Raw genomic sequence first — 897525 nt, forward strand, 5'->3', positions numbered from 1 at the left:
ATGCCGGCAGCCAGGCCGACGAACACGCCGAAGTCGGTGATCGACTTGATGGGGCCCTTGACGCGGTCGCCACGCTTGGTGTTCTGCGCGAACTCCTGCCACGGGTTGGCCTTGCACTGCTTCATGCCCAGGCTGATGCGGCGCTTGTCCTCGTCGATCTCCAGGACCATGACTTCCACCTCGTCGCCCAGCGAGACGATCTTGGAGGGAGCCACGTTCTTGTTGGTCCAGTCCATCTCGGACACGTGCACCAGGCCTTCGATGCCGGGCTCGAGTTCCACGAACGCGCCGTAGTCGGCGATGTTGGTGACCTTGCCGAACATGCGGGTGCCCTGCGGATAGCGGCGCGAAACGCCCATCCACGGGTCGTCGCCCATCTGCTTGAGGCCCAGGGACACGCGGTTCTTCTCGGTGTCGAACTTGAGGATCTTGGCCGTGATCTCCTGGCCGGCCTGCACCACCTCGGACGGGTGGCGCACGCGGCGCCAGGCCATGTCGGTGATGTGCAGCAGGCCGTCGATGCCGCCGAGGTCGACGAACGCGCCGTACTCGGTGATGTTCTTGACGACGCCGCGGACGACGGAGCCTTCCTTCAGGGTCTCCATCAGCTTGGCGCGCTCTTCGCCCATCGAGGCCTCGACCACCGCACGGCGGCTGAGCACCACGTTGTTGCGCTTGCGGTCGAGCTTGATGACCTTGAATTCCAGGGTCTTGTTCTCGTACGGCGTGAGGTCCTTGATCGGACGCGTGTCGATCAGCGAACCGGGCAGGAAGGCGCGGATGCCGTTGACCAGCACGGTGAGACCGCCCTTGACCTTGCCGCTGGTGGTGCCGGTGACGAACTCGCCCGACTCGAGCGCCTTCTCCAGGGCCATCCAGGACGCGAGGCGCTTGGCCTTGTCGCGCGACAGGATGGTGTCGCCGTACCCGTTCTCGATGGCGTCGATGGCCACGGAGACGAAGTCGCCGACCTGGACTTCGACTTCGCCCTTGTCGTTCTTGAATTCGTCGATCGGCACGTACGCCTCGGACTTCAGTCCGGCGTTGACGACGACGAAGTTGTGCTCGATGCGGACCACCTCGGCGGTGATCACCTCGCCGGCGCGCATTTCCGAGCGGGTCAGCGATTCCTCAAACAGGGCGGCAAAAGATTCAGACATTCAGGTTCCTTGCACGTCGCTCAGGTTTCCAGCGGCACCATTGCCGCTGTTTCTATGGCTGGGACGGCTGCTTCGTTGCGGCTTGCGCCGCGGTTCGTTGACGATCCGCATGGCCAGTGCGCTTGCTGCGCGAGGGGGGCCATGCGGGCCTGTGCGGCGCGTCCGCTGCGTTGGCGCAGCTTCCTCAACCGCCAGCCGGGCGGACGGATCCGAACGGCTGCTTCTCCTCCCACCAGGCCAGGACACGTGCCACCGAGTCTTCGACCGATAGCTCCGAGTTGTCCAGCAGGAGGGCATCCTGCGCCGGCTTCAGCGGTGCGACGGCGCGATTCGAATCGCGGGCGTCGCGCGCTTCCAAGTCGGCGCGAAGAACATCGATTGTAACGGGAATCCCCTTTGCGATCAATTGGTTATGCCGCCTCTCGGCCCTGCGCGCGGCGCTGGCGGTGAGGAACACCTTGAGGGGCGCGCCGGGGAAGATCACCGTGCCCATGTCGCGGCCATCGGCCACCAGGCCAGGCAGGCGCCGGAAGCCCTGCTGCAGGTCGACCAGCGCGGTGCGCACGACCGGGAGGGCCGACACGCGCGAGGCGTTCATGCCGGCGCGCTCGGTGCGGATGGCATCGGTGACGTCGTCGCCATCCAGCAGCACGCGGCCGCCGATGAAGCGGATCTGCAGTCCGTGCGCGAGCTTTGCGATCGTGTGCTCGTGCGCCTCGTCCAGCGCCAGACCGGCACGGGTGGCGGCCAGCGCGGTGATGCGGTACAGCGCGCCCGAGTCGAGGTAGTGGTAGCCCAGCCTGTGGGCGGTCTCGGCGGCCAGCGTGCCCTTGCCCGACGCCGTGGGACCGTCCACGCAGATGACGGGGATGCGCGGGGCCGGCACCTGCGAGGCGCCGAACAGCGTCTCGAAGAAGTCGGGGAAGGTCTTGGCCACGCACTTGGGGTCCTCGATGCGCACCGGCACGCCCTGCGGATTGAAGGCCGCCAGCGCGAAGCACATCGCGATGCGGTGGTCGTCGTAGGTGTGGATGCTCGCGGCGGTCCACGCCGTGGGTGGCGTGACGCGCAGGAAGTCGACGCCTTCGTCGACCTGTGCGCCCAGCTTGCGCAGCTCGGTGGCCATCGCGGCCAGGCGGTCCGTTTCCTTCACGCGCCAGCTGGCGATGTTGCGCAGCGTGGTGGGACCGTCCGCGTAGAGCGCCATCACGGCGAGCGTCATCGCCGCGTCGGGGATGTGGTTGCAGTCCAGGTCGACGGCACGCAAGGGCCAGGCCCCGCGCTTGACCAGCACCCAGTTCGGGCCGCTGCTGATGTCGGCGCCCATCTGCCGGGCGGCGTCGAGGAAGCGGATGTCGCCCTGGATCGAGTGCTCGCCGACGCCCTGGATGCGGACCCCGGGCCCCTGCGCGATCGCGCCCAGCGCCACGAAGTAGCTGGCGGAGGACGCGTCCGCTTCGACGTGCACGTCGCCGGGCGAGCGATAGCGGCTGCCGGCGGGAATGGTGAAGCGCTGCCAGCCGTCGCGCCGCACCTGCACGCCGAAGCGGGCGAGGAGGTTGAGCGTGATGTCCACATACGGCCTGGAGATCAGTTCTCCCGCCACCTCGATGGCGACGTCCTGCGTGGCCACCAGCGGCAGCGCGAGCAGCAGGGCGGTGAGGAACTGGCTGGAGACGTCGCCCCGCACGGTGATGGGCTGTGCGGCGGACACAGTGGCAGGCCCGATGCGAAGCGGCGGAAAGCCGGGCTGGCCGAGGTAGTCGACATGGCAGCCGAGCTGGCGCAGCGCGTCGACGAGATCGCCGATGGGTCGCTCGTGCATGCGCGGAACGCCGCTCAGTTCAAAGTCGCCGCCGAGGACGGCGAGGGCCGCGGTGAGCGGGCGCATTGCGGTGCCTGCGTTGCCGAGGAACAGGCGCGCCTGGCGGACGGGACCGCGGCTTCCGAATCCGGTGATCTCGACGGCCTTGCCGACCGGCCGCACGCCGCACCCGAGCGCGCGCAGGGCGTCGAGCATCACGCGCGTGTCGTCCGAGTCCAGCAGGTCGTGCACGAGCGTCGGCCCGTCGCACAGGGCCGCCAGCAGCAGCACGCGGTTGGAGATGCTCTTGGAGCCGGGCAGCGTGACTTCACCGCCGGCCGCCTCGAGCGCGGGAATGTCGAGGAAGGCGGTGTCGTACATCGCGGCCTCAGTTCTTCTTCGGCCCCATGCGCCAGTTGGCGCGCAGGCCGCTGGCCTGGGTGATGAAGCCTTCCAGCGCATCGCCGTTGCCGGCCTCGATCATGGCTTCCATCGCCTTGAGCGTGCGCTGGAAGATCTCCGACTGGGCGAGCAGTTCCTGCTTGTTGGCCAGCAGGATGTCGCGCCACATCTTGGGCTCGCTGGCGGCGATGCGCGTGAAGTCGCGAAAGCCCGGACCGGCCAGCGACAGGAAGTCCTCGGACCCGGACTGCGCCGCGATGCCGTTGACCAGCGCGAACGCGATCAGGTGCGGCAGGTGGCTGACCGCCGCGAAGGCCGAGTCGTGCGCCTCGGGCGCCATCTGCACCACGTTGCAGCCCAGCGCTTCCCAGACCTGCACGGCGCGACCGAGTTGCGCGGGTTGCGTGCGCTCGATCGGCGTGACGATGACCTGCGAGCCTGCGTAGAGGTTCGGGTCGGCGTTCTCCACGCCGGAGGCTTCCTTGCCGGCGATGGGATGGCAGGGCACGAACGAGCCGACGGTGTCGCGCAGCACGCGGCGCGCCGCATCGATCACGTCGCGCTTGGTCGACCCGACGTCCATGATCAGCATGTCCTTGCTGACCAGGTGGCGGATGGCCTTGAGCGTCGCCTCGGTGGCCGCCACCGGAACGGCGAGCAGCACGATGTCGGCGCCGGACACGGCCAGCAGGGCCGACGGCGCCTCGACGTCGATGACGCCCATCTGCCGCGCGCGCTCGGTCGTCGACGGCGACTTGCTGTAGCCGACGATGCGCTTCACCAAGCCGGCGCGCTTGAGCGCCAGTGCAAACGATCCGCCCATCAGGCCACAGCCGATGAGGCCCAACTGCTCGAACATCCGGGGCTCCGTTGTCATGTCAATCGCCTGCGGGATAGGTGCCCAGCAACTTGTAGAAGGCGCAAAGGCTCCGCAGGTCGGCCAGGGCCGCGGCGACGTGCGGCTGCGAGGGGTGCCCCTGCACGTCGATGAAGAAGAAGTACTCCCACTGGCCCGAACGCGCGGGACGCGACTCGAACCGCGTCATCGACACGCCGTGCTGCTTGAGCGGCACCAGGATGTCGTGCACGGCGCCGGGCCGGTTGGGGACCGAGACGACCAGGCTCACGCAGTCCTTGCCCGAGGCCTGGGGCGCCGCCAGCGTCTGCGGCAGGCAGACGACGGCGAAGCGGGTGCGGTTGAACGCGTCGTCCTGGATCGCATGGGCGGCGATGTGCAGCCCGAATTCGCTGCCGGCCCGTTCGCCGGCGATGGCGGCCCACGCGGGATTGGTGGCAGCGAGGCGGGCGCCCTCGGCGTTGCTGGACACGGCGCGCCGCTCGACGTCGGGCAGGTGCTTGGCCAGCCAGCCCTGGCACTGCGCCAGGGCCTGCGGATGCGCCAGCACGGCCTGGATGCCGTCGAGCGAACGCTCCTTGCGCAGAAGGTGGTGGCGCACCAGGAGGCTGATCTCGCCGACGATGTGCAGCGGCGATTGCAGCAGCAGGTCGAGGGAGCGCGTGACCACGCCTTCCGTGCTGTTCTCCACCGGGACGACGCCGAAGTCGGCGGTGCCGGCCGTGGCGGCCTGGAACACCTCGTCGAAGCTGACGCACGGCACGTGTTCGATGCTGGAGCCGAAGAACTGCACCGAAGCCTGCTCGCTGAACGTGCCGGCTGGTCCCAGGTAGGCGACGCGCTGCGGCGCCTCGAGGGCGCGGCAGGCGGACATGATCTCGCGCCAGATGGTGGCGACGTTCTCCGCCTTCAGCGGACCGCCGTTGCGCGCCTGCAGGCCGTTGATGACGGCGGCTTCGCGCTCGGGGCGGAACACCGGCGAGCCCTCGGCCCGCTTGATGTCGCCGACCTCGTTGGCGAGCGCCGCACGCCGGTTCAGCAGCGCGAGCAGGTCACGGTCGACCGCGTCGATCTCGGTGCGAAGCTGGCCCAGGTCCCGCGCCATGGGGATCAGGCTTCGCCCGCGCCGTTGTCGCCAGTGCCATTGGCTGCGTCGATCGCGTCGCCCTCGGCAGCCTGGGCGTCGTTCTCCACGATGCGCTGCAGCCCGCTGAGCTTCGAGCCTTCGTCGAGCCCGATCAGGGTGACGCCCTGGGTGGCGCGACCGAGCTCGCGGATCTCGCCGACGCGGGTGCGCACGAGCACGCCCTTGTCGGTGATCAGCATGATCTCGTCGTCGGCATGCACCAGCGTGGCGGCGACGACCTTGCCGTTGCGCTCGCTCTGCTGGATGGCGATCATCCCCTTGGTGCCGCGGCCGTGGCGGGTGTACTCGCCGATGGGCGTGCGCTTGCCGTAGCCGTTCTGCGTGGCCGTCAGCACGCTCTGCTGCTCGTCCTCGGCCACCAGCATCGCGATGACGCTCTGGCCTTCCTCGAGGGTCATGCCGCGGACGCCGCGTGCCGCACGGCCCATCGGACGCACGTCGTTCTCGTCGAAGCGCACCGCCTTGCCGCCGTCGGAGAACAGCATCACGTCGTGCTTGCCGTCGGTGAGGGCCGCGCCGATGAGGAAGTCACCCTCGTCGAGGTCGACGGCGATGATGCCGGCCTTGCGCGGGTTGCTGAATTCGTCGAGCGTGGTCTTCTTGACGGTGCCCATGGACGTGGCCATGAACACGTAGTGGTCGGCCGGGAAGCTGCGGAACTCGCCGGTGAGCGGCAGCACCACGTTGATCTTCTCGCCCTCGGCCAGCGGGAACATGTTGACGATCGGGCGGCCGCGCGACCCGCGCGAGCCCGCCGGCACTTCCCAGACCTTCAGCCAGTAGAGCCGGCCGCGGTTGGAGAAGCACAGCATCCAGTCGTGCGTGTTCGCGATGAACAGCTGGTCGACCCAGTCGTCTTCCTTCGTCGCGGTGGCCTGCTTGCCGCGGCCGCCGCGCTTCTGCGCGCGGTACTCCGACAGCGGCTGGCTCTTGACGTAGCCTAGGTGCGAGAGCGTCACCACCATGTCGGTGGGCGTGATCAGGTCCTCAGTGGCGAGGTCCTGCGCGTTGTGCTCGACGACGCTGCGGCGCGCGCCCAGCTTGGTCTGGCCGAACTCCTGCTTCAGCGCCGTGAGTTCCTCGCCGATGATGGTGGACACGCGCTCGGGCCTGGCCAGGATGTCGAGCAGGTCGTCGATCTCGGCCATCACTTCCTTGTACTCGGCGACGATCTTGTCCTGCTCCAGGCCGGTCAGGCGCTGCAGGCGCATCTGCAGGATTTCCTGGGCCTGCGTGTCGGAGAGGCGGTACAGGCCGTCGCTGCCCATGCCGTACGAGCGGTCCAGCCCCTCGGGCCGGTAGTCGTCGGCGTTGATGACGCTGCCGTCTGCCTTCGCACGCGTGAGCATCTCGCGCACGAGGGCACTGTCCCAGCTGCGGGACATCAGCTCGGTCTTGGCCACCGGCGGGGTGGGCGACTCGCGGATGATGCGGATGAACTCGTCGATGTTGGCCAGCGCGACGGCCAGGCCTTCCAGCACGTGTCCGCGCTCGCGCGCCTTGCGCAGGTTGAAGACCGTCCTGCGCGTGACCACCTCGCGGCGATGCTGCAGGAAGACCTCGACCAGGTCCTTCAGGTTGCACAGGCGCGGCTGGCCGTCGACCAGCGCCACCATGTTGATGCCGAAGGTGTCCTGCAGCTGGGTCTGCTTGTAGAGGTTGTTCAGGACGACCTCGGGCACCTCGCCGCGCTTGAGCTCGATGACGAGGCGCATGCCCGACTTGTCGCTCTCGTCCTGGATGTGGCTGATGCCTTCGATCTTCTTCTCGTTGACCAGCTCCGCCATCCGTTCCTGCAGCGTCTTCTTGTTGACCTGGTAGGGGAGCTCGTCGACGATGATCGCCTGCCGCTGGCCGCGATCGATGTCCTCGAAGTGGCACTTGGCGCGCATCACCACGCGGCCGCGGCCGGTGCGATAGCCTTCCTTCACGCCGGTGATGCCGTAGATGATGCCGGCGGTGGGGAAGTCCGGCGCCGGCACGATCTCCATCAACTCGTCGATGGAAGCCTGCGGGTTCTTCAGCAGGTGCAGGCAGGCATCGACGACCTCGTTGAGGTTGTGCGGCGGGATGTTGGTGGCCATGCCCACCGCGATGCCGCCGGAGCCGTTGACCAGCAGGTTGGGCAGCTTGCTGGGCAGGACCAGCGGTTCCTTTTCGCTGCCGTCGTAGTTGGGACCGAAATCGACCGTCTCCTTGTCGATGTCGGCCAGCATCTCGTGCGCGATCTTCGCGAGGCGGATTTCGGTGTACCGCATGGCCGCCGCGTTGTCGCCGTCGACGGAGCCGAAGTTGCCCTGGCCGTCCACCAGCATGTGGCGCATCGAGAAGTCCTGCGCCAGCCGCACGATGGTGTCGTACACCGACTGGTCGCCGTGCGGGTGGTACTTGCCGATGACGTCGCCCACGATGCGCGCGGACTTCTTGTACGGCCGGTTCCAGTCGTTATTGAGCTCGTGCATCGCGTAGAGCACGCGGCGATGCACCGGCTTCAGCCCGTCGCGGGCGTCCGGCAGGGCCCGGCCCACGATCACGCTCATGGCGTAGTCGAGGTAGCTCCTGCGCATCTCCTCCTCGAGGCTGACGGGCAGGGTTTCTTTGGCGAATTGGGTCATGCGGGAGGAGCTTGCGGGCGCGCGAAACGTGGGATTTTACCGGTCGCGGAGCGATGTCGCGACCTTGCAACAGAAGCAGGGGGATGCGGTTTCGTCCTACGGAGGCCTCCCGACCGGCCACATTGATTGTGTAAGGTCATGTGGCACAATCAATGAGACGCTTTCGGTGAATGGTCACCTTAAACGTAGCTTTCACGCAGCGGGGCTGCGGCTTTTTCCCCTCAAGAGGAGAACCATGAAGAAACTGAACCACGTGACGCTGCTGTTCGCCGCCGTGATGTCGTCCGCCGCCGGCCTTGCCGTGGCCCAGGTCTCGACTCCGACCAAGCCCGTGGCAGCGGATGGCGGCAACAAGATCGACAACGTTCAGAACGGCACCGGCGAACTGGTGTGGAAGAACGGCACCAACGAACTGTGCTGGCGTGATGCCACCTGGACCCCCGCCACGGCCGCTGCCGGCTGCGATGGCGCCCTGGTTCCCCCGCCGCCGCCCGCGCCCGCCGTGCAGGCTCCGCCCCCGCCGCCCCCGCCGGCCCCGGCCCCGACGCCTGCTCCGCAGCCGCCGGCCGCCACCAAGGTCACGTACGCCGCCGATGCCTTCTTCGACTTCGACAAGGCCGTCCTGAAGCCCGAGGGCCGCGCCAAGCTGGACGACCTGGTTGGCAAGGTGAAGGACATCAACCTGGAAGTGATCATCGCCGTCGGCCACACCGACTCCGTGGGTGGTGATTCGTACAACCAGAAGCTGTCGGTGCGCCGCGCCGAGGCCGTCAAGTCCTACCTCGTGTCCAAGGGCATCGAGAAGAACCGCGTGTACACCGAAGGCAAGGGCGAGAAGCAGCCGGTTGCCGACAACAAGACCGCCGAAGGCCGCGCGAAAAACCGTCGCGTGGAGATCGAAGTGGTCGGCACGCGCGCCAACCGCTAATCGCCTCGCGGCGACCAGGAAAGGGCCCCTCGGGGCCTTTTCCTTTGGGGCGCCGCTGCACGAGACAATCGAAGTCATGACCACGAGCAGTCCGAACGTCAACGCCGACCCCGCCGAGCTGGCCAAGTTCTCGGAACTCGCGCACCGCTGGTGGGACACCGAGAGCGAGTTCCGGCCGCTGCACCAGATCAACCCGCTGCGGCTCGGCTGGATCGAAGGCATGGCGCCGCTGCAAGGCAAGCGCGTGCTCGACGTCGGCTGCGGCGGCGGCATCCTCGCCGACGCGATGGCCCGCAAGGGAGCGCAGGTGCTGGGCATCGACCTGGCCACGCGCGCACTGCGCGTCGCGCAACTGCACGCGCTCGAAGCGGCCACGCCCAACGTGAGCTATCGCGAGGTCAGCGTGGAAACGCTCGCCGAGGAACAGCCCGGCACTTACGACGTGGTCACCTGCATGGAGATGCTGGAGCACGTGCCCGACCCCGCGTCCGTGGTGCGCGCCTGCGCGGCACTCGTGAAGCCGGGCGGCATGGTGTTCTTCTCCACCATCCACCGCAATCCCAAGGCGTTCCTGTTCGCCATCGTGGGCGCGGAGTACTTCCTGAACCTGCTGCCGCGTGGCACGCACGAGTACCTGAAGTTCATCCGCCCCGCCGAACTGGCGGCTTTCTGCCGCGAGGCCGGCCTGGACTGGGTGACCACGCGCGGACTGCAATACAGCCCCCTCTCGGGTCGCTACTGGCTGAGCGGCGATACGTCCGTCAACTACCTCGTCGCAACGCGCAAGGGCGCCTGATGTTCCTCAACGTGCAAGCGGTGCTGTTCGACCTGGACGGCACCTTGATCGACAGTGCGCCGGACCTCGGCGCGGCCGTGGACCAGATGCGCACGCAGCGCGGCATGCCCTCGCTGCCGCTGGATGCCTACCGGCCCATGGCAGGCGCGGGCGCGCGCGGCATGCTGGGGGTCGCCTTCGGCATGACGCCAGATCATCCAGAGTTCCCCGAACTGCGCGAGGAGTTCTTCCGCAACTACGAGCAGCGGATGACACGCACCACGCATGCCTTCGCCGGTGTGCCGCAGCTGCTGGAGGCGCTGGTGGGCCTTTCCCTGCAGTGGGGCGTGGTCACGAACAAGTCGATGCGCTTCACCGGCCCGCTCACGCGCGAGATGCCGCTGTTCTCCACGGCCCGCGCCATCGTGGGCGGCGACAGCACGCCGCACAGCAAGCCGCATCCGGCGCCGCTGCTGGAAGCCGCGCGCCAGCTGGGCATCGAGCCGCGGCGATGCATCTATGTCGGCGACGACGAGCGCGACATCGTGGCCGCCCGTGCGGCAGGCATGCCCAGCGTCGCCGCCACGTACGGCTACCTCGGCGGAACACCGCAGGTCGACGGCTGGGGCGCCGATGCATGCATCGCATCGCCCCAGGATCTCCTCACGCTCTTGAAGTGACCGGCTCCGGCCTAAAATAGGTGTTCCTGGGGCTGCACTGGTTTCGACGTGGGTTCGGACGCGCGGCAGGGCATGTCGAGGTTCAGTCACCTCGTTAAACAGCTGAAACCAAGTAACTGCAAACGACGAACGTTTCGCACTCGCCGCTTAAACACCGGTGAGCCTCACAACAGTTGGCCTATGGGCTGGGCAAGGGGCGCAAGCTCCCGGCTGTGAGGGAATCTTCATAGGCTGGTCCTGATCCGGGTGCCTTGGGTCGGGACGAGACAATAGGGCACTGGCGGCCGGTGTAGCGTGCGACTGCGCGACACCGGTGGCGAGACCCAAAACAGATCGCTAAGCATGTAGAACTGTGCGAAGAAGGCTTGCGGACGCGGGTTCAATTCCCGCCAGCTCCACCATCTGCAAGAGGGCCGTGCATCCGACAGGGTGCACGGCCTTCGTCCTTGCAGGTCGTCCTACACGGATTCGGCGAAGTCCTACACCCGACAGGAGCCGCCCTTCCTAGATTGGCCACGGGGCGCAGCAAGTGCGCCGCCGTTGCCAACAGCCAAGGACGTGCCATGCACCAATCCCCGCAGAAGCAGATCGAGACGCGGCGCGACCGCAATGCGGTCTATGCGGCCTTCGAACTCGACGACGACATCGTGCGTCGCCCGCCCCGCGGCGGCCAGCCCCGGATGCGCAAGTCGGAAGGTCGAGACGAGGCGCCGAACGCGCCCCGTTCCAGCCGCCAGCATCCGCGCGGTTGACCGCCTGCACGCCGCGACAATGCGGCGATGCAATTGCAACAGGTTCTCTACAGCCAGGGCTTCGGCACCCGGCGCGTCTGCGCCGGGCTGGTGGAGCAGGGCCACGTGGCGATCGGCGGCGCCACGTGCACGGATCCCTACGCCGAGGTGGAACCGGAGGGCCTGTCGTTCCGGGTGCAAGGCGTCGACTGGACGTACCACGCCAAGGCCTACGTGCTGATGCACAAGCCGGCTGGCCATGAGTGCTCGACCAAGCCGTCCGCCTGGCCGAGCATCTACACGCTGCTGCCTGCGCCACTTCGGCAGCGACCCACTCCGAAAGGCCAGCCCGGCGTGCAGGCGGTCGGGCGCCTGGACCAGGACACCACGGGAATGCTCCTGCTGAGCGACGACGGCGCTTTTATCCACCGCATGAGCTCGCCCAGGCACCACGTGCCCAAGGTGTACGAGGTGACCGCCAAGCACCCGCTGGAGGCCAAGGCGGTGGCCAGGCTGCTCGAAGGCGTCGTGCTCGACGACGATCCCAGGCCGGTTCGCGCGGCCGCCTGCGAGATCACGGCGCCTTGCACGCTGCGCCTGACGCTGACGGAGGGCAAGTACCACCAGGTCAAGCGGATGGTGGCCGCCGTCGGCAACCGGGTGGAGGCATTGCATCGCGCGAGCATCGGCGGGCTGGCACTGCCGCCGGACCTGAAGCCGGGTCAATGGCGCTGGTTGTCCGCCGCCGACCTGGCGCTGCTGCGCTAAGCCACGCTGTCCAGGAAGGCGGCGATCCGGTTCGTCACGGCTTCCTGCTGGTCGCGGTGCGGCGAATGTCCGCAAGCAGGCAGGGTCTCGAGCTCGAAACGTCCCGCGGTGGGCGCGATCTCGCGCACCTGGCGCAAGGTGCCGTAGGGATCGTCGATCCCCTGGATGGCCAGGACCGGGGCAGTGATGCGCCGGCACTCATCGCGGATGTCGAAGGCGCGGAACCCGTCGCTCAGCCACACGTCGTTCCATTGCCAGAAGGCCGTGTCCACGTTCGCGTGGTAGCGCGCCAGGCGCGCGCGCAGCCCGCCGGATTCGTAGGCTTCGCGCGCCTGTTCGATGGAGCGCACGGACACGTCCTCGACGATCACGTGCGGGGCCATCACCACGCAGGCCGACACGGGATGCCGGCTCGCATGCAGCAGGGCGATGCTCCCGCCATCGGAGTGGCCGAGGAGCACGGGCATGTGCAGGTCGAGGGCACGCAGCAGCGCTGGCAGGACATCGAAGGCCTCGCGATGCATGTAATCGGGCGCCAGCCGGCCGCTGCCGCGGACATCGGGGATCGCATCCGAGCCGCCGTATCCCCGCCGCGAGTAGACGATGCCGTCCCGGCCGGTGACTTCGCACACCCGTGTGGGCCAATCGCGCCACATCGCCACCGAGCCCAGGCCTTCGTGCAGGAACACGATGGGTGCGCGCTGTGCGCCCGCAGGCCCCGTCACGCGTTGAATTTCGAGGCGCACCCCGTCGACCAACACCGATTGCATCCGAGGGATGTTACGGGACAGTCAGGGTGCGCCGACTAAACTCAGGGGCTCCCGAGAAAGTGCTTGTGATCCCGTTCATGCGTTCCCTCGCGGCCGCCGCGGTCGCCTGGCTGGCCTGCCAGTGCGCCGTCGCCCAGACCGCCCCCATCTTCGTGCTGAACTCGCTGGACGCGAATGTCAGCATCATCGATCCGGCCACGTGGAAGGAAATGCGCCGCCTGCCGACCGGCAAGGAGCCGCACCACCTCTACATGACGCCGGACGAGAAGTCCATCATCGTGGCCAACTCGTTGAGCGACTCGCTCACGTTCATCGACCCCAAGACCGCGGAAGTGCAGCGCGTCGTGCGCGGCACGCTCGATCCCTACCAGCTGCGCTTCTCGCCCGACATGAAGTGGTTCGTCACCGCGGGCAACCGCCTGAACCACGTCGACATCTACCGCTGGGACGGTCGCGACCTGCAGCTCGCCAGCCGCGTGCCCACCGGCAAGACACCCAGCCACATCTGGATCGACAGCCGCAGCACCACGGCCTACGTGAGCATGCAGGACAGCGACGAGCTCGTCGCCATCGACCTGGCCACCCAGGCGCTCAAGTGGCGAGTCAAGACCGGCCCCATGCCTGCCGATGTCTACGGCACGGCCGACGACCGCACGCTGCTGGTCGGCCTGACCGGTGCCGATGGCATCGAGGTGTTCGACGTCAGCGGGCCGCAGCCCCGCTCGGTGCGCCGCATCAAGACGGGCGAGGGCGCGCATGCCTTCCGCCCGGCAGGCGACAAGCGCCACGTCTTCCTGAGCAATCGCACGGGCAACACCATCAGCAAGATCGACCTGCAGACGCTCTCCGTGGTCGACACCTATCCCGCGCCCGGCGGCCCCGATTGCATCGACGTGTTTGCAGGCGGCAAGGTGCTGATGGTCACCTCGCGCTGGGCCCGCAAGCTCACCGTCATCGACACCGAGTCCCGGAAGGTGATCCGGCAGGTCGCCGTCGGCAAGTCTCCCCATGGTGTCTGGACGCTCGACCACGCGCCGCGCTGAGCGGCGCCGATTCGGCGCGGCCGTCCTCGCGCTGCTGGCGTGCACCGCGCTTCCCGTGAGCGCGGCTGACTGCGGCAAGCCGGTCTACCTGACGTTCGACACCGGCCACATGGAAGTGGCCCCCTTGGTGGCCGAGGTCCTCGCGCGGCAGCAGGTGAAGGTCACGTTCTTCGCCGCCAACGAGCGCACGAAGGTCGGCGATGGCAGCCTGGGCGACCAATGGGCACCGTGGTGGAAGGCGAGGGCTGCCGAGGGCCACGCCTTCGCTTCCCACACCTGGGACCATGTCTACTGGCGAGCCGACATGCCGGGCGAGCCTGCGCGCTTCCGCGTGCGCCCCTCGGCCGGCCCGGAGGAGGGACGCGACGAGGTGTGGACCGCGGCGCAGTACTGCGACGAGATCGCGCGCTCGGCCACGCGCCTGCGGGCGATCACGGGCCAGGAGCCGCTGCCGCTGTTCCGCGCGCCGGGCGGCAAGACCTCGCCAAAGCTGCTCGCGGCGGCCAGGTCGTGCGGGTGGGCCCACGTGGGCTGGTCGCCCGCGGGCTTCCTGGGCGATGAACTTTCCAGCGAGAGCGTCTCTAATGCAGAGTTGCTGGCGCGCGCGCTGCGCAACGTGCGAAGCGGCGACATCCTGCTGGCGCACCTGGGCATCTGGTCCCGCAAGGATCCGTGGGCGCCCGCGGTGCTGGAGCCGCTGATCGTGGGCCTCAAGGAACGGGGCTTCTGCTTCCGCACGTTGCGCGAGCATCCGCAGTACGCCGGCTGGATCGCAGGCGAAGGAACCAAGACGCGATGAACTGGGTGGAGACGATCTTCGGCAGCGCGCAGCAGTGGCTGTTCGAGGCGGCGGTCCAGCCGCTGATGTTTGCACTGGGCCTGGCCAATTTCCTCGAGGACGCGTACGGCGCCACCGGCTGGCTGCTGGTCGGCCTGGTGCAGATCGGCATGCTGCTGCTGGTGATCGGCCCTCTGCAGCGGTGGCGGCCCGTGGAGCCCATCACCGACCGCGCGGCAGTGCGCACCGACGTCCTCTACACGCTGATCCATCGCCTCGGCCTGTTCAGGGTGGGCCTGTTCTTCGTGATGGAACCGGTGTTCGATGCGCTCTTCGGGCACCTGCACGTGCTGGGAGTCGCCGGCGCGCACCTCGACAACCTCTGGCCTGGTCTCACGGACCTGCCCTGGCTCAGTTTCCTGCTGTACCTGCTGGCATTCGACCTGGCCGACTACTGGATCCATCGCGGCCAGCATGCCTGGCGCTGGTGGTGGAGCCTGCATGCGCTGCACCACTCGCAGCGGCAGATGACCATGTGGAGCGACAACCGCAACCACCTGCTCGACGACCTGCTGCGCGACAGCCTGCTGGTGGTGCTGGCCCAGCTGATCGGCGTCGCGCCGGGGCAGTTCGTGGCCATCGTCGCCATCACGCAGCTGAGCGAGAGCCTGCAGCATGCCAACCTTCGGCTGTCGTTCGGCCGCTGGGGCGAGCGGCTGTGGATCAGCCCGCGGTTCCATCGCGTGCACCACGGCATCGGCATCGGGCACGAGCGCCGCGGGCGCGGCACCCTGGGCGGCCACAACTTCGGCGTGCTGCTGCCCTGGTGGGACATGCTGTTCGGCACCGCCGATTTCGAACACCACGCAACCACGACAGGGGTGCGCGACCAGGTGGAGCAGGGCCGCGACTACGGCCGCGGCTTCTGGTCGCAGCAGTGGCTGGGCCTCAAGCGCCTGGCCGGTCGCGGCTGACATTCCGCCGCTGCCCATGGGCCTGCTGCTCGATTCCTTCTGGCGCGCTGTCGCCTATTGCCTTCATCCTCGCGTGGTGGCGCTGTCGGTGCTGCCGCTGATCCTGATGGTGGCTGCGGCGCTGGGCCTCGGCTGGCTCTTCTGGGCTCCTGCCGTCGACGGCGTCTTCCGCTGGCTGGAGTCCTCGGCGATGCTCAGCCAGGTCGGCGAGTGGTTGCAGGGCATGGGCCTGGGCAACCTGCGCACGGTGATTGCGCCGCTGCTGGTCATCGCCATCGCCACGCCCGTGATCGTGCTGGTCGCGCTGCTGGCCGTGGCGGTGCTCATGACGCCTGCCATCGTCAAGCTGGTGGCCGAGCGCCGCTTCCCGCAACTCGAACGTCGCCGCGGCGGATCGATGCTCGCCAGCATCGGCTGGTCGCTCGGCTCCACGCTGCTCGCCCTGGTGGCGCTGGTGCTCTCGCTGCCGCTGTGGCTCATCCCGCCCCTGGTGCTGGTGCTGCCGCCGCTGATCTGGGGCTGGCTCACCTACCGCGTGATGACCTTCGACGCGCTGGCCGAGCATGCGAGCGCCGACGAGCGTCGCGCCATCCTGCGCCGCCATCGCCTGCCGCTGCTCGCCATCGGCATCGTCAGTGGCTACCTCGGTGCAGCGCCCAGCGTGCTGTGGGCTTCCGGCGCGCTGTTCGCGGCCGCGTTCGTGCTGCTCGTTCCGCTGGCCATCTGGATCTACACGCTCGTGTTCGCGTTCTCCTCGCTGTGGTTCGGGCATTACTGCCTGGCCGCGCTCGCCCAGCTGCGGGCACCGCAGGAACCGGCGGCTCCCTCGGGCGGGGCCGTGGCCGCGCCGGTAGCATTGCCGGATGTCCACCAGACCTGACATCGGCCTCGTCATCGTCGGCGACGAGATCCTCTCCGGCAAGCGCACCGACAAGCATCTGCCCAAGGTGATCGAGCTGCTCGGCGCCCGTGGCCTGCAGCTCGCCTGGGCCGATTACGTGGGCGACGATCCGCAGCGCATCACCGCCACGCTGCGGCGCGCCTTCGACAGCCAGGCCGTCGTGTTCTCGTGCGGAGGGATCGGCGCCACGCCCGACGACCACACGCGCCAATGCGCTGCCCGCGCCCTCGGCGTGGAGCTCGAGCTGCATCCCGAGGCCGAGGTGCTGATCCGCGAGCGCATGCAGGATGTCGCGCGCGAGCAGGGCGTGCCCTACGAGGCCGACCGTGCCGACAACGTGCACCGTCTGAACATGGGCATGTTCCCGCGCGGGGCACGCATCATCCCGAACCCGTACAACAAGATCCCCGGCTTCAGCGTCGGCGACGTGCACTTCGTGCCTGGTTTCCCCGTGATGGCGTGGCCGATGATCGAGTGGGTGCTGGACACGCGCTATGCGCACCTGTTCCAGCGCGGCGCCTACGTGGAGCGCTCCGTCATCGTGTTCGGATCGATGGAAGCCGCGCTCACGCCACTGATGGAGCGCATCGAAAGCGATCATCCCGGGGTCAAGGTGTTCAGCCTGCCCAGCGTCGACCATCCCGAGTACGGACGGCACATCGACCTGGGCGTGAAGGGCGCGCCGGAGGCTGTCGCGGCGGCCTATGTCGAGCTCGTCGCTGGTCTGCGGAAGCTGGGAAGCCGCCTGGGCCCCGAATTGGTGCGATGATTTCGCGCCCAGTCTTGGTGCGCGGATGAGCTGGCACCACGGAGGTGCGCAAACTCGTCCGCGGGATTGACGCGGGCGCGGCGGAAAGCCGCTTTCCTCCCCGACAATCGCCCGGCCCGACCATGCGGGGCATGCACCAGCTTTGGCACAGAACCTGCATCCCTGGTCCCGTACCTCCTCTCTAACCAACCATCCAACCGGAGAAAGATTGATGGCAGCCAAGACCGTCGCAGACGTGATGAAGATGGTGAAGGACAACGAAGTCAAGTTCATCGACTTCCGCTTCACCGACACCCGTGGCAAGGAGCAGCACACCACCGTGCCCGTGTCGCACTTCGACGAAGACAAGTTCAGCTCGGGCCATGCCTTCGACGGCTCGTCCATCGCCGGCTGGAAGGGCATCGAGGCGTCGGACATGCTGCTGATGCCGGACCCGAACACGGCCAACATCGATCCGTTCTTCGAAGAAACCACCCTGATCCTCACGTGCGACGTGCTGGAGCCGGGCGATGGCAAGGCCTATGACCGCGATCCGCGCTCGATCGCCAAGCGCGCCGAGGCCTACCTGAAGGCTTCGGACCTGGGCGACACCGCCTTCTTCGGGCCGGAGCCCGAGTTCTTCATCTTCGATGACGTGCGCTGGGGCGCCGACATGTCGGGCTCGTTCGTGAAGATCGACGAGTACGAAGCGCCGTGGAACACGGGCAAGAAGATCGAAGGCGGCAACAAGGGCCACCGTCCCACCACCAAGGGCGGCTACTTCCCCGTGCCCCCGGTCGACAGCACGCAGGACATGCGCGCCGAGATGGCCCTGATCCTCGAGTCGCTGGGCATCCCGGTCGAAGTGTTCCACCACGAAGTGGCGGGCGCCGGCCAGAACGAGATCGGCACCAAGTTCAACACGCTGGTGGCCCGGGCCGACTGGAGCCAACTGCAGAAGTACGTGATCCTGAACGTGGCCAATGCCTACGGCAAGACCGCCACCTTCATGCCCAAGCCCCTGGTCGGCGACAACGGCTCCGGCATGCACGTGCACCAGTCCGTGTGGAAGGACGGCAAGAACCTGTTCGCCGGCGACGGCTATGCGGGCCTGTCCGAGTTCGCGCTGTTCTACATCGGCGGCATCATCAAGCACGCCCGCGCGCTGAACGCCATCACCAACCCCGGCACCAACAGCTACAAGCGCCTGGTCCCCGGCTTCGAGGCCCCGGTGAAGCTGGCCTATTCGGCCAAGAACCGCTCGGCGTCCATCCGCATCCCGTACGTGGCCAACCCGAAGGGCCGCCGCATCGAGGCGCGCTTCCCGGATCCGCTGATGAACCCGTACCTGGGCTTCGCGGCGCTGCTGATGGCGGGCCTGGACGGCGTGGAGAACAAGATCCACCCGGGCGAGGCCGCGACCAAGGACCTGTACCACCTGCCGCCGGAAGAGGACGCGAAGATCCCGACCGTGTGCCACAGCCTGGACCAGGCCCTCGACTACCTCGACAAGGACCGTGCGTTCCTCACCAAGGGCGGCGTGTTCACCGACTCCATGATCGACGCGTACATCGAGCTGAAGATGACGGAGGTCACGCGCTTCCGCATGACCACGCACCCGATCGAGTTCGACATGTACTACAGCTTGTGAGGCTGCCCGGGCCGGGTGACCGGCCCGCCTGGAACTGCAAGGGACGGCGCGAGCCGTCCCTTCTCGTTTGGGGCCCGCCCGTCGGGAGGTCGCCGGCGACGGCGCCAAAATGTACCTCCAGCGCCGCGTTTTTCCCTTGTGAATCATGGGCTTGGTTGGAGGATGTGAAGAGTTACGGGATACTGGCAGGCCGCCCGCCCAACAGGCCGGCGCAAGGAGAGACACCCCCATGAAGTACGCGCTGACGACCACCTCGATCGCCATGGCCCTGGCGCTGGCAGGCGCGCATGCCCAAGCCCAGGCGCGCATCTGGCGCTGCGGCAACAGCTACACCAACAACCAGGCCGAAGCCCAGGCGCACGGTTGCAAGCTGGTGGAGGGCGGCAACGTCACGGTGGTGGAAGGCACCAAGGTCAACTCCGGCGCGGTGCGGCTGGCTGCAGCCGCGTCGTCCGCTCCGAACACGCCGCGCGTCGATGCGGCGGACCAGAAGGCGCGTGACGCCGATGCGCGCGCGATCCTCGAGGCCGAGCTGAAGAAGGCAGAGGCCCGCAAGGCCGAGCTGGCCAAGGAATACAACAACGGCGAGCCCGAGAAGCAGGGCCCTGAGGCGCGCAATTACCAGAAGTACCTCGACCGCGTCGAGGAGCTCAAGGCCAGCATCGCGCGCAACGACAACGACATCGCCGGCCTGCAGCGCGAACTGTCCCGCATGGGCGGCACCACCGTCGCCAAGTAAGCGTTGACCGCCATGCAGCCCGACCGCCCGGCTGCGTCGGCGCAGGGGCGGTTCCACGCACTGGACCTGCTCGCCACGCTGGTGGCGGTGGTCGCTCCCCAAGGCACCGTGCTGTTCGCCAATGCGGCGCTCGAGGACGCGCTTGGCACCTCGCGCCGTGTCATCGAAGGATCCAGCCTTCCCGGCTTCTTCACCGAGCCCCAGCGCCTGCGCCAGGCGCTCGAAGGGGCCGGCAGCAACGAATACGCCGCGCTGCGCTATGACGCGTCGCTGGTGCGGCCGAACGCCGAGACCATGCCGGTGCACGTGGTGGTCGCGCAGACCGACCAGCCGGGCGAGATCGTCGTCGAGATGCTGCCGCTGGAGCAGCAGGCGCGGCAGGAGCGTGAGGAGCGCCTGCTCGACCAGACGCAGGCGAACAAGGAATTGATCCGCAATCTCGCGCACGAGATCAAGAACCCGCTGGGTGGGATCCGCGGCGCCGCGCAGCTGCTCGAGATGGAGATCCAGGGGCGCGACCTGAAGGAATACACGCGGGTCATCATCCACGAGGCCGATCGCCTGCAGACGCTGGTGGACCGGCTGCTGGCGCCGCACCGCCGCCCACACCTCGTCGGCGACGTCAACATCCACGAGGTGTGCGAGCGCGTGCGCTCCCTGATCCTGGCGGAGTTCCCGCGCGGCTTGAAGGTGGTCCGCGAGTACGACACGTCGCTGCCCGAGTTCCGCGGCGATCGCGAACAGCTGATCCAGGCCGTCCTCAACATCGCGCACAACGCCTGCCAGGCGTTGTCGGACCGCATTGCCGCGGGCGATGCGCAACTGGTGTTCCGCACGCGGGTGGCCCGTCAGGTCACGTTCGGCAAGCAGCGCTACCGATTGGCACTGGAATTGCATGTGATCGACAACGGGCCCGGCGTGCCCGAATCGATCAAGGACCGCATCTTCTATCCGCTCGTGTCGGGCCGGGAAGGCGGGTCGGGACTGGGGTTGACGTTGGCGCAGACCTTCGTCCAGCAGCACCATGGATTGATCGAGTGCGAGAGCATGCCGGGGAGGACGGATTTCAAGATCCTGATTCCACTGCCCTGACCAACTGCAAGGGACTTGAGGACACATGAAGCCGATCTGGATCGTTGACGATGACCAATCCATCCGCTTCGTGCTGGAAAAGGCGCTGTTGCGCGAGGAGCTGCCGACCCGCAGCTTCACCAACGCGCGCGAGGTGCTGCAAGCCCTCGAGAGCGCCAACGACGAGCAGGGCCCGCAGATCCTGGTGAGCGACATCCGCATGCCCGGCGGCAGCGGCCTGGACCTGCTCTCGAAGGTGAAGGAAAAGCATCCGGGGCTGCCCGTCATCATCATGACGGCGTTCTCCGACCTGGACAGCGCGGTGTCGGCGTTCCAGGGCGGCGCGTTCGAATACCTGCCGAAGCCCTTCGACCTGCCCAAGGCGATCGAGTTGATCCGGCGCGCCGTGGAGGAGAGCCAGCGCGAGGAAGTGGCCGAGGAGCGCATGGCCGAGGCGCCCGAGATGCTGGGCCAGGCGCCGGCGATGCAGGACGTGTTCCGCGCCATCGGCCGGCTCTCGCAGAGCAACGTGACGGTGATGATCACGGGCGAGTCGGGCACTGGCAAGGAGCTGGTCGCGCGCGCGCTGCACAAGCACTCGCCTCGCGCGAGCGGGCCCTTCGTGGCCATCAACACCGCCGCGATCCCGAAGGACCTGCTGGAGAGCGAGCTGTTCGGCCACGAGCGCGGCGCCTTCACCGGCGCGCAGACCATGCGCCGCGGCCGCTTCGAACAGGCCGACGGCGGCACGCTGTTCCTCGACGAGATCGGCGACATGCCTTTCGACCTGCAGACGCGCCTGTTGCGCGTGCTGTCCGATGGCCATTTCTACCGCGTGGGTGGCCACAGCGCCGTGAAGGCCAACGTGCGCGTGATCGCGGCCACCCACCAGGACCTGGAGCAGCGGGTCAAGGAAGGCGTGTTCCGCGAGGACCTGTTCCACCGCCTCAACGTCATCCGGCTGCGGCTGCCGGCGCTGCGCGAGCGGCGCGAGGACATCCCGATGCTCGCGCGGCACTTCCTGCAGCAGTCGGCCAAGCAGCTCGGCGTCGATCCCAAGCGCATCTCGGATGCGGCCCTCGCGCGGCTCACCGGCTTCGCCTTCCCGGGCAACGTGCGCCAGCTGGAGAACGTGTGCCACTGGCTCACGGTGATGGCGCCGGCGCAGCTGATCGAACCCAAGGACCTGCCGCCGGAGATCGGCGACGGGGCTGCTGCCGCGGAACCCGTCGTGCGTGCCGCCGTGCCTGCAGAAACTCCACGGCCGGTGGCAGACACGGTGCGGCCGGCTCCGGCGCCTGCACCGGCGTCAGCCGCTGTCGGCAGTTGGGAATCGGCGCTCGACACCGAGGCCATGGAACTGCTGCTGGCCGGCCGTCACGACGTGTGGGACGAACTCACGCGGCGCTTCGAGTCGCGCCTGATCCTCACCGCACTGGCCAACACGCGCGGACGGCGCATCGAGGCCGCGCAGAAACTCGGCATCGGGCGCAACACGATCACCCGCAAGATCCAGGAACTGGGCCTGGAGTAGGCCGCCTCAGAGCGACAGCGTGACGGGGGCGTGGTCGCTCGGCTGCTTCCACTTGCGCGGCGCGCGGTCGATCGCGCAGCCCTTCACCTCCGGCCGCAGCGCCTCGCTCACCAGGATGTGGTCGATGCGCAGGCCGCGGTTCTTCTGGTAGCCCAGCATGCGGTAGTCCCACCAGCTGTAGCTCTTCTCCGGCTGCTCGAAAAGGCGGAAGCTGTCGCACAGGCCCAGGCCCAGCAGCTTCTGGAAATGCTCGCGCTCCTCGCGCGTGTGGTGGATGGTGTCGCGCAGGCCTTCGGGATCGTGCGAGTCGCGGTCTTCGGGGGCGATGTTGAAGTCGCCCAGCAGGACCAGGCGTGGATGCTTCTTCAGTTCCTCGCAGACGTAGGCGTTCAGGCCGCCCAGCCACTGCATCTTGTAGGCGAACTTGTCCGTGCCGGGCGCCTGGCCGTTGACGAAATAGCCATTCACCACGCGCAGCTCGCCCAGCGGTGAGTCCACGGTGGCCGCGACGACGCGCGACTGCTCGTCCTCGAATCCGGCGATGTTCTTCGCGACGTCGTTCACCGGCAGCCGGCTGAGGATCGCCACCCCGTTGTAGGTCTTCTGCCCGAACACCGCGCAGTGCGAGTAGCCGGCGGCCTGCAGCTCCAGCAGCGGGAACTTGTCGTCCGTGAGCTTCAGCTCCTGGAGGCACAGCACGTCGACGGGGTTGGCCTCCAGCCAGTCCAGCACGTGCTGCAGGCGCTGCGCCAGCGAGTTGACGTTCCAGGTGGCGATCTTCATCGGCGACTCAGACGTGCAGCATCGCCAGGACGCCGATCACGACGCCCACGCCGGCAACGCCGAACATGCCCAGCTCCAGCCACTTCTTCTTGGTCAGCAGCGCGATGGCGGCGAGCGCGATCGAGACCTGCAGCGCGGTGGTGGCCTGCGCCCAGCGATGGTGCTGGTGCATCTGCTCCTCGCTCTTCCTGTCCCAGTCCAGGGCCTCGGCTTCGAGCTTGTCGGCCGCCAGCTTGATCTCGGCCTTCTCGAGCTTGTAGCGTTCCACTTCCTTCGTGTAGAGCGGCTTCTTGTCGTCCCCGACCAGCACCAGCGCGAGCTCGGACAGGTTCTGCTTGCTGCTCTTGGCCTGGTAGAAGTTCCACTGGTTCGACGCCTCGGTCTTCTTGATCGCGGCGTTGTTCTTGTACAGGCCGGCGTTGGCCTGCGTGGCGCCGCCCATGTACGCGAAGATCGCGCCGACGGTGGCGATCACCGCGGTGAACATGGCGATCTGGTTGGTCATGCTGCCACCGGCCACCCCGTGGTGGCCCTCGGCCGCATGCTGCGCCGCGTGCTCCAGCTCGTGGTCGTGCGGCCCGTGGACGTGGAATCCGGCTCCTGACATGTCAATCTCCGTGCGGTGTCTGGTGGTAGGTGACGAAACTGAAGGCCAGGCCGGAGGCGTTGCGGTGGCGCTCTCGCGCCACCTCGTGCCATGCCGGTCCCAGCACGGGCGCGAAGGCATCGCCATCGAACGCCTGCTCGATCTCGGTGACCTCCGCGACCTGCGCCAGCGGCGTCGCCTGCGCATAGAGCTGTGCGCCGCCGATGACCCAGGCCTTGTCCGCATCCTTGCACAAGGCCAACGCGCCTTCCAGCGAAGCTGCCCGTTCCGCGCCAGCGGCCAGCCAATCGGGCTGCCTCGTCACGACGATGTTGCGCCGGCCCGGCAGCGGACGGAACCTCGGGGGCAGCGAGTCCCAGGTCTTGCGACCCATGATGACGGGCGCCCCGAGCGTCACGCGCTTGAAGTGCGCCAGGTCCTCGGGCAGGTGCCAGGGCAGCCCGCCGTCGCGGCCGATCACGCCGTTCGCGGCGCGCGCGTAGACGAGGCCCAGCTGCATCAGACGGCCACCGGCGCCTTGATCGCCCCGTGGCACTGGTAGTCCAGCACTTCGAAGTCCTCGTACCGGTACTCGAAGATCGAGGCGGGCTTGAGCTTGATGTTCAGCGTGGGGTACGGGTACGGCTGCCGCGACAGCTGCAGCTCCACCTGCTCGTGGTGGTTGCTGTAGATGTGGCAGTCGCCGCCGGTCCAGATGAAGTCGCCGACCCCCAGGTCGCACTGCTGCGCGATCATGTGCGTCAGCAGAGCGTAGCTGGCGATGTTGAATGGGACGCCGAGGAAGATGTCGGCGCTGCGCTGGTACAGCTGGCACGAGAGCTTGCCAGCCTGCCCAGGACCTGATCCGGGGGCGACGTAGAACTGGAAGAAAGCGTGGCACGGTGCCAGCGCCATCTTCGGAATGTCGGCCACGTTCCAGGCGCTGACGATGATGCGGCGCGAGTCAGGATTCGTCTTGATGGTCTTGACGGCTTCCGCGATCTGGTCGATGTGGCCGCCGTCGGGCGTCGGCCAGCTGCGCCACTGCACGCCGTACACGGGACCGAGGTCGCCGTCCTCGCGCGCCCATTCGTCCCAGATGGTCACGCCGCGCTCGCGCAGCTTGTTGTTGTCGCTGGAGCCCTCCAGGAACCACAGCAGCTCATGGATGATGGACTTCAGGTGCACCTTCTTGGTGGTCACCAGCGGGAAGCCCTCGTTCAGGTCGAATCGCATCTGGTAGCCGAACACGCTGCGCGTGCCGGTTCCGGTGCGGTCTGTCTTGGACGTGCCATGCGTGTAGACATGGCGCATGAAGTCCTCGTACTGGGAGCGGACGGGGCGGGTCTGCGGCATGGCGGGATTATCGCGCGAGCACATCCGGGCACCCCGGCCCATTCACGACCGATGGATGATGGTGCGCGGCTGAGACGCCTGCGCAGAATCCGCGGGACCAACCACCAGGAGTGTCGTCCCATGATCCGCCTCGTCACTGCCTTCGTTCTCGCGCTCGGCCTTGCTGCGCCGGCCCTCGCCCAGCAGCCGACCTACACAAGCTATGCGCTCACCGTGCTCACGCTCCAGAAGATGCAGGCCGCGGCGAAGGAGATCGAGAAGAAGGTCGGCAAGAAGTACGACAACGACAAGACGGACAACGACAAGACGGACAACGACCTGAGCGTTGCGAGCATCGAGAAGATGCTCAACTCCGTCCCGGAGGCGAAGCCGATCCTCGCCAAGCACGGTCTGAGCAGCAAGGAGTACGCGCTCGCCACCATGGCTGGCGTGGAGGCCGGGATGCACCTGATGTTCGAGCCCGCGATGGACAAGAAGGGCGCCTCCCAGCTGATGGCCTCTTATCCCCGGAAACGCGCGCCAACATCGAGCTGCTGCGTGCGCATCCGGAGCTGTTGAAGCGGGAGTAGGGGCTCCGCCGGCGCGAAGGGCGAAGCCCTGTCAGGTCGGCACGACCCGCCCGGGGTTCAGCAGCCCTTGCGGATCCAGCGCCTGCTTCACCGCCCGCATCATCGACAGGGCGACGGGTGACTTGTAGTGCGGCAGCTTGTCGACCTTCAGCTCGCCGATGCCGTGCTCCGCCGAAATCGAACCGCCGAACTTGTGCACCTGGTCATAGACGAGGGTGTTCACGCGTTCCTCCTGCTCGCGCAGGAAGGCCGCCATGTCTCCGCCCTCCGGTGCCTGCACGTTGTAGTGAAGGTTGCCGTCGCCCAGGTGGCCGAAGTTCACCAGCCGCACGCCGGCGATCTCGCGCGCCAGCAGGGCATCGGTCTCGGCGCAGAACGCCGGGATGCGGGAGATCGGCACCGAGATGTCGTGCTTGATGTTCAGGCCTTCCTGCGCCTGCGCCAGCGGGATGTTCTCGCGCACGTGCCACAGCTGGCTGGCCTGCGACAGGTTCTCGGCCACGACGGCGTCGGTGGCGCAGCCGTCCTCCAGGGCCGCTTCGAGCAGCGCCTCGAACTGCCCACGCGCGTGGCCTTCCGATTCGCTGTCGCTGTTCTCCAGCAGCACGCCGTAGGGGCTGGCGTCCAGGAACGGCACGCGCAACTGCGGCATGTGCCTGGCCGCGAGGGAGAGCGCGAACTGCCCCATGACCTCGAACCCCGTCAGGCCCGATCCCAGCCGGTCCTGCGCCAGCTGCAGCAGGCGCACCGCGGCTTGCATGTCGGGCACCGCCGCCCAGGCCGTGAGCGTGGCCGCCGGTTTCGGATAGAGCTTGAGCGTGGCGGCGGTGATGATGCCCAGCGTGCCCTCGCTGCCGATGAACAGCTGGCGGAGGTCGTAGCCCGTGTTGTCCTTGCGCAGCCCGGTGAGGCCGTTCCAGGCCTCGCCTTGCGCAGTCACCACCTCGAGCCCCAGGCAGAGCTCGCGCGTGTTGCCGTAGCGAAGCACCTGCGTGCCACCGGCATTGGTCGCGAGGTTGCCGCCGATGGTGCAGCTGCCCTCGGCGGCCAGGCTGAGAGGGAAGAAGAGGTCCGCGTCGTCCGCGGCCTGCTGCACGGCCTGCAGCACGCACCCGGCTTCCACCGTCATCGTGAGGTTCTCGCGGTCGATGCCTCGCACCGCCGTCATGCGCTGCAGGCTCAGGACGACCTCCTTGCCGCTCGCATCGGGAATGCCGCCGACCACCAGGCCCGTGTTGCCGCCCTGCGGCACGATGGGCGTGCGATGCGCCGCGCAGGCGCGGACGACGGCCGCGACCTGCTCCGTGCTTCCCGGCCGCACGACGGCCAATGCCTTGCCGCGCGACCGCTTGCGCCAGTCCTGCTCCCACGCGCTGAGGTCGCCCTCGGTGAGGACGTTGGCGGGGCCGACGCAGGCCTTGAGTTGTTCGATCAGGTCGTTCATGGTGACTTGCGCCAGCCCAGGCGCTCGCGGACGTGGATGCCGCAGGCCGCGAAGAGCAGCAGGCACAGGAGGATCTCGGCGCCGGCCAGCCACTGGTTCAAGCCGCGCTCGACCCACGCCCGCACGACGCCCTCGGTGAAATAGAGCCAGACGAGCAGCGCCATCCAGCGGTAGGTGTACATCCGGTGCCGCAGCATCCCCGGGACAGCGGCGCACAGCGGCAGCACCTTGAGGGCGGTCCACAGGCCGCTGGGCTTGATCTGCGCCAGCGCCAGGTCCCAGGTGACGTCCAGAGCGACCAGCGCCACCAGGCTGCCGACCGCCAGTGCGCGGATTGCTTGCAAGGGGCGCGGCGTGGCGGCAACGGTGGCAGTCGGGACATCCATGGGCGCTGGCATCATAGCGAGCGATGAAGCTGGACACGCTGACCCCCACGTTCTCGCACTGGCTGCAGACGCTGTACGCCGACCTCACGCGGTTCCCGTGGCTGTCGGCGGGTCGCACGCTCGCGGAGCGGTTCCGCGAGGACCGACTCGGCCTCACTGCCAGCAGCCTCACGTTCACCACCACCATCGCGCTCGTGCCGCTGGTGACCGTGGCCCTGGCGGTGTTCTCCGCCTTCCCGATGTTCAACAAGATCCAGCTCGCCGTGCAGTCGTGGCTGGTGCAAAGCCTGGTGCCGGATGCCATCGCGCGGCAGGTGCTGGGTTACCTCACGCAGTTCAGCGGCAAGGCCAGCCGGCTCGGGGCGGTGGGCCTCGGTGCGCTGCTGGTCTCCGCGCTGGCGCTGGTGCTCACCATCGACCGCACCCTGAACGGCATCTGGCGCGTGCGTCGGCCGCGCCCGCTGGCCCAGCGAGTCCTGATCTACTGGGCGGTGATGACGCTGGGTCCGCTCGTGCTGGGGGCGAGCCTCACCGTCACCTCGTATGCGCTCTATGCGTCGCGCGTGCTGATGGCGGGCATCCCGGGCGCGCTGCAGTTCCTCATCGACCTGCTGGAGTTCGGTCTCCTAGCCGTGGGCCTGACCTGCCTGTACCGGTTCGTGCCCAATACGCCGGTGCGCCGTGGCCATGCCATCGCGGGAGGCGTCTTCGCGGCACTGGGCATCGAACTCGCCAAGCGGGTGCTGGCCTGGTACCTCAGCTTCGTGCCGACCTATTCGATGGTCTATGGGGCCTTCGCCACCGTGCCGATCCTGCTGGTCTGGATCTACGTGGCATGGCTCGTGGTGCTGCTCGGCGCCGTGATCGCTGCCTACCTGCCCGCCCTGCTGGGCGCCTCGCGCCGCACGCCCACGCCGCATGGCTGGCAGTTCCAGCTGTCGCTGGAGGTGATGAAGCACCTGGAGCGGGTGCGGCCGACCGCGAGACGAGGCCTGGGCATCGACGAACTGGTGTCGGCTATCGAGGTCGATCCGCTGCAACTGGAGCCCGTGCTCGAGACGCTGGTGCAGTTGGACTGGGTGGGCCGCCTCAACGAGGCGGACGACGACCGCGCGACCCGCTACGTCCTGCTGGCCGACGCGCAGTCGACCTCGCTCGAGCCGCTGCTGCGGCACCTGCTGCTGCCACGCAACGAGGCCACGCAGCGCCTGTGGATGCAGGGCGGCTGGAGCGGCCTGTCGCTGCGCGACGTGCTCTGAGCCTCGGCGAGCCGGTCCTCAGGTGCGCAGGAAGTCCTTCAGGGCTTCCAATGTCGCCTCTGGTGCCTCGCTCATCTGATTGTGGCCGACGGGCAGCTGCCGCACCTGCACGGCCTTGCCGGCTTCGCGCGCGGCCTGGACCAGCGGCTGCGCCGCCTTCGGGTGGGTCATCTGGTCGGCCGCGCCCAGCACGAACAGCACCGGGCACGTGACCTGCGCGATCGCCTGCTCGCCGTTCGCGTAGCTGTCGCAGGCCTGGAAGCCGCGGTGGAACACGTTCGCCTTCGCGTTGCTGGCGAGCACGCGCCGCGCCAGCGCCTTGGACGCGCCCCAGATCCAGGTGCCCGGGCCCAGCACCGAGGGCGGCGGCGCGAGCGTGGACCACGAGAACACCGTGATGGCGTGGATGGCCTTCTCGGGCCGGTGCAGCGCGTCGTCCAGCAGCTGCGGTGACACCTTCATCGGATAGGCCGTCCCCACCAGCACCAGGTGCGTGATTCGGTCCTTCAGGCGACTGGCGGCTTCGAGCGCGATCAACGAGCCCCAGCTGTGGCCCACGAGAGCGGCCCGCTGCACACCCGCGGCATCGAGCAGGGCGCCGACGAACTCCGCCGCATCTTCCACGCTGGCCGGCGCCTCGCCGCCGCTGCGGCAATGGCCGGGCAGGTCGATCGCGAGCACGTTCCAGCCGTGGTTGGCCAGGTAGCGCGACTGCAGCCCCCACACGCTGTGGTCGTTCAGCACGCCATGGATGAAGACGACAGTGGGCTTGGCCGCATCGAAGGCCTTGCCGCCGGTGTAGCAGTAGATCGGGTGGCCGAGGACGGTGAGCTCCATCTCAGGCCGCCTTCTCTGCCGCCCTGAGCGCGCGCTTGAGGTCGTCGATCAGGTCGTCCGGGTCCTCCAGGCCGATCGACAGCCGGATCGTGCCCTGCGTGATGCCGGCGTTGGCCAGCGCGTCGTCCGTCATGCGGAAGTGCGTGGTGCTGGCCGGATGGATCACCAGCGAGCGGCAGTCGCCCACGTTGGCCAAGTGGCTGAACACGCGCAGCGCCTCGATGAACTTGCGGCCCTGGTCGCGCGTGCCCTTCATGTCGAAGCTGAACACCGAGCCTGCACCGCGCGGAAGCAGCTCGTTCGCAAGCGCGTGGCTGGGGTGTGACTCGACCATGGGGTGGCCCACGCGCGCAACGAAGGGATGCGCGGCGAGGAACTGCACCACTTTCTCCGTGTTGCGCATGTGGCGCTCCATGCGCAGCGGCAGCGTCTCAATGCCTTGCAGGATCAGCCAGGCCGTGTGCGGGCTCATGCTGGCCCCGAAGTCGCGCAGGCCCTCGCGCCGCGCGCGCAGCAGGAACGCCCCGACGGTGGATTCCTCGGTGAACACCATGTTGTGGAAGCCGTCGTAGGGTGCGCTGAGCTCCGCGAACTTGCCCGAGCGCTCCCAGTCGAAGCTGCCGCCGTCGACCACGATCCCGCCGATGACGGTGCCGTGGCCGGAGAGGAACTTGGTGGCCGAGTGGTAGACCAGGTCGGCGCCGTGCGCCAGCGGCTGCATCAGCCACGGCGAGGTGAGGGTGGAATCCACCAGCAGCGGCACGCCGGCTTCGTGCGCGATGGCCGACACCGTGGGAATGTCCAGCACCTCCAGGCCCGGATTGCCCACGGTCTCGCCGAACAGGAGTTTCGTGTTCGGACGGATCGCCGCACGCCAGCCGTCGATGTCGCGCGGCTTGACGAAGGTGGTCTCGATGCCGAAGCGGCGCAGCGTGTAGTGCAGCAGGTTCTGCGAGCCGCCATAGAGCGCCGTGCTGGCCACGATGTGCGAGCCCGAGCCCATCAGCGTCGCGATGGACAGGTGCAGGGCGGCCTGTCCGCTGGCGGTGGTGATCGCACCGATGCCGCCTTCGAGCGCGGAGACGCGCTGCTCGAGCACGGCATTCGTCGGGTTGCTGATGCGCGAATACACATGGCCCGCACGCTCGAGGTTGAACAGCGACGCGGCATGGTCGCTGGACTCGAAGACGAACGAGGTGGTCAGGTGGATCGGCACCGCGCGGGCGCCGGTGGCCGGATCTGGCGCGGCGCCGGCGTGCAGCGCCAGCGTGTCGAAGCCTGGATCGGAATAGCCGGGCATGGGGTCTCCTTCGGGGCGCCTCTTGACGTGCTTGCGCGGAGCATTGTGGGCTATATTCATCCGCAGCGGCCGTCGCCGCGCCACACGAGAGGAGACAGCCATGAAGGTCAGCGACATCCTGCGCGTGAAGGGCAACACCCTCTACACCGTCGCGCCCGACGAACCGCTCTCCCGTGCCATCGAGACGATGGCCGAGAAGGACATCGGATCGCTGGTGGTGATGGAGCACGGCGACCTGGTGGGCATGCTCACGTTCCGCGAGGTGATCGTCTGCATCGTGAAGAACGGCGGCGTGGTCGGCAGCCGCCTGGTGCGCACCGCGATGGACGACCATCCGCTCACCTGCACCTCCGAGACCGAACTGGACGAGGTGCGCCGCATGATGCTCGAGCGCCATGCGCGCTACATGCCGGTGATGGACCGCCGCATGCTGATGGGCGTCATCAGCTTCTACGACGTGGCCAAGGCGGTCGTCGACAGCCAGAACTTCGAGAACCGCATGCTCAAGGCCTACATCCGCGACTGGCCGGCCGCCGAAGACTCGCAGCCGAGCGCGTCGCTCTGAGACGCCGAAGACCAAACAGCCGAACGCGAAAGACGCGAAATCACGCGAAAGGCGCGAAAGCAATCCATTCGAGATTGCCTTCTTTCGCGTCTTTCGCGCTCTTTTGCGTCTTTCGCGTTCCGGCTGCCCGCCTCCTCCGAGCGGGGATAATTGCGCCCCATGAGCGGCAACACCTTCGGCACCCTCTTCGCAGTCACCAACTTCGGTGAGTCGCACGGGCCTGCCATCGGTTGCGTCATCGACGGCTGCCCGCCCGGCATGGCGCTGTCGGAGGCCGACATCCAGCCGGACCTGGACCGTCGCAAGCCGGGCACCAGCCGCCACGTCACCCAGCGCAAGGAAGACGACAAGGTCGAGATCCTCTCCGGCGTGCACGAGGGCAAGACCACCGGCACGCCCATCTGCCTCCTGATCCGCAACACCGACCAGCGCAGCAAGGACTATGGCGACATCGCCCAGAGCTTCCGCCCGGGGCATGCCGACTACACCTACCTGCAGAAGTACGGCCTGCGCGACCCGCGTGGCGGCGGGCGATCGTCGGCGCGTCTCACGGCGCCCATGGTGGCCGCCGGTGCCGTGGCGAAGAAGTGGCTGGCGCAGCGCCACGGCATGGCGTTCCGCGGCTGCATGCAGCAGGTGGGCGAGATCGAGATCGGTTTCGAGTCCTGGGACCATGTCCCGCACAACCCGTTCTTCGCGCCCGTGGCCGATGTCTCGCGGCTCGAGGCCTACATGGACGCGCTGCGCAAGGCCGGCGATTCGTGCGGCGCGCGCATCCGGGTGACGGCCACCAACGTTCCGGCCGGGCTGGGCGAGCCGCTGTTCGACAAGCTCGACGCCGACATCGCCTGGGCCATGATGGGCATCAACGCGGTGAAGGGCGTGGAGATCGGCGCCGGCTTCGGCAGCGTCACCCAGCGGGGCACCACGCACGGCGACTCGCTGACGCCGCAGGGCTTCGCCGGCAACAACGCCGGCGGCGTGCTCGGCGGCATCAGCACGGGGCAGGACCTCGAGGTGTCCATCGCCGTCAAGCCCACCAGTTCCATCATCAGTCCGCGCGACACGATCGACGTGCAGGGCCGTGCGACGCAGGTCATCACGAAGGGCCGCCACGACCCCTGCGTGGGTATCCGCGCCACCCCCATCGCCGAGGCGATGCTCGCCCTCGTGGTGATGGACCACGTGCTGCGGCACCGGGCGCAGAACGCCGACGTCCAGCCGCCGCTGCCCGCCATCGCTGCCTCGTTCCTCTGACGCCTCCGGCACCGGAGCGGCACGCGTAGTGCCTTGATGCAACTGTTGCAGGGCCGCGCGTTGCCTCGCCCGGCTCGGCCGGTTCCCCCGCTTGCGGACCGCTGCAGCAACTACGGGGGGTGGACCCTATGCGTAGCCGTGCCTAGCCCGAAGGTAGTGCCCACAACGTGCAAAGCCGCGCCAAATCAAGTTACTCTGGATACGACGCCGCCAGGCAACGCCCATGCTCAGCAGGACCGATCTGCAGCCCGCCGACGCGATCCGCGTCGAGCTCCCACGTGCGCCCCTGTCGGCGCCCGATGAAGTGGCGCAACCTGCGCAGGCGCTCTCGGAGAGCGAGGAGCACCTGCAAGGCGCGGTCGAAGCGGCCGGCATGGGCATCTGGGAGTTCGATGTGCCGACGGGCGCCACCACGTGGTGGCCGGGCATGGAGAGGCTGCACGGCATGGCTCCCGGCTCGCCGACGCCGGACCGTACGGCCTACCAGTCGATGCTCCACCCGGAGGACCGCGACCGGTTCCTCGAAGCGCTTGAGCGATCCATCGCCGGCACCGGTTGGCACCGCCTCGAATACCGCGTCGTGTGGCCCGATGGCAGCGTGCACTGGCTGGAGGCACGCGGGCGCGTCAGGCGCGACGACAAGGGTCGGCCGGTGACGATGGCGGGCGTGTGCCAGGACATCACGCGCCGCAAGCACACCGAGCTGGACCTGGCGTTCCTCGCGCAGGCCAGCGCCGAACTGGCAGGCGTGGCCGACTACCAGACCACGCTGGACCGCATCGCGCGGCTGGCGGTGCCGCAGTTCGCCGACTGGTGCGCCATCGACCTGCTGCTGCCCGACGGCCGCCTGCACCGCGTCGCGGCTGCCCACGTGGACCCGGCGAAGGTGCACCTCGCGCACGAACTGCATCGGCGCTATCCGCCCGATCCCGAGAGCCCGGTGGGCACCTGGAGCGTGCTGCGCTCCGGTCGGGGCATCCTGGTGCCGTTGATCACCGACGACGTGCTGGAAGCGCGCGCCTCGGCCCCGGAGCCGCTGGACATGCTCAAGCAACTGGGGCTGCGGTCGTACATCGGCGCGCCGCTCAATGCGCGCGGCCGCACGATGGGCGTGCTGACCTTCGTCACCTCCGACTCCGGGCGCCGCTACGAAAGCGAGGACCTCGCGCTCGCCGAGGACCTGGCGCGCCGGGCCGCGGTGGCGATCGAGAACGCGCAGCTGCTGCTGGCGATGAAGGAGTCCGACCGCGCGAAGGACGTCTTCCTCGCGACGCTGGCGCACGAACTGCGCAACCCCCTCGCGCCGATCTGGAATGGCCTGTCGATCATCAAGAAATCGCGCGGCGACCCGGCGCGCATCGAGCAGGTGGGCGGCATCATGGAGCGGCAGGTGGGCCAGCTCGCACGGCTGGTGGACGACCTGCTGGACGTCTCTCGCATCACCACCGGCAAGATCGAACTGAAGAAGGAACGGACCAACCTGGTCCACATCATCAACGCGGCGGTGGAGATGAGCCGGCCGCACATCGAGGCGGCCCACCACAAGCTGTCGATCTCGTATCCCGACGGGCCGACGCACCTGGTGGCCGACTCGGCGCGACTGGCCCAGGTTTTCTCCAACCTCCTGAACAACGCGGCCAAGTACACGCGCCGCGGCGGCCGCATCGAGGTCGTGATCGAGGCGCATCCGAAGGAACTGGTGGTCCGCGTGCGCGACAACGGCACGGGCATCGAGCCCGACATGCTGGGCAAGGTGTTCGGCCTGTTCACGCAGGTGACGCATCCCACCGAGCGCCGCCAGGGCGGGCTGGGCATCGGCCTGTCGCTGGTGGACGGCCTGGTGCGGCTGCATGGTGGGCGCGTCGAGGCCCACAGCCCGGGCCTGGACCAGGGCAGCGAGTTCTCGGTATTCCTGCCGCGGTCGGACGAGGGCGGCAGCAGCGGGTCCAGCCCCGGTGCGCGCACGGCGGCCGAACCCACGCCACCGCCGGCCACGACGGCCGCGCGCCGGCTGCTGGTGGTCGACGACAACGAGGACGCGGCGAACACGGTGGCCGAACTGCTGCAGATGGCGGGCAACGAGGTCGCGGTGGCCGTCGACGGCCTCGGCGCCGTCGAGAAGACGCGCGAGTTCCGGCCCGACGTGGTGCTGCTCGACATCGGGCTGCCGGACATCAACGGCTACGAGGTGGCGCGGCGCATCCGCAAGCTCGAGGGCGTGCGGCAGCCGATCCTGATTGCGCTCACCGGCTGGGGGCAGCAGCAGGACAAGCAGATGGCCGCCGAAGCCGGCTTCGACCACCACTGGACCAAGCCGGTCGATCCGGCCCGCCTGCTCGAACTCAGCGGCCGCTAGGCCGCTCCACGCTGGACGTTCGCACCTGTCGGCGTGCTCCGACAGCGGTGCACCGTGCCTGTTGACAGCCATCTCGGCGACGCCTGTCCATCATGGCCCGTCGTGAACGAAGGAGCCTCCATGGACGACAAACCCAGCGCGAAGGACAGCGCACGCCCCGCGACCGACCCGGTGGCCGAGAAGCAGCGTGACATCCAGCGTGAACAGGACCGCAAGGACGAAGGCAAGGGCAAGGGCGGCCAGCAGCAGGCCAGGGCCGTGCAGACCGGCGGGCGCACGCAGCCCGAGGAGTTCCCGGCCCAGCACATGCCGAAGCCCGGCATCGAGGGCGACATGGACCTCAAGCCCCGGTTCGAGGCGCCCGGCTACAAAGGCAGCGGCAAACTCGAGGGCATGACGGCGCTCGTGACCGGCGGCGACTCCGGCATCGGCCGCGCGGTGGCGGTTCTGTTCGCGCGCGAAGGTGCCGACGTGGCGATCGTCTACCTCACGGCGCACGAGGATGCGCAGGAGACGCAGCGCTGGATCGAGAAGGAAGGCCGGCGCTGCCTGCTGATTCCCGGCGACGTGAAGGACTCGTCGTTCTGCAACGACGCCGTGGACCGCACCGTGCGCGAGCTGGGCAAGCTGGACGTGCTGGTGAACAACGCCGCGTTCCAGGAGCACGCAGACTCGATCGAGGACATCACCGACGAGCGCCTCGAAGAGACGATGAAGACCAACATCTTCGGCTACTTCTACATGGCCCGCGCGGCGCTCAGGCACATGAAGCAGGGCGCGTCGATCATCAACACCGGTTCGGTCACCGGCCTGAAGGGCAGCAAGGCGCTGCTGGACTACTCGGCCACCAAGGGAGCGATCCACGCCTTCACGATGTCGCTGGCGGCCAGCGTCATCGACAAGGGCATCCGCGTGAATGCGGTAGCCCCGGGACCGGTGTGGACGCCGCTGAACCCGGCCGACCAGACGGCCGAGAAGGTGGCGCAGTTCGGCAAATCGACCGCGTACAAGCGGCCGGCCCAGCCGGAGGAGCTGTCGCCGGCGTACGTGTTCCTGGCCTCGCCGGTGTGCAGCAGCTACATCACCGGCATCGTGCTGCCCGTCACGGGGTCGGTGGGCGGCGGCTGAGATCGCAGCCGGCCGCCTCGGGCGTCAGCCCACGCGCACTTCGATGCGCCGCGGCCGCGCGTCCTCGGCCTTGGGGATCGTCAGGCGCAGCACGCCATCCTTGAGCTGGGCCTCGATGCGGGATGCATCGAGTTCGCGGCTCAGGCTGAATTCGCGACGGTACACCTGCGGCTGCGCTTCGCCGTAGACCAGTTCCATCTGGCTCGGCCCGGCCACCTCGGCCGTGCCTTCGAGCGTGAGGGTGTCGCCGTCCACCCGCACGCCCAGCCGCTCGCGGCTGACGCCGGGCAGGTCGGCCAGCAGCGTGATGCCGCTGTCGTCCTCGAAGATGTCCACCGGCGGCACCACGTGCGGAGCCGACGGTGCCTGGCCGTCGCTGGCCGTCCGGGTCTGCAGTTCATTGTTGGCCATGGCTTCCTCCTTCACTGGACCTCGATGCGGCGCGGGCGGGACGACTCCCGCTTCGCCACGCTGATGCGCAGGATGCCGTCGCGGTAGGTCGCGTCGATGCGCGCGGGATCGGCATCCTCGGGCAGGGTGACCACGCGGCGGAAGTTGCCTGTAAAGCGCTCCTGCGCGTACACCGACGTGCCTTCGCCCCGCTCGGGCATGGCCTGCTGGCGTTCGCCGGCGATGACCAGCAGCCCGCGGTCGGCAGTCACCTGCAGGGTCTTCGGATCGAGGCCCGGCGCCATGGCCATGACCTCGATGCTCTCGGGCGTGGAGCCGACGTTGATGACGGGGAACGTGCCGCCGGCGAGGGCACGGATGCTCGATCGCTCGAGCGGCCGGAAGACCTGGTCCAGGACGCTCTGCAGCCGGTTGAGCTCGCCGAAGAGGTCCGAGGCAGGCCTGAACGATGCGTGCAACATCATTGCCTCCTTGAAATCCTGAAAGGTTTGCCGCGCGGCGCTGGTGGCCGCGCGGGCAGGAGGTATTGGCGACCTCCCGGGATTTCAAGAGGCTTGTCGCGTCACTCGTAGGCCGACATCGGCACGCACGCACAGAACAGGTTGCGGTCGCCGTAGACGTTGTCGACGCGACCCACCGGGGGCCAGTACTTGGCGTGCCGGCGTTCGTCGAGCACGGCGGCGCCGACGTCGCGCGGGTACGCATGCGCCCACTCGCCCTTGAGCAGCGCGGCCGCCGTGTGCGGCGCGTGCTTGAGCGGGTTGTCGTCCTGTGGCCACTCGCCGCGTTCGATGCGGCGAATCTCCTCCCGGATCGCGACCATCGCCTCGATGAAGCGGTCCAGCTCTTCCAGCGTCTCGCTCTCGGTCGGCTCGACCATCAGCGTGCCCGCGACCGGGAACGACAGCGTCGGCGCGTGGAAGCCGTAATCGATCAGGCGCTTGGCCACGTCCTCGGCGGTGACGCCGCTGGTCTCCTTCAGCGGCCGCAGGTCCAGGATGCACTCGTGCGCCACGTGGCCGTTGGCGCTGGCGTACAGCGTCGGGTAGTGGTCCTTCAGCCGCGCGCTGATGTAGTTGGCAGACAGGATGGCCACCTCGGTGGCCTGGCGCAGGCCCTCGGGGCCCATCATGCGGCAGTACATCCAGCTGATCGGAAGCACCGCGGCATTGCCCAGCGGCGCGGCCGAGACGGCACCCACCGGATGGCCCTTGGTGCCGCCCGCCGCATGGCCGGGCAGGAAGGGCACGAGGTCCTCGACCACGCACACGGGCCCGACGCCCGGGCCGCCACCGCCGTGCGGGATGCAGAAGGTCTTGTGCAGGTTCAGGTGGCTCACGTCGCCGCCGAACTCGCCTGGCGCCGCCACGCCCACCAGCGCGTTCATGTTGGCGCCGTCGACGTACACGCGGCCGCCGTGCGCATGCACCATCTCGCACAGCTCCTTGACCTGCATCTCGAACACGCCGTGCGTGCTCGGGTAGGTGATCATGATGCACGCCAGGTTGGCGCTGTGCTGCTCGCACTTGGCCTTGAGATCGGCCATGTCCACGTTGCCGTTGTCGTCGCACGCGGTGACCACGACCTGCATGCCCGCCATCTGCGCGCTGGCCGGATTGGTGCCGTGCGCCGACGAGGGGATCAGGCACACGTTGCGGTGCGCGTGGCCGCGGCTCTCGTGCCAAGCCTTGATGGCCAGCAGGCCGGCGTATTCGCCCTGGGAGCCGGCGTTGGGCTGCAGGCTGATGCCCGCGTAGCCGGTGGCCTGGCACAGCCAGGTGCGCAGCTGTTCGTCCAGTTCCGCATAGCCCTGCAGCTGCGAGCGCGGCGCGAACGGGTGCACGTGCGCGAACTCCGGCCAGGTGATGGGGATCATCTCGCTGGTGGCGTTGAGCTTCATCGTGCAACTGCCCAGCGGGATCATGGTGCGGTCCAGCGCCAGGTCCTTGTCGGAGAGGCTGCGGATGTACCGCAGCATGCCGGTCTCGCTGTGGTGGGTGTTGAACACCGGATGCGTGAGGAAGGCGCTGGTGCGGCGCAGCTCCTGCGGCACCAGCGGCTCGATGCCCTTCTCGAACTCGGCCACCGAGGGCAGGTCCTGGCCCTCCTGCGCGAAGATGCCCCACAGCAGCTCGATCTCGGCGCGCGTGGTGGTCTCGTCGAGCGAGATGCAGATGTACTCGTCCCACGCCACGCGCACGTTGGCGCCACGCGAGACCGCGCGGGCCGCGATGTCCTGCGTGCGCTCGCCCGTCTTGTAGCTGAGCGTGTCGAACGCGGAGGGGTGGTGCATCTGCGCGCGGCTGTAGCCCAGTTGCTCCAGCCCCTGGGCGAGGATCGCGGTGTAGCTGGCTACGCGCTGAGCGATGCGCTTGAGGCCCTGCGGCCCGTGGTACACGGCGTACATGCTGGCGATCACCGCCGGGAGCACCTGCGCCGTGCAGATGTTCGAGGTGGCCTTCTCGCGCCGGATGTGCTGCTCGCGCGTCTGCAGCGCGAGGCGGTACGCCGGGTTGCCATGGCTGTCGACGCTTACGCCGACGAGGCGGCCCGGCATCGAGCGCTTGAACTCGTCGCGGCACGCCAGGTAGGCGGCATGCGGGCCGCCTGCGCCCATGGGCATGCCGAAGCGCTGGGTGGAGCCCACCACGATGTCGGCGCCCCATTCGCCCGGGGGCACGAGCAGCGTCAGCGCCAGCAGGTCGGCGGCGACGATCGCGGCGGCCTGCTTCGCATGGATCTTCTCCACCTCCGGCTTCCAGTCGTGCACCCAGCCGGTGCTGGCGGGGTACTGGATCAGTGCGCCGAAGAAGTCACCCTCGATCGCCTTGTTCCATTCGTCCGCGGAGTTGGCCAGCACCACCTGGATACCCAGCGGCTGCGCGCGCGTCTGCACCACCTCGATGGTCTGCGGATGGCAGTCGCCGAACACCACGAAAGTGCTGGACTTGCTCTTCACGCTGCGCCTGGCCAGCGTCATCGCTTCCGCGGCGGCCGTTGCTTCGTCGAGCATCGACGCGTTCGCGATCGGCATCGCGGTGAGGTCGCAGACCATGGTCTGGAAATTGACCAGCGCCTCCATGCGCCCTTGCGAGATCTCGGCCTGGTACGGCGTGTACGCGGTGTACCAGGCGGGGTTCTCGAGGATGTTGCGCAGGATGACGCCCGGCGTGAGCGTGCCGTAGTAGCCCTGGCCGATGAAGCTCTTGAAGACCTTGTTGCGCGACGCGATGGCGCGCAGTTCCAGCAGCGCCTGTGCCTCCGTCAGCGGCGCCGGCAGCTTCATCTGCGACGCGCGCGCGATGGAACGCGGCACGATGCCTTCGACCAGCGCACGGCGCGAGGCCTCGCCGATGACCGAGAGCATGTGCTTCTCGTCCTCGGCCCCGATGCCGATGTGGCGCGGGATGAATTCGGCGGGGTTCTCGAGCTCGCCGAGAGGGCGGGCGGATTGCATCAGCATTCGTCGTGCTCCATCAGGTCTGTCGTCCCCGCGAAGGCGGGGACCCAAGGCATCCGCCTTGGTGCGCGTTGCGCTGGGTCCCCGCCTCCGCGGGGATGACATCAGGCGTTCTTCGAGAACTCGCCGTACGCCGTCTCGTCCATCAGCCCTTCGAGTTCGGCGGTGTTGGCCACCTTGACCTTGAAGAACCAGCCCTGGCCCAGCGGGTCGCTGTTGGCCAGCGACGGGTCGGTGCGCAGCGCCTCGTTCACTTCCGTCACTTCGCCGGTGATCGGCATGAACACGTCGGCCGCGGCCTTCACCGACTCCACCACGCCGGCGACTTCGCCCTTGGCGTAGCTGCGGCCCACCTCGGGCAGGTCGACGAACACCACGTCGCCCAGCGCGTCCTGCGCGTGGACGGTGATGCCCACGACGGCGGGGGCGCCGCCCTCCAGCTTGATCCACTCGTGGTCGGGGGTGTACTTGACGGTCATCGGGCTTCTCCTGGTGTTCGTGTGGGTGCAGTCAATTCAGCCGCGGTGGTAGCGCTGCGGCACGAAGGGCATGGGCGCGACTTCCATTGGCACGGCCTTGCCGCGCACGATGGCGTTCAGGCGCGTGCCAACGGCCGCGTGCTGCGCGTCGACGTAGGCCATCGCGACGGGCTTGTCGATGGTCGGGCCGAGCAGGCCGCTGGTGACCTCGCCGATCCTGTTGCCGCCGGCGTCCTGCAGTTCGGTGTGCTCGCGAACAGGCACGCGGTCCAGGGCGACCAGGCCGACCCGCTTGCGTGCGACGGGGACGGTGCCATCCAGCTGGCCCAGCACGCGATCCGCGCCGGGGAAGCCTCCCGCCCGCGCGCCGCCCGTGCGGCGCACCTTCTGCATCGCCCAGTTCAGGCCGGCTTCGACCGGCGTGGTGGACGTGTCGATGTCGTTGCCGTACAGGCAGAGGCCCGCCTCCAGCCGCAGCGAGTTGCGGGCGCCCAGGCCGATCGGCTTGACCTCGGGCTGGGCGAGCAGGGCGCGCGCGAAGGCCTCGGCCTGCGTGCCGTCGACCGAGATCTCGAAGCCGTCCTCGCCGGTGTAGCCGCTGCGCGTGATGAACAGCTCGCCGCCTTGCCAGGCAAAGCGCTCGCCGGTCATGAACACCAGTTTCTCCACGCCGGGCACGAGGCGCTTCAGCGCGTCGACCGCTGTCGGGCCTTGCAGCGCCAGCAGTGCGCGCTCGGGCATGGGCACGAGCTTGCATCGCTGGCCCAGCCGCTGTTGCATGTGGGCGATGTCGCCTTCCTTGCACGCGCCGTTGACGATGACGAAGAGATCGTCGCCGCGATTGACGAACATGAGGTCGTCGATGATGGTGCCCTCGTCCGTCAGCAGCAGGCCGTAGCGCTGCTTCCCGGGTGCGAGGCCCACCACATCGACGGGCATCAGCGTCTCGAACGCTTCGGCCGCGTGGGGACCTTCGAGCCGCAGCTGGCCCATGTGCGACACATCGAACAGCCCGGCGGCGTTGCGCGTGTGGTGGTGTTCGGCCATCAGGCCGGCGGGGTACTGCACCGGCATCGAGTAGCCCGCGAAGGGCACCATGCGGGCGCCCAGTTCGAGGTGCAGCGCGTGCAGCGGGGTCGTGCGTAGCTCTTGCGTGGCAGCAGACAAGCGGCTCTCCGTTGAGTGGCAGGGGCGGTCGAGGCCATGGTATGGCCATGGCTGCCCCTGCTGTCCGCTTTACCTGAGAGATTCACCCCTGGAAACGGGGCTTGCTCCTTCGGTGGACGCGGACCGTGCCGCGCCTCTCTCCAGCAAGGAAACGCCCCGTTGCCGGGACGGCCGCCAGTCCTGGGTGCCTGAGCGTTCGGCTTGCGCCTGCGCCTTCGGCGGCTTCGGGTGAAGCTCTCTCCTGACGACGAGAAGGATTGTACGTGGCGGAGCCGCCCGGCTCCGCGCCAATCACATGTTCGTGTAGTTGGGGCCGCCGCCGCCTTCGGGCGTGACCCACACGATGTTCTGCGTCGGGTCCTTGATGTCGCAGGTCTTGCAGTGCACGCAGTTCTGCGCGTTGATCTGCAGCCGCTCGCCGCCCTGCACGCTGTCGTCGGCCACGAACTCGTACACGCCGGCGGGGCAGTAGCGCTGCTCGGGGCCGGCGAACTCGGGCAGGTTGATGCGCGTAGGGACCGTCGGGTCCTTCAGCGTCAGGTGCGCGGGCTGGTTCTCCTCGTGGTTGGTGTTGGAGATGAACACCGAGGAGAGCCGGTCGAACGTGAGCTTGCCGTCCGGCTTGGGATACGCGATCGGCTTGCACTGCGATGCCGGCTTCAGCGACAGGTGGTCCGGCTTCTTGCGGTGCAGGGTCCACGGCACGTTGCCGCCCAGCAGGAACTGCTCGACGCCGGTCATCATCGTGGCCACGGTGCGGCCCTTCTTGAACCACTGCTTGAAGTTGCGCGCCTTGTGCAGCTCGGTGTGCAGCCAGGACTTCTCGAACGCCTCTGGGTAGGCCTTCAGCTCGTCATGCTGGCGGTTGGCGCCCAGCGCGGCAAACGCGGCCTCGGCGGCCAGCATGCCGGTCTTGATGGCGGCATGGCTGCCCTTGATGCGCGAGGCGTTGAGGTAGCCGGCGTCGTCACCCACCAGCACGCCACCCGGGAACACCGTCTTCGGCAGCGACAGCAGGCCGCCGACGGTGAGCGCGCGCGCGCCGTAACCCAGCCGCTTGGCGCCCTTGGCGCCTTCGAAGTACCAGCGGATGTTCGGATGCGTCTTGAAGCGCTGGAACTCCTCGAACGGCGACAGGTACGGGTTCTGGTAGTCCAGGCCGACCACGAAGCCGATGGAGATCTGGTGGTTCTCCATGTGGTACATCCACGAGCCGCCGTAGGTCATCTCGTCCAGCGGCCAGCCGGCGCTGTGCAGGGCCAGGCCTTCCTTGTGGCGCTCGGGCGAGATCTCCCAGACTTCCTTGATGCCGATGCTGTAGCTTTGCGGATCGCGGCCTTCGTCGAGCTTGAAGCGGCTGATCAACTGCCGGCCGAGGTGGCCGCGCGATCCCTCGGCGAACACCGTGTACTTCGCATGCAGCTCCATCCCGAGCTGGAAGTTCTCGGTGGGCTGGCCGTCCTTGCCGACGCCCATGTTGGCGGTGGCCACGCCGCGCACGGAGCCGTCCGGGTTGTAGAGCACCTCGGCCGCGGGGAAGCCCGGGAAGATCTCCACGCCCAGCGCCTCGGCCTGCTGCGCCAGCCAGCGCACCAGGTTGGCCAGGCTGGCGACGTAGTTGCCGTGGTTGTGGAAGTTCTTCGGCAGCAGCCAGTTGGGCGTGCGCGTGGCGCCGCGTTCGCCCAGGAACAGGAAGATGTCCTCGGTCACCGGTACGTTCAGTGGCGCGCCCTTGGCCCGCCAGTCGGGGATCAGCTCGCTGAGCGCGCGCGGATCGACGATGGCGCCCGACAGGATGTGCGCGCCGGGCTCCGAGCCCTTCTCGAGCACGACCACCGAGACCTCGCGTCCCTCGTGCGCGGCCAGCTGCTTGAGGCGGATCGCGGTGGCGAGGCCGGCGGGCCCGGCGCCGACCACGACCACGTCGTACTCCATGGCTTCGCGCGGGCCGTACTGGGCGAGGATCTCTTCGTGTGTCATGGCATGTGGAGGGGAGTGCCGCAGGGGCGAAGTGCTCAGGCGCGGCGACGCATTCTATGCGGCGGTCCTGCACAATCAGTGTCCCCCCGAGTACCGGCCGAGCGGCCTTCCACGCAGGAGATCCTCGTGAGCTACAGCATCGATTTGTCGGGCCGTGTCGCCCTCGTGACCGGCGCATCGAGCGGCCTTGGCGCGCAGTTCGCGCGCACGCTGGCCCGCGCCGGCGCTGCCGTGGTGCTGGCCAGCCGCCGGGTGGAGAAGCTCAAGGAGCTGCGGGCGCAGATCGAGGGCGAGGGCGGCGACGCGCATGTGGTCCCCCTCGACGTCACCGACCTCGACAGCATCAAGGCCGCCGTGGCGCACGCGGAGACCGAGGTCGGCTCGATCGACATCCTGGTCAACAACTCGGGCGTCAGCACCACGCAGCGCCTGCAGGACGTGACCGAGGAGGACTTCGACTACATCTTCGACACCAACGTCAAGGGCGCGTTCTTCGTCGCGCAGGAAGTGGGCAAGCGCATGCTGGCGCGTGCCCGCGGCGCGGCGCCGGGCACGTTCACCGGCGGCCGCATCATCAACATCGCGTCGATGGCCGGACTGCGGGTGCTGCCGCAGATCGGCGCGTATGCGATCAGCAAGGCCGCGGTGGTGCACATGACCAAGGCGATGGCGCTGGAGTGGGGACGGTTCGAGATCAACGTCAACGCCATCTGCCCCGGCTACATCGACACCGAGATCAACCACCACCACTGGGACACCGAGCAGGGCCGCAAGCTGGTGCAGATGCTGCCGCGCAAGCGCGTGGGCAAGCCCGAGGACCTGGACGCGCTGATCGTTCTGCTGGCCAGCAGCGAGAGCCACTTCGTCAACGGGGCCGTGATCTCGGCCGACGACGGCTTCGGCGCGTGAGACGGCGCGCACAGGCAATGCAACAACAAACATCCGGACGCAGAGGGCGCAGAGGTTTCGCAGAAGACGCAGAAGAAGTTTTCCGATGGATCCTCCGGCTTCTTTCGCGTTCTCTGCGCATTTGCGTCCTCTGCGTCCGGTTGTTTGGTTTTCCTCTCACGCAACCTTAGCCGTGAAATTCGAGATCCCCGAGCGCAAGAAGCTGGTCTACACCATGTCCCTGCCGATCCGGTGGGGCGACATGGACGCGATGGGGCACGTCAACAACGCCGCCTACTTCCGCTACCTCGAGACGATCCGCATCGACTGGATGACGTCGATCGGCGCACCGCCGAACCCGGAGGGCGAGGGCGTGCTGATCGTCAATGCGTTCTGCAACTTCTACAAGCAGCTGGAATATCCCGGCGAGGTGCTCCTGAAGATGTACGCCAGCGACCCTGGCCGCAGCAGCTTCGAGAGCTGGGCGACGATGGAGCGCGCGGACCAGCCGGGTGTCGTCCATGCCGCCGGTGGCGCGACGATGGTGTGGGTCGACTTCCCGAAGCAGAAGTCGGCGCCGCTGCCCGAGTGGCTGCGGGCGGTGGTGGGCTGAAGGCGTTCAGGGAAAAGGCTTTGGCACGGCCATGCCGCGTGCCTGCATCACCTGCCGCAGCCGGTCCGGATAGTCCGTGATCAGGCCGTCCACGTTCCACCCGACGAGCCGGTCCATGTCGGCGGGCGCGTTCACCGTCCACGGGATCACCTGCAGCCCGAGCGATTGCGCCTCCTTCACCAGGTCCTGCGTCACGGCGCCCGCGTTGGGCGACCAGGCCGCGCAGCCCGCGGCCTTCACGAGGGCGGGCAGGCCTCCTTCCTCGTCGATCCTGAGCCCCGCGGTCCAGCGGGTGTCGTGCACGTTGTCGCTGTTGGCCGACTGCACCGTCAGGCACACGGTGGGGATTGCCGGCGCGGCCTTCTGCACCAGCCGCAGCGTGCGCCAGTCGAAGCTCTGGATGCTCACGCGCGACGCCATGCCCGCGTCCTGCACCACCTTCAGCAGCGCCTGGACCATGGCCTCGGGACTCGCCGTGTCGGCTGGGCGCGTCGGATCGATCTTGGTCTCGATGTTGAAGCGCACCGGCGCCCCGCGCGACTTCACCAGGTCGAACACGGCGGCCAGCGTGGGCACGTGCTCGCCATCGCGGCCCTGCTGGCTCGCGAAGGTCTTCGCGTACGGCGTGTCGGGCCGGATGCGGCCCACGTCGTAGGCCTGCAGCTGCGCCAGCGTCAGCGAGTGGATCAGCGGACCCCGGCCCGGCGGCAGCCATTGGCCCGAGGCATCCCGGGTGATGACCGGATCGAGCGCGGCGTTGTGGGAGACGACCACGACTCCGTCGGCCGTGAGGCCGACGTCCAGTTCGAGCGTGTCGACGCCGATCGCCAGCGCACGGCTGAAGGCCGCGAGGGTGTTCTCGGGCGCGTTGCCGCGAGTGCCGCGGTGTCCTTGCAGGTCCAGGGCGAAAGCGCTCGCGCACGCCAGGCACAACGCAGCCGCGAGCAGTCGGGAGGAGGCGCAACGCATCGCGGCATTCTGCCGCGCAGCCGCGTCAGAACCGCAGGTCGACCGTGCCCACGCCTTCCACCGTGGCCTGCACGTGCGCACCTTCCCACGCGAACAGCAGGCCCGTGCACGAGCCGGTCGTGACGACGTCGCCCGCGCGCAGCCGCCGTCCGCGCTGGCGTGCGTGCCGCGCCAGCCAGCCCAGCAGCGGCAGCACGTTGCCCACGGGATGGCTGCCGCGGGCGTCGGCGACCGGCTGGCCGTCGAAGGCCAGGGTGACACGCAGGGTGCGCAGGTCGACGGGTGCCTCGGCGCGCCAGGGCAACGGCGGCCCGACGATCAGCGCGCCGTGGCTTTGCAGGTCGGCCAGCTGGTCCAGCGGATCGCTGGAGCGCCAGTCCTGCAGGCGCGTCTCGACGACTTCCAGCGCGGGCAGTGCGGCATCGATCGCCGCGGACAACCGCGGGCGGTCGTTCTCGTCGTCCGGCGTGAGATCGCGGCCCAGCCGCACCGCGAGCTCGGCTTCGATGCCGCGCAGCTGCCACTCGCTTCCCTGCAGCAAGGCGCCCGCCGGCCGCACGCCGGATGCCGGCAAGGGCGCGCAGCCCGGCGTCGCCTCGGGTGAGGCAGCGCCGACTTTCCAGGCGGCGATGGGGCCGAGGGCTTCCGCAGTCGCGTCCTGCACCGCGTAGGCGGCAGGGACGTCGGCAAGGCGCCAGGTGCGCGGCGCGGGCTGCCGGGCGTGGCGCGCCTGCAGCAGGGCGCGTGCGATCGCGGAAGGGTCGGTCGTCGTCATGGAGTGGTGATGGTGCTCAGCAGGGGGCGAGCACGGGTGGCACGGAGCGAGGGATCATAGGCGGCGCCTTCGCGTCACCGAGGCGACGCGCTCGGGAGTTCCCCGGTGCCGAGGCCGTGCCGCGCTCGCTACGCTGGAGCCCCTTTCGCGGAGATTCCCCTTGGAGCGCCCCCACTACCGCTTCTGGCCCAAGCGCCTGCCCCATGCCCTGACGCCGCCGCAGACCTCGCTGTGGGACAACCTGGCGATCAGCGCGCGTCGTTATCCGCACAAGGCCGCGCTGGTCTTCTTCGGCCGCGTGCTGACGTACGCACAGGTCGTCGCGCAGGCCGAGCGCCTGGCCGCGCGCCTGCACGCGCTGGGCGTTCGCAAGGGCGACCGCGTGATGCTGGACATGCAGAACTGCCCGCAGCTGGTGATCGCGCATTTCGCCATCCTGCGCGCCAACGCGGTGGTGGTGCCGGTCAACCCGATGAACCGGGCCGAGGAGCTGAAGCACTACATCCTCGATCCCGATGCGAAGGTGGCCATCGCCACCGGCGACGTCGCGGCCGAGATCGCCAAGGCCGACGCGCAGCTGCCCGAGGCGCAGCGCCTGGCCCATCTCATCGTCACGCAGTACACCGACGCCTTCGACGCGGACGTGCAGGGCCCCGAAGCGCCGCCGCCGGCGTGGCACGACTGGCTGCTCACGCGCCATCCGCTGCCGGCACTCGCGTCCGGCCAGGTGCACGACTGGCAGGCGGCGCTGGCCAACGACCTGCCGCTGCCCGAGCTGCAGGTGGGCATCGACGACCTGGCCGTGCTGCCCTACACCAGCGGCACCACCGGCCTTCCCAAGGGCTGCATGCATCCGAACCGCAGCCTGATGCACAACGCCGCGGCGAGCGCCGCGTGGGGCAATGCGACCGTCGAGAACGTCACCCTGCAGGTCGTGCCGATGTTCCACATCACCGGCATGGTCAGCGTGATGCACTCCAGCATCTACGTGGGCGCCACCCTCGTGCTGATGCCGCGCTGGGACCGTGAACTCGCCGGCCGCCTGATCTCGGGCCGCAAGGTGACGACGTGGACCAACATCCCCACCATGGTCATCGACCTGATGGGCAGCCCGAACTTCGAGCACTACGACCTCTCCAGCCTCGCCCACATCGGGGGCGGCGGCGCCGCGATGCCGCAGGCCGTGGCCCAGCGGTTGCTGGAGCAGTTCGGACTGAAGTACGTCGAGGGCTACGGCCTCACCGAGACGGCGGCGCCGTCGCACAGCAATCCGCCCGACGCGCCCAAGCAGCAATGCCTGGGCATTCCGTTCATGAGCTGCGATGCGCGCGTGGTCGATCCCGAGACGCTGCGCGAGATGCCGGTCGGCGAGCAGGGCGAGATCATCATCCACGGCCCGATGGTGTTCGACGGCTACTGGAAGCGGCCGGACGCCACGGCGGCGGCGTTCATCGAGCTCGATGGCAAGCGCTTCTTCCGATCCGGCGACCTGGGGCGCATGGACGAGGAAGGCTACTTCTTCATCACCGACCGGTTGAAGCGGATGATCAATGCGTCGGGCTTCAAGGTGTGGCCGGCGGAAGTGGAGGCGCTGATGTTCCGCCATCCGGCCATCCAGGAAGCCTGCGTGATCTCCACCAAGGATGCCTACCGTGGCGAGACGGTGAAGGCAGTGGTGGTGCTGCGCGCCTCGCACAAGGGCAAGGTGAGCGAGCAGGAGATCATCGACTGGTGCCGCGAGAACATGGCCGTCTACAAGGTGCCGCGCATCGTGCAGTTCGCCGACGCGCTGCCCAAGAGCGGCAGCGGGAAGGTGATGTGGCGCACGCTGCAGGAGGCGGAGGCGCGCGGCTGAAGAGGAAGGCGAAAGCGGGCAGCCGAACGCGAAAGACGCGAAACAAACGCGAAAGACGCAAGAGAACTCTGGGAAGTTTCTTCCGCGTTCTTTTGCGCGATTTCGCGTCTTTCGCGTTCGGCTGTCCTGCCTTCAGTTCCCCCAGCGCAATCGCCGCATTGCGACCGTCCCGGCGGCCAGCCCCAGCGCGAACACGGCATAGGACGCCACCAGCGCCGGCTTGCCCACGCGATGCTGGAAGCCCGGCGTCAGCCGCTCGGGGGTCAGCTTGAAATCGACCAGCGCCGCGACCGCCGCCGTTGCGGCGCCGGCTGCCAGCGCGGGCACGGGCTCGCGCATCTCGGTGGGTTCGCGGACCGCGCGCGCCAGCAGCACGGCCCAGAACGACGCCGCCAGGTGGTACGTCACGTAGCCCAGCACGGTGTGCCTGGCATCCGGCAGGTCGGCATCCAGCGCTTCCTTCTGGCCCCACAACCACTGGCTGGTGGCGTTCATCGGCGCCGCCGCCGACGGCGTTGTGCGCGCGCCTGCCACTGCCAGCACGGCAGCGGAGCCGATCGCCGCGAGCGAGCCGGACAGGGCGGCTTCCGCCAGCATGGGTGTCCATCGTTGGTCCATGCGAGCCAGTCTAGGGACGGGGTCCCGGGCGTCGGGCGCGGCATTGCAAAACGTGACCGCACGCACGCACGCCTGCGCTTGCCGCATCATCGTCCGCCATGCGCGTGTTGCTGACCGGTGCCACCGGCCTCATCGGTGGAGCGATCCTGCAGGCCCTGCTGCGCGCGGGCCACCAGGTGCTGTGCGCGGTGCGCGACCCGGCGCGATTGCCCGCGAAAGGACCGCAGTGCGGCGGCATGGCGGTCGATCTCGCGGCCGTGCCGTCGGCCGACTGGTGGCTGCCGCGGCTGCGCGGCGTCGACGCGGTGGTGAATGCCGTGGGCATCCTGCGCGAAAGCCATGGCCAGACTTTCGAGGCCCTGCATGACCGCGCGCCCGCCGAGCTGTTCCGCGCCGGCGCGCGCGCCGGCGTGCGGTGCGTGGTGCAGATCTCGGCCCTCGGTGCGGACGCGAGTGCGACCACGCCGTATTTCCGCAGCAAGCGCGCGGCCGACGAGGTGCTGCGCTGGTTGCCGCTTGCGGGCGCGATCGTGCAGCCCTCGCTGGTGTTCTCGCCGCAGGGCCCGAGCACGGCCCTGTTCCTCACGCTGGGCTCGGCGCCGCTGCTGCTGTTTCCGCTGCGCGGGGCGATGCCGGTGCAGCCCGTGCACCTGGACGACGTGGTGGCGGGCGTGATGGCCGTGCTCGCGGCGCCGCCTGGCCGCCTCGAGACGATCGCCTTCGTCGGGCCCAGGCCGCAGCCGCTGCGCGATTACCTCGCAGCGCTGCGTCGGCAGGTGGGCCTGGGCCGCGGCCCGCTCGTGCTGCCGATGCCCGTGGCGTTGTTCCGGTGGGGCGCGGGGATCGCGGGCCGCGTGCCAGGCAGCGCGCTCGATGCCGACACCGCGCGCATGCTGCTGCAGGGGAATGCCGCGCCGCCGGAGCGATTCGCGCAACTGCTCGGACGAGCGCCGCGTGAGGTGGACACGTTCATCTCGCCGGAGGAGGGCGACTCCCTGCGCCCGCAGGCGGTGCTCGGTTGGGCGCAGCCGCTGCTGCGGCTGGCGCTGGCCGCCCTGTGGATCTGGACCGCCATCGTGTCGTTCGGCCTCTATCCTGTCGAGGACAGCTACGCATTGCTGGCGCGGGTCGGTTTGCACGGTGCGGTCGCATCGCTCACCCTCTATGGAGCCGCGGCGCTGGACCTGCTGCTGGGCCTGCTGACGCTCGCAGCGCCGGCGCGCTGGCGGCCGTGGGTGTGGCTCGCGCAGTTCGCGCTGATCGCCGGCTACACCGTGCTGATCACGGTTTTCCTGCCCGAATACTGGCTGCACCCCTACGGACCGATCAGCAAGAACCTGCCGATCATGGCCGCCATCGCACTGCTGTGGGCGCTCGAGCCGCGCCGCCGCTGATGGATTACCTCGTCGTCAAATGGCTTCACATCCTCTCCTCGACGGTGCTGTTCGGCACCGGCATCGGCTCGGCCTTCTACCTGCTGGTGGCGACGCTTGGGCGCGATGCGCGCACGGTGGCCACGGTGAGCGGCTACGTGGTCGTGGCCGACTGGCTGTTCACGGCCACCACCGCGGTCATCCAGCCAGTGACGGGCTGGATGATGGTGCGGCAGTCGAACATGCCCTGGAGCCAGCCATGGCTGATGCATTCGATCGCGCTTTACGTGCTGGCGATCGCGTGCTGGATCCCGGTGGTCGGCATCCAGGTGCGGCTGAAGACCGAATCGCGCGCCTGCGTCGATGCCGGCCGGCCGCTCTCGACGCGCTACTGGAAGCTGTTCGCGGCATGGGTGGCGCTGGGCGTGGTGGCGTTCTTCGCCTTCCTCGCGATCTTCTGGCTGATGGTCACCAAGCGGCTGCCCTGACGTGATGGCCAGCGACGACCTCGACTGCCTGATCATCGGCGGCGGTCCCGCGGGGCTGACCGCCGGTGTCTATCTCGCTCGCTACCGCCGCCGCATCCTGCTGGTCGATGCCGGCGACAGCCGCCTCGCGCTGATCCCGCGCTCGCGCAACGTGCCGGGCTATCCCGATGGCATCGAGGGCCGCGAGTTGCTCGCGCGGTTGCGTGCGCACGCGCAGCAGTACCACGTGCCGATGCAGCAGGGACGGGTCGAGCGGCTCTCTGGCCGCGAGGGTGCCTTCGAGGCGATCGTGGACGGCCAGCGCTTGCGTGCGCGCAAGGTGCTGCTGGCCACCGGCGCGCGCGACGTCGTGCCGGAACTCCCGGGTGCCGACGAAGGTCTGGCCGCGGGCAACGTGCGCTACTGCCCGGTGTGCGACGGCTTCGAGACGCAGGGACAGCGCGTCGCCGTGCTCGGTCGCGAGATCCACGGGCTGCGCGAGTCGCTGTTCGTCGCCGGCTTCGACAACCAGGTCACGTGGCTGTCGATGGGGTCGCAGGAGAGCGTTCCGCCGGAGGCGATGGCGCGGTTGCGGCAACGCGGCGTGCTGATCGCCGACCAGATGCCGCTGCACATCCGCTGCATGCCGGGCGAGGGTGTCGAGGTCGAGATGGCCGATGGGCCCCGCCTGATGTTCGATGTGCTCTATCCGGCGCTCGGCTTGCAGCACGCGTCGGGGCTGGCGACGGGACTCGGTGCGGAACTGCAGGCGAACGGGCAGTTGCTCGTCGACGACCACCTGCAGTCGACGGTGCAAGGGCTGTATGCGGCTGGCGACGTGGCCGCGGGGTTGAACCAGATTGCCGTTGCGTATGGGCATGCGGCGATTGCTGCGACGGCAATCCATAACTCCCTGTGAGCTTTGCGTTCGGGGGCGCGCGGCAGGCAGCGCGCTTCATGACGCAATGCCGCGTGCAGGCAGCGTGCTTGGTCAAGCCCGGGATGACACCCTCCGACGGCGACCTGCCACTCGCTACGATCCCCGCAAGGAGACACCCCGCATGAAGATCAAGCAGGTCACGCCTTTCATCCTCCACGTGCCCGTCACCGGGTCGCAGATTGCCGACAGCACGCACAGCATCACGCACTGGGGCGTGGTCGGCGCGCGGATTGACACGGATAACGGCCTCTCGGGATTTGGGTTCACCGGCACGCATGCGCACCTGCCCAGCGACCAGCTCATCGCGCGATGCATCGCCACCTGCCATGCACCTTTGCTCGCGGGCGAGGATGCGCATGACGTGCAGCGGCTGTGGACGAAGCTGGCGCGCAATCCGGCGCTGCAGTGGATCGGCCGCGCCGGCATCACCACGCTGGCGCATGCGGCCCTCGACGTCGCTCTGTGGGACCTGAAGGCGAAGGCCGCGGGCGTGCCGCTGTGGAAGCTGCTCGGCGGCCAGGTGCGCGAGCGCGTGCGGGCCTACAACACCGACATCGGCTGGCTGAGCATCGCCGACGACAAGCTGGTGGACGGCGCCCGGCGCGCGGTGCAGGAGGGATTCAGCGGCATCAAGATCAAGGTCGGGTCCACGGTCGAGCGCGACCTGCGGCGGCTGGAGGCGGTGCGCAAGGCCATCGGCCCGGACGTGACGCTGGCCGTCGACGGCAACGGCAAGTGGGACCTGGCGACCTGCCTGCGCTTCTGCCGCGGCGCCGAACCGTTCGACGTGTACTGGTTCGAGGAGCCGCTCTGGCACGACGACGTGAAGGGCCATGCGCAGCTGGCGCGCGCCACGACGATCCCGGTGGCGCTGGGCGAGCAGCTGTACACGCAGGATGCGTTCATCGAGTTCTTCCACCAGGAGGCGATCCACTGGGTGCAGCCCGACGTCACGCGCATGGGCGGCCTCACCGAAGTGCTGCGGGTGTGCGAGGCGGCGCATGCGTACCGGCTGCCGGTGGCGCCGCATGCGGGCGACATGAGCCAGGTGCACGTGCACCTGAGCTACGCGCATCCGGCGGTGCAGGTGCTGGAGTACATCCCCTGGATCAAGGACTGCTTCACCGACTCCGCCGAGGTGCACGACGGCTTCTTCCGTGTGCCGCAGCAGCCGGGCGCCGGCACCACGCCGACTGCGCGGGCCGTGCAGCAGTACGCCAAGGCTGTCGCCTGACATGGACCTGCAGCGGCCCGCGCCCGACGCCGCGCCGCGGCAGCGTTGGCGCCAGCGCCTGTACCGCGTCATCTGGGAGTCGGACACGCCGGCCGGCCGCCTGTTCGACCAGGTGGTGCTGGCGGTCATCCTGGCCAGCGTGGCGGTCGTGCTGCTCGACAGCGTGCATGCGGGCAACGAGCGCCTGCGCCGCCTGTTCACGATGCTGGAGTGGATCTTCACCGCGCTGTTCACGCTGGAGTACCTCGCGCGTCTCGTGAGCGTGCAGCGGCCGCTGCGCTACGCCCTCAGCTTCTTCGGCGTCGTCGACCTGCTGGCGGTGCTGCCCACGTACCTGGCGCTGTTCCTGCCGGAGATGTACGTGCTGATCGACGTGCGCATCCTGCGGCTGCTGCGCATCTTCCGGATCTTCCGGCTCACCGCCTACGTCGACGAGTACCAGGTGATGGGCCAGGCGCTGTGGGCCAGCCGCCGCAAGATCCTGGTGTTCCTGGCCGCCGTGGTGATGATCGACCTGGTGATGGGCACGGTGATGTACGTGGTGGAAGGGCCGGAGCACGGCTTCACCGACATCCCGACCTCGGTGTACTGGGCCATCACCACGATGACCACCGTGGGCTTCGGCGACATTGCGCCCAAGACCGATCTCGGGCGCTTCATCTCGTCCGTGATGATGCTGGTGGGCTGGGGCACGCTGGCCGTGCCCACGGGCATCGTCACCGCGGAGATGACGATGCGCAGGCACGCGCGCGCACCCATCCTGCCGCGCACCTGCGCGGGGTGCGGCGCCACGGGCTATGGCCCCGAGGCGAACTTCTGCCAGCAGTGCGGACGAGCGCTGCCGCCGGCGTCCTGAAGCGGCCGCGACTCAATGCACCAGGCGGTCCCACCAGCCGCCGAATTCCTTGTCGGTGGCCAGCACCCACAGCGTGAGCACGACCGCCGCCAGGCCGGTGAACAGTGCCACCTGCACGGCCAGCGTCGTGCCCGCGAAGCCCAGCACCCACGGCGAGACCATCAGGGCCACGCCGAGCGCCGCGCCGAACCACTCTTCCCACGCGCGCGGCAGCAGGATGGCGCCGACCGAGACGGCGACCAGCAGCAAGCCGAACGTGAGGAACGTGGCCATCGCCACCCGGGGTTCCTGCAGGCCGAGGATCCAGGGCGACACGATCAACCAGGCACCCAGCAATGCATTCACCGGGTCCTGCCAGTGCTTCATCTGCCTCATACCAGTCTCCTTGCGCCGCGAACGCGGCCCTGGTTGGACCTGGCTGGTGCGTGCGGGTTCCGGCACACGTGCGTGCGAGGCACGCCGAGCGAGGCTCAGCCGTCGATGGGCGCGGGCTCGATGTCGGTCACCACGCGCGCATAGCGCTCGTGGCTCCAGTAAGCCGTGGCCCAGTCGAACAGCACCACGATCCGGTTGCGAAAGCCGATCAGGAACCAGATGTGCGCGAACAGCCAGAACAGCCAGGCCGGGTAGCCGCTGAACTTCAGGCGGCCGAGCGGCGTGGTGAGGTCGACCACGCCGGCATTGCGGCCGATGGTGGCCAGGTTGCCGTAGTCGCGGTAGCGGAACGGTTGGGTGGGCTTGCCCGCCAGCCGCTGCCGCAGATTGGCGGCGGCCGTGCGGCCCATCTGCTTGGCCGCCGGCGAGACACCGGGCACCGGCGCGGGCTCCTTCCCAGGGACGAAGCTGCGTGCCGCCGCCAGGTCGCCGATCACGCTGATCTCCGGATGGCCGGGCAGCGTGAGGTCGGGCTCGACCGCGATGCGCCCCGCGCGATCGACCTGCGCACCCGTGGCCGTCGCGAGCTGCCGTCCCAACGGTGAGGCCGCGACACCCGCGGCCCACACGATGCAGCGGGCGGGGATGTGGTACGGGTCCCCCTCGGCCGGCTGCACCTGCAGTCCGCGCGCGTCGATGGCGGTGACGCGCGCATCGGTGCGCACCTCCACGCCGAGGCGCGCCAGCTGCTGCGCGGCGCGCGCGCTCAGGTCCTCGGGCATCGCCTGCAGCACGCGCGGGCTGCCTTCCACCAGCAGCACGCGCGCGCTGGCCGGATCGATGCGGCGGAACTCGCCGGGCAGCGTGTGGCGCGCGATCTCGGCCAGGGTGCCCGCCATCTCCACGCCAGTCAGGCCGCCCCCGATGACGACGAAGGTCAGCCATTCCGCGCGCTGCGCGGGGTCGGCCTTCTTCTCGGCGGTCTCGAAGGCGAGCAGCACGCGGCGGCGGATCTCGAACGCATCGTCCAGCGTCTTCAGGCCGGGCGCGGCGGTGGCCCACTCGTCGTGGCCGAAGTAGCTGTGCGTGGCGCCCGCGGCAACGATGAGGTGGTCGTAGGGCAGGGACTCCTCGTCCGTCAGGTGCACCAGCCGCTGCTGCGCGTCGATGGACGACACCTCGCCGAGCAGCGTGGTCACGTTGGATTGCTTGCGGAACAGGTGCCGCACCGGTGCGGCAATCGCCGGCGCCGACAGGCCGGCGGTCGCCACCTGGTACAGCAGCGGCTGGAAGAGATGGTGGTTGGTGCGATCGACCAGCGTGATGTCCACCGGCGCGTCATGCAGGGCCCGGGTCGCTTCCAGCCCGCCGAACCCGCACCCGACGACGACGACGCGGGGACGGCGGCCGGGAGTGTCGGGTGCAGCGGGCATGGGCCGATTATGGGCAACCCTGCTGCAGGGGCCCTGGCGTTGTGCGAAGCTGCACGGATGCCATTGCCGTTGCGCCTGTCCGTGCTGGACCAGTCGGTGGCCCGCGCGGGACGCCCGCAGGACGAATCCATCCGCCAGTCCGTCTCCCTTGCCGAACGCTGCGAGGCGCTGGGCTTCCACCGCTTCTGGTTGAGCGAGCACCACGCGCATCCCACGCTGGTGGGCACCGCGCCCGAGGTGCTGATGGCCGCGGTGGCCGCGCGCACGCAGCGCATCCGCATCGGAAGCGCCGGCGTCATGCTGCCGCACTACGCCCCGTTCAAGGTCGCCGAGCAGTTCCGCGTGCTCGATGCGCTGGCGCCCGGCCGCATCGACCTTGGCGTGGGGCGCGCTCCCGGCAGCGACCAGCGCACGGCGCGGGTGCTCAATGCCAACCTCCAGTCGGCCGACGACTTCCCGCAGCAGGTGCTGGAGCTCAAGGCGTGGGTGAGCGGCGAGGACCTCCCCGAAGGCCATCCGGGCCACGGCGTGCGTGCGTTGCCCATGGGCAGCACCGCGCCGCAGCTGTGGATGCTGGGAAGCTCCGGCTATGGCGCGCAGTTGGCCGGGCACTTCGGCCTGCCGTACGCGTTCGCGCACTTCATCACCAACGGCGAGGGTTGCCGGCAGGCGCTGGACCTGTACCGGGCGACGTTCCGTCCCGGCGTGCTGGAGAAGCCGCAATGCACGGTGTGCGTGTCCGCGCTCGCGGCCGAGACCGACGAGGAAGCATGGCACCTGTTCAAGAGCCGCGAGCGCGCCCGCATCGATCGCGCCACGGGCCGGCTCGGACCGCTGCTGCCGCCCGAGCAGGCCGAGCGTGCGTACTCGCCGTCGGAGCAGCACGAAGCCCGCGCCCTGCGCGAGCTGGCCATCGTGGGCAGCGCGTCGCGTGTGCGCGAGCGGTTGCTGGCGCTGGCCGACGAGACGCAGGTCGACGAGGTGGTGATCGTCACCTGGACCTGGGACCCCGCGGCGCAGCGCCGCTCGTACGAACTGCTGGCCGAAGCGTTCGCGCTCGGCTGAGACCGATGCAACCACCAGGAGACACCATGTTCCCCACCGCCATCGCGGGCAGCCTGCCCAAGCCGGCCTGGCTGGCCGAGACCCACAAGCTCTGGCCGCGATGGAAGGAGCAGGGCGACGCGCTGCGCCAGGCCAAGGCCGACGCCACGCTGCTGTGGATCAAGGCGCAGGAGGATGCGGGGCTGGACATCGTGGGCGACGGCGAGCAGTCGCGGCAGCACTTCGTGCACGGCTTCCTGGAGCAGGTCGAGGGCATCGACTTCGAGCACAAGGTGAAGATGGGCATCCGCGACAACCGCTACGACGCGATGGTGCCGCAGGTGGTGGCCCCGCTGCGGCTGAAGGGTCGCGTGCATGCGTTCGAGGCGCAGCTGGCGCGCGCCCATACGAAGAAGAAGCTGAAGTTCACGCTGCCCGGCCCGATGACCATCGTCGACACGGTGGCCGACCGGTACTACAACGACCGCGTCGCGATGGCGATGGCCTTTGCCGAGCTCCTGAACCAGGAGGCGCTGGCGCTGCAGGCCGACGGCGTGGACGTGATCCAGTTCGACGAGCCGGCGTTCAACGTGTACCTGAAGGACGCCGCCACCTGGGGCGCGCAGGCGCTCGAGCGCGCGGCGCGCGGCCTCACCTGCACGACGGCCGTGCACATCTGCTATGGCTACGGCATCCAGGCCAACATCGACTGGAAGCACACGCTGGGCGACCAGTGGCGGCAATACGAACAGGTTTTTCCCGCCCTTGCCGCAAGTTCGATCGACCAGGTCAGCCTGGAGTGCTACCACTCGCACGTGCCGCCCGAGCTGATGAAGCTGCTGCCCGGCAAGGACGTGATGGTCGGCGTGATCGACGTGGCGAGCGACGAGGTGGAGACGCCCGAGCAGGTGGCCGACACCATCGGCCGCGCGTTGCAGTTCGTGGCGCGCGAGCGGCTCATCCCCTGCACCAACTGCGGCCTGGCGCCGATGGACCGCGAGATCGCCCTGCGCAAGTTGCAGGCGCTGGGGCAGGGGGCTGCGCTCGCGAGGCAGCGCTTCAGCGGAGGCTGAAGGCGGACTCCCAAACGCAGAGGACGCAGAGCGAGCGCAGAGGGCGCGGAGGAATCACTGAGTGGGAAGGTGGTGGCTCACCACGCGGTAAGCGCGCCCGCATAGGCACTCTCGAGCAGGCCTGGGCCGAAGATCTGCTGCACTTCGATGGCTGCGCCGATGACGAGCCTCGTCAATTCCTTCGTTGCCATCCGTATTTTCTGCGTCCTCTGCGCTTGCTCTGCGTTTGGGAGTTCTGCCCGCGTCCACGAACAACTGCAGTACCCTCTGGCCCATGGATCACGACCACGACCATCCGCACGACCATGGCGACACGCGCTGGAAGCACGACGGCGTGCGCGTGATTCCCGGCAACCAGCTCGATGGCAACGTGCCGTCCACGCCGGGGATGGACCGCAAGGCCGCGATCAACTTCGCACGCGTCGGCGCGCAGAAGCTGTGGGCCGGCACGGTCACGATCCACGCCAATGCCAAGACCGGCGCGCACCACCACGGCCACCTGGAAAGCGTGATCTACGTGGTGAAGGGCCGCGCCCGCATGCGCTGGGGCGAGCACCTGGAGTTCACCGCCGAGGCCGGTACCGGCGACTTCATCTACGTGCCGCCGTACGTGCCGCACCAGGAGATCAACGCCAGCCCGACCGAGGTGCTCGAATGCGTCCTGTGCCGCAGCGATGGCCAGGCCGTGGCGGTGAACCTCGACATCGCGCCGGCCGAGAAGCCCGAGACGGTGCTGTGGGTGGATCCCACGCATCCGACCGGCGCGGTCTGAGTCGCTGGCGCCGGGATTGTCATTGCGGGCTTGGCCCGCAATCCAGTTGCGGCGCTCGATCAGGCGCTGTCGCTGGATCCCGGGTGAAGCCCAGGATGACGGCGAGCAGCGCTCACATGCCCTCCGGATACGTCTCGGGCACCTCCCCTGACACGCATTGGCCGGCGCCGTCCTCGAGCGCCTGCAACGCGCGCGTGCGGTCGACATGGATGACGGCGTCGAACTGGGCGCCGATACGCGCGGTGAAGTAGTGGCTGCGACGCTCGGTCTCCGGCAGGTAGATCACGCCGATTGCACGTTCCAGCAGCGGCTGGTCCAGGGCCTGCCGCAACCCGTCGCCCTCCTGCGCCAGCAGCAGGAAGCGGGCGTGCCCCACCTCGTGGAACAGCGCCTCCCAGCTGCCGGACAGCCCCGGCACCACGTCCTTCACGGCGGCGGGTTCGTCCCATTCGGACGCGGCGCGCACGGTGCCGTCGTACGTCGTGAACCCGAGGAGGAAGACCTCGTCGGGCCAGCGCTTGCGCATCAGCTCGCCGACGTTCCATTCGCCCTGATCGGCCATGCCGGTGGCGCGCGCGTCGCCCAGGTGCGAGTTGTGCGCCCACACCGCCATGCGTGGCGGCTGGCCGGTGCGCTCCTGCAGGTGGGCACTCAGCGCCTGCAGCGTGTCGGCCATGTGCAGGTCGCGCAGGTTCCACGACGAGGCGCGGCCCCGGTACATGGAGCGGTAGTACTGCTCCGCATTGCGCACGAGGCGCGCGTTCTGCTGCGCATGGAAGAGGGCGTCGGGATCTGCCTCGTCGCCGGGGGAAGGCGCTGCGCGCAGCATGTCCGTGAGCTGGGCAACCACCGCGTCCTCGCAGCTGAAGCCGGTGCCGAAGCCCGCCGCATAGCCGTATGCCTGCAGGTTCTGCTGGAAGTGGTCGAAGCAGCCATAGCGCAGGCGGGCGCGCCGGGCGGCTTCGGGATCGGCCTTGTCGAGGTACTCGAGCACCGCGCGCACCGAACCGAACAGGCTGTACAGGTCCATGCCGTAGACCCCGGCCTGTTCCCACGGCGGCCGACCGCGGTTGAAGTCGCGCAGCCATTCGATGAAGTCGACCATCACCGTGTTGCGCCACATCCAGGTCGGGAAGCGCTGGAAGCCCGAGAGGGCCTCGTGCGCCGGACCGTCGGCCAGTCCGCGCACCCAGCGGTTGACCTGCCAGGCGTCGGGCCAGTCGCCTTCGATCACCACCGCGCGGCAGCCATGCCGCTCGACCAGCTCGCGCGTGAGCCGGGCGCGGATCGCATAGAACTCATGGGTGCCGTGGCTGGCCTCGCCAAGCAGGGCGATGCGGCGCGTGGAAAGGGCGCGGACCAGATCGTCGAGCGGCAGGTCGCCGGTGAAGTCCTGCGCATGGGCGCGCACCTCGCCAAGCAGGTCGTTGGGCCGCAGTCGCTGCATGTATCGCCTCTGGCAATCGTCGTGCCGACATCCGTCGTCGTCGGTCATCTCCTACAACCCTGCAAGGGAGGATGACAGCGTCACCCCGGCCTTTCCTACACCGACGCTCCTGCTGGGCTGGCTACAACCGCTGTCTCGACAGGAGGTGCCCGATGCTCGACCGTCGCCGTTCCATGGCAATGCTGGCCCTGCGCTGCACCGCGATCGCGTGCGTGGCAGTGGGCGCGTCCGGTGCTGGTGCGCGCGAACCGGCGCTCAAGGTGCCGTCATACGACAAGCCGCGGCCCGGCCTCTATGGCCGCATCGAAGTGCGCGGCGCGCCGCCGCCGGTGATCTACGCGGAGCCGGTGGTGGCCCGTCCTTCGATCGATCGCGCGGGGCCCCCGGTGTACCTGTACGTGCCGCCGGGCCAGGTGCGCAGGTGGGCGCAGCACTGCAACCAATGGAACGCCTGCGAACAGCCGGTGTACTTCGTGCGGGTGGACCACAGCCCGAGTCGCCTCGGCGGGTGGAAGAAGACGCAGCGCCCGCAACCCGCCGATTCGCCGGTGCTGCAGGTGCTGAACCGCTTCACGTCGTGAGGGCTTCGTCCTTCGCGACCTGCAGCACGAGCTTGCCGAAGTTGGCGCCGGTGAACAGCCGGTTGAGGGCATCCGGAAACTGCTCGATGCCTTGCACGATGTCCTCGCGGCTCTTCAGGCGCCCGTCGCGCAGGTAGCCGGACAGCTCCGCGATCGCTTGCGGGAAGCGGTCGTTGTAGTCGAACACCACCATGCCCTGCATGCGCGCGCGGTGGACCAGCAGCGACAGGTAGTTGCGCGGGCCCTTCACGGCTTCGGTGTTGTTGTACTGGCTGATCGCACCGCAGATGACGATGCGGGCCCGCATCGCCAGGCGCGCGAGCACCTCGTCCAGGATGTCGCCGCCCACGTTGTCGAAGTACACGTCCACGCCCCTGGGGCAGTGCTCCTTCAGGCCGGCGCGCACCGGGCCGGCCTTGTAGTCGATGCAGGCATCGAAGCCCAGTTCGTCCACCACCCAGTCGCACTTCGCACGGCCGCCCGCGATGCCCACTACGCGGCAGCCCTTGATCCTGGCCAGCTGGCCGACGGTCTGCCCCACCGCACCGGCAGCACCGGAGACCACGACCGTGTCGCCGGGCTGCGGCTGGCCGACGTCGAGCAGGCCGAAGTAGGCCGTCATGCCGGGCATGCCCAGCACGTTCAGCCATTGCGGGATGGTGCCCAGCCGCGCGTCGATGCGCGCGAGGCCTGCCTTCGCGGCCTCCGCCGCGCTGAACGTCGCGACCTCCTGCACGCCGAGCACGCCGGCGACCAGCGTGCCGACGGGGAATGACGCATGGCTGGAGGCGAGCACCCGGCCAACGCCGCCGGCGCGCATCACTTCGCCGAGGCCGACGGGTGCGATGTAGCTCTTGCCTTCGTTCATCCAGCCGCGCATCGCAGGGTCGAGCGACAACGCGAGCGTGCGCACCTGCAGGCCGCCTGGTGGCGGCGGCTGCACCGGCTCGACGGCCTGCTGCCAGTCGTCATGGGTCGGCATGCCCACGGGCCTGCGGGCGAGGCGGAACTGGCGGTTGCTCTGCGGTACGGCGGCGATCATGGGCATCTCTCCTGTGCGGACCCATCCTAGTCGCGCGCTCAAGGCCTTGCGGTAGCGCTTGCGACACGCCCGGCCTCGCCCACGGCAGCACGGCTGCATGCTGTAATGGCCCACGCCGCGGCGCGACACAGCACCAGGAGACACCGATGGCCAGTCCCTCCCCACTCCGGCAGCGGCCTGTCGAGCTGCCACCGCCGCGCGCCGCGATCGGCGAGCGGTTCACCCAGGTCCGCGCGCACACCCTGGCACTCGCGTCGACGCTCGGCCCGGAAGACCAGTGCGTGCAGTCCATGCCGGACGCGAGTCCGACCAAGTGGCACCTCGCGCACACCAGCTGGTTCTTCGAAGCCGTCGTGCTCGCGGCCCATGCCCCGGCCTACAGGCCGTTCCACCCCGCGTTCGGGCGGCTGTTCAACTCGTATTACGAATCGCTGGGGCCGCGTCATCCGCGTCCGCAGCGCGGGCTCCTCACGCGTCCCACGCTCGCCGAGGTGCATGCCTATCGCGCGCACGTGGAGGCCGGCGTGCAGGCCTTCATCGCCGCAGCCGACGAGTCCGCCTGGACGGCCGCGGCACCGCTGCTCGAACTCGGCCTGCAGCACGAGCAGCAGCACCAGGAGCTGATCGCCACGGACATCCTGCATGCCTTCTCGTGCAATCCGCTGCTGCCGGCGTGGCAGCCGCAGGACGCGCCGGCGCTGCGACTGGCCAGCGCCACCGCACCGCTGCGTTGGCTGCGCCACGTGGGCGGCCACGTCGAGATCGGCCATGACGGCGAGGGGTTCTCCTTCGACAACGAGGCGCCTCGTCATGCGGTGCTGCTGCGTCCCTTCGAGCTGGCCGACCGGCTGGTGACCTGCGGCGAGTACCTGCTGTTCATCGAGGACGGCGGCTATGCGCGCCCGGCCTTGTGGCTCTCCGACGGCTGGGCCGCGGTGCAGTCGCAGGGCTGGTCAGCGCCTGCGTACTGGCTTGCGCCTGGCGACCCGCGCGCACCTGCGCAGGGCTGGCAGGTGTTCGGTCCGCATGGCGTGCGACCGCTGGACCCGGCCGCGCCCGTCACCCAGCTCAGCTTCTACGAAGCGGCCGCGTATGCCGACTGGGCCGGCGCCCGCCTGCCCACCGAGTTCGAGTGGGAGGCGATGTGCGACGCGCCGGGAATCGCGCAGATGACGGGCCATGCGTGGCAGTGGACGCGGTCGGCGTACGAGCCGTACCCGGGCTTTCGTCCCCTGGCCGGCGCGGTGGGCGAATACAACGGCAAGTTCATGGTGGGCCAGCAGGTGCTGCGCGGCGGCAGTGCCTTCACGCCGCCGGGACATGCGCGGCCCACGTACCGCAACTTCTTTCCGCCGGCGGCCCGCTGGCAGTTCTCGGGGCTGCGCCTGGCGCGGGAGTGTGCATGACGGCGCAGGTGGTGTCCTTGTCGCGCGCGGCTGACGCGATCGCGCCGGCCGCAGTCGAATCCGAGTTCCTGCAGGACCTGCGCCGCGCGCTCGCGTCGCCGCCGCATGCGATCTCGCCCAAGTACTTCTACGACGCCGAGGGATCGCGGCTGTTCGATCGCATCTGCGACCTGCCCGAGTACTACCCCACGCGCACCGAGCGCGGCATCCTGGCCGCCTGCGCGGCCGAGATCGCGAAGCACACCGGCATCGGCGGCGATCTCGTCGAATTCGGTGCCGGCTCGTGCAGCAAGGTGCGCCTGCTGCTGGATGCACTGCAGCCGCGACGCTACGTGCCGATCGACATCTCCACCGAGCACCTCGAAGGCGCCGCGGCCCAGCTGGCCAGCGAGCATCCCGGCCTGCTGGTGCTGCCGCTCGCGGCCGACTACACGGCCACGATGCGCTTGCCGCCGCCCTTGGCAGGCGCGCCGCGCATCGGCTTCTTCCCGGTTCGACGATCGGCAACTTCACGCCCGCCGAGGCGCTGCAGTTCCTGCGCGGCGCCGCGCGGATGCTGCGCGGAGGGGGCCTGCTGCTCGGTGCCGACCTGGTGAAGGATCCGGCGGTGCTGCATGCGGCCTACAACGACGCGCAGGGCGTCACCGCCGCGTTCAACCTCAACCTGCTGGCGCGGGCCAACCGCGAACTGGGCACCGACTTCGACCTCGGCCGCTTCTGGCACGGCGCGTTCTACAACGCCGCCCAGCAGCGCATCGAGATGCACCTGGTGAGCCGCGAGCGCCAGCAGGTGCGCCTGGCCGGCGAGGACTACACGCTCGAGGCGGGGCAGGCGCTGCACACGGAGAATTCGCACAAGTTCAGCATCGAGGGCCTGCGCCGGCTGGCGCGCCAGGCGGGGTTCGATCCAGGACCGGCGTGGACCGACCCCGACCACCTGTTCAGCGTGCACTGGCTGCGCGCGCCCGCGGACTGAGGCAACGGAGCAAGGCATGAAGGCGACCTGGAACGGCAGGGTGATCGCGCAGAGCGACGACACGGTGGTGGTGGAGGGCAACCACTATTTCCCCGAGAGCGCGCTGGACCGACGCTACGTGAGCTTCTCCAACCACAAGACCACCTGCGCGTGGAAGGGACAGGCCAGCTACTACTCGCTGCTGGTCGACGGCGAGCTGAATCCCGATGCCGTCTGGTACTACGCGGACCCCAAGCCCGAAGCCGAGATGGTGCGAGGCCGCGTCGCGTTCTGGAAGGGCGTGACGGTGACCGACTGAGCATCGGGGCCGCGCCAGCCGCAGGGCCTCCAACGCGGCGGTAAGCTCGCGGCATGCTGTTCTCCCCTCCGTACTGCGCCGCCGGCGAGGCTCCCGCGCTGCTGCGCTCGCGCGGCTATGCCGTGGTGAGTCCCCAGGGCGTCGCGGCCCTCGCGGGATGCGAGGTCGCCGACCTGCAGGCGCTCGTTCCCTCCTGGAACGACCTGCCGCCCGACACCTACCTGAAGGACGGCGGCCGCTACCGCCGGCGCCGGCATTCGTGCTTCGTCGTGGAAGGCGAGGGGCTGCAGCAGGCGCCGCACCGCGCGCACTGGCAGCCGGTGGAATACAACGCCTTGCACGGCGGCATGCAGCGCTGGTTCGAGCCGATGCGAACGGACGTGGCGAGCGCGCCCGCATGGCGGCAACTCCTGCTGGCGCTGGGCCGCGTGAGTTCGCAGCTGAAGGGCGGGCAGCCCTGGTTCATCGAGGCGCACCAGTTCCGCATCGACACCACCGATGGTATCGGCCGCCCCACGCCGGAGGGCGCGCACCGCGACGGCGTCGACGTGGTGGCCGTCTTCCTGGTCGGGCGGGAGGGCATCAAGGGCGGCGAGACGCGCGTGTTCGAGGCCGACGGCCCCGCCGGCCAGCGCTTCACGCTCACCGAGCCCTGGAGCCTGCTGCTGCTGGACGACGCGCGCGTGATCCACGAGACCACGCCGATCCAGCCGACCGCGGCCGGCGGGCACCGCGACACCCTGGTGCTGACCTACCGGGCCGGCGGGTTCCAGGGCGACTGAGAGACGTCAGCCGCGCACGTCGGCGACGGCGTTCGCGCCGAAATCCTCGCGCGCCAGGAACGCCAGCACGCGTGCGGCGGCCTCGGCCGGCGAGGTGAGCATGCCCCGGGACTTCATGCCCTGGAAGTTGCCGACATCCGGAAAGCGGTCGGGATCCGCGCTGCGCAACTGCACCTGCATGTCGGTGTCGATCACGCCGGGCGCCAGCGAGCACACCTTCGCGCCGTGCCGGCCGCGCTGCTCCTCCTCCAGGGCGACGCAGCGGGTGAAGTGGTCCATGCCCGCCTTGGCCGCGCAGTAGGCCGCCTGCGACGCCATCGCGCGCCGGCCCAGTCCCGAGGAGATGTTCAGCACCTTGCGCTGGCACTTCCACGCGACTGTCGCACGCAGGAACGCGCCCGTGAGCAGCATCGGCGCTTCCAGGCCCACGCGCAGCGCCTGCGACAGGTCGGCCGCCGCGATGTCGCCGACCGGCGCGATGGTGGGGATCACGCCCGCGTTGTTGATCAGCGTGACGCCGGCGAGGTCGCCTTCGCCATGCGCGGCGAGCCAGGTCTCCAGCTTGGCCGCGGCGGCGTCGGGGCGCGCGAGGTCCTGCGGCCACTGTTCGAGGCGCAGGCCCCGGGCCTGTGCACGGGCCGTCAGCGCGTCGTTGGTCTTGCGCGAGATGCACAGCAACTCGTGGCCGGCATCGAGCAGTTGCTCGGCCATGGCGAGGCCCATGCCGCGCGAGGCGCCGGTGAGGATCGTGAGGTGGGAGGTGCTTGCCATGCGGCGATGGTAAGCGTCGATCGCGCCTAGAAAGGCGCGGCGCTGGCCCAGTGCATGGGCTCTCCAGTCGCGGGGTGCGCGAGGCGCAAGTCGCACGCGTGAAGCCACAGGCGCGGTGCCGCGGCAGCGATGTCGGGCGGTGCGTAGAGCGCATCGCCGACGATGGGATGGCCGATCGCCAACAGGTGCACGCGCAGCTGGTGCGACCGTCCTGTGACGGGCTCCAGCGCAAGGCGCGTCGTGCCGGGCCGCGGTCCCGGTCCCAGCACCTGCCAGCGCGTGAGGCTGGGCTTGCCGTGCACCGGGTCCACCTGCTGGCGCGGACGATTCGGCCAGTCGGCGCCGAGCGGCAGGGCGATCTCGCCGTGCGTCTCCGAAGGCGTGCCCGCCACCACCGCTTCATAGCGCTTGTGCACCTCCCGCTGTTCGAAGGCGCGCGCCAGCCGGCGCTGCATGGCAAGCCCGCGGGCCATCAGCCACAGGCCGGAGGTCGCCATGTCGAGCCGATGCACGACCAACGCATCGGGGTACAGGGACTGCACGCGTGTCGCCAGGCAGTCCTGCTTGTCCTGCCCGCGCCCCGGCACGCTCAGCAGATCCGCAGGCTTCAGCGCCACCACGCACCAGGCGTCGACGTGCAGCAGCTCGGGCTGGCCCGCAGCTTCACTCGATAATCCGACCCCCATGCCGATTCTCTCCGCCATTCCGTTCTCGCTCCAGACCATCGTGCTGCTGGTGTGCTCCAACCTGTTCATGACGATGGCCTGGTACGGCCACCTGAAGAACCTGGCCGACCGTCCGTGGTGGATCGCCGCGCTGGTGAGCTGGACGATCGCCCTGGCCGAGTACCTGCTGCAGGTGCCGGCCAACCGCATCGGGTTCGAGCGGGCCGGATTGTCGGTGGCGCAGCTGAAGATCATGCAGGAGGTGATCACGCTGTCGGTGTTCGTGCCGTTCGCCGTGCTTTACCTGAACCAGCCGCTGAAGCTGGATTACCTGTGGGCCGCGCTGTGCATGGTGGGCGCGGCGTACTTCATGTTCCGCGGCTGAGTCTGCCCGGGGGCGCGGTTACACTGCGCGCCGTCCCCACACCCACCAAAAGGCCTCCGGATGCTTTTCGGCAAGCTGCTGCCGCGCGAAGGCAACTTCTTCGAGATGTTCAACCAGCATGCGGCCCGCATCGTCGAGGCCGCGCAGGCCTTCGCCAAGCTGGTGGCGAACTACTCCGACCCGCAGCTGCGCGAGCAGTACATGCGCCAGGTGGACGAGGCCGAGCGAGCCGCCGACCGCGTGACGCACGACGTCAACCGGCTGATCCACAAGACCTTCATCACGCCGATCGACCGCGACCAGATCCACACGCTGATCAACACCATGGACGACGTGGCGGACCTCCTGCAGGACTCGTCCGAGACCATGGCGCTGTACGACGTGCGCAAGGTCAACGAGGAGATCACGCGCCTCACCGACGTGTCGGTGCGCTGCTGCGAGCGGGTGAAGGAAGCGGTGTCCATGATCGGCGACCTGGCCGATGCAGCCACCGCCGAGGCCGCGCTCAAGACCTGCGAGGAGATCGACCGCCTCGAATCGGACGCCGACCGCGTGATGCGCGCGGCCATGAGCCGGCTGTTCCGCGACGAGCCCGACGTGCGCGAGGTGATCAAGCTCAAGGCCATCTACGAGCTGCTGGAGCGCATCACCGACAAATGCGAGGACGTGGCCAACGTCATCGAAGGCATCATCCTCGAGCACTCCTAAATGGAAGCGGCACAGACCGCCCTGTGGGTGGTGATCCTGCTGGTGGCGCTCGCCCTGGCATTCGACTTCATGAACGGCTTCCACGACGCGGCGAACTCCATCGCCACGGTCGTGTCCACGGGGGTGCTGAAGCCCACCACCGCGGTGCTGTTTGCGGCGTTCTTCAACATCGTCGCGATCTTCATCTTCCACCTGAGCGTGGCGGCGACGATCGGCAAGGGCATCGTCGAACCGGGGATCGTCGACACGCACATCGTGTTCGGGGCGCTCGCGGGCGCGACGGCCTGGAACCTGGTCACCTGGTGGTACGGCATCCCCAGCAGCTCGTCGCATGCGCTGATCGGCGGCATCGTCGGGGCCGTCATCGCCAAGACCGGCGCGCAGGCGCTGATCGCGGCCGGCATCTGGAAGACGGTGCTGTTCATCTTCGTCTCGCCGCTGCTCGGGTTCCTGCTCGGTTCGCTGATGATGGTGCTGGTGTCGCACATCTTCCGCCGCGCCACGCCGGCGCGCATCGACCGCTGGTTCCGCCGGCTGCAGCTGCTCTCGGCCGGCGCCTACAGCCTCGGCCACGGCGGCAACGACGCGCAGAAGACCATCGGCATCATCTGGCTGCTGCTGATCGCCAGCGGCCACGTGGCCGCGGACTCGAAGTCGCCGCCGACCTGGGTGATCGCCGCCTGCTACGTCGCCATCGGCGCGGGCACGATGTTCGGCGGCTGGCGCATCGTCAGGACCATGGGCCAGAAGATCACCAAGCTCAAGCCCGTGGGCGGCTTCTGCGCCGAGTCCGGCGGCGCGCTGACGCTGTTCCTCGCCACGGCGCTGGGAATCCCCGTGTCGACCACCCACACGATCACCGGCGCCATCGTCGGCGTCGGTTCCACGCAGCGCGCAAGCGCCGTGCGCTGGGGCGTGGCTGGCAACATCGTGTGGGCGTGGATCTTCACCATCCCGGCCTCGGCCTTCGTCGCCGCGATCGGGTACTGGGTCAGCCTGCAGATCTTCTGATGCCCGCCTTCGCGGGAATGACAAGCTAACGCGCGATCGCGGGCGGGCGCGGATGCAGCCGCGCCATCGAGAAGCTGTCCACATACTCGCCGCCCTTGAGGGCATAGCCCTTGTGGCAGCCTTCGTCGACGAAGCCCATGCTCTCGTAGAGCTGCTTGGCACGCGGGTTGTCGGCATGCACGTGCAGCTCGATACGCAGAACGCCGCCCCAGTTGTCGGCCCAGTCCAGCAGGCGCGCGATCATGCGGCGGCCGATGCCGCGGCCCTGCCACTCGGGCGCGATGGCGATGCCCAGTCCGCGCACGTGCGCACGACGCAGGCTGAGGCCCGCAATGTGCAGCCCCGCGCTGCCCACCACCTCGTCACCGGCCACGGCCACCAGCCTGCACTCGCGCGGCTCGACGCGTTGCAGGAACTCCAGGCGCGAGGCGACCGGCATGTCGGGCACCTGCAGCGTGCCTTCGACGGTGCCGACGCGGCCCATGAAGGCGGAGATGCCGGCGGCATCGGCCGGTTCGGCGGCGCGGATGGTGATCTCGGAAGTGACGGCCTGGCGGGCGTCCATGGCGATGCTCCTGCGGCTGAATGGAAGAGCCACCTTAGCGCAACGCGGCCGGCGGACGAAATGCCGGGTGCGCATGGCTGCATGCGCTCACTGCGAGATCTGGCGCCCGGCTTCGACCTGGTTCTCGAAGTACCCCTGGAAGCTCAGCGCGATGCTGGTCATCAGCACGGTCGCGCCGAACATCAGCGCGAGCACGATGGCCCAGATGGTGGCCCAGGTGGTGACGCCTGCCGGCGACTCGGGCGGCGCCGACGGGTTGAAGCGCGCATTCCACTCGTGCGGCTTGGCCAGGCCGTAGACGATGGCCGTCAGGCAGCAGCCGGCGAAGGTGAAGCCGAGGATGGGCGTGAGCACCCAGCTGAGTCCGTCGTCCTGTCCGAGCGACACCATGCGCAGCACGCCGTAGGCGCCAACCAGCGTGGGCACCGGCAGAAGCCACCCCAGCCAGTCGGTCCAGCCATGCAGGTAGAAGCGGTGCAGGCCGAACGGGCCGCCCGCGAAGGCCAGCCACGCGGCCACGGTCTTGCTCTTCATGCCTCGGGCGAGCTGCCGTCCCCGGCGCCGACGACGCGGTCCATCAGCACGATGTCGAGCCAGCGGCCGAACTTCCAGCCGCACGAGGCGATGGTGCCCACCTGCTTGAAGCCGAGCGCGCGGTGCACGCCGATGGAGCCCGCGTTGGCCGAATCGCCGATCACGGCGATCAGCTTTCGCACGCCGGCTGCCTCGGCCTTGTCGATGAGCGCGGACAGCAGTTGCCGGCCTAGTCCCTTGCCGGCCGCCTCGGGATGCAGGTAGATCGAATCCTCGGCGGAAAAGCGGTAGGCGGGCCGCGGCTTGAACCACTGGCAGTACGCATAGCCCGCGACGCGGCCGCCGTCCTCGATCACGAGCCAGGGCAGGCCCTTGGCCAGCACGTCGGCCCGGCGCGCGGCCATCTCGGCTTCGGTGGGCGGCGTGGTCTCGAAGGTACCGGTGCCATGCAGCACGTGGTGGCCGTAGATGGCGGTGATGGCGGGCAGGTCGGCGTCCGTGCTGGGGCGGATCGTGGGCATCTGGGAGCTTTGGCTATAATCGTGGGCTTTCCAGCGTGTCGCTGGCCGGGTGGCCATGTCGCGTGTCTCAACGCTGGAAGACTGTCGCGCAGTCGCTGTCTTTGGCGACTCGGACCACCCGAAGGATAAATCATGGTCGTGATTCGACTCTCCCGCGGCGGCTCCAAGAGCCGTCCCTTCTTCAACATCGTCGTTGCCGACAAGCGCGTGCGCCGCGATGGCCGCTTCATCGAGCGCCTGGGTTTCTACAACCCGATCGCCAAGGACAACGAGGAAAGCATCCGCGTTGCCCAGGACCGCCTGACCTACTGGCGCGGTGTCGGTGCCACGGCGTCGCCGACGGTCGAGCGCCTGCTGAAGCAGGCCGCCGCCAAGGCGCCTGCCGCCGCGGCCTGACCGCAGTGAACCTCGAGCCGGCCGACCTGCCGGCCGACGCCATCGAAGTCGCACGCATCCACGATGCGTGGGGCGTCAAGGGCTGGTTCAAGGTCCTGCCCCACAGCGCTTCCCCGGAAGCGCTTTTTTCTTCCAAACGCTGGTTCCTGCAGCCGTCCGAGAGGGCGGCCAAGCCTGCCTTCACCGGCACGGTGCTGCTGCGCATCCGCGAGGCGAAAGAGCACTCCGACAGCATCGTCGCCACGGCGCACGATGTCGAAGGCCGCGATGACGCCGAGGCCCTGAAGGGCGCGCGCGTGTTCGTGGCGCGTTCGAGTTTTCCGACCGCGGGCGACGACGAGTACTACTGGGTCGACCTGATCGGCCTGCAGGTGGTCAATCGCGAAGGCGTCGTGCTGGGCGAGGTCAAGGACCTGATGGCCACCGGCCCGCAGACCGTGCTGGTCCTCGGCTACGAGGAAGCCGGGAAACCGGCCGAGCGCATGATCCCGTTCGTGGCCGCCTACGTCGATGCGGTCGATGTGGCGGGCAAGCGCATCACCGTCGACTGGCAGCCCGACTACTGAGGGCTCGCCGCCGTGCGCTTCGACGTCATCACGCTGTTTCCCGAACTGTTCGCGCCGTTCCTCTCCAGCGGCGTGACGCGGCGTGCGTACGAGACCAAGCAGGTCGACGTGCGCCTGTGGAACCTGCGCGATCACGCGGAGGGCAACTACCGCCGCGTGGACGACCGGCCGTTCGGCGGCGGCCCCGGCATGGTGATGCTGGCCGAGCCGCTGGCGCGCTGCCTGCATGCGATCCGCGCCGAGCGCGCCGACACGGCGCCGGTCGTCCTCTTCGCACCGACCGGCCCGCGCCTCGACCATGCGGGCGTGGAGCACTGGTCTGCCAGCGAAGGCGCGATCCTGCTGTGCGGCCGCTACGAAGGGATCGACCAGCGCTTCATCGATGCGCACGTCGACGTCCAGCTGAGCCTGGGCGACTTCGTGCTCTCAGGCGGCGAGGTGGCCGCGATGGCGCTGCTCGACGCGGTGGCGCGCCTGCAGCCCGGCGTGCTGAACGACACCGGCAGCCACGAGGAAGACAGCTTCAATCCCGCCATCGACGGCCTGCTGGACTGCCCCCACTACACGCGGCCGGAGGAATGGCAGGGCCGGCGGGTGCCGGCCGAGCTGCTGTCGGGGCACCACGCGCAGATCGAGCGCTGGCGGCGCGAGCGGCGGCTGGAGGCGACCGCTCGCCTGAGGCCGGACCTGCTGGCAGCGGCTCGCGCAGCAGGCCGGCTGAGCGCCCAGGACGAGCGCTTCCTCGCCGGGCTATAATCTCCGGCTTCCCGATCCTCTGTCCGGCCCGCACTCCAAGGAAAAACGTGACCACGTTTTTCCGGCGCCCTCCCAGGAGGCCGCTCTCCATCAACCAGCGCGGACACGATCACCCGGAAACCACCATGAACCTGATCCAGACCCTCGAGCAAGAGGAAATCGCCCGCCTGGGCAAGAAGATCCCCGACTTCGCCCCCGGCGACACGGTGATCGTCAGCGTCAACGTCGTCGAAGGCAACCGCAAGCGCGTGCAGGCCTACGAAGGCGTCGTCATCGCCAAGCGCAACCGCGGCCTGAACAGCGGCTTCACCGTGCGCAAGATCTCCAGCGGCGAAGGCGTGGAGCGCACCTTCCAGACCTACAGCCCGCTGATCGCCGGCATCGAGGTCAAGCGCCGCGGCGACGTCCGCCGCGCCAAGCTGTACTACCTGCGCGACCGCAGCGGCAAGTCGGCCCGCATCAAGGAAAAGCTGGCCCACGGCACGCGCGCGACGGCCGAGTAAGCCTCGCGCCCCCGCGAAGCCGCCGCCAGCCGACAGGCTCGCGGCGGTTTTTCATTCACAGCATGTCCAGCGCTCCCGCCCCCGAATCGCCCGACCTGGTGCCGCTCTCGAAGCTGCCCCATTTCGACGCCCGCACGATGCCCGTGGCGGCGATCGATTCGCACCTGCCTCCCATCGCCCCGGAGCAACTGGCGCCGCAGGCGATCCGTGCCCGCTTCCTGGCGCCGCCGTTGTGGGAGCCCGAATCCCGCATCGAGCCCCGCTTCACCGATCGCCAGGTCGCGGTGGCCTCGGTGCTCGTGCCCATCGTGCTGCGCGAGCAGCCCACGGTGCTGCTCACCGAGCGCACCACGCACCTGTCCACGCACTCGGGCCAGATCGCGTTCCCGGGCGGCAAGCGCGACGACACCGACATCGACGCGGTCGACACGGCGCTGCGCGAAGCGCACGAGGAGATCGGGCTGGAGCGCCGCTTCGTCGAGGTGGTGGGACAGCTGCCTTCCTTCACGACGGGCACGCGCTTCGTCATCACGCCGGTGATCGGCTTCGTCGATCCGGCCGCGCGTCTCTCGCTGAATGCGCACGAGGTGGCCGACGCCTTCGAGGTTCCGCTGCAGTTCCTCATGACGCCGGCCTACCACCGCCATCACGCGCTGGAGTTCGACGGCGTGAGGCGTGAGTGGCTCTCCATGCCCTACATGGACGGCTCGACCGAGCGCTTCATCTGGGGCGCGACGGCCGCGATGCTGCGCAACCTGTACCGCTTCCTCGCGGCCTGAGCCGTCAGCAGTTGGGCCGGCCGTAGTTCTGCCAGCACAGCTCGCGGACGCGGCGCTGGTCCTCGGCCACGCGGCGCTGGGCCTCGTACTGCAGGCGGCGTTCCTCGGCCGCGCGCGCCGATTCACGCGACATCGCTTCCTGCCGCCGCTGCTGGGCGGCGTACTCCTCGGAGCGCGCGTTGCGCCAGTTCTGGTCGGCGGCGATGGACTGGCTCTCGTAGCGCAGGCGGCGCTCGGCGGCGTCTGCACGCGCAGCTTCCTGCCGACGGCGCTCGTCCTCGCGCGCCTGCAACTCCAGGCGCTCCTTCTCCTCCCGCGCGTGGATCTCGGCGGCTGCCTTCTCGGCTGCGGCAGCCTGGGCACGCAGGTCTGCATTTCGCCAGGACAGCAGGCCACCCGCCAAGAACAGCAGCACGACGACCGCGATGCCGGCCCGGAAGAACCGCGCGAACGGAGACGGTTCCGGCTCTGCCACCTCGATCACCACGCGGCGCGGCGCCGCTGCCCTGGCCGCGGCCAGCTTGCGATCGTGCGCAGCGCGGGTGTCCGGATTCCGCAGCACCTGGTGGGCGATGCGCGCCTGTTCCAGCTGGTCGATGGCACCGTCCTCACGCGCCAGCTTCTCGCGCGTGTAGTGCGCCTGCACTTGCGCGAAGGCGGCCTCGATCTCCTCGGGCGCCGCGTTGGCCGGAAGGCCGAGCACCTGGTAGGCGGACTTCATGGCCAGCTCCTGTGGGCGGCGCGCGCGGCGCGGTCGGCAGCGATCTCCGCGCGACGGCGCGCAGCGAGTTCGCGTGCGGACGGGGCGCCGACGCTGCCGTCGCTCGAGCCACCTGCGCGCGCCGTCTCGAGCTCGCGCTCGGTCGGCACGCCCTTGCGCTTCTTGTACGTCATGCACTGGGTCTCGAGCTGGCTGCGCGCCTGCGTCGGCGTGCCTTCCACGCTCTTGAGCGCGAGCAGCAGGTCGCGCATCGCGCTCTTGTCTTCGCGCGGCACCGGCCTGGCGTCGTACTCGGCGCGCAGCGCCTCCAGGCTCTCGCCCTTGTGCATCCGCATCCAGTACGGCATGACGTCGCCGACGAGGCGGGCGCAGTCCTTGTCCGTGTCGGGGTTGACCTGGTCGACGTCGAAGCGGCCGGCCGCGTAGCGCTTCTGGAGCTCCTGGTCCGCGCAGGGCCGGTCCTGGTAGCTGCCGCCGCACTTGTACAACTGTTGTGCACCAGCGGCGCCTGCCCACAGCGTGGTCGCGAGGGCCAGCGCAAGCCCCAGGCGACGGCTTCCCCAAGCCATCCTGTTCTTCTTCATTCTTTGGTGTCCTCGTGCTGGCAGTTGCCAGTCCCCGCGAAATCATCGCATGGCCGTGCGGCGCCGCCGCCCGTCGGCGCCGGTTGGCGCGCGGCCTGTTGTGGCTTGGGCACGCTCGTGCGCGCGCCTCGGCCGAAGGGGCGAGGGCCGCCCCCGTATCATCGGCCCATGTCCTTTTTCGCCATCCTGTTCGCCCTGCTGATCGAGCAGGTGCGGCCGCTGGCGCGCCACAACCCGGTCCATGCCGCGCTGCGCCGCTGGGTGCGCTGGTCGATCCGCAACTGCGATGCCGGCAAGCCGCAGCACGGCTGGATCGCATGGGGTCTGGCCGCAGTGGTGCCCGCGCTGGTTGCCATGGCCATCCATTGGGCGCTGCTGCTGTGGGTCGGCTGGCCCGCGGCGGTGGTGTGGAGCGTGATGGTGCTGTACGCCACGCTGGGCTTCCGCCAGTTCAGCCACCACTTCACCGCGATCCGCGATGCGCTGGACGCCGGCGACGAGGACCGTGCGCGCGAGCTGCTGGCCGAGTGGCAGCAGGTCGACGCGGCGATGCTGCCGCGGCGCGAGATCGTGCGCCACGTGATCGAGTATTCGGTGCTCGCGGCGCACCGACACGTGTTCGGCGTGCTGGCCTGGTTCTCGGTGCTGGCCGCGTTCGGCTTCGGCCCCGCCGGCGCGGTGCTGTACCGCATGGGCGAGTTCGTCACGCGCTACTGGCGCTACCGCGGGCAGACCCAGCCGGTGAGCGAGGCCGCGCAATCGGTCGCCACGCGCGCCTGGGCCGTCATCGACTGGCTGCCGGCGCGCATCACCGCGCTGTCGTTCGCGATCGTCGGCAGCTTCGAGGAGGCGATCGACTGCTGGCGCCACCATGCGCAGCGTTTCCCGAACGACAACGACGGCGTGATCCTCGCGGCCACCTCGGGCGCGGTGAACGTGCGGCTGGGCGGCGAGGCGCTGCGGTCGTCCGCGTTCTCGCCGAACGGCTCCCAGACCTTCAGCGCCGCATCCGTCGGCCCGACGACGGAGGTCGACACCGAGAGCACGCCCGGCCGTGACGCCGAACCCGCCCATCTGCGCAGCATCGTGGGCCTTGTGTGGCGCACGGTGGTGCTGTGGATGGTGCTGCTGGCGCTGCTGACGCTGGCCCGATTGCTGGGTTGAATCGCTGGAGGCGGACAGCCAAACGCAAAACGCGCGAAATCACGCAAAAGCCGCAAAAGAGATCCATTCGAATGACTCCATCGAATGTCTTCTCGTCTTTTGCGTCCTTCTGCGTCTTTTGCGTTCGGCTGTCGGCTCCCGCATTCAATACCGCGGCGGCTGGCTCAGTTCCTCGAACAGCTCGGTGTAGATGCGGTAGCGGTTGGTGGTGACGGGGTTCGGGCTCTCCGCGTGGATCACCGCCGCGATCACGCCGCAGCCCGGCTCGTGGGTATGGGTGCAGTTGCTGAACCGGCACTCGCCCAGGTGCGGTCGCAGGTCGCGCATCAGCCCCGCCAGCGCCATCGGCGGAATGTGCTGCAGCCCGAATTCCTGGAACCCCGGCGAGTCGATCAGCGCGGTGCTTCGGTCCGCGTCCATCCAGTACCAGGTGGTGCTGGTGGTCGTGTGCCGGCCCGAGTTCAGCGCGCGGGAGATCTCGCCGGTCTGCGCCAGCGCGCCGGGCACCAGCAGGTTGATCAGCGTGCTCTTCCCGGCGCCCGAGGGACCCAGCACCAGCGTGGTCTTGCCGCGCAGGTGCGACAGCAGGTGCTCGCGATCGACCTCCTGCGAGAGGCGCAGCGACAGCGGCAGCACGCCGTAGCCCATCTGCTGGTATGGCAGAAGCCGCGTCCAGGCGCGCTCGAACGGCTCGACGAGGTCGCTCTTGTTCAGGGCGATCAGCGGCGTGATGTGCTCGGCCTCGGCGGCGATCAGCGCGCGCGAGAGCTGGTGCTCGGAGAACTCGGGTTCGGCCGCGATCAGCAGCAGCACCTGGTCGAGGTTGGCGGCGAAGGACTTGGTGCGCACCTCGTCCTGCCGGTGGAACAGGTTGCGGCGCGCATCGACGCTCTCGATCGTGCCCTCGTCGTGGCTGCTGCGCCATTGCACGCGGTCGCCGACCACGGCCTGGGCCTTCTTGCCGCGCGGATGGCAGATGCGGCGTTCGCCGTCGTCCGATTCCACCAGGCAATGGCGGCCGAAGCTGGCCACCACCAGGCCGGGCCGCAGCCCGCTGTCGTCAGCCAAGCAACGCTCCTGCCATCGTCAGGCGAGCAGCGCGTCGACCGCGGCGGCGCATGCGAAGTCGGTCTCGGACAGGCCCTGCACGTCGTGCGTGCGCCAGCGCACGACGCAGCGCGCGTAGTGCACCGACAGGTCGGGATGGTGGTCCTCGCGATGGGCGATGAAGGCCACCGCGTTCACGAAGGCCATCGTCTCGCCGTAGTTGGCGAAGGTGAAGGCCTTCTCGATGGCGACGTCCGCGCCATCACCGGACAGGGACCAGCCCGTCAACGACGAGAGACGCGTGACGACCTCGGTGGGCCGCAGCGCCCGCCGCGGCGTGAGCGACCAGTCCTTGCGCGTGAGCATCGAATCGGCCATGGTCATCCCGCCATGCGCGCCAGCCGCTCGGACGCCGGCGGGTGCGAGTAGTAGAACTTCACGAACAGCGGGTCGGGCGTGAGCGTCGACGCGTTGTCCTCGTACAGCTTGAGCAATGCGCCGCGCAGGTCGTCGCGCCCCGTCTGTGCCACAGCGAAGGCATCGGCCTGGAACTCGTGGCGGCGTGACAGCTGCGCCATCAGCGGGGCGATGAAGAACGAGAACACCGGCACCACCAGCAGGAAGAGGAGAAGCGCCAGCGCGTCGTTCGGGCCGCGCAGGTTGGGCGCGACGCCCAGGCCCAGGTAGAACCAGGGCTGCGTGGCCAGGAAGCCGAGCAGCGCGAAGCCCACCAGGCTGGCCGCGAAGAGGCCCACGATGCGCTTGACGACGTGGCGGTGCTTGAAGTGGCCCAGCTCGTGCGCGAGCACCGCGTCCACCTCGCCGGGCGAGAGCTTGTTCAGCAGCGTGTCGAAGAACACCACGCGCTTGGCGGCGCCGAAACCGGTGAAGTAGGCATTGGCGTGCGCGCTGCGCTTGCTGCCGTCCATCACGAACAGGCCCTTGGCGGCAAAGCCGCAGCGCTGCATCAGCGCCGTGACGCGCGCCTTGAGCGTCTCGTCCTCGAGCGGGCGGAACTTGTTGAACAGCGGCGCGATGACGGTGGGATAGAGCACCAGCAGCAGCAGGTTGAAGGCCATCCACACACCCCAGGCCCAGAGCCACCAGAACGAGCCTGCGGCACCCATCAGCCACAGCATGAGCCAGGCGATCGGCAGGCCGATCAGCGCGCCGAGCACCAGCCCCTTGGCGGCATCGACGAGCCACAGCCGCAGCGTCATCTTGTTGAAGCCGAAGCGCTCCTCGATGACGAAGGTCTGGTACAGCGTGAACGGCAGGTCCAGCAGGCCACTGATCACCGCGAAGCAGACCAGCATCGCCAGCTGCTGGGCCATGCCAGGGCCGAGCCAGGCGAGCAGTGCCTGGTTCAACGCATGCAGGCCGCCCAGCAAGGTCCACCCGAGCAGCACCACGGCGCCGAACGCGGTCTCCAGCAGGCCGACGCGCGCCTTGGCCACCGTGTAGTCGGCGGCCTTCTGGTGCGCGGCGAGCGAGACGGTGCCGGCGAAAGGCGCGGGCACTTCGGCGCGATGGCGCGCGACATTGCGCACCTGGCGGGTGGCGAGCCAGAACTTCACTGCCAGTCCGGCCAGCAGTGCGGCGGCGAACAGGAGGGTCCAGAGGGCGGAGAGGCGCATCGGTCGAGTTTATTCCTTGCGACAATCCCGCGATGGACCAGACCCTTGCCACAACGGCCGCGCCCACGCTTGCCAAGAGCGACCAGAACCTCGTCTGGCTCGACTGCGAGATGACCGGCCTCGACCCCGAGGTCGATCGCATCATCGAAATCGCCGTGGTGGTCACCGGCCCCGACCTGGCCCCGCGCATCGAAGGCCCCGTGTTCGCCATCCACCAGAGCGACGAGCAGCTCGACCGCATGGATGCGTGGAACAAGGGCACGCATGGGCGCAGCGGCCTCATCGATCGCGTGAAGGCGTCCACCGTGTCCGAGGCGCAGGCCGAGGAAGCTCTGCTGGCCTTCCTGGCGAAGTACCTGCCCAAGAACGGCTCGCCGATGTGCGGCAACACCATTGGCCAGGACCGGCGCTTCCTCGTGAAGTACATGCCGCGGCTGGAGGCGTTCTTCCACTACCGCAACCTGGACGTGAGCACGCTCAAGGAACTGGCCAAGCGCTGGCGGCCGGACATCTACGCCAACTTCAAGAAGCAGCAGGCGCACGCGGCACTGGCGGACGTGCACGAGTCGATTGAGGAACTGGCGCACTACCGCGAGCACTTCCTGCGCGTCACACAGTGAGATGGAAGACCCCGGGGACTTGGTGAAAACCCGGATCCGTGCGACAATGGCGGGCTTCGCAGCGCAGGACCTTCAGCAGGCGGCGGCGAAACCTTCATCTGCCTTCATGCACAGGCTCACCGAATGAGCCACCGGCGCCACAGCGCGCCGGATTGTCGTCTGAATGGTTGATGTTCCTTAACCATTGACGACGACCGCTCCCCACGGGCGCGGTCGCACGGAAACATCCAATGACCGACACGTTCGACGTGCAGGGCGACTTCGCGCCTGCGCTTTCCTCCGACATCGACACCTCCGCCGCGCCCGCGCTGCCCAATGGCTTCGTCAAGCTGGGCCTCGCGCCCGAGCTGGTGCGCGCTGTCGAAGACCTTGGCTTCTCGCAGCCCACCTCGGTGCAGGAGCAGGCGATCCCGCGCGCGCTGCCCACCGGTGGCGAGGGCGACGCCGCCTTCATCGACCTGATGGTCTCCAGCCAGACCGGCAGCGGCAAGACCGCGGCCTTCCTGCTGCCCGTGCTGCACACGCTGATCCAGCTGCAGGCCGAGGCCGAGGAGAAGGAGCGTGCCGAGCAGCAGCGCCTGGCCGACGAGGCCGCCGCGCGCGGCGAAGCGCCGACCAAGCGCAAGCGCCGCAACCCGGCCGACCCGCGCAACTTCAAGGCCGCCACCCCCGGCGCGCTGATCCTGTGCCCCACGCGCGAACTCGCGCAGCAGGTGGCGCACGACGCCATCGATCTCGTGAAGCACTGCCGCGGCCTGCGCATCGCCAACGTCGTGGGCGGCATGCCGTACCAGATGCAGATCGCGCGTCTGCAGAACGCCAACCTGGTGGTCGCCACGCCGGGCCGCCTGCTGGACCTGCAGCGCTCGCAGCAGATCAAGCTGGACCAGGTGCGCTTCCTCGTCGTCGACGAGGCCGACCGCATGCTGGACCTGGGCTTCGCCGACGACCTGGCCGAGATCAACCAGCTCACGGCCAACCGCCAGCAGACCATGATGTTCAGCGCCACGTTCGCGCCGCGCATCCAGCAGCTGGCCGGGCGCGTGATGCGCCAGCCGCAGCGCATCCAGGTCGACAGCCCGCAGGAGAAGCACGCCAACATCAAGCAGGCACTGTTCTGGGCCGACAACTCGCAGCACAAGCGCGCGATGCTGGACCACTGGCTGCGTGACCAGTCGATCAACCAGGCCATCGTGTTCGCCTCGACCCAGGTCGAGTGCGACGGCCTCGCCAACGACCTGCAGCAGGAAGGCTTCTCGGCCGTCGCGCTGCACGGCGCGCTGAGCCAGGGCCTGCGCAACCGCCGGCTGATGGCGCTGCGCAATGGCCAGGTGCAGATCCTGGTGGCCACCGACGTCGCGGCGCGCGGCATCGACGTGCCCACGATCACGCACGTGTTCAACTTCGGCCTGCCGATGAAGAGCGAGGACTACACGCACCGCATCGGCCGCACCGGCCGTGCGGGCCGCGACGGCCTGGCCGTCACGTTCGCCGAGTTCCGCGACCGCTTCAAGATCTTCGACATCGAGGCCTACACCAAGCAGGCCTTCCACGCCGAGGTGATCCCCGGCCTCGAGCCGCAGCAGCGCACGCCGCGCCCGCCGCAGCCCGGCTTCAACGCCGGCCGTGGCCGCGGCGGTCCGCCGCACCGCAGCGGTGGCGCACCGCGCCGCCACGAGGGCGAGTACGGCCGCAAGGCCGGCTTCGGCGACTTCGGCGGCGACCGCGGCGAGCGCCGCCCGTCCACGCCGTGGGAAAAACCGGCGCAAGGCTTCGCCAAGCCGGCGCCTCGCGGCAACGGCGGCAAGGTCTTCGTGCCGCGCGACGCCAAGAAGCGCGCGTACAAGCCGGCGCGGTAACCGACTCGGCGCCGTCGGAAGGCGGACAGCCGAACGCAAGAGGCGCGAACGGCAAACAGCCAAAGAACGCGAAGGGGACTTCCTCTCTGGAAGGAATTCTTTTGCGTCCTTTGGCTGTTTTTTTGCGCCTTTTGCGTTCGGCTGTCCGCTTCCGTCTCAGGCCGCGTGGGCAGTCGCCACGCGCCCGATCTCCGGCCAGCGGGCGTGCACGTAGATCCACGCAACCAGCCCCACGCCCATCATCAGCAACGAGGCGATCGCGATCGCCTGCGTGGAGTGCATCACCAGCGGGGCCACCACGCCGGCCACGATGCCGTTGGCCGTCGAGCCGATCACGGCCTGCAGGGACGACGCCATGCCACGGCGCTCGGGGCTGAGGTCCAGCACCAGCAGCGTGATCACGGGCACCATCAGCGCCCAGCCGTAGGCGAACACGGCGATCGGGATCAGTGCCCATGCCACGTGCGCCGGCCACAGCAGGTTCGCCGCCACGTTGGCCAGCGACACCGCCAGCATGATCAGGAACCCGTGCCGGATCTGCCGCTTGGGCGCGATGTGCCCGGCGAGCCGGCCGCTGGTCCAGGCGCCGCCCATGATGCCGGCGATCGTGAGGAGGAAGAACCAGAAGAACTGCTGCGGTGCCAGTCCCAGGTGCGTGCCCAGGAACTCGGGGGCGCACAGCACGTACAGGAACATGCCGTTGAAGGGCACCCCGCTGGCCAGCGCCAGCAGCAGGAAGCGCGGGTTCGCGCCCAGCTGCCAGTAGCCGCGCAGCAGGTTGCGCACGTTGAACGGCTGCCGGTGCGTGGCGTGCAGCGTCTCGGGCAGCAGCTTGAAGTTGGCCGTCCACAGCGCGATGCCGATGCCCGTGAGCAGCCAGAACACCGAGTGCCAGCCCGCGTGCACGAACAGCCAGCCGCCGACGATCGGCGCGACGGCGGGCGCGACGCCGAAGTAGATCGTCACCTGGCTCATCACGCGCTGCGCCTGCGCGGGCGGGAACATGTCGCGGATCACCGCGCGCGACACCACGATGCCGGCACCCGTCGACAGTCCCTGCAGCGCGCGGAAGAACACCAGCTGGCCGATGGTCTGCGACAGCGCGCAGCCGGCCGAGGCCAGCGTGAACACCGCAATGCCCACCAGCACCACGGGTCGCCTTCCGAAGCTGTCCGACAGAGCGCCGTGGAACAGGTTCATGAAGGCAAACCCGAACAGGTAGGCCGACAGCGTCTGCTGCATCTGCACCGGCGTCGCGCCGATGGCCGCCTGGATGCCGGAGAACGCCGGGATGTAGGTGTCGATCGAGAACGGTCCCAGCATGCCCAGCATGGCAAGCAGCACCGCGAGGGCCCAGGGCGGCGCGCGCCAGAGCGTGGCGGCGTCGGGATTCATGCGGGGAGGGCGGCGCCGGAGAAGTGCGCGGCGCCAGGGTGTCGGGTCGTCATCAGACCCGCGATGCTACCGGCTGGTGCCGCCGTCCGCGCCGACTTCCAATGCGTGTGCGCGCTTGCGTGCCATGCGCGGCCCGGCGGGCGGTGGCACCACGGCATCGAAGAACGACTTGTCCAGGTGGCGCGAGAAGCGGGTGAACCACGAGTCGCGCGGATAGAACGCCGTGCCGCGCGGACCGGTCACGCGCACCAGCGAGTCGGACTGCAGTTCGGCGCGGAAGCTCCCGGGGTCGCGTCCGCTGGCGCGCAGCAGGTTGGCCAGCAACTGGCTTTCGTTGGGGTCGAGGTCCTGGATCACGCAGCGATGATGGCAACGTGCGTGCCTGCCCGCCAGAGCCGCACGCCGGACTCGGCTGTAGGACGGCAGCTCACCATGAGTTCGCTGGTGGTCCATTGCCGCACGGGTTGAGCCAACGCCGTCCTACGAGATGCGCGCTGCCGCGCCAGCACCATGCAGCCAATCGGGAGATTGGCATGAACGACAGGCAGTCGGGTCGTCGCATCGCGTGCTGGGAGAGGGTCTGAGATGGCGCCGGAAGACGCGGGCCTGGTGGGCACCCCCTATTTCTGGATCGGCATCGCCGTCGCCGTGGCCCTGTGGGTCGCGGTGATGCTGGCGCTCTGGCTCTGAGGCGAACGCCTTAGGCAATTGACTGACAGGGCGCACGCATGCGCCCGGCGCATCTGCGCCGAATTGCACAGTTCGCTTCGTGGCGGCATGCGACAGTCCGTGTTTGCCCGACACCGTGGTGTCCGGGCTTCGCTTTTCGACTCTTCCGCGTGACTGCCTCCCCTTCCAGGACCCCAGCGCACGACGCCGCGCTCATCCGGGTCATCCTCGTCGACGACCACGAACTGGTGCGCTCCGGCCTCGCGGCGCTGCTCGCCCAGGTGCCTGACATGCGGGTGGTGGCCGAAGCGCGCGACGGCGCGTCGCTGCTCGCATTGCTGGAGCACACGCGCGCCGAAGTGCTCGTGTGCGACATCGGCATGCCGGGCATGGACGGCCTGGAGACCATCGAGCGCGTCCACAGCCAGTGGCCCGAGCTGCGGATCCTGGTGCTGTCGATGGAGGACTCGCCACAGGTGGCAAGGCGCGCGCTGGGCAACGGCGCGTCGGGCTACGTGGTGAAGAATGCAGCGAGCAGCGAGCTGCAGGAGGCGATCCGCGCCACCATGGCAGGCCTGCGCTACCTCAGTCCGGTGATCACGCGTTCGCTGCTGGTGCCGCCGTCCGGTGCGGCGCAGGAGCAGCTCACCACGCGACAGCTCGAAATCCTCACGCTGATCGCCGAGGGCTGCACGTCGCGCGAGATCGGCATCCGGCTCGGGCTCAGCCACAAGACCGTGGACGTGCACCGGCTGCGCATCATGGACCGCCTGGGTATCCGCGACGTCGCCAGCCTCACCCGCTACGCGCTGCGGCACCGGCTGGTCGTGTAGCGGCGCAACCTAGCGCAGCACCAGCACCGGCACCTGGCCGTGCGTCAGCACGTGCTGCGTCTCGCTGCCCAGCAGCAGCCGGCGCAGGCCCTTGCGGCCGTGGGAGGCCATCACCACCAGGTCGCACTTGTGCTTGCGCGCCGCGGCCAGCACGGACTCGGCGACCAGGTCCGAGGAGATGGTGATGGCGCGCGCCTTCACGCCTGCCTTCTTCGCCATCGCCTCCACGTTGCCGGCCAGCGCCTGGCCACGCTCGGCCCATTGCTTCTCCACGCGGCGGACGTCCTCGGGCGACAGCGAGATCGCGCCTTCGAAGAAGGCCGTCGGATAGCGCGGCACCACGTTCAGCGCCACCAGTTCGGCGCCCAGGGACGCGGCGAGATCGACCGCGCTCCGCACGGCCTTCTTCGAGAGCGGGGAACCGTCGGTGGGAACGAGGATGCGCTTGTACATGGGGGTTCCGGTGGGACGACCTGAAGCGTAGGTGGCCGGCTGCACCGCGCCGTTGATCCACATCAAGCAGCGCGGCCATGCGCCCGCTTAGCCTCCCCGCATGCAAGCCGCGATCCTGCCCCTGGCGCTGCCCGAGCCTCCACAAGGCGGGGCGGAAGCGGCCCACGACGCGGCGCTCGACGAGCGCGAAGCGTGGGAGGGCTTCAGCCGCCCTGTGGCCGGTGACGACGGCACGTGGGAGTCGTACCTCGGGCTCGAAGGCATCGACTGCGCCGGCTGCTCGCTCCTGATCGAACAGGCCCTGCTGCCGCTGCCCGGCGTGCGCTCGGTCGAAGTGAATGGCGCCACGGCGACCGCCCGCGTGGTCTGGCACCCCGCGCAGGGGCGGCCCTCGCAATGGCTCGCCGCCCTGCGCTGCGCGGGCTACCGCGGCTGGCCCACGAGCGGACAGCTGGAAGCCGCGACACGCCGGCGCGCCCAGCGCCAGCTGCTCTGGCGCTGGCTGGTGGCGGGCTTCTGCATGATGCAGGTGATGATGTACGCGGCTCCCGCGTACCTGGCCGCGCCGGGCGAGATGACGGCCGACGTCGTCGCGCTGCTGCGCTGGGCGTCGTGGCTGCTCACGCTGCCCGTGCTGCTGTTCTCCTGCCGTCCGTTCTTCGCGTCGGCCTGGCGCGACCTCACCCACGCGCGCATCGGCATGGACGTGCCGGTCTCCGCGGGCATCCTGCTCGCCTTCGGCGCCAGCACCGCGGCCACCTTCGATCCTGCCGGCCCGCTGGGCGGTGAGGTCTGGTACGACTCCGTGGTGATGTTCGTGTTCTTCCTGCTCTCCGGGCGCCTGCTGGAGCAGCGGCTGCGCGAGCGCACCGCCGGCTCGCTCGAATCCCTGATCCGCCGCCTGCCGTCCACGATCGAGCGCGAGGCGGCCGATGGCAGCTTCGCGCGCGTGGCCGCGAGTGCGCTGCGCGTCGGCGATCGCATCCGCGTACTGCCGGGCGAGGCGATCCCGGCCGACGGCACCGTGCTCGAGGGCGCGAGCCGCGTCGACGAGGCGCTGCTCACGGGCGAGTCGTCGCCGCTGCCGCGCGGCGCGGGCGATGCGGTGATCGCCGGCAGCCACAACCTCTCCGCGCCGCTGCTGGTGCGCGTGGAGCGCCTGGGTGGCGACACCCGCTTCGCCGGCATCGTGGCGCTGATGGAGCGTGCCTCGGTCGACAAGCCGCGGCTGGCGCGCCTGGCCGATCGCATGGCCGGGCCGTTCCTTCTTGGCGTGCTGCTCGCGGCGGTGCTGGCCGCCTGCTGGTGGTGGCCGGTCGATCGCGCCCATGCCGTCGGCGTCGCCATCGCCGTGCTGATCGTCACGTGCCCCTGCGCGCTCTCGCTCGCCACGCCCGCCGCGATGCTGGCGGCCGCTGGTGCGCTGGCACGCCGCGGCGTCCTGGTGCGGCGGCTCGAGGCGCTGGAGGAGGGGGCCTCGATCGACGCGGTGGTGTTCGACAAGACCGGCACGCTCACGAGCGACCGCATTGCGCTGGCCGGCGTCCAGGTGCGGCCCGGCCTGGAGGATGTCCCCGTCGTGCAGTGGGCGGCCGCCCTGGCGCGCCATTCGCTGCATCCGCTGTCGCGTGCCATCGCGGCATCGCCGGCGGCGGGGGACCTGCAGGCACTCGACGTGCAGGAACTCCCCGGGCAGGGCCTGCGAGGCAACCTGCAGCTCGGGGCCAACCTGCTGGCATTGCGCCTGGGTTCGGCCGGCTTCTGCGGCGCTCCTGCACACGTGGCCTCCGCGCAGGTCCACCTGGCCGACGCGCAGGGCTGGCTCGCCGCGTTCACGCTCGACGAGCAGGTGCGACCCGACGCTGTCGATGCGGTCTCGCAGTTGCGACGCGACGGACTCTCGCTGCAGGTGCTGTCGGGCGATCGCACGGCGGCCGTGCAACGCCTCGCCGACCGCACCGGCATCGCCGCGGGGCTCGGCGGGCAATCGCCCGAGGACAAGCTGGCCTGGGTGCGCGGCCAGCAGCGGCAGGGGCGGCGCGTGCTGGTCGTCGGCGACGGCCTGAACGACGGGCCGGTGCTGGCGAGCGCGACGCTCTCGGTGGCGATGGGCCATGGCGCGCCGCTCGCGCAATCGCAGGCCGACGTCATCGTCGCCGGGGGCCAGCTGACCGCGGTGCCGCTGCTGCTGCAGATGGCCCGCCGCACGCGCGCCGTGGTGCGGCAGAACCTGGCCTGGTCGGCGGCCTACAACGCGCTGTGCGTGCCGCTGGCCATCGCCGGCTGGATGCCACCGTGGCTGGCCGGCCTGGGCATGGCCGCGAGCTCGCTGGTGGTGGTCGCCAACTCCGCGCGCCTGGCGCGAGTCCCCCAGCCTCCAGCACCCAGCCTCTAGCCCCTTGCCATGGACATCCTCTTCCTTCTCATTCCGCTGTCGGTCGGCCTGGGCCTGCTGATCCTGGGCGCGCTTGCGTGGGCCGTCTGGCGTGGCCAGTTCGAATCGCTCGACGCCGAGGCGCAGCGGATTCTCGTGGACGATTGACGTGCATCAACAGCCGTGCTCCGCGCGCGGCCGACACTGGGGCATGACGATGAAGGTGCCCCGATGAACGACAAGACAACCGCGCCGCTCCAGTACCACGACACGGTGGTGCGGCAGTTCTCCATCATGGCCGTAGTGTGGGGCGTGGTGGGCATGCTGGTGGGCGTGTTCATCGCCGCCCAGCTGGCCTGGCCGGAACTGAATTTCGGCATCCCCTGGCTCTCGTACGGGCGGCTCCGGCCGCTGCACACCAACGCGGTGATCTTCGCCTTCGGCGGCTGCGCGCTGATGGCCAGCAGCTACTACTGCGTGCAGCGCACCTCGCAGGTGCCGCTGTTCATGCCGAAGCTCGCTTCCTTCAGCTTCTGGGGCTGGCAGGCCGTGATCGTGGCCGCCGCCATCAGCCTGCCGCTGGGCTACACGACGGGCAAGGAGTACGCCGAGCTCGAGTGGCCGATCGACATCCTGATCACCGCCACGTGGCTGGCCTATGCCGTCGTCTTCTTCGGCACGGTCGGCACGCGCAAGGTGCGCCACATCTACGTGGCCAACTGGTTCTACGGCGGCTTCATCCTGGCGATCGCGGTGCTGCACGTGGTGAACAGCGCGGAGGTTCCGGCAGGCTGGATGAAGTCGTACTCGGCCTATGCCGGCGTGCAGGACGCGATGGTGCAGTGGTGGTACGGCCATAACGCGGTGGGCTTCTTCCTCACCGCCGGCTTCCTGGGGATGATGTATTACTACATCCCCAAGCAGGCCGAGCGGCCGGTCTACAGCTACCGGCTCTCCATCGTCCACTTCTGGGCGCTGATCTTCACCTACATGTGGGCGGGCCCGCACCACCTGCACTTCACCGCGCTGCCGGACTGGACCCAGTCGATCGGCATGCTGTTCTCGCTGATCCTGCTGGCGCCCAGCTGGGGCGGGATGATCAACGGCGTGATGACGCTCTCGGGCGCCTGGCACAAGCTGCGCGACGACCCGGTGCTGCGCTTCATGATCGTGGCCCTGTCGTTCTACGGCATGGCGACCTTCGAGGGCCCGATGATGTCGATCAAGACCGTCAACGCCCTGTCGCACTACACGGACTGGACGATCGGCCACGTGCACGCCGGCGCGCTGGGCTGGGTGGGCCTGATCTCCATGGGCTGCCTGTACTACCTGATCCCGCGCCTGTTCGGCCGCAAGCAGATGTACTCGGTGCGTGCCATCGAGCTGCACTTCTGGATCGCGACGGTCGGCATCGTGCTGTACATCGCCGCCATGTGGATCGCCGGCGTGATGCAGGGCCTGATGTGGCGCGCCATCAATGCCGACGGCACGCTCACCTACACCTTCGTCGAATCGGTGAAGGCCACCTATCCCTTCTACGTGATCCGCGTGATCGGCGGCCTGCTGTACCTGGCGGGCATGCTGGTGATGGCCTGGAACACCTGGATGACCGCGGCGGGCGGCCGCGCCGTGCGCGTGAACGTGCCGGTGTCGGTGGCTGCCTGAAGGAACGAGACACCATGAGCACCAACGCCACATCCACCGGTTTCAGCCACGAGAAGGTCGAGACCAACAACTTCCTGATGATCGTGCTGATCCTGCTGGTCGTCGCCGTCGGCGGCCTGGTGGAGATCGTGCCGCTGTTCTTCCAGAAGACCACCACGCAGCCGATCCAGGGCGTGGTGCCCTACACCGCGCTGCAGCTCGCGGGCCGCGACATCTACCTGCGCGAGGGTTGCTACAACTGCCACTCGCAGATGATCCGCCCGTTCCGCGCCGAAACGCTGCGCTACGGCCACTACTCGGTCGCCGGCGAATCCGTCTACGACCACCCGTTCCAGTGGGGCAGCAAGCGCACCGGCCCCGACCTGGCGCGCGTCGGCGGCAAGTACTCGGACGAGTGGCACCGCATCCACCTGAACAACCCGCGCGACGTGGTGCCCGAGTCGAACATGCCGGCCTACGTGTGGCTGGAGAAGACGCCGGCCGACGACACCAGCATCGGCACCCACATGAAGGCGCTGCGCGCCGTCGGCGTGCCCTACACCGACGCCCAGATCGCCAAGGCGGGCGACGAGGTCAAGGGCAGGAGCGAGATGGACGCGCTGGTCGCGTACCTGCAGTCGCTGGGCCTGGCCCTGAAGTGACGCGCCGCGAGGAGAAACGACACCATGGACATCACCACCCTGCGCATCGTGGCCACGCTGGCCTGTTTCGCCACCTTCCTCGGCATCGTCGCCTGGGCGTACGCGCGCTCCAACCGCGAGCGCTTCGAGGCCGACGGCCGCATTCCGTTCGAGAGCGAGTGAGGACCACGCCATGAGCGATTTCACCGGCAACTTCTGGTCGGTCTACGTGGCCGGCGTCACCCTCGCGGGCATGCTCGCGTGCCTGCTGCTGCTGTGGATCACGTCCCGCAAGAAGGTCGAGCCGACCGCGGACAACACCACCGGCCATGTCTGGGACGGCGACCTGGTGGAGATGAACAACCCGATGCCGCGCTGGTGGATGTGGCTGTTCGTCGGCACGGTCGTGTTCTCGCTGCTGTACCTGGTGGCCTATCCGGGCCTGGGCACCTACCAGGGCGAGCTGGGCTGGACGTCGCGCGACGCCTACCAGGGCGAGGTGGCGCAGGTCCGAGCGCGAGCTCGCGCCGCTGTATGCGCAGTTCACCGCGCGCAAGGTGGAGGAAGTCGCAGGCGACCCGGCCGCGATGGCGATCGGCGAGCGGCTGTTCATGAACAACTGCGCCCAGTGCCACGGCTCGGATGCGCGCGGCAGCAAGGGCTTTCCCAACCTGGCCGACAACGACTGGCTGCATGGCGGGTCGCCGGAGAAGATCGTGGAGACGATCACCGGTGGCCGCCGGGGCAGCATGCCGCCCATGGCGGCGGCGGTGGGCTCGGCCGACGACGTGAAGAACGTCGCGAACTACGTGCTGTCGCTGTCCGGCGCGCCGCACGATTCGCTGCGCGCGCAGCTGGGCAAGAGCAAGTTCACCGTGTGCGCCGCCTGCCACGGCGCGGACGGCAAGGGCAACCAGGCGATCGGCGCGCCCAACCTCACCGACGACACCTGGCTGCATGGCTACGGGGAGCAGGCGATCATCGCCATGGTCAACAACGGCAAGACGAACGTGATGCCGACGCAGCAGGGCAAGCTTAGCGACGCGCAGATCCATGTGCTGGCGTCGTATGTGTGGGGGCTGTCGAACAAGGCGGTGGCGGCGAAGCCTTGAAGGTGAGGTGTCGTTGACGCGTTCGGGGTGCGCGGAAGGCGGTGCCTGGCAGGGTCTCAGACGGTGAGAGTCGGTTCCCTGCGCTCGCTCCCGTCACCCAAATCGACCCTGCCAGACACCGCCTGCCGCGGGCCGGCGCATTGCGTGCTCGGGCAGGGCCCCTCATTCCGCGACGCTGTCATCCCGGGCTTGACCCGGGATCCAGCGACGGCGGCCGTCCAAGCACCGCACTGGATTGCGGGTCAAGCCCGCAATGACAGAGGAGGGCAGAGCGCTCGATGCTGGAGCCGAGCCGGTCTGTCGTCGCGCGCGCCCAACTGCGCTCCGCCTGATCCAGCGCAAACACAGCCCCGTGCTGCACCGGCACCATGGCGTGGCCGGTCGCGGACCGCGCTTGCCTCCCATGAACCAGAAAGTCATCCCCATCCTGCCGGTCCCCGCCAGCGAGTCGCTGTACACGAGCGAGAAGAAGGTCTACCCGCGCGCCACGACCGGCACCTTCGCGCGCTGGCGCTGGATCTTCGTGTGGCTCACGCAGGCCGTGTTCTACGGGCTGCCCTGGCTGTCATGGGCGAACGAGGCCGGCAGCCGGCAGGCGGTGCTGTTCGACCTGGCGGCGCGGCGCTTCTACCTGTTCGGGGCGGTGCTGTATCCGCAGGACTTCATCTACCTCACCGGCCTGCTCGTGGTGAGCGCGCTCTCGCTGTTCCTCTTCACGGCGGTGGCCGGGCGCCTGTGGTGCGGCTTCTCCTGTCCGCAGACGGTCTACACGGAAATCTTCCTGTGGATCGAGCGCAAGGTGGAAGGCGAGCGGCAGCAGCGGCTGAAACTCGACGCCGGCGCGCTCTCGCTGGAGAAGCTGGTCAAGAAGTCCTTCAAGCACCTGCTGTGGGTCGGCGTGGCCATGTGGACCGGCTTCACCTTCGTCGGCTACTTCACGCCGCTGCGCGAGCTGGGCATGGAGTTCCTGCAGACCCGCATGGGCTCGTGGGAGGTGTTCTGGGTGTTCTTCTACGCCGGCGCGACCTACGGCAATGCCGGTTTCCTGCGCGAGCAGGTCTGCAAGTACATGTGCCCCTACGCCCGCTTCCAGGGCGCGATGTTCGACCGCGACACGCTGATCGTGAGCTACGACAGCGCGCGCGGCGAACCCCGCGGCACCCGCGGCCGCAATGACGACTTCGCGGCCAAGGGCCTGGGCTCGTGCATCGACTGCAACCTGTGCGTGCAGGTCTGCCCGACCGGCATCGACATCCGCAAGGGGCTGCAGTACGAGTGCATCGGCTGCGCGGCCTGCGTGGACGTGTGCGACGGCGTGATGGACAAGATGCACTACCCGCACGGGCTGATCCGCTTCACGACCCAGAACGCGCTGGCGCGCGGCGAGTCGCGTCGCGAGATCGTGCGGCGCGTGCTGCGTCCGCGCATCCTGGTCTACGCCGCGGTGCTGGTCGCGCTGTGCATCGCGCTGGCCGCGAGCCTGGTGCTGCGCACGCCGCTGAAGGTGGACGTGGTGCGCGATCGCGCGGCGCTGGCGCGGCTGGTGCCGGGCGGCAAACTGGAGAACGTCTACCGGCTGCAGGTGATGAACGCCACCGAGCAGACGCAGCACTACCGCATCACGGCCGACGGACTGCCGGGCCTGTCGCTCGCCTCCGATCCCGAGGTGACGGTCGGGCCGGCCGAATCGCGCTGGGTCGCGGTGCGAGTGCAGATCGCGGACGGCTCGGCCAGCGCTGGCTCGCATCCCATCCACTTCGACATCGGGGCCCGGGACGCCGACGCGCACGTGCGCGAGAAGTCCGTGTTCCTCGTGCCCCGTTAGGAGACAAGACGCATGACCCCGGATTCCGATTCGCCGCGCCCCTGGTGGCGCCACGGCCACCTGTGGCTGGTGATCGCCGGCCCCGCGATCGTGGTGCTGGCCTCGATCGCGACCCTGGTGCTCGCGGCGCGCGGCGCCGATCCGTTGGTGGAGGAGCCTGCCTGGCGCCGCAGCAGCCTGCAGCAGCAGCGACCCGACGAGCGTGCCCGCGTGCCGGCGCTGCAGGCCCGCAACCATGCCGCGACGCCTGCGGCGCCCAATCGCTGAAGCGCCATGGTCGCGCGCACGTTGATGCTGGTGGTGTGGCCGGCCTTCTCGCCGCCTGTGTGCTGGAGCTGGCCGTCTTCGCGCTGGTCGACCCGCTGGACCTGCGGTGGGGCGGCGCGGCGCTGGCCTGTCCGCGGGCGGCGATCTACACCGCCGCCTTCTTCCTCTTCTGGGCCGCGACCTGCGCCGCCTGTTCGCTGAGCACCTTGCTGGCCATGACGGGCGAGGCAGTCAACCGGCGCACGGACACCGGGTGAGCCTCGGGGCGGGGCTGCCTCGTCGGGCAGGCGGGGTTGCGGTAAATTCGCCGCGAGGACCCCGCCGCTTTGCCCGAGACCCCCGTCACCGATCCCACCGCCGCGGCCCGCCTGGCCGCCCTCCTGGACTCCGCGATGGACGCGATCATCACCGTCGATGAGGCGCAGACCATCGTGCTGTACAACCGCGCCGCCGAGCGCATCTTCGGCTGGCCCGCGCAGCAGGCGCGCGGCATGTCGCTCGACGAGCTGATCCCGCAGCGCTACCGCGGCAGCCATGCGGACCATGTGCGCCGCTTCGGCGCCACCGGCACGAGCTCGCGCCGCATGAGCGGCAGCAGCGTGGTGTTCGGGCGGCGCGCCGATGGCGAAGAGTTCCCGGTCGATGCCTCGATCTCGCAACTGGACACGCCGGAGGGCAAGCTCTACACGGTGATCCTGCGCGACGTGACCGACCGCGTGCGGACCCAGGACGAGCAGTCGCGGCTGGCGGCGCGGCTGGCCGGCCTGATCGATTCGGCCATGGACGGCATCGTCACCACCGATGCCAGCCAGCGCATCGTTCTCTACAACCGCGCCGCCGAGAAGATCTTCGGCTGGACCCAGGACGAGGTGATCGGCCAGCCGCTCGACGTGCTGCTCCCGGCGCGGTTCCGCACCCAGCATGCGGCGCAGGTGCAGGGCTTCGGCCGCACCGGCGTCACGTCGCGGCGCATGGGCGACGGGCTCGTGATCCACGGCCTGCGCCGCAACGGCGAGGAGTTCCCGATGGACGCCTCGATCTCGCAGCTCGATGCCCCCGAAGGCAAGCTCTACACCGTGATCCTGCGCGACGTCACCGAGCGTGTGCGTGCGCAGCACGACCTCGCCGCCTTCGCCGCGCAGGCCAGCGCCATCCGCGAGCAGGAGAAGAGCCGCGTCGCGCGCGAGCTGCACGACGAACTGGCGCAGTCGCTCACCGCGCTGAAGATGGACGCGATGTGGCTGCGCGAGCACCTGCAGTCCGACCCGGTGCAGGTGCAGGCCAAGCTCGACCAGATGCTGGCGATGCTCGATGGCAGCGTGGCATCCACGCGCCGCATCGCCGCCGACCTGCGGCCCCTGGTGCTGGACGACCTGGGACTGGTGCCCGCCATCGAATGGCTGGTGCAGAACTTCAGCCAGCGCAGCGGCGTCGCGTGCGAGCTCGATGCGCCCGACGACATCGAGCTGGGCGAGCCGCATGCGACCGCGGTGTTCCGCATGGTGCAGGAATCGCTGGCCAACGTGGCCAAGCATGCGCAGGCGGCGCAGGTCGCCGTGGTGCTGCGGCGGCTGCCGGGCGCGATCCGCCTCGAGGTGCAGGACGACGGTGTCGGTTTCGACACCGCGGCGCCGCGGCGTGCCGAGTCGCTGGGTCTCGCGGGCCTGCGCGAACGCGCGCAGCTCGCGCAGGGCTCGCTCGAGATCCGCAGCCAGCCAGGGAAGGGCACGCACGTGCAGGCCGTGCTGCCGGTGCAGGAGGAGCAGCCGTGATCCGCCTCGTGATCGCCGACGACCACGCCATCGTGCGCGAGGGCCTCAAGCGCATCGTCGCCGACGCGCCCGACGTGCAGGTGGTGGGCGAGGTCGCCGACGGCAACCAGGTGCTGCAGGTGGTGCGCGCGCAGGAGTTCGACGTGCTGGTGCAGGACCTGTCGATGCCGGGCCGCAGCGGCATGGAGCTGATCAAGCTCGTGAAGGCCGAGAAGCCCAAGGTGCGCATCCTCGTCCTGAGCATGCACGAGGAGCTGCAGTACGCGGTGCGCGCCATCAAGTCGGGCGCGAGCGGCTATCTCACCAAGGAGAGCGCGCCGGGGCAGCTGGTGCAGGCGATCCGCAAGATCGCCGCCGGCGGTGCGTTCGTGAGCGCGGAGGTCGCCGAACAACTGGCGCTGGGCGCGATGCCGGGCGCGGTGGAGCAGGCGCCGCACCACGTGCTGACGGACCGCGAGTTCGAGGTGTTCCGCCAGCTCGTGGCCGGTGGCACGGTGACCGAGGTCGCGGCACGGTTGAACGTCTCGGTGAAGACGGTGAGCACCCACAAGGCCAACCTGCTGCAGAAGCTGGGGCTGCAGAACCAGAGCGAGCTGGTGCGCTACGCGATGCGGCACGGGCTCGCGGACAAGGACGTCTAGCAGTCCAGCTCCCTGCGCCTAGGACGATTCCTAGGCGTCGTCGGAGTCCTTCCCAGGCGCAACCGGCGCCTTCCGAGGCGTCGCTTCAGCCGGCGCCGATGGTCCGATCACGGGCCGGCGGCGACAGTAGCGGCATGCCACGCAGCGCCGATTCCCTGAAGGTTTTCCTCGCCGACGATTCCGCCGCCATCCGGGCGCGCGTCGCCGACCTCCTGAACGGGGGCACCGAGATCGTCGGGGAAGCCGAGACGCCGCAGGCCTGCATCGCCGGCATCCTGGCCACGCGCCCCGACGTCGTCGTGCTGGACGTGCAGCTCGATGGCGGCCCCGGCCTGGCCGTGCTGCGCGCCGTGCGCGAAGCCGCGCCGCAGGTGGCCTTCGTCGTCTTCAGCAACAACGCCGGCCCGGCCTACCGCAAGCGCTATCTCGCAGCGGGCGCCTCGCTGTTCCTCGACAAGTCGTCCGACGCCGCTCTCTTGCCCGGCGCCGTGCACGCCGCCTCGCAGTCGCTGCCCCATTGAGCCGCCCATTTCATCTCCGAACGAACAACCAATGACCTTCGCCGCCACCCCCGACGTTGCCACGCGGTCCATCGCGCGCGCCATCCCGATCCGGCCCGCGTCCACGCAACGCCGCAGCGAAGTCGCGCCGCTGAAGACGATGTGCTCGACCTGCCACCTTCGCGACCTGTGCCTGCCCTGCGGGCTGTCCGGCAGCGATGCCGAGTGCCTGGACCGCCTGATGTTCGGCCGCCGCAAGGTGGCCGCGGGACAGACGCTGTACCGCCCCGGCGACCGCTTCCAGTTCGTCTACGCGGTGCGCAGCGGCACGTTCAAGACCAGCCTGCCGCTCGCGGCCGGCGGCGAGCAGGTGAGTGGCTTCCAGATGGCGGGCGAGCTGATGGGCCTGGACGGCCTGGCCAACGGCGTGCATGCCAGCAGCGCCACCGCGCTGGAGGACACCGAGGTGTGCGCGATCCAGTATTCGCACCTGAGCGAGCTGGCGGCGCAGAACGGCAACCTGCAGATGGTGCTGGCCCGCCTCATGAGCCGCGAGATCGTGCGCGAGCACAGCCTCATGGTGCTGCTCGGGAGCATGAACGCGGAGGAGCGCCTCGCGGCATTCCTGCTGAACCTGTCGCAGCGGCACAAGGCGCGCGGCTATTCGGCCACCGAGTTCCACCTGCGCATGTCGCGCGCCGAGATCGGCAGCTACCTGGGCATGAAGCTGGAGACGGTGAGCCGCACCTTTTCGGCGTTCCAGCAGCAGGGCCTGCTGGAGGTCGACAAGAAGCACGTGCGCATCACCGACATCGACGGCCTGACTCGGACCTTCGAGGCCCGCGTGCATTGAGGACGACGCCATGATCGACACGCCTCGTGCCCCCGACATCATCCGCCGCGAGCATTCGGCCGTCGCCGCCGTGCTGCGCTCCATCCTGCCGACGGTCGAACAGGCCGGCGAGGATCCGCCCGAGCGCTTCTTCGACGTGCTTCGCGCGATGCTGTTCTACATCGACGAATTCCCCGAGCAGCGGCACCACCCCAAGGAATCGAACCTGCTGTTCCCGCGGCTCGCCGCGGCGGCGCCGGAGCTGATGCCGGTCATCGAGCGGCTCGAACGCGAGCACATGCAGGGCGAGGCGAAGGTGCGCGAACTGCAGCACCTGCTGCTGGCCTGGGAGCTGGTGGGCGGTTCGCGGCGTGCGGCGTTCATCGCGGCGGCGACCGAGTACGTGAGCTTCTACCTCGAGCACATGCGCATCGAGGAGACCCAGTTGCTGCCGGCCGCCGAGCGCCTGCTGCCGGTGTCGGCGTGGGCCGAGATCGACCGCGCCTTCGCGCACGATGGCGACCCGCTGGCCGGCGCACCGCGCGACCCGGCCTACGATCGCCTGTTCACCCGCATCGTGCTGGCCACGCCCGCACCCATCGGCCTCGGCCGCGCCCTGACCCCCACGCCATGATCCCGCTGCCCACCGAGCTGCTGCGCCGCTTCGACGTCGCCGGTCCCCGCTACACCTCCTATCCCACCGCCGACCGCTTCGTCGAGGCCTTCGGCCCGGCGCAGCTGGCCGGCGCGCTGGCCGAGCGCCGCAGCCTGGCGTTGCCGCTGTCGCTGTACGTGCACATCCCGTTCTGCGAGTCGCTGTGCTACTACTGCGCCTGCAACAAGATCATCACGCGCAAGCACGAGCGGGGCACCGCCTACCTGCGCAGCGTCGCGCAGGAGATCGCCCTTGTCGTCAGGCACCTCGGCACGCGCAAGCCTGTCACGCAACTGCACCTGGGCGGCGGCTCCCCGACCTTCCTCTCCGACGCGGAACTGGGCGAGCTGCTGGCGATGTTGCGCGAGGCGTTCGACATCGTGCCGGGCGCGGAGTGCTCGATCGAGATCGATCCGCGCACGGTCGATGCGAACCGGCTCGCGGCGCTGTACGAACTGGGGTTCAACCGCATCAGCTTCGGCGTGCAGGACTTCGACCCCGACGTGCAGCAGGCGGTGCACCGCGTCCAGCCCGCCGAGCAGGTGTTCGCGCTGATGGAGGCCGCCCGCGCCATCGGTTTCGAATCGGTCAACGTCGACCTGATCTACGGCCTGCCGAAGCAGACCGCCGAATCGTTCGCGCGCACGCTGCAGCAGGTGGCCACGCTGCGGCCCGATCGCATCGCGCTGTACGGCTATGCGCACCTGCCCGAGCGCTTCAAGCCGCAGCGGCGGATCCTCAGCGTCGACCTGCCCGGTGCCGGCGCCAAGCTGTCCATGCTGTCGCAGGCGCTGCAGGCGTTCCAGGCCGCCGGCTACCAGTACATCGGCATGGACCATTTCGCGCTGCCCGGCGACGCCCTCGCGGTGGCGCAGCGGCAGGGACGCCTGCACCGCAACTTCCAGGGCTACAGCACGCATCCCGATTGCGACCTGGTGGGGCTGGGCGTGTCGGCGATCAGCCGCATCGGCGCCACCTACAGCCAGAACGCGAAGACGCTCGACGAGTACCAGGACGCCCTGGACCAGGACCGGCTGCCTGTGGTCCGCGGGCTCGCGCTCACGCGCGACGACCTTGCGCGGCGCGCCGTGATCATGGCGCTGATGTGCCAGGGCCAGCTGTCGTTCGAGGCCATCGGGCAAGCCTGGCTGCTCGATGCGCGCGAGTACTTCGCGCCCGAACTCGCGGCCTTGCGCGAGCACGAGAAGCTGGGGCTGGTGCGCGTGGACGACGAGGGCATCCAGGTCACCGAGGCGGGCTGGTACGTGGTGCGTGCGATCGCGATGGTGTTCGACCGCCATCTGCAGTCGGACCGGCAGCGCGCCAGCTTCTCGCGGATCCTCTGAGCCCGCGATGGTCCTGACGCTGGTCGGCGCGGCCTTCGTGATGGGCCTCGTGGGCGGCCCGCACTGCGTCGCGATGTGTGGCACCGCCTGCGCCGGCGTGATCCGCGTCGTCCGCCGCTCGGATCCGCCGCCCCGCGCCGCGTCGTTGCCGTTCCACGCGGGACGCGTCGTCGGCTATGCGGCCGCGGGCGCAGTCGCGGCGCAGGCCGTCGACGGCTTCGCGTGGATGGGCGAGCACAGCGCGGCATTGCGACCGGCGTGGACGCTGCTGCATCTGGCGGTGTTGGCGTGGGGCCTGTCGCTCCTGGTGCTCGGACGGCAACCCGCGCTCGTGGGCAGCGCCGGCCGGAATCTCTGGAACCGCGTGCGTCCGTGGGCGCCCCGCGTGGGCGGCACCTTCACGGCAGGCCTGCTCTGGGCTTGCATGCCCTGTGGCCTGCTGTATTCGGCGCTGCTCGCCGCATCGCTCAGCGGGGGAGCGGCGGCCGGCGCGTTGTCGATGGCGCTGTTCGCCGCCGGCAGCGCCATCTCGCTCGTCGCTGCGCCGCTCGTGTTCGAGCGCGTGCGCGGGCCGCGCGGGAACGGCAGGGAGGTCTGGGGGACGCGCGCTGCCGGCGGGCTGGTGGTCCTGGCCGCGGCCTGGGGCCTGTGGATGGACCTGGCCCAGCGCATCGCCCTCTGGTGCGGGCTGGCCTGAGCGCGTCAGAACGTGCCCGAGTAGGCGCCGCCGTCGGCGAGGATGTTCTGGCCGACGATGTACGACGCCTGCTGGCTGCACAGGAACGCGCAGACCGCGCCGAACTCCTGCGCGTTGCCGAAACGCTGGGCCGGGATCTGCTTGCGCCGCACGTCCATCACCGCCTCGATGGGCTGTCCGGTCTTCTTCGACGCGCCCTGCATCGTGGTGCGCAGGCGATCGGTGTCGAACGCGCCGGGCAGCAGGTTGTTGATGGTCACGTTGGCCGAGGCGAGCTTGGGGTCGCGCGCCACGCCCGCCACGAAGCCGGTGAGGCCGGTGCGCGCGCCGTTCGACAGGCCCAGGTTGGCGATCGGCGACTTCACCGCGCCCGAGGTGATGTTGACGATGCGGCCGAACCCGCGTTGGGCCATGCCGTCCACAGTGGCCTTGATCAACTCGATCGGCGTGAGCATGTTGGCCTCGACCGCCTTGATCCAGGTGTCGCGCTCCCAGTCGCGGAAGTCGCCGGGGGGCGGGCCGCCGGCATTGGTGATGACGATGTCGTAGTCCTTGCGGAACGCGAACACCTTCGCGCGCCCCTCGGCGGTGGTGATGTCGGCGGCGATCGGCTCCACGCGCGTGCCGGCGGGAAGGCCGGCGACGGCGCGCAGCTGCGTGGCGGCGGCCTCCAATGCCTCGGCGCCACGCGCCACGATGACCACGTGCACGCCTTCCAGCGCCAGCGCCTCGGCGCAGCCGTAGCCCAGTCCCTTGCTCGCGCCGCAAACCAGCGCCCACTTGCCCTCGATGCCCAGCTTCATGTCAAGACCTGCGTGATGGAATGAGGCGGCGATGATACGCACGCGGCCGCGCGGCCGCCCGTGGCGCACGGCGGTTCCCGGCGTGCATGGGGCGCGTGCGTGTTGTGCAAAGTCGACTCCCGTGGCCTCTCCCGGCGGCGAAGGCCGATGTCGTGGAAGAATGGCCGGCACATCCTTTCCGCCAGCATGATCCCTTCCCGTACCGTTGTCCTTGCCGGCGCCCTGGTGGTCGCGGCCATCGGCTGGTTCGTCGCGCCCGCCGCCTTCGGCCGTTCGCTGAAGGCCTGGGAGCTCCTGGTGCTGGCCGCCGCGTCCGCCGGCATCCTGCAGTGGCAGCGCAGCCGTGGCATCCGGCGCATGCGTCGCGAGGAAGACAGCATGCGCGATTCGGCGCTCTGGTAGCGCTGTTCGGCCGCGAACGAGCGGCACCTTCTCCAAGACGAATGGAACCCCGCCGACCGCTGGGGCATGGCGCGGCTTCGTCCGTCGCCGAGTAATTGTTTCGCGATGTAACTCGTCTCCTAATGAGCGACAGCTCAACAGAGAGGCCCCGATGAAGACTGTCCTGCGGGCGGCCGCCACTGCGGTCGCCTCGATCCAGAGCGCCGTCCGCAGCGCACCGACCCCCGCAACGCCTGCGCAGGTCACCACGCTGGCGGACCGGCTGGTCCTGGAGGACGACATCCGCATCCAGATGCACCTGCTGCTGATCTGCGTGCCGCCCGACGATTCGCACCGCCTGCGCCGGCGCATCCAGCGGGCCGACCTGGGTGGCCTCTGGTACCTGCGCAGCGAACTGGTCGGCCTGATCGCAGGCGTGCGCGGCGAGGTCCACGCCCGGGCAAAGGTCGCGGCACTCGACAGCTGGTTCCGGCGCGGCGGCTCCTTCCTGCGCCTGCCGGGCTAGCGTTCGGCATGCAGCGCCGGTGAAGCCGGCGGCTGCCCGGCCGCGCTCCGGGCAGGCTCGACGTGCAACCGCGCGCGCGGCGCCCGGTCTATCCTGTGGTTCCCTCCACACCCGGTCGTTCGCCGTGCGAATGCGTCTGCCGCCCTGGGTCACGCTGGACCGCTGGCTGGTCGGTGGAGCACTGTTGGTCCTCGTCCTGGTGGCCGCGCTGGTGCTGAACGTGGTCAACACGCGCAGCCAGCAGCAGATCGCCCGCCTGGTGTCGCACACCAACGAGCTGCTCGATGCGATTTCCGAAACGCGCACCGACATCCTCCTGCTCGCCTCGGCGGACCAGACCTTCCTGCTGACGAACACCGACGACGACATGCGGCGCCTGGTCCCGCTGACCAGGCAGGCCGCCGAATCCGGGCGGCGCATCGTCGAACTCGGTCGTGGCGACCTGCGGCAGGAGGCGCGCATTCCGCAGGTGCTCGCGCGGTTGCAGATGCTGTCGGAGTACTACGTCTCCGCGGTCGACGGCGAGGGCGCCAATGCGAACCTGGCGGTGCGCTATCGCCTGCTCTCGGGCTACGGGCCGCGCCTGATCGAGAGCCTGAACCGGCAACTGATCGACATGGACGAGATCGGCCGCGACCTGCTGGCCGACCGCGCGGCGGCGTCCGAGCGGGCCTACCGCACCGCGCTGGCCACCGGCGTGGCCACGGGCCTGTCGTCGATCCTGCTGGTCATCTGCTTCGTGGCGCTGATGCGGCGGCACATGCGCAAGCGCCTGCGCGATGCGGCGATGCTGCGCCGGCTGAGCGACGAGCTGCGCGAGGCGGACCGCCGGAAGGACCAGTTCCTCGCGACGCTCGCGCACGAGCTGCGCAACCCGCTGGCCCCGATCCGCACGGCCGCCAGCATCATCGCGGCGCCCCAGCTCGATCGCACCAAGCTGGCCTGGTGCCGCGACGTGATCGGCCGCCAGGTGGCGCACATGGCGTTCCTGCTGGACGACCTGCTGGACATCTCGCGCATCACGCAAGGCAAGCTGACGCTGCGCCGCGAGCCGGTGAGCCTGGCCTCGGTGATCGACGTCGCGGTCGAGGCCGCGCGGCCGCTGATCGAGCGCAAGCTGCATTTCCTGGCGGTGGACATCGAGCGGCCGGTGCCGATCGTGAACGTGGATCCGCTCCGGCTGAGCCAGGCGCTCACGAACCTGCTGACCAACGCCGCCAAGTACACCGATCCGCAGGGCCGCATCCTGCTGCGCGCCAGCCATGCGGGATCCAGCCTGGTGCTTCGCGTGTGCGACAACGGCGTCGGCATCGCGCCCGAGCTGCTGGACCGCGTCTTCGGCATGTTCACCCAGGTCGACGCGCAGCACCGGCGCTCGGAAGGCGGGCTGGGCATCGGCCTGGCGCTCACGCGCGGGCTGGTCGAACTGCATGGCGGCACCGTGAGCGCACACAGCCACGGGCCGGGCACCGGCACCGAGTTCAGCATCACGCTGCCGGACGCGGTGGTCGGGGAGGCCGAGCCGGCCAGCGACAAGGAGCAGGGCGTCGCCAGCCCGGTGGCCGCCGCGTCGTCGCACTACAGGATCCTCGTTGCCGATGCCAACCGCGACGCTGCCGACGCCTTGGGCATCCTGCTGGAGATGGCGGGCCACGAGGTGTGCATCGCCGCCAGTGCGCAGGACGCGCTGCAATGCGTCGCGCGCGATGCGCCGGACATCGCATTCCTGGACACCGACCTGTCCGACCTGGACAGCCATGCGCTCGCGCGGGAAATGCGTGCCACGCCGCAGGGCCGCGCGATGGCGCTGGTCGAGATCTCCGAGCCGGCGCAGTCGGGCGACGAGCAGGAAGCCATGCGGGCAGGCTTCGACCTGCGCCTCACCAAGCCCGTCGATCCGGATGCGCTGGAGGCGCTGCTGAAGCGACCGCTGTCGCAGCTCACGGCGCGTCGGGAAGCCGCCGCCGGCGCTGAAGAAGGGCCGGAGCCCGCTGCGCAGGACGGGCAGGACGAGGTGCCGGCCGCCGGCCCGCTGGGCACGGCCTGAACGCTGCCCGGGTAGACTCGGCCGCCGCGTTCCCGGCACCTCCCCACGATGTACGGTCCCCACAGCAGCCGTCCGGCATTCCTGGACAGCGGCGGCGAGCTTGCCGAGCTCATCGCCCAGCATCCCTGGCACGCCACCGACCTCGGCCCGATCGCCGGCTGGCCGGTGCACGTGCGCCACACGGTGGCCCTGATGCTGCGTTGCGCGGTGCCCATGGTGGCGCTGTTCGGCGAGGCGGGGACCATGGTCTACAACGACGGCTACTCGGTCTTCGCCGGCGGACGCCATCCCCAGCTGCTGGGGTCGCCCGTGCGGTCCGGTTGGCCCGAAGTGGCGGACTTCAACGACAACGTGATGCGCGTCGGCCTGGCCGGCGGAACGCTCTCGTACAAGGACCAGGAACTCACGCTCTACCGGCGCGGCGTGCCGGAACAGGTCTGGATGAACCTGGACTATTCGCCGATCCTCGACGACGACGGCCGACCCGCGGGCGTGCTGGCCATCGTCCTGGAGACCACCGACAAGATGCGGGCCGAGCGGCGCCTGGCCACCGAGCGCACGCGGCTGCTGCAGATGTTCGAGCAGGTCCCCAGCTTTATCTGCACGCTGAAGGGACCGCAGCATGTCTTCGAGTTCGTCAACGGCGCCTACCGGCAGCTGTTCCAGCGTGACGATCTGGTGGGCAAGACCGTGCGTGTCGCGTTCCCGGAGCTGCCGGGGCAGGGCTACTTCGAACTGCTCGACGAGGTCTACGCCTCGGGCCGGCCGCATCGCGCGGAGGTGATGCCGGCGCGGCTGGTGCGCCCGGACGGCGGCGTGGAGCAGAAGTACCTGACGTTCGTCTACCAGCCGCTCTTCGACGACGCCGGCGCGGTCGACGGCATCTTCTGCGAGGGCTTCGACGTCACCGGCACTGTGGGCATCAACGCCGACCTGCAGCGCACCCAGTCGTGGCTGCAGGAAGGGCTGCAGGCCGCGCGCATGGTGGCCTTCGAGTGGGACCTCGTGAACGGGCAGGTGCGCTACTCGGCCAATGCGGCCGAGGTGCTCGGCTACGGCAACGGCGACCCCGGCGTCGGCTTGTCGACGATCCATCCCGAGGACCTGCCGCGCCTGAACGAGGCGATCCGGCACGCGCAGGAGACCCGGGGCGAGTACCAGCTGGTGCACCGGCGCATCCGGCCCGACACGGGCGCGCTGATCTGGGTCGACATCCGCGGGCGCGTGTACGCCGATGCCGGCAGCGAGCCGCGCATCATGCGTGGCGTGGTGATCGACATCACCGAGCGCGTGAGGTCGGAGCAGGCCCTGCGCGAGGCCAACCGGCGCAAGGACGAATTCCTCGCGATGCTGGCGCACGAGCTGCGCAATCCGCTGGCACCCATCGCCACCGGCAGTGCGCTGCTCACGCGCGCGCCGGACAACGCCGACCTGGTGCGCCGCACCAGCGAGCTGATCGATCGCCAGGTGCACCACATGAGCGAGCTGGTCGACGACCTGCTGGACGTCTCGCGCGTGACCCGCGGCCTGATCCAGATCGAGCGCGTGCCCGTGGTCCTGCAGGGCGTGGTGCACAACGCGCTGGAGCAGGTGCGGCCGCTGCTGGAGTCGCGCCGCCACGCGATCGCGGTCGACCTGCCCGAGGCGGACGTGACCGTCGCCGGCGATCGCACGCGCCTCGTGCAGGTGCTGGTGAACCTGCTCACCAATGCGGCGAAGTACACGCCGCCGCAGGGAACGGTGCGCGTGCGCCTGGCCCAGGAAGGTGCACGCGCCCGCCTGACGGTGGAGGACGACGGGGTGGGCATCGACCCGGTGCTGCTGCCGCACGTCTTCGAGCTGTTCACGCAGGGCGAGCGCACGCCCGACCGCAGCCAGGGCGGGCTGGGCATCGGCCTCGCGCTGGTCAAGGCCATCGTGGACCTGCACCAGGGCGAGGTGGCGGCCGACAGCGCGGGCAAGGGCCGCGGCAGCCGTTTCACCATCGTGCTGCCAGTCGCCTCGGCGCAGCACCTTCCGAGCGCGTCGCCCGCGCATGCGATGCTGTCCACCAGGCCGCTGCGCATCCTCGTCACGGACGACAACGCCGATGCGGCCGACTCGCTGGCCGCGCTGCTGCACAGCGACGGGCACCAGGTCGACGTCACCTACAGCGGCGGCGAGGCCCTGGCCGCGATCGATCGCGCGGTGCCGGACGTCTGCATCTTCGACGTCGGCCTGCCGGACATCACGGGGCTGGAGCTCGCGCGCGAGCTGCGCAGCCGCCCGCGCATGGCGGACACGCTGCTGGTCGCCCTGACCGGCTACGGGCAGCCGCAGGACCGGCAGGCCACCACGCTGGCCGGCTTCGACCACCACCTGGTCAAGCCCGTGCTGCCGGCGACGCTGCACGCCCTGCTGGCCGCGCATGCGGCGCGGCATCCGGCCGGGCGCTGAACCGGTCGCGACCGCGCCGGCGGCGTGGCGCCCGCACGACCGTTCACGGCCCGCCGGGTACCTTTCAGGCACTTTGCACTCGCCTCTTCCCTACGCGGGCAGAGAGAATTTGCTTACTCCCTGTCACAGATGGACCTCTCCAGCCCGCCGCCGACATCGACAGCGCACCTGGCCGGCGCGGCGGCGCAGCCGTTGCTACTGCGGGCGCTGGCGGCGGCCCTGTCGCGGGTTTCGCTGTCCGAATCCGCCGCGGGCCTGGGTGCGGAACTGGCGGAATTGCTGCGATGTGCGCGCGTTTCCATCGGCGTGCTGGAGGACGGCGACCTGCGGCTGGCCGGCAGTTCGCATCCTGCGCCACTCCAGTCCGGGCATGCGGGCGCCACGGCGCTGCTGGACGCGATGCAGGAGGCGCTGGACCAGCACGTCGCCGTCGCCTGGCCGCCGGTCGGCGGCCGTGACCTGATCACGCTCGCGCACCGCCAGCTGGCGGGCGCCGGCGCGGCCTGCACCATCCCGCTGGTCGATGGCACCCGCATCGTCGGGGCCCTGACGCTGGAGCGCACGGCGCCGGCGTTCGACGCCATCGAGGTCGACGCGCTCCAGGACCTGTCGCGGCTCGCCGGTCCCGTGATCGATCTCAAGCGGCAGCTCGCGTTGCCCTGGCGTCGCCGGCTTCTGCAGTCGGCCCGCGAGCGGCTTGCCACGCCCACGCAGCGGCATCGCACCATCGCGATCGGCGTGGGCATCGTGCTGCTGGCCCTCGCCATTCCGCTGCCCTGGCGCGTGAGCGCGCCCGCGCGCCTGGAAGGCTCGGTGCAGCGCGCGGTGGTCGCGGCCACCGACGGCTTCCTGCAGCAGGCCAACGTGCGCCCGGGCGACCGCGTGCGCGCGGGCCAGGTGCTGGCCGAGCTGGCGTCGCAGGACCTGCAGCTCGAGAAGCGCCGCCGCGAAAGCGAGATGCGCCAGCACGAGAGCGGCTACCGCGCGGCGCAGGCGGGCTCCGACCGAGCGCAGATGGTCACGTTCCAGGCCAAGGCGGCCGAGGCGCAGACCCTGTTGTCGCTGGTGGAGACGCAGATCGAGCGCGCCCATATCGAGGCGCCGTTCGACGGCATCGTGATCAAGGGAGACCTCACCCAGACGCTGGGCGCGCCGGTGCAGCGCGGTGACGTGCTGATGGTGCTGGCCCCCAACGACAGCTTCCGCCTGATCCTCGAGGTCGACGAGTCCGACATCGGCGCGGTGCGTCCCGGCCAGTCGGGCCGCCTCGTGCTGGCCGCGCAGCCGGACCAGACGCTGCGCTTCGTCACGCGCCGCATCGTCCCGGTGGCGACCACCGCCGAGAGCCGCAATTACTTCGAGGTCGAGGCCACGCTCGAGGATGGCCTGCCGCAGCTGCGTCCGGGCCTCAGCGGAGTGGGCAAGGTCTCCGCCGGCTGGCGTCCCATCGGCTGGTTGGTCGCGCACCGCGCGGTCGACTGGCTGCGCCTGGCCTGGTGGAAGGTCTCGCCCTGGTGAACGAGCCGCTGGTCAGCACGTCCTGGCATCGCGTCGCCGGCCTGCGGCCCAGCCTGGTGCCGGGCCTGCGCATCGTGCGGCAGGAAGTGCGCGGACAACCCTGGCACGTGCTGGTCGAACCCGCGTCGGGCCGCCAGCTGCGGCTCAATCCGTCCGCCTATGCACTCGTGGCGCGGTTCGATGGCGCGGCCACGATCGACCAGGTGTGGCAGCGGCAACTGGTGCAGCAGCGCGAGCAGGCACCGACGCAAGACGAGGTGCTGCGGCTGCTGGCGCAGTTGTTCGGGGGCGGCATGGTGCGCTTCGATGCGGCGCCGCACCTGTCGCTGCTGTTCGCGCGCCGCGACGACGAGTCGCGCCAGCGCCGGCGCGGCATGCTCAACCCGCTGATGCTGCGCATGCCGCTCGCCGATCCGACGCGGCTGCTGGACAAGCTGGCGGCCGTGGGTCGCTGGCTGTTCCGCCCAGCGGCCTTCGCGGCGTGGCTGGTGGCCGTGCTGCTGGCGCTGGTGACCGCAGGCGCGCACTTCGCCGAGTTGCAGGCCGACGCCAACCGCCTGTTCGCCACACCTTCAAGTTACGCGATCGCGTGGATCTGCTATCCGCTGCTGAAGCTGCTGCATGAACTGGGGCACGGCCTGGCCGTGCGCCGGCACGGCGGCCAGGTGCACGAGCTGGGCCTCTCGCTGATGTTCCTCACGCCGGCGCCGTACGTGGATGCGAGCGCCGCGAATGCGTTCCCGCTGCCACGCCAGCGGCTGGTGGTGAGCGCCGCCGGCATCCTGGTGGAGGTCGCGCTCGCGTGCATGGCGCTCGCGGCCTGGGTACTGGTGAGCGCGGGCACCGTGCGCGACATCGCGCTCGTGGTGGTGCTGACCTGCTCGCTGTCGACGGTGGTGTTCAACGCCAATCCGCTGATGCGCTTCGACGGCTACTACGCGCTGTGCGATGCGCTGCAGCTGCCCAATCTCGCGCTGCGCAGCAATGCGTGGTGGTCGCGCCGCTGGCGTGCCTGGATCGGCGCGCCGATGTCCGGTCCGTCGCCGCTGATCGCGCCGGGCGAAGCCAAGTGGCTGGCCGGGTACGCGCCGGCGGCGGCGATCTACCGGGTCACGCTGCTGCTGGGGCTCGTGTTCTGGGTCGGCGGCCATTCGTGGCTGCTTGGCTGGCTGGCGGCCTTCGCGCTCATGGCCTGGCTGTCCCGCGTGCTCTGGCGTTGGGCGCACGGGGGCGCCATGGGCGGCGATCCGGCACTGCGGCGACGCTCCCTGCGGGCGGCAGGACTCGTCGCGGGCGGCGCGCTCGTGCTGCTGGTCGCGGTGCCCGCCCCCCAGCATGTCGTCACGCGCGCGCTCGTCTGGCCGTCCGACCAGGCGCAGCTGCGCGCCGGCGCCGGCGGCTTCATCGAGCGCCTCGAATTGCCGCAGGGCGCGAAGGCGCAGGCAGGGCAGGCGCTCGTGATCCTGCAGGACCCGGTGCTGGTGGCCAGCCACGAGAAGATCGCCTCCGAGCGCACGGGCCTGCTCGCGCAGCAGTACAGGGCGCTGCTCACGCAGCCGGTGCGCGCGGCGGACCTGGCAGAGGACCTCGATCGCAACGCGGCCGAACTGGCGCGGGCGGAAGAACAACTGGCACAGCTGGAGGTGCGTGCGCGCGCCGCAGGAGAGGTCGTGTGGGCCCGCCCGCAGGACCTGCCCGGCAGCTACGTCAAGCGCGGCGCGATGCTCGGCCACGTGCTCACCGGCGGCGCCGCGCACGTGCGCATCGCGCTACTGGAGGACGATTACCTGCGCACGCGCGGTCGCGTGCGTGGGGTGCAGGTCAGGCTGGCCGAAGCGCCGGGGATGGTCCACGAGGCGCGGCTCTCCGACGCCGTCCCGGGCGCGAGCCTGGAGTTGCCGGCGCCGTCACTGGGCGATCGCTTCGGCGGCCCGATTCCCGTCGATCCCGCCGATGCGAACGGCCTGCGCACCCGCGTGCCGGTCTTCCTGCTCGATGCCGAAGTGCCGTCGCTCCCCGCGACAGCAATCGGCGAGCGCGCCTGGGTGCGGCTGACGCTGCCCATGCAGCCGCTCGGCTGGCAATGGGCCGCGCAGCTGCAGCGGTTGCTGATCAAGCAGTTCAATCCGGGCGGGCAGGCATGACCAGTGCAGCCGCAGCCTGGCCGTTCCCCGGCCTGGTGTGGGGGCCGTACCCGCAGCTGCGCCTTCCGCTGCGCGACGTGCGGCGTCCCGCGCGGCTGGGTGCGCGCGCCCTCGCGGCCGAAGCGCGCGCGCTCCATGTGCAGTTGAAGGAGCAGATCGAGGTCGAGCGCACGGTCGACGCCTTGCGGCAGGTTCCGCATGCGCGTCGTGACGATGCCTGGCTGCGGCAGGCCCTGCGCGTCGCCGCCGCGGCGATGGAGCAGGCGCTGGGCGTGCGGGCCTACTGGCAGCAGCTGATGGCGGCCAGGGCCCTGCTGGACCAGCGGCTGGCGGAGATGGACACGGGCGAGGGCAAGACGGTGGCGATCGCACTGGCGGCAGCCGTCGGCGCGCTGGCCGGCACGCCGGTGCACGTGGTCACCGCCAACGACTACCTCGCTGGTCGCGACGCCGTTGAGCTGCGCGGCTTCTATGCGAGGCTGGGCCTCACGGTGTCCTCCATCGCGCAGCCGATGGAGATGGCGCAGCGCCGTGCGGCCTACCCCTGCGACGTGACCTACTGTACTGCGAAGGAGCTCGCCTTCGACTACCTGCGCGACAGCCTGCTGCAGCCCACGGACCTGTCGCCGATCGAGCGGCGGCTGCGCCAGGACGGCGCAGCGGGTTCGCAGCAGCCGGTGCTGCGCGGCCTGTGCATGGCGATCCTGGACGAGGCCGACACCATCCTGATCGACGAGGCCCGCGTGCCGCTGGTGCTGTCGCAGGCCGCACCGCCGGTCGCCGAGCAGGCGTTCCTGCGCCGGGCACTGATGCTGGCGCACCGGATGCGCGAACGGCGCGACTACGTCGTGGAGGCGGGCTCGGTGCGGCTGACCGACGCTGGCCTGGCGCAGCTGGCGACGTGGCCCGAAGATCCGCATCCGCTGCTGGGGCATCCGCAGCACCGGGCCGCCGCGCTGGAGATGGCTGTCACCGCCGTGGCGCGTCTCGCGCGCGATCGCGACTACGTCGTGCGCGACGGCGAGGTGCAGCTGGTCGACGAGAACACGGGCCGTACGTCCCCGGGGCGCGCGTGGAGCCGCGGGTTGCACCAGCTGGTCGAACTGAAGGAGGGCGTGCCGCTCACGCGTCGCAACGCGACGCTGACCCAGGTCACGTTCCAGCGTTTCTTCATCCGCTACCTGCGGCTCGCGGGCATCAGCGGCACGCTGCGTGGCGCCGGCGCGGAGCTGCGCGCTGTGTATGGCCTTCGCACCGTGCGCGTGCCGCCACGCACGCCGCGCCAGGTGCGGCATGAACCCACGCGCCTGCTGGCCGACAGCGCCACGCTGTGGCAGGAGGTCGCCGCGCGTGCCGCCGACCTGTGCGGGGCAGGGCGTGCCGTGCTGGTCGGCACCGAGAGCGTGCAGCAGTCGGACGCACTGGCCGACGTGCTGCGTGCCCGCGGCCTCGACCCGGTGGTGCTGAATGCACGCCAGGACCAGGAGGAAAGCGACGTGATCGGCGCTGCGGGCCGGTCCGGGCGCCTGACCGTGGCGACCAGCATGGCGGCCGCGGCGCGCACATCCACGTCGCGCCCGAGGTCCTGGCCGCCGGCGGCCTGCACGTGATCCTGTGCCAGCTGAATGCATCGCCCCGCATCGACCGCCAGTTCCTCGGCCGCACCGGGCGGCAGGGACAGCCGGGCAGCTGCGAAGTGATGGTGGCGCAGGACTTCGCCCTGCTGCAGCGATGGCTGCCCGGCTGGTGGCATTCCGTCACGCGCCTGCTCGGTTTTCGCCGTTCATTGGTCTGGGCCAGCCTTCGGGCGGCCCAGTCAGCGGAATCCTTAACCCGTACGAAACAACGTGTAAGACTTTCCCGCCTCGCCGAGAACGAAGAGCGAGACCTGAATTTCAGTCGCTGGGGATTGGGATGAACCGCTTGGGTCGTGCACTGCTGCCGCTTGCCCTGCTGCTCCTGGCGCCTGCCACCCGGGCGGCGGGGCTGCAGCCTTTGGGCTGCCTGATCGAGCCGTTCAGCGTCTCTGACCTGGGCAGCCCCGTGGTCGGGGTCATCGAGCAGATCCACGTCGAGCGCGGCGACCGCGTCCGCGCCGGCCAGCCGCTCGCCAGCCTGCGCGCCGACGTCGAGCGCATGTCGGTCAGCGTCGCCGAGGGCCGCGCCCAGGGCATGGGCGAACTGAAGGCGGCCGAAGCCAACGCCGAACTGGCGCGCCAGAAGCTCGCGCGCGCGGTCGACCTGGCGCGCCAGGAATTCATCAGCACGCAGGCGCTGGACCAGACCCGGGCCGAGGCGCTGGTGGCCGAGAACCGGCTGATCCAGGCGCGCGAGCAGCGCGAGATCTATGGCCGCGAGCACGAGCTCGCACGCGCGCAGCTCTCGCTGCGCACCATCCGCAGCCCGGCCGACGGCGTGGTGGCGGACCGCTACATGTCGGTCGGCGAGCGCGTCGAGGAAAAGCCCGTGTTCCGCATCGCCGTGGTCAATCCCCTGCGGGTGGAAGTGGTGCTGCCGGCGCAGCTGTACCCGGTGGTGCGCAAGGGCACCCAGCTGCGCATCACGCCCGACTTCCCCAACGCGCAGCCTCGCGTGGCCACGGTGGCGCTGGTGGACGGCGTGATCGAAGGTGCGAGCAACACGTTCCGCGCCAGGCTGTCGCTGCCCAATCCGGGCAACGCCCTCCCCGCAGGCTTGCGCTGCAAGGCCGACCTGCCCGGCACCGAGAACACGGCGTCGGCGCGGAAGGATGCTGGTGCCAATGCGCCGCCGAAGGTGAACGTGCCGGTTGCCACCAGCCTGCGGGTGGGATCCGGCCTCTGAGGCGGCCATGATCCGCGGCTGGCTGCGTCGCAGGAAGCCCGAGCGCCCCACGCGCAGCGCGCCGCATGCCGAGTGGCTCGAGCCGCGCCTGCTGTACTCGGCCGACATCGGCGGCGTGCTGGCCGCCACCGCCGCCGAGGCCGTGGCGCAGACCCGCACCGTCGCGCCCACCCTCGAATACACGGCGATGGCCACGGCCACGCCGACCGATGCGGACGTGCGATCGGCGTATGCGCTCACGCCGATGCAGTTCGAGACCAACAAGGGCCAGCTGGGCGAGGGCGTCGACTACGCGGCCTCGGGCGTCGGCTACGCGGTGCGGCTGGGCGGCGGTGGGCAGGCCGAGCTGCTGCTCGATGGAGCGGACCAACCGGTGCGGCTGGAGCTCGTGGGTGCCAGGCCGGGCACCGCCATCGGCGAGGACCCGCTGGCCTCGCGCAGCAACTCGCTGGTGGGCCAGGATCCGTCGCAGTGGGTCACCGACATCGCCAACTACGGCAGCGTGCGCTACCAGGGCGTGTACGACGGCATCGACGTGCGGTACTACGGCAACCAGAGCCAGCTCGAATACGACTTCCTGCTCGCGCCCGGCGCCGACGCATCGCAGCTGCAGCTGCAGTTCCATGGCACGGACAAGGTGAGCGTCGATGCCAACGGTGACCTCGTTCTGCAGGTCGCGGGCAGCCGCGACATCCGCTTCCAGGCGCCGGTCAGTTACCAGGACGGTCCCAACGGACGCGAGAGCGTCGAGAGCCACTACGCGCTGCAGCCCGATGGCACGGTGCGCATCGTGGTCGGCGCGTACGACACGAGCCGGGCGCTGGTGGTCGATCCGGTGCTGTCGCACGCCAGCTACCTGGGCGACAAAGGTGGCGAGACAGCCCTGGCCGTCGCCGTGGGCGCAGATGGCTCGGTGTACGTGACCGGGCACACGACCTCCACGTCCGGCATCTTCGGCTCGCGCCTCGCCAGCGGCAGCGACAGCGACGAGGCCTACGTGGCCAAGTTCACCTCCGACCTCACGACCCTCGTGTATGCCACGCGCATCGGCGGCAGCAACGACGAGGAGGGCGCCGCGATCACGGTCGATGCGGCGGGCGAAGCGATCGTCACGGGCTGGACCAAGTCGAACGACTTCGCCGGCGTCACGACGAGCAGCGACCAGTCGGTGCGCAACGGGCCGCAGGATGCCTTCCTGGCCAAGCTGAACGCGAGCGGCAATGGCCTGGTGTTCAGCACCTACATCGGCGGGACCGGCAACACCGACACCGGCAGCGGCGTTGCCATGGGCGCCGACGGCAGCATCTATGCGGCCGGCACCCTGTCGGGCACGTCGGACGATGCGTACGTCTACAGGTACACGGCCAGCGGCACTTCGCTGTCCAGGTGGCAGTACGGCGGCACCGGCGCCGAGGGCGCTGCGGGCGTGGCGGTGGATGCGGCCGGGAACGTCTACGTGGCCGGCAACACGCTCTCGAACGACCTGGCCATCACGGGTGGCGCGCAGAGCACGCGGCCCGGCAACGCCGACGGTTTCCTGGTCAAGTACAACGCCAGCGGCACCGTGACCTACTCCACCTACATTGGCTGGACCAAGGACGACACGGTCACCGGCATCGCGGCCGACGACAGCGGTCACGCGTACGTCATCGGGCGCACCAAGGATCCGACGCAGGGCTTCCCGACCACGGCCGGTGCGTTCGCCACCACGGCGTCGCCGCACGAAACGGGTTACCTGCGCATCTACGACACCACGCTCACCGGTGCCGCATCGCTGCAGTACTCCACGCTGATCGGCGGCACGGTGGACGCGTCCGGCAAGCTCGCGACAGGCCTCACGGACAGTCCCACCGGCATCGCGATCTCCGGCGGCTACGTGGCCATCACCGGCACCACCGACACCGCGGACTTCCCGACCACGTCAGATGCCTTCAGCCGCACCGGCAGCGGCACCACGGGCTTCGTGCTGGTGCTCAAGCCCAAGGGCAACGGTGCCGGCGACCTGGTCTACGGCACGTACTACGGCGCGGGCCTCAGCACCGGCGGCGTCGCCTGGGGGACGGGCAACCGCCTCTACATGGTGGGCTCCGGCAACGCGACCGGCCTGTCGACCAGCGACGGCGCGCAGCCCGCCCAGGCCGGCGGCGGCGATGCCATCGTGGCCCTGTTCGGCGGCTTCCCCAACAGCGCACCCGTGCTCGCCGGCACGGCCAACCTGCCGGCGCAGGTCGAGGACGCCGCGGCGGGTGCCGGCACGCTGGTCTCGGCCCTCGTCGCCGGAAAGATCACCGACGACGACACCGGCGCCCTGCGCGGCATCGCGATCACGGCGGTCGATTCGAGCAACGGCAGCTGGCAGTACACCGTCGATGGCACGACCTGGTCGGCGCTGGCCACGCCGCCCGCCGGATCCTTGCTGCTGCTTCCCGCGGACGCGACGACGCGCGTGCGCTTCGTGCCGAACGCCAACTACGCGGGCAGCGCGTCCATCACCTTCCGCGCCTGGGACCAGACCAGCGGCGCGGCAGGCACGGTGGTCACAGCGGCCGCGGTCGGCGGCAGCACTGCGTTCAGCAGGACGACCGCGACTGCCAGCGTCACAGTGACGCCAGTGAACGATGCGCCGGTGCGCACCGCCGGCACGCTCGCCAACGTGTCGCTGGTCGAGGGCGGGCCCTCGCCGTTCGGCCTGCAGAACCTGGCCTACGGGCCCGGTGGAGGCAGCGACGAGGCCGGGCAGGTGCTCAGCGTGACGGTCACGGCGCTTCCCTCGGTCGGCACCATCCTGCTCGCCGATGGCACGCCGGTGGTCCTGAACACCAGCTACACGGTGGCGCAGCTGCAGGGCATGACATTCCAGTCGCGCGCGCTGGGCACAGGCACCTTCGCCTTCACCGTGCGCGACGACGGCGGCACCGCGGGGGGCGGCGTGGACGCATTGCCGCAGTCGCTCACCATCACCGTCACCAATGCAGCGCCGGTGCTGGCCGGATCGAATCCGTTCACGGCACTGGAGGACGTCCCCGGCAACGGCACGCTGGTGAGCGACATCGTCGCGGGCCAGGTGAGCGATGCCGGTGGCTACTACGGCATCGCCGTCGTGGGCACGCCAACCGGCAGCATCGGCGGCACGTGGCAGTACAGCGTCGACGGCGGCAACAGCTGGCAGTCCCTCAGCGGTTCGGCGTTCGGGGCCCGCCTGCTGGCGCCCGATGCGCGGGTGCGTTTCCTCGGCGACGCGGGCGCGAACACGAATGGCGCCATCCCCGGCTTCACCTTCCGCGCCTGGGACGGCAGCAGCGGCACCGCCGGGGGCACCGCTCTGATCTTCTTCCCGGGCGGCAGCAGCGCGTTCAGCAGCGCTACCGCCACCGCGGCGCTCACGGTGACGCCGGTCAACGACATCCCGGTCCGCTACAACGCCGCCACCGGCACCTTCGTGGCGGCGCCGGCGAACGTCACCGTCAACGAAGGCTCGGGGCTCACCTCGCTCGGCCTCGCGTCCATGCAGTACATCCCCGGCTACGCGGTGGACGAGTACAACACGCAGACGCTCAGCTATTCGGTCGCGACCGTGCCTGGCACCAGCGTCGGCACGATCTACCTGGCGGACGGCACGACCGTGGTCAAGGCCGGCACCAGCTACAGCCTGGCCCAGATCCAGGGCATGCGCTTCAAGCCGGGCACGGGCGTGCAGAACGCCAGCGGCACCTTCAGCTGGCTGGTGAAGGACAACGGCGGCACGGCCAACGGCGGCGTCGACACGCTCGTCGAGTCCATCACGGTGACGGTGCGCAACGTCGCGCCGACGCTGACGGGCACCAATGCGATCCCGCCGATCCTGGAAGACGTGCCCGGCAACGGCATCCGCGTCGCCGACCTCGTGGCCGGCCGGATCGCCGACCCGAGCGGCTCGAGCGGCATCGCGGTGACCGGCGCGGCGGCGGGCAGCACGGGCACCTGGGAATACAGCAGCAACGGTGGCACGAGCTGGACATCGCTGGCAGCGGCCAGCCCCACCAGCGCCATCCTGCTCGACTCCGGCACCCAGTGGCGCGTCCGCTTCAATCCCGCACCCAACTGGAACGGCACGCCCCCGGCATTCACCTTCCGCGCCTGGGACCGCAGCAGCGGCACGGCCGGCAGCACCGCCGACACCACGTTGAACGGCGGCACCACCGCATTCAGCACGGCGACCGCCAATGCGACCGTGGTCGTCGGCGCCGTCAACGATGCGCCCGCGCGCACCGACGCACCGGGCGTGCCCCTCGCGCCCCTGATCATCCTGGACGGCACGCCCACCACGTCGCTCGGCCTCGCCGGCGTCACCTTCGGCCCTGGCGGCGGCCCCGACGAGGCCACGCAGGGCATCGTCAGCTACACGGTCACCGCATTGCCCTCGACGCTGGGCACGACGTATCTCGCCGACGGCACCACGCAGGTGGTGCTGGGGTCGAGCTACACGCTGGCCCAGATCCGGGGCATGCAGTTCGAGTCATCCGGCATCGGCGCGCTGGGCACGCAGGCCTTCTCGTTCGCCGTCAAGGACAGCGGCGGCGTGGCCAATGGCGGCGTCGACACGGCCACCTTCACGGTCAGCGTCATCGTCAACCGGGCGCCCGTGCTCAATGGCGCCAACTCGCCGCTGACGGTCTACGAAGATTTCAAGTGGACCGGCAACGTGCCCGGCGGCAATCCGCCCCCCTGGGCCAGTGCCGCCCAGCGCGCCGGCGTGCTGGTGTCCGACATCGTGGCCGGCCAGGTGTTCGACACCAGCGGCAGCCAGGGCGGCATTGCCGTGACGGGCCTCACGGGCGATGGCACCTGGCAGTTCTCGCAGGACGGTGGCACCACGTGGACCACGCTCTCGGGCGTCAGCGACAGCGGGGCGATGCAGCTGGCCGCGGATTCGCAAACGCGCGTGCGCTTCCTGCCATCGGCCGACTGGAACAGCACGATGGGCACCGCGGGCCTGACGTTCCGGGCCTGGGATCGCACGGTGGGCACGCCCGGGACGCTGGCCGACGTCACGTACAACGGCGGTCCGTTCGCCTACAGCGCCGCGACGGCGACGACGGTGATCGCGGTCATCGCCGTCAACGACGCGCCGGTCTCGGTGGGCGCCACGGGCGGCACCGTGCAGGAAGGTGCGCCGCCGGTGGCGATGCTGGCCAGCGGCGGCTACGCCCCGGATCCGGCAACCGCAACGGACGAAGCGGGGCAGGCACTGTCGTTCACCTTCACGACGATCCCGGGCAGCGTGCAGTTGCTGCTGGCCGACGGTGTCACGCCGGTGGCCACCGGCACCGCATACACGCAGGCGCAATTCGAGTCCATGGTGTTCCGCTCCGGCGCGGGCGCGACCCCGGGGGTGTCCACCGTCGCCTTCACGGTGCAGGACAACGGCGGCACCGCCGACGGAGGCTCCGACCGCGGCAACTTCACGCTCAAGCTCACGGTCACCAACAAGGCGCCCGTGCTGCTGGGCGCGAACCCGATGGCGGCCATCGCGGAGGACACGACGGGCAGCGGCACGCTCGTGGCCGACCTGGTGTCCGGCCAGATTGACGATCCCACCGGGACGCGCGGCATCGCGGTCACCGCCGTCGACAACAGCCACGGCACCTGGCAGTACAGCATCGATGGCGGCGCCACCTGGTCCGGTCTCGGCACGGCTTCGACCACCAGTGCCCGCCTGCTGCTGGCCGACGCGCAGACGCGCGTGCGATACGTGCCAGCGGCGGACTGGAACGGAACAGCCACGCTGTCATTCGCGGCCTGGGACGGCACCAGCGGCGTCGCCGGCGCGGTCGCCGATGCCTCGCTCAGTGGCGGCGCTTATGCCTTCAGCACCGCGATCGCGACCACCAGCATCACGGTGACACCGGTGGACGACGCTCCCGTCGGTGGCGTGGTCACCGACCTCACCGTGTCCGAGGACAGCGGCAGCACGGGCCTCGGTCTCGACAGCGTGGGCTACGGGCCTGGCGGTGGCGCCGACGAGGCCGCGCAGGTGCTCACCTACACCGTCGCGGCCCTGCCCCCGGCGACCTTCGGTCGCGTCACGCTGGCCGACGGGACGGCCGTCACGCCGGGCGACTACACGCTGCAGCAGGTGCGCGGCATGCGCTTCGTCACTGCCCCGGATGCCAACGGGACGGCGAGCTTCACCTTCAACGTCAAGGACGACGCGGGCGGCCTGCTGGTGCAGGCGATGGTGATCACGGTGATGCCGGTGAACGACGCACCGACGCCGGTGGTCGACGTGGTGGCCGGCACCGAAGACGCGCCGCTGGTGATCGCGCCGGCCACGCTGGTGGCCAACGACACCGACGTCGACGGCGACATCCTCACGCTCACGGGCGTGAGCAGCGGCAACGGCGGCACCGTGGTGCTGTCCAACGGCAGCATCGTGTTCACGCCGAACCCCGACTTCAACGGCGTGGCCAGCTTCAGCTACACGGTGGCGGACCCCAGCGGCGCCACCGCCACCGGGACCGTGCGGGTCGATGTCGCGCCGGTGAACGACGCGCCGATTGCCAACGACGACGCTGCCACCGCGCTCACCAGCCTGCCGCTCACGATCGCATCGTCGACGCTGCTGGCCAACGACGTCGACATCGACGGCGACACGCTCACCATCACGTCGGTCGGGTCCGCCGTGCATGGCACGGTGACCCTGGGCTCCGCCGGCGTCACGTTCACGCCCGACGTGCTCTACCTGGGCCCGGCGAGCTTCACCTACACGGCGAGCGACGGCCACGGCGGCACGTCCACGGCCAAGGTCGACGTCAGCGTGAACGCGGTGGTGGGCAACAGCGCGCCGACGGCCAATGCGGACACGGTGGGCGCCACAGAGGACAAGCCGCTCACCATCACGGCCGCCACGCTGCTGGCCAACGACTCCGACCCGGACCTGCTGGATTCGATCTCCATCGTCGGCGTGGACGCCGTGCAGGGCGGCACGGTCTCGCTGGCGGGGACCACGATCACCTTCACGCCGGACGCCGACTTCTCGGGACCCGCGCGGATCACCTACACCATCAGCGACACCCACGGCGCGACCGCGGTGGCGCTGGTCACCGTCAACGTGGCGCCGGTCAACGACGCGCCGGTGGCGCGAGCCGACTCGGTCGCGGGAACCGAGGACCAGGTGCTGACGATCGCGCCGTCCACGCTGCTGGCCAACGACACCGACGTCGAGAACGACCCGCTCACCATCACGGCGGTCACGAACGGCACGGGTGGCACCGTGGCCCTGGTGAACGGCAACGTCGTGTTCACGCCAGGCGCCAACGTGAATGGCCCGGCCAGCTTCAGCTACACCGTGTCGGACGGCAAGGGCGGCACCGCCAATGCGACCGTGTCGGTGACGCTGGCGGCGGTGAACGACGCACCCGTGGCCAATCCCGATACGGTGGCAGCCACCGAGGACCAGGTGCTGACCCTCGATCCGGCCGCGCTGGTGGCCAACGACACCGACGTGGACGGCGGCACGCTCACCGTGACCGGCGTGGCGGACGCCACCGGCGGCACGGTAGCCCTGGTCAACGGCAACATCGTGTTCACGCCCGTGGCCAACCTCAACGGCGCGGCGAGCTTCAGCTACACGGTGTCCGACGGGCAGGGCGGCAGCGACACCGCCGTGGTCACCGTCAACATCGCGCCCGTCGACGACGCACCCGTTGCGAACGACGACACCGCAACCACCGCCGAAGACACGCCGCTCACGTTCGCAGTGGCCGACCTGCTGGCCAACGACACCGACGTCGACCACGACACCCTGGTGATCACCGGCGTGACGGCCGGCATCGGCGGGTCGGTGCAACTGTCCGGCAGCACCGTCGTCTTCACGCCCACGGCCAACTTCAACGGCAACGCGAGCTTCGGCTACACGGTCTCCGACGGCCACGGCGGCACCGCCACCGGCACCGTCAACGTGCTGGTGACCCCGGTCAACGATGCACCGGTGGCGGGCAGCGACACCGTCAGCGGGACCGAAGACACGCTGGTCGTCGTGGACCCGGCCACGCTGCTGGCCAACGACACCGACGCGGACCTGGACTCCTTGTCGATCGTCGGCGTCGGCGGCGCCACGGGCGGCACCGTGGCGCTGTCCAACGGCGCCATCGTCTTCACGCCGGACGCGGACCTCAATGGCGCCGGCAGCTTCAGGTACACCGTGAGCGACGGGCAGGGCGGCGTCGCCACCGGCACCGTGGTGGTGAATCTCGCCGCCGTGAACGACGCGCCGCTGGGCCACGCCGATGTCCTGGCTGCCACCGAGGACGTGCCGCTGGTGGTGTCCACCAGCTCCTTGCTGGCCAACGACACCGACGTCGAGAACGACCTGCTGGCGATCACCAGCGTGGCCAATGCCTACGGCGGCACGGTGACGCTGTCCGGCAGCACGATCACCTTCACGCCCGATGCCAACTTCAACGGCACGGCCGGCTTCACCTACACCTTGTCCGACGGCCATGGCGGATCGTCGGATGCGGGCGTCACGATCCGCGTGGCCCCGGTCGACGATGCGCCGGTCGCGGGCAACGACACGGCCGCGACGCAGGAGGACGTGCCGCTGGTGCTGGCGCCCTCGGACCTGCTGGCCAACGACAGCGACGTGGAGAACGACCCGCTGTCGATCGTCGGCGTCGCCGATGGTGTCGGTGGCCAGGTGAACATCGTCGGCGGCAACATCGTGTTCACGCCCGACGCCGACTTCAACGGCACCGCGACCTTCCACTACACCGTGTCGGACGGCAATGGCGGCGTCTCGACCGCGCTGGTCACGGTGACGGTGGCAGCCGTCAACGATCCGCCCGTGGCCGGGAACGACGTGTTCGCCGGCACCGAGGACACGCCGGTCAGCATCGCGGTGAGCGACCTGCTGGCCAACGACACCGACGTCGACAGCAGCACCCTCGCCATCACCGGCGTCACGGCCGTTCAGGGCGGCACTGTCACGCTGTCGGGTAGCACCGTCCTGTTCACGCCGGCGGCCAACTTCAACGGCAACGCCAGCTTCAGCTACACGCTGTCGGACGGCGACGGCGGCCAGTCCACCGGGACTGTGACGGTGCAGCTGGCGCCGGTGAACGACGCGCCAGTGGCCGTGGACGACGCGATCGCCGGCACCGAGGACGAGCCCCTGGTAATCGCGCCTGCCACGCTGCTCGCCAACGACATCGAGGTGGACGGCGACACGCTCGCGCTCACGGGCGTCACCAGCGGCACCGGGGGACGGCGGTGCTGTCCAACGGCAGTATCGTGTTCACGCCCGACGCCAACTTCCATGGCGCGGCCAGCTTCAGCTACACCATGACGGACGGGCAGGGCGGCATCTCGAGCGCCAACGTCACGGTGCAGGTGGCCTCCGTCAACGACGTTCCGGTGGCAACCGATGACTCGCTGTCTGCCACCGAGGACCAGCCGCTGACGATCGCACCGTCGGACCTGCTGGCCAACGACACCGATGCGGACCTGGACGCGCTCACGATCGTGGGCGCCACGAACGGCACCGGCGGCACGATCGCGTTCTCCGGCAGCAACCTGGTGTTCACGCCGGCCGCCAACTTCAACGGCACGGCCAGCTTCAGCTACACGGTGTCCGACGGGCAGGGCGGCACGTCGACGGCTCTCGTGACCGTCACCGTGGCGGCGGTGGACGACCCGACCGTGGTGCAGGCCGACGCAGCGACAGTGGACGAGGACAACGTCGCCACCGGCAACGTGCTGGCCAACGACACCGATGTCGACAGCCCGCTGCTGGTGGCCAGGTTCAGCGTCGGCGGCACCAGCTATGCCGCGGGCGCCGTGGCCACGGTGGCTGGCGTGGGCAGCATCAGCATCGCGGCCGACGGTGGCTTCGCGTTCACGCCGCTGGCCGACTGGAACGGTGCCGTCCCGCAGGTCGCCTACACCACCAGCACCGGCGCTGTGGGCACGCTGGACATCACGGTGCGCGCGGTCGACGACCCCAGCGTGCTGGCTGCCGACACGGCCGTGGTCGACGAGGACAACGGCGCCACCGGCAACGTGCTGGCGAACGACAGCGACATCGACAGCGTGCTGCAGGTCGCCACGTTCACGATCGGCGGGTCCACCTACGCCGCCGGTTCGACCGCCGCGGTGGGCGTCACCGGCAGCCTGACCCTCGCCGCCGACGGCAGCTTCACCTTCACGCCGGCGGCCAACTGGAACGGCACGGTGCCGCAGGTCGCTTACACGACCAGCACGGGGACGGCCAGCACCCTGGACATCACGGTGCGTGCGGTGAACGACCCCACGGTCGTGCAGGCCGATGCAGTCACGGTCGACGAAGACAACACCGCGACCGGCAACGTGCTCACGAACGACGTCGACGTCGACGATCCGCTGCAGGTGGCGGGCTTCACCATCGGCGGCAGCAGCTATGCCGCGGGCGCCACCGCGACTCTTGCCGGCATCGGCAGCCTCACCCTGGCCGCCGACGGTGGCTTCACGTTCACGCCACTGGCGGACTGGAACGGTGCGGTGCCGCAGGTCACCTACACGACCACGACCGGCGCCAGCAGCACGCTGGACATCCAGGTGAACGCGGTCGACGATGCCACGGTCGTGCAGGCCGATGCTGTCACTGTGGACGAGGACACCACGGCCACTGGCAACGTGCTGGCCAACGACCGCGACGTCGACAGCGTGCTGCAGGTCGCCACGTTCACGGTCGGCGGCTCGACCTACACCGCAGGATCGAGCGTCGCGCTCGCGGGCACCGGCAAGCTGATGCTCGCCGCCGACGGCAGCTTCACCTTCACGCCGGTGGCCAACTGGAACGGCACGGCGCCGCTGGTCGCTTACACGACCAGCACCGGTGCGAGCAGCACGCTGGCGATCACCGTCACCGCCGTGGACGATCCGACCGTCGTGCAGCCCGACGCCGTGACCGTGGACGAGGACAACGCGGCCACCGGCAACGTGCTGGCGAACGACAGTGACGTCGACAGCGTGCTGCAGGTCTCCACGTTCAGCATCGGCATCACGAGCTACGCCGCCGGCGCGACGGCCGCCGTTGCGGGTGCCGGTAGTTTCACCCTGGGCGCCGATGGCACGTTCAACTTCACGCCGCTCGCGAACTGGAACGGCACCGCCCCGCAGATTTCGTACGTCACCAGTACTGGCGCGGTGAGCACGCTCGACGTGACCGTGCGCGCGGTCGACGACCCCAGCGTGCTGGCGGCAGACACGGCCGTGGTGGACGAGGACAACGCCGCCATCGGCAACGTGCTGGCGAACGACAGTGACGTCGACAGCGTGCTGCAAGTGGCCACGTTCTCCATCGGCAGCACGAGCTACGTCGCCGGCTCGACCGTGGCCCTGGCGCCCGGCAGTTTCACGCTGGCGGCGGACGGTAGCTTCACCTTCACGCCCGTCGCCAACTGGAACGGCACGGTGCCGCAGGTCACCTACGCGACCACCACGGGTGCGGCGAGCACGCTGGTTCTCACCATCAGGGCCGTCGACGATCCCACCGTCGCGCAGGCCGATGCGGTCACGGCGGACGAGGACTCCGCCGCCGCGGGGAACGTGCTGGCCAACGACACCGATGTCGATTCCGCCTTGCAGGTGGCGAGCTTCGATCTCGGCGGCGCAACGTATGCCGCCGGCTCCTCGGTCGTGGTCGCGGGCGCCGGCACGTTCGCGCTCGGCGCCAGCGGCGATTACAACTTCATCCCCGTCGCGAACTGGAACGGCAAGGTGCCGCAGGTCACCTACGCCACGACCACCGGCGCGGTGAGCACGCTCGACATCACGGTGCGCCCGGTGGATGACCCGAGCGTCCTGGCTGCGGACGCGGTGGCGGTGGACGAGGACACCGTCGCTTCGGGGAACGTGCTCGCCAACGACATCGACGTGGACAACACCCTGCAGGTCGCGACGTTCTCGATCGGCGGAACGACGTCCACGGCGGGCAATGCGGTGGCGGTGGCTGGTGCCGGCAGCTTCACGCTGGGCAGCGACGGGTCGTTCACCTTCACCCCGCTGGCCAACTGGAACGGTTCGGTGCCCCAGGTGACGTACACGACCAGCACCGGCGCGGCGAGCACGCTGGACATCACGGTGCGCGCGGTCGACGACCCCACCGTCGTGCAGGCCGATGCGGTGACTGTCGACGAGGACAGCCCCGCGGTCGGCAACGTGCTGGCCAACGACACCGACGTGGACACCACGCTGCAGGTCGCCAGCTTCAGCATCGGCACGACGGGCTACACGGCCGGGTCGACGGTCGCCGTGGCAGGCGCCGGCAGCTTCACCCTGGGCAGCGACGGGGCGTTCACCTTCACGCCGCTCGCCAACTGGAACGGCAGCGTGCCGCAGGTCACGTACACGACCAGCACAGGGGCGGCGAGCACGCTGGCGATCACCATCACCGCGGTCGACGATCCCACCACGGTGGCGGCGAATGCGGTCACGGTCGCCGAGGACAGCGTGGCGGCCGGCAACGTGCTCGCCAACGATGTCGACATCGACAGCACGCTGCAGGTGGCCAGCTTCAGCATTGGCGTCGACAGCTACGCCGCCGGCACCACGGCGGTCCTGGCGGGCATCGGCAGCATCTCGATCGCGGCGGACGGCAGCTTCATCTTCACGCCAGGGGCCAACTGGAACGGCACCGTGCCGCAGGTCACCTACCTGACCAACACCGGCGCGACGAGCACGCTGGACGTGGCGGTGACTGCGGTGGACGATCCCACGATCGCCAACCCCGACGCCGCCACGCTGGCCGAGGACACGACCATCGCGGGCAACGTGCTGGCCAACGACAGCGACGTCGACAGTCCCTTGCAGGTCGCCACGTTCCGCGTCGGAACCAGCACCTATGCGGCCGGCGCCACCGCCGTCCTCGCCGGCATCGGCAGCTTCAGCCTGCAGGGCGACGGCAGCTATGCCTTCACGCCGGTTGCCGACTGGAACGGCACCGTGCCGCAGGTGGTCTACACGACGAGCACCGGCGCGAGCAGCACGCTGGACCTGCAGGTCACGGCGGTCAACGATCCACCCGTGCGCACGTCGGCCGCACCGGGGTCGCTGTCGGTGGTCGAGGGCAGCGGCGCGACGTCCCTGGGGCTGGGCTCGCTCGCGTACAGCCCGGGCGGGGGCGCCGACGAGGCGTCGCAGACGCTGGTGGTCACCGTCACCTCGCTGCCATCCAGGATCGGCACCCTCGTGCTGGCCGACGGGCGCACCGCCGTCGTCGCGGGCGCCAGCTACACCGTCGCCGACCTGCGTGGCATGCAGTTCATCGCGTCCGGCAGCGTGAGCAGCGGCACGGGCAGCTTCACCTTCACGGTGGCGGACAACGGCCCCGGCGGCGCGGCGGCCGCGATCGGCGAGCGCATGGACATCGCCATCGTCAACCAGGCACCGACGCTCGCCGGTGCGAATGCGCTGCCCACGATCGCCGAAGACACGCGCGACGCGGCCGGCATGCGCGTGGCCGACCTGGTGGCCGGGTTCGCCAGCGATCCGCTCGGGCACACCGGAATCGCCGTTGTCATCGCCGACAGCAATGGCGGCCACTGGGAATTCAGCCGCGACGGCGGTGCGAGCTGGTCGGCGTTCACCGGCGTCAGCACGGCGGATGCCGAGCTGCTGGCCCCGGACGCGCAACTGCGTTTCGTCCCGGATCCCGACTGGAACGGCGAGGCCGGCGGGCTGGCCTTCAGAGCCTGGGACTTCAGCAACGGCACCGCGGGCAGCACGCGCGCCGACACCCGCATCAACGGCGGCAGTTCCGCCTTCAGCACGGCGACGGCGACGACCAGCATCACGGTGCAGCCCGTGAACGACGCGCCGGCCCGCAGCGATGCTGCCGCGCCGAGCGTCGCCAACGTGGACGGCGTCGGCGCGGTGTCGCTCGGCCTGGGCAGCCTGGCGTACGGCCCGGGCGGCGGGATCGACGAGGCCGGGCAATCGCTGACCGTGACCATCAGCGCCTTGCCGCCTGCGACGGTGGGCACGGTCGTCCTGGCCGATGGCCATACAGCCGTCGTCGCAGGAGCGAGCTACACCCTGGCGGACCTGCGCGGCATGCAATTCGTGGCCGCGCCCACCGGCAATGGCACCGTCACCGAGCTGTCCTGGACCGTGCGCGACAACGGTGGCACCGCGGCTGGCGGCAACGACCAGGCGACGGGCGTGCTGCGCATCCAGGTCGGCAGCCTGGGCGTGGACACCGGCGTCAAGGTCGGCGCCGTCGCGCCGCAGGCCGCTGCCATCGCGCCGGTGTCGGTCGCCCCGATCGAACACGCACCGGCTCCCGTCGCGAACAGCGCGCCCGTCGCCTCGCCGGGTCGCGTCGGCGGCACGGTGGACACGGCACTCGGCGGCAGCCTCGACATCGGCAGCGGCAGCAACGTGCTGGGCACGCTGCTCGGCTTCGCATCGCAGCAGCTGCAGCCGACGGTGGATGCCGGCCGCACGACGCCGCTGGTGCAGATGGAGCAGCGCAACGTGGCCTTGGCCAGTCTGGACGTGGCGGGCGAGTTCGTGCTGACCGGTTTCGCCGGGCTGGAAGGCAGCGTGACACGCGTATCGGCCGAGCAGTTCCAGCAGGCGCTGCGCTCCGGCCTGTTCGTCGAGGAGCTGAACCGGTTGCGCCGCCAGTTGCACGACCAGTTCGATCTCGATCGCACGGCTGCCATCGAAGTGGCCGGCCTGTCGCTGGGCGTCTCGCTGGTGTACGTGCTCTGGCTGATTCGCGGCGGTGTCCTGCTGGGCAGCTATCTCTCGGCGCTGCCCGCCTGGCGCCTGCTCGATCCGCTGCCCGTGCTCGCGCGCGCCGGCGACGACGAGGAGGAGGACGACGACGAGCCGTTGTCGGCCACCCGGCCGATGCCCGCCGATCCCCTGCGAGGTTTCGCATGAAATTCCTGAACACCCGCGTCTACATCGCCATGGGCCTGGCCTCGATCGTCAGCACCGTGCTGCTGGCCGCATCGTTCCTCGGGCTAGTCCCCGATCGCAACCAGGCGATCCGCGCCGGCCATGTGGCGCTGGCCGAATCGCTGGCGGCCAGCAGCGCCTCCTTCCTGAACAGCAACGACCCCACGCGCGTGCAGGACCTGCTGCGGTTCGTGCAGGGCCGCAACGACGACCTGCAGTCGATCGGTCTGCGCTCCCGCGAGGGGCGGTTGCTGCTGGCCACCGGCGACCACGCGCGGCACTGGGTGCCAGTGGAAAGCGGCCGCGCGCCGGAGTCCCAGGTGCAGGTGATGCTGTATGCCGGCAACCAGCCCTGGGGCCAGCTGGAGATGCGCTTCGCGCCGCTGGTGTCGCCGGGCGTCCTTGGCGTGCTGCAGACGCCGCTGGTCGTGCTGCTCGTGTTCACGGGCACGCTGTGCGTGCTGGCGTTCTATGCCTACCTGCACCGCGTGCTGCGCCACCTCGATCCGTCCACGGCGATCCCCTCGCGCGTGCGCTCCGCGTTCGACTCACTGACCGAAGGCCTGGTGGTGATCGACCAGAAGCAGAACGTGGTGCTCGCCAACGAGGCGCTCACGGACATGCTCGGACGTCCGCACGAGCAGCTGATGGGACGCCCCGTGGCCGAGATCGACTGGCTGGATGCCGACGGCGAGCCGCTGCCGCGCGAGCAGTTCCCGTGGGCCGCCGCACTGGCCAGCGGCACGCTGCAGCGCGACCTGCCCATGAAGCTGCGCGACGTGCAGGGCCAGATGCACAGCTTCGTCGTCAACTGCTCGCCCGTGCTGGCCAGTGGCGGCAAGCCGTCCGGCGTGCTGGTCAGCATGAAGGACATCACGCTGCTCGAGCAGAGCCGGGTGGAGCTGCGCGAGGCCAAGGACGAAGCCGAGGCGGCCAACCGCGCCAAGAGCGAATTCCTGGCCAACATGAGCCACGAGATCCGCACCCCGATGAACGCGATCCTGGGCTTCACCGAGCTGCTGCGGCGCGGCTTCGGCAAGAGCGAGCGCGAGTCCTCCCGCTACCTGGACACCATCCACCACAGCGGCCGGCACCTGCTGGGGCTGATCAACGACATCCTGGACCTCTCAAAGGTGGAGGCGGGCCAGCTGACGGTGGAGCGGATCGGATGCGCGCCGCACGAGCTGGTGCAGAACGCGCTGGCGGAACTGGGCCTGAAGGCGCAGGAGAAGGGCGTGCGGCTCTCGCTGCGCCTGCTGACGCCGGTGCCCGAGCGCGTAGAGTCGGATCCGGTGCGCATCCGGCAGGTGGTGCTCAACCTCCTGAGCAACGCGCTCAAGTTCACCGAGCGCGGTTCGGTGGAGGTGGTGCTCGCCTGCACCGAGGGCGCCTACACCGTGGAAGTGAACGACACGGGCATCGGCATGGAGCCGTCGAAGGTGGAGTCGATGTTCGACCCGTTCACGCAGGCGGACGCCTCCATCGCACGCCGCTTCGGGGGCACGGGCCTTGGCCTCGCGATCAGCCGCCGCCTGGCGCGCGCGCTGGGCGGCGAACTCTCGGGCACCAGCCAGCCCGGGGTCGGCACCAGCATGATCTTCAGTTTCGCGACCGGCCCCCTCGAGGGCGTGCGCCTGCTCGATGGCGACGACATGGCCTCGGCGCCCGCGAAGGCGGCCCCGGCCACCCGCACGCGCGTGCGCCTGCCCCCGGCGCGCGTGCTGGTGGTGGACGACGGCCCGGAGAACCGCGAGCTCGTGTCCCTGGTCCTCACCGAACACGGCCTCTGGGTGGAGGAAGCGGAGAACGGCCAGGTGGCGCTGGACAAGGTCGCGGTCGGCAGCTACGACGTGGTGCTGATGGACATCCAGATGCCCGTCATGGACGGCTACACGGCCGCGCAGGAGTTGCGCCGCCGCGGCGTGCAGGTGCCTGTCGTCGCGCTCACGGCGCACGCCATGAAGGGCTTCGAGCAGGAGGTGCTGGAGGCCGGCTTCAGCGCCTACCTGGTGAAGCCGGTCGACATCGATGCGTTGCTGCGGCTGCTGGCGCAACTGCTCGGCGGATCGGCCGAGACGGTGGCCGTGGTGCCGGTCGCCATCGAGGCCAGCGAGGAAGGCCAGGCCGCCACGGAAGGCCCGATCCGCTCGCGCTTCGCCGGCAACCGCAACCTGGTGCCCATCGTGCGCAAGTTCGCCGGCCGCTTGGCCGAGCAGCTGGGGCTGGCACGCAGCGCGGCCGATGCCGGCGACCTGCCCGAAGTGCAGCGGCTCGCGCACTGGCTGGCGGGCGCGGCCGGGACCGTGGGCTACGACGCCTTCACCGAGCCGGCGCGCGAACTGGAAGCCGCCGCCAAGGCGGGAAATGCGCCGCAGGTTGACGGCCTTCTGCAACGCTTGGCACGAATGGCGCAGCAAGTCGAGATTCCGCACGTGGCCGCGGGCTGACCGCATGGACAATCGCTCCATGCAAGGAATGGACAGCGGCGACGGCGCCGAGATGACCCGCGTGGAGGGCGACTCGGCCCGCGATGCCGGCACCCACCCGACCGTGTTCGCGCCCGGCGACGACCGGGTCACCGCCCAGGAATTGCGGTCGTTCTCGCGGCCCCAGGCCCTGACGCGGGACCGCGCATCCGAAGGCCTCTCGGACGCGTTGATCATGATGGTCGACGACGAGATGCTGAACATCGAGATGACGCAGGCGTTCCTGGTGGAAGCCGGGTACCGGCGCTTCGTGCACACCGACCAGCCCCAGAACGCCATCGGCATGATGCGCAAGCAGCAGCCCGCCGTGCTGCTGCTGGACCTGAGCATGCCGGGCGTCAGCGGACTGGACATCCTGGAGTTGATGCGCAGCCATCCCGTGCTGCGCCACGTGCCCGTCATCGTGCTGACCGGCAGCACCGACCCGCAGGTCAAGCTGCAGGCGCTGTCGCTGGGCGCGATGGACTTCCTGTCCAAGCCGGTGGACCCGAGCGAGCTGGGCCTGCGCATCCGCAACACGCTGGCCGCCAGCGCCTATCGCGAGTACCTGTCCAGTCACGACCCGCTGACTGCGCTGCCGAACAAGCAGCGCTATCGCGCGGCCGCGGCCGAAGTCATCGCGGCCACGGTGGCCGCCGGAGCCACCGGCGCGCTGCTGCACGTCGGGGTCGATGCGCTGGGACGCATCAACGATGCCTTGGGCCGCGTGGTGGGCGACCAGCTGCTGCAGCGCGTGGCCAAGCGCCTGGCCAGCTGCGTGCAGACCGAGTCGGGCGGCGAGCTGAGCTCGGCCGAGCACGATCCCACGCTGTACCGCTTCGACGGTGACGAGTTCGCGATCGTGGTGCCGTTCATGGAAGCGGGAAGTGCGGCCGCCTTCATCAGCAAGCTGCTCGAGGACGCGGCGGTGAGCTTCCGCCGGCCGAGCGCGCCCGAGGTGTTCGTCACCTGCAGCATCGGCGTCTCCGTGTTTCCGGTCGACGGCACCGAGCCCGACCTGCTGATCCGCAATGCGGGCCTGGCGCTGCGCCATGCCAAGCAGGGCGGCACGCACCGCTACGAATTCTTCTCGCCGCGCTTCAACGAGCAGGCCCAGAGCCGCCTGGACTTCAGCGCCGAGCTGCGCCATGCGATCGGCCGCGACGAGATCGACCTGCTGTACGACCCCTTCGTCGAACTCGAGGGCGACCGCGTGATCGGGGCCCAGGGCGTGCTGCGCTGGCGGCATGCCTCGGGCCGGGTCGTGCTCGGCGACGCGCTGCAGGAGCTGGCTGCACGGTCCGAGATGGACGTGGCGCTCACCGAATGGGCGTTCGAGCAGATGGGCCGGCACGTGAAGAACTGGCGCGCGGCCGGGCTCACGCCGGTGCCCGTCAGCATGACGGCGTCGCTGGCGAGCATGCTCCCGAGCGAGATCGCCACGCTGGTCACTTCAGCGCTGGGCAGCGGCCTGGAGCCGCGCGACATCACGCTGGTCCTGGACAACGTGCGTGGCGTGGAGAGCCTGCCCGCCCGCGAGCTGGCGGCGATCGCCGGACTGCGAACGCGTGGCGTCCGCGTCGCCGTCGCGCACCTGGGCAGCGGCACCTCCCTGTCGCACCTGCGCGCGCTCGCCTGCGACGAGGTGCGCATCGATCCTTCCTTCCTCGAGGGCTTGGACAGCGACCCGGCGTTGCAGGCGATGCTGCTGGGCGTCGGCGACCTGGCGCGCCGGCTGCGGCTGAAATGCGTGGCCTGTGGCATCGACAGCGCGGCGCAGCTGGCCGTGCTGAAGGCGCAGGGCTGGGACCGTGGCCAGGGCCGCCTGTTCGGCAGTCCGGTGTCGGGCCTCGCCTTCGCGGGCAAGTGGCTCACCAAGGGCAAGCCCCGGCAGATCCCCCTCGAGGGCTGATTCCCGCGCGGGCTCCCGGATCCGGCTGATCGACCGCCTCGCGGGCAGCCGCGACGGTCAGCGTATGCGCCTGCAGTTGCTGGACGCGTGTTCCAGGCGACCCGGAGCGCGCGACCCTCCATCACATCGACACCTCGGCGTTCCACGCGGGCGACGAGTCGCTGCTGTTTCCGGCTTGCCTGTCGCCCGCTCGCCGGTGAGGGATTCCGCCTAAGGGCTCTATGTGAATGAGGGTAGGCCGTCGTCATGCGTGCATGTAACGCGGCTGTATTCGTTTTCGGGGCAGATCTGTGGCGTCGGCGCCGCCACGCACGACCGTTCGCGGACTTCCGCGCACCGCCTGGCGCGAAGCTGGCTCGAAATAACGAGGGGCTGGCTAAGCTCGAACGCAACTGTGACAAAAAGAAACTGAAGGCTTGATCGCCAAGCGCACCAGGGGCACAGCGTTTCAACGAGACGCAAGAGGACGGAGATGAAGTTGTTGACCAATGCCTACCGCTGGTTCGCCGCCGACCTGAAGATCGGCTCCCGCCTGGTGATCGCCTTTGCCATCCTGATCGCGCTGGGGCTCGCGGGCTCCATCGTCGGCAGCTGGCGACTGCTCGAACTGCAGCGCATCGCCGAGCGCATGGCGCACGTCGACGCCGAGCTGATGGTGCTGGCCGAGGACTGGCAGCGTGCGATCCAGACCAATTCGCTGCGCACCGACATCATCTTCTTCACCAAGGATGCCGAGGTCATCAAGAAGACCAAGGAAGCGCAGCAGGCAGGCGTTGAGGAGACCAACCGCCGCAACGACCGGATCAAGGAACTGATCGCGGGTGACGCCAAGGCCGAGGGCCTGTTCAACGGCGTGCTCAAGCAGCGCAAGGACTACATCTCGTACCGCAACGTGCTGAAGATGCGGCTCGACGCCGGCGAGGACGTGACGGCGGAAGTCAAGTCGCTGCTGCAGCCCGCCGCCGTGCAGTACGACCTCGCGGTGCAGGCCTTCGGCACCTATGCCCGCGAGCGGCTCGCGAACAACCGCATCGCGGTGCAGAAGAACGCGGCCGCCGGCCAGAACGTGCTGCTTGCCTGCGCCCTCGTGTCCTTGCTGGCGAGCATCTGCCTGGCCTGGGTGATCCGCCGCTCGCTGGTCAAGCCCGTGCACGAGGCCGTCGGAGCGGCCACTGCCATCGCGACCGGCGACCTCACCCGCAGCATGGAGCAGCCCGGCAACGACGAACTCGGCCAGCTGTCCAGGGCCGTCGCCTCGATGCAGGAAGCGCTGCGCGGCATCGTGGCCAACGTGCAGGCCTCCACCGAGAACATCGCGGCGGGCACCAGCCAGATCGCGGCGGGCAATGCCGACCTGTCCACGCGCACCGAGGAACAGGCGGCCAGCCTGCAGCAGACCGCCGCTTCGATGAAGCAGCTGACCGAAAGCGTGCGCGGCAATGCGACGGCGGCGTCGGAAGCCGCGCAGCTGGCCAAGGAGGCCAGCGGCGTGGCGGGCCAGGGCGCCAGCGCGATGCAGGAGGTGGCCAACAGCATGCAGATGATCTCGGAGTCGAGCCGCAAGATCTCCGACATCACCAGCGTCATCGACACGATCGCGTTCCAGACCAACCTGCTGGCGCTCAATGCCGCGGTCGAGGCCGCACGGGCCGGCGCCCAGGGGCGCGGCTTCGCGGTCGTGGCCGGCGAAGTGCGCACGCTGGCCCAGAGCAGCGCCGACGCCGCCAAGGCGATCAAGGCCCTGATCGGCGAGAGCGCCTCGCAGGTCGACAGCGGCAGCAAGAAGGTGATGCAGGCCGGCCGGACGATGGACGACATCGTCGGCCGCGTGAACAAGGTGAGCTCCCTGATTGCGGGCATCAGCGCCGCCAGCGTGGAGCAGACCGCCGGCATCGAGGAAGTCAGCGACGCCATGGGCCAGCTGGACACGCTGACCCAGCAGAACGCGTCGCTGGTGGAGGAGAGCGCCGCGGCCGCCGAAAGCCTGAAGCAGCAGTCGGAGCTGCTGGTCGAGGCGATCAACGTGTTCCGCCTCGATGACGTCCGTGCCGGCCAGGCGCAGGTGGAGATCCCGCCCATCGCGGTCCTGCCGTCCAGGAAGCGCGAGGATGCGCCCGCGCGCGCGTGGCTGAAGTCCAAGGCTTCCAAGCAACCGGTCGCCGACAGCGCGTGGCACGAGATCTGAGCCGGCCATGAAGAACGTGAGCATCTTCGGCAAGCTGGCCTTCCTGGTCCTGCTGGTGCCGCTGTCGCTGGCTGGGTTGATCTTGGTGTTCCTCGAGGCACCCGAGCCGGCACGCTTGCCCGGCGCGGTCGCGATTGCGGTCCTGACGTCCGTCGCGACGACGTGGCTGTGCTTCCTGATTCATCGCAGCAGGATCGCGGTGATCCGGGCGGTCTCGGGCGTGATTGCACGCGTTTCCCAGGGCGACCTGAGCACGCGGGCGACCATCGCGGCATCCGGCGAGACGGCACGCCTTCTCGGCGGGCTGCACGACATGACGCTGGGCCTGCGTTCGCTCACGAGCGAGGTGGCACAGAGCGCGCGCACGGTCGCCGCCAGCAGTGCGCAGATCGCCGAGGGCAACCTGCTGCTGTCCCGGCGCACCGAGGAGCAGGCGGCCACGCTCGAGGAGACCGCCAGCTCGATGGAGGAACTCACCTCCACCGTCAACCACAACGCCGAGCATGCGAACGAAGCCAGCAAGCTGGCCGAGGAGGCCTCGGAGAACGCACGCAAGGGCGCCGGCGTGGTGGACGAGGTGGTGACCACGATGGACGAGATCCTGGATGCGTCCAAGAAGATCAGCGACATCATCTCGGTGATCAACGCCATCGCGTTCCAGACCAACATCCTGGCGCTGAACGCCGCCGTCGAGGCGGCCCGTGCGGGCGAGCAGGGCCGGGGCTTCGCCGTCGTCGCCACCGAAGTGCGCGCCCTGGCGCAGCGCACCACCGCAGCGGCCAAGGAAATCAAGGAACTGATCGCCCAGGCCGAGCAGACGGTGCGTGCCGGCGCGGACCGCGTCGACACCGCGGGCCACACGATGGTGGGCGTGGTGCTGTCGGTCGACAAGGTGCGAACCCTCATCGCCGAGATCGCCGCGGCCAGCCAGGAGCAGAGCGCCGGCATCGGCCAGGTGAACACGGCCGTCTCGCAGATGGAGCACGTGGTGCAGCAGAACGCCTCGATGGTCGAAGAGGCCAGCGGCGCGACCAAGGCTCTCAGCGAGCAGGCACAGGGACTGCTGGAGCTCGTGTCGCGTTTCCGCCTGGGCGATGCCCCGGGGCAGCAGCCCGACGCGACGTCGCGACCGAAGGCGCCTGCAGCCGACGCCAAGCGTTCCACGATCAAGGTGCGCGCGGCGCAGCTGCCACCGGCGTACGCCGCCGCCGTCGCGGTGGCCACCCGCAGTGGCAAGCCCGATGCCTCCAAGGGCAGCTGGGAACAGTTCTAGCCGCAGGACCGCGACCGCATGACGCCGCATGACATGGAAGTCGACGGGCAGTCGGCCTACGAGCCGACCGAAGCCATGTCGCTTGACGAGCTGTTCGGCCATTCGTCCTCCCAGGGTGATGACGCAGCGACCCCGCAGGCTCCGGCGCCTGCCGTGGCCACCTTCATGTACGCCCAGGTCTACGAGCTCGCGGGCATCTGCGACCTGCTGAGCGGCAGCGCGGCCTCCAACCTGGTGGCCGAAGTGCGGCGCGTGCTCGCAGCGTCGGCGGTGCGCCTGCGCGGCGAGATCGCCCAGCGCCGGGCCGATGCGATCCTGTGCGTGTTCACCGATCCGCCGGACGAGCCGCCCACGCACGCCCAGCGCGGACTGCACGCGGCCATCGCCACCGTGCAGCAGATCGCCGAGCTGGCTCTCGCCGTTGACGCCAAGCTGAAGGACACGCCGCATCCGGCCCTGGCGGTGTCCATCGGCGTGCACCTCGGCGCCGGCGAGGTCACGCGCCGCAATGGCAACAGCAACGGCAACGGCGACCGCATGGTGCGCGCCACCGGCGAAGGGCTGGAGATCGCGCGCGTGCTGGAGAAGGTCGGCTCCGATTTGCGCTGGAGCATCGTGACCTCGGGCGCCACCCGCATCGCGGCCGGCCAGCGCGTGACGCACGGCGCGGCCGGCAGCCTGGAACTGCCGGATGGCACGTTCCTCGATTTCACCGAAGTCACGGGCCTGGTGCCGCGCCCCGGATCGACCACGCCGCCGAACTACTTCGAGGAACTGCGCGACGTGATCGCGCGCAACCAGCGCACCCTGCCTGGCTGGGTGCCCGGCTCGATGCAGGCCACGCAGTTCCTGGTCGAGGGCTACCGCCTGCTGCGCAAGCTGGGCGAGGGCAGCAACGCGTCCGTGTACCTGGCGCAGCCCGATGGCGGCGGCCCCGCGCACGTGCTGAAGGTGCTGCGGCTGGAAGGTCCCGATGGCGAATCGAACCTGCAGCGCTTCATGCAGGAGTACGCGCTGCTGGCCAGCATCGAGCATCCCAACGTGGCGCGCTTCTACCACCAGGGCTTCTCGGTCGGTGCGGCCTACATCGCGATGGAACATTTCCCGTGCGGCGAGCTGCGCAGCCTGCTGGGGCGCCGCCTGGACCCCTACGTGGCGCTGTACTACCTGCGCCAGATCGCCAGCGGCCTGGAGGCCGTGCATGCGGCCGGCATCGTGCACCGCGACCTGAAGCCCGAGAACGTGCTGGTGCGCAACGACGGCATCGTGGCCCTGTCGGACTTCGGCATCGCCAAGCACACCGGCATGCTGCTCACCGACACCGGCGCTGGCGACGTGGTCGGAACGCCGTACTACCTGAGCCCGGAGCAGGCCACCGGCGGCCGCGTCGACGGTCGGGCCGACCTCTACAGCCTCGGGGTCATGTTCTTCGAGATGCTGGCGGGCGAGAAGCCCTACCACGCGTCATCGGCGCGCGAGCTGCTGCGCAAGCACGTGGAGGACCCGGTGCCGTCGCTGCCCGCGGGGCTGCAGTGGTGCGAGCCGCTGCTGGCGAGGTTGATGGCCAAGGATCCGCAGGACCGCTTCGAGTCGGCCGGCCAGCTGCTGGACGAACTGGAATCGGTGGTGAGTGGGACGAAGGACTGACATGCTGGAATCGAGTGAACACCACTACGTGGACGTGATCGGCTTCAACGAAGTCGAGCGCGCGATGTTGAACAGCGTCTTCACGCTGGCTGCCCGGCGCAGCCCCGGGTTCTCGCAGCACCAGCCGGGCGCGTCGATGGCCGCCACGGGACCCACCGTGTACCTGGTCGATGCCGACCAGCCGGCGGCGCTGGCCGAGTTCCAGGTCCTGCACAGGCGCACGCCGCTTCCGGCCCTGCTGGTGGGAAGCAGTGCGCACGGCACCGGCCTTCCGGTGTTCGCGCGCCCGCTGCAATGGGCACGGCTGCTGCAGGCGCTGGACGAAGTGGTCGAGGACGGCACGGGCGTGACGCGGCTGGCCGCATCGAACGTTGGCACCCTTCGCGCCACCCGTCCCGGCTCGTCGCCCACGGTCGCCAGGAGCGGAGCGGGCCGGGCCGGCCCCGAGTCGCTGCCCGCACGCCGGCCCGGCAAGGAATCCGTGCTCGTGGTCGACGACAACGCCACGGTGCGCTCGTTCATGCAGGCCAAGCTCGCGCCGTTCGGGTTCGGTGTCGATTTCGCCGAGACGGGCGAGGCGGCGATCGGCCTGTCGGGCCAGAACGACTACACCTGCGTGTTCCTCGACGTCGTGCTGCCGGGCGTCGACGGCTACCAGGTCTGCAAGATGATCAAGTCGAACAAGCAGGCGATCACCAAGACCGCCGTCGTCATGCTGACCAGCCGCAGTTCGACCTTCGACAAGCTGCGCGGCTCGCTGGCCGGCTGCGACGAGTACCTCACCAAGCCGCTGGAGGAAGACCGCCTGCTGGAGGTGATCGCCAAGTTCCTTCCGAGCAGCCGCCGCAAGGAGGCCCGCAAATGAGCGGCCGCTCCATCCTCGTCGTCGACGACACCCGCAGCATGCGGATGATGGTCGCCAACGTGCTGACGGCCGCGGGCTACGACGTCAGCGAGGCCGGCGACGGCGCGCAGGCGCTGGCCCTCGCGCAGCAGCGGCAGTTCGACCTGGTGGTCACCGACCACAACATGCCCGAGATGGATGGCGTGACGCTCGTGCGCGCGCTGCGGCAGCTGCCCGACTACGACGGCGTCGCATTGCTGGTGCTGTCCACCGAGGCCGATGCGGCGCTCAAGCAGCGCGGCCGCGAAGCCGGCGCCACCGGCTGGATGGTCAAGCCGTTCGATCCCCAGCGCATGCTCGACATCGTCGGCAAGTTCATCTGAGAAGGACCCGCCGTGCAGCAGAACGACAACGGGTTCGGCAACCTCGATGCCTACCGATCGATCTTCTTCGAGGAGGCGCAGGAGCACCTGGCCAACATCGAGGCCCACCTGCTGCGGCTGCAGCCTGGCGATGCGGGCACGCCGTGGACCTCGGAGCTGAATGCCATCTTCCGCGCGGTCCACAGCGTCAAGGGCAGTGCCGCGATGCTGGGCTTCGAGGACATGGCGGCGCTGACGCACCTGCAGGAGAACCTGCTCGACATCCTGCGCAAGGACGAGCGGCCGCTGGCTGTCGGTGACGTCGAAGCGCTGCTTCGCGCCGGCGATGCGGTCGGCGCGATGGGGCACCGGCATCGGGCGGGCGGCGCTGGCGAGCCGACCGACAGTTCCGAGGCCGAGCGCCTGCTGCGCGAGCAGATCGCGGTGCCGCGCACCGGCAGCACCGCCGGCAAGTCCGGTCCGGTCACCCGCCGGTTCCAGGTTCACCTCGCGCCACTGGCGGAGCCGATCGAGGAGGCCCAGCTCACGCTGATGCTCGAGGGCCTGCAATCCATGGGGCGTGTCGACGATCCGCAGGTCGACAACGTCGTGGGCGGCAGCGTGGCCTTCCAGGTCGAACTCGAAGGCACCAAGGTCGACCTCGAGAACGTGCTGGCGCTGCTGGTCGATCCGTCGCTGATCGCGATCGAGCAGGCCATGCCGGCGGTCGTCGCACCCACGGTTGCAGTTCCCGCGTCGGTGCCGGCCGCTCACGCGAACGACGACGAGTTGTTCGTCTCGCCCGAGCTGCTGAAGCAGGGCAGGGCCGCCCGCGCCAGCGAACCCGCGGCGCCGGCGCAGCCCGAGGACGAACTGTTCGTGTCACCCGAGGCGTTCAAGGCCGCGCGCCGCCAGGCACCGACGACAGCGATGCCTCCCGCACCTGCGCCGCGCGCGCCCGAAGCGCCTTCGCTGCCGGTGGCGACCGACACCTCGTACATCCGCGTGGCCACCGAGAAGATCGACCTGCTGGTGAACCTGGTGGGCGAGCTGGTGATCACCGAAGCCATGCTGGCCCGCAGCGGGGCCGACGGCACGGGCGGCGTCGGCGGAGGCACGGGCCTCGCGGACCTCTCGCGGCACACGCGCAACCTGCAGGACGCGGTGCTCGCCATCCGCATGCTGCCGATCTCCAACGTGTTCTCGCGCTATCCGCGCATGGTCCACGAGCTGGCCGGCCGCCTGGGCAAGAAGGTCGAGATCGCCTTCGACGGCGAGGGCACCGAACTCGATCGCGGCCTGATCGAGCGCATCTCCGATCCGCTGGCGCACCTGGTGCGCAATGCCATCGACCACGGCATCGAGACGCCCGACGAGCGCGTGCGGGCCGGCAAGCCGGCTGCCGGCAGCCTGCGCCTGCATGCCACGCAGCGCGGCGGCAGCGTCGTGATCGAAGTCAGCGACGACGGCCGCGGCCTCGACCGCGAGCGCATCCTGGCCAAGGCCGCGCAGATGGGCATTGCCGTGCCGCACGACGTCTCCGACGAGCAGGTCTGGGAGCTGGTCTTCACGCCCGGCTTCTCCACCGCCACCGAAGTGACGGATGTCTCGGGCCGCGGCGTCGGCATGGACGTGGTCCGCCGCAACATCCAGTCCATGGGTGGCATGGTGCACCTGGCCTCCGCGCGCGGCTGGGGCACCACCGTCACGGTGAGCGTGCCGCTCACGCTCGCCATCATCGAGGCCATGACGATCGCCATCGGCGGCTCCAATTACGTGCTGCCGATGTCCTCGGTGATGGAGTCGCTGAGCATCGAGCCGCAGGACATCCGCAGCCTGCCCGGCGGCGCCGAGACGCTGTGCCTGCGCGGCGACTACCTGCCCGTGCTGCGGCTCGATCGCCTGTTCCCGCCGCGCGAGCCCGTCGAATCGCCGGCCGGCGTCGCCGTGATCGTGGAATCCGAGGGCAGCCACGTCGCGCTGCTGGTGGACGAACTGGTCGGCCAGCAGCAGGTCGTGGTCAAGAGCCTCGAAGCCAACTTCCGCCGCGTGCCCGGCCTGTCCGGCGCCACGGTGATGAGCGATGGGCGCGTGTCGTTCATCCTCGACGTGAACCACATCGTGCGGCTGTGCGCGCCGCAGGAACCCAGCCTCTCCAGATCTTGACCGTCCAGGAACCCGCCATGCAGCCCCATCTCTCCCACCGTTCGTTCGGCGCACGCGAGCAGCGCGAGCAGGACGAGGACACGCAGCGCGAATTCCTCACCTTCCGGCTCGGCGCCGAGAGCTTCGGCATCGACATCCTGAAGGTGCAGGAAATCCGCGGCTGGGACGAGCCGACGCCGATCCCGAATGCGCCGGCCTTCATCAAGGGCGTGATCAACCTGCGCGGCGTCATCGTGCCGGTGCTGGACCTGCGGATGAAGTTCAACCTGCCGCAGGCCGAGTACAACCGGTTCACCGTCGTCATCATCCTCAACGTCGCCTCGCGCGTCGTCGGCGTCGTCGTCGATGCCGTGTCCGACGTCCTGTCGCTGGACAACGAAGCGATCCGCAAGGCGCCCGAGTTCGCCTCGGCCGCCTTCGACACCCGCTACATCACCGGCCTCGCCACCATCGACGAGAAGATGCTGGTGCTGGTGGACATCGAGAAGCTGATGACCGCGTCCGACATGGCCCTGGTGGACGCGACCGCCCTCCAATGACCTTCGCCCGCGCCGGTGCGGTGGACGCGGCGGCCAACCCGCTGCAAGTCGCGGCCGTCGCCACCATCGGCGGCTACGCGCTGTGGGACGTGCTGGCGCGCGGACGGCGCTCGGTGGTCTACCGGGCGTCGCGGCGCGGTGCCGACGTGGCGCTGAAGGTCTCGCCCGGTGCCGACTTTGCGCAGGAGCACTGGCTGCTCGGGCAACTGGCCGGCGACCACGTGGTCCAGGCCTGGGACCACGGACAGTCGCGCGGACGCGGCTGGCTTGCCCTGGAACTGGCGCCAGGCGGCTCGCTGGCCAAGGCGCGGCCGCAGCCGCTGGACCTGGCGATGGTGCGGCACCGGCTCGCCGATGCGGCCCGGGCGCTGGCGCACGTGCACGGGCGGGGCTGGGTGCATCGCGACATCAAGCCGGCCAACCTGCTGCTGCGCGCGGACGGGCGCCTCCTGCTTGCCGACTTCGGCGCGGCCTGCGCGCAGGGCACGTCGGCCCCACGCTGCCATGCCGTCGGCACGCCGCTGTATGCCTGTCCCGAGCTGTCCGATGCCGCGCCGGTCACCCCCGCGATGGACATCTATGCGCTCGGCGCGGTGCTGCACGAGTGGCTGACGGGCCGGCCGCCCTTCAGGGGCACGACCGCGGCCGAGCAGCTGGCCCAGCACCTCGTCGCGCCGGTGCCGGTGCTGCCGGGTGCGCTGTCGCAGTGGCAGCCGATGCTGGACGCCATGCTGCACAAGGATCCCGCGCAGCGGCCCGCCAACGGTTTCGCGGTGCTGCACCGGATGCCGTCGTGACGCCGTTTCCCCTCGCGCACGACGCCCAGCTGGACGACGCCGGCTTCGAGCTGGCGGCGCGGATGATCCGCGAGTACGCCGGCATCAAGCTCAGCCCGCACAAGCGCGTGATGGTGCACAACCGGCTCTCGCGCGAGGTGCGCGTGCGCAAGCTGCGCGGCTTCGCCGAGTACCTGGCGCTGGTGCAGTCCGATGCCCCCGGCGAGCGCGAAGCCTTCATCAACGCGCTGACCACGAACCTCACGTCCTTCTTCCGCGAGCCGCACCACTTCGCGCTGCTGCGCCAGCGCATGCAGGCGCGGGCCGCCACGTCCACGCCGTTCCGCGTCTGGTGCAGCGCCTGTTCGACGGGCGAGGAGGCCTGGTCGCTCGCGATCACGTTGCGCGAGGCGGGCGGCGCGGCGCAGGTGCTGGCCACCGACATCGACACCGAAGCGCTCGCCGCCGCGCAGGCCGGCGTCTACCGCATGGAACGGGCCGCGGCCATGCCGCCGCAGCAGCTGCGCGACCATTTCCTGCGCGGCACCGGCGACAACGCGGGCTGGATCAGCGTGCGGCCGGAGCTGCGCAGCCTGGTCACCTTCCGGGCGCTGAACCTGCAGGCGCCCTCGTGGCCCGACCTGGGCACCTTCGACGCGATCTTCTGCCGCAACGTCGTCATCTATTTCGACCGCGCGACGCAGGCGCGCCTCATCGACCGTTTCGCGCAGCGGCTGCGGCCGGGCGGCCTGCTCGCCGTCGGCCATGCCGAGTGCTTCCCGGCCGGCCACCAGCGGTTCCGCTCCTGCGGCCGCACGGCCTACGAGCTGGTGCCGTGAGCACCGCGCGCGTTCCCGCCAGCTACTTCGACCACGAGTTCCAGGTCGAGGCCGTGAAGCTGCTGCCCGGCGACTGGCACGCGAGCAGGGGCCCGGGCTCGATCACCACGGTGCTCGGCTCCTGCGTGTCGACCTGCCTGTGGGACCCGGTCGAGCGCATCGGCGGCATGAACCACTTCATGCTGCCCGGCGACACCGCGGCGACCGCGGACCCGTCTGCGGTGTCGGGCCGCCTGGGCGTGTATGCGATGGAGCTGCTGATCAACGACATGCTGCGCCTCGGCGCCGACCGCCGCCGTCTCGTGGCCAAGGTGTTCGGCGGTGCGCGCGTGCTGCGCGTGTTCGAGACCCTGGACGTGGGCGCGCTCAACAGCCGGTTCGTGATGGAGTTCCTGCGTGAGGAGAACATCGCCGTCCTCGGCCAGGACCTGCTCGGCGAGAGCCCGCGCAAGCTGCACTTCTTCCCTGACACCGGCAAGGTGCAGATGCGCCGCCTGCAGGTGCTGGCCGTCGACGCCGCCGACCAGGAGCGCGCGTACGCAGCGCGTCTGGCCCGCGAGCAGGGCCGCGGCGGCGACGTCGAGCTGTTCGAGTCGCGCCCATGATCAAGGTTCTGGTGATCGACGACTCCGCGGTGATGCGCGGCTTCCTCGGGCGCGTGGTGGGCGCACAGCCGGACATGGAACTGCTCGGCGTCGCGTCCGATCCGCTGTTTGCCATCGACCGCATCCGTCGCGCGCCGCCGGACGTGATTACGCTCGACGTCGAGATGCCGCGCATGAACGGCCTCGACTTCCTGCGCAAGCTGATGGCCTTGCGGCCGATCCCCGTCGTCATGGTGTCGTCACTCACGCGCGAAGGTGCCGATGCCACGGTGCGCGCGCTCGAACTGGGCGCGGTGGACTTCTTCCCCAAACCGTCGTCGTTCGAGGCGCTGGACGCCGTCGGCGCCGAGATCGCGGAGAAGATCCGCACCGCCTCGCAGGCGAGGGTGGGGCGGCGCACCTGGGCGATGGGGGAGCCAGACCTGGTTCCGGTGCCGGCGAGCGCCGCGCTGGCTCCTGCGAGCGCTGGCGGCATCGTCGCCATCGGCGCCTCCACGGGCGGCGTGGAGGCCCTGCGCCGCATCCTGCCCCGGCTGCCGATCGCCATGCCGCCGATCGTGGTCGCGCAGCACATGCTGCCCGGCTTCACCCAGAGTTTCGCCACGCGGCTGGACGCGCTGTGCGCGCTGCGCGTGCAGGAGGCGCGGGACGACCAGCCGGCGCAGCCCGGCCACGCCTACATCGCGCCCGGAGGACGCCACCTGGTGGTCGTGCGGCGTGGCGACGGCTATCGCTTGCGCATCACCGACGACGCGCCGGTGAATCGCCACCGTCCTTCGGTCGAGACGCTGTTCAAGTCGGTCGGCGAAGCCGCGGGCGCTGCCGCCACCGCGCTCATGCTCACCGGCATGGGCGCCGACGGCGCGAGCGCGATGCTGGCGATGCGCCGGCGCGGCGCGACCACGCTGGCCCAGGACGAAGCCAGCAGCGTCGTGTTCGGCATGCCGCGCCAGGCGATCGCGCTGGGCGGCGTGCAGGAGGTGCTGCCGCTGGACGGGATCGCGGCACGCCTGCAGGCCCTGTGCCTGCGCGCGGCGGGCTGAACCCGCGGGAATACCCTGCATCGGGCTCGCGGGCTGGCCCAACCACAATGCCTCGTCCGCAACGAACGAGGAGACCCTGGATGCTTCCCGCCCGTATCGTCCTGCTGTGCACTGCGCTGCTGTCCGCCTGCGCCACCCACGGCCCGACGGCCAGCAGGCCGGATGGCCTGGTGCGCACCGACCACGTGGTCGAGGCGCCGTCCGAGGCGCCCGGCCTGCGCGGATCGACCACGCGGCTGTACGTGCGCGAGGTGTCGCTGCCCGGCGATGCGGCGCGTCCAGTGGTGCTGTTCGTGCATGGCGCGGGCACGCCCGCCGAAGTGTCCTTCGACGTGCCCTACGCCGACTACAGCTGGATGGGCCACCTGGCCCGCGCCGGCTATGACGTGTTCTCGGTCGACATGACGGGCTACGGCCGGTCCGCCCGGCCGCCGGCGATGCAGGACGCCTGCAACTTCCCGAAGGCGCAGCAGAAGAACTTCGTCCCCTCCGTGATCCCGGCCGCGTGCCCGCCTTCGGCACCGACCGCGATCACCACCATGTCATCGGACTGGCAGGACATCGACGCCACGGTGAATCATCTGCTCCGCCTGCGCGGCGTCCGCACGGTCGATATCGTGGGTTGGTCACAGGGCGGGCCGCGGTCGGTCGGTTATGCGTTGCGGCACCCGGAGAAGGTCGGCCGGCTGGTGGTGCTGGCGCCGGCCTACACGCGCGACTCGGCCGACGCGCCGCCGCCCGCGCTGCCGGCCATCGATGGCTCGATGAACGCGCAGTCCAAGGCGGACTTCACCGCCAACTGGGACCGCCAGGTCGGCTGCCCCGCGCAGTACGAGCCCGCGGCGAGCGAGGCCATCTGGGCCGACATGCTGGCCTCCGATCCGGTCGGGGCGAAGTGGGGGCCTGGCGTGCGCCGCGCGCCGAGCGTGCCGACGTGGGGCTTCAACAAGGCAACGGTGGCCGCGCTGCGCACGCCGGTGCTGATGGTGGCCGGCGAGCACGACAAGCAGGTCGCGCCGCAGCGCGTGCATGACTTCTACCAGGACGCGGGCACGCCGCAGAAGGTCCTGGTCGACCTGGCCTGCTCGTCGCACAACGCCATGTGGGAGCGCAACCATCGGGTGCTGTTCGACACCTCGCTCGAGTGGCTCAGGAGCGGCACGGTGAAAGGGCAATCCAGCGGCACCATGCGCCTGGGCGACTGACCCGGCGCTGCGAAAGGAGCGACGGTGACGATCACGAGACGAGTGTTCGCGGGCGCGATGCTCGCGCCAGCCGTGCCGCTGGTGTGGGCCGAGGGGCGCAAGGAGCCCGGACCGGTGATGCAGCGCCTGTCGACGTACATGGCCGAAGCCGCCAGCCGGCCGCTGCCCGACTCGGTGGTCCTGCAGACGAAGTACCACATCCTCGACACGCTCGGGGCGATCGTGTCCGGCTCGAAGCTCGCGCCCGGCGCGGCGGCCCTCGCCTATGCACGCACGCATGCCGGCGGCGGCCGCGCGACGGTGGCCGTGTCGCGCCTCACCTGCGCGGCGGCCGACGCGGCGCTGGCCAACGGCGTGATGGCGCATTCGGACGAGACCGACGATTCGCACAATGCGTCGCGCTCGCATCCGGGCTGCTCGGTGGTGCCGGCGGCGCTGGCCACGGCGGAACAGCTGGGGGCCGATGGCCAACACCTGCTGCGCGCCGTGGCGCTGGGCTACGACATCGGCACGCGCGTCGTGCTGGCCATGGGCGGTGCCGAGTTCAGCTACTCCAGCAGCCTGGCCACCCACAGCATCGCCGGCAACTTCGGCGCCGCCGCGGCGGCCGGTTGCATCGCACGCCTGGACGCGCGGCAGATGCGCTGGCTGCTGGACTATGCGTCGCAGCAGTCGTCCGGCATCGTCGCCTGGCGGCGCGACACCGACCACATCGAGAAGGCCTTCGTCTTCGCCGGCATGCCCGCGCGCAACGGCGTCACCTCGGCGCTGCTGGTGCAGGCGGGCTGGAACGGCGTCGACGACGTGTTCTCCGGCGCCGACAACTTCTTCCAGGCCTACGCGCCCCAGGGCAAGCCGGAGCGCGCTATCGAGCAGCTCGGCGAGCGCTTCGAGATCGCGCAGACCGACATCAAGAAGTGGACCGTGGGCTCGCCGATCCAGGCGCCGCTGGATGCCATCGAGCTGATTCAGGCGCGCCGGCCGTTCAGGCCCGAGGACGTGCGACGCGTCACCGTGCGTGTCGCGCCGTCGGTGGGGGCGGTGGTGGACAACCGTGACATGCCAGACATCTCGCTGCAGCACATGGTGGCGGTGATGCTGCTGGACGGCACGGCGTCGTTCCATGCCGCCCACGACAAGCCGCGCATGGCCGACCCGGCCGTGCAGCGCGAGCGCGCCAAGGTGCAGCTTGCCCCGGACGAGGAGCTGGCGAAGCTGCTGCCGGTGCGCGTGACCGTGGTCGAGATCGAGTTCACCGACGGCAGCAAGGCGACCGAGCGGGTGACCGCCGTGCGCGGCACGCCGCGCAACCCGATGTCGCAGCGCGAGGTGGAGGAGAAGGCGCGCGACCTGATTGCGCCGGTTCTGGGCGCGCCGGCGGCCGATCGCCTGCTCGCCACCATCGGCAGGCTCGAGCAAGTGGCGGACGTGCGCGAACTGCGTCCGCTGCTGCAGCAGGCCTGAACCCGCAGCGTCGTCCTCACGGCTCCCCGGAACCGGAGGTGTCGTCCGCATTCGCCGCGCGCAGCGGATCGGACACCTCCATCCAGTCCAGCTCGTTCTCCAGCGTGTGGAACGCGTCGTCGCCGATCTCGCCGCTGTCCCGCAGGGCGATCAGCGTCCGCCGGGCCGAACGCAAGGCCGCGCGGTAGGCGCCTGCGTACGCCGCCATCGGCTGGGAATGGGCCGTCGTCTCGCCACTGAAGGTGAGCCGCACCTTGAAGTCCTTGCGCACCAGGTCGACGGCGGCCGATGCGCCGGCCGGCAGTTGGCCCAGTGCGGCCTCGAGCACGCGCTCGCGGGCCGAGCGCAGTTCCGTCGCGACCGGGTCGCCGTCATGCAAGTCGAGCGCCCGCAGCAGCATCTTCAGCGTGAGGCCCTGGACCAGCAGCGTGCCGAGCACGACCGAGAACGCGGTGAGCACGATCAGGTCGCGCAAGGGAAAGCCGGGCGGCAGGGCGATGGCCGCGGCCAGCGTGACGATGCCCCGCATGCCGGCCCACGAGACCACCAGCCCGCTGCCGACGGTGGGCCGCAGCATCGGCCGCGGCGGATGGAAGCCGAAGCGGCGATCGCGCCAGCGCACCCCCGCATTGAACGTCATCTGCCAGGCGATGCGCACCACGATCACGGTGACGACCACGGCGGCGGCGACCAGCAGGTAGCGGTCGCGCACCGGCGCGGGCAGGTCGGCGACCACGGGCCGCACCTGCAGCCCGATGAAGATGAAGGCGATGATGTTGAGGGCGAAGATCACCGTCGCCCAGACCGCGTTGGTCGGGATGCGGATGCGCGCGGAAATCTCCGCCGGCGCCTTGCGTGCGAGCGTCATGGCGAAGCAGACCGTGGTCAGCACGCCCGACAGGCCCACCTGCTCGGCGAACACCCAGACCGTGAACGTGCCGACGAACTGCAGGATGATGGCCGTCGGCACGTGCTGCACGTGCTTCAGGATCGCGTGCATCAGCCAGCCCAGCGCCGGGCCCGCGACCAGGCTGCCCAGCACGCCGAGCAGGAAGGTGGGAACCACCGCCTGCACCGAGAAGCTGCCCGCGGCGACGGCACCGACGGCCAGGCGGTAGATCAGCAGCGCGCTGGCGTCGTTCAGCAGGCTTTCGCCTTCGAGGATGGTGAGGATGCGATGCGGCGGGTGCAGCGGTCGCATCACCGCCGTCGCGGCCACCGCATCGGGCGGCGCGACGATCGCGCCGAGCGCGATGGCCGCGGGCCACGGCATCTCGGGCACCAGCGTTCGCGCCACGATGGCGACCGCGGCAGTCGTCAGGCCCACCGCCATCACCACCAGCCCGGTGACCGGCGCCCAGTTGTCCCGCAAGTCGCGCAGCGAGGCGTCGAAGGCCGCATCCAGCAGCACCGGCGCGACGAACAGTGCCAGCACCAGCTCGGGCGGAAGGCTCAGGCTGGGCGCGCCGGGCACGAACGCGAGCAGGGCGCCGCCCAGCGCGAGGAACACGGGATAAGGCGCGCCCACGCGCCTCGCGGCCGCGGCCAGCAGGACGGCGGCAGCAAAGAGCGCGAGGACTTCCTCGAGGGCGTGCATGGCGACGCGGGGACCCTGGCGCCTACTTCGTGCGGGCGGGACGCTTCTCCAGCAGCGGCTGGGACACGCCCTGCACCCCGACCAGGCCCAGCACGGTCACCAGCGAGTTCTGCGCGCCCTTCCAGCCATCGGTGACGTCGATCCATTCGCTCATCGCGTGGAAGCCGCCGGTCTTGCCGCCGCCGCCAACGATGATGGCCGGGATGCCGAGCGACATCGGCACGTTGGCGTCCGTGCTGGCGCCCCTCAGCAGCGTCTGGTGGCCGAACGCGGTGTTGGCGCGGATCGCGGCCTGCACGATGGTGGAATCCGCCGGCGTGTTGCCGCCCGGCCGGTCGCCGATCAGGCGCTTCGACACGGTGAGCGTGTTCACGTTCCAGCGCCTGTTCTCCTCGACCACGGCCTCGTCGATCGCGGCCAGGACCTTCTTCTCCGTGTCCAGCAACGGCTGCATCTGGTCGGAGCGGATGTCCACGGCCATCTTCGCGTCGGGTGCGATGGTGTTGACCGACGTGCCGCCGCTCACCGTCCCGACGGTGAAGGTGGTCTTGGGCACCGCCGGGGTCTGGATGTCGGCGATCTTCGCGATCGCGCGGCCCATGCCGTGGATGGCGCTGGGCACCTGGCCGAACGCACCGTAGCTGTGGCCGCCCGGTCCCTTGAACAACACCTCGTAGCGGTGGCTGCCGGTGCCCAGGATCAGGACGCTTCCGTCCGCGGACGGCTCCAGGCCCACCATGCCGTCGATGTCCAGGTGGTCGGCAAAGATCCGCTTCATGCCGCGCAGGTTGCCCAGTTCCTCCTCGCCCACGTTGCCGACGAACAGGATGTCGCCGACGGTCTGGATGTCGTTGTCCTTGAGCACCTTGATCCAGGACAGCAGCACGGACAGGCCGCGCGTGTCGTCGGAGATGCCGGGCGCATGGAGCTTGCCGTCCTTCTCCTTCACCTTCACGTCGGTGCCGGAGGGGAACACGGTGTCCAGGTGCGCGGACACGAGCAGCGTCGGGCCCTGGCCGGTGCCCTTGCGCAGGCCGACCACGTTGCCCTCGCCGTCGATCTTCGCGTTCGGGAGGCCCAGCGCCTTCATGCGCGCAAGGAAGGCCTCGGCCTTCTTCTGCTCCTTGAACGGCGGGGCCTCGATCTCGGTCAGCGCCTTCAGGTCCTCGACCGAGCGCTCATGGTCGGCCTTCACCGCGTCGAGCAGCTTCTTCACCTGCGGCGACGCGAGCAGTTGGGTGTAGGCCTGGTCCACTTCCGGACGCAGCTGCGTGGGCGTGGGCGCGACGGGCGTCTGCGCTTGTGCAAGGCCTGCGCTGCAGGCGGCAGCGACGGCAATGGAAACGAGGGGCAGGAAGCGGGGGGTGGTCTGCGTGCGCATGTGGCTGGGAAGAAGGAAGGGAGCCGCCATTGTGGCGACGGCCGCGCCGCGTGTCTCGCGCGGCATTGATCGATCGCTCCCCCGTCCGTAAGCTGCGGGCCTCCACGGAGGACGAGATCGATGATGGAAACGGAACCGGTGCACGCGCCCGTGCTCGTGATCGGCGCGGGGCCTGCCGGCCTGGCCGTCGCGGGCTGCCTGGCGCAACGAGGCGTGCGCGCCGAAGTCATCGAACGCGGCGAGGCCGTCGGCACCAGCTGGCGCAACCACTACCGTCGCCTGCACCTGCACACGGTCAAGCAGCATTCGGCGCTGCCGCACCTGCCCTTCCCGCGCGAGTTCCCGCGCTACGTGCCGCGCGAGCAGGTGGTGGAGTACCTGGCGCAGTACGCGCGCAGGTTCGACGTGCGGCCTGCGTTCGGCGAGGAAGCGGAGGCGATCACGCGCGTGGACGGAGGCTGGCAGACGCGCTGCCGCAGCGGGCGCACGTTCGTGACCGACGCCGTGGTGATGGCCACCGGCGCCAACCAACGGCCGCAGATGCCGCAGTTCCGCGGGCAAGCAACGTACCGTGGCCGCATCCTGCACAGCGAGGCCTATCGCGACGCGCAGCCCTTCGCCGGCCAGCGCGTGCTGGTGGTGGGCATGGGCAACACGGGCGCCGAGATCGCGCTGGACCTGGCGCAGAACGGCGCTGCGGCCACGCTGTCGGTCCGCTCTCCCGTCAACGTGGTGCGGCGTGACGTGCTGGGCCGGCCGGTGCAGGTGACCTCGATGCTGCTGTCGCGATTGCCGAGCCGCATTGCCGATGCCATCGCACTGAAGTTCCGGCAATGGACGATCGGGGACCTGCGGCCGTACGGGATCGAGATGCCGGCGATCTCGCCGCTGCGCCAGTTGCGCGAGCAGGGCCGCACGCCCGTCATCGACATCGGCACGATCGCCCTCGTGCGCAGCGGCCAGATCGCGGTGCGGCCCGGCATCGAGGCGTTCACCGAAGAGGGCGTTCGGTTCCGCGACGGCAGGCAGGAGCGCTTCGACGCGGTCATCCTGGCGACCGGCTACCACGCGGACGTCGCCGGCCTGTTCCGGCCCGTGCAGGTGCCGGTCGACGACAAGGGACTGCCCATGCGCGTGAGCGGCACTGGCGAACTCGCGGGCGTGTACTTCGTCGGGTACGACATCCGGCAAGCGGGCGGCGTGCTGCGCACCATCGGCCTGCAAGCCCAGTCGGTGGCGAGGCAGATCGCGGCGGCCTGAGACGGGGATCGACGCGCCTCATCCGCCGTTGGTACGGCGCAGCAGGCGAATGTCACCGATGCAAACGTCCGGGGAGGCTGCGGCTTCCGATTCGGATGTGTTGCGCACACCAAAGACTGCATTGCACGCTGCCGTTGTGCAGCGAATCGCAACAGCAGCGTTGTCCTACATGGCACGTCAGCGTCACCGACGAGCCAGGACGTGCATGGGCTGGGACCATGGCTGTGCCCGCGAGCAGTTTCCGCGGGGAGGACAGTCATGCAATCCAGACGAACCAGCACGGGCCGCCAGCGGCTCGCCCTCGTGGCCTTCACGAGCTTGTGGCTGAGCGCTTGCGGCGGTGGCGGAGGAGGCGGCGCAGCCGGTGGCGGAGCGGACCAGGCGGCGGCTGCCACCGGCACCCAGTCGGCCACGGCATCGTCGCCTGCACCATCGCCGTCGACAGGTGCTCCCGCTGTCGCGACCGCACCATCCGCCGCAGGCGGCCCGACCGCGTCGCCGCCCGCGACGCAGACGCAGCCGCCGGCAGGTCCGACCATCACCGTCCAGGGCACGGATGGGCCCGACACGCTCGAGGCGACCAGCCACCCGGCCGTGATGGCGGGCGGCAAGGGCGACGACATCTATGTCGTGACCGATCCTGCGGACGAGGTGATCGAGGAGGCCGACGGCGGGGTCGATGAGATCCGCACGAGCGTCGGCTACACCTTGCCCGCCAACGTCGAGAACATGAGCGTGTCCACGTCCAGCCTCCTCGGCGGCGGCAACGCGCTGGTCGGCAATGCGCTGGACAACAGGATCACCGGGGCGGCGTTCACCAAGGCCGACATCTACGGCATGGAGGGCGACGACATCCTCGATGCGGGCGGCCGCTATGGCGCCTACCTCGATGGCGGGCCGGGCAACGACACCCTGATCAACAACATCGGCGAATCCCGCGGCGGCCCCGGAGCGGACACGTTCGTGGTGCGCGCGCGCGGCGCGATGACGGCACCGGACGTGCCCTTGACGATCCTGGACTTCACCCCGGCGGAGGGAGACCGCATCGACGGCAGCTTCCTGGGAGGCGGTGACCCGGCAACGCTGTTCGCGACCGGGAACCTGCAGTTCGACGCCGCCAATCACCGCCTGGTCTACACGCGCAACCCCGCGGCCTTCGCGACCACGCCCACCGCCGTCGACCAGATCATCCTGCTGCCCGGCGTGACCTCGTTCGACCCGGCCTGGATCATCCGGCGCTGAACGAAGGCGCGAGATCGCGCAACTGGGCGCGGTCCAGCTCGGAGACCGAGGTCAGGCCCAGGAGCCCGAGGTCGCGCTGCACCTCGTCGGCAAGGATGCGGATGGCGTGGCTCACGCCGGCCTCGCCGGCGACGGCCGCTGCATAGCCGAAGGGCCGCCCGACGAACACGAACTTCGCGCCCAGCGCCAGGGCCTTCAGGACATCGGTCCCGCGCCGGAAGCCGCTGTCGATCATCACGGGGAAGTCCGGCCCGACCGACCGGACCACCTCGGGCAGCACCCGCAGCGGCGACACCGTTCCGTCGAGCTGCCGTCCTCCGTGGTTGGAGACGATCACGCCGTCCACGCCCATGTCGCGGGCAGTGCGCGCGTCTTCGTGGTTCATGATCCCCTTGACCACCAGGGTCCGCTTCCAGCGGCGCCGGATGAGGGCCAGGTGGCCCCAGTCCAGGTGGTCCTTGGCGCCGAAGTCCCGCACCGCCCGGGACGACAGGATCGGGGCGCCACGGGTGGCCGACGAGTTCTCGAAGTGCGGCATCCCGTGGGCGACGAGCGTGCGCAGGAAGGTGCCGATCGTCCAGCGCGGATGGGTGATGCCCTCCCACGCGAGCCGCACGCCGGGCTTCAGCGGCGTGGAGAACCCGGCGCGGACGTTGTTTTCGCGATTGGCCAGCACCGCCGTGTCCACGGTCAGCACGAGTGTCTGCACACCCGCGCGGTCCACGCGATCGACCAGCGCCTCGATCTTGGCTGTTTCGCCGGGCAGGTATGCCTGGAACCAGGTCTGTGGCGCGGCGGCGATCACGTCCTCCAGCGGGATGAGCGAGGAGCCGCTCATGATCATCGGCACGTCCGCGGCGGCCGCCGCCCGGGCCAGCACCAGGTCGCCGCGATAGGCACTCAGCGCGCTGATGCCCATGGGCGCGATGCCGAACGGCGATGCGTAGCGGCGCCCGAGCAGGTCGACGGCCTGGCTTCGGCCCGAGACGTTGCGCAGCACGCGCGTGACAAAGCCGAACTCGGAGAACACGCTGCGGTTGTCGCGCAGCGACGCGGTGTCTTCCGCGCCGCCGGAGATGTACGCGTAGAGGGGCTTCGGCAGGTGCCGCCGCGCGGCGGTCTCGAAATCCTGCAGCGACAGGTACTTCCGCAGCGCGGGCGGCGCAGGTGGCCGGGCTCCCGGTGCACGGGGCGCGGCGTCTAGCGGCGCCGCGGAGGAAGGCAGGGTCATGGCGGACTCAGTGCAGCTGGATGCGTGCGTCGCGGATCACCTTGTCCCAGACGGATCGTTCCCTGCGCACGATGTCGGCGAGCTCCGCAGAGTCCGCCAGCGCGATGTCGACGCCCTGCTCGTCGAACCGCGTGGCCACGCCCTTGTCCGCGGACGCCTGCTTCATCGCGGCGTAGATCCGGGCGATCACCGGCGCCGGCGTTCCCGCCGGGGCGAAGAGGCCGTTCCAGCTCTTGTAGCCGAAGCCGGGAACGGTGCCCGAGATGAGCGGGATCCCCCTGAGCGGCGTTGCGGCGCTCGCGGCCGTCAGGCCGATCGCCCGGATCGCGCCGCTCTGGACCATGCCGGTGAACGAGGGCATGGTGCCGAACATGCCGTGGATCTGGCCCGAGACCAGGTCCGTGAGGGCCTGCGAAGCGCCGCGATAGGGGACGTGCCGGATGTCCACCTGCGCGGCACGCGCGAAGAGTTCGGTGCCCAGGTGCGCCAGGCCACCCACGCCGGCGGAGCCGAAATTGAGTTCGCCGGGATGTGCCTTGGCGTAGGCGATCAGGTCCGCCAGAGACCTGAAGGGCATCTTCGACGTGACCACCAGCACGTGCGGCGCCGTCGCGATCATCCCGACCGGCGTGAGCTGGCTCAGGATGTCGACACGGTTCTTCTCCAACAGCGGTTGCGCCGTGATGTTCCCCGAGGCCGCGAACAGCAGCGTGTAGCCGTCGGCGCGTGCGCGCGCCACGGTGTTCAGTGCCGGCACGCCGGCGCCGCCGCCGAGGTTGTCGATCACGAACGACTGTCCCAGCTGCGTGCCCATCGCCTTGGCGAGATCGCGCCCGAGGACGTCCGTCGCGCCGCCCGCGGCGAACGGAACCACCATGCGGATCGGCGCGGAAGGGAAGGCGTCCTGGGCCCTGGCGCCGAACGCGGCGAGGGCAGCGGTGGAGGCGAGGAAGGTGCGCCGGCTGGCCAGCATGCGGGTCATCGGGAATGTCTCCGTGGCAATCGAGGGTCGGCATCATCGGGAGAAGGCCCGGGTCCCCGCAACGCGTTACGCCATGCGTAACGGGCCGGTCTGCTCCGCTACGATCCACGGATGCCGCGGCAATCCACCGGGTCGGAACCGGCCGTGCTCAAACGGCTTCTGACGGCCGAACCCTCCACCAAGGCAGCGGCGACGACGCCGCGCGAGACCGTGAATGCGGTCGTGCGTGCGCTGTCCATCCTCACCGCGTTCGAAGGCGACGAGCTCTACCTGCCGCTGGCCGAACTGGCGCGCCGCACCGGCATGCACAAGCCGACGGTGCTGCGGCTCGCACGCACCCTGGGTGCTGCGCGGTTCCTCGTCGGGCGCGACGACGGCGCATGGCGGCTCGGGTCGGCGGCGGGATGGATCGGATCCCGCTACCAGGCGCAGTTCGATCTCGATGCGGCCATCGAGCCCATCCTGCGCCAGCTGAGCGCAGCGACGGGCGAACGGGCGTCCTTCTACGTGTTCGAGGGCAACCTGCGCAGCTGCCTGATGCGGTGCGAGGGCGCCGCAGGCCTGCAGAGCCACATCCGCACGGGAGAGGTGTTTCCGCTGGACCGCGGCTCCGCCGGCCGCGTCATCCTGGCCGCGCTCGGCGAGCCCGGCGACGTGAACGAACGGATCCGCCGCCGCGGGTTCCACATCACGAGGGGCGAGCGCAACCTCGACGTGGCGAGCGTCTCCGCCGCGGTGCGCGGCCGCCATGGCACCGTGCTCGGCTCGGTCTGCACGTCCGGACCGGTGGAGCGCCTGACGGCGGCGGTGCTGCGCCGTCACGCGCCCGACACGGTGCTCGCGGCCAGGCGATTGGGCGAGGCCCTGGGCGCGATGCCGTCGACAGCGCTGCGCGCGTCATGGCATCCCTGACCGCAAGCGCGGTGCTGGTTCACGCCGGCTTCGCCGCTCCCCTGGGCAGCAGCTGGCCGGCGACATCCATCGTCGCCATGAGCACTTCGCCGTGCGTGGAGTCGGTGCAGTACAGCGTCCTGCGGTCCGCGCCGCCGAAGACGAGGTTCGTCACCGAGGCGCCCCGCGGCCCCTTCAGCACGACCTCCGGTTCGCCGAAGCGGTTCAGCACCCACACGTAGCCCAGGCCGGGATTGGCGACCAGCAGGCGGCCTTGCTCGTCCATCGCCAGGCCGTCCGGCCCGCTCGGTCCGTACGACGTGAAGAACTGGCCGGCCTGGACACGCTGCCGTCCTTGAGCAGGGGCATGCGCCAGACGCAGTTGCCGCGCGTGACGGCCACGAACAGGAAGCGCTCGTCGGGCGAGAGGACGATGCCGTCGGGCTGGGCACGTTGGACAGCAGCATGTCCAGGTGGCCGTCGGTGCCGAGCCGGTAGACCCGGCCGGTCGGGTCGTGCAGCCCGGTCTGGCCCTGGTCCGTGAAGTACAGGTTGCCGCGGCTGTCGAACACCAGGTCGTTCACGCCCTTGAAGCGCTCGCTGTTGCGCCGCTCGAGGAACGGGCTCACCCGGCCGCTGGCGACGTCCAGCGCCATCAGTCCGTTCCTGTAGTCGGTGATCAGCAGCGTGGCGTCGTCCAGGAACTTCATCCCGTTCGGCTCGCCGTCGTACTCGGTCACCAGCGTCCATTGGCCGGCGGCATCGATGCGGAACACGCGGCCGAACGGAATGTCCGTGACGTACAGGTTGCCCTGCCGATCGACCACGGGCCCTTCGAGGAAGGAGTCGGTGGCGATGCCGCCGCGGTTGGCGTCGGCCCACACGCTCTTCGTGCGCGTGCGGAAGTGCCCGGGCAGGGAAGTGAAGCGCGAGAGCTCGCGCACTTGTGGTGGCTGCAGGAGGAACATGGCGGGATCCGGAACGGCGGTGGACTCAGGCGAATCCGTAAAGCTGGCTGGGGTTGTCGACCAGCACGCGGCGCAGCGTCTCGTCGGTGCCGCACCAGGCGAGCAGCACGTCCACCAGGTCGGCGTCGTCGACCGAGCCGGGCCGCTCGGTGGTGTGCGGCCAGTCGCTGCCCCACACGAGCCGCTCGGGCGCGTGGCGCACCAGCGCTTCGCCCAGCGGGAAGGTGTCGCGGTAGCCCGGCGCGCCGTCGCGCGAACGCATGTAGATGCCCGAGAGCTTGACCCAGGTGCGCCCGCGATCGAGCAGTTGCCGCACGACATGCAAGGCGGCACCGGACGCTCCATCGGCCGGATCGATGCGCGCGAGGTGGTCGATGACCAGCGGCGTCGGCAGCACGGCGAGCAGCGGCGCCATGGCGACCAGCTGCTCGGGATGCGCGAACACCTGGATGTGCCACCCCAGCGGTTCGGCCTTGCGGGCCAGCGTCTCCAGCATGGCCGGCGTGGTGACGCCCCAGGACTGCGGCGAGACGAAGTTCACCCGCAGTCCGCGCACGCCGAGGGAGGCCAGGCGTTCGAGTTCCGCGCGAGACACGTCCGCATCGACCACCGCCACGCCGCGTCCGCTGTCGCCCATCTGGCCCAGGGCATCGAGGGTGCAGGCGTTGTCCGTGCCGTACGTGGACGGCGTGACGACGACCGTGCGCTGCGTCCCGATCCGATCCTGCAGCCGCCGGTAGGTGGCGACGTCCGCCTCCGGCGGCTTGCGCGGCCAGTGCGGCGACGGGGCGAACCGCGGGTCGAAGATGTGCATGTGGGCGTCGCACGCGCCCGCAGGCAGGGCACGGCGCGGCCGCCGGGTGCCCGCCGAATGGGGCACGGGTTCGGCAAGGGACGCGGGTGCCATGTCCGATCCGGCGATCAGTCCAGCTTGATGTTGCCCTTGCGCACCACCTCGCCCCACTTCGCATCTTCTTTCTTCAGGTAGTCGGCGAACTCCGCGGGCGTCGAGCCGACCGCCTGGGCGCCCACGTCGTCGAAGCGCTTCTTCACCTCGGGGTCCTGCAGCGATTCGGCGACGGCCTTCTGCAGTCTGCCCGCGACCTCGGGTGGCGTGCCGGCCGGAACGAACACGCCGTTCCATTCGTACACCTCGTAGCCGGGGATCACCGTCTCGGCAACCGTGGGCACGTTGGGCAGGCGCGGCGAGCGCCTGGGCGAGGAGATCGCCAGCGCGCGCAGCTTGCCGGAGTCCACCAGCGGCGACGAGGCGGCCACCGTGCTGAACATGAAGTCGACCTGGCCGCCCATCACGTCGGTGATGGCGGGGCCGCCGCTCTTGTACGGCACGTGCACCATGTCCAGGTTCAGCTTCTGGCGGAACAGCTCGGAGGCCAGGCGCTGCACGGTGCCGCTGCCGCCGGAGGCGAAGTTGACCTTGCCCGGCTGCGCCTTCGCCTTGGCGATCAGGTCCTTCACGTCCTTGTAGGACGAGTCGGCCTTCACGATCAGGATGTTGGGGGCCAGCGAGACCAGCGACAGCGGCTGCAGCGCGTTGGCCGCGTACGGCATCTTCGGGAACAGGTGCGGGTTGATGGAGTACGGCGTGGCGTCGTACAGCACCGTGTAGCCATCGGGCTGGGCCTTGGCCACGTAGGCCGCGCCGATCGTGCCGCTGGCACCGGCGCGGTTGTCGACGATCACGCTGGTGCCCAGCCTGGGCCCCATCTTCGCGGCCAGCACGCGGGCGAGCGCGTCGGCCGCGCCGCCGGGCGCATACGGGACCACGATGGTGACGGGCCGGTCGGGCCAGGCTGCGTGGGCGAGCGAGGCGGCGGCGAGGGCGCAGGCAGCGACCAGGCTGCGGCGCGTGCGGGAGAAGGAGGGCTTCATGGAGTGCTTCTGTTTCATTGGCGGACTTGCGGGTGGCGCGCGACGCGTGCTTGCATGATCACGATCGACGGCCCTCAATCGGCATGGATTCCACTGGACTTGACGACCTTCGCCCACTTGGCCGTCTCGGCCTGGATGAACCGCTGGAAGTCCGCGCTGCTCGAGCCGACGGCCTGCACGCCGAGCTCGGCCAGCCGCTTCTGCAGCTCCGCCGATTCGAGGGCGGCGCGCGTTTCCTTCTCCAGCCTGGCGAGGACCGGGGCCGGCGTGCCGGTCGGCGCGAAGAGCCCGTTCCATTCGTAGGCCTCGAAGCCCGGCACGCCGCTCTCGGCCACCGTGGGCACCTGCGGCCAGTCGGCGGATCGCTTCGCGGAGGTGATCGCCAGTGCACGCAGCTTTCCGGCCTTCACGAACGCGCCGGATGCGGAGGTGGCACTGAACATCAGGTCCACGGTGCCGCTCACCACGTCGGTGAGGGCCGGTGCGCCGCCACGGTACGGGATGTGGGTGATGGACACCTTCGCGCCCTGTTTGAACAGCTCGCCCGCGAGGTGCTGCGCGCCTCCGTTGCCGGCCGAGGCGAAGCTGAGCTTTCCGGGCGCGGCCCGTGCCATGCGCAGGAGGTCGGCGGTCGACTGCGCGGGCGACTTCGCCGGCACCACGAGCAGCATCGGCACGCGCGTGACCTGCGAGACCGGAACGAAGTCCTTCGCCGCGTCGTACGGCAGCTTGGGATAGAGGCTCGGATTGACCGTGAACGCGGTCGCATCGAGCAGCAGCGTGTAGCCGTCGGCCGGTGCCTTGGCCACGACGGCGGCGCCGATGGTGCCTCCCGCGCCGGGGCGGTTGTCGATCAGGACGGGCTGGCCGAGGCGCTCGGACAGCTGGGTGCCCAGCAAGCGCGCCGTGCTGTCAGCGTTGCCGCCGGCGGGGTAGGGCACGACCAGCTTGATCGGCCGGTCGGGCCACGAGCCCTGGGCGTTCAGCGCGGGCAGCGCGGCCAACCCGAGCCCCACCGTCACGAGCGCTGCGCGCAGGACGCCGCGGCGGGCGCCACCATGTCGTTGTTCCATCTTGTCTCCTGCATTCTTCTGCCGGGGGCGGGGCCCCGGATGGCTCACGCGTGCGCGGCAGCGACTCCCTGGCCCAGCACGGCCAGCACGTTCTTCGCCGCACCCACGCCCATGTTCACATAGGCGTCGCTGGTGACGCCGCCGATGTGGGGGCTGAGCACGAGGTGCGGCTCGCCCTGGAACGGATGGCCCGCCGCCATGGGTTCGACCGCGAAGCTGTCCAGGCCCGCGCTGGCGACCTGGCCCGAGCGCAGCGCCTCGAGCAGGGCCGCCTCGTCGACCAGCCCGCCGCGTGCCGTGTTCACGACGATCACGCCGCGCTTGCACTTCCGCAGCGTTGCCGCCCCGAGCATGCCGCGGTTGTCGTCGGTCAGCGGGCAGTGCAGCGAAATCGCGTCGGACTCGCGCCAGATCGTTTCGAGGTCCACCACCCGGATGGAGTCCGGCAGGTTCTTCGCGAACGGGTCGAAGCCGATGACCTTCATGCCCATGGCGTCGCACATGCGCGCGAAGCGTTGGCCGATCGCGCCCAGGCCCACCAGGCCGATGGTGCGGCCATGCAGCTCCAGGCTCTTGTGGGTGGCCTTGTCCCAGTGGCCCGCGTGCATGCGCTGATTGAGGTGCACCACGGACTTGGCGCAGGCCAGCAGCAGCGCCAGCGCCTGCTCGGCGACCGCCGCGGCGTTGGCACCCACGGCCGCGCGCACCTCGATGCCACGCGCCTTGGCCGCTTCCTTGTCGATGGTGTCCGTGCCGCTGCCGTGCTTGGAGATCACGCGCAGCGAAGGCGCGGCGTCCATCACGGTGGCACCGACCTTGCCGTAGCGCACGATGATCGCGACCGGGTCGTGCCGCTTGCACAGCGCGACGAGATCCTCTTCCTGCGGCGTCTTGCCCGCATAGACGACCTCGAAGTCCTGCAGCAGCTGCAGCGCCTCGGGCGCCAGGTCGGCGCCCGTGACGATGATGGCGCGCCTGCTCACAGGCTTTCCCCTTCCTTCAGCACGCCGGCGGTGCGCAGCGCGGGGAGCAGCCACGAAGCGGCGGTGTTGCCCTTCTTGATCCCGGCGATGCGCGCGGTCTCGTCTTCGACCTTCTTGCGCGCCAGCGGCAGCAGGGCGGCCACGCGCTCGCGTTCACCCACGAAGACGCCGTCGGCATCGGCCACGACGAGGTCGCCCGAGCGGACGTTGACGCCGCCGCAGGTGATGGGATGGCCGATGCGGCCGGGGACGTTCTTGGTCGGGCCGTTGGGGTTGGTGCCGACGGAGAAGACGGGGAAGTCCATCTCGTCGATCTCGAGGCTGTCGCGCACCGCGCCGTCGATCACCACGCCGGCGATGCCCAGCTGCTTGCACGCCGTCATCATGATGGTGCCCATGAGGGCCGCGGTCTGGTCGCCCTTGCCGTCGATGACCAGCACGTCGCCGGGCTTCGCGAGCGCCATGGCGGCGTGGATCATCAGGTTGTCGCCGGGGCGCACTTCCACGGTGAGGGCCGGGCCGGCCAGCTTCATGCGCGGGCGCAGGGCCGCGATGCGGCCATGCAGCGCGCCGCGGCGGCCGTTCACGTCGGCCAGGATGGCGGCCTGGTACTCGGCGGCCTGGCGCACCAGGTCGGGGGAGACGCGTTCGAAGTCGCGCAGGATGTCGGTGGTCATGGGATGCCTTTCAGTCGATCTTGGCGCCCGAGTCCTTGACGATCTTTCCCCAGCGGGCGATGTCGTCGCGGATCAGCTTGGCGAATTGCTCCGGCGTGCTGCCGGCGATGTCGGCGCCCTGGGCACCCAGCTTCTTCTCCAGCTCGGGATCCTTCAGGGCCTTGTTGATGTCGGCGTTCAGCTTGGTAACGACGTCCTTGGGCAGGTTCGCCGGGCCGAGGATGCCGAACCAGGTGACGGCCTCGAAACCCTTGTAGCCGGACTCGGCGATCGTCGGCACCTGCGGCAGGTCGTCGACACGCTTGAGCGAGGTCACGGCGATGGCGCGCATCTTCCCGCTCTTGATGTGGCCGATCAGCGTGGGGATGGACGACACGTACAGCTGCACCTGGCCGCTGATCACGTCGGTGGCGCCCTGCGAGGCGCCCTTGTACGGGATGTGCGTGAGCTTGATGCCGGCGACGCGCTGGAACGATTCGGCCGTGAGGTGCGCCACGGTGCCGTTGCCCGAGGAGGCGAAATTGATCGTGCCGGGGTGGGCCTTGGCTTCCTTCACCACGTCCGCCAGCGTGTGGAACGGCGAATTGGCGCTGGCGACGATCACCAGCGGCGAGCTGGCCACCAGGCTCACCGGGGTGAGGTCCTTGACGGAGTCGTAGGGCAGCTTGGGATACAGGGTGGGGTTGATCGCCAGGTTGCTGGTCTGGCCCATCACCAGCGTGTAGCCGTCGGCGGGCGCCTTGGCGGCGGCGTCGACGCCGAGGTTGCCGCCCGAGCCGGGCTTGTTGTCGACCACGAAGTTGTAGCCGGACGTGGTGAGCTTGTTCGCGACCTCGCGCGTGATGATGTCTGTGCCGCCGCCGGCGGGGAACGGAACGATCAGGCGGATCGGTTTGCTGGGCCAGCTCTGGGCGAAGGCCGCGGAGGCGGCGAGCGATGCGGCCGCGAAGGCGACGGCGGCGCGACGGGAAATCTGCATGGTTTGTCTCCGTGAACGGGCGCACCGATTGGCGCCATCGCGGCGACTGTAGATGCGCGTTGCACGCCATACAATCGCGTTTCACACAGTGAACCATGGTGCAAGATGCGCAACCCGGCGAATGTCCCCGAGCCCGCGGCCGATGCGGGCGGCGTCACGGCTGTCACCCGCGCGCTGTCGATCCTCGAGGCCTTCGCGGTGGGCGAGTCGACCCTGGCGCTGGCCGAACTGAGCCGGCGATCGGGCATCCACAAGACCACCGTGTTGCGGCTCGCCCGCACGCTCGCCCTCTCGCAGTACATGGTGCAGACCGACGACGGGCAATGGCGGCTGGGCCCGGCTGCAGGCTGGCTGGGCGCGCGGTACCAGGCAGGCTTCGACGTCAACAACGCCGTCGAGCCGGTGCTGCACCAGCTGGTGAAGGAGACGGGCGAAAGCGCGTCGTTCTACGTGCGTGAGGGCGACATCCGCGCCTGCGTGGCGCGCGTGGAGGGGCCGCAATCGGTGCGCCACCACGTGCGCATCGGAGAACGCCTGCCGCTGGACAAGGGCGCTCCGGGGCGCGTGATCCTGGCTTTCAGCGGCGCCGCGGGCGACCCCTACGAGGGCATCCGCAAGCGGGGCTTCCACCTTTCACTGGGTGAGCGCGAGCCCGAGGTGTCCAGCGTGTCGGCGCCGGTGTTCGGCCTCAACTGGCGCCTGCTGGGGTCGATGTGCATTTCGGGCCCGAGTTCGCGCCTCACCAAGGCGAAGCTGGAGAAGCACGCGAAGGTCGTGATCAGGGCCGCCAACCAGCTCTCGTACGCGCTGGCCGGAAGCCGGTCGCCGGCGACGCCGGCCGTGGTGTCGCGTTGGCACCCGTGACGTGCGTCGGGTGCGTCAGCCCGCAGTGACCGGCCCTTCGGCCCACCACGCCGACAGGTCCCGCTTGAGCTTCCGGAGGTCGCCTTCGCGCGTGTACATCATGTGGCCGGCGTCGTAGTAGTGGTGCGCCACGCGCGCCCCCACCTCCGGCGGCAGGTCCAGCTGGGCCAGCGAATGGTCGGTGGCTCTGTACGGTGTTCCGAGGTCGTAGTAGCCGCTGGCCACGAACACCCGCAGGTGCGGGTTGCGGCGCAGCGCACGGGCCAGGTCGGCGCTGGTGCTTGCGAAGGCATTGCCCTTCTCTTCGCCGCGGTTCCAGTTCCACTGCTTGTGCACCTCGATGGACAGGATCTCGTAGCGGCGGTCCACCGGCAGGCCGATCTCGGCGAAATACGCCTGCGCGGCCATCGTGTAAGGCCCGGCGAGCGCCTCGAGTCCGGGATCGAACTCCCAAGCACGGCCACGGCTTGCAGCCATGGGACCGGTGACACGCGCCTCGAGCCGGCCGACCATGCGGCCCTGGTCCCGCAGAAGTTCGAAGAAGAAGGTTTCGTCCGTGATGCGCAGGTTCTTCTCTGCCACCAGCGAGGGCTTCAGGCCGGTGAGGTCGGCCACGCGTGACACGATGCGGCGGCGCTCGCTCTCGGCCAGGCGCGAGCCGGCGTGCAGGGCCCTCACGTAGTCGTCGGCGGCGAAGGCCTCGGCTGCTGCGCGCGCCGCGGCGGGCGAAGCGCCGGTCTCGCCCTTCAGCATGCCGTGGTACTGCGCCACGCAGGCAAACGCCGGGAGGAAGAGCGCGTAGGGCAGGTCGTTTCCGGCGCCGAACACCAGGGTCTGCAGGTCCATGGCGCAGGAGATGAGCACCAGCCCCGCCAGCGCCACGCCCTCGGCTTGCAGCTTGTCGGCCAACCCCGCTGCGCGCGTGGTGCCGTAGCTCTCGCCGGCCAGCAATACCGGTGAGCTCCAGCGCTTGTGGCGGCTGAGCCAGTTGCGAACCACCTCGGTCAACACCGCGATGTCGCCGTCCACGCTGAGCACCTTCTTGCGCACGTCGTCGCTCGCGGCCACCGAGTAGCCGGTGTGCGGCGGGTCGACGAACACCAGGTCGAAGTGCTCCAGCCAGGTGAGCGGGTTGTCCTGCACCGTGTACGGCGGGCGCGGCATGCTGCCGTCGTCCTCGATGCGCACCCGCTTCGGACCCACCGCCCCGAACTGCAGCCACACCGACGAGGAGCCGGGACCGCCGTTGAAGGTGAAGCACACCGGTCGCGGACTCTTGTCCCGCGCGAGGTAGGCCACCGTGAACACCGCGCACTCCGGGTCGGCGTGGGCGCCTTCGATGCCCACCGCGTGGGCCGGCGTGTAGCCCGCCGACACGGTGTACTCGAGCGATCCGCCATCGCCCAGGCGCACCTTGCCATCGCTGGTGACGGTCGGCAGCAGCAGCAGCCGGTCGACCAGCTCGCGCTGGCGCTTCTTCGCCTCCTCGTCGGTGGGCGCCCCCTTGTGGGCGGCCGGGGTGGCCTCGCTCATCGTCGCTCCTGCTGCGCTGGGATGGAAGCCGGCAGTGTATCGGCGCACCGTGCCCACTGCTGACATTCTTCCCTGACAGGTTCCGTCGACCCTCGCCGACCCGTCGGGAGGGCGCGCATGGCCCAGCATGCCTGGATGCGCACAGTCTTCGTCACCGACCAGAAGCAGGAGTGGTTCGAAATTCCGGATGTAGGGGTCGTCTCGGCACTCGGCTACCTGGCCGAACCCGACGGCGGCGGTGACAGCAGCGTCCGGGTGGTGAACCTCTGCCGTACCGGCCGGTACCAGGGGCGCGGGTACTACGTGTCGCTGCTGGCCGAGGCGCGCGGCCAGCGGCCGCTGCCGGACGTCAAGACCGTGGAGGACCTCAAGTCCGACACCTACGTGCGGGCGCTGTCGACGCGAATCGAGCCGCTGGTGCGCGACACGCTGCACCACGACGAGAGCGATCGCTTCGAGCTGCAGTCCTACCTCGGCAAGGATCCGGCCCGGCGCCACGAAGCGCTCGCCGAGATGCTGTTCGCGAGCGTGCGTGCGCCGCTGCTGCGCGCCGTGTTCGCCCGCAACGCGGGGCAGTGGCAACTCGAGGCCGTGCAGGCCATCGGCATCGCGGACATCCCGTCGCAGGACCGCGCCTTCCTGGTGGAGGCACTGAAGGCCTTTGCGGCCGAGGCCCCCTCGAGTGCCAGTCCCCGGCGCAGCGGCTCCGACAAGCCGCGGATTGCGATCCTGCACGACCCGGACGAGCCGCACAAACCGTCGAACGAGGAAGCGCTGCAACGTCTCGTGCGCGCCGCACCGCTCGTGGGGCTGGAGGCCGAGCTCATACGCCCCGACGCGCTGGACCGCCTGCAGGACTTCGACGCGCTGTTCAACCGCGCGAGTCCCGAGGTGAACGGCGTGATCTACGAGTTCGTGCGCCGTGCCCAATCGCTGGGCATGCCGGTGGTCGACGATCCCGAGTCCATCCTCAAGTGCCTGAACAAGGTGTACATGCACGAGCTGATGAACCGGCATCGCATTGCCACGCCGAAGACGCTGATCGTGCACCGCGGCAACATCGAGCAGATCGTGCCGACGCTGGGGCTGCCGTGCGTGCTCAAGCTGCCGGACAGCGGCTTCGGGCTGGACGTGGTCAAGATCGAGTCGGAGGACGGCCTGCAGCAACAGGCCGAGCGCTTCTTCAAGGTGTCGGAACTCTTTGTCGCACAGGAGTGGCTGCCGACGGGCTTCGACTGGCGCGTGGGTGTCTACGATGGGCGACCCCTGTACGTCGCCAAGTACTTCATGGCGCCGGGCCACTGGAAGATCATCAACGCCGAGGAAGGCATGACCGAGGGCAAGACGCAGGCAATGGCGATCGGCGAGGCGCCCGGGCACGTGATCGACATGGCGGTGCGCGCGGCCAACCTGATCGGCCGCGGGCTGTACGGCGTGGACCTCAAGCAGGCCGGCGACCGCGTCTACCTGATCGAGGTGAACTGCAATCCCAACCTCGATGCAGGGAACGAAGACCAGGTGCTGGGCGAGGCGCTCTACCGCGAGATCCTCGGCGTGTTCGCTCGCCGCATCGGGGAGCGGCGAGGCGGCAGTGCCGAGACCGGCAAGCCATGAAGCGGTGCCCACGATGGACTTCGACGTCAGCAGCGGAAAGCTCGAGGAGCAGCGCACCGGCTGCCTGGTGGTCGGCGTGTACGAGGGGCACAAGCTGTCCCCGGCCGCGGCGCAACTCGATGCCGCCTCGGGCCGCGCCATCCAGCGCGTGGTGCTGCGCGGTGATCTCGACGGGGAGCTGGGCGCCACGCTCCTGCTGCACGATGTCCCGAACGTCGGTTCGCAGCGCGTGCTGCTCGTCGGCCTGGGCCCCGAGGCCGATTTCCGCGAGACCAGCTATCGCACGGCGCTGTCCGCGGCGATGAAGGCGCTGCGGACCACGGGGGCCGTGGACGCGACGATCTGCCTCGCCGACCTTCCCGTGAAAGGCCGCGACAGTGCATGGAAGCTCGAGCAGGCGGTGCTCGCGGTCACGGAGGGCGTGTATCGCTTCGACAAGCTGAAAAGCAAGCCGTCTCCGGCGAAGCGCGCACTGGACAAGGTGGTCCTGCATGTCGCGGAGGCGGCGCAGGCATCCACATCCGCGGGCGCTGTCCATCGGGCCATCGCCATCGCCGAAGGCGTTGCGCTCGCGAAGGATCTCGGCAACCTGCCCGGGAACATCTGCACCCCGGCGTACCTCGCCGACCAGGCCCGCGAAGTCGGCAAGCGCCATGGCTTGCGCTTGCAGGTCCTCGAACGCGACGACGTCGAGGAGCTCGGCATGGGCGGACTGCTGGCGGTCGCGCGTGGCAGCTGCCAGCCGCCCAAGTTCATCGTCATGGAGTACCAGGGCGGGGCGCCGGACGGGCAGACGGTGGTGCTCGTCGGCAAGGGCATCACCTTCGACGCCGGCGGCATCTCGATCAAGCCCGCGCCCGAGATGGACGAGATGAAGTTCGACATGTGCGGCGCGGCCAGCGTGTTCGGCGCCCTGCGCGCGGCGGCACTGATGCAGTTGTCGCTGAACGTCGTCGGCATCATCCCGGCCACCGAGAACATGCCCGGCGGCAACGCCACGCGCCCAGGCGACGTCGTGACCACGATGTCGGGCCAGACGGTCGAGATCCTCGACACCGATTCGGAGGGCCGCCTCGTGCTGTGCGATGCGCTGACGTATGCGGAGAGATACAGGCCCGCCGCCGTCGTCGACATCGCGACGCTCACGGGCGAAATCGTGGCTGCCCTCGGCGACGTCGCCTCCGGCGTGTTCTCCAACAGCGATCCCCTCGCGCGCGAAATCCTCGAGGCCGGCGACCGCGCCTGGGACCGCGCGTGGCAGATGCCGCTCTGGGACGAGTACCAGGACGCGCTGCGCTCCAACTTCGCCGACTTCCCGAACATCGGCCCGGGCCCCGACAGCGCGGTGACCGCCGCCTGCTTCCTCGCGCGATTCACCGGCCGCTACCCGTGGGTGCACCTCGACATCGCGGGAACGGCCTCGAAGAGCGGTGCGGACAAGGGCGCGACGGGGCGGCCCGTGGCGCTGCTCGCGCACTTCCTGGCGGCCCGGGCGGAAACGAAGAACAGTGCCCGGTGAGGAGCACGTTCCGCTCGCTGGTCAACTTCAACTACCGGCTGTGGGCCGCCGGCGCGCTGGTGTCGAACATCGGCACCTGGATGCAGCGGACCGCGCAGGACTGGATCGTCCTCACGCAACTCACGCCGCACGATGCGACGGCGGTGGGCATCGTCATGAGCCTGCAGTTCGGCCCGCAGTTCCTGCTGCTGCCGCTAACCGGCTATGCGGCCGACCGGTATGACCGCCGACACATGCTGGTCTTCACGCAGTCGGCGATGGGCCTGCTCGCGCTGGGACTGGGCATCCTCACGCTCACCGGTACCGTGCACCTGTACCAGGTCTACGGATTCGCTTTCCTGCTCGGCTGCGTGAGCGCGTTCGACGGGCCCACGCGCCAGAGCTTCGTGGCCGAACTGGTCGGCGATGCGCACCTGTCGAATGCGGTGGCCCTCAATTCGACGTCGTTCAATGCGGCGCGGATGGTGGGGCCCGCCACGGCCGGCGTGCTGATCGCGGCGATCGGCAGCGGCTGGGTCTTCGTGCTGAACGCGGTGTCGTTCGCGGCCGTGCTGGTGGCGCTGGCCCTGCTGCGGCCGGCGGAGTTCCATCCACGGCTTGCGACGGGCGCGAAGCGGCGCGGCGTCACCGACGGCATGCGCCATGTGTGGGCCCGCCCGGACCTGCGCGCGGTGGTCGTCATGTTCTTCCTGATCGGCACCTTCGGCATCAACTTCCCGATCTACATCTCCACGATGGCCGTGTCGGTGTTCCACCTCGGGGCCGCGGAGTTCGGGCTGCTCACGTCGTCGATGGCCATCGGGTCGGTCACGGGCGCGCTGCTTGCGGCCGGGCGCGAGCAGCCGCGGATGGGTCTGCTGCTCGGCGCGGCGCTGGCCTTCGGCATCGCGCTGATGGTCGCCGCCGCGATGCCCAGCGAGCGGCTCTTCGCGGTGGCGCTGTTCTTCGTCGGGCTGTCGACGCAGACGTTCACCACCACGGCGCACAGCGCGGCGCAGCTGTGGAGCGATCCGGCGCTGCGCGGCCGCGTCATCGCGCTGGTGCTGGCGGTGTCGGCCGGGGGAACGCCGCTGGGCGCGCCCCTGATCGGCAGGATCGCCGACACCGCCGGCCCGCGCTGGGCATTGGTGGCCGGTGCCAGTTCGGGACTGGTTGCCGCGGCCGTGGGCGCGTTGGCGCTGATGCGGCAGCGCCGGCGTGCCGCGGCGGTGTCTGGCTGACCGGTTCCCCGGAGGACCCTCAGGCCTGAAGCGCGGTGATGGAAAGTGCGGCGTGTGCCCTTAGCGGGCGTCCCCGGTCTCGGCATGCGCGGCCCGGATGCGGTTCGTGCGCAATGCAAGCAGCGTGCAGATCGCGCCCGACAGCAGGTAGGCGGACAGGGCAGCCAGGCCGAACCGGACCGAGAGGCCCAGCGCCACCAGCGGCGCGAATGCCGCGCCGAGCAGCCAGGCCAGGTCGGAGGTGAGCGCCGCACCTGTGTAGCGCAGGTGCGGGGCGAAGTTGGAGGTCACCGAGCCGGCGGCCTGGCCGTACGAGAGGCCCAGCAGGATGAAGCCCAGCGTGATGAACACGGCCTGGCCGGTGGCGTCGTGCGACAGCAGCCACGGCGCCGCCGCGCTGAAGGCCGCGATCGCGATGGCCAGCGACCCCAGCGTGGTGCGGCGGCCGATCTTGTCGGCCAGCAAGCCGGACACCGGGATGGCGATGCCGCACAGCGCCGCGCCCAGCAGCTCGACGCGCAGCGTCTGGGAGATGGACTCGGGATCCGACAGCACCACCCACGACAGCGGGAAGATCGTGACGAGGTGGAAGAGGGCGTAGGAGGCCAGCGCCGCGAACGCGCCGATCACCACGTTGCCGCCCTGGCTGGAGAACAGCTCCCGCAGGCTGCACGGCTCCAGCTCGGCGGCTTCGAGCTCGTGCCCATACTCGTGCGTGACCACCAGGCGCAGGCGCGCGAACAGTGCCACGACGTTGATGGCGAACGCGGCGAAGAAGGGGAAGCGCCAGCCCCAGGCCAGGAAGTCGGCGGTCGAGGCGTTGCCCTGCACATAGGCGAACACGCCGCAGGCGACGATGAACCCCAGCGGGGCGCCCAGCTGGCCCAGCATGGAGTACCAGCCGCGGCGGTGCTGCGGCGCGTTGATCGCCAGCAGCGAGGGCAGGCCGTCCCAGCTGGCGCCGGTCGCCAGGCCCTGGCCGATGCGCGCAATGGTCAGCAGCACGATCGCCAGCGGGCCGGCAGTCTCGTACGAGGGCAGCAGAGCCATCACCACCGTCGACGTGCCGAGCAGCAGCAGCGACACGGTGAGCTTGGCGCCGCGGCCGAAGTGGCGCTGCAGTGACATGCCGGCCAGCGTGCCGGCCGGGCGCACGACGAAGGCCAGCGCGAACAGCGCGAACGCCCACAGCGTGCCCTCGAGCCGGTCCACGAACGGGAAGAACACGGCCGGGAACACCAGCACCGAGGCGATGCCGTAGACGAAGAAGTCGAAGTACTCGGAGGCGCGGCCCACGATCACCCCGACGGCGATGTCGCCCGGCGCGAGGCTGGCCTCCTCGGCCGAGTTGGTGGGGTTGGACCCGTGCGCGCCGGCGCGGGGCGAGAAGGGATCGGCAGTGGCGGTCGGGGGCATGGCGGGCGTGGACTCACGCTGCAGGTGCAGCGGCGATTCCGGCAATGTAGCGGGCCGGCGCGCGCATGGGGAGGGGTTGGGACAATTTGTCCAATCGCGTGAAACGCAACGGAGTCCTACAGTGTCGGCGCTGCGCCGTCGGGTGCCTTACCGTGCGCAGTTCCCACGCGATGCCCACAAACTTCCCGCTTCCCCGTCCTCCCCGCCTCGCCCTCCTGCCGTTCCTCGCGCCACTGCTGCTGGGCGGCTGCGGGTCGGTCGTGCTCAAGCCGCACGGCGACATCGCTGCCCAGCAGGCGCACCTGGTCATCCAGTCGACCCTGCTGATGCTGCTGGTCATCGTGCCGGTGATCATCGCGACGCTGGTCTTCGCCTTCAGGTACCGCGCCTCCAACACCGAGGCCGAGTACACGCCCGACTGGGACCACTCGACCCGCCTGGAACTGATGATCTGGGGCGTGCCGCTGCTGATCATCATCGCGCTCGGCGCCATCACCTGGATCAGCACCCACAAGCTGGACCCGTACCGTCCGCTGGACCGCATCGACGCGCAGCGCGCGATCGCTCCCGGCACCAAACCTCTTGTGGTCGACGTGGTCGCGATGGACTGGAAGTGGCTGTTCGTCTACCCCGAGCAGGGCATCGCCACGCTCAACGAACTGGCCGTGCCGGTGGACCGCCCGGTGGAGTTCCGCATCACCGCGTCGACCGTGATGAACACCTTCTACGTGCCGACCATGGCCGGCATGGTGTACGCCATGCCCGGCATGGAGACCAGGCTGAACGCGGTGATGAACCGCACCGGCGAGTACGAAGGCCTGTCGGCCAACTACAGCGGCGCCGGCTTCTCCGACATGCACTTCAAGGTGCGCAGCCTGGGCGATGCCGACTTCGCCGCCTGGGTGGACGCCAGCCGCAAGGGCGGCGAGGCGCTGACCCGCGCCGCGTACCTGCAGCTGGAAAAGCCCAGCGCCAAGGAGCCGGTGCGCCGCTTCGCGAAGGTCGACGACGGCCTGTACGACCTGATCCTGAACCGCTGCGTCGACGGCACCAGGATGTGCACGCACCAGATGATGGCCATCGATGCCGCGGGCGGCGGTGGCAAGGGCGGCGTCGAGGGCGTGCGGCACCAGTCCCCCGCCAACGGCCAGCGCACCTACGTCGCCGCGCTCTGCACGCCTGCCAATCCGCTGGGGCTGCCCGACACCGCGGCCCGCTAGAGATCCCGACATGACCCTGACTGAACTTGTCCTCGGCCGCCTCAGCTGGGAGGCGGTCCCCTACCACGAGCCGATTCTCGTGGCCACCTTCGCCGGCGTCGCGATCGGCGGGCTGGCCGTGCTGGCCCTGCTCACCAGGCTGCGCCTGTGGTTCCGCTGTGGCGCGACTGGATCTGCAGCATCGACCACAAGAAGATCGGCATCATGTACATGGTGCTGGGCATCGTGATGCTGCTGCGCGGCTTCGCCGACGCCCTCATGATGCGCACGCACCAGGCGGTCGCCTTCGGCGCCAACGCCGGCTTCCTGCCGCCGCACCACTACGACCAGGTCTTCACGGCGCACGGCGTGATCATGATCTTCTTCGTCGCCATGCCGCTGGTGACGGGCCTCATGAACTACGTCGTGCCGCTGCAGATCGGCGCGCGCGACGTGGCCTTCCCGTTCCTCAACAACTTCAGCTTCTGGATGACCACCGGCGGCGCCGTGCTGGTCATGGTCTCGCTGTTCCTCGGCGAGTTCGCCAAGACCGGCTGGCTGGCCTATCCGCCGCTGTCGGGGCTGATCGCGAGTCCGGACGTGGGGGTGGACTACTACATCTGGTCATTGCAGGTGGCCGGCATCGGGACGACGTTGTCGGGCATCAACCTGATCGCGACCATCCTCAAGATGCGCGCGCCGGGCATGAACATGATGAAGATGCCGGTGTTCACCTGGACGTCGCTGTGCACCAACGTGCTGATCGTGGCGACCTTCCCGATCCTCGCCGCGACGCTGGCGCTGCTGACCGCCGACCGCTACCTCGGCACCAACTTCTTCACCAACGACATGGGCGGCAACCCCATGCTGTACGTGAACCTGATCTGGATCTGGGGCCACCCCGAGGTCTACATCCTGGTGCTGCCGGTGTTCGGCGTGTATTCGGAGGTGGTCTCCACCTTCAGCGGCAAGCGCCTGTTCGGCTATGCCTCGATGGTCTACGCCACCTGCGTGATCGCCATCCTGTCCTACCTCGTGTGGCTGCACCACTTCTTCACCATGGGCTCGGGTGCCAGCGTGAACTCGTTCTTCGGGATCACGACCATGATCATCTCGATCCCGACCGGGGCGAAGATCTTCAACTGGCTGTTCACCATGTACCGCGGCCGCATCCGGTTCGAGGTGCCGATGCTGTGGACGGTGGGCTTCATGATCACGTTCGTGATCGGCGGCATGACCGGCGTGATGCTGGCGGTGCCGGCGGCTGACTTCGTGCTGCACAACTCGCTGTTCCTGATCGCGCACTTCCACAACGTGATCATCGGCGGCGTGGTGTTCGGCGTGTTCGCCGCCATCAACTACTGGTTCCCGAAGGCCTTCGGGTACAAGCTCGACGCCTTCTGGGGCAAGGTGTCCTTCTGGTGCTGGCTGGTGGGCTTCTGGGTCGCCTTCACGCCGCCGTACATCCTGGGCTTCATGGGCGTGACCCGCCGCACCAGCCACTTCGACGACCTGACGCTGCAGCCGCTGTTCGTGGTCTCCGCCATCGGCACCGGCATCGTGGCCCTGGGCATCGCCGCCTTCCTGGTGCAGCTGGGCGTGAGCTACCTGCGCCGCGAGCAGCTGCGCGACACGACGGGCGATCCGTGGAACGGCCGCACGCTGGAGTGGTCCACCGCCTCGCCGCCGCCCGACTACAACTTCGCGTTCACGCCGGTGGTGCACGACACCGACGCGTGGCACGACATGAAGCAGCGCGGCGCCGTGCGCCCGACCACCGGCTTCCAGCCGATCCACATGCCGAAGAACACGGCGGCCGGCTTCGTCATCGCGATGCTCGCCACGGCCACCGGCTTCGCGCTGATCTGGCACATGTGGCTGCCCGCCGCGTTGGGCTTCGCCGCGGTCGTCATCGCGTCGATCGTCCACACCTTCAACTACAACCGCGACTTCCACATCCCGGCGGACGTGGTGACGCGCAGCGAAGAGGCGCGCACGCGCGCCCTGGCTGCGGCCTGAGGAGCAAGCCCCGAGATGTCTTCCAAGACGCTGACCGCGACCGGGGACGCCCCGGTCTTCTACGACGACGGCGGGCACCACCCCGAGCAGAGCACGCTGTTCGGGTTCTGGATGTACCTGATGAGCGATTGCCTCGTCTTCGCCGTCCTGTTCGCCACCTACGCCGTGCTGGGCCGCAGCTATGCGGCGGGGCCCTCGGGCGCCGACCTGTTCGAGCTGCCGCTGGTGGCGGTCAACACGGGCCTGCTGCTGCTGTCCTCGATCACCTACGGCTTCGCCATGATCTCGATGCAGCATGGCAGGCAGAAGCACCTGCTGGCGTGGCTGGCCGTCACCCTGCTGTTCGGCCTGGGCTTCCTGTCGATCGAGCTGTTCGAGTTCACGAGCCTGATCCACGAAGGCGCCGGCCCGAGCCGCAGCGCGTTCCTCTCCAGCTTCTTCACCCTGGTGGGCACGCACGGGCTGCACGTGACCTTCGGCTCCATCTGGCTGGTGACCCTGATGGTGCAGGTCACCCGCTTCGGGCTGACGCGCGAGAACAAGCGCCGGCTGGTGTGCCTGTCCATGTTCTGGCACTTCCTGGACGTCGTCTGGATCGGCGTCTTCACCTTCGTGTACCTGATGGGGACCCTGTGATGAGCGCCGCCCACACCGACCACCACGACGACCACGACGACATCGGCTACCACGCCACCTTCAAGGGCTACGCCACGGGCTTCATCCTGTCGGTCATCCTCACCGCCATCCCGTTCTGGCTGGTGATGGCCAAGGTGCTGCCGCCGGGGGCCACCAAGTTCATCATCCTGGGCTTCGCCGCCGTGCAGGTGGTGGTGCACATGATCTACTTCCTGCACCTGAACGCGAAGGTGGAGGGCGGCTGGACCATGCTGTCCACGATCTTCACCATCATCGTGGTGGTCATCATGCTGGCCGGCTCGATCTGGGTCATGTACCACATGAACGCGAACATGATGCCGATGGATCCGCAGACGATGCGCCACATGCCCTGAGGCATGGCCGTCGCGTTGCCGCGCTCCGGGCCGGGCGCCAAGCTGGTGGCGCTCCTGGCGCTGCTTGTTGTGGCAGCGCTGGGCTTCGCGGCGCTGGGCGTGTGGCAGGTCGAGCGGCTCGCGTGGAAGCGGGCCCTCATCGCGCGCGTCGATGCGCGCGTGCATGCCGCGCCGGTCGCGGCACCCGGGCCCACCGAGTGGACCGGCCTGACCCGCGACAACGCGGAGTACCGGCGGGTCGAGGTCCGCGGCCGCTTCGATGCCTCCAGGCAGGTGCTCGTCACCGCGGTCACGGACCTCGGCGGCGGCTACTGGGTCCTGGCGCCGCTGCGGACCCGTGAAGGCATCTCGCTGCTGGTCAACCGCGGTTTCGTGCCGCCGGAGCAGCGCAAGACGGTGCCGCCGCCCGCAGCAGGGGACGTGCAGGTGGTCGGCCTGTTGCGGCTGACCGAACCCGGCGGCGGCTTCCTGCGCAGCAACGTGCCTGCCGAAGACCGCTGGTACTCGCGCGACGTGCAGGCGATCGCGCGCACGCTGGGCCTCCAGGGTCACGTGGCGCCGTACTTCATCGATGCGCAATCGGTCGACGGCGCAACCGGCGGTTGGCCCCGGCCCGGCCTCACGGTCGTGCAGTTCCCCAACAACCACCTCGGCTACGCTCTGACCTGGTTCGCCCTGGCGGCGGGCAGCCTGGGGGCCGCGGTCTTCCTGCTGCGCGACGACCGCCGGCACCGCACCGCGCAGCCCACGTCCCTTGAGCCCGATCGCCATGCCCACTGAGTCCGCGCCGGAGCGCGTGGACAGTGGCCGCCCGCAGGACCTCGCGGGCCGGCGCAACCTGCTGCAGCTGGTCCAGCTGCGATGGCTGGCTGTCGGCGGGCAGCTCGCGACCATCCTGGCCGTGCATTTCGTGATGCGCGTGGCGCTGCCGCTCGGGCAGATGCTGTCGGTGCTGGGCCTGCTGGTGCTGTTCAACCTGGTGAGCGCCTTGCGCAGCCGCCTGCCGGTGCCGGTGAGCGATGGCGAGTTGTGCGGCGCGCTGCTGGTCGACGTGGCGGCGCTGGCCTGCCAGCTGTACGCGTCCGGCGGCATCAGCAACCCGTTCGTGTTGCTGTTCCTGCTGCAGGTGGCCGTCGCCGCCGTGCTGCTGCGCCCGCTCTACATCTGGATCATCGTCGCCGCGTCCACGGGAGCGCTGGTGGTGCTGACGCGGTGGCACGTGCCGCTGCCGTTGCCGGGTCTCGGCGCGCCGGTGCTGTCCACGCAATACGTCAGCGGCCTGCTGGTCTGCTTCGTGCTCAATGCGGGCCTGTTCGTGGTCTTCATCGGCCGCATCGTGCGCATCCTGCGCCACCGCGACGCGAGCCTGGCGCGCCTGCGGCAGCGTGCCGCCGAGGAGGAGCACATCGTGCGCATGGGCCTGCTGGCCTCGGGGGCCGCGCACGAACTGGGCACGCCGCTGGCCACGCTGTCGGTGATCGTCGGTGACTGGGCTCGCATGGCGCCCTTCGCCGCCGATCCGGAACTGCGCGAGGAGATCGACGAGATGCAGCGCCAGCTCGAGCGCTGCAAGGCGATCGTCAGCGGCATCCTGAGCTCCGCCGGCCGCTCGCGTGCCGAGGCAGTGGAGCTGACGTCACTGCATGCGTTCCTGGACAGGCTGGCGGCCGACTGGGAGCGCAGCCGGCCGGACGCCGTCCTCGAGTACGCGCTCTCCGCCGCCGTGCCCGACCGCCGCATCGTCGCGGACGCCGCCCTGCGCCAGATGGTGGACAACGTGCTGGACAACGCTCTGGAGGCCGCGCCGGGGCAGCCGGTGCACCTGGCGGTCGACGCGGACGACGAGCAACTGCTGCTGACGGTGGCCGACCGCGGCGCGGGCTTCGCGCCGGCCGTGCTCGAACGGCTGGGCACGCCGTACCAGAGCAGCAAGGGCGCGCCGGGCCGCGGCCTCGGCCTGTTCCTCGCGATGAACGTCGCGCGCACCCTCGGCGGCGAGTTGCGTGCGCACAATCGCGAGGGCGGCGGCGCGATCGTGCAGATCAGCCTGCCGCTGTCGGCCCTCGATCCCCAACCGAACGCCACCAGTGGACGCTGAGCTTCCCGATCGCCAGCTGCTCATCGTCGAGGACGACGAGGCGTTCGCCCGCACGCTGCAGCGGTCCTTCGAACGGCGAGGCTACGACGTCCTGCGGGCGGCGGACCTGGATGGCGTGCGCAAGGTGCTGGCCCTGCGCGAGCGCACGCACGCGGTGGTCGACCTGAAGCTGGCCAGCGGCGACTCCGGCCTCGCCTGCGTGCAATACCTGCACGAGCACGATCCCGACATGATCATCGTGGTGCTCACCGGCTTTGCAAGCATCGCGACCGCCGTCGAGGCGATCAAGCTCGGCGCGCGCCACTACCTGGCCAAGCCCGCCAACACCGACGACATCGAGGCGGCGTTCGGGCGTGGCGAAGGGACGACCGAGGTCGAACTCACCGCGCGCCAGACCTCGATCAAGACGCTGGAGTGGGAGCGCATCCACGAGGTGCTGGCCGAGACCGGCTTCAACATCTCGGAAGCGGCACGCCGGCTGGGCATGCACCGCCGCACCCTGGCACGCAAGCTGGACAAGCAACGCGTCCGGTGAGCGGCGCCGTTTCGCCAGGGGCAGGCCCGGCTGCTCATGCGGGCACCGCGTCGCGGGTTCGACGGCTCGCGAGCACCGCCGCCGCGAGCGCGCTGCGGGCCTGCAGGGCGAGGAACGGCTTGAGCGTGTACGCGCAGGCGTGCCTGGCCGCGGCCTGCCGGACGTCTTCGCAGTCAGCGGTCACGGAGACGAGCACGAAGGGCAGGTCATCCAGCGTGCGGTCGGCACGCACCCTCTCGACCAGTCGCAGGCCGCCGGTCGCGGGAACATGCATGTCGCAGACGCAGACGTCGGGCCGCAACCCGCCATGCAGCAGCGACCAGGCCTCGTCGCCGTTGCGCGCCACCACGATCTCCTGCGTGCACGGACCCAGGACCTCGCGCAACCACGCGCGCCCGAGCGCGTTGTCGTCGACCGCCAGGATCTTCATGGCGTGCCGCCCGGAAGTCGGACCAGCTGCATCGGCAATGCCCGCGTGCAACCTGTGTCCCTTCTCAGTAGCATGTGTTCCATGATCCTGTCGTGCCCACGTGGAGTTGCTTCGAGTATGGAAGCCGCGAATCGCCAGGCGCTAAGGGGTCGCTTGCGCGCCGATAGGAGTGACGTTCCGACCGGGTTAAGCATCGTCCCTAACCAGCACCGGGGCCCGGTTCGAAATGTCGGCAAACTCCTACGTCCATAGCCGACTTCCATCGCCTCGACCGTTCTGCGCGATCGCCTGAAATGAATTCAACACCCACCGAAGAACCGAGCATGCAGGCCGACGAAATCGACACCATCTCGGTCGTGCTCGCGGACGACCACGACCTCGTACGCTCAGGCATCCGGGCCCTGCTCGAAACCGTCCCCAGCATCCGCGTCGTGGGCGAGGCGCGCGACGGCGAGGAGCTGCTTGCCTTCCTCGCCTCGCGGCCGCATCCCGATGTCGTGATCACCGACCTGGCCATGCCGCAGATGGACGGGCTGGACGCCATCACGCGCATCCGCGAGCGTTATCCGGAACTGCGCATCCTGGTCGTCTCGGCTTCGGAGACGGCGGAGTTCGTGAAGCAGGCGGTGGCCAACGGGGCCAACGGCTACCTCATGAAGGGCGCGCCCTCCGACGAGCTGGCACGCGCGCTGCGCCAGATCGTGCAGACGGGCTCCTACTTCAGCAGCTCCGTTGCGCAGCTCCTGCTGCAGCGGCAGGAGCCCACGGCCGAACAGCAGCTGACCAGCCGGCAGATCGAGATCCTGACCCTGCTGGCCCGCGGGCTGTCGTCCAAGGAGATCGCCTACGAACTGGGGCTGAGTTCGAAGACGGTCGACGTGCACCGGTCGCGCATCATGCAGAGGCTGGGCATCACGGACCTGGCGAGCCTCACCCGCTATGCCGTGCGCAACCGGCTCGTGAAGCCCTGACGTCGCGCCGGCACTTCAGGCCGCGGGCAGCAGGAACTGAACGTCGCGCCTTTGACCGAGTTCGCTGTGCGCCCAGACGCCCCGCCCCCGACTGCTGCTGGTGCGATGCAGGACCTGGAGCGGATTGCCGGACGGCGCGGCATGCATCGCGACCTGGTCCTCGCCTTCCGGCTCACGCCGGCCAAGTACCTGCGGCTGTTCGCTTCCTTCCTGGAGCGCAACACGCGAACGCCGCAGGCGATGCGCGAGTGCCTGCAAAGGCAGGGCCTGGTGGGTGCGGGGGCCATGGCGCATTCCCTGGCCGGCGAGGCGGCCGTGCTTGGCGCCGTCGCGGTCCAGCGCAGCGCCACCGCCGTGGAGGAAGGGCTGCGCCTCGCCGATGCGCAGGAGGCGCTCGATGCCGTCCTCGCGGACATCGATGAACTCGAGTCGGCATTGGCGCAGCTTGCAGGCCCGCCGGACGGCGGCGCGGCGGGGCCGGACGCTCCCGCCTGAGCAGTCCGATCCATTCATCCGCGAAGCGTGGACGCGCGATAGCCGCCCAGGTAATGAACGACCACTCAGGCGGCGGTCGGCATCGCGAACAGGCGCCCGCCGCGTGGGGAGCGCGCATCGGCGCCGGCCAGCCGCACCACGTCCCAGAAGCCGGCAGGCGAGCTGGCCGTCACCGGCACCTGCAGTTCCGCTTCGAGGCTGCGGATCGCTGGCAGCGTGAGCAGGCCACCGCACGAGATGAACACGCCGTCGGCGGACGGGTCGCGCGCGAACACCTTCCTGGACAGGCCGACGAGCGCCTCGGTCGTCACGTCCCCGACTTCCTGCACGCCGACGATGGACATGCCTTCGATCGCCGTGACTTCGAAGCCGGCATGCGTGAGGTAGGCGGCCAGCTTGTCGTTCAGCACGTCGATGTAGGAGGTGGCGACGGCGACTCGGCGGATGCCCAGCTGCCGCAGCGCCGCGACGATCGCATGGCTCATCGTGGTGCAGGGCAGGCCGGTGGCGCCGGCCATCGCCTGGCGCAGCGACTCGGTGAAGGCCGGCCCGCGGTAGAAGCTGATGGACGTGCCCATGAGCGAGATCACGTCGGCGCCGGCGGCGCGCAGCTCGCGGGCGCGATCCAGCACGGTGTCGATCACCGGCGCGAAGCCCTCGGGCGACACGCCGCCGATGCCCAGGCCGCGCGCGATGAAGCGCACCCGCTCGCCATAGAGCTCCGGGCCGTCCTGCGGCACTTGCCCGTGACCGGGCGGGACGATGAGGCCGATGGTGGGAAGGAGCCCGTTCATTCGACCGAGATCCTCTGCGCCTTCACGATCCTGGCCCACTCCGCCAGTTCCCTGCCGAGATCGGGGCCGAGTTCGTCCGGGCCCAGGTAGGCCGGGACACCGCCTTGCTGCGCGGCTGCGTTGGCGAGATCCGCGCTGGCGAGCACGGTGCGCGTGGCTTCGCTGATCTTCCCGACGACGGGGGCGGGCATGCCGGCGGGTCCCAGCAGCATCAACCGCGGCGCGACATCGAACCCGGGCAGCGCGTCGGCCATCGGCGCGATCGATTCCGCGCCGGCCAGCTTGCCGGTGCTCATGACCGCCACCGCCTTCAGCCGGCCGGCCTTGGCCTGCGCCAGTCCGGCTGCGGCACTCACCACGCCGAGGGGCACCTGGCCGCTGATCACGTCGGGCACGATCTGCGCCGCGCCGCGGTACGGGATGTGCACGATGAAGGCATGCACCTGCGCCTTCAGCAGCTCGAAGCCCAGGTGCTGCACGGTGCCGACGCCGGACGTGGCGTACGAGTAGCGGCCCGGGTTGGCCTTGAGCACCGACACCAGTTCCTCCGGATTGCTGGCAGGGAAGTCGTTGTTGGCGACGATCAGCAGCGGCGCGATGAAGGTGCCGGCGACCGGCGTGAACGAGCGGATCGGATCCAGCCCGGCGCGCGGCTGCAGGATGGAATTGATCAACATGCCGGACTCGCCCATCAGCAGCGTGTAGCCATCGGGCGGCGACTTGGCCACCAGGTCGGCGGCGATCATGCCGCTGGCACCCGAGCGGTTCTCGATGACGACCTGCTGCCCCAGCACGGCCGACAGGCGCTGCGCCAGCATGCGCGCCATGGCGTCGACACCGCCGCCGGCGTTGTAGCCCACCAGCAGGCGCACGGGCTTCGAGGGATACGACTGCGCGAAGGCCAGCGGCGCCGCAAGCGCCAGGCCTGCAGCGAGCAGCGCGCGGCGCCGCAGCGCCGGATCCAGCTTCTTCGACACCGCCGACACGCGGTTCAGGGGCGTGGCGCGGACAGGGGCGATCTGCATGGCGCGCCAGTGTCGGGGCAGGCCGCGCCGGCAGCAAGCGCAAGCGGCGACGAGCGCCTGGCTCGACTGGCTCGTTCGGGCCGTAGTCCATCCGGGTGGCGGTCTTGTTGCAGATGGTCACGTTGCCGCACGATGCGACCACACCGGGGCTGTTGACCCTGGGCATGGGAGACCACATGAACGCCCTGGACAGCTGGACCATGACGCACATCAACGTGTTCGCACGCAAGTCGTGGGTCTTCGACCAGGCGGTCGCCTTCCTGTCCGTGAACTACCTGCTCAAGGGCGGCGTGTTGATGCTCTTCGTCTGGTGGGCCTGGTTCCGCTCGGACGGCAGGGACGCGAAGGAGCGCGACCACATCATCGCCACCATGATCGGCTGCGTGGTCGCGCTGGCGGTGGGGCGCCTGCTGGTGATCCTGCTGCCGTTCCGCATCAGGCCGCTGCACGAGATCGGGCTGAGTTTCGTGACGCCCTATGGCGTGTCGGAGGACGCGCTGGGCAAGCTCAGCTCGTTCCCGAGCGACCACGCCGTGCTGTTCTTCGCGCTCGTCACCGGCCTGTTCTTCGTCTCGCGGGCGCTGGGTGTCTTCGCGCTGCTCTACTCGATCGTCATGGTCGCGCTGCCACGGATGTACCTTGGGTTGCATTACCCGACCGACCTCCTTGCCGGCGCCCTCATCGGTGTGGCCATCTGCTGGCTCGCCAATGTCCACCTGGTAAAGAGCCGCGCGGTGCAATCGATCAAGGAGCTCTCCTGGTCGCGGGCCAGCTACTTCTATCCCGCCCTGTTCCTCGTCACCTACCAGATCGCCGACCTGTTCGAGAACAGCCGCGCGCTGGTCGGCGGGGTGGCCAAGCTCGGCAAGGTGGTGGTGCAGGGCCTGGGCCTGGGCGTCGGCGCCTGAGCGCCTAGAAGCGCTCGGTCGGCGAAAGATAGCGCCACTGGCCCGGGGAAGGCCGGCCATCGGCAGGCGGCCGATGCGGATGCGCTTGAGCGACTGCAGCTCCAGGCCGACCTGCGCGCACATCCAGGGCACCAGCTGCAGGTCGGTGCCCTTCAGCGCGAATCGCAGGCGGTTCTCGCTTTGCCAGCTGACCCGCGCCGGCGGCAGGCGCCGGCCCTCGAAGAGCAGGCCCTGGCACAGCCGCTGAAGGCCGTCCTCGACGATCGAGCCGCTCACGTGCGCGACCAGTTCCTGCTCCAGCAGCGCGGCGTCCTCGCGCAGCTTGCGCACGATGCGCCCGTCCTGGCTGAACACGCACAGGCCTTCGGCTGGCGCCGGCAGTTCCAGCAGCGGCACCAGTCCCGCTTCATGGCTCCTGGTGCGGCGGATGCCCGAGGCGTCGCCTTGCCAGTGCGTGGCGGCCCCGAAAAGCGCGCGCGCTTCGGCGCTGCGCATGCCCGCCGGCTTGTTCACCAGCAGGGTGGCCGGCACGGCGGGATGCAGCGACGCCCGCGGATCGATGGTGACCTTCTCGCCGGCCACGCGGTGCTGCGGCTGGTCGACGACCTGACCGTCGACGCGCACCCAGCCTTCGGCGATGTACTGCTCCGCGTCACGCCGCGAGCAGGGCACGAGGGCCGCGACCACTTTCGACAGCCGCTGCGGTTCGTCAGGCACCATGCGCCTCCTCGAAGAAAGCGAGCTTGCGCGCGCGCGGCAGCGACTTCAGCTGCAGCTCGGCGCGCAAGGCGTCGCCCTTGCTGGCGTATTCGCGCGCGGCCAGCAGCCGCACCGGTGGCCACGCGCGCGTGAACCTCGCGCCCAGGCCGCAGGCGTGCTGGAAGAAGCGCCGCTCCACGTCGAGCGCGATGCCGGCGTAGTACACGCCGCCTTCGCACTCGAGCAGGTACAGCCAGTAGGGCGCCGGGGAGTCGCTCGGTGTTCCGCTCACGGCGCGATTGTGCGGCCCCGGCCGACTACGATGCCGCCATGAACGCCTTCAAGACCACCGACATCTGCGATGCCTCCGCCGACGCCCAGGCCTGCGAGCTGCCGTTCCTCGGGTTCGGACGCCGCCGTGCCTTTGCCGGCGCGATCCGCACCTTGCGCTACCAGCAGGGCTTCCGGGCGGTGCGCGACCTGCTGCAGCAGCGCGGCGAGGGGCAGGTGCTGGTGATCGACGGCGGCGGGCTCGCCTGGCGCGCGCTGTTCGGGGACCTGATGGCGGGCCTGGCCTGCCGCAACGGCTGGGAAGGCGTGGTGGTGCATGGCGCGATCCGCGACCGCGCGGAGATCGACGGCATGGAGATCGGGGTCAAGGCCCTTGCCACGGCGCCGCGGCGGGCCGACATCGGCGGGCCGGGCGAAGTCGACGTGCCCCTGCGTTTCGGTGGCGTGCTGTTCACCCCCGGTGCACGGCTGGTGGCGGACGACGACGGTGTCGTGGTGCTGCCGCCCGGGCTGACGGAAGCGGACCTGGCGATCGCGGATGCGGTGGCTGCGACGGCGGCCTATGCGAGCGGTGGCGTCGTGCCGCGCTCCTGAGCCCCCGGATCACAGCAGGTCGCGCAACATCCCGGCCCCCGATGGGCCGTCCCAGTCGACCTCGCCGACGACGATGAACCGCGTGCGGCCGCGGCGGTCGATGGCCACGGTGCTGGGGAAGATGTGGATGTCGAAGGCGCGCGCGGCCGCGCCGTCGGCGTCGCGCACCACCGGCAGGCCCAGCGGAGTCCTGGACAGGAACCTCCGCATCGCAGGCTCGCCCTCGCGGTAGTTCGCGGCGATCACGCGCAGGCCGGCGTCACGCTGCGCCGCCGCCAGGCGCTCCAGCGAGGGCATCTCGGCACGGCAGGGTTCGCACCAGCTCGCCCAGAAGTTCAGCAGCACGGGATGGCCGCGCTCGTCGGCCAGGCGCCAGTCGGGGCCCTCCAGCGAGGGAAGCAGCAGCGGCGGGGTGGGCTTGTTGCGCGGCCAGGGCTTGCGCATCGATTGCGCGCCGGCCGCGCCAGCGACCAGGGAGCCGGCGATTCCGGCGAGTCCGCGCAAGCAATGGCGACGGTTCATGAGGGTTCTCGGCGCCTGCCCGGCAGTGAAAAGGGTTCTTGCCGATAATACCGGCCGACTTTCCCAAGTGACCCACGGACCAGCCATCGAGCCTCGATCGATCGCACCCGCCGAGCTCCCAATCCGCCATGACCAATTCGATCTCGCGCCGTCACTTCACCCGTTCCGCTGCCGCCTCGTTGCTGGCAGCAGGCGGCCTGCCTGCCCTGCACGCTCAGGAAGCCGAGCGGCGGTTCGACCCGCAGCCTTCGGACTGGCGCCGCTTCGAAGTCACGACCACCGTGCAGCTCAAGGGCGAGCGCGGCGATGCCAAGGTGTGGGTGCCGGTCCCGTCGCTGGACACGCCGTGGCAGCGCACCGTGGAGAGCCACTGGAGCGGCAGCACCACGGACATCCGCGCCGCCTCCGATGGCCGCACCGGCGCCAAGGTGCTGGTGGCCAGCTTTCCGGCCGCCAGCGTCGATCCGACGCTGGTGCTGACCGACATCGTCGAGACGCAGAACCGCGCCGTGGACTGGAAGGCCAGGGCGCCGGCCGCCGATCGCGCCGACCTGCACCAGTGGCTCGAGCCCAGCGAGCTCATCCCGGTCGACGGCATCGTGAAGAAGGTCGCCACGCAGATCGTGCTGGGCGCGCGCTCCGACCGCGAGAAGGCGCAGCGCATCTACGACTGGGTGATCGTCAGCACCTACCGCGAGCCCAAGGTGAAGGGCTGCGGCACCGGCGACATCAAGGCGATGCTCGAGTCCGGCAACATGAGCGGCAAGTGCGCCGACATTAACGCGCTGTTCGTCGGCCTGTGCCGTGCGGCCGGCGTGCCGGCGCGCGACATCTACGGCGTGCGCCTCGTGCCCAGCGCCTTCGGCTACCGCGAACTCGGCGGCAATCCGGCCAGCCTCAAGGGCGCGCAGCACTGCCGTGCCGAGGTCTACCTGCAGGGCAACGGCTGGGTTGCGATGGATCCCGCGGACGTGACCAAGGTCATGCGGCAGGAAACTCCGGTGTGGATCAAGAACGCCGGCGACCCGCTGGTGGCCCCCGTGCGCAAGGCGCTGTTCGGCGGCTGGGAAGGCAACTGGATGGGCTACAACTCCGCCAGCGACGTGAAGCTGCCCGGCGCGAAGCAGGCGAAGCTGGGCTTCTTCATGTACCCGCAGGCCGAGACCGCCGCGGGCGCCAAGGATCCCTACGATCCGGATTCGTTCGTCTACCAGATCACCGCGCGTGAGCTCCGTGCCTGAGACCTCCGTTTCCGCCAGCATGGCCACGCCGCCGCCGCGGGGCAGCGCCTGGACGCTGTCGCTGGCCGGCCTCGCGGCGCTGCTGGCGTCCAGCTGCTGCGTGCTGCCGCTGGTGCTGGCCATCGTGGGCGTGTCGGGCGCGTGGATCGGCGCGCTGCACCGGATGGAACCGTATTCGTATCCGTTGACCGCAGTGGCGGCCGTGGCGCTGGCCGTCGCCGGCTGGCGCATCTGGCGTCCCGCGGCCGACGCGCTGGTCTGCGACGATCTCGCCGCCTGCAGGCAGCGCAACACCGCGGCGCGCCGCTGGTTCTGGGTGATGGCGTTCCTGACCGTGCTGCCCATCGCCGTGCGGCAGGGTGCCCATTTCTTCTATTGACGGAGGCTCGCGCATGACACCGATCCGCTTCGCCATCGCCGCGGCGCTCGTCGCCGGCTCGTTCGCCGCGCATGCGGGCACCCGCAAGGTGGAACTCACGGTGCCCACGATGGATTGCGACACCTGCCCGATCACGATCCGCATCGCGCTGCAGAAGGTGTCGGGCGTGAAGAAGGCGGTGGTCAGCTACGAGCGGCGCAATGCCATCGTGACCTACGACGACGCAGTCACCAACGTCGCGGCACTCACGCGCGCCACCGAGCAGGCCGGCTATCCGTCGTTCGAGGCGGACACCAAGGCTGGGCGCTGAGCTAAGTTCTTCCGGCTCATTCGTAGACCTGCTCGCCCAGGCGCAAGCTCGCCTTCTGCAGCACTGGGAGGAGCGAGTCGCGGAACTCGCCCATCGGCATGCGTTCGGCGCGCACCGAGATGCTCAGGCCGCCGACGAAAGCGCCGGTGCGGTCATGCACGGGAACGGCGATCGACCGCACGCCCAGCTCCAGCTCCTCGTTGTTGGCGCTCCAGCCGCGGGCGCGGCAGCGCTCCACCTCGGCGATGACATCGTCCGCCTCGTGCAGGCATTTGGGTGTCAGGGGCACGCGCCGCATCGCCCGCACCCGCTGTGCAGCGTCCGAGGGCGAAAGGCTGGCCAGCACGACGCGGCCCAGCGCGGAGCAGTAGGCCGGCAGCCGTGAGCCGATGCCGAGGCCGGTGGAGAGGCTGCGCCGCGCCGTCGAACGGGCAACGATGATCACGTCGTCGTCCAGCAGCTTGCCCAGCGACGCCGACTGCCGCGTGCGCTCCGACAGCGCGTCCAGCAATGGCTGGGCCAGTTGCGGGATCGGCCTGGAAGCGAGATACGCATGCGCCACCAGCAGCGCGCGCGGCGCCACCCAGAAGCGCTTGCCGTCGGACTCGAGGTAGTCAAGGGCGAGCAGGGTGTGCAGCGATCGGCGCGCCGACGCCGGCGAGCTGCCGGTGCGCCGCGCCACTTCCGACAGCGTGAGCTTGACCGCGCCCCGGCCGAAGCAGGTGAGCACGTCGAGTCCCTTCTGCAGCGACGCGACGAAGTCCTTGTCCTGCCGCAAGGCCGGGCTGGAAAGTTTGCGCATAGCGCAATTCTGGGTTGGTTCGGCGCGGCTGCGCGGCCAGACTTGCACATCCGCGCCAAGCGGCCTTCCAGCAGGAGACATCCCCCATGCAATCCACCTTGACGCGGCGTGACGTGCTTGCGCTCACAGCGGCCGTTGCCGCCGGCCATGCGTTGCCGGCCCTCGCGCAGCCCAGCAAGACGCTGAAGCTGATCGTGCCGTTCCCGGCCGGCGGCACGGCCGACATCCTCCCGCGCCTGCTGGCGGACAAGGTGCGCGCTGCCTACCCGGCCGGCGTCATCGTCGACAACCGCTCGGGTGCGGGCGGCAACATCGGGGCCGAGCTGGTCGCGCGGTCCGACCCGGACGGGACGACGCTGCTGGTGTCGCCTCCTGGGCCGATCGCGATCAACCACCACCTGTACAAGTCGCTCAGCTTCGATCCCACGAAGTGGGTGCCTGTCACGGTGATCGCCACCGTTCCCAACGTGCTGAACGTGCGCAAGGAGTTCCCGGCGAAGACCGTGCAGGAGTTCATCGCCTACGTGAAGGCCAACCCGGGCAAGGTGAGCTACGCCTCGCAGGGCAACGGCTCGACCTCGCACCTCACCGCCGCAATGTTCATGCAGCTGACCGGCACCGAGATGATCCACGTGCCGTACAAGGGCACGGCGCCCGCGCTGGTGGACCTGGTGGGTGGCCAGGTCGACGTCTTCTTCGACAACATCGCGTCGTCGGCCACGTTCCACAACGGCGGCAAGACGCGGATCCTCGCGGTGGCCGACGAGAAGCGCTCGCCCTTGCTGCCGCAGGTGCCCACCTTCGAGGAATCGAAGGTGCCCGGCATGGTCGCCGTCACGTTCTTCTCGATGGTGGCACCCCCCGGCACGCCGAAGGAGGCGGTCGACTATGCGTACAAGGCCTTCAGCGGCGCGCTGCAGGACCCCGACGTGCAAAGGAAATTTGCCGAGCAGGGCGCGACGCCCGCCGGCTGGAGCCCTGACAAGTCCGGCCAGTTCATCCGCAAGGAGTCGGACAAGTGGGGCCGCGTCATCAAGACCGCGAAAGTGATGGTGGAGTGACATGCAGGAGCAAGCAGTCCAATGGCGCGGCCCCGGCCTGACCCGGGTGCCCTACAAGCTGTACAGCGACGAGCCGACGGCACACCAGGAGCAGGAGCGCATCTTCCGAGGCCCCACGTGGAACTACCTGTGCCTGGATGCCGAACTCCCCGAGGCCGGCAACTACCGCACCACGTTCGTCGGCGACACGCCGGTGGTGGTGGTGAAGGACGACGACGGCGAGATCTACGCGTTCGAGAACCGCTGCGCGCACCGCGGCGCGCTCATCGCGCTGGACAAGTGCGGCAAGGCCGACAGCTTCCAGTGCGTCTACCACGCCTGGAGCTACAACAGGCAGGGTGACCTGACCGGCGTCGCGTTCGAGAAGGGCGTCAAGGGCAAGGGCGGCATGCCGGCCTCGTTCTGCAAGGAGGAGCACGGCCCGCGCAAGCTGCGCATCGCGGTCTATTGCGGCCTGGTGTTCGGCAGCTTCAGCGACGACGTGCCCTCCATCGAGGAGTACCTGGGCGACGCCATCTGCCAGCGCATCGAGCGCGTGCTGCACAAGCCCGTCGAGGTGATCGGCCGCTTCACGCAGGCGCTGCCGAACAACTGGAAGCTGTACGTCGAGAACGTCAAGGACAGCTACCACGCGAGCCTGCTGCACCTGTTCTTCACCACCTTCGAGCTCAATCGCCTGTCGCAGAAGGGCGGCGTGATCGTCGACGAGAGCGGCGGCCACCACGTGAGCTACTCGATGATCGACAAGGCCGCGGCCGACGCGTCGTACAAGGACCAGGGCCTGCGCTCGGACACCGACAAGTACCGCCTCAAGGACACGACGGTGCTGGAAGGCTTCCCCGAGTTCGACGACGGCATCACGCTGCAGATCCTGTCGGTGTTTCCCGGCTTCATCCTGCAGCAGATCCAGAACTGCCTCGCGGTGCGCCAGGTGCTGCCCAAGGGGCAGGACCGCACCGAGCTGAACTGGACCTACATCGGCTACGTCGGCGACACGCCGGAGCAGCGCAAGGTGCGGCTCAAGCAGCTGAACCTCGTCGGGCCTGCGGGCTTCATCTCGATGGAAGACGGCGCCGTCGGCGGCTTCGTGCAGCGCGGCATCGCCGGCGCGCAGGACCATGAGGCGATCGTCGAGATGGGCGGCGAGGACACCGGCTCCAGCGAAGGCCGCGCGATCGAAAACTCGGTGCGCGGCTTCTGGAAAGCCTACCGCCAGCACATGGGAGCCTGAGCCATGGCGGACCTCCTGGCGCTGTGCGCCTTCAACGCCGCCTATGCGCAGGCGATCGACAATGACGCGCTCGAGCAGTGGCCGTCGTTCTTCACCGAGGACTGCCTGTACCGCATCACCAACGCCGAGAACGAGCGCGAGGGCCTGCCCTCGGGCGTGGTCTACGCCGACTCGCGCGCGATGCTGGAGGACCGCATCGCGGCCCTGCGCGAGGCCAACATCTACGAGCGGCAGCGTTACCGCCACCTGCTCGGCATCCCGGTCGTGGAATCGGCGGACGCGCAGGGCACCGTGGCCCGCACGCCGTTCCTGGTCGCGCGGATCATGCACACCGGCGAAACGACGGTGTTCGCGAGCGGCGAGTACCGCGACCGCTTCCGCCAGGTCGGCGGCAAGCTCCTGCTGGCCGAGCGCGTGGCCGTGTGCGACAGCACCGTGACCGACACGCTGCTGGCGCTGCCGCTGTGACGCGCCGCATCGCCCTCTCCGTCGGCGACCCGAACGGCATCGGGCCCGAGATCGTGCTGAAGGCCGCGGAGGCGCTGCGCAGCGACGACAGCGTGCGCATCGCCGTGTTCGGGCCGCCGGACGTGCTGGAGCGCGCTGCGGCGGTCTCGCGCCTGCAAGGCGTGCTGGCGCAGCTGGACCTGCGGCCTGCCGGCGAACTGCCGCGGGCGGCTGCGCGGTCCGGCCAGGTCTGTGCCGAGGCGGGCGCCAGTGCGGTCGCTTCCGCGACCGCCGCCATCCAGGCGGTGCGGACGGGCGAGTTCGACGCCGTCGTCGCCGGGCCGCACCACGAAACCGCCATCGCGCAGGCCGGCATCCCGTTTCGCGGCTATCCGTCGCTGGTGGCGCGCGTGTGCGGGCAGCCCGAAGACAGCGTCTTCCTGCTGCTCGTGGGCGGCGGCCTGCGCATCGTGCACGTCACCTTGCACGAAAGCGTGGCGCACGCGCTGGCCCGCATCACGCCCGACCTCGTTGTCGCCGCAACGGAAGCCGGCGTGCGCGCCTGCCGCGCCATGGGCGTGGGCGAGCCGAGCGTCGCGCTGTTCGGGATCAACCCGCACGCGTCGGAAGGCGGCCTCTTCGGGCCCGAAGACCAGGAGCTCGTGGTGCCGGCGGTGCAGCGCCTTCGCGAACGCGGAATCGCCGTCGCCGGGCCGCTGGGCGCTGACGTGCTGCTGGCGGGCCACTGGCATGACCTGTATGTGGCCATGCTGCACGACCAGGGCCACATCCCGATCAAGGTGGTGGCGCCGCAGGCGGCCAGCGCGATCTCGATCGGCGCCGACGTCCTGCTGGCCAGTACCGGCCATGGCAGCGCGATGGACATCGCCGGGCAGGGCAAGGCGCGGCCCGATGCGCTGCTGCGCAGCCTGCGCCTGCTTGCCGGCATCCCCTGATCCCGAGGTACCCATGGCTTACGAGATCCGCATCGCCGGAACGGACCAGCATTTCCCGTGCGACGCGGGGCAGAACGTGCTGGACGCCGCGCTCAAGGCCGGCATCGAGATGCCCTATTCGTGCCGCAAGGGCGTGTGCGGCAACTGCGCGGGTGCGGTCGCCGCAGGGCAGGTGGACAGCCCCCCGAGCGAAGCGAAGCCGGCAGGGCAGCACCTCTATTGCCAGTGCCGGCCGCTGAGCGACCTGGAGATCGTTCCGGAGGCCTGGCATCGCTTCGATCCGGCCGCGCGCAAGACCTTCGCCGCCAAGGTGTTCCGCAACACGCTGGCCGCCGACGACGTCAGCGTGCTGCAGCTGCGGCTCCCCGCCGGGCAGCGGGCGAAGTTCAAGGCCGGGCAGTACCTGCAGGTGGCCTTGCCGGACGGGACGCGCCGGTCGTACTCGATGGCCAATCCGCCGCACGAGAGCGACGGGCTGCAGCTGCACATCCGCCACGTGGCCGGCGGGCAGTTCACGCGGCTCGTCCCGCACCTGAAGGCGGGTGACACGCTGCAGGTCGAACTGCCGTTCGGGAATTTCGAGCTGAAGGAGGAGTCGACCGCGCCGATGCTCTGCGTGGTCGGCGGCACGGGCTTCGCGCCGGTGAAGTCGCTGCTGGACGACCTGGTGAAGAAGGGTGTGAAGCGGCCAGTGACGCTGGTCTGGGGCGGGCGCAATCGCGCGGGGCTGTACCTGCTCTCCGCCGTGGACCGATGGAAGAAGCTGCTGCCCGGCTTTCGCTTCCTGCCGGCGCTGGAGGACGGGGCCGACGCGCAGGCGCTCGAAGGCTTCCACGGGCGCGTGGACGATGCGGTGCGCCAGCAGTTCGAGGCACTGGCCGGCCACGAGGTCTACTGCTGCGGCTCGCCAGCGATGGTGGCCGCCGTGCGCAAGGCCTGCGTGGACGAGCGCGGCCTCGATCCGCACCACTTCTTCAGCGACGTGTTCGTGCCCGGCCCGGCGGCCTGACTTTCAGCGGCGGCTCGGGCCACTTGCCGCGCGGCGGGCTCGACCCGGGAGCCAACGGCAGTTCAGCCAGTGCGCGTCCCTGCGGCCTGCAGCGCGAGGATGTCGCTGATCGCGCGATTCATCGGCGTGGGCACGCCCTTGGCGCGACCGAGCTCCACGACGCCGCCCGACAGCCACCGGACCTCGAGCGGGTTGCCGCGCTCCAGGTCATGGTGCATCGACGACGTCATGTCCGGCGACACGCTGTCGGCGCGCACGAGCGCGGCCTTCAGGTCGTCGTCGGTCAGCGGCACGCCGTGCGCCTGCGCGACCGCGATCACTTCCCGCATCACGTCGGTGAGGAAGGCGCGCGTCTGCGGGTTGGCGCGGATCGCGCCGATCCGGTGGCGCGTGGTGGTCGTGGTGCCCGACAGCCCGACGAGGAACACGTACTTCAGCCAGATCTCGCGCAGGATCGCGGGCGACAGCTCGGCGTTGATGCCGGCGGCCTGGCATGCCGCCAGCAGCGCTTCTCCGCGCGGCGAGCGCGAACCGTCGAATTCGCCGAACAGCAGCCGCTGCATGGGCCCGGTCTGGCGGATCACGCCCGGCGATTCGATGGTGGTGGCCACGTAGCCGACCCCGCCGATCAGCTGTCGCGCGTCGAACGCCTCGCGCAGGTAGGTGTCCTTGAGCACGCCGTTCTGGAACGAGACGACGGCGGTGTCCGGGCCGACCATGGGGCGCATCTGCTCGATCGCCTGCGCGGTGTCCCACAGCTTCACGCACAGCATCGCGACGTCGACCGGACCGACGTCGGCGGGGCGGCCCGTCGCCTGCACCTTGGGCACGTGCAGGGGTTCCGGGCCTTCAATGCGCAGGCCGTCGCTGCGCATGGCCTCCAGGTGACGGCCGCGGGCGATGAAGTGCACGTCCGAGCCGGCGGCCGCGAGCTTGGCGCCGAAATAGCCGCCGAGGCCGCCCGAGCCCATGATGCCGATGCGCATGTGGTTCCTCCTTGCCCTCAGGCGGGCGTGAACACCTTGAGGCCGATGATGCCAGCGACGATGAGCGCGAGGCAGGCGAGCCGACCCGCAGTCGCGGGCTCGCCGAGGAGCGCGATGCCGAGCAGGGCTGTACCGACCGCGCCGATGCCGGTCCACACCGCGTAGGCCGTGCCCACCGGCAGTTCCTTCATGGCGAGGCCCAGCAGCCCGATGCTGCCGAGCATGGCCGCCGCCGTCGCGACGCTCGGCCAGGGCCGCGTGAACCCTTCGGTGTATTTCAGGCCGATGGCCCAGCCGACTTCGAGGAAGCCGGCGATGACGAGAACGATCCAGGACATGTGGAACCCCAGGTGTGGGGCCGTCCCCGTCGATGCTCCGGTGGGGTCGTCCCCACGCGGCGGATTCTAGGCAGCACGGGGCCTGTCCGCCCCGGCTGCGTGCCTTAGCATGCGTGCCCCGATCCAGAAGGAGTCACCCATGCCCACCATCCGTGTCGACCTGTTCGAAGGCCGCACCCCCGAGCAGAAGCGCAAGTTCGTCGCCGCCCTGACGCAGGCCTGCGTCGACACCCTCGGCAGCAAGCCCGAGTCGGTGGACGTGCTGCTGTTCGACGTCAAGCCGAGCGACTGGGCCACGGGCGGCGTGCTGTGGTCCGAGAAGAAGGGCCCGGCCTGAGCGTCGATCAGCGACGGTACGGGTTGTACGGCGCGCGGTCGTAGCGGTTCGGCACGCCGTCGCGGTCGGCGTCGCCCCAGCCGCCGCGGTACGCCACGCGGCGATCGTCGTGGCGGTCGTAGCGGTTCGGAATACCGTCACGGTCGGCGTCGCCCCACGGGCCGCGGGACTCGTAGCGGTGGTGCGGCGCCTGGACCATGCGCGGCTGCGCATAGGCCGGTGCAGGTTGCACGTACAGCGGTGCCGGCTGCACATGGCGCACCGGCGCTCCCACGGACACGGAGACGACCGCGTTGGAGATGACGCCCGCATGCGCTCCCGACGCGGCGGCGAGGCTGCCGAGCGCGACGGCGATGGCGAGGACAGGCTTGGCGGAGAAGAGGCGTTGCATGAGTGGCTCCTTGGTTGGTGCATGCATGGTGCGCGGGGGCAATGAACGAACGCTGAATGGATGCTGCCGCCCGGCGACGCCGCGCGGCGCACCGGCGCCCGCAGACTCGCGGAGCTTCCCGATTGACAGCCCGTGCGGGCGCCCGCATCCTTCGCGCCTTTCGCCCGTCCGGAGCTTCCGATGCCTCGCTTCCCCGTCCGCCTGCTGGCCGCCGCCGCCTGCCTGGCGCTGCTGCCCGCGATCGCGCAGCAGCAACCTGCCTCCAGATCCGCAGCAGCCAAGGCACCCGCCCGCACGACGGCGCCGGTGCGTCCCGCGGCGGTGGACATTCCCATCCCGCAGATCCCGTACACGAAGTTCGTCCTCGGCAACGGCCTCACGGTGCTGGTGCACGAGGATCACAAGACGCCGGTGGTGGCCATCGACACCTGGTACCACGTGGGCTCCAAGAACGAGAAGCCGGGCAAGACCGGCTTTGCCCACCTGTTCGAGCACCTGATGTTCAGCGGCAGCCAGAACTTCAACGAGGTGTTCATCACCGCGATGGAGCGCATCGGCGCCACCTCGATGAACGGCACGACCAACAGCGACCGCACCAACTACTTCGAGAACGTGCCGACGTCGATGCTCGACTACGCCCTGTTTGCCGAGAGCGATCGCATGGCGGCGCTGCTGCCGGTGCTGGACCAGAAGAAGCTGGACCTGCAGCGCGGCGTGGTGCAGAACGAGAAGCGCCAGCGCGAGAACCAGCCGTACGGCATCGCCGAGGAACTGCAGGTCGAGAACAGCTGGCCCAAGGGGCACCCCTACTCCTGGACCGTGATCGGCTCGATGGCCGACCTCGACGCGGCCAGCATGACCGACGTGCAGGAGTGGTTCAAGACCAATTACGGCCCCAACAACACCGTGCTGGTGATCGCGGGCGACATCACGCCCGAGGTCGCGCGCCAGAAGGTCGAGAAGTATTTCGGCGGCATCCCGCCCGGCCCGCCGCTTTCGCGGCAGGAGACCTGGATCGCCAAGCGCACCGGCAGCCACCGCGTCGAGGCGCAGGACCGCGTGCCGCAGGCGCGCGTGTTCCGCAGCTGGAACGTGCCGCAGTTCGGCGCACCGGAGGAGCCGCTGCTGGACCTGGCGGCGGAGGTGCTCGCCGGCGGCAAGGCCTCGCGCCTGTACGAGCGGCTGGTCTACCGCGACCAGCTCGCCACGTCGGTCAGCGCCGGCAACGACACCATGGAGATCGCGGGCAGCTTCGAGATCTCGGCGACGGCCAAGCCGGGCGTCGATCTCGCGAAGCTGGAGCACGCCGCCGACGAGGAGCTGCGCCGCTTCCTCAAGGACGGCCCCACCGCCGAGGAACTGCAGCTGGCCAAGACCCGCATCCTGGCCGGCGCGGTGCGGGGCGTGGAGCGCATCGGGGGCTTCGGCGGCAAGGCAGACATCCTCGCGCGCTGCCAGACCTTCGTCGGCGATCCCGATTGCTACAAGCGCCACCTGCAGGGAGTGAAGGACGCCACGCCCGCCTCGGTGCGCCAGGCGGCCGCGACGTGGTTGTCCGATGGCGACCTGGTGCTGGCCATATCGCCGTACCCGCCGGCGCTCAAGGCCGGCGCCGCGCTCGACCGCTCGAAGGCGCCAGCGCTGGGCGAGCCGCAGAAGCTGGTGCTGCCGCCGCTGCAGCAGGCAACGCTGGCCAACGGGCTGAAGGTGCTGCTGGCCGAGCGCCACGAAGTGCCGGTCGTCAACCTCTCGCTGATGGTGGACAGCGGCTTCGCCGCCGACAGGCCGCAGGCGCCCGGCGTGGCGAGCCTCTCGCTGCGCATGATGGAGGAGGGCACGAAGACGCGCGATGCGCTGAAGCTCGCGCGCGACCTCGAGGCGATCGGCGCCACCTTCAACGCGCAGGGCTCGCTCGACTGGTCCACGCTCAACTTCAACGTGCTGAAGGCCGCGCTGCCGCAGGGCCTGCCGGTGTTCGCCGACCTGGTGCTCAATCCCGCGTTCCGGCCCGCCGACTTCCAGCGCCTGCAGCGTGACCGGCTCGCGGCCATCCAGCGCGAGAAGGTGACGCCCCACCTCATGGCCCTGCGCGTGGTGCCGCCGCTGCTGTACCCGGCCGGCCACCCGTACGCCGTGCCCATCACCGGCAGCGGCACCGAGGCAGCGGTCTCGCAGATGACGGTGGGCGACGTCGCGAAGTACCACGACACCTGGTTCAAGCCGAACAACGCCACGCTGCTGGTGGTGGGCGACACCACGATGGCGCAGATCAAGCCGCAGCTGGAGTCGCTGTTCGCGGGCTGGAAGGCCGGCGAGGTGCCGAAAAAGGTGCTGTCCGATCCGCCGCAGGCCGCGGCCTCGACGGTCTACCTGGTCGACCGTCCCGGCGCGCTGCAAAGCATCGTGGTCGGCGCGGACCTCGTGCCGCCGCGCGGCGGTCCGCAGGACGTGCAGACGCTGGTGCTGAACGACGCGTTCGCCGGCTCCTTCAGCTCGCGCGTGAACATGAACCTGCGCGAGGACAAGCACTGGTCGTACGGCAGCTTCTCGATCCTGGAGAACGCGCGCGGCGAGCGTCCGTACCTCGTGGTGGCGCCGGTGCAGACCGACAAGACCGCCGAATCGATCAAGGAGCTGGCCAACGAATACGCGCGCATCGCCGGCGCCCAGCCGCTGTCGCCGCAGGAGCTGCACCAGGCGCAGGAGCGGCAGACGCTCAAGCTGCCCGGCAACTTCGAGACCTCGGCCCAGGTCGCGGGCGCCTACCGCACCATCGTCGGCTACGGCCTGCCGATGGACTACTACGCCACCTTCGCCGACAAGGCGCTGGCTGCCACGCCGCAAACCGTGGAGGCGCTGGCGAAGAAGCTGGTCGACCCGAAGCGCATCACGTGGGTGGTGGTCGGCGACCTGGCAAAGATCGAGCCTTCGATCCGCGCGCTGAACCTCGGCGAGGTGAAGAAGATCGACGTGGACGGCAAGCCGCTGCCGTGAGCGCGCGACGTGGAGAAGATGACGACCTGACGGTGCCGGCCAGGCGGGACTCGCTGGTCAGGGGCGACGACGGGCTCCTGCGGCCGCCGTGGGCCGCCTCGGACACGCTGCTGCGCGAGTACTACGACCGTGAATGGGGCATGCCCGTCCGCGACGAGCGCGGCCTGTTCGAGAGGCTCAGCCTGGAGGCATTCCAGTCGGGACTGTCATGGGCCACCATCCTGCGCAAGCGTGACGCGTTCCGGGCGGCGTTCGACGACTTCCATCCGGACAAGGTCGCCCGCTTCACGCAGACGCATGTCGAGCGGCTGATGGGCGACGCGGGCATCGTGCGCAACCGCCCCAAGATCCTGGCGACGATCGGCAATGCGCGCGCCACGATCGCCTTGCGCCAGGCCGGCGGCCTCGCGCACCTCGTCTGGTCCTTCAAGCCGGCGCAGACGCCGCAGCCGCGCACGATGGCCGACATCCCCACCTCGTCGCCCGAGTCCGTCGCCTTGAGCAAGGCCTTGAGGAAACACGGGTTCGTCTTCGTGGGACCGACGACGATGTTCGCGCTGATGGAAGCGGTCGGCATTGTCGACACCCACCTGCTGGGCAGCCATCGACGCGGCAGCTCGGGCGTGTGGACGTCGAGCCGTGGAACCGCTGCAGGGTGATCCGCCCCCTGTCCTGAACGCGTCTCGCTGCCCGGATCACTGCGCCGTCTTGTGCGCGCCGGTTGCCGCGCCGGGACCGCTCTTGTGCTGCTCCGCATGGAAGGCCTCGGTGACGAAATCGAGCAGCGCGCGGATGCGCACGTTCGAGCGGTGCTGCTGGCCGAAGACGGCGTAGATGTCGGCTTCGGGGCTCGCATAGCCGGCGAGCACCTGCACGAGCCGGCCGGTGGAGACGTAGCGCTCCACGTCCCATTCGGCCCGCAGCAGGACGCCGTGCCCTTCCAGCGCCCAGTTCACGGCGATGCCGCCGTCGTTGGTGGTCAGGTTGCCGCGCACCTTCACGGTTTCGGAATTCGCGGCTCCGGTGCGCGGTCCGCGCACGGCCGTGAACCGCCACTGGCCATAGGCCTCGTTGCCCTGGCGGATGCCGATGCAGTTGTGCCGGACCAGGTCGCGCGGCGCGACCGGCGTGCCGTGCTTCTTCAGGTAGGCGGGCGACGCCACCACGATCCGCCGGTGGTGCGCGATGAAGCGCGCGATGGCGCGCGAGTCGGGCGGGTGCCCGAACCGGAAGCACACGTCGAAGCTGTCGTCGCTCAGGGGCGGCGGGTTGACGGACAGCTGCAGCTGCACGTCCAGCTTCGGGTGCTTGCGCACGAACTGCGAGAGCAGTGGCGCGATGTGGGTGCGACCGAATCCCAGCGTGGTGTTGACCCGCAGCGTTCCCTGCGGGGCTTCCTTCAGGCCCACCAGCTGGTGCTCCATGTCCTCGATCTCGCCCAGGATCTTGCGGGCGTTCTCGAGGTAGACCTCGCCCTCGGGCGTGAGGCCCATGCGGCGCGTGGTGCGGGTGACCAGCGCGGTGCCGACGCGGGCCTCGATCTGCGTCAGGCGCTTGCTGACGGCGGGCGTCGTGATGCCCAGTTCGCGCGCGGCGGCGGTGAGGCTGCCGCACTGCACGAGGGTGGAGAAGAAGCCCAGGTCGGCGGGCTGGATGACCTTGCCCATGGACAGCGATTGTGCTCGCAGGTCCGCTTCATTCGCCGACAGGGCATGGGTGCTGGCCGCCGATAATCGCGGCCAGCATCCATGCCTTCACGAGAACACCCCGGGCTCACCCGCCAGCACTGGCAGTGGGCCGCGCTGATCGCGCTCTCGATCGTCCTCTCCGCGGCCTTCGACACCATCGGACTTCCGGCCGGCCGGCTGCTCGGGCCCATGCTGGCCGCCATCGCGATGTCGCTGCGCGGCGCCAACCTGCTGGTGCCGCGCAAGGCCTTCGTGGCTGCCCAAGGCGTGATCGGCGCCTTGATCGCGCGTGGCGTGCCGGGATCGATCATGACCACGCTCTCCGATCACGCGACGGTGTTCGTCGCCGGGGTGCTGGTGGTCACCGTGCTGGCCAACGGGCTGGGCTGGATGCTGTCGCGCTGGCGGGCCTTCCCCGCTGACACCGCCATCTGGGGCTCGGCGCCAGGCGCGGCCTCGGCCATGATGATCATGGCGGAAGCGCACGGCGCCGATGTCCGGCTGGTCGCGTTCATGCAGTACCTGCGCGTCGTGTGCGTGTCGTTCACGGCGTCGCTGGTCGCGCACTGGTGGATCGGGCACGGGCCGCTGCCGGCCACCACCTTCCATGCGGTCGCGGCCCCGTCGCTGTTCGTCGCGCCCGCGAGCTGGAGCAACGTGGCCATCACGCTGGTGCTTGCGCTCGGTGGGGCGGTGCTGGGCGTGCGCCTGCGCCTTCCGGCCGGCGCGCTGCTGGTCCCCATCTTCGGTGGCGTCGCGCTGCAGGACTTCGGCGGCGTGCGCATCGAGCTGCCCCCGCTCGCGCTGGCCATCGCCTATGCCTTCGTGGGCTGGGTGATCGGCTCGCGCTTCAACCGCGAGGTGCTCGTCGCCACCGTGCGCTCGGCGCCCAAGGTGCTGGCGGCGATCTTCACGCTCATCGCGCTGTGCGGCTGCTTCGGCTGGGCGCTGGCCCACTGGGCGCACGTGGATCCGCTGACGGCCTATCTGGCCACCAGTCCGGGCGGTGCCGACACCGTGGCCATCATCGCCGCCTCCACGCCGGTGGACGTGCCCTTCGTGATGACGATGCAGGTGCTGCGCATGCTGTTCGTGATGGCGACCGGACCCGCGATCGCCCGCGCGCTGTCACGCAGGCTGCGCCGGCGCGACGAGCGGTCACGGGCCGCTGGCTAGGCGGGCAGCACGGTCAGGTCCCTCATGGTCGATCGACCTTACAGTCGGTTGCACATAGAGGAGACACGCCATGGGATTCACCGACAAGTTCCGCGGGCAGCACAACGAGATCCTGCAGATCGCCAAGGAGATGACCGAGCAGATGCGCGGGCAACCCGATCCCGCTGCGCTGCGCAAGCTGCTGTCGAACCTTGCCGGCAAGCTGAGCTTCCATCTCGCGATGGAGGACCAGGCGCTGTACCCGCGCCTGCTGGGCGCCGAAGACCCAAAGGTGAAGACCATGGCCCAGCAGTTCATGACCGAGATGGGCGGCCTGGGCGGCGCCTTCGCGGCCTACAACGGCAAGTGGCAGGTCTCGGACATCCGCGCCAATCCCGAGGGCTTCGCGGAGGAGACGCGCGCGGTGTTCGCCGCGCTCACGCAGCGCATCTCGCGCGAGAACCGCGAGCTGTATCCGCTGGCCGACGCCGCCGGCTCCTGATCCTTCAGCGGCGTCTTCCCTTGGCCGGCGCCGGTTGCGCGTCGGGTGACGCCGGCTGCAGCGCTTCGGTCTGGAACATGCGCGTGAAGTCGCAACTCTCCTGGGCCAGCATGGTGACCGAGGCCACCAGCGTGCTGCGCTGGTCGCTGCGATACAGGGCCACATAGCGCGTCACGGGCAATGCCGGCGTCACCTTGATGGTGGCCAGCATGCCGCTGTCGATCATGGGTTGCAGGCAGCGCCAGGGCAGGTAGGTGACGCCCAGCCCCGAGACGGTCATCGAGATCAGGGCCAGCATGTTGTTGCTGGTCACCGAGACCGGCAGCTTCATGCCCTGCGCGCCGATCCAGCGATCGACCACGATCCCCACGCCCGACTTGCTGCTCTGCGTGAGCAGGCGATAGCGCGCGAGCTCGTGCATGCGCAAGGGCCTGGCCGTGTCCACCATGCCCGGCTTGCACATCCACGCCATCTCCAGCTCGCCGACGCGGCGGGCCTCGCAGCGCGGATCCTCGAACGCGTCCGGCACGATGACGATGTCCAGTTCGTCCGCCAGCAGCTTGTCGCGCAGCGTGACGCTGGTGTCGACGTCGGGCTCGATCACGACCTTCGGGTAGAACGCCTCGATGCGCTGCACCAGGCGGGGAAGCCAGGTCATCGCGGTGAGCTCGGTCACGCCCAGGCGCAGGCGGCGCTCGATCACCTCGGGCCGCTGGAACTGCTCGACCGCCGCATCGCGCTGCCCCAGCAGGCGCTGCGCGACGGCAAACATCTCCTCGCCCTTGTCGGTCAGGCGCGCGGTGCGCAGCGTGCGGTCGAACAGCGGCGTGTGGAACAGCGACTCGAGTTCCTGGATCCGCTTGGAGATCGCGGACTGCGTCGTGTGCAGCCTGGCGGCGGCCTGGGCGAAGCCGCCCAGCCGTGCCACCCAGTAGATGGCTTCGAGCTGCTTGAAGGTCATCACGACGCCGGGCTCCCTTGGGGACAACCCGCAATGTATCGCTTTTCTTCGCGTCGACCGAGTCCGAAATATCGCTTTTTTTCGGCTTGCGAGCGGCGAAGAATGCGTCGGGCCGTGCAGGCCCTGACCCACTCCCACGTCACCGAGGAAACGACCCATGCGCAAGCTCTCCCTGATCTCCTTCGGCATCGCCGTGTCGGCGCTGTTCGGCACCCAGCTCGCCCGCGCCGACCAGCTGGCCGACATCAAGCAGAAGGGCACGCTGGTGTGCGGCACGCTCGGTAACGCGGAGCCCTTCAGCTTCCCCAACCCGCAGACGCGCGAGACGCAGGGCTACGACGTGGACTTCTGCGGCGCGATCGCGAAGGCCCTGGGCGTCAAGCTGGAACTGAAGCTGATCTCCGTGGCCGCGCGCATTCCGGAACTGATGCAGGGCCGCGTCGACGTGCTCGCCGCCAACCTGGGCTGGACGCCCGAGCGCGCGCAGCAGATCGCCTACAGCGACAGCTACTTCGTGAGCAACCAGATGGTCACGGCCCGTCGCGCCGACAAGTACAAGACGCCGGCTGACCTCTCGGGTAAGCGGGTCGCCGCGCCCAAGGGCTCGACGTCCGAGGCCGGTGCCCGCAAGTACATCCCGAACGTCACCACCGTCACCTTCCAGGATGCGCCGGCGCTCTTCGTCGCCCTGCAGCAGGGCAAGGTGGACGGCGTGGTGCTGTCCGAGCTGACGCTGGTGAAGTGGAAGCACGACGCGGAGAACAGCCCGGTGCCGATCGACATCCTGCAGCCGCCGCTGTTCGTCGAGCCCTGGGGCATCGGCATGCGCAAGGAAGAGACCGCGCTGATCAAGCAGGTGAACGACGTGCTCTCCGGCATGGAGAAGTCGGGCGAGGCGAAGAAGATCTTCGACAAGTACCTCGGTACCGGCACGACGTACAACCTGCAGCGCACCTTCAGGATCGAGCCGATCAAGGGCTGACGCAGGCCGCGGGATTCCATGCCGGCGCTCGACTTCTCGGTGCTGCTGCGGGAGGACGCCCCGCAGATGCTGCTGCACGGCATCGTGCTGATGCTGGAGCTCACGGCGCTGGCGTGGATCCTCGCGATGGTGCTGGGCACGTTCCTGGCGCTGGTCCGCATGACGCGCAGCCGCGTTGCGCAGTCCGCGGTCGCCGGCTGGGTCGAGTACCACCAGAACGTGCCGATGCTGGTGCAGATCTTCCTCTGGTACTTCGGCATCTCGACGCTGCTGCCCGGCGCTGCGCAGATCTGGCTGAACCAGCATGGCGGCGAGTTCGCGTTCGCGACCATCTCCGTCGGTCTCGCCACGTCGGCCTACATGTCGGAGAGCCTGCGCGGCGGCATCCGCGCGATCCCCACGTCGCAGGTCGAGGCGGCCCGCGCGCTGGGCCTCACGTTCCTGCAGTCGTTCCGCCACGTGGTGTTCCCGCAGGCGTTCCGGATCTCGCTGCCGACGCTGATCAACCACACGGTGCTGCTGTTCAAGAACACGTCGCTGGCGATGACCATCGGCGTCGCGGAGCTCACCTACGCCACGCGCGAGCTGGAGAGCCGGACGTTCAGGACAGTGGAGACCTACCTGTTCGCCACCGTCGTCTATCTCGGCATCTCGCTGCTGATCATGGCCCTGGGCAGCCTGGCGGAGCGCCGCCTGCGCCTGGCCGCGAGGTGAGCCATGGGCGACATCGCGACCATCCTCAACGACTACGGCCTGCTGCTGCTGGTGGGCCAGTACCCGAACGGGCCGCTCGGCGGCCTGGCGCTGACCTGCATCCTGGCGATCCTGGGCATCGCGCTGGCGTTCCCTCTCGGCGTGGCCCTGGCGCTGGCACGCGTCAGCCGCTTCCGGCTGCTGTACTGGCCGGCCACGGCCCTGGTCTACGTGATGCGCGGCCTGCCGCTGATCATGCTGATTTTCTGGGTCTACTTCTTCCTGCCCGTGCTCGTGGGCCGGCCGGTCAGCGGCTTCAGCACCATGCTGGCCACGCTGGTCCTCTACGAAGCGGCTTACCTCGCCGAGATCGTGCGGGCCGGGATCGAGTCGCTGCCGCAGGGCCAGATGGAGGCGGCCCGCGCGGTCGGCCTGACCTACATGCAGGCGATGCGCAAGGTGGTGCTGCCGCAGGCGATCTACAACATGGTCCCGACCATGCTCAGCCAGTTCGTCTCCACCATCAAGGAGACCTCGCTGGGCTACGTGATCAGCGTCAACGAGCTGACGTTCTCGGCCAGCCAGGTGAACAGCACGCTGCTCACCAAGCCGTTCCCGGTCTACGCGGTGCTGGCGGTCATCTACTTCGTGCTCTGCTTCTCGCTCACGCAGGTGGCACGGCTGCTCGAGCGGCGCGTGGCGCGCAGGCGCGCGGGCCTGGCGGCGGCGGGCGCGGCACCGGCGGTGCCGCCGCCGATCGCCGCCATCGCGGAATGAGGACACCCATGATCCAGTTCGAAGGCGTGAACAAGTGGTACGGCAGCTACCACGCGCTGCAGGGCATCGATGCCACCGTGGCCAGGGGCGAAGTGGTCGTCGTGTGCGGCCCGTCGGGATCCGGCAAGTCCACCCTGATCCGCACCGTGAACCGGCTGGAGGAGATCCAGCAGGGCCGCATCCTGTTCGATGGCCAGGACGTGCATGCGCCGTCGCTAGACGTCAACAAGTTCCGCGCCCGCGTCGGCTTCGTGTTCCAGAGCTTCAACCTGTTCCCGCACCTGTCGGTGGCCGACAACATCATGCTGGCGCCCACCCTGGTGCTGGGGCGGACCAAGGCGCAGGCGCGCGACCGCGCGCAGCAGCTGCTGGCCCGCGTGGGCCTGGGCGCCAAGGCGGAGGCCTATCCCGGACAGCTGTCGGGCGGGCAGCAGCAGCGCGTGGCCATCGCCCGTGCGCTGGCGATGGACCCGCCGGCGATGCTGTTCGACGAGCCCACCAGCGCGCTCGACCCCGAGATGGTGGGCGAGGTGCTGCAGGTGATGAAGTCCCTGGCGCGGGACGGCATGACCATGATCTGCGTGACCCACGAGATGGGCTTCGCGCGCGAGGTGGCCGACCGCGTGCTGTTCATGGACCACGGCCGCATCGTCGAGACCGGCACGCCGTCCGCCTTCTTCGAGAACCCCCAGAGCGAGCGGGTCCGCCGCTTCCTGACCGACCTGCGCTCGCATTGACCGACCGGGGCCAGCCAGCCTGGCCGACATTTCCATGCCCAACGAAACGACCAAGACCCCTCCCTTCGCCGACCCCGGCGAGGCTTTCCCTGCCGAGCTCTCGCGGCAGATCAAGGACCGCTTCCTCCACGTGGACCATGACTTCATGGGGCGCGAACGGCTGTTCTTCGAGAACGCCGGCGGCTCGCTGCGCCTGAAGGCGGCCGTGGAAGCCGTCGCGAAGGTGGATTCGGTGCCGGACAGCGCCGAGCGCATCCACGAAGTCGCGGCCTGGCTGAAGCAGGTGCAGGAGCGCGGCGTCGACGACGTGCGCCTGCTGCTCAACGCCCAGGGCGGCACCGTGCACGCGTCGCTCACTGCCTCGGGCGCGATGTTCGAGATGGTGCGCGCGGTGGCCGAGAACGTGCCCGGCGACAACATCGTCACCACGGTGCTGGAGCATCCGTCGTCGTACGACGCGGCGGCGCATTACGCGCAGAAGCTCGGCAAGGAACTGCGCGTCGCGCCCAGCAACCGCGCCACCGGCGGCATCGACGTCGAGGAGATCGTCAAGCGCGTCGACGAGCGCACCTGCGTGCTGGTCGTGATCTACGCCTCCAACATTTCCGGCGCCAAGCTGGACCTGGAAGAAGTGGTGCGACGCGCGCGGACGAAGAAGCCCGGCCTGTACGTGATCGTCGACGCCGTGCAGCACGCGCCGCACGGCCTGATCGACCTGCAGAAGACGCCGGTGGACGGCATCAACATCGCGCCGTACAAGTTCTTCGGTTGCCGCGGCTCGGGCTTCTCCTGGCTGTCCGACCGCGCCGCGGTGCTGCCGCACCACCGCCTCGCCGGCAAGCCGGCAGGCTTCTGGGACCTGGGCAGCGCGGCGCCGTGGCAGTTCGCGGTGATGACCGAGATCGTCAACTACGTCTGCTGGATCGGCGGCCGCTTCAGCGACGCCCAGGACCGGCGCGCGCTGTTCGTGCGCGGCATGGAACGCATCGGCCTGCACGAGCGGGCGCTGCTGGCGCGCCTGCTGGAAGGATCGGCCGCGGCCCCGGGCCTGCGCCACATCCCCGGTGTGAAGGTGCTGCTGGACCACGACGACCTGCCCAGGCGTGACCTGATCATCGCCATCGCCATCGACGGCCTGGACTACACGCAGGCCGTGCGCGAGTACGAGAAACGCGGCGTCATCGTCTACGAGCGCATCGCCTCCAGCATCTATTCGGGCCGCATGCTCAATTCGCTCGGCCTGGATGGCGCCGTGCGCGTGTCGCCGCTGCACTGCTACACGTTCGGCGACGTCGACCGCTTCCTCCAGGTCACGCGGGAGATCCGCGCCGCCGTCGCCGCGTGAGCGGCCGCCGGGCCGGGCCGCTACCAGCCCAGCCCGAACTTCAGCGCCAGCATCACGCCCGTGCCGCACACGATGGTGCCGAACAGGCTGTGCCGCCACCCGAAGTAGGCCAGCCCGGCGAGGCCACCGAAGATGCGCGCGTCGCGCCAGGTGTCGATCAGGTGGCCCTGCGTCATCACCAGTTCCGGCGCGACCACCGCGGCCAGCGCGGCGATCGGTGCGTAATGCAGGCCCTCGCGCAGCCAGCTGGGCATCGGCAGGTCGCCCTTGGGCAGCATGAAGAAGGCACGGCACACCAGCGTGACCGCGGCCATGCCGATGGTCGTGAGGAAGACTTCGAACGCGCTCATGCGGTCGTCCCCTTGAGTGCGGATCGCGCGTGCCGCACCAGGGCGACGGTGGCGACCGCCGACGAGATCGCCACGACGATGTTCAGCCGCAGCGGAAGTCCGTACGCCGCGACCGCGGCGCATGCGGCGACCACGGCGGCCACCGAGGTGGACGGGCTGCGCAGCTGCGTGCACGTCAGCGCCAGCAGGGCCATGGTTCCGGCGAAGCCGATGCCCCATTCCGCCGGGATCGCGTGGCCCGCGACGATGCCGGTGATGATGGAGACCTGCCACACCACGTAGGTGGTCAGGGCGCTGCCCAGGAAGTAGTCCACGTGCGCGTGCTCCGCCACCGGCGCCTGGAAGCGGCGCACGAACAGGGCGAAGTTCGTGTCGCCCATGAAGTAGCTGAGCAGAATGCGCCGGCCGCGCGGCAGGTGGGCGAAGTAGGGCCGGTAGTGAAAGCTGAACGCCACGAACCGCAGGCTGACGCAGGCGGCGGTGGCCCACACCACCCACATCGGGGCGCCGGCGGCGATCAGGGGCAAGGCCGCGATCTGGGCGGAGCCGGCGTAGACGGTCACCGCCATCAGGATCGCCAGCACGACGCCCATGCCGCTCTTGGCCATGGCCACGCCGGCGACGAGTCCCCAGGCCGCGATGCCGATGGCCATCGGCATCGCGTCGCGGAATCCCTCGCGCACCATCGGGCGTCGTGCGATGCGCGAGGCCGTGGCAAGGACGGACGCGATCCGGGATCCCGGAGACAGGCTTTCAACTCCCACCGAAGGATTGTCTCGCGGGATCGGCAGCGCTGCCGTGCGAAGGCTTGCAGTCCTCTGTCTGCAAGGGCTCTGGCGCCCTGACTCGTGGCGAACGTGGCTCAGCGTCGCACGAACACCAGCAGCAGGTTGTTCGCAGGCATCGCGTGCCGCTGAGCCAGTACGAGCCCGGCCCGGCCGGCCTCGGCCACCACGTCGTCAAGCGCGCGGATGCCCCAGGAGGGATCACGCATCCGCAAGCTCTCGTCGAACGCCACATTGCTGGGCGCTGGCGGCACGCCTTGCTCGAAGTAGGGGCCGTAGGTGATCAGCATCGCGCCCGGCGCCAGGTGGCGCGCCGCGCCTCGCATGAGGCCGCCGCATGCTTCCCATGGAGCGATGTGCAGCATGTTGGCGCAGAAGATCGCATCGAAGTCTTGCGTGAACGACGGCCAGTCGCGCGCCATCACATCCAGCTGCCGCGCTGGCAGCACGTTGGCCAGTCGCGACTGGGCGATGCGTTCGTCGATGACGGGCAGCATGCCCGGGTCGGCGTCCGTCGGCTGCCAGACCCAGTTCGCGAACGATGCGGCGAACCACGCCACGTGCTGGCCCGCGCCCGACGCGATCTCCAGTGCCGTGCCGCGCTCGCCCAGGATGCCGCGCAGCTGGGCGAGGATCGGCTCCTTGTTGCGGTCGGCAGCTGGGCTGTGGGGCAGGGCGGACATGGGTGCCGGGCAGGATAGCGCCGCGGCCGCTGCTTCAGGTGCGCTGCAGTTCCCGCATCACGCCCGCCACGTGCATGCGCAGGTCGCTGCCGCGCAGGATGCAGATGAGGTGGAGGGCCACGCGCCCGATCCGGTAGTTCGCCATGGTCGATCTCCCGCAGTGGATGCCGCGGTCCCGTTCCGGGGCCGCCTGGCACTGGGTTGCCGCGCGCGGGAATTCGGTTTGCGCTGGATTCCGGCTGGCAGTCCGGCCGAAGGCCTGAGGAGCGTGCGCTCACCCGTGACATCCGAACACACAAGCGCGACAGCCGGTCTGTCCGCACTGACCAGCGTCAGCGTCGCATCGCGTGCGGACTGCTCTACTCCGCGGCAAGGAGGGCCGGATGACCCAGCTCGTGGAGTACCGCACGCTGATCGTGATCGCGGTCCTCGCCTGCGCGCTCGCTGGCGCCCATGCGCAGGAAGCGAAGGAGCAGGCGCAGGCGGGAGCCGTGGCCGACGGCGTGTCGTCGGTCGTCGGCATTGCCGCGGGCGCTCCGCTGAATCCGGTGCTGCCCTTGCTGGGGGCAGCATTCAAGGCCGCGACCCTGGACCACGCCGAGAAGCTGCCGGAGGCCGAGCGGCCCCGCGCCTATGCGATGGCCGCCGCGGGATGGCAGGGCAGCGCGGCGGGCAACGCATGCGCGGCCCTGTCCGTGGTCTCGGGCGGCTCTTTCCTGCCGGCGTGCCTCGCGGTCGGCGCCGCCTGGGGGTGGAAGACGTGGACCGCGAGCGAGCGCGAACGGCAGGATGCCGAACGCTGCGCGGCCAAGCGCGCCGCTGCCCGCAAGCCGAAGATGCGCTGCCCCGCCGTGCGACGTCGGATCGAGCAGCCCGCCCCGCCCGTGCCGAGCGTCATCACGGCCCAGGAATTCATGGCCCAGTGAGGGCGGGGTTGCGCGTCGGTTCGAAGAACCGGACCGCGCCCTCCAGCACCCCTGCGCGCGCATGGAACACGGCGCCGCGCCGCGCGTCCAGCGGTTTCGCCATCTTGACCAGCAGGCCCATCTCGGCCTGGAACTCCGTGCCCACGATCGTGTAGCCCGCCTTCAGCTTCGCGATCAGCACCGCACTGTTCGCGGCGCGGTGGTGCGACTCCACCCGCAGGCAGTGGAGCGCCTTCGCTTCTTCCTCGATTGCGGCGACGAGCCGCGTGTAGACCCCTTGCCGGCGGTACTCGTGGTCGACGGCTGAATTCGAGACGTACAGGACACCTCCGGGCGCGAGGAACGCGTGCGACCAGCCGACCAGCGTGTCGCCCGCGTAGGCGCCGACGCGGACCTGCAGCGCCTGGCTGGGCGGAGGCGCCACGACTTGCGAACCGAACAGGCGCTCATTCACGGCCTTGCGGTCGGAGTCGTGCAACAGCCGGTCCACGAGGGCGGTGAACGCCGGCTCGGCGAATCGGTCGACGGTCCGGATCTCGATGGCATCGGTCATCCGTCGATGATGCCAGTCGCACAATGGCCGCTGCCATGTCGATCCCCGCCACCATCTGGACCATCGGCCATTCCACCCGCAGTGCAGAGGACTTCGAGTCGGTGCTGCAGGCGCATGCCATCGAGGTGGTGGCGGATGTGCGCCGGTTCCCGGGCTCGCGGCGGCATCCGCAATTCGGCAGCGACGCGCTGGCGGGGAGCCTGGCGCGCGGCGGCGTCGATTACGCGTGGCTCTCGCGCCTGGGCGGCCGCCGCAGGGGCGACGCCGGTCCGCAGCACCAGGGCTGGCGCAATCCTTCGTTCCGCGCGTATGCGGCGTACACGTGGACCGACGAATTCGCCGAAGGGCTCGACGAGCTGCTGCACATCGCGGCCGGCGCGCGCACCACCGTCATGTGCTCGGAGCTGCTCTGGTGGCGCTGCCACCGGGCCTTGATCGCCGACGTGCTGCGCTTCGTCGGCGTCGAGGTGATCCACCTCGCCGACGCCGGTCCGGGCACGGTGCATCCCTACACCTCGCCCGCCTGCGTCTCGGAGGGCGAGCTGACCTATCCCGCCGAGGGCTGCTGCTGATCGGGGGCGCGGCGCGCCTGCTGCATGCGCTCGGTGGCGTCGCGCGCGATGGCCACGGACCCGAGCACCGTGCCCGCATCGTCCCTGACCACCGCGAAGGTCATCTCGACGTACAGCTTGCCGCCGTCCTTGCGGACCGCGCGTGTCATGGCGGGACGACCCGCCAGCCGGCCAGTCCCGGACGCCATGGCCGCATCGAAGCCCTTCCAGTGCGCGGCACGCAGGTGCTCCGGGATGATCAGGTCGAGGCTCTGGCCCACGGCCTCCGCGGCGCTGTGCCCGAACAGCGAAGCGGCGGCCTGGTTCCAGCGCGCGATGGTGCCCTGGCGGTCTGCATAGATGACCGCGTCGGTCGTCTGCTCGAGGATCAAGTCCGCGAGCCTGGAGGCGTCATGCATGGTCGAAGCTCCGCTTGGGTGGTGGCGACGGATCGGTTCTCCGCCGCCATGTGTGGTTTCTCGGGTTATCCGGTTTGGCCCTATATTTTTCCTCTCTTCCCCGAACACACCGAATGCCCAGCGCCGACCTCTGCACCGAAGACGAGATCACCTTCCTGGTCCACAGTTTCTACACGCGCGTGCGCGACGACGGGCAGCTGGGTCCCATCTTCGATGCGCACGTGCGGGACTGGGACACGCACCTGGCGAAGATGGTCGACTTCTGGTCGTCCACGCTGCGTGGCACGGCGCGCTTTCGCGGCACGCCGATGCCCAAGCACATGGCCTTGCCCGGCCTGAGCGCCGAGCTGTTCGGTCGCTGGCTCGCGCTCTTCGACCAGACGACCGCGACGTTGCCGAACGTCGCGATGCGCGAGCGCGCCAACGACCTGGCACGGCGCATCGCCGGGAGCCTGTGGTACGGCTACCAGATGAGCAAGGGGACCGACGCGCTGCCCGTGCCGTTGTGATCCCGACTGCCGCGCTTGAACGGACGCGCGGCGCACCGCACCATGTGTGGGATGACCGATCCACTGCACATTTCCTGCCCGCACTGCCTCACCACCAACCGGATTCGTGCCGAGCAGCTGGGCAGCGCCGCGACCTGCGGCCAGTGCAAGAAGCCCCTGTTCACCGGTGAGCCCAGCGCCGTCACCTCGGCGGCCGCGTTCGACAAGATCATCACGCGCACGCAGATCCCGGTGCTGGTGGACTTCTGGGCCTCCTGGTGCGGACCGTGCCGGATGATGGCGCCGTTCTTCCAGCAGGCCACCGAACTGCTCGAGCCCCACATGCGCGTGTGCAAGGTCGACACCGAGGCCGTGCCGCAACTCGCCGAGCGCTATCGCATCCGCAGCATCCCGACCCTGGCCCTCTTCGTCGACGGGCAGGAGGCGGCGCGGCATTCCGGCGCATTCACCGCCGCATCGCAGATCCAGCGGTGGGCCTGGATGCAGGCAAGCCAGCCGGCCAAGGCCTAGGCGCCGGCGGCGCGACGCGCCGCGCACCCGGCCAGCCTCCATGGCGGTCCGTGCATCGCCAGGTGCCCTTCTTCGACAGCCCCGGGAGGTACTGCTCGTCCGTCACCCGCTCCATCCAGGTCACGTTCTTGCCGTCCAGCGCCTCCAGCCGCAGCCGGCCGTGACGTTTGGCCTGCGTTCGGGTTCGGGCTTACTGCGGGAAGCTCACTGCCTCGCTCTCGTTGTCGCTGGTGACCACCGCTTGTCCGTTGACGATCGCGGGAATCAGCCAGGGCATCCAGGCACCCGGCTCCTTGTCCAGGACCACCGTGGAGCCGAGAGAGGGATACGCCACCTTCTGCACCACGCGGCTCTGGTAGAACGAGGTCGAGGTGGCGCTTCCCGACGTGCGCGAAATCCAGATCGCACGCGAGCTGCCGGAGCCGGTCACGGTGTAGTCCAGCGACACGCCCTGGTCGGCCACGGCGGGCAGCACGACCGGCGTCACGCTCGCGAACTGGGATGTCCCGGGGTTGATGAAGACCGAATTCGGGGCGTTCTGGAACTCGTGGCCGCCCATCACCAGGTCCAGCTTCCCGTCGCCATCCACGTCCACGAGTTCGAGGGAGTACCAGCCGCCATTGCTCGTCGTGACGGCGGTCGGGAGCCGGCCGGGTGCTTCCACGGCAAAGTGGCCCGTGCCGTCATTGACAAGCACGTAGGCACGTTCGGGGCTGTTGGAGTCGGTGGCGATGATGTCGATCTTCCCGTCTCCGTTGATGTCCGCCGCGGAGGAACCATGGGTGTAGGCGATCCGGGGTGAGGCGTCGCTGATGGCGTAGGTGCCGTCTGCCTGGCTCAACACCACCTTCGAGGTCTCGCCCGGGAACGGGGGCGCGTCGTAACCCGTGCAGCCCACGAACAGGTCCGGCCTGCCATCGCCGTTGAAGTCCGCCACCAGGACCTTGCGCGGATGGACGCAGCCGGCAGAGCCTTTGGGCAGGAGCGTTGCGGTCTCGTCCGTCCACGTGCCGTTCGGGTTGTGCTTCCAGAACTCGAAACGACTGGGCGTCGCGTCGGCGGGTGGCTTGGCGGTGTCGTAGGTCAGTTCGGCGCGGAAATAGTCCAGGACGCCCGCGCGGCGGAAGTCGGCCCATGCACGCATCGTGTTGTCGCCGGCTGGAAGCACGGTGGGGGCCAACCCGATGTCCTTGTAGTTCGCGTAGGAGCTGGAGGCAGCAAGGATCGCAGCAGGGGCGGGCGCCGGCGCAGGAGCGACAGCAGGCGCAGGCGCAGGCGATACGTCACTCCCACTGGACCCGCCGCCACCACCGCCACATCCGCAAAGCGCCGCGGCCATCACCATGAGGGCATGGAGCGCCTTCTTGTTCGAGGGGCGCGTCGTGTGCAGACAGTCAGTGATCGATCGAGTGGCATCAGCAGAGCGCATGCCCATTCCTCCGGGTGAGTGAGTTTGTTGGCGTTGGCATGCCAACCTGACGCGACGGTACTTGCCCCGGGACGCCGCGGCAATCGGCTGGCGAAGGCTGGTGATGGGCGGCAGCCCTCGAGCGATGGGAGGGAGGGGCGCCTCGACAGCCACATGGACCGGATACGCTTCCGGCCATGAGAAAGCGCCTCGAAGCGGTATTCCTGCTGGTGGATCGCCTGCGCCCATCGGACTGGCAACGCACGCTGGCCTGGGCAGCCTTCGTTGGCTTCACGGGGGCGCTGGCGACACTCGCCTTCCGGCAGGGGCTGGTGCTGGTCGAACACCTGCTCTATGGACCGGCCGCGGGCCTGGTGCAGGCGGCGGAGATGCTTCCATGGCCGCGGCGGCTGGCCGCGCCTGCAGTGGGCGGCGCACTGGCCGGCCTCGTGCTCCTGCTGGCGCGGCGCCTGCCAAGGCGCTCGCCGCATGGCGACTACATGGAGGCGGTGGTGCTCGGTCGCGGCGAGCTCGACACCCCCGCTTCGCTGCTGCGGGCCGTGTCCTCGGCATGCACGGTGGCCAGCGGCGGGGCGATCGGGCGCGAAGGTCCGATGGTGCAACTGGCCGCGCTGACAGGGTCCCTCTTCGCAGCGTGGCGGGACATGCCGGTGCCGCGCAGGCGCCTGCTGGTCGCGTGCGCGGCCGCGGCAGGCCTGACCACCGCTTACGGCACGCCCATCGCGGGCGCGCTGTTCATCGCGGAGATCGTGCTGCAGTCCCTGGCCACGGCGACGCTGGCGCCACTGCTCATCGCCTCCGTCACGGCGCACGCCACCGTCGCTGCGCTCGTCGGGTCCGCCTCGCTGTACCGCATGCCCGACATCCCGCCACAACAGGGGCCGCAGCTCCTGCTGGCCGGGGCGCTCGGCCTGGCCGCCGGGCTGGTGGCCCCGCTGTACCTGCGGTTGCTCGACCTGGCAAAACGCGCCTTCGGTGCGTGGCACGCCAGCCTGCCGCTGAAGATGGCTGCCGGAGGACTCGTCGTCGGCGCGCTGTCCATCCAGTCGCCCCAGGTGTGGGGCAACGGCTTCAGCGTGGTCAACAGCGTCCTGCAGGGCCACTGGGCGTGGCAGGCCCTGCTCCTGGTGCTGGTGCTGAAGCTCGCCGCCGTGGCCGCGACCACCGGTTCGGGCGCCGTCGGCGGCATCTTCACGCCCACGCTCTTCGTCGGGGCGGTGAGCGGCGCGCTGTTCGCGCTCGTGACGGCAGGCCTGCCGCTGGCGCATCTGCCGGTGCCGGCGGGCGCCGCGATCGGGATGGGCGCCTTCCTGGCCGCGAGCACGCACGCGCCGCTGACCTCGGTGCTGATGATCTTCGAGATGACCGAGAACTACACGGTCGTGGCGCCGCTGATGCTCGCCTGCGTGCTGGCCTATTCGGTGTCGCGGTTGCTGCGGCCGGATTCGGTGTACGCCTCGTCGGACCACGAGAGGGCCGCGGCCGACCCGCGCCTGGCCGTGGCGGCCGACCTGCTGCACACCGGCACGCCCTCGGTGCGGCCCGGGCAGAGCCTCGAACAGGTCGAGCTCGCGCTGCTGGACAGCCGCTGGCGCCACGTCTACGTCGTCGACGCGCAAGGCCGCTTCCTCGGTGCGATCTCGATGCACGACCTCGCGGCACGCCTGAAGCAGCCACACGACCCGGCCATGCCGTGGCCTGCTGACTTGCTGCAGGCGGACTATCCGCGGCTGCGCCAGGACATGCCGCTGTGGGGGGTGCTGGGGGTTTTCGAGCGGCACGCCGGTGAACGGCTGCCGGTGATCGACGTGGACGGCCGGCTGGTCGGCCACCTGGCGAAGACCGATCTCGTGCTGATGCTGCGGGACCGGCTGGCCATCAGCTGAGGCGCCGGGGCGGGGGCGCGCATCGCTGGGGCCCTCATGCTCCACGCAGAAAGGGATTTCTTCCGACAAGCAGGTGAGCCCGCAACGGTTCGGCAGCGGATCGAGATGCCGGTACCGTGCTCCCCTGTCTTTTTCCTTGCCAGAGGCCCTTCCATTGAGCGACCACAAGCAAGAGGCGGACCCCGGCCTTGATGATCGCGTCGAGAGCGGAATCGCGCGCCTCGACTACATCCTGAAGGGCGGATTCCTGCGCGGCGGCATGTACGCCATCTACGGCCCCCCCGGCGCCGGCAAGACGATGATGGCGACGCAGTTCTGCTTCAACCACGTCAAGGGCGGCGGACGTTGCGTCTACTTCACCGTGCTGACAGAGTCGCACTCGAAGCTGGTGCGGCATCTGAAGCCCATGAGCTTCTTCGACCCGACCGCGATCGGACACGGGTTGAAGTTCATCGCGGCGTACCAGACACTGAAGGACGAAGGTGTCCACGGATTCCTGCAACTGGTTCAACGCACGCTTGCACAGGAGAAGCCGTCGGTGATCGTGATCGACGGGCTCGAGTCTGTGGAGCAGATTGCCGGCGACGCCCAGCATGCCAGGGAGTTCCTGCACCAATTGCAAGGCTTCGCGTTCCTCACCGGAACGACCACACTGCTTTGCGCGGTGAGCGAGGGCCCCAGGGCGGCGCGGCTCGAGGACGCCCTGGTGGACGGCGTGATCGAGCTGTCGGACCAGCTCGTAGGGCCACGCGCCGTTCGCGAGTTGACGGTCCACAAGTTCCGCGGCAGTGACTACCTGCGGGGCCGTCACGAAACAGAGATCACGGACGGTGGCTTGCAGATCCATCCCCGCACGGAGGTCCAGTTCGACGATCCGCCTGCCTCGGCGACCGAGCAGCGCGTGCGCCAGGCGTTCGGCGTTCCGGGCCTGGATTCAATGATGGAAGGCGGGATCCCGTCGGGATCGTCGGTGGCGCTGCTCGGCGCGCCTGGGGCGGGAAAGACAACGCTCGGGCTGGGCTTCCTGATCGAGGGCGCCAAGCGGGGAAACAAGGGCATCTACTTCGGCTTCTACGAGCCGCCGCCACGGCTCATGGAGAAGGCAGCAGCCCTGGGCCTTCCGCTCGAGGAGCATGTGAAGAGCGGGATGATCGAGCTGATCTGGCAGCCGCCGCTGGAGCACTTCATGGACTCACTGGCCGAGTCCCTGCTGGAGAAGGTACGGTCCGACCAGCACGACCGCCGTCGACTGTTCATCGACGGCATCGAAGGGTTCCGGTCTGCGGCCGTCTATCCCGAGCGCATCCCGCGATTCCTGTCCGCGCTGACCAACCAGCTGCGAACATACGACGTGACCACCGTGGTCTCGGAGGAACTCCCCCTCTTTCGTGCCGAAGTGGACATGCCGAACCCGGAGATGGGCAACGTCGTGGAGACCGTCTTGCTGCTGCGGTACGTGGAGCTGAAGTCCCAGCTATACCGGCTCGTGTCGATCATGAAGATGCGCGAGAGCCGCTATGACACGTCGATCAGGCAGTTCGAGATCACCGGACACGGGGTCGACGTGCAGGGTTCGTTCGAGACTGCAGAAGCCATCCTGTCGGGCCTCCCACGTTCGCGCGGCGGTGAGGCATGAAGACGATCCTCATCGTCGAGGACGAATTCGATCTGCTGCAGTCGCTGAGCCTCGCGCTCGAGATTGAGGGCTACAAGATCCTGACGGCCGGGAATGGGCGGACGGCGCTGGAGCTGCTCAAGGAGATCAAGCCGGATCTGGTGATCACCGATGTGATGATGCCCTACGTGTCGGGCTACGAGCTCTCGGAGGCACTGTCCCGAATGCCTGGCTATGAATCGGTGCCGTCGGTCCTCATGAGTGCAATGGATCGCCATATGCACCCCAAGGGCCCCTGGAAGGCCCTGCTGGCCAAGCCGTTCACGATCGACCGGTTGGTCAAGGTGGTCACGGAACTGATCGGGACGCCGGATCAATCGCACCGCATCGAACCGGCGAAGGAATGAGCGAAGTCGAAGCCCAACGCCACGACAGATCCGTGCCGGAGTGCGCGGTCTTCCTGATCGATGACCAGCATCGGCTTGCCAGCTGGAACGCAGGCGTGCAGCACCTGCTCGGCTGGAGTGAAACGGGCTGGATCGGCCAGCCGTTCGCAGACTTGTGCGCCCAGGATGCACATGCCTCCGGGCTTTTGACCGCGCAGCTGGGAACTGCAGCCGAGAGAGGGACAGCGGAAGGCCATGTCGTCTTCCGGCGCCGGAACGGCACCCGGGTCGAGGTGGCATTGACACTCGCCGCCTTGCCGCCGAGCAGTGCTGGATCCCAGGGTTGGGTCGCAGCATGTTGGCCAATGCCCGGCGCAGCAGGAACCTCCGGCATTCGCGATCGCGCCGCCGATGCCGTGCTCGGTGTCTTCACTGACGGAAGGGGCGACGCAGCTTTGGCCGCTGCCTTCGTATCGGCTCTGGAAGCTGTTCCGGATGGCGTCTATGTCGGCACGCAGAAGGGCATCGTCTACTGCAACCGTCCTGCGCTCGACATGCTGGGCGCGCGATCCGTGGAGGATTTGCGGGCGCGCATCGACGAACTGGGCCACCGGTTCCGAGTTCGACGCGAGAGAGGCGGACCTCCTTTGCCACCGCGGGAGCTTCCCTTTGTTCGCGCCCTCAATGGTGAGCCTGCGGTGCTGGAGACGTGGGCTACGCGGCCTGACGGCAGTGACGTGTTCATCCGCGGGACTGCCGCCCCCATCCGTGTCGACGGGCTCGTCGCGGGTGCCATCGCCATCAACAGCGATATCACGGAGCGATTGCTCCTGGAGGAAGCGGCGAAGACGGTCCGTGATGAGGCCGAACAGGCGAACCGGTTGAAGGATGAATTCCTGGCGGTGGTGTCGCACGAGTTGCGCGCTCCGCTCAGCGCGATGCTCGGCTGGGCCACGCTTCTCCAGCGAAGCGAGCGTGGCGCATCGCCACTGCTGCAGAAGGGCCTGGCAGCCATTGACCGCAACGCGCGCTTGCAGAACCAGCTGGTCGACGACCTGCTGGATGTCAGTCGGATGCAAGCGGGTCAGCTTCGACTTGAAATGCACCCCGTGGATCTGACCGAGGTGGTGGGAACCGCGATCGACGCTGTCCACCCCGGCGCCAGCGAGAAGGGTGTGCGCATCGACGTCGACATCGACGCCGAACCGACGGTCGTCCTCGGGGATGCGACGCGACTGCAGCAGGTCGTCTTCAATCTCCTGGCGAACGCCATCAAGTTCACTGGCGAGGGAGGCTCGGTTCGGGTCAGTCTTGAGGACGGCGGGGAGAACCTGAGGATCACCGTCAGTGACACGGGCCAGGGTATCGATCCTGCCTTTCTGCCGCATGTGTTCGACCGATTTCGGCAGGAAGAGGGGGCGACCACGCGTCGTCACGGCGGCCTGGGACTCGGTCTTTCCATCGTTCGGGACCTGGTGCAGCTGCACGGCGGCCATGTCAGCGCCGACAGCGAGGGGCGCGGAGAGGGCGCCAGGTTCGAGGTCGTCCTGCCCCGCCTCGTTGCGGACAGAAATCCCACATGAAGTTGGGGCAGGCTCCTGCCGCGACATCCCTCTTCATCCATCGCTGTTCGAATCGTCCTCGGTCCCCACCGTGAAGTAGAAGGTCGCACCAGCACCGACCGCCGACTCCGCCCAGACGCGTCCGCGATGCAGGGCGATGATCTTGTGCACGGTCGCGAGCCCGATTCCGGAGCCCTCGAACTCGCTGGCGTGCAGCCGGCTGAAGGGCTTGAACAGGGCGCCGGAAGCTTCGGGCTCGAAGCCGACGCCGTTGTCACGAACGAAGTAGCACCGCTTGCCTTCCAGCAGCAGCGACCCGATGTGGATCACGGGATGGGCGCGGTTGCGGCTGTACTTGATGGCGTTGCCGACCAGGTTCTCCATGGCGATGGACATCAGTCTCGCATCCGCGCGCACCGGCATGGCGTCGTCGATGGTGATGTCTGCGCTGGCATCGACATCGCCTTGCTGGCGCCGGGACGCGACGCACTCGCGCGCGAGCCCCGCCAGGTCCAGGTGCCGCAAATCCAGGTCGCGGTGTGCGACGTGGAACAGCGTGATGAGCCCCTCCGTCATCGCCTCCATCTCACTGGCCGAGGCCTGGATGCGTGCCAGGTAGTGCCTGCCGCGTTCGTCGAGGCGCTGGCCGGCGTGGTGCTGGAGTTCCTTCGCGAATCCGGCCATTCGCCCGATCGGCGAGCGCAGGTCATGCGCGACGGAGTACGAGAACGCCTCCAGGTCGGCATTGAGCGCCTCGAGCTTCGCCGTGCGCTCCCGAACGCGCCGTTCCAGCTCGGTGTTGACCTCGATCAGCCGCATGCGCTCCCGGTTCGCGGCGCTCACGTCGCTGAAGGAGATCGCGATTCCCTCGTCGGCCGGAAAGACACTGATGCGAAACCACATGTCCAGCGGCGCGTAGTAATCCTCGAAGCGGATCGACTCGCCGCGTTCCATGGCCGCGCGGTAATGCGCGCCGAAGGGCGACTCCAGGACCCCGGGAAACAGGTCGAGATAGCTGCGTCCCAGCGCGTCCTCGAGCTTCACCCCCACGATGAGGGCCGCGGCCGGGTTCGCGTAGGTGATGCGCCAGCTCCTGTCGATGATGGCGAAGCCATCCGACAGGCGATCGAGGGTGCTGCGGAACCGGTGCGCCCACGCGCGGTTGGATTCGGAGATCTGCTTGCTTGCCTGGATGTCCTGGTAGGCGCCTTGCACGTGCGTGATCCGGCCTTGCGCGTCCCGCTTTGCCACGCCGATCACCCGCACCCACACGCGCTGTTCCTTGTCGTCCAGCGCCTGCAACTCCAGGTCGTAAGGGGCACCGCTGCTGGCGCACGCTGCGAAGCAGGTGGCGAGTTGCTCCCGCCATTCCGGGGCAAACAGGTCCATCACCTGGTCGTTGGTGCACTCGCGGCCCCACGGGCATCCGTGGATGCCCTGCAGTTCGACGCTCCACGTCGTCATGCCGGTCCGCAGATCGGAGCTCCATGCCCCGAAACTGCCGACCTGGGCGGCGAGCCGCAGCAGCGACATCGCGTCGGCCGTTTCCCAACGCTGCGCCACCTCCGCAGTGATGTCCCGCGTCGCGCCGGAGTAGCCCAGGAACCGTCCGTTCGCATCCCGGCGCGGATGTCCCGTCTCGGACAGATAGCGAGGGGGACTGCCGTTGGCCGCGCCGACGAAAAACTCGAAATCGGAAAACGCCTCGTGGCGTTCCAGGCGCCTGCGGTGCGTCGACCACGGTTCGCTGATCGCGCGGGCCCCAGGCAGATCCCAGCGGGCCACTCCCAGCTGCAGTTGCCGCGCGATCAAGGCATCGTCACCAAGCGGTGTGATCTGCTTGTACCTGAAGTGCTCGTCCTGCTCCCAGTTCCATCTCGCGAGCGAGCCGCGGTCGTCCTCGTTCTGTGCCTGGCTGCGCTCGCCTGGATTCGTGTCTGCCTTGGTTCTGTCCATCGGGTCTCAATCGTCTCAGCAGGGCCTTTCACATCGGACCCGGCTGCTCCGATGATTGTGCGCCCACCCATCGGACCTCGCCTGTCGGTTCGCATCACTCGACGTCGTAGACGAGGACAGCCGCCTGCCGGCCTTCGCGCGCCGGCGCAGCCACGAAGAGACGCCGGCTCGCCGCAACGAAGAGGCCGGTGCGTGCCCCGACAGCCGTCGCGAGCCGTCGACTGACCTCGTAGTGGTTTGGGGCGCCGGCGCGGATGACATCGACGTGCCCGTCGCCGCAGATGGCAAGGACCTGGTCCTTGCCGCCCAGGAAGAGGTCGTCCGCGTCCGAGCAGGTCTGGAGCTCGGCCACCCGCTGGCCGCTGTCCATGTCGAAGACCAGGACACCGGCAGGTTGCCGCGTCGCGATGAAGAGGCGGCGTGCGGCAGGGTCGATCGCCATCGGGAAGTTGCCACCGGCCGGTGCCACGTGCCACGTGCGCGCCGTCGTGCCGGCCTCCTGTTCGAGAACGATGACGGCCCTGGCTGCAGGCACGTTCACATAGACGCGATCGCCGGACACTTCGAAGGCTTCCGGATGGCCGGGAAGCGCAAAGCGCCGGGCAACCGCCAGCGTGCGCACATCCAGTGCCGCGATCGCGCGGCCGTAGCCGACATACAGCAGCCCTGAGCGGTCGTCCAGGCGAAGGTTGTCGGCGTCCGGCAGATTGCGAGCGATCGCCACGCGCGTCGAGCCCTCGAATGCCTCGACGGTCCCTGCGTGCCCGTTCGCGACGTACACGCGATGCAGCGCCGCGGAAAAGGCAAGGCCCTGTGGTTCGCTCGCGGGAAGTTGCGCCACCGGCCGGGACGATCCGACGTCGATGACCTGCACCGTGTCAGCACCGAGCCCGGCGACGAACAGCAGGTTGTCGCGTTGCGCGAATGCCAGGTGGTCCAGGCGGCCTTCCACGCCCGGCATGTCCACGCGCGCGACCAGGTGCAGATCACCTGGGGCCGCTGCCGCGAGCGTCGCGTCAAGCGCGACAACCATGGCGAGGACGAGGCGAAGGATCGCGAAGGGAACGGACATAGACTGCCGTGGAGAGGCATGCTACATGCCCGTGATCGTAGTGACCCCTGAGGAGATGCACAGATGACCGAAGTCGAGGCGAGGGCGGACACAGCCGCCATGCGCTACACGCTGTGGCAGTTGGTGCAGTACATGCTGGGCCTGGGGACCTGGGGCTTCGGCGGGCCTGTGGCCCTGGTCGGGTACATGTACCGGGACCTGGTCGAGAAACGCAAGTGGATCTCGGAAGGCGACTACAAGGAGGGCATGGCCATCGCGCAGCTGATGCCCGGGCCGTTGGCCGCGCAGCTGGCGATCTACCTGGGGTACGTGCACTACCGCATCCGGGGCGCGACCCTCGTCGGACTGGCCTTCGTCCTGCCGTCCTTCTGCATGGTCGTGGCCCTCGGCGCCCTGTACCGGGCGTTCGGAGGCCTCGGCTGGATGCAAGCGGTGTTCTACGGCGTCGGCGCTGCGGTGATCGGCATCATCGCCATGAGCGCGTACAAGCTAACCACGAAGAACGTCGGTGCCGACAAGCTGCTCTGGGCCATCTTCGTGGTCAGTGCCGCAGTGACCGTGATCACGAAGTCCGAGGAGTTGTGGCTGTTCCTGGGTGCCGGCGTGCTGGTCTGGCTGGTGCGTGCGCCGCCCAGGCTGGGTTCCGCCGGCACCCTTCCGGTTGTGGCAGCGCCCCTTGCAGCAGCCATGGGGTTCGATGCGCTCGACTGGCACAAGCTCGGGCAGATTGCCCGCTACTTCACCTATGCCGGGGCCTTCGTCTTCGGCAGCGGACTGGCCATCGTGCCGTTCCTGTATGGCGGTGTCGTCAAGGAATACGGGTGGCTCACCGACCGGCAGTTCGTCGACGCGGTGGCCGTCGCGATGATCACGCCCGGCCCGGTGGTGATCACCACCGGCTTCATCGGATACCTGGTGTCCGGCTTCTGGGGCGCGGTGGTGGCGGCGGTCGCCACCTTCCTGCCTTGCTATCTCCTCACCATCCTGCCGGCGCCGTACTTCAAGCGGCACGGCAAGTGCCCCGCGATCGTCGCCTTCGTCGACGGCGTGACGGCAGCCGCCATCGGTGCCATTGCGGGTGCAGTGATCGTGATCGCCCAGCGCTCGATCACCGACTGGCTCACGGCCGCGCTGGCCATCACCACGGCGGCGGTTCTCTGGCGGTTCAAGAAGCTGCAGGAACCTGTCGTGGTGCTGGCCGCGGCGCTGATCGGGCTGGCGGCCTACCCATGGATGCACCCCGGCTAAGCCGCGGGCGCGCCGCCGATGGCGCGCCGCAGCCACGACAGCGGCCCGGACGAGGGCGCGACCTTCGCGGCCGGTGGGTACCGTTCTTCGAGCGAAGGTGCTTGCGGGCTCGACTCCTGCAGCAGGAACTGCAGGCGCCCATGGTCGGTATCCAGGACGTCACCGGCGTTCAGGCGCACGGGCGCATCGGCCAGGACCGATCCGTTCAACAGGGGCCGCGGTCCATCGGCGCAGCGCACCGCGAACTCGTCGCCGCGCCGGATGAAGGTGACCATGCCGGCGCCGGGCCTGCCCATGGTGCTGACCACCTTCGTCAGTGCGATGCACTCGCCTCGCTGGCTTCCGTCGAGCCGCTGCAGGTAGGCCTTCCGCGCGACGGCGCTGGAGCGCACCAGCAGCGTCCGCTCATAGGCCATCGCCTTGCGATCGGCCACGAGCTTCAGCGTGTAGTCGCCGATCATGACGACGCTGCCATCCTCCAGCTCGGCGCGCTCGATGCGCTTGTGGGCCACGAACGTCCCGTTGCTGCTTCCGAGATCCTCGATCGCGAGCCTGGCGCCGGACACGAGGAGCAAGGCATGCGCGCTGCTGACGGTCGGCCGTTCGAGCACGATGTCGTTGCCGGGCGCCCGTCCGATGCGCGTGCACGGGCGGGTGATGGCATGGGTCGCCTGCGGCTTGCCGGCCAGCGAGACCACGAGATTCGGCATGTCGAACACCTCCCTGCGATGAGGGGCGCAGTGTCGACACTGCAACCACCCGCGGGACGTCGGACGCGGCCGACAGACGAGGCACCGACAGCGGGTCCGCGGGCGAATTGTGGAATGTTCAACGCGACCATGACGCTGGCGAGAGGCTCGTCGCCGAGACCTGCACCCCTGGAGGCGCGGCTGCCCCGTCGTACAGTTTCAACCCGCGCGCCATCCACCGGCGCCCACCAGGAGCAGCCCATGACCCCGAGCACCCGTCGATTCCTTGTCCGCGCCGCCGCGCTGCTTCCCATCGGAGCGGCGGCGACAGCCGCTCTCGCCCAGGCCGCCGGCACGAGCCACAAGCCGCGCCTGCTCATTCACGTCAGCGAGAACGAGCCGGCGCGCTGGAACATGGCGCTGGGCAACGCCAGGAATGCGCAGGACGAGGTGGGCGGCCCCGACAAGATCGACATCGAGATCGTCTCCAACGGCCCGAGCGTCCTGATGCTCAAGAGCGGTTCCCCCATCGCGGAGCGGATCCTCGAAGCGACGAAGACGGGCGTGAAGGTCGTCGCCTGCGAGAACTCCATGAAGGGGTTGAAGCTGGCCAAGAGCGACATGCAGCCTGCCGTGGGCTATGTCCCGGCCGGCATCATCGAGCTCACGCGCAAGCAGCAGGAAGGCTGGGCCTACGTGCGGCCTTGAGCGGCCAACCCAGCCAACCACGCTTCACCACCTGCAGCGACGTGAACGTCCTCAGGTGCGCTCCAGCATTCCGCGCGCCTTCCTCGCTCGTGCCCACCCGCTCCGGGCGTCGATGGAGTCCCGATGCCGTGTCCTGAGGAATGTCCTTCAATTTGCATGCCCGCACTCACCGCGCCGGCGACATCGCGGTCACGACGAGCGCTTCGATGCGCCCCTCGATCGGTCCGTCGCCGAAGCGGCGCGCCAGCTCCGCTTCCGCGGCCAGCGTCGCGCGCTGCAGCCCGTCCGGATCGCGCGCCTCGATCTCTCCACGCAGCGGCGTGCCTTCGCAGTAAGCGACGGCAGCAATGCGCGGCGACACGGCGCGGCTGGTGAAGGCCACGGTCTCGATCGCCGGTGTGCCGGTGAAACCCGCTGCCGACAGGTCCTGCGCGATGCGCGCCGGGTCGTGGTAGCCGTGCGGCGTCCGGGCCATGAAGCGCGGCGGATCCTGCGGGAACACCGAGGCGAGGGCGTCCGTCACGGCGTCCGCGAATTCGTTGGCGCCGATCGGGCCCCAGGCGTTGAACACGAACAGGCCGCCGGGCCGCAACACGCGGCGCGCCTCGGCAAAGGCGTGTGGCCGGTCGGGGAAGAACATCACGCCGAACTGGCAGGCCACGGCATCGAACGCCGCATCGCCGAAGGGCAGCTGCATCGCGTCGGCCTGCCGCCACTCCACGCGCCGCTCGGTGCCGATGCGCGCTGCCTCCTCGAGCATCGCCGGATTGAGGTCGGTGGCGACGATCGCGGCAGACGCATCGAGCATCACGGCGAGCTGCCGCGTGACGGCACCCGTGCCGGCGGCGAGTTCCAGCACACGGCGCGGACTGGCCTGTGCCACGCGACGCGCCAGGTCGACGGCGTACGGCTCGAAGATCAGCGGCACCATGTAGCGCTCGTACAGCTGGGCCACGGAACCGGTGAATGCGGTGTCGACGCTGGATGCCATGGAACCTCCGGCAGCAAAGGCGTCATTTTTCTCCGTGGCGGCTCGTCGGCCGCAACCTGCCGTATCACAGGTCGGGCGCCGGCGTTTTCACAGATCCCGTGGAGAAGGCTGTGGAAAACAGCGGTGGGTGTTCCGCGAGGCCAGGATCGGCGCGGCTTCCAGCGCATTGCCACTTCGGTGAGCAGCGGCCGCCGGCCATCGAAAGTTTGTGCCGTGGCGTCGCGGCGACGACACAGCGGGCGCGTTCCGAACAACGCCGGGGCGAACCCTGCACGGATTCCGGGCGAACGTCGCGGCCGGCGCGGAAAGCAGGGCTTCTGCCCCATCGGTTCACTAGGATGGCGCGCTGCAGCACATCAGGGGACGGCGCAAGTGGACGTGGACGAGTGCTACCAGGAACTGGGCGTCGCCCCAGGAGCCAGCGACGCCGAGGTGAAGGCCGCCTGGCGACGGCTTGCCGCGCGCTGGCACCCGGATCGCAACGACAGCCCCGAAGCGCTGCGCAAGATCCAGCGCATCAACCGAGCGATCGAGGAGATCCGCAGGTCCAAGCAGGAAGCGGCCGAGGGCGACAGCGCGGCGCACGCGGCGCCGGCCGAGCCCGCGGTGGAACGCACGATCGATCTCTCGGTCGAGGAGTTCGCGGCCGGCTGCGTGCGCGACCTGCGCGGTGAGATGGTGGACGACTGCGCAGATTGCGAAGGCAGCGGCCGGCAGGTGCACGCGACCGCGTGCGAGGCATGCGGTGGGACAGGGCGCGTCCAGCAGGCACTCTGGGTGGCGTGGCTGTCGCCCATGGTCGACTGTGCTGCGTGCCACGGACATGGCGCGATCCACCAGGGCTGCACCGCCTGCGATGGAAGCGGCAAGCTCTCGCGCAAGTACCGATGCCGGGTGCAGGTGCCGCCGGGCGTGCGCGCAGGACAGGTGCTCGACGCGGCCGCCAAGGTGCAGGGCGGCGGGCGCGGGTCCACGCTCGCGCTGCGCGTGCGCATCGCGCTGCGGCCGCATGAGTTCTTCGTCGTCGAAGCGGACGGCGCGCTCGCCTGCGAGTTGCCGGTCGATGGCTTTGCCTGGATGGCGAACCGCTGGATCGACGTTCCGACGCCGCGGGGCCTGCAGCAGATGCGGCTGCGCCGCGGCGTCCTGAACTACCGCATCAAGGCGGCTGGCCTGCCGTGGCTGGACGGCGCGGCGTGTGCCGACTGCATCGTCACCGTCGTGCCGCTGTTCCCGGAGGAGTTCGGCGCGGAGCAGGAAGCGCTGGTCGATCGGCTGGTGGCCAGCAACTCGGGCGCGGTGGGCACTGCGACTGGCCAGCGAATGGCCGCATGGTCCGCGCAGCTGGCGGACTGGCAGGCCGGACTCGACGCAACCCGGTCGTAGCTGCCGCGCGGCCGAGCGAGCCCGTCACGGCCGGCTGGCGCCGGCCGTCAGTGTCAGAGCCGGAAGCGGTCGGACTGGGCGCGTGCGCACTCGCCCATGATCTGCATCGAGCGGTCGACCACCTGCGGTCCGGTCACGAAGGCGTTGCGCGCGCCGGGACCGCCGGTCGCGCGCACCGCGTTCATCTTTGCGATCGAGCCATCCCAGCCCGAGTGGTTGGACAGCAGCACGTCGATGGGCGCCTTGCCCGCGAGCGTGCGCATGCGCTCGGTGTTGGCCACGTAGCTTTGCAGGCGGCTGAAGTCGTTGCCGAAGTTGAACGACGTGCCGCCCCACAGCAGCGCGTGGTAGGTGCGGCCGCCGGAGCGCACGTCGAACGCCGGCGAGAGGGTGCCCAGCGTGTGGCCGGTGGTCACGTAGAACGTCATCGTGGTATCGCCCAGCGTGAGCTTCTGGCCGTCGCGCACCGCGATGTCGCGTGCGGGCGGCGGCCCCCACAGCTTCGAGTTGAACTCCAGCGTGCCGTGCATCATGTTCCAGTCGGCCTCGCTGGCGATCACGCGCGGGTGGTACTTCTCGATCAGGTAGCTCGCCCCGCCGTAGTGGTCGCCATGGCCGTGCGTGACGACGATGTATTTCAGCTGCCGCGGCTCGAGGCCCAGCTTCTGCATCCCGCCCTCGATGAGCGCCTGCGCTTCCTGCCCGTTGTTCAGCGCGTCGATGAGGACCAGGCCTTCCGACGTTTTCAGCAGCCAGGCACTGACCCAGTCGCCGCCCACGAAGTACAGGTTGTCGAACACCTGCGTCGCGGGCGGGGCGGGCTTGTCGATGAGTTTGCGCAGGCCCTCGTCCATGGCGGCCGACGGCGTGGCCCGGTCGGCCGGCTGCGGTTCGCACAGGCGCATCAGGTAGCCCAGGTCGCCGCCTGCGATCTGCTTCGCGGAGGCGACATGCGCCGCGACGGTCTGTGGCGTCGCTTCCGGCAGTCCGGCGGTGGTGGTGTGGGCACAGCCGCCGAGGGCTGCGGTGATGGCGAGCGCCAGGGCGGCGCGACCGGGCACGTCGAAGGTTTTCTTCATCGGCAAATGTCTCCTCGCATGGAATCGCCGTGGCTCGGCGACGCAGGCTGGAGGATAGGCGGTCCGGGGCCGCAGTGGCTGACCTGCGCCTGCTTCAGTTCAACCGGTGGCCGCTCGCAGCATCGAGCACGTGCGCATGAACGGCTCGGCTCCTCACGCTTTCCGTCTGGCCGGAGCCGGCCCCAGGCCCCTGGATCGCCGCTTCAGGTGCCCCACGAACACCTTCGCCACTTCCGACAGCGTGTCGCCCTTGCGGGTGAGCAGGCCGAAGGCCTTGAGCTCGCGCCCGACCGCAATGGGCAGCGCATGCAGCAGCCCGGCGCGCACGTGGTCGCGCACCACGGACTCGGGCAGCACCGCCACGGCATCGCTCGACTGCACCAGCTGCAGCGTGGCAAAGATCGAGGTGCACTCGATCACGTCCTGGGGCGTGGAGACACCCGCCCGGGCGAATTCGTCTTCCAGCAGCACCCGTGCCGGTGAGCTGAGGGTCTGCAGCACCCACGGCCACTCCACGAGTTCGATCCAGTCGACGGTGCGCCTCCGCGCAAGCCGGTGCTTCTTGCGCACCACCGCGTGCATCGGCTCGTCGGCCAGCGCCTGGAAGTCGAACTTGTTGTGCTCCGTGGGGCCGCTGAACCGGCCCACCGCGAGCTCGATCTCGTGCCGCTGCAGCAGCACGCCGATCTGGTCACTGGTCTCGCCGAGGATGCGCACGTTCAGGCGCGGGCGCTCGCGCTTGATGTCGGCCACCGCCAGGGCCACCACGTCCGGTGCGGCGCCCATGATCGCGCCGAAGACCAGGTGGCCATGCCCGCCGCGCCGCTTCGCCTCGAGGCTTTCGAGGAACCGGTCGAGGCTGGCCTGCGACAGCCGCGCGTAGTCGACCACCTCCTGGCCGAGCGGCGTCACCCGCATGCCGCGCGCGTGGCGCTCGAAGAGCGCGAAGCCGAAGGCCTGCTCCAGGTCGGCGAGCAGCTTCGTGGCAGCGGGTTGCGTGACGTTGATGCTGGCCGCCGCCTGGTTGAGGGTGGGCACTTCGCCAAGCGCACTGAGGAGCGACCAGTGCTTCAGGCGCAGCCGGTTCACCAGGCGAGGCGTGAGGGCGGGGAGGTGGGATTCGGCGGGCATTCGAAATCGGAATCGGTGGCTCGATTCTTTTGATTGGAATGATATACGGCGCACTCCTACAGTCGGCCCATTCGCAAGGAGACAAGGACATGAAGCTCGTCCGCTTCGGCCCGCGCGGGGCCGAGCGTCCAGGGATCATCGACGGCGAGGGCCGCCTGCGCGATCTCTCGTCACACGTCAAGGACATCGCCGGCGAGGTCCTGTTGCCGGCCTCGCTGGCCAGGCTGTCCGACATCGATCCCGCCAGGCTGCCGCTGGTCGAGGGCACGCCCCGCATCGGCGCCTGCGTCGTGCAGGTCGGCAAGATGGTGTGCGTGGGCCTGAACTACTCGGACCACGCGCCCGAATCGGGCATGGGGGTCCCGTCCGAGCCGGTGCTGTTCTTCAAGGCCACCAGCGCGATCGTCGGTCCCGACGACGACGTCGAGATCCCGCCCGGCGCCGCGAAGGTGGACTGGGAGGTCGAGCTGGGCGTCGTCATCGGCAAGCCGGTCCGCTACGTGTCGAAGGACCAGGCCATGCAGCACGTCGCCGGTTACTGCGTCGTCAACGACGTTTCCGAACGCGCGTACCAGCTCGAACGCGGAGGCACCTGGGACAAGGGCAAGGGCTGCGACACGTTCGGGCCCATGGGCCCCTGGCTGGTCACCCGCGACGAGATCCCCGATCCGCAGGCGCTGGCCATGTGGCTGGACGTGGACGGCCGCCGCTTCCAGGACGGCAGCACGCGGACCATGGTCTTCGACGTGCCCACGCTGGTGTCGTACATCAGCCAGTTCATGAGCCTGCAGCCCGGCGACGTGATCTCCACCGGCACGCCGCCCGGCGTGGGGCTCGGCCAGAAACCTCCGGTGTACCTGAAGCCGGGACAGACCATGCGCCTCGGCATCCAGGGCCTCGGCGAACAGCAGCAGCGCACCGTGGCGGCGCGGATCGGAGACAAGCAATGAACCAGCTGGACATGAAGGGCCGCGTCGCGGTCGTCACGGGCGGGGCCCAGGGCATCGGCTACGCGGTGGCGCAGCGCATGCTGCAGTCGGGCGCCACCGTTTCGCTGTGGGACGTCAACGAAGCGCAGCTGGGCAAGGCGCGCGAAGCGCTGTCGCGACTCGGCGAGGTGGGCATCCAGGTGGTGGAGCTCACCGACGAGAACTCGGTCGCGGCGGCAACGAAGGCGACACGCTCCGCGTTCGGCCGCATCGATGCGCTGGTGAACAGCGCCGGCATCACCGGCGGCAATGGCACCACCTGGGAACTGGCCCCCGACGTCTGGCGGCGCGTCATCGAGGTGAACCTGGTGGGCTGCTACCTCACGTGCCGCGCCGTGGTGCCGGCCATGATCGAACGGGGCTATGGGCGCATCGTGAACATCGCCTCCGTCGCCGGCAAGGAGGGCAATCCCAACGCGTCGCACTACAGCGCGTCCAAGGCCGGCCTGATCGGCCTGACCAAGTCGCTCGGCAAGGAACTCGCGAAGACCGGCGTGCTGGTGAACGCCGTCACGCCGGCCGCGGCGAAGACCCCGATCTTCGATTCCATGAAGCAGGAGCACATCGACTTCATGCTCTCGAAGATCCCCATGGGCCGCTTCCTGCAGGTCGACGAAGCGGCGGCCATGATCGCCTGGCTCTGCACCGAGGACTGTGCGTTCAGCACGGGCGCGGTGTTCGACCTGTCCGGCGGCCGCGCCACCTACTGAATTCCTTCAACCCACGACAACACGGCGCGTGCCCTGGCGGGCCGAAGCGCCGGACCCTTGGAGACAAGACATGACCATTGAACGCAGCTCCGCGCTGGAGCAAGTCACGGCCAAGGCGATCAGGCGCCTGGTCCCCTTCCTGCTGCTGATGTACGTGCTGGCCTTCCTGGACCGCGCCAACGTCGGCTTCGCCAAGACGGCCTTCCAGCTCGATACCGGCGTGTCCAACGCGGCGTTCGCGTTCGGCGCCGGCATCTTCTTCATCGGCTATGCGCTGTTCGAGGTGCCCAGCAACCTGATCCTGCATCGCGTGGGCGCGCGCGCCTGGATGTGCCGGATCATGGTGTCGTGGGGCATCGTGTCGGCGGCGCTGATGTTCACGAAGGGCGAGACGTCGTTCTACGTGCTGCGGTTCCTGCTCGGCGTGGCCGAGGCGGGCTTCTTCCCCGGCGTCATCTACTACCTCACGCGCTGGTTCCCGGCCGCGGCCCGCACCCGCGTCATCGGCCTGTTCTACTTCGGCGCACCGCTCGCCTTCATCTTCGGCAGCCCGCTCTCGGGCCTGCTGCTGGACATGCACGGCGCCCTCGGCCTGAAGGGCTGGGAGTGGCTGTTCCTGGTCGAAGGACTGCTGGCGTCCGCCGTCGGCGTCTGGGCGTGGTGGTACCTGGACAACTCGCCGCGCGACGCGCGCTGGCTGACCGCCTCCGAGCGCGAGACGCTGGCCGCGGCGATCGACAGCGAGGAGAGCTACAAGGGCACCCACGGCCCGGCGACCGTCTTGCGCGCGCTGGGCAATGGCCGCGTGCTGTTCCTGGCCTTCATCTACTTCCTGATCCAGGTGAGCGTGTACGGCGTCGTGTTCTACCTGCCCACCCAGGTCGGCGCGCTGCTCGGGAAGAAGGTCGGCTTCGAGGTCGGCCTGGTCACGGCCATTCCCTGGCTCTGCGCACTGGCCGCCACCTGGTTCGTGCCCCGGCTGGCCGAGCGCACCGGCCGCCATGCAGTGCTGGCCTTCCTGACACTGCTGGTGTCGGGCATCGGCATCGCCGTGTCGGTCAATGCCGGCTCGCCCCTCGTCGCCCTGGTCGCCCTGTGCTTCGCGGCGGCCGGCTTCATCGCCGTGCAGCCGCTGTTCTGGGCGTTTCCCACCAACTACCTGGGCGGCGCGGCTGCCGCTGGCGGCATTGCCCTCATCAACTCGCTGGGCGGCCTCGGCGGCTTCTTCGCGCCCAACGTGAAGACCTGGGCCGAGCAGGCGTTCGGGTCGCCTGCCGCAGGCCTGAACCTGCTGGCGGCGACGACGGTCTTCGGCGCGCTGCTGTTCCTGGCGCTGCGCCGGCAGGCCGCGCCGGCCGGCGCGCTGGAGCCCGCGACCACCTGACGACGGAAGGAGCCACACCATGAGCATGCCCACCATCAAGCACATCCGCGCCTTCACCCTGCGAGGCGCGGGCGCCGACTACCACGACCAGGGGCGCGACCACTGGATCGACGACCACATCGCCACGCCGATGGCGAAGTACCCCGAGTACCGCGCCAGCCGCCAGAGCTTCGGGCTGAACGTGCTGGGAACGCTGGTGGTGGAAGTCGAGGCGAGCGACGGTACGGTCGGCTTCGCCGTCACCACCGGCGGCGACCTGGGGTGCTGGATCATCGAGAAGCACCTGGCCCGCTTCATCGAGGGCCGGCCGGTCACGGACATCGAGAGGATCTGGGACCAGATGTTCAACGCGACGCTGTTCTACGGTCGCAAGGGCATCGTGCTGAACACGATCTCGGGCGTCGACCTGGCGCTCTGGGACCTGCTGGGACAGGTGCGCAAGGAGCCGGTGCATGCGTTGCTGGGCGGCCCGGTGCGCGACGAACTGCAGTTCTACATGACCGGTGCGCGTCCGGACTTCGCGCGCGAGCAGGGCTTCATCGGCGGCAAGATGCCACTGCACCACGGGCCGGCGGAAGGCAACGAAGGACTGCGCAGGAACCTGGAGCAGCTGGCTGACATGCGCTCGCGCTGCGGTCCCGACTTCTGGTTGATGCTCGATTGCTGGATGAGCCTGGATGTCGAGTACGCCACGCGCCTGGCCCACGCCGCGTACAACGAGGCCGGCCTGAAGTGGATCGAGGAGGCGCTGCCGCCGGACGACTACTGGGGCTATGCCGAACTGCGGCGCAACGTGCCGCGCGGACTGCTGGTGTCCACCGGCGAGCACGAAGCCACGCGGTGGGGCTTCCGCATGCTGCTCGAGATGGGCTGCTGCGACATCCTGCAGCCCGACGTGGGCTGGTGCGGCGGCATCACGGAATTGATCAAGATCTCGGCGCTGGCGGATGCCCACGGCAAGCTGGTCGTGCCGCACGGCTCCTCGGTCTACAGCTACCACTTCGTGATCACGCGCCACAACAGCCCGTTCGCGGAGTTCCTCAACATGTCCCCGGGCGCGGACCAGATCGTGCCGATGTTCCATCCGCAGCTGCTGGACGAACCCGTGCCCGAGCGCGGGCGCCTGAAGGCATCGGCCCTCGACAAGCCCGGGTTCGGCGTGCGGCTGAACCCGGAGTGCAAGCTGCAGCGCCCGTACCCGCGCTGAGGCACGCCGGCCCGGGTCTCCGGGCCGACACCCTTCAGGCGGCCAGCAGGCGCGACGCCTGCGTGACGATGGCCTCGGGCGTGATGCCGAACTTCTCGTAAAGCGCCTCGGCCGGGCCCGAGGCGCCGAACCCGGGCATGCCGATGAACGCGCCGTGCTCGCCGAGCCAGCGGTCCCAGCCGAAACGCATCGCGGCCTCGATGCCGATCCGGACGGTGCCGCGGCCGAGCACCGAGTCGCGGTACGCGCCGTCCTGCTGCTCGAACAGTTCCCAGCAGGGCAGGGAGACCACGGCGGTGGCGATGCCCTGTGCTTCCAGGCGTTCACGCGCGGTGACTGCCAGGTGCACTTCGGAGCCGGTCGCCAGCAGCGTGACGCGCCGCGGGCCGCACGCGGCTTCGGCCAGCACGTAGCCGCCCCGCTGCGACAGGTTCTCGGGCACGTGGCGCGTGCGCACGGCCGGCAGCGCCTGGCGCGCGAACACCAGCGACACCGGACCGCTGCGATGTGCCAGGGCCACCGCCCAGCATTCGGCGGCTTCCACCGCATCGGCGGGCCGCATCACCAGCATGTTGGGCATCGCGCGCAGCGAGGCGAGGATCTCCACCGGCTGGTGGGTCGGGCCGTTCCTGCCGATGCCGATGGAGTCGTGGCTGAAGACGAACTTGCTGGGCAGGCCCATGAGCGCGGCCATGCGCATCGCGGGGCGTTCGTAGTCCGAGAACGCGAGGTAGGTCACGGCGAGCGGGACGATGCCGCCGTGCGCCGCCATCCCGTTGGCCATCGCACCCATCAGGTGCTCGCGCACGCCGCAATGCACGTAGGCGCCGCTGTGGTCGCGCGCCGTGAACGCCTTCAGGCTGCGCTTGTGGCTGGTGGGCGCTTCCAGGTCGGCGCATCCCACCATCCGCTCGGGCAGCACCGGGGCCAGCAGGTCGTTGATCTCGGCGGAGATGAGGATGCCGCCTTCAGCGCGCGGCGTTTCGATCGCGCGCTGCTTGTAGCCCTCCAGCACCGCGCGCCAACCCTCAGGCAATTCGCCGCGCATCACCCGCTCGAACTCGCGCCGGTCGGATGCGGACAGCGCGGACAGCCGCTGCAGCCATGCCGCGTGTGCGCCATCGCTGCGTCGGCCGGCCTCGCGCCACCGCGCCAGCACCGGCGCGGGCACCTCGAACGGCGCATGCGGCCACCGCAGCAGGTCGCGTGCGGCGGCAGCGTCCTCCGGATGGAGCTTTGCGCTGTGCCCCTCGCGCCGGCCCTGCACGCGCGGAATGCCGCGGCCGATGATGGTGCGGCAGGCAAGCATCGAGGGCCGTGGGTCGGCACGGGCCGCCTCCAGTGCGGCCGACACTGCCTCGATGTCGTGGCCGTCCACCTCCACGACATGCCAGCCGGCCACCCGGAAGCGTTCGGCCACGTCCTCGCTGATCGACAGGGCGGTCGGGCCGTCGTCGGTGATGCGGTTGTCGTCCCACAGCAGCACCAGCTTGCCCAGCCGCAGGTGGCCGGCGAGCGAGATCATTTCCTGGCCGATGCCTTCCTGCAGGCAGCCGTCGCCGACGAACGCATAGGTGAAGTGGTCCACCAGGCCGCTGCCGAACTTCGCGTTGAGGTAGGCCTCCGCCACGGCCATGCCGAACGCGTTGGCGATACCTTGCCCGAGAGGACCCGTGGTCACTTCGATGCCGGCGGCCGGGTCGTATTCCGGATGGCCCGCGCAATGCGAACCGAGTTCGCGGAAGCGCCGGATCTCCTCGAGGCTGATGCGCTCGTACCCGGTCAGGTGGAGCAGGGCGTACAGCAGCATCGAGCCATGCCCGTTGGAGAGGACCACGCGATCGCGGTCCCACCACGTCGGGTCCGACGGGCAGTGCTTCAGGTGGCGGGTGTACAGCGCCGTCGCGATCTCGGCCATGCCCAGCGGCACGCCCTGGTGGCCTTCGCCGGCGCGGACGATGGCGTCGATGGCGAGGAAGCGGATGGCATGCGCCAGCGGCTGCAGTTCATGGTCGGTCATGGGCTCGTGCGGGGCCCGGACCGGGCCGCCTGTCTCCTGTGGGTGGTCGCGCCGGATTCTTTCCACGGTGGCTCATGAAGACAAGCGACGAAATTTCAGCGATTCATGACATCCGCTCACTTGCGCCGGCGCGTCGCCGGCTTGCCGTGCGAGGCTTCCTCGCGCAGCCACGCCAGGAAGTTGACAACCTCGGGACGCGACGTGTGCCGGTCCGGGTAGACCGCGAAATGCGCCTTGACCTCCAGGCTCATGTCGCCGCTGAACACCGGCCGCAGCCGCCCGGACTCGATGTGCCCTTCGGCGATGGTGGTGCTCTCCAGCGCGACCCCCAGGCCCTGGACGGCGGCATCGAGGGTCATCATGGCCCGGTCGAAGCGCAGCGCGAAGCGCTCGGGCTGCTGCTTGCGCCCGTAGCGCGCGAACCATTCCGGCCACTGCACGACGCTGATCGTCGACTGGATCAGCGGCACCTCGAGCAGGTCCGCGGGCGTGCGGACGTGGTTGCGCTCGATGAACGCGGGACTGGCCAGCGGCGTGATGCGCTCGGTGAAGACCGGCTCGACCTGCAGGTTCGGCCAGTGCGGCACGCCGTAGCGGATGTCGATGTCCATCTGCCCGACCTGGAAGTCCGAGTGCAGGTGCGACGCCGACAGCACCAGCGAGATGCCGGGGTGGCGCGCCGCGAAGCGGCTGATGCGCGGCATCAGCCACAGGCTCGCGAAGCTCGGGCTCGAATGGACGTACAGCGTGTCCTGCACGCCCTGGCGCAGGTCGTCGGTGGCCGAATTGATCGCGCCCAGGGCGCCTGCCACGCGCTGCAGGTAGCTCTGGCCGGCGGGCGTGATGTCCACGCCCCGGGTAGAGCGCTCGAACAGGCGCACCCCCAGCAGCTCCTCCAGGCGCGCGACCTGGTGGCTGACCGCCGAGGGCGTCAGGTGCAGTTCGGCGGCGGCCAGCGAGAAGCTGCGGCGCCGGGCGATCGCCTCGAAGGCCTGCAGGGAGCTCAGGGGCGGGATCATGGCTGCATGAACGGGATTGGATGATCGCGCCGCAACATGACGCCGATTCACAAGTCGCTGAGATTTTATCGTTTGCGCGCAACCAGCCCGCTGTCGAGAATCCGCCGGACTTTTCCGCATTCCACACGAGGAGCAAGCGATGCTGTTGAAGGGCAAGGTGGCGGTGATCACGGGCGGGGCGGGCCTCAACGGCCTGGGCTTCGCCACCGCGAAGATGATGGCGGCGCACGGCGCCACCGTGGCGATCCTGGACCTCGCGCAGGCCAACCCGCAGGCCGCCGCGGACCGCCTCGGGCCCGGGCACCTGGGCCTGGTGGCCGACGTCACCGACAAGGCCTCGTGCGAAGCGGCTGCAGCGAAGGTCAAGGCCGCCAAGGGCCGCATCGACGTCCTGGTGAACAACGCCGGCATCACCCAGCCGGTGAAGTTCCTGGACATCACCGACGCCGACTACGACCGCATCCTCGACGTCAGCCTGCGCGGCACCCTGCATGCGTCGCAGGCGGTGCTGCCCACGATGGTGGAGCAGGGCAGCGGCGCCATCGTGTGCATCTCCTCGGTGTCGGCCCAGCGTGGCGGCGGCATCCTGGGCGGCCCGCACTACTCGGCGGCCAAGGCCGGCGTGCTGGGCCTGGCCCGCGCGATGGCGCGCGAGTTCGGCCCGAACGGCGTGCGCGTGAACTGCGTGACGCCGGGCCTGATCGCCACCGACATCAACAAGGGCAAGATCCCCGAGGACAAGCGCCAGTCGATCCTCGACGGCATCCCCCTCGGCCGCATCGGCGAGCCGGACGACGTGGCGGGCGTGGTGCTGTTCCTCGCCAGTGATCTCTCGAAGTACCTCACGGGCGTCACCGTCGACGTCAACGGCGGGATGTTGATCCACTGACGCTCGCCCCCGCGCGTTTCGCCAATGCCATGGCGCCGGCCGTGGCCATTCCTACAAAGGAGACACGATGAACTGCTTCCAGACCTTCCGCACGCTGCTGGCCGCCGCCCTGATGGGCGCGGTTTCGCTGGCCGGTGCGCAACCCGTCAAGCTCACGCTCGGCCACGGCGCGGCGCCGGGCAATCCGCGCCACGAGGCCGCCGTGAAGTTCGCCGAGACGGTCAAGGCGAAGACCAACGGGCGCATCGAGGTGCAGGTGGCGCATTCGGCCCAGCTCGGCGACGACGCGGCGATGGTGACGGCGCTGCGCTCGGGCACGCTGGACATGTCGGCCAACAGCCAGGGCGCGGTGTCCGCCGTGGTGCCGGAGTACGCGGCTCTCGGCCTGCCGTTCCTGTTCTCGGACGTGCAGAAGGCGTGGCAGCTGATGGATGGGCCCATCGGCAAGGAGCTCGCCGACAGGACGGCCGCCAAGGGCATGGTGCTGCTCGGTTTGTGGGACAACGGCATCCGCCACATGTCCAACAGCAAGCGGCCGATCAAGGCGCCGGCCGACCTCAAGGGACTGAAGATGCGCACGCCGCCCGATGCGGTCACCGTGGACATCATGCAGGCCCTGGGCGCGGATCCGCAGCAGATCAAGTTCTCCGAGCTGTACGTCGCGCTGCAGCAGGGTGTGGTGGACGGCCAGGAGAACCCGCTCACCAACATCGCGTCGGCCAAGCTCTACGAGGTGCAGAAGTACATCTCGCTCACCGGCCACAAGTACGAGTCGACCCCGTTCCTCATGAGCAAGCGGACGTGGGATCGCCTGAACGCGGCCGACCGCAAGGTGATCACCGAGGCCGCCGCCGAAGCCACGCAGCTGCAGCGCCGCCTGAACAAGGAAGCCGACGAGAAGCTGGTGTCCGAGCTCAAGTCCAAGGGCATCGAGATCGACACCGTGGACCGCGCCGCGTTCGTCGACGCCTCCAAGCCCGTCTACGCCAAGTGGACCTCGGGCCCGATCGGCGACTTCGCCAGCCGCGTCGTCAAGGCGACCGCCGCCCACTGAGCTCCCGTCCCGCGGGCCCGCTCATGGCGGGTCCTGGAGGTTCCGCATGAACACTCTCCTGCAGGCCGTCGACACGGCCATCGGCGCGGCCTGCCGCGTCGTGCTGTACCTCACGCTCTCGGTCGTCTTCGTGATCCTGAGCATCAACGTCGCCCTGCGGTATGCGGCCGGTTCCAGCCTCAGCTGGGCGTCGGAACTGCCGGAGCTGATGTTCCCCTGGATGATCATGGCCGGCGTGGTGCTCGCCGCGCAGCATGGCTCGCACATCGCGGTGGTGATCCTCACGCAGAAGCTCGGGCCGGCACGCCGCTGGGTGCTGGGCGCCGGCTCGCTGATCGTCGCCGCGCTGTACGCGTCGCTGGCCTGGGTGGCCTGGCCGCTGGCCGTCATCGCGCATGACGAGAAGACGCCGATGCTGCAGGTGCCGGGATCCGTCAGCGTGGGCTGCCTGGTGATCGGCTTCGCGCTGCTGTCAATCGTCACGTTGTGCCGGTTGCCGCAGCTGTGGCGCGAGGCGGGCGCCGCGCCGCGCGAGCAGGTGCTCGAAGCAGCCCCCCACGGAGCCTGACATGACCGGACTCATCATCGGCCTGTTCGTCATCGCCGCACTGGCGTCGATCCCGATTGCGCACGCGCTGGTCCTCGCCTCCGTCGGCGGACTGCTCATCATCGACCGCGTGCCGGTGCACCTGGTGGTGGAGCAGATGCTGTCGCAGACGCAGAGCTTCCCGCTGATCGCGATCCCGTTCTTCATGATGACCGGTGCGCTGATGGTCAGCGGCCGCCTGGGCCAGAGCCTGGTGAACCTGCTGACGATGATGATCGGCCGCGTGCACGGCGGGCCGGCGCAGGTCGGCGTGCTGTCGTCCACCATCTTCGGCGGCGTCTCCGGGTCCGCGGTGGCCGACGCCTCCGCGATCGGCTCGATGCTGATCCCGTGGCTGAAGAAGCTGGGCTACCCGGCGCCGTTCGCGGCCGGCACGCTGGCCGCGGCGGCCACCATCGACATCCTGATCCCGCCGTCGATCCCGATGATCGTCTACGCGCTGGTCTCCGGCGCCTCGATCGGCGCGCTGTTCGTGGCCGGCATCCTGCCCGGCCTGCTGATGTGCGCCGGCTTCATGGGCGTGTGCTACGTGCAGGGCCGGCGGCGCAACTTCCCGCGCGACACCACGCCGTTCCGCTGGGACGAGTTCGGCCGCCAGCTGGCGCACGCGGGTCCGGCGCTGGCGATGCCGGTGCTGATCGTGGTCTTCCTGCGCTTCGGCATCGCCACGCCCACCGAGGTGAGCGTGATGTCGACGCTGTACGCGATGGTGGTGTCGGCCGTGGTCTACCGCGACCTCACCATCGCCAAGCTCAAGGCGGCGGCCATCGAGGCCGGCATCTCCACCGGCGTGGTGCTGCTGATCATCATGGCGTCCAGCGTCGTGGGCTGGATCGTCACCTACGAGCAGCTGCCGGCGGCCTTCACCGTGTATGCCAAGGAGACGCTGCAGCAACCCTGGCTAATCATCCTGGCGATGAACCTCATCATGCTGGGCACGGCGATGTTCATCGACCTGCCGGCGGCGGTGCTGCTGCTCACGCCGATGTTCGTGCCGCTCGCCGCGGCGGTGGGCATGGACGCGATCCAGCTGGGCATCATGATGATCGTCAACCTGTCCATCGGCCTGTACCACCCGCCGATCGGCACCACGCTGTTCATCACCAGCTCGATCGCCAAGGTGCGCATCGGCGACGTGGTCAAGGAGCTGATCCCGTTCTACGTGGTCGCGATCGTGCTGCTGCTGGGATTCGCGTACCTGCCCTGGCTCACGCTGCACTGAGGTGACGCGTGGTCCCGCAGCGCATCGTGTCGGTGTCCACCGCGCCCTACGACGGCTACGAGCTGGCGCAGGCGCTGGACAGCATTGCGGCCAGCGAGGCGACGCATGCCGATCCGGCCTTTCTCTCCGGGGCTGCCTCGGCCGATGACGCGGCATTCGATGCGGGACGGGGGCGCCGCGTCGCGCGCTCGTTGCGGGACGCTGGCCTCGATGCGCACGCCGTCTACACCGAGATGGATCTCGGAGGCCCCGACGCACTGCGGCAACTGCAACGCCGCATCGATTTCGCCGCGGCCGCGGGTGCACGGCTGCTCGTGATCCCCGCGCCGCTGCGCGCCGACCACCGCCGCGCACTCGGGCACCTGCAGGACCTGGGCGCCCGCGCGGAGCAGCCGCCGGTCCACGTGCTGCTCACGCCGTCGCTCGCGGCAGGCGCGCAGGCACTGCCCGATGCGGCCGCGCTGGTGGAACGCTGCGCGCTGCCGTGGGTGGGCCTGAGCTTCTCCACCCTGCAGGCCACCGTGGCGCAACCCGGGTTGTCCGCGGCCGACCAGCTGGACGCGCTGCATCCCGAGTGCCGGCACCTGCAGCTGGCCGATGCCCGCCACGCGGACGGCTGGTTCTGCGTCGTGCCGGGGCAGGGGTCGGCGAATTGCGGCGCGGTGCTGCGCGCCCGCTCGGCGCGCGTCCTGCCGGTGAGCCTGCACCTTCCGCTGCGGCTGCACCGCACGCGCACGGGCGAGATCCGGCGCAGCCCCTACCGCGTCCCGCTGGCCGACATCGAGGCCGCGGTCGCCGCCGGCCTCGCGTTCATTTCCTCCATCCACTGAGAAGACACATGGCAAACCTCCAGGAGCTGGCCGACAAGGCCTACCGCATCCGTCGACTCGCGCTGCGCATGGGACAGGTGCAGGGCCAGGGCTACATCGGCCAGGCGCTGGGCGTGGCCGACATGCTGGCCGTCGCCTATGGCCACGCGATGAAGTACCGCGCCGCGGAGCCCGACTGGCCGGACCGCGACCGCTTCCTGCTCTCGCACGGGCACTACGCGATCGCGCTGTACGCCGCCCTCATCGACTCGGGCATCGTTCCCGAGTCCGAACTGGACACGTACGGCACGGACGACAGCCGGCTGCCGATGTCGGGCATGGCGACGTACACGCCGGGCATGGAGATCTCGGGCGGCTCGCTCGGCCAGGGCCTCTCCATCGGCGTCGGACTGGCGCTGGGGCTGCGGCACCGCGGCAGCGCGGCCATGGTCTACAACAGCATGTCCGATGGCGAGCTGGACGAGGGCTCCACGTGGGAGGCCGCGATGTCGGCGGCCCACCATGGCCTGTCGAACCTCGTGTGCATCGTCGACATCAACCGCATGCAGGCCGACGGCGCCTCGCACCAGGTCATGGGCTTCGAGCCGCTGGAGGACAAGTGGCGCGCCTTCGGCTGGCACACCCAGCGCATCGACGGCAACCGCCTCGCCGACGTGGTGCAGGCCTTCGATGCCGCGCGGCGGCACCAGGGCACGCAACCGCGCGTGATCCTGATGGACACGCTGATGGGGCGGGGCGTTCCCTTCCTCGAATCCCGCGAGAAGAACCATTTCATCCGCGTCGATACCGCCGAATGGGACACCGCCATCGGCATCCTCGACGAGCAGCACCGCGAGGCCGCACTGTGAACACGACCGCCACCCCCACCCGCCGGCTGACCACGTCGGCCATGATCGCCTCCATCGCCAGCGAAGGGCAGGCCACCACCACCGCCCCCTTCGGCAAGGCCCTTGTCGAACTGGCCAGCCAGCGCAGCGACGTCGTCGGCATGACGGCCGACCTGGCCAAGTACACCGACCTGCACCTGTTCGGGCAGGCCTTTCCGGAGCGCTTCTTCCAGATGGGCATGGCCGAGCAGAACCTGTTCGGCGCCGCCGGCGGCATGGCCAAGGCGGGCCTCACGCCTTTCGTGACCACCTACGCCGTGTTCGCCACCCGGCGCGCCTTCGACTTCATCCACCAGGTGATCGCCGAGGAGAAGCTCGACGTGAAGATCGCCTGCGCGCTGCCCGGCCTGACCACGGGCTACGGTCCCAGCCACCAGGCTTGCGAGGACCTCGCGCTGATGCGCGCGATCCCGAGCATGACCGTGCTGGACCCGTGCGACGCGGTGGACATCGAGCAGATGGTTCCCGCCGTCGCCGCGCACAAGGGACCGGTCTACATGCGCCTGTTGCGTGGCGCAGTGCCGCGCGTGCTGGATCGCTACGACTACCGCTTCCAGCTGGGCAAGGCGCAGCTGCTGCGCCCTGGCAGCGACGTGCTGTTCATCTCGACCGGCCTGCTGACCATGCGCGCGCTGGAGACCGCCGAGGCGTTGGCGGCCGACCGCATCCAGGCTGCCGTGCTGCACGTGCCGACGGTCAAGCCGCTGGACGTGCAGGCGATCCTGCGCGAATGCCAGGTGCCGGGCCGCCTGGTCGTCGTGGCCGAGAACCACAGCACCGTGGGCGGGCTGGGCGAGGCGGTGGCTGCCGAACTGATGCGGGCCCGCGTGTTCCCCGCGTTCCGCCAGATCGCGTTGCCCGACGCCTTCCTCGATGCCGGCGCGCTGCCGACGCTGCACGACCGCTACGGCATCTCGCCGCAGGCGATGGTGGCGTCGGTGAAGCAGTGGCTCGGGTGATCGCCGCGCGCTAGCGGCACAACCCCACGAACCGGTTCTGCGGGCTGCATGCGTTGGCCGGGGGCGGGGCGGGTTCCTGCGCTTCGCAACGGCTCAGGCGCTCCTTCACCCGTGTCGAGTATTGCCAGCCGGCGGCGAGGGCGGGCAGCGGCGAGCCCGGCTTCCAGGTCAGCGACTTCCACTTGGGATGGCCCCTGGCCTGGAGCTCGTCGAACTTGTCGCAGAAGCGGTCCGCCATGGTGGACACGAAGCGGTTGCGGTTCTGGTCGGAGAAGTTCGCGGTGATCAGGTACGAGTCCACCGACAGCGAGGGCTGGCTGGCGTCGGCGATGTTCAGCAAGGGGTAGCTCGCCTTCTGGATGTCGGCCTTGCGGTACTCCTGCAGCAGCCTTGCCGAGGTGGGGTGGTTCGGGTCGAACTTCAGCAGCTTCAGGTTGTCCGGGACATTCGCCGCCAGCAGCTTGAGCGGCTGCCCGCCCACCAGGACGATCACGTCCATCTTCGGGAAGTCCTTGTAGAACGCCGGATCGCTCAGCACCATCAATGCCGAACGCCGCGTCTTCGTTCCTTCGTCGTCGCCGGTCGCCGTGGGATTGATGAAGGGCGCCACGATCTGCGGCCGCTCGTTGAACATCTTGCTGTAGATGTTCAGGGCGGTGAGGTAGGTCCCGCTCTTCTCCGCATCCATCCAGATGCGCGCGCCCTTGATCTGGTGGATGTATTCGAGCGGGCTGTCCTTGCGCACGAGGAAGTGGATTTCCTCGCGGTACAGCGGCATGAACACGCGCAGGTTCGCGAGCAGGTACGCATACTGCCGCCGCGTCTCGCGCGGCACCTGCGGGTTGTCGCGCATGTAGACGAAGGCCTGGTACACGTCGGACTGCACGATGGCCAGTCCCACGCCTCGCGTCTGGCTCAGGTCCTCGACGTTCGCCCAGGACCCCTTCGAGTCCCGCACCTCCAGTTGCGGCGAGACGATCTCCTTGAGGTTGTTGCCGATCTGGTAGTAGGTGCCAGTCCTTCCGCCGGTGACGATGGTTTCCGCCACGGCCGGGACACCGCCGCCAGCAGGCCCGCGAACAGCAGCGCTTGTCGCATCCAGTGCGGCCAGGACCGGACCGCTCGCTTCGTTGCATGCATGGCGTCTCCTTGCGTGTGTCGGCTCATTGCGGGGTGCACAGCCCTGCCGCCTCGCTGGCGGCGGAGCAGAGCGATCGCCGCGGCGCGGGCGGCGCCGGTGACGGCGGCTGCTGTAGTGGCGGCCGCTGCGGCTCCGCGACCGGCGGCGCGACGGCGCCAGGTGCTCGCAGTTCGGCGGCTTGCGGCGCAACCACGCGACCGCCCGTGGTCAACGCTGGGAGATCCAGCAGCGCGATGACACCGGCCGCCAGCGCCGCGGCGATGGCGACGATGGGCTTCCACGGCAGCTTCCAGGCCAGGCTCGGCTCGTCGGCCAGCGGTCCTGCCGCCGTGGCGGGTTCGTGCTCCTGGACCGGTGGCACCGCCGCCTGCGGAGGCGCTGCGGGCCGCGCATCGGCACGTGGGTTCGCTGCCGCGACCGTGGACCGCTGTCCGCAATACGGGCAGTAGTCGACCTCGCCGAACCACGCGCGGCCGCACTGGCCGCAGTTCGGCTTGCTCTGCTGGATGGCAGCCGGCGTGCCCCTGGCGGCTTGCGTCGCCACGCCGATGCGGGTGCGCGGCTGCGGGTGGACCGGCACGCGTTCGGGTGCAGACAGGACGCTCATCGCACTACAGGGCCAGTTTCCAGCCGGGCGCTTGCGGCAGGTCGCGATGGGCCACCCAGAGATGCCCGTCGTGGACGAACAGTTGCGCAAGCCATGGCCTCGTCACCTCCAGCGTGGCGAACGGCACCGGCTGCCGGTCCGGCACCTCGACCTGCAGCACGGCGCGCTGCGGCTCGTCGTGATGCAACAGCGCAAGCGCCCCGTCCGGCGCAGCCATCCTGAGCCCGACCACGGCGCCGTCGTGCATCGACTCGAGCAAGGGCACCACGATCTCCGGAAATGCGTGATCGGCGATCGGCGCCGCGCGCCAGGGTTCGGCGTCGATGCGCGAGGTGCCGCCATAACAGGTCGACCCCGTGCACAGGCGCAGCGCGTCGATCGGCGTGGTCTCCGGCGCGGCCTTCGCCATCTGGACGTGCTCGAACCGGCCGTCCTCGCTGCTGCGGCACAACTGCCAGAACGTGCCGGTGTCCGAGCGCCAGGGGCAGCCCATCGCGAACACGGGCTCGAGCTGCGCGGGCCATGCGATCCACTCGCACTGCTTGTCGCCATCGGCGCCCAGCCGCAGCACCAGCTGGCCTTCGTCGCAGGGCCAGTTCACGTGCATGTCATCGAACACGGGCGCTTCGAAGCCGTGTCGCGGCACGGGTGCATGCGTCGGCACGACGATGTGCCTGCTCGTCCCGTGCGTGCTGGCCACCAGCTGGACCACGTCTCCTGGTCCGGGAACGGGCAGCCAGATGACGCCTGCCCATGCCACGGGACCGCCGATCGCGGGTCCTTGCCCGATGTGCTCGATGGCGTAACCCAACCCGATGACGTCCGGCGTGATCGCCGCAAGCCCGGCGATCGACGGGCAATAGGCGGTCGCGTGGCCCGGGGCCTGGACGAGCTCCATGCGCCAGCCCCGCGGATTCCGCAGTCCTTGCGCCCAGCTTGCGCCCGTCGTGCGACGCAATGCGATCCAGCGGTTCGATTCGGGCAGGAGCACGAGCAGCTCGCCCCGTTCGGGCTCGACGGCCAGCAGCGTCGGGCAGGCGACGCCGAACCTGTCGACGACCAACCGGTACTCACCCAGCGGCAGCGCCGGCAACGTGCGGTCCGGCCGCCCCTTCGCGGATCGTTCGCGCGCGTGCGCCAGTGCCAAGGGCAAGGGTGTTTGCCTCAAGCCGTGGTCCAGGGATTCCGCGCCGGGCAGCGCGGATGCGCCGAAGGGCGGCACCCACGGCGGGTCCAGCGTGAGGGTCACGCCCAGCGCCGCGCCGGTTTGCGGCGAGTAGTTGAACTCGACCGGAAACCAGTCGCCGCTGGCGGGCTCGCGGTTGGCCCCGGCCAGGCAGGCGACGTCGGCGGCGGAGAGCCTGGGGTCGACCACCGTCCCGTCCCGCATGGCGGCCAGGCGCCACGTCCCGGACACCAGGTCGCGATGCCACGTCCCCGAGTGGAGTTCCCACGGCTCTTCCTGTACTTCCACCGTTCGCCTCCTCGCGAGGCGGACCCATGAGGCAGCGTCCGCCGTGGGTTCATTTGACGCGCCGGACGCGACAGGTGGCCCGAGACAAACGTCCCGTCGTTGTCATGGGCGGCGCTCGTGTTGCTGGTTCAGCAGGAGCCGAAGCCCCTGCGCCCCCTGTGCGAAACTCGTCCGACCTTCGAAGTGCCACCCATGTTCAGACGCATCTTCCTGTCCGCCGTCCTCGCATCCCTCCTGCCCGCGGCCTTCGCCGAGGCGCCCACCACGCCGACTGCCGAGCAGTCCCTGCGCGCGGTGCAGGCCAGCTTCCCCGAGTACTTCGAGCTGCTGTCGATGCCGAACGACGCGGTCGTGCCGGCGGACGTGCAGAAGAACGCGCAGTGGCTCGAGGCCGCGTTCCGCAAGCGGGGCTTCACCACCAGGCAGCTGGCCAACGGCGACAAGCCGCTGGTGTTCGCGGAGCTGGGCAGCCAGCCGGCGCAGGGCAAGACCGTCCTGTTCTACATGCACTTCGACGGCCAGCCCGTGCTGCCGGAGCAGTGGGCCCAGAAGAGCCCTTGGCAGCCGGTCGTGAAGCAACGCAACGCAGCGGGCAAGTGGGACGTGGTCGACACCGCGAAGCTGCAGGCGACGCCGCTGGATCCCGAGCTGCGCGTGTTCGGCCGCTCCTCGTCGGATGACAAGGGCCCGATCATGATGTTCCTCACTGCCTTCGATGCGCTGAAGGCGGCGGGCATGCAGCCCAATGTCCGCGTGAAGGTGCTGCTGGACAGCGAGGAGGAGAAGGGCTCCCCCACCATCGGCCGCGTGGTGAAGCAGAACAAGGACCTGCTGAAGGCCGACGTGGTGCTGATCCACGACGGCCCGATGCACGCCAGCAACCGCAGCACGCTGATCTTCGGCAACCGCGGCAACACCATCGTCTCGCTCACCGTGTACGGGCCGAAGAGCCCGCTGCACAGCGGCCACTACGGCAACTTCATCGCGAACCCGGCGCAGCGCCTCGCGACGCTGCTGGCGTCGATGAAGGACGAGGACGGCCGCGTCACGATCCCCGGCTATTACGACCGCATCAAGCTCTCGGACGCGGACCGCAAGGTGCTGGCCTCGGTGCCGGACGACGAGGCCGCGATGCGCAAGCGCATCGGCGTGGCGAGTACGGAGAAGGTCGGTGCCAACTACCAGGAGGCGCTGCAGTACCCGTCGCTCAACATCCGCGGCATGCAGGCGGCGGCGATCGGCGACAAGGGCGCCAACATCGTCCCGCAGCAGGCCGTCGCCGAACTCGACCTGCGCACCACGCCCGAGACGCCGCCCGACTACCTGGTGAAGCTGATCGAGGACCATGTGCGCTCGCGTGGCTACTACGTGACGCAGCAGGCGCCCACCGATGCCGAGCGCGCGCAGCACGACAAGATCGCGTCGCTGGTGGTGGGCCGCGGCAGCAACGCCGCCTACACGCCGATGGATTCGCCGCAGGGCGCCTGGGCCTACGGCGCGCTGAAGCAGGCGAGCGGCGAAGAGCCCGTGCGCATCCGCATGATGGGCGGCAGCGTGCCGACCGACAAACTGGTCGATGAACTGGGCGTGCCGTTCCTCATCGTGCCGCTGGTGAACAGCGACAACAACCAGCACAGCTACGACGAGAACCTGCGCATCGGGCAGTATGTGAACGGTGTGAAGACGCTGCTCACGCTGCTGCGCACGCCCTGAGCACAGGCTGGCGCCGGGCCGCATTGGCCCCCGACGTCGTTTCGCCGAACACGGCAATCCAGCGTGAGGAAGCTCGCATGAAATTCCTGATCCTCCCAGGCGACGGCATCGGCCCCGAGATCGTCGCCTCCGCCGTCGACGTGCTGCAGGCGGCCGACCGCCGCTTCGGCCTGAACGTCACGCTCGACCATGAAGACGTCGGCTTCGTGAGCCTGAAGAAGCACGGCACGACACTGCGCGACGAAGTGCTGGAGAAAGCGCGCGGCTGCGACGGCGTGATCCTGGGCACGCAGTCGCACGCCGACTACCCCGCGCCGGAGAAAGGCGGCCGCAACATCTCGGCCGCCTTCCGCGTGCTGCTGGACCTGTACGCGAACGTGCGGCCCGCGCGCACCCGCGAGTTCCTGCCGTCCAACATGCGGCCAGGCAAGCGCATGGACCTGGTCATCATGCGGGAGGCCACGGAGGGCTTCTATCCGGACCGCAACATGACGCGCGGCTGGGGCGAGATGATGCCCAGCCCCGACATGGCGATCTCGGTGCGCAAGATCACGCGCCACTGCAGCGAGCGCATCGCGCGTCGCGCGTTCGAGCTGGCGATGACCCGCCGCAAGAAGGTGACGGCCATCCACAAGGCCAACAGCTTCCACATGACGGACGGCCTGTTCCTGGAATGCGCGCGCAAGGTCGCGAAGGACTTCCCGGAGGTGGCATTCGAGGACATGCTGGTGGATGCGTCCACCGCCCACCTGGTGCGCAACCCGGAGCGGTTCGACGTCCTGGTGGCGGAGAACTTCTACGGCGACATCCTGTCGGACATGGCCAGCGAACTCTCCGGCAGCCTCGGCCTGGCGGGCTCGGTCATGGCCGGCGACGACCTCTGCTGCGCACAGGCCCAGCACGGCTCGGCCCCCGACATCGCCAACCAGGACAAGGCCAATCCCACCTCGATGATCCTGTCCGTCGCGATGCTGCTCGAGTGGATCGGCGACAAGCGCGGCAACGCGGCGTTCAGCGCCGCCGGCCAGGCCATGCATGCCGCGGTGGAGACGGTGCTCGCGAATCCCGAGACGCGCACCGCCGACATCGGCGGCCGCATCGGAACGAAAGCCTTCAGCCAGGCCGTTGTCGCCGCGCTCGCCAGGTAATCTCGTGGACCAACACAACTTCAAGGCCGAATGATCATGATCGTCGAGATCGCAGACATCCGCACCCGTCCCGAGGACAAGGCCGCCTTCGCCGAGGCGATCACGCGCGCGGCTGCCACCGTGCTGTCGAAGGCGGGTGGCTACCGGCGCCACACCATCCTGGCGTGCCAGGAGACCCCGGGCCGCTTCATCCTGCACGTCGAGTGGGAGACGCTCGAGGCGCACACCGTCGGCTTCCGGCAGTCGCCGGCGTTCGCCGAGTGGCGCGCGATCATCGGCCCCTTCTTTGCGCAGCCGCCGCACGTGGAGCACTTCGACGTGGTGGCTTCCACCTGAGGCAATCCCTTCCGTGGAGGGCACCCGGGGGTTCCCTGTGCATTGCACTTTGATGTTGATAAGTGCAAAATGCGCGGATGACGCCCGGTGGTTCCCCCGCGGTCGGCCTGATCGACCTCGGCGGCGCGACCTTCTCCTTCATCGACCTGCCATCGCAGTTCGGCCCCCGACTGGGGCAGCTGCCCGTGGTGCTGCGCATCCTGCTGGAGAACGTCGCGCGCAACATGGATGGCGCGGAAAGGTCGCAGGCGATCGAAGCCCTGTTTGCCTGGTTGGCCACCGGCCGCAGCGAGGCCGAGATCGCCTTCCAACCGGGCCGCGTGCTGATGCACGACACCACCAGCACCCCGGCACTGGTGGACATCGCCGCGATGCGCGACGCCATCGCGGAAGCCGGCGGTGACCCGACACACCTGAATCCCACGCTGCCGGTCGACGTCTCCGTCGACCACTCGCTGGCCGTCGAGGCATACGCGCGGCCGGACGCCGCGGTCGTGAACCTGCAGCACGAGATGCGGCGCAACGCGGAGCGCTACCGCTTCCTGCGCTGGGCGGCGCAGGAGCTGCGCAACGTGCGCATCCATCCGCCGGGCACGGGGATCATGCACACCATCAACCTCGAGCAGCTCGCGACGGTGGTCACCACCGAGGAGCGGGAAGGGCGCCACTGGCTGGTGCCCGACACCATGATCGGCACCGACAGCCACACGCCGATGGTCAACGGCCTCGGCGTGCTGGGCTGGGGCGTCGGCGGGCTGGAAGCGCAGACGGTGATGTTCGGGATGCCGACCATGCTGCGCATCCCGGAGGTCACCGGCGTGCGGCTGGTGGGCGCGCTGGCCGCGGGCGCGCAGGCCACCGATCTCGCGCTGACTGTCACCGCGCGGCTGCGCGACCTGGACGTCACGGGCGAGTTCGTCGAGTTCTTCGGCCCCGGCGTGGCCACGCTCACGGCCGGTGATCGTGCGGTCGTGGCGAACATGGCGCCGGAGTACGGCGCGACCACGGGCTTCTTCCCCGTCGATGCACAGACGCTGCGCTACCTGCGCGAGACCGGCCGGCCGCCCCAAGCCATCGCGCGCGTCGAGGCCTACTGCCGTGCCGCGGGCCTCTGGTTCGATGCCGAGGCCACGCCCTGCTACACGCGCACGCTCGAGATCGACCTCGGCGCGATCGGCCTGCACGTGGCCGGCCCGCGGCGGCCGCAGGACCTGCTCGATGTCGGCGACACGGCAAAGGTCCTGCAGGCCGAGGGCTTCCATCCGCGCGCACCCTCCGACATGCCGCGCCATCCGGTGGCCATCGCTGCCATCACCAGCTGCACCAACACCTCGGACCCGCGCCTGCTGGTCGCGGCGGGGCTGGTCGCGCGCAATGCACGCAAGCTGGGGCTGCAAGCGCCGGCGTGGGTGAAGACCTCCCTCGCACCCGGATCACCTGCTGCGGTGTCGTACCTGCGCCGCTCGGGGCTGCTCGATGACCTGGAGGCGATCGGCTTCGGCATCGTCGGCCACGGCTGCACCACCTGCATCGGCAATCCCGGACCATTGACCGATCCCATCCAGGAGGCGCAATCGGCGGGCGTCGCGAAGGGTGTCGCGATCCTGTCCGGCAACCGCAACTTCCCGGGCCGCGTGCATCCGGACCTCGAGCTGAGCTTCATCATGTCGCCGGCGCTGGTGGTCGCGTTCGGGCTCGCGGGCGACGCCGAGCGCAACCTGCGTGAGCAGCCGGTGCAGCGGACCGCGAATGGCAGCCCGGTGTTCCTGGCAGACCTGTGGCCCTCGCGCGAGGAGGTCGACGCCCACGTGCAGGCGGCGCTCGCGGCCGATGACTTCGCCCGTGACTTCGCGGTGGCCAGCGGCAATCCGCTGTGGAAGGCCCTGCAGGCGCCGCAGGGCGCGCGCTTCCCCTGGGACCCGCGCTCGAACGCGCTGCGGCGGCCGCCCTTCGCGGCCGCCAGCGAAGGCTCGCTGCTGGGCCGCTTCAGCGCGTACCCGCTGCTCGTGCTCGGCGACGACGTCACCACCGACCACATCTCGCCGGCCAGCGCGATCCCGCGCGACAGCCTGGTCGCCGATTACCTGGTGGCGCGTGGCGATCCGCGCGACGACCTCAACGTGTTCGCCTCGCGCCGTGGCAACTGGGAAGTGATGGTGCGCGCTGCCTTCCACAACAAGACGCTTCGCAATTTGCTGTGTCCGGGCGTTCCGGTGGCCCACACGCTGCATGTGCCGAGCCACGAGGTGCAGCCGATCTGGGAAGTGGCCGACCGGTACCGGGCCGCGGGCGAGTCGGTCGTCGTGGTGGCCGGCGAGCGCTACGGCATGGGCTCGTCGCGCGACTGGGCCGCGAAGGGCCAGCGCCTGCTGGGCATCCGCGCGGTGCTGGCCTGCAGCTTCGAGCGCATCCACCGCTCCAACCTGATCGGCATGGGCATCCTCCCGCTGCGGCTGCCGGCCGGCGTGAATCCCACGACGCTGGCGATCCGGCCCGGCGACCGCATCGAGATCGATGCGGGTGCCGAGGCGCTGCGACCGCGCGTGGCGATTCCGGTGCGCATCGTGCGCAGCGACGGCGGCGTGCAGGCCTTCGACGCCGCGGCCGCGGTCGAGACGGCGCTCGACGTCGAGCTGCTGCGCGTCGGCGGCGTGATGCCGTCCATCCTTCGCAAGACCCTCGCCACCGACCCGGTGGCCGCCTGACAATCGACGCCATGGCATCCCTGCACCACCTGGCTGCGGAAGCGGCACCCGGCGGCAAGCTGCGGCTCTCGATCAACGTGGGCAACCCGATCCTCGCGCGCCGCAGCGACGACGGCGCGGCTGGCGTCTCGGTGGACCTCGGTCGCGAATTCGCGCAGCGGCTCGGCGTGCCGGTGGAACTGGTCGTCGTGCCCTCGGCCGGCGAGTCGGTCGACCTGGTGCGCAGCCGGGCCGCGGACCTCGGCTTCTTCGCCATCGATCCGAAGCGCTCGGAGGGCATCGCGTTCACCGCGCCGTACGTGCTGATCGAGGGCGCCTATCTCGTCAAGGACGCATCGCCGCTGCGCAGCAACGACGAAGTGGACCGGCCGGCCCACCGCGTCGTGGTGGGGAAGGGCAGTGCCTACGACCTGTTCCTCACGCGCGAGCTGAAGCAGGCCTCGATCGAACGCGCGCCGACGTCGCCCTCGGTGGTCGACCATTTCATGCAATGCGGCGCCGAAGTCGCGGCCGGTGTGAAGCAGCAGCTGGAAGCCGACGCCGCGCGACTGGGTGGCCTGCGCCTGCTGCCCGGGCGTTTCATGGTGATCCAGCAGGCGACCGGCGTGCCGGACGATCGCAAGGCGACCGCAACTGCACTGCGCGCCTTCATCGAAGAGATGAAGGCCAGCGGCTTCGTCGCCGCGGCGCTGGGCCGCCACGGCATTCACGGCGCGAGCGTCGCGCCCGCAGCGTGATCCGCTGACCGCTCAGGCCGTGCGCTCGGCCGAGCGACGCAGCAGCCGGGTGAGCTTCTCCATGTTGCGCAGCGTGGCCGACAGGTGCTCGCGCAGGGCGTCCGCGGCCTCGGCCTGGCGGTGCTGTTCCAGGAGATCGAGGATGGCCAGGTGCTGTTCGCAGTGCTGGCGGTACCGCTTGCGGTCCTGCGTCGAGCGGTACGACAGCAGCCGGCGCACGCGGTTCACGCGCCGGATCGCGTCGATGAAGAACGGATTGCCCGAACCCTCCACCAGCGCCTCGTGGAAGCGCACACCGCGGTCGTGGATCTGGTCGGCGGTGTCGGTCTTGATGCCGCCCTTGAGCAGGTGCTCCTCGGCCGCGCGGCAGCGCGCAAGCACGTCAGGTGCGATGCGGTAGCCGGGCTCCAGCAACGCCGCCGGCTCCAGCGCCAGGCGCAGCCGGTACGACTGCAGCAGGCTCTCCGGGGTGGTGAGCATGGGCGAGAACTCCCAGCCGTAGCCGGGCTTCTTCTGCACCCAGCCTTCCTGCGCCATGCGGTGCAGCAGCGCCTGCAGCTGCGCGCTCGTGAGCCCGTAGCGTTGCTTCAGCAGGCTCTCGCTGAAGGTGTCGGGCAGCAATCCCTGCAGCCGGTCCTCGGCGACGCGGAAGTACACGCCGCTGATCGAGCCGCCTTCGTCCAGGCCCAGGCTCTCGGCCAGCTGCGCCGCCGGCAGTTCGATCTCCTGCGCGAGGAAGTAGCCGCGATTCGGTTCGCGGTGCAGCAGCCCCTTCTCGTGCAGCACGCCCAGCGCCTGGTTCACCGGCGAGCGCGAGACCCGCAGGCCGTCGGCCAGCATCTGCGCGGGCAGGTGGCTACCCGGCGGCAGTCCCTTCTCCCGGATGAATTCCAGGATGCGGGCGGGGACGGAGAGGTCGACGTTCATGGCGCGGGCGGGACGGTGTGCGTTGGAACCGCAAGCACGATAGCGCAACGTGGTGTGGTGCCCGCTGCGTGAACGCAGAGCCGCCCGGGGGCGTGCCGCGGACGCCTAGAGCTCGCTCGCGTCCTTCAGGACCCGCTGCTTGATCACGAGGCGCACCTGGCCTGCCGGCGTCGGGCTCGCCAGCTGCAGGTAAGCATCGAAGTCCTGCGTCGACCAGCTGGCGTACGCCCCTTCCGGGTCAGCGACTGCGAGCTCGGCACCCCATGCAGCACGCGCCCACGCAAGGAGGGCCGCATACGCCGCCGGGCCACGGCCGCGGGCCAGGTACTCGACTCTCCGCAGCTGGCCATCGGCGAAGAAGTACGTCGGCGAAACCGCGAGGCCGGCCAGGTCGATGGCAGGTCCCGACCAGCTTCCGACCAGGCCGCCGCCCAGGCGAGCGGGATGCGGCACACGCTTCAAGGCGGGCCCGGTGCGTTGCAGCTCGGGCACCGTCATGCCCAGCGCCGATCCACCTGGAAGCAGGGGCTCCGCGGCTGCAGCAGCGATGGGCAGCAGGACGGCCGCGATCGCGGCGACGGACCACCGCAGGCAGTGGGGCAGGGCGATCAAGCGGGGGTGCTACGCGACGGCGGCACGCACCGCGTGCATGCCGATGAAGAATCCAGCGACACCCAGCATGACCGATCCGAGGGCGTAGGCGATCGCCAGGGTTGTCTCGCCGCGGGCCTGCAGCAATCCGGTTTCCAGCGAGAAGGTGGAGAAGGTGGTGTAGCCCCCCAGGATGCCCGTGGCGACGAAGAGCCGCAGCTGCGACGGCATGCCGATCTTCAGTGCGGCCAGTTCGACGACCACGCCCATGAGCAGCGAGCCCGAGACGTTGATCGCCATCGTGCCCCAGGGGTAGTCGGTGCCCCAGAGGCTCAGGGCGATGCCGTTGAACCAGTGCCGCAGCATGGCGCCCAGGCCGCCGCCGGCGAACACGAGCAGGTAGTCCATCAAGAGCCTGTCCCAGTCGAAGTTGGCGGACTGTACCTGCCTCAGGCGTCGAGGCGGCCGATGCGGCGCGTCCGGGTTACTTCTCGCCCCAGGGCATCACCTGCCACAGCTGCCTGAAGTTCGCCTCGGTGTCCTTCAGTTCGGCCGCATAGGCCTGCGGCTCGAGGTAGCGCAGGGGAGCGTAGTAGCTGGCCGCCCTGGCCTGGAACTCCGGATCGTCCACGGTCTTCTTCAGGGCGGAGACCAGCTGCTCACGCACCGGGGCCGGCAGGCCCTTCGGCGCGGCGAAGCCACGCAGCGACGCCATGATGATGTCGTAGCCCTGCTCGCGGAACGTGGGCACGTTGGGGGCGACGTTGGTCCGCGACGCGCTCATCTGGCCCAGCTGGCGAAGCTGGTTGCCACCCTTCACCGCGGCCAGGGCCTCGCCGATGTTCATGACCGCGATCGTGATCTGCTTGCCCATCACGGCATTCAGCACCTCGGCGGCACCCTTGAACGGCACGTGGTTCATCTTGATCCCGGTCGCCTTCTCGAGTTGCAGCGCCGCGAGATGGTCATCCGAGCCGACGCCGGTCGTGCCGTAGCTCACCTCGCCAGGATGCGCTTTCGCGTACGCGACGAGATCCTTGAGCGTCTGGAACTGGCTGTCCGCCCGCACGGAGATGTTGTCCGGATCGTCCACCACGTTGCCCAGCAGGTCGAAGTCGTGCCAGTGGTAGTTGGTCTTGCGCTCGATCGGGCTGGTCAGCACGTTGGGCGTGTTGATCATGCCGATCGTGTAGCCGTCGGCCGGGACCGCGCGATTTCGGAGAAACCGATCGCGCCACCAGCGCCAGGCCGGTTCACCACGACGATGCTGGCGTTGTTGCCCAGGTACTTGGCCATGTACTGCGCGGCCAGGCGGGCGATCATGTCGCTGCCGCCGCCAGGGGCGTAGGCCACGACCATCTTGATCGGCTGTTCCGGGTAGGCCGCGAGCGCCAGGCCGGGCGCGGCCGCGACGGCGGACAGCACGAGGGCCGGCAGGAAGCGGCGCAGGAGCGAGGTGATGCGTTGCATGTCGGTTGTCTCCTTGGGTTTCTCTTGTGGTGATCGGTGGGTCAGCGAAGGATCTGCGCGCGCCGCTTCTCGTAGGCGGCCCACGCTTCCGGATTGACCAGGCGGGGCGGCCGCTCGCCCGCCAGCAGGCCGGCGATCTGCTCGGCCGCGATGGTGGCGACATTGCGCCGCGCCTCGTGCGTCACGCCGGCGGTGTGGAAGGTGGCGAACACGTTGTCCATCGCCAGCAGTGGATGGTCCAGCGGAGGTGGTTCCTGGTCCCAAACGTCGAGGCCTGCGCCGGCCAGGTGGCCCGAGCGCAGCGCCTGCACCAGCGCGGCTTCGTCGTGGATGCCGCCGCGCGCGGTGCTGATGAAGATCGCGCCCTTCTTCATCTGTGCGAAGGTGTCGGCGTTCATCATCTTCATGGTGCTGGCGTCACGCGGGCAATGCAGCGACACGATGTCCGACTGCGCCAGCAACTCGGGCAGCGACACCGATTTCGCGCCGCGGCGTGCGATCTCCTCGGCGGACAGCAACGGGTCGGTGGCCAGCACCTGCATGCCGAAGGCCTGCGCCAGGCGCGCGACGCGCGAGCCGGTGTGGCCGATGCCCACCAGGCCCAGCGTCTTGCCGCCGATCTCGTGGCCCATCACGTCCTCGCGCGAGAAGCCGCGCTCGCGCCGCATGCGCCGGTCGCTCTCCAGCATCCGGCGCGACACGCCCAGCATGAGGCCGAGGGCGTGCTCGGCCACCGAGGGCGCATTGCCGCCGGCCTGGTTGACGACGATCACGCCCGCGGCGGTGCAAGCGGCGACGTCCACGGTGTCGTAGCCCGCGCCGCTGGACGACACGCACAGCAGCTGCGGACAGCGTGCGAGCAGGTCGGCGCGCGCGAACCATTCCTGCGGCAGTTCGTCCTTCGCAGCGGACACGTGGTAGACGTGCGCGGCCGAGAGCTGGTCCCACGCGGCGGCAGGGTTGCCGCGGATCGGGAACACGCCCACGGACACGCCGGGCTCGCGCTTCAGGCGGGCGTCGAACGCGCCGTCGATCCAGACGTCCGAGCGCACCACGCGCTTCTGGGTGCCCGCCATGTCAGAGCGGCTCCGTGTTGCAGCCGATGCGCTTGAGCGTCACGTCGATCCACGAGGTGTCGAGCTTGCCCGCCGCGATGTCGGCCAGCATCTTCTTCTCGGCCTCCATCTTCTTGTGCGTGGCGGCCAGCACTTCCTCGGCCTTGTCGAACGGGATGCACAGCAGGCCGTCCCGATCGCCGACCACCAGGTCGCCGGGTTCGATCACCATGCCGTCGATGGCGATCGGCACGTTGATCTCGCCGGGGCCGTCCTTGTAGGGGCCGCGGTGAGTGATGCCCGCGGCGTACAGCGGGAACGTGCCCTGGCCGATCTCCTCGGAGTCGCGCACGGCGCCGTTCAGCACGATGCCGGCCAGGCCCTTGGCCACCGACGTCGCCACCATGATCTCGCCAAACAGCGAGTTCGTGAGGTCGCCGCCGGCGTCGACCACGATCACGTCGCCGGGCTGCGCCATCGTCAGCGCCTTGTGGATCATCAGGTTGTCCCCGGGGCGGCACTTCGCCGTGAGCGCGGGGCCGGCAAGGTAGCCGCTCTTGTGCATCGGCCGCAGGCGCGGGCCGCCGGCCGTCATGCGCGTCATGCAGTCGCTGATGTTGGCGACGGGCAGGCCCTTGAAGGCCTGGACGAGGCGGTCCGGCACCTGGCGCGTCCGCTTGAGGATCTGGAGTCCGACCATTGGCGTGTCCCTTCTGTGTGGTGGATGGCAGCGGGTCGCAATGTACAATGAAAAAACAATCTGGCCACCTGATGCCCTTTCGGCTGGGCCTGTACGCAGAGCGCCTTCGGAAGATTCCGTCCGCCTGAAATACAAACCAGGAACAAACTTGGCCGTCGCCTCCGACAAGGCTTATGAGCTCCTGAAGCAGCGCGTGATCGCCGGCACCTATGCGCCCGGCGCGCAGCTGAAGGAGGAGCACATCGCGCGCGAGCTGGCCATCAGCCGCACGCCGATCCGCGCCGCGCTCAAGCGCCTGGTGCAGGACGGCCTGGCCAGCGCCGATGCGGGCCGCGGCGTGCGGGTCTCCGAATGGACCGAAGCCGACATCGAGGAGACGTACCGGCTGCGCAGCCTGCTCGAGGGCCACGCGGCCGAACTGGCCACCCGCCGCGGCGGCGTCGCGCTGGCGGACCGGCTGGACGATCTCAACGCGCGCATGGGGCGCGCCATCGCGAAGAAGGGCGGCGCGACGGCGGGACAGCTGCAGGAGATCAACGCCCAGTTCCACCGGGCGATCCTGGAGGCGAGCGGCTCGCCGCGGCTGCGCGCCATGCTGGCCGGCCTGATCGACATGCCGGTGGTGATCCGCTCGTACTTCATCAGCACCCCGCAGGACCTGCTGCAAAGCCTGCAGCACCACCGCGACCTCGCGGCGGCCGTGCGCGCGGGCGATGCCGACCTCGCGCGCCAGGCGATGCAGCTGCACCTGCGCGTGGCCGCGCACCGGTTCAGGCAGCGCCGCAGCGAATTCAGCGGCACCCAGTGGCCGGGCGCGGCACCCGCGCGGCGCGCGCGTTGACAAGGCGGCGCCTCGCCATGCAGTTGTCGGTGGGGGAGCGGCTGGCGCGGATGGGCGCCGCAGCGATCGACGTCACACGGCGACCGACGTTCCGCGAGGGCGTGCGCGACTGCGTGCCGATGGCCATCGGCATCTCGGCCTGGGGCCTCGTGGCGGGCGTGGCGATGGGCAAGAGCGACCTGGGCGTCGCGCTCGCCATCCTGATGTCGGTGCTGGTCTCGGCCGGTTCGTCGCAGCTGGCGGTGCTGCCCCTCATCGCGTCCGATGCGCCGATGTGGGTGGTGTGGCTCACCGTCGCGTGCGTCAACCTGCGCTTCCTGGTGTTCAGCTACCAGTACCGGCCTTACTTCCTGCACCTGCCGCGCGGCAAGCGGGTGGTGCTCGCCTACTTCATGGGCGACACCCTGTTCGGCATCTTCCTGCGCCGCTATCCCGAGCCGCGGCCCGAGCCGGGCCAGGTCGACTACTTCTGGGGCGCGGGCCTGGTCACCTATGGCGCCTGGCAGGCATCGGTCCTCGCAGGCATCCTCGGTGGCAATCTCATCCCGCCCGAATGGGGCATCGGCTTCGCCGGCACCATGGCGCTGCTGGCGCTGGCCTGCAGCCAGCTGCGCAGCGCGGAGACCTGGATGGCGGCTGCGATGGCGTCGTGCGCCGCCGTCGCGGCGTATGCCCTGCCGCTGCGATTGAACATCGTGGCCGCGATTGCCGCGGCGATCGCCGCCGGTGTCGTGGCCGAGCGGGTGCGTGCGGCCACCAAGCGCCGAACCTTGCCATGAACACCATCGAGACCCTGGTCACCATCGTCGGCATGGGCGCCGTGACGCTGCTGTGCCGCGCGTTCTTCCTGCTGCCGCAGGCGGAGTTGCCGATGCCGCGCTGGCTGCGCGAGGGACTGCGCTACGCGCCGGTGGCTGCGCTGGCCGCGGTGGTCGCGCCCGAGGTGGTGATGACGCAGGGCCACCTGGTCCACACCCTGCGCGATGCGCGCATCTTCGGCGCCATCGCCGGCCTGGCCGTCTACCTGTGGCGGCAGGACCTGCTGGCCACCATCGTGGGCGGTACCGCAGTGATGCTGGTGCTGCGGTTCGGACTGGGGTGGTGACGCGCGGTCAGGTGTCCCAGTCGCCGCCGCCCAGATCGGCGCTGCCGCCGGCGTCCCACGAACCGGGATCGGCGATGCCGAAGTCCTGCCCGCCCATGTCGCCGTTCACGCCGGGATCGAGCAAGCCGCGCTCGTTCTCGGGCAGCACGCCCGAAGCACCTGACGCGGCCGATGCACCCGACGACTGCGGATGGTGGTCGAACATCCGGTGGCCGATCTCCTCCGCCGCGACCATGCCCGCGCCCATCGCCAGGCCGGTGGCCAGCCCGCGTCCGAGGGTGGAGCCCATGCCGGGCTGGGGTGCCTGCGGGTAGGCGCCGGGCGGATAGGCGCCAGGCGGGTAAGCGTTCGGCGGGTAGGCACCCGGCGGATAGGACCCGGCAGGATCCATCACCACGGGACCGCTGCCGGGTCCATACGCTGGACTCCAGGATGGGGACATCGCGGTCGCCGCTGCCTGGCGGCGGCGCATGAAGGCGTAGAGGCCCGCCGCGGCCAGCGCGAACAGGATGGCCACCAGCGCCATCGGGACCTGGCGCTGCGGCGCCGGTGCAGGTGCGACGGCCGTCGACGCGTGATCGACAGGACGTGCGCGGCTCACCTCGCTGCGCAGCGCGGACACGGATTCCGCCTTGGCGAACGGCAGGCCCGGCGCGAGCCGCTCCGCGGTCGCGAGTTCCTGGCGCGCCACCGACGCGTCCGATTCGCGGGCCGCGAGTTCCGCCTTCACGTAGTGCGCCTTGGCGCTGTTCGGGTGCTTCTGCAGCACCTGCCCGATCATCCGGTCGGCTTCGTCCATCCGCCCCGCGTTGGCGACCTGGTAGATCTGGTCGATGGTGGGCTCGGTCTGCGCGAACGCCGGCGCCAGCAGGGCGGTGCCCAGTAAGGCGGCTGCAAGGAATCGGGGGAGGGTCATGGTCGGCTCCTTCGCAAGGCGATGTCCCCAAGATCGGGGCGGACCGTCGCACTGCAAGGTCCCGGGGCGCGATTCTGCGCGGGCGACCTGAACGCCCCCTGAGCGGCGGCAAGGGCGGCATACGCACTTTCACGCACCCGGCGGTCGGCCCTGAGTCAGCCACGGGCGCCCACCATCGCCCCTTCGCATCACATTTGTACCAATGAACGATCGCAACCTGCTTCGAGGATTGTTCCTCTCGGCCGTCGCGCTGGCGTTCGGCCTGCCGGCCTTCCGCTACCCGATCGGCGATTTCAGCCGCGCCGGCCCCGGCCTGTTCCCCCTGATGGTCAGTTCGCTGCTGCTGCTGATCGGCGTGATCAGCATCATCCGTTCGCGATTCGTCGAGCGCCATGCCATCGACTTCCAGTGGCGCAACATCGCGCTGGTGATCGGCAGCCTGTGCGCTTTCGCGCTGGTGTCCGAGTTCGTGAACATGATCGCGGGCATCTTCGCGCTCGTGTTCTGCGCCAGCTTCGCGGGCAAGACGCCGTATTCCGTCGTGCGCAACCTCAAGATCGTGGCCGGCCTGGTGCTGGTTGCCTTCGCCTTCCAGAAATTCCTCGGCGTGAACCTGCCCCTGTACTGATGGAAATCCTGCACAACCTCGCGTTCGGCTTCGGCCACGCGCTCACGCTGCAGAACCTCATGTTCTGCGCCCTCGGCTGCACCGTGGGCACCCTGGTCGGCCTGCTGCCCGGCCTGGATCGCTGGCCACCATCAGCCTGCTGCTGCCCCTGACGTACTCCATCCCCACGGGTGGCGCGCTGATCATGCTGGCCGGCATCTACTACGGCGCCCAGTACGGCGACAGCGTCAGCGCCATCACGATGAAGATGCCGCACGCCAGCAGCATCGTGGCCTGCATCGACGGCTATGCGATGACGCTCAAGGGCAAGACGGGCCTGGCCCTGTTCACCGCCGGCGTCTCCAGCTTCATCGGCGGCACGGTGGCCATCGTCATCCTTGCGACGCTGGCGCCCAAGCTCGGTGAGGTGGCCTTCCTGTTCGGGCCGGCCGACTACTGCGCGCTGATGCTGGTCGGCTTCGTCTGCGTGAGCTTCGTCACCACGGGCAGCCTGCTGAACGGCCTGGCCATGTGCCTGATCGGCGTGCTGCTCGGACAGATCGGCACCGACGTCAACAGCGGCCTGATGCGCTACACGATGGACCTGCCGTTCCTGGCGGACGGCGTGGGCCTGGTCAGCATCGCCCTGGGCTGCTTCGGCATCGCGGAGATCACCAAGAACCTGGACGCCGGCGAGGAGCGCACGCCCTTCAACGGCAAGATCAACCTGATCCCGACCTGGGCCGAGTTCAAGCGCATCATCCCCAGCGCGCTGCGTGGCGGCCTGATCGGCTCGTTCCTGGGCATCCTGCCCGGCGGCGGTCCGTCGATCGCGCAGTTCGCGGCGTATGCGGTCGACAAGAAGGTGAGCAAGTACCGTCACGAGATCGGCACCGGCTGCATCGAGGGCGTGGCCGGCCAGGCTGCCGCCGACGAGGCCGCTTCGCGCACCAGCTTCATCCCGCTGATGTCCATCGGCATCCCGGAGAACGCGGTGATGGCGCTGATGATGGCGGCCTTCGTCATCAAGGGCATCCAGCCCGGTCCCAACATGATCGCCGGCCACCCCGACCTGTTCTGGGGCCTGGTGGCCAGCATGTGGGTGGGCAACTGCTTCCTGATCCTGCTGAACGTGCCGCTGGTGCGCTACTGGCTGTCGGTCTTCAAGATCCCGTACGCCGTGCTGTTCCCGTCGATCCTGTTCTTCTGCTGCATCGGCACGTACAGCGTGAACAACAACCTGGACGACATCTTCATCACCTCGGTGTTCGGCGTGCTGGGCTACCTGGCGATGCGGCTCGAACTCGATGCGGCCCCGCTGATGCTGGGCTTCATCCTCGGTCCGATGCTCGAAGAGAACTTCCGGCGCGCGATGCTGCTCAGCCGCGGCAGCTTCGAGGTGTTCGTCACGCGCCCGATCAGCGGCACGCTCATCGGCCTGATCGTGCTGTTCGTCGCGTGGCAGGTGATCGGCTTCGTGCTCGATGCACGCAAGGCGAAGCTGGCCAGGCTGCAGCGGCAACCGGCCTGACGCGTGGGGCTTGGGCGACAGCCCGGCCTGCAGTGAAGGGGCGCTCGCGCATCGCGGGCGCCCCTTCTTCATTGGAGACGCGAACCGTCAGCCGGCGCGGGTGCGGCGCGCGCGTGACCGGCGCCTGGCCGCAAGTTCGACTTGAGTTTGTCTTGTTGCCGACCTATCCTGCGACTTCCCGACGCTGGCTCAGGCATTGCGAGATCCCGCGCGGGAGAGGAGGTCTCCATGGCGAACGACAGCTATTCCGTCCGTCTGACCGAACTGGCGCGCGTCATCCGCCACCTGTGCAACATGCAGAGGCTGCGCGCGGAAGCCCAGCGGCTGGGGCAGCGTCCCGAGACGCTGGATGCGCTGGACAGCGTCATCGCGCTCGATGCGGCGAGAGCCGAGGAACTGAACGAGTTGCTGGAGTCCCGGCCTCGGCACACGTCCACGATGGACGGCATCCCTGGATCCAGTCCTGCGGCGCGCTAGCGTTCGCGCTGCCGGCTGAGCCTGGCTCCTTCGGGCCAGGGGGCGTGCGCCACGGGCAGGGCAGAGGTAGCGTCCGTTCCTCGGCAGTTCCGGGAGACGGCATCGTGACAGCACGCGGACACGTCCAGGAGACATGTGAACGCCACCGCAGCATCCAGCATGCAGCGATCCTGTCCTACCACCAGGTGGACGCACCACCTCGAGACGCCGCGCGTGACACGCTGGTCCTGCCGCCGTGGAAGTTCGACGTGCAGTTGTCGATCCTGCATGCGCTGGGCTGGAAGGGCCTGTCGCTGCGGGACCTCAGGCCGTACCTCGACGGTCGCGCCACCGGGCGCGTGTTCGGCATCACCCTGGACGACGGCTACCGCAACAACCTCACCCGTGCCCTGCCGATCCTGCAGCGGCTGGGGTTCACCGCCACCCTGTTCATGGTCAGCGGGCAGGTGGGCGGCTCCAACGTCTGGGACCAGGGCCACCTTCCGGCCTCGGCGCTGATGGACCTGCCTGAACTCGAGGCCTGGGTCGGCGCGGGCATGGAGGTCGGCGCGCACACCCGATCGCACCCGCGGCTCGTCGCCTGCGACAGCGCGACGGCACGGGCCGAGATCGCGGGGTCGAAGGCCGACCTCGAAGACGCGCTGGGCATCCCTGTCGAGCACTTCAGCTATCCGCACGGCCTGTACGTGCCGGCCCATGTGGAGATGGTGCGGGAGGCCGGCTACGTGGGCGCGGTCACGACCCGCACGGCGCGAGCTTGCGCACAGGATGACCCGCTGCAGCTTCCACGGCTGTCGGTGCACTCGACGACGTCCATTCCGCGGCTCGTCATGCAGGTGACCACCGGGTTCGAGGAGTGGCGGGCCGAGCGAAGGAAGGCGCGGTCGCCGATCGTCAGCACCCAGACCAGCTTCGACCGGCGCTGACGGCGCGCCGTCACCTGTCGCCGAACCGCGCGATCGCGCGCTCGCGGGCCTTGGCCGCTTCCGCTTCCCGCGTGCGCGGCTCGGCGCTGGTGACCAGCGACCGGATCAGGGTGCGGGCGGAAGCGGCGACTTCCTCCACCGCGCGCTCGAAGGCTGCTTCGTTGGCTTTCGACGGCACGCTGAAGCCACTGAGCTTGCGCACGAACTGCAGCGACGCGTCGCGGATCTCGAGCTCCGTCGCCGGCGGCTCGAAGTTGAAGAGGGTCTTGATGCTGCGGCACATGGCTCGGCTCTCCGGCGCTGCAGCCGTCCGTGCATCACATTGAACACGACGGCTGCCGACAGTGCGCATTCTGCGCGCGCGAATCGCGGTGGCCGCGCCCCGCGCGAGCCGTGTTCCCCCGGTTGACGCGCTCCAACGGGCGCCGGTAGCCTGCCTGCAGGTCGGCGCTGCCTCGGCGGTGACCTGCACTTTCGCCACAGGAGACCCCACGATGCGTCTGTTCCGCCGACTCGCCACCGCCCTGGTCCTGCTGTGCAGCCTGCTGTCGCAGGCGCAGGCTGCGGATCCCGACTACCCCACCAAGCCCATCCACTGGATCGTGGCGTACCCGCCGGGCGGCAGCACGGACCTGATCGCGCGCCTGATGGGCGCCTGGGTCTCGCAGCGGCTGGGCCAGCAGGTGATCATCGAGAACCGCGCGGGCGGCGGCAACAACATCGGCACCGAGCTGGCCATCCGGGCCCCGGCCGACGGCTACACCATCTTCCTGGTCAACCCGGCCAATGCGATCAACGCCACGCTGTACTCGAAGCTGCCGTTCAACTTCCTCGACGACATGGTGCCCGTCGCGGGCTTCGTGCGGGTGCCCAACGTCATGACCGTGCGGAAGGACTTCCCGGCCAGCACGGTGGCGGAATTCATCGACTACGCACGCAAGAACCCCGGCAAGATCAACATGGCTTCCTCCGGCGCGGGCACCTCCGTGCACTTGTCCGGCGAGCTGTTCAAGAGCATGGCCGGCATCGACATGAAGCACGTGCCCTACAAGGGCGCCGGCCCGGCGACCACCGACCTGATCAGCGGGCAGGTCGATGTCATCTTCGACAACATGCCTTCCATCATTTCCCACATCCGCGGCGGGACGGTGCGTGCCCTTGCGGTCACGAGCGCCCAACGTTCGCCCGCCTTGCCGGACGTGCCCACCGTGGCCGAGACCGTGCCGGGCTACGAGGCCAGCGCCTGGTTCGGCGCCTCGGCGCCCAAGGGCACGCCTGCCTACGCGATCGCGCGCCTCAATCGCGAATTCAACGCCGCGCTGGCGGATCCGGCCATGCGGGCCAGGCTCGCCGAACTGGGCGGCGTGCCGATCCCCGGCACGCCCGAGCAGTTCTGGGCGCTGCAGCGGATGGAGACCGAGCGCTGGGCGAAGGTCGTGCAGGCCTCGGGCGCGAAGGCCGATTGACGCGGCCATGACTGTGTCCTTCTCCGAGGCCATCGATTTCGCCCTGGCCCACGAGGTGCCGTGGCCGCGCGATCCCGCCAGCGATCCAGCGCGATGGGGCGTTCACCACGCGGACCCGCCACCCTGGAATCGCCGCCGCGGGCCGGTGCATCCCCGCGGCGGCGTGTCGGGCCTGGTCGAGATCGGAGGGCGTGAGGTGGCGAGCTGGGGCGACCCCGACCGGTCCGACCAGACATTCAGCGTCGCCAAGACCTACCTGGCCCTGCTGGCGGCCGTCGCCAGCGACCAGGGGCTGCTTCGGGCCGAGCAGCGCGTGGCCGAACGGCTGCCCGGCATCGGCTTCGACGACGTGCACAACCGCGCGATCACCTGGCAGCACCTGCTGCAGCAGACCAGCGAGTGGAGCGGCACCTGCCTCGGCATGCCCGACCAGGTGGAGCACCACCGTCGCGTGTCCCACGACCCCAAGCCGCCCACCGGCCGCAAGGGCGAGCCACGCACGTTGCAGGCGCCAGGCAGCTACTGGGAATACAACGACGTGCGCATCAACCAGCTGTCGCTGGCATTGCTGCACCTGTTCCGCGAGCCGCTGCCCGATGTGTTCCGGCGCACGGTGCTGCATCCGCTGGGTGGCGGCGCGGGCTTCGCCTGGGAGGGCTACGACGACGCATGGGTCGACATTGGCGGACTGCGCGTGCAGTCGGTCCCCGGCGGCACGCATTGGGGCGGCGGCGTCTCCATCAGCGCCCGCGATCAGGCGCGCGTCGGGCGCCTGCTGCTCGACGGCGGTGTGCACCAGGGCGGCCGGCTGCTGCCGGCCGAGTGGATCGCCGACATGCAGCGACCCTGTGCGATCGCGCCGTTCTACGGCCGCCTGGTGTGGCTGAACCGGGACGGCAGGATCTTTCCCGATGCCCCGCACGACAGCTGGTTCATGGTGGGCGCGGGCGGTCACTACGTGTGGCTGGACCCGGCGCATGACGCCGTGGTCGTCGTGCGCTGGCTCGACCCGGCGCACGCGGCCGGGTTCGTGCGGCGCGTCGCGCACGTGCTGCGATGACGGCGCAAAGAAAAAGCGGCGCTACCGATTCGATAGCGCCGCTTCCATGTGCCACAAGGCTTGTGGTGGGTCCTGTAGGATTCGAACCTACGACCTACGGATTAAGAGTCCGCTGCTCTACCAACTGAGCTAAGAACCCGAAAACAGTGTTGTGGTGGAGAGGAGGAGGATCGAACTCCCGACCTTCGCATTGCGAACGCGACGCTCTCCCAGCTGAGCTACCCCCCACAACGGGTCATATTTTAGCGCATCGCGGCCGTGTTTCGCGACGGCCGTTGCGAAACCGGCTCACGCGACCTTGAGAGCCGGCCGCGCGAACAGGTCTTCCATCTGCTTGCGCACCTTGTAGGCGTGGGTCGTGGTGTCCATCGCGACATCGGACCACGACAGGCTCTGGCCCTTCTTCACCGGCCGCGTCACCTTGATGCCATGCGCCAGGCCGAGCGGCAGTCCGCCCATCTGCACCGACGTCTGCGCCGGCAGCAGCTTGCCCCAGACGGTGTAGCCGCCTTCGCCGTCGAGCAGCTCGCCCGGCGCGAGGTCGCGCTTGGCGGTGGCGACGACGTCGGCGTTCCAGCCGGTCGCCACGCCCGTAGGCTCGCCGCGCAGGGCCACGGACGCGACCGAGACGCCGACCTCCAGCCCGATCAGGTGCCAGCGCTTGTAAAGCGTGAAGTAACGCCCGCTCGGGTCGGTGTGCGCGTTGTATTCCTCGAAGCAGTTGCGGATGTACTCGGTCTCGCCTTCCACCGTCACCCACACGCCCATGCGGATGTCGTACGGGATCTTGCGGCCGTCGGGCTCCAGCGAGGAGATCACTTCGACCATGCCCTTGCGCTCCAGCACGCCGCCTTCGCTGCGCGGCCGCGTGACGTAGGGGATGTCCTCGACGCTGGCGGGCGGGTACAGCAGGCCGTTGCTCGGCACGCCGAGGCCCGTGGCGTTGGACACCGCGGTGCTCTCGATCGAGGGCTTGGAGCCGTCGAGGAAGCTGTTGAACATCTTCGGGTTCAAGCCGCCGCGCTGCGCCTGGTCGGGCGTGAGGCCGTAGTAGCCCCACACGGTCTCGGGCGTGGACTCGCTGAAGTGCGGCAGCCACTTGTGCCCGCGGCCCGCGGCGACGACGGGGAAGCCGCAGGTGCGGGCCCAGTCCACCAGGTCGCAGATCAGCGCTGGCTGGTCGCCGAACGCGAGCGAGTACACGACGCCGGCTTCGGCCGCCTTGCGCGCGAGCAGCGGGCCACAGAACGCATCGGCCTCCACGGTGACGTTGACCACGTGCTTGCCGTGCGCGAACGCCTCCAGGCAGTGGTCCACCGCCGCGATCGGGTGCCCGGTGCACTCGACGACGACGTCGATCGCCGGATGGCGCACCAGCGCCTGCCAGTCCTCGCCGATCCAGGTCGTGCCGGCCTTCAGCGCGTTGTCGAGCGATGACGCCTGCGTCCGCTGCGTGTCCCAGCCCACGCGCGCGAGGTTGGTCCGCGCCGCCGACGGCGAGAGGTCGGCGATGCCGGCCAGGTGCACGCCGGGCGTGCGCGGCACCTGCGCCAGGTACATGGAACCGAACTTGCCCGCGCCGATCAGGCCCACGCGCACGGGACGGCCTTCGGCATGGCGCTGCTGCAGTCTTGCGTAGAGGTTCATGTCGACTCCGTTCGAGATCAGGCGGCGCGCTTCATGTCCGCGAACGGAACGCTGCTGGTCTGCAACGCGCTGGCGGGCATGCCGTCCTTCCACGGCACGTCGACCGGGTAGGGCCTGCGCAGGCAGTCGTCGGGCAGGGTGGCGATCGGCGTGAAGTCGCGGTGTGCGATGTACTCGGGGCGCTTGAAGCGGCGGATGTGGTTCGACACCGCGCACAGGCTGAGGTAGACGCTCACGCGGTTCCAGGGCGACAGGTTGCTGGTGGACGCGTGCACCAGGCAGCTGTGGAACAGGATCATGGAGCCGGCCGGGCCCTTCGGGCTCACGATGCCGCCGTCCTTGCCGCCGGCGCGCGCCACCAGTTGCGCGATCAGCTCGTTGTCGACGGTCCAGAGCGGATAGCTCGTCGTGGTGAGGTCGTGCCTTGCGTCCACCACGCCCTTCCTGTGGCTGCCCGGAATGAACATCAGTGGGCCGTTGTACTCGTTGACGTCGTCCAGGAAGATCGCCACGTTCATCGCGCGCTCGGTGGGCATCTGGTCGTCGTTGAGCCAGGTGCCGTAGTCCTGGTGCCATTGCCAGACGTCCCCCTCGAACGCCATCTTCCCGTTGATCTTGAACTGGTGCATGTAGACCTCCTCGTCGAAGAGATCCATCACCGGTTCCACCATGCGCGGATGCCGCGCGAGGCGCGCGAAGGGCTCGCTCACCAGGTGCGCCGCGAAATTCGTGCGCACCGCATCGCTGCCTTTCTCGCGCACGTTGTACGCATCCCTGCGGCTGTACAGCTCGGGCACGGCATCGGTCAACGTGCGTGTTTCCTCCGGCGAGAACAGGCCGGGGAAGAACAGGTAGCCGTCGCGGTCGAACTGCTCGCGTTGCTGGGGCGTCAGGTGCATCGCTTGTCTCCTTGGGTCAGGGGTGGAGGCTGGCAGTGAGCACGCCATCGAGCTGGCGTGCCAGGTTGTCGGCGGCCTTGTGGCCGTGGGCGTCCATGAGGCGGGCGGCCTTGTCGCCGTCGCCGGCGGCAATGGCACGGGCGATCGCTTCGTGTTCGTCCCAGACCGCATCACGCTGGCGCGATTGCTGCAGCACCGCGCCCATGACGCGCCGCAGGTGGCGCCAGTGCTGGTGCGCCGTCTCCACGATGAGCGGATTGCCGGAGGCCTCGTAGATGGCGTCATGGAAGGCGAGATCGGCGTCGATCATGGCGCGCACGTCGCGGCCGCGCGCGGCCTTGCGGCCATGCGACAGGATCGCGGGGTCGATGCGGAATTTGTGGGTCGCGGCCAGGCGGGCAGCCAGTGCGTCGAGGGCGCCGCGCACCTGGTAGACCTTGAGCGTCGCGTCGGTGTCCAGCGGCGCGACCAGGACCCCGCGGCCCGGCGCGTCCTGCACGAAGCCGTCCTTCTTCAGCAACCGAAGCGCCTGGAGCACGGGCTGGCGCGACACGGCCAGCTGATCCGCGATATCTTCCTGCGTGATGCGCTGCCCGGGCGCGAGCGCGCCCTCGCTGATGGCGTCGAGCAACCGGCGGTAGACCTGCTCGACCAGGTCGGGGGTGGACTCCAGGCGGACCAGCTTCGGCGGCGGCATGGCGCGCATTCTGGGCGGATGATGGAACTCTGTATACAGAATACCAACACTGGAAAGGTGGAATGACGATGGACCTGAACGACGGCGCCTGGCTCGACCGCATGTACAACAACCGCGCCCTGGTGCCCGAGCACGAAGAGCACTTCGCGCGCTGGCGGCGCGACTCGGAGCGGGCGAGGGCGGAGAACGAGTGCGTGCTGGACGTGCCCTATGGCCCGTCGAAGCTGCAGACGCTGGACGTGTTCCCGGCGCAGCGCGCGCGGGCGCAGACCGTGGTGTTCATCCACGGTGGCTACTGGCGCTCGCTGGACAAGTCGGACCACTCGTTCATCGCGCCCACGTTCCAGGAGGCGGGCGCCTGCGTGGTGATCCCCAACTACGACCTCTGCCCCGCGGTGACGATTCCCGAGATCACGCTGCAGATGGTGCGGGCGCTGGCGTGGACGTGGAAGAACGCGCCCACGTATGGCGGCGACCCGCGGCAGATCACGGTCATCGGCCATTCGGCCGGCGGCCACCTCGCCGCGATGATGCTGTGCTGCGACTGGCAGCGCGCCGATCCGGAACTGCCCAGCGACGTGGTGGGCAAGGCGCTGTCGATCTCGGGGCTGTATGACCTGGAGCCGGTGCGCCACACGCCGATGCTGCGCGAGTCGCTGCGGCTGACCGAGGCCGACGCCCTGCGCGCCAGTCCTGCGTTCCTGCCGCCGCCGCAGGCCGCCACGCTCTACACCGTGGCGGGCGCGGACGAGAGCCCGGAGTTCCTGCGACAGAACACGCTGATCCGGGATGCGTGGGGCAGCGAGTGCGTGGAGGTGTGCGAGGCCCTGCCGGGCCTGAACCACTTCAACGTGCTGGAAGCGCTGGTGCAGCCGGGGCACCCGCTGCAGTCGATGGCGCTGGAGTTGAGCTGGCGCTAGGCCGGGCGAGACGTTGGCCTGTCATTCCCGCGAAGGCGGGAATCCAGGGCTTCCATCGAGGCACGAGAGATGGGAGCCTTGGGGTCCCCGCCTCCGCGGGGACGACATGGCTGCTGCTCTACATCAGCAGGTGTTCCCCCGCATTATCCCCTCCCAGGATCACGTAGTTCACCTTCCGGATGTCCATCAGCCGCTTGCCGCCGGCATAGCTGATCGAGCTCTGGATGTCTTCCTGCATCTCGCGCAGCGTGGCCGACAGCTGGCCCTTCACCGGCTCCAGGATGCGCTTGCCTTCCACGTGCTTGTACTCGCCCTTGTTGAAGTCGGACGCGCTGCCGTAGTACTCCTTGTACAGGCGGCCATCCACTTCCACCGTCTGCCCGGGCGACTCCTCGTGGCCGGCCAGCATCGAGCCGACCATCACCATGGTCGCGCCGAAGCGGATGCTCTTGGCGATGTCGCCGTGCTCGCGGATGCCGCCGTCCGCGATGATCGGCTTGGTGGCGACGCGGGCGCACCACTTCAGCGCCGACAGCTGCCAGCCGCCGGTCCCGAAGCCGGTCTTCATGCGGGTGATGCACACCTTGCCCGGGCCGATGCCGACCTTGGTGGCGTCGGCGCCCCAGTTCTCCAGGTCGATGATCGCCTCGGGCGTGCCCACGTTGCCGGCGATGACGAAGGTGCCGGGCAGCTTGGCCTTCAGGTACGCGATCATGTTCTTCACGCTGTCGGCATGGCCGTGCGCGATGTCGATGGTCACGTACTCCGGGAACTGGGCCGCGCGGGCCAGTTCGTCCACGGTGGCGTAGTCGGGCTTCTTGACGCCCAGCGAGATCGACGCATACGCGCCCTTGGCGTGCATCTCGCGCACGAAGGCCACGTTGTCCAGGTCGAAGCGGTGCATCACGTAGAAGTAGCCGTTCTGCGCCAGCCACAGGCAGATGCGCTCGTCGACCACCGTCTTCATGTTCGCGGGCACCACGGGGATGCGGAAGGTGCGGCCGCCCAGCTCGATGCTGGTGTCGCATTCGGAGCGGCTGTCCACGCGGCACTTGCGCGGCAGCAGCAACACTTTGTCGTAATCGAAGATTTCCATGCCAAGCCTCTCGGGAGAGAAAGTCGTTGAAGAACGAGTGAGCGCTTGGACTGGGACTCCGGCCGTACCTGCAGGAGGCACAAAAAACCGGGTCCCAAATGCTTGGGCCCGGTGACTGATTCTACCGTTCCGCCGTGGCGGGCCCGCAGCGCGAGGCCGAGATGGCCCTGATCGCTCCACGAGAATCCTCGATCCAGCCCACCACGCGCAGGCGGTCCGGGTGCGTGCCTTCGGGAATCGCCATCGGCCGCGCCTCGAAGTGCCGCCTGGCGCCTGCGGGCCAGGGCAGCTGCAGCAGGTTGCGCACGAGGTTGCGCTCCACCGGCGAGCCTTCGGTGCCGGCGGGCAGCGTCTCCACCAGCGCGAGCCATGCAGTCCACGGGCCGCCCTCGGCCGCGCGCATCTCGATCGAGGTGCCGATGTAGCCGTTGAACGGCAGGCCGTGCGCCACGCGCAGGCTGCCCGCGGCCGGCTGGCGCGCACCGCGCACGGCGTCGGTGGGCAAGGGCCGGCCGCGGCCGAGGGCCTGCAGGCGATCCAGCGCGTCGCCATTCGCAGCCATGGCCAGCGGCGCGTCGTCGCCGCGCGCGCCGGGCACGATCCAGTCCAGCGGCAGCTCGCGGCGGCCGGTGCGCATCGTGGATGCGTCGGCCCAGCAGGTGTCGCAGTCGGCGTTGATGAAGCGTTCGACCAACACCGATGGCGACAACTGCCGGTCGCTGGAGCACGACGACTGCGCGCGCACGGCCGAGCCAGCGAGCGCGACCATCGCGAACGCGGGAACGAGCAGGGCAGCGCGGCGCATCGGTGCGGGGGTGGCTTTCTACAATGTCGTATGTTCCCAGAAGTCGATGCCGCGCCGCTGTTGCAGAACCTGAATGAGGAGCAGCGCGCCGCGGTCACCCTGCCGGCCGAGCACGCGCTGATCCTGGCCGGCGCGGGTTCCGGCAAGACGCGCGTGCTCACCACGCGCATTGCCTGGCTGCTGTCCACCGGCCAGGTCTCGCCCGGCGGCGTGATGGCCGTCACGTTCACCAACAAGGCCGCGAAGGAAATGATGACGCGGCTGGGCGCGATGCTGCCCGTCAACGTGCGCGGCATGTGGATCGGCACCTTCCATGGCCTGTGCAACCGGTTCCTGCGCGCGCACTGGAAGCTGGCCAACCTGCCGCAGAGCTTCCAGATCCTGGACACGCAGGACCAGCTGTCGGCCATCAAGCGGCTGATGAAGCAGTTCAACGTCGACGAGGAGCGCTTCCCGGCCAAGGAGACGCAGTGGTTCATCGCCGGCTGCAAGGAGGACGGGCTGCGTCCCGGCGACGTCCCGGCGCGCACCGAGGAGGACCGCAAGAAGGTCGAGCTGTACCAGCTGTACGAGGAGCAGTGCCAGCGCGAAGGCGTGGTCGACTTCGGCGAGCTGATGCTGCGCAGCTACGAGCTGCTGCGCGACAACGACCCGATCCGCCAGCACTACCAGCGGCGCTTCCGGCACATCCTGGTCGACGAATTCCAGGACACCAACAAGCTGCAGTACGCGTGGCTGAAGATCTTCACCGTGAGCCCCGACGGCACGTCGGGCAACAACGCGATCTTCGCGGTGGGCGACGACGACCAGAGCATCTATGCGTTTCGCGGCGCGCGCGTGGGCAACATGGCCGATTTCGTGCGCGAGTTCCACGTCGCGCACCAGATCAAGCTGGAGCAGAACTACCGCAGCTACAGCAACATCCTCGACTCGGCCAACGCGCTGATCAGCCACAACAAGGGCCGGCTGGGCAAGAACCTGCGCACCGACCAGGATCCCGGAGAGCCGGTGCGTGTGTACGAGGCGCCCACCGACCTGGCCGAGGCGCAGTGGCTGGTCGAGGAGATGCGGCACCTCGTTCGTGACAATGGCACTGAACCCGGCCTGCCCCGCAAGGAGATCGCGGTGCTCTATCGCAGCAACGCGCAGAGCCGGGTGATCGAGACGGCGTTGTTCAACGCCGGCGTGCCATACCGCGTGTACGGCGGCCTGCGGTTCTTCGAGCGGGCCGAGATCAAGAACGCCCTGGCCTACCTGCGACTGCTGGAGAACCCGAACGACGACACCAGCTTCCTGCGGGTGGTGAATTTCCCGCCGCGTGGCATCGGCGCGCGGAGCATCGAGCAGCTGCAGGACGCCGCGCGCGCCGCGGGTTGTTCCCTGCACGACGCGGTGAGCGCCACCACCGGCAAGGCCGGGGCCAACCTCGGCGCGTTCGTTGCCAAGATCGACGTGCTGCGCGAGCAGACGCAGAACCTGAGCCTGCGCGAGATCATCGAGCTGGTGCTGCAGCACTCGGGACTCATCGAGCACTACAAGGCCGAGCGAGAAGGTGCCGAGCGCATCGAGAACCTGGAGGAACTGGCCAGCGCCGCCGAGAGCTTCGTGATGCAGGAAGGCTTCGGCCGGGATGCGGTGGCATTGCCGGTCGACGAACTGCAGCAGAGCCCGGTGAGCCAGGGCTTGGACCCCAACGCACCGCTGCTGAACGAGCCGGCGCCCGATTACGTGGCACCCGACGCCGAGACCGGGGAGACGCTCTCACCGCTGGCCGCGTTCCTCACCCATGCCGCGCTGGAATCGGGCGACAACCAGGCCCAGGCCGGCCAGGACGCCGTGCAACTGATGACGGTGCACTCGGCCAAGGGCCTGGAGTTCGACTGCGTGTTCGTCTCCGGCCTGGAAGAGGGCCTGTTCCCGAGCGAGCGGTCCATGTCCGACTACGAAGGGCTGGAGGAGGAACGCCGGCTGATGTACGTGGCGATCACGCGTGCCCGCAAGCGGCTGTACCTGAGCTACTCGCAGACGCGACTGCTGCACGGCCAGACCCGCTACAACGTGAAGAGCCGGTTCTTCGACGAGTTGCCCGAGGCCGCGCTGAAGTGGCTGACGCCGAAGAACCAGAACTTCGGCGGTTCGGCGTTCGGCTTCGGCACCGGCTATGCGAGCACGCGATCGCCGGCTTCGCAGCGCGACTGGAATCCGGACCGTTTCGCCAGCCCGCCGGTCCCCGTGCAGAAGGCCGCGCCCTCCCACGGATTGCGCGCCGGGCTGCAGGTGTTCCACACCAAGTTCGGCGAAGGCACGGTGCTGTCGATCGAAGGGCAGGGCGACGATGCGCGCGCCCAGGTGAAGTTCCCGCGGCACGGCGTGAAGTGGCTGGCGCTCGCTGTCGCCAAGCTCACGCCGGTCCCCTGAGCCTCACTCCATGTGCAGCCAGTTCTCTTCGGGGAGCTTGCGCAGGAACATGAGCACGGGCAGCACGGCATCGTGTGACACGGCCCATTCCAGGTGGTCGCGCAGGCACAGCCGCTTGACCATCGCCGACGTCACGCGCCAGGCCTGGGGCGAGATCGGCGGCGGCGGCTGCATGCGGCCCTCGACTTCCTGCTTGCCGGGCAGCAGCGCATAGAGCTTCTGCCAGTCGTCCAGCCTGGGGCACACACGGTTGTTGCGGCGCGCCTCGGTCATCAGTTCGTCGATGCCGAGCGGGGGTTCCCTGCCTGCGGCAGCACCGTGCTGCATCGCCGCTGGGGCCGTGGCTTCGTAGCCGGGGGCCGGTGTCGCTGCCGGCTCGCGCAGCGGCACGTGGCCGCTGCCCGCCGTGGTGGGGGCGAAACGGTTTTCCTGCTTCCGGGTCAGCTCGTTGAACAGCGCCCAGGCAGAGGCGGTGTCTTTCTCCTGCGCGTCCGCCGTGGGAATGGTGTCGCCGTACACGTACGGATCGTCGAGCCGCTTCCCGGACGGCGGCGGTTTCGGCGGTTGCTTGGGGGAGGACATGCGGCTCCGGGGACTGCGTGGGCTTGTCACTGAATGTACAGCGGCTCGCCGGTTCTGCCCATCCTCCCAAGGCCCTGGCCGGTTCATACGCTCACTTATCATCGCTCGCAGGAGGCGACCGCCATGAACGCTCCGGAGACACTTTCGCGCTGGTCCGGCACCGGCTCGAGCCGCATTCCCTTCTGGGCCTACACCGACGCGCAGCTGTACCAGCGCGAGCTGGAGAAGGTGTTCTACGGCCGGCACTGGTGCTACGTCGGCCTGGAGGTCGAAGTGCCCAACGTGGGCGACTTCAGGCTCAGCTGGGTGGGCGAGCGCCAGGTGATCCTGGTGCGCGATCGCGTGGCGCCGAAGGACCGCGGCACGGACACCGGCATCCGTGTGGTCGAGAACCGCTGTGCGCACCGCGGCGTGCGGTTCTGCCAGCAGCCGCAGGGCAATGCGCGCAGCTTCGTCTGCCCGTACCACCAGTGGACCTACAGGCTCAATGGCGAGCTGGCGGGGCTGCCGTTCAAGGACGGCGTCAAGGATGGCGACTGCGTCAATGGCGGCATGCCGGCGGACTTCGACCTGAAGTCCAACGGCCTCACGCGGCTGCGCGTCGAGGTGCTGCACGGCCTGGTGTTCGCCACCTTCAGCGACGACGCCGAGCCGTTGCGCGAGTACCTCGGTCCCGAGATCCTGCCCTGGCTGGACCGCATCTTCTCGAAGCGCCAGTTGACCCTGCTCGGCTACAACCGCCAGCGCATCCCGGGCAACTGGAAGCTGATGATGGAGAACATCAAGGACCCGTACCACCCAGGCCTGCTCCACACCTGGTTCGTCACCTTCGGCTTGTGGCGCGCCGACCAGAAGAGCCGCATGGTGATGGACAGCCACGGCCGTCACGCGGTGATGATCTCGCGCCGCAACGACGGTGGCGAGAACAAGGTGGTAACCGAGGGCGTGACCTCGTTCAAGGCCAACATGGCGCTGAACGACACGCGCCTGCTGGACGTGGTGCCCGAACCGTGGTGGAAGGTGGCGGATCCGACGAATCCCGGGGCGGAGATCATGCCCACCGTCACCATGATCACGCTGTTCCCGAGCCTGATCATCCAGCAGCAGGTCAACTCGCTGTCCACGCGGCATATCGTGCCGCGCGGCGAAGGCGAGTTCGATTTCGTCTGGACCCATTTCGGCTTTGCCGACGACACGCCGGAGATGACGCGACGCCGCCTGCGCCAGGCCAACCTGTTCGGGCCGGCGGGGTTCGTGTCCGCCGACGATGGCGAGGTGATCGAGCTCAGCCAGCAGGGCTTCGCGCAGTGGGGCGAGGACGGCAGCACCCTGTGCGAGCTGGGCGGCACGGGCACCGGCGGCACCGAGCACATGGTGACCGAGACGCTGATCCGTTCGATGTACGCCTACTGGCGCAAGGTGATGGGCGTATGAGCGAGCGGGCATCCATTCGGGCTGAGCCTGTCGAAGCCCTGCTCCTGCAGCTCGAGATCGACCGTCTCAACGCCGACTACGCGGCCGCCCTCGACGAGCGACGCTTTGACGACTGGCCTCTCTTCTTCACGGAGGGCGCCAGCTACACCGTGCAGGCGCGCGAGAACTTCGACCGCGGCCTACCGCTGGCGCTGATCGCGCTGGAGAGCCGCGGGATGATGAAGGACCGGGTGTATGGCGTCACCCACACCATCTACCACGCGCCGTACTACACGCGGCACGTCGTGGGCCCGGCACGGGTGCTGCCTGTGCAGGACGGGGACGGAGGGGGCCTGGTTCGGGCCCAGGCGCACTATGCGGTCTTCCGCACCCGGCCGGGCGATGCGAGCGAGGTCTACAACGTGGGCCGCTACATCGACGAGATCGTGCGCACCGACGGCGGCCTGAAATTCGCCAGCCGCCGCTGCGTGTACGACAGCGAGATGGTGCTCAACTCGCTGATCTACCCGATCTGACATCGCAGGGCCGCTGCCGCGGCCTGCGCACTGTCACTTCTTCGTGGCTTCGTGGCCCAGGTAGCCGCCCGCGGCCGCGCCACCCAGCGTGCCCAGCGTGCCGCCGCCCACCGCATTGCCCACCACGCCGCCGACCGCGGCGCCGCCGATGGTGCCGGCGGTCTGGCGGTCCATGGAACCGCAGCCGGTCAGGCCGATCAGAGTCGCGGCAGCGAGGGCCGCAAGGAGCTTCGATTTCATACCGTTCACCTTTGGATGTGCGACCGCAGAAGGCGCGGCCTGCCTGTGCGTTTCACTGTAGAAAACAGCCCGGCGGGACCCTGTAGGAGCCGTCAGGAAGCGCCTGTCGGCACCCCCCGCCGTGGCGTGACAGCGCGCGTGCCGGCGCGGCCTCAGACGCTGCGGCTGCGGGCCAGCGGTGGATTGGCCGAGAAATACCGCACGATGCCGCGCATGAGGGCGTCGGCCAGGTTGTCCTGGTAGCCGTCGCTGCGCAGCTTGGCTTCCTCGTCGGGGTTGCTGATGAACGCGGTTTCCACCAGCACGCTGGGAATGTCAGGGGCCTTGAGCACGGCGAAGCCCGCCTGTTCGACGGCGCCCTTGTGCAACTGGCCCACGCGGCCGATCTCGCCCAGCAGCGCGCCGCCGAGCTTCAGGCTGTCCTTGATCTGGGCCGCGGTGCTCATGTCCAGCAACGCCTGGGCCACGTGGACGTCCGTGGCCTTGACGTTCACGCCACCGATCAGGTCGGCGTTGTTTTCCTTGGCCGCCATCCACCGCGCCGCGGCGCTGGAAGCGCCTCCCTGGCTCAGCGCGAACACGCTGGCGCCGCGCGCGCTGGGCGTGGTGAACGCATCGGCGTGGATGCTCACGAACAGGTCGGCCTGCACGCGGCGCGCCTTCTGCACGCGCACGTGCAGCGGCACGAAGAAGTCGGCGTCGCGCGTGAGGAAGGCGCGCATCGGATTGCCGTTGACCGTCGTGGCGTTGATGCGCTCGCGCAGCCTGTGGGCCACCTGCAGCACGACGTCCTTCTCGCGCGTGCCGCTGGGACCGGTGGCGCCCGGATCCTCGCCGCCGTGACCAGGATCGAGCGCGATGATGATCAGGCGGTCGGTGCGGGCGATGGCATTGGCAGGCGGCGCTACCGCGGCTGGCGGCTTGTCGGCGTCGCGTGAACGCGGCGCCTGCTGGCGCGCGATGAGGTCGCCCAGCGGATCCCCGATCGACGGTGCGGATGGCGGTGCGTTGGTGGCGTCCTTCAGCCGTTCGGCGATCAGCGCCTCCAGCGGATCGGCCGGATGCACCGGGTGGAAATCGATCACCAGCCGGTGCTGGTAGGCCGCGATCGGCGGCAGCGTGAACACCTGCGGCAGGGCCTGCTGCTTCAGGTCGATGACCAGCCGCACCACGCCGGGCGCGTTCTGGCCGACGCGGATGCCGGCGATGTACGGGTCGTCGGCCTGCACCTTGGCCACGAGTTCGCGCAGCGCGGGATTGAGGTCGATGCCGTCGATGTCCACCGCCAGCCGCGGCGGGTTGGGCACCACCACCTGCCGCGAGGCAAGCTTGCCGTCCGATTCGATGGTGACGCGGGTGTAGTCCTCGGCCGGCCACAGGCGCACGGCGACGATGGTGGCGCCGCGGGCGATCTGGGCCGTGCCCAGCAGCAGCACCAGCGTGCCGCCTTGCAACAGGTCGCGGCGGCGCACCGTCACCGCAGCAGCTCCTGGCCGCGCGCGGTGTTCGGCTGCATGCGCACGGCCCGCCCGCCGTCGTCCTGCAGCGCGATGTGGAGGTCGAGGTCCGCGACCGGCAGCAGGCCCGCGGCCTTCTCGGGCCATTCGGCCAGCTTCAGTCCCGGGCTGTCGAAGACGTCGCGAAAGCCCGCGTCCTCCCACTCGCGCGGATCGTCGAAGCGGTAGAAGTCGAAGTGCCAGGCCGCGCCCGACGCGGTCTGGTGCGGTTCGACCACCGCATAGGTCGGGCTCTTGATGCGGCCCTGCACGCCGAGCGCGCGCAGCAGGTGGCGGACGAAGGTGGTCTTGCCCGCGCCCAGGTCGCCATGCAGCGCAATGAAAGCGTCGGCGACCTGCGGGTGCGCGGCCAGCCGGCGCGCGAAGGCTTCGGTGTCCTGCTCGGTGGTCCAGTGGGCAGTGGCCCCGCCGCTGCCCGGCATTGGGGCGGTTCCTACAATCGGCGGGTGATTCGGCGTGGCGCTCAGATCGACGGTCCTTCGCTGGTGGCAGCCATCGTGCGATGGGGCCGTGAGCTCGGATTCTCCCAAATCGGCGTGGCCGGCGTCGACCTGTCCGACGCCGAACCTGGATTGCTGCAGTGGCTGTCCAACGGTTGGCACGGCGAGATGGCCTACATGGAAGCCCACGGCCTCAAGCGCGCGCGTCCCGCCGATCTTGTCCCGGGCACGCTGTCGGTGATCACGGCCCGGATGGACTATTTGCCGGCGGCCACCCCGGACGGCTGGCAGGCCATCGAGTTCGAGCGCCTGCAGCGGCCGACCGAGGGCATCGTGTCGCTCTATGCCCGCGGCCGCGACTACCACAAGGTGCTGCGCCAGCGGCTGCAGAAGCTGGCCGACCGCATCGCGCAGGACCTCGGCCCGTTCGGGCATCGCGCGTTCACCGATTCGGCGCCGGTGCTGGAGGTCGAACTGGCCACGCGCAGCGGCCAGGGCTGGCGCGGCAAGCACACCCTGACCCTGAGCCGCGAGGCCGGGTCGATGTTCTTCCTGGGCGAGATCTACGTCGATCTCGAACTGCCGGCCACCGAGCCCGAGACGGCGCACTGCGGCAGTTGCACCGCGTGCATCGACATCTGCCCCACCGGCGCCATCGTCGGGCCGCAGCGGCTGGACGCGCGCCGCTGCATCTCGTACCTCACGATCGAGCACGCGGGCGCGATCCCCGAGGAGCTGCGACCCAAGATCGGCAACCGCATCTACGGCTGCGACGACTGCCAGCTGGCGTGCCCCTGGAACAAGTTCGCGCAGCGCAGCCCGCTGCCCGACTTCGATGCCCGGCCCGGGTTCAGCGACATGCCGCTCGCGCAGCTGCTCGCGTGGAGCGAGGAGGAGTTCCTGCGCCGCACCGAGGGCAGCCCGATCCGCCGCATCGGCCACGAGCGCTGGCTGCGCAACGTGGCGGTGGCGGCGGGCAATGCGCTGCGGGTGCAGGACGATGCCGGGCTGCGGGCCGGCCTGCAGGCACTGGCGCAACACCCGAGCGCGCTGGTGCGCGAGCACGTGGCCTGGGCGCTGGCTGCGGGCGGGGGCGCGCCCAGCGCCGCCGGTCAAGCTCGACTGTAGGACGGCGCCTCGACTTCGGTCTCCCGCGCGTTTCCGCCATTGACTGCCGCCACTTGTGCCGCTGCAATCGGCACCACAACCCGCTTCCGGGCGGTTCGTGCCCACGGTCCGAGACGCAGTATGTTCAAGATCTTCCAACGCAAGCCAGCACCGGCACCGGCCCTCGCCAAGGCCGCGGCGGAGCGCCGGACCGTGCGCCGCACCGGCCCCGCCCCGTTCGAGCGGCCCGCCGTTCCCCAAGCCCAGGAGCTGGATGACGAATCGGCGTGGGACCAGTGGGAGCACTCGCAGATGGAGCTGGACAGCCGCCTCGGCCCGCTGTCGGCCTTCGACTCGGTGCGGGTCAAGGGCGGCACGCCCAGCCAGGCCGCCGAACTCGATCCCTTCGCCAGCGTGCGCCAGCGGCGCAAGCCCTGACGGCGTTCAGGCGGCGTGCCGCAGCACGCCCAGTGCCAGGGTCAGGCTCACGGGGCCCAGGATCGTCGACAGCGTGACCAGACCGGCCACGTACCCGCCGTTGTAGCCCATGCGCGACGCCAGCACATAGGCGCTGGACGCCGTCGGCAGGGCGGAGAACGCCAGCAGCACCAGCGCCTGCGTGGCATCCAGGTGGAACAGCCGCACCAGCGCCCATGCCACGCAGGGCAGGGCGACGTGCCGCACGGCCAGCAGCCAGGCCGATAGGCCCTGCGAGCGCGCCAGGCTGCGCAACTGCATGCCGGCGCCGGCGGCCATCAGGCCCAATGGCAGCGAGGCGCCGCCGATGCGCGACACGACCGGATCCAGCAGCGGCGGAATGTGCAGGCCGGCGAAATTGCAGGCCAGCGCCAGCGCGGTTGCGACGATCAGCGGATTGCGCAGCAGCGCGCGCAGGAAGCCGCTCTGCGCATGCCGCGCCATCGGCCACACGGCGGCCACGTTGAACAGCGGCACGCACACGCCGATCAGGACGGCGATCAGTTGCAGCCCGGTGGCGCCCGCAAGCCGTTCGGAGAGCGCGAACGCCACGAAGGAATTGAACCGGAAGGCGACCTGCGCCGCGGCCGCATGGTCCTCGCGCACGATGTGCCGGCCGATCACGGGCAGGTGGGGCGGCAGCAGTGCGAGGGCGATGCCCGAGAGCCCGAGCGCCAGGCCCGCGCCGATCAGGCCCGAGGCCTCGCCCAGGTTGATCGGCGTGCGCACGATCGACTGGAACAGCAGGACCGGAAACAGCACGTGGTACACGAGGCGCTCCACCGGTTCCCAGACGCTGCGATCCAGTGGCGTGTAGCGGCACAGGAGGAAGCCGACCACGATCAGCGAGAAGTCGGGGAACAGCAGGCGGGCGAACTCCACCCGGCGAGCATAGCTGGGCGGTTCGGGCCAGGCCGGTTCGGGTTAATGGTTGTCCCTGATGTGGGTTCCACGATCGCAGGCCCACGTGCACGCGGGTACGATCCCCGGGTCCCGTTTTCCGCACACAAGGAGTACGCATGCATCGCCGTGACTGGATCGCCCTTGCCGCTGCCACGTTGGCCGTGGCCGCCGGGCCCGCGCTGGCCCAGGGCTATCCGAACAAGCCGATCCGGCTGGTCGTCCCGTTCGCACCGGGCGGCACCACCGACATCATTGCCCGCGTGATCGCCGATCCGCTGGGCAAGGCACTGGGCCAGCCCGTGGTGGTGGAGAACAAGGCCGGCGGCGGCGGCGTCATCGGCGCCACCCAGACCGCGCGTGCCACGCCCGACGGCTACGAGCTGGGCGTGGCCACGGTGTCGACGACCGCGGCCAACCCCGCGATCAACCCGAAGATCCCGTACAACCCGGTCACCGACTTCACGCCCATCATCAACATCGCGGCCACGCCCAACGTGATCGCCGTGCATCCGGGCTTCCCGGCCAAGGACTACAAGTCCTTCGTGGCCGAGCTGAAGAAGAACCCGGGCAAGTACTCGTACTCCTCGTCGGGCACCGGCGGCATCGGCCACCTGCAGATGGAGTTGTACAAGAGCCTGTCGGGCACGTTCGTCACGCACATCCCGTACCGCGGCGCCGGCCCGGCGCTGAACGACACGGTGGCGGGCCAGGTGCCGATGATCTTCGACAACCTGCCGTCGGCGCTGCCCTTCATCAAGGAAGGGCGCCTCGTGCCCATCGTCGTCGCCGCCCCGCAGCGCCTGAAGGACCTGCCCAACGTGCCGACGTTCAAGGAAGTCGGACTGGAGCCGGTGAACCGGCTGGCCTATTACGGCATCTACGGTCCCAAGGGCCTGCCCAAGGACATCGTGGACAAGATCCACCAGGGCGTGTTGAAGGCGCTGCAGGAGCCCGCGGTGCGCAAGCGCATCGAGGACACCGGCTCGATCATCGTCGGCAACACGCCGGAGCAGTTCGCGCAGCAGATCAAGGACGAGTACGCCGTCTACAGGAAGGTCGTGGAGCAATCCAAGCTGAAACTGGATTGAGGACCACGGTGCGGACTTCCGCTGCCAGCAACAAGCCGCCCGTGGGCGGCTTGTTCGCTTGCGTCGACGATTTCATCGACGCGCTCTGGCTCGAAGAGGGCCTGTCCGCCAACACGCTGGCGGCCTATCGGCGCGACCTCACGCTGTACGGCACCTGGCTGCGCGTCCGCGGCACCGACCTGGAGTCCACCACCGAAGCCGACCTGCACGCCTACTTCGCGCACAAGCACCGCGAGACCAAGGCCACCACCGCCAACCGGCGGCTCACGGTGTTCAAGCGCTTCTTCCGCTGGGCCCTGCGCGAGCGCCGCATCAGCGCCGATCCCACGCTCAAGCTGCAGTCCGCGCGGCAGCCGCTGCGCGTGCCCAAGACATTGAGCGAAGCCCAGGTCGAGGCGCTGCTCGCCGCGCCCGATGTCGACACCCCGCTGGGCCTGCGCGACCGCACGATGCTGGAGCTGATGTACGCCAGCGGCCTGCGCGTGAGCGAGCTGGTCACGCTGAAGGTGCTGCACCTGAGCCTGGTCGACAACGTGGTGCGCGTGATGGGCAAGGGCGGCAAGGAACGGCTGGTGCCGTTCGGGCTGGTGGCGCGCGACTGGATCACGCGCTACCTGGCCGACGCGCGCGGCGAGATCCTGGGCGGCCAGCAGACCGAGGACCTGTTCGTCACCGCGCGCGGGCAGGGCATGACGCGCGCGATGTTCTGGGTGATCGTGAAGAAGCATGCGCGTACCGCCGGCATCACCGCGCCGCTGTCGCCTCACACGCTGCGCCACGCTTTCGCCACCCACCTTCTCAACCACGGGGCCGACCTGCGCGCGGTGCAGATGCTGCTGGGACATGCCGACATCTCGACGACCACCATCTACACGCACGTGGCCCGCGAGCGGCTCAAGCAGCTGCACGCGCAGCACCATCCGCGCGGCTGACACAATCGGCGGCATGCAGTCCACCGTCTCCCGCCGCGTCGCACTCGCGGCCCTGTCCGCAACCGTCCTTCCCCTCCATGCGCAGGCCAACTGGCCGAGCAAGCCGATCCACCTGGTTGTCGCCTACCCGCCTGGCGGCGTGAGCGACATCGTCGCCCGCGCCCTGGGCGACCGGCTCGCGGCCGCGCTCGGGCAGCCGGTGGTGGTCGAGAACAAGGCCGGCGCGAGCGGCACCATCGGCGTCGATGCCGTGGCCAAGGCCGCGCCCGACGGCCACACGTTCGGCTTCGCTGCCATCAGCCCCATCGCGCTCACGCCGCACCTGGGCAAGGTGCCGTTCGATCCGGTGCGCGACCTGGTGCCGGTGGTCGGCGTGATGGATTCGCCCGTGCTGCTGCTCGCCACGACCGCCACGCCGGCCAAGGACCTGCGCGAGCTGCTTGCCGCGGCCAAGGCCAGGCCCGGCGCCTTGCGCTGGGCGACCTCGGGCCCGGGCTCGCTCGGCCACCTGATGCTGGAGCAGCTGAAGGCGGCCGCGAAGGTCGACATCACGCACATCCCGTACAAGGGCGGCGGCCAGCAGATCAACGATGCGCTCGGCGGCCAGTTCGAGGTGCTCTCGGTCAACGCCAGCCCCGTCATCTCGCAGCACGTGAAGGCCGGCAAGCTGCGCGTGCTGGCCGTCGGCTCGCCGTCGCGCCTCGATGCCTTTGCGGCCGCTCCGACGCTGGCCGAACTGGGCTACCCGGCGGCGAACCTGAGCTCGGTGTTCGGCATCTTCGCGCCGGTCGGCGTCCCGCCGGCGGTGGTCGAGCGCCTGAACGCCGAGGTGAACAAGGCGCTGGCGACACCCGAGCTGCGCAGCCGCCTCGTGGCCAGCGACAACGTGCCCACAGGCGGCAGCGCCGCCGCCTTCGCCAAGCTGATCGCGACCGAATCCGACAACAACGCGCGCATCATCCGCGCCGCCCACATCCAGGCCGAGTGAGTCCCATGCTGCAATTCGCCGACATCGACACCGCCGCCCGCCGCCTCGCCGGCGTTGCCCACCGCACGCCGGTGCTCACCTCGCGCACCCTCGACGCGCAGCTCGGGGCCACCGTGCTGTGCAAGGCCGAGAACCTGCAGCGCATGGGCGCCTTCAAGTTCCGCGGCGGCTACAACGCCGTCAGCAGCCTGACGCCGGCCGAGCGGGCGCGCGGCGTCGTCGCCTTCTCGTCGGGCAACCATGCGCAGGCCGTCGCCCTCGCGGCGCAGCTGCACGGGTGCAAGGCCACCATCGTCATGCCCACCGACGCACCGCCGCTGAAGCTGGCGGCGACGCGCGGCTACGGCGCCGAGGTGGTGCTCTACGACCGCTACAAGGAAGACCGTGCGGCCATCGCGGCCAGGCTGGTCGACGAGCAGGGCGCGCACCTGATCCCTCCCTACGACGACCTGCGCGTGATGGCGGGGCAGGGGACCGCGGGGCTGGAGTTGATCCAGGATGCCGGGCCGCTCGACGCGCTGATCGTCTGCGCTGGCGGCGGTGGTTTCCTCTCCGGCTGCGCGGTGGCCGCGAAGCACCTGCTGCCGAACGTGCGCGTCTACGGCGCGGAGCCGGAGGCGGGCAACGACATGCAGCAGTCGCTGCGCCAGGGCCGCATCGTCAGCATCGACGTGCCGCGCACCATCTGCGACGGCCAGCAGACGCAGTTCGTGGGCAAGCATCCCTTCGAGGTGATCCGCGCGATGGTCGCCGACGTGCTCACCGTGCCCGACCGCGTGGTGGTCGAGGCGATGCGGTTCGCATTTGAGCGCATGAAGGTCGTGCTGGAGCCGTCCGGCGCCTGCGCGCTGGCGGCGCTGATGCACCACAAGGAGCAGTTCCGCGGACAGCGCGTCGGGGTGACGTTCTCCGGCGGCAACATCGGCGCGGAACGGTTCGCAGCCTTGGTGAGCGGGGCTGAAGCGGTGGACTGATCCGTGGGTGGCCGGCCACCCGCGTGCGATGATCGCGGGCTGCATGCAAGCCGTATCCCAGGAAGACCGGAGCTTCCGTCCTGACATCAACGCCCTGCGCGCGCTCGCCGTCGCCGCAGTCATCGCGTTCCACTTCGGCCTCCCCGGATTCGCGTCCGGCTATGTCGGGGTCGACATCTTCTTCGTGATCTCGGGCTTCCTGATCGGCGGCCACGTGATGGCGCAGCTCGACCGCGCCCGCTTCAGCCTGAAGCACTTCTTCGCGGGACGGATCCGTCGCATCGTGCCCGCGCTGGCAGTCGCCTGCGCGGCGGTGCTCGCCTGGGGCTGGGCGTTCCAGGCGCCGCCGGATTACAAGGCGCTGGCGCGCAGCGCGACCAACGCGGTGCAGTTCCTCGCCAACAGCTACTTCGCGGACCAGCTGGGCTACTTCGACCTGGGCGCCGCGTACAAGCCTCTTCTCCATACCTGGTCGCTCGCGGTCGAGGCGCAGTTCTACCTGTTCCTTCCCTTCGTTCTGATTGGGCTGTGGAAGCTGCCGCCCCGCTGGCGCGTGCCGTTGCTGGCGCTGCTGGGTGCGGCATCGTTCGCAGGCGCGCTGCACTGGGGCGTGGTCGATCGGACCCACGTGTTCTATTCCTTCACCGCGCGCGCCTGGGAGTTCCTGGTCGGTTGCCTCGCCGCCTGCGTGCCGCCGGTCGTCGGCCAACGCCTGGGCCAGGCGCGCCGACCCTTGCTGGGGCTCGCGTGGATCGCGCTGGCCGCGACCTGCCTGCTGCTGCCGCAAGGCATCGTCTGGCCCGGCGTCTGGACACTCGTGCCCACGCTGTTGACGGCCGCGGTGATCGTGCTGGGCACGGGCCATGCACACGGCCGGCTGGTGCAGCTGCCGCCGGTGCAGCATGCCGGCACCATCTCGTACTCGCTGTACCTGTGGCACTGGCCCTTGCTGGTCGCCTGGCGGCTCACGGTGGTCGACGTGCCGGTCGAGGGCTGGGCCGTGTTGCCGTTGCTGGCCGCGACTTGGGCCTGCGGCTGGCTGTCGTGGCGCTTCGCCGAGCAGCCGTTGCGCACGCGCCCCGGCTGGGGCGCACCGGGAGGCTCTACCGGTTCTATGCGGGCGTCGTCGTGTTCGCGATGGTGTTCGCCGTCTGGATGTCCAAGACCGACGGCATGCCGGCGCGCCTGCCGGCGTATGCGCACGCCGCCGTGCTGGCGTCGCTGAACGAGGCGCACCCGACGCGCTGCCGGCGACTGCACGGCGTGCCTGCCAACGATCCCGATGCCTGCGACGTCGGCCTGTCCGGGACCGATGCACCGACCTTCGCCGTCTGGGGAGACTCGCACGCGCTGCAGTACCTGGACGCGCTGCGCGAGGCGACGGACCGGTCCGGTATCGCCGGCCAGCTGTTTCATTTCCCCGGCTGCGAACCGGCGGCGGAGCCGGGTGGTTTCGGTGGAGCGGCCTGCGACACGCACAACGCCCACGTGCTCGGCTACATCGACAGCACGCCCTCGATCCGGACGGTGCTCGTGGTCCTGCGGCAGAACGATCCCGGGCGCGTCGACCGCGCGTGGCGGGCCGTCGATGCGCTGGTGGCGCGCGGCCGGCGCGTGGTTGTCCTCGGCCCGACGCCGGAGGCGCACCGCGCGGTCGCGCAGGAATGGCTGGCGCTGGAATTGCTGCACCGGCGTCCCGTGCCGGAGATGAGCATCGGTCGCGGCGAATCGCTAGTCGATGCACGCACCTCGCGGCCGGTGGATTCCTATGACACAAGGCTGGCGCGCTGGCAGGCGCAGGCACGCGCGGCGCTCGCGCGCCACGGCGATCGCATCGAGGCGATCGACCTCACGCCCTTGTTCTGCGATGCCAGCCGCTGCTGGCTCGTGCGCGGTGGCGTCGGCATGCTGCGCGACACGGACCACCTGACGACCGCCGCCGCGCGGCGGGTGCTGGCGCTCGCCCTGCCGACCCTCACTGGCATGCAGCCTTGAAACTGACGCCGGCGACGCGGCGCGCACGCCGCTCCAGTCGCTGCCCTCCGCGCCTTCGACCATGACCTCCGCCAGCACCACCGCCACGCCGACCGCCAGCCGCACCGCCTGGACCATGCTCCTGGCGCTGACCTGCGGCTTCGCGCTCAGCCAGGCGTTCCGCACCGTCGCGGCAATCATGGCGCCGCCGCTGCAGAAGGAGTTCGGCCTCACGCCGTCGCAGCTCGGACTGTTCGCGGGATCCTTCCATTTCGCGTTCGGTGGCCTGCAGCTGTTCATGGGCATGGGCATGGATGTGTGGGGACCCCGGCGCACGGTGCTGGTCGTGTCCCCGCTCACCATCGTCGGCGCGGTGATCGCCGCAACCTCGCACGGCTTTGGGCAACTGCTGCTGGCGCAGGTCGTCATCGGCATCGGCTGCGCGCCCGCGTTCCTGGTCTGCACCGTCTTCATCGCGCGATCGTTCCCGGGTCCGCAGTTCGCGGCTGTCTCGGGCGCCACGCTGGGCATCGGCACCGTCGGCCTGCTGCTCACCGGCACGCCGCTGGCCTGGTTGATCGACCATGCGTCGTGGCGCGCCGGCTTCCTGGCGCTTGCAGTGGCGGCGGTCGGCGCCTGGTTCGCCATCTTCGCGTTGCTGCGCGATCCACCGCTGGCGCCCGCCGATGCCGCTGCCGCGCCGGCAAGTCCGCTCGCGGCGCTGCGTGGCTACGGCGAGCTGTTCCGGTTGCCGTACACGTGGGGGATCGTGGTGCTGGGCCTGTTCACGTACGCATCCTTCCTCACCTTCCGTGGCCTGTGGCTCGGGCCGCTGCTGGTGGAGCGGCACGGCTTCAGCCTCGTGCAGACCGGCAACGTGGCGCTCGCGCTGTCGCTGATCAGCGCCTTCGGTCCGCCGCTCTTCGGGCGGCTCGATCCCGGCGTGCAGCGCCGGCGCACCTGGCTGGTGGCGTACACGTTCGGGATGGCCGCGCTGTTCGTGATCATGGCCAGCACGCGTTCGGTGCTGGTGGACATCGGGATCGGCGCCGTGTTCAGCGTGCTGTCGGGCTACATGGTGCTGCAGTACGCCGACGTGCGTTCGGCCTATCCGCCGCGGATGATCGGCCGCGCGATGGCGCTCTTCACGATGGCGCTGTTCATGGGCGTGGCCTTGATGCAGTGGCTCACGGGCATCGTCGCTTCGCATGCCGCCGCGATGGGCCTGGAGACCTATGCGGCAGTGCTCGGTGCCATCGCGCTGATGCTGGCCAGCGCCGCCATCGCCTTCAGGTGGCTGCCGGCGCCGGCTGGCACGCGCTGAGCATCCACGCCGCCGTCGTTTCGGCCAGCTCCTCCAGCACCTCGGCATCGGTGCGGCCCGAGCGCACGAGGACGTGGAAGGCGTGGTCGGCGCCTTCCACGACGTGCAGCGTCGCGCGCGATCCCAGCGGCTGCGTGGCTTCGCGCACCAGCGGCAGGTCCGCCAGCGCATCGCGCGTGCCCTGCAGGAACAGCATCGGCAACTGCACCTGGGCCAGGTGCGCGGCACGCGCGAGCGACGGCTTGCCGGCCGGATGCAGCGGGAAGCCGACGAAGACCAGGCCGCGCACGTCCGGCAGCGCCGCCGCGGCCTGCGCCTGGGACGTCATGCGGCCGCCGAACGACTTGCCACCCGCGAACAGCGGCACGCCGGGCAGCTGCCGCGCGGCTTCTGCGACTGCGGCCCGCACGGCGGCCTGCGCCACCGCAGGCGTGTCGGGGCGGCGGGAGCCTTGCTCCATGAACGGGAACTGGAAGCGCAGCACCGCGATGCCGAGATCGGCCAGCTCCTGCGCGAGCGCCGCCATGAACGCGTGCTGCATGCCCGCGCCGGCGCCGTGCGCGAACACGTAGCAGGCGGCCGGCTGTGCGGGCGCATCCAGCAATGCCGACACCGCGGTCCCGTCATCGATGGACAGTTGCAGCGCTTGCGGTTCGCGGGCAGTGGGCATCGCTCGAGTGTCGCCTGCATCGGCAGGCAACGCGGCGGTCCGGTGCGCGGCCGTGCGGCACGCCGCTTGCCACAGCCGGGCAGGGCGCAACCGCGCCCCACATCCACAAGGAGTTTGTCCCGATGAACCAGATCACCTTCCGCCGCGCGGCCCTGCTGGGCCTGGCCTCTTCCGCGATGCTGCTCGGCGCGTGCGCCCATGACGGCAGCTCGTCGCGGTCGTCGTCCAGCATGGGCAACAGCGGCTACAGCTCGAGCACGGGCAGCAGCGCCAGCACCGGCAACAGCGGCAGCGGCCGCACCTCGAGCATGGCGACACCGGCTGACAACGCTTCCAGCCCGAACCCGGGCGGCATGGGCGGCGCGAACAGCAAGTCGATGGGCTCCAGCGGCCCCGGCGCGGCGACGCCCATCGGGACCGAGACCGGTTCCGGGGCGAAGAACGGGACGTCGTCGAGCACCACGCCGAGCCGCTGAGGGACAACTCCAGTCCTGTGATCCCCGCGCAGGCGGGGATCCGACGCGATGTGCCGAGCGCAGCTGCGCTCAGGCAGCGCGCCGCAGCGGCGTCTCGGGTGGCTCCTCGGGCTGCCGCGAGGGAATCGCCTGCGTCCACACGGCCACGTCGCGCTCGGTCATGGTGCTGACCGGCGTGAGGCGGCCGTCCACGTACCCGAGGTGCTCCACGTCGTGCAGGTACTGCTCGCGCGACAGCAGCGTGCCCGCGCACACGTGCGGGTCCGCGGCGGGCGGCTGGTGCGTCTCGGCGGCCAGCCGACCCAGCAGGTCTTCGAGCACCCACGCCGGGACGCGATGGCGTTCGCCGGGATAGATGTAGCCGAACAGCGTGAGGTGCGCGAGCAGCACGCGCCAGTGCGGGCCATAGCGCTCCAGCAAGCCTTGCCAGTCGAGATGCTCGGCGCCCGAATGCAGCAGGTGGGCCACGTCCGCGCCGTCGTAGCGCTCGCGTTCCATGATGAAGGACTTGGACAGCAGTCCGTCCTCCGCGTTGGCCACGAGGACCGGCACGCCCAGCACCAGTGCCTGCGGGTTGTCCTTGAACCAGCGGTCGTCCACCGGCGCGAGGCCGTTGCCCGAATTGAAGATGAGATCGATGAAGTCCTCGCCGCACCAGACCTTGGCCAGCCAGTGCGGGTAGGTGAGCTCGGCGCGCCAGCCTCGCGCCTGCGCGACCTCGACGACGCGGTCGTAGTGCTCGCGGCGGATGAACAGGTCCAGGTCCTTGGTCGACCGCCGGATGCCGGTGAAGCAGGCCTGCGCGAATGCGCCGCCCACCAGGAAGGGCACGCCGGCATCGACCAGCGCCCGCAGCGCGCTGCGGTAGAACGCCGCCATGGCGGGCGGCACCTCGTTCTCGAGGGACGGGGCGAGGCAGGTGAGCGTCATGGGGCGGCCCTGGGTCGGTGTGCGCCTAGCGTAGCCGCGCACAAGCCGCCGACCTAGGCCGGGATGCCTCGGCAACCGTCGGCATTCGCCTACAGTTCGCGACGGCGGATGGCCCATGCCCGGGCACGCGACCGGGCGGCAGCATCGGCGCATGAGCAAATCCGCCACCAGCGTGCGCATCGCCGCCGTCGGTGACATCCACGTCACCAAGGATTCCGCGGGCAGCCTGCGCGGCTTCTTCGCCAAGGTCGCTGATGCCGCCGACATGCTGCTGCTGTGCGGCGACCTCACCGACTACGGCACGGCCGACGAGGCCCACATCCTCGCGGAGGAACTGGGCGCGGTGTCGGTCCCCGTGGTCGCCGTGCTGGGCAACCACGATTACGAGTCCGGCACGCCCGACGTGGTGTGCGCCACGCTCAAGCGCGCGGGCGTGCGGGTGCTCGATGGCGAGGCCTGCGAGATCGAGGGCATCGGCATCGCGGGCGCGAAGGGCTTCGCCGGCGGCTTCGGCCGCGGCTCGCTGGGCGCGTGGGGCGAGCCCGCGATCAAGATGTTCGTGAAGGAGTCGCTCAACGAGGCGATGAAGCTGGAGTCGGCGCTGGCCAAGCTGCGCACGCCCCGCCGCATCGCGTTGCTGCACTACTCGCCGATCGCGGGCACTGTCGCCGGCGAGCCGGTGGAGATCTTCCCCTTCCTCGGCAGCAGTCGTCTCGAGGAGCCCCTGCTGCGGTACCCGGTGGATGCCGTGTTCCATGGCCACGCGCACCGAGGCACGATGGAGGCCAAGACCATCAACGGCGTGCCCGTCTACAACGTGGCCAAGCCGCTGCTGCAACGGGCCCGCCCGGGCCAGCCGCCGTTTCGCGTGATCGAACTGCCGCGTGAAGCCGCCCCGGCGACGGCCGAAGCGGGCGCGGACGCCGTCGCCTGACGCGCTTCAGGGCGCGACCAGCGCGAGCAGCTCGTCCTCCGCGAAGCCGGCCGCCCGCCGCGCGTCGAGGTTGAACGGCCCGCGCGGCCGCGGCGCGCCGTGGGCCCGCGCGAGTTCGGCGTAGGTCGCGACAGGATCGAGTCCGCGTTCCGCGCAGAGATGGCGGTACCAGTGGTTCCCGATCGCCACGTGGCCGATCTCGTCGCGCAGGATCACGTCCAGGATGCCGGCCCCGTGCGTGTCGCCGACCTCCAGCAGCTTGGCCCGGATCGGCGGCGAGGCATCGAGCCCGCGCGCTTCGAGCGTGCGCGGCACCAGCGCCAGGCGGGCCAGCAGGTCGTGCCGTGTCTTCTCCGCCATCGCCCACAGGCCGTTGTGCGCGGGGAAGTCGCCATAGTCGTGGCCCAGGCTGCGCAGGTGCTCGCGCAGCAGCTGGAAATGCAGCGCCTCCTCGCGGGCGACGAGCGCCCAGTCGGCGTAGAAGGCCTCCGGCTGGCCGGCGAAGCGCCAGAGCGCGTCGGCCGCGAGGTCGATTGCATTGAACTCGATGTGCGCCAGCGCATGCAGCAGTGCCGCGCGGCCTTCCACGGTGCGGATGGAGCGCTTGCGCAGTTCGGTGTGCGGCACCATCCGCGGGTGGTCGGGGCGACCCGGCAGGCCGGGCGGCTCGTCGATCGTGTCACCGGCCCCGGCGGGCTGCGACGGATCGAGGGCGCGTGCCAATGCGGCCTTGCGCGCCGGGTCGCGCTCGAGAAGCACGGCGAGCGCCGCGCGGCGGAGGGTCTGCATGCCCCGAGCTTAGGGCCTCGACGCCCCGCGATCAGGTGGCCAGCAGTTCCTCGGCCCAGGCCAGTGCCTGCAGGTGGGCCATGTTGATCTGGTGGCCCGACAGCAGCAGGCGATCGGCGAGTTCGGCGAATGCGCGGTCATCGCCGGCTTCGCAAGCCTCGGCCAGTGCGAGCAGCGGTGCATAGACGCCGCTGCGCTCCAGCAGCGCGGCCGCCACCGGCTCGGGAAGGGCGAGCCCGTCCAGCACGCTCGCCATCGGGCGGCCCGTCAGCGCTTCGAGCAGCGAGAACACGCCGACGACGAAGGCCGGGTCCCCATGGTCCGCGCCGAGCAGTTCGACGGCGAGCAGCTCCACCAGCCGGCCGCGGACGACCGCGGACTGCGCCAGCGCGGGCGTGCCCTGGGAGGACGTCGCCAGCAGCACGGTCGCCCAGCGCAGGATGCGCTGCATGCCGAGCAGCATCACGGCGCCGCGGAACGACGTCACCTGGCTCGACAGCCCGAAGGCGCCCGAGTTCAGCAGGCGGAGCAGCTGCAGGCTGAGGCTGGCGTCGCGCTTGAGCAGTTCCTCGATGTCCGCCACGTCCGCCTCGCGGCGCAGCAGCGAGATCAGTTGCGCGATCACCGCCTGGTTCGGCCTGAGCGTGGTGCGCGGCACCGGGATTGGCCGCGAGAACCAGCTGCCCTGCAGCAGCTCGAGGCCGAGACCTCGCGCATGCTCGTGCTTCGCATGGTCGTTCACGCCAATGGCGATCACCCGCAGCGGGAGGGAGCGTGCGGCCCGCGTGATCGCCGCGTGGGCCGGGGCCGGCACCCGCTCGAGGTCGAGCTTGAGGAAGCTCGCGTGGGCGATCCAGCCGCGCCAGACGGAGCCGAGTGCCTCGTGGTCCATCGCGAAGCGGAAGCCGCGCTGGCGCAGGGCCGCGAGCGTCGTCGCACCGGCCGCCGCCTGCGCGGGCGCGGGCAGCACCAGGTCGATGACGACCCGCTCGGGATCCACGAGCTCGAGGCCGCCGCGCTGCACGGTGTCCCAGCCGCAGCGCACGAACAGTTGCCGGCGATCTGCAAGCGCGGGCGTGGAGGACAACGTCACCGCCTGAACAAGCAGCTCCGCGTCGCGCTCGGCCGTCGGGGCCTGGCCGGACCCATCGGTCAGTGCATAGCCGAACACGGCATTGCGTTCGTCGAGGATGGCCTGGCGGGCGATCACGAGATCGGCTTCGGGGCCGGCGGGCGAGGCGAGGGGCAGGGCGGACATATCCGGGCCATTGTTGGGCCAGGCGGCGCGCAAGGACGGCCGGAACAGCGTCCCTACAATGGCCCTTTTCCAAGCGCAGGACACATGGCGATCTACGAACTCGACGGCAAGCGGCCCGAGCTGGGCGATGGGGCATGGGTGGCGGAGACGGCCACCGTCATCGGCGACGTCGCCCTGGGCACCAATGCCAGCGTGTGGTTCGGCGCAGTGATCCGCGGTGACACCGAGCACATCACGGTCGGGGCCGACACCAACATCCAGGACGGCTCGGTGCTGCATGCCGACGCCGGCAAGCCGCTGGTGATCGGCGCCGGCGTCACGGTGGGGCACCAGGTGATGCTGCACGGCTGCTTCGTCGCCGACGGCTCGCTCGTGGGCAACGGCTCGATCATCCTCAACGGCGCGCGCATCGGCCGCAACTGCATCGTCGGCGCGGGCAGCGTGGTGACCGAGAACAAGGAGTTCCCGGACAACTCGCTGATCATCGGCGCGCCTGCGCGCGTGGTGCGCACCCTGGACGACGCCGCGGCGAAGACGATCGCCGGCAACGCGGCGCACTACGTGGCCAATGCGAAGCGGTTCGCGCGTGGCTTGAAGAAGATCGGCTGACCGCCACTTACGACAGCTTTGGGCCAAGCAGTACCCATGTCCGAGCTCCACAAGTTCCTCTTCGACGGCCTGCCGGTGCGCGGCGCGCTGGTGCGCCTGACCGACGCCTGGACCGACATCCTGGCGCGACGCGAGTCCAACAACGCCACCGGTGCCTGGCCGCCGCCCGTGGCCGAGCTGCTGGGCGAGATGGCGGCCGCCGGCGTGCTGATGCAGTCCAACATCAAGTTCAACGGCGCGCTGGTGCTGCAGATCTTCGGTGACGGGCCGCTCAAGGTGGCGGTGGTCGAGGTGCAGCACGACCTGGCGCTGCGCGCCACGGCCAAGGTGGTCGGCGACGTCAAGCCGCAGGACCGGTTGCCCAACCTGGTGAACGTGCACAACCGCGGCCGTTGCGCGATCACGCTCGATCCGCGCGACAAGTTTCCGGGCCAGCAGCCGTACCAGGGCGTGGTGCCGCTGCACGGCGACCATCGCGAGAAGATCGACAAGCTCAGCGACGTGCTGCAGCACTACATGCTGCAGTCGGAGCAGCTCGACACCACGCTGGTGCTGGCCGCCGATGCCAAGGTCGCCGCCGGCCTGCTGATCCAGCGGCTGCCGCTGGAGGGTGAGGGCAATCTCGCGGGGTCGATGGTCAGCAAGGCCAACGAGGACGAGATCGGCCTGAACGAGGACTACAACCGCATCGCGATCCTGGCGTCCAGCCTGCAGCGGCAGGAACTGCTGGAACTGGATGCCGACACCATCCTGCGCCGGCTGTTCTGGGAGGAGAAGCTGCTGCGCTTCCCGCCGCAGGAGCCGCGTTTCGCCTGCACCTGCAGTCGCGAGCGCGTGGCCAACATGATCCGCGGCCTGGGGCAACCGGAAGCCGACAGCATCGTCGCCGACCAGGGGCAGATCGAGGTCGGCTGCGACTTCTGCGGCCAGCAGTACCGCTTCGATGCGGTGGATGCCGCGCAGCTGTTCGCGCCGCCGGGGGACCAGCCGCCGGTCACGTCGGCGGTGCAGTGAGGCTCAGCGGTCCCTGAGCGCCGTGAACAGCCGATGCTCGCACACCGGGTCGCCGCATTTCTCGCAGGCCCAGGTCCAGCGCCGTTGCGGATGCACGGCTTCCCCCAGAAAGGCCAGCACCGGCGCCAGCGCATTGCCGGTGCGTTCCTGGCCTTGGCCGTAGACCACGCGGAACGCGATGCCGGCCTGCTGCAGCGCGGCGCGCACCTGTGCGTCGACGGATGCCTGCACGGCGGGCCCTTCGCGGTGCAGGCCGTCCGGCACCCAGGGCAGGTCCAGACCCATGACGAGCGTCGCGTCGTAGCGCCGCTGGCGTTCGAGGGCGAAGCGAAGGAGCTCGCCGTCCGGGAACAGCATGCCGCTGTAGACCGCCACCATCAGCGCGCTGGTGTCGGCGATCACCACGTCGGCCTGCGCGGCCGCGAGGTCGACCTGCTGCTCCTGCTGCCGCGCGATCGGCAACTGCTCCTCGGGTCGCGGCGTGCGGCCTTCGCGCTCGCACCACGCACGCAGCACCTCGGGGACGACGGTGACTCGGTGGCCACCAGCGCGCAGCGCGGCGGCCATGGCATGCGAGAGGGTGGTCTTGCCGGTGCTCTCGGCGCCGAGCAGGCAGATGGTCAGGGCCATCGCGAACCGGCCGCCGACGGCGGCCGCGCCTTCACTTCGCCGGGACGACGTTCACGAAGATCTCGTTGGGCTTGACCATGCCCAGTTCGAGGCGCGCCTTCTCCTCGACCATCTCCATGCCTTCCTGCAGGTCGCGCACTTCCGCCGCGAGCTGGTCGTTGGCCTGCTGCGCCTGCACGTTGGCCGCCTTCTGCTGCTGCAGCTTGCGCTGCATCTCGCCCACGGCCGCGACGCTGCCGCGCCCGAACCACAGCTGCGCATGCACCACGGCGAGCAGTGCGATCAGCAGGGCAGGGACGACGCGGGTGGCCATGTGGTGCGCTCAGGCCGCCGACGGGCCGCCCCTAGGCGGCCTGGGGCCCCTCGGGGGCAGAGCAGCGGCGAAGCCGCAAACGTGGGGGCAGTCATTGCTTCAACGAAGGTTGTAGAACGCCGAGCGGCCGGGGTAGTGGGCGATGTCGCCCAGGTCTTCCTCGATGCGCAGCAGCTGGTTGTACTTGGCCATGCGGTCGCTGCGGCTCAGCGAGCCGGTCTTGATCTGGCCGGCGTTGGTGCCCACGGCGATGTCGGCGATGGTGCTGTCCTCGGTCTCGCCCGAGCGGTGGCTGATGACCGCCGTGTAGCTCGCGCGCTTGGCCATCTCGATGGCGGCGAAGGTCTCGGTCAGCGTGCCGATCTGGTTGATCTTGATCAGGATCGAGTTGGCGATGTTCTTCTCGATGCCTTCCTGCAGGATGCGGGTGTTGGTGACGAACAGGTCGTCGCCCACCAGCTGCACGCGCGAGCCCAGGCGGTCGGTCAGCTGGCGCCAGCCGTCCCAGTCGCCTTCGGCCATGCCGTCCTCGATGCTGATGATCGGGTACTTGTCGCACCACGCGGCCAGGATGTCGGTCCAGGCAGCCGCTTCCAGCACCTTGCCTTCGGCCTGCACGTTGTACTTGCCGTCCTTGAAGAACTCGCTCGCGGCGCAGTCCAGGCCCAGCGCGATCTGCTCGCCCGGCTTGTAGCCGGCGGCTTCGATGGCCTGCAGGATCATGCCGATGGCGGCCTCGTGGTTCTCGACGTTGGGGGCGAAGCCGCCTTCGTCGCCCACGGCCACGCTCATGCCCTTCTCGTTGATGATCTTCTTGAGCGCGTGGAACACCTCGGCCCCGTAGCGCACGGCCTCGCGGAAGCTCGGGGCGCCCACGGGGATGATCATGAGCTCCTGCAGGTCCAGGTTGTTGTTGGCATGGGCGCCGCCGTTGACCACGTTCATCATCGGCACCGGCAGCTGCATGCCGGTCATGCCGCCGAAGTAGCGGTACAGGGGCAGGCCCGATTCCTCGGCCGCCGCGCGCGCCACCGCCATCGACACGGCCAGGGTGGCATTGGCGCCCAGGCGGCCCTTGTTCTCGGTGCCGTCCAGGTCGATCAGCGTCTTGTCCAGGAAGGCCTGCTCGGAAGCGTCGAGGCCCAGCACCGACTCGGAGATCTCGGTGTTGATGTGCTCGACGGCCTTGAGCACGCCCTTGCCGCCGTAGCGGCGCTTGTCGCCATCGCGCAGCTCGATGGCTTCGCGCGAGCCGGTGGACGCGCCGGAGGGCACGGCCGCACGGCCCATGGTGCCCGACTCCAGCAGCACGTCGCATTCGACGGTGGGATTGCCGCGCGAGTCCAGGATCTCGCGGCCGACGATGTCAACGATGGCGCTCATTGCTCAAGTTTCTCCAAGTCAAATTCGGGAACCGGAACGCAAAAGACGCGAAACCGCGCGAAATTCGCAAAAGAAAATCCACTCACGAATTCTTTTGCGTCTTTCGCGGTCTTTTGCGCCTTTTGCGTTCGGCTGTTCGTGTTCGATCTTCACACGCCTTCGATCAGCACCATGCGCATGATCGCGGCGCCTTGCCGGACCTGCTTGGCGGCGGCGTACTCGGGCGAATCGTAGAAGCGCCGGGCTGCCTCGGCCGTAGGAAATTTCAGCAAGACGACGCGCTGCGGCGACCAGTCGCCCTCCAGCACCTGCACCGCGCCGCCGCGCACGCACACCTCGGCGCCATGCACCTGCATGGCGTGGGACGACAGCTTCTTGTACTGCTCGTACTGCTGCGGGTCGGTGACGTCGACGTTGGCGAGGATGTAGGCGCTAGGCAAAGCGGTTCTCCAGGTAGCCGTTCTTCTTGGTCACGCCGTCCAGCGCGACCAGCGTTTCCAGCAGCGCCTTCATGTGCTTGAGCGGCACGGCGTTGGGGCCGTCCGACAGCGCCTTGGCGGGATCGGGGTGGGTCTCCATGAAGACGCCGGCGACGCCCACGGCAATGGCGGCGCGAGCCAGCACCGGCACCATCTCGCGCTGGCCGCCGGAGCTGGTGCCTTGGCCGCCGGGCAGTTGCACCGAATGCGTGGCGTCGAAGACGACCGGGGCGCCGGTCTCGCGCATGATCGCCAGCGAGCGCATGTCCGAGACCAGGTTGTTGTAGCCGAAGCTGGCGCCGCGTTCGCAGGCCATGAAGCTGTCCTCGGGCAGGCCCTTCTCGCGCGCGGCGGCACGGGCCTTGTCGATGACGTTCTTCATGTCGTGCGGGGCCAGGAACTGCCCCTTCTTGATGTTCACCGGCTTGCCCGACTGCGCCACGGCGCGGATGAAGTCGGTCTGGCGGCAGAGGAAGGCGGGTGTCTGCAGCACGTCGACCACCTTGGCCACTTCCGGGATCTCCGTCTCGGTGTGCACGTCGGTGATGATGGGCAGGCCCAGGTCCTTCTTCACCTTGGCCAGGATCTGCAGGCCGCGCTCCATGCCGGGGCCGCGGAAGCTGGTGCCCGAGGAGCGGTTGGCCTTGTCGTAGCTGCTCTTGAAGATGAACGGGATGCCGAGTGCGGACGTGATCTCCTTGAGCGTCCCCGCGGTGTCCATCTGCAGCTGCTCGGATTCGACCACGCAAGGGCCGGCGATGAGGAAGAACGGCCGGTCCAGCCCGACCTCGAAACCACACAGCTTCATGCGACGGCCTTCAGCTTGTTGCCCGCGTGCTGGTGGTCGACCGCGGCCTTGATGAAGGCGTTGAACAGCGGATGGCCGTCCCAGGGCGTGGACTTGAACTCGGGGTGGAACTGCACGCCCATGAACCAGGGGTGCACGTCCTGCGGCAGCTCGACGATCTCGGTCAGGTGCTCGCGCTGGGTCAGCGCCGAGATCACCAGGCCGGACTTGCGCAGCTGGTCGAGGTAGTTGACGTTGGCTTCGTAGCGGTGGCGGTGCCGCTCGTTGACGACATCGCCGTAGATGCGGTGCGCCAGCGTGCCCTTGGCGACGTCGGAGCTCTGGGCTCCCAGGCGCATGGTGCCGCCCAGGTCGGAGTTGGCGTCGCGCTTGTTCACGACACCGTCGGCGCCGTGCCATTCGGTGATCAGCGCGATGACCGGGTTGGGCGTCTGCGGCTCGAACTCGGTGCTGTTGGCGTCCTTCAGGCCGGCCACGTGGCGCGCGTATTCGATCGTGGCCACCTGCATGCCCAGGCAGATGCCCAGGTAGGGCACCTTGTTCTCGCGGGCGAAGCGCGCCGCCTCGATCTTGCCTTCGACGCCGCGCTTGCCGAAGCCGCCCGGCACCAGCACGGCGTCGTACTTGGCCAGCTGCTGCACGCCGCCGGACTCCAGCGTCTCGGAGTCCAGGTAGTCGATCTTCACCCGCACGTGGTTCTTGATGCCCGCGTGGCGCAGCGCCTCGTTCAGCGACTTGTAGCTGTCGGACAGGTCGACGTACTTGCCGACCATCGCGATGGTGACCTCGCCCTGCGGGTGCTCGGTCTCGTAGACCAGGTCGTCCCACTTCTTCAGGTTGGCGGGCGGCGTGTTCAGCCGCAGCTTGTCGCAGATCAGGCCGTCCAGGCCCTGCTCGTGCAGCATGCGCGGCACCTTGTAGATCGTGTTCACGTCCCACATGGAGATCACGCCCCATTCGGGGACGTTGGTGAACAGCGAGATCTTGCCGCGCTCCTCGTCGGGGATCTTGCGGTCGGCGCGGCAGAGCAGGGCGTCGGCGGAGATACCGATCTCGCGCAGCTTCTGCACCGTGTGCTGGGTGGGCTTGGTCTTGAGCTCGCCGGCGGCCGCGATCCACGGCACGTAGGTGAGGTGCACGAAGGCGACCTGGTTGGCGCCCATGCGCAGCGACATCTGGCGAGCGGCTTCCAGGAAGGGCAGCGACTCGATGTCACCGACGGTGCCGCCGATCTCCACGATGGCCACGTCGGCCTCGTTCTTCTCGCCGACGCGCGCACCGCGCTTGATGAATTCCTGGATCTCGTTGGTGACGTGCGGGATGACCTGAACCGTCTTGCCCAGGTAATCGCCGCGGCGTTCCTTCTCAAGCACCGACTGGTAGATCTTGCCGGTGGTGAAGTTGTTGACCTTTCCCATGCGGGTGGTCACGAAGCGTTCGTAGTGGCCCAGGTCCAGGTCGGTCTCGGCGCCGTCGTCGGTGACGAACACCTCGCCGTGCTGGAACGGCGACATGGTGCCCGGATCCACGTTGATGTACGGATCCAGCTTGATCAGGGTGACCTTGAGGCCGCGCGACTCGAGGATCGCGGCGAGGGAGGCTGAGGCGATTCCCTTGCCCAGGGAAGACACCACACCGCCGGTGACGAAGACGAATTTGGTCATGTCGTGCGGAAGGCGCGGGCGCTTCCGGGTGGTGGTAATGCGCGATTATAGGGAACCTGCGGTGGGGTTCATCGATACACTCCCGGCCCATGAGCGACCTTGCCGGCAAGCACATCGTCCTCGGCCTCACCGGCGGCATCGCCTGCTACAAGGCCGCCGAGTTGTGCCGCGCGTTCGTGAAGGAGGGCGCCACGGTGCAGGTGGTGATGACCGACGCCGCCGAGCAGTTCATCACGCGCGTCACCATGCAGGCGCTGTCCGGCCTGCCCGTCTACTTCTCGCAGTGGGATGCGCGCGAGCCGAACACCATGCCGCACATCAACCTGTCGCGCGAGGCCGATGCGATCGTCATTGCGCCCTGCAGTGCAGATTTCATGGCCAGGCTGGTGCACGGGCGGGCCGACGACCTCCTCAGCCTGATGTGCCTGGCGCGTCCCATCGACCGCGTGCCGCTGCTGCTGGCGCCGGCGATGAACCGCGAGATGTGGGCCGCCCCCGCCACCCAGCGCAACATGGCGCAGCTCGAGGCCGACGGCGCCATCATCCTCGGCGTGGGCAGCGGCTTCCAGGCCTGCGGCGAGACCGGCGACGGCCGCATGCTGGAGCCGCACGAACTGCTGGAGGACATCGTCGCCTTCCTGCAGCCCAAGCCGCTGGCGGGCAAGCGCGTCGTCGTCACGGCCGGCCCCACGTTCGAGGCGATGGACCCGGTGCGCGGTGTCACCAACCATTCCTCCGGGAAGATGGGATTCGCCATCGCGCGCGCGGCGCGCGAGGCCGGCGCGCAGGTGGTGCTGGTCGCCGGCCCGGTGCACCAGCGCACCCCGCGTGGCGTCCGCCGCATCGACGTGCAGTCGGCGCAGCAGATGCTCGACGCCACGCTGCCCGAGGCGGCACAGGCCGACGTGTTCGTGGCCACCGCGGCCGTCGCCGACTGGCGCCCTGCCAGCGTGAGCACGAGCAAGATCAAGAAAGCCGAAGGCGGCGGGCCGCCCGCGCTGGCCTTCGCGGAGAATCCCGACATCCTCAGGACCGTCGCGCAGGGCGAGCGCGCCCGCAGCGGCCGCCTGTTCTGCGTCGGTTTTGCCGCCGAGAGCGACGACCTGGCCGCCAACGCACAGGCCAAGCGGGCACGCAAGGGCGTGCCGCTCCTGGTGGGCAACATCGGTCCCGCCACCTTCGGCCAGGACGACAACGAGCTGCTGCTGGTCGACGCCCAGGGCACGCGCCCGTTGCCGCGCGCCTCCAAGCGCAGCCTGGCGCGCACCCTCGTCGCCGAGATCGCCCGGCTGCTGCCTTCCCCCGCATGAACATCGACGTCAAGATCCTCGATCCGCGCATGGCCGATGCCCTGCCGGCCTACGCCACGCCGGGCAGCGCCGGCCTCGATTTGCGCGCCTGCATCGACCAGCCCGTGGACCTCGCCGCCAACGCGTGGAAGCTGATCCCCACCGGCATCGCCATCTGGATCAAGGACCCGGGCTACGCCGCGCTGATCCTTCCCCGCTCGGGCCTGGGCCACAAGCACGGCATCGTGCTGGGCAACCTCGTCGGGCTGATCGACAGCGACTACCAAGGCCAGCTGATGGTCAGCTGCTGGAACCGCAGCGACACGCCGTTCACGCTGCAGCCGATGGAGCGGCTGGCCCAGCTGGTGATCGTGCCGGTGGTGCAGGCCAGCTTCAGCGTCGTCAGCGAGTTCCCGCCCACCGAGCGCGGCGCCGGCGGCTACGGTTCCACCGGCAAAGGCTGAGGCGGGTCGCCGGCTCCCGCGCCTGCTCAAGGCGCTCCTACACCCCCTCCCGAGGGGTCCTACAGCGATGCGCGGCATTGCCGGTCCGTGCGGCCGTGCGCGCTTGCCTGTAATTGAAATCACACGTGGATCGCCTGTCGCGGTGCGTCCGCGTTCCCATTCGAAGGAGATTTCCATGCACTCGTCCAAGCGTTTCACGACCGTCGCCGCCGCGGCTTCGCTGGCTGCCCTGCTGGCCGCCTGCGGCAGCAATCCCACCCAGCCGGTGGCGAGCTCCTATCCGAGCTCTTCGTACCCGACGACTTCGGGCTATCCGACCACGACGTATCCGTCCGCTTCCGCCGGCACCAGCGTGCAGAACGCACCGATGGCCGCGGTGGAAACGGGCCGCGTGACCGACATCCAGACCGTGCAGATGGGCGCGACCAGCGCCACCAACCCGAGCACCAGCCGTGCCGTGGTCGGCGGCATCATCGGCGCCGTGGTCGGCAGCGTGGTCGGCAAGAACATCGACAACGGCCACAGCCGTGCCGGAGCCACCGTGCTGGGCGCGGGCGCCGGCGCAGCGATCGGCCATCGCTCGGGCCAGAACGCCGAAGCCAATGCGGCCGCGTCGGGCGCCGGTGGTCCGGCCTATCGCGTGACGGTGCAGACCGACCAGGGTGCGTGGCGCACGTTCGAAGTGGGCGCGCTCGGCGACCTGCACGTGGGCGACCGCGTGCGCGTCGAGAACAACGTGATCTACCGGCAGGGTTGATCGGCTGCGGCGGGTGATACCGCCGCTGAATGCGGACTCCCAAACGCAGAGGGCGCAGAGGGCGCAGAGGTTCGCAGAGGACACAGAAGACTTCCTTGTCTGGAGTCTTCTGCGTCCTCTGCGTTCACTCCGCGTTCTCTGCGTTTGGGAGTTCGGTCTTCAGTGCAGTGACGTGCTGCCAGGTCCCTGCGGGTGCACCTTGAAGAAGCCCGTGCCGGACGTGCCGCGGCCGATCTCTTCCTCGGTGGCCTCGCGCACCGCCTCGACCTTCAGGTGCAGGCGCAGCGCGATGCCGGCGAGCGGATGGTTGCCGTCGACGACCACGTGCTCGGGATAGATCTCCGTCACGGTGTAGAGCACGTCGCGCGGCGCCTCCGGATTGCTGCCTTCGGGCAGGCCCTCGAAGGTCATGCCTTCCTCGAGGTCGGCTGGAAACCGCGTGCGCGGCTCCAGGAACACCAGCTGGTCGTCGTAGTCGCCGAAGGCCTCCTCCGGCTCCAGGTGCAGGTCGAGCTTGTCGCCCGGCTCGTGGCCCTGCAGGGCCTCTTCGATCTTGGCCAGCAGGTCATGGCCGCCGACCACGAACTCCACCGGCTCGTCGAGCACGTCCAGGGTCTCGCCGAGCGTGTCCTTCAGCGTCCAGGTCAGCGCGACCACGCATTGGGGGGTGACTTCCATAAGGGAGAATTGTCGCAGTTCACCCCTGGTCCATGGACATCGACGCGCCCCTTCCGCTGCTCGGCGGCCTCAGCCCTTCCCAGTTCATGCAGCGCCACTGGCAACGCAAGCCGCTGCTGGTGCGCGGCGCCATCCCCGGCGTGCGGCCGCCGCTGCCGCGCGCCGAGCTGTTCGCGCTCGCAGGGCAGGACGGCGTCGAGTCGCGCCTGGTCATCCAGGGATCGAAGGGCTGGCAGATGCGCCGCGGCCCCTTCGCCCGTCGTGCGCTGCCACCGCTGACCCAGCCGGGCTGGACCCTGCTGGTGCAGGGCCTGGACCTGCATGCGGAGGCGGCGCACGCGCTGTTGCAGCAATTCCGCTTCGTGCCCGAGGCACGCCTCGACGACCTGATGGTGAGCCACGCCACCGACGGTGGCGGCGTCGGGCCGCACTTCGACAGCTACGACGTGTTCCTGCTGCAGGTGCAGGGCCGGCGGCGCTGGCGCTACGGGCGGCAGAAGGACCTCACGCTGCGCGAGGGCGTGCCGCTGAAGATCCTCGAGCGCTTCGAGCCGCAGCACGACGAAGTGCTCGAGCCCGGCGACATGCTGTACCTGCCGCCGCGCTATGCGCACGACGGCATCGCCGAAGGCGAATGCCAGACCTGCTCGATCGGGTTCCGCTCGCCTTCGCGCGGCGAGCTCGCGCGCGACCTGCTGCAGCGCATCTCCGACGCGGCCGGCGAGGACGACGATCCCCGCGTCCTGTATGGCGATGCGGGGCAGCAGGCGGTCCGTGCGCCGGGCGAGATCCCGCCATCGCTGCAGCAGTTCGCGCAGGAGGCGCTGGAGCGCGCACTGGCGGACCGGGACGGCCTTCCGCGCGCACTCGGCGAGTCGCTCACCGAGCCCAAGGCCAACGTCTGGTTCGAGCCGGGCCGCGCGCCGCGGCGCGGCGAGGGCGTGGTGCTCGATCGGCGCACGCGCATGCTCTATGACGCGCGCCATGTGTTCATCAATGGCGAGAGCTGGCGGGCCGGCGGGGCCGATGCACGCCTGATGCGAAAGCTGGCCGATGCGCGTCGCCTCACGGCGGACGAACTCGCGCGCGCCAGCGATGCAGCTCGCGAATTGCTCGCCGCGTGGTGCGATGCCGGTTGGGCCCACGGGGCGGCCGCATGAACGCCGCGCAACTGCCGCAGGGGCGATTCGAAGGCCGCGAAGCTTTCGGGCAGATGGTGCGCGACGCGCTGGCCTGCGCCGCCGCCGAGGGTTGGCGCGAACTCATCCTGTGCGATGCCAGCTTCGCCGACTGGCCGCTGGGTGAGCGCGCCGTGGCCGAGTCGCTGCAGGCCTGGTCCGCCAGCGGCCGCCGCTGCATCCTGCTGGCGCGTCGCTACGACGACGTCCGTCGGCTGCACTCGCGCTTCGTCGCCTGGCGGCAGACCTGGTCGCACATCATCGAGGCTCGCGGGTGCGCGTCCGCCGACCCGCTGGAACTGCCCAGCGCAATCTGGTCACCGGCGTGGGCGATGCGGCGGCTCGACCTGGAGCACAGCCACGGCGTGGCAGGTTGCGAGCCGGAGCGGCGCGTGGCCGTCCGGGAGCTCCTCGATGGATGGCTGCAGAAGAGCGGGCCAGCCTTCCCGGCTTCCACACTGGGCTTGTGAGACGTGACATGCAGCCCGATACCGTGTCGGGAAGCCCATGAAAACCCCTATAATTTCCGGCTGAGCAGAGGAATCTTGCGTCCCTCGCTGTTCAGCCACGCAGCCATGCAGGCGCGCGGCAATTTCCGGAAATTTGATCACCCCTTGAGGAATCCGAAATGAAGAAATCGCTCGTCCTGGCGACCCTGATGGCTGCAGTCGCCCTGGCTGCCTGCGGCAAGAAGGAAGAAGCCGCGCCCGCCCCGGCTCCCGCTGCTGCTCCGGCTCCCGCCGCTGCTCCCGCTGCTTCCGGCACCGCCGACGCGTCGTCCAACGCCGCTTCCGCTGCTGCTGCCGCCGCGACCTCGTCCACCGACGCCGCTTCCGCTGCCGCTCCGGCTGCTTCGGCTGCTTCCAAGTAAACGGGTCCCCGTTTCTGGAAACGAGCCGCCTTCGGGCGGCTTTTTCTTGGGCGGCGCGAGGTGCGACGCCGGCGCTCGCCTCAGGCCGTGAGCCAGGCGCTACCGGTGGGACCGTCGGCGACGTGGATGTCCAGGCCGTCGCCGAGCGCATCGACCAGCGCCGCCCGCGCGAGATCGGGACGGTTGTTCTGCTCGCTCAGGTGCGCGGCCACCACCTGCCGCAGGCCGCGCGGCCGGATAGTGGCTGCGATCGCTGCCGCTTCCTCGTTGGCCAGGTGGCCCCAGTCCCCGCCGACGCGCTTCTTCAGGAACCAGGGGTACGGGCCATCCTCGAGCATCGCGCGGTCATGGTTGCATTCGAGCAGCAGGGTGGCGCAACCCGCCAGGCGGTCCAGCACGTGCTGCGTCGCATGGCCCAGGTCGGTGAGCACGCCCAGTGTCACGGCGCCATCCGTGCACGTGAGCTGCAGCGGCTCGCGCGCATCGTGTGGCACCGTGAAGGGATCGACGCGCAGGTTGCGGATCTCGATCGGCGCCGAATCGCACGCGATGCGCAGCAGCCCGTCGAAGTCCGGCTGGCCCAGCCCGATCCAGGTGCCTTCGGACATCCACACCGGCAGCCGCTCGCGCAGCGCGAGCTGGCGCGCGCAGCCGATGTGGTCGGCATGTTCGTGCGTGATGAACAGGGCGTCCAACTGCTCGGCCAGCATGCCGGCCTCGGCCAGGCGCTTGTCCAGCGCGCGGATGCCCAGGCCGCAGTCGACGAGCAGGTGCGTCACCCCGCCGTCGCCGCACACCTGCACCACCGTGGCATTGCCGGTGCTGCCGCTGCCGAGACTCTTGAAACGAATCAGACGATAACAAGGCCTGCGGCCTTGTCCTTGTGTCGCTGCGCGGCTATTGGAGATCGTCCGCGATGACCTGCACGATGCGCTTGGCATTGTCCGACGTCTCGGGCGAGCCTTGCGAGTTCAGCACCGCCACGGTGCTGGTGTCGCCCTGGCTCTTGACGCTGATGCGGTACTTGACGGGCGCCGAGGGCTGGTCGCGCGAGAACAGCTTGCTGAAGAAGCCGTGCTCGTCCTTGTTCTGGTTCGGCGGTACGTAGCGCACGAAGTACGTGCCCTGGCTGCGGTCGCGGTCCTCGACGGTGAAGCCCGTGCGGTCCAGCGCCAGGCCGACGCGGCGCCACGCACGGTCGAAGCCTTCGTCGATCTGCACCACCGGTGCGTTGTCGACATTGGCGACGCGCGACGTGGGCTTGACCGCGCCCGCGGCCACCAGCGCCTTCGACTGCTCCTGCGGCACGCCGAGCTTGACCATCATGCGGCGCAGGAACTCGGCCTCCAGCTCGGGGTCGGCCGGGCGCGGCTGCCACACGACCTGGTCCTTCTGGTTGTTCGGCGAGGCATAGACCTCCTGCATGCCGCGGTGCGAGATGTAGATCTCGGTGCCGCCGCTGGGCGTGCGCTCGAGGCGCGTGCGGAAGCGGTCGCGCTCGGAGGTGGAGTAGACCGAATCCAGCAGCTTGCCCAGCGAGTTGCGGATGAAGTCCTGCGGGATCTTGGCGCGGTTCTCGGCCCAGTCGGTCTCCATGATGCCGAGATTCGGCTGGTCGAGCACCAGCTGGAAACCGTTCTCCTGCCAGAAGTCGCGCAGCGGGCCCCACAGCTGGTCGGCCGGCCGGTTGACCACGAGCCAGCGCTTCTGGCCGTCACGCTCGATGCGCACGTCGCCGACGGTGGTGGCCGCGGTGGGCAGCGTGGGCGCGGACTGCCCCACCTGGTAGCTGCTGGCGGTGACAGGACCGCCGGGGATCTGGTAGCGCGAGTCGCGCGAGAGCTGCGTCAGGTCGGGCGGCACGTCGAGCGCGGCGCCCTTGGTGGCGCTCTTGTAGTCGATCTTCTCGCCTTCGAGCATCGAGCAGGCCGCCAGGGCGGCGCAGGCCGCGGCCAGCGCGCCCAACTTTGCAATACGCATCACGTTCATTCCGTCATTGTCCTCATCAGCCCAGCACGCCCGCCGACCGCATCGCGGCCTCGACCTGCGCATGGAACGCCGGCGTGAGCGGGGTCATGGGCAGCCGCAGCGCGGGGCCGCACAGGCCCATCTTCGCCATCGCCCACTTCACGGGAATCGGGTTGGCTTCCACGAACAGGTGGCGATGCAGCGGCATCAGCCGGTTCTGGATCGCCATCGCCTTGCGCGCGTCGCCCGCGATGGCCGCGACGCACAGCTCGTGCATCGCGCGCGGGGCCACGTTGGCCGTGACGCTCACGTTGCCGTGGCCGCCGCACAGCATCAATGCCACGGCGGTGGGATCGTCGCCGGAGTAGATCGAGAAGTTCTTCGGCGCATCGCGCAGCAGCCACTGGGCGCGCTCGATGTTCCCCGTCGCTTCCTTGATGCCCACGATGCCGGGCACCTGGGCCAGACGCAGCACCGTGTCGTGCTGCATGTCCGCGACCGTGCGGCCGGGGACGTTGTACAGCACCATCGGCAGGTCGCCCACCGCTTCGGCAATGGCCTGGAAGTGCCGGTACTGGCCTTCCTGCGTGGGCTTGTTGTAGTAGGGCACGACCTGCAGCTGGCAGTCGGCGCCGACCTTCTTCGCGAAGCGGGCGAGTTCGATGGCCTCGGCGGTGGAATTGGCGCCGCAGCCGGCCATGATGGGCACGCGGCGGTTGGCCTGTTCCACCGACACCCGGATGATTTCCTGGTGCTCCTCGACGTTCACGGTCGGTGATTCGCCGGTGGTGCCGACGACGCCGATGCAGTCGGTGCCCTCGGCGATGTGCCAGTCGATCAGCCGGCGCAGCGCGGGATAGTCCACGCTGCCGTCGTCGTGCATCGGCGTGGCCAGGGCCACGATGCTGCCTGTGATGGGGGTCATGCCGGTGTGCTCGCGAAAGGGCGGATTCTACCTAGAGCGTGTAGCGAGCCCTTCCGTTCCCGGAAGGCGCGCGGATGGCCGCGATGCGCTGCACGTACCGCTCGGGCGCGTCGAGGAATCCGTCCTCGTACGCCACCACGCGCAGGCCGGCGCACAGGGTCAGCAGTTCGCCGTGGCGCAGCAGGAAATCGGGCCGCGAGGGTTTGCCGACCGTCTCGTTGCCCTCGGCAAAGGTCTCGTACAGCAGCACGCCGCCTTCGGCCACGCTGGCCAGCAGCTGGGCGAAGAGCGGCCGCCACAGGTAGTTGGTGACGACGAGGCCGGCGAAGGCCTCGCCAGCGAGGGGCCACGGCCCGTTCTCGATGTCCGCCGTGATGGCCCGGCCGAGCGGCTGCACTGCCGCCGCGGCTTCCGGATCGCGGTCGATGCCAGTCACCGGATGCCCGCGCTGCGCGAACCACCGCATGTGCCGACCGTGCCCGCACGCCACGTCCAGCACCTGGCCGCCGGCCGGCACCAGGTGCGACCAGCGCCGCACCCAGTCCGAAGGCTCCTGCGTGCCGTGCGGAGCTGTCATGGCGTGCGCGGCGCGGTGGACATCACGGCCAGCGCCATGTCGTCGACCTTGCCGGGTGCGATGAGCTTGAGGAAGCGGCCCAGCTTGCCGCGGGTGGTCATCACCACGTCGCGCCGCCGCTCGTCCAGGCCGTCCAGGATCAGCCGCGCGCATTCCTCCACCGGCATCGCGTCGTCCTCGTTCAGCGCCGGTGCGTTGCCGGGCCGTCCCTGCGCATTCCAGCGGTGGTGCTTGATGCCGGTGGCCACCACGCCGGGATAGGCGACGGTAACGGCCACGCCCGAGGGCTTGAGCTCGGCGCGCAGGGCTTCGAAGGGTGCACGCATGCCGCCCTGCCCCACCTGAAGGCGGTGCGCGGCCAGATCGCGTCGCCGTGTCCTCGCTGGCCGGCCTGGTGGGCCTGCCCGGCCGCACGGCATACAGCGCGACCAAGTTCGCCATGGGCGGCTTCCAGACGGCGCCCCAGAGGTTGACCGCCATGAGGGTCCTGGTACCAGTGCAGGTCCTCGGCCGTCACGTCCTCGAAGAGGGCATGCGCGGACACGCCGGCGTTGTTGACGAGGCAATCCAGCCCGCCGAACTGGTGGACGGCCGTGTCGACCAGTTCGCGGCAGTCCGCCTCACGCGCGACGTCGGTGGGCACCGCCAGGGCGGCCGCGCCCTGCGCCTCGCACTGCGCGGCGACATCGACCAGCTTGTCCCGGCTGCGGGCCGCCAGCACCAGCGCCGCGTTGCCACGATGGCGCCTCGCGATCTGGCGCGCCAGTTCGGCACCGATGCCGTCGGATGCACCGGTGATCACGTAGATCTTCATTGCTGTTTCTCTCCTCGCGCGACCGGACCCGGCGCGGCTCGCTCAGCGGAAGCAGGCCCAGAACTGGTCGGCGAGCATGACCATCACGCCCGGTCGCGTGTAGAGGGCAAACACTGCCGCGAGCACGCCGGCGACGGCGATCCAGCCAACCAGCCTGCCGGTCCGCGGGCTCATGCTGGCTGGGGTGCGTGGCGCGCGATCGGCGCCTCGCGCACGGGCAGGTTCACGAGGGCGGCGAACACGCCCAGCGCGATGGCGATGTACCAGACGATGTCGTAGCTGCCGGTGCGGTCGTACAGCAAGCCGCCCAGCCACACGCCAATGAACGAGCCGATCTGGTGGCTGAAGAAGACGAAGCCGCCCAGCATCGACAGGTGGGCCACGCCGAAGATCTGCGCGACGGTGGCATTGGTCGGCGGCACCGTCGACAGCCACAGCAGGCCCATCACGCCGGCGAACACGTACACCGACAGCGGCGAGAGCGGTGCCCACAGGAAGACGGCGATCGCCAGCGCGCGGGCGATGTAGATGAAGGCGAGGATCTTGCGCTTGGCCAGCTTCTGGCCCAGCGTGCCGGCGATGTAGGTGCCGAACACGTTGAACAGGCCGATCAGCGCCAGCGCGTAGCTGGCCACCTGCGGGGACAGGCCCTTGTCCTTCAGGTAGCTGGGCATGTGCACGCCGATGAACACCACCTGGAAGCCGCAGACGAAGTAGCCCGCCATCAGCAGCTGGAAGCTGGGGTACTTGAAGGCCTCGCGCAGCGCCTGGGCGATGGTCTGCTCGCGCCGAGGTGGCGGCCGGCGGCGAAGCCCGGCTCGCGCAGCCCGGCGGCCAGCGGCATGACCAGCAGCACGGCGCCCGCGAGTGCCAGCAGCGCCTGCTGCCAGCCGACCCCGGAGATCAGGAAGCCTTCGACCGGCACCATCAGGAACTGGCCGAAGGAACCGGCGGCCGCCGCCACGCCCATCGCCCATGACCGCTTCGCCGGATCGATCTGCCGGCCGATCACGCCGTAGACCACCGCGTAGGTGGTGCCCGCCTGCGCGGCGCCGATCAGAACGCCCGCCGTCAGCGAGAACAGCGGCGCGTTCGGCGACAGCGCCATGCCCGCAAGACCCAGCGCGTACAGCAGCGCGCCGACCACCAGCACCCGGAACGCGCCGAAGCGATCGGCCAGCATGCCGGCGAAGATGCCGAAGAAGCCCCAGGCCAGGTTCTGGATCGCGAGCGCGAAGGCGAAGGTCTCGCGCGTCCAGCCCTGGGCCTGCGTGATCGGCTGCAGCCACAGGCCGAAGCCGTGGCGGATGCCCATGGACAGGGTGACGATGGCGGCGCCGCAGGCAAGGACCTGGCGCATCGAGAGGCGGGCGGGCTGCATGCCGGCGACTGTAGCGAAAGGCCGTGGCGGGCTTCCGACGATCCGCGCGCGTCCCCATGAGAAATAAGTCCGGCATTCATGAGGTCCTGGCATCAATGCCCGCTGAACTGGATGTCCGTCCAGTGGCTGCCGGGGCCCGCCACTACAATCCGCCTCCCATGGCAACCCGACCCTCCACCGAGTACTCCGAAGGCTCGATCCGCGTGCTCAAGGGCCTCGAGCCCGTCAAGCAGCGGCCGGGCATGTACACGCGCACCGACAACCCGCTGCACATCCTGCAGGAGGTGCTGGACAACGCCGCGGACGAGGCGCTCGCCGGCCACGGAAAGCGCATCAAGGTCACGCTGCACGGGGACGGTTCCACCAGCATCGAGGACGACGGCCGCGGCATCCCGTTCGGCCTGCACCCCGAGGAGAAGGCGCCCGTCATCGAGCTGGTGTTCACGCGCCTGCACGCCGGCGGCAAGTTCGACAAGGGCAAGGGCGGCGCCTACAGCTTCTCCGGCGGCCTGCACGGCGTGGGCGTGTCCGTCACCAACGCGCTGGCCAAGCGGATGGAAGTCACCACGCATCGCGAGGGCCAGGTGGCCACGCTGGTGTTCTCCGGCGGCGACGTCACTGAGCCGCTCAGGATCCGCAAGGCCGCCGAGGGCGATCGGCGCTCGGGAACCACCGTGCGCGTGTGGCCCGACCCGAAGTACTTCGAGTCCAGCCAGCTGCCGATGACCGAGCTGGCGCACCTGCTGCGCAGCAAGGCCGTGCTGATGCCCGGCGTCACGGTGTCGCTGGTCAACGAGAAGAGCAAGGAAACGCAGAGCTGGCAGTACAAGGGCGGCCTGCGCGACTACCTGCTGCAGACGCTCACCGCCGACCCGGTGATCCCGATGTTCGAGGGCGAGGGCTTCGCCGAGACGAGCGAGACGTTCGCCGAAGGCGAAGGCGCCGCGTGGTGCGTCGCCTTCACGGAGGACGGCGCGCCGGTGCGCGAGAGCTACGTCAACCTGATTCCCACCAGCGCCGGTGGCACCCACGACAGCGGCCTGCGCGACGGGCTGTTCAACGCGGTCAAGAGCTTCATCGAGCTGCATTCGCTGCTGCCCAAAGGCGTGAAGCTGCTGCCCGAGGACGTGTTCGCCCGTGCCTCGTACGTGCTCTCGGCGAAGGTGCTGGACCCGCAGTTCCAGGGCCAGATCAAGGAGCGGCTGAACTCGCGCGACGCGGTGCGGCTGGTTTCCAGCTTCGTGCGTCCGGCGCTGGAGCTGTGGCTGAACCAGCACGTCGAGTACGGCAAGAAGCTGGCCGAGCTGGCCATCAAGGCGGCCCAGACGCGGCAGAAGGCCGGCCAGAAGGTCGAGAAGCGCAAGGGCTCCGGCGTCGCCGTGCTGCCCGGCAAGCTCACCGATTGCGAGAGCCGCGACACCAGCCACAACGAGGTGTTCCTGGTCGAGGGCGACTCGGCCGGCGGCAGCGCCAAGATGGGCCGCGACAAGGAATGCCAGGCCATCCTGCCCTTGCGCGGCAAGGTGCTGAACACCTGGGAGGTCGAGCGCGATCGCCTGTTCGCCAACACCGAGATCCACGACATCGCGGTGGCCATCGGTGTCGATCCGCACGGGCCGAACGACGAAGTGGATCTCTCGGGCCTGCGCTACGGCAAGGTGTGCATCCTCTCCGATGCCGACGTCGACGGCTCGCACATCCAGGTGCTGCTGCTGACGCTGTTCTTCCGCCACTTCCCCAAGCTGATCGAGACCGGTCATGTCTACGTGGCGCGGCCGCCGCTGTTCCGCGTCGACACGCCGGCGCGCGGCAAGAAGCCGGCCGGCAAGCAGTACGCGCTGGACGAGGGAGAGCTCACCCACATCCTCGACAAGCTGCGCAAGGAAGGCGTCAAGGACAACGCCTGGAGCATCAGCCGCTTCAAGGGCCTGGGCGAGATGAGCGCCGAGCAGCTCTGGGAGACCACGCTGAACCCCGACACGCGCCGCCTGCTGCCCGTGCAGCTGGGCAAGTTCGACTTCACCGGCACCGAGAGCCTGATCACCAAGCTGATGGGCAAGGGCGAAGCCGCGGCGCGCCGCGAGCTGATGGAACTGCACGGCGACGCGGTCGAGATCGACATCTGAGTCCGAGCATGCAGCCGGCCGTGCCCACGCCCGCTCCCAAGGCCCCGGCCCGTGCCCGCCTGCGTCCCACGATGCAGAGCGACCTGGATTTCGTGCTCACGCTCGAGCGCGATCCGGCCAACCTGCCCTACATCACGCCCTGGGAACGCACTCAGCACGAGGCGGCGATCCGCTTCCCGGACTTCCGCCACTTCATCATCGAAGGCGGCGACGACTTCGCGGCGGCCGGCTTCCTGATCCTGGTGGGCTGCAAGAGTCCCAACCAGTCGCTGGAACTCAAGCGCATGGTGGTGCAGCACAAGGGCCAGGGCTTCGGCCGCGCGGCCTTGCGCCTCGCCAGGAAGATCGCGTTCGACGACCTGGGCGCGCACCGCTTCTGGCTCGACGTGCGCACCCACAACACGCGCGCCCGCGGGCTGTACGAGAGCGAGGGCTTCGTGCTCGAGGGCACCTTGCGCGAGGCCGTCCGCGGCACCGGCGGCTTCGATTCGCTCGCCGTGCTGTCGATGCTGCACGACGAGTTCGAGGCGCGCCGCGCCCGCGCGCAGGAGCTGCCGCGGTGAAGCGCGGGCTCGTCGCCATGGTTGCCCTGGCCCTCGCGGCCATGGCCGGCGGCGCGCGGGCCGAGGTCTGGGGCTACGTCGACGACAAGGGCGCAGCGCACTTCGCCAGCGAGAAGATCGACGAGCGCTACGTGCTGTTCTACCGCGGCGGCGAGAGCTTCGACACCAGCGAGGGCCTGCCCGATCGCACGCCGCGCGCGGTCGCCGTGCCCACCTCGTCGTCGGCCCGGCTGCTGGCGTTCTTCGAGGTCTCGCCCGGCTACAAGCAGGTCAAGCACCACATCCGCGAGGCGTCGCGGACCCACGGCATCGACTACGAACTGCTGCAGGCCCTGATCGCCACCGAATCCGGCTTCGATCCCACCGCCGTGTCGCCGCGCGGTGCCGTCGGCCTGATGCAGGTGATGCCCGCGACGGCGCAGCGCTATGGCGTCCAGGCCGACCGCAAGACCAGCATCGACGTGAAGCTGGCCGATCCGGCCACCAACATCCGCGCCGGCTCGCGCTACCTGCGGTACCTGCTGAACCTGTACCCGGGGCAGGTGGAGCTGGCGCTGGCGGCCTACAACGCAGGCGAGGGCGCGGTGCAGCGCGCCGGCAACCGCATCCCCAGCTACCGCGAAACCCAGGACTACGTGAAGACGGTGCTGCAGCTGTACGCGATGCTGAAGCCGCCCCCGATGACGGCGCCGCAGCGCGTGCACGTCGAACTCTCCGGCGGCGCCATCGGCCGCGGCAACCTGCCTGCCGATCCGGCGAATGCGGCCAGCGCGCCCGTCGCGGCCGCAGCGACTCCCTGACATCTCCATGGACGACCAAGACGAATTGATCACCCCCGCCGACGGCGGCGAGGACACGCAACTGGACCTGGCCACCTACGCGCAGCGGGCCTACCTGGAATACGCGCTCAGCGTCGTGAAGGGCCGGGCCCTGCCCGACGTGTGCGACGGCCAGAAGCCGGTGCAGCGCCGTATCCTGTATTCGATGTGGCGCATGGGCCTGGGCTTCGGCGGCGGCGCCGGTGCCAAGCCGGTCAAGAGCGCGCGCGTCGTCGGCGACGTGCTGGGCCGCTTCCATCCGCACGGCGACCAGGCCGCGTACGACGCGCTGGTGCGCATGGCGCAGGACTTCGCGCAGCGCTACCCGCTGATCGACGGCCAGGGCAACTTCGGCAGCCGCGACGGGGACGGCGCGGCGGCGATGCGCTACACCGAGGCGCGCCTGGCCAGGATCACCAACCTGCTGCTGGAGGAGATCGACGAGGGCACGGTCGATTTCGCGCCCAACTACGACGGCAGCACGCAGGAACCGCTGCAGCTGCCCGCGCGCCTGCCGTTCGCGCTGCTCAATGGCGCCAGCGGCATCGCGGTGGGATTGGCCACCGAGATCCCGAGCCACAACCTGCGCGAGGTGGCTGACGCCTGCGTGGCGCTGGTGAAGAACGCCAAGACCACCGACGACGAGCTGCTCGCGCTGGTGCCGGGGCCGGACTATCCCGGCGGCGGCCAGATCATCAGCAGCAGTGCCGACATCGCCGATGCCTATCGCACCGGCCGCGGTTCGCTCAAGGTGCGCGCGCGCTGGAAGATCGAGGAGCTGGCGCGCGGCCAGTGGCAGCTGGTCGTCAACGAGCTGCCGCCTGGCGTGAGTTCGCAGCGCGTGCTGGAGGAGATCGAGGAGCTCACCAACCCCAAGGTCAAGGCCGGCAAGAAGGCGCTGCTGCAGGAGCAGCTGCAGCTGAAGCAGACCGTGCTGTCGGTGCTGGACGCCGTGCGCGACGAGTCGAGCAAGGACGCCGCCGTGCGCCTGGTGTTCGAGCCCAAGACCAGCCGCATCGAGCAGCAGGAGCTGATCACCACGCTGCTGGCGCACACCAGCCTGGAGACCTCGGTCCCCATCAACCTCACGATGGTGGGCCTGGATGGGCGCCCGGTGCAGAAGTCGCTGCGCCAGATGCTCACCGAGTGGATCGAGTTCCGCCAGCGCACCATCGAGCGGCGCTCGCGGCACCGCCTGGACAAGGTTCTGGACCGCATCCACATCCTCGAGGGCCGGCAGCTGGTGCTGCTGAACATCGACGAGGTGATCGCCATCATCCGCGCCAGCGACGAGCCCAGGCAGGCACTGATCGACCGCTTCCGCCTCTCGGAGCGGCAGGCCGAGGACATCCTGGAAATCCGGCTGCGCCAACTGGCCCGGCTCGAGGCGATCAAGATCGAGCAGGAGCTGAAGTCCCTGCGCGAGGAGCAGAAGAAGCTCGAGGAGATCCTGGGCAGCCCGGCGGCGCTGCGCCGGCTGATGGTCAAGGAGATCGAGCAGGACGCCAAGACGTTCGCCGATGCGCGCCGCACGCTCATCCAGGCCGAGAAGCGCGCCGTCGCCGAAGTGCGCGTCGTCGACGAGCCCGTCACCGTGGTCGTCTCGCAGAAGGGCTGGGTGCGTGCACGCCAGGGCCACGGGCATGAGGCGGGCAGCTTCGCGTTCAAGGCCGGCGACGGCCTGTACGGCACCTTCGAATGCCGCACCGTCGACACGCTGCTCGCGTTCGGCAGCAACGGTCGCATCTATTCGATCCCGGTCGCCACGCTGCCGGGCGCGCGCGGCGACGGCCAACCCGTCACGACGTACATCGACCTCGAAGCGGGCACGCAGCTGGTCCACTACTTCGCCGGTGCGGCCAACGCCTGGCTGCTGCTGGCCAACAGTGCGGGCTACGGCTTCCTCGCGACCGTCGACAACATGATGTCGCGCCAGCGCGGCGGCAAGTCGTTCATCAGTTGCGCGCCGGGCGAGATGATCTGCAAGCCGTCGCCGGCCAACGTGCCCGCGCCCGCCGGTGCCGTGCCCGGTGGCCTGCACCTGCCGGCCACGCACGTCGCGGCGGTCGCGTCCGATCGCCGCATCCTGACGTTCCCCATCGGCGAACTGCGGCAGCAGCCCAACGGCGGCCGCGGCCTGCTGCTGCTGGCGCTGGAGAAGAAGGAGACCCTCGCGGGCGCCGCGGCCTACACGCGCAGCGTCGTCATCCGCGGCATGTTCCGCGGCAAGGAGCGCGAGGAAGTGCTGGAGATCCGCTCGCTGAACAACGCGGCCGGCGCGCGCGGCAGCAAGGGCAAGGCGGGCAACTTCACGTTCGACCCGGCGTCGATCGACCGCGTGGAGTAGCCGCCGTGCAGCTCGTGTTCGCCGATTCCGAGGTGGCGGGCATCGAGGTGCAGGGCGATGCGCTGCAGGTTCGCTTTTCCGCGGCCGCCGTGAGCGGCGGGCCGGACGGCGACGGCTACCTGCCGGGGCTGGCGCTCACGCTGCACGGCGCGCGCTGGCAGGGCGATGCGGCGGCGTGCTTCGGCCGGCTGGTCGCGGGCACGCTGTCGGACGCGGTGTCACGACTGTCGCGCATCGAGCTGCCGTTCGACGGCCCGGGTCCCTGGCGCGTCGACCTGACCTTCTCGCACGGGCGGCAGCTCATGGTGCAGGCGCGGCACGTCACCGCGATCCCGGGCGCTGCTCCGTTCCAGCCTTCGTACGCCTGCTGATACCGTCCCGCCGCAAGGGCCGCCGGGGCGATGGGGGTCAGCAGCCCCGCGCGGCGATCTCCGCGACGTGTCGGAGGTCCGGCTGCACGCCGATGCCTGGAGCGCTTCCCAGGCGCGCGGTGCCATCGGCGATCGAGGTCAGCGGCCCTGCCAGCTCGGTACGCAGGGGATTGGGGTTGGCGTCGATCTCCAGCAGCCCGTCACCGCCTGCCGCCGCCAGCACGTGTGCCGAGGCCAGCAGCCCGATGCCGCCGCCCAGGAAGTGCGGGCAGTAGCGCAGGCCGGCCTGCATGCCCCGCTCGATGACGGGCCAGCATCCCGAAATGCCGCCCCACTTGGCCAGGTCCGGCTGGAGCACGGCGAAGGCACGCGCGTCGATGGCGGCCTCGAACGCCGGCCAACCCAGCACGTTCTCGCCGCCGGCGAGCGGGATGCCGGTGGCGCGTGCCAGCTGCTGCCATTCGGCCCACGGCCGGTCGGCGCGGAGCGGCTCTTCCAGCCACGCGAGGCCGAATCCTCCGATGCGGTCCACCATGCGGCGGGCTTCGTCCAGCGACCAGCCCTGGTTGGCATCCACCATCAGTGGCACGCCAGGGCCGAGCATCTCGCGCAGCGTGGCGAGGTTGCGCAGGTCGCGCGCTTCGCCGAAGCCGACCTTCAGCTTGAAGGCGCGGTAGCCCTCGGCCCGCCGCGCCGCCACCACGTCCTCCGGGCCGTCGGGATTGATGCCACTGGCGTACACGGTGACCGCGTCGCCCCGTCCGCCGAGGTGGCGCCACAGCGGCTGCCCCGCGCGCCGCGCGCAGAGGTCCCACAGCGCGAGGTCGATGCCTGCGATGGCCTGCGCCATCGGCCCGTATTCGCCGGACTGGATGGCCAGCACGGCGGTGCGTTCGGTCAGCCAGTCGAAGGCTTCGGCCGGGCCGGTGAAGGAGCGCCCCACAGCCAGCGGCGCCATCACGGTCTGCAGCAGCCGGGCGCGGTGCTCGGCGCCGCAGGACGGGAAGTTGCACCAGATCTCGCCCCAGCCCACCGCGCCGTCGACGTCCTCCGCGCGCACGTACACGGCCGGACGATCATGCATGGTGCCGAAGGAGGTGCGCACCGGCGTCGCGATGGGGCAGCGGAACACAAATGCCTCGAGCCGCGCGAGCTGCAACGGGGCGGCGGGGAGGGGCGCGAGGTTCACGGCTTGAGGTCCATTTCGAGTCGGATGGCGTCGCCACGGTAGGTGACCTCGGCCAGATAGATCACGGTGCCGCCCGCGTCCTTGAAGACGCGGCGCACCTCGGCCACCGGCGCATTCATCGGCAGCTCCAGCAGGCCGGCCACCTCCATGTCCGCGCTGGCGATGGTCAGCACCTGATGGGCATCGGCGATACGCAGCCCCTTCATCGCGGTCAGCAGCGGGATGACCGTCCTGGCGCGGAAGGCGGCCGGCGACTTGCGGAAGATGCGCTCGTCCAGCCAGATGTTGATCACGCAGTACGGGCGGCCACCGCGCGAGTGCACGCGGCGCATGAAGGCGTACGACGGCGCCGCCTGGCCCTCGCCCTCGGCAAGCGGCGCCGAGCCCACCGACTCGTCGATGTTGACCACCTTGGGCTGGGTGTCCTCGTAGACCCTCGCGAGCTCGTCGAGCGTGGTCACCACGTTGATGATGCGGTCGCGGCTGGGGGACCCGGTGACGAAGGTGCCGCGGCCTTGCTGCGGCGACACCAGTCCTTCGCGTGCCAGCAGGTCGATGGCCTGGCGCACGGTGACGCGCGCCACGCCGAACTCGCCGGTGAGTTCCTCCAGCGAGGGCAGCCGGTGGTCCCGCGGCCAAGTGCCCCGCGCGATGCGCTGGCGCATGAGGTCGGCCAGTTGCAGGTAGCGCGGCACCGGGCTTTCCAGGAAGCGGGCGGCGGCCGGGCTGCTGCCCGTGCGCGCGCTGGCACGGCCGCGGCGGGCAGCGGCGGCGTCGGCGCGCGGTGCTGGCACGGTCCGCTGCATCGTCAGGGTAAGAACCGGGTTGTGTTCACTGGCCGCAATGGTACTATGTATGGAACGTTAGGACAACAGGTCGACAGGACCTGCCAACCCAGGGTTCCACGCTTCGCAATGACGTCCGCCGCTTCCGCCGACACCCCCGTGGCCGCTCCCGCGTCCCCTCCGCGCACGCGCCGCATCCTGGGCCGCGTGGCCCTGGTCCTCGCGCCGTGGCTGTTCATCCTGCTGCTCTGGTATGCCGTGCGCGCCAGCGGCCTGATCAGCCCGGCCCTGGTGCCGGCACCGCACGCGGTGCTGGCCAAGTTCATCGAGCTGTCGAAGGGACGGCTCCCCGCCGACATCTGGATGTCGACCCAGCGCGTGTTCCTGGGCGTCTCCCTGGGCGTGCTGCTGGCCGTGCCGGTGGGCTTCTGCCTCGGCTGGTACAGGGGCCTGCGCGGCTTCATCGACCCCGTGATCAACTTCTTCCGGGCGCTGCCGCCGATCGCACTGATCCCGCTGGTGATCGTGTACTTCGGCATCGGCGAGGCGGCCAAGACAGTGATCCTGTTCTACGCATCGTTCTTCGCCGGCGTGATCGTCATGTACGAGGGCATCGCCCAGATCAGCCCGATCTTCATCAAGGTGGCGCGCACGCTGGGCGCCAGCGACGTCGAGATCTTCGGCAAGGTGATCGTGCCGCTGACCATCCCGCACATCCTCACCGCGGTTCGGGTCGCCCTGGGCGTGGCCTGGGCCACGCTGGTGGCCTCGGAGCTGATCGCCGCGCAGCAGGGGCTGGGCGCTCTGATCCAGGACGCCTCGGCCTTCTTCCAGCTGGACACCATCTACGTCGGCATCATCTGCATCGGCTTCATCGCGCTGGCGATGGACCTGGCGTTGCGTGCCGCCACCCGCCGCCTCGTGGCCTGGCAGGACCGACTCGCATGAACGCAGCCACGCTCTCCGCCGCACCGGCGGCCCGACCCGCCATCGCGCCGGTTCGCATCAGCTTCGATCGCGTCTCGGTCGACTTCCCCACCTCGCACGGCCCCATGCGCGTGCTGGACGACGTGTCGTTCGAGATCCGCAACGGCGAGTTCGTCTCGATCATCGGGCCCTCGGGCTGCGGCAAGACCACGATGATGAACATCGTGGGCGGCTTCGTGCAGCCGACCCAGGGCCGCGTGCTGCTGGACGGCAAGCCGGTCGCGGGACCTGGTCCCGACCGCGGCGTCATCTTCCAGGAGTACGGCGTCTTTCCCTGGCTGACGGTGCGGCAGAACATCGCGTTCGGTCTCAAGCTCGCGGCCAGCAAGGTGCCGGCGGCGCAGCGCGAGGACACCGTCGCGCGCTACATGAAGCTGATGGGCCTGTCGGACTTCGCCAACCACTTCCCCAAGCACCTGTCCGGCGGCATGCGCCAGCGGCTGGCCATCGCGCGCGCCTACGCCGTGCGCCCGCAGTTCCTGCTGATGGACGAGCCGTTCGGCGCGCTCGACGCGCAGACCCGCTCGGCGATGCAGGACCTCCTGCTGCAGGTGCTGCAGAGCGAGGACAAGACGGTGATGCTGATCACGCACTCGGTGGAGGAGGCGATCTACCTGTCCTCGCGCATCGTCGTCGTCACGGCGCGGCCGGCCCGCATCCGCACCATCATCGACGTGCCGTTCGGCTACCCACGCGCGGAGAACGTGCACGAGGACCCGCGCTTCGGCGAACTGCGCGCCCACATCCGCGACCTGGTGATGCAGGAGTACGCCGCCCAGGCCCGGCAGACCGTGCGGCTGTCCGACTGACCGCAACCTTCCCCTTTCCACACGAGGAGACAACGATGGCCCTTCAACGCAGGCAACTGATTCGCGCGGCCGCCGCCGCATCGCTGGGCGCCGCGGCGCTGCCCACCTTCGCGCAGGCGCGCACCAAGGTCAAGGTCGGCTACCTGCACACGCCGGCGGTGGACGGGCACATCTACATCGGCCAGCAGATCGGCAGCTATGCCAAGCAGGGCCTCGAGCTGGAACTGGTGAAGTTCACCACCGGGCTGGAACTGTTCCAGGCCATGATCGGCGGCAGCCTCGACATGCTGGCCACCGGCGCCGTGCTGTCCAACTTCCCTGCGCGCGGCCAGGGCAAGGCCTTCCTGATGAACAACATCGAGTACGCCACCGCGCAGCTGTGGGTGCGCGAGGACTCCGGCATCAAGAGCCTGGCCGACCTCAAGGGCAAGCAGGTCTCCACCACCACGGGTACCACGGCGCACGTGTTCCTGGATCGCGCCCTGCGCAACAACAACGTCGACCCGAAGGACGTGAAGGTCGTGAACCAGCGCATGACCGAGGCCGTCAGCTCGTTCATCTCGGGCGCCGTGCCGGCGGTGGCGCTGTGGGTGCCGTTCGACTCCGTCATCCGCAAGCAGCTGCCGACGGCGCGCAAGCTGATCGACGCGTCGTCGTTCTTCCCGCAGGCCGCGATCATGGGCGGCTGGGCCGCGCGCAACGACTTCTACGAGAAGAACCAGCCGGTCATCAAGAAGCTGATCGCGGGCTGGGCCGAGGCCAACACGATGATCACCGGCAAGCCCGACGAGGCCGCCGCGATGCTGCAGAAGGCGCAGTACCAGGACGTGCCGCTGCCCGACTTCAAGGAGCAGTTCAAGGCGTCCAAGTACTACACGAACGCCGAGTGGCACCAGCGATACCAGGATGGCACGGTCACCAAGTGGCTGCAGCAGGTGACCGACTTCTTCGTCGCCACCGGCGGCATCCAGAACCCGGTGAAGGCCTCGGAATACTTCGACCCGAAGCCGTTCCTGGAGACCGTCAAGGCATGACCGTGGGCGGCGCCGGCGACGGCGGGTACGACTACATCGTGATCGGCGCCGGCTCGGCCGGCTGCGTGCTGGCCAACCGCCTGAGCGCCGATCCCCGGTGCCGGGTGCTGGTGCTGGAGGCCGGCGGCGAGGGCGGCAACTTCTGGCTGCGCCTTCCCATCGGCTATTTCCGCACCATCTACGACACCCGGTTCTCCTGGCAGTTTCCGCTGGAGCCGCAGGCGGCCACCGGCAACCGCCAGATCGTCTGGCCGCGCGGCAAGGTGCTGGGCGGCTCCAGTGCCATCAACGGCCTGCTGTACATCCGCGGCCAGCATGCCGACTTCGACGACTGGGCCCGCCTGGGTGCCACCGGTTGGAGCTACCGCGAGGTGCTGCCGTACTTCAGGAAATCGGAGCGCTACCAGGGCGGGGAGAACGAATTCCACGGCGCTTCGGGCGAGCTGTGCGTCTCCGACCTGCGCAACGACCATCCCTATTGCGAGGCGTGGATCGCGGCCGGCGTCGAGGCCGGCCATGGCGTGAACCCGGATTTCAACGGTGCGCGCACTGAAGGCCTCGGCGCCTACCAGCTCACCTTGCGCGGCCACTGGCGCTGCGATGCCGCCACCGCGTTCCTGGCGCCGGTGCGCCGGAGGGCCAACCTCACTGTGCGCACCGGCGTCCACGTGACGCGGGTGTTGGTGGACAAGGGCGTCGCCACCGGCGTCGAGTGGCTTCAGGACGGGCAACGTCGCAGCGCCCGCGCCGACGGCGAAGTGCTGCTGGCCGCGGGCGCGCTGCAGTCGCCGCAGGTGCTGCAGCTGTCGGGCATCGGGCCGGCCGACCTGCTGCGAAGCCACGGCCTGCCGGTGCACGTGGATGCGCCGGAGGTCGGCGCCAACCTGCAGGACCACTACCAGGCCCGCGTGATCGTGAAGCTGAAGCACCGGATGTCGCTGAACGACCAGGTGCGCAATCCGCTGGCACTGGCCACCATGGGCGCGCAGTGGCTGCTGCGTCAGCGCGGTCGCTGACGGTGGGCGCGGGCCAGGTCGGGGGCATGGTGTGCAGCGATCATGCCGAGGGCGGGCGGCCGGACGTGCTGTTCAACGTGATGCCGCTGTCGGTGGACAAGCCGGGCGACCCGCTGCACGCATTCTCGGGCTTCTCGGCCTCGGCGACGCAGTGCCGGCCGTTGTCGCGCGGCACGGTGCAGGTGCGCTCGGCCGATCCGATGGCGCCGCCGAGGATCGTCTCGAACTACCTCACCGATCCGCACGACGCCAAGGTGCTGGTCAGCGGGCTGAAGATGCTGCGCGAGATCTACCGCCAGCCCTCGTTCCGCGGCCTTGTGACGGATGACGAATATCTCCCCGGCAACGGCCTGCGCACGGACGCCGAGCTGGAGCAGTTCGCGCGCACCAAGGGTGGCACCGTGTTCCATCCCACCGGCACGTGCCGCATGGGTGGCGACGATCGCTCGGTGGTGGATGCGCAGCTGCGGGTGCGCGGGGTCGAGCGGTTGCGGGTGATCGACGCCTCCGTCATGCCGACCATGGTGTCCACCAACACCAACGCGGCGTCGATCATGATCGGCGAGAAGGGCGCCGCGCTCGTGGCCGGCAGCTGAGGGCTTTCCTGCAATGGGCCGCAAGCACGGCTGCGGCACACTTGCGGGCATGGCAACGAAGCAAGAGATCGCGAGCTTCATCGCGAAGGAATTCCCGCAGACGCGCGTGCAGGTCCTCGAGGCCGGCGGCATGTCGGCGACCGTGGCGCACGAGGTCGGCGCGAATGAGCTGCGTCCCGGCGGCACGGTGTCCGGTCCAGCGATGATGGCCACCGCCGACGTCGCGCTGTACGTGGCCATCCTCGCGGAGATCGGCATCGTGCCGCTGACGGTGACCACCAGCCTCAACTTCAACTTCATGCGCAAGCCGTCGGCCGACCGGCGCATCATCGGCGCCTGCAAGTTGCTGAAGCTGGGCCGCACGCTCGCGGTGGGCGAGGTGTCACTGTATTCCGAGGGCCTGCCCGAGATGGTGGCCCACGCGGTGGGGACGTACGCGATCCCGCCGAAGAGGTCCTAGTCCCGATCCAACCAATCCGAGGAGTTGCGCATGTACCACCTGCATGGTTTCTGCCAGTCCGGCAACACGTTCAAGGTCGCGTTCCTGCTGCGCGCGCTGAAGCAGCCGTTCGAGACGACCTTCGTCGACTACCTCCAGGGCGGCGAGAACCGCACGCCCGAGTGGCGCGCCACCGTCAACGAAATGGGCGAGGCGCCGGTGCTGGACGCCGACGGGCGCCGGCTCACGCAGTCGGGCGCCATCCTCACGTGGCTGGCCGACCGCCATGGCGCGTTCGGCGGTCGCGATGCGGACGAGCGCTTCGAGGTGCTGCGCTGGATCCTGTTCGACAACCACAAGTTCACCGGCTACTTCGCGCCGTACCGGTTCCTGAAGGCGTTCGCGCCCAAGCCGCCGGACCCGGCCGTCCACGCATGGTTGCGCGGCCGCCTCGACAACGCGTTCGGCATCGTCGACAAGCACCTGGCCGGCCGCGAATGGATGGTGGGCGACGCGCCGACGATCGCGGACTTCTCGCTGTCGGGATACCTGTTCTATCCGGTGGAGGAGAGCGGCTATCCGGTGGAGGGGCGCTATCCGAACATTGCCGCGTGGGTGCAGCGGCTGCGCGGGATCCCGGGCTGGGCGGATCCGTACGAGGTGCTGCCGGGGAAGAAGCTCGCGCCGAAGTGGTGATCTTGGGTGGTTGATCGGGGTGCGCGGCAGGCGGCGTCCGGCACCGTGCGTCTTCGGAGAGGGGCACTGACCGACCCTCAGGTGTCACTGCGGGCTTGACCCGCAATCCAGCGCCGCGGTCAATCAAGCCGCCGTTGCTGGATCCCGGGTCAAGCCCGGGATGACACCTCTGACCTTGCGGAGTGACTCAGCCCACTTCCGCGATCAGCTCGATCTCCACGCAAGCGCCCATCGGGATCTGCGCGACACCGAAGGCGCTGCGGGCATGCGCGCCCTTGGCTTCGAACACCTGCCCGAACAGCTCGCTCGCCCCATTGGTCACGAGGTGCTGCTCGGTGAAGTCGGGCGTGGAGTTCACCAGGCTCATGAGCTTCACGATGCGCTTGACGCGGCCGAGGTCGCCGACGGCGGCCTTGAGGGTGCCCATGAGATCGATCGCGATGGCACGTGCGGCGGCCTTGCCTTCCTCGGTCTGCATCGTCTTGCCCAGCTGCCCCACCCACGGCTTGCCGTCGCGCTTGGCGATGTGGCCCGAGAGGAAGACCAGGTTGCCCGTCTGCACGAATGGCACGTAGGCGGCCGCGGGCGTGGCCACGGGCGGCAGCGTGATGCCCAGTTGCTTGAGCTTGTCGTCGATGGTCATGCGTGCTCCTTGTCGTTCGGGTCGGCGATTGTAGGAGCCGCTTCGCCCTCGGGCAGCGGCGCCACCGTGACCGCGACATGCAGCGTGTGGCTGGCGCCGCCGTGGATCACGCCACGCAGCGGCGACACGTCGCCGTAGTCGCGGCCGATCGCGACGGTGACGTAGTCCTCGCCCGGCACGCGGTTGTTGGTCGGGTCGAGATCGATCCACATGCCGGGGCCGCGTTCCGCCGGCAGGTACACCGACACCCACGCATGCGAGGCGTCGCTGCCCACCAGTCGTGACTGTCCCGGCGGCGGCTCGGTGAGGAGATAGCCGCTCACGTACCGGCCGGGCAGGCCCAGGCTGCGCAGGCAGCCGAGCATCACGTGCGCGAAGTCCTGGCACACGCCCTGGCGCAAGGCGAGCGCTTCCAGCGCTGGCGTGCTGGCGTCGGTGGCCTGCGACGCGTAGGCGAAGTCCGCATGCACGCGCGACGCGAGCTCGCGTGCCGCTTCGTGCAGGGGTCGTCGCGCCCGGAAGCTGGGCCGCGCGTACTCGAGGAAATGCTGGTGCCGCGGCACATAGGGCGACGCGAACAGGAACGCGGCGGCCGGATCGTACTCGGCGCCGCGGTGGTAGCTCAGGCGCTCGCGCGCCTCCTCCCACGGCAGGCTGTCGTGCGGTGCAGTGGGCGCCGCGGTCGACACGATGCTGTCGGCCACCACGTGCAGCCGCTCGTGCGTGGACTGCAGCCCGAAGAAGCAGGCCGTGTTGCCGAACACGTCCACCGATTCGCTCCATTGCACCGGCTCGGGCGAGACGCGCAATGAATGCCGCACCAGGCGCTGGCCGAAGCGATCGGCGGGCTTGAGGTGCGCCACGTGCTGGGCCGTCTTCACCGCCGGCGCGTAGTCGTAGGTGGTGGCGTGGACGACGTGCAGCAGCATCGGGTGGGGAACGGGTCAGGCGCCGACGCTCACGCGCGGCTCCGTGGAGTGGGTGAAGTAGCGCGCGCCCAGGTCGTCCGACAGCTGCCAGGCCGCACGGGCGCAGTCGTCCAGCAGCGGCAGCAGCGTTTCCGTGCGGCACAGCGCGTCCAGCGTCCAGCCGGCGGGATCGGGCACCGTGAGCGCGATGCCGGGCACCTGGCCGGGCGCGGAGCCTTCCAGACGCGCGAGACGGCCACGCAGCGTCTGCGCCACCCAGGCCAGCGAGCGCGGGTTGTCGCGGTCCAGCACCAGCAGGTCGATCAGCGCCGGCAGGTCGTGCCGCTGCTGGTATTCGGCATGGAAGGTGATGGTGCTGTCGAACAGCGCGACCACCGCTTCGTAGCCGGCGTCGTCGTGCACCGCGCCGGTCGTGAACGCCATGGCCAGCGCCGATGCGAGGAAGCCGAACCGCTCGAGATGGCGGCCGGTGGACAGCAGGCGCCAGCCGTCGTCGCGCGTCATGCGGTCGGTCTGCGCCCCGGTCATCGCGGCCGTGTGCCCGGAGAGCGCCTCCAGCAGCCGCAGCGCCTCGACGGTCGAGTACTCGCCATCCTGCAGACCCTGCTGGCAGCCGCGCAGGAAGTCCTGGTCAGCGCGCACGACGAGGTTCCACTGTTCCAGCGAGATGCGATCGCGCACTGCCGACGCCGCATTGCGCAGCGCGCCGAGGTTGTAGCCGACACTGGTGGCGCGCTGGGTGTCGCCCAGCGCGGCGACCAGCGAGCGCTCGAACACGCGGCGCGACACCACGGGCGAGGGCACGTTGGGCAGCACCAGGCCATGTTCCTTGGCCAGCTCGCCCAGCCACGCCAGCAGCGGCTGCGACGACGCGTCCTCCCCGTTCAGGCTTTGCAGCGTGAGCCGCGCGAGGCGCGCCGTGTTCTCGGTGCGTTCGGTGTAGCGGCCCAGCCAGAACAGGTTCTCGGCCGAGCGGCTGGTGACGGTGCGCCCCCGATGCGAGGCCTGCGTGGCGGGGTGCCCGTGCTGCAGCAGGCTGGTCGTGTCGACGTCGCCCTCGGTGAGCACCCAGGTGTCGGCACTGCTGCCGCCGCGCTGCATCGTGGCGATGTCGGCCGTGTCGCCGGCGATGCGCGTGAGGCCGCCGGGCAGCACGCGCCAGCTGCCGCAGCCGTCGGACAGCGCGAACACGCGCAGCAGCGTCGAGCGCGGCGTGAGGCGCCCGTTCTTCCACGTCGGCATCTGCGAGAGCGGCAGGTACGCCTGCACCGTGTGTTCGTCGGGTTCGCGTGCGATGCGACCGGCCCACTCGTCCAGCTCGCGCCGCGCCAGGTGCCGGCCCAACACGGCCGATGCGGTGGATCCGAAGGTGGGCTTGATCACGCCTGCATCCAGCTGTGGCAGGGCCGCGTCCAGCGCCGCACGCTCGCCGCACCACCAGGTGGGAATCGACGGCAGCGCCAGCTCCTCGCCCAGCAGGTGACGCGCCAGCCCGGGCAGGAAGCCGAGCAGGGCCGGCGATTCGAGGAAGCCCGAGCCCGGCGCGTTGGCCACCAGCACATTGCCGGCGCGGATCGCCTGCAGCAGGCCGGGCACGCCCAGGCGCGAATCGGACCGCAGCTCCAGCGGGTCGAGGAACTCGTCGTCCAGGCGCTTGAGGATGCCGTGCACCGGTTCCAGGCCGCGCAGCGTCTTGAGGAACAGGCGCTGGCCGCGCACCGTGAGGTCGCTGCCTTCGACCAGCGTCAGGCCCAGGTAGCGCGCCAGGTAGGCATGCTCGAAGTAGGTCTCGTTGTACGGGCCCGGCGTCAGCAGCACGATGCGCGCATCGGCTCCGGCCGGGCTCATGGCGCAGAGGCCGTCGAACAGCGCGCGGTAGGTGGCGGCCAGGCGCTGCACCTTCAGCGCGCTGAATGCGGCGGGGAACGAGCGCGACGTGATCAGCCGGTTCTCGAGCAGGTAGCCCAGGCCCGAGGGCGCCTGCGTGCGCTGCGACACGACCCACCACTGGCCTTGGGGATCGCGGGCGAGGTCGAACGCGGCGATGTGCAGGAACATGCCGCCGGCCGGCTGCACGCCGTGCATGGGCCGCAGGTAGCCGGGCTGGCCGTGCACGAGCGCGGGCGGCAGCAGGTTGCGGGCGAGCAGCTGCTGCGGGCCGTAGACGTCGGCCATCACGCGATCGAGCAGGCGCGCGCGCTGCAGCACGCCGGCTTCGATGCGCTGCCAGCTGTCGGGCGTGAGGATCAGGGGAAAGAGGTCGAGCGACCAGGGCCGCTGCGGGCCGTCGGCATCGGCGTAGACGTTGTACGTGATGCCGTTGTCGCGAACCTGGCGCGACAGGTTCAGCAGCTGCAGGTCGAGGTCGGCGAAGCCGCCGGGGCCCAGGTGCTCGAAGAAGCGGGCCCACACCGGTGCGATGGTGTTGTCACGTCCGCGCGGCTGGCCCGGACGCGCCATGGCGCCGCGCAACTCGTCGAAGTGGCCGGCGGTCGCGGGCGGCGCGAGGGCCGCCGCCAGGTGGGCGGGATGGTCGTCGGCCGTGTCGCCGAAGAGCGAGTCGAGGGGCGTGTCCACGTCACCGCGATTGTCCCACCGCGGGCGTGGACAGCCGCGCTGTCAGCGGACCTGCGCGGCGTTGCCGTTGCTGGCCAGGTTCGCGTTGGCGGGCACGCCGCGGCCGCTGTTCTGCGCCAGGTAGGCAGAGCCGCTGTCCTCGCCGGTGAAGGCGGCGACGGCGTCACGGTCGGCGATGTAGGCCGCGGTCACGTCGGCACGGGTGGCCTGGCTCTTGAACTTGGTCAGCGGGTCGTAGCGGAACGACCAGGGGCTCACCGGGTACTCGGCGCGGAACTGCACCAGTTCGTCCTGCACCTGCGCGCGGGTCTTGGCGGGCGCGTACGCGTCGGCTTGGCCACCTTCCTGGCCGTAGGGCGTGGTCTGCGCGAAGGCGGTGCCGCCCGCGGCGAGCGTGGCGACGGCGAAAGCGGTGGCGATGAGCGAGCGGACTTGCATGATGGTTTCCTTTCGGGTGACTGTCGGTTTCTTCGGTTGGCGGGTCTTTCTGAACCCGTGACGTCACTGTAGGAAGGCATCGTGAGATGACGCTTAGGGAAGTCTTAGCTGGGAATGAGGGAGCCCAGTGTCATTGCGGGCTCGACCCGCAATCCAGTGCGGTGGCTGGACAAGCGCGGCGCTGGATCCCGGGTCAAGCCCGGGATGACAGACCTTGGGGGCACTTGGCGGCCCTGCCAGGCACCGGCTGCCGCGCGCCCCGAACGCTCAGCCCACCACGCTCTACACCGCCCGCCGCAAGTCCAGCGTGAACGGAAACTCCCGGCTGCCGGGAACATCGATCGTCGCCGGCGGTACCTGCACCTGCCCCGGCGTATGTCCCATGCGAGAAAAGCGCGCAAGCCGCCGACTCTCCGCCTCATAGGCATTGACGGGGAAGGTCATGTAGTTCCGGCCCCCCGGATGCGCCACGTGGTATTGGCACCCACCCAGAGAGCGTTGCATCCACGTGTCGACGATGTCGAACGTCAGCGGGGCATGCACGCCGATCGTGGGATGCAGGGCCGACGCAGGCGCCCAGGCCTTGTAGCGAACGCCCGCAACGAACTCGCCTGCGACGCCCGTCGGCTGCAGCGGCACTGCACGTCCATTCACGGTCACCACGTAGCGGCTTTCGTTGAGCCCGGTGACCCGCACCTCGATGCGCTCCAGCGACGAGTCGACGTAGCGCACGGTGCCGCCGATCGCGCCTTCCTCGCCCATGACGTGCCAGGGCTCCAGCGCGTTGCGCAACGTCAGCTCCACGCCCGCGGCCTGCACCTGCCCCACCAGCGGGAAGCGGAACTCGAAGTGCGGCGCGAACCAGGCGGGATCGAACGCGTAGCCCGCCTCGCGCAGCTCGGCGAGCACGTCGTGCAGGTCGGCCTGCACGAACGTCGGCAGCAGCCAGCGGTCGTGCAGCTGCGTGCCCCAGCGCGTGACCGGGGCGCGATAAGGCTGCTTCCAGAACCGCGCGACCAGTGCCCGCAGCAGCAACTGCTGCACGATGCTCATGCGCGCGTGCGGCGGCATCTCGAACGCGCGCAGCTCCAGCAGTCCCAGGCGGCCGGTGGCCGAATCGGGCGAGTACAGCTTGTCGATGCAGAACTCGCTGCGGTGCGTGTTGCCGGTCACGTCGACCAGCACGTTGCGCAGCGTCCGGTCCACCAGCCACGGCGGCATGTGCTCGCCATGCACTTCGCGCGCGCGTTCGATCTCGCGCAGCGCGATCTCCAGCTCGTACAGCTGGTCGTTGCGCGCTTCGTCCACGCGTGGCGCCTGCGACGTCGGCCCGATGAACAGGCCCGAGAAGAGATACGACAGCGACGGATGGTTGTGCCAGTACAGCAGCAGGCTGGCCAGCAGCTCGGGCCTGCGCAGGAACGGCGAGTCGGCTGGCGTCGCGCCGCCCAGCACGAAGTGGTTGCCGCCGCCGGTGCCCGTGTGGCGGCCATCGGTCATGAACTTCTCGGCCGACAGGCGCGTCTCGAACGCCGCCTGGTACAGGAACTCGGTGTGGTCGACCAGCTCGGCCCAGTCGTGGGCGGGATGGATGTTCACCTCGATCACGCCCGGGTCCGGCGTCACCTGCAGCAGCTTCAGGCGTGGGTCTCGCGGCGGCGGATAGCCCTCCACCACGATCTTCACGCGCAGTTCGGCAGCCGTTGCCTCGACCGCCGCGAGCAGGTCGAGGTAGTCGGCCACGTCGGCCAGCGGCGGCATGAACACGTACAGCACGCCGTGCTTCTCGCCCACGAGTTCGGCCTTCGGTCCGTTGGCACGGCGCGGGTCGCGTGCTTCCACGCACAGTGCCGTGCGCGCCAGGTCCTTGGCGGATTCGAAGCGCCGCGGCGGTGTGGCCGGGCGCGCGGGTCCGTCGCCGCGAGCGCCCGCGTCGCCGTGCCCGCCGCGCCGGTCCTGCCACGCCCGCGGTGCTTCGCTGGCTGCAGATGCCGGCCCTTGCGCGTACCGGCCCTGCACGACTTCGGTCGGGGCCAGCGGCGCACGCGGTGCGCTCGGGTCCTGCTCGACGAGGTACGGGTAGTCCGCCTTGCTCACCCACGGCAGCGAATCGAGCGGCAGCCGGTAGCCCATCGGCGAGTCGCCCGGCACCAGGTACATGCGCTCGTCGCGCAGGAACCAGGGTGCGCTCGTCCACGCCGTGCCGGCAGCCGCAGGCGAGCCTTCACGCGGCTCGGCCTGCAGCGGCAGCGCGTAGCCCACCACCTGGCCGAGCTTCTGGTCGAACACGCGGCGCAGGCGGGCGCGTTCCAGCTCGTCGTCCAGGCGCGCGTCGAACGGATCGACGTTCACCGGCAGCCTGCGTTCGCGCCACAGGTAGTAGAAGACGTCCTCGTAGCCGGCTTGCACGTGGCGATCCGTGACGCCCAGGCGCCTCGCGAGCGCACCGATGAAGCGCCTCGCGTCTTCGCTGGTGTAGGCATGCGGCTCGCGCTCATCGGCGAACAGCGACGGGTCGCGCCAGCAAGGCTGGCCGTCGGCCCGCCAGTAGATCGACAGCGCCCAGCGCGGCAGCTGTTCGCCCGGATACCACTTGCCCTGGCCGAAGTGCTGGAAGCCGCCCTGGCCGTAGCGCTCGCGCAGGCGGTGCACCAGCTCGGTGGCATAGCCGCGCTTGGTGGGGCCGAGCGCATCGGTGTTCCATTCGCCGGCGTCGCGATCGCTGGTCGCGACGAACGTCGGCTCGCCGCCCATGGTGAGGCGCACGTCGCCGGCCTGCAGGTCGCGGTCGACCGCTTCGCCCAGCGCCAGCACGTCGCGCCACTGCCCGTCGGTGTAGGGCTTCGTCACGCGCGGCGACTCGTGGATGCGCGTGACCTGCATGTGGTGGCTGAAGTCCACCTCGGCCTCGTCGATCAGGCCTTCGATGGGCGCCGCGCTCGAAGGCTGCGGCGTGCAGGCCAGCGGGATGTGGCCTTCGCCCGCGAGAAGGCCCGAGGTCGGATCCAGGCCGATCCATCCCGCGCCGGCCAGGTACACCTCGCACCAGGCGTGCAGGTCGGTGAAGTCGACGGCCGTGCCGCTTGGACCGTCGAGCGCCTTCACGTCCGGCGCGAGCTGGATCAGGTAGCCGGACACGAAGCGCGCGGCCAGCCCCAGGTGGCGCAGCAGCTGCACCAGCAGCCAGCCCGAATCGCGGCAGGAACCACTGCCGCTGCGCAGCGTCTCTTCGGGCGACTGCACGCCGGGCTCCATGCGGATCAGGTAGCGGACGTCGCTTTGCACCTGCTGGTTCAAGGCCACGAGGAAGTCGATGGTCGGCCGCGCCTTGCGGTCGACGCGATCGAGATAGGCCTTCACCAGCGGCGTCGCGGCGTCAGGTGCGAGATACGGCGCGAGTTCCTGCGCCACCGACGGCTCGTAGCGGAACGGAAAGGTCTCTGCGCTCGGCTCGAGGAAGAAGTCGAACGGGTTGTAGACCGCCATCTCCACCACCAGGTCGACGGTGACCTTGAATTCGGTGGTGGGCTCGGGAAACACCAACCGCGCCTGGTAGTTGGCGAACGGGTCCTGCTGCCAGTTGGTGAAGTGCTTCGCGGGCTCCACGCGCAGCGAGTACGACAGCACCTTGCTGCGGCAATGCGGCGCGGGACGCAGCCGCACCACCTGGGGCCCGAGCCGCACCGGCCGGTCGTAGCGGTAGTGCGTGACGTGGTTCAGTGCGGCGTGGATGGACATGAAGGCATGCTACCTGCGACCGCCGCTGCATTGGGGCCGCGCGACCGCACGCGGTGGCACCGCGCCGGTGCGGGCGCAAGCCGCCGTGGTGCATCCTCCGATGCGACGAGGGGCAAGTCCCGACCACGAGGGCTTCGCGCGCATCGTTGAGCCCGGATGAGCGCACCCTCCTGGCCAGCCCGCCTGGGCATCCCGCTGTTGATCGGCGCCGTGGTGGGGCCGGCGGTGCAATTGCAGCAGCCGGACCTGTGGTCGCTGCACGCGTATGCAGCGATGGGCGTAGCGGCCATCCCGCTGCTGGTCGTGCTGGCCAGGGTCCGTGTGCGGTCCGTGCTGTTGCACGCAGTGCCGGCCTTTGCGCTCGCTGCCGTCGCTGGCTTCGCGCTTTGCGGTGGTCGCGCGGCGACGTTCGCGGCCACGGCACTCGACCCGGCCCTGGAAGGCCAGGACGTCACCGTGATCGGCACCATCGCCGCCATGCCGCAGCGCTCCGAGCTCGGGCTGCGATTCCGGTTCGAGGTCGAGTCGGCCCGGATCGGCGACCGGACGGTGTCCCTGCCGCCGCAGCTGTCCGTTGGCTGGTACGCAGGTCCATGGGCAGCGAGTGCGGGCGCCTTCGACGACCAGCGCCAGGCGCCCGGCCTGCGCGCCGGCGAACGCTGGCAATTCACCGTACGGCTGCGCGCACCGCATGGCAGCCTCAATCCCGGCGGGTTCGACTTCGAGCTGTGGATGTGGGAGCAGGGCCTGCAGGCCACTGGGCAGGTGCGCGCGGGCAAGGGCGATGCGCCCCCGCGACGTGTCGAGGCGACCTGGCGCCATCCCGTGGAGCAGGCGCGGCAGGCCACGCGCGATGCCATCGAGCAGCGGGTGACCGATCCGCAGGCGGCCGGCATCCTGGCGGCGCTGGTGGTAGGCGACCAGAATGCCATCGGCCGTGCCGACTGGGACGTGTTCCGCGCCACCGGCGTGGCGCACCTGATGTCGATCTCGGGCCTGCACGTGACCATGTTCGCGTGGGTCGCGGCGCTGGCGATCGGCGCGGCCTGGCGGCGCAGCGCCCGCCTGTGCCTTGCGTGGCCCGCGCCGCACGCCGCGCTGGTCGGCGGACTGGTGCTCGCCACCACCTATGCGCTGTTCAGCGGCTGGGGTGTTCCGGCCCAGCGCACGCTGCTGATGCTGGCGTGTGTCGGCGCGCTGCGGATCGCCGGATGCCGCTGGCCATGGCCCGTCACCTGGCTGGCCGCCGCCGCGGTCGTGGTCACCGTGGATCCATGGGCCTTGCTGCAGGCCGGCTTCTGGCTGAGCTTCGTGGCGGTGGGCGTGCTGTTCGCCACCGACCCGGGAATCCCGGAGCACCGGTCGCGCTGGTGGCAGAAGCCTGTGGGGCTGTTGCGCGAGCAGCTCGTGGTGACACTCGCCCTGGCGCCGCTGACGCTGCTGCTGTTCGGCCAGGTCTCGGTGATCGGGCTGGCTGCGAACCTCGTGGCGATCCCCTGGGTCACTCTGGTCGTCACGCCGCTCGCGATGGCGGGCGTGGTGCTGCCGATCGTGTGGGACCTGGCCGCCATCGCCGTGCAGGCGCTGGCGTGGGGCCTGCCGTGGCTGGCAGGCCTGCCGTTCGCGGTGTGGGCCGCACCAGTCCCGCCGCTGTGGGCCGGTGCGGCCGGCGTGCTCGGCGGTCTTCTTCTTGCGATGCGGCTGCCGTGGCCGTTGCGCGCGCTCGGGCTGCCGCTGTTGCTGCCCGTGTTGCTGTGGCAGGCACCGCGGCCGGCACCGGGCGAGTTCGAACTGCTCGCGGCCGACGTGGGGCAGGGCAATGCGGTGCTGGTGCGCACGGCCGCGCACACGCTGGTGTTCGACACCGGCCCGCGCTACGGCACCGATGGCGACGCCGGGCAACGGGTGCTCGTGCCGCTGCTGCGGGCCCTGGACGAACGGGTGGACACGGTCGTGTTGAGCCACCGCGACAGCGACCACACCGGCGGCGCGGCGTCGGTGCTGGCGACGCAGCCGCAGGCCGCGCTGCTCGCGTCGCTGGAACCGACGCACCCGCTGGCCGCCTTGCGTCCGTTGCAGCCGTGCCGCGCCGGCCAGCACTGGACCTGGGACGGCGTCGGCTTCCAGGTGCTGCATCCGAACGAAGCCGAAGCAGTCGCGGCGGCGAAACCCAACGCGGCCAGTTGCGTGCTGCGCATCGCGACCGCGACGCAGTCGGCGCTGCTGACCGGCGACATCGAGCAGCCGCAGGAAGCCGCGCTGCTGGCCCGCGGCGCGCCACTGCACGCGACGGTGCTGCTGGTCCCGCACCACGGCAGCCGCACCTCGTCGAGCGCCGCCTTCCTCGACGCCGTGCAGCCCCAATGGGCGATGGTCCAGGCGGGCTATCGCAACCGCTTCGGCCATCCGGCGCCCGACGTGATGGACCGCTACCTGGCGCGCGGCATCGACGTGGTCGATTCACCTCGATGCGGCGCGGCGACCTGGTCGACCGCGACACCCGGGGCGGTGCGCTGCCAGCGCGAGGCGGAAAGGCGCTACTGGCACCATCGTTTGCCCGCGTTGTCCCCCTGAACAAGGCCTGGTTGTTGCTATCCTGCGGCTGGGATGCCCCACGCCATGCAGAAATTCGACGAGATGTTCCAGCAGTTGCCCGACGGTGGGCCGCTGCAGTTCCAGACCCAGTCCATGGGCGGGATGAGCCAGACGCAGATGCAGGGGGTGCGGGGCCACTACCAGCGCTATGCCAACTGGCTGGCGCGCCAGCCGCAGGACGTGATGCGGGCGCGGCGCGAGGAAGCCGAGATGATCTTCCGCCGCGTCGGCATCACCTTCGCGGTCTACGGCGCCAAGGACGAGGACGGCGCCGGCACCGAGCGGCTGATCCCGTTCGACCTCATCCCGCGCATCATCCCGGCGGCCGAGTGGCGCCGGATGGAGCAGGGCCTGGTGCAGCGGGTCACGGCCCTCAACCGCTTCCTGCACGACGTCTACCACGAGCAGGAGATCCTGCAGGCCGGCGTCATCCCGCACGAGCAGGTTCTGAACAACGCGCAGTACCGCAAGGAGATGATGGGCGTCTACACGCCGCACCGCGTGTACTCGCACATCGCGGGCATCGACATCGTGCGCGCGCCCAACGCGCAGGGCGAGGGCGAGTACTACGTGCTGGAGGACAACCTGCGCGTGCCCAGCGGCGTGAGCTACATGCTCGAGGACCGCAAGATGATGATGCGGCTGTTCCCCGACCTGTTCAGCCAGCACCGCGTCGCCCCCGTCGCCCACTATCCCGACCTGCTGCTCGAGACGCTGCGCGCCTCGGCCCAGCCCGGCGCGCCCGATCCCACTGTGGTGGTCCTCACGCCCGGCATGTACAACAGCGCCTACTTCGAGCACGCGTTCCTGGCGCAGCAGATGGGCGTGGAACTGGTCGAGGGCCAGGACCTGTTCGTCAAGGACCGCTACGTCTACATGCGCACCACGCGCGGCCCGCGCCGGGTGGACGTCATCTACCGGCGCGTCGACGACGACTTCCTCGATCCCTCGGTGTTCCGGCCGACGTCGACGCTGGGCACCACCGGCCTGGTCGACGCCTACCGCGCCGGCAACGTGACGATCTGCAATGCCATCGGCACCGGCGTCGCCGACGACAAGTCGATCTATCCGTACGTGCCGAAGATGATCGAGTTCTACCTGGGCGAGAAGCCGATCCTCAACAACGTGCCCACGCACATGTGCCGCGATCCCGAGGACCTGAAGTACGTCCTGGCGAACCTGAAGGACCTGGTCGTCAAGGAGGTTCACGGTGCGGGCGGCTACGGCATGCTGGTCGGCCCCGCATCGACGAAGCAGGAAATCGAGGACTTCCGCAAGGCGATCGAGGCCAATCCCTCGGGCTACATCGCCCAGCCGACGCTCAGTCTCTCGTCGTGCCCGACGTTCGTCGACAGCGGCGTGGCCCCGCGCCACATCGACCTGCGGCCGTTCGTGCTCTCGGGCAAGGAGGTGCAGATGGTGCCGGGCGACCTGACGCGCGTCGCGCTGAAGGAGGGCTCGCTGGTGGTCAATTCGTCCCAGGGTGGCGGCACCAAGGACACCTGGATCCTGGAGGTGTGACGATGCTCTCCCGCACCGCCGACCACCTGTACTGGATGTCCCGCTACACCGAGCGTGCGGAGAACACCGCGCGCATGCTCGATGTGAACTACCAGACCTCGCTGCTGCCGCAATCGGCGGCGGTGGCGCAGGTCGGCTGGCAGGGGCTGCTGTCGATCAGCGAGCTCGTGCCGATGTACTCGCAGCGGCACAGCGATGTGACGTCGCAGGACGTGATGGAGTTCATGATCAAGGACGAGTCGAACCCGTCCTCGATCGTGTCGTGCCTGAAGGCCGCGCGCGAGAACGCACGTGCCGTGCGGGGCTCGCTCACCACCGAGGTGTGGGAGACGCAGAACCAGACCTGGCTGGAGCTCACGCGCATGCTGCGCAGCAACGAGTTCGAACGCGACCCGGGCCAGTTCTTCGAGTGGGTGAAGTTCCGCTCGCACCTGTCGCGCGGCGTGACGGTGGGCACGATGTTGATGGACGAGGCGCTGCACTTCATGCGCCTGGGCACCTTCCTCGAACGCGCCGACAACACGGCGCGGCTGGTCGACGTGAAGTTCCACGCGGTGCAGAGCGACTTCTTCGGCGCCGCCACCGAACAGGACCAGGAGTACGACTTCTACCATTGGAGCGCGATCCTGCGCAGCGTGTCCGGCTTCGAGATCTACCGCAAGGTGTACCGCGACGTGATCAAGCCCGAGCGCGTGGCCGACCTGCTGATCCTGCGCCCCGACATGCCGCGTTCGCTGCACGCCAGCATGATCGAGGTGGTGGCCAACCTGCAGATGGTGGCCAACGACCAGTCGGCCGAAACCCAGCGCCGCGCCGGCAAGCTGCGCGCCGACCTGCAGTACGGCAGCATCGACGAGATCCTGGCCACGGGGCTGCACGCGTTCCTCACGCAGTTCCTCGATCGCGTGAACGAACTGGGGTCGCGCATCAGCCGGGACTTCCTGGTGCCGGTGACGGGCTGAGTCTGGGCTTGCGGTTGTTTGTTGTCCGGGGAGCGCGGCAGACGGCGTCTGGCAGGGTCTCATACGGTGAGAGTCGCTTCGCCAAAGCTCGCTCCCGTCACCCAAATCGACCCTGCCAGACACCGCCTGCCGCGTGCCGGCACCGTGCGTGTTCGAACAGGGGCCCTCAGTGCCGCGAGGGTGTCATCCGGGCTTGACCCACGACCCAGCATGCGGGCGCCTTATTCCCGCCTTCGCGGGAATGACGGGACTTCGGAGAAGAGCAGAGCGGCCGGATGGCGGGTCGATCAAAGGCGCTGCCGCGCGCCCCCGGACTTGGAGCCCACGGGTGCGCACCACGATCAACTCACGCCGAGCCCGACAGGCCCTCTGCCGACCGCAGCAGGTTCTCCCTGGCGCGGGGTTCCAGCGCCTCACGATAAACCTGCGTCCCGTAGATGGCCGGCCGCGCCAGCATGCCCCTGACGAACTTCAGCCGCCCCTCACGAAACGTCGCATCGTCGACGTGCGCGTACTCCATCCGCACCTGCCGCTCGTACTCGTCGAAGCGCGAGTACGACGCCCCGAGGATCGACAGGTCGATGTCCAGCAGCAGCTGTGTGTCGATATCGTCGCTCGCGTGGTGGCCACTCGTGGCAAGCACCAGCGCGCTCACGCGATCGGCGATGGCGGTGTCGCAGCCCGCGGCGACCACGCTCGCGTGGTCCAGCGCGCGCTGCGCTGCTCGTTGTCGGTGCTGCGCGGGTCGTAGACGGCGTCGTGGAACCACAGCGCGAGCTCGATCTCGGCCGGCCGCTTGGCCAGCGTGCGCACGGCATCGGCATGGGCGAGGCACTCGCGCAGGTGCTGCAGCGTGTGGTAATGGCGGTGTCGTTCGCTGTACGCGGCCACCAGCTGGTTCATCAGCCCGCCGTTGACCATGTCCGCGCCCAGCTCGCGCCAGGTGGCGCGCCAGGCATCCAGCGCGATGGTCATGAGCCGCTCCGCTCGGCGGCCTGCTTCACCTCGCGTCCGAGCTCGATGACGGCCATCGCGTAGTAGGCCGACCAGTTGTAGCGCGTGATCACGTAGAAGTTCTCGGTGCCCGCGACGTAGGTGGGCGGATCGCCGCCGTTCTGCAACTCGACCAGCGCGAGCGGCCCTTCGTGCTTGACCGCGACGTCGTCCAGCACCGCCCCCTTGGCCAGGAAGGAAGGCACGTCGAACGTGGGCAGGATGTCGGGCGCGAGCAGGCCGTCCATGTCCCGGCGCTCGCTGTCGAACGTCACCGGGTAGTGCGTCGGCATGCCCGGCTTCCAACCGAAGCCCTTGAAGTAGTTGGCCACCGAGCCGATGGCGTCGGCCGGGCTTTGCCACAGGTCGATGCGGCCGTCGTCGTCGTAGTCGACCGCCCACTTGGCCCAGCTGCTGGGCATGAACTGCGGCATGCCCATCGCGCCGGCGTAGCTGCCCAGCGGCTTGGTCGGGTCGGCGTGCGGGCCGGCCTGCAGCGCGAGGAACTGCTCCAGCTCGCCGCGGAAGAACGCGGCGCGCTCGGCGGCGCGAGGATGCGCGCTGGGGAAATCGAACGAGAGCGTGGCCAGCGCATCGAGCACGCGGAACGTGCCCATCTGCTGGCCGTAGATGGTCTCCACGCCGATGATGCCGGCCACGATTTCCGGCGGCACGCCGTAGTCCTGCTCGGCCCGCGCGAGCGTCGCGCGGTTGGCCTGCCAGAACCGCACGCCGGCCTGGACGCGCACCGGGTCGATGAAGCGGCTGCGGTACACGGCCCAGTTCTTCGCGGTGCCGGTCGGTGCCGGTTGCATCAGCTTGACGACCACTGGCAGCAGCTGCGCCTGCGCGATGGCCGAGCGGGTCCAGCGGCGGTTGAGCGAGCGGCGCTCGGCCACCTCGTCGGCGAACTGCATCGCGTCCTCGCGGCCGGCATAGGGCGTGCCCTTGTCGGCCTTCGCTCTGGACGAGGTCTTGCGGCGGCGGCCGGGCTCCGTGGACTTGGCAGCCAGCGCGAGCGAAGGTACGAGAAGCGCCGCCAGGGCGGCGGCGACGAGGGAACGGCGGGTCATTGGGCGGCGGAGGGCCAGGAGAGGCGTTGCAATTCCCGCTGCAAGGCGGGCAGGGGGGCAGGGGCGTGGCGCGCATAGCGCTGCGCTTCCAGCCGCAGCAGCCAGTCTGCCAGCGGCTGCGCGGACGCGCCGAAACGATCGGTGACGGCCTGCGCCATCTGGCGCGGACCACTGGTGGCCGCGAGCGGCACGCCGGCCTGCACCAGTCGCGCGCGGACGCGGGCCAGCAGCCGCAGCCAGGGATCCTGGCGCTGGCGGTCCCACTTGGCCCAGGCGATGCCGCACAGCGTGACCGCGACCAGCAGCCCGATCAGCACCAGCGCCAGGTCGGCCCAGTCGGGCGAGCGGAAGCCCACGTTGCGCAGCAGGTCCAGCTGCCGGCTCTGCGTGTAGTTGAGGATCCACTGGTTCCAGCGGTTGTTGACCGCATCCCAGCCCTGGCGGAAGTTCACCAGCAGGCCAGGGCTCATGGTGGCAAAGGCGCTGGCGAACGCGCCCTGCGGCGCACGCAGCCGCTGCAGCGTGCCCATGCGACTCGGCGCCACCGCACCGGTCGGATCCACCCGCACCCAGCCGCGGCCGGCCAGCCACACCTCGGCCCAGGCATGCGCGTCGCTGTGGCGCACGACCCAGTAGCCGTCGACGGGGTTGAGCTCGCCGCCCTGATAGCCGGTGACGATGCGTGCGGGAATGTCCATCGCGCGCATCAGCACCACGAAGGCCGAGGCGATGTGTTCGCAGAAGCCTTCCTTGCGGTCGAACCAGAATTCGTCGGCGGTGTGCTCGCCGTACACGCCCGGATCCAGCGTGTAGACATAGCCGCCGGTGCGCAGGCGCTGCAGCGCGGCCTCCACCAGCGCCGGCTTGTCAGCCGCGCCGCCAGGCGCGCTGCGGATCATCTCGGTGGCCAGCTGCAGCGTGCGCGGATTGAAGCCCGCGGGCAGGTCGCGGTACTGCGGCAGAACGCCTGCCGCGCTGCCCTGTGCGCCGGCGCGGTAGTCCACCTGGCTCACGGCCGTGTAGCGCAGCAGGTCGGTGACCGGCCGCCGCGAGGACCACTGCAGCTCGCCCCCTGGAACGGCTTCGAGGCCGGGCGCTGCCGGCGGCTGGATGGCGGCGTCCAGCACCGGCAGCCAGGGCCGGTTGTTCGCTTCCAGCGTGACGGTGTAGCGCACCTCCGGCCCGAAGGCTTGCAGCCTCACGGGCGGCAGCAGGGCGGCTGCATCGGCGCCGGGCCGGGACACCAGCGGTCGCCATTCGCGGCCATCGAAGCTCGAGAGCACCGGGCCGCGGAAGTACATGAGCGGGCCGGGCGGCGGCGGGCCGTCGAAGCGCACGCGCATCGCGATGCCCTCCTCCAGCGCCAGCTGGGCGACGGTGCCCACCTGCATGGTGGCCGACAGTCCGCTGCGTCCGGTCATGCCGTCGCCGGGAAGGCCCCACAGCGGCGCCAGGCGCGGGAACAGCACGAACAGCACGGCCATGATCGGCGCACCGAGCAGCGCCATCCAGCCGGCGGTGCGCGCCGCATGGGCCAGCGGCGGGCGGCCGACCGGCATGTGCGCGTTGACCAGCGCGGTGAGCAGTCCCAGCAGCCCGACCAGCATCGCTCCCGCCGTCGCCAGCGACTGCGAGAAGAAGAAGTTGGTGAGCATCGTGAAGAAGCCGAGGAAGAACACCACGAAGGCATCGCGGCGCGCGCGCAACTCCAGCGTCTTCAGCGCGAGGAGCACGACGATCAGCGTGACGCCCGCATCGCGCCCGAGCAGCGTCCGGTGGGTGGCGAACGTGGCGGCCAGTGTCGCCACCAGCAGGACCAGCAGCCAGCGCGTGCGGGGCAGGGGCGAACCGCGCACGGCAAGGCGGCCACGCCAGGCCAGGACGATGGCCGTGAGCGCGGTGCACCACAGCGGCAGGCGACTGACCTGCGGCAGCACGAGCCATCCGATCACGACGAGAAGGAACAGCGTGTCGCGCGCTTCGCGCGGCAGCGCGCGCAGGCGGGCGAGCGGCGAGCGCGCCGTGAGGCCGGTGCCGGCAGCGGTGGTCAGCACAGCGCGAGCGCCTCCAGGCAGCGGCGGCGATGCGCCTCGCCGGTGTCGGGCCGCAGCTGCACGCCGGGAAGGCGCAGGCCGTAGTCCAGCCCCAGCTTGTCGGCCTGCAGCACCCACGCGGCGAGCCGGCCCAGTCGGGCTTCCGGATCGAGCACGCCGCATTGCGCGAAGTCCAGCCACAGCTCGCGCCGCTGCGCCTGCTGGCTGTCGCGGCTGACCAGTTCGTCGGACTTGGCGACCTTCTTCCAGACCACCATCTTCATCGGGTCGCCGCGGCGGTAGGCACGCACGCCGTCGAACTCGCCGCCCGACTGCACGCGCGACGGCCCCGAGGTGCCGGCGCGAGGCTCGCCCTCCGGCAATGGCGGCGGCAGCTTCTCGGGCGCGGGATAGACGAGCACCTGGGTGGCGGGGCGCCACACCGTCCAGACCCGGAACGTACCTAGCGGGAACCGCGTCTCGGCGGTGAGCGGCGGCACCCGGTGCAGGCCGCGCCGCAATGGCTGGAAGGCGACCGACACGGTGGCGCTGCCCAGGCCCGGGACGTCCGTCCAGGCCCAGCGGTCCTCATGCGTGGCGTCGAGCACCGCCAGGCCGATGCCGTAGCGCGTCGCCTTCCGCGGGTTGGTGAGCTGGATGCGCAGCGGCGCGTTCTGGCCCGCGAACACCGGTTCGGGCGCACCGAGCGCCAGCGTCAGGCCGCGCAACGTGGCATGGCACACATGCATGCCCACGATCGCACTGCCGGCGAGCAGGAAGGTGAGCAGGTAGCCCAGGTTCAGCTGGTAGTTGATCGATGCGATCAGCAGGACGATCAGCGTGGCCGCGAGCATCAGCCCGGGCCGCGTGGGCAGGATGTAGACGTTGCGCTGGCTGAGCGTGAGCGTGTCCGTCAGCGGCAGGCGCGCCTGCCACCACTGGCGGAAACGCTGGCGGGTGAATGTGATGGGGTTCAATGCGCGGGCCACCGTGGAACCGGCTTCGCCGGGCCACTGGTGGCGCCCCCTCGAGGGGGAGGCGCCGAAGGTGCTTCGGGGGAGGGCCATTACGGGAGGGGTACCGCCTCCATCATCGCGCGCACCTGCTCGATCGGACCGCGGCCGGCATCGCCCACCGGCACCAGGCGATGCGCGATGGTCTGCGCCAGGATCGCCTGCACGTCATCCGGCGCGACGTAGTCGCGGCCGGAGAGCAGGGCCTGCGCCTTGGCCGCACGCACCAGTGCGATGCCGGCGCGCGGCGACAGTCCCTGCAGGAACCAGCGGCCCGAGCGCGTCGCCGCGACCAGGTCCTGCACGTAATTGAGCAGCGGGTCGGCGGTGTGGACCTCCAGCACGCGGCGCTGCAGCCAGTCGAGGTCGAGCGGCGTCAGGCGGCTGTTGAGACTGGCGACCATGTCGCGGCGATCGGCGCCGGCCAGCAGCTGGCGCTCGGCAGCCCGGTCCGGATAGCCCAGCGAGATGCGCATCAGGAAGCGGTCGAGCTGGGACTCGGGCAAGGCGAAGGTGCCCAGCTGGTCGTGCGGGTTCTGGGTGGCGATGACGAAGAAGGGCGCGGGCAGCGCGCGCGTCTCGCCTTCGATGGTGACCTGCTTCTCCTCCATCGCCTCGAGCAGCGCGCTCTGCGTCTTCGGACTGGCGCGGTTGATCTCGTCGGCCAGCAGCACCTGGGCGAAGATGGGACCGGGGTGGAAGACGAAGGCTTCCTTGCCGCGCTCGTAGATGGACACGCCGGACAGGTCGCTGGGCATCAGGTCGGCGGTGAACTGCACGCGCGAGAAATGCAGGCCGAACGAGCGCGCCAGTGCATGGGCCAGGGTGGTCTTGCCGACGCCCGGGACGTCCTCGATCAGCAGGTGGCCGCCAGCCAACAGGCAGGCCACGCAGTCGCGCACCTGGTCGGGCTTGCCCACGATCACCGTGTTAAGCTGGTCCAGCAACGCTCTGAGTTTTTGTTGGGCTTCCATCAGGGCCAGACGTTATCCGAATTTCCGCCCCTCGAACGATGAGTGCGACCAAGACCGGATATTTCACGCATGCAGCGTGCCGCCGCCACGAAATGGGCCGCGGCCACCCGGAGTGTCCGGAGCGGCTGGATGCAATCGAGGACCGCCTGCTCGCCACCGGCGTGCTCGACGCGCTGGATCGCCGCGAGGCGCCCGAGGCGCAGGTGGACGCCATTGCACTCGCCCACGATCCGCGCCATGTCGCTTCGCTGAACGACATGCGCCAGGCGATCGCCGAGCAGGTGGAAGCCGGCGGCTACGCCTACGGCCACATCGATCCCGACACCGCGATGAATCCGTACAGCTGGGACGCCGCGGTGCGTGCGTGCGGCGCGGTGTGCGCCGCGACGGACGCTGTCATGGCCGGCGAGCTGCAGAACGCGTTCTGCGCCGTGCGCCCGCCGGGCCACCACGCGACGCGCGGCCGTGCCATGGGGTTCTGCCTGTTCAACCAGGTGGCGGTCGGCGTGAAGTACGCGCTGGACCGCTACAAGCTGCAGCGCGTGGCCGTCGTCGACTTCGACGTGCACCACGGCAACGGCACCGAGGACATCCTGGCCGGCGACCCGCGCGTGCTGATGGTGGGCCTGTTCCAGCATCCGTTCTATCCGTACAGCGGCGACCACCCGCGTGGCGACAACATGGTCAACGTGCCGGTGCCCGCGTACACCAAGGGCGACAAGATCCGCGAGATGGTCGAGGCCACGTGGCTGCCGCGGCTGGAGGCGTTCAAGCCCGAGCTGATCTTCGTCAGCGCCGGCTTCGATGCGCATCGCGAGGACGACCTGGGCCAGCTGGGCATGGTCGAGGCCGACTACGCCTGGATCACGCAGAAGCTCAAGGACATCGCGAACAAGTACGCGCAGGGCCGCATCGTCTCCAGCCTGGAGGGCGGCTACAACCTCAGCGCGCTGGGCCGCAGCGTGGAGGCACACCTGCGGGTGCTCGCCGACCTGTGAGGACCTGGCCATGACGGACGCCGCCGCTCCCGTGCTCGAGACGCGCGATGCGCGCGGCGTGGTGACGCTCACCATGAACCGGCCGGCCACCTTCAATGCGCTTGGCGAGGAGATGCTCGGCGCGCTGCAGTCGGCGCTGGACCGGGTGGCCGACGACGCAGGCGCGCGTGCCGTGGTCATCGCGGCCGAGGGCAAGGCCTTCTGCCCGGGCCACAACCTCAAGGAAATGATGGCGCGGCCCGAGCTGGCCTACTACCAGCAGCTGTTCGCGCAGTGCAGCCGCATGATGCTGGCGATCCAGAAGCTGCCGGTGCCGGTCATCGCGCGCGTGCACGGCATCGCCACCGCCGCGGGCTGCCAGCTCGTCGCGCAATGCGATCTCGCAGTCGCGTCCACCGCCGCGAAGTTCGCCGTCAGCGGCATCAACGTCGGCCTGTTCTGCGCCACGCCCAGCGTGCCGCTGCTGCGCAACGTGTCGTCCAAGCAGGCGATGGAGATGCTGGTCACCGGCGACTTCATCAGCGCCGAGCAGGCCCGCGAGCGCGGCCTGGTGAATCGCGTGGTGGCGCCCGAGCAGCTCGATGCGGAAGTCGAGTCGCTGCTGGCCAGCATCCTGGCCAAGCCGCGGCAGGCGCTGGCCATGGGCAAGGAGCTGTTCTACCGCCAGCGCGAGCTGGGCGTCGAAGCCGCCTACCAGCTCGCGTCGCAGACCATGGCCGTGAACATGATGGATGCGTGCGCGCAGGAAGGCGTCGCTGCCTTCGCCGGGAAGCGCAAGCCATCGTGGGCATGACGCGCGGCGCATCGTTCCCCGTCCCCTCCGGCGCACCGCGCCGTCCTCGGTCCCGCCGCTGCCGCGGGGCCGGCCTGTCCTCCTAACGATGAACGCTCTCGATACGCTGGTCCAGGACCTGGGCCATCCGGGTTCCCCTGTCGAACTCGCCGTCCTGTTGGGCTGCCTGGCGCTCGCCTGGCTGGCCTGCTGGGCGATCCGCCGACGCCATGCGCCGGAATCCGTCTGGTTCGGGCGCGCCATCTTCGACGGCCTCCTGTTCCCGCTGTTCGCGCTGGCCTTCACCTACGCCTCGATGCGCATCGTGCAGCTGTACCAGCACGTGGCGCTGTTGCGGCTGGCGGTCCCGGTGCTGATGGCGCTGGTCGGCATCCGCTTCATCGCCCGCGTGCTGACGATCGCGTTCCCGGCCTCCGGCATGGCACGCCTGGTCGAGCGGCTGGTCTCGTGGGTGGCCTGGATCGGCGCCGCGCTGTGGGTGCTGGGCGTGCTGCCCGCCGTGCGCGCCGAGATGGACAACGTGGTGTTCTATTTCGGCAAGTCGGAGGTGAGCCTGCTGGCGCTGGTGGACGGCACGTTCTCCGCCTGCATCGTGCTGGTCGCCGCGTTGTGGGTCTCGGCGGTGCTGGAGCGCCAGGTGCTGCGCCATCACGTCACCGACCTGTCGCTGCGCAAGGTTGCGTCCAACGCCATCCGGGCCACCTTGCTGGTCGTGGGCGTGCTGTTCGCGCTGTCGACGGCAGGCGTCGACCTGACGGCGCTCTCGGTCCTGGGCGGCGCGATCGGCGTGGGCCTGGGCTTCGGCCTGCAGAAGCTGGCGGCCAACTACGTCAGCGGCTTCGTGATCCTGTTCGAGCGCAGCCTGCGCATCGGCGACGTGGTGCGGGTCGACGGCTTCGAGGGCGTGGTCACCGACATCAAGACGCGCTACACGTTGATCCGGGCCCTGAACGGCCGCGAATCCATCGTGCCGAACGAGAAGCTGATCTCCGAGCGCATCGAGAACCTGTCGCTCGCCGACCCCAAGGTGCTGATCACGAGCGACGTCGGCGTGGGCTACGACAGCGATGTCGACCGCGTGCAGGAGGTCCTGCTGCAGGCGGTGCGCAGCATCCCGCGCGTGCTGGCCGATCCCGGCCCCGCGGCCCGCCTGGTGAAGTTCGGGGCCGACGCGCTGGAGTTCCAGGTCCAGTTCTGGATCGAGGATCCGGGCAACGGCACCGGCAACGTGAAGTCGGACGTGAACCTCGCGGTGCTCAAGGGACTGCGCGAGGCGGGCATCGAGATCCCGTTCCCGCAGCGGGTGGTGCACCTGCGTCCAGCCGAGGCCGTGTCCCAGGGCTAGATCGTCACTTCATCATCGACGGCAGCCACAGGCTCAGCTGCGGGAACGCGATCAGCAGTCCGAGCATGAACACCAGCACCAGCACGAACGGCCAGCAGCCGCGGTAGATGGCGCCCAGGCCCACGCCTGGCAGCAGCGCGTTGAGCACGAACATGTTCATGCCCACCGGCGGCGAGACCAGGCCGATCTGCACCACCATCACGATCAGCACGCCGAACCAGACCGGGTCGTAGCCGAGGGCGGTGACGATCGGGAAGAACAACGGGATGGTGAGCAGCACCATGGTGAGCTCCTCCATCACCGTGCCCAGCACCACGTAGATCAGCATCATCGCGATCACCACCATCGTGGGGGACATGCCGCTGCCGGTGATCAGGTCCTTCAGATCGCCCGGCATGGAGGTGAAGTTCACGAAATTCGCGAACAGCGTCGCGGCGATCAGCAGCGTGAACAGCATGGCCGTCGTGCGGGCGGACTCCACCAGCACGTCGTAGACCACCCGGACCGTGAGCCGGCCGCGCAGCAACGCGAACAGGAAAGCGCCCGCGGCGCCGATGCCCGCGCCTTCGGTGGCCGTGAACACGCCGCCGTAGATGCCGCCCAGCACCAGCAGCACGAGCAGCAGCACGCCCCAGATGCCGCGCAGCGCGCGCCAGCGTTCCGGCCAGGTGCTGCGCGGGGCGGCAGGTGCATGCGCGGGATCGCGCGAGGTGAGCCACACGATGCCCAGCATCATCAGCGCGGCGGAGGCCAGGCCCGGCACCACGCCCGCCGCGAACAGCTTGCCGATGTGGGTCTCGGTGATGATCCCGTAGATGACCATGATGGTCGACGGAGGGATCATGATCCCCAGCGTGCCGCCGGCGGCGATGACGCCCATCGACAGCTCGTCGCTGTAGCCCAGCTTGTTCATGGACGGGTAGGCCACCTTGCCCATCGTGGCAGCCGTGGCGATGGACGAACCGCAGATGGCGCCGAAGCCGGCACACGCCGCCACCGTCGCATGCGCCAGGCCGCCGCGCCAGTGGCCGATGAAGGCGTAGGCCGCGCCGAACAGTTCCTGCGCGAGGCCGGCGCGCGCGACGAAGTTGCCCATCAGGATGAACAGCGGGATCACCGACAGCGTGTACGCGAAGCCGGTCTCGTAGACCACCTGCGCCGTGCTGGCGAACGCCGGGTCCCAGCCACGCGTGAGGCCGATGCCCACGATGCCGACCCCCGCCATGGAGAACGCCAGCGGCACCCGCAGCAGGGCGAGGCCGAAGACGACGGCGAAGCCCAGGAGCGCGGCGATCACAGCGCGGCTCCTTCGCCTTCGGCCAGGTCCGGCGGCGGCTGCGCGATCAGCGCCAGGTGCACCAGGCCGGTCAGCCCGCAGAGGACGGCCATGCCGTAGATGAAGGGCGCCTTGGGAAGCCGCAGCTGCGCGGTGGTCTCGCCGCTCTCGGCGAACTGGCCGCCGGTCTTCCACATCAGCACCGCCAGGGCCAGCAGGGCCGCGGCGCTGAGCACGTGGATCACGCCCTTCTGGATCCGCAGCACGCGCGGGGACAGGTGCGCGTCGAGCGAGTCGAACAGCACGTGCTCGCCGCGCAGCGAGACCAGGGGCAGGGCGCCGAAGATCACGACCACCATCAGCAGCTCGGTCATCTCCAGCGAGCCGGGGATCGAGTTGTCCAGGAACTTGCGCCCGAGGACGTCGAAGAACGTCAGCGCCATGATGCCGAAGAGGGCCAGGCCGGCCAGCAGGCCGCACGCGAGTTCGAGGAGTTTCTTCATCGGAGTCGGTTGCGCGAGTCCCGGCGCAGGATGCGTGCCGCCGCAAAAACGGCGGCCACCTCGCGGGAAGGTGCCGCCGTGGTTGCGAGCGGGCCGGAATTTATTTGGAGACCTTGGCGATCTCGGAGCGGAACTCGGCCAGCACCTTGGCGGCGTCCTTCAGTCCCTTGGCCTGCGCGTCCTGCGCCCACTTCTGCTCGAGCGGCTGCGTCCTGGCCTTCACGTCGTCCACGAATTTCGCATCGGCCTTGGTGATCTGCACGTTGTTGGCCTGCATGAGGCCGAACGCGCGGCGGTCGGCCTTGTCCCAGTGACGCCCCAGGATGCGCGCGGCCACCTCGCCGGAGATGGCGTCCACCGCCTTCTTCTCCTCGGCGCTGAGCTTGTCGTACTTGCCCTGGTTCATCATCATCACGAAGCTGGTGTTGTACAGGCCGCCGGGAAACGTGGTGACGTACTTGATCAGCTTGTCGATCTTGAACGACTCGCTCGACTCCGCCGGCAGCAGAGTGCCGTCCATCACGCCGCTGGACAGCAGCTCGTAGTTGTCGGTGGCCGGCTTGAGCGTGGCGTTCATGTTCAGCGCCCGCGTCAGGTCGTTGACGATGCCGCCGCCCACGCGCCACTTCAGTCCCTGCAGGTCCTCGAGCTTGACCACCGGCTTTTTGGTGTTCATCAGCATGCCGGGGCCGTGAGTGAACAGGGCGATGACGTGCACGCCCTGGTGCTCCTTCATGAACTCGGGGTGCCTGCGGGCCACCTTGTCGAACGCGACCGACAGCGGCTCGGCCGAGTCGCCGAGGAACGGGAACTCGGCCATCTGGGTCAGCACGAAGCGGCCCGGCGTGTACCCATGCACCGTGAACGAGATGTCCGCCAGCCCGTTCTTCACCGCGTCGTAGGTGCCCGGCGGGTTGGCCACGGCGCGCGGCAGGATGTTGCACTTCATCTTGCCGGAGGTGTTCTTCTCCAGCAGGTCGCACCATTCCTTCTGGGCCAGCGACATCGCATGGCTTGGCTGCAACCAGGTGGATGCGGTGAGCACGGTCTGCGCGCCGGCGGGGGCGGCGGCGATGACGGCGGCCAAGGCGGCTCCGGACAGCAGCAAGCGGTTCATGGCAAGGCTCCTGGATCGATGGCGGCCCACTGTACGCGGGGGTGCTCGTGCACGCGGTCCAGACTTACCCGCACGGAGCGGCGTGCCCGTGCGCGCACATCGCGCGGGTGGTGAGATCGGACGTCGAGCCCATGCGCCGGACCCTATAATCAAAAATCGAACGACCGTTCTTTTTTCTGTCGAGCTCACCCGGGCTCGCCCTAGAATCCCGGCTTGACGTGCACGTCAACCACAACAGCATTTCGAAGGAGCGCCTCGCATGAAGGTCCTGGTCCCCGTCAAACGGGTGGTCGACTACAACGTGAAGGTCCGCGTCAAGTCGGACAACACGGGTGTGGACATCGCCAATGTCAAGATGAGCATGAACCCGTTCGACGAGATCGCCGTCGAGGAGGCGGTGCGCCTGAAGGAGAAGGGCGTCGCCACCGAGGTGATCGCCGTCTCCTGCGGCGTGCAGCAGTGCCAGGAGACCCTGCGCACCGCGATGGCCATCGGCGCCGACCGCGCCATCCTCGTGCAGACCGACGAGGAACTGCAGCCGCTGGCCGTGGCCAAGCTGCTGAAGGCCCTGGTCGACAAGGAGCAGCCGGGCCTGGTGATCCTGGGCAAGCAGGCGATCGACGACGACGCCAACCAGACCGGCCAGATGCTCGCCGCGCTGGCCGACATGCCGCAGGCCACGTTCGCGTCGAAGGTCGAAGTGGCCGACGGCAAGGCCAAGGTCACGCGTGAAGTGGACGGCGGCCTGGAGACGCTCTCGATCACGCTGCCGGCGGTGGTGACCACCGACCTGCGCCTCAATGAGCCGCGCTACGTGACGCTGCCCAACATCATGAAGGCCAAGAAGAAGCAGCTGGACACCGTCAAGCCCGAGGACCTGGGCGTCGACGTCAAGCCGCGGCTGAAGACGCTGAAGGTCACCGAGCCGCCCAAGCGCAGCGCCGGCGTGAAGGTGCCCGACGTGGCCACCCTGGTGCAGAAACTCAAGACTGAAGCGAAAGTGATCTGATCATGGCGGCCCTCGTCATTGCCGAACACGACAACGCGTCCATCAAGGGCGCGACCCTGAACACCGTCACCGCGGCCATCGCCTGTGGCGGCGACGTCCACGTGCTGGTGGCTGGCCACAACGCCGCTGCTGCCGCCAAGGCCGCGGCCCAGATCGCCGGCGTGGCCAAGGTGCTGCATGCCGACGGCGAGCAGCTGGCCCATGGGCTGGCCGAGAACGTGGCCGCGCAGGTGCTGGCCATCGCCTCGAACTACAGCCACATCCTGTTCCCGGCCACGGCCAGCGGCAAGAACGTCGCGCCTCGCGTGGCCGCCAAGCTGGATGTCGCGCAGATCTCGGACATCACCAAGGTCGACGCGGCGGACACCTTCGAGCGCCCGATCTACGCCGGCAATGCCATCGCCATCGTGCAGAGCCTGGACAAGACCAAGGTGATCACGGTGCGCACCACCGGCTTCGATCCCGCGGCTGCCACCGGCGGCAGCGCCGCGGTCGAGACCGTGCAGGCCAGCGGCGACAGCGGCAAGAGCAGCTTCGTCGGCCAGGAGATCGCCAAGAGCGACCGCCCCGAACTGACCGCCGCCAAGATCATCGTGTCCGGTGGACGCGCACTCGGCTCGGCGGAGAAGTTCAACGAGGTGATGACCCCGCTGGCGGACAAGCTCGGTGCCGCGCTCGGTGCCAGCCGCGCCGCCGTCGACGCGGGCTACGCGCCCAACGACTGGCAGGTGGGCCAGACCGGCAAGATCGTGGCGCCCCAGCTGTACGTGGCCGCCGGCATCTCCGGCGCCATCCAGCACCTGGCCGGCATGAAGGATTCCAAGGTGATCGTGGCGATCAACAAGGATCCCGAAGCGCCCATCTTCAGCGTCGCCGACTACGGCCTGGAGGCAGACCTGTTCCAGGTCCGTGCCGGAGCTGGTGAAGGCACTGTAAGCAGCCGGATCTCCTGCAAGGCGTCGCATGCGGCGCCTTTTTTTTCCCATTTGTTGGAGGCTCCCATGAGCTATCGCGCCCCCCTCAAGGACATGCTGTTCGACATCCGCCACCTGGCGGGCATCGACGAGATCGCGAAGATGCCGGCGTTCGAGGACGCGGGCTTCGACACCGCGCAGGCGGTGCTGGAGGAGTGCGCGAAGTTCAATGAGCAGGTGGTCGCGCCGCTGAACGTGGCGGGCGACCGCAATCCTTCCAGCTGGAAGGACGGCGTGGTCACCACCACGCCGGGCTTCAAGGATGCCTATCGCCAGTACAGCGAAGGCGGGTGGCAGGGCCTGCAGCATCCCACGGACCACGGCGGGCAGGGCCTGCCCAAGACGGTGGGCGCTGCCTGCGGCGAGATGCTGAACTCGGCCAACCTGAGCTTCGCCCTGTGCCCGCTGCTCACCGACGGCGCGATCGAGGCGCTGCTGACCGCGGGCTCGGACGACCTGAAGGCTACCTACCTGCAGAAGCTGGTGAGCGGCGAGTGGACCGGCACCATGAACCTCACCGAGCCGCAGGCGGGCAGCGACCTGGCGCTGGTGCGCACGCGTGCCGAACCGCAGCCGGACGGCACGTACCGCATCTTCGGCACCAAGATCTTCATCACCTACGGCGAGCACGACATGGCGGACAACATCGTCCACCTGGTGCTCGCCCGTGTGACTGGCGCTCCCGAGGGCGTGAAGGGCATCAGCCTGTTCGTGGTGCCCAAGTTCCTGGTGAACAAGGACGGCTCGCTCGGCGCGCGCAACGACGTGCACTGCGTGAGCATCGAGCACAAGCTGGGCATCAAGGCGTCGCCCACCGCGGTGCTGCAGTACGGCGACAAGGGCGGCGCCGTCGGTTATCTCGTGGGCCAGGAAAACCGCGGCCTCGAGTACATGTTCATCATGATGAACGCGGTCCGCTATGCGGTGGGCGTGCAGGGCATCGCGGTGGCAGAACGCGCATACCAGCAGGCGGTGGCGTATGCGAAGGAGCGCGTGCAGTCACGGCCCGTGGACGGCTCGATCAACGCCAGCGCGCCCATCATCCACCACCCCGACGTCAAGCGGATGCTGATGACGATGCGGGCGTACGTGGAAGGCTGCCGCGCGATGGCCAGCGTGGCAGCGGCGGCGTACGACGCCGCGCACCACCATCCCGACGCCGAGGTGCGCAAGCAGAACCAGGCCTTCTACGAATTCATGGTGCCGCTGGTCAAGGGCTACAGCACCGAGATGAGCCTGGAGGTCACCTCGCTCGGCGTGCAGGTGCACGGGGGCATGGGCTTCATCGAGGAGACCGGCGCCGCGCAGCATTACCGCGACGCCAAGATCCTCACCATCTACGAAGGCACGACGGCGATCCAGGCCAACGACCTGGTGGGCCGCAAGACGGCGCGCGACGGCGGCCAGGTCGCGCGCGCCATCGCGGCGCAGATCGAGCGCACGGAAGGCGAGCTGGCGCATCGCGATTCGGTGGCTGCGCGCGCGGTGCTCAAGCGGCTGACCGCGGCGCGCCAGGCGTTCCTCGATGTCGTCGACTTCATCGCCGGACAGGCCAAGGCCAGCCCGAATGCCGTGTTCGCCGGCTCCGTGCCCTACCTGATGCTGGCCGGCAACCTGGTGGCCGGCTGGCAGCTGGCGCGCTCGCTGCTGGTGGCCGAGTCGCTGTCCGCCAAGGGCGAGGACAAGGCCTTCATGGACGCCAAGGTGGCCACGGCGCGCTTCTATGCCGAGCACATCCTGGCCAAGGCCCCGGGCATGCGCGACGCCATCGTCGAAGGCGCCGAGAGCGTCACCTCGCTTGCTCTCGAGGCTTTTTGAAAGCGGACATCCGAATGCGAAAGACGCGAAAGTGACGCGAAAGGCGCAGAAGAATCCTTAGGATTTGTTTCGCGTCTTCTGCGCCTTTCGCGCCTTTCGCGTTCGGCTGTTCATTCGTCCTTCGATCAGGAGCACTGCATGCTGCCTCCCGCCCTGCGCAACCTCGCGCTGCCCGTCATCGGCTCGCCGCTGTTCATCATCAGCAATCCCAAGCTGGTGATCGAGCAGTGCAAGGCCGGCATCATCGGCGCCATGCCGGCGCTCAACGCGCGGCCGGCTTCGCAGCTGGACGACTGGCTGGCCGAGATCACCGAGACGCTCGCGGCCTACAACAAGGCCAATCCCGACCGCCCGGCGGCGCCGTTCGCCATCAACCAGATCGTGCACCGGAGCAACGACCGCCTCGAGCACGACATGGAGATGGCGGTCAAGTACAAGGTGCCGGTGATCATCACGTCGCTCGGTGCCCGCACCGACGTCAACGACGCGATCCATTCATATGGCGGCGTCGTGCTGCACGACATCATCAACGACATGTTCGCGCGCAAGGCGATCGAGAAGGGCGCCGACGGCCTGATCGCCGTCGCGGCGGGTGCCGGGGGCCATGCGGGCATCAAGAGCCCGTTCGCGCTGGTGCAGGAGATCCGCGCCTGGTTCGACGGGCCCATCGCGCTGTCCGGCGCCATCGCCACCGGCGGCGCGGTGCTGGCGGCGCAAGCCATGGGCGCCGACTTCGCGTACATCGGCTCGGCCTTCATCGCGACGCACGAAGCACGCGCCTCCGACGCCTACAAGCAGGCGATCGTCGACGGCACCAGCGACGACATCGTGTACTCCAACCTGTTCACCGGCGTGCACGGCAACTACCTCAAGCCCTCCATCCGGGCGGCGGGCCTGGACCCGGACAACCTGCCCGAGAGCGACCCGAGCAAGATGAACTTCGCCGGCGGCGAGGGCAGCAAGTCCAAGGCCTGGAAGGACATCTGGGGCTGCGGCCAGGGCATCGGCGCGGTGCACGAGGTGACCAGCGCCTCCGCGCTCGTCGCTCGCCTCAAGCGCGAATACGCCGAGGCCAAGGCTCGCGTCTGCGGTTGAAGGCGGGAGCGGACAGCCGAACGCGAGAGAGGACAACCGAACGCGAAAGGCGCGAAATCACGCGAAAGACGCGAAAGAAGCCAGAAGACTTAATGGTTTTTCTTTCGCGTCCTTTGGGATTTCCTCTTTTGCGTCTTTCGCGTTCGGCTGTCCGCTTTCAATGCTGCGCATCCCCCGCGTAGCTCAGCTCGCTGGCCCGGCCCCAGAACACGCGGTACATGAAGATCGTGTAGACCACGATCGCCGGCAGCGTGATCGCCACGCCGACGAAGATGAACACCAGAGACTCGTGCGCGCTGGCCGCTTGCCAGACGGTCAGCCGGTCGATCACGATGAACGGGAACAGGCTGTACGCGAGGCCGAGGAACGCCATCACGAAGATCAGCACCGTGCTGGCGAACACGATCCAGCCGTAGCCGACCGCCACCACGCGGGGCCTGGCGATCACGTGCCACGCCGCATAGAACGCCGCGGCGCAGGCGACCGGAATCGGCAGCAGTCCGATCAGCTGCGGCAGCTGGAACCAGCGTGAGAACACCGTCTGGCTCACGAGCGGCGTGGCGAGCGAGATTCCGACCAGCGCGACGCCCATCGGCCACAGCACCTTGCGCGCCCAGCCCACGGCTTTCAGCTGCAGCTCGTCCCAGGTCTTCATGATCAGCCAGCCCGCGCCCAGCATCGCGTACGCGGTGGGCAGCGTGAGCGCGATGCCGGCGGCGAAGGCCAGGGACCAGGCCTCGCGGTCGAAGCCGGTGAGGTAGCTGCCCAGCATCCAGCCCTGCGCCACCGCCGCCACCAGCGAGCCGGCGGCGAACAGCCCGTTCCACATGCCCTTGCGTGCCGCCCGCGCCTTGACGCGGAAGTCGAACGACACGCCGCGCAGGATCAGGCCGACCAGCATCACGGCGACCGGTAGGTACAGGTGCGTGAGCACCAGGCTGTGCGCGCGCGGGAAGGCGACCAGCAGCACGCCGATGCCCAGCACGAGCCAGGTCTCGTTGGCGTCCCAGAACGGGCCGATGGAGGACACCATCACGTCTTTCTCGGCGTCGGTCGCGAACGGCAGCAGGATGCCGACGCCCAGGTCGTAGCCGTCGAGCACGACGTAGGCGAGCAGCGACAGGCCCATCACGCCCATGAAGATCAGCGGCAGCAGGGTGTTCCAGGTGAAGTCCATGGCGGCTCCTTCAGGCAGCGCCCCGCACGGGCATCGCGGTCTTCGGACTCTGCGGCGTGTCCGCTGTCGGCATCGCCGGATGCGTGGTCATGTACATCAGCACCACCACGTAGGCGGCGAGCAGGAAGACGTACACGGCCAGGTAGGCGAGCAGCGTGCCCAGCACCATGGACGGCGGGTGGTCAGTCACCACGTCCGCGCTGCGCAGCAGGCCGAACACGATGAAGGGCTGGCGGCCGATCTCGGTGACGTACCAGCCGGCCAGCGTCGCCACCCAGCCCGCGAACGTCATGCCCGCCAGCACGCGCAGGTGCAGCCGCGAGAAGGGCTGCGCCGGACCAGTGACGGCTCGGTGTCGCCACAACGTGATGGCCGACCACCATGCCACCGCGAGCATCAGCACGCCCATGCCCACCATCACACGGAAGCTCCAGAACACCGGCAGCACCGGCGGGTGCGCGTTCGGGAATTCATCCAGCCCCTTGAGTTCGGCATTGATGTCATGCGCCAGGATCAGGCTGGCCAGCTTGGGCACGGTGATCGCGTAGTCGGTGCGGCCCTCCTTCTCGTTCGGCATCCCGACCAGCGTGAGCGGGGCGCTCCTCTCGGTGTGCCAGATGCCCTCGATGGCGGCGATCTTGGCCGGCTGGTGCTCCAGCGTGTTGAGGCCGTGCATGTCGCCGGCCAGGATCTGCAGCGGCACCGCAACCGCAGCGACGGTGATGGCGGTGCGCAGCGCGCGGGCGCTGCCGCCGTTCTCGGCCTTGCGCAGGAACTGCCACGCGGACAGTCCCGCGATCAGGAACGATGCCGTGATCGTCGAGGCCAGCAGCTTGTGCACCAGGCGATAGGGGAACGACGGATTGAAGATCACCGCCAGCCAGCTCTGCGCATGCAGCTCGCCGTCGACGACGACATAGCCCGTGGGTGTCTGCATCCAGGAGTTGAGGCTCAGGATCCAGAAGGCCGAGAGGGTCGTGCCGCCGGCCACCATCACCGAGGCGAACAGGTGCATGCGGGCCGACACGCGCGTGCGGCCGAACAGCATGATCCCGAGGAAGGTCGCCTCGAGGAAGAAGGCCGTGAGCACTTCATAGCCGAGCAGCGGGCCCGCGATGTTGCCCGCGCGTTCCATGAACCCCGGCCAGTTGGTGCCGAACTGGAAGCTCATGGTGATGCCCGACACGACGCCGAGCGCGAAGGTGAGGGCGAAGACCTTGGTCCAGAGGTAGTACGCCTCTTCCCAGCCCCGCGCCTCGGGCGTGCCGCGGGCCGCGTTGTTGCGAACGCGGAAGTACACGAGGAACCAGGCCAGCGCGATGTTGATGGTCGGGAACAGGATGTGGAAGCTCATGTTGGCCGCGAACTGGATCCGCGACAGCACGAAGGTGTCCAGGGTCATTGCGCCTTCTCCTTGGGCTTGCCCGCCAGCCCGGCTTCAGGAAACCCTGGAAGTACAACACGGCGATGCGTGCACGATCGCCGGAACTGGATGAAAATACAGTGCATGTCGACCACCCACGTTCCCGTCGAGGCGATCAAGGGCCGCGGCGCCGCCACGCGGCTGGCGCACCGCTTCTCGAAGGACCTGCGCGAAGGCTTCGACGACGGCTGGGAGGCCGATCCCGACGACAGCGCGCCGATCCCCGAAGACCGAGGTGATCTGGGAAGAGCCGCGCACCGTCATCAGCCACAACGAGTCGCCCGACATCTACTTCGATCGCGGCCTCAATCCGTACCGCGGCTGCGAGCACGGCTGCATCTACTGCTACGCCCGGCCGACGCACAGCTACCTGAACCTGTCGCCCGGGCTGGACTTCGAGACCAAGATCATCGCGAAGCGCAATCTGGCGCAGGTGCTGCGGCGCGAGCTGGGGAAGAGGGGCTATGAGCCGCGCATGATCGCCATCGGCACGGCCACCGATTGCTACCAGCCGGTGGAGCGCGAGCTGCGCCTCACGCGCTCGGCCATCGAGGTGCTGCACGAGACGAACCACCCGTTCTCGCTGGTCACGAAGTCCAGTGGCGTGGAGCGCGATCTCGACCTGATCGCGCCGATGGCCGCGAAGCGGCTGGCCGCGGTGTACGTCACCATCACCACGCTCGACGCCGACCTCACGCTCAAGCTGGAGCCGCGTGCCGCCGCACCGCACCGGCGGCTGCGCGTGCTGCGCACCCTGGCCGACGCGGGCGTGCCGGTCGGCGTGAGCCTGGCGCCGCAGATCCCGTTCCTCACCGACGACATGGAGCAGGTGCTCGAGGCAGCCTGGGACGCCGGCGCGCGCAGCGCCTTCTATCACGTGCTGCGCCTGCCCTGGGAGGTGAGCCCGCTGTTCCGCCAATGGCTGGAACTGCACTACCCGCAGCGCGCGGACCGCGTGATGGCGCGCATCCAGGAGATGCGCGGCGGCAAGGACTACGAAGCCGACTTCGCCACGCGCATGAAGGGCAGCGGGTTGTGGGCCGAGTTGATCGGCCAGCGGTTCCGCAAGGCAGCGACGCGCCTGGGATTCAACCGCGAACGGGTGGGGTTCGACGCTTCGCTGTTCCGGCCACCCGCACTGGACGGCCAGGCGAGTCTCTTCTGAAGGTCAGTGGACCAGCAGCGACACGGCGAGCATGGCGCTGCCCGTGATGGTGGCGCCCAGCGCGATGCCGGTGAGGTTTGCGCGCAGTTGCGTCGATCCGCTCAGGCGGCGCAGTTGCGCGTTCCACAGCCAGATCATCGGCAGCAGGCCCAGCAGGCCCAGCAGCGTGGGCACCTGCCATCCGAACAGGCTGGCCCACGAGGGCAGGGCCAGCGTGGGCCGCTGCGCTTCCAGCGTGGCCGTGAGCGCCACGTCCTGCGTCCAGACACCCGCGGCTGTCAGTGCGGCGGCCGCCAACATCAGGGTGGCGATGGGCTTGAATGTCCGGCGCCATCCGAACAGGCTGAGCGCGGAGCCCACGGCGCCGGCGATGGCCGCGCCCTGCAGGGCAACGGCCGTCAGGCTGTTGCCACCCTCGCCCAGCGAGCGCCAGAACCAGGGATTGCACGCGAATCCGATCCAGAGGCTGGTGGCCGTGACGGCCCAACCCGGGTGCATGGCCACGCTCGCCTCGCCCGGAGCCAGGATGGAGTGATAGCCGGTCGACCGGAACAGCTTCAGGGACATTGCTGAATTTTGAGGCGGCAACGCCGCAAGGCCTAGTGCTCTGTGGCGTCGGAGTGACATGGGCGTGCGTTCCCGGCCAAAAAAAGGACCGCGCGTGCGGTCCTTCATCGTTCGCCTGCGGTCCCACTGCGGGCGCGGGTCCGCCATGCACCGGCGCTGCCAGCTTCAGGCGCTGAAGAAATTCTTCAACTTGTCTGCCCAGCCTTCTTCGCTGGGCGAATGCTTGGAGCCGCCCTTGCGCAGCGACTCGTCCAGCTCCTTCAGCAGCTTGCGCTGGTGCTCGGTGAGCTTGACGGGCGTTTCCACGCTGATGTGGCAGTACAGGTCGCCGGGGTAGCTGGATCGCACGCCCTTGATGCCCTTGCCGCGCAGGCGGAACTGCTTGCCGGCCTGGGTGCCTTCCGGGATGTCGATCGCCGCCTTGCCCTGCAGGGTGGGCACCTCGATCTCGCCGCCCAGCGCCGCGCGCGTGAACGAGATCGGCACGACGCAGTGCAGGTCGTCGCCATCGCGCTCGAAGATCGGGTGCTTCTTCAGCCGGATCTCGATGTACAGGTCGCCCGGCGGGCCGCCGTTGGTGCCCGGTTCGCCGTTGCCGGCGCTGCGGATGCGCATGCCGTCGTCGATGCCGGCGGGGATCTTCACCTCGAGCGTCTTCTGCTTCTTGACCTTGCCCTGGCCGTGGCAGGTGGAGCAGGGCTCCGGGATGATCTTGCCGGTGCCGCGGCAGGTGGGGCAGGTCTGCTGCACCGAGAAGAAGCCTTGCCGCATCTGCACCACGCCCTGGCCGTGGCAGGTGCCGCACTGCTTCGCCTGCGTGCCGGGCCGTGCGCCGCTGCCATGGCAGGTGTCGCACTGGTCCCAGGTCGGGATGCGGATCTGAGCTTCCTTGCCGGTGGCCGCTTCCTCGAGCGAGATCTCCATCGCGTAAGACAGGTCGCCGCCGCGGAACACCTGGCGGCCGCCGCGGCCGCCTGTGCGGGCTCCGCCCTGGCCGAAGATGTCGCCGAAGATGTCGCCGAACGCCTCGGCGAAGCCGCCGAAGCCCTCGGGGCCGCCGCCGGGACCGCGCATGTTGGGGTCCACGCCCGCATGCCCGTACTGGTCGTACGCGCCACGCTTGTCGGCGTCGGACAGCATCTCGTAGGCCTCCTTGGCCTCCTTGAACTTGGCTTCAGCGTCCTTGGCCGCATCCCCCTGGTTGCGGTCCGGGTGGTACTTCATCGCCAGCTTGCGATAAGCCTTCTTGATCTCCTCCTCGGAGGCGTTCTTCGGAACGCCCAGGACGTCGTAGTAATCGCGTTTGGTGGCCATCGTGTCTCTGGTTCTTTCAGCACGAACGCCGCGTTGGCTCCTCACCAACGCGGCGCGCGTTCATCGGGCTCGCGCCGCGATCAACCCTTCTTCACTTCCTTGACTTCGGCGTCGACCACGTTGTCGTCGTTCGCGGGACCGGACGATGCCGCCGCGTCGGGGCCGGCACTCGCCGAGGCACCGCCGCCGCCCGCCGCCGCCTGCGCGGCCTGGTTGGCCTGCATGTCGGCGTACATCTTCTCGCCCAGCTTCTGGCTCGCGGTCATCAGCGCGTTGGTCTTCTCCTCGATGCGCGCCTTGTCCTCGGTCTTCAGGGCCTCTTCGACCTCCTTGAGCGCGGACTCGACCTTCTCCTTCTCGCCGGCCTCGAGCTTGTCGCCGTATTCGCCGAGGCTCTTGCGCACGCTGTGCAGCAGCGCCTCGCCCTGGTTGCGGGCCTGCACCAGCTCGAGCTTCTTCTTGTCCTCGGCGGCGTTCAGCTCGGCGTCCTTCACCATCTTCTGGATCTCGTCCTCGGACAGCCCCGAGTTCGCCTTGATGGTGATCTTGTTCTCCTTGCCCGTGCCCTTGTCCTTGGCGCTCACGTGCAGGATGCCGTTGGCGTCGATGTCGAACGTGACCTCGATCTGGGGCAGGCCGCGCGGTGCCGGCGGAATGCCCTCGAGGTTGAACTCGCCCAGCAGCTTGTTGCCGGTGGCCATCTCGCGTTCGCCCTGGAACACCTTGATCGTCACGGCCGGCTGGTTGTCGTCGGCGGTGGAGAAGGTCTGCGCGAACTTGGTCGGGATGGTCGTGTTCTTGGCGATCATCTTGGTCATGACGCCGCCCAGGGTCTCGATGCCCAGCGACAGCGGGGTCACGTCGAGCAGCAGCACGTCCTTGCGGTCGCCGCCCAGCACCTGGCCCTGGATGGCCGCGCCCACGGCGACGGCTTCATCGGGGTTGACGTCCTTGCGCGGCTCCTTGCCGAAGAACTCCTTGACCTTCTCCTGCACCTTGGGCATGCGGGTCATGCCGCCCACCAGGATCACGTCATGGATGTCGCCCACCGACACGCCGGCATCCTTGATGGCGGTGCGGCACGGGGCGATGGTGCGCTCGATCAGCTCCTCGACCAGCGACTCCAGCTTGGCGCGCGTGAGCTTGATGTTCAGGTGCTTGGGACCGCTGGCATCGGCCGTGATGTACGGCAGGTTGATGTCGGTCTGCGAGCTGTTGGACAGCTCGATCTTGGCCTTCTCGGCCGCTTCCTTCAGGCGCTGCAGCGCGAGCACGTCCTTGGACAGGTCGACGCCCTGTTCCTTCTTGAACTCGCTGATGATGTAGTCGATGATGCGCTGGTCGAAGTCCTCGCCGCCCAGGAACGTGTCGCCGTTGGTGGACAGCACCTCGAACTGCTTCTCGCCGTCGACGTCGGCGATCTCGATGATCGAGATGTCGAACGTGCCGCCGCCCAGGTCATACACCGCGATCTTGCGGTCGCCCTTTTCCTGCTTGTCCAGGCCGAAGGCCAGGGCCGCCGCGGTGGGCTCGTTGATGATGCGCTTGACCTCGAGGCCGGCGATGCGGCCGGCGTCCTTGGTGGCCTGGCGCTGGGCGTCGTTGAAGTACGCCGGCACCGTGATCACGGCCTCCGTGACCGGCTCGCCCAGGTAGTCCTCGGCGGTCTTCTTCATCTTGCGCAGCACTTCGGCGCTGACCTGCGGGGGCGCCATCTTCTTGCCGCGCACTTCCACCCACGCGTCGCCGTTGTCGGCCTTCGCGATGGTGTAGGGCATCAGGTTGATGTCTTTCTGGACTTCCTTTTCCTCGAACTTGCGGCCGATCAGGCGCTTGACCGCATAGAGGGTGTTGCGCGGGTTGGTGACGGCCTGGCGCTTGGCCGAGGCGCCCACGAGGATCTCACCGTCCTCCTGGTACGCCACGATCGAAGGCGTCGTGCGCGCGCCTTCGCTGTTCTCGATGACCTTGGGCGTGTTGCCCTCCATGATGGCCACGCACGAGTTGGTGGTGCCCAGGTCGATGCCGATGATCTTTCCCATGTCTTTTCTCCTGTCTTTGCCCGGACCTCGCCGGCCCGCGTCTGAATCTGTTAGCTAGGTGTGGATCGGATTGCGTGTTTCAAGCCGTGGAATTCACTGCGGCGCGGCCACCGTGACCAGCGCGGGCCGCAGGATGCGGTCGGCGATCGAGTAGCCCTTCTGCAGCACCGTCACGACGGTGTTGGCTTCCTGGTCCGGGGCGGGGACCATCGAGATGGCCTGGTGCTGGTGGGGGTCGAAGCGGGCGCCGGCAGCCGGTGCGATCTCCAGCACCTTGTTGCGCTCCAGGGCCGACTTCAGCTGCCGCAGGGTGGCTTCGGCGCCTTCGCGGATCTGCTCGGGCGTGGCGTCCTTGTGGGCCAGGCCGGCTTCCAGGCTGTCGGTCACCGGCAGCAGGCTTTCGGCAAAGCTCTCGATGGCGAACTTGCGGGCCTTGGACATCTCCTCGTCGGTGCGGCGGCGGATGTTCTGCACCTCGGCCTGGGCCCGCAGGTACTGCTCGGTCAGCTCGATGTTCTTGGACCGGAGCTCCTCGAGCTCTGCCATCGCGCCGCCCAGGTCGGCTTCATTGGCCGCGGCGGCGGCCTCGCGCTCTTCCGGGCTGATGTCGACCGGCGCGGGGGCGCCGTCCAGCGTCGGTTCGATCTTCGTCGTGTCGTCGTTCATGCTCGTGGAATGGGAATGCGGCGGGAAAAATAACTCGCGCCGAACCTTGGGGCAGCGTAGTGGTTTTCAAGCGGCGGCAAGGTCGGACAGCCTAAATAAAGTGCTGAGCTAGCCCGGAGGGGCTACGAGCAAGGCGGCCCGGCCGTGACGAACTCCGGATGGGCTCGAGCAGGCTGGCCCTAAAGTGGCGGCTGCACACCGTGGAGGCATCGATGGCCAGGCAGTGGATCAGCTCGGGTTCCCGCTTCGAACAGGAGATCGGCTACAGCCGTGCCGTCGTCGACGCCGACTGGGTCTTCGTCTCCGGCACCACCGGCTTCGACTACGCCACGATGGCAATCTCGGCGGACCCGGCCGCGCAGTGCGAGCAGTGCCTGCAGAACATCTCGGCGGCGCTGGGCCAGGCCGGCGCGACGATGGGCGACGTGGTCCGCGTGACCTACCTGCTGCCGGATCGCCGCGATTTCGAGCCCTGCTGGCCCGTGCTGCGGCGCTGGCTCGGCGACGCCCGGCCGGCCGCGACGATGGTCCAGGCGGGGCTGCTCGACCCTCGCATGAAGATCGAGATCGAGGTGACGGCGCGCAAGCGCGGCTGAGCCAGACCTCGTCCGTCCGCGCCCGGCGCGGTTCGTCGCATCGCGCCGCCCTTCGTCTTGACCGGCCGGGGGCCCGGCGCCTATGGTGGGTCCATGAGTGCCTTGGACCTCGAAGCCCGGCTCGCGCCGCAGTTGCCCGGATGGCGCAGCGCCGTCCCCGGCTGGCGCGCAATCCTGGTGAGCGTGGCGGTCGCGGCCTGGGCTGCGGCGGCACTCGGTCCGTTCACCCACAACACCTATCTCGAGCTGCTCGGGGAGACGCTGTTCGTCGGGATGACGTTGCTGTTCGCCTTCACGGCGGCGGGTGCCTGGCCGCAGGCGCTGATGCCGCGCTGGGCCGCGCAGCTGTTCGCACTGGCGATCGCCGCCATGCTGGCGCCCTTCATCATGCAGATGCTCACGGCGGGCGGCAGCTTCGCCGCGTTCGCCAGCTCCAAGCCGCATGTGCGCGGCTACGTGCTGGTCACGGTGGGCGCGGCCATCATGGGCATGCTGCTGGCACTCGGGGCCTTGCTGCGCGAGCGCGATGCGCAGGCGCGCGCCAAGTCGCTGGAAGTCGAACTGCTGCAGGAACGGCTCGAACGGCTGGCAGCCGACGCGCGCCTGAGCCTGATGACGGCGCAGATCCAGCCGCACTTCCTGCTCAACACCCTGGCCAACGTGCAGGAGCTGCTGGAAAGCGGTTCGCCGCGCGCCGGCCCGGTGTTCCACAGCCTCATTGCGTACCTGCGCGCCGCCGTGCCGCGCCTGCAGCAGGAGCGCGCCACGCTCGGCGACGAGGAGCGGCTGGTGGTGGCGTACCTCGACCTGATGCAGATGCGCATGCCCGACCGGCTGCGCTGGAGCGTCGGCGTCGATCCTGCATTGCGCGACCTGCCGTTCCCGCCGATGGCGCTGCTGACCCTGGTGGAGAACGCGATCCACCACGGCGTGGATCCGGCGGTCGACGGCGGCCATGTCGCCGTGCGCGCCGAGCGCGCAGCAACGGGCGAGGTGGTCATCGCCGTCAGTGACGATGGCGTCGGCATGGACGAGACGGCCAGCGAAGGCACCGGGTTGTCCAACCTGCGCCAGCGGCTCGCTGCGCTGTACAACCAGGGCGCGGGCCTCACGCTCGCCGACAACCAGCCCCACGGACTGCGGGCCGAGATCCACCTGCGCGAGGCTGCAACCGCATGACGACCGCCACCGCCCTGATCGTCGACGACGAGCCGCTGCTGCGCACCCGCCTGGCTTCGATGCTGGAGCATCTGTGGCCCGAACTGCGCATCTGCGGCTTCGCGCGCAACGGACAGGAGGCGGTGGCGATGCAGCGCGAGCTGCGGCCGTCCGTGTGCTTCCTCGACGTGCACATGCCGGGCATGAACGGTGTCGAGGCGGCGCGGGCGATGGGGCAGGACGTGGCCCTGGTGTTCGTCACTGCCTACGATGAGTACGCCGTGGAGGCATTCGCGCGCGGCGCCATCGACTACCTGGTCAAGCCGGTCGACGAGGCGCGGCTGGCCGAGACGGTGCAGCGGCTGCGTCGCAACCTGGCCGCCGCCCAGGTTCCGCAGATCCCGGACGCCGTGCTGCAGGCGCTGTCACGGCTGGTGCAGGTGCCGCCGCCGCAGAACGCGTGGCTGCACTGGATCCGCGCCTCCGTGGGCAACTCGGTGCGGCTGATCCCGGTCGACCAGGTGATCTACCTGAAGTCCGACCACAAGTACACGGTGGTCGTGTGGCAGGAAGGCGAGGCCGTGATCCGCAGGTCGATCCGCGACATGGCCGGTGCGCTGGACCCGGGACGCTTCGCGCAGATCCACCGCTCGGCGATCGTGAACCTGGCGCACGTGGTGCAGTTCGCGCACCTGGACGACGCCGGCGAGGTGACGCTGAAGGGACGCGAGGAGCGGCTGCCCGTGAGCCGCAACTACGTGCACCTGTTCCAGCGGATGTGAGCTGAGCCAGGAGGCGAAAGCCTTGGGTCCCCGCCTCCGCGGGGACGACAACAGGTTCTGTCATTCCCGCGAAGGCGGGAATCCAAGGCTTTCATGCGGCCCGCGAGGGGCCATCGGTTTCAGTGCGCGTCGAGCAATTCGACGTCGAACTTCAGCGTGGCATTCGGCGGGATCACGCCGCCGGCGCCGCGGGCGCCATAGCCCAGTTCCGGCGGGATGATCAGCGTGCGCTTGCCGCCGATCTTCATGCCGGCCACGCCTTCGTCCCAGCCCTTGATCACCATGCCTGCACCGAGCGAGAACGCGAACGGGTCATTCCGGTCGCGGCTGGAGTCGAACTTGGCGCCCTGCTGGCCGTTGTTGAACAGCCAGCCCGTGTAGTGCACGTGCACGTGCTGGCCGGGCTTGGCCTCGGCGCCGGTGCCGGGCGTCGTGTCTTCGTACTGCAGGCCGGAGGGAGTGGTCTTCATGGAGAGTGCTTTCTGGAAGGAGGTCAGCCCAGCAGGCCGCGGCGGCCCAGGTCGCGCATGAGGGCGCCGGTGCCATAAGTCCACGGGGGGATGCGGTCGCTGGTGTTGACGCGGTTGGCGAGTGTACCGAGCGAGGGCGTGCGCACTGTAACGATGTCTCCCACCGCATGCGTGAAGCCCTGGCCCGGGCCGAAACGGTCCTGCGTCGGCGCGAACATGGTGCCGAGGAACAGCACGAAGCCGTCGGGATACTGGTGGATCTCTCCGCACGCCTGCGCCACCAGGTCCAGCGGATCGCGGCTGATCATCGACAGCGAGCTCGAGCCCTCGAGCACGAAGCCGTCGTCCCCTCGCACCTGCATCGCCAGGTCGCAGCGGCGCACGTCGTCGATGCCGTACAGGCCGTCGAACAGCCGCAGCAGCGGGCCGATGGCGCAGCTGCCGTTGTTGTCCTTGGCCTTGCCGAGCAGCAGCGCGCTGCGGCCCTCGAAGTCGCGGAGGTTGACGTCATTGCCCAGCGTCGCGCCCTTCACCTGGCCGCGGCTGTCGACCGCCAGCACGATCTCGGGCTCGGGGTTGTTCCAGGCGCTGGCCGGATGCAGGCCGATCTCGGCGCCGGTGCCGACCGAGCTCATGGGCTGCGACTTGGTGAACACCTCGGCGTCGGGACCGATGCCTACCTCGAGGTACTGCGACCACATGCCCTGCGCGATCAGCACGTCCTTCAACTTCGCGGCCTGCTCGGAGCCCGGTTGCACCGCCGACAGGTTGTCGCCGATGACGGCGACCACCGCCTGGCGCACGGCCTCGGCCTTCGACGCATCGCCGCGTGCCTGCTCCTCGATCACGCGTTCCAGCATCGAGGCGACGAAGGTCACGCCCGCGGCCTTGACCGCCTGCAGGTCGCAGGGCGCCAGCAGCCACGGCAACTTCTCCGAGCGGACGTCCCAGGCGCTGTTGGCCAGCACCGCGGGCGTGGAGGCAATCTTGGGCGCGTCGAACGCGCGCACGGCCGCCGCGGGATCGGGCAGCTCGAGCAGGTGGCTCACCGTGGGCGCGAGGCCCGAGAGGTCGTGCACGGCTTCGGGCGTGACGCGCACGGGCACGGCGCCGAGGCCCTGCACCCAGGCGCGGCCGACCAGCACGGCCTGGTTGGCGTCGTCGGGGAGGGCGGCGGCGGGATCGAGGGCGGCGTGAAGTTCGTTCATGGCGTGGTGGAAGCTTTCTTGCGGGATTGGATGGTCGACCACTTGGCGGCGAATGCGGGCAGGTCGGCCAGTCGCTTGAGGAGGTCGGCGCCGGTCGGCGTGACGCAGTAGCCCTCGGGCCCATGGCCCATCAGGCCGGCTTCGCGCAGTTCCTTGATGCGCGTGTTCAGCGTGTTGGGCGTGATGCCGCCCACGCTGTCCTGCAGCAGCCGGAAGGTCTGCGGATGCCCGTCGCGCAGCGCCCAGAGCACGCGGATCGCATAGCGCGCCTCCAGCAGCGCGAGCAGCTGCTGCATGGCGGCCAGGTTGTCCTTCGAGCTCATCTTGTTGTTCTCTCCTGCCGGTGGCACCAGGCGGCGGGAGGCGGAGTGTACGCAGGCCTCGCTACACAAACAATAGCGGGCAAACCCTCCGTCAGCGACGCGACAGCAGGGTGTACGCAAGCGCCGCAGTTAGCATCGGCGCATGTGTTCGAACTACGTGCCGGTGAGCCGGCGCGACCGCCTGCTCACCTTCTTCGGCGCGGTGCGCGACCGCGACGACGCGCCGGTGGACACCTGGCCGCTGGGCCTGGCGCCCTTCATCCGCCTTGCCGAGGACGGCTCCGGCTTCGAGCGCGTGGTGGACGACGGCATCTTCGGCCTGCTGCCGCACTTCGCCACCGAGATCGGCTTCGGCCGCCGCACCTACAACGCGCGCAGCGAGACCGTGCACGAGCTGCCCAGCTTCCGCGAGGCATGGACCAGAGGCTGGCGCTGCGTGATCCCGTGCGAGGCGATCTACGAACCGAACTGGGAAACCGGCGAGTGCGTGCGCTGGGCGATCTACCAGGAAGGCTTCGTGCCGTTCGGCGTTGCCGGCATCTATCGCAAGTGGCGGCATCCGGACGGCCGCGACGTGTTCAGCTTCGCGATGCTGACGGTGAACGCGGACGAGCATCCGCTGATGAAACGGTTCCACCGTCCGGAAGACGAGAAGCGGATGGTGGTGATCCTGGACCCGGAGGATTACGGCAGCTGGCTCACGTGCAGGGTGCGCGATGCGTCGGCGTACTTCCGGCCATGGACCAAGCCCCTGATCGCGGAAGCCTCGCCATTGCCGCCGCGGGCGCCGAAGGCTGGCAGCGTGCGCACGGTGCGCCCGCCCAAGCCGCCAGAGACCGGCAGCCTGTTCTAGCGACCGCTAGAACTTCATCGGCTGCGTTCTTTCGAAGCCGCCGTGGTCGCTTTTCTGGAAATCGGCATCACGCTCGCCGAGCATGCGTTCGAGCTGGCGCCTGGCGTCACTGCTGCTCTTGCCGATGCGGGTGGGGCCGCTGATCACGTCGGCGCCCTGGTCGACCGAGGCTGCGTCGACCGTGGGCGCGACGGGCTCTTCCACCTTCGGCGGCGGCGCGGTCCAGCTGCCGGGGTGCGGCAGGGGCGGCAGGCCGGGGTCGTGCTTCAGTTCGAACTGCCACGACACGCCCATCAGCCAGCGTTCGCACAGCGGGTCGAGCACCATGATGCGCTTGGTGAGGTTCTCCTGCAGCGAGATGGCATGCAGCATCAGCCGCGCATCCCAGTGCAGCACCACCAGGCGCACGTGCACGCCGGGCTCGCGGTTCGGCGCCGCCATCGTGAGCGGCTCCACGCGGATCCAGTCGGCGGGAATGCCGTTATGGTGCAGCGTGTCGCGCACGGCCACGCGCACCAGTTCCTTGCGCACCGATTGCGGCGAGTTGGCCGCGCTCTGCGTGGACGGGTGGGAATGGCTGCGCGGACCGCCCCGCGCAGCCGACTGGCTGGCAGCGGCCTTGGCGGCAGGCTTGCCCATCAGGCGATCCATGAATCCCATGAGTTCCGTCCTTTATGCCCGCGGGCACGCCAGTTGTTGTTGCTCTTCCGCAGAGTATGAGGCCCGGGAACTCCATTCCGGGCGGGCCCGGCGCGCCTGTCACACAGGCGGCAGGCTGTGACCGACGAACGCGCGCCGCCTGCCAGTCGGCCGATACGAACGGCCTACCTACAATGGATTGCCGCGTGCGCGGCGCGTGCCCGCATCACGTGGACACGCCACCGAGGACCGCACCATGCCTCCTGCCATCGCCTCCAAGCGCCCGGCCTGCACGGCCTTCCTGCTGGCCCTGTGCCTGTTCGCCGGCGTGGCGCACGCCGCCCCGGCCCTGGACGTGGGTGACGTTTATGCGGCTGGTGGCGACGTGCGCACCGGTGGCCCCATTCGCGGGGACTTCGGCGCGGCCGGCGGCAAGGTGGCCCTCGACGAACCCGTCGCCGGCAAGGCGTGGCTGGTCGGCGGTTCGGTGGAAGCCAGGGCGCCGGTGCGCGACAGCCTGCATGTCGCAGCGGGCGACGTGGTCGTCGACGACGTCGTGGGCGGCAAGCTGCTCGCCGCGGGCGGACAGATCGCGATCGGCCCCGAGGCGGTGATCGGCGGCGGTGCGCGCCTGTTCGGCGGGCGCGTGACGGTGGACGGACGCGTCGATGGCGACCTGCATGTGTCCGCGCGCCACGTCACCATCAACGGCGACGTGCGCGGCGACGTCAGCGTGCGGGCCGACACCGTGGAGCTCGGCCCCGAGGCACGCGTCGGCGGCACGCTGCGCTACACCGCGCGCAATGAACTGCGCAAGGACGAAGGCGCGGTGGTGGGCAGCATCGTCCACCAGCGCGGGCGCGCGCGAGGGGAGGACCAGGTCATGGTCGCGCGGCCGTTCGAAATGCCCGGCCCGTGGCACATCGGCGGCGGGCTGGTGTCCGTGCTGTCGCTGCTGGCCTGCGGCGCCGCGTTCCTGTTCCTCGTGCCGCGCTATGGCGAACAGGCCGCCGAGCGCCTGGCCGATGGCCCGCTCGGTGCGCTGACGCTGGGGGTCGTGGTCGCGGTGGCCATGCCCATCGTGGCGGTGCTGCTTTGCATCACCGTGCTGGGCATTCCGCTCGGCGTGCTGTTGCTGCTGGCCTATCCGGTGCTGCTGCTCGCCGGTTTCCTCGTGGCCGTGCTGGCCGTCGCGCGCCGGTTGGCGGCCGCACTGCGCAAGCCGCAGCCGGTCGGCTTCGGTCCTGCCTTCGGCTGGTTCGCGCTGGCACTCGGGCTTGTGCTGCTGGCGAGCCTGCTGCCTGCGATCGGCGGGTTGGCAGTCGCCCTGATGACGTTGGGCGGCACCGGTGCGGCGGTGATCGAACTGCAACGCCGTCGCAAGGGCGGCGGCGGAGCGCCGATGCACGGCCAGCCGATGGGCGCGGGCATCGCCTGATGGTGTCATGCCGGGCCCGACCCGGCATCCACCAGGGCGGAGATTCAGGCACCGGCCTGGATTGCGGGTCGAGCCCGCAATGACAAGTCGTGGGTCAAGCGTGCGGCTCCCACGACGCTGCGGTTTGCTGCGATGCTTGTCGCATGCCCGCATTCGTGCCCGTGATCGCCAGCCTGCTCGACAACGACCTCTACAAGTTCACGATGTGGCAGGCGATGCTGCATCGCTTCCCGCAGACGACAGCCGAGTACGCCTTCGTGTGCCGCAACGAGCCGCGCTTCCCGCTGGCCGACCTGCTGGACGAAGTGAACGAGCAGCTCGACCACCTGTGCACGCTGCGCTTCACCGACGACGAGCTCGCCTGGCTGGGCGCGCTGCGCTTCATCAAGTCGGACTTCGTCGACTTCCTGCGCCTCTTCCAGTTCCAGCGCCGCTTCATCCGCGCCTGGGCCGAAGGCGGGCAGCTGCGCATCCACGCGGCGGGCCCGCAGGTGCACGTGATGGACTTCGAGATCCACGTGCTCTCGATCGTCAACGAGCTGTATTTCCGCCGCGTCGACCAGGCCCAGGCGCTCGAGGTCGGCCGCGAGCGCCTGCGCGCCAAGATCGACCTGCTGCGCGCGGTGGACGTCGCGCCCGCGCGCGCGCACCCGCTGGAGATCTTCGACTTCGGCGTGCGCCGCCGCTTCTCGGGCGCGTGGCAGCGGGAGGTCGTCGCCACGCTGCGCGACGAGGTGCCGGAATTCTTCAAGGGCACGTCCAACGTGCTGCTGGCCAAGGACCTCGGGCTGGTGCCGATCGGCACCATGGCCCACGAGTACATGCAGACGTTCCAGGCGCTGGGCGTGCGGCTGCGCGACTTCCAGCGCGCCGCGCTGGAGGGCTGGGTGCAGGAGTACCGCGGCGACCTGGGCATCGCGCTCACCGACGTGATCACGATGGACGCCTTCCTGGCCGACTTCGACCTGTACTTCGCCAAGCTGTTCGACGGCCTGCGGCAGGACTCGGGCGACCCCATCGCCTGGGGCGAAAAGGCGATCGCGCACTACGAGAAGCTGCGCATCGACCCGCACACCAAGCGGCTGGTGTTCTCGGACGGGCTGGACATCCCGAAGGCGCTGGCGATCTACGACGCGTTCGCCGACCGCGCGCTCACGGGCTTCGGCATCGGCACGCACTTCACCAACGACGTCGGCCACACGCCAATCAACATCGTGATGAAGCTGGTGACGGCCAACGGCCAGAGCGTGGCCAAGATCTCCGACACGCCCGGCAAGACGCAGAGCAAGGACGAGACCTTCCTCGCGTACCTGCGGCAGGTGTTCAACGTGCCGCAGGCCTGAGCGGGAGCGTCAGTCCGCCTGCATCTGCGCCGCCTTGGCCACAGGGCCCAGGCGCGCCTTCTCGGCGGCGAGGAACTTGCGGAAGTCCTCGCGGCTGCCGCCCTGCGGGTCGATGCCCTGCGGGATCAGCCGTGCGCGCAGCTCGGGCGACTTCACCGCCTTGTTCACGGCGGCGTTCATCTTCTCCAGGATCTCGTTCGGCGTGCCCTTGGGCGCGAACAGGCCGGCCCAGTGGCCGATCACCACGTCCTTGAAGCCCTGCTCCTCGGCGGTGGGGATGTCCTGCAGCGCGGCGACGCGGCGGTTCCAGGTCGAGGCGATCGCGCGCAGCTTGCCGCCCTTGATCTGCGGCAGCACCACGGGGCTCGCTTCGGAGGTCGCATCGACCTGCTTGCCGATCACGGCCACCACGCCTTCGGAGCCGCTCTTGTACGGAATGATGTCCAGCTGGGCGCCAGCCTTGTACTTCAGCATCGCGGCGACGAAGTGCGGCGTGCTGCCGGTGCCGGCAGTGGAGAAGGTGAGGCCCTTGCCCTTCTTGGACTGGGCGATGAAGTCCTTCAGGTCCTTGATCGGCGAATCGGGCGGCACCACGATCACCGAGGGGCTGACGGCCATCAGCGCCACCGGCACGAGGTCATCCTCCTTGTACGGCATGGACTTCTTGATCATCGCGTTGGTGATCACGCCGGCCGCCGGGGCCAGGAAGGTGTAGCCGTCCGGCGCCGCCTTCGCGACGATCTCCGAGCCCAGCACCGAGCCCGCGCCGGGCTTGTTGTCCACGATGATCGGCTGGCCCAGTTCCTTCGAGGCCGCCTCGGCGACATAGCGCGCCACCAGGTCGTTGGCGCCGCCGGGACCGAAGGGCACCACGAAGTGGATCGGCTTGGACGGCCAGGTGTCGGCGTGCGCGGCGACGGCGGCGAAGGCGAGGAGGGCGGCGCCGGCAAGGCGCGAGGGGCGGAAGGGCATGGATGGGGTTCCTGTGGAGGCGCCACGGACCGGGCGCTCGGCGGCGATGGTGCGGCGCGTTGCTGTCAATCGGCTGTCGCCAGATGTTGCCAGCGCTGCGAGCCCAGCCAGTCGCGGAACGCCGTCGCCCCGCGGGGCGTGAGCGCCAGTGCGCGCGTGCCGGGCTTCTGCAGCAGCCAGCCCATCTCGAGGCTGTGCGTGCAGAGCAGGGCGCCCAGCCGGCCAGCCAGGTGCATCCGGCGCTCACCCCAGTCCAGGCACGGGCGGCACGCGGGCCGCTTGCCGCTGCCCTGCGCGTTCACGACTTCGGAGCGCAGGCCCAGGCCGGCCAGCACGGCGCCGGCGCGGTCGGTGACGACGGCCGTGTCGTCCTCGATGACCACGGCGCCCTCGTGCACCAGCTTCTCCGCCATCGCCACAGCAAGGCCCCCGGCCAGGTGGTCGTAGCAGGTGCGGGCCAGGCGCATGGTGGCGTCGCGCGGACCGGTGGCGATGCGCGATGACGGCGGCGTCGACTGCGCGGCCAGCTGCATGATCCCTTCGAGCACGCGTGCCACTTCCGCCGAGGCGAGCCGGTGGTAGCGGTGCCGGCCCTGCCTTTCCAACTTCAGCAGCCGGGCCTCGACCATCAGCGCCAGGTGCCTGCTGGCGGTGGCGGGCGTGATGCGGCCAGCCGCGGCCAGTTCGTTGGCGGTGAGCGCGCGGCCGTCCATCAGCGCCACCAGCATGCCCGTGCGTGCGGGCTCGCCCACCAGGGCGGCGATGCGGGCGATCTGGTTGGTGGTCATGGCCGCAGTGTGCATCCGGCCCGGCCAGCGACGCTTTGCCCGGGAACGAAGCGTGCGCGTGGGAACGGCGCCACAAGCCTGCAACCGATTGACACAAAGTTCACGGCCGCACGCAAACTGGACAAAGACGTTGCACTTTGTGCTGCTGAGCCAGACGCCACGCGGCACGATGGAGCTCATCGTTTCCCACCGGCCCACCATGACTTCGCTTCGCTCCTCGTTGTTGCTTCCCGCGACCCTGTTCGCGGCCGTGACCTCGGCCGGCGCGCAGGATGCCCAGTACCCCACCCACGCCGCGCCCGTGGACACCCCGATCTACAAGTGCGGCGGCACGTACACCAACGTCAACTGCGGCGGCCCCCAGGTGAACAGCCACCGCGTGACGAAGACCTTCGACAAGAACCAGCTCCCGCCGCAGGACCGCGCCCGCAAGATGGCGCGCGCCATGCTGCCGCCCGAGACGCGCGACAAGTGCAACTCGCTCGAGACGCAGATCCGGCAGGAGGAGCGCCGGCTCAAGACCAAGCAGGAACCCGTTACGGAGGCCGAGGAGGGAGACCTGGCGATCCAGCGCGTGCATTACCGCGAGATGCGCTGCTGAACGCCGGAAAGGGCGGACGCTTCGCTCCACGGCGAAGCATCCGCCCGGCATGGGCTGCAACAATGGTGCTCCGTCCTCCGGAGCAGCAGCCCATGATTGCCGTGATCTTCGAAGTGCTCCCGCGCGAGGGCCGCCAGCAGGCGTACCTCGATGCCGCCGCGGCGCTGCGTCCGGAGCTGGAACGCATCGACGGTTTCGTGTCGGTCGAGCGGTTCCAGAGCCTCACCACGCCGGGCAAGCTGCTGTCGCTGAGCTTCTGGCGCGACGAGGAAGCCGTGGCGCGCTGGCGCAATCTCGAGAAGCACCGCGGGACGCAGGCATTCGGGCGCGACGTCGCGTTCGCGGATTACCGGCTGCGCGTGGCGGGTGTCGTGCGCGACTACGGCATGGACGATCGCAAGCAGGCGCCGGCGGATTCGCGCGAGCGGCACGACCATCGCGGCTGATGTCGCAGCGTCGCTGCCGCGGCGCTCAGGCGCGCGGCTGCGGCTCGGCTGCGATCGACACTACCGTTCCCTTCGCAACCACCGTGGGGCCGACCAGCACATGCAGGTCCGTGCCGGGCGTGAGTTGCTTGCGCGCCGAGGCCGGCCGCAGCAGCTCCAGCCACAGCGACGGTGATGCGTCCTGCGTGAGCCAGCGTGCGACCGGCTGCGCCAGCCGCACCGTGAACCCATGTCGCTTCACCAGCAGGACCGCGCGTCGCTCGTCCGGTTCGAGGGCGCCTAGCCAGCCATCGGGCAGCGGCACCGTCTCCACCCGGACCTCCACCTGCGGCGTGAAAGTGCTGCCCGCCGGGAAGTCGGTCGGCGGCGGTTCGCGGCGCGGCAGCTTGCCGATGACATACGCGATGAGGTTGCCGACCGCCGGCAGCCAGATGACCAGCAGCAGCGTGCCGATGTCGCGTAGCGTGGAGGGCGCGGGCGCGTAATGGCGGATCACCCCACCGGAGACGGCAAGGGCGAGCATCACGCCCATGGCGATGCGGCGGCGGGACGACGTGGCGACGACGGCAGGCATGGCGCATTGTGCGGCCCGACCGACCGTGGCTCGGCGTTGGCACGGTTGTCGAAACTGGGGCGCGTCGTTCGTCGTGCAGGTGAGGGCGGGTGGCCGCCCGACTGACAAGGAGACTGCGATGCGTTTCATGGTGATGGTCAAGGCGACCGCGGCCAGCGAAGCCGGCGTGATGCCGACGAAAGCCGACCTGGCGGCCATGGGCAAGTTCAACGAGGAGCTGGTCGCGGCGGGCGTGATGCAGTCCGGCGACGGACTGAAGCCGAGTTCCAAGGGTGCACGCGTGCGCTTTTCGGGCAAGGACCGCCGCGTGATCGACGGGCCGTTCGCGGAAACCAAGGAGCTGGTGGCGGGCTTCTGGATCTGGAACTGCGCCTCGCTGCAGGAGGCGATCGAGTGGGTGAAGCGCTGCCCGAACCCGATGCCCACGGATTCGGAGATCGAGATCCGGCCGTTCTACGAGGCCGAGGACTTCGGTGCGGAGTTCACGCCGGAATTGCGGGAGCAGGAGGAGCGGTTGCGCAAGGAGATGGACGCGCAGCGGAGGTGAGGCGGAAGCCTTGGATTCCCGCCTTCGCGGGAATGACAAAAACCTGTGTCGTCCCCGCGGAGGCGGGGACTCAAGGCGCCCGAACGTGCGTACGTTCCGATCTCCCTCCTGTCGCGTTCTCCGGGTTCCTCCCGCGTTGCGCGGTCTCCGTGCCTCCGCTAGCGTGCGCATGCCAACGAACAACACCGGAGACAACCTCGATGCAGCGTTCTTCCGTTCGCACTGCGGCGCCGTGGCGCCTGCTCCTCGCTTGCCTGGCCTTCGCCTTCTCGTTCTCCGCGTTCGCGCAGAACTATCCCAGCCCCAGGGAGGGCGACTTCGTCCTCAAGGACTTCAAATTCCACACCGGCCAGGTGCTGCCCGAGGTGCGCATGCATTACGTGACCATCGGCGCGCCCACGGGCGAGCCGGTGCTGGTGCTGCACGGCACGGCGGGCTCGTCGCAGAGCATGTTGACGCCCGCCTTCGCCGACGAGCTGTTCGGGCCCGGCCAGCCGCTGGATGCGGCGAAGTACTTCATCGTGATCCCCGACAGCCTCGGCCACGGCAAGAGCACCAAGCCGTCCGACGGCCTGCGCGCGAGCTTTCCGAAGTACGACTACGACGACATGGTCGATGCGCAGTACCGGCTGGTGAAGGAGGGCCTGGGCATCCAGCACCTGCGCCTCATCATCGGCAACAGCATGGGCGGCATGCAGACGTGGATCTGGGGCACGAAGTACCCGGGGGAGATGGACGCGCTGGTGCCCATGGCCTGCCAACCCACCGAGATGTCCAGCCGCAACTGGATCCTGCGCAGGCTGATTACCGACTCCATCACCAGCGACCCGGAGTGGAACGGCGGCAACTACACGAAGCAGCCCAGGAGCGCGCACTTCGCCTCGGTGTTCTTCGGCTTCGCCACCAGCGGCGGCGACCTGGGCCTCTACCGGGCCGCGCCGACGCACGAGAAGGCGGACGCGCTGCTGGACGCCCGCATGAAGGCGCCGTTCCCGGCCGACGCCAACGACGTGCTGTACCAGTGGGGCTCGTCGGCCGACTACAACCCGTCGCCCAACCTCGAGAAGATCCGCGCGCAGGTGCTGGCCATCAACGCGGCCGACGACGAGCGCAATCCGCCCGAGACCGGCATCATGGAACGCGAGATGAAGCGGGTGAAGAACGGCCGGCTGTACCTGATCCCCGCGAGCGACCAGACCGCGGGCCACGGCACCACGGGCAACGCGAAGTGGTACCGGCAGCAGCTGGCCGAGTTCCTGCAGGGCGTGTCGTCGGCCGCCGCTCGGTGAAAACCCGCGGGAGTTGTCCCGCCTTGTCGATTCGCAGCGCGGTCGTTCGTCGTGCTGCTGTCGGGGCCGGCCGTGCCCCGCCGAACCAATCCAGGAGATCGCGATGCCCACGCTCGACAACTACATCCATTTCGACGGCCAGTGCGCCGAGGCGATGCGCTTCTACGAGCGCACGCTGGGCGGCAAGCTGCAGACGCTGCTGACCTATGGCGAGTCGCCGGTGCCCGACCAGCAGTGCCCCGCCAGCCAGAAGGACCGCATCATGCATGCGTGCCTGGTGCTGGATGGCCGCATGCTGATGGCCTCTGACGTGCCGCCCGGCATGTACCAGCCCAAGGCGGGGTTCGCGGTGTCGCTGAACTACACCACGGCAGATGAGGCGCGGCCCATCTTCGACAAGCTGTCGGAAGGCGGCAAGGTGATGATGCCGTTCGGCAAGACGTTCTGGGCCGACGGCTTCGGCATGTTCATCGACCGCTTCGGAACGCCGTGGATGGTGGGCGGCGGGCTGCAACCGGTCGGGTACTGACCGTCACCTGCAAGGTCGAGTCGGCGTCCGACACGCCGTCATCCGCGGCGCGGCAAGATGCGGCATGCCCAGCCGCATCGAAGACCACGCCCTGCTCGGCGATGGCGAGACCGTGGCGCTGGTCGACCGCACGGGCGCGATCGACTGGCTCTGCTGGCCGCGCGTGGACAGCGAGGCCGTCTTCTGCTCGTTGCTGGGCACCGAGGACCACGGCTTCTGGCGCATCGCGCCGCTCGACGCCAACGCGAGGGTCACGCGGCAGTACCGCGACGGCACGCTCGTCGTCGAGACGCGCTTCGACACTCGCGAAGGCAGCATCGAAGTCGTCGACGCGCTGGCGGTCACCACCGCCGACCGCCACCTCGTGCGCCTGGTGCGCGGCCTGCGCGGTCGCGTGCAAGTGCGCAGCGAGTTCGCGGTGCGCCTGGCCTACGGCCTCACCGTGCCCTGGGTCACGCACCAGGGCACCACGGTGTGCGCCACCGGCGGCGAGAACCGGCTGGTGCTGCGTGGCCCGGTGCCGCACGCGGGCCGCGACTTCCGCAGCTATGCCGACTTCGAGGTGCGCGAGGGCGAGGAGGTCGCGTTCGACCTCACCTATGGACTCTCGTACGAACGGGTGCCCGAGGCCATCGACGTGCACCAGGCGCTGCAGGACACCACCGCGCACTGGCGCGCCTGGATCGCGCAGGCCAAGGTCAACGGCCCGTATGGCGAGGTCGTGCTCCGCTCGCTGCTGACGCTGAAGGCGCTGAGCAACTCGCGCACCGGCGGCATCGTGGCCGCCGCGACGACATCCCTGCCCGAGCAGCCGGGCGGCACCCGCAACTGGGACTACCGCTACTGCTGGCTGCGCGACTCCACGCTCACGCTGCTGGCGCTGCTGCAGACCGGCTTCGTCGACGAGGCGCGTGCGTGGCGCGACTGGCTGCTGCGCGCCTGCGCGGGTTCGCCGGTGGACATGCAGATCATGTACGGCGTGGGTGGCGAGCGCCTGCTGCCCGAGTGGGAGGCCGACTGGCTGCCCGGCTACGACGGCGCGCGGCCCGTGCGCATCGGCAACCTGGCGTCGCGCCAGCGGCAGCTGGACATCTTCGGCGAGGTGGCCGACGTGATGTTCCAGGCGACGGTGGTCGGCCACAAGCCCGACCCCGAAGGCCTGCAGCGCGGCCTGGTGCTGATGCGGCACGTGGCCCGGATCTGGCGCGAGCCCGACTACGGCATGTGGGAGGTGCGCGGCGAACCGCGCCACTTCACGCATTCCAAGGTGATGGCCTGGGTGGCCGTCGACCGCTTCGTGCGCCTGGTGGAGGAACTGGGCGCGCAGGACATCGACCTGCAGCCGTGGCGTGCGCTGTGCACCGAGATGCACGACTGGATCTGCGAGCACTGCGTGGACCGCGAGGGCGGCCACTTCGTGCAGCACGTGGGCGGCCGCGGCCTCGACGCCTCGTTGCTGATGCTGCCCCTGGTGGGCTTCCTGCCGCCGCACGACCCGCGCATGGTGGCCACCGTCGTGGCCATCGAGCGTCACCTGATGCAGGATGGCCTGGTCTGCCGCTACATCACCGATCCGAACGTCGATGGCCTGCCGCCGGGCGAGGGCTCGTTCGTGGCGTGCAGCTTCTGGCTGGTCGACAACCTGGTGCTGCAGGGCCGCGTCGACGAGGCGCGTGCGCTCTACGAGCGGCTGCTGGCGCTGTGCAACGACGTGGGGCTGCTGTCCGAGGAGTACGACCCGGCGAGCGGCCGCATGCTGGGCAACTTCCCGCAGGCGTTCAGCCACGTGGGCATCGTGAACTCGGCGCTGAACCTGCAGCGCGTGCAGGGGCCGGCGAAGCAGAGGGCGGAGAAGGGCGCGGAGTGATTCCCGCGCAGGCTGCCGCCCCGCGCCTACAAGGCTTCCGCCGGCCTGCCAGGACCATCGACGGCAAAGGAAGTCGTCAATGCCTGCCCTGCCTGCCCACCGATCGTTGCGGACCCTGATTGCCGCAAGCACTGTCTGTCTCGTCACGGCCTGTGGAGGTGGAGGCGGCAGCGACAGCGCGACCGCCCCGCTGCCGGCTTCGCAGCCCGTCGCGTCCGGCCCAGCGCCCATCTCCCGTGTGATCGTCGCCGGCGACAGCCTCGCCGACGTCGGCACCGTCGGCTACAAGGCCACCGTGCAGAGCGCGTCGAATCCGGCAGCCGGCTACCCCATCTACCCGCAGCTCGTGGCGCAGCAGCTCGGCGCCGGCGCCCTCTGCAACTACTTCTCCACTGCTGACCAAGGCAAGACATTCACGACCCACGCCGGCTGCACCGACTTCGCCGTGGCCGGCGCGTCCATCGCCAACCCGATCACGATGGGCGGCAACGAAGTGCCGCTCTCGGTTCAGGACCAGCTGAAGACCGCGGCGTCTGCGAATGGCGGTGCATGGCAGCCCGGCGATCTGGTGGTCGTGGACGCCGGCGCCAACGACGCGCTGGGCCTGGCGGACACCTATCTCGGCGCGCAATACGGAACTGCCGCCGACCAGGCCGTGTACCTCGCGTTGCTGGGACAGCAGCTGAGTGGCTCGGCGATCACGCAGGCCCTGGCGCAGCCCAACGGCGGCAGCGTCGCGGCCAACCTCTACATGCAGCAGCTGGCGCAGACCTGGTGGAACGCGCTGAAGGCGAACACGCTGGACAAGGGCGCCACGCGGGTGGCCGTGGTCAACGTGCTCGACATCACGCTCACGCCGCGGTTCAGGAAGGGGACCACCTCCGGCATCGCGACCGACCACGGCGCCGCTGCGGCCGCCGACTTCGAAACGCAGGTGCGCAGCTGGATCGTGACGTTCAACAGCGAGCTGGCGAAGCTGGCCGCGGGGGATTCACGCGTGGTGGTGGTGGATTTCTTCAGCGACTTCACCGCGCAGAACACGACGCCAAGCGCGTTCGGGTTGACCAATGCGAGCGAGGCGGCGTGTCCGCTGAATGCGGACTTCCCGGCGTGCACGGATGCCGCACTCGATGCGACGCCTCCGGCGGGGCTGGTCGCTGGCTGGTGGAAGACGTGGCTGTATTCGGACCGGTTCCATCCGTCGCCGCGGGGGCATGAGTTGTTGGCGGCGGCGGTGGCGCGGGCGATTCAGGTTGCAAGGTGGAGATGAGGGCATCCAGACCACATTGGCGTGCCAAAAGATCAAGGCGAGAAGCTCCCCGTGTACTTCTGAACTCCGGCCCTTGGCACAATCTTGTGCCAGGGAGGAGTCGCCATGTTGATCAAAAAGGCAGACGACAAAGGCAAGCGCCTGTCGCTCTTGGAAGACCTTCAACGTTCCGCCGTGCTGGACGCCAGGCAGAAGCAGTGGCTGCGTGAGGAGCTGAGTCGCCTTCGCAAGGGCATCCAGGGAGAGCGAGACTCCGCGTACTACCTGGATCAGTACTTCAAGGATTCCGAGAACCACGTCGTACTGCACGATCTGCGATTCGTCATCGACGGCGACGTTGCGCAGATCGATCACCTCGTGATCAGCCGGTCCTCGGCATCTACCTGATCGAGACCAAGAACTACTCGGGCAACGTGAGCATCAATGCCCACGGCGAGTTCACTGTCGACTATGACGGCGAGCGCTTCGGCGTGCCGTCGCCCATCGAGCAGAGTCATCGGCATGAGCGAGTGCTGCGCCGGCTGCTCGAACGCCTGGAAATCGACAGCAGGACCGGAGGCGGCTTGCAATGCCACCACGTCGTGATGTTCCATCCCAAGGCGATCATCGACAGGCCGGCGTCGAAGGAGTTCGACACCCGCAACGTGATCAAGTCAGACCAGTTCCCGAGTTGGCGGGAGCAGTTCGTGGAACGCGCCGCTGGCGGGGCGAAGATCCTCGTCGCCATCGCGAACCTGCGATCGTTCGACACGATCAAGGAATGGGGTGAGAAGCTGATGCGACAGCACCGCCCAGCGCCTCTCCTGGACCTGCCCGAGTTCATGCAGCCGAAGCGGACGCCCGAGATCAAGCCGATCGCAACGTCGGCGCCGAGTGCGGGGAGCGATATCGAGGCTGGCAAGAAGAAACTGATCTGCCTGCACTGCAACGCGAAGATCAGCTACCCAGAAGGCAAGTTCTGCTGGAACAACGAGAGGCGCTTCAAAGGCGGCCAGTACTGCAGGGAACACCAGGCCCTGCATTCGTAGATCGAGAGTCTCGCGGGGAGCTGGCGTGGCGACAAGAGAATCGACCCGATTGGCAGTGCTGATCGACGCGGACAACCCGTCCTTCCGTTTCTGCGAGGACGTGCTCGAAGAAGTGGCCCGCTACGGGCGCGCCACGATCAGGCGTGCCTACGGCGATTGGACGACCGACAACCTGAAAGGCTGGAAGGAGATGCTGCACAAGCACGCCATCCAGCCCGTGCAGCAGTTCCGGTACACCACCGGCAAGAACGCCACGGACTCGGCCATGATCATCGACGCGATGGATCTCCTGCACGGTGAGCGCCTGGACGGATTCTGTCTCGTGTCTTCGGACAGCGACTTCACGCGGCTCGCGACGCGGATTCGCGAAGCGGGGCTGACGGTCTACGGCTTCGGCGAGGAGAAGACGCCGAAAGCCTTCATCGCTGCGTGCGACAAGTTCATCTACGTGGAAGTGCTGCGCAACGAGCCCGAGAAGGTCAGGGACGTCGCAGTGCCCGATTTCCAGCCTCTCGTCTTCGCGGCACTCGACGCGACTGCACGTGAGGACGGTTGGGCTCACCTGGGAGCGATTGGTGCCCAGTTGACCCGGAATCAGCCTTCCTTCGATCCGCGCAACTATGGCGTGAAGAAACTCGGGGAATTGATGCGCAAGCAGCCGTACCTGGAAGTGAAGGATGTCCCCGCCGCAGAGGGCAGCGCCCACCTGCAGGCCTACGTCAGGCGAAAGTCACCGGCAGGCGCAAGGAGCCTTTAGCTCCACATCAATCCACAGCGTCGTCCAGCACCCGCACCTTCACGCTCTTCCCCTTCACCTTCCCCGCATTCAGCCGCGCCGCCACCTGCTGCGCGATGCTGCGCTCGACGGCCACATACGTCGAGAACTCGTTGACGTCGATCTTGCCGACCTGCTCGCGCGTGTAGCCCAGGTCCTTGGTCAGCGCACCCAGCACGTCGCCGGGGCGGATCTTTTCCTTGCGGCCGCCCTGCAGGTGCAGCGTGGTCATCGGCGGCACCAACGGGCCGCCATCGGCGGGCGTGAGTTCGCCCAGCGGGTGCCACACGCTCTCCTGGCCTTGCAGCTGTTCGATCCGGCCCACCGCGCCCATCTCGTCCATGCTGGCGAGGTTGAGCGCCAGACCGCTCTCCCCGGCGCGGCCCGTGCGGCCGATGCGGTGGATGTGCACCTCGGGGTCGGGCGTGACGTCGACGTTCAGCACGCAGGCCAGGCTGGCGATGTCCAGCCCCCGGGCGGCGACGTCGGTGGCCACCAGCACCGAGCAGCTGCGGTTCGCGAAGCGCACCAGCACCTGGTCGCGATCGCGCTGCTCCAGGTCGCCGTGCAGCGCCAGCGCCTGGATCCCGCGCGACTGCAGCCACGCCGCCACCTCGCGCACGCGCAGCCTGGTGTTGCAGAAGGCGAGTGTGGTGGCGGGCCGGAAATGGTCCAGCAGCCGGCCGACGGCGTCGACGCGGTCCCGGTCGGCGACTTCGTACCAGCGCTGCTCGATCACGCCGCCGGCGTGCTGTGCGTCCACCTTCACCGTGACCGGCTCGCGCAGGAAGCGCGCGGCCAGCTGCGCGATGCCTTCCGGGTAGGTGGCCGAGAACAGCAGCGTCTGGCGCTGCGGGGGGCACTGCTTCGCGACCTTGGCGATGTCGTCGACGAAGCCCATGTCCAGCATGCGATCGGCCTCGTCCAGCACCAGCGTGTTGAGCGCGTCCAGCTGCAGGCTGCCGCGATCGAGGTGGTCCAGCACGCGGCCGGGCGTGCCCACCACGATGTGCGCCCCGTGCTCCAGCGTCGCCAGCTGCCCGCGCAGCGGCACGCCGCCGGTGAGCGTCACCACCTTGATGTTGTCCTCGGCGGCCGCGAGGCGCCGCACTTCGGCCGTCACCTGGTCGGCCAGCTCGCGCGTGGGACACAGCACCAGTGACTGCACGGCGAAGCGGCGGGGGTTGAGGTTTGCCAGCAGCGTGAGCGCGAAGGCGGCGGTCTTGCCGCTGCCGGTCTTGGCCTGCGCGATCAGGTCTTTGCCCAGCAGCGCAGGCGGCAGCGCGGCCGCCTGGATGGCGGTCATCTCGGTGTAGCCGAGGCGCTGGAGATTCGCGAGGGTGGCGGCAGCAAGGGGAAGGGTGGAGAACGCGCTCGGCGAGGGGGAAGGCATGGGGACATTGTCGTGGCGGCCCGCCGGTCTGCAGCGAACTGACTTTGCAGTCGACGGTGGAGGAAGAGATCGTCTACCTGGCGTTCGCCGCGGTTACCGGCGACCAGTACCAGATGTGGAGCACGCGACCACGGAGCACCAGGAGGTCAAGGACGCGACCGCGAAGGTGCTGCAAGCAGAAAGTCTGGAAGGCGCAATAGAAGTGATCATGCGGCGCACGCTAATCGACGAGGAGCGGCGCGACATGCACGCCAAGGTGCTGGCGTGCGGGATGGAACTGACCAGGCTGAGTCGCAGGATTGAGGCGCGGCGGGCGGAGGTGACCGCCTCCGTGCAGGAAGGCTGAGCACGCTGCGGACGCACGGCGGCTTTGATTTGCTCAGTACCTGCCAGCTGCACAGTTGGCGCGGAACGGTGAAACCCTCGCCGTGAAAGAGTCAGCTGGAGGCTTGATCAAACGGATGTGAAGTCGGTTTGATATCAGGAGCCTGCTAACAGACGTGGAGTGCGGCTTGCAAAGCTTGGTTGTAGACGGCTTGGCATCGATAAATATTGCTTGGTGTTGCAAGACCATCTGAGTGCGGCATACCCTGCAATTATCCGATGGCCGATCCACCGCGGGTCCACAATCGCCTCCCCACTTCTTGGATTGCAAAGCAGCATCTTGCCCATGGCGATCTGCCAGCCGCGTCCATCTACTAGTTCAGAAGCATACCCGTGGAAAGATCTGCCGCTCTCAAACCAAACAAACCCACTGAACTGTGAGTCTTGCAAAAACGCGTTCACGTCGACTAACGCTTCCACGCGAGTAGTAGCCATGTCCACTAATGGGAGGTGGAGTGTCCGACCACTCATGTCGATCACGATCGAATGGAAGGCGATCTCTTCTTGGTCCCTGCATTGACGGAAGAGCCCGGTTACAAAGGAGGCGTTCAGGAAGTCGTTCCGGCTTACTTCAATCGTGCGTCGTTGATCGACCAAGCTCTGCGGTCGATAGACGTAGAAGCTCAGAAATAAGCTCGCAACGCTCTCCAGGCGGCCGATTACGGAGCGCACGTGCCAATACGGATGCTTTTCGTCCAGCGCGAACATCAGCCGGTCCTTATCCCAGAAAGCATCTGGAAACTCCACAAAGCGAAGTCATCAGTCATCCCGCTGATGAAATCTGTCACTAGGTGAGCGCGCAGGTTCCAGCGCGCAAGTGCTGCCGTCGCGGAATTTCCCGTATGCGAGGAACTGGCATGTTGATAGGCGAGTTTGTAACGCTCTGGAAAAATGCTCAGCAGTTTTCGCTCAACTAGTAGGGACCTTCCCGAGGGATCTTTGTCTTGACCATCGAGGGTCGCCTCGAAGCGGCTATCGGAGCATTTCAGCAGACATGCGAAGTGGTCGAGAAGGCCTCGCACAGCAGCAAGCCCGGCGAGTTCCTTCCTTTCTATGCTAGCGGCGTGATAGACGTGTTCGCGGCAGTAGGCTTTAAGCATCTCGAGCATCTCTCCGCCTGGAGTGCCTCGAGCGATGAGACCTGAAGGCCGTCCAGTAAGGATTTCTTCATGCTTCGACACATACTCATCACTCGCCGCTACACATAGGACGCGCGAGAGGCTCGTGCGGAAAATCGTGAACCGCGAAATATCTGGAGCAGAGGGATCTGCTGCTTTAGCCAAGATCTGCGAAAGCTGCCCGGCCAGCGTAGTGCCAGCAAATGGCGAGCCAATGCTGTTCCACTGCGCGGCGAGATCTTGGAATACTTTGAGAGATGTTAATAGGCCCTTCTCGATCGAGTCTTCTAAGTCACTTATGCAATAGGCAATGTCGTCGGCGGCCTCCATGATGTAGGCGAGGGGGAATCGTCTAGGTGCGCCAGGGTCTATCCCAAAGTGAGTCCAAATCTTCTGAACGAGCGCAGCCTCTGTGGAGAAGAAGCCTGCCTTCTTCCTGAAAGGGCGTCTCTTGTCCGGATGGTCGATCTGAAAGTTCGGTGCTCGGAGATACTTCAGATATGAGGCAAGACTGGTGTACGTAAGATTCAGACCATAAGGATCGTCATTCCATTGAAGGAGAGCTGCGATCCGTAGGCCTTGGCAATTGCCGTCGAACTCAACGAAGTCGGCAAGCGCACTCTCAACGTCCGGGTCGGGCACCGACAAGTTGGCGCCACTAAGGACGGAGCGCAGAACTTCTGGTCCTCGGGTGCGGAACCAATCGGCAATTGCAGCCTCGCCGAAATGGCCAAACGGTGGATTGCCTAGGTCATGCATTAAGCATGCAACCTCTACGAACGTCACAAGTGCCCGCGCTTGGAGCGTGTCCACAGCGGCTTGAACATCGGCAGTTAGTCTTTCGACTACCAGGTCGGCGATAAACCGCCCGATCTGTGATACCTCGATCGAGTGCGTCAAGCGACTTCGAACAGCTGCGTTAGGTTCTAGGCTGAAAACCTGTGCCTTCTGCTGCAGGCGTCGAAACGGGGCCGAGAAGATGAGCCGACCACGATCGCTTTCGGCTTCGACAGCAATCGAGCGCGCCGCGAGCGTCGATGTCCGTTCACGCTTATTTGACAGCAACGTTGAGTAAGTCGATGTACTTGGCATGCTCATCTCCCCCAACTGTCTTTCAACCCCGTCACCCTGTTGAACACGGACTTCCCCGATCCGCCTTTCAGGTGATCGACACGATCCGCCACGAAGTACCCGTGCCTCTCGAACTGGAACTTCTCATCCGGCTTCGCTGATTTCAGCGAAGGTTCCAGGTACGCAGTCACGACCTTGAGCGACTCCGGATTCAGCTCCTCGAGAAAGTCCTTCTCTCCCGTATCCGGCTGCGGCACCGAGAACAACCGGTCATACAGCCGCACTTCCGCAGCGATCCCATCGGCCACACCCACCCAGGTGATGTTCCCTTTGACCTTCACCTTGTCCGCCCCCGGCGTCCCGCTCTTCGTATCCGGCACGACCTTCGCGCGCACCTGCGTGACGTTGCCGTCCGCGTCCTTGTCCGCCCCGACGCACTCGATCACGTGCCCGTACTTCATCCGCACCTTGTTCCCCGGGAACAAACGGAAGAAGCCCTTGGGCGGCGTCTCTTCGTAATCGGTGCGCTCGATCCACAGCTCGCGGCCGAAGTTGAACGTGCGGCGGCCGCGGCTCTCGTCGTGCGGGTGCACAGGCGCCGAGCACGGATCGAGCACGTCGTCCCCACCCATCACCTCGCCCCAGTTCTCGATCACCAGCTTCACCGGGTCCAGCACCGCCATCGCACGCGCCGCCTTCGGATCCAGGTCGTCGCGCAGCGCCGCTTCCAGCGACGAGTAGTCGATCCAGGAATCGCTCTTGGTCACGCCGATGCGCTCGGCGAACAGCTGCAGGCTCTCGGGCGTGAAGCCGCGGCGGCGCAGGCCCACGATGGTGGGCATGCGCGGGTCGTCCCAGCCGCTCACGTGCTTCTGGTCCACCAGCTGCTTCAGTTTGCGCTTGCTGGTGATCACGTACGTGAGGTTCAGGCGCGCGAACTCGTACTGGCGCGGGTGCGGCGCATTGACCAGGCCGCCTTCGGCCAGGCGATCGAGCAGCCAGTCGTAGAACGGCCGCTGGTCCTCGAACTCCAGCGTGCAGAAGCTGTGGGTGATGTTCTCCAGCGCGTCCTCGATCGGGTGCGCGTACGTGTACATCGGGTAGATGCACCACTTGCCGCCCGTGTTGTGGTGCTCCGCATGCTTGATGCGGTACAGCGCCGGGTCGCGCAGGTTGATGTTGGGGCTGGCCATGTCGATCTTGGCCCGCAGCACCGCGGCCCCATCGGGCAGCTTGCCGTCGCGCATCTCGCGGAAGCGCTGCAGGTTGTCGTCGATCGACCGGCTGCGGTACGGGCTGTCCACGCCGGGCCGCGAGAAGTCGCCGCGGTTGGCGCGCATCTCCTCGGGCGTCTGTTCGTCGACGTACGCCAGGCCGGCCTCGATCAGGTACTCGGCGGCCCGGTACATGAAGTCGAAGTAGTCGCTGGCCTGGTACAGGTGGCTGGTGCCGTTGGCGTCCCAGCTGAACCCGAGCCACTTGACCGCATCGAGGATGCCGTCGACGTACTCCATCTCCTCCTTCTCGGGATTGGTGTCGTCGAAGCGCATGTGGCACACGCCGCCGTAGTCGCGCGCCAGGCCGAAGTTCAGGCAGATGCTCTTGGCGTGGCCCACGTGCAGGTAGCCGTTGGGCTCGGGCGGGAAGCGCGTGCGGATCTTCGCGGGGTCCGGCACGCCCGCGTGTTGTGTGGCCGCGTCACCGGGGTGGCCGGACCACTTCCGTTGCGCGTAGGTGCCTTGCTCCAGGTCGCGTTCGATGATCTGGCGCAGGAAATTGCTGGGTTTGGCCGCGTCCTTGTCGGCGCTCGGGGTGGTCATAGTCAACCGATTCTAGGGGTGCATCTGCCAAGGATTTGGCATGGCTGGGTTACCTCCCGAAACCGTTTTGACGGACCGACAACACGGCTTTAGCCCCGGTCGCGTCCAATCGAGGCAGGAGCAGGCCGTCGGCCTCCAAGCAGTTTCAGGAGTTCATCATGTCCATCGCTCGTTCCATCGCCTCGGTCGCCCTCGTCGGCATGGCCGTGCTGGGTGCGGCGGAAGCCGCCCACGCGGGCGGCCACGTGTCCGTGGGGATCGGCGTCAACCTCGGCGCGCCGGTCATGGCCGCGCCGGTGTATGCGCAGCCCGTCTATGCGCAGCCTGCGCCGGTCTACGTGCAGCCGGCACCGGTCGTCATGCCGCAGAGCGTCTACACCGTGCCGCCAGTCGTGTACACCCAGCCGCCAGTCGTGTACCCCGCCGGTGCCGTCTACTACGGCGCACCGGTGGTGGTGCGGCCCGGCTATGGTCACTGGCACGGGCATCACCGCCACTATTGATCGTGTTGACGGGGAACCGCAGGTTCTCTCCAAGCTGACCCCCGGGAAGCGCCAGGCGCTCCGGGGGATTTTTTTTGGGCTCCGGGGTCAGGGAAGCCTTGGGTCCCCGCCTTCGCGGGGACGACACAGCAGGGCGTCATTCCCGCGAAGGCGGGAATCCAGGGCGTCCATCCTGAGTGGACCTCGAAGAGCCTACTTGCTCCACTTGTCCTGGAAGTCCTCTTCGTCGACCTCGGGCGGGAAGGTCGGACGCATCAGCTTCTGCTGCTCGAGCTGCGCGCGCAGGTGCGGCCGGATGCTCTCCATGCCGTAGCCGCTGCGACCACGGCGTGGTCCCCACGACGCGTTGGTCGCGCGGGCAGGACCCCGAGGAGCGCCGTTCGCCGGTCGCTTGTTCTCGGGATCGCGGTTGCTGGAGTCGTCGCGCGCCATGGAACACACCGTAGACCACGCACGTGCCCTGCGGTGCCCGAGCGCGTCAGGGCTCGCGGTAGGAGGGACCTTACCAGGCGAATTCCTCCTACACCGGTGCACCGCATGGCGCACACGGCGCACCGATGCTTCCGGACGCGGCGCCCTTCCTTGCCTCCCCGCGGATGGGGTCAGCAGCAGCGACACGATGCGGGATGGCGCATGCGCGGATAGCTGCCGATGTCGGCGCTGCCCGCCGGTGCGTGGCGACGCTTCGAACCGTCGTCGCGCATCACGAGGCTCGGTCCGCCGTCGAACACACGAGGCGCAGGCAGCGTGCAGGCGGGGCAGGCCGCGGGCGCATCGCGTTGCGCGATCGGTCGCATCACGGCGAAGGTTCCGCAAGCGGAACAGGCGTAGTCGTAGGTGGGCACGCCTGCCAGTTGGCAATCGGAGTGCCTGGAGACCAGGCGCGACCACGAAAGCGGCCGGCAAAAAAAGAGCCCCCAGGCTTTGGACCTGGGGGCAACATGCCAGTCGCGGGACGGAGGGCCGGACCAGCTCACCCCGGAGGAGGAGGGGACTCAGAGGAGTCGGGGTGATTGGCCTGTAGTAAACCGCACACCTGCCGCAACCCCTGTAGGACGGGGCCGCATTCGGGTGGGAACAATGACGTAATCCCCGCCAAAAACGGCGGGATCAGCGCGGCCGTGCTGAATGTCGGGATGCGATGCATCGAGCGTGTCGTTGCGCGTGCGGGTTGTGAAGGTGTCATTGCGGGCTTGACCCGCAATCCAGTCCCGCGCCTCGTTCTGATCGCCGCTGCTGGATGCCGGGTCAAGCCCGGCATGACACATCTGGAGAACCTGCGCACAGCCGAGCACGAGTCGGTGCGCGCCTACCGTCCCGCTCGTGCCGCACTGACGGACCGCGGCGCTGCGGTGCGCAAGATGCGCGGATGGCAAAAACGGTGGGCGACCAGATCCTCGAGCGCCTGCACGCCTGGGGCGTGCGGCGCGTGTTCGGCTATCCCGGCGACGGCATCAACGGCCTGATGGGCGCGTTCGGCCGCCTCGACGGGAAGATGGAGTTCGTGCAGACGCGGCACGAGGAACTCGCCGCCTTCATGGCCTGCGCGCATGCCAAGTTCACCGGCGAGGTGGGCGTGTGCATGGCCACCTCGGGGCCCGGCGCGATCCACCTGCTCAATGGCCTGTACGACGCGAAGGCGGACCACCAGCCGGTGGTGGCCATCGTCGGTCAGCAGGCGCGCACCGCGCTGGGCGGCGACTACCAGCAGGAGGTGGACCTGGCGTCGCTGTTCAAGGACGTGGCGCACGAGTACGTGCAGCTGGCCACCGTGCCCGGCCAGGTGCGCCACCTGGTCGACCGCGCGTTCCGCATCGCTCGCGACCAGCGCACCGTCACCTGCGTGATCGTGCCCCACGACCTGCAGGAGGAAGACGCCGTGGAGTCGCCGCCGCGCGAACACGGCACCGTGCACAGCGGCATCGGCATCACGGCCGAACGCAGCGTGCCCGACAAGGCCTCGCTGCAGAAGGCGGCCGACATCCTCAACGCCGGCAAGAAGATCGCGATCCTCGCCGGCGCGGGCGCGTTGCATGCCGGGCCCGAGCTGCAGGAGATCGCCAACTGCCTCGGCGCCGGCATCGCCAAGGCGCTGCTGGGCAAGGCCGCGGTCTCCGACGATCTGCCCTTCGTCACCGGCGCGGTCGGCCTGCTCGGCACGCAGCCGAGCTGGGACCTGATGGATGGCTGCGACACGCTGCTGATGGTGGGGTCCAGCTTCCCGTACTCGGAGTTCCTGCCGAAGGAAGGCCAGGCGCGCGGCGTGCAGATCGACCTCGACAACCGACGCCTCGGCCTGCGCTACCCGATGGAGGTCAACCTCGTGGGCGACAGCAAGCTCACGCTGCAGGCGCTGCTGCCGCTGCTGCAACCCAAGGAGGACCGCAACTGGCGCCAGCAGGTCGAGGCGGGCGTGGCCAAGTGGTGGAAGGTGATGGAGGAGCGCGCGATGACCGATGCGCGCCCGATCAATCCGCAACGCGTGTTCTGGGAACTCAATCGCCTGCTGCCCGACGACGCTGTCGTGTGCTGCGACTCGGGCACCACCGCCGCCTGGTATGCGCGCGACCTGAAGTTCCGCAACGGGATGATGGGCTCGGTGTCCGGCGGCCTGGCGTCCATGGGCTGCGCGATGCCGTATGCGCTGGCCGCCAAGCTGGCGCATCCGCAGCGGCCCGTCTTTGCGCTGCTGGGCGACGGGGCGATGCAGATGATCGGCCTCAACGCACTGATCACGATCGCCGACCGCTGGAAGCAGTGGGCCGATCCGCGGCTCACGGTCATGGTGTTGAACAACGGTGACCTGAACATGGTCACCTTCGAGCAGCGTACGCAGGCGGGCGACCCGCGCTTCGATGCGTCGCAACTGCTGCCCGCGTTCCCATACGCCGAGTACGCGCGCATGCTGGGCCTGCGCGGCATCCGCGTGGACCGGCCCGAGCAGGTGGCGTTGGCGTGGGAAGAGGCGCTGGCGTCCGATCGCCCGACGGTGCTCGACATGGTGGTGGACGGCAACGTCCCGCCCGTGCCGCCGCACGTCACCAGCAAGCAGGCCAAGTCGTATTTCTCCGCGCTGTGGAAGCGCGACCCGGAAGCGCTGTCGGTGCTGAAGCAGACGGCGCGGGAGTGGTGGGCGGGGTTGAAGGGGTGAGGGGAAAGCTGTCATTGCGGGCTTGACCCGCAATCCAGTCCGTTGCCCGAATCACCACCGTCGCTGGATCCCGGGTCAAGCCCGGGATGACAACTTCAGGGCCGCTTCCACTGTCATCTGGGCGAAGGCCGGGATCCAGGAACGCGCGCAGCGCGGCCTTCACATTGCCCTGAACAGATGCGCATACAGCCGGCTCACCGGCACGCGCTCCTGCGTCCCGCGCATCGTGAGGTGCAGCTTCCCCGCCTCATCCCGCGTCACGCTCTCGATCGCAGTCGCGCGCACCACGGTGCCGCGATGCACCTGCCAGAACTGTGATGTGTCCAGCTGCGGCAGCAGGTCCTTCAGCGGTGTGCGGATCAGGTACTCGTGGCCCTCGGTCAGCACGCGCACGTACTTGTCGGCGGCCTCGAACACCAGCACCTCGCCGATCGGCACCATGCGGATGCTGGTGCCCACGCTGGCCTGGATCACCTGCAGCGGCGTCGCCGGACGCGCGTTGCCCGCCAGCAGATGCCGCAGTTGCTCCACCGCCTGGTCCAGCCCGCCGCCACCGGGAGCGGCACGCCGCGCCAGCACGTCCTTCAGCTTGGCCACCGTGCGCTGCAGCCGCGCGGGTTGCACGGGCTTGAGCACGTAGTCGACCGCCTGCGTCTCGAATGCTTGCACGGCGTACTGGTCGTACGCGGTGACGAACACCAGCGCCGGAAACGGCACGTCGTGCGGCCAGGCGTCGGCCAGTTCCGCGGCGGCATCGAGGCCGCCTTGCCCTGGCATGCGGATGTCGAAGAACAGCACGTCGGGCCGCAGCGCCAGCGCCTGCGTCACCGCCGTGGCGCCATCACCGGCGATGCCCACCACCTGCAACTCGGGCCAGGCCTTGGCGAGTTCGGCCTGCAGGGCCTGCGCCAGCAGCGGCTCGTCTTCGGCGAGGAGGGCGGTGGGAGCGCTCATGTGGCGGACAGCGGCAAGTGGATGGCGACGCGGGTGCCGCGCGGCTGCACGGCGGCCAAATCGAGATCGGCGCCTTCGCCGTAGACGGCCGCAAGGCGCTCGCGCACCTGCAACAGGCCGAAGCCGCTGCCGGCCGTGGCGGCATCGCCCGGACCGGTGCCGGTGTCGCACACCTCCAGCAGCAGGCGATCGCCATCGTCCGCAGCGCGCACGTTCAGCTGGCCGCCTTGCACCTGCGGCTCCAGGCCATGCTTGATCGCGTTCTCCACCAGCGGCTGCAGCAGCAGCGTGGGCACGCGGCGCTGCGACAGTTCGGGCGGCAGCTGCAGCTGGAACGCCAGGCGCGGTCCCATGCGCACGGCCATCAGCTCAAGGTAGTCGCGCAGCCGGTCGAACTCGGCCTGCAGCGGATGCGTCGCCACTCGTGACGCATCGAGCGTGGCGCGCAGGTACGCGATCATGTGATCGAGCATCTGCTGCGCGCGCTGCGGATCGACGCCGATCAGCGCCCGCAGGTTGGCCAGCGTGTTGAACAGCATATGCGGCTCGAGCTGCGTCTCCAGCAGCTTCAGGCGCGCCTCGTTCGCATGCCGCTGCGCCTCGCCCATCTTGCGTTCGAGGTAGTCGCTGCGATTGCGGCTGTAGAACCAGTAGATCGCCACGCTGGCGGCGGCCAGCGTGATCAGGATGGAGTTGCGCAGGTCGCGCACCGGATCGGGCGGCGGTCCGGGCGGCAGCAGGCCGAAGGTGCGGCACAGCACGGTGCCGATCTGGTTGCCGAGGAACCAGCCCGCGCCAATGCCGAAGATGACCAGGACGATGCTCTGGATGCCGGTGGGCCAGCCCGTCTCGCGCGACGATGGCAGCACGTGGCGGCCGAGGTCGATGATGGACCAGGTGACGACCGAGATCGCCAGCGAATAGGCGGCGATGGGCGCGAAGGGCTTGTCCGGCTCGAAGCCCACCTGCAGCGCGGCGATCGCGAGGCCGAAGGCGAGGGTCTGCAGCAGGTGCTGCAGCTTCTCGAGCGGGTCGACCCTCATGGCCGCGGGCTGCCGTGCTGGCGGCGCAGCTTCTCGCGTTCGCGCTCGACCATCCGTTCGCGCAGGCCGCTGTTGCCACCGATCAGGAACACGCTCACGCCGTGCAGCAGCAGCCCGATGCCCCAGCCGACCATCGGAAACGGGGTCCACCGCCGCGTGCCGAAACCGACGTCGGAGACCGCCAGCAGCAGCAGGTTCACGGCCACGTAGAACGCGGCGTGGATGTACCAGCCCAGCTTGGCCCCGGCGCGCTTGCGGGCCAGGCGGTCGATTTCCTCGGGGGTGAGCGGCTGCATGTCGACGGTCATTCTAGGGACAGCAGGTGTCGGCGAAAGAAGGCCGCGATTCGTGCGTTCACCGCGGGCAGCTCGCCGCGGTCGAAGCCGGGCGGGTCGGACAGCAGGTCGCGCGCGAGTGGGCCCAGCACCTGCGGCGGCGGCGGTGGCGACAGCAGCGCGGCATGGCCCGCCGTCGGCATGTCCGCGAGCAGCTCGCACCGCGGCAGGCAGGCCAGCAGGATGGGGCCGCTGTGGAAGCGCGGCGTGAGCCAGGCGTCGCGGCCCGACGTGATGAGAGCCAGGGGCACTCGCGGCGTGGCCAGGGAGGCGGAGTCGAAATCGACCGCGAAGGGAACGCCGGCTACGACGGCGGCAATGCGCGGGTCGTCGTGCGTGTACCAGCGCTCGTCGTCGAGCCGGTGCCGGATCACGAAGCTCGCAATGGCCTTCTTCGGCCTGTCGAAGACATCGCCGCGCAGCCGCGTGGCCAGCCCGACGCAGGACTGGAAGTCCTCGTCGAGGTGCGCCATGCAGTGGTCGCGCAGGCGGGCCGGCGACCAGCGCCCACCGGCCAGCGACAACGCGGTGTGCCCGCCCGCCGACATGCCGAACATGCCGACGCGATCGAACGTGAGCAGCGGCGCGAAGCGCGCGTCGTGCTGGACGGCATCGATGGCGCGCGAGACTTCGGCGGGTCGCCGCTTCCAGCTTGCGGGTCCCGCGTCGGAGAAGTCGCGCGCGTTGTCGCCCTGGTGCTCGGGCATGGCGACGACGAAGCCGGCATCGACGAGTGTTCGCGCCAGGTCCGCATGCACCCACGCATTGCCACCGGAGCCATGCGACACGATGACCAGCCGCCCGTTGCCGCGCGTGGGCGGCGCATCGGGAGCGACCTGCAGCGTGAACGGGCCGCGCTGCACGGCTTGGTCGGGTGTCGCGGTCGGGTAGTACACCGTCACCGGGGCATCGCTTTCCACCGGCGCGGGCAGTTGTGAGAGGCCGACGCCGGCATTCGAGGCCAACGCGGCACAGGCGCCCAGGGCCGCGACGATGCTGTGGAGGACGCGCATGGCGCTCACCACGGATCGCGATGCGCCAGCAGGCGGGCACGTTCGCGCGCGACCAGGCGATCGACAAGGGCCGTGCCGCTGCCGTGGACCAGCACCGAGACGCCGTGCATCGCCAGCCCGAAGCCCCAGGCCAGCGTGCCGACGCCGAAGAGGCGAGGTGCGTGGCCGCTCGCCAGGGCGATGGCGGCCAGCAGCAGGTGGACGGCGAGGAAGACGAAGGCATGCGTGAGCCAGCCGATGCGGGCCCTGGCGCGGCGCCGGGCCAGGTCCTCGATTTCGGTGTCGGTGAGGCGGGTGGCGAAAGCGGTCATGGCGATCTCTCCGAAGCGTTGAGGATTCAGGCGGGGACGACGAGCTTCCACAGGCGTGCCGTGCGGCCAGCGAACAGGCCGCTGAAGACGCCGTAGACGATGGCGACCGGGAAGGCGAAGGCAGCGTCCGCGGCCACGCCCGGCCGCAGCGCCATCTCCACGCCGACGCACCACTTGACGAGGAAGATGGCGCCGATCAGCAGCATCGGCACCGCGGTGCCGGGCAGGTGGAACTGGCGGCGCGCCGGGTCGTAGCTGCCCTGCGCGCGTCCGAGGGCCAGCAGTGCGGCGACGGCCGCAGCCACCAGGACCCACGCGGCGATCACCGCGACGCCGGCGGAGGTGCGGCCGAAGGCGGACCACGTGCCCCAGGCTGAGAAGACGACCATCGCGACGGGCATCGCCGCCACGCGGACGAGGCCGGCCGTGCGATCGCGCAGTTGCGTGGCGCCGAGCAGCATCAGGCCGGCCAGCAGGGCCCAGACCCAGACGGGCGTGGCGCGCACGATGCCGCCCAGGGCTTGCGGCTGATGGAGGAGAAGGGTGAGCAGCATGGTGGTCTCCGAGGCGAGTGACGAGGGGATTCAGGCCAGGCCGACGCTGGTCCACAGCAGGTGGCCGAGGTAGCGGCTGGGCAGCAGGGTGAGGGCGCCGGACACGATGCAGGCGCTGAGGTACAGCATCTGCATCGCGACCCGGTGCCGGCGCACGTTGCCCTTGGCGAGCGCGTAGAAGGCGCCGAACAGGACCGCGAACACCACCGGGACGGACAGGTGGATCGCGGTGTAGCCGCCGAGGTTGGGCAGGCTGAAGTCGCGGATGAAGATGGCCGTGCCGGCGGTGAGGAGGATCAGGGTCACCCAGGCATAGCCGAAGGCGCGGTGCAGCACCGGGCGCTGGGTGCGGCCGCGGCGCGCCCACAGGGCGACCGGGCCGATCACCACGGCCGCGGTCGCGGCGGTCATGTGGACGGCGATGAGGGGCGTGAGTTGCATGGCGGTCTCCGGCGGCGTGTCGATGGAGCGGACTGTGCCGACCGCCCCCGGCGGGCGCGACACGCCGGCGACGAAACGCCGGCCGCGCGCCGCGAAATGGCGGCCGCCCGGCGCCAAATGCAGGCACCATGGCGCGGCCAACAACCACGGAGACCGACCCATGCTGCATCCCCAGGCCGAGGCCCTGCTGCGCCTGATCGCCGAGAAGGGCATCCCGCCCACCCACACCCTGCCGGTGGCGAAGGCGCGCGAGTACTACCTGGTGCGGCGCCAGGTGACGCAACCGGCGCCGCCCGAGGTGGCCGAGGTGCGTGACCTGCAGGCCACCGGACCGGCCGGCCCGATCCCGCTGCGGATGTACCGGCCCGCGGGCAGTCGCGCCGGCGAGGCGCTGCCGGTGCTCGTGTACTACCACGGGGGTGGCTGGGTCATCGGTGACCTCGACACGCACGACACGCTGTGCCGCGAACTCGCCAATGGCTCGGGTTGCGCCGTCGTCGCGGTCGACTACCGGATGGGACCGGAGGTGCGCTTTCCGGGCGCCGTCGAGGATGCGCTGGCTGCCACGCGCTGGGTGCATGCGAACGCGGCGAAGCTGGGCCTGGACGGCACGCGGCTGGCCGTCGGCGGCGACAGTGCAGGCGGCAACCTCGCCGCCGTCGTGGCGCTCTCGGCACGCGACGCCAAGGACCTGCCGATCGCGTTCCAGCTGCTCATCTACCCGGCCACGGACCAGCGCCACGACGTGCACCCCTCACGGGCGGCCAACGGCAAGGGCTACCTGCTGGAGAAGGACACGATGGACTGGTTCCACGACCACTACATCGACGACCCGAAAGAGGACCTGGACTGGCGCGCGTCGCCCCTGCTGCACCCCGACCATCGCAACCTGCCGCCGGCCTTCGTGCTGGTGGCCGGCTTCGATCCGCTGCGCGACGAAGGCATCGCCTATGCCGACAAGCTCAGCCAGTCGGGCAACCGCGCCGACCTGGTGAGCTTCGAGCGGCAGATCCACGGGTTCATCGTGATGGGCAAGGTGATCGACGAGGCGAACACGGCGGTGCAGCTGTGCGCGGCCGCGTTGCGCCGGGCCCTGTCGGCGCCTGTCCGATAACAGTCCCTTGGGGCGCTGTCGATAGGGAATGCCGCAGCCCCCGATTTGCCGCGCGCTTCCAATAATGAAATGCATCGTGGTGCGATCCTGCGCCCCGATGGGTTCCACTGTGGAGGCATCATGCGTCAGGACATGCGTTGCTTGTTGTCGGGCACGGCGCTCGCCGCGTCGCTGCTCACCCCGGGAGTCGTGCTCGCCGCGGACCCCATCCGCATCGGCGTGATCGCCGAAGCGCAGGCGGTGGCCGGGTCATCCATCGGGCCGGCGGCGCAACTGGCGGCCGAGGAGATCAACGCCAAGGGCGGCGTGGACGGGCGCAAGATCGAGATCGTGGTCTACGACGACCACTCCTCCGCGGCCGAAGCCGTTCGCGCGTTCCAGCGCGCGGTGAACGAGGACAAGGTCAACGCGGTGATCGCCAGCTACACCTCCGAGGTGGTGCTCGCCCTCGAGCCGTGGGCCGCGCGCCTGAAGACGCTGATGATCACGCCGGGCGCCGCATCCGACGTCATCACCCAGAACGTCGCCAAGGACTACGACCGCAACAAGTACACCTTCCACGGCTACCTCACGTCCACCGCGCTCGCCGGCCTGGTGTGCGACGCCGCCAATGACCTGCTGGTCACGCCGCACAAGATGAAGACCGCCGTCATCGTCAGCGAGGACGCCGCCTGGACGACGCCGCTCGACGCCGGCTACGAGGCGTGCCTGCCGAAGGTGGGATTGAAGGTGCTGGACCACATCCGCTTCTCGCCGGACACGACCGACTTCACGCCGATCTTCAACAAGATCGAGTCGCTCAAGCCCGACGTGATGATCACCGGCATCTCCCACGTGGGCACGCAGCCCACCGTGCAGTGGAAGAGCCAGCAGGTGCCGATCCCGATGTTCGGCATCTCCTCGCAGGCGACCAACTCCACGTTCTGGAAGGACACCAACGGCGCGACCGAAGGCGTGCTGTTCAACGCGGTCTCGGGGCCCGGCGTTGCGGTGACGCCCAAGACGCTTCCCTTCGTCGAGGCCTACCAGAAGAAGTACGGCAACGTGCCGGCCTACTCGGGCTACACGTCGTACGACGAGGTCTACATGATTGCCGAGGCGGTGCGCCGCGCGAAATCCACCGACAGCGACAAGCTGGTCAGCGAGATGGAAAAGACCGACTACGTGGGCACCATCGGCCGGATCGCATTCCTGCCCAAGGGCGACCCGCACGTGCATGGCCTTCGCACGGGAGCCGGGTACATCACCGGCCTGATGCTGCAATGGCAGGACGGCAAGCAGGTCAACACCTGGCCGAAGAACCTGGCCGCGGGTCAGGTGAAGTTCCCGCCGTTCGTGAAGCTGCCGCCGCAGTAAGCGCTGGACCGCCCCGGCCCGCCGCATGCTGTTCTGGCAGATCCTGATCGACGGCTTCGCGATCGGCGCCCTCTATGCACTGGGCGCCACCGGGTTCACGCTGATCTTCGGCGTCTCCGGGGTGCTGAACCTCTCGCACGGGGCGATCATGGTCGCCTCGGCGGTGGCTGCGTGGGCCATTGCCGGCTGGATTCCGGTGGGCCCGTACGTGGCAGCCCTGGGCGGCATCGGCGTCGGCGTGGTGCTGGCACTCGCGACCTACGTGCTCACGGTGCGGCCGATCCAGCGCTCGGCCCGCATCGCCGAGGCCGAGAAGGAGATTTTCATCCTCACCTCCACGCTGCTGTGGGGAATCATCATCTCCGAGGCCATCGCCTACCTGTTCACCAACAACGCCAAGACGGTGCTGCCGGTGGTCGAGGGCGTGGTCACCGTGCTGGGCGTGCGCACGCCGGCCAACGAGTTCTTCACCGCGCTGGTCTGCTGGGTGTCCATCGGGCTGCTCTGGCTGCTGGTCAATCGCACGCGGCAAGGCAAGGCCGTGCTGGCGGCGTCGATGAACCCGCGCGGCGTGACGCTGGTGGGCATCGAGCTGTCGACCGTCTACGTGTCCGTGTGGCTGATCTACGGCCTGCTCGCCAGCGCCGCGGGCGTGCTGCTGGGGATGTTCCTGGGCGTCAGCTCGTACAGCGTCGGGCCGCTCACGGCAAGTGCGTTCTCGATCGTGGTCCTCGGCGGCCTGGGCAGCGTCTCGGGGTCGCTGATCGCCGCCTACGTGGTCGGCTACCTCGAGACCATGACGGCCTACCTGGTGTCCCCGGCCTACCGCACGATCCCGTCGCTGCTGCTGCTGGTGCTCGTGATGTACCTGCGGCCCCAGGGCCTGTTCGGCCGGCGATGACCATGCGTGCCACGCTCCTTCGCACCCGCGGCGGCATCGCCACCCTCGTGTTCCTCGCTGCCGGGGCCGTGCTGCCCGCCGTGGCTTCGGGCTATGTGCTGGGGCTGCTCACGGTGGCCTACTACACCTCGGTGTTCGCGATGGCCTGGGACCTGCTCTTCGGCTTCGCGGGCGAGGTGAACTTCGGCCCGACCTTCCTGATCGGGCTGGGCGCGTACACCGCGGGCATCCTGGACGCCCGACTCGCGCCCAACATCTCCCTGTGGCTGTGTGTCGCCGCCGGCGCGGCCGCGGCCGTCATCGGCGGCGTGCTGCTGGCGCTTCCGGCCCTGCGCGTGCGCGGCCCGTACTTCGGCCTGACCACGCTCGTCGCGGTGCTGATGCTGCAGAACTTCGTCGTCGTCTATGCGGGGCTCACCGGCGGCGAGATCGGGCTGTCGGTGCCTGACGTGATGTCGGTCAGCGCGGGCACCAACTACTGGATCGCCTTCGGCTTCATGGTGATCAGCGCGGCCATCCTGTTCGGCCTGTCGCGCTCGCCGATCGGGCTGGTGCTGGAGGCGAGCGGGCAGGACGCCGTGCAGGCCGGGGCGCTGGGCTTCAACGTCACCAAGCACAAGCTGTTCGCCTTCATCGTCAGCGCCTTCTTCTCGGGCCTGGCCGGTGCGCTGATGGTGTTCTACATGGGCACGGCTTCGGTCGGCACGTTCGTCGACATCTCGGTCGGCGTGCAGATCATCGTGGCGGCGGTGCTCGGCGGACGCCGCACGGTGATCGGCGCGGCCATCGGCGCCGTGTTCCTGATCGCGATGGGCGAACTGCTGCGTCCGCTGGGCGAGCTGGCCACGCTGCTGGTGTCGGTGATCGCGCTGGTCGTCGTCATGTTCTTCCCCGACGGATTCCTCGGCATGCTCAAGGGACGGGGGCGCGGTGCCTGACGCCCCGATGCTGGAGGTGAAGCAGCTCACCAAGCGCTTCGGCGGCCTGGTGGCCGTCAAGGACCTGAGCTTCTCGATTCGCGGTGGCGAGATCCTCGGCCTGATCGGGCCCAACGGCTCGGGCAAGTCGACCGCCATGCGCACCGTCATGGGCGTCGATCCGCCGACCTCGGGCTCCATCCGGCTCGATGGCAAGGAGATCGGCGGGCTGCCCTCGCACAAGGTGTCCCGCCTGGGCGTCGGGCTGGTGTTCCAGCATTCGCGGCCGCTCAACCGGCAGACCGTGCTCGAGAACATCAAGGTGGCCCTGCTGCCTGACCGGCTCAACATGCTGTTCCACAGCGGGGAGGTCGACACGAAGGCGCGCGCCATTGCCGAGCGCGTAGGCCTGGGCGCCGTGCTCGATCGCAAGCCGCCGACGCTGGCCTTCGCCGACCTGCGCCGCCTCGAACTTGCCAAGGCGATCGCGCACCATCCCAAGCTGGTGCTGGTGGACGAGCCGTTCGCCGGGCTCACCGCCTCCGAGGTCGCGGCCTTCTCGGAATTGATCCGCGAGTTCCGCGACGAAGGCCGGGCGGTGCTGCTGGTCGACCACAACGTCAAGGGCGTGTCGGCGCTGGTCGATCGCGTGGTGGCGATGTACCTGGGCGAGTGGATCGCGGAAGGGTCCGCCGCCGAGGTGATGGCCAACGAGACCGTGCGGCGGGTGTACCTGGGCGGCGCCCTCACCAAGACCTCGCGGCCGCCACCGACCGTGAACGGCTCGGCGCCGCTGCTGAAGGTGGACGACGTGGTCGTGCACTACGGCAAGGCGCTGGCGGTGCAGGGCGTGTCACTGCACGTGCGCGAGGGCGAGTTCGTCTCGGTCGTCGGTCTCAACGGCGCCGGCAAGACCACCTTGTTCAATGCCATCTGCGGGCTCGTGCCGCATGCCGGGACGGTGCAGTGGGACGGCGCGCCGCTGCGCGGCAAGACCCCCGCCGCCATCGCGCGCGGCGGTATCGTGCAATGCCCCGAGACGCGCGAGCTGTTCGGCGACATGACCGTGCGCGAGAACCTCGAGCTCGGTGGCCATGGCCTCACCGACGCCGAGCGTCCGGAGCGGCTCGAGTGGCTGTTCGACCTGTTCCCCATCCTTCGTGCCCGCGAGGGGCAGGTTGCCCGCACGCTGAGCGGCGGCGAGCAGCAGATGCTGGCGATCGCGCGCTCGCTGATGATGAAGCCGCGCCTGCTGATCCTCGACGAGCCGACGCTGGGCCTCGCGCCCGTCATCCTGGAAGTGCTGTCCCGCGCGCTGGAGCGCCTGCGCAGCACGACCAACCTCACGGTGCTGCTCGGCGAGCAGAACGTCACCTTCGCCATCCCGCACGCCGATCGCATGTACGTGCTGGACCACGGCAAGATCGTGTGGGAGGGACTGCCGGAGCGCTTCGAGGAGGAAGCCGCCCGGCACTATCTGTGAGGCGGTGAGCCGCCTCGTGAGGGGCTGGTGGACGCCTTGGGTCCCCGCCTGCGCGCGGACGACACCCGAGGTTGTCATTCCCGCGGAGGCGGGAATCCAGGGCTTCCGCTTCCGTTCGGTCAGACCGCCAGGTCGATCAGAAACGGCCCCGTGCGACCGAAGCTGCGCGACATCAGGTCGGCGCACTGCTCCATCGTCGTGGCGCGTGCCGCCTCCACGCCCATCCCTTCGGCCAGCCGCACCCAGTCGAGATCCGGGCTGCCGAGATCGAGCATGCGCAGCGCCGTCGGGCCGGGCGTCGCGCCCACGCCGCGGTACTCGCCCTGCAGGATCGCGTACTTGCGGTTGTTCAACAGCACGGTGGTGCAGGGCAGTCCCTCGCGCGCCTGGGTCCACAGCGACTGCAGCGTGTACATCGCGGATCCATCGGCCTGCAGGCTGATCACGCGCCGCCGTCCACCGGCAGCGATCGCAGCGCCCGTCGCCACGGGCAGGCCGGCGCCGATGGCACCGCCCACCAGGTGCAGCCAGTCGTGCGGAGGCGCCGCATGGGTGTGCTGGTAGAAGCCGCGCCCGTAGGACACGCTCTCGTCCGACACGATGGCGTCGTCGGGCATCAGCGCCGCCACCGTCTGCGCCAGCTTCTCCGGCGTGGGCGCGCCGCTCGCCGCCTGCGGACGGGGCCCGGGATCGGGCATCGCGGCCTCGGGCGCATGCAGCGCTTCGGCCAACGCACGCAAGGCAGCGATCGCGTCCTGGTCGGGACGGGCAAGCACGTGCAGCTGGGCATCGGCAGGGAACTGCGTCGAGGGCTTGCCGGGATAGGCGAAGAACCCGACGGGCGCCTTGGCGCCCACCAGCACGATGTGCCGGAAGCGGGCCAGCCGTTCGATCGCGAGGTCGGTGCTGTAGGGCACGCGCTCCAGCTGCAGGCGGCCTCGACCGCGCTCGACGCAGGGCGCCAGGTAGTCGGCCGTCAGGTGCGCGCCCGTGGCGTGCGCGATGCGCCAGGCCAGTTGCTGGCCGTGTGCCCGCACGGCCTGGCCGGCCAGCAGCAGCAGCGTCGGCGCGCCCGACCGCAGTGCCTTCGCGGCGGTGTCGATGGCGAGCGCATCGGGCGGCAGGCCAGGCGATGGCGCGAGGGGCTGCGCGACGACGCCGCCGTCGTCCCAGGATGCGTCGGAGGGAAGGATCAACGTCGCGATCTGTCCACCCGCTGAACGGGCCGCCTGCACCGCCGCGGCCGCGTCGCGCCCGACATCCGCTGCGGTCATGCTGGTCTTCACCCAGCCCGACACCGTGCGGGCCAGGCCCTCGGTGTCGGCGGTCAGCGGCGGATCGTGCGGCCGGTGCCACGTGGCCTGGTCGCCGACGATGTTGACGATGCCGCTGTGGGCGCGCCGCGCGTTGTGCAGGTTGGCCAGGCCGTTGGCCAGCCCGGGGCCGCAGTGGAGCAGGGTGGCTGCAGGCCTGCCGGCGATGCGCCAGTAGCCGTCGGCCATGCCGGTGACGACGTTCTCCTGCAGCCCCAGCACGCAGCGCAGGCCCGCGCTCTGGTCGAGCGCGGCCACGAAGTGCATCTCGCTCGTGCCCGGATTGGCAAGACAGGTGTCGATGCCGGACGCGCGCAGCGTCGCGACCAGGCTCTGCGCGCCATTCATGGTGGATCCCGTGGTTCGTTGCGGCACGAGCTTGCCACAGCCCGCTGCACCAGGACGCCCCGAAGCTGACGAGCACGGTCGGCGGCAGGCCTCCGTCAGCATGCCCCAGCGATAATCCGCAGTCGTTTGTTGTACAGGAGCGTGCGTGGATCTCGTCGTGCTGGCCAAGGCCGCAGTCATGGGTGTGGTGGAGGGCCTGACCGAGTTCCTGCCGATTTCCAGCACCGGGCACCTCATTCTCACGGGCGCCTTGCTCGGCTTCGACGACGCCAAGGCCAAGGTGTTCGACATCGCGATCCAGACCGGCGCCATCCTGGCCGTGGTGATCGTCTACTGGCAGAAGATCCGCGGCACCATCGTCGCGCTGCCGACGCAACGGCAGGCGCAGCGGTTCGCACTGAACGTGCTCATCGCGTTCCTGCCCGCGGTGGTGCTGGGCCTGCTGTTCGGCAAGGCGATCAAGGAACACCTGTTCAACGCGGCCGTCGTCGCCACCACCTTCGTCCTCGGCGGCCTGGTGATCCTGTGGGCCGAGCGGCGACAGCAGACCGCGGTGCGCATCACCAGCGTCGACCAGATGACGCCGCTCGACGCGCTCAAGGTCGGTCTCGTGCAATGCCTGGCGATGATCCCGGGCACCAGCCGCAGCGGCGCCACCATCATCGGCGGCATGCTGCTCGGCCTGTCGCGGCAGGCGGCCACCGACTTCTCGTTCTACCTCGCGATCCCGACGCTGATCGGCGCCGGCGCGTACAGCCTGTTCAAGGAACGCGCGCTGCTCACGGCGGCGGACCTGCCGCTCTTCGGCGTCGGCCTGCTGCTGTCGTTCGTCAGCGCCTGGGCCTGCGTGCGCTGGCTGCTGCGGTACATCTCCAGCCACGACTTCAAGCCGTTCGCCTGGTACCGCATCGCCTTCGGCATCGTCGTGCTGCTCACCTCGGTGATGGGCTGGGTCGACTGGCGCGACTGAAGCTCGACAGCGGGGCGCTGTCCTACCCGCGCCGTCGGCTCCAACCGGACAGGCTGGCCGGGCGCCTTCCCGCATGATCGAAGCACACGGCCGCAGTGGGGCCGATGCAGGCAGTCATGCAGGAGCAGCAACAACAACAGCAGGCGCAGGTGGCGCCGATCGAACCCAAGGACGAGGCGCCGGCCCAGGCTCCGCGTCGTGCGGGCGACGACGACACCTGGGGGCTCGGGTCGGCCACGGCCCTCGAGAGCCTGCGCCGCCGCAACTTCCGCGGTCGTCGTCCTTCGTCGAGCGAGGAGCGGCCTTCGTCGGAGTGATGCGCTGGCGCGCGGGAATCAGGAAGGGCTGCTTCGGCAGCCCTTCGCGTTTTCAGCGCCCAGCGGGGCGGCCGGCCGACTCACGCCGGCGCAGCGGGCGCCACTGGCCTTCGGGCTGCGCCAGCCGGTCGATCACGACGCGCAGCACGTCCGGGTGCGTGGCCATGCCGAGATGGCTGGCCGAGACTTCCACGCTCTCGGACCGCGGCGTGCGCTGCTCGATGCAGCCGCGCCAGCACACCACGCCGTCGCTCTTGCTGTAGACCGAGGTGGTGGGCACCGGCGGGCAGGCCCGCAGCCGCGCCTGCAGTTCGGGCGTGATCTGCGCGGCGTCGCCGTTCAGCAGCTTGTAGAGGGCTTCCGCGTGCGTGGCGCCGCGCATCGACGCGAACGGCGTGCCCAGCGTGATCACCTGCCGAACGCAGTCGGGTGCGCGCTTGGCCAGTTCGCGGGCGTAGATGCCGCCCAGGCTCCAGCCGACCAGACTCACCTTGCGGCCCGCCTGCGCGTGCCAACGGCGCACGTCGTCCTCCAGGGCATCGAGCCAGGCGTCGAAGTCGCCCTCGGGACCGGTATTGACGCCGCGCCCCCAGCAATGCGCGGTGAAGCCGGCATCGGTGAGGAAGCGGCGCAGGTGCGAGGTGGTGAAGGGCGCGCCACCCAGTCCGGGAAACACCACCACGGGGTGGCCATCGCCCACCGCGGGCGCGGCGGCGCTGAACTTGGCAGCAGCGAAATCGAACAGCGCGCGCAGCGGCTCCATGGCAAGGAGCGAGAGCGGCGGCGCCGGAAAGCCTGTGGGAAGAGTCTGGATCGAAGCCATGGCTGCACTGTGGGACTTGAACCCAACCGGGGCTGTGCGCCATGGCGGCGCCGCGTTGTAGGACTGGCGTCAGGCCGCCACGGCGTGCTGTCCTGCGGTCAACCCCTGACCATGCGCCAGCGCTTCGTCCAGCAGGGCAGCGACGCGGAGTGCCTGCTTGCCCACCAGGTCCGAGTGCTCGCCCGGCAGCTCGACCAGCCGCAAGGCGTCGCCCACCAGCGCGCGCCATGCCGGCACCGGGTTCGGCTGGCCGGGCAGCTTCTCCAGCGCATGCACGAGCAGCACCGGGCCGGCGGCGTAGGGCTGGGGCCGGTACTGGTGGATCGCCTCCGAAAGCGCGTCCCAGACGCGGGCCTGCAGCGGCGGCAGCCCGTGTCCGTCACTCGGACGCACGGGCGGGCCGAACTCCCGCCGCATGCGGGTGCGGAAATACGTCCAAGCCTCCGGCACCGGCATGCGCGCCACCCGCTGCACCGCTTCGACGATGCGCGTGCCGATGGGAAGCGTGCCGTGCGGATACGGGTCGAGCAGCACGAGCGGATCGACCGTGTCGCCAGCCTCGGCGATCTGCCGCGCCATCTCGTAGGCGACCAGCCCGCCGAACGAATGGCCACAGATCGCATACGGCCCGTGGTGCTGCAGCGTGCGGATGTTGGCGACGTAGGAGGCGGCCATCTCCTCGACCAGCCGCGGCGGTGGCGCCTCGCCGGTCAGGCCGGGCGCCTGCAGCCCCCACACGGGCCGGTCGGTGTGCAGGTCCTGCACGAGGCTCCAGCATTCCATCACCGTGCCGCTCACGCCATGCACGAGGAACAGCGGCGTGCCGTGGCCCTGGCGCATGCACACCAGGACCGGCGAGGGCTGCGGCACCCGGGCCTCGACCATGGCCGCGAGCTGCGCCACGGTCGGCGCCTGCAACAGGGCCGAAAGCGGCAGCGTGCAGCCGGTGAGCGCGGCCACGTCGCGCAGCAGCCGCGCCGCGAGCAGCGAATTGCCCCCGAGCTCGAAGAAGTTGTCGTCGGCACCGACCTGCGCCAGCCCGAAGTGCCGCGCCCACAGGCTGGCCAGGCGGCCGGTCAGCGACAGGTCGGCGCTGGCCGAAGGCGCCGCCGTGTGGGCCTGCAGGCCCCGATGGCGCGCGATGGCCTGCAGGCACTCGGGATTGCGCAGGGCCTCCAGGTTGGTGGGCGGCTGGCCATTGACCGCCGCACGCGCCGCCGCTTCCGAGAACTTGCCGTTGTGCGTGACGGGCAGGGCAGGCACGTCCAGCAGCAGGTCGGGCACGTGCGCCGACGACAGCGCAGTGCCGATCTCGCGCCGCACGCGCGCCGCGAGCGTCGCATCCAGCACCACGCCCGGCGCCAGCACCAGCAGGGCGACCACCTGCGGGTTCGGGCCTGCGCGCTCCACCACCATCGACTCGGTGATGCCGGGCACGGTGGCGAGCACGCGGTAGATCTCGGCCGGCCAGAACTTGGTGCCGCGCACGTTGATCACGCCGTCGGAGCGGCCGTGCATGCGAGCACCGCCCGCGGCGCTGAATTCGACGAGGTCGCCATGCGTCCACACGCCGGGGTTCTGCGCGAAGTAGGCGGCATGGAAGCGCGAGCCATCGGCATCGCCGAAGAAGCCGAGCGGCCGCGACGGGAACGGATTGGTGCACACCAGGTGCCCCACGCCGTCGGCCTGTTTGCCGTCCTGCCAGGCCTGCACGTCCAGACCCAGGCTGCGGCACTGCGCCTCGCCGGGGCGCACCGGCAGGTCCGGATGGCCGAGCACGAAGCAGCCGATGATGTCAGTGCCGCCGCTGATGGACTGCACCGGGACGTCCCTGGCATGCGCGGTCACCCAGCGGAACTGGCCGTCGTGCAGCACGGCGCCGGTCGAGAGCACGGCACGCAGCGCGTCCAGGCCGAACACCGCCGGCTCGAGCCGCGCTTCCTCGCACATCTTCAGGTAGCCGGGACTGGTGCCGAACACGTGCACGCGTTCCTGCGCCACCAGCCGCCAGAGCCGGTCGACGCTGTCGATGGGACCGTCGTAGGTCACGATCTCGACGCCGGACGCCAGCGCCGACAGCTGCCAGTTCCACATCATCCAGCCACAGCTGGTGTGGAAGTACATGCGTTCGCCCGGCCGCAGGTCCACGTGCAGGCGGTGCTCCTTCACGTGCTCCAGCAGCGTGCCGCCGGCGCCATGCACGATGCACTTGGGCTTGCCCGTCGTGCCGGAAGAGAACATGACGAAGAGCGGGTGGTCGAAGGCAAAGCGCGGCCAGTCGAAGGCCTGCGGATCGGGGCGCAGCAGGTCCTCGAACGCATGCGCGGCGATGCCGCTGCCAGCGGGCAGGTCGCCGCCATCCAGCCGCACGAGCTTGCGCAGCCCCGGTATGTGCTGCGCGACTGCCAGCACCTTGTCCACCAGCGACGGGCCGCTGTCGGCTGGCTGCGGCGCGAGATGCGCGGCGATCAGCGTCGGCTCCAGCGGGCCGAAGCGGTCGACCAGGGCCTGCACGCCCATGTCGGGCGCGGCGGTGGAGAGCGTGGCGCCGAGCGCGGTGACCGCCAGCGCGATGGCCACCGCGCGCGAGTCGTTGCGCAGCACCGCCACGACGCGATCGCCCGCGCGGACGCCCAGCGCCGCCAGGCCCTGCGCCAGCGACGCCACCTGCTGGCGCAATTCGCCGCGCGTGATCACGCGGCTGCTGCCGTCCGCATGGCACTCGCGCACGGCCGGCGCCGAGGCATCGGCCACCGTGAGGTTCAGCAAGCTGTCGGCGTAATTGAGCTGCACGCCGGGGAAGAAGCGCGCCTCTTCGCAGCTGTCGCCGATGCACACCGGGTCGGCGCTGCCGGTGAGCCCCAGCGGTGCCCGGCAGGTTTGCAGGAACACGTCCCAGAAGGTGCGGAAATGGGCGACCGAGAAGGCGTGCAACTCGGCGTAGCTCGCGAACGAGCGGCCGGTCTCCGCTTCGAGGAGCGCGGTGAACGCCGCCATCTGCGAACGCTGTTCGCCCTTTTGCGCCGCGTCCCTCGCCGGGCCCTCCGTGCCGGACGCATTGCCCGGACCCATCGTCACAGTGGATGCGACTGTCCCCATGCGAACCAGTGTAGGAACGGTTGCGCCGGGCAGCGCTAGCGCGAAGGAGCTATCTCGCGATTGAACTCGATCGAACGTAGTGAACTTTCGATGGCGGCCGCCGTCGCGAGCGGCTGCTCCATCGGAAAGAGATGACTGCCGTCGAGCATCATCATCCGTCCATGCGTGACCTTGTGCGTCATGCCAAGACCGACCTGTCGCAGTTCCTCGGACTGGCAACCGCCGATGAAGGCCGCGGGGCAGCGCAGCGGATGCCGCTTCAGCAGGCGCTCCAGGTTGTCCGGCAGCGTGTCGTAGATCGCGGTCTCGATGTCGCGATCGAAGCTCAGCACGCGCTCGCCGCCGTCGTCGTGCGTGCACAGGTCCACGTAGTCCTGCAGCACCTGCGGGTCCCAGCGCGCGAACGCCTTCTTGTGCCGCAGGTGTTCGAGCACGGCATCGCGGCTGGGCCAGCGGTTCTTGCGCTTGCGGCTGATGCGGCCCGGCGAGATCGAGCCGACCAGCTGCGTGCGCTTGGCCGCGCCGACGGCCTTGGCCTTCCAGCCGCCGAGCAGCGGCGAGTCGAGCATCAGCACGCCGCGCGCGAGTTCGGGATGCCGCGCCGCCGCCATCAGGCTGAGGAAGCCGCCGAGCGAGTGGCCGACGAAGAAGGCGGGTTCGCCGGCGCGTTCGACCTCGCGCTGGGCCAGCTCGAGCAGCTGCTGCACCAGGTACGGCCAGTTGTCGGTGACGGGAAAGCGCTCGTCGTGGCCGTACTTGTCGACGGCCTTGACCGTGAAGCCGCGACTGCGCAGCAGCCGGAAGAGAACCGTGTAGGTGGCGGCGGGGAAGCTGTTGGCGTGCGAGAAGACGATGAGCGACATCAGGCGCTGGCCACGATGCGCCCGGCGGCCTGCGGAACCAGCAGCGGCGCGATCTCCTGCAGCAGCATGAAGTCGGTCTCGCGCAGCGGGTGGGGTTCGTAGTCGAAATGGCAGAGGCTGCCGTGCATCCAGCCGCGATCGTCCACCAGCGGCACGCCGCAGTACGAGCGCACCTCCGCGCGCTTGGCATGGTCGACCACCCGATCGTCGCGCAGCGAATCGGCCAGCAGGAACGGGCCGCGGTGGTTGCGCACGTAGATGCAGTAGGAGGCCTCGACCGGGATCGTCTCGGTGGACAGCATGTCGGGACGTTCGCGGTCGTAGAACACGCGGCTGGACAGCTGGTCCTTGCCGAAGCGGTAGACGGCGCTGAAGCGGTACGAGGTGAGGCCGTTCATGTAGCGCAAGGCATCGCGCACCTGGTCTTGCGCGATCAGGTCCGCGATCTTCTGGCGGGCCAGCAGTAGCGAATCCATGGTGTTGTCCTAGATCAGCTTCTCTTCGGGCCGGGTGATCTTCTTCAGCGGCTTGTTCATCGAGCTGGCCACCCGCAGCGGCGTGTCGGTGTGGGCGTCGTCCCAGACCGGATCCTCCAGGGCGTCGAACACCTCGCGCAGCTTCTGGCCCCAGCTGGAGTGCAGCATGCGGTAGTAGGGATTGGCCATGTCGATGCTCACCAGCTTGTCGGTGGCATAGCGGTTGGCGTCGTACACCACCAGGTCCAGCGGCGGGCCGACCGACAGGTTGGACTTCATGGTCGAGTCCATCGACACCAGCGCGCACTTGGCCGCCTCGTCCAGCGGCGTCTCGGGCGTGATCACGCGGTCGAGCACGGGCTTGCCGTACTTGGATTCGCCGATCTGGAAATACGGCGTCTCGGAGGTGGCCTCGATGAAGTTGCCGGCCGAGTAGACCGAGAACAGGCGCATGCCCTCGCCCTTGATCTGGCCGCCGAAGATCAGCGAGATGTTGAACTCGACGCCGGCATGCTGCAGCGACTGGGCATCGCGGTCATAGACGCGGCGCACCGCCTGGCCCAGCACGCGGCAGGCGTCGAACATGCTGCGGGCGTTCCAGATCGTGATGGGCTCTGCCCCCTCGTCCTTGAGCTGCTCGACCTGCAGGATCTCGCGCACGGACTGCGAGATCGACAGGTTGCCGGCGGTGAGCAGCACCATGAAGCGGTCGTCCGGCCGCTCGTAGACGATCATCTTGCGGAAGGTGCTGATGTGGTCCACGCCCGCGTTGGTGCGCGAGTCGGACAGGAACACCAGGCCCGCATCGAGCTTGATGCCGACGCAGTAGGTCATCGGTCCTCCAGTTTCTTTCGCAGCGCGTACAGCGCATCGAGCGCCTCGCGCGGACTCATGGTATCCGGGTCCAGCGCGGCCAGTGCGCTCTCCACGGCGCTGGGCGCGGGCGCCGCCGCTTCAGGCGGTGCGGCGAACAGGTCGACCTGCTCGCGCGCCAGGGTCTGCTGTTGCTCGAGCGCGGCGAGCGCGTGCTGGGCATGGCGCACCACGGCACTTGGCATGCCCGCGAGGCGCGCGACCTGGATGCCGTAGCTGCGGCTGGCCGGGCCTCGGCTGGATCTCGTGCAGGAACACGATGTCGCTGCCCGACTCGGTGGCACTGACGTGCATGTTCACGGCCGCGTGGTGGCTGGCCGGGAATTCGGTGAGCTCGAAGTAGTGGGTGGCGAACAGCGTGAACGCCTGGGTGCGGTCGTGCAGGTGCGCCGCGATGCCCGAGGCGAGCGCCAGTCCGTCGAAGGTGGAGGTGCCTCGCCCGATCTCGTCCATCAGCACCAGGCTGTGCGGCGTGGCGGCGTGCAGGATCTGCGCGGCCTCGGTCATCTCGAGCATGAAGGTCGACTGCGCATTGGCCAGGTCGTCGGCCGCGCCGATGCGCGTGTGGATGGCGTCCATGGGACCGATGCGGCAGGCCTGCGCCGGCACGTACGAGCCCATCGCCGCCAGCAGACAGACCAGCGCCACCTGGCGCATGTAGGTGCTCTTGCCGCCCATGTTGGGGCCGGTGATCACCTGCATGCGCTGCCTGGGGCCGAGGCGCGTGTCGTTGGCGATGAACGAGCCCCCGGTGGTCTCCGCCAGGCGCGCCTCGACGACCGGGTGGCGACCGGCCGTGATCTCGATGCCCGGCTCGCGCATGAACTGCGGGCGGCACCAGTTGAGCGTGAGCGAGCGTTCGGCCAGCGCGCACAGCGCATCCACCGAGGCGAGAGCGCGCGCCAGGCGGGTGAGGGCGGGGATGTGCGCCTGCAGCTGGTCGAGCAGCTGCTCGTAGAGCCACTTCTCGCGCGCCAGCGAGCGCTCCTGCGCGGACAGCGCCTTGTCCTCGAAGGCTTTCAGCTCGGGCGTGATGAAGCGCTCGGCATTCTTCAGCGTCTGGCGGCGGCGGTACTCGGCCGGCACCTTGTCCAGCTGCCCCTGCGTGACCTCGATCGAGAAGCCGTGCACGCGGTTGAACAGCACCTTGAGATTCGAGATGCCGGTGCGCTCGCGTTCGCGCGCCTCCAGCTGCAGCAGGAAGCCGTCGGTGTTGGTCTGGATCGCGCGCAGCTCGTCGAGCTCGGCATCGAGCCCGTCGGCAATCACGCCGCCTTCGCGCACGAGGGACGCCGGCTCGGCCAGCAGTGAGCGGGCCAGCAGCTCGGCACAGCCGGCCGGTGGCACGAGGTCCTGCGCGAGGCTGGCGAGCAGGCCGGTGCCGGCCTCCAGCGACACAGCAAGCTGGCGAGCCTTCTCGAGCGACTGCCGCAGGCCGACCAGCTCGCGCGGGCGAACCTGGCGCAGCGCGGTGCGGGCCGTGATGCGCTCGACGTCGCTGGTGCCCTTGAGCTCGTCGCGCAGGCGCTTGAACGCGCCGTCGCGCAGCGCGTCGATGGCGTCGAGGCGCTGCGTGGCCAGCGTGCGATCGCGGCGCGGCTCCAGCAGCCAGCACTTGAGCTGCCGGCTGCCCATGCCGGTCATGCAGGTGTCGAGCAGCGAGAACAGCGTCGGTGAGTCCTCGCCGCGCAGCGTCTGCACGAGTTCGAGATTGCGGCGGGTGGCGATCGGCAGGTCGATCAGCTCGTCGTCGCGCTGCACCTGCAGGCTCTGCACGTGCGACAGCGCGCGGCCTTGCGTGTGTTCGGCGTACGTGAGCAGGGCCGACGCCGCGGCCTGCGCATGGGCCAGCGTGTCGGCTCCCCAGGCGGCCAGCGTCGCCGTGTTGAGCTGTTCCAGCAGCTTGCGCAGGCCCAGGCCGGCATCGAACTGGAACGCGGGCCGCTCCGTGAGCGACACGCTGCCGGAAAAGCGCAGGGCACGCAGCCGCTGCGCGAACGCGTCGGTGATGTCCGCGCTGTGCAGCAGCTCGCTCGGACCGATGCGTGCCACCCAGGCCTCGAGCTCGTCGCCGGCGCATTCGGCCAGTTGCAGCGCGCCTTGCGTGACGCTCAGCCAGGCCAGGCCGCAGCGGTGCCGCGTGCCCTGGTGCACGGCCAGCAGCACGGCTTCGGCCTTGTCGGCCAGCAGCTCGGTGTCGGTCAGCGTGCCGGGCGTGACCACGCGCACGACCTTGCGCTCGACAGGTCCCTTGCTGGCGCCGACGTCGCCGACCTGCTCGCAGATGGCGACCGACTCGCCCTGCTTGATGAGACGCGCGAGGTAGTTCTCGACCGAGTGGAAGGGCACGCCCGCCATCACGACCGGCTGGCCGGCTGACATGCCGCGACGGGTCAGCGTGATGTCGAGCAGGCGCGCGGCCTTCTCCGCGTCGGCGAAGAACAGCTCGTAGAAATCACCCATGCGGTAGAAAACCAGCGTGCGCGGATGCTCGGCCTTGATGGCGAGGTACTGCGCCATCATCGGCGTGTGCGCGCTCAGGTCGGGCGTCTTGTCGGCGGTGGCGGCGGGGCTGCTCATGCGAAGCACGCGATTATCGTGGGTCGCCCGAGGGCTCTCCCGGTGCTGCGGAGTCGGTGAACACCTTTGCATGGCCGTGCCACATCCCCACAACGGCCGTGGCGTGCGTCCTACAGGGCGCGGCCGAGCCACTCGCGACCATGTTTGCAGGCAACAGCGTCAGGGAGGCGTTCATGTCGGGCAACAAGGGCGAGTTCGTGGTCGTGCCGTATCACCAGCTCGGGTACCTGAAAGTGATCTGCGGCGCAGCCAGCCGCGCCGCGACCCGTGCGCAGGAAACTGCCGCGGCCGCACGCCTGGAGCTGGCCGACGCCGTGGCCGACGGGCTGCGCCCCTCCCAGCTGCAGCACACGTGGCGCCTGCACCGCGAGGCCATCCAGAAGATGAACATCGTGCTGTTCTTCGGCCAGCTGTACGTGTCCGCGTTCCGCCGCCATCCGCCGCAAGGGCCATCGCTGGCCTGGGACGAGGGCGCGCGCTGAGGTCTAGGCGCCGGCGCGGGCTGCCCCGTCGGCCGTCGTGTTGACCTGCCGCTGCGTGGGCAGGAACTGCGGGTAGTCGCGCGCCATCAGCGCGAACAGCCCTTCGCGCACCTTGCATCCGAGATCGAACGCCGGGCCGGCCGCCCGCGCGGAGACCAGCACCCGCAGCTTCATCGCCCGCTCGGTGGCGTCGATCACGACCAGTTGCGCCGTGCGCTGGTCCCACTCGGGTGCGGATTCCACGATGCGCTTCAGCTCCGCGCGCAGCGGCTCCAGCGGCATCTCGAAGTCGACGAACAGGAACACCGACTGGTGCAGCCGCGCGCTGGTGCGGGTCCAGTTCTGGAACGGGTTCTCGATGAACCAGTTGAGCGGCACGACCATGCGGCGCTCGTCCCAGAGGGCCAGCACGACGTAGGTGCCGGTGATCTCCTCCACGCGGCCCCATTCGCCGTTGACGATCAGCACGTCGTCCAGCCGCAGCGGCTGCGCCAGTGCGAGCTGCAGGCCCGCGATCAGGTTGCTGAACACCGGCCGCGCGGCCAGGCCGCCGATGATGCCCAGCACGCCGGCCGAGGCGAGCAGGCTGGCCCCGACCTGGCGTGCGCCGGGGAAGGTCATGAGCATCATCGAGATCCCGGCGATCAGGACGATGACCTGCCCGGTGCGAGCCAGCACGCGCGCCTGGGTGTGGATGCGGCGGGCCTGGATGTTGTCCTCGACGTCCACGCGGTGCTGGGCGGTGACGCCCTGGCGCAGTCCGCGCAGGATGGCCGACACCAGCCAGGTGACGGCCGCGATCAGCAGGAGTCCGTTCGCGTGCCGGACGCCGCCGATGGTGCGCAGCTGGTCGTCGGCGAGCGACCAGACCGCCTGCAGGGCGAACAGGGGCAGCACCGCGCCCGCCGGCTTCTGCGCCGCGACCACCATGGCGTGGAGGATCGGCGCGCCGCGCGTGGCCCGCCGGAGGACCGCGCCGACGATGGCGTGCGCGATCAGCGCCGCCACCACCGCCGCCAGGGCGAGCGTCGCGGTGGCCGTCCAGGGGTCCTGTTGGAGGAGATCGACCAGGACGCCCGTCATGTCAGCGCGCGCCGTCGGTCGCGTCGCTGTCCTGCGCGCCCTCGTCCTGTGCGTCCCGCGTGTCGGCGGTCGGCGTCGTCTCCGGAGGCACCATGTCGGGCGCCTGCCGCACCGAGGCCTTCTCGCCCGCGGTGGCGAACTTGCTGTACTTGGACAGCATGGCCACCAGCTGGCCATACACGCGCGGGTTGCCGGCGACGCATTCCTTCTGGTCCATGAAGTCGGCTTCGCCGGTGAAGTTGCCGATCAGGCCGCCGGCCTCGGTGACCAGCAGCGATCCCGCGGCGACGTCCCAGGGCGACAGGCCGGTCTCGAAGAAGCCGTCGGTGAAGCCCGCGGCGACGTAAGCGAGGTCGAGCGCGGCCGCGCCCGGGCGGCGCAGGCCGGCCGTGCGCTGCATGACCTCGGCCATCATGCGCAGGTACAGGTTGAAGTTGTCGCCGGGGCGGAACGGGAAGCCGGTGGCCACCAGGCACTGGCGCAGGTCGCTGCGCTTGGACACGCGGATGCGGCGCTCGTTCATGTACGCGCCGCGGCCCTTCGTGGCGGTGAAGAGGTCGTTGCGCGTGGGGTCGTAGATGACGGCCTGCTCGACGCGGCCCTTCACCGCCAGCGCGATGCTGACGCAGTAGACCGGGAAGCCGTGGATGAAGTTGGTGGTGCCGTCCAGCGGATCGATGATCCAGACGAAATCGGAGCCCTGCTTGCCGTGCTGGCGGCCCGACTCCTCGGCGAGGATGGCGTGGTCGGGATACGCGGTGAGCAGCGTCTCGATGATCGCGGCCTCGCTGGCATGGTCGATCTCGGTGACGAAATCGTTGACCTGCTTCTGCGAGATGCGCACTGCTTCGACGTCGAGCGCGGCCCGGTTGATGATGGCGCCGGCGGCGCGTGCGGCCTTGATGGCCACGTTGAGCATGGGGTGCAGGTTGGACGACATGGATTGTGTGAGCGTGGCGGGCCGCCTGCGGTCGGCGTCCCGTGGTGTTCGAAGAGCTGGCGCCGGGGAGCGCGGCCGCACCGGCGATGCGGACGGCGACAATCGACCGATTTTACCGGGGTTCGAGTGAAGACGAGGTTCATCCTCATAGGCACCAGCCATGCAGGCAATGTCGGTGCCACCGCGCGTGCGATGAAGGTCATGGGCTTCGACGACCTCGTGCTCGTCGCGCCGCGCTGGCCCGATGTGCTCAGGCGGCAGGAAGCCATCGACCGCGCGAGCGGCGCCACCGACGTGCTGGCCCGCGCGCGCATCGTCGCGACCCTCGACGAAGCCATCGATGGCGTGGACACGCTGTGCGCCACCGCGATGACGCCGCGCGACTTCGGGCCGCCGACGGCCGCGCCGCGCGAGCATCTGCCAGGGCTCGCGCAACGCACGCAGGGTGTCGGCTTCCTCTTCGGGTCCGAGCGCTTCGGCATGCGCAACGAGGACGTGTACCGCTGCCACGTCGCGCTGACGATCCCGACCGCTGCGGGTTACGGCTCACTGAATCTCGCCGCCGCGGTGCAGCTGGTCGCGTACGAGTGGCGGCAGGCGCTCGGCGGCTTCGCGGTCACGCCTTCCGTGGGCGAAACGGTGCCGGCCGATGCACAGGCGCTGGCGGGCATGCTGGCGCACTGGGAGGAGGCGCTGGTCGCGATCGGCTTCCTCGACCCCGCCGCGCCCAAGAAGCTGATGCCGCGCCTGAACCAGCTGTTCAACCGCGCGCGACCGACGCCGGAGGAGATCCACATCCTGCGCGGGATCGCGAAGGCGATGCTGCAGGTGGCGAAGCCCAGGTCCTGACCCCCCCAAGGGTGTCATTGCGGGCTTGACCCGCAATCCAGCAGCGGCGCTGACTGCAAGCCGTCACTGGATGCCGGGTCAAGCCCGGCATGACAGATCGCCCGGCGTCAACCTCGCCACGCATGCAGCAGCGTCCACGCGGCCACCGCCAGCAGCAGCGCCCCGACACCGCGCACCAGCTTCTGCTGCGCTTCGGGCCGCTCGGCGAGCGTGTCGCGCAGGTTGGACGCGCCGATCGCCACGGCGCCGTAGACCGCGACCTGCGTGGTCGCCACGATGACCCACATGGCGAGCGCCTGGGTCGCGATCGGACCGCGGTCCGGCCGCAGGATCTGCGGGAACACCGCCAGCGTGAACAGGTAGGCCTTGGGGTTCAGCAGGCAGGTGAGGGCCGCCTGGCCGAAGATGCGGTCGAGCCCGCGCGAACGGCCGTCTTCGGGCGCAGCCAGAGCGATGCGCGATCGCACGAGCGACCAGCCGATCCAGCCGACGTACAGCGCGCCGGCCGTGAGCAGCGCGTTGAACGCGGCCGGCGCGACCTGCAGCAGGAGGCCGATGCCCAGCGCCCCCATGGCGACGTGGACAGCGGCTGCGGCCACCATCCCGGCAACGGCGGCGAAGCCGGTCCGCCGGCCATCCACCAGGGCGCTGGAGAGCACGAAGGCCATGTCCATCCCCGGCACCACCATGATGCCGATCGAGAGCAGGGCGAAGAGCAGAAGCGGGTCCATGTGTCACCTCCAGGGTGGCGCGAGTGTGCCGCGCCATTCCTGCCACCGCATGGCATGTATGGCGCCTACACTGCCGCGATGCGTGCGTCGCGCCTCCTCACCCTCCAGATGCTGCTGCAGACGCGCGGCCGCATGACCGCCACGGAGCTGGCGGGCGCGCTCGAGGTGTCGGTGCGCACGGTGCACCACGACATCGACGAACTGACGGCGGCCGGCATCCCCGTGTATGCCGAGCGGGGCAGCGCAGGCGGATTCCGGCTGTTGCCCGGATGGTCGACCTCGCTGACCGGCTTCACGCCCTCGGAAGCGGAGGCCGTGTTCCTCGGCGGCCTGGCCGGTCCTGCCGCCGACCTCGGACTGGGCGACCACGTGCGCAGCGCGGAGCTGAAGTTGCTGTCGTCGCTGCCCGCGGCCTGGCAGGGTTCGGCGCAGCGCATCCGGTCCCGGCTGCACCTCGACCCCGCGGACTGGTACCGGGAGTCGCAGCCGCCGCAGCACCTGCAAGCGGTCGCGGCCGCGGTGTGGAACGAGCGGCAGCTTGCCGTCCGCTATGCCAGCTGGACCCGCACCGCCAGGCAGGTGGTGCACCCGCTCGGGCTGGTGCTCAAGGCGGGCGCTTGGTACCTCGTCGCTGCGCGCGAGGGCCAGCCCCGCACGTACCGCGTCGACAACATCGAGGCGCTGGAGGTGCTGGCGCAGGCCAGCGTGCGTCCCAGCGGATTCGATCTCGCCGCGTTCTGGCGTGAGTCGGTGCAGCGGTTCGAGCGCGATCTGCACGCCGGGCACGCCGAAGTTGCCGTGACGGCACGCGGGCTCGCCTTGCTGCGGCAGCTGAGTGCACCTGTCGCGCGCGCTTTGCAGGGACAGCTCGCCCCGGAGGGCGACGCGCGCGCCGTGGCGCGCATTCCCGTCGAGGCCGATGCGCAGGCGGCCTCGCAGCTGCTGCAACTGGCGCCGCACGTGCAGGTGCTGGGCCGGCCTCCTTGCGGGAGGCCGTGCTGCAACGACTGGAAGCTTCGGCCGCGGCGTACGACTGCAGCCTGCAGCGCGCGAAAGGCGACGCGCGCGCGGACGCTAGCTCGGCTTCGCCGCGAGCGCCTGCTCGAGGACGCGCCCGGCCGAGAGGCAAAGCGCCTCCTCGTGCAGCGGTGCGATGACCTGCACGCCCATCGGCAGGCCATTCAAGCCGGTCGCGCCCGGCACGTTCAGGCAGGGCACGTGCAGCAGCGTCCAGGCCCGGTTCCAGGTCGATGCGCCGGTCGACCCGAACCCGGCCGGTGCTTCATCGGGCGCGCTGGGCGTCAGCAGCACGTCGATGCCATCGAACAGCTCGCGCAGCTGCGCGCGCGCCGTCACGGCAATGGCCTGGCCGGCCGCGTAGGCGACATCGCTCACGCGTGCGGCTTCAGCGAGGTAGTTGCGCAGGATGGGCGAGAGCTGGTCGGCGTGCTGCGTGAATTCATCGGCGAGCGCGCGGGTGGCTTCCCAGCCCTGGACGGCGTCGTGGGCCCTGAACACGTCGGCCATCCACGCCGGCAGCTGCACGTCGCGCACGGTCGCGCCGCCGGCCTGCAACTGGCGCCGAGCGGTCTCGAGGGCAAGGCGGGCGCTGGGCGACAGCGGCTCCCAGGGGTAGTCCCAGGCGATCCCGAAGACAGGCGTCGCACGCGTCGTCGACTGCCAAGGCCGGCCACTGATCGCGCTGGACCAGCGCGCCATCTCGTCGACGGAGCGCGTGAACAGGCCCACGGTGTCGAGCGACCACGCGAACGGCTTCAGCCCCGGCGTGGGCAGCGCGCCGTACGTGGGCTTGAGGCCGACCACGCCGCAGTACGACGCCGGCCGGATCACCGAGCCGCCGGTCTGCGTGCCCACGGCCAGCGGCAGCAGGCCCGCGGCGACCGCGGCGGCGGAGCCCGCGGAGGAGCCGCCCGGCGTGTGGCCTGGGGCATTCGGGTTGAGTGTCTGCGTCGGGTTCAGGAACGCGAACTCGGTGGTGCTGGTCTTGCCGACCATCACGCCGCCGGCGCGCCGGATCGCCTGCACGATGGCTGCGTCCTGCGGCGGCTGGTGACCCGCATACAGCGCGGAGCCGTACGCCGTGGGCAGGGCCGCGGTGTCGAAGATGTCCTTCACGCCGACGGGCAGCCCTTGCAGCGAGCCACCGCCGGCGAGGGCGCGTTGCAGCTCGCGTCGCGCGGCCTGCGCGTCGAGCACCGCCGTGAACGTGCGCCACTGCCCGTCGCGCGCGGCGATGTCGGCCAGCGTGCGTTGCAGCGTGTCCTGCGGGTTCACGCCTTGCGCTCCGGTCGCACCGCCGACTTCGGACGGAAGGCCTTGCAGACCTCGTCGTTCGTCTCGAGGTACGGCCCGCCGATCAGGTCGATGCAGTAGGGCACGGCCGCGAAGATGCCGGGCACGAGCGACTGGCCGCCGGCGTCCTTCAGGCCTTCGAGCGTTTCCTGGATCGACTTGGGTTGGCCGGGCAGGTTGATGATCAACGCCTCGCCGCGCACCACCGCGACCTGGCGCGAGAGGATGGCGGTCGGCACGAACTTCAGGCTGATCTGCCGCATCTGCTCGCCGAAGCCGGGCATCTCCTTGTCGGCGACGGCCAGCGTGGCCTCGGGCGTGACGTCCCGCCGCGCGGGACGGTGCCGCCGGTGGTCAGCACCAGCGCGCAGCCGGCCACGTCGACCAGGTCGATCAGCGCGTTGCTGATGCGGTCCTTCTCGTCGGGGATGAGGCGCGGGTCGAACGTGACGGGGTTCTTCAGCGCACGATGCAGCCAGTCCTTCAGCGCCGGCAGGCCCTTGTCCTCGTACACGCCGGCCGAGGCGCGATCGCTGATCGACACGATGCCGATGCGCACCGGGTCGAAGGCCGTGTCACTCGTGCTCATGGTGCAGTTGCTCCTTCACCAGCTGGAAGATCTCGCGGTACGCACGACCATGCCGGGGCACCAGGCCCTGCGTGATCTCGTCCTGCGTGGGCTGCCGGTCCTTGCGCGCCTGCCGCACCAGCGCCCGCAGCTGCTGGCTGTCGGTGTCCGGGTGCGCCGCGATCCATTCGCCGAACGCCTCCTCGCGCGCGATCAGGTCGTCGCGCCAGCGTTCGGCCTCGTGCAGGGCGAGGCTGTCGCGCGCCGAGCCCTGGCGCTGCTCGTCCAGCGCTTCGCGCACCGCGGCCAGCTGCTCCTCGTCGAGGCCGCGCATGAGCTTGCCCACGTACTGCATCTGCCGGCGCTTGCCTTCGAAGTTGGTGATGCGGCCCGCCTCGGCGAGCGCCTCGACCAGTTTCTCGGGCAGCTGCAGGCGCTCGAAGAGGCCCTCGCGCAGCGACATGAGCTGCTCGCCGAGCTTCTGCAGCTCGGTGCTCTCGCGCTTGAGCTCCGTCTTGCTGTTGTCCTGGAAATGCTTCTGTTCGGCCTTTAGCTGCAGGTCGAGTTCGCTGCCCTCGGCAACGAACTGGCCGCGCACGAAGTAGCCTTTTTTGGGTTTGCGTGACATGGGTGGGAGGCGGTGGCGCTGCCCGGCTGTGCGGGAGGCCGCAAGTATCATAGCCCCCGCCATGAACCAAGCGCCCTCACTGACCGGCAAGGCCACTTCATCAAGCTCTGGACAGGGCTTCTCGTACAGCAGAGAGACCTTCGAACGGCTCGTCGACACTGCGCTGGAGCACGCGAAGAAGCTCGGCGCGACCGACGCCGGCGCGGAAGCGTCCGAAGGCTGCGGACTCTCGGTCTCGGTACGCAAGGGCGACCTCGAGAACGTGGAGCGCAACCGCGACAAGTCGCTGGGCGTGACGGTCTACATCGGCCAGCGCCGCGGCAACGCCAGCACGTCCGATTTTTCCGAAGCCGCCATCGCGCAGACCGTGCAGGCCGCCTACGACATCGCGCGCTTCACCGCCGAAGATCCGGTCGCGGGCCTGCCCGATGCCGACGACATCGCGGGCGCCGACGAACAGCCCGATCTCGACCTGTTCCATCCCTGGACCATCGACAGCGAGCGGGCCGCGCAGCTGGCGCTGGCCTGCGAGGCCGCGGCCTTCGCCACCGACAAGCGCATCACCAACAGCGAAGGTGCGGGCGTGTCCGCGCAGCAGAGCCATTTCTTCAGCGCCCACACGCGCGGCTTTCGCGGCGGCTATGCGAGCTCTCGCCATTCCATCTCGGTGGCGCCGATCGCCGGTCGCGGCGACGGCATGCAGCGCGATGCCTGGTACACCTCGATGCGCGCGCCCGATCAACTGTCGGCCCCCGAGGCCGTCGGCCGCTATGCCGCCGAGCGCGCGCTGTCGCGCCTGAAGGCGCGCAAGATCGCGACGCGCGAATGCCCGGTGCTGTTCGAGTCGCCGCTCGCCGCCGGCCTGCTGGGCGCCTTCGTGCAGGCCACCAGCGGCGGTTCGCTGTACCGGCGCAGCAGCTTCCTGGTCGACTCGCTGGGCAAGCAGGTGTTCGCCGACCACATCGACGTGCTGGAGGATCCCCACGTGCGGCGTGGCAAGGGCAGCGCGCCGTTCGACGAGGAGGGTGTGCGCACCAAGGCCCGCAAGGTGGTCGACGCGGGCCAGGTCGAGGGCTACTTCCTCTCCAGCTATTCCTCGCGCAAGCTCGGCATGAAGACCACCGGCAACGCCGGTGGCTCGCACAACCTGGCGCTCACCTCGCGCCGCACGGACAAGGGTGACACGCTCGACGAGATGCTGCGCAAGCTGGGCACCGGCCTGTTCGTCATCGAGCTGATGGGGCAGGGCGTCAACTACGTGACCGGCGACTACTCGCGCGGCGCCAGCGGCTTCTGGGTGGAGAACGGGGAGATCGCGTACCCGGTGCAGGAGATCACCATCGCCGGCAACCTGAAGGACATGTTCCTCGGCATCGAGGCGGTCGGCGCGGACACGTACAACTACGGCGCGAAGACGGTGGGGTCGGTGCTGGTCAACCGAATGAAGGTGGCGGGGTCCTGAGGCGGAAGCGGAGGCGGACTCCGAACGCAAAAGACGCGAAATCACGCAAAAGGCGCAAAAGGACCCTGGAACAAGGAGTCCTCCCTTTTGCGTCTTTCGCGTTCTTTTGCGCCTTTTGCGTTCGGCTGTCCGGTCCCGCTACCGCTTTCCTCACCCTGCCAGCGCGGCCTTCACCGCCGCCGAGACCTGCCCCATCTCCGCCTTGCCGGCCAGGCGCTGCTTCACAGCGCCCATCACCTTGCCCATGTCGCCCGGATCCTGGCGCCGAGTTCGGCCACGATGGCTTTCACTTCGGCAGCGATCTCGTCCTGCGACAGGCGTGCCGGCAGGTAGGCCTGCAGCACGGTGATCTCGGCGGCTTCCTTGTCGGCCAGGTCGGTGCGGCCGGCCTTCTGGAACGCCTCGACGCTGTCCTTGCGCTGCTTGATCAGCTTGTCGACGATGCCGACCACGGTGGCATCGTCGAGCTCGACGCGCTCGTCCACTTCCTTCTGCTTCATCGCCGCGGTCAGCAGGCGGATGGTGCCCAGGCGCTCGGTGTCCTTGGCGCGCATGGCGGCCTTCATGTCCTCGGTGATGCGTTCCTTCAGCGTCATGGCGTTCTCCAGTGGAAATGAAAAAAGCCTGCCAGAGCGTCCCCGGGCAGGCTTGCGGCGCCGCTGTGCGCGGTGCCTTGGGTCGGGTGCGAAGCCCGAAAGCTCAGTAGAGCTTCTTGGGCAACTGCATGCTGCGAACGCGCTTGTAGTGGCGCTTCACGGCGGCCGCCTTCTTGCGCTTGCGCTCGGCGGTGGGCTTTTCGTAGAACTCGCGCGCGCGCAGTTCCGTCAGCAGGCCGAGCTTCTCGATGGTGCGCTTGAAGCGGCGCAGGGCCACGTCGAAGGGCTCGTTCTCTTTGACTCGAATCGTCGTCATGTATCCAGTGATCTTTGGTGTGCCGCAAGAAGATCGGGCTTGCGGCGGGGGTCCCCGACTTGAAGGTGATCTGGCCGTCGGGGTTTGCCGGCAGAGCCCGCGATTATAGCCAGAGTGCTCAACCCGGCAAGCGGGTTGCTGCCAACGCCTGCGCGCAGGCCCAGCCGCTGGCCCAGGCCCACTGGAAGTTGTAGCCGCCGAGCCAGCCCGTCACGTCGACCACTTCCCCAATGAAATACAGGCCGGGCTGCCGCGATTCCAGCGTCTGCGACGACAGCTCGCGGGTGTCCACCCCGCCTGCCGTTACCTCGGCCTTGCGATAACCCTCGGTGCCCGTGGGCACCAGTTCCCAGCGGGCGAGCCCTTGTCCGAGCGCGGCCAGGGCCTTGTCGGCCGCCTCGTTCACGGGCCGGTCCAGCCCCGGCACCTGCTGCACCCAGGCATCGGCGAGCCGCTCGGGAACGAGGGCGGCCAACTCATTGGCCACCAGCTTGCGCGAGCGCCGCTTGGCGTCCCCCAGGGCCGCGGCCACGTCGGTGCCAGGCAGCAGGTCGATGCGGATCGGCGTGCCGGGCTGCCAGTAGGTGGAGATCTGCAGCACCGCCGGACCCGAGAGGCCGCGGTGCGTGAACAGCAGGTCCTCGTCGAAGGCCATCGACGCCTTGCGCTCACCGGTGGCGATGCGCACCGGCACCGCCAGCCCGGCGAGCTGGGCGTACGGTTTCCAGCCCTCGCCTTCGAACGTCAGCGGGACGAGGGCCGGGCGCGTCGGCACGATCGCCAGCCCGAACTGCTGGGCCAGGCGGTAGCCGAAGTCGCTGGCGCCGATCTGCGGGATCGACAGGCCGCCGGTGGCCACCACCAGCCGGGGCGCGCGCACCGTCCCGCGTGCCGTGTCGATCTCGTACAGGCGCCCGTCCCAGCGCACCGCCTGCACGGCGCAGGGCTGCCAGTGCGTCACCCCACCGGCGCCGCACTCGGCCAGCAGCATGCGGATGAAATCCTCCGAGCTGCGGTCGCCGAACAGCTGGCCCTTGTGCTTCTCGTGGAAGGGAATCCCGTGGCGCTGCACCAGCGCGACGAAGTCGGCCGCCGTGTAGCGCGACAGCGCGGAGCGGCAGAAGTTCGGGTTCGCGCCGATGAAGTGCTTGTGGGGCGCGCGTGGATCGAGGTCGCGGTTGGTGAAGTTGCAGCGACCCCCGCCCGCGATGCGGACCTTCTCGGCCACCTTGGCGGAATGGTCCAGCAGCAGCACCTTCACGCCCAGCTGCCCGGCGACGCCCGCGCAGAACAGGCCGGCGGCCCCTGCGCCGACGACCACCGCGTCGAAGTCCTGGGTCGGGGCGCTCATGGGGCGCGCAGTGTAGCCGCGACTGGGGCGTGAGCGAGCGGTGGCGCGAGGATTGCCGTTGGCTCCCCGCTCCCGTCCCGCCATCCACCCCCGATTTCCGGCGGTTCGTCGGCACCGCCCGCAATCCGTCGCATGGCCGTCGCCCGCACGGGCCCCTGTCCCTACAGTGCCGCCTGCCTCGGTCGAGGCAGCGTGGAGCGGGGCACCACCCCGGCGATACGGCATCATCCGGGCCGATCTGGCGGATGAGTTGCGCATCGGCCAGTGTTCACAAGAAGGGAGCGGGGGATGGATCGAGGGAAGCTCATGGTCGCGCTGCTGGCTGCAAGCCTGCTGGTGGCGGGCTGCAACCGGCAGGCGGAGGGCAAGGCCGCCAGCGGCAGGGCGCCAGCGCCGCTGCTCGTCGGTCCCGAGGACGTGCTGGTGCTGCGACCGGGCGCCCTGGTCTCCGGTCCGCTGATCACGGGCACCCTGCAACCCGAGCGCCGCGCCGACCTGCGCGCCGAGGTGTCCGCGGTCGTCACCGCGGTGGCCAAGGAGAACGGCGACACGGTGCGCAAGGGCGACCTGCTGGTGCGCCTGGACGACACCGCCATCCGCGACGCGCTGATGTCGGCGCAGGAGGCCGAGCGCGCCGGCCGCCAGGCCTACGAGCAGGCGGAGCGCCAGCTGCAGCGCCTGACCACGCTGCGCGCTTCGGGCATGGCCTCCGCGCAGCAGCTGGAGGACGCCGAGGTGCGACGCAACACCACGCAGAGCGACTACGCCTCGGCCCGCGCGCGCACGGTGCAGGCGCGCCAGCAGCTGCAGCGCACCGAAGTCCGCGCGCCGTTCGACGGCATCGTGGCCGAGCGCAAGCTGTCCGTGGGCGACACGGCGCAGGTCGGCAAGGAACTGCTCAAGGTGATGGACCCGCGCACGCTGCGCCTGGAGGGCCTGGTGTCCTCCGACGCGATCCAGTCGGTGCAGCGCGGCCAGCCCGTCACGTTCCGCGTCAACGGCTTCGGCGAGCGCGAGTTCGCCGGCACCGTGCGGCTCGTGAGTCCCGCCGCCAATCCCACCACGCGCCAGGTCGAGGTGCTGGTCGATGTGGAAGGTGCGTTGCCGCGCATGGCGGGCCTGTATGCGCAGGGCCGCATCACCACGGCCAGCGGCACGGCGCTGACGCTCTCGCCCGGCGCGCTGGTGCGGGTGGGCGAGAGCGCCTGGGCCTGGCGCATCGCCGATGGCAAGCTGCAAAAAGTGGCGGTGTCGCTGGGTGACCGCGACCCGCGCAGCGGCGAGTACGTGGTGCGCAGCGGCCTGGCCGCCGGCGACCGCCTGCTGCGCAGCCCGCTGGCCACGCTGCACGATGGCCAGCCGGTGCAGGAGCCGCAATCCGGCGTCGCGGGCGTTCCCGCATCCATCCCGGTGCGCTGACCATGTTCCTCTCCGACTTCAGCATCCGGCGGCCGCTCGCGGCCGTCGTGGTGATCCTCATGCTGATGGCGCTGGGCCTGCTGGCGCTGAAGAAGCTGCGCGTCAACGAGATCCCGGACGTGGAACGGCCGGTGCTCGTGGTGCAGATCGCCTATCCCGGCGCCTCGCCGGAGACGGTGGAGCGCGAGATCATCAACCGCCTCGAGCGCGCGATGCAGGGCATTCCCGGCGTCTACGAGGTGCGCTCCACCGGCAAGGACGGCAGCGCCGTCATCGTGCTGATCTTCAACTTCAGCAAGAACATGATCGAGGCGGTGGACGACGTGCGCAACGCGATCTCCACCGTGCGCTACAAGCTGCCGCTGGAGATGCGCGAGCCGGTGATCCGGCGCCAGGATCCGAGCGCGCAGCCGGTGATCGAGCTGGCGCTGTCGTCGACGTCGCAGACGCACGCGGAGATCTCGCGGCTGGCGGAGGACGACCTCGCCGAGCGCCTGCGCGCGGTCGAGGGCGTGTCGGTCGTCAACGTCACCGGCTCCCTCAAGCGCGAGCTGAGCGTGCTGCTGCATGCCGATCGCCTGCGCGAGTACGGCATTTCGGTGGCCGAAGTCGTCGACGCCCTGCGCAACCAGAACGCCAATGCGCCGGTGGGGCGCGTGATCGGCCCGCTGAAGGACCAGAGCATCCGCCTGGTGGGCCGCATCGCCTCGCCGGCCGAGTTCCAGCAGGTCATCGTGCGACGCCGGGGCAGCGAGATCGTGCGCCTGGGCCAGCTGGCCGACACGGTGGACGGCTTCGCCGATGTCGATTCCGCGAGCCTGCGCAACGGCCATCCGAACGTGCTGCTGTCGGTCACCCGCTCGCGCGAGGCGAGCACCGTCTCCGTGGCCGCCAACGTGCGCAAGCTGGTGGGCGAGATCGGCCCCACGCTGCAGCAGGGCACGAAGCTGGAGGTGATCCGCGATGGCGGCGAGGATGCGCAGGCCAACCTGAACAACGTCATCGAGGCGCTGGTGCTGGGCGCGATGCTCACGGTGACGGTGGTTTACGTGTTCCTGAACTCGTGGCGCTCGACGCTGATCACGGCCCTCAGCCTGCCGACGTCGGTGATCACCGCATTCATCGCCGTGTGGCTGTGTGGCTTCACGCTGAACATCATGACGCTGCTCGGCCTGTCGCTCGCCATCGGCGTGCTGATCGACGATGCGATCGTGGTCCGCGAGAACATCGTGCGGCACATGGAGCGCGGCGCCGATCGCATGACGGCCGCCAGCACCGGCACGGCGGAGATCGGCCTCGCGGTCGCGGCCACGACGTTTTCGATCGTGGCGATTTTCGTGCCGGTGATCTTCATCCCCGGCATGGCGGGCGAGTGGTTCCGGCCGTTCGCGCTGACGGTGACCTGCTCGGTGCTCGTGAGCCTGCTGATCTCGTTCACGCTCGACCCGATGATCTCGGCCTACTGGGGCGATCCGCCGGCGCACGAGCGCCGTTCACGCAGCAGGCTGGGCCGCGCGCTGGAGCGCTTCAACGCCTGGTTCGACCACCAGGCCGATCGTTACGGGCACGTGATCGCCTGGGCGCTGCACCACCGCCGCTGGATGGCGACGGCGGCCGTCGGCAGCTTCATCGCGGCGCTGGTGCTGCACGGCATGTTCGGCGGCTCCAGCTTCCTGCCGCTGCAGGACGCGGGCATGGTGGCGGTCGAAGTGCGCACGCCCGCCAGCACCAGCCTGGAGTACGCGCGGCTGAAGGTGGAGAAGGCCGCCGAACTGGCGCGCGCGCTGCCTGAGACCAAGGCCGCGAACAGCCAGGTGAATGTGGGCGGCGGCCGCGTGTATGTCGACCTGGGCAAGCGCAACGAACGCAAGCGTTCCGCCGCCCAGGTGGCCGTCGAACTGCGGCAGCAGGTGTCGCGTCTGGCGGGCGCCGAGTACGTCGTGCTGGACGACCTGAACAACGGCGTGCAGAAGCCGGTGCAGATCCAGTTCTACGGACGCGACGCGCGCACGCTGCTGGACATCACCAACGCGTACATGGACCGGCTGCGGCTGGTGAAGGGTGCGGTGGACGTGGGCCTGTCGGAGCTGCCGCCCAAGGACGAACTGCAGGTCGAACTCGATCGCGGCCTGGCCAACCAGCTCGGCATCTCGGCCAACGACGCCGCGCAGGCGCTGCGGGTGGCGTTCGCCGGCCTGGAAGTCGGCGACTGGATCGATCCGGGCGGCGAGGCGCGCGACGTGGCGGTGCGCCTGCACAAGGACGACCGCGTCGATGCCGAGAACCTGGAGCGGCTGCCGGTGGCGGTCGGTGGCAGCAACATGGTGGTGCCGCTGAACCAGATCGCGCGCATCACCATGGGCTCGGCGCCGGCACAGATCCAGCACCTGGACGGCCGCCGCATGATGGCCGTGTCGGCCAACGTGGAGGGCCGTGCGTCCGGTGACCTGATCAAGGACGCGATCGAGCTCGCGCAGCAGACCGACTTCCCGCCCGGCTACGGCGTGATGCTGGGCGGCGCGGGGCGCGACCAGAAGGAAGTGTTTGGCGCCATGACCACCGCGCTCGGCATGGGCATAGGCCTGATGTACCTGATCCTGGTGCTGCAGTTCGGCTCCTTCACCGCGCCGCTGGGCGTGATGCTGTCGTTGCCGCTCAGCCTGGTGGGCGTGGTGCTCGCGCTGCTGGCCACGCACACGACGCTGAACCTCATGAGCTTCATCGGCGTGATCATGCTGATGGGCCTGGTGGCCAAGAACGCGATCCTGCTGCTGGATGCGACGCGGGCCCGCGAGAGGGCCGGCGAGAACCGCGAGGACGCGCTGATGGCGGCGGGACGCGCGCGGCTGCGGCCGATCCTGATGACGACGTTCGCGCTGATCGCCGGCATGCTGCCGGTCGCGATCGGCGCCGGCAACGGCGGCGAGTTCTACCGCCCGCTGGCGATCGCGATCATCGGCGGCACCATGACCTCGACGCTGCTCACCCTGCTGGTGGTGCCGGCGTTCTACGACAGCATCGAGATCGCGCGCGACCGCCTGGTGGCCAAGTTCAGGACCCGCAGCGCCCGCCTCAACCCGGCGCTCGCAGGCGCCCAGACCGCGATCGAAGCCGTGCTGACGCTGCTGATGCTGCGCTGGCTGTGGCGGGGAATGCGGTCAATCGGCCGCCGCGCCGCTGCTTGAAGCGGGAGCGGGAGCGGGAGCGGACAGCCGAACGCGAAAGACGCGAAAGCTCGCGAAAAAACGCGAAAGAAGATGGGCTGGAGGAGATGCGTGCAGCGCCCTCAACGCTCTGATCGACAAAGGACACCTTCCTTTGTCTTCTTTCGCGTCCTTTTGCGTACTTTTGCGTCTTTCGCGTTCCGGCTGTTCGCCTTCAAGCGGCGCGAACTTGGGGCGCCCGCCGCGCCTCCGCGATGCCGCGCACCACGTCGCCGACCACGATCACCGAGGGGCTGGCCAGTTGCTCGCGTTCGATGGTGGCGGCCAGCTCGCCCAGCGTGGTCACCGCCTGGCGCTGCTGGGGCAGGCTGGCGTGCTGGACGATCGCCGCCGGCGTGTCGGCCGGCAGGGCGGACAGCAGCTGCTCCTGGATGTGCGTGGCGCCACTCACGCCCATGTAGATCACCAGCGTCAGCCGGGCCTGCTGCGCGGCCCGCGCCAGCGCTTGCCAGTCGGGCGCGTCCCCGCCGCGCTGCGCATGGCCGGTGACGAACACGACCCCGCGTGCGTGGTCGCGGTGGGTGAGGGGCACGCCCAGGCTGGTCACGGCGGCCAGGCCGGCCGTGATGCCGTTGACCACCTCGACGTGGATGCCGGCGGCGCGCAGGTGCTCCACCTCCTCGCCGCCGCGGCCGAAGATGAACGGGTCGCCGCCCTTCAGGCGCACGACGGTCTCGCCCTCGCGCGCGGCCAGCACCATCATGCGTTCGATGAAGGCCTGCGGCGTGCTCTTGCAGCCGCCACGCTTGCCGACATGGACGATGCGCGCCTGCGGCGAGGCGAGCGCCACGACCTCCGGGCTCACGAGATCGTCGACCAGCACGACGGTCGCCGCGCGGATCGCCTTCACGGCCTTGAGGGTCAGCAGGTCCGGGTCGCCCGGGCCGGCGCCCACCAGGGTCACCTTGCCAGTTGTCTCCATGCGCTTGTTCTCCCTGCTCATTGGAGACCTGCCAGTCGCAAGATATGTTCCACCTGGATGCCGATCGACGCAGGCAACGGTTGCCTCTCGGCGAGCACGTCGCGGATGTAGGCCGCGGTCGCGTTCGCATCGGTGCCCTCGGGCCAGCCGGGCAGGTCGGTGAGCGTGCCGCGCTGGCCCGCCTCCAGCGTCACGCGCTGGCCCGCGATGAACCCTTCCATCTGCGGCGACCGGCGCGCATCGGCCACGGCCTCGCCTTCGGTGCCACGCAGCAGCAGGGCGGTCGCGCCCATCAGCTCGTAGACCGCGCCCATCGACACGGCGTACTCCGGATGCGTGTAGCTGCCGACGATGACGGCCGGCCCGTCGCACGGGTTCATCAGCTTCACCAGGCTGTGCGCCGAGTTGCGCACGCCGACCACGCGGCGCACGTCGAGCAGGCGCTTCAGGCCGGGATGCAGCAGTTCGATGGGCACGTACGCGGCCGTGCCGGGCGCGATGGGGCCGATCCCGGCCTGCGCCGCGATGCCCAGCGCGGCGAGCACCTCGGTGACGAACACGCGGTTGCTCTCCGTCGCGGTGCCGTGCACCAGGACCGGCACGCCGCGCTGCGCAAGCAGCAGCGCGAGCAGCGGCGTCAGCACCGGCAGGCGGCGTGCACCGTTGTAGCTGGGAAGCACCACGGTCGGGACGGGCGATGCGGGCACGCGGTGCAGGCGCGCCTGCGTGGCGTCGAGGAAGCCGGCCATCTCCTCGGGCGTCTCGCCCTTGATGCGCATGGCGAGGCAGAACGCGCCGATCTCCAGGTCGGTCACGCTGCCGTCGAGCAGCTGGCCGAACAGGTCGGCCGCCTGCGCGCGGTCGAGCGAGCGAGCGCCCCGGGCGCCGCGGCCGATCTCCTTGATGTACTGGCTGATCCCCACGCGGCCATTGTCCCAGAGGGCTGAGAACCGGCGGTTGGATGCTTATGCCGCCTCGCGCAGCACAGGCGTGGACTGCACCATGCGACGCAGCTCGGGAATGCATGAGCCGCAGTTCGTGCCGCACTTCAGCTCGGCTTGGAGCGCGGCCAGGCGCTGGTCGTCGCCGCCCCTGCAGCCGGCCAGCACGGACTGGATCGCGGGCTCGCGCACGTCGAAGCAGGTGCAGACCTGGCGGCCCCGCGACGCCAGCGCGACCGGCGCCTTCGCGCCGGGCGCCAGCAGCAACCGGCCATACGCCTGCGCCGGTAGGCCGTCCTGCAGCAGCGTGCGGATCCACGCCTCGGCTCGCGTGTCCCCGCCCAGCAGGATGCCGGTGAGGTGCAGGTCGGCGCCCACGCGCGCGAGGCGCGCGACGCGCCGCTGGCCGGAGCGCGCATCGACGTAGCGCAGCACCTGCGGGCCGTCGAGCTGCAGCGCGGCCTCGACGTGCGCCAGCACCTGGGGCGGCGGCACTTCGTGCGCGGCGGCGCGGAACAGCAGGCCGGTGCGGTCGCGCCCGAACGGCACGCAGGTGGCGAACGGGAACAGCGGCATCAGCGCGCGCAACTGCTCGCGCACCTGCGGGGCGTCGTCGTCGGGCAGCCACGCCATCGCCAGCAGCGACCAGGGCAGCTCCGCCTTCAGCACCTTGACGGCTGCGTGCTTCAGCTCGGGTTGGCGCGAAACGGGGCAAGAGGCTGAGGTCGTGAGTGCGTTCACGCCCGCCAGCGGGTGGCCCGTGCTGGACGAGCCGCCCAGCACCTCGCCGCCCCAGTGCATCGCCATGAAGGCCTGCCCCGACGCGACCTCGGTGCTGGCCTGCAGCGGCACCAGGATCGAGCCGCGGCGAGAGGTGACGTGCACCAGGTCGCCGTCGCGCAGCTGGCGTCGGGCCACGTCCTGCGGATGCAGTTGCACCACGGGTTCCGGCACGTGGCCGAACAGGCGGCCGAGCAGGCCGGTGCGGCTCATGCCATGCCACTGGTCACGCAGGCGGCCGGTGGTGAGCGCGAACGGATAGCGCGCATCGCGCGGTTCGGCGACGGGGCGGTAGGTGACCGGCGCGAAGCGGGCCTTGCCGTCCTCAGTAGGGAACACGCCGTCTTCGTAGAGACGCGTGCGGCCTTCGGTGGCGCCGGCGGGGAAGGGCCACTGGCGCGGGGACTGCTCGAGAAGCGCGTAGCTCAGACCGGTGATGTCGAGGTCGCGGCCGGCGGTGGAGGCGCGGTGTTCTTCCCACAGCGCCTCGGGCGTGGAGTACGGAAAGAGGTAGTTCTTCCCTTGCTCTCCGGGGAGCAAGAGTTCCAGCCGCCGCGCGAAGCCGACCGCGATCGACCAGTCGTGACGTGCCTGCCCCGGCGCCGGCACGGCCGGCCGCACGCGGCTGATGCGGCGTTCGCTGTTGGTGACGGTGCCGTCCTTCTCGCCCCAGGTGGTCGCAGGCAACAGCAGGTCGGCATACGCACAGGTCGCGGTGCCTGCGAACGCTTCCTGCACGACGACGAACTCGGCGCGTTGCAGCGCGCGGCGCACCGTGGCCTGGTCGGGCATGGACTGCGCGGGGTTGGTGCACGCGATCCACAGCGCCTTGATCTCGCCGTCGGCGGCGGCCTGGAACATCTCGACCGCCGTCTTGCCCGGCTTCTCGGGGACGGAGGGCACGCCCCATAGCGCGGCCACTTCGGCGCGGTGCTGCGGGTTGCCCAGGTCGCGGTGCGCGGACAGCAGGTTGGCCAGGCCGCCGACCTCGCGGCCACCCATCGCATTGGGCTGCCCCGTCAGTGAGAACGGGCCGGCGCCCGCGCCGCCGATCTGCGCGGTCGCCAGGTGCAGGTTGATCAGCGCGGCGTTCTTGTCGGTGCCGCTGCTGGACTGGTTCAGGCCCTGGCAGTACAGGCTGAGCGTGCCGCCGGGCCGCGCGATGTCGTCGCTGCCGCCCGTGGCGAACCAGCGTGCGGCGGTGAGCAGGTCGTCCTTGTCCAGGCCGCAGACCTGCGCCACGACGTCGGGCGTGCAGTCGCGCACCGAGGCCTTCAGCGCCTCGAAGCCGGTGGTGTGGCGCGCGATCCAGTCCGGCCGCGTCCAGCCTTCCCAGAGCATCAGGTGCAGCAGGCCGTTGAACAGCAGCACGTCGGTGCCCGGCTGCAGGGGCAGCACGAGATCGGCGATGCCTGCCGTGTCGGTGGGGCGCGGGTCGCACACGACGATCTTCATGCCGGGCCGGCGGGCACGCGCCTCCTCGATGCGACGGAACAGGATGGGATGCGCCCAGGCCGTGTTGCTGCCTGCGATGAAGATGCAGCCGGCACGGTCGATGTCCTCGTAGCTGCAGGGCGGCGCGTCGGCACCCAGCGTCTTCTTGTAGCCGGCCACCGCGCTGCTCATGCAGAGGCGCGAGTTGGTGTCGATGTTGTTCGTGCCCACCAGGCCTTTGGCCAGCTTGTTGAACGCGTAGTAGTCCTCGGTGAGCAGCTGGCCCGAGACGTAGAAGCCGACCGCGTCGGGCCCGTGCTGGCCGATGATGCGGGCGAAGGTGGCGGCGGCCGTGTCGAGTGCACTGTCCCAGCCAATCGCCTGCGGTGCCTCCCCGCGGCGCGCACGCTGCATCGGCTGCAGCAGTCGCGTGTGGCGGGTCAGGGGCGCGGCGGCCGTCAGATGCAGCGTGGAGCCCTTGGTGCACAGGCGGCCGAAGTTGGCCGGATGGTCGGGGTCACCGCGCACGCCCGTGATCTGGCCGGCCTGCGATTCGATGATCACGCCGCAGCCGACGCCGCAGTACGGACAGGTGGACTTCGTTTCCGTCATCTCACGTCGTGTGCGGTGCCTGCACCTCGAACGTCGCGTCGCCCACCGCGCCGCGCGATGCACATGGCCCCGCTTTCGGCGCAGGCAGGTCGACCGCATGCGTGGCCAGTTCCACCGGGTCCAGCAGCACCTGGCCGCCTTGGACGCGGCACGCGAAGCGTGGCGTGCAGCCTTCGTCCGGCGCCTTCGCGCAACCGTCGTCCAGCCGGATCGACCAGTTGTGCAGCGGGCAGGCCACGCTGGTGCCGAATACGATGCCCTGCGACAGCGGGCCGCCCTTGTGCGGGCAGCGGTCGAGGAGGGCGAACACCTGGTCCCGGTCGTTGCGGAAGACGGCCACGTCGACGCCGCGGGGCCGCGCGACGCGCCGGGAGCCCAGCACGGGAATGTCCTCGACGCGGCAGATCACCACCCAGTCGTTGCTCTTCATGCTGCCTGTCCTTCTGCCTTCAGCGGTTCGAACTGGCGCGCATCGACGGCGGCCTTGTCGAACTCGAACCAGGGATCCGGCTCGCCATCCAGCGCGAACTGCAGCCGTTCCCAGAGCGCTTTGCGATTCGCGTGGTCGTCGAGCACCTTCTTTTTCACGTGGTCCAGGCCGACCCGGTTGATGTAGTGCACCGTGCGTTCCAGGTACCAGCCTTCCTCGCGATAGAGCTGCAGGAATGCGCCGCTGTACTCCAGCACCTCCTCCGCGGTCTTCACCTTGCAGAAGAACTGGCCGGCTTCGGTCTTGATGCCGCCGTTGCCGCCGACGTAGAGCTCCCAGCCGGAGTCGACGCCGATCACGCCCACGTCCTTGATGCCGGACTCGGCGCAGTTGCGCGGGCACCCGCTCACGGCCAGCTTCACCTTGTGCGGCGCGTACATGCGCCAGAGCGCGCGCTCGAGGTCCTTGCCCATCTGCGTGGAGTCCTGCGTGCCGAAGCGGCACCACTCGCTGCCCACGCAGGTCTTCACCGTGCGCAGCGCCTTGGCATACGCATGGCCTGAAGGCATGCCGATGTCCTTCCAGACATTCGGCAGGTCTTCCTTCTTCACGCCCAGCAGGTCGATGCGCTGGCCGCCGGTGACCTTCACGGTCGGGATCTTGTATTTGTCGACGACGTCGGCGATGCGGCGCAGTTCGGCCGCGGTGGTCTCGCCGCCCCACATGCGCGGGATCACCGAGTAAGTGCCGTCCTTCTGGATGTTCGCGTGGCTGCGCTCGTTGATGTAGCGCGACTGCGGATCGTCCTTCGCCTCCTTCGGCCAGGTGGAGATCAGGTAGTAGTTCAGCGCGGGCCGGCACGACGAGCAGCCGTTCGGCGTGCGCCACTCCATGAACTGCATCGTGCTGGCGATGGTCACCAGCCTGTTGGCGCGGATGGCGTCGCGCACTTCCTGGTGGCTGTGGTCGGTGCAGCCGCACATGGCCTTCTTCTTCGGCGCCGCGGAGTAGTCGCCGCCGGCCGTGGACATGATGATCTGCTCGACCAGGCCGGTGCACGAGCCGCACGACGCGCTGGCCTTGGTGTGCTTGCGCACCTCGTCCAGCGTGAACAGGCCCTTTTCCTTGATCGCCTTGCAGATGGCGCCCTTGTTCACGCCGTTGCAGCCGCACACCTCGTCGCCGTCGCCCATCGCGGCGGCCTTGTTCTGGCCCTGGTGGCCGGCGTCGCCCAGGTTGGACTCGCCGAACATCAGCTTCTCGCGGATGTCGGCGATCCTGCGGCCCTCGCGCAGCAGCTTGAAGTAGTAGCTCCCGTCCACCGTGTCGCCGTACAGGCAGGCGCCCACCAGCTTGTCGTCCCTGATCACCAGCTTCTTGTAGACACCGCCGAAGGGGTCGCTCATCACGATCTCCTCGGTGCCGTCGCCGCCCATGAACTCGCCGGCCGAGAACAGGTCGATGCCGGTGACCTTCAGCTTGGTGGACGTGAGCGAGCCGGTGTAGCGGCCGATGCCGAACTGCGCCAGGTGGTTGGCCGCCACCTTGGCCTGCTCGAACAGCGGGGCCACCAGTCCGTAGGCGATGCCGCGGTGGGCCGCGCACTCGCCGACGGCGTAGATGCGCGCGTCGGTCGTGGTCTGCATCGTGTCGTTGACCACGATGCCTCGGTTGCAGTGGATGCGGGCCTGCTCGGCGAGGCCGGTGTTGGGGCGGATGCCGACCGCCATCACGACGAGGTCGGCGTCGACCTGGCTCCCGTCCTTGAACTTCAGCGACGTCACCCGGCCGTCGGCACCGCCGACCAGTTCCTGCGTCTGCGCGCCGATCAGGAACTTCAGGCCGCGCTCCTCCAGTGACTTTTGCAGCAGCTTGCCGGCCACGTCGTCCAGCTGGCGTTCCATCAGCCAGGGCATGACGTGCACCACGGTGGTGTCCATGCCGCGCTTCATCAGGCCATTGGCCGCTTCGAGGCCGAGCAGGCCGCCGCCGATCACGACCGCCTTTCTGTACCTGGCGGCCGCCTCGATCATCGCGTTGGTGTCCGCGATGTCGCGGTAGGCGATCACGCCCTGCAGGTCCTTGCCCGGCACGGGCAGGATGAACGGGTTGGAGCCGGTGCAAAGGAGCAGTCGGTCGTACGGCTCCTCGGTGCCGTCGTCGGCGCGCACGATGCGCCGCACGCGGTCGATCTCCACTACCTTCTTTCCGGCATGCAGCCGGATGCGGTTCTGCTCGTACCACTCCCAGGAGTTCAGCACGATCTCGTCCAGCGTCTGCTCGCCCGCGAGCACCGGCGACAGCAGGATGCGGTTGTAGTTCGGGTGCGGCTCGGCGCCGAACACCGCGATCTCGTAGAGCTCCGGCTGGATCTTCAGCAGCTCCTCGAGGGTGCGCACGCCGGCCATGCCGTTGCCGACCATCACCAGTTTCATCTTCTTCATGGCTTACTCCTGCGAAGCTTGGGCAAGGGGTTGCGGGTGGGGCGGATGGCCGCCGGTCCATGGGCCGGCGCCGCCGGCATGCGTGCGTGCGCGTCCACCATGGCCGGCCCACGTGCGGGTCCAGCGGCCCTGCATGGAGCGCAGGAGCGCCAGCACGAGCAGAGCCAGGGCGGCGAAGGCGAGGAATCCCCAGGCGTAGGTGCCGAGGAACTGGCGGCTCAGGCCCATGGTGCTGGGCACCAGGCCGCCGCCGAGTGCGCCGATCTCGCCGATCATGGAACCGGCCACCGCGGTGGCGGCGGGCCAGCGCAGCGGCACCAGCTGGAACAGCGCGCCGTTGCCCGCGCCCAGCGCGGCGAAGCACAGCATCATCAGCAACGTGGTGAGCAGGAGCGACCGGCCCGTGAAGCCGATGCCTGCCAGCGAGGCGGCGACCACCGACAGCACCAGGGTGAGCACGTGGATGCCGCCCCAGCGGTCGGCCAGCCAGCCGCCGCACACGCGCAGTGCCGCGCCCATGAAGGCGGCCAGCATCGTGAGTTGCCCCGCCTGGACCTTGCTGGCGCCGAACTGGTCGAAGTAGTAGGACGGCAGGAAGCTGGTCAGGCCGATGAAGCCGCCGAAGGTGACGGCGTAGACAACGCTGAACACCCAGCCGTCGCCCTCGAACAGGCAGGCCACGTGCTCGCGCAGGCTGGCATGCCGGTTGACGTCGGCGGGCTCGCGCGCGAACACGACCATCGCAGCCATCGGCAGCAGGATCGCGAAGGCTGCGACGCCGTAGACCGCCTGCCATCCGAGCCACTGCGCCAGCGGCGGCGCCACCAGGACGGAGACGGCGGTGCCGACGTTGCCGGCACCGACGATGCCCATCGCCAGGCCCTTGTGCTTCGCGGGAAACGACCCGGAGCCGAGCGACAGCGCGACGCCGAAGCTGGCGCCGGCGATGCCCAGCAGCACACCCATGGCGAGCAGGTCACCGAAGTCGTGCACGAAGAACAGGCCGAACACCATCGCGACGGCGATCAGGCCCATCTCCACCAGCGTCGCCGGCTTGCGGCCGATGTACTGGGCCAGCACGCCCAGCGGGAAGCGCATCAGCGCGCCGGCGACGATCGGGATCGACAGCATCAGGCCCTGCTGTGCCGCGGAGAGATGGAAGCTCTCCTTGAGGAAGGGCGCCATCGCGCCGTTGAGCACCCAGACGGCGCAGGAGAACGCGAAGTAGAAGAACGCCGCGAACAGCGTGGGCGAATGGCCGGATCGGAGGAAGCTTCGGAGGGCGGTCATCGTGTGTGTCTCGTTCGGGGGCGCTCGAAACAGCGCACCCCGGGTTGCAAACAGGACAGCACACGACGTTGTGCGCGAGGCCGGGCGCCGTTGCCCGGCCCGGGTGCACCATCACACCCGACGGAAGATCACTTGCAGGGACCGTGCCAGCCGTCTTTCCCCGGCCGCGGGCACGGCGTGGGGCGCGACGTCCGGAGTTGGTGCATCGCGGTGCGTGCAGCGTGCACCGCAACGGCCCTCACGCCGCCACCTTGTGCCGGCCGGTGCCGGCCTGCCGTGCAGAGATCGGTTCCACCTTGCGCTGCTTCTCGTACAGGAACGAGAGGATCTCCTGGCGGCAGTGGTTGTAGGCCTTGTCCTCGGCCAGCGCGATGCGGTTGCGCGGGCGCGGCAGCGGGACCGGCATCACCTGCCCGATGGTGGCCGCGGGGCCGTTGGTCATCATCACCACGCGGTCGGACATCAGCACCGCCTCGTCGACGTCGTGCGTGATCATCATCACCGTGTTGCCCAGCTCGGCCTGGATGCGGATCACCTCGTCCTGCAGGTGGGCGCGGGTGAGGGCGTCCAGCGCGCCGAACGGCTCGTCCAGCAGCAGCACCTTGGGCTCCATCGCCAGCGCACGGGCGATGCCCACGCGCTGCTTCATGCCGCCGGAGATCTCCGAGGGCAGGCGGTCCAGCGCATGGGCCATGTTGACCATCGCCAGGTTGTGCAGGATCCAGTCGCGGCGCTCGGCGGCGCTGCGCCTGTCGCGGAAGATCTTGTCGACCGCGAGTTCCACGTTCTGGTACACGGTCAGCCAGGGCAGCAGCGAGTGGTTCTGGAACACCACCGCGCGGTCGGGGCCGGGTGCGTTGACCTCGCGGCCGTCGACGATGACGCCGCCCGAGGTCGCGGCCAGCAGGCCGGCCACGATGTTCAGCACCGTGGACTTGCCGCAGCCCGAGTGGCCGATCAGCGAGATGTATTCGCCGCGCTGCACGTCCAGGTCGATGTCCTTGAGGACCGGGTTGGGCCCTTTGGCACCCGTGAACGTCATGTCGACGCGGGAGAGCGAGAGATAGGCTTTGCTCATGGGTGTCCTTCAGGCTGCAGACGTTCCGCGGGTGACCTTGCGGCCGACGAAGGCGACGATGCGGTCCAGCGCGAAGCCCACGAGCCCCACGTAGACGAGCGCCAGGATGATGTCGCTGATGCGCGAGGAGTTCCACGCGTCCCAGATGAAGAAGCCGATGCCCACGCCGCCGATCAGCATCTCGGCGGCGATGATCGCCAGCCACGACAGGCCGACGCCGATGCGCAGCCCCGAGAAGATGAAGGGCGCGGCCGCGGGCAGCATGATCTTGCCGAAGTACTCCAGCCCGTTCAGGCGGATCACCTTCGCGACGTTGCGGTAGTCCTCGGGGATGTTCCGGATGCCGATCGAGGTGTTGATGACGATCGGCCAGATCGAGGTGATGAAGATCACGAAGATCGCGGACGGGCTGCCGTCGCGGAACCCCGCCAGCGAGATCGGCAGCCACGCCAGCGGCGGCACGGTGCGCAGCACCTGGAACACCGGGTCCAGTCCGCGCAGCGCCCAGGTCGACTGGCCCACCAGCACGCCCAGGCTCACGCCCGCCAGCACCGCGAGCGAGTAGCCGTAGGCCACGCGCTTCAGGCTCGCGAGCAACTGCCAGGCGATGCCCACGTCGTTGCCGCCGCGGTCGTAGAACGGGTGCGCGATCAGCTCCCAGGTGTCCTGCACCACCTTGCTGGGGGCGGGCAGGGCGGCGCCGGGGCGGCTGCCGAGCAGTTGCCAGAGCAGCACGAGCAGGCCGATCACGAGCAGCGGGGGCAGGACGTGGGTGGCGAAGGCGCGGGTGGCCGTGGCCAGCGCGGCGGTGCGGCGCGGGGCGCGGACGGGCAGGACTTCGATGGTGGTCTCGGTCGACATGGAGGTCCTCACGCCCCGGTCTTGATGGTCTTGATCGCCAGGCTGTCGAGATACGCCTTCGGATTCGCCGGATCGAACACCTTCCCGTCGAAGAACTTCTCGACGCCGCGGGAGGTGGACTTCGGGATGTCCTTGTCCGCGACGCCCAGTTCCTTTGCCGCCGTGCGCCAGATGTCCTCGCGATTGACCTTGGCGACCAGCGCCCTGGTGTCCAGGTTCGGCGGCAGGTAGCCCCAGCGGATGTTCTCGGTGAGGAACCACAGGTCGTGGCTCTGGAACGGGTAGCTGGCGTTGTCCTTCCAGTAGCGCATCTGGTACTTGCTGTTGCTCTCGACGCGGCCGGTGCCGTAGTCGAAGTCGCCCTTGATGCGGTCGACGATGTCCTCCACCGGCGCGCTGATCCAGCGGCGGCGCGAACAGATCTCGGCCACCTCGGCGCGGTTCTTCGGGTCCTCGCACCACATCTGCGCCTCCATCACCGCCTTGAGCAGCGCCCTGGTGCTGTTCGGGTTGGCCTGCACGTAGTCGGCGCGCATCGCGAACGCCTTCTCGGGATGGTTCATCCACAGCTCCGAGGTGGTGAGCGCCGTGTAGCCGATCTTCTGGTGGATCAACTGCAGGTTCCAGGGCTCGCAGACGCAGAACGTGTCCATCGAGCCGACCTTCATGTTGGCCACCATCTGCGCCGGGGGCACCACGATGGTGTTGATGTCGCGCGTGGGATCGACGCCGCCCGCTGCCATCCAGTAGCGAATCCACAGGTCATGCGTGCCGCCGGGGAAGGTCATCGCCGCGTTCACCGGCTTGCCGGTCTTCACCCGCTTGTCCAGCAGCGCCTTGCGGAACGCCCTGGTATCGACGCCGATCTTCAGGTCCCGGTACTCGTTGGAGACCGAGATGCCCTGGCCGCCGAGGTTGAGGCGCGCCAGGATGTTCATCGGCACCGGCACGTTGTTCGCGGTGACCGCGCCGGTGGAGATCAGGTACGGCATCGGCGTGAGGATGTGGGCGCCGTCGATGCCGTTGCTCTTCGAGCCGAGCACCAGGTTGTCGCGCGTCGCGCCCCATGACGACTGCTTCAGCACTTCGACCTGGGTCATGCCGTGCTTCTTGAAGAAGCCTTTCTCGTCGGCCACGAACAGCGGCGCCGCGTCGGTGAGCGCGATGAAGCCGAGCCGGATCGCCTTCGTCTCGAGCGCGGGCCCTTGCGCCATCACGTGGCGGGGCCAGAGCCCGCCAGCGATGGCCGTGGCGCCGAACGCGGCGGCTCCCTGGATCACGGTGCGGCGCGAGGCCCTGGTCGTTGCGCGGGTCATGGAGGCTCCTGGTTGCAAGTCAAACGGGAACGGCGTCCATCGCACCCGCCAGCCTGCGGCCCGCGGGGGATGGACGCCGTTGTCCTGGGAATCGGTGCCGGCACCGCCTTTGGCGCCGTCGGACGCCTGGCTTGCAGCATCCGTGCCAGCGGCGTTCGCGCTGCAATCGGCCGGCAATCCCGTGCGCCTGCGCCGCAACCGGGCATGGCGCACGCGTTCCGTGCGCTGCAGCGCACGTCGTCAGCGCGAGAGGCCGGGCAGCACCTCGGCGAGCGCGAGCACGTTGGTCGCGACGTCCAGCAGGCGCCGGTTCTGGTTCATCGCCATCTGGCGCAGCGCCTTGTAGGCGTCGTCCTCGCTCATGTGCCGGTGCGCCATCAGCAGGCCCTTGGCGCGCTCGACCACCTTGCGCTCGCTGAGGGTGGCGCGCACCGCATCGAGCTCGTCGCCCATCGCTTGCAGGCGGCGCGACTGCTCCTGCACCATCGCGAACAGCGAGCGCTCCAGGTGCGGGCCGAACGCAGCCGGCGTGGCGGCCCGCCTGCCGTGCGCGCCGAGAGGGCGTCGAGCGCGGCACGCTGGTCGTGCAGCTCGGCCTCAGCCTGGGCGATGCGCTGCTCGCAGAGCGCGCGCAGGTGGATGGCCAGCCGGTCCTCCGTGAGCTTCATCTCGTCGATGCGCAGCGTGCACCAGTGGTACCACTCGTGGCTGAGGGCGGTGTCGAGCTCGCCGCGCACGGTGCCGCCGATGCGGCGCAGGCGCTCGATCTCGCCCATCACCGCCGGATTCCGTCCGGCCTGGTCGGCCTGCACGGCGTCGGCATCGCCGAGGTCGGCGAACACCTGGAAGCAGCCCTGCTGCGCATCGACCAGGTGGCGCCATTGCTGCTGTCCGGCGCCGTCCACGTAGCCCGCCGCGAACACGCGGGCCCCGAGCGCACGCTCCTGGCCGGCGAATTCCTTGCCCTGCATGAAGTTGAACATCGCGACCAGCGCGCGCGAGATCTTGGGATCGCTGGCCGTGTCCGCGGCTTCGAAGACGACGGTGAGCAGGCCCGCGATCAGCCTCGCGAGCGCCGCGGTGGACTCGCTCGCGGACAGTGCCTGCCGGGCGATGCGCACGCGCAGCGCGGGCAGGCCCTCCAGCGCGTGCAGCACCACGGCGGCGCGGGAGAACAGGCGCGCACCGTTGCGGGCCTGGTGCGACTCGGTGTCCAGGCGGTCCAGCTGCAGGCGCACGGCCTCTTCGGCAAGGTTGCAGTCGGCGATCTGCTGCTCGCGCTGCTGCGTGAACTGCGCGCCATGCGAGCTGAGGTAGATGCTGGAGATGCCGCGTTCGCGCTGCAGGGCATGGATGAAGCGCGCGATGGCGGTGACCAATTCGCCGGTCTGCGCCAGCTGCTCCAGCTCGGCGATCTCGCAGTGGCGCGCGGCGAGGAGGAAGTCGATTCCGGATTTCACGACCGGGACGAGCAACTCCCATGCCCGCTCGTGGGGCGCGACCTGCTCGTTACACTCGCACGATGCTGGTCCTCGGCATCGAATCCTCCTGTGACGAGACCGGCGTGGCGCTGGTCGACGCCGGCGCCGGCAGCGGCACGCCGCGCCTGCTCGCGCATGCGCTGCACAGCCAGGTGCGCATGCACGAGGCCTATGGCGGCGTGGTGCCCGAACTCGCCTCGCGCGACCACATCCGCCGGGTGCTGCCGCTCACGCACGAAGTGCTGGGGCGCGCCGGCCGCGAACTCGCCGACATCGAAACCGTCGCCTTCACCCGCGGTCCTGGGCTCGCCGGTGCGCTGCTGGTGGGCGCCGGCGTCGCCTGCGCGCTGGGCGCGTCGCTCGGCAAGCCGGTGCTGGGCGTGCACCATCTCGAGGGCCACCTGCTGTCGCCGTTCCTCAGCGCCGATCCGCCCGAGTTCCCCTTCGTGGCGCTGCTGGTATCCGGCGGCCACACGCAGCTGATGCGGGTCGATGGTGTCGGCCGCTACGAGCTGCTGGGCGAGACGATCGACGACGCTGCCGGCGAAGCGTTCGACAAGAGCGCCAAGCTGATGGGGCTGGGGTACCCGGGCGGGCCGGCGCTGTCCCGCCTCGCGCAGCAGGGCGACCCGAAGGCGTTCGCGTTGCCGCGGCCGCTGCTTCACAGCGGCGATCTCGATTTCTCGTTCGCCGGGCTGAAGACCGCGGTGCTCACGCAGGCGCGCAAGCTGGGCGAGGAGCTCGACGCGCGCAAGGCCGATCTCGCGGCGTCGACCGAAGCGGCGATCGTGGAGGTCCTGCTGAAGAAGTCGCTGGCGGCCCTGAAGCAGACCGGGCTGAAGCGGCTGGTGGTGGCCGGCGGTGTCGGTGCGAACCGGCTGCTGCGCGAGCAGCTCAATGCCGGCTGTGCGAAGCGCGGCGTGCGGGTGCACTACCCTGAACTGGACCTGTGCACCGACAACGGGGCGATGATCGCGATGGCAGCCGCGATGCGCTTGTCCGCGGGCGTGGAAGCGGCGAGCCGGTCGTATGCGTTCGACGTGAAGCCGCGGTGGCCGCTGGGGGAGCTGTCGGTCGGCTGAGGGCCCCGCGCTTCACCGACGCGCCACCCTTTGTCGTCCCCGCGGAGGCGGGGACCCAAGGCTTCCATTCAGAACGCCGCGAGAGTGGAAGCCTTGGATTCCCGCCTTCGCGGGAATGACAGGTCGGTGCGTGCACTCTGTACGCAAGAACGCCCCGGACAGTCTCGCGTCCGGGGCGCTCATGCTCAGCGACCCTGGCGAGCCAGGGATCGAGCGATTACTTGACTTCGATCTGCCGCGCCGTGCTCACCGGCTGCTTCTTCGCGAGCGACAGGGTCAGCACGCCGTTCTCGAGCTTGGCCGAGGTGGCTTCGACGTCGATCTCCTGCGGCAGCTCGTAGGCGGCCTTGTACTGCCGCTTGGCTTCGGCCTTGGTCTCGATGCGCACGATGGCGCCTTCGATGTTGATCGACAGGTCCTCGCGGGCGATGCCCGGCAGGTCCAGGGTGACGGTCCAGGCCTTCTCGTCCTGCTCGAGGCCGAAGCCCTGCGCGGCGCCGGCGCCGAAGAAGGCGTCATTGACGAAGCGCTCGAAGCTGCGGTCGTACGAACGGTAGGCGGGGGCGGTGGCGCGGGTGCGAACGACGGGTGCGAAAAACATGGTGGGAACTCCTTCGGTCTGGGTCTTAAACTCCGCGGCTTTCACTCGATCGCCGCATGCTTCCGATGTGCGCGCGGGCGATCCGATTTCAAGAGAACGAGGGGCATGAAAATCCAACGCAGGCAGGCCTTGAAAACGGCGGCGGCAACGTTATTTGCTCCCGCCTTCGTGCGCGCCCAGGGCGGCACGGCGCCGATCCGGCTGGCCATGGTCGAGGCACTCTCGGGCGCGTTCGCCAACACCGGCGAGGCCGTGTACCGCAACCTGCTCTGGGCGGTGGAGCGGGTCAACCAGCGTGGCGGCGTGCAGCTGCCGCGTGGCGCGCGTCCATTGGCGCTGGAGCGCTACGACAACAAGGGCCAGGCCGAGGAGTCGCTCGCCGCGCTGCGGTCTGCCGTGGACGACGGCGCGCGGTTCGTGCTGCAGGGTAATTCGTCGGCCGTGGCGGCGGCGCTGGTCGACGCGGTCGCCAAGCACAACGAACGCGATGCCGCGCGGCGCGTGCTCTATCTCAACTATTCGGCCGTCGACCCGGCGCTCACCAACGAGCGCTGCAGCTTCTGGCATTTCCGCTTCGATGCGCATGCCGACATGCGCATGGCGGCGCTGATGGCGGTGCTGCGCGACGATCGCTCGGTGCGCAGCGCCTACCTGATCGGCCAGGACTACAGCTTCGGCCAGTCGGTGCTGCGCGAGGCGCGCCGGCAGCTGGGCGCGCAACGGCCCGACGTGCGCATCGTCGGCGACGAACTGCATCCGCTGGGCCGCGTGAAGGACTTCGCGCCCTATGCCGCCAAGATCAAGGCCAGCGGCGCCGACGCGGTGATCACGGGCAACTGGGGCAACGACCTCACGCTGCTGGTGAAGGCCGCGCGCGAGGCCGGCTTCGACGGCAAGTTCTACACGTTCTACGGCAACGCGCTCGGCGCCCCGGCGGCCATCGGCGAGGCGGGCATCGGTCGCGTGATCGCGGTGGCCGACTGGCTGCCGAACCTGCCCATCGCCAGGAGCGAAGGCTTCTACCAGGCGTTCCGGCAGCGCTTTCCGCGTCCGCAGGACGACTATGTGCACATGCGCATGCAGCTGATGGTCGAGGCGCTGGTGCAATCGATGGAGAAGGCCGGCACCGTCGCTGCCGTGCCCGTCGCCAACGCCCTGGAGCACGCATCCGTCAGCCTGGCGGACCAGCAGGGCCACATGCGCGCCGCCGACCACCAGTTCCAGCAGACGCTCGTCGTCGGCGTGATGGACAGGCAGGGCGCACCCGGCGTGCGTTTCGACGTCGAAGGTTCCGGCTACGGCTTCCGCGTCGTGCGCGTGCTGGCGCCCGAACAGGCCGAGCAACCCACGACGTGCCGCATGGTGCGGCCGACGGCCTGAAGGCGGACAGCCGAACGCGAAAGACGCGAAAGCGACGCGAAAGACGCAAAAGAACACCTCAAAATAGCTGTCTCCTTTCGCGTGTTTCGCGCCCTTTTGCGTCTTTCGCGTTCCTGTTCCCGCTCCCGCTCCCTTCCCCGATTCCCATGCGCCAAGCCATCCTCGACCCGGTTCCGGCTACGGCTTCCGCGTCGTGCGCGTGCTGGGCGCCCGAACAGGCCGAGCAACCCACGACGTGCCGCATGGTGCGGCCGACGGCCTGAAGGCGGACAGCCGAACGCGAAAGACGCGAAACCGACGCGAAAGACGCAAAAGAACACCTCAAAATAGCTGTCTCTTTCGCGTGTTTCGCGCCCTTTTGCGTCTTTCGCGTTCCTGTTCCCGCTCCCGCTCCCGCTCCCTTCCCCGATTCCCATGCGCCAAGCCATCCTCGACCTCGAAGAATCCAAGATCCGTGAAGTCGCCAACGCCGGCATCGGCCGCGACGACGTGCTGGCCTTCTGGTTCGGCGAGAGCGACGAGGTCACGCCGGACTTCATCCGGCAGGCCGCCATCGAGTCGCTGCAGAAGGGCGAGACCTTCTATGCTCACAACCTGGGCATGCGCGAACTGCGCGAGGCCGTCGCCGCGTACACCTCGCGGTTGCACCGGCCCGTGGGCGCCGAGCGCATCGCCATCACCTCGGGCGGTGTCAACGCGCTGATGCTCGCGATCCAGATGCTGGTGGAGGCGGGCGACGAAGTGGTGGCCGTGACACCGGTGTGGCCCAACCTCACGGCACAGCCGCTGGTCATGGGCGGGCGCCTGAAGCGCGTGTCGCTCAAGCCGCATGCGGGCGCATGGACGCTGGACCTGCAGGCGCTGTTCGATGCGGTCACGCCGGCCACGAAGCTGCTGGTGCTGAACGCGCCGAACAACCCGACGGGCTGGACGCTCACGACGGCCGAGCAGCAGGCGATCCTCGACCATTGCCGGCGCACCGGCACGTGGATCCTGGCCGACGAGGTCTACGAGCGGCTGTACTACGCGCCCTCCGCCAATGGCTGTGCGCCGAGCTTCCTGGACATCGCGGCGCCCGACGACCGCCTCGTCGTGGTGCACAGCTTTTCCAAGAGCTTCCTGATGACGGGCTGGCGGCTCGGCTGGCTGGTCATGCCGCCGGCGATGACGCATGCGATGGGCAAGCTGATCGAGTTCAACACGTCCTGCGCCAGCGTGTTCACCCAGCGGGCCGCGGTCGTCGCCATGCAGCGCACGGCAGACGTCACGCCGCGCGTCGTGGCCCACCTGAAGGCGTGTCGCGACCTGCTGGTGCCCCGGCTGCAGAAGCTGCCCGGCGTTTCGCTCGCGATGCCGCAGGGCGGCATGTACGCCTTCTTCCAGCTCGACGGGTTCGGCGATTCGCTGGCGCTGGCCAAGCGCCTGGTGGCCGAGGCAGGCCTCGGCATCGCCCCGGGCAACGCCTTCGCGCCCGAGGCCCAGGGCTGGCTGCGCTGGTGCTTCGCCTCGAAGGAACTGGCGCGGCTGGAGGAAGGCGCGCGGCGGCTGGAGAGGTGGCTGCAGCGGCAGCGCTAGAGCCGAAGTACCACTTCGGATACAATTCACCGGTTCTGCGGTCGCCAGGCCGCGGATCGCACGTTGGAGCCCTTCCAGCCCCAACGCAAGTCAAACCTCCAACGCAAGGAAATCCAATGTCCGCCATCAACAAGGCCGAGATCGTCGCTGCGCACGCGCGCGGCACCGGCGACACCGGCAGCCCCGAAGTGCAGGTGGCCCTGCTCACCGCTCGCATCAACGAGCTGACGCCCCACTTCAAGACCCATGCCAAGGACCACCACGGCCGCCGCGGCCTGCTGCGCATGGTCAACCGCCGCAAGAACCTGCTGGCGTACCTGAAGGACAACGACGCCGACCGCTACACCGCGCTGATCGGCAAGCTCGGCCTGCGCAAGTAAGCAGGTTGCACGAACCGCAAGGCGCCTGGGTTGGCTGACGCTGGCTCAGGCGCTTTGCACATCGGAGATCCGGAAAGAGCGCGCGCTGTGTCATTCCTCGGGGGCTAGGCGCTAGCCCCCCAGGAATGGCATCGCGTTCAGTTCCGCCTCTCCACTTCCAGAGAGAAAACGCCATGTCCATCTTCAACAAAGCCACCAAGACCTTCCAGTGGGGCCAGCACAAGGTCACGCTGGAGACCGGCGAGATCGCGCGCCAGGCCTCGGGTGCCGTCATCGTCGACATCGAGGGCACCGTGATCCTCGCCACCGTGGTGGGCTCCAAGTCCGCCAAGCCGGGCCAGGACTTCTTCCCGCTGACGGTCGACTACATCGAGAAGACCTACGCCGCCGGCAAGATCCCCGGCAGCTTCTTCAAGCGCGAAGCCAAGCCGTCCGAGCTCGAGACGCTGACCAGCCGCCTGATCGACCGCCCGATCCGCCCGCTGTTTCCCGAAGGCTTCTTCAACGAAGTGCACGTGGTCATCCACACGCTGTCGCTGAATCCTGAAGTCGACGCCGACATCGCCGCCATGATCGGCACCAGCGCCGCGCTGGCGATCTCCGGCATCCCGTTCGCCGGCCCGATCGGCGCCGCGCGCGTGGGCTACATCAACGGCGAGTACGTCCTGAACCCGGGCCAGACCCAGCGCAAGGAATCGCTGATGGACCTGGTGGTCGCCGGCACCGAAGCCGCCGTGCTGATGGTCGAGTCCGAGGCGCAGCAGCTGCCCGAGGAAGTGATGCTTGGCGCCGTGGTGTTCGGCCACGATCAGGGCAAGATCGCCATCAACGCCATCCACGAGCTCGTGCGTGAAGCCGGCAAGCCGGTGTGGGACTGGCAGGCGCCCGCGAAGGACGAGTCCTTCATCGCCAAGGTCAACCAGCTGGCCGAGCAGAAGCTGCGCGCCGCCTACCAGATCCGCAGCAAGCAGGCCCGCACCCAGGCGCTGCGCGAGGCGACCGCCGCCGTGCACGCCGGCCTGAAGGAGCAGGGCGCCGAGTTCGACGCCGCCAAGGTCGACGAGCTGCTGTTCAACATCGAAGCCGGCATCGTGCGCAGCCAGATCCTGGCCGGCGAGCCGCGCATCGACGGCCGCGACACGCGCACCGTGCGCCCGATCGAGATCCGCACCGGCGTGCTGCCGCGCACCCACGGCTCGGCGCTGTTCACCCGCGGCGAGACCCAGGCGCTGGTCGTCTCGACGCTGGGTACCGAGCGTGACGCGCAGCGCATCGACGCGCTGGCCGGCGAGTTCGAGGACCGCTTCCTGTTCCACTACAACATGCCTCCCTTTGCCACCGGCGAAGTGGGCCGCATGGGCTCCACCAAGCGCCGCGAAGTCGGCCACGGCCGCCTCGCCAAGCGGGCGCTGGCCGCCTGCCTGCCGACGAAGGAGGAGTTCCCGTACACGATCCGCGTGGTGTCGGAGATCACCGAGTCCAACGGCTCCTCGTCGATGGCTTCCGTCTGCGGCGGCTGCCTGTCGATGATGGACGCCGGCGTGCCGATGAAGGCCCACGTGGCCGGCATCGCCATGGGCCTGATCAAGGACGGCAACCGCTTCGCCGTGCTGACCGACATCCTGGGCGACGAGGACCACCTGGGCGACATGGACTTCAAGGTGGCCGGCACCACCAACGGCATCACGGCCCTGCAGATGGACATCAAGATCCAGGGCATCACCAAGGAGATCATGCAGGTCGCCCTGGCGCAGGCCAAGGAAGCTCGCATGCACATCCTGGGCAAGATGCAGGACGCCATGGGCGAGGCCAAGACCGAGGTGAGCAGCTTCGCGCCGAAGCTGTACACGATGAAGATCAACCCGGAGAAGATCCGCGACGTGATCGGCAAGGGTGGCGCCGTCATCCGCGCGCTGACCGACGAGACCGGCTGCCAGATCAACATCGAGGAAGACGGCACCATTACCATCGCCGCCACCGACGCCGCCAAGGCCGACGAGGCCAAGAAGCGCATCGAGCAGATCACCGCCGAAGTGGAGATCGGCAAGGTCTACGAAGGCCCGATCACCAAGCTGCTGGACTTCGGCGCGCTGGTGAACGTGCTGCCCGGCAAGGACGGCCTGCTGCACATCAGCCAGATCGCCCACGAGCGCGTGGAGAAGGTCACCGACTACCTGAGCGAAGGCCAGGTCGTGCGCGTGAAGGTGCTCGAGACCGACGACAAGGGTCGCGTGAAGCTGTCCATGAAGGCGCTGCTCGATCGTCCGGAAGGCATGGAAGACCAGCCGCGCGAGCCCCGTCGCGAGCGCGGCGACCGCCCGCCGCGCGGCGAGCATCGCGGTGACCGTGGTGATCGCGGTGACCGTGGTGGCGACCGCGGAGATCGCGGCGATCGCGGCGGTGACCGCGGTGGCTATGGCGACCGTCCGCCGCCCGCGGGCGACGTGCAGCCGCAGGCCACGCTGGATCCGCAGGAGTAAGCGGGCCAGGGCGCCGCGCCGCCGCTGCCCCTGTCATCGCGCGCTTGACCCGCGATCCAGTGCGGCGCGTGCGGCGGGCCTGGATTGCGGGTCGAGCCCGCAGTGACATCCGTCCACGAGGAGCCATTGCCATGAAAGCCGTCGAGATCACCAGTCCCGGTGCCCCCGAGGTCCTGCGCCTCGGCGAACGTCCAGATCCCGCGCCCGGTGCGGACGAGGTGCTGATCCGGGTTGCCGCCAGCGGCGTCAACCGGCCCGACGTGCTGCAGCGCACCGGCAACTACCCGGTGCCGCCCGGCGCGTCCGACATTCCCGGCCTCGAGGTCGCGGGCGAGATCGTCGCCGGCGATGCGCGGGCCATGGCCGCTGCCGGCTTCAAGGTCGGCGACCGCGTCTGCGCGCTGGTCGCCGGCGGCGGCTACGCGCAGCTGTGCGTGGCGCCGGTCGGCCAATGCCTGCCGGTGCCCAAGGGCCTGTCGGACATCGAGGCGGCTTCGCTGCCCGAGACCTTCTTCACCGTCTGGAGCAACGTGTTCGACCGCGGCCGCCTGCAGGCGGGCGAGTGGTTCATGGTGCAGGGCGGCACCAGCGGCATCGGCGTGACGGCCATCCAGATGGCCAAGGCGCTGGGCGCGAAGGTGATCGCCACGGCGGGCAGCGACGAGAAGTGCCAGGCCTGCGTGAAGCTCGGCGCCGACCACGCCATCAACTACAAGACCCAGGACTTCGCCGAGGAGGCGATGAAGCTCACGGGCGACAACGGCGTGGACGTGATCCTGGACATGGTGGCGGGTGCCTACGTGGCGCGTGAGGTGAAGTGCCTGGCCGAGGACGGTCGCCTGGTCATCATCGCCATCCAGGGCGGCACCAAGAGCGAGGTCAACGCGGGGCTGGTGCTGCGTCGCCGCCTGACGGTGACCGGCTCGACGCTGCGTCCGCGGCCGGTTGCCTTCAAGGCGGCCATCGCGGCCAACCTGAAGAAGAACGTGTGGCCGCTGGTCGAGGGCAGGAAGATCCAGCCGGTCATCCACTCGACCTTCGCTGCCGCGGACGCGCCGAAGGCCCACGCGTTGATGGAATCCAACCAGCACGTCGGTAAGATCGTGCTGACCTGGTGATCACGAGAAGATGACGACCAAGAAGAAACTGATCGCCGGCAACTGGAAGATGAACGGCGGCGTGGCCGCCAACGACGCGCTGGTGCGCGCCGTGATTGCGGGCATGAAGGACGCGGCGTGCACAGTCGCAGTCTGCGTGCCGGCCCCGTATCTCTCGCAGCTGCAGGTGCTGCGCCACGGCTCGTCGCTGGAGCTGGGCGCGCAGGACGTGTCGAAGCACGAGCAGGGCGCGTACACCGGCGAGGTGTCGGCCCTCATGCTGAAGGACTTCGGCGTGCGCTACGTCATCGTCGGTCACTCCGAGCGGCGCCAGTACCACGGCGAGGGCGACCAGCTGGTGGCCGACAAGGCCAAGGCCGCGCTGGCCCACGGCATCACGCCGATCGTCTGCGTGGGCGAGACGCTGGCCGAGCGCGAGGCAGGACGCACCGAGGAGGTGGTCAAGCGCCAGCTGGCCGCGGTGATCCACACCAATGGCCACTGCATCAGCGAGATCGTGGTGGCGTACGAGCCCGTGTGGGCCATCGGCACCGGCCGCACCGCCACGCCCGAGCAGGCGCAGCAGGTGCACGCGCGGCTGCGCGCACAGCTGCAGGCCGCCACGCCGCACGCCGACCGCGTGCACATCCTGTACGGCGGGAGCATGAACGCCGCCAACGCCGCCACCCTGCTGGCCCAGCCGGACATCGACGGTGGCCTGATCGGCGGTGCCTCGCTGAAGGCGCCCGACTTCCTGCAGATCATCTCGGCCGCCCGGTGAAGGCGCGGCCCACCATTCGACGAAAGCGACAACTCCAATGAACGTGATCCTCACCCTCGTGCTCGCCGTCCAGATCCTGTCGGCGCTGGGCATGATCGGCCTCATCCTCATCCAGCACGGCAAGGGCGCCGACATGGGCGCGGCGTTCGGCAGCGGCAGCTCGGGCAGCCTGTTCGGCGCCAGCGGCAGCGCCAACTTCCTCTCGCGCACGACGGCCGTGCTGGCCACCATCTTCTTCATCTGCACGCTGGCCCTGGCGTACTTCGGCGGTAGCTACCGCACGCCGGAATCGGGCAGCGTGCTCGAGCGCACGGCAGTCCCGGCTGCCGCGCCCGCGGCCTCCGGTCCGGCAGCCCAGATTCCCGGTGCGGGCGCGCCGGCTGCAGGCACCGGCAATGCCGCCCCGGCGGCGGCCACCCCCGCCTCGGGCGCGGCGCAGATCCCCGCGCGCTGACGAACATTGCCCCGCGAGGGGCACTCATCAGCGCGGCGTCAGCGGAAGCGCATGCGTTTCGGAGTAAACTCCAAGGCTGCCCGGGACGCCAACAACAACGAGAAGAGCCTCACGCCTGTCCGGGCAGCAGACACCGCCGTCGTGGTGAAATTGGTAGACACGCTATCTTGAGGGGGTAGTGGCGAAAGCTGTGCGAGTTCGAGTCTCGCCGACGGCACCAGACAGAAAGAACAAGGCCGCGGGCATCGCCCCGCGGCCTTGAAGCGCCGACCAGAGCCTGCAGATGAACCTTGACCAGTACCTCCCCGTCCTCCTGTTCATTCTGGTCGGCATCGGGGTCGGGGTGCTGCCCCAGGTGCTGGGCTACGTGTTCGCCGGCGCCGCGGGCTTCAACAAGCCCGACGCGGAAAAGAACTCCCCCTACGAGTGCGGCTTCCCGGCCTTCGAGGACGCCCGCATGAAGTTCGACGTTCGCTACTACCTTGTGGCGATCCTGTTCATCCTCTTCGACCTCGAGATCGCGTTCCTCTTCCCCTGGGCGGTGTCCCTGCGCGAGATCGGCCCGGTGGGCTTCTGGTCGATGATGGTCTTCCTCGGGATCCTGGTGGTGGGTTTCGTCTACGAATGGAAGAAGGGCGCGCTCGACTGGGAGTGAGCGGCCCCTGGCGCAAGCCAAGGACACAAGCAATGGCTAACGAAGGCATTCTCGACAAGGGCGTCGTCACGACGACCGTGGACAGCGTCATCAACTGGGCCAAGACCGGCTCGCTGTGGCCGATGACGTTCGGCCTCGCGTGCTGCGCGGTGGAGATGATGCATGCGGGCGCGGCCCGCTACGACATCGACCGGTTCGGCATGCTGTTCCGGCCCAGCCCGCGGCAATCCGACCTGATGATCGTCGCCGGCACGCTGTGCAACAAGATGGCGCCCGCGCTGCGCAAGGTGTACGACCAGATGCCCGAGCCGCGCTGGGTGCTCTCCATGGGCACCTGCGCCAACGGCGGCGGCTACTACCACTACAGCTACTCGGTGGTGCGCGGCTGCGACCGCATCGTGCCCGTCGACGTCTACGTGCCCGGCTGCCCGCCGACGGCCGAGGCCTTGCTGTACGGGATCATCCAGCTGCAGCAGAAGATCCGCCGCACCCAGACCATCGCCCGCGCATGACCGTGAACACTCCCTACGCGGTCGATCCCGCGGCGCTGCACGCGACCATCACGCAAGCGCTGGGCGCTCTCGCCAAGCGCGTCGACCTGCGGCTCGATGAAGTCACCGTCACGGTGACTGCGGACAACTACTACCAGGCCGCGCAGGTGCTGCGCGACCACGCCGGCTGTCGCTTCGAGCAGCTGCTGGACGTGTGCGGCGTCGACTACGCCGACTACCGCAACGGCGAGTGGGACGGCCCGCGCTACGCGGTGGTGTCGCACTTCCTGTCGGTGAGCCTGAACCAGCGCGTGCGACTGCGCGTGTTCGCGGCCGACGACGAACTGCCGGTGGTGGCTTCGCTCACCAGCCTCTGGAGCTCGGCCAACTGGTTCGAGCGCGAGGCGTTCGACCTGTTCGGCATCGTGTTCGACGGCCACCCGGACCTGCGCCGCATCCTCACCGACTACGGCTTCATCGGCCACCCGTTCCGCAAGGACTTCCCGGTGTCCGGCCATGTCGAGATGCGCTACGACCCCGAGCGCCAGCGCGTGATCTACCAGCCGGTGACCATCGAGCCGCGCGAGATCACGCCGCGCATCATCCGCGAGGACAACTACGGCGGCATCCAGCCGGGCCGCGGCATGGGCAACAACAATGGCTGAGATCAAGAACTACACCCTGAACTTCGGCCCGCAGCACCCGGCCGCGCACGGCGTGCTGCGCCTGGTGCTGGAGCTCGATGGCGAGGTGATCCAGCGCGCCGACCCGCACATCGGCCTGCTGCACCGGGCCACCGAGAAGCTGGCCGAGACCCGCACCTTCATCCAGTCGCTGCCCTACATGGACCGGCTGGACTACGTCTCGATGATGTGCAACGAGCACGCCTACTGCCTGGCCATCGAGAAGCTGATGGGCATCGAGGTGCCGATCCGCGCGCAGTACATCCGCGTCATGTTCGCCGAGATCACCCGGCTGCTGAACCACCTGCTGTGGCTCGGCGCGCACGGCCTGGACTGCGGCGCGATGAACATGCTGATCTACTGCTTCCGCGAGCGGGAAGACCTGTTCGACATGTACGAGGCGGTGTCCGGCGCGCGCATGCATGCGGCGTACTTCCGTCCGGGCGGCGTCTACCGCGACCTGCCGGACAGCATGCCGCAGTACAAGGCGAGCAAGGTGCGCAACGAGCGCGAGATCAAGCGCATGAACGAGGACCGGCAGGGTTCGCTGCTGGACTTCATCGACGCCTTCACGCAGCGCTTCCCGGGCTATGTCGACGAGTACGAGACGCTGCTCACCGACAACCGCATCTGGAAGCAGCGCACGGTGGGCATCGGCGTGGTGACGCCCGAGCGCGCCCTCAACCTGGGCTTCACCGGACCGATGCTGCGCGGCAGCGGCATCGCCTGGGACCTGCGCAAGACGCAGCCCTACGAGGTCTACGACAAGATGGACTTCGACATCCCGCTGGGCAAGACCGGCGACTGCTACGACCGCTACCTGGTGCGCGTGCAGGAGATGCGCGAAGCCAATCGCATCATCCAGCAGTGCGTGGCCTGGTTGCGCACCAACCCGGGCCCGGTGATCACCGACAACCACAAGGTGGCACCGCCGGATCGCGAATCCATGAAGACCAACATGGAGGAGCTGATCCACCACTTCAAGCTGTTCTCCGAAGGCTTCCGCGTGCCGGAAGGCGAGGCATATGCCGCGGTGGAACACCCGAAGGGCGAGTTCGGCATCTACATCGTGGCCGACGGCGCCAACAAGCCGTACCGCCTGAAGATCCGGCCGCCGGGTTTCGCGCACCTGGCGGCGATGGACGAGATGGGCCGCGGCCACATGATCGCCGACGCCGTGGCCATCATCGGCACGATGGACATTGTGTTCGGCGAAATTGACCGGTGATCGCATGACCGTCATCAACGATTCCAACCGCGCCCGCTTCGACCGCGAGGTCGCCAAGTACCCCGCGGACCAGAAGCAGTCGGCCGTGATGGCCTGCCTTGCCATCGTGCAGCAGGAGCAGGGCTTCGTGAACCAGGACGCCGAGGAGGCGATCGCCGCGTACCTGGGCATGCCCACCATCGCGGTGCACGAGGTCACGACCTTCTACAACATGTACAACCAGGCGCCGGTCGGCAGGTACAAGCTGAACGTGTGCACCAACCTGCCGTGCCAGCTGCGCGACGGGGCCAAGGCCCTGCACCACCTGGAGAAGAAGCTGGGCATCCGCATGGGCGAGACCACGGCCGACGGCCTGTTCACGCTGCAGCAGAGCGAGTGCCTGGGCGCCTGCGCCGACTCGCCGGTGATGCTGGTCAACGACCGCACCATGTGCAGCTTCATGAGCAACGACAAGCTCGACCAGCTGGTCGACGGTTTGAAGAAAGCGGGCTGACACCATGAACGCCCAGCAAGTGCTCTCGCAGTTCCAGGCCACCGGGGTCCAGACCTGCTTCCACGACCGCCACATCAACCCGCAGATCTACGCGGGCCTGGACGGCACCAACTGGCGCCTGAAGGACTACGAGGCGCGCGACGGCTACAAGGCGCTGCGCAAGATCCTGCACGAGGGCCTGACGCAGGACCAAGTGATCGCCACCGTCAAGGAATCGGCGCTGCGCGGCCGCGGCGGCGCAGGCTTCCCGACGGGCCTGAAGTGGTCGTTCATGCCGCGCCAGTTCCCGGGCCAGAAGTACCTGGTGTGCAACTCCGACGAGGGTGAGCCGGGCACGTGCAAGGACCGCGACATCCTGCACTACAACCCGCACATCGTCATCGAGGGAATGATCATCGCGGCGTTCGCGATGGGCATCTCCGTGGGCTACAACTACATCCACGGCGAGATCTTCCAGACCTACGAGCGCTTCGAGGAAGCGCTGGAAGAGGCCCGCGTGGCCGGCTACCTGGGCGGCAACATCATGGGCTCGAACTTCTCGTTCCAGCTGCATGCGGCCCACGGCTTCGGCGCCTACATCTGCGGCGAGGAGACCGCGCTGCTCGAATCGCTGGAAGGCAAGAAGGGCCAGCCGCGCTTCAAGCCGCCGTTCCCGGCCAGCTTCGGCCTGTACGGCAAGCCCACCACGATCAACAACACCGAGACGTTCGCGGCGGTGCCCTGGATCATCCGCAACGGCGGCCAGGCCTACCTCGAATGCGGCAAGCCGAACAACGGCGGCACCAAGATCTTCTCGGTGTCGGGCGACGTCGAGATGCCCGGCAACTACGAGATCCCGCTCGGCACGCCCTTCAGCAAGCTGCTGGAGCTGTGCGGCGGCGTGCGCGGCGGCAGGAAGCTCAAGGCCGTGATCCCCGGTGGATCGTCGGCGCCGGTGCTGCCGGCCGACATCATGATGACCTGCACGATGGACTACGACTCCATCGCCAAGGCCGGCTCGATGCTCGGCTCGGGCGCGGTGATCGTGATGGACGAGACGCGCGACATGGTCGAAAGCCTGCTGCGCCTGTCGTACTTCTACATGCACGAGTCCTGCGGCCAGTGCACGCCGTGCCGCGAGGGCACCGGCTGGCTGTGGCGCGTGGTCGACCGCATCCAGAACGGCCATGGCAAGCCGGCCGACATCGAGCTGCTGAATTCGGTGGCCGACAACATCCAGGGCCGCACCATCTGCGCCCTTGGCGACGCGGCGGCGATGCCGGTGCGCGCCATGATCAAGCACTTCAAGCACGAGTTCGAGGCCAAGATCGCGCGCACCGATGCGCGCATCGACCAGCCGCGCGACATCGTGCCCGCCGGCGCGAGGGCATAAGGCGCTGCGCGCCCGAGAACACACACATGGCTGAAATCACACTGGACGGACAGAAGGTCGAGATCGCCGACGGCAGCATGGTCATGCATGCGGCCGAGAAGGCCGGCACCTACATCCCGCATTTCTGCTACCACAAGAAGCTCTCCATCGCGGCCAACTGCCGCATGTGCCTCGTCGACGTCGAGAAGGCGCCCAAGCCGATGCCGGCCTGCGCCACGCCCGTCACCAACGGGATGATCGTGCGAACGCGCAGCGACAAGGCGATCAAGGCGCAGCAGTCGGTGATGGAGTTCCTCCTCATCAACCACCCGCTGGACTGCCCGATCTGCGATCAGGGCGGCGAATGCCAGCTGCAGGACCTGGCCGTGGGCTACGGCGGCTCCTCCTCGCGCTACGAGGAAGAAAAGCGCGTCGTGCTGCACAAGGACGTCGGCCCGCTGATCTCCATGGAGGAGATGAGCCGCTGCATCCACTGCACCCGCTGCGTGCGCTTCGGCCAGGAAGTGGCCGGCGTGATGGAGCTGGGCATGGTCAACCGCGGCGAGCATTCCGAGATCACCACGGTGCTGGGCGACACGGTCGACTCCGAGGTGTCCGGCAACATGATCGACCTGTGCCCGGTCGGCGCGCTCACCAGCAAGCCGTTCCGCTACAGCGCCCGCAACTGGGAGCTGTCGCGCCGCAAGTCGGTGGCGCCGCACGATTCGTCGGGTGCCAACCTGATCGTGCAGGTGAAGAACAACCGCGTGATGCGCGTGCTGCCGCTGGAGAACGAGGCCGTCAACGAATGCTGGCTGGCCGACCGTGACCGCTTCTCGTACGAGGCCCTGAACAGCGACGAGCGCCTCACCGCGCCCATGCTGAAGCAGGGCGGCGAGTGGAAGCAGGTCGACTGGCAGACCGCCCTCGAGTACGTCGCCAACGGCCTGAAGCAGATCAAGGCCGACCACGGCGCCAAGAGCATCGGCGTGCTGGCCAGCCCGCACAGCACGGTGGAGGAGCTGTTCCTCGCCGGCCAGCTGGTGCGCGGCCTCGGCTCCGAGAACATCGACTACCGCCTGCGCAACGCGCAGTTCACGACGCACGACGGCGTCCATTGGCTGGGCACCAGCATCGCGTCGTTGTCGGACCTGCAAGGGGCGCTGGTCATCGGCTCCAACCTGCGCAAGGACCACCCGCTGTTCTCGCTGCGAATCCGCGCGGCGGCCCGCAAGGGCGCCCGCATCGCGCGCATCCACGACACCACGCACGACTGGGCGATGCCGCTCGCGGCTTCGTCCACCATGCCCGCGTCGCAGTGGGCGCAGGCACTGGCCGACGTCGCCACCGTCATCGCCGGCGAGAAGAGCGGCACCGCACCCGCGAAGGGCCACGCCACCGACGCCGCCAAGGCCCTGGCCGCAGCGCTGCTCTCCGGCGAGCGCAGGGCCATCCTGCTGGGCAATGCCGCCGCGCACCACGCCAATGCCAGCACGCTGCTCGCGCTGGCGCAGTGGATCGGCGAGGCCACCGGCGCCACCGTTGGCTACCTCACCGAAGCCGCCAACACCGTGGGCGCGCAGCTCGTCAACGCGCTGCCGGGCAACGGCGGACTCAACGCCGGCCAGATGCTGGCGGGCCACCTGAAGGCCGCGATCCTGCTGAACACCGAGCCGGAGTTCGACTCCGCCGCCGGCGCCCGCGCGGCCGAGGCCCTGTCGAAGGCCGAGATGGTCGTCACGCTCAGCCCGTTCAAGGCCAACCTGGCGTTCAGCGACGTGCTGCTGCCCATCGCACCGTGGACCGAGACGCCCGGCACCTTCGTCAATGCCGAAGGCCGCGTGCAGTCGTTCCATGCGGTGGTCAAGCCGCTCGCCGACACGCGTCCGGGCTGGAAGGTGCTGCGCGTGCTGGGCAACATGCTGGGCCTGCAGGGCTTCGGCTACGAATCCGCCTCCGAGGTGCTGGTCGCCGCGCGCGGTCAGGCCGATGCGCAGCAGGCGATGGTGCAGGGCGGCAAGCTCTCCAATCGCACCGGCGCTGCCATCGACCTGTCGGTGCAGGCCGCGACCCCGGTCACCGCCGCCATCTACCAGCTCGATGGCATCGTGCGCCGCGCCGAGTCGCTGCAGCTCACGGCCGATGGCCAGGCGGCGCTGCCGCCGGAAGTGCGGCGTGCCACCGCCGTTCGCCGGGAAGAGGTGCTCGCATGATCGATTCGATCTACGGCTTCGGCAACGGCCTGCTGGCCGCGCCCTGGTGGTCGGCCGCCGGCTGGCCCGTCATCTGGACTTTGATCAAGATCGTGGTCGTGGTGGCGCCGCTCATGGGCTGCGTCGCCTACCTCACGCTCTGGGAGCGCAAGGCCATCGGGTTCACGCAGCTGCGCCCGGGCCCCAACCGCACCGGCTTCGGTGGCGTGCTGCAGCCGATCGCCGACGCCTTCAAGCTTCTGACGAAGGAGATCATCCTTCCCACGGTGGCCAACAAGGGCCTGTTCCTGCTCGGGCCCATCATGACCATCATGCCGGCGCTGGCGGCGTGGGCGGTGATCCCGTTCGGCCCCGACACCGCGCTGGCCAACATCAACGCCGGCCTGCTGTTCCTGATGGCCATCACCTCGCTCGAGGTGTACGGCGTGATCATCGCCGGCTGGGCCTCCAACTCGAAGTACGCCTTCCTCGGCGCACTGCGGGCGTCGGCGCAGATGGTGAGCTACGAGATCGCGATGGGCTTCGCGCTGGTCGTGGTGCTGATGGTGACCGGCAGCCTCAACATGACCGACGTGGTCATGAGCCAGGGCCGCGGCCACTTCGCCGCGATGGGCCTGAACATCCTGTCCTGGAACTGGCTGCCGCTGCTGCCGATCTTCCTCGTGTACTTCATCTCCGGCCTGGCCGAGACCAACCGCCACCCGTTCGACGTGGTGGAAGGCGAGTCCGAGATCGTGGCGGGCCACATGATCGAGTACTCGGGCATGAGCTTCGCCATGTTCTTCCTGGCCGAGTACGCCAACATGTGGCTGGTCTCGATCCTGGCGGTGATCATGTTCCTGGGCGGCTGGATCGCGCCGTTCGAGGTGCTCTCGTTCATCCCGGGCTGGATCTGGCTGGGCCTGAAGACCTTCGTGGTCGTGACCATGTTCCTGTGGGTGCGCTCCACGTTCCCGCGCTATCGCTACGACCAGATCATGCGCCTGGGCTGGAAGATCTTCATCCCGGTCACGCTGGTCTGGCTGGTCGTCGTCGGCGCCTGGATGCAGACGCCCTACAACATCTGGAAGTAACGGACGCCATGTCCACCACCACCCTGAACCGCCAAGCGTCGGCGTTCTCGCTCAAGGACTTCCTCTCCAGCTTCATGCTGGTGGAGCTGTTCAAGGGCCTGCGCATCACGGGCAAGTACTTCTTCGCCCGCAAGATCACGGTGCAGTTCCCGGAAGAAAAGACGCCGCTGTCGCCGCGCTTCCGCGGCCTGCACGCGCTGCGCCGCTACGAGAACGGCGAGGAACGCTGCATCGCCTGCAAGCTGTGCGAAGCCGTGTGCCCGGCGCTGGCCATCACCATCGAGTCCGACCAGCGCGCCGACGGCACCCGCCGCACCACGCGCTACGACATCGACCTCACCAAGTGCATCTTCTGCGGCTTCTGCGAGGAGAGCTGCCCGGTCGATTCCATCGTCGAGACCCACATCCTCGAGTACCACGGCGAGAAGCGCGGCGACCTGTACTACACCAAGGACATGCTCCTGGCCGTGGGCGACCGCTACGAAAAAGAGATCGCGGCCAACAAGGCGGCGGACGCCAAGTACCGCTGAACCGGTCCGAGAACGACAACATCATGGACATCAAGACCGGTTTCTTCTACCTGTTCTCGGCAGTGCTGCTGTTCGCGGCCTTCCGGGTCATCACCGCGCGCAACCCCGTGTATGCGGCGCTGTACCTCGTGCTGGCGTTCTTCCAGGCCGCCGCCGTGTGGATCCTGCTCAAGGCCGAATTCCTGGCCATCTCGCTGGTGCTGGTGTATGTCGGCGCGGTGATGGTGCTGTTCCTGTTCGTCGTGATGATGCTGGACATCGACGTGGCGAGCCTGCGCGCGGGCTTCTGGAAGCACTTCCCGCTGGCGGCGATCGTCGGCGTGATCATCGCGCTCGAAATGGCAGCGGTGCTGATGGGCGGCTTCCGTCCCGCCGAGCCCGTGAACGGACCCGCAGCCGCGCAGGTGGCCCAGGCCGGCGGCACGGCCGTCGCGCAGGTGTCCAACACGCGCGAGCTGGGCAAGCTGCTGTACACGCAGTACCTGTTCCCGCTGGAGATCGCCGCCGTGCTGCTGCTGGTGGCGATCGTCGCCGCCATCGCGCTCACGCTGCGCGAGCGCAAGGACAGCAAGCACATGGACCCGGGTGAGCAGGTGAAGGTGCGCGCGCGCGACCGCCTGCAGGTGATCAAGATGCCGCCAGTGATGCCGCAACCCCAGCCCGAGCCGGTCGCCGCGGCCGCTTCGGAAGGAGCGAAGGCATGAGCCTGACTCTCGGTCATTTCCTGTCGCTGGGCGCGATCCTGTTCGCGCTGTCCGTCGTCGGCATCTTCCTGAACCGCCGCAACCTGATCGTGCTGCTGATGGCCATCGAGCTGATGCTGCTGGCGGTCAACATGAACTTCGTGGCGTTCTCCTACTACCTGGGCGACATGCACGGCCAAGTGTTCGTGTTCTTCATCCTCACCGTGGCCGCCGCCGAATCGGCGATCGGCCTGGCCATCCTCGTGCTGCTGTTCCGCAACAAGTCGAACATCAACGTCGAAGACCTGAACATGCTCAAGGGCTGAGGCCACAAGCAGCCCTGCGCAGAAAAGAAACATGAGCCAGACACTCTCAGCATCGGCGCTGCTCGCCGTTCCGCTGGCGCCGCTCGCGGGCGCCGCGCTGGCGGGCATCCTGGGCACCACCTTCGGTGGCAACCGGATCGGGCGGACGCTTTCGCACACCTTCACCATCCTCGGGGTGTTCATCGCCTTCGTGATCTCGGCGATGACGCTCAAGAGCGTGGCCATGGACGGCGCGCGCTTCAACCAGACCATCTATGAATGGATGGTGGTCGGCGGCCTGAAGATGGAGGTCGGCTTCCTGGTCGACGGCCTCACGGCCATGATGATGTTCGTGGTGACCTTCGTGTCGCTGATGGTGCACATCTACACCATCGGGTACATGGAGGAGGACGACGGCTACAACCGCTTCTTCTCGTACATCTCCCTCTTCACCTTCTCGATGCTCATGCTGGTCATGAGCAACAACTTCCTGCAGCTGTTCTTCGGCTGGGAAGCGGTGGGCCTGGTGTCGTACCTGCTGATCGGCTTCTGGTTCAACAAGCCCAGCGCCATCTTCGCCAACATGAAGGCGTTCCTGGTCAACCGGGTCGGCGACTTCGGCTTCATCCTGGGCATCGGCCTCATCGCCGCCTTCGCGGGCACCCTCAGCTACGCCGAGACCTTCGCCAAGGCCGAGGAGATCGCCAAGCTCACGTTCCCGGGCACCGACTGGATGCTGGTCACCGTGATCTGCATCTGCCTGTTCATCGGCGCGATGGGCAAGAGCGCGCAGTTCCCGCTGCATGTCTGGCTGCCCGATTCGATGGAAGGCCCGACCCCGATCTCGGCGCTGATCCACGCCGCCACGATGGTGACGGCCGGCATCTTCATGGTGGCGCGCATGTCGCCGCTGTTCGAGCTGTCCGACGTCGCGCTGTCGTTCATCCTGGTGATCGGCGCCATCACGGCCCTGTTCATGGGCTTCCTGGGCATCATCCAGAACGACATCAAGCGCGTGGTGGCGTACTCCACGCTCTCGCAGCTGGGCTACATGACCGTGGCGCTCGGCGCTTCCGCGTACTCGGTGGCCGTGTTCCACCTGATGACGCACGCGTTCTTCAAGGCGCTGCTGTTCCTCGCGGCGGGCTCGGTGATCATCGGCATGCACCACAACCAGGACATCCGCTGGATGGGCAACGTGCGCAAGTACATGCCGATCACCTGGATCACCTCGCTGATCGGCTCGCTGGCCCTGATCGGCACGCCGCTGTTCGCCGGCTTCTATTCCAAGGACTCGATCATCGAGGCCGTGCACCTGTCGAAGCTGCCGGGCGCGGGCTTCGCTTACTTCGCGGTGATGGCGGGCGTGTTCGTCACGGCGTTCTATTCGTTCCGCCTGTACTTCCTGGTGTTCCACGGCAAGGAGCGCTTCGACCAGGCGCCGGCGCACCACAGCGACGATCCGGCCGAGGAGCCCGATCCGCACCACCACCACGACGAGCACCACACGCCGCACGAGTCGCCCTGGGTGGTGACGGTGCCGCTGATCCTGCTGGCGTTCCCGTCGGTGGTCATCGGCTTCCTCACCATCGGCCCGATGCTGTACGGCGACTTCTTCAAGGACGCCATCTTCGTCAACCTCGAGCGCCATCCGGGCCTGGAGGAGATGACCAAGGAATTCCACGGCGCCGCCGCGATGGCCCTGCACGGGCTGACGTCGCCGGTGTTCTGGCTGGCGTTGGCCGGCGTGGTCCTGGCCTGGTACATGTACATGGTCAACACCGCGCTGCCGGCGCGCATCCAGCGCATGTTCCGCCCCGTCTACGAAGTCCTGGAGAACAAGTACTACATGGACTGGTTCAACGAGAACGTGCTTGCGCGCGGCGCACGCCTGCTGGGCGTGGGACTGTGGAAGGGCGGTGACCAGGCGGTGATCGACGGCACCATGGTCAACGGCAGCGCGCACGTGGTCGGCTGGTTCGCCGGCGTGACCCGCCGCCTGCAATCGGGATACATCTACCACTACGCACTCGCAATGATCGTCGGCGTCTTCGTGCTGATGACGTGGTTCGTCTGGCTCGGCCGATAAGGAGAAGAACAAAGTGGGAGTGCTCAGCCTCGCCATCTGGACGCCGATCGTGTTCGGCACCGTGCTGCTCGCGCTGGGACGCGACGAGCAGGTGCGGGCCGTGCGGTGGATCGCGCTGATCGGCGCCGTCGTCAGTTTCCTGGTCACGTTGCCGCTGTATGGCGCGTTCAAGCTCGGCACGCCCGAGATGCAGTTCGTCGAGAACGCGCCGTGGATTCCGCGGTTCAACATCAACTACCACCTGGGCCTGGACGGCATCTCGTTCTGGTTCGTGCTGCTGACGGCCTTCATCACCGTCATCGTGGTGATCTCCGCCTGGGAGGCGATCACCGAACGCGTCAACCAGTACATGGGCGCGTTCCTGATCCTGTCGGGCCTGATGATCGGCGTGTTCACCGCGCTCGACGCGATGCTGTTCTACGTGTTCTTCGAGGCCACGCTGATCCCGATGTACCTGATCATCGGCATCTGGGGCGGCCCGCGGAAGATCTACGCCGCCTTCAAGTTCTTCCTGTACACGCTGCTCGGTTCGCTGCTGATGCTGATCGCGCTGATCTACCTGTACAGCAAGTCCGGCGGCAGCTTCGACATCCTCACCTGGCACAAGTTGCCGCTGCCGGGCACCGTGCAGACGCTGCTGTTCTTCGGCTTCTTCGCGGCGTTCGCCGTGAAGGTGCCGATGTGGCCGGTGCACACCTGGCTGCCCGACGTGCACGTGGAGGCGCCCACCGGGGGCTCCGCCGTGCTGGCGGCCATCATGCTGAAGCTGGGGGCCTACGGCTTCCTGCGCTTCTCGATGCCGATCGCGCCCGACGCCTCGCGCGAGTGGGCCTGGTTCATCATCGCGCTGTCGATCATCGCGGTGATCTACGTGGGCCTGGTGGCGATGGTGCAGCAGGACATGAAGAAGCTGGTGGCCTATTCGTCCGTGGCGCACATGGGCTTCGTCACGCTGGGCTTCTTCATCTTCAATCCGCTGGGCGTGTCCGGCGGCCTGGTGCAGATGATCGCGCACGGCTTCGTGTCCGGCGCCATGTTCCTGTGCATCGGCGTGCTGTACGACCGGGTGCACTCGCGCGAGATCGCCAGCTACGGCGGCGTGGTCAACACCATGCCCAACTTCGCGGCATTCGCGCTGCTGTTCGCGATGGCCAACTGCGGCCTGCCGGCCACCGCCGGTTTCGTCGGCGAGTGGATGGTGATCCTGGGGTCCGTCAAGGCCAACTTCTGGATCGGCCTGATGGCCGCCACCGCGCTGGTCTGGGGCGCCGCCTACACGCTGTGGATGTACAAGCGCGTGTACCTGGGTCCGGTGGCCAACGACGACGTGCGCCAGCTCACCGACATCAACAAGCGCGAGTTCCTGATGCTGGGACTGCTCGCGGTCGCCGTGCTGTACATGGGCATCCATCCGAAGCCCTTCACCGACGTCATGGAGTCGTCGGTCGACAACTTCCTGAAGCACGTGAGTGCGTCGAAACTGAACTGAAGGCACGCAGATGCTGGATACCCTGAGCCTCATCGTCGTCTCGCCGGAGATCGTGCTGCTGGTGATGGCCTGCGTGATCGCGCTGGTCGACCTGGGCGTGACGACGCGCCTGCGCGGCACCACCTACTGGCTGACGCTGCTGACGCTGGCCGCCGTGGCCTTCCTCACCGCCGACTTCGCCGTGCGCGGCGAGACGTTCTACGCCTTCAACAAGATGGTGGTGAGCGATCCCATGGCCAACTGGCTGAAGTGCTTCTCGTCCATCGCGCTGATGGTCACGCTGGTCTACGGCCGCCCGTACGCCGCCGACCGCCAGATGCTGCGCGGCGGCGAGATGTTCACGCTGTCGCTGTTCGCGCTGCTGGGCATGTTCGTCATGATCTCGGCCAGCAACTTCCTGCTGATCTACATCGGCCTGGAGCTCATGACGCTATGCAGCTACGCCCTGGTGGCGCTGCGCCGCGACAACGAGGTCGCCACCGAGGCGGCGATGAAGTACTTCGTGCTGGGCGCGATGGCCTCGGGCTTCCTGCTCTATGGCCTGTCGATGCTGTACGGCGCCACCGGCACGCTGGACATCAACGAGGTGTTCCGCGTCATCGGCAGCGGTCGCGTGCAGCACCAGGTGCTGGTGTTCGGCCTGGTGTTCATCGTGTCGGGCCTCGCCTTCAAGCTGGGTGCGGCGCCGTTCCACATGTGGATCCCCGACGTCTACCAGGGCGCGCCGACGGCCATCACGCTGCTGATCGGATCGGCCCCCGAGCTGGCCGCGTTCGGCATCGCCATCCGCCTGCTGGTGGAAGGCATGATCCCGCTGGCGCTGGACTGGCAGCAGATGCTGATGCTGCTGGCCGTGGCGTCCCTGCTGGTGGGCAACCTGGCCGCCATCGCGCAGAGCAACCTCAAGCGCATGCTGGCGTATTCGACCATCGCGCAGATGGGCTTCGTGGTGCTGGGCCTGGCCGCGGGCGTGGTCAACGGCACGACGAACAACGCCCAGTTCGCCTACAGCGCCTCGATGTTCTACATCGTGACCTACGTGCTCACCACGCTGGGCTCCTTCGGCATCATCCTGCTGCTGGCGCGCGAGGGCTTCGAGAGTGACGAGATCTCCGACCTGGCCGGCCTGAACCAGCGCAGCCCCCTGTACGCCGGCATCATGGCCGTGTGCATGTTCTCGCTGGCCGGCGTGCCGCCGCTGGTGGGCTTCTGGGGCAAGCTGTTCGTGCTGCAGGCGCTGGTCGCCTCCGGCAACCCGCTCTACATCGGGCTGGCGATCTTCGCGGTGGTGATGTCGCTGATCGGCGCGTTCTACTACCTGCGCGTGGTCAAGGTCATGTACTTCGACTCGCCGATCACCGCGACCACGGTGTCGGCTCCGGCCGACGTGCGCGCCGTGCTGACCGTCAACGGTGCCCTGGTGCTGATCCTGGGCCTGGTGCCGGGCGGGCTGCTGGCGCTGTGCGCCGAAGCCATCGTCAAGACACTGGCAACCTGACCGGCCGCATCGCGGGCTGAGCGCGTGTCGCAGACCGCCTCCATCTGGATGGTCATCGTGGTGGCGGCCATCGCCGCCAACCTGCCGTTCCTGGCCGACCGCCACCTGTTCGCGGCCGTGCCGCTGCGGCACTCCAAGCCGCTGGCGCTGCGCCTGGCCGAACTGGTGGTCCTGTACTTCCTGGTCGGTGCGCTGGGCCTGGCGCTCGAGAACCGCCTGGGGCAGATCGCGCCGCAGGGCTGGGAGTTCTACGCCGTCACCGGCGCGCTGTTCCTCACGCTCGCCTTCCCCGGCTTCGTCTGGCGCTACCTCGCGAAGCGCCGCCATGGCTGAAGACGACCGGCATCTCGCCGAGCGCGCGCTGTCGCGCGAGGAACTGCTGCGCGGCCATTTCCTGCATGCGGTGCGCGAGCAGGTGGCGCTGCCCGACGGCAGCCGTGCCACCCGCGAATTCATCCTGCATCCCGGGGCGGTGATGGTGATCCCGCTGCTGGACGACGGCCGCGTGGTGCTGGAGCGCCAGTGGCGGCATCCGCTCGGCCGCGTCATGGTCGAATTCCCGGCCGGCAAGCTCGACGCCGGCGAGGATCGCCTGGCGTGCGCGCGCCGCGAACTGCAGGAGGAGACCGGCTACACCGCGCGCGAGTGGGCCCATGCGGGCGTGCTGCATCCGGTCATCTCGTACTCCACGGAGTTCATCGATATCTGGTTCGCGCGCGGGCTCACGGCCGGCGAGCGGCGCCTGGACGAGGGCGAGTTCCTCGACGTCTTCGCCGCCACGCCGCAGGAGCTGCTGGCGTGGTGCCGCGACGGCCGCGTGACGGATGCCAAGACGCTCACCGGCGCACTGTGGCTGCAGAACGTCCTGTCGGGCGCATGGGAACTCGACTGGCGCGGATAATCCCGTGCCATGAAGGTCCTGAACCTGCAGTGCTCCCACCAGCATGTCTTCGAAGGCTGGTTCGGCTCGGACGACGAGTTCCAGGGCCAGCTGGCGGGCGGCCTGCTCGAGTGCCCGCTGTGCGGTGACACCGGCATCACCAAGCTGCCCTCCGCCCCGCGCCTGAACCTGGGCGCGCAGCCCGCGCCTGCCGCCAAGCAGGAAGTCGCCGCGACGCCCGATGTGTCGATGCAGCGCGCGTGGCTGCAGATGGTGCGCCATGTGATGGCCAATACCGAGGACGTCGGCGAGCGCTTCGCGGAAGAAGTGCGGCGCATCCACCATGGCGAGTCCGAGGAGCGGGGCATCCGCGGGCAGGCGTCGCGCGAGGAGACCGAGGCGCTGCTGGAAGAGGGCATCGGCGTGTTGCCGCTGCCGATCCCGAAGGCGCTCAAGGGGCCGGTGCAGTAGAGGCGGGGACGGACAGCCGAACGCAAAAGGCGCCAAAGGGCCGCAAAAGTCGCAAAAGAGCGAAGGGATCTTCGGATCCCTTTTTCATTTCTTCGTTTTGCGTCTTTCGCGTCTTTTGCGTTCGGCTGTCCGCTTCCGCCTTCACTCCAGCAATTGCAACGCCGCCAGCCGTGCATAGACGCCCCCAGCCGCGACGAGCTCCTCGTGCCGCCCCTGCTCGACGATCCGCCCGTGGTCCAGCACCACGATGCGATCGGCCTGCTGCACGGTTGCGAGCCGATGCGCGATGACCAGCGTCGTTCGGTTGCGCATCGCTGAAGCAAGCGCCGCCTGCACCATCCGCTCGCTCTCTGCATCGAGTGCGCTGGTGGCTTCATCCAGCAACAGCAGCGGCGGATTCTTCAGGATCGCGCGCGCGATCGCGATGCGCTGGCGTTGGCCGCCGGACAGGCGCACCCCGCGCTCGCCGAGGAAGGTCGCATACCCCTCGGGCAGGGCCTCGAGGAAGTCGTGGGCGTAAGCGGCGCGAGCAGCCTGCACCACCTCGTCGTCAGTCGCATCGGGGCGCCCGTAGCGGATGTTCTCCATGGCGCTGGCCGAGAACACCACCGGCTCCTGCGCAACCAGCGCCATGCCTGAGCGAAGCTCCTGCAGCGCGCGATCGCGGGCCGGGACGCCATCGACCACGACGCGCCCCTGCGCCGGGTCATAGAAGCGCAGCAGCAGCGAGAACACGGTGGACTTGCCTGCGCCGCTGGGGCCCACGAGTGCCACCGTCTCGCCGGGCGCGATGGCCAGCGCGAAGTCCCGCAGCGCCGGCGTGCGCGGGCGCGAAGGGTAATGGAAGCCGACCTGCTCGAAGCGCACGGCGCTGCCAGCGACAGGAGCGGGCACGGTGACAGGCTGTGCCGGCGACGCGACCGGCGAGCTGCTGGCCAGCAGTTCCATCAGGCGCTCCGTGGCGCCCGCCGCGCGCAGCAGGTCGCCGTAGACCTCGCCCAGCACCGCGACGGCGCCCGCGAAGATGATCACGTACAGCGCGGCCTGCCCCAGCTGTCCCGCGGTGATGTCACCGGCGGCCACCGCCTGCGCGCCGCGGTACAGGCCCCACAGCAGCAGCGCCGCGTTGGCGATGATGATGAAGGCCACCAGCACGGCGCGCGCCCTGGTCCGTCGCACGCCGGTGTGGAAGGCGTCGTTGGTCGCCTGCGCGAACCGCCGTGCCTCGCGCGCCTCGCCGGTGTAGCTCTGGACCACCGGGATCGCGTTCAGCACCTCCGCCGCGATGGCGCTGGAGCCGGCCACGCGATCCTGGCTCGCACGCGAGAGCCTGCGCACGCGGCGGCCGAAGACCATCGCAGGCACCACCACCAGCAGCACGGCCGCCAGCACCAGCGCCATCACATACGGGTGCGTCCACACCAGCATGCCCAGCGCACCCACGCCCATGACGAGGTTGCGCAGGCCCATGGAGAACGAGGAGCCGACCACGGTCTGCACGAGCGTGGTGTCGGTGGTCAGGCGCGACAGCACCTCGCCCGTCTGCGTGGTCTCGAAGAACTCCGGGCTCTGTTCGATCACGTGCGCGTACACGGCGCTCCGGAGATCCGCCGTCACCCGCTCGCCGAGCCAGCTCACCGTGTAGAACCGCGCCGCCGAGAACAGGCCCAGCGCAACTGCCACGGCGAACAGCTCGAGGAAGTGCGTGCGCAGGGCGACGAGCCGCTCACCCTCGCCGGCGCCCACCAGGCCCTGGTCGATCAGCGTGCGCAGGGCGACGGGGAAGAGCAGGGTGGCCGACGCCGCGAGCACCAGGAACAGGCCGGCCAGCGCGATGCGGCCGCGGTAGGGCCGCAGGAACGGCAGCAGGCCCGACAGCGATTGCGGAGAGCCCTTGGCAGGCGCGGGATCGGGCATGCGGCCAGTGTAGACCAAAGCATGCATGGGCAAAGGTGGCCTTGACAATGATTGTCTAGGCAACTATTATCTCAGGCATGGACACAGACACTCCCGCCAAGCCGGCCCGGCGTGCGAAGCCCCAGCGCGAGCCGCAGGGCTTCTACCGGCCCGAGCAGTACCGGCCGGACGACAGCGTCGCCTACCTCATGCGCCGGCTGATCACCAGCTTTGCGTCGGAGGTGCAGCACGAACTCGATCCGCGTGGACTGACGAACGCGCAGTGGGTGCCGATCTACAAGATGTCCATGGGACAGGGCACCACGCCCGCCGAACTGGCCCGCCACTGCCAGCTCGACGCGGGTGCCATGACGCGCACGCTCGACCGCCTCGAAGCCAAGGGCCTGATCCGGCGCGAGCGCTCGTCCGAGGACCGGCGCGTGGTGAACCTCGGGCTCACCGCCGAGGGGCGCGAGGCGGCTTCGGACATCCCGCAGGTGCTGTGCAAGGTGCTCAACGCGCACCTGGAGGGGTTCTCGGCGCAAGAGGTGGAACTGCTGAAGTCGATGCTGCTGCGCATGATCGACAACGGCCAGGCAATGCAGAAACAGAGGAACGACCAGGCATGACCAAGACCCGCATCCCGGGACGGCTCGGCGCGCTGGCGGCGGCACTCGTGCTGGCCGGCTGCGCCAATTACGCAGGCATCACGCCGCAGGCGACGCTGAAGACGCCGCAGGACGCGGGCGTGCCCGCCGCCACGACGGCCGAAGCCGCGCCGCAGGTGTCCACCCAGTGGTGGAAGCAGTTCGGCGATCCGCAGCTGGACAAGCTTGTCGACCAGGCGCTGCAGGGCAGCCCCAACCTGCGCACCGCGCAGGCGCGCCTCGCGCGCGCGCAGTCGGTGCAGGAGCTGGCCCGCTCGGCCACGCTGCCGCAGGCCCAAGGCTCCTTCGAAGCCACGCGCCAGCACTTCTCCGCGACCAACATCTATCCGCCCCCGCTGGGTGGTAACACCTTCAACCTGGGCACGCTGCAGGCCGCGGGCAGCTGGGAGCTCGACTTCTTCGGCAAGAACCGGCAGGCCCTCGAAGCCGCGCTGGGTGCCGAGCGTGCCGCGCAGGCCGACGTGGAAGCGGCGCGCACGCTGCTGGCCAGCAATGTCGCGCGCAACTACTTCCAGCTGGCGCGCCTGCAGGACCAGTTGCAGGTCGCCCAACGCACGCTGGCCCAGCGCGAGGAATCGCTGAAGCTCGTGAGCGATCGCGTGCGGGCCGGCCTGGACACCACGCTGGAGCAACGCCAGAGCGAAGGCCTGCTGCCGGAAGTGCGCCAGCAGGCCGAGGCGCTGCAGGAACAGGCGCAGCTCACGCGCAATGCGCTCGCCGCGCTCGTGGGCCAGCCGGACCTGCAGCTGGAACCGCGCTCGCTGGCGCAGGCCAAGCCGCTGGCGGTGCCCACTGCCGTGCCGGCCGACCTGCTGGCCCGCCGCGCCGACATCACGGCGGCGCGCTGGCGCGTCGAGGCCGCGACGCACGACGTGTCCAGCGCGAAGGCGCAGTTCTATCCGAACGTCAACCTCACCGCCTTCATCGGCCTGTCCAGCCTGGGCCTGAACCGCCTGCTGGAGGCCGACAGCCAGCAGTGGGGCGTCGGCCCGGCCATCCACCTGCCGATCTTCGATGCCGGCCGGCTGCGCGCCAACCTGCGCGGCAAGACCGCCGACCTCGACGTCGCGGTGGAGAGCTACAACGGTGCGATCCTCGATGCCGTGCGCGACGTCGCGGACCAGCTGGCCTCGGCGCAGTCCATCGCGCGCCAGCAGGCCGAGCAGCGCAACGCGCAGGCCTCCGCGGAAGCCGCCTACGACATCGCGACGCAGCGGTACAAGGCCGGCCTCGGCACGTACCTGAACGTGCTCACCGCCGAGACTTCGGTGCTCAACCAGCGCCGGCTGGCCGTCGACCTGGCGGCCCGCGCGCTCGACACGCAAGTGCAACTCGCACGCGCCCTCGGCGGCGGCTTCCAGGCCGACCCCGAGACGCTGCGCCTCGCCACCCAGAACACACGCTGAACGGAACACGGAACGGAATCGCCATGAACGACGCACAACAGAACGAAGCAGGTGCCGGCCTCGATCGCAAGGCCAAGCGCAAGAAGGGCCTCACGATCCTCGCCGTGGCCGTGCTGCTCGCCGGCGGCGCCTGGGGCGCCTACGAGTACCTCGTCGCCAGCCACTACGAGTCGACCGACAACGCCTACGTGCAGGGCAACGTGGTGCAGATCACGCCGCAGATCGGCGGCACCGTGCTGGCCATCTACGCCGACGACACCGACTTCGTGAAGGCCGGCCAGCCGCTGGTCAAGCTCGATCCGGCCGACGTGAGCGTGGCGCTGCAGCAGGCCGAAGCCAACCTCGCGCAGACCGTGCGGCAGGTGCGCACGCTGTACGCCAACAACGGTTCGCTGGCCGCCCAGGTGCAGCTGCGCCAGGCCGACGTGGCCAAGGCCGAGGCCGATGTGCAGCGCGCGGCCGACGACCTGGCCCGTCGCCAGTCGCTGACCGGCAACGGCGCGGTGTCGAAGGAAGAACTGAACCACTCGCAGACGCAGGTGGCCAATGCGCGCAGCGCGCTGGCGGCCGCGCAGGCCGGCGTGACCGCGGCGAAGGAGCAGCTCGCCAGCAACCAGGCGCAGACCGAAGGCACCAGCGTCGAGCAGCATCCCAGCGTGCAGGCCGCTGCCGCCAAGGTGCGCGAAGCGTGGCTCGCCACGCAGCGCGCCGCGCTGCCGGCGCCGGTGGACGGCTATGTCGCCAAGCGCACCGTGCAGCTCGGCCAGCGCGTGGCCGCGGGCGCCCCGCTGATGTCGATCGTGCCCCTCAAGCAGGTGTGGGTCGACGCGAACTTCAAGGAAGTGCAGCTGCGCAAGATCCGTATCGGCCAGCCGGTGACGCTGACGGCCGACGTGTACGGCAAGAAGGTCGAATACAAGGGCACGGTCCAGGGCCTCGGCGTGGGCACCGGCGCGGCGTTCGCGCTGCTGCCGGCGCAGAACGCCACCGGCAACTGGATCAAGGTGGTCCAGCGCGTGCCGGTTCGCATTGCGCTCGATGCCGACGAGGTGGCGAAGAACCCGCTGCGCGTGGGCCTGTCGATGGACGCCACCGTCGACGTGCACCAGCAGGACGGCAAGACGCTGGCCGATGCGCCGCGCGCCACCGCTGTCGCGCAGTCCACGCCGGTGTTCACCGCCGCCGACGGCGGTGCCGATGCCGAGGTGCGCCGCATCATCACCGCCAACCTGGGCGGCAAGGTCGGCAACACCAGCGCGCTGGGCGCCGCTCCGGCCCGCTCGGCCGCGCCCGTGAAGGCCCTGCCCGCAGGCGCCGTGGCCAGCAGCGCGAACGGGACGCACTGATGGCAACCGCCGGCGCACCGCAGGCAGCGCACCCGCCGCTCGAAGGCGCGGTGCGCGTCTGGGGCACGATCGCGCTGTCCGCCGCCACGTTCATGAACGTGCTGGACACCTCGATCGCCAATGTGTCGCTGCCCGCGATCGCCGGCGACCTGGGCGTGAGCCCCAACCAGGGCACCTGGGTCATCACCAGCTTCGCCGTGGCCAACGCGATCGCCGTGCCGCTGACCGGCTGGCTGTCGCAGCGCTTCGGCCAGGTGCGGCTGTTCGTGGGCAGCGTGATGCTGTTCGTGATCGCGTCCTGGCTGTGCGGCCTGGCGCCGAACATGGCGACGCTGATCGCCTTTCGCGCGCTGCAGGGCTTCGTTGCGGGCCCGATGATCCCGCTGTCGCAATCGCTGCTGCTGGCCAGCTACCCGAAGGCACTCGCGGGGCTGGCGATGGCGATGTGGGCGATGACCACGCTGGTCGCGCCGGTGATGGGGCCTCTGCTGGGCGGTTGGATCACCGACAACATCAGCTGGCCGTGGATCTTCTTCATCAACATCCCCGTGGGCATCGCGGCCGCCGGCGCGTCGTGGGCGATCTTTCGCAAGCGTGACACCGCCACCCGCAAGCTGCCGATCGACAAGGTCGGCCTGGCGCTGCTGGTGGTGTGGATCGCCGCGCTGCAGATGATGCTGGACCTGGGCAAGGAGCAGGACTGGTTCCACTCGCCAACCATCGTGGCACTGGCTGTCGTGGCCGTCGTGGGCTTCGCGTTCTTCCTCGTCTGGGAGCTGACCGACGACCACCCGGTGGTCGACCTGTCCCTGTTCGGGAGGCGCAACTTCTGGACGGGCACGCTGGCCACGTCGCTCGGCTACGGCCTGTTCTTCGGCAACGTGGTGCTGCTGCCGCTGTGGCTGCAGCAGTTCATGGGCTACACCGCCACCGACGCCGGCATGATCATGGCGCCCGTTGGCCTGATGGCGATGATCCTGTCGCCCTTGGTGGGAAAGACCGTCGGCAGGATCGACCCGCGCAAGTACGCGACGTTCGCTTTCATCGTGTTCGGGCTGGTGCTCTGGATGCGGTCGCGGTTCAACACATCGGCGGATTTCGGCACCATCATGGTTCCGACCATCATCCAGGGCGTGGCGATGGCGTTCTTCTTCATTCCGCTGATGACGATCACCCTGTCAGGCCTGACGCCCGATCGCATCCCCGCCGCCTCCGGATTGACCAACTTCGTCCGCATCACCGCGGGCGCGATGGGCACCTCGATCTCGACGACGATGTGGGAGGACCGCGCGGCTCTGCACCATGCGCACCTGGCCGAGGCGGTCAACGCGGGCAGCGCCACGGCGCAGTCCACCCTGTCGGGCCTTGCCGCAGGCGGGCTCTCGCCGGATCAGGCGCTGGCCCAGGTGAACCGGCTGGTGGACCAGCAGGCCTTCACGATGGCGGCGACGGACCTGTTCTGGCTGTCGGCGGCGCTGTTCCTCGCGCTCATTCCCTTCGTGTGGCTCAGCCATCCCCAACGCGGTGCGGGTGGGGCCGATGCGGCGGCTGGTGCGCATTAGGGTTGTTCGCACTTGGCAGGAATACGGTGATCGCGCCCGAGGTCTTTACACAATTGACGTGTACCGGCAGCGGGCGCGTGGAACACTTCCTGCATCGCGTCGGCAGCGACACAGTCGGGAGCACATGATGGCTGGAACGATCTGGACACCGGTGATGGGATGGGTGGCCGCCATCGGCGCCGCCCTGGCGCTGGCCGTCGCGGCGCCCAGCGAGAGCGGCCTGCTCGGCAAGCTTCCGAGCTTCACCGCCAAGCGCCTGCACGACCAGGCGCCGGTGGTCCTGCCGCAGCAGCTGCCGTCGGCGCGCACGCTGGCCATCGTGGTGTTCAAGCACGCGCAGCAGGACGAGGCCCAGGGCTGGATCGACGGCCTGCGCCTGAACCAGGAGTCCGCCATCGCGTGGGTGCGCATGCCGGTCTTCAGCGACCGCAACGACGAGGCCAAGCGCCGCGAGAAGGAAGCCTCGCTGCTCGCGCGCTATCCCTCGCCCGACGATCGCGCGCGCATCATGGCCATCGTCGCCGACAAGGATGCCTTCGTGCGTGCCACCGGCCTCACCAGCACCGACCACGTCTCCGTGCTGGTGCTCGATCGCACCGGCAACGTGCTGGCCAAGGCCCAGGGCGTGTACGACGCCGCCAAGGCGCAGGCGCTGCGCGAGACCGTGCTGGCGAACGACTGAACGTCGCGCGGCGCGCTCACAGGCGCAGCCGCTGCGCATAGCCCGTCATCTCCAGGTAGCCGCGGCCCACGCGGCGCCCGTTGCTGTCGAAGAGGTCGGACAGGCCTTCCCAGTAGATCCCGCCGGTGGAGGCGCGGCTGTCCAGCTCCTGGTCGTCGACCACTGCACGCACCGTGTAGAAGTCCGCCGGCGTGCGCACCATCCACTCCACGGGATACACCGCGCCGGATGCGGGGCTGGTCCAGCGGCGCTGCGGCCGGAACTCGGTCTCGCCGTGGCTCGCGATGTAGGTGCTGCCGCCCGCCGCACGGAACGAGCCGCCATCCCACAGCGCCGATCCATCCCTGCGCCGCAGCTGGAAGGCCGTGAGGGCGCTCCCGTCGTCCAGGTTCATGCCGATCCAGTCCCAGCCCACCGCCTGCGGATCGAGCAGGGCTTCGCTCGCCTCGTGATCCAGCCAGGCCTTGCCGCTGTCGATCGTGAAGCGGCGTCCCTGCAGCACCAGCGTGCCGGCCACCGCCAGCTGCGGCACCGAGTAGTAGTAGCTGGCCTGCTCCTCCTGCGGACCCTTGCGCGAGAGCCCGTTCCGGCCTTGCAGCAGTGGCGGCTGCGTGGGCGTGAAGCGCAGGTCCAGGCCGAACTCGCGGGCCGGCAGCCGCGCGGCGTACGGGCCGGCGGGCGCGCGCACCAGCTGCCAGTCACGCAGCTTTACGCGGGTGTCGGTGGTGTCGGCCTGCGCCACGCCGAATCCTTCGCGGGCGATGCGCTGGTCGTGCCACAGGCGCCGCCCCTGCACGTCGGTCAGGGCCGCATGCGCGAACAGCAGCTGCCTGGCCGCGAACTTCGAGTGCAACGGCTGCGCCTCGTCGACACGGGTGCGGAAGAACGTCAACTGGAAGCCGAACTCGCGCCCCTGCGACTGCGCAAAGCCGGTCACGTACCACCACTCGGTGCGCAGGTCGGGATGGGCGCCGAAGTCGCGCGGGAACACCAGCGTGCGTTGGGGCAGGGCCAGGGCTGCAAGAAGCGGACTCCCAAACGCAGAGGACGCAGAGGCACGCAGAAGTCGCAGAAGAAATGCACGAGAACGCGGGGCACTGCTCGCGAGCAGCGGTAGCGCCGAGAGGAAGGGCCGCCGCCGCATCACCAGTCCTCCTTGACTGCCAGCACGGCGTCGCGGCCCGCGGCTGCGCGGCCCGCGAGCCATGCGGTCACCGTGCCTGCGGCGATGACCGCCAGGCACAGCGCCAGCAGGCGCAGCCACGGCACCAGCAGGTCCATGGTCCAGTGGAAGCTCTGGGGATTGACGACGTGCACCAGCACCACCGACACGCCGAGTCCCAGCGCCACGCCGGCCAGGGCGCCGATGGACGTCCACGCCGCGCCTTCGCCGGCGACCACCGCCAGGATCTGCGACCGCGTCAGACCCAGGTGCGCGAGCAGCCCGAACTCCTTGCGACGCGCGAGCACCTGCGCGCTGAAGCTCGCCGCCACGCCGAACAGCCCGATGCCGATCGCCACCGCCTGCAGCCAGTAGGTGACGGCGAAGCTGCGATCGAACACGCGCAGCGAGGCCGCGCGGATCTCGCGCGCCGACGCGAATTCCAGCAGCGGCGCGGCGCTGCCCGCCGCGTCGCGCAAGACGGCTTGGACCTGCGCGGGCTGCGCGTCGGCAGTCAGCCAGAGCGCAAGGTCGTTGGCGCGCGCGTCGCCGGTCAGACCTTCGTAGTCGCGACGGTCCAGCAGCAACGCACCGGTCTGCCGCACGTAGTCGCGCCAGATGCCGGCCACGACGAACCGGCTCCCGCCCGCCGTTGACAGGCCGAGCGCCGCGTCCAGCTGCGGCAAGGGCTTTCCGGGCAGGGCGCCGTACAGGTCGCGCATCGCCTCGCTCGCATACACGGCGATGCGGCCGGCGGGCACGGCGTGCAGTGCGCCCACCAGCGGCAGGTCGCGCGCGGGATGCTCGATCGCGCGCGCGAGCAGCACCACGGGCGGCCGCGCCGGATCGAACTGCAGCGGACGCACGCGCTGCGTGGCCGCGCGCGCGACGCCGGGCGTGGCCACCGCACGCGCCACCAGCGCCGGATCGAGGAACGCCGTGTCGCCGGCGGCGACGCTCCCCGCCGTGCGCACGTACAGGTCGGCCGGCAGCAGCACGTCGAGCCAGCGGTCGACCGAGTCGCGGAAGCTCGCCACCATCACCGTGAGCGCGACCGCGAGGGCCAGCGCGGCGACAACGCCGCTCACGGCAACGGCCGCCGATTCGCGCACGCGCCGCGCGCGCTCGACGGCCAGCAGCGGCAGCAGCCGGTGCGCGATGCGCGGCGCGACGCGGTCGTACAGCAGGCCGACAGCGGGCGGCAGCGACGCGATGCCCCCCACCAGCAGCAGGCCCACCGACACATACGCCGCGAGCGGCAGCCCCGCGATCGGCGGCAAGGCAGCGCACAGGCCTGCGGCCGCGAGCAAGGCCGGACCGAACCATCGCTGCCGTCCATGCGGCGTGTCCGCACGCAAGCCCTTCAGCGAGGCCGCAAGCGGCAGGCGTTCGGCCGCGCGCGCGGGCACCCAGCCGCCGACCACCGCGGCGAGCACGCCCAGCGCGCCGTACACGAGTGCCGACGGCGTGCTCCACTGCAGGCGCGGCGTCACGCCCTGGAAGTAGCCGCCGCCCAGGTCGCCGCCGAGCAGCGTGAGCGCGACGTCGGCGAGCGCCGCGCCCAATGCGACGCCGGCGGCGCTGCCCACGAGCCCGAGCGCGGCCGATTCGGCCAGCACCAGCGCGCGCCGCCGCGGCGCGTCCAGGCCCAGCACCCCGAGCAACGCGAATTGCTGCGAGCGCCGCGCGACGCTTAGCGACAGCACCGAGAACACCAGGAACGCGCCCGTGAAGAGCGCCACGAGCGCCAGCACGATGAGGTTCACGCGGTAGGCGCGCGACAGGTTGCCGATTCGCTGCGTCGCGTCGCCCGGCTGCGCCGCCAGCACGTCGGCGGGCATGGCCATGCGGCGCAGCCATGCGGCGCGATCGACACCGGGCTTCAGCTTGACGTCGATGCGCGAGAGCGAGCCGTCGCGCCCGAACAGGTCCTGCGCGGCGCCGATGTCCAGCACCGCCAGCGGGGATCCCGCGGCGGTCACGCTGCCGGCCACGCGCACATCGGCCAGCGAGAGCCCAACCTGCAACTGGAGGCGATCGCCGGGCAGGCGCTCGTGCGCCGCCGCGTTCAGGAACACGGTGGCCGGCGCGAACAGCGAGAGCCGATCGTCCGCGCGCCCTGGCAGCGGCACCAGCGCCGGCGCGAGCGCTCCGGCGCTGAGCGGGTCCACGCCGAGGACGCGCAGCGGAACGCGCTGTCCGTCCGGTGCGAGGGCGTTCGTGGCCAGCTCCAGCACCGGGCTGGCGATCGCAACGTCGGCATCCGTCGCGACGCGCGCGAACAGCGCCTCGTCGAAGCCGCCCTGCGCAGCGCGAAGCTCCACGTCCGGCTGGCCGTTGACGGCGCGCACGGCGGTCGAGAACTCGCTCAGGGCCGACGCGTTGATCAACTGCACCGACAACGCCAGCGCCACCCCCAGCATCACGGCGGCGATCGCTGCCAGGCTGCGCCACGGGTGGTGGCGCAGTTCCTGCCAGGACAGGGTGCGCAGCAAGGCGGTGAGCATCGGGCCATTGTGCAGAACGCGCGGGCCGCACCGCTACGATGCGGCATGGACGAGCCTGCCATCGACACTCTCGAACGCGCAACCCTGGCCGCGGTGCCGCCCACCGAACTGCTGGCGCTGGACGGCTGGCTGGTCGCGCTGGACGCGGGCACGGTCGGCCGCGCGCATTCCGCCGTGCCGACGCGGCACGCCGGCGTGCGCGATGACCTGCTGCCCCAGATCGAACGGACCTTCGAAGCACGCCAGCTGCGTCCCTCGTTCCGCATCCCGCGCGTGCCCGGCTGCGAGCCGCTGCAGCAAGCCTTGCGCACCACGGGCTACACGCCGCGCCAGCCGACGCTCACGCTCGTGGGCACCGTCGATGCGCTCGCGGCGCGAGACCCCGCCCACGCGGTCGAGACCGCGACGCAACTTCCGGCAGGGTGGGCCGACGTGTTCCTCGGGTGGGGTTCGATCCTGTCGACGGCGCGAGTCGCGTGGCCATCCTTCAGCGCGGGCGCGACACGGTGTTCGCAAGCGCGAAGTGGGAAGGGCGTATTGCCGCAGTCGGCACCGCGTGCTTCAGCCATGGCTGGTGCGGCATCCATGGCATGCGCACGGCGCCGGACGCGCGCGGCCACGGACTGGCGGGCGCGATCCTCGCCACCTTCGGCAGGATGGCGCACCAGCGCGGACTGGCGCGCGTGTTCCTGCAGGTGGAAGAGGGCAACGCGACGGCGCGCTCGCTGTACGAGCGCGCCGGGTTGCGCACCGCGTGGTGCTCCGATTACTGGCGCCGCGGCTGAGGGCGGCGCGGGAGGGCGCGGGAGATCAGGCTTCCGCGCCCATCTCCGACATCAGCTCCTCCTTGCGCGCCTCGAGCTCCTCGCGCATGGCGACCAGGTCGAGTTTGCGGGTGGAGCGCGCCTTGGTGAAGATCTCGTTGCGCTCTTCCTTGACGTGGTGGTCGATGTACTCGCCCAGCACCTTGACCTTGGCCTCGAATTTCTCGTCGGGTTCCATCGAGGCCTGGATCTGCGCGATCAGGTCCTTCGCGCTCTGGTGCTCGACCTCGGCCTCGTCCAGCATGTCCGTGTCCTTGATGGCCTCGCGCAGCGCCGGATAGAAGATCTCCTCCTCGATCTGCGCGTGCACGGTCAGCTCCATGCAGATCTGGCGGACCAGGTCGAGCTTCTTCTGCGCGGCGCCCTTGGCTCGCGACTGCGTGAGTTCCTCGAACTCCTTGAACATCTTCTTGACGGCGCGGTGGTCGGCGTCCAGCAGGTCGCAGGCGTCCTTGCCTGCTCGGGCGGTGGTGGGCATGAGGCGCTCCTTGGTGGGATGCCGCGAATCTTCGAAGTGCCGAGCCGGGCACCCTGTAGGAGAACTCCGCAAGCGGCCTGCCGCGAGGCCGACGCACGAGTCATCGCCGCTCGCGCCGCGCTTCCGTGCGCGCCTACAGGTGACTCAGCGCGGGTCGCCGTCGGCGGGTCGAATTGCGCCTGCCTATCCCGCCGTCGCATGCCTGCCTGCTGGAACGCCCATCACCTGCGGCGCGGATGCACCTGGCGTTGCACAGTATTCGCATGTCATTCACCTACGGGTAGAGCATGGAAGACAAGACAGCGCGCTTCACGATCCTCATCGACGCCGACAAGAAGAAAGCCTTCGACGAGCTGTGCGCGTCCCAGGATGTGACCTCGTCCCAGATGATCCGCAAGTTGATCCGCGAGTACCTCGACGAGCACGGCGTGCGGGTCGACCAGGGGGCGCTGCGCACGCGGTCGCAGCGCAAGGCGCAGAAGTGAGCGCGGCAGCTGCCGCGGCCGTGTGGCAGCCGTAGCAGCAAATGCAATTTGAATCGCGCGCGTGAAGGCCGCGCAGGGTGGGCCCGCGATTACAATCGAGTTAACATCGCAGCCCCTTGCATTCCCCATGGATAACAAGACCGCGAGGCTCACCGTCCTCGTCGATCCGGCCAGGAAAGCGGCCTTCGAAAAACTGTGCCACTCGCAGGACATGACGCCGTCGCAGGTGCTGCGGCGCCTGATCCGCGAGTTCATGGACATGCACACGCCCACTCCCGGCGGCGGCAGGCAACCGCGCAAGCGCGGCGCCTGACGCTCCCTCGCGCCGCGCACCCTCAGTCCGGGCGCATTCCTTCCGCCGTCAGGTGCAGAACGCGATCGGCGCGTGCCGCGGCCGGGCCCGAATGCGTCACCAGCACCAGTGCGGCCCCATGCGAGCGGGTCTGCGCCACCAGCACGTCCATCACCTGCTCCGCGGTGCGTGGATCGAGGTTGCCGGTGGGCTCGTCGGCCAGCAGCAGCGGCGGCTGGTGCACCAGCGCCCGCGCGATGGCCACGCGCTGCAACTGGCCGCCGCTCAGTTGCTGCGGCAGCCGCGCGCCCAGGCCATCCAGGCCCACTGCCTGCAGCATGGCCTGCACGCGTGCGTCATCCGGCCGCTGCAGCAGCAGCAGCGGCAGCGCGACGTTCTGCGCGACGTCCAGGTGCGGCAGCACGTGGAAGGCCTGGAACACGAATCCGATGGCGCGTCGGCGCAGCACGGCGCGTGCGTCGTCGGAGAGCGTGCCGAGGTCCTGGCCTTCGACGATCACGCGACCCGCATCCCAGGTGTCCAGTCCCGCCAGGCAGTTGAGCAGCGTCGACTTGCCCACGCCCGACTCGCCCACGATGGCGACGAACTCGCCGCGGCGCACCTCGAGGTCGACGTCGCGGAACACGGGCGCGTCGCCATAGTGCTTGGCCAGGCCCTGCACCTGCACCAGGGCATCCGTCATCCGAGCACCTCGCGTGCCGCGGCCAGCACGCGCGCCGGCAGCTCGGGCGCATCGCACGCGAGCACCCGGCGTTGCATCGACCGCAGCCAGGTGAGCTGGCGCTTGGCCAGCTGGCGCGTGGCGAAGATGCCGCGTTCGCGCAGCTGCGCCTGCGGCCAGCCTTCCTGCAGTGCCTCCCAGGCCTGGCGATAGCCCACGCTGCGCATGCTGGGCAACCCGGGGTGCAGGTCGCCGCGCTCGCGCAGTCGACGCACTTCGTCGAGGAAGCCCTGAGCCAGCATCGCGTCGAACCGTCGCGCGATGCGCTCGTGCAGCCAGGCCCGTTCAGCGGGCTCCAGCGACAGCAGCGGCATGCGCGGCAATGCGCCCTGGCGCGCCGCACCGTGGAAGCCGCTGAGCGGCTGCCCGGTGGTGCGGAACACTTCGAGCGCGCGCTGGATGCGCTGCGCATCGTTTGGCGCCAGCCGCGCGGCGGTCGTGGGATCGACGCGCGCGAGGTCCGCGTGCAGCGCCGGCCAGCCACGTTCGGCCGCTTCCGCCGTGATCGCTTCGCGCGTGTCGGCATCGGCCGGCGGCATCGCCGCCAGCCCTTCGAACGCGGCCTTGAAATACAGCATGGTGCCGCCCACCAGCAGCGCGAGCCGGCCGCGTGCGTTGATCTCGCGCACCAGCCGCGCCGCGTCGGCGACGAACTCCGCGGCGCTGTACGCCTCGGTCGGATCGCGGATGTCGATCAGGTGGTGCGGCACCGCGCGCTGTTCGGCCGCGCTGGGCTTGGCGGTGCCGATGTCCATGCCGCGGTAGACCAGCGCCGAATCGACGCTGACGATCTCCGCGTCCAGCGCGCGGGCCAGGTGCAGCGCCACGTCGCTCTTGCCGGCTGCCGTGGGGCCGGCGAGGGCCAGCACGCGCACAGCGGAAGATTCGGTCGAGGCGGAAGAAGGGGCGGTGGACACCGCGGGCGAGCCTAGCAGAAGCCCGCGGGGCGCCCGTGCTCAGCGCAGGCTGAACAGCTGCTGCACGGCTTCGCGGTACTGCGCGCGGCCCACCGACATCGTGCTGTGGTGCGAGCCGCCCTCGACCAGGAGGAAGCGCTTCTTGCCGCCGGCGGCGTCGTACAGCCGCCGTGCCAGGTCGCCCGGGACCAGCGTGTCGTCGCTGCCATGCACCACCAGCAGCGGCGAGCCGATGCGCGCCACCTTGCCAAGCGAATCGAACCGCTGCGTGACCAGCGGGCCGAACGGCAGCCAGCCCCACCTGAAGGTGCTGGCCAGCTCCGGGATCGAGGTGAAGGTGCCCTCGACGATGGTGCCCTTCTCGTCGGCCACCCGCGCGGCCAGGTCGATGGCGACTGCGCCGCCCAGCGAGTGGCCGAAGATGTACCGCGGCCGCTGCGGGTAGTGCGCGGCCAGCCAGTCCCAGGCGGCGCGCGCGTCCTCGTAGGCGGTGTCTTCCGACGGCAGCCCTGGACTGCTCTTGCCGAAGCCGCGGTAGTCGATCGCGAGCACCGAGAAGCCCATGTCCCGCATGCGGCGCATCCGGCCCGCCGAGCCTTCGACGTTCCAGCGGGCGCCGTGCAGGTACAGCAGCACCGGCGTGTCGGCGCGCGGATGCTGCGCCTCGAGCCACAGGCCATGCAGCTTCGCGGGCTGCGACGTGGATTTCGACGCGAAGGAGATCCACACGTCGTCCATGCCTTCGGCGGCATCTGCACTGTTGCCCCAGGCCCTGTCGCTGGGCTGGAAGATCCAGGCGCGCTCGTGTTCGTCGAGCGTGGAGCAGCCCCAGGTCAGCAGCAGCGCGAGAACGGCGAGGAGGGCGGGCAGCAGGCGACGCATCGTCCGGCAGAGTGCGGGGCCGCCGTAAAGTTCACCCGTCGTCAGCGTGAAGCCAGGGTGAAGGTCAGCGCCCGCGCAGGAACAGTGCGTCGAGGTCCCGCACGGTCACCTGCCGCCACGTGGGCCGGCCGTGGTTGCACTGGTCCGAGCGCTCGGTGGTTTCCATCTGCCGCAGCAGGGCGTTCATCTCGTCGATGGTGAGGCGGCGATTGGCCCGCACCGCGCCGTGGCAGGCCATGGTGGCCAGCAGTTCGTCGCGGGCGCGCTGCACCACGGTGCTGGCCTCGTGCTGCGCCAGTTCGGCCAGCACGCTGCGCGCGAGCTCCACCGCATCGCCCTGCGCCAGGGTCGTGGGCACGGCGCGCACGGCGAGCGTCTTCGCCGAGAACGGCGTGATCTCCAGGCCCACCTGGCGCAGCGTGGCCCCGCAGGCCTCGGCTGTCGCGACTTCCTGGGGCGTCGCGGCGAACGTGGCCGGGATCAGCAGCGGTTGGCTGGCCAGCGCGCGGCCGTCGCCGGTCCCGAGTTGCGCCTTGAGGCGTTCGTACACGATGCGCTCGTGCGCCGCATGCATGTCGACGATGACGAGGCCCTGCCGGTTCTCGGCGAGGATGTAGATGCCTTGCAGCTGCGCGAGCGCGCGGCCGAGCGGCCAGTCTCCGTCGGGGAGTCCTTCCTCCGTTCGGCCCGAGGCTGTCGAAGGCCCGGCACCGGCTTCGACAGGCCCAGGCTCAACCGGCGATGGGTCGAATGCGGCTTCGGCGGGTTCGGCCCGAACGGACGTGTCAGCCCGAACGGACGGTGACCACAGCGCCCCTACATCGTTCACCCTGTTGCCGAATGCCGGCGTGCCGAAGTCCACGCGCGCCTGCGACCACGCCGCGAAGGGCGCCGGCGCGGCGGGTGAGGGCGCGAGCAGTGCAGGCTGCACCGGCACCTCCGGCGCCTGTTTCGCGCGCGGCGTGGCCAGTCCGGCCTCGACGGCGCGGCGCACCGCCTGGTGCACCTCGCGCCCGTCGCGGAAGCGCACCTCGATCTTGGTGGGATGCACGTTGACGTCGACGCGCGTCGGGTCGATCTGGATCGCCAGCACGTAGACCGGCTGCCGCTGCCCATGCAGCACGTCCTCGTAGGCGCTGCGCGCCGCGTGCGCCAGCACCTTGTCGCGCACGAAGCGGCCGTTGACATAGGCGAACTGCTGGTCGGCGCGCGAGCGCGCGGCGTCGGGGATGCCGGCGCGGCCACTCACGCGCAGCGGTCCCATCGTGAGGTCCACCGGCACGCTGTCGGCGAGGAAGTCGTCGCCCAGCACGTCGGCCATGCGCTGTTCGTGCGTGCCCGGCCGCCACTGCTCGACCAGCTTGCCTTCGTGCCAGATCGCAAACCCGACGTCGGGCCGCGCCAGCGCATGCCGCCGCACCGCCTCGATGCAGTGGGCCAGCTCGGTGGCGTCGGTCTTGAGGAACTTGCGGCGCGCCGGCGTGCTGAAGAACAGCTCCTTGACCTCGACGCTGGTGCCTTGCGCGCGCGCGGCCGGCCGCAGCTCGCCGCTGCGCGCATCGAGCAGGAACGCGCTGGGCTGGTCGGCGCATCGCGACAGGATGGCCAGCTCCGAGACCGAAGCGATGGCCGCGAGCGCTTCGCCGCGGAAGCCCATGGTGCCCACGGCCTCCAGGTCGGACAGGCTTCCGATCTTGCTGGTGGCATGGCGACGCAGCGCGATCGGCAGTTCCTCGCGCGGGATGCCCATGCCGTCGTCCTCCACCGCCACCAGGCGCACGCCGCCCGCGAGCAGGCGCACGGTGATCTGCGCGGCGCCGGCATCGAGCGCGTTGTCGACCAGCTCGCGCACCACCGACGCGGGGCGCTCGACGACCTCGCCGGCCGCGATCTGGCTGATCAACTCGTCGGGAAGTTCGCGGATCGGGCGCCGGGGGCGCGGCTGGAGCACGGCGTTCACGCCGACGATTCTAGGAGCCTGCAGCGGGTCAGCCCGAGCGGCCACAGGGATAATCCGCCGCTCATGGAACTCCTTGCCTTCCTCATCGACTTCATCCTGCATGTCGACAAGCACCTGCAGGCCTTCGTCAGCGACCACGGCACCTGGGTCTACGCGCTGCTGTTCGTGATCATCTTCGTCGAGACCGGCGTCGTGGTGATGCCGTTCCTGCCCGGCGACTCGCTGCTGTTCGTGGTCGGCGCCATGTGCGGGATCGGGCTGATGGACTACGCCAGCTCCGTGGCGCTGCTGTGGGGCGCCGCGGTGCTGGGCAACCAGAGCAACTACACGATCGGCAGGTTCATCGGCCCGCGGGTGTTCCAGTGGGAGCAGAGCCGCTTCTTCAACCGCAGGGCCTTCGACCAGGCGCATGCGTTCTACGAGAAGTACGGCGGCTTCACCATCATCGCCGCGCGCTTCATGCCGTTCCTGCGCACCTTCGCGCCCTTCGTGGCGGGCGTCGCGCAGATGACGCGCAGCAAGTTCAGCCTGTTCGACGTCGTCGGCGGCGACCTGTGGGTGGGCGGCATCGTCACCGCCGGCTTCTTCTTCGGCAATATCCCCTGGGTCCAGCAGCACCTGGACAAGATCATCTGGGCCATGATCCTGGTGCCGGGACTGATCGTGATCTTCGGGGCGGTGAAGGGGCGGCTGAGGGAAGGGTCGGCCTGAAGGCGGGAGCGGACTGCCGAACGCGAAAGACGCGAAATCACGCGAAAGACGCGAAAGACGCGAAAGGAATTCCAAATCATTGGATCTCTTTCGCGTCTTTTCCGCTCTTTCGCGTCTTTCGCGTTCGGCTGCCCGCTTTTCCCGCGTCAATGCCCCGCGGTGAGTTTGTGCACCAGCTCCGCGGTCGTGTTCGCCTTGTACTTGCGCATCAGGCGCGCGCGGTAGATCTCCACCGTGCGGTGGCTGATCGCGAGTTCCTTGCCGATCTCCTTGGACGTCATGCCGTCCAGCAGCCGCGCGGCCACCTCGCGTTCGCGCGCCGTCAGTTCCGCCTTCACCGGTCGCTGCGAGCTCAGGTCCTCGAAGGACCAGATGCCCGATTCGTGCGGCGCCGCGCGATTGAGCGCGCGCCCTGTGACGTGGCACCAGAACACCTCGCCGTTGGCCCGCTTCATGATGCGGTCGTCGGCATAGCGGCCACGGGCATTGAGGATCGGCGCCATGCGCGCGCCCAGGCGCTCGTACTCGTCGACACTGGGATACAGGGCCAGGAACGACTGGCCGACGAGCGACTCGCGCGTGAAGCCGAACATCTCGCACAGCTGGCGGTTGCAATCGACGATGCTGCGGTTGCGGGAGACGCACAGGCCCACGGGCGCCAGCTCGAAGGCCAGCCGGTAATCGAGGTCCACAGGGGCTTACCTTTACGAGGAACTACGTAGCTGAATAGGTAGTATCGTAGCCGCAGTCCGGCGCGCCCTTCGGCGCCGGAGTCCCCATGCACCAGGAGACATCCACGTGAAAAAGCTTTATCCCTCCGCCGCGGCCGCGCTCGACGGCGTGGTGCGCAGCGGCCAGCTGATGGCCGTCGGCGGCTTCGGCCTGTGCGGCATTCCCGAGGCGCTGATCGAGGCTCTGCGCGCCAGCGGCGTGAAGGACCTGACGGTCATCTCCAACAACGCCGGGGTCGACGATTTCGGCCTCGGCAAGCTGCTGCAGACGCGCCAGATCAAGCGGATGATCTCGTCGTACGTGGGCGAGAACAAGGAGTTCGAGCGCCAGTACCTGGCGGGCGAACTGGAACTGGAATTCACGCCGCAGGGCACGCTGGCCGAGAAGCTGCGCGCCGGCGGCGCCGGCATCCCCGCGTTCTTCACCAAGACCGGCGTCGGCACCATCGTCGCCGAGGGCAAGGAACTGCGCGAGTTCGACGGCGAGACCTACGTGATGGAGCGCTCGCTGGTGCCGGACGTGTCGCTGGTCAAGGCCGACGTCGCCGACAAGAGCGGCAACCTGCGCTTCCGCCTGACGGCACGCAACTTCAATCCCGCCGCCGCGATGGCCGGCAAGGTGTGCATCGTCGAGGTCGAGAAGATCGTCGAGGTGGGCGAGCTCGCCCCCGACGACATCCACCTGCCGGGCATCTACGTGCACCGCATCGTGCACAACCCGAGCCCCGAGAAGCGCATCGAGAAGCGCACGACCCGTACGGCGTAAGGAGAGAACATGCCCTGGACCCAAGACCAGATGGCCGCGCGCGCGGCGCAGGAACTCGAGGACGGCTTCTACGTCAACCTCGGCATCGGCATCCCGACGCTGGTGGCCAACTTCACCGGCGACAAGGAGGTGTGGCTGCAGTCGGAGAACGGCATGCTGGGCATCGGCCCCTTCCCGACCGACGCCGAGGTCGACGCCGACCTGATCAACGCCGGCAAGCAGACCGTCACCACGATCAAGGGCTCGGCCATCTTCGGCAGCCACGACAGCTTCGCGATGATCCGCGGCGGCAAGATCAACCTCTCGATCCTGGGCGCGATGCAGGTCAGCGAGAAAGGCGACCTGGCCAACTGGATGATCCCCGGCAAGATGGTCAAGGGCATGGGCGGCGCGATGGACCTGGTGGCCGGCGTGCCACGCGTGATCGTGCTGATGGAGCACGTGGCGAAGAAGAAGGACGGCACCGAGGACATGAAAATCCTGCCCCAGTGCACGCTGCCGCTGACGGGCGTGGGCGTGGTGGACCGCGTGATCACCGACCTGGGCGTGATGGACGTCACCCCGCAGGGCCTCAAGCTGGTCGAACTGGCGCCCGGCGTCACGTTCGAGCAGATCCAGTCGAAGACGGGCGTCAAGCTGCTGAAGTGACCGCCCCGCGCGAAGCGCTGGCCTCCCTCTGGCGGTCCACGGGGCTGCCCCAGGAAGCGCTGCGCTTCGCCGATCTCACCGGCACCGAGCCGGTCTTCCCCTCCTCGTTCGCGGTCGGCACGGCGGCGCAAGCCTCCATTGCAGCGGCGGCGCTGGCCGCCTGCGAGGTCGGCCACCTGCGCGGCGCCGCGCGCCAGCGCGTCGCGGTGGACATGGCGCATGCCGCCACCGAGTGCACCGCGTGGTTCGCCATCGACGGCAAGGTGCCCGACCTGTGGGACCCGTTCTCCGGCCTCTACCGCTGCGCCGACGGTTGGGTGCGCGTGCATGCCAACTTCCGTCACCACCGCGATGGCGCGCTGGAGCTCCTGGGCCTGGATCCGGCGACGGCGACGCGGGCGCAGGCCGACGCGGCCATGCTGCGCTGGAAGGCGCGTGACTTCGAGGACGCGTCGGCCCGGGCCGGCCTGGTCGCGACCGCGCTGCGGACTTTCGCCGAGTGGGACGCATCGCCGCAGGGGCAGGCCATCGCTGCGCAGCCGCTCGTGAACATCGAGCGGCTGGGCGACGCCCCGGTGCTCGCGTTGCCGCCGCTCGAGCCGGACCAGCGGCCGCTGGAAGGCGTGAAGGTGCTCGATCTCACCCGCATCCTCGCCGGCCCCGTGGGTGGGCGGATGCTCGCGGCCTATGGCGCCGACGTGATGCTGGTCAACTCGCCGCACCTGCCCAACATCGACGCCATCGCGGACACCAGTCGCGGCAAGCGCTCGTGCCATGTGGACCTGCGCACCGCCCGCGGGCGCGAGGATTTCGAGGCCTTGCTGGCCCAAGCGCATGTGGTGATCCAGGGCTACCGTCCGGGCGGGCTCGATGGCCTGGGCTATGGCCCCGGAGACCTCGCGCGTCGCCGCCCGGGACTCGTTTCACTCTGGCTCTCCGCCTACGGTCCACAGGGCCCGTGGCATGACCGGCGCGGCTTCGACTCGCTCGTGCAGACCGCGATGGGCTTCAACCATGCCGAAGGCGAAGCGGCCGGCAGTGGGCCCAAGGCGCTGCCCATGCAGGTCCTCGACGAAGCCTCCGGCGCCCTGATCGCCGCGATGGCCTCGGCGCTGCTGCATCGCCAGCAACGCGAGGGAGGCAGCTGGCTGGCGCGCGTGTCGCTCGCGCAGACGGCGCACTGGCTGCGTTCGCTGGGGCGGGTGCGCGATGGACTCGCTGCCAAGCCGCCTTCCCGCGACCCGTGGGTCGAGCACGCGGACTCCGGCTTCGGCCGGCTCAGTGGCATCGCCCACAGCGCCCACCTGGCTGCCACGCCCGCGCGCTGGTTGCGCCCGTCGGAGCGGCCGGGGACTTCGCCGCCGCACTGGTGAGCGCCCGCCGCCGCTGCGGTCGAGGGCCGATTCCTGCAGCCTGTCGCTTCCACCTGCAGTCCGTCGCGCCCCGCTTCGGCCATCGAGGACCTCCTCCTAGGATCGCAGCACATCCAGACACCAGGAGGCATCCATGGCACCCGTTTCCGTCTCCCGCCGCGCTGCGGCCGTGGCGCTGGCCGCTGGCGCAGTCGCGTTGGCGTCCGGTGCCGCGTGGGCCTGGAGCACCGTCCGCGGCAACGGCACGCGGCGCAGCGAAGCCCGCACCGTGTCGGGCTTCAGCGGCATCGCGATGTCCGTGCCGGGTCACCTTGAACTGCGCCTGGGCCCGACCGAGAGCCTCACGATCGAGGCCGACGAGAACCTGCTGCCGCTGGTCGAGACGACCGTCTCGCGCGGCACCTTGCAGATCCGCGTGCGGCGGGACCAGGACATCGACCCGACCGTGCTGCGCATCGTCGTGCAGGCCAGGCAGATCGAGCTGCTGTCGCTGGGGGGCTCCGGCAGCATCTCCGCCGATGCGCTCAAGGCTGCAGCGCTGAAGCTCGACGTGGGTGGCTCCGGGTCGATCGCCCTGCAGCGCGCCGACATCGAGGAGCTGACCGTCTCGATGGCCGGCAGCGGCAGCGCCAACCTCGCCGGCAAGGCGCGCTCGCTCAAGGTGTCCGTCGCCGGATCCGGCAGTGTCTCGGCTGCCGCGTTGCCCGCCGACGAGGCCCGGGTGAGCATCGCCGGCTCGGGACTGGCCACCGTCAGTGCCCGCACCAGCCTGAGAGCCAGCATCGCGGGCTCAGGGTCGGTGCGCTACCAGGGCGACCCGAAGGTGGAGCGCTCCATCGCCGGGTCGGGCGACATCCAGCGCATCGGCCCGCTGCCGTCCTGAACCCTGCATTGTTTTGTCAGCCGTTGACGATTTGCAACCCGTCGCCAGCCTCGGCTGACAGCGGGTTGCCTTTTTTTCCTTCAAGCTGGCCCAGCATTGGAGTTCCATCATTCGCCCGGTGCCGCTGTGGCACAGGGAGGTGCTCGATGAAACCGACACATGCCGTGCTGGCCGCGATGCTGGTCCTGGGCACCGGCCAGGCGATGGCCTGCTACCTGGTCTACGACCGCAACAACCAGGTCGTCTACAGCGGCGACGCCGCGCCGGTGGACATGAGCAAGCCGCTGCACGAAGCACTGGCCGCGAAGTACCCCGGCGGCCACATGACGTTCGACAACGCCCGCGACTGCCCTTCGCAGGGCCGCCTGCGCGTGGCATCCACCAACGGCAAGTCGCCACTGCTGGTGGACATCCGCACCGCGAAGTCCATGGGCCTGCCGTACACGGACATGGGCAACGGCGTGGCGATGGTGCGCGAGCGTCCCGATTCGATGCGGACCGGGGTGAACCTGGCCGAATCGGGCTTGCCGCGCGACGACACACGGGCCATGGGCGCTGCGCCGGCACAGCCGCAACAGAACCACCAGCAAGCCCAGCAGAAGCCGGCCGCCGCCCGCCCGGCTCAGCCCGCCACGTCGCGCTGACGGAACGGCTGGCTCAGGTAGCGCGAGCCGGCCCACCCGAACCGCCAGGGCACGTCCACCGCCTTGCTGATGCCGATGCGCGGGCCGGTCACCACGACCGCCGAGCCATCGGAGGCCAGCACCCGAAAGGGCTTGCGGTCCAGGCGATGCCCGTTCATGGCGTGCTCGATGGCCAGCGCCTGGCCCAGGCGCCCCGGCCCTGAACACAACAGGCGCTCGTCCTGCAACCCGCGGCGCTCGCGCATCACGTCCAGGCCGTGCGTGGGCTGCAGCGCGCGGATCAGCACGCCGGCGCCATGGCCTTCCTCGCGGCAGACGAAGTTCAGGCACCAGTGGATGCCGTACGAGCGGTAGACGTACGCGCGGCCGGGCGGACCGAACATGGCCTGGTTGCGCGGGGTCGGGCCCGAGTAGGTGTGCGACGCCGGGTCCGCACGGTCATAGGCCTCGGTCTCGACGATCAGGCCGCCGACGCCGTCGACCAGCAGCGTGGCGCCAATCAGCGCGCGGGCGACGACGTGCGAGTCGTGATCGAAGTCGGCGGCAACGAGGGGCCTAGACATCCGCGGTCTCGTCCTCGACCGTCTCGCCGAGGAAGCCGCCGCTCTGGTGCGACCACAGCTTCGCATAGAGCCCGCCCTGCGCGAGCAGGCTGCGATGGCTGCCTTCCTCGACGATGCGGCCCTGGTCCATCACGACGAGGCGGTCCATCGCCGCGATGGTGGACAGCCGGTGCGCGATGGCGATCACGGTCTTGCCTTCCATCAGCTCGTCCAGGCTCGCCTGGATGGCGGCTTCCACTTCCGAGTCGAGCGCGCTGGTGGCTTCGTCCAGCAGCAGGATGGGCGCGTCCTTGAGCATCACGCGCGCGATGGCGATGCGCTGGCGCTGTCCGCCCGAGAGCTTGACGCCGCGCTCGCCCACGTGGGCGTCGTAGCCCCTGCGGCCGTGCAGGTCGGCCAGAGACTCGATGAACGCGTCGGCCTGCGCGCGACGTGCCGCGGCGCGCAGCTCGGCTTCCGATGTGCCGGGGCTGCCATAGGCGATGTTGTCGCGCACCGAGCGGTGCAGCAGCGAGGTGTCCTGCGTCACCATGCCGATGTGCATCCGCAGGCTGTCCTGCGTGACGTGCGCGATGTCCTGGCCGTCGATGAGGATGCGGCCGCCGTCCAGGTCGTGGAAGCGCAGCAGCAGGTTCACCAGCGTCGACTTGCCGGCACCGGAGCGGCCGATCAGCCCGATCTTCTCGCCCGGTTTCACGCGCAGCGTGAAGTCGTCGATCACCGGGATCGCCTTGCCATAGCCGAAGCGGATGTGGTCGAACACCACCTCGCCGCGGGTGACGGCGAGCGGCTTGGCATCGGGTTGGTCGACCACGGCGCGCAGCTTGGTGAGCGTGCCCATGCCGTCCTGCACCGTGCCGATGTTCTCGAACAGCGAGGCCATCTCCCACATGATCCAGTGCGACATGCCGTTGATGCGCAGCGCCATCGCGGTGACTGCCGCCACGGCGCCGGGCCCGACCTGGCCCAGCGACCACAGCCACAGCGAGTAGCCGGTGGCGCCCAGGATCAGCCCGACCACCAGCGCGTGGTTGACGATCTCGAAGGTGCTCACCAGGCGCATCTGCTGGTAGCCGATGTTCTGGAAGTCCTCCATCGCGGCGCGCGCGAAGCCGGCCTCGCGCTGGCTGTGCGAGAACAGCTTGACCGTCGAGATGTTGGTGTACGCGTCGGTGATGCGGCCGGTGAGCATCGCGCGTGCATCGGCCTGGGCCTTGCCGACGCGTCCGAGGCGCGGCACGAAGTACCAGACGGAGAGGCCATAGAACACCAGCCAGGCCAGGAAGGGCAGCGTGAGCCGCAGGTCGAACCCGGCGGCCAGGCCGAGGATGGTGAGGAAATAGACCCCGATGCCGATGATCACCTCGGTGGTGACGAAGGCCATCTCGCGCACGGCCAGCGCGGTCTGCATCACCTTGGTGGTGATGCGGCCGGCGAACTCGTCGGCGTAGAAGGCCATGCTCTGGCCCAGCATCAGCCGATGGAAGTTCCAGCGCAGCCGCAGCGGGAAGTTGATCGCCAGCGTCTGGTGCTTGACGATGGTCTGCAGCGCGACGATGACGATGCTGCCCACCAGGATCGCGGACAGCAGCCACAGCGTCGGGCCATGGTCGGTCCACAGCGATGCGGGCTGGGCACGGCCGATCCAGTTGACGATCTGGCCCAGCATCCAGAACAGCACCGCCTCGAACACCGAGACCGAGGCGCTGAGCAGCGCGAGCCAGCCGATGTACCCGCGCACGCCGTCGGTGCAGGCCCAGACGAACGCGAAGAAGCCCTTGGGCGGCAGGGCCGGTTCGGGTTGCGGATAAGGAGGAAGGAGGGTTTCGAAGCGGCGGAACAAGGGGCGGAAGGATGCCACAGGGAGCGGGTGCGGTGTCGTCGCCACCTGCAGACCGCACCGGCAGTTTACTGTATAAATCAACAGTACCGCAGCGCTCCCGCAGTTCCCTTTCCTTTCCATGCCGCCCCCCGCAGACCTGGCCATCCCGCATGTCTGGCGCGTCACCGACCTCGCCCGCGAGGAGGCGGTCGTGCCCAGCGGGCATGCGCTGCTCGATGCGCAACTGCCGGGAGGTGGCTGGCCCGTGGGCAGCATGGTCGAGGTGCTGCAGCACCGTCCCGAGCTGCATGCATGGCAACTGCTGCTGCCGGCCCTGGCGCAGTGGGTCGCGACCAAGCCGGGCCCGATCGTGCTGGTCGGCGCGCCGCTGCCACCGTTCACCCCCGCGTTGGCCGCGCAAGGCCTGCCGGCCGAGCGTCTCCTGTGGATCCGTGTCGATGCGGCCGCGGCACGCCTGTGGTCGGCCGAGCAGTCGCTGCGTTGCGCCGACGTGGCCGCGCTGCTCGCCTGGCTGCCGCACTGCAAGTCGCCCGACCTGCGCCGATTGCAGCTGGCGGCGCGGCAACACGGCAAGCTGCTGTTCGTGTTCCGGCCCGCGCAGGTGCGCACGCAGGCCAGTCCGTCACCGTTGCGGCTGCTGCTGGAGGGCGGCGACGACCTGCAGGTGCAGGTGCTCAAGCGCAAGGGACCGCCCCTGGACCACACGCTGCACCTGTCCCCGCACCCGGCCCGGCTGCGCGCGCTGCTGGCCAGCCGACGCAAGACCCCAGTGCCGGTCACCGCGCCGGCCGAAGAAAGGAGATCGCATGTTCTGGATCGCCTTGTCGCCGCCCCCTGACGACGATCTCCAGCCCTGGCTCTGGTGGTCGCTGCGCTTCACGCCCCGCGTGGCGCGCGTCGAGGAAGCCATCGTGCTGGAGGTGTCCGGCAGCTTGCGCCTCTTCGGGGGGCGCAAGGCGCTGCTGAAGGCGCTGCTGCAATCCGGGCGCGATGATCTCGGGCCGGTGCAGTGGGCCGTGGGGCCCACCTCGCTGGTCGCGCTGGCACTCCTGCGATGCAAGTTGCGTGGCCTCGATGCGCCCAGGCCCTTGCCGGAGGCGCTGCCGCTCGACCTGCTCACCGCCGCCATCCCGCATGCCGCGGTGCTCGAGCGGACCGGCACCTGTACCTGGGGCCAGTTGCGTGCGTTGCCGCGTGCCGGTGTCTCGCGGCGCTTTGGCGCCGCGCTGGTCGAAGCGGTGGATGCTGCCTTCGGTGAGCAGCCGGAGAGCTATCCGTGGGAAGTGCTGCCCGAGGAATTCGACCTGAACGCGGAACTGGTGGCTTTGGCGACCAGCGCGCCGGACCTGATGCTCGCGGCCGAGCGCCTGCTCTCAAGGCTGCAGCTGTGGCTGCAGGCGCGCAACCGTGGCGTGCTGGCGCTCGAGCTCGAATGGACGCTGGACCTGCGTCGCCTCGATGGCGTGGCCTTGCCGCCGAAGGAGCAGCTGCAGGTGCGCACCGCGCAACCTACGCAGGAGATGGCGCACCTGCGCCGCCTCGTTGGCGAGCACCTGGGACGCGCGAAGCTGTCTGCGCCCGCCAATCACCTGCGCCTGCGTTCGCTGGAGACGGTGCCCTGGGCCGGCATGACCACCAGCCTGTTGCCGCAGGAGCGCACCGAAGGCGAGCGGCTGCACCAGCTGGTCGAGCGTTTGTCGGTGCGGCTGGGCGAGGACAACGTGGTGGTGCCGGTGCCGAATGGCGATCACCGGCCCGAGTGCAAGCAGGCGTGGATGCCGGCGAGGGGAGAGCCGTTCGGCTCGAGCCTGTCGAAGGCCCGCGCTCCAGAGTCCCAGCCCGCACAGGCCCCCGACGCCCTCTATCCCAGCTGGGTGCTTCCCCAACCCTTGCGCCTGAAGATGCAAGGCGAGACGCCGTGCTTCGGGGGTCCCTTGCGGCGACTGGCGCGCCTGTACCGGCTCGAGACCGCATGGTGGGACAGCCAGGGCCCCACGCTGCGCGACTACTTCATCGCCCGCAGCGCGCAAGCCGGGCTGCTGTGGATCTACCGCGAGCGGCCCGCGTCGCTGGCACGTGAACTGGCCGGGCATGGCGAGTTCGCCTGGTACCTGCAGGGGCTGTATGCCTGACGTCACCTTCAAGCCCAAGCCGCTGCTGGACGAGGAGCGGCTGCCGCCGGTGCTGGGCGAAGGGCCGGATCGCCTGCCCGCGTATGCCGAGCTGCACTGCCTGTCGAACTTCAGCTTCCAGCGCGGCGCCTCGCATCCCCAGGAGCTCGCGCGCCGTGCCTACGACCTGGGCTACGAGGCACTGGCGATCACCGACGAATGCTCGGTGGCTGGCGTGGTGCGGGCCTGGTCGGGACTGCGCGACTACATGGCCTTCATCGACGGCCTGGAGGCTGCCTTCCCGGACCAGAAACGCAAGCGCGACTTCCGCCTGCTGTACGGGTCCGAGTTCGACTTCGGCGACGTGCGCCTGGTGGCCATCGCGCGAGACCTGCAGGGCTGGGGAGGCCTGTGCCAGTTCATCACCGCCGCACGCACCACCAAGGCGCCGAAGGGCACGTACGTCGTGTCGTGGGAGCGCAGCGAGCTGCGCCTGCTGCAAGGCTGCGAGGTGCTGGTCGTGCCCAGGCGCGTGCCGGGCCAGGACCTGGATGCGATGTCTTTGTGTGCCCGCCTGCAGTCCTTGCACGCCTTGTACGGTGACCACCTCTGGCTGGCGGTGAACCTGCCGCACCTCATCGACGACGACCTCTGGCTGGCCCGCCTGCAGGACGTGGAGGCCGCGAGCGGCGTGCCCCTGGTGGCCACGGGCGACGTGCACATGCACGCGCGCTCGCGCAAGCCGCTGCAGGACGTGGTCACCGCGATCCGCCTGGGGCAGCCCGTGCAGGACTGCGGGCTGGCACTGCAAGGAAATGCCGAGCGCCACCTGCGGCCGCGCATGCGACTGGCCGAGGCCTATCCGGCGCATTTGCTGGCCCGCACGAAGGAGGTGATGCGCCGCTGCCGCTTCGACCTGCAGGAGATCCGCTACGACTACCCGCAGGAGACGGTGCCCGATGGCATGACGCCCTCCGAGGGCTTGCGGCACCTGACCTACCTGGGCGCGGCGGACCGCTATCCGGCCGGCGTGCCGGATCGCGTGCGCGAGCTGGTCGAGAAGGAGCTCGCGCTGATCCAGCAGTGCCGCTATGAGATGTTCTTCCTCACCGTGCACGACATCGTGCGCGAGGCCAGGCGGCTGGGCATCCTGTGCCAGGGCCGAGGGTCGGCGGCCAATTCGGCGGTCTGCTTCTGCCTGGGCATCACGGCGATGGACCCGATGCTCTCGCGTCCGCTGCTCGAGCGCTTCATCAGCGTGGACCGGCGCAACGAGCCGCCCGACATCGACGTCGACTTCGAGCACGAGCGGCGCGAGGAGGTGATCCAGTACATCTACAACAAGTACGGGCGCGAGCGTTCGGCCATCGCGGCCGTGGTCATCAGCTACCGCACGCGCAGCGCCATCCGCGACGTCGGCAAAGCGCTCGCGATTCCCGAGCCGCTGGTCGAGGCGTTCGCCAAGGACCACTACTGGTTCGACGACAAGCTGGCCGGGGATCGCCTGCAGGCGATGGCCACGCAGATCGGCATCGCGCTGCCGGACCACCAGGCCCGCCTGTGGCTGGAGCTCACGCAGCAGCTCATGGGCTTCCCGCGCCACCTGTCGCAGCACGTGGGCGGCTTCGTGCTCACGCAGACGCAGCTGTCGCGCCTGGTGCCGATCGAGAACGCCAGCATGAAGGACCGCTCGGTGATCCAGTGGGACAAGGACGACCTGGAGGACATGGGCCTGATGAAGGTCGACGTGCTGGCCCTCGGCATGCTCACCGCCATCCGTCGCTGCCTGGACCTGATCGCGCAGAGGCGCGGTGAGCCATTCACCATCTACGACATCCCGAACGAGGACCCGGCCACCTACGAGATGATCCGCCGTGCTGACACGGTGGGCGTGTTCCAGATCGAGAGCCGGGCCCAGATGTCCATGCTGCCGCGGCTGAAGCCCAGGCAGTTCTACGACCTGGTGGTGGAAGTCGCGATCGTGCGGCCTGGCCCGATCACAGGCGGCATGGTGCATCCCTACCTGAAGGCGAGGGCGCGTGTCGATTCGGCCAAGGACGAGGCAGCGAAGGAAGCCGCGGTCGTCTACGAGCGATCGCGCTACGAGACCACCGGCGAGCCGAAGCTGAAGGAGGCCCTCAAGCGCACGCTGGGCATTCCGATCTTCCAGGAGCAGGTGATGGAGATCTCGATGATCGCCGCCGGCTTCTCGGCCACGCAGGCCGATTCATTGCGCCGGGCGATGGCGGCGTGGAAGAAGAAGGGCGGGGTGGACAAGTTCGAGGCGCAGCTCAAAGGCGGCATGAAGATCAACGGCTACAGCGACGAGTTCGCCGATCGCATCTTCGAGCAGATCAAGGGCTTCGGCGACTACGGTTTCCCCGAGAGCCACGCCTACAGCTTTGCGCTGCTGGCGTATTCCAGCAGCTGGCTCAAGTGCCACGAGCCCGCGTGCTTCCTGGCGGCGATGCTCAACTCGCAGCCGATGGGGTTCTATGGTCCGTCGCAGTTGATCCAGGACGCGCAACGGCATGGCGTGCAGGTGCTGCCCGCTGACGTGTCCAGTAGCGAGTGGGACAGCTCGCTCGAGGGTGACATGGCCGTGCCGGCGGTGCGCCTGGGGCTGCGGCTGGTGGGCAGCCTGAAGGAGGAGGCCGGCAAGCGCATCGCCGAAACCCGCCGCATCGGTGGACCGTTTCGCGATACCGAAGACCTGGCATTGCGCGCGAAGCTCGATGTGGGCGATCTCGGGGCGCTGGCCGCGGCGGATGCGTTGCAGTCCTTGGCCGGGCACCGCCGCCAGCAGGTGTGGGAAGCCGCGGCCCAGCGCCGCGCACCCGAGTTGCTGCAGAACGCGCCCATCCTCGAGCCGGGGCTCGCGTTGCCCGAAGCCCCGGAAGGCGAGGAGATCGTGTTCGATTACCAGTCGATGGGGCTGAGCCTGCGTCGTCATCCGCTGGCGCTGCTGCGGCCCCGGCTGGCGCGCCAGCGTTTCCTGAACGCCGACCAGTTGTCGAAGCTGCCGGGAGGGCGTCGTGCATCGGCCTGCGGCATGGTCACCGTGCGGCAGCAGCCGGGCACCGCGAACGGCACGATCTTTGTGACCATCGAGGACGAGACCGGGCCGGTGAACGTGATCGTGTGGCAGCGCGTGCGGGAGGAGCAGCGCGAGCCGCTGTTGCGCGCTCGGTTGCTGGCCGTGCATGGAACGTGGCAGCGGGATGCGGAGAGTGAAGGAGGGCGGGTGTGTCACCTCATCGCCGAGAGGCTGGAGGATCTGACGTCGATGCTTGGGAGGTTGGGGAGGGATAGTCGGAGTCGGGATTTCCATTGAGTCCCGGGCGGGGGCATTCGAAGCGCGCGGCAGGCGTTCGGGGCGCGCGGCAGGCGGTGTCTGGCAGGGCCTCATACGGTGAGAGTCGCTCCGCTGCGCTCGCTCCCGTCACCCAAATCGGCCCTGCCAGACACCGCCTGCCGCGTTCCGGCGCTGTGCGTGATCGGACAGGGCACGTTCCTGCACTGCGTCTTTCCGTGTCATTGCGGGCTTGACCCGCAATCCAGTCCCGAGGTCGATCCGGCGCCGTCGCTGGATCCCGCGTCAAGCCCGGCATGACAGACAAGTGCATGCAGCCCTGACAGCTTTGTTGCCCGCTTGAGCTCCCGCCTTCCCCAGAATCAGCCGAGCCTCGATTGCGTCGCATGCACCTCACTCCCAGCATCTTCAAGGCCTACGACATCCGCGGCGTCGTGCCGTCGACCCTGGATGAGCCGCTGGCCGAAGCGCTGGGGCGGGTGTTCGCCAGCATGGACCGCGCCGAAGGCGAGCGCGAGGTCGCTGTCGGGCGCGACGGCCGGGTGAGCGGTCCTGCAATCGCCACTGCGCTGATCCGCGGCCTGATCGCCGGGGGTGTCGACGTCGTGGATCTCGGCATGGTCACGACGCCGATGCTGTCGTTCGCCACCACGACCCTTGTGCGCAGCGGCATCCAGGTCACGGCCAGCCACAACCCGAAGGACCACAACGGCTTCAAGCTGGTGCTCGCGGGCCGCAGCCTGCACGGCGAGCAGATCCGGCTGCTGCGCGATCGCATCGCGAACGACGACTTCGGCCCCGATGTTGCGCCCGGCCAGCTGCGCCGGCATGTTATCCAGGGCGCCTACCTCGATCGCATCGCCACCGACATCCGGCTCGCGCGGCCGTTGAAGGTGGTGCTCGACTGCGGCAACGGTGTTGCCGGTGCCTCATCGCCGCAGGTGCTGCGGGCCATCGGCTGCGACGTCGTCGAGCTGTTCAGCGAGGTCGACGGCAACTTTCCCAACCACCATCCCGATCCGGCCAAGCCGGAGAACCTGCGCGACCTGGTCGCAGCGGTGCGCGAGCACGGCGCCGACGTCGGCCTGGCCCTCGATGGTGACGGCGACCGCGTCGGTGTCGTCACGCCGACCGGCAACATCGTCTATCCCGATCGGCAGATGATCCTGTTCGCGCAGGACGTGCTGGGGCGGCATCCGGGCGCGCCCGTCGTGTTCGACGTCAAGTCCACGCAGCGCCTGGCGGAGGCGATCGCTGCCGCCGGTGGCAAGCCGGTGATGGAGCGCAGCGGCTACGTGCTGCTGAAGGACCGCATGCACGAGTTGAAGGCGCCGCTGGCCGGCGAGATGAGCGGCCACCTGTTCTTCAACGATCGGTGGCCCGGATTCGACGATGGCACGTACGCGGGGTGCCGGCTGCTGGAGATCCTCTCGCGGCATCCCGATCCCGGCGCCGTGCTCGACGGGCTGCCCACCAGCCATTCGACGCCCGAGCTGCACGTGCCCTGCGCCGAGGGCGAGGCGCACCGCGTGGCCGCCGAACTCGCGAAGGTCGCGCGCTTCCCCGATGCCCAGGTCTGCACGATCGATGGCCTGCGGGTGGACTGGCCCGACGGGTTCGGGCTCGTGCGCGCGTCCAACACGACGCCGGTGCTCACCGTGCGCTTCGAGGGCCACACCGAGGCCGCGATGCACCGCATCGAGCAGCGGATGATGGACCTGCTGCGCAGCGTGAAGCCCGACGCGGCGATCGCCGCGGCCGCGCACTAGGCAGGCCGCAGCCGCAGCGTCCACATCGGCTGCGGCACCGCGCCCCAGCGCAGCTTGTACGGTTCGGCGCCGCGCAGGAAATCGAACACCACTGCGCCCTCGGCTTGCGCCCGGTCGATCGCTTCGCCCACCAGCAGCGTGCCGGGGCTCAGGATGGCCGCCGCAGGATCGAAGCCGCCGATGTAGTAGGACCAGCGGCGCTGCGGCGCGTGCGGCGCGTCCGCCAGCACGTACAGCACCGCGATCGGCCCGCCATCGATGCGAAGGCCCAGCAGTCGCAGCAGGCCAGCCCGCAGCAGGCGCGGCGCCGTGTCGCGATGCCAGGCCATGACGCCTTCACCACGCAGCACGCCGGGCAAGCCCCGCAGCGCCCAGCGCTGCGCGTGCAGCCGCTCCAGCGTGTCGAGCCAGGCCGGCAGCGAGCGCTCGTCGGCCAGCTCGTAGGCCACATCGCCGGCACGAGCGGCGCGGCGCCGACAGTAGGCGAGGTCGCGCGCCATCGATGGCGGTATGCGGGCTGGCAGGTGCAGCACGGGATTGATGTCGGCGGCTGTCACATCACGGGTCCAGGCGCGCGACCATGGCATTGATAGCAGGCACGCACCGTCGGCGAGCTGCGGTGCCTCGAGAACATCCCATCGTCCATGTGAGGCGGCCAGGTGCTCCGCCAGCGCGTGCCCCGCGGCGTGTTCCCATCCGGGCGCGACGAGCACGTCGAGCCGGTCCGTGGTCGCAATACCCAGCGGAAAGAGGTGCCGCTGTCCGCTCGCCCGGTCGCGATACACATAGAGAGGCGCCAGGCCGACCAGCGCGCCTGTTCGCTCGCAACGCAACGCGACGCTCGTGAGGTCGCCGCGACCGAGGTGCGTCCACCAGGGCAGCAGCCACGCGGGCGACTGGAACGGAGACGCCCGGGCCGCGATCCACAACGTTTCCCACTCCGGCGCGAGCTGCTCCAGCGCCGCCGTCGTGGTGACGGCCGTCGCCACGACCGCCGACTCGCGCGCCTCAGTGCGTGCCTTGCGGACGACGGGCGAGCTGGTGGTAGGCATCCAGGTAGCGGCCGACCGTGCGATCGACCGAGAAGCGTTCGCGGGCGACGCTGCGGCACACCTCGGGGTCGATCGCGTCGCAGGCGGCGATCGCATCGGCCATCTCGTGCGTGGTGCGCACGAGGAAGCCGGTCCTGCCGTGCTCGATGATGTCGGGCAGCGCGCCGCTGGCGAAGGCGACCACGGGGGTGCCGCTCGCCAGCGCCTCCATCGCCACCAGCGAGCTGGTCTCCGGCGCCAGCGTGGGCAGCAGCAGGCATCGCGCGGCGCTGAGCAGGCGGCGCTTGCGGGCGAAGGGCAGCGGGCCGAGGAAGCGCCGGCGTGCATCGAGCTTCGGCACCAGCGTGCCGTGGAAGTAGCGCTGGTGGTCCTCGTAGGCGAACACCTGGCCACCCAGCAGCACCGGCACGCCCGCCAGCCGGCCCGCATCGAGCGCCGCGTGCAGGTTCTTCTCCGGGCAGATGCGGCCCATGGCCAACGCGTAGTTGCGCTTGCGGCTGCGGCGTGCCAGCGCCTGGATGGGGACGCCGTTCTCGATCACCGGCAGCAGCCGCGTGCCGGGCGGGCAGCGGCGCGCCTGCGAGTGCGACACGCACTGCAGGTGCACGTCGCGCCGCTCGCCCTGGAACACGTGCGCGGGGTACCACGCGGGCGGCAGGTGCAGCGTCACCAGCTTGGGCACGCGCGTGTCGGCAGGCAGGTAGGCGTGGAAGTCGATGCCATGCATGTGCACCACGTCGACCCGTTCGGTGGCCAGCACGCGTTCGATGAACCGGCGGTGCTCGGCCCAGATCGCGCGATTGCGCGCCTCGTTGATGTCGCCCTCGGCCGCTGTCGTGGCCACGAGTTCGCCGCGCACTGACGATCCCTCGCTGGCAACGACGATGGAGCGATGCCCGCCGTCCACCAGCGCGGCGTCCAGCTGGCCCAGCACCTGCTCGGCGCCGCCGACCGCCGCTGGCCCGACCGGCGCGAAGGGGTACGCCACGCTCAGGACCGTGAGGCTCACATGCGTCCCTCCAGCCCGAGCTCGTCCAGCGCCTGGGCCGCCAGCTCGCGGAAGCGCGCACCGGTCATGCCCCAGGGGTACTGCTCGTAGTGCAGCGGTCCCGCATGTGGCGGCTGCGTGAAGTCGTAGGCCGGGGCAGGGCGGAAGCGCTCGGCGTGGAGCGGAAAGCGCGCCAGCGTCTCGCGCTGCGTGGCATGGCAGGCGATCAGCGCGCGCTTGCGGTCCTGCGCCGCCGCATCGAGGCTCACGGACATCGCATGCGCGTCGGCATGCGCATGCGGCAGGAACACGCCGGCCTCGGGTCCCTGCGGGCCCGCGTGGTAGCCGGCCATCTCGACGATCTCGGGAACTGCCGCAAGCCCTGCACGCAACAGCCCCACGGCCGCATGCACGCCGAACGCCGTCGCGTCGTGATCGGGGTGGCCGCCTTCATACGGCTGCGTCAGCACCGCATGCACGTCCCACTGCGCGATGAGGCCTGCGAGGCGGCGCGCGACCTCCGCCAGATGCAGCGACGTCTCCTGGTCGGGGATGCCGAGGTGGATGGTCCGGTCCGGCGCGATGCCGCACAGGCCCAGCGCGGCTTCCAGCTCTCGGCGGCGCGCCTGCCGGTACTCGTCGATGGAGAACCCATGTCGCGCCGCATCGCTGCCTTCCCGCGGCGCCCCGTCGCTCACGTAGACGAAGCGCGCCTCGCGCAGCAACGGCAGGCGCGAACCCGCGCCCACGATCTCGTCGTCGGGATGCGCCACCACGACCAGGGTGGACGAGAGCCGCTGGGCCGCATCCTGCGACCCCACCAATGCCTGCACCAGCACGCCAGGGTCAGGGGGCCGGGCCCTCTTTCGCTCTGGCGGGGTACACGGCGCGCAGCCCGTCGGCCCCGGGCGGCACCGGGCCGCGCTTGCACAGGAACACTTCCTCTTCGGGATGCGCCACGATGTCGAAACCGGTGCTGCGCAGCATCGCCGCGCTGCAGGCCGCATTGGGCAGCCACCAGTTGGTTTCGTCGTGCGAGTACTTGTGCTCGATGAAATGCATCTTGGGGAACGACGGCTTGTCGAACACCTCGGTCTCCCAGAAATCGTGGTCGGACGCCACCGGCTCCATCTCGGGGCTGCCGCGCTGCAGCGACTGGAACAGCAGCAGGTCGCGCGCCACGTGCTCGTGAATGAGGTCGAGCGCCAGGAGCGGATGCCGCAGGTGGTAGACCATGCCCATGAACAGCACCAGGTCGAACTTCTCGCCCAGTGCGCCCACATCGTAGACCGAAAGGCGGCGGAACTCGATGTCCTGGTCCAGCACCTCGGCCGCGAAGCGAGCCTGGTCGAGGTAGTAGTCGTCCATGTCGATGCCCACCACGCGCTCGGCGCCGCGACGCTTCACCTCGAGCGAATGGAACCCCGCGTTGCAGCCGATGTCGAGCACCGACATGCCCGTCATGTCGGCCGGCAGCACGTGCGCGAATCGCTTCCATTTCGCCGCGGGGAAGTCGCCGAGGAAATGCGCCGGTGCCGTCTTCACGCCCAGCAGGTCGATGTTGTGGAACCAGTCGCCCAGCTCATGCACGCGCCGCTCGATCTCCGCCTTCGTGAACAGCTTGCTGCCCGGCCGTGGCGCGACATCGCCGGGCCGCTTGGCGATGGCGGTGCCCGCGTTGCTGCACACCGTCGCATCGCGCGGCTGCACGGGCCTGGCGGCTGCGCGCTGGCGCGTGCCCAGCAGGTTCAGCGCCTCGCGATAGCCGTGCACGGTGCCCGTGTCCACATAGGCTTCTCCGCTGCGCACACCCACGGCCCGGCCGCCCTTCTGCAGGTAGGCGTTGACCAGCGTGCCGATGTACTCGTCGCGCCGGCCACGCTCCTGCCACAGCGCCTCCAGCTCGTGCAGCACGCGGCCGGGCATGCGGAACGCGCCCCAGATCCAGTTGGTCTTCGCGTCCGGGTGCTTGACCTGGATCTCCTGCACGTTGCCGTCCTCGTCGGTGACCACGGCATCGAAGGCCTGCGGCCGGTCGACCGGGAACAGCAGGAACGACAGCACGTCGGAGGGCAGGGTGATGAAGCCTTCCTCGGGGAACCAGATCGTGTCGGGCAGGCCGACCAGCACGTCCTCGTCGGCGCGGACCAGCGAGCAGGCGCGAAAGATGGCGTCGCACAGGCCGCCCGCCTTGGGTTGGACCACGTAGCAGAAGTCGCTGGAGCGGGCGTGCGAGCCGTAGTACTGGACCAGGTCCGACTTGCCCGGCGCGACCACGAAGCAGATGCGCGTGGCGCCGGACTTCAGCATGCGGTCGACCAGGTATTCGCTGACCGCGCGCGGCTTCTCGACGTCGCTGACGATGTTGCTGCCCACCGGCAGCAGCTCCTTCGAGAAGCCCAGCGGCTGGATGCGCGTGCCCAGGCCGGCGGCCGGGATGATGCCCCACGTGCTCATCGTCTCTCCTGTGTCATGCCACCCGGCGCGCGGGCGCGAGGCGCGACGCATCGAGCAGCCGTTCGAGTTCGATCGCGCGATGGGTGGAGGTGTGCTCGGCCAGCACGCGCTCGCGCGCGGCCGTCGCGATGCGGTCGATCTCGCCATCCGACAGCTCGAGCGCCTGCACCACGTCGTCGGCGGTTCGGGCGACGAGGATCTCGCGGCCCGGCGTGAAGAACGCATCGAGCCCTTCCCACCAGTCGCTCACCACCGGCGTGCCGCAGGCCGCGGCCTCGAACAGCCGGCCCGACGGGCAATGCCCGTTCTCCGCCATTGCACGCCGCGTGACGCTGAGCGTGAGGCGCGACGACGAGAAGAAGGCCGGATGCTCGGGTGGCGGCATGTGCCGCACAAAATGCATGTTCGCTGTCCACGGGAAGTCGCCCGGGTACTGCGCACCCGCCAGCAGGAACACCTGCTGCGGCAGTCGCCGTGCCGGCTCGATGAACAGCTGCTCGACGGCCGCCTGCCGGTCGGCCGCATAGGTGCCCATGTACGAGAGTCGGCAGCGGTAGGCATCGCGCGGTGCGACGCGGTGGTGCACCGTGGGGTCGACATGTCCGTAGAGCGTGTCGACGCTCGTCGCGCCGAGCAGGTCCTGCAGGTCCTGCAGCGCCGCGCCGCCGGTGTAGCTGAGCACGAGGTCGAAGTCGCGCAACCCGCGCGCACCGATGTAGGGGACCTCGCGGCCTTCGCGCAGCGACTCGAGCGTGACGGGCGTGTCCATGTCGTAGAACACCTTCACGGCCGAGGTGTCCGAGTCCATCAGCAGCTGCGTTGCCGGCACGCCGTCCGGGCAGTAGGAGGTGACCATCACGGCGTCGGCATGGCGGATCTCGCGCGCCGCGCGGGCCCTGACGGCGTCCCAGCCGGGGTACAGGACCAACTCGCCACCCGGCAGCTGGGTGCAGTCGCGGTGCTCGGCGTAGTAGGGCACGTCGCGCTCGAAGAAGACGAGCTCGTGGCCGCGTGCCGCGAGGGCCCGCCACAGCCCGCGCCACAACGTCGCATGCCCGTTGCCCCAGGAGGAGCTGACCGTCAGTCCGAAGACGACGAGGCGCATGGCGACCTTTCCAACACGACCATCCGGGGCTGTCCTTCCCCGCTGGATGGACGGGGCGGAACGATCTTAGTCACGGGGTTGGTTTGCGTGGGCCGCGCGAAGCGCGACAGCGGTGCAACGAATGCCCCAGCCGGTATCGCGGTGCTGCGAGCACGACGGTGCCGCGCAGGGCTCGTGACGCGCCGATGCCACGACAACAGGGTGTCAGACCACGACGCTGACGCTCACGCCCGGATCCTTGCGCAGCACCTCGACGCCGACACTGCGCTCGTGCCGCTTCAGCAGCAGGTCGCAGCTGGGGCCCGGGGCGCCGAGACGCTCGACGCGCAGCCAGTCGACCACCTCGGGCAGCCGTGGCGAATGCAGGCACACCGAATTGCCCGCCACGTCGAGGCCGAGACAGGCCTGCAGCATGGCGAAGGGCGCGGCAGCCGCCCACGCCTGCGGCGCGCAGGCCACGGGGTACAGCGTCGGGCCGGCGCCGGGGCGGCGCGGAAAGCCGCAGAACAGCTCGGGCAGCCGGTGCAGGTCGAAGTGCAGGCTGGCCTCGTACATCGCGCCGAACAGCCGGACGGCCGCATCGGTGAATCCGTAGCGCGCCACTCCCATCGCGGCGATGGCCGTGTCGTGCGGCCAGATCGAGCCGTCGTGGTAGGACATCGGGTTGTACCGGGCCTCACCGTGAGCCACCGTGCGAATGCCCCAGCCGGAAAAGAACTCGGGACCCAGCAGCAGCCGGGACACGTGCCCCGCGTGCTCGTCCGATGCGATGCCTGACCAGAGGCAGTGCCCCATGTTCGAGGCCAGCACGTCGCAGCGGCGCTTGTGCCCATCCAGCGCGATCGCGTAGGCGCCGCGCTCGGTCGACCAGAACGCCGCTTGGAAGCGCACGCACAGGTCGGCGGCAGCCTTGCGCAGGCGGTCTGCCAGCGCCTGGTCGCCCACCGCCGTGGCCATCTCTGCCAGCGCCAGCTTGGCGCGGTAGACGTAGCCCTGCACCTCGCACAGCGCGATCGGCGCCTCGGCCAGGCGGCCATCGCGGTGGAACACGGAGTCCTGCGAGTCCTTCCAGCCTTGCTGGGTCAGTCCGTCCTTGCTCTTGCGTGCGTACTCGACGAAGCCGTCGCCGTCCGCGTCGCCGTAGTGGTCGATCCACTGTAGTGCGGCCAGCAGCCTGGGCCACAGCCGCCGGATCGAGTCGGTGTCGCCGGTGCGGTGCCACCAGGCGCCGGCCAGCACCAGGAACAGCGGCGTCGCGTCGACCGTTCCGTAGTAGCGGCCGAACGGGATCTCGCCCGTGCGGGCCATCTCGCTGTCACGCGCCTCGTGCAGGATCTTGCCGGGCTCCGCGTCGCGTTCCGGGTCGCGCTGTGTCGCCTGCGTGTCGGCCAGGAATTCGAGCACGCCCCGCGCGAGCCCCGGGTCGATCCACAGGTACTCCAGCGCGGTCAGGATCCCGTCCCGCCCGAACGTGGTCGAGTACCAGGGCACCCCGGCATAGGGGTAGGGACCGGTGCGCAACTGGGTGGTCAGCATCTCCAGGTCCGACGCGGACCGGTCCAGCCACAGGTTGACCAATGGATTCGACGAGGTCGCCTGGCACACGTCTTCGCGTCCACGTCTGCGCGATTGTGCGCAGGCGCGGAAGGCCTGCTCGTACCGGATGGTCGGCGGCTGCCGCTCGCCTTCACGCTCGCAGGTCACGGTGATGTACAGGTGCCGCTCCTCGCCCGGCTCCAGCGCGATGTCGTAGGCGGCGCTGCGCGGCTGGAGGGCATCCGGCGCGGGATCGAAGTGCAGCCGCGTGCGGCGAGTCGCGCCGTCGAGGCCGCGGTAGCCGAAGGTGACGCCCTCCGGGCCGACCACGGGCTCCAGCCGCTGGCCGCGGCGGTCACGTGTCATGCCGCGTACCTCGAACAGGTCCACGAAGTCGGCGTCGAAGGTCAGCTGGAGCCGGACCCGCGCCGCCCGCCCGCCGTGGTGGCTCACGCGCACGTGCTGGTGGCAGGCGTCGTTCCACAGCAGCTTGGCGCGGAAGATGTGCAGCTCACCCTTGGGCAGCACGACGTGGCCGTTCTCGGTCAGGTCCGGGTTCATCAGGTCAATGGCAAGCAGGCTGTTGGCCTGCTCGATCGAGGAGCCGAGATACATGGGCCGCATGCCGTTGATGGTCAGCTCCTCGTGCGACAGGAAGCGCGTGTCTTCGTGGTACAGCCCCTCCTGCCCCGGCGCCAGCACCGCGATGTCGCCGAAGCGGTCGAACAGCGCGAACGCCTGGCCTTCCTTCAATGTTTTGGGCTGCTCGTCGGCGCGCGCCAGCGTCGCCAGCACATACCACTTGTCGTCGACCTGGATGGTCCTCTCGGTCATGGAGCTCTCCTGCCTGCGCGCTCAGGCGGACGCGCGCTCCGCCACGAGCCGGCGGTACAGCGCAAGGTACGAGGCCGCCATGACCGGGGCAGCGAACCGGCGTTCGAATGTCTCGCGGCACTTGCGCCTGCTGATGGTGTCCAGCCTGCCTGCCACCGCGATCGCCTCGCGCTGGTCGCTCACCACGAAGCCGGTGACACCGTCCTGCAGCAGTTCCGGGACCGAGCCGTGCCCATAGGCAATCACGGGGGTGCCGCAGGCCAGCGCCTCGATGATGACCAGCCCGAACGGCTCGGGCCAGTCGATCGGCATCAGCAGCGCCCTGGCATTTCCCATGAATTCGTTCTTCGCCTTGTCGTCGATCTCGCCGACGAAGGTGACCAGCGGGTGGTCCAGCATCGGCTCGATCGTGTCGTCCCAGTACTGCCGGTCGGCGGGGTCCACCTTGGCCGCGACTCGCAGCGGCGTGCCGGTGGCAATGGCGATCTCGATCGCGCGGTCGCAGCGCTTCTCGGGCGAGATGCGGCCGACGAACGCGAAGTAGTCCTGCGCCTCCGGATGGAAGTCGTACATGTCGGTGGGGAGGTCGTGGTGGACCGTGGCCAGCCAGTTCGCGTTCGGCAACGGAGCGCGCTGGGCGTCCGAGATCGACACCAGGGGATGACGGTGGAAGTGCCTGAACAGGGGCTGCAGGTCCGGCAGATCAAGCCTGCCGTGCAGCGTCGTCAGGCTGGCCGTTCGGCAGCGCTTCGCGATCGGCAGGTGCAGCGTGTCGATGTGGAAATGGATGACATCGAAGCTGTCGGACATCTCTCGCACCCGGTCGACCATCAGCGTGTGCCAGATCACGGGGTCAGGCTTGCCGGGATGCAGTCTCAGCGCGCGATCGATGACCGGCACGAGCTCGCCCTGCGTGCGCGAGTCGCCGCTCGCGAACAGGGTGACCTTGTGGCCGAGATCGACCAGGGTCTCGGTCAGGTAGTGCACCACCCGCTCGGTCCCGCCATAGGCGCGTGGCGGCACGCTTTCGACCAGCGGGGCAACTTGCGCGATCCTCATGAAGGGTCCGATCTGGCAGGGACCATAGCAACGCCCCGTGCGCTACGGTGTAGGAACGGGACGAGGGGGATGAGGGGAAGGGGCGCTCTTCACCTGACTGCCGGATGACGAAGCGGCTGGTGAGAGGCTCTGCTGGAGCGGGCGATGGGAATCGAACCCACGTCTTGAGCTTGGGAAGCTCAGGTCCTGCCATTGAACGACGCCCGCGTTCAGGCGCGCATTCTACCGTCGAGGCCGGCATTGCCGTGGCAGCGTCAGGGCCATGGTGGCGCTTCGCGAACGGCTGCCTAGAGTGGATCCGCGCCCGCCGGGCGCGAAGGAGCTGCCATGGACCGCCTCTACATCGATTGCCGTGAGTTCCCCAGCGAAACCAACTGCACCGTCGCGATCTGCGCCGACACCGAGCGCGAACTGCTCGAGGCCGCCGTGCAGCACGCCGTGGCCGTGCACGGACACACCGACACGCCGGAGCTGCGTTCGCAGATCGCCAGCGGGATGAAGCACGGCACGCCGCCGGAGCAGGCGCCCGCGCAGCACGCGATGGCGTCCGAAGCGCTCTGACGTGCGGCCGCGGCCGGGACAGCTGCGGCAGGTGCCGCCAACGTCCGAGCGCGCCCGTGGGGCTCGCGACGTCGGCTATGGTGCGCGCCGATGCTCGAACTGCTGTCCCTCCAACGCCTGCATGTCGGTCCGATCGATCTGCGGCTCGATGCGGGCGAGTGCATCGCCATCCAGGGCCGGTCGGGATCGGGCAAGAGCGTGCTGCTGCGCATGGCGGCCGACCTGGACCCGCACGAGGGCGACTGCGCGCTGGACGGCAATCGCTGCTCGCGGATGCCGGCGCCTGCCTGGCGCAGGCAGGTGACTTACGTTGCGCCGGACTCCGGCTGGTGGGCCGAAGCGATCGCGGACCACTTCGACTCGCCGGCGGCTCTGCGAGCCTTGCTGCCGCGGGTCGGGCTCGCGACCGAGGCCGTCGAGTGGCCGGTCGCACGCCTGTCAACGGGCGAACGCCAGCGGCTCGCCCTGCTGCGGGCCGTGGCCAACGCCCCGCGCGTGTTCCTGCTGGACGAACCCACGTCGGGATTGGACCTGGACACCCGCCACCAGGTCGAGGCGCTGCTGCGCGAGCAGCTGCAGGGCGGCAGCGCAATCCTGCTCGTCACGCATGACCCCGAGCTGGCGGAACGCCTCGCGCATCGGCGCTTCACCATGGACGCAGGCGGGCTGCATCAGGGCGCCGCATGACCGAGCCGCACCTCGGCTGGCTCACGCTGGCGGCCACGTCGCTGCTGGTGGTGGCCAATGCGCTGCTGTCGCTGAAGTTCCACCTGGGCGTCGGCCGCTCGATGCTGGTCGCCGGCGCGCGCATGGTCGTGCAGCTGTTGCTGGTCGGGCTGCTGCTGAAGACGATCTTCACGCTCGGCTCGCCGTGGCTGGTCGCGGCGGTGCTGCTGGCAATGCTGGGCAGCGCAGCATGGGAGACCCGGTCGCGGCAGCGGCGCCGCTTTGCCGGGCACTGGGGCTACTCGCTGGGGGCGGGCACGATCTCGATCGCGGTGATTCCGGTCACGGCGCTCTCGATGGCGCTGCTGCATCCCGATCCCTGGTTCGATCCGCGCTTCGCGATCCCGATGTTCGGCATGGTCCTGGGCAACGCGATGAGCAGCGTGAGCGTGAGCCTCAATGCGTTCAACACCGCCGTCGTGCGCGAGCAGCGCGGCATCGAGGCGCAGCTGGCGCTGGGCGCAACGCGGGGCCGTGCCATCGGGCCGATCCGCAGCGATGCGCTCAAGACCGGCATCATCCCGGTCATCAACCAGATGACCGCGGCCGGCATCATCACGCTTCCCGGAATGATGACCGGCCAGGTGCTGGCCGGCATGTCACCGTTCGAGGCCGCGCAGTACCAGGTGTTCGTGCTGTTCCTGATCGCGGGCGCCAGCGGGTTCGGCGCCGCGGTCACGGTGATCGCCGCCAGCTGGCGCGTGACGGACCAGCGGCACCGGCTGCGGCTGGACCGGCTGCTGCGATCGGACTGAGCTCAGAACCCCTCGGAATCGTGCCGCGGCGCGGAAGGCGTCGGGTACATCTGGTTGCCCGCATCCTGCGAGGCGCCCGAGCCGCTGCCCGTGCGCGGGCCGCCGTCGGTGGGGTTCTGCGGACCGCCGGCATAGCTGCCGCCACCCGAGCTGCCCGTCCCGCCCGAATAGCCGCCGGTGCTGCCGCCACCCGAATAGCCGCCGCTGCTGCCACCCGAGTAGCCGCCGCCGGAGGAGCCGCTGCCGCCGTAGTTGCCGCCGCTCGACTCGGTCATGCGAGACGCCTGCTCGCTGGCCATGCGTCCGCCGGCGTCGGCTGCGTGCGCGAGCTTGTCGCCCTTCTGCTGCGCGGTGCTGTACCAGTTGCTGACGATCCGGCCCGCCGTCTCGCGGCCGCCGAGGCCGAACGCCAGGCCCAGGCCCAGCGCGATGGCGCCCACGAAGGCCATGAACAGCGTGTTGACCAGCGTCGTCGCGATGCCGATCTGGTTGACGGCGACCACGATGGCGAAGGCCCACACCAGGCTGGCGGCGACCTTGGCCAGCAGGTTGGAGTTGGAGATGCCGGCTTCGGCAGTGGCGCCACGCACCAGGTTGCTCAACGCACGGGCGGCCAGGCCGCCGATGACCAGCACCACCAGCGCCACGACCACGTTGGGCAACCAGAGCAGCAGGTCACGCAGAACGTCCGAGACCGCGGGCAGTCCCAGCGCGTCGAAGGCCACGACCATGCCGATCAGGCGGATGAACCATTTGGCGATCAGTCCGATCGCGCCCGAGGCGTCGGTGCTGGAGCCGCTCTTGTTCACGAAGTCCTGCAGGCCGGAGCGCTGCGCGAGATCGTTGAACCGCACGGCGCGCAGCAGTGCCGCCACGCCCTTCTCGACGAGGGCCGACAGCAGCCACGCGACGACCAGGATCACGACGAAGCCGATGATCTTGGGAATGGCCGAGAGGAACATCGCCAGGGCGGCGGCCAGCGACGTCATCATCGCCGAGCTCCAGTCTGAGATTGCGGTTGGCATGGTGTGCTCCGTGAGCGTGAAATGGTTGGATGCCTGAATCTCGGATCGTGTCGTGGCCCGGCGGGTCGGCGCAGGTCCGTGCGTGATGTAGGAAGAAACGTCAACGGTTCGAATGGATCAGGCGGATGGCTCAGCACTTGCATGGAGCCCCGTGGCCATGGACGAGGCTCACGGCCGGCAGCGCCCTTTGCCAAGGGCGGCCAGAGGCGAAAACCTATAATTCAATGTTCAGCTGCAGCCAGCAGCGCTGCGCTCGAGGCACTGCTTTTCGCTTCGCGCGCACCCCATCCGGACCCTCCATGACCGCGCCCACCATCTCCGTTGCCGACATCCGCAAGACCTTCCTGGACTTCTTCGCCAGCAAGGGCCACACGGTCGTCGACTCCAGCCCGCTCGTGCCGGGCAACGACCCGACGCTGATGTTCACCAACTCGGGGATGGTGCAGTTCAAGGACGTGTTCCTGGGCACCGACAAGCGCCCGTACGTGCGCGCGGCGTCGGTTCAGGCGTGCCTGCGTGCCGGCGGCAAGCACAACGACCTGGAGAACGTGGGCTACACGGCGCGGCACCACACGTTCTTCGAGATGCTGGGCAACTGGAGCTTCGGCGACTACTTCAAGCGCGAGTCGCTCAAGTGGGGCTGGGAGCTGCTGACCGAGGTCTACAAGCTGCCCAAGGACAAGCTGCTGGCCACTGTCTACCACGAGGACGACGAGGCCTACGACATCTGGACGAAAGAGATCGGCCTGCCGCCCGAGCGCGTGATCCGCATCGGCGACAACAAGGGCGGCAAGTACAAGAGCGACAACTTCTGGATGATGGCCGACACCGGCCCGTGCGGCCCGTGCTCGGAGATCTTCTACGACCACGGCGAGCACATCCCCGGCGGCCCGCCCGGCAGCCCCGGCGAGGACGGCGACCGTTTCATCGAGATCTGGAACCACGTGTTCATGCAGTTCGACATGCAGCCCGATGGCAGCGTGGTCAACCTGCCCGCACCGTGCGTGGACACGGGCATGGGCCTGGAGCGCCTGGCGGCGATCCTGCAGCACGTGCACAGCAACTACGAGATCGACATCTTCGAGAAGCTGATTGCCGCCGCGGCGCGGGAGACCGGCACCAGGGACCTGTCGAATCCGTCGTTGCGCGTCATCGCCGACCACATCCGCGCCACCGCGTTCCTGGTCAGCGACGGCGTGATTCCGAGCAACGAGGGCCGCGGCTACGTGCAGCGCCGCATCATCCGGCGCGGCATCCGCCACGGCTACAAGCTGGGCAGGAAGACGCCGTTCTTCCACAAGCTGGTGCCGGACCTCGTGGCGCTGATGGGCGCGGCATACCCGCGCCTGAAGGCCGAGTCGCAGCGCATCTCCGACGTCCTGAAGAACGAGGAGGAGCGCTTCTTCGAGACGCTCGAGAACGGCATGGACATCCTCGACGCCGCCTTGAAGGACGGCCAGAAGGTCCTCCCCGGTGAAGTCGCGTTCAAGCTGCACGACACCTACGGCTTCCCGCTCGACCTGACGCAGGACGTCTGCCGCGAGCGAGGCGTGACGGTGGACGTCGCGGGCTTCGATGCCGCGATGGACAAGCAGAAGGCCGCGGGCCGCGCGGCCGGCAAGTTCAAGATGGATCGCGCGCTGGAGTACACCGGCTCGGGGCATCCGTTCACCGGCTACGAGCGCCTGGAGGAGCCGGCGAAGGTCGTCGCCCTGTACCGCGACGGCACGGCGGTGCAGCAGCTGAAGGAAGGCGAGCAGGGCGTCGTCGTGCTGGACACGACGCCGTTCTATGCCGAGAGCGGCGGCCAGGTCGGCGACAGCGGTGCGCTGGCGGCCGAGGGCGTGGTGTTCGGCGTTGAGGACACGCAGAAGATCAAGGCCGACGTCTACGGCCACCACGGCACGCAGGCGCAGGGCACGCTGAAGGTCGGCGATGCCGTCATGGCCAAGGTCGACGTCGCGCGCCGCCAGGCGACGATGCGAAACCACAGCGTCACGCACCTGATGCACAAGGCGCTGCGCGAGGTGCTGGGCTCCCACGTGCAGCAGAAGGGGTCGCTGGTCGATGCCGACAAGACGCGCTTCGACTTCACGCACAACCAGCCGGTCAACGAGGACCAGATCCGCGAGATCGAGCGGCGCGTCAACACCGAGATCCTGGCCAACGCGCCGACGCAGGCGCGCGTGATGGACATCGACTCCGCGAAGGCCACGGGCGCGATGATGCTGTTCGGCGAGAAGTACGGCGACACGGTGCGCGTGCTGGACATCGGCACCAGCCGCGAGCTGTGCGGCGGCACGCACGTGCAGCGCACCGGCGATATCGGGATGTTCAAGATCGTCGCCGAGAGCGGCGTGGCGGCCGGCGTGCGTCGCGTGGAAGCGGTCACCGGTGCGAATGCGCTGGCCTACCTGCAGCAGGTCGAGGCGACGGTGCAGAGCGCCGCCGCCGCGCTGAAGGCACCGACTGCCGAACTGCAGTCGCGCATCGGCCAGGTGCTGGAGCAGGTGCGCACGCTGGAGAAGGAAGTCGCCCAGCTGAAGGGCAAGCTCGCGTCGTCGCAGGGCGACGAACTGGTGGGCCGCGCGGTCGACGTCAAGGGCATCAAGGTGCTCGCGGCCACGCTGCAGGGCGCGGATGCGAAGACGCTGCGCGACACGATGGACAAGCTGAAGGACAAGCTGAAGACCGCCGCCATCGTGCTTGCCGCGGTGGACGGCAGCAAGGTCCAGATCGCCGCGGGCGTGACGGCCGACAGCATGGCCAGGGTCAAGGCCGGTGAGCTCGTGAACTTCGTCGCCCAGCAGGTGGGCGGCAAGGGCGGCGGCAAGGCCGACATGGCGATGGCCGGCGGGACCGATGCGAGCAAGCTGCCCGGCGCGCTGCAGTCGGTGCAGGCGTGGGTGGCCGAGCGGGCGTAAGTCCCTCGTCTCGTCGTCGTTCGGGGACGCGCGGCAGGCGGTGTCTGGCAGGGTCTCATACGGTGAGAGTCGCTTCGCCGAAGCTCGCTCCCGTCACCCATCGACCCTGCCAGACACCGCCTGCCGCGTATCGGCATCGCGCGTGTTCGGAGAGGGGCCCTCAGGGCCGCGTGGGTGTCATCCGGCATGACCCGCGACCCAGCATGGGGCGCCTTGGATTCCCGCATTCGCGGGAATGACGGGACTCCAGAGAAGAGCAGAGCGGCCGCGTAGCGGGTCGATCAAACACGCTGCTGGTACGCGGCAGGCGGTGTCTGGCCGGGCCGATTTGTGGGACGCTGGAGCCGAGCCGGTCTGGCGTCGCGCGCGCGAGCGCGCTTCGTCATCTGGCTTCCGGCAACGTGTCTGAGCGGAGCCTTTAGGCGCAGCGAGGCCGGACCAGCCAGACCGGCGCAGAGGCGGAAGGAAGCCGGTGCGAGCGCAGCGAAGCGGCCGCCGTCCCACTATGAGGCCCTGCCAGGCGCCGCCTGCCACGCCCCCCGGTGAATCTTCGTCAGCGCTTGACGAAGACGACGTCCCAGACTCCGTGACCAAGCCTGAGTCCACGTCGCTCGAATTTCGTCTCCGGACGATAGGACGGTTTCGGCGCAAATTTTTCCGAGGTGTTTCGCAACTGCGGCTCCTCCCCCAGCACCTGCAGCATCTGCTGCGCATACGGCTCCCAGTCCGTCGCGCAGTGCAGGTAGCCGCCGGGCTTGAGGCGGCTCGCGACCAGCGTCACGAGGGGCGCCTGGATCAGCCGCCGCTTGTGGTGGCGCAGCTTGTGCCAGGGATCGGGGAAGAACACGTGCACGCCGTCCAGTGACGCCGGCACCAGCATCTGGTTCAGCACCTCCACGGCGTCGTGCTGCACGATGCGGATGTTGGACAGGTCGTTCTCGCCGATGCGCTTGAGCAGCGCGCCCACGCCGGGCTCGTGCACCTCGCAGCAGAGGAAGTCCTTCTCCGGCATCAGGCCCGCGATGTGCGCTGTGGCGTCGCCCATGCCGAACCCGATCTCCAGGACCACCGGCGCCGTGCGACCGAAGGTGGCGGGCAAGTCCAGCGGCGTGGATTGGAAGGGGACCAGGAACCGAGGCCCGAGGTCCTGCATCGCACGGGCCTGCCCGACGGTCGTGCGGCCGGCGCGGCGCACGAAGCTGCGGATGGTGCGTGGATGCGGCACGCCCTCGGGCGCGTGCGGTGCGGAGGAATCGGTCTCGTCAGTCACCGGGCGATTGTAGGAACGGCCAGTGACGCACCCAGGCCGCAAGTGCGTCGGGCAGCGACGTGGCCTGCCCGGGCAGGCCCAGCACCGCGGCGGCCGCATTCATCGCAGCGAGCGGATCGCGCAGGTCCAGCGGCATCGCGCCGTTCTGCTTGGACAGCTTCTCGCCGTCGGCCGCCAGCACCAGCGGCGTGTGCAGGTAGGCCGGCGCGCCCAGGCCCAGCGCCCGCTGGAGCACCAGTTGCCGCGGCGTGTTGTCGGCCAGGTCCTCGCCACGCACGACATGCGTGATGCCCTCGTCGGCATCGTCGACGACGACAGCGAGCTGGTACGCCCACAGGCCGTCCGCGCGGCGCAGCACGAAGTCGCCGACCTCGGTGGCCACGTCCTGCTGCTGCGGGCCGAGGCGGCGGTCGGTCCAGCGCACGACGCCTTCGGGCACGCGCAGGCGCCACGCGCGGGCAGGCCGCCCGTGCAGGCCCGACCGGCAGGTGCCGGGGTAGGGCGCTTCCTGGCCGCGCACACGGGGACGGCCCTGGGCTGCCAGCGCGTCCTCGATGTCCTTGCGCGAACAGGCGCAGGGATAGGCCTTGCGCGTGCGCACCAGCCGACCGAGCGCGGCCTGGTACAGCGCGCCGCGTTTCGATTGCCATTGCGGTGGTTCGTCGGGGAGCAGGTGGCAGGCCGCCAGCTGCGCCAGGATCGTGGTGTCGGCACCGGGAATGCAACGCGGCGTGTCCACGTCCTCCATGCGCACCAGCCATCGGCCACCATGCGCGCGTGCATCGAGCCAGCTGGCCAACGCCGCCACCAGCGAGCCGGCATGCAGCGGCCCGGTGGGCGAGGGCGCGAAGCGCCCTCTATACGCAGTCATGGGGCCAGGGCGGCCAGTGCCAGCTCCAGCCCGGACACGAACGCGTGCTCGAGGCGGTAGCCCAGGCACCAGTCGCCGCAGGCGCCCAGGCCCAGGCGCCCGTCCCAGAGGTGCGAGCGGCCCAGCGGCGCGGTGGTCTTGGCGTAGCGCCAGCGCTTGACCTGCGCATGGCCCGGCTCGGCGCGGATGCCGGTGATCTCGGCGAACGCCTTGCGCAGCTTGGCTTCCACGCGTTGCGGATCGTCGTCCAGGTGCTCGGCCGACCAGGCGGGGCTCGCCTGCACGGTCCAGCGCTCCACGGCGCCGCGCCCCGGCTTGGAGGACTCGCGCGCCAGCCAGGCGATGCGGTGGTGCGTGCTCAGGGCCGCGTTCCACTGCGGGCCGATGTGCGGCAGGCCGGGCTGCACCGCCTGCGGGAAGGCCAGCATCAGGGTCCAGCACGGCGCGATCTCCACCTCGCGCATGCGCGAGACGAAGGTGGGTGCCAGGCGCGAGCGCTCCAGCAGTGCGGCCGCATGCGCCGGGGGAATGGCCAGCAGCACCGCATCGAAACCGGCGAACACGTGCACGCTGCCGTCGTCGCCGCGCGTGTTCAGCTGCCAGCGCTGCGCGTCGAGCGCATCGCGCTCCATCGCCTGCACGTGCGTGCCCAGCGTGATGGCGCCGCTGTCGGCCAGGGGCTGGGCCCAGTGCTTGGGCAGCACGTCCATGGCCGGCGTGCCGACCCAGTGCGCCTCGGGTGTGGGCTGCGCCGCCTCTGCCACGCGGCCGAGCGGGTCCAGCACGCGGACGGCGGTGGCGCTCCAGCGTCGGCAGGCCGAAGGCGTGGTGGCCAGCGCGGCGGCGAAGCGTTCGTCACGCACGGTGAAGAACTGCGTTCCGTGGTCGAACGTGCCGAACGGCGTGTGCCGGCTGGCCATGCGGCCGCCGACCTTGAGCGCCTTCTCGAAAAGCTGCACGCGGTGGCCGGCCTGGGCCAGGGTGCGGGCCGCCGTGATGCCGGCGAGCCCGGCACCGATGACGGCGAAGTTGCGGGCAGGAGCGGCGTTGGTGGTCGGCATCGGGTGCATTGTCTCAGCCGGCGAGGGCGCTGACGTGGCGGTGCAGCAGTGCATCGCGCGTGGCCTTGCTTTCCAGCTGGGCCAGCCACCACTGCAGGCCGCGTCCGGGCCCGAGCGCGCCGCCTTCGCGCCACACGTAGCTCATGCGGGCCAGGCGCGAAGGCCGCCGCACCTGTCTTGCCACCAGGCGGCCGGTGTCGAGGTAGGGACGCGCCATCGGCTCGGGCAGGAAGCCCACGCCGATGCCGCGCAGCTGCGCATCGAGCTTGGCTCGCATCGTCGGCACCGTGAAGACGTCTTGCCCGGCGAGCAGGCCCATCGTGACGCCGGCTCCGCGCTGCACGGAGTCGGCGACGGCCACTGCACGGTGCTGCAGGATCACGTCGTCGCCGACCGGCTCGGGCGCCGACGCGATCGGGTGGTGCGGCGCCACCGCGAACACGAAGGGCACTTCGCCGAGCGCGCGGCTTTGCAGCCCCAGCGTGTTGCCCGGTTCGAGCGCGACGCCCAGGGCCAGGTCGGCTTCCCCGCGCACGATGGCCTGCAGCGTGCCCGAGAGCGACTCGTCGCGCAGGCGCAGGCGGGTCTGCGGCGCGACCTCGAAGAAGGCCTGCGCCAGTTCCATGATGGTGCTGGCCGACACCACGACGTCCACGGCGATGGTGAGCTGCGACTCCCAGCCGGTGGCCACGCGCCGCACGCGATTGGCCACCGCATCGACCTCGCCGAGCAGGCGCTCGCCCTCGCGCAGCAGCTCGCTGCCCGCGGCGGTGAGGCGCGCCTGGCGCGAGGCACGGTCGAACAGCAAGGCGTCGAGCGCGTCCTCGACCTGCCGCACGCGGTACGTGACTGCGCTGGGCACCAGGCCCAGCTCGCGGGCCGCGGCGGCGAAGCTGCCGGTGCGCGCCACCGTCTGCAGCAGGGCCAGGGCATCGGGCGTGAGCACCTCGCGGGGCGTCGAAGCAGGCATCTGGGCGTTCAGTTTTTTTGAATGATGCCATCAAAGCCGGACCGCTGATGAAGGCGCGAGCGGCACCTACATTGGCTCCATTGCACCCGCATCGCTTCACAAGGAGAACGCCATGCTGACCCTTCGCCGATCCGCCGAGCGCGGCCATGCCAACCACGGCTGGCTGGACTCGCACCACAGCTTCTCGTTCGCGAACTACTACGACCCCGAGCACATGGGCTGGGGCAACCTGCGCGTGATCAACGAGGACCGCATCGCTCCGGGCACCGGCTTCGGTACCCACGGCCACCGCGACATGGAGATCGTGAGCTACGTGCTCGAGGGCAACCTCGCGCACAAGGACAGCATGGGCAACGTCAAGGGCATCCCGCCCGGCGACGTGCAGCGCATGAGCGCCGGCACGGGCGTGCAGCACAGCGAGTTCAACCACGCGCCGAACCAGACCACGCACTTCCTGCAGATCTGGATCCTGCCCAACGAGCGCGGGATCACGCCCGGCTACGAGCAGAAGACCTTCACCGATGCCGACAAGCGCGGCCAGCTGCGCCTGGTGGCATCGCCCGATGGCGCCGAAGGCTCCGTGACGATCCATGCCAACGCGCGTCTCTATGCCGGCCTGTTCGACGGCGACGAGTCGGCCGAGCTGCAGCTGGCCAGCGGCCGCAAGGGCTACGTGCACCTGGTGCGGGGGAACTCGAGGCCAACGGGCAAGTCCTGCATGCAGGCGACGCGCTCCTGCTCGACAATGAGACCCGCGTGCAGCTGCGCCAGGGGCGCCACGCCGAGGTGCTGGTGTTCGACCTCGAGCCCTGATTAGTCCCGTTGTTTGTTCCACACCTGAAAGGAAGATTTCCATGGCAACCATGACCCACGGCGCCACCGCCACCACGGCCGGCACCACCGCGAGCTCGGCGTCCGACGTCGCCGCCCTGCTCGGCCGCGTGCTGATCGCCTACCTGTTCGTGCCCTCGGGCTTCAGCAAGCTGCTCGGCTTCGCCGGCACGGTCGGCTACATCGCCTCCAAGGGCGTGCCGCTGCCGGAGGTGTGCGCCGCGATCGCCGTGTTCGCCGAGCTGGGCCTGGGCCTGCTGGTGCTGGTCGGCTGGCAGGCGCGCTGGGCCGCGCTGGGCCTGGCCATCTTCACGGCCGTGATCACGCCGATCTTCCACGGCTACTGGGCGGTGCCCGACGCGCAGGTGATGATGCAGAAGCTGAACTTCACCAAGAACCTGGCCATCGTCGGCGGCCTGCTGGCGTTCTACGCTTTCGGTCCCGGCCGACTGAGCGTCGACGGACGCGCACGCAGCTGATCGCGTTTCGCCTGATACCCTGAACGCGCCGGCCTCGTGCCGGCGTTCTTTCTCCTGACTCCACAACAAGGACACGTTCCCCATGCCCTCCATCGCTGTCGTCTACCACTCCGGCTACGGCCACACCCAGCGCATGGCGCAGGCCGTCGCCGAAGGCGCGGGAGCGCGCCTGATCGCCATCGACGCCGACGGCAACCTGCCGGCCGGGGGCTGGGAGGAGCTCAAGGCAGCGGACGGCATCATCTTCGGCTCGCCCACCTACATGGGCTCGCCGACCTGGCAGTTCAAGAAATTCGCCGATGCGTCGTCGAAGCAGTGGTTCGCGCAGGAGTGGAAGGACAAGGTCGCGGCCGGCTTCACCAACAGCGCCGGCATGAACGGCGACAAGTTCAATGCGCTCGTCGACCTGTTCACGCTGGCCATGCAGCATTCGATGATCTGGGTGAGCCAGGGCCTGATGCCGTCGAACACGCGCGCCGCGAAGCGTGACGACGTGAACTACCTGGTGTCGTACAGCGGCGCGATCGCGCAGTCGCCCTCCGATGCCGGCGCCGACGCGATGTCCGCTGGCGACCTGGAGACGGCGCGCCTGTTCGGCAAGCGCGTGGCCGAAGTGACGGCGCGGCTGGCGAGGGCCTGACACCATGGCCGGCGCGCTGGCGCTGCAAGGGCACGAGAAGGACCTGGGCGGCGGCTTCAAGGTCCGCCGATTGCTGCCGGCCGCGCGCCAGCGCAGCGTCGGGCCCTTCGTGTTCTTCGACCACTTCGGGCCGGTGACCGAATTGCCGGTCGACAACCACGACGTGCGGCCGCATCCGCACATCGGGCTGGCGACGGTCACCTACCTCTTCGAGGGCGCGATGATGCACAGGGACAGCCTGGGCAGCGTGCAGCGCATCGAGCCGGGCGCGATCAACTGGATGACGGCAGGACGCGGCATCGTGCATTCCGAGCGCAAGCCCGACGACCTGCGCGGTCGCGCCTTCGTCAACCACGGCTTGCAGTTGTGGGTGGCGCTGCCGGCCGACAAGGAAGAGATCGCGCCGTCCTTCGTGCACACGCCGGCGGACGCGATCCCGCAGGTTGTCGCCGGGGACGCGCAGGTGCGGGTGCTGGTCGGCCAGGCCTTCGGCGTTCGCTCACCGGTGCAGCCGGCGTCGCCGACGCTGTATCTCGACGTGGCGCTGCCGCAGGGCGGGCGCTTCGAGCTGCCGCCATTGGCCGCGGAACTCGCGATCTATCCGTTGCAGGGCACCCTGTGTCTCGATGGCGAAGACATGCCCGAGCGGCAGATGCTCGTGCTGGAAGGCGGTGCGCCGGCCCGCATCGAGGCCGATGGCGAGGCCCGCCTCGTCGTGGTCGGTGGCGACCCGCTGGGCGAACGCTTCATGTACTGGAACTTCGTGTCCAGCCGCAAGGACCGCATCCTGCAGGCCAGCGCGGATTGGGAAGAGGGCCGCTTCGGTGTCGTGCCGGGCGACGACAAGGAATTCATCCCGTTGCCGCCGACCCGGTTTACGCCGCCGGAGCCGATGTCGTAGATCGGCGAGTGATCCCTCGTCAGGACCTGAAGATGTCATTGCGGGCTTGACCCGCAATCCAGTCCCGCGGTCGATCACGCGCCGGCGCTGGATCCCGGGTCAAGCCCGGGATGACACCCTGATGGATCATCCCTTCGCCGGCAACAGCTCCGGATCCAGCGCTTCCCGCTCGTCGAACACGAAGCAGGTGCCGTGGTAGTGCGCGCCGCCGGCTTCCTCGAAGTACTTGAGGATCCCGCCTTCCAGCTGCCACACGTGGTCGAGCCCGGCTTCGCGCATCACGAGCGCGGCCTTCTCGCAGCGGATGCCGCCGGTGCAGAAGCTCACGACGGTCTTGCCTTCGAGCTCGCCCTTGTGGGCGTGCAGTGCCGCCGGGAAGTCGCTGAACTTGTGCAGGCGCCAGTCGATCGCGCCGTCGAAGGTGCCGTGGTCGACCTCGAATGCATTGCGCGTGTCCAGCGTGACCACCGGCCGGCCCTCGTCGTCATGGCCCTGGTCGAGCCAGCGCTTCACCGTCCGCGCGTGGATGGCGGGTGCGCGGCCTTCCTGCGGTGCGATGGCCGGCTGGTTCATGCGGATGATCTCGGCCTTGACCTTCACCAGCAGCTTGCGGAACGGCTGGGACTGCGACCAGCTGCGCTTGGTGTCGAACCCCTGCAGGCCTGGCTGCGCCCGGATGATCGTGAGCAGGCTCTCGATGCCGCTTTCCGATCCCGCCAGGAACAGGTTGATGCCCTCGTGCGCGAGGACGATTGTCCCCTTCAGGTGGCGCTGCGCGGCCGCCTCGAGCAGCACATCGCGCAACGCGTGGGGGTCGTCGAGCCGGGCGAAGCAGTAGCCGGAGACGTTCAGGACGGCGTGCACTGCCGAATTTTAAGAGGCCGTCGGCCTGTCATTCCCGCGAAGGCGGGAATCCAGGGCTTCCGTGCACGCCTTGGGTCCCCGCCTCCGTGGGGGCGACAGGGGCGTGCGATTCTTCCGGGCCGGGCGGACCCGGCTTCTTAAAATGGGCGCATGTTCGTCCACCTGCGCCTGCACACCGAGTTCTCCATCGTCGACGGCACGAACCGCATCGACGACGTCGTGAAGGCCGCGGCGGCCGATGGCCAGCCGGCGCTGGGCATCTCGGACCTGAACAACCTGTTCGGGGCAATCAAGTTCTACAAAGCCGCGCGTGGCGCGGGCGTCAAGCCCCTGATCGGCGCCGAGGTCCTGCTGCAGGGCGTGGGGGCCGACGCCAGCGCGCTGTCGCGCGTCGTGCTGCTGGTGCAGAACCGCAACGGCTACCTGAACCTGTGCGAGCTGCTGGCGCGCGCGTGGACGCAGAACGTGGTGCGTGCGCAGGGCGCGTGCAAGCTCGAGTGGCTGCGCGAGCTGGGCGAGGGGCTGATCCTCCTCTCCGGCGCGCACGCCGGACCGGTGGGCCAGGCGCTGCTGCAGGGCGACCAGCAGCGCGCCAGCCAGGCCGCGCTGGAGCTGGCGTCGCTGTTCCCGCACCGCTTCTACATCGAGCTGCAACGCGCCGGGCGTCCCGACGACGAGAAGCATGTCGCCGCGGCCGTGCAACTGGCCGCGGCGCTGAAGCTGCCCGTGGTCGCCACGCACCCGGTGCAGTACACGACCGCCGACGACTACGAGGCGCACGAGGCGCGCGTGTGCATCGCCGAGGGCGAGATCCTGGGCAACCAGCGCCGCGTGCGCAAGTTCACGCGCGAGCAGTGGTTCAAGCCGGCCGCGGAGATGGAGGCGCTCTTCGCCGACGTGCCCTCGGCCGTGGCCAACACGCTGGAGGTGGCCAAGCGCTGCAACCTGGTGCTGGACCTGGGCAAGCCGCGCCTGCCCAACTTCCCGACGCCCAACGGCATGCCGATCGAGGAGTACTTCCGCCATGCGTCGCACGAGGGACTGAAGGAGCGCCTGGTCCACCTGTACCCGGACGCGGCGCAGCGCGAGAAGGAAACGCCGCGCTACGTCGAGCGCCTCGAGTTCGAGATCGGGACCATCCTGAAGATGGGATTCCCGGGCTACTTCCTGATCGTGGGCGACTTCATCAACTGGGCCAAGAACAACGGCTGCCCGGTGGGTCCGGGCCGCGGTTCGGGCGCCGGCTCGCTGGTGGCGTATGCGCTGAAGATCACCGACCTGGACCCGCTGCAATACAACCTGCTGTTCGAGCGCTTCCTGAACCCGGAGCGGGTGTCCATGCCCGACTTCGACATCGACTTCTGCCAGGGCAATCGCGATCGCGTCATCGAGTACGTGAAGCAGAAGTACGGGCGCGAGGCGGTGAGCCAGATCGCCACCTTCGGCACCATGGCCGCGCGCGCGGCCATCCGCGACGTCGGGCGGGTGCTGGACATGAGCTACACGTTCTGCGACGGCATCAGCAAGCTCATTCCCAACAAGCCGGGCCAGCACATCACGATCGCCGAGGCGATCAAGGTCGAACCGATCCTGGCCGACCGCCTGGAGAAGGAAGACGAGGTCAAGACGCTGCTGCATTTCGCGCAGAAGCTCGAGGGCATGACGCGCAACATCGGCATGCACGCGGGTGGCGTGCTGATCGCGCCGGGCAAGCTCACGGACTTCACGCCGCTGTACCAGCAGCCGGGCAGCGAATCGGCCGTGAGCCAGTACGACAAGGACGACGTGGAAGCGGCGGGCCTGGTGAAGTTCGACTTCCTGGGCCTGGCCACGCTCACCATCCTGGAGATCGCCCGGGAGTTCATCCGCGCCCGCCACAAGGGCCAGGAGGACTTCGCGTTCGAGAACATCCCATTGGACGACGCGGCCACCTACCGCCTGTTCTCCGATGGCAAGACCGAAGCCGTGTTCCAGTTCGAATCGCGCGGCATGCAGGGCATGCTGCGTGACGCGAGGCCCACGCGCCTGGAGGACCTGATCGCGCTCAACGCGCTGTACCGCCCCGGTCCGATGGACCTGATCCCCAGCTTCGTGGCCCGCAAGCACGGGCGCGAACCGGTGGAATACCCGCATCCGCTGGTGTCGGAGATGCTCTCGGAGACCTACGGGATCATGGTCTACCAGGAGCAGGTGATGCAGACCGCGCAGATCCTGGGCGGCTACACCCTCGGCGGCGCCGACCTGCTGCGCCGCGCGATGGGCAAGAAGAAGGCCGAGGAGATGGCCAAGCACCGCGAGATCTTCCGCGAGGGTGCTGCCAAGAACGGAATCTCGACCGAGAAGGCCGACGAGATCTTCGACCTGATGGAGAAGTTCGCGGGCTACGGCTTCAACAAGTCGCACGCCGCCGCCTACTCGCTGCTGGCCTACCACACGGGCTGGCTGAAGGTGCACTACACGGCCGAGTTCTTCTGCGCGAACATGACCGTGGAAATGGACAACACCGACAAGCTGAAGGTGCTGTTCGAGGACGCGATCAAGAACTTCGGCATCACCTTCGAGGCGCCGGACATCAACCGCGGCAACTACCGCTTCGAGCCGATCTCCGACAAGGCGATCCGCTACGGCCTCGGCGCCGTGAAGGGCACGGGCCAGCAGGCCATCGAGGCCATCGTGCGTGCTCGCCAGGAGGGTGGGGCGTTCAAGAGCCTGTTCGATTTCTGCGTCCGCGTGGACCGCACGCGCATCAACAAGCGCACGGTCGAGGCGTTGATCAAGGCCGGCGCGTTCGACACGCTGCAGCTCAATCGCGCGTCGCTGGTTGCCTCCATCGACCGCGCTTTCGACTTCGCCAATGCGCAGGAGGCGAACGCCAACCAGGGCGGGCTGTTCGACATGGGCGACTCGCATGGCGCCAGCACGCAGGAGCCGGACCTGGTGGACGCGCTGCCCTGGGGCGTGAAGGAGCGGCTGACGCACGAGAAGACGGCGGTCGGTTTCTACCTCTCGGGCCACCTGTTCGACGAGGTGGCGCTGGAGGTGCGCCGCTTCGTGCGCACCAAGGTCGACGACCTGATCGACAGCCGCGAACCGCAGCTGCTGGCGGGCATCATCAGCGACCTGCGCGTGATCAACGGGCAACGCGGCAAGCTGGCCCTCTTCAAGCTCGATGACAAGAGCGGCACGATCGAGGGCACGGCCGACGAGGCGGTGCTCAATGGCAATCGCAACCTGCTGAAGGACGACGAGCTGGTGATCGTGCAGGCGCGCCTGCAGCCGGACCGCTTCACCGGCGGCTTCCGCATCTCGGTGCAGCAGGTCTGGGACCTGGCGACGGCCCGCTGCCGCTTCGGCAAGTTCCTGCGCGTGGCGGTCAACGGCCGTGCACCGGACATCCAGCGGCTGGTGCGCGAGTTCCCGGCACGGCGCGAGATGACGGAGCAGGGCGAGCTGGTCCGCGGGCTGCCGGTGCGGCTGGCGCTGCGTCGCGACAAGGCGATCGCGGAGCTGCAGCTGGGCGAGGAAGCGCGGTTCTTCCCGACGGATGCCGCGCTGGCCAGCTGGATGGCGCAGGCCGATGCGGGACAGGCGCAGATCGTCTACGAGTAGCGAGCCAGCGGCCCGTCATCCCGGGCTTGACCCGGGATCCAGCGCTTGTCGAAGCGCCGCACTGGATTGCGGGTCAAGCCCGCAATGACATGGCCGCGGACCTCAGTCCTTCGGCCTGAACACCAGCGTCATCGCGGAGGGCACGCGGCCGTCCACATCGCGAGGGAACACCTCGGTGCGATCGATGGCGCGCAGCACGGCTTCGTCCCAGCTGGCGACGCCACTGGACTTGCGCAGGGAGCGGCCCACCACCGTGCCGTCGGGGGCGAGGCGCACGTCGACCTCGGCGCTCGGATTGCCGGACACCAGGTCGGTGAACACGATGTTCGGCTTGACCTTGGCGCGGACGCGGCCGCCGTAGCTGGCCGAGGGGCCCGCGGATTGCAGCGCCGAGCCGGTCGACGTTGCCGATCCGGTAGCGTTGGCCATGCCCTGGATGCGCTTGATGTTCTCTTCGCGGATCTTGGCCAGGCGCTCTTCCTCCTGCTTCTCGCGACGAGCCTTGGCCTGCTCCTCGCGCTTCTGCTTGGCCTGCTCTTCCTGCTTCGCCTTCGCCTGTTCCTCGCGGCGACGCTGTTCATCGGCCGCCTTCTTCGCCTGCTGCTGCTTCTCCAGCTCTTCCTGGCGCTTGCGCTCGGCGAGCTTGCGCTGGCGCTCCGCTTCTTCCTCGCGCTTCTTCGCCGCCTCGGCGGCCTGCTGGCGCTCGCGCTCCAGCGCGATCTCGGCATCGCTGCGCTGCGGTGGAGCGGGCGGCGGCTGCACGACCGGCTTCTCCACTGGTGGGGGCGGAGGCGGCGGCGGAGGCGCTTCGACCGGCTTGGGCGCGGCCTGCTGCGGCGTGGGAGCCCACAGTTCGGCCTCGACGGCGATCTTGTCGTCGTCGCGCTTCCACTGCACGCCAATGCTCAGGGCCATCACCAGCACCAGGTGCGCGATGACTGCGAAGGCGAGCGAGCGCCCCAGGCTGCCTTCGGGCGGCGGCGTGAACTCCGGGGCTTCGGCGACGGCGGGCATGGCGTCAGCGGGCCAGTTGCACGGACAGGCCGACGCGCTGCACGCCGGCGCGCTGCAGCGTGTCCATCACGCGCACCACGGTCTCGTACTTCACGCTGCGGTCGGCGCTGATCACCACGGCCACGGTGCCGGGAGGCTTGCCGGCCTGCGACGCGAGCACCGCCTGGGCCAGCGCCTGCATGGCCATCGGCGAGCTCTTGTCGCCGCTGCGCAGCACCAGGCTTTCGTCCTTGCCGATCACCACCTCCACCTTCTGGTCGGGGGTGCGATTGGCCTTGCCGACGCTGGGCAGGTCGATCAGGCTGGGCGTGATGAGCGGTGCCGTGACCATGAAGATGATCAGCAGCACCAGCATGACGTCGATGAACGGGACCATGTTGATCTCGTTGATCGTGCGGCGGCCACGGCCGCGGGCGGCGACGCCGGGCATGTCAGAACCGCGAGGCCGGCGAGCCGGACGTGGCGGCGGCCGCAGTGGCTGCCGTGCCCGCCGCGGCACTGGCGCCGAGATTGCGCTGCAGGATGTTGGAGAACTCCTCGATGAAGGTCTCCAGCCGGATGGCCACGCGATCGATGTCGCGGGCGAACCGGTTGTAGGCGACCACAGCGGGGATGGCGGCGAACAGGCCGATGGCGGTGGCCACCAGCGCCTCCGCGATGCCGGGGGCCACGGTGGCCAGCGTCACCTGCTGCAGGGCCCCCAGGCCGGTGAACGCATGCATGATCCCCCACACGGTGCCGAACAGGCCGACATAGGGAGACACGGAGCCGACCGAGGCGAGGAACGACAGGTGCTGCTCCGCGGCATCGAGCTCGCGCTGGTAGCTGGCCCGCATCGCGCGGCGCGCGCCATCGAGCAGGGTTCCGGCGTCCTGGATGCGACGCTCGCGCAGCTTCTGGTACTCACGCATGCCGCTGGCGAAGATGCGTTCCATCGGGCCGGCGAGCTTGGCGTGCTGCGCGGCCGAGGCGAACAGTTCGTTCAGGCTGGTGCCGGACCAGAATTCGCGCTCGAACACCTCGTTGAGCGACTTCACGCGCGAGAGCGAGAACAGCTTGCCGAAAATGGCCGCCCAGCTTGCGATGGAGACGCAGGCGAGCAGCAGCATGACGGCCTGCACCACCCAGCTGGCGCCGAGCACCAGTTGCACGATAGACAGGTCGTGGTTCATTGATTCAAAGCCTCCAGGATGTTGGCGGGGATTCTCGCAGGACGCAGCGTGGCCGCTTCGACCCACCCGATGCGGATGGTGCCGGTGGCCAGCACCGCACCGGTGGGTTGCAGCAGCGCCCGCTGCGCGATGACCATCGACGCACGGCCTGCTTCTTGGAGCTGGGCCGTCACCAGAAGTTCGTCGTCCAGGCGCGAAGGTTGCAGATATCGCACCGAGGTCTCGGACACGACGAACATGCCGCCGGTGCGCTCGCGCAGGTCGCGCTGGCTGACGCCCAGCGAGCGCAGCCACTCGGTGCGGGCGCGCTCGAAGAACTTCAGGTAGTTGGCGTAGAAGACGATGCCGCCGGCGTCGGTGTCTTCCCAGTAGATGCGAACGGGCAGCTGGAACGCCATCAGGGCGCCATCTCCCGCAGTCGCTGCACCGCCTCCTGCAGGTGCTGCAGGCTGCTGGCGGTTGAGAAGCGCACGAACCGGCGCGTGTCGGCAGTGCCGAAATCCCGCCCCGGCGTGACGGCCACGTGGGCGCGCTTCATCACCTCGAACGCGAACTCCCAGCTGTCGGGCAGTCCCAGCTTCTCGCACCAGGCGGAGCAGTCGGCCCAGGCGTAGAACGCGCCGTCCGGCATCACGGGCACGGTGAGCCCGAGCTCGTCGAGGACCGGGATGAAGAAGTCGCGCCGCGCCTTGAACTCGGCCCGGCGCCGCTCGTACTCGGCGATGCTGGCCGGCTCGAAGCAGGCGAGGGCGGCGTGCTGCGACACCGTGCTCGGGCAGATGAACAGGTTCTGCGCCAGCCGCTCGATGACGGGCACCAGCACTTCGGGCACCACCATCCAGCCCAGGCGCCAGCCGGTCATGTTGAAGTACTTGGAGAAGCTGTTGATGCTCACCACCTGGTCGTCCAGCGCCAGGGCCGAGTGGCCGAAGCGGTCGTCGTGGCTCAGGCCCAGGTAGATCTCGTCGACCAGCGTGATGCCGCCGTGGGCGCGCACCACCTCGTGGATGCGCCGCAGCTCGCCGGGGTCGATGGACGTGCCGGTGGGATTCGAGGGCGAGGCCAGCAGCACGCCCCGCGTGCGCGGGCCCCAGTTCGCTTCGACGGTCGCGGCGGACAGCTGGAAGCGCTCGGCCGCGGTGGTCGGCACCAGCACCGCCGTGCCTTCCGCGGCGCTGACGAAGTGCCGGTTGCAGGGATAGCTGGGATCCGGCATCAGGATCTCGTCGCCGGCCTCGATGAGGGCCAGGCAGGCCAGCTGCAGCGCGGCGGACGCGCCGGCCGTGACCACGATGCGGCGCGCCGGCACGTCGATGCCGAAACGGCTGGCATACCAGCCGCTGATGCGCTCGCGCAGGGCGTCGAGCCCGGTGGCGTCGGTGTACTGCGTGCGGCCGGCGCGCACCGCGCGTTCGGCGGCTTCCTGCACCAGCGGCGGGGCGGTGAAATCCGGCTCGCCGATGTTGAGGAAGACCATCGGCCGGTCGCTGCGCGCGACTTCGCGCGCCAGCTGCGAGGCGGCCTTGGCCACCTCCATGACGTAGAACGGCTCGATGCGCTCGGCGCGGCGGGCGATGCGCATCAGGGGCGCGCCTTTCCGCTGGCGCGGTCGGCCTCGACCTCGGTCGACCGCAACGTCGGCGCGAGGCCGTTGAGGACGCCGTTCACGTACTTGTGGCCGTCGGTGCCGCCGAATTCCTTCGCGAGTTCCACGCACTCGTTGATCACGACGCGCCAGGGCACGTCGGGCGCATGGCGGAATTCCCAGACGCCGATCCACATCACCGCATGCTCGATGGGGGAGATCTCGGCCATCTTGCGATCGAGCAGCGGCACGATCAGCGCGTCCTGCTCGGCCGCTTCCTGGATGCAGCCGTGCAGCAGGGCGTCGTAGTGCCCCGTGTCGGCCTTGTGGAAGCCGGCCAGGTCGCGGGTGAACTGGTCGATCGAGGGCGCGTCGTTGCGCCCCACCAGGTGCTGGTAGAGCGCCTGCAGCGCGAACTCGCGGGCGCGGGTGCGGGCCGACTTGGCCGAGGCCTTGCGGGCGCCGGTGGCCGTGCGCCCAGGCAGCTTGTCGGGAAGGGAAGGGTCAGCAGTCATCGAATTCAGTGTGGGCGGGACGCGCGCCGTGCGCGGCGGCTCCCGTCATGCGAGGCGATCGAGCAGGTTGGCCATCTCGACGACGACGCGCGCTGCGTCGACGCCCTTCTCGGTCTGGCGGGCCACCGCCTGCTCCATCGTCTCGGTGGTGAGGATCACGTTGGCCACGGGCACCTGGTAGTCGAGCGACACCCGGGTGACGCCGGCGGCCGATTCGTTGGCCACCAGCTCGAAGTGGTAGGTCTCGCCGCGGATCACGCAGCCGAGGGCCACCAGCGCGTCGTAGCGGTCGCGCTCGGCCATCGCCTGCAGCGCGACGGGGATCTCGAGCGCCCCGGGCACCTGCACGTGGTCGATGTCCTGCGGCTCCACGCCGAGGCGCGCGAGTTCGTCCTTGCAGGCCTGCGCCAGCGCGCTGGTGATGCCTTCGTTCCAGCGGGCCTGGACGATGCCGATCGAGAGGCCCTTGCCTGCCAGGCTGCCGGCGTCGGCCTTGCCCTTGTCTGCGCCAAACATGGATGTCCTTGGGTTACGCGCCGCCGGGGGCGAGGTGGCTGGTGATCTCGAGACCGTAGCCCGCCATGCTGGGCAGGCGCCGCGGCGTGCCCATCAGGGTCATGCGGTGCACGCCGCAGTCGCGCAGGATCTGGGCGCCGATGCCGTAGGTGCGCAGGTCCATGCGGCCGCGTTCGGGCGCCTGCGCCGAGCGGGCGCGACCCTCGAACTGCGCCAGCAGCTGGTCGGGTCCTTCGCCGCAATTGAGCAGGACCGCGACGCCGCGGCCGACCTCGGCGATGTGCTTGAGGCTCGCGCCCAGGCTCCACGAGTGCATGCCGCGCTGGGTCTCCAGCACGTCCAGCACCGACAGCGGCTCGTGCACGCGGACCAGGACCGATTCGTCGGGGCGCCATTCGCCGCGCACCAGCGCCAGGTGCAGGCCCTGGCTGGGCTTGTCCTGCCAGGCGTGGGCGGTGAACTCGCCGAACGGCGTGTGCAGCGGCCGGGAGCCGATCTTGCGCACCAGCGTTTCGTTGCGGCTGCGGTATTCGATCAGGTCGGCGATCGTGCCGATCTTCAGTCCGTGCTCGGCGGCGAAGCGCTGCAGGTCGGGCAGGCGGGCCATCGTGCCGTCGTCCTTCATCACCTCGCAGATCACGGCAGCGGGCGTGAGGCCGGCCATGCCGGCCAGGTCGCAGCCGGCTTCGGTGTGCCCGGCACGCATCAGCACGCCGCCGTCCACCGCCTGCAGCGGGAAGATGTGCCCGGGCTGAACCAGGTCGTCGGCCTTTGCGTCGCGCGCGACGGCCGCCTGCACGGTGCGGGCGCGGTCGGCGGCCGAGATGCCGGTGGTGACGCCTTCGGCGGCCTCGATGGACACCGTGAAGGCCGTGCCCATCTTGGTGCCGTTGCGGGCCGCCATCGGCGGCAGCCGCAGGCGCTCGCAGCGCTCGCGGGTGAGAGTGAGGCAGATGAGGCCGCGGCCGAAGCGGGCCATGAAGTTGACCGCCTCGGGCGTGACATGGTCGGCCGCGAGCACCAGGTCGCCCTCGTTCTCGCGGTCCTCCTCGTCGACCAGGATCACCATCCGGCCGGCGCGCATCTCGGCGACGATGTCTTCGACCGGGGACACGCCGACTTCCTGGAGGAGCGCACTCATGCCGCCACCTTCTCGCCGACCCCGGCCCCGAGCATGCGCTCGACGTAGCGGGCGATCAGGTCGATTTCGAGGTTCACGCAGCTGCCGGTGCGCAGGGCATGGAGCGCGGTGTTCTGCAGCGTGTGCGGGATCAGGTTGATGCTCAGCTCGCAGCCGCCCTGGGTGTCGCGCACCGAGTTGACGGTGAGGCTCACGCCGTTGACCGTGACCGAGCCCTTGTAGGCGAGGTACTTCGCCAGGAACGCCGGCGCGAGGATGCGCAGCTCGTGGCTCTCGCCGACCGCGGCGAAATGCGACACCGTGCCGATGCCGTCGACGTGGCCGGACACGATGTGGCCACCCAGGCGGTCATGGGCCCGCAGCGCCTTTTCCAGGTTGATCGGACCGGGTTCGGCCAGGCCGCTGGTCTTGTGCAGCGACTCGGCGGAGATCTCGATGGTGAAGCGGCGCTGGGCGGGATCGAGGGTGGTGACCGTCATGCAGGCGCCGTTGAGCGCGATGCTGTCTCCCAGGCCCACGTCGTCCAGGTAACCGGCGGGAGCCTCGACCGTGATGCGCTTGCCGTGAAGGCTGCTGCTGCCGAGGTCGTGCACGGCGGCGATGCGCCCCACGCCGGTGATGATTCCGGTGAACATCCCCGCATTTTCGCAGGTTCGCTCGACGACCCTCAGAAGGCGTCCCGGCCGGCCACCCGGGCGACGATGCGAAGGTCGTCGCCTACGCGCTCCACCGAGCGGAACACCAGCGGTACGGCGGCGTCCAGGGCGGGCAGGGGGCCGAAGCTGGCGACGCCCTGGCCCTGCCCGATCAGCGAGGGCGCCAGGTAGGCCAGCACCTCGTCGACCAGCCCCTCGCGCACGAGGGAGCCATTGAGCTTGAAGCCCGCCTCGACGTGCAGCTCGTTGACCTCGCGGGCGGCCAGGTCGCGCAGCATCGCGGGCAGATCCACCTTGCCGCTGGCGTTCGGCAGCACGATGACCTCGGCGCCGCGCGCCTGCAGCTCGGCCCGGCGCTGCGGATCGTCCACCGCGGCGTAGATCCACAGCCGGCGACCGGGGAGGAAGAGGCGTGCAGCGGGCGGAGTCTCGAGGCGGCTGTCGACCACGACGAGGTCCGGCTGGCGCGGCGCTTCGGCCAGTCGCACGTCCAGCCGCGGGTCGTCCTGCAGCACGGTGCCAATGCCGGTGAGGACCGCCGTCGCCCGGGCGCGCCAGGCGTGGCCGTCCGCACGCGCCGCCTCCCCGGTGATCCACTGGCTGCGGCCATCGTCCAGCGCCGTCTTGCCGTCCAGGGACGCGGCGACCTTCAGCCGCACCCAGGGCGTGCCGCGGACCATGCGGCTGAAGAAGCCCAGGTTCAGCTCGTGCGTCTCGTCGGCGCCTGCGCCCACCTGCACGTCGATGCCGGCGGCTCGCAGGCGCTCGAAGCCGCGGCCCGCCACGAGCGGATTCGGGTCGGTGCAGCTGGCGACAACGCGCCCGATGCCGGCGCCGATCAGCGCGTCGCAGCAGGGGCCGGTGCGCCCGTGGTGCGAGCAGGGTTCCAGCGTCACGAAGGCGGTCGCGCCCCTGACGGCGAGGCCGCGAGCCCCGGCGTCCCGCAGGGCGACGATCTCGGCGTGCGGCCCTCCCGCGCGCTGGGTGTGGCCCGCGCCGAGCACCTGGCCGTCGGGCCCGACCAGCACGCAGCCCACGCGCGGATTCGGCTCGGACAGGCCGGTGGCGAGGCGGGCGAGGGCGAGGGCTTGTGCGAGCGGGGATGGGAACTGGTCCATCCCTTGGATCCTAGCGACCCTGTTTCGCCCCGAACTCCACTTCGACACGGATCTGCGAGGGAACGGGGACCGCGTCGACCTCGCCCGGCTGGAAGCGCGCACTGAGGAAGGCGTCTTGCACGACCTGTGCGAAGGCGGGCGGCACGTCGGCGGTATCGACGCGCACGCGACGGACGTTGCCGCTTGCATCGATGAACAGCGCGAGCTGGATGCGCAAGTCGACCATTCCTTCGATTGCGGGGAACGGAATGTTCACGTCGCCTCGAGGTTTGGGCGGGACTGTCAAGCGGCTTCGCGGAACGTACTCCGGCTCGCCGTCCCCGGGACCGCCCGGAACGGGCGCCGGGGCACCGTTTGCCGATGCGGCGACGGCAGCCGGCTGCTCCCGGCTGCGGGGAGGCGACGCTGGCGGCGGCATCACAGCGCCAGTCACCTGCCCACGCACGTCACCGGTGCTGGACAGCTGGCGGACCTGGAAAGGAGGCGCTGAGCCGACTCTCGGCGTCGGCACAGCCCGATGCGCGCCCCACGCCAGCAAGGCGGCGTGGGCAGCCAGCGCGAGCGTCAAAGCAAGCTGGAAGGGCCGCCGCTGCCGAGAGTCAGTCCACCAGTTCACGCCAAGAGGTGCGACGCAGGGATGCCGAGCTTGTCGGGGCGGCCGTGACATCGGTCTGCAGAGTGGCGTCGCTTCGGGTCGTGATCGTCACGATGCTGCTGGACTGTGTTCCTGCCTTCAACTGCACGGTCGTGAGACCCTGGATCAGCACGTTGCCGACGTAGGTGCCGATCGCCGCCGAGCCATTGACAGCCGCTCCAAGGGTCGACCCGCCGGTCGTGATGTTGAACCGGTACAAGAACGACTCGCCCCCCACTGTGCATGCCGTTCCGCTCGGCAGGATGGTGCCCACCGTCAACGTATCCAGCGTGAGCTGCGGATTGACCGAGACGCGCTCGCCGCCCACCGGGAAATCCGTGAACCAACCCGACTTGTTGAGCCAGTCCACCGGCTGCGTGGAGATGGAGCGGCCAGCCGTGCCGCTGGCATTGGTTGTCGTGGACAGCGTCTGGGTGACGAGTTTGTTCGAGGTCCGTGCAGTGCCGAGAGGCGTGTTCGCCAGCGGATCCTTGATCGCGTAGACCGACTGCACCTGGGAGGAGGCAAGGTCGGTCGAGCCCAGATAGCGTCCCGTTGCGACGTAGACCACGGGGTACACGCCGCCGTTGTAGCGGACCTCTGCCAAAGTGGGCTTGGTGGTGATGCTTTGCGCTGTGCCATCTGGCGCCGTGAGCTTGGCAAGCTGGACGGCGGCGTTGTTCGGTTGAACCAGGTTGTCGATGTCGAACCGCCAGAGGTTGCCCAACAGGTCGCCTGCATAGAACCGCTTGGCCAGGTTGTTGGACACGTCATCGACCCAGACGTTGAGCTTGCCTAGGCCGCTGGGCGTTGTCGAATTGCCAGCCGCAGTTCCGTCAGGCAGCGTGGTATCGATCTTGTCCAGCTGTTTCCCGGTGTTGGCATCCAGGATGTACAGGTGCCCGTTGCCGTCACCGTTATTGACGTTGTTGTAGCCCGACGTGAACGCCACGATCCACGTGCCATCCGCCCGCTTCGTGATGATGGGGTTGCCGTACGTCAGGCCAAGGTCGGTGTCCTTGAATTCCCACAGGAACTGCGGTGCCGAAGGATCCGTGACGTCGAGCGCGTAGTAGCCGCGGCCGCCGCCATTCAGGCCACCCACCACGATCGTCTTCCACGCACCGCCAACGTAGATGTCGCCCATCTGGGGCGAACCATCGACGTAGAAGCGGTGGTTGTTCGTGTACGCATTGTCGGCGAGCTTGTAGAGATTGGGGATCACGAAGGACGGCACGAAGGCCCACAGTTCGTTGCCCGTGCCGCGGTCGAACGCGTGCAGCATCCCGTCATTGGCCGCGGCGAGTACGACGGCCTGGCGGTTGGCCTTGCTGGAGGCGAAAGTCGCGTAGTTGTTCTCGGTGTACTTGAACTGCGGCTTGCCGACGAACAGCGGCGATGCGCTGATGATGTCCCCCAGCAGCGCGTCGCGCTGGCGATAGTAGGTGAGTGTCTGGTCCCCGCGCAGGTAGCTCACCAGATTGCTTCCGGTATTGGCGCTGGTCGTGTCTGCGGGGATCAGGGACGCGCACTGGGACGGCGCAGCGGCGCCGCCGGCACCCGGCAGCGTGCAGAAGTTGTCGAAGTACTGTGCGTAGCTGTCGCCCTTGAGATTGTTGTAGGTGAACGTTTGCAGGGCTGAGCCGCCGGAAGGCTTCGGGTAGTAGATCGTCCGTGACGCCGGGGCCAGCGCATCCAGCTGAGTGCGCGCCGACCACACCGGCTTGGACGAAATCTGACCCGACGAGGGGTCGATCCGGTACGAGAGCACGTCACCGATCCACTTGACGGAGGTGAATTCCGCTACGAACACGTCGTTGTCACCTTCGACGGGCTGCAGCGAACTGGTGGAAGCCGCGGCGGCGGCGCCAGTCACCGCGCGGATTGCGTCGATCGCTCCGCTCAGGCTTGTGGCCAGCGAGGTGGGGTCCCCTGCGCTGAAGTACTGCCCGCGTCCGTTAACGGCCGCGTGCCAGAGATCGTCAACGTTCTCCGGACCCTTGTTGACCCCAGGCACCGGCCAGTCCTTCGTGCGGTTCAGGATGCTGACGAAATCGCCGGTCGTCTGTGTCTGGTAGTTCGGGTCGTAGTTCAGCAGGCCACTCACGCCCAAGCCCAGAGTGAATGTCGTCATGTGCTGCCAAGTGGCTGCATCCCCGAAGGACTTCTGCGCGGAGGCGGTGTTGCCCGGAACGTTGTTCTGGCAGACGTCCGTCCCCAGCGCTCCCGTGCAATTCGAAAGCGCCGTCGTGCGGAGGTCGGTGTTGTAGTAGTACATGGCAACGTCGGCGAGAGAGTTGACGGAGCCGCCGCTTGCCGTGGTGTTGGTCGAAGTCGTGTGCGCGCTCTCGGTCGTGGTCGTGGTACCAGGCGCTGACGACGTGACCGGCGGAGTGCTAGTCGACGCGGTTCCCAAGTTGTTTGTGTAGCTGGTCGCACCGCTCAAGGCTGTGGCTGAACCAGCGCCTGACGCGCTGAAGGAGAAAGTCGTTCCAGTGCTGACCAGGCTTGTGTTTGCGAAGACCCCTGCTGCGCCCGTGATCGTTGAGATCACTTTGCTCGTGGTGCTGGAGGTCGCGGTTCCGTTGGAGACGACTGGCGTGCTGCTCGAGCTGGTTGACGTGGGTGCCCCTGCCGAGGTCGTGTCGGAGATGGTGACGCCGTTTGTCACGGTCGTTGTCCGCGTGTAGGGCGTCGTTGTCGTGGTGGTGACAGTGACCGTGGATGTGGACGGGGTCACGGTCGTCGTTTGTGTCAGGGTGGTCTGCAAGTCGGTGTTGCTTGTCTGCAGCCATGTGCGCTGGTAGCCCCCGCAGAAAAAGATGCAGGCCGCTCCGGGGGGCGTGAACGTGTAGGCAGTCGTCCCAGGGCTGCCGGAAGCTGGTGCCGCGTAGGTGAACACTGTGTCTGACACGCGGGTGACCGTCACGCTGTTACCGGTAAACGTGGCGTTCGAGCCGCCGCTGACCTTGATCACGTCTCCTGTTGCCAGGTTGTGCGTCGATCCAGTTGGCATGGTGACGGTGACCGTGCCACTGCTGACGGACATCGTGGTCCCGCCGGTGCCGGGGGTCACATTGAATGCCGTGAGAAGCACCTGGTTGTTGCGCTGCTGCGCGCCAGTCTTGGGCGTGGCGGCGGTGGTGCTGGTGGTTGTGATGTCGGTCTTCGTTTGGGAAGTCGTGTCCGTCCTCGTCGTGACGGTTGTCGTGGTCCACGTTTCTGTCGTCGTCGCAGTGACGTTGCCGCCGTCGAACATCGGCCGCAAGGTAGCTCCGCCGTCCTGCTGTCCGACCAGGGTGAAGTTGTCGAGGCCGAACGGACCGAAATTGGTCGACGCGTTGCCGGCGGTGGCCTTGGTGTCGTCGATGGTGGTGGGGCTCTCGTTGCCCGTGTTCCAGTAGCCATCGGTCGAGAGGATCGTGAAGTTCCGCTGGCAGGAGTACTCCATCGGATCACTGGCCTGGTTCGGAGCCTTCTTCGCGTAATAGCGGCCAGCCAGGGAGAGGGAGCCCCGCAAAGGCGTCGCGTTCACCGGATTGGCTGCATTGACGGCGGAATAGAACGCAGCCTTCTGGGTCGCGTCGAAGACCTTTACATCAAGGAAATCGGTGCTCGGTGTGGCATCGGTGTTGTGGATGTTGGTGAAGCCGATGCGGTACCGGTCGTCCACCGTCTTGAATGCCCGGCTGATGGAAGTCTTCATCATCAGAATGCGGGTGCTGTAGTACTTCAGCCAGTTCGCATAGCTTTGCGCTTCCGGCGAGGACGAATTGATCGTGACGGCCTGGAAGGTGTTCGGGAGCGAACCGACCGTGGCGTTGCACTCCTGGTAGAACGGTGTGTTGGTGATCACCCCTGCCGACGTGTACTGGTACGACAGCGGCTTTTGCGTACCCTTGTACTTGTAGTAGGTAACCGACTTCGGCGCGCCATAGCTGACCTTCGGCGACGTCATTGCATAGACCGCAACCGGCGTCGTGATGACCGAGTTCGAGAGATCCAGAACCACGTTGCCGGTGCTCGGGTCCCAGCTCACGACGTTGGCTGTGAAGAAGTGCGTCGAATCCGTCCAGACCGTCACCGTGGCATCGGTGCCGTACCAGTTCCTCATCTTCTTTGCGGTGTCCGTGTCCGTCACCCGGATGGTCATGGTGCCGCTGGCCGTCAGCGGCATTGTTACCGGCCCTGCCACGTTGCGCGGGGTGGTAGTCTGGGTGGTCGGGTCGGGCGTGATGAACGAGAGGCTGGCGTCGGCCTGCTGGGTGCCATCTGCATTCAGCGGCGGCGTGTAGAGCACATTGGGGTTGTACGCAACACCGTTGCACTGCGACGTGCCCTTGCCGTATTTCGTACTTGAAAAGTTGGAGACGTCGGGCAGGAAGTCCCAGGCCATCGAGCCGGAGTCATCCAGGACGAACAGGATGTTGGGCTTGACTTGGGTTGCAGACGAGGTGAAGAGGGGAGCGGTCGCGAGGTCGGTCGTCGCCGCGAATGTCATTCCGCCTGCCCCGACGATCAGGCAGCTGATTCCCAGCCGGGCCGATCGTCGCGCGACAGATCGCAGGATGTTTTTCATGGGGAGCCCCTTCATCAGAAGTGCACCAGCGTCTCGGTGTAGCTGACGGTGTTGCGCGGACCGGTCACGCGCACGATCACCTGGTAATAAGGACTGGCAGACGTGGTGCTGATGCGGCCGCCGGGCTGCAATTCACCGCGCTCGCTGCTGGTCGCGGTGGAGGCGACAGCCGGACGCATGCACAGGTTCGTGCCGGACGCGGCGCCGGTGTTGTTGCAAAGGCGCAGGATGACGTAGCGGACGGAATTGCCGTTGACCAGCGTCGGATCGCTGTAAGGGAGCAGGCCGCAGGTAAGCCGGTTGCCCGATGGCACGGAGGCACAGTTGTCCCCGTCCCAATCGATCAGGCTGTACTTGTCGCCCGCGTTGGTCTTGTTGCCGGAGGGGTCCAGCCGAGCCGGCGTCGCCGCGTAGTAGCCACTCGCGGCTTGATCGTTGTCGAGGCTTGCCCCGGTGACCTGCCCCTGCAGCCAAGAGATCGCGCGCTCGGCTGCGACGTTGCTGGCCATGAGCGTGTCCTGCTTGAAGCCGAGGTTCCCCATGATCAGGGTGCTCGTGTCAACCGAGCGCGTGAGGGCGACGGCCGCGAATGCCAGCACGATCATCGCCATCAGGGTGAACAGCAGCGAGGAGCCGCCCTGGCGGCGGATGGAACGTGCGTGTCGCGGCATGGTCTTGCTCAGGAGTTCCACAGCAGGTTGCGCAGCGGCACGACCGTGTCGAACACCTTGTAGCGGTAGTGCATCCAGTCCTCGTCGACGGAACTCGCCGGGGTGCAGGTGCTCGACCCGGGGATCTTCAGCGAGTTGCCGTTCCAGGTCGGACAGGCCAGGGTCACCTTTTCCTTGGTGTACTGCGCTGCGCGTGCCACGACGGCCAAACGCACCGCGAGCACTTGGCGCCAGCCAGCATTTGTCGTTGGCGTGGTGTTGTCCCAGGTGTCCACCGACCCATTCGCGTCGGTGTCCTTGCCGTATTCCGCCTTCAGGTTCACGATGCCGGCGAACAGCTCGTTGGCACCCGTGTACGAAGGCGCTCCGTTGGCGGCGAGCAGAAGCATGTTCTGCCGCAGGGAGTCGTTCGTGATGGAGAAGGTCCGGTCCACAGGCGTTCCGAGATTGAGGATGGAGTCGCCGTCGCTGTAGGCCTGGGCCGGCTGGTTGACTGCATTCCAGCCGCCGTTGGCACGGTCGATCGTCGGAGGATTGGCCGGATCGGTCGGGGCAACAGGAGGAGCGGTGACCTGGAACAGCTCGCATTGCGCGCTGCCGTTCTTCACTGCCACGAGAAGCTCGCCGGCGACGGTCGGGTTTGCGGCATCTGGCTGCGGACCGTCCACTGAAATCGTGCTCGCCACCGGGAACGAAGCGCCCCCGGCGACGTACCCCGGGGCCACGATGCGGATCGGAAGCGCCAGCGAGCGCTTGCCGCTGGCGAGCACCCGAATGCTGTCGGGCGCGCCGCTGGCCCCCTGAGTGATCGTGACCGGCACCAGTGCCGCGGGGAAATTGGCGACTGCGGCGTTGTTATACGTGGCGCTGAGCGGGCATCCGAGGACGTTCGGGTTCGCGGCGAATCCGTAGCCTGCAGGCTGGATCGCGCGCACCAGGGTGTCCAGGGCAACGGCGCCGTTGACCTGCGCGTCCGATCCTGAGGTGGTGACCCGCTTCTGGTTCTCGGCGTTGATCAACACCTGTGCGACCGCGAGGCTGGCAAGCAGGCCGATGAGGACGCCTACCATCAGTTCGACCAGGGTGAAGCCTCCCTGGCCCTGCACGCGAGCGCTACTGGACCTGGGTGCTGAGGACATAGCTGTGAGTCCCTTCGTTGGGAGGTGCCCAGGTGAGCGTGAGCCCGACCGTGCCGGTCGCGGGCGTGACGACGATGGTCGCTGCGGCCGCGGGCAGAGTCGCTGCCACTTTGTTGACCCACGCGGCGCAACGTGTGTTGCTGCAGACAGCGCCTGGCGCGGTCGCGTAGTTGCCGATGTTGGATTTGTCGGTCCAGATTGCCCCCACAACCTCGTTGGCCAGGTAGGCGGCGTCGGCGCGGAACTTGGCATCGGTCTGCGCACGTGTCATGCTGGCCTGCAGTCCGACCAGTCCCAGGATGGCGATGCAGAACAGCAGGATGCCGACCAGGGCCTCGATGAGGGCGATGCCCCGCTGGGTTCGGCGAGCGTGACGGGGGCGAAGGGTACGTCGGGTCATGGCAGTTGGCAGGCCCTCGGGTCGGGGCTGGACGCATCGCGATCGCAGAGCCTGACCGCGCCGCCGCTGGACAGTTCAATGCGCAGTCGGCGGGCGCCCGACTGCTGGTGGGAGATATTGATCAGGCCGATAGGAGTCGTCCCGGGGACAGGCTGGCCGAAGCTGTTGAACGTGATCGACGAGGCCACCGTCACGCCGTCCGCGGCAAGCGCTGCCACATTGATGCCGGACCACTTGGAGCCGAACACTTCGACGGTCCTGGGCGCCACCGTCGGAGAGGCTGCGACGTCGCACTTGCCGGCAGGGTTGTCAAGCGAAATGACCCAGGACGGCGAGCTGGAGCTCGCGGCGCAAGTGGAGTCGGGTACGCCGCTCACCGGCGTGACAAGCCAGAAGCCCACCGGCCGGTTGCGTCGGATCGCCTCGGCGCGCGCTTTCTGCATACCGTTCTGGATGGCCTCCGCGACGCTGCGCACCTGGGTGTTGTGCAGCCAGTCCGACGCGGCCGGGACTGCGAGGCCTAGCAGAAGTGCGAGCACCGAGATGGTCACCATCAGCTCGATGAGGTTGAAACCACGTGACCGCCGGCGAGAGGTCAGCATTCGTTTCCCTTGACCAGCCAGCAGCTCTTGGTGACCGCTGCATTCTTGAATTGGGTGGTCTGCTGCAGATTGGCCTCATTGATCGTGTAGACGTGGCCGGCAACAGCGCTTGACGGCTTGCCGGTTGCCGTCACGGTGTAGCCATTCCGACTGGCACCGTTCACGACACATGCGAAGGTGAAGTACTTGGCGCCCGGCGTGAAGTTGCTCCAGCTCGGCGCGCCGGTGCCGTTGGCGCATGCGCCACCATTGGTCGTCCCGTAGTTCCGGTTGTCCTGGAAGTACTGCTCCAACTTCACTCGGTAATCCGTCATGAAGTTCAAGGCTTCCGTGATCGCCCCCCGGCGCACATAGTCGTTGTACGAGGGCAGTGCGACTGCAGCCAGGATGGCAATGATGGCCACCGTGATCATCACTTCGATCAGCGTGAAGCCGGTCTGCTGGTGCACGGGCGCGGGACTCGGAGGGCGATTGCGCACGGGTTCTCCTTGGGACGGACGGGGTGTCGTGGCCGGATGCTAGGGACCTGAACAGCAGGGGCGGACAGCCATTAGCTCAGCGGCGCAGAGGGCGCGACGAGCGGCGGCCGCGAAGTGCCCACCAGTTGCAGGACGTGTCGCTGCAGCACGCTGCCTACCATTCCCCTCATGGCCCCGCGACACCTCCGTAACGCCCTCGTCGCCGCCTTTAGGGCGGGTTACTGCAAGTCAGCGGGTGTCACCCTCACGGAAGTGACCGTTACGCTGAGTGTGGTCGGCGTGCTCATGGGGCTCGGGGCGCCAAGCCTCTCCGAATGGGCATCGTCAGCGCGCCGGACGGACTTGGCGAACGCCATGCTGGCCAATCTCCATCGCGCCCGCAGTGAAGCCATCACCCGCAACTCACGCGTGACGCTATGCAAGTCTGGAGACGGCGCGCTATGCGCAACCAGCGGGGCGTGGGATCAGGGATTGATCGTCTACGAGGACCGCAACAACAATGGCGTGCGGGACCCGGCCGAACCGCTTCTTCACCGGGAGGGGCCGCTGCCGGCCGGTTGGCGCCTTTTCGGCAACGCGTCCGTCCGTGACCGAATCAGCTACGGTCCGGAGGGGATGACTCGCATGGAATCGGGCGCTTTCCAGGCGGGCACGATCATGCTTTGCCAGAGCTCGGCGGCTGCGACCGAAGGGCGCCAGATCATTGTCAATTCGTCTGGCCGGCCGCGAGTGCAGCGAGCGCTGCTTGACTCTTGCCCTTGACGACCCTGCGGCTAGCGCCGGATTTCGTCCACCACCGTCTTGAATTCGTCGATGTCCTCGAAGCTGCGGTAGACGCTGGCAAAGCGCACGTAGCCCACCTTATCCAGCTTCTTCAGCTCGCGCATCACCAGCTCGCCGATGCGCGCGCTGGGGATTTCGCGCACCGCCAGGTTGAGCAGCTTCTCCTCGATGCGCTCGACGGCGGCGTCGATCTGCTCGGTGCTGACCGGGCGCTTGCGCAAGGCGAGGTTCATCGAGGAGAGCAGCTTGGCGCGCTCGTACTCGATCCGGCGCCCGTCCTTCTTGACGATCGCAGGGAAGTTCAGGTCCGGGCGTTCGTAGGTCGTGAAGCGCTTCTCGCAGTGCGGGCACTGCCGGCGCCGCCGGATGAAGTCGCCGTCCTCGGCCACGCGCGTCTCCACCACCTGGGTGTCGACGTTGCTGCAGAACGGGCACTTCACCGGACGGCCTTCAGCGGTACACCGGGAAGCGGCGGGTCAGGGCGTTCACCCGCTCGCGGACCGCGGCGATGTTGTTCGCGTCGCGCGGCCTGTCCAGCACGTCGGCGATCAGGTTCGCGGTGAGGCGCGCTTCCTCGTCCTTGAAGCCGCGGGTGGTGAGAGCCGGCGTGCCGATGCGCACGCCGCTGGTGACCATCGGCTTTTCCGGATCATTGGGGATCGCGTTCTTGTTGATCGTCATGTGGGCCTGGCCCAGGACAGCCTCGGCTTCCTTGCCGGTGATGCCCTTGGAGCGCAGGTCCACCAGCATCACGTGGCTTTCCGTCCGGCCGCTGACGATGCGCAGTCCGCGCTCGACCAGCGTCTGGGCCACAACCTGCGCGTTCTTCACCACCTGGTGCTGGTAGGCCTTGAACTCGGGCGCCAGCGCCTCCTGGAAAGCCACTGCCTTGGCCGCGATGACGTGCATCAGCGGGCCTCCCTGCAGGCCGGGGAAGATGGCGCTGTTGATCGCCTTCTCGTGGGCGGCCTTCATCAGGATGATGCCGCCGCGCGGGCCGCGCAGGCTCTTGTGGGTGGTGGACGTGACCACGTCGGCGTGCGGCACCGGGTTCGGGTACACGCCGGCGGCGATCAGGCCGGCGTAGTGGGCCATGTCGACCATGAAGATGGCGCCAATCTCGCGCGCCACGCGGGCGAAGCGCTCGAAGTCGATGCGCAGGGCATAGGCGGAGGCTCCCGCGATGATCAGCTTGGGCCGGCTCTCGCGCGCCTTGCGCTCCATAGCGTCGTAGTCGATCTCCTCGCGTTCGTTCAGGCCGTAGGAGACCACGTTGAACCACTTGCCGCTCATGTTCAGCGCCATGCCATGGGTGAGGTGGCCACCCTCCGCCAGGCTCATGCCCATGATGGTGTCGCCGGGCTTGAGGAAGGCCAGGAACACGGCCTCGTTGGCCTGCGCGCCCGAATGCGGCTGCACGTTGGCAGCGTCGGCGCCGAACAGGCGCTTGACCCGGTCGATGGCCAGTTGCTCGGCCACGTCGACGTTCTCGCAGCCGCCGTAATAGCGCTTGCCGGGGTACCCCTCGGCATATTTGTTGGTGAGCTGGGTGCCCTGGGCGGCCATCACGGCCGGCGAGGCGTAGTTCTCGCTGGCGATCAGCTCGATGTGTTCTTCCTGCCGGCGGTTCTCGGCCACGATGGCGGCCCAGAGCTCGGGATCGGTTTGCTCGATGAGGATGTTGCGGTGGTACATGCGGCAGTCCTTCCAGACATGTGGTCCCTGTGATGCACAAGGGCTGCCCAGGCGAACGGCGGATCGCGAAGAAGACCTGGTGATGCCGTCGCGCGGCGCCGGTCCTGCTCTGCGGCACGCTTCCCAGTGGTGTCCCACGTCAACGCGGGCCGCTCGGCCCGCGCCTATCGCCAGTCGCGTACCGAGGAAGTGTAGCCGAGCGCCCTCAGAGGTTGAGCGCCATCTTGTCCGGGTCGACCGGTGCGGGCACGGCAGCATCGCGCGCCGGTGTCGGAGCCACGGTCCGCAGCACGGCCGGCGGGAGGACGGGCACGGCGCGGCCGGCGGCGACCTGTTGCAGGCGGGCGTGCTCGGCCAGGACCTTGTCGGCGTAGCCGCCGTCGTCGGCCAGCTGGGCTGCGCCCACATAGAACTTCAGGCCGCCCTGCAACGAGCCGGCGCGCTGGATGCATTCCTGCAGCACCTTCACACCGACCCGCAGGTTGGTGACGGGGTCGAAGGCAGCCAGCTTGCCGCCGAAGAACTCGTACTTGTCGCTGTGCACGCCGGTCATCACCTGCATCAGGCCCTGGGCGCCCACCGGGCTCTGGGCGAAGGGGTTGAATCCTGATTCGATGGCCATGACGGCCAAGATCAGGGTGGGGTCGAGCTTGGCCTTGCGGCCGGCTTCGTAGGCCTCGGCCACCAGAGCACTGACCGGCTCCGGGGCGACCCTGTACTTGCGGCTGATCCAGTAAGCCAGGGCGGCCTGTTGCTTGGGCAGGTCCTTCGGGTTGGCGGCCGTGGCACGGTCCACAGCATCGAGTTCGGGCACCATCCCCAGGGCCTCCACCTGCCGGGCCTGCAGCCACGACATGAGCTGGGCTTCACCGGCTTGCCGCAGGTCGGGCCGGGCCACCAGCATGGACAGGGCGAGCACCACGGCCACGCCGACCAGGGCCAGGCCGCTATGGCTGATCTCGAAGAAGCCGGAAGCCACATCGGACGTGAAGGTCCGCAGGGCGTTGGCGACTCTCTTTCCAGGCGCTGTCATCGCATTCTCCTTTCGTCGAAGGGGGCCGGCCTTGGCCCTCAAGGGGCGGGGCGCCGGCTCACGTCGTGATTGGGTCCGTCGATCGAACCGGGCTCCTTCAGGCCAGCAGCATTCGTCGCGGTTGCCGGATTCGGCAGCGGTCCCTGGCAACGACCGGATCCGGTCTGGCTCAGGAACAGGCGGATTCTAGGAAGCCGCCAAATAACCCGTCAAGGATAAAGAATCAATTTCTTATGCTGATCCGTATGTTACTTGATGTGAGAGTGGCCGAGTTGGGGCCTTCGCGAATGTAGGACGGGCGCTCCGTTTGGCGTCGGTCTCAAGGCGCCGCTGGCCTTATCGCAGCCAGAGGCGCCATTGAAACTTCGCATTGGCATTCAGCCGTGACGGCCGTTAACTTACGGCCACCCGAGCGATCGGGCCCGAACCGGAGCGGTGCCTTGGCACCGTTCCGGTCCTTCCTGGGGGCAATCCCTTGTCCCCGGTGCCGCAAGGACGATGAAGCTCCGCGCGGCACGATTGACGGCCGGACTCGAGCCGCCGTCGAGCCCGGCAGACTGGTGCAAGCCGCCTGCCGGGCTTTCTCGTTCGAGGCTCCGAAACCCGCCCCCCGCAATCGCGGCGAGAATACGGCCCGGCCCCCGCGAATGCGAGGGCGTGTTTTTTTCCGAACCAGACGTCCGTGACCCAAGCCAGTCTCAAATCTCCCGACACCCAGGCGCTCGACGCGCTGACCCGGGGCGCCTTCTCCGCGCCCACTTCCGGCGAGCGCGCCGCCCGGGTTCGCGAGTGGCTCCAGGGCGACCCTAGTCCTGAGCAGATGCAGGAGGTCTACCGGGAGTTGAGCGGCCGGGACAAGGGCGCGGCCAAGCTGTTGCGCGAGCGGCTCGACGAGATCAAGCGCACCAAGGGCCAGGAGGCGATCGGCGCCGAATGGGCCCAGAAGGCCGAAGCACTGCTGGCCATGCCGCGGGTGAACATCGCCGATGCGATGGCCTGGCAGCGTGATGCCGCCAAGGCGGGCGCGCCGCTCAGTCGCGAGCCGCTGGCCTCGCTGAAGGGCCGGTTGGCCGACCGCATCCGCGGCATTGAGGACCTGCAGCACCGGGTGCAGGTGCAGCGCGAAGCCGCCGTGCTGCTGGCGCAGCGCATCGAGGTGCTGTCGACCAAGTCGTGGCGCGATGCGCAAGCGGCGGCCGACGCATTGCGAACCGACGTGCCCGAGTGGCAGGGCCAGGCGCAGGCGCTGGTCGCGGACCCCAACTGGCCGAGCGTCGACACCCGGTTCCCGCCGCTGCTGGACGCGTCGCGCAACCAGCTGCAGGTGGTCTGGGACGCTTTCCAGAGTGCACTGGCGCAAGCCGCCGCGGCCGACGCCGATCCGGCCGCGCCGCTGCCGCCGGTGCCGGTCTGGGCCGACGAATTGCGGGCGGCGCGTGGCCTGCCGGTCGAAGTGCCGGCCAAGCCCTCGCGGCCCAAGGTCGATCCCGAGCAGCGGGCCAAGGCCAACGAAACCGTGCAGGCCGCGCTGGCCCGGCTCGAACAGGAACTGGCCCAGGGCCGCGGCAAGGGCAGCTCGGGCGCCGCAGCGGCACTCCGGGCTGCGCTCAAGGAGCAGGGCAAGCTGATCGACGACAAGCTGGAGAACCAGGCCCATGCCGTGCTCGCATCCGCGGGCGAGATGGAAGGCTGGCAGCGCTGGCGCGCCGACCAGTTGCGGCAGGAACTGGTCGCCAAGGCCGAAGGTCTGTTCGAGTCCGTTCCGCCTGTGGAAGGGGCGCCCGCCGACCAAGCCGCCGAGCGCAAGCCGCGCTTCGGCGGCCGCAAGATGCAGGAGCAGCTGCGCGCGTTGCGCGAGCAGTGGAAGCAGACCGACCAGGGCGGACCGCCCAACCACGCATTGTGGAAGCGGTTCGACGAGGCGTGCAACGAGGCGCACAAGATCGTCGAAGCCTGGCTGGACAAGGTCAAGGCCGAAGCTGCCGAGCACCGCTCGCAGCGGATCGCGCTGATCGACGAGGTCAAGGCCTGGGCGGCAGGCAACACCAGCGCGCCAGGCGGTGACTGGAAGGCGTTCAACCGCGCCATCCACCAGTTCGAGTCGCGCTGGCGCGAAGCCGGTCACCTGAGCGAGAAGGCCTTCGCCGAACTGCAGCCGCAATGGAAGCAGGCGATCCAGGCCGCCGAGGCGCCGCTCGCGGCCGTGCAGAAGGCGAGCCTCGAGCGCCGGCACGCAATGATCGAGGAGGCCAAGGTGCTGGGCGCCGCGCCGCAATTGCGCATCGACGCCATCAAGGCGCTGCAGCAGCGTTGGCAGGCCGAAGCGCAGGGCGTGCCGCTGGACAGGAAGCACGAACAGAAACTCTGGGATGCGTTCCGCAAGCCGATCGACGAAGCCTTCCAGCGCAAGACCACGGAGCGCGAGCGGGCTGCCAGCGCGCTGAGCGAACGTGACCGGGTCGTGCTCGAAGCCTCCAAGGCACTGGAAGCCGCCAACGCCGGCGGCGACGCCAACAAGATCCGCGCCGCGATGGCCGCGCTCGACGCCGCCCTGAAGGGGCAGGCGCAGGCGCAGGCCGACAAGGCGCGTGCCGATGCACAGGCCGGGGAGGCAGCACCGGCGCCGGCAGCCGAAGGCGTGCCCGCGTCCGAAGGCGGCGAAGCCGCTGCGCCGGCCGCCGAAGCCGCGCCGGCACCAGAGACGCCCAAGCCCACGCCCAAGCCCGTCATCGCCATGCGCGGTGATGATCGGCCCGGGATGAAGAAAGCCGAGCCCGCGCCCATGGGTCGCGGTGGACGTCCGGGCGATCGTCGCTCGGGACCGGGCGCCGGGGGGCAGGGCCGCTTCGGCGATCGCAACGACAGGGGCCGCGACGGCCGGCCGCCGCGCTTTGGCGACCGCCCGGACGAGGACCGAGGTCCGCGGCTCGGCGACGTGGCCTTCCGGGCCCAACGCGAGGCGCTCGAGCACGCGCAGCAGGCGCTGCGCAAGCTGGCCGCGCAGGCCCACGGCGAAGCGTTGACGCAGTTGCTGTCGGCCTGGGAGCAGCGCTCCCCCGACCAGGTGCCCAGCCAGACCGAGCTGGGGCGTGCCGTCACGCCTGCCCTGCGAGGCAGCTGGACGAAGGCACTGCAGGCCACCCCGGCTGGTTCACCCGCCGAGGCGCTGCTGCGCCTTGAGATTGCGGCGGATGTGCCGACGCCGGCCGACCAGATCAGCGCGCGCCGCATGCTGCAGCTGCAGTTGCTCACGCGCCGCAACGATCCCGCACCGGCCCAGACGTGGGGCGAGGACACCGCCCGCGTGCTGGCGACGGCGCACGATGCAGGTGTCGCGCGCCGCCTGCAGAACGCGTTGAAGGTCTTGCTGCGGGCGTGACGAAGCCGGGCGCTCGCCCGGCGCGCTTCAGAGCAGGCTGGGGTCGCGCCGGAAGAACGCGTCGAACAGCGTCAGCAGGTCCGGGAACTCGGAGCCGAACCGCTCCCGGTTCACGAAGTAGGCCTCGCCGGTGACGGCGAAGAACTCGCCGGGGTTCTCGGCGGCATACGCATCCAGCCATGGTGGCTCGCCACCGAAGCGCTGCGCGATCACCACCTGCTCGCGAAACTGTTCGTACGCGAGCTGCATGGTTGCGGTCCACGCGTTGCGCAAGCGGCCGGACAGGGGCGGACAGCCATCGGGGGCGCCGTCGCGCATGTCGATCTTGTGGATGAACTCGTGCACCACGACGTTGTATCCCTGGGCTGCGGACGTGCCGGCGGCCTGCACGTCGCGCCAGCTGAGCATCACCGGGCCGCTCTCCATCGCTTCCCCCGCGAGCACCTCCTCCCATTCGTGCACGACGCCGGCGTCGTCCTGTGCCTTGCGCCGTGCCACTACCTGGTCGGGATGGACGACGATGGTGACGAAGTCGTCATACCAGCGCAGTCCCAGATGCAGAACTGGTAGCACGGCCTGCGCCGAGATCGCGACGGCCATGGCGTCGGTGATCGCCAGTCCCTGGGCCCCATGGAACTGCTTGTCGGCCAGGAAGCGCGCGGCCAGCAATCGAAGGCGCATCGCCGCTGCTGCCGTCGATTGCTGCAGGAACGGGTAGTCCGCCAGCACGGACTGCCACAGCGCATCGGGGATCGGAGGCGGCAGCCGCCGCCTGCGCCACCAGTCGAGCATCAGCGCAGCGGCAGGCGGCGCGCGCCCTCGGGCGTCAGCCGCAGCACTTCGCCGCGCGGGGGCGTGGCGCCCAGGTCCCAGTCGCTGAGCACGATGCGTCGATGGCTCGCATCCAGCATCTGGTCGCCGGGCCGGTGTGTGTGGCCGTGCACCAGCGTGTCGGCATGGGCGGCGGCGAGCCAGGCGAGGGCTTCGTCCCGGTCCACGTCGGCATACGTTGCACCGGAGCGCTTGCGCGAGTCGCTCTCGGTGCGCAGTGCCTGCGCGATGCGTTGCCGCGCGGCCAGCGGCTGCGCCAGGAACTCACGCTGCCACGCCGACGCGCGCACCATGGCGCGGAACTGCAGGTACTCGGTGTCGCCCAGGCACAGCGCATCGCCATGCGACAGCAGCCAGCGATGGCCGCCGAAAGCGAGCACCGTGGGATCCTGCAGCAGGCGCACCCCGGTGTCGCCGGCGAAATCGTCGGCGACCAGGAAGTCGCGATTGCCATGCAGGAAGAACACCGGACGGCGCGCGGCTGCGGCCCGCAGCACTTGGACACAGTCGGCTTCGAAGCCGGGAACGCGTGCGACGTCGTCTCCGGGCCAAGCCTCGAACAGGTCGCCGAGGATGACGATCGCATCGGCGTCGCAGGACGCCATGAACGCACGCCAGGCTGCGAAGGTCGCCGGCTCGGACGCCTGCAGGTGCAGGTCGGAGATGCAGTCCACCGCGCGCCAGCTGGGGCCGGCCGCCAGTTCGGCGACGGGTGGAGCGGACACGGCCAGCCGCTAGACGGCGACTGCCTTCTCGATCACCACGTCCTGCGCGGGCACGTCGTCGTGCATGCCCTTGCGGCCGGTCTTCACGCCCGCGATGCGGTCGACCACGTCGTTGCCACCCACCACCTTGCCGAACACGGCATAGCCCCAACCCTGGCCGCTGGGCGCCGTGTGGTTCAGGAAGGCGTTGTCGGCGACGTTGATGAAGAACTGCGCCGTGGCCGAATGCGGGTCGCTGGTGCGCGCCATGGCGACGGTGTAGTGCTGGTTCTTCAGGCCGTTGCGCGCCTCGTTCTCGATCGGCGCGTCGGTGCCCTTCTGCTGCATGCCGGGCACGAACCCACCGCCCTGGACCATGAAGCCGGGAATGACGCGGTGGAAGATGGTGCCGTCGTAGTGGCCCTTCTTCACGTACGACAGGAAGTTGGCAACGGTCTTGGGCGCCTTGGCCTCGTCGAGTTCGAGGGTGATGACGCCTTGGCCGGCGATGTGCAGTTCGACCTTGGGATTCGGCATGGCTTGGGTCACTTCACGAGCGTGGCCGACTTGATGACGACCGGGGTGGTTGGGACGTTCTGGTGCATGCCGGAATTGCCGGTGGGCACCATGCGGATCTTGTCGACGACATCCATGCCCGAGACGACCTTGCCGAACACGGCGTAGCCGTGGCCATCGGGCGAGGGGGCATTCAGGCGCGGATTGTCGACGACGTTGATGAAGAACTGGCCGGTGGCCGAATTGGGATCGGCCGTGCGCGCCATCGCGAGCGTGCCGCGGGTGTTCTTCAGGTCGGGGCGGGTCTCCAGCGGGATGGGGGGCCGCGTGATCTTCTCCTGCATGTCGGGCCCGAAGCCGCCGCCCTGGATCATGAAGCCGGGAATCACGCGGTGAAAGATCGTGCCGTCGTAGTGCTTGTCGCGCACGTACTGCAGGAAGTTGGCCGCCGTCTTCGGCGCCTTGTCCGAATAGACCTCGACCACGATGTCGCCCAGCGTGGTGCTCAGTTTGACGCGCGGCGCCTCTTCGGCCCACGCGCTCGGGAGGGCAGCCACGGCAAGGGCCAGTGCCGCGACGGCGCGGCGCGAGACAAGGGTCGTCAACCGATCACTCCTTCGAAGATCTTCCACTGCGATTCCCTGGCGCATCCGATGCTGGCGCCCGATGGGCCGGATCGGCGCCCGCGGGCTCCTCGCCAAAGGTTACCACCAGGACTCGGTCCCAGCGGCCGAGTCGACCTAGCGCGTGCCGGCAGCGGAGGCCGCCGGCGCAGGACGGTCGGCGCGGGCGCCCGGTGCGAACAGTTCGCCGATCAGCGCCAGCTTGGGCTGCACGGTGGTGTTGCCACGATCGAGTTGCAGGGCCCGGCTGTAGGCCTGGCTGGCCAGCTTGGCATAGACGTCGCCGAGGTTCTCATGTGCCGTGGCGTAGCTGGGGTTGATGCGGATCGCCATCTCGAGCGCGGAACGGGCCTTGTCGAACTGGCCCTGGCCCGCGTACAGGGCCGCGAGGTTGTTGTACGGCTCGGGCAGTTCCGGATAGTCCTCGGTGAGCTTGGTGAACACTGAGACGGCGTCGGCCGTGTTGCCCTGCTCGGTGAGGATCACGCCGCGCAGAAAGCGCATCTGCGGGTCGCGAGGCTTGCCGGCGAGGTACCGGTCGGCCCGTGCCAATGCCTCGGATGGCTTGCCCTGCCGCAGCAACTGGGTCACGTCGGCGTACTCGTCGGCCTGTGCGAGGCTGCTGACGGCCAACGCCGCCACGACGGCGACCATGCGCAGGTTGCGCCGGCAAAGAAGACCGAAGGACGCCATGGACTGCCTCGAGGAATGCGCCGGGAGCAGGCCCGACAGGGCTATATACTGCGGCCGATTGTACCGGGCACCTCGACAACAGCCGCTCGAAGAACAAGCATCCGCCCGGACCCGAATTCCCCATGAGCCTGCGCATCTACAACACGCTGTCGCGTGCCCTGGAGGACTTCGCTCCCATCGAGCCGGGCCAGGTGCGCATGTACGTGTGCGGCGTCACCGTGTACGACCGTCCGCACATCGGCAACCTGCGGTCCGCAGTCGCCTTCGACGTGGTGCGACGCTGGCTCGAGGCCAGCGGCCTGCGGGTGGATTTCGTGCGCAACATCACGGACATCGACGACAAGATGATCCGGCGCGCGGTCGACAACGGTGAACCCGTGCGGGCGCTCGCCGAGCGCATGACGGCGCTGATGTACGCCGACTACGACGCGCTGGGCATCCTTCGCCCCACGCACGACCCGCGCGCGACCGACTTCATTCCGCAGATGCTCGAGATCGTGCAGCTGCTCGAGGGCCGCAAGCTCGCGTACCGGGCCGACAACGGCGACGTGAATTTCTCGGTCCGCGGCCTCGGCGGCTACGGCAAGCTCTCGGGCAAGTCGCTCGACCAGCTGCGTGCCGGCGAGCGGGTTGCAGTGGCGGAGGACAAGCACGACCCGCTGGACTTCGTGTTGTGGAAAGGCGCCAAGCCGACGGAACCTGCGGACGCGAGGTGGGACAGCCCTTACGGTACCGGGCGGCCCGGCTGGCACATCGAGTGCTCGGCGATGGCTCGCTCGATCCTCGGGCAGCCGATCGACATCCACGGCGGCGGCATCGACCTCATCTTCCCGCACCACGAGAACGAGATCGCGCAGAGCGAAGGGGCCTTCGGTGCGCCGTTGGCGAAGTACTGGATGCACAACGGCTTCCTGAACATCGACGGCGAGAAGATGTCCAAGTCGCTGGGCAACTTCTTCTCGCTGCCCGAGGTGCTGCAGCACTACGACCCGCAGACCGTCCGCTTCTTCCTCGTGCGCGGGCATTACCGTAGCGAGCTCGGGTGGAGCGACAAGCACCTGGACGACGCACGCGCGGGCCTCCGGCGTCTGTACACCGCACTGGGTACCGTCGAGGCGCGCGAGGCTGCCATCGACTGGACGCAGCCGCATGCGGCGCGCTTCAAGGCCGCGATGGACAACGACTTCGGCACGCCGGAGGCGGTCGCCGTGCTGTTCGACCTGGCCGCGGACGTGAACCGCACCAGGTCGCCGCAGCTCGCGGGTCTGCTGAAGGCGCTGGGTGGCACGCTGGGCATCCTGCAGGACGACCCGCAGGCATTCCTGCGCGCCGGCTCGACGCTGGACGAGGCGACCATCCAGCAGCGGATCGCGCAGCGCGCCGCGGCCAAGCAGGCCCGCAACTTCGCGGAAGCCGACCGGATCCGCGACGAGCTGCTGGGGCAGGGCATCGTGCTGAAGGACTCGCCGACGGGCACCACCTGGGAAGCCGCGGCGTGAGCGACACCACCGGCTCGCCCGTCGAACCCGCGCGGCCCGACTACTGGCCAGAGGCCTGCCGCCACCTGGCGCGCAAGGACCGGGTGATGAAGCGGTTGATCCCGCAGTTCGGCGATGCCTGCCTGCAGTCGCGTGGCGACGCGTTCACGACGCTGGCGCGCAGCATCGTGGGCCAGCAGATCTCGGTGAAGGCGGCGCAGAGCGTGTGGGACCGGTTCGCGCGGCTGCCCCGCAAGATGGCGCCCCCGAACGTGCTCAAGCTCAAGGTCGACGACATGCGGCAGGCGGGACTGTCGGCACGCAAGATCGAATACCTGGTCGACCTGGCCCTGCATTTCGATTCGGGCGCCATCCACGTGGACGCGTGGAAGGCGATGAGCGACGAGGAGATCATCGCGGAGCTGGTGGGCATCCGTGGCATCGGCCGCTGGACCGCCGAGATGTTCCTGATCTTCCATCTGATGCGGCCCAACGTGCTTCCGCTCGACGACGTCGGCCTCATCACCGGCATCAGCCGCAACTATTTCTCCGGCGACCCCGTGAGCCGCAGCGAGGCCCGCGAGGTGGCCGCGGCGTGGGAGCCATATTGCAGCGTGGCCACTTGGTATATTTGGCGCTCGCTCGACCCCCTGCCCGTGGAGTATTGACGGGTCTCAAGAACAGAGGAGCTCTCGCCTTGGCGAAAAGAACATTCCTGGATTTCGAGCAGCCGATCGCCGAACTCGAAACCAAGATCGACGAACTGCGTTACGTGCAGACCGAGTCCGCCGTCGACATCTCCGAGGAGATCGACCAGCTCTCCAAGAAGAGCCAGCAGCTGACGAAGGACATCTACAGCCAGCTCACCCCGTGGCAGATCACCAAGATCGCGCGCCACCAGGAGCGGCCGTACACGCTCGACTACGTCAGCGAGATCTTCACCGACTTCGTCGAGCTGCATGGCGACCGCCATTTCGCCGATGACCTGTCCATCGTCGGCGGCCTGGCGCGCTTCAACGGCTCGCCCTGCATGGTGCTGGGCCACCAGAAGGGCCGCGACACCAAGGAGCGTGCCGCGCGCAACTTCGGCATGAGCCGTCCCGAGGGCTACCGCAAGGCGCTGCGCCTGATGAAGACCGCGGAGAAGTTCAAGCTGCCGGTCTTCACCTTCGTCGACACGCCGGGCGCCTATCCCGGCATCGACGCCGAGGAGCGCGGCCAGTCCGAGGCCATCGGCCGCAACATCTTCGAGATGGCGCAGCTGGAAGTGCCGATCCTCACCACCGTGATCGGCGAGGGCGGCTCCGGGGGCGCGCTGGCGATCTCGGTCGCCGACCAGGTGCTGATGCTGCAGTACTCGGTGTACTCCGTGATCAGCCCGGAAGGCTGCGCCTCCATCCTCTGGAAGACATCGGACAAGGCGCAGGACGCCGCCGATGCGATGGGCATCACGGCGCATCGCCTGAAGGCGCTCGGCCTCGTCGACAAGATCGTCAACGAGCCCGTGGGCGGCGCGCATCGCGACCACAAGCAGATGGCCGCGTTCCTCAAGCGGGCGTTGAACGACGCCTGGCGCCAGGTGGCGGACCTCAAGACACGCGAGCTGCTGGATCGCCGCTACGAGCGCCTGCAAAGCTACGGGCGCTTCTCGGACACCAAGGCGGAAGCCCGCTGAGCAAGCAGGGGCGTGACGCCCCTGCGGTCAATTCGCGTCGGGTTCGAAGACGAGCTCCACCTCGGTGGGGCGCGTCTCGCCGATCGGCTGGAAGCGCCAGCCGGCCACCGCCGCCACCGACGCCGAGTTGAGCTTGCGGTTGGTGCTGGACAGCACCTGCACGTCGGCGGTGGTGCCATCCGGCTTCACCGCGAATCCCACCTTGACGATGCCTTCGGGCTGCTCGCGGCGCAGTGCGGCGGGCAGCACCGGCGCGTCCTGCTTCACAGCGACGAGCGGCAATGGTGGCGGCGGTGCTGGCGGCGTCGATACAGCTGCCACCGCTGAGGCAGGCGCGTTTGCCGGTGCAGCCGCCAGCTCGGGCTTCACCTGCTCGGAAGGTGCCGGAGAGGTCGCGGGTACTTGCGACACGGCCGGTGCAACAGGTGCCCCTGCGGTGCTGCGAATCGCAGGTGCCGCAGGTGCCGAAGGTGCTGCAGCCGTTGCGGGGGCAACAGGTGGCGGCGCCTTCTTCGGTGCCGCCTTGCGTGCCGGCTCGGCGTTCTGCAGGATCATCCGGAAGGGCCCGAGGGCCTGGCGTCGCGCTGCCTCGCTCGGCGCGCCGTCCGTGGCCCCGGATTGCGCCATCGCGGGCACCGTGGCCGCCGCCATGGCAGCCAATGCGACCACGCGAATGCGCCAGGCGTGGCACCACCCGGCTGGATCTCCTCGGACCATTCGCTCGCTCCGTTGTTGCTGTTGTTTGATGGCGCGCAAGTCTACGGGCGTGCATCGCAGGCCCGGCACTAGGGATTGCGCGCAGCGCCTGCGGATAATCCGACAGCCATGAACGACCGCCTCGTTGCAGCCCTGACCGCATGCGCGCCGCGCCTGCCGGTGGGCGTGGCGTTCAGCGGCGGCGCCGACTCGATGGCCCTGCTGGCCATCGCCGCGCGCCACTGGCCCGGGCAGGTGCACGCCTTGCACGTGAACCATGGACTGCAGCAGGCCGCCGAGGATTTCGAGCGGCACTGCGCGAAGGCGTGCGAGCGATGGCGCGTGCCCTTGCATGTGGAGCACGCGAACGCACGCCACGCACCCGGCGACAGTCCCGAGGAAGCGGCCCGGCACGCGCGCTACCGGTCGCTGGCCGCGCTGGCCACGGCGAACGGCCTCGGGGCCGTGCTGCTCGCGCAGCATGCCGACGACCAGGTCGAGACCTTGCTGCTGGCGCTGTCCCGGGGCGCGGGTCTCCCCGGAATGGCCGCCATGCCCGCACGCTTCGAGCGGCATGGCGTCCTCTTCCTGCGTCCGTGGCTCGACGTCCCCGGCGTGGACCTGCGCGCGTGGCTGGCCAGCGAGGGATTGCGCGCCATCGAGGACCCGACCAACAACGACATCCGCTACACGCGCAACCGCATCCGCCACGGCGTGGTGCCTGCATTGGCCGCGGCCTTCCCGCAGTACCGCGAGACCTTCGCGCGCTCGGCCCGCCATGCGGCCCAGGCCCAGGAGCTTCTCGCCGAAGTGGCCGCACAGGACCTCGCGGCGATGCAGGGCGAACCGCGCATCGGTGGACTGCAGGCGCTCTCGCGTGCGCGGCAGGCCAACGTGCTGCGCCACTGGCTCGCCATTCGCCACGCCGCACGCGCGAGCACTGCACAGATGGACGAATTGCTGGACCAGGTGGCCTGCTGCACGACGCGTGGCCACGACGTGAGACTGCGCGTGGGAGATGGCTTCGTGCAACGCCAGGACGATCGTCTCGCCTGGAGCCCATCGGTATAATCCCTAACTTTCGCGCGTGCGGCCCGCACCGGCGGCGCCTCGTGGTTCATCTGCCGCGCACCCTCCCTGGCTTTCTTCCATGGCATTGATCGTTCACAAGTACGGCGGCACGTCGATGGGCTCCACCGAGCGCATCCGCAATGTGGCCAAGCGTGTCGCCAAGTGGGTCCGCGCGGGCCACCAGCTGGTGGTGGTGCCAAGCGCCATGAGTGGCGAGACCAACCGCCTGCTCGGCCTCGCCAAGGAGCTCGCCCCCGCGAAGCAGGGCGACGCCTACCAGCGCGAGCTGGACATGCTGGCCTCCACCGGCGAACAGGTCTCGGTGGGCCTGCTGGCCATCGCGCTGCAGGCCGAGGGCCTCGAGGCGGTCAGCTACGCCGGCTGGCAGGTGCCCGTCCTCACCAACAGCGCCTACACCAAGGCCCGCATCGAATCCATCGACGACGCCAGGGTGCGCGCCGACCTCGAGGCCGGCAAGGTCGTCGTCATCACCGGCTTCCAGGGTGTCGACGCGGGCGGCAACATCACCACGCTGGGCCGCGGCGGCAGCGACACCTCGGCCGTGGCGGTCGCGGCGGCGCTCAAGGCAGCCGAGTGCCTGATCTACACCGATGTCGACGGCGTCTACACCACCGACCCGCGCGTCGTGCCCGAGGCGCGCCGCCTGGCCACGGTGAGCTTCGAGGAAATGCTCGAGATGGCCTCGATGGGATCCAAGGTGCTGCAGATCCGCTCGGTGGAATTCGCCGGCAAGTACCGCGTGCCGCTGCGCGTGCTGTCCAGCTTCACGCCCTGGGACATCCCCATCGACGAGGAGTCCCGCTCGGGCACCCTCATCACCTTCGAGGAAGACGAACAAATGGAACAAGCAGTCGTGTCCGGCATCGCGTTCAACCGCGACGAGGCCAAGGTGTCCATCCTCGGCGTGCCCGACAAGCCCGGCATCGCCTACAACATCCTGGGCGCGGTGGCAGAGGCCAACATCGAGGTCGACGTCATCATCCAGAACATCTCGAAGGACGGGAAGACCGACTTCAGCTTCACCGTGCATCGCAACGACTACGCGCGGACGGTGGACCTGCTCAAGTCCAAGGTCGCGCCGACCCTGGGCACCGACCGCATCGAGGGCGACACGCGCATCTGCAAGGTGAGCATCGTCGGCATCGGCATGCGCAGCCACGTCGGCATCGCGGCCAAGATGTTCCGCGCGCTGTCGGAGGAGGGCATCAACATCCAGATGATCTCCACCAGCGAGATCAAGACCTCGGTCGTGATCGACGAGAAGTACATGGAGCTGGCCGTGCGCGCGCTGCACCGCGCGTTCGACCTGGACCAGCAGCAGGCCTGAGGACAGTCCGTTCGGGCCCTGTCGCAGCGGCCTGAAGAGGCGACCGTTCGGGCATAATTGCCCTCGCGCTGGAAACGTGACCGAGAGGCCGAAGGTGCTCCCCTGCTAAGGGAGTATGCGGTGTAGAGCCGCATCGAGGGTTCGAATCCCTCCGTTTCCGCCACCCACCAAGAAAGCCCGCCTCCGGCGGGCTTTCGCTTTTGTGTGGCGGAAACGGAGGGATGAGGACCCGAGCCAGAGGCGCGTCCCTCACCCTCCGTGCTTTCCCGGGGCAGCTGCCGAGTTGCGCACAAGTCCTACAGCTCAGGTAGACGCATGGCGCGACCATGAAGCTGCAACGGAGGAAGCGCCATGCCCATCGACCACGCGAAGCCATCCTGCAGTCCGTGCAGCCGCAACTGCTACCAGGGCCGGCGGTGCCCGAGGAACGAGAGCGTCCCCGCAGCGTCGTTGAAGGAAGTGCTCGGACGCATCCTGCGTCCCGCCAGGAAGCCCGGTTCCGACAAGCCGTCCGCCTGATCGGCACCAAGGGTCGGCGACCCACGAAAGCAAACGGCCGCCCAAAGGCGGCCGCTCATGGGGCTGGGTGCCTCAGGCGCTGACGCTCTTGCGCGCCACCGCCAGCGTCTGTGCTCCCTTGCTGCTCTGCGCCTTCGCCACACTGGCGGGCCGGCTGGCATTGGCCGGCAGCTGGAGCCCATAGGACGCCGCCGTCACGGCCAGGATCACGGGCAGGCGCTGGAGCATGGAGCTGGTCTTGTTGTCGTTCATCGTCGTACCTCGTACTGCTTGCAAGGCCGGGAGTATCGGCCGCGACGATGTCGATCCGGTGACGGGCCGCTGGGTTGCACGCCACAAATGGCTGGGCTCCGACGCTGCCGTGGGAGCCGTCCGACGCGGCTCAGGTCTCGTCGTCGACCGAGGCGCTCCAGCGGTCGCCCCAGCCGCGCTGCGCCTCGTCCAGTTCACGCCGCCCGCGCTTGGTGGGCCGGCCGTGCTCGATGAACGAGGCCGGCTCGCGGGCGAACCGCCGCTGCTGCGCAGCGTCCTCGCGGGCCTTCAGGCTCTCGGGTGTCTCTTCGTACAACTGCTGGGCCACCGGGGCGGGGCCGCGCATGCCGGACAGGCCCTTCACGACGACCGTGCGGGTCAGGGAATCGCGGCGCACGGCCACGGTGTCGCCGACCTTCACCTCGCGTGCGGCCTTGGCCTCCTGGCCGTTCACGTCCACCCGGCCCTTGCCGATCTCCTCGGCTGCCAGGGTGCGCGTCTTGTAGAAGCGCGCACTCCACAGCCACTTGTCAATGCGCAATCTGTCCATCGGCCTCCATTGTCGCCAGCGGCAGCCGGGCCGTGGCATCCAGGCCCGTGACTCGCCTGCCATCCGTGCGGTTGTCGAGGACGAGCGTGCCGCCGAGTGCCTGGACGATGCGGTGGCAGATGGCCAGCCCCAGTCCGGACCCCGTGCGCACGTCGCCCGACGCGAATGGCTGGAAGAGACGCTGGCGCAGCGCCGCATCGATCCCGGGCCCCGCATCCGAGACGGTCAGCGTGCACCAGCGGCCCTCGCGTGCCACGCGCACGGACAGCGGCGCCCCCGGGGCGCTGTGCCGCACGGCGTTGTGCAGCAGGTTGCGCGTGAGCTCGCGCAGCATCCAGTCGTGCGCCTGCACCGGCGCAGGCTCGGTCGCGATCGCGAAGTCGAGGTCGCGTTCGGCCACGAGTGGCGACAGGTCGAGCGCGATATCGCGGGCCACCTGTGCCAGATCGCAGGGGACGGGCACGTCCTGCTGGCGCAGCTGCTCGACCTTCGCCAGGGACAGCATCTGGTTGGCCAGCGCGGTGGCGCGGTCCACCGTCGCATTCAGTTCCACCAGCGCCTGTTGCGGCTCGACGTCCCCGCGCAGCGCCGACTGCACCTGCGTCTTGAGCACCGCGAGCGGCGTGCGCAGCTGGTGCGCGGCATCGCGCACGAACACCTGCTGGTGCTCCAGCAGCTCGGCCAGGCGGCGCATCAGCCCATTGGTCGCCTGCACCAACGGCTCCAGTTCGCGCGGCGCGCGCGGCGCCTCGATCGGCGTGAGGTCGCCTTCGCGTCGTGCCTGCAGTTGCTCCGACAGCCCGCGCACCGGCCGGATCGCGCGCTGCACGACGACCACGACCACCAGTGCGATCACCAGCACCAGCAGGCCTTGGCGCCACAACGCGTCCAGCAGGATCTGGCGCGCGGCGCCGCGGCGCAGCTCCAGTGTCTCGGCCACCTGCACCACCGCCATGCCGCGGCCGCGAGGCGTGGCCACGGGCTGCAGCAGCGCCGCGACGCGCACGTCGTCGCCGCGGAAACGGTCGTCGTAGAACTGCACCAGCGCGGCATACGGCGGACGCGCCGGGATGCTGCCGTGCCAGACGGGCAGGTCGGCGAAGCCCGACACCAGCTCGCCGTGGAGGTTGGACACCCGGTAGAACATGCGCGTGCGGTTGTCCGACTCGAAGGTGTCCAGTGCCGCATAGGGCACGGTGGCGCGCAGGTCGGCGTTCTCGTCGAACCCTTCCACGTCGAGCTGCTCGCCGATCTCCTTGGCCGAGGCCAGCAGCGTGCGGTCATAGGCCGTGTTCAGGGCGGCGAGCGCGGTGCGGTAGAGGCTCACGCCATTCAGCACGATGAGCGCCAGCACCGGCAGCAGGATCCCCACCAGCAGGTAGCGGCGCAGCGACACCTGCGTCATGCGGCCTTGATCAGGTAGCCCAGGCCGCGAAGGGTCATCAGGTTCACGCCGGTGCCGGCGAGCTTCTTGCGCAGGCGGTACACGACCACTTCCACGGCCTCGTACTGCACGTCCTGGTCGCCGGGGAAGACCAGCTCGAACAGCCGCTCCTTGGTCAAGGCGTGGCCCGGCCGCGCCATCAGCGCCTGCAGCAGCGCCGATTCGCGCGGCGTCAGCTCCAGCACCGCATCGCCGCTGTAGACGGCGCCGCTGTCGCGGTCCAGCCGCAGCGCACCCATGCGCAGCTCGCTGGTGCCTGCCTGGTCGCGCGGCGTGGATCGCCGGCGGCCGAGCGCGCGCACGCGCGCCTCCAGTTCGTCGAGGTCGAACGGCTTGGGCAGGTAGTCGTCGGCGCCGGCATTGAGGCCGAGCACGCGGTCGCCGACAGTGCCGCGCGCGGTGAGCAGCAGCACCGGCGTCGCCAGCCCGGCCTGGCGGCCCTGCCTCAGCACGTCCAGCCCGTCGAGGCCGGGCAGCGTGAGGTCCAGCACCAGCACGTCGGGAGGGCGCGCCTGCCAGCGGGCCAGCGCCTCGCGGCCGTCGCCGCACGCGTCCACGGCGAAGCCGCGCCGGTCCAGCGTGCGCTGGAGCGCGGCACGCATGGAGGGGTCATCCTCGACGAGCAGCACGTGCATGGGAAGCGCGAGCGTAGCGGATGCGCTCGCAAGAGGTGCTTTCAGTCGTTTCCAGCCGAAGTGGATGGACAGCGTTTTGACAGGCGCGCCGCCCATCATCACGTCGCCGATCCCGGAACGAGACAAGCGCAATGCGTCGAGACACCTTCCTCAGGAGCATGGCCGCCCTCGCTACCGCCGGGGCGCTGCCGCTCGGGGCCCATGCCGCGGGCGCGGTCAGGATGATGATCCCCGCCACCCCGGGCGGCGGGTGGGATGCCACCGGTCGCGCGCTGGGCAAGGCATTGCAGGACGGTGGCCAGGCCTCGAGCGTCACCTACGACAACAAGGGCGGTGCCGCGGGCGCGCTGGGCCTGGCCCAGTTCGTCAACGCGAGCAAGGGCGACCCGAACGCGTTGATGGTGATGGGCGCCGTCATGCTCGGCGGCATCATCACCGGCAAGCCGCCCGTGAGCCTGTCGCAGGCCACGCCGATTGCGCGCCTCACCAGCGAATACAACGTCTTCGTGCTGCCGGTGAATTCGCCATTCAGGACCATGGGTGACGTGATCGCGCAGTTGAAGAAGGATCCGGGCAGCATCAAGTGGGGCGGCGGCTCGCGCGGTTCCACCGAGCACATCGCCGCGGCCATGATCGCGCAGAAGGTCGGTGTCGACCCGGCCAGGCTCAACTACGTGGCGTTCCGCGGCGGCGGCGAGGCCATCGCCGCGGTTCTCGGCGGCAACATCACCGTCGGCGGCAGCGGCTACAGCGAATTCGCCGAGCAGATCAGGGGCGGCAGGATGAAGCCGATCGCCGTCACCTCGGGCAGCGCCTCAAGGGCATCGACGTGCCGACGCTGAAGGAGCAGGGCATCGACGTCGAGCTCGGCAACTGGCGCGGCGTGTACGGCGCACCCGGCATCGACGACGGGCAGGCTAAGGCGCTCACCGGGATGGTGCTGGCCGCGCTGAAGACGAAGTCCTGGAAGGAAGCGCTCGAGAAGAACGACTGGACGCCGGCAGTGCTGGCCGGCCCCGACTTCGCCAGGTTCGTGGACAGCGAGTTCGCCAGCCTGCGCGCCATCATGGCCAGGTCCGGCATGGCCTGAGGACGATCCGCCGACGCTTCCTCCACGGCGGACAGTGCATGGTTGCGCGAGACCCCGGGGCGCCCCCGATGCGCAATGGGCGGCCCGCCTTACCATCCCCGCATGCCGCGTGACGACAGCCTGCCCCTCGACGGCCAGCGCATCCTGGCCCTGGCGGCCCGTTCGATGTTCGACCTGTTCGCCAATGCGAGCGAGGGCATGCTGCTGGTCGACCGCGAGGGCCGCGTGGTGTGGATCAACGAGCAATACAAGCGCTTCCTGCCGGCGCTGGGCTTCGAGAAGGCGGAGGACTTCGTCGGCCATCCGGTCGCGGAGGTGGTCCAGAACACGCTGATGGACCGCGTCATCCGCACCGGCAAGCCGATCCTGATCGACCTGCTGTCCAACAAGGCGGGCACCTTCGTGGTCAGCCGCATCCCGTTGCGAGACGAGGACGGCCAGGTCATCGGCGCACTGGGCATCGTGCTGTTCGACCATCCCGAGACCACGCTGCAACCCCTGATCCAGAAGTTCGCGCTGCTGCAGCGGGACCTGGACGATGCGCGCCGCGAACTCGCGAGCCAGCGGCGCACCAAGTACACCCTGGCCAGCTTCATCGGCTCCAGTCCAGCGGCGGTCGAGGTGAAGCGGCAGGCGCGCCGGGCAGCGCTCTCGGCGAGCCCCGTGCTGCTGCTGGGCGAGACCGGCACGGGCAAGGAGCTGCTGGCCCACGCGATCCATGCCGCGTCGCCGCGCGCGGCCGGTCCGTTGGTCAGCATCAACATCGCGGCCGTGCCCGACACGCTGCTGGAGGCCGAGTTCTTCGGGGTCGCGCCGGGCGCCTTCACGGGCGCCGACCGAAAGGGGCGCGAGGGCAAGTTCAAGCTTGCCGACGGCGGCACGCTGTTCCTCGACGAAATCGGCGACATGCCGCCGGCGCTGCAACCCAAGCTGCTGCGCGCGCTTCAGGAAGGCGAGATCGAGCCGCTCGGCTCGAACAAGCTGGTCCCGTTCGATGCCCGCGTGATCGCCGCCACGTCGCGCGACCTCGGGGCGCTGGTGCGCGAGGGCAAGTTCCGCGAGGACCTGTACTACCGCCTCAACGTGCTGCCGATCCGGGTGCCGGCGCTGCGCGATCGCCGCGCCGACATCCCGGCGCTGGTGGAGGTGCTCGGGGAGGACATGGCGCTGCGCAACGGCACGCCGCCACCCGAGCTCGCGCCGGACGCGATGGCATTGCTGATGGCGCAGGCCTGGCGCGGCAACATCCGCGAGCTGCGCAACGTGCTGGAGCAGGCCGCGATGCGCAGCGACACCCACCGCATCGACGTGCAGCAGCTGGAGGAGGTGCTGCGCGACGCCGGCATCGAGCGCATCGCGCCCAGGCCCGGCGAGGCAGCGTCACGCGCCGCGGCTTCGTCCCAGCGCCTGCGTCCGCTGGCCGAGCAGGTGGCGCAGGTGGAGCGAGCCGCCATCGACGCCGCGATGGCGGCCACCGGTGGGAACAAGGTGGCCGCGGCGCGGCTGCTGGGCATCTCCCGCGCCAAGCTGTACGAGCGCCTTGGGGTGGTTGAGGGTGCCTGAAATTCGATCAACGTGACTGATAATAAAGCAGCCAATATGCCTTGAATTCGAACACGACGGCGCCGCATCGGCGGAAAAACCGTTTGGAATCAAGGCGCTGGGCCGCTGGCACGCCACCTGCGAAGGTGGACATGGGTTTGCAGACCGACTAGGAGACAAGACATGCAACGTCGCACGTGGGTGGCGCTCGCCGCCCTGACCGCTTCCATCGCGGCCGTCCCGGCTTTCGCGCAGGGCAAGGACCTGAAGATCGCGCACATCTACAGCCGCACCGGCCCGCTGGAGGCGTACGGCAAGCAGACCCAGACGGGCCTGATGATGGGCCTGGAGTACGCCACCGGCGGCACCATGACCGTCAACGGCCGCAAGATCGTCGTGATCGAGAAGGACGACCAGGGCAAGCCCGACCTGGGCAAGTCGCTGCTGGCCACTGCCTACTCGGATGACAAGGTCGACCTGGCGATGGGTCCGACGTCCTCGGGCGTCGCGCTCGCGATGCTGCCCGTGGCCGAGGAGTACAAGAAGATCCTCCTCGTGGAGCCTGCGGTGGCCGACTCCATCACCGGCGAGAAGTGGAACAAGTACATCTTCCGCACCGGCCGCAACAGCTCGCAGGACGCCATCTCCAATGCCGTCGCCGTGGACAAGGACAACGTGTCCATCGCGATGCTGGCGCAGGACTACGCCTTTGGCCGCGACGGCGTGAAGGCGTTCAAGGACGCGCTGAAGAAATCGAAGATCGTCCACGAGGAATACCTGCCGCCGACGACTACCGACTTCACCGCCGGCATCCAGCGCCTGATCGGCGCGCTCAAGGACAAGCCGGGCCGCAAGATCATCGAGGTGGTCTGGGCGGGCGGCACGCCGCCCTTCAACGCACTGGCCGACGCCGACCTGAAGAACCGCTTCGGCATCGAAGTCGCCACCGGCGGCAACATCCTGCCGGCGATGACCGCGTACAAGCGCTTCCCGGGCATGGAAGGTGCGACGTACTACTACTTCGGCATCCCGAAGAACCCGGCCAACGAGGCCATGGTGTCGATGCACTACAAGCAGTTCAAGGCACCGCCGGACTTCTTCACCGCTGGCGGCTTCTCCGCCGGCATGGCGATCGTCACCGCGCTCAAGAAGACCGGCGGCGACGCCGATGCCAACAAGCTGATCGCCGCGATGGAGGGCATGAGCTTCGACACGCCCAAGGGCAAGATGACCTTCCGCAAGGAAGACCACCAGGCCATGCAGAGCATGTACCACTTCAGGATCAAGGTCGACCCGGCGTTCGCCTGGGGCGTGCCCGAGCTCGTGCACGAGATCAAGCCTGAAGAGATGAACGTCCCGATCAAGAACAAGCGATAGGGCGCGCTTCGCGGATGACGATGCCGGCCTGCTTCGCAGCGCCGGTCCTTCTGGATGTCATGACTTCCGAGCCGCCCGCGAGGGACGGTCTGGACCCGCTCACCCCTTCACCGCCATGAGCCGACTCGTCACCGAGGACCTCACCATCCGCTTCGGCGGCCACGTGGCCGTCAACGCGGTGAGCTGCAGCTTCGAGCCGGGCACGCTCACCGCGATCGTCGGGCCGAACGGTGCCGGCAAGACCACCTACTTCAACCTCATCTCGGGCCAGCTGCGGGCGACGGCAGGGCGCGTGAGCCTGGGCGGGCGCGACCTCACCAGCCTGCCGGCGTCGGAGCGCACGCGCGCCGGCCTGGGCCGCGCGTTCCAGCTCACGAACCTCTTCCCGCGCCTGTCAGTGCTGGAGAACGTGCGCCTCGCCGTGCAGGCCGCGCACGAAGGTCCGCACCGCCGCGGCTTGAACCTGTGGAGCGTGTGGAGCGACCACGCGGGGCTGCGGGCGCGGGCCGACGAGATCCTGGCGTCGATCGCGCTGAAGGAGAAGGAGCACGAACTGGTGGCCAACCTGCCGCATGGCGACCAGCGCAAGCTCGAGGTCGCCTTGCTGATGGCGCTGGAGCCGCAGGTCTTCATGTTCGACGAGCCCACGGCGGGCATGAACGCCGCCGAGGCGCCCGTGATCCTGGACCTGATCCGGCGCCTGAAGGCCGACAAGTCCAAGACGATCCTGCTGGTGGAACACAAGATGGACGTGGTGCGCGAACTCGCCGATCGCATCATCGTGCTGCACAACGGCACGCTCGTCGCCGATGGCGAGCCTTCGGAAGTCATCGCCTCTCCCGTAGTTCAAGAAGCCTACCTTGGCGTGAGCAAGGAAGCTGCATGAGCGACAACCTGCTGACGCTCGAAGGCGTGCACACGCACATCGGGGCGTACCACATCCTCCACGGCGTCGACCTCGTGGTGCCGAAGGGGCAACTGACGATGCTGCTCGGACGCAATGGCGCGGGCAAGACCACGACCCTGCGGACCATCATGGGCCTGTGGCGCGCCTCGCAGGGCCGCATCACCTTCGCGGGCCAGGACATCACCGCGCTCCCCACGCCGCGCATCGCGGGCCTGGGCGTGGCCTACGTGCCCGAGAACATGGGCATCTTCGCCGACCTCACGGTGCGCGAGAACATGCTGCTGGCCGCGCGCGACGCCAAGCATGCGGGCCAGTTCGATGACACGCGCCTCAAGTGGATCTTCTCGCTGTTCCCGGCGGTCGAGAAGTTCTGGAACCACCCGGCGGGCAAGCTGTCGGGCGGCCAGAAGCAGATGCTGGCAGTGTCGCGCGCGATCATCGAGCCGCGCGAGCTGCTGGTGATCGACGAGCCGAGCAAGGGCCTCGCGCCGGCCATCATCAACAACATGATCGACGCCTTCGCGCAGCTCAAGGCAAGCGGCGTGACCATCCTGCTCGTCGAACAGAACTTCAATTTCGCCAGGCGGCTGGGCGACACCGTCGCCGTGATGGACAACGGCCGCATCGTGCATGCCGGCTCCATGCGGGCGCTGGCCGAGGACGAACAGTTGCAGCACTCGCTGCTGGGACTGGCGCTATGAACGGAAAAGATCGCGACTGGCTGCCGATGGCGCTGGTGCCGCTGCTCGCGCTGGCGGTGCTGCCCTTCATCGGCTCGGCGTCCACGTGGGTGACGCTCACCGTCGCCGGGCTGGCGATGGGGATGATCATCTTCATCATCGCATCGGGCCTGACGCTGGTGTTCGGCCTGATGGACGTCCTGAACTTCGGCCACGGCGTCTTCATCGCGCTGGGCGCCTTCGTTGCCACCAGCGTGCTGGGAGGCATGGCCGACTGGACCAACTCCGACAGCCTCGTGCGGAACCTGCTGGCGGTGCTGCCGGCGATGCTGGCGGCGATGGCGGTCGCTGCCGCGATCGGGCTTGCCTTCGAACGCTTCATCGTGCGCCCGGTGTACGGCAACCACCTGAAGCAGATCCTGATCACCATGGGCGGCATGATCATCGGCGAGGAGTTGATCAAGGTCGTGTGGGGCCCGCAGCAGATCCCGCTGCCGCTGCCGCTGGGGATGCAGGGCACGCTGCTGCTGGGCGATGCGGCGGTCGAGAAGTACCGCCTGATCGCGGTGGTCGTCGGAATCGCGGTGTTCGCGCTGCTGCTGTGGACGCTCACGCGCACCAAGCTCGGCCTGCTGATCCGCGCGGGCGTGCAGGACCGCGAGATGGTGGAGTCGCTCGGCTACCGCATCCACCTGCTGTTCATCGGGGTGTTCGTCGCCGGCAGCGCGCTGGCGGGCCTGGGTGGCGTGATGTGGGGCCTGTACCAGCAGAACGTCGTGCCGCAGATGGGCGCCCAGGTCAACGTGCTGATCTTCATCGTGCTGATCATCGGCGGCCTCGGTTCCACCACTGGCGCGCTGATCGGCGCATTGCTCGTCGGGCTGATGGCCAACTACACCGGTTTCCTGGTGCCCAAGATGGCGCTGTTCTCCAACATCCTGCTGATGATGGCCATCCTGCTGTGGCGTCCGCAGGGCGTCTATGCGTTGAGTCGCTGAGCATGTTGTCCCGCCTGCTGTCGAATGATTACCCGCGCAACCGCGTGCTCGCGGTGTTGCTGGTCGCGTTGCTGGTCGCCCTGGCCCTCACGCCCTTCGTGTTTCCGGGCGTGAAGGCGCTCAATGTGGCGGCCAAGGTGCTGGTGTTCACCGTGCTGGTCGCCAGCTTCGACCTGCTGCTCGGCTACACGGGCATCGTGAGCTTCGCGCAGACGATGTTCTTCGGCATCGGCGCCTACGGCGTGGCGATCGCGTTCACCCGCCTGGGCGCCGGCTGGGGCGCGCTGGCCGTCGGCATCGCCGCGGCGCTCGCGCTGTCCTTCCTGCTTGCGCTGGCCATCGGCCTGTTCTCGCTGCGGGTGCGGGCGATCTTCTTCTCGATGATCACGCTGGCTTTCGCGGCGGCGTTCCAGACGCTCGCGTCGCAGCTGTCGGACTTCACCGGCGGCGAGGACGGGCTGACATTCAAGGTGCCCGAGGTGCTGTCGCCTGCGTTCGAGTTCCAGCTGTTCGGCCGCGACATGGACGGCCGCCTGCTCTGCTACTACCTGCTGTTCGTGACGGCACTGGTGCTCGTGCTCGCGCTGCTGCGCATCGTCAACTCGCCCTTCGGCCGCGTGCTGCAGGCGATCCGGGAGAACGAGTTTCGCGCCGAGGCGATCGGCTACCGCGTGGTGGTGTTCCGCACCACCTCCGCGATCCTGTCGGCACTGTTCGCCACGCTGTCTGGCGCCATGCTGGCGCTCTGGCTGCGCTACAACGGTCCGGACACGTCGCTGTCCTTCGAGGTGATGCTCGACGTGCTGCTGATCGTCGTGATCGGCGGGATGGGCACGATCTATGGCGCCGCCATCGGCGCCGGCCTCTTCATCGTGGCCCAGAGCTACCTGCAGGACCTGCTGAAGCTGGGCAGCGACGCGACCTCGGGCCTGCCCTGGCTGTCCGCGCTGCTGTCGCCGGACCGCTGGCTGCTGTGGCTCGGCTTGCTGTTCGTGCTGTCCGTGTATTACTTCCCGACGGGCATCGTCGGCCGGCTGCGCGCGATGACGACCGCGGCCCGGCGGCCGCGCTGACCCACCCATATGACGGCGGCCGATCGCGAGCCGCCGCACCGGAGACAACACCCGTGCCTTCCTGGATCACCCGCCGCTCCCTTGCCCTGCTGGCCGCCTGCGCGATGTCTTCGCTGGCCGCGACGCCGGCCCGCGCCGACATGGTGATCGGGCAGGTGGCGCCACTCACCGGCGTGCTGGCCACCACCGGCCAGCAGATGGTGCTGGGCGGCAAGCTGTACTTCGACAGCGTCAATGCGCACGGCGGGGTGAACGGGCAGTCGCTGAAGGTCGTCGTCGTGGACGACGGCTACAAGGTCGACGAGACGGTGCGCAGGACTCGCGAGCTCGTCGCGCGGCCCGACGTGGTGGCGCTGTTCGGCTTCGCGGGCACCGCCAACATCGGCCAACTGCTGGCCGACAAGGTGCTGGAGGAAGGCGGCATCGCACTGGTGGCCCCCTACACCGGCGGCGAGTCGCTTCGCTCGCCGTTCAACCCGTGGATCTTCCACCTGCGAGCCGGCTATGGCGACGAGGCCGAGCACATGGTGCAGCAGCTCACGACGCTGGGAACGACGCGGGTCGCGGTGGTGTACCAGGACGATGGCTTCGGCAAGGCGGGCCTTGCCGGGGTCCAGGCGGCCTTGGCGCGGCGCAACCTGAAGCTCGCGGCGGCGGCGCCGTACGAGCGCAACACCGACAAGGTGGGGCCCGCCGTCGAGGCGATCCGGGCCGCGGAGCCGCAGGCGGTGATCATGATCGCCGTCAACAAGCCCGCGGGTGCCTTCATCAAGCAGTACCGCGAAGCGGGCGGTGGCGCGCAGCTGTACAACATCTCGGTCGTCGATCCGGCGGAGCTGGTGAAGATCGCCGGCGTGCAGAACGCGCACGGCCTGGGCATCTCGCAGGTGGTGCCGTACCCGTACACGCCGAACCTGCCCGTGATCCGCGAATACCAGGAGGCGCTCAAGCGCTTCGCGCCCGGCGAGGCCCCCAACTACACCAGCTTCGAGGAGTTCCTCGGTGCCAAGGTGCTGGTGGAGGGCCTGCGCCGCGCCGGCCGCGTCCCACGCGCGCGCAGGTGCTCAAGGCGCTGGAAAGCCTCACTGCCTTCGACCTCGGGGGCATCACCGTCCACTACGCGCCCGACAACCGCGTCGGCTCGCGCTTCGTCGAAGTCACCGTGATCGGCAGTTCGGGCAAGCTCCTGAAGTAGCCGGCACACCTCCCCTCCAAGAGGCAGCCATGTCGCCCACATCGCATTACGCCACCTGCGCCGGCCGCGAGATCCACTATGTGCAGTGGGGCCAGGGTCCGGCCACCGTGATCGCCTGGCACGGGCTCGCGCGCACTGGCCGCGACATGGACGAACTGGCGGAGCACCTGGCGGGTCGCTACCGCGTGGTCTGCCCCGACACCATCGGCCGCGGCTTCTCGCAGTGGAGCCCGGATCCGGGCACCGAATACACGCTGGCCTTCTACGCCCGCATCGCCGCCGACCTGATGGATGCGGTCGGCATCGACACTGCGCACTGGGTCGGCACCTCGATGGGCGGCGCCATCGGCACCGTGTGCGCGGGCGGCATCGCGCAGCCGCGACTGAAGGGCCGCATCAAGAGCCTGGTGTTGAACGACAACGCGCCGATGCTGGCGCAACCGGCGCTGGAGCGCATCAAGGCCTATGCCGGCAATCCGCCCGCCTTCGCGACCATCGCGGATCTCGAGGCGTTCTTCCGCCAGGTGTACCGCCCGTACGGCTGGCTCTCCGACGCGCAGTGGCGCCGTCTCACCGAGACCTCCACCCGCCGCCTGCCCGATGGCCGCGTGACCCCGCACTACGACCCGGCGATGGTGCGGCAGTTCATCGACCATCCGCACGACTACGAGCTGTGGGCGCACTACGACCGCATCGACGTGCCGGTGCTGTGCCTGCGCGGCGCCGACTCCGACCTGGTGCTGCGCGAGACCACGGCCGAGATGCTCACCCGCGGTCCTGGCGCCCGCGGGCTGGCGAAGGTGGTGGAGATCCCCGGATGCGGCCATGCGCCGGCGCTGAACGTGCCGGAGCAGCTGGACCTGGTGGCCGGGTTCATCGACGGCTGCGAGCAGGGCGCCCGCGCCCGCGTCAGCGGCTAGCGCCGAGGGCGGTCGCGCGCTCGCGCGAAGCCGCCAGCTCCTCGCGCGGCGGAACTTCGCGCGTCGACCACCCGCCCATGTGCGCGCCGGCGATACCGGCCAGCGCCTGGATCCAGGCCGGGTCGGCATTGAGGCAGGGGATGTAGTGGAACGCCTGGCCGCCGCTGGTGAGGAACGCGTCGCGGCCTTCCTGCGCGATCTCCTCCAGCGTCTCCAGGCAGTCGCTGGTGAAACCCGGGCAGGCAACGTCCACCCGCTTCACGCCCCTGCGGGCCAGTGCGCGCAGCGTCGGTTCGGTGTACGGCTCCAGCCACTTCGCCTTGCCGAAGCGCGACTGGAACGAGACCGTGTACTGCCCGGCCTGCAGGCCGAGCCGGCCAGCCACGAGGCGCGCCGTTTTCTGGCACTCGCAGTGGTAAGGGTCACCGAGGCGCAGGGTGCGTTCGGGCACGCCATGGAAGCTCATCACGAAGTGGTCCGGCTGACCGTGCTCGCGCCAGTGGCGCTGGACCGAGCGCACCAGTGCGTCGATGTAGCCGTCGTCGTCGTGGTAGCGGTTCACGAACCGCAGTTCCGGCACGTGGCGGATGCGGCGGCTCCAGGCCGAGACCTCGTCGAGCAGGCTCGCCGTGGTCGTGCCCGAGTACTGCGGATAGGCACTGAGCACGAGGATGCGCGTGGCGCCGTCGGCCTTCAGTGCGTCGAGCTGCGAAGGGATGGACGGGTGGCCATAGCGCATCGCGTAGCGCACCTTCACGCCGCGGTGTCCCGCCTCGCCGATCGCGCCTTGCAGCAGCTTGGCCTGGCGCTCCGTCCACACCTTCAGCGGCGAGCCCTCGGGCGTCCAGATGCTGGCGTACTTGGCGGCCGACTTGCGGGCACGCAGCGGCAGGATCACGCCAAGCAGCAGCGGGAGCCACAGCGCGCGCGGGATTTCCACGACGCGCGGATCGGCGAGGAACTGCCGCAGGTAGCGCCGCACCGCCGTCGCGGTCGGCGCCTCGGGGGTGCCGAGGTTGCACAGCAGCACGCCGGTGGCTGGCGGCTGGCCATGGGTGAATGGCGGTTCCGTCTGATAGGGCAGGGCCGAAGGCATCCGGTATTCTCGCCTGCATGCTGCAGACCTCGAGGGTGAAGGCGATCACGCTGGACCTGGACGACACCCTGTGGCCGATCTGGCCCACCATCGAACGCGCGGAACGCGTGCTGCACGCGTGGCTCGCGGAGCATGCGCCCATGACCGCGGCGCTGTTCGCCAATCCGGCGGCGCTGCGCGAGATCCGCAACCACGTGGCCGACCAGCGCCCGGAGTTCAAGCATGACCTGAGCGCGGTGCGCCGCGAGTCGATCCGCCTGGCGCTGTACCGCGCCGGCGAGGATCCGCTGCTGGCCGAGCCTGCCTTCGATGCCTTCTTCGCCGCGCGCCAGCAGGTGGACCTGTTCGACGACGCGCGGCCCGCCCTCGAGTTCCTTGCGCAGCGCTTTCCGCTGGTGTCCTTGTCCAACGGCAATGCGGACCTCGAGCGGGTCGGCATCGGCCGCTACTTCCGTGCCGCGGTCTCGGCGCGTGAGTTCGGTGTCGGCAAGCCGGACGCGCGCATCTTCCTGGCCGCGGCCGGCGCGGCCGACGTGCCGGCGGAACACGTGCTGCACATCGGCGACGACGCGACGCTGGATGTCATGGGCGCCATGAACGCGGGCATGCAGGCCGTCTGGCTGAACCGGGCCGACCACCACTGGCCGCACGAGCAGCAGCCGGACGTGACGGTGCGCGACCTCAGCGAGCTGTGCGCGCTGCTGGCGTGAGCGCCGCGACCGCCGCCTGGCCAGCGCGCACCGCGCCTTCGAGCGTCGCAGGGTAGGGACCCTCGACGTAGTCGCCGCAGGCCACCAGGCCAGGCGCGATGGCCATCGGCGGTCGTTGCAGCCCCGGCGTGCAGGCGAAGGTCGCGCGCTTCTCGAGCACGGTGCGCAGCGGCTGCACGTGGTGGCCGAGCGCGGCGGCCTGGCGCAGCACCTGCGCTTCCAGCGTGGCGGTGTCGCCCCGGCTCGCGCTGGCCACCCAGGCCAGCAGGCCGGCCGGACCACCCAGCAGCGACCGGTCGAAGACGAATTGCGCGGGCGCTTCGGCGTCGCTGCGCAGGGCCAGCATGGGCGATGGCAGGTGCGTTCCACCCGTGGTGTAGACGGTGGCGATGGCTTCGTAGGTGAGCGATTGCGCGCGGACGATCCAGTCGCTCGCGTCGATGGCTGCGCCTGCAACAAGGCGCTGGGCCTCGGAGCTGGGGCAGGCGAGCACGATCGCATCGAAAGGCTCGCCGTCGACCAGCCATGCCTGGCCCTGCGGCGCGATGGCCTGCACGCGGCGGCCCGCGCGGACATCGGCCCCCTCGTCCGCGAGCCAGCCGGTTGCGGCGGAGGGCAGCAGCTGGCCGAGATCAGCCCGTGGCAGCAGCAGGTTCGAAGGTGCCCAACCGCCCTGCGCCGGCGCGAACAGCGCATCGCGCAGCACGCGCAGGAACACCTGGGCGCTGGCCCGGTCCGCCGGCGTGTTGAGCGCCGCGACGCAGAGCGGCTCGATCAGTTCGCGCATCACCGCGGGACGCAGGCCTGCGCACAGTGCGGCGACGGTCAGAAGCGGATCGCTGTCGAAGCGGCGCCGTCGCCAGGCCGCTGCATGGCGCAGCAGCGACAGCTTGTCCCGCCATGACCAGCCGCGGGCCGTGGCGATCCCCCATGCCGCGTCGAAGGGCGCGGGCCAGTGCGGCAAGGTGAGGCCGCTTCCGTCGGGAAAGCGCAGGGTGAGCGGAAGTCGCAGCAGCACCTGCGCCGGATCCACGCCCACCTGCCGCATCAGCGCGAGCGTTTCGCTGTAGGCGCCGATCAGGATGTGCTGGCCGTTGTCCAGCAGCGTTTCGCGACCGTCTGGCAGCGTGACTGCCAGGCTGCGCGCACGACCGCCGAATTGGCGCGCGGCTTCGAACAGGGTCACTGCGTGACCGGCCTTCGTGCCCGCGACTGCGGCGGACAGCCCGGCCCAGCCGCCTCCCACGACGGCGAGCTTCACCGCTTCGCCCTCACATGCGGCCCAGCGCCTGGACCTTCCAGGCCAGCCAGAACTTGCGCAGCGGCGTGAGGCTCACGCGCTGGTGCAGCACCTGGAAGCCGTCCCGCTCGATCTCGCGCAGCAGCGTGCGATAGATGCTGGCCATCATCAGCCCCGGTTTCTGGCTGCGGCGATCCTCGGCCGGGAGCAGCGCGAGCGCTTCGTCGTAGAGGCGGTGCGCGCGGTCGGCCTGGAACTGCATCAGCGCGCGGAAGCGGTCCGAGTAGGTGCGGCTGGTGATCTCGTGCGCCTTGACGTCGAACTGCTGCAGCTCGTTGACGGGCAGGTAGATGCGGCCCCTGATCGCATCCTCGCCCACGTCGCGAATGATGTTCGTCAGCTGGAAGGCCAGGCCCAGCTTGTGCGCGTACTCGGTCGTCTGCGCCTGCGTCTGGCCGAAGATGCGGGCCGACACTTCGCCCACGACCCCGGCCACGAGATGGCAGTAGCGCTGCAGGGACGGGAAGTCGAGATAGCGCGTCTGCGTGAGGTCCATCCGGCAGCCTTCCACCACGGCCTGCAGCTGGCGCTCCTCGAGCCCGAAGGCCGGCACGGCGGGCATCAACGCGCGCATCACGGGGTGCTGCGGCTGGCCGGCGAAGGCGCGAGCGACTTCGGTGTTCCACCAGGCCAGCTTGGTCTGTGCGATGCCCGGATCGGACACCTCGTCGACCACGTCATCCACCTCGCGGCAGAACGCGTAGAACGCAGTGATCGCCTCGCGGCGCGGCTTGGGCAGGAAGAGGAAGGCGTAGTAGAAGCTGCTGCCGGATGCTGCCGCCTTCTCCTGGACGTATTGCTCCGGGGTCATGCGCCGATTGTCACATCCGCGCCGCGCGCCACAGCACGGGCAGGGCGTCGAACGCGCCGATGGTGGGCCGCGCATGCAGCGTGTCGTGCCCCAGCGCCGCGATCTTGTCCAGGATCCGCAGGCCGCCCTGGACGACGCCGCGCAGCTCCCAGCCTGCGCGACCCGGCACGCGATGCACCAGCGGGCTGCCGGCGAGCATCAGGCTGCGTGCCCAGGCGCACTCGGTTCCCAGCAGCGCGCGTCGTGCCGCGGGCATGGCCGCGGCGGGATCACGTGGATCCACGCCGTGCTCGCGGCAGTCGGTGTCGGGCAGGTAGCGGCGGCCGCGCGCGAGATCGCGGCCCAGGTCCTGCCAGAAGTTGATCAACTGCAGCGCGGTGCAGACTTGGTCGCTCCGCGCGAGCGACTGCGCATCGCCGACGCCATAGAGGTGCAGCAGCAGGCGACCCACCGGATTGGCGGAGCGGCGGCAATAGTCCAGCAGCTCGGCGCGGTCCGCGTACCCGGTCCGGTCGCGGGTCTTCACCACGTCCTGCTCGAACGCCGAGAGCAGGTCCTCGAGCGGTCCCGCCGGCAGGTCATGGGTGTGCATCGCCTGTGCGAGGGGGCCGAACACGGCGGGCCAGCGCGTGCTTTCCGCGGCCCCGGACTTGCAGGCGCGCAGGCATTGCCGATAGTGGGCGAGATCGGCCAGGCGCACTTCCGGCGTCGCGTCGCCCTCGTCGGCGATGTCGTCGGCGGTGCGGGCGAACCAGTAGATGGCGGCGATGGGGGCGCGGAGCCGGGGGGGCAGAGCCACGACGCGACCGGGAAGTTCTCGTAATGGTCGACGCGCCGCGCGTGCGGATGAGGTGTCACCCCCGGGATTGTCCTTGACGAATCGGCGGCCCATGTTAGATTACTAACCAGTCAGTCATTAAGACCTCGCCTCCTTCCATGACTCAGCCAGCCCCCAGCCGTACAGCGGCTCCCGTTGCCATCGCCGTCACGCTCGCCGTCGCCCTTCTCGGCGGCTGTTCCAAACCCGAGCCGGCGCCCGAGCCGGTGCGCTCGGTGAAGGTGCTGACGGTTGCGCCCAGTGCGTACCAGTCCACCCGCGAGTTCTCGGGTGAGGTGCGGCCACGGATCGAGTCCCGCCTCGGGTTTCGCGTGGCGGGCAAGATCGTGCGGCGCCAGGCCGAGGCGGGGCAGTGGGTCAAGCCTGGCGACGTGCTGGCCCAGGTCGACCCGCAGGACTATCGGCTGGCAGCGCAGGCGGCCCAAGCCCAGGTGGCGGCGGCGCAGACCAACCGCGACCTCGCGGCCGCCGACTACCAGCGCTACTCGCGGCTGAAGGACCAGAACTTCATCAGTGGCGCCGAGCTCGAGCGACGCGACACCACCCTGAAGGCCGCGCAGGCGCAACTGCGGCAGGCGCAGGCGCAGCTCGCCACGCAGAGCAACCAGGCGCGCTACACCAACCTGGTGGCGGACGTCCCCGGCGTGATCACGGCCATCGAGGCCGAGCCGGGCCAGGTGGTCACCGCCGGGATGCCGGTCGTGCGCATCGCCCAGGACGGGCCGCGCGACGTCGTGTTCTCCGTGCCCGAGGACAAGATCGCCGCCATCCGTGTCGGCACGCCGGTGGCCGTGCGCATCTGGTCCGGCGGCAGCTTCGACGGCAAGGTGCGCGAGGTTGGCGCGAGCGCCGATCCGGTCACTCGCACGTTCACCGTGAAGGTCGGTCTCGAGGGGGCCGACCAGCCGCCGCTGGGCACCACGGCCTATGTCTCGCCGCAAGGGCTGAGCCTGGCCGGCGCGGCGGTCATCAAGCTGCCCACCAGCGCGCTGCGGCAGGATGGGAAGGACACCGCCGTGTGGGTTCTGGACAAGCCGAGCATGACCGTGCGCTCGCAGCCGGTGCAGATCGCGACCGCCGACGGCAACGAAGCCGTGATTGCCGGCGGACTGCAGCCCGGCATGACGGTGGTCGCCGCCGGCGTGCACGTGCTGTCGCCAGGGCAGAAGGTGCGCATCTGGGAGGACCGCACGTCCGGTTCCAACGCGATGGGCGCTGGCTCGGCGCGGCCCGCTTCCGTCGAGCCCGTCGCCAGCAGGTGAGGCGGCGATGAGCGACGAGCAGGCCGGCAACACCGGCTTCAATCTCTCGCGCTGGGCGCTGGAGCACCCGGCACTGACGCGCTACCTGATGGTGGTGCTGATGGTGCTGGGGCTGGCGGCGTACTTCCAGCTGGGACAGGACGAGGACCCGCCGTTCACGTTCCGTGCGATGGTCGTGCGCACCTACTGGCCCGGCGCGACGGCGCAGCAGGTGGCCGAGCAGGTCACCGACAAGGTGGAGCGCACGCTGCAGGAGGTGCCGTACGCGGACAAGATCCGCAGCTACTCCAAGCCGGGCGAGTCGCAGATCATCTTCCAGATCAAGGACTCGTCGAAGCCGGGCGACGTGCCCAACGTCTGGTACACGGTGCGCAAGAAGATCGGCGACATCCGCGCCACGCTGCCCGCGGGCGTGCAGGGACCGTTCTTCAACGACGATTTCGGCGACGTCTACGGCGTGATCTACGCGCTGGAGGGCGACGGCTTCAGCTATGCCGAGCTCAAGACCTTCGCCGACGACGTGCGCCAGCAGCTGCTGCGCGTGCAGGACGTCGCGAAGGTCGAGCTGTTCGGGGTGCAGGACGAGAAGCTCTATGTCGAGATCTCGCAGAAGCGCCTGGCGCAGCTCGGGCTGGACATGCAGCAGGTGCTCGCGCAACTGGGGCAGCAGAACGCGGTCGAGTCCGCCGGCGCCGTGCAGACGCCGCTGGACGTCGTGCAGGTGCGGGTGGGCGGGCAGTTCCAGGCCGTGGACCAGCTCGCCGCGATGCCGGTGCGCGGCAGCTCGGGCAACCAGCTGCGGCTCGGCGACATCGCCGACATCCACCGCGGCTACGTCGATCCGCCGCAGGTGAAGGTGCGGCATGACGGCAAGGAAGTGATCGCGCTGGGTGTGTCGATGGCCAAGGGTGGCGACATCATCGAGCTGGGCAAGTCGTTGAAGACGGCGTTCCATCGCATCGAGGACGGCCTGCCGGCCGGCGTGCGGCTGGTGCAGGTGCAGGACCAGCCGAAGGCCGTGGCGTCCTCGGTCAACGAGTTCGTGCACACCCTGGTGGAAGCCGTGGTGATCGTGCTCGCGGTGAGCTTCCTCGCGCTGGGCTTCCACAAGCGCCCCGAGGCCGCGGCCCTGCCGCTGTGGAAGCGCTACTACGTCGACATGCGCCCGGGCCTGGTGGTGGGCATCACGATTCCATTGGTGCTGGCCGTCACGTTCCTGGCGATGCAGTACTGGGGCATCGGGCTGCACAAGATCTCGCTGGGGTCGCTGATCATCGCGCTCGGGTTGCTGGTGGACGATGCCATCATCGCGGTCGAGATGATGGTGCGGAAGATGGAGGAGGGCTACGACAAGGTGCGGGCCGCCACCTTCGCCTACGACGTGACCGCGATGCCGATGCTCACCGGCACGCTGATCACGGCCACCGGATTCCTGCCCATCGGCCTGGCGAAGTCGACGGTGGGCGAGTACACGTTCGCGATATTCGCGGTGACGGTGATCGCGCTGGTGATCAGCTGGTTCTGCTCGGTGTATTTCGTGCCGTACCTGGGCACGCTGCTGCTCAAACCGAAGCCGGTCACGGGCGACCACCACGAGCACTTCGACACGCCGTTCTACCGGTACTTCCGGCGCACCGTCGACTGGTGCGTGGGGCATCGCTGGATCACAATCGGCCTGACGCTGCTGGTGTTCGCGCTCGGCATCGCCGGCATGGGCAAGGTGCAGCAGCAGTTCTTCCCCGACTCGAGCCGGCCCGAGATCCTGGTCGACATCTGGTTCCCCGAGGGCACGTCCTTCGCCGCCAACGAGGACGTCGCGAAGAAGGTCGAGCAGCGCCTGCTGAAGGAGCCGGGCGTCGTCGGCGTGAGCACCTGGGTGGGCTCGGGCGTGCCGCGGTTCTACCTGCCGCTGGACCAGGTGTTCCCGCAGACCAACGTGTCGCAGTTCATCGTGCAGCCGCGCGACCTGCACCTGCGCGAGTCGCTGCGCGTGCGCCTGCCCGATCTGCTGGCCACCGAGTTTCCGGAGGTGCGTGGCCGCGTGAAGCTGCTGCCCAACGGGCCGCCGGTGCCGTACCCGGTGCAGTTCCGCGTGATGGGGCCCGACCCCGGCGCGCTGCGTGCGCGCGCGGACGAAGTGAAGGCCGCGATGCGCGCCAGCCCGAATACGCGCGGCGTGAACGACAACTGGAACGAGTCGGTGAAGGTGCTGCGGCTCGATGTCGACCAGGCCAAGGCGCGCGCACTCGGTGTCACCAGCCAGTCGATCGCGCAGGCCTCGCGCACCATCCTCGCCGGCACCACGGTCGGCCAGTACCGCGAAGCCGACAAGCTGATCGACATCGTGCTGCGCCAGCCCCTGGACGAACGCAACGCGATCACCGACATCGGCAACGCCTACCTGCCCACGGCGTCGGGCAAGTCGATTCCGCTGACGCAGATCGCCAGGCCGGTGTTCACCTGGGAGCCGGGCGTGATGTGGCGGGAGAACCGCGACTACGCGATCACGGTGCAGTCGGACATCGTCGAGGGCCTGCAGGGAGCCACGGTGACGGACGAACTGCTGCCGGCACTGAAGAAGCTCGAGGCAAGCTGGCCCGCGGGCTACCGCATCGAGGTGGCGGGCGCGGTGGAGGAGAGCTCCAAGGGCTCGTCCTCGATCGCCACGGGCGTGCCGATCATGCTGTTCATCACCTTCACGCTGCTGATGCTGCAGCTGCACAGCTTCAGCCGCTCGGTGCTGGTGTTCCTGACCGGTCCGCTGGGAATCGCGGGCGTCGCGGGCGCGCTGCTGGTGCTCGATCGGCCGTTCGGCTTCGTGGCGCTGCTGGGCGTGATCGCGCTCATGGGGATGATCCAGCGCAACTCGGTGATCCTGATCGACCAGATCGAGCAGGATCGCGCGCGCGGCGTGCCGGCCTGGGATGCCATCGTCGAATCGGCGGTGCGCCGGCTGCGGCCGATCGTGCTGACCGCCGCAGCCGCGGTGCTCGCGATGATTCCGCTCTCGCGGTCCGTGTTCTGGGGGCCCATGGCCGTGGCCATCATGGGTGGCCTGGTGGTCGCCACCGTGCTCACGCTGCTGGCCTTGCCGGCGATGTACGCGGCGTGGTTCCGCGTGCGGCGCGAAGAGGTGCCGCCGAGCCCGGCCGCGCTGCCGCAACCGCGTCCCGCGTAGGGCTTAAAATCCCGGGCTGACCGGAATTCGGGCGGGCGGCCAGCACTGCGGGCCGCCCGCCCTGCTTTTGGACCGCGCGGGTGGCGAAATTGGTAGACGCACCAGGTTTAGGTCCTGACGCCTTCACGGGCGTGTCGGTTCGAGTCCGACCCCGCGCACCACAGAACACCCATCGCAAGAGAGACCACCATGGCCGTGACCGTTGAAACCCTCGACAAGCTCGAACGCAAGATCACCCTGACGCTGCCCGTCAACGTGATCCAGTCCGAGGTCGACTCCCGCCTCAAGCGCCTGGCGCGCACCGTCAAGATGGACGGCTTCCGCCCGGGCAAGGTGCCGATCAACGTCGTGGCCCAGCGCTATGGCTACTCGGTGCAGTACGAGGTGATGAACGACAAGGTGGGCGAGGCGTTCGCGCAGGCGGCCAACGAGGCCAAGCTGCGCGTCGCCGGCCAGCCGAAGATCACCGAGAAGCAGGAAGCGCCCGAAGGCCAGCTCGCGTTCGACGCCGTGTTCGAGGTGTTCCCCGAGGTGCAGATCGGCGACCTGTCCACGGCCGAGGTGGAGCGCCTGTCCTCGCAGGTCAGCGAGGCGGCGATCGACAAGACGCTGGACATCCTGCGCAAGCAGCGCCGCACCTTCGCCCAGCGCGCGCAGGATGCCGCGGCGCAGGACGGCGACCGCGTGACCGTCGACTTCGAAGGCAAGATCGACGGCGAGCCGTTCCAGGGCGGCAAGGCCGAGGACTTCCAGTTCCTGGTCGGCGAAGGCCAGATGCTCAAGGAGTTCGAGGACGCGGTGCGTGGCATGAAGGCCGGCGAGAGCAAGACCTTCCCGCTGGCGTTCCCGGCGGACTACCACGGCAAGGACGTTGCCGGGAAGACCGCCGACTTCATGGTCACCGTGAAGAAGATCGAAGCGGCGCACCTGCCCGCGGTGGACGAGCAGCTGGCCAAGTCGCTCGGCATCGCCGACGGCACGGTGGACGCGCTGCGCGCCGACATCAAGAAGAACCTCGAGCGCGAGGTGAAATTCCGCCTGCAGTCGCGCAACAAGCAGGCCGCGCTCGACGCGCTGGTCGGCAAGGCCGAGCTGGACCTGCCCAAGAGCAGCGTGCAGGCCGAGATCGACCGCATGATCGAGAGCCAGCGCGCCGAGCTGAAGCAGCGCGGCCTGAAGGACGTCGAGAAGCTGCCGATCCCCGAGGACATCGTGCGTCCGCAGGCCGAGCGCCGCGTGCGCCTGGGCCTCGTGGTGGCCGAGCTGGTGCGCGCCAACAACCTGCAGGCCAAGCCGGAGCAGGTCCGCTCGCACGTGGAAGAGCTGGCCGCCAGCTACGAGAAGCCGGCCGACGTCGTGCGCTGGTACTACAGCGACAACCGCCGCCTGGCCGAAGTGGAAGCGGTGGTCATCGAGAACAACGTCACGGAGTTCGTGCTGTCCAAGGTGCAGGTGAAGGACAAGGAGATGTCCTTCGACGACCTGATGGGCCAGGGCTGATTGGCGACCTGCCCGGTCGGGCAGCAGGGAAGCGGGGTTCGCGCGCGGGACTTGCAGTCCTGCGCCCGGGCCCCATCTCTTTTTTGGCTACAGTCACCCCCGAACGGACGAAAAGATTTTCATGAGCGCACTTGAGACCCAGGCCCTCGGCATGATCCCGATGGTCATCGAGCAGTCCGGCCGCGGCGAGCGGTCGTACGACATCTATTCGCGCCTGCTGCGCGAGCGCGTGGTGTTCCTGGTGGGCCCCGTGAACGACCAGACCGCCAACCTGGTGGTCGCGCAGCTGCTGTTCCTGGAGAGCGAGAACCCCGACAAGGACATCTCGTTCTACATCAACTCCCCTGGCGGCAGCGTGAGCGCCGGCATGGCGATCTACGACACCATGAACTTCATCAAGCCCGACGTGTCGACGCTGTGCACCGGCATGGCGGCGAGCATGGGCGCTTTCCTGCTGGCCGCGGGCGCGAAGGGCAAGCGGTTCTCGCTGCCCAATTCCAAGATCATGATCCACCAGCCGCTTGGCGGCATGCAGGGCCAGGCTTCGGACATCGAGATCCACGCCAACGAGATCCTGAAGACCCGCGCCACCCTGAACAAGATCCTGGCCGAGAAGACGGGCCAGCCGCTCGAGCGCATCGAGCGCGACACCGAGCGCGACTACTTCCTGTCCGCTGACGAGGCACGTGACTACGGCCTCGTCGACCAGGTGATCGCGAAGCGTCCCTGACGCGTTGAACCCCCATCGGCCGGGCCGGTCGAAACATCCGGTTGCGGCACAACAACGGCGTCTCCTCCGACAGGGGGCGCCGTTGGGTCTTTGGGTATCATTGATTTTCCAGTCGGAGAGGCAGCGCCAATGGCCGAGAAAAAAGGCTCATCCAGCGAGAAAACGCTCTATTGCTCGTTTTGCGGGAAGAGCCAGCACGAAGTCAAGAAGCTGATCGCCGGGCCTTCGGTGTTCATCTGCGACGAGTGCATTGACCTCTGCAACGAAATCATCCGCGACGAGCTTCCGGCGGGTGACGAGCAGCGCGAAGCGCGCGGCGACCTGCCGACGCCCGCCGAGATCAAGTCCAACCTGGACAACTACGTCATCGGCCAGGAGACCGCCAAGCGTGCTCTCTCGGTGGCCGTGTACAACCACTACAAGCGCCTGCGCCACAAGGACAAGGCCAAGAAGGACGACGTCGAGCTCACCAAGAGCAACATCCTCCTGATCGGCCCCACGGGCTCGGGCAAGACGCTGCTGGCGCAGACGCTGGCCCGCATGCTGGACGTGCCGTTCGTGATGGCCGACGCCACCACGCTCACCGAAGCCGGCTATGTCGGCGAGGACGTCGAGAACATCATCCAGAAGCTGCTGCAAAGCTGCAATTACGAGGTCGAGCGGGCCCAGCGCGGCATCGTGTACATCGACGAGATCGACAAGATCTCGCGCAAGTCCGACAACCCCAGCATCACGCGCGACGTGTCGGGCGAGGGCGTGCAGCAGGCGCTTCTGAAGCTGATCGAAGGCACCATGGCCAGCGTGCCGCCCCAGGGCGGCCGCAAGCACCCGAACCAGGACTTCCTGCAGATCGACACGACCAACATCCTGTTCATCTGCGGTGGCGCGTTCGCCGGCCTCGAGAAGGTCATCGAGCAGCGCACCGAAGGTTCGGGCATCGGCTTCGGGGCCGCGGTCAAGAGCAAGAAGGAGCGCAGCCTCACCGATGTCTTCCGCGACGTCGAGCCCGAGGACCTGATCAAGTTCGGCCTCATCCCTGAGCTGGTGGGCCGCATGCCGGTGGTCGCCACGCTCGCCGAGCTGTCGGAGGAGGCGCTGGTCCAGATCCTCACCGAGCCGAAGAACGCCCTGGTCAAGCAGTACGCCAAGCTGCTTGCCATGGAAGGCGTGGACCTGGAGATCCGTCCCAACGCGCTGCGCGCCATCGCCCGCAAGGCCCTGGCCCGCAAGACGGGTGCGCGAGGCCTGCGCTCGATCCTGGAGCAGTCGCTGATCGACACCATGTTCGAGCTGCCCAACACCTCGAACGTCGACAAGGTCGTGGTGGACGAGTCCACCATCGAGGAAAGCAAGCCGCCGCTGCTGGTCTACCGCGAAGCAGCCAAGAAGGCCTGATCGCCGGCATGCGCAAGGACGCCGCCCGAAGCCGTCCTTCGCAGCAGCAGCGCCGCCCGTTTCACCGCCGGCAACCCGTCTGGGTTGAAAATCGGCCATTCCGGTCCAACTAGGACTGGTTACCAAGGAGTCCCATGTCCGGACACGTCCCGCTTCCCTCCACCGCGATCGACCTCCCGCTGCTGCCGCTGCGGGACGTGGTGGTGTTCCCCCACATGGTCATCCCGCTGTTCGTCGGCCGGCCCAAGAGCATCAAGGCGCTCGAGGCCGCCATGGAGGCCGAGCGCCGCATCATGCTGGTGGCGCAGAAGGCTGCCGCCAAGGACGAGCCGTCTGTCAGCGACATGTTCGAGGTCGGCTGCGTCTCCACGATCCTGCAGATGCTCAAGCTGCCCGACGGCACCGTGAAGGTGCTGGTCGAAGGCCAGCAGCGCGCGCGCGTGAACAAGATCGAGGAAGGCGAGCAGCACTTCACCGCCAACGTCACGCCGGTCGATCCTGCCGAGCAGGACAGCAAGTCGAGCGAGATCGAGGCGCTGCGCCGCGCCGTGATGCAGCAGTTCGACCAGTACGTGAAGTTGAACAAGAAGATCCCGCCGGAGATCCTCACGTCCATCTCCAGCATCGACGATCCGGGCCGCCTGGCGGACACGATTGCCGCACACCTGCCGCTCAAGCTTGACAACAAGCAGGTCGTCCTCGACCTGGCCGACGTCAAGGGCCGCCTCGAGAACCTGTTCGAGCAGATCGAGCGCGAGGTCGACATCCTCAACGTCGACAAGAAGATCCGCTCGCGCGTGAAGCGCCAGATGGAGAAGAACCAGCGCGACTTCTACCTCAACGAGCAGGTCAAGGCGATCCAGAAGGAACTGGGCGAGGGCGAAGAGGGCGCCGACATCGAGGAGATCGAGAAGAAGATCAAGTCGGCCAAGATGCCCAAGGACGCCCTGAAGAAAGCCGAGGGCGAGCTGAAGAAGCTGAAGCTGATGTCGCCCATGTCCGCCGAGGCGACCGTCGTGCGCAACTACATCGACGTGCTCACCGGCCTGCCCTGGAGCAAGCGCACGAAGATCAAGCACAACCTCGGTCATGCCGAGGACGTGCTGAACGAGGACCACTACGGCCTCGAGAAGGTCAAGGACCGCATCCTCGAATACCTCGCGGTGCAACAGCGCGTCGACAAGGTCAAGGCGCCGATCCTGTGCCTGGTCGGCCCCCCGGGCGTCGGCAAGACCTCGCTCGGCCAGTCGATCGCCAAGGCCACGGGTCGCAAGTACGTGCGCATGGCGCTGGGCGGCATGCGCGACGAGGCCGAGATCCGCGGCCACCGCCGCACCTACATCGGGGCGCTGCCGGGCAAGGTGCTGCAGTCGCTGTCGAAGGTGGGCACGCGCAACCCGCTGTTCCTGCTGGACGAGATCGACAAGCTGGGCACTGATTTCCGCGGCGATCCGTCGAGCGCGCTGCTGGAGGTGCTGGATCCCGAGCAGAACCACACCTTCGGCGATCACTACGTCGAGGTGGACTTCGACCTGTCGGACGTGATGTTCGTGGCGACGTCCAACTCGATGAACATCCCGCCGGCGCTGCTGGACCGGATGGAGGTGATCCGCCTCTCGGGCTACACCGAGGACGAGAAGACCAACATCGCCATCAAGTACCTGCTGCCCAAGCAGATGAAGAACAACGGCGTGAAGGACAACGAGCTGGAGGTGTCGGAAGACGCCATCCGCGACATCGTCCGCTACTACACGCGCGAGGCCGGCGTGCGTTCGCTCGAGCGCGAGCTGTCCAAGATCTGCCGCAAAGTGGTCAAGGGCCTGCAGCTGAAGAAGCTGACGCCGAAGGTGAAGGTCACGGCCGAGAACCTGAACGACTACCTGGGCGTGCGCAAGCACACCTACGGGCGTGCCGAGAAGCAGAACCAGGTGGGCCAGGTGGTCGGCCTGGCGTGGACCGAGGTTGGCGGTGACCTGCTCACCATCGAGGCGGCGCTGATGCCGGGCAAGGGCAACATCCTGCGCACCGGTTCGCTCGGCGACGTGATGAAGGAGTCCGTGGAAGCTGCCCGCACCGTGGTGCGCAGCCGCTCGCGCGGTCTCGGCATCCCGGACGAGGTGTTCGAGAAGCGTGACATGCACATCCACGTCCCGGATGGCGCGACGCCGAAGGACGGTCCCAGCGCAGGTGCTGCGATGACCACCGCCATCGTGTCGGCGCTCACCGGCATCCCGGTGCGCGCGGACGTGGCCATGACGGGCGAGATCACGCTGCGTGGTGAGGTCACGGCCATCGGTGGCCTGAAGGAGAAGCTGCTCGCCGCACTCCGGGGCGGCATCAAGACCGTGCTGATTCCGGAGGAGAACGCGAAGGACCTGCAGGACATTCCGGACAACGTGAAGCAGGGCCTCGAGATCGTGCCGGTGAAGTGGATCGACAAGGTGCTGGAAGTGGCGCTGGAGCGCCAGCCCACGCCGCTGCCCGATGACGAACCGCAAGCCGCGACACCTGATGGCAGCGCGAGCAAGACGTCGGGCACGCGGCCCGCTTCGGTGAAGCACTGAAAATTTTTGCGGCCCATTCGAGAAAGCAGTTTTTTTCCGCTTACAATGCGGGTCTCACGCGGGAGTAGCTCAGTTGGTAGAGCGCAACCTTGCCAAGGTTGAGGTCGAGAGTTCGAGACTCTTCTCCCGCTCCAACATCGGAAAAAAGGGAAGCAATCGCTTCCCTTTTTCTTCCAGGTTCTGGCGCGGTAGCAAAGCGGTTATGCCCCGGATTGCAAATCCGGTCAGCCCGGTTCGACTCCGGGCCGCGCCTCCATCCCACGGTGCCCGTTCACTGGGCCGCCCCTCCCAGATCGCTTACAGTGGCCGCAGGGCCTCGATGGTGAAATTGGTAGACACAGCGGACTTAAAATCCGCCGCTTGCTTCAGAGGCGGCGTGCCGGTTCGAGCCCGGCTCGAGGCACCACGGACACAGGAACCGCCGCAGCGCCGGCGGTTCGCGGCATAGGCGGACACAGCATGGCGAATTACGACAACGCCCCCTTCGAGATCCACGTGCACGGCGACGTGCCGCTGCGGGCCGACGTCACCTACGCGCAGCTGCAGGACGCCCTGAAGCCGCTGTGGAAATACGCCGGCGCCAAGTCGCTGGCCGATGGCGCCGAGAGCGCCTACGAGGAGGAGCCCGGCATCACGTTCGATGCGCAGGAGCACCTGCTCGCCATGTGCTGGACCGTCGCCGGCGACGAGGACTTCCGCCAGTCGCTCGACGAGATGTGCATGAGCCTGAACGAGCTTGCGGAGCAGGGCGCCGCGATCGAGGTCACCTTCTACGACGCCGAGTTCGACGAGGAAGAGGAGCCGCCCGAGGCGGAATCGCGCGACGACTTCCTGATGCTGTTCGTCGGTCCCACGCCGGCGGCCATCATGCAGGTGCAGCGCGACCTGCTGGTCGAGGACGTGGTGAACCTGATGGAGCGCCACTTCGAGAGCAGCGAACTCGGTGGCGTGGTGGCAGAGATCGACAAGCTGTTCTCGCAGCGCTTCGACGCGCTGGTCAGCTCCCTCGAGATCGGCAAGCCGCCGCGCGGCAGCGGTGGCAGTGGCGGCGGCGGCAGCCACGGCGGTGGCCGGCGTCCGCGGCACCTGCATTGAATCCAGCGAAAGCGGCCCGTGTGGCCGCTTTTTCTTTGGCTAGGAGGACGGTGGCGTGGCTCTCTTTCCGCAGGACGCATTGAACCCCGGCGTGCGCAGGCGCGAGGTGTTCGGCTGGGCGATGTACGACTTCGCCAACTCCGGCTACACGACCGTCGTGATCACCGCGGTGTTCGCCGCGTACTTCATCGGCGGCATCGCGGGCAAGGCCCAATGGGCCACCTTCGCGTGGACCGCGGCCCTGAGCATCTCGTACGCGATCGTGATGGTCACCATGCCCAGCCTGGGGATCTACGCCGACCTGCGCGCAGCCAAGAAGCGCCTGCTGGCGCTATCGACGGCGGGCTGCGTGCTCAGCACGGCGGCGCTGGCGTTCGCAGGTCCGGGATCGGTCGCGCTCGCGATGCTGCTCGTGATCGTCTCGAACACGTTCTACAGCTACGGCGAATCGCTCACCGGTGCCTTCCTGCCCGAGCTGGCGCGCGCGGACGCGATGGGCAAGGTCAGTGGCTGGGGCTGGAGCTTCGGCTACTTCGGCGGCATGCTGGCGCTGGGCGTGTGCCTCGCGTACGTGCTGTGGGCACAGGCGCACGGGGTGGCGGCCGACCGCTTCGTGCCGGTCACCATGGTCGTCACGGCGCTGATCTACGGCGTCGCCTCCCTGGCCACCTTCTGGCTGCTGCGCGAACGCGCGGTGCCCGATTTGCAGGCCGCGCAGCAAGGGGGCTGGCGGGCGTCGCTGCAGCAGCTGCACGCCACCTTCCAGCAGGCGCGCCGCTATCGCGACTTCATGTGGCTGATGGCGTGCGCCGTCTTCTACCAGGGCGGCGTGGCAGTCGCCGTGTCGCTGGCAGCCATCTATGCCGAGCAGGTGATCGGCTTCCAGCCGCAGGAGACGATGGTGCTGATCTTCGTGCTGAACATCGCCGCGGCGGCCGGTGCATTCGCCTGGGGCTACCTGCAGGACCGCATCGGGCACAAGCTGGCACTGGGCAGCACCATCGTGGGCTGGGTCGCCACGTGCCTCATCGCGGCAGCGTCGACGACCAAGGGCCAGTTCTGGTGGGCGGCGGCGATCGCGGGCCTGTGCATGGGATCCAGCCAGTCTGCCGGACGCGCGCTCGCCAGCCTCTTCGCGCCGCCGCGCCAGGGCGCCGAGTTCTTCGGCCTGTGGACCTTCGCCATCCGCCTGGCCAGCATCATCGGACCGCTGCTGTACGGTGCGATCACCTGGGCCACCGGCGGCAACCAGCGCGCCGCGATCCTGGCGACCAGCGCGCTCTTCGTGATCGGACTGGTGCTGCTGCTGAAAGTGGACGTGGGCCGAGGCCGCGCGGCCGCGCTGGCGGCCGACGCGGCGTGAGCGCGATCAGCCTGCCGCGACCGGGATCTTCCTGAACTCGCCGGTGGCGATGCGCTTGCTCCACTCGGCGGGGCCGGTGGTGTGCACGCTGGTGCCGCTGGAATCGACGGCCACCGTCACCGGCATGTCGACCACGTCGAATTCGTAGATCGCTTCCATGCCCAAGTCGGCGAAGCCGAGCACCTTCGATTTCCTGATCGCCTTCGAGACCAGGTAGGCGGCGCCACCGACGGCCATCAGGTAGGCCGCCTTGTGCTTCTTGATCGACTCGATGGCGACCGGGCCGCGCTCCGACTTGCCGATCATGCCGATCAGGCCGGTCTGGGCCAGCATCATCTCGGTGAACTTGTCCATGCGCGTGGACGTCGTGGGACCGGCCGGGCCGACCACTTCATCGCGCACCGGATCGACCGGGCCGACGTAGTAGATGACGCGATTGGCGAAGTCCACCGGCAGCTTCTCGCCCTTGGCCAGCATGTCCTGGATGCGCTTGTGCGCGGCATCGCGGCCGGTGAGCATCTTGCCGTTGAGGAGCAGCGTGTCGCCGGCCTTCCAGGTGGCGATCTCTTCCTTCGACAGCGTGTTCAGGTCGACGCGCTTGCTCTTCTTCGTGTCGGCCTGCCACGCCACCTGCGGCCACAGGTCCAGGCTCGGCGGATCGATGTAGGCGGGGCCGGAGCCATCCAGCACGAAGTGCGCATGACGCGTGGCGGCGCAGTTCGGGATCATCGCCACCGGCTTGCCGGCCGCGTGGCAGGGGAACATCTTGATCTTGATGTCCAGCACGGTGGTGAGGCCGCCGAGACCCTGCGCGCCGATGCCCAGCGCGTTGACCTTCTCGTACAGCTCCAGGCGCATCTCTTCCAGCTTCGACAGCTTCTCGCCGCGCGACGACTTCGCCTGCAGCTCGTACATGTCGATGTCTTCCATCAGCGCTTCCTTGGCCAGCAGCACCGCCTTCTCCGCGGTGCCGCCGATGCCGATGCCCAGCATGCCGGGCGGGCACCAGCCGGCGCCCATCGTCGGCACCGTCTTGAGCACCCAGTCGACGATAGAGTCGCTCGGATTGAGCATGACCATCTTGCTCTTGTTCTCGCTGCCGCCGCCCTTGGCGGCGACGGTCACGTCCACCTTGTCGCCTGGAACGAGTTCGACGTTCACCACGGCCGGCGTGTTGTCCTTGGTGTTCTTGCGCTCGAACTGCGGGTCGGCGACCACCGAGGCGCGCAGTGTGTTGTCCGGATGCAGGTAGCCGCGGCGCACGCCTTCGTTCACGGCATCTTCGAGACTGCCCGTGAAGCCTTCGAGGCGCACGTCCATGCCGATCTTGAGGAACACGTTGACGATGCCCGTGTCCTGGCAGATCGGGCGATGGCCCGTCGCGCTCATCTTGCTGTTGGTGAGGATCTGCGCGATCGCGTCCTTGGCAGCAGGGCTCTGCTCGCGCTCGTAGGCGCGCGCGAGGTGCGCGATGTAGTCGGCGGGGTGGTAGTAGCTGATGTACTGCAGCGCGGCGGAAACCGACTCGATCAGGTCGGCGGCCTTGAGGATCATGGTCATCGTTGGTGCCCTGGGAATGCTGGACCGGATTATCCCGCAGGCCTCATCAGCACCTTCGGTGCGTGGTTTGCGGTGCGGGCCCACCAGCTCAGGCGGTGGGGTCTGCTAGGGTCCTTGTCCGCATTGGAGACACCGCATGGCGACCCGCACCGAGAAAGACACCTTCGGCCCGATCGACGTCCCCGCAGAACGCCTGTGGGGCGCGCAGACGCAGCGCTCGCTGCAGAACTTCGACATCTCCGGCGAGCGGCAGCCGCGCGAGATCATCCGTGCGCTCGTGCAGGTGAAGCGATCGTCGGCCGTGGCCAACCACCTGCTGGGCCTCATGGATGATCGCAAGGCGTCCGCGATCATCGCCGCGGCGGACGAGGTGCTCGGCGACCAGCACTGGGACGAGTTCCCGCTGGTGGTCTGGCAGACCGGCTCCGGCACGCAGACCAACATGAACGTCAACGAGGTGCTGGCCAACCGCGCGAGCGAACTGCTCGGCGGGCAGCGCGGCGAGAAGCGCCTGATCCATCCCAATGACGACGTCAATCGCAGCCAGTCGTCCAACGACGTTTTTCCCACGGCGATGCACGTGGCCGCAGTGGAGGCGATCCGCAACCGGCTGATGCCTTCGCTGGCGATGCTGAAGGACACGCTGGCGGCCAAGAGCACGGCCTTCCAGGACATCGTGAAGATCGGCCGCACCCACCTGCAGGACGCGACGCCGCTCACGCTGGGCCAGGAGTTCTCCGGCTACGTCGCGCAACTGCAGCAGGCCGACCGGCACCTGCACGGCACGCTGCCGCACCTGTGCGAACTGGCCCTGGGCGGCACCGCCGTGGGCACCGGCCTGAATGCGCCGCCCGGTTACGCCGAGAAGGTGGCGCAGGAACTCGCGCGCCTCACCGGCCTGCCGTTCGTGACGGCGCCGAACAAGTTCGAGGTCATGGCGGCGGCGGATGCGCTGGTGCACGCGCACGGCGCGCTGAAGACGCTGGCGGCCAGCCTGTTCAAGATCGCCAACGACATCCGATGGCTGGCGAGCGGTCCGCGCAGCGGCATCGGCGAAATCAGCATCCCCGAGAACGAGCCGGGCTCCTCGATCATGCCGGGCAAGGTGAACCCCACGCAGTGCGAGGCGATGACGATGCTGTGCTGCCAGGTGTTCGGCAATGACGTCGCCATCAACTTCGGCGGCGCGTCAGGCAATTTCGAGCTGAACGTGTTCCGGCCCATGATTGCGCACAACTTCCTGCAAAGCGTGCGGCTGCTGGCGGACGGCATGCGCAGCTTCAACGACCACTGCGCCGTCGGCATCGAGCCGAACCGCGAGCGCATTGGCGAGCTGGTCGGACGGTCGCTGATGCTGGTAACCGCGCTGAACCCGCACATCGGCTACGACAAGTCGGCGCAGATCGCGAAGAAGGCGCACAAGGAAGGCACCACGCTGCGCGAGGCGGCGCTGGCCACCGGCTTCGTGACGGCTGACCAGTTCGACCAATGGGTGCGGCCGGAGCAGATGGTCGGCAACCTGTCCTGAAGGAGCCAGCGTGGCGTTCCATACCGAAGTGCATCCCGGCGTCGCCGAATCGATCGCGCCGCAGACCAGCGGCTTCACGCTCAATCACTCCATGCTGCGCGTGCGCGATCCGCAGGTGGCGCTGGACTTCTACACCCGCGTGCTGGGCATGCGCGTGCTGCGCAAGCTCGACTTCCCCGAGATGCAGTTCTCGCTGTACTTCCTGTACCGTCCCGACGAGGTCGGCATGGCGCCGGACGATCCGGGCGATCGCACCGCGTGGATGTTCCGCCAGCGAGGCATCCTGGAGCTGACGCACAACTGGGGCACCGAAGCGCAGGCCGATTTCCGCTACCACGACGGAAATTCGCAGCCGCAGGGCTTCGGCCATCTCTGCTTCTCGGTGCCCGACCTCGATGCGGCCGTGGCCTGGTTCGACGAGAACCAGGTGCCGTTCGTGAAGCGTCCCGACCAGGGGAAGATGCGCGACGTCGCGTTCATCAAGGACCCGGACGGCTACTGGATCGAGATCGTCGAGGCCGGCCGCCTGAAGAACCTCGGGCGTCCATCCGCGACGGCATGAAAAAGGGCCCCGCGGGGCCCTTTCTCGTGACGGCACGCCGGTCAGAGCGTGTCGATGAAGCTGCGCAGCTTGTCGCTGCGGCTCGGGTGCTTCAGCTTGCGCAGCGCCTTGGCTTCGATCTGGCGGATGCGCTCGCGGGTGACGTCGAACTGCTTGCCGACTTCCTCGAGGGTATGGTCGGTGCTCATCTCGATGCCGAAGCGCATGCGCAGCACCTTGGCCTCGCGCGGGGTCAGCGAATCGAGGATGTCCTTCACCACGTCGCGCAGGCCCGCCTGCATGGCCGCCTCGATCGGCGCCGTGTTGTTGGTGTCCTCGATGAAATCGCCCAGGTGGCTGTCGTCGTCGTCGCCGATCGGCGTCTCCATGGAGATCGGCTCCTTGGCGATCTTCATGATCTTGCGGATCTTGTCCTCGGGGATCTCCATCTTGGCCGCCAGGATGCCGGCGTCCGGCTCGAAGCCGAACTCCTGCAGGTGCTGGCGCGAGATGCGGTTCATCTTGTTGATGGTCTCGATCATGTGCACCGGGATGCGGATGGTGCGCGCCTGGTCGGCGATCGAGCGGGTGATGGCCTGCCGGATCCACCACGTGGCGTAGGTCGAGAACTTGTAGCCGCGGCGGTATTCGAACTTGTCGACCGCCTTCATCAGGCCGATGTTGCCTTCCTGGATCAGGTCCAGGAACTGCAGGCCGCGGTTGGTGTACTTCTTGGCGATGGAGATCACCAGGCGCAGGTTGGCCTCGATCATCTCCTTCTTGGCTTCGCGCGACGAGGCCTCGCCCTCGTTCATGCGCTTGTTGATCTCCTTGAGCTCGGTCAGGGGGACCACCACGCGCGACTGCAGGTCCATCAGCTTGGTCTGCAGTTCCTGGATCGGCGGCACGTTGCGGGCGATCACCGTGCTCCACGGCTTGCCGGCGGCGGCCTGCTTCTCCACCCACTTCAGGTTCAGCAGGTTGGGCGGGAATTCCTTGATGAAGATTTCCTGCGGCATGCCGCACTTGTCCACGATGATGCGGCGCAGCTCGCGTTCCTTCTTGCGCACGTCGTCGACCTGGCCGCGCACCATGTCGCACAGCTTCTCGATGGTCTTGGCCGTGAAGCGGATGGTCATCAGCTCCTCGGACAGCGCCTTCTGCGCCTTGTGGTACGTCGGGGTGCCGTAGCCTTCCTTGTCGTAGACCTTGTGCACCTTCTCGAACAGCTCGGCGATGCGGTCGAAGCGCTCCAGCGCCTGGGCCTTCAGCTCCTCGAGCTTCTTGGTCAGCGCCTTGGAGCCGCCATTGCCGTCGTCATCGTCGTCGGCATCGAACTCGTCGAAGTCTTCCTCGGCCACGTAGTCGTCGGCTTCGTTCGGGTTGGAGAAACCGTCGACGATGCTGGAAATGACGACCTTGCCTTCGCGGATCTCGGCCGCCATGCGCAGGATCTCGGCGATGGTGGCGGGCGACGCGGAGATCGCCTCCATCATGGCCATCAGGCCGCCCTCGATGCGCTTGGCGATCTCGATTTCGCCCTCGCGCGTGAGCAGTTCCACCGTGCCCATCTCGCGCATGTACATGCGGACGGGGTCGGTGGTGCGGCCGAACTCGCTATCGACGGTGGACAGCGCAGCTTCGGCTTCCTCCTCGGCTTCCTCCACCGTCGCCGCGGTCGGCGTGGTGTTGTTCAGCAGGAGCATCTCGGCGTCGGGCGTCTGCTCGTACACCGCCACGCCCAGGTCGTTCAGCATGGTGACCACGACTTCCAGCGTCTCGGCGTCGACCAGCTTCTCGGGCAGGTGGTCGGTGATCTCGCCGTGGGTCAGGTAGCCGCGGGTCTTGCCCAGCGTGATCAGCGTCTTGAGGCGCTGCCGGCGCTTGGTCATCTCCTCTTCGGAGAGGATGGTCTCGTCGAGGCCGAATTCCTTCATCAAGGCCCGTTCCTTGGCCTTGCTGATCTTCATGCGCAGCGGCTTGACCTTCTCGGCCGCAGCGGTCTCGACCGCCGGCTCCTCGGCGAACTCGGCCTCGATGTCGGAGAGGTCGTCGTCTTCAGCGGAACCTTCGGCCTTCTCGCCCGCCTTGGGCTTGCGGCCGCGCTTGGCGCCTGCGGCGGCCTTGGCGGGCGCTTCGGCGGCAGCTGCCTTGGGCGGCCGGCCGGGCTTCTTCTTCACAGGCTCATCCGCGACAGCCGCGGCCTTCAGCGGCTTCTTGGTCTCTTCCTTGGCGGTGGCCTTCTCTGGCTTGGCGGCGGGCGTCTTGGTACTGCTGGGCACGTGCTGGGCTTTCGTGGATGGCTTGGTGCCGGCCTTGGCCGACGGGCTGGCGGTCTGGACGACCTTCAACTCGGCCTTGGCGGGCGGCGAAGCGGGTTTGACCGGTTTTTTCGCGCTGGGTTTCGCTGGCGGCTTGGCGAGCTTCGCGGACTTCGGAGCGGGCATGGACATCCTCGGAACACAAGAACGGCAAAGGGGCGCCAAAAACTACCCGGCGCGGGCGACAGGCACGGCCACCAGGGGCGGCCGGACCTTCCATGGGCAAGATGGGTGGGCGAACATTTGGGGTGCAGTCCTTGCGGTGATGTGGCGCGGTCGTGCTCACTGTGGAGTCACTGTCGGCCGGCCCGGAGGTGCTGCTGTCGCTCTTGCCGCTGACAAACCCTACATTATACCGTTGCAGGCGCTTTTCAAGAGCGTAACTCCCGCTTCTCCTGCAGCAACTGTTGTTGCCGCCGGCTCAGCGCCACCAGCCGCTCGTGGCGCGTGGTGTCGGACAGCGGCAACCTGCTGGCCTCGTCGATGGCGGTGGCCGCCAGGTCCAGATGCAGCTCCAGGATGGACAGCCGCAGGTCGCGTTCGGTGGTGTCGATGTCCTCGACGGCCCCTGCCAGCGGCTGGCTGTTGTCGTAGTCCATGAGTGCCGTCGCCAGGGGCGCGAACGGCAGGCCCTCCATGCCGGCCTGCAGGGCCGCCCAGGGCTGCCCGCCATGCTCGTGGCAGCCGGCGTCGATCCAGGAGAACAGGTCGCCCAGGGGCGGCTGCAGTCCGCACAGCACTTCGTGGTCGGGCCCGCTCAGCAGCTCCCAGGTCCGGGAATGGCGCAGCACGAGCCGGGCAATGATCTCTGCAAAGGCCACGGCCTTGGGCTTGACCGCCTTGCGCACGCCGGTGCCGTAGGCGCGCTGCTCCGCAGGCGCCTTCGACTTCGACCGGGAGCGCTCGGCTCGCGGCAGCCGCCACAGCTCGCCCAGTTCGTGGCTGCCGACCTGCGAGCGTTCGGCGATGTCGTTGAACAGCTGGCGCTTGAGCGCGCCGTCGGGCAGCAGCGCCCAGAGCGGGTGCACGGCGGCCAGCATCCGAGAGCGGCCCTCGGCGGTGGCGAGGTCGCACTCGGCCGAAGCGGCTTCGACCAGGAACACGCTGAGCGGCACGGCCTGGCGCACGTAGCGCTCGAACTCATCGCGACCGTGCTCGCGGATGAAGCTGTCCGGATCGTGCTCGGGCGGCAGGAACAGGAACTTCACCGTGCGCACGTCGCTGGCATAGGGCAGGGCGCCCTCGAGCGCCTTGCGCGCGGCACGCCGGCCGGCGGCGTCGCCGTCGAAGCTGAAGATCACGCTGTCGGTGAAGCGGAACAGCTTGTGCACGTGTTCCGGCGTGCACGCGGTGCCCAGCGTGGCCACCGCGTTCGGGAACCCGAGCTGCGCCAGCGCGACCACGTCCATGTAGCCCTCGGTGACGAGCACGTAGCCGAACTCGCGCAGGTGGTTGCGGGCCTCGTAGAGGCCATAGAGCTCGCGGCCCTTGCTGAACACCGGCGTCTCGGGGGAGTTCAGGTACTTGGGCTTCTCGTCGCCGAGCACCCGGCCGCCGAAGCCGATGCACTCGCCCTTGACGTTCCGGATGGGGAACATCACCCGGTCGCGGAACCGGTCGTAGCGCTTGTCGTCCTGCTCGCCGACGATCACGAGGCCGCTCTCGGCCAGCAGCGGGTCGTCGTAGTTCGGGAAGACGCTGGCCAGCGTGCGCCAGCCCTCGGGCGCGTAGCCGAGGCCGAAGGCCTTCGCGATCTCGCCCGAGACGCCGCGGCGCTTGAAGTAATCGACGGCACGCGGCGACGCCTTCAGGTGCTTGCGATACGCCTGGCCGGCCTTCTCCAGCACGTCGGTGAGCGTGGCCTGCTTCTCGCGCTGTTGCGCGGCACGCTCGCGGTCCAGCGGGGAGGTGTTGTCTTCAGGAATCTCGAGGCCGTATTCCCCCGCGAGGTCCTTCACCGCCTCGATGAAGCCCATGCCGCCCTGGTCCATCAGGAAGCCGATGGCATTCCCGTTCTTGCCGCAGCCGAAGCAGTGGTAGAACTGCTTGCTCGGGCTGACGGTGAACGACGGGCTCTTCTCCGCATGGAACGGACAGAGCCCGGCGAAGTTGGCCCCGGTCTTCTTCAGCTGCACCGACCGGCCAACGATCTCGACGACGTCGGCTCGCGCCAGCAGGTCCTGGATGAACGACTGGGGTATGGCCATCGGTCCGGTATTCTGGCCCATGCCCGGTGCCGGGCCGCACGACCGAGGAGACAGCGATGACCAGCATCTTCGAGCAGGACCTGCCGCGCACGCCCGCCAACTTCACGCCCATGACGCCGCTGCTGTTCCTGCAGCGTTCGGCTCAGGTCTACCCCGACCGGGTCGCGGTGGTGCACGGCGACCTGCGCCGCACCTGGTCGCAACTCGAGGAGCGCTGTCGCCGCCTCGCATCGGCACTCGCGGCGCGCGGCATTGGCCGCGGCGACACCGTGGCCGTCATGCTGCCCAATGTCCCGCCGATGGTGGAAGCGCACTTCGGCATCCCGATGGCAGGCGCCGTGCTCAATGCGCTGAACACGCGACTGGACCCGGAGAGCATCGCGTTCATGCTCGACCACGGTGAGGCGAAGGCGGTGATCGTCGATCCGGAATTCGCGCCCGTGATGAAGAAGGCGCTCGCGCTGCGCCAGGGCGACGGGCCGTTGCTGGTGGTGGACGCCGACGACGTGCTGTTCACCGGGGCTTCGGAGCGCCTGGGCAGCTTGAGCTACGAGCAGCTGGTCGCCTCGGGCGATGCGGCCTTCGAGCCGCTGATGCCGCGCGACGAGTGGGATGCCATCGCCCTCAACTACACCAGCGGCACCACCGGCAATCCCAAGGGCGTCGTGTACCACCACCGCGGCGCCGCGACCAATGCGATCTCGAACATCCTCGAGTGGGACATGCCCAAGCACGCGGTCTACCTGTGGACGCTGCCGATGTTCCATTGCAACGGCTGGTGCTTTCCGTGGACCGTCGCCGCCCGCGCCGGCGTCAACGTCTGCCTGCGCCGCGTCGAAGCCGCAGCCATGATCGATGCCATCAAGCGGCATGGCGTGACGCACTACTGCGGCGCGCCCATCGTGCACGGCATGCTGGTGAACGCTCCCGATGCGCTCAAGCAGGGCCTGCCGCGCGGCGTGAAGGCGATGGTGGCCGGAGCCGCGCCGCCGGCGTCGATGATCGAGGGCATGGAGCGCCTCGGCTTCGATCTCACCCACGTCTACGGCCTGACGGAGGTGTACGGGCCGGCCACGGTGTGCGCGAAGCATGCCGAGTGGGATGCGCTCGACATCGGCGAACGGGCCCGGCTGAATGCACGCCAGGGCGTGCGATACCACTTGCAGGACGGCGCCTGCGTGATGGACCCGCAGACCATGCAGCCCGTGCCGCAGGATGGCGAGACCATGGGCGAGATCATGTTCCGCGGGAACATCGCGATGAAGGGCTACCTGAAGAACCCGAAGGCCACCGCGGAGGCGTTCGCGGGCGGCTGGTTCCACACCGGCGACCTCGCCGTGCAATCGGCCGACGGCTACATCAAGATCAAGGACCGCAGCAAGGACATCATCATCTCGGGCGGCGAGAACATCTCGTCGATCGAGGTCGAGGACGTGCTCTACCGCCATCCCGACGTGCTTGCGGCCGCGGTGGTCGCCAGGCCCGACCCGAAGTGGGGCGAGACGCCCTGTGCCTTCGTCGAGCTCAAGCCCGGCGCCGCGACGAAGCCCGAAGACATCGTGGCGCATTGCCGCAAGCACCTGGCCGGCTTCAAGGTGCCCAGGGCGGTGGTGTTCGGCGAACTGCCCAAGACCTCGACCGGCAAGATCCAGAAGTTCGAGCTGCGCAAGCAGGCCGGCTCGGCCTCGGCCATCGACGTCTAGGACAGCCCCGCGGCGTGCATACCGGCTGTCACACCGCAGCCCGGCCGGGCCCGCGTGGTCCGATACTGCGCCGCATGCGAGTGATCAGCGCGGCAGGCGCCCACGTGCTGGCCAACCCCTGGGCCTTCGGCCGCAAGGTGCTGCACGGGTTCAGCCGCAACCAGGGCCTGCTGCTGGCGGGCGCCGTGGCGTACTACGCGCTGCTCTCTGTCGTGCCCCTGCTGATCCTGGCGGTGATCGGCCTCTCACACCTGGTCGAAGAACGCGAGCTCCTCGACACGCTGGGCCGCTACCTCGAGTGGGTGGTGCCGGGCCAGTCCAAGGCCGTGCTCGCGGAGCTGGCATCGTTCGTCAGTCACCGCGACGTGGTCGGCTGGCTGCTGCTGATCACGATGCTGTTCTTCAGCTCGCTCGCATTCACGGTGCTGGAGAAGGCGATGTCGGTGATCTTCCTGCACCGGGTCACGGTGCGCCGGAGGCATTTCCTCATCTCGGCCCTCATCCCGTACTGCTACGTGTTCTGCCTGAGCATCGGCCTGCTGGTGGTCACGGTGGTCGCGGGCCGGCTCGAATCGCTGGGGCAGGACAGCGTGCAGCTGTTCGGCCATGAATGGTCGTTGCGCGGTGTCTCCGGCGTGCTGCTCTACCTGCTGGGCCTGCTGGGCGAGATCTTCCTGCTCACCTCGCTGTACATGGTGATGCCGGTGGGGCGGCTCACCTGGCGCCACGCATTGCCGGGTGGCGTCACTGCGGCGCTGCTGTGGGAAATCACGCGGCACGTGCTGGTCTGGTACTTCAGCACGCTGTCGCAGGTGAGCGTGGTCTACGGCTCGCTCACCACCGCGATCGTGGTCCTGCTCAGCCTGGAGATCGGCGCCGCGCTGTTGTTGCTCGGCGCCCAGGTGATTTCCGACTACGAACGCATCGCCGTGGAGCTGGCGGCCGAGAAGCCGGCCTCCTAGTCAGAAACACTTTGCACGCGCCAGTGGTGTCGGCGCTCAGCGCGGCGCGAGCCGGATGGCGCCGTCGAGGCGGATCACCTCGCCATTGAGCATGTCGTTCTCGAAGATGTGCTTCACGAGCCTGGCGTAGTCCTGCGGCGTGCCGAGGCGCGAAGGGAAGGGCACCGCGGCGGCCAGCGAGTCCTGCACTTCCTTCGGCATGCCGAACATCATCGGCGTGCCGAAGATGCCGGGGGCGATGGTCATGTTGCGGATGCCGCTGCGCGCCAGGTCGCGGGCGATGGGCAGCGTCATGCCGACCACGCCGCCCTTGGACGCGCTGTACGCGGCCTGGCCGATCTGGCCGTCATAGGCCGCGACCGATGCAGTGGAGACGATGCAGCCGCGCTCGCCGGTCGCCTCGGGCTCGTTCTTGCCCATGGCGTCGGCGGCGAGCCGGATCATGTTGAAGCTGCCCACCAGGTTGACCATGATCGTCTTGGTGAACACGCCGAGGTTGTGGGCGCCGTTCTTTCCCACGGTCTTCTCCGCGGGCGCGATGCCGGCGCAGTTGACCAGGCCCATCAGCTTGCCCAGCGACACGGCCTTGGCCACGACGGCCTGGCCGTCGGCCTCCTGGCTGACGTCGCACTTGACGAAGGCACCGCCGATCTCGCGTGCGATGGCGTCGCCCTTGTCGGCCTGCATGTCCGCGATGACGACCTTCGCGCCCTCGGCCGCCAGCATGCGCGCGGTGCCTTCGCCCAGTCCCGATGCGCCGCCGGTGACGATGAAGACCTTGCCCTTGATGTCCATGGTGTTCTCCTGTGCGTGAGTGTCGGCCGGGATTATCGCGGCGCTGCCTGGCCGCGTTGGCCTTCACCGGCTTTGCGAGAATCGTGGCCGCCGCTGTCGAGTTGCGGCGCTGAAGGAAGGACGCATGGTGAACGAGGGATTGGGCCGGGCCTGGCATTGGGTTCGCGTGGCGGGCGCCGCATGCGTGATGGTGTTGGCCGGATGCGCATCGCCGCCGCCCGTGGCCCCGCCCGCCACGCCAGCGGTCCCGCCGCCCTTGGTCGCACCCGTGGTGCCGCCGAAGCCGCCGCGCATCGGCCTCGCGTTGGGCGGAGGTGCTGCGCGGGGCTTCGCGCATGTCGGCGTGATCCAGGTGCTGGAGGAAGCCGGGCTGAAGCCGGACCTGGTCGTGGGCACCTCGGCGGGCAGCCTGGTCGCCACGCTGTACGCAAGCGGGCGCAGCGGCGCACAGCTGCAGCAAGTGGCCGAAACGATGGACGAGGCGGCCTTCACCGACTGGACACTGCCCCTCTTCAACCGCGGCATGCTGCGCGGCGAGGCGCTGTCGCGTTACGTGAACGCCCAGGTGGGTCACCGCCTCATCGAGCAGATGCCGCTGCCGCTGGGGATCGTCGCGACGCGGCTCGACACGGGCGAGGGCGTGCTGTTCCAGCGCGGCGACACAGGCACGGCAGTGCGTGCCTCAAGCGCCGTGCCGGCGGTGTTCCTGCCGGTCAAGATCAGCGGCAGCGACTACGTCGACGGCGGCCTGGTCGCGCCGGTGCCGGTGCGCTATGCGCGCCAGATGGGCGCCGAGCTGGTGATCGCGGTCGACATCTCGGCCGCGCCCGAAGGCAATCCGGCCAGCGATCAGATGCAGATCCTGCTGCAGACCTTCTCGATCATGTCCAAGAGCATCAACCGCGGCGAGCTGCAACTGGCCGACATTGTCGTGCGGCCTGCGCTGGTGGGAATGGGGAGTGCCGACTTCGCGAGCAAGCGGCAGGCGATCGCGGCGGGACGACGGGCCATGCAGCGAATGCTGCCGCAGCTGCAGGCCGCGATCGCGGCGAAGAGCCACTGAAATGAAAAAGCCCCAGCCTTTCAGCTGGGGCTCACGTCGCTACGCTCCGTCGCTCCTAGGGCGCCCATAAAAAAGCCCCAGCCTTTCAGCTGGGGCTAAGGATCCCTGTACCTGCGAGAGGTATCGAAAGGACCCGAGGAGACAACCTGAAGAACTCCCGTCCATCACGGAAGTGACCGGTAGATGCTCCGGAAGCCCTGGGAGTTCCCGCCCATCGCAGGTGTGGGCGGGTTTCTCCGGATCAACTGGGGATCAGCGCTTGGCCTTGGCAGTCGTCTTGGTGGCGTTGACGGCCGTGCTGGCGACCGCATTGAAGTTCGCCTCGGCGACTTCGGTGGCCTGCTTGACGGCCTTCTGGACCGATTCCAGCGCGTTGTTGCCGGCGGCGACGGCGCTCTTGAACACGGCGACCGCGGTCTCGGAACCGGCCGGGGCGTTCTTGGCGGCGTTGTCGACCACGGCCAGGAACTTCTTCTGCGCGTCGGAAGCCTGCGCTTCGAAGGTCTTGCCGAACTCGGCGCCGGTGCCGGCGGCGATGTCGTACAGGTGGCGGCTGTAGGCGGCGGTCTTCTCGGCCAGGGGCTGGAACAGGCTTGCCTGCAGGGCCAGCAGCTCCTGCGCGTCCTTGACGGTCAGGACGGACTGGGCGGTGCCGGCGGCCTCGGCCAGGGCGGCCTTGGAAGCGGTCAGGTTCAGCTCGACGAGCTTCTCGACGCCTTCAAAGGCGCGGGTGGTCAGGCCGAAGAGGGTCTCGACGGAGGCTTTCTGGGAAGCCAGGATCTGTTCAGCGGTCAGCATTGCAAAACTCCGGTGTGGTGGTGGTCAGGATGGTCGGGCTACACCACCGGCAAACGGCATGTTGCGGTGCAGCATAAACGAATTATAGGGATGCTGGCATCGCTTGCAAGCACTTTTTTGTGCATCGCAGCAAGGGCGGCAATTCATCCCTTGGGCGGGGTACAGGCGCGGTCCCGACAATCGCGGGATGCAGGTGTTCTACGCGACCCAGTTCGTGCTGCCGCTCCCGCCCGGCCACCGCTTCCCGATGGGCAAGTACCAGTTGCTGCGCGACCGGCTGGCTGCCGAGCTGCCGGACCTCCGCCTCGCGCAGGCCGAGCCGGCGAGCGATGGCGAACTCGCGCTCGTGCACACGCCGGGTTACGTTCAGGCCATCAGCGACGGCAGCGTGGATCCCGCCATCCTGCGGGAGATCGGATTTCCCTGGAGCCCTGCGATGGCCGAGCGGGCGCGGCGTTCGGTAGGCGCGACCATCGCGGCTTGCCGCGTCGCGTTTCGAGACGGTGTGTCGGGCAACGTGGCCGGCGGCACGCACCACGCCAGCGCCGATCGCGGCGGCGGGTTCTGCGTCTTCAACGACGCGGCGGTGGGGGCCCGGCTGATGCAGGCGGAACACCGGCGGCACGGCCGCTCGTTGCAGGTGGCGGTGATCGACCTCGACGTGCACCAGGGCAATGGCACGGCGAAGGTCTTCAGGGACGACCCGACCGTGTTCACGCTGTCCCTGCACGGGCAGAAGAACTTCCCGTTCCGCAAGGAGCGCAGCGACCTCGACGTCGACCTGCCCGATGGCTGCCGCGACGACGAGTACCTGCAGGCGCTGGAGCAGGCCCTCGACGAACTCGCGCGCCGAACGGATCCCGGTCTCGTCATCTACCTGGCCGGCGCCGATCCGCACGAGGGCGATCGCCTCGGCCGCCTGAAGCTCTCCTGGGACGGCCTGGAGGCGCGCGACCGCCGCGTGTTCGACTGGGCCTGGCAGCGCGGCATCCCGCTCGCGTTCGCGATGGCGGGCGGCTACGGCAAGCGCATGGAGGACACCGTGCAGGTGCAGGTCAACACCTTCGGCGTGGCCCTGCAGTTCTGGCGCCGCTGGCAGAATCGGCGCCGGTGAAAGCGGCCGCGCAGCGCTGCGCGGCGCCGCGAAGAACTCCAAGGACCCGATGACCCTCAGCCCCAGCGCGCGCCCCGAGCCCGAGCCGCGCAGCGCCTATCCCGTCTTCCGCCCCATCACCACCCGCTGGATGGACAACGACGTCTACGGCCACGTCAACAACGTCGTCTACTACAGCTGGATCGACACCGCCGTGAACGCGTACCTGATCGAGCGCGGCGCGCTCGACATCCATGCCGGCCAGACCATCGGCCTGGTGGTCGAGACCCAGTGCAACTACTTCGCGCCGCTCGCCTTTCCGCAGCAGGTCGAGGCCGGCATGCGGGTGGCGCGCCTGGGCGGCTCCAGCGTGCGCTACGAGGTCGGCCTGTTCGCCGCCGGCGAGCCGCTCACGGCCGCCAAGGGACACTTCGTCCACGTGTACGTCGATCGCGCGAGCCGCCGGCCCGTGCCGCTGCCACCGGCATTGCGCGCGGTGCTGGAGGAGATGCAATGAGTTCGCAGGTCAGTACCGTCGTCGCCGACCCGGCGAGCGTCGCGGATGCCATCGGCAGCCGGTTCTCGACGCGCGCCTTCCTTCCCACGCCGGTGCCGCGCGAGACCATCGAGCGCCTGCTGGCGCTGGCGAGCCGCGCGCCGTCTGGCACCAACACCCAGCCCTGGAAGGTCTACGTGCTGCAGGGCGCCAGCCGCGACAGCCTGGTGGCCAAGGTGTGCGCCGCGCATGATGCGATCTACGCCAACCCGGCGCTCGCGCAGGAGTACCGCGAGGAGTACGACTACTACCCGGAGCGCTGGGTGCCGCCCTACATCGATCGCCGGCGCGAGAACGGCTGGAGCCTGTACGGCCTGCTGGGCATCGCCAAGGGCGAGAAGGACAAGATGCATGCGCAGCACCAGCGCAACTACCGGTTCTTCGACGCCCCCGTGGGCCTGATGTTCACGCTCGATCGCGTGATGGGCCGCGGCTCGCTGGTCGACTACGGCATGTTCCTGCAGTCGCTGATGGTGGCCGCGCGGGCCGAGGGCCTGCACACCTGCCCGCAGGCGGCCTGGAACGGCTTCGCGAAGATCATCCTGCCGCACATCGGCGCCGGGCCCGACGAGATGCTGGTGTGCGGCATGTCGCTGGGACACGCCGATCCGGACGCGCCGGTGAACGGCTTCCACACGCCGCGCGAGCCGGTAGCTTCCTTCACGCGGTGGCTCGCATGAGCGGCCCGTCGCCGACGTGGGCGGGACGCGCCCGCGGCAGCCGTGCGTGGCTGCTGGTGATCGCGGCGAGCGCGCCGCAGCTGGCGATGGCCGCGGACTTCGACGGACGCCAGCTGGCCGCGTGGTGGGCCGTGCCATTCGCCGGCCTGCTGCTGTCGATCGCCACGCTGCCCCTGCTGGCGCCGCAGTTCTGGCACCACCACTTCGGCAAGGTCGTGGCCGGCTGGGCCCTCGCCTTCCTGCTGCCGTTCGCGGCGGTCTTCGGCGCCGGGGCGGCCGGGGCGGCGCTGCTGCACGCGGCGCTGGCCGAGTACCTGCCGTTCGTGATCCTCCTCACGGCGCTGTTCTGCGTGTCGGGCGGCATCTACATCCGGGGCAACCTGCACGGCAGCCCGGCGCTGAACACCGCCGTGCTCGCCATCGGCGCCGCGCTGGCCAGCGTGATGGGCACCACCGGCGCCTCGATGCTGATGGTGCGGCCCCTGATCCGGGCCAACGACGACCGCCGGCACAAGGCGCACGTGTTCGTCTTCTTCATCTTCATCGTGTCGAACGCCGGCGGCTCGCTGACGCCGCTGGGCGACCCGCCGCTGTTCCTCGGCTTCCTCCAGGGCGTCGACTTCTTCTGGACCGTGCGCCACATCGGTCCCGAGACCCTGTTCCTCGTCGGCTGGCTGCTCGCGCTGTTCTTCGCGCTGGACAGCTGGTACTACCACCGGCGCGAGGAATTGCTGCCGATGGACCCGACGCCCGACTCGCGCGGCATCGGCTTCGACGGCGCGCGCAACTTCTGGCTGCTGTTGGCCATCGTCGGCCTGGTGCTGCTGTCCGGCACGTGGAAGTCCCGCATCGTGTTCGAGATCGGCGGGCTGGAGATGGGGTTGCCCGGGCTGGTGCGCGACGTCGGGCTGATCGTCGTCACCTGGCTGTCGCTGCGCATCACGCCGGCCCGCGTGCACGAGGCCAACCAGTTCTCGTGGGGACCGATGCAGGAGGTGGCCAAGCTGTTCGCCGGCATCTTCCTCACCATCGTGCCGGTGATCGCGATGCTGCGCGCCGGCCTCGACGGCCCGTTCCATGCGATCGTCGCCGCCGTCACGCGGCCGGACGGCACGCCGGACCCCGCTATGTACTTCTGGGCCTCCGGCGTCCTGAGCTCGTTCCTCGACAATGCACCGACCTACCTGGTGTTCTTCAACACCGCCGGCGGCGATGCCCAGCACCTCATGACGACACTGGCGCCCACTTTGGCCGCGATCTCCGCCGGTTCGGTGTTCATGGGTGCCAACTCCTACATCGGGAACGCGCCGAACCTGATGGTGAAGGCGATCGCGGAGCATCGCGGTGTCACAATGCCAGGCTTCTTCGGCTACATGGCCTGGTCGGCCGCGGTGCTGCTGCCGCTGTTCGCCGCCATGACGTTCCTCTTCTTCCGCTAGCGCCTGCCATGAACAAGCCCGCCATCCTGGTCGCCCGCGCCGTCTTCCCCGAGGTCATCGAGAAGCTCCGGAAGCATTTCGATGTCGAGCACAACCAGGCCGAAGAGACCTGGTCGCGCGAGCAGCTGCTGGCCCGCCTCAAGGGCAAGGTCGGTGCCTTCACCACCGGTGGCGAGCGCATCGACGCCGACCTGCTGAAGGCCTGCCCGGGCCTGCGCATCTGCGCCAACATGGCCGTGGGCTTCAACAACTTCGATCTCGCCGCGATGACCGCGGCCAAGGTGCTGGCCACCAACACGCCCGACGTGCTGACGGAGACCACGGCCGACTTCGGCTTCGCGCTGCTGATGGCCACCGCGCGCCGGGTCACCGAGAGCGAGCATTTCCTGCGCGCGGGCAAGTGGGACAAATGGTCCTACGACATGTTCGCGGGCTCCGACGTGCATGGCAGCACGCTGGGCATCCTGGGCATGGGCCGCATCGGCCAGGGCATCGCGAAGCGCGGGGCGCATGGCTTCGGCATGAAGGTGATCTACCACAACCGTTCGCACCTCGCGCCCGCGCTCGAAGCCGAGTGCAAGGCGACCTACGCGAGCAAGGAGCAGCTGCTGCGCGAAGCCGACCACCTCGTGCTGGTGCTGCCGTACTCGGCGCAGTCGCACCATGCGATCGGCGCCGCGGAACTGGCGCAGATGAAGCCCACCGCCACGCTGGTCAACATCGCCCGCGGCGGCATCGTCGATGACGCGGCGCTCGCCAAGGCACTGCGCGAGAAGCGCATCGCCGCCGCCGGCCTGGATGTCTTCGAGGGTGAGCCCAAGGTACATCCCGACCTGCTCACGGTGCCGAACGTCGTGCTCACGCCGCACATCGCCAGCGCCACCGTTCCGACCCGCTTGGCGATGGCCAACCTCGCCGCCGACAACCTGATCGGCTTCCTGGTGCACGGCAAGCCGCTGACGCCGCTGAATCCCGAGGTGCTGGCCTGAGCACGATGGAACCCTGGCTGGTCGCGGGACTGGGCATCGCCAGCGTCGCCGTCCTCATCACGCTCTCCCTGGTCATCGTCCTGCTGCTGCGCAAGCCGCCGCAGCTGGACACCGGCCGCGCCGAACTGCTGGCGGCCAACGAGCGCATCGAGCGCGAACTGCGGCGCGAGATCAGCGAGTCCTCGCGCGGTGCGCGCCAGGAGATGACGCATTCGCTGGCCACCTTCCAGGAAGCGGTGGTCAAGCAGGCCGCCGAAGCCACGCGCACGCAGAACACCCAGATCGACGCCTTCGCCCAGCAGCTCACGCTGCTGCAGAAGACGCTGGGCGACACGCTCACCACCCAGCTGCAGGGCCTGTCGGAGCAGAACGCGCGGCGACTGGCCGAGGTGCGCGGCACGCTGGAGGCGCAGTTGTCGATCCTGCAGCAGACCAACACGGCCAAGCTCGAGGAGATGCGCCGCACCGTCGACGAAAAACTGCAGAGCACGCTCGAGGCGCGCCTGGGCGAGAGCTTCAAGCAGGTGGCCGACCGGCTCGAGCAGGTGCACAAGGGGTTGGGCGAGATGCAGTCGCTGGCGCAGGGCGTGGGCGACCTGCAGCGCGTGCTGACCAACGTGAAGACGCGCGGCATGTTCGGCGAGGTGCAGCTGGAGAACCTGCTCGAGCAGGTTCTCACGCCCGACCAGTACGGTCGCCAGGTCGAAACCAAGCCGACCAGCAACCAGCGTGTCGATTTCGCCATCCGCTTCCCGGGTCGCAGTGCCGACGGCGTGCCGGTGTGGCTGCCCATCGACGCCAAGTTCCCGCGCGACGACTACGAGCGCCTGCTCGACGCCCACGAGCGGGCCGACACTGCCGCCGTCGACAGCGCCGGGCGCGCGCTGGAAGTGGCGATCCGCAAGGAAGCCAGGTCCATCTGCGAGTCCTACCTCGCACCGCCGCACACCACCGACTTCGCGATCCTGTTCCTGCCGATCGAGAGCCTCTATGCCGAGGTGCTGCGCCGGCCGGGCCTCATGGACGCGCTGCAGCGTGACTTCCGCGTGACGCTGGCCGGCCCGACGACACTGCTGGCGATGCTGAACAGCCTGCACATGGGCTTCCGCACCCTGGCCCTGGAGCGCCAGGCCTCCGAGGTCTGGAAGGTGCTCGGCGCCGTGAAGACCGAGTTCGAGCGCTATGGAACGTGGGTCGAGCGCATCCGCGAGCAGGTGCGCAAGGCGTCCGAAACCATCGACGCGGCCGAGACGCGCACCAAGCAGATGCGGCGCGCGCTCAAGGTCGTGGAATCGCTGCCCGAGGGCGAGGCGCAGGCGCTCCTGCCCGGGCTGGCCGCACAAGGGGACGAGTCGGTGTGACCCCCGCGCTGGCGCGCCTGATCGCGGCCCAGGTTTTCCTGCATGCCACCATGGCCGGCACCCGGATGGCCGCGCCGCTGCTGGCCCTGCGCGCGGGCTACAGCGAGGCTGCGGTGGGCGTGCTGCTCGCCCTGTTCGCGCTGACGCAGGTCTTCCTGTCGCTGCCGGCGGGCAACTACGCCGACCGGCATGGGCTGCGGCGGCCGTTCGGGATGGCGGTGATCGCCGCGGCCACGGGCGCGGGCCTGGCCGCCGCGTTCCCGGTGTTCCCGGTGCTGTGCGTCTCGGCCCTGCTCACTGGCGGCGCCGCGGGCACCGCTGCCGTCGCGCTGCAGCGCCACGTGGGACGCGCGGCCGAGGGGCCGACGCAACTGCGCCAGGTGTTCTCGTGGCTGGCCATCGGTCCTGCCTTCTCCAATTTCATGGGCCCGTTCTTCGCCGGGCTGGCGATCGACAACGGTGGCTTCCGGCTCGCGTTCCTGCTCGTCACGCTATTCCCGCTCGTCTCCTGGTTCTGGGCGCGGGACGTGCGCGAACTGCCGCCGCTCGAGCCCACCCATGCGGGGCGGACGGAGCCGGCCTGGGACCTGCTGCGCGAGCCGCAGTTCCGCCGTCTGCTGCTGGTGAACTGGCTGCTGTCCTCGTGCTGGGACGTGCACACCTTCGTCGTGCCGGTGCTGGGCCACGAGCGCGGCCTGTCGGCGTCGGTGATCGGCACCATCCTCGGCGCCTTCGCCTTCGCGGCAGCTGCGGTGCGCGTCCTGTTGCCGGTGCTGGCTGCCCGCGTCAAGGAGTGGGCGATGATCACGGCCGCAATGGTTGCCGCAACGGCGCTGTTCGCGATCTATCCGCTGCTGCACTCGGCGCTGGCCATGGGGATCTGTTCCGTGCTGCTGGGCATCGCGCTCGGCGTGGTGCAGCCGATGGTGATGAGCACGCTGCACCAGATCACGCCCGAGCATCGGCATGGCCAGGCCGTCGGCCTGCGGCTGATGGCGATCAATGCCTCGAGCGTGTCGATGCCGATGCTGTTCGGGGCCGCCGGCGCCGTGATCGGCATCGCCGGCGTGTTCTGGACGGTGGCTGCCGCCGTGGCCAGCGGCACCCGCGTGGCCTGGGGGCTAAGGCAGGTGCAGGCGCCTGGCCATCACGCCCGGAACGCCGCTCAGAGCCCGTAGAACGAGCGGATCACGTCCCAGGCCGCCTGCGGCTCGTCGGCGTACTGGAACAGGTCGAGGTCCTGCGGCGAGATCACGCCTTCCTCGATCAGCACGTCGAAGTTGATCAGCCGCTTCCAGTAGTCCGACCCGAACAGCACGATCGGCACCTGCTTGGCCTTGCGGGTCTGCACGAGCGTGATCACCTCGAACAGTTCGTCGAGCGTGCCGAAGCCGCCCGGGAACGCCACCAGCGCCTTGGCCCGCATCATGAAGTGCATCTTGCGCAGGGCGAAGTAGTGGAACTTGAACGAGAGGTCGGGCGTGACGTAGGGGTTGGCCGCTTCCTCCATCGGCAGCGCGATCGACAGGCCCACGCTGATGCCGTTGGCCTCGTGCGCGCCGCGGTTGGCGGCCTGCATGATGCCGGGCCCGCCGCCCGTGCAGATGAACAGCTTGTCGCGCGGTGCCTTGGGCACGCTGTACTGCGCCACCAGCTTGCCGAACGCGCGCGCCTTCTCGTACCAGTGCGCATTGCGCGCCAGTGCGCGCGCGCGCCGGATCACCGCGGCGTCGCCGCCGGCCTCGGCCGCCTGCACCAGCGCCTGGGCTTCGTCCTCGCTGCGGAACCGGGCGCTGCCGAACACCACGATGGTGTTCTCGATGCCGTGCGCCTGCTGCTCGAGGTCGGGCTTGAGAAGCTCCAGCTGGAAGCGGATGCCGCGCGTCTCGCGGCGCAACAGGAACTCGGGATCGGCGAAGGCCAGCCGGCTCGCGTCGCTGTCGAGCGGCAGCCCGGCATCGGAATGCGCCTTGAGCGTGGCCCAGGCATCGGCCAGTTTCTGGTCGTGGATGTTGCGGGAAGACATGGGGCCATTTTGACGGCAACGGGCGCCGGGCCGGGCAAGGTCGACAGGTCAGCCGCGCCGCACCTGCAGCCAGCGCAGCAGCGGCTCGCGCGCCGGCGCGAGCCCCTTGTACTGGAGCACGGCCTCGGACATGGACGCCAGCGCGTCATGCAGCCTCGCGGCCTTCGCCGCCGTGTCCACGGCCTGCGCCAGAGGCTGCAGCATCACCCGGATCGTGAAGACGGCCTGCCGCGTGCCTTGCCCGACCGGAAAGAAGGTCTGGCGCTCGGCGCGCAGGAAGCAGGCAGCCGCGAAGCGCTCGGGATCCGCCGCATCGGGCCACGGCTCGCGGGCGTGTCGGCGCGGATGCTGGTCGAAGCGCGGCGAGGGGCTCACGGTCCACACGTGCCGCTCCCAGTGCTCGCCCGAGGTGGCCAGCTCCACCAGGTGCCGGTTCGCGGCCAGGAGCGTGGCGCTGTCCGCGACCGGGCGGTGCACGGCCACGAAGTCGAGGCCGAGCTTGTCCTCGGGCGACCAGTGCGAAGGGAGGCAGACCGACAGCCAGGGCAGGGTGCCGCTCGCGCCGTCGAGGATCGCGAAGTCCTCCTCGACTGCCAGTTCCACCGGCGTGCCTTCGGGCACCGCGATGCCCTCGCGCGCGGCCTGCTGCGTGATGGCCGCGAGCGCGGGCGCTGCATCGAAGCCCGGCACGGCGAGGCGTGACTGGCCGGCCTGCACCACGCGCTGCTTTTCCCGCGCCAGCGGGGAGTCGGGAGCCAGCGGTGTCAGGTGCCGTGCGTCATTGCCCAGCCGACGCAGCCCGGGCTGCATGCGGAACGGCGTGGCGATGGAGGCGAGGTCGAAGTCCATGGACCCAAGAAAAAGGCTCCTCGCGGAGCCTTCGGGTGGAGTGCGGTCGCGGTGCGATCAGACGCGGCGGCGGTATTCGCCGGTGCGCGTGTCGATCTCGACCTTGTCGCCCTGGGCCACGAAGATCGGCACGCCGACCTCGAAACCGGTAGCGATCTTGGCCGGCTTGAGCACCTTGCCCGAGGTGTCGCCCTTGACGGCCGGCTCGGTCCAGGTGATTTCGCGCTCGACGCTGGTGGGCAGTTCGACCGAGATCGCCTTGCCTTCGTAGAACACCACCTCGGCAGGCATGCCTTCCTCGAGGTAGTTCAGGGCATCGCCCATGTTCTCCTTCTCGACCTCGTACTGGTTGTACTCGCCGTCCATCCAGACGTACATCGGGTCGGCGAAGTAGGAGTACGTGCAGTCCTTCTTGTCCAGGACGATCTGGTCCATCTTGTCGTCGGCCTTGAAGACGACTTCCGTGCCCTGGTTGGACAGCAGGCTCTTGAGCTTCATGCGCACGGTGGCCGCGTTGCGGCCGCCGCGGGCGTATTCGGTCTTCAGCACGACCCAGGGCTGCGTGGTGTGCATGATCACGTTGCCGGCGCGGATTTCTTGAGCGATTTTCATGGTGAGTGGCGTTGGTGGGCCGCGGGTGCCGGGCGGGGCGGCCAGTGCGGCGGTGGGCGCGGTCGCCGGACGGGCCGGAGGGCGCAGAACCCCGGATTTTACCGTGTTTCGGCCGGGCTCCCCGTGCTGGCGCAGGTCACGTGGGTCCTTGCGGTGATACTCGGCGCCCATGCGCATCGAACGCCCGACGCTGCACACCGAGACACTGGTGCTGCTGGCCGCCGTGTACCTGCTGGCCGTCTGCAACCTGCCGTTCTGGCGGGCGGCCCTGGCCGGCCGCGACTGGGCCGCGCCGGGCACCTGGGCACTCTTCGCGGGCATGTTCGGCGCGTTCACCGCGGCCTACGTCGGCTTCACCCTCCTGCCGGCCACCCGCTGGACGGTGCGGCCGCTGCTGGCGATCCTGGTTCTCGTCGGCGCGTCGCTCGCCTGGTACATGGACCGGTACGCGATCTACTTCGATCGCACCATGCTGCGCAACGTGCTGGCCACGAACTGGGGCGAGGCCCGCGAACTGCTGGGCCCCAGGTACATCGTGCACATGCTCGTCTTCGGCGTGCTGCCGGCGGCGCTGCTGTGGTGGCCACGGCTGGCGCGTCGCTCGGCCGGGCGCGCGGTGCTGGTGCGGGTCGGCTGGATCGTCGCCTCCGTGCTGCTGGCCGTCGGCTGCCTCCTGCCGGTGTTCGCCGACTTCGCGTCGCTGATGCGCAACCAGCGGCAGGTGCGCTTCCTGCTCAATCCGGGCAATGCCGTTGCGGCTGGAGTGGCGGAGGCGTGGGACAGCGGCAGCCGGGTGCCGGCGGCCTCCATCCCGGTCGGTGCCGACGCCACGCTGGCGGTCGCGCCGCAGCATCGGCCCACGCTCTTCGTGCTGGTGGTGGGCGAGACGGCTCGGGCGCAGAACTTCTCGCTCGACGGGTACCCGCGGCTCACCAACCCGGAGCTGGCGCGGCGCGACGTGATCAACTTCCCCCACGTGACGTCCTGCGGCACCAGCACCGAGGTCTCGCTGCCGTGCATGTTCTCGCCCTTCGGCCGGCGCAACTACGACGCCGGGGAGATCGCTTCGCACCAGTCCGTGCTGCACGTCCTGCAGCGCGCCGGCGTGCACGTGCTCTGGCGCGACAACCAGTCGGGCTGCAAGGGCGTGTGCACCGGGCTCGAGGTGGAGGACATGAACCAGGTGGCCGCGGGTTGGCCGCTGTGCCCCCGCGGAGCCTGCTTCGACGAGGTGCTGCTGCAGGGATTGCAGGAACGCCTGGCCAGGGCCGAAGGGCCGCAGGCCATCGTGCTGCACCAGCTGGGCAGCCACGGGCCCGCGTACGACAAGCGCTATCCGCCGGCGTTCCGCCGTTTCGTGCCGGCCTGCGCGCGCGAGGAACTGCGCCAGTGCAGCCAGGCGGAGATCGTGAACGCCTACGACAACACGATCCTGTACACCGACCACGTGCTCGGCCAGTTGATCGACCTGCTCGCGGCGCAGCAGCAGCGCTTCGACACGGCCCTGCTGTACGTCTCCGACCACGGCGAGTCGCTGGGCGAATCCGGCCTGTACCTGCACGGCGTGCCGTACGCCCTGGCGCCCGACGTGCAGACGCACGTGCCCATGGTCGCCTGGATGTCGCCGGCCTACGCACGTGCCAGCGGCCTGGACGAAGCATGCCTGCGCCAGCGTGCGGCCCAGCCAACCAGCCACGACAACCTGTTCCACACGCTGCTGGGCGCGTTCGACGTGCACACCTCGGCCTATGACCCGGGCCTGGACCTGCTGCGGCCCTGCCGGCGGCCGCCGGGCTGAATTCAGCCCGCGACGAAGGCCTTCAGCTGCGTGACCAGGTCGGCCTGGGCGAGCAGGCGCTCACGGGCCTGGCGGACCGCGGCCTGCCAATCGACCCAGGCGGCTTCGGCGGGCTCGACGTCGCCGAAATTCCAGGCCCGGTGCAGTTGCCGCAGCGACGCGGGCGCCTGCATCCAGTCGAGGAAGGCATCCAGCTTGGCCTCGTGCACGCCGTCGGCCTGCGGGTAGATGTGCCACGCGAAGGGACGCGCGGCCCACAGGGCGCGCACCAGCGAGTCCTCGCCGCGGACGAAGTTGAAGTCGCTGGCCCACAGCAGGTGGTCGTACTCGCGCTGTGGCAGCGCGGGCAGCCAGTGCAGGGTCACCGCCCCCGTGGGTTCGCCGGCATCGATCAGTGAACGCATCGCGGCGGTCGCGCGGCCGGGCGTCACCAGCAGCAGGATGGGTTCGCCGCTCGCTGCCACGGACTGGAACCAGCGCCGCAGCCCCGGCGGCTCGTAGCAGAACAGGCTGATGACACGCTCGCCGCGCCACGCGATGCCGTGCCTTGTCAGCCAGGCGGCGCGATCGAACTCCTGCTGGCGCCGCAGGAGATCCGGCTCGCGCAGCAGGCCGCCCGTGCGGGACGTGAATCCCGGATAGAAGAACCGCTTGACGAGTCCCCGGCCCGGTCCGCTCAGCACGGGCGAGGGCAGGGCGTGGCACCGCTCGACCCAGGCTTCCGCCGAGAGGTACTCGAGGTTGATCCAGGCAGGCTGCCGGCACCGGGCCTGCGTGGCCCGCGCGATCGCCGCCACGAACGCTTCATCGAGTTCGCAGCCGAAGGCCTCGATGACTGCGTCCGCAGGCTCGGCCGTATGGGCCGCGGACCACGGCAGGACTTCGACGCCCGGCTGGCCCGCCGGCGCCATCCAGGCCAGCGCACCCGCATCGTCGATCCACAGCCGCACGGTGTCGCCGCGGTCGGCGAGGTCGGCCGCCAGCCGCCAGCAGACGCCGATGTCGCCGTGGTTGTCGATGACCTTGCAGAAGATGTCCCAACGCATCGCGCCGGGATAATACGCAGCCTATGTCCGACCGCCCGGTGCATTCCGAACAGCTGCTGGCCGAGGTGGCCGCGCTGCCGCAGCTTCCCGGCGTCTACCGCTACTTCGATGCCGACGGCGGCGTGCTGTACGTGGGCAAGGCGCGCAACCTGAAGAAGCGGGTCTCCAGCTACTTCCAGAAGAACCACGGCGGCACGCGCATCGGCCACATGATCTCGCGCATCGCGCGCATGGAGACCACCGTGGTGCGCTCCGAGGCCGAGGCGCTGCTGCTGGAGAACAACCTCATCAAGGCGTTGAACCCCCGGTTCAACATCCTGTTCCGCGACGACAAGAGCTACCCCTACCTGAAGATCCACGGCGCGCCGGACAAGCTGGGCTTCGACGAAGCCGGCAAGGGCGCGCACACCGCGGCCACCTTTCCGCGCGTGGCGTACTACCGCGGCGCCGTCGACCGAAAGCACCGCTACTTCGGCCCCTATCCCAGCGCGTGGGCGGTGAAAGAATCGATCCAGCTGCTGCAGAAGGTGTTCCGCCTGCGCACCTGCGAGGACACGGTGTTCGCCAATCGAACGCGCCCCTGCCTCCTGTACCAGATCAAGCGCTGCTCGGGCCCGTGCGTGAACCTCGTCGAAGCCGAGGCCTACCAGCAGGACGTGCGCAATGCCGAGGCCTTCCTGCGCGGCGACACGCAGGCGGTCCTCAACCAGCTGGAGCAACGCATGCTGCAGCACTCGGAGCGGCTCGAGTTCGAGCAGGCCGCGGAGCTGCGCAACCAGATGGCCGCGCTGTCCAAGGTGCTGCACCAGCAGTCGGTGGACACCGGGTCCGACAAGGATGCGGACATCCTGGCCGTCAAGGTGCAGGGCGGCAAGGCGTGCGTGAACCTGGCGATGGTGCGCGGCGGCCGGCACCTGGGCGACCGCGCGTACTTCCCGACCCACATCGAGGACGCGGCGGTGGTGCAGGGCTTCGACGATGCCGAGGATGCAGTTCCCCAGCAGCCGGTCGAGGTGCAGGTGCTGGAAGCGTTCATCTCGCAGCACTACATCGGCGTGCCCGTGCCGCCGGCGCTGATCACCAGCGTGCCTGTGGCGCGCGAGCTGGTCGAGGCCCTGTCCGAGCAGAGCGGCGTGAAGATCAACGCCGTGCACAACCCGCGCGAGCAGCGCCGGCTGTGGCTGGAGATGGCTGAGAAGAACGCGGCCATCCAGCTGGCGCGGCTGCTGGCGGAGGAGGGCTCGCAGCAGGCGCGCACGCGTGCGCTGGTGGAGGCGCTGGATCTCGATCCCGACGACCTCGAGAGCTTCCGCGTCGAGTGCTTCGACATCTCCCACACGGCCGGCGAGGCGACACAGGCCTCGTGCGTGGTCTTCCACGACCACCGGATGCAGAACAGCGAGTACAGGCGCTACAACATCGACGGCATCACCCCCGGCGACGACTACGCGGCGATGCGGCAGGTGCTCACCCGCCGCTATGCGCGGCTGGCGGAGGTGGGTCGCGATCCGCCCGATGCCTCGCCGCCGGTTGGCAACGCGGGCAGCGAGGCCGAGCCCGTGGACATCACCGTCAAGGACGAAGCAGCCGTGGCCGCCGCGCCGAAGAAGGTCTCGACGCGCGGTGGCGGCGCCTCGCGCCTGCCCGACCTGGTGCTGGTGGACGGCGGCCGTGGCCAGGTGAGCATGGCCCGCGAGGTGTTCGCGGAACTTGGGTTGGACCTGTCCGTGATCGTCGGCGTGGAGAAGGGTGAAGGCCGCCGCGTCGGCCTGGAAGAACTGGTCTTCGCCGATGGCCGCGAGAAGGTGTACCTGGGCAAGGATTCGGCAGCGCTGATGCTGGTGGCGCAGATCCGCGACGAGGCGCACCGCTTCGCGATCACGGGCATGCGTGCGCGGCGCGCCAAGGTGCGCGTGGGCGGCAGCAAGCTCGAGGAGATTCCCGGCATCGGCGCCAAGAAGCGCGCCCGCCTGCTGCAACGCTTCGGTGGCATCCGGGGCGTCGCGTCGGCGGGCGTCGACGACATCGCGTCCGTGGAAGGCATCGGTCGCGACCTTGCCGAGGAGATCTACCGTGCGTTGCATTAAGTGGCTGTGGGCCAGCGTGGCCGGCCTGCTGGCGGGCTGCACCTCGCTGGTCCTTCCGGGGCTCGCGGGACTGGCGGGCGTGGAAGCTGCCTCGCTGGGCAACACGCCCGCCGGCGCGGCGAGCACCTGGTCCGAGTACAAGCTGCGTGCCGCACGCCGCATCCACGCGGCCAATCCGGGAGAGACCTTCAGCGGTCCCTTGCCCGACCCGCTGCAATCGATCCCCGTGCTGGAGGTGCGCCTCAATCGCGACGGCAGCGTGCAGAACATCGTCGTGCTGCGCACGCCGCGGCAATCGCCCGAGACGGTGCAGATGGCCATCCGCGCCATCCGCCGCGCCGCCCCGTTCGAGCCGGTGGGACACCTGCCGCGACCCTGGCAGTTCAGCGAGACCTTCCTCTACAACGAATCGCTGAAGTTCCAGCTGCGCACGCTGGCCGAGGCGCCGTGACCGGCGAGGGCGCGGGCCGTGTGAGAATCCAGCCCATGTTCTTCACGGTCCCGACGATCCTCACCTGGACGCGCATCGTCGCCATTCCGCTGATCGTCGGCGTCTTCTACCTGGGACTGCCGCATCCGGTGCAGAACATGATCGCGACCGTGATGTTCATCGTGTTCGCGCTGACCGACTGGCTCGATGGCTTCCTGGCGCGGCAACTGAACCAGACCTCGGCGTTCGGTGCGTTCCTCGACCCGGTGGCCGACAAGTTCCTGGTCTGCGCCTCGCTGCTGGTGCTGGTGCACCTCGGCCGCGCCAACGTCTTCGTCGCGCTCATCATCATCGGCCGCGAGATCGCAATCTCCGCGCTGCGCGAGTGGATGGCGCAGATCGGCGCGTCGCGCAGCGTGGCCGTGCACATGCTGGGCAAGGTGAAGACGACCGTGCAGATGGTCGCGATCCCGTTCCTGCTGTTCGACGGGCTGCTATTCGACACCATCGACACGCGCTTCTGGGGCCAGTGGCTGATCTGGGCCGCTGCGATCCTCACCGTGTGGTCGATGGTGTACTACCTCCGCAAGGCCCTCCCCGAGATCCGCCAGCGGGTCCACTGAGCGCGATGTCCTCCGAGAGTCGCCAGGCCCTGCTGGTGCGGGCCATGCCCGCCGTGTTCGTGGTGATCTGGAGCACCGGCTTCATCGTGGCGCGCTATGGCATGCCGCATGCGCCGCCGATGAAGTTCCTGGCGTGGCGGTACGCGCTCTCGGTCGCGTGCTTCTTCTTCTGGGCGCTCGCGGCCCGCGCCGTCTGGCCGCGCGGTGGCGTGCAGTTCGTGCACCTGGCCGTCACCGGCGTGTTCATGCATGCCGGCTATCTCGGCGGCGTGTGGGCGGCGGTGAAGGCCGGCATGGGCGCGGGACTTGCCGCGCTGCTGGTGGGCCTGCAGCCGGTGCTTACCGCGATCTGGGTGTCGCTGCGAGGCGGCTCGGTCGCCCGGCGGCAGTGGGCGGGCCTGGCGCTCGGCCTGGCAGGGTTGCTGCTGGTGGTGTGGCAGAAGCTCGGCTACGGCGAAGTGCATCCGCTGAACCTGCTGTTCGCGCTGACCGCGCTGGTGTCCATCACCGTCGGCACGCTGTACCAGAAGAGGTTCGTCGCGCCTTGCGACGTGCGCACCGCCAACCTGGTGCAGCTGGCTGCCGCCTTGCTGGTCACGCTGCCCCTGGCCGCGCTCGAAACGGAGCCCATGCGCTGGACGGGACCTCAGGGCTGGAACACCGAACTGGTGGGCGCCCTGTGCTGGTCGGTGGCTGGGCTCACCCTGGGCGGCAGTTCGCTGCTGTATCTCCTGATCCAGCGCGGCGCCGCGACCGCCGTCACGAGCCTCATGTACCTGGTGCCGCCGACGACGGCGGTGATGGCCTGGATCCTTTTTGGCGAGCCGATCACGCCGGTGATCGTCGCCGGCGTGGCGCTCACCGCCATCGGCGTGAGCCTGGTCATCCGCGCACCCGAAGGCAGGAGGGCCTGATGCTGGAGAAGTTCGATCGCATCACCCTGGAGCGCGAGGGCGTGCCGCTGGCCGTGCGGCGTGCCGGCAAGGGACAGCCGCTGCTGCTGCTGCACGGGCATCCGCAGACCGCGTCCATGTGGCACCGCGTCGCGCCGGACCTCGCGCGCGATTTCGACCTCGTGCTGCTCGACCTGCGCGGTTACGGCGACTCGGGTCGGCCGCCAGCCGGCGAGGGCAGCACGGCGTACAGCAAGCGGGAGATGGCGCTCGACGCCGTGCACGTGATGCGCAGTCTCGGGCACGAGCGGTTCCAGGTGCTGGCGCACGACCGCGGGGCGCGTGTCGCGCACCGGCTTGCGGCAGACCATCCGCAGGCGGTCGACCGCATGCTGCTGCTGGACATCGCACCGACGCTGGCGATGTACCGCAACACCACGCAGGCGTTCGCGACCGCCTACTGGCACTGGTTCTTCCTGGTGCAGCCGCCACCGCTGCCCGAGGCGCTGATCGCGTCCGATCCGGTGCGCTACATCCGCAGCGTCATGGGATCGCGCCATGCGGGGCTGGCGTGTTTCGCGCCCGAGGCCCTGGCCGAGTACGAGCGCTGTGTGCGCATCCCGGGCACGGCCGAGTCCATCTGCGCCGACTACCGCGCCTCGGCCGGCATCGATCTCGTGCACGACCAGGCCGACGTGGATGCAGGGCGCCTGCTGCAGCAGCCGCTGCGCGTGCTGTGGGGCGAGCATGGCGCGGTGGGCCGCAACTTCGACGTGCTCGCGCTGTGGCGCGACCGTGCGCGCGAGGTCAGCGGTCGGAGCCTGCCGTGCGGGCATTACATTGCGGAGGAAGCGCCGGACTTGCTGCTGCAGGAGGCGCGAACGTTCTTCAGGAGACAGAAATGAGCAAGAAGCGCATCGCCGTCATCGCCGGTGACGGCATCGGCAAGGAAGTCATGCCCGAGGGCGTGCGGGTGATGGAGGCAGCGGCCTCGAAGTACGGCATCGACCTCGCGTTCGACCACTTCGACTTCGCCTCGTGGGAGTACTGCGAGAAGCACGGCAAGTACATGCCGGACGACTGGAAGGACCGCATCGGCGGCCACGACGCCATCTTCTTCGGCGCCGTCGGCTGGCCCGAGAAGGTGCCGGACCACGTTTCGCTGTGGGGCTCGCTGGTGATGTTCCGGCGCGAGTTCGACCAGTACGTCAACCTGCGGCCCGCGCGCCTGATGCCGGGCATCACGTGCCCCGTGGTGCGTCGCGACGGCAGTCCGCGCCAGCCCGGCGAGATCGACATGTACATCGTGCGCGAGAACACCGAGGGCGAGTACTCGATGGTGGGCGGCCGCATGTTCCCCGGCACCGACCGAGAGATGGCGATGCAGGAGACGATCATGACGCGCAAGGGCGTCGATCGCGTGCTGAAGTTCGCGTTCGAGCTCGCGAAGTCGCGGCCGAAGAAGCACCTGACCAGTGCCACCAAGTCCAACGGCATCGCGATCACGATGCCTTACTGGGACGAGCGCGTCGCCGAGATGGCCAAGGCCTACCCCGGCGTGAAGCAGGACAAGTTCCACATCGACATCCTCACCGCGCACTTCGTGCAGCGGCCCGATTTCTTCGACGTGGTGGTCGCCAGCAACCTGTTCGGCGACATCCTGAGCGACCTGGGGCCGACCTGCACCGGCACCATCGGCATCGCGCCCAGCGCGAACCTGAACCCGGACCGACTGTTCCCGTCGCTGTTCGAGCCGGTGCACGGCTCGGCGCCCGACATCTTCGGCAAGAACATCGCCAACCCGATCGGCCAGATCTGGTGCGGCGCGATGATGCTGGATTTCCTGGGCCACAAGCAGGCGCATGACGGCGTGCTGGCTGCGATCGAGAAGGTGCTCGATCCCAAGTCCGGTGCGCCGCGCACGCCGGACATCGGCGGCAAGGCATCGACGACGGACCTCGGGAAGGCCATCGCCGCCGCCTTGTGAGCGGTCACGCGTGACTTAGTTGCCGCGGTGCAGCGCCGAGAGTCTGCACGGCCCACGGGCCGTGTTGTAAAGGTGCGAGCCTTATTGACACACTTGTAGCCGCTGGCTTTAATCAACGCAGTGGCCCGAGCGGCCGCGCGAAGTCTCCCCCACCTGGCACACACCCCGTCGCATCGCGGCGGTCCAGGGCGGGAGACAAAAATTTTTCTGAAGACGACCTGACCAAACATTCTCTGAGGGGCTCCTGTGAACAAAACCGAACTGATTGAGCACATCGCGAAGCACGCCGACATTTCCAAGGCGGCGGCCACGCGGGCGCTGGAATCGATGATCGGCGCCGTCAAGACGACGCTCAAGAAAGGCGGCTCCGTGTCGCTGGTGGGCTTCGGCACGTTCGCCGTCGGCAAGCGGGCAGCTCGCAGCGGCCGCAATCCCCGCACCGGCGCGCAGATTAAAATCAAGGCTGCCAAGGTGCCCAAGTTCCGTCCCGGCAAGGCGCTGAAGGATGCGCTGAACTGAGACGGGCAGTCCGGTGGGGTGCTTAGCTCAGCTGGTAGAGCGGCGCCCTTACAAGGCGTAGGTCGGCGGTTCGATCCCGTCAGCACCCACCAAACAGCGAAGGCGAACGGATGTTCGCCTTTCGTGTTTCTGGACACCTCGCTGTTTTCTTCCATCCCTGGAGTCACGAGAGTCGCGCATGTTTGAATTCGTCCGCAAGCACAACCGGATCATGCAGGTGCTGCTGTTCCTGCTGATCTTCCCGTCGTTCGTGCTGTTCGGGGTGGAGCGGTACAACTCGATGAACGCCGGCGGTCCCACCGTCGCGAAGGTCGACGGCCACAACATCACGCAGACCGACTGGGACAACGAGCATCGCCGCCAGGTCGACGTGCTGCGCCAGCGCATGCCGAACCTCGACCCGAAGATGTTCGACACGCCGCAGGCGCGCTACGGCACGCTGGAGCGCATGGTGCGCGAACGCGTGCTCGCCGCCGCGGCCGCCAAGGACAAGCTGACCACGTCCGACCAGCGCCTTGCGCGCGAGCTGCAGTCCAACGAGGTCATCGCCTCGCTGCGCGGTCCGGACGGCAAGCTGGACATGGACCGCTACAAGCAGCTGGTGAGCGCGCAGGGCATGACGCCGCAGATGTTCGAGGACTCGGTGCGCACCGACATCGCCACCCGCCAGGTGCTGGGTGGGCTCACCGGCAGCGCGCTGGCGACACCCGCGCAGGCCGGCGTGGCACTGGATGCGTTCTTCGGCCGCCGCGAGATCCAGGTGGCGCGCTTCGATGCGTCCAACTACGCCGCCAAGGTGCAGCCGACGCCCGCCGACCTTGAGGCCTTCTACAAGGCCCACGTGCAGATGTTCCAGGCGCCCGAGCAGGCGAGCATCGAGTACGTGGTGCTGGACCTCGACACCGTGAAGAAGGGCCTGACCGTCAGCGACCAGGACCTGCGGGCCTATTACGAGCAGAACGCGCCCCTGATGGAGGAACGCCGCGCGAGCCACATCCTGGTGGCGGTGCCGCGCGACGCCAGCGCCGCCGACAAGGAGAAGGCCAAGGCCAAGGCCCAGGCGATCTACGAGCAGGTGAAGAAGGCGCCCGACACGTTCGCGGAAGTCGCGAAGAAGGAGTCGCAGGACCCGGGTTCCGCTGCCAAGGGCGGCGACCTCGATTTCTTCGCCCGCAAGGCGATGGTCAAGCCGTTCGAGGACGCCGTGTTTGCGATGAAGAAGGGCGACATCAGCCCGCCGGTCGAGAGCGAGTTCGGCTGGCACATCATCAAGCTCACCGACGTGCGCGGCAAGACATTCGAGCAGATGCGCCCCGAGATGGAAGCGCAGCTGGCCAAGCAGCAGGCCCAGCGCAAGTTCGCCGAGACGGCGGACGCATTCAACAACGCCGTGTACGAGGCGGCCGACGGCTTCAAGACCGTGGCCGAGCGCTTCAAGCTGGAGATCAAGACGGCCTCGAACGTGCAGCGCAATCCGGGACCCCAGGCCAAGGGGCCGCTCGCCAATCCGAAGCTGCTCGCCGCGCTGTTCACGCCCGAGAGCATCGAGAAAAAGCGCAACACCGAGGCGGTGGAGACCGGCCCGAGCCAGCTGGTGTCGGCGCGCATCGTGCAGTACAGCCCCGCGCGCACGCTGCCGCTGGACGACGTGAAGGACGCGGTTCGCCAGCGCGTGGTGGCCGACAAGGCCGCCGAACTCGCGCGCAAGGAAGGCATGGACAAGCTCGCGGCGTGGAAGGCGAATCCGGCCAGCGCCACCGGTCTCTCCGACAAGCTCGTGGTCTCGCGGGAAGATCCCGCGAAGCAGCCGCAGGCCGTGGTGGAAGCGGCGCTGCGTGCCGATCCTGCGGCGCTGCCGGCACTTTCCGGCGTCGACCTCGGAACCAATGGCTATGCGGTGGTGAAGGTGGAGAAGGTGCTGCCGCGGCAGGCGCACGATGCCAATGTGGCGAAGGAAGAGCAGAGCCAGTACGCGCGAGCCTGGAGCGCCGCGGAAGCGCAGGCCTACTACAACACGCTCAAGCAGCGGTTCAAGGCCCAGATCCTGGTGCCGCAGCCGGCGGCGGAAGAAGTGGCCGAGGGCACCACGCGCTGAGCCCTCTGGCACAACGGCCGCGGCTATAATCGCGGTCTTCGACGGTGGCTGTAGCTCAGTTGGTAGAGTCCCAGATTGTGATTCTGGTCGTCGTGGGTTCGAGTCCCATCAGCCACCCCAGCAATCCGAATAAAGCCGCTTGCCCCGCAAGCGGCTTTTTCTTGGGGCCGCTCAGTTGACCATCACGAGCTTGCCCTTGACCCCGCGCGATCCCATGTGCGCATAAGCGGCCTTCAGCTCGGCCATCGGCATCGTGCGGTCGATCACCGGCTTGACCTTGCCCTGCGCGTACCACTGCGCCAGCTCGCCCATCATGGCCGTGTTGGCCTTGGGCTCGCGCCGCGCGAAGTCGCCCCAGAACACGCCGACGATGGACGCGCCTTTCAGCAGCGGAAGGTTCAGGGGCAGCGAGGGAATCGGGCCCGAAGCAAAGCCGACGACGAGATAACGCCCGCGCCACGCGATGGAGCGGAACGCCGGTTCCGCGAAGTCGCCGCCGACCGGGTCGTAGATGACGTCGGGACCTTTGCCGTCCGTGGCTGCCTTGATCGCGTCGCGCAGGTTGCCCTGGCTGTAGTTGATCGTCGCGTCGGCGCCGATCGAGGTGCACAGCGCGCACTTCTCGTCGGTGGACGCGGCCGCGATGACACGTGCGCCCATCGCCTTCGCGATCTGGATCGCGGCCGTGCCGACGCCACCGGCTGCGCCGAGCACCAGCACCGTCTCGCCAGCCTTCAGCTGCGCGCGATCGACCAATGCGTGGTGCGAGGTCGCGTAGATCATGATGAACGCCGCCGCATCCACGGCCGGGAATCCCGGCGGCAGCGGCATGCACAGCGCGGCCGGCGCGAGAGTGTGCGTTGCAAAGCCGCCGGTGCCCGACAGGCACGCCACGCTCTGCCCGACCTGGAGGTGCTTCACGCCCTCGCCGACGGCCTGCACCACGCCCGCATATTCCGACCCCGGCACGAACGGCAGCGCCGGCTTGTGCTGGTACTTGTTCTGCACGATGAGCAGGTCGGGGAAGTTCAGGCTCGCGGCCTGGATGGCCACCAGCACTTCGCCGGCCTTGGGCGACGGCGTCGGCAGTTCCTTCCATTGCAGCGCCTCGACGCCGACGGGGTTCTCGCAGAGCCAGGCATGCATGGCGATCGTCTCCGGGAAGAAAGCGCCGGATCATAGGCGGCCGCGCCACGCGCGCGATGTCCCTGCCGTGACCCGAGCCCTACAATCCCCGCAGGGCCCAGCGCATGAAGATCCTGATTTCCAACGACGACGGCTACCGGGCGCCAGGCCTGCTCGCATTGCACCAGGCGCTGAAGGACCTGGGCGACGTCGAGGTGGTAGCACCGGAGCACAACAACAGCGCCAAGTCGAATGCGCTCACGCTGCATTCGCCGCTGTACGTGCAGGAGGCCAGCGACGGCATCCGCTACGTCAACGGAACGCCGGCGGACTGCGTGCACATCGCGCTCACCGGACTGCTCGGCTACCGGCCCGACCTGGTGGTCAGTGGCATCAACAACGGCGCCAACATGGGCGACGACACCATCTACTCCGGCACGGTGGGCGCGGCCATGGAGGGCTACCTGTTCGGGATCCCGGCCATCGCGTTCTCGCAGGTGGAGAAGGGCTGGGCGCATCTCGATGCCGCCGCGGCCCGCGCACGCGAACTGGTGCAGCAGGTGATCGCGCAGGGGCTGGACGCGGAGCGCCCGTTCCTGCTGAACGTCAACATTCCGAACCGGGCATTGCCCGAGCTCGGCCCTTTCGAGGTCTGCCGGCTGGGTCGGCGCCACGCGGCCGAGCAGGTGATCCCGCAGCCCAGCCCGCACGGCCAGACCATGTACTGGATCGGTGCCGCCGGGCCGGCGAAGGACGGCGCAGACGGCACCGACTTCCACGCCACGACGCAGGGTCGCATCTCCGTCACGCCGCTGCAGGTGGACCTGACGGATCACGCGTCCTTGCGCGATTGGGCCGGCCGCGTGCGACGTTCCGTGGGTTCGCGATGACACGCCGTCCCGGCTTTCCCGCGCGCAGCGCGCTCTCCCCGGCGCCCGCCGCCGCGAAGGAGCGGCCGGGCGCAGGTGCGCCGCGCCAGCCCATGCCCGGGCCCGTCGCTCCGGTGCAAGGGGTCGGCCTCGATTCGGGCGCGGTGCGTGCGCGCATGGTGAGCCGCCTCGCGGCACAGGGCATCGCCGATCCACGCGTGCTCGCTGCACTGGGTTCGGTGGAGCGGCATCGCTTCGTCGACACCGCGTTGGTGAACCAGGCCTACGAGGACACCAGCCTGCCCATCGGCCTGGCCCAGACGATCTCGAAGCCGAGTGTCGTGGCACGGATGGTCGAGCTGCTGCTTGCGGGCCTGCCCGGGGGCAAGCTCGGGCGCGTGCTCGAGATCGGCACCGGGTGCGGCTACCAGGCGGCGGTGCTCGCGCAAGTGGCCACCGAGGTCTACAGCATCGAGCGGCTGCGCGGCCTGCACGAGAAGGCGCAGGCCAACCTCCGGCCGCTGCGCCTGCCCAACGTGCACCTGCTGTTCGGCGACGGCATGGTGGGCTTCGCCAAGGGCGCGCCTTATGCAGGGATCATCGCCGCCGCTGGTGGTGAAGCGGTGCCGCGGACCTGGCTGGACCAGCTCGCCATCGGCGGCCGCATCGTCGCGCCCACCGTGATGCCCGGCGGGCAGCAGGCCCTGGTGGTGCTGGAGAAGGGCGAGCGCGAAGTGCGGCAGAGCGTCCTTGAGACCGTTCACTTCGTGCCCCTAAAATCCGGCATCGCTTGAAGGGAACGACACAGATGAAGGGAATGGGCGCGAGCGCTCGCATGGCATCCGCGCTGTTGGTGGTCGCGGTGCTGGCCGGTTGCGCGTCGAAGCATCGCGCTCCTGCGCCGGTGGAAGACCGCAGCAGCGGCGTGCGCGCGCCTGTGGTCGCCTCGGGCGAACCGGTGAAGAACCTTCCCGGCGCGGAGAACGCCGGCAAGCCCGGCTACTACACCGTGAGGCAGGGCGACACGCTGATCCGCATCGCGCTCGAGCAGGGCCAGAACTGGCGCGACATCGTGCGCTGGAATGCGCTCGACAATCCCAACGTCATCGAGACCGGCCAGGTGCTGCGCGTGGCGCCGCCGGCCGAGGCGGTCGTGGCGCGGCCGATCGCGCCCGCGGTCATCACGGCGTCGGCGGCAACGCCTGCGGTGGGTACCGCCTCTGCGGCCAGCGCCGTGGCCAGCGCGCCGCGGCCTGCGGCGTCCGCCGCTGTCGCGGCACCCAGCGTGCCCGCAGCAACGCCGGAGGACGACATCGCGTGGGGCTGGCCTGCGCCGGGCAACAGCTCGGTGCTCGCCACGTTCGACGAAGTGAAGAACAAGGGCCTGGACATCGCGGGCAAGGCCGGCGATCCGGTACTGGCTGCCGCGGATGGCCGCGTCGTGTACGCCGGTGCGGGTCTGCGCGGCTACGGCAACCTGCTGATCCTGAAGCACAACAACATCTACCTGACGGCCTACGCGCACAACCAGACCCTGCTGGTCAAGGAGGACCAGACCGTGCGCAAGGGACAGAAGATCGCCGAGATGGGCGCCAGCGACGCGGACCGCGTCAAGCTGCATTTCGAGATCCGCCGCCAGGGCAAACCCGTCGACCCCGCCAGATTCCTGCAGGCGGCAAGGTAGGCATGGCCCGCAAGCGCAACGGACAAGGCAGGACGCCTGATCCGGGCGCGATGGAGCAGGGCGTCCCGCCCGACGTGCAGCCGCCCGAACCGCCCGGTGGCGAACTGCGGACGCGCGAGGTCACCGAGGCCGCCGGCGATTCCAGCGACACCCTGACGCTGTACCTGCGCGACGTGCGTCGCACCGAACTGTTCACTGCGCAGGAGGAATTCGAGACCGCCACGCGCGCACGCGCCGGCGACTTCGCGGCCCGGCAGTCGATGATCGAGCACAACCTGCGGCTCGTGGTGAGCATTGCCAAGGGCTATCTGGGGCGTGGCGTGCCGCTGTCCGACCTGATCGAGGAAGGCAACCTCGGCCTGATGCACGCGATCGACAAGTTCGAGCCGGAGCGCGGCTTCCGCTTCTCGACCTATGCCACCTGGTGGATCCGGCAGTCGGTCGAGCGCGCGGTGATGAACCAGGGCCGCGTCATCCGGCTGCCGGTGCATGTGGTGCGCGAACTGCAGCAGGTTCTGCGTGCGCGGCGCACGCTCGAGAACGATCCGGAGTTCCAGGCCCGCCGCACGCATGCCGGCGGCGAGGGCGTGCGGGTGGAAGACATCGCCGCGCTGCTCGGGCGCAGCGCGCATGACATCGGCGACCTGCTCGCGATGGCCGAAACGCCGCGTTCGCTGGACGCTTCGCTCGATCGCTCCGAGGACGACTACACGCTGGGCGACTCGCTGGCCGACGACCAGGCCGTCGACCCGACGGGCGTCACCCACAACCACGAGGTCGAGCGGCTGCTGGCCAACTGGGTCGAGACGCTGTCGCAGCGCGAGAAGGAAATCCTGGAAGGCCGCTTCGGCCTGCACGACCGCGAGCCCGAGACGCTGGAGGTCCTCAGCGATCGCCTGGGCCTCACGCGCGAACGCGTGCGCCAGATCCAGAACGAGGCCCTGCTGAAACTGCGCCGCCACATGCTGCGCAATGGCATCGACCGCGAAGCGTTGTTCTGAGTCATGAAAGGGCACTGCTAAAGTGCCCGCATGACCTGGCCCGTTCTTGTCTTCGACATCGAATCCATTCCCGACGTCCCCGGCCTGCGCCTGCTGCGCGGTGCGCCTGCGGACCAGAGCGACGCGCAGGTGCACGAAGCCTGGGTGCAGGAACGCAAGGCCAACGGGCAGAGCGACTTCCTGCCGCATCACCTGCAGCGAGTTCTTGTGATCAGCTGCGTGTTCCGCAGCGGCGAGGGCCTGCGCGTGCACTCGTTCGTCGACCGCGACGGCGCCAGCGAGGGCCGCATCGTGCAGTCGTTCTTCAACAGCATCGAGAAGCACGTGCCGCAGCTGGTCAGCTGGAACGGCGGCGGCTTCGACCTGCCGGTGCTGCACTACCGGGGCTTGCGGCACGGGGTCGTCGCCGACAAGTACTGGGACATGGGCGATGACGACCGCGAGTTCAAGTGGAACAACTACATCGGCCGCTACCACATGCGCCACCTGGACCTGATGGACCTGCTGGCGATGTACCAGCCGCGCGCCAATGCGCCGCTGGATGCGATGGCCAAGCTGTGCGGCTTCCCGGGGAAGCTCGGCATGGATGGAGGGCAGGTCTGGCCGGCGTACCTGGAAGGCAAGCTGGAGGACATCCGCCGGTACTGCGAGACCGACGTGATGAACACCTACCTGCTGTACTGCCGGTTCCAGAAGATGCGCGGCGGGCTGACGGAAACCGAGTACTCGCAGGAGATCGCACTGATCAAGGAGACACTGGCCGGCCTGGCCGAGGCCGAGCCACACTGGCGCGAGTACCTGGACGCCTGGCAATGAGGGCGCTGCGCGGTGCCGCGCTGCTGGCCAGCCTGGTGCTGTCGATGCCTGGTGTGCACGCCGCCGCGGCCCAGCGCGGCTTCGAGGTCCTGCACTATGACGCGCAGATCGAGCCGGACCTCCGGGCCGGTCGTGTCGCCGGTCACGAGCGAATCGCGCTGCGGGCAGCATCTGGCGTGGACGAGGTCGCCTTCGATGCAGGCAGCCTGGATGTCGATGCGGTCGAGGTCGACGGTTTGCCAGTGACTTTCACGAAGAGCGGGCCGCGATTGCAGATCACGTTGCCGGTGCACGCCGCCGGCGTCCGGCAGATGCTCGACATCCGTTATCGCGCCGCACCGATGTTCGGCCTGCAGTTCGCCCGGGAGCTGGAGCAGGCCTACACGGTCTTTTCCACGAGCGAGTGGATGGTGGTGCTCGACGACCCGTCGGTGCGCGCCACGCTGGATCTCTCGGTGGTGGTTCCGACTGGCTGGACCGTCGCTGGCCACGGAGCGGCAACGCGCACGCCCCTGGATGACGGCCGCGAGCGCGTGGCCTGGAAGCAGTCGGTGCCGGTGCCGAGCTTCGTGTATGGATTCGCGATCGGCCGCTTCCAGGAGGCGCAGGAGGTGCGCGACGGCGTGGTGCTGCGCGAACTTTCGACGCAGCGGTCGCCAGACGAACTGCGGACGATCTTCCGGCGCACCGGCGACATGCTCGCCTTCATGGGCCAGGTGTCGGGGATTCCGTACCGCGGTCGCTACGAGCAGGCGCTGGTCGCCCGGACGGTAGGTCAGGAAGCGGCAGGGTTCGCGCTGCTGTCGGAGGGATTCGGCGAACGCGTTCTGCGCGGCGAAGGGTCGGATGCGCTCTCGCGCACGAAGCCGCGCACCAGTGGTGGGGCGTGCTCGTGACATGCGCCGACTGGGGTCATTTCTGGCTGAACGAGGGCTTCGCCGTGTTCCTGGCCGCCGCATTCGAGGAACGGCAGTCCGGGCGCGACGCGTACCTGCGGCAGGTGGCGTCCTGGCAGGCGCGCGTGGAGCGGCTGCGCGCTGACGGTCATGACCATCCACTGGTGTATGCCGAATGGGTGCGGCCGACGGCGGACGATCGCGCAGTGGTGTACCAGAAGGGCGCCTACGTGCTGCACCTGCTGCGCGAGGCCGTGGGCGAGCAGGCGTTCTGGCGCGGCATTCGCGAGTACACGTTGGCGCATCGAGGCGCCAGCGTCACCACGGCCGACTTCCAGCGCGCCATGGAAAGGTCGGCGGGCCGCGATCTCGGCGCCTTCTTCGACCGCTGGGCCTGGGGAGGCCTGAGACAATCGGGTCCATGACGGACAAGAAGGAAGTGGCCGCCCCGGCGCAGGACGGCTGGCTGGTCGTGGAAGCGCTCGATCTCGAAGCGCAAGGCGTGGCCCGGCGCCCCGACGGCAAGGTGGTGTTCATCGACGGGGCGCTGCCGTTCGAGCAGGTCAGCGTGTCGGTGCACCGGCGCAAGAACAACTGGGAGCAGGGCACCCTCACGGCGATCCACCGCGAATCCTCGCAGCGGGTGCGTCCGCGCTGCCCGCATTTCGGCCTGCACGAGGGCGCCTGCGGCGGCTGCAAGATGCAGCACCTGGATCCTGCGGCGCAGGTGGCGATGAAGCAGCGGGTGCTCGAAGACAACCTGTGGCACCTGGCAAAGGTGCGGCCGGACCTCGTGCTGCGCCCGATCCAGGGCCCGGACTGGAACTACCGCTGGCGCGCGCGGTTCTCGGTGCGCCACGTGCGCAAGAAGGGCGCCGTGCTGGTGGGCTTCCACGAGCGCAAGAGCCGCTACGTGGCCGACATCCGGGAGTGCCACGTCGTGCCGAAGGAGGTCAGCGACCTGCTGCTGCCGCTGCGCGCGATGGTCGGTGCCATGGACGCCATCGAGACCTGCCCGCAGGTCGAGCTGGCCTGCGGCGACGACGTCATCGCACTGGTGCTGCGGCACCTCGAGCCGCTGAGCCCGGGTGACCTGCAACGGCTGCGCGACTTCGCGCGCGAGCATCCGCGGGTGCAATGGTGGCTGCAGCCGAAGGGGCCCGACACGGTGCACCTGCTGGATAAGGGCGGCCCGCAGCTTGCCTACGGACTGCCCGAGTTCGGCTTGACGATGCCGTTCCGGCCCACCGACTTCACGCAGGTCAATCCGCACATCAACCGCACCCTGGTGTCGCGGGCGCTGCGGCTGCTGCAGGTGCAGCGGGACGATCGCGTGGTGGACTGGTTCTGTGGCCTGGGCAACTTCACGCTGCCGCTGGCGACCCAAGCGCGCGAGGTGCTGGGCATCGAAGGCAGCGAAGCGCTCGTGGCGCGCTCGCGCGAGAACCTCGAGAACAACCGGCGCCAGCGCACGCTGGCGCCGACCAGGTTCGTGGCACGCAACCTGTTCGAGATGACGCCCCAGCAACTGGCGGGGGATGGCGTGGCCGAGAAGTGGCTGGTGGATCCGCCTCGCGAAGGCGCTTTCGCATTGGCGAAGGCGCTGGCCGACCTGCACCAGCAGCCGGACCTCGCTCCGGGTTGGACGCCGCCGGCCGCATCGTCTACGTGAGCTGCAATCCGGCGACGCTGGCACGCGATGCCGGGCTGCTGGTGCACCAGGGCGGCTACCGCTGCGCGGCTGCGGGCGTGGTCAACATGTTCCCGCACACCGCCCACGTCGAGAGCATCGCCGTCTTCGAACGCCTGTCGTGAGGCGCCAATGAGAAAGGGGCCTCGCGGCCCCTTTTCTCATCGCAGGCGTTGTCGCCTCAGTCGTTGCTGCTGGTGATGCCCAGCAGTGCCAGCAGGCTCTGGAACACGTTGAACGCATCCAGGTACAGCGCCAGCGTGGCGGTGATGTAGTTGGTCTCGCCGCCGTCGACGATGCGCTTCAGGTCGTACAGCATGAAGCCGCTGAAGATGCCGATGGCCAGCACGCTGATCACGAGCATGCCGGTGCCGGAGCCCACGAACACGTTGATGATCGAGCCGATCACCAGCGCCATGGCGCCGACGAACAGGAACTTGCCGAAGCCGGACAGGTCGCGCTTGATCATGGTCGACAGGCTCGCCATGACGAAGAACACGCCGGCCGTGCCACCGAAGGCCGTCATGATCAGGCTGGGCCCGTTGTGCAGTCCCAGCACCATGGCAATGAGGCGCGAGAGCATCAGGCCCATGAAGAACGTGAACGCCAGCAACACGCCGACGCCGGCCGCGGAATTCTTGGTCTTCTCGATCGCGAACATGAGGCCGAACGCGCCGCCGAGGAAGACGATGAGACCGAGCCCTCCCGTCATGGAGCGCGTGATGCCCGTGGCCACGCCCACCCAGGCGCCCAGCACCGTGGGGATAAGGCTCAGCGCCAGCAGCCAGTAGGTGTTGCGAAGGACGCGGTTTCGCTCCTGCGCCGAGGGAAGGGCATAGCCATAACCGACCCGCGTGACTTGTTCGTTCATACCAAAGCTCCTTGAACTGATGGCGGATTAGAGAGAAGGATTCTAGTTTGGTTCCGTCGTGCTGCCGCAGCCGCCAAGGGCGCCCCGTTATGCTTGCCGCTCCCTGGAGAACTGCATGAAAACCAAACCTACCCTGGAACTGTCCGACGTCAAGGCCATCGCCGCTGCAGCGGAAGCCGAAGCCCGCAAGAACAACTGGCTCGTGTCGATCGCGATCGTTGACGATGGCGGGCACCTGCTGTGGCTGCAGCGCCTGGATGGCGCTGCTCCCGTCTCGGCGCAGATCGCGCCCGCCAAGGCGCACACCGCCGCGATGGGCCGCCGCGAGAGCCGGCTGTACGAAGAGATGATCAATGGCGGCCGCGTGTCGTTCCTCAGCGCTCCCGGCCTGCACGGCCTCCTGGAGGGCGGAGTGCCCATCATGAAAGACGGCGTCTGCCTGGGTGCCATCGGCGTGAGCGGCGTCAAGTCCACCGAGGACGTGCAGATCGGTCGCGCAGGCCTGGCCGCCCTGGGTCTGTGATCACTTGGTGAGGATCAGCTTGCCCAGCCGGGTGGCCTGCAGCCGGTAGGTCTCGCCGTTGTGCGTGATCTCGACCACGCGCCGTCCTTGCAGCAGTTGTTCGCTGCGCACGGGCGGCAGCGACTGCGGCCTCTCGCAGGCGGCCTGGCCGTCCGGATCCGCCGCCTGCTGGGCTTCGTGATCTGCGTCCGGATTCGTCACGGCCGCTTCGGTTCCGTGACGAATCCGATCCTGCGCAGGCCGGCCTGCTGCGCTGCAGCCATCGCCTGCGCCACCCGCTCGTAGCGCACGTCCTTGTCGCCGCGAATGTGCAATTCGGGTTGGGGATCGTGGCCCGCTTCGGCACGCAGCATCCGCGGCAGGTCATCGTCCGCGACCTTCGCCTCGTTCCACCAGTACTGGCCCTGCGCATCGACGGAGAGCCGCACCGTCTGCGGCTTGGTGTCCTGCGGCTGCGCGCTCGCGCGTGGCAGGTCGATGTCGACGGCGTGCTTCATCACGGGCACGGTGATCATGAAGATGATCAGCAGCACCAGCATGACGTCCACCAACGGCGTCATGTTGATCTCGTTCATCACCTCGTCGGTGTCGTCCTGGGTGCCGAAGGCCATGCTCAGGCTCCCTTCTTCATCGGCACCACCTTGGTGGCGCTATCGGTCGTGACACGGGCGCCGGTGATGAAGTGCGCATGCAGGTCGTGCGCAAACCGGTTCAGCTTGAACAGCACGCCCTTGTTGCCGCGCACCAGTGCGTTGTAGCCGAGCACGGCCGGGATGGCGACGGCCAGGCCGAGCGCCGTCATGATCAGCGCTTCGCCCACCGGGCCGGCGACCTTGTCGATGGTGGCCTGGCCCGCGGTGCCGATGGCGATCAGTGCGTGGTAGATGCCCCAGACGGTGCCGAACAGGCCCACGAAGGGCGCGGTGGATCCGACGGAGGCGAGGACCGCCAGTCCACCTTGCAGGCGCGCGGTGGATTCGTCGATCGAGTTGCGCATCGCGCGCGTGAGCCAGTCACTCGCGCCCAGCGAATCGTGCAATTGCGGCTGCGCGTTGTGGTGTGCCGCGGCCTCGCGGCCTTCGAGGGCCAGCGCACGGAACGGGTTCGACGGATCGGTGCCCAGCTTGCTCAGGCCGTCGGCGAAGTCGGATGCGTGCCAGAAGCTCTCGATGCGCCGGGACTGCCGCGCATAACGCTGCAGATCGAGCGCCTTCACGATGATCACGATCCAAGAGGACAGCGACATCGCGAGCAGGATGATCGCGACCCCCTTGGTGACGATGTCACCCTGGCTCCAGAGATGCGCGAGGCCGATGTCAGTGTTCATGGGAACTCATTCGAGGACGAAGTTGATGGGGACGTTGAACCACATGGCTTCCGGCACGCCATTGCGCTTGCCGGGAACGTAGCGCCACTTGCGCACCGTTTCCAGCGCGGCGCGGTCCAGCCGGTCGAAGCCGCTGGACTGCCGCAGTTCGACCTCCTTCGCCGTGCCGTCGGTGCCGATCAGGACGCGCACGATCACCTTGCCCTGCTCGCCGGCGCGGCGGCTCGCCGGCGGATAGTTCGGCGCCGGGTTCTGCAGGTACTCGGCATTGGTGGATGGGAGCTCGACTTTGGCAGGCGCAGGTGGAGCCTCCACCGTGGGACCGGCCGCTGTCGCAATTGCTGGTGCTGGAGGGGCGGGCGGTGAGGGCGGCTGTGGCTCGGCGACGGCGGCAGGCGCATTCGGCGACGGCCGCTCGCGGGGCGCGATGGGCCGCGGTGCAGGCGCGGGCGCCACGGGCTTCCTTCGCGCAACGGGCTGCTGCGCCATCGGCTGGGGCTTGGGCGGTGGAGCTGGTGTCGGCTGCACCTGCGGTTCGGCGGGCGTGATCAGCTCGCTCAGCATCTGCACGGGCACGAACACTTCGGTCGCCTGACGCAGCAGGCCGGCGTTCAGGGCCCAGAGGGCCAGCACATGCAGCAGCACCACCCCACCCGCGACCGCGGCAGTGCGAGGCGAGATCGTGGACATGGCCATGACCGTCATTGATGGGAGCGCGAGAGCGAGGCCACCCTGCGCGAGCGGGAGATCGCAGGCAGCAGCTCAGGCTGCCGCGAGACCGGACGGTGGATTCCAGGCGGCGCTGTCCTGGATACGGGCCGAGAGCTGCACTGTGTGGCTGCGCGGCTGCGCTTCCAGCGCCGCCACCGGATGCAGAGCATTGCACTGCGCCACCACGTCCCGCGCGCACGTCTCGCACTGGCCGCATTGCGTGGCCACGCCGAGCTCGAACTGGATGTCATCGAAGCTCATGCCGGCGCGCGCATGGCGGGCGATCTCGCGGTCGGAAACGCGGTGGCAGACGCAGACGATCATGGGGACGACTTTGTTCGGTAGCGTTGGAAAGTGGACTGATTATAAATACGAATCGCTCGCATTTGCAATCCAGATTGATCGCAGGGGCATGCGCATCCGCCATCACGCAGCATCGTCGGCGCCGGGCGCCTGCTTGGCGCCGGTGACCATGGCGCGCACCAGGTTCTCGCGCTGGCGCAGGCTGGTGAACACGACGCCGGCGACGTGAAGGGCGATCAGCGCGAGCAGCAGCCACGCCAGTGCTGCATGCACTCGCTCGAGCCACGCCTCGCCCCAGAACAGGTCGGTGGCGGTGTAGAGCCAGCCAGTCACGCCGAGTGCGCCGACGCAGGCCAGCAGCGCAAGCACCATCCAGCCGCCCAGCGGGTTGTGGCCCAGGTAGCGTCGTTCGCGCCGTGCGAGAACACGGCGTCCGTACGCTGCCACGGCAGCAGGACCGCGCACGAAGCTAGCGAACCGGGCGTGGCGACTGCCGGTGAATCCCCACGCGACGCGGGCTGCGACGATCGCGGCAGCGGCATAGCCGGCCGGTTCGTGCCAACCCAGGAGCGCGAGCGAGCTGAGCCAAGCGATCGCTACTGTCGCCACCAGCAGCCAGTGCAGGCAGCGCACGGCGGTGTCCCAGACCGCGACGCGATCTTCAAGGGCTTTCGCCCCAGGCGAAGCCACTCTTACTTGACTGCGCCGACCTTCTCGAAGGTCTTGGGATTGAAGTAGACCTCGGCGCGCTCGTTCTTCTCGTCGAAGCCGTAGACCTCGTAGCAGCCGTTGTCGGTCTTGACCTGCCGCACCTTCTTCCAGCCGTCGGCCAGCAGCTTGGCCTGCAGTTCGGTCTGCTTGCGCCATTCGGCCTTGGGCACGTCGCACTTGAACTCGCCATGGGCCAGCGCACTGGTGGCAGCGGTCAGCACCAGCAAGGCGGCACAGAGGCGGGAGATGGTTTCCATGAGTCTTTCTTTCGTGAGAACGCGGCTCAGACGTCGACCCAGAGCCGCAGCAGGTTGTGGTAGGTGCCGGTGAGGCCGACCACCGCGGGATCGGTGTCGCCAATCGTGCTGCGCAACTGGCGCAGGTGGTTGTCCATGTCGAACAGCAGCCGGCGCTGCTCGTCGCTGCGCACCATGCTCTGGATCCAGAAGAACGCCGCCGTCCGTGCTCCTCGAGTGACGGGCTCCACACGATGCACGCTGGTGGCTGGATACAGGACCATGTCACCGGCCGGCAGCTTGATGCGCCGCGGGCCGGCAACGTCCTCGATGACCAGCTCGCCGCCGTCGTAGTCGTCGGGTGCGGACAGGAACAGGGTGCAGGAGATGTCGGTGCGCACCCGGCCCGCGCCTTGACGGAGGTAGCGCACCGCACCGTCCACGTGGTTGTCGAAGCGGTTGCTGCCGCCTCCGTACCGATTGAAGAGGGGCGGCGAGATGTGCTTGGGCAGGCTCGCGGAGAAGAACAGCGCGTTGCGCTCGAGGCCGCGCAGCACGAGCTGCTGCAGCTCGCGCGTTGGCTCGCAGTCCTCGGGGAGTTGCTCGTTGTGCTTGGCCAGCGAGGCCTGCTCGCCCGCGGTCGCGCGGCCGTCGCCCCACGGTGCGGTGGCGAGCACGGCCCGCGCCCGCGACAGTTCGCCGGCGTTCAGGACTTCACGGACGTGCAGCAGCATGGGTCAGTACCGGTAGGCGACGCTCGCCACCAAGCTGCGGCCTAGGCCGGGGATGACGAAGCCGGGATAGAGCTGGTCGCCGTACGTGCGGTTGGCGACGTTGCTGGCATTGAGCTGGACGAACACGTCGGGCGAGACCTTGTATTCGGCCATCAGATCCACCACGGCGTAGCCCGGCGCTCGGGCCATGCGCTGGGCGGCGCCCGAGGTTCCCTGCAGCGCGAAGTTCTCGCTGGCGCCGTGCACGCCGCCCGCGACGCGCAGCTTCGGCGACGCCTGGTAGCTGAGCCATGCCGCACCCGTGTGCCTGGGCGTCAGTCCCACGCGCTGGCCGACGCTGGCCTGCGCCCTGGCGGACAAGCCGACCGCATCGATGGTCGCACCGGGGATGAAGGAGTACGAGAGGTACATCTCCCACTTCGGCGTGAGCCGGCCAACGACGTCGAGCTCCAGGCCGGTCGAGTGCCGCTTGCCGGACAGCGTGAAGGCCGTGCCCGCGAAGTCGGCATCCGTGGTGCGCTCGTTGTACTTCTCGGTGCGGAACAGCGCCGCGCGGGTGGACAGTTTGCCACCCAGCCAATCGAGCTTGGCGCCCACCTCCACGTTGCGGCTCTTCTCGGCGGGCGTGTTGGCGGTCTGCTGGGTCGTGAACTGGTACGTGTCCGCCGAGGTGTTGAAGGACGTGCCGTACGACACGTAATACGTGCTGGCGTCGTCGGGCTGGTACAGCGCGCCGGCGCGGTAGCTCCAGAGCGAGGGATACGACACGTCGGTCGAGGGCCGGGTCGCGACCGCGCCGTTGTTCGCGTAGGTCACCTGGCCAGTGGTGGCCTCGAAGCGGTCCCAGCGGACACCGCCTAGCAGCTTCCACCGGGGGGCCACCTGCACCAGCTCCTGCGCATAGACGCCCAGCGCGTGGCCGCGGTAGTTGCTCGTCTCCCGGTACGCGGGGACGCTGCCAGTGCCGGTCAGCACCGAGCCATCGTCCGGTGTGCCCAACGTGGTGGGAGGCCTCGTGCCGAGCACGTTGCCCGTCGCATTCTGGAAGCGGGTGGCCTGCTCGGCGGCCGCATCCACGCCTGCAAGGACCTCGTGCTTCAGCCCGAACCAGCCCGCCTTGCCGCTGTAGTCGCTCTGGAGATAGGTCGTGCGGTAGTTGTCCTTGCGCGGGGTGAGCGATGCGCGCGTGAGGATGGTCGCATCGCCGAGGTTGCCGGCGTTGGTTGGCAGCCCGTTCGTGGTGCCGAATCGCGCGACCGAGCTCCACTGCGCGCGGTCAAACGTGCCGGTGCGAAGCTGGCTGCGCAACTCGCCGCCGCCATCGAAGCGATGCGTGTGGCTCAGGTTCGCGTAGGTGGCATTTCCATCGACGTAATCCGACGGGGTGCCGTAGAACTTGCGAGGGTCCGTGTGCGCCACCTGGCCGCCGAGGTAACCCACCGCATTGCGGGGTACGTTGTTGCTGTTGAGGTCGAACAGGCCGACGTTGAACTCGTCACGGGTGTCGATGCCCCAGCTGTAGCTCGGTGCGATGCCATTGCGCTCGACCTTGGCACCGCGATTGTCGGCCTTGGTGGCCATCGCGTTGATGCGCAGGGCCGCTTCCTCGCCGGTCCGCTTGTTTAAGTCGGCGGTGGTGCGCAACAAGCCGTCGGTGCCCACGGACCCGACCAGGTCGGTCTGGTCCGCGAGGAGCGGCTTCTTGGTCACCTGGTTGATCACGCCCCCTGTGGATCCCCGGCCGAACAGCATCGAAGCCGAGCCGCGCAGCACCTCGACGCGATCCAGGTTGAACGTGTCGCGCTCGTATTGCGACGGATCGCGCATTCCATCGATCAGCAGATCACCCGTGGTCGCCGCCGGGAAGCCGCGGATGCGGATGTCCTGGTCGGTGCCGTTCTCGGACCGCGGAGAAGGTGATGCCCGCCGTGTAGTGCAGGGCTTCCTTGAGGGTGTCGAGACGTGCATCGTCGATCAGCTTCTCCGTCAGCACGGTGACGGATTGCGGGATGTCGCGCAGGTCCTGGGTGCCCTTGCCGATGTTCGTCCGACGGGTCTGCAGCGTGTCCTTGCCCTGCGCAGGCTCAACCTTCTCCTTCACGACGACCGGGCTCAGGCTCTGCTCCACGACCGGCGCAGGGCTCCCTTGCGCCCAACTGCTGACGGATGCTGCGAGCATCAACGCTCCCAGTGGCACGAATGCCGTGTCCGAGGTCAGGGCCGCTGCGGGCGGGATTTCACGTGCTTTGCCGGCGGGCGCTCGTGCGGATTCGAGCGTAGAACGAGGTGCCAAGTAGCCTCCAGTAGGTCTTCCGGGTTGTTGTGCTAGTTCATCCGGGCTGGCTGGTGCGCTTGGAGGCGAGCATTGGCTGGCGCAGAGTCGCCGGGATTGTAATTCAAATGCGAATCACTCCTATTTGAGCCTCTTGCCTCGAGGGCAAGAACACAGCGGCGGCTCTCCAGATTAGAATGAGAATAATTCGTATCCGGAGTGCGCATGTCCCCCAGTTCGACCGTCCCGAGCCGCCTTGCCGGCGGTGCTGTGCGCGCGAACGCGGCTGCGATCTCGCACCGGCTCGACCAGGCGCCCAGCGGACGGCTGTTCACGGTGCGGCAGGTTCACGCCGACCCGCAGGTCCCCGAGCGGGCACGCCAGCTGGAGGAGATCGGCTTCTGCCCCGGTGAGCGCGTCATGGTGATGGCGCGAGGCTTTCTCGGTGGCGACCCGCTGGTGGTCCGCATCGGCCAATCGACCTTCGCGCTGCGCAGCGCCGAGGCTGCTTGCGTGCAGATCGAGGGACTTCCCGGCACCCAGCACGCATGAATGAAGCCGTCATCCACCTGCATCCGCCGGGACGCCTGGCGGCGCTGGTCGGCAATCCCAATGCAGGCAAGACCGCGCTCTTCAACCGGCTGACCGGCAGCCAGCAGAAGGTCGCCAATTACGCGGGCGTCACGATCGAGCGCAAGGAGGGCAGGCTCGCCCTGCCTTCGGGCAAGACCGTGCGCGTCCTCGACCTGCCCGGCACCTACAGCCTCACCCCGCGCTCGCCTGACGAGCGCATCACGTGCGAGGTCCTGCTCGGCACTGCGCAGGGCGAGAAGCGCCCCGACCTGGTTGTCTGCGTGGTCGACGCGACCAACCTGCGGCGCGGCCTGCGTCTGGTGCTGGCGGTCAAGCGCATGAACCTGCCGTGCGTGGTGGCGCTGAACATGGTGGACCTGGCGCACAACCGGGGCATCCGCATCGACAGCGAAGCGCTTGCCACGGAGCTTGGCGTTCCGGTGGTGACCACGGTGGCCGTCCAGGGAGACGGCGACGCAAGCCTTCGCGAACTGCTCGAACGACAGGAGATCTGGCAGCCGACCCGCACGCTGATGCCGGTGCCCACGCCGCCGGGTGACGAATTGCCGGATCACGAGCGCGTTCGGACGCTGCTCGAGCGACTCGGGCTCGGTGACGTCGCCCCGCACCTGGCCAGCGACCGCATCGATCGCATCGTGCTGCACCCGGTGATCGGGCCGCTGTTGCTAACGGCCTTGCTGTTCCTGGTGTTCCAGGCCGTGTTCGCCTGGGCCGAGGGACCCAAGTCCCTCATCGAGGATTCGGCCTCCTGGCTCGGTGAACAGGTCGGCGCGTTCCTGCCGCAAGGCCTGCTGCGAAGCTTCATCACCGACGGACTGATCGCCGGCGTCGGCGGGGTGCTGGTCTTCCTGCCGCAGGTGCTGATCCTCTTCTTCTTCATCCTCGTGCTCGAGGAGTCGGGCTACCTGCCGCGCGCCGCCTTCCTGCTGGACCGCATCATGGGCGGGGTGGGCCTCTCCGGGCGCTCGTTCATCCCGCTGCTGTCCAGCTTCGCCTGCGCGATTCCCGGGATCATGGCCACGCGCACGATCTCCAACCCGCGGGACCGGCTGGTGACGATCATGATCGCGCCGATGATGACGTGCTCGGCACGGCTGCCGGTGTATGCGCTGCTGATCGGCGCCTTCATCCCGCAGCGGCGCGTCGGCCCTGGCATCGAGCTGCAGGGCCTCGTGCTGTTTCTGCTCTATGTGGCCGGCATCTGCGGCTCGCTCGCAGTGGCCTGGATCCTGAAGCGCACGACCGCGCGGGGCATGCCGCGGCCGCTGATGATGGAGCTGCCGACGTACCACTGGCCGCACGTGCGCAACGTGGCGCTCGGCTTGTGGCAACGCGCCGTGATCTTCCTGCGACGGGTGGGCACCATCATCCTGACGCTGACCGTCGCCCTCTGGGTGCTGGCCAGCTTCCCCGCGCCGCCGGCAGGCGCCACGCGGCCAGCCATCGAGTACAGCATCGCGGGATTGCTCGGACACGGACTGTCAGTGCTGCTCGCGCCGATCGGATTCAACTGGCAGATCAGCATCGCGCTCGTGCCGGGCCTCGCGGCACGCGAAGTGGCGGTCAGTGCGCTCGGCACCGTGTACGCACTCTCGTCGGTGAAGGACAACGCGGCGCAGGCGCTCACGCCCATCATCGCCAGCAGCTGGAGCCTGGCTACCGCGTTGTCGCTGCTGGCCTGGTATGTGTTCGCGCCGCAATGCATGGCGACGCTGGCGACGGTCAAGCGCGAGACGGGCGGCTGGCGCTGGGCCCTCGTGATGGCGGGCTACCTGTTCGCGCTGGCGTATGTGGCGTCGTTCATCACGTACCGCGTCGCACTCGCGCTGGGCTGGGGCTGACGGACCGCGGCTTCAGCTGCCGATCTCGCCCATCTGCGACTGCAGGTAATTCTGCAGGCCCACCTTCGCCAGCAGGTCGATCTGGGTTTCGAGGAAGTCGATGTGCTCCTCGGTGTCCTCGAGGATGTGCTGCAAGATCTCTCGCGAGACATAGTCCTGCGCCTGTTCGCAAGCCGCGATGCCGGCCTTGATGGTGGCCTGCGCGCCGCGCTCGCTCTGCAGGTCCCCGTTCAGGATCTCTGGAACGTCCTCGCCCACGAGCAGCTTGCCGAGGTCCTGCAGGTTCGGCAGTCCGTCGAGCATCAGGATGCGTTCCATCAGCCGGTCGGCATGCTTCATCTCGCCGATCGACTCCTCGTATTCCTTCTTCGCGAGCCGGTCCAGCCCCCAGTGCTTGAGGATGCGGTAGTGCAGGAAGTACTGGTTCGTCGCCGTCAGCTCGTTCTTCAGTTGTGCCTGCAGGTGCTGCACGACTTGCGGATTGCCTTGCATGGCAGTGCTCCAGAGGTTCGCGTGGCGTCGATTGTGGCCGAAAGGAACGGGCCCGCCGCCGGCGTGCAGCCGAGGGCGGGCCCGGTCCGGTCCTGTGTCTTCAGGCGGGTGCGGACGTGCGGATCAGGTGGTCGAAGGCACCGAGCGCGGCCTTGGCTCCGTCGCCCGCGGCGATGATGATCTGCTTGAACGGCACCGTCGTCGCATCGCCCGCGGCGAACACGCCGGGGATCGAGGTCTGCCCCTTCGCGTCGACCACGATCTCGCCGTGCCGCGAGAGCTCGAGCGTTCCCTTGAGCCATTCGGTGTTGGGCACCAGGCCGATCTGCACGAACACGCCCTCCAGTTCGATCCTGTGCGACTGGCCGGTCTGGCGGTCCGTGTACACCAGCCCGCTGACCTTGTGCTCGTCGCCCGTGACCTCGGTGGTCTGCGCATTCAGGATCGTCGTCACGTTGGGCAGGCTCGCCAGCTTGCGCTGCAGCACAGCGTCCGCACGCAGCTGGTCCGCAAACTCGAGCAGCGTCACATGGGCCACGATGCCCGCCAGGTCGATCGCGGCCTCGACGCCGGAGTTGCCACCGCCGACCACCGCCACGCGCTTGCCCTTGAACAGCGGACCGTCGCAGTGCGGGCAATAGGCCACGCCCTTGTTGCGGTACTGCTCCTCGCCTGGCACGCCCATCTTCCGCCAGCGCGCGCCGGTCGACAGGATCACGCTGCGCGCCTTGAGCGCCGCGCCGTTTTCCAGCTCCACCTCGATGAGGTCGCTTCCTGCCTTGAGCGCCTTGGCGCGCTGCAGGTTCATGATGTCGACGTCGTAATGGCGCACATGCTCCTCGAGTGCCAGCGCGAACTTGGGCCCTTCGGTTTCCTTCACGGAGACGAAGTTCTCGATGCCCGGGGTGTCCAGCACCTGGCCGCCGAAGCGCTCTGATGCGATGCCCGTGCGGATGCCCTTGCGCGCGGCGTACACGGCCGCTGCCGCGCCCGCGGGGCCGCCGCCGACGATCAGCACGTCGAACGGATCCTTGCCCGCGATCTTCTTCGCTTCACGTTCGCTGCCGCTGGTGTCGACCTTGGCCAGGATCTCCTCGAGGCTCATGCGGCCGGTGCCGAACATGGTGCCGTTGAGGAAGACCGTCGGCACGCCCATGATCTGGCGCTGCTCGATCTCCTCCTGGAACAGGCCGCCTTCGATCATCGTCGTGCGGATCCGCGGGTTCTGCACTGCCATCAGGTTCAGCGCCTGCACGACATCCGGGCAGTTGTGGCAGGTGAGGGAGACGTAGATCTCGAACTCGAGATCCGTGTCGATCGCCCGAATCTGCTCCAGCACGTCCTGCTCCACCTTGGGTGGATAGCCACCCACCTGCAGGAGAGCCAGCACCAGTGAGGTGAACTCGTGGCCCATCGGCAGGCCGGCGAAGCGCGGCCCGTGGTTCTCGCCGGGGCGGTTGATAGCGAACGAGGGCGTGCGATGCGGGCCATTGCCTTCGCGGGTCTCGGTCACGCGCACGAGCGGCGACGACTCGGCGATGTCATGCAGCAGGGCTTGCATGTCGCGGGAGGCGTCGGTGTCATCGAGCGCAGCGGTGATTTCGACCGGTTGCGAGATGCGCTCCAGGTAGGCGGCGAGCTGGGCTTTGAGGCTGGCGTCGAGCATGTTGGAAATCCAGGGTTCAGGAACGACGAAGGCCCGGGGCGAGAGGCGCACCCGGGCCTTGGGACAGGCGCGCGGCGCCGGCGGTCAGATCTTGCCGACCAGGTCCAGCGAGGGCTTCAGGGTCTTGGCGCCTTCTTCCCACTTCGCGGGGCACACCTCGCCCGGGTGGGCGGCGATGTACTGGGCGGCCTTCACGCGACGCAGGGTTTCCTTGGCGTCCCGGCCGATGCCGTTGTCGTGCACTTCGATGGTCTTGATGCGGCCCTGCGGGTCGATCACGAACGTGCCGCGCAGCGCCAGGCCCGCGTCCTCGCCCTCGGTGATCAGCACCTGGAAGAAGCGCGCCAGCTGGTGGTTGGGATCGCCGATCAGCGGGTACTGCACCTTCTTGATGGTGTCCGACGTGTCGTGCCAGGCCTTGTGGGTGAAGTGGGTGTCGGTCGACACGCCGTAGATCTCCACGCCCAGCTTCTTGAATTCGGCGTAGTTGTCGGCCAGGTCGCCGAGTTCGGTCGGGCACACGAACGTGAAGTCAGCGGGGTAGAACACCACCACCGACCACTTGCCCTTGAACGTCTCGTCGCTCACCGGCACGAATTTGCCGTTGTGGTACGCGGTGGCCTGGAACGGAAGGACTTGCTGGTTGATCAGGGACATGCTTGGGATTCCTCTGTGAGAGTTCGTTGGAGTGCGGCAAGGAGTGTGCCCTCCGGCGCAGGATTGATCCAATTCATTGACTCAATCCACTCCATGCAGAATGTCTATTGACTGCGAGGTACTGCAGCGCTCAACTGCCGAGCCGCGAGCCTCAGTACTCCAGCCGCTCGGGCCGGATCTCCTGCAGGATCGTGGTGGCGATCTCCTCGATCGACTTGGTCGTCGTCGAGAGCCACCGGATGCCGGCGCGCCGCATCATGGCTTCCGCTTCGGCAACTTCCGCGCGGCAGTTCTCCAGCGCCGCATAGCGCGAGTTGGGCCGCCGCTCGTTGCGGATCTCCGCCAGCCGCTCGGGCTGGATCGTCAGCCCGAAGATCTTCTTGCGGTGCGGAACCAGGGCGCCCGGCAGTTGCTGCCGGTCGAAGTCTTCCGGAATGAGCGGGTAGTTGGCGGCCTTGAGGCCGTGCTGCATGGCCAGGTAGAGCGAGGTCGGCGTCTTGCCGCTGCGGCTGACGCCCACCAGGATCACGTCGGCGTCCTCCAGGTCGCGATTGCTCTGTCCGTCGTCGTGCGCGAGGCTGAAATTGATCGCTTCGATGCGGTCGTGGTACTCCTTGCTCTTGCTCACGTCGGAGAACCGTCCCACCCGGTGGTTGGACTTCATGCCCAGCTCGATTTCCAGCGGCCGCACGAAGGTGCCGAACATGTCGAGCAGCATCGCCTTGCAGCCGTCCTCGATCACCTGCAGGATTTCCACGTTCACGAGCGTGGTGAACACGATGGGCCTGCGGCCCTCCACCTCGGCCGTGTGGTTGACCTGCCGGACCACCTGGTGCGCCTTGTCGACGGTATCGATGAAGGGCAGCCGCACGTGGCGCGGCTTGAACTCGAACTGCGCCAGGATGGCGTTGCCGAAGGTCTCGGCGGTGATGCCGGTGCCATCGGAGATGAAGAACACGGTGCGGGCGTGCATGGCCATGCCGTCATCCTACCGAGCCATCCACCTGCCCGGACGGCAGCCGCGCTGCCTACAATGGCCGCAACTTTCCCGCCGCCTGTCCATGCACGCCCCCGGCCTCTTCGAAGAACCACAAAGCCGCACGCCTGGACAGCGCCGCCTGCGCGCACGCGCAACCCCAGTTTCAACTTCTGGAGCTTCCCCATGTCTGCGCGTTTCAGCTCGACCGCCCTGGTCGTACCGTTTGAGAACCTGAGGATGAGCGACGTCGAGGCGGTCGGCGGCAAGAACGCCAGCCTCGGCGAAATGATTTCCCAACTCCCGCAGGGCGTGCGCGTCCCGACGGGTTTCGCGACCACTGCCCACGCATTCCGGCAGTTCCTGGCCCATGCCGGCCTGGCCGAGCGCATCCAGAAGCGGTTGCAGACGCTGGACACCGAAGACGTGCGCGCGCTGGCCGCGGCCGGCGCCGAGATCCGCGGCTGGGTCGAGGCCCAGCCGTTCCCTGCCGACCTGGAGCGCGAGATCCGCGCTGCCTTCGAGAAGCTGGCCAGCGGCAACGTGCAGGCCAGCTTCGCGGTGCGTTCCTCGGCCACGGCGGAAGACCTTCCCGACGCGTCGTTCGCCGGCCAGCAGGAGACCTTCCTGAACGTCGTCGGCATCGAGGACGTGCTGCACAAGATGAAGGAGGTGTTCGCCTCCCTCTACAACGACCGGGCCATCAGCTACCGCGTGCACAAGGGCTTCGCGCACGCCGACGTGGCGCTGTCGGCCGGCGTGCAGCGCATGGTGCGCAGCGACCTTGGCGCCGCCGGCGTCATGTTCACCATCGATACCGAGTCGGGCTTCCCCGACGTGGTGTTCATCACCTCCAGCTTCGGCCTGGGCGAGACGGTGGTGCAGGGCGCCGTGAACCCGGACGAGTTCTACGTGCACAAGCCCATGCTGGAGGCTGGCAGGCGGGCGGTGATCCGCCGCAATCTCGGCTCCAAGCTGATCCAGATGGTGTTCAGCAGCGACGCCGAGAAGGCCGCCAGCGGCAAGCTGGTGAAGACCACCGACGTTCCGCTCGAGCAGCGCAACCGCTATTCGCTGACCGATGCCGAGGTCGAACAGCTCGCGAAATACGCGTTGATCATCGAGAAGCACTACGGCCGACCGATGGACATCGAGTGGGGCAAGGACGGCCTGGACGGCCAGCTCTACATCCTGCAGGCCCGGCCCGAGACGGTGAAGAGCCAGCAGCAGGGCAAGGCCGAGATGCGCTACAAGCTCAAGGGCAAGGGCAACGTGCTCGCCGAAGGCCGTGCCATCGGGCAGAAGGTGGGCACCGGCCCCGTGCGCCTGGTGCACAGCATCTCCGAGATGGACCGCGTCCAGGCCGGCGACGTGCTGGTCACCGACATGACCGACCCGAACTGGGAGCCGGTGATGAAGCGCGCCAGCGCCATCGTCACCAACCGCGGCGGCCGCACCTGCCACGCCGCCATCATCGCGCGTGAACTCGGAATCCCGGCGGTGGTCGGCTGCGGCGACGCCACCAGCCTGCTCAAGGACGGCACGCTGGTCACCGTGAGCTGCGCCGAAGGCGACACGGGCTTCATCTACGACGGCCTGCTCGAAACCGAGGTCAGCGAGGTGAAGCGCGGCGCAATGCCGGACATCGACGTCAAGATGACGATGAACGTCGGGAACCCCCAGCTGGCGTTCGACTTCGCGCAGCTGCCCAACCACGGCGTCGGCCTGGTCCGCCTCGAGTTCATCATCAACAACAACATCGGGGTCCACCCGAAGGCGATCCTCGATTACCCCAACGTCGATGGCGACCTCAAGAAGGCCGTGGAGTCGGTCGCCCGCGGCCACGCGTCGCCGCGCGCCTTCTACGTGGACAAGGTCGCCGAAGGCGTGGCCACCATCGCAGCCGCGTTCTGGCCCAAGCCCGTCATCGTGCGTCTGTCGGACTTCAAGAGCAACGAATACCGCAAGCTGATCGGCGGCTCGCGCTACGAGCCCGAGGAAGAGAACCCGATGCTGGGGTTCCGTGGTGCGGCGCGCTACATCAGCAACGAGTTCCGCGAGGCTTTCGCCATGGAGTGCGAGGCGCTGCTGCGCGTGCGCAAGGACATGGGCCTGACCAACGTCGAGATCATGGTGCCGTTCGTGCGCACGCTCGGGCAGGCCGACCGCGTCACGCGCATGCTGGCGGAGCAGGGCCTCAAGCGCGGCCAGGACGGGCTGAAAGTGATCATGATGTGCGAGGTGCCGAGCAACGCCATCCTGGCAGACGAGTTCCTCGAGTACTTCGACGGCTTCTCCATCGGCTCCAACGACCTGACGCAGCTCACGCTCGGACTGGATCGCGACTCCGGGCTGGAGCTGCTGGCGGCTGATTTCGACGAACGCGACCCGGCCGTCAAGGCCATGCTGTTGCGGGCCATCACCGCCTGCCGCAAGCAGGGCAAGTACGTCGGCATCTGTGGCCAGGGCCCGAGCGACCATCCCGACTTCGCCAAGTGGCTGGCCGAAGCGGGCATCACGTCGATCTCGCTGAATCCGGACAGCGTCATCGACACGTGGCACCAGCTCGCGTCACGCTGACGCGCGCAATCCCTAGGCGACACGGGGAGCACGGATGAGATGATCGGGCGAGCGCCCGATCACCATGGCCGACCACCGACGCCTTCGCACCAGCTACGAGCGCCGCCTGGGTCGCACGCTGGGCCTGTACATCGCGGGCCTGTGCGGATTCCTGCTCCTGCTGGCCTGGGCAGAGCAGCAGGGCCTGGCGCGGCACTGGCTCGGTCCGCTGTTCCTCTTCACGACGGTGATGGTCTACGCCGCCATCGGCATCTGGGGCCGCACCAGCGACGCCGAGGAGTATTACGTCGCCGGGCGCCGCATCCCGCCGTTCTACAACGGCATGGCCACGGCGGCCGACTGGATGAGTGCAGCCTCGTTCATCAGCCTGGCTGGCGGCTTGTACCTCCAGGGCTTCACGGGCAAGCCGGGCGAGCCGGGCGGCCTGGCCTACGTGCTCGGCTGGACGGGTGGCTTCTGCCTCGTCGCCCTGCTGGTTGCGCCTTACCTGCGTGGCATGGGGCTGTACACGCTGCCCGACTACTTCCAGGTCCGCTACGGCGGGGCGTGGCCGCGTCGCGTCGCTGCGCTGGGCGCCATCGCGTGCTCGTTCACGTACGTGGTGGCGCAGATCTACGGCATCGGCCTGATCGCCTCGCGCCTGACCGGCGTGCAGTTCGAGATCGGCATCCTGCTTGGTCTCGGCGGCGTGCTGCTCTGCTCGTTCCTCGGCGGCATGCGGGCCGTCACATGGACGCAGGTGGCGCAATACGTCGTGCTGCTGCTGGCGTTCCTGATCCCCGTGTCCTGGCTCGCGTACAAGCAGGTCGGGAACCCGCTCGCCCCGCTGGTGGTGGGCCAGCAGCTGGAGAAGATCGAGCGGCTGGAGCAGCGCCTGCTGGACGATCCCGCCGAGAAGGCGGTGCAGGCCGAGTACCTGCGCAGGGCGGAGCGCTATCGGCAACTGCTGGCCGACGTGCCAGGGTCGCTGGACCGGGAGCGTGCGGCGGCACAGGCCCGCATTCGCGAGTTGAAGCAGCGCAATGTGGACTCCTCGCAGGTGGTGGCCGCCCACCGTGAACTCGCGGCGCTGCCGAGTGGCCCGCAAGCCGCTCGCGAGCTGTGGATGCGTGCCATGCACGACAGCGAGGAGCGCGCACGTCCGCTCAACGGGTTGCCGCGCCACAGTGTCGCCTTCAGCGGCGAGGCGGAAGGCAGGCACTCGGAGTCGTTCGACCTCTCGCGCCGCAATTTCCTGGCCCTGGTGTTCTGCCTGATGGCGGGGACTGCGGGCTTGCCGCACCTGCTCACGCGCTTCTACACCACGACCGGCGTGCCGCAGACGCGTGAATCGGTGGCGTGGGCCGTCTTCTTCATCGCGTTGCTGTACCTCAGCGTGCCCGCGCTGGCGGTGCTGGTGAAGTTCGAGGTCATGCAGCACCTGGTCGGCAGCCGCTTCGACGCGTTGCCGAGCTGGATCGTGCAGTGGACGCGGGTCGACCCGGCGCTGATTTCCGTGAGCGACATCAACGGCGATGGCCGGTTGCAGTTCGGCGAACTGCGCGTCGGTGCCGACATCGTGATGCTGGCGACGCCCGAGATCGCTGGGCTTCCCTACGTCGTTTCCGCGCTGGTGGCCGCGGGAGGATTGGCCGCCGCGCTGTCTACGGCCGATGGCCTGCTGCTGACCATCAGCAACGCGATGGTGCGCGACCTGTACAGCCAGGAGACCCCGCGGGAGATGGCGCCAGAGCAGCGCGTGATCCTGTCCAAGTTCGCGCTGCTGTCGATGGCCCTGGTCGCGGCGCTCGTGGCGGCGCTCAAGCCGGCGGACATCCTGCCGCTGGTGTCGGCATCGTTCTCGCTAGCGGCATCGACCTTCGTTCCTGCGCTGGTGCTCGGGATCTTCTGGCGTCGCACCAGCCGGGCCGGCGCCGTGGCCGGCATGGTGGCGGGCCTGCTGGTCACGGTCTACTACATCGGTGCCAACGCACCGTGGGTCCGGTCGCTGCTTGGGCTGACCGGCGCTCCCCCGCAGTGGTTCGGCATCGTGCCGGTGTGCGCCGGCGTGTTCGGCGTCGCTGCCGGCGTGGCGGTCACGGTGCTGGCCAGCGTCGCCTGGCCTGGGCCCGATGCGCAGATGCCGTCGCCGTCGCCGTCGCCGTCGCGAGGCAACCGACGTCTGATCTGCCTGCTGCTGCTGGCCTGGTTCGCCGTGACCTTCGGCGTGGGCTACTTCGCACGCGACCTGCGGTTCCAGGTGCTCGGCTGGCCCTTCAGTTTCTGGATGGCCGCGCAGGGCGGCGTGCTGGCCTATGTGGCCATCACCTGGGTCTACGCGCGTCGCATGGCCCGCCCGCAGAGGTCAGGAGTCCTGCAGCAGCAGTCCTCGGTGCCGCCCGCTGTATAATCTTTGGCTTTGCCTTGCCGCACCCCGTCTGACGCCGGGGGCGGCTGCCACCGCCGGCGGACTCGGAGACGAGCGCCCCGGCCCATCCTCAAGGAGAGTCCATGCGTCATTATGAAATCGTGCTGCTGATCCACCCGGACCAGAGCGAGCAGGTTCCGGCCATGCTGGAGCGTTACAAGGGCATGATCACCGCCGGCGGCGGCAAGGTGCATCGTGTCGAGGACTGGGGCCGCCGCCAGCTGGCCTACCAGATCAACAAGCTCGCCAAGGCGCACTACCTGTGCGTCAACATCGAGGCCGACCAGAACGTGATGGGCGAGCTCGAGCACGCCTTCCGCTTCAACGACGCCGTGCTGCGCCACCTCACGGTGGTCAAGAAGAAGGCCGACACCGGCCCGTCGTCGATGATGAAGACCGTCGAGCGCGAGGAAGCTCGCAAGGCCCAGCAGGCGGAGTACCAGTCGTAAGGCACTCGCCGTCGCGGCCCGCCCGGCGATGAACCAGGTCGTGCTGACGGCCCGCATCGCCGAAGCCAAGGCGCTGCGCTACACCCCGGCCGGATTGCCGGCCCTCGACCTCTCGCTCGAACACGAGTCGGAGGTCCTGGAGGCGGGGCAGCGCAGGCAGGTGAGGGCGGCGCTCAGGGCGGTGGTGATCGGCAGCGGGGCGGAAACGCTCGTTCGCCAGCCGATCGGGGGCCAGTGGGCCTTCACCGGCTTCCTGGCGACACCGCGCAACGGCAAGTACCCCGTGCTCCACATCCAATCGTTCGAACCAGCTTAAAGAGACACACATGGCCACGTTCAAGAAATTCAACAAGGACAAGCGTCCCAAGCGCAACACGCAATCGCTGCTGTTCAAGCGCAAGCGTTTCTGCCGCTTCACCGTCGCCGGCGTCGAGGAAATCGACTACAAGGACGTCGACACCCTGCGCGACTTCGTCGCCGAGAACGGCAAGATCATCCCGGCGCGCCTGACCGGCACCCGCGCGATCTACCAGCGCCAGCTCAACACCGCCATCAAGCGCGCGCGCTTCCTGGCCCTGGTCCCGTACAGCGACCAGCACCGCATCTAAGGAGCGACCTCATGCAAGTCATTCTTCTGGACAAGGTCGTCAACCTGGGTGGCCTGGGTGAGATCGTCAAGGTCAAGGACGGCTACGCCCGCAACTTCCTGATTCCGCAGGGCCGTGCCCGCCGCGCGACCGAGGCGAACAAGGCCGAGTTCGAGGCTCGCCGCGCCGAGCTCGAGAAGGCGGCCGCTGCCAAGCTGTCCGAGTCGCAGGCGCAGGGCGAGAAGCTCGCCGGCACGACGCTCAAGCTCACGCAGAAGGCCGGCGTCGACGGCCGCCTGTTCGGCTCCGTCACCAACCACGACATCGCCGAGGAACTGGGCCGCCAGGGCTACAAGGTCGCCAAGTCGCAGGTGCGCATGCCGAACGGCCCGATCAAGACGGTCGGCGATTCCACGGTGAGCGTGGCGCTGCACACCGACGTGGTGGTCGACATCAACGTCACCGTGTACGGCGAGACGGCGTAAACAGACAAAGCAAGGCTGCGAGCAGCCTTGTCCTTCGTCAAAGCCGCCTTCGGGCGGCTTTGTTCATTCAGGCGCCGGAAATCCACAGGTTCCGGCGCGTCATCCACAGCTTGCCCACCCCGTACGCCCAGCCTTGTGCGTGGACATCCGCGCAGCGGGGGGTAGCATCGCCCGAAGAGGAGAAGCCGCGCCATGTCCGCCGTCCTGAGCCCCGTCAACGACGACTTCCCGCGCGATCGGCAGATCGCGCAGCTGCGCGTGCCGCCGCATTCCGTGGAGGCCGAGTCCAGCGTGCTCGGTGGCCTGCTGATCGACAACGGCGCCTGGGACCGGGTGGGCGACCTGCTGAACGAAGGCGACTTCTACCGGTACGAACACAAGCTGATCTACGCGGCCATCGGCGCGCTGGTCAACGCATCGCGCCCCGCCGACGTGATCACGGTGTACGAGCACCTGCAAAGCCTGGGCAAGGCCGAGGAGATCGGCGGCCTCGCCTACCTGAATGGACTGGCGCAATACGTGCCCAGCGCCAGCAACATCCGGCGCTATGCGGAGATCGTTCGCGAGCGGGCCATCCTGCGCAAGCTGGTGTCGGCCTCGGACGAGATTGCCACCGCGGCCTTCAACACCCAGGGCAAGGCGGTCGACCAGATCCTCGACGAGGCCGAGCAGAAGATCTTCAACATCGGCGAGGAAGGTTCGCGCGCGAAGCAGGGCTTCCACGCCATGGACAGCCTGGTCGTGGAGCTGCTGGACCGGGTCCAGGAGATGGCCGACAACCCGAATGACATCACCGGCGTCCCCACGGGCTTCCATGACCTGGACCGCATGACCTCCGGGCTGCAGGCGGGCGACATGGTGGTCCTCGCCGCGCGACCTTCCATGGGCAAGACCGCCTTTGCCATCAACATCGCCGAACACGTGGCGCTGCACGAGGGGCTGCCGGTCGCCGTGTTCTCGATGGAAATGGGGGCCTCGCAGCTGGCCGTGCGTATCGTCGGCTCCATCGGCCGCATCGACCAGGGGCACCTGCGCACCGGCAAGCTCAACGACGACGAGTGGCCGCGGCTGACGGAGGCGATCGAGAAGCTGCGCAACGTGTCGCTGCACATCGACGAGACGCCCGGCCTCACGGTGAGCGAACTTCGCGCCAACGCGCGGCGGCTGGCGCGCCAGTGCGGCGGCAAGCTGGGCCTGATCGTGATCGACTACCTGCAGCTCATGAGCGTGTCGGGTGGCATGGCCGACGAGAACCGCGCCACCGCCGTGGGCGAGATCTCGCGCGGCCTGAAGATGCTGGCCAAGGAGCTGGGTTGCCCGGTCATCGCGCTGTCCCAGCTGTCGCGCGGCGTCGAGGCGCGCACCGACAAGCGCCCGATGATGAGCGACCTGCGCGAGTCGGGCGCCATCGAGCAGGATGCCGACGTCATCATGTTCATCTACCGCGACGACTACTACAACAAGGACTCCAAGGAGCCCGGCGTCGCGGAGATCATCATCAGCAAGCAGCGGAACGGCCCCACCGGGACCGTCAAGCTCGCATTCCTGAAGCAGCTGACGAAGTTCGAGTCGCTCGCCAGCGGCGGCGTCGACTTCTGACGGTCACCAGGCCCAGTACGGGCCAGGACCGGCCGGCGTGTTCGCGCCCGTGATGGCGGTGAACACCGTACGCCCGTAGAAGAAGGGCAGTCCCCAGTCGAACGCCTGCGGCAGCGCGGTGCCTGCACTGCCCGCGATATTCGCCCCCGCCACTTGCGCCGACAGCGCATCGACGCTCTCGATGGTGAAGCTCACGTCGCGCGAGACGCCGCTGCTGGACACCTGGGTTGCGGTGAGCGAGAGCGGCGCGTCCGGGCAGAAAAACTCCGTCGACACGGCGCAGGTCTTCAGCGATGCGTCGTGGAAGAAGAAGCCGTTCGATCCGCTGTCCAGGAAGCTCTGGTCGTAGGGGGTTCCGTTGTAGACGGTGCGGAAAAAGCCGCGCTGGTCGGTGGTGAGCACGGTGGCCGCGCCGAGCTGGTTGTTCGTCTGTGTGCCGATGCCCAGGATCAGCGCCCCGGTCGCACGCGCCGCGCCCCCGACTGGTACGGCGGGCAGGACCAGCACGACGCCGTTGTTGTCCGTGGCGAGCAACGTCACTGGGTTGGTCACCTGCGACGTGGTGGCCACGCGCGCCGACGTGCAGCCGCCAGCGGTGCAGCCGAAGTAGATCTGCGGCGACGTGCTCGCCTCGCAGAACGTTCCGCAGTCCTGCGTGAACAGGCCCACGCCAAGGATGCCCTTCGCCGCGCCGGCGGGATCGAGGCTGCCGCCAGTGCCGGAGCAAGAGGCCGGCACCGCGGGCACGCCGGGGTCCCCGATCACCTGCACGGGCACGTTGGACGCGGTTCGGCTGGCCAGCCGGATGTCAGCGCGGCGCACCGCGCCCCAGGTGTAACCGCTGGCGAAGTGACCGCATTCGGCCAGCACCGCGCCGTTGGCGGTGATGCCCGGCAGCGACAGCGATGCGGCCGTGGCCGCGGTCAGTCGCAGGCCCGTGGAGCCAGTGTCCACGAGCACGTGGTCGATGTCCTGGCACACCGACGTGCCCGGCTGGCACACCGTGACCGTCACATAGGGCGAGTTGATGGCGCTGCCGTTGACGCCACGGTCCACCACCATGGCCAGCACGTTGGCCGCCGCGTCCACGGAGGCGGAGACGCTGCCGACGGCGGGGGCGGGTGTCGATGTGGTGGACGACGGCGTCGCGGGGGCGGGCGCGGGCACGCTGCCGCCGCCACCCCCGCCGCCACAGGCGGCCAGCAGCAAGGACAGGGCGAGGGCGGCCAGCCATCGGGGCAGGCAGTTGCGGGCGGTCATGGGATCTGGCGGGGATCGAAGCCGGCGGGAAGTCGGGTAGGCAGCCACGCGCGTCCTTCGAAGCCTCGCATGTGGCCGGCGGACACCAGCACCAGGTCTGGGCGGCTGATGCTCAGGGCCGACGTGCGGCCGCGGGCGGCGCTCTCCTGCAGGGCCGGAAACGACGCGCCGAGCAGCTCGCGCAGGTCGGGCAGGAAGGGTCCGGACCATGCGACCGCGAACACGGTGCCGCCGCTGTCGACGAACTCGTGCAGGACGGTCCCGGTCTCGAGCTGTCGCTGAACGTGCGAGTAGGCCGCACCCGCCGCGGTGACCGCCTGCTGCGTCGTGGCGGCAGCGGCCCCGGGGGGTGGAGGATTCGGCGCGCCGCCGAGTGCGGCGAACGCAGGTCCCGCGGCCGCCAGGGCGATCGCAGCAAGGAGACGAGGAGAACGCATCAGCATGAGCCTAGCAGCCCAGCGGTTCGCCGGGGCGTTCCCGGTTGCAACAAAGGTGGCGGCGTGCGCCACCCCGTCAGAGCGCCTCGCTGGCGAAATCGGCGAGCCGTGAACGCTCGCCGCGTGCGAGCGTGATGTGGCCGCTGTGCGGCCAGCCCTTGAACTTGTCGACGGCGAAGGTCAGGCCGGACGAGCCCTCGGTGAGGTAGGGCGTGTCGATCTGGGCCAGGTTGCCCATGCAGATGATCTTGGTGCCGGGACCCGCGCGCGTGATCAGCGTCTTCATCTGCTTGGGCGTGAGGTTCTGCGCCTCGTCGATGATGACGTACTTGTTCAGGAACGTGCGTCCGCGCATGAAGTTCATGCTCTTGATCTTGATGCGGCTGCGGATCAACTCGTTGGTGGCCGCGCGGCCCCATTCGCCGGCGCCGTTGTCGGTCTTGCCCAGCACCTCGAGGTTGTCGTCGAGGGCCCCCATCCACGGGCCCATCTTCTCCTCCTCGGTGCCGGGCAGGAAACCGATGTCCTCGCCCACGCTGACGGTCGCGCGGGTCATGATGATCTCGGTGTAGCGGCGATCGTCCAGCACCTGCGTCAGTCCGGCGGCCAGCGCCATCAGCGTCTTGCCCGTGCCCGCCGTGCCGGTGAGCGACACGAAGTCGACCTCCGGATCCATCAACAGGTTCATGGCGAAGTTCTGCTCGCGGTTGCGCGTGGTGACGCCCCACACCGCGTTCTTCAGGTGGCCGTAGTCCTTCAGCGTTCGCAGCACGGCGGTCTTGCCGCGGATCTCGGTCACGCGCGCATAGAGGCTCGGCTCGCCCGGGGCCTCGAAGTACACGAACTGGTTGATCTGCAGGCTGGGCACGACCGGCCCGGTCACGCGATAGAACGTGTGCTGGCCGCTCTGCCAGCTCTCGACGGTCTTGCCGTGCTTGGCCCAGAAGTCGGGCGGCAGCGCCAGCGACCCCGAGTACATCAGGTCGATGTCGTCCAGCGTCTTGTCGTTGCGGTAGTCCTCGGTGTCCAGGCCGAGCGCGCGAGCCTTCACGCGCATGTTGATGTCCTTGGACACCAGCACCACCTCGCGCGGGGCGTGCTGCTCGCGCAGCGCCTGCACCACGCCCAGGATCTGGTTGTCGGCCTTGCCCTGCGGCAGGCTGGGCGGCAGGTGGTTGGCGAGCGCCTGGGTCTGGAAGAACAGGTTGCCGCCGGCTTCGGCGTGGCCGGTGGACGCGAGCTTCAAGCCCGCGGCGATGTCGGCGCCTTGCGCGCCCGCGAGTGCATCGAGCGAACGGCTGGCCTGTCGCGCATTGCGGGCGACTTCCGTCGTTCCCTTCTTGTGGCCATCGAGTTCCTCCAGCACGATCATCGGCAGGAAGATGTCGTGCTCCTCGAAGCGGAACAGGCACATCGGGTCGTGCATCAGCACGTTGGTGTCGAGCACGAACAGCTTGGACGGGCCTGTCGCGCGCTTCTTGCGGGCCGCAGGTTCGTTGGCCGCGACCGTCGACGCGCGCCGCCGCGATGCGGGCCGCTCGGCCGCGGGCTCCTCCTCGCGGAAGGCAACCGGGTGCACCGGCTGAGGGAAGCCGCGCGGATCCAGATCGTCGTCGGCCGCAGCCTGCGGCTTCTCAGCGTGCGCCGGCTCGGACCCCGAGGCCTCCGTTTTTCGAGCGGCCTTGTGCGAGGACCGGGCCGGGGCGTCGTAGGCCTCGGCCGGAAGCAGGGCGGCACGCTTGTTGGGGGCTGGGGGCAGCGGCATAGGGCAGGGGAGTCCCGGAAGAGAAGGTCGAAAAATGAAAAAGCCGCCAGGCGAGCCGGGCGGCTTGTTCTTCGGATGCAGTGTCGACGCGGAGCGTCGTCTTCAACAGCATGAATTCACTATACACGACGCCTCTGGCGCCACGGCGGTGGTCCGGCTGCTGTTGCTACCAGACGTCACGCAGGATCAGGCGGCCTTCTTCAGCAGCTTGACCGCCTTGAGCACTTCGTCCACGTGGCCCGGCACCTTCAGGCCGCGCCATTCCTGCTTGAGGATGCCGTCCGCGCCGATGAGGAAGGTGCTGCGCTCGATGCCCTTGACCTTCTTGCCGTACATGATCTTGTTCTTCACCACGCCGAACATGTGGCACATCTTCTCTTCGGTGTCGGCGATCAGCTCGAACGGCAGTTCGAGCTTGGTCTTGAACTCGTCGTGCGACTTCATGTTGTCGCGCGAAACGCCGAACACCGTGGCGCCGGCCTTCACGAAGTCCTTGTACTTGTCGCGAAACTGCATGGCCTCGGTGGTGCAGCCCGGCGTGTTGTCCTTCGGGTAGAAGTACAGCACCAGGATCTGGCCCAGGTGCGAGGTATTGCTGACCTTGAGGCCGCCCGTGGCGTTCGCTTCGAATTCCGGGATGGGTTTGTTGACAACGATCGCCATGGATTCTTGTATCTCGTGTGACAGGGGTTGGCCGTTGCAGGGCAGGCGCGCGGGGCGTCCGCGACCCTCGATTTTACCTGAATCCCACCCTCGTCAGCGGCCGCTCAGCCGTCCTGCTGAAGCAGCAGCGCCGCGGCCACGTGCCGCCCTTCCTGCGCGAGGATGTTGTAGGTGCGGCAGGCCGCTGCCGTGTCCATGGTCTCGAGGCCTATGCCCCGGTCCACCAGCGGTCGCAGCCAGGCCGGCCGCGGGAAGCGGATGCGATCGCCGCTGCCGAAGATCACCACTTCCGGCGCCAGCTCGGCCAGTCGGGCGAAATGAGCGGGCGTCAGATCCTCGAAGCTTGCCAGGTGCCAGTCCACGCGTTCGCCGCGCGAGCCCAGGATCACGCTGTGGCCGATGCGTTCGGTGCCGACGCTCACCCAGCCCGGGCCATAGCCGCTGATGGCCTGCACGTCGAATCGGTCGGGCTGCAGTTTCATGGGCGGGGAAGGAGGAAGAAGGAGGGGCAATCCGCGGCGGGAGCCCGACGGAACTATGGTCAAATTATAGGTTTTCACCCTTGACGAGCCGCTGCAGGAGGGGCTTTGAAAACCGTCCACAAATCCGCCAAGCTCGCCAACGTCCTCTACGACATTCGCGGCCCCATCATGGATGCGGCGCGGCAGATGGAAGAGGAAGGCCACAAGGTTATCAAGCTCAACATCGGCAACCTCGCGGTGTTCGGCTTCGATGCGCCCGAGGAAATCCAGCAGGACATGATCCGCAACCTGCCGAACTCGGCGGGCTACACGGACAGCAAGGGCATCTTCGCCGCGCGCAAAGCGGTGATGCACTACACGCAGCAGCAGGGCATCGCGGGCGTCGCGCTCGACGACGTCTACCTCGGCAACGGCGCCAGCGAGCTGATCGCGATGGCAACCAACGCCCTGCTCAACGACGGCGACGAACTGTTGCTGCCCTCGCCGGACTATCCGTTGTGGACCGCGGCCACCTCTCTCGGGCGGCACGCCGGTGCACTACCGCTGCGACGAGGCCAACGGCTGGATGCCCGACCTGCAGGACCTGCGCAGCAAGATCACGCCGCGCACCAAGGGCCTCGTGGTCATCAACCCGAACAACCCGACCGGCGCGTTGTACTCCGACGAGCTGCTGCGCGAGCTCGTGGCGATCGCCCGCGAGCACGGCCTTGTGATCCTGGCCGACGAGGTGTACGACAAGGTCCTGTACGACGACGTGAAGCACACGGCGATCGCCAGCCTGTCGCAGGACGTGCTCACGCTCACCTTCAACTCGCTGTCCAAGAGCTATCGCTCGTGCGGCTACCGGGCCGGGTGGCTGGTGGTGTCGGGCGACAAGCGCGCGGCCGCCGACTACATCGAGGGCCTGACCATGCTCTCGAACATGCGCCTGTGCGCCAACGTGCCCGGCCAGTACGCCATCCAGACCGCGCTGGGGGGCTACCAGAGCATCAACGAGCTCGTGGCCGAAGGCGGGCGCCTGCGCCGCCAGCGTGACCTGGCGTACGAGCTGATCACCAGGATCCCCGGCGTGTCGTGCGTGCGCCCGAGGGCCGCGCTCTACATGTTCCCGCGCCTGGACCCGGCGATGTATCCCATCGCCGACGACCGCCAGTTCTTCCTCGAACTGCTGCAGGAGACCCGGGTGATGCTGGTGCAGGGGTCGGGCTTCAACTACCCCGACAACCAGCACTTCCGCATCGTGTTCCTTCCCCACGAGGATGACCTGCGCGAGGCCATCGCGCGCATCGCGCGCTTCCTCGACAACTATCGCAAGCGGTTCTCCAAATGAAAGCCATCCAGGTCGACGTCTGCTCGGCATCGGCACCGTCGGCAGCGGCGTGTTCAACGTCCTGCAGCGCAACCAGCAGGAGATCCAGCGCCGCGCCGGCCGCGGCATCGCCATCGGCATGGTGGCGGACCTCGACACGCAGCGTGCCCGGGCTGTCGTCGGCGACAGCGCCAGGATCGTCAAGGACGCCCGCGAAATCATCGCCAACCCGGACATCGACATCGTTGTCGAGCTGATCGGCGGCTATGGCATCGCCCGCGACCTGATGCTCGAGGCGATCGCGGCGGGCAAGCACGTGGTCACCGCCAACAAGGCGCTGCTGGCCGTGCATGGCACCGAGATCTTCGCGGCGGCGCACCAGCGCGGCGTGATGGTCGGCTTCGAGGCCGCGGTGGCCGGTGGCATCCCCATCATCAAGTCGCTGCGCGAGGGCCTCACCGCGAACCGCATCGAATGGATCGCCGGCATCATCAACGGCACCACGAACTTCATCCTGTCGGAAATGCGGGACAAGGGGCTGGACTTCGACGTGGTGCTCAAGGAGGCGCAGCGCCTGGGCTACGCCGAGGCCGATCCCACGTTCGACATCGAGGGCGTCGATGCCGCGCACAAGGCGACGATCATGAGCGCCATCGCCTTCGGCATCCCCGTGCAGTTCGACAAGGCCTACGTCGAGGGCATCACCAAGCTCGGTGCGCAGGACATCCGCTATGCCGAGCAGCTCGGCTACCGCATCAAGCTGCTGGGCATCACCAAGCGCGTGCCCAAGGGCATCGAACTGCGCGTGCATCCCAGCCTGGTGCCGGCCAAGCGCCTGATCGCCAACGTCGAAGGCGCGATGAATGCCGTGGTGGTGCAGGGCGACGCGGTCGGCACCACGCTGCATTACGGCAAAGGCGCGGGCAGCGAACCCACCGCCAGCGCCGTGATTGCCGACCTGGTCGACATCACCCGCCTGCACACCTCGGATGCGGCGCACCGCGTGCCGCACCTGGCTTTCCAGCCGGACCAGATGAGCGATGCGCCGGTGCTCCCCATGAGCGAGGTCGTCACCAGCTACTACCTGCGGCTTCGCGTAGCCGACCAGGCCGGCGTGCTGGCCAAGGTGACCGGGCTGCTGGCCGAAGCCGGCATCTCGGTCGACGCCATGCTGCAGCGCGAGGCGGGCGAGGGCGAGAAGCAGACCGACCTGATCATCCTCACGCACAGCGTGCGCGAGGGCGCGATGAACGAGGTGCTGGCCAAGATGCAGCAGCTGCCCACCGTGCTCGCGCCCATCGTGCGCATCCGCAAGGAAGAACTCGCCTGAGGCCGCGCTGATGCAGTACCTGTCCACGCGCGGCCATCCCGATCGCCGGCGCTTCTGCGAGATCCTGCTCGAGGGCCTCGCGCCCGATGGCGGCCTCTACCTTCCCGAGTACTACCCGCAGGTCGATGCGGCCACGCTGGCGCGCTGGCGCAAGCTGCCGTACGACGCGCTCGCCTTCGAGATCCTGTCGCTCTACATCGACGACATTCCGCCTGCCGACCTGCGCGCGCTCTGCGCGAGGACGTACACCGCCCAGGTGTTCGGCACGCGGGAGATCGTCCCGCTGAAGAAGCTCGAGGATGGCTTGTTCCTCGAGGGCCTCTCCAATGGCCCCACGCTGGCCTTCAAGGACATGGCCATGCAGCTGCTCGGGCAGCTGTTCGAGTACGAGCTGGCGCGTCGCGGCGAACAGCTGAACATCCTGGGCGCAACCTCCGGCGACACCGGCAGTGCGGCCGAGTACGCGATGCGGGGCAAGAAGGGCATCCGCGTCTTCATGACTTCGCCGCACGGCCGCATGAGCCCATTCCAGCAGGCGCAGATGTTCAGCCTGCAGGACCCGAACATCCACAACCTCGCGATCGAGGGCGTGTTCGACGACTGCCAGGACATCGTGAAGGCGGTGTCGAACGACCTGGACTTCAAGCGTCGCTACCGCATCGGCACGGTCAATTCGATCAACTGGGCGCGCCTGATGGCCCAGGTGGTTTATTACTTCGCCGGCTATTTCCAGGCCACCACCGAGAGCGGGCAGCGCGTGAGCTTCGCCGTGCCCTCGGGCAACTTCGGCAACATCTGCGCCGGCCATGTAGCGCGGATGATGGGCCTGCCGATCGACAAGCTCGTGCTGGCCACCAACGAGAACGACGTGCTCGACGAGTTCTTCCGCACCGGCGTGTACCGCGTGCGCGGCTCCAGCGACACGCACGAAACCTCCAGCCCTTCGATGGACATCAGCAAGGCCAGCAACTTCGAGCGCTTCGTGTTCGACCTGCTCGGCCGCGATGCGGCGCGAACCCGCCAGCTGTTCGACGAGGAGTTGGGCCGCACCGGCCGCTTCGACCTGTCGCGCGATCCCGCTTTCGCGCAGGCCCGCACCCGCTACGGCTTCGCCAGCGGCCGCAGCACCCATGCCGACCGCCTGGCCACCATCCGCGACACCTGGCAACGCCTGCACGTGATGGTCGACACCCACACCGCCGACGGCCTGAAGGTCGCGCGCCAGCACCTGCAGCCCGGCGTGCCCATGGTGGTGCTGGAGACGGCACTGCCGGTGAAGTTCGCCGGCACCATCGTCGAGGCGCTCGGGCGCGAACCGCAGCGCCCGGCGGCATTCGACGGCATCGAGCTGCTGCCCAAGCGCGTCACCGTGCTGCCGGCCGATGCAGCGAAGGTGAAGTCGTACATCGCCGCGCACTGCGCATGAAAGTCGTCGGTTTCGCCGGCTACTCCGGTTCGGGCAAGACCACGCTAATCGAGCGCCTCATCCCGGCGCTGAAAGCGCGCGGCCTGCGCGTGTCGATCGTCAAGCATGCCCACCACGCATTCGACATCGACCATCCCGGCAAGGACACCTTCCGGCATCGCGAAGCCGGCGCGTTCGAGGTGGTGGTGGCGTCCAGCAGGCGCCTGGCCCTGATGCGCGAGTTCGAACAGCAGGCGCAGCTGTCGGTGCACCAGCTGATCGCCGAGCTCTACGACGGCGTCGACTGGGTGCTCGTCGAAGGCTTCAAGAGCAGCAACCTGCTCAAGGTCGAGGTGTGGCGCGCACAGTCCGGCGAACAGGTGCGCTATCCGGACGATGATTTCGTCGTCGCCATCGCCACCGACCAGCCCGCGCTCCCGCAGGAGACCCTGCGTCCGGTGCTGGACCTGAACGACCCGGCTGCCGTGGCGGCATGGCTGGTCGACAATGGTGAGCGATTCGAGTACCACCCGGAGTACTACGCGTGAGCTCCCGCCCGCCTCTTCGCCCGCTCGACGACGCCATGGCCGACCTGCTCGCCCGGGCGCGCCCGCTGGCGGGCGCGGAGGAGGTCGCCACGTACGAGGCCGACGCCCGCGTGCTGGCCGAGGACCTGGTCTCGCCGCTGCAGGTCCCGCCGCAGGACAACAGCTCGATGGATGGCTACGCGGTGCGCAGCGCCGAGATCGCCGACGAGGGCGTGGTGCTGCCCGTCAGCCAGCGCATCGCCGCGGGCCAGGCGGGCACACCATTGCAGCCTGGTACGGTGGCGCGCATCTTCACCGGGGCCCCGGTCCCGCAAGGTGCCGACGCCATCGTGATGCAGGAGGACGTCGAGGCCGCTGGCGACGACGTGCGCATCCTGCGCGTGCCCGATGCGGGCCAATGGATCCGCCGCAGCGGCGAGGACGTGCAGCGCGGTGCAGTGATCCTGCAGCGCGGCCACCGGCTCGGTCCGGCATCCTGCGGCTTGGCCGCCGGCATCGGTCGCGATCGCGTGCGGGTGGCGCCGCGACCGAAGGTCGCGCTGTTCTCCACCGGCGACGAACTCGTGATGCCGGGCACCGTGCCGCCCGAGCAGATGCAGCCCGGTGCCATCTACAACTCCAACCGCTTCTTCCTGCGCCAGCTGCTGGTGCGCTGCGGCTGCGAGGTCAGCGACCTGGGCATCGTGCCGGACCAGCGCGAGGCAACCGTGGCTGCGTTGCGCAGCGCCGCTTCGGCCCATGACCTGATCCTCACCAGCGGCGGCGTGTCGGTCGGCGAGGAGGACCACATCAAGCCCGCGGTGCAGCAGCTCGGCTCGCTGGACCTGTGGCAGATCGCGATGAAGCCCGGCAAGCCCTTCGCATACGGCACCGTGGGGGATGCGCACTTCATCGGCCTGCCCGGCAATCCGGTCTCCAGCTTCGTCACCTTCCTGCTGCTGGTGCGCCCGTTCCTGCTGCAGCTGCAGGGCGCCAGCCAACTGCAGCCGGTGGCCATCCGCTTGCCGGCGCACTTCGACTGGAAGCGGCCCGACAAGCGCCGCGAGTTCCTGCGCGTGCGGCGCGATGCCGGAGGCGGGCTCGAGTTGTTCCAGAACCAGAGCTCCGGCGTGCTGACGTCCACCGTGTGGGCAGACGGCCTGGTCGACGTCCCGGCCGGACAGACGATCGCGCGCGGCGACCTCGTGCGCTTCCTGCCCCTCGCGGAGTTGCTCGCATGAAGGTGCAACTGCGTTACTTCGCCTCCGTGCGCGAGGCGGTCGGTCGCGGCAGCGAAGAGCACGAGACGCGGGCCGCCACGCTGCGCCAGTTGCGCGACGAGCTGGCCGGGCAGGGCGCGCCCTACGCGGAGGCGCTGGCCGGCCGTGCCGTGCGCATGGCGCTCGACCAGGTGATGGTGCAGGACGACGCGCCCCTGCATGACGGCTGCGAGGTCGCCTTCTTCCCGCCGGTCACCGGGGGCTGAGATGGCGGTTCGCGTCAGCATCCAGCAGGCCGACTTCGACGTCGGCGCCGAACTCGCGCGACTGCGTGAGGAGGATCACCGCGTGGGTGCCGTGTGCAGTTTTGTCGGCACGGTGCGGGCGGCCGGCAAGCCCGGTGACGCACCGATCCTGGACATGGAGCTCGAGCACTATCCGGGCATGACCGAGCGTGCGATCGAGGCGATGGTCGACGAGGCGCATCGCCGCTTCGACATCTTCGGCGCCCGCGTCATCCATCGCATCGGGCTGCTGCGGCCCGGCGAGCAGATCGTGCTGGTCGCGGTCACGTCGGCCCACCGGGGCCAGAGCTTCCAGGCCTGCGAGTTCCTGATGGACTACCTGAAGACGCAGGCGCCGTTCTGGAAGAAGGAGCGCACGCCGCAGGGCGAGCACTGGGTCGATGCGCGCAGCAGCGACGACGAGGCCCTGGCGCGCTGGGGCATCCAGGCGGGCAACGCGTCCTAGGCCCTGCTGGATTCGGCGCCAGGCGGCACGAAGGCGGCCCGCGCATGGTCTTCCAGCTCGCCCGTCAGCAGCTGCAGCAGCTCGATCAGCTGCTGTTGCTGCGCGCGATCCAGCGGCGCCATCAGGCGCCGGTAGGCCTTCTCCGCCGGCGCACCGGCCTGGTCCAGCAGCGCAGTGCCTGTGGCAGTGAGCGTGACCGACACGTTGCGACGGCCCTCGTCCAGCTGCCGGACCACCAGGCCGCGCGCCTCAAGGCCGCGCAGCACGCGCAACACGGTCACCTTGTCGAAGCCCAGCGCACGAGCCAGGCTCGACTGGCCGAGGCCCGGGTGCGCGCTCAGCACGGTGAGCACGCCGAACTGCGCCGGCGTGAGTTGCAGGCTGCGGCATTCGTCCTCGAACACGGCGGCCGAGATCTGGTGCGCGCGGCGCAGCAGGAAGCCCGGGCGGGCATAGAGGCGGGCCAGGGCGGCGGGGCGTTTCGGTGCGGGCAAGACGGGTGGCTCGGCTAGGGAATCCATGGATTGTGCATAACGGAAGGTTCACTGATGATCGTTAGCATGCAAACAGATGGCAAGTTTTCCGTCCGCCGCCGCGATGCGCTCGCCGCGCTGGGCGGCCTGGCGGCCCTGACGTCGCCGTTCGCGATGGCCCAGCAGTCGGCTGAAGGCCAGCCGTTGCGCCTGATCGTGCCGTTCACGCCGGGCACGGGCATCGACATCATTGCCCGCACCGTAGGCCCCAGGCTCGGCCAGCGGCTGGGCCGTCCCGTCGTGGTCGACAACCGTGCCGGCGCGTCCGGCAACATCGGCACCGAAGCCGTCGTCCGCGCCGCTCCCAACGGCAGCACGCTGCTCGTCAGCGTGAACACGCTGGTGATGAACCGCAGCCTCTACCCCAAGCTGCCGTTCGATCCGGTCAAGGACCTGGTGCCGGTGTCGCTCACCAGCTGGGGGCAGCTGCTGCTGGTCACCAATCCTTCCACCGGCTGGCACACGGCCGCCGACCTGCTGCGCGACGCCAAGGCGCGGCCCGGCCGCATCAACTACGCCAGCCCCGGCGTCGGCACGCCGCACCACCTGTCGATGGAGCTGTTCAAGTCCGTCAACGGCGTGTTCCTCACGCACATCCCGTACCGCGGCACGTCGACCGCGGTCACCGACCTGCTGGGCGGCCAGGTCGACCTGATGTTCCTGCCGATCCACGTCGCGCTTCCGCACATCAAGGCCGGCAAGCTCGTCGCGCTGGGCATAGGCAGCGACAAGCGCCATCCGCTCCTGCCGCAGGTGCCCACGCTGGCCGAAGCGAAGGCCGGCAACATCAACGTGGCCATGTGGTACGGCATCTTCGCGCCGCCCGGCACGCAGCCCGACCAGGTCACGCACCTGAACCACGAGCTGAAGGACATCCTCGCGCTGCCCGAGGTGCGCACCGCGTTCGAGACGCAGGGCATGGACCCGGCCAGCAGCACGCCGGAGGAATTCCGGCAGCTGGTCGCGCGCGATGCGGACCGCTGGGCCAGCCTGATCAAGGCCCAGGGCATCACGGCGGACTGAACGCATGCCACGCATTGCCATTGCCGGCGGCGGCATCGGCGGGCTGGCGCTTGCGCTGGACCTGCACCAGCGCGGCATCGCCTGCGACGTCTACGAAGCCGTTCCCCAGGTGCGCGAGGTCGGTGTCGGCATCACGCTGCTGCCGCATGCCATGCGCGAACTCGCCTCGCTGGGCCTGCAGCAACGCATCGTGGCCGAGGGCATCGAGAACCTCGAGAGCGTGTTCTTCAACCGCTGGGGCCAGTTCATCTACCGCGAGGCGCGCGGCCGCCATGCGGGCTATCCGCTGCCCGAGATCGGCATCCACCGCGGCAAGCTGCACCGGATCCTGTTCGAGGCCGTGCGCGAGCGGCTCGGTGAAGCGGCGCTGCATCTCGACCATCGCGCCGTGGCCACGCAGGAGGATGCGAGCGGCGTCACGCTGCACCTGCAGGACAGCACGGGCCGGAACCTGGATCCCGTGAGGGTCGATGCCGTGATCGCCTGCGATGGCGTGAACTCCGCCCTGCGGCGGCAGTTCTATCCCGACGAGCAGCTCGCATTTGCCGGCATCAACACCTGGCGTGGCGTGACCGTGAGGCCGCCGATCCTCACCGGCAAGAGCTACCTGCGCATCGGCTCGATCGAGACCGGCAAGATGGTGATCTACCCGATCGTGGACAACGTCGACGGGCAGGGCAACCAGCTGGTGAACTGGGTCGCCGAGATCCAGCGTCCCGGCGCGGCGATGAACGACTGGAACAAGCCCGGCGCCGCGCAGGACGTGGCGACGCTGTTCGCCGACTGGCGCTTCGACTGGCTCGACGTCCCGGCGCTGATCCGGGGCGCGTCGCAGGTCTTCGAGTACCCGATGGTCGACAAGGACCCGGTGCCGCGCTGGACCTTCGGTCGCGTGACGCTGCTGGGCGATGCGGCGCACCCGATGTACCCGCGCGGCTCCAACGGCTCGGCGCAGGCGCTGATCGATGCGCGCGTCCTGGCCGACGAACTGTCGCGCGCCGAACCTGCCGCCGCGCTGGCGGCCTACGAAGCGCAGCGCCTCGCGCCCACCGCGCGCATCGTGCAGACCAACCGCACGGTGCCGCCGGACTTCATCATCATGAAGGCCGACGCGCTCAGTGGCGGCAAGCCGTTCCCGGGGACCGTCGACGACCTGATCAGCCAGGACGAACTGCGCCAGATCTCCGACGAGTACAAGCGCGTGGCGGGCTTCGCGCTGGAGACGCAGGCGCGCAGCTGAAGCGCGGTCAGTTGAGGTAACGGGGGCGCGGCCGGCTTCGCCGGGCTCGCCCTCGATGACCGCCGCCGGCGTGGCGAACGGTTCGCGCCATTGGGCGTGGGTCAGCGCACGTTCCAGCAGGTGCAGCAGGCCCTGCATCAGCCGCGCATCCAGCTCCAGCTGGAAGCCGCGCGGCTTGTCCCCGCCGCCGACCGAGGCGCGCTCGTTCAGCGACAGCCGCGTGCGGCCGCCCGGCAGCGGGGTCGCATCGACATCCGTCACCAGCAGCGGCTCGGTGCCCAGCGGCAGGGTGGCCTGGTCCTTGTACGGCGTGTCGAAGTCGGCGCGCTGCAGGAACTCCTCCTTGCGGAACTCGGCCAGCATGCGGCGCAGTTCCTCGTCCGCCCCGTCGAGCGCGCTGCCCGCGGCCTCGATCTTGAGCAGCTGTTCGGTCTGCAGCCGGCTGATCAGCGGCCACAGGCCCAGCATCAGGCGTCGCGTGAGCCACAGGCGCATCTCTTGCCCGCTGGTGCTGCTCACGCGCAGCAGCAAGCGGTCCTGTTCGGCCTGGTAACTCACCGAGAGCTGGTGGATCTGCATGCGCGGCATTCTAGACAGCCCCCTGCAGCGATCCCGGGAGGTTTTGACCCTTGAAAAGCAGGGGCCAAGCCTAAGCTGGGATGCATCGGAGATAAGTCCATGCGACTCGACAAGCTCACCACCAAGTTCCAGGAAGCGCTGGGCGAGGCCCAGACCCTCGCGCTCGCCAACGACCACGCCTACATCGAACCCGAGCACCTGCTCGTGGCCATGCTGCGCCAGGAAGACGGCCCGCGCGCGCTGCTGCAGCGCGCCGGCGTCAACGTGCCCGGCCTGCTGGCTGCCGCCGAGGCTGCGATGCACAAACGACCGCAGGTGCAGGGCCAGGAGCAGGTGCAGGTCGGCCGCGATCTCGTGGCACTGCTGCAGGCCGCCGAGAAGGAAGGCCTCAAGCGGGGTGACGAGTACATCGCCAGCGAGCTGTTCCTGCTGGCCGTGGCCGACACCAAGCAGGACATCGGCCGCATCGCGCGCGAGAACGGCCTCACGCGCAAGTCGTTCGAAGCCGCGATCGACGCCGTGCGCGGCGGCCAGAAGGTCGACAGCGCGGAGGCTGAAGGCCAGCGCGAGGCGCTGAAGAAGTACACCATCGACCTCACCGAGCGCGCGCGCAACGGCAAGCTCGACCCGGTCATCGGCCGCGACGAGGAGATCCGCCGCGCCATCCAGGTGCTGCAGCGGCGCACCAAGAACAACCCGGTGCTGATCGGCGAACCCGGCGTCGGCAAGACCGCCATCGTCGAGGGCCTGGCCCAGCGCATCGTCGCGGGCGAGGTCCCCGAGACGCTGAAGAACAAGCGCGTGCTGTCGCTCGACATGGCCGCGCTGCTCGCGGGCGCCAAGTACCGCGGCGAATTCGAGGAGCGGCTGAAGAACGTGCTCACCGAGCTGGCCAAGGACGAGGGCCAGACCATCGTCTTCATCGACGAGCTGCACACCATGGTGGGCGCCGGCAAGGCCGAGGGAGCGATGGACGCGGGCAACATGCTCAAGCCGGCGCTGGCGCGTGGCGAGCTGCACTGCGTCGGCGCGACCACGCTCGACGAGTACCGCAAGTACATCGAGAAGGACGCCGCGCTGGAGCGCCGCTTCCAGAAGATCCTGGTCGGCGAGCCCAGCGTGGAAGCCACCATCGCCATCCTGCGCGGCCTGCAGGAGAAGTACGAGGCGCACCACGGCGTCGACATCACCGACCCGGCCATCGTGGCCGCGGCCGAGCTCTCGCACCGCTACATCACCGACCGCTTCCTGCCCGACAAGGCCATCGACCTGATCGACGAGGCGGCCTCCAAGATCAAGATCGAGATCGACTCCAAGCCGGAGGCGATCGATCGGCTCGACCGCCGCATGATCCAGCTGCAGATCGAGCGCGAGGCGATGAAGAAGGAAACCGACGAGGCCTCCCGCAAGCGCCTGGACCTGATCGAGGACGAGATCGGCAAGCTGCGCAAGGAGATCGCCGACCTCGAGGAGATCTGGAAGTCGGAGAAGGCCACCGCGCTGGGCAGCGCCCAGATCCGCGAGGAGGTCGACCGCGTGAAGTTCCAGATCGAGGAATACAAGCGCAAGGCCGACTTCAACAAGGTGGCCGAGCTGCAGTACGGCAGGCTGCCCGAGCTGGAGAAGAAGCTCAAGGACGCGCAGGCGCAGGAGAGCGGCAAGGCCAAGACCGGCAAGCCGCAGCTGCTGCGCACGCAGGTCGGCGCCGAGGAGATCGCCGAAGTCGTGGCACGTGCTACCGGCATCCCGGTCTCCAAGCTGATGCAGGGCGAGCGCGACAAGCTGCTGCACATGGAAGACCGCCTGCACCAGCGGGTGGTGGGGCAGGACGAGGCGATCAGCGCGGTGGCCAATGCCATCCGCCGCTCGCGCTCGGGCCTGTCGGATCCGAACCGGCCGACCGGCTCGTTCCTGTTCCTCGGCCCGACCGGTGTTGGCAAGACCGAGCTGTGCAAGGCGCTCGCGAACTTCCTGTTCGACAGCGAGGAGCACCTGATCCGCGTCGACATGAGCGAGTTCATGGAGAAGCACTCGGTGGCCCGCCTGATCGGCGCGCCGCCGGGCTACGTGGGCTACGAGGAGGGCGGCTACCTCACGGAAGCCGTGCGCCGCAAGCCCTACAGCGTGATCCTGCTCGATGAGGTCGAGAAGGCGCACCACGACGTGTTCAACGTGCTGCTGCAGGTGCTGGACGATGGCCGCCTCACCGACGGCCAGGGCCGCACCGTGGACTTCAAGAACACGGTCATCGTGATGACCAGCAACATCGGCTCTCACATGATCCAGGCGATGGTGGGCAAGCCGTACGAGGACGTGAAGGAAGCGGTCTGGGACGAGCTGAAGACGCACTTCCGGCCCGAGTTCCTGAACCGCATCGACGAGACGGTGGTGTTCCACGGCCTGGACGCCAAGCACATCGCGCGCATCGCCGGCATCCAGCTCAAGGTGCTGGAGCAGCGGCTCGCGAAGATGGACCTCAAGCTGGAGGTGTCGCCGGCGGCGCTGGAGGAACTCGCCAAGGTCGGCTTCGACCCGGTGTTCGGTGCCCGGCCGCTCAAGCGCGCCATCCAGCAGCGCATCGAGAACCCGCTGTCGAAGCTGATCCTCGAAGGGCTGTTCCCGCCCAAGAGCGTCATTCCGGTGGAGGTCGATCCGGTGCGCGAGCCTGGCGTGTTCCACTTCGGTGGCGCCCGCATGCAGGCCGAGCCAGCGACCGCCTGAAGCGCGGCGCTCCTACAACGCACGGGCCCATGCTCTGCCAGCATGGGCCCGTCGTCCTTCTGGAGTGCCGGTGCCGAGCCCGACCCGCAGCCGCGCGACGGCCGCCGATCGCGCGGCCGCTGGCGCGCATTCGATGCTGCGCGTCACGCATGGCGAGCGCATCGTCGACCCGAGCACCGGCCTCACCAAGCTCGACCTGGTCCGCTACTACGCTGAGGTGTCGCCATGGGCCCTGCCGTTCCTGCGCGGGCGCCCGGTCTACATTCGCCGTGCCCCGCAGGGCATCGACGCACCGATGGTCTTCCAGCAGCACACGCTGGACATGAAGAACCTCAAGGGCATGGATCCGGCGCTGTGGCCCGGGCACGATCCCGCCATCTCGATCGAGACTGCGGAGGACCTGGCCAACGTGGCCCAGCTCGATGCGGTGGAGCTGCACACCTGGAACAGCACGGCGGCCGCCATCGCCCAGCCGGACCGGCTGGTGTTCGACCTCGATCCCGGTGACGACGTCGACTGGCCGCGCATGCGCGAGGCCGCGCTGCTGGTGCGCACGATGCTGCAGGAGCTCGGGCTGCAGGGCTGGCTGAAGACCACCGGCGGCAAGGGACTGCACGTGTACGTGCCGCTGCGGCCCGAGTTCGGGTACCCCGTCGCCAAGGCGTTCACCGAAGCCGTGGTGCGGCACCTGGCCACCACGCTGCCACAGGTGTTCGTGGCCAAGTCCGGGCCGCGCAACCGCAAGGGCCGGGTGTTCGTCGACTACCTGCGCAACGGTTGGGTGCAGTCGACGGCCGAAGCCTTCTCGGCGCGCGCACGGCCGGGCCTGGGCGTGGCGATGCCGGTCGCCTGGGAGCAGCTGGACGACGTGACGCATGGGGCGCACTGGACCATCACCGACGCGACCGCCTACCTCCGCAAGCGCCGGCGCGATCCCTGGGCCAAGTACTGGACCACGCCGCAATCCCTGCCGGCGGCCATGCGCCGCCTGGGTTGGAAGCCGGCACAGGCCTGAACCAGCCCCCGAGTGCCGGCAGAATCCGGCATCCCGATGCCCGATGCACGAAGGAGCCGCCATGTTCCAGGCCCTGGTCCTCGACAAGTCTCCCGACTTCAGCGCTGCCGTCCGCGACGTCGACGACAGCTTCCTGCCCGAAGGCGACGTCACGCTCGAGGTGCACGCGTCCACGCTGAACTACAAGGACGCCCTCGCGATCACCAACAAGTCGCCGGTCGTGCGCAGCTGGCCGATGGTGGCGGGCATCGACGGCGCGGGCACCGTGGTCGAGAGCACGTCGCCCCTGTGGAAGGTCGGCGATGAGGTGATCCTCAACGGCTTCGGCGTGGGCGAGACGCACAAGGGATGCCTCGCCGGCAAGGCGCGCCTGCGCGGCGAGTGGCTGGTGCGCCGGCCCTCGGCGTTCAGTGCGAAGCAGGCGATGGCCATCGGCACGGCCGGCTACACCGCGATGCTGTGCGTGCTGGCCCTCGAGCGGCACGGCCTGCGACCCGGCGCCGGCGAGGTGCTGGTCACCGGCGCCACGGGCGGCGTCGGGTCGATCGCGGTGGCGCTGCTTGCGGCGCTCGGCCATCGCGTGGCGGCCGCCACCGGCAAGGCGGCCGAAGGCGATTACCTGCGCACGCTCGGTGCGTCGACGATCATCGACCGCGCGGAACTCGCCGCGCCCGGCAAGCCGCTGCAGAAGGAGCGCTGGGCCGGCGTGGTCGATGCGGTGGGCAGCCACACGCTCGCCAATGCCTGCGCGCAGACGCGCTATGGCGGCGCCGTCGCCGCTTGCGGACTCGCACAAGGCATGGACCTTCCGGCGTCCGTCGCACCTTTCATCCTGCGCGGCGTGAGCCTGCTGGGCATCGACAGCGTGATGGCGCCGATGCCGCTGCGGCAGGAGGCCTGGTCCCGGCTGGCGCGTGACCTCGACCCGCGCAAGCTCGATGCGGTCACCACCGAGATCGGCCTGCAGGAGGCGATCGCGCAGGCGCAGCGGCTCATGGCCGGCCAGGTGCGCGGCCGGATCGTGGTGCGCACCCGCGACTGAGGGCGTTGCGCCCCGTTGCTGGCGTCAGTGCGGACCGGACAGGATCGGTGCGGCGACCGCAGGCGCGGTGCTCTTGTAGACCGCGGTGCCGACCGTCAGCATCGCGAACGCCAGGGTCGCGGCGACCAGTCCCCAGGGCCACGTGGCTTCGAAGCGCGTGGGACGCGATGCGACCAGTGCCGCGTCGGCGGCGCGCCGGGCCGCCAGTGCCCGCACCCACAGGTCATAGCTCTCGCGCCGCTGCGGATGCGAGAGCACCGCGTAGGCCTCGTTGATCTGCACCATGCGCTGCTGCGCGGCAGCATCGCCGTGGCTGCGGTCGGGATGGTGGCGCTGCGCGGCACGGCGGTAGGCCGTGCGCAGGGCTTCGACCGTCGCGTCATGGGCAACACCGAGGATCTCGTAGTGCGTGGGGTGGGGAGCGTGGCTCATCAAGCGGTCGCGTTGCTCCTGAAAGTGTAGCTTCGGGCCTGCGCGCGGCCAAGTCTCGCGGTCCTCCGTCAAGCGAGAGGGATGCGGCCATGCAACACCGCGATGCAGCCGCGGACCGCGGCACGTCGATTGCCGAAGGGGAGGAACGCCTCGACAACACCCCTTGACGCATGCCTCGCCCGTTCACGCCCGACGACCTCAACCTGCACCGCAAGGTGACCACGCTCGACTGCGTGCCCGGCGTGCCGATCGCCGCCGCCTGCGTGCGATCGGTCGATGCGTGCGAGGACCGCTACACCTCCGCGATCTGGCTGGTGCCGCTGGTGGACGGCAAGCCGCGGCAGATGACGCAAGGGCCGTGGCTGGACCAGTCGCCGCGCTGGTCGCCCGATGGCCAGCAACTCGCTTTCCTCTCGCCGAGGACGGGGTCCGTCCAGGTGCACCTGCTCTCGATCGCGGGTGGCGAGGCGCGGCCCTGCGGCGCGCTCGAGGGTGGCGTGACGTCCTTGCAATGGAACCCCGACGGCGCCAGCGTGCTTGTCACGTCGGCCGTCACGGTCGATCCCGACCTGCACGGACGCCCCGGCGTGCCGGCGGTCGGGCGCGGGCCGAAGACGCCGGAGGTCGCATGGAAGCTGCCGTACAAGTCGGACGGCATCGGCTACCTGCTCGGGCGCGAGATCCACCTGTTCCGGCTGGAGCTGGCGAGCGGCAGGCACCGGCAGTTGACCCGCGGCAACTTCGACGTGCTGGGCTTTGCGCCGTCCCCGGACGGGCAGCGCATCGCGCTGTGCCGCACGCGCGGAGGGCGGTTCGCGCACCGGACCGATCTCTGGGTCTGCGACGCGCAAGGAGGTGCCATGCGACAGCTCACGCACGACCTCGCCACCGTGCTGCAGCCCGTGTGGTCGCCCGATGGACGCCGGATCGCGTTCGCTGGCGCGCCGGAGGAGGGCGGCGCGCGCAACGGCCTTTACGTGATCGAGGCGCAGTCGGGCCGCCTGCAGCGGCTGGGCGGCGAGGATCTCGAGGTTGCGGACAGCGAATCGCTGCGGTGGTGCGACGACGGGCGCGGCCTCGTGTTCGTGCGCGCCCACCGAGGATGCCATCACGTGTGCCGCATCGCGCCTGAAGGCGGCGAGTTGCGCACCGTGCTGGCGGGCGATCGCCAGTTCGGCGCCTTCGCCACCGACGGCGACCACCTGGTGGCCAGCATCGAGCATCCCTCGCTGCCCAGCGAGGTCTGGGCCAGCGATGCGGCGGGCCGGGACGAGCGCCGCTTGACTCGCCTCAACGCGTGGTGGGACGAGTGCACGCCGGTGGGTGCGGAGCGCCGCGCTTTCGAAGTGCCCGACGGTGGCGGCGGCACCGAGCGCATCGAGGGCTGGCTGCTGCGTTCGGCCGCGTCGAAGGCGCCCGCGCCGCTGCTCAACGACGTGCATGGCGGACCCGCCAGCTATGCGCTGCTGGACTTCGACACCAACGTGTTCTGGCAGGTGCTCTGTGCACGGGGCTGGACGGTGCTCGCCCTGAATGCGTGCGGCTCGGCGAGCTTCGGCCGCGAGTTCTGCGACCGGCTTGCCGGGCACTGGGGCGAGGCGGACCTGCCGCAGCACGTGGCGGCGGTCCGCCAGCTGCAGCACGAGGGCACGTGCGACCACCGCGTGGCCATCTCGGGCAAGTCGTACGGCGGCTTCCTCAGCGCCTGGGCCGTCGGCCACTGCGACGTCTTCCGCGCGGCCGTGGTGATGGCGCCGGTCGGCAACATCGAGACGCACTACGGCACGTCCGACGGCGGCTACTACGCCGATCCGCTCTACGTCGACAGCGCACCGACCTTCGACCGCGAGCGGGCACGCGCGCTCTCGCCGCTGCAGTCGATCGAGCGATCGACGACGCCGGTGCTGTTCCTGCAGGGCAAGGACGACGAGCGCTGCCCCAAGTGCCAGTCGGAGGAGATGTTCGTCAGCCTGATGCGGGCGGGCGACACGCCCACCGAGCTGGTGCTCTATCCGGGCGAGGACCACCATTTTCTCGGCGAAGGCGCCCCCTCGTGCCGGCGCGATTCGGCACGGCGCATCGTGGCGTGGGTCGAGCGGTTCACGCGCGATGGCGCAGGTGATGCGCGGAAACTGCACGAGGGGGCCGGCACCGCGTCGGTGCTGTAGGAGAAAACCCGATGGCGCGGAACCCGGCACCGAGCCCGGCCGTGGAGCTCTTAAGATGCCCGCTCCTCATGGGAACGCACATGAAGAGCGCCAGAGCAGCTACCCTTGCCACGTTGCTGGCAGCGCTGGAGGCGGCGCACGCCCAGTCCGTGCAGGTGGCAGCGAATGCGCGGCACCTGGCCGACCTCACGCTCGAGCAGCTCGGGAGCATCGAGGTGACCGCGGTCTCCGGCCGCGCGGAGCCGTTGAAGGACGCAGCCGCTTCCGTGTTCGTGATCACCCGGCAGGACATCGTGCGTGCCGGCGCGGTCAGCCTTCCCGAGGCGCTGCGCCTCGCGCCCACGCTGCAGGTCGCGCAGACCAGCGCCGGGCAGTGGGCGATCAGCGCGCGCGGCTTCCAGGACGCGATCTCCAACAAGCTGCTGGTCATGGTGGACGGCCGGACCATCTATTCGAGCCTGTTCGCCGGCGTGTTCTGGGACGCGAACGACGTGCTGCTGGATGACGTCGAGCGCATCGAGGTGGTCAGCGGCCCCGGCGGCACGCTGTGGGGCGCCAATGCGGTGAACGGCGTGATCAACATCCTCACTCGCAGCGCCGCGGACACGCAGGGCGGCCTGCTGAAGGCGGCGCGGTCCGGACGCGGCGGACGCGAGGCGGCACGCTGGGGCACGCGCCTCGGCGACGACACGCATGTGCGGTTCTATGCGCTGGCTGTCGACCGGGGCAATACCCAAACCGCTGCAGGCACCGCCCTGCACGACGACGCCGTGCGTGACCAGCTCGGATTCCGCTCGGACTGGGCGCAGGGCGTGTCCGCGTTCACGCTGCAGGGCGACGCCTACCATGGCGGCGAGCAGCCCTCCAGCAACCAGGCGCCCGCGCTGCGCGGCGGCAACCTGCTGGGCCGCTGGAGCAGCCAGTTCGCCGATGGCTCGGCGTACAAGGTGCAGGCCTACTACGACCTCGCGGACCGCAACGACACCACCCTGTTCCGCAACAAGGCCACCACGCAGGACGTGCAGTTCACGCACGAGGCCAAGGTGCCGGTCGGGCAGCTGCTCTGGGGCGCCGGCCACCGCACCACGCGCGACGTCAACCAGCCGACCGCGCTGGTCCTGTTCTCCCCGGGCGAGCGCAGCCTGTCGTGGACCAACCTGTTCGCGCAGTACCAGGGCATGGTGGGTTCGCAGCTGCAGCCCACCATCGGCCTCAAGCTCGAGCGCAACAGCTACACAGGGCTGGAGCTGTTGCCCAACCTGCGGCTCGCCTGGCTGCATTCGATGCAGGCGACCACGTGGGCCTCCCTGTCGCGGGTCGTGCGCGCGCCGTCGCGCATCGACCGCGACTTCTACTTTCCGGGGCAACCACCATTCGTCATCGCCGGCGGGCCGAACTTCCAGGGCGAGAAGGCCAACGTGGTCGAGATCGGGCATCGGGGGCAGCCATCCACGGCCCTCAACTATTCGGTGACGGTGTTCCGGCAGAACTTCCAGGGCCTGCGTGCGGGCGTGCCGGGGCAGGTGCCGAACACGGTGGAGAACCTCATCGACGGTCCGGTCGACGGCATCGAGGCGTGGGCGCAATGGCAGGTCACCAGCGCGTGGCGGCTGGTCGCCGGCTATGTCGGGCTGCACCAGCGCCTGCGGTATGTCGGTGGCCTCAGCCCGTCGACGACGTCGTTCCCGGGGCTGGGCAACGATCCGTCGCACCAGTGGTCGTTGCGCTCCAGCCTGAACCTCGGGCCGCGCACCGACCTCGACCTGATGGCGCGCCGGGTCGGTGCGCTGCCTTCGCCTGCCGTTCCGGCCTACACGGCGGTGGACGCGAGTCTCGCGTTCCAGGCCACGCCGTCGCTGCGGCTGGCTGTCCTGGGTCGCAACCTGTTCGATCCCCGGCACATCGAATTCGGGCCGCCCGCCATCGCGAGCCAGTTCGGGCGCCTGTGGATGCTGCAGGCCACCTGGCGCCTGCAGTGAGGCGGATGCCAGCCACGCAGCGCTCACGCATCCCGGCAAGCCGGCTCAGGCTGGCGGCCGCGTGCCTCCTCGGCTGGCTGGCGGTGCTTGCGCTGTGCGCGCAGGCGCAGCCCGTCACCGAGAGCGCCGTGAAGGCGGCCTTCCTCTACAAGTTCACTGCCTTCGTCGAGTGGCCGCCCGGCACGTTCCAGCGCGGCGAGGACGTGCTCGTGATCGGGGTGCTCGGCAACGATGCGGTCGCCACCGACCTCGAGCAGGTGGTCGCCGGACGTGGGGTCGACGGCCATGCGATCGACGTGCGGCGCCTGCGCGATGGCGACACGCTGCGCGGGCTGCACGTGCTGTTCATCGGCGAGGGGCGCGAGACGAGGGTGCGCGAGCTGGTCCAGGCGACGCCCGGTCCGGTGCTGGTGGTCACCGAACAGGACGCCGGGCTGCGGCTCGGGTCGGTGCTCAATTTCGTCAACGATGGTGGCAGGGTGCGGTTCGCAGCCTCGCTCACTGCGGCCGAGGCACGCGGCCTGCGGCTCAGCGCGCGGCTGCTGGCCGTCGCGCAGTCGGTGGAGGGTCGCGCACGGTGAGGCCTTTCACGCGCGGGTCCATCCGCCGCAAGCTCAACGCCATCCTGGTGGCGGCCACCCTCACGGCGCTGCTGCTCACCTCGCTGGCGGTGTTCGTGCTCGACCTGCGGCGCGACCTGGCCGACACCAAGCAGGACCTGATGACGCAGGCCGACGTGATCGCGCTGGCCAGCGGCCCGGCCCTCGCATTCAAGGACCCGCGCGTCGCGTCGGAGAACCTTGCCATGCTGCGCGCCAAGGACAGCGTGCGCGCGGCGGCGGTCTACGACGAGAGGGGCGCGCTGTTCGCCAGCTTCGTGCCGGACCCGGAGAGCGGCGAGGTCCCGGCGCGCGCCGCGGCGCCGGGCGTGCAGGTGCGTGGCGACTGGGCCGTGGCCTGGCGCCCCGTGGTCGTCAACCGCGAGCGCGTCGGTACGGTCTACCTGCAGCTGCACCACGAACGGCTGCGCCACGCGCTGACCACGGTGGGCGTCCTGGTCGCGATCATGTGCGCGAGCCTGGCGGCGGCCTTGCTGCTGTCCAACCGCCTGCAGAAGGCGGTGACCGAGCCGATCGTGGAAGTGGCCGGGGTGGCCGGCAAGATCCTGCGGGGCGACACGGGCGACCGGGCGCGGCGGCGCAGCGACGACGAGGTGGGCGAGCTGGTCGACGCCTTCAATGCGATGCTCGACGAACTGGACCGCCGCTCGCGCACGCTGGAGTCGGCCAACGACGCGCTGCGCACCAGCGAGCAGCGTTACCAGCTCGCCGTGCGCGGCTCCAGCGCGGGCCTGTGGGACTGGGACATCCCGGCGCACTCGATGTTCGTCTCGCCGCGCTTCAAGGCGCTGCTCGGGTATGGCGGGAGCGAACTGGCCGATCGTCCCGATGCGATGGATCGCATCCTGCACCCCGACGACCTGCCGCTGGTGCGCCAGGCCATCCAGGCCCACCTGCGCGAACGGGTGCCGTACCAGGTGGAATGCCGGCTGCGCGATGCGAACGGGCGCTGGCGCTGGTTCTTCGTCGCCGGCGCCGCGCTCTGGGATGCGCAAGGCAGGCCGTACCGGATGGCGGGCTCGGTGGTCGAGGTCACCGAGCGCAAGGAGGCCGAGCGCGAACTGCAGGAGGCCAGCCGGGCCAAGGACGAATTCATCGCCACGCTGGCGCACGAGCTGCGCAATCCGCTCGCGCCGATCCGCACGGGCCTGGACATCCTGAAGCGCGACACGGCCAACGGTCCGGCCTCGCAACGCGCGCGTGCCACGATGGAGCGGCAGCTCGCGCACATGATCCGGCTCATCGACGACCTGCTGGACATCTCGCGCATCAGCAGCGGCAAGATCCGCCTGGACGTCTCGCGCATCCGGCTGCACCCGGTGGTGGACACCGCGCTGGAGGTCAGCCGGCCTGCCGTCACGGCCTCCGGCCATTCGCTCGAAGTGGACCTGCCCGCCGAGGACATCGAGGTGATGGGCGACCCGACGCGGCTCGCGCAGGCACTGGGCAACCTCCTGAACAACGCCGCCAAGTACACGCCGCCGCGCGGCCGCCTCGCCTTGCGCCTGCGGCGCGAGGGCGAGTGGGCGGTGTTCGAGGTCGAAGACAACGGTGAGGGCATTCCCGCGGAGATGCTCGAGACCATCTTCTCGCTCTTCACGCAGGTGCGCAGCACGCTCGACCGGGCGCAAGGCGGGCTGGGCATCGGGCTGTACCTGGTTCGCAGCCTGGTCGAACTGCACGGGGGCAGCATCAGCGCCTCCAGCGGCGGGCCGGCGCGCGGCAGCACGTTCACGCTGCGACTCCCATGCCTGCCGGCGGAGGCCGCGCCTGCGCGCATCGAGGCTGCGCCTGCCGGGGAACTCGTCGAGGACGATCTGAGGATCCTGGTGGTGGACGACAACGTGGACGCGGCCGACACGCTCGCCCTGATGCTCGGCATGGAAGGCTGCAGCACGCACACGGTCCACGATGGCGTGCAGGCCCTGCAGGCCGCCCGCCAGTTCGAGCCGGACGTGGTGCTGCTGGACATCGGCCTGCCTGGCCTGAATGGCTACGAGGTGGCCGAGCGCTTGCGCCGCGACGCGCGGTTTGCCGACACGGTGCTGATCGCCATCACGGGCTGGGGTGCCGAGCAGGACCGCCGCCGCGCGCAGCAGGCGGGCTTCGACCACCACCTCACCAAGCCCGTCGACGTCGACGTGCTGCGTCCGCTGCTGCGGCGTGGGCGCGGGTGCGAGCTCGGCTGACGACCTTCAGTCGAGGGCCGCGGCGAGCCGCTCCACGAACGGCCACTGGCTGGGCAGCATCTTCGCGCGGGCGGCCGGCACGCTGAACCAGCCCACCTTGTCGACCTCCGGGAAGGAACGCACCTGGCCGGAACGCGGCGGCCACTCCATCTCGAAATGGTTGGACCGCAGCTGCTCCGGTGCGAAGTCGCCCGCGACCGCCCAGGCCAGCACGCGCTTGCCTCCCTTCTGCACCACTTCGCCGAGCGATGCATAGGGACCCGGCGGGTCGATGCCGATCTCCTCGGCGAACTCGCGCCGCGCGCCCGCGAGCGGGTCTTCGCCCGGCGCCAGTTCGCCCTTGGGCAGCATCCACGCACCGTCGTCCTTGCGCGCCCAGTAAGGCCCGCCGGGGTGGGCCAGCAGCACCTCCAGGCCGTCGGGACCATGGCGGTACATGAGCAGCCCGGCGCTGGTCATGCGCGGCGCGGCTGGAAGTGCCGGGGCGGCTGGCCCATCGCGGCCTTGAACATCGCGCTGAACGCGCTTTCGCTGGCGTAGCCGGTGGCCGCGGCCACCTGGCCGACCGGCACGCCGTTGGCCAGCATGGGCAGCGCATGGGCCAAGACCGCCTGAAGTCGCCATTGCTGGTAGCCGGTGCCCAGCTCGGAGCGGAACAGGCGGGCCATGGTGCGCTCGCTGGCGCCGACGTCGGCGGCCCACGCTCCGAGGCTTGCCCGTTCGCCGGGCGCGCGCAGCACCGCTTCGCACAGCGCCCGCAGGCGCTTGTCGCCGCCGCTGGCCGGCAGGGGCACGCCCAGGGGCTGGGTCTGGGCGCGCTGCATCTCGTCGAGCACCAGCGCCGACAGCAGCCGCTCGCGCGCGGCGTCGCGGCAGCCATCGAGCGCCTCGATCAGTTCGCGCAGCAGCGGCGAGACCATCAGCACGCGGCAGCCGGTCCAGCCGGGCGGCGTGACGCTGGCGTGCAGGTACAGGGTGCGGAATTCCGCATGCTCCAGCACGTGCACCGCATGGCGCGCGCCGGGCTCGATCCAGACCGCGCGCGAGGGCGGCACGATGTAGGTGACCTCGTCCGCGACCTCCTGGGCGGCCATCACCTGCAACACGCCGCGTGCGCAGAACGCGAGCTGCGCGAACGCGTGGCGGTGCGGATCGAAGTGCGTGTCGGCGGGCAGGCTGCGGATGCGCAGCCGCACCGGATGCGCGACGGTGGGCTCGAAGCTGGACATCTCGCCCAGCGCGACGGACCTCGGGGCAGGGCGGCGGCGCATCGCCGCATTCTGGCGGAAATTCGGGGATGGCTGGCGTTCCGTCGCATTCCGGAAAGAAGGGCCGCTGGGTAGCATCGCGCCATGACCACCGCCGCCCCTGCCGCCCCGGCCCGCAGTTTCCGAGACGATGCCCAGGTGATCGGCCTCGTGGGACTCGCCCACATGATCAGCCACTTCAGCCAGCTCCTGCTGGCACCGCTGTTCCCGTGGCTCAGGGACGCGTTCCAGGCCAGCTACACGCAGCTGGGTTTCCTCATGACGGTGTTCTTCGTCACCTCGTGCGCGGTGCAGGCCGCATCGGGCTTTCTCGTCGATCGGCATGGTCCGCGGCCGGTGCTGTTCGGTGGCCTGGCCCTCGTGGGACTGGCTGCATTCGGCTTCGCGTCGTCGACAAGCTACTGGTCGCTGGCGGCGTGGGCGCTCGTCGCGGGCCTCGGCAACGGCGTGTTCCATCCGGTCGACTACACGCTGCTCAATCGCAAGGTGAGCACGCCGCGGCTGGGCCATGCGTACAGCGTGCATGGCATCACCGGCAGCCTTGGCTGGGCGCTGGCGCCGGCGCTGCTGGTCCCGGTGGCCATCGCCTCCAGCTGGCGCGTGGCACTCGCCTGCGCCGGCGCGCTGGCGTGGCTCGTGCTGCTGGTGCTGTGGTTCAACCGCTCTCGGCTCACGTTGCCGACGGCGGCGAAGTCCGGGGGCGCCCACGCAAGCCCGGAGGCCACGTTCGAGTTCCTGCGCATCCCGTCGGTCTGGATGTGCTTTGCGTTCTTCTTCGTCTATGCCGTGGTGCTGAGCGTGATCCAGGCCTTCGCCCCCGAGGCCGCGCGGCAGCTGCACGCAGTGCCGGTGGCGCTGACCGCCCTGTGCCTGACCGTGTACATGGTGTGCAGCGCGGGTGGCATGGTGCTGGGCGGCTTCCTCGCCGCCGATCCGGCGCGCTGCGAGCGCGTGGTCGGCCTGGGCTTCGGCGCCGCGGCGCTGGTGGCGCTGGCGATCGGCCTCGCGCCATTGCCGGCGCTGGCGGTGCCGGCGATGTTCGGGGTGATGGGGTTCGCCAGCGGCCTCGCGGGTCCCTCGCGCGACCTGCTGGTGAAGCGCTCGACGCCCGAGAACGCCAGCGGCCGCGTCTACGGCATCGTCTACGCCGGCCTGGACATCGGCCAGGCCGCGTCGCCGCTGGTGTTCGGCCGGCTGATGGACCACGGGCAGTACACCGGCGTGTGGATCGGGCTGGTGGCCGCGCAGCTGCTGCTGATCACCAGTGCCTTCAACGTGCGGCGCGCCCGCCGCACGACGCTCGCCCCGGCCTGAGCGCGCGCGGCGTCTCCGCTCGCGACCTGCTGGGCCGCGGGTATCCTTGGCGCCATGTACGCGCCGTATTTCGGGCTGTCGCACGAGCCGTTCTCCATCGCGCCGGACCCGCGCTACCTGTTCATGAGCGAGCGCCACCGGGAGGCGCTCGCGCACCTGCTGTATGGCCTGGGCGGGGGTGGCGGCTTCGTGCTGCTCACCGGCGAGATCGGCACCGGCAAGACCACGGTCTGCCGCTGCTTCCTGGAGCAGATTCCCGAGACCTGCAACGTCGCCTACATCTTCAATCCCAAGCTCACGGTCACCGAGCTGCTGCAGTCGATCTGCGAGGAGTTCCGGCTGCCGTTGCCGCGCCGCGAGGGCGGCGGCACGCCGACGGTCAAGGACTACCTGGATCCGCTGAACGCCTTCCTGCTGCAGGCGCACGCGCAGGGCCGCAACAGCGTGCTGATCATCGACGAGGCGCAGAACCTCTCGGAGGACGTGCTGGAGCAGCTGCGCCTGCTGACCAACCTGGAGACCAGCGAGCGCAAGCTGCTGCAGATCATCCTGATCGGCCAGCCCGAGCTGCGCGCCGTCCTCGCGCGACCCGGCCTCGAGCAGCTGGCGCAGCGCGTCATCGCGCGCTACCACCTCGATGCGCTGAGTCCCGCCGAGACCACGCAGTACGTGCGCCACCGGCTGGAGGTGGCGGGCCTCTCGCGCGCGCTGCCCTTCGAGCCGCGCGCGCTGGCCAGGGTGCACAAGCTGTCCGGCGGCGTGCCGCGCCGCATCAATCTGCTGTGCGACCGCGCGCTGCTGGGCGCCTATGCGGACAGCGCACCGGCGGTGACACCCGCGATCGTCGAGCGTGCGGCCCGCGAAGTCTTCCCGCGCGCCGAGGAAGGGCGTTCGCGGCCCGGCCTGCGGCAGGGCTGGATGCTCGGGGCAGGGGTCGTGGCGGGCGCCGCGCTTGCCATCGCCGCGACGCGGCTTCTCGCGCCCGCGGCAACGCCAGCAGCCGTGGCAGCAGCGCCGGTCGCGGTCTCCGCAGTGCCGGCGGCCGTTGCGCCCGTGCCCGCGGATGCCGCGAGCGCGCCTGCGCTCGCGGCCAGCGCGTCTGCGATGACCGCCAAGGAACCGGTCGTGGCAGCGGCGACTCCGGCCTCGGCACCGGCATCGGCCGCCGCCGCCGCGGTGCCTGCCACGTTGCTGCGGGACGAGAAGCAGGCCTGGCGCGAACTGGCGCGGGCGTGGCATGCCGATGCCGGCGAGGGCGAACCCTGCGCCGCGCTCGCGCGCCAGTCGTTGGGCTGCTTCAGCCACGTCACCACGCTGGCGCTGGTGCGCCAGCTGGATCGGCCGGGCATCGTGGTGCTGGACCGCGATCGCGGCGCGCCCTCGTACGCCGTGCTCACCGCCATCGGCGACAGGACCGCGACGCTGGCTGCCGGCGGCAGCACGCAGACCGTGACCCTCGCCGCCCTGGCCGAACGCTGGAACGGGGAGTGGGCCACGCTCTGGCGCATGCCGCCCGGCTCGCAGGATCGCGCGAGCGCGGAGCTCGCCCGCTGGGTGGACAAGCAACTGGCGGTCGCAGGCCTGTCCGAGCCGGCGACCCCGCTGCGTGTCCGGATCCGCAGTTTCCAGCTCGCCCAGGGACTGCCGGCCGACGGCGTCCTGGGCCCGATGACCCTCATGCAACTCAATCGAAGCGCCAAGGTGGACGAACCCCGCCTGCGGGCGCTGCCCTGACGATGTCCTACATCCTCGATGCCTTGCGCAAGGCCGATGCCCAGCGGCAGCGCACGCGACTGCCAGGCCTGCAGGCGCAACCCGCTTCGGCGCCCGCCGAGGCGACCGCACCGGTCTGGCGTTCACCCATCGCGTGGCTGCTGGCGGGCGGTCTGTTGGTGGCCATGCTGGTCCTAGCATGGCCCGGCTCGCAGCAGCCCACACCCGGCGTGGCGCCTGCGGTCGTCCCTTCGCCGCCCGTGACTGCGGCGACGCCGGCTCCGGCCGTGGCCTCGGAGCCGCCGGCGTCCCAGACCCCGGCGCCCGTCGTTGCCACCGCGATCGAACCTGCGCCGCCACCGCCGCGCCGCATTCCCGAGCCGGCGCAGCGCCCGGCTGCAAGGCCGGCGCCGCAGCGGGAGCCTGTGAAGACACCGGCGCAGCCCACGACTTCTTCGGCTCCGGCAGCATCGCCTGCTCCCGCAACCTCGAGCAAACCGGCAGCCGCTGAATCGAGCACGCCACCGCCCGGTGCGCCCAAGCTCGCCATCACCGGCGGCGTGTACTCGGCCGATGCCGGGCAGCGGCTGCTGATCGTCGGCGGACAGGTGTTCAACGAGGGCAGCGAAGTCGCCCCCGGCGTGCGGCTGGAACAGGTGCGGCCCGGACAGGCCGTGCTTAGCTACCAGGGCCAGCGCTTCACGGCTCGCTACTGACGTCGTCGGTGACCAGCGGCCGCTGGAACACCGACCAGTGTCCATCCCGGAACAGGTAGAGCGCCGACGACACGCGGCTGCGCGTCGACGAGGCGTAGATCGCGGTCGCGCTGAAGCTCAGGGCCGCGACCGCGTCCTCGTCTTCGGCGGGGGCATAGAGCAGGCCGCCGCGCTGCGGCACGGCCACGACGATCCCGCGCGGATGCTGCGCTTCCAGCGATTGCCAGAACGGGCGGTCGAGGAAGTAGCTGCTGTTCAGGTCGTCGGCGCGTCCGACCACCTGCATCAGGCCGCCGGGCCATGGCTTGCTGACCGGCTCGCCGTAGACGCGCCGCAGGTTCGCCACCGCGAGCTGCACGGCATGCTGCGGGTCCAGCCGCAGCCGCTCGAGGTCGTCGGGCGATGCGCTTTGCAGCTGCGTGCTGCTGTCGAACACCAGGCGGATGTGCATGTCGCCGACGTAGCGGAACCAGCTCATCTCCAGGTCCACCTCGCGGCCGTCCGGCAGTTCGGCACGCAACGTGCCATACGGTCGCAGCGTCTCCTGCGGTTCGTTGGTCCCCGCGGATTCGCGCAGCACGGCCATGAGGTTGCCGGCGTCGGTGTCGAACCGGTCTTCCTGCGCAGCCTGCGACTGCGCGTGCGCGGCTGCAGCGAAGGTGACCAGCGCCAGCGCAAGCCAGTGACGTGCATTCATCGAAGTCCCTTCGTTGTTGTCCAGCCATCGTGCAGGGCCGACGCTCACTCGGGCAATCGCTGTTACACGCGCTGTCGCTCGACGGCAGCAGCAGCGAGAAACGCAACCGGTTACTGAACTTGCCGAACAATGGATGCGTGTAAGCAAGCTCGTCCATAGCATCCAAGACTCTTCAACACCACAACGCTGAGGTATCGCGATGGCACTGCAGTCCCCCTTCTTCAACAACGGCAAGCGCGACAACGACGTGCGTCCCTCCACCCCGAACGGCGCCGCCCTGGCCGCCGCCTCGTCGACGTCGACCGCCGCCGTCGTGAACACCACCGCTGCCCCCGCGACCGAAGGCGAAGCCAAGCTGACCGTCGGCCCGAACATCAAGCTCAAGGGCGTCGAGATCACCGACTGCGACACCCTGGTGGTGGAAGGCTCGGTCGAGGCCACGATGGACTCGCGCATGATCCAGATCTCCGAGCGTGGCTCGTTCAAGGGCTCGGCCGAGATCGACGTGGCCGAGATCCGTGGCTCGTTCGACGGCAACCTCACCGTGCGCCAGAAGCTGGTGATCTACGCGACCGGCAAGGTCACCGGCCGCATCCGCTACGGCAAGGTCGTGATCGAAGAGGGCGGCCAGCTCTCCGGCGAGATCGAGTTCGGTGCCGCCGCCTCGTCCTCCGCTCCCAGCTCGAACACCCGCCCGGCGCCCGCCAAGCTGCAGGTCGCCTGAGCGCGATAGCCGGGAGCGCGAGGCGCTCCCGAGGACTGGGAGCGGCGATCTCGTACAGTCGCCCCCATGACCGATTCCCGTTCTCCCGATGGCCCGCAACTCGCGGGCCATTTGCTTGTCGAGTGCCTGGTTGCGCAGGGCGTCACGCACGCCTTCGGAGTTCCCGGCGAGAGCTACCTCTGCGTGCTGGATGGCCTGCACCGCTGGCGTGACGACATCCGCTTCATCGTCAATCGCCAGGAGGGAGGCGCTGCCTTCATGGCCGAGGCGGTGGGCAAGCTCACCGGCCGCCCCGGCGTGTGCTTCGTCACCCGCGGCCCCGGGGCCACCAATGCCTCCATCGGCGTGCACACGGCCTTCCAGGACTCCACCCCCATGGTGCTGTTCGTCGGCGACGTGGCGGCCGTGCAGCGCGACCGCGAGGCCTTCCAGGAAGTCGAGTACACGAGCTTCTTCGGCCCGAGCACCAAGGGCATGGCCAAGCGCGTCGAGCGCATCGACGATCCCGACCGCATCCCCGAGTACGTGGCGCGGGCCTTCGCCACCGCCATGAACGGCCGTCCGGGCCCGGTGGTGCTGGTCCTGCCGGAGGACATGCTGACGCGGATGACGGCGGCGCGCCCGCTGGCCCGCGTGGAACCCGCCGAGGCATGGAGCGATCCCGGATCGCTGCGTCGCCTGCGCGAGATGCTGCTTGCGGCGCAGCGGCCGATCGCGATCGTGGGCGGCGGCGGCTGGACGCCGCAGGCGGCCCAGGCGCTGCAGCGCTTCGCCGAGAACTGGAAGCTGCCGGTGGGCAATGCATTCCGGTTCCAGGACACCTTCGACAACCACCATCCGCTGTATGCCGGCGACGTCGGCATCGGCATCAATCCCAGGCTGGCCGCGCGCATCCGCGAGAGCGACCTGGTGCTGGCGATCGGGCCTCGCCTGGGCGAGATGACCACCGGCGGCTACACGCTGCTGGAGGCGCCGCGGCCGAAGCAGAAGCTGGTCCACATCCACGCCAGTGCCGAGGAACTGCACCGCGTGTACCAGGCCGACCTGGCGATCAACGCCACGATGAACGCCGCCGCACGTTCACTGGAAGTGCTGACCGCGCCGCCCGAACTGCCGTGGCAGGGCTGGGCGGCCGACGTGCACGCCGACTACGAGGCCAACCTGGTGCCGCAGAAGCTGCCCGGCGACATCGACATGCCGGCGATCGTGGCCACGCTGCAGAAGCACCTGCCGCCCGACGCGGTGGTCACCAACGGCGCCGGCAACTTTGCGAGCTGGGTGCATCGCTTCTTCCGCCATCATGGCCTCGCCAAGGGCCACAAGACGCAGCTGGCGCCCACGGTGGGCGCGATGGGCTACGGCGTCCCGGCGGGCATCGCGGCCAACCTGGTGAGCGGGCGCACCGCGTTCACGATCGCGGGCGACGGCGACTTCCTCATGAACGGCCAGGAGCTCGCGACGGCGGCGCAGTTCGGCGGCAAGAGCATCGTCGTCGTGCTGAACAACGGCATGTACGGGACCATCCGCATGCACCAGGAGCGCGAGTACCCGCAGAACGTGCACGGCACGGATCTGGCGAATCCCGACTTCGTGGGGCTCGCGCGCGCGTACGGCTATGCGGGCGTGCGCATCACGGCGACCGCGCAGTTCGAGCCCGAGCTGCTGGCCGCGCTGGAGCGCACGCAGGGCACGCTGATCGAGGTGATGCTGGACCCGGAGGTGATCTCCACCCGCGGCACGCTGGCCGCGATCCGGGAGAACGCGCTCAAGGCGCGCTGAGAGAGAACGGCCGGCACATGCCGGCTGCTGGAAAGCAAAAGGCCGGCTTGCGCCGGCCTTTTTGCTCTCGGGAGGACCCGATTACTTGACGTGCTTGCCGATCAGGCCAGCCATCTCGAACATCGAGACCTGCGACTTGCCGAAGATGTCCTTCAGCTTGGCGTCGGCATTGACCATGCGCTTGTTGGTCGAGTCCTGCAGCTTGTTCTTCTTGATGTACGCCCACAGCTTGCTCACGACCTCGGTGCGGGGCATCGGGGTGTTGCCCACCACGGCCGCGAGTTGCGGGCTGGGGGTCAGCGGCTTCATGAACGCGGCGTTGGGAGTGCGCTTCTTGGCAGGCGCCTTCTTCGCAGCGGCCTTCTTGGCCGGTGCAGCCTTCTTGGCGGCGACCTTCTTGGCCGGTGCAGCCTTCTTGGCGGCGGCCTTCTTCGCCGGTGCAGCCTTCTTGGCGACGGCCTTCTTCGCCGGAGCCTTCTTTGCGGGCGCTTTCTTCGCCGCCGCTTTTTTCGCAGTTGCCATGATTCGAATTCCTTCTAGAAGTTGACGGATCACCAATGGAAACAGCGCTTTGCCACTGGCAGAGCGGATGCTAAAGGGAAAGAAACGCGTTTCCAAGGGGAACGGCGCATTTTTGCGAGTGGCGTGTTGCTTTTTTCTATGCGGGTTTCCCAGTGAAAACGCCCTCTGCGGCACCTCCCGCATGCGCCTGCGCGGCCAGTGCGCACTTCGACGGGCTCATTGGACGCGCTCATTCGGCGGCACGCGCAGAGGCTGGCAGCGTCGCCAGGAGGACTCCGGCCAGCGCCAGCGCGAACGCGAGCGCCTGCAGTCCGCCGAAATGTTCACCGAGCACCAGCACGCCGACGACCGTGGCCGACACGGGCAGCATCACGGTGAACACGCCTGCCAGCGAAGCCGGCAGGTGGCGCAGTCCCGTCATCCATAACCAGACGCTCCAGACGCTGGCGGCCCATGCGTAGAACAGCAGCAGCAGCCAGGTGCCCGCACTGACGTCGGCGAAGTCGAAGCCCCAGGCCTGCCAGAGACCGAGCGGCGTCATCAACACGAGGCCCCAGAGGTTCACCAGCGCCGTGATGCGGCGAGGCCCCAGCACGCCGGCGAGGCGCTTGCCGATGGTGGCGTAGGCGGCCTCGCAGACCACCGCGCCGAACACGAGCAGGTTGCCGAGCAGGATGCTGCCGCTGGCTGCGCGGTCGGCCCTGCCCGTCGCGAGCAGTGCCATGCCCGCTGCGGCGCATGCGACCGCGCCCCACACGCGGGGCGCGACCCGTTCGCGCAGGAACGACCAGCTCAGCACGGCGACGACGGCCGGGATGGCGGCCATGATCACGCCGGCCGACACCGCGCTCGTCATGCTGACGCCGAACAGCATGCAGATCGAGAACAGGAAATTGCCGAGCAGCGATTCCAGAAACAGCAGGCGGTGGGTGCCCGGTGTCAGTGGTGCTTCGCGCGGCGGGCGTCGCAGCCAATGCAGCGTGGCCACGGCGCCGATCGCGAACCGCAACCAGGCGAGCAGGAACACGGGCAGTGCGGCCACCAGGGGCCGCGACAGGGCCACGTAGCTCCCCACAAGGGTCATGCTCAGGGCGAGGCAGGCACAGGCCAAGGCAGGGGAGAGAGGGCGCTGCACGCGACGGCACGGATCGGGCGGAGCGCGCATCTTGCCCGAGGCGGGTGCGCGCACGGGCGCTGCTGATTTCGTCTCAATGCAAAGGCGTTTTGCATCACGGAATTCGCCCATGCTGCGCCGCGTCATTTTTTCTCATTATGGGAGTTCAGATCCCGTATTTCGAAATGCCAAGAGTAAGTTGATGATCTTGAAGGATAAATTTTTCCTCTTGTATAAGACAGAAGAGACGCTTTAGGCTGCGTGTGCGACCTAGAGTTGATGCCACGGGTGCACCGCGCATCCACCGGTTTCCACATCGACCTAGGAGCAGCAAACCATGAGCAACTGGACCCACCTGAGCCGCGAGCAGCAGATTGCGCAACTGGAGAAAGACTGGGCGGAGAACCCGCGCTGGAAGGGCATCGAGCGCGGCTACAGCGCCGCCGACGTGGTGCGCTTGCGCGGCTCGCTGCAGATCGAGCACACGCTGGCAAGGCGCGGTGCCGAGAAGCTCTGGACCCTGATCAACACCGAGCCTTTCGTCAACACGCTGGGCGCGCTCACCGGCAACCAGGCGATGCAGCAGGTCAAGGCCGACCTGAAGGCGATCTATCTCTCCGGGTGGCAGGTCGCCGGCGATGCCAACAGCAACGGCGAGATGTACCCGGACCAATCGCTGTACTCGGTGGACTCGGTGCCCAAGGTCGTGAAGAAGATCAACGCCACCTTCCAGCGAGCCGACCAGATCCAGTGGAGCGAGGGCAAGGCCATGGGCGACGACGGCTACGTCGACTACTTCGCGCCGATCGTGGCCGACGCGGAAGCCGGTTTCGGGGGCGTGCTCAACGCCTTCGAGCTGATGAAGGCCATGATCGAGGCGGGCGCCGCCGGCGTGCACTTCGAGGATCAGCTGGCCTCGGTCAAGAAGTGCGGCCACATGGGCGGCAAGGTGCTGGTGCCCACCCGCGAGGCGGTCGCCAAGCTGGTGGCCGCGCGCCTGGCGGCCGACGTCATGGGCACGCCGACCATCCTGCTGGCCCGCACCGATGCCGAGGCCGCCGACCTGGTGACCACGGACGTCGATGCCAACGACAAGCCCTTCCTCACGGGCGAGCGCACCGTCGAAGGCTTCTTCCGCTCGCGCAAGGGGCTGGACCAGGCGGTGAGCCGCGGTCTCGCCTACGCCCAGTACGCGGACCTGATCTGGTGCGAGACCGGCACCCCGGACCTGAAGTTCGCCAAGGACTTCGCCGACGCGATCCATGCGAAGTTTCCCGGCAAGCTGCTGGCCTACAACTGCTCGCCGTCATTCAACTGGAAGAAGAACCTGGACGACGCGACCATCGCCAAGTTCCAGAAGGAACTGGGCGCGATGGGCTACAAGTTCCAGTTCATCACGCTCGCGGGCTTCCACAGCCTGAACTACTCGATGTTCGAGCTGGCGCATGGCTACGCGCGCAACAACATGAGCGCGTTCGTCGAGCTGCAGCAGAAGGAGTTCGCCGCCGCCGACAAGGGCTTCACCGCGGTGAAGCACCAGCGCGAGGTCGGCACGGGCTACTTCGACGCGGTGACGACGACCATCGAGGCCAATGCGTCCACCGCGGCCCTGAAGGGATCGACGGAGGACGAGCAGTTCTTCGACAGGAAGGTGGCCTGAACGCGGCGCTGGGTCGACCTTTCCGGCCGATCCGCCGCTATCGCGCAACGCCCGGCAGTTCCGGGTCGTTGTCCTTTGATGGGCTTGGAACTAGAGTGAGTCCACCGACCACAACGGGAGACGCCATGGATGACAGCGACAGGACCGGCTCGTTCGATACGCGCATCCTGCAGCAGGGCCGCTGTCCGGAATGCAGCGGCACGGGCGAACTGCGCATCGACAGCGAGAACATCAACGAGGACTTCGAGGTCGAGAAGCAGACCGTCATCACGCCGTGCCAGCGTTGCAACGGCTCGGGCTGGACGCCGGCGCGGTAGAATCAGCCGGTTTCCACCGACAAGGGCGAGAAAGGCAGCATCGGTTATGACACCGCGAACTACTCCGCAAGGAACGGCCCGCTAGTGGCCGGCGTAGTCGCGCGTCCCTCGATCTGACACTTTCAGGGTCCAGCAAGAGCGCGGCTACGGGCCGCGCTTTTTCGTTTGTCCCGCTGGAGTTTGGACCCATGATTTCCATCACGCTTCCCGACGGCTCGCGCCGTGAATTCCCCGCACCCGTGAAGGTGGCCGACGTGGCCGCGTCCATCGGCGCCGGGCTTGCCAAGGCTGCCCTGGCCGGCAAGGTCGACGGCAAGGTCGTCGATCTCTCGCACACGGTCGATCGCGACGCCCACGTGGCGATCGTCACGGCCAAGGACGCCGACGGCCTGGACGTGATTCGCCACTCCACGGCGCACCTGCTCGCGTACGCCGTCAAGGAGCTGTTCCCCGACGCACAGGTGACCATCGGCCCGGTGATCGAGAACGGCTTCTACTACGACTTCTCGTACAAGCGGCCGTTCACGCCCGAGGACCTGGCCGCGATCGAGAAGCGCATGGCCGAGCTGGCGGCGAAGGACGAGAAGGTCGAGCGTCGCGTGCTGCCGCGCGACGCGGCGGTCGAGTACTTCAAGGGCATCGGCGAGGCCTACAAGGCCGAGATCATCGCCAGCATCCCGCAGAACGAGGACGTCTCGCTGTACCGCGAGGGCGGGTTCGAGGACCTGTGCCGCGGCCCGCACGTGCCCAGCACGGGCAAGCTTCGTCACTTCAAGCTGATGAAGGTGGCCGGCGCCTACTGGCGTGGCGACCACCGCAACGAGATGCTGCAACGCATCTACGGCACGGCCTGGGCCAGCAAGGAAGACCTGCAGCAGTACCTCACGATGCTGGAGGAGGCCGAGAAGCGCGACCACCGCAAGCTGGGGCGCGAGCTGGACCTGTTCCACATCGACGACGTGGCGCCTGGCGTGGTGTTCTGGCATCCCAAGGGGTGGTCGATCTGGCAGGTTGTCGAGCAGTACATGCGGCAGGTCTACAAGGACACGGGTTACCAGGAGGTCAAGGGTCCGCAGATCCTGGACAAGAGCCTGTGGGAGAAGACCGGCCACTGGCAGAACTACCGCGAGAACATGTTCACGACGGAGAGCGAGAAGCGCGACTACGCCCTCAAGCCGATGAACTGTCCGGGCCACGTGCTGATCTTCAAGTCGCAGCTGCGCAGCTACAAGGACCTGCCGATCCGGTACGGCGAGTTCGGCCAGTGCCATCGCAACGAGCCCTCGGGCGCGCTGCACGGGATCATGCGCGTGCGCGGCTTCACGCAGGATGACGGTCACGCCTTCGTCACCGAGGACCACATCCTCGAGGAGTGCGTCGCCTACACGACGCAGCTGCAGAAGGTCTACAAGGATTTCGGCTTCACCGACATCCTCTACAAGGTCGCCACGCGGCCCGACAACCGGGTCGGCTCGGATGCGCTCTGGGACAAGGCCGAACATGCCTGCATGGAGGCGCTGCGGCGCTCCGGCGTCGAGTTCGTGGTGTCGCCCGGCGACGGCGCCTTCTACGGCCCGAAGATCGAATACACGCTGAAGGACGCGCTCGGCCGCCAATGGCAGTGCGGAACGATGCAGGTCGACTTCAACACGGCCGAGCGCCTGGGCGCGGAGTACGTCACGGAAACCAGCGGTCGTGCGCACCCCGTGATGCTCCATCGCGCCATCGTCGGCAGCCTCGAGCGGTTCATCGGCATGCTGGTCGAACACCACGCGGGCGCGCTGCCGGCCTGGCTCGCGCCGGTGCAGGTGGCGGTCCTCAACATCACCGACGCGCAGGCCGACTACGCCCGGCAGGTGGTCAAAGCTCTGCAAAATCAAGGGCTTAGGGTCGAGCTGGATGAGCGCAACGAGAAAATCACGTATAAAATACGGGAGCATTCGATGCAAAAGCTGCCCTACATCCTGGTCGTGGGCGACAAGGAAAGGGCGGCAGGTGCCGTCGCAGTGCGCGCCCGGGGCAACCAGGACCTCGGCGTGATGTCCCTGGAGGCGTTCTCCGCAAGGATCGCCGACGACATCGCCAGCAAGCGCTGAACTCCCCCCAGGAAGTCCGCTCGCCGCGCGCATTCGCGACGGTTTTCGCTACTGCTGAAGTAGCCCTAGATATTGAAGGATCGAGACCATCGCTACTGACTTTCGCGACCGCCGCCACCGCGAGGAACGCAAGCACCGCCTGAACCGGGAAATCATGGCCCCGGAAGTCCGACTCTCCGGCCCGGAGAACGAGCCGCTGGGCATCGTCAGCCTGCAGGAAGCCCTGCGCATGGCCGGCGAACTCGACGTCGATCTTGTCGAGATCGCCGCGACTGCGAACCCGCCCGTGTGCCGACTGATGGACTACGGCAAGTTCAAATACCAGGAACAGAAGAAGGCGGCCGAGGCGAAGTCGAAGCAGACGGTCATCGAGATCAAGGAGATCAAGTTCCGCCCGGGCACCGACGACGGTGACTACAACATCAAGATGCGCAACATCCGGCGCTTTCTTGCCGAGGGGGACAAGTGCAAGATCACGCTGCGATTCCGTGGCCGCGAGATCACGCACCAGGAGATCGGGATGGCGCTGTTGAACCGCATCCGCGACGAGCTGGGCGACACCATCCTGGTGGAGCAGTTCCCCAAGCTCGAGGGCCGGCAGATGATCATGATGATCGCGCCGAGCCGCAAGAAGCCGAGCGCCGCCCAGGCGAAGCCGGCCGCCGAGGCCGCTGGCGCGACCACGGCGTAAGAGGAGTTCTCGGTCCGTACAGGTTGGTCGCCGGTGCGGACCGGTGAGGGAAGGCTTCGGCCTTGCCTCGACAAGTGGCGAGCTAATCACTCGCCACACAAGTGGCTCGGGGCCATCAAGACGCGAAGGATTCGCGGCGCCTCACGAGCACGAGATGAAGAAGGAGGCAGTCACATGCCCAAGATGAAGACCAAGAGCGGCGCCAAGAAGCGCTTTCGCGTCCGTCCCGGCGGTACCGTCAAGCGCGGTCAGGCCTTCAAGCGTCACATCCTGACCAAGAAGTCCACCAAGAACAAGCGGCACCTGCGCGGCGCCGTGGCCGTCCATGAGACCAACATGGGTCACATGGCGCAAATGCTGCCGTTCGCCGGCATCTAACGCAGACGAAGAAGGAGAACACACATGCCTCGCGTCAAACGTGGTGTCACGGCTCGCGCCCGTCACAAGAAGGTCCTCGCCCTCGCCAAGGGCTTCCGCGGCCGCCGCGGCAACGTCTTCCGCATCGCCAAAGAAGCGGTGATGAAGGCGGGGCAGTACGCCTACCGCGACCGCCGTGCCAAGAAACGCGTCTTCCGCCAGCTCTGGATCGCCCGCATCAACGCCGCGGCGCGCTCCAACGGCCTGACCTACAGCCAGTTCGCCAACGGCATCCGCAAGGCCGGCATCGACATCGACCGCAAGGTCCTCGCCGATATCGCCGTGCACGACCCCGCGGCTTTTGCCGGCATCGTGGAGCAAGTCAAGGCCAAGCTGGCTGCTTGAGTTCACGGTGGGCGCGCCTTGCGGCGCGTCCGGTGCAACCCATTGGAACAGGGCTAGGGCTGGCAGGCACTAGCCCTGTTTTTTCGCATGAATGATCTGGACCCCATCGTCGACGCCGCGCGTCAAGCCTTCGCCGCGGCGAGCAGCCCGGCAGACCTCGAGAACGCCAAGGCGCAGTTCACCGGCAAGGCCGGCCGCATCACGGAGCTGATGAAGGGCCTGGCCGCGCTCTCCGTCGAGGAGAAGAAGAGCCGCGGCGCTGCCATCAACGTGGCCAAGCAGGCGATCGAGGCGGCGCTCGCGGCAAGGCGGCAGGCGCTGGCCGAAGCCGAACTCGAGCAGCAGCTGCATGCCGAGGCACTCGATGTCACACTGCCCGGGCGTGCCCGCGAGCCGGGCGGCCTGCATCCGGTGACGCTGACCATGGAGCGCATCGAGCTGATCTTCGCGAGCATGGGCTTCGATGTCGCCGACGGTCCCGAGATCGAGAGCGACTGGCACAGCTTCACGTCGCTGAACAACCCGCCCAACCACCCGGCGCGTTCGATGCAGGACACCTTCTACGTCGACATCCAGGGCGAGGACGGCATCCACTACAACCTGCGGCCGCACACCAGCCCGATGCAGGTGCGCTATGCCCACCAGCACATCAAGAAGTTCGCCGATGCGGTGAAGGCAGGCCAGCCGCTGCCCGAGATCCGCGTGATCGCGCCGGGCCGCACCTACCGTGTCGACAGCGACGCCACGCACTCGCCCATGTTCCATCAGTGCGAGGGCCTGTGGCTGGGCGAGAACGTGAGCTTCAAGGACCTGAAGGTCGTCTTCACCGACTTCTGCCGCACGTTCTTCGAAAGCGATGACCTGGCGTTGCGCTTCCGTCCCAGCTTCTTTCCGTTCACCGAGCCCAGCGCCGAGATCGACATCCAGTTCCAGAGCGGACCGCTCGCGGGCAAGTGGCTCGAAGTCGCGGGCTCGGGCCAGGTGCACCCGGCCGTGGTGCGCAACATGGGCCTCGATCCGGAGAAGTACATCGGCTTCGCCTTCGGCATGGGGCCCGACCGCCTGACCATGCTGCGGTACGGCGTCAACGACCTGCGCCTCTTCTTCGAGGGCGACGTCCGCTTCCTGCGCCAGTTCCGCTAACCCACGCACGCCGACACCATGCAATTTCCAGAGTCCTGGCTGCGCGAGTTCTGCAACCCGCCGCTGTCCACGCAACAGATCGCCGACACCCTCACCATGGGTGGGCTCGAAGTCGAGGACCTGCGTCCCGTCGCGCCCCCGTTCACCAAGGTGGTCGTGGGCGAGATCAAGGAGGCTGTCCAGCACCCGAACGCCGACCGCCTGCGCGTGTGCCAGGTCGACGTGGGGCAGGGCGCGCTTCTCAACATCGTCTGCGGCGCGCCCAACGCCCGCCCTGGCATCAAGGTGCCCACGGCTCTCGTCGGTGCTGAACTGCCACCTGGCGAGGACGGCAAGCCGTTCCAGATCAAGCTGGGCAAGCTGCGCGGCGTCGAGAGCCAGGGCATGCTGTGCTCAGCGCGCGAGTTGCAGCTGAGCGACGACCACGGCGGGCTGCTCGAGTTGGCGGCCGACGTGAAGGTCGGCGCGGACATTCGCGCGACCCTCCAGCTCGACGACCATGTCTTCACGCTGAAGCTCACGCCGAACCTCGCGCACGCGCTCAGCGTGTATGGCGTGGCCCGCGAACTCTCGGCACTCACCGGAACGCCATTGAAGGCGCCGACGTTCGAGCCGGTGCGTCCCACCCACGATGCAAAGCTGCCCGTCAGGGTGAGTGCTCCCGACCTGTGCGGCCGCTTTTCGGGCCGCATCGTTCGCAACGTGGACACGACGGCGAAGACGCCGCAATGGATGGTGGACCGCCTGGCGCGATGCGGCCAGCGCAGCGTCACGGCCCTGGTCGACATCTCCAACTACGTGATGTTCGAGTTCGGCCGGCCATCGCACATCTTCGACCTGGACAAGATCCACGGCGGACTGGACGTGCGCTGGGGCCGCGCCGGCGAGCAGCTGAAGCTGCTCAATGGCACCACGATCACGGTCGACGACAAGGTCGGTGTCATCGCCGACGACGTGCAGGTGGAGTCGCTCGCCGGCATCATGGGCGGCGACGCCACGGCCGTGTCGGACGCCACCCGGAATGTCTACGTCGAAGCCGCCTTCTGGTGGCCCCAGGCGGTCCAGGGCCGCTCGCGGCGCTACAACTTCTCCACGGACGCCGGCCACCGCTTCGAGCGTGGCGTCGATCCGAGCCTGACCGTCGAACACATCGAGCACATCACCCGCCTGATCGTGGACATCTGCGGCGGCGAGGCGGGTCCGATGGACGACCAGGTCGTCAAGCTGCCCGAGGCAAAACCGGTCACGCTGCGCGTCGCTCGTGCCGCCAAGGTGATCGGCATGCCGGTCACGGCGACGCAGTGTCTGCAGGCGTTCCAGCGTCTCGGCCTGCCCGCGCGTGCGCAAGGCGAGACCATCGTGGTCACGCCCCCGCCTTCGCGGTTCGATCTCGCGATCGAGGAAGACCTGGTGGAAGAGGTGGCGCGCCTGATCGGCTACCAGAACCTGCCCACCACGCCGCCGCTGGCCCCGATCACAGCCAAGCTGCCGCCCGAATCGCGCCGTTCGCGGTTCGCGTTGCGCCGCCAACTCGCCGCCCTGGGGTTCCAGGAGACGATCAATTTCAGCTTCGTCGAGGAGCGCTGGGAGCGCGAACTCGCCGGCAACGCGGATCCGATCCGGCTGCTCAACCCGATCGCCAGCCAGATGGGCGTGATGCGCTCGTCGTTGCTCGGTTCGCTGCTGCATGTACTGCGCTTCAACCTGGACCGCAAGGCAGAGCGCGTGCGCGTGTTCGAGGTCGGGCGTGTGTTCCTGCGCGATGCATCTGTTGCGACGACCGACACCAGCGTGCGCGGCGTCCGCCAGCCAATGCGGGTCGCCGGGCTGGTCTACGGAGAAGGCGACGGGTTGCAGTGGAGCCGCAAGGGCGCACCCGTCGACTTCTACGACATCAAGGGCGACGTCGAGGCCCTGTTGGCGCCCGCGCGTGCGGTGTTCGAGCGGGCCAGCCATCCGGCCATGCACCCGGGTCGCTGCGCCAGCGTGCACCTGGAGGGCCGCGCCATCGGGTTCGTCGGCGAGCTGCATCCGCGGTGGCGCCAGGCCTGGGAACTGGCGCAGGCGCCGATGCTGTTCGAGCTCGATCTCGATGCCGTGCTGTCGCGCGAGATCCCGGCATTCGAGCCGGTGCCACGCTTCCAGCCGGCCGAGCGCGATCTGGCGGTCATCGTCCCCGATCACGTCACGCATGCGCAATTGCTGGCAGCCATCCGGGCTTCGGACACCGGCGGCCTGCTGCGCGACGCATTCCTGTTCGACGTGTACAAGCCGAAGCAGGCGACGGCCGGCATGGCTGCGGGGGACAAGAGCATGGCGGTTCGCTTGACGCTCGCCGACCCCGAAGCCACACTGACCGACCCGCAGATCGAGGCGGCGGTGGCAGCCGTGGTGTCCATGCTGCAACAGCGCCTTGGCGCACGGCTGCGTGCTTGAGGAGGCCGATGCTGACAACAACAACGAAGGACGAGGGCGCGATGGAGTTCACCGTGGAAAGCCTGGAGACGCCCGCGCTGACCAAGGCGCAACTGGCGGAACTCCTGTTCGAGCAGATCGGCCTGAACAAGCGCGAGTCCAAGGACATGATCGACGCCTTCTTCGACCTCATCGCCGGCAGCCTGGTCGAAGGCAAGGACGTCAAGATCTCGGGCTTCGGCAATTTCCAGATCCGCACCAAGGCGCCACGCCCCGGCCGGAATCCGCGCACCGGCGAGGCGATCCCGATCCAGGCGCGCCGCGTGGTCACCTTCCACGCGAGCCACAAGCTCAAGGAACAGATCCAGGGACACGGCAACGGCGAATCCGAGGTCTGACCTTCGCGCGTCGCATTTGTCCCCTGGCCTCTTTGCGCCTGCTGCGGTCTTAGAGTAACCTCGGAGCTTTCTCTCCTACGACATTGATTTCAGTGGAGAAAGCACTCCCTTCAATTCCGGCCAAGCGCTACTTCACGATCGGTGAGGTCAGCGACCTGTGCGGCGTCAAGCCGCACGTGCTGCGGTATTGGGAGCAGGAATTCACGCAGCTGCGCCCGATGAAGCGGCGCGGCAACCGCCGCTACTACCAGCACCACGAGGTGCTGATGATCCGGCGCATCCGCGACCTCCTGTACGACCAGGGGTTCACGATCAGCGGAGCGCGCAACAAGCTGCAGGAGCTGGTGCAGCTCGAGCGCGACAAGCGCAAGGCCGGGGAAGTGATGCTCGACGGCGTCGAAGTGATCGAAGTCGAGGACTCGACCCTCGAGGATTTCGACGACAGCGTCCCGCCGCCCGACGAGGCAAGCGCCGTCTCGGAGCAGTTGCTGCTGGTCCGGCGCGAACTGTTCGAGATTCGCGACCTGCTGTCGGCAAGTCACTGAGGCGCTCGCGCTATAATCGCGGGCTCGGCGTGTAGCGCAGCCTGGTAGCGCACTTGCATGGGGTGCAAGGGGTCGCGAGTTCGAATCCCGCCACGCCGACCAACAATCCGCTCGTAAGCAACAGCCGGCGCCCCGCAAGGGGCGCCGGCTTCTTTGTGCCCGCAGAGCTGGGACATACAATGGACTTCGCATGGCGACCGTTGTATTTGCTGACCTGGTGGGAAGCACCGGCATCTTCGAGCGGCTCGGCGACGAGACGGCAGGCCGGTTCGTCACCCAGCTGACGACGGCCATGTCACGCACCTTCGAGCAGCACAAGGGCCGCGTCGTCAAGCTTCTTGGCGACGGCCTGTTCGTCACGTTCCCGGTCGAAGGGGACGCCATCGACGCCTGCGTGGCGATCCAGAAGCGGCTGAAGGACACGCCGGTGTATCCCGGAGGCAACGGTGGCCCCGTGCAGATGCAGATGGGCGTCGAATCCGGCGAAGTCGTCGAAATCGAGGGCGACTGCTACGGCGATGCCGTCAATACGGCCGCCCGCCTGGCCGATCTCGCCGGAGCCGAGCAGATCCTCACCACGCAGCGCGTGTGCGACGCCGTCGATGCCAGGCAGCGGCAGCAGCTGCGCAGCATCGGCCCCATGTACCTGCGTGGGAAATCCGAGACGACCGACGTCTATCGGGTGCAATGGCAGCCCGAGCGTGACCTGGATGCGACGATGATGGGCGCTTCCATGTTCAAGCCGGCGCCGGAGGCGCACCTCCATCTCACTGCCGGCTCGCAGACCCTGCGCATGGGCCCGCAGGGCAAGCCCATCACGCTGGGCCGCGATGCCAAGACCTCGCTCACCCTCAAGGACTCGCGCGTCTCGCGCGTGCACGCCACCGTCGAATGGCGTGGGGGCCACTTCATCCTGAACGACCAGTCCAGCTTCGGCACGTGGGTCTACGTCGGGGGCCAGAGCGCCCCGATCGTGCTGCGCCGCACCGAGTGCTACCTGGTCGGCAAGGGCATCATCACCCTCGGCTGCGGCCGGGACGCCGACCGGCCGCCGCAGGTCGAATTCAACGTCTTGGCCTGAGCAGCGCCTTGCAGCAAGTGCATCAACGCAAACTGGGCCGCTACGAGCTGGTCCGCGTGCTCGGCAAGGGCGCGATGGGTGTCGTCTACGAAGCGCGCGATCCCAACCTGGACCGCCGCGTGGCCATCAAGACCATCATGGTCGACGACCTCGCGCCCGGCGCTGCCGCCGAATACGAGGAGCGGTTCCGCACCGAGGCGCGCTCCGCCGCGCGGCTGCAGCACCCCAACATCGTCACCGTCCACGACTCCGACCGCGACGGCAACACCGCTTTCCTGGTCATGGAGTTCGTCGAGGGCGACGATCTCAAGCGCCACCTGGATCGCGGCGACCGCCACGACGTGCAGCAGGCGCTGCGCCTGATCACCGACCTGCTCGCCGCGCTCGATTTCGCGCACCGCCAGGGGGTCGTGCACCGGGACGTCAAGCCGGCCAACCTGCTGATCGAACCCGGCGGCCGGCTCAAGCTCACCGACTTCGGGGTCGCACGCATCGCCGGCGAGGCCACGCGCACGCAGGGCAGCATGATCGGCACGCTGAAGTACATGGCGCCCGAGCAGGTGCAAGGCCAGAAGATCGACGCGCGCGCCGACCTGTTCTCAGCCGCCGTGGTAGCCTACCAGCTGGTCACCGGCCTGCGTCCGTTCGATGGGGACAATGACTTCTCCATCATCCAGCAGGTCATCGGCCACACGCCGCCGGCGCCCAGCGTGCTCAAGCCCGGACTGCCTGCCGCCGTCGACGCCGTGTTCGCACGCGCGCTGGCCAAGAACCGCAACGACCGCTACCAGACCGGTGGCGAGTTCTCCGAGGCGTTGCAGGCCGCGCTGGATGGCGTGGTGTTGCCCGTCGGCGGCACCACCGTTCCGGGCATGCACTCCATGCGGCGCAGTGACACCATGCCGCTGCCCGGTGCGGTCGGCATCGGCCAGGAACTCGAACTCGAATACTGGCGCGCCGTCCGCGACACCACCGACCTGCGCGAGCTCGAGGGCTTCCTCATCCGCTTTCCGAGCGGCATCTATGCCGACCTCGCGCGTCGCCGCCTGCAGCGCCTGATCGACGAGACCGACCCGGACCGGACGATGCTGCAAGGCCGCACCCGTCCGTTGGCCGCGTCGCCGGTCATCGACGATCCTGACGCCACCCGCACGGAGCCCGTGCACGTGGCCGTCAGCAGCCCGGCGCCGCTCGAGCCGACCGCGCGCCCGGCGACGACGGCTGACGCGATCCCGGTTCGGCGCGTGCGTCACGAGCCCGACGATGACGAAGGTGCCCGGCCCGCCCGCCGCAAGGGCAGGACCCCGTGGGCGCTGGGCGGTGTTGCTGTTGCCGTGGTCGTCGTTGCAGTGGCTGCAATCTGGGGCGCCATGCGGTCGAACGGCGGCCCGGTGGTGGGGACCACCCCGCCGGCTGCCAAGCTCGCGGACCGTCAATCGCCGCAAACGCCATCGCCAGCAACGGTGACGACCGCGGACCGCGCCGCGCCCGTCTCGACCGGCCCGGCATCGCAGGAAGGTGGCGGCGTGGGCACGGCGCGCACCGGTGAGGCTCGCACCGGCAAGGCTGCGAGCGCATCCCGCAGTGCCAACGCGGCTGCGCGCAACCGTCCTGCCTCGCCGGCTGCTCCTGCAGGGCACTCCGCGGTCGTGGCCCAGGCGTCCGATGGGGGCGAGGAACACGCAGTGGGTGGCTTGGTACCACCTGCGGTGACCTGCAAGGACAAGATGTTCCTGGCCAAGCAGTACTGCGTGTACTCCGAGTGCCAGAAGCCCGGCTACGCCAATTTCCCCACGTGCGTGCGCCTGCGCGAGGACGCCAAGCTGCGCGACGCCGGCAAGTACGGCAACTGATACGGCCCCGGGGGGCGTCCCTCAGGTCACGTGCAGGTTGTGCACGCCGAAGCTGCCACGGCGCCGATCGTCGAAGTACCGCAGCAGCGTCTCGCGCACGGTCTTGAACGCGATCTCCTCCCAGGGAATCTCGTGCTCGCCGAACAGCCGTGCCTCCAGCGTTTCGTGTCCCGGTTCGAACCGGTCGCTCAGCAGCCGTGCCAGGTAGAACAGGTGCACCTGGCCCACGCGCGGGACGCTGATCACGCTCAGCAGGTCACCCATCTCCACTTGCGCGCCGGCTTCCTCGTCGGTCTCGCGCGCGGCGCCCTCGAGGGTGGTCTCGCCCAGCTCCATGAACCCGACCGGAAGCGTCCACTTGCCCCAGCGCGGCTCGATGTTCCGCTTGCACAGCAGCACCTTCTCGCCCCAGTAGGGCACGGTGCCGACGACGTTCAGGGGGTTCTCGTAATGGATCGTGCCGCACGCGGGGCACACGGCGCGCTCGCGCGTGTCGCCATCGTCGGGGACGCGGTAGACCACGCCCTGTCCGCAGTTGCGGCAATGCTTGATCGGGGTGCGAAAGGGCATGCGCCGAGTGTAAGGAACAAGGGCTCCCGGTCAGGGAGCCCTCGTGCATGGAACGCGGCCGTGCGGCCGCAGGTTCAGGCGCTCAGCCGATGCGCACGCGCAGCTCGGGCAAGCCCGTGACGCCGCCCGTCAGCGTGTCGCCCTTGACCACGGCGGCCACGCCTTCGGGCGTGCCGGTGAAGATCAGGTCGCCGGGTGCCAGTTCCCAGGCGGCGGAGAGGTGCTCGATGATCTCGCCGAGGTTCCAGATCAACTTGGTCACCGAGCTGCGCTGGCGATCCTTGCCGTTCACCTGCAGCCAGATCTCGGCGTTCTCGATGTCGCCTGCCTGCGCGACCGGCGTGACCGGACCAGTGGGGGCGGACTGCTCGAACGACTTGCCGATCTCCCAGGGGCGGCCCTGCTTCTTCATCTCGCCCTGCAGGTCGCGGCGCGTCATGTCCAGGCCCACGGCGTAGCCCCAGATGTGCTTGCGCGCGTCGGCGGCCTTGATGTTCTTGCCGCCGGTGCCGATGCAGGCGACCAGCTCGATCTCGTGGTGCAGGTCCTTGGTGAGGCTCGGGTACGCGATGGTGCCCGTCTCGCCCGCGGGCACTGCGACGACCGTGTCGGACCGGCTTGAAGAAGAAGAAGGGCGGCTCGCGGCCGGTGAAGCCCATCTCCTTGGCGTGTTCGACGTAGTTGCGGCCGACGCAGATGACGCGGCGCACCGGGAAGCGCTCGCCGCGACCGACGACGGGCAGCGAAGCCTGCGCGGGCGGGGTGATGACGAAACTCATGACAACCTTTCTTCCTTGTGGATGGACAGCGCCGCCTGCACGGGCCGGTCGGAGTAGCTGAAGAGGACGCAACCGGACCGTGAGCGGAGGCGGGCAGTGTGCCACGAGGGCACGACGAAATGATCGCGCGGGGCGAGCTCGAAGCTCCAGCGCTTGTCGCCCCACTCGATGTCGACCGTGCCGGTGCCCTCGACCACGCTATACACCGCGCCATCGGTCTGCCGCCAGCCTTGCCCCTGGAAGCCGGCCGGCAGCTTCTGCATGAACGTCGCCATGGTCGGCATCGGGTAGCCGCCGGTGAGCGGGTTCACGTAGCGCAGCTTCACGCCGTCCCAGGGATCGATGGGCGCATTGCGTTCCAGCCGGTGCAGGGCTTCGAGGCTGCGCTCGTAGGGATAGCTGAAGATCGGCGACGTCGCCCCGAACGGCGACTCGTGACGCACGGGCACCATGTTGTGGCCGAAGCGGGCGAGGCTCGTGCCCTCCGCACGCGTGACCTCCTGCGAGCGCGCCGTGCCGTTCTCGGCGAAGCCGGCATCGAAGAAGCGGATCATCGGGATGTCCAGCCCGTCCAGCCACACCACGGGACCATCGGCGTCGCTGCCATGGTCGTGGAAGGTCCACGAGGGCGTGATGATGAAGTCGCCCGGCCGCATGGTCGTGCGCTCGCCATCGACGGAGGTGTAGGCCCCCGAGCCTTCGACGATGAAGCGCAGCGCGCTCTGCGTGTGCCGGTGGGCCGGCGCCACTTCGCCGGGCAGGATCAGCTGCAGCCCCGCGTACAGCGACTGCGTGACGGCCGACTGGCCACGCAGGCCCGGGTTCTCCAGGATCAGCACGCGGCGCACCGCTTCTTCCGCAGTGATCGCCTGGCCGGCCCGCATCAGGAAGGGCCGCACCTGCTCGTAGCGCCAGTGCGCGGGCACGCAGGGCGTGGCCGGGCGTTGTGGCACCAGCGCATGCAGTACCTCCCACAGCGGGGTGAGGTTGTGCGGGTCCATGTCCCGGTACAGCTGCTGGCGCGCATGCAACGTGGCGTCAGGCGCATTCATGGCAACTCTCCTTCTTGCAATCAGTCGTCGCGGCCGAGGAAGGCGCCCTGCGACTCCAGGCGGGCCTGCAGGATCGCGGTGTCGACTTCGGCCGCCGTGCGGCCGCCAGCGAGCGCCAAGTCGGCCGCAGTGCCGGCCGCCTGGCCCATCACGAAGCAGATCCCCGTCACGCGCGCCGCCGACTGGGCTTCGTGCGACATCGAGGCGCAGCGCCCGGCCACCCACAGATTGTCCGCGCCCTCTGGCACGACCATCCGGTAGGGCAGGTGGTTGAAGCCTCGGCTTTCCGGGATCTTGGGCCAGCGGAACTCGACGTCGCCCTTCATGTGCAGCTCGAGCGGCCAGCCGTTGACGCCGATGGTGTCGTCGAAGCTGGCGCAGTCCAGCACGTCGGACTCGGTCAAGCGATAGAGCCCGCGCACCCGGCGCGTCTCGCGGATGCCCACCTGCGGCGCGATGTCGACGATGTACGAGCGCTCGAAGCCGGGCACCTCACGCAGGAAGCCAGCCACCTCGGCGATCTGCCGGCGACCCAGCACCTCGGCCTGCGTGAGTTCGTCGGCGTCGGTGCCGTCCATGGCATTGCCTTGCGCATTGGCCAGCTGGGTGAGGTTGACGCGCCACTCGATGCCGCTCTTCTGCGGTCGCACGATCGGCGTCTTGCGCGGGAAGCGATACCGATGCTCGGACTCGGCCTTCAGCATCAGGCCGGGGATCACTTCCCATGCCTTGCCGGCGCGCCCGGGATCGATGCCATTGAGGCGGAACATGGTCGAGGGGTAGAGCATGTTGCCGTTGCCATCGCCCTTGTCGAACGGAACGCCGGCCCATGCGGCGAGGTCACCGTCGCCGGAGGCATCGATGAAGCAGCGGCCCACGATGGCGCGGCGTCCGGACTTGGTTTCCACCAGCAGCGCCTTCAGCCGCCGCGGCGAATCCATGATCACGCCGGCACCGAGCGCATGGAACAGCAGGTGCACGCCGGCACTGGCCATCAGGTCGTCGGCAGCGATCTTGTAGGCCGCCGTGTCATAGGCCTGCGCCACCGTCTTGCCGAACAGCGCGTGCGGCGCATTGAGGCCGCCGAGGCGATCGATGCGTTCCAGCAGGTCGCTGGCCACGCCGTGCACGACGCGGCGGATGTCCCCGTGCACATTGGCATGCAGGCCGCAGAAGTTGGTGACGCCCGCCGCCGTGCCCATGCCACCCAGGAAGCCATAGCGCTCGACGAGCAGGGTGGAGCGGCCCGCGCGAGCGGCTGCCACTGCGGCGGCCATCCCGGCGGAACCCGCCGAGCACGACCACGTCGTACTCGCCGTACACCTCGGTCTGTCGCGCCGGTTCGGTCAATGTCATTGGAACAAGTTCTCCGGATCGATGCCCTGGTACATCCAGTCCAGACCGGCGAAGCCGGCCGATTCCTGCCCACCCTGGAACATGCGGTTGCGCAGCTCGCGGGCGACGCCGCTCGCATGGTAGATGTCGCCGTAGAAGCGCGCCGTCAGCTGCACGCGGCCGGTGCGCAGGTAGCGCGCCTGCTGGTAAAGACGGAACGCCTGCGCGAACTCGCCGCCCGTGTGGCCGATCGCGGCGCCGAGCACCACCGCATCTTCGATCGCCTGGCCGGCGCCCTGCGCCAGGTACTGCAGCATCGGGTGCGCCGCATCGCCCAGCAGCGTGACCCGGTCCTGCGACCAGTTGGCCACCGGCTCGCGGTCGCACAGCACCCACATCTTCCAGGTCTCGATCTTGCCGAGCAGTTCGCGCACCTGCGGCACGGCGCGGGCAAAGCGGTCGTTCAGTTCGGCCGTGTCGCCGAACGTGTTCCAGCCCTCGTCGTACTTGTTGCTGTGGAAGACGGCGACCAGGTTGAACAGCTCCCCGCGGCGCAGCGGGTAGTGCACGAGGTGGGTCTTCTCGCCGCCCCAGAGCAGCACGTCGTCGCTCCACAGATGCGCGGGCACATCCTCGCGCCGCAGCACCGCGCGATACGCGATGTGGCCCGAGACGCGCGGCTTGCCATCGCCCACGATGGCTTCGCGCACCCGGCTCCAGAGGCCATCGGCGCCGACCAGCACCGCACCTTGCAGCTCCTCGCCCCCGGCCAGCCGCACGCGCACGCCGGCAGCGTCCTGAGAGAAACCTTCCACCTTGGCTGAGGTGCGCAGCGTCACGCCCGGCAGCGCCTTGCAGGCATCCAGCAGCACCTGGTGCAGGTCGGCACGGTAGATGACGCCGTATGGGAAGCCATAGGCCGCGATGGCGGCTTCGCCGAGCGGCACGCGCGCCACCTTCTCGCCGGTCCGCACGTCGTTCATGGCGAGGCCGGGCGGGAAGTACGCGACGGCCCGGATCGCCTGCGTGAGCCCGAGGTACTCGAACATCCGGAAGATGTTGGGGCCCAGCTGGATTCCGGCGCCGATCTCGCCGAACGCGGACGACTGTTCCAGCACCGTCACGGGCAGGCCCTGGCGGCCCAGCACGTAGGCGGCCGCCAGGCCGCCGATGCCGCCGCCGGCGACGAGCAGGGAAGGAGAGGACGTCATGCGGGCGGGGCGGTTGGGATCGAATTGCTAAGCATACATAGCAATTGCGGCCGGGGCAATCGGGCCCGTCCGCCTCAGTCGAGCGACTGGTCGAGGAAGATCTGCTTGTCCACCGCGGCCCAGACCACCCGGTAGTACTGGACCACCTGCTCCGGCTAGTACACCTTGTTGAAGCGGGGCGCCGGTTCAAGCATCGACGCGGACAACCATAGTCCCGCGTGGGGCACTGCGCAATCGGTCGTTGATCACACCGCTGGCTACACTCGTGAGCCATGCCCAAGAGCTTCGACTTCCAGCATGCGCCCGGCCACCTGATCCGGCGCGCGCACCAGGTGGCAGTCGCAGTCTTCATGGAAGAGACCGGCGAGCACGACGTCACGCCCGTGCAGTTCGCCATCCTGAACGCATTGATCGAGGACCCCGGCGAGGACCAGGTCACGCTGGCCGGCAAGGTGGCGTTCGATGCCGCCACCTTCGGTTCGGTGATCGGCCGCCTCGAGGCCAAGGGATGGGTCCGGCGGGAACCCGACGCGGCGGACCGGCGCCGCAAGCTCCTGTGGGTGACCGGCGACGGCGAGAAGGCCGCGGCCGCGATGAAGCGTGCGGTGACGCGGGCACAGCGGCGCATCCTTGGCCCGCTGCGGCCCGACGAGCAGGAGCAGCTCCTCCTGCTGCTCGGCAAGCTCGTGCGCGGCCACAACGGCAGCGCCTGAGCCGGACACGTCCTGCAACGAGCTGCGGCGGCTGCCGTCCGCGTGCGGCCCTCCTGACACGTTCAATCATCAGCAAACGCGAAAGGACAGCTCATGCGATTCACATCTTCCACTCCCCGCCGGCTTGCCCTGGGCCTCACCGCAGCTGCCGCGCTGCTGGCCAGCGGCTGTGCCGACATGCAGGCGCCGCAGATGAGCCCGACGGGCCGCAACACGGCGATCGGTGCAGGTGTCGGCGGCCTGGCCGGTGCGGCGATCGGCCACGACGCGAAAGGCGCCGCCATCGGCGCCGGCCTGGGTGCGCTGGGTGGCTACGTCTGGTCGCAGCACATGGAACAGAAGAAGCAGGCCATGCAACGGGCCACCGTCGGCACCGGCGTCGCGGTGACGCAGACCCCGGACAACCAGCTCAAGCTGAACATCCCCAGCGACATCTCGTTCGACACCGGCCGGGCCGACATCAAGCCGAACCTGCGGCCAATCCTCGACCAGTTCGCCACCGGCCTGTCGAGCCAGCCGAACACGGAGGTGCGCATCATCGGCCACACCGACAACACCGGCTCGGACGCCATCAACGACCCGCTGTCGCAGCGTCGCGCCGATGCCGCCCGCGACTACCTGGCTGCGCGTGGCGTCGACCCGCGCCGCATCGTGACCGCGGGCCGCGGCGAACACGAGCCGATCGCCGACAACAGCACGGATGCCGGCCGCGCGCGGAACCGGCGCGTCGAGATCTTCCTCGGCGAACGTGCGGACGTGGCCAGCAACAGCGCCCCCGCCGGCCCCGGCATCCCGGCGACGCCGGTGCGCTGACCGACCGAGGACGCTCACGCCGAGGAACGCGGTTTATCCTTGCGGCATGAAGCTGCACAACTACTTCCGCTCCTCGGCATCGTTCCGCGTCCGCATCGCGCTGGAGCTCAAGGGGCTGTCGTACGAGTACCTGCCGGTGCACCTGGTCAAGGGCGAACACACCCAGTCCGCCTATGCCCAGGTGTCACCCTCGATGCTGGTGCCGACGCTGGTCACCGACGAAGGCCAGGCACTCGGCCAGTCCATGGCCATCATCGAGTACCTCGACGAGACGCATCCGCAGCCGCCGCTGTTGCCGCGCGATGCCCTCGGCCGCGCGCAGGTGCGCGCGCTCGCGCAGCTGATCGCCTGCGAGATCCATCCGCTGAACAACCTGCGGGTGCTGAAGTACCTCGTGCGCACCTTGAAGGTGGACGAGGACGCGAAGACCGCCTGGTACCGGCACTGGGTGCGCGAAGGCCTGCTGGCGTTCGAACGTGAACTGGCGCGGCTGCCGCGCGGCACGTACTGCTACGGCGACACGCCGACGCTGGCCGACTGCTGCCTGGTGCCGCAGATCTTCAACGGCAAGCGTTTCGACGTCGACTTCTCCGGCCTGGACCGCACCATGGCCGCCTTCGATGCCTGCATGCGCCATCCGGCCTTCCAGAAGGCGCAGCCCTCCAGCTGTCCGGACAACGAAGCTTGACCGAGCGCTTTCCCGCGGACTGGCTCGTGCCCGGGTGGCCGGTGGGCGAGGGCGTGCATGCCGCGTGCTCGGTGCGCACGGGCGGCGTGTCGTCGGGCCCGCATGAGAGCCTGAACCTGGGAGACCACGTTCAGGACGACCCGGCCAGCGTGGCCGAGAACCGCCGACGTTTTGCGCAGGTGCTGCAGGCACGACCCGTGTTCCTGTCCCAGGTGCACGGGGCCGGCGTGGTGCGGCTCGACGGTTCCACGCGCGACGGCACCCAGGCCGATGCCTGCTGGACCACCGAGCGCGGCGTCGCCTGCACGATCATGGTGGCCGACTGCCTGCCGGTGCTGCTCGCGGATGCGAAGGGACAAGCCGTCGGCGCGGCGCATTGCGGCTGGCGCGGCCTCGCCGGCGGCGTCATCGAGGCACTGTGGTCCGCCATGCGTCCCCAGCTGGGCGCTGCAGCCCCGGACGTGCATGCCTGGCTCGGGCCGTGCATCGGCCCGGAAGCCTTCGAGGTCGGGCCCGAAGTGCGCGAGGCGTTCACCGCGCACGAAGCCGCGGCGGCTTCGTCGTTCCGTGCAACGAGGGGCGGCAAGTTCCTTGCCGACCTGCCAGCGCTGGCTCGGCAGCGGCTGCACGCACTCGGCATCGAGCGCATCAGCGGCAACGACGGCAGCGCCGAGTGGTGCACCGTCTCGAACCCATCAAGGTTCTTTTCGCATCGCCGCGACCGGCTCAGCGGCCGGTTCGCGGCCGCCTGCTGGCTCGGCTGAGCTTGCCGCGGCTGCGGCATTTTGGGCGTCGCGCTCGGCTTGTTCGCGCGCCTTGATCGCTCGCTTGCGCCCCGGCGTTCCCATGATGTACACCAGCAGTGCAATCGGGACGAGGCCATAGAGCGCGAAGGTGAACAGGGCGCCGAGCACGGTGCCGTTGCTGCTGGTGGCCTCGGCCACCGACATCATCAGCACCACGTAGAGCCACGCGACGACGACCAGGTACATGGGAATGGGCAGCAGGTTGGATTGCGGTGCAGCTGCGATACTGCAAAGCGGGTGCAGGACAAGAACGTCAGGAGACAAGCGCGATGCATTCTGAACCAGACTGGTCCGCCGCAACGCGGCAGTTCCAGCAGTCGCTCGGCGATAGCTGGGCCAAGGCGGTGCAGGCCGCCGGCATCGCGCCGGCGCTGCCTTCCGGTGCAGCGATCACGTTCTCGCCCGAGAAGCTGGCCGCGTTGCAGCAGGCTTACCTGAAGGAAGCCGCGGAGCTGTGGAACCACGGCCTGGCCGGCGTCGCCGCCGGGGACAAGCGGTTCGCGTCGGAGGCCTGGGGCACGAATCCCGTCGCTGCCTTTTCTGCGGCCACGTACCTGTTGAACGGCCGCACGCTGCTCGGCATGGTGGAAGCCGCCGAGACCGATCCCAAGACCAAGGCGCGGCTGCGCTTCGCCGTGGAGCAGTGGATGGCGGCCTCCGCGCCCAGCAACTTCCTGGCGCTCAATGCCGAGGCTCAGCGCAAGGCCGTGGAGACACGTGGCGAGAGCATCGCCAGGGGCATCCAGAACCTGCTGAACGACATGCAGCAGGGGCACGTGTCGATGACCGACGAGAGCCAGTTCGAGGTGGGCCGCAACGTCGCCACCACGGAAGGCGCGGTGGTCTACGAGAACGAGCTGATGCAGCTGATCGAATACAAGCCCACCACGGCCAAGGTGTACGAGCGGCCGTACCTCGTGGTGCCGCCTTGCATCAACAAGTTCTACATCCTCGACCTGCAGCCGGAGAACTCGCTGGTCAAGTTCCTCGTCGACCAGGGGCACCGCACCTTCGTGGTCAGCTGGCGCAACCCGGACGAGTCGATGCACGACAAGACCTGGGACGACTACGTCGCGCAAGGTCCGCTGGAGGCCATCGACGTGGTGCAGGACATCACGGGTGCCAGGCAGATCAACGCGCTGGGGTTCTGTGTCGGCGGCACCCTGCTCGGCACGGCGCTCGCGGTGCTCGCCGCGCGGGGCGAGAAGCCGGTGCAGTGCGCCACCTTCCTCACCACGCTGCTCGACTTCAGCGACACCGGCGTGCTGGACCTGTTCATCGACGAGAACTTCGTCAAGCTGCGCGAGATGCAGATGGGCGACCGCGGCCTGCTCAAGGGCCAGGAGCTTGCGTCGACCTTCAGCTTCCTGCGCCCGAACGACCTGGTGTGGAACTACGTCGTCGGCAACTACCTGAAGGGCGAGACGCCGCCGGCCTTCGACCTGCTGTACTGGAATAGCGATTCCACCAACCTGCCGGGCCCGATGTACGCCTGGTACCTGCGCAACACCTACCTCGAGAACAACCTGGTCAAGCCGGGCAAGGTCACCGTGTGCGGCGAGAAGATCGACCTGCGCAGCATCGACATGCCGGTGTACGTGTACGGCTCGCGCGAGGACCACATCGTTCCGATCGGCGCCGCGTATGCGAGCGTCAACCACCTGCCGGGCAAGCGGCGCTTCGTGATGGGTGCCTCGGGCCACATCGCCGGCGTGATCAATCCGCCGGTCAAGAAGAAGCGCTCGTACTGGACCAACGACAAGCTGCCCAAGCTCCATGCCGAATGGCTGCAGGGTGCGACCGAGCATCCGGGCAGCTGGTGGACCGACTGGGCCGACTGGCTGCGCCCGCAGGGCGGCAAGCAGGTGCCCGCGCCGAAGCGATTCGGCAAGGGCACCGCCTACAAACCCATCGAACCCGCGCCGGGCCGCTACGTGCGCGCCAAGTCGTGAAGGCCGGTAGTCCCGGTCTCCAGCCTTCAGCCTCCAGCCTCTAGCCCCTTCCCCAAAGGAGTCCCTATGGAAGACATCGTCATCGTTTCGGCCGTCCGCACCGGCGTCGGCAAGTTCGGCGGCTCGCTCGCCAAGATCCCGGCGCCGGAACTCGGCGCGATCGTGATCAAGGAGGCCCTGGCCCGTGCCAAGGTGGATCCGGCGCAGGTGGGCGAGGTCATCATGGGACAGGTGCTCGCCGCTGGCTCCGGCCAGAACCCGGCGCGCCAGGCGCTGCTGAAGGCGGGCCTGCCCAAGGAAGTTCCGGGCCTGACGATCAACGCCGTGTGCGGGTCGGGCTTGAAGGCGGTGATGCTCGCCGCGCAGGCCATCGCGTGGGGTGATTCGGACATCGTGGTGGCCGGTGGCCAGGAGAACATGAGCGCCGCGCCGCACGTGCTGATGAACTCGCGCGAGGGCCAGCGCATGGGCGACTGGAAGATGATCGACTCGATGATCGTCGACGGCCTCTGGGACGTCTACAACCAGTACCACATGGGGATCACGGCGGAGAACGTCGCCAGGCAGTACGGCATCGATCGCGCTGCGCAGGACGCGCTCGCGCTCGCCAGCCAGCAGAAGGCGGCCGCCGCGCAGGAAGCGGGCAAGTTCAAGGACGAGATCGTGCAGGTCACCATCCCGCAGAAGAAGGGTGATCCTGTCGTCTTCGCCGCCGACGAGTTCATCAACAAGAAGACCAGCGCCGAAGCCCTGGCGGGACTGCGCCCCGCGTTCGACAAGTCGGGTAGCGTCACGGCCGGCAATGCGTCCGGCATCAACGACGGCGCCGCCGCGGTGGTGGTCATGGGCGCGAAGAAGGCGGCCTCGCTGGGCCTGCGTCCGCTGGCACGCATCGCCGGCTTCGGTACCTCGGGGCTCGACCCGGCCACCATGGGCATGGGCCCGGTGCCGGCCTCGCGCAAGGCGCTGCAGCGCGCCGGCTGGAACGCGCAGGACGTGCAGCTGTTCGAGTTGAACGAAGCCTTCGCGGCGCAGGCGTGCGCGGTGAACAAGGAGCTGGGCATCGACCCCGCCAAGGTCAACGTCAACGGTGGCGCCATCGCCATCGGCCATCCCATCGGCGCGTCGGGATGCCGCATCCTGGTGACGCTGCTGCACGAGATGCAGCGGCGTGAAGCGCGCAAGGGCCTCGCGGCGCTGTGCATCGGCGGCGGCATGGGGGTTTCCCTCGCCGTCGAGAGGGCCTGATTGGCTAGAGTGGGTCGCACCCTGCGGGCCGCACCGGCCGCCGCAGTTGTCGCAAATTGCAAGGAGAGAACATGGCTCAGAAGGTTGCGTACGTCACCGGCGGCATGGGCGGCATCGGCACCGCTATCTGCCATCGCTTGCACAAGGAAGGCTTCAAGGTCATCGCGGGCTGCGGGCCCACGCGCGACTACGCCAAGTGGCTGGACGAACAGAAGGCCAAGGGCTTCACGTTCTACGCCTCGGTCGGCAACGTGGGCGACTGGAATTCGACGGTCGAGGCGTTCAGCAAGGCCAAGGCTGACCACGGCCCGATCGACGTGCTGGTGAACAACGCGGGCATCACCCGCGACCGCATGTTCCTCAAGATGACGCGCGAGGACTGGGACGCGGTGATCGAGACCAACCTCAACTCCATGTTCAACGTCACCAAGCAGGTGGTGGGCGACATGGTCGAGAGGGGCTGGGGGCGGATCATCAACATCTCGTCGGTCAACGGCGAGAAGGGCCAGGCCGGCCAGACCAACTACTCCGCGGCCAAGGCGGGCATGCACGGCTTCACGATGGCGCTCGCGCAGGAGCTCGCGAGCCGCGGCGTCACCGTGAACACCGTGAGCCCGGGCTACGTGGGCACCGACATGGTCAGGGCGATCCGGCAGGACGTGCTGGACAAGATCGTGGCCACCATCCCCGTCAAGCGACTGGGCCTGCCCGACGAGATCGCATCGATCATCGCGTGGATCGCGTCCGACGAGAGCGGCTATTCCACGGGCGCCGACTTCTCCGTCAACGGCGGCATGCACATGGGCTGAGGGCTTCGCAACGGTTTCCGCGGACCGGGAATTCCGGTTCAGGATGTCACAAACGTCACATGAATGAAGCCCGCCCCGGCGGGCTTCGTGCATTGTGGCGCCCTGTCGCCAACCCAGCCGGTGATGCAGTGCGCCTGCCGAAGCGCATGCACCGGCCGACCCTCCGTGACCTCAACAAGAAGAATCCTGATCGTCGAGGACGACTCGCGTGCCGCCGCGCTGCTGTCCGACTTCCTGCACTCGCAGGGCTATGCCACTTCCGTCGTGATGAACGGCCTGCATGTGGAGCCGGAGGTGCGCCGCGCCGAACCCGCGCTGGTGCTGCTGGACGTGGGCCTTCCGGGCCTGGACGGCCTCGAGGTGTGCCACCAGCTGCGCCGCTTTTCCTCCGTGCCGATCATCATGGTGAGCGGACGCGTGGAGGAGATCGACCGTACGCTGGGCCTGGAGGTCGGCGCCGACGACTACGTGTGCAAGCCGTTCAGCCCACGCGAGATCGCCGCGCGCATCAAGGCGCTGCTGCGGCGCGCCGAGGGACGCCTGGCCGGTGCCACGGTGCTGCATGGCTTCCGCATCGACGAGGGCAGCCGGCGCATCGCGTGTGACGAGCAGTGGCTGCCGCTCACGCCGCAGGAGTACAGGCTGCTGCGGCGGCTGCTCTCGCGCCCGGGCCATGTGTTCTCGCGCGAGGACCTGGCCGACGCGAGCGACGTCAGTCCGAACGCCAGCTTCCGCGCCGTCGACAGCCACGTGAAGAACCTGCGCCGCAAGATCGAGGCCGTGCGCCCGGACGGCTGCGGCATCGTTTCCGTCTACGGGGCGGGGTACCGCTTCGAGCCTTTGCAGATGGAGGCAAGCGCGACCGCAGGGTGAGCCAGTCGTCCGGAGTTCCTCCGCAATCCATCCACAGTCGGTTCCAAGAATGGCCGACTTCGTTCACTGGAGGATTCGACGGATGATGCTCAAGCTTGCGGCGCACGCGCGCCATCTGCCCGTGGTCATCGCCACGCTCGCCCTCGTGGCATGCGGAGGTGGCGGTGGCGGCGGAGCGGGCACCACGGCGAGCGCCCCCGCCGCGACGACGGCTGCCCCCGCACTGGCGTCCGGGTCCAGCCTGGTGCTCTCCGCCCAGTCGACATCGGTGCTGCGCCTCGATGGCCAGCAGCTTCCCGACTACACCCCGCAACTGCCGGCGCACTTCGCAGGCGTGCAGGCGCAGGACAACACGCCGGCAGGAACGGTCGCCTCGCCGGTGATGGCCACCCTGGGCCGCGTGCTGTTCCACGAGAAGGCGCTGAGCGTGAGCGGCCAGATGTCGTGCGCGTCCTGCCACCAGCAGGCCCAGGACCTGGCCGACACGAAGCGCTTCTCGACCGGCTTCGACGGCACCCTGGGGTCCGCGCACGCCATGCGGCTGGCCAACGTGCGCTACTACCAGCCGGGCACGATGTTCTGGGACAAGCGCGCTGCCTCGCTGGAGGCGCAGTCGACAGGGCCCGTGCAGAACCCGGTCGAGATGGGCTTCGACGCCGCACATGGGGGCATCGCCGCCGCGGTGCAGAAGCTGCAGCAGCTGCCCTACTACAACGACCTGTTCAGGGCGGCCTACGGCGACACGGCGATCAACGAGCAGCGCATCCAGGGCGCGCTGGCGCAATTCCTTCGCGGCATGGTGTCCACGCACAGCCGGTGGGACGACGGTGCGGCGCAGGTGTTCGACGCGACGCTGGCGGACAAGGGCTTCAACAAGCCGTTCCCCAATTTCACGGAGCAGGAGAACCGCGGCAAGGACCTGTTCATGGCGGCGCGCGCCAACGGCGGCCAGAACTGCGCGGCCTGCCACGCGCCGCCCACCTTCGCGCTCACCAACTCCGGCAACAACGGCCTTGACGCCGGCGAGACGCGCCGCCTGAAGTCACCGTCGCTGAAGAACGTGGCGCGCTCTGCCGCCTTCATGCACGACGGCCGCTTCTCGACGCTGGAGCAGGTCATCGAGCACTACAGCACCGGCGTGCAGGACGGCCCGGGCCTCGATGGCCGCCTCAAGGGACCTGACGGCAAGCCGCTGCGGCCCAACCTGCCGCAGGCCGACAAGGACGCGCTGGTGGCCTTCCTGCGCACGCTGGACGACCCGGTGCTCGCAGCCGACCCGCGCTTCAGCGATCCTTTCCGCGCCGATGCGGACACGGCCGTGACTCCGCAATAGCCCAGCGCTAGGCAAGGTCCTCGATCACGAGCATGCGGTACTTCTGCGCGTGCGACACGGGATGGCCCTGGAGGGCCCGCATGACGCGTTCGCTGTCTTCGTTCTCCGGTGCGCGCACCAGCAGCGCGTAGTGGCCCTGGGAGGCGTACTGGGCGAACCGTCGCACGGTGTCGGCCTCGGTCCCCGCCGATGGCAGCGGCACGTCCGCATTGCCGACCGTGCGCACGAGCTGGCTCATCATCACTTCCGGCGTGATCAGCATGATGTCGTCGTCGTCCAGCCCGGCGTCCACCAGGGCCGCCCGGCGGCATCCGCTGCGCCCGCGTCGGGCAGCATCAGGAGGATGTGTCCGGTCGGATAGAACTTGCCGGTCATGGTCGTCATGTCGCGGCTCAGTTCGAAGGTCCTCATGCGGTTCTCCGTTGCATGTCGTTCCTGCCATTGCAGCGCAGGAGCCGCGGGCCTGGTGTCGGCAGGGGAGGCCGCGGGCTGTAGGAAGTGCCCTCAGCAACGCCGCGTACGATCACGTCCGTGACTTCCCTGCCTTCTGCCGATCGCTGGCGCCTGTCCGTGGCGCCGATGCTGGACTGGACCGACCGCCACTGCCGCCACTTCCATCGCCTGCTGAGCCGCCGTGCGCTGCTCTACACCGAGATGATCACCACCGGCGCGCTGCTGCACGGCGACGTGCCGCGGCACCTGGACTACGGGGGCGACGAGCATCCCGTGGCGCTGCAGCTGGGCGGCAGCGAGCCGGAGGATCTCGCGCACTGCGCCAGGCTGGGCGAGCAGTGGGGTTACGACGAGATCAACCTCAACTGCGGCTGCCCCAGCGAGCGCGTGCAGCGCGGCAGCTTCGGTGCCTGCCTGATGGCCGAGCCAGCCCTCGTGGCGGACTGCGTGAAGGCGATGGTGGACGTGGTGGATGTGCCCGTCACGGTCAAGCACCGCATCGGCATCGACAAGGAGGAGAGCTACGACTTCGTGCGCGACTTCGTCGGCGCGGTGGCGGAGGTCGGCTGCCGCGTGTTCCTGGTGCATGCCCGCAATGCCTGGCTGAAGGGCCTGTCGCCCAAGGAGAACCGCGAGGTGCCGCCGCTCAGGTACGAGACCGTGCGTCGCCTCAAGCGCGAGTTCCCGCAGCTGCTGATCGTGGTGAACGGCGGCATCACGACCACCGGGCAGGTGCAGCGCGAGCTGGAGGTCCTGGACGGCGCCATGATCGGTCGCGAGGCGTACCACAACCCCTGGTGGCTCGCGTCCTGGGACAGCACGTTCTACGGCGACCCGGAAGGCACGCTCACACGCGACGAGGTGGAGGCCGCGATGGTCGACTACATGGTGGCGCAGGCGAGCGCCCACGGCACCCCCTGGCAGAACATTGCGCGCCACATGCTCGGCTTGCGGCACGGATTGCCCGGTGCCCGCCGCTGGCGCCAGGTCTGGAGCGACCACCGCCTGAAGGGCCACGATCCGCGCGAGGTGATGCGGCTGGCGCACCAGCCGCCCCTGGCGCGGGCCGCCTGAGCACGGCGCGGCCAGTCTCCAGGCCCGGCCAGATGCTTTAAACTTCAATTATCGAGGCCTGGAGCACCCATGAAGATCGTCTGCATCGGCGGCGGCCCGGCCGGCCTGTACTTCGCGCTGCTGATGAAGCAGCAGGATGCTCGGCACGACATCACGGTGGTCGAGCGCAACAAGCCGTACGACACCTTCGGCTGGGGCGTGGTGTTTTCCGACCAGACACTGGGGAACCTGCAGGCGGCCGACCCGCAGACCGCGGGCGAGATCCTCGACGCCTTCAACCACTGGGACGACATCGAGGTGCACATCCGCTGCACGACGGTGCGCTCGGGCGGCCACGGCTTCTGCGGCATCGGGCGCAAGCGATTGCTGAACATCCTGCAGGCGCGCTGCGAGTCTCTGGGCGTGAAGCTGGTGTTCGACACCGACGTGCAGGATGAATCGAGGTTCGCCGATGCCGACCTGGTGATCGCCAGCGATGGCCTCAACAGCCGCATCCGCACGAAGTACGCGGCGACCTACCAGCCCGACATCGACCTGCGCCAGTGCCGCTTCGTCTGGCTGGGCACGCACAAGCGGTTCGAGGCCTTCACCTTCGCGTTCGAGGAGACCGAACACGGCTGGTTCCAGGCCCATGCCTACCAGTTCGATGGCGACACCTCCACCTTCATCGTCGAGACGCCGGAGGCCGTGTGGCGCAAGGCCGGCCTGGAGGAGATGGACAAGGAGGCCTCGATCGCGTTCTGCGAGCGGTTGTTCGCGAAGTACCTCGACGGCCATCCGCTGATGTCCAACGCGTCGCACCTGCGCGGCTCGGCCCAGTGGATCCGCTTCCCGCGCGTGGTCTGCAGGACCTGGGTGCACCACAACGGCCGCCAGCCGGTGGTGCTGATGGGTGATGCGGCGCACACGGCGCATTTCTCGGTTGGATCGGGAACGAAGCTCGCACTGGAAGATGCGATCGAGCTTGCCCGCTGCATCGGGCGCAGCGGCAATGACCTGGCGCGCGCGCTGGCGGACTACGAGGCCGTGCGCAGCGTGGAGGTGCTGAAGATCCAGAACGCCGCGCGCAACTCCACCGAGTGGTTCGAGAACGTCGCGCGCTACGTCAACCTGCCGGCGCCGCAATTCGCGTATTCGCTGCTCACGCGCAGCCAGCGCATCAGCCACGAGAACCTGCGGCTGCGCGACCGGCAGTACGTCGAGCAGTACGAGGACTGGATCGCCGCCGCAGCGGGCGTGCAGCGCGCGCCCACCGGGCAGCCGGTGCCCCCGATGTTCACACCGTTCACGCTGCGCGGCACCACGCTGAAGAACCGCGTGGTGGTCTCGCCGATGGCGCAGTACTCGTGCGACGACGGCGTGCCGGGCGACTACCACCTGGTGCACCTCGGCGCGCGGGCGATGGGTGGCGCCGGCATGGTGGTCGCCGAGATGACCTGCACGTCACCCGATGCGCGCATCACGCCCGGCTGCCCCGGCCTGTGGAACGACCAGCAGCAGGCCGCGTGGACCCGCATCGTGGACTTCGTGCACCGCTCCACCGACGCGAAGATCGCGATGCAGCTGGGCCACGCAGGCCCCAAGGGCTCGACGCGCGTGCCCTGGGAAGGCGAGGACCAGCCACTGGCCCAGGGCAACTGGCCGCTGCTGTCCGCCTCTCCGCAGCAGTACATCGACGGCGTCAGCGACTGGTCGCGCGCGATGACGCGCGACGACATGGACCGGGTCCTCGACGCGTTCGTGCGCAGCACCCGGCGCGCCGCGTCGGCAGGCTTCGACTGGCTGGAGCTGCACTGTGCGCATGGCTACCTGCTCTCCAGCTTCATCTCGCCGCTGACCAACCTGCGCACCGATGACTATGGCGGGACGCTGGAGAACCGGCTGCGCTATCCGCTCGAAGTGTTCCGCGCCATGCGCGAGGCGTGGCCGCAGCACCTGCCGATGTCGGTGCGCATCTCGGCGCACGACTGGGTGGAAGGCGGCATCACGCCGGACGACGCGGTGGAGATCGCGCGGGCCTTCAAGGCCGCCGGCTGCGACCTGGTCGACTGCTCGTCGGGCCAGGTGAGCCGCAAGCAGAAGCCGGTGTATGGCCGCATGTACCAGACGCCGTTCGCCGATCGCGTGCGCAACGAAGCCGGCATCGCCACGATGGCCGTGGGCGCCATCACCGACGCCGACCAGGTCAACAGCATCATCGCTGCCGGTCGCGCGGACCTGTGCGCCATCGCGCGGCCGCACCTGGCCAATCCGGCATGGACGCTGAACGAGGCCGCGAAGATCGGCTACGGCGGCGCGCGCTGGCCCGTGCAGTACCTCTCGGGCAAGAGCCAGCTGGAACGCAACCTCGAGCGCGAGAAGGCGATGGCGGCGCAGTCCGCCGGCCTGTCGCCGCTGGAGCAGGCCAACCGCGCCCAGGGCGTGTGAGAACAGGAGACGAGATGAACGATGACAGCACCCGCGTCGATCCCGCGCTGGCCGCGGGTAACCGCAAGCCGCTGGCGGGCTACCAGGCGCGGCACTTCGGCTGGTCGCTCGAGGGCAAGGTGGCCACGGTCACCCTGAACCGGCCCGAGCGCAAGAACCCGCTCACGTTCGACTCCTACGCCGAGCTGCGCGACCTGTTCGGGCAGCTGCGCTACGCGACCGATGTCCACGCCGTCGTGGTGACCGGTGCCGGCGGCAACTTCTGCTCGGGTGGCGACGTGCACGAAATCATCGGTCCGCTGGTGAAACTCGAGGCGCCCGAGCTGCTGATGTTCACGCGCATGACGGGCGACCTGGTGAAGGCGATGCGGGCCTGTCCGCAACCGATCGTGGCGGCGGTCGATGGCGTCTGCGCCGGCGCCGGCGCCATCGTGGCCATGGCCTCGGATCTGCGCCTGGGCACCGCGCGCAGCAAGACTGCGTTCCTGTTCAACCGCGTCGGCCTGGCCGGCTGCGACATGGGGGCATGCGCCATCCTGCCGCGGCTGATCGGGCAGGGGCGCGCGAGCGAGCTGCTGTACACCGGCCGCTCCATGACCGGCGAGGAGGGCGAGCGGTGGGGGTTCTTCAACCGGCTGTGCGATCCCGATGCCGTGCTGGGTGAGGCACGCAAGCTGGCCGCCGACATCGCGAGCGGCCCGACCTTCGCCAATGGAATCACCAAGACCATGCTCCACCAGGAATGGGCGATGACGCTGGAGCAGGCCATCGAAGCAGAGGCGCAGGCACAGGCGATCTGCATGATGACCGAGGACTTCACGCGGGCGTACAAGGCTTTCGTCGGGAAGAGCAAGCCGGTGTTCGAGGGGAACTGAGCATGGATGGCCAAGGGATCCGTCATTCCCGCGAAGGCGGGAATCCAACGCGTCCGCTTCCAGCGAACGTCGTGAGGGAAGCCTTGGGTTCCCCCCTTCGCGGGGACGACATCCCTGTGGTTCAGCGTCGGGGCACCAGCCATGCCTGACCGTGCTTACCTCGACTGGCCGTTTCTCGAACCGCGCCACAAGGAACTGGCACTCTCGTTCGACACCTGGGCCAGTGAACATGTTCCGCACACGCACGGCAAGGACGTCGACGGCGACTGCCGGGCGTTGGTGAAGTCCCTCGGCGCTGCAGGCTGGCTGCGCCACGCCGTTGGTGGCGAGCACGGCGCCGCGTCGGCCATCGACACCCGAGCCATCTGCCTGATCCGCGAAACGCTGGCCCGCCACAGCGGGCTGGCGGATTTCGCGTTCGCCATGCAGGGCCTGGGGTCCGGCGCGATCAGCTTGCAAGGGACGCAAGCGCAGAAGGACCGCTACCTGCCGCGCGTCGCGCGCGGCGAAGCCATCGCGGCCTTCGCTCTGTCGGAACCCGACGCCGGCTCCGACGTCGCCGCGATGCAGTGTTCGGCGCGCGTCGAGGGCGACCACGCCGTGCTCGATGGCGAGAAGACCTGGATCTCCAATGGCGGCATCGCCGACTTCTACGTCGTGTTCGCCCGCACGGGCGAGGCGCCCGGTGCGCGTGGCATCTCGGCCTTCATCGTCGACGCCGGCACGCCGGGGTTCGAGATCGCCGAGCGCATCGAGGTGATCGCGCCCCATCCGCTGGCACGCCTGAAGTTCACCAATTGCCGCGTGCCGATGGGGAACCGTATCGGCGAGGCGGGCGAGGGCTTCAAGGTGGCGATGCGCACGCTGGACGTCTTTCGCACGTCGGTGGCCGCGGCGGCCCTGGGCTTCGCACGCCGCGCCCTCGACGAAGCGCTGCAGCGCGCCACCACCCGGCGCATGTTCAACCAGGTGCTGGCCGACTTCCAGCTCACCCAGGCCAGGCTGGCCCAGATGGCGACCACCGTGGATGGCGCCGCGCTGCTGGTCTACCGCGCCGCGTGGCAGCGCGACCAGGGCCGTGGCGTCACGCGCGAGGCCGCGATGGCCAAGCTCAGCGCCACCGAAGGCGCGCAGCAGGTGATCGACGCCGCCGTGCAGATGTTCGGCGGGCTGGGCGTGGTGAGCGGCCAGCCTGTGGAGATGCTGTACCGCGACATCCGCGCGCTGCGGATCTACGAAGGCGCGAGCGAGGTCCAGCAGCTGATCATTGCCCGCGAACTGCTGAAGGACATGCGATGAACCAGGTGATCCTGCCGGAGGGCTGGCCGCGGCCGCGCGGGTATGCCAATGCCGTGGTGGCGCAAGGCCGCCTGTTGTCGATCGCGGGAATGATCGGCTGGGACGCCCAGCAGCAGTTCCACAGCGACGACTTCGGCGAGCAGGTCGCGCAGGCGCTGCGCAATGTCGCGGACGTGCTGCGGGCGGCCGGCGGAAAGCCGGAAAATATCGTCCGGATGACCTGGTACGTCACCGACAAGCGCGAGTATCTGGCGGCAGGCCGGCGCATCGGGGCGGCGTTCCGGGAACTGGTCGGCCATTACGACATCGCCATGACGGCGGTGGAGGTGAGGGCGCTGATCGAGGACCGGGCCAAGGTCGAGATCGAAGTCACTGCGGTCCTGCCGGACTGAATTCAGGAGTTTTTCCATGGCAACCAAGGCCACCTTCCACTGGGCCGACCCGCTGCTGCTGGACCAGCAGCTCACCGGCGATGAGCGCGCCGTCCGCGATGCGGCTGCCGCGTACTGCCAGGAGCGCCTGGCCACGCGTGTGCTGGAGGCGTTCCGCACCGAGACCACGGATCCGAAGATCTTCCGGGAGATGGGCGAGCTGGGCCTGCTCGGCCCGACCATCCCGGAGCAGTACGGCGGCGCAGGCCTCAACTACGTGAGCTACGGCCTGATCGCGCGCGAGGTGGAGCGCGTCGATTCGGGCTATCGCTCGATGATGTCGGTGCAGTCGTCGCTGGTCATGGTGCCGATCTTCGAATTCGGCAACGAGGCGACGAAACAGAAGTACCTGCCGAAGCTCGCGACGGGCGAGTTCATCGGCTGCTTCGGCCTGACCGAGCCGAACCACGGCTCCGACCCAGCCAGCATGGTGACGCGGGCACGCAAGGTGGATGGCGGCTACAAGCTGACGGGCAGCAAGATGTGGATCTCCAACTCGCCGTTCGCCGACGTGTTCGTCGTCTGGGCCAAGGACGACGAGGGCGCCATCCGCGGCTTCGTGCTGGAGAAGGGATGGAAGGGCCTGTCCGCGCCGAAGATCAAGGGCAAGGTCGGCCTCCGCGCCTCGGTCACGGGCGAGATCGTGATGGAGGACGTGTTCTGCCCCGAGGAGAACGCCTTCCCCGAGGTGCGCGGCCTCAAGGGCCCGTTCACCTGCCTCAACTCGGCGCGCTATGGCATCGCCTGGGGCGCGCTCGGTGCAGCCGAAGACTGCTGGTTCCGCGCCCGCCAGTACGTCCTCGATCGCAAGCAGTTCGGCAAGCCGCTCGCGGCCAACCAGTTGATCCAGAAGAAGCTGGCCGACATGCAGACCGAGATCACGCTGGGCCTGCAGGGCTGCCTGCGCCTGGGGCGCATGAAGGACGAGGGCACGGCCTCCGTCGAGATCACCTCGATCATGAAGCGCAACTCGTGCGGCAAGGCGTTGGACATCGCCCGTACGGCGCGGGACATGATGGGCGGCAACGGCATCAGCGACGAATTCGGCGTGGCCCGGCACCTGGTGAACCTGGAGGTAGTGAACACCTACGAGGGCACGCACGACATCCATGCGCTGATCCTGGGGCGCGCGCAGACGGGCATCGCTGCTTTCTAGGCGGTGCGCGCGCCGTTGGCGCGCTGTTGGAAGCGGACTCCCAAACGCAGAGGACGCAGAAGAACGCAGAGGACGCAGAAGAAATCCATTGTTGATGTCTTCTTCTGCGTCTTCTGCGCTTGCTCTGCGTCCTCTGCGCTTGGGAGTCCTGTCTTCTAGCGAAATCCCGGTGTCTCCCGCCCGCGGCGCGGCCGCAGAATGGCCCGCATAAGCACACCAGGAGACATTCGAATGTTCACCCGCCGCTCGCTCGCGCTGGCCACCCTCGCGTTGGCTGCCGTCCCCGCGTTCGCCCAGCAGGCCGCCTGGCCCACCAAGCCGATCCGCATCGTCGTCACCTTCACGCCGGGCGGCGCACCCGACACGCTGGCGCGCATCCTGGCGGAGAAGTGGGCCTCGCTCGGGCAGCCGGTCACGGTCGACAACAAGCCGGGCGCTGGCGGCAACATCGGCGCCGACTTCGTCGCCAAGAGCGCGCCGGACGGGCACACACTGGTCGTCGGCACGGTGGGCACGCACGCGATCAACGCGTCGCTGTACACGAACATGCCGTACCACCCGCTGAAGGACTTCACGCCAGTGATCTTCCTGGCGTCGACGCCCAACCTGCTGGTGGTCAACAACCACGTGCCGGCGAAGACCACCAGCGAGCTGATCGCGCTGGCCAAGAAGGAGCCGCTGACCTTCGGCTCCAGCGGCAGCGGCACCTCGATCCACCTGTCCGGCGAGCTGTTCAACACCATGGCAGGCGTGAAGATGCAGCACATCCCCTACAAGGGCCGCGCCGCCGCCATCCCGGACCTTCTGGGCGGCCGCATCACGATGATCTTCGACAACATGCCGTCGGCATTGCCGCTGGTGAAGTCGGGCGAGCTGCGTGCCATCGCCGTCACCAGCGCGCAGCGCTCGCCTGCGGCGCCGAACATCCCGACGCTGGCGGAGTCCGGCCTGCCGGGGTTCGACGCCAGTTCCTGGTTCGCGCTGTTCGCGCCCGCGGGCCTGCCCCGTGACATCCAGCTGAAGATCAACGCCGAGACCGCGCGCGTGCTGGCGATGCCCGACGTCAAGGAGAAGCTCGCGACGCTGGGCCTCGATGCCGCGCCGGGCACGCCCGAGCAGTTGGGCACCTTCGTGCAGTCCGAGATGACGAAATGGGCGAAGGTGGTGAAGGAGTCCGGCGCCAAGGCCGACTGAGCGCGCCGCGCCCGCACTTCACATGCCGGAGGCGTAGGGCGCGAAGCCGCGTTGGTTCTCGTCGATCTGCAGCGTGCGTCCCAGCGGCGGGAACGCGCGCTGCGCGCAATCGGCCCGGTCGCACACCTTGCAGCCGGCGCCGATCAGCGTGGCGGCGTCGGGGTCGACCAGGTTCACGCCCTTGGCGTACACCAGCCGGTCCGCGTAGCGCGCGTCGCAGCCCAGGGCGACCGCGAACATGCGCTTGGGCGCGCCGTATCCGCCCCGCCGGTGTTCCACCGTGCGCGCGATCCACAGGTAGGTGCGGCCGTCCGGCATGCGCGAGAGCTGCGTGAGGATGTTGCCGGGCTGCGAGAACGCCTCGTAGACGTTCCACAGCGGGCAGGTGCCGCCGTGGCGCGAGAAGTGGAAGTCGGCGGTGGATTGACGCTTCGACACGTTGCCCGCTCGATCGACGCGCACGAAGAAGAACGGGATCCCGCGACCCGGCGCGTGGTGCATCGTCGAGAGTCGGTGGCCGATGGTCTCGAAGCCGACGCCGAAGCGGTCGCTCAGCAGTTCGAGGTCGTAGCGCAGCGCCTCGGCCGCGGCCTGGAAGCGGCCGTTCGGCAGCACCAGGGCCCCCGCGAAATGATTGGCGAAGCCCAACCGCGCCAGGCTTCGCGCCTGCGACGTCTTGAACGCATCGGCGGTGGTGAAGGAGTCGATCAGCGGACCGGTCTCCAGGAACGCCAGCTGCACGCCGAGCTGGAAGGCCTGCTGTCCGGGATCCATGTCGGTGGCCAGCGAGATCGTGCGCGTGGCGGCATCGTAGCTGCGCAGCGCCTGGTCCGAAGTGCGGTTTGCGGCAGTCTCGCGCACGTCGACGCCGTGCTGCTTGCGCAGGCGCTCCCGCAGGCACGCCAGCAGGTCCGCCGCGCCGACCGCTGTTTCGCCGACCTGTTGCGTCACCTCTTCGTACAGCTGCTCCGCGCGCTGGTCGAGCACGGCCATGTGGTGGTGGCGCGCGTAGAAGAACTCCCGCACCTCCTCGTAGGGCTGCAGCGGCGGTGCGACCTCGCCGGTCGTGCGGTCGGCATCGCTGCCGGCGACGATCGAGGACAGTCGTTCCTCCGCGGCACGGGATCGCTTGTGCAGGTCGAGCAGCACGGTCGCGACCGATGGCAACTGCGAGGCGACGACCTTGGCTTCGGCGAGCGGCACCGGATGCGCATGCGGATGATCCGAGAAGACCGTGCGCAACTCGCTCAGCCGGCGTGCGCCCGCATCGTCCGAGAACAGCTGCAGGTCGATGCCGTGGGCCGCCTGCAAGCGAAGCAGCACGGGCACCGTCAGCGGACGCTGGTCGTTCTCGATCTGGTTGAGGTAGCTGGGCGAGATCTTCAGCGACGCGGCCAGCGCGGCCTGCGTCAGGCCCTGCTGCTCCCGCAGCGTCTTGAGGCGCACGCCCATGAAGGCTTTGGTCATCTTTGCAAGCTTCGCAAATTCACAAGGCGATTCGAGGCCTTCCGTCGAGATTATCCGTTGTTCAGTGCGCCTGTTTTTGCGAAGATTGCAAGGTTATGACCGAGCCGAAGCAAGACAAGGGCGCCGCCGCCGACCTGGACCTCTGGAAGAAGGCGGCTGCCAAGTCCGCGCCGGGCGGCGACGTCGGCGCGCTGACGTGGACCACGCCCGATGGCATCGCGGTGAAGCCGCTCTACACCGCCGCTGACCTGCAGGGCCTGGCCCACACCGACACGCTGCCCGGCTTCGAGCCGTACGTGCGCGGCCCGCAGGCCACGATGTACACGGTGCGGCCATGGACCATTCGTCAGTACGCCGGCTTCTCCACCGCCGAGGAATCCAACGCGTTCTACCGGCGTTCGCTGGCCGCGGGCGGGCAGGGCGTGTCGGTGGCGTTCGACCTGGCCACGCACCGCGGCTACGACAGCGACCATCCGCGCGTGACCGGCGACGTCGGCAAGGCCGGCGTGGCGATCGACTCGGTCGAGGACATGAAGATCCTGTTCGACGGGATCCCGCTCGACAAGGTGAGCGTGTCCATGACCATGAACGGCGCCGTGCTGCCGGTGCTGGCGGGCTACGTGGTGGCGGCCGAGGAGCAGGGCGTCGCGCAGGACAAGCTGTCGGGGACCATCCAGAACGACATCCTCAAGGAGTTCATGGTCCGCAACACCTACATCTACCCGCCCCAGCCGAGCATGCGGATCATCGGCGACATCATCGAGTACACGGCGAAGAACATGCCGAAGTTCAACTCGATCTCGATCTCCGGCTACCACATGCAGGAGGCGGGCGCCAACCAGGCGCTGGAGCTGGCCTTCACGCTGGCCGACGGCAAGGAGTACGTGAAGACCGCGATGGCCAAGGGCCTGGGCGTGGACGACTTCGCGGGGCGACTGTCGTTCTTCTGGGCGATCGGGATGAACTTCTATCTCGAGATCGCCAAGATGCGCGCGGCGCGGCTGCTGTGGTGCAGGATCATGAAGGACTTCGGCGCGACGAGCCCCAAGAGCCTGATGCTTCGCACGCATTGCCAGACCTCGGGGTGGTCGCTCACCGAGCAGGATCCGTACAACAACGTGGTGCGCACCACGATCGAGGCGATGGCGGCGGTGTTCGGCGGCACGCAGTCGCTGCACACCAACAGCTTCGACGAGGCGATCGCGCTGCCCAGCGAGACGTCCTCGCGCATCGCGCGCAACACGCAGCTGATCCTGCAGGAAGAGACGCACATCACCAGCGTGGTCGATCCCTGGGCCGGCAGCTACATGATGGAGAAGCTCACCCAGGACATGGCCGACGCCGCCTGGGCCATCATCGAAGAGGTCGATCGCATGGGTGGCATGACACGCGCGGTCGACTCGGGCTGGGCCAAGCTGAAGATCGAGGCCGCGGCCGCCGAGAAGCAGGCCCGCATCGATTCGGGCAAGGACGTGATCGTCGGCGTCAACAAGTACCGGCTGGCCAAGGAGGATCCGGTGGAGATCCTCGAGGTGGACAACCACAAGGTGCGCGAGCAGCAGGTGGCGCGACTGCAGAAGATCCGCGCCACGCGGGATGCCGCGAAGGTGAAGGCGGCGCTGGATGCGCTGACCGCCGCGGCCGAGAAGAACGAGGGCAACCTGCTCGACCTGAGCATCCGCGCCATCCGCCTGCGGGCGACGGTGGGCGAGGTGTCCGATGCGCTGGAGAAGGTGTTCGGGCGCCACCGCGCCGATACGCAGAAGGTGACCGGTGTGTACGCAGCTGCCTACGATTCGGCCGAAGGCTGGGACAAGTTGAAGGGCGAGATCGCCGCGTTCGCGGAGGCGCAGGGCCGCCGCCCGCGCGTGATGATCGCCAAGCTGGGCCAGGACGGCCACGACCGCGGCGCCAAGGTGGTGGCCACGGCGTATGCGGACCTGGGCTTCGATGTCGACATGGGCCCACTGTTCCAGACGCCGGAGGAATGCGCGCGGCAGGCGATCGAGAACGACGTGCATGCCGTGGGCGTGTCCACGCTGGCCGCAGGCCACAAGACGCTGGTGCCCGCCATCATCCAGGAGTTGCGCAAGCAGGGCGCCGACGACATCATCGTGTTCGTCGGCGGCGTGATCCCGCAGCAGGACTACAGCTTCCTGTACGACGCTGGCGTGAAGGGCATCTACGGCCCCGGCACGCCGATCCCGGCCAGCGCGAAGGACGTGCTGGAGCAGATCCGCAAGGCGCAGGGCTGATGGCCGGCGCGCTGGCCGAGCAGGTGTTGCACGGGGCCGCCGTGCAACAGCGTCGTGCCATCGCGAAGTCGATCACGCTGCTCGAATCCACCCGCGCCGACCACCGCGCGCAGGGCGACCAGTTGCTCACCGAGCTGCTGCCGCACACGGGCAATTCTTTCCGCCTGGGCATCTCCGGCGTGCCGGGCGTGGGCAAGAGCACCTTCATCGAGGCGCTGGGCCTGTTCCTGATCGCGCAAGGGCACCGCGTGGCCGTGCTCACGATCGATCCCTCCAGCAGCGTCTCCGGCGGCTCCATCCTCGGCGACAAGACGCGCATGGAGCAGCTGTCCGTGCACGAGAAGGCCTACATCCGCCCCAGCCCTTCCGGCGGCACGCTCGGTGGCGTGGCCGAGAAGACGCGCGAGGCGATGCTGGTGTGCGAGGCCGCCGGCTACGACATCGTGATCGTCGAGACGGTCGGCGTCGGCCAGAGCGAGATCGCGGTGGCCGGCATGACCGACATGTTCGTGCTGATACAGTTGCCGAACGCCGGCGACGACCTGCAGGCGATCAAGAAGGGCGTGATGGAGCTGGCCGACCTCGTGGCCATCAACAAATCCGACCTCGACCCCGATGCAGCGACGCGGGCCCAGGCCCAGATCACCAGCGCGTTGCGGCTCTTCACGCAGCACGGACGCGACCGCGGCCCATGGCAGCCGCAGGTGGTGCAACTGAGCGCGCTGAAGAACGAAGGCGTCGACCGCTTCTGGTCGGCAGTGACGCGCTTCCGCGAGCTGCAGGCGCAGGGTGGCCGGCTGCAGGAACGCCGGCGGCACCAGTCGCTGGGCTGGATGTGGGAACGCATCGAGTCCGGCCTGAAGCACGCATTCCGCAACGACCCGCACGTCAAGGCGCAACTGCCGCAGGCGCTGGCCGATGTCGAGCAGGGCCGGCTGCCTGCATCGACCGCCGCGCGCCAGCTGCTGGCTGCCTTCCAGCCGCGGCCCTGAGACAAGAACACGGAGAGAAGACACATGCAAGACATCCTCGAGCAGCTCGAACGCAAGCGGGCCGCTGCGCGCCTGGGCGGCGGCCAGAAGCGCATCGACGCGCAGCACAGGAAGGGCAAGCTCACGGCGCGCGAGCGCCTCGAACTGCTGCTGGACGAAGGCACGTTCGAGGAATGGGACATGTTCGTGGAGCACCGCTCGCACGACTTCGGCATGGCCGAGAACAAGATCCCGGGCGATGGCGTGGTCACCGGCTACGGAATGATCAACGGCCGCCTGGTGTTCGTCTTCAGCCAGGATTTCACGGTCTTCGGCGGCGCGCTGTCCGAGGCGCATGCCGAGAAGATCTGCAAGGTGATGGACCAGGCGATGAAGGTCGGCGCGCCGGTGATCGGCCTCAATGACTCCGGCGGCGCGCGCATCCAGGAGGGCGTGGCGTCGCTGGGCGGCTATGCCGACGTGTTCCAGAAGAACGTGCTGGCCTCCGGCGTGGTTCCCCAGATCAGCATGGTCATGGGTCCCTGCGCGGGCGGCGCCGTGTACTCACCTGCCATGACCGACTTCATCTTCATGGTGAAGGACTCCAGCTACATGTTCGTCACCGGCCCCGACGTGGTGAAGACGGTGACGCACGAGGAGGTGACGGCCGAGGAGCTGGGCGGAGCTGCCACGCACACCACGCGCAGCGGCGTCGCGGACCTGGCGTTCGAGAACGACGTCGAGGCGCTGCTCATGCTGCGCCGGCTGTACAACTACCTGCCGCTGAACAACCGCGAGAAGCCGCCGACCCGGCCCAGCAATGATCCGGTGGATCGCATGGACCACTCGCTGGACACGCTGGTGCCGGAGAACCCGAACAAGCCGTACGACATGAAGGAGCTGATCGTCAAGACGGTCGACGACGGCGACTTCTTCGAGCTGCAGCCCGAGTACGCCAAGAACATCGTCATCGGCTTCGCCCGCTTCGAGGGGCAGACGGTGGGCATCGTGGCGAACCAGCCGCTGGTGCTGGCCGGCTGCCTGGACATCAAGAGCTCGATCAAGGCGGCGCGCTTCGTGCGCTTCTGCGACGCGTTCAACATCCCGGTGATCACGTTCGTCGATGTGCCGGGCTTCATGCCCGGCACCAGCCAGGAGTACGGCGGCATCATCAAGCACGGCGCCAAGCTGCTGTACGCCTATGCCGAATGCACCGTGCCCAAGATCACGGTGATCACGCGCAAGGCCTATGGCGGGGCCTACGACGTGATGAGCTCCAAGCACCTGCGCGGCGACGTCAACTTCGCCTGGCCCAATGCCGAGATCGCGGTGATGGGCGCCAAGGGCGCAGTGGAGATCATCTTCCGCGAGGACAAGAACGATCCCGCCAAGCTGGCGGCGCGCGAGGCCGAGTACAAGGCGCGCTTTGCCAACCCCTTCATCGCCGGTGCGCGCGGCTTCATCGACGACGTGATCCTTCCGCACGAGACCCGCAAGCGCATCTGCCGCTCGCTGGTGATGCTGCGCGACAAGAAGCTCGAGAACCCGTGGCGCAAGCACGGGAACATTCCCCTGTGAAGGAGGCGACCATGTCCTTGATCCTCCACTACCACCCGTACTCGCGCGCCGCCGGCACGATCTGGGCGCTGGAAGAGGCCGGCGTGCCCTACGAGCTGAAGGTCGTCGACATCATGAAGGGCGAGCAGAAGCGGCCCGAGCTTGTCGCGCTCAACCCGATGGGCAAGCTGCCGACGCTCGTCGATGGTGACCTCGTCGTCACCGAGGCGGCGGCCATCGCCCTGTACCTGGCGGACCGCTATGCGCCCGGGCGGCTTGCGCCGGCGCTGGACGATCCCCGGCGCGGGACGTACCTGCGCTGGGCCTTCTTCGCGCCCAGCGTGATCGAGCCCGCCGTGATGGCCCGCAGTTCCGGCTGGACCGTCAAGGAAGTGTCCGCCGGATGGGGCAGCCATGACGCGATGATCGCCGCCACCGAGAGCGCGCTGCGAGGCAAGCCTTTCCTGCTGGGCGAGCAGTTCTCCATGGCGGACGTGGTGTTCGGTGGCCTGCTGCGCTTCCTGATCGGCTTCAGGCAGATCGATGCGCGGCCCGCGTTCACCGACTACGTCGCGCGACTCGATGCGCGCCCCGCCTTCCAGCGTGCCGAGGCGCGCAACCTGGCCATGTGCCAGCAACTCGGCCTGAAATGAGCACCATGTTCACCAAGATCCTGATCGCCAACCGTGGCGAGATCGCCTGCCGCGTCATCAAGACCGCGAAGAAGATGGGCATCAAGACGGTCGCCGTCTTCTCCGATGCGGATCGCGACGCGCGCCACGTGCAGCTGGCCGACGAGGCAGTGCACATCGGCCCGGCGCCTTCGCGCGACAGCTACCTCCGCATGGATCGCATCATTGCCGCCTGCAAGCAGACGGGCGCGCAGGCCGTGCACCCGGGCTACGGCTTCCTGTCGGAGAACGAGGAGTTCGCGAAGAAGGTCGAGGAGGAGGGCATCACCTTCATCGGGCCCAAGCACGCCTCGATCGCGGCGATGGGCGACAAGATCGCTTCCAAGAAGCTGGCCACCCAGGCGAAGGTGAACACGATTCCCGGCTGGAACGAGGCCATCGAATCGGCCGAGCGTGCGGTGTCGATCGCCAAGGACATCGGCTACCCGGTGATGATCAAGGCATCGGCCGGCGGCGGCGGCAAGGGCCTGCGCGTCGCCTACAGCGACAAGGAAGCCTTCGAGGGCTTCACCTCGTGCCGCAACGAGGCCCGCAACAGTTTCGGCGACGACCGCGTGTTCATCGAGAAGTTCGTCGAGGAACCGCGGCACATCGAGATCCAGGTGCTGGGCGACGTGCACGGCAATGTGGTCTACCTCAACGAGCGCGAGTGTTCCATCCAGCGCCGCCACCAGAAGGTGATCGAGGAGGCGCCGTCGCCCTTCATCAGCGACGCCACTCGCAAGGCGATGGGCGAGCAGGCCGTGGCGCTGGCGAAGGCCGTGGATTACCAGTCGGCCGGCACGGTGGAATTCGTGGTCGGCAAGGACCAGTCGTTCTACTTCCTCGAGATGAACACGCGGCTGCAGGTGGAGCATCCGGTCACCGAATGCATCACCGGCCTGGACCTCGTGGAGCTGATGATCCGCGTCGCGGCGGGCGAGAAGCTGCCGCTCACGCAGGGCGACGTGAAGCGCGACGGCTGGGCGATCGAGTGCCGCATCAACGCCGAAGACCCGTTCCGCAATTTCCTCCCGTCGACCGGGCGCCTGGTGCGTTTCCAGGCGCCGAAGGAATCGATGTGGGCGTCCGACACCCAGCACCTGCAGGGGGTGCGCGTGGACACCGGCGTCACCGAAGGCGGCGAGATCCCGATGTACTACGACTCCATGATCGCCAAGCTGATCGTGCACGGCACGGATCGGCGCGACGCCATTGCGAAGATGCGCGCGGCGCTCGACGGCTTCGTGATCCGCGGCATCTCCAGCAACGTGCCGTTCCAGGTCGCGTTGCTGGCGCACCCGGACTTCATGGCGGGCGCCTTCAACACCGGCTTCATCGCCGAGCACTACGGCAAGGGCTTCCGCGCCGAGGACGTGGCGCACGAGGATCCGGATTTCCTCGTGGCACTCGCGGCCTACGTGAACCGGCGCGCGCTGCAGCGCTCGGCGGGCATCAGTGGCCAGCTGCGCGGCCACGAGTTCCGCGTCGGCGAGGACTACGTGGTGGTGGTGCAGGGGGAGGGCGGCAAGTCGCGCCAGCAGCCGGCCAAGGTTTCCGACTTCCAGGCCGTCTCGGGCTCGTCGGTCGTCGAGACCGACGGCAAGCGCTACGAGATCTGCTCGACCTGGCACCTGGGCGCCTCCCGCATCCGCGGCACCGTCGGCGGCAAGCCTTTCACCGCGCAGGTCGAGCGCGGCGTCGGCAACAACCCGCTCGCGATCGCCATCAGCCAGGGCGGAACGCGCCTCGTGGCGATGGTGTTCACGCCGCGGACCGCCGGGCTGCATGCGTTGATGCCGTACAAGGCGCCGCCGGACATGAGCCGCTACGTGCTGTCGCCAATGCCGGGCCTGCTGGTCGACGTGGCCGTGCAGCCGGGGCAGAAGGTGCAGGCCGGCGAGCGCGTCGCGGTGATCGAGGCGATGAAAATGGAGAACGTGCTGTTCGCCGCGGCGGACGGCGTCGTGGCCAAGGTGCTGGCCGGCAAGGGCGAATCGCTGACAGTCGACCAGCCGATCGTGGAGTTCGAGCGATGAGCGAGCGTCCCTTCCGAGTCCTGGGTGTGCAGCAGATCGCCATCGGCGGCCTGGACAAGCGCCGCCTGCATCCGCTGTGGGTCGAGATGTTCGGCCTGGAAGTGGCCGGCACCTACAAGAGCGATCGCGAGAACGTCGACGAGGACATCTGCGCGCTGGGCACCGGCCCGTTCAAGGTCGAAGTCGACCTGATGCAACCGCTGGACGCGGAAAAGAAGCCCGCGGTGCACGCCACGCCGCTGAACCACGTGGGCCTGTGGGTCGACGACCTGCGCCAGGCCGTCGAGTGGCTGCAGGCGCGCGGCGTCCGCTTCGCGCCGGGCGGCATCCGTCGCGGTGCCTCGGGGTTCGACATCTGCTTCATTCACCCCAAGGGCAGCGAGGAAGCGCCGGTCAGCGGCGAAGGCGTGCTGATCGAGCTGGTGCAGGCGCCGCCGGAAGTGGTGCGCGCCTTCACCGCACTGGCCCAGTCGTCGCCGACGGCGTAGCCATCCGGGCCGCGTCCACGGCCTCGATAAGATCGCGCCATGGACCTCACACGCTTTCCCCGCCGCCGCTACACCCCGTTCACCACGCCGCTGGAATTCCTGCCGCGCTTCAGCGAGGCGCTCGCCGCCACCTGCCCCGGTGGGCAGGGCCCGCGCATCTGGATCAAGCGCGACGACATGCTCGGCCTGTTCCCCGGTGGCAACAAGACGCGCAAGCTCGAATTCCTCGTCGCCGATGCCATCGCCAAGGGCGCCGACACGCTGGTCACCTGCGGCGCGCCGCAGTCCAACCACTGCCGCATCACCTTGTCGGCCGCGGTGAAGGAGGGCCTGAAGTGCCGCTTCGTGATCGAGGAGCGCGTGCCTGACAGCTACGACGAAGGCGCCAGCGGCAACAACTTCATGTTCCGCCTGATGGGGGTCGAGGCGATCACCGTCGTGCCGGGCGGCAGCAACATGGGCGCCGAGATGCAGAAGGTCGTCGACGCGCTCGCGAAGGAAGGACGCAGGGGCTACATCATCCCCGGCGGCGGCTCCAACGCGCTCGGCGGCCTCGGCTACGTGGCCTGCGCGCAGGAGCTGCAGCAGCAGCTGTTCGAGCAGGGCGTGCTCATCGACCGGGTGGTCGTCGGCTCGGGCAGCTCGGGCACGCACGGTGGCCTGCTCGCCGGCTTCATCGGCAACAACATCCGCATCCCCATCACCGGCATCGGCGTCAGCCGCGATCCGGCCGACCAGGAACCTCTGGTGCACAAGGAAGCGCAGGCCGTGATGGACCTGCTGGGCACTGGCATCACGGTGCCGCGCGAGATGGTGCAGAGCGTGGGCGGCTACTGGCAGCCCAAGTACTCGGTGCCGAACCAGGCGATGGTCGAGGCCGTGCAGATGCTGGCGCGCACGGAAGGCATCCCGCTCGACCCGGTCTACACCGGCAAGATCATGGCGGGCCTGATCGGGCTGGCGCGCAAGGGCACGCTCAAGGCCGGCGAGAACGTGCTGTTCCTGCACACGGGCGGCTTGCCGTCGCTGCACGCGTACGAGCGCCAGGTGCTGGGCGAAGCGCCCGTCGCGGACTGACCGTCAGCGTGGCTGCTGGCGCTGCGCCCGTGCGCGCGCCAGCGCCGCTTCGATGATCGCCCGCTTGCGGTCGGCCTCGGCGCCTTCCGCGCCGTGCGTGTGGGCCGGCAGGTCTGCAAGTTTCTCCTCGGCCTTGCGTTCGAGCCGCTGCGCGTGCTCGTCCTCCTCGCGCCGCACGCGCACCTTGCGGCGTTCGTAGCGGGCGAGGGCCTGCTGCGCATCCGCTTCGCTCCACGCGTCCCAGCCGGTGCGCTCGCCGCTGGCATCGACCAGTGCGATGCAGTCGACGGGGCACACCGGCACGCACAGCTCGCACCCTGTGCAGTACGGCTCGATGACCGTGTGCATGTGCTTGTTCAGGCCGAGGATCGCATCGGTCGGGCAGGCCTTCACGCACAGGGTGCAGCCGATGCACCAGTCCTCGTCGATGACGGCCAGCGTGCGCGGGCCTTCCGTGCCGTTGGCGGAATTGAGCGGGAGCTCGGGCACGCCCAGCACCGAGGCTAGCCGGCGCACGCCTTCCGCGCCACCCGGCGGGCACTGGTTGTGCGCGGCCTCGCCCGCCGCCATGGCGGTGGCGTAGGCCTCGCAATCGGGATAGCCGCAGCGCGTGCACTGCGTCTGCGGCAGCGCGGCGTGCAGCCGCGCGGCCAGGGGACTCACGCGGCGTCGGCCACGGGCTTCTTGCGGCCGGCCGCCTTGGCTGGCGCGGTGCGCGTGCCCTTCAGGGTCGGCCCGTCGTTGAAGCGGGCGATGAAGTCGCGCAGCTCCGGATAGGCCGACTCGCGCCAGCGGCGGCCGCTGAAGATGCCGTAGTGGCCCGCCCCCTTGACCTCGAAGTGCTTCTGGCGCGTCTTGGGCACGCCGGTGCAGAGGTCATGCGCCGCCGCGGTCTGTCCCGAGCCGGAGATGTCGTCCAGCTCGCCCTCGATGGTGAGCAGGGCCGTCGTGCTGATGTCCTCGGGCTTCACGCGCTCGAGGTCGCCGTCCTCGCTGATCACGTCCCAGGTGCCGTTGACCAGGTCGTAGTCCTGGAACACGGTGCGGATGGTCTCGAGGTAGTAGTCCGCGTCCATGTCGAGCACGGCGTTGTACTCGTCGTAGAACTTGCGGTGCGCCTCGGCGCTGGCGTCATCGCCGGCGATCAGGTGCTTGAAGTAGTCGTAGTGGCTCGAGAGGTGCCGGTCCGGGTTCATCGCCACGAAGCCGCTGTGCTGCAGGAAGCCCGGGTACACGCGCCGGCCGGCGCCCGGGAAGCTGGTGGGCACGCGGTAGATGACGTTGTTCTCGAACCATTCGTAGCTCTTGTTCAACGCCAGGTTGTTCACCGCGGTGGGCGACTTGCGCGCGTCGATCGGGCCGCCCATCATGGTCATCGTCAGCGGCGTCATCTCGCCGCGCGAGGCCATCAGCGACACGGCGGCCAGCACGGGCACCGTCGGCTGGCACACGCTGATGACGTGGCAGTTGCCGTAGTGGTCCTGCAGGTTGCGGATGAAGTCTTCGACGTAGTGCACGTAGTCGTCGAGGTGGAACTCGCCTTCCTCGAGCGGCACCATCCGCGCGTTCTTCCAGTCGGTGATGTAGACCTTGTGGTCGGCCAGCAGGCTGCGCACCGTGTCGCGCAGCAGCGTGGCGTAGTGGCCCGAGAGCGGCGCGACGACCAGCACGGCGGGCTGGGCCTTCATCCGGGCCAGCATCTCCGGATCGTCGGTGAAGCGCTTGAAGCGGCGCAGTTCGCAGAACGGCTTGTCGACCGCCACCGTCTCCTGCACGACGACTTCCTTGCCGTCGATCTGCACGCTCTGGATGCCGAATTCCGGCTTCTCGTAATCCTTGCCCAGGCGGTACATCAGTTCGTACGCCGCGGAGACGCGCTGCGCGAACGGGTTCTGTCCGAACGGCGTCAGCGGGTTGCTGTACAGCTTGGCGGCGGCCTGGGCGAAATCGGCGAACGGCTCCATGAGGGAGCGTTGCGCCTCGTAGATCTGGTAAAGCATTCCTGGCCCCTGGTTGTGCAGCGCAATATAGCAGTCGGGTTGGGTCCGCGACACACGGGATGTCGATGAGGCGACTCGGCCGTGACAGACGCCAGATTGCCATGGGAGAAGGGGCCGAGCAACGCCTCATTTCGCCGCTTCATGGCGTGGGACAACGACAACGAACGCGTGACGCGCTGCCGAGTCATCGCGGTGCTAGCCTCGGGCGACGGCGCAGCTTGCGCGCCGTCCAACCCACCCCAAAGGATTCCCGTTTGCCCCATTCCGTGAGCCTCATCACGACGCTGGCCGCCGGCTTCGGCCTGGTCCTGGTCCTTGGCTTCGTCGCCGCACGGCTGAAACTGCCCGCGCTGGTGGGCTATCTCGTCGCGGGCATCGCCATCGGGCCGGCCACGCCGGGCTTCGTGGCGGACGGCGCGATCGCCGCCCAGCTGGCGGAGGTCGGCGTGATGCTGCTGATGTTCGGCGTCGGCCTGCATTTCTCCATCGACGACCTGCTGGCCGTGCGCAAGGTCGCCGTGCCGGGCGCCGTCGTGCAGATGCTGGTGGCCACGGCCCTGGGCGCTGGCGTCGCGTCGCTCTGGGGCTGGTCGCTGGGCGCGAGCCTGGTGTTCGGCATCTCGCTGTCGGTCGCGAGCACGGTGGTGCTGCTCAAGGCGCTGGAGGCGCGCGGCGCCGTCGAGTCGGCCGACGGGCGCATCGCCGTCGGCTGGCTGGTGGTGGAGGACCTGGCCATGGTGCTGGTGCTGGTGCTTCTGCCCGCGCTGGCGCCGGTGCTGGGTGGCCAAGTGGCGGAGGGCAGTCATGGGCCCGCCAGCGATCGCAGCCTTGCCCTGTCGCTGCTGATCACGCTGGCGCAGGTCGGCGGCTTCGTGGCGTTCATGCTGATCGTGGGCCGGCGGCTGTTTCCCTGGGTGCTGTGGCAGGTGACGAAGACGGGCTCGCGTGAACTGTTCACGCTGAGTGTGGTCGCCGCCGCCGTGAGCATCGCTTACGGTTCGGCCGAGCTGTTCGGCGTGTCGTTCGCCTTGGGCGCTTTTTTCGCCGGCATGGTGTTGCGCGAATCCGAGTTCAGCCATCGTGCGGCCGAGCAGACGCTGCCGCTGCAGGATGCGTTCGCGGTGCTGTTCTTTGTTTCGGTGGGCATGCTCTTCGAACCCGCCGTGCTGGTCGAGCAGCCACTGAAGGTGCTCACGACGGTCGCGGTGATCATGCTGGGCAAGTCGCTCGCCGCGGCTGTGCTGGTGCTGCTGCTGCGGTATCCCGTGCGGACAGCCCTCGTGGCGGCGGCGAGCCTGGCCCAGGTGGGCGAGTTCTCCTTCATCCTCGCGGGCCTGGGCATGGCGCTGGGCCTGCTGCCGAAGGAGGGGCACAGCCTGATCCTCGCGGGGGCGCTGATCTCCATCGCGCTGAACCCGCTGCTGTTCGGCCTCGTCGGTCCGCTGCAGCGCTGGTTGCACGCGCGTCCCGGGCTGGCCGCGCGCATCGCGCCGGCCTCGAATCCGCTGGCGGAACTGCCGATGGCCACGGACCGCAAGTACCTGTCGAACCAGGTGGTGCTGGTGGGCTGGGGAAGGGTCGGGAAGCACATCGCCGAGGTGCTGCAATCGAACGGCGTGCCCTTCGTGGTGGCCGAGAGCAATCGCGACTTCGTGCAGACCCTGCGAGACCGTGGATTGCCTGCGGTCTGGGGCGACGCCACCGAGGCCGAGGTGCTGGTCCAGGCCCACATCCGCGAGGCGCGGGCCCTGGTGATCGCCACGCCCGAGACCGTGCACGTGCGGCGCATGGTGGAAATCGCCCGCACGCTCAATCCCGATGTGCATGTCGTCGTGCGAAGCCACAACGCCGAGGAGGCCGAGCTGCTGCGCAAGGAAGGCAGCGGCACGGTGTTCGTCGGCGAGCGCGAGCTCGCGCGGTCGATGGCGGACTTCGTGCTGGGACGGGTGGCGGCAGCCAGCGCCGCTGCGCAGTAGGCGCAGGTCACCCGCCATGCAAAAGGCCGCCCGAGGGCGGCCTTTCATGTGCGGTGCTCGGTCAGAGCACCTTGGCGATCGACTGGCAGACGTGGTCGATGTTGCGGCTGTTGAGGGCCGCGACGCACATGCGGCCCGTGTCGGTGCCGTAGACGCCGAACTCGGTGCGCAGCCGCACCATCTGGTCCTTGGTCAGGCCGGAGTAGCTGAACATGCCCACCTGCTGGGTGATGAACGACATGTCCTGCTTCACGCCGGCGGTCTTCAGCTTCTCGACCATCGCGCTGCGCATCTGCTTGATGCGCACGCGCATGGCGGCCAGTTCCTTCTCCCAGAGCGCGCGCAGGCCCGGGTCGTTCAGGACCGCCGCGACCACCGCGCCGCCGTGCGTGGGCGGGTTGCTGTAGTTCGTGCGGATGACGATCTTCAGCTGGCTCAGCACGCGCGCTGCCTCTTCCTTGTCCTTGCACAGGACGGAGAGGGCGCCGACGCGCTCGCCGTAAAGGCTGAAGCTCTTGGAGAACGAGGTGGAGACGAAGAAGTCCTGGCCCGAGGCCGCGAACTTGCCGATCACCGCGCCGTCCTCGGCGATGCCCTGGCCGAAGCCCTGGTAGGCCATGTCCAGGAACGGCACCAGGCCGCGCGCCTTGGTGGCGGCGATCACCTGGTCCCATTGCGCCGGCGTGATGTCATAGCCGGTCGGGTTGTGGCAGCACGCGTGCAGGAGGACGATGGTGCCGGGCTCGGCCGTGTTCAGCGCCGTGAGCATGCCGTCGAAGTCGATGCCGCGGCGCGCAGCGACGTAGTACGGATAAGCCTCGACCTTGAAGCCGGCGTTGGTGAACAGCGCGCGGTGGTTCTCCCAGCTGGGGTCGCTGATCAGGACCTTGGCATTCGGGTTCAGCCGGTGCAGGAAGTCCGCGCCGATCTTCAGGCCGCCCGTGCCACCCAGGGCCTGCACGGTGGCGACGCGTCCGGACTTGACAGGCTCGCTGTCGGCCCCAAATACGAGGCTCTTGACGGCCGCGTCGTACGCGGCGATGCCGTCGATGGGCAGGTAGCCGCGTGCCGTGGGCTTCTGCATCATGCGCTGCTCCGCCTGCTGCACGCACTCGAGCAGCGGCAGCTTGCCGGCGTCGTCGTAGTAGACGCCGACCCCCAGGTTCACCTTGTTCGGATTGCTGTCGGCATTGAACTGCTCGTTGAGACCCAGGATGGGGTCGCGCGGTGCCATCTCGACGACCTGGAACAAAGACATGGGGAGAGATCCTTTGGGAATGGGGAGTGCGCGTGGGCTGCGCATCGGGCCGGGCATGCGGTACGCTGTCCGGCTGCCCCGATTTTAGTTCCTGCCTGCGCCCGCTCTTTCTCACGCCATGCCAGAAATCACCGAAGCCGAGCCCCAGCAGAAAAAAGGCGAGTTCATCACCTTTCCTGATTCCCCGTTCGAGCTGTTCCAGCCGTACCCGCCCGCGGGCGACCAGCCGCAGGCGATCGAGAAGCTGGTGGAAGGCGTGCGCGACGGCGAGGTGTTCCAGACCCTCCTGGGCGTGACGGGCTCGGGCAAGACCTACACGATGGCCAACGTGATCGCGCGGCTGGGGCGCCCCGCGATCGTGTTCGCGCCGAACAAGACGCTGGCCGCGCAGCTGTACTCGGAATTCCGCGAGTTCTTCCCGAAGAACGCCATCGAGTACTTCGTGAGCTACTACGACTACTACCAGCCCGAGGCGTACGTCCCGCAGCGCGACCTGTTCATCGAGAAGGACAGCTCGATCAACGAGCACATCGAGCAGATGCGGCTGTCGGCCACCAAGAGCGTGCTGGAGCGCCGCGACACCGTGATCGTGGCGACGGTGAGCGCGATCTACGGCATCGGCGCCCCCGAGGACTACACGCAGATGCGGTTCATCTGCCGGGTGGGCGACAAGATCGGGCAACGCGACGTCATCGGCCAGTTGATCCGCATGCAGTACACGCGCAACGAGCAGGACTTCTCGCGCGGCACCTTCCGCGTGCGCGGCGACACCATCGACGTGTTCCCGGTCGAGCACAGCGAACTGGCGATCCGGCTCGAGCTGTTCGACGACGAGATCGAGTCGCTGCAGCTGTTCGATCCGCTCACCGGCCGTATCCGGCAGAAGGTGCCGCGGTTCACGATCTATCCCTCCAGCCACTACGTGACGCCGCGCGAGAAGGTGGTGTCGGCGGTGGAGTCGATCAAGCTCGAACTGGAAGCCCGCCTGAAGGAACTGGTCTCCGCCGGCAAGCTGGTGGAGGCGCAGCGCCTGGAACAGCGCACCCGCTTCGACCTGGAGATGCTGAGCGAAGTGGGCCACTGCAAGGGCATCGAGAACTACACCCGCCACCTCTCGGGCTCGCCGCCGGGTGCGCCGCCGTCGACGCTGACCGACTACCTGCCCAAGGACTCGCTGATGTTCCTGGACGAGAGCCACCAGATGATCGGCCAGTTGAATGCGATGTACGCGGGCGACCGGCAGCGCAAGACGACGCTGGTGGAATACGGCTTCCGGCTGCCGTCGGCGCTGGACAACCGGCCGCTGAAATTCGAGGAGTTCGAGACTCGCATGCGGCAGGTGGTCTTTGTGTCGGCGACGCCGGCCGCCTACGAGCAGGAGCACGCGGGACAGGTCGTCGAGCAACTGGTGCGTCCGACGGGCCTCGTCGACCCCGAGGTCGAGGTGCGCCCCGCGACCCACCAGGTCGACGACGTGCTGCAGGAGATCCGCATCCGTTCGGAGAAGAACGAGCGCGTGCTGATCACCACGCTGACCAAGCGCATGGCGGAGCAGCTCACCGACTACCTGGCCGACAACGGCGTGAAGGTGCGCTACATGCACAGCGACATCGACACCGTGGAGCGCGTGGAGATCCTGCGTGACCTGCGCCTGGGTGCCTTCGACGTGCTGGTGGGCATCAACCTGCTGCGCGAGGGCCTGGACATTCCCGAGGTGTCACTGGTCGCGATCCTGGACGCGGACAAGGAAGGCTTCCTGCGCGCCGAGCGCTCGCTGATCCAGACCATCGGGCGCGCGGCCCGCAACCTGCACGGCCGCGCGATCCTGTATGCCGACCAGATGACCGACTCGATGAAGAAGGCCATCGGCGAGACGGAACGGCGCCGCGCCAAGCAGATCGCGCACAACCTGGCCCACGGCATCACGCCGCGCAGCATCAAGAAGGAAGTGCGGGACCTGATCGATGGCGTCTACAGCGAGAAGGCGAGCAAGGAGCAGGAGAAGCAGGAACTGCAGCGCGCGATGGTCGAGGACATGTCCGAGAAGGACGTGGCCAAGCAGATCAAGCGCCTCGAGAAGGAGATGCTCGAGCACGCCCGCAACCTCGAGTTCGAGAAGGCCGCCCGCGTGCGCGACCAGCTCGCCACGCTGAAACAGGGTGCCTTCGGGGCCGCGGTGCACGACAACGTCGTGCCCATCCAGGCCGCCCGCCGCTGAGCTGCGGCCGAGGCCGCACGCGCACTGACGCCGGGAACCATCCCGCGACTGAGCGGTCTATTTCCCGAGCGTTTCACGTGGGATTGCGGTATACTTGACAGGAACGCTCAGGAAAACAAACGAGAGAGGCCGGCGCCACGCGCCGGTGGGAGCCGGCAGCTGCTTTCGGCCGGCGATGGGGTGGAGACGGACCGCCGAGGCATGTGCCACGGGCGGCATGAAACGGACAAGCAACAAGGAGGTTGCGATGCGTCTCACGACCAAAGGCCGCTTTGCGGTCACTGCAATGATCGACCTGGCCCTGCGGCAGAACAACGGCCCGGTCACGCTGGCCGCGATCAGCCAGCGGCAGCAGATTTCGCTGTCCTACCTTGAACAGCTGTTCGGCAAGCTGCGTCGGCATGAGCTGGTGGAGTCGACCCGCGGGCCGGGCGGCGGGTACACGCTCGGCCGCAAGGCGTCGGAGATCACCGTCGCGGACATCATCGTCTCGGTCGACGAGCCGATCGACGCCACCCAATGCGGCGGCAAGGAAAACTGCAGCGACGGTGGCCGGTGCATGACGCACGAGCTGTGGTCGCAGCTCAACCAGCGCATGGTGGAGTTCCTGGACTCCGTCTCGCTGCAGAAGCTCGTGGACGAGCAGCTCGCCAAGGGCGTGCAGGTCGAGGACAAGCCGGCCGTCAAGCGCGCGATCTCCAGCGCGCCGGTGGTCAAGCCGATCCGCGTCAACGCGCCCAACTCGGTGTTCGCCCTGGGCAATGCCCTCGCGAAGTCCTGAGCCTTCCCGACAACCCCGTTCCAGCGACAGACATGGACATGACCCCGCATTTCCCGATCTACATGGACTACGGCGCGACGACACCGGTCGACCCGCGCGTGGTCGACGCCATGATCCCTTGGCTGCGCGAGCACTTCGGCAACCCGGCTTCGCGCAGCCACGCGTGGGGCTGGGAGGCTGAAGCGGCGGTGGAGAAGGCCCGCGACCAGGTGGCCGCGCTGATCGGGGCCGACGCGCGCGAGATCGTGTGGACGTCGGGCGCGACGGAGTCGAACAACCTGGCGCTCAAGGGCGCGGCCCAGTTCTACAAGACCAAGGGCAAGCACCTCATCACGGTGAAGACCGAGCACAAGGCGGTGCTGGATACGATGCGGGAGCTGGAGCGCCAGGGCTTCGACGTCACCTACATGGACGTGCAGGAAGACGGCCTTCTGGACCTGGAGAAGCTGAAGGCCGCGATGCGGCCCGACACGATCCTGGTCAGCGTCATGTTCGTGAACAACGAGATCGGCGTGATCCAGGACATCCCGGCGATCGGCGCGATGTGCCGCGAGCGCGGGATCATCTTCCACGTCGATGCCGCGCAGGCCACGGGCAAGGTGGACATCGACGTGAAGACGCTGCCGGTGGACCTCATGAGCCTGGCCTCGCACAAGACGTACGGGCCGAAGGGCATCGGCGCGCTGTACGTGCGCCGCAAGCCGCGCGTGCGGCTGGAAGCGCAGATGCACGGCGGCGGCCACGAGCGCGGCATGCGTTCGGGCACGCTGCCCACGCACCAGATCGTGGGCATGGGCGAGGCGTTCCGCCTCGCGCGCGAGGAGATGGCGCAGGACAACGCCAAGGCGCGCGCGCTGCAGCATCGCCTGCTCGAAGGCCTGAAGGACGTGGAGCAGGTGTTCATCAACGGCACCATGGCGCCGGGCCGTCGCGTCGCGCAGAACCTGAACATGAGCTTCAACTTCGTCGAGGGCGAGTCGCTGATCATGGGCATCAAGGGCCTGGCGGTGTCGTCCGGTTCGGCCTGCACCTCGGCCTCGCTGGAGCCCAGCTACGTGCTGCGTGCCCTGGGCCGCAGCGACGAACTCGCGCACAGCAGCCTGCGCATGACCATCGGTCGCTTCACGACCGAGGAAGAGATCGACTACGCGGTCGAGACGATCAAGAAGAACGTCGCCAAGCTGCGCGAGCTCAGCCCGCTCTGGGAGATGTACCAGGACGGCATCGACATCAGCACCATCCAGTGGACGGCGCACTGAAGGACAGAGGAACCTGAAATGGCATATTCAGAGAAGGTCGTGGACCACTACGAGAACCCGCGCAACGTGGGTTCGTTCGACAAGGGCGACGAGAGCGTCGGCACCGGCATGGTCGGCGCGCCCGCCTGCGGCGACGTGATGAAGCTGCAGATCAAGGTCAACCCGCAGACCGGCGTCATCGAGGACGCGCGGTTCAAGACCTACGGCTGCGGCTCCGCGATCGCCTCGAGCTCGCTCGTGACCGAATGGGTCAAGGGCAAGACACTGGACCAGGCGGCAGCGCTGAAGAACAGCCAGATCGCCGAGGAACTGGCGCTGCCGCCGGTGAAGATCCACTGCTCCATCCTCGCCGAGGACGCCATCAAGGCGGCCGTGGACGACTACAAGAAGAAGCACGCGCACTGAGCTCCCAATGGCAGTCACTTTGACGGAATCGGCGGCCCGGCACGTCCAGCGTTACCTTGCCAAGCGCGGCAAGGGCGTGGGCGTGCGCCTCGGCGTGAAGACGACCGGCTGCTCTGGCCTGGCCTACAAGCTCGAGTACGTCGACGAGGCCGCTCCCGAGGACATGATCTTCGAGGACCACGGCGTCAAGGTGCTGGTGGACCCCAAGAGCTTGGCCTACATCGAGGGCACGCAGCTGGACTTCGTGCGCGAGGGCCTGAACGAAGGCTTCAAGTTCAACAATCCGAACGAGCGCGACCGCTGCGGTTGCGGTGAGTCGTTCCGGGTGTGAATCTCCAGGACAACGACTTCGCGCTGTTCGGGTTGCCGGAGCGGTTCGCGCAGGACCGCGCGGCGATCGATGCCCGCTGGAAGGACCTGCAGCGCGAGGCGCATCCCGATCGCTTTTCTGCCCAGGGTGCAGCCGCGCAGCGCGTGGCCATGCAATGGTCGGTCCGCATCAACGAGGCCTATCAACGCCTGAAGGATCCGCTCAAGCGCGCCGCGTACCTGTGCGAGCTGCGCGGCGCGCCCATCGATGCCGAACGCAACACGGCGATGCCGACCGAGTTCCTGATGCAGCAGATGGAGTGGCGCGAGGCGCTGGACGATGCCGCAACCGACCATGAACTCGAGGCGGTGTCCGACCAGCTGGCGGAGGCGCGGCAACGGACACTCAAGGACATCGAACGGCTGCTCGACCGTGATGGCGACGCGCGCGCCGCGGCCCAGCAGGTGCGCGCGATGATGTTCATCGAACGCTTTGCCCACGACGTCGAACAGCGTTTCGACCAGCTGGGACAATAGAGACATGGCTCTCCTCCAGATCGCGGAACCGGGACAAGCCCTCGATCCGCACCAGCGGCGCATCGCGGTCGGCATCGACCTCGGCACCACCCACTCGCTCGTCGCCGCCGTGCGGCACGGCGTGCCCGAGTGCCTGCCCGACGCGCAGGGCAGGGTGCTGCTGCCTTCGGTCGTTCGCTATCTCGAGAACGGCGGTCGCCAGATCGGCGCCGACGCGCAGGCCGCGCATGCGCACGACGCGGAGAACACCATTGCGTCCGTCAAGCGCCTCATGGGCCGTGGCCTGGCCGACATCGCGGGCCGCGATAAGCTGCCGTACCGCTTCTTCGACAAGCCCGGCATGGTGACCCTTGACACGCGCGCCGGCGAGAAGTCGCCGGTGGAGGTCAGCGCCGAGATCCTCGCGACACTGCGTTATCGCGCCGAGGACACGTTCAACGACGACCTGTACGGCGCCGTGATCACGGTGCCCGCGTACTTCGACGACGCGCAGCGCCAGGCCACCAAGGACGCCGCGCAGCTGGCCGGCCTGAAGGTGCTGCGGCTGATCAACGAGCCCACTGCGGCCGCCATCGCCTATGGCCTGGACAACGGCAGCGAGGGCATCTACGCGGTGTACGACCTCGGCGGCGGCACGTTCGACATCTCGATCCTGCGGTTGGCCCGCGGTGTCTTCGAGGTGATTGCCACGGGCGGCGACTCGGCGCTCGGCGGCGACGACTACGACCTTGCGCTGGCCGACTTCGTCCTCGCCCAGAGCGGCGCCGTCATCGCATCGGCGGCCGACAAGGCTGCTCTCAAGATGGCGGCCCGCGCCGCGAAGGAACGCCTGACCGACGACGAGCGCACCTCGGTGGACGTCGAGATCGCAGGCCGCCGGATCGCGGCCGAAGTGACGCGCGCCGACTTCGACCGCGTCACGGCGGATCTCACCCAGCGCACGCTCTCCGCGGTGCGCAAGGCTTTGCGTGACGCAAGGCTCACCCGTGACGAGATTCGTGGCGTGGTGCTGGTGGGCGGGTCCACCCGCATGCCGCAGGTGCGGCGGGCGGTGGGCGACTTCTTCGGTCGCGAGCCACTGACCAACCTGAACCCGGACGAAGTGGTGGCGCTCGGCGCCGCCATCCAGGCCAACCAGCTGGCCGGCAACAGCGCGTCGGGCGACCTGCTGCTGCTGGACGTGATCCCGCTGTCGCTGGGCATCGAGACCATGGGCGGGCTCGTCGAGCGCATCGTGCCGCGCAACGAGACCATCCCGACCGCCAAGGCGCAGGACTTCACGACCTACAAGGACGGCCAGACCGCGATGGCGCTGCACGTGGTGCAGGGCGAGCGCGACCTGGTGCAGGACTGCCGCAGCCTGGCCCGCTTCGAGCTGCGCGGCATCCCGCCGATGGCGGCGGGTGCAGCGCGCATCCGCGTCACGTTCACCGTCGATGCAGATGGCCTGCTCAGCGTCACGGCGCGCGAGCAGGGCAGCGGCGTCGAGGCCAGCATCGACGTCAAGCCTTCGTACGGCCTGTCGGACGAACAGGTCGCGCGCATGCTGCAGGACAGCTTCTCCACGGCGCAGCAGGACATGCAGGCACGGGCGCTGGCCGAAGCGCGCATCGAGGCCGATCGCATGCTGCTGGCCACGCGCAGCGCGCTCGATGCCGATGGCCACCTGCTGGAACCCGCCGAACGCGAGACCGTCGACGGCTTGATGGCGCAGTTGCAGGAGCTTGCCAGGACCGGCACGGATGCTGCAGCCATCGCAGCCGCAACCGAAGCGCTGGCCAAGGGCACCGAAGCCTTCGCTGCCCGCCGCATGAACCAGAGCATCCGGCAGGCACTGGCCGGCCGCAGCGTGGAGACACTCTGATGGCCGTCATCCGTATCCTTCCGCATCCGGAGTACTGCCCGCAGGGCGCCGAGGTGCAGGCGCCTTCCGGCACCTCGATCTGCGAGGCGCTGCTGGACAACGGCATCAAGATCGAGCATGCCTGCGACATGAGCTGCGCATGCACCACGTGCCACGTGATCGTCCGCGAGGGATTCAACTCGCTCAACGAGATGGACGAGAACGAGGAGGACATGCTCGATCGCGCCTGGGGCCTGGAGCCGAACTCGCGCCTGTCCTGCCAGGCCATCGTGGACCACAAGGACCTGGTGGTCGAGATCCCGAAGTACTCGATCAACCACGCGAAAGAGAACCACTGAGGTTCTCCCGCGCGGCGCTTCAGGCGATGGCGTAACCCCCATCCACCGGGATCGCCGTCCCGGTCACGAAGTCGCTGGCGCGACTGGCCAGGAACACGGCGATCCCCGCCAGGTCCTCGGGCCGGCCCCAGCGGGCGGCCGGCGTGCGCGCCAGGACGCGGTCGTTCAGCCCGGCCACTTCCGCCCGCGCGCTTTCCGTGAGCTCCGTGTCGATCCATCCCGGCAGCACGGTGTTGGCCTGGATGTTGTCCTTCGCCCAGGCGAGCGCGATCGAGCGCGTGTACTGCACGATGCCGCCCTTGCTGGCGCAGTAGGGGCCGGCGTAGGGCGCGCCGAAGATCGACAGGATGGAGCCGATGTTGACGATCTTGCCGGCGCCCGCCGCCTTCATCAGCGGATACGCCGCGCGGCAGCACAGGAAGGCGCTGGTGAGGTTGGTGTCCATCACCAGGTTCCATTCGTCGAGCGTCATGTCCTGCGGCGGCCGGCGCACCGTCGTCCCGGCGTTGTTCACGAGGATGTCCAGCCGCCCGTGCGCGTCACGCACCTGCGCGAAGAGGGCGGCGACCTGCGCTTCGTCGGTCACGTCCGCCGCGATCTCCGAAGCCTGCTGGCCCGCGTCGCGCAGCTGCCGCAACGCCGCGGCGGATTTCGCGCGATTGCGCCCGGCGATCACGACGTGCGCGCCGGCCTGCGCGAGCCCGCGCGCCATGCCCAGCCCGATGCCGCCATTGCCGCCCGTGACCAATGCCACCTTTCCCGCGAGATCGAACATGTGCTGCTCCGAATGGCCGAGGCTGCCAAGCATAATCGCCGCATGCGCCAGATCGTCCTCGACACCGAAACCACGGGCCTCTCGGCCGATGCCGGCGACCGCATCATCGAGATCGGCTGCGTGGAACTGGTGGGACGCAAGCTCACCGGCAACAACAAGCACTTCTACCTGAACCCGGAGCGTGACAGCCACGAGGACGCGCTGAAGGTCCACGGCATCAGCAACGAGTTCCTGCGCGACAAGCCCAAGTTCGCGGCCATCGCCGACGAACTGCTGGAGTACTTGCAGGGCGCCGAAATCATCATCCACAACGCGGCGTTCGACGTCGGCTTCCTGAACAAGGAACTCGAGCTCCTCGGCCGCCCGGCGTTCCGCACGCATGTCGGCACGGTGACCGACACGCTGGCCATGGCCAAGGAGATGTACCCGGGCAAGCGCAACAGCCTCGACGCGCTGTGCGACCGCCTGGGCGTCGACAACTCCGGCCGCACGCTGCACGGCGCGCTGCTCGATGCCGAACTGCTGGCCGACGTCTACATAAACCTCACGCGCGGCCAGGAAGCGCTGCTGATCGACACCGCTCCCACCGAGGCCGTGGCTGGCATCCAGACGCGCGTCGACCTGCGCCAGTTCACGCTGCCCGTGCTGCTGGCCAGCGACCAGGAAACCGCCGCCCACGAGGAGGTGCTGCTGCAGTTGGACAAGGAGAGCAAGGGCAGGACGCTCTGGCGCATCCAGACCCGTGAGAGCGGCTCCGCGCCTGTGGCATAATCATGGGCTTCGGCGCTGGCCACCAGCCGGCGCCCGAGGGTGATTAGCTCAGCGGTAGAGCACTGCCTTCACACGGCAGGGGTCACATGTTCGATCCATGTATCACCCACCAATCAATCAACGACTTGCGGCACCTTCGGGTGCCGCTTTCGTTTGAGCGACGGAATCGAACGCACGCGCCATGCCGCGCAGCGTCATCCACCGGCTTTCCCCCGCGCATCCGCAACGCGGATTTCGCAAGCGGGATCCACCGCGACAAGACGAGTAGGGTGCCCCCTCTCCGAGCTTGAGGGCTCGCCACTGTCACTGCCAAAAAGCTTCCTGTTACCTTGTGGCTCAGCGTCAGACGGCTGCTGGCGCGCGATGGAGGTTTGGCAATGCGGGTTGCTTCTTTTCGTACTCTGGCTTCGGCTGCTCTGCTGGCGGGCGTGCTGCTCCCGTTCGCCGTTTCTGCGCAGACACTCAGGACGCAGTGTCCTTCCAGCACGCCGCTGCACCCGCGACCGGGCGCGGGCAAGGGCGCCATCAAGTGCCAGGAGATCGCGGGCGGTGACGGGTTCGCGACGATGGGCGATGGAACCCAGACCTATCTCTTCGGATTCGGTCCGCTATCTGGTCGCGACCTGATCGACAAGGGCCTGCCCGGGACGCAGACGGCCGCCGACTTCCTCAAGCCGATGTATGCGCCCAACGGCACCGTCCTGAACCCGAATGCCGCGGCCCAATCGCCGCAGGCCAAGATGAACCTGGGCGTGCTGTCCGCGCAGCAACCCGCGCCGCTGATGGCGATCGACGAGGACGACGAGTTCTTCCTCACCCTCAGCAACGTCGGGATGATCATGCGGCCCGACCTGTTCGAGCAGCACACCGTGCACTTCCACGGCTACCCGAACGCCTCGTCGTTCTTCGACGGCGTGCCGGATGCGTCGGTGGCCATCAACATCCACGGCAGCTTCACCTACTACTACACGGCGCCCGATGCGGGCACGTATTTCTGGCACTGCCACATCACGCCTCCCGAGCACCTGCAGATGGGCATGGTGGGGCAGCTCTTCGTCCGTCCGCGCCAGAACCGCGTGACCTCCGGCGACCTCGGCAAGGCGCTGCTCGCGGCCAACAAGGTCGCCGCCGTGGACCCGCAGGCCAGCGGAAAGAGCTGCTCCGACATCCTGTGCACGGGACAGACACCGCTGCCGGCAGGAGCGGATCCAACGACCGGCGCCACCGGCGTGCTGGGCAAGCCGGGGCTGCAGTACGCCTACAACGACGGCGACGGCTCCACGCGCTACGACGTCGAGTATCCGCTGCAGCTGATGGGGTTCGATCCGAACTTCCACTACGTCGGCATGACGTTCAACCCCGAGGCATTCGCGGACATGAAGGACAAGTACTTCATGATCAGCGGCCGCAGCTATCCGGACACGATCAACACCGACAAGATCCAGACGCTCAGCGCCGACGGCCAGGTGCGCACGTCGCAGCCGGTGCGCTCGACCATCACGATCAAGCGCGGGCAGAGGGCGCTGCTGCGCGTGTCGCAGCTGACGATCACCGAGTTCCACACGATCGCCACGCTCGGCATCCCGATGACGGTGATCGCGCAGAACGCACGCCTGCTGCGCGACACCGCGGGCAACAACCTGTACTACAACACGAACTCCATCACCCTTGGTGGCGGTGAATCGGCCGACCTGATCCTGGACACCACCGACGTCCCGGCCGGCACGTACTTCCTCTACACCACCAACCTGGATCACCTGTCGAACGACGCCGAGAACTTCGGCGGGCAAATGACAGAGATCGTCGTCATCTAGGAGGTCCCATGGTCCGATTCAATCCGGCCCGCGCGCGGGCCGCAGGGCGGAGCCTTGCCTGCCGCGCGCTCATCATCGCGGGACTGCAGCTCGCGGCCGCGGGTTCCGCCCATGCCGCCGTGCAGGGCGTGCTCGGTCCCAACTTCGACCTCGTCGCCGCGCCGACCCTGAGCAGCCAGCCCGATGGGGCGCAGATCTACTCGTGGGGGTATGGCTGCGCATCCGGCGGTGCCTCGCTGCAGTCCTGGGGTGGGGCCGGACCGCGCCCTCGTGCCGCGGCGCGCAGCTGCCAGGACCGACGCTCATCGTGACCGAAGGCGACATCGTGACGGTCACGCTGGCGAACAACCTGCCGCCGGCAGCGGGGAACACGTCGATGGTGTTCAGCGGCTTCACCGTCTGCGTGGGCAACCTGGCCGGCGCATCGGCGGCGTCGCCCGGCACGTGCACGCCGATCGCGGACAACGGCACGCCCGGCCTGCTGGCGCAGGAAGCGGAAGTGGGCAAGAAGGTGACCTACTCCTTCTATGCAGGTCGCCCCGGGACCTTCACGTACCACAGTGGCAGCCAGGCCGACCTGCAGATCGAGATGGGCCTCTATGGCGCGATCGTGGTGAAGCCCAAGACCACCGTGGCGGGTTGCCGTCCGCTGGGCAGCACGCTCACCGGTGCCGCCGGCGAGGCGGACTCGCGCCTCGCTCCGTCGGCCTACAACCACAAGGACAGCTGCTACGACCGCGAGTACCTGTTCCAGTTCGCCGAGATTGACTCGCGCGTGCACGACGACGTGCAGGCCCAGGTGCAGGCGTGTCCCGTGGCACCGTGCCCGCAACTCCAGGCAACGATGGAGCCCTACAAGCCCAATTACTTCGTGATCAACGGGCGCTCCATGCCCGACCTCATGGACGCGCCGTATGCGTCCACGTATCCGAACCAGCCGTACAACGGCAACCCCCACATGCATCCGGGCGAGAAGCTGCTGATGCGCGTGGTGGGGCAGGGCCGCTGGCAGCACCCGTTCCATTTCCACGGCAACCATGCCCGCGTGCTGGCGCGCGACGGCAACATGCTGCTCAGCGCCGCGGACAACACCAGCCTGGCGGGCCCGCTGCTCTTCACGATCCCGACGGTGTCGGGCCAGACCGTGGACGCGATCTTCTCGTGGAGCGGCAAGGGCCTGAACTGGGACGTCTACAACCACCGCGCCAAGGATGGTTCGACCTGCGTGCCCGATGCGAGCGGCTTCCACTCGGTGAAGACCGACCCGAACTACGGCGAATGGTGCGCCGACCACCTCAAGCCGATCCCGGTCACGCCGCCCGACCCCCAGATCATGGCCAACGGCCAGTGGTATGGCGGCACGCCGTACCTGGGGATCACCGGCTTCGATCCGGTGAACCTGCCTCCCGGCACGTTGAACCAGAACCCCAGCGCCGGCTACGCGTACATGTGGCACTCGCATAACGAGCGCGAGATCACCACCAACGACGTGTTCCCGGGCGGCCAGATGATGATGCTGATCATCGATGCGCCGCAGTGGCCGATCGACGAGACCTTCTGAAGGCGGAGGAGAGCCATGACGAGGACTTTGCAACTCACTGCGGCCATCGCGCTCCTGGCGTGGGCGGCCGCGACGACGGCGAGCGCCGCGACCACCGTCAACCTGACGGCGCAGCGCGCGACCGCGTCCATGCCGAACGGGGCCAGCATCCCGATGTGGCAGTTCTGCGGGCAGGCCGTACCCAACGCGGATGGCACTGCCTCCGCGGGCAGCACCGCGGGCGGCGGCACCACGTGCACGGGCAAGTGGGCGCCCGGGCCCACGATCACGGTCCCGGCGGGCGACACGCTCACCATCAACCTGTCCAACACGCTGAAGGTGCCCACGTCCATCGTGGTGCTCGGGCAACTGGGCGGCGGCCTGGGCAACGGCACGCGGATGCCGAGTCCGCCGCACAACGGTCAGACCCATTCGACCTTCCCGTCCAACGGCGGCCCGGTGGACATCCCGTTCGTGCCGCCCGCGCAACCCAGCCGCATCGCCTCGTTCGGCACGGCGGCCCCGGCATCGGGCACGGCCACGCTCGTGTGGACGGCCCTGAAGCCCGGCACCTACATCTACGAGACCGGCACGCTGCCCTCCATCGAGGCGCCGATGGGCCTGTACGGCATGCTCGTCGTCACGAAGTCCCCCTTCGTCGAGGCCGGCGTGTGCACGCCAGGCGATGCCTATCCGCCCACCGCCGGGAGTACTGCCCGCGTGCCGTACGACTCGGACGCGGCACTGCTGTTCAGCGAGATCGACCCTGCGCAGAACGCCCAGGTCGACCGGGCCGAGCGCGCCGGGACCGACATCACCGCCAACCTGCGGCCCAACGACCCCGGATGCACGCCCAACTGCTTCCCGGCCGCGGTGAACTACACGCCCACCTATTTCCTGATCAACGGGCAGCCGTTCGACCGCACCGCACCGGCGCAGTCGTCGTGGAACGTGGGCGAGAAGTTCGCGTCGGGCAACGTGCTGGTGCGCATGGCCAATGCCGGCCTGCGCACCCACATCCCGTCCATCGTCGGCCTGCCAATGGCGCTCATGGCCGAAGACGGGAACGTGGCGCCTGGCAAGCCGAAGGTCCAGAACGAGGTGCTGCTCACGGCAGGCAAGACGCACGACGTCATCGTGTCGCCGGCGGCGGACAACGGCGCCTACAAGCCGGCCACCTTTGCCGTCTTCGATCGGCAGGGCAGCCTCTCCACGGACAACCACGTCGACGGCGGCATGCAGGGCTACCTCCTGGTGAACGGCGCCGGCGCGAGTGCCGGCTCGCCAGGCACGGTGCCGGCTGCGGCCACGGCCTACGCGGTGAACGACGCCTTCAGCGCGCCACTGGCCACAGTGCTGAACGGCAACGTGAAGACCAACGACGTCGGCGTGAAGACCGTCGCCGTCGTGCAGGGCGTGCGGCATGGAACGCTGGTCCTGAGTCCCGACGGCTCGTTCGTCTACACGCCCCAGGCCGGCTTCCACGGCATGGACATGTTCGCGTACTCGGGCAACGACGGGCAGACCAACATCGCCCTCGTGATGCTGAAGGTGGGCTCCGACGGCCAGCCCGTCGCACGCGACGACAGCTTCTCGAGCAACGTGGCCACGCTGTTCCGCGCGTCCAGCCCGGGCCTCCTCGCGAACGACAGCGATCCCACCAACTACAAGCTGACGGTGGACACCGCCAACGTCGTCAATGGCGCGGGCGGCCTGGCCTGCACCAAGCTGTCGGTGAAGGCCGACGGCTCCTTCGTGGCCACGCCGGCGACGGGCGCAAGCGCGTGCCAGTTCACCTATCGCGTCGTCAACTCGCAAGGCACGACCAGCGAGCCGGCCACGGTGTACGTGTCGTTCGCGACCGGCAGCGGCCTGCAGCTGAACGTGGTGGACGCCAAGACGGGCACGCCGCTCAACGACTACCGCTGGGTGCTGCAGGAGGACCTGACGTTCAAGCACGACATCACGGCGACGCCGAGCCTCACCACGCGCACGCTCGGCACGTCCTTCCACCGTTCGTACAACCCGGTGGTCGCCAGCGGCTGCGTGGGAGCGGTCAGCTGCGGCTCGGGCCAGCAGACCTGGGACGCGGCTTCGGCGCAGTTCAGTGACGTCGACACGGCCACGCCGACTTCGCTCGCCGACGTGCTGCTGGATCCCACCCGCCACTACTACGTCTCCGTACTGCCAGGCGATGCACAGAATCCGGTGCTCAATGGCGGCGGCGGCCCCGTCGACGTGACCGACGCTTCGGGCAATACCACCACGCGCAAGTTCGACATCGCCAAGGACTGCCATCCCCTGGTGGCGAACGCGATCGATGCGACCGATCCCTGCGGCCACATGATGGGCGCCGCGAACGTCGACGCGAAGAACAGCGTCTTCCCGCCGGTGACCATTGCACTCCAACGCACGCCCCTCGTTCCCGCGCAGCTGAGCGTGTTCGTCTACGAGGACAGCGCGCCAGCCAACGGCCAGTACGACGAGGGCGAGGTCGGCCTCGGCGGCTTCAGCGTCATCCTCAGCGACCCGGCCGCGCGCACCGGTGACCCGGCAGGGCAGCAGACCTACGACGCGTTCAACATGCCGATCACCAACGCGCTGCTCGGCTCGCCTGGCTGCCCCAACGAGCAGAACACGGGAGCGGCCGCGGCCGCAGGCAACAACGTCGTGGGTGCGGTGTACACGTGTCCGAACGCGCCCCCGGGCTACCGCGGCGATCCGGCCCGCTATGCGCTCGCCGGCCACGCGCTGATCCAGAACCTCACGCCGGCGCGCTACGACGTCATCGTGCACCCGTCGTCCGCGCGCATGGCCGCCGGCGAGGTGTGGTGGCAGACCGAGACCCTGGAAGGAACGCCTGCACAGGACGCGTTCACCGGCGTCAACGAGCCGGTCTACTTCCAGGAATTCGGGCCGCCCGGCTTCCACACCACCGTGGGCCTGGTCAACCCCGCGCACGTGGCGGCCTACAAGGCGCGCACCAACCAGGTCGGTCCGCACACGGTGCTCGGCAAGATCACGAACCTGCACATGTCCCGGCCGTCGAACACGACGCTGTATGACGCGGGGTCGTACGACATGCTGAGCAGCACCAACTGCTACATCACGCTCAACCCCTCGGGCGGCACGGGTGCCACGATTGGCGCGACGGCCTGCGATCCCGATGGCCAGTTCCGTTTCGACAAGGTGCCTGCGGGCAACTACGAAATCCAGGTCTTCGACCAGTGGCTCGACCAGATCATGCAGGTCGCCTCGCTGACGGTTCCGGACTCCACGACGCCGCAGACGGTGGACATGGGCAACGTCCCGGTGCTCAGCTGGTTCACGCAACTGGACCTGAACCAGCTGCTGGACGACGGCAGCGGCCAGCCCAAGGGCCTGGCCAACCAGAACCTGGTGGTGCGCTACCGCAATGGGTCGATCTCGAACCAGACGCTCACCGACCCGACCGGCAACGGCCTCCTGCCCGAGCTGTTCCCGCTGTTCAACTGGTACGTCACCGAGTCCGACATGACCCGGTACAAGCAGAAGTCCGTGAACATCGTGGTGGACGGCGGCGGTGCGGTCGACACGACCGGTCCCTATGCGGGGCTGATGTCGACGAAGTACCCCACCGGCGAATCCAGCATCCGCACGGAGACGCCTGGTGCGATCGCCTACGGCACGCAGGGCTTCATCAGCCAGCGCACGCGCATCGAATGGATCAAGGCGCCCTATGCCAGCGGTGAGAACGGCGGCATCCAGGGCACCGTGGTGCTGTCCAGCACGCGCGCGTTCGACGACCAGCGCCTGAACGTGCAGACCATCTGGGAGCCGCTGATTCCGCGCGTCAAGGTCAACCTGTACCAGCGCCAGAAGAACATGGACGGCAGCACCAGCCTGGTGAAGGTGGACAGCACGATGACGTCCAGCTGGGACGACTGGGTGAACACGGTGTACGGCGCCGACGGCAACACCTACGTGCTCGGGCCCGACCAGAAGATGCGCGACGCCGCCGGCGTGCCCGCACCGTCGACTGCCTATCCGCCCGGCCGCCAGGCGAACATGCAGTGCCCGGGGCAGCTGCCCGGACCGGCGAGCGGTGCCAAGGCGCCCTTCGACACCACCAAGGTCGACCCGTTCACCACCTACACCCTGCAGGGCGACCAGTTCCGCTGCTACGACGGTTTCCACAACTGGAACCAGATGCAGGCAGCGCCGTACGACGGCCTGTACCAGTTCCCGAGCGCGGCCTACATCGCCGCGCACAAGCTGACGGCCGCGCAGATCGCGGCGGGCCACACGCTGGTCAGCCTGCCCGCGGGTGAATACGTGGTGGAGGTGGAGGTGCCCACCGGCTTCGAGCTGGTGAAGGAAGAGGACAAGAACATCCTCATCGGCGACGCCTTCATCGCGCCCGTGGTGCAGCAGTTCGGCGGCCTGGGCAGCATCTTCATCCTGCCCGACCAGGCCACGCTGAACAACGCCAACTTGAACAACACGCCCACCGGCGACCCGGGCCTGTTCAGCAATCCAACGACGGACCTCGGGACCACTGGTGCCGCCCTGGCCATGCCCGAATGCGTGGGCGACCTGCATCGCGTGCCCGCCTACCTGAGCGTCTATCCGCAGGTGCAGCAGGTGGCGCCGTTCGCAGGCATGGACCGGCCGCTGTGCGACAAGAAGCTCGTGAAGCTGGGCGACCAGATGCAGGCCAAGGCGAACTTCTTCGTCTTCACGCAGACGCCCATCGCGGCCAACGTGACCGGCATGATCCTGGACGACGCTGCGTCCGAGTTCAACGCCGCCTCGCCGGACTTTGGCGAGAAGGCCTCCGTGCCGTTCGTTCCGGTGTCGACCAAGGACTTCGCCGGCCATGAGATCAGCCGGGTGTATTCCGACCAGTGGGGCACCTTCAACATGCTGCTGCCCTCCAGCTGGCTCGTGAACCCGCCGACGCCGTCCGGCTACGGCCCCAGCATGCTGGTCAACTGCATGAACGACCCGGGCCCGATCCCGGACCCCTCGGGTGCCATCGATCCGGCCACGGGCAAGGTCCGCATGATCACCGACCCTGCGTACAACCCGGCCTACAGCAACTTCTGCTACACGTGGCCCTTCATGCCCGGCCAGACCACGTACCTGGACACGCCGGTGCTGCCCATCGCCGCCCACGCGGCCGGCTACAACCCGGCCGACTGCGAGTACCCCGACGCCACCCCCGCGATCCTGCGCGTGGACAGCTCCACCAACATCGGTCCGTACGTCCCGGTCGCCGGCGGCACGCTGACCATCCAGGCGCTCGGTGACAAGTCGGTGCTGAACCCCGCGTACTCCGGACCGTTCGCCACGGGCGGCCTCGCGGCCGAGCGCAACACGTCGCGGCACTACGGGTTCGGCGGCGCGCAGGGAACCGGCACGGTCAGGCTGACCGGCCTCACCTGGACCGGCAACGCGGCCCGCGTGGCAGCGCAACCCACCACGTTGCCGCTGGCCGTCACGAGCTGGGCCGATGGCTCCATCACCGTCCGCGTGCCGGCGCTGCCGACGGGCATCACGGGCATGTCGGGCCAGCTGGAGATCACCACGGGCGCGGGCAAGACGTCGATCGACGCGGTGACCGTCACGCAGGAAGCGACCGCGCCCACCTACGTGCGCGGCGCCAACGGCGACACGATCCAGGCCGCCATCGACAACGCCAAGCCTGGCGACCTGCTGATGGTCGACGCGGGCTTCTACAACGAGCTCGTGGTGATGTGGAAGCCGGTGCGGCTGCAGGGTGTCGGCGCAGCGTCCGTCATCATCAACGCCGCCAAGTACCCGACCTCCAAGCTCGCGGCATGGCGTCCGCTGGTGAATGCGATGTTCGGCATCAACGCCGCGACCGGCGACCCCTCCGGTGCTCCCCAGGTGGATCCGCTCCCCGGCCAGGAGATCACCGGCGGCGTGGTGCTGCTGGAGCCCTCGGTGCTCGGCACCGAGGAAGGCGCCGGCATCACCGTGCTGGCCAAGGGCCTGCGCGCCAACGGCACCCCGCTGACGCTGGCCGACTGCAAATTCGGCCGCGCGCCCTACACCGTGGCCTTCGACCTGGAGAACGGCGCCCGCACCCGGGCACGTCCGCAGCTGAGCAACTTCCTGTGCGCCAAGTCCCGCATCGACGGCCTGAGCGTGACGGGCGGTGATTCGGGCGGCGGCATCTACGTCAACGGCTGGGCCCACAACCTGGAGATCGCGAACAACCGCGTCTACGGCAATGCCGGCGCCTTCCATGGCGGCGTGCGGGTGGGCGTGCCTTACCTGGAGACCAATGGCTACGCCGGCGGTGCGTTCAACGGGCAGATCGCGGGCTTCGGCTACGACAAGTCCGTGCGCATCCACCACAACGCCATCACCAAGAACGGCGTGGTCGAGGGCCCGGTCACCACGGGCGGCGCGGGCGGCGGCGTCTCGATCTGCACCGGCACCGACGGCTACAGCGTCGACCACAACTGGATCTGCGGCAACTACAGCAGCAGCGACGGCGGCGGCATCGGTCACCTCGGCTTCAGCCAGGGCGGCCAGATCGTGCAGAACAAGGTGCTGTTCAACCAGTCCTTCCAGCAGACCCAGTCCACGCACGGTGGCGGCATCTTCGTCGGCGGCGAGCCGCCGAGCGAGATCACCCAGTCGCTGGGCACCGGGAACGTGCTGATCGACGGCAACGTGATCCGCGGCAACTTCGCCGAGGCCGGCCATGGCGGCGGCATCCGCCTGCAGCAGGTCAACGGCGCCGACGTCCAGCGCACGAACAACACGCGGCTCTGGAACACCGTGACGGTCACCCACAACATCATCGACAACAACGTGGCCGGCTGGTCCGGTGGCGGGATCTCGATGCTGGACACGCTGGTGAGCAAGGTCAGCAACAACACCATCGCGTCCAACGACGCAGTGGGTGTGGCAGGACCGGTCGTCACCGGCATCCAGAAGGGGTCGACCAACGATGGCGACGGCCAGATCCCGCAGGTCGGCACGGGCACCCCGGCGCCGGCGGGCATCAGCTCGCAGCCGACGTCGGCCCTGCTGCGCGGTGCGATCCCGAACAACGCGCAGGGGCTGACGGCGACGCAGCGCGCCATCTCCTCGCCGACGTTGACCAACAACGCCGTGTGGGCCAACCGCTCGTTCCTCACCAAGGCGGTGAACGGGAATGCGCAGCTCTGCGCGTCCAACAACACGGCCGACCGGACCACGGCGGACTGCGTGAGCCTGCCCGACCAGACGGCGACCGGCCAGTGCACCGGCACGCCGGCCTACTGGGACCTTGGCGTGGTGGGCGACGCGACGCCGGCTTCGGGGACCCTGAAGCTCAATCCGGTGAGCGGCGTGCTGACCTCCACGCAGGGCTACGACGCGACGAACACGTCCGTCGCGCCCGCCTTCCCGAGGCTGTACTGCAACGGGTCGCGCGTCACGCCGGAGCTGGGAGCCGTGATCAACCCGCCGTCCGTGCTGAACATGGCGGTCGGGACCACCGTCGACGAGGGTGCCAACTACGTCAACGTGCGCTTCGGGCCGCTGACCGTCGCGCATCCGCAGTCGAAGGCTGCCGTGGGCAACTACCAGCTGCCGGCCACCAGCACCGTCGGTGCAACGATCCAGGACGTGGCGCCATGAGCACCGGACGGCGATCCATCGTGCTGATGCTGGGGCTGGCCGCCGCGGGAGCCGCGGCCGGCGCGACCAGCGGCCTGGCGTGGCAGCCGTCCCGCAACGTGTGGTACCGGCGCACCTGGGGCATCGACATCGTCGGCGTCAAGCCGGTGTCGTCGGGCTACATGCTGGCTTTCCGGTACCGCATCGCGGATCCCGAGAAGGCTGCGGCACTGAATGACCGGCGCAGCAAGGCCTATCTCGTGGACGAGGCGACGGGGACGGTGCTGTCGGTGCCTTCGATGGAGAACGTGGGCGAGTTGCGCCAGGGCGCAGTGCCCCAGGCCGGCCGCACCTATTTCATGATTTTCGGCAACCCCGGCCGTCTCGTGAAGACGGGCGGCACGGTCAGCATCGTTGCCGGCGAATTCCGGGTGGACGGCCTTCGGGTCGATTGAGGAAGGAGAGATCCCGTGAAGTTCAATGCGAAGACTGCCGCTGTCTTGCTCGCGCTCGGCCTGGGCTGCGCGCACGCGGAGACCGTGAAGCCGAAGATCACGCGCGCGCTCGGTGCCGAGCAGGCCAAGGCCGCGCTTGCCGCCAGGAAGCTGCCCCCGCGGCCGCTGGCCGAACCGACCGTGGGGCCGCGGGCCGACCTGCCTGCGCTCGATGCCGAAGAGATCGTCGCGCGCAACGTGCAGGCCAGGGGCGGCGCCGCGAACTGGGCGGCCATCCACGCCATCAGCTATGAAGGCAGGATGGACGCGGGCCAGGCGCGCGTGGACGGCGGCAACGTCGCCACCACGGCGAAACAGCACCGCGTCGAGCGACGGCTGACCGCGCTGAAGGAAGCGCCGCCGCCCGAAGTGATCCAGCTGCCCTACAGGCTGGATCTCCAGAAGCCGCACCGCATGCGCCTGGAAATCCCGTTCGCCGGCCAGACGGCCGTGCAGGTGTACGACGGGCAACACGGATGGAAGGTGCGGCCCTACCTCGGTCGCAAGGAGGCCGAGCCCTTCACGCCGGACGAGATGCGCGCTGCCGCAGGCGACGAGCCGCTGGACGGCCCGTTGATCGGCCATGCCGCCAAGGGCGTGCGGGTGGCGCTCGACGGCACCGAGATGGTCGAGGGTCGCGGCACGTACCGCCTGCGCATCACGCTGCCCGGTGGCGAGCAGCGCCGCGTGTGGGTCGACGGCCAGACCTTCCTCGAAGCGAAGGTCGAGGGCTCGCCGCGCCGCTTCGACGGCAAGCTGCGTCCGGTGGTCACCTACCTGCGCGACTGGCGCGCGGAGTCGGGGGTCCAGGTCGCGCACCTGATGGAGACGCGCGTGGAAGGCACGCGCCAGAACGAGCGCCTGGTCGTCGAGTCCGTGCGCGTCAATCCGCCGCTGGAGCCCTCGCGCTTCGAGAAGCCGCTGTGACCCGGCGGCCAGGCATCCCCGTCCCGCTCTGGAGGTAAGGCATGAAAAATTCGACCCTGCTTGCGTGTCTCGCGGCTGCTGCCGCGCTGTCGGTCCCGCCGCTCGCCGGTGCTCATGACGCCGCGATGCACGCCCATGGCATGCACTCGCCGGCCGCCACGGGCTTCAAGGTCCGGATGGCCGACTACGCGACGCCCGACGTGCAGCTGGTGCGCCAGGACGGCCAGTCCGTGTCGCTGCCACGCGAGCTCGATGACGGCCGCCCCGTGGTGATGAATTTCATCTACACCACGTGCACGACGATCTGCCCCGTGATGAGCCTGGCGCTCGCGCAGATGCAGGAACGCCTCGGCGCCGACAGCGGCAAGGTGCACATGGTGTCGATCTCCATCGACCCGGAGCAGGACACCCCGACACGCCTGCGCGACTACGCGCGAAGGTTCAGCGCGGGGCCCCAGTGGCAGCACTACACCGGGACGGTGGCCGCGAGCATCGAGGCGCAGAAGGCCTTCGGCGCCTACCAGGGCGACAAGATGGCGCACGATCCGCTGACGCTGATCCGCATGGCCCCGGGGCGGCCCTGGATGCGCATCGACGGGTTCGCCACCGGCGCGGACCTCGCCGAGCAGTACGCCAAGCTCGCCCACGCGTCGCACGTGCATTGAAGGTGGCCGGCGCAATGCGGCTCGCCACGTGCGCCATCGCTTTGCTGGCCGCCGTGGTTGCGGCAGCAGGCGGCGCGCGTGCCCAGATTGCCGACGCATCGCTGTCCTCCGTCGCGGCGCTCTATCGTCAGGGCGTGCAGGCCGATGGCCGGCCTCTCGTGGGCCAGCGCGAGGCGGGTCTCGATGTCCAGGGCGCGGCGGCGGCGTGCGCGGCCTGCCATCGCCGCAGCGGCCTCGGTGCGTCCGAGGGGCGCACGACGGTGCCGCCGATCACCGGCTCGTTCCTCTTCAGTCCGCGCTCCTCGTACCTGCAGGACTTCGGGGAAGCCTCGCTCACCAACCGCCGCGCGCATCGCGAGGGCTACGACGAAGCGTCCCTCGCCCGCGCGATCCGTGACGGCGTCGATCCTTCCGGTCGCACGCTCAGCTACCTGATGCCGCGCTATGCGCTGGGCGACGCCGACATCCACGCGCTGGCCACCTACCTCTCGGGACTCTCCGCCGGCGCAACACCGGGCGTCACCGAAGAGACGCTGCACTTCGCTACCGTCATCACGCCCGATGCAGACCCCGTCGCCAGGGCCGCGATGCTGGAGGTGATGCGCAAGTTCTTCGACGACAAGAACGCGTTCATCCGCGGCGGGTCGCGTCGACTGCAGTCCAACCGCGAGATCCATTTCCGCGTGCAGCGCCGCTGGCAGTTGCACGTCTGGGAACTGCAGGGCGCGGAGTCCACCTGGGAAGCGCAGCTGCGCGCGAAGTCGGCCGCCGAGCCGGTGTTCGCGATCGTCTCCGGCCTGGGCGGCCGCCAGTGGGCGCCGGTCCATCGGTTCTGCGAGCGTGAAGCGATTCCATGCCTGTTCCCCAACGTGGATGCACCCGTCGTGGCGGAGCGCGACTTCTATTCGCTGTACTACTCGCGCGGCATCCACCTCGAGACCGATCTCATGGCCGCCCGGCTTGGCGAGGTGGGGCCGGGCAGCCGGGTCGTGCAGGTGTTCCGGCGAGGCGACATCGGCGCCGAGGCAGCGGCCGAACTCGCGGCCACCATCGGTGCACGCGGTGCGTCCGTGGTGGCGCGTCCGCTCGGCCCCGATGCCGGGGCCGCGGACCTGCAGTCGGCCCTGGAGACCGCGCAGCCCGGTGACCGCCTCGTGCTGTGGCTGCGGCCGGCCGACCTGAAGGCCTTGCCCGCACCACGTCCCGTCGAAGCCTACGTCTCGGGCCTGATGGCCGGCATGGACGAGGCCCCGCTGCCGCGCGCCTGGCGCGGCATGACGCACATGACGTACCTCGTCGACCTTCCCGAGCGCCGGCGCGCCGGCATGAGCTACGCGCGCGGCTGGTTCAAGATCGGCAACATCCCCGTGACGGCCGAACGCGTGCAGACCGACACGTACATCGCCTGCGGGATCCTCGCCGAGGCGCTGGCGGACATGTTGGACAACTTCCGGCGCGACTACCTGGTCGAGCGCATCGAGACGATGCTCAGCCACCGCCTGGTCACCGGCTTCTATCCACGCCTCAGCCTCGCGCCAGGACAGCGGTTCGCCTCCAAGGGAGGCTACTTCGTGCGGCTGCCGCAGGACGGCTCGTCGACGCCGGTGGCCGAGGGCGACTGGATCGTGCCCGAGCAATCCTCGAAGCCGGCGGTTCGGTGATGCTGCTTGCCCGTGCCGTCGCCGCGCTCGCCTGCGCGTGCATGTCCGGCGCTGCGTTCGGCCTCCAGGTGGAGATCTATTCGGGCGTGGATGCGCAAGGTGTCGTCACGCTGTCCACGATGCGCACGGCGCAGACACCCCAGCTTCTTTCAGGTGCGACAGAGCGCATGGGACTGCGCGCGCCGGCGGCGAAGCGGGCACGCTTCGCGTCCGACGTCGCACGGGCCAGCGCCGCGACGGGCGTGCCAGAGGCACTCATCCATGCCGTGATCCAGGTGGAGTCCAACTACGACCCGGCCGCGGTGTCGCCCAAGGGCGCGCGCGGCCTCATGCAGCTGATGCCGGCCACGGCGCGCCGGTTCGGATCGTCCGAAGCCGCCGGCGCGGCGGACAACATCCTGGCGGGAAGCCGCTACCTGAAGTACCTGCTGGACCAGTTCGACCAGGACGTCGAGCTGGCGCTGGCGGCCTACAACGCGGGCGAGGCGGCCGTCGCACGTGCGGGACGCAGGGTTCCCGCCTATGCCGAAACGTTGCAGTACGTGCCTCGCGTCATGGAGCAGTACCGCCGGCTCGCACCGCCCTGAAGGCGCGGCCTCAGGTGAACAACCCGTTCCTCGGTGCGTGCCGCGCCGGCGCAGGCTTCGAAGGCCTGTCGCGGTGGCCGTCGGTCACGTGCACGATGCCCACGTGCTCCTTGTCCACCCAGCCGTTCTCGATCGCCTTGACCACCAGCTCGGTCGCGCTGCGCAGGCCCAGCTTGACCATCAGGCTCGCGCGGTACTTCTCGATGCTCTTGATGCTCTTGTTGAGGATCTCGGCGGTCGACCGGTTGGTGTGCCCCTCGGCCACCAGGCGCACGACGGACCTCTCCTTGTCGGTGAGGTCGCCCCACCCGGACGACTGGAAGCCCTGGTCGGGATCGGCCAGGTAGTTCTGCAGCAGGTGTCCCGACACGGTCGGGTGGATGTACATGCGGCCGCTGGAGACGAAGCGGATCGCGTCGACGAACTCGCTGGAGCGGGCCGACTTCAGGATGTAGCCGTCGCACCCGGCACGCAGTGCCTCCTGCACGTGTTCGGGCGAGCTCTGTTCCGTGACGGCGAGGATGCGCGTCATCGGCCGCTGTCGCTTGATCTGCTGCGTGGCCTCGATGCCGCTGATGCCGGGCATGAGGATGTCCATCGACACCACCTCCGGCGAGTGCAGGATCGCCTGTCGTACCGCGTCGCGGCCGTCGCACGCTTCGGCGACGACTTCCAGCCCCGGTGCGGCGGACAGGATGGCCCGGAGACCGTCCCGGAAAAGTCCATGGTCATCTGCGATGAGGATGCGGCAGCTCATTCAGTTCCCCTTGGTCGGTTTGCGCGGTTGGACAGGCACGGCCGGATGGCGCTCCGGCTGCTGTGCGGATTCGGTGTTGGGCAGCTGCGAGCCAGTCCAGGGCAGGGCTGGCGGGCGGAAGACGAATTGCCAGTCGTGGACCGTGCGCGCGGTCGAGAAGCCTTCGTGCAGCCGGTCGAACCCCGCCTTCTTCAGCGGGACGCGGCGCGACGTGCTGTAGACACCGGCAATGCCGCTGCCGATGCGCACCAGGCCCCAGTCCGCATCCGGCTGCATCGGGTCGGGATAGGCTTCGCGCAGGTGGCGCACGGGTTGCGGGAACCGGTCGTCCCTCAGCAGCTCGGCGATCGAGGTCGGCAGCCGCCGGCCGCCGCTGGCCGGCGCGAAGTAGAAGCGCTGGATCGCCTTCACGTACTCGTCGCCGACGACCAGGAGCTCCGCCTCGCGCTGGCGCTCGGCGATGGTCGACCACATCTGGGACGTCTTCATGAGCACCACGGCCCAGATCGACAGGCCGATCAGCATCGCCAGCAGGACAAGGCCGCGCTGCGTGTGAATGTGGCGTGCGCTGTTCATGGCGATCACTGCTGCGGAACGTCGGCGGCGCTGCGCACGTCGTACACGTTGCCGGGCGCGCGGTTCGGGCTGGTCGCGGCCTCGTCGCCCAGCGCGACCTGCGCGACGCCTGCGGAGGCACCTGGCATCGCCCCATCGGGCGGCGGCACGATGAGCCAGTCGCTCTTGCGCGTCACCGGATCGATCGGCATGTCGCGCAGGTAGCGAAGCCGCACCAGTTCTTCCAGCGCCTCGGGATAGCGGCCCCGGTCCGCATAGAACTTGTCGATGCTGTCGCGGATCGTCTGGATGTTCTGCTGCTGCACCGTCTTGCGGCCGCGATCCACGCTGTCGAAGTAGCGCGGCGCCGCGAGCGTCACGAGCAGCCCGATCAGCGTGATCACGACCATCAGCTCGATGAGCGTGAAGCCGGCGCGATGCGTGGGGATGCGGGCCATGCGGGTCACCACCTGCTGTACGGGATGCCGTTCAGGCCGACCCGCGTGGACTTGGAATGCACGTCGAACACGTCCGCGCCCGGTTGCGGGTCGTCCGGTGCGCTCACGTAGCTGCGCAGGTCCCAGGTCTGCACCGCATCCAGCGTGGGATCCGTCGCGAACGGATCACGCGGCACCTCGCGCAGGAAGATCAGGGGCAGCTGGCCGGGGCCGATCTCGGCCGCCACGCCGCCGACCGGTTTGGCCAGCAGGTCCAGCGACGGCGGATAGCCCGACTCGCCGGGGGAGCGGCGGATCAGCCCCATGTCCGACGCGTTCTTGTACTGGTCCAGCGCGGCGCGGATCTGGCGCAGCGCGGTCTTCAGCTCCTGTTCCTTCGCGCGGGTCGCGGTCGCTTCGGCCACCGGCAAGGCCGCCATCGCGAGCACGCCCACGAGCGCCAGCGTGACCAGCATCTCGATCAAGGTGAAGCCTCTGGCTGCGAGGGAAGGACCGCCGGACCGCATGGGGACTCCGCTACTGGTTGAACGGCTGGACGCGGATGCCTGCACCCGGCGCGCGCGGGTCGGGCTGCGGAACCGGCGGCGCCATGTAGCCGGGCGCGGGCGGGGAGAAGATGTTCTGTGTCGGGGCTTCGGCTGCGTCCGGCGTCGGGGAGGGCGCCTCGGCCCTGGCAGCTTGCGCCCCAGCGGGCTGCGTCCCCGTTGCGTTGGTGATGAGCGCCGGTCCGGTGCCTTCCGTCGCCGCGGTGTCGGCGCCAGGCTGCGCAGTGCTGCTGCCCTGGCCTGCCGGGGGCTTGGGCTGCACCACGCCCGGGATCACCGCGCCAGGAATCATCTGGGGCTGGGGCCGCGCGCCGGGGATTGCCGCGGCCGCGGAGGGACCGCCCGTGCTGAAGGAGCGGACCGTGCCGCCACCATCCAGCCGCAGCGGCACCGGCGTGAGGTGTGCGTCGGTGCCGGACCAGATGTCGTTGCCGCGTTTGGCGGTGGCGGGGCGGCCGCGGATGATGTGCGGCGTGATCGACAGCACGATCTCGGTCTTGGTGACGTCGCCGCTGTTGTTGGAGAAGAGCCGCCCCAGCACCGGGGTCTGGCCGAGGCCGGGCACCTTCGCCGCCGACGTGCGTTCCTGGTCGTTCAGCAGCCCGGCGAGGACCTGGGTTTCGCCGTCGTGCAGCCGGAGCGACGTCGACGCGCTGCGCGTGCCGATCTGGTAGAGCGTGTCGCCAGTATTCTTGTTGGCGATCTCCTTGGCGATGTTGCTCACCTCCATGTTGATCCGGATGCCGACGTCGTCCTCGGCGTAGACGTTCGGTTCCACCTCGAGCTTGATGCCCACGTCCAGGTACTGCACGTTGTTCGACACGATCGGGCTCGCGCCGGTGGCGATGGTGTTCGTGCCCGACACGAACGGCACGCGGTCGCCGATCAGGATGCGCGCCTTCTCGCGATGCCGCACGCGAATGCGAGGGCTGGCAAGCAGGTTGGCGTCGGAGTCGATCAGTTGCGCATTGATGTTCACGCCCAGCTGCGCCGGCTGCACCAGCAGGTTTCCGCTGGGCAGGTGGCGGAACTCGCGCAGCGTCAACGCGCCGCCAGGTCCCGTGCCGGGCGGGGTTGCCAGGCCGAAGCTGTCGGGCCACTTCACGCCGATGTTGGTCAGGCGATCGCGCGAGACCTCGAGCACCTCGACCTCGAGCATCACCTCGGGATCGGGGATGTCGTGCGAGGCCACGAGGGCCGAAGCGACCTCGACCGCCTCCGCGGTGTCGCGGATGACGACGGTGTTCGACTTCTCGTCGACCATCACGTCCTTGACCTTCAGGATCGACTTGAGCAGGCCCTGCACGTACTTCGCATCGGTGTTCGAGAGCGCGAAGGTCTTGACCTTCAGCTCCTGGTATTCCTTCTGCTTGGCGGGCGTGGCCGGATAGATGAACAGCGTGCTGCCGTTGAGGACGCGCTTTTCCAGCTGGTTCTGCAGCAGGATCAGGTCGACCGTGTCCTTCACGCTGGCATCCTTGACGAAGATGGTCGTCTTCAGGTCGGTGCGGACGTCGCGGTCCAGGATGACGTTCAGCCCGACGACGCGCGACAGCGTCTCGAACACCATGCGCAGGTTGGCGTCGCGCAGCTGCAGCGAGATCGGCTTGTTCATGACCGACTGCGAATTGGCCCGGGTTTCCCGTGCCCGCTCCTCGTCGGCCGCGGCGGCGTCGACGCGCGACTGCAGGTCCAGCGCGGGCGTGTATTGCGGCGATTCGGCCAGCGCTGCCCCGAGCTTCTCGCGCGCCTCTGGCAGGCGCCGCGCGGCGAGCAGGCGCTCGGCTTCGGTCGTGAACCTGCGTGCGTTCTGTTCCGCGTTCAGGCCTGCGAGATGGCGGCGCACCGCATCGCTCTGCGGATCGACTGCCTCGGCGCGACGGTACGTGGCCTGCGCGGCGTCGAATTGGCCCGCCTGCTGCTGCTGCTCGCCGGTGCGCAGCAGGTCGGCCACCATGGTGGCCTGCAGGTTGCGCACGGACAGCCGGTACTCGGCGTTGTTCGGCTCCAGCGCAAGGGCCGCGCGCAGCTCCTGCAGCGCCTGCTCCGGCTGGCCCGCGCTCGCGAGGCGGTGTCCCTCGTCGTAGTGCTGGCTGGCGGCGCAACCGCCCAGGAGCAGTGCCACGACGAGCGCCTGCAGCAGGGGGCGGCCTCCGCGCCTCGAGCGACCCGGAGGGATGGTGCGGGACGTCGCTGCAGTCATGGGGCGGTCTCCGTGGCAAGGCTCTGCTTCTGGTTCAGCGGCAGGTACGACAGCTCCACGGCGTGCTCCGTGATGCCGTCGATGCGGTAGGTGCCCTCCAGCACGTCGCCCGTCCTGGCGAGGAAGAGCGCGTCGCCGCGCGAGAGCATCACCTGCGCCGCTTCGGTCCCGCTGTCGATGGTCCCGAGCCACGCGTACGGCAAGCGGGGCGCTGCCGGGGGAGGCGGGACCACGGCCGGTGCCGGCGGCGGGGGAGGGGGCGGCGGCGGCAACCAGCTGCGCGTGCCGAACAGGTTGTGGATGTCGGACTGCGCCGCGCTGGCGCGCTCTCCCGCGAGCCAGGACGCAGGCGTCGGCTGCGGTGCCTTCGGCGCTGCGACCGGGAGCACGGCCGAAGCGACGGAGCTCGCATCGGCCCGCTGGTCCGCGGTGGCCTGCGGCCCGACGAGCGACAACGGCAAGGTCGCGGCGCAGATGCCGAACAGCCGGCTCAGGCCGCGCAGGCGGGCATTGCGGTGGATGGCGGGACCGCGCATGGCTCAGCTCCGGTAGAAGAGGACGACGCGGATCTCCGCGTCCAGGACGTCCCGGCCCGCGTCGGGCCGCGAGAAGCGCATGCCGTCGATGGCCATGTTGGGAAGCCGCGCGAGGGCCTCGCTGGTGAAGCGCCGCAGGTCCATGTACCCGGACGCCACGGGCAGGCGCACTTCGTAGGCGAGGTACCGCCCACCGGCAAGCGGCGTGAGCCGGTATTCCGCCTTCGTGGCCGGGATGCCCCTTGCTGTCGCGATCGCGTACAGCGAGAGGAGGTCCGATGCATTCGAGTCGATCGTCGGCAGCGCCGCGAAGAGATCGCTGCGCGTGGCCGCAGTCGCCTCGGCAGGTGCAGGTCGACGTGCTGCCGCACGCAGGCGCGCGTCGGCCAACGCGACCCGCTGCTCCACCCGCGGCGTGACCACCCCGTAGACCACGGCGGCGGTCGCCAGGAGGCCGAGGGCTGCCACGCCGGCGAGCCCGAAGCGGCGCACCAGCAGCAGCGCGACGCGGCGGCCGCCGGTGCGCACATGGGCGATCGAGGCAGCCATCGTGGTCAGCTCCTGGTGGCCATGAGGGCGGGTTGCGCACTGCCGGCCGGCGAGGACTCGGGAGCGGCCCTGTTGGCCGAGGGCACCGAACCGGGCCCGGGGTTGTTCATGCGCGCGTCGCGCCAGCCGCCCTGGGGCAGGGGGACTTCCAATGGGCCAGCAGTTCGAAGCGCACGGGCGTGCCCGGCTGCCGGGCCTGGACTTCGTGCGCCGAGAGCACGACCTCCTCGAACGCAGTGCTCTTCTGCAGCGCTGCCAGGTAGGTCAGCATCGCGGTGGAGTCCTTCGCCTCGGCGAGGATCTTGGTGAGGCCGGTGCGCCGGTCCGGGTCGACCGCCAGCAGCGCGACGTCGGCCTGCTGCTGCGACTCGAGGAACGAGAGCAGCGATTGCCACGGGTAGTTGATGCGCGCCTCGATCGCCGCCATCTCCGGGCCCGCGGCGCGCTGGCGCAGGTCCGCGGGCGTTGCTGCCCCCGCACGCGGCGTGCGCACGGCGTGGGCGGCGAGCTGCGCTTCCCGGGAACGTTCGGCGTCGGCGGCCTGGTTGTAGTGCGTCAGCGCGAGCACGAGGGCCGCGCTGGCCGCCACCAGCGCAAGGAGACCCGCGCCGGACGTATGTCGCGTCGCGCCGGGACGCAGGAGATCGAGGTCCAGCGAGCTGCCGGCCGGGATGCACGTCGTCATGCGAGGACCTCCGCGGGCTGTCCGGTGGCGTTCAGCAGCGTCCAGTGCTCGAAGCCCGCGGGCGCCGGCTCGCGCATGCGTCCGCCCGCCACCTCGGTCCAGACGGGGACCGCATCGTCGAGCGCATGCAGGCGGGCGAACCGCTGCACGCAAGTCCGCAGGCCGGACCAATCCTGCGCGGCGAAGCCTTCGTTGCTCCACGCGACCCAACGTCCGTCCTGCCACGCGCCCAGGCTGATCGCATCCTCGTCGACCACCGCGAAGCAGCCGGATGCGTGCCTTCCGACTGCGCGGCGGCATTGGCGCCAGACGCGCGAACTGCGGGCACCGATGCGCGAGAGCGCCAGCCCGTTGGCGGCCGCGGCTTCGGCCAGCGCCACGGCGAGGCTCTCGCGGCAGCAGCCGGTCACGACGCTCGCGCCTCCGCGCTGGATCGCGTAGGTCACGGCGAGCGGCCCCAGGGTGTCGCCGAAGATGTCCGCCCAGTACTCGTCGAGCCGCTCGAGGATCTCGGCGTCGGTCAGCACGGAGGTGTCGAGCGCCACCACCGCCTGGTAGAAGGCCGAAGCGTCCAGCCACGCATGGACCTTGTTCGCACTTCGCCCAGGGACGCCCTGCAGCAGCGCGCCCAGGGCGGCCGCCGTGTGGCCGTTGCCGGCGCCGGCAGGCACGGAGTTCGCACCGGCGATGCGAAAGCCGCCGGCCGAGACGTCCAGGTCCAGGCTTGGCGCGAGCCGGTCAGTCAACCATCGAAACACGATTGATCTCTTCCAATGTGGTTTCACCGTCGCGCACGAGGGCAAGCGCTGCCTGGCGGAGCGTCTGCACGCCGAGGGCCGCGGCCGCCGCCTTGATCTCCGCCATCGGGGCCGGGCGCGCGATCAGGTCGCGCATCCGGTCGTTCATCGGCAGCCACTCGGCGATGGCCTTGCGGCCGCGAAAGCCCGAGCCCCTGCAGGTCGCGCAGCCCAGGCCGCGACGCAGCCGCCAGCCCGCGATGGAGGTGCGGTCGAGGCCCGAGTCCTGCAGGACCTCGTCGGCCGGCTCGCCGTCGACCGTGCAATCCGGGCAGTTCAGCCGCACGAGGCGCTGCGCGAGGATGCCGTTCAGGGCCGAGACGAAGCTGTAGGCATCCACGCCCATGTTCGAGAAGCGCCCGAGCACGTCGAACACGTTGTTGGCATGCACCGTGGTGAACACCTGGTGGCCGGTGAGTGCAGCCTGCACGGCGATCTGCGCCGTCTCGGGATCGCGGATCTCGCCGACCATGATCTTGTCCGGGTCGTGCCGCAGGATGGAGCGCAGGCCGCGTGCGAACGTCAGGCCTTTCGCCTCGTTCACCGGGATTTGCAGGACGCCCGCCAGCTGGTACTCGACCGGGTCCTCGATCGTGACGATCTTGTCCAGGCCGGTGTGGATGCCGGACAGCGCCGCGTACATCGTGGTCGTCTTGCCGCTGCCAGTCGGCCCGGTGACGAGCAGCAGCCCGTACGGCTTCCTGCACATCGAGCGGATGAAGCGGATGTCGTGGGGTGCGAAGCCCAGGCCTTCCAGCGTGATCCCCCCACGGGTGGACAGCTGGTTGCGGTCGAGGATGCGCAGCACCGCGTCTTCGCCATGGATGCTGGGCATCACCGAGACGCGAAGGTCGATGCCGCGCCCGTGGGCCAGCACCTTGAAGCGACCATCCTGCGGCACGCGCCGCTCGGCGATGTCCAGCTCCGAGATGATCTTGATCCGCGAGATGACCTGGTTGGCCATGTCGGCGCCTTCGATGCGGCGCAGCGTGGCGAGCACGCCATCCACCCGCAGGCGGATCACCAGCGAATCGGGTCCCGTCTCCAGGTGGATGTCGCTGGCCTGCGCCTTCAGGGCGTCGTAGATCATCGAGTTGACCAGGCGCACCACGACACTGCTGTCGCCATCGATGTCCTGCAGCGAGATCGCGATGGCCTTGTCCGCGCCGGCCGAGCCGGTGGCGGCCAGCTCGCCGAGGGTCTCGATGGCGCTGACGTCCTTCTCGTGCTTCTGCAGCACGGCACGCAGGTCGCCGCGGGAGGCGAGCGCACGGTCGCAATCGGCCACGCCGTGGGCGCGCAACTGCGCATCCAGCCACGTGCGGTCGCGGGTCGTCAGCGGATCGCAGATGGCCAGGACCAGGCGGTCCGCGGCCCGCAATGCCAGGCAGCCGCGCCGGCTGCATTCGACGAAGGAGATCACCGAGAAGTCGGGCTGCATGGCGTGCAGCTCGCGCGCGGAGATCGGCCGCAATCCGAAATAAGCCGCCGCGGCAGGCAGGAACTCGCCGTCGCCGTCGTCGAAGTCGCGGGCGAGCACCTCGAACGGGCCCTGCTCGGCGGTGGCCGCCTCGATGCTGGCCCGGATGTCGTCTGCCGTGAATCGGGCGCCCATGACGATGGCTCTCCTTGCTTACTGGATGCTCGAGGCGAGATCGAAGATCGGCAGGTACATGAGCACCACGATCCCGCCGATCACTGCGCCGATGAAGACCATGAGCAGCGGCTCGACCAGCCGGGTCATGCGGTCGAGGCCGCGTTCCAGGGCTTCGGCCTGGAAGGCCGCGATCTGGCCGAGGGCGCGTCCGAGTTCACCCGTCCTCTGCGCCACCTGTAGCATCCGGAAGGCGACCTGGTCCACCACGCCGGAAGCCCGGAACGATTCCGCGAGCTCCTGGCCCGCATCGAGGCGCGACAGGGCCTCGTGCATCCGGCGGACATCCGAGGCGCCCAGCAGGCTCGCCGCCGAACGGAAGGCCTGCGGCGCCGGCACGCCACCTTCGACCAGCATGGCGGCCGTCTGCCAGAACTGGTTCTGCCGGTAGAGGCGGATCGTCGGACCGGCCAGGGGAAGGCTGGTCGCGCGCCCTGCGCACCAGCGGCGGACATCGCTGCGCGCGAAGGTTGCGGCCGTCAGCACGATGGTCGCGGCGAGACCGGCAAGGACCGCCTCGAAATGCCGGTTCACCAACTTGCCCCACGCCATCAGGATCCGCGACGCCTCGGGAATGTCGCGTCCGTTGGCGTCGATGATCGACGCGAAGCGGGGCACGACCACGCCCAGCAGGAACATGAGCACGCAGGCGCCGACGACCGCCAGGATGATCGGGTAGATGGAGGCGCTGACCACCCGCTCCTTGATCTGGGCCATGCGCTTGTGCGTTCGTCCATACCGCCGCAGGCTCGTGGCCATGTCGCCGGTCTGTTCGCTGGCGCGTACGGCCGCCACCAGCAGCGGGGAAACCGACCCATCTCCTGCATCGCCACGGACAGCGGACGGCCTTCGAGCAGTGCGCGTTCCATCTGGACGAAGGCCTCGTCGCGGGGCCGCATGCCTTCGCGGCGGCCCACGGTCTGCAGGGCTTCCTGCAGGCTCAGCCCGGCCTCGAGCAGGGCACCCATTTCGTCCGCGAACTGCCCCGGGTCGATGGCACGACCCCGCGACGCCGTCCTGGTCGGCACGACCAGGCGCTTGCGAATGGGCAGGGCAGCGGGCCGACGAGGGCCGACGCGCGCGGAATGCAACTGCATGGCGGCTTACCAGGAGGTGACGTCGGCGTCTTCCGCGGTGCCGCCGGGCTTGCCGTCGGCCCCGAGGCTCAGCAGGTCGTAGTCACGGCCATCCTGTCCCGGCGATGCATAGACATACGGGTGCCCCCAGGGATCGTTGGGCACGGCCTTCTTGAGGTAAGGGCCCTGCCAGCGCTCGTTCTCGCTGCCCGGCCTGGAGACGAGCGCCGCGAGGCCCAGCTCGGTCGTCGGATAGCGGCCGACATCCAGGCGGTACTGGTCGAGCGACTGCTCGAGGGACGTGATCTGCGCCTTGGCGATCTTCGCGCTGGACTTGCCGACCTGGTCGAAGTAGCGGGGGGCGACGAACGCAGCGAGCAACCCGATGATGACGACCACCACCAGCAGCTCGATCAGGGTGAAGCCACGCGACCGACATTGCCGGCTTTGCTGGCGGAGATGCGAAGCTGATCCGGACCGCGAGGGCAACTTCAACATGGGCTTACACCTGTAAGGAGTTGTCTACAGCTTCGAACTCGGCGAATGAAGTGTCAAGACGTGCAAGCAACGACAAAAGGATGAATGCACTTTGCTGCCGTTGCTGGGCCGCCGAACACATCGCTGCTAATGCACGCCGAAAACTCGCATTCGAAGTCCGACCGAAGTGCTCGTCCGGGGCCGCTGGAAGCTCTTTTTTTATAGCTACCAGTCACGACATCTGCTGGCTTCGCGGCGAGTCGGTGGCGCTGCATGCGCACGCATCGGAGGGTCGCCATGCAGCTACCGGACGCGCCATTTCGCAGCTCGTGAAAATTTGCACAAGGCCTAGCCTGCGGCGTCTCGTCCTACACGATTTGCCGCAACCGTCCGACGATGGACGTTGTCGATCCGGGGAACTCAGCCGTGGGTTGTCGAGAGGGCGCGCCCTACTTCCGGGGGTGGGGTGCCCCTTATGAGGGTTGGTTGACGGTTGCAACCGTTACATCAGGATTAACCTGAGCCGCGCAATTGCTGTCTAGCGCCGGCCCTTGGCAGGCGCGCCGACGGTCCCAACCTGGAGGGTGCATCACATGGAACGCGGATTTCAGTTTCGTTGGCTGGCGCTTGGGGTCCTGGTCCTCACCGCAGGGTGCGGAGGCGGAGGTTCCGACAGTCCCGGCACGGGCGGGGCGGCGACCTCGACCACGGGGACGAGCACGAGCACGAGCACGGCCGCGACCTCGGGCGCAGCACCCGCGATTGCGGTCGTGGCGGCCGTGGCCAACGGTGCCCCGGTCAGCAGTTGCTCCAACGGCGGCATCACGGTCTCGACCGGACTGGACACGAACGCCAACGGCGTCCTGGACGCGTCCGAGGTCAGCAAGGTCCAGTACGTGTGCAACGGGGCTTCCGGCGCCAGCGGCAGCAACGGCGTGAACGCACTGGTGCGCATGAACGACGCCGGCAACAACTGCCCGAGCGGCGGCAAGAGGATCGACGTCGGGCTGGACGGCAACGGCAACGGCGTCCTGGACGCCAGCGAAGTCGCGTCCAGCGCCTATGTGTGCAACGGCGTGGCCGGCGCCGCGGGCGCGACCGGGGCAACTGGGGCCACCGGCGCAACCGGCGCAACCGGCGCAACGGGCGCAACGGGCGCAACGGGCGCAACGGGCGCAAGGGGACCTGCCGGCAACGACGGAAGTCCTGGCGCGAACGGAGCGGATGGCGCCTCCAGCCTGATGCTGATCACGCCCGCCGGCAGCGGCGCAGACGGCGCCTGCGAGCACGGCGGCAGCAAGATCGAATCCGGACTCGACAGCAACAACAACGGCCTGCTCGACGCCAGCGAGGTGACGTCCACGGGGTATGTCTGCAACGGGGCGCCAGGGACTTCCACGCAGCCCACGACGTCCGCGGGCATCCGGTGGGTCGAGGTCACCGGCGCGCAGGTCCAGGCACAAGGCAACACCGGCTACCTGGCCCGCAACGACCAGGCCCAGGTCGTGGTGACGCTGCCGGCCAGCCCGAACGTGGGCGACATCGTGCGTGTCAATGGCGCCGGCGCGGGCGGGTGGCTGCTGGCCCAGAACCCCGGGCAGAGCGTGGTGGGGCACAACCTGCTCGCACAGGCCGGGTCGACCTGGGTAGCCAGGGACCAGGACCGGCCCTGGATGTCCGTCGCCGCGTCGTCGGACGGCATGAAGCTCGTTGCCGCGGCCGGCGGCGACGCCCTGTACACCTCGGTGGATGGCGGAGTCACCTGGACCCCGCGCGACGGCGTCCGCAACTGGATGGCAGTCGCGTCGTCATCGGACGGGACCAGGCTGGTAGCGGCCGAGTACGGGGGCCAGATCTACACCTCGGTCGACAGCGGCGCCACCTGGACGCCGAGGGCCCCGACAGGCAGCTGGATCTCGCTGGCGTCGTCGTCGGATGGCGTGAACCTGGTTGCAGCCGACATGGGAGGCATGCTGTACACGTCGGCCGATGGCGGCGGGACCTGGACGGCCCGCGACGCGAACCGCTCCTGGGTGTCCGTCGCGTCGTCGTCGGACGGCAGCAAGCTGGTCGCCGCCGAGATGTTCGGGATGGTCTACACGTCTTCCGACGGGGGTGCCAGCTGGACGCCCGGCGCCTCCAGCTCGAGCTGGAATGCCGTGGCCTCGTCTGCCGACGGGACCAGGCTCGTGGCTGCATCCCTGCTGGGTGAGATCTACACATCGACCGACAGTGGCCTGACCTGGACGCTGCGCGCCCAGGGCCCGCAATGGCAGGCGGTGGTCTCGTCCGCCGATGGAAGCAAGCTCGCCGCGATCGGCGCCTCCGACCAGATCTGGATCTCGACCGATGGCGGCGCGAGCTGGACACCGCGCGAATCGGCCCGCAGCTGGATGTCGGTCGCCTCGTCCGCGGACGGCAGCAAGCTCGTGGCCGTCGACTACCAGGGAAAGATCTACACCTCCGCGGAGACGCTGCAGGACTCGGTCACGACGACGCTGGGCACGGCCGGCGGCATCGCCGGGGACCGGTTCGAGGCGATCGAAGTGCAGTACCTGGGCAACGGCGTGTTCAGCGTGCTGAGCGCCGCGGGATCGTTCTCGATCCAGTGAGGTGTCGGCGGGCCGCGCAGCGGCCTGCTCGCTCAGGCCGCCCCGGCCACGCTCGCGGCCCGGTACGCATCCAGCGCCGCCTGCGCGTGGGCCACCCACTCGGCGCCCGGTTCTCGCGTGCCGGCGGCGATCAGCTCGCACAGCCAGGCGAGCAGCGCCGCCCCGACGATTCCGGCCGACCCCTGCAGCTTGTGCGCGAGCTGGCGTGCCGAGTGCGCGTCGCCCCGCGAGGCGGCGTCGCCGATCGCGCGCAGCTCCGACGGCGCCTGGTCCAGGAACATGCACCGCGCCTTGCGGAACATGGCCACCACGCCGTCGAACTGCAGCAGCAGCGTCTCGGGCCGGTACGGCTCGGGGTCGCAGGTACCGGGCAGGCGAGGCACCTGCGGCGCCGGCCAGAGCCATGGCAACGCGGGCTGCGGCAGGAAGCCGGTGCGCTCGGTCGCGTGGACCCGCTCGGGTCCGGCGTTGGCCATGCGCTGCTGCCGCCGCGCGAGGCCGGCGATTTCGTCCAGCACCTGCAGGCGCAGGCCCCCGGCAGGGTCCTCGTCGAGCAGGTCGCGCAGCAATCCCGCGCTGCGCCACTGGCCGAGCCGCAGCGCCTTGCCATGCAACCGCCGCAGCTGCTTCGGGTCGGCGGCACCGATGCGTGCCTCGAGGGCGTCGGCTCGAAACCCGTCCAGCAGGTCCAGCAGCTGCTCGCGGTCGATGTCCAGGCGTCGCAGGGTGGCGCCCACCGGTTCGGCCTCGGTGGCGAGGCGTTCGACCAGCACGCGCACGAGCGTGGCGCGCGTCTGCTGCGCGAGGAAGGGCTTGAGGATGTAGCCGTCCGCGCCGGCCTGCAGGGCCGACCGCACGGTCTCGATGTCCGACGCCGCCGTGATCAGCACGACGGGGAGGTGGCGCAGCAGCGGCTGGCTGCGCACGCGCTGCAGGAAGCCCAACCCGTCCAGGCGCGGCATGCGGATGTCGCAGCAGCACAGCACCGGCCTCAGGCCGGCCTGGAGCATGTCCCAGGTCTGCTCGCCGTCCTCGGCCTGCAGCACCTCGCCGGCACCGTCGATGCCACGCACGATGTTGGCCAGCGACTGGCGCGCGATCCAGTCATCGTCGACGAGCAGGAACTCCACAGGACCATTGTCGACATGACCCGGGCTGTCTGTACCAGTCGGTGCTAGGGCAATTGCCTAGCCGCCTGTCGTCACGGCCTTCAGTCCGGGCGCCGGCGGCCGAAGAGGCCGCCATGGAGACTCCGGCACCACCGCTCGCCGCCCACCTGCTTGCACGCCTGGAGCCGTGCGCGGTGCCCGTGCTGCTAACCAGCGCCACCACGCTTGCGCGCTGGGCGCTCCGACCGGACGAAGCCGATGCGAGCCGGCTGGCGGACGTCGCACTGCGCGACCCGCTCCTGTGCCTGCGCGTGCTGCAGCACGTGGCCGCGGCGTTCGGCTCGCGCCTGAGCACGCCGGTGCAGACGGTCACCGGGGCGCTGGTGCTGCTGGGGATCGAGCCGTTCTTCCGCGCCTTCACGGGCCTGCCGGTGCTGGAGGAGCGCACGGCGGCCCATCCGGGCGCGACCGCCGCCGCTCTGGCCTGCGTCACGCGCGCCCATGCCGCTGCGCGCATCGCAACGGCCTTCGCCGTGCACCGGCAGGACGACGACGTCGAGCTGCTGCACCAGGCCGCGCTGTTGCACGACTTCACCGAGCTGCTGCTCTGGTGCGAGGCGCCGCGCGAAGCCGCGGCGCTGAAGGTTCTGCGGCAGCAGGAGCCGCAGCGCGGTGACGAGGAGCTGCAGCGAAGCGTGCTGGGCGGCACGCTGGAGGAAGTCGCGGCCGAGTGGCTGGAGCGCTGGCAGCTGCCGCCCGGCCTGTGCGCCACGGCGCGCTCCTGGGACCCCGAGGGCCCCGGCGGCCGCAGCGTGCGCCTGGCCTTGCGCATCGCGCGCCATCTCGACAAGGGCTGGGGCAACGCGCTGCTGGCAGCCGACCTGGAGCGCGCGGGCGGCTTGCTGAACCTGCCGCCCGCGGGCGTGGCGTCACTGGTGCGGCACGCGCTCTGAGGCCATCGATGTCGTCCCCGCGAAGGCGGGGACCCAGGGCGTCCGTGTTCGACGCGAGAAAGCGGAAGCCGTGGATTCCCGCCTCCGCGGGAATGACCAGTGGGAAGGTCCGACCGGCTCCGACTCACCCCATGTAATCGAACAGCGACTTGCGCGCGGTCGCCGAATACACCTGCAGCGCGGCCTGGCCCGAGGCCTGGCTGGTCTGCAGCTCCGAGATGGCCTGTGCGAGGTCCAGGTCCTGCAGGCCGCTGCGGCGCGTCGTGACGGCCAGCGATTCCTGGTCGTTGCCGTCCGCGTGCCCCTGCACGGCGCGCATCTGCTCGCCCACGTGCGTGCGCGCGAGCGTCAGGCCGTCCAAGGCGCGGTCCAGGCTGGTGTGCACGCGCTCCAGGCCCTCGTTGTAGGCGGCCGGCGTGGGACTGCCTTCGAGCAGGGCGATTGTCTGGTCGAGCGTCGCGAAGATGCTCTGGCGGCCGGCCGGGCCGATGGTGAAGCTGTCGCCCGTCGCCGGGGTGCCGGCCACGCGCACGCGCTGGCCGTCGATGTCGATCGCGGCGCCCGCGGTGAAGGGCTGGTTGGAGGCGAGGGCAGTTCCGCTCGTGGTGTCTGTCACCGTGTACGTCGGCGCCGCGGCCGTGCCGCCGAAGCTGATGCTGTACGCGTGCCCGGTGAGCTGCGTCGCGTCGGCCACGCTGCCGGCGTCGATCCAGCCGCCGCCCGTGTTCGTCGCGGCCGCGCCGGTGACGAACACGCCGTTGCCTTGCGGGACGTCGAGGAACACGGCGCGGCCGTCCACGCTGGCTGCATAGCCGGCCTGTTCGCCGATGTGCTGCTCGCCGGCCGCCGGGCCGAAGGCCGGCGAGCCGGTGCCGCTGAAGGGAGGGGTGGTGCTGCCCTGCGCGCCGAACACGTAGCCACCGGCGCCGTCGCCGCTGTTGGCCACCTGCAGCAGCTGGTCGCGCGTGGCGCGCAGCGTCTGGGCCAGGGCTTGCCGGTCCACCGGGTTGTAGGAGCCATCGCCCGCGGCCACGATGGCTTCGCGCGCCGATTGCAGCAGGTCGACCCCGTGCGACAGCGCACCATCGGCCGTGCCCAGCAGGCTGGTCGACAGTTGCGTGGCCCGCTGGTCCTGCTGCAGGTGCGCCAGCCGCGAGCGCGCGAGTTCGGCCTGCGCTGCCGCAGCCGGGTCGTCGCCGGGCGACTGCACGCGCAGCCCGCTCGCGATCTGCGACTGCAGCTTGGCCTGCTGGGCCTGTCGGGTGCCGATCGCATCGAGCTGGACGCGGTTGGTCTGGAAGGTCGGGACTCGCATGGTGGTCAGCGTCCGGTGGCGTCGAGCAGGCTGGTGAACAGTGTCTGGCTCGCCTGGATGATGCGGGCGCAGGCCTGGTAGGCCTGCTGGTAACGAAGCAGGTCGGCGGCTTCCTCGTCGAGGTTCACGCCCGACACGTTCTGCTGGCGCGTGGTGGCCTCCGACGCCAGTTGCGTCGAGATGTCCGCCGCGGCCTTGCCGGACTGCACGCGGTTGCCCACGTCGCCCAGCAGCGAGGCATAGGCTTCGTTGAGCGTGCTGCCGCTGACGAGCCCCTGGCTGGCGAGTTGCTGCAGGGCGAGGGCGTTGCGGTTGTCGCTGGCCGGCGCCGTCGTCTTCGCGACGTTGAACACGTCGCCCGCGGCGGGCGCGCCATCGAGCGTGAGGCGCCAGCCGTTCCAGTCCGCGGGCGAGGCCGGCACCTGCTGGCCCGGCACATAGGGCACGTTCGTGAGGTTGCCGCCGACAAGGCCCGTGACGTTGAAGCTGGTCGGCGGCGTGTTGAACGTGATCGTCACCGCGTTGCCGTTCTCGGGCGCCTGGCGAACCACCGCGAACGACGCGGTGGCGCCGCCCTGGTTGCCCGAAGCCGGCGCGATCGTCGCCGCGAACGCCGTCGCCACGTCACGTGGCGCCAGCGGCCGCGCGGCCAGGTTGGTGGCCGCGGCGCGCAGCGGCTGCACGCGCCAGCTGTCGCCTGCGGCCGGCGTGCCGCTGCCGCTGAAGACGAGGCCGTCGATGGTCGCGGGCAGGGTGGCCGAGTTCGTGGCCGTGCCGTCCGACAGGCGCGTGACCGTGAACTGCGTGCCGTCGTAGCCGACCTGGTAGTCGCTGGGCTGCAACGCCGACGGGTCCGTCACGTTGACGGCGACCGTGCCCGAGCCCGTGTTGCTGTTGCGCGGGGCGGCCGTGGGCGACGGGATGGTGAACAACGCCGCGCCGGGTTGGCCATTGGCATCGATGCCCAGCGCCTGCTGCGCGTTGAAGGCCGACGCGACGACGGTGGCGATGCGGCCGATCTGGTTCAGCGCCGCGGTGCAGTCCACGTCGCGCAGCTGCATCGAGCCCTGCAGGCTGCCGCCGCCCAGCGCGGGCGCGTCCAGCAGCTGCGTGGTCGTGCCGATGGTCAGGCGCAGTGCGTGCACCTGGCCGTTGTCCGGATCGGGGACGGTGTCCAGGCGCGCCTGCTGGCTGCCCACCAGCAGCGCCGCGCCCGAGCGCGTGAAGAGGGCCAGCGTGCCGTCGTCCTGCGCGACCGCGTTCACGCCGAGCAGGCCATTGAGCTGGCGCAGCGCCTCGTCGCGCTGGTCCATCAGGTCGTTGGGCGGCTGGCCGCTGCCCTGCCAGCGCGCGATCTGGTCGTTGAGCTGGTGGATCGTGGCCAGCTGCGTGTTGACCTGCGAGGCATCGAGCACGAGCTTGCTGTCCGCGGAGCCCGCGATCTGCTGCACCTGCGTGCCGACGGCATCGATGCGCGATGCGAGCTGCCTGGCACGCGCCACGAACACCTGCCGCGCCGACAGGTCCGCCGGCCGGTTGGCCAGGTCGCCCGCGGACGCGAAGAAGCTGTCGAGGCCCGCGCCGATGCCCAGCTCGCTGTCCGCGAACACCGCGTCCAGCGCCTTCAGACCGTCGGCGCGCGTCGCGTCGGACGAACTCGTCGCCATCGCGGTCTGCACCGCCGTCGTGAGGAAGGCGTCGTACTGCCGCTGCACCGTCTGCAGCTGCACGCCCTTGCCGAAGAAGCCGCCGCCGCTGTACTGAGCACCCGCCGTCGCCAGCTGCGCATCCTGGCGCGAGTAGCCCGGCGTGTTGGCGTTGGTGATGTTGTGCGAGACGGTGTTGATCGCACCCTGCGTCGCGGTCAGGGCCCGGCTTCCGAGGGACAGCAGCGAATCGGTCATGCGTCAGCCCAGGGCCCGCTGCAGCGCGAGCGTGTGGTTGATGGTCCTGGCCAGCTTGCTGGCGTAGTGCGGATCGGTGGCATAGCCGGCGCGCTGCATGCCGCCGGCGAACTGCTCCGCCGTGGATGCCGTGCGCACCACGTTCGCATAACGCGAGCTGCCCGCCAGCATGCGCGCGTAGTCGGCGAAGGCGTCGGCGTACGACGCGTAGCTGCGGAACGCGGCCTTCTGCTTCACGGCCTGCGCGCCGGCGTATTCGGTGGTGGTGACGTTCGTGGTCTTGCCGGTCCAGCCCGCGGTGGCCTTGACGCCGAACAGGTTGAACGACTGGCTGCCGTCCGCGTTCTTCATCTCGCCCTTGCCCCAGCCGGACTCGAGCGCGGCCTGGCCGAGGATGAAGGAGGCGGGCACGCCGGTGCGGCGCTCGGCCTCCTGCGCGTGCGGCAGCATGTCGCGCAGGAACGCGGCGGCCTTGTCGCCCAGGCCCTTCAGCGAGGGCAGGGCGGAGGTCGAAGGAGCGGAGCCGTGCGCCGTGTGTGTCGCAGGCGCCGTCGTGGGTGCTGCAGCCGTGGCAGCGGCAACCGGGCTCGCGGCCGAGGCAGGCGACGCGCTCTGCATGTGCTTCGTGAGCTGCTTCTCCAGCACGTCGGCAAGCCCGCCGGGCCGGCCGGCGAACTGCTTGCCGAACTGGGTGTCCAGCATGCCGGTGAAGGTCTCGCCCCCACTGCCGCCGTCTTCCGACTTGGGCGAAGCGTCGCGCATGCTCTTGACGACCATCTGCATGAAGAGCGACTCGAACTGCACGGCGGCCGCGTGCGACGCGGCGCGCGGATCGGTCGCCGCCTTGTTGCGCAGCCCGTCCAGCTCGCGGGCATCGAGGCCGGTGCTGCCGGCGGTCGGGTCGAGGCGCATCAGAGGATCTCCAGGTCGGCCTTCAACGCCCCGGCCGCCTTGATCGCCTGCAGGATCCCGATCAGGTCCTGCGCGCTCGCGCCCAGCGCGTTGAGCGACTTGACGATCTCGGTGAGGTCCGCGCTGGCAGGCACGTTGAACAGCGTGCCCGCTCCCTGCTTGATCTGGATGTCCGACTTGTCGGCTACCACGGTCTGGCCGGCGGACATCGGCGCGGGCTGGCTCACCACCGGCGTCGATGAGACGACCACCGACAGGTTGCCGTGCGCGACGGCGACGGCACCGAGTCGCACCGACTGGTTGATCACGACCGAGCCCGTGCGTGCATTGATGATCACCTTGGCCGGCGGTGCGGCCAGCGCCACCTCGAGGTTCTCGATGTCCGCGAGGAACTGAACGCGCGAGCCGGGCGGGAGCCTGACTTCCACCACGCGGCCGTCCAGCGGCTGCGCGGCGTCGGCGCCGAACCGGCGGTTGACGGCTTCGGCCACCAGGCGCGCCGTGCTGAAGTCGGTCTGGTTCAACTCGAGGTGGATGGTGTCGGCCTCGAGCGTCGGGTTGGGCACCGCGCGTTCGACGGTGGCACCGCCTGGCACGCGGCCGGCGAGCAGGTGGTTGATCGCGACCTTGCTGCCGCCCGACGACGCACCGGCGCCGCCGACGACCAGGTTGCCCTGCGCCATCGCGTAGATCTGGCTGTCGGCGCCGCGCAGCGGCGTCAGCAGCAGCGTGCCGCCGCGCAGGCTGCGCGCGTTGCCCAGCGAGGAGACCGTGATGTCGATCTGCTGGCCCGGCTGCGCGAATGCGGGCAGGGCCGCGGTGACCATCACCGCCGCGACGTTCTTCATCTGCGGCGTCACGCCGGGCGGCAGCGTCACGCCGAACTGCGACAGCAGCGACTGCACGCTCTGGCCGGTGAACTGCACCTGGTTGGTGGCGTCGCCGCTGCCGTCGAGGCCCACGACCACGCCGTAGCCGATCAACTGGTTCACGCGCACGCCAGCCACCGTGGCCAGGTCGCGGATGCGCTCGCTGCCTGCGTCCGTGGTGGCGGCATGCGCCGACCAGCAGAACAGCAGGGTGAGCAGCAGGATGCCGATCTGCCCCAGCACCACCACCACCACGTGGGGACGTTCCGGCTCGGGCGGGCGGGCGTCGTGGGGACGTGCGCGCTCGGGCTCGACGAGGTCACCGAAGAACGTGGTCATACCGGCGCCACCGACAGGAAGAAGCGCGAGAGCCAGCCCAGGCCCTGGATGCGTCCGACGTCGCCGCGGCCGCGCTGCTCCAGGCGCACGTCGGCGACCTGCGTGGAGCTCACCTGGTTGCCGGCGCGGATGTTCACCGGGTTCACCACGCCGGAGAAGCGCAGCACGTCGACGTTCTCGTTGACGCCGATCTGCTTGTCGCCCGACACCAGCAGGTTGCCGTTGGGCAGGACCTGGATCACGGTGACGGTGATCACGCCGGTGAAGGTGTTGCTGCTGTTGGTCTTGCCATCGCCGCTGCCGGTGGTCGAGGACTCGGCGGTGACACCCAGCTTGCCGAGCGTCTTCGCGTTGGCGATGCCGAAGGGCAGGGCGCTCACGCTGGAGTCGATCTTGCCGCTGCGATCGAGCTTGGTGGTCGACTGCTGGCTGGCGTTCAGCGTCTCCTCGATCTGCACCGTGAGCGTGTCGCCCACCAGGCGTGCACGGCGGTCCTCGAACAGCGGCCGGTGCGTGGACGCCTGGAAGATCGCGCCGGGCGTCGGCGGCGGCGCGGCGGGCGCCACGACCTGCGGGTCGGCGACCTTGTGCATCTCCACCGGCGGCGTGGTGACCACGGCGCAGGCGGACAGCAGCAGGACGGGGACGAAGGCGAGTCGGCGCATCGCGAGGCTCACAGCTGCGACAGGCGGGCCAGCATCTGGTCGCTGGTCTGGATCGCCTTGGAGTTGATCTCGTACGCGCGCTGGGTCTGGATCATCGCGACCAGTTCCTCGACGACGTTGACGTTGGAGCTCTCGGTCGCGCCCTGGTTGAGGACGCCCAGGCCATTGCTGCCCGGGTTGCCGGTCTGCGGGTTGCCCGAGGCCGCGGTCTCGATGAACAGGTTGCCGCCGCGCGGGTCCAGGCCGGCCGGGTTGACGAAGTGCGCCAGCTGGATCTGCCCCAGCTGCTGCGGCTGCGCGTTGCCGGGCAGCTGCGCGGAGACGATGCCGTCGCGGCCGATGGTGACGGTCTGCGCGGTGGGCGGGATCGTGATGGAGGGACTCACGGCAAAGCCGCTGGCGGTCACCAGCTGGCCCTGCGCGTCGACCTGGAACGCGCCGTCGCGCGTGTACGCATTGGTGCCGTCGGGCATCTGCACCTGGAAGAAGCCGCTGCCGTTGATGGCCAGGTCCAGCTGGTTGCCGGTCTGGGTCAGCGCGCCCTGCGTGAAGTTGCGCGAGGTGGCCACGGTGCGCACGCCCGAGCCGAGCTGCAGGCCGGTGGGCAGCTGCGTCTCGGCGGCGTTGGGTGCGCCGGCCTGGCGGATGTTCTGGTACAGCAGGTCCTCGAACACCGCGTGGCTGCGCTTGTAGCCGTTGGTGCCTACGTTGGCGAGGTTGTGCGTGATGGCGTCCAGCTGGGTCTGCTGGGCCTCCAGGCCGGTCTTGGCGATGTCGAGTGAACGGAGCATGTTGTGTCCTCCTGTTGTCTGTCATTCCCGCGAAGGCGGGAATCCAAGGCTTCCGCCTTCTTGGCGGTCGTCCTGGAAGCCTTGGGTCCCCGCCTGCGCGGGGACGACACGTTGTGTTTTCATCGTGCCGGGGCCAGCAATTGCGCGGCGCGCTGGTCGTCCTGTTCCGCGGTCTGCAGCAGCTTCACCTGGGTCTCGTACTGGCGGGCGGCGGCGATCATGCCGACCATCGCCTCGACGACGTTGACGTTGCTGCCCTCGAGCGCGCCGCTGGCGACGCGCACGGTGGGGTCGGACGGTGCCTGGTCGCCGCCGTCCAGGCGCAGCAGGCCGTCGGCACCCTTGCGCAGCGAGGCCGGCTCCGGGTTCACCAGCTTCAGCTTGCCGACCACCTGCGGCGCGCCGGTGCTGCCTTGCGCCGACACGGTGCCGTCGCGCGCGATGCTGACCGTCGTGCCGGGCGGGATCGTGATCGCGCCGCCGCCGTCGCCGGCCACGGGCAGGCCGGACGGGTTCACCAGCTGGCCCTGGTCGGTGACCTGCAGCGCGCCGGCGCGGGTGTACGCCTCCGTGCCGTCGGGTGCCTGCACCGCGAGCCAGCCGTTGCCGCTGATGGCGACGTCCAGCGCCCGGCCGGTCTGCTCGATCGCGCCGCTGCGCGTGTCGTAGCCGGCCGAGGCTTCGAGCGACACGACGCGCGTGGGCGTGCCGTCGCCGCGCACCGGCACCGCGCGGAAGGCGACGGTGTCGGCACGGAAGCCTGGCGTGTTGGCGTTGGCCAGGTTCTGCGCCAGGCCGTCCTGGCGCTGCAGCAGGGCCCGCGCGCCGGCGGCGGCGGTGTAGATCAGGCGGTCCATGTCGGCTCGTTGCGGCCAGCCATCAACGCATGTTGACCAGCGTCGACAGCATCTGGTCTTGCGTCTTGATGGTCTGCGCGTTGGCCTGGTAGGCGCGCTGCGCGCTGATCATGTCGACCAGCTGCTCGGTGAGGTCGATGTTGGAGTCCTCCAGCGCTCCGCCCTTGAGCACGCCGAGGTTGCCGCTGCCGGGCGCACCGACCACGGGCTGGCCCGAGGTGGTGGTGGCGCGCCACAGGTTGTTGCCGACGGGGATCAGGCCCTGCTCGTTGGGGAAGTCGGCCAGCGCGACCTGCGCGGCTGCGAGCGTGCGGCCGTTCGAGTAGCGCGCCTGCACGATGCCGCTGCTGTCGACCGAGAAGCCGGTCAGCTGGCCCGGTGCATAGCCGTCCTGCGTGACCTGCGTGACGCCGAACGCGGTGCCGAACTGGGTCGACTCCTTGTACGACAGCGTCAGCGGCGACGAGGTGGTGGACGACGAGGGCGGCACCGGCAGCGTCGACGTGGGGAACGGCATCTGCAGCGTGATGTCGCCGGCGGTGAGCGTGCCGGTGGCGTCGAGCGTGCCCGACTGCGTCGCATCCAGCACGCCGCCGGCCGTGAAGGTCAGGCGGCCGGCGGGCAACTGCGTGCCGCCCGCGGCGATGGCCGGCACGGGCTTGCCATCCATCGCGGCGTACACGTCCCACTGGTTGTCGGTGGCGGTGCGGCGGTAGTAGGTCGACATCACGTGCTCGTTGCCCTGCTGGTCGTACACCGTCATCGACGTCGAGGAGGCATACGAGGTCGGGTCGCCCAGCGAGAACGCCGGTGCGGATGCGGCCGGTGCCGCGGTGCGCGCATCCAGGTTCACGCCCAGCGCGGCGTTCTTGGTGACGGAGGGCGCGATGCCCTTGGACGACAGCTGGATGTCGCCCAGCACGCCGCTGCCCTTGCCGGAGAGCGGGTCCACCGCATAGCCCTGCAGGCGCAGGCCGGCGTTGGTGACGAGGTAGCTGTCGCTGTCCATCTGGAACTGGCCGTTGCGCGTGTAGCCGCGATCGGCGCTGCCCGGCTGCGAGACGCAGAAGAAGCCGGGCCCGTTGATCGCCATGTCGCGCGGGTTCTCGGTGCTGCGGATCGAGCCCTGGCCGAACTGCTGCGCGATCGCCGCGACCTGCACGCCCATGCCGGGCATGGCGGTCACCTGGTGGAGGGCGGCGTTGGCATACACGTCGGCGAATTCGGCGCGGGAGGCCTTGGCCCCGACCGTGTTCGCGTTGGCGATGTTGTTGCCGATCACCTCGAGGTTGCGGGCGGCGGCATTCAGGCCGCTGATGCCTTGCTGGAAGCTCATGTCGGGTCCTTCAGGTCGGGTTGGTTCAGAGGGAGGCGCGGACGGCGTCCTGCGCGACGACGCCGGCGCTGCCCAGGTCGAGCAGGGCGCTGCCGTCGGAGGCTTGCGAGACCGAGCGCACGGTGGCGGTGGTCAGCGCCGTTGCGCCCACCGCCTTGCCGCCCGAGGTGGCGCTGACGCGGATGCGCCAGCTGCTGCCGTCGGCGGCCTGCCGGCCGTCGCTCGTCAGCCCGTCCCAGCTGAAGCTGCGCGTGCCGGCGGGCGACGAGCCCAGGGACAGCGTGCGCAGGGTCTGGCCGGCGTCGTCGAGGACGTCGACGTTCACCGTGTCGGCGGCGGCGTCCAGCGTCACGCCACCGGTGGCGGCGCCGTTGGCCATCTGCACCTGGCTGCCCTCGACCAGCACCTGCCGGCCCACCAGCTGCGTGGCCGACTGGGCCTGCATGCGGTTGAACGCGGACAGCAGCGAATTGACCGTGGTGTTCAGCTTCTCGATGCCGCCCACCGTGTTGATCTGCGCGACCTGGCTGGTCATCTGCGCGTTGTCCATCGGATTCAGCGGATCCTGGTTCTGCATCTGCGCGACCAGCAGCTTCATGAAGCGGTCCTGCTGGTCGGCGGCGCTGGTGAGCGAGCCGACGCTGGACGAAGTCGCGGCGGACGTGGCGGGGGTTGTGGGCGTGATCGTCGTCATGTCACTGGCCCATCTGGAGGGTCTTGGACAGCAGCGTGCGCGCCGTGTTCATCACCTCGACGTTGTTCTGGTACGCCCGCGAGGCCGAGATCATGTTGACCATCTCGTCGACCACGTTCACGTTGGAGTGCGTGACGTAGCCGTCGGCATCGGCCATCGGGTTGGCGGGGTCGTGCACGCGGCGGCCGGGCGCGTCGGTCTCGGTCACGCTTGCGACGCGTACGCCCTCGGCCTCGCCGGTCGCGGCGAGCTCGGCCTGGAAGTTGATCTGGCGGGCCTTGTACGGCTGGCCGTCGGGGCCGACCACGCTGTCGGCGTTGGCCAGGTTGCTGGCCACCACGTTCAGGCGCTTGGCCTGCGCGCTGACGGCGCTGCCCGAGATCGAGAAGACATTGAAAAGGGACATGCGGCGCTCCTTACTGGCCGGTGATGGCGGACAGCATCTGCCGCACGTCGTTGTTGATGAAGCGCAGCGTGGCCTCGTAGCGCATCGCGTTGTCGGCGAAGCGGGCGCGCTCCTTGTCCAGGTCCACGGTGTTGCCGTCCAGCGAAGGCTGCTCCGGCGTGCGCCACTGCAGTGCGGGATCGCCGGGGGTCCCGCCCGCCGCGCCCAGGTGTGCGGCGTTGGTGGCCTGCATGCCGCCCACGCCGTTGCCGGCGCGCGCCGCGGCCAGGGCCTGCGCGAAATCGAAATCGCGGGCCTGGTAGCCGGGCGTGTCGGCGTTGGCGATGTTGCCGGCCAGCACCTTCTGGCGTTCGGCCAAGAGGGTCAGCGCCTGGGCATGGGCATCGAGGGAAGCGGTCAGCAAGGGCATGGGCGGTCCTTCGGGTCGAGGCAGTATCGGCAGCGGCCTCGAAAGCTGAACCTTCGATAAGGACGGTGCTTGCCCGCGCTTTTGCGGAACAGCTTGTTGCAGATCGGGGCCTAAAGTCCCGCGCTTTCCTGCCGAAGGAGCCTCCGATGCGCCGCCTCATCTCCCTTCTTGCCGTCGCGTGCGCGAGCGGCGCCGCCTGTGCCCAGTCCGGGCTGCCGGCGGACGAAGCCGCACTGAAGGAGTTCCTGTCGCGCCAGGTCGCGGCCGCCGCGCCACAGCTGTCGCGGTTCGACATCCAGTTGCTGCAGCCCGCCGCGCGTGCCGACCTGGCTCCCTGCGGCCGCACCGAGTTCTTCCTGCCCGCGGGCGCGCGTGCCTGGGGCCGCGTGAGCGTGGGCGTGCGCTGCGTGCAGGGCGCGGGCTGGACCGTGATGCTGCCGGCCGTGGTGCGTGCCTGGTCGCCCGGCCTGGTGGCGCAAGTCCCGCTGGCCGCCGGCGTCGCGCCCGGCCCGCAGGATGTCGCCGAACAGGAAGTCGAACTGACTCGCGAGCCCGGCCCGGTGGTGCGCGATGCCGCCGCGCTGCAGGGCAGGGTACTGGCGCGCTCCGTCGGGGCGGGACAGCCGCTGCGCGCCGACATGCTGCGTGCCCCGCAGGTGGTGCAGGCCGGCGACCCGGTGCACCTGCGCATCGCCGGCACCGGCTTCGCGATCTCGGCCACGGGGCAGGCGCTGGTCGCCGCCGCCGAGGGCCAACCCGTGCGCGTGCGCACCGAATTCGGCAAGGTCCTGTCGGGTGTCGCCCGGCAGGGCCGCTACGTCGACGTCACGCCGTGAGAAACAAGGGCAAAAACGGCCGCAATTCGGCCCTTCAGTTTCTCCGCGCGGTGCCGAATAATCGTCCACAAGCCCTTGCGGGCACCCGGAGAACCCCATGAAGATCGGATCCAGCCACGACCTGTCCGCCGTCGACGGCACCCAGCGCGGCTCGCGCGCGGCCGGCACCGGCGCGGCGACCAGGACGTCCGCCGTGGCGACCGACCAGGTCGCGCTGTCGGCCGCCGGCTCGGCCCTCGTCAAGGGCGATGCCGATTTCGACCAGGCCAAGGTCGACGCCATCCGCACCGCCATCCAGGAAGGCCGCTTCACGGTCAACGCCGGCGCCATCGCCGACCAGTTGATCGCCGACGCCTCGGCCCTGCTGCAGCCGCGCCAGGCGTGACCCTTCTCGCCGTCGACCAGGCGTTGGCGGCACTCGAGCCGCTGTTCGACCGCCAGTGCGAGGCCCTGCGCGCGGGCGACGCCGACACGGTCGCCTCGACGGCGCTGCTGATGCGCGAGCCCCTGGCCGTGCTCGCGCGCCACGCTTCCAGTGGCCGTCCCTTGCCTGCTGCCTGGCGTGCCCCCCTGCACGGCCTGGCCGCGCAGGCCGAAGCCGCGCGCACCATGCTTGCGCGGCGATCACTGCAAGTCGATCGCGCCCTCGATGCGCTGGGTGCTTCCGCGCGGCTGCAGGAGCGGCAGTTGCAGGGGACTTATGGCGCGCGCGGCGGATTGGCCAGCGGGTTCGCCTCGCGCGGGACGTTCGCGGCTGCTTGAATCGAAGGCGCCCTGAGCGCCCCTGCGTCGCCACGCGCAGACATCCCGGTTTCGTCGTTCGCCGCCTGCTGCGAAGCGGGGACCCTCGCTTCAGGAATCGCTACACGCGCACGGGGTAGCCGAGCTCGACGTCACAGAGCGCCTGGCCACCGCGGACACCGAAGTTCTCGGCGGGCAGTTCGAGCACACGAATCAGCACGCACTCCGGCGGGATGCCGACGACCGAGAACGCCTCCGTGATGAAGCGATACAGCTTGCGCTTCGCCTCGACGGAGCGGCCAGGCAGGAGGTAGATGCTGACGTTCGTGAGCCACTCGGGAGGGCAGTCGGGGCGGCCCAGGAACCGATGCGGCTGGTGGACGATGAGCGTGACGTTCCGGTGCGCGGGAGCCACCTTGAACGCGCGGACGATGGCGTCGTGGACGCTCTCGAGGAGGTACGTCTCCTGCTCGGGCGAATAGCTGCGTCGGATCTCGACGACGGCGCTGGGCATCGCTGGATGTGCTCGGGTGGGCTAGGTAAGCGGCCTCGCCGAGCTCACTTAGGAGCCTTGCATTCAACCAGCATCGTGTTTGGCGTCACGAGTGGCACGGACGAGGAAGAGCCGGAGACACTGCCTCCGGTCCGATTCCACGCCCCTCCGACGGAGCCCGTACTCGATTGCCCCATGTACTGGGATCCCTGCGAGTTGAGAACGACGTACCCGTTGGGGCACAGCTCGCCAGCCTTTTCCAGGCAGGCGTCTGCAACAGCAGCACCGCAGCGGATCGCGTGTGCCGGCGTTCCATTCGGCCCAACGATCTGCCGCGAAGTGGCGCACCCTGCAAGGATCGTCGCAAGCGCGAGTAGAAGAACGGATTTCATGTGAGGTGTTTCTTTGCAATCGATGTTCGTGAGATCTGACGTGGTGATCGCTTTGACTCTCTCCGTCAGGTCAGGATCAGGAGGAATCTCGAGTCGAACTGAGAGCGGATCTCAGCTGCGCCCTGCGCCGGCGCCGGTCTTCTGACACACCTTCACGTCCATTGCCTTCCGGACTGCTTCCTTTTCACCCCTGACGTTTGCAAGCTCCGAAGCCTCGATCCCGTCTCCCTGGCCCACGCCATACCAGAACGCCTGCGACTGGCTGGTCTTGATGCGTTGTTCTTGCGCAAGCACCAGCTGATTTTCACGCCGGGCCAGCGAATCAAGTTCAACAGCCAGCCGAGGACACGGATAGTCTTCGTACCGAAGCCCCGATGTGTAGGACCCGGTGATCTGAGATGGTGGTGTCGGCATGTTCATGCAGCCGACGAGTACGACGGTTCCCAGTAGCGGAACGATGCAGATCCTCTTTGACACTACGCTTTTCCTCAATGCGGTTCTTGTTAAATGTGAATGCGTCCGACGTGATCGTAACGGCTCGGCCCTGTGTCAATGCAAGCAGCGCAGCGCGCAGACAACACTCGGGTTTCGAGCACTCCAGGAATGAGGGCTTAACGCTCACGTTCCGATGTGCCTTCGATCGGCGCGAAGTGCCGAGCGTGTGTCTATATCGACGGACACGTCACGTTGCGCGTGGCAGCAGATGCAACGTACCAGCTCCGCTCGTCCCTGCAACGCAGGGCCTTCTCCGATGCAGCGGCTGCCGAACATGCAAAGCTTTGGATTCCCGCTTCCGCGGTCATGTTTGCGCGATGTTTGTCGCGGCGGGAAGAAAAAGGCGGGGCCCGCAGCACGCGGGCCCCGCCAACCTTGGAGTCCTGATCCGGCTTAGAACGACTGCCAGTCGTCGTCGGTCCCCGTGCGGGCCGACGGCACAGCGGTATGGGTCAGCGCCTTCGCGCGCGACACGGGGCGCACGATGCGCGCGGCGGCGACCGGCTGCGGCAGCGGGCTGTTGGACGCTTCGGCGCGCGACGTACGGAACACGGAGACGGCGCCCACGAGCTGCTGCGCCTGCGTCTTCAGGCTGTCGGCGGCAGCCGCACTTTCTTCGACCAGCGCGGCGTTCTGCTGCGTGGCCTGGTCCATCTGGTTCACGGCGTCGCCGATCTGCGCCACGCCCTGGCTCTGCTCGCGGCTGGCGGCGCTGATCTCACCCATCAGGTCCGTCACGCGACGGATCGACTGCACGACCTCGTCCATCGTGGTGCCGGCCTGGTTGACCAGGGCGCTGCCTTGCTCGACGCGCTCGACGCTCGCCGTGATCAGGCCCTTGATCTCCTTGGCGGCGTCCGCGCTGCGTTGCGCGAGGCTGCGCACTTCGGAGGCCACGACCGCGAAGCCGCGCCCTTGCTCGCCGGCACGTGCTGCCTCGACGGCCGCATTCAGAGCCAGGATGTTGGTCTGGAACGCGATGCCGTCGATGACGGAAATGATGTCCGCGATCTTGCGGCTGCTGTCGTTGATGCCCTTCATCGTCTCGACGACCTTGCCCACGACCTCGCCACCGCGCGCGGCGACGCCGGACGCCGTCATCGCGAGCTCGTTGCCTTGCTGCGCGTTGGCCGCGTTCTGCTGCACGGTCTCGGCCAGCTGCTTCATGGACGCGGCGGTCTGCTGCAGCGCGCTGGCCTGTTCCTCGGTGCGGCTGGACAGGTCGTTGTTGCCCTGCGAGATCTGGCCCGAAGCCGTCGCGACCGAGTCGGCGTTCTGGCGCACCGCGGTGACCACCTTCGCCAGGCCGGTCTGCATCTCGCGCAGGGCGGACAGCAGCTGGGCCGTTTCATTGCGGCCTTCGGCCTCGATCGACACCGATAGGTCGCCGTTGGCCACGGCGCGCGAGACCGCGACCGCCTTGCGCAGCGGCTGCGTGATCGAGCGCACGATCGCCCAGGCCAGCAGGGCGGCAGCGAGCAGCGCGGCGGCGCCCACCACCCAGACCATCGCGCGCAGGTCGCCCACGGAGCTGGCTGCCGCACGGGCCGACTCGTCCATCTGTTCACGCTGGATCGTGATGAGTGCATCGAGCTTCGCCATGTACTCCTGCTGTGCCGGACGCGTCTGCGCGAACAGGAACGAGCGGGCCTCGGTGTCCTGGCCGGCCGCGACGATGGCGAACAGCCTGTCCTGGCTTTCCACGAAACGTTCGCGGGTCGACAGCACGCCTTCCAACGCGGCGCGGGCCTTTGGCGCGCGCAGCTGGGGATCGAGTTCCTTGAGCGTGGCGACGATGCGCGCGCGGGTCTCGAGGACGGCCTTCTTCTCCTGCCGCACGACGGAAGGGTCGTCGCTCAGGAGCACGTTGCGCATCGAACGGGCGATGAAATTGACGTCGTCCTTCACGCCGACCAGCCTGGCGATCTTGGGGTAGCGGTCGCGCATGACTTCGTCGAAACGCTGCTCGATGGACGATACCTTGAACAGCGTCACCGTCCCGAGCAGGACGATGAGCAGGGCCATCAGGCCGAAGGCGAGGGAGAGTCGGGTGGAAATGCGAAGGTCGCGCATGACGTCGGTTTTCAGAAGGATTGCCAGTCGCCGTCGGTGCCGGTGCGGACCGCGGAGGATTGGGGGAGGGACTTGGTCTTGGCCTGCGAGGTGGGGCGCACGATCCGTTGCACGGCGACGAGTTGCGGCAACGGGCTGTTCGAGGCTTCGGCACCGTGGGTGCGGAACACGGACACCGCGCCCACCAGCTGCTGAGCCTGTGTCTTCAGGCTATCGGCGGCAGCCGCGCTTTCTTCGACCAGCGCGGCGTTCTGCTGCGTGGCCTGGTCCATCTGGTTCACGGCGTCGCCGATCTGCGCGACACCCTGGCTCTGCTCGCGGCTGGCCGCGCTGATCTCGCCCATGAGGTCGGTCACGCGCCGAATGCTCTGCACGACTTCGTCCATCGTGGTGCCGGCCTGGTCGACCAGCGCGCTGCCCTGTTCGACGCGCTCGACGCTGGCGGTGATCAGGCCCTTGATCTCCTTGGCCGCATCGGCGCTGCGCTGGGCGAGGCTGCGCACTTCGGAAGCAACGACCGCGAAGCCGCGGCCTTGCTCGCCCGCACGGGCCGCTTCCACCGCTGCATTCAGCGCGAGGATGTTGGTCTGGAAAGCGATGCCATCGATCACGGAGATGATCTCGGCGATCTTGCGGCTGCTGTCGTTGATGCCCTTCATGGTCTCGACGACCCGGCCCACGACCTCGCCGCCGCGCGCGGCCACGCCGGAGGCGTTGAGGGCGAGCTCGTTGCCCTGCTGCGCGTTCTCGGCGTTCTGCCGCACGGTGGCGGCCAGCTGCTTCATCGACGCGGCGGTCTGCTGCAGCGCGCTGGCCTGTTCTTCCGTGCGCGAAGACAGGTCGCTGTTGCCTTGCGAGATCTGGCCGGAGGCGGTCGCCACCGAGTCGGCGTTCTGGCGCACGTCGCCGACGATCGCCGACAGGCTCTCCTGCATGCGCTTGAGGGCGGCCACCAGGCTGTCGCTGTCGCCGTCACGCAGGGCGACGGCGGTGGTGAGGTCGCCGTCGGCCACGCGCTGGGCCAGGTCCGCCGCTGCGGCGGGCTCGCCGCCCAGCTGGCGGAGCACGCTGCGCGTGATCAGGAACGCCAGCGCCACGCCGGCGAGCACGGCGATCGTGCCGAGTGCCAGCAGCAGTGCGCGGACGGCCGACACGGCGTCGGCACTGGCCTTGCCGGCAGCCGCGACCTTGGCCTTCTGCGACTGCACCAGCGCGTTGATGCTGTCGAAGTACGCTGCCTGCTTGACGTACTCCGGCCCGTACATGAGCTCGGTCGCTTCCTTGTTCCTGTTCGTGATGCCGAGGTTCACGACCCGCTGGTTCCAGTCGTTGAACGCCGCACGCGCTTCCTTCATCTTCTTCAGCAGCGCCAGTTCGTCCGGCTCGGTCAGTTGCCTGTCCAGCTCGTCGAAGACCTTGCCATTGATCTCGACGTTCTTCTTCATCTTCTCGACGTTCCTGACGATCTCCGTTTCCTCGGTCACCAGAATGATGTTGCGTGCGAGCCGCGAGTTGTCCGAGACGCGCAACGCGGTCTCGCTGAGCATCTGCAACTGCGGCATGCGCTGCGCCGTGAGGGTGTCGACGGTGCCCCCCAGCTGGCTGAGCTTGATGAGGGCCACGGCGATGCAAGCCAGCAGCAGCGCGATCAGGATGCCGAACCCCCCGGCCAACCGGGTGGAAAGTTTCATGGAGGTCATGGAGGTCATGGAGTTCAGGGTGTTCTGTGGATCAGGAGGGCCGATCTGCTGTCTTTCGACCGGGCGGCGTCGTTCTGCAGGAGGGCATCACGGAGTCAGTACGCGCGCAGCCGCGAGCGCAGTCGCGCGACGGCCTGGCTGTGCAGCTGGCACACACGCGACTCGGTCACGCCCAGCACCGCGGCGATCTCCTTGAGGTTCATGTCGTGCTCGTAGTACATGGACATCACGTACTGCTCGCGCTCGGGCAGGTGTTCGATGGCCTTGACCAGCGCCTCGCGGAAGCGGCGATCGGCCAGCTGCGCGGCCGGATCGGCCCGCTCGTCGGGCGCCATGTGGCGATCGAGGTAGTGGCCCTCGTCGTCGTCGGTCTCGTAGTCGTCGGTGTAGACCAGCTGCGCGCCGCGCACGTCCACCAGCATCGCGTGGTACTCGGCCAGCGACACGTCCAGATGCCTGGCGATCTCGCTGTCGGTCGGCGCGCGGTGCAGCTTGTGTTCCAGCGCGCGCACGGCCTCGGCGATCTCGCGCTGGTTCTTGCGCACCGAGCGGGGCACCCAGTCGGTACCGCGAAGCTCGTCGAGCATCGCGCCTCGCACGCGCTGCAGCGCGAAGGTCTCGAATTGCGCGCCGTGTCCGTCCTCGTAGCGCTCCATCGCCTCCATCAGGCCCATCACGCCGGCCTGGATCAGGTCGTCCATCTCGACGTTGGCCGGCAGCCTGCCGATCATGCGATGCGCCGTGCGGCGCACCAGCGGCAGGTAGGTCTCGAAGCCGGCCTGCGCGGGTTGCAGCGTTCCCTTGGCGGTGTACATCTCTTCTCTCTCCTCAGGCCGCCGCGGCGGCCGTCTCCAGTGGGGTCGCCGCGGTGGCGAGCAGGGCATGGGCGGTGCGGGCCAGCGCGTGGTCGCGCTGCGGGCCGGCCGACGGCAGCCAGCCGGCCAGCGTGATCTCGGCGCCGAGGAAGTGGCGCGACGCGTCGGCCAGCCGTGCGTGTTCCGCACGCGCCGCGTCCGCATCCTCCGCGCCGCGCACGACGCAGGCGAAGCGGCGGTAGCCATAGCCCTGCGCCAGCTGCTTGACGAGGGCGTAGCTGCCCATGCGGCCGGCGGAGGTCGCCTCGAGGCCCACGACCGGGACGCTGCGCCCCGGCGCGGCCAGGCTGGCCAGTTCGGCGGCCGGCATCGCCAGCAGCAGTTCGTCGAAGTTGTGCGACAGGCGCCCGAAGCCGGCCAGCAGGTCGCGGGCGGGCGCGCCCGAGGCGGCGAAGGCGTCGAGTCCGCGCTCGCCGCGCAGCACCCACACGCCGTCGGCGGTGCTGGCGGCAACGCCGTCGAAGTCGCGCTCGCCGCGCAGCAGGTCGATCAGGTCGTGGCGCGGGCGCAGGCCCAGCGCCTGGGCGACCGCGCCGCGGCCGCCGTCGAGCACGACCGGCTTGCGGCCGAGCGCGCGCAGCGCATGCGCGATCTGGGCGATCCACTGGCCGGGCCCGCCATCGAGGGGGAAGGCCAGCAACGCGAGCGGCGCGGCCTGCATGAGGCGACGCAGGCCGGCGGCCTGGTCCTGGCCGGCGTCAAGCATGGGCGGCCTCGGCAGCCAGCGCCGGCGGCATCGTCAGCAGCAGTCCGAGATCGTCTTCGTCAGGACGGAAGCGGCCGGTGTGCTGCATCAGCGCGCGGTGCGCAAGCAGCTGCGGGCGCATCGAGTGCCAGTCTTCCGGCACGCGCTGGCCGTTGGCGATGCCCTCGACCCGCAACTGGTGGCGCAGCACCACGTCGATCGCGGGGCCCCACTGCACGGCCTCGTCCAGCTTGCTCAGCACGCAGCGCGTGCCCGGGCCGGTGCCGTAGGCACGCACGACTTCCTCCAGCGTCTCGCCGTGCGAGGCGGCGTTGAGCACCAGCAGGCGCTGCAGGCGGTTGGCGGGCAGGGCGGCGAACAGCTCGGGCAGGCGGCGGTCGCGCTGGCCGACGCCGACGGTGTCGACCAGCACCAGCTTCTTGTTGCGCAGCAGCTCCAGCAGGTCCGACAGCGCGGCGCCGTCGCGTGCCGTGTGCACGGGGATGCCGAGGATCTTGCCGAAGCCGCGCAGCTGGTCACCCGCAGCGAGGCGGTAGGTGTCGACGGTGACGAGGCCGACCGACGACGCGCCATGCTTCAGCGCGAAGGCGGCGGCGATCTTGGCCGTGGTGGTCGTCTTGCCCACGCCGGTCGGGCCGACCAGCGCATACACGCCGCCATGTTCCTGGATCGGATCGGTCACCGCGCGCAGGTTGTGCGTCAGCAGCGAGGCCAGCCAGGTCTCGGCCTGCGAGTCCGGCACGTCCATGGGCAGCCGCTGCACCAGGCTGCGCGCCATCGCCGGCGAGAAGCCGTTGCCCAGCAGCAGGCGCAGCAGGCGCGTCTGCGCCGGGCTGCGGCGCGCGCTGTCGAACCACGCGAACGAGGAGAGCTGGCGGGTGAGGGCGCTGCGCATGGCGCGCAGTTCTTCCATCAAGGCGTCGTCGGCCGCTGCCTTCACCGCGGGTGCGGACTGCGCAGGCGCAATGGGCGCGGGAGCCGGGGCAGCGAGCGCGGCCAGTTCCTCGCGCGCGAACTGCGCCGGCTGGATCGGCACGCGGCGCGGCGTGGGCGCGGGTTCCGGGGCGGGCGCCGCGGCTTCCTGCGCAGCGAGTGCGTCCTGGCGCTGCCGCTCGCGCACGTAGTCCTGGAACGAGAGCGTGCTCATCGCGCGCGGCTCCTCGCGGGCGGCAATTGCCGCGGGCGTGTGCGCGATCGCGGCCAACGGGGCCGGCGCCGGCGAGGCCGAGGCGAAGGCCTCGTCCGCCGCCATCGCGAGGATCTCGACGCCGCCCGGGACCGGACGGTTGGACAGGACGACGGCGTTCTCGCCGCAGGCCGCGCGGGCCTGGGCCATGGCCTCGCGGGCGTTCTTGCCGACGAATCGTTGGGCGTTCAAGGCGTGACTCCGATGACGCGTTGGATCTGGATCGTGTGGGTGCGCGGGATCTCGCTATGCGCGAGCACGTGCAGGCGTGGGGCGCGGCGGCGCAGCAGGCGGGCCATGGGCGAGCGGATGCGGTCGGGCACCAGCAGGCAGGCGGGCAGGCCGGCTTCCTCCTGCTCCTGCGCGGCCTGCGCGGCCTGGTTGCACAGCACTTCGGCCATGCCGGGATCGAGCGGCGCGGTGGCCTGCGGCGCGAGCGCCTGCACCAGCACCTGCTCGAGGCCGGGCTCGATGGCCAGCACGCCAAGCTCGCGCGACGAGCCGTACAGGTGCTGCACGATGGCCGCGGCCAGGCCGACGCGCACTTCGCGCGTGAGCACCTCGGCATCGGGCGTGGTGCCGGCCTGCTCGGCCAGCACTTCCAGCACGCCGCGCAGGTCGCGCAGGTGGACGGTCTCTTCCAGCAGGTTGCGCAGCACCTTCTGCAGAACGGGCAGCGGCACGACCTTGGGCACGGTGTCGTCGACCAGCGTCGGGGCGTACTTGCGCGTGTGCGCGAGCAGGTCCTGCACCTCGGCGCGGCCGAGCAGCTGCGCGGCCTGCGACTGCATGACGTGGTTCAGGTGCGTGGCCAGCACGGTCGACGCATCGACCACCGTGAAGCCCGCGGCCTGGGCCTGCTCGCGCAGGCGCGCCTCGATCCAGGTGGCCTCGAGGCCGAACGCGGGATCCTTGGTCACGGTGCCGGCCAGCGGCACCTTGATGTGGCCCGGGTTGATCGCGAGGTACATGCCCGCGAACGCCTGGCCTTCGCCGACCACCACGCCGCGCAGCTGGATGCGGTAGGCCGAGGGATGCAGCTCCAGGTTGTCGCGGATGTGGACCGCGGGCGGCAGGAAGCCGACTTCGGCCGCGAACTTCTTGCGCACGCCCTTGATGCGCCCGAGCAGGTCGCCACCGCTGGCCTTGTCGACCAGGGCGATCAGGCGGTAGCCGACCTCCAGCCCGAGCAGGTCGACCGGGGCGACGTCGTCCCAGCTGGCTTCGGCGTTCGGTGCGGCAGCGGCCACCACCGGCTCGTCGACCTTGGGACGTGCCGCGATCCTCGCCAGCATCCAGGCGCTCCAGCCGCACAGGGACGCCAGCAGCAGGAAAGGCACGTGCGGCATGCCGGGGATCAGGCCCAGCACGCCCAGGACGCCGCCGGTCAGGCCCAGCGCACGCGGGATCGAGAACAGTTGCGTGGCCACCTGGCGGCCGATGTCCTCTTCGCCGACGCGCGAGACGATCAGGCCGGCGGCCACCGAGATCACGAGCGCCGGCACCTGTGCGACGAGGCCGTCGCCGATGGCCAGCAGCACGTACTGGTCGACCGCCTGGCCCACGGGCAGGCCATGCTGGAGCGCGCCGATGGCCAGGCCGCCGATCGCGTTGATGAACAGGATCAGGATGCCGGCGATGGCGTCGCCGCGCACGAACTTGGAGGCGCCGTCCATGGAGCCGTAGAACTCGGCCTCCTGCGTGACTTCGGCGCGGCGGCGCCGGGCTTCCTTCTCGTCGATGCTGCCGGCCGCCATGTCGGCGTCGATCGCCATCTGCTTGCCGGGCATCGCATCGAGGGCGAAGCGCGCCGACACCTCGGCGATGCGGCCCGCGCCCTTGGTGATCACGACGAAGTTGATGATGGTGAGGATCGCGAACACCACCACGCCGACGGCGAAGCTGCCGCCGATCAGGAAGTGCGCGAACGACTCGATCACCTGGCCGGCGGCGCCGGTGCCGGTGTGGCCGTTCAGCAGCACGGCGCGCGTGGAGGCCACGTTCAGCGACAGGCGCAGCAGCGTGGTCACCAGCAGCACGCTGGGGAAGCTGGCGAAGTCCAGCGTCCGCTTGGTCGCCGCCGACACCATCAGCACCACCAGGGCGACCGCGATGTTGAAGGAGAACATCAGGTCGAGCAGGAACGGCGGCAGCGGCACCAGCATCATGGCCAGCACCAGCACGATCACCAGCGGCGCACCGAGCGCGCGCAGGTCCGGCAGCTTGCCGAGCCAGGCCGGCTTGCCGGCGGGAGCAGCGATGGCGTTCATGCCGCGTTGCCTTCCAGCGGATCGAAGCCGGGCGGCACCTCGATGACCGGCTGCGCGGGTGCGCGGCGGGCATCACGCAGCGCATAGACCCAGGCCAGCACCTGCGCGACGGCGGTGTACAGCTGCACGGGCACTTCGCGGCCCACTTCGCCGTGCTTGTAGAGGGCACGCGCCAGCGGCGGTGCCTCCAGGAGCGGCACGCCGGAGGCGGCGGCGACTTCGCGGATCTTCAGCGCGAGGTGGTCGGCGCCGAGGGCCACGATGCGTGGTGCGCCGCCGACGCTGTCGTCGTACTTCAGCGCGACCGAGTAGTGGGTCGGGTTGGTGACGATCACGCTGGCCGCGGGCACCTCGGACAGCATGCGGCCGCGCGACAGCTGGCGCGCGCGGCGGCGGCGCTCGCCCTTCATGTGCGGGTCGCCTTCGTTTTCCTTGTGTTCCTGGCGCGCCTCGTCGTGCGTCATGCGCAGTTCGGCGCGCTGCTGGAAGATCTGCAGCGGCACGTCGGCCAGCGCGGCGCAGAAGGCCACGGCCGCCAGCAGCGCGATGCCTTCGGCGATCCAGCTGAATCCATCGGACAGCGCGGCGGCCAGCGGCATCCGCGCCATCGCCTGCAGGTCGGCGGCGTGGCGCCACAGGTGCCAGCCGGCCACCGCGAGGAGGGCGATGGTGACCAGCAGCGTGCGCGCGTGGTTCAGGAGCGACCGGCCGGACGCGATGCGGCCGAAGCCGGCGAGGGGATCGAGCCGCTCGAACCTGGGCTCGAGCGCCTGCAGCGTGAAGTTCCAGCCGCCTACCGCGATGGTCGCGGCGGCCAGCAGCAAGGCCAGGGCGAAGACGACGGGCGCTGCCATCTGCAGGCCGTGCCAGCCGCTGAGCGACAGCCGCGGCAGCATCTGCGCCGGGTCGAGGACGGTGCCGTGGTCGAAGCGCAGGCCGTGCGTGACCAGTTCCAGGCCCGCGCGCCCGAGCAGCGGGCCGCCGGCGAGCAGCAGCACCAGCAGGGCGACCGCGGCCGCGAGATGCACCAGCTCGCGCGACCGCGGCAACTGGCCTTCCGCCCGCGCGCGCTCGATCCGCTGCTGCGATGCTTCGAGCTGGCGGTCTTCGCGGCTGGCTTCGGAGGCGGACATGCGCGGAGTTCGAGGTCTGGCAGTTGTTGAGGTGCCATTGTTCGAACCCGCGGAAAAACTTAAGTGGGGAAGAAGGGGGGAGTTGGGCCGTTTCTTTTTGTTGCGGCCCGCACGTCACGCGCGGGCCGCCCTTCACTGTCATTCCCGCGAAGGCGGGAATCCAAGGCGTCCGCCTTCATCGACGGTCCAAACTGGAAGCCTTGGGTCCCCGCCTCCGCGGGGACGACCAAAGGTTCAGAACCCCAGGCTCTCCAGCAGGTCGTCCACCTGCGCCTGGTTCGCCACCACGTCGGGCCGTGTCGTGTCCGCCACGGGGCCATCCAGCAGCCCATGTTCCGCCGCGGTCGCCGGCGCGGAATCGAGCAACAGCTTGAGCAGCGATTCCTCGATGCGGGAGGCGACTTCGACCACCTTGCCCACGGTCTGGCCCGTGAGGTCGTGGAAGTCCTGCGCCATCATGATGTCGGTCAGCTGGCTGCCGGTGGCCTCGGCGCTCTGGCGCACGTCGCCGGCAAAGGCGAGCAGCGCGGCGCCGCTGGGCGGCGTGCCGGCGCGCAGGTCGTCCTCGATGCGCGCCGCGGCAGTGGCCAGGCGGGCCTGCGTCGCCTGCGCCTGGTCGACGGTGTTCAGCACCTTCTCGGCCGCATCGCCCGTCACGCGGGCGATGTAGGCCAGGCGCGAGCGTGCGTCGGGCAGGTGGCCGAGCGAGGCCTCGATGCTCTTGTCGTAGCCCAGCTCGCGCAGGGCCTCGTGCAGCTGGCGCGTGATGGCGCCGATGCGCTGGTACAGCTGCGGCGCCGCAGCCGACGTGTCGGGTTTGGTCGTCATCGTTGCGCCCTCACGCCGCCATCGAGTGCTTCTGCAGGATCTTGGTGACCTTCTCCTCCAGCGTCGCCTTGGTGAATGGCTTGACGATGTAGCCGGACGCGCCGGACTGCGCGGCCAGAACGATGTCCTCCTTGCGCGCCTCGGCGGTGATCATCAGCACCGGCATGGCCTTCAGCGCCGCGTCGGCCCGGATCGACTTGAGCAGGTCGAAGCCGTTCATGTTCGGCATGTTGATGTCGGTGACCACGAAGTCGAAGCCGCCGCCCTGCAGTTTCTGCAGCGCTGCGACGCCGTCCTCGGCCTCGTCGGCGTTGGCGAAGCCCGCTTCCTTGAGCAGGTTGCGCACGATGCGGCGCATGGTCGAGAAGTCGTCGACGATCAGGAATTTCAGGTCCGTGGGGGCGGGCATGGGGAAAGGTCTCCGGTGAACTGCTACTGGGACTGGGTGGAGGAGGGGGCGGGAGCGGGCGCCGCGGGAGCGGCAGCCGCGGGACTGGCGGCCTCGCGGCGGGCCAGCAGGCGTTCCAGCGCCTGGGTCTCGGACACCGGGATCTCGGTGCCCGACTGCCAGCGTTCCCGGCCGAGCTGGCCGAGCACGAGGATCGAGATGCGGCGGTTCAGCGGCGACGCCGGATCGGCGGCCACCATCGGCACCGAGGAGCCGAGGCCCAGCACGCGGATGACGCGGTCCTCGGCCAGGCCGCCGACCCGCAGCTCGCGGCGCGAGGCGTTGGCGCGGTCGGCGGACAGCTCCCAGTTGGAGTAGCCGCGTTCGCCGCCGGAATAGGGCGAGGCATCGGTGTGGCCGGACAGCACGACGCGGCCATCGGCCTCGTCGACCAGCTGGCCGATCGCGCGCAGCAGGTCGCGCATGTATTCCTTCACGTGCGCGCTGCCGCTGTCGAACATCGGGCGGCCCTGGTCGTCGACGATCTGGATGCGCAGGCCGTCGGGGGTCTGGTCCATCCGCAGCTGCGAGCGCAGCGCCTCCAGGCGCGGGTTGGCCTCGATGGCCGCCTCGACCCGCGCGCGCATGTGGCGCTGCGTCTCCTCGTCCTTCGCGACCACCTCGGCGCGCAGCGCCTGCAGGTTGAAGGTGCTCTTCTCGGCGTCGACTTCGCCGCGGCGCTGGCTGCCGTTGGTGCGCGTGAGCACCTGGCCGCCGCCCTTGATCACGCTGCTGCTGTCGCCCGATCCCGAGCCGCCGGTCAGCGCCACCTTCAGCGGGCTCTGGAAGTAGGCCGCGATGCCCTGCAGGTCGCCCTGCGCGGTGGAGCCCAGCAGCCACATGAGCAGGAAGAACGCCATCATGGCCGTCACGAAGTCGGCGTATGCGATCTTCCACGCGCCGCCGTGGTGGCCGCCGTGGCCGGCCTTCTTCACGCGCTTGATGATGATCGGCTGCAGCTTGCCGGTCGATGCCATGTCGGGTCTCCGCGGTGTTGGGGGTCAGGCCGCCTTGCGGCCCTTCACGTGGCCTTCGAGTTCCGAGAAGCCGGGCCGCTCGGTGGAGTACAGGACCTTGCGGCCGAACTCCAGGGCGACGGCGGGGGCGTAGCCCTGCACGCTGGCCAGCAGCGTGGCCTTCACGCACTGCAGCTCCTTGGTCTCCTCGTCGACCTTCTGCGTCGCGAGCTGCGCCAGCGGGCTGACGAAGCCGTACGCCATCAGGATGCCGAGGAAGGTGCCCACCAGGGCGCCGGCGATCATCTGGCCCAGCACCGCCGGTGACGCGCCGACCGAGGCCATCGTCTTCACGACGCCCAGCACCGCGGCCACGATGCCGAAGGCGGGCAGGCCGTCGCCGACCGACTGGATCGCACCGGCGGGCACCGAGGCCTCGTGGTGGTGCGTGTCGATTTCGTTGTCCATCAGGTTCTCGATCTCGTGCGCGTTCAGGTTGCCCGAGACCATCATCCGCAGGTAGTCGGTGATGAACTCCATGAGGTGGTGGTCCGCATGGATCAAGGGGTACTTCTTGAAGAGGGCGCTCTCCTCGGGCTTCTCGACGTCGCCCTCGATGGACATCAGGCCTTCCTTGCGCGCCTTGATCAGGACGTCGTACAGGAGCGACATCAACTCCATGTAGCGCGTCTTGGTGTACTTGCTGCCCTTGAGCAGCTTGGGCACGTACCTGAAAGTCGCCTTGATCGTCTTGGCGCTGTTGCCCACCAGGAACGCGCCGAGCGCGGCGCCGCCGATCACGAACAGCTCGTGCGGCGCGGCGTGCACGATGACCGCGAAGCTGCCGCCGGCCAGCGCGTAGCCACCCAGCACGCAGCCGATGACGACAAGGTACCCCGCGAGGACGAACATGCCTTTTTCTTCTCCATGTGCCGCCGGCGCGTCTGCCGGTTGGTGCACAGGAGTCTTAACGGCGCTGTCGAGGTGAACTTGAGCGGTGGCCCAAATGAAAAGGCCGGCAAATGCCGGCCCTTTGTCGATGTCCCCGGGTGCTCAGTGGATCGTGCCGCTTCGCTTGCCCTTGCCCGCACGTGCGGGCGGCTCGCACAGGCCGCAGACGAAGGTCGGCATGCCCGGGCCGTACTCGTGGCTGTGCGTGACGAACTGTCCGCCGCAGCGGCTGCAGGGCGTGAGGCACAGCATGTCGCTGTGCACGAACTTCAGCAGGCGCCACGCGCGCGTGATCGACAGCAGCGGGTCCACGTCGACGATGCGCAGTTCCTCGCGATACAGCTCCCAGGCCTTGATCAGGAGGTCGATCGGCGCCAGCGCCACCGACTTGTCCAGGCGCTCGTGGATGTTCAGGAACAGCGAGCTGTGGATGTTCGGCTGCCAGGAGATGAACCAGTCGGTGGAGTAGGGCAGCTGGCCCTTGGACGGGGACTGGCCCGTGACTTCCTTGTGCAGGCGCACCAGGCGCTCGTGCGACAGACCGGTTTCCGCTTCGAGCACCGCCATCCGGGCGCCCAGCTGGATCAGCTGCACGGCGCGCGTGAGCTGCTGGTTCTCGGCGATGAGGCTGCGGGTGGCCATGGTGCTTCCTTCAGGCGGCGGCGCCGGCGCCCGCCATCAGCACGCTGGCATGCAGGCGCGAGGCGGTGGAGTCGAGCGCGCTGGGCGCGTGGCGATCGGTCAGCAGGCCCCACACCATCTCGTCCGGGAAGCGCATCGCGCACAGCAACTGGTTCCGCGATGCCGCGCGCACCAGCTGCTGGGTCGACAGCCCGGTGATCAGGTCGCATACGTCCTCCGGCAGTCCGAGGCGGAAGACCGCCTGCGGCTTGTCGGCGCGGATCATGGCCTGGGCCAGCATCAGGTAGGACAGGTTCAGTTCGCGGATCTCGGAAGAGAGTTGCTCGGTACCCATTTTTGTTTCCGTTGTATGTAGGACGTAACCGTCTGATGGAAGAGAAGTGTGTCTGCGCGGTTACGAAGCTGAATGGGCATTTGGCATTGTTGGGCTTGAGAAATTTACCTACGGATGGGTTCTGGACGGTTGCTGCATGCGGCCCTCAAGTCCGGCGGCGCGCGGGCGAAGACGGTGGGCAACGGGGAACGTCCCCGCCGGGCCGCGACCCGAATCGCGGGTTGCAGATCCGGGCCAGTGGGGCCCATTTCTCGAGGAGCACCGAATGTCTTCCGTGATCAACACCAACATCGCTTCGCTGAACACGCAGCGCAACCTGAGCTCGTCGCAGGCGTCCCTGAACACCAGCATCCAGCGCCTGTCCAGCGGCCTGCGCATCAACAGCGCGAAGGACGACGCCGCCGGCCTGGCGATCGCCGAGCGCATGAACGCGCAAGTGCGCGGCCTGAACGTCGCAGCACGCAACGCCAACGACGGCGTGTCGCTGGCGCAGACGGCCGAAGGCTCGCTGGGCAAGATCGGCGACATGCTGCAGCGCATGCGCGAACTGTCCGTGCAGTCGGCCAACGCCACCAACAGCGCCACCGACCGCACCGCCCTGCAGGCCGAGGTGTCGCAGCTGCGCGATGAAATCGGCCGCGTGGCCGGCAACACCGCCTTCAACGGCACCAAGCTGCTGGACGGCTCGTTCACCGCCGCCAACTTCCAGGTCGGCGCGAACTCCGGCGAGACCATCACGGTCGCCTCCATCACCGATGCGACGACGGCCAAGCTGGGCTCGACGAACTTCGCCAGCACGACGCTGGCCGTGGGCACTGCGACCAATCTCGGCGCGGTGGCAGATGGCGACATCAAGATCCAGGGCGCGACGGGCGCCCCGGTGTCGATCGGTGCGCTGGGCACGGCGACCTCGTCGTCCGAACGCATCGGCCAGATCGCTGCCGCCATCAACAATGTGTCGGGCAAGACCGGCGTCAATGCCTACATCGACTCGAACGGCGCGCTGGCGCTGACCTCGGCCAACAACATCGCGGCGAATGCGATCTCGGTCAGCGGTGGCGTGGCAGCCCTCGCGGACATCGGCCTGACCACCAACGCCGCCGGCACGGCCACGGCCACGGTCGGCATCGACAAGCTCGACATCTCCTCGTTCGCGGGCGCGAGCCTGGCGATCAAGCAGGTCGACAGCGCGCTGGACCAGGTCAACGGCGCACGCGCCAAGCTCGGTGCGCTCCAGAGCCGCTTCGAGAACGCGGTCTCCAACATCCAGATCCAGTCGGAGAACACCACGGCCGCGCGCTCGCGGATCATGGACACCGACTTCGCGTCCGAGACCGCCAACCTCACGCGCTCGCAGATCCTGCAGCAGGCCGGCAACGCGATGCTGTCGCAGGCCAACCAGCTGCCCCAGCAGGTGCTGAGCCTGCTGCGCTGACGCAGCGCGCGGAGCGGGTGACGGCTGGAAATGGCCGGCTCCCCGCCCGCTTCTCCGGGCATCGCCATGGCGCATGGCAGTCCACAGTTCGAGGACCCTGGCATCCGGCCCCTCCGGACGCCATGCGTTCCGGAAGCCGCGGCCGCGGCGCGTCCATTGCGACGCGGCGGGCGATCCGGTTGAAAACCCGTTTTCGATTGGAGCCCGACCATGCCTTCCATCATCAACACGAACATCCCGTCGCTGAACACCCAGCGAAACCTGAACACGTCGCAGGCGTCCCTCGGCACCAGCATCCAGCGGCTGTCCAGCGGCCTGCGGATCAACAGCGCCAAGGACGACGCCGCCGGCCTCGCCATCGCCGAGCGCATGAACGCGCAGGTGCGCGGCCTGAACGTCGCCGCGCGCAATGCCAACGACGGCGTGTCGCTGGCGCAGACCGCCGAAGGCTCGCTGGGCAAGGTTGGCGACATGCTCCAGCGCATCCGCGAACTGTCCGTGCAGTCGGCCAACGCCACCAACAGCGCCACCGACCGCACCGCCCTGCAGGCCGAGGTGTCGCAGCTGCGCGATGAAATCGGCCGCGTGGCCGGCAACACCGCCTTCAACGGCACCAAGCTGCTGGACGGCTCGTTCACCGCCGCCAACTTCCAGGTCGGCGCCAACGCCGGCGAGACCATCACCGTCGCCTCGATCACCGACGCGCGGACTTCGCAGCTGGGCTCGACCACCTTCGCCAGCACGACGCTCGCAGTGGGCACGGCGACCAACCTCGCAGCCGTCGCCGACGGCGACATCAAGATCCAGGGTGCAACCGGTGCGCCGGTCTCGATCGGCCCGCTGGGAACCGCGACGTCGTCGGCGGAGCGCCTGGGCCAGATCGCGGCCGGTGTCAACAACGTGTCCGGCAAGACCGGCATCAATGCCTACGTCGATCCGACCACGGGCGCGCTGACGCTGACCTCGGCCAATTCGATCGCAGCCAACGCCGTGTCGGTGTCGGGCGGCGTCGCGGCCCTGGCGGACATCGGACTGACCACCAACGTCGCCGGCGCCGCAGGCGTCACCGTCGGTATCGACAAGCTCGACATCTCCTCGTTCGCCGGCGCGAGCCTGGCCATCAAGCAGGTCGACAGCGCGCTGGACCAGGTCAACGGGGCGCGTGCCATGCTCGGTGCGCTCCAGAGCCGCTTCGAAAGCGCCGTGTCGAACATCCAGATCGCCGCGGAGAACACCACGGCCGCGCGCTCGCGGATCATGGACACCGACTTCGCGGCCGAGACCGCCAACCTCACGCGCTCGCAGATCCTGCAGCAGGCCGGCAATGCCATGCTGTCGCAGGCCAACCAGCTGCCGCAGCAGGTCCTGAGCCTGCTCAAGGGCTAAGGAGGTTCCACGTTGAGCGTCGAGCGTTCAGCGTGAACACCAGCCTTCGCCCGCTCACCGCTCAACGCTCAACCTCAACGCCCAACCCCACATGGCATCGATCACCAGCACCGGCGTCGGCAGCGGCCTGGATGTCAACTCCATCGTCACCGGCCTCATGTCGGCCGAGAAGCAGCCGCTCACGCTGTTGCAGACGCGCGCCTCGACCGAGCAGATGCAGCTGTCGGCGTTCGGCAAGCTGCAGTCGCAGCTCTCGAGCCTGGGCGACCTGGCCGGCACGCTGGGGCAGGCGACCACCTGGAACCCGATGCTGGCCAGCAGCAGCGACGCCAGTGTCGGCGCGAGTGCGACGCCCGCCGCCGCGGCCGGCACGCACGCGATCGAGGTGCAGCGCCTCGCGCAGGCACAGGTGCTGGCGAGCGGCACGTTCACGTCCTCGTCGGCCACCGTCGGCACGGGCACGCTGAAGCTGGAGCTGGGCACGACAGCGGCCGACGGCACCTTTACGGCACGCACCGACGCGCAGCCGGTGACGGTGACGATCGATGCCGCGCACCAGACCCTCGCGGGCGTGCGCGACGCGATCAACGCCGCCGGTGCCGGTGTCACGGCCAGCATCGTCAACGATGCTGCCGGTTCCCGCCTGGTGCTGCGCACCGCCAGCGGCGCCGATGCCTCGCTGCGGCTGACGGCGACCGACGACGACGGCAACGCCACCGATGCCGGCGGCCTGTCCGCGCTGGCGTACGACCCTGCAGCGGCCGCCGGATCGGGCAGGAATCTCACCCAGACGCAGGCCGCGCAGGATGCGCAGTACACGCTCGACGGGGTCGCGCTCACCAGCCACGGCAACACCGTTGGCAGTGCGCTCGACGGCGTGACGCTCACGCTGTCCAAGGTCACCACCGGCCCGGTCCAGCTGACCTTCTCGCAGCAGACCGCGGGGGTGACCAAGAACGTCAACGACTTCGTCAACGCGTGGAACGGGCTGAACACGCTGCTGCGCCAGCAGACCGTGGCGGACCCGACCGGCCAGAGCAATGGCCCGCTGCAGGGCGACTTCACCGCGCGCCAGGTGCTCACGCAGTTGCGCACCATGCTGCAGGGAAGCGTCACGGGCCTGTCTTCCAGCGGCGTCGACTCGTTGTCGGCGGCGGGCATCTCGCTGCAGCAGGACGGCTCGCTGAAGGTCGACAGCGCCAAGCTGAACCAGGCGATGGCGCAGCCGGGGCAACTGGCGAAACTGTTCGGCCAGCCGCAGTCGGGGGACGATGCGTCCTCGCGCGGGTTCGCGGTGCGCTTCAAGGATTGGGCCAGTGCGCTCACCGGCACCGGCGGGACGCTCACGTCGCGCGTCGACGGGCTGAACCGCGAGATCAAGGACAACCAGTCGCGCCAGGACAAGGAGCAGGCCCGCCTCGACCGCGTCGAGGCGCAGCTGCGCGCGCAGTACCAGCGCCTCGACACGCAGATGAGCACGCTCAACGCCCAGCTGGCGCAGATGAAGTCCAGCCTCGGCCTGACCTGAAGCTGAACGCGGGGGCTCAAGTTCGGCCGCGCAGTGCCGAACCACAGGCCAAGGAAATTCACACACGATGTTCCACAGCCCGCTCTCGCCGGCCGAGCAGTACCGACAGGTGGGCACGGCCACCGCCGTGTCCCAGGCCGACCCGCACCAGCTGGTGATGCTGCTGTTCGACGGCGCGATCGCGGCGGTCCTGCAGGCGCGCCACGCGATCGCCACCGGCGACACCGCCACCAAGATCGCCACCATCGGCAAGGCAATGCGCATCGTCGACGAGGGCCTGAAGGCCTCCCTCGAGAGCCGTGGCGACGCGGCGCTGGAGGAGAACCTGGCGAACCTCTACGACCACATGCTCAACCGGCTGCTGCTGGCCAACGTGCGCGGCGACGATGCCGCGCTGGCGGAAGTCGCCGACCTGCTGGGCCAGCTGCGCAGCGCCTGGGCGGCGATCGCCCCCAAGCCGCCGACCGAGCGGGCCGACCTGCATGCTTGAGGGGATCGCCATGGCCCCGACCGCCAGCCCCTTGCTGCGCCATTACCAGGCGCTGGACGAAGCCAGCGGCGCGATGCTGCGCGCGGCCCAGGCGGGCGACTGGGACAACGTGTGCCGGCTCGAGGGCGCCTGCACGGTGGTGATCGCGCGCCTGCGCGAGCTCGCCCAGCAGCATCCACTCGCGCCGCACGAGCAGCCCGAGCGGCAGCGCATCCTGCGCGCGATCCTGGCGCGCGACGCCGAGATCCGTCGCCTCGCCGATCCGTGGCCGTCCGTGCTCGACCCGACGGGGATGCCACTCGCGCCATCCGCGCCGGTTCTGCACTGATCGGCACGCACATCGGCGTACCATGGCACCACAGCGCGGCCGGGGGCGTCGCGCCAAGGGAGTTCGAACAACGATGAGCGGCCGCAAGCCGTCGCCTGTCCGGCTGGGTACGCCGGCCGCTTGGCTGCTGGCCGGCGGCTATCTCGCGTTCGGCCTGGGCTGGATCCTGTTCTCCGATCGCCTCGGCGCGATCTTCTTCACCACCTCCGATGCGCTGACGAAGTTCCAGACCTGGAAAGGCTTCGGCTTCGTCCTGTTCACCGCCATCGTGCTGTTCCTCGCGGTGGGCGGCCAGGCCGTCTCGCGCCGCCAGGACGCCCAGGGCAGGGATGCGCGGTCCGGGCCCGGCATCGTGTTCCTGCTGTCGATGCTGGTGCTGGCCACCGCCGTGCCGATGGTGGCGCTGCTCGGCTGGGGCATCGTCCGCGAGTCGCAGTCCAACGCCGAGAACGTCGAGCGGCTGATGGCGCGCGTGGCCGACAGCACGGCCACCGGCGTGGCGCTGTTCGTCGACTCGCAGTCGCGTTCGGCCGCGGCGCTCGCGCAGCGGCCGGACGTGCGTCGCCTCGACCCGCACGCCTGCGCCGCGATGCAGGACACGGTGGAGGTGCTGGACTCGGTGCAGGACGTGGCGCTGTTCGACGCCAAGGGCCAGCCGGTCTGCGGCGCCGACTTGCGCGGGGGGCGCACCCCCCTGGCTGCAGACGCTGCTGAAGACGCGCGCGCCGTGCACCGGGCCCGTCGAGCGCGTGGGCGCCGAATGGGCATTTGCCATCGTGCATCCCGTGGTCGACGCGCAAGGCCGGCTGCTGGGTGCGATCGAACTGCGCCACGCCGCGGCTTCGCTCGCGATCCGCCTCGGAGGGCCGCTGCCGGAAGGCAGCGCGGTCACGCTGCTGGACCAGCGACTCGCGATCCTCGCGCGGTCCCCTGGCCACGAGCAGTTCGTGGGCCGCGTGGCACACGATATCCAGCGCGCGCAGGCGCTGCGCGGAGATCGCAGCTTCACCGGCCTCGGCCCCGATGGCGTGCGTCGCCTCTATGCCCCGCGCCGCATCGCGGGCACCGGGTGGACCGTCGCCGTCGGCGTGCCGGTGGACGTGCTCCTGGCACCGGGACGCGACGCGCTCCTGCGTTCGCTGGCCGTGGCGCTCGCGGTGCTGGCCCTGTGCGTCTGGCTGGTGCTGCGCCTGGCCCGCAGCATCACGCAGCCGCTGCTCGCGCTGGAACGGACGGCGGCCGCGGCGGCCGCTGGGGATTTCAGCGGCCGCGCGCCGCAGGGCGGCCCGGCCGAGCTGTCGGCGGTCGCGGCGGGCGTCAACCTCATGATGGAGCGGATGCCGGAGCTGCAGCGCAAGCTGCTCGAGTCGGCCGAGCGGACGGCGCAGCTGGTCGACCGGCTGTCGCGCCACCTGCCGAGCATGATCTTCGTGTACCGCCGCTCGGACGATGGCACCGCCAGCTTCCCCTACACCAGCCACGCGATCACGCAGGTCTTCGAGCTGGATCCGGCCGAGGTGCGCATGGACGCGCAGGCCGCGTTCGACCGCGTGCATCCCGCCGACCAGCTGCGCCTGCAGGAGATCCTCGACAGGTCCGCGCGCGACAAGGCTCCGTTCCAGCACGAGTTTCGCGTCGTGCTGCCGCGACGCGGCGTGCGCCACATCCTGGCGCTCGCGCAGGCCGAGCGCAGGAAAGGCCAGAACGTCTGGTACGGCTCGATGACGGACGTCACCGAGCTGCACACCAGCAAGCAGGCCGTGCTGCTGATGAACGAGACGCTGGAGCACCGCATCGCCGAACGCACGGCGGCACTGGAGGCGGCCAACACCGCGCTGGAGGCCTTCGCCTACTCGGTGGCGCACGACCTGCGCGCGCCGCTGCATTCGATCGAGGGCTTCGGCCAGGGCGTGCTGCACGCGCTCGACCTCCGGGACCCGGACCGTGCCCGCAGCTTCGTCGCCCGCGTGCTGGCGAACACGCAGCGCATGAACCTCCTGATCGACGGCTTCCTGGCGCTGGCCCGCGCGGGCCGCAGCGAGATGGAGGAGGCACCGGTCGACCTGCAGCGGCTGGTGGAGGAGGTGCTGGCGGAGCTGCCGCGCTCGGGCGCCGCACGCGTGGAAGTGGGGCCGCTGCCGCGCGTGATCGCCGAGGCCGCGAGCCTGCGCCAGGTCTGGGAGAACCTGCTGTCCAACGCCTTCAAATACAGCAGCGGCACCGCCGAGCCGCTGGTGCGCGTCGAATGGACGCCGTGCGGCCAGGAGGCGCAGTTCACCGTGACCGACAACGGCGCGGGCTTCGATCCCGACTACGCGGACAAGCTGTTCCAGCCGTTCTCGCGGCTGCACAAGCCGCACGAGTTCGAGGGCAACGGGGTCGGCCTGGCGGTGGTGCGGCGCATCGTCGAGCGGCATGGCGGCCGCGTGTGGGCCGAGTCGCGGCCGGGCGAGGGCGCGCGCTTCGGCTTCGCGCTGCCGGCCGAGCGCGTGCTGGCCCGGGTCGAGACGCTGCCGGCCTGAGCCGGTCGGGGCCTCAGACCTGCATGTTCATGATGTCGCTGTAGGCCGAGACCAGGCGATTGCGCACGTGCAGCGCGGACTGGAAGCCGATCTGCGCCTTCTGCATCGCCACCATGGCCTGTTCCAGCGGCACGGTGCCCGGATCGGCCTGGAAGCCGGCGGCCAGCTGGGCCGCTTCCTGCTGCGAGCCGCTGACGGACTTCAGCGCCTGGTCCAGGGCGTTCGTGAACGACGGAGCCTGGGCGGCCGCTGCCGCCTGCGGGGCGCGGGCCTGCTGCGCGGCATTGCGGCGCAGCGCATCGAGCAGCGGCGTGGGCAGTCCGGAGGAGATCGGCGGCAGGGACATGGCAGGGCGTGAAGCGGGAAGGGTCCGGCGACTGTAGGGCTGCGGGCGCCGGAACTTGAGCGCGAACAAAGGCGGGAAACAGCCGCATTTCGCGCTCAAGTCCGGCCACGAGGCGGCGAAGAATCGCGGCCCAAGGACTCCCGCCCATGGACACGCGACTTCCCACCGCTCCCACCGCCGCAGCACCGGCCCCGATGCAGCGCCTGCTGGCGCTGCCCGCGCGCAGCAAGGTCGCGCTCGGCGCCGCCACGCTGGCGCTCACGGCCCTGATCGTCTGGGGCGTGCAGGCCGGCAGCCAGCCGGACTGGCGCATCCTCTACGCGAGCCTCCCCGACAAGGACGGCGGCGCCGTGATCGCCGCGCTCGCGCAGATGAACGTGCCGCACAAGTTCGGCGAGGGCGGCACCACGATCCTGGTGCCGGCCGACCAGGTGCACGAGGCGCGGCTGAAGCTGGCGTCGCAGGGCCTGCCGCGCGGCGGCACGGTCGGCTTCGAACTGATGGAGAACCAGAAGTTCGGCACCACGCAGTTCCAGGAGCGCCTGAATTTCCAGCGCGGGCTGGAAGGCGAGCTCGCGCGTTCGATCATGGCGCTGTCGGCGGTGCAGTCGGCGCGCGTGCATCTCGCGCTGCCCAGCCAGACGGCCTTCCTGCGCGAGCAGCAGAAGCCCTCGGCGTCGGTGCTGCTCACCCTGTACGGCGGACGCACGCTCGATCGTGGCCAGGTGGCCGGCATCGTGCACCTGGTGGCATCCAGCGTGCCGGACCTGCAGACCAAGGCGGTGAGCGTGGTCGACCAGAGCGGCACGCTGCTGTCGTCCAGCGACGGCAACATCGCCGGCCTGGACGCGCCGCAGCTGCAGTACGTGCGCCAGGCCGAGCAGGGCCTGCAGCAGCGCATCGTCGCCATCCTCGAGCCGATGGTGGGCGTGGGCAACGTGCGCGCGCAGGTCACGGCCGACATCGATTTCTCGCAGAGCGAATCCACCGCCGAGACCTACGGCCCGAACCAGGGCGGCGCGCCGGCGTCGGTGCGCAGCCAGCACCTGTCGGAGTCGCCGAACGGCGTGGCCAATGGCCCCGGTGGCGCGCCGGGTGCGCTGTCCAACCAGCCGCCCGCCACGCCGACCTCGCCGGTCAACGGCGCGCCCGGCGCGATCCAGCCCGCCGCCGCGGTCAGCGGTCCCGGCGCCACCAAGCGCGACGCCGTCACCAACTACGAAGTCGACCGCACGGTGAAGGTCGTGCGCAATGCAACGGGCAACGTGCGGCGCCTCTCGGCCGCGGTGATCGTCAACCACCTCGCCGTCGTCGGCGCGGATGGCAAGCCGGGCAAGGCCATGCCGCTGCCGCCGGCGCAGATGGAGCAGGTGAACGCGCTGGTGCGCGAGGCGATCGGCTTCAGCAAGGACCGTGGCGACTCGGTCCAGGTGGTCAACGCGCCGTTCAGCGCGCCGGCCGATGCGGCGGCGGCGGAACTGCCGTTGTGGCGCCAGCCCGAGATGCAGCTGCTGGCACGCAGCCTCGCGCCCTGGATCGCGCTGCCGCTGCTGGCGCTGGTCGTCATCGCCGGCCTGGTGCGGCCCGCGCTGCGCACCGCGCGCCAGCCCGCGCCTCGCCTGTCGGCCACCGTGCAGGACGCGATCGAGCTCGGCACGCCGGCGGCCGGCGGCGGCGCCCTGCCCAAGGTGCAGGTCGCGGCCGACCCCGACGCGCCGCCACTGCTGCCCACCGCGCAGGCCGCCAAGCAGCAGGCGCGTTCGCAGCAGCTGGATGGCATCCGGCAACTCGCGAAGCAGGACCCCGCCACCGTGGCGAACGTCGTGCGCAACTGGGCCAGCCAGCCCTCCTGATCCATCCACAGTCCCATGGCCACCGCAACCGAAGACGAAGGCGTCCAGTCCAGCGCAATCCTGCTGCTGGCGCTGGGCGAGGACTGCGCCGCCGAGGTGTTCAAGCACCTCTCGCCCAAGGAGGTGCAGCGCATCGGCGAGAAGATGGCGCGCCTCACCACCGTCGCCGACACGCAGTTCGACGACGTGCTGGCGCGCTTCGAGCGCACCGTGGATTCGCAGCGCTCGCTGGTGAGCGACACCGGCGCCTACGTGAGCAACGTGCTGCGGCGCGCGCTGGGCGAGGACAAGGCCGGCCTGCTGATCGACCGCATCGTGCAGGGCCGCGACGTGAGCGGCATCGAGAGCCTGAAGTGGATGGACCCGGCGGCGATCGCCGAGCTCATTCGCAACGAGCACCCGCAGATCATCGCCACCATCCTCGTGCACCTCGACCGCGACCATGCCTCCGGCGTGCTCGCATGCTTCGACGAGCGCACGCGAAACGACGTGATGCTGCGCATCGCGACGCTGGACGGCATCCAGCCGAACGCGCTGAAGGAACTGAACGACGTGCTGTCCAAGGTGCTGGCCGGCGGCGACCGCGTGCGCAAGGCGCCGCTGGGCGGCCCCAAGACGGCGGCGGAAATCCTGAACTTCATGGGCTCGGGCTCGGATGTTTCCGTGCTCGAGTCGATCCGCGAGGGCGACGCCGAACTGGCCACGAGGATCGAGGAACAGATGTTCACCTTCAGCGACCTGCTGAAGCTGGACAACCGCGCCATGCAGCGCCTGCTGCGCGACGTCGCGGGTGACCAGCTGGTGCTGGCGCTCAAGGGCGCCGACCCGGAGATGCGCGAGAAGGTGTTCTCCAACATGAGTTCGCGCGCCGCCGATTCGCTGCGCGAGGACCTGGACAGCAAGGGGCCGGTGCGCATGTCGGACGTCGATGCCGAGCAGAAGGCGATCCTGAAGATCGCGCGCCGCCTGGCCGACGACGGCGAGATCATGCTGGGAGGCGGCGGTGACGAATCCTTCGTCTGAGGCCGTCGCGTCCGCGCCGGCGCCCAGCCGCATCATCGCCGCCGAGGCGCTGGGCGGCTTCGTGCGCCCGGTCGACCTGGACGAACTGACCGGTGCGCAGCCGGTGCAGCGGCGGCTGTCGTCACGCGACCTGTCCAACGAGACCGCGCGCGCGGCCTATGCGCTGGGCCACCGGCGCGGCTACGAGCAGGGCGCGCGCGCCGGCCTGCAGCAAGGCTACGAACAGGGCTCGCAGGCGCTGGAGGCGCACCAGTCGCGCACCGCGGCCGACCTGGCCGCGCAGATGCAACGCGTGCTGGACGGCTTCACGCGCGACCTCGCTGCGCTGGAGGCGCAGGTCGCCAGCGACGTGGTGACGCTGGCCGTCGACATCGCGCGGCAGGTGCTGCGGCGCGAACTGTCGGTCGACGAGACAGCGCTCCTGCCCGCCGCCCGCGAAGCGCTGCGAGCGCTGGGCGAGGGCGCTTCCGCGCTGGAGATCCACCTGAACCCGCAGGATGCTTCGCGCCTGGCGCCGCACCTGGACGCGGTGCAGTCGGGCACCTGCCGCGTCGTCCCCGACGAGGACCTCCCACGCGGCGGCTGCCGCGTCGAGGGCGACACCGGCATCGCGGAGGCCGGCTTCGAGGCACGCTGGCAAGCCGTCATGGCGCGCCTGGGCCGCGACGAGGAGCCGGGGCCATGAAGGCGGGAGCGGACAGCCGAACGCGAAAGACGCGGAAGAACGCAAAAGACGCAAAAGACGCAAAAGGAATGATCAAATTTTCCTGGCTTCTTTCGCGTCCTTTGCGCGGTTTTGCGTCTTTTGCGTTCGGCTGTTCAAGGAGCCTCGCATGACGCTCGCCACCCGTTTGTGCCACCACCTCCAGGCGCACCGCGGCCTCATCGCCGGTGACGTGCCGCTGCGTGCGAGCGGGCGGCTGGTGCGGGTCTCGGGCCTGGTGATGGAGGCCACGGGCTTGCGGTTGCCGCTGGGCAGCGTGTGCCGCGTGCGCGATGGCGTGCACATGACCGAGGCCGAAGTGGTCGGCTTCGCGAAGGGCCGGCTGCATCTCATGCCCACGGGCGACATCCAGGGCCTGTCGCCCGGCGCGAGCGTCGAGCCGATCGAGTACCCGTTCGAGGGCGTGCACTACGGCACCCCGGTCGCGCCGGCGCCGCCGCATGCGAGCCACCTGCGGCGCCTGCCGATGGGCGAGAGCCTGCTGGGCCGCGTGGTCGATCCATCCGGCGCGCCGCTGGACCACCTCGGGCCCCTGCTGCGCGCACGCGCGGCGCCGCTGGCCCGCGAGCCGATCAACGCCATGGACCGCGATCCGGTGCGCGAGCCGCTGGATGTCGGCGTGCGCGCGATCAACTCACTGCTGACCGTGGGACGCGGACAACGTCTCGGCCTGTTCGCCGGCTCCGGCGTCGGCAAGTCGGTGCTGCTCGGCATGATGGCCCGCTACACGCAGGCCGACGTGATCGTCGTCGGGCTCGTCGGCGAGCGGGGCCGCGAAGTCAAGGAATTCGTCGAGGACATCCTCGGCGTCGAAGGCCGCCGCCGCTCGGTGGTGGTCGCCGCGCCGGCCGACCTGCCGCCGCTGATGCGCATGCAGGGCGCGGCGTATGCCACCGCGCTCGCCGAGCATTTCCGCGACCGCGGCCAGCACGTGCTGCTGCTGATGGACTCGCTCACCCGCTATGCGATGGCGCACCGCGAGATGGCGCTGGCCCTGGGCGAGCCGCCCGCGACGAAGGGGTATCCGCCGTCGGTGTTCGCCAAGCTCCCCGGCCTGGTCGAGCGCACCGGCAACGGCCTGAACGGCTGCGGCTCGATCACGGCCTTCTATACCGTGCTCGCGGAGGGCGACGACCAGCAGGACCCGATCGCCGACAACGCGCGCGCGATCCTCGACGGCCACATCGTGCTGTCGCGCGCGATCGCCGAGCAGGGCCACTATCCCGCCATCGACGTCGAGCAGTCGATCTCGCGCGTGATGCACAACGTGACCGACCCGGCGCAGCTGCGGCTGGCCCGCGCGCTCAAGGCGCTGGTCGCCGCGTACCAGCGCAATCGCGACCTGCTGGCGGTCGGCGCCTACGTGCCCGGTGGCGATCCGCAGGCCGACCTGGCCATCCGGCTGTGGCCGCAGATCTCGGCGTTCCTGCAGCAGGACATGCATGCCGGTGCAGGACTCGCGGAGAGCCGCGCGGCGCTGGCCGTGCTGCTCGGGCAGGCGGGAGCCGCGGCATGAGGCACGTGCTGCCCCTGCTGATCGAGCGCGCGCAGGCCGCGCGCGACCGCCAGGTGCAGGTGCTGCGCCACGCGCAGCAGTCCGCGGCGCAGGCCCATACGACGCTGGATCGCCTGGGGGCGTTCCGCGGCGAGTGCCTCTCGCGCTCGGCCGCGGCGCAGCTGGGCGCCACCGACGGCGCGTCGCTGGCTGGCTACCAGCGCTTCGTGGGCCGCCTGGACGATGCCATCGGCATGCAGGCGCAGGAGGCAAAGCTGCGCGACGCCCAGGCCGCGGAGCAGCAGCGCCGGCTGCTGGAGCAGCAGCGGCGCGTCCTTGCCTTTGAATCCCTCGCGCGCCGCGACGCGCTGCAGCGGTCGCGCCGCGAGCAGCGCAGCGAGCGGCTCGCTGCCGACGAATTCGCCGCCCGGACACCGCCACGGGCCAGGACCCCTTGCCATGAGCACCACCGCTTCCGTCTCCGCCAGCCACGCCGCCGCCAAGTCTTCCGCCGCCTCTGCCCACGCGACCGGCGCGAAAGGAGCTTCGGGGAAGGGCGCCGATGCATTCGCTGCCGTGTTGCAGGCGCTCGGGGCCGCCGAAGGTGGCGAGCTGCAGGCCGCCACGCCCGCCACGACGGATGTCGCGCTCCCCGCCGCAGCGGACGACTCGACCACAACGCCGGTTGCGGCCGATGCCACGACGGCAACGCCGCCTGCGGCCATGACGCCGCTGCCCGATCTCGCTGCCGCCATGCAGGCGCAGGCGCCGAACCTGCCTGCCGCGATGCTGGCGATGGCCGGTGCGCATGCGCTGCGCGAAGGCGCGGCGCAGGGCAAGCACGCTGCCGCCACGAAGGAAGAAGACGACGCGCTCTCCGCGCCCGCCGCTGGCACTTCCGCTGCAGCGGGTGCGACGACGCCGCATGGGATGCGCGCTGCCAAGGCCGATCCCGGCGCCGTTCCCGTGGATCCCGCGCCGGTGCAAGGTCCGGCGGCCTCCAGCATGCCGGCAGCGAAGGCGGAGCTGGCTGCGAAGACGGCGGTGAGCACCGAAGCAGCCCCCGTCTCGTCGCGCGCCGCCCACGAACTCGCGCCGGCGCTGCTGGCCGGCGCGCATGCGCCCCATGTCCAGGACGCGCCGCAAAGCGCGCCCGCCATGCCCGTCCACCAGGCCGCACTGCCTTCGCACCCGCTGGACGCCGCCTTCGCGGGCGACCTGGCCGCCGAAGTGCAGGTGATGGCCGGTGCGGGCCTGCAGCGCGCCGAGCTTCAGCTGCATCCGGCCGACCTCGGCCCGGTGCGCATCGAGCTGGCGATCACCGCGCAGACCGCCGACCTGCAGTTCCATGCAGCGAATGCGACCACGCGCGAGGGCCTGGAGAACGCGCTGCCCCAGTTGCGCGAGGCGCTGGCCGCTTCGGGCCTGCAGCTGGGCCAGGCCAGCGTGGGGTCCGGCGCGCAGCCGCAGGCCGATGCGAATGCATGGCGCGACCAGCAGGCGAGGGCGCAGCAGTCGGCCAACGCGCAGGGCCGCGGACCTGCCGGTGGTGGCGCCACCGGCCCGGCGGTCACGACCGTGGCGGTGCGCCGCAACCGCGGACTGCTGGACCTGTACGCCTGAGGGCTCAAGTCCTTCGCATCGCCGCCGATAACGGCGTCCCATCCCGCGCTTTTCCGGCCTTGGGATCGGTGGTGCGGTTCCGACAATGCCTTCCATTGCTGGAGCCCCGATGTCCGACGCCAAAGACCAAACCGCACCGAAGAAGAGCTCGAAGAAGCTGGTCGTGATCGTGCTCGCCACCTTGCTGCTCGCCGGCGGCGGTGGCGGCTACTGGTGGTTCAGCCACCGTGGCGGGGAGGGCGACGACGAGGAAGCGGTCGCCCAGGCCGCCGCCAGGAAGAAGCACGGCAAGCCGCTCTTCACCACGCTGGAGCCGTTCACGGTCAACCTGCAGGACCCGCGGGGCGAGCGCTTTGCGCAGGTCGGCGTCACGTTGCAGTTCTCCGACGCGCACGTGGAGGAAACCATCAAGGACCACCTGCCGGCGATCCGCAACGAGGTGCTGATGCTGATCTCGTCCAAGCAGATCGAGGAGCTGATCACCGTCGACGGCAAGAAGCAGCTGGCCGAGCAGATCCGCACGCGCGCCGCGCTCGCGATGGGCGTCGAGCTGCCCAAGGAGGCCGAGGCTCCCGAGCCCGCGCCGAAGAAGGTGGCCAAGGACGAAGAGCAGGCGGACGACGAGGCCGAGGACGAACCCAAGCCGAAGAAGAAAAAGAAGAAGAAGGCCAAGGCCGCGGTCGAGAACCCGATCGAGCAGGTCCTGTTCTCCCAGTTCATCGTGCAGTAAGGCGGGCGCCATGTCGCAGCAAGCCCTGTCCCAGGAAGAGATCGATGCGCTGCTGGCCGGTGTCAACGGCGAGGAAGCCGACGCGCCGGCCGACGATGCCGCCGATGCTGGCGGCGTGCGCACCTACGACCTGTCGTCGCAGGAGCGCATCGTGCGCGGGCGCATGCCCACGCTGGAGATCGTCAACGAGCGCTTCGCGCGCAATTTCCGCATCGGCATCTTCAACTTCATGCGCCGCAACCCGGAGATCGCGGTCGGCCCCGTGAAGGTGCAGAAGTTCGGCGCCTTCCTGCGCAACGTGGTGGTCCCCACCAACATCAACGTGATGCACGTGCGCCCGCTGCGCGGCTCGGGCCTGCTGATCTGTGATCCGACGCTGGTGTTCGCCGTCATCGACAACCTGTTCGGCGGCGCCGGCCACCGGCCCGCGCGCATCGAGGGCCGCGAGTTCTCGGCCACCGAGCAGCGCATCATCCTGCGCCTCGTGGAGGTGATCGCGACCGAGTACGCCAAGAGCTGGGCCAACATCTATCCGCTGGAGCTGGAGTACGCACGCTCGGAGATGCACACCCAGTTCGCCAACATCGCCACGCCTTCGGAGATCGTGGTGACCACGACCTTCCACGTGGAGATCGGCGACACCGGCGGCGCGCTGCACATCTGCATCCCGTATTCGACCTTCGAGCCGATCCGCGAGATCCTCTACTCCAACCTGCAGGGCGAGCAGGGCGGCCCCGACCGGCGCTGGGTCACGCTGATGACGCAGCAGATCAAGTCGGCCACAGTCGAACTCGCCGCCGAACTGGCGCATTGCCAGGCCACCATCGGCGAGCTGATGCAGCTGAAGGTCGGCGACTTCATCGAGCTGGACCGCCGTCCCACGCTCACCGCCAAGGTCGACGGCGTGCCGGTGTTCGAGTGCGACTACGGCACCACCGGCCCGCAGTACGGCCTGCGCATCCGCGAATTCCTCACCCAGGCGCCCGTCGCTCCCGACGCGCCGCCGCGTCCCTGATCGGATCCGTCCATGAACGCACCCACCACCACCGCCGCGCCCGGCCAGGAAGCGATGGCCGACGACTGGGCCGCCGCGCTCGCCGAGGCCGATGCCACCGCGCAGCCGCCGGCCAACGCTGCCGCCAGCGCGGCGGCCGCCGCCGTGTTTCCCCGCCTCGGAGGCGACGGCGTCGCCGCCGCGCAGCGCGACGACATCGACCTGGTGCTCGACATCCCGGTGCAGCTCACCGTGGAACTGGGCCGCACCCGCATCCCCATCAAGCACATCCTGCAGCTGGCGCAGGGTTCGGTGATCGAGCTCGATGCATTGGCCGGCGAACCGATGGACGTGTTGGTCAACGGCTTCCTGATCGCGCAGGGCGAGGTCGTGGTCGTGAACGACAAGTTCGGCATCCGCCTGACGGACATCGTCACGCCGTCCGAGCGCATGCGGCGGCTCTCGCGCTGAAAGCGGCCGATGCTCTCGACCGCCTGGTCCCTGCTGATGCTGCTCGTGGTGCTGGCGGCGATCCCGCTGGCGCTGTGGGCCGTCAAGCGCCTGCAGACCCTGCAGCCCGGCCGCGGCCCACGGCCGCTGGCCGTCGCCGCGCAACTGCCGCTGGGCGCGCGCGAGCGCGTCGTGCTGGTGCGCGTCCAGGAGCGGCTGCTGGTGCTGGGCGTCACCGCGCAGCAGATCACGCTGCTCGGCGAAGCCGACCCGGCCGCCATGCCGCCCGCCCCGGCCGCGCCGGACTTCGGTTCGCTGCTCAAACAGGCTCTGGGGAAGAAGTGATGGCCGTCGAACAGCCGAACGCAAAAGACGCAGAACAAGCGCAAAAGACGCAAAAGAAGAGCAAGGAATCGATGGAATCGTTTTGCGTCTTTCGCGGTCCTTTTGCGTCTTTCGCGTTCCGGATGTTCCTGCGGCGCTGGATGCCAGCCTTGGCCCTTTTCCTGGGCACCACGGCCGCCTTCGCGCAGCAGACCCCCTTCGGGTTCACCGCCCAGACGAGCGGCAACACCACGACCTACTCGCTGCCGGTGCAGACGCTGCTGGTCTTTGGCGCGCTGTCGTTCCTGCCGGCGGTGCTGCTGCTGATGACCAGCTTCACGCGGCTGATCATCGTGCTGGGCCTCCTGCGCCAGGCGCTGGGCCTGCAGTCGTCGCCGCCGAACCAGGTGCTGGTCGGCCTCTCGCTGTTCCTGACCTTCTTCATCATGGGTCCCACGCTGCAGAAGGTCTATGACGAGGCCTACAAGCCGTACAGCGAGCAGAAGATGACCTTCGAGGAGGCCGTCGCCAAGGGCAGCGACCCGTTGCGCGCCTTCATGCTCAAACAGACCCGCGAGGCCGATCTCGCGCTCTTCGCCCGCATCGGCCAGCAGCCCGCCGGCACCAAGGCCACCGAGCTGCCGCTGCGCATCGTGGTGCCGGCCTTCGTCACCAGCGAGCTGAAGACCGCGTTCCAGATCGGCTTCCTGGTCTTCATCCCCTTCCTCGTGATCGACCTGGTCGTGGCGAGCGTGCTCATGTCGATGGGCATGATGATGCTGTCGCCGGTGCTGGTCGCGCTTCCGTTCAAGCTGATGCTGTTCGTGCTCGCGGACGGCTGGAACCTGCTGGTCGGCTCGCTCGTGGCGAGCTTCGGAGCACCCTGATGACCCCCGAATCCGTCCTCGCCTACGGCCGCACGGCCCTCGAGATGCTGGTCATCGTCTGCGCGCCCGTGCTGCTGGTCGCGCTGGCGGTGGGCCTCGCGGTCAGCCTGCTGCAGGCCGTGACCCAGATCAACGAATCGACGCTGTCCTTCCTGCCCAAGCTGCTGGCCGTGCTGGCCACGCTGGCGATCGCGGGCCCGTGGATGCTGGCGCAGCTGACCGACTGGCTGCGGCAGGTGCTGCTGTCGATTCCGAGCGCTGTTGGATGATGCGCGACACACGGTGTCGCTTCGTCCGCGTTGCGGTGGGTCCACGCCTTCGCGGGGATGACGGCGCGTGCGTTGCGCATGGGTCCCCGCCTTCGCGGGGATGACAGCACCATGGTCACGTTCTCCCAGCTGCAACTGGACGCCTGGCTCGCCGGGCTGCTGCTGCCGTTCATCCGCGTGCTGGCGCTGTTCTCCTCCGCGCCGTTGCTGTCGCACAAGGGCTTCCCGATCCGGGCGCGCGTCGCGTCGGCAGGGGCGATCTCCGTCGTCGTCGCGCCTTTCGCCGGCGTGCCCGCAGGCGCGTCGCTCGCGACGATGGCGGGCCTGGGCCTCGTCGCGCAGCAGGTCGCGGTGGGCCTGTGCATCGGTTTCGCCGCGCGCCTGCTGTTCGCGCTGTTCGAGATCGCGGGCGAGTTCATCGGCCTGCAGATGGGGTTCTCGTTCGCCGGCTTCTTCGACCCGCATGGCGGCACGCAATCGGCCGTCGGGAGCTGGCTGAACACGCTGGCGCTGCTGCTGTTCGTCGCCATGAACGGGCACCTGCTGCTGGTGGAAGCGGTCACGGCGAGCTTCCGCGTGCTGCCGATCACCGGCGACCCGCTGGCGGCCATCGCGCTGCTGCGGCCGGACCGCCTGGGCGCGGACATGTTCCGGCTCGCGCTGTCGCTGGCCCTGCCGTCCACGCTGCTGCTGCTGTTCGTCAACCTCGCGCTGGGCTTCGTCTCGCGCGTGGCGCCGCAGCTGTCGATCTTCTCGGTCGGTTTCCCGATCACCCTGCTCGCCGGCCTGGGCTCCCTGCTGCTGGTGCTGCCGCAGGTACAGCCGGCCGTGATGGAGGCGCTGCAGGCGTTTCTCGGGCCGCTGGGCTGAGCGATCCAGGCACGTCGGCGTGCAGCCGCTGCGCGCAGACCATGTCGTCCACCACGCCGACCAGGTTGCGCCACCGTTCGCGGTCCTCGATCGGGCCATCCACGAGCCACGACACGCCCCACGGCGTCGCGAGCCGCTGTGCCAGCACGGCGCGGTGGCCGCGCAGGCGCTCGACGAACGCCGGATCGTCGAACAGGCCGCCGTGCAGCAGCGGCGCCGCCGACGCGAGCTCGATCGCTCGCAGCAATCCGCTCCAGGCCATTCCGTGCACGAGTGCCGCGAGGTACGTGTCGCCGGGGTCCAGCCCGACGCCGCCGGCGAGGCTGGCTGCCAGCAGGGCGCAGCGTTCCGTGTCCTCCCAGATGGTCGGCGCCGCCCGCAGCTGCAGGCCGCCGTCGTCGCCGGACAGCAGGGGACGCAGCAGGGCCCGCGCGACCACCTGCTGCAGGCCGACGCGCCCGAGCAGGTCGACGGCATGGCCGATGGATGCCTTGCTGACGCTGCGGTACGCATACAGCACGGACCGCGTCACGCGCAGCAGCTCGGCCGTGAGCAGCGTGTCGTGTTCGACCAGCCGCACGACCTCGCTTCGCGCGTAGTCGCTGCTGCGCAGCGCTTGCACGAGCCGGGGCACCACGCCCGGTGCGCGCCGCAGCAGCCGTTCGCAAGGCGCGGACGGGGCCAGTGCGGCATCGAGCGCGGCGAGCACGTGGTGGGCGGATTGCGGTGGCTCCGCGCCACGTGACGGGCGCACCGCGAGCAGTTGCACGAGGTAGCGGCCCCAATCGTCCTGGTGGTCCGGCGCCGGCGAGACAGGATCCGGCGCGACACGTTCCGGCGCAAGGTCGGGCACGGTCTCTGGCCAGGACGGCGCGGGTGGCGCGGCGCGCCACCCGCGGGGCCAGAGGCGGCGCAAGACCAGCATGGACGTTGGCGGTGGCAGGCACTTGCCGGCAGCGAGGCGGCGCGGCCGGCAGGCTAGCGATGCAGCGCGGTCGCTCCCGACAGTGCGACGATGCGCTGGGCCATCGCACCGAGCGGCAGCACCTCGCTGGCCGCGCCGGCGGCGATCGCCTCGCGCGGCATGCCGAACACGACGCAGCTGGCCTCGTCCTGCACCAGGTTGTAGGCGCCGCGGTCGCGCATCTCGCGCATCGCGCTCGCGCCGTCGGCGCCCATGCCGGTGAGCATCACGCCCAGGGCGTGGCTGCCGGCCCAGCGCGCGACCGACCGGAACAGCACGTCGACCGACGGCTTGTGCCGGTTGACGGGCTCGCCGTCGCCGACGCGGCAGACGTAGCCGCCCAGCGCGCTGCGCTCGATCGACAGGTGGCGTCCGCCGGGCGCGATGTACGCGTGGCCGCGCAGGATGCGTTCGCCGTCGGCGGCCTCGCGCACGTACAGCGCGGTGAGCTGTTCGAGGCGGGCCGCGAAGCTCACCGTGAAGCCCGCCGGCATGTGCTGCGTGATGACGATGCCCGGCAGCGTCGGCGGCAGCGCGGTGAGGATCTCGCGGATCGCCTCGGTGCCGCCGGTGGACGCGCCGATCGCGATCAGGCGGTCGCCCGGCGCGCCGGCCATGGCCGGTTGCGCCTTGGCACGCAGCTGGGCCGGCGCCTCGACGGCGACGGTGCGCCGCGCGATGCGGGCGCGCGCCGCCGCGCGCAGCTTGCCGGTGATCTCGCGCGCCAGCTCGTCGAGGCCGGCCCTGACGTCCAGCGTCGGCTTGGCGACGAAGTCCACCGCGCCGAGCTCCAGCGCGCGCAACGTGGTCTGCGCGCCGCGCTCGGTCAGCGTGGAGATCATCACGACCGGCATCGGGCGCAGCTTCATGATGCGCTCGAGGAACGCGAGGCCGTCCATGCGCGGCATCTCGACGTCGAGCGTGATGACGTCGGGGTCGAGCTCGCGGATCTTCTCGCGCGCCTCGTACGGGTCGGCGGCCTGGCCGATCACCTGCATGTCGCCGCTGCGGTTGATGATTTCGGTGAGCACGCCGCGCACCAGCGCGGAATCGTCCACCACCACGACGCGGATCATGCGTGCCTCCTCGCGGCTCACCGGAACAGCTCCACCGAGCCGGCGCTCTCGCGCACCAGCGTGGCGCGGTAGCGCGCTTCCTGCTCCTGCGTGCCGGGCACCTGGGCGGCCGGCAGCCGGCGGCACAGCACCTTGCCGCTCCTCGGGAACATGCAGACCTTGCGCGGATGCACGTCCAGCACGTCGCTGCCGAGCACCGGGATGCGCTCGGCGGCCAGGTACTGCTGGACGAACTCCACGTTCTTCTCGCCGATCAGCGTGCCGGCCAGGCTCTTCATCACCTGGCCGCCGCCGAACACCTTGGCTTCCAGCGACGCGCGGCGGGCGCCACGGCGCAGCAGCTCGTTGATCAGCAGTTCCATGGCGAAGGCGCCGAAGCGGCCGCCCGAGGCCGGGTCGCCCGCATCGGGCAGCATGAAGTGGTTCATGCCGCCGACGCCCGCGGTGCGGTCGTGCAGGCAGGCCGCCACGCACGAGCCCAGCGTCGTCGTGATCGCGATCTCCTGGTCGTCGACGTAGAACTCGCCCGGCAGCACCTTGACGCTCGCGCTGTTGAACGCGGGGTCGAAGAAGAAGAAGGAGGCCTCGTGTGCGCGCCGCGGCCGCTGGCGCAGCGCCGCGATCGATGCGCCTTCGGCGTTGAGGACGGCGCTCATGCGGAATCCACCCGGCGGTACACCGTCTTGCCCGTGAGCGTGAACAGGTCGCGGTGCTCGGCGAAGTTCTCCGAGTGGCCGGCGAACAGCAGCCCGCCGGGACGCAAAGCGGCGTGCAGGCGCTCGAGCACCTGGCGCTGGGTGGGGCGGTCGAAATAGATCATCACGTTGCGGCAGAACACCGCGTCGTGGGCGTCGCGCGGCCAGCTGGAGCCCAGCAGGTTGAACGCGCGGAAGTTCACCAGCTGGCGCAGCTCGGGCCGCACGCGGGCCTTGCCCGCATTGGGACCGGCGCCGCGCAGGAAGAAGCGGCGCAGGCGCGCCTCGCCCAGCCCCTGCACCGAGTCCGCCGCATAGACGCCGTCGCGCGCCGCAACCAGCACGCGCGTGTCGATGTCGCTCGCCTCGATCGCCACCTTGGCCTGCGCTTCGAGGGCCGTCATGGCGATCGAGTAGGGTTCCTCGCCGGTCGACGACGCGCACGACCAGATCGACCAGGCGTGCTGCGGGCGCGCACGCAGGTGCGTCGCCAGGATCTCGAAGTGGTGCGCCTCGCGGAAGAACGCCGTGAGGTTGGTGGTCAGGCAGTTGATGAATTCCTGCCACTCGTCGCCGCCGGTGCGCTCGAGGTCGTCGAGGTAGCTGCGGAAGCTCTCGTGGCGCGTCTCGCGCAGCCGGCGCGAGAGCCGGCCGTAGACCATGTTCTGCTTGCCGGGGTGCAGGTCGATCCCGGCCTTGGCACGGATCAGCGAGCGCACGCGCTGGAAATCGGACGCATCGAACGGCACGTCGCGTTCGGCGGAGGCGGGCAGGACTGCGGACATGTCAGTGGGCGTTGGCGGGCAGGCGGAAGCCGGCCACGAGGCGTCCGAGCGAGGCCGCCTGTTCCTTGAGGCTGTCGGCGGCGGCGGCGGCTTCCTCGACCAGCGCGGCGTTCTGCTGCGTCATCTCGTCCAGCTGCGCCACGGCCTGGTGGACCTGCGTGACGCCGGTCGCCTGGCCCGCTGCGGTGCTGCTGATCTCGCCGATCGCGCTGGTGACCTGCTGCACGCTGTTCTCGATGTGCTGCATGGTGGTGCCGGCCTGGCCGACGAGCCGCTTGCCGGCCTCCACGCTCGCCACGCTGGCGTCGATGAGGCCGCGGATCTCGCGGGCGGCGTCGGCGCAGCGCTGCGCGAGGCTGCGCACCTCGCCGGCGACCACGCCGAAGCCGCGTCCCTGCTCGCCGGCGCGGGCCGCCTCGACGGCCGCATTGAGGGCGAGCATGTTGGTCTGGAAGGCGATCGCGTCGATGACGGCGGTGATCTCGCCGATGCGGCCCGATCCCTTGTGGATGTCGGCCATGGTCCCGACGACGTCGCGCACGACCCCGCCGCCGTGGCGCGCGATCTCCAGCGCCTCGTCGGCCAGCGCGCGGGCCTGGTCGGCCGAGCCGGCGCAGGCCTGCATCGCATCGCCGAGGCTGGCCAGCGTGGCTGCGGTTTCCTGCAGGTTGCTGGCGGCGCGCTCGGTGCGCGCGCTCAGGTCCTGGTTGCCGGTGGCGATCTGTTCGGTGGCGCTGCCCAGGCTGTCGCTGCCGCTGCGGATGCGCGCGACCATGCGGCGCAGGCTGTCCTGCATGGTGGCCAGGTCGGACAGCAGCTGCCCGGTTTCGTCGGTGCTGCCCGTGGGCACGGGCGTCGTGAGGTCGCCTTCGGCGATGCGGGAGGCGACGGCGCGCGCCTGTGCCACCGGCCGGGTCACGCTGCGGCCGATGCGCCAGGCCAGCAGCGCACCGAGCAGCACGGCCATGCCCGCGAGCAGGGGCAGCACCAGTCCGTCACGTGCCACACGGACGTGGTGTTCGGCGGCGGCCCGCGCCGCCTCGGCTTCGGCATAGGCGCTGATCGCATCGAGCGCCTTCAGGTAGCCTTGCGCGGCCGGCAGCAACGAGGTGTCGACCTGCTCCTGTGCGGCCGCGGCGGTCTCGCCCTTCGCCAGCTGCTCGAGGATCGTGGCCCGCTGCTCGACGTAGCGGGCGCGCTTGCGGCCGATCTCCTCGAGCAGGCGGCGGCCCTCGGTCGCGGTGACCTGCGCATCCAGCTTCTTCTGCACCTCGGCGATCGCGGCGCTCGTGGTCTTCATCTCGCCGCCGGTCCAGCGGGCGAGGTCGGGGGACTGCCGGCCTTGGCCAGCATCAGCGTGCGGGCGACGTTGACCTGCGTCTGGCCGCTCCAGTGCGCGATGTCCGCGCGCAGCGAGGCCAGCGTGGACTGCGTGCGTGCCAGCTGCTGCAGCGTTGCGAGTTCCACCAGCCCCGCGCCCGCGACTGCGAGCTGCAGGGCCAGCACGACACCGAATCCGCCCGCGAGGCGGCCGCGCAGTCCCCAGGCCATGTCAGGCGCTCGCGGGCAGGGCGCCCAGCGCCTCGCCCAGCAGCCGGTCCATGTCGACCAGCATCAGCATGCGCTCGGCGACGCTGGCGATGGCGGTGACGAAGTCGCTGCCGGCGGCGGACAGCTCCGGCGGCGGCTTGATCGCCTCGGCCTGCAGGTCCAGCACGTCGGACACCGAGTCGACCACCACGCCGACCACGCGCTGCAGCACGGCCAGCACGATGACGACGGTGAAAGGGTTGTACTCGGCGCGCTCGCACTCCAGGCGCATGCGCAGGTCGACGATCGGCACGATCACGCCGCGCAGGTTCACCACGCCCTTGACGTAGTTGGGAGCGCCGGGGATGCGCGTGGGCTGCTCGAAGGAGCGGATTTCCTGCACCTTCTGGATGTCGACGCCGTACTCCTCGTGCCCGAGGCAGAAGGTGAGGTACTCGCCGGGGGTCGCCAGCGGGGCGGGGGCGGCGGTACGGGCGCTTGCCGAGCGCGCGATGTGCGCGCCTTCATTGATCATGTCCATCTGGATCTCCGGGGTAGGTTCAGGTTGTCAGGCATGCGCCACTTGGGGCGCTTCCCGGTGTTGTCGGCCGTCAAGGGCGGCGCTTGAGGGTGCGGCGTGCGTGCCGCGCACGATCTGGGCCACGTCGAGGATCAGGGCCACGCTGCCGTCGCCCATGATGGTGGCGCCGGCCACGCCGGGCACGCGGCGCCAGTTGGTCTCGAGGTTCTTGACCACCACCTGCTGCTGGCCGACCAGCTGGCCGACCTCCAGGGCGACGCACCGGCCTTCGGCCTGCACCAGCACCAGCATCGAGGGACCGCCCTGTGGCAGCGGCGGCGCGCCGACGGCATCGGCCAGCGACACCACCGGCAGCCAGTCGTCGCGCACCTTGACCACGCGGCCGCCGCCCGCCAGCCAGCGGACCGTTCCCGCCGGGGCCTGGAAGGATTCGACGACGCTGGCCAGCGGCACGACGTACAGCTCGCCGGCGACCGCGATCGACATGCCGTCCATGATGGCCAGCGTCAGCGGCAGCCGCACCCGCACGCAGGTGCCGCGGCCGAGGGCCGAGTCCAGTTCCACGGTGCCGCCCAGCGCCAGGATGTTGCGGCGGACGACGTCCATGCCGACGCCGCGGCCGGAGATGTCGGTCACCTGTTCGGCGGTCGAGAAGCCGGGCGCGAAGATCAGCTGGTACGCGTCGGCATCGCTCATGTCGTCGGGCAGCTGCATGCCGTTGCGGCGCGCCTTGGCGATCAGGCGGTCGCGGTCCAGGCCGCGGCCGTCGTCGCTCACCTCGATCACGATGCAACCGCCTTCGTGGCGTGCCGACAGCGTCAGCGTGCCGGCGGCGGGCTTGCCCGCGGCGATCCGGTCGGCGGGCAGCTCGATGCCGTGGTCGACCGCGTTGCGCACCAGGTGCGTCAGCGGGTCCGTGATCTTCTCGATCAGGCCCTTGTCCAGTTCCGTGGCCTCGCCGATGGTGCGCAGCTCCAGCTGCTTGCCCAGGCGCGCGGCCAGTTCGCGCAGCATGCGCGGGAAGCGGTTGAAGACGTCACCCATCGGGATCATGCGGATCGCCATGACCGATTCCTGCAGGTCGCGCGTGGTGCGTTCCAGGTCGGCCAGGTCGCCCACGAAGTCCTGCGCGGTCGCGCCTTCCAGGCGAGAGGCGCGCTGGGCCAGCATGGCCTGGGTGATCACGAGCTCGCCCATCAGGTTGATCAGCTGGTCGACCTTGTCGAGCGACACGCGCAGGGTCTCGCCGGCGCCGCCGCGTTTCGGCGCGGGGGCGTCGGCAGCGGCCGCCGCGACGGGTGCGGCAGGAGCCGGCGTGGGCACGGGTGCCGGCGCAGCGACCGCGACGGGCTGCGGCCACGGGGCGATGCGGATGCTTTCGCGCGGCAGGTGGAAGCTGCACAGGTCCAGCAGGTCGGCATCGTTGCTCGTGGTCTGCAGGCGCAGGCGCTGCATGTTCTCGGCCTGGCCCGGCAGGGCCTCGGCGCGGGACAACGTGCCGCCGCCGCTCACCTCGGCGAACAGCTCCAGCAGGTCATCGACGATGGAGGGCGAGGGCAGGGGGCCGGCCAGGATCTCGAGGTCGCGCGCACCGGCGGGTGCGGCCGCGGCGACCGGTGCAGGCGTGGCCGCGGGCGCCACGACGGCGGGGGCGGCACCGCCGCTGGCCTGCACGTGCGCGTGCAGCGATTGCAGCAGCGCCGCGGTGTCCGGCGGGTGGCCGCCGCCGGCCTGGTGGCAGGCGAGCAGGGCGCGCAGCATGTCGCCGGCCGCCAGCAGCGTGTCGACCATCGCGGTCGTCGGTGATTTCTCGTGCCGGCGCAGCTGGTCCAGCAGCGTCTCCATCACGTGGGTCAGCGCGGTGACGTCGGCGAAGCCGAAGGTGGCGGCGCCGCCCTTGACGGAATGCGCGCAGCGGAAGATCGCGTGCAGCACGTCGTCGGCGGGCGCCTGCACGTCCAGGTCGACCAGCAGCTGCTCGAAGGTGTCCAGGTTGTCGCCCGCTTCCAGGAAGAAGACGTCGTGGAACTGGCGCAGGTCGATGTCGCTCATCGCGGTTCTCCCATCGCGGAAACCTGGCCGATGACCGCCAGCAGGCTGGACGGGTCGAACGGCTTGGCCAGCCAGCCGGTGGCGCCCGCGGCGCGGCCGGCCTGCTTGGTGCCGGCATCGACTTCCGTCGTCAGCACCAGCACGGGCAGGTGCCGCCAGCGCGGGTCGGCGCGCAGCGCGCGGGTGAGGGCCAGGCCGTCGAGGCCGGGCATGTGGCAGTCGGTGAGGACGACATCGGCCGGCTCGTGTTCCAGCTGCCGCAGCGCGTCGGCGCCGTCGACAGCCAGGGCCACGCCATAGCCACCCTCGCGCAGCACGTGCGCGAGCATCTGCCGCATCGAAGGGGAATCGTCGGCGACCAGAACCTTGGTCATGGAACTGCTCCTTGCAAGGCCGGCGACGCAATGCCGGCGATGCGGAGATTGTTCGGAGAGCGGTGGCGGGGCGATGGCCCGGAAAGCGGCGCGGAACCCCGCCTTATCCGGCTCAAGGTCGCCAGATGGCCGTCCAAGATGCGTCCCGAGGAGAGGCGCGTGCGGCTGCTCGTGATCGAGGATTCACTGCTGGACTACGAGATGCTGCTGGCGACGCTGGCGTTGCAGGGCATCGACGCGCGCGCCGAGCGGGTGGAAGACGCCGCCGGGCTGCATGCGGCGCTGGCCCGCGAGCGCTGGGAGCTGGTGATCTCGGACCACCAGCTGCCCGCGTTCTCCAGCGGCGAGGCGCTGGCCATCGTGCGCGCGCAGCCCGCGCCGCCGCCTTTCATCATCGTGTCGGGCGTGCTGGGCGAGGAGGCGGCCGTGGAGGCGATGCGCCGCGGCGCCGACGACTTCCTGCTCAAGGGACGGCTCGCGCGCCTGGCGGTGGCCGTGCGCAACGCGCTCGCGGCGGCGCAGGCGCGTCGCGACAGCGCCGAGGCGCAGGAACGGCTGCGCGCCTCCCGCGAGCAGCTGCGCAACCTGTCGCAGCGCCTGCAGACGCTGGCTGACGAGGAGCGCGCGGCGATCGCCCGTGAGCTGCACGACGAGATCGGCGGCACGCTGACGGCGGTGCGCTTCGATCTCGACAGCCTGCAGCGTCACCTGGCGCCGGAGCCACTCGCGCGGCTGCACCGTGCGCAGCAGGCGCTGGTGCAGGCCGGCGAGGCGGCGCGGCGCCTGATGCACGGCCTGCGGCCGCCCACCCTCGACGCCGGGCTCGCCGCCGCGCTGCAGTCCCAGGTGCGTGCGTTCCGCGAGCGCCACGGGCTGCCGGTGGATTTCACGTGCAGCGGCGCCGAGCGCACGCTGCCCGAGCCGCTGGCGATGGCGGTCTACCGCACCTGCCAGGAGGCGCTGACCAACATCGCCAAGCATGCCGGCCCGGCGCGCATCGGCATCGACCTGCACTTCGGCGCCGAGACGGTGTCGCTGGAGGTGCGCGACGACGGGCGCGGGCTGGAGGCCGGCGCGCTGCACAAGCCCGGCGCGCTGGGCCTGCGCGGCCTGGCCGAGCGGGCGCGCGCGAGTGGCGGCGCACTGGATGTCTCCAGTGAAGATGGCCGCACGACGGTGCTGCTGTGGCTGCCGCTCGATGCGGTGGAGCCCTGCCAATGACGCGCGTGCTGCTGGTGGACGACCACGCGCTGATCCGGCGCGGCCTGCGCGACGCACTCGCCGACGATGGCATCGCGGTCGCGGGCGAAGCGGGTGGCTGGCACGAGCTGGAGCCCTTGCTGGCCACCACGCCCTGCGACGTGCTGCTGCTGGACATCCAGCTGCCGGGCCTCTCCGGGCTGGAGATCCTGGAGCGGCTGGCGAACCGGCCGCAGCGGCCGCGCACGCTGGTGGTGTCGATGTATCCCGAGGACCCGTACGCCCTGCGTGCGCTGCAGGCCGGCGCGAACGGCTACGTGGCGAAGTCGGGCGACACCGCGCAACTGGTCGAGGCGATCGCGCGGGTCGCGCGCGGCGAGCGGCACATCTCGGCCACGATCGCGCGCCTGCTCGCCGCGGCGCAGGCGCCGGAAGGCGCGGCGCACGAACGCCTGTCGCCGCGCGAGCAGATGCTGCTGTCGCTGCTGGCACAAGGGCTGCGCCTGCCGGAGGTGGCCGAACGGATGGCGCTGCCGCCGCGCACGGTGGGCGTCTACCGCGCGCGGCTGCTGGAGAAACTCAAGGTCAGTGGCGCGGCCGAACTGGCGCACTACGCGGCGCGGCACGGTCTGCTGCCGGCCGCCTAGGGACCGATCACCCGGGCGTGCGGTGCTGCAAGGCCTGCCGGCTGTGCTCGGCGGCGGCCTGCAGCGCGGGCCACCCCGCGAGCGCCTGCTCGACGTCGCCCTCGAGGAGCGCCCGCTCGAGGGAGCGGGCGAGCTGTGCCACGCCATGGTCCTGCAGCATCGCCGCGCCGCCCGCCAGCCGGTGCAGCGGCTGAGCGGCCTGCGCCGGGTGCTGGTGCAGCGTGGCTTCCACGGCCGTGAGGCCGGGACCGAGGAGATCGAGGTAGAGCACCACCAGCCGCTCGCGCGTCTCCGCGGGCAGCAGTGCGAGCATCTCGTGCAGGTTGGCTGCGTGCATCGTGTTCAGAGGATGGCGCGGATCGCCGTGCCGGCGCCTGGCCGCGTGCGGATGTGCAGCCGTCCGCCCACGAGCTCGGTGCGTTCCAGCATCCCGTGCAGGCCGACGTTGTGTTCGCCCGGCTCGCCCAGCACCGCGGCCTTGTCGAAGCCGGCGCCGTCGTCCAGCACCAGCAGGCCGATGCAGCCGTCCGGCAGGAACCGAAGCCGAACCTCGACAAGGGAGGCTCGCGCATGGCGGACGATGTTGGTCATCGCCTCCTGCACCAGTCGCACGACGACCGACGCGGTCTCGCCGAGCTCGCGCGGTTCGGTGCCGCGCGAGGTGACACGGAATTCGAGCCCCGCGGGTTCCGCGAGCCGCTGCACCGCGCTGTGCACGGTGGGCACCAGGCCGAGCAGGTCGAGCTGCGCGGGGCGCAGCGAGAACGACAGCGTCTTGACCTGCTGCACGGCGCCCTGGGCGAGCTCGATCGCGGTCGAGGTGTGGCGTTGTGCCGACGCCGCGTCGGGCGCGCGCTGCGCGGCGTGCAGGTGGATCACCATGCCGGTGAGGCTCTGCCCGACCTGGTCGTGCAGCTCGCGCGAGATCAGCAGGCGTTCGCGCTCCTGGGCGGCGATCGCGCGCGCCGACAGCGTCTTGAGCCTGCGGTAGGCCGCTTCCAGTTCTTGCGCCAGGCGCTCCCGCTCCGCGGCGCGGCGACGCTCCTCGCGCACGCGCTCGATCACCTGCGGCAGGGTGCCGAGGCGATCCTTGGTGACATAGTCCCTGGCGCCGCAGCGCAGCACCTGCACCGCGGCTTCCTCCCCGATGGCCCGCGTGACCACCACCAGCGGCGTCGCGCAGCGGCGCGTCGCCATGATCTGCAGCGCCGCATACGGCGAGAACCGCGGCATGTTGTAGTCGCACAGGATCGCCTCGTGCTGCTGCGTGAGCGCGGCCGCGAAGGCATTGGCGTCGTCGACGCGCTCGAGCACGTAGCGGCGATGGAGGTCGGACCGTTCGAGCGCGAGCGCGATCAGCTCGACGTCGTCGGGGTTGTCCTCCACGCACAGCAGGCGGATCGGGTCGGTCGGGGCAGTGTTCGGCACGAGGGGCGGCAGTGTACCGGTCGTAAAGGGGCCAGCTGATCAGTGTGCACGTTCCCGGTGGCGCATTGATGAGCAACAACCGAAACCGGCCGTAAGCCATTGTCTTAAGGTCCACGGTTGAGCTCGGCCGATACTCTGGCTACACACTTGCAAAGCAGTCCAGCCGTGTACGCCCCGCCCGCCGATCGCACTGCCCCTTCGTCGCTCCAACCCGCAGGCCTGCCGCGCATGGCGGCCGACGACCACGAGTTCGAACGCAGCCTCCTGGCCAGCCCGTTCTTCTGGCTGGGCGGCCTGTCGTCCATCCTGGTGTGGACCGGCGTCGCCCTGGCCGTGCTGCGCTGGGCCTGAGCCCGCGACCCTGAAATCGCCCGACCGGGCGGCGCCGCTGCGTCAGCGCCGGCCCAGCGCCTTCAGCGCGCGGGCCACCTCGGGCACGATCTCCGGCCCGCGGTAGATCAGCCCCGTGTAGATCTGGACGACGTCCGCACCCGCGCGGATCTTCGCGGCTGCATCCTCCGCGCCCAGCACACCACCCACGCCCACGATCGGGAACCCCGCGCCGAGCGCGTTGCGCAACTGCGCGATCACGCGGTTGCTCGCCTCCAGCACCGGTCGCCCGCTCAGGCCGCCGGCCTCGTCCGCATGCCGCAGGCCCTGCACGGCGTCGCGCGCAATCGTGGTGTTGGTGGCGATCACGCCATCCATGCCGTGCCGGCGCAGCGTGGCGGCGATGACGTCCACCTGCGCTTCGTCGAGGTCGGGCGCGATCTTCACGAACAGCGGCACGCGCCGCCCGTGCTCGCGCGCGAGTTCCTCGCGGCGTGCGGCCAGCGCCGCGAGCAAGGCATCGAGCGCCTCGTCGGACTGCAGCGCGCGCAGGTTCTTCGTGTTCGGGCTGGAGATGTTGACGGTGACGTAGTCGGCGTGCGGGTACACGCCGGCCAGGCCGGTGAGGTAGTCGTCGGTCGCGCGCTCGATCGGCGTGGCGGCGTTCTTGCCGATGTTGAGGCCGAGCAGGCGCCCGCGCTGGCGGAACGTCGAGCGCTGCACGTTGGCGACGAAGGCATCCAGGCCGTCGTTGTTGAAGCCCAGGCGGTTGATCAGCGCGTGCGCCTGCGGCAGGCGGAACATGCGTGGCTTCGGGTTGCCCGGCTGCGGCTTCGGCGTCACGGTGCCGACCTCGACGAAGCCGAACCCCATCGCGCCCAGGGCGTCGATGCAGCGCGCGTTCTTGTCCAGGCCCGCGGCCAGGCCGACGCGATTGGGGAAGCGCAGGCCGGCGAGCTCGATCGGATCCTCGATGAAGGCCGAGCGCCAGGCCCATGCGAGCGGGGTGCCCTGCAGGCGCTGCAGCGTGCGCAGCGTCAGGTCATGCGCCTCTTCCGGGTCGAGGCCGAACAGGAAGGGGCGTGCGAGGGAGTAGGGCAGCGGCATGGATAATTCTTCGCATCAACAACGCAAGCCGGGATTGTCGCGTGACGCAGGATGAACTGAAGGGCCTGGTTGGCCAGGCCGCACTGCAGTACGTGGTGCCGGGCGAGATCGTCGGCGTCGGCACCGGGTCGACCGTCAACAAGTTCATCGAGGCGCTGGCCACGATGAAGGACCGGGTGCGCGGCGCGGTGTCCAGCTCGGTGGCGTCCACCGAGCGGCTGCGCGCCATCGGCATCCGCGTGTTCGATGCGAACGACGTCGACGAGCTCGCGGTTTACATCGACGGCGCCGACGAGATCGACGCGCAGGGCCACATGATCAAGGGCGGGGGCGCGGCGCTCACGCGCGAGAAGATCGTCGCCGCCCAGTCGCGCCGCTTCGTCTGCATCGCCGACGAGTCCAAGCTGGTGAAGGTGCTGGGCGCATTCCCCGTCCCGGTGGAAGTGATCCCCATGGCCACGGCACGCATCGCGCGGCAGTTCGCGGCCATGGGCGGCAAGGCGCAGGTGCGCATGAAGGACGGCGCCCCGTTGGTCACGGACAACGGCCAGCACATCCTCGACGTGTCCGGGCTGCAGATCGCGCAGCCGCTGGCCTTCGAGTCCGAAGTGAACCAGTGGCCGGGCGTGGTGACGGTGGGCGTGTTCGCCCACCAGAAAGCGTCCGTGTGCCTGCTGGGCACGGCGTCCGGCGTTCGCACCCTGGACTGCCAGGGCGCAGGCGCAGCCGCCTAGAACTGAATGCCGGCCGGGTTGCTGCCCGAAGGCGCAGGAGCGGCCGCGGACGGCACTGCGGAAGGCCGTTCGGTGGGGGCAGGCGCTGCCTTGGGGGTGGCGGCGGCCACCAGCGGCGTGGCCGCCGGCTGGCGGTAGCTGGAGGGCAGCTGCGAGCTGCGCGGATAGCCCGCTGCCGTGAGGAACTGCCCCCACTCGCCCTCGGAATAGCCGGTGAGCTGCTGGCCCCCGATCGTGACGAAGGGCAGGCTGGAGGCGCCGCTCAGGCGCTGCAGCGCGCTGATGTCGTCCTGGGTGCTGACGGTCTTCTCCGTGAAGGGAATGCCGCGCGAGGCCAGGTAGGCGCGGCCCGTGCCGCACGGTCCGCAGTCGGGGCCCGTGTAGAGGGTCACCGGATACCGGCTGGCGACTTGCCGCAGTTCGAACGGCAGTCCGGCGAGGCCGCCCGCGGTGCCGGTGAGCGGCGTCACGGCCGTCGGCGAGGCCTTGGTGGCGGGGTCGGCCGGCGGCTTGTCCGAGTAGGTGACCTTGCCGTCGGGACCGACGATGCGGTAGACCGACTGCGCACCGGCCGCGCAGGCAAGCGTGGCTAGGACCAGGGCGGCGGCCAGGCGGCACGCCGGGAACGAACGAACGACCATTGCTATCCCCTCCGACGACTTCGAAACTGCGTCAGGCCATTCCCTGGTGCCGCAGCAATGCGTCGATCGACGGCTCGCGCCCGCGGAAGGCCTTGAATGATTCCATGGCCGGTCGGCTGCCGCCGGCTTCCAGGATCGCCTGCCGGTATTTTCGCCCGGTTTCCACGCTGGGGGAACCGTCGGGTGCGGCAGTTTCCTCGAAAGCCGCGTAAGCGTCGGCGGAAAGCACCTCCGCCCACTTGTAGCTGTAATAGCCCGCGGCGTAGCCGCCCGCGAAGATGTGGCTGAAGGTGTGGGCGGTGCGACTGAAAGGCGGCGCCTTCAGCACGGCGACCTCGGCGCGGACCTGGTCCAGCAGCGGCATGAAGTCGTTGGCAGGGTCGTGGTCCGTGTGCAGCAGCATGTCGAAGAGGGCGAACTCCACCTGCCGCAGCGTGGCCAGGCCGCTCTGGAAATTCTTCGCTGCCAGCATGCGGTCGAACAGCGCGCGCGGCAGCGGCTCGCCGGTGTCCACGTGCGCCGCCATGTGGCGCAGCACGCTCCACTCCCAGCAGAAGTTCTCCATGAACTGGCTCGGAAGTTCGACCGCGTCCCATTCCACGCCGTTGATGCCGGACACGTCGCGCTCGTTCACGCGCGTGAGCATGTGGTGCAGCCCGTGGCCCGATTCGTGGAAGAGGGTGATGACGTCGTCGTGTGTCAGCAGCGGCGGCTTGCCGTCGACGCCCTCGGCGAAGTTGCACACCAGGTGTGCGACTGGCGTCTGCAGCCGGCCGTTGTCCGGGCGCAGCCAGCGCGCGCGCACGTCGTCCATCCAGGCGCCACCGCGCTTGCCGTTGCGCGCGGCCGGGTCGAGGTAGAACTGGCCCACCAGCTCCCCGTGCCGCTCGATGCGGTAGAACTCCACCGACGGGTGCCACACGGGCGCCGAGTCGCGGCGGATCTCCACCTCGAACAGCGTCTCGATGATCTTGAACAGGCCGGCCAGCACCTTCGGCGCGGTGAAGTATTGCTTGACCTCCTGCTCGCTGAACGCGTAGCGGTCTTCCTTCAGGCGCTCGCCGATGTAGCTCCAGTCCCAGGCCTGCGGATCCTGCAGGCCCAGCTTGCGCGCCGCGAACTCGCGCATGTCGGCCACGTCCTTCTCGGCATGCGGGCGTGCCTTGGCGGCGAGCTCGCGCAGGAACTTGACCACCTGCTCGGGCGAGTCCGCCATCTTGGGCACCACCGACACCTCGCCGAAGTTGCGATAGCCGAGCAGCTGCGCTTCCTCGCGGCGCAGCGCGAGGATCTCGCGCACGTTGGCCGAGTTGTCGAACTTCCGGAACTCCGGCGGGGCCTGGTCGCTGGCGCGGGTGACGTAGGCGCGGTACAGGCGCTGGCGCAGGTCGCGGTTGCGTCCGAACTGCATCACCGGCAGGTAGCTGGGCATCTTGAGGGTGAGCTTGTAGCCGTCCTTGCCCTCGGTGACCGCCGCCGCGCGGGCCGCATGCACCACGTCCTCCGGCACGCCATCCAGTTCGTCCTGCTTCGCGTAGTACGCGAAGGCATCGGTCGCATCGAGCGCGTTCTCGCTGAACTTCTGGCCCAGCTCGGCCTGGCGTTCCTGGATCGCGGCGTAGCGCTCCCGGGCCGCGCCCTGCAGTTCGGCGCCACCGAGCACGAAATTGCGGATGCCGTTGGCGAGGGCCTGGCGCTGCTCGTCGTTGAGCGAGGCCTTGTCGATCGCCTTGTACTTGGCGTAGAGGCGCTCGTCCGAACCCAGGCGAGTCCAGAAATCGGTGACCTTCGGCAGCACGGCGTTGTACGCGGCGCGCAACTCCGGCGTGTCGGCCACGCCGTTGAGGTGGCTGACGGCGCTCCACGCACGGCTGAGGCGCTCCGTGGTGCACTCGAGGCGCAGCGACAGGGCCTTCCAGTCGGCGGGGAAATCGGGGGCGACCACCGCCTCGAGCGCGGCTTCGCTGTCGGCCAGCAGTTCGTCGATGGCGGGAACGACGTGCTCCGGCCGGATCTGGTCGAACAGGGGCAGGCCGTCGGTGGCGAGGAGGGGATTGGTGGGCATGTCCTGATTTTGGGGCACAGGCCGGCAGTGCAAGCCGGCGCCGGGATTGCCCTTGGCAATCGCGGCGATCGGGTCTTGCTCAGACGCCGAGGTACCGGTGCAGCACCTCGGGCTGCGCGCGCAGCTCGGCGGCGCTGCCCTCGTGGGCGATGTGCCCGTTGTTGATGATGTACACGCGGTCGGCCAGGGCCAGCGTCGCGGCGAGGTTCTGCTCGACCAGCACGATGGTCTGGCCTTCGTCGGCCAAGGCGCGGCAGGCCTGCACCAGGTCGTGCACGATCACGGGCGCGAGGCCCTCGAACGGCTCGTCGAGCAGAACGATCCGGGGCGAGCGGATCAGGGCCCGGCCGATGGCCAGCATCTGCTGCTCGCCGCCGGACAGGTCGGTGCCGCGGCTGGTGCGCCGTTCCTTCAGCCGCGGGAACATCTCGTACACGCGTTCGAGTGGCCAGCGTTTCGGCGCGGTGAGCCCGGCCAGCACCAGGTTTTCCTCGACGTTGAGGCTGCCGAAGATGCGCCGTTCCTCGTGTACCAGCTGCATGCCCGCTCGGGCGACCGCATGGCTCTTGCGGCCCACGAGCTCGACCCCGCCGAGGCGCACCGACCCCGATCGAGGCTTCACGACGCCCATCAGGCTCTTGAGCGTGGTGCTCTTGCCCGCGCCGTTGCGGCCGAGCAGGGCGACGACCTCGTTGTCCTCGACGCGCATGCCGACGTCGAACAGGATGTGCGAGTCGCCGTAGTAGCTGTTGAGGCCCTGGACTTCCAGCAGGCTCATGACGTCACCACCTCGTGCATGCCGCCCAGGTACGCCGCCTGCACCTGCGGGTCGCGCCGGATGTCCTCGGGCGTGCCTTCGACCAGGAGGCGGCCCTCCTGCAGCACCGTGATGCGCTCGGCGAGTTCGAACAGGGCGTCCATGTCGTGGTCGATGATCACCAGCGTGCGGCCGCGGGCGATCGACTTGAGCAGCGACACCGTCTCGGCGCGCTCGCTGGGACTCATGCCGGCCAGCGGCTCGTCGAGCAGCAGCAGCGACGGCGACGAGGCCAGCGCCAGGCCGATCTCGAGCCGCCGCTTCTCGCCATAGGCCAGTTGCGCGACGGGCGCGTCGGCGCGGGCGGTGAGATGCACGAGGGCCAGGGTCTCCTGCACCAGGTCGCGCAACCCGGAGACGCTGTCGACGCCGCGCAGCAGGTCCAGCCTGAACCTGCCCCGCAGGCGCGCGAGGGCGGCGATCGTGACGTTCTCGCGCACCGTCAGCTGGTTGAACAGCTGGTTGACCTGGTAGCTCTTGGTGAGGCCGAGCTGGCACACGTCGGTCACGTCGCGCCCGGTGATGTCGTGCCCTTCGAACTCGATGCGGCCGGCGCTGGGTGCCACCTCGCAGGTGAGCATCTTGAAGAAGGTGGACTTGCCGGCGCCGTTGGGGCCGATGATGCCGCGCAGCTCGCCCTCGCGGACGCTGAAGTGGATGTCCTGGTTGGCGACCACGCCGCCATAGCGCTTGGTGAGGCCACTGGCCTGCAGCACCACGCGTCCGTGCCCCGGGTTGGACGATGGGACGGGCATGACCGCTGCAGTCGCAGGCGCGGCCGTCGGCGACTCCGCGGGCGCGGCAGCGTCCGGCTCGGGCTCGCCGCGGCGGCGTGGCAGGAAGAGCTGCCGCACCGCGCCCACGATGCCCTGGCGCAGGAAGCACACCAGCAGCACGAACACCACGCCCAGCACCAGCTTCCACGCGGCGCCCAGTTTCAGCGTGGCCTGCAGGAAGTCCTGCAGGAACAGCCACACGGCGGCACCCACGAGCGGGCCGATCAAGGTGCCGCGGCCGCCGATGGCGGTCTGGATGATCAGCTGGCCGGACGTGTCGAACATGAAGGCGTCCGGCGGCATGAAGCCTTGCAGCACGCCGAGCAGGCCGCCCGACAGGCCGGCGTACGCGGCCGCGATCACGAACGCGGTGAGCTTGTACGCATGCACGTCATGGCCCACCGCCGCGGCGCGCAGCGGGTTCTCGCGGATGGCCGTCAGCACCGCGCCCACGGGCGAACGCACGATGCGCAGTGCGACCAGTAGGCCAACGAAATAGCAGAACGCGAGGAACGGATAGAGCGACCAGCCGGACGTGAAGGACAGCTGCGTGAAGCCCAGGTCGATGTGCGGCGTGGGCACGCCGGGGAGGCCGTTCTCGCCGCCGGTCCAGTCGGACAGCGGGTTGAATTCGACGAAGAAGAAGATCTCCGCGATAGCGACCGTGATCATCGCGAAGTAGATGCCGGTGCGACGCAGCGCCAGCTGTCCGATCAGGTAGCCCGTGATGGCCGCAGCCACCATGCCGATGATGAGGGCGAGGATGACGTTCGGAAAGCCGGCGCGCGTGAGCAGGTAGGCCGCGACGAAGCCGCCCGTGCCGTAGAAGGCCGATTGCCCGAACGACAGCAGGCCGGTGAATCCGAACAGGATGTCGAAGCCGAGCCCGAACAGGCCCCACACCAGCACGCGGTTGACCGTGTTGGGCGCTGCGTTCAGGGCTGGAAGGATGAAGGGCGCCGCAATGAGGCAGATGGCCGCGACGAGCAGGAACAGGGCGGGGCGCTTGAGCATCGGGGTGTCGGTCACTGCCTGCCCTTCGCGCCCATGATCCCGTGCGGCCGCACGAGCAGGACGACGGTCATCGCCGCGAACAGCATCACGTAGGCGTAGCCGGGGTTGACCATCGAGGTCAGGCTGATGATCTCGCCGGCGACCAGGCCGCCGAGCACCGCGCCGGGGAACGACCCGACGCCGCCGATCACGACCACCACGAAGGCCTGCACGAGGATCGCCTCGCCGACCTCCGGCGTGAGCGACACCACCGGGGCGTTCACGATGCCGGCGAAGCCGGCCGCCATGGCGCCGATGCCGAACACCACCATGAAGACGCGGTAGACGTCGATGCCCAGCGAGTCGACCATCACGGCGTCGTCGATACCGGCGCGCACGATCATGCCGAGCCGGGTGCGATACAGCACGAGGTACAGCGCCAGCAGTGCGATCGCGCAGATTCCGACGACAGCGAGCCGGTAGGTCGGGTACATCATCACGCCCAGCGACGTGATGCCGGTGAGCAGCGCAGGTGGTTGCACGCTGAGGGACTGGCTGGAGAAGATCAGCCGGATCGATTCGACGAAGCAGATGCCCAGGCCGAAGGTCACCAGCAGCTGGTCCTCGTCCGGCCGCCGGTAGAAGTGGCGAATGATCACGCGCTCCATGACCAGCCCGAGCAGGCCGACCGACAGAGTGCCTGCAGCCAGCGCCACGGCATACGACCCGGTGGCCTGCCACGCGGCGTAGCCCGCGTAGCCGCCCAGCATGAACATCGCGCCGTGCGCGAGGTTCAGCACGCCAAGCGTGCCGTAGATGATGGTCAGCCCGGAGCTGATGAGTGCCAGCAAGGCCCCCAGTGCCAGCCCGTTGAACAGCTGCGAAAGAAAGTTGGTCCAGGTCAGCATCGGGGCGGCCGGGCGAGGCAGGAGGACGCCGCGGGCCCGCTTCGGCGCGGCCCGGGCGAAGACGGGGCGCGGGCGGTCAGGTGTACGAGCCCAGGTTGCAGCCGAAGGCGTCGGGCTTCTGCATCAGGCCGGCACCGGGGACGACTTCCACCACTTCCCAGAAGTCTTCCTTGTTGCGCATCTCGCTGGGCTTCTTGCCCTTGACGATGACCACCGGGCGGATCAGCTGGTGGTCCTGCGGGCGCCAGCTCACCTCGCCGGTGAGCGACTGCAGCTTGCGCGGCGACTCGTACGACTTGATCACGTCGGGCGGGTAGAAGGTGCCGGCGTGTTCGACCGCCTCGGCCCACAGCGCGAACTCCATGTACGCGTTCTCCGCGCCCCACTCGGGCTTGTAGCCGAACTTCTTCTCGAAGGCCTCGACGAACTGCTTGGCCAGCGGGTACTTGTCTTCCATCGTCCACCAGAACTCGGTGGCCGCGTAGACGCCCTCGGTGACGTCGGGACCGACCTCGCGCGCCAGGAACGGGATCTGGTAGGGGATCACCAGCTTCATCTTCGGCAGCAGGCCGAACTGCTTGGCCTGCTGCGTGGACAGCACGGCGTCGTGGCCCCAGTTGACGTTGATCAGGAACTCGGCGCCCGAGTTGGCGATGTTCGTGAGGTAGGAGCTGTAGTCGGGCGCACCCAGCGGCGAGACCTGGTTGGTCACCATCTGCCAGCCGCCGTTCTTCATCAGGTATTCGCTGACCGACTTCGTGACGGTGTGGCCGTACGTGTAGTCGGGCGTCATGAACGCCATCTTCTTGTTCTTGCCGTAGGCCTTCACCAGGGCCGGGCCGATGGCGTTGGCGGCCGTCTCGCCGTAGAAGTTCTGGCGCACGCCATAGCGCACGCAGTCCTTGCCCGTGGTGTCGTTCGAGCCGGAGATGCCGCAGACGAACAGCACCTTCTCGCGCTGCGCGAGCTTGTTCAGGGCCACGGCCACGGCGCTCGACGTGCCGCCCGTGATCAGGATCGCCTTGTTCTCGGTGATGAAGCGCTGCTGCGCCTGCACGGCGTCATTGGGCTTGGCGGCGGAGTCCGCCACGCCGTACTTCAACTGCTTGCCCAGCACGCCCTTGGTGGTCTTGGGCGAGATGGCCTTGATCAGCGGATGGCCCGCGTTGATGTGCTCGATGGCGAGCTGGTAGCCCTTGAGCTCGTCCTCGCCCTGCACGGCGTAGGTGCCGGTGCGCGGCACCGTGATTCCGATGAACACGGAATCGCCCTGCGTGCCGGCCGGCCACGTGCCGATCGGCTGCTGCTGGTCAGCGGCGAATGCCTCGCGCATGAACCCGGGCAGTGCGAGGGAGCCGGCGGCGCCCATGCCGAGGTGGATGAAGCGGCGGCGGCTGCTGCCGTTGTCGTGTTCTTGCATGGCGTCTCCTTGCCTTGCATGGCGGGACGCCGATGCATTCGAGGAAATGTATCGGGCCGCGACCGACTGGCGGCTTGGCGAATACCCGCAGGCGCAGCCCTGCCTGGGCAGTCATGAATTCGAAGGTGTGCATCCGCAACGGATGCGGCGCCGACAAGGCGCGTGGCTCAGGCGCCGCGTTCGGCCGCTTCGAGCGTGTTGACCAGCAGCATGGCCCGCGTCATCGGTCCGACGCCACCGGGCACGGGCGTGATCCAGCCGGCGACCTGGCGGACGCCTTCGAACTCGACATCGCCGCAGAGCTTGCCTGCCTCGTTGCGGTTCATGCCGACGTCGATGACGACGGCGCCGGGCTTGACCATGTCCGCCGTGAGCACGTTGCGCTTGCCGACGGCGGCGACGACCACGTCGGCCTGCAGCGTCAGCGCCTTCAGGTCACGGGTGGCGCTGTGGCAGATGGTGACGGTGGCGTTCTTCTGCAGCAGCATCAGCGCCATCGGCTTGCCGACGATGTTGCTGCGGCCGATGACGACGGCATGCTTGCCGCGCAGGTCGTAGCCGATGCTCTCCAGCATCTTCATGCAGCCGTAGGGCGTGCACGGCCAGAAGCCGGGCTGGCCTGTCACCAGTGCGCCCGCGCTGGCGACGTGGAAGCCGTCGACATCCTTCGCAGGTGAGATCGCTTCGATCACCTTGCTCGCGTCCATGTGCTTCGGCAGCGGCAACTGCACCAGGATGCCGTGCACGGCCGGATCGGCGTTGAGCGCGCGGATGCGGGCGAGCAGCTTCTCCTCGGGAAGGTCCGCGGGGTACGTCTCGAGCGTGGCCTTCAGGCCGGTCTCGGTGCTGTCGTTGACCTTGTGGCGCGTATAGACCTGGCTAGCCGGGTCGTCGCCGACGAGGATGATGGACAGGGACGGCTCGATGCCGCGCGCCTTGAGCGCCTGCGTGCGGCCGGCCACCTCGGCGCGGATTTTCTTCGCGAGGGCGTTGCCGTCGATCAGTTGTGCGGTCATGGGAGAGGCGCCCGTTCGGCGCGATGGCAGCCGAAGGCGCTCAGGCCTTGGCGGGATGGTTCTGGCCGAGCGCGATCTTCAGCAGGTCGGCCACGGTGTTGGCGTTCAGCTTTTCCATGATGTTGGCGCGGTGCGCCTCCACCGTCTTGATGCTGATGCCCAGGTCGTCGGCGATCTGCTTGTTCAGGCGGCCGGCGACGATGCGCTCGAGCACCTGCGCCTCCCGGCTGGTGAGCTTGGAGAGCAGGGCGTCTCGGCTGGCGGCGCTCTGGTATTCGGCAAAGGCGCCGCGGGCGTGGTCGAGCATGCGCTCCACCAGGTCCACCAGTTCCTCTTCCTTGAACGGCTTCTGGATGAAATCCATCGCGCCCTTCTTCATCGTGTTGACGGCCATGGGCACGTCGCCGTGGCCGGTGATGAAGACGACGGGCAGCGGCGACTTGCGCTCGATCAGCCGGTCCTGCAGTTCGAGGCCCGTCATGCCGGCCATGCGGATGTCGACGATCAGGCAGGCGACTTCGCGCGGGTCGTAGCGGGCAAGGAAGGATTCGGCCGATTCGAAGCAGCGGACCCGGTAGTCCTTGCCCTCGAGGAGCCACTGCAGCGAGTCGCGGACCGCTTCGTCGTCATCGACCACGTAGACGGTGCCCTTTTTCGGGATCAGGCTCATGCAGGTACTCCGGCGTCCTTGTTTGCTGCGGAATTCGTAGCGCCGGAGACAGGAATCCAGAAGGAGAAACGGCAGCCGGCGACCTCGGTGCCATTGTAGATGTTCTCCGCCTGCATCCTGCCCTGGTGCGATTCGACGATGCTTCGGCACAGGTTCAGGCCGATGCCCATGCCTTCCACCTTGGTCGAGAAGAAGGCCTCGTACAGGCGCTCCATCACTTCCGGGGCCAGCCCCTTGCCGCTGTCCACGACCGAGAACTCCACCACCGGCTGCTCGCCGATCTGGTGCGGCACGGCCCGCAACTCCACGCTGCGCTGGGCCGGTGGCCGCAGCGCCTGGTCGATGGATTCGGCGGCGTTCTTCAGCAGGTTCACCAGCACCTGCTCGATCAGGATCGGGTCGACCACCAGCGTGGGCAGCCGCGCCGCGACGTAATGCGAGAGCCGCACGTTGCGCCGGCGCAGTTCGATCTCCGCCAGTTCCACGGCCTCGGCCACCATCGTCCCGACGTCGGACGGCGTGCGGTTGGGCTCGCTGCGGCGCACGAAGCTGCGAATGCGCTGGATGATCTGGCCGGCGCGCTGGGCCTGGCGGGCGGTCTTGTCCAGGGCCAGCAGCAGGTCGTCCTGCTGGATCTGGCCGCCGCGGATGCGCGAGACCAGGCCATTGCAGTAGTTGTTGATGGCCGTCAGCGGCTGGTTCAACTCGTGCGCGACGCTGGACGCCATCTCGCCCATGGTCACGAGGCGGCTGGCCGACTGGGCGCGTTCGGCCTGTGCCGCCGCCTGTTCCTCGGCGTGGCGGCGCGGCGTGATGTCGGTGGCGATCACCATCTGCGCCAGGCGGCCGTCCACCCAGTTCAGGTAGCGCGAGCGCACCTCGAGCCACTTGGCCAGCTCCGGCACGAAGATCTCGGCGTTCTCTCCCGGCGCGGTGGTCAGTTGCCCCGTGGGGAGGCCCACGAAGGAGTCGACGTCGTCCATCGCCTCGTCGGGCGAGCGCGGGTGGTCGGGCACGCCGGCCTGCGCCACCATCTGCAGGTGGCCGCCCGTGTGTTGGCCGAACCACTGGCGGTACAGCTTGTTGGCGAACAGCAGTTCCTCGCTGCCAAGCGGCGCGACGGACACCGAGGCGTCGAGCGCCTCCAGCACCGTCGTGAACCGCTCGTGCGAGGCCTGCAGCTGTTCGCGGATGCGGTTTGGCTCCGTGATGTCCGTCATCGACGTCATCCAGCCGCTCTGGTGCCCCTTGGGATCGACCAGGGGCGACACGTACATCCGCGCATCGAACAGGCTGCCGTCCTTGCGCTTGACGCGCACCTGGAAGCCGCCCGGGCCGGTGCGGTTGTTGAGCTCATCGTCGAGGCGGGCCATCAACTGCTCGAAGTCGGCTTCGGGCCAGTAGGGGAAGGGCGCGGTGCGGCCCACTAGTTCGGTGTCGTTCCACCCCGTCATCTGGCAGAAGGCCGGGTTCACGTAGGTGATGCGGCCGTGCAGGTCCAGCGCCCGCATGCCGGTGAGCATGGAGTTCTCCATCGCGCGGCGGAAGTTTGTTTCCGCCAGCAGCGCCTTCTGGGCCTGCATCCGGCGGCGCGTGTGCCGCCAGTTGCCGATCAGCATCCAGGCCGTCATCGCGCTCAGGGTTCCGACCAGCCAGAAGAGCCCGCTGCCCACGACGCCCAGCGAGGTGCGATAGGCCTGGGCCCGCAGCAGCAGGCCGTTGCCCACCGGCGAGACCGGCACTTCGTACTCGTTGGCCTGGGGCGTGGTCCACGACAGCAGGCGGCTGTCGGACCCGCGCGCGGGCAGCGACTGTCCGGCCAGCAGCCGCCCCTTCCCATCGAGCAGCGACACGGCGTAGCGCGCCGTGACTTCCGAGGGGACGCCATACCGCAGCAGGCTGTCGATCGAATACTCGGCGAGCACGACACCGGCGAAGCGGGACTGGTCCGCGAGGGGCACGTGCAGCTGCAGCAGGGGCACCGGTTCGGATCCACCGACCGGTTGCGAATACACCGGCTGCTGCAGGTCGCGCACGAGCCCGAAGGTCGATTCGGTCTCCCCGAAACGCAGCACGTCGCCGGCCAGGCGTTGCTGCTGCACCGGCAGGCTGGGGCCGGCATACGTGGCCTTGATGCGGCGGCGCTCGTCGATCCAGGTCAGCGCCTGCATCTCGGGATACTGGTTCACCAGGGCCTCGGCGCGCCCGACGAACTCCTCCGGGTCGACGTCCTTGTTCGAGACGTCGCGCGCGATGCGCATCAGCTGTTCCTGGCGCTCCAGCAGGCGCAGCCGCAGCCGTTGCTGCGCGTATTCGACGTCGCGCCGCACCGCCTCCTGCTCGCGATCGATCTCTTCGAGACGCAGGTACCAGAAGGCGGAGACGATGGCGGCGAGGAAGAGCAGCACGGCCGCCAACGGTGCGAGCATGGCGTACCGGTCCTGGCGCCCCGGCGTCTGGCGGCGCCACCAGCGACGCAGCCAAGGCACCGGCGCGGCCGGCTCGTGGAACTCCATGGGGCGGGTCTCTTGCATCGCTCTGCCGAGTGTAGGGGAGCCAAGTCTTCCATGAAAATTCACATGGTGAAACGGCTCGGCACCATTTGAAACAGGGGTGCTTCTGTGCGACACTCCGCGCCTCCGTTGCGCAGCGCGTACTACATTCCTTCCCCCAGGAGACAAAGCCATGTCAGCCCAGCCCGAGAACCTGTTCGCATCCGCCGCCAATGACGCGGACGCGCAGGAAACCCGTGAGTGGATCGACGCCTTGTCGGCCCTCATCGCGGCCGAAGGCACCCAGCGCGGCCACTTCCTTCTGGAGCAGCTGCTCGAGCAGGGGCGCCAGCAGGGCATTGACCTGCCGTTCTCGGCCACCACGGGATACGTCAACACGATCGAGCCCGAGGACGAGGAGCGCTGCCCCGGGAACCTGGAGATGGAGGAGCGCCTGCGCGCCTACATGCGCTGGAACGCCATGGCCATGGTGGTGAAGGCCAACCGCCTGCACCCTGAAGATGGCGGCGACCTGGGCGGCCACATCAGCTCGTTCGCGTCGCTGGCCACGATGTTCGGTGCCGGCTTCAACCACTTCTGGCACGCCGAGAGCGAGAACCACGGCGGCGACTGCCTCTACATCCAGGGGCACAGCTCGCCCGGCATCTACGCACGGGCCTTCCTCGAGGGGCGCATCACCGAGGAGCAGCTGCTCAATTTCCGCCAGGAGGTGGACGGCAAGGGGCTCTCCAGCTACCCGCACCCGAAGCTGATGCCCGAGTTCTGGCAGTTCCCGACCGTCTCCATGGGCCTGGGCCCGCTGATGGCGATCTACCAGGCGCGGTTCCTGAAGTACCTGCATGCCCGCGGCATCGCGAACACCGAGAACCGCAAGGTGTGGGTGTTCTGCGGCGACGGCGAGATGGACGAGGTGGAGTCGCTCGGCGCCATCGGCGTGGCCGCGCGCGAAAAGCTGGACAACCTGATCTTCGTCGTCAACTGCAACCTGCAGCGCCTGGATGGCCCGGTGCGTGGCAACGGCAAGATCATCCAGGAGCTCGAGGGCGAGTTCCGGGGCGCCGGCTGGAACGTGATCAAGCTGGTGTGGGGCAGCTACTGGGATCCGCTGCTGGCCCGCGACAAGGAAGGCATCCTGCGCCAGATCATGATGCAGACCCTGGACGGCGACTACCAGGCGATGAAGGCGAACGACGGGGCCTTCGTGCGCAAGAACTTCTTCGGCCAGCATCCCAAGGGCCTGGAGATGGTTGCCAAGATGAGCGACGAGGACATCTGGCGCCTCAATCGCGGCGGCCACGACCCGCAGAAGGTCTACGCGGCGTACCACAAGGCGGTGAACCACAAGGGCCAGCCGACGGTGCTGCTGATCAAGACCGTCAAGGGCTTCGGCATGGGCAAGGCAGGCGAGGGCCGCAACATCGCGCACCAGGCCAAGAAGCTCACGGACGACGACATCAAGATCTTCCGCGACCGCTTCAACATCCCGATCCCGGACGACAAGCTGGCCGAGATCCCGTTCTACAAGCCCGAGGAAAACACGCCGGAGATGCAGTACCTGCACGAGCGGCGCAAGGCGCTCGGCGGCTACCTGCCCAAGCGGCGCGCGAAGGCCGACGAAACCCTGAAGGTTCCGCCGCTGGAATCGTTCAAGGCCGTTCTGGAAGCCACGGCGGAGGGCCGCGAGATCAGCACCACGCAGGCCTACGTGCGCTTCCTCACGACGCTGCTGCGCGACAAGGAACTGGGCCCGCGTGCGGTGCCCATCCTGGTGGACGAGGCGCGCACCTTCGGCATGGAGGGCCTGTTCCGCACCATCGGCATCTACAGCCCCGAAGGCCAGAAGTACACGCCGCAGGACCGCGACCAGGTCTCCTACTACAAGGAGGACCAGCACGGCCAGATCCTGCAGGAGGGCATCAACGAGGCCGGCGGCATGGCCAGCTGGATCGCGGCTGCGACGTCGTACTCGACGAACAACCGCATCATGGTGCCGTTCTACATCTACTACTCGATGTTCGGCCTGCAGCGCGTGGGCGACCTGGCCTGGGCGGCGGGCGACATGCAGGCACGCGGCTTCCTGCTGGGCGGCACGTCGGGACGCACGACGCTGAATGGCGAGGGCCTGCAGCACGAGGACGGCCACAGCCTGGTGCTGGCGCAGACGATCCCGAACTGCGTCAGCTACGACCCGACGTTCGCGCACGAGGTCGCGGTGATCATGCACCACGGCCTGGTGCGGATGGTCGAGCGGCAGGACAACGTCTTCTACTACCTCACGCTCCTGAACGAGAACTACCCGATGCCCGGCCTCGTGCCCGGCACCGAGGAGCAGATCATCAAGGGCATGTACCTGTTCAAGCAGGGCGCCAAGGGCGGCAAGGGCGCGAAGGCGTCGGTGAACCTGCTCGGCTCGGGCACCATCCTGCGCGAGTCCATCGCCGCGCAGGAACTGCTGGAGAAGGACTGGGGCGTGTCGGCGAACGTGTGGAGCTGCCCCAGCTTCAACGAGCTGGCGCGCGAGGGCCAGGACTGCGAGCGCTGGAACCTGCTGCACCCGACCGAGAAGCCGCGCGTGCCCTTCGTCACCCAGCAGCTCGAGCCGCACGCGGGTCCGGTGGTCGCGTCCACCGACTACATCAAGGCCTACACCGAGCAGATCCGCCCCTTCATTCCCAAGGATCGCACCTACCGCGTGCTGGGCACCGACGGCTTCGGCCGCAGCGATTTCCGCAGCAGGCTGCGCGAGCACTTCGAGGTCAATCGCCACTACATCGTGGTGGCCGCGCTCAAGGCACTGGCCGACGACGGCAAGTTGCCCGCGGCGAAGGTGGCCGAGGCGATCGGCAAGTACGGGATCAAGACCGACAAGATCAATCCGCTGTACGCCTGAAGCCGGCCGGCGCCGCGCAAGAAGAACAACCAGGAGAACACCCATGGCAACGGTCGAAGTGCGGGTCCCCGACATCGGGGACTTCAAGGATGTCGCCGTCATCGAATTGCTGGTCAAGCCCGGCGACACCATCAAGCCCGAGCAGTCGCTGCTGACGGTGGAGAGCGACAAGGCCTCGATGGAGATTCCGGCCTCCACGGGCGGTGTCGTCAAGGAACTGAAGGTCAAGCTGGGCGACAAGGTGTCGGAGGGAAGCGTGGTGCTTCTCGTCGAGGCCGAAGGAGCCGCGGCACCGGCGAAGGCCGCCGCCGCACCGGCGCCCGTGGCGTCTGCGCCCGCGGCTGCCCCGGCGCAAGCTGCACCCGCGTCAGCCCCGGCCGCTGCGGTCCGCATCGAAGTCCGCGTCCCCGACATCGGCGATTTCAAGGACGTCGCCGTGATCGAGTTGCTGGTCAAGCCCGGCGACACGGTGAAGCAGGAGCAGTCGCTGATCACCGTCGAGAGCGACAAGGCCTCGATGGAGATTCCGTCGTCTGCCGCGGGCACGGTGAAGGAGCTGAAGGTCAAGCTCGGTGACAAGGTCAACATCGGCGATCTCGTCGCGGTTCTCGAAGGCGCCACGAGCGCGGCTGCCGCAGCGCCGGCGGCGGCGAAGGCGAGCGCTCCTGCCCCCACGCCTTCTGCGCCCGCACCCAGCGCGCAGTCGCCCGCCCCCGAGCGCAGCCTGCCCACGGCGGCCCTGCCGCCTCACGAGCCGGGAGCGCCCACGGGCAAGCTGCCGCACGCATCGCCGTCCGTGCGCAAGTTCGCGCGCGAACTGGGCGTGCCGCTGGAGGAGGTGAAGGGCAGCGGGCCGAAGGGCCGCATCCTGCACGAGGACGTGCAGGCGTTCACCAAGGCCGTCATGCAGGGCCAGGCGACGACGAAGGCGGCTGCGGGCAAGATGCCCGCGGGCGCCGGTGGCGAGGCGCTGGGCCTGCTTCCGTGGCCCAAGGTGGACTTCGCCAAGTTCGGGCCGACCGAGCGCAAGGACCTGCCGCGCATCAAGAAGATCAGCGGCGCGAACCTGCACCGCAACTGGGTGATGATCCCGCACGTCACCAACCACGACGATGCCGACATCACCGAGCTGGAGGCGTTTCGCGTCCAGCTGAACAAGGAGAACGAGAAGAGCGGCATCAAGGTGACCATGCTCGCGTTCCTCATCAAGGCCTGCGTCGCGGCGCTCAAGAAGTTCCCGGACTTCAACAGCTCGCTCGACGGCGAGCAGCTGGTGGTGAAGAACTACTGGCACATCGGCTTCGCGGCCGACACGCCCAACGGCCTGGTCGTCCCGGTGATCAAGGACGCCGACAAGAAGGGCATCCTGCAGATCAGCCAGGAGATGTCGGACCTGGCGAAGAAGGCACGCGACGGCAAGCTGGGTCCGGCCGACATGACGGGTGCCACGTTCACGATCTCCTCGCTGGGAGGCATCGGCGGCCGTTACTTCACCCCGATCATCAACGCGCCCGAAGTCGCTATCCTCGGCGTCTGCCGCAGCCAGACCGAACCGGTCTGGGACGGCAAGCAGTTCCAGCCCCGGCTGGTGCTGCCGCTGTCGCTGTCCTGGGACCATCGCGTGATCGACGGTGCCTCGGCGGCCCGCTTCAATGCGTACCTGGGTGCCGTGCTGGCGGACTTCCGCCGCGTGCTCCTCTAGAAAGAACAAGAGACCCTGACGAGATGACAACCGTCGTAGTAGTGAAGAAGGCCGGACAGATCGCCATCGCCGCCGACACCCTGGTGACCTTCGGCGACACCATGCTCTCCAAGCGCTACGAGGACAACGCGAAGATCTTCCGCGTCGACACCGACGCGGGTCCCAGCTATGTCGGCATGGCCGGCACCGTGGCCCACTTCCCGGTGCTGCGCAAGGCCATGGGATCGATGCCGCGCGAGATCCTCCAGCTGGGCAGCAAGGACGAGGTGTTCGACACGTTCACCAAGCTCCATCCCTACCTGAAGGACAACTTCTTCCTGCAGACCAAGGAGGAGGACAGCGACCCGTACGAGTCCAGCCAGTTCAGCGTGGTCATTGCCAACGCCAGTGGCATCTATGGCCTCTACAGTTATCGCGAGGTGTTCGAGTTCAAGGAGTTCTGGGGCATCGGCTCCGGCCGCAGCTTCGCGCTGGGTGCCATGCACGCCAGCTATGGCAAGGCCAAGACGGCCAAGGAAGTCGCCGAGGCGGGCATCACGGCGGGTTGCGAGTTCGATCGCAATTCGGCACTGCCTTTCGACGTGTTCACGTTGCGCAGCAAGGAAGCCAAATGAGCACGGTCGAAGTGCAGGTCCCCGACATCGGGGACTTCAAGGAAGTCGCCATCATCGAGATCCTGGTCAAGCCGGGTGACACGGTGAAGCCGGAGCAGTCGCTCATCACGGTGGAGAGCGACAAGGCGTCGATGGAGATTCCGTCCAGCCACGCAGGCACCGTGAAGGAGCTCAAGGTCAAGCTGGGCGACAAGGTGTCGCAGGGATCGACCATCCTGGTGCTGGAAGCGCAAGGCGCAGGCCAGGCTGCGGCCCCTGCACCCGCACCTGCGGCGAAGGCCGCAGCACCGGCACCGCAAGCCTCAGCCCCGGCCGCGGCGCCGGTCGCCTCCACGTATGCCGGCGGCGCCGACCTCGAGTGCGACATGCTCGTGCTCGGTGCCGTCCCGGCGGCTATTCGGCCGCGTTCCGCGCCGCCGACCTGGGCATGAAGGTGGTGCTGGTGGAGCGCTACGCCACGCTCGGGGGCGTCTGCCTCAACGTCGGTTGCATCCCGTCCAAGGCGCTGCTGCACGTTGCCGCCGTGATGGACGAGGTGAGCCACTTCGATGCACTCGGCGTGAGCTTCGGCAAGCCGACGCTCGACCTCGACAAGCTGCGCGCGCACAAGTCCAAGGTCGTGGGCAAGCTCACCGGCGGCCTGTCGGCGATGGCCAAGATGCGCAAGGTGACGGTCGTGCGCGGCTACGGCAGCTTCGTCGACCCGCACCATGTGGCGGTCGAGGAGACCACGGGCGACGGCCAGGAGAAGACCGGCAAGAAGCAGACGATCCGCTTCAAGAACGCGATCATCGCCGCCGGCTCGCAAGCCGTGCGCCTGCCGTTCATGCCGCAGGACCCGCGCGTGGTCGATTCCACCGGCGCGCTCGGCCTGGCGGGGGTGCCCAAGCGCATGCTGATCCTGGGCGGCGGCATCATCGGCCTGGAGATGGGCACGGTGTATTCCACGCTCGGCGCGCGGCTCGACGTCGTCGAGATGCTCGATGGCCTGATGCAGGGCGCCGACCGTGACCTGGTGCGCGTGTGGCAGAAGATGAATGCGCCGCGGTTCGACAACGTCATGTTGAAGACGAAGACCGTCGGCGCCGAGGCGACGAAGGACGGCATCCTGGTGCGCTTCGAGGGCGAGCAGGCGCCCAAGGAACCACAGCTCTACGACCTGGTGCTGCAGGCCGTCGGCCGCAGCCCGAACGGCAAGAAGATTGGGGCGGAAAAGGCCGGTGTCACCGTCAGCGATCGCGGCTTCATCCCAGTCGACGTGCAGATGCGCACCAACGTGCCCCACATCTTCGCCATCGGCGACATCGTGGGCCAGCCGATGCTCGCCCACAAGGCGGTGCACGAAGCGCACGTGGCGGCCGAAGCCGCCGCGGGAGAGAAGGTGAGCTTCGATGCCCGCGTGATTCCCAGCGTGGCCTACACCGACCCCGAAGTGGCTTGGGTGGGCATCACCGAGGATCAGGCCAAGGCGCAGGGCATCGCCATCAAGAAGGGGCACTTCCCCTGGACCGCGTCGGGCCGCGCCATCGCGAACGCGCGCGACGAGGGCTTCACCAAGCTGCTGTTCGACGCGCAGACCCACCGGATCCTGGGCGGCGGCATCGTCGGCACGCATGCGGGCGACATGATCGGCGAAGTGGCGCTGGCCATCGAGATGGGCGCGGACGAAGTGGACATCGGCAAGACGATCCACCCGCACCCGACGCTCGGCGAGAGCATCGGCATGGCCGCCGAGATCGCGCACGGCACGTGCACCGACGTGCCGCCGCAGCGCAAGTAGGGATCAGAAGCGGCCGGTGATCCGGCCGCCGTTCACGGTTGGGCGCCGGCCTCGCCGCCGGCCAGCGGGGCTTGTTGCTGGCTCACCAGCACCCGGCGCGCGCCGTCGAAGCGGCGCTGCCAGTAGTTGGCGCCCATGTTCTCCACCCGCACCTCGGCGCCCGGCTTGGGCGAGTGGATGAACTTGCCGTCGCCCACGTAGATGCCCACGTGGCTGAACGCGCGCCGCATCGTGTTGAAGAACACCAGGTCGCCCGGTTGCAGGTCGCGCTTGTCGACCGACTGCGTTGCCGCAGCCTGCTGCTCGGCACGCCGCGGCAGCACGAGGCCCACCGTCTGCTCGTAGATCGCCTTCACGAAGCCGCTGCAGTCGAAGCCCCCGGTCTCCGCGCTGTTGCCGCCGCGACGGTAGGGCACGCCGAGGAACCCCATCGCGGTGACGACCAGTTCGGAGGTCGTCGTGCCGATGCGCGAGCGCACCTGGCCGATGCGGTCCATCAGGCCGTTGTCTGCAACGAAGCGTTGAAGGTCATCTTCCTGGCTGGTGGGCGCCTGCGACGGCGCGGCCTGCGCCGACATGGCGGCCGCGAGCGCGACGGTGGAAAGCAACCTCAACAGCAACATGGTCGGCAGGGTAAGGAGCCCAAGCGCACAAGTCAAGGGAGGTATGCAATGTAACTCTTTGATCCGTCAGGAAATTCTGCATGGTCCGATAGGGCCAGCGCTTCTGCGGCCCGGACCGCAGCGAAGAACGCGTGGCCGCCAGCTCAGGGCTGGATGAGGCCCTTGCGAACCGCGTAGCGCGTGAGGCTGGCCACGTCGTTCAGCCGCAGCCGCTCCATGATGCGGGCGCGGTGCACGTCGACGGTCTTCGGCGACAGCCCCAGTTCGGTGGCGATCTCCTTGGACGCCATCCCGTGCGCGACCAGCTTGAGGATCTCCACCTGCCGCTGCGTGAGCCCGTCCTCCGCAGCCTGGGCCTCCGGCTCCAGCAGCCGCTGCGCGACCACCGGGCTGAAGTAGCTGCCGGTCGCCATCACGCTGGCGATCGAACGTTCCAGTTCCGCGGGCGCGGCGTCCTTCATCACGTAGCCGCACGCTCCCGCGGCGATCGCGCGGCGCACGATGCCCACGGTGTCGTGCATCGAGAGCACCAGCAGGCGAACCTGCGGGTGGCGCGCATGGATGTCGGCGATCGCAGCGATGCCATCCATGCCTGGCATCGAGATGTCGGTCATCGCGATGTCGGGCACGATGGCGTCCACCAGGGCCACCAGTTCCGTGCCGTTGCGGGCCTCCCCCTCGACCTGGACACCCGGCACCATGCCCAGCAGCGCCCGGATCCCCGAACGCACCAGGTCATGGTCGTCCGCCAGGACCAGGCGGATCGGGGTGGGGGCGGGGTGGGTCATGTGGGTGGGATCGGGCCGGTCGGCCGAGCCGAAGTGTAGTGGCCCGTGCTGCCAATGGTTGCAGGGCAGGGGGCGACCTTAGGCCTCTGACTTAAGCCGGGCGCGGAACCGGCTGACCACGGCCGCGTTCGCCTGTGGTGTCATGCCATCCATGCTCCTCCAGGGATTGCAGCCACCCATGGATCCTTCATTCGCTCCGACCCAGTTCGACATGGACGAGCAGCCCACCGGCGCCGCGCCATCTCGTTCCCCGACACGCCTGCACACCTGGCTGCAACGGCTGGGCCTCCGGGCGCGTCGTGGGCTGCGCGACGCCCAGACCGGCCTGTACAACCGCGCCGGCCTGCTCACCCTGGGCGAGCATCTCCTGGCGCGCCACGGCACGGCCGATGCCACGCTGGTGGTGTTCGACTTTTCCGATCTGCTCGAGATGCGGTGGCTGTACGGTCCCCGGGCTGGCGCGATCGCCCGCCGCACGGTGGCCGCCACGTTGACCCGGATCGCAGGGCGGCGAGGCCTTGCCGCCCGCACCGGGCCGGCGCAGTTCGCCGTCCTGCTGCCCGGCGCGGACTGCCAGCGCGCGCGCGACGCATTGCGCCGCGCCCTGGGCCATCCGTGCAGGCTCGAGCTCGAACTCGGCCGGGAAGAGCTGGTGCTGGTGCCGTACCACGCGGTGGCTCCCTGCAAGACTGCGCCGGGCGACCTCGAACGGCAGTACATGCAGCTGAGCGAGATCGTCGCGCGCGAGCGCGCCAGCGACGAGCGCCGACGGCGCAGGTCGCGCAGCGGCAGCAGGTCGCGCGGCACCGCCAGCGTGCCACCGGACTCGCAGTCTTCTTCGTTGCCCGCCAGCCTGCCCTGAGGGCCCGCCGATAATCGGCAGCAACGAGGAGACCGTGACGATGCTGCTGGATGCCGACGAGAGCCACCTGGTGCTGATGGACTACCAGCAGCGCATGCTGCCGGCGATCCACGAGGGCAGTGCCATCCTCGCGCGCGCCGTGCAACTCGCGCGCGCGGCCCAGCTTCTGGGCGTTCCGTGCTGGGCCGTCGAGCAGAACCCCGCTGGACTCGGACCTACCGATGCTTCACTGGCGCCCCTGGTCGGCAAGACCGTGGGGAAGATGTCGTTCGGTGCCGGCGAGCAGCTGATCCCCCGCCTGCGGCCGCCGCAGCGCGCGGCCGGCGGCAACGCGCGGAGCCTGCCCAAGCACCTGCGCAAGCCGGCGGAGCCGGAACCGGAGGGACCCTCGAGCATCGTGCTCGCCGGATGCGAGGCGCATGTGTGCCTGCTGCAGACGGCCCTCGAACTGCTGGACGAGGAGTTCGAGGTCTGGGTGGTCACGGATGCCTGCGGCTCGCGCACCGAGCGCGATCGCGACGCAGCCTTCGACAGGCTCGCTGGCGCGGGCTGCGAACTGGTCACGACCGAGATGGTGCTGTTCGAATGGCTGCGCACGGCCGAGCACCCCAAGTTCAAGGACGTGCAGGGGCTGATCAAGTAACACGCGCAGTCTCCCGGCCGTCAGCGTGCGGCAAGCCCTGCAGCCACAATGGCCGCGGCCACGAGGAGACAGCATGGATTACGCCGAGTTCCACCGTCGCTCGATCGACGAGCCCGATGCCTTCTGGGCCGAGCAGGCCCGCCTGATCGACTGGCGGCAGCCGCCGGCCAGCATCTGCGACCAGAGCCGCCCGCCGTTCACGCGCTGGTTCACGGGCGGCACCACCAATCTCTGCCACAACGCGGTGGATCGGCACCTGCAGTCGCGCGGTGAGCACGCAGCGCTGATTGCGGTGTCGACCGAGACCGGCAGCGAGCGGACCTACACCTTTCGCGAGCTGCATGCGGAGGTGCAGCGCACCGCGGCGATGCTGCTGGCGCTGGGCGTGCGCAAGGGCGACCGCGTGCTGGTGTACATGCCCATGGTCGCCGAGGCGGTGTTCACGATGCTGGCCTGCGCGCGCATCGGGGCCATCCACTCCGTGGTGTTCGGTGGCTTCGCCTCGGTCTCGCTGGCCAGCCGCATCGAGGATGCGCAACCCACGGTGATCGTCAGCGCCGACGCGGGCTCGCGTGCCGGCAAGGTGATGCCGTACAAGCCGCTGCTCGACGAGGCGATCCGGCTCTCATCGCACAAGCCTTCCGCCGTGCTGCTCGCCGATCGCGGGCTGGCGCCCATGGAGCGCGTCGCCGGCCGTGACCACGACTGGGTGCCCTTGCGCGAGAAGCACCTGCAGACGTCCGTGCCTTGCGAGTGGCTCGATGCCACCGAGGTGAGCTACACGCTCTACACGAGCGGGACGACGGGCAAGCCCAAGGGCGTGCAGCGCGACGTCGGCGGCTACGCCGTGGCGCTGGCGGCCAGCATGAAGCACATCTTCGAGGGCGGGCCCGGCCAGACCTATTTCTGCGCCAGCGACATCGGCTGGGTGGTGGGCCACAGCTACATCGTGTACGGACCGCTGATCGCCGGCATGGCCACGATCCTCTACGAGGGGCTGCCGATCCGGCCCGACGCTTCAGTCTGGTGGAGTCTCGTGGAGAAGTACGGCGTGAACGTGATGTTCACCTCGCCGACCGCCGTGCGCGTGCTGAAGAAGCACGATCCCGCGCACCTGAAGAAGCACGACCTCTCCACCTTGCGCGGCCTGTTCCTCGCGGGCGAACCGCTGGATGAACCCACGGCCCGCTGGATCGCCGACGGTCTTGGGGTGCCCGTGATCGACAACTACTGGCAGACGGAGAGCGGCTGGCCGATCCTCACCATCGCGAACGGCGTGCAGAAGCAAGCGAGCAAGTACGGCAGCCCGGGCCTGCCCATGTACGGCTTCAAGGTGAAGATCGTCCACGAGTCCACCGGCGAGACGCTCGACGCGCCGAACCAGAAGGGCGTGGTGGTGATCGAGGGGCCCACGCCACCCGGATTCATGCAGACCATATGGCGGGATGACGCGCGCTTCGTGCGTACCTACTGGGACAGCATCCCCGGCCTGCAGGTCTACAACACCTTCGACTGGGGCATCCGCGATGCGGACGGCTACTACTACATCCTCGGCCGCACCGACGACGTGATCAACGTCGCGGGCCACCGCCTCGGCACGCGCGAGATCGAGGAGAGCATCTCCAGCCATCCCGGCGTCGCTGAGGTGGCCGTGGTCGGCGTGGCCGATCCGGTGAAGGGCCAGGTCGCGATGGCCTTCGTCGTCGCGCGCGATGCCGCATCGGTCGCCGAGCCCGCCGCGGCGCTGAAGCTGGAAGGCGACATCATGAAGCGCGTCGACCAGCAGCTCGGCGCGGTCGCGCGTCCCGCACGCGTGCGCTTCGTGACGCTGCTGCCCAAGACCCGCAGCGGCAAGCTGCTGCGCCGTGCGATCCAGGCCGTCTGCGAAGGCCGGGATCCCGGCGACCTGACGACCATCGAAGACCCTGCTGCCCTGCAGCAGATCAAGGACCAGCTAGCTGCCTGAACCGCACAGCGCTCCACTCCCGGCCCCCTCGGTCGTAGAGCCACGCTCCACTCCCTCTCCCCCTCGGGGGAGAGGGCTGGGGAGAGGGGGTTCGTGAGAGCGGTCACGGACCGTGTTGCGGAGACGCGAGTGCCACGAAGTGGCACAATGCGCGACGCAACTCAGGTCCTTCCGACCCACACAGTCGCATCCGCCAATCGGTCCAGCCGTGTCGCGGAAGGTTTCCTCAACCAACTGAAGTTCCCTGCAGGGGAACAGAAAGTCAGCGCGATGAGCGATCAGAGCTCGGTCTACACGGCCTATCGTGGCAATTCCTACCTGTTCGGCGGCAACGCGCCGTACGTGGAGGAGATGTACGAGAACTACCTGGCCAACCCCGGCAGCGTCCCCGACACCTGGCGCGAATACTTCGACGCCCTGCAGCACGTGCCCGCCGCCGACGGCAGCAACGCCAAGGACGTGCCGCACATGCCCGTCATCAACGCGTTCGCCGAGCGCGCCAAGCAGGGCGGCACCCGCGTGGTGGGCGCCGCCTCCGCCGATTCCGACTTCTCGCGCAAGCGCACCGCCGTCCAGCAGCTGATCGCCGCCTACCGGAACGTGGGCTGCCGCTGGGCCGACCTCGATCCGCTCAAGCGCACCGAGCGCGAGAACATCCCCGAGCTCGAGGCTTCGTTCTACGGCTTCACCGCCGCTGACCAGGAAGCGGTGTTCAACACCAGCAACACCTTCTTCGGCAAGGAGTCGATGTCGCTGCGCGAGCTGACCAACGCGCTGCGCGAGACCTACTGCGGCACCATCGGCGCCGAGTTCATGTACATCAGCGACCAGGGCCGCAAGCGCTGGTGGCAGCAGAAGCTGGAGTCGATCCGCGCGAAGCCGAACTTCAGCGCCGAGAAGAAGAAGCACATCCTCGACCGGCTGACGGCTGCCGAGGGCCTGGAGCGTTTCCTGCACACCAAGTACGTGGGCCAGAAGCGCTTCTCGCTGGAAGGCGGCGAGAGCTTCATCGCCTCGATGGACGAACTGATCCAGCAGGCCGGCAGCAAGGGCGTGCAGGAGATCGTGATCGGCATGGCCCACCGCGGCCGTCTCAACGTGCTGGTGAACTCGCTGGGCAAGATGCCCGCCGACCTGTTCGCCGAGTTCGACCACACGGCCAAGGAAGACCTGCCGTCCGGCGACGTGAAGTACCACCAGGGCTTCAGCTCCGACGTCACCACCCCCGGCGGTCCGGTGCACCTGTCGCTGGCGTTCAATCCGTCGCACCTGGAGATCGTGAACCCGGTGGTCGAAGGCTCGGTGCGCGCCCGCATGGACCGCCGCGCCGATCCCCGTGGCAAGCAGGTGCTGCCGGTGCTGGTGCATGGCGACGCCGCCATCGCCGGCCAGGGCGTCGTGCAGGAGACGCTGGCGCTGGCCGAGACCCGCGGCTACTTCACGGGCGGCACGGTCCACATCGTCATCAACAACCAGATCGGCTTCACCACCAGCGATCCGCGCGACACGCGCTCGACGCTGTACTGCACCGACATCGTGAAGATGATCGAGGCGCCGGTGCTGCACGTGAACGGCGACGATCCGGAAGCCGTGGCGCTGGTCACCCAGCTCGCCCTCGAGTACCGGATGGAGTTCGCCAAGGACGTCGTCGTCGACATCGTCTGCTTCCGCAAGCTGGGCCACAACGAGCAGGACACACCGTCGCTCACCCAGCCGCTCATGTACAAGAAGATCGCGGCCCACCCCGGCACGCGCAAGCTGTACGCCGACAAGCTGGCGGCCCAGGGCCTGGGTGAGTCGCTGGGCGACGACATGGTCAAGGCCTACCGCGCTGCCATGGACGCGGGCAAGCACACGGTCGACCCGGTGCTGACCAACTTCAAGAGCAAGTACGCGGTCGACTGGAGCCCGTACCTGGGCAAGAAGTGGACCGACGCCGCCGACACCGCCATCCCGATGGCCGAGTGGAAGCGTCTGGCCGAGCGCATCACCACGGTGCCGGACAACTTCACCGTGCACCCGCTGGTCAAGAAGGTGCTCGAGGATCGCGCGGCGATGGGCCGTGGCGAGGTCAACGTCGACTGGGGCATGGGCGAGCACATGGCGTTCGCCTCGCTGGTGGCCAGCGGCTACCCCGTGCGCCTGTCCGGCGAGGACGTGGGCCGGGGCACGTTCACGCACCGCCATGCGGTGCTGCACGACCAGAACCGCGAGCGCTGGGACACCGGCACCTTCATCCCGCTGCAGAACGTGGCCGAGAACCAGGCGCCCTTCGTCTGCATCGACTCCATCCTGTCGGAAGAGGCCGTGCTGGGCTTCGAGTACGGCTATGCGTCCAACGACCCGAACACGCTGGTGATCTGGGAAGCGCAGTTCGGCGACTTCGCCAACGGTGCGCAGGTGGTGATCGACCAGTTCATCGCCTCGGGCGAGGTGAAGTGGGGCCGCGTCAACGGCATCACGCTGATGCTGCCGCACGGCTATGAAGGCCAGGGCCCCGAGCACAGCTCGGCCCGCCTGGAGCGCTTCATGCAGCTGTCCGCCGACACGAACATCCAGGTGGTGCAGCCGACCACTGCCAGCCAGATCTTCCACGTGCTGCGCCGGCAGATGGTGCGCTCGCTGCGCAAGCCGCTGGTCATCATGACGCCCAAGTCGCTGCTGCGGAACAAGGACGCCACCTCGCCGCTGTCCGAGTTCACCCGCGGCGGCTTCCAGACCGTGATCCCCGAGACGAAGGCCGACCTGAAGGCCGACAAGGTCAAGCGCGTGATCGTCTGCTCTGGCAAGGTCTACTACGACCTGGCCAAGAAGCGCGAGGAGAAGGGCGCCGACGACACCGCGATCCTGCGCGTCGAGCAGCTCTATCCGTTCCCGCACAAGGCGTTCGCCACCGAGCTGAAGAAGTACCCGAACGCGACGGAGGTCGTGTGGTGCCAGGACGAGCCGCAGAACCAGGGCGCCTGGTTCTTCGTGCAGCACTACATCCACGAGAACATGGCCGACGGCCAAAAGCTCGGCTACTCGGGCCGCGCCGCTTCGGCATCGCCGGCAGTGGGCTACTCGCACCTGCACCAGGAGCAGCAGAAGGCGCTTGTCGACGGCGCGTTCGGCAAGCTCAAGGGCTTCGTTCTCACCAAATAAGAGGGGCTACCAAGGGTCCGGCGCGCGGCGCCGGACCCTTGTCCTTGCACACAAGAATCTCTGAGGAACCAGAAAAATGGCAATCGTTGACGTGAAGGTCCCGCAGCTGTCCGAGTCGGTGGCCGAAGCGACCCTGCTGGCGTGGAAGAAGAAGCCCGGCGAAGCCGTGGCGCAGGACGAGATCCTGATCGAGATCGAGACCGACAAGGTCGTGCTCGAAGTGCCCGCGCCCAGCGCCGGCGTGCTGTCCGAGATCGTGGTCGCCGATGGCGGTACCGTCACGGCCGAACAGGTCATCGCGAAGATCGACAGCGAAGGCCGCGCCGGCGCGCCGGCTTCGGCGCCTGCAGCCGCAGCCGCGCCCGTGGCCGCCGCGCCTGCGACCTCCGCTGCCGCAGCGAGCGGTGGTTCGAAGTCGGACGTGGCCATGCCGGCCGCGGCCAAGCTGATGGCCGACAACAACCTCGCCGCGGGATCGGTGGCAGGCACTGGCCGCGATGGACGCATCACCAAGGGTGACGTGCTGTCGACCGTTGCGGGTGGCGGAGCCAAGACTGCCGTCGCCGCTCCGGTGCAAGCCGCGCGTCCGCCGGCGCCGGCGCTGCAGCAAGTGGCCGCGCCCAGCGTGCCCAACCTGGGCGACCGCCCCGAGCAGCGCGTGCCCATGAGCCGCCTGCGCGCGCGCGTCGCCGAGCGCCTGCTGCAGTCGCAGGCCACCAACGCCATCCTCACCACGTTCAACGAGGTCAACATGGCCCCGGTGATGGAGATGCGCAAGAAGTTCCAGGAGAAGTTCGAGAAGGAACACGGCGTGAAGCTCGGCTTCATGTCGTTCTTCGTCAAGGCCGCGGTGCACGCGCTGAAGAAGTACCCGGTGATCAACGCCAGCGTGGACGGCAACGACATCGTCTACCACGGCTACTTCGACGTCGGCATCGCGGTGGGCTCGCCGCGGGGCCTGGTGGTGCCGATCCTGCGCAACGCCGACCAGATGTCGTTCGCCGACATCGAGAAGAAGATCGCCGAATTCGGCGCCAAGGCGCGCGACGGCAAGCTGGGCATCGAGGACATGACCGGCGGCACCTTCTCCATCTCCAACGGCGGCGTGTTCGGCTCGATGCTCTCGACACCCATCATCAACCCGCCGCAGTCGGCCATCCTGGGCGTGCACGCCACCAAGGACCGCGCCGTCGTCGAGAACGGGCAGATCGTGGTTCGCCCGATGAACTACTTGGCCATGAGCTACGACCACCGCATCATCGACGGCCGCGAAGCCGTGCTGGGCCTGGTCGCGATGAAGGAAGCGCTGGAAGACCCGGCACGACTTCTCTTTGATCTCTGATAGCAAGAACAAGGACGAGGCCCCGCAAGGGGCCTCGTTATCGTCTGTGAGCAACAAACAATTCGACGTCGTCGTCATCGGCGGCGGCCCCGGCGGCTACATCGCCGCCATCCGCGCGGCGCAACTGGGCTTCAACACCGCCTGCATCGACGAGTGGAAGACCAAGGACGGCAAGCCCGCCCCGGGTGGCACCTGCACCAACGTCGGCTGCATCCCGTCCAAGGCGCTGCTGCAGTCGTCCGAGAACTTCGAGCACGCCGGCAAGCACTTCGCCGACCACGGCATCCAGGTCAGCGGCCTGGCCCTGGACGTGGCGAAGATGCTCGGGCGCAAGGACGCCGTCGTGAAGCAGAACAACGACGGCATCCTGTTCCTGTTCAAGAAGAACAAGGTCACGTTCTTCCATGGCCGTGGCTCGTTCGTGAAGAGCGGCGCCGAGGGACACGAGATCCAGGTGACGGGCGCCGCCAACGAGACGATCGCTGCGAAGCACGTCATCGTGGCCACGGGCTCCAATGCGCGTGCGCTGCCCGGCGCTCCGTTCGACGAGGTGAACATCCTGTCGAACGACGGCGCGCTGCGCGTGCCGCAGGTGCCGAAGAAGCTGGGCCTGATCGGCTCCGGCGTCATCGGCCTGGAGATGGGCTCCGTGTGGCGTCGGCTCGGCGCCGAGGTGACCATCCTCGAGGGCCTGCCCACGTTCCTGGGCGCGGTCGACGAGCAGATCGCCAAGGAAGCGCAGAAGGCGTTCACCAAGCAGGGTTTGAAGATCGAGCTGGGCGTCAAGGTCGGCGAGGTGAAGAACAACGGCACGCAAGGCGTGACGGTGGCCTACACCAATGCCAAGGGCGAGGCGCAGACCCTGGCGGTCGACAAGCTGATCGTCTCCATCGGCCGCGTGCCCAACACCATCGGGCTGAAGCCCGAGGCCATCGGCCTGCAGCTGGACGAGCGCGGCGCGATCATCGTCGACGACCTGTGCCGCACCAACGTGCCCAACGTGTGGGCGATCGGCGATGTCGTGCGCGGCCCGATGCTGGCGCACAAGGCGGAAGAAGAGGGTGTGGCGGTGGCCGAGCGCATCGCGGGCCAGCATGGCCACGTCAACTTCAACACCATCCCCTGGGTGATCTACACCAGCCCCGAGATCGCGTGGGTCGGCCAGACCGAGCAGCAGCTCAAGGCCGCAGGCGTCGCCTACAAGGCCGGCACGTTCCCGTTCATGGCCAACGGCCGCGCACGTGCGCTCGGCGACACCACGGGCATGGTGAAGTTCCTCGCCGACGCGAAGACCGACGAGATCCTGGGCGTGCACATCGTCGGGCCGATGGCCAGCGAACTGATCTCGGAGGCCGTGGTGGCGATGGAGTTCAAGGCCTCCGCCGAGGACATCGCCCGCATCTGCCACGCGCACCCGTCGCTCTCCGAAGCCACCAAGGAAGCGGCGCTGGCAGTCGACAAGCGGACGCTGAACTTCTAAGAGAAAAGACGGAACGCGAAAGACGCGAAGGTGGCGCAAAACACGCGAACGAAGGCCTCGATGGGTTTCGCGTCTTTTGCGCTCCTTTCGCGTCTTTTGCGTGCGGCTGTCCGATGAGCGTTCGCGAGATCTACGAAGCCGAACTGAAGGCGCGCGGGTACCAGAGCGACCCGGCGCAGCTGCGCGCGGTGGAAGCGCTGGACCGCTGCGCGCAGGAGTGGGCGCACTACAAGGAGAAGCGCTCCAACTCGCTCAAGAAGCTGATCAACCATCCCGACATCCCGCGCGGTGTCTACATGGTGGGCGGGGTGGGGCGCGGCAAGAGCTTCCTGATGGACTGCTTCTTCCAGGTCGTGCCGCTGAGGCGCAAGACCCGGCTGCACTTCCACGAGTTCATGCGCGAAGTGCACCGCGAACTGGCCGACCTGCAGGGCACCGTCAATCCGCTTGACGCGCTGGGCGAACGCATCGCCGATCGCTTCAAGCTGATCTGCTTCGACGAATTCCACGTCGCCGACATCACGGACGCGATGATCCTGCACCGCCTGCTGCAGGCGCTGTTCGACAATGGCGTGGGGTTCGTCACGACGTCCAACTTCGCGCCCGACGACCTCTATCCCAACGGCCTGCATCGCGACCGCCTGCTGCCCGCGATCGAATTGCTGAAGGCCAATCTCGACGTGGTCGATGTCGACAACGGCGTCGACTACCGCGAGCGCACGCTGCAGCACGTGAAGATGTACCACACGCCGCTCGGGCCGCAAGCCGACGCCGAGATGGACCGGGCGTTCAGCGAGCTGGCAGAGTCGCGCGACGAGGACCCGGTGCTGACCATCGAGCACCGCGAGATCCGTGCGAGGCGCAAGGCCGGCGGTGTTGTCTGGTTCGACTTCCGCACGCTCTGCGGCGGGCCCCGCTCGCAGAACGACTACCTGGAGATCGCGACGCAGTTCCACACCGTGCTGCTGTCGGGCGTGCCGGCCATGCCGGTGAACATGGCGTCGGAAGCGCGGCGGTTCACCTGGCTGGTGGACGTGCTGTACGACCGGCGCGTGAAACTGATCCTGTCGGCCGCGGTCGAACCCGAGGCGTTGTACACCGAAGGTCCCCTGGCGCACGAGTTCCCGCGCACCGTCTCCCGCCTGCGCGAGATGCAATCGGCGCAGTTCCTGGGCCAGGGGCGCCGCACCGTCGACACTCGCCTGACATGACCCATCGCACCGCTGTCCTGCTGCTCGCGCTGGCCTGCTGCCTTCCCGCACTGGCCGACCAGGCGCAGGAGATCGCGACCGAACGCGCACGCATCGCTGCCGAGCGCAGCCGCGTCGAGGCGACGTTCCAGGCCGAGCAGAAGACCTGTTACCGCAAGTTCGCGGTCAGTGGGTGCATCGAGGACGCGCAGGCGTGGCGCAGCCAGCAATTGTCGGACCTGCGTCGCCAGGAAGTCGCCCTGAACGATCTCGAACGCAAGGCGCGCTCTGCCGACCGCATGCGCGAGCTGCAGCAGAAGCAGGCCGACGAGGCGCGCCGGCAGTCCGACGCGGCCGCCAAGGGACAGGCCGAGCGTGCTTCGCGCGAGCAGCGTGCCCAGGAGAAGGCGGAGAAGGCGCAGGCCGCCGCGGCCAGGGAGGGCACCGGGAAGGCGAAGCGGCCCCGGTCCGCGCCTGCGCCGAAGGCCACGGCGCCGCGCACGCCCAATGCGTCGGCCGGGCCTGACGCCAACGAGAACCGCCACAAGTTCGAAGAGCGCCAGCGCCAGGCCCAGGAGCACAAGGCCAGCGTCGAGCAGCACCAGGCCGAGCACAAGAAGCCGGCCCAGCCGCTGCCGGTGCCGCCCTGAGCGGTGCTGTGCAGCCTGCTGGCCGCAGGATGGCCGCCGGCTAGGCCAGCGGTTCGAGCTTGACGATGGCCAGCGAGAGGTTGTCGCCGCCACCCCGTGCGCGCGAACGCGCTTTCTCGATCAGGAACTCGCTGGCTTCCCGCGGCGACAGCGACGACAGCACCGAGCCCAGCTCGTTCGGGCTGAAGTAGTGCCAGACGCCGTCGCTGCAAGCCAGCAGCACGTCGCCCGGCTTGAGCTGCTGGATGAAGTACAGGTCGGCCGGCGGATCGTCTTCCGCACCCAGGCACCCCATGAGGATGTTGGACTGCGGGTGGACGTTGGCCTCTTCCTCCGTGAGCTCGCCCTTGTCGACCAGCGTCTGCACGTACGAATGGTCGAGCGTGCGCTTGACGAGGCTGCCGCCGTGGAAGTGGTAGATGCGCGAATCGCCGGCATGCACCCAGTGGCAGTCGCCCGCAGGGTTGATGAGGAACGCCGCGATCGTGCTGTGCGGCTCCTGCTCGGACGAGATGGCGGTGAGCTTGATGACCAGGTGCGCTTCCTCGACCACCTGCTTGAGCAGGTGCGAGGCGTCATCGTGGTCGGGCGAGTAGCGCTCGAACAGCTGCCTGGCCGTCAGCATCACCTGGTCCGACGCCTTGCGGCCGCCGCTGCGGCCACCCATGCCATCCGCCACCACGCCCAGCACGCAACCGTTGATGCGCGGATGGCCGATCAGGGCCACCTGGTCCTGCTGGTACTCACGGTCACCCTTGTGGATGCCGGTGGCGGCGGTGAGACGGTAGCCTTTGCCCATGAAGTTTCCTGCGTGGAGCGGTGGCCGCCCCGGGAGCACTTATTATCGTTGGGCACGACCAGCTCTTCCTCCGCGGTCGCCAACTATTTCCTTGGAACCGAACCTGCATTCGCCCGAGCGCCGGCTGATCGAGCTGCGCATCGAACACGCCGATCTCGACGCCCTGATCGACGCGGCTGCGCATGCCGCGCCGCTGGACGAGCTGTTGCTGCGTCGGCTGAAGAAGAAGCGGCTGCAATTGCGCGACGAGATCGCGCGCATCGAGCTGGCGCTCGATCCCAAGGAGCCCGCTTGACCTCCTTGCGCGACCCGGTGTGAGCAAGCTGCAAGAAGCGGTGCGCGACGCTTTCGCGCCCGGTGGCGTCCTGGATGGCGCGGCCGAAGCGTTCCGACCGCGCGAGGGGCAGACCCAGATGGCGCTGGCTGTCGCGGCCAGCATCGAGCAGGGAGGTGCGCTCGTGGTCGAGGCCGGCACCGGCGTCGGCAAGACCTTCGCGTACCTTGTGCCCGCACTGCTCTCGGGCGAGCGGGTGCTGCTGTCCACCGCCACCAAGACGCTGCAGGACCAGCTGTTCGGCCGCGACCTGCCACGGCTGGTCGAGGTGCTCGGCCTGCCGGTGCGCACGGCGCTGCTCAAGGGCCGCGGCAGCTACCTGTGCCTGCACCGCATGGAGCAGGCCCGGCAGGATCCGACGGCCGGCGAGCGTGCCGTGGCCGCCACGCTGTCGCGCGTCGAGCAATGGGCGCAGTCCACGCGCAGCGGCGACCTGGCGGAGCTCACGGGCCTGGACGAGCGTTCGCCGGTGCTTCCCCTGGTGACCTCCACGCGCGACAACTGCCTGGGCACGCAGTGCCCGAAGTTCCGCGCGTGCCACGTCAACCTGGCGCGGCGCGAGGCCCTTGCGGCCGACGTGGTCGTGATCAACCACCACCTGTTCTTCGCCGATCTCGCGGTGCGCGAGTCGGGCATGGCCGAACTGCTGCCCACCGTGCGCGTCGCCATCTTCGACGAGGCCCACCAGCTCAATGAGACCGGCGTGCAGTTCCTCGGCACGCAGCTGGGCACCTCGCAGCTGCTGGACTTCACGCGCGACATGCTCGGCGCCGGCCTGCAGCTCGCGCGCGGGCTGGTGGACTGGCAGCAGGTGGCGGCCGGCACCGAGCGCGCGGCCCGCGATTTGCGGCTGGTCATCGGGCGCAGTGGCACCGGCCGTCTGCGCTGGGCCGGGGAGGCCCCGGACGGCATTGACCCGACCGCGTGGCAGGACGCGCTCGACGCCACGCGGCTGGCCTGCGAGCAGGCCGCCGAGGCCATTGCCACCGTGAGCGAGATCGCGCCGGACTTCCAGCGCCTGCACGAGCGCGCGGCGACGCTGGCCGAGCGTGCGCTGCGCTTCACCCGGCCCTGCGACGGCGACTCCGTGCGGTGGGTCGACGTCGGGCAGCAGCTGCGGCTGATGGAGTCGCCGCTCGACATCGCGCAGACCGTGCGCACGCGCCTTCTCAAGCGCAGGGGCGATGCCGCGCCATCGCCGCAGGACGACGACGGCCGGGCCTGGATCTTCACCTCGGCCACGCTGGGCGACGATGCTCGGCTGTCATGGTTCACGGAACCCTGCGGGTTGCAGGAAGCGCAGGTGCTGCGGGTGGGCAGCCCGTTCGACTACCCGTCGCAGGCAGCGGTGTACCTGCCGCGCGAGCTGCCAAAGCCCAACGATCCTGGCCACAGCCAGTCGGTGGCGCGGCTCGCCGCGGCCGCGGCGCTGCGCATCGGCGGCCGCACCATGGTGCTCACGACCACGCTGCGCGCCTTGCGCGCCATCGGCGAGGACCTGCTGCGCCGCTTCGGCGACGGCAGCCAGCTGGAGGTGCTGGTGCAGGGCCAATGGCCCAAGCGGCGCCTGATCGAACGGTTCCGCGAGGGCGATTCGCATGGCCGGCCGGGCTGCCTGCTGGTCGCCTCGGCGTCGTTCTGGGAAGGCGTCGACGTGCCCGGCGATGCGTTGCAGCTGGTGGTCATCGACAAACTGCCGTTCCCGCCGCCGGGCGATCCGGTGGTCGAGGCGCGTTCGCAGCGGCTGGAAGGGCAGGGCCGCAGTTCGTTCAACGACTACTTCATTCCCGAAGCCGCGGTGGCCTTGAAGCAGGGAGCCGGCCGGCTGATCCGTCGCGAGAGCGACCGCGGCGTGCTGGTCGTGTGCGACACCCGGATGGCGAGCATGGGCTACGGGCGGCGGCTGCTGGCCGCATTGCCGCCGATGCGGCGGCTGTCGACGTCGGCCGACTTCGAGGCCGCGCTCGAGGCGCTGCGCTCGGACGCGACCTCAGAGCCCTGAGTGGCTCACCAGAACTTCCACCACGGCGACGCCGCCTTGCTGCCAGCGGCAGGACGGCCGGTGATGAACGCGCTCTGCGGGTAGCTCTTCTCGAGCACGCGGCGCGCATCGTCGCGCAGCTGCGGCATGCCGAGTGCGTCGTACGAACGCACGAGGATCACCAGCGCCTCTTCGAGCGCGGGAACATCGTGGTAGTCGGCCAGTGCGGACTGGGCGCGATTGGCCGCCGCGACGTAGGCACCGCGTTCGTAGTAGTAGCGCGCGACGTGCACCTCGTACTGCGCCAGTGCATTGACGATGTAGGTCATGCGCGCGCGGGCGTCGGGCGTGTACTTGGAGTCGGGGAAGCGCGTGGCCAGTTCCTTGAAGGCCTCGAATGACTCCTTGGCGGCCTTCTGGTCACGCTCGGACAGGTCCTGGCGCGCCACCCAGGCGAGCAGGCCCAGGTTGTCGTTGAAGTTCACCAGGCCCTTGAGGTACAGCGCGTAGTCGATCGCCGGGCTGGCGGGATGCAGCTTCATGAAGCGGTCCAGCGTGGACACCGCCTGCGCCGGTTCGCCCGACTTGTACTGCGAATACGCCTTGTCCAACTGGGCCTGCTGCGCCAGCGGCGTGCCGGCCGCGCGGCCTTCGAGGCGCTCGAGGATCGGCACCGCCTTGTCCCAGGCACCGGATCCCATCTCGTCCTTCGCGTCGGCATACAGCCGTGCCGGGCTCAGGTTGGGTCCGCGCTCCACCGGGTTCGACGAGCACGCGCCCAGCAACGCGGCCGCGACGACGGCGAGACACGATAATTTGGCACGAAGCATGACGCGCAGACCTTCTTGAAACAGAGCCGGACGATTATAGGAGTGGCCCCCGAGACACTCGCGCCCGACGAGGCCCTGGACGACGAGCCGGAGACCGCTGCGCCGGGCGAGTTCCGCTCGCTTTCCGTGCCGCCCGCGTTGCACGGTGAACGGCTCGATCGCGCGCTCGCGGACCTGGTGCCGGAGTTCTCGCGCAACTACCTGCAGCAGCTGGTCGTGGATGGCGCCGTGTCCATCGATGGACGACCTGCGAGCCGTGCGGCCCACCGTGTCCGCGCGGGCGCAGCGCTGGGTATCGAATTGCGGCCCACGCCGCAGAGCCAGGCGTTCCGCCCCGAGCCGATGGAGCTCGCCGTGGTGCACGAGGACGAACACCTGCTCGTGATCGACAAGCCCGCGGGCCTGGTGGTGCACCCCGCGCCGGGCAACTGGAGTGGCACCCTGCTCAATGGCCTGCTGGCACGCGACGCGGCCGCCACCACCTTGCCTCGCGCCGGCATCGTGCATCGGCTGGACAAGGACACCAGCGGCCTGATGGTGGTGGCGCGCACGCGGCTGGCGATGGACGCACTGGTGCGGATGATCGCGGCGCGCGAGGTCACGCGGCAGTACCTTGCCATCGCTCACCGGCCATGGTCCGGTCCTTCGCCGGTCACGGTCGACGCAGCGATCGGGCGCGACCCGCGCAACCGCCTGCGCATGGCCGTGGTGGATCTCGCGCACACGCCCGGCAAGCCGGCCGCCACGACGTTCGAGCGGCTCGACTCCAGCGATGACGGTTGCCTCGTGCGGGCCAGCCTGCACACGGGCCGCACCCACCAGATCCGCGTGCACCTGGCGCACCTCGGCCATCCGCTGCTCGGCGATGCCCTGTACGGCGGCGCGCCGGCTGCCGGCGTGGCGCGCCAGGCGCTGCATGCCTTCCGGCTCGCGTTCACGCATCCGCTGACCGGTGGCGCGCTGGACCTGCGATCCCCGCTGCCGGACGACCTTCGTGCCGGATTGGCCGGATGGGGCCTGCGTTACAATCCCGAGGCAGCGATGGCGCGACAGTCCACGCCTGCCGGGCCAGCCCCGATGCCCGCCGGCGCCAGCGCCGCGATGCCGCCGCCCCTCTCGACGGGCGGCCCCCCGACCGGAGCGCCGCCCGGCGCCCGTTCCAGGAAGACCGCAAGACGATGACTACCGCGGATGCCAAGCGCGTCCTCGAAACCGCGTTGATCTGCTCGTCGCAACCGTTGCCGGTGCGCGAGCTGCGCGTCCTGTTCAACGACGAACTGGGCGCCGACACCATTCGCGGGCTGCTCGAGGAGCTGCAGGACGACTGGGCCCAGCGTGGCGTGGAACTGGTGTGCGTGGCCACGGGCTGGCGCTTCCAGAGCCGCCCCGAGATGCGCGAGTACCTCGACCGGCTGCATCCCGAGAAGCCGCCCAAGTACACGCGCGCCGCCCTCGAGACGCTGGCGATCATCGCGTACCGCCAGCCGGTCACGCGCGGCGACATGGAGGACATCCGTGGCGTCACCATCAACACGCAGATCCTCAAGCAGCTGGAGGACCGCGGCTGGGTCGAGGTGATCGGCCATCGCGAAGCCGTGGGACGCCCGGCGCTCTATGCGACCACGCGGCAGTTCCTGGACGACCTGGGCCTCGCGTCGCTCGACCAGCTGCCGATGCTCGAGTCGCCCACCCAGCAGATGGAGGCCCTGGCCGGACTGGCCGGCGGCGAGGGCGCGCAGCCCGAACTCTCCATCGATGCCACCGACCCTGCGGCCGATGACGGCCTGCATGTCCAGGCCGCGCAGACCGCCGATGCCGGCGCGGCGGCCGACGATCTTTTCCCCCCGACACCTTCCGACCCCGACACCTCCGGCAGTGGCGACTCCGCTTCGGCCGAGATGACCTGACCTGCCATGAATTCCAACGAGCTGCAGCCGCCGGCCATCGATGCCGCCGCCACCGACGACAAGGACAAGGTGCCGGCAGCGCAGGCGCCGCTCGCGACGCAGCCGGGCGGCGGCGCACCTCCGGCCGAGCGCGCGCAGGCGCAGGACGAAGGGGATCGCGATGACGGCTTCGACGACGATGACGATCGCGACGCTGACGACCACGACGACGCCGAGCCGCGGAGGACCGCCCGCGAGCGGGCAACTCCCGCACCAGCGCCCGAGCCGATCCGCTTCGAGGACGTGGTCTCCGGCCGCTTCGACGCGGACGAACAGGCGCCGGACACCGCTTTGCCCAAGCGCGTTCTCGCCCCGCAGGCCGACACGCCCAAGTTGCACAAGGTGCTGGCGCAGGCCGGCCTGGGATCGCGGCTCGAGATGGAGCAGCTGATCATGGAAGGGCGGATCTCGGTGAACAACGAGCCCGCCCACATCGGCCAACGCATCCAGTTCGGCGACCAGATCAAGGTCAACGGCAAGCCGATCCGCGTGCGCATCGCTCCGCCTGCAGCGCGCGTGATTGCGTACCACAAGCCGGTGGGCGAGGTCGTCACGCATGACGATCCGCAGAACCGTCCCACCGTGTTCCGCAAGCTGCCGCGGCTGCAGCAGGGCAAGTGGCAATCGGTCGGGCGGCTCGACCTGAACACCGAAGGCCTGCTGCTGTTCACCAGTTCCGGCGAACTGGCCAACCGCCTGATGCATCCGCGGTTCGGGCTGGAGCGCGAATACGCGGTGCGCGTGCTCGGGACCTCTCGGCCGAGGAGAAGCAGCGGCTTCTCGACGGCATCGATCTCGAGGACGGCAAGGCCCAGTTCGGCGCGATCGAGGAAGGTGGCGGCGAGGGCGCCAACAGCTGGTACCGCGTGACCATTTCCGAGGGCCGCAACCGCGAGGTGCGGCGACTGTTCGAAGCGCTGGGGCATGCAGTCAGTCGCCTGATCCGCATCCGCTACGGCGCCATGGTGCTGCCGCGCGGCCTCAAGCGCGGCGCTTTCCTCGAACTGGACGAGCGTGACATCCGGGCCTTGACCCAGGCAGCGGGCGGCCCTCCGGCCGAGCGCCCACCGCGCGACGGCGACACCGGGGGTCCGTCGCGCAACCGCCGCCGCGGCAACCGTGGCGCTGGCCCGCGTCCCGACGGCAACCAGCCGCGTGGCGCGGCCGGTGGCCCGGGGAAGGGCGGCGGCCAAGGCCAGCAGCGGCGCAGCAACGACCGCGGCCGAGGCAATGCAGGCGGGGGCGGCGGCAATGGCGGCCAACCGGATCCGATGAAGACCTCGTTCGGCTACATCGGTGCCGACAGCTTCATGCGCCAGCGCCAAGGCGGCCCGGGCGGTGGCCAGCGGCGAGGTGGCGGCGGCGGCGGCGGCGGAGGCGGCGGAGGCGGCGGAGGCGGCGGCGGTGGCTCCGGCGGCGGACGCCGTGGTGGCAATCGCGGCGGGCGCTGAGCTTCGCCGATCGCCTACCGCCGAAAAGGTCACATCCGCCAGCTAAAATAGCAGGCTTTCCCGAACTTTCCGGCCCGCGGGCGCCTCCACCAGGCTGCGGCAACCAGCTGCAGCACAGGGCGTGGCGCGGGTCCTCCCATATCACAAACCCGACCAGGAACCTTCATGGCGATCGAACGCACCCTCTCCATCATCAAGCCCGACGCAGTGGCCAAGAACGTCATCGGCCAGATCTACGCGCGCTTCGAGGGCGCCGGCCTGAAGATCATCGCGGCACGCATGGCCCACCTGTCGCGCCAGGAAGCCGAGCAGTTCTACGCCGTGCACAAGGCCCGTCCGTTCTTCAAGGACCTGGTCGACTTCATGATCTCCGGCCCCGTGATGATCCAGGTGCTGCAAGGCGAGGGCGCCATCCTGAAGAACCGTGACCTGATGGGCGCCACCGATCCGAAGAAGGCCGAGAAGGGCACCATCCGCGCCGACTTCGCCGACAGCATCGACGCCAACGCCGTGCACGGCTCCGACGCCGCCGAGACGGCAGCGGTCGAGATCGCGTTCTTCTTCCCTGGCATGAACGTCTACTCCCGCTGAAAGCGGAGTAGCGACGATGTGATGACGGCCAGTCCTGAGCTCAGTCCGGGGACCAACCTCCTCGATTTCGATCTCGACGGGCTGGCCGCGTTCTGCGAGACGCTGGGCGAGAAGCGGTTCCGCGCCACGCAGCTGTTCCGCTGGATCCACCAGCGGGGCGCGCGCGATTTCGACCAGATGACCGACCTGGCGAAGTCGCTGCGCGAGAAGCTGAAGACCGCAGCCCGCATCGAGGCGCTGCCGGTCATCAGCCAGCACGAATCCGCCGACGGCACCATCAAGTGGCTGTTCGACGTGCGCGACGGCAATGCCGTCGAGGCGGTGTTCATTCCCGAGGACGATCGCGGCACGCTGTGCGTCTCGTCGCAGGCAGGCTGCGCGGTGGGCTGCCGCTTCTGCTCCACCGGCCACCAGGGCTTTTCGCGCAACCTCTCCACCGGCGAGATCGTGGCGCAGCTCTGGTTCGCCGAGCACTTCCTGCGCGGCCACCTGAAGACCAGCGAACGCGTGATCTCCAACGTCGTGATGATGGGGATGGGCGAGCCGCTGCAGAACTATGCGGCCCTGGTGCCCGCGCTGCGCACGATGCTGGACGACCATGGCTACGGCCTGTCGCGGCGACGCGTGACTGTGTCCACCTCGGGCGTGGTGCCGATGATGGATCGCCTGGCGCAGGACTGCCCGGTGGCCCTTGCCGTGTCGCTGCATGCGCCGAACGATCCGCTGCGCGACAACCTGGTGCCGCTCAATCGCAAGTACCCGCTGGCCGAACTGCTGGCTGCATGCGATCGCTACCTCGCGCATGCACCGCGCGACTTCATCACGTTCGAATACTGCATGCTCGATGGCGTGAACGACACGCCGGAGCTCGCGCGCGAACTCGTGGCCCTGGTGCAGCACCACGCCGGCCGCGGGATCAGCTGCAAGTTCAACCTCATTCCCTTCAACCCGTTCCCCGCGTCAGGACTGACGCGATCGCCCAACACCCGTGTTGTCGCGTTCGCGAAGTTGCTGAGTGATGCTGGTATCGTCACCACCGTGCGCAAGACGAGGGGGACGACATCGACGCCGCCTGCGGCCAGCTCGCCGGCGACGTGAAGGACCGGACCCGTGTGGGTGAGCGCATCGCCCAGCAGCGCACCGTGATGCTCAGACAGGTGCCGGCAGCCGCAGCTGCCAAGGAGGGTTGAATGGTCGGGAAGAGGGGACTCGGGCAGCTTGGGCTGCTGGTGGCGGCATTGCCGTGGGCCGCATTGCTCGCGGGAGCGATCACCGTCTCGGGATGCGCGACGCCGCAGGCCGAGTCCACGCAGGATTCCGTCGTGACGGAGTTCGACGAACCGGAAGCACGCAAGCGTGCCCGCATCCGCATGGAGCTCGCGGTCGGCTACTTCCAGCAGGGCAAGACCAACATCGCGCTCGACGAGCTGAAGCAGGTCATCGCCATCGATCCCTCGTACGCCGATGCGTACAACCTGCGCGGGCTGATCTACATGCAGCTCAATGACCCCCGCCTGGCCGAAGAAAGCTTCCGCCGTGCCATGGCGCTGAGCCCGCGCGATGCCAACACGATGCACAACCTCGGCTGGCTGCAGTGCCAGCAGCGGCAGTTCGAGGAAGCGGACCGCACCTTCGAGCAGGCGCTGGCCATTCCGCTCTACCCGGAACGCGCCAAGACGCTGATGGCGCGGGGCCTGTGCCAGGCGCGCGATGGCAAGCCCGAGGTCGCCGAGCGCACGCTGGCCAAGGCCTACGAGCTCGATGCCGGCAATCCCATCGTCGGCTACAACCTGGCCAACCTCCTGTTCGCCCGGGGCGACACGTCGCGCGCCCAGTTCTACATCCGCCGCCTGAACAACAGTGAACTCGCCAATGCCGAGTCGCTCTGGCTCGGGATCAAGGTCGAACGCAAGATGGGCGACAAGCTGGCAATGGCGCAGCTGGCCGACCAGCTGAAAAAGCGCTTCCCGCGTTCGCGCGAGACGACGTCGCTCGAAAAGGGGTCGTTCGATGAGTGAAGCCGTGATGGGCGAGGTGGCCGGACAGGGCACCAGCGCCGGCGAACTCCTGCGGCGCTACCGCGAGGCGGCCGGCCTGCACGTGGACACGCTGGCGGCGAGCCTGAAAGTGCCCGTGCGCAAGCTCCAGGCCCTGGAGCAGGACCAGCACGACCAGCTGACGGACGCCGTGTTCGCACGCGCGCTGGCCTCCAGCGTGTGCCGCACCCTCAAGGTCGACGCGCAGCCCGTTCTCGAGCGGCTGCCGCAGACCCACCCGCCGCGCCTGCTGCAGGACCACGAGGGCCTCAATGCGCCGTTCCGCGCGCCCGGCGACGGTGCCGCGCCCGGATGGACCGAGCAGCTCACCAAGCCGGTGTTCCTGGTCGTCTACGCGCTGCTTCTGGGTGCGCTGGTGCTGGTCTTCCTGCCCAGAACTCACACGGATGACGCGCCGGCTGGGAAGCCGGGCGGCACGGCGCCCGCGCCGATGACCAGCGCCGCGCTCCCGCCGACGAGCACGGCCAACGAAACACCGGCGGCGGTGTCGCCCGAGACCGTGCCGATGCCGCAGCCCTCGACGCCCGTCGGGGCGGACGAGCCCATTGCCGCGGCGGCACCCGCAGGAACGTCCGCACCGTCCGTCGCTCCTGCCACGCCCACCGCGCTTGTCGCCGCGCCCGCCGCCGCTTCCGCACCCGTTCCCAACGGTGTCGTGGTGTTCCGCACCACCGGCCCGTCCTGGATCGAGGTGACCGACAGCCGCGGCACCACCACCCTGCGCCGCCTCATGGCCGCCGGCGAGTCCGCCGGCGCCTCCGGCACGCTGCCGCTCGCCGTCACCATCGGCAGCGTCAGTGCCACCACCGTGCAGGTGCGTGGCAAGCCATTCGACCTGGTGCGGTTCTCGCGCGACAACGTCGCACGTTTCGAAGTGAAGTGATGTCCCAAGCCTGCCTGCCCGTCGAACCCGCGTTCCCCGCCCCCGCCGCAGCCGCCAGGCCCGCGTGGCCTGGGGGTCGCGCGTGGTCACCGTGGGTGGCGATGCGCCCGTGCGCGTGCAGTCGATGACCAACACCGACACCGAGGATCCGATCGCCACCGCGATCCAGGTGAAGGAGCTGGCGCAGGCAGGTTCCGAGATGGTGCGCATCACCGTCAACACGCCCGAGGCGGCGAAGCAGGTGGCCTACATCCGCGAGCAGCTCGATCGCATGGGCGTCGACGTGCCGCTGGTGGGCGACTTCCACTACAACGGCCACCGGCTGCTCACCGAATTTCCCGACTGCGCGCAGGCGCTGTCCAAGTACCGCATCAACCCCGGCAACGTGGGCAAGGGCGACAAGCGCGACCGCCAGTTCGGCCAGATGATCGAAGCCGCCATGCGCTGGGACAAGCCGGTGCGCATCGGCGTCAACTGGGGCAGCCTCGACCAGGAACTGCTCGCGTCCCTGATGGACGAGAACGCGGGCCGGGCCCAGCCCTGGGATGCGCGCAGCGTCATGTACGAGGCGCTGATCACGTCGGCCATCGAATCCGCGAAGCGTGCGGAGGAGATGGGCATGCCGGGGCAGCAGATCATCCTGTCGTGCAAGGTCAGTGGCGTGCAGGACCTGATCTCGGTCTACCGTGAACTGGCACGCCGCTGCGACTACCCGCTGCACCTGGGCCTCACCGAGGCGGGCATGGGCACCAAGGGCACCGTGGCCTCCAGCGTTGCGCTGGGCATCCTGCTGCAGGAAGGCATCGGCGACACCATCCGCGTGTCGCTCACACCGCAGCCGGGCGAATCGCGCACGCAGGAAGTCGTCATTGCCTCCGAGATCCTGCAGTCGCTGGGTCTGCGCATCTTCGTGCCGAGCGTCACCGCCTGCCCTGGTTGCGGCCGCACGACCAGCACCACGTTCCAGGAACTGGCCAAGCAGATCGACGACCACCTGCGCGCCAACATGCCCGTGTGGCGCAGCAAGTATCCCGGCGTCGAGAAGCTGCGCGTCGCGGTGATGGGCTGCATTGTCAACGGTCCCGGCGAGAGCAAGCATGCCGACATCGGCATCAGCCTGCCGGGCACCGGCGAGGCGCCGGCCGCGCCCGTGTTCATCGACGGCGAGAAGGCCCTGACGCTGCGCGGCGAGAACATCGCCGGCGAGTTCCACAAGATCGTCGAGGACTACATCGAGAAAAGGTTCGGCACCGAGACGGTCGCCGCCTGAACGGCCCCCTGGCCACAGAGGGCGCAGGCTCGCGCCCCAACGAAAAGAACGATCCCATGGCTGACAAACTCAGTGCCGTCAAGGGCATGAACGACATCCTGCCGCCCGAATCGGCGCGGTGGGAGGCGCTCGAGGACAAGGTGCGCGACCTGATGGGCCGCTACGCCTACCGCATGATCCGCACGCCGGTGGTCGAGCCCACGCAGCTGTTCGTGCGCGGCACCGGGCAGACCACGGACATCGTCGAGAAGGAGATGTACTCCTTCGAGGACCGGCTCAATGGCGAACAGCTCACGCTGCGGCCCGAGAACACGCCCGGCGTCGTTCGTGCCGCCATCGAGCACAACCTCACGTACGACGGCGGCAAGCGCCTGTACTACATGGGCCCGATGTTCCGGCACGAGCGGCCGCAGCGCGGCCGCTATCGCCAGTTCTACCAGCTGGGCGCCGAGGTGCTGGGCCACCCCGGGTCCGAGGTCGACGCCGAGCTGATGCTGCTGGCGCACCAGCTGTTCACCGAGCTCGGCCTGAAGGACGTCCGCGTCGAGATGAACAGCCTGGGCGTGTCGGCCGAGCGCCAGGCGCACCGTGCGGCGCTGGTGGCGTACTTCGAGCAGCACAAGGACATCCTCGATGCCGATGCGCAGCGCCGGTTGCACACCAACCCGCTGCGCATCCTGGACACCAAGAACCCGGCGATGCAGCAGATGGTCACGGCGGCGCCGCAATTGCTGGCATACCTGGGCGAGGCTTCGCTCAAGCACCTGGACACGGTCAAGGCGCTGCTGGACGCGTGCGGCGTGCGCTGGTCCATCAATCCGCGCCTGGTGCGCGGCCTGGACTACTACAGCCACACGGTGTTCGAGTTCATCACCGACCAGCTCGGCGCGCAGGGCACGCTGTGCGGCGGAGGCCGTTACGACGGCCTGTTCGAGATCCTCGGCGGCAAGCCGACGCCGGCCGTGGGCTGGGGCATGGGCCTGGAGCGTGTGCTGGAACTGCTGAAGGAGCAGGGCGCCGCCGTCGACGCCGGCGCCCCTGACGTCTACGCCGTCGTGCCCGATGCGACCGCGCTGCCGCAGGCGATGCGCGCGCTGCAGGCGCTGCGCGCGGCCGGCGTCTCGGCGCAGATGCATGCGGGTGGCGCCGACGGCTTCGGCAGCATGAAGTCGCAGTTCAAGAAGGCCGACGCCAGCGGCGCGCGCCACGCCCTCATCTTCGGCGCCGACGAACTGGCGGCCGGCGAGGTCACGGTCAAGGCGCTGCGAGACGGACAGGGCGCCCAGCAGCGCAGGCCACTGGCCGGCGTGGCCGACTGGGCCGGCTCGCTGCGGGCCTGACCCATCGGGCCGCTCGCCACGGCTCACTACAATCCCCGGCTGCCCACCTTGCGGCGACACACACCTCCATGGCATCCCACCTCGATCTCGAAGAACAGGAGCAGCTTGACCAGCTCAAGCACTTCTGGAACACCTACGGCAACCTGATCTCCTGGGTGCTGATCGCCGTGTTCGGCGCCATCGCGGCCATGAACGGCTGGCAGTACTGGCAGCGCAGCCAGTCGGCCAAGGCGTCGGCGCTGTACGACGAGGTCGAGCGGTCGGTGCAGGCCGGCGACCTCGCGCGGGCCGAGCACGGATTCAACGATGCGCGCGACAAGTACGGCAGCACCACCTTCGCCCAGCAGGCGGGCTTGCTGCTGGCGCAGGCCGCGGTCGACAAGGGCAAGCCCGAGGTGGCGCGCGGCGCGCTCACCTGGGTCGCGGACAAGTCCTCCGACGAGGGTTACCAGGCCATCGCTCGCCTGCGCCTCGCATCGCTGCTGATCGAATCCAAGTCGTACGACAATGCGCTCAAGCAGCTCGATGCCGGTTTCCCGTCCGAATTCGCGCCGCTGGTGGCAGATCGCCGCGGCGACGTCTACAACCTGCAGGGCAAGAAGGACCAGGCGCGCGCCGAGTACACCAAGGCCTGGCAGGGACTGGGCGATCGCGACGACTACCGCCGCATGGTCGAAGTCAAGCTCACCGCGCTGGGCGTGGATCCCAAGTCGCTCGCGCCGGCGGCCAAGGCTGCCGGGAGCGGCAAGTCATGAGGCGCCTGCCTCTCGCCTCCCGTGTCGCCGGCGCGCTGCTGCTGTGCGGCGCTCTGGCCTCCTGTTCCTCGATCAGCACGCTGTTCGGCGGCAGTGACAAGCCGATGCCGGCGGAACTGCAGCCCAACCCTGCGTCGATGGCCGTTCGCCAGGCGTGGTCCGCCAAGGTGGGTGCGGTCGCCTTTCCGCTGACCGTGACACCGAGCGGCAGCCAGTTCACCGTGGCGGCCAGCGACGGCACCGTCGCCGTGATCGACGGCACGACGGGTCGCGACGTCTGGCGCGCCAGCGCGGGTGCCCGGGTCATCGCTGGCGCGGGCACCGACGGTTCCCTCGTGGCCGTGGTCACCGACGACAACATGCTGGTCGGCATGGCCGACGGCAAGGTGCTGTGGCGCGAGAAGCTCAGTGCCCAGGCCTACACCGCCCCCTTCGTCGCGGGCAAGCGCGTGTTCGTGCTCGCGGCCGACCGTTCGGTGTCGGCCTATGACGGCCAGACGGGCCGCAGGCTGTGGTCGCAGCAGCGCCCGGGCGAGCCGCTCGTGCTGCGCCAGGGCGGCGTGCTGCTGGCGGTGGGCGACATGCTCGTCACCGGGCAGGGCGGCCGGATGACAGGCCTCAACCCCAACAACGGCAGCGTGCGTTGGGATGCGGCGATCGCCTCGCCGCGCGGCACCAACGACGTCGAACGACTGGTCGATCTGGTCGGCCCGGTGTCGCGCCTCGGCACCTCCGTCTGCGCGCGTGCGTTCCAGGCGGCCGTCGGCTGCGTGGACGCCAGTCGTGGCTCCGTCGTGTGGACCCGTCCGGCCAATGGCGGTGTCGGCGTCAGCGGCAACGAGGACCTCGTCGTCGGCGCCGAGACCGACGGGCGCGTGGTTGCCTGGCGCCGCGACAACGGCGAACGCAGCTGGATCCACGACAAGCTGCAACACCGCGGGCTGACGGCGCCGCTGCTGGTGGGCAACTCGGTCGCGATCGGCGACAGCTTCGGCTTCCTGCACGTGCTGGCGCGCGAGGACGGCCGGCTGGTGAATCGCCTGGCCACCGACGGTTCGGCCATCGCCACGGCGCCTGTCGTCGTCGGCAACACGATGGTGGTCGTCACCCGCAACGGCGGCATTTTCGGCTTCGTGCCGCAATAACCTCACGCGCAGTTGCCGATGAAACCCGTGCTGGCCCTGGTAGGCCGCCCCAACGTCGGCAAGTCGACGCTCTTCAACCGGCTGACGAAGTCGCGCGATGCGATCGTGGCCGATTTCGCCGGCCTCACGCGCGACCGCCACTACGGCAACGCGAAGCACGGCAAGCACGAATTCATCGTCATCGACACCGGCGGCTTCGAGCCGACGGCCGAGAGCGGCATCTACATGGAGATGGCCAAGCAGACGCGCCAGGCCGTCGCCGAGGCCGACGTGGTGGTCTTCGTGGTCGATGCGCGTGGCGGCCTCTCTGCGCAGGACCACGACATCGGCAATTACCTGCGCAAGCTGGGCAAGCCCACGGTGCTGGCGGCCAACAAGGCCGAGGGCATGAGCGAGGGCGTGCAGCTCACGGAGTTCTACGAGCTCGGGCTGGGCGAGGTGCATCCGGTGTCCGCCGCGCACGGGCAGGGCATCCGCAGCCTCGTCGAGCTGGCGCTCGCGCCGCTCAACCTGCCCGAAGACGAGGAAGAAGCGCCGGTCGAAGAGGGCCCCATCAAGCTGGCCGTCGCCGGCCGCCCCAACGTCGGCAAGTCGACGCTGATCAACACCTGGCTCGGCGAAGAGCGTCTCGTGGCGTTCGACCTGCCAGGCACCACGCGCGATGCGATCTCGGTCCCGTTCGAGCGAGGCGGCCAGAAGTACGAACTGATCGACACCGCCGGGCTGCGCCGCAAGGGCAAGGTGTTCGAGGCGATCGAGAAGTTCTCGGTCGTCAAGACGCTGCAGGCCATCGAGTCGGCCAACGTCGTTCTGCTGCTGCTGGACGCCACGCAAGGCGTCACGGACCAGGACGCCCACATCGCCGGCTACATCCTGGAGAGCGGGCGCGCGGTGGTGATCGCGGTCAACAAGTGGGACGCCGTGGATGCGTACCAGCGCGAGCAGCTGCAACGGCAGATCGAGGCGCGGCTGGCGTTCCTGAAGTTCGCGTCGCTGCACCTGATCTCGGCGAAGAAGCGCCAGGGCCTGGGACCGGTCTGGGAGTCGATCGCGCAGGCCCACAAGGCTGCCATGACCAAGATGCCGACGCCGGTGCTGACCCGCGTGCTGCAGGAGGCGGTGCAGTTCCAGGCCCCCAAGCGCTCGGGCATGTTCCGGCCCAAGCTGCGGTATGCGCACCAGGGCGGCATGAACCCGCCGGTGATCGTCATCCACGGCAACTCGCTCGAGCACGTCACCGACGCCTACCGGCGCTTCCTCGAGGGACGCTTCCGCAAGGAGTTCAACCTCATCGGCACGCCGCTGCGGGTGGAGATGAAGACGTCGAAGAACCCGTACGCGGACAAGGACTAGGCCGCCGGCCTTGCCGCCGCGGGCTTGAATCGCGAGCCCGCGCACCCACATGCCCGAAGTGCGCGGCAGACTACTTGCACGGCTGGGTCGCTGTGGTAAGGTGCAAGTTCCTACAACGAATCCCGAACACGGAGCTATATCGTGAGCAACAAAGGGCAGCTGCTACAAGACCCGTTCCTGAACACCTTGCGTCGCGAGCATGTTCCGGTCTCGATCTATCTCGTCAACGGCATCAAGCTGCAGGGGCAGATCGAATCGTTCGACCAGTACGTCGTCCTGCTGCGCAACACGGTGACGCAGATGGTCTACAAGCACGCCATCTCCACCATCGTCCCCGGCCGCGCCGTGAACTTCTCCACGGCCGAGGGCAGCGAAGCCGCCGCCAGCTGATCGCGGGCGCGCGCATCGCGTGCCCTTCCCGCCGGGCGTTTCCAGTTTTCCTGAATCCACCCGGACGTTCCGTTGCCTGACATCCAAGACAAAGACGCTGCTCCCGCCATCCTGGTTGGGGTGGACCTTGGCCTTCCCCATTTCGACGCCGAGCTCGAGGAGCTGGGCGAACTCGCCCGCACCGCCGGGCTCGAGCCCGTCGGCCGCATCACTGCCAAGCGCAAGGCGCCCGACGCGGCGCTGTTCGTCGGCAAGGGCAAGGCCGACGAGATCAAGGCGCTTGCCACCGAACTGGGCGCCACCGAGGTGCTGTTCGACCAGGCCCTGAGTCCCGGCCAGCAGCGCAACCTCGAGCGCCACCTCGGCCTTCCGGTCAATGACCGCACGCTGCTGATCCTGGAGATCTTCGCGCAGCGGGCCCGCAGCCATGAAGGCAAGTTGCAGGTCGAACTCGCGCGCCTGCAGTACCTGAGCACCCGGCTGGTCCGGCGCTGGTCGCACCTGGAGCGCCAGCGCGGCGGCATCGGCGCACGTGGCGGCCCGGGCGAAACGCAGATCGAGCTGGACCGCCGCATGATCGGCGACGCCATCAAGCGCACCAAGGATCGCCTCGACAAGGTGAAGAAGCAGCGCACCACGCAGCGCCGCCAGCGCGACCGGCAGGGCGCCTTCAACATCTCGCTCGTGGGCTACACGAACGCCGGCAAATCGACGCTCTTCAACGCGCTGGTGAAGGCGCAGGCCTATGCGGCGAACCAGCTGTTCGCGACCCTGGACACCACGACGCGTCGCCTGTACCTCGACGATGTCGAGGGCGTCAAGGCGGGCCGCTCGGTCTCGCTCTCCGACACGGTCGGGTTCATCCGCGACCTGCCGCACGGCCTGATCGATGCCTTCCAGGCCACGCTGCAGGAAGCGGCCGATGCCGACCTGCTGCTGCACGTGGTGGACGCGGCCAATCCGCACCATCCCGAGCAGATCGAGGAAGTGCAGCGCGTGCTGCACGAGATCGGCGCGGCAGAGGTGCCGCAGGTGCTGGTGTTCAACAAGACCGACGCGCTGCAGGCAGCTCCGCGCCAGCGCAGCGACGTCTTCGAGCTCGAGGGTGCGCCGGTGCGCCGCCTGTTCGTCAGCAGCCGCACTGCCGATGGCCTGCCGGACCTGCGCCGCGAGCTGGCCGAGCGCGCCTCCAGCGAACGAACCCCGCAGCCTGGCGCGCAATTGCACGAAGAGCCCGCCTGATTGGGCACAATCCGGACGCAACGACAAGAAACGATCCGCATGAATCTGCATCTTCCCGGCGTCCTGGCCGGCTTGGCCGGCCGGGCCCGCGGCATGTTCAACCTGAACGATCCCCGCTGGGGACGCGGCGGCGGTGACGACAAGGACAACAACGGCGGTCCTCCGCGCGGCCCCAACCAGGGACCGCCCGACCTCGACGAACTCTGGCGCGACTTCAACCGCCGCCTGGGCGGCCTGTTCGGCGGCGGACGCGGCCGTCGCCCCGAGGGCAATGGCAACCTCCCGCCCGACATGCGCAACGCCGGCATCGGCATCGGCCTGATCGCCACGGTGCTGGTGCTCATCTGGCTGGGCACGGGTTTCTTCATCGTGCAGGAAGGCCAGCAGGCCGTGATCACGCAGTTCGGCCGCTACAAGGCCACGGTCGGTGCCGGCTTCAACTGGCGGCTGCCATATCCGATCCAGCGTCACGAGGTGGTGCCGGTCACGCAGATCCGCTCGGTGGACGTCGGGCGCGATGCGGTGGTCAAGGCCACCGGCCTGCGCGAGTCGGCCATGCTCACCGAGGACGAGAACATCGTCGAGATCAAGTTCGCCGTGCAGTACCGCCTGAACGACGCGCGCGCCTACCTGTTCGAGAGCAAGAACCCCGGCGAAGCCGTGGTGCAGGCCGCCGAGACGGCCGTGCGCGAGGTGGTCGGCAAGATGCGCATGGATTCGGCGCTCGCCGAGGAGCGTGACCAGATCGCACCGCGCGTGCGCAACCTGATGCAGCAGATCCTGGACCGCTACAAGGTCGGCATCGAGATCGTCGGCATCAACCTGCAGCAGGGCGGCGTGCGCCCGCCGGAGCAGGTGCAGGCCGCGTTCGATGACGTCCTCAAGGCAGCGCAGGAACGCGAACGCGCCAAGAACGAGGCCCAGGCCTATGCCAACGACGTGATTCCCCGCGCCGTCGGCTCCGCCTCGCGCCTGGCGCAGGAAGCCGAGGCCTACAAATCGCGGGTCGTTTCACAGGCGCAGGGCGATGCGCAGCGCTTCACCGCGGTGCTGGGCCAGTACCAGAAGGCGCCGCAGGTCACCCGCGACCGCATGTACCTGGAGACCATGCAGCAGATCTACGCGAGCGTAACCAAGATCCTGGTCGAATCGCGCCAGGGTTCCCTGATGTACCTGCCGCTCGATCGCATCCTGCAGCAGGTGACGGGCGGCGGATCGACCGGGGGCGCCGCGGTCGAACCCACGCCCTCGACCGGTTCGGGCGGCAGCGCCAGCAGCAGTTCCCCCAGTTCCGGCAGCAGCAGTGACTCGCGCACCCGGGACAACGCGCGCAGCCGCGACCGCGAGACGCGTTGAACCGGGAGCCACGATCCATGAACCGAATCGGATTCTTCGCCGCCGCCGCCCTCGTGCTGCTGGCTTTGCTCAGCTCCATGCTGTTCGTCGTCGACCAGCGCCAGTTCGGCGTGGTCTATGCGCTCGGCCAGATCAAGGAAGTGATCACCGAGCCCGGCCTCAACTTCAAGCTGCCGCCGCCGTTCCAGAACGTCAGCTACATCGACAAGCGCCTGCTCACGCTGGACAGCAGCGACACCGAGCCGATGCTCACCGCCGAGAAGCAGCGCGTGGTGATCGACTGGTACGTGCGCTGGCGCATCACCGATCCGTCGCAGTACATCCGCAACGTGGGCCTCGACGAGGCGGCCGGCGCCAACCAGCTCAATCGCGTGGTGCGCAACGCATTCCAGGAGGAGATCAACCGCTTCACGGTGCGTGAGTTGCTGTCCGCCAAGCGCGAGCAGCTGATGGCCGACGTCAAGCGCGAGGTCACCGAGACGGTCAAGGGCGCCAAGCCCTGGGGCGTGGACATCATCGACGTGCGCATGACGCGCGCCGACTACGTGGAAGCCATCACCGAGTCGGTCTACCGCCGCATGGAGGCCGAGCGCAAGCGCGTGGCCAACGAGCTGCGGTCCACCGGCGCGGCCGAAGGCGAGAAGATCCGCGCCGACGCCGATCGCCAGCGCGAGATCACCATCGCCAACGCCTACCGCGATGCCCAGAAGGTCAAGGGCGAGGGCGACGCGCAGGCCGCCGGCATCTACGGCGAGGCGTTCGGGCGCGACGCGCAGTTCGCGCAGTTCTACCGCAGCCTCGAGGCCTACCGCGCCACCTTCAACAAGAAGGGCGACGTGATGGTGCTGGACCCGCAGGGCAGCGAGTTCTTCCGTGCGTTCCGGGGCAATACGGCGCCCGCGCCGGCGCCGGCCGGCAGGAAGTAGCGCGCCTTGGGCAGCGAGATCTTCTGGGCCGCGCTGGCCCTGGCGCTGGTGCTCGAGGGCCTTCTCCCGCTGCTCGCACCCCGAGGCTGGCGCAGCACCTTCCAGAAGCTGATGCAGCTGCGGGACGGCCAGCTGCGGTTCTTCGGGTTGTGCAGCGTGCTGCTCGGGCTGGCGCTGCTCTGGCTGGTGTCCTGAAGGCGCGGGCCACAGCCGCGCCGCTCACACCGCGAGGTGCTGCGCCAGCACGTCGGGCCGCGATCGCAGCTCCTGCGATGTCCCGCTGAACACCACTTCGCCCTTCACCAGGATCAGGTTGCGGTCGGTGAGCTGGGTGACGTGCTTCCAGTTCTTGTCGACGATCACGCTGGAGATGCCGCTCTCGCGGATCAGGCCGCAGATGCGCCAGATCTCGCGGGCCACCAGCGGCGCCAGGCCCTCGGTCGCCTCGTCGAGGATCAGGACGTCGGGATTGGTCATCAGCGCGCGGCCGATGGTCAGCATCTGCTGCTCCCCGCCCGACAGCTGCTGGCCGCCATGCGACAGCCGCTCCGCCAGGCGCGGGAAGGTCTGGAGCACGCGTTCATAGGTCCAGTCGCGCTGGCCACGGGTGCCCGGCCG

The 897525-nt window shown here is 69.1% G+C and carries 835 protein-coding genes, 13 tRNA genes, 1 other RNA gene, 30 pseudogenes and 3 riboswitches (2 of these 882 running past the window's edge); of the genes and pseudogenes, 501 read left to right on the forward strand and 378 right to left on the reverse strand.

The window, feature by feature from the left end; translation table 11 throughout:
- From rpsA to gyrA, 5 genes are all read right to left on the reverse strand, one after another.
- Positions 1-1160, reverse strand: the 5' portion of a protein-coding gene (gene rpsA, locus ACPWT1_RS11145) for a 30S ribosomal protein S1 (protein WP_427915428.1). Its footprint begins 517 nt before the window's first position; only the first 1160 of its 1677 coding nucleotides appear in the window; it begins with the start codon at positions 1158-1160; the stop codon falls past the left edge of the window.
- Between the two features lie 184 nt (positions 1161-1344).
- Positions 1345-3345 (reverse strand): bifunctional 3-phosphoshikimate 1-carboxyvinyltransferase/cytidylate kinase, encoded by a 2001-nt coding sequence (locus tag ACPWT1_RS11150; RefSeq protein WP_427915429.1) that lies wholly within the window; start codon positions 3343-3345, stop codon positions 1345-1347.
- Positions 3346-3352: 7 nt separating this feature from the next.
- Positions 3353-4225 carry a prephenate dehydrogenase gene (locus ACPWT1_RS11155; RefSeq protein ID WP_427915544.1) on the reverse strand — a complete coding sequence of 291 codons (873 nt, stop codon included), beginning with the start codon at positions 4223-4225 and terminating at the stop codon, positions 3353-3355.
- Between the two features lie 19 nt (positions 4226-4244).
- The gene (gene pheA, locus ACPWT1_RS11160; protein ID WP_427915430.1) at positions 4245-5327 is read right to left on the reverse strand and encodes a prephenate dehydratase; all 1083 of its coding nucleotides are present in this window, start codon (positions 5325-5327) and stop codon (positions 4245-4247) included.
- A 5-nt stretch (positions 5328-5332) separates the two neighbouring features.
- Positions 5333-7984, reverse strand: coding sequence for a DNA gyrase subunit A (gene gyrA / locus ACPWT1_RS11165; RefSeq protein ID WP_427915431.1), 2652 nt, complete (start codon positions 7982-7984; stop codon positions 5333-5335).
- Between the two features lie 235 nt (positions 7985-8219).
- On the opposite strand from gyrA, the gene ompA reads away from it, so the two are divergent.
- From ompA to ACPWT1_RS11195, 6 genes are all read left to right on the forward strand, one after another.
- Entirely contained in the window at positions 8220-8912 is a 693-nt protein-coding gene (ompA, locus tag ACPWT1_RS11170; protein ID WP_427915432.1) for an outer membrane protein OmpA, read from the forward strand.
- A gap of 76 nt (positions 8913-8988) precedes the next feature.
- Positions 8989-9708, forward strand: a complete 720-nt coding sequence (gene ubiG / locus ACPWT1_RS11175; protein ID WP_427915433.1) for a bifunctional 2-polyprenyl-6-hydroxyphenol methylase/3-demethylubiquinol 3-O-methyltransferase UbiG — start codon at positions 8989-8991, stop codon at positions 9706-9708.
- The gene (gene gph, locus ACPWT1_RS11180) at positions 9708-10367 is read left to right on the forward strand and encodes a phosphoglycolate phosphatase (RefSeq protein ID WP_427915434.1); all 660 of its coding nucleotides are present in this window, start codon (positions 9708-9710) and stop codon (positions 10365-10367) included. The genes ubiG and gph overlap by 1 nt, the downstream gene beginning before the upstream one ends.
- A 28-nt stretch (positions 10368-10395) precedes the next feature.
- Positions 10396-10768, forward strand: a transfer-messenger RNA (tmRNA) gene (ssrA, locus tag ACPWT1_RS11185).
- Between the two features lie 162 nt (positions 10769-10930).
- Positions 10931-11119, forward strand: coding sequence for a hypothetical protein (locus tag ACPWT1_RS11190; RefSeq protein WP_427915435.1), 189 nt, complete (start codon positions 10931-10933; stop codon positions 11117-11119).
- Between the two features lie 27 nt (positions 11120-11146).
- Positions 11147-11866, forward strand: coding sequence for a 16S rRNA pseudouridine(516) synthase (locus ACPWT1_RS11195; protein WP_427915436.1), 720 nt, complete (start codon positions 11147-11149; stop codon positions 11864-11866).
- On the opposite strand, the gene ACPWT1_RS11200 is transcribed toward ACPWT1_RS11195, so the two are convergent.
- Positions 11863-12636, reverse strand: a complete 774-nt coding sequence (locus ACPWT1_RS11200; RefSeq protein WP_427915437.1) for an alpha/beta fold hydrolase — start codon at positions 12634-12636, stop codon at positions 11863-11865. The two genes, ACPWT1_RS11195 and ACPWT1_RS11200, sit on opposite strands and share 4 nt — an antisense overlap.
- A 77-nt stretch (positions 12637-12713) precedes the next feature.
- Here ACPWT1_RS11200 and ACPWT1_RS11205 point away from each other — a divergent pair, with 77 nt between their 5' ends.
- From ACPWT1_RS11205 to ntrC, 9 genes are all read left to right on the forward strand, one after another.
- Positions 12714-13679 carry a YncE family protein gene (locus ACPWT1_RS11205; protein WP_427915438.1) on the forward strand — a complete coding sequence of 322 codons (966 nt, stop codon included), beginning with the start codon at positions 12714-12716 and terminating at the stop codon, positions 13677-13679.
- A complete protein-coding gene (locus tag ACPWT1_RS11210; protein ID WP_427915439.1) occupies positions 13645-14478 on the forward strand; it encodes a polysaccharide deacetylase family protein in 834 nt (277 codons plus the stop codon). Before ACPWT1_RS11205 ends, ACPWT1_RS11210 begins: the two co-directional genes overlap by 35 nt.
- The gene (locus ACPWT1_RS11215; protein ID WP_427915440.1) at positions 14475-15431 is read left to right on the forward strand and encodes a sterol desaturase family protein; all 957 of its coding nucleotides are present in this window, start codon (positions 14475-14477) and stop codon (positions 15429-15431) included. The genes ACPWT1_RS11210 and ACPWT1_RS11215 overlap by 4 nt, the downstream gene beginning before the upstream one ends.
- A gap of 16 nt (positions 15432-15447) precedes the next feature.
- Complete coding sequence (locus tag ACPWT1_RS11220; protein WP_427915441.1) at positions 15448-16311, forward strand: EI24 domain-containing protein; 864 nt, start codon at positions 15448-15450, stop codon at positions 16309-16311.
- A complete protein-coding gene (locus ACPWT1_RS11225) occupies positions 16295-17101 on the forward strand; it encodes a competence/damage-inducible protein A (RefSeq protein ID WP_427915442.1) in 807 nt (268 codons plus the stop codon). Before ACPWT1_RS11220 ends, ACPWT1_RS11225 begins: the two co-directional genes overlap by 17 nt.
- A gap of 211 nt (positions 17102-17312) precedes the next feature.
- Positions 17313-18731 (forward strand): type I glutamate--ammonia ligase, encoded by a 1419-nt coding sequence (gene glnA / locus ACPWT1_RS11230; RefSeq protein ID WP_427915443.1) that lies wholly within the window; start codon positions 17313-17315, stop codon positions 18729-18731.
- A 229-nt stretch (positions 18732-18960) separates the two neighbouring features.
- On the forward strand, positions 18961-19470 hold the full coding sequence (locus ACPWT1_RS11235) for a hypothetical protein (RefSeq protein ID WP_427915444.1): 510 nt from the start codon (positions 18961-18963) through the stop codon (positions 19468-19470).
- A 12-nt stretch (positions 19471-19482) separates the two neighbouring features.
- Positions 19483-20562, forward strand: a complete 1080-nt coding sequence (gene glnL / locus ACPWT1_RS11240; RefSeq protein WP_427915445.1) for a nitrogen regulation protein NR(II) — start codon at positions 19483-19485, stop codon at positions 20560-20562.
- A gap of 25 nt (positions 20563-20587) precedes the next feature.
- A complete protein-coding gene (gene ntrC, locus ACPWT1_RS11245; protein WP_427915446.1) occupies positions 20588-22075 on the forward strand; it encodes a nitrogen regulation protein NR(I) in 1488 nt (495 codons plus the stop codon).
- Positions 22076-22081: 6 nt separating this feature from the next.
- Here the strand turns inward: ntrC and xth are convergent, their stop codons facing one another.
- From xth to ACPWT1_RS11265, 4 genes are read right to left on the reverse strand one after another with little or no spacing between them, the layout of a single operon-like run.
- Positions 22082-22858: an exodeoxyribonuclease III gene (gene xth, locus ACPWT1_RS11250; protein ID WP_427915447.1), complete on the reverse strand. Its 777-nt coding sequence runs from the start codon at positions 22856-22858 to the stop codon at positions 22082-22084.
- Between the two features lie 7 nt (positions 22859-22865).
- Positions 22866-23465, reverse strand: coding sequence for a DUF4337 domain-containing protein (locus ACPWT1_RS11255; RefSeq protein WP_427915448.1), 600 nt, complete (start codon positions 23463-23465; stop codon positions 22866-22868).
- Between the two features lies 1 nt (position 23466).
- Positions 23467-23964 carry a dihydrofolate reductase gene (locus tag ACPWT1_RS11260; RefSeq protein WP_427915449.1) on the reverse strand — a complete coding sequence of 166 codons (498 nt, stop codon included), beginning with the start codon at positions 23962-23964 and terminating at the stop codon, positions 23467-23469.
- Positions 23964-24800 (reverse strand): thymidylate synthase, encoded by an 837-nt coding sequence (locus ACPWT1_RS11265; RefSeq protein WP_427915450.1) that lies wholly within the window; start codon positions 24798-24800, stop codon positions 23964-23966. The genes ACPWT1_RS11260 and ACPWT1_RS11265 overlap by 1 nt, the downstream gene beginning before the upstream one ends.
- A gap of 120 nt (positions 24801-24920) precedes the next feature.
- Between ACPWT1_RS11265 and ACPWT1_RS11270 the strand changes: the two genes are divergently transcribed.
- Positions 24921-25358 carry a hypothetical protein gene (locus ACPWT1_RS11270; RefSeq protein WP_427915451.1) on the forward strand — a complete coding sequence of 146 codons (438 nt, stop codon included), beginning with the start codon at positions 24921-24923 and terminating at the stop codon, positions 25356-25358.
- Positions 25359-25400: 42 nt separating this feature from the next.
- Here the strand turns inward: ACPWT1_RS11270 and ACPWT1_RS11275 are convergent, their stop codons facing one another.
- Both ACPWT1_RS11275 and ACPWT1_RS11280 read right to left on the reverse strand, forming a co-directional pair.
- Complete coding sequence (locus ACPWT1_RS11275) at positions 25401-26813, reverse strand: FAD-binding oxidoreductase (RefSeq protein WP_427915452.1); 1413 nt, start codon at positions 26811-26813, stop codon at positions 25401-25403.
- Positions 26810-27199, reverse strand: a complete 390-nt coding sequence (locus ACPWT1_RS11280) for a DUF2069 domain-containing protein (protein WP_427915453.1) — start codon at positions 27197-27199, stop codon at positions 26810-26812. The genes ACPWT1_RS11275 and ACPWT1_RS11280 overlap by 4 nt, the downstream gene beginning before the upstream one ends.
- Positions 27200-27222: 23 nt before the next feature.
- On the opposite strand from ACPWT1_RS11280, the gene ACPWT1_RS11285 reads away from it, so the two are divergent.
- The gene (locus tag ACPWT1_RS11285; protein WP_427915454.1) at positions 27223-28458 is read left to right on the forward strand and encodes a YihY family inner membrane protein; all 1236 of its coding nucleotides are present in this window, start codon (positions 27223-27225) and stop codon (positions 28456-28458) included.
- An 18-nt stretch (positions 28459-28476) separates the two neighbouring features.
- Here the strand turns inward: ACPWT1_RS11285 and ACPWT1_RS11290 are convergent, their stop codons facing one another.
- Both ACPWT1_RS11290 and ACPWT1_RS11295 read right to left on the reverse strand, forming a co-directional pair.
- A complete protein-coding gene (locus tag ACPWT1_RS11290) occupies positions 28477-29295 on the reverse strand; it encodes an alpha/beta fold hydrolase (protein ID WP_427915455.1) in 819 nt (272 codons plus the stop codon).
- Between the two features lies 1 nt (position 29296).
- Positions 29297-30595, reverse strand: coding sequence for an O-acetylhomoserine aminocarboxypropyltransferase (locus ACPWT1_RS11295; protein WP_427915456.1), 1299 nt, complete (start codon positions 30593-30595; stop codon positions 29297-29299).
- A 100-nt stretch (positions 30596-30695) separates the two neighbouring features.
- Between ACPWT1_RS11295 and ACPWT1_RS11300 the strand changes: the two genes are divergently transcribed.
- The 4 genes from ACPWT1_RS11300 (at position 30696) to ACPWT1_RS11315 (ending at position 35901) form a co-directional block, all read left to right on the forward strand.
- On the forward strand, positions 30696-31160 hold the full coding sequence (locus ACPWT1_RS11300; RefSeq protein WP_427915457.1) for a CBS domain-containing protein: 465 nt from the start codon (positions 30696-30698) through the stop codon (positions 31158-31160).
- 159 nt (positions 31161-31319) lie between these two features.
- Positions 31320-32417, forward strand: coding sequence for a chorismate synthase (gene aroC / locus ACPWT1_RS11305; RefSeq protein WP_427915458.1), 1098 nt, complete (start codon positions 31320-31322; stop codon positions 32415-32417).
- 223 nt (positions 32418-32640) lie between these two features.
- Positions 32641-34773: an ATP-binding protein gene (locus ACPWT1_RS11310; RefSeq protein WP_427915459.1), complete on the forward strand. Its 2133-nt coding sequence runs from the start codon at positions 32641-32643 to the stop codon at positions 34771-34773.
- Between the two features lie 120 nt (positions 34774-34893).
- The gene (locus ACPWT1_RS11315; RefSeq protein WP_427915460.1) at positions 34894-35901 is read left to right on the forward strand and encodes an SDR family oxidoreductase; all 1008 of its coding nucleotides are present in this window, start codon (positions 34894-34896) and stop codon (positions 35899-35901) included.
- Between the two features lie 24 nt (positions 35902-35925).
- On the opposite strand, the gene ACPWT1_RS11320 is transcribed toward ACPWT1_RS11315, so the two are convergent.
- The 6 genes from ACPWT1_RS11320 to ACPWT1_RS11345 all read right to left on the reverse strand — a co-directional run bounded on the left by ACPWT1_RS11320 (position 35926) and on the right by ACPWT1_RS11345 (position 43398).
- Complete coding sequence (locus ACPWT1_RS11320) at positions 35926-36312, reverse strand: Hsp20/alpha crystallin family protein (protein ID WP_427915461.1); 387 nt, start codon at positions 36310-36312, stop codon at positions 35926-35928.
- An 11-nt stretch (positions 36313-36323) separates the two neighbouring features.
- The gene (locus ACPWT1_RS11325; protein WP_427915462.1) at positions 36324-36773 is read right to left on the reverse strand and encodes an Hsp20/alpha crystallin family protein; all 450 of its coding nucleotides are present in this window, start codon (positions 36771-36773) and stop codon (positions 36324-36326) included.
- A gap of 101 nt (positions 36774-36874) precedes the next feature.
- Positions 36875-39775: an aminomethyl-transferring glycine dehydrogenase gene (gcvP, locus tag ACPWT1_RS11330; protein WP_427915463.1), complete on the reverse strand. Its 2901-nt coding sequence runs from the start codon at positions 39773-39775 to the stop codon at positions 36875-36877.
- A gap of 101 nt (positions 39776-39876) precedes the next feature.
- A complete protein-coding gene (gene gcvH, locus ACPWT1_RS11335; protein WP_427915464.1) occupies positions 39877-40251 on the reverse strand; it encodes a glycine cleavage system protein GcvH in 375 nt (124 codons plus the stop codon).
- A gap of 36 nt (positions 40252-40287) precedes the next feature.
- Positions 40288-41418: a glycine cleavage system aminomethyltransferase GcvT gene (gcvT, locus tag ACPWT1_RS11340; protein WP_427915465.1), complete on the reverse strand. Its 1131-nt coding sequence runs from the start codon at positions 41416-41418 to the stop codon at positions 40288-40290.
- 50 nt (positions 41419-41468) lie between these two features.
- Positions 41469-41572, reverse strand: a riboswitch (glycine riboswitch).
- An 11-nt stretch (positions 41573-41583) separates the two neighbouring features.
- Positions 41584-41672, reverse strand: a riboswitch (glycine riboswitch).
- 37 nt (positions 41673-41709) lie between these two features.
- On the reverse strand, positions 41710-43398 hold the full coding sequence (locus ACPWT1_RS11345; RefSeq protein WP_427915466.1) for a 4Fe-4S dicluster domain-containing protein: 1689 nt from the start codon (positions 43396-43398) through the stop codon (positions 41710-41712).
- A 126-nt stretch (positions 43399-43524) separates the two neighbouring features.
- Between ACPWT1_RS11345 and ACPWT1_RS11350 the strand changes: the two genes are divergently transcribed.
- Together ACPWT1_RS11350 and ACPWT1_RS11355 are read left to right on the forward strand one after the other, a co-directional pair.
- On the forward strand, positions 43525-44307 hold the full coding sequence (locus ACPWT1_RS11350) for an SDR family oxidoreductase (protein WP_427915467.1): 783 nt from the start codon (positions 43525-43527) through the stop codon (positions 44305-44307).
- A 172-nt stretch (positions 44308-44479) separates the two neighbouring features.
- The gene (locus ACPWT1_RS11355; RefSeq protein WP_427915468.1) at positions 44480-44899 is read left to right on the forward strand and encodes an acyl-CoA thioesterase; all 420 of its coding nucleotides are present in this window, start codon (positions 44480-44482) and stop codon (positions 44897-44899) included.
- 6 nt (positions 44900-44905) lie between these two features.
- On the opposite strand, the gene ACPWT1_RS11360 is transcribed toward ACPWT1_RS11355, so the two are convergent.
- The gene (locus ACPWT1_RS11360; protein WP_427915469.1) at positions 44906-45868 is read right to left on the reverse strand and encodes a glycerophosphodiester phosphodiesterase; all 963 of its coding nucleotides are present in this window, start codon (positions 45866-45868) and stop codon (positions 44906-44908) included.
- A gap of 25 nt (positions 45869-45893) precedes the next feature.
- Positions 45894-46643, reverse strand: coding sequence for a 2-keto-4-pentenoate hydratase (locus ACPWT1_RS11365; RefSeq protein ID WP_427915470.1), 750 nt, complete (start codon positions 46641-46643; stop codon positions 45894-45896).
- Positions 46644-46803: 160 nt separating this feature from the next.
- Between ACPWT1_RS11365 and ACPWT1_RS11370 the strand changes: the two genes are divergently transcribed.
- On the forward strand, positions 46804-48498 hold the full coding sequence (locus ACPWT1_RS11370; RefSeq protein ID WP_427915471.1) for a long-chain fatty acid--CoA ligase: 1695 nt from the start codon (positions 46804-46806) through the stop codon (positions 48496-48498).
- Positions 48499-48630: 132 nt separating this feature from the next.
- On the opposite strand, the gene ACPWT1_RS11375 is transcribed toward ACPWT1_RS11370, so the two are convergent.
- Positions 48631-49116 carry a hypothetical protein gene (locus tag ACPWT1_RS11375; protein WP_427915472.1) on the reverse strand — a complete coding sequence of 162 codons (486 nt, stop codon included), beginning with the start codon at positions 49114-49116 and terminating at the stop codon, positions 48631-48633.
- Between the two features lie 98 nt (positions 49117-49214).
- Here ACPWT1_RS11375 and ACPWT1_RS11380 point away from each other — a divergent pair, with 98 nt between their 5' ends.
- The 5 genes from ACPWT1_RS11380 to ACPWT1_RS11400 all read left to right on the forward strand — a co-directional run bounded on the left by ACPWT1_RS11380 (position 49215) and on the right by ACPWT1_RS11400 (position 53986).
- On the forward strand, positions 49215-50510 hold the full coding sequence (locus tag ACPWT1_RS11380; RefSeq protein ID WP_427915473.1) for an SDR family oxidoreductase: 1296 nt from the start codon (positions 49215-49217) through the stop codon (positions 50508-50510).
- Positions 50510-50977: a DUF2269 family protein gene (locus ACPWT1_RS11385; protein ID WP_427915474.1), complete on the forward strand. Its 468-nt coding sequence runs from the start codon at positions 50510-50512 to the stop codon at positions 50975-50977. Before ACPWT1_RS11380 ends, ACPWT1_RS11385 begins: the two co-directional genes overlap by 1 nt.
- Before the next feature lie 4 nt (positions 50978-50981).
- Entirely contained in the window at positions 50982-51875 is an 894-nt protein-coding gene (locus ACPWT1_RS11390; protein WP_427915475.1) for an NAD(P)/FAD-dependent oxidoreductase, read from the forward strand.
- A 142-nt stretch (positions 51876-52017) separates the two neighbouring features.
- Entirely contained in the window at positions 52018-53130 is a 1113-nt protein-coding gene (locus ACPWT1_RS11395) for a mandelate racemase/muconate lactonizing enzyme family protein (protein WP_427915476.1), read from the forward strand.
- A gap of 1 nt (position 53131) precedes the next feature.
- Positions 53132-53986 carry an ion transporter gene (locus ACPWT1_RS11400; protein ID WP_427915477.1) on the forward strand — a complete coding sequence of 285 codons (855 nt, stop codon included), beginning with the start codon at positions 53132-53134 and terminating at the stop codon, positions 53984-53986.
- 12 nt (positions 53987-53998) lie between these two features.
- On the opposite strand, the gene ACPWT1_RS11405 is transcribed toward ACPWT1_RS11400, so the two are convergent.
- Positions 53999-54361, reverse strand: a complete 363-nt coding sequence (locus tag ACPWT1_RS11405) for an SPW repeat protein (protein WP_427915478.1) — start codon at positions 54359-54361, stop codon at positions 53999-54001.
- Between the two features lie 95 nt (positions 54362-54456).
- The gene (locus tag ACPWT1_RS11410) at positions 54457-55794 is read right to left on the reverse strand and encodes an NAD(P)/FAD-dependent oxidoreductase (RefSeq protein ID WP_427915479.1); all 1338 of its coding nucleotides are present in this window, start codon (positions 55792-55794) and stop codon (positions 54457-54459) included.
- Between the two features lie 57 nt (positions 55795-55851).
- On the opposite strand from ACPWT1_RS11410, the gene ACPWT1_RS11415 reads away from it, so the two are divergent.
- A complete protein-coding gene (locus ACPWT1_RS11415; protein WP_427915480.1) occupies positions 55852-56859 on the forward strand; it encodes an LLM class flavin-dependent oxidoreductase in 1008 nt (335 codons plus the stop codon).
- Between the two features lie 26 nt (positions 56860-56885).
- Positions 56886-57911 carry a methionine synthase gene (locus ACPWT1_RS11420; protein ID WP_427915481.1) on the forward strand — a complete coding sequence of 342 codons (1026 nt, stop codon included), beginning with the start codon at positions 56886-56888 and terminating at the stop codon, positions 57909-57911.
- A 77-nt stretch (positions 57912-57988) separates the two neighbouring features.
- On the opposite strand, the gene ACPWT1_RS11425 is transcribed toward ACPWT1_RS11420, so the two are convergent.
- The gene (locus ACPWT1_RS11425) at positions 57989-58102 is read right to left on the reverse strand and encodes a GxxExxY protein (protein ID WP_427915482.1); all 114 of its coding nucleotides are present in this window, start codon (positions 58100-58102) and stop codon (positions 57989-57991) included.
- An 83-nt stretch (positions 58103-58185) separates the two neighbouring features.
- On the opposite strand from ACPWT1_RS11425, the gene ACPWT1_RS11430 reads away from it, so the two are divergent.
- Positions 58186-58683 (forward strand): cupin domain-containing protein, encoded by a 498-nt coding sequence (locus ACPWT1_RS11430; RefSeq protein WP_427915483.1) that lies wholly within the window; start codon positions 58186-58188, stop codon positions 58681-58683.
- Positions 58684-58795: 112 nt separating this feature from the next.
- On the opposite strand, the gene ACPWT1_RS11435 is transcribed toward ACPWT1_RS11430, so the two are convergent.
- On the reverse strand, positions 58796-60130 hold the full coding sequence (locus tag ACPWT1_RS11435; protein ID WP_427915484.1) for an erythromycin esterase family protein: 1335 nt from the start codon (positions 60128-60130) through the stop codon (positions 58796-58798).
- Positions 60131-60282: 152 nt separating this feature from the next.
- Between ACPWT1_RS11435 and ACPWT1_RS11440 the strand changes: the two genes are divergently transcribed.
- On the forward strand, positions 60283-60711 hold the full coding sequence (locus tag ACPWT1_RS11440; RefSeq protein WP_427915485.1) for a hypothetical protein: 429 nt from the start codon (positions 60283-60285) through the stop codon (positions 60709-60711).
- Here ACPWT1_RS11440 and ACPWT1_RS11445 read toward each other — a convergent pair.
- Positions 60701-61753 (reverse strand): NADP-dependent oxidoreductase, encoded by a 1053-nt coding sequence (locus tag ACPWT1_RS11445; RefSeq protein WP_427915486.1) that lies wholly within the window; start codon positions 61751-61753, stop codon positions 60701-60703. The two genes, ACPWT1_RS11440 and ACPWT1_RS11445, sit on opposite strands and share 11 nt — an antisense overlap.
- Before the next feature lie 146 nt (positions 61754-61899).
- On the opposite strand from ACPWT1_RS11445, the gene egtB reads away from it, so the two are divergent.
- From egtB to ACPWT1_RS11465, 4 genes and pseudogenes are all read left to right on the forward strand, one after another.
- A complete protein-coding gene (egtB, locus tag ACPWT1_RS11450) occupies positions 61900-63159 on the forward strand; it encodes an ergothioneine biosynthesis protein EgtB (protein ID WP_427915487.1) in 1260 nt (419 codons plus the stop codon).
- Positions 63156-64135, forward strand: a pseudogene (gene egtD / locus ACPWT1_RS11455) (L-histidine N(alpha)-methyltransferase). Before egtB ends, egtD begins: the two are co-directional and overlap by 4 nt.
- 16 nt (positions 64136-64151) lie before the next feature.
- Positions 64152-64433 (forward strand): DUF427 domain-containing protein, encoded by a 282-nt coding sequence (locus ACPWT1_RS11460; protein WP_427915488.1) that lies wholly within the window; start codon positions 64152-64154, stop codon positions 64431-64433.
- A 53-nt stretch (positions 64434-64486) separates the two neighbouring features.
- Positions 64487-65215 (forward strand): 2OG-Fe dioxygenase family protein, encoded by a 729-nt coding sequence (locus tag ACPWT1_RS11465; RefSeq protein ID WP_427915489.1) that lies wholly within the window; start codon positions 64487-64489, stop codon positions 65213-65215.
- A 6-nt stretch (positions 65216-65221) separates the two neighbouring features.
- On the opposite strand, the gene ACPWT1_RS11470 is transcribed toward ACPWT1_RS11465, so the two are convergent.
- Positions 65222-65986 (reverse strand): SDR family NAD(P)-dependent oxidoreductase, encoded by a 765-nt coding sequence (locus ACPWT1_RS11470; protein ID WP_427915490.1) that lies wholly within the window; start codon positions 65984-65986, stop codon positions 65222-65224.
- A gap of 26 nt (positions 65987-66012) precedes the next feature.
- Complete coding sequence (locus ACPWT1_RS11475; RefSeq protein ID WP_427915491.1) at positions 66013-66690, reverse strand: RluA family pseudouridine synthase; 678 nt, start codon at positions 66688-66690, stop codon at positions 66013-66015.
- Here ACPWT1_RS11475 and ACPWT1_RS11480 point away from each other — a divergent pair.
- Genes ACPWT1_RS11480 through ACPWT1_RS11490 form a run of 3 tightly spaced genes read left to right on the forward strand, consistent with a single transcriptional unit; the run spans position 66671 to position 68755 of the window.
- Complete coding sequence (locus tag ACPWT1_RS11480) at positions 66671-67036, forward strand: DMT family protein (protein WP_427915492.1); 366 nt, start codon at positions 66671-66673, stop codon at positions 67034-67036. The two genes, ACPWT1_RS11475 and ACPWT1_RS11480, sit on opposite strands and share 20 nt — an antisense overlap.
- A 60-nt stretch (positions 67037-67096) precedes the next feature.
- The gene (locus tag ACPWT1_RS11485; RefSeq protein WP_427915493.1) at positions 67097-67744 is read left to right on the forward strand and encodes a DUF47 domain-containing protein; all 648 of its coding nucleotides are present in this window, start codon (positions 67097-67099) and stop codon (positions 67742-67744) included.
- Positions 67745-68755, forward strand: coding sequence for an inorganic phosphate transporter (locus ACPWT1_RS11490; RefSeq protein ID WP_427915494.1), 1011 nt, complete (start codon positions 67745-67747; stop codon positions 68753-68755).
- 25 nt (positions 68756-68780) lie between these two features.
- Here the strand turns inward: ACPWT1_RS11490 and ACPWT1_RS11495 are convergent, their stop codons facing one another.
- From ACPWT1_RS11495 to ACPWT1_RS11505, 3 genes are all read right to left on the reverse strand, one after another.
- Positions 68781-69320, reverse strand: a complete 540-nt coding sequence (locus tag ACPWT1_RS11495) for a GNAT family N-acetyltransferase (RefSeq protein ID WP_427915495.1) — start codon at positions 69318-69320, stop codon at positions 68781-68783.
- Positions 69321-69407: 87 nt separating this feature from the next.
- A complete protein-coding gene (locus ACPWT1_RS11500) occupies positions 69408-69854 on the reverse strand; it encodes a TM2 domain-containing protein (RefSeq protein ID WP_427915496.1) in 447 nt (148 codons plus the stop codon).
- Positions 69851-70375, reverse strand: a complete 525-nt coding sequence (locus tag ACPWT1_RS11505; protein WP_427915497.1) for an N-acetyltransferase family protein — start codon at positions 70373-70375, stop codon at positions 69851-69853. Before ACPWT1_RS11505 ends, ACPWT1_RS11500 begins: the two co-directional genes overlap by 4 nt.
- A 132-nt stretch (positions 70376-70507) precedes the next feature.
- Between ACPWT1_RS11505 and rpsP the strand changes: the two genes are divergently transcribed.
- The 5 genes from rpsP to ACPWT1_RS11530 all read left to right on the forward strand — a co-directional run bounded on the left by rpsP (position 70508) and on the right by ACPWT1_RS11530 (position 73375).
- On the forward strand, positions 70508-70771 hold the full coding sequence (gene rpsP, locus ACPWT1_RS11510) for a 30S ribosomal protein S16 (RefSeq protein ID WP_427915545.1): 264 nt from the start codon (positions 70508-70510) through the stop codon (positions 70769-70771).
- Positions 70768-71337: a ribosome maturation factor RimM gene (gene rimM, locus ACPWT1_RS11515; RefSeq protein ID WP_427915546.1), complete on the forward strand. Its 570-nt coding sequence runs from the start codon at positions 70768-70770 to the stop codon at positions 71335-71337. Before rpsP ends, rimM begins: the two co-directional genes overlap by 4 nt.
- Positions 71338-71349: 12 nt before the next feature.
- Entirely contained in the window at positions 71350-72093 is a 744-nt protein-coding gene (trmD, locus tag ACPWT1_RS11520; protein ID WP_427911324.1) for a tRNA (guanosine(37)-N1)-methyltransferase TrmD, read from the forward strand.
- Between the two features lie 125 nt (positions 72094-72218).
- Positions 72219-72596, forward strand: coding sequence for a 50S ribosomal protein L19 (gene rplS, locus ACPWT1_RS11525; protein ID WP_427911325.1), 378 nt, complete (start codon positions 72219-72221; stop codon positions 72594-72596).
- Between the two features lie 62 nt (positions 72597-72658).
- A complete protein-coding gene (locus tag ACPWT1_RS11530) occupies positions 72659-73375 on the forward strand; it encodes a CoA pyrophosphatase (RefSeq protein WP_427911326.1) in 717 nt (238 codons plus the stop codon).
- 4 nt (positions 73376-73379) lie between these two features.
- Here the strand turns inward: ACPWT1_RS11530 and ACPWT1_RS11535 are convergent, their stop codons facing one another.
- Positions 73380-74096, reverse strand: coding sequence for a hypothetical protein (locus ACPWT1_RS11535; RefSeq protein WP_427911327.1), 717 nt, complete (start codon positions 74094-74096; stop codon positions 73380-73382).
- A complete protein-coding gene (locus tag ACPWT1_RS11540) occupies positions 74093-74665 on the reverse strand; it encodes a hypothetical protein (RefSeq protein WP_427911328.1) in 573 nt (190 codons plus the stop codon). Before ACPWT1_RS11540 ends, ACPWT1_RS11535 begins: the two co-directional genes overlap by 4 nt.
- A 183-nt stretch (positions 74666-74848) precedes the next feature.
- Between ACPWT1_RS11540 and ACPWT1_RS11545 the strand changes: the two genes are divergently transcribed.
- A complete protein-coding gene (locus ACPWT1_RS11545) occupies positions 74849-75844 on the forward strand; it encodes a CobD/CbiB family protein (protein ID WP_427911329.1) in 996 nt (331 codons plus the stop codon).
- A 144-nt stretch (positions 75845-75988) separates the two neighbouring features.
- Here ACPWT1_RS11545 and rsgA read toward each other — a convergent pair whose 3' ends face one another.
- Genes rsgA through ACPWT1_RS11560 form a run of 3 tightly spaced genes read right to left on the reverse strand, consistent with a single transcriptional unit; the run spans position 75989 to position 78528 of the window.
- Positions 75989-76912 (reverse strand): ribosome small subunit-dependent GTPase A, encoded by a 924-nt coding sequence (gene rsgA / locus ACPWT1_RS11550; protein ID WP_427911330.1) that lies wholly within the window; start codon positions 76910-76912, stop codon positions 75989-75991.
- 18 nt (positions 76913-76930) lie between these two features.
- A complete protein-coding gene (locus ACPWT1_RS11555) occupies positions 76931-77269 on the reverse strand; it encodes a 4a-hydroxytetrahydrobiopterin dehydratase (RefSeq protein WP_427915547.1) in 339 nt (112 codons plus the stop codon).
- A gap of 2 nt (positions 77270-77271) precedes the next feature.
- Complete coding sequence (locus ACPWT1_RS11560) at positions 77272-78528, reverse strand: M48 family metallopeptidase (RefSeq protein WP_427911331.1); 1257 nt, start codon at positions 78526-78528, stop codon at positions 77272-77274.
- A gap of 32 nt (positions 78529-78560) precedes the next feature.
- Between ACPWT1_RS11560 and orn the strand changes: the two genes are divergently transcribed.
- Complete coding sequence (gene orn / locus ACPWT1_RS11565) at positions 78561-79148, forward strand: oligoribonuclease (protein WP_427911332.1); 588 nt, start codon at positions 78561-78563, stop codon at positions 79146-79148.
- Between the two features lie 230 nt (positions 79149-79378).
- Entirely contained in the window at positions 79379-81007 is a 1629-nt protein-coding gene (locus ACPWT1_RS11570; RefSeq protein WP_427911333.1) for a DEAD/DEAH box helicase, read from the forward strand.
- Between the two features lie 156 nt (positions 81008-81163).
- Here ACPWT1_RS11570 and ACPWT1_RS11575 read toward each other — a convergent pair whose 3' ends face one another.
- The gene (locus ACPWT1_RS11575; RefSeq protein ID WP_427911334.1) at positions 81164-82402 is read right to left on the reverse strand and encodes a multidrug effflux MFS transporter; all 1239 of its coding nucleotides are present in this window, start codon (positions 82400-82402) and stop codon (positions 81164-81166) included.
- 66 nt (positions 82403-82468) lie between these two features.
- Positions 82469-82759 (reverse strand): hypothetical protein, encoded by a 291-nt coding sequence (locus tag ACPWT1_RS11580; RefSeq protein ID WP_427911335.1) that lies wholly within the window; start codon positions 82757-82759, stop codon positions 82469-82471.
- Between the two features lie 482 nt (positions 82760-83241).
- Here ACPWT1_RS11580 and ACPWT1_RS11585 point away from each other — a divergent pair, with 482 nt between their 5' ends.
- On the forward strand, positions 83242-83904 hold the full coding sequence (locus ACPWT1_RS11585) for a response regulator (RefSeq protein ID WP_427911336.1): 663 nt from the start codon (positions 83242-83244) through the stop codon (positions 83902-83904).
- 9 nt (positions 83905-83913) lie between these two features.
- Here the strand turns inward: ACPWT1_RS11585 and ACPWT1_RS11590 are convergent, their stop codons facing one another.
- Entirely contained in the window at positions 83914-84357 is a 444-nt protein-coding gene (locus ACPWT1_RS11590) for a universal stress protein (protein ID WP_427911337.1), read from the reverse strand.
- A 100-nt stretch (positions 84358-84457) separates the two neighbouring features.
- Here ACPWT1_RS11590 and ACPWT1_RS11595 point away from each other — a divergent pair, with 100 nt between their 5' ends.
- The 16 genes and pseudogenes from ACPWT1_RS11595 (at position 84458) to ACPWT1_RS11670 (ending at position 98663) form a co-directional block, all read left to right on the forward strand.
- Positions 84458-86752, forward strand: coding sequence for a heavy metal translocating P-type ATPase (locus ACPWT1_RS11595; RefSeq protein WP_427911338.1), 2295 nt, complete (start codon positions 84458-84460; stop codon positions 86750-86752).
- Between the two features lie 9 nt (positions 86753-86761).
- On the forward strand, positions 86762-86899 hold the full coding sequence (ccoS, locus tag ACPWT1_RS11600) for a cbb3-type cytochrome oxidase assembly protein CcoS (protein ID WP_427911339.1): 138 nt from the start codon (positions 86762-86764) through the stop codon (positions 86897-86899).
- A gap of 63 nt (positions 86900-86962) precedes the next feature.
- Complete coding sequence (gene ccoN / locus ACPWT1_RS11605) at positions 86963-88396, forward strand: cytochrome-c oxidase, cbb3-type subunit I (protein ID WP_427911340.1); 1434 nt, start codon at positions 86963-86965, stop codon at positions 88394-88396.
- Between the two features lie 14 nt (positions 88397-88410).
- Positions 88411-89037 carry a cytochrome-c oxidase, cbb3-type subunit II gene (gene ccoO, locus ACPWT1_RS11610; RefSeq protein ID WP_427911341.1) on the forward strand — a complete coding sequence of 209 codons (627 nt, stop codon included), beginning with the start codon at positions 88411-88413 and terminating at the stop codon, positions 89035-89037.
- 24 nt (positions 89038-89061) lie between these two features.
- On the forward strand, positions 89062-89199 hold the full coding sequence (locus tag ACPWT1_RS11615) for a cbb3-type cytochrome oxidase subunit 3 (RefSeq protein ID WP_427911342.1): 138 nt from the start codon (positions 89062-89064) through the stop codon (positions 89197-89199).
- A gap of 10 nt (positions 89200-89209) precedes the next feature.
- A pseudogene (gene ccoP, locus ACPWT1_RS11620) lies at positions 89210-90128 on the forward strand (cytochrome-c oxidase, cbb3-type subunit III).
- 403 nt (positions 90129-90531) lie between these two features.
- A complete protein-coding gene (gene ccoG, locus ACPWT1_RS11625; protein WP_427911343.1) occupies positions 90532-91953 on the forward strand; it encodes a cytochrome c oxidase accessory protein CcoG in 1422 nt (473 codons plus the stop codon).
- 12 nt (positions 91954-91965) lie between these two features.
- Positions 91966-92220 carry a nitrogen fixation protein FixH gene (locus tag ACPWT1_RS11630; protein WP_427911344.1) on the forward strand — a complete coding sequence of 85 codons (255 nt, stop codon included), beginning with the start codon at positions 91966-91968 and terminating at the stop codon, positions 92218-92220.
- 35 nt (positions 92221-92255) lie between these two features.
- Positions 92256-92477 (forward strand): hypothetical protein, encoded by a 222-nt coding sequence (locus tag ACPWT1_RS11635; protein WP_427911345.1) that lies wholly within the window; start codon positions 92256-92258, stop codon positions 92475-92477.
- Positions 92478-92546: 69 nt separating this feature from the next.
- Positions 92547-93992: a PAS domain-containing sensor histidine kinase gene (locus ACPWT1_RS11640; protein WP_427911346.1), complete on the forward strand. Its 1446-nt coding sequence runs from the start codon at positions 92547-92549 to the stop codon at positions 93990-93992.
- Complete coding sequence (locus ACPWT1_RS11645) at positions 93989-94633, forward strand: response regulator (protein ID WP_427911347.1); 645 nt, start codon at positions 93989-93991, stop codon at positions 94631-94633. The genes ACPWT1_RS11640 and ACPWT1_RS11645 overlap by 4 nt, the downstream gene beginning before the upstream one ends.
- 134 nt (positions 94634-94767) lie before the next feature.
- Positions 94768-95154, forward strand: a complete 387-nt coding sequence (locus ACPWT1_RS11650) for a response regulator (protein WP_427911348.1) — start codon at positions 94768-94770, stop codon at positions 95152-95154.
- Positions 95155-95185: 31 nt separating this feature from the next.
- Entirely contained in the window at positions 95186-95986 is an 801-nt protein-coding gene (locus ACPWT1_RS11655) for a helix-turn-helix domain-containing protein (RefSeq protein ID WP_427911349.1), read from the forward strand.
- Between the two features lie 10 nt (positions 95987-95996).
- Positions 95997-96599: a hemerythrin domain-containing protein gene (locus ACPWT1_RS11660; RefSeq protein WP_427911350.1), complete on the forward strand. Its 603-nt coding sequence runs from the start codon at positions 95997-95999 to the stop codon at positions 96597-96599.
- Entirely contained in the window at positions 96596-97966 is a 1371-nt protein-coding gene (gene hemN, locus ACPWT1_RS11665; protein WP_427911351.1) for an oxygen-independent coproporphyrinogen III oxidase, read from the forward strand. The genes ACPWT1_RS11660 and hemN overlap by 4 nt, the downstream gene beginning before the upstream one ends.
- Positions 97967-97973: 7 nt before the next feature.
- Positions 97974-98663, forward strand: a complete 690-nt coding sequence (locus ACPWT1_RS11670; protein WP_427911352.1) for a sulfite exporter TauE/SafE family protein — start codon at positions 97974-97976, stop codon at positions 98661-98663.
- Positions 98664-98668: 5 nt separating this feature from the next.
- On the opposite strand, the gene ACPWT1_RS11675 is transcribed toward ACPWT1_RS11670, so the two are convergent.
- Positions 98669-99466 carry an SDR family oxidoreductase gene (locus tag ACPWT1_RS11675; protein WP_427911353.1) on the reverse strand — a complete coding sequence of 266 codons (798 nt, stop codon included), beginning with the start codon at positions 99464-99466 and terminating at the stop codon, positions 98669-98671.
- 186 nt (positions 99467-99652) lie between these two features.
- Between ACPWT1_RS11675 and ACPWT1_RS11680 the strand changes: the two genes are divergently transcribed.
- The 9 genes from ACPWT1_RS11680 to ACPWT1_RS11720 all read left to right on the forward strand — a co-directional run bounded on the left by ACPWT1_RS11680 (position 99653) and on the right by ACPWT1_RS11720 (position 111341).
- Positions 99653-99868, forward strand: coding sequence for a hypothetical protein (locus ACPWT1_RS11680; protein ID WP_427911354.1), 216 nt, complete (start codon positions 99653-99655; stop codon positions 99866-99868).
- A gap of 151 nt (positions 99869-100019) precedes the next feature.
- Positions 100020-100373, forward strand: a complete 354-nt coding sequence (locus ACPWT1_RS11685) for a hypothetical protein (RefSeq protein ID WP_427911355.1) — start codon at positions 100020-100022, stop codon at positions 100371-100373.
- Positions 100374-100503: 130 nt separating this feature from the next.
- Positions 100504-102420 (forward strand): hybrid sensor histidine kinase/response regulator, encoded by a 1917-nt coding sequence (locus ACPWT1_RS11690; RefSeq protein ID WP_427911356.1) that lies wholly within the window; start codon positions 100504-100506, stop codon positions 102418-102420.
- Positions 102421-102468: 48 nt separating this feature from the next.
- Entirely contained in the window at positions 102469-104856 is a 2388-nt protein-coding gene (locus ACPWT1_RS11695; protein ID WP_427911357.1) for an ATP-binding protein, read from the forward strand.
- Positions 104857-104985: 129 nt separating this feature from the next.
- Entirely contained in the window at positions 104986-106374 is a 1389-nt protein-coding gene (locus ACPWT1_RS11700; RefSeq protein ID WP_427911358.1) for an HlyD family efflux transporter periplasmic adaptor subunit, read from the forward strand.
- On the forward strand, positions 106353-108518 hold the full coding sequence (locus tag ACPWT1_RS11705; RefSeq protein ID WP_427911359.1) for a hypothetical protein: 2166 nt from the start codon (positions 106353-106355) through the stop codon (positions 108516-108518). The genes ACPWT1_RS11700 and ACPWT1_RS11705 overlap by 22 nt, the downstream gene beginning before the upstream one ends.
- The gene (locus ACPWT1_RS11710) at positions 108515-110128 is read left to right on the forward strand and encodes a preprotein translocase subunit SecA (RefSeq protein WP_427911360.1); all 1614 of its coding nucleotides are present in this window, start codon (positions 108515-108517) and stop codon (positions 110126-110128) included. Before ACPWT1_RS11705 ends, ACPWT1_RS11710 begins: the two co-directional genes overlap by 4 nt.
- Entirely contained in the window at positions 110125-110436 is a 312-nt protein-coding gene (locus ACPWT1_RS11715; RefSeq protein ID WP_427911361.1) for a hypothetical protein, read from the forward strand. Before ACPWT1_RS11710 ends, ACPWT1_RS11715 begins: the two co-directional genes overlap by 4 nt.
- Positions 110433-111341, forward strand: a complete 909-nt coding sequence (locus ACPWT1_RS11720; protein ID WP_427911362.1) for an efflux RND transporter periplasmic adaptor subunit — start codon at positions 110433-110435, stop codon at positions 111339-111341. Before ACPWT1_RS11715 ends, ACPWT1_RS11720 begins: the two co-directional genes overlap by 4 nt.
- 2073 nt (positions 111342-113414) lie before the next feature.
- Here ACPWT1_RS11720 and ACPWT1_RS11725 read toward each other — a convergent pair.
- The 8 genes from ACPWT1_RS11725 to ACPWT1_RS11760 all read right to left on the reverse strand — a co-directional run bounded on the left by ACPWT1_RS11725 (position 113415) and on the right by ACPWT1_RS11760 (position 117104).
- Positions 113415-113810, reverse strand: a complete 396-nt coding sequence (locus tag ACPWT1_RS11725) for a hypothetical protein (RefSeq protein ID WP_427911363.1) — start codon at positions 113808-113810, stop codon at positions 113415-113417.
- Positions 113811-113993 (reverse strand): hypothetical protein, encoded by a 183-nt coding sequence (locus ACPWT1_RS11730; protein WP_427911364.1) that lies wholly within the window; start codon positions 113991-113993, stop codon positions 113811-113813.
- Between the two features lie 171 nt (positions 113994-114164).
- Positions 114165-114392 (reverse strand): hypothetical protein, encoded by a 228-nt coding sequence (locus tag ACPWT1_RS11735; RefSeq protein WP_427911365.1) that lies wholly within the window; start codon positions 114390-114392, stop codon positions 114165-114167.
- A 33-nt stretch (positions 114393-114425) separates the two neighbouring features.
- A complete protein-coding gene (locus tag ACPWT1_RS11740) occupies positions 114426-114740 on the reverse strand; it encodes a hypothetical protein (RefSeq protein ID WP_427911366.1) in 315 nt (104 codons plus the stop codon).
- A gap of 243 nt (positions 114741-114983) precedes the next feature.
- Positions 114984-115703, reverse strand: a complete 720-nt coding sequence (locus tag ACPWT1_RS11745; RefSeq protein ID WP_427911367.1) for a hypothetical protein — start codon at positions 115701-115703, stop codon at positions 114984-114986.
- 96 nt (positions 115704-115799) lie between these two features.
- Entirely contained in the window at positions 115800-115946 is a 147-nt protein-coding gene (locus ACPWT1_RS11750) for a hypothetical protein (RefSeq protein WP_427911368.1), read from the reverse strand.
- Positions 115947-115994: 48 nt separating this feature from the next.
- On the reverse strand, positions 115995-116378 hold the full coding sequence (locus ACPWT1_RS11755) for a hypothetical protein (RefSeq protein ID WP_427911369.1): 384 nt from the start codon (positions 116376-116378) through the stop codon (positions 115995-115997).
- Positions 116379-116522: 144 nt separating this feature from the next.
- Complete coding sequence (locus ACPWT1_RS11760; protein WP_427911370.1) at positions 116523-117104, reverse strand: hypothetical protein; 582 nt, start codon at positions 117102-117104, stop codon at positions 116523-116525.
- Positions 117105-117570: 466 nt separating this feature from the next.
- Between ACPWT1_RS11760 and ACPWT1_RS11765 the strand changes: the two are divergent.
- From ACPWT1_RS11765 to ACPWT1_RS11840, 16 genes and pseudogenes are all read left to right on the forward strand, one after another.
- Positions 117571-126245: pseudogene (locus ACPWT1_RS11765) on the forward strand (cadherin-like domain-containing protein); the annotation flags it as partial.
- On the forward strand, positions 126245-128713 hold the full coding sequence (locus ACPWT1_RS11770) for a response regulator (protein WP_427911371.1): 2469 nt from the start codon (positions 126245-126247) through the stop codon (positions 128711-128713). The pseudogene ACPWT1_RS11765 and the gene ACPWT1_RS11770, both read left to right, overlap by 1 nt.
- A gap of 19 nt (positions 128714-128732) precedes the next feature.
- On the forward strand, positions 128733-130643 hold the full coding sequence (locus ACPWT1_RS11775) for an EAL domain-containing protein (protein WP_427911372.1): 1911 nt from the start codon (positions 128733-128735) through the stop codon (positions 130641-130643).
- Between the two features lie 472 nt (positions 130644-131115).
- Complete coding sequence (locus ACPWT1_RS11780; protein WP_427911373.1) at positions 131116-132828, forward strand: methyl-accepting chemotaxis protein; 1713 nt, start codon at positions 131116-131118, stop codon at positions 132826-132828.
- A 7-nt stretch (positions 132829-132835) separates the two neighbouring features.
- Positions 132836-134101, forward strand: coding sequence for a methyl-accepting chemotaxis protein (locus tag ACPWT1_RS11785; protein ID WP_427911374.1), 1266 nt, complete (start codon positions 132836-132838; stop codon positions 134099-134101).
- 18 nt (positions 134102-134119) lie between these two features.
- Entirely contained in the window at positions 134120-135748 is a 1629-nt protein-coding gene (locus ACPWT1_RS11790) for a protein kinase domain-containing protein (protein ID WP_427911375.1), read from the forward strand.
- A gap of 1 nt (position 135749) precedes the next feature.
- On the forward strand, positions 135750-136613 hold the full coding sequence (locus ACPWT1_RS11795; protein ID WP_427911376.1) for a response regulator: 864 nt from the start codon (positions 135750-135752) through the stop codon (positions 136611-136613).
- Positions 136610-136975, forward strand: coding sequence for a response regulator (locus tag ACPWT1_RS11800; RefSeq protein WP_427911377.1), 366 nt, complete (start codon positions 136610-136612; stop codon positions 136973-136975). Before ACPWT1_RS11795 ends, ACPWT1_RS11800 begins: the two co-directional genes overlap by 4 nt.
- A gap of 12 nt (positions 136976-136987) precedes the next feature.
- Entirely contained in the window at positions 136988-139120 is a 2133-nt protein-coding gene (locus ACPWT1_RS11805) for a chemotaxis protein CheA (protein WP_427911378.1), read from the forward strand.
- 17 nt (positions 139121-139137) lie between these two features.
- Positions 139138-139659 carry a chemotaxis protein CheW gene (locus tag ACPWT1_RS11810; RefSeq protein ID WP_427911379.1) on the forward strand — a complete coding sequence of 174 codons (522 nt, stop codon included), beginning with the start codon at positions 139138-139140 and terminating at the stop codon, positions 139657-139659.
- Complete coding sequence (locus ACPWT1_RS11815) at positions 139656-140456, forward strand: serine/threonine-protein kinase (protein WP_427911380.1); 801 nt, start codon at positions 139656-139658, stop codon at positions 140454-140456. Before ACPWT1_RS11810 ends, ACPWT1_RS11815 begins: the two co-directional genes overlap by 4 nt.
- Positions 140453-141274, forward strand: a complete 822-nt coding sequence (locus tag ACPWT1_RS11820) for a CheR family methyltransferase (RefSeq protein WP_427911381.1) — start codon at positions 140453-140455, stop codon at positions 141272-141274. The genes ACPWT1_RS11815 and ACPWT1_RS11820 overlap by 4 nt, the downstream gene beginning before the upstream one ends.
- Positions 141271-141879, forward strand: coding sequence for a chemoreceptor glutamine deamidase CheD (cheD, locus tag ACPWT1_RS11825; protein WP_427911382.1), 609 nt, complete (start codon positions 141271-141273; stop codon positions 141877-141879). The genes ACPWT1_RS11820 and cheD (ACPWT1_RS11825) overlap by 4 nt, the downstream gene beginning before the upstream one ends.
- Positions 141876-142922 carry a protein-glutamate methylesterase/protein-glutamine glutaminase gene (locus ACPWT1_RS11830; protein ID WP_427911383.1) on the forward strand — a complete coding sequence of 349 codons (1047 nt, stop codon included), beginning with the start codon at positions 141876-141878 and terminating at the stop codon, positions 142920-142922. The genes cheD (ACPWT1_RS11825) and ACPWT1_RS11830 overlap by 4 nt, the downstream gene beginning before the upstream one ends.
- 80 nt (positions 142923-143002) lie before the next feature.
- On the forward strand, positions 143003-144127 hold the full coding sequence (locus tag ACPWT1_RS11835) for an alpha/beta hydrolase (RefSeq protein WP_427911384.1): 1125 nt from the start codon (positions 143003-143005) through the stop codon (positions 144125-144127).
- Between the two features lie 24 nt (positions 144128-144151).
- Positions 144152-145591, forward strand: coding sequence for an MmgE/PrpD family protein (locus ACPWT1_RS11840; RefSeq protein WP_427911385.1), 1440 nt, complete (start codon positions 144152-144154; stop codon positions 145589-145591).
- A gap of 16 nt (positions 145592-145607) precedes the next feature.
- On the opposite strand, the gene ACPWT1_RS11845 is transcribed toward ACPWT1_RS11840, so the two are convergent.
- Complete coding sequence (locus ACPWT1_RS11845; protein WP_427911386.1) at positions 145608-147188, reverse strand: cation:proton antiporter; 1581 nt, start codon at positions 147186-147188, stop codon at positions 145608-145610.
- A gap of 22 nt (positions 147189-147210) precedes the next feature.
- Positions 147211-148569 carry a M20/M25/M40 family metallo-hydrolase gene (locus ACPWT1_RS11850; RefSeq protein ID WP_427911387.1) on the reverse strand — a complete coding sequence of 453 codons (1359 nt, stop codon included), beginning with the start codon at positions 148567-148569 and terminating at the stop codon, positions 147211-147213.
- Positions 148570-148692: 123 nt separating this feature from the next.
- On the opposite strand from ACPWT1_RS11850, the gene ACPWT1_RS11855 reads away from it, so the two are divergent.
- Positions 148693-149829: a flavin-containing monooxygenase gene (locus ACPWT1_RS11855; RefSeq protein WP_427911388.1), complete on the forward strand. Its 1137-nt coding sequence runs from the start codon at positions 148693-148695 to the stop codon at positions 149827-149829.
- A 258-nt stretch (positions 149830-150087) separates the two neighbouring features.
- On the forward strand, positions 150088-151071 hold the full coding sequence (locus ACPWT1_RS11860; protein ID WP_427911389.1) for a hypothetical protein: 984 nt from the start codon (positions 150088-150090) through the stop codon (positions 151069-151071).
- Here ACPWT1_RS11860 and ACPWT1_RS11865 read toward each other — a convergent pair.
- Together ACPWT1_RS11865 and ACPWT1_RS11870 are read right to left on the reverse strand one after the other, a co-directional pair.
- The gene (locus ACPWT1_RS11865; protein WP_427911390.1) at positions 151058-152302 is read right to left on the reverse strand and encodes an alpha-hydroxy acid oxidase; all 1245 of its coding nucleotides are present in this window, start codon (positions 152300-152302) and stop codon (positions 151058-151060) included. The two genes, ACPWT1_RS11860 and ACPWT1_RS11865, sit on opposite strands and share 14 nt — an antisense overlap.
- A 7-nt stretch (positions 152303-152309) precedes the next feature.
- Positions 152310-153284 (reverse strand): Bug family tripartite tricarboxylate transporter substrate binding protein, encoded by a 975-nt coding sequence (locus ACPWT1_RS11870; protein ID WP_427911391.1) that lies wholly within the window; start codon positions 153282-153284, stop codon positions 152310-152312.
- A 111-nt stretch (positions 153285-153395) separates the two neighbouring features.
- Between ACPWT1_RS11870 and ACPWT1_RS11875 the strand changes: the two genes are divergently transcribed.
- Complete coding sequence (locus ACPWT1_RS11875) at positions 153396-154196, forward strand: IclR family transcriptional regulator (RefSeq protein ID WP_427911392.1); 801 nt, start codon at positions 153396-153398, stop codon at positions 154194-154196.
- 19 nt (positions 154197-154215) lie between these two features.
- On the opposite strand, the pseudogene ACPWT1_RS11880 reads toward ACPWT1_RS11875, so the two are convergent.
- The 7 genes and pseudogenes from ACPWT1_RS11880 to ACPWT1_RS11910 all read right to left on the reverse strand — a co-directional run bounded on the left by ACPWT1_RS11880 (position 154216) and on the right by ACPWT1_RS11910 (position 160748).
- A pseudogene (locus ACPWT1_RS11880) lies at positions 154216-155143 on the reverse strand (SMP-30/gluconolactonase/LRE family protein).
- Between the two features lie 25 nt (positions 155144-155168).
- Positions 155169-156050 carry an amidohydrolase family protein gene (locus ACPWT1_RS11885; RefSeq protein WP_427911393.1) on the reverse strand — a complete coding sequence of 294 codons (882 nt, stop codon included), beginning with the start codon at positions 156048-156050 and terminating at the stop codon, positions 155169-155171.
- A 14-nt stretch (positions 156051-156064) separates the two neighbouring features.
- On the reverse strand, positions 156065-157036 hold the full coding sequence (locus ACPWT1_RS11890; protein ID WP_427911394.1) for a Bug family tripartite tricarboxylate transporter substrate binding protein: 972 nt from the start codon (positions 157034-157036) through the stop codon (positions 156065-156067).
- 74 nt (positions 157037-157110) lie between these two features.
- Positions 157111-158109 carry a tripartite tricarboxylate transporter substrate binding protein gene (locus ACPWT1_RS11895; RefSeq protein WP_427911395.1) on the reverse strand — a complete coding sequence of 333 codons (999 nt, stop codon included), beginning with the start codon at positions 158107-158109 and terminating at the stop codon, positions 157111-157113.
- A gap of 44 nt (positions 158110-158153) precedes the next feature.
- Complete coding sequence (locus ACPWT1_RS11900) at positions 158154-159092, reverse strand: NAD(P)-dependent oxidoreductase (protein WP_427911396.1); 939 nt, start codon at positions 159090-159092, stop codon at positions 158154-158156.
- Positions 159089-159769 carry an RraA family protein gene (locus tag ACPWT1_RS11905; RefSeq protein ID WP_427911397.1) on the reverse strand — a complete coding sequence of 227 codons (681 nt, stop codon included), beginning with the start codon at positions 159767-159769 and terminating at the stop codon, positions 159089-159091. The genes ACPWT1_RS11900 and ACPWT1_RS11905 overlap by 4 nt, the downstream gene beginning before the upstream one ends.
- A gap of 10 nt (positions 159770-159779) precedes the next feature.
- A complete protein-coding gene (locus ACPWT1_RS11910; RefSeq protein WP_427911398.1) occupies positions 159780-160748 on the reverse strand; it encodes a Bug family tripartite tricarboxylate transporter substrate binding protein in 969 nt (322 codons plus the stop codon).
- Positions 160749-160853: 105 nt separating this feature from the next.
- On the opposite strand from ACPWT1_RS11910, the gene ACPWT1_RS11915 reads away from it, so the two are divergent.
- Positions 160854-161612 (forward strand): IclR family transcriptional regulator, encoded by a 759-nt coding sequence (locus ACPWT1_RS11915; RefSeq protein WP_427911399.1) that lies wholly within the window; start codon positions 160854-160856, stop codon positions 161610-161612.
- Between the two features lie 15 nt (positions 161613-161627).
- On the opposite strand, the gene ACPWT1_RS11920 is transcribed toward ACPWT1_RS11915, so the two are convergent.
- Positions 161628-163145, reverse strand: coding sequence for a S10 family peptidase (locus ACPWT1_RS11920; RefSeq protein WP_427911400.1), 1518 nt, complete (start codon positions 163143-163145; stop codon positions 161628-161630).
- A 135-nt stretch (positions 163146-163280) separates the two neighbouring features.
- Between ACPWT1_RS11920 and ACPWT1_RS11925 the strand changes: the two genes are divergently transcribed.
- The 3 genes from ACPWT1_RS11925 to ACPWT1_RS11935 are packed head-to-tail and all read left to right on the forward strand — an operon-like array spanning position 163281 to position 167498.
- Positions 163281-164759: a RimK family protein gene (locus tag ACPWT1_RS11925; RefSeq protein ID WP_427911401.1), complete on the forward strand. Its 1479-nt coding sequence runs from the start codon at positions 163281-163283 to the stop codon at positions 164757-164759.
- A gap of 13 nt (positions 164760-164772) precedes the next feature.
- Positions 164773-166278 carry a leucyl aminopeptidase gene (locus tag ACPWT1_RS11930; protein WP_427911402.1) on the forward strand — a complete coding sequence of 502 codons (1506 nt, stop codon included), beginning with the start codon at positions 164773-164775 and terminating at the stop codon, positions 166276-166278.
- On the forward strand, positions 166275-167498 hold the full coding sequence (locus tag ACPWT1_RS11935; RefSeq protein ID WP_427911403.1) for an MFS transporter: 1224 nt from the start codon (positions 166275-166277) through the stop codon (positions 167496-167498). Before ACPWT1_RS11930 ends, ACPWT1_RS11935 begins: the two co-directional genes overlap by 4 nt.
- A gap of 60 nt (positions 167499-167558) precedes the next feature.
- On the opposite strand, the gene ACPWT1_RS11940 is transcribed toward ACPWT1_RS11935, so the two are convergent.
- The gene (locus ACPWT1_RS11940) at positions 167559-168914 is read right to left on the reverse strand and encodes an MFS transporter (protein ID WP_427911404.1); all 1356 of its coding nucleotides are present in this window, start codon (positions 168912-168914) and stop codon (positions 167559-167561) included.
- Between the two features lie 170 nt (positions 168915-169084).
- On the opposite strand from ACPWT1_RS11940, the gene cyoA reads away from it, so the two are divergent.
- The 7 genes and pseudogenes from cyoA (at position 169085) to ACPWT1_RS11975 (ending at position 175775) form a co-directional block, all read left to right on the forward strand.
- Positions 169085-170134, forward strand: coding sequence for a ubiquinol oxidase subunit II (cyoA, locus tag ACPWT1_RS11945; protein WP_427911405.1), 1050 nt, complete (start codon positions 169085-169087; stop codon positions 170132-170134).
- Between the two features lie 10 nt (positions 170135-170144).
- Positions 170145-172132, forward strand: a pseudogene (gene cyoB, locus ACPWT1_RS11950) (cytochrome o ubiquinol oxidase subunit I).
- Between the two features lie 15 nt (positions 172133-172147).
- Positions 172148-172768 carry a cytochrome o ubiquinol oxidase subunit III gene (gene cyoC / locus ACPWT1_RS11955; protein WP_427911406.1) on the forward strand — a complete coding sequence of 207 codons (621 nt, stop codon included), beginning with the start codon at positions 172148-172150 and terminating at the stop codon, positions 172766-172768.
- Positions 172768-173142, forward strand: coding sequence for a cytochrome o ubiquinol oxidase subunit IV (cyoD, locus tag ACPWT1_RS11960; protein ID WP_427911407.1), 375 nt, complete (start codon positions 172768-172770; stop codon positions 173140-173142). The genes cyoC and cyoD overlap by 1 nt, the downstream gene beginning before the upstream one ends.
- Before the next feature lie 3 nt (positions 173143-173145).
- The gene (locus ACPWT1_RS11965; RefSeq protein WP_427911408.1) at positions 173146-173922 is read left to right on the forward strand and encodes an SURF1 family protein; all 777 of its coding nucleotides are present in this window, start codon (positions 173146-173148) and stop codon (positions 173920-173922) included.
- Entirely contained in the window at positions 173912-175240 is a 1329-nt protein-coding gene (locus ACPWT1_RS11970) for an ATP-binding protein (RefSeq protein ID WP_427911409.1), read from the forward strand. The genes ACPWT1_RS11965 and ACPWT1_RS11970 overlap by 11 nt, the downstream gene beginning before the upstream one ends.
- Positions 175230-175775, forward strand: a complete 546-nt coding sequence (locus ACPWT1_RS11975) for a response regulator transcription factor (RefSeq protein ID WP_427911410.1) — start codon at positions 175230-175232, stop codon at positions 175773-175775. Before ACPWT1_RS11970 ends, ACPWT1_RS11975 begins: the two co-directional genes overlap by 11 nt.
- Positions 175776-175809: 34 nt before the next feature.
- On the opposite strand, the gene ACPWT1_RS11980 is transcribed toward ACPWT1_RS11975, so the two are convergent.
- The gene (locus ACPWT1_RS11980; RefSeq protein ID WP_427911411.1) at positions 175810-176205 is read right to left on the reverse strand and encodes a response regulator; all 396 of its coding nucleotides are present in this window, start codon (positions 176203-176205) and stop codon (positions 175810-175812) included.
- A gap of 323 nt (positions 176206-176528) precedes the next feature.
- Between ACPWT1_RS11980 and ACPWT1_RS11985 the strand changes: the two genes are divergently transcribed.
- Positions 176529-177176: a response regulator gene (locus ACPWT1_RS11985; RefSeq protein WP_427911412.1), complete on the forward strand. Its 648-nt coding sequence runs from the start codon at positions 176529-176531 to the stop codon at positions 177174-177176.
- Between the two features lie 141 nt (positions 177177-177317).
- Positions 177318-177671 (forward strand): Hpt domain-containing protein, encoded by a 354-nt coding sequence (locus ACPWT1_RS11990; RefSeq protein WP_427911413.1) that lies wholly within the window; start codon positions 177318-177320, stop codon positions 177669-177671.
- A 65-nt stretch (positions 177672-177736) separates the two neighbouring features.
- Here the strand turns inward: ACPWT1_RS11990 and ACPWT1_RS11995 are convergent, their stop codons facing one another.
- Positions 177737-178465 (reverse strand): aspartate/glutamate racemase family protein, encoded by a 729-nt coding sequence (locus ACPWT1_RS11995; RefSeq protein ID WP_427911414.1) that lies wholly within the window; start codon positions 178463-178465, stop codon positions 177737-177739.
- Positions 178462-179490: a Bug family tripartite tricarboxylate transporter substrate binding protein gene (locus ACPWT1_RS12000; RefSeq protein ID WP_427911415.1), complete on the reverse strand. Its 1029-nt coding sequence runs from the start codon at positions 179488-179490 to the stop codon at positions 178462-178464. Before ACPWT1_RS12000 ends, ACPWT1_RS11995 begins: the two co-directional genes overlap by 4 nt.
- Positions 179491-179666: 176 nt before the next feature.
- On the opposite strand from ACPWT1_RS12000, the gene ACPWT1_RS12005 reads away from it, so the two are divergent.
- On the forward strand, positions 179667-180398 hold the full coding sequence (locus tag ACPWT1_RS12005; RefSeq protein ID WP_427911416.1) for a phosphatase PAP2 family protein: 732 nt from the start codon (positions 179667-179669) through the stop codon (positions 180396-180398).
- 633 nt (positions 180399-181031) lie between these two features.
- Here the strand turns inward: ACPWT1_RS12005 and ACPWT1_RS12010 are convergent.
- Together ACPWT1_RS12010 and ACPWT1_RS12015 are read right to left on the reverse strand one after the other, a co-directional pair.
- A pseudogene (locus ACPWT1_RS12010) lies at positions 181032-181118 on the reverse strand (hypothetical protein); the annotation flags it as partial.
- Positions 181108-181389, reverse strand: coding sequence for a GIY-YIG nuclease family protein (locus ACPWT1_RS12015; RefSeq protein WP_427911417.1), 282 nt, complete (start codon positions 181387-181389; stop codon positions 181108-181110). The gene ACPWT1_RS12015 and the pseudogene ACPWT1_RS12010, both read right to left, overlap by 11 nt.
- Positions 181390-181427: 38 nt before the next feature.
- Here ACPWT1_RS12015 and rraA point away from each other — a divergent pair, with 38 nt between their 5' ends.
- Positions 181428-181982 carry a ribonuclease E activity regulator RraA gene (gene rraA, locus ACPWT1_RS12020; protein WP_427911418.1) on the forward strand — a complete coding sequence of 185 codons (555 nt, stop codon included), beginning with the start codon at positions 181428-181430 and terminating at the stop codon, positions 181980-181982.
- Between the two features lie 9 nt (positions 181983-181991).
- On the opposite strand, the gene ACPWT1_RS12025 is transcribed toward rraA, so the two are convergent.
- Entirely contained in the window at positions 181992-182504 is a 513-nt protein-coding gene (locus ACPWT1_RS12025) for a redoxin domain-containing protein (RefSeq protein ID WP_427911419.1), read from the reverse strand.
- A gap of 128 nt (positions 182505-182632) precedes the next feature.
- Between ACPWT1_RS12025 and ACPWT1_RS12030 the strand changes: the two genes are divergently transcribed.
- The 3 genes from ACPWT1_RS12030 to merP are packed head-to-tail and all read left to right on the forward strand — an operon-like array spanning position 182633 to position 184434.
- A complete protein-coding gene (locus ACPWT1_RS12030; RefSeq protein ID WP_427911420.1) occupies positions 182633-183745 on the forward strand; it encodes a transglutaminase-like domain-containing protein in 1113 nt (370 codons plus the stop codon).
- Complete coding sequence (locus ACPWT1_RS12035) at positions 183729-184124, forward strand: mercuric transporter MerT family protein (RefSeq protein ID WP_427911421.1); 396 nt, start codon at positions 183729-183731, stop codon at positions 184122-184124. The genes ACPWT1_RS12030 and ACPWT1_RS12035 overlap by 17 nt, the downstream gene beginning before the upstream one ends.
- A gap of 13 nt (positions 184125-184137) precedes the next feature.
- Entirely contained in the window at positions 184138-184434 is a 297-nt protein-coding gene (gene merP, locus ACPWT1_RS12040) for a mercury resistance system periplasmic binding protein MerP (protein WP_427911422.1), read from the forward strand.
- 16 nt (positions 184435-184450) lie between these two features.
- Here the strand turns inward: merP and ACPWT1_RS12045 are convergent, their stop codons facing one another.
- Positions 184451-185236, reverse strand: coding sequence for an IclR family transcriptional regulator domain-containing protein (locus ACPWT1_RS12045; protein WP_427911423.1), 786 nt, complete (start codon positions 185234-185236; stop codon positions 184451-184453).
- 86 nt (positions 185237-185322) lie between these two features.
- Here ACPWT1_RS12045 and ACPWT1_RS12050 point away from each other — a divergent pair, with 86 nt between their 5' ends.
- From ACPWT1_RS12050 to ACPWT1_RS12070, 5 genes are read left to right on the forward strand one after another with little or no spacing between them, the layout of a single operon-like run.
- On the forward strand, positions 185323-186297 hold the full coding sequence (locus tag ACPWT1_RS12050) for a Bug family tripartite tricarboxylate transporter substrate binding protein (RefSeq protein ID WP_427911424.1): 975 nt from the start codon (positions 185323-185325) through the stop codon (positions 186295-186297).
- Position 186298: 1 nt separating this feature from the next.
- Positions 186299-187528: an aromatic ring-hydroxylating dioxygenase subunit alpha gene (locus ACPWT1_RS12055; RefSeq protein ID WP_427911425.1), complete on the forward strand. Its 1230-nt coding sequence runs from the start codon at positions 186299-186301 to the stop codon at positions 187526-187528.
- 3 nt (positions 187529-187531) lie between these two features.
- A complete protein-coding gene (locus tag ACPWT1_RS12060) occupies positions 187532-187996 on the forward strand; it encodes an aromatic-ring-hydroxylating dioxygenase subunit beta (protein ID WP_427911426.1) in 465 nt (154 codons plus the stop codon).
- A complete protein-coding gene (locus ACPWT1_RS12065) occupies positions 187993-188931 on the forward strand; it encodes a PdxA family dehydrogenase (protein WP_427911427.1) in 939 nt (312 codons plus the stop codon). Before ACPWT1_RS12060 ends, ACPWT1_RS12065 begins: the two co-directional genes overlap by 4 nt.
- 13 nt (positions 188932-188944) lie before the next feature.
- Positions 188945-189940 carry a 2Fe-2S iron-sulfur cluster-binding protein gene (locus ACPWT1_RS12070; RefSeq protein WP_427911428.1) on the forward strand — a complete coding sequence of 332 codons (996 nt, stop codon included), beginning with the start codon at positions 188945-188947 and terminating at the stop codon, positions 189938-189940.
- Between the two features lie 62 nt (positions 189941-190002).
- Here ACPWT1_RS12070 and ACPWT1_RS12075 read toward each other — a convergent pair whose 3' ends face one another.
- Positions 190003-190926: a ketopantoate reductase family protein gene (locus ACPWT1_RS12075; RefSeq protein WP_427911429.1), complete on the reverse strand. Its 924-nt coding sequence runs from the start codon at positions 190924-190926 to the stop codon at positions 190003-190005.
- A 17-nt stretch (positions 190927-190943) separates the two neighbouring features.
- Complete coding sequence (gene sugE, locus ACPWT1_RS12080) at positions 190944-191264, reverse strand: quaternary ammonium compound efflux SMR transporter SugE (RefSeq protein ID WP_427911430.1); 321 nt, start codon at positions 191262-191264, stop codon at positions 190944-190946.
- Positions 191265-191373: 109 nt separating this feature from the next.
- Here sugE and ACPWT1_RS12085 point away from each other — a divergent pair, with 109 nt between their 5' ends.
- On the forward strand, positions 191374-191601 hold the full coding sequence (locus ACPWT1_RS12085; RefSeq protein ID WP_427911431.1) for a 4-oxalocrotonate tautomerase: 228 nt from the start codon (positions 191374-191376) through the stop codon (positions 191599-191601).
- Positions 191602-191608: 7 nt separating this feature from the next.
- Here ACPWT1_RS12085 and ACPWT1_RS12090 read toward each other — a convergent pair whose 3' ends face one another.
- Positions 191609-191992, reverse strand: coding sequence for a hypothetical protein (locus ACPWT1_RS12090; RefSeq protein ID WP_427911432.1), 384 nt, complete (start codon positions 191990-191992; stop codon positions 191609-191611).
- Between the two features lie 180 nt (positions 191993-192172).
- Between ACPWT1_RS12090 and ACPWT1_RS12095 the strand changes: the two genes are divergently transcribed.
- The gene (locus tag ACPWT1_RS12095; protein WP_427911433.1) at positions 192173-194986 is read left to right on the forward strand and encodes a M16 family metallopeptidase; all 2814 of its coding nucleotides are present in this window, start codon (positions 192173-192175) and stop codon (positions 194984-194986) included.
- The gene (locus ACPWT1_RS12100) at positions 194983-195645 is read left to right on the forward strand and encodes a DNA-3-methyladenine glycosylase I (RefSeq protein ID WP_427911434.1); all 663 of its coding nucleotides are present in this window, start codon (positions 194983-194985) and stop codon (positions 195643-195645) included. Before ACPWT1_RS12095 ends, ACPWT1_RS12100 begins: the two co-directional genes overlap by 4 nt.
- A gap of 36 nt (positions 195646-195681) precedes the next feature.
- Here ACPWT1_RS12100 and ACPWT1_RS12105 read toward each other — a convergent pair whose 3' ends face one another.
- Positions 195682-196653: a LysR family transcriptional regulator gene (locus ACPWT1_RS12105; RefSeq protein WP_427911435.1), complete on the reverse strand. Its 972-nt coding sequence runs from the start codon at positions 196651-196653 to the stop codon at positions 195682-195684.
- Between the two features lie 81 nt (positions 196654-196734).
- On the opposite strand from ACPWT1_RS12105, the gene ACPWT1_RS12110 reads away from it, so the two are divergent.
- Both ACPWT1_RS12110 and ACPWT1_RS12115 read left to right on the forward strand, forming a co-directional pair.
- Positions 196735-197850, forward strand: coding sequence for an AbrB family transcriptional regulator (locus ACPWT1_RS12110; protein ID WP_427911436.1), 1116 nt, complete (start codon positions 196735-196737; stop codon positions 197848-197850).
- 70 nt (positions 197851-197920) lie between these two features.
- Positions 197921-198331 carry a hemerythrin domain-containing protein gene (locus tag ACPWT1_RS12115; RefSeq protein WP_427911437.1) on the forward strand — a complete coding sequence of 137 codons (411 nt, stop codon included), beginning with the start codon at positions 197921-197923 and terminating at the stop codon, positions 198329-198331.
- A gap of 4 nt (positions 198332-198335) precedes the next feature.
- On the opposite strand, the gene ACPWT1_RS12120 is transcribed toward ACPWT1_RS12115, so the two are convergent.
- Complete coding sequence (locus ACPWT1_RS12120; protein ID WP_427911438.1) at positions 198336-199292, reverse strand: LysR family transcriptional regulator; 957 nt, start codon at positions 199290-199292, stop codon at positions 198336-198338.
- A gap of 157 nt (positions 199293-199449) precedes the next feature.
- On the opposite strand from ACPWT1_RS12120, the gene ACPWT1_RS12125 reads away from it, so the two are divergent.
- Genes ACPWT1_RS12125 through ACPWT1_RS12145 form a run of 5 tightly spaced genes read left to right on the forward strand, consistent with a single transcriptional unit; the run spans position 199450 to position 203826 of the window.
- Positions 199450-200274 carry an ABC transporter substrate-binding protein gene (locus ACPWT1_RS12125; protein WP_427911439.1) on the forward strand — a complete coding sequence of 275 codons (825 nt, stop codon included), beginning with the start codon at positions 199450-199452 and terminating at the stop codon, positions 200272-200274.
- Between the two features lie 18 nt (positions 200275-200292).
- Complete coding sequence (locus tag ACPWT1_RS12130; RefSeq protein WP_427911440.1) at positions 200293-200988, forward strand: amino acid ABC transporter permease; 696 nt, start codon at positions 200293-200295, stop codon at positions 200986-200988.
- 3 nt (positions 200989-200991) lie between these two features.
- Positions 200992-201744 carry an amino acid ABC transporter permease gene (locus ACPWT1_RS12135; RefSeq protein ID WP_427911441.1) on the forward strand — a complete coding sequence of 251 codons (753 nt, stop codon included), beginning with the start codon at positions 200992-200994 and terminating at the stop codon, positions 201742-201744.
- 8 nt (positions 201745-201752) lie between these two features.
- Complete coding sequence (locus tag ACPWT1_RS12140) at positions 201753-202481, forward strand: amino acid ABC transporter ATP-binding protein (RefSeq protein ID WP_427911442.1); 729 nt, start codon at positions 201753-201755, stop codon at positions 202479-202481.
- Positions 202482-202515: 34 nt separating this feature from the next.
- A complete protein-coding gene (locus ACPWT1_RS12145; protein ID WP_427911443.1) occupies positions 202516-203826 on the forward strand; it encodes an aminotransferase class V-fold PLP-dependent enzyme in 1311 nt (436 codons plus the stop codon).
- Between the two features lie 20 nt (positions 203827-203846).
- Here the strand turns inward: ACPWT1_RS12145 and ACPWT1_RS12150 are convergent, their stop codons facing one another.
- From ACPWT1_RS12150 to ACPWT1_RS12160, 3 genes are all read right to left on the reverse strand, one after another.
- Positions 203847-204176, reverse strand: coding sequence for an AzlD domain-containing protein (locus tag ACPWT1_RS12150; RefSeq protein ID WP_427911444.1), 330 nt, complete (start codon positions 204174-204176; stop codon positions 203847-203849).
- Entirely contained in the window at positions 204173-204940 is a 768-nt protein-coding gene (locus tag ACPWT1_RS12155) for an AzlC family ABC transporter permease (protein ID WP_427911445.1), read from the reverse strand. Before ACPWT1_RS12155 ends, ACPWT1_RS12150 begins: the two co-directional genes overlap by 4 nt.
- Positions 204941-205038: 98 nt before the next feature.
- Positions 205039-205644 (reverse strand): DUF938 domain-containing protein, encoded by a 606-nt coding sequence (locus tag ACPWT1_RS12160; protein ID WP_427911446.1) that lies wholly within the window; start codon positions 205642-205644, stop codon positions 205039-205041.
- 383 nt (positions 205645-206027) lie between these two features.
- Here ACPWT1_RS12160 and ACPWT1_RS12165 point away from each other — a divergent pair, with 383 nt between their 5' ends.
- Positions 206028-206570, forward strand: coding sequence for a hypothetical protein (locus tag ACPWT1_RS12165; protein WP_427911447.1), 543 nt, complete (start codon positions 206028-206030; stop codon positions 206568-206570).
- Here ACPWT1_RS12165 and ACPWT1_RS12170 read toward each other — a convergent pair.
- Positions 206557-207123 carry a GNAT family N-acetyltransferase gene (locus ACPWT1_RS12170; protein ID WP_427911448.1) on the reverse strand — a complete coding sequence of 189 codons (567 nt, stop codon included), beginning with the start codon at positions 207121-207123 and terminating at the stop codon, positions 206557-206559. The genes ACPWT1_RS12165 and ACPWT1_RS12170 overlap by 14 nt on opposite strands.
- Positions 207124-207158: 35 nt before the next feature.
- Here ACPWT1_RS12170 and ACPWT1_RS12175 point away from each other — a divergent pair, with 35 nt between their 5' ends.
- Complete coding sequence (locus ACPWT1_RS12175) at positions 207159-207695, forward strand: DUF488 family protein (protein ID WP_427911449.1); 537 nt, start codon at positions 207159-207161, stop codon at positions 207693-207695.
- Here ACPWT1_RS12175 and ACPWT1_RS12180 read toward each other — a convergent pair.
- Positions 207671-208093, reverse strand: a complete 423-nt coding sequence (locus ACPWT1_RS12180) for a PAS domain S-box protein (protein ID WP_427911450.1) — start codon at positions 208091-208093, stop codon at positions 207671-207673. The genes ACPWT1_RS12175 and ACPWT1_RS12180 overlap by 25 nt on opposite strands.
- Before the next feature lie 113 nt (positions 208094-208206).
- Between ACPWT1_RS12180 and ACPWT1_RS12185 the strand changes: the two genes are divergently transcribed.
- Both ACPWT1_RS12185 and trxC read left to right on the forward strand, forming a co-directional pair.
- Positions 208207-208602: a group III truncated hemoglobin gene (locus ACPWT1_RS12185; protein WP_427911451.1), complete on the forward strand. Its 396-nt coding sequence runs from the start codon at positions 208207-208209 to the stop codon at positions 208600-208602.
- 51 nt (positions 208603-208653) lie between these two features.
- Positions 208654-209112: a thioredoxin TrxC gene (gene trxC / locus ACPWT1_RS12190; protein WP_427911452.1), complete on the forward strand. Its 459-nt coding sequence runs from the start codon at positions 208654-208656 to the stop codon at positions 209110-209112.
- 190 nt (positions 209113-209302) lie between these two features.
- Here the strand turns inward: trxC and ACPWT1_RS12195 are convergent, their stop codons facing one another.
- A complete protein-coding gene (locus ACPWT1_RS12195) occupies positions 209303-210292 on the reverse strand; it encodes an FG-GAP repeat domain-containing protein (protein ID WP_427911453.1) in 990 nt (329 codons plus the stop codon).
- Positions 210293-210717: 425 nt separating this feature from the next.
- Between ACPWT1_RS12195 and ACPWT1_RS12200 the strand changes: the two genes are divergently transcribed.
- The 4 genes from ACPWT1_RS12200 (at position 210718) to ACPWT1_RS12215 (ending at position 216011) form a co-directional block, all read left to right on the forward strand.
- Positions 210718-212427 carry a ClcB-like voltage-gated chloride channel protein gene (locus ACPWT1_RS12200; protein WP_427911454.1) on the forward strand — a complete coding sequence of 570 codons (1710 nt, stop codon included), beginning with the start codon at positions 210718-210720 and terminating at the stop codon, positions 212425-212427.
- A gap of 73 nt (positions 212428-212500) precedes the next feature.
- Positions 212501-214063, forward strand: a complete 1563-nt coding sequence (locus tag ACPWT1_RS12205; protein ID WP_427911455.1) for an RAD55 family ATPase — start codon at positions 212501-212503, stop codon at positions 214061-214063.
- The gene (locus ACPWT1_RS12210; protein ID WP_427911456.1) at positions 214060-214449 is read left to right on the forward strand and encodes a response regulator; all 390 of its coding nucleotides are present in this window, start codon (positions 214060-214062) and stop codon (positions 214447-214449) included. The genes ACPWT1_RS12205 and ACPWT1_RS12210 overlap by 4 nt, the downstream gene beginning before the upstream one ends.
- Positions 214446-216011 carry a PAS domain-containing sensor histidine kinase gene (locus ACPWT1_RS12215; protein WP_427911457.1) on the forward strand — a complete coding sequence of 522 codons (1566 nt, stop codon included), beginning with the start codon at positions 214446-214448 and terminating at the stop codon, positions 216009-216011. Before ACPWT1_RS12210 ends, ACPWT1_RS12215 begins: the two co-directional genes overlap by 4 nt.
- 33 nt (positions 216012-216044) lie before the next feature.
- Here the strand turns inward: ACPWT1_RS12215 and ACPWT1_RS12220 are convergent, their stop codons facing one another.
- Together ACPWT1_RS12220 and ACPWT1_RS12225 are read right to left on the reverse strand one after the other, a co-directional pair.
- Complete coding sequence (locus tag ACPWT1_RS12220) at positions 216045-217946, reverse strand: sensor histidine kinase (RefSeq protein ID WP_427911458.1); 1902 nt, start codon at positions 217944-217946, stop codon at positions 216045-216047.
- Between the two features lie 94 nt (positions 217947-218040).
- Positions 218041-219018, reverse strand: a complete 978-nt coding sequence (locus ACPWT1_RS12225) for a YncE family protein (RefSeq protein WP_427911459.1) — start codon at positions 219016-219018, stop codon at positions 218041-218043.
- Positions 219019-219081: 63 nt separating this feature from the next.
- Between ACPWT1_RS12225 and ACPWT1_RS12230 the strand changes: the two genes are divergently transcribed.
- The gene (locus ACPWT1_RS12230) at positions 219082-220266 is read left to right on the forward strand and encodes a chromate transporter (RefSeq protein ID WP_427911460.1); all 1185 of its coding nucleotides are present in this window, start codon (positions 219082-219084) and stop codon (positions 220264-220266) included.
- On the opposite strand, the gene ACPWT1_RS12235 is transcribed toward ACPWT1_RS12230, so the two are convergent.
- Complete coding sequence (locus ACPWT1_RS12235; protein ID WP_427911461.1) at positions 220263-220976, reverse strand: FHA domain-containing protein; 714 nt, start codon at positions 220974-220976, stop codon at positions 220263-220265. The two genes, ACPWT1_RS12230 and ACPWT1_RS12235, sit on opposite strands and share 4 nt — an antisense overlap.
- A gap of 240 nt (positions 220977-221216) precedes the next feature.
- Between ACPWT1_RS12235 and ACPWT1_RS12240 the strand changes: the two genes are divergently transcribed.
- Positions 221217-221663 carry a DsrE family protein gene (locus ACPWT1_RS12240; RefSeq protein WP_427911462.1) on the forward strand — a complete coding sequence of 149 codons (447 nt, stop codon included), beginning with the start codon at positions 221217-221219 and terminating at the stop codon, positions 221661-221663.
- 166 nt (positions 221664-221829) lie between these two features.
- On the opposite strand, the gene ACPWT1_RS12245 is transcribed toward ACPWT1_RS12240, so the two are convergent.
- Complete coding sequence (locus tag ACPWT1_RS12245; RefSeq protein WP_427911463.1) at positions 221830-222654, reverse strand: class I SAM-dependent methyltransferase; 825 nt, start codon at positions 222652-222654, stop codon at positions 221830-221832.
- A gap of 372 nt (positions 222655-223026) precedes the next feature.
- On the opposite strand from ACPWT1_RS12245, the gene ACPWT1_RS12250 reads away from it, so the two are divergent.
- A complete protein-coding gene (locus tag ACPWT1_RS12250) occupies positions 223027-224040 on the forward strand; it encodes a DnaJ domain-containing protein (protein WP_427911464.1) in 1014 nt (337 codons plus the stop codon).
- 53 nt (positions 224041-224093) lie between these two features.
- Here the strand turns inward: ACPWT1_RS12250 and ACPWT1_RS12255 are convergent, their stop codons facing one another.
- Both ACPWT1_RS12255 and ACPWT1_RS12260 read right to left on the reverse strand, forming a co-directional pair.
- Positions 224094-225119 (reverse strand): MBL fold metallo-hydrolase, encoded by a 1026-nt coding sequence (locus tag ACPWT1_RS12255; protein ID WP_427911465.1) that lies wholly within the window; start codon positions 225117-225119, stop codon positions 224094-224096.
- Positions 225120-225272: 153 nt separating this feature from the next.
- Complete coding sequence (locus tag ACPWT1_RS12260) at positions 225273-226250, reverse strand: LysR family transcriptional regulator (protein WP_427911466.1); 978 nt, start codon at positions 226248-226250, stop codon at positions 225273-225275.
- Positions 226251-226339: 89 nt separating this feature from the next.
- Here ACPWT1_RS12260 and ACPWT1_RS12265 point away from each other — a divergent pair, with 89 nt between their 5' ends.
- From ACPWT1_RS12265 to rhmD, 4 genes are all read left to right on the forward strand, one after another.
- Entirely contained in the window at positions 226340-227200 is an 861-nt protein-coding gene (locus tag ACPWT1_RS12265) for a fumarylacetoacetate hydrolase family protein (protein ID WP_427911467.1), read from the forward strand.
- Positions 227197-227949 (forward strand): SDR family NAD(P)-dependent oxidoreductase, encoded by a 753-nt coding sequence (locus tag ACPWT1_RS12270; RefSeq protein WP_427911468.1) that lies wholly within the window; start codon positions 227197-227199, stop codon positions 227947-227949. The genes ACPWT1_RS12265 and ACPWT1_RS12270 overlap by 4 nt, the downstream gene beginning before the upstream one ends.
- Before the next feature lie 70 nt (positions 227950-228019).
- Positions 228020-229333, forward strand: coding sequence for an MFS transporter (locus ACPWT1_RS12275; protein ID WP_427911469.1), 1314 nt, complete (start codon positions 228020-228022; stop codon positions 229331-229333).
- Positions 229334-229352: 19 nt separating this feature from the next.
- The gene (rhmD, locus tag ACPWT1_RS12280; protein ID WP_427911470.1) at positions 229353-230540 is read left to right on the forward strand and encodes an L-rhamnonate dehydratase; all 1188 of its coding nucleotides are present in this window, start codon (positions 229353-229355) and stop codon (positions 230538-230540) included.
- Positions 230541-230574: 34 nt separating this feature from the next.
- Here the strand turns inward: rhmD and tkt are convergent, their stop codons facing one another.
- On the reverse strand, positions 230575-232560 hold the full coding sequence (gene tkt, locus ACPWT1_RS12285) for a transketolase (RefSeq protein ID WP_427911471.1): 1986 nt from the start codon (positions 232558-232560) through the stop codon (positions 230575-230577).
- A 116-nt stretch (positions 232561-232676) separates the two neighbouring features.
- Complete coding sequence (locus tag ACPWT1_RS12290; protein ID WP_427911472.1) at positions 232677-233579, reverse strand: LysR substrate-binding domain-containing protein; 903 nt, start codon at positions 233577-233579, stop codon at positions 232677-232679.
- Between the two features lie 139 nt (positions 233580-233718).
- Between ACPWT1_RS12290 and ACPWT1_RS12295 the strand changes: the two genes are divergently transcribed.
- From ACPWT1_RS12295 to ACPWT1_RS12325, 7 genes are all read left to right on the forward strand, one after another.
- Complete coding sequence (locus ACPWT1_RS12295; protein ID WP_427911473.1) at positions 233719-234468, forward strand: SDR family NAD(P)-dependent oxidoreductase; 750 nt, start codon at positions 233719-233721, stop codon at positions 234466-234468.
- A gap of 67 nt (positions 234469-234535) precedes the next feature.
- Positions 234536-235522 (forward strand): TRAP transporter substrate-binding protein, encoded by a 987-nt coding sequence (locus ACPWT1_RS12300; RefSeq protein WP_427911474.1) that lies wholly within the window; start codon positions 234536-234538, stop codon positions 235520-235522.
- 46 nt (positions 235523-235568) lie between these two features.
- The gene (locus tag ACPWT1_RS12305; RefSeq protein ID WP_427911475.1) at positions 235569-236090 is read left to right on the forward strand and encodes a TRAP transporter small permease; all 522 of its coding nucleotides are present in this window, start codon (positions 235569-235571) and stop codon (positions 236088-236090) included.
- A gap of 1 nt (position 236091) precedes the next feature.
- A complete protein-coding gene (locus ACPWT1_RS12310) occupies positions 236092-237351 on the forward strand; it encodes a TRAP transporter large permease (protein WP_427911476.1) in 1260 nt (419 codons plus the stop codon).
- 8 nt (positions 237352-237359) lie between these two features.
- Positions 237360-238181 carry a sugar phosphate isomerase/epimerase family protein gene (locus ACPWT1_RS12315; RefSeq protein WP_427911477.1) on the forward strand — a complete coding sequence of 274 codons (822 nt, stop codon included), beginning with the start codon at positions 237360-237362 and terminating at the stop codon, positions 238179-238181.
- A gap of 8 nt (positions 238182-238189) precedes the next feature.
- Entirely contained in the window at positions 238190-239029 is an 840-nt protein-coding gene (locus ACPWT1_RS12320) for a transketolase (RefSeq protein ID WP_427911478.1), read from the forward strand.
- A 41-nt stretch (positions 239030-239070) separates the two neighbouring features.
- Positions 239071-240027: a transketolase family protein gene (locus ACPWT1_RS12325; RefSeq protein WP_427915548.1), complete on the forward strand. Its 957-nt coding sequence runs from the start codon at positions 239071-239073 to the stop codon at positions 240025-240027.
- 10 nt (positions 240028-240037) lie between these two features.
- Here the strand turns inward: ACPWT1_RS12325 and ACPWT1_RS12330 are convergent, their stop codons facing one another.
- From ACPWT1_RS12330 to ACPWT1_RS12340, 3 genes are all read right to left on the reverse strand, one after another.
- Complete coding sequence (locus ACPWT1_RS12330; protein ID WP_427911479.1) at positions 240038-241075, reverse strand: TAXI family TRAP transporter solute-binding subunit; 1038 nt, start codon at positions 241073-241075, stop codon at positions 240038-240040.
- Positions 241076-241190: 115 nt separating this feature from the next.
- Positions 241191-241775: a hypothetical protein gene (locus tag ACPWT1_RS12335; protein ID WP_427911480.1), complete on the reverse strand. Its 585-nt coding sequence runs from the start codon at positions 241773-241775 to the stop codon at positions 241191-241193.
- A gap of 4 nt (positions 241776-241779) precedes the next feature.
- The gene (locus ACPWT1_RS12340) at positions 241780-243249 is read right to left on the reverse strand and encodes a hypothetical protein (protein ID WP_427911481.1); all 1470 of its coding nucleotides are present in this window, start codon (positions 243247-243249) and stop codon (positions 241780-241782) included.
- A 192-nt stretch (positions 243250-243441) separates the two neighbouring features.
- On the opposite strand from ACPWT1_RS12340, the gene ACPWT1_RS12345 reads away from it, so the two are divergent.
- The 5 genes from ACPWT1_RS12345 (at position 243442) to ACPWT1_RS12365 (ending at position 249888) form a co-directional block, all read left to right on the forward strand.
- Entirely contained in the window at positions 243442-244962 is a 1521-nt protein-coding gene (locus tag ACPWT1_RS12345) for a M20/M25/M40 family metallo-hydrolase (protein WP_427911482.1), read from the forward strand.
- A 77-nt stretch (positions 244963-245039) separates the two neighbouring features.
- The gene (locus ACPWT1_RS12350; RefSeq protein ID WP_427911483.1) at positions 245040-246110 is read left to right on the forward strand and encodes an isocitrate/isopropylmalate dehydrogenase family protein; all 1071 of its coding nucleotides are present in this window, start codon (positions 245040-245042) and stop codon (positions 246108-246110) included.
- A 36-nt stretch (positions 246111-246146) separates the two neighbouring features.
- Entirely contained in the window at positions 246147-246446 is a 300-nt protein-coding gene (locus tag ACPWT1_RS12355; protein ID WP_427915549.1) for an antibiotic biosynthesis monooxygenase family protein, read from the forward strand.
- A 77-nt stretch (positions 246447-246523) separates the two neighbouring features.
- Positions 246524-249151, forward strand: a complete 2628-nt coding sequence (gene acnA / locus ACPWT1_RS12360; protein ID WP_427911484.1) for an aconitate hydratase AcnA — start codon at positions 246524-246526, stop codon at positions 249149-249151.
- Positions 249152-249162: 11 nt separating this feature from the next.
- Positions 249163-249888, forward strand: coding sequence for an ABC transporter substrate-binding protein (locus tag ACPWT1_RS12365; RefSeq protein ID WP_427911485.1), 726 nt, complete (start codon positions 249163-249165; stop codon positions 249886-249888).
- 12 nt (positions 249889-249900) lie between these two features.
- On the opposite strand, the gene ACPWT1_RS12370 is transcribed toward ACPWT1_RS12365, so the two are convergent.
- The 6 genes and pseudogenes from ACPWT1_RS12370 to ACPWT1_RS12395 form a co-directional block, all read right to left on the reverse strand.
- A complete protein-coding gene (locus ACPWT1_RS12370; RefSeq protein ID WP_427911486.1) occupies positions 249901-250815 on the reverse strand; it encodes an FCD domain-containing protein in 915 nt (304 codons plus the stop codon).
- A gap of 105 nt (positions 250816-250920) precedes the next feature.
- Positions 250921-251427: a hypothetical protein gene (locus ACPWT1_RS12375; protein WP_427911487.1), complete on the reverse strand. Its 507-nt coding sequence runs from the start codon at positions 251425-251427 to the stop codon at positions 250921-250923.
- Between the two features lie 9 nt (positions 251428-251436).
- Positions 251437-251814 carry a fluoride efflux transporter CrcB gene (gene crcB, locus ACPWT1_RS12380; RefSeq protein WP_427911488.1) on the reverse strand — a complete coding sequence of 126 codons (378 nt, stop codon included), beginning with the start codon at positions 251812-251814 and terminating at the stop codon, positions 251437-251439.
- A 76-nt stretch (positions 251815-251890) separates the two neighbouring features.
- A pseudogene (locus ACPWT1_RS12385) lies at positions 251891-252876 on the reverse strand (tripartite tricarboxylate transporter substrate binding protein).
- A 41-nt stretch (positions 252877-252917) separates the two neighbouring features.
- Positions 252918-253952, reverse strand: coding sequence for a hydroxyacid dehydrogenase (locus tag ACPWT1_RS12390; RefSeq protein WP_427911489.1), 1035 nt, complete (start codon positions 253950-253952; stop codon positions 252918-252920).
- Position 253953: 1 nt separating this feature from the next.
- Entirely contained in the window at positions 253954-254631 is a 678-nt protein-coding gene (locus ACPWT1_RS12395; protein WP_427911490.1) for an RraA family protein, read from the reverse strand.
- A 148-nt stretch (positions 254632-254779) separates the two neighbouring features.
- On the opposite strand from ACPWT1_RS12395, the gene ACPWT1_RS12400 reads away from it, so the two are divergent.
- From ACPWT1_RS12400 to ACPWT1_RS12410, 3 genes are read left to right on the forward strand one after another with little or no spacing between them, the layout of a single operon-like run.
- A complete protein-coding gene (locus ACPWT1_RS12400) occupies positions 254780-255472 on the forward strand; it encodes a GntR family transcriptional regulator (RefSeq protein WP_427911491.1) in 693 nt (230 codons plus the stop codon).
- Between the two features lie 17 nt (positions 255473-255489).
- A complete protein-coding gene (locus ACPWT1_RS12405; RefSeq protein WP_427911492.1) occupies positions 255490-256251 on the forward strand; it encodes an AzlC family ABC transporter permease in 762 nt (253 codons plus the stop codon).
- Complete coding sequence (locus ACPWT1_RS12410; RefSeq protein WP_427911493.1) at positions 256248-256577, forward strand: AzlD domain-containing protein; 330 nt, start codon at positions 256248-256250, stop codon at positions 256575-256577. Before ACPWT1_RS12405 ends, ACPWT1_RS12410 begins: the two co-directional genes overlap by 4 nt.
- A 7-nt stretch (positions 256578-256584) precedes the next feature.
- On the opposite strand, the gene ACPWT1_RS12415 is transcribed toward ACPWT1_RS12410, so the two are convergent.
- On the reverse strand, positions 256585-257493 hold the full coding sequence (locus tag ACPWT1_RS12415) for a hypothetical protein (protein WP_427911494.1): 909 nt from the start codon (positions 257491-257493) through the stop codon (positions 256585-256587).
- Positions 257494-257695: 202 nt separating this feature from the next.
- Between ACPWT1_RS12415 and ACPWT1_RS12420 the strand changes: the two genes are divergently transcribed.
- From ACPWT1_RS12420 to ACPWT1_RS12435, 4 genes and pseudogenes are all read left to right on the forward strand, one after another.
- On the forward strand, positions 257696-258121 hold the full coding sequence (locus ACPWT1_RS12420) for a tripartite tricarboxylate transporter TctB family protein (RefSeq protein WP_427911495.1): 426 nt from the start codon (positions 257696-257698) through the stop codon (positions 258119-258121).
- Positions 258121-259631: pseudogene (locus tag ACPWT1_RS12425) on the forward strand (tripartite tricarboxylate transporter permease). The gene ACPWT1_RS12420 and the pseudogene ACPWT1_RS12425 overlap by 1 nt, the downstream one beginning before the upstream one ends.
- Before the next feature lie 228 nt (positions 259632-259859).
- Positions 259860-260108 (forward strand): hypothetical protein, encoded by a 249-nt coding sequence (locus ACPWT1_RS12430; protein ID WP_427911496.1) that lies wholly within the window; start codon positions 259860-259862, stop codon positions 260106-260108.
- A 104-nt stretch (positions 260109-260212) separates the two neighbouring features.
- A complete protein-coding gene (locus ACPWT1_RS12435) occupies positions 260213-261034 on the forward strand; it encodes a polysaccharide deacetylase family protein (RefSeq protein WP_427911497.1) in 822 nt (273 codons plus the stop codon).
- 10 nt (positions 261035-261044) lie between these two features.
- Here the strand turns inward: ACPWT1_RS12435 and ACPWT1_RS12440 are convergent, their stop codons facing one another.
- Entirely contained in the window at positions 261045-261317 is a 273-nt protein-coding gene (locus ACPWT1_RS12440) for a DUF2277 domain-containing protein (RefSeq protein ID WP_427911498.1), read from the reverse strand.
- 211 nt (positions 261318-261528) lie between these two features.
- Here ACPWT1_RS12440 and ACPWT1_RS12445 point away from each other — a divergent pair, with 211 nt between their 5' ends.
- Positions 261529-262500 carry a Bug family tripartite tricarboxylate transporter substrate binding protein gene (locus ACPWT1_RS12445; protein ID WP_427911499.1) on the forward strand — a complete coding sequence of 324 codons (972 nt, stop codon included), beginning with the start codon at positions 261529-261531 and terminating at the stop codon, positions 262498-262500.
- A gap of 7 nt (positions 262501-262507) precedes the next feature.
- Entirely contained in the window at positions 262508-263560 is a 1053-nt protein-coding gene (locus ACPWT1_RS12450; protein WP_427911500.1) for a serine hydrolase domain-containing protein, read from the forward strand.
- Positions 263561-263623: 63 nt separating this feature from the next.
- Here the strand turns inward: ACPWT1_RS12450 and ACPWT1_RS12455 are convergent.
- The 5 genes from ACPWT1_RS12455 to ACPWT1_RS12475 all read right to left on the reverse strand — a co-directional run bounded on the left by ACPWT1_RS12455 (position 263624) and on the right by ACPWT1_RS12475 (position 266803).
- Positions 263624-263699, reverse strand: a tRNA-Lys gene (locus tag ACPWT1_RS12455).
- Between the two features lie 13 nt (positions 263700-263712).
- Positions 263713-263787: transfer RNA gene (locus ACPWT1_RS12460), tRNA-Ala, on the reverse strand.
- A gap of 61 nt (positions 263788-263848) precedes the next feature.
- Positions 263849-265207 carry an NAD(P)H-dependent oxidoreductase gene (locus ACPWT1_RS12465; RefSeq protein WP_427911501.1) on the reverse strand — a complete coding sequence of 453 codons (1359 nt, stop codon included), beginning with the start codon at positions 265205-265207 and terminating at the stop codon, positions 263849-263851.
- Between the two features lie 17 nt (positions 265208-265224).
- Complete coding sequence (locus ACPWT1_RS12470) at positions 265225-266106, reverse strand: phytanoyl-CoA dioxygenase family protein (protein ID WP_427911502.1); 882 nt, start codon at positions 266104-266106, stop codon at positions 265225-265227.
- A 16-nt stretch (positions 266107-266122) separates the two neighbouring features.
- Complete coding sequence (locus ACPWT1_RS12475; protein WP_427911503.1) at positions 266123-266803, reverse strand: GntR family transcriptional regulator; 681 nt, start codon at positions 266801-266803, stop codon at positions 266123-266125.
- 68 nt (positions 266804-266871) lie between these two features.
- Here ACPWT1_RS12475 and ACPWT1_RS12480 point away from each other — a divergent pair, with 68 nt between their 5' ends.
- Complete coding sequence (locus tag ACPWT1_RS12480) at positions 266872-267723, forward strand: alpha/beta hydrolase (RefSeq protein WP_427911504.1); 852 nt, start codon at positions 266872-266874, stop codon at positions 267721-267723.
- A 118-nt stretch (positions 267724-267841) separates the two neighbouring features.
- Here ACPWT1_RS12480 and ACPWT1_RS12485 read toward each other — a convergent pair whose 3' ends face one another.
- Positions 267842-268819, reverse strand: coding sequence for a GMP reductase (locus ACPWT1_RS12485; RefSeq protein WP_427911505.1), 978 nt, complete (start codon positions 268817-268819; stop codon positions 267842-267844).
- A gap of 121 nt (positions 268820-268940) precedes the next feature.
- Complete coding sequence (locus ACPWT1_RS12490; RefSeq protein ID WP_427911506.1) at positions 268941-269624, reverse strand: hypothetical protein; 684 nt, start codon at positions 269622-269624, stop codon at positions 268941-268943.
- Positions 269625-269654: 30 nt separating this feature from the next.
- Between ACPWT1_RS12490 and ACPWT1_RS12495 the strand changes: the two genes are divergently transcribed.
- Positions 269655-272042 carry a UvrD-helicase domain-containing protein gene (locus tag ACPWT1_RS12495; protein WP_427911507.1) on the forward strand — a complete coding sequence of 796 codons (2388 nt, stop codon included), beginning with the start codon at positions 269655-269657 and terminating at the stop codon, positions 272040-272042.
- 3 nt (positions 272043-272045) lie between these two features.
- Here the strand turns inward: ACPWT1_RS12495 and ACPWT1_RS12500 are convergent, their stop codons facing one another.
- Complete coding sequence (locus ACPWT1_RS12500; RefSeq protein WP_427911508.1) at positions 272046-272624, reverse strand: hypothetical protein; 579 nt, start codon at positions 272622-272624, stop codon at positions 272046-272048.
- A gap of 123 nt (positions 272625-272747) precedes the next feature.
- Between ACPWT1_RS12500 and ACPWT1_RS12505 the strand changes: the two genes are divergently transcribed.
- Positions 272748-274058 carry an aromatic ring-hydroxylating dioxygenase subunit alpha gene (locus ACPWT1_RS12505; RefSeq protein ID WP_427911509.1) on the forward strand — a complete coding sequence of 437 codons (1311 nt, stop codon included), beginning with the start codon at positions 272748-272750 and terminating at the stop codon, positions 274056-274058.
- Complete coding sequence (locus ACPWT1_RS12510) at positions 274055-274573, forward strand: aromatic-ring-hydroxylating dioxygenase subunit beta (protein WP_427911510.1); 519 nt, start codon at positions 274055-274057, stop codon at positions 274571-274573. The genes ACPWT1_RS12505 and ACPWT1_RS12510 overlap by 4 nt, the downstream gene beginning before the upstream one ends.
- A 33-nt stretch (positions 274574-274606) precedes the next feature.
- On the opposite strand, the gene ACPWT1_RS12515 is transcribed toward ACPWT1_RS12510, so the two are convergent.
- The 3 genes from ACPWT1_RS12515 to tsaE all read right to left on the reverse strand — a co-directional run bounded on the left by ACPWT1_RS12515 (position 274607) and on the right by tsaE (position 276797).
- Entirely contained in the window at positions 274607-274813 is a 207-nt protein-coding gene (locus ACPWT1_RS12515) for a glycine zipper 2TM domain-containing protein (protein ID WP_427911511.1), read from the reverse strand.
- A gap of 152 nt (positions 274814-274965) precedes the next feature.
- Positions 274966-276291 carry an N-acetylmuramoyl-L-alanine amidase gene (locus ACPWT1_RS12520; RefSeq protein WP_427911512.1) on the reverse strand — a complete coding sequence of 442 codons (1326 nt, stop codon included), beginning with the start codon at positions 276289-276291 and terminating at the stop codon, positions 274966-274968.
- On the reverse strand, positions 276288-276797 hold the full coding sequence (tsaE, locus tag ACPWT1_RS12525) for a tRNA (adenosine(37)-N6)-threonylcarbamoyltransferase complex ATPase subunit type 1 TsaE (protein ID WP_427915550.1): 510 nt from the start codon (positions 276795-276797) through the stop codon (positions 276288-276290). Before tsaE ends, ACPWT1_RS12520 begins: the two co-directional genes overlap by 4 nt.
- Before the next feature lie 27 nt (positions 276798-276824).
- Between tsaE and queG the strand changes: the two genes are divergently transcribed.
- Positions 276825-277898 carry a tRNA epoxyqueuosine(34) reductase QueG gene (gene queG, locus ACPWT1_RS12530; protein WP_427915551.1) on the forward strand — a complete coding sequence of 358 codons (1074 nt, stop codon included), beginning with the start codon at positions 276825-276827 and terminating at the stop codon, positions 277896-277898.
- 120 nt (positions 277899-278018) lie between these two features.
- Entirely contained in the window at positions 278019-278315 is a 297-nt protein-coding gene (locus tag ACPWT1_RS12535) for a hypothetical protein (protein ID WP_427911513.1), read from the forward strand.
- 6 nt (positions 278316-278321) lie between these two features.
- Here the strand turns inward: ACPWT1_RS12535 and ACPWT1_RS12540 are convergent, their stop codons facing one another.
- Positions 278322-279236 (reverse strand): AEC family transporter, encoded by a 915-nt coding sequence (locus tag ACPWT1_RS12540; RefSeq protein ID WP_427911514.1) that lies wholly within the window; start codon positions 279234-279236, stop codon positions 278322-278324.
- A 137-nt stretch (positions 279237-279373) separates the two neighbouring features.
- Here ACPWT1_RS12540 and ACPWT1_RS12545 point away from each other — a divergent pair, with 137 nt between their 5' ends.
- The 7 genes from ACPWT1_RS12545 to ACPWT1_RS12575 all read left to right on the forward strand — a co-directional run bounded on the left by ACPWT1_RS12545 (position 279374) and on the right by ACPWT1_RS12575 (position 286537).
- Positions 279374-280345 (forward strand): tripartite tricarboxylate transporter substrate binding protein BugE, encoded by a 972-nt coding sequence (locus tag ACPWT1_RS12545; protein ID WP_427911515.1) that lies wholly within the window; start codon positions 279374-279376, stop codon positions 280343-280345.
- An 8-nt stretch (positions 280346-280353) separates the two neighbouring features.
- Positions 280354-281277: a site-specific tyrosine recombinase XerD gene (gene xerD, locus ACPWT1_RS12550; protein ID WP_427911516.1), complete on the forward strand. Its 924-nt coding sequence runs from the start codon at positions 280354-280356 to the stop codon at positions 281275-281277.
- A gap of 13 nt (positions 281278-281290) precedes the next feature.
- Positions 281291-282265 carry a Bug family tripartite tricarboxylate transporter substrate binding protein gene (locus ACPWT1_RS12555; RefSeq protein ID WP_427911517.1) on the forward strand — a complete coding sequence of 325 codons (975 nt, stop codon included), beginning with the start codon at positions 281291-281293 and terminating at the stop codon, positions 282263-282265.
- A 5-nt stretch (positions 282266-282270) separates the two neighbouring features.
- Complete coding sequence (locus ACPWT1_RS12560) at positions 282271-283239, forward strand: threo-3-hydroxy-L-aspartate ammonia-lyase (protein WP_427911518.1); 969 nt, start codon at positions 282271-282273, stop codon at positions 283237-283239.
- A 43-nt stretch (positions 283240-283282) separates the two neighbouring features.
- Positions 283283-284464: an acyltransferase family protein gene (locus tag ACPWT1_RS12565; RefSeq protein ID WP_427911519.1), complete on the forward strand. Its 1182-nt coding sequence runs from the start codon at positions 283283-283285 to the stop codon at positions 284462-284464.
- Positions 284395-285234: an SGNH hydrolase domain-containing protein gene (locus tag ACPWT1_RS12570; RefSeq protein WP_427911520.1), complete on the forward strand. Its 840-nt coding sequence runs from the start codon at positions 284395-284397 to the stop codon at positions 285232-285234. Before ACPWT1_RS12565 ends, ACPWT1_RS12570 begins: the two co-directional genes overlap by 70 nt.
- 61 nt (positions 285235-285295) lie before the next feature.
- Positions 285296-286537, forward strand: a complete 1242-nt coding sequence (locus tag ACPWT1_RS12575; RefSeq protein WP_427911521.1) for an MFS transporter — start codon at positions 285296-285298, stop codon at positions 286535-286537.
- Here the strand turns inward: ACPWT1_RS12575 and ACPWT1_RS12580 are convergent.
- A complete protein-coding gene (locus ACPWT1_RS12580) occupies positions 286503-287207 on the reverse strand; it encodes an alpha/beta family hydrolase (protein WP_427911522.1) in 705 nt (234 codons plus the stop codon). The genes ACPWT1_RS12575 and ACPWT1_RS12580 overlap by 35 nt on opposite strands.
- Positions 287208-287329: 122 nt before the next feature.
- On the opposite strand from ACPWT1_RS12580, the gene ACPWT1_RS12585 reads away from it, so the two are divergent.
- A complete protein-coding gene (locus ACPWT1_RS12585) occupies positions 287330-287683 on the forward strand; it encodes a hypothetical protein (RefSeq protein WP_427911523.1) in 354 nt (117 codons plus the stop codon).
- 69 nt (positions 287684-287752) lie between these two features.
- Here the strand turns inward: ACPWT1_RS12585 and ACPWT1_RS12590 are convergent, their stop codons facing one another.
- Positions 287753-288613, reverse strand: coding sequence for a nucleotidyltransferase (locus ACPWT1_RS12590; protein WP_427911524.1), 861 nt, complete (start codon positions 288611-288613; stop codon positions 287753-287755).
- A gap of 151 nt (positions 288614-288764) precedes the next feature.
- On the opposite strand from ACPWT1_RS12590, the gene ACPWT1_RS12595 reads away from it, so the two are divergent.
- Positions 288765-289547 carry a metallophosphoesterase family protein gene (locus tag ACPWT1_RS12595; RefSeq protein WP_427911525.1) on the forward strand — a complete coding sequence of 261 codons (783 nt, stop codon included), beginning with the start codon at positions 288765-288767 and terminating at the stop codon, positions 289545-289547.
- A gap of 6 nt (positions 289548-289553) precedes the next feature.
- Here the strand turns inward: ACPWT1_RS12595 and ACPWT1_RS12600 are convergent, their stop codons facing one another.
- Positions 289554-290336 (reverse strand): ferritin-like domain-containing protein, encoded by a 783-nt coding sequence (locus ACPWT1_RS12600; protein WP_427911526.1) that lies wholly within the window; start codon positions 290334-290336, stop codon positions 289554-289556.
- Between the two features lie 31 nt (positions 290337-290367).
- A complete protein-coding gene (locus ACPWT1_RS12605) occupies positions 290368-291594 on the reverse strand; it encodes an EAL and HDOD domain-containing protein (protein ID WP_427911527.1) in 1227 nt (408 codons plus the stop codon).
- Between the two features lie 84 nt (positions 291595-291678).
- On the opposite strand from ACPWT1_RS12605, the gene ACPWT1_RS12610 reads away from it, so the two are divergent.
- A complete protein-coding gene (locus ACPWT1_RS12610; protein WP_427911528.1) occupies positions 291679-292203 on the forward strand; it encodes a gamma carbonic anhydrase family protein in 525 nt (174 codons plus the stop codon).
- A 36-nt stretch (positions 292204-292239) separates the two neighbouring features.
- A complete protein-coding gene (locus ACPWT1_RS12615; RefSeq protein WP_427911529.1) occupies positions 292240-293217 on the forward strand; it encodes an Hsp33 family molecular chaperone HslO in 978 nt (325 codons plus the stop codon).
- Between the two features lie 3 nt (positions 293218-293220).
- Here ACPWT1_RS12615 and ACPWT1_RS12620 read toward each other — a convergent pair whose 3' ends face one another.
- The 6 genes from ACPWT1_RS12620 to ACPWT1_RS12645 form a co-directional block, all read right to left on the reverse strand.
- The gene (locus tag ACPWT1_RS12620) at positions 293221-293847 is read right to left on the reverse strand and encodes an AAA family ATPase (protein ID WP_427911530.1); all 627 of its coding nucleotides are present in this window, start codon (positions 293845-293847) and stop codon (positions 293221-293223) included.
- A gap of 31 nt (positions 293848-293878) precedes the next feature.
- The gene (locus tag ACPWT1_RS12625; protein WP_427911531.1) at positions 293879-294160 is read right to left on the reverse strand and encodes a septum formation initiator family protein; all 282 of its coding nucleotides are present in this window, start codon (positions 294158-294160) and stop codon (positions 293879-293881) included.
- Between the two features lie 99 nt (positions 294161-294259).
- Positions 294260-295543: a phosphopyruvate hydratase gene (gene eno, locus ACPWT1_RS12630; RefSeq protein ID WP_427911532.1), complete on the reverse strand. Its 1284-nt coding sequence runs from the start codon at positions 295541-295543 to the stop codon at positions 294260-294262.
- Positions 295544-295692: 149 nt separating this feature from the next.
- Positions 295693-295983, reverse strand: a complete 291-nt coding sequence (locus tag ACPWT1_RS12635; protein ID WP_427911533.1) for a DUF1330 domain-containing protein — start codon at positions 295981-295983, stop codon at positions 295693-295695.
- Positions 295976-296830 (reverse strand): 3-deoxy-8-phosphooctulonate synthase, encoded by an 855-nt coding sequence (gene kdsA / locus ACPWT1_RS12640; protein ID WP_427911534.1) that lies wholly within the window; start codon positions 296828-296830, stop codon positions 295976-295978. The genes ACPWT1_RS12635 and kdsA overlap by 8 nt, the downstream gene beginning before the upstream one ends.
- The gene (locus ACPWT1_RS12645; RefSeq protein WP_427911535.1) at positions 296827-298494 is read right to left on the reverse strand and encodes a CTP synthase; all 1668 of its coding nucleotides are present in this window, start codon (positions 298492-298494) and stop codon (positions 296827-296829) included. The genes kdsA and ACPWT1_RS12645 overlap by 4 nt, the downstream gene beginning before the upstream one ends.
- Before the next feature lie 89 nt (positions 298495-298583).
- Here ACPWT1_RS12645 and coaBC point away from each other — a divergent pair, with 89 nt between their 5' ends.
- The 3 genes from coaBC to ACPWT1_RS12660 all read left to right on the forward strand — a co-directional run bounded on the left by coaBC (position 298584) and on the right by ACPWT1_RS12660 (position 301004).
- Positions 298584-299804 carry a bifunctional phosphopantothenoylcysteine decarboxylase/phosphopantothenate--cysteine ligase CoaBC gene (coaBC, locus tag ACPWT1_RS12650; RefSeq protein ID WP_427911536.1) on the forward strand — a complete coding sequence of 407 codons (1221 nt, stop codon included), beginning with the start codon at positions 298584-298586 and terminating at the stop codon, positions 299802-299804.
- Positions 299801-300247: a dUTP diphosphatase gene (gene dut, locus ACPWT1_RS12655; protein WP_427911537.1), complete on the forward strand. Its 447-nt coding sequence runs from the start codon at positions 299801-299803 to the stop codon at positions 300245-300247. Before coaBC ends, dut begins: the two co-directional genes overlap by 4 nt.
- A gap of 175 nt (positions 300248-300422) precedes the next feature.
- Positions 300423-301004, forward strand: coding sequence for a glycine zipper 2TM domain-containing protein (locus tag ACPWT1_RS12660; RefSeq protein ID WP_427911538.1), 582 nt, complete (start codon positions 300423-300425; stop codon positions 301002-301004).
- Positions 301005-301163: 159 nt separating this feature from the next.
- Here the strand turns inward: ACPWT1_RS12660 and ACPWT1_RS12665 are convergent, their stop codons facing one another.
- Positions 301164-301682: an FKBP-type peptidyl-prolyl cis-trans isomerase gene (locus ACPWT1_RS12665; RefSeq protein ID WP_427911539.1), complete on the reverse strand. Its 519-nt coding sequence runs from the start codon at positions 301680-301682 to the stop codon at positions 301164-301166.
- A gap of 32 nt (positions 301683-301714) precedes the next feature.
- On the opposite strand from ACPWT1_RS12665, the gene ACPWT1_RS12670 reads away from it, so the two are divergent.
- The 3 genes from ACPWT1_RS12670 to ACPWT1_RS12680 all read left to right on the forward strand — a co-directional run bounded on the left by ACPWT1_RS12670 (position 301715) and on the right by ACPWT1_RS12680 (position 303731).
- Positions 301715-302842: a JmjC domain-containing protein gene (locus ACPWT1_RS12670; RefSeq protein ID WP_427911540.1), complete on the forward strand. Its 1128-nt coding sequence runs from the start codon at positions 301715-301717 to the stop codon at positions 302840-302842.
- A complete protein-coding gene (locus tag ACPWT1_RS12675; RefSeq protein WP_427911541.1) occupies positions 302839-303330 on the forward strand; it encodes a hypothetical protein in 492 nt (163 codons plus the stop codon). The genes ACPWT1_RS12670 and ACPWT1_RS12675 overlap by 4 nt, the downstream gene beginning before the upstream one ends.
- Positions 303331-303488: 158 nt before the next feature.
- Complete coding sequence (locus tag ACPWT1_RS12680) at positions 303489-303731, forward strand: hypothetical protein (protein ID WP_427911542.1); 243 nt, start codon at positions 303489-303491, stop codon at positions 303729-303731.
- Positions 303732-303811: 80 nt separating this feature from the next.
- Here the strand turns inward: ACPWT1_RS12680 and ACPWT1_RS12685 are convergent, their stop codons facing one another.
- The 8 genes and pseudogenes from ACPWT1_RS12685 to ACPWT1_RS12720 form a co-directional block, all read right to left on the reverse strand.
- Positions 303812-304585, reverse strand: a complete 774-nt coding sequence (locus ACPWT1_RS12685) for an MBL fold metallo-hydrolase (protein ID WP_427915552.1) — start codon at positions 304583-304585, stop codon at positions 303812-303814.
- A 43-nt stretch (positions 304586-304628) separates the two neighbouring features.
- Complete coding sequence (bamC, locus tag ACPWT1_RS12690) at positions 304629-305711, reverse strand: outer membrane protein assembly factor BamC (RefSeq protein ID WP_427915553.1); 1083 nt, start codon at positions 305709-305711, stop codon at positions 304629-304631.
- A 25-nt stretch (positions 305712-305736) separates the two neighbouring features.
- Entirely contained in the window at positions 305737-306624 is an 888-nt protein-coding gene (gene dapA, locus ACPWT1_RS12695) for a 4-hydroxy-tetrahydrodipicolinate synthase (protein ID WP_427911543.1), read from the reverse strand.
- A 31-nt stretch (positions 306625-306655) separates the two neighbouring features.
- Positions 306656-307201 (reverse strand): class I SAM-dependent methyltransferase, encoded by a 546-nt coding sequence (locus ACPWT1_RS12700; protein WP_427911544.1) that lies wholly within the window; start codon positions 307199-307201, stop codon positions 306656-306658.
- Entirely contained in the window at positions 307198-307527 is a 330-nt protein-coding gene (locus ACPWT1_RS12705; protein ID WP_427915636.1) for a hypothetical protein, read from the reverse strand. The genes ACPWT1_RS12700 and ACPWT1_RS12705 overlap by 4 nt, the downstream gene beginning before the upstream one ends.
- Before the next feature lie 227 nt (positions 307528-307754).
- Positions 307755-308015, reverse strand: a pseudogene (locus tag ACPWT1_RS12710) (SDR family NAD(P)-dependent oxidoreductase); the annotation flags it as partial.
- A gap of 42 nt (positions 308016-308057) precedes the next feature.
- Complete coding sequence (locus ACPWT1_RS12715) at positions 308058-308189, reverse strand: hypothetical protein (protein ID WP_427911545.1); 132 nt, start codon at positions 308187-308189, stop codon at positions 308058-308060.
- Positions 308186-309396 (reverse strand): annotated as a pseudogene (locus tag ACPWT1_RS12720) (MFS transporter). The gene ACPWT1_RS12715 and the pseudogene ACPWT1_RS12720 overlap by 4 nt, the downstream one beginning before the upstream one ends.
- Positions 309397-309554: 158 nt before the next feature.
- On the opposite strand from ACPWT1_RS12720, the gene ACPWT1_RS12725 reads away from it, so the two are divergent.
- Genes ACPWT1_RS12725 through ACPWT1_RS12745 form a run of 5 tightly spaced genes read left to right on the forward strand, consistent with a single transcriptional unit; the run spans position 309555 to position 315621 of the window.
- On the forward strand, positions 309555-311522 hold the full coding sequence (locus tag ACPWT1_RS12725) for a DNA topoisomerase IV subunit B (RefSeq protein ID WP_427911546.1): 1968 nt from the start codon (positions 309555-309557) through the stop codon (positions 311520-311522).
- 8 nt (positions 311523-311530) lie between these two features.
- Positions 311531-312085 (forward strand): GNAT family N-acetyltransferase, encoded by a 555-nt coding sequence (locus tag ACPWT1_RS12730; RefSeq protein WP_427911547.1) that lies wholly within the window; start codon positions 311531-311533, stop codon positions 312083-312085.
- Positions 312082-312885 carry a lytic transglycosylase domain-containing protein gene (locus tag ACPWT1_RS12735; RefSeq protein WP_427911548.1) on the forward strand — a complete coding sequence of 268 codons (804 nt, stop codon included), beginning with the start codon at positions 312082-312084 and terminating at the stop codon, positions 312883-312885. Before ACPWT1_RS12730 ends, ACPWT1_RS12735 begins: the two co-directional genes overlap by 4 nt.
- 7 nt (positions 312886-312892) lie before the next feature.
- On the forward strand, positions 312893-315250 hold the full coding sequence (gene parC / locus ACPWT1_RS12740) for a DNA topoisomerase IV subunit A (protein ID WP_427911549.1): 2358 nt from the start codon (positions 312893-312895) through the stop codon (positions 315248-315250).
- Between the two features lie 5 nt (positions 315251-315255).
- Positions 315256-315621 carry a hypothetical protein gene (locus ACPWT1_RS12745; RefSeq protein WP_427911550.1) on the forward strand — a complete coding sequence of 122 codons (366 nt, stop codon included), beginning with the start codon at positions 315256-315258 and terminating at the stop codon, positions 315619-315621.
- A gap of 37 nt (positions 315622-315658) precedes the next feature.
- Here the strand turns inward: ACPWT1_RS12745 and ACPWT1_RS12750 are convergent, their stop codons facing one another.
- The gene (locus ACPWT1_RS12750; RefSeq protein WP_427911551.1) at positions 315659-316810 is read right to left on the reverse strand and encodes a mandelate racemase/muconate lactonizing enzyme family protein; all 1152 of its coding nucleotides are present in this window, start codon (positions 316808-316810) and stop codon (positions 315659-315661) included.
- Entirely contained in the window at positions 316807-317604 is a 798-nt protein-coding gene (locus ACPWT1_RS12755; RefSeq protein WP_427911552.1) for a GntR family transcriptional regulator, read from the reverse strand. The genes ACPWT1_RS12750 and ACPWT1_RS12755 overlap by 4 nt, the downstream gene beginning before the upstream one ends.
- Positions 317605-317724: 120 nt before the next feature.
- On the opposite strand from ACPWT1_RS12755, the gene ACPWT1_RS12760 reads away from it, so the two are divergent.
- The 6 genes and pseudogenes from ACPWT1_RS12760 to ACPWT1_RS12785 all read left to right on the forward strand — a co-directional run bounded on the left by ACPWT1_RS12760 (position 317725) and on the right by ACPWT1_RS12785 (position 323172).
- Positions 317725-318543, forward strand: a complete 819-nt coding sequence (locus tag ACPWT1_RS12760) for an ABC transporter permease (protein ID WP_427911553.1) — start codon at positions 317725-317727, stop codon at positions 318541-318543.
- Positions 318540-319391, forward strand: coding sequence for an ABC transporter ATP-binding protein (locus ACPWT1_RS12765; RefSeq protein WP_427911554.1), 852 nt, complete (start codon positions 318540-318542; stop codon positions 319389-319391). Before ACPWT1_RS12760 ends, ACPWT1_RS12765 begins: the two co-directional genes overlap by 4 nt.
- Positions 319392-319426: 35 nt before the next feature.
- Complete coding sequence (locus ACPWT1_RS12770) at positions 319427-320425, forward strand: ABC transporter substrate-binding protein (protein WP_427911555.1); 999 nt, start codon at positions 319427-319429, stop codon at positions 320423-320425.
- Positions 320422-322037: pseudogene (locus tag ACPWT1_RS12775) on the forward strand (GMC family oxidoreductase). Before ACPWT1_RS12770 ends, ACPWT1_RS12775 begins: the two are co-directional and overlap by 4 nt.
- A 49-nt stretch (positions 322038-322086) precedes the next feature.
- Positions 322087-322497 (forward strand): PaaI family thioesterase, encoded by a 411-nt coding sequence (locus ACPWT1_RS12780; protein ID WP_427911556.1) that lies wholly within the window; start codon positions 322087-322089, stop codon positions 322495-322497.
- 30 nt (positions 322498-322527) lie between these two features.
- A complete protein-coding gene (locus tag ACPWT1_RS12785; RefSeq protein WP_427911557.1) occupies positions 322528-323172 on the forward strand; it encodes a glutathione S-transferase family protein in 645 nt (214 codons plus the stop codon).
- Between the two features lie 187 nt (positions 323173-323359).
- Here ACPWT1_RS12785 and ACPWT1_RS12790 read toward each other — a convergent pair whose 3' ends face one another.
- From ACPWT1_RS12790 to ACPWT1_RS12810, 5 genes are all read right to left on the reverse strand, one after another.
- Complete coding sequence (locus tag ACPWT1_RS12790; protein WP_427911558.1) at positions 323360-323815, reverse strand: RidA family protein; 456 nt, start codon at positions 323813-323815, stop codon at positions 323360-323362.
- The gene (locus ACPWT1_RS12795; protein WP_427911559.1) at positions 323812-324744 is read right to left on the reverse strand and encodes a transglutaminase family protein; all 933 of its coding nucleotides are present in this window, start codon (positions 324742-324744) and stop codon (positions 323812-323814) included. The genes ACPWT1_RS12790 and ACPWT1_RS12795 overlap by 4 nt, the downstream gene beginning before the upstream one ends.
- A 15-nt stretch (positions 324745-324759) precedes the next feature.
- Positions 324760-327321 (reverse strand): circularly permuted type 2 ATP-grasp protein, encoded by a 2562-nt coding sequence (locus ACPWT1_RS12800; RefSeq protein ID WP_427911560.1) that lies wholly within the window; start codon positions 327319-327321, stop codon positions 324760-324762.
- Between the two features lie 42 nt (positions 327322-327363).
- A complete protein-coding gene (locus tag ACPWT1_RS12805; protein ID WP_427911561.1) occupies positions 327364-327759 on the reverse strand; it encodes a DUF4148 domain-containing protein in 396 nt (131 codons plus the stop codon).
- Positions 327760-328041: 282 nt separating this feature from the next.
- Positions 328042-331497: a DUF2126 domain-containing protein gene (locus tag ACPWT1_RS12810; RefSeq protein ID WP_427911562.1), complete on the reverse strand. Its 3456-nt coding sequence runs from the start codon at positions 331495-331497 to the stop codon at positions 328042-328044.
- A 156-nt stretch (positions 331498-331653) separates the two neighbouring features.
- Between ACPWT1_RS12810 and ACPWT1_RS12815 the strand changes: the two genes are divergently transcribed.
- Genes ACPWT1_RS12815 through ACPWT1_RS12825 form a run of 3 tightly spaced genes read left to right on the forward strand, consistent with a single transcriptional unit; the run spans position 331654 to position 336575 of the window.
- Positions 331654-334071 (forward strand): DNA internalization-related competence protein ComEC/Rec2, encoded by a 2418-nt coding sequence (locus ACPWT1_RS12815; RefSeq protein ID WP_427911563.1) that lies wholly within the window; start codon positions 331654-331656, stop codon positions 334069-334071.
- Positions 334072-334116: 45 nt separating this feature from the next.
- Entirely contained in the window at positions 334117-335613 is a 1497-nt protein-coding gene (locus ACPWT1_RS12820; RefSeq protein WP_427911564.1) for a circularly permuted type 2 ATP-grasp protein, read from the forward strand.
- 2 nt (positions 335614-335615) lie between these two features.
- Positions 335616-336575 carry an alpha-E domain-containing protein gene (locus ACPWT1_RS12825; protein WP_427911565.1) on the forward strand — a complete coding sequence of 320 codons (960 nt, stop codon included), beginning with the start codon at positions 335616-335618 and terminating at the stop codon, positions 336573-336575.
- A 346-nt stretch (positions 336576-336921) separates the two neighbouring features.
- Here the strand turns inward: ACPWT1_RS12825 and ACPWT1_RS12830 are convergent, their stop codons facing one another.
- From ACPWT1_RS12830 to ACPWT1_RS12855, 6 genes are read right to left on the reverse strand one after another with little or no spacing between them, the layout of a single operon-like run.
- Positions 336922-337269, reverse strand: a complete 348-nt coding sequence (locus ACPWT1_RS12830) for a hypothetical protein (RefSeq protein WP_427911566.1) — start codon at positions 337267-337269, stop codon at positions 336922-336924.
- A complete protein-coding gene (locus ACPWT1_RS12835; RefSeq protein ID WP_427911567.1) occupies positions 337227-337550 on the reverse strand; it encodes an HD domain-containing protein in 324 nt (107 codons plus the stop codon). The genes ACPWT1_RS12830 and ACPWT1_RS12835 overlap by 43 nt, the downstream gene beginning before the upstream one ends.
- Complete coding sequence (mltB, locus tag ACPWT1_RS12840) at positions 337547-338641, reverse strand: lytic murein transglycosylase B (RefSeq protein ID WP_427911568.1); 1095 nt, start codon at positions 338639-338641, stop codon at positions 337547-337549. Before mltB ends, ACPWT1_RS12835 begins: the two co-directional genes overlap by 4 nt.
- Entirely contained in the window at positions 338638-340695 is a 2058-nt protein-coding gene (locus tag ACPWT1_RS12845) for a transglutaminaseTgpA domain-containing protein (RefSeq protein WP_427911569.1), read from the reverse strand. Before ACPWT1_RS12845 ends, mltB begins: the two co-directional genes overlap by 4 nt.
- The gene (locus ACPWT1_RS12850; RefSeq protein WP_427911570.1) at positions 340689-341741 is read right to left on the reverse strand and encodes a DUF58 domain-containing protein; all 1053 of its coding nucleotides are present in this window, start codon (positions 341739-341741) and stop codon (positions 340689-340691) included. Before ACPWT1_RS12850 ends, ACPWT1_RS12845 begins: the two co-directional genes overlap by 7 nt.
- Complete coding sequence (locus tag ACPWT1_RS12855) at positions 341741-342661, reverse strand: AAA family ATPase (protein WP_427911571.1); 921 nt, start codon at positions 342659-342661, stop codon at positions 341741-341743. The genes ACPWT1_RS12850 and ACPWT1_RS12855 overlap by 1 nt, the downstream gene beginning before the upstream one ends.
- Before the next feature lie 38 nt (positions 342662-342699).
- Between ACPWT1_RS12855 and ACPWT1_RS12860 the strand changes: the two genes are divergently transcribed.
- From ACPWT1_RS12860 to ACPWT1_RS12870, 3 genes are all read left to right on the forward strand, one after another.
- Complete coding sequence (locus tag ACPWT1_RS12860) at positions 342700-343659, forward strand: histone deacetylase family protein (protein WP_427911572.1); 960 nt, start codon at positions 342700-342702, stop codon at positions 343657-343659.
- A 10-nt stretch (positions 343660-343669) separates the two neighbouring features.
- Positions 343670-344452: an enoyl-CoA hydratase gene (locus tag ACPWT1_RS12865; protein ID WP_427911573.1), complete on the forward strand. Its 783-nt coding sequence runs from the start codon at positions 343670-343672 to the stop codon at positions 344450-344452.
- Positions 344453-344540: 88 nt separating this feature from the next.
- A complete protein-coding gene (locus ACPWT1_RS12870; RefSeq protein WP_427911574.1) occupies positions 344541-345797 on the forward strand; it encodes a mechanosensitive ion channel family protein in 1257 nt (418 codons plus the stop codon).
- A 4-nt stretch (positions 345798-345801) separates the two neighbouring features.
- On the opposite strand, the gene ACPWT1_RS12875 is transcribed toward ACPWT1_RS12870, so the two are convergent.
- The 3 genes from ACPWT1_RS12875 to ACPWT1_RS12885 form a co-directional block, all read right to left on the reverse strand.
- Positions 345802-347094: a TRAP transporter large permease gene (locus ACPWT1_RS12875; RefSeq protein WP_427911575.1), complete on the reverse strand. Its 1293-nt coding sequence runs from the start codon at positions 347092-347094 to the stop codon at positions 345802-345804.
- Positions 347091-347576, reverse strand: a complete 486-nt coding sequence (locus ACPWT1_RS12880) for a TRAP transporter small permease (protein ID WP_427911576.1) — start codon at positions 347574-347576, stop codon at positions 347091-347093. Before ACPWT1_RS12880 ends, ACPWT1_RS12875 begins: the two co-directional genes overlap by 4 nt.
- Positions 347577-347676: 100 nt before the next feature.
- On the reverse strand, positions 347677-348693 hold the full coding sequence (locus tag ACPWT1_RS12885; protein ID WP_427911577.1) for a TRAP transporter substrate-binding protein: 1017 nt from the start codon (positions 348691-348693) through the stop codon (positions 347677-347679).
- 259 nt (positions 348694-348952) lie between these two features.
- Here ACPWT1_RS12885 and ACPWT1_RS12890 point away from each other — a divergent pair, with 259 nt between their 5' ends.
- The 4 genes and pseudogenes from ACPWT1_RS12890 to ACPWT1_RS12905 all read left to right on the forward strand — a co-directional run bounded on the left by ACPWT1_RS12890 (position 348953) and on the right by ACPWT1_RS12905 (position 353589).
- Entirely contained in the window at positions 348953-349702 is a 750-nt protein-coding gene (locus ACPWT1_RS12890) for an electron transfer flavoprotein subunit beta/FixA family protein (RefSeq protein ID WP_427911578.1), read from the forward strand.
- 2 nt (positions 349703-349704) lie between these two features.
- A pseudogene (locus ACPWT1_RS12895) lies at positions 349705-350457 on the forward strand (electron transfer flavoprotein subunit alpha/FixB family protein); the annotation flags it as partial.
- Between the two features lie 246 nt (positions 350458-350703).
- On the forward strand, positions 350704-352494 hold the full coding sequence (locus ACPWT1_RS12900) for an acyl-CoA dehydrogenase (protein WP_427915554.1): 1791 nt from the start codon (positions 350704-350706) through the stop codon (positions 352492-352494).
- A 138-nt stretch (positions 352495-352632) separates the two neighbouring features.
- Positions 352633-353589 (forward strand): NAD(P)H-dependent flavin oxidoreductase, encoded by a 957-nt coding sequence (locus ACPWT1_RS12905; protein WP_427911579.1) that lies wholly within the window; start codon positions 352633-352635, stop codon positions 353587-353589.
- 157 nt (positions 353590-353746) lie between these two features.
- On the opposite strand, the gene ACPWT1_RS12910 is transcribed toward ACPWT1_RS12905, so the two are convergent.
- Together ACPWT1_RS12910 and ACPWT1_RS12915 are read right to left on the reverse strand one after the other, a co-directional pair.
- A complete protein-coding gene (locus ACPWT1_RS12910) occupies positions 353747-354766 on the reverse strand; it encodes a cytochrome d ubiquinol oxidase subunit II (protein ID WP_427911580.1) in 1020 nt (339 codons plus the stop codon).
- Positions 354767-354776: 10 nt separating this feature from the next.
- Positions 354777-356168 carry a cytochrome ubiquinol oxidase subunit I gene (locus tag ACPWT1_RS12915; protein ID WP_427911581.1) on the reverse strand — a complete coding sequence of 464 codons (1392 nt, stop codon included), beginning with the start codon at positions 356166-356168 and terminating at the stop codon, positions 354777-354779.
- A gap of 105 nt (positions 356169-356273) precedes the next feature.
- On the opposite strand from ACPWT1_RS12915, the pseudogene ACPWT1_RS12920 reads away from it, so the two are divergent.
- Positions 356274-357354: pseudogene (locus tag ACPWT1_RS12920) on the forward strand (PA0069 family radical SAM protein).
- Between the two features lie 3 nt (positions 357355-357357).
- Here ACPWT1_RS12920 and ACPWT1_RS12925 read toward each other — a convergent pair.
- The 4 genes from ACPWT1_RS12925 to grpE all read right to left on the reverse strand — a co-directional run bounded on the left by ACPWT1_RS12925 (position 357358) and on the right by grpE (position 361943).
- On the reverse strand, positions 357358-357921 hold the full coding sequence (locus ACPWT1_RS12925; protein WP_427911582.1) for a phosphoethanolamine transferase domain-containing protein: 564 nt from the start codon (positions 357919-357921) through the stop codon (positions 357358-357360).
- Between the two features lie 165 nt (positions 357922-358086).
- The gene (gene dnaJ, locus ACPWT1_RS12930; protein WP_427911583.1) at positions 358087-359235 is read right to left on the reverse strand and encodes a molecular chaperone DnaJ; all 1149 of its coding nucleotides are present in this window, start codon (positions 359233-359235) and stop codon (positions 358087-358089) included.
- An 80-nt stretch (positions 359236-359315) separates the two neighbouring features.
- Complete coding sequence (gene dnaK / locus ACPWT1_RS12935) at positions 359316-361277, reverse strand: molecular chaperone DnaK (RefSeq protein WP_427911584.1); 1962 nt, start codon at positions 361275-361277, stop codon at positions 359316-359318.
- A gap of 93 nt (positions 361278-361370) precedes the next feature.
- Positions 361371-361943, reverse strand: coding sequence for a nucleotide exchange factor GrpE (gene grpE, locus ACPWT1_RS12940; protein ID WP_427911585.1), 573 nt, complete (start codon positions 361941-361943; stop codon positions 361371-361373).
- 212 nt (positions 361944-362155) lie between these two features.
- On the opposite strand from grpE, the gene ACPWT1_RS12945 reads away from it, so the two are divergent.
- From ACPWT1_RS12945 to ACPWT1_RS12955, 3 genes are all read left to right on the forward strand, one after another.
- Positions 362156-362539 (forward strand): RidA family protein, encoded by a 384-nt coding sequence (locus tag ACPWT1_RS12945; RefSeq protein WP_427911586.1) that lies wholly within the window; start codon positions 362156-362158, stop codon positions 362537-362539.
- A gap of 93 nt (positions 362540-362632) precedes the next feature.
- Positions 362633-363718: a sensor histidine kinase gene (locus tag ACPWT1_RS12950; RefSeq protein WP_427911587.1), complete on the forward strand. Its 1086-nt coding sequence runs from the start codon at positions 362633-362635 to the stop codon at positions 363716-363718.
- Positions 363715-364479, forward strand: a complete 765-nt coding sequence (locus tag ACPWT1_RS12955; RefSeq protein WP_427911588.1) for a LytR/AlgR family response regulator transcription factor — start codon at positions 363715-363717, stop codon at positions 364477-364479. The genes ACPWT1_RS12950 and ACPWT1_RS12955 overlap by 4 nt, the downstream gene beginning before the upstream one ends.
- 119 nt (positions 364480-364598) lie before the next feature.
- Here ACPWT1_RS12955 and ACPWT1_RS12960 read toward each other — a convergent pair whose 3' ends face one another.
- Genes ACPWT1_RS12960 through ACPWT1_RS12970 form a run of 3 tightly spaced genes read right to left on the reverse strand, consistent with a single transcriptional unit; the run spans position 364599 to position 366480 of the window.
- A complete protein-coding gene (locus ACPWT1_RS12960; protein ID WP_427911589.1) occupies positions 364599-364949 on the reverse strand; it encodes an FKBP-type peptidyl-prolyl cis-trans isomerase in 351 nt (116 codons plus the stop codon).
- Positions 364950-364972: 23 nt separating this feature from the next.
- Positions 364973-366157, reverse strand: coding sequence for a fumarylacetoacetate hydrolase family protein (locus ACPWT1_RS12965; RefSeq protein WP_427911590.1), 1185 nt, complete (start codon positions 366155-366157; stop codon positions 364973-364975).
- A complete protein-coding gene (locus ACPWT1_RS12970; protein WP_427911591.1) occupies positions 366154-366480 on the reverse strand; it encodes a winged helix-turn-helix transcriptional regulator in 327 nt (108 codons plus the stop codon). Before ACPWT1_RS12970 ends, ACPWT1_RS12965 begins: the two co-directional genes overlap by 4 nt.
- 142 nt (positions 366481-366622) lie before the next feature.
- On the opposite strand from ACPWT1_RS12970, the gene ACPWT1_RS12975 reads away from it, so the two are divergent.
- Entirely contained in the window at positions 366623-367333 is a 711-nt protein-coding gene (locus ACPWT1_RS12975; RefSeq protein ID WP_427911592.1) for an SOS response-associated peptidase, read from the forward strand.
- 6 nt (positions 367334-367339) lie between these two features.
- On the opposite strand, the gene ACPWT1_RS12980 is transcribed toward ACPWT1_RS12975, so the two are convergent.
- Positions 367340-367993 carry a hypothetical protein gene (locus ACPWT1_RS12980; RefSeq protein WP_427911593.1) on the reverse strand — a complete coding sequence of 218 codons (654 nt, stop codon included), beginning with the start codon at positions 367991-367993 and terminating at the stop codon, positions 367340-367342.
- Between the two features lie 235 nt (positions 367994-368228).
- Between ACPWT1_RS12980 and ACPWT1_RS12985 the strand changes: the two genes are divergently transcribed.
- Both ACPWT1_RS12985 and pncB read left to right on the forward strand, forming a co-directional pair.
- The gene (locus ACPWT1_RS12985) at positions 368229-369410 is read left to right on the forward strand and encodes a bactofilin family protein (RefSeq protein ID WP_427911594.1); all 1182 of its coding nucleotides are present in this window, start codon (positions 368229-368231) and stop codon (positions 369408-369410) included.
- A gap of 143 nt (positions 369411-369553) precedes the next feature.
- On the forward strand, positions 369554-370753 hold the full coding sequence (pncB, locus tag ACPWT1_RS12990; protein ID WP_427911595.1) for a nicotinate phosphoribosyltransferase: 1200 nt from the start codon (positions 369554-369556) through the stop codon (positions 370751-370753).
- A 9-nt stretch (positions 370754-370762) separates the two neighbouring features.
- Here the strand turns inward: pncB and ACPWT1_RS12995 are convergent, their stop codons facing one another.
- Together ACPWT1_RS12995 and ACPWT1_RS13000 are read right to left on the reverse strand one after the other, a co-directional pair.
- Positions 370763-371725, reverse strand: a complete 963-nt coding sequence (locus tag ACPWT1_RS12995; protein ID WP_427911596.1) for a tripartite tricarboxylate transporter substrate binding protein — start codon at positions 371723-371725, stop codon at positions 370763-370765.
- Positions 371726-371790: 65 nt separating this feature from the next.
- Entirely contained in the window at positions 371791-372513 is a 723-nt protein-coding gene (locus ACPWT1_RS13000) for an ArsR/SmtB family transcription factor (RefSeq protein WP_427911597.1), read from the reverse strand.
- Positions 372514-372712: 199 nt separating this feature from the next.
- Between ACPWT1_RS13000 and ACPWT1_RS13005 the strand changes: the two genes are divergently transcribed.
- Together ACPWT1_RS13005 and ACPWT1_RS13010 are read left to right on the forward strand one after the other, a co-directional pair.
- The gene (locus ACPWT1_RS13005; protein ID WP_427911598.1) at positions 372713-373114 is read left to right on the forward strand and encodes a hypothetical protein; all 402 of its coding nucleotides are present in this window, start codon (positions 372713-372715) and stop codon (positions 373112-373114) included.
- Positions 373115-373206: 92 nt separating this feature from the next.
- Positions 373207-373560 carry an antibiotic biosynthesis monooxygenase family protein gene (locus ACPWT1_RS13010; protein WP_427911599.1) on the forward strand — a complete coding sequence of 118 codons (354 nt, stop codon included), beginning with the start codon at positions 373207-373209 and terminating at the stop codon, positions 373558-373560.
- A gap of 25 nt (positions 373561-373585) precedes the next feature.
- Here ACPWT1_RS13010 and ACPWT1_RS13015 read toward each other — a convergent pair whose 3' ends face one another.
- The gene (locus ACPWT1_RS13015) at positions 373586-374134 is read right to left on the reverse strand and encodes a hypothetical protein (protein ID WP_427911600.1); all 549 of its coding nucleotides are present in this window, start codon (positions 374132-374134) and stop codon (positions 373586-373588) included.
- 118 nt (positions 374135-374252) lie between these two features.
- Here ACPWT1_RS13015 and ACPWT1_RS13020 point away from each other — a divergent pair, with 118 nt between their 5' ends.
- The 8 genes from ACPWT1_RS13020 (at position 374253) to ACPWT1_RS13055 (ending at position 381421) form a co-directional block, all read left to right on the forward strand.
- The gene (locus ACPWT1_RS13020) at positions 374253-374681 is read left to right on the forward strand and encodes a YciI family protein (RefSeq protein WP_427911601.1); all 429 of its coding nucleotides are present in this window, start codon (positions 374253-374255) and stop codon (positions 374679-374681) included.
- Between the two features lie 200 nt (positions 374682-374881).
- Complete coding sequence (locus tag ACPWT1_RS13025; RefSeq protein ID WP_427911602.1) at positions 374882-375970, forward strand: alpha/beta fold hydrolase; 1089 nt, start codon at positions 374882-374884, stop codon at positions 375968-375970.
- A gap of 103 nt (positions 375971-376073) precedes the next feature.
- Positions 376074-376499 carry a VOC family protein gene (locus tag ACPWT1_RS13030; protein ID WP_427911603.1) on the forward strand — a complete coding sequence of 142 codons (426 nt, stop codon included), beginning with the start codon at positions 376074-376076 and terminating at the stop codon, positions 376497-376499.
- Between the two features lie 64 nt (positions 376500-376563).
- A complete protein-coding gene (locus ACPWT1_RS13035; protein WP_427911604.1) occupies positions 376564-378366 on the forward strand; it encodes a glycoside hydrolase family 15 protein in 1803 nt (600 codons plus the stop codon).
- Between the two features lie 238 nt (positions 378367-378604).
- Positions 378605-379636, forward strand: a complete 1032-nt coding sequence (locus ACPWT1_RS13040) for an SGNH/GDSL hydrolase family protein (protein WP_427911605.1) — start codon at positions 378605-378607, stop codon at positions 379634-379636.
- A 105-nt stretch (positions 379637-379741) separates the two neighbouring features.
- Positions 379742-380023 (forward strand): nuclease-related domain-containing protein, encoded by a 282-nt coding sequence (locus ACPWT1_RS13045; RefSeq protein WP_427911606.1) that lies wholly within the window; start codon positions 379742-379744, stop codon positions 380021-380023.
- 26 nt (positions 380024-380049) lie between these two features.
- The gene (locus tag ACPWT1_RS13050) at positions 380050-380664 is read left to right on the forward strand and encodes a hypothetical protein (protein ID WP_427911607.1); all 615 of its coding nucleotides are present in this window, start codon (positions 380050-380052) and stop codon (positions 380662-380664) included.
- 55 nt (positions 380665-380719) lie between these two features.
- The gene (locus ACPWT1_RS13055; protein ID WP_427915555.1) at positions 380720-381421 is read left to right on the forward strand and encodes an NYN domain-containing protein; all 702 of its coding nucleotides are present in this window, start codon (positions 380720-380722) and stop codon (positions 381419-381421) included.
- A gap of 7 nt (positions 381422-381428) precedes the next feature.
- Here ACPWT1_RS13055 and dbpA read toward each other — a convergent pair whose 3' ends face one another.
- Positions 381429-382832 carry an ATP-dependent RNA helicase DbpA gene (gene dbpA / locus ACPWT1_RS13060; RefSeq protein ID WP_427911608.1) on the reverse strand — a complete coding sequence of 468 codons (1404 nt, stop codon included), beginning with the start codon at positions 382830-382832 and terminating at the stop codon, positions 381429-381431.
- 115 nt (positions 382833-382947) lie between these two features.
- On the opposite strand from dbpA, the gene ACPWT1_RS13065 reads away from it, so the two are divergent.
- Complete coding sequence (locus ACPWT1_RS13065) at positions 382948-383178, forward strand: hypothetical protein (protein WP_427911609.1); 231 nt, start codon at positions 382948-382950, stop codon at positions 383176-383178.
- A gap of 134 nt (positions 383179-383312) precedes the next feature.
- On the opposite strand, the gene ACPWT1_RS13070 is transcribed toward ACPWT1_RS13065, so the two are convergent.
- The 3 genes from ACPWT1_RS13070 to ACPWT1_RS13080 are packed head-to-tail and all read right to left on the reverse strand — an operon-like array spanning position 383313 to position 387225.
- Positions 383313-383924, reverse strand: a complete 612-nt coding sequence (locus ACPWT1_RS13070; RefSeq protein WP_427911610.1) for a hypothetical protein — start codon at positions 383922-383924, stop codon at positions 383313-383315.
- Positions 383924-385426: a dGTPase gene (gene dgt / locus ACPWT1_RS13075; protein WP_427911611.1), complete on the reverse strand. Its 1503-nt coding sequence runs from the start codon at positions 385424-385426 to the stop codon at positions 383924-383926. Before dgt ends, ACPWT1_RS13070 begins: the two co-directional genes overlap by 1 nt.
- A gap of 2 nt (positions 385427-385428) precedes the next feature.
- Entirely contained in the window at positions 385429-387225 is a 1797-nt protein-coding gene (locus ACPWT1_RS13080) for a glutamine--tRNA ligase/YqeY domain fusion protein (protein WP_427911612.1), read from the reverse strand.
- A 158-nt stretch (positions 387226-387383) separates the two neighbouring features.
- On the opposite strand from ACPWT1_RS13080, the gene ACPWT1_RS13085 reads away from it, so the two are divergent.
- Positions 387384-387728: a hypothetical protein gene (locus tag ACPWT1_RS13085; protein ID WP_427911613.1), complete on the forward strand. Its 345-nt coding sequence runs from the start codon at positions 387384-387386 to the stop codon at positions 387726-387728.
- A gap of 192 nt (positions 387729-387920) precedes the next feature.
- On the opposite strand, the gene ACPWT1_RS13090 is transcribed toward ACPWT1_RS13085, so the two are convergent.
- Both ACPWT1_RS13090 and ACPWT1_RS13095 read right to left on the reverse strand, forming a co-directional pair.
- Positions 387921-388160 carry a hypothetical protein gene (locus tag ACPWT1_RS13090; protein WP_427911614.1) on the reverse strand — a complete coding sequence of 80 codons (240 nt, stop codon included), beginning with the start codon at positions 388158-388160 and terminating at the stop codon, positions 387921-387923.
- A 170-nt stretch (positions 388161-388330) separates the two neighbouring features.
- On the reverse strand, positions 388331-388573 hold the full coding sequence (locus tag ACPWT1_RS13095; protein ID WP_427911615.1) for an FmdB family zinc ribbon protein: 243 nt from the start codon (positions 388571-388573) through the stop codon (positions 388331-388333).
- A 524-nt stretch (positions 388574-389097) separates the two neighbouring features.
- Here ACPWT1_RS13095 and ACPWT1_RS13100 point away from each other — a divergent pair.
- Positions 389098-390879, forward strand: a complete 1782-nt coding sequence (locus ACPWT1_RS13100; RefSeq protein ID WP_427911616.1) for a thiamine pyrophosphate-requiring protein — start codon at positions 389098-389100, stop codon at positions 390877-390879.
- A gap of 159 nt (positions 390880-391038) precedes the next feature.
- Here ACPWT1_RS13100 and ACPWT1_RS13105 read toward each other — a convergent pair whose 3' ends face one another.
- From ACPWT1_RS13105 to ACPWT1_RS13135, 7 genes are read right to left on the reverse strand one after another with little or no spacing between them, the layout of a single operon-like run.
- On the reverse strand, positions 391039-391833 hold the full coding sequence (locus ACPWT1_RS13105; RefSeq protein WP_427911617.1) for a LytR/AlgR family response regulator transcription factor: 795 nt from the start codon (positions 391831-391833) through the stop codon (positions 391039-391041).
- On the reverse strand, positions 391830-392876 hold the full coding sequence (locus ACPWT1_RS13110) for a sensor histidine kinase (RefSeq protein WP_427911618.1): 1047 nt from the start codon (positions 392874-392876) through the stop codon (positions 391830-391832). Before ACPWT1_RS13110 ends, ACPWT1_RS13105 begins: the two co-directional genes overlap by 4 nt.
- Positions 392873-393172 carry a 2TM domain-containing protein gene (locus ACPWT1_RS13115; RefSeq protein WP_427911619.1) on the reverse strand — a complete coding sequence of 100 codons (300 nt, stop codon included), beginning with the start codon at positions 393170-393172 and terminating at the stop codon, positions 392873-392875. Before ACPWT1_RS13115 ends, ACPWT1_RS13110 begins: the two co-directional genes overlap by 4 nt.
- An 8-nt stretch (positions 393173-393180) precedes the next feature.
- Positions 393181-394224, reverse strand: a complete 1044-nt coding sequence (locus ACPWT1_RS13120; RefSeq protein ID WP_427911620.1) for an alpha/beta hydrolase family protein — start codon at positions 394222-394224, stop codon at positions 393181-393183.
- 5 nt (positions 394225-394229) lie between these two features.
- A complete protein-coding gene (locus ACPWT1_RS13125; RefSeq protein WP_427911621.1) occupies positions 394230-394535 on the reverse strand; it encodes a 2TM domain-containing protein in 306 nt (101 codons plus the stop codon).
- Positions 394536-394561: 26 nt separating this feature from the next.
- Complete coding sequence (locus tag ACPWT1_RS13130) at positions 394562-395089, reverse strand: DUF6622 family protein (RefSeq protein ID WP_427911622.1); 528 nt, start codon at positions 395087-395089, stop codon at positions 394562-394564.
- A 30-nt stretch (positions 395090-395119) separates the two neighbouring features.
- Positions 395120-395530, reverse strand: coding sequence for a DUF2306 domain-containing protein (locus tag ACPWT1_RS13135; RefSeq protein WP_427911623.1), 411 nt, complete (start codon positions 395528-395530; stop codon positions 395120-395122).
- Positions 395531-395690: 160 nt separating this feature from the next.
- Here ACPWT1_RS13135 and ACPWT1_RS13140 point away from each other — a divergent pair, with 160 nt between their 5' ends.
- The 5 genes from ACPWT1_RS13140 (at position 395691) to ACPWT1_RS13160 (ending at position 401301) form a co-directional block, all read left to right on the forward strand.
- Positions 395691-396644: an alpha/beta hydrolase gene (locus ACPWT1_RS13140; protein ID WP_427911624.1), complete on the forward strand. Its 954-nt coding sequence runs from the start codon at positions 395691-395693 to the stop codon at positions 396642-396644.
- A gap of 132 nt (positions 396645-396776) precedes the next feature.
- Positions 396777-398000: an ABC transporter substrate-binding protein gene (locus tag ACPWT1_RS13145; RefSeq protein ID WP_427911625.1), complete on the forward strand. Its 1224-nt coding sequence runs from the start codon at positions 396777-396779 to the stop codon at positions 397998-398000.
- Between the two features lie 25 nt (positions 398001-398025).
- Complete coding sequence (locus tag ACPWT1_RS13150) at positions 398026-398901, forward strand: branched-chain amino acid ABC transporter permease (protein ID WP_427911626.1); 876 nt, start codon at positions 398026-398028, stop codon at positions 398899-398901.
- A 2-nt stretch (positions 398902-398903) separates the two neighbouring features.
- A complete protein-coding gene (locus ACPWT1_RS13155) occupies positions 398904-399839 on the forward strand; it encodes a branched-chain amino acid ABC transporter permease (RefSeq protein WP_427911627.1) in 936 nt (311 codons plus the stop codon).
- Positions 399832-401301 carry an ATP-binding cassette domain-containing protein gene (locus ACPWT1_RS13160; protein WP_427911628.1) on the forward strand — a complete coding sequence of 490 codons (1470 nt, stop codon included), beginning with the start codon at positions 399832-399834 and terminating at the stop codon, positions 401299-401301. The genes ACPWT1_RS13155 and ACPWT1_RS13160 overlap by 8 nt, the downstream gene beginning before the upstream one ends.
- Before the next feature lie 119 nt (positions 401302-401420).
- On the opposite strand, the gene ACPWT1_RS13165 is transcribed toward ACPWT1_RS13160, so the two are convergent.
- On the reverse strand, positions 401421-402962 hold the full coding sequence (locus tag ACPWT1_RS13165) for an acetolactate synthase large subunit (RefSeq protein ID WP_427911629.1): 1542 nt from the start codon (positions 402960-402962) through the stop codon (positions 401421-401423).
- Positions 402963-403107: 145 nt separating this feature from the next.
- Between ACPWT1_RS13165 and ACPWT1_RS13170 the strand changes: the two genes are divergently transcribed.
- Positions 403108-403932, forward strand: a complete 825-nt coding sequence (locus ACPWT1_RS13170; RefSeq protein WP_427911630.1) for an undecaprenyl-diphosphate phosphatase — start codon at positions 403108-403110, stop codon at positions 403930-403932.
- A gap of 104 nt (positions 403933-404036) precedes the next feature.
- Positions 404037-404249, forward strand: a complete 213-nt coding sequence (locus tag ACPWT1_RS13175) for a hypothetical protein (RefSeq protein ID WP_427911631.1) — start codon at positions 404037-404039, stop codon at positions 404247-404249.
- Between the two features lie 52 nt (positions 404250-404301).
- Here the strand turns inward: ACPWT1_RS13175 and ACPWT1_RS13180 are convergent, their stop codons facing one another.
- From ACPWT1_RS13180 to mutS, 6 genes and pseudogenes are all read right to left on the reverse strand, one after another.
- Positions 404302-405072, reverse strand: a complete 771-nt coding sequence (locus ACPWT1_RS13180) for an esterase/lipase family protein (RefSeq protein ID WP_427911632.1) — start codon at positions 405070-405072, stop codon at positions 404302-404304.
- Positions 405073-405141: 69 nt separating this feature from the next.
- Positions 405142-408171: an acetoacetate--CoA ligase gene (locus ACPWT1_RS13185; RefSeq protein ID WP_427911633.1), complete on the reverse strand. Its 3030-nt coding sequence runs from the start codon at positions 408169-408171 to the stop codon at positions 405142-405144.
- A 35-nt stretch (positions 408172-408206) separates the two neighbouring features.
- Positions 408207-409034 carry an alpha/beta hydrolase gene (locus ACPWT1_RS13190; RefSeq protein ID WP_427911634.1) on the reverse strand — a complete coding sequence of 276 codons (828 nt, stop codon included), beginning with the start codon at positions 409032-409034 and terminating at the stop codon, positions 408207-408209.
- The gene (locus ACPWT1_RS13195) at positions 409034-409510 is read right to left on the reverse strand and encodes a GAF domain-containing protein (RefSeq protein ID WP_427911635.1); all 477 of its coding nucleotides are present in this window, start codon (positions 409508-409510) and stop codon (positions 409034-409036) included. The genes ACPWT1_RS13190 and ACPWT1_RS13195 overlap by 1 nt, the downstream gene beginning before the upstream one ends.
- 9 nt (positions 409511-409519) lie before the next feature.
- Entirely contained in the window at positions 409520-410344 is an 825-nt protein-coding gene (locus ACPWT1_RS13200; protein ID WP_427911636.1) for a peptidase, read from the reverse strand.
- Positions 410341-412963, reverse strand: a pseudogene (gene mutS, locus ACPWT1_RS13205) (DNA mismatch repair protein MutS). The gene ACPWT1_RS13200 and the pseudogene mutS overlap by 4 nt, the downstream one beginning before the upstream one ends.
- Positions 412964-413103: 140 nt before the next feature.
- Between mutS and ACPWT1_RS13210 the strand changes: the two are divergent.
- A complete protein-coding gene (locus ACPWT1_RS13210) occupies positions 413104-413445 on the forward strand; it encodes a hypothetical protein (RefSeq protein ID WP_427911637.1) in 342 nt (113 codons plus the stop codon).
- Between the two features lie 3 nt (positions 413446-413448).
- Here ACPWT1_RS13210 and ACPWT1_RS13215 read toward each other — a convergent pair whose 3' ends face one another.
- Together ACPWT1_RS13215 and ACPWT1_RS13220 are read right to left on the reverse strand one after the other, a co-directional pair.
- Positions 413449-414528 (reverse strand): mechanosensitive ion channel family protein, encoded by a 1080-nt coding sequence (locus ACPWT1_RS13215; protein ID WP_427911638.1) that lies wholly within the window; start codon positions 414526-414528, stop codon positions 413449-413451.
- Between the two features lies 1 nt (position 414529).
- Positions 414530-415468, reverse strand: a complete 939-nt coding sequence (locus ACPWT1_RS13220) for an inositol monophosphatase family protein (protein WP_427911639.1) — start codon at positions 415466-415468, stop codon at positions 414530-414532.
- Between the two features lie 126 nt (positions 415469-415594).
- On the opposite strand from ACPWT1_RS13220, the gene ACPWT1_RS13225 reads away from it, so the two are divergent.
- Positions 415595-416317, forward strand: a complete 723-nt coding sequence (locus ACPWT1_RS13225; protein ID WP_427911640.1) for an RNA methyltransferase — start codon at positions 415595-415597, stop codon at positions 416315-416317.
- 107 nt (positions 416318-416424) lie between these two features.
- Here ACPWT1_RS13225 and ACPWT1_RS13230 read toward each other — a convergent pair whose 3' ends face one another.
- Positions 416425-417048 carry a LysE family translocator gene (locus ACPWT1_RS13230; RefSeq protein ID WP_427911641.1) on the reverse strand — a complete coding sequence of 208 codons (624 nt, stop codon included), beginning with the start codon at positions 417046-417048 and terminating at the stop codon, positions 416425-416427.
- Between the two features lie 132 nt (positions 417049-417180).
- Between ACPWT1_RS13230 and ACPWT1_RS13235 the strand changes: the two are divergent.
- Positions 417181-417963: pseudogene (locus tag ACPWT1_RS13235) on the forward strand (helix-turn-helix transcriptional regulator); the annotation flags it as partial.
- Between the two features lie 159 nt (positions 417964-418122).
- On the opposite strand, the gene ACPWT1_RS13240 reads toward ACPWT1_RS13235, so the two are convergent.
- The 3 genes and pseudogenes from ACPWT1_RS13240 to yjgA all read right to left on the reverse strand — a co-directional run bounded on the left by ACPWT1_RS13240 (position 418123) and on the right by yjgA (position 420557).
- On the reverse strand, positions 418123-419343 hold the full coding sequence (locus ACPWT1_RS13240; protein WP_427911642.1) for an amidase: 1221 nt from the start codon (positions 419341-419343) through the stop codon (positions 418123-418125).
- Positions 419340-419950: pseudogene (gene mog, locus ACPWT1_RS13245) on the reverse strand (molybdopterin adenylyltransferase). Before mog ends, ACPWT1_RS13240 begins: the two are co-directional and overlap by 4 nt.
- Positions 419937-420557 (reverse strand): ribosome biogenesis factor YjgA, encoded by a 621-nt coding sequence (gene yjgA / locus ACPWT1_RS13250; RefSeq protein WP_427911643.1) that lies wholly within the window; start codon positions 420555-420557, stop codon positions 419937-419939. The pseudogene mog and the gene yjgA overlap by 14 nt, the downstream one beginning before the upstream one ends.
- 61 nt (positions 420558-420618) lie before the next feature.
- Between yjgA and pmbA the strand changes: the two genes are divergently transcribed.
- Positions 420619-422019, forward strand: coding sequence for a metalloprotease PmbA (gene pmbA / locus ACPWT1_RS13255; protein WP_427911644.1), 1401 nt, complete (start codon positions 420619-420621; stop codon positions 422017-422019).
- Between the two features lie 150 nt (positions 422020-422169).
- Here the strand turns inward: pmbA and ACPWT1_RS13260 are convergent.
- The 3 genes and pseudogenes from ACPWT1_RS13260 to ACPWT1_RS13270 all read right to left on the reverse strand — a co-directional run bounded on the left by ACPWT1_RS13260 (position 422170) and on the right by ACPWT1_RS13270 (position 424282).
- Positions 422170-422615, reverse strand: a pseudogene (locus ACPWT1_RS13260) (GatB/YqeY domain-containing protein).
- A gap of 103 nt (positions 422616-422718) precedes the next feature.
- Positions 422719-422931 (reverse strand): 30S ribosomal protein S21, encoded by a 213-nt coding sequence (gene rpsU / locus ACPWT1_RS13265; RefSeq protein WP_012346814.1) that lies wholly within the window; start codon positions 422929-422931, stop codon positions 422719-422721.
- Positions 422932-423049: 118 nt separating this feature from the next.
- Positions 423050-424282, reverse strand: coding sequence for an NAD(P)/FAD-dependent oxidoreductase (locus ACPWT1_RS13270; RefSeq protein WP_427911645.1), 1233 nt, complete (start codon positions 424280-424282; stop codon positions 423050-423052).
- Between the two features lie 288 nt (positions 424283-424570).
- On the opposite strand from ACPWT1_RS13270, the gene ACPWT1_RS13275 reads away from it, so the two are divergent.
- Positions 424571-425701, forward strand: coding sequence for an efflux RND transporter periplasmic adaptor subunit (locus ACPWT1_RS13275; RefSeq protein ID WP_427911646.1), 1131 nt, complete (start codon positions 424571-424573; stop codon positions 425699-425701).
- A 2-nt stretch (positions 425702-425703) separates the two neighbouring features.
- Positions 425704-428886 carry an efflux RND transporter permease subunit gene (locus ACPWT1_RS13280; RefSeq protein WP_427911647.1) on the forward strand — a complete coding sequence of 1061 codons (3183 nt, stop codon included), beginning with the start codon at positions 425704-425706 and terminating at the stop codon, positions 428884-428886.
- A 193-nt stretch (positions 428887-429079) separates the two neighbouring features.
- On the opposite strand, the gene cobA is transcribed toward ACPWT1_RS13280, so the two are convergent.
- From cobA to ACPWT1_RS13335, 11 genes are all read right to left on the reverse strand, one after another.
- Positions 429080-429847, reverse strand: a complete 768-nt coding sequence (cobA, locus tag ACPWT1_RS13285) for a uroporphyrinogen-III C-methyltransferase (RefSeq protein ID WP_427911648.1) — start codon at positions 429845-429847, stop codon at positions 429080-429082.
- 17 nt (positions 429848-429864) lie between these two features.
- Complete coding sequence (ybiB, locus tag ACPWT1_RS13290; protein ID WP_427911649.1) at positions 429865-430770, reverse strand: DNA-binding protein YbiB; 906 nt, start codon at positions 430768-430770, stop codon at positions 429865-429867.
- A 42-nt stretch (positions 430771-430812) separates the two neighbouring features.
- Positions 430813-433614, reverse strand: coding sequence for a molybdopterin-dependent oxidoreductase (locus ACPWT1_RS13295; RefSeq protein ID WP_427911650.1), 2802 nt, complete (start codon positions 433612-433614; stop codon positions 430813-430815).
- 1 nt (position 433615) lies between these two features.
- Positions 433616-434044, reverse strand: coding sequence for a nitrite reductase small subunit NirD (nirD, locus tag ACPWT1_RS13300; RefSeq protein ID WP_427911651.1), 429 nt, complete (start codon positions 434042-434044; stop codon positions 433616-433618).
- Positions 434041-436488: a nitrite reductase large subunit NirB gene (gene nirB, locus ACPWT1_RS13305; protein ID WP_427911652.1), complete on the reverse strand. Its 2448-nt coding sequence runs from the start codon at positions 436486-436488 to the stop codon at positions 434041-434043. The genes nirD and nirB overlap by 4 nt, the downstream gene beginning before the upstream one ends.
- A gap of 3 nt (positions 436489-436491) precedes the next feature.
- On the reverse strand, positions 436492-437778 hold the full coding sequence (locus tag ACPWT1_RS13310) for an MFS transporter (RefSeq protein WP_427911653.1): 1287 nt from the start codon (positions 437776-437778) through the stop codon (positions 436492-436494).
- 238 nt (positions 437779-438016) lie between these two features.
- Positions 438017-438856, reverse strand: coding sequence for an ABC transporter ATP-binding protein (locus ACPWT1_RS13315; RefSeq protein ID WP_427911654.1), 840 nt, complete (start codon positions 438854-438856; stop codon positions 438017-438019).
- A 9-nt stretch (positions 438857-438865) separates the two neighbouring features.
- The gene (ntrB, locus tag ACPWT1_RS13320) at positions 438866-439717 is read right to left on the reverse strand and encodes a nitrate ABC transporter permease (RefSeq protein ID WP_427911655.1); all 852 of its coding nucleotides are present in this window, start codon (positions 439715-439717) and stop codon (positions 438866-438868) included.
- 8 nt (positions 439718-439725) lie between these two features.
- Positions 439726-441033 carry a CmpA/NrtA family ABC transporter substrate-binding protein gene (locus ACPWT1_RS13325; RefSeq protein ID WP_427911656.1) on the reverse strand — a complete coding sequence of 436 codons (1308 nt, stop codon included), beginning with the start codon at positions 441031-441033 and terminating at the stop codon, positions 439726-439728.
- Between the two features lie 240 nt (positions 441034-441273).
- Positions 441274-441465 carry an ANTAR domain-containing response regulator gene (locus tag ACPWT1_RS13330; RefSeq protein ID WP_427911657.1) on the reverse strand — a complete coding sequence of 64 codons (192 nt, stop codon included), beginning with the start codon at positions 441463-441465 and terminating at the stop codon, positions 441274-441276.
- Entirely contained in the window at positions 441411-442493 is a 1083-nt protein-coding gene (locus ACPWT1_RS13335) for a nitrate- and nitrite sensing domain-containing protein (protein WP_427911658.1), read from the reverse strand. The genes ACPWT1_RS13330 and ACPWT1_RS13335 overlap by 55 nt, the downstream gene beginning before the upstream one ends.
- Before the next feature lie 62 nt (positions 442494-442555).
- On the opposite strand from ACPWT1_RS13335, the gene tsaD reads away from it, so the two are divergent.
- Positions 442556-443596 (forward strand): tRNA (adenosine(37)-N6)-threonylcarbamoyltransferase complex transferase subunit TsaD, encoded by a 1041-nt coding sequence (gene tsaD, locus ACPWT1_RS13340; RefSeq protein WP_427911659.1) that lies wholly within the window; start codon positions 442556-442558, stop codon positions 443594-443596.
- A gap of 217 nt (positions 443597-443813) precedes the next feature.
- Here tsaD and ACPWT1_RS13345 read toward each other — a convergent pair whose 3' ends face one another.
- Positions 443814-444197, reverse strand: coding sequence for an Hsp20/alpha crystallin family protein (locus tag ACPWT1_RS13345; RefSeq protein WP_427911660.1), 384 nt, complete (start codon positions 444195-444197; stop codon positions 443814-443816).
- Between the two features lie 105 nt (positions 444198-444302).
- On the opposite strand from ACPWT1_RS13345, the gene ACPWT1_RS13350 reads away from it, so the two are divergent.
- The 25 genes from ACPWT1_RS13350 to ACPWT1_RS13470 all read left to right on the forward strand — a co-directional run bounded on the left by ACPWT1_RS13350 (position 444303) and on the right by ACPWT1_RS13470 (position 468476).
- Positions 444303-445577: a branched-chain amino acid ABC transporter substrate-binding protein gene (locus ACPWT1_RS13350; RefSeq protein WP_427911661.1), complete on the forward strand. Its 1275-nt coding sequence runs from the start codon at positions 444303-444305 to the stop codon at positions 445575-445577.
- Positions 445578-445991: 414 nt separating this feature from the next.
- The gene (locus ACPWT1_RS13355; protein WP_427911662.1) at positions 445992-447152 is read left to right on the forward strand and encodes a pyridoxal phosphate-dependent aminotransferase; all 1161 of its coding nucleotides are present in this window, start codon (positions 445992-445994) and stop codon (positions 447150-447152) included.
- Positions 447153-447268: 116 nt separating this feature from the next.
- On the forward strand, positions 447269-447532 hold the full coding sequence (rpsO, locus tag ACPWT1_RS13360; protein WP_427911663.1) for a 30S ribosomal protein S15: 264 nt from the start codon (positions 447269-447271) through the stop codon (positions 447530-447532).
- A gap of 173 nt (positions 447533-447705) precedes the next feature.
- The gene (gene pnp / locus ACPWT1_RS13365) at positions 447706-450012 is read left to right on the forward strand and encodes a polyribonucleotide nucleotidyltransferase (RefSeq protein WP_427911664.1); all 2307 of its coding nucleotides are present in this window, start codon (positions 447706-447708) and stop codon (positions 450010-450012) included.
- A 131-nt stretch (positions 450013-450143) separates the two neighbouring features.
- On the forward strand, positions 450144-451130 hold the full coding sequence (locus tag ACPWT1_RS13370; RefSeq protein ID WP_427911665.1) for an NAD(P)H-quinone oxidoreductase: 987 nt from the start codon (positions 450144-450146) through the stop codon (positions 451128-451130).
- A gap of 10 nt (positions 451131-451140) precedes the next feature.
- Positions 451141-451890 (forward strand): triose-phosphate isomerase, encoded by a 750-nt coding sequence (tpiA, locus tag ACPWT1_RS13375; protein WP_427911666.1) that lies wholly within the window; start codon positions 451141-451143, stop codon positions 451888-451890.
- A 37-nt stretch (positions 451891-451927) separates the two neighbouring features.
- Positions 451928-452344 carry a preprotein translocase subunit SecG gene (gene secG / locus ACPWT1_RS13380; RefSeq protein WP_427911667.1) on the forward strand — a complete coding sequence of 139 codons (417 nt, stop codon included), beginning with the start codon at positions 451928-451930 and terminating at the stop codon, positions 452342-452344.
- Between the two features lie 135 nt (positions 452345-452479).
- Positions 452480-452564 (forward strand) — tRNA-Leu (locus ACPWT1_RS13385).
- A gap of 63 nt (positions 452565-452627) precedes the next feature.
- A complete protein-coding gene (locus ACPWT1_RS13390; RefSeq protein WP_427911668.1) occupies positions 452628-452999 on the forward strand; it encodes an NADH-quinone oxidoreductase subunit A in 372 nt (123 codons plus the stop codon).
- Positions 453000-453031: 32 nt separating this feature from the next.
- Positions 453032-453511, forward strand: a complete 480-nt coding sequence (locus tag ACPWT1_RS13395; protein ID WP_027102937.1) for a NuoB/complex I 20 kDa subunit family protein — start codon at positions 453032-453034, stop codon at positions 453509-453511.
- Positions 453508-454155 (forward strand): NADH-quinone oxidoreductase subunit C, encoded by a 648-nt coding sequence (locus tag ACPWT1_RS13400; RefSeq protein ID WP_427911669.1) that lies wholly within the window; start codon positions 453508-453510, stop codon positions 454153-454155. The genes ACPWT1_RS13395 and ACPWT1_RS13400 overlap by 4 nt, the downstream gene beginning before the upstream one ends.
- Complete coding sequence (locus ACPWT1_RS13405) at positions 454148-455401, forward strand: NADH-quinone oxidoreductase subunit D (RefSeq protein WP_427911670.1); 1254 nt, start codon at positions 454148-454150, stop codon at positions 455399-455401. Before ACPWT1_RS13400 ends, ACPWT1_RS13405 begins: the two co-directional genes overlap by 8 nt.
- Before the next feature lie 4 nt (positions 455402-455405).
- The gene (gene nuoE, locus ACPWT1_RS13410) at positions 455406-455894 is read left to right on the forward strand and encodes an NADH-quinone oxidoreductase subunit NuoE (protein WP_427911671.1); all 489 of its coding nucleotides are present in this window, start codon (positions 455406-455408) and stop codon (positions 455892-455894) included.
- A 4-nt stretch (positions 455895-455898) separates the two neighbouring features.
- Positions 455899-457266, forward strand: a complete 1368-nt coding sequence (nuoF, locus tag ACPWT1_RS13415; RefSeq protein ID WP_427911672.1) for an NADH-quinone oxidoreductase subunit NuoF — start codon at positions 455899-455901, stop codon at positions 457264-457266.
- Between the two features lie 26 nt (positions 457267-457292).
- Positions 457293-459458: an NADH-quinone oxidoreductase subunit NuoG gene (gene nuoG / locus ACPWT1_RS13420; protein ID WP_427911673.1), complete on the forward strand. Its 2166-nt coding sequence runs from the start codon at positions 457293-457295 to the stop codon at positions 459456-459458.
- Complete coding sequence (gene nuoH / locus ACPWT1_RS13425) at positions 459455-460531, forward strand: NADH-quinone oxidoreductase subunit NuoH (RefSeq protein ID WP_427911674.1); 1077 nt, start codon at positions 459455-459457, stop codon at positions 460529-460531. Before nuoG ends, nuoH begins: the two co-directional genes overlap by 4 nt.
- Positions 460532-460539: 8 nt before the next feature.
- Positions 460540-461061: an NADH-quinone oxidoreductase subunit NuoI gene (nuoI, locus tag ACPWT1_RS13430; RefSeq protein WP_427911675.1), complete on the forward strand. Its 522-nt coding sequence runs from the start codon at positions 460540-460542 to the stop codon at positions 461059-461061.
- Positions 461062-461084: 23 nt separating this feature from the next.
- Entirely contained in the window at positions 461085-461765 is a 681-nt protein-coding gene (locus ACPWT1_RS13435; RefSeq protein ID WP_427911676.1) for an NADH-quinone oxidoreductase subunit J, read from the forward strand.
- Entirely contained in the window at positions 461762-462070 is a 309-nt protein-coding gene (gene nuoK, locus ACPWT1_RS13440) for an NADH-quinone oxidoreductase subunit NuoK (protein WP_427911677.1), read from the forward strand. The genes ACPWT1_RS13435 and nuoK overlap by 4 nt, the downstream gene beginning before the upstream one ends.
- A gap of 31 nt (positions 462071-462101) precedes the next feature.
- Positions 462102-464138 (forward strand): NADH-quinone oxidoreductase subunit L, encoded by a 2037-nt coding sequence (gene nuoL, locus ACPWT1_RS13445; protein ID WP_427911678.1) that lies wholly within the window; start codon positions 462102-462104, stop codon positions 464136-464138.
- Between the two features lie 13 nt (positions 464139-464151).
- Positions 464152-465627 carry an NADH-quinone oxidoreductase subunit M gene (locus tag ACPWT1_RS13450; RefSeq protein WP_427911679.1) on the forward strand — a complete coding sequence of 492 codons (1476 nt, stop codon included), beginning with the start codon at positions 464152-464154 and terminating at the stop codon, positions 465625-465627.
- Positions 465628-465637: 10 nt separating this feature from the next.
- Positions 465638-467125, forward strand: coding sequence for an NADH-quinone oxidoreductase subunit NuoN (nuoN, locus tag ACPWT1_RS13455; RefSeq protein ID WP_427911680.1), 1488 nt, complete (start codon positions 465638-465640; stop codon positions 467123-467125).
- A gap of 24 nt (positions 467126-467149) precedes the next feature.
- Complete coding sequence (locus ACPWT1_RS13460; RefSeq protein WP_427911681.1) at positions 467150-467458, forward strand: DUF2818 family protein; 309 nt, start codon at positions 467150-467152, stop codon at positions 467456-467458.
- Positions 467451-468026 (forward strand): NUDIX domain-containing protein, encoded by a 576-nt coding sequence (locus ACPWT1_RS13465; RefSeq protein WP_427911682.1) that lies wholly within the window; start codon positions 467451-467453, stop codon positions 468024-468026. The genes ACPWT1_RS13460 and ACPWT1_RS13465 overlap by 8 nt, the downstream gene beginning before the upstream one ends.
- 9 nt (positions 468027-468035) lie before the next feature.
- Positions 468036-468476: a DUF1178 family protein gene (locus ACPWT1_RS13470; RefSeq protein ID WP_427911683.1), complete on the forward strand. Its 441-nt coding sequence runs from the start codon at positions 468036-468038 to the stop codon at positions 468474-468476.
- 141 nt (positions 468477-468617) lie between these two features.
- Here ACPWT1_RS13470 and ACPWT1_RS13475 read toward each other — a convergent pair whose 3' ends face one another.
- The gene (locus ACPWT1_RS13475) at positions 468618-470393 is read right to left on the reverse strand and encodes an ABC transporter transmembrane domain-containing protein (protein ID WP_427911684.1); all 1776 of its coding nucleotides are present in this window, start codon (positions 470391-470393) and stop codon (positions 468618-468620) included.
- A gap of 77 nt (positions 470394-470470) precedes the next feature.
- On the opposite strand from ACPWT1_RS13475, the gene ACPWT1_RS13480 reads away from it, so the two are divergent.
- From ACPWT1_RS13480 to ACPWT1_RS13500, 5 genes are all read left to right on the forward strand, one after another.
- Entirely contained in the window at positions 470471-471001 is a 531-nt protein-coding gene (locus ACPWT1_RS13480) for a MarR family winged helix-turn-helix transcriptional regulator (RefSeq protein WP_427911685.1), read from the forward strand.
- Entirely contained in the window at positions 470998-472446 is a 1449-nt protein-coding gene (locus tag ACPWT1_RS13485; protein WP_427911686.1) for an efflux transporter outer membrane subunit, read from the forward strand. The genes ACPWT1_RS13480 and ACPWT1_RS13485 overlap by 4 nt, the downstream gene beginning before the upstream one ends.
- 23 nt (positions 472447-472469) lie before the next feature.
- Positions 472470-473792 (forward strand): efflux RND transporter periplasmic adaptor subunit, encoded by a 1323-nt coding sequence (locus ACPWT1_RS13490; protein WP_427911687.1) that lies wholly within the window; start codon positions 472470-472472, stop codon positions 473790-473792.
- Positions 473792-475354, forward strand: a complete 1563-nt coding sequence (locus ACPWT1_RS13495; RefSeq protein ID WP_427911688.1) for a DHA2 family efflux MFS transporter permease subunit — start codon at positions 473792-473794, stop codon at positions 475352-475354. The genes ACPWT1_RS13490 and ACPWT1_RS13495 overlap by 1 nt, the downstream gene beginning before the upstream one ends.
- Positions 475355-475481: 127 nt before the next feature.
- Positions 475482-476036 carry a hypothetical protein gene (locus ACPWT1_RS13500; RefSeq protein ID WP_427911689.1) on the forward strand — a complete coding sequence of 185 codons (555 nt, stop codon included), beginning with the start codon at positions 475482-475484 and terminating at the stop codon, positions 476034-476036.
- A 16-nt stretch (positions 476037-476052) separates the two neighbouring features.
- Here the strand turns inward: ACPWT1_RS13500 and ACPWT1_RS13505 are convergent, their stop codons facing one another.
- A complete protein-coding gene (locus tag ACPWT1_RS13505) occupies positions 476053-477180 on the reverse strand; it encodes a lipocalin-like domain-containing protein (protein WP_427911690.1) in 1128 nt (375 codons plus the stop codon).
- Complete coding sequence (locus ACPWT1_RS13510) at positions 477180-479705, reverse strand: ABC transporter permease (RefSeq protein ID WP_427911691.1); 2526 nt, start codon at positions 479703-479705, stop codon at positions 477180-477182. Before ACPWT1_RS13510 ends, ACPWT1_RS13505 begins: the two co-directional genes overlap by 1 nt.
- A 45-nt stretch (positions 479706-479750) precedes the next feature.
- Between ACPWT1_RS13510 and ACPWT1_RS13515 the strand changes: the two are divergent.
- Together ACPWT1_RS13515 and ACPWT1_RS13520 are read left to right on the forward strand one after the other, a co-directional pair.
- Positions 479751-479918, forward strand: a pseudogene (locus ACPWT1_RS13515) (GNAT family N-acetyltransferase, cg3035/Rv0428c family); the annotation flags it as partial.
- 263 nt (positions 479919-480181) lie between these two features.
- Positions 480182-480490, forward strand: a complete 309-nt coding sequence (locus ACPWT1_RS13520) for a GNAT family N-acetyltransferase (RefSeq protein ID WP_427911692.1) — start codon at positions 480182-480184, stop codon at positions 480488-480490.
- 25 nt (positions 480491-480515) lie between these two features.
- Here ACPWT1_RS13520 and ACPWT1_RS13525 read toward each other — a convergent pair whose 3' ends face one another.
- On the reverse strand, positions 480516-481007 hold the full coding sequence (locus tag ACPWT1_RS13525; RefSeq protein WP_427911693.1) for a hemerythrin domain-containing protein: 492 nt from the start codon (positions 481005-481007) through the stop codon (positions 480516-480518).
- Between the two features lie 287 nt (positions 481008-481294).
- Here ACPWT1_RS13525 and ACPWT1_RS13530 point away from each other — a divergent pair, with 287 nt between their 5' ends.
- Entirely contained in the window at positions 481295-481492 is a 198-nt protein-coding gene (locus ACPWT1_RS13530; RefSeq protein ID WP_427911694.1) for a ribbon-helix-helix protein, CopG family, read from the forward strand.
- A gap of 127 nt (positions 481493-481619) precedes the next feature.
- Positions 481620-481805 (forward strand): CopG family transcriptional regulator, encoded by a 186-nt coding sequence (locus ACPWT1_RS13535; protein ID WP_427911695.1) that lies wholly within the window; start codon positions 481620-481622, stop codon positions 481803-481805.
- Between the two features lie 22 nt (positions 481806-481827).
- Here the strand turns inward: ACPWT1_RS13535 and ACPWT1_RS13540 are convergent, their stop codons facing one another.
- From ACPWT1_RS13540 to mutL, 4 genes are all read right to left on the reverse strand, one after another.
- Positions 481828-482487, reverse strand: coding sequence for an ABC transporter ATP-binding protein (locus tag ACPWT1_RS13540; protein WP_427911696.1), 660 nt, complete (start codon positions 482485-482487; stop codon positions 481828-481830).
- Complete coding sequence (gene miaA, locus ACPWT1_RS13545; protein ID WP_427911697.1) at positions 482484-483395, reverse strand: tRNA (adenosine(37)-N6)-dimethylallyltransferase MiaA; 912 nt, start codon at positions 483393-483395, stop codon at positions 482484-482486. Before miaA ends, ACPWT1_RS13540 begins: the two co-directional genes overlap by 4 nt.
- A gap of 87 nt (positions 483396-483482) precedes the next feature.
- Positions 483483-484325 carry an alpha/beta hydrolase gene (locus ACPWT1_RS13550; protein ID WP_427911698.1) on the reverse strand — a complete coding sequence of 281 codons (843 nt, stop codon included), beginning with the start codon at positions 484323-484325 and terminating at the stop codon, positions 483483-483485.
- A 64-nt stretch (positions 484326-484389) separates the two neighbouring features.
- The gene (mutL, locus tag ACPWT1_RS13555; RefSeq protein WP_427911699.1) at positions 484390-486285 is read right to left on the reverse strand and encodes a DNA mismatch repair endonuclease MutL; all 1896 of its coding nucleotides are present in this window, start codon (positions 486283-486285) and stop codon (positions 484390-484392) included.
- Positions 486286-486348: 63 nt separating this feature from the next.
- Between mutL and ACPWT1_RS13560 the strand changes: the two genes are divergently transcribed.
- Positions 486349-486996, forward strand: coding sequence for a VTT domain-containing protein (locus ACPWT1_RS13560; RefSeq protein WP_427911700.1), 648 nt, complete (start codon positions 486349-486351; stop codon positions 486994-486996).
- Positions 486997-487142: 146 nt separating this feature from the next.
- Here ACPWT1_RS13560 and ACPWT1_RS13565 read toward each other — a convergent pair whose 3' ends face one another.
- Positions 487143-487688 carry a LuxR C-terminal-related transcriptional regulator gene (locus tag ACPWT1_RS13565; RefSeq protein ID WP_427911701.1) on the reverse strand — a complete coding sequence of 182 codons (546 nt, stop codon included), beginning with the start codon at positions 487686-487688 and terminating at the stop codon, positions 487143-487145.
- Between the two features lie 106 nt (positions 487689-487794).
- On the opposite strand from ACPWT1_RS13565, the gene ACPWT1_RS13570 reads away from it, so the two are divergent.
- The 5 genes from ACPWT1_RS13570 (at position 487795) to ACPWT1_RS13590 (ending at position 492041) form a co-directional block, all read left to right on the forward strand.
- Entirely contained in the window at positions 487795-488493 is a 699-nt protein-coding gene (locus tag ACPWT1_RS13570; protein WP_427911702.1) for a CoA transferase subunit A, read from the forward strand.
- A gap of 9 nt (positions 488494-488502) precedes the next feature.
- On the forward strand, positions 488503-489141 hold the full coding sequence (locus ACPWT1_RS13575; protein WP_427911703.1) for a 3-oxoacid CoA-transferase subunit B: 639 nt from the start codon (positions 488503-488505) through the stop codon (positions 489139-489141).
- Positions 489138-490514, forward strand: coding sequence for a CoA transferase (locus ACPWT1_RS13580; RefSeq protein ID WP_427911704.1), 1377 nt, complete (start codon positions 489138-489140; stop codon positions 490512-490514). Before ACPWT1_RS13575 ends, ACPWT1_RS13580 begins: the two co-directional genes overlap by 4 nt.
- Before the next feature lie 133 nt (positions 490515-490647).
- On the forward strand, positions 490648-491397 hold the full coding sequence (locus ACPWT1_RS13585) for a head GIN domain-containing protein (RefSeq protein WP_427911705.1): 750 nt from the start codon (positions 490648-490650) through the stop codon (positions 491395-491397).
- A 146-nt stretch (positions 491398-491543) separates the two neighbouring features.
- Complete coding sequence (locus tag ACPWT1_RS13590; protein WP_427911706.1) at positions 491544-492041, forward strand: hypothetical protein; 498 nt, start codon at positions 491544-491546, stop codon at positions 492039-492041.
- Here ACPWT1_RS13590 and ACPWT1_RS13595 read toward each other — a convergent pair.
- Positions 492020-492604 carry a DNA-3-methyladenine glycosylase gene (locus ACPWT1_RS13595; protein ID WP_427911707.1) on the reverse strand — a complete coding sequence of 195 codons (585 nt, stop codon included), beginning with the start codon at positions 492602-492604 and terminating at the stop codon, positions 492020-492022. The genes ACPWT1_RS13590 and ACPWT1_RS13595 overlap by 22 nt on opposite strands.
- The gene (locus tag ACPWT1_RS13600; RefSeq protein ID WP_427911708.1) at positions 492597-494447 is read right to left on the reverse strand and encodes an ABC transporter ATP-binding protein; all 1851 of its coding nucleotides are present in this window, start codon (positions 494445-494447) and stop codon (positions 492597-492599) included. Before ACPWT1_RS13600 ends, ACPWT1_RS13595 begins: the two co-directional genes overlap by 8 nt.
- Before the next feature lie 118 nt (positions 494448-494565).
- On the opposite strand from ACPWT1_RS13600, the gene imuA reads away from it, so the two are divergent.
- The 4 genes from imuA to ACPWT1_RS13620 all read left to right on the forward strand — a co-directional run bounded on the left by imuA (position 494566) and on the right by ACPWT1_RS13620 (position 501640).
- Entirely contained in the window at positions 494566-495285 is a 720-nt protein-coding gene (gene imuA / locus ACPWT1_RS13605; RefSeq protein ID WP_427911709.1) for a translesion DNA synthesis-associated protein ImuA, read from the forward strand.
- The gene (locus tag ACPWT1_RS13610) at positions 495254-496579 is read left to right on the forward strand and encodes a Y-family DNA polymerase (protein ID WP_427911710.1); all 1326 of its coding nucleotides are present in this window, start codon (positions 495254-495256) and stop codon (positions 496577-496579) included. Before imuA ends, ACPWT1_RS13610 begins: the two co-directional genes overlap by 32 nt.
- On the forward strand, positions 496572-499892 hold the full coding sequence (locus ACPWT1_RS13615) for an error-prone DNA polymerase (protein ID WP_427911711.1): 3321 nt from the start codon (positions 496572-496574) through the stop codon (positions 499890-499892). Before ACPWT1_RS13610 ends, ACPWT1_RS13615 begins: the two co-directional genes overlap by 8 nt.
- Positions 499893-500257: 365 nt before the next feature.
- A complete protein-coding gene (locus tag ACPWT1_RS13620) occupies positions 500258-501640 on the forward strand; it encodes a phosphomannomutase/phosphoglucomutase (RefSeq protein WP_427911712.1) in 1383 nt (460 codons plus the stop codon).
- Here ACPWT1_RS13620 and ACPWT1_RS13625 read toward each other — a convergent pair.
- The 8 genes from ACPWT1_RS13625 to ACPWT1_RS13660 form a co-directional block, all read right to left on the reverse strand.
- Positions 501637-502692: a GNAT family N-acetyltransferase gene (locus ACPWT1_RS13625; protein WP_427911713.1), complete on the reverse strand. Its 1056-nt coding sequence runs from the start codon at positions 502690-502692 to the stop codon at positions 501637-501639. The genes ACPWT1_RS13620 and ACPWT1_RS13625 overlap by 4 nt on opposite strands.
- Positions 502649-503701, reverse strand: a complete 1053-nt coding sequence (locus ACPWT1_RS13630; protein ID WP_427911714.1) for a glycosyltransferase — start codon at positions 503699-503701, stop codon at positions 502649-502651. The genes ACPWT1_RS13625 and ACPWT1_RS13630 overlap by 44 nt, the downstream gene beginning before the upstream one ends.
- Positions 503698-504513, reverse strand: coding sequence for a PIG-L deacetylase family protein (locus tag ACPWT1_RS13635; protein WP_427911715.1), 816 nt, complete (start codon positions 504511-504513; stop codon positions 503698-503700). Before ACPWT1_RS13635 ends, ACPWT1_RS13630 begins: the two co-directional genes overlap by 4 nt.
- Positions 504514-504526: 13 nt before the next feature.
- The gene (locus ACPWT1_RS13640; protein ID WP_427911716.1) at positions 504527-506137 is read right to left on the reverse strand and encodes a TIGR04290 family methyltransferase; all 1611 of its coding nucleotides are present in this window, start codon (positions 506135-506137) and stop codon (positions 504527-504529) included.
- A gap of 13 nt (positions 506138-506150) precedes the next feature.
- Complete coding sequence (locus ACPWT1_RS13645) at positions 506151-507242, reverse strand: CgeB family protein (protein ID WP_427911717.1); 1092 nt, start codon at positions 507240-507242, stop codon at positions 506151-506153.
- A 204-nt stretch (positions 507243-507446) separates the two neighbouring features.
- Positions 507447-509612 (reverse strand): glycogen debranching N-terminal domain-containing protein, encoded by a 2166-nt coding sequence (locus ACPWT1_RS13650; protein WP_427911718.1) that lies wholly within the window; start codon positions 509610-509612, stop codon positions 507447-507449.
- Between the two features lie 21 nt (positions 509613-509633).
- On the reverse strand, positions 509634-510671 hold the full coding sequence (locus ACPWT1_RS13655) for a glycosyltransferase family 4 protein (protein ID WP_427911719.1): 1038 nt from the start codon (positions 510669-510671) through the stop codon (positions 509634-509636).
- 133 nt (positions 510672-510804) lie between these two features.
- Positions 510805-510878 (reverse strand) — tRNA-Gly (locus tag ACPWT1_RS13660).
- 120 nt (positions 510879-510998) lie between these two features.
- Between ACPWT1_RS13660 and ACPWT1_RS13665 the strand changes: the two genes are divergently transcribed.
- From ACPWT1_RS13665 to ACPWT1_RS13675, 3 genes are all read left to right on the forward strand, one after another.
- Positions 510999-511232 carry a DUF1059 domain-containing protein gene (locus ACPWT1_RS13665; protein ID WP_427911720.1) on the forward strand — a complete coding sequence of 78 codons (234 nt, stop codon included), beginning with the start codon at positions 510999-511001 and terminating at the stop codon, positions 511230-511232.
- A gap of 90 nt (positions 511233-511322) precedes the next feature.
- Positions 511323-511919: an ABC transporter ATP-binding protein gene (locus ACPWT1_RS13670; protein ID WP_427911721.1), complete on the forward strand. Its 597-nt coding sequence runs from the start codon at positions 511323-511325 to the stop codon at positions 511917-511919.
- The gene (locus ACPWT1_RS13675; protein ID WP_427911722.1) at positions 511916-512713 is read left to right on the forward strand and encodes an ABC transporter permease; all 798 of its coding nucleotides are present in this window, start codon (positions 511916-511918) and stop codon (positions 512711-512713) included. Before ACPWT1_RS13670 ends, ACPWT1_RS13675 begins: the two co-directional genes overlap by 4 nt.
- A 2-nt stretch (positions 512714-512715) precedes the next feature.
- Here the strand turns inward: ACPWT1_RS13675 and ACPWT1_RS13680 are convergent, their stop codons facing one another.
- Complete coding sequence (locus ACPWT1_RS13680; RefSeq protein WP_427911723.1) at positions 512716-513738, reverse strand: mechanosensitive ion channel family protein; 1023 nt, start codon at positions 513736-513738, stop codon at positions 512716-512718.
- A gap of 299 nt (positions 513739-514037) precedes the next feature.
- Here ACPWT1_RS13680 and alaS point away from each other — a divergent pair, with 299 nt between their 5' ends.
- Positions 514038-516662 carry an alanine--tRNA ligase gene (alaS, locus tag ACPWT1_RS13685; protein WP_427911724.1) on the forward strand — a complete coding sequence of 875 codons (2625 nt, stop codon included), beginning with the start codon at positions 514038-514040 and terminating at the stop codon, positions 516660-516662.
- A gap of 553 nt (positions 516663-517215) precedes the next feature.
- Here the strand turns inward: alaS and trmB are convergent.
- The 4 genes from trmB to ACPWT1_RS13705 are packed head-to-tail and all read right to left on the reverse strand — an operon-like array spanning position 517216 to position 520834.
- Positions 517216-517932: a tRNA (guanosine(46)-N7)-methyltransferase TrmB gene (gene trmB, locus ACPWT1_RS13690; protein ID WP_427911725.1), complete on the reverse strand. Its 717-nt coding sequence runs from the start codon at positions 517930-517932 to the stop codon at positions 517216-517218.
- Complete coding sequence (gluQRS, locus tag ACPWT1_RS13695) at positions 517925-518803, reverse strand: tRNA glutamyl-Q(34) synthetase GluQRS (RefSeq protein ID WP_427911726.1); 879 nt, start codon at positions 518801-518803, stop codon at positions 517925-517927. Before gluQRS ends, trmB begins: the two co-directional genes overlap by 8 nt.
- Positions 518800-519864: an NAD(P)/FAD-dependent oxidoreductase gene (locus ACPWT1_RS13700; protein ID WP_427911727.1), complete on the reverse strand. Its 1065-nt coding sequence runs from the start codon at positions 519862-519864 to the stop codon at positions 518800-518802. Before ACPWT1_RS13700 ends, gluQRS begins: the two co-directional genes overlap by 4 nt.
- Before the next feature lie 13 nt (positions 519865-519877).
- The gene (locus ACPWT1_RS13705) at positions 519878-520834 is read right to left on the reverse strand and encodes a LysR family transcriptional regulator (protein ID WP_427911728.1); all 957 of its coding nucleotides are present in this window, start codon (positions 520832-520834) and stop codon (positions 519878-519880) included.
- A gap of 112 nt (positions 520835-520946) precedes the next feature.
- On the opposite strand from ACPWT1_RS13705, the pseudogene ACPWT1_RS13710 reads away from it, so the two are divergent.
- The 4 genes and pseudogenes from ACPWT1_RS13710 (at position 520947) to ACPWT1_RS13725 (ending at position 523685) form a co-directional block, all read left to right on the forward strand.
- A pseudogene (locus ACPWT1_RS13710) lies at positions 520947-521647 on the forward strand (pirin family protein).
- A gap of 41 nt (positions 521648-521688) precedes the next feature.
- Complete coding sequence (locus ACPWT1_RS13715; RefSeq protein WP_427911729.1) at positions 521689-522144, forward strand: DoxX family protein; 456 nt, start codon at positions 521689-521691, stop codon at positions 522142-522144.
- 82 nt (positions 522145-522226) lie between these two features.
- Positions 522227-522784, forward strand: coding sequence for a flavodoxin family protein (locus ACPWT1_RS13720; RefSeq protein WP_427911730.1), 558 nt, complete (start codon positions 522227-522229; stop codon positions 522782-522784).
- 4 nt (positions 522785-522788) lie between these two features.
- The gene (locus ACPWT1_RS13725; RefSeq protein WP_427911731.1) at positions 522789-523685 is read left to right on the forward strand and encodes a pirin family protein; all 897 of its coding nucleotides are present in this window, start codon (positions 522789-522791) and stop codon (positions 523683-523685) included.
- 126 nt (positions 523686-523811) lie between these two features.
- Here ACPWT1_RS13725 and ACPWT1_RS13730 read toward each other — a convergent pair whose 3' ends face one another.
- Positions 523812-524549, reverse strand: coding sequence for a sulfurtransferase (locus tag ACPWT1_RS13730; RefSeq protein ID WP_427911732.1), 738 nt, complete (start codon positions 524547-524549; stop codon positions 523812-523814).
- 150 nt (positions 524550-524699) lie between these two features.
- Between ACPWT1_RS13730 and dnaE the strand changes: the two genes are divergently transcribed.
- A complete protein-coding gene (dnaE, locus tag ACPWT1_RS13735) occupies positions 524700-528158 on the forward strand; it encodes a DNA polymerase III subunit alpha (RefSeq protein WP_427911733.1) in 3459 nt (1152 codons plus the stop codon).
- A 102-nt stretch (positions 528159-528260) separates the two neighbouring features.
- Here the strand turns inward: dnaE and tolA are convergent, their stop codons facing one another.
- The 17 genes from tolA to ACPWT1_RS13820 all read right to left on the reverse strand — a co-directional run bounded on the left by tolA (position 528261) and on the right by ACPWT1_RS13820 (position 544349).
- The gene (gene tolA, locus ACPWT1_RS13740; protein WP_427911734.1) at positions 528261-529172 is read right to left on the reverse strand and encodes a cell envelope integrity protein TolA; all 912 of its coding nucleotides are present in this window, start codon (positions 529170-529172) and stop codon (positions 528261-528263) included.
- Between the two features lie 4 nt (positions 529173-529176).
- Positions 529177-529602, reverse strand: a complete 426-nt coding sequence (locus ACPWT1_RS13745; protein ID WP_427911735.1) for an ExbD/TolR family protein — start codon at positions 529600-529602, stop codon at positions 529177-529179.
- 1 nt (position 529603) lies between these two features.
- Entirely contained in the window at positions 529604-530344 is a 741-nt protein-coding gene (gene tolQ / locus ACPWT1_RS13750) for a protein TolQ (protein ID WP_427911736.1), read from the reverse strand.
- Complete coding sequence (ybgC, locus tag ACPWT1_RS13755) at positions 530341-530742, reverse strand: tol-pal system-associated acyl-CoA thioesterase (RefSeq protein WP_427911737.1); 402 nt, start codon at positions 530740-530742, stop codon at positions 530341-530343. The genes tolQ and ybgC overlap by 4 nt, the downstream gene beginning before the upstream one ends.
- Complete coding sequence (locus ACPWT1_RS13760; RefSeq protein ID WP_427911738.1) at positions 530742-531926, reverse strand: pyridoxal phosphate-dependent aminotransferase; 1185 nt, start codon at positions 531924-531926, stop codon at positions 530742-530744. The genes ybgC and ACPWT1_RS13760 overlap by 1 nt, the downstream gene beginning before the upstream one ends.
- Positions 531926-532444, reverse strand: a complete 519-nt coding sequence (gene nusB, locus ACPWT1_RS13765) for a transcription antitermination factor NusB (protein ID WP_427911739.1) — start codon at positions 532442-532444, stop codon at positions 531926-531928. The genes ACPWT1_RS13760 and nusB overlap by 1 nt, the downstream gene beginning before the upstream one ends.
- 45 nt (positions 532445-532489) lie before the next feature.
- Complete coding sequence (gene ribH, locus ACPWT1_RS13770) at positions 532490-532960, reverse strand: 6,7-dimethyl-8-ribityllumazine synthase (protein WP_427911740.1); 471 nt, start codon at positions 532958-532960, stop codon at positions 532490-532492.
- Positions 532961-532973: 13 nt separating this feature from the next.
- Positions 532974-534101, reverse strand: coding sequence for a bifunctional 3,4-dihydroxy-2-butanone-4-phosphate synthase/GTP cyclohydrolase II (gene ribBA, locus ACPWT1_RS13775; protein WP_427911741.1), 1128 nt, complete (start codon positions 534099-534101; stop codon positions 532974-532976).
- Positions 534098-534736 (reverse strand): riboflavin synthase, encoded by a 639-nt coding sequence (locus ACPWT1_RS13780; RefSeq protein ID WP_427911742.1) that lies wholly within the window; start codon positions 534734-534736, stop codon positions 534098-534100. The genes ribBA and ACPWT1_RS13780 overlap by 4 nt, the downstream gene beginning before the upstream one ends.
- A gap of 32 nt (positions 534737-534768) precedes the next feature.
- On the reverse strand, positions 534769-535875 hold the full coding sequence (gene ribD / locus ACPWT1_RS13785) for a bifunctional diaminohydroxyphosphoribosylaminopyrimidine deaminase/5-amino-6-(5-phosphoribosylamino)uracil reductase RibD (protein ID WP_427911743.1): 1107 nt from the start codon (positions 535873-535875) through the stop codon (positions 534769-534771).
- Between the two features lie 10 nt (positions 535876-535885).
- Positions 535886-536131, reverse strand: a complete 246-nt coding sequence (locus ACPWT1_RS13790) for an energy transducer TonB (protein ID WP_427911744.1) — start codon at positions 536129-536131, stop codon at positions 535886-535888.
- A gap of 343 nt (positions 536132-536474) precedes the next feature.
- Positions 536475-541088, reverse strand: a complete 4614-nt coding sequence (locus ACPWT1_RS13795) for a PilC/PilY family type IV pilus protein (RefSeq protein ID WP_427911745.1) — start codon at positions 541086-541088, stop codon at positions 536475-536477.
- Positions 541089-541102: 14 nt separating this feature from the next.
- Positions 541103-541759: a pilus assembly PilX family protein gene (locus tag ACPWT1_RS13800; protein ID WP_427911746.1), complete on the reverse strand. Its 657-nt coding sequence runs from the start codon at positions 541757-541759 to the stop codon at positions 541103-541105.
- A gap of 8 nt (positions 541760-541767) precedes the next feature.
- Positions 541768-542865: a PilW family protein gene (locus ACPWT1_RS13805; protein WP_427911747.1), complete on the reverse strand. Its 1098-nt coding sequence runs from the start codon at positions 542863-542865 to the stop codon at positions 541768-541770.
- 7 nt (positions 542866-542872) lie between these two features.
- The gene (locus ACPWT1_RS13810; protein WP_427911748.1) at positions 542873-543298 is read right to left on the reverse strand and encodes a type IV pilus modification PilV family protein; all 426 of its coding nucleotides are present in this window, start codon (positions 543296-543298) and stop codon (positions 542873-542875) included.
- Positions 543295-543900 (reverse strand): GspH/FimT family pseudopilin, encoded by a 606-nt coding sequence (locus tag ACPWT1_RS13815; RefSeq protein WP_427911749.1) that lies wholly within the window; start codon positions 543898-543900, stop codon positions 543295-543297. Before ACPWT1_RS13815 ends, ACPWT1_RS13810 begins: the two co-directional genes overlap by 4 nt.
- On the reverse strand, positions 543894-544349 hold the full coding sequence (locus tag ACPWT1_RS13820) for a type IV pilin protein (RefSeq protein WP_427911750.1): 456 nt from the start codon (positions 544347-544349) through the stop codon (positions 543894-543896). The genes ACPWT1_RS13815 and ACPWT1_RS13820 overlap by 7 nt, the downstream gene beginning before the upstream one ends.
- A gap of 282 nt (positions 544350-544631) precedes the next feature.
- On the opposite strand from ACPWT1_RS13820, the gene ACPWT1_RS13825 reads away from it, so the two are divergent.
- On the forward strand, positions 544632-545141 hold the full coding sequence (locus ACPWT1_RS13825; protein ID WP_427911751.1) for a GspH/FimT family pseudopilin: 510 nt from the start codon (positions 544632-544634) through the stop codon (positions 545139-545141).
- 11 nt (positions 545142-545152) lie between these two features.
- Here the strand turns inward: ACPWT1_RS13825 and nrdR are convergent, their stop codons facing one another.
- The 3 genes from nrdR to ACPWT1_RS13840 form a co-directional block, all read right to left on the reverse strand.
- The gene (nrdR, locus tag ACPWT1_RS13830; RefSeq protein ID WP_427911752.1) at positions 545153-545602 is read right to left on the reverse strand and encodes a transcriptional regulator NrdR; all 450 of its coding nucleotides are present in this window, start codon (positions 545600-545602) and stop codon (positions 545153-545155) included.
- 10 nt (positions 545603-545612) lie between these two features.
- The gene (glyA, locus tag ACPWT1_RS13835; protein WP_427911753.1) at positions 545613-546857 is read right to left on the reverse strand and encodes a serine hydroxymethyltransferase; all 1245 of its coding nucleotides are present in this window, start codon (positions 546855-546857) and stop codon (positions 545613-545615) included.
- A 38-nt stretch (positions 546858-546895) separates the two neighbouring features.
- Positions 546896-547045, reverse strand: a riboswitch (ZMP/ZTP riboswitch).
- Positions 547046-547062: 17 nt separating this feature from the next.
- A complete protein-coding gene (locus ACPWT1_RS13840; RefSeq protein ID WP_427911754.1) occupies positions 547063-547890 on the reverse strand; it encodes a transglycosylase SLT domain-containing protein in 828 nt (275 codons plus the stop codon).
- Positions 547891-548572: 682 nt separating this feature from the next.
- On the opposite strand from ACPWT1_RS13840, the gene ACPWT1_RS13845 reads away from it, so the two are divergent.
- Positions 548573-551269, forward strand: coding sequence for a DUF349 domain-containing protein (locus tag ACPWT1_RS13845; RefSeq protein WP_427911755.1), 2697 nt, complete (start codon positions 548573-548575; stop codon positions 551267-551269).
- A gap of 27 nt (positions 551270-551296) precedes the next feature.
- Here ACPWT1_RS13845 and ACPWT1_RS13850 read toward each other — a convergent pair whose 3' ends face one another.
- From ACPWT1_RS13850 to ACPWT1_RS13870, 5 genes are all read right to left on the reverse strand, one after another.
- Positions 551297-552061, reverse strand: a complete 765-nt coding sequence (locus ACPWT1_RS13850; protein WP_427911756.1) for a zinc-dependent peptidase — start codon at positions 552059-552061, stop codon at positions 551297-551299.
- Complete coding sequence (locus ACPWT1_RS13855) at positions 552061-552825, reverse strand: UDP-2,3-diacylglucosamine diphosphatase (protein WP_427911757.1); 765 nt, start codon at positions 552823-552825, stop codon at positions 552061-552063. The genes ACPWT1_RS13850 and ACPWT1_RS13855 overlap by 1 nt, the downstream gene beginning before the upstream one ends.
- Positions 552826-552834: 9 nt before the next feature.
- Positions 552835-553341: a peptidylprolyl isomerase gene (locus ACPWT1_RS13860; RefSeq protein WP_427915556.1), complete on the reverse strand. Its 507-nt coding sequence runs from the start codon at positions 553339-553341 to the stop codon at positions 552835-552837.
- Between the two features lie 8 nt (positions 553342-553349).
- Complete coding sequence (locus ACPWT1_RS13865) at positions 553350-553925, reverse strand: peptidylprolyl isomerase (protein WP_427911758.1); 576 nt, start codon at positions 553923-553925, stop codon at positions 553350-553352.
- A 135-nt stretch (positions 553926-554060) separates the two neighbouring features.
- Complete coding sequence (locus tag ACPWT1_RS13870) at positions 554061-554636, reverse strand: tetratricopeptide repeat protein (protein ID WP_427911759.1); 576 nt, start codon at positions 554634-554636, stop codon at positions 554061-554063.
- 122 nt (positions 554637-554758) lie between these two features.
- Between ACPWT1_RS13870 and cysS the strand changes: the two genes are divergently transcribed.
- From cysS to ACPWT1_RS13885, 3 genes are read left to right on the forward strand one after another with little or no spacing between them, the layout of a single operon-like run.
- A complete protein-coding gene (gene cysS, locus ACPWT1_RS13875) occupies positions 554759-556135 on the forward strand; it encodes a cysteine--tRNA ligase (RefSeq protein WP_427911760.1) in 1377 nt (458 codons plus the stop codon).
- Entirely contained in the window at positions 556132-556782 is a 651-nt protein-coding gene (locus ACPWT1_RS13880; RefSeq protein ID WP_427911761.1) for a DNA-3-methyladenine glycosylase family protein, read from the forward strand. The genes cysS and ACPWT1_RS13880 overlap by 4 nt, the downstream gene beginning before the upstream one ends.
- A gap of 29 nt (positions 556783-556811) precedes the next feature.
- Positions 556812-557789, forward strand: coding sequence for an acetyl-CoA carboxylase carboxyltransferase subunit alpha (locus tag ACPWT1_RS13885; RefSeq protein ID WP_427911762.1), 978 nt, complete (start codon positions 556812-556814; stop codon positions 557787-557789).
- Between the two features lie 27 nt (positions 557790-557816).
- Here ACPWT1_RS13885 and ACPWT1_RS13890 read toward each other — a convergent pair whose 3' ends face one another.
- Positions 557817-558056 (reverse strand): TonB family protein, encoded by a 240-nt coding sequence (locus ACPWT1_RS13890; RefSeq protein WP_427911763.1) that lies wholly within the window; start codon positions 558054-558056, stop codon positions 557817-557819.
- A 558-nt stretch (positions 558057-558614) separates the two neighbouring features.
- Between ACPWT1_RS13890 and tilS the strand changes: the two genes are divergently transcribed.
- From tilS to ACPWT1_RS13905, 3 genes are all read left to right on the forward strand, one after another.
- The gene (gene tilS, locus ACPWT1_RS13895; protein WP_427911764.1) at positions 558615-559556 is read left to right on the forward strand and encodes a tRNA lysidine(34) synthetase TilS; all 942 of its coding nucleotides are present in this window, start codon (positions 558615-558617) and stop codon (positions 559554-559556) included.
- 79 nt (positions 559557-559635) lie between these two features.
- Complete coding sequence (locus tag ACPWT1_RS13900; RefSeq protein WP_427911765.1) at positions 559636-560904, forward strand: aspartate kinase; 1269 nt, start codon at positions 559636-559638, stop codon at positions 560902-560904.
- Between the two features lie 70 nt (positions 560905-560974).
- Positions 560975-561067, forward strand: a tRNA-Ser gene (locus tag ACPWT1_RS13905).
- Between the two features lie 428 nt (positions 561068-561495).
- Here ACPWT1_RS13905 and ACPWT1_RS13910 read toward each other — a convergent pair.
- The 4 genes from ACPWT1_RS13910 to ACPWT1_RS13925 form a co-directional block, all read right to left on the reverse strand.
- Complete coding sequence (locus ACPWT1_RS13910; RefSeq protein ID WP_427911766.1) at positions 561496-561675, reverse strand: hypothetical protein; 180 nt, start codon at positions 561673-561675, stop codon at positions 561496-561498.
- Positions 561676-561805: 130 nt separating this feature from the next.
- Entirely contained in the window at positions 561806-562225 is a 420-nt protein-coding gene (locus ACPWT1_RS13915; protein WP_427911767.1) for an RNA-binding S4 domain-containing protein, read from the reverse strand.
- Complete coding sequence (locus tag ACPWT1_RS13920; RefSeq protein ID WP_427911768.1) at positions 562206-563630, reverse strand: sensor histidine kinase; 1425 nt, start codon at positions 563628-563630, stop codon at positions 562206-562208. Before ACPWT1_RS13920 ends, ACPWT1_RS13915 begins: the two co-directional genes overlap by 20 nt.
- Positions 563627-564304, reverse strand: a complete 678-nt coding sequence (locus tag ACPWT1_RS13925; RefSeq protein ID WP_427911769.1) for a response regulator transcription factor — start codon at positions 564302-564304, stop codon at positions 563627-563629. The genes ACPWT1_RS13920 and ACPWT1_RS13925 overlap by 4 nt, the downstream gene beginning before the upstream one ends.
- Positions 564305-564435: 131 nt before the next feature.
- Between ACPWT1_RS13925 and ACPWT1_RS13930 the strand changes: the two are divergent.
- The 9 genes and pseudogenes from ACPWT1_RS13930 (at position 564436) to ACPWT1_RS13970 (ending at position 574086) form a co-directional block, all read left to right on the forward strand.
- Positions 564436-565394: pseudogene (locus ACPWT1_RS13930) on the forward strand (Bug family tripartite tricarboxylate transporter substrate binding protein).
- 102 nt (positions 565395-565496) lie between these two features.
- A complete protein-coding gene (locus ACPWT1_RS13935; protein WP_427911770.1) occupies positions 565497-566957 on the forward strand; it encodes a sigma-54 interaction domain-containing protein in 1461 nt (486 codons plus the stop codon).
- A 162-nt stretch (positions 566958-567119) separates the two neighbouring features.
- Positions 567120-568313, forward strand: a complete 1194-nt coding sequence (locus ACPWT1_RS13940; RefSeq protein WP_427911771.1) for a substrate-binding domain-containing protein — start codon at positions 567120-567122, stop codon at positions 568311-568313.
- A gap of 115 nt (positions 568314-568428) precedes the next feature.
- Positions 568429-569199 (forward strand): ABC transporter ATP-binding protein, encoded by a 771-nt coding sequence (locus tag ACPWT1_RS13945; RefSeq protein WP_427911772.1) that lies wholly within the window; start codon positions 568429-568431, stop codon positions 569197-569199.
- Positions 569196-569921 carry an ABC transporter ATP-binding protein gene (locus ACPWT1_RS13950; RefSeq protein WP_427911773.1) on the forward strand — a complete coding sequence of 242 codons (726 nt, stop codon included), beginning with the start codon at positions 569196-569198 and terminating at the stop codon, positions 569919-569921. Before ACPWT1_RS13945 ends, ACPWT1_RS13950 begins: the two co-directional genes overlap by 4 nt.
- Positions 569918-570898, forward strand: a complete 981-nt coding sequence (locus ACPWT1_RS13955) for a branched-chain amino acid ABC transporter permease (RefSeq protein ID WP_427911774.1) — start codon at positions 569918-569920, stop codon at positions 570896-570898. Before ACPWT1_RS13950 ends, ACPWT1_RS13955 begins: the two co-directional genes overlap by 4 nt.
- Positions 570899-570900: 2 nt before the next feature.
- Positions 570901-571971 carry a branched-chain amino acid ABC transporter permease gene (locus ACPWT1_RS13960; RefSeq protein ID WP_427911775.1) on the forward strand — a complete coding sequence of 357 codons (1071 nt, stop codon included), beginning with the start codon at positions 570901-570903 and terminating at the stop codon, positions 571969-571971.
- A gap of 53 nt (positions 571972-572024) precedes the next feature.
- On the forward strand, positions 572025-573137 hold the full coding sequence (locus ACPWT1_RS13965) for an ABC transporter substrate-binding protein (RefSeq protein WP_427911776.1): 1113 nt from the start codon (positions 572025-572027) through the stop codon (positions 573135-573137).
- A gap of 58 nt (positions 573138-573195) precedes the next feature.
- Positions 573196-574086, forward strand: a complete 891-nt coding sequence (locus ACPWT1_RS13970; protein ID WP_427911777.1) for an alpha/beta fold hydrolase — start codon at positions 573196-573198, stop codon at positions 574084-574086.
- Here ACPWT1_RS13970 and hemH read toward each other — a convergent pair.
- A complete protein-coding gene (hemH, locus tag ACPWT1_RS13975; RefSeq protein WP_427911778.1) occupies positions 574076-575182 on the reverse strand; it encodes a ferrochelatase in 1107 nt (368 codons plus the stop codon). The genes ACPWT1_RS13970 and hemH overlap by 11 nt on opposite strands.
- A 17-nt stretch (positions 575183-575199) precedes the next feature.
- Between hemH and ACPWT1_RS13980 the strand changes: the two genes are divergently transcribed.
- Positions 575200-575892 (forward strand): HAD family hydrolase, encoded by a 693-nt coding sequence (locus ACPWT1_RS13980; RefSeq protein ID WP_427911779.1) that lies wholly within the window; start codon positions 575200-575202, stop codon positions 575890-575892.
- Here ACPWT1_RS13980 and hpnE read toward each other — a convergent pair.
- From hpnE to hpnC, 3 genes and pseudogenes are all read right to left on the reverse strand, one after another.
- Entirely contained in the window at positions 575864-577153 is a 1290-nt protein-coding gene (hpnE, locus tag ACPWT1_RS13985; protein WP_427911780.1) for a hydroxysqualene dehydroxylase HpnE, read from the reverse strand. The genes ACPWT1_RS13980 and hpnE overlap by 29 nt on opposite strands.
- A 10-nt stretch (positions 577154-577163) precedes the next feature.
- Positions 577164-578003, reverse strand: a complete 840-nt coding sequence (gene hpnD / locus ACPWT1_RS13990) for a presqualene diphosphate synthase HpnD (protein ID WP_427911781.1) — start codon at positions 578001-578003, stop codon at positions 577164-577166.
- 10 nt (positions 578004-578013) lie between these two features.
- Positions 578014-578870: pseudogene (hpnC, locus tag ACPWT1_RS13995) on the reverse strand (squalene synthase HpnC).
- Positions 578871-578939: 69 nt separating this feature from the next.
- Here hpnC and ACPWT1_RS14000 point away from each other — a divergent pair.
- From ACPWT1_RS14000 to ACPWT1_RS14055, 12 genes are all read left to right on the forward strand, one after another.
- Complete coding sequence (locus ACPWT1_RS14000) at positions 578940-580103, forward strand: efflux RND transporter periplasmic adaptor subunit (protein ID WP_427911782.1); 1164 nt, start codon at positions 578940-578942, stop codon at positions 580101-580103.
- 7 nt (positions 580104-580110) lie between these two features.
- Entirely contained in the window at positions 580111-583281 is a 3171-nt protein-coding gene (locus ACPWT1_RS14005) for an efflux RND transporter permease subunit (protein WP_427911783.1), read from the forward strand.
- 74 nt (positions 583282-583355) lie between these two features.
- A tRNA-Leu gene (locus ACPWT1_RS14010) sits at positions 583356-583442 on the forward strand.
- A gap of 28 nt (positions 583443-583470) precedes the next feature.
- Positions 583471-584781, forward strand: a complete 1311-nt coding sequence (gene tig, locus ACPWT1_RS14015) for a trigger factor (protein ID WP_427911784.1) — start codon at positions 583471-583473, stop codon at positions 584779-584781.
- A gap of 121 nt (positions 584782-584902) precedes the next feature.
- A complete protein-coding gene (gene clpP, locus ACPWT1_RS14020; RefSeq protein WP_427911785.1) occupies positions 584903-585511 on the forward strand; it encodes an ATP-dependent Clp endopeptidase proteolytic subunit ClpP in 609 nt (202 codons plus the stop codon).
- 129 nt (positions 585512-585640) lie between these two features.
- Positions 585641-586906 (forward strand): ATP-dependent Clp protease ATP-binding subunit ClpX, encoded by a 1266-nt coding sequence (gene clpX / locus ACPWT1_RS14025; protein WP_427911786.1) that lies wholly within the window; start codon positions 585641-585643, stop codon positions 586904-586906.
- Positions 586907-587040: 134 nt separating this feature from the next.
- Complete coding sequence (gene lon / locus ACPWT1_RS14030; RefSeq protein WP_427911787.1) at positions 587041-589470, forward strand: endopeptidase La; 2430 nt, start codon at positions 587041-587043, stop codon at positions 589468-589470.
- 58 nt (positions 589471-589528) lie between these two features.
- A tRNA-Gly gene (locus ACPWT1_RS14035) sits at positions 589529-589604 on the forward strand.
- A gap of 48 nt (positions 589605-589652) precedes the next feature.
- Positions 589653-589726, forward strand: a tRNA-Cys gene (locus ACPWT1_RS14040).
- Between the two features lie 57 nt (positions 589727-589783).
- A tRNA-Leu gene (locus tag ACPWT1_RS14045) sits at positions 589784-589876 on the forward strand.
- Positions 589877-589929: 53 nt separating this feature from the next.
- Positions 589930-590565, forward strand: a complete 636-nt coding sequence (locus ACPWT1_RS14050) for a DUF6806 family protein (protein WP_427911788.1) — start codon at positions 589930-589932, stop codon at positions 590563-590565.
- A 55-nt stretch (positions 590566-590620) separates the two neighbouring features.
- Positions 590621-591928: an MFS transporter gene (locus ACPWT1_RS14055; protein WP_427911789.1), complete on the forward strand. Its 1308-nt coding sequence runs from the start codon at positions 590621-590623 to the stop codon at positions 591926-591928.
- Between the two features lie 6 nt (positions 591929-591934).
- Here ACPWT1_RS14055 and ACPWT1_RS14060 read toward each other — a convergent pair whose 3' ends face one another.
- Positions 591935-593488: a fumarate hydratase gene (locus ACPWT1_RS14060; protein WP_427911790.1), complete on the reverse strand. Its 1554-nt coding sequence runs from the start codon at positions 593486-593488 to the stop codon at positions 591935-591937.
- 136 nt (positions 593489-593624) lie between these two features.
- Between ACPWT1_RS14060 and fumC the strand changes: the two genes are divergently transcribed.
- Together fumC and gloA are read left to right on the forward strand one after the other, a co-directional pair.
- Positions 593625-595016, forward strand: coding sequence for a class II fumarate hydratase (gene fumC / locus ACPWT1_RS14065; RefSeq protein WP_427911791.1), 1392 nt, complete (start codon positions 593625-593627; stop codon positions 595014-595016).
- A gap of 10 nt (positions 595017-595026) precedes the next feature.
- Entirely contained in the window at positions 595027-595578 is a 552-nt protein-coding gene (gene gloA, locus ACPWT1_RS14070) for a lactoylglutathione lyase (protein ID WP_427911792.1), read from the forward strand.
- A gap of 41 nt (positions 595579-595619) precedes the next feature.
- On the opposite strand, the gene rpoD is transcribed toward gloA, so the two are convergent.
- Positions 595620-598004 carry an RNA polymerase sigma factor RpoD gene (gene rpoD, locus ACPWT1_RS14075; protein ID WP_427911793.1) on the reverse strand — a complete coding sequence of 795 codons (2385 nt, stop codon included), beginning with the start codon at positions 598002-598004 and terminating at the stop codon, positions 595620-595622.
- A 245-nt stretch (positions 598005-598249) separates the two neighbouring features.
- Positions 598250-600085 carry a DNA primase gene (dnaG, locus tag ACPWT1_RS14080; protein ID WP_427911794.1) on the reverse strand — a complete coding sequence of 612 codons (1836 nt, stop codon included), beginning with the start codon at positions 600083-600085 and terminating at the stop codon, positions 598250-598252.
- 56 nt (positions 600086-600141) lie between these two features.
- On the opposite strand from dnaG, the gene ACPWT1_RS14085 reads away from it, so the two are divergent.
- Together ACPWT1_RS14085 and ACPWT1_RS14090 are read left to right on the forward strand one after the other, a co-directional pair.
- Positions 600142-601788, forward strand: coding sequence for an acyl-CoA synthetase (locus ACPWT1_RS14085; RefSeq protein WP_427911795.1), 1647 nt, complete (start codon positions 600142-600144; stop codon positions 601786-601788).
- 74 nt (positions 601789-601862) lie between these two features.
- Entirely contained in the window at positions 601863-602750 is an 888-nt protein-coding gene (locus tag ACPWT1_RS14090) for a YihY/virulence factor BrkB family protein (RefSeq protein WP_427911796.1), read from the forward strand.
- A gap of 36 nt (positions 602751-602786) precedes the next feature.
- On the opposite strand, the gene ACPWT1_RS14095 is transcribed toward ACPWT1_RS14090, so the two are convergent.
- Positions 602787-603545, reverse strand: coding sequence for a 3-hydroxyacyl-CoA dehydrogenase (locus ACPWT1_RS14095; protein ID WP_427911797.1), 759 nt, complete (start codon positions 603543-603545; stop codon positions 602787-602789).
- A 187-nt stretch (positions 603546-603732) separates the two neighbouring features.
- Between ACPWT1_RS14095 and ACPWT1_RS14100 the strand changes: the two genes are divergently transcribed.
- Entirely contained in the window at positions 603733-604608 is an 876-nt protein-coding gene (locus ACPWT1_RS14100; protein ID WP_427915557.1) for a patatin-like phospholipase family protein, read from the forward strand.
- A gap of 252 nt (positions 604609-604860) precedes the next feature.
- Here the strand turns inward: ACPWT1_RS14100 and ACPWT1_RS14105 are convergent, their stop codons facing one another.
- A complete protein-coding gene (locus tag ACPWT1_RS14105; protein WP_427911798.1) occupies positions 604861-605406 on the reverse strand; it encodes a phasin family protein in 546 nt (181 codons plus the stop codon).
- Between the two features lie 187 nt (positions 605407-605593).
- On the opposite strand from ACPWT1_RS14105, the gene ACPWT1_RS14110 reads away from it, so the two are divergent.
- From ACPWT1_RS14110 to ACPWT1_RS14140, 7 genes are all read left to right on the forward strand, one after another.
- Positions 605594-606520: a histone deacetylase family protein gene (locus ACPWT1_RS14110; RefSeq protein ID WP_427911799.1), complete on the forward strand. Its 927-nt coding sequence runs from the start codon at positions 605594-605596 to the stop codon at positions 606518-606520.
- A gap of 49 nt (positions 606521-606569) precedes the next feature.
- The gene (locus ACPWT1_RS14115; protein ID WP_427911800.1) at positions 606570-607016 is read left to right on the forward strand and encodes an acyl-CoA thioesterase; all 447 of its coding nucleotides are present in this window, start codon (positions 606570-606572) and stop codon (positions 607014-607016) included.
- Positions 607013-607735, forward strand: coding sequence for a nitroreductase (locus ACPWT1_RS14120; RefSeq protein WP_427911801.1), 723 nt, complete (start codon positions 607013-607015; stop codon positions 607733-607735). Before ACPWT1_RS14115 ends, ACPWT1_RS14120 begins: the two co-directional genes overlap by 4 nt.
- Before the next feature lie 86 nt (positions 607736-607821).
- A complete protein-coding gene (locus ACPWT1_RS14125; RefSeq protein ID WP_427915558.1) occupies positions 607822-609174 on the forward strand; it encodes a sodium:proton antiporter in 1353 nt (450 codons plus the stop codon).
- An 8-nt stretch (positions 609175-609182) separates the two neighbouring features.
- Entirely contained in the window at positions 609183-610163 is a 981-nt protein-coding gene (locus tag ACPWT1_RS14130; RefSeq protein ID WP_427911802.1) for a 2-hydroxyacid dehydrogenase, read from the forward strand.
- 5 nt (positions 610164-610168) lie between these two features.
- Positions 610169-611524: a DNA recombination protein RmuC gene (locus ACPWT1_RS14135; protein ID WP_427911803.1), complete on the forward strand. Its 1356-nt coding sequence runs from the start codon at positions 610169-610171 to the stop codon at positions 611522-611524.
- Complete coding sequence (locus ACPWT1_RS14140) at positions 611521-612702, forward strand: MFS transporter (RefSeq protein ID WP_427911804.1); 1182 nt, start codon at positions 611521-611523, stop codon at positions 612700-612702. The genes ACPWT1_RS14135 and ACPWT1_RS14140 overlap by 4 nt, the downstream gene beginning before the upstream one ends.
- Here ACPWT1_RS14140 and ACPWT1_RS14145 read toward each other — a convergent pair.
- From ACPWT1_RS14145 to efp, 3 genes are read right to left on the reverse strand one after another with little or no spacing between them, the layout of a single operon-like run.
- Positions 612690-613550, reverse strand: coding sequence for a TIGR00730 family Rossman fold protein (locus ACPWT1_RS14145; protein WP_427911805.1), 861 nt, complete (start codon positions 613548-613550; stop codon positions 612690-612692). The genes ACPWT1_RS14140 and ACPWT1_RS14145 overlap by 13 nt on opposite strands.
- A 48-nt stretch (positions 613551-613598) precedes the next feature.
- Complete coding sequence (locus tag ACPWT1_RS14150) at positions 613599-614399, reverse strand: heme-dependent oxidative N-demethylase subunit alpha family protein (RefSeq protein WP_427911806.1); 801 nt, start codon at positions 614397-614399, stop codon at positions 613599-613601.
- A gap of 57 nt (positions 614400-614456) precedes the next feature.
- Positions 614457-615011, reverse strand: coding sequence for an elongation factor P (gene efp / locus ACPWT1_RS14155; protein ID WP_427911807.1), 555 nt, complete (start codon positions 615009-615011; stop codon positions 614457-614459).
- 169 nt (positions 615012-615180) lie between these two features.
- On the opposite strand from efp, the gene ACPWT1_RS14160 reads away from it, so the two are divergent.
- Complete coding sequence (locus ACPWT1_RS14160) at positions 615181-616809, forward strand: phosphoethanolamine transferase (protein WP_427911808.1); 1629 nt, start codon at positions 615181-615183, stop codon at positions 616807-616809.
- 2 nt (positions 616810-616811) lie between these two features.
- Here ACPWT1_RS14160 and earP read toward each other — a convergent pair whose 3' ends face one another.
- The gene (earP, locus tag ACPWT1_RS14165) at positions 616812-617855 is read right to left on the reverse strand and encodes an elongation factor P maturation arginine rhamnosyltransferase EarP (RefSeq protein WP_427911809.1); all 1044 of its coding nucleotides are present in this window, start codon (positions 617853-617855) and stop codon (positions 616812-616814) included.
- A 23-nt stretch (positions 617856-617878) separates the two neighbouring features.
- Here earP and uvrC point away from each other — a divergent pair, with 23 nt between their 5' ends.
- From uvrC to ACPWT1_RS14215, 10 genes are all read left to right on the forward strand, one after another.
- The gene (gene uvrC / locus ACPWT1_RS14170; RefSeq protein ID WP_427911810.1) at positions 617879-619942 is read left to right on the forward strand and encodes an excinuclease ABC subunit UvrC; all 2064 of its coding nucleotides are present in this window, start codon (positions 617879-617881) and stop codon (positions 619940-619942) included.
- The gene (locus ACPWT1_RS14175; RefSeq protein ID WP_427911811.1) at positions 619929-620393 is read left to right on the forward strand and encodes an energy transducer TonB; all 465 of its coding nucleotides are present in this window, start codon (positions 619929-619931) and stop codon (positions 620391-620393) included. The genes uvrC and ACPWT1_RS14175 overlap by 14 nt, the downstream gene beginning before the upstream one ends.
- Before the next feature lie 35 nt (positions 620394-620428).
- Positions 620429-620995, forward strand: coding sequence for a CDP-diacylglycerol--glycerol-3-phosphate 3-phosphatidyltransferase (gene pgsA, locus ACPWT1_RS14180; protein WP_427911812.1), 567 nt, complete (start codon positions 620429-620431; stop codon positions 620993-620995).
- A 5-nt stretch (positions 620996-621000) separates the two neighbouring features.
- Positions 621001-621909 (forward strand): DMT family transporter, encoded by a 909-nt coding sequence (locus tag ACPWT1_RS14185; RefSeq protein WP_427911813.1) that lies wholly within the window; start codon positions 621001-621003, stop codon positions 621907-621909.
- Positions 621909-622793, forward strand: coding sequence for an alpha/beta fold hydrolase (locus tag ACPWT1_RS14190; RefSeq protein ID WP_427911814.1), 885 nt, complete (start codon positions 621909-621911; stop codon positions 622791-622793). Before ACPWT1_RS14185 ends, ACPWT1_RS14190 begins: the two co-directional genes overlap by 1 nt.
- Positions 622790-623875 (forward strand): tartrate dehydrogenase, encoded by a 1086-nt coding sequence (locus ACPWT1_RS14195; RefSeq protein WP_427911815.1) that lies wholly within the window; start codon positions 622790-622792, stop codon positions 623873-623875. Before ACPWT1_RS14190 ends, ACPWT1_RS14195 begins: the two co-directional genes overlap by 4 nt.
- 246 nt (positions 623876-624121) lie before the next feature.
- Positions 624122-624394 (forward strand): HU family DNA-binding protein, encoded by a 273-nt coding sequence (locus ACPWT1_RS14200; RefSeq protein WP_013901776.1) that lies wholly within the window; start codon positions 624122-624124, stop codon positions 624392-624394.
- Between the two features lie 16 nt (positions 624395-624410).
- Positions 624411-624486: transfer RNA gene (locus ACPWT1_RS14205), tRNA-Val, on the forward strand.
- 86 nt (positions 624487-624572) lie between these two features.
- Positions 624573-626489 (forward strand): SurA N-terminal domain-containing protein, encoded by a 1917-nt coding sequence (locus ACPWT1_RS14210; protein WP_427911816.1) that lies wholly within the window; start codon positions 624573-624575, stop codon positions 626487-626489.
- A gap of 44 nt (positions 626490-626533) precedes the next feature.
- Positions 626534-626609 (forward strand) — tRNA-His (locus ACPWT1_RS14215).
- Between the two features lie 51 nt (positions 626610-626660).
- Here ACPWT1_RS14215 and ACPWT1_RS14220 read toward each other — a convergent pair.
- Positions 626661-627635: an NADPH:quinone oxidoreductase family protein gene (locus ACPWT1_RS14220; RefSeq protein WP_427911817.1), complete on the reverse strand. Its 975-nt coding sequence runs from the start codon at positions 627633-627635 to the stop codon at positions 626661-626663.
- Positions 627636-627739: 104 nt separating this feature from the next.
- Between ACPWT1_RS14220 and surE the strand changes: the two genes are divergently transcribed.
- The 8 genes and pseudogenes from surE (at position 627740) to rlmD (ending at position 634695) form a co-directional block, all read left to right on the forward strand.
- Positions 627740-628504 (forward strand): 5'/3'-nucleotidase SurE, encoded by a 765-nt coding sequence (gene surE, locus ACPWT1_RS14225; RefSeq protein ID WP_427911818.1) that lies wholly within the window; start codon positions 627740-627742, stop codon positions 628502-628504.
- Positions 628501-629277, forward strand: a complete 777-nt coding sequence (locus tag ACPWT1_RS14230) for a protein-L-isoaspartate(D-aspartate) O-methyltransferase (RefSeq protein ID WP_427911819.1) — start codon at positions 628501-628503, stop codon at positions 629275-629277. Before surE ends, ACPWT1_RS14230 begins: the two co-directional genes overlap by 4 nt.
- Before the next feature lie 41 nt (positions 629278-629318).
- Positions 629319-630167: a peptidoglycan DD-metalloendopeptidase family protein gene (locus tag ACPWT1_RS14235; RefSeq protein WP_427911820.1), complete on the forward strand. Its 849-nt coding sequence runs from the start codon at positions 629319-629321 to the stop codon at positions 630165-630167.
- Between the two features lie 2 nt (positions 630168-630169).
- On the forward strand, positions 630170-631168 hold the full coding sequence (gene rpoS, locus ACPWT1_RS14240) for an RNA polymerase sigma factor RpoS (RefSeq protein WP_427911821.1): 999 nt from the start codon (positions 630170-630172) through the stop codon (positions 631166-631168).
- 30 nt (positions 631169-631198) lie between these two features.
- The gene (locus ACPWT1_RS14245; protein WP_427911822.1) at positions 631199-631984 is read left to right on the forward strand and encodes a 3'-5' exonuclease; all 786 of its coding nucleotides are present in this window, start codon (positions 631199-631201) and stop codon (positions 631982-631984) included.
- On the forward strand, positions 631981-632880 hold the full coding sequence (locus ACPWT1_RS14250) for a hypothetical protein (protein WP_427911823.1): 900 nt from the start codon (positions 631981-631983) through the stop codon (positions 632878-632880). The genes ACPWT1_RS14245 and ACPWT1_RS14250 overlap by 4 nt, the downstream gene beginning before the upstream one ends.
- Positions 632796-633305 (forward strand): M1 family aminopeptidase, encoded by a 510-nt coding sequence (locus ACPWT1_RS14255; RefSeq protein ID WP_427915559.1) that lies wholly within the window; start codon positions 632796-632798, stop codon positions 633303-633305. Before ACPWT1_RS14250 ends, ACPWT1_RS14255 begins: the two co-directional genes overlap by 85 nt.
- Positions 633302-634695: pseudogene (gene rlmD, locus ACPWT1_RS14260) on the forward strand (23S rRNA (uracil(1939)-C(5))-methyltransferase RlmD). The gene ACPWT1_RS14255 and the pseudogene rlmD overlap by 4 nt, the downstream one beginning before the upstream one ends.
- A gap of 56 nt (positions 634696-634751) precedes the next feature.
- Here the strand turns inward: rlmD and ACPWT1_RS14265 are convergent.
- Entirely contained in the window at positions 634752-635441 is a 690-nt protein-coding gene (locus ACPWT1_RS14265; protein WP_427911824.1) for a Bax inhibitor-1/YccA family protein, read from the reverse strand.
- A 115-nt stretch (positions 635442-635556) separates the two neighbouring features.
- Between ACPWT1_RS14265 and ACPWT1_RS14270 the strand changes: the two genes are divergently transcribed.
- Positions 635557-635964: a GlcG/HbpS family heme-binding protein gene (locus ACPWT1_RS14270; protein ID WP_427911825.1), complete on the forward strand. Its 408-nt coding sequence runs from the start codon at positions 635557-635559 to the stop codon at positions 635962-635964.
- Here ACPWT1_RS14270 and hemP read toward each other — a convergent pair whose 3' ends face one another.
- The 10 genes from hemP to ACPWT1_RS14320 all read right to left on the reverse strand — a co-directional run bounded on the left by hemP (position 635965) and on the right by ACPWT1_RS14320 (position 642165).
- Positions 635965-636189 (reverse strand): hemin uptake protein HemP, encoded by a 225-nt coding sequence (gene hemP, locus ACPWT1_RS14275; RefSeq protein ID WP_427915560.1) that lies wholly within the window; start codon positions 636187-636189, stop codon positions 635965-635967.
- Positions 636162-636575, reverse strand: a complete 414-nt coding sequence (locus ACPWT1_RS14280) for an ExbD/TolR family protein (RefSeq protein ID WP_427911826.1) — start codon at positions 636573-636575, stop codon at positions 636162-636164. The genes hemP and ACPWT1_RS14280 overlap by 28 nt, the downstream gene beginning before the upstream one ends.
- A 2-nt stretch (positions 636576-636577) precedes the next feature.
- On the reverse strand, positions 636578-637291 hold the full coding sequence (locus tag ACPWT1_RS14285) for a MotA/TolQ/ExbB proton channel family protein (RefSeq protein ID WP_427911827.1): 714 nt from the start codon (positions 637289-637291) through the stop codon (positions 636578-636580).
- 6 nt (positions 637292-637297) lie between these two features.
- Entirely contained in the window at positions 637298-637996 is a 699-nt protein-coding gene (locus ACPWT1_RS14290) for an energy transducer TonB (protein WP_427911828.1), read from the reverse strand.
- A 57-nt stretch (positions 637997-638053) separates the two neighbouring features.
- Entirely contained in the window at positions 638054-638326 is a 273-nt protein-coding gene (locus tag ACPWT1_RS14295; RefSeq protein ID WP_427911829.1) for a (2Fe-2S)-binding protein, read from the reverse strand.
- A 102-nt stretch (positions 638327-638428) separates the two neighbouring features.
- On the reverse strand, positions 638429-638995 hold the full coding sequence (locus ACPWT1_RS14300; RefSeq protein WP_427911830.1) for a cytochrome b/b6 domain-containing protein: 567 nt from the start codon (positions 638993-638995) through the stop codon (positions 638429-638431).
- A gap of 2 nt (positions 638996-638997) precedes the next feature.
- Positions 638998-639273, reverse strand: a complete 276-nt coding sequence (locus ACPWT1_RS14305; protein ID WP_427911831.1) for a PepSY domain-containing protein — start codon at positions 639271-639273, stop codon at positions 638998-639000.
- Positions 639274-639299: 26 nt separating this feature from the next.
- Positions 639300-639986: a Fe2+-dependent dioxygenase gene (locus tag ACPWT1_RS14310; RefSeq protein ID WP_427911832.1), complete on the reverse strand. Its 687-nt coding sequence runs from the start codon at positions 639984-639986 to the stop codon at positions 639300-639302.
- A gap of 3 nt (positions 639987-639989) precedes the next feature.
- On the reverse strand, positions 639990-641867 hold the full coding sequence (locus tag ACPWT1_RS14315) for a TonB-dependent receptor (protein WP_427915561.1): 1878 nt from the start codon (positions 641865-641867) through the stop codon (positions 639990-639992).
- Complete coding sequence (locus tag ACPWT1_RS14320; protein WP_427911833.1) at positions 641830-642165, reverse strand: TonB-dependent receptor plug domain-containing protein; 336 nt, start codon at positions 642163-642165, stop codon at positions 641830-641832. Before ACPWT1_RS14320 ends, ACPWT1_RS14315 begins: the two co-directional genes overlap by 38 nt.
- Before the next feature lie 318 nt (positions 642166-642483).
- On the opposite strand from ACPWT1_RS14320, the gene ACPWT1_RS14325 reads away from it, so the two are divergent.
- Both ACPWT1_RS14325 and feoB read left to right on the forward strand, forming a co-directional pair.
- Positions 642484-642810, forward strand: coding sequence for a FeoA family protein (locus ACPWT1_RS14325; protein ID WP_427911834.1), 327 nt, complete (start codon positions 642484-642486; stop codon positions 642808-642810).
- Complete coding sequence (gene feoB, locus ACPWT1_RS14330; protein ID WP_427911835.1) at positions 642807-644693, forward strand: ferrous iron transporter B; 1887 nt, start codon at positions 642807-642809, stop codon at positions 644691-644693. Before ACPWT1_RS14325 ends, feoB begins: the two co-directional genes overlap by 4 nt.
- A gap of 12 nt (positions 644694-644705) precedes the next feature.
- Here the strand turns inward: feoB and bfr are convergent, their stop codons facing one another.
- The 4 genes from bfr to ppsR form a co-directional block, all read right to left on the reverse strand.
- Positions 644706-645185, reverse strand: a complete 480-nt coding sequence (gene bfr, locus ACPWT1_RS14335) for a bacterioferritin (RefSeq protein ID WP_427911836.1) — start codon at positions 645183-645185, stop codon at positions 644706-644708.
- Between the two features lie 100 nt (positions 645186-645285).
- Positions 645286-646851 (reverse strand): alkyl hydroperoxide reductase subunit F, encoded by a 1566-nt coding sequence (gene ahpF / locus ACPWT1_RS14340; protein WP_427911837.1) that lies wholly within the window; start codon positions 646849-646851, stop codon positions 645286-645288.
- An 84-nt stretch (positions 646852-646935) separates the two neighbouring features.
- The gene (gene ahpC, locus ACPWT1_RS14345; RefSeq protein WP_427911838.1) at positions 646936-647508 is read right to left on the reverse strand and encodes an alkyl hydroperoxide reductase subunit C; all 573 of its coding nucleotides are present in this window, start codon (positions 647506-647508) and stop codon (positions 646936-646938) included.
- A 151-nt stretch (positions 647509-647659) separates the two neighbouring features.
- Entirely contained in the window at positions 647660-648481 is an 822-nt protein-coding gene (gene ppsR / locus ACPWT1_RS14350) for a posphoenolpyruvate synthetase regulatory kinase/phosphorylase PpsR (protein WP_427915562.1), read from the reverse strand.
- Positions 648482-648670: 189 nt separating this feature from the next.
- On the opposite strand from ppsR, the gene ppsA reads away from it, so the two are divergent.
- The 7 genes from ppsA to dnaB all read left to right on the forward strand — a co-directional run bounded on the left by ppsA (position 648671) and on the right by dnaB (position 656591).
- Positions 648671-651064: a phosphoenolpyruvate synthase gene (ppsA, locus tag ACPWT1_RS14355; protein WP_427911839.1), complete on the forward strand. Its 2394-nt coding sequence runs from the start codon at positions 648671-648673 to the stop codon at positions 651062-651064.
- Between the two features lie 64 nt (positions 651065-651128).
- The gene (locus ACPWT1_RS14360) at positions 651129-653453 is read left to right on the forward strand and encodes a VC_2705 family sodium/solute symporter (protein WP_427911840.1); all 2325 of its coding nucleotides are present in this window, start codon (positions 651129-651131) and stop codon (positions 653451-653453) included.
- 101 nt (positions 653454-653554) lie between these two features.
- The gene (rpsF, locus tag ACPWT1_RS14365; protein WP_427911841.1) at positions 653555-653920 is read left to right on the forward strand and encodes a 30S ribosomal protein S6; all 366 of its coding nucleotides are present in this window, start codon (positions 653555-653557) and stop codon (positions 653918-653920) included.
- 28 nt (positions 653921-653948) lie between these two features.
- Positions 653949-654236, forward strand: coding sequence for a primosomal replication protein N (priB, locus tag ACPWT1_RS14370; protein WP_427911842.1), 288 nt, complete (start codon positions 653949-653951; stop codon positions 654234-654236).
- A 10-nt stretch (positions 654237-654246) separates the two neighbouring features.
- Positions 654247-654528, forward strand: coding sequence for a 30S ribosomal protein S18 (gene rpsR, locus ACPWT1_RS14375; protein WP_013901741.1), 282 nt, complete (start codon positions 654247-654249; stop codon positions 654526-654528).
- Between the two features lie 11 nt (positions 654529-654539).
- The gene (gene rplI, locus ACPWT1_RS14380) at positions 654540-654992 is read left to right on the forward strand and encodes a 50S ribosomal protein L9 (RefSeq protein ID WP_427911843.1); all 453 of its coding nucleotides are present in this window, start codon (positions 654540-654542) and stop codon (positions 654990-654992) included.
- 192 nt (positions 654993-655184) lie between these two features.
- Positions 655185-656591 carry a replicative DNA helicase gene (gene dnaB, locus ACPWT1_RS14385; protein ID WP_427911844.1) on the forward strand — a complete coding sequence of 469 codons (1407 nt, stop codon included), beginning with the start codon at positions 655185-655187 and terminating at the stop codon, positions 656589-656591.
- Positions 656592-656594: 3 nt separating this feature from the next.
- On the opposite strand, the gene ACPWT1_RS14390 is transcribed toward dnaB, so the two are convergent.
- From ACPWT1_RS14390 to ACPWT1_RS14410, 5 genes are all read right to left on the reverse strand, one after another.
- Positions 656595-657851: a DUF3443 domain-containing protein gene (locus ACPWT1_RS14390; protein ID WP_427911845.1), complete on the reverse strand. Its 1257-nt coding sequence runs from the start codon at positions 657849-657851 to the stop codon at positions 656595-656597.
- Positions 657848-658288 carry a DUF2844 domain-containing protein gene (locus tag ACPWT1_RS14395; protein WP_427911846.1) on the reverse strand — a complete coding sequence of 147 codons (441 nt, stop codon included), beginning with the start codon at positions 658286-658288 and terminating at the stop codon, positions 657848-657850. The genes ACPWT1_RS14390 and ACPWT1_RS14395 overlap by 4 nt, the downstream gene beginning before the upstream one ends.
- A 76-nt stretch (positions 658289-658364) precedes the next feature.
- Positions 658365-660053, reverse strand: a complete 1689-nt coding sequence (locus ACPWT1_RS14400; protein WP_427911847.1) for a PhoH family protein — start codon at positions 660051-660053, stop codon at positions 658365-658367.
- A 186-nt stretch (positions 660054-660239) separates the two neighbouring features.
- Positions 660240-660716 (reverse strand): peroxiredoxin, encoded by a 477-nt coding sequence (locus ACPWT1_RS14405; RefSeq protein ID WP_427911848.1) that lies wholly within the window; start codon positions 660714-660716, stop codon positions 660240-660242.
- A 104-nt stretch (positions 660717-660820) separates the two neighbouring features.
- Complete coding sequence (locus tag ACPWT1_RS14410; RefSeq protein ID WP_427911849.1) at positions 660821-661198, reverse strand: Mth938-like domain-containing protein; 378 nt, start codon at positions 661196-661198, stop codon at positions 660821-660823.
- 105 nt (positions 661199-661303) lie between these two features.
- On the opposite strand from ACPWT1_RS14410, the pseudogene ACPWT1_RS14415 reads away from it, so the two are divergent.
- From ACPWT1_RS14415 to ACPWT1_RS14445, 7 genes and pseudogenes are all read left to right on the forward strand, one after another.
- Positions 661304-662528, forward strand: a pseudogene (locus ACPWT1_RS14415) (pyridoxal phosphate-dependent aminotransferase).
- Positions 662525-663837 (forward strand): annotated as a pseudogene (locus ACPWT1_RS14420) (homoserine dehydrogenase). The pseudogenes ACPWT1_RS14415 and ACPWT1_RS14420 overlap by 4 nt, the downstream one beginning before the upstream one ends.
- A 10-nt stretch (positions 663838-663847) precedes the next feature.
- Entirely contained in the window at positions 663848-665263 is a 1416-nt protein-coding gene (thrC, locus tag ACPWT1_RS14425; RefSeq protein ID WP_427911850.1) for a threonine synthase, read from the forward strand.
- Positions 665260-665790, forward strand: coding sequence for a molybdopterin-guanine dinucleotide biosynthesis protein B (gene mobB / locus ACPWT1_RS14430; RefSeq protein ID WP_427911851.1), 531 nt, complete (start codon positions 665260-665262; stop codon positions 665788-665790). The genes thrC and mobB overlap by 4 nt, the downstream gene beginning before the upstream one ends.
- Positions 665787-667010 carry a molybdopterin molybdotransferase MoeA gene (locus tag ACPWT1_RS14435; protein WP_427911852.1) on the forward strand — a complete coding sequence of 408 codons (1224 nt, stop codon included), beginning with the start codon at positions 665787-665789 and terminating at the stop codon, positions 667008-667010. The genes mobB and ACPWT1_RS14435 overlap by 4 nt, the downstream gene beginning before the upstream one ends.
- Positions 667007-667255: a molybdopterin converting factor subunit 1 gene (gene moaD / locus ACPWT1_RS14440; RefSeq protein WP_427911853.1), complete on the forward strand. Its 249-nt coding sequence runs from the start codon at positions 667007-667009 to the stop codon at positions 667253-667255. Before ACPWT1_RS14435 ends, moaD begins: the two co-directional genes overlap by 4 nt.
- Before the next feature lies 1 nt (position 667256).
- Positions 667257-667739, forward strand: coding sequence for a molybdenum cofactor biosynthesis protein MoaE (locus ACPWT1_RS14445; RefSeq protein WP_427911854.1), 483 nt, complete (start codon positions 667257-667259; stop codon positions 667737-667739).
- Here ACPWT1_RS14445 and ACPWT1_RS14450 read toward each other — a convergent pair.
- Complete coding sequence (locus tag ACPWT1_RS14450; protein WP_427911855.1) at positions 667736-668260, reverse strand: MarR family winged helix-turn-helix transcriptional regulator; 525 nt, start codon at positions 668258-668260, stop codon at positions 667736-667738. The two genes, ACPWT1_RS14445 and ACPWT1_RS14450, sit on opposite strands and share 4 nt — an antisense overlap.
- Before the next feature lie 39 nt (positions 668261-668299).
- Between ACPWT1_RS14450 and ACPWT1_RS14455 the strand changes: the two genes are divergently transcribed.
- From ACPWT1_RS14455 to ACPWT1_RS14480, 6 genes are all read left to right on the forward strand, one after another.
- Positions 668300-669295 (forward strand): tripartite tricarboxylate transporter substrate binding protein, encoded by a 996-nt coding sequence (locus tag ACPWT1_RS14455; protein ID WP_427911856.1) that lies wholly within the window; start codon positions 668300-668302, stop codon positions 669293-669295.
- 4 nt (positions 669296-669299) lie between these two features.
- Positions 669300-670535: a flavin-dependent oxidoreductase gene (locus tag ACPWT1_RS14460; protein WP_427911857.1), complete on the forward strand. Its 1236-nt coding sequence runs from the start codon at positions 669300-669302 to the stop codon at positions 670533-670535.
- Positions 670536-670631: 96 nt separating this feature from the next.
- Positions 670632-671168 carry a hypothetical protein gene (locus tag ACPWT1_RS14465; RefSeq protein WP_427911858.1) on the forward strand — a complete coding sequence of 179 codons (537 nt, stop codon included), beginning with the start codon at positions 670632-670634 and terminating at the stop codon, positions 671166-671168.
- A gap of 45 nt (positions 671169-671213) precedes the next feature.
- Positions 671214-673835 (forward strand): ATP-dependent chaperone ClpB, encoded by a 2622-nt coding sequence (gene clpB / locus ACPWT1_RS14470; protein ID WP_427911859.1) that lies wholly within the window; start codon positions 671214-671216, stop codon positions 673833-673835.
- 70 nt (positions 673836-673905) lie between these two features.
- Entirely contained in the window at positions 673906-674850 is a 945-nt protein-coding gene (gene ligD, locus ACPWT1_RS14475; RefSeq protein ID WP_427911860.1) for a non-homologous end-joining DNA ligase, read from the forward strand.
- A gap of 61 nt (positions 674851-674911) precedes the next feature.
- Positions 674912-675892, forward strand: a complete 981-nt coding sequence (locus ACPWT1_RS14480) for an MDR family oxidoreductase (protein WP_427911861.1) — start codon at positions 674912-674914, stop codon at positions 675890-675892.
- Between the two features lie 24 nt (positions 675893-675916).
- On the opposite strand, the gene ACPWT1_RS14485 is transcribed toward ACPWT1_RS14480, so the two are convergent.
- Positions 675917-676324 carry a J domain-containing protein gene (locus ACPWT1_RS14485; protein ID WP_427911862.1) on the reverse strand — a complete coding sequence of 136 codons (408 nt, stop codon included), beginning with the start codon at positions 676322-676324 and terminating at the stop codon, positions 675917-675919.
- A gap of 170 nt (positions 676325-676494) precedes the next feature.
- Here ACPWT1_RS14485 and ACPWT1_RS14490 point away from each other — a divergent pair, with 170 nt between their 5' ends.
- The 4 genes from ACPWT1_RS14490 to ACPWT1_RS14505 all read left to right on the forward strand — a co-directional run bounded on the left by ACPWT1_RS14490 (position 676495) and on the right by ACPWT1_RS14505 (position 683280).
- Positions 676495-678492 carry a S9 family peptidase gene (locus ACPWT1_RS14490; protein ID WP_427911863.1) on the forward strand — a complete coding sequence of 666 codons (1998 nt, stop codon included), beginning with the start codon at positions 676495-676497 and terminating at the stop codon, positions 678490-678492.
- Between the two features lie 80 nt (positions 678493-678572).
- Positions 678573-680471, forward strand: coding sequence for a TonB-dependent receptor plug domain-containing protein (locus tag ACPWT1_RS14495; RefSeq protein ID WP_427911864.1), 1899 nt, complete (start codon positions 678573-678575; stop codon positions 680469-680471).
- A gap of 5 nt (positions 680472-680476) precedes the next feature.
- Positions 680477-681052 carry a YfiR family protein gene (locus ACPWT1_RS14500; RefSeq protein WP_427911865.1) on the forward strand — a complete coding sequence of 192 codons (576 nt, stop codon included), beginning with the start codon at positions 680477-680479 and terminating at the stop codon, positions 681050-681052.
- Complete coding sequence (locus tag ACPWT1_RS14505; RefSeq protein ID WP_427911866.1) at positions 681049-683280, forward strand: ATP-binding protein; 2232 nt, start codon at positions 681049-681051, stop codon at positions 683278-683280. Before ACPWT1_RS14500 ends, ACPWT1_RS14505 begins: the two co-directional genes overlap by 4 nt.
- A 6-nt stretch (positions 683281-683286) precedes the next feature.
- Here the strand turns inward: ACPWT1_RS14505 and ACPWT1_RS14510 are convergent, their stop codons facing one another.
- Positions 683287-683739, reverse strand: coding sequence for an NUDIX domain-containing protein (locus ACPWT1_RS14510; protein ID WP_427911867.1), 453 nt, complete (start codon positions 683737-683739; stop codon positions 683287-683289).
- On the reverse strand, positions 683736-684551 hold the full coding sequence (locus tag ACPWT1_RS14515; RefSeq protein WP_427911868.1) for an AraC family transcriptional regulator: 816 nt from the start codon (positions 684549-684551) through the stop codon (positions 683736-683738). The genes ACPWT1_RS14510 and ACPWT1_RS14515 overlap by 4 nt, the downstream gene beginning before the upstream one ends.
- A gap of 81 nt (positions 684552-684632) precedes the next feature.
- Here ACPWT1_RS14515 and ACPWT1_RS14520 point away from each other — a divergent pair, with 81 nt between their 5' ends.
- The 3 genes from ACPWT1_RS14520 to ACPWT1_RS14530 are packed head-to-tail and all read left to right on the forward strand — an operon-like array spanning position 684633 to position 688291.
- Positions 684633-685862 carry an MFS transporter gene (locus ACPWT1_RS14520; protein ID WP_427911869.1) on the forward strand — a complete coding sequence of 410 codons (1230 nt, stop codon included), beginning with the start codon at positions 684633-684635 and terminating at the stop codon, positions 685860-685862.
- Between the two features lie 54 nt (positions 685863-685916).
- Positions 685917-687596 (forward strand): AAA family ATPase, encoded by a 1680-nt coding sequence (locus ACPWT1_RS14525; protein ID WP_427911870.1) that lies wholly within the window; start codon positions 685917-685919, stop codon positions 687594-687596.
- A 2-nt stretch (positions 687597-687598) separates the two neighbouring features.
- Positions 687599-688291, forward strand: a complete 693-nt coding sequence (locus ACPWT1_RS14530; protein ID WP_427911871.1) for a general secretion pathway protein GspB — start codon at positions 687599-687601, stop codon at positions 688289-688291.
- Here ACPWT1_RS14530 and ACPWT1_RS14535 read toward each other — a convergent pair.
- Positions 688275-688988: a hypothetical protein gene (locus ACPWT1_RS14535; protein ID WP_427911872.1), complete on the reverse strand. Its 714-nt coding sequence runs from the start codon at positions 688986-688988 to the stop codon at positions 688275-688277. The two genes, ACPWT1_RS14530 and ACPWT1_RS14535, sit on opposite strands and share 17 nt — an antisense overlap.
- 199 nt (positions 688989-689187) lie before the next feature.
- Here ACPWT1_RS14535 and ACPWT1_RS14540 point away from each other — a divergent pair, with 199 nt between their 5' ends.
- Positions 689188-689712, forward strand: coding sequence for a bactofilin family protein (locus tag ACPWT1_RS14540; protein ID WP_427911873.1), 525 nt, complete (start codon positions 689188-689190; stop codon positions 689710-689712).
- Between the two features lie 66 nt (positions 689713-689778).
- Complete coding sequence (locus ACPWT1_RS14545) at positions 689779-691491, forward strand: thiamine pyrophosphate-binding protein (RefSeq protein WP_427911874.1); 1713 nt, start codon at positions 689779-689781, stop codon at positions 691489-691491.
- An 81-nt stretch (positions 691492-691572) separates the two neighbouring features.
- On the opposite strand, the gene ACPWT1_RS14550 is transcribed toward ACPWT1_RS14545, so the two are convergent.
- Both ACPWT1_RS14550 and ACPWT1_RS14555 read right to left on the reverse strand, forming a co-directional pair.
- Positions 691573-692013: an SWIB/MDM2 domain-containing protein gene (locus ACPWT1_RS14550; RefSeq protein ID WP_427911875.1), complete on the reverse strand. Its 441-nt coding sequence runs from the start codon at positions 692011-692013 to the stop codon at positions 691573-691575.
- A 229-nt stretch (positions 692014-692242) separates the two neighbouring features.
- A complete protein-coding gene (locus ACPWT1_RS14555) occupies positions 692243-693097 on the reverse strand; it encodes a DMT family transporter (RefSeq protein ID WP_427911876.1) in 855 nt (284 codons plus the stop codon).
- 385 nt (positions 693098-693482) lie between these two features.
- Here ACPWT1_RS14555 and aceA point away from each other — a divergent pair, with 385 nt between their 5' ends.
- The 13 genes from aceA to ACPWT1_RS14620 all read left to right on the forward strand — a co-directional run bounded on the left by aceA (position 693483) and on the right by ACPWT1_RS14620 (position 706088).
- The gene (gene aceA / locus ACPWT1_RS14560; protein ID WP_427915563.1) at positions 693483-694787 is read left to right on the forward strand and encodes an isocitrate lyase; all 1305 of its coding nucleotides are present in this window, start codon (positions 693483-693485) and stop codon (positions 694785-694787) included.
- Between the two features lie 125 nt (positions 694788-694912).
- Entirely contained in the window at positions 694913-695104 is a 192-nt protein-coding gene (locus ACPWT1_RS14565; RefSeq protein ID WP_427911877.1) for a hypothetical protein, read from the forward strand.
- A gap of 188 nt (positions 695105-695292) precedes the next feature.
- Positions 695293-697200 (forward strand): threonine--tRNA ligase, encoded by a 1908-nt coding sequence (gene thrS, locus ACPWT1_RS14570; protein WP_427911878.1) that lies wholly within the window; start codon positions 695293-695295, stop codon positions 697198-697200.
- Between the two features lie 79 nt (positions 697201-697279).
- Positions 697280-697891, forward strand: a complete 612-nt coding sequence (infC, locus tag ACPWT1_RS14575) for a translation initiation factor IF-3 (protein ID WP_427915564.1) — start codon at positions 697280-697282, stop codon at positions 697889-697891.
- A 174-nt stretch (positions 697892-698065) separates the two neighbouring features.
- The gene (gene rpmI / locus ACPWT1_RS14580) at positions 698066-698269 is read left to right on the forward strand and encodes a 50S ribosomal protein L35 (RefSeq protein WP_157396404.1); all 204 of its coding nucleotides are present in this window, start codon (positions 698066-698068) and stop codon (positions 698267-698269) included.
- Between the two features lie 24 nt (positions 698270-698293).
- A complete protein-coding gene (gene rplT, locus ACPWT1_RS14585) occupies positions 698294-698653 on the forward strand; it encodes a 50S ribosomal protein L20 (RefSeq protein ID WP_427911879.1) in 360 nt (119 codons plus the stop codon).
- Positions 698654-698740: 87 nt separating this feature from the next.
- Entirely contained in the window at positions 698741-699796 is a 1056-nt protein-coding gene (gene pheS / locus ACPWT1_RS14590; RefSeq protein WP_427911880.1) for a phenylalanine--tRNA ligase subunit alpha, read from the forward strand.
- Positions 699797-699814: 18 nt separating this feature from the next.
- The gene (pheT, locus tag ACPWT1_RS14595; RefSeq protein WP_427911881.1) at positions 699815-702232 is read left to right on the forward strand and encodes a phenylalanine--tRNA ligase subunit beta; all 2418 of its coding nucleotides are present in this window, start codon (positions 699815-699817) and stop codon (positions 702230-702232) included.
- 41 nt (positions 702233-702273) lie between these two features.
- A complete protein-coding gene (locus ACPWT1_RS14600; RefSeq protein WP_427915565.1) occupies positions 702274-702609 on the forward strand; it encodes an integration host factor subunit alpha in 336 nt (111 codons plus the stop codon).
- A 92-nt stretch (positions 702610-702701) separates the two neighbouring features.
- Positions 702702-703154 (forward strand): MerR family transcriptional regulator, encoded by a 453-nt coding sequence (locus ACPWT1_RS14605; protein WP_427911882.1) that lies wholly within the window; start codon positions 702702-702704, stop codon positions 703152-703154.
- Between the two features lie 25 nt (positions 703155-703179).
- Positions 703180-703256, forward strand: a tRNA-Pro gene (locus ACPWT1_RS14610).
- A gap of 88 nt (positions 703257-703344) precedes the next feature.
- A complete protein-coding gene (locus tag ACPWT1_RS14615; RefSeq protein WP_427911883.1) occupies positions 703345-704235 on the forward strand; it encodes an adenylate/guanylate cyclase domain-containing protein in 891 nt (296 codons plus the stop codon).
- 17 nt (positions 704236-704252) lie between these two features.
- Entirely contained in the window at positions 704253-706088 is a 1836-nt protein-coding gene (locus ACPWT1_RS14620) for a protein kinase domain-containing protein (protein WP_427915566.1), read from the forward strand.
- A gap of 21 nt (positions 706089-706109) precedes the next feature.
- On the opposite strand, the gene ACPWT1_RS14625 is transcribed toward ACPWT1_RS14620, so the two are convergent.
- The 5 genes and pseudogenes from ACPWT1_RS14625 to ACPWT1_RS14645 all read right to left on the reverse strand — a co-directional run bounded on the left by ACPWT1_RS14625 (position 706110) and on the right by ACPWT1_RS14645 (position 711035).
- Positions 706110-706658 carry an NUDIX hydrolase gene (locus ACPWT1_RS14625; protein WP_427911884.1) on the reverse strand — a complete coding sequence of 183 codons (549 nt, stop codon included), beginning with the start codon at positions 706656-706658 and terminating at the stop codon, positions 706110-706112.
- An 82-nt stretch (positions 706659-706740) separates the two neighbouring features.
- Positions 706741-707437 (reverse strand): annotated as a pseudogene (locus ACPWT1_RS14630) (fumarylacetoacetate hydrolase family protein).
- Positions 707434-708489 (reverse strand): gentisate 1,2-dioxygenase, encoded by a 1056-nt coding sequence (gene gtdA / locus ACPWT1_RS14635; RefSeq protein WP_427911885.1) that lies wholly within the window; start codon positions 708487-708489, stop codon positions 707434-707436. The pseudogene ACPWT1_RS14630 and the gene gtdA overlap by 4 nt, the downstream one beginning before the upstream one ends.
- 20 nt (positions 708490-708509) lie before the next feature.
- Complete coding sequence (locus ACPWT1_RS14640) at positions 708510-709766, reverse strand: FAD-dependent oxidoreductase (RefSeq protein WP_427911886.1); 1257 nt, start codon at positions 709764-709766, stop codon at positions 708510-708512.
- Positions 709767-709841: 75 nt separating this feature from the next.
- Positions 709842-711035: a 3-hydroxybenzoate 6-monooxygenase gene (locus ACPWT1_RS14645; protein WP_427911887.1), complete on the reverse strand. Its 1194-nt coding sequence runs from the start codon at positions 711033-711035 to the stop codon at positions 709842-709844.
- 272 nt (positions 711036-711307) lie between these two features.
- Here ACPWT1_RS14645 and ACPWT1_RS14650 point away from each other — a divergent pair, with 272 nt between their 5' ends.
- From ACPWT1_RS14650 to pgeF, 4 genes are all read left to right on the forward strand, one after another.
- A complete protein-coding gene (locus tag ACPWT1_RS14650; protein WP_427911888.1) occupies positions 711308-711748 on the forward strand; it encodes a MarR family winged helix-turn-helix transcriptional regulator in 441 nt (146 codons plus the stop codon).
- 93 nt (positions 711749-711841) lie between these two features.
- Positions 711842-712561, forward strand: coding sequence for an OmpA family protein (locus ACPWT1_RS14655; RefSeq protein ID WP_427911889.1), 720 nt, complete (start codon positions 711842-711844; stop codon positions 712559-712561).
- Positions 712562-712607: 46 nt separating this feature from the next.
- The gene (gene maiA, locus ACPWT1_RS14660; protein WP_427911890.1) at positions 712608-713249 is read left to right on the forward strand and encodes a maleylacetoacetate isomerase; all 642 of its coding nucleotides are present in this window, start codon (positions 712608-712610) and stop codon (positions 713247-713249) included.
- Positions 713246-714013 carry a peptidoglycan editing factor PgeF gene (gene pgeF / locus ACPWT1_RS14665; RefSeq protein WP_427911891.1) on the forward strand — a complete coding sequence of 256 codons (768 nt, stop codon included), beginning with the start codon at positions 713246-713248 and terminating at the stop codon, positions 714011-714013. The genes maiA and pgeF overlap by 4 nt, the downstream gene beginning before the upstream one ends.
- Here the strand turns inward: pgeF and ACPWT1_RS14670 are convergent.
- Entirely contained in the window at positions 713945-714241 is a 297-nt protein-coding gene (locus tag ACPWT1_RS14670; protein WP_427915567.1) for a hypothetical protein, read from the reverse strand. The two genes, pgeF and ACPWT1_RS14670, sit on opposite strands and share 69 nt — an antisense overlap.
- 83 nt (positions 714242-714324) lie before the next feature.
- Here ACPWT1_RS14670 and ACPWT1_RS14675 point away from each other — a divergent pair, with 83 nt between their 5' ends.
- From ACPWT1_RS14675 to ACPWT1_RS14695, 5 genes are all read left to right on the forward strand, one after another.
- A complete protein-coding gene (locus ACPWT1_RS14675) occupies positions 714325-716007 on the forward strand; it encodes a PHA/PHB synthase family protein (protein WP_427911892.1) in 1683 nt (560 codons plus the stop codon).
- 66 nt (positions 716008-716073) lie between these two features.
- Positions 716074-717255, forward strand: a complete 1182-nt coding sequence (locus ACPWT1_RS14680; protein ID WP_427911893.1) for an acetyl-CoA C-acetyltransferase — start codon at positions 716074-716076, stop codon at positions 717253-717255.
- Positions 717256-717326: 71 nt separating this feature from the next.
- On the forward strand, positions 717327-718064 hold the full coding sequence (gene phbB, locus ACPWT1_RS14685) for an acetoacetyl-CoA reductase (RefSeq protein ID WP_427911894.1): 738 nt from the start codon (positions 717327-717329) through the stop codon (positions 718062-718064).
- A 165-nt stretch (positions 718065-718229) separates the two neighbouring features.
- Complete coding sequence (locus ACPWT1_RS14690; protein ID WP_427911895.1) at positions 718230-718937, forward strand: response regulator; 708 nt, start codon at positions 718230-718232, stop codon at positions 718935-718937.
- Positions 718938-719019: 82 nt separating this feature from the next.
- On the forward strand, positions 719020-720270 hold the full coding sequence (locus ACPWT1_RS14695) for a cytochrome-c peroxidase (protein ID WP_427911896.1): 1251 nt from the start codon (positions 719020-719022) through the stop codon (positions 720268-720270).
- Between the two features lie 7 nt (positions 720271-720277).
- Here the strand turns inward: ACPWT1_RS14695 and ACPWT1_RS14700 are convergent, their stop codons facing one another.
- Together ACPWT1_RS14700 and ACPWT1_RS14705 are read right to left on the reverse strand one after the other, a co-directional pair.
- Positions 720278-720562 carry an RNA-binding protein gene (locus ACPWT1_RS14700; RefSeq protein ID WP_427911897.1) on the reverse strand — a complete coding sequence of 95 codons (285 nt, stop codon included), beginning with the start codon at positions 720560-720562 and terminating at the stop codon, positions 720278-720280.
- Entirely contained in the window at positions 720526-720681 is a 156-nt protein-coding gene (locus ACPWT1_RS14705; RefSeq protein WP_427911898.1) for a hypothetical protein, read from the reverse strand. The genes ACPWT1_RS14700 and ACPWT1_RS14705 overlap by 37 nt, the downstream gene beginning before the upstream one ends.
- A gap of 120 nt (positions 720682-720801) precedes the next feature.
- Here ACPWT1_RS14705 and dusA point away from each other — a divergent pair, with 120 nt between their 5' ends.
- The 7 genes from dusA (at position 720802) to ACPWT1_RS14740 (ending at position 729179) form a co-directional block, all read left to right on the forward strand.
- Positions 720802-721797, forward strand: a complete 996-nt coding sequence (dusA, locus tag ACPWT1_RS14710) for a tRNA dihydrouridine(20/20a) synthase DusA (protein ID WP_427911899.1) — start codon at positions 720802-720804, stop codon at positions 721795-721797.
- A gap of 69 nt (positions 721798-721866) precedes the next feature.
- Complete coding sequence (locus ACPWT1_RS14715) at positions 721867-724224, forward strand: bifunctional salicylyl-CoA 5-hydroxylase/oxidoreductase (RefSeq protein ID WP_427911900.1); 2358 nt, start codon at positions 721867-721869, stop codon at positions 724222-724224.
- A gap of 14 nt (positions 724225-724238) precedes the next feature.
- Positions 724239-725099, forward strand: coding sequence for an enoyl-CoA hydratase family protein (locus tag ACPWT1_RS14720; RefSeq protein ID WP_427911901.1), 861 nt, complete (start codon positions 724239-724241; stop codon positions 725097-725099).
- 141 nt (positions 725100-725240) lie between these two features.
- Entirely contained in the window at positions 725241-726398 is a 1158-nt protein-coding gene (locus ACPWT1_RS14725) for an acyl-CoA dehydrogenase family protein (protein WP_427911902.1), read from the forward strand.
- On the forward strand, positions 726395-726790 hold the full coding sequence (locus ACPWT1_RS14730) for a RidA family protein (protein WP_427911903.1): 396 nt from the start codon (positions 726395-726397) through the stop codon (positions 726788-726790). Before ACPWT1_RS14725 ends, ACPWT1_RS14730 begins: the two co-directional genes overlap by 4 nt.
- Positions 726791-726806: 16 nt before the next feature.
- Positions 726807-727985: an acyl-CoA dehydrogenase gene (locus ACPWT1_RS14735; protein WP_427911904.1), complete on the forward strand. Its 1179-nt coding sequence runs from the start codon at positions 726807-726809 to the stop codon at positions 727983-727985.
- Between the two features lie 231 nt (positions 727986-728216).
- Positions 728217-729179, forward strand: a complete 963-nt coding sequence (locus ACPWT1_RS14740) for a tripartite tricarboxylate transporter substrate binding protein (RefSeq protein WP_427911905.1) — start codon at positions 728217-728219, stop codon at positions 729177-729179.
- 18 nt (positions 729180-729197) lie between these two features.
- On the opposite strand, the gene ACPWT1_RS14745 is transcribed toward ACPWT1_RS14740, so the two are convergent.
- On the reverse strand, positions 729198-730646 hold the full coding sequence (locus ACPWT1_RS14745) for a short-chain fatty acyl-CoA regulator family protein (protein WP_427911906.1): 1449 nt from the start codon (positions 730644-730646) through the stop codon (positions 729198-729200).
- 95 nt (positions 730647-730741) lie between these two features.
- Between ACPWT1_RS14745 and scpA the strand changes: the two genes are divergently transcribed.
- Genes scpA through ACPWT1_RS14780 form a run of 7 tightly spaced genes read left to right on the forward strand, consistent with a single transcriptional unit; the run spans position 730742 to position 739704 of the window.
- Entirely contained in the window at positions 730742-732901 is a 2160-nt protein-coding gene (gene scpA / locus ACPWT1_RS14750; protein WP_427911907.1) for a methylmalonyl-CoA mutase, read from the forward strand.
- Positions 732901-733893: a methylmalonyl Co-A mutase-associated GTPase MeaB gene (gene meaB, locus ACPWT1_RS14755; protein WP_427911908.1), complete on the forward strand. Its 993-nt coding sequence runs from the start codon at positions 732901-732903 to the stop codon at positions 733891-733893. Before scpA ends, meaB begins: the two co-directional genes overlap by 1 nt.
- A gap of 24 nt (positions 733894-733917) precedes the next feature.
- Positions 733918-735450, forward strand: coding sequence for an acyl-CoA carboxylase subunit beta (locus tag ACPWT1_RS14760; protein WP_427911909.1), 1533 nt, complete (start codon positions 733918-733920; stop codon positions 735448-735450).
- Between the two features lie 11 nt (positions 735451-735461).
- Positions 735462-736082 (forward strand): glutathione S-transferase family protein, encoded by a 621-nt coding sequence (locus ACPWT1_RS14765; RefSeq protein WP_427911910.1) that lies wholly within the window; start codon positions 735462-735464, stop codon positions 736080-736082.
- A gap of 5 nt (positions 736083-736087) precedes the next feature.
- Positions 736088-738139, forward strand: a complete 2052-nt coding sequence (locus ACPWT1_RS14770) for an acetyl-CoA carboxylase biotin carboxylase subunit (protein WP_427911911.1) — start codon at positions 736088-736090, stop codon at positions 738137-738139.
- Positions 738136-738627, forward strand: coding sequence for a VOC family protein (locus ACPWT1_RS14775; protein ID WP_427911912.1), 492 nt, complete (start codon positions 738136-738138; stop codon positions 738625-738627). The genes ACPWT1_RS14770 and ACPWT1_RS14775 overlap by 4 nt, the downstream gene beginning before the upstream one ends.
- A 39-nt stretch (positions 738628-738666) precedes the next feature.
- Positions 738667-739704 carry a D-cysteine desulfhydrase gene (locus ACPWT1_RS14780; protein WP_427911913.1) on the forward strand — a complete coding sequence of 346 codons (1038 nt, stop codon included), beginning with the start codon at positions 738667-738669 and terminating at the stop codon, positions 739702-739704.
- A gap of 3 nt (positions 739705-739707) precedes the next feature.
- On the opposite strand, the gene rsxB is transcribed toward ACPWT1_RS14780, so the two are convergent.
- On the reverse strand, positions 739708-740367 hold the full coding sequence (gene rsxB, locus ACPWT1_RS14785) for an electron transport complex subunit RsxB (RefSeq protein ID WP_427911914.1): 660 nt from the start codon (positions 740365-740367) through the stop codon (positions 739708-739710).
- Entirely contained in the window at positions 740364-741704 is a 1341-nt protein-coding gene (locus tag ACPWT1_RS14790; RefSeq protein WP_427911915.1) for a polyhydroxyalkanoate depolymerase, read from the reverse strand. The genes rsxB and ACPWT1_RS14790 overlap by 4 nt, the downstream gene beginning before the upstream one ends.
- A 254-nt stretch (positions 741705-741958) precedes the next feature.
- On the opposite strand from ACPWT1_RS14790, the gene ybaL reads away from it, so the two are divergent.
- Complete coding sequence (gene ybaL, locus ACPWT1_RS14795; protein WP_427911916.1) at positions 741959-743680, forward strand: YbaL family putative K(+) efflux transporter; 1722 nt, start codon at positions 741959-741961, stop codon at positions 743678-743680.
- A gap of 61 nt (positions 743681-743741) precedes the next feature.
- Here the strand turns inward: ybaL and ACPWT1_RS14800 are convergent, their stop codons facing one another.
- On the reverse strand, positions 743742-744938 hold the full coding sequence (locus tag ACPWT1_RS14800) for an amino acid aminotransferase (protein WP_427911917.1): 1197 nt from the start codon (positions 744936-744938) through the stop codon (positions 743742-743744).
- A gap of 118 nt (positions 744939-745056) precedes the next feature.
- Between ACPWT1_RS14800 and uvrB the strand changes: the two genes are divergently transcribed.
- The 8 genes from uvrB to fdx all read left to right on the forward strand — a co-directional run bounded on the left by uvrB (position 745057) and on the right by fdx (position 752649).
- The gene (gene uvrB / locus ACPWT1_RS14805) at positions 745057-747156 is read left to right on the forward strand and encodes an excinuclease ABC subunit UvrB (RefSeq protein WP_427911918.1); all 2100 of its coding nucleotides are present in this window, start codon (positions 745057-745059) and stop codon (positions 747154-747156) included.
- Between the two features lie 247 nt (positions 747157-747403).
- Complete coding sequence (gene iscR / locus ACPWT1_RS14810) at positions 747404-747937, forward strand: Fe-S cluster assembly transcriptional regulator IscR (protein WP_427911919.1); 534 nt, start codon at positions 747404-747406, stop codon at positions 747935-747937.
- Positions 747938-747969: 32 nt separating this feature from the next.
- The gene (locus tag ACPWT1_RS14815; protein ID WP_427911920.1) at positions 747970-749196 is read left to right on the forward strand and encodes an IscS subfamily cysteine desulfurase; all 1227 of its coding nucleotides are present in this window, start codon (positions 747970-747972) and stop codon (positions 749194-749196) included.
- A gap of 18 nt (positions 749197-749214) precedes the next feature.
- Positions 749215-749601, forward strand: a complete 387-nt coding sequence (iscU, locus tag ACPWT1_RS14820; protein ID WP_196984723.1) for a Fe-S cluster assembly scaffold IscU — start codon at positions 749215-749217, stop codon at positions 749599-749601.
- Positions 749602-749608: 7 nt separating this feature from the next.
- On the forward strand, positions 749609-749932 hold the full coding sequence (gene iscA, locus ACPWT1_RS14825; protein ID WP_427911921.1) for an iron-sulfur cluster assembly protein IscA: 324 nt from the start codon (positions 749609-749611) through the stop codon (positions 749930-749932).
- Positions 749929-750447, forward strand: coding sequence for a Fe-S protein assembly co-chaperone HscB (gene hscB / locus ACPWT1_RS14830; protein ID WP_427911922.1), 519 nt, complete (start codon positions 749929-749931; stop codon positions 750445-750447). Before iscA ends, hscB begins: the two co-directional genes overlap by 4 nt.
- Positions 750448-750451: 4 nt before the next feature.
- Positions 750452-752311: a Fe-S protein assembly chaperone HscA gene (gene hscA / locus ACPWT1_RS14835; RefSeq protein ID WP_427911923.1), complete on the forward strand. Its 1860-nt coding sequence runs from the start codon at positions 750452-750454 to the stop codon at positions 752309-752311.
- Positions 752311-752649: an ISC system 2Fe-2S type ferredoxin gene (gene fdx / locus ACPWT1_RS14840; protein WP_427911924.1), complete on the forward strand. Its 339-nt coding sequence runs from the start codon at positions 752311-752313 to the stop codon at positions 752647-752649. Before hscA ends, fdx begins: the two co-directional genes overlap by 1 nt.
- A gap of 19 nt (positions 752650-752668) precedes the next feature.
- Here the strand turns inward: fdx and ACPWT1_RS14845 are convergent, their stop codons facing one another.
- Positions 752669-753424, reverse strand: a complete 756-nt coding sequence (locus ACPWT1_RS14845; RefSeq protein ID WP_427911925.1) for an SDR family NAD(P)-dependent oxidoreductase — start codon at positions 753422-753424, stop codon at positions 752669-752671.
- A 42-nt stretch (positions 753425-753466) separates the two neighbouring features.
- On the opposite strand from ACPWT1_RS14845, the gene dnaQ reads away from it, so the two are divergent.
- From dnaQ to ACPWT1_RS14900, 11 genes are all read left to right on the forward strand, one after another.
- Positions 753467-754195 (forward strand): DNA polymerase III subunit epsilon, encoded by a 729-nt coding sequence (dnaQ, locus tag ACPWT1_RS14850; protein WP_427911926.1) that lies wholly within the window; start codon positions 753467-753469, stop codon positions 754193-754195.
- 37 nt (positions 754196-754232) lie between these two features.
- Positions 754233-754307: transfer RNA gene (locus tag ACPWT1_RS14855), tRNA-Val, on the forward strand.
- A 265-nt stretch (positions 754308-754572) separates the two neighbouring features.
- Positions 754573-756009 carry a multicopper oxidase domain-containing protein gene (locus ACPWT1_RS14860; RefSeq protein ID WP_427915568.1) on the forward strand — a complete coding sequence of 479 codons (1437 nt, stop codon included), beginning with the start codon at positions 754573-754575 and terminating at the stop codon, positions 756007-756009.
- 8 nt (positions 756010-756017) lie between these two features.
- Positions 756018-756320: a hypothetical protein gene (locus tag ACPWT1_RS14865; protein WP_427911927.1), complete on the forward strand. Its 303-nt coding sequence runs from the start codon at positions 756018-756020 to the stop codon at positions 756318-756320.
- Complete coding sequence (locus ACPWT1_RS14870; protein WP_427911928.1) at positions 756317-757570, forward strand: multicopper oxidase domain-containing protein; 1254 nt, start codon at positions 756317-756319, stop codon at positions 757568-757570. The genes ACPWT1_RS14865 and ACPWT1_RS14870 overlap by 4 nt, the downstream gene beginning before the upstream one ends.
- Positions 757571-757585: 15 nt before the next feature.
- Entirely contained in the window at positions 757586-765190 is a 7605-nt protein-coding gene (locus ACPWT1_RS14875) for an Ig-like domain-containing protein (RefSeq protein ID WP_427911929.1), read from the forward strand.
- A complete protein-coding gene (locus tag ACPWT1_RS14880; RefSeq protein WP_427911930.1) occupies positions 765187-765624 on the forward strand; it encodes a hypothetical protein in 438 nt (145 codons plus the stop codon). Before ACPWT1_RS14875 ends, ACPWT1_RS14880 begins: the two co-directional genes overlap by 4 nt.
- Before the next feature lie 15 nt (positions 765625-765639).
- Positions 765640-766590, forward strand: coding sequence for an outer membrane lipoprotein-sorting protein (locus ACPWT1_RS14885; protein WP_427911931.1), 951 nt, complete (start codon positions 765640-765642; stop codon positions 766588-766590).
- Positions 766591-766631: 41 nt separating this feature from the next.
- A complete protein-coding gene (locus tag ACPWT1_RS14890) occupies positions 766632-767255 on the forward strand; it encodes an SCO family protein (RefSeq protein WP_427911932.1) in 624 nt (207 codons plus the stop codon).
- Between the two features lie 14 nt (positions 767256-767269).
- Entirely contained in the window at positions 767270-768916 is a 1647-nt protein-coding gene (locus tag ACPWT1_RS14895; RefSeq protein WP_427911933.1) for a c-type cytochrome, read from the forward strand.
- Positions 768916-769503, forward strand: a complete 588-nt coding sequence (locus ACPWT1_RS14900; RefSeq protein ID WP_427911934.1) for a lytic transglycosylase domain-containing protein — start codon at positions 768916-768918, stop codon at positions 769501-769503. Before ACPWT1_RS14895 ends, ACPWT1_RS14900 begins: the two co-directional genes overlap by 1 nt.
- A gap of 10 nt (positions 769504-769513) precedes the next feature.
- On the opposite strand, the gene ACPWT1_RS14905 is transcribed toward ACPWT1_RS14900, so the two are convergent.
- From ACPWT1_RS14905 to gspG, 13 genes and pseudogenes are all read right to left on the reverse strand, one after another.
- On the reverse strand, positions 769514-770260 hold the full coding sequence (locus tag ACPWT1_RS14905) for a response regulator transcription factor (RefSeq protein ID WP_427911935.1): 747 nt from the start codon (positions 770258-770260) through the stop codon (positions 769514-769516).
- Positions 770261-770836: a type II secretion system protein gene (locus ACPWT1_RS14910; RefSeq protein WP_427911936.1), complete on the reverse strand. Its 576-nt coding sequence runs from the start codon at positions 770834-770836 to the stop codon at positions 770261-770263. It lies immediately after the preceding gene.
- Positions 770837-770841: 5 nt separating this feature from the next.
- A complete protein-coding gene (locus ACPWT1_RS14915; protein ID WP_427911937.1) occupies positions 770842-771273 on the reverse strand; it encodes a type II secretion system protein in 432 nt (143 codons plus the stop codon).
- A gap of 5 nt (positions 771274-771278) precedes the next feature.
- Positions 771279-771779, reverse strand: a complete 501-nt coding sequence (locus ACPWT1_RS14920; RefSeq protein ID WP_427911938.1) for a type II secretion system protein — start codon at positions 771777-771779, stop codon at positions 771279-771281.
- A 10-nt stretch (positions 771780-771789) separates the two neighbouring features.
- A complete protein-coding gene (locus ACPWT1_RS14925; protein WP_427911939.1) occupies positions 771790-773943 on the reverse strand; it encodes a secretin N-terminal domain-containing protein in 2154 nt (717 codons plus the stop codon).
- A 74-nt stretch (positions 773944-774017) separates the two neighbouring features.
- On the reverse strand, positions 774018-774557 hold the full coding sequence (locus ACPWT1_RS14930) for a hypothetical protein (RefSeq protein ID WP_427911940.1): 540 nt from the start codon (positions 774555-774557) through the stop codon (positions 774018-774020).
- 3 nt (positions 774558-774560) lie between these two features.
- The gene (locus tag ACPWT1_RS14935) at positions 774561-775106 is read right to left on the reverse strand and encodes a hypothetical protein (RefSeq protein WP_427911941.1); all 546 of its coding nucleotides are present in this window, start codon (positions 775104-775106) and stop codon (positions 774561-774563) included.
- Between the two features lie 106 nt (positions 775107-775212).
- Positions 775213-775791: a hypothetical protein gene (locus ACPWT1_RS14940; protein ID WP_427911942.1), complete on the reverse strand. Its 579-nt coding sequence runs from the start codon at positions 775789-775791 to the stop codon at positions 775213-775215.
- Positions 775788-776537 carry a hypothetical protein gene (locus tag ACPWT1_RS14945; protein ID WP_427911943.1) on the reverse strand — a complete coding sequence of 250 codons (750 nt, stop codon included), beginning with the start codon at positions 776535-776537 and terminating at the stop codon, positions 775788-775790. Before ACPWT1_RS14945 ends, ACPWT1_RS14940 begins: the two co-directional genes overlap by 4 nt.
- The gene (locus ACPWT1_RS14950; protein ID WP_427911944.1) at positions 776530-778203 is read right to left on the reverse strand and encodes a GspE/PulE family protein; all 1674 of its coding nucleotides are present in this window, start codon (positions 778201-778203) and stop codon (positions 776530-776532) included. Before ACPWT1_RS14950 ends, ACPWT1_RS14945 begins: the two co-directional genes overlap by 8 nt.
- An 18-nt stretch (positions 778204-778221) precedes the next feature.
- The gene (locus tag ACPWT1_RS14955; protein WP_427915569.1) at positions 778222-778881 is read right to left on the reverse strand and encodes a type II secretion system F family protein; all 660 of its coding nucleotides are present in this window, start codon (positions 778879-778881) and stop codon (positions 778222-778224) included.
- A 33-nt stretch (positions 778882-778914) separates the two neighbouring features.
- A pseudogene (locus ACPWT1_RS14960) lies at positions 778915-779339 on the reverse strand (type II secretion system F family protein); the annotation flags it as partial.
- A 6-nt stretch (positions 779340-779345) separates the two neighbouring features.
- Positions 779346-779816 (reverse strand): type II secretion system major pseudopilin GspG, encoded by a 471-nt coding sequence (gspG, locus tag ACPWT1_RS14965; RefSeq protein WP_427911945.1) that lies wholly within the window; start codon positions 779814-779816, stop codon positions 779346-779348.
- A gap of 749 nt (positions 779817-780565) precedes the next feature.
- Here gspG and ACPWT1_RS14970 point away from each other — a divergent pair.
- A complete protein-coding gene (locus tag ACPWT1_RS14970) occupies positions 780566-782407 on the forward strand; it encodes a DUF7151 family protein (RefSeq protein ID WP_427911946.1) in 1842 nt (613 codons plus the stop codon).
- A gap of 32 nt (positions 782408-782439) precedes the next feature.
- Here ACPWT1_RS14970 and ACPWT1_RS14975 read toward each other — a convergent pair whose 3' ends face one another.
- On the reverse strand, positions 782440-783537 hold the full coding sequence (locus tag ACPWT1_RS14975; protein ID WP_427911947.1) for a response regulator: 1098 nt from the start codon (positions 783535-783537) through the stop codon (positions 782440-782442).
- Positions 783538-783650: 113 nt separating this feature from the next.
- Between ACPWT1_RS14975 and ACPWT1_RS14980 the strand changes: the two genes are divergently transcribed.
- On the forward strand, positions 783651-784469 hold the full coding sequence (locus ACPWT1_RS14980) for an HDOD domain-containing protein (protein ID WP_427911948.1): 819 nt from the start codon (positions 783651-783653) through the stop codon (positions 784467-784469).
- A 124-nt stretch (positions 784470-784593) separates the two neighbouring features.
- Here the strand turns inward: ACPWT1_RS14980 and flgL are convergent, their stop codons facing one another.
- The 11 genes from flgL to flgB form a co-directional block, all read right to left on the reverse strand.
- Complete coding sequence (flgL, locus tag ACPWT1_RS14985) at positions 784594-785784, reverse strand: flagellar hook-associated protein FlgL (RefSeq protein ID WP_427911949.1); 1191 nt, start codon at positions 785782-785784, stop codon at positions 784594-784596.
- A 5-nt stretch (positions 785785-785789) separates the two neighbouring features.
- Complete coding sequence (gene flgK, locus ACPWT1_RS14990; RefSeq protein WP_427911950.1) at positions 785790-787688, reverse strand: flagellar hook-associated protein FlgK; 1899 nt, start codon at positions 787686-787688, stop codon at positions 785790-785792.
- A 3-nt stretch (positions 787689-787691) separates the two neighbouring features.
- Complete coding sequence (gene flgJ / locus ACPWT1_RS14995) at positions 787692-788600, reverse strand: flagellar assembly peptidoglycan hydrolase FlgJ (RefSeq protein WP_427911951.1); 909 nt, start codon at positions 788598-788600, stop codon at positions 787692-787694.
- Positions 788600-789808, reverse strand: coding sequence for a flagellar basal body P-ring protein FlgI (locus ACPWT1_RS15000; protein ID WP_427911952.1), 1209 nt, complete (start codon positions 789806-789808; stop codon positions 788600-788602). Before ACPWT1_RS15000 ends, flgJ begins: the two co-directional genes overlap by 1 nt.
- Positions 789805-790473 carry a flagellar basal body L-ring protein FlgH gene (locus ACPWT1_RS15005; RefSeq protein ID WP_427911953.1) on the reverse strand — a complete coding sequence of 223 codons (669 nt, stop codon included), beginning with the start codon at positions 790471-790473 and terminating at the stop codon, positions 789805-789807. Before ACPWT1_RS15005 ends, ACPWT1_RS15000 begins: the two co-directional genes overlap by 4 nt.
- Before the next feature lie 8 nt (positions 790474-790481).
- Entirely contained in the window at positions 790482-791264 is a 783-nt protein-coding gene (gene flgG, locus ACPWT1_RS15010; RefSeq protein ID WP_427911954.1) for a flagellar basal-body rod protein FlgG, read from the reverse strand.
- Positions 791265-791383: 119 nt separating this feature from the next.
- The gene (flgF, locus tag ACPWT1_RS15015; RefSeq protein WP_427911955.1) at positions 791384-792121 is read right to left on the reverse strand and encodes a flagellar basal-body rod protein FlgF; all 738 of its coding nucleotides are present in this window, start codon (positions 792119-792121) and stop codon (positions 791384-791386) included.
- 22 nt (positions 792122-792143) lie between these two features.
- On the reverse strand, positions 792144-793457 hold the full coding sequence (gene flgE, locus ACPWT1_RS15020; protein ID WP_427911956.1) for a flagellar hook protein FlgE: 1314 nt from the start codon (positions 793455-793457) through the stop codon (positions 792144-792146).
- A gap of 25 nt (positions 793458-793482) precedes the next feature.
- Positions 793483-794151: a flagellar hook assembly protein FlgD gene (locus tag ACPWT1_RS15025; RefSeq protein WP_427911957.1), complete on the reverse strand. Its 669-nt coding sequence runs from the start codon at positions 794149-794151 to the stop codon at positions 793483-793485.
- 1 nt (position 794152) lies between these two features.
- Positions 794153-794557, reverse strand: a complete 405-nt coding sequence (gene flgC, locus ACPWT1_RS15030) for a flagellar basal body rod protein FlgC (protein ID WP_427911958.1) — start codon at positions 794555-794557, stop codon at positions 794153-794155.
- A gap of 10 nt (positions 794558-794567) precedes the next feature.
- Positions 794568-794966, reverse strand: coding sequence for a flagellar basal body rod protein FlgB (flgB, locus tag ACPWT1_RS15035; protein ID WP_427911959.1), 399 nt, complete (start codon positions 794964-794966; stop codon positions 794568-794570).
- Between the two features lie 146 nt (positions 794967-795112).
- Between flgB and flgA the strand changes: the two genes are divergently transcribed.
- The 3 genes from flgA to ACPWT1_RS15050 all read left to right on the forward strand — a co-directional run bounded on the left by flgA (position 795113) and on the right by ACPWT1_RS15050 (position 796564).
- The gene (flgA, locus tag ACPWT1_RS15040; RefSeq protein WP_427911960.1) at positions 795113-795802 is read left to right on the forward strand and encodes a flagellar basal body P-ring formation chaperone FlgA; all 690 of its coding nucleotides are present in this window, start codon (positions 795113-795115) and stop codon (positions 795800-795802) included.
- Between the two features lie 97 nt (positions 795803-795899).
- Complete coding sequence (gene flgM / locus ACPWT1_RS15045) at positions 795900-796187, forward strand: flagellar biosynthesis anti-sigma factor FlgM (protein WP_427911961.1); 288 nt, start codon at positions 795900-795902, stop codon at positions 796185-796187.
- Positions 796184-796564 carry a hypothetical protein gene (locus ACPWT1_RS15050; RefSeq protein ID WP_427911962.1) on the forward strand — a complete coding sequence of 127 codons (381 nt, stop codon included), beginning with the start codon at positions 796184-796186 and terminating at the stop codon, positions 796562-796564. Before flgM ends, ACPWT1_RS15050 begins: the two co-directional genes overlap by 4 nt.
- Positions 796565-796664: 100 nt before the next feature.
- Here the strand turns inward: ACPWT1_RS15050 and ACPWT1_RS15055 are convergent, their stop codons facing one another.
- The 15 genes from ACPWT1_RS15055 to flhD form a co-directional block, all read right to left on the reverse strand.
- A complete protein-coding gene (locus ACPWT1_RS15055; protein WP_427911963.1) occupies positions 796665-797057 on the reverse strand; it encodes a tautomerase family protein in 393 nt (130 codons plus the stop codon).
- A 482-nt stretch (positions 797058-797539) separates the two neighbouring features.
- Positions 797540-797848 (reverse strand): hypothetical protein, encoded by a 309-nt coding sequence (locus tag ACPWT1_RS15060; protein WP_427911964.1) that lies wholly within the window; start codon positions 797846-797848, stop codon positions 797540-797542.
- Positions 797849-798316: 468 nt separating this feature from the next.
- Entirely contained in the window at positions 798317-799996 is a 1680-nt protein-coding gene (locus tag ACPWT1_RS15065; protein WP_427911965.1) for a methyl-accepting chemotaxis protein, read from the reverse strand.
- An 11-nt stretch (positions 799997-800007) separates the two neighbouring features.
- The gene (locus tag ACPWT1_RS15070) at positions 800008-801687 is read right to left on the reverse strand and encodes a methyl-accepting chemotaxis protein (RefSeq protein ID WP_427911966.1); all 1680 of its coding nucleotides are present in this window, start codon (positions 801685-801687) and stop codon (positions 800008-800010) included.
- Positions 801688-801791: 104 nt separating this feature from the next.
- Entirely contained in the window at positions 801792-802511 is a 720-nt protein-coding gene (locus ACPWT1_RS15075; protein WP_427911967.1) for an RNA polymerase sigma factor FliA, read from the reverse strand.
- Between the two features lie 13 nt (positions 802512-802524).
- Positions 802525-803277, reverse strand: a complete 753-nt coding sequence (locus ACPWT1_RS15080; RefSeq protein WP_427911968.1) for a MinD/ParA family ATP-binding protein — start codon at positions 803275-803277, stop codon at positions 802525-802527.
- The gene (flhF, locus tag ACPWT1_RS15085; RefSeq protein ID WP_427911969.1) at positions 803270-804655 is read right to left on the reverse strand and encodes a flagellar biosynthesis protein FlhF; all 1386 of its coding nucleotides are present in this window, start codon (positions 804653-804655) and stop codon (positions 803270-803272) included. Before flhF ends, ACPWT1_RS15080 begins: the two co-directional genes overlap by 8 nt.
- Positions 804652-806733: a flagellar biosynthesis protein FlhA gene (flhA, locus tag ACPWT1_RS15090; protein WP_427911970.1), complete on the reverse strand. Its 2082-nt coding sequence runs from the start codon at positions 806731-806733 to the stop codon at positions 804652-804654. Before flhA ends, flhF begins: the two co-directional genes overlap by 4 nt.
- On the reverse strand, positions 806730-807866 hold the full coding sequence (locus ACPWT1_RS15095; protein ID WP_427911971.1) for an EscU/YscU/HrcU family type III secretion system export apparatus switch protein: 1137 nt from the start codon (positions 807864-807866) through the stop codon (positions 806730-806732). Before ACPWT1_RS15095 ends, flhA begins: the two co-directional genes overlap by 4 nt.
- 234 nt (positions 807867-808100) lie before the next feature.
- Positions 808101-808694 (reverse strand): protein phosphatase CheZ, encoded by a 594-nt coding sequence (locus tag ACPWT1_RS15100; RefSeq protein ID WP_427911972.1) that lies wholly within the window; start codon positions 808692-808694, stop codon positions 808101-808103.
- A gap of 10 nt (positions 808695-808704) precedes the next feature.
- The gene (gene cheY / locus ACPWT1_RS15105; RefSeq protein WP_427911973.1) at positions 808705-809103 is read right to left on the reverse strand and encodes a chemotaxis response regulator CheY; all 399 of its coding nucleotides are present in this window, start codon (positions 809101-809103) and stop codon (positions 808705-808707) included.
- A 23-nt stretch (positions 809104-809126) separates the two neighbouring features.
- Positions 809127-810119 carry a flagellar motor protein MotB gene (motB, locus tag ACPWT1_RS15110; protein WP_427911974.1) on the reverse strand — a complete coding sequence of 331 codons (993 nt, stop codon included), beginning with the start codon at positions 810117-810119 and terminating at the stop codon, positions 809127-809129.
- Positions 810120-810143: 24 nt separating this feature from the next.
- A complete protein-coding gene (motA, locus tag ACPWT1_RS15115; protein ID WP_427911975.1) occupies positions 810144-811010 on the reverse strand; it encodes a flagellar motor stator protein MotA in 867 nt (288 codons plus the stop codon).
- A 141-nt stretch (positions 811011-811151) separates the two neighbouring features.
- Positions 811152-811691, reverse strand: a complete 540-nt coding sequence (gene flhC / locus ACPWT1_RS15120) for a flagellar transcriptional regulator FlhC (RefSeq protein WP_427911976.1) — start codon at positions 811689-811691, stop codon at positions 811152-811154.
- Between the two features lie 10 nt (positions 811692-811701).
- Entirely contained in the window at positions 811702-812025 is a 324-nt protein-coding gene (flhD, locus tag ACPWT1_RS15125) for a flagellar transcriptional regulator FlhD (protein ID WP_427911977.1), read from the reverse strand.
- Positions 812026-812290: 265 nt separating this feature from the next.
- Between flhD and ACPWT1_RS15130 the strand changes: the two genes are divergently transcribed.
- The 5 genes from ACPWT1_RS15130 to ACPWT1_RS15150 all read left to right on the forward strand — a co-directional run bounded on the left by ACPWT1_RS15130 (position 812291) and on the right by ACPWT1_RS15150 (position 817192).
- Complete coding sequence (locus ACPWT1_RS15130; protein WP_427911978.1) at positions 812291-813460, forward strand: flagellin; 1170 nt, start codon at positions 812291-812293, stop codon at positions 813458-813460.
- A gap of 210 nt (positions 813461-813670) precedes the next feature.
- Positions 813671-814846: a flagellin gene (locus tag ACPWT1_RS15135; RefSeq protein WP_427911979.1), complete on the forward strand. Its 1176-nt coding sequence runs from the start codon at positions 813671-813673 to the stop codon at positions 814844-814846.
- Between the two features lie 91 nt (positions 814847-814937).
- On the forward strand, positions 814938-816374 hold the full coding sequence (gene fliD, locus ACPWT1_RS15140) for a flagellar filament capping protein FliD (RefSeq protein ID WP_427911980.1): 1437 nt from the start codon (positions 814938-814940) through the stop codon (positions 816372-816374).
- Between the two features lie 67 nt (positions 816375-816441).
- Positions 816442-816864, forward strand: a complete 423-nt coding sequence (gene fliS, locus ACPWT1_RS15145; RefSeq protein ID WP_427911981.1) for a flagellar export chaperone FliS — start codon at positions 816442-816444, stop codon at positions 816862-816864.
- Between the two features lie 10 nt (positions 816865-816874).
- Positions 816875-817192, forward strand: coding sequence for a flagellar protein FliT (locus tag ACPWT1_RS15150; RefSeq protein WP_427911982.1), 318 nt, complete (start codon positions 816875-816877; stop codon positions 817190-817192).
- Positions 817193-817330: 138 nt separating this feature from the next.
- Here the strand turns inward: ACPWT1_RS15150 and ACPWT1_RS15155 are convergent, their stop codons facing one another.
- Positions 817331-817882, reverse strand: coding sequence for a hypothetical protein (locus ACPWT1_RS15155; protein WP_427911983.1), 552 nt, complete (start codon positions 817880-817882; stop codon positions 817331-817333).
- 59 nt (positions 817883-817941) lie between these two features.
- On the opposite strand from ACPWT1_RS15155, the gene ACPWT1_RS15160 reads away from it, so the two are divergent.
- Positions 817942-819714 (forward strand): sensor histidine kinase, encoded by a 1773-nt coding sequence (locus ACPWT1_RS15160; protein WP_427911984.1) that lies wholly within the window; start codon positions 817942-817944, stop codon positions 819712-819714.
- 13 nt (positions 819715-819727) lie between these two features.
- On the opposite strand, the gene fliE is transcribed toward ACPWT1_RS15160, so the two are convergent.
- Entirely contained in the window at positions 819728-820060 is a 333-nt protein-coding gene (fliE, locus tag ACPWT1_RS15165; protein WP_427911985.1) for a flagellar hook-basal body complex protein FliE, read from the reverse strand.
- Positions 820061-820206: 146 nt separating this feature from the next.
- Between fliE and fliF the strand changes: the two genes are divergently transcribed.
- The 13 genes and pseudogenes from fliF to fliR all read left to right on the forward strand — a co-directional run bounded on the left by fliF (position 820207) and on the right by fliR (position 831302).
- The gene (gene fliF / locus ACPWT1_RS15170; RefSeq protein ID WP_427911986.1) at positions 820207-821913 is read left to right on the forward strand and encodes a flagellar basal-body MS-ring/collar protein FliF; all 1707 of its coding nucleotides are present in this window, start codon (positions 820207-820209) and stop codon (positions 821911-821913) included.
- Positions 821914-821928: 15 nt separating this feature from the next.
- Entirely contained in the window at positions 821929-822936 is a 1008-nt protein-coding gene (gene fliG, locus ACPWT1_RS15175; RefSeq protein ID WP_427911987.1) for a flagellar motor switch protein FliG, read from the forward strand.
- Positions 822917-823621 carry a FliH/SctL family protein gene (locus ACPWT1_RS15180; protein WP_427911988.1) on the forward strand — a complete coding sequence of 235 codons (705 nt, stop codon included), beginning with the start codon at positions 822917-822919 and terminating at the stop codon, positions 823619-823621. The genes fliG and ACPWT1_RS15180 overlap by 20 nt, the downstream gene beginning before the upstream one ends.
- Before the next feature lie 148 nt (positions 823622-823769).
- A complete protein-coding gene (gene fliI / locus ACPWT1_RS15185) occupies positions 823770-825176 on the forward strand; it encodes a flagellar protein export ATPase FliI (RefSeq protein WP_427911989.1) in 1407 nt (468 codons plus the stop codon).
- Positions 825173-825577, forward strand: a pseudogene (gene fliJ, locus ACPWT1_RS15190) (flagellar export protein FliJ); the annotation flags it as partial. The gene fliI and the pseudogene fliJ, both read left to right, overlap by 4 nt.
- Positions 825578-825614: 37 nt before the next feature.
- Positions 825615-826778, forward strand: coding sequence for a flagellar hook-length control protein FliK (locus ACPWT1_RS15195; protein ID WP_427911990.1), 1164 nt, complete (start codon positions 825615-825617; stop codon positions 826776-826778).
- A gap of 109 nt (positions 826779-826887) precedes the next feature.
- The gene (locus ACPWT1_RS15200) at positions 826888-827508 is read left to right on the forward strand and encodes a flagellar basal body-associated FliL family protein (protein ID WP_427911991.1); all 621 of its coding nucleotides are present in this window, start codon (positions 826888-826890) and stop codon (positions 827506-827508) included.
- Between the two features lie 10 nt (positions 827509-827518).
- Positions 827519-828523 (forward strand): flagellar motor switch protein FliM, encoded by a 1005-nt coding sequence (fliM, locus tag ACPWT1_RS15205; RefSeq protein ID WP_427911992.1) that lies wholly within the window; start codon positions 827519-827521, stop codon positions 828521-828523.
- Between the two features lie 12 nt (positions 828524-828535).
- A complete protein-coding gene (fliN, locus tag ACPWT1_RS15210) occupies positions 828536-828973 on the forward strand; it encodes a flagellar motor switch protein FliN (RefSeq protein WP_427911993.1) in 438 nt (145 codons plus the stop codon).
- A gap of 9 nt (positions 828974-828982) precedes the next feature.
- Positions 828983-829297, forward strand: a complete 315-nt coding sequence (fliO, locus tag ACPWT1_RS15215) for a flagellar biosynthetic protein FliO (RefSeq protein WP_427911994.1) — start codon at positions 828983-828985, stop codon at positions 829295-829297.
- Between the two features lie 140 nt (positions 829298-829437).
- Positions 829438-830163, forward strand: coding sequence for a flagellar type III secretion system pore protein FliP (gene fliP / locus ACPWT1_RS15220; protein ID WP_427911995.1), 726 nt, complete (start codon positions 829438-829440; stop codon positions 830161-830163).
- A complete protein-coding gene (gene fliQ, locus ACPWT1_RS15225; RefSeq protein WP_427911996.1) occupies positions 830163-830432 on the forward strand; it encodes a flagellar biosynthesis protein FliQ in 270 nt (89 codons plus the stop codon). Before fliP ends, fliQ begins: the two co-directional genes overlap by 1 nt.
- Positions 830433-830543: 111 nt before the next feature.
- Positions 830544-831302: a flagellar biosynthetic protein FliR gene (fliR, locus tag ACPWT1_RS15230; RefSeq protein ID WP_427911997.1), complete on the forward strand. Its 759-nt coding sequence runs from the start codon at positions 830544-830546 to the stop codon at positions 831300-831302.
- On the opposite strand, the gene ACPWT1_RS15235 is transcribed toward fliR, so the two are convergent.
- The 9 genes from ACPWT1_RS15235 to ACPWT1_RS15275 all read right to left on the reverse strand — a co-directional run bounded on the left by ACPWT1_RS15235 (position 831202) and on the right by ACPWT1_RS15275 (position 839319).
- Entirely contained in the window at positions 831202-832155 is a 954-nt protein-coding gene (locus ACPWT1_RS15235; protein WP_427911998.1) for an HDOD domain-containing protein, read from the reverse strand. The genes fliR and ACPWT1_RS15235 overlap by 101 nt on opposite strands.
- A gap of 125 nt (positions 832156-832280) precedes the next feature.
- Complete coding sequence (locus ACPWT1_RS15240; protein WP_427911999.1) at positions 832281-833342, reverse strand: protein-glutamate methylesterase/protein-glutamine glutaminase; 1062 nt, start codon at positions 833340-833342, stop codon at positions 832281-832283.
- Between the two features lie 17 nt (positions 833343-833359).
- Positions 833360-833998 carry a chemoreceptor glutamine deamidase CheD gene (cheD, locus tag ACPWT1_RS15245; protein ID WP_427912000.1) on the reverse strand — a complete coding sequence of 213 codons (639 nt, stop codon included), beginning with the start codon at positions 833996-833998 and terminating at the stop codon, positions 833360-833362.
- Positions 833995-834822: a CheR family methyltransferase gene (locus ACPWT1_RS15250; protein WP_427912001.1), complete on the reverse strand. Its 828-nt coding sequence runs from the start codon at positions 834820-834822 to the stop codon at positions 833995-833997. The genes cheD (ACPWT1_RS15245) and ACPWT1_RS15250 overlap by 4 nt, the downstream gene beginning before the upstream one ends.
- 1 nt (position 834823) lies before the next feature.
- Positions 834824-836122, reverse strand: a complete 1299-nt coding sequence (locus tag ACPWT1_RS15255) for a methyl-accepting chemotaxis protein (RefSeq protein ID WP_427912002.1) — start codon at positions 836120-836122, stop codon at positions 834824-834826.
- Positions 836119-836373 carry a hypothetical protein gene (locus ACPWT1_RS15260; RefSeq protein ID WP_427912003.1) on the reverse strand — a complete coding sequence of 85 codons (255 nt, stop codon included), beginning with the start codon at positions 836371-836373 and terminating at the stop codon, positions 836119-836121. The genes ACPWT1_RS15255 and ACPWT1_RS15260 overlap by 4 nt, the downstream gene beginning before the upstream one ends.
- A 1-nt stretch (position 836374) precedes the next feature.
- On the reverse strand, positions 836375-836893 hold the full coding sequence (locus ACPWT1_RS15265) for a chemotaxis protein CheW (protein ID WP_427912004.1): 519 nt from the start codon (positions 836891-836893) through the stop codon (positions 836375-836377).
- A 27-nt stretch (positions 836894-836920) separates the two neighbouring features.
- Complete coding sequence (locus tag ACPWT1_RS15270; protein WP_427912005.1) at positions 836921-838945, reverse strand: chemotaxis protein CheA; 2025 nt, start codon at positions 838943-838945, stop codon at positions 836921-836923.
- Positions 838942-839319, reverse strand: a complete 378-nt coding sequence (locus ACPWT1_RS15275; protein WP_427912006.1) for a response regulator — start codon at positions 839317-839319, stop codon at positions 838942-838944. The genes ACPWT1_RS15270 and ACPWT1_RS15275 overlap by 4 nt, the downstream gene beginning before the upstream one ends.
- A gap of 159 nt (positions 839320-839478) precedes the next feature.
- Here ACPWT1_RS15275 and ACPWT1_RS15280 point away from each other — a divergent pair, with 159 nt between their 5' ends.
- On the forward strand, positions 839479-840540 hold the full coding sequence (locus ACPWT1_RS15280; protein ID WP_427912007.1) for a histidine kinase: 1062 nt from the start codon (positions 839479-839481) through the stop codon (positions 840538-840540).
- Positions 840537-841166: a response regulator gene (locus ACPWT1_RS15285; protein WP_427912008.1), complete on the forward strand. Its 630-nt coding sequence runs from the start codon at positions 840537-840539 to the stop codon at positions 841164-841166. The genes ACPWT1_RS15280 and ACPWT1_RS15285 overlap by 4 nt, the downstream gene beginning before the upstream one ends.
- 7 nt (positions 841167-841173) lie before the next feature.
- Here the strand turns inward: ACPWT1_RS15285 and ACPWT1_RS15290 are convergent, their stop codons facing one another.
- Together ACPWT1_RS15290 and ACPWT1_RS15295 are read right to left on the reverse strand one after the other, a co-directional pair.
- Entirely contained in the window at positions 841174-841503 is a 330-nt protein-coding gene (locus ACPWT1_RS15290; RefSeq protein WP_427912009.1) for a hypothetical protein, read from the reverse strand.
- A 5-nt stretch (positions 841504-841508) separates the two neighbouring features.
- Positions 841509-842594, reverse strand: coding sequence for an ATP-binding response regulator (locus ACPWT1_RS15295; RefSeq protein WP_427912010.1), 1086 nt, complete (start codon positions 842592-842594; stop codon positions 841509-841511).
- A 165-nt stretch (positions 842595-842759) separates the two neighbouring features.
- On the opposite strand from ACPWT1_RS15295, the gene ACPWT1_RS15300 reads away from it, so the two are divergent.
- Entirely contained in the window at positions 842760-842945 is a 186-nt protein-coding gene (locus tag ACPWT1_RS15300; protein WP_427912011.1) for a hypothetical protein, read from the forward strand.
- 42 nt (positions 842946-842987) lie between these two features.
- Here ACPWT1_RS15300 and ACPWT1_RS15305 read toward each other — a convergent pair whose 3' ends face one another.
- On the reverse strand, positions 842988-844031 hold the full coding sequence (locus ACPWT1_RS15305; protein WP_427912012.1) for a quinone-dependent dihydroorotate dehydrogenase: 1044 nt from the start codon (positions 844029-844031) through the stop codon (positions 842988-842990).
- A 41-nt stretch (positions 844032-844072) separates the two neighbouring features.
- Between ACPWT1_RS15305 and rpiA the strand changes: the two genes are divergently transcribed.
- Positions 844073-844765 carry a ribose-5-phosphate isomerase RpiA gene (rpiA, locus tag ACPWT1_RS15310; protein ID WP_427912013.1) on the forward strand — a complete coding sequence of 231 codons (693 nt, stop codon included), beginning with the start codon at positions 844073-844075 and terminating at the stop codon, positions 844763-844765.
- Here rpiA and ACPWT1_RS15315 read toward each other — a convergent pair.
- The 9 genes from ACPWT1_RS15315 to ACPWT1_RS15355 form a co-directional block, all read right to left on the reverse strand.
- Positions 844762-845406 carry a glutaredoxin family protein gene (locus ACPWT1_RS15315; RefSeq protein WP_427912014.1) on the reverse strand — a complete coding sequence of 215 codons (645 nt, stop codon included), beginning with the start codon at positions 845404-845406 and terminating at the stop codon, positions 844762-844764. The genes rpiA and ACPWT1_RS15315 overlap by 4 nt on opposite strands.
- A 31-nt stretch (positions 845407-845437) precedes the next feature.
- The gene (locus ACPWT1_RS15320) at positions 845438-847471 is read right to left on the reverse strand and encodes a M3 family metallopeptidase (RefSeq protein ID WP_427912015.1); all 2034 of its coding nucleotides are present in this window, start codon (positions 847469-847471) and stop codon (positions 845438-845440) included.
- Positions 847472-847550: 79 nt separating this feature from the next.
- Positions 847551-848249 (reverse strand): ABC transporter ATP-binding protein, encoded by a 699-nt coding sequence (locus ACPWT1_RS15325; RefSeq protein ID WP_427912016.1) that lies wholly within the window; start codon positions 848247-848249, stop codon positions 847551-847553.
- The gene (locus tag ACPWT1_RS15330) at positions 848246-850093 is read right to left on the reverse strand and encodes an ABC transporter permease subunit (RefSeq protein WP_427912017.1); all 1848 of its coding nucleotides are present in this window, start codon (positions 850091-850093) and stop codon (positions 848246-848248) included. Before ACPWT1_RS15330 ends, ACPWT1_RS15325 begins: the two co-directional genes overlap by 4 nt.
- Positions 850090-850965, reverse strand: coding sequence for a branched-chain amino acid ABC transporter permease (locus ACPWT1_RS15335; RefSeq protein ID WP_427912018.1), 876 nt, complete (start codon positions 850963-850965; stop codon positions 850090-850092). The genes ACPWT1_RS15330 and ACPWT1_RS15335 overlap by 4 nt, the downstream gene beginning before the upstream one ends.
- Positions 850966-851041: 76 nt before the next feature.
- A complete protein-coding gene (locus tag ACPWT1_RS15340) occupies positions 851042-852385 on the reverse strand; it encodes a substrate-binding protein (RefSeq protein ID WP_427912019.1) in 1344 nt (447 codons plus the stop codon).
- Between the two features lie 167 nt (positions 852386-852552).
- The gene (gene folD, locus ACPWT1_RS15345; protein ID WP_427912020.1) at positions 852553-853401 is read right to left on the reverse strand and encodes a bifunctional methylenetetrahydrofolate dehydrogenase/methenyltetrahydrofolate cyclohydrolase FolD; all 849 of its coding nucleotides are present in this window, start codon (positions 853399-853401) and stop codon (positions 852553-852555) included.
- A 40-nt stretch (positions 853402-853441) separates the two neighbouring features.
- Positions 853442-854071: a response regulator transcription factor gene (locus tag ACPWT1_RS15350; protein WP_427912021.1), complete on the reverse strand. Its 630-nt coding sequence runs from the start codon at positions 854069-854071 to the stop codon at positions 853442-853444.
- On the reverse strand, positions 854068-856605 hold the full coding sequence (locus ACPWT1_RS15355; RefSeq protein ID WP_427912022.1) for a PAS domain-containing sensor histidine kinase: 2538 nt from the start codon (positions 856603-856605) through the stop codon (positions 854068-854070). The genes ACPWT1_RS15350 and ACPWT1_RS15355 overlap by 4 nt, the downstream gene beginning before the upstream one ends.
- A 151-nt stretch (positions 856606-856756) precedes the next feature.
- On the opposite strand from ACPWT1_RS15355, the gene aceE reads away from it, so the two are divergent.
- The 4 genes and pseudogenes from aceE (at position 856757) to lpdA (ACPWT1_RS15375) (ending at position 863570) form a co-directional block, all read left to right on the forward strand.
- Positions 856757-859474, forward strand: coding sequence for a pyruvate dehydrogenase (acetyl-transferring), homodimeric type (aceE, locus tag ACPWT1_RS15360; RefSeq protein ID WP_427912023.1), 2718 nt, complete (start codon positions 856757-856759; stop codon positions 859472-859474).
- Positions 859475-859517: 43 nt separating this feature from the next.
- Entirely contained in the window at positions 859518-861176 is a 1659-nt protein-coding gene (gene aceF, locus ACPWT1_RS15365) for a dihydrolipoyllysine-residue acetyltransferase (RefSeq protein ID WP_427912024.1), read from the forward strand.
- Positions 861177-861199: 23 nt separating this feature from the next.
- Entirely contained in the window at positions 861200-861790 is a 591-nt protein-coding gene (locus ACPWT1_RS15370; RefSeq protein WP_427912025.1) for an MFS transporter, read from the forward strand.
- Positions 861787-863570 (forward strand): annotated as a pseudogene (gene lpdA, locus ACPWT1_RS15375) (dihydrolipoyl dehydrogenase). Before ACPWT1_RS15370 ends, lpdA (ACPWT1_RS15375) begins: the two are co-directional and overlap by 4 nt.
- A 32-nt stretch (positions 863571-863602) precedes the next feature.
- Here the strand turns inward: lpdA (ACPWT1_RS15375) and ACPWT1_RS15380 are convergent.
- Both ACPWT1_RS15380 and ACPWT1_RS15385 read right to left on the reverse strand, forming a co-directional pair.
- Positions 863603-864193 (reverse strand): C40 family peptidase, encoded by a 591-nt coding sequence (locus ACPWT1_RS15380; protein WP_427912026.1) that lies wholly within the window; start codon positions 864191-864193, stop codon positions 863603-863605.
- Between the two features lie 143 nt (positions 864194-864336).
- A complete protein-coding gene (locus ACPWT1_RS15385; protein WP_427912027.1) occupies positions 864337-864981 on the reverse strand; it encodes a response regulator in 645 nt (214 codons plus the stop codon).
- Between the two features lie 178 nt (positions 864982-865159).
- Here ACPWT1_RS15385 and ACPWT1_RS15390 point away from each other — a divergent pair, with 178 nt between their 5' ends.
- The 8 genes from ACPWT1_RS15390 (at position 865160) to ACPWT1_RS15425 (ending at position 876258) form a co-directional block, all read left to right on the forward strand.
- A complete protein-coding gene (locus ACPWT1_RS15390; protein WP_427912028.1) occupies positions 865160-865843 on the forward strand; it encodes a GGDEF domain-containing protein in 684 nt (227 codons plus the stop codon).
- A 40-nt stretch (positions 865844-865883) separates the two neighbouring features.
- Positions 865884-866486, forward strand: a complete 603-nt coding sequence (locus ACPWT1_RS15395; protein WP_427915570.1) for an isochorismatase family protein — start codon at positions 865884-865886, stop codon at positions 866484-866486.
- Positions 866487-866559: 73 nt separating this feature from the next.
- Positions 866560-868452 carry a propionate--CoA ligase gene (locus tag ACPWT1_RS15400; RefSeq protein ID WP_427912029.1) on the forward strand — a complete coding sequence of 631 codons (1893 nt, stop codon included), beginning with the start codon at positions 866560-866562 and terminating at the stop codon, positions 868450-868452.
- A gap of 270 nt (positions 868453-868722) precedes the next feature.
- Positions 868723-871596, forward strand: a complete 2874-nt coding sequence (locus tag ACPWT1_RS15405) for a 2-oxoglutarate dehydrogenase E1 component (RefSeq protein WP_427912030.1) — start codon at positions 868723-868725, stop codon at positions 871594-871596.
- A 76-nt stretch (positions 871597-871672) separates the two neighbouring features.
- On the forward strand, positions 871673-872938 hold the full coding sequence (gene odhB, locus ACPWT1_RS15410; protein WP_427912031.1) for a 2-oxoglutarate dehydrogenase complex dihydrolipoyllysine-residue succinyltransferase: 1266 nt from the start codon (positions 871673-871675) through the stop codon (positions 872936-872938).
- 46 nt (positions 872939-872984) lie between these two features.
- Positions 872985-874418 carry a dihydrolipoyl dehydrogenase gene (gene lpdA / locus ACPWT1_RS15415; protein ID WP_427912032.1) on the forward strand — a complete coding sequence of 478 codons (1434 nt, stop codon included), beginning with the start codon at positions 872985-872987 and terminating at the stop codon, positions 874416-874418.
- Between the two features lie 113 nt (positions 874419-874531).
- The gene (gene zapE / locus ACPWT1_RS15420) at positions 874532-875629 is read left to right on the forward strand and encodes a cell division protein ZapE (protein ID WP_427912033.1); all 1098 of its coding nucleotides are present in this window, start codon (positions 874532-874534) and stop codon (positions 875627-875629) included.
- Positions 875626-876258: a hypothetical protein gene (locus tag ACPWT1_RS15425; protein WP_427912034.1), complete on the forward strand. Its 633-nt coding sequence runs from the start codon at positions 875626-875628 to the stop codon at positions 876256-876258. The genes zapE and ACPWT1_RS15425 overlap by 4 nt, the downstream gene beginning before the upstream one ends.
- Before the next feature lie 40 nt (positions 876259-876298).
- On the opposite strand, the gene ACPWT1_RS15430 is transcribed toward ACPWT1_RS15425, so the two are convergent.
- Complete coding sequence (locus ACPWT1_RS15430; RefSeq protein WP_427912035.1) at positions 876299-877057, reverse strand: PP2C family protein-serine/threonine phosphatase; 759 nt, start codon at positions 877055-877057, stop codon at positions 876299-876301.
- A gap of 91 nt (positions 877058-877148) precedes the next feature.
- On the opposite strand from ACPWT1_RS15430, the gene ACPWT1_RS15435 reads away from it, so the two are divergent.
- Both ACPWT1_RS15435 and ACPWT1_RS15440 read left to right on the forward strand, forming a co-directional pair.
- A complete protein-coding gene (locus ACPWT1_RS15435; protein WP_427912036.1) occupies positions 877149-877352 on the forward strand; it encodes a DUF465 domain-containing protein in 204 nt (67 codons plus the stop codon).
- Between the two features lie 118 nt (positions 877353-877470).
- Positions 877471-879393, forward strand: coding sequence for an ATP-dependent DNA helicase (locus tag ACPWT1_RS15440; protein ID WP_427915571.1), 1923 nt, complete (start codon positions 877471-877473; stop codon positions 879391-879393).
- A gap of 5 nt (positions 879394-879398) precedes the next feature.
- Here the strand turns inward: ACPWT1_RS15440 and ACPWT1_RS15445 are convergent, their stop codons facing one another.
- Positions 879399-880202, reverse strand: coding sequence for an outer membrane protein assembly factor BamD (locus ACPWT1_RS15445; protein ID WP_427912037.1), 804 nt, complete (start codon positions 880200-880202; stop codon positions 879399-879401).
- A gap of 36 nt (positions 880203-880238) precedes the next feature.
- Here ACPWT1_RS15445 and ACPWT1_RS15450 point away from each other — a divergent pair, with 36 nt between their 5' ends.
- From ACPWT1_RS15450 to ACPWT1_RS15530, 17 genes and pseudogenes are all read left to right on the forward strand, one after another.
- Positions 880239-881384 carry an RluA family pseudouridine synthase gene (locus ACPWT1_RS15450; RefSeq protein WP_427915572.1) on the forward strand — a complete coding sequence of 382 codons (1146 nt, stop codon included), beginning with the start codon at positions 880239-880241 and terminating at the stop codon, positions 881382-881384.
- Positions 881381-882109, forward strand: coding sequence for an SMC-Scp complex subunit ScpB (gene scpB / locus ACPWT1_RS15455; RefSeq protein ID WP_427912038.1), 729 nt, complete (start codon positions 881381-881383; stop codon positions 882107-882109). The genes ACPWT1_RS15450 and scpB overlap by 4 nt, the downstream gene beginning before the upstream one ends.
- A gap of 6 nt (positions 882110-882115) precedes the next feature.
- A pseudogene (locus ACPWT1_RS15460) lies at positions 882116-883599 on the forward strand (pseudouridine synthase).
- 165 nt (positions 883600-883764) lie between these two features.
- Positions 883765-884190 (forward strand): nucleoside-diphosphate kinase, encoded by a 426-nt coding sequence (gene ndk, locus ACPWT1_RS15465; RefSeq protein ID WP_427912039.1) that lies wholly within the window; start codon positions 883765-883767, stop codon positions 884188-884190.
- 21 nt (positions 884191-884211) lie between these two features.
- Positions 884212-885380: pseudogene (rlmN, locus tag ACPWT1_RS15470) on the forward strand (23S rRNA (adenine(2503)-C(2))-methyltransferase RlmN).
- Complete coding sequence (pilW, locus tag ACPWT1_RS15475) at positions 885381-886208, forward strand: type IV pilus biogenesis/stability protein PilW (protein ID WP_427912040.1); 828 nt, start codon at positions 885381-885383, stop codon at positions 886206-886208.
- Complete coding sequence (locus tag ACPWT1_RS15480; RefSeq protein WP_427912041.1) at positions 886201-887130, forward strand: helix-turn-helix domain-containing protein; 930 nt, start codon at positions 886201-886203, stop codon at positions 887128-887130. The genes pilW and ACPWT1_RS15480 overlap by 8 nt, the downstream gene beginning before the upstream one ends.
- A 64-nt stretch (positions 887131-887194) precedes the next feature.
- Positions 887195-888400, forward strand: a complete 1206-nt coding sequence (gene ispG / locus ACPWT1_RS15485) for a flavodoxin-dependent (E)-4-hydroxy-3-methylbut-2-enyl-diphosphate synthase (RefSeq protein WP_427912042.1) — start codon at positions 887195-887197, stop codon at positions 888398-888400.
- 56 nt (positions 888401-888456) lie between these two features.
- The gene (gene hisS / locus ACPWT1_RS15490) at positions 888457-889740 is read left to right on the forward strand and encodes a histidine--tRNA ligase (protein WP_427912043.1); all 1284 of its coding nucleotides are present in this window, start codon (positions 888457-888459) and stop codon (positions 889738-889740) included.
- 68 nt (positions 889741-889808) lie between these two features.
- A complete protein-coding gene (locus ACPWT1_RS15495; RefSeq protein WP_427912044.1) occupies positions 889809-890495 on the forward strand; it encodes a YfgM family protein in 687 nt (228 codons plus the stop codon).
- The gene (gene bamB, locus ACPWT1_RS15500; RefSeq protein ID WP_427912045.1) at positions 890492-891640 is read left to right on the forward strand and encodes an outer membrane protein assembly factor BamB; all 1149 of its coding nucleotides are present in this window, start codon (positions 890492-890494) and stop codon (positions 891638-891640) included. Before ACPWT1_RS15495 ends, bamB begins: the two co-directional genes overlap by 4 nt.
- An 18-nt stretch (positions 891641-891658) precedes the next feature.
- Positions 891659-892993, forward strand: a complete 1335-nt coding sequence (gene der / locus ACPWT1_RS15505; protein WP_427912046.1) for a ribosome biogenesis GTPase Der — start codon at positions 891659-891661, stop codon at positions 892991-892993.
- A 141-nt stretch (positions 892994-893134) separates the two neighbouring features.
- A complete protein-coding gene (gene hfq / locus ACPWT1_RS15510) occupies positions 893135-893383 on the forward strand; it encodes an RNA chaperone Hfq (RefSeq protein ID WP_427912047.1) in 249 nt (82 codons plus the stop codon).
- 72 nt (positions 893384-893455) lie between these two features.
- Positions 893456-894625, forward strand: a complete 1170-nt coding sequence (gene hflX / locus ACPWT1_RS15515) for a GTPase HflX (RefSeq protein WP_427912048.1) — start codon at positions 893456-893458, stop codon at positions 894623-894625.
- A 39-nt stretch (positions 894626-894664) separates the two neighbouring features.
- On the forward strand, positions 894665-895981 hold the full coding sequence (gene hflK / locus ACPWT1_RS15520; RefSeq protein ID WP_427912049.1) for an FtsH protease activity modulator HflK: 1317 nt from the start codon (positions 894665-894667) through the stop codon (positions 895979-895981).
- A gap of 17 nt (positions 895982-895998) precedes the next feature.
- Complete coding sequence (gene hflC / locus ACPWT1_RS15525; RefSeq protein WP_427912050.1) at positions 895999-896907, forward strand: protease modulator HflC; 909 nt, start codon at positions 895999-896001, stop codon at positions 896905-896907.
- Positions 896908-896913: 6 nt separating this feature from the next.
- The gene (locus ACPWT1_RS15530; RefSeq protein ID WP_427912051.1) at positions 896914-897102 is read left to right on the forward strand and encodes a DUF2065 family protein; all 189 of its coding nucleotides are present in this window, start codon (positions 896914-896916) and stop codon (positions 897100-897102) included.
- Positions 897103-897126: 24 nt separating this feature from the next.
- Here the strand turns inward: ACPWT1_RS15530 and ACPWT1_RS15535 are convergent, their stop codons facing one another.
- A protein-coding gene (locus ACPWT1_RS15535) for an ABC transporter ATP-binding protein (protein ID WP_427912052.1) crosses the window boundary here: on the reverse strand, positions 897127-897525 show its 3' portion. It continues 318 nt past the right edge of the window; only the last 399 of its 717 coding nucleotides appear in the window; its start codon lies beyond the right edge, outside the window; it ends in the stop codon at positions 897127-897129.

It is taken from the genome of Ramlibacter sp. MMS24-I3-19 (assembly GCF_050320135.1).
GTDB lineage: Bacteria > Pseudomonadota > Gammaproteobacteria > Burkholderiales > Burkholderiaceae_C > Ramlibacter.

Bases quoted from the DNA above. Each gene is read 5' to 3' on its own strand.
- cysS (WP_427911760.1), top strand. From the start codon at position 554,759: ATGAGCCTGCGCATCTACAACACGCTGTCGCGTGCCCTGGAGGACTTC.
- ACPWT1_RS14790 (WP_427911915.1), bottom strand. From the start codon at position 741,704: ATGCTTTACCAGATCTACGAGGCGCAACGCTCCCTCATGGAGCCGTTC.
- ribBA (WP_427911741.1), bottom strand. From the start codon at position 534,101: ATGAGTGCGCTCCTCCAGGAAGTCGGCGTGTCCCCGGTCGAAGACATC.
- ACPWT1_RS12835 (WP_427911567.1), bottom strand. From the start codon at position 337,550: ATGACCATCGCGCTGGATGCCTGGCGCGCCACCTGGCGCGAGCTGGGC.
- ACPWT1_RS11220 (WP_427915441.1), top strand. From the start codon at position 15,448: ATGGGCCTGCTGCTCGATTCCTTCTGGCGCGCTGTCGCCTATTGCCTT.
- ACPWT1_RS15480 (WP_427912041.1), top strand. From the start codon at position 886,201: ATGAGTGAAGCCGTGATGGGCGAGGTGGCCGGACAGGGCACCAGCGCC.
- ACPWT1_RS14670 (WP_427915567.1), bottom strand. From the start codon at position 714,241: ATGTACCTGGTCGTCGTCGCGTGGCTCTACGTGGTGCTGATGATGTCG.
- ACPWT1_RS13230 (WP_427911641.1), bottom strand. From the start codon at position 417,048: ATGGACCCGCTTCTGCTCTTCGCCCTGCTCTCGATCGGCATCATGGTG.
- ACPWT1_RS11475 (WP_427915491.1), bottom strand. From the start codon at position 66,690: ATGGCGGAGAGAATCGGCATGGGGGTCGGATTATCGAGTGAAGCTGCG.
- ACPWT1_RS11290 (WP_427915455.1), bottom strand. From the start codon at position 29,295: ATGGAGCTCACCGTCCTCGGCCACCCGATCTACTGCTACACCGGCGGC.
- ACPWT1_RS14005 (WP_427911783.1), top strand. From the start codon at position 580,111: ATGAGCGACGAGCAGGCCGGCAACACCGGCTTCAATCTCTCGCGCTGG.
- ACPWT1_RS11915 (WP_427911399.1), top strand. From the start codon at position 160,854: ATGCGCAACCCGGCGAATGTCCCCGAGCCCGCGGCCGATGCGGGCGGC.
- ACPWT1_RS12910 (WP_427911580.1), bottom strand. From the start codon at position 354,766: ATGGACTTCACCTGGAACACCCTGCTGCCGCTGATCTTCATGGGCGTG.
- ACPWT1_RS14230 (WP_427911819.1), top strand. From the start codon at position 628,501: ATGACACGCCGTCCCGGCTTTCCCGCGCGCAGCGCGCTCTCCCCGGCG.
- ACPWT1_RS11420 (WP_427915481.1), top strand. From the start codon at position 56,886: ATGTTCCCCACCGCCATCGCGGGCAGCCTGCCCAAGCCGGCCTGGCTG.
- ACPWT1_RS11850 (WP_427911387.1), bottom strand. From the start codon at position 148,569: ATGCGCACGCAGACCACCCCCCGCTTCCTGCCCCTCGTTTCCATTGCC.
- ACPWT1_RS14185 (WP_427911813.1), top strand. From the start codon at position 621,001: ATGTCCTCCGAGAGTCGCCAGGCCCTGCTGGTGCGGGCCATGCCCGCC.
- ACPWT1_RS14910 (WP_427911936.1), bottom strand. From the start codon at position 770,836: ATGAACAGCGCACGCCACATTCACACGCAGCGCGGCCTTGTCCTGCTG.
- ACPWT1_RS11390 (WP_427915475.1), top strand. From the start codon at position 50,982: ATGGCCAGCGACGACCTCGACTGCCTGATCATCGGCGGCGGTCCCGCG.
- ACPWT1_RS12980 (WP_427911593.1), bottom strand. From the start codon at position 367,993: ATGGGATTCATGGATCGCCTGATGGGCAAGCCTGCCGCCAAGGCCGCT.
- ACPWT1_RS14100 (WP_427915557.1), top strand. From the start codon at position 603,733: ATGGTGTTGGCCGGATGCGCATCGCCGCCGCCCGTGGCCCCGCCCGCC.
- ACPWT1_RS12805 (WP_427911561.1), bottom strand. From the start codon at position 327,759: ATGCAAGTCCGCTCGCTCATCGCCACCGCTTTCGCCGTCGCCACGCTC.
- yjgA (WP_427911643.1), bottom strand. From the start codon at position 420,557: ATGTCACGCAAACCCAAAAAAGGCTACTTCGTGCGCGGCCAGTTCGTT.
- ACPWT1_RS12615 (WP_427911529.1), top strand. From the start codon at position 292,240: ATGTCCGAGCTCCACAAGTTCCTCTTCGACGGCCTGCCGGTGCGCGGC.
- ACPWT1_RS14105 (WP_427911798.1), bottom strand. From the start codon at position 605,406: ATGCTGACCGCTGAACAGATCCTGGCTTCCCAGAAAGCCTCCGTCGAG.
- ACPWT1_RS11815 (WP_427911380.1), top strand. From the start codon at position 139,656: ATGACCTTCGCCCGCGCCGGTGCGGTGGACGCGGCGGCCAACCCGCTG.
- ACPWT1_RS13945 (WP_427911772.1), top strand. From the start codon at position 568,429: ATGAGCCGACTCGTCACCGAGGACCTCACCATCCGCTTCGGCGGCCAC.
- ccoG (WP_427911343.1), top strand. From the start codon at position 90,532: ATGAACCAGAAAGTCATCCCCATCCTGCCGGTCCCCGCCAGCGAGTCG.
- ACPWT1_RS13295 (WP_427911650.1), bottom strand. From the start codon at position 433,614: ATGACGGAAACGAAGTCCACCTGTCCGTACTGCGGCGTCGGCTGCGGC.
- ACPWT1_RS13610 (WP_427911710.1), top strand. From the start codon at position 495,254: ATGTTCTGGATCGCCTTGTCGCCGCCCCCTGACGACGATCTCCAGCCC.
- ACPWT1_RS14765 (WP_427911910.1), top strand. From the start codon at position 735,462: ATGTCCTTGATCCTCCACTACCACCCGTACTCGCGCGCCGCCGGCACG.
- ACPWT1_RS11210 (WP_427915439.1), top strand. From the start codon at position 13,645: ATGGTGTCTGGACGCTCGACCACGCGCCGCGCTGAGCGGCGCCGATTC.
- ACPWT1_RS14130 (WP_427911802.1), top strand. From the start codon at position 609,183: ATGAACAAGCCCGCCATCCTGGTCGCCCGCGCCGTCTTCCCCGAGGTC.
- ribD (WP_427911743.1), bottom strand. From the start codon at position 535,875: ATGGACCAGTTCCCATCCCCGCTCGCACAAGCCCTCGCCCTCGCCCGC.
- ACPWT1_RS12880 (WP_427911576.1), bottom strand. From the start codon at position 347,576: ATGAAGAAACTCCTCGAACTCGCGTGCGGCCTGCTGGCCGGCCTGGCC.
- ACPWT1_RS12825 (WP_427911565.1), top strand. From the start codon at position 335,616: ATGCTCTCCCGCACCGCCGACCACCTGTACTGGATGTCCCGCTACACC.
- ACPWT1_RS11480 (WP_427915492.1), top strand. From the start codon at position 66,671: ATGCCGATTCTCTCCGCCATTCCGTTCTCGCTCCAGACCATCGTGCTG.
- ACPWT1_RS13850 (WP_427911756.1), bottom strand. From the start codon at position 552,061: ATGCTCGACTGGTGGCGCAGGCGGCGGCTGCCGCCTCCGATCCCCGAT.
- ACPWT1_RS14720 (WP_427911901.1), top strand. From the start codon at position 724,239: ATGAACGATGACAGCACCCGCGTCGATCCCGCGCTGGCCGCGGGTAAC.
- ACPWT1_RS12275 (WP_427911469.1), top strand. From the start codon at position 228,020: ATGACCATTGAACGCAGCTCCGCGCTGGAGCAAGTCACGGCCAAGGCG.
- ACPWT1_RS13510 (WP_427911691.1), bottom strand. From the start codon at position 479,705: ATGCTCACCGCCTTGCTGCGCACCCTGTCCTGGCAGGAACTGCGCCAC.
- ACPWT1_RS11890 (WP_427911394.1), bottom strand. From the start codon at position 157,036: ATGAAGCCCTCCTTCTCCCGCACGCGCCGCAGCCTGGTCGCTGCCTGC.
- ACPWT1_RS13745 (WP_427911735.1), bottom strand. From the start codon at position 529,602: ATGCCCGGCGTCGCCGCCCGCGGCCGTGGCCGCCGCACGATCAACGAG.
- bfr (WP_427911836.1), bottom strand. From the start codon at position 645,185: ATGCAAGGCAATCCGCAAGTCGTGCAGCACCTGCAGGCACAACTGAAG.
- ACPWT1_RS11675 (WP_427911353.1), bottom strand. From the start codon at position 99,466: ATGAAGCTGGGCATCGAGGGCAAGTGGGCGCTGGTTTGCGGCGCGAGC.
- tpiA (WP_427911666.1), top strand. From the start codon at position 451,141: ATGACGACCAAGAAGAAACTGATCGCCGGCAACTGGAAGATGAACGGC.
- ACPWT1_RS14535 (WP_427911872.1), bottom strand. From the start codon at position 688,988: ATGAATGCACGTCACTGGCTTGCGCTGGCGCTGGTCACCTTCGCTGCA.
- ACPWT1_RS12625 (WP_427911531.1), bottom strand. From the start codon at position 294,160: ATGGCCACCCGCGTCGTCCCTGCCCTGCTGATCGCACTGCTCGCCGTG.
- ACPWT1_RS15025 (WP_427911957.1), bottom strand. From the start codon at position 794,151: ATGACGACGATCACGCCCACAACCCCCGCCACGTCCGCCGCGACTTCG.
- ACPWT1_RS15255 (WP_427912002.1), bottom strand. From the start codon at position 836,122: ATGAAGACCACGAGCGCCGCGATCGCCGAGGTGCAGAAGAAGCTGGAT.
- ACPWT1_RS13345 (WP_427911660.1), bottom strand. From the start codon at position 444,197: ATGTTTTTCGCACCCGTCGTTCGCACCCGCGCCACCGCCCCCGCCTAC.
- ACPWT1_RS12165 (WP_427911447.1), top strand. From the start codon at position 206,028: ATGACCCAGCTCGTGGAGTACCGCACGCTGATCGTGATCGCGGTCCTC.
- ACPWT1_RS13780 (WP_427911742.1), bottom strand. From the start codon at position 534,736: ATGTTCACCGGAATCATCACCGGCGTGGGGCGCATCGCCGCCGTGCAC.
- ACPWT1_RS13715 (WP_427911729.1), top strand. From the start codon at position 521,689: ATGGCAACCATGACCCACGGCGCCACCGCCACCACGGCCGGCACCACC.
- nuoL (WP_427911678.1), top strand. From the start codon at position 462,102: ATGAGCCAGACACTCTCAGCATCGGCGCTGCTCGCCGTTCCGCTGGCG.
- pnp (WP_427911664.1), top strand. From the start codon at position 447,706: ATGTCCATCTTCAACAAAGCCACCAAGACCTTCCAGTGGGGCCAGCAC.
- efp (WP_427911807.1), bottom strand. From the start codon at position 615,011: ATGAAAATCGCTCAAGAAATCCGCGCCGGCAACGTGATCATGCACACC.
- ACPWT1_RS12570 (WP_427911520.1), top strand. From the start codon at position 284,395: ATGTCCAAGACCGACGGCATGCCGGCGCGCCTGCCGGCGTATGCGCAC.
- ACPWT1_RS11560 (WP_427911331.1), bottom strand. From the start codon at position 78,528: ATGCGCCTCTCCGCCCTCTGGACCCTCCTGTTCGCCGCCGCACTGCTG.
- tig (WP_427911784.1), top strand. From the start codon at position 583,471: ATGGCCGTGACCGTTGAAACCCTCGACAAGCTCGAACGCAAGATCACC.
- ACPWT1_RS13090 (WP_427911614.1), bottom strand. From the start codon at position 388,160: ATGGCGCGCGACGACTCCAGCAACCGCGATCCCGAGAACAAGCGACCG.
- ACPWT1_RS13105 (WP_427911617.1), bottom strand. From the start codon at position 391,833: ATGAGCGCTCCCACCGCCCTCCTCGCCGAAGACGAGCCGCTGCTGGCG.
- ACPWT1_RS15305 (WP_427912012.1), bottom strand. From the start codon at position 844,031: ATGCCGCTGCCCTACTCCCTCGCACGCCCCTTCCTGTTCGGCCTCGAC.
- ACPWT1_RS12865 (WP_427911573.1), top strand. From the start codon at position 343,670: ATGACGGACGCCGCCGCTCCCGTGCTCGAGACGCGCGATGCGCGCGGC.
- ACPWT1_RS11925 (WP_427911401.1), top strand. From the start codon at position 163,281: ATGCGCACAGTCTTCGTCACCGACCAGAAGCAGGAGTGGTTCGAAATT.
- ACPWT1_RS11910 (WP_427911398.1), bottom strand. From the start codon at position 160,748: ATGCAGATTTCCCGTCGCGCCGCCGTCGCCTTCGCGGCCGCATCGCTC.
- ACPWT1_RS11490 (WP_427915494.1), top strand. From the start codon at position 67,745: ATGGAAGCGGCACAGACCGCCCTGTGGGTGGTGATCCTGCTGGTGGCG.
- ACPWT1_RS13325 (WP_427911656.1), bottom strand. From the start codon at position 441,033: ATGACCCGCGCAACGACCAGGGCCTCGCGCCGCACCGTGATCCAGGGA.
- ACPWT1_RS14880 (WP_427911930.1), top strand. From the start codon at position 765,187: ATGAGCACCGGACGGCGATCCATCGTGCTGATGCTGGGGCTGGCCGCC.
- ACPWT1_RS12470 (WP_427911502.1), bottom strand. From the start codon at position 266,106: ATGCACCTGACGCCCCAGCAACGCGAGCAGTTCGACCGCGACGGCTAC.
- ACPWT1_RS14090 (WP_427911796.1), top strand. From the start codon at position 601,863: ATGCGAGTGATCAGCGCGGCAGGCGCCCACGTGCTGGCCAACCCCTGG.
- ACPWT1_RS15055 (WP_427911963.1), bottom strand. From the start codon at position 797,057: ATGCCCAGCGCCGTCGTCGAGATCCGACGCAGCTATTCGCCCGAGCAG.
- ACPWT1_RS13540 (WP_427911696.1), bottom strand. From the start codon at position 482,487: ATGACGGATGCCCTGGTGCAGGTGCAGGGCCTGGCCAAGCACTATGGC.
- folD (WP_427912020.1), bottom strand. From the start codon at position 853,401: ATGACCGCACAACTGATCGACGGCAACGCCCTCGCGAAGAAAATCCGC.
- ACPWT1_RS11720 (WP_427911362.1), top strand. From the start codon at position 110,433: ATGAACCGCTTGGGTCGTGCACTGCTGCCGCTTGCCCTGCTGCTCCTG.
- nuoE (WP_427911671.1), top strand. From the start codon at position 455,406: ATGACCGTCATCAACGATTCCAACCGCGCCCGCTTCGACCGCGAGGTC.
- ACPWT1_RS12905 (WP_427911579.1), top strand. From the start codon at position 352,633: ATGCTGCCTCCCGCCCTGCGCAACCTCGCGCTGCCCGTCATCGGCTCG.
- ACPWT1_RS12645 (WP_427911535.1), bottom strand. From the start codon at position 298,494: ATGACCAAATTCGTCTTCGTCACCGGCGGTGTGGTGTCTTCCCTGGGC.
- fdx (WP_427911924.1), top strand. From the start codon at position 752,311: ATGGCCGTCATCCGTATCCTTCCGCATCCGGAGTACTGCCCGCAGGGC.
- ACPWT1_RS13135 (WP_427911623.1), bottom strand. From the start codon at position 395,530: ATGCAACTCACGCCCCTCATCGCCGTCCACATGACCGCCGCGACCGCG.
- ACPWT1_RS14305 (WP_427911831.1), bottom strand. From the start codon at position 639,273: ATGGAAACCATCTCCCGCCTCTGTGCCGCCTTGCTGGTGCTGACCGCT.
- ACPWT1_RS13920 (WP_427911768.1), bottom strand. From the start codon at position 563,630: ATGACGCAGGTGTCGCTGCGCCGCTACCTGCTGGTGGGGATCCTGCTG.
- ACPWT1_RS13810 (WP_427911748.1), bottom strand. From the start codon at position 543,298: ATGACCCGACGTACCCTTCGCCCCCGTCACGCTCGCCGAACCCAGCGG.
- ACPWT1_RS11940 (WP_427911404.1), bottom strand. From the start codon at position 168,914: ATGCCCCCGACCGCCACTGCCGATCCCTTCTCGCCCCGCGCCGGCGCG.
- ACPWT1_RS14655 (WP_427911889.1), top strand. From the start codon at position 711,842: ATGCGATTCACATCTTCCACTCCCCGCCGGCTTGCCCTGGGCCTCACC.
- ACPWT1_RS14865 (WP_427911927.1), top strand. From the start codon at position 756,018: ATGGTCCGATTCAATCCGGCCCGCGCGCGGGCCGCAGGGCGGAGCCTT.
- ACPWT1_RS14450 (WP_427911855.1), bottom strand. From the start codon at position 668,260: ATGGATTCCCTAGCCGAGCCACCCGTCTTGCCCGCACCGAAACGCCCC.
- ACPWT1_RS13840 (WP_427911754.1), bottom strand. From the start codon at position 547,890: ATGACAGCGCCTGGAAAGAGAGTCGCCAACGCCCTGCGGACCTTCACG.
- flgK (WP_427911950.1), bottom strand. From the start codon at position 787,688: ATGACCGATTCGCTGCTGTCCCTCGGAAGCCGGGCCCTGACCGCGACG.
- ACPWT1_RS13915 (WP_427911767.1), bottom strand. From the start codon at position 562,225: ATGGACAGATTGCGCATTGACAAGTGGCTGTGGAGTGCGCGCTTCTAC.
- ACPWT1_RS13280 (WP_427911647.1), top strand. From the start codon at position 425,704: ATGTTCCTCTCCGACTTCAGCATCCGGCGGCCGCTCGCGGCCGTCGTG.
- fliG (WP_427911987.1), top strand. From the start codon at position 821,929: ATGGCCACCGCAACCGAAGACGAAGGCGTCCAGTCCAGCGCAATCCTG.
- odhB (WP_427912031.1), top strand. From the start codon at position 871,673: ATGGCAATCGTTGACGTGAAGGTCCCGCAGCTGTCCGAGTCGGTGGCC.
- scpB (WP_427912038.1), top strand. From the start codon at position 881,381: ATGACTACCGCGGATGCCAAGCGCGTCCTCGAAACCGCGTTGATCTGC.
- moaD (WP_427911853.1), top strand. From the start codon at position 667,007: ATGAAGGTGCAACTGCGTTACTTCGCCTCCGTGCGCGAGGCGGTCGGT.
- ACPWT1_RS14460 (WP_427911857.1), top strand. From the start codon at position 669,300: ATGCCACGCATTGCCATTGCCGGCGGCGGCATCGGCGGGCTGGCGCTT.
- ACPWT1_RS13175 (WP_427911631.1), top strand. From the start codon at position 404,037: ATGCAGGCAGTCATGCAGGAGCAGCAACAACAACAGCAGGCGCAGGTG.
- ACPWT1_RS14135 (WP_427911803.1), top strand. From the start codon at position 610,169: ATGGAACCCTGGCTGGTCGCGGGACTGGGCATCGCCAGCGTCGCCGTC.
- ACPWT1_RS12140 (WP_427911442.1), top strand. From the start codon at position 201,753: ATGATCCAGTTCGAAGGCGTGAACAAGTGGTACGGCAGCTACCACGCG.
- ACPWT1_RS11195 (WP_427915436.1), top strand. From the start codon at position 11,147: ATGCAATTGCAACAGGTTCTCTACAGCCAGGGCTTCGGCACCCGGCGC.
- gyrA (WP_427915431.1), bottom strand. From the start codon at position 7,984: ATGACCCAATTCGCCAAAGAAACCCTGCCCGTCAGCCTCGAGGAGGAG.
- ACPWT1_RS12120 (WP_427911438.1), bottom strand. From the start codon at position 199,292: ATGACCTTCAAGCAGCTCGAAGCCATCTACTGGGTGGCACGGCTGGGC.
- ACPWT1_RS11320 (WP_427915461.1), bottom strand. From the start codon at position 36,312: ATGGCCAACAATGAACTGCAGACCCGGACGGCCAGCGACGGCCAGGCA.
- ACPWT1_RS14725 (WP_427911902.1), top strand. From the start codon at position 725,241: ATGCCTGACCGTGCTTACCTCGACTGGCCGTTTCTCGAACCGCGCCAC.
- ACPWT1_RS11270 (WP_427915451.1), top strand. From the start codon at position 24,921: ATGATCCGCCTCGTCACTGCCTTCGTTCTCGCGCTCGGCCTTGCTGCG.
- ACPWT1_RS14705 (WP_427911898.1), bottom strand. From the start codon at position 720,681: ATGAGGACCTTCGAACTGAGCCGCGACATGACGACCATGACCGGCAAG.
- ACPWT1_RS12270 (WP_427911468.1), top strand. From the start codon at position 227,197: ATGAACCAGCTGGACATGAAGGGCCGCGTCGCGGTCGTCACGGGCGGG.
- ACPWT1_RS14480 (WP_427911861.1), top strand. From the start codon at position 674,912: ATGTTCCAGGCCCTGGTCCTCGACAAGTCTCCCGACTTCAGCGCTGCC.
- tsaD (WP_427911659.1), top strand. From the start codon at position 442,556: ATGCTGGTCCTCGGCATCGAATCCTCCTGTGACGAGACCGGCGTGGCG.
- ACPWT1_RS14220 (WP_427911817.1), bottom strand. From the start codon at position 627,635: ATGCATGCCTGGCTCTGCGAGAACCCCGTCGGCGTCGAGGCGCTGCAA.
- ACPWT1_RS13465 (WP_427911682.1), top strand. From the start codon at position 467,451: ATGGCTGAAGACGACCGGCATCTCGCCGAGCGCGCGCTGTCGCGCGAG.
- ACPWT1_RS14515 (WP_427911868.1), bottom strand. From the start codon at position 684,551: ATGCGCCGCCGCCCTGCCCCGAGGTCCGTCGCGCTGGGCGAGATGTCC.
- ACPWT1_RS13270 (WP_427911645.1), bottom strand. From the start codon at position 424,282: ATGAGCGCCCCGACCCAGGACTTCGACGCGGTGGTCGTCGGCGCAGGG.
- ACPWT1_RS12420 (WP_427911495.1), top strand. From the start codon at position 257,696: ATGAACGATCGCAACCTGCTTCGAGGATTGTTCCTCTCGGCCGTCGCG.
- ccoO (WP_427911341.1), top strand. From the start codon at position 88,411: ATGAGCACCAACGCCACATCCACCGGTTTCAGCCACGAGAAGGTCGAG.
- alaS (WP_427911724.1), top strand. From the start codon at position 514,038: ATGACCGCGCCCACCATCTCCGTTGCCGACATCCGCAAGACCTTCCTG.
- ACPWT1_RS11670 (WP_427911352.1), top strand. From the start codon at position 97,974: ATGGTCCTGACGCTGGTCGGCGCGGCCTTCGTGATGGGCCTCGTGGGC.
- ACPWT1_RS13665 (WP_427911720.1), top strand. From the start codon at position 510,999: ATGGACCGCCTCTACATCGATTGCCGTGAGTTCCCCAGCGAAACCAAC.
- ACPWT1_RS14955 (WP_427915569.1), bottom strand. From the start codon at position 778,881: ATGTTCCTGCTGGGCGTGGTCGTGCCCCGCTTCGCGTCGATCATCGAC.
- ACPWT1_RS15135 (WP_427911979.1), top strand. From the start codon at position 813,671: ATGCCTTCCATCATCAACACGAACATCCCGTCGCTGAACACCCAGCGA.
- ACPWT1_RS11865 (WP_427911390.1), bottom strand. From the start codon at position 152,302: ATGACCCTGCCTTCCTCCGCGGCGCCGCTAGACGCCGCGCCCCGTGCA.
- orn (WP_427911332.1), top strand. From the start codon at position 78,561: ATGGACCAGACCCTTGCCACAACGGCCGCGCCCACGCTTGCCAAGAGC.
- ACPWT1_RS12215 (WP_427911457.1), top strand. From the start codon at position 214,446: ATGAGCGAAGTCGAAGCCCAACGCCACGACAGATCCGTGCCGGAGTGC.
- gspG (WP_427911945.1), bottom strand. From the start codon at position 779,816: ATGTTGAAGTTGCCCTCGCGGTCCGGATCAGCTTCGCATCTCCGCCAG.
- ACPWT1_RS13625 (WP_427911713.1), bottom strand. From the start codon at position 502,692: ATGCCTACCACCAGCTCGCCCGTCGTCCGCAAGGCACGCACTGAGGCG.
- ACPWT1_RS14520 (WP_427911869.1), top strand. From the start codon at position 684,633: ATGACCACCGCCGCCCCTGCCGCCCCGGCCCGCAGTTTCCGAGACGAT.
- ACPWT1_RS12715 (WP_427911545.1), bottom strand. From the start codon at position 308,189: ATGAGCCCGCGGACCGGCAGGCTGGTTGGCTGGATCGCCGTCGCCGGC.
- ACPWT1_RS14310 (WP_427911832.1), bottom strand. From the start codon at position 639,986: ATGCTGCTGCACGTCCGTGAAGTCCTGAACGCCGGCGAACTGTCGCGG.
- ACPWT1_RS13125 (WP_427911621.1), bottom strand. From the start codon at position 394,535: ATGACCGCTTTCGCCACCCGCCTCACCGACACCGAAATCGAGGACCTG.
- ACPWT1_RS13705 (WP_427911728.1), bottom strand. From the start codon at position 520,834: ATGCCTGCTTCGACGCCCCGCGAGGTGCTCACGCCCGATGCCCTGGCC.
- ACPWT1_RS12220 (WP_427911458.1), bottom strand. From the start codon at position 217,946: ATGGACAGAACCAAGGCAGACACGAATCCAGGCGAGCGCAGCCAGGCA.
- ACPWT1_RS11405 (WP_427915478.1), bottom strand. From the start codon at position 54,361: ATGAGGCAGATGAAGCACTGGCAGGACCCGGTGAATGCATTGCTGGGT.
- ACPWT1_RS11345 (WP_427915466.1), bottom strand. From the start codon at position 43,398: ATGACACACGAAGAGATCCTCGCCCAGTACGGCCCGCGCGAAGCCATG.
- ACPWT1_RS12410 (WP_427911493.1), top strand. From the start codon at position 256,248: ATGAACACCATCGAGACCCTGGTCACCATCGTCGGCATGGGCGCCGTG.
- ACPWT1_RS13210 (WP_427911637.1), top strand. From the start codon at position 413,104: ATGTTTGCAGGCAACAGCGTCAGGGAGGCGTTCATGTCGGGCAACAAG.
- ACPWT1_RS12670 (WP_427911540.1), top strand. From the start codon at position 301,715: ATGGACATCGACGCGCCCCTTCCGCTGCTCGGCGGCCTCAGCCCTTCC.
- ACPWT1_RS11770 (WP_427911371.1), top strand. From the start codon at position 126,245: ATGAAATTCCTGAACACCCGCGTCTACATCGCCATGGGCCTGGCCTCG.
- ACPWT1_RS11540 (WP_427911328.1), bottom strand. From the start codon at position 74,665: ATGGCTTGGGGAAGCCGTCGCCTGGGGCTTGCGCTGGCCCTCGCGACC.
- ACPWT1_RS12560 (WP_427911518.1), top strand. From the start codon at position 282,271: ATGCTGCAATTCGCCGACATCGACACCGCCGCCCGCCGCCTCGCCGGC.
- motB (WP_427911974.1), bottom strand. From the start codon at position 810,119: ATGGCATCGACCGGCAAGCTGCAGCCGATCATCATCAAGCGCGTGAAG.
- ACPWT1_RS11235 (WP_427915444.1), top strand. From the start codon at position 18,961: ATGAAGTACGCGCTGACGACCACCTCGATCGCCATGGCCCTGGCGCTG.
- ACPWT1_RS11995 (WP_427911414.1), bottom strand. From the start codon at position 178,465: ATGAACGGGCTCCTTCCCACCATCGGCCTCATCGTCCCGCCCGGTCAC.
- ACPWT1_RS14760 (WP_427911909.1), top strand. From the start codon at position 733,918: ATGCAAGACATCCTCGAGCAGCTCGAACGCAAGCGGGCCGCTGCGCGC.
- ACPWT1_RS12300 (WP_427911474.1), top strand. From the start codon at position 234,536: ATGAACTGCTTCCAGACCTTCCGCACGCTGCTGGCCGCCGCCCTGATG.
- hpnD (WP_427911781.1), bottom strand. From the start codon at position 578,003: ATGACCCCGGAGCAATACGTCCAGGAGAAGGCGGCAGCATCCGGCAGC.
- cheY (WP_427911973.1), bottom strand. From the start codon at position 809,103: ATGCCCGCCCCCACGGACCTGAAATTCCTGATCGTCGACGACTTCTCG.
- ACPWT1_RS14525 (WP_427911870.1), top strand. From the start codon at position 685,917: ATGTACGCGCCGTATTTCGGGCTGTCGCACGAGCCGTTCTCCATCGCG.
- nuoN (WP_427911680.1), top strand. From the start codon at position 465,638: ATGCTGGATACCCTGAGCCTCATCGTCGTCTCGCCGGAGATCGTGCTG.
- ACPWT1_RS12730 (WP_427911547.1), top strand. From the start codon at position 311,531: ATGCAGCCGGCCGTGCCCACGCCCGCTCCCAAGGCCCCGGCCCGTGCC.
- ACPWT1_RS13315 (WP_427911654.1), bottom strand. From the start codon at position 438,856: ATGAGCAAAGCCTATCTCTCGCTCTCCCGCGTCGACATGACGTTCACG.
- ACPWT1_RS12305 (WP_427911475.1), top strand. From the start codon at position 235,569: ATGAACACTCTCCTGCAGGCCGTCGACACGGCCATCGGCGCGGCCTGC.
- ACPWT1_RS14680 (WP_427911893.1), top strand. From the start codon at position 716,074: ATGGAAGACATCGTCATCGTTTCGGCCGTCCGCACCGGCGTCGGCAAG.
- ACPWT1_RS12945 (WP_427911586.1), top strand. From the start codon at position 362,156: ATGGCCAGGCAGTGGATCAGCTCGGGTTCCCGCTTCGAACAGGAGATC.
- ACPWT1_RS13395 (WP_027102937.1), top strand. From the start codon at position 453,032: ATGGCTAACGAAGGCATTCTCGACAAGGGCGTCGTCACGACGACCGTG.
- ACPWT1_RS12575 (WP_427911521.1), top strand. From the start codon at position 285,296: ATGACCTCCGCCAGCACCACCGCCACGCCGACCGCCAGCCGCACCGCC.
- hscA (WP_427911923.1), top strand. From the start codon at position 750,452: ATGGCTCTCCTCCAGATCGCGGAACCGGGACAAGCCCTCGATCCGCAC.
- ACPWT1_RS13970 (WP_427911777.1), top strand. From the start codon at position 573,196: ATGTCGCCCACATCGCATTACGCCACCTGCGCCGGCCGCGAGATCCAC.
- ACPWT1_RS14405 (WP_427911848.1), bottom strand. From the start codon at position 660,716: ATGGCGATCGTTGTCAACAAACCCATCCCGGAATTCGAAGCGAACGCC.
- flgA (WP_427911960.1), top strand. From the start codon at position 795,113: ATGCGCCGCCTCATCTCCCTTCTTGCCGTCGCGTGCGCGAGCGGCGCC.
- ACPWT1_RS12485 (WP_427911505.1), bottom strand. From the start codon at position 268,819: ATGGAAATCTTCGATTACGACAAAGTGTTGCTGCTGCCGCGCAAGTGC.
- ACPWT1_RS11360 (WP_427915469.1), bottom strand. From the start codon at position 45,868: ATGCGTTGCGCCTCCTCCCGACTGCTCGCGGCTGCGTTGTGCCTGGCG.
- ACPWT1_RS12480 (WP_427911504.1), top strand. From the start codon at position 266,872: ATGGACCTGAACGACGGCGCCTGGCTCGACCGCATGTACAACAACCGC.
- ACPWT1_RS15395 (WP_427915570.1), top strand. From the start codon at position 865,884: ATGCTGCTGGATGCCGACGAGAGCCACCTGGTGCTGATGGACTACCAG.
- ACPWT1_RS11860 (WP_427911389.1), top strand. From the start codon at position 150,088: ATGCAATCCAGACGAACCAGCACGGGCCGCCAGCGGCTCGCCCTCGTG.
- ACPWT1_RS11785 (WP_427911374.1), top strand. From the start codon at position 132,836: ATGAAGAACGTGAGCATCTTCGGCAAGCTGGCCTTCCTGGTCCTGCTG.
- ACPWT1_RS13030 (WP_427911603.1), top strand. From the start codon at position 376,074: ATGCCCACGCTCGACAACTACATCCATTTCGACGGCCAGTGCGCCGAG.
- ACPWT1_RS14650 (WP_427911888.1), top strand. From the start codon at position 711,308: ATGCCCAAGAGCTTCGACTTCCAGCATGCGCCCGGCCACCTGATCCGG.
- iscR (WP_427911919.1), top strand. From the start codon at position 747,404: ATGCGTCTCACGACCAAAGGCCGCTTTGCGGTCACTGCAATGATCGAC.
- ACPWT1_RS11790 (WP_427911375.1), top strand. From the start codon at position 134,120: ATGACGCCGCATGACATGGAAGTCGACGGGCAGTCGGCCTACGAGCCG.
- ACPWT1_RS12245 (WP_427911463.1), bottom strand. From the start codon at position 222,654: ATGGCATCCAGCGTCGACACCGCATTCACCGGTTCCGTGGCCCAGCTG.
- ACPWT1_RS13195 (WP_427911635.1), bottom strand. From the start codon at position 409,510: ATGGATTCGCTACTGCTGGCCCGCCAGAAGATCGCGGACCTGATCGCG.
- ACPWT1_RS13155 (WP_427911627.1), top strand. From the start codon at position 398,904: ATGCGTGCCACGCTCCTTCGCACCCGCGGCGGCATCGCCACCCTCGTG.
- ACPWT1_RS11650 (WP_427911348.1), top strand. From the start codon at position 94,768: ATGCCACGCAGCGCCGATTCCCTGAAGGTTTTCCTCGCCGACGATTCC.
- thrS (WP_427911878.1), top strand. From the start codon at position 695,293: ATGATTTCCATCACGCTTCCCGACGGCTCGCGCCGTGAATTCCCCGCA.
- ACPWT1_RS13020 (WP_427911601.1), top strand. From the start codon at position 374,253: ATGCGTTTCATGGTGATGGTCAAGGCGACCGCGGCCAGCGAAGCCGGC.
- hisS (WP_427912043.1), top strand. From the start codon at position 888,457: ATGGCTGACAAACTCAGTGCCGTCAAGGGCATGAACGACATCCTGCCG.
- ACPWT1_RS15370 (WP_427912025.1), top strand. From the start codon at position 861,200: ATGACAACCGTCGTAGTAGTGAAGAAGGCCGGACAGATCGCCATCGCC.
- acnA (WP_427911484.1), top strand. From the start codon at position 246,524: ATGACGCCCGGTGGTTCCCCCGCGGTCGGCCTGATCGACCTCGGCGGC.
- ACPWT1_RS14540 (WP_427911873.1), top strand. From the start codon at position 689,188: ATGGCACTGCAGTCCCCCTTCTTCAACAACGGCAAGCGCGACAACGAC.
- ACPWT1_RS14210 (WP_427911816.1), top strand. From the start codon at position 624,573: ATGTTTGAATTCGTCCGCAAGCACAACCGGATCATGCAGGTGCTGCTG.
- ACPWT1_RS12225 (WP_427911459.1), bottom strand. From the start codon at position 219,018: ATGTCCGTTCCCTTCGCGATCCTTCGCCTCGTCCTCGCCATGGTTGTC.
- ACPWT1_RS14715 (WP_427911900.1), top strand. From the start codon at position 721,867: ATGAAGATCGTCTGCATCGGCGGCGGCCCGGCCGGCCTGTACTTCGCG.
- ACPWT1_RS11980 (WP_427911411.1), bottom strand. From the start codon at position 176,205: ATGAAGATCCTGGCGGTCGACGACAACGCGCTCGGGCGCGCGTGGTTG.
- ACPWT1_RS15315 (WP_427912014.1), bottom strand. From the start codon at position 845,406: ATGGTCGTTCGTTCGTTCCCGGCGTGCCGCCTGGCCGCCGCCCTGGTC.
- flgB (WP_427911959.1), bottom strand. From the start codon at position 794,966: ATGCCCTTGCTGACCGCTTCCCTCGATGCCCATGCCCAGGCGCTGACC.
- ahpF (WP_427911837.1), bottom strand. From the start codon at position 646,851: ATGCTCGACGCCAGCCTCAAAGCCCAGCTCGCCGCCTACCTGGAGCGC.
- ntrC (WP_427915446.1), top strand. From the start codon at position 20,588: ATGAAGCCGATCTGGATCGTTGACGATGACCAATCCATCCGCTTCGTG.
- ACPWT1_RS11260 (WP_427915449.1), bottom strand. From the start codon at position 23,964: ATGCAGCTGGGCCTCGTCTACGCGCGCGCCGCGAACGGCGTGATCGGC.
- ACPWT1_RS13720 (WP_427911730.1), top strand. From the start codon at position 522,227: ATGCCCTCCATCGCTGTCGTCTACCACTCCGGCTACGGCCACACCCAG.
- ACPWT1_RS14875 (WP_427911929.1), top strand. From the start codon at position 757,586: ATGACGAGGACTTTGCAACTCACTGCGGCCATCGCGCTCCTGGCGTGG.
- ACPWT1_RS15005 (WP_427911953.1), bottom strand. From the start codon at position 790,473: ATGCGCCGACTCGCCTTCGTCCCCGTCCTGCTGCTGTCCGCCTGCGCC.
- ACPWT1_RS14980 (WP_427911948.1), top strand. From the start codon at position 783,651: ATGGAGACTCCGGCACCACCGCTCGCCGCCCACCTGCTTGCACGCCTG.
- ACPWT1_RS11895 (WP_427911395.1), bottom strand. From the start codon at position 158,109: ATGGAACAACGACATGGTGGCGCCCGCCGCGGCGTCCTGCGCGCAGCG.
- dnaQ (WP_427911926.1), top strand. From the start codon at position 753,467: ATGCGCCAGATCGTCCTCGACACCGAAACCACGGGCCTCTCGGCCGAT.
- ACPWT1_RS13980 (WP_427911779.1), top strand. From the start codon at position 575,200: ATGCTGCAGACCTCGAGGGTGAAGGCGATCACGCTGGACCTGGACGAC.
- aroC (WP_427915458.1), top strand. From the start codon at position 31,320: ATGAGCGGCAACACCTTCGGCACCCTCTTCGCAGTCACCAACTTCGGT.
- rpoS (WP_427911821.1), top strand. From the start codon at position 630,170: ATGGCCCGCAAGCGCAACGGACAAGGCAGGACGCCTGATCCGGGCGCG.
- ACPWT1_RS14745 (WP_427911906.1), bottom strand. From the start codon at position 730,646: ATGACCAAAGCCTTCATGGGCGTGCGCCTCAAGACGCTGCGGGAGCAG.
- ACPWT1_RS13530 (WP_427911694.1), top strand. From the start codon at position 481,295: ATGGAAGACAAGACAGCGCGCTTCACGATCCTCATCGACGCCGACAAG.
- ACPWT1_RS12515 (WP_427911511.1), bottom strand. From the start codon at position 274,813: ATGAAATCGAAGCTCCTTGCGGCCCTCGCTGCCGCGACTCTGATCGGC.
- ACPWT1_RS12045 (WP_427911423.1), bottom strand. From the start codon at position 185,236: ATGCGCAAACTTTCCAGCCCGGCCTTGCGGCAGGACAAGGACTTCGTC.
- ACPWT1_RS14895 (WP_427911933.1), top strand. From the start codon at position 767,270: ATGCGGCTCGCCACGTGCGCCATCGCTTTGCTGGCCGCCGTGGTTGCG.
- ACPWT1_RS11395 (WP_427915476.1), top strand. From the start codon at position 52,018: ATGAAGATCAAGCAGGTCACGCCTTTCATCCTCCACGTGCCCGTCACC.
- ACPWT1_RS12075 (WP_427911429.1), bottom strand. From the start codon at position 190,926: ATGCGCATCGGCATCATGGGCTCGGGCGGCCTCGGCGGCTATTTCGGC.
- uvrB (WP_427911918.1), top strand. From the start codon at position 745,057: ATGCCAGAAATCACCGAAGCCGAGCCCCAGCAGAAAAAAGGCGAGTTC.
- ACPWT1_RS12030 (WP_427911420.1), top strand. From the start codon at position 182,633: ATGACCAATTCGATCTCGCGCCGTCACTTCACCCGTTCCGCTGCCGCC.
- ACPWT1_RS13480 (WP_427911685.1), top strand. From the start codon at position 470,471: ATGGACACAGACACTCCCGCCAAGCCGGCCCGGCGTGCGAAGCCCCAG.
- ACPWT1_RS15070 (WP_427911966.1), bottom strand. From the start codon at position 801,687: ATGAAACTTTCCACCCGGTTGGCCGGGGGGTTCGGCATCCTGATCGCG.
- trxC (WP_427911452.1), top strand. From the start codon at position 208,654: ATGACCGATCCACTGCACATTTCCTGCCCGCACTGCCTCACCACCAAC.
- rplT (WP_427911879.1), top strand. From the start codon at position 698,294: ATGCCTCGCGTCAAACGTGGTGTCACGGCTCGCGCCCGTCACAAGAAG.
- hemH (WP_427911778.1), bottom strand. From the start codon at position 575,182: ATGCCTTCGGCCCTGCCCTATCAGACGGAACCGCCATTCACCCATGGC.
- ACPWT1_RS11315 (WP_427915460.1), top strand. From the start codon at position 34,894: ATGGACGACAAACCCAGCGCGAAGGACAGCGCACGCCCCGCGACCGAC.
- ACPWT1_RS13640 (WP_427911716.1), bottom strand. From the start codon at position 506,137: ATGAGCACGTGGGGCATCATCCCGGCCGCCGGCCTGGGCACGCGCATC.
- ACPWT1_RS13130 (WP_427911622.1), bottom strand. From the start codon at position 395,089: ATGCTGCTCACCCTTCTCCTCCATCAGCCGCAAGCCCTGGGCGGCATC.
- ACPWT1_RS14545 (WP_427911874.1), top strand. From the start codon at position 689,779: ATGACCGATTCCCGTTCTCCCGATGGCCCGCAACTCGCGGGCCATTTG.
- coaBC (WP_427911536.1), top strand. From the start codon at position 298,584: ATGAGCGACCTTGCCGGCAAGCACATCGTCCTCGGCCTCACCGGCGGC.
- gtdA (WP_427911885.1), bottom strand. From the start codon at position 708,489: ATGAATGCGCCTGACGCCACGTTGCATGCGCGCCAGCAGCTGTACCGG.
- ubiG (WP_427915433.1), top strand. From the start codon at position 8,989: ATGACCACGAGCAGTCCGAACGTCAACGCCGACCCCGCCGAGCTGGCC.
- fliM (WP_427911992.1), top strand. From the start codon at position 827,519: ATGTCGCAGCAAGCCCTGTCCCAGGAAGAGATCGATGCGCTGCTGGCC.
- fliI (WP_427911989.1), top strand. From the start codon at position 823,770: ATGACGCTCGCCACCCGTTTGTGCCACCACCTCCAGGCGCACCGCGGC.
- ACPWT1_RS13370 (WP_427911665.1), top strand. From the start codon at position 450,144: ATGAAAGCCGTCGAGATCACCAGTCCCGGTGCCCCCGAGGTCCTGCGC.
- ACPWT1_RS13655 (WP_427911719.1), bottom strand. From the start codon at position 510,671: ATGAGGATCGCGCAAGTTGCCCCGCTGGTCGAAAGCGTGCCGCCACGC.
- dbpA (WP_427911608.1), bottom strand. From the start codon at position 382,832: ATGCCTTCCCCCTCGCCGAGCGCGTTCTCCACCCTTCCCCTTGCTGCC.
- ACPWT1_RS12610 (WP_427911528.1), top strand. From the start codon at position 291,679: ATGGCGATCTACGAACTCGACGGCAAGCGGCCCGAGCTGGGCGATGGG.
- ACPWT1_RS13505 (WP_427911690.1), bottom strand. From the start codon at position 477,180: ATGCGGCGGCGGCCCTTCCTCTCGGCGCTACCGCTGCTCGCGAGCAGT.
- ACPWT1_RS11280 (WP_427915453.1), bottom strand. From the start codon at position 27,199: ATGGATGTCCCGACTGCCACCGTTGCCGCCACGCCGCGCCCCTTGCAA.
- gph (WP_427915434.1), top strand. From the start codon at position 9,708: ATGTTCCTCAACGTGCAAGCGGTGCTGTTCGACCTGGACGGCACCTTG.
- ACPWT1_RS14740 (WP_427911905.1), top strand. From the start codon at position 728,217: ATGTTCACCCGCCGCTCGCTCGCGCTGGCCACCCTCGCGTTGGCTGCC.
- ACPWT1_RS11325 (WP_427915462.1), bottom strand. From the start codon at position 36,773: ATGTTGCACGCATCGTTCAGGCCTGCCTCGGACCTCTTCGGCGAGCTC.
- rplS (WP_427911325.1), top strand. From the start codon at position 72,219: ATGAACCTGATCCAGACCCTCGAGCAAGAGGAAATCGCCCGCCTGGGC.
- ACPWT1_RS12815 (WP_427911563.1), top strand. From the start codon at position 331,654: ATGAGCGCACCCTCCTGGCCAGCCCGCCTGGGCATCCCGCTGTTGATC.
- ACPWT1_RS12760 (WP_427911553.1), top strand. From the start codon at position 317,725: ATGACGTCCGCCGCTTCCGCCGACACCCCCGTGGCCGCTCCCGCGTCC.
- ACPWT1_RS11200 (WP_427915437.1), bottom strand. From the start codon at position 12,636: ATGCAATCGGTGTTGGTCGACGGGGTGCGCCTCGAAATTCAACGCGTG.
- ACPWT1_RS11615 (WP_427911342.1), top strand. From the start codon at position 89,062: ATGGACATCACCACCCTGCGCATCGTGGCCACGCTGGCCTGTTTCGCC.
- rpsR (WP_013901741.1), top strand. From the start codon at position 654,247: ATGGCCACGTTCAAGAAATTCAACAAGGACAAGCGTCCCAAGCGCAAC.
- dnaE (WP_427911733.1), top strand. From the start codon at position 524,700: ATGTTCGTCCACCTGCGCCTGCACACCGAGTTCTCCATCGTCGACGGC.
- thrC (WP_427911850.1), top strand. From the start codon at position 663,848: ATGCAGTACCTGTCCACGCGCGGCCATCCCGATCGCCGGCGCTTCTGC.
- flgJ (WP_427911951.1), bottom strand. From the start codon at position 788,600: ATGCGCCTCGACCCGACCGCCGGCAGCACCGGCCTCGATGCCCGCGAG.
- ACPWT1_RS11810 (WP_427911379.1), top strand. From the start codon at position 139,138: ATGCAGCCCCATCTCTCCCACCGTTCGTTCGGCGCACGCGAGCAGCGC.
- ACPWT1_RS12145 (WP_427911443.1), top strand. From the start codon at position 202,516: ATGCCCAACGAAACGACCAAGACCCCTCCCTTCGCCGACCCCGGCGAG.
- ACPWT1_RS12885 (WP_427911577.1), bottom strand. From the start codon at position 348,693: ATGAACCGCTTGCTGCTGTCCGGAGCCGCCTTGGCCGCCGTCATCGCC.
- cyoC (WP_427911406.1), top strand. From the start codon at position 172,148: ATGTCTTCCAAGACGCTGACCGCGACCGGGGACGCCCCGGTCTTCTAC.
- ACPWT1_RS12855 (WP_427911571.1), bottom strand. From the start codon at position 342,661: ATGGAAGCCCAACAAAAACTCAGAGCGTTGCTGGACCAGCTTAACACG.
- eno (WP_427911532.1), bottom strand. From the start codon at position 295,543: ATGAGCGCCATCGTTGACATCGTCGGCCGCGAGATCCTGGACTCGCGC.
- ACPWT1_RS11905 (WP_427911397.1), bottom strand. From the start codon at position 159,769: ATGACCACCGACATCCTGCGCGACTTCGAACGCGTCTCCCCCGACCTG.
- ACPWT1_RS12580 (WP_427911522.1), bottom strand. From the start codon at position 287,207: ATGCCCACTGCCCGCGAACCGCAAGCGCTGCAACTGTCCATCGATGAC.
- ACPWT1_RS14290 (WP_427911828.1), bottom strand. From the start codon at position 637,996: ATGACGGTCATGGCCATGTCCACGATCTCGCCTCGCACTGCCGCGGTC.
- ACPWT1_RS12395 (WP_427911490.1), bottom strand. From the start codon at position 254,631: ATGGTCGGACTCCAGATCCTCAAGCGGACGCGCCAGGTGCCGGACCGC.
- ACPWT1_RS13800 (WP_427911746.1), bottom strand. From the start codon at position 541,759: ATGCCGCGACACGCACGTTCCATCCGCCGCCAGGGCGGCTCCTCGCTG.
- crcB (WP_427911488.1), bottom strand. From the start codon at position 251,814: ATGGACTACCTGCTCGTGTTCGCCGGCGGCGGCCTGGGCGCCATGCTG.
- ACPWT1_RS11775 (WP_427911372.1), top strand. From the start codon at position 128,733: ATGCAAGGAATGGACAGCGGCGACGGCGCCGAGATGACCCGCGTGGAG.
- ACPWT1_RS12160 (WP_427911446.1), bottom strand. From the start codon at position 205,644: ATGTCCGCCCTGCCCCACAGCCCAGCTGCCGACCGCAACAAGGAGCCG.
- ACPWT1_RS15495 (WP_427912044.1), top strand. From the start codon at position 889,809: ATGGCATCCCACCTCGATCTCGAAGAACAGGAGCAGCTTGACCAGCTC.
- ACPWT1_RS12725 (WP_427911546.1), top strand. From the start codon at position 309,555: ATGGCAACCCGACCCTCCACCGAGTACTCCGAAGGCTCGATCCGCGTG.
- ACPWT1_RS12785 (WP_427911557.1), top strand. From the start codon at position 322,528: ATGTACCACCTGCATGGTTTCTGCCAGTCCGGCAACACGTTCAAGGTC.
- ACPWT1_RS12355 (WP_427915549.1), top strand. From the start codon at position 246,147: ATGATCGTCGAGATCGCAGACATCCGCACCCGTCCCGAGGACAAGGCC.
- ACPWT1_RS12405 (WP_427911492.1), top strand. From the start codon at position 255,490: ATGCAGTTGTCGGTGGGGGAGCGGCTGGCGCGGATGGGCGCCGCAGCG.
- hflK (WP_427912049.1), top strand. From the start codon at position 894,665: ATGAATCTGCATCTTCCCGGCGTCCTGGCCGGCTTGGCCGGCCGGGCC.
- ACPWT1_RS12765 (WP_427911554.1), top strand. From the start codon at position 318,540: ATGAACGCAGCCACGCTCTCCGCCGCACCGGCGGCCCGACCCGCCATC.
- ACPWT1_RS13390 (WP_427911668.1), top strand. From the start codon at position 452,628: ATGAACCTTGACCAGTACCTCCCCGTCCTCCTGTTCATTCTGGTCGGC.
- ACPWT1_RS12585 (WP_427911523.1), top strand. From the start codon at position 287,330: ATGAACCAGATCACCTTCCGCCGCGCGGCCCTGCTGGGCCTGGCCTCT.
- mltB (WP_427911568.1), bottom strand. From the start codon at position 338,641: ATGACCCGCCGTTCCCTCGTCGCCGCCGCCCTGGCGGCGCTTCTCGTA.
- nuoF (WP_427911672.1), top strand. From the start codon at position 455,899: ATGAACGCCCAGCAAGTGCTCTCGCAGTTCCAGGCCACCGGGGTCCAG.
- ACPWT1_RS14775 (WP_427911912.1), top strand. From the start codon at position 738,136: ATGAGCGAGCGTCCCTTCCGAGTCCTGGGTGTGCAGCAGATCGCCATC.
- phbB (WP_427911894.1), top strand. From the start codon at position 717,327: ATGGCTCAGAAGGTTGCGTACGTCACCGGCGGCATGGGCGGCATCGGC.
- ACPWT1_RS14295 (WP_427911829.1), bottom strand. From the start codon at position 638,326: ATGATCGTCTGCGTCTGCCACCGCGTTTCCGACCGCGAGATCGCCCGC.
- ACPWT1_RS12105 (WP_427911435.1), bottom strand. From the start codon at position 196,653: ATGGGCAAGGTCATCCAGCCCGCCGACCTGGGCTTCTTCTCCACCCTC.
- ACPWT1_RS12950 (WP_427911587.1), top strand. From the start codon at position 362,633: ATGAGTGCCTTGGACCTCGAAGCCCGGCTCGCGCCGCAGTTGCCCGGA.
- ACPWT1_RS15355 (WP_427912022.1), bottom strand. From the start codon at position 856,605: ATGCAAGAGACCCGCCCCATGGAGTTCCACGAGCCGGCCGCGCCGGTG.
- ACPWT1_RS12565 (WP_427911519.1), top strand. From the start codon at position 283,283: ATGCAAGCCGTATCCCAGGAAGACCGGAGCTTCCGTCCTGACATCAAC.
- ACPWT1_RS14730 (WP_427911903.1), top strand. From the start codon at position 726,395: ATGAACCAGGTGATCCTGCCGGAGGGCTGGCCGCGGCCGCGCGGGTAT.
- rpsP (WP_427915545.1), top strand. From the start codon at position 70,508: ATGGTCGTGATTCGACTCTCCCGCGGCGGCTCCAAGAGCCGTCCCTTC.
- ACPWT1_RS13575 (WP_427911703.1), top strand. From the start codon at position 488,503: ATGCCCTGGACCCAAGACCAGATGGCCGCGCGCGCGGCGCAGGAACTC.
- ACPWT1_RS11190 (WP_427915435.1), top strand. From the start codon at position 10,931: ATGCACCAATCCCCGCAGAAGCAGATCGAGACGCGGCGCGACCGCAAT.
- ACPWT1_RS12450 (WP_427911500.1), top strand. From the start codon at position 262,508: ATGACTGTGTCCTTCTCCGAGGCCATCGATTTCGCCCTGGCCCACGAG.
- ACPWT1_RS14695 (WP_427911896.1), top strand. From the start codon at position 719,020: ATGATGCTCAAGCTTGCGGCGCACGCGCGCCATCTGCCCGTGGTCATC.
- ACPWT1_RS13435 (WP_427911676.1), top strand. From the start codon at position 461,085: ATGGACATCAAGACCGGTTTCTTCTACCTGTTCTCGGCAGTGCTGCTG.
- ACPWT1_RS14280 (WP_427911826.1), bottom strand. From the start codon at position 636,575: ATGGCCTTCGGCACCCAGGACGACACCGACGAGGTGATGAACGAGATC.
- ACPWT1_RS14915 (WP_427911937.1), bottom strand. From the start codon at position 771,273: ATGGCCCGCATCCCCACGCATCGCGCCGGCTTCACGCTCATCGAGCTG.
- scpA (WP_427911907.1), top strand. From the start codon at position 730,742: ATGACCGAGCCGAAGCAAGACAAGGGCGCCGCCGCCGACCTGGACCTC.
- fliQ (WP_427911996.1), top strand. From the start codon at position 830,163: ATGACCCCCGAATCCGTCCTCGCCTACGGCCGCACGGCCCTCGAGATG.
- ACPWT1_RS13010 (WP_427911599.1), top strand. From the start codon at position 373,207: ATGATTGCCGTGATCTTCGAAGTGCTCCCGCGCGAGGGCCGCCAGCAG.
- ACPWT1_RS12900 (WP_427915554.1), top strand. From the start codon at position 350,704: ATGAGCTATCGCGCCCCCCTCAAGGACATGCTGTTCGACATCCGCCAC.
- ACPWT1_RS15320 (WP_427912015.1), bottom strand. From the start codon at position 847,471: ATGCCCACCAATCCCCTCCTCGCCACCGACGGCCTGCCCCTGTTCGAC.
- ACPWT1_RS12390 (WP_427911489.1), bottom strand. From the start codon at position 253,952: ATGGCGGGCACCCAGAAGCGCGTGGTGCGCTCGGACGTCTGGATCGAC.
- ACPWT1_RS14510 (WP_427911867.1), bottom strand. From the start codon at position 683,739: ATGACCAGCGCCGGGCTGCTCATGTACCGCCATGGTCCCGACGGCCTG.
- ACPWT1_RS11400 (WP_427915477.1), top strand. From the start codon at position 53,132: ATGGACCTGCAGCGGCCCGCGCCCGACGCCGCGCCGCGGCAGCGTTGG.
- ACPWT1_RS12320 (WP_427911478.1), top strand. From the start codon at position 238,190: ATGGCAAACCTCCAGGAGCTGGCCGACAAGGCCTACCGCATCCGTCGA.
- ACPWT1_RS12500 (WP_427911508.1), bottom strand. From the start codon at position 272,624: ATGTCCTCCCCCAAGCAACCGCCGAAACCGCCGCCGTCCGGGAAGCGG.
- ACPWT1_RS12770 (WP_427911555.1), top strand. From the start codon at position 319,427: ATGGCCCTTCAACGCAGGCAACTGATTCGCGCGGCCGCCGCCGCATCG.
- ACPWT1_RS13470 (WP_427911683.1), top strand. From the start codon at position 468,036: ATGAAGGTCCTGAACCTGCAGTGCTCCCACCAGCATGTCTTCGAAGGC.
- ACPWT1_RS14285 (WP_427911827.1), bottom strand. From the start codon at position 637,291: ATGAACACTGACATCGGCCTCGCGCATCTCTGGAGCCAGGGTGACATC.
- uvrC (WP_427911810.1), top strand. From the start codon at position 617,879: ATGTCCGACCGCCCGGTGCATTCCGAACAGCTGCTGGCCGAGGTGGCC.
- ACPWT1_RS15000 (WP_427911952.1), bottom strand. From the start codon at position 789,808: ATGACCACGTTCTTCGGTGACCTCGTCGAGCCCGAGCGCGCACGTCCC.
- ACPWT1_RS11275 (WP_427915452.1), bottom strand. From the start codon at position 26,813: ATGAACGACCTGATCGAACAACTCAAGGCCTGCGTCGGCCCCGCCAAC.
- ACPWT1_RS11410 (WP_427915479.1), bottom strand. From the start codon at position 55,794: ATGCCCGCTGCACCCGACACTCCCGGCCGCCGTCCCCGCGTCGTCGTC.
- ACPWT1_RS12870 (WP_427911574.1), top strand. From the start codon at position 344,541: ATGAACGCTCTCGATACGCTGGTCCAGGACCTGGGCCATCCGGGTTCC.
- ACPWT1_RS12235 (WP_427911461.1), bottom strand. From the start codon at position 220,976: ATGCCGAATCTCGTGGTCTCGCTGGCCGGCAAGCCGCAGGCGACCCAT.
- ACPWT1_RS14410 (WP_427911849.1), bottom strand. From the start codon at position 661,198: ATGAAACTGCAGCCCGACCGATTCGACGTGCAGGCCATCAGCGGCTAT.
- ACPWT1_RS14815 (WP_427911920.1), top strand. From the start codon at position 747,970: ATGGACATGACCCCGCATTTCCCGATCTACATGGACTACGGCGCGACG.
- ACPWT1_RS11695 (WP_427911357.1), top strand. From the start codon at position 102,469: ATGTACGGTCCCCACAGCAGCCGTCCGGCATTCCTGGACAGCGGCGGC.
- ACPWT1_RS14780 (WP_427911913.1), top strand. From the start codon at position 738,667: ATGGACCTCACACGCTTTCCCCGCCGCCGCTACACCCCGTTCACCACG.
- ACPWT1_RS11750 (WP_427911368.1), bottom strand. From the start codon at position 115,946: ATGACGCTGACCGTGAAGGTGGCCGTGTCGACGCCGCCATTGGCCACG.
- ACPWT1_RS13145 (WP_427911625.1), top strand. From the start codon at position 396,777: ATGCGTTGCTTGTTGTCGGGCACGGCGCTCGCCGCGTCGCTGCTCACC.
- ACPWT1_RS13925 (WP_427911769.1), bottom strand. From the start codon at position 564,304: ATGCACGTGCTGCTCGTCGAGGATGACCCCTCCATGCGTGCCGCGCTC.
- ACPWT1_RS11530 (WP_427911326.1), top strand. From the start codon at position 72,659: ATGTCCAGCGCTCCCGCCCCCGAATCGCCCGACCTGGTGCCGCTCTCG.
- ACPWT1_RS11500 (WP_427915496.1), bottom strand. From the start codon at position 69,854: ATGAAGAGCAAGACCGTGGCCGCGTGGCTGGCCTTCGCGGGCGGCCCG.
- dnaG (WP_427911794.1), bottom strand. From the start codon at position 600,085: ATGGCCATACCCCAGTCGTTCATCCAGGACCTGCTGGCGCGAGCCGAC.
- ACPWT1_RS11445 (WP_427915486.1), bottom strand. From the start codon at position 61,753: ATGATCGCCGCCGTACCGCAGAGCAACCGCCAGTTCCGCCTCGCCCGC.
- ACPWT1_RS12200 (WP_427911454.1), top strand. From the start codon at position 210,718: ATGAGAAAGCGCCTCGAAGCGGTATTCCTGCTGGTGGATCGCCTGCGC.
- ACPWT1_RS11690 (WP_427911356.1), top strand. From the start codon at position 100,504: ATGCGTCTGCCGCCCTGGGTCACGCTGGACCGCTGGCTGGTCGGTGGA.
- ACPWT1_RS12705 (WP_427915636.1), bottom strand. From the start codon at position 307,527: ATGCGTGCACCCTTCGAAGCCCTGCGCGCCGAGCTCAAGCCCTCGGGC.
- ACPWT1_RS12265 (WP_427911467.1), top strand. From the start codon at position 226,340: ATGAAGCTCGTCCGCTTCGGCCCGCGCGGGGCCGAGCGTCCAGGGATC.
- ACPWT1_RS11655 (WP_427911349.1), top strand. From the start codon at position 95,186: ATGACCTTCGCCGCCACCCCCGACGTTGCCACGCGGTCCATCGCGCGC.
- ndk (WP_427912039.1), top strand. From the start codon at position 883,765: ATGGCGATCGAACGCACCCTCTCCATCATCAAGCCCGACGCAGTGGCC.
- ACPWT1_RS11495 (WP_427915495.1), bottom strand. From the start codon at position 69,320: ATGGACGCCCGCCAGGCCGTCACTTCCGAGATCACCATCCGCGCCGCC.
- ACPWT1_RS13220 (WP_427911639.1), bottom strand. From the start codon at position 415,468: ATGTCGTCCAACCTGCACCCCATGCTCAACGTGGCCATCAAGGCCGCA.
- ACPWT1_RS14320 (WP_427911833.1), bottom strand. From the start codon at position 642,165: ATGCTCGCAGCATCCGTCAGCAGTTGGGCGCAAGGGAGCCCTGCGCCG.
- ACPWT1_RS12850 (WP_427911570.1), bottom strand. From the start codon at position 341,741: ATGGCCCTCCCCCGAAGCACCTTCGGCGCCTCCCCCTCGAGGGGGCGC.
- feoB (WP_427911835.1), top strand. From the start codon at position 642,807: ATGAATGAAGCCGTCATCCACCTGCATCCGCCGGGACGCCTGGCGGCG.
- ACPWT1_RS15265 (WP_427912004.1), bottom strand. From the start codon at position 836,893: ATGGACATGATCAATGAAGGCGCGCACATCGCGCGCTCGGCAAGCGCC.
- ACPWT1_RS11300 (WP_427915457.1), top strand. From the start codon at position 30,696: ATGAAGGTCAGCGACATCCTGCGCGTGAAGGGCAACACCCTCTACACC.
- ACPWT1_RS12050 (WP_427911424.1), top strand. From the start codon at position 185,323: ATGCAATCCACCTTGACGCGGCGTGACGTGCTTGCGCTCACAGCGGCC.
- ACPWT1_RS11365 (WP_427915470.1), bottom strand. From the start codon at position 46,643: ATGACGACGACCGACCCTTCCGCGATCGCACGCGCCCTGCTGCAGGCG.
- ACPWT1_RS12115 (WP_427911437.1), top strand. From the start codon at position 197,921: ATGGGATTCACCGACAAGTTCCGCGGGCAGCACAACGAGATCCTGCAG.
- ACPWT1_RS12130 (WP_427911440.1), top strand. From the start codon at position 200,293: ATGCCGGCGCTCGACTTCTCGGTGCTGCTGCGGGAGGACGCCCCGCAG.
- ACPWT1_RS15075 (WP_427911967.1), bottom strand. From the start codon at position 802,511: ATGTACACCGCCAAGGGAACGCTGCAACCCGCGCAGGCCGGCTTCGAG.
- ACPWT1_RS15440 (WP_427915571.1), top strand. From the start codon at position 877,471: ATGGCGCTGGCTGTCGCGGCCAGCATCGAGCAGGGAGGTGCGCTCGTG.
- ACPWT1_RS15335 (WP_427912018.1), bottom strand. From the start codon at position 850,965: ATGCTGACCTGGACCAACTTTCTTTCGCAGCTGTTCAACGGGCTGGCA.
- ACPWT1_RS13180 (WP_427911632.1), bottom strand. From the start codon at position 405,072: ATGGCTTCGATCCAGACTCTTCCCACAGGCTTTCCGGCGCCGCCGCTC.
- ACPWT1_RS13115 (WP_427911619.1), bottom strand. From the start codon at position 393,172: ATGCAGCCGCTCACCCCCGAGGAAATCGACCGCCTGGCCCGCAAGCGC.
- ACPWT1_RS12175 (WP_427911449.1), top strand. From the start codon at position 207,159: ATGTCGATCCCCGCCACCATCTGGACCATCGGCCATTCCACCCGCAGT.
- ACPWT1_RS12095 (WP_427911433.1), top strand. From the start codon at position 192,173: ATGCCTCGCTTCCCCGTCCGCCTGCTGGCCGCCGCCGCCTGCCTGGCG.
- rpsU (WP_012346814.1), bottom strand. From the start codon at position 422,931: ATGACGACGATTCGAGTCAAAGAGAACGAGCCCTTCGACGTGGCCCTG.
- ACPWT1_RS12055 (WP_427911425.1), top strand. From the start codon at position 186,299: ATGCAGGAGCAAGCAGTCCAATGGCGCGGCCCCGGCCTGACCCGGGTG.
- ACPWT1_RS15060 (WP_427911964.1), bottom strand. From the start codon at position 797,848: ATGAACATGCCGACACCACCATCTCAGATCACCGGGTCCTACACATCG.
- ACPWT1_RS13165 (WP_427911629.1), bottom strand. From the start codon at position 402,962: ATGAATGGCGCGCAGAGCCTGGTCGCGACGCTGCGCGCGTCCGGCATC.
- ACPWT1_RS13585 (WP_427911705.1), top strand. From the start codon at position 490,648: ATGGCACCCGTTTCCGTCTCCCGCCGCGCTGCGGCCGTGGCGCTGGCC.
- ACPWT1_RS13080 (WP_427911612.1), bottom strand. From the start codon at position 387,225: ATGACCACCCCGAGCGCCGACAAGGACGCGGCCAAACCCAGCAATTTC.
- ACPWT1_RS11710 (WP_427911360.1), top strand. From the start codon at position 108,515: ATGACCAGTGCAGCCGCAGCCTGGCCGTTCCCCGGCCTGGTGTGGGGG.
- ACPWT1_RS14160 (WP_427911808.1), top strand. From the start codon at position 615,181: ATGCGCATCGAACGCCCGACGCTGCACACCGAGACACTGGTGCTGCTG.
- pheT (WP_427911881.1), top strand. From the start codon at position 699,815: ATGCAATTTCCAGAGTCCTGGCTGCGCGAGTTCTGCAACCCGCCGCTG.
- cobA (WP_427911648.1), bottom strand. From the start codon at position 429,847: ATGGAGACAACTGGCAAGGTGACCCTGGTGGGCGCCGGCCCGGGCGAC.
- ACPWT1_RS14115 (WP_427911800.1), top strand. From the start codon at position 606,570: ATGACCCTCAGCCCCAGCGCGCGCCCCGAGCCCGAGCCGCGCAGCGCC.
- ACPWT1_RS12255 (WP_427911465.1), bottom strand. From the start codon at position 225,119: ATGAAGAAAACCTTCGACGTGCCCGGTCGCGCCGCCCTGGCGCTCGCC.
- ACPWT1_RS14125 (WP_427915558.1), top strand. From the start codon at position 607,822: ATGGCCGCGGACTTCGACGGACGCCAGCTGGCCGCGTGGTGGGCCGTG.
- ACPWT1_RS12890 (WP_427911578.1), top strand. From the start codon at position 348,953: ATGAAGGTCCTGGTCCCCGTCAAACGGGTGGTCGACTACAACGTGAAG.
- ACPWT1_RS12985 (WP_427911594.1), top strand. From the start codon at position 368,229: ATGCCTCCTGCCATCGCCTCCAAGCGCCCGGCCTGCACGGCCTTCCTG.
- ACPWT1_RS12995 (WP_427911596.1), bottom strand. From the start codon at position 371,725: ATGCCCTTCCGCCCCTCGCGCCTTGCCGGCGCCGCCCTCCTCGCCTTC.
- ACPWT1_RS13200 (WP_427911636.1), bottom strand. From the start codon at position 410,344: ATGACCTACTGCGTCGGCATCAAGCTCGATGCGGGCCTGGTGTTCCTG.
- ACPWT1_RS12415 (WP_427911494.1), bottom strand. From the start codon at position 257,493: ATGACCCTCCCCCGATTCCTTGCAGCCGCCTTACTGGGCACCGCCCTG.
- ACPWT1_RS11680 (WP_427911354.1), top strand. From the start codon at position 99,653: ATGATCCCTTCCCGTACCGTTGTCCTTGCCGGCGCCCTGGTGGTCGCG.
- lon (WP_427911787.1), top strand. From the start codon at position 587,041: ATGTCCGGACACGTCCCGCTTCCCTCCACCGCGATCGACCTCCCGCTG.
- ACPWT1_RS14920 (WP_427911938.1), bottom strand. From the start codon at position 771,779: ATGCGGTCCGGCGGTCCTTCCCTCGCAGCCAGAGGCTTCACCTTGATC.
- tkt (WP_427911471.1), bottom strand. From the start codon at position 232,560: ATGACCGACCATGAACTGCAGCCGCTGGCGCATGCCATCCGCTTCCTC.
- fliO (WP_427911994.1), top strand. From the start codon at position 828,983: ATGCTCTCGACCGCCTGGTCCCTGCTGATGCTGCTCGTGGTGCTGGCG.
- ACPWT1_RS15100 (WP_427911972.1), bottom strand. From the start codon at position 808,694: ATGACGACCAAACCCGACACGTCGGCTGCGGCGCCGCAGCTGTACCAG.
- flgF (WP_427911955.1), bottom strand. From the start codon at position 792,121: ATGGACCGCCTGATCTACACCGCCGCCGCCGGCGCGCGGGCCCTGCTG.
- cyoD (WP_427911407.1), top strand. From the start codon at position 172,768: ATGAGCGCCGCCCACACCGACCACCACGACGACCACGACGACATCGGC.
- dut (WP_427911537.1), top strand. From the start codon at position 299,801: ATGAACATCGACGTCAAGATCCTCGATCCGCGCATGGCCGATGCCCTG.
- ACPWT1_RS12090 (WP_427911432.1), bottom strand. From the start codon at position 191,992: ATGCAACGCCTCTTCTCCGCCAAGCCTGTCCTCGCCATCGCCGTCGCG.
- fliP (WP_427911995.1), top strand. From the start codon at position 829,438: ATGCCAGCCTTGGCCCTTTTCCTGGGCACCACGGCCGCCTTCGCGCAG.
- ACPWT1_RS12965 (WP_427911590.1), bottom strand. From the start codon at position 366,157: ATGAACGAACTTCACGCCGCCCTCGATCCCGCCGCCGCCCTCCCCGAC.
- ACPWT1_RS12210 (WP_427911456.1), top strand. From the start codon at position 214,060: ATGAAGACGATCCTCATCGTCGAGGACGAATTCGATCTGCTGCAGTCG.
- ACPWT1_RS13190 (WP_427911634.1), bottom strand. From the start codon at position 409,034: ATGTCGCTCATCGTCTTCTCGCACGCCAACAGCTTCCCCGCCGCCACC.
- tolA (WP_427911734.1), bottom strand. From the start codon at position 529,172: ATGCCCGCCGTCGCCGAAGCCCCGGAGTTCACGCCGCCGCCCGAAGGC.
- ACPWT1_RS12490 (WP_427911506.1), bottom strand. From the start codon at position 269,624: ATGCGCCGCGCTGCCCTGCTCGTTCCCGCGTTCGCGATGGTCGCGCTC.
- nuoH (WP_427911674.1), top strand. From the start codon at position 459,455: ATGATCGATTCGATCTACGGCTTCGGCAACGGCCTGCTGGCCGCGCCC.
- ACPWT1_RS14110 (WP_427911799.1), top strand. From the start codon at position 605,594: ATGCAGGTGTTCTACGCGACCCAGTTCGTGCTGCCGCTCCCGCCCGGC.
- ACPWT1_RS12780 (WP_427911556.1), top strand. From the start codon at position 322,087: ATGGCAACGAAGCAAGAGATCGCGAGCTTCATCGCGAAGGAATTCCCG.
- ACPWT1_RS15250 (WP_427912001.1), bottom strand. From the start codon at position 834,822: ATGTCCGCAGTCCTGCCCGCCTCCGCCGAACGCGACGTGCCGTTCGAT.
- ACPWT1_RS15390 (WP_427912028.1), top strand. From the start codon at position 865,160: ATGGATCCTTCATTCGCTCCGACCCAGTTCGACATGGACGAGCAGCCC.
- ACPWT1_RS11150 (WP_427915429.1), bottom strand. From the start codon at position 3,345: ATGTACGACACCGCCTTCCTCGACATTCCCGCGCTCGAGGCGGCCGGC.
- ACPWT1_RS12510 (WP_427911510.1), top strand. From the start codon at position 274,055: ATGAGCGAGCGGGCATCCATTCGGGCTGAGCCTGTCGAAGCCCTGCTC.
- ACPWT1_RS13350 (WP_427911661.1), top strand. From the start codon at position 444,303: ATGAAAATCCAACGCAGGCAGGCCTTGAAAACGGCGGCGGCAACGTTA.
- ACPWT1_RS15340 (WP_427912019.1), bottom strand. From the start codon at position 852,385: ATGCAAGAACACGACAACGGCAGCAGCCGCCGCCGCTTCATCCACCTC.
- ACPWT1_RS15260 (WP_427912003.1), bottom strand. From the start codon at position 836,373: ATGGCCTGGGGACTGCGCGGCCGCCTCGCGGGCGGATTCGGTGTCGTG.
- ACPWT1_RS14095 (WP_427911797.1), bottom strand. From the start codon at position 603,545: ATGGACATCAAGGGCAAGGTCTTCATCGTCACCGGCGGCGCATCGGGA.
- glnL (WP_427915445.1), top strand. From the start codon at position 19,483: ATGCAGCCCGACCGCCCGGCTGCGTCGGCGCAGGGGCGGTTCCACGCA.
- ACPWT1_RS11855 (WP_427911388.1), top strand. From the start codon at position 148,693: ATGGAAACGGAACCGGTGCACGCGCCCGTGCTCGTGATCGGCGCGGGG.
- ACPWT1_RS12790 (WP_427911558.1), bottom strand. From the start codon at position 323,815: ATGACCATCGACGACAAGCTCAAGCAACTGGGCATCACGCTGCCGCCC.
- ACPWT1_RS12975 (WP_427911592.1), top strand. From the start codon at position 366,623: ATGTGTTCGAACTACGTGCCGGTGAGCCGGCGCGACCGCCTGCTCACC.
- ACPWT1_RS14890 (WP_427911932.1), top strand. From the start codon at position 766,632: ATGAAAAATTCGACCCTGCTTGCGTGTCTCGCGGCTGCTGCCGCGCTG.
- clpP (WP_427911785.1), top strand. From the start codon at position 584,903: ATGAGCGCACTTGAGACCCAGGCCCTCGGCATGATCCCGATGGTCATC.
- ACPWT1_RS14905 (WP_427911935.1), bottom strand. From the start codon at position 770,260: ATGAGCTGCCGCATCCTCATCGCAGATGACCATGGACTTTTCCGGGAC.
- ACPWT1_RS12445 (WP_427911499.1), top strand. From the start codon at position 261,529: ATGCGTCTGTTCCGCCGACTCGCCACCGCCCTGGTCCTGCTGTGCAGC.
- ACPWT1_RS13675 (WP_427911722.1), top strand. From the start codon at position 511,916: ATGACCGAGCCGCACCTCGGCTGGCTCACGCTGGCGGCCACGTCGCTG.
- ACPWT1_RS13000 (WP_427911597.1), bottom strand. From the start codon at position 372,513: ATGACCACCAACCAGATCGCCCGCATCGCCGCCCTGGTGGGCGAGCCC.
- ACPWT1_RS14150 (WP_427911806.1), bottom strand. From the start codon at position 614,399: ATGGACTTCGACCTCGCCTCCATCGCCACGCCGTTCCGCATGCAGCCC.
- clpB (WP_427911859.1), top strand. From the start codon at position 671,214: ATGCGACTCGACAAGCTCACCACCAAGTTCCAGGAAGCGCTGGGCGAG.
- ACPWT1_RS13680 (WP_427911723.1), bottom strand. From the start codon at position 513,738: ATGCCAACCGCAATCTCAGACTGGAGCTCGGCGATGATGACGTCGCTG.
- ACPWT1_RS12545 (WP_427911515.1), top strand. From the start codon at position 279,374: ATGCATCGCCGTGACTGGATCGCCCTTGCCGCTGCCACGTTGGCCGTG.
- ACPWT1_RS14400 (WP_427911847.1), bottom strand. From the start codon at position 660,053: ATGCCGCTGCCCCCAGCCCCCAACAAGCGTGCCGCCCTGCTTCCGGCC.
- ACPWT1_RS12370 (WP_427911486.1), bottom strand. From the start codon at position 250,815: ATGAACGTCGACCTCTCCGTCCCCGCCCGCATCCTGGAATTCATCCGG.
- ACPWT1_RS15445 (WP_427912037.1), bottom strand. From the start codon at position 880,202: ATGCTTCGTGCCAAATTATCGTGTCTCGCCGTCGTCGCGGCCGCGTTG.
- ACPWT1_RS12860 (WP_427911572.1), top strand. From the start codon at position 342,700: ATGAGTGCGACCAAGACCGGATATTTCACGCATGCAGCGTGCCGCCGC.
- ACPWT1_RS11295 (WP_427915456.1), bottom strand. From the start codon at position 30,595: ATGCCCGGCTATTCCGATCCAGGCTTCGACACGCTGGCGCTGCACGCC.
- ACPWT1_RS14245 (WP_427911822.1), top strand. From the start codon at position 631,199: ATGACCTGGCCCGTTCTTGTCTTCGACATCGAATCCATTCCCGACGTC.
- flgL (WP_427911949.1), bottom strand. From the start codon at position 785,784: ATGCGAGTCCCGACCTTCCAGACCAACCGCGTCCAGCTCGATGCGATC.
- ACPWT1_RS15430 (WP_427912035.1), bottom strand. From the start codon at position 877,057: ATGGGCAAAGGCTACCGTCTCACCGCCGCCACCGGCATCCACAAGGGT.
- mobB (WP_427911851.1), top strand. From the start codon at position 665,260: ATGAAAGTCGTCGGTTTCGCCGGCTACTCCGGTTCGGGCAAGACCACG.
- ACPWT1_RS11795 (WP_427911376.1), top strand. From the start codon at position 135,750: ATGCTGGAATCGAGTGAACACCACTACGTGGACGTGATCGGCTTCAAC.
- ACPWT1_RS11380 (WP_427915473.1), top strand. From the start codon at position 49,215: ATGCGCGTGTTGCTGACCGGTGCCACCGGCCTCATCGGTGGAGCGATC.
- ACPWT1_RS11415 (WP_427915480.1), top strand. From the start codon at position 55,852: ATGCCATTGCCGTTGCGCCTGTCCGTGCTGGACCAGTCGGTGGCCCGC.
- ACPWT1_RS13650 (WP_427911718.1), bottom strand. From the start codon at position 509,612: ATGACCGAGAGGACCATCCAGGTCGACGACAAGTGGTATGTGCTGGCG.
- ACPWT1_RS13070 (WP_427911610.1), bottom strand. From the start codon at position 383,924: ATGTTCGCGCTGGACGAAAAGCATCCGTATTGGCACGTGCGCTCCGTA.
- ybgC (WP_427911737.1), bottom strand. From the start codon at position 530,742: ATGGCGTTCCAGCTGCCCGTTCGCATCTACTGGGAAGACACCGACGCC.
- ACPWT1_RS11965 (WP_427911408.1), top strand. From the start codon at position 173,146: ATGGCCGTCGCGTTGCCGCGCTCCGGGCCGGGCGCCAAGCTGGTGGCG.
- ACPWT1_RS13490 (WP_427911687.1), top strand. From the start codon at position 472,470: ATGAACGACGCACAACAGAACGAAGCAGGTGCCGGCCTCGATCGCAAG.
- fumC (WP_427911791.1), top strand. From the start codon at position 593,625: ATGGCGACCCGCACCGAGAAAGACACCTTCGGCCCGATCGACGTCCCC.
- ACPWT1_RS15065 (WP_427911965.1), bottom strand. From the start codon at position 799,996: ATGCGCGACCTTCGCATTTCCACCCGACTCTCCCTCGCCTTCGGCCTG.
- gluQRS (WP_427911726.1), bottom strand. From the start codon at position 518,803: ATGACTGCGTATAGAGGGCGCTTCGCGCCCTCGCCCACCGGGCCGCTG.
- ACPWT1_RS13620 (WP_427911712.1), top strand. From the start codon at position 500,258: ATGCACCTCACTCCCAGCATCTTCAAGGCCTACGACATCCGCGGCGTC.
- ACPWT1_RS11430 (WP_427915483.1), top strand. From the start codon at position 58,186: ATGGATCACGACCACGACCATCCGCACGACCATGGCGACACGCGCTGG.
- ACPWT1_RS12475 (WP_427911503.1), bottom strand. From the start codon at position 266,803: ATGCCGCCGCCGAAGCTGGTCCGCCTGGAGTCCACCCCCGACCTGGTC.
- ACPWT1_RS13500 (WP_427911689.1), top strand. From the start codon at position 475,482: ATGGCTGGAACGATCTGGACACCGGTGATGGGATGGGTGGCCGCCATC.
- ACPWT1_RS14270 (WP_427911825.1), top strand. From the start codon at position 635,557: ATGAAAACCAAACCTACCCTGGAACTGTCCGACGTCAAGGCCATCGCC.
- clpX (WP_427911786.1), top strand. From the start codon at position 585,641: ATGGCCGAGAAAAAAGGCTCATCCAGCGAGAAAACGCTCTATTGCTCG.
- ACPWT1_RS11570 (WP_427911333.1), top strand. From the start codon at position 79,379: ATGACCGACACGTTCGACGTGCAGGGCGACTTCGCGCCTGCGCTTTCC.
- fliN (WP_427911993.1), top strand. From the start codon at position 828,536: ATGAACGCACCCACCACCACCGCCGCGCCCGGCCAGGAAGCGATGGCC.
- ACPWT1_RS14640 (WP_427911886.1), bottom strand. From the start codon at position 709,766: ATGGCCGCCGCAGTGGCAGCCGCTCGCGCGGGCCGCTCCACCCTGCTC.
- ACPWT1_RS12365 (WP_427911485.1), top strand. From the start codon at position 249,163: ATGGCATCCCTGCACCACCTGGCTGCGGAAGCGGCACCCGGCGGCAAG.
- ACPWT1_RS11435 (WP_427915484.1), bottom strand. From the start codon at position 60,130: ATGCAGCGACTGCGGCCCAACGACCTGCTTGGCGAGGTGCGCGCCCAT.
- ACPWT1_RS11845 (WP_427911386.1), bottom strand. From the start codon at position 147,188: ATGCACGCCCTCGAGGAAGTCCTCGCGCTCTTTGCTGCCGCCGTCCTG.
- hflC (WP_427912050.1), top strand. From the start codon at position 895,999: ATGAACCGAATCGGATTCTTCGCCGCCGCCGCCCTCGTGCTGCTGGCT.
- dnaJ (WP_427911583.1), bottom strand. From the start codon at position 359,235: ATGGCCACCAAACGCGATTACTACGACGTCCTGGGCGTTCCGAAGAAC.
- ACPWT1_RS14250 (WP_427911823.1), top strand. From the start codon at position 631,981: ATGAGGGCGCTGCGCGGTGCCGCGCTGCTGGCCAGCCTGGTGCTGTCG.
- priB (WP_427911842.1), top strand. From the start codon at position 653,949: ATGAACCAGGTCGTGCTGACGGCCCGCATCGCCGAAGCCAAGGCGCTG.
- ACPWT1_RS14645 (WP_427911887.1), bottom strand. From the start codon at position 711,035: ATGACGTCCTCTCCTTCCCTGCTCGTCGCCGGCGGCGGCATCGGCGGC.
- ribH (WP_427911740.1), bottom strand. From the start codon at position 532,960: ATGTTTGGCGCAGACAAGGGCAAGGCCGACGCCGGCAGCCTGGCAGGC.
- dapA (WP_427911543.1), bottom strand. From the start codon at position 306,624: ATGACCCCCATCACAGGCAGCATCGTGGCCCTGGCCACGCCGATGCAC.
- ACPWT1_RS13485 (WP_427911686.1), top strand. From the start codon at position 470,998: ATGACCAAGACCCGCATCCCGGGACGGCTCGGCGCGCTGGCGGCGGCA.
- ACPWT1_RS11255 (WP_427915448.1), bottom strand. From the start codon at position 23,465: ATGTCAGGAGCCGGATTCCACGTCCACGGGCCGCACGACCACGAGCTG.
- ACPWT1_RS13005 (WP_427911598.1), top strand. From the start codon at position 372,713: ATGACTTCGCTTCGCTCCTCGTTGTTGCTTCCCGCGACCCTGTTCGCG.
- nirD (WP_427911651.1), bottom strand. From the start codon at position 434,044: ATGAAGAGCAACGACTGGGTGGTGATCTGCCGCGTCGAGGACATTCCC.
- fliF (WP_427911986.1), top strand. From the start codon at position 820,207: ATGGACACGCGACTTCCCACCGCTCCCACCGCCGCAGCACCGGCCCCG.
- hemN (WP_427911351.1), top strand. From the start codon at position 96,596: ATGATCCCGCTGCCCACCGAGCTGCTGCGCCGCTTCGACGTCGCCGGT.
- ACPWT1_RS15285 (WP_427912008.1), top strand. From the start codon at position 840,537: ATGACGCGCGTGCTGCTGGTGGACGACCACGCGCTGATCCGGCGCGGC.
- flgC (WP_427911958.1), bottom strand. From the start codon at position 794,557: ATGTCCCTTTTCAATGTCTTCTCGATCTCGGGCAGCGCCGTCAGCGCG.
- ACPWT1_RS12605 (WP_427911527.1), bottom strand. From the start codon at position 291,594: ATGTCCGCCCTGCCCCTCGCCTCGCCCGCCGGCCCCGAAGCCGATCTC.
- ACPWT1_RS13590 (WP_427911706.1), top strand. From the start codon at position 491,544: ATGAAACCGACACATGCCGTGCTGGCCGCGATGCTGGTCCTGGGCACC.
- nuoI (WP_427911675.1), top strand. From the start codon at position 460,540: ATGTCCACCACCACCCTGAACCGCCAAGCGTCGGCGTTCTCGCTCAAG.
- ACPWT1_RS13215 (WP_427911638.1), bottom strand. From the start codon at position 414,528: ATGACGGGCGTCCTGGTCGATCTCCTCCAACAGGACCCCTGGACGGCC.
- ppsR (WP_427915562.1), bottom strand. From the start codon at position 648,481: ATGCACGCCCGCACCGTGTTCTTCATCTCCGATGGCACCGGCATCACC.
- gcvP (WP_427915463.1), bottom strand. From the start codon at position 39,775: ATGCTGATGCAATCCGCCCGCCCTCTCGGCGAGCTCGAGAACCCCGCC.
- ACPWT1_RS13645 (WP_427911717.1), bottom strand. From the start codon at position 507,242: ATGCGCCTCGTCGTCTTCGGACTGACGGTCAGCTCCTCCTGGGGCAAC.
- ACPWT1_RS12070 (WP_427911428.1), top strand. From the start codon at position 188,945: ATGGCTTACGAGATCCGCATCGCCGGAACGGACCAGCATTTCCCGTGC.
- ACPWT1_RS12350 (WP_427911483.1), top strand. From the start codon at position 245,040: ATGAAATTCCTGATCCTCCCAGGCGACGGCATCGGCCCCGAGATCGTC.
- ACPWT1_RS14500 (WP_427911865.1), top strand. From the start codon at position 680,477: ATGCCAGCCACGCAGCGCTCACGCATCCCGGCAAGCCGGCTCAGGCTG.
- ACPWT1_RS11590 (WP_427911337.1), bottom strand. From the start codon at position 84,357: ATGTACAAGCGCATCCTCGTTCCCACCGACGGTTCCCCGCTCTCGAAG.
- ACPWT1_RS14060 (WP_427911790.1), bottom strand. From the start codon at position 593,488: ATGACCATGATCCTCAAGGCCGCCGACCTGATCGAGTCGGTTTCCGCC.
- ACPWT1_RS13815 (WP_427911749.1), bottom strand. From the start codon at position 543,900: ATGCTGACCTCTCGCCGGCGGTCACGTGGTTTCAACCTCATCGAGCTG.
- ACPWT1_RS13900 (WP_427911765.1), top strand. From the start codon at position 559,636: ATGGCATTGATCGTTCACAAGTACGGCGGCACGTCGATGGGCTCCACC.
- ACPWT1_RS11685 (WP_427911355.1), top strand. From the start codon at position 100,020: ATGAAGACTGTCCTGCGGGCGGCCGCCACTGCGGTCGCCTCGATCCAG.
- ACPWT1_RS14265 (WP_427911824.1), bottom strand. From the start codon at position 635,441: ATGAACGAACAAGTCACGCGGGTCGGTTATGGCTATGCCCTTCCCTCG.
- ACPWT1_RS13085 (WP_427911613.1), top strand. From the start codon at position 387,384: ATGTCCATCGCTCGTTCCATCGCCTCGGTCGCCCTCGTCGGCATGGCC.
- iscA (WP_427911921.1), top strand. From the start codon at position 749,609: ATGGCAGTCACTTTGACGGAATCGGCGGCCCGGCACGTCCAGCGTTAC.
- ACPWT1_RS12660 (WP_427911538.1), top strand. From the start codon at position 300,423: ATGCACTCGTCCAAGCGTTTCACGACCGTCGCCGCCGCGGCTTCGCTG.
- cyoA (WP_427911405.1), top strand. From the start codon at position 169,085: ATGCCCACAAACTTCCCGCTTCCCCGTCCTCCCCGCCTCGCCCTCCTG.
- ACPWT1_RS15275 (WP_427912006.1), bottom strand. From the start codon at position 839,319: ATGACCAAGGTTCTGGTCGCCGACGATTCCCCTTCGATGCGGCAGATG.
- ACPWT1_RS12005 (WP_427911416.1), top strand. From the start codon at position 179,667: ATGAACGCCCTGGACAGCTGGACCATGACGCACATCAACGTGTTCGCA.
- ACPWT1_RS11470 (WP_427915490.1), bottom strand. From the start codon at position 65,986: ATGGCAAGCACCTCCCACCTCACGATCCTCACCGGCGCCTCGCGCGGC.
- ACPWT1_RS14615 (WP_427911883.1), top strand. From the start codon at position 703,345: ATGGCGACCGTTGTATTTGCTGACCTGGTGGGAAGCACCGGCATCTTC.
- glnA (WP_427915443.1), top strand. From the start codon at position 17,313: ATGGCAGCCAAGACCGTCGCAGACGTGATGAAGATGGTGAAGGACAAC.
- ACPWT1_RS14625 (WP_427911884.1), bottom strand. From the start codon at position 706,658: ATGCCCTTTCGCACCCCGATCAAGCATTGCCGCAACTGCGGACAGGGC.
- ppsA (WP_427911839.1), top strand. From the start codon at position 648,671: ATGTCTGCGCGTTTCAGCTCGACCGCCCTGGTCGTACCGTTTGAGAAC.
- ACPWT1_RS15270 (WP_427912005.1), bottom strand. From the start codon at position 838,945: ATGAGCGACATCGACCTGCGCCAGTTCCACGACGTCTTCTTCCTGGAA.
- ACPWT1_RS11205 (WP_427915438.1), top strand. From the start codon at position 12,714: ATGCGTTCCCTCGCGGCCGCCGCGGTCGCCTGGCTGGCCTGCCAGTGC.
- ACPWT1_RS11505 (WP_427915497.1), bottom strand. From the start codon at position 70,375: ATGCCCACGATCCGCCCCAGCACGGACGCCGACCTGCCCGCCATCACC.
- ACPWT1_RS12925 (WP_427911582.1), bottom strand. From the start codon at position 357,921: ATGTCCCTGAAGCTGTTCCGGTCGACCGGCTATCACTCCATCCTGGCT.
- ACPWT1_RS15385 (WP_427912027.1), bottom strand. From the start codon at position 864,981: ATGACCCACCCCGCCCCCACCCCGATCCGCCTGGTCCTGGCGGACGAC.
- ACPWT1_RS12170 (WP_427911448.1), bottom strand. From the start codon at position 207,123: ATGACCGATGCCATCGAGATCCGGACCGTCGACCGATTCGCCGAGCCG.
- ACPWT1_RS15400 (WP_427912029.1), top strand. From the start codon at position 866,560: ATGGATTACGCCGAGTTCCACCGTCGCTCGATCGACGAGCCCGATGCC.
- ACPWT1_RS13120 (WP_427911620.1), bottom strand. From the start codon at position 394,224: ATGCGCGTCCTCCACAGCATCGTCGCGGCCCTGGGCGCCTGTGCCGCG.
- ccoN (WP_427911340.1), top strand. From the start codon at position 86,963: ATGAACGACAAGACAACCGCGCCGCTCCAGTACCACGACACGGTGGTG.
- ACPWT1_RS12185 (WP_427911451.1), top strand. From the start codon at position 208,207: ATGCCCAGCGCCGACCTCTGCACCGAAGACGAGATCACCTTCCTGGTC.
- flhA (WP_427911970.1), bottom strand. From the start codon at position 806,733: ATGAACGCCATCGCTGCTCCCGCCGGCAAGCCGGCCTGGCTCGGCAAG.
- ACPWT1_RS12960 (WP_427911589.1), bottom strand. From the start codon at position 364,949: ATGAAGACCACTCCCTCCGGCCTGCAGTACGAAGACACGACGCCCGGC.
- ACPWT1_RS12915 (WP_427911581.1), bottom strand. From the start codon at position 356,168: ATGACCCTGGACACCTTCGTGCTGTCGCGGATCCAGTTCGCGGCCAAC.
- nuoK (WP_427911677.1), top strand. From the start codon at position 461,762: ATGAGCCTGACTCTCGGTCATTTCCTGTCGCTGGGCGCGATCCTGTTC.
- ACPWT1_RS11800 (WP_427911377.1), top strand. From the start codon at position 136,610: ATGAGCGGCCGCTCCATCCTCGTCGTCGACGACACCCGCAGCATGCGG.
- ACPWT1_RS11375 (WP_427915472.1), bottom strand. From the start codon at position 49,116: ATGGACCAACGATGGACACCCATGCTGGCGGAAGCCGCCCTGTCCGGC.
- ACPWT1_RS14860 (WP_427915568.1), top strand. From the start codon at position 754,573: ATGCGGGTTGCTTCTTTTCGTACTCTGGCTTCGGCTGCTCTGCTGGCG.
- ACPWT1_RS13015 (WP_427911600.1), bottom strand. From the start codon at position 374,134: ATGCCTGCCGTCGTCGCCACGTCGTCCCGCCGCCGCATCGCCATGGGC.
- ACPWT1_RS12240 (WP_427911462.1), top strand. From the start codon at position 221,217: ATGACCCCGAGCACCCGTCGATTCCTTGTCCGCGCCGCCGCGCTGCTT.
- ACPWT1_RS14530 (WP_427911871.1), top strand. From the start codon at position 687,599: ATGTCCTACATCCTCGATGCCTTGCGCAAGGCCGATGCCCAGCGGCAG.
- ACPWT1_RS12675 (WP_427911541.1), top strand. From the start codon at position 302,839: ATGAACGCCGCGCAACTGCCGCAGGGGCGATTCGAAGGCCGCGAAGCT.
- flhC (WP_427911976.1), bottom strand. From the start codon at position 811,691: ATGGCCACCCGCAGCCTCATCGCCGAGAACCAGCAGCTCACGCGCGCC.
- ACPWT1_RS12795 (WP_427911559.1), bottom strand. From the start codon at position 324,744: ATGCTGCTGCACGTCGTCCACGCCACCACCTACGACTACGCGCCGGCG.
- nusB (WP_427911739.1), bottom strand. From the start codon at position 532,444: ATGACTGCTGACCCTTCCCTTCCCGACAAGCTGCCTGGGCGCACGGCC.
- pilW (WP_427912040.1), top strand. From the start codon at position 885,381: ATGGTCGGGAAGAGGGGACTCGGGCAGCTTGGGCTGCTGGTGGCGGCA.
- ACPWT1_RS11885 (WP_427911393.1), bottom strand. From the start codon at position 156,050: ATGGCACCCGCGTCCCTTGCCGAACCCGTGCCCCATTCGGCGGGCACC.
- ACPWT1_RS13355 (WP_427911662.1), top strand. From the start codon at position 445,992: ATGCGCCAAGCCATCCTCGACCTCGAAGAATCCAAGATCCGTGAAGTC.
- ACPWT1_RS11575 (WP_427911334.1), bottom strand. From the start codon at position 82,402: ATGAATCCCGACGCCGCCACGCTCTGGCGCGCGCCGCCCTGGGCCCTC.
- ACPWT1_RS13725 (WP_427911731.1), top strand. From the start codon at position 522,789: ATGGCCGGCGCGCTGGCGCTGCAAGGGCACGAGAAGGACCTGGGCGGC.
- ACPWT1_RS14390 (WP_427911845.1), bottom strand. From the start codon at position 657,851: ATGACCGCCCGCAACTGCCTGCCCCGATGGCTGGCCGCCCTCGCCCTG.
- ACPWT1_RS14490 (WP_427911863.1), top strand. From the start codon at position 676,495: ATGCCTCGCCCGTTCACGCCCGACGACCTCAACCTGCACCGCAAGGTG.
- ACPWT1_RS12600 (WP_427911526.1), bottom strand. From the start codon at position 290,336: ATGCAGACCCTCCGCCGCGCGGCGCTCGCCGTGCTTCTCGAGCGCGAC.
- ACPWT1_RS13560 (WP_427911700.1), top strand. From the start codon at position 486,349: ATGGAACTCCTTGCCTTCCTCATCGACTTCATCCTGCATGTCGACAAG.
- ACPWT1_RS12505 (WP_427911509.1), top strand. From the start codon at position 272,748: ATGAACGCTCCGGAGACACTTTCGCGCTGGTCCGGCACCGGCTCGAGC.
- ACPWT1_RS14555 (WP_427911876.1), bottom strand. From the start codon at position 693,097: ATGACCCTTGTGGGGAGCTACGTGGCCCTGTCGCGGCCCCTGGTGGCC.
- ACPWT1_RS11920 (WP_427911400.1), bottom strand. From the start codon at position 163,145: ATGAGCGAGGCCACCCCGGCCGCCCACAAGGGGGCGCCCACCGACGAG.
- der (WP_427912046.1), top strand. From the start codon at position 891,659: ATGAAACCCGTGCTGGCCCTGGTAGGCCGCCCCAACGTCGGCAAGTCG.
- ACPWT1_RS13400 (WP_427911669.1), top strand. From the start codon at position 453,508: ATGACCGTGAACACTCCCTACGCGGTCGATCCCGCGGCGCTGCACGCG.
- fliS (WP_427911981.1), top strand. From the start codon at position 816,442: ATGTTCCACAGCCCGCTCTCGCCGGCCGAGCAGTACCGACAGGTGGGC.
- rpoD (WP_427911793.1), bottom strand. From the start codon at position 598,004: ATGCCCGCTCCGAAGTCCGCGAAGCTCGCCAAGCCGCCAGCGAAACCC.
- ACPWT1_RS15350 (WP_427912021.1), bottom strand. From the start codon at position 854,071: ATGAGCCTGATCCCGAAAAAGGGCACCGTCTACGTGGTCGATGACGAC.
- bamB (WP_427912045.1), top strand. From the start codon at position 890,492: ATGAGGCGCCTGCCTCTCGCCTCCCGTGTCGCCGGCGCGCTGCTGCTG.
- ACPWT1_RS11700 (WP_427911358.1), top strand. From the start codon at position 104,986: ATGGACCTCTCCAGCCCGCCGCCGACATCGACAGCGCACCTGGCCGGC.
- ACPWT1_RS15380 (WP_427912026.1), bottom strand. From the start codon at position 864,193: ATGTTGCTGTTGAGGTTGCTTTCCACCGTCGCGCTCGCGGCCGCCATG.
- secG (WP_427911667.1), top strand. From the start codon at position 451,928: ATGAACGTGATCCTCACCCTCGTGCTCGCCGTCCAGATCCTGTCGGCG.
- ACPWT1_RS15405 (WP_427912030.1), top strand. From the start codon at position 868,723: ATGAGCGATCAGAGCTCGGTCTACACGGCCTATCGTGGCAATTCCTAC.
- ACPWT1_RS14235 (WP_427911820.1), top strand. From the start codon at position 629,319: ATGGCATCCGCGCTGTTGGTGGTCGCGGTGCTGGCCGGTTGCGCGTCG.
- zapE (WP_427912033.1), top strand. From the start codon at position 874,532: ATGAGCGTTCGCGAGATCTACGAAGCCGAACTGAAGGCGCGCGGGTAC.
- ACPWT1_RS12970 (WP_427911591.1), bottom strand. From the start codon at position 366,480: ATGAGCTCGAAGGACAACCTGGCCGCCATGCAGCAGCTGCTCGCGCTG.
- nirB (WP_427911652.1), bottom strand. From the start codon at position 436,488: ATGAAGAAGATGAAACTGGTGATGGTCGGCAACGGCATGGCCGGCGTG.
- surE (WP_427911818.1), top strand. From the start codon at position 627,740: ATGAAGATCCTGATTTCCAACGACGACGGCTACCGGGCGCCAGGCCTG.
- ACPWT1_RS11310 (WP_427915459.1), top strand. From the start codon at position 32,641: ATGCTCAGCAGGACCGATCTGCAGCCCGCCGACGCGATCCGCGTCGAG.
- ACPWT1_RS11225 (WP_427915442.1), top strand. From the start codon at position 16,295: ATGTCCACCAGACCTGACATCGGCCTCGTCATCGTCGGCGACGAGATC.
- ACPWT1_RS13045 (WP_427911606.1), top strand. From the start codon at position 379,742: ATGTTGATCAAAAAGGCAGACGACAAAGGCAAGCGCCTGTCGCTCTTG.
- ACPWT1_RS12665 (WP_427911539.1), bottom strand. From the start codon at position 301,682: ATGGAAGTCACCCCCCAATGCGTGGTCGCGCTGACCTGGACGCTGAAG.
- ACPWT1_RS13615 (WP_427911711.1), top strand. From the start codon at position 496,572: ATGCCTGACGTCACCTTCAAGCCCAAGCCGCTGCTGGACGAGGAGCGG.
- ACPWT1_RS13910 (WP_427911766.1), bottom strand. From the start codon at position 561,675: ATGAACGACAACAAGACCAGCTCCATGCTCCAGCGCCTGCCCGTGATC.
- ACPWT1_RS14845 (WP_427911925.1), bottom strand. From the start codon at position 753,424: ATGTTCGATCTCGCGGGAAAGGTGGCATTGGTCACGGGCGGCAATGGC.
- ACPWT1_RS15080 (WP_427911968.1), bottom strand. From the start codon at position 803,277: ATGCTTGACGCCGGCCAGGACCAGGCCGCCGGCCTGCGTCGCCTCATG.
- ACPWT1_RS11870 (WP_427911391.1), bottom strand. From the start codon at position 153,284: ATGACCCGCATGCTGGCCAGCCGGCGCACCTTCCTCGCCTCCACCGCT.
- ACPWT1_RS11780 (WP_427911373.1), top strand. From the start codon at position 131,116: ATGAAGTTGTTGACCAATGCCTACCGCTGGTTCGCCGCCGACCTGAAG.
- ACPWT1_RS13110 (WP_427911618.1), bottom strand. From the start codon at position 392,876: ATGAGGGTCGACCCGCTCGAGAAGCTGCAGCACCTGCTGCAGACCCTC.
- ACPWT1_RS12535 (WP_427911513.1), top strand. From the start codon at position 278,019: ATGTTCAAGATCTTCCAACGCAAGCCAGCACCGGCACCGGCCCTCGCC.
- ACPWT1_RS12555 (WP_427911517.1), top strand. From the start codon at position 281,291: ATGCAGTCCACCGTCTCCCGCCGCGTCGCACTCGCGGCCCTGTCCGCA.
- nuoG (WP_427911673.1), top strand. From the start codon at position 457,293: ATGGCTGAAATCACACTGGACGGACAGAAGGTCGAGATCGCCGACGGC.
- ACPWT1_RS11535 (WP_427911327.1), bottom strand. From the start codon at position 74,096: ATGAAGTCCGCCTACCAGGTGCTCGGCCTTCCGGCCAACGCGGCGCCC.
- tolQ (WP_427911736.1), bottom strand. From the start codon at position 530,344: ATGAACCACGACCTGTCTATCGTGCAACTGGTGCTCGGCGCCAGCTGG.
- ACPWT1_RS13950 (WP_427911773.1), top strand. From the start codon at position 569,196: ATGAGCGACAACCTGCTGACGCTCGAAGGCGTGCACACGCACATCGGG.
- dnaB (WP_427911844.1), top strand. From the start codon at position 655,185: ATGTCCGCCGTCCTGAGCCCCGTCAACGACGACTTCCCGCGCGATCGG.
- ACPWT1_RS12230 (WP_427911460.1), top strand. From the start codon at position 219,082: ATGACCGAAGTCGAGGCGAGGGCGGACACAGCCGCCATGCGCTACACG.
- ACPWT1_RS12345 (WP_427911482.1), top strand. From the start codon at position 243,442: ATGTTCAGACGCATCTTCCTGTCCGCCGTCCTCGCATCCCTCCTGCCC.
- ACPWT1_RS14935 (WP_427911941.1), bottom strand. From the start codon at position 775,106: ATGGCTGCCTCGATCGCCCATGTGCGCACCGGCGGCCGCCGCGTCGCG.
- ACPWT1_RS12295 (WP_427911473.1), top strand. From the start codon at position 233,719: ATGCTGTTGAAGGGCAAGGTGGCGGTGATCACGGGCGGGGCGGGCCTC.
- ACPWT1_RS13860 (WP_427915556.1), bottom strand. From the start codon at position 553,341: ATGCCGAATCCCAAGGTCGAACTGCACATCGCCGGCCAAGGCGTCATC.
- ACPWT1_RS12595 (WP_427911525.1), top strand. From the start codon at position 288,765: ATGAGCAAATCCGCCACCAGCGTGCGCATCGCCGCCGTCGGTGACATC.
- ACPWT1_RS11425 (WP_427915482.1), bottom strand. From the start codon at position 58,102: ATGGCAACGAAGGAATTGACGAGGCTCGTCATCGGCGCAGCCATCGAA.
- flgG (WP_427911954.1), bottom strand. From the start codon at position 791,264: ATGCTCCGTTCACTCGACATCGCCAAGACCGGCCTGGAGGCCCAGCAG.
- ACPWT1_RS12125 (WP_427911439.1), top strand. From the start codon at position 199,450: ATGCGCAAGCTCTCCCTGATCTCCTTCGGCATCGCCGTGTCGGCGCTG.
- ACPWT1_RS13025 (WP_427911602.1), top strand. From the start codon at position 374,882: ATGCAGCGTTCTTCCGTTCGCACTGCGGCGCCGTGGCGCCTGCTCCTC.
- flhD (WP_427911977.1), bottom strand. From the start codon at position 812,025: ATGGGTACCGAGCAACTCTCTTCCGAGATCCGCGAACTGAACCTGTCC.
- motA (WP_427911975.1), bottom strand. From the start codon at position 811,010: ATGTTCGTCCTCGCGGGGTACCTTGTCGTCATCGGCTGCGTGCTGGGT.
- ACPWT1_RS12430 (WP_427911496.1), top strand. From the start codon at position 259,860: ATGGCGAACGACAGCTATTCCGTCCGTCTGACCGAACTGGCGCGCGTC.
- ACPWT1_RS11440 (WP_427915485.1), top strand. From the start codon at position 60,283: ATGCTCGACCGTCGCCGTTCCATGGCAATGCTGGCCCTGCGCTGCACC.
- ACPWT1_RS14000 (WP_427911782.1), top strand. From the start codon at position 578,940: ATGACTCAGCCAGCCCCCAGCCGTACAGCGGCTCCCGTTGCCATCGCC.
- ACPWT1_RS13955 (WP_427911774.1), top strand. From the start codon at position 569,918: ATGAACGGAAAAGATCGCGACTGGCTGCCGATGGCGCTGGTGCCGCTG.
- ACPWT1_RS13670 (WP_427911721.1), top strand. From the start codon at position 511,323: ATGCTCGAACTGCTGTCCCTCCAACGCCTGCATGTCGGTCCGATCGAT.
- ACPWT1_RS11970 (WP_427911409.1), top strand. From the start codon at position 173,912: ATGCCCACTGAGTCCGCGCCGGAGCGCGTGGACAGTGGCCGCCCGCAG.
- ACPWT1_RS13495 (WP_427911688.1), top strand. From the start codon at position 473,792: ATGGCAACCGCCGGCGCACCGCAGGCAGCGCACCCGCCGCTCGAAGGC.
- ACPWT1_RS13100 (WP_427911616.1), top strand. From the start codon at position 389,098: ATGGCAAAAACGGTGGGCGACCAGATCCTCGAGCGCCTGCACGCCTGG.
- ACPWT1_RS14145 (WP_427911805.1), bottom strand. From the start codon at position 613,550: ATGTCTTCCCGCAACATCCACGACCAGAAACTGGCCGATGCCTGGGCC.
- ACPWT1_RS11555 (WP_427915547.1), bottom strand. From the start codon at position 77,269: ATGGCCGATTCGATGCTCACGCGCAAGGACTGGTCGCTCACGCCGCGG.
- ACPWT1_RS11830 (WP_427911383.1), top strand. From the start codon at position 141,876: ATGATCAAGGTTCTGGTGATCGACGACTCCGCGGTGATGCGCGGCTTC.
- ntrB (WP_427911655.1), bottom strand. From the start codon at position 439,717: ATGTCGACCGAGACCACCATCGAAGTCCTGCCCGTCCGCGCCCCGCGC.
- kdsA (WP_427911534.1), bottom strand. From the start codon at position 296,830: ATGAAGCTGTGTGGTTTCGAGGTCGGGCTGGACCGGCCGTTCTTCCTC.
- ACPWT1_RS12620 (WP_427911530.1), bottom strand. From the start codon at position 293,847: ATGGCCCTGACCATCTGCCTGCTCGGCGCCGAGAGCACCGGCAAGACC.
- fliE (WP_427911985.1), bottom strand. From the start codon at position 820,060: ATGTCCCTGCCGCCGATCTCCTCCGGACTGCCCACGCCGCTGCTCGAT.
- ahpC (WP_427911838.1), bottom strand. From the start codon at position 647,508: ATGTCCCTGATCAACCAGCAAGTCCTTCCGTTCCAGGCCACCGCGTAC.
- ACPWT1_RS13550 (WP_427911698.1), bottom strand. From the start codon at position 484,325: ATGCGTCGCCTGCTGCCCGCCCTCCTCGCCGTTCTCGCGCTGCTGCTG.
- ACPWT1_RS12700 (WP_427911544.1), bottom strand. From the start codon at position 307,201: ATGACAGCTCCGCACGGCACGCAGGAGCCTTCGGACTGGGTGCGGCGC.
- ompA (WP_427915432.1), top strand. From the start codon at position 8,220: ATGAAGAAACTGAACCACGTGACGCTGCTGTTCGCCGCCGTGATGTCG.
- ACPWT1_RS12260 (WP_427911466.1), bottom strand. From the start codon at position 226,250: ATGCCCGCCGAATCCCACCTCCCCGCCCTCACGCCTCGCCTGGTGAAC.
- ACPWT1_RS14600 (WP_427915565.1), top strand. From the start codon at position 702,274: ATGGAGTTCACCGTGGAAAGCCTGGAGACGCCCGCGCTGACCAAGGCG.
- ACPWT1_RS14120 (WP_427911801.1), top strand. From the start codon at position 607,013: ATGAGTTCGCAGGTCAGTACCGTCGTCGCCGACCCGGCGAGCGTCGCG.
- fliD (WP_427911980.1), top strand. From the start codon at position 814,938: ATGGCATCGATCACCAGCACCGGCGTCGGCAGCGGCCTGGATGTCAAC.
- ACPWT1_RS11155 (WP_427915544.1), bottom strand. From the start codon at position 4,225: ATGTTCGAGCAGTTGGGCCTCATCGGCTGTGGCCTGATGGGCGGATCG.
- ACPWT1_RS13525 (WP_427911693.1), bottom strand. From the start codon at position 481,007: ATGCCCACCACCGCCCGAGCAGGCAAGGACGCCTGCGACCTGCTGGAC.
- ACPWT1_RS14735 (WP_427911904.1), top strand. From the start codon at position 726,807: ATGGCAACCAAGGCCACCTTCCACTGGGCCGACCCGCTGCTGCTGGAC.
- flgM (WP_427911961.1), top strand. From the start codon at position 795,900: ATGAAGATCGGATCCAGCCACGACCTGTCCGCCGTCGACGGCACCCAG.
- pheS (WP_427911880.1), top strand. From the start codon at position 698,741: ATGAATGATCTGGACCCCATCGTCGACGCCGCGCGTCAAGCCTTCGCC.
- ACPWT1_RS12335 (WP_427911480.1), bottom strand. From the start codon at position 241,775: ATGAGCGTCCTGTCTGCACCCGAACGCGTGCCGGTCCACCCGCAGCCG.
- ACPWT1_RS12060 (WP_427911426.1), top strand. From the start codon at position 187,532: ATGGCGGACCTCCTGGCGCTGTGCGCCTTCAACGCCGCCTATGCGCAG.
- pheA (WP_427915430.1), bottom strand. From the start codon at position 5,327: ATGGCGCGGGACCTGGGCCAGCTTCGCACCGAGATCGACGCGGTCGAC.
- ACPWT1_RS13960 (WP_427911775.1), top strand. From the start codon at position 570,901: ATGTTGTCCCGCCTGCTGTCGAATGATTACCCGCGCAACCGCGTGCTC.
- ACPWT1_RS14485 (WP_427911862.1), bottom strand. From the start codon at position 676,324: ATGAGCCACGCTCCCCACCCCACGCACTACGAGATCCTCGGTGTTGCC.
- pmbA (WP_427911644.1), top strand. From the start codon at position 420,619: ATGAACCAAGCGCCCTCACTGACCGGCAAGGCCACTTCATCAAGCTCT.
- ACPWT1_RS12325 (WP_427915548.1), top strand. From the start codon at position 239,071: ATGATCGCCTCCATCGCCAGCGAAGGGCAGGCCACCACCACCGCCCCC.
- sugE (WP_427911430.1), bottom strand. From the start codon at position 191,264: ATGTCCTGGATCGTTCTCGTCATCGCCGGCTTCCTCGAAGTCGGCTGG.
- ACPWT1_RS13185 (WP_427911633.1), bottom strand. From the start codon at position 408,171: ATGGGGACAGTCGCATCCACTGTGACGATGGGTCCGGGCAATGCGTCC.
- ACPWT1_RS12680 (WP_427911542.1), top strand. From the start codon at position 303,489: ATGAAGAAATCGCTCGTCCTGGCGACCCTGATGGCTGCAGTCGCCCTG.
- ACPWT1_RS13700 (WP_427911727.1), bottom strand. From the start codon at position 519,864: ATGCCGACCACCAACGCCGCTCCTGCCCGCAACTTCGCCGTCATCGGT.
- maiA (WP_427911890.1), top strand. From the start codon at position 712,608: ATGAAGCTGCACAACTACTTCCGCTCCTCGGCATCGTTCCGCGTCCGC.
- ACPWT1_RS11875 (WP_427911392.1), top strand. From the start codon at position 153,396: ATGCCGCGGCAATCCACCGGGTCGGAACCGGCCGTGCTCAAACGGCTT.
- rhmD (WP_427911470.1), top strand. From the start codon at position 229,353: ATGAGCATGCCCACCATCAAGCACATCCGCGCCTTCACCCTGCGAGGC.
- ACPWT1_RS14325 (WP_427911834.1), top strand. From the start codon at position 642,484: ATGTCCCCCAGTTCGACCGTCCCGAGCCGCCTTGCCGGCGGTGCTGTG.
- ACPWT1_RS13595 (WP_427911707.1), bottom strand. From the start codon at position 492,604: ATGTCTAGGCCCCTCGTTGCCGCCGACTTCGATCACGACTCGCACGTC.
- ACPWT1_RS14770 (WP_427911911.1), top strand. From the start codon at position 736,088: ATGTTCACCAAGATCCTGATCGCCAACCGTGGCGAGATCGCCTGCCGC.
- ACPWT1_RS14085 (WP_427911795.1), top strand. From the start codon at position 600,142: ATGACCAGCATCTTCGAGCAGGACCTGCCGCGCACGCCCGCCAACTTC.
- ACPWT1_RS12025 (WP_427911419.1), bottom strand. From the start codon at position 182,504: ATGAACCGTCGCCATTGCTTGCGCGGACTCGCCGGAATCGCCGGCTCC.
- dgt (WP_427911611.1), bottom strand. From the start codon at position 385,426: ATGCCAAGTACATCGACTTACTCAACGTTGCTGTCAAATAAGCGTGAA.
- ACPWT1_RS12465 (WP_427911501.1), bottom strand. From the start codon at position 265,207: ATGAACCTCTACGCAAGACTGCAGCAGCGCCATGCCGAAGGCCGTCCC.
- ACPWT1_RS14550 (WP_427911875.1), bottom strand. From the start codon at position 692,013: ATGGCAACTGCGAAAAAAGCGGCGGCGAAGAAAGCGCCCGCAAAGAAG.
- ACPWT1_RS11595 (WP_427911338.1), top strand. From the start codon at position 84,458: ATGCAAGCCGCGATCCTGCCCCTGGCGCTGCCCGAGCCTCCACAAGGC.
- tilS (WP_427911764.1), top strand. From the start codon at position 558,615: ATGAACGACCGCCTCGTTGCAGCCCTGACCGCATGCGCGCCGCGCCTG.
- ACPWT1_RS13275 (WP_427911646.1), top strand. From the start codon at position 424,571: ATGGATCGAGGGAAGCTCATGGTCGCGCTGCTGGCTGCAAGCCTGCTG.
- ACPWT1_RS13150 (WP_427911626.1), top strand. From the start codon at position 398,026: ATGCTGTTCTGGCAGATCCTGATCGACGGCTTCGCGATCGGCGCCCTC.
- ACPWT1_RS12150 (WP_427911444.1), bottom strand. From the start codon at position 204,176: ATGAGCGCGTTCGAAGTCTTCCTCACGACCATCGGCATGGCCGCGGTC.
- gcvH (WP_427915464.1), bottom strand. From the start codon at position 40,251: ATGACCGTCAAGTACACCCCCGACCACGAGTGGATCAAGCTGGAGGGC.
- ACPWT1_RS11990 (WP_427911413.1), top strand. From the start codon at position 177,318: ATGCATCGCGACCTGGTCCTCGCCTTCCGGCTCACGCCGGCCAAGTAC.
- ACPWT1_RS11835 (WP_427911384.1), top strand. From the start codon at position 143,003: ATGCTTCCCGCCCGTATCGTCCTGCTGTGCACTGCGCTGCTGTCCGCC.
- meaB (WP_427911908.1), top strand. From the start codon at position 732,901: ATGGCCGGCGCGCTGGCCGAGCAGGTGTTGCACGGGGCCGCCGTGCAA.
- ACPWT1_RS15195 (WP_427911990.1), top strand. From the start codon at position 825,615: ATGAGCACCACCGCTTCCGTCTCCGCCAGCCACGCCGCCGCCAAGTCT.
- ACPWT1_RS13870 (WP_427911759.1), bottom strand. From the start codon at position 554,636: ATGGCGTCCTTCGGTCTTCTTTGCCGGCGCAACCTGCGCATGGTCGCC.
- ACPWT1_RS14675 (WP_427911892.1), top strand. From the start codon at position 714,325: ATGCATTCTGAACCAGACTGGTCCGCCGCAACGCGGCAGTTCCAGCAG.
- ACPWT1_RS12810 (WP_427911562.1), bottom strand. From the start codon at position 331,497: ATGTCCATCCACGCCGCACTGAACCACGTCACGCACTACCGCTACGAC.
- pncB (WP_427911595.1), top strand. From the start codon at position 369,554: ATGCCCGCATTCGTGCCCGTGATCGCCAGCCTGCTCGACAACGACCTC.
- ACPWT1_RS12085 (WP_427911431.1), top strand. From the start codon at position 191,374: ATGCGTGCCCCGATCCAGAAGGAGTCACCCATGCCCACCATCCGTGTC.
- rraA (WP_427911418.1), top strand. From the start codon at position 181,428: ATGAACGCCTTCAAGACCACCGACATCTGCGATGCCTCCGCCGACGCC.
- ACPWT1_RS13940 (WP_427911771.1), top strand. From the start codon at position 567,120: ATGCAACGTCGCACGTGGGTGGCGCTCGCCGCCCTGACCGCTTCCATC.
- ACPWT1_RS12135 (WP_427911441.1), top strand. From the start codon at position 200,992: ATGGGCGACATCGCGACCATCCTCAACGACTACGGCCTGCTGCTGCTG.
- ACPWT1_RS14395 (WP_427911846.1), bottom strand. From the start codon at position 658,288: ATGCGTTCTCCTCGTCTCCTTGCTGCGATCGCCCTGGCGGCCGCGGGA.
- fliR (WP_427911997.1), top strand. From the start codon at position 830,544: ATGGTCACGTTCTCCCAGCTGCAACTGGACGCCTGGCTCGCCGGGCTG.
- iscU (WP_196984723.1), top strand. From the start codon at position 749,215: ATGGCATATTCAGAGAAGGTCGTGGACCACTACGAGAACCCGCGCAAC.
- ccoS (WP_427911339.1), top strand. From the start codon at position 86,762: ATGGACATCCTCTTCCTTCTCATTCCGCTGTCGGTCGGCCTGGGCCTG.
- ACPWT1_RS13310 (WP_427911653.1), bottom strand. From the start codon at position 437,778: ATGACCGCCCTCCGAAGCTTCCTCCGATCCGGCCATTCGCCCACGCTG.
- merP (WP_427911422.1), top strand. From the start codon at position 184,138: ATGACACCGATCCGCTTCGCCATCGCCGCGGCGCTCGTCGCCGGCTCG.
- ACPWT1_RS12495 (WP_427911507.1), top strand. From the start codon at position 269,655: ATGTTCCCAGAAGTCGATGCCGCGCCGCTGTTGCAGAACCTGAATGAG.
- ACPWT1_RS15150 (WP_427911982.1), top strand. From the start codon at position 816,875: ATGGCCCCGACCGCCAGCCCCTTGCTGCGCCATTACCAGGCGCTGGAC.
- ACPWT1_RS14940 (WP_427911942.1), bottom strand. From the start codon at position 775,791: ATGACGACGTGCATCCCGGCCGGCAGCTCGCTGGACCTCGATCTCCTG.
- aceE (WP_427912023.1), top strand. From the start codon at position 856,757: ATGTCAGCCCAGCCCGAGAACCTGTTCGCATCCGCCGCCAATGACGCG.
- ACPWT1_RS14455 (WP_427911856.1), top strand. From the start codon at position 668,300: ATGCAAACAGATGGCAAGTTTTCCGTCCGCCGCCGCGATGCGCTCGCC.
- ACPWT1_RS14950 (WP_427911944.1), bottom strand. From the start codon at position 778,203: ATGGGCGCCCGATTCACGGCAGACGACATCCGGGCCAGCATCGAGGCG.
- ACPWT1_RS12440 (WP_427911498.1), bottom strand. From the start codon at position 261,317: ATGTGCCGCAGCATCAAGACCCTCTTCAACTTCGAGCCGCCGGCGACG.
- ACPWT1_RS14190 (WP_427911814.1), top strand. From the start codon at position 621,909: ATGCTGGAGAAGTTCGATCGCATCACCCTGGAGCGCGAGGGCGTGCCG.
- ACPWT1_RS14360 (WP_427911840.1), top strand. From the start codon at position 651,129: ATGGCCGACCACCGACGCCTTCGCACCAGCTACGAGCGCCGCCTGGGT.
- flgE (WP_427911956.1), bottom strand. From the start codon at position 793,457: ATGAGCTTCCAGCAAGGCATCAGCGGCCTGAATGCCGCCGCCCGCAAC.
- ACPWT1_RS13535 (WP_427911695.1), top strand. From the start codon at position 481,620: ATGGATAACAAGACCGCGAGGCTCACCGTCCTCGTCGATCCGGCCAGG.
- ACPWT1_RS15095 (WP_427911971.1), bottom strand. From the start codon at position 807,866: ATGTCCGCCTCCGAAGCCAGCCGCGAAGACCGCCAGCTCGAAGCATCG.
- ACPWT1_RS15425 (WP_427912034.1), top strand. From the start codon at position 875,626: ATGACCCATCGCACCGCTGTCCTGCTGCTCGCGCTGGCCTGCTGCCTT.
- ACPWT1_RS12590 (WP_427911524.1), bottom strand. From the start codon at position 288,613: ATGACGCTCACCTGCCTCGCCCCGTCCCTCGAGAACGAGGTGCCGCCC.
- ACPWT1_RS12180 (WP_427911450.1), bottom strand. From the start codon at position 208,093: ATGCATGACGCCTCCAGGCTCGCGGACTTGATCCTCGAGCAGACGACC.
- rpsF (WP_427911841.1), top strand. From the start codon at position 653,555: ATGCGTCATTATGAAATCGTGCTGCTGATCCACCCGGACCAGAGCGAG.
- ACPWT1_RS13405 (WP_427911670.1), top strand. From the start codon at position 454,148: ATGGCTGAGATCAAGAACTACACCCTGAACTTCGGCCCGCAGCACCCG.
- ACPWT1_RS13795 (WP_427911745.1), bottom strand. From the start codon at position 541,088: ATGAAAAACATCCTGCGATCTGTCGCGCGACGATCGGCCCGGCTGGGA.
- ACPWT1_RS11385 (WP_427915474.1), top strand. From the start codon at position 50,510: ATGGATTACCTCGTCGTCAAATGGCTTCACATCCTCTCCTCGACGGTG.
- ACPWT1_RS12290 (WP_427911472.1), bottom strand. From the start codon at position 233,579: ATGATCCCGCCCCTGAGCTCCCTGCAGGCCTTCGAGGCGATCGCCCGG.
- ACPWT1_RS14565 (WP_427911877.1), top strand. From the start codon at position 694,913: ATGGATGACAGCGACAGGACCGGCTCGTTCGATACGCGCATCCTGCAG.
- ACPWT1_RS13760 (WP_427911738.1), bottom strand. From the start codon at position 531,926: ATGCGCATCGCCCGCCGCGCCGAGCGCATCGAGCCGTTCTACGTCATG.
- ACPWT1_RS15325 (WP_427912016.1), bottom strand. From the start codon at position 848,249: ATGAGCCTGCTGGAAGTCCAGGGCCTCAACAGCTACTACGGCGACTCG.
- rplI (WP_427911843.1), top strand. From the start codon at position 654,540: ATGCAAGTCATTCTTCTGGACAAGGTCGTCAACCTGGGTGGCCTGGGT.
- ACPWT1_RS11460 (WP_427915488.1), top strand. From the start codon at position 64,152: ATGAAGGCGACCTGGAACGGCAGGGTGATCGCGCAGAGCGACGACACG.
- imuA (WP_427911709.1), top strand. From the start codon at position 494,566: ATGCCGCCCCCCGCAGACCTGGCCATCCCGCATGTCTGGCGCGTCACC.
- ACPWT1_RS11485 (WP_427915493.1), top strand. From the start codon at position 67,097: ATGCTTTTCGGCAAGCTGCTGCCGCGCGAAGGCAACTTCTTCGAGATG.
- rpmI (WP_157396404.1), top strand. From the start codon at position 698,066: ATGCCCAAGATGAAGACCAAGAGCGGCGCCAAGAAGCGCTTTCGCGTC.
- dnaK (WP_427911584.1), bottom strand. From the start codon at position 361,277: ATGGGAAAGATCATCGGCATCGACCTGGGCACCACCAACTCGTGCGTG.
- ACPWT1_RS13140 (WP_427911624.1), top strand. From the start codon at position 395,691: ATGCTGCATCCCCAGGCCGAGGCCCTGCTGCGCCTGATCGCCGAGAAG.
- bamC (WP_427915553.1), bottom strand. From the start codon at position 305,711: ATGCGTATTGCAAAGTTGGGCGCGCTGGCCGCGGCCTGCGCCGCCCTG.
- parC (WP_427911549.1), top strand. From the start codon at position 312,893: ATGGACGACCAAGACGAATTGATCACCCCCGCCGACGGCGGCGAGGAC.
- ACPWT1_RS15290 (WP_427912009.1), bottom strand. From the start codon at position 841,503: ATGCACGCAGCCAACCTGCACGAGATGCTCGCACTGCTGCCCGCGGAG.
- ACPWT1_RS14195 (WP_427911815.1), top strand. From the start codon at position 622,790: ATGAGCAAGAAGCGCATCGCCGTCATCGCCGGTGACGGCATCGGCAAG.
- aceF (WP_427912024.1), top strand. From the start codon at position 859,518: ATGGCAACGGTCGAAGTGCGGGTCCCCGACATCGGGGACTTCAAGGAT.
- pgsA (WP_427911812.1), top strand. From the start codon at position 620,429: ATGTTCTTCACGGTCCCGACGATCCTCACCTGGACGCGCATCGTCGCC.
- ACPWT1_RS13935 (WP_427911770.1), top strand. From the start codon at position 565,497: ATGCCGCGTGACGACAGCCTGCCCCTCGACGGCCAGCGCATCCTGGCC.
- egtB (WP_427915487.1), top strand. From the start codon at position 61,900: ATGGCCAGTCCCTCCCCACTCCGGCAGCGGCCTGTCGAGCTGCCACCG.
- ACPWT1_RS14930 (WP_427911940.1), bottom strand. From the start codon at position 774,557: ATGCGCGGTCCCGCCATCCACCGCAATGCCCGCCTGCGCGGCCTGAGC.
- ACPWT1_RS14900 (WP_427911934.1), top strand. From the start codon at position 768,916: ATGCTGCTTGCCCGTGCCGTCGCCGCGCTCGCCTGCGCGTGCATGTCC.
- ACPWT1_RS12000 (WP_427911415.1), bottom strand. From the start codon at position 179,490: ATGCAGATCGCCCCTGTCCGCGCCACGCCCCTGAACCGCGTGTCGGCG.
- ACPWT1_RS11930 (WP_427911402.1), top strand. From the start codon at position 164,773: ATGGACTTCGACGTCAGCAGCGGAAAGCTCGAGGAGCAGCGCACCGGC.
- ACPWT1_RS11630 (WP_427911344.1), top strand. From the start codon at position 91,966: ATGACCCCGGATTCCGATTCGCCGCGCCCCTGGTGGCGCCACGGCCAC.
- ACPWT1_RS13475 (WP_427911684.1), bottom strand. From the start codon at position 470,393: ATGCCCGATCCCGCGCCTGCCAAGGGCTCTCCGCAATCGCTGTCGGGC.
- ACPWT1_RS14050 (WP_427911788.1), top strand. From the start codon at position 589,930: ATGGCGAATTACGACAACGCCCCCTTCGAGATCCACGTGCACGGCGAC.
- ACPWT1_RS12310 (WP_427911476.1), top strand. From the start codon at position 236,092: ATGACCGGACTCATCATCGGCCTGTTCGTCATCGCCGCACTGGCGTCG.
- ACPWT1_RS11285 (WP_427915454.1), top strand. From the start codon at position 27,223: ATGAAGCTGGACACGCTGACCCCCACGTTCTCGCACTGGCTGCAGACG.
- ACPWT1_RS15200 (WP_427911991.1), top strand. From the start codon at position 826,888: ATGTCCGACGCCAAAGACCAAACCGCACCGAAGAAGAGCTCGAAGAAG.
- ACPWT1_RS12820 (WP_427911564.1), top strand. From the start codon at position 334,117: ATGCAGAAATTCGACGAGATGTTCCAGCAGTTGCCCGACGGTGGGCCG.
- cheD (WP_427912000.1), bottom strand. From the start codon at position 833,998: ATGAGCGCCGTCCTCAACGCCGAAGGCGCATCGATCGCGGCGCTGCGC.
- ACPWT1_RS15130 (WP_427911978.1), top strand. From the start codon at position 812,291: ATGTCTTCCGTGATCAACACCAACATCGCTTCGCTGAACACGCAGCGC.
- grpE (WP_427911585.1), bottom strand. From the start codon at position 361,943: ATGAACGACGACACGACGAAGATCGAACCGACGCTGGACGGCGCCCCC.
- xth (WP_427915447.1), bottom strand. From the start codon at position 22,858: ATGAAGATCGCCACCTGGAACGTCAACTCGCTGGCGCAGCGCCTGCAG.
- ACPWT1_RS15240 (WP_427911999.1), bottom strand. From the start codon at position 833,342: ATGATCCGCGTCGTGGTGGTGGACGATTCCGCGCTGGTGCGCGGCGTG.
- glyA (WP_427911753.1), bottom strand. From the start codon at position 546,857: ATGTACCACCGCAACATCCTCATCGAGCAAACCGATCCCGAGCTCTGG.
- ACPWT1_RS14495 (WP_427911864.1), top strand. From the start codon at position 678,573: ATGAAGAGCGCCAGAGCAGCTACCCTTGCCACGTTGCTGGCAGCGCTG.
- ACPWT1_RS14800 (WP_427911917.1), bottom strand. From the start codon at position 744,938: ATGTCTTTGTTCCAGGTCGTCGAGATGGCACCGCGCGACCCCATCCTG.
- ACPWT1_RS11265 (WP_427915450.1), bottom strand. From the start codon at position 24,800: ATGCCGCAGACCCGCCCCGTCCGCTCCCAGTACGAGGACTTCATGCGC.
- ACPWT1_RS11985 (WP_427911412.1), top strand. From the start codon at position 176,529: ATGCAGGCCGACGAAATCGACACCATCTCGGTCGTGCTCGCGGACGAC.
- rpsO (WP_427911663.1), top strand. From the start codon at position 447,269: ATGTCCGCCATCAACAAGGCCGAGATCGTCGCTGCGCACGCGCGCGGC.
- ACPWT1_RS14445 (WP_427911854.1), top strand. From the start codon at position 667,257: ATGGCGGTTCGCGTCAGCATCCAGCAGGCCGACTTCGACGTCGGCGCC.
- ACPWT1_RS11735 (WP_427911365.1), bottom strand. From the start codon at position 114,392: ATGTCGCTCACCAGCGTGCCGTTGCCGGGGACGTCCTCCAGTGCCGTG.
- ACPWT1_RS12955 (WP_427911588.1), top strand. From the start codon at position 363,715: ATGACGACCGCCACCGCCCTGATCGTCGACGACGAGCCGCTGCTGCGC.
- ACPWT1_RS11545 (WP_427911329.1), top strand. From the start codon at position 74,849: ATGTCCTTTTTCGCCATCCTGTTCGCCCTGCTGATCGAGCAGGTGCGG.
- ACPWT1_RS13035 (WP_427911604.1), top strand. From the start codon at position 376,564: ATGCCCAGCCGCATCGAAGACCACGCCCTGCTCGGCGATGGCGAGACC.
- ACPWT1_RS12110 (WP_427911436.1), top strand. From the start codon at position 196,735: ATGCCTTCACGAGAACACCCCGGGCTCACCCGCCAGCACTGGCAGTGG.
- ACPWT1_RS11215 (WP_427915440.1), top strand. From the start codon at position 14,475: ATGAACTGGGTGGAGACGATCTTCGGCAGCGCGCAGCAGTGGCTGTTC.
- ACPWT1_RS11660 (WP_427911350.1), top strand. From the start codon at position 95,997: ATGATCGACACGCCTCGTGCCCCCGACATCATCCGCCGCGAGCATTCG.
- earP (WP_427911809.1), bottom strand. From the start codon at position 617,855: ATGCGTTGGGACATCTTCTGCAAGGTCATCGACAACCACGGCGACATC.
- ACPWT1_RS11465 (WP_427915489.1), top strand. From the start codon at position 64,487: ATGCTGTTCTCCCCTCCGTACTGCGCCGCCGGCGAGGCTCCCGCGCTG.